Genomic DNA, 922,746 nt, shown 5'->3' with positions numbered 1-922,746 from the left:
TGTGGCGGTTGCGGCGGTGGCAGATGTGGTGGTTGCGTAGGTTGTGCCGGATGTTTTGGTTGCTTTAATTGCTGGAACTGGTGGATTATTTAAATATAGTACATCATTAATATTTTATATGAAAGAAAGGTGTAAATACTGTTTATACTTTTCTTTCATGCTGTAATTTTGATGTGTATTAAGGGGGATTTATTTGTATACATATGATAAGTTGATTTCTTGGGTAGAGAATATAAAAGAAAAAAATCATAGTTCTGCTACAGCAATTTGTATTATAAAAAATAATAAAGTCGTATTAGAGCATTATAGCGGTTATCACTCAAATACATCGACTAATAAAAAAGTAACCGCATCTTCGCAGTTCAACGTTGCTTCTGCTAGAAAAAGTTATTTAGGATTAATGATAGCGTATGCGCTTTACGAGGGGAAAATAAACTCTATTGATGATGAAGCGATAAAATATTTTAAAGACTTTAATCCTGCATTGCTTGGTAAAACAACGATAAGACATTTAGTAACACATTCGCACGGATTAGAAGAAATGAATGACGGGACAATTTTTCGTGAATTTGAACCGGGACAAGCATGGGCATATAGAGATATTAATGTAAGAATGATGACACGTCTTATTTATCAGCTATATAACAAAAGTTTTCCTGAATTGTTAAAGGAGCGTGTTTTTAAGCCTGCTAATTTTCAAGAAACAGGTTGGAGAGTTCAGCGAGATGAAAATTTAGTTGACGTTGTTAATAATCCAAATGAAGACGCGACTAGTGAAATTGGTACGGTAGATGACGGTACTGAAAAAAATCTGTTTGTCTCAGCTAGAGAATTTGCTTATTGGGGCAATCTTCATTTAAATCAAGGTGTGATAAACGGTAAGCAAATTGTTCCAAAAGAAGTTATAAAAATCGCTACGAGTTTGCAGAGTCCAACATATGTAAATAAAGAGCTACCACAAAATGGCTTGTTTTGGTTCGTTCAAAATGAACCTGCACAATTAAGCGAACTTGGTGAACGTGTTCCAAAAGGGTCATATCAAATATTAGGGATTACTGGACCGACTATTTTAGTAATACCTGAATATAATGTAGTTGTTGCAAAAATGTATAACAAAAGATATAACTACGGCGGTGATAATTACTTATATTATTTACGTGAATTTAGTAATTTAGTCGCTGATACATTTAGTAACGGTAATAGGGCATAATTACTCCTATAACAAAAAGGAGTGATTGTAAGTGAAAGATAAAGTGAACAAAAATAAAAAACAAAATATAAAAGATGTAAATACAGAGCAAAATGCAATTTATAGCGATCCTAAAGATGCAGCTAATATGCAAACTGTACCGCAGCCGAAGGATTTTGATGAAATCGAATATTAATTTTTCATCCGACTATATGATGAATGAAAAATACGTCTTAAGTCTCATCACATATAAGAAATTATTTGATAACATATATACATAAGCATTCGAAAATGGCTTATCTTAACAAAGCTTTCTTTAGAAACATCTGATATAACCTGCAAAAGACACTTCTTTATGAAGTGTCTTTTTGTGTATATGAACTTAATTACCATTTTCCGTACAGTATCTTGCAATTTACGATGGATATACTAACTGTGAAAATCTATGTCAAGATAAAAGAAGGGGACAGTTAGTATGAAACAAACTTCTATAAATCCGTTACTAATTGTTCTAGGTACAATCATTATTCAAATTGGCCTTGGAACAATTTATACATGGAGTTTATTTAATCAACCCCTTGTAAGTAAGTTTGGATGGAATCTTAATTCAGTAGCGATAACTTTCTCTATAACAAGTTTTTCTTTATCATTCTCAACTTTATTTGCAGCAAAATTGCAGAAAAAATTAGGACTTCGGAAACTTATTGCTACTGCAGGAATTGTTTTAGGACTCGGCTTAATACTTAGTTCACAAGTTTCTTCCTTACCACTATTATATTTATTAGCTGGTGTCGTTGTTGGTTATGCGGATGGAACAGCTTATATTACATCACTATCTAATTTAATTAAATGGTTTCCAAATCGGAAAGGGCTTATTTCAGGTATATCTGTATCAGCTTATGGAATGGGCAGCTTAATCTTTAGATATATAAACGGAAATCTTATCGATAATCTTGGTGTATCACAAGCATTCTTATATTGGGGCATTATCGTGTTACTTTTAGTGTTAATCGGATCGTTCTTCTTACGTGAGGCAATTGTAAGTAATGCTGTAACTGAAACATTGCACAATGACTATACTCCGCGTGAAATGATGCGAACGAAACAAGTATATCTGCTATTTTTTATGTTATTCACCTCGTGTATGGGTGGTCTGTATTTAATAAGTATGGTAAAAGATATCGGTGTACAACTCGTTGGCCTTAGCGCAGCAACCGCTGCAAACGCCGTTGCTATGATTGCAATTTTTAATACAGTAGGTAGAATTATTCTTGGGACGTTATCAGATAAAATCGGCCGAATGAAAATTGTCTCTGCAACGTTTATTATTATAGGATTGTCAGTCTTTACTTTAAGTTTTATTCCGCTAAATTACGGAATCTATTTTGCTTGTGTAGCAAGTGTCGCCTTTTGCTTCGGCGGTAATATAACTATATTCCCAGCTATTGTCGGAGATTTCTTTGGATTAAAAAACCATAGTACAAATTACGGGATTGTCTACCAAGGTTTCGGATTTGGTGCGCTTGCAGGATCATTTATTGGAGCGATACTCGGGGGATTTCAACCAACTTTCATTATAATCGGTGTTTTAAGTGTTATTTCCTTCATTATTTCAATATTAATCCGCCCACCAAATGTAGAAAAGAAAAAGGAACTAAAACATTTACATCGGAAAGTAGCTTAATTTTAAAAAGAGTCCTCATGTTAGGGCTCTTTTTTATTCCATTAACTTTGCTTCTTTACGAACTTATTAAAGACAGGACAATTTCATTATAAAATTGAATAGATAAGTAAAAAGGAGCGTGACACTTAAAATGAAAATAGTACAGCAGTGGGTACAAGAAGATAGTGATTACATAAGAGAGAAAGTAATTGAATACAATCAAAAATATCTTGCAGATGAAGAAAAAACACCTTCAGAAAAGGTTAGTTTCATAGTAAGAAATGAAAAAGAAGAAATAGTAGGTGGGGTAACAGCAATAACTTTTTGGCACCATGTACACGTTGACTTTCTATGGGTTTCTGAAGAATATAGGCATGAAGGTTACGGAAGCAAGTTAATAAAGCTTATTGAAGAATTTGCAATTGAAAAAGGGTGTAGGTTAATTAATTTAGATACTTTTAGTTTCCAAGCACCTGATTTTTATAAGAAACATGGATATAAAGTAATTGGAGTAAGTGAAGATCATCCGAAAGGACATAATCATTATTATTTAGAAAAACGGTTAAAAAGTATATAGAATTTGTTAACGTTAGTATTTGAAATACAAATGCAATAAGGGCGAGGTTATTATTAATTTCAGTATTAATTGAATCAATTTTTATACTAAAACTGCAAGAACGTACTTTGGATAATCTTCCTAAGGTACGTTCTTTTTTTATATCAGTAGCCTATTCTTATTAACTCCAACAATAGCGGTAAAGGCAAGACTTAACTAACTTATATATATTAAAAGGAGTTAATGGTAGAATGAATAGAAGGCAGAAAATTCCTTTTATTTAAAATAGAGGAGGTATATATGAAAAAAGTTAATGTTACATACGCGATTTTGTACGATAAAACTAATGAAAAGATCTTAATGGTAAAAAACAAAGGGGAAAATGGTTCTTATTATACATTACCAGGTGGCGCAGTTAAACTAGGAGAAACATTAGAAGAAGCAGTAATTCGAGAAGTAAAAGAAGAAACAGGGTTACATATAAACGTAAACGGGATTTGTTCTATCAGTGAAGCCTTTTTCGAGGAAAGAGATCATCATGCAATTTTCTTTAATTTTCTAGGCGAAATAATCGGCGGGGAGACATATATATCAAGGCCAAAAGAAATCGAAGAGATTACTTGGATGGAATTACATATAGCAGCACCGTATTTACGCATACCAGAACATTTACTATATTTATTACAAAAGAAAGAAACAGTACCTTATTTTTTTAACGGAACAATCGTTCATCAATCTTCATAAAAATATTATTTCATGTAAGGCGGGGGAAACATGGAGTTTATCGTTAATCACAAACAATTCACTCAAGCACTTTCAGAAGTCAACAAAGCAATATCAACAAAATCTTTAATTCCTATATTATCTGGTATAAAAATAACTGCAGATCAATCTGGAATTACTTTAATTGCAAGTAACTCAAATATTTTTATTGAAAAATTCATTCCTGTTTCAATTGAAGACGAAAAGATTGCAACTATTTTAAAGGTAGGAACTATTGTTGTACCTGCAAAGTATTTCATTGAAATAATAAAGAAAATGCCAAGTGATATAGCAATAAAAAGTAAGAATGAGCAAATTATTAAGATACAATCAGAAGAAATCACATTAAGTTTAAATGGATTTCCTGCAGATGAGTTTCCGAATGTACCGCTTATAGACAATCATGCAGAAATCAAGGTAGAAACAGAGCAATTGATTGAAGTATTTAAACAAACAGTCTTTGCGGTAGCAAAAAATGAGTCTAGACCTGTTCTTACTGGGGTGCATATAGAGTTATCTAATAATAAGTTAATTTGCGCTGCAACTGACTCACATAGACTAGCGATACGCGAAACATTACTTTCCTCAGATGTAAAAGCAAATTGTATTGTACCAAGCGCAACCATTAGTGAACTTCTAAAATTAATGAACAGCAATTCGGAATTCGTATATATCTACCTTTCAGAGAGTCATATTATATTTACGATCGGAACAACTACATTATATTCAAGACTAATTGAAGGGAAATATCCTAATATTTCTAACCTTATTCCAAATGATTTTAAAACGATTATTAACGTAGATAGAAAAAAGATATTACAAGGTGTAGACCGATCAAGTTTATTAGCAAGTGAATGGGCTAATAACAATGTTAACTTAGAAATCATAAACGAATCCACAATTAAAATTTCTTCAAACGCTTCTCAAATTGGGAAAATATCTGAAACGCAACAAATAGATGCGATTCAAGGTGAAAAACAATTAAATATATCTTTCGATGGGCGTTTTATGGTTGATGCTTTAAGAGCAATAAAAGAAGAAACGATTACTTTAAGTTTTGGAGGTTCTATGAGACCGATATTGATTGAAGCAGGAGAGCAATCTGCAGCAGTACATCTTATATCGCCAGTAAGAGCTTATTAGGAATAGAGAAAGGGATTTCATTATGTGCAAGCAGACTGTTGTTTTATGAAATCATAAATTAATACATTATAAGAATGATGTATTAGTAAAGCAAACAGTTTACTAATTCCTACATAATATAATTCATAGACAAAGCAGAAATGGTAATCTGAAATACAAAGCAAAATAATAATAACCTGAATATAAAAGCCATAGATTAATAGATATGGGGTGAGTACGATGAAGAAAATAATTGTTTTACTCATGGGTATAGTTTTAATTATTTTTGCTTTTTATCAATACAACAAAAAAGACTATGCAGCTAAAAGTACTAACTTGTATGTAGAAAACTTTAAAGGGGAAAATGATTCAATAAAAATACAATCTGCTATTAATAAAGCAGAGTCTAGTAAAATTAAAACTGTATTGCTTGATGATAAAAAGTATAAAATTACGTCACCAATCATTGTTAAAAAAGGTGTGAAATTATTATTTGGTTACGGATCCCAATTTGTAGTTGAGGGAAACTTTAGAGTTTTAGAACTAGAGAAAAACGCATCCATTGAAGGAGCGTATATAGCTATTGACGATCCTAAATTTAACTCTGAAGTTATTTATTTAGACGGTAAAAATAAATATTATAACACTTGGAACAAAACACAAATAAAAGATATAAATATTATCAATTGGACGGAAACGAATAAAGGTACCGGAATTTCTTTATACTCTGCTGGAAAAGAAAATGAAATTTCGTTTGTTAACTTCGAAAATATTAAAGTTGTAGGAATGGAAACTGGACTGAAATTAGTAGCGAAAAAAACGAGCACCGGACAAGCTTGGATAAATGCCAATCGTTTTATGAACTTTTCTTTAGAAGACTGTGTAAATATGATTTATATGGATAGTCAAGTAACTACACCAAATGAAATTAGTGGGAATCAATTTACAAACCTTCAAATACAGCCTTCAAATAAAACAAAAAGCATTATACAGGTAAGTGGTCAACATAATGAATTTCATGGGATGGTGTGGGATTTAAATAAAATAAAACATGAAAACGAACTCATTGAACTGACTGATAAGAGTATGAATACAGTGGTTGAAATGCCCAGTGTACCAGCAAATAGAGTATTAGATAGTGGGAGATCCAATATAGTGAAATAAGTTTAAATACAGAAAAAAGAGCGAATTCTTTATAAGAGGATTCGCTCTTTTTATATTTTAAAATTAAATTTCCTTCCACCAAGCGGATAAAGGATAGTCTGTAGATTTTAACGTAATAGATTCGCCAATTTGTGGCGTTGTAATTTTAACTCCTAAACGGTTAGCTTCTTTCGTAACACGTTCTATCGGGTCACTCCATTCATGTAATGCTAACGTAAAAGCACCCCAATGAATCGGAAGAAGTAATTCTCCTTTAACATCAATATGAGCTTGTACCGTTTCTTCAGGCAACATATGAATAGCAGACCACCTCGGATCATATTGCCCGCATTCCATTAATGTAAGATCGAATGGACCGTATTTATCACCAATTTCCTTAAAGTGAGGGGCATAACCGCTATCACCACTAAAGAAAATTTTAGTCTCTTGACCAAGAATAAGCCATGAACACCATAATGAACGATCTCTATCTGTCATACCACGTCCAGAGAAATGCCTTGCAGGCGCACATACTAACTTAATATTATCAAACGTAATTTCGTCCCACCAATTATGCTCACTAATTTTACTAGGTGAAACACCCCATTTAATAAGATATTGTGCAACTCCAGTTGGAACATAAAAGTGTTTTGCGCGATTTTTTAACTGCATAATACTTTTGTAATTCAAATGATCATAGTGATTATGAGAAATGATAATCGCATCAATTTCTTGAAGGTCATCACGTTCTAAAGAAAAAGCACCACTATAACGCTTACTATTAAACAAGGGAAATGGGGAAGAGGCATCTCCAAACATCGGGTCTAATAACAGTTTTTTACCTTCTATTTTCAAAAGAGAAGCAGAATGGCCAAACCATGTAACACTCTCTAACGCTTCATTATCTTTATTTGATAAAACAACAGGCAAATCCTTTATAGGACGCAGCTTTGATTTTATTTTAAAGTAATCCGTCATTAAACTTATAATATCTTTCGGTTTAAAACTCATATCAGTATGAATTTGATTTGTATATTTCTTATTCATTCGTTCTCCTTTTTACGATTAACAATTTACGTATGTTGTTATTGTAGCTATTTGTAGTTTAAACTATATTATTTTACCTTTCATCTAAAATGCCTTGTATTTCATAAATCCGTCAAATTCATTATTTGTATCTATAAAGTACAAATCGCATAGCAGCAGCTAAGACAAATATTAAGTACATGTAAATTGTTTTTATTTAGTAAATTCCTTCTTATACGCAACAAAGAAAATATGTCTCTAATAAAAGAAAGGAAGGAGAGGATGTAAGTGCACATAGAGCGAAAAAAGAAATCAAAATGTAAACTATCAAAATCTGAAATCATGCATTTGTATACTGAAGGGAAGAGCACCTCAGAAATCGCTATGCTTGCTAATGTGTCTGCAAGGTATATTCGTATGGTTTTATCAGACAATAACGTACCAAGGCGCGCTATAGGGAGTTGGAAGAGAAAGTATGACATAACAGAAGATTATTTTAAAACGTGGTCAAATAACATGGCTTATATTTTAGGGTTTATAGCGGCAGATGGTGTTATACAGAAAGAAAATCAATGTGTCAGTATATCTCAAAAAGAAAGTTATATTTTAGAAGATATAAAAAAAGAACTAAAAACAAACCAGCCACTTTATCAAAACAAAAAAACAGGCGTATATATGCTAAATATTAATAGCAAAACAATAAAAGACGACCTTATAAACATACACGGAATTATGCCATGTAAATCATTTAACATTGAATTTCCTATAGTACCAGAAGAATATTTACATCATTTTGTTCGTGGATATTTTGATGGGGATGGTTACGTCAAGTATGAAACTTATACAGTTAATTTCGTAGGTGGATCATATAACTTTATGAATTCTTTACATCAAATTCTTCAAAATCGCAATTTACGAGCCGATTTACTAAATCAAAACAAACATTATCGCGTTATTTTATCTGGAAGAAAATCAATACAACTATTTTCAAATTGGATTTATAAAGACAAAGATATTTATTTGCATAGAAAATATGAAGTGTTTCAGAAAGAAAGTCTGAGTTTAGATCAATTACAAGATCGAAAATTAAAACAAACTCAAACTGCCGTTAAACAAAGAAAACAAAATTTCCTTGAAGAATATATGAAAAATAAATGTAATACTACAACTTGTTCAAATTTAGAAATAAGCGAATCGGCTTTCAAACGTTGGCTAAAAAATGATAATCAATTTAAAAGAGATTATGAAAAGATTAATTTAACAATGTCCACTAGCGATAACTAAATATAAAATCCTAAAAAACCTTAGAATAGGTATGAAGATAGCTATTCTAAGGTTTTTTATTTTTAAATCATAAAGGATTCTTAATTTTATTGATTGAATATAGTAAATACATAGATTTTACAATTGTCTTGATAAAAAAGGAGAGATACACCTTGCAAAAGAAATTTATCAATCCAGAAACGATGCCACCAACTTTTGGATATTCACATGTAGTGGAAGTTAGTAACGCTAAACGAACAATTTACATATCTGGACAAGTAGCGATTAACACTGATGGTCAAATAGTTAGCATTGGTGATTTAGCTACACAAACGCGACAAGTTTTCGAAAATATTAAAAGTGCATTAGAAACTTCGGAATTAAGATTTAATGATGTAGTAAAATTAACATTTTTCCTAACAGATATTTCTCAAATGGCCACTGTTAGAGATATACGAGATCAATACGTTGACACTAACAATCCACCAGCAAGTTCAGCTGTAGAAGTTAGAAAGTTAATTAACGATAACTTTTTAATTGAAATCGAAGCAATTGCTGTAGCAAACTAATTTTAAAAACTTATTATGAATCATATCCATGCAATTCGGTTAATGCGTTCAGTTAAAACGAATTGCATTTTTTATTGTCTTAAATATAATTTATATCTGGAGACATTTTCATCAACAACTTATAAAACAAACAACTAAACAATCCATCACACAGAATGATTAAAAAGAACGAGGGGAGGCTAATCACAATAAAAAACTTACATATAATAAGTTTGTTATTTATAGTTAGTTAACATAATATATATTATAGGCAGTTATAGAAACAAAGCAATACCAGGTATCAAAACCCAAGTAAACTATACTTAATGAGACGAAACGGAGATTTTTAGTGAGATTCACATGAAATCTTATCTAAACAAATTTCTTCAGTTTTTATCGTTTTTATTTGTTATAAATTCATCACAGCAAATCTTAATCAATAATCACTTAAGATTTAACGAATTAAAAACATTTTTGATTGGTAAGAAATTTTTATACAGAAAAATTATTTCTATACAAAATATAAATTAGTAATTTTATTTTATGTTTTACTTAATGAATTTATTGCTATTTGCACATGTTTTACAACTTTACATTATTTGTTGTTATTTCTGTTATTTAGGCTTGACTTTCATTACACTCATTGTTTTTTATTCTAGTTAACATAACGCTTATTTTTAACATAAAAAAATCCTCCTCACCTTCAGGAAGATTTTTTGTTTGCTATTATTTTATTTATATCCTCTAGTAACAATCCCAATTGTAAATGACATTGGAAAAATCTAGATTTAACAAATCTTCCTTACGTATAAAGAAATTAGCAACGCCAGAATCTCCCCACATAATATTTAATGAATCGTCTGTATCGATTTGCAGTAATAATATATCATGTTGTTGGTATTTTTCTTCCCATTCTCTCGGATCTGTCTGTGTGAAAAATGGATAACCACCAATTTTATGTCCTTGATCTTTACATAAATCATCATACAGTTCGCCTAATTCTGTATTATTTTCTTCATCAACAATTTCTTCCCAATCAATTTTATCACTAAAAATCATTTCAAATCGATAATCTCTTGGTGTTACTGGCTGATATGCCAACTCAAACTTTAGTTTTGCTGCTTCGGGTATGATAAAATTCTCTAAATCTAAAGTGTTTAAATCACTAAAATCAGTAATCACCTTAGTTAAATCCGCTGTGATTGTAGAATGATAAACAATCCGAAAGTCTTTTTGGCTTGTGGGATGATCAAAATCTGCTCCAAAAAGATCTTCTTCAGCACTTATGAAAAACTGTAACATTCCATGTTGAGGCATATGTTCAATGTTAGGTATTTCTTCAAGGTTTAACTGCGCAAGTAGCATCATAGGTTGTCCGTTTGAGTCTTTAGGATGCTCTTGATCTATAGGTAAATACGGATATCCACCAAATTTACTTTCAAAAAGCGTTGTCTCTGCTTGCGTTCCAGACACTTTAATATACGGTTTCACACTTTCTTCTAAAATACTACGATACTGTTCTAGTTCTTTCGGAATTTGAAGTTGATACGTATTCTTCACTACATTTGCCTCCCTTTAGTAATGAATTGAAAATGCCTAACTTAATTATATAGTAAGCGATAGCTTAATTGAAAATCGTTAAAAATCCATTTTCACCCTCATTTTTTGCGCGCTTGGCGGACAAAGTAAATTATGCTCTAAAACCTTTTTATTAATAGTTCGAATTAATTCCGCTGCTTCTGTAGTATTTGTATTTTCTTTTAGTCTTTCTTTTAAATCGTCAATTTCTTTTGAAAGCTCAATCCACCTAGGCAAAACATGATTATTTGCTAAAGTTCTATAAAGTTGCTTTTCAGGATTGTAAGAAAGATCGTTATCGAGATTAAGAGGTTTACCTTTACCAGGTAAATTATTAAATGACCCTTTCTTTTCTGCCTCTTTAACGATAGAACTAATATGATCCTCATACGTATAGGACCAAACTTTTTCATCTTTTACTAAAATCTCTTGCTTTTTTAGTTTTTTATCTAGTTCTTCTTGATTCATAGCTTTTCTCTCCTTTTTATTTTTAGTGTCGTTTTTGTAAATTCCAATGCCCTTAATCCTTCGAATAGCTTTTCTCGCCACCACACGCTATCATGATCGCCTTGAAACTCTTCATAAGTAATGTGGTATTTCTTTTCTTTTAAAGCTTTATACAGACGTCTATTAGCCGTTAAAAGAGGTCTGTTTTCAAGTTCTCCTACTGCTATGTAAGAATAGAGATGAGTCGCATTAGAATCTATTGATTAAATTTGATTTTCAATCCAAGGAATATCGTTTTCAAAAGTTAGTTCTTCTAGCTGATTAACATGATCTACAGCAATACATGGCGGTATTCCATTTTCGTAAATTAAATAATTGAGTGTTTTTGCGATTGAAGATTACTTAATGCATGGATTTTTATTAAAGACAATGAAATGTTCTTGAAGATGTGAAGTTTAAGAATAATTATGAGGTAGATCAAGATGTTTTGCCCTTGCTGCAATGTGGCAGTAAGGATATTTAATTTTGATAGAATAATATAAGAGCCTTGCTACACTTTTGTAATAAGACTCTTTAAATGAGTTATTTACTAGAATAAGTATCTATTGCTTGAATAGAAAGTTCCAACGATTTTATTCTTCTTTCTAAAAGCGTTCTTTGAGGACTCCCAAGCTTCGACTTAACGTAAATCTTTTCAATTGATGGAAGCAAACCAATCAGAACATTACGAGCTTCTGCTAAATCTTCCTGAGTATAATGATGAGTTTCTTGCTTCCAAACACTTTCTAACATAGCTAAGCCGATACTAGCTGCTTTGAGTCTTTTTTTCACTAAAGTAGTATTTGATCCTTTGTGAGTCATCTGTGATAAGGCATTTTCAAGTTTACTAATTGTTGACTGTAAAGATTTTATTGATTCTACTTTATCTATATTTGATACGTTTTTCATGTTAATGTTATCCCTTCTACGTTGCTAACTTGTTTTGTTTAATGTTTAATGAAATCCTTAAAATCTTGATTTCACTCGAAATATTTTAACATAAATAACTAACTGTATTCGAGTTGGACAATAACTTAAAGTAAAACAGCTATTCCTCTCTCCTCCCCTGCATCATTCTATTATATGTACTTCTTTCTTCTCATTAGAATTCCTATATAAACTAGTTGTTAATATTGAATGTTTTATGAACAAAAAAACGTACAAGTAATGTAACCTGTACGTTTTCGCTTTTATTCAGTAAGGTAATAAAGTAATAGCTTTCTGGTCTTCTCATAACTTATGAAATCTCTATACAAAATGGGATAATTCACAATTTCTGTTTCTAGAAAACGATATTGCGGAAACCACTCGAAAAACGATTTTCTTAACCACTTTATTTGTTGAAACGTAATGTTCTGTTCGTTTCCATTTAGTACAGAATTTAAAGTAGCTGCTGTATGCATCCAATAATGATTAAAATCAGCGTTTATACAGTCATCTTCGGTAAATTTACTTTTTAAGTCTCGCTGCAATTTTGCTGTAGCACGATAAGGAAACGGTTTATGAAGTGGAATATGCATTTTCTGCAATTCCTTAAAAATAATTTGTTTTCCTAACTTCAACTTTCTCCTCCTTTATTTCTCTATCCAATTTAATAAGTTTTCATAATGATATTGAGCATCGATATACCCAAGATTATATAGATTAACGAGCTTTTCCTTATTTCTTTCTATTCCGCTTATAGGAAGCTGTACACTTGGTTGAATTACATAAAAATTATCTTTTTGTTCTTCTCGATTCATATAAGATATCGTCTCATTATAAAAACGATAATGGTCTACTAAATTCTCTGCGATTTTCGGATATTTTCTATATAGAATTTTAGCTAGACCAGAAAATTTATTTCGCTGCTTCTCGTATCCTTCTGGCTTTGTCATAATTACAACGTTCTTTTCATAACCATCAGTTTGAGCTTTTAAAACTGGTATAGGATCTATAATTCCTCCATCTAGTAATTTTCGATTATCATATTCTACAGCTGGTGCTATAAACGGCACAGAGCTGGATGCACGGATGATTTTTAAAATATCATTTCCATGTTCTGTTTTATTATAATAAACAGCTTGTCCTGATTCGCAATCAGTCGTCCCTATAACAAATTGTTCATTACAGTTTAAGAAAGTTTGAAAATCAAATGGAACAATTTTATTAGGTACTTCATCAAATAAAAAGTCCATTCCAAATAATTCACGTTTTCGAATTAAATTTCGATAAGATATATACCTGTAATCTGATACTAGCTCTGTATTTACCTTCTTATTTCTCCCTTGTTGACGCGACAAATAGGTTGCTCCCATACAGGCTCCAGCTGATACGCCGACTACATATGGAAAGAATAAGTTCTTTTCCATGAAATATTCGAGTACACCTGCAGTATATAAACCTTTCATTCCTCCGCCCTCTAATACTAAACCGACATTCTTCATTCTATATCCCTCTGCTTCTTTTTTCTTAATTTCATATTAGCATAAGATTTTAAGGTGAGGTTATATAAACTAATCACAACAATAACCAGAAACTACTAAAGTAATGTGATAATATCTTTGTGAGTAACATGTTACAATATAAGTAATTCATTCCACATATATTAAAGGAGGAATTTAATATGGGTTTATTTAGCGGTATTTTAGGAAATGCATCAAATACGAGTTCTGAAAGTGTAGAACGTGATTTAGAGAAGATTATGCTAGACGATGAAAAAGTAGAGCATGCTTATAAATTAATTCGTGATCTAATCGTATTTACAAATCGTCGTCTTATATTAGTAGATAAACAAGGAGTAACTGGCAAAAAAACAGAATACCATTCTATTCCTTATAAAAGTATTACACAATATAGCATCGAAACCGCTGGGCATTTTGATTTAGATGCAGAACTTAAAATTTGGGTGTCTAGTATGGAGGAACCAATTACGAAAGAATTTAAAGGTGACGATAGTATTTTAAGCATTCAAAAAGCGCTAGTAACCTTTACGACAAAGTAGTGGTTTTTGTATCTTTATTCATTTTCAAAATTACTAACCCGAGTATTTTGGAAGAACATACATTATTTTTGTATATTTAATCTAAAATAACATAAAAAGGTAAAGCGTATTTTAAATGCTTTACCTTTCTTTTTTGTAATAAACAAGTGTAGTTTTATCATTTAATTTCTTTATTACTTCTGTTCTTTTATACCCCATTTTCTCGTATAGAAAACAATTTCTTTCTTCTTCTAAAATCGTAGCAAGTTCAAAACTTCGTGCTTCTGGAAACATTTCTTCAATTAAAATAAGTACCTTCTGAGCAATTCCTTTCCCTTGATAGATTGGATGAATAAACATTGAACTAATCCAAAATTTATAAGGTAGTTCTTTTGCGGATATACATATCGCTCCAACAAGTTTCGAATCTATTATCACCTTATAAAAATTACTGCTGGGATTAGTTATTCTAAAAATAGTTTTTTCAATAGTTTCATTTGCTGGATTTGTTTCATAGTCTTTATATTTATGTAATAAAGAGCTAAATGAGTCTATTTGCATTTGAAATATAACTTCTGCATCAGTTTCTGTCACCTTTTCTAATATAATCTCCATGTTACCAATTTAGACGCTTTCTTAAAGAAGTAATATGAGCGGTATGGTGACGACCATGCCATGCATATAGTCCTATTGCAACAGCAAGTTTTGTTTCACCAGTTTCAGGATGGTTAAATGTCTTTTCTAAATCTTCAATTTCTAGAGAATATAAAAGATTAACCCATCTTTTATGTAATGAATCTAGCATTACTAGTGAAACATCTACCGGTAATTTTGAATCGGGTAACTCTGCCCACTTCTCTTCTTTATACGGCTTAATAGTTGGATTCTTTTCTGTCAGTGCTAATTTAAAACGTATGTAGCTATTCATATGGCTATCAACGACGTGATGAACTACTTGACGTACAGTCCAACCTCCAACGCGATATGGTGTATCTAACTGCTTCTGATCTAAATCTTTAATTGCCCTTGTTAGTTCATTAGGTAAATCTTCAATTTCTTGAATCCATGTATCAATCATTTCTTCAGTTATAGGACGTTTGTATGTAAATTGGCCAATTGGATAACGTAAATCATTCATGAATAAGTCCTCCTTATTATAAGTGTGAAGTATTTCTCCAAATATAGTGTACAAACTTCACATGTTCTCCATTTAATTCTACAGATGTTATATCTGATTCGTTTTGATAAGAAGAAAATCCGCTTTTTTCTAGTACAATTTGTGATGCGAGATTATTAGTCGTTGTTTTAGCATAAACTTCAGTAATTTCATTATTTTTCGCTACATCTAAAATTAATTTTACGGCTGCTGTTGCAACTCCTTTTTTAGTAAATTTTTCTCCGACACGATACCCGAGCGAACTAATTCGAGTTTCCGTATCTATATCTACTAAATTGATTCGCCCTACAATTTCTTTTTCTTCATTACGAATTAAATAAAAATAAGAATCTCCATCTGCCTGTTCTATTAATAAATCGTCTAGTAGTTTTTGGAAATATTCAAATTCAAAATATTTCGAGCCACGATTTGGTACCATTGTTTCAAAAAAAGATTTATTTGTAAGTTCAAACGTAAATAAATCCTTAGCATCTTGTTTCTTTAGTTGCTCTATGTATATTTCCATTCCGTATTCTCCTTCTTGATTTACTAACTGTTATACATTCTTTTTTAATCAATTATATTCCTGCTATTTCTTTCGATTAAGTAATACAGATAGTAGCACTTTCGGATGAAAGAGATGAAATGGACTACGAATTAAATTCATCACTCGTACTAACCGAATATAAACATCAGAATTACTTGCGGATAGTCGATATATTTGCTTCGTATACCATAGTTGAAATTTTTGTTTTGTAGTTAATTCTCTCTTTAGTTGCGGGTGACGTGATATTTCTGTTGTTGTCATATCCCAAGGGGTTTCTATTATAGTAGCTGCCTTTTTATAAAATTGTTGTGTAAATGTTTTATCAAGTTGTTTTCTATCTTGCAAAAGTAATTGCAATTGGTGAGCCTCCATAGCAGCAACTGATACGCCTTGGCCGAAAACGGGATCAAAACGACATTGCGCATCTCCAACAACTAATAATCCTTCTGGTACATTATTCACTAAATCAAATCGCCGGCGTACTTGATAAGGGATTTTGTATGTCTTTATATCAGTAATTCCCTCAGCCTTATTTAAGAAGTCTGTAACATTAGAAATTGATAGATTTTCAGCAAAATCATAAAACTCATCATCTGTTTGTGGTGCTTTCTCATTTGCGTATCCACTAAAAGTAACAAAATAACGATTATCTTCTATCGTTTGAATAAGAACGCCATAAGGGTTATCAGGGAAACTAGGAGACATTAGCATATTACAACAGTCTAACTCCTCATTTTCTTTAAGTTTGAACATTTTCGTTGCGTAAAATAAATCAATACGAACTTTCTCTTCTTGTACTTTAATTTCGTATTCTCGTAGCCACTCTATACTTTTTGAGCCAAATCCACTCGCATCAACTACAAGATCCGCATGAACTTCTTCTTGTGTGTTTGTCTCTAAATATTTAACTTTTACTCCACACACTTTGTTAAGCTTTGCATCTACCAATAACCCTTTAACCAATGTTTCATATTTAATAGTAATATTTGAAATTTGATGTATTCGTTTTTGAATATGCCATTCTAGCAAAGGACGACTTTGTTGAATCATATGTACTTCCCCTATGAACGGTTGTTTCCATAGACCGAATTGATGCCATTTCAAATCACGCGTAAAGTTGTTTATAATACTACCCGCTTCTATTAATTCGTTCGTAATATTAGGAAACAATTCTTCAATTGCGTTTTCTCCACCTTTTAATAACACGTGAGGATGATTACTTTGTGGAACTCTTTTTCTCGAAGACTTTCCATCCCATCTTTCACCAGCTTCTATAATGATTACTTCTTTAAAAGAAGTTGATAATGCTTTTGCTGCAAACTTTCCTGCCATACTTCCACCAATAACGATAGCCTTATTAAACATATTTTCCCCCTTAATAAAAAGAGATCCTGCCTTGTATGAATGAAACAGGATCTTAAACTAATTAACTTCTTTACCATTATACTTAAAATACATCAGTAAATTGCAACATTAAAATTAAAATACCTAATCCCCATACGTAATACGCGAATACTTTTAAGGAGTGACGTTTTAAATATTGAATCATCCATGAAACGGCTATGTATCCAAAAAAGGCTGCTGATAACGTTCCGACAATTAAAGATGTACTAGAAATAGATTCTGCTTTCCCTTGAAAAACGTCTACAAATTGCAAAACGATAGCTCCAACGATGGCTGGTGTCGATAGTAAAAAAGAAAAGTAAGCAGCAGTTTCACGGTCTAATTTTCTCCATAATGCAGCGACAATTGTCATTCCAGAACGGGAAATGGCTGGAAAAATAGCAGCAGCTTGAAATGAACCGATAATTAATGCGTCTTTATATGTTATGTCATCCATTTTTTTACGACCATTCTTTTGTTTATCTGCCATGTAGAGAAAGAATCCGGTCACTAAAAACTCCCAACCGATCGTGATTCCTGTTTTTGAAATATCTTCAAAGAAATCTTTAAACAATAAACCAATTACAACTGCGGGTATTGTCCCAACGATAAGTAATAACATGAGCTTTGAAAATGGGTTTTTAATTAAATATATAAATTCTTTTTTGTAATAAATAAAAACCGCAAGTAAAGTCCCAATATGCAGCATCGTATCTAAAAATAAGCCAGCCTCATCTAATCGGAACAAATGCCTTCCTAAATAAAGATGTCCGGTACTACTGATTGGTAAAAATTCTGTTAAACCTTGAATTATACCTAGTATGAAAGCTTCTAACCAATTCATGATGGTCTCCTTTCTCTTTTGCTTGTACCAATATATGAGGGTTAAATTTTCGATATGAAAAAAACTATATTTCTCTATGAATTTACTTTTTATTTATGGATATATATGTAAAGAGGGTTAAGGAGGGTTATTATGTGGAAGCACACAAAATTCGGTAATGTATTACTTTGGGTGGGCCCTATCCTTGTATTTTTAGGACTATGTATGACAAATGTTATTTCAGATATTCCTTTCTTTGAGGGAAAACATAAAACGGTTGGTATTGTACTTATATTTATAGGTGTAATCTGTTTTGTTGCTGCTAATCATTTGAAAAAAGGAGAAAGATATGAAGAATAAATCTAAATAAAAAACAATCCTTGCATATTAGCTAGGATTGTTTTTTATTAATGTTGATTATTTGTAGAATACTTTATCAACGTTATATTTCGCTTTGTATTCATTAATGATATATGTTTCGTAAATTTCTCTTTCTGTTGGATCTTCTACGATACATGCATCAATGCGGTATACTTCATCACGGTGATTTTTAATTGGTGAAACATTATCTTCAAAATGCTTCTTAATACGTTGTCTAATTTTACGAGCTTTACCTACGAAAAGAAGTTCGTCATTAATATTGTAAAACATAAAAATGCCGCCTTTATCTCTAGGGAACAAGTGGAAATCGATAAATCCATTAATTGGAGTAATGATTGGCTCGTCTCCTTTAATAACTTGTTTACGTTCAGTAATTGAAACATCAGCTTCAGGAATATTAATTTTAATCAAGTTCATTCACGTCCTCTTTTATTATAAAGATAAATAATAGCATACATAAGTAAGAAAAGCTATGTTCAGAGGCATATTTCATTTTATAATTCAAATATTATAGGTGTATCATGTAAACTTTTCTTCCAAATCATATGATCACTGGATTCTCCCCAGTAATCTTTCAATACATAGCTAGGTTTTCCAAACTTTTTCATCCATATACTTTGCGCATTTTTATATCCACTATCTAAACAATATTCTGTTATCCCTCTGCTAAGTAATGTAAGAAACATTGTATGTAGTAATAAACTCCCTATTCCCTTTCTCTGATACTCCGGAAGTATGAATACAGTTCCTATTTCATACAAATTTTTAAGTACACCACCTGTACAACTATTAATCAATGTACTTGCTGGACCGATTTCGATTGTTCCAATGATTTTATCGTTACTTGTATCAATTGCTAATAAAAAGTAACGACTTTCTCCGTTACTATCAAAGTCACTTTTCAAATACTGCTTTTTTGAGTTAATTTCATTTTCTATGTCATCTAATAATTGTGACAATCCTTCATTTTTGTATGTATTCGTAATAACTATACGGAAAAATAAATATAGTTCATCTACATCATTCAAATTCGGTCTTCTAACTGCAACGTTAGTCATGAATTCAATCTCCAATCCTCATTATGCCATTGTCAATACAACACTTTATATAATCTATTCATCATTATTCTGCAAAAACCTGCATAAATCCAACAGTATAGAAAGCTCATTATAAATATTGATAAAATAATTTTTATATCCATAGTTGTATGAACAGCAGGACCAAGTACCGGAAAGTGGAAAACATCGAGAACAATCATAATACCTATAAGTAGACAAGTTGCTGAAAAAGAAACAATCCAAATTCTCCTCTTTAATTTTAAAAAGGATACTCCTAAGGCTAGACCTAATAAGCCTGTAGTAAAAGGAAAGACAATTAGTTCACTGGGCTCAATAATAAATAATAGAAAAATAGTAAGAATATAAGAAAGTATTCCCTCACGAATAGAATAGAAAATAGCAAAAAAAATCGGTAATGTCGAAAATGGACTAATGAGCAAACCTATACCAGGAACTAAGTTCCCAGCTGCTTGAAACATGGTGGCCAATGCACTCATCAAAGCTGTAAATACTAACTTATTCGCAAGGGACAATTTTCTTTTATGAACAAAGCTCGTATCATGTTCTATCATCAGTTGATACCAATAACGTACAAACCAATTCATTAAAATACCCCCTAAAGATACCACATTCATTACTTTCTATATTATTCATACACTTATGGTTTATGAGTTGCTTTCTACTAGTTATAAATCACTATATAAAATAGATACTTATAGATTGAAGATGTTTAGGGGGACAAGTCAAGTTGTGCGTTTTGGAAGCAGAATAAACTCTTTATGTTTTTAAACTGAGAATTTATATCGTATCAAGGAATAATTTCAAAAATGGTACCTTTGTTATAATCAGTTACTTTCATAGAACTGTAAACTCCTAAATATAATTTAGTTTGATCCGAATTTGTTCCTAAACTCATATAATAAGCTGGTTGCGTACCAAAATCATAATTGGTTTCAATAGCATAAAAGTCAGCATGTTTACCGTCTGTACCTGCTCTAGTATAGGCTAAAACACCCTTAATTGGAGACTGAGATTCTCCTTTCTTGGCAAGGTCAGTAAAAACAACGCTACCTGTTAAATTTGGAATTGCATTTCCCATATATGGCTGAACTCCTGTAAGTGAAGTTCCTCCAAACTTATCTGTTCTAGAATCTTTATGAAAATAACTAAGTAGAGGCAGAATACGCTTCACTGAAGTTTGTATTGTTTCATCATAATAAACCATTGTTCTCTCATCCAAAGTCTGATTCTCAGAGCAATGTCGTATAAAAGAAGTAGGCAAATCCCCTTCCCATCCTCGCCACCCAAAATTGATAAACCCATCTTGATTGAGAGTTAACCTCATAAAATGCATTTGAACAAGTTCTGTTACCGGTATAGGTTTATATTGAACAAATGAAAAAATAGACTCTACAATATCTTGTCCGACATTTCCGGCGTATTTGATATATTGATTATAAAACCTTTGAAATGAAATGCCAGTTATATTACGTACTCCTTTTGCAATTACTGTAAGTGTTTCTTGTATAGATAAAGGAAGTTCATTAAAGCGTGTAACTACAGGAGGGTTATTTATAAATGTATTTTTACTTACATCGATTTCAATTATTTTTCCTGCTATTTCTAAATCATCTTGGCTTAAATTAAATGGATCATAACCTGATCCGCCATCTCCATTTGTAAAAACAAGTTTTCCAGTCTCAGGTGAAAAGTTTAAACTATTGACTCCGTTATGATTAAAAAATGGTCTTCTTACATTCAGTAATGTTCGTCGTTTTTGAGCTTGACCATTAGATTGTAAAGTCCATTCTTCCACTGTATCAATGTGATCATATTGCGTATTTCTATTAAACCACTTTAAATTTAACGTTTTAGGGTCACAAGGATTCGGTTTAAATTGCTCAGAAAATGCACCTGGCCCTTGAGTTCCAGCTACTGAATAATGAAGATAAAATAACCCATTTTGATAAAATTGTGGATGGAACGCAAGTCCAAGCAATCCGCGTTCATCATAACCGCTACTAGAAACACCTTCTTCAAATGTACCTAATTTAATAATTAGGTGACGAATATCTAAAAATGTCTTTATAACTCCGTCCCCTATGTAAAAAATCTCCCCTAATTGAGTTGCGATAAATAGTCTTTCGGTCGATTCACCTGGAAGTATCGTTGTTTTCAATACAGTTGGTAAATTTACGTTATGAACAATGGGTCGTAAACTAACTTTAACTTTTGTCAATTAACTGTACACCCCTTTTTCTTCTTTTTTATAGAAGAATATGATTAGAGTAGTTCTGTTAGTATCAAATAAGTCGCATTCCTTTTTATTACAATTTTGTATATAATATAATTATAAATAATCTGGGGGACGAACTATGATAATCGTACTACAAATCATCTTACCACTGATTTTCACAGTCTATTTATTTACCCTCTATCGTAAAGGGACGTATGGATTAGCTTCATTTCTTTTAGCAGTCATGATAGGAATTTTCGGTTTAGAGAATATTTTTCAGCATGCTAGTCTAACAGATCATACTATTTATCCATATTGGGGCAGTTTGAAGGCTGTTGTTATCGTTTTATCAGTCGTATTTCTATTTAAAAAAGGTGGTTTAACAGAAAAATATTGATTTTTAATGCGTTACATATTTTCTTGTTAAATTGCTTTTATTTTATAAAAGAAGAAATATTTATGTAAAAACACGAAGGGATGTGTTACATATGTCTATAAATATTATTTCAATAGTATCTATCATAATATGGATTGTGTTAATTACAGAACTTATAAAACCTTCAAAAGAACAGAATGGACGAAAAATAGTAACTTTAGTAACTGCTGGTTCCGCATCAACACTTATTTTGACGGTTTCATTTATTCAAAATGTCCCGTTTTGGAATTGATAGTGATATAACTAACAAAAATATGTATAAATAAAAAGATTAGGATTTACTCCTAATCTTTTTATTTTTTGAGGTAACACCATATGCCCAGCAAGCTAAGGTCTTGAAATAGCCCCTAAACAAAATTTGAAATTTTTCTAAAGTTATTTATGTGAATTTAACTCGTTTTCAGGAACATATATGGTCCTTTTATAATTTGAAGTTCTTTTTAAGCTTCTTATATTTTCTATACGAACGCCTAACAATGTTTAACATAAAATACGGTATTTTAACCGGGAAAGGCAATTTATATATGAAAGGAAAATAAAAGGTGAAATATGCCTTTTCTAGATCTCTCCACTTACTATCTTCTTTTATTTTTAAGAAATCAGATACATCGACTACATATCCCCTTCCTTTTTCCATCATCACATTTTTCCCGTGAACATCACAAGGAGTTAACCCTTGTTCCCTCGCATACTCTAAAGCCTCATTAATATCAAGTATTACTTGCTTAGGAATTTTAATCCCCTTATGAAGGGCATCGTATAAGGTAATTTCTTTTAAACGTTTCAATACTATGAAATTTTTCCCTTTATATATAAGCTTTGAATAAGAAGGATGATCTCCAATTCTTCGGTATACTTCTGACTCTTTTTCAATTCCTTCTCCTTCTCGCACGTAAACTTTCACTACCCAATCTTTGTATTCTCTGTGCATGAATACTGCGGCATAATTACCTGTTCCTAAACACTTCCAAAGTCTAGGAATATCTTTAACTACTACAGGCTCGAATTCATCATCACTTCTTATACTTACCTCTTTTAATAATTCGTCATTTATCAATCCCACAAAACTATTTATACTCATCATTCCCACTCCGGTTTTGCTAAAAGGGGGCCCACCCACATTTTAACGAAAATATACACTAAGCGAATTTTAGCATAACATGCCAAATCTATATTACTCTATTTTATAACCTAAAACATTGTTTAGAAATGTAGCAAGGGTTTGTTAATGGTTCAATTCTTCTTCCACAACTATTTTTGTTAGCAAAAACTTTTATTGTTTTAATAGTCTTTTGTTTAATTCCCACAATGCTGTTTTGTTGCTATCCCATTTCAAAAGCGTTACTGCTTCCTCAAAGCATAACCATTTATAATTAAAGTGTTCTTTAGATAATGATATGTTTTTTGTAGGGACTTTAACTCCAAAAGAAAATTCTTTTATTACATAAACCTCTTCTCCCCAAAGGAATCCTCTACGGGTAGTGAAGACACAGAATCTAATTGTATATATGGACATTCTCTTGTAATACCAGCCTCTTCAAACGCTTCCCGTTTTGCTGATTCAATAGGAATCTCACCGACTTCTCCGCCACCAGCTATTCCTTGCCAATAACTATAATCACTTCGGTTGAAAATAGCATATTGAATGGAATCAGTAGTTTTTATATAAGGAAATATCAATACTTGATATGGCGCTCTCATTGCTTAAGCTCCTCTCAAAAATAAGTTTTAAATAAATATAAATAAAGAGCCGACATCACAATTCTACATTATTAATGCAGGTTTATAATGTCGGCCTTCTATTTTTAAAGAATTTTATTTTTCATAAACAGGCTTACTCTTAACAGAGGGAAAACTGCTTATTCCTTGTCGAATTTGTTTAGCATGGTTCTTCCTAAATGTTAGCAGTACCCTATATTATTCAATTGCGCCAGCAACATCATAATCATTTAAATCTAACTCAATTGGTTGTCCCAGCGCTAATTTAGCAAGTTCCGCTCCTAAGTATGGACCAGCTGTTAAACCCGAAGCTCCTAATCCATTCGCAACGAGAATTCCTTTAAAGTTAGGTAGTGGTCCGATAACAGGTAAGAATCCTGGTGTAAATGGTCTGAATCCAACTCTCGTTTCAAGCACTGTAGCATTTTCTAAGCCAGGTGCAACTGCTAATGCCTTATGGAATACTTCATGTAAACCACCTGCTGTTACACGATGATCGAAACCAGTATCATTCTCATGTGTTGCACCAATTACGACATGCCCATTGTCAAACGTTAAAATATATTGATCGTTCGGTGGCATAACAACTGGCATATTTTCTGTTGCTGTATTTTCGATTTGCAGATGAACAATTTGTCCTTTTTGGAATGTAACTAAGAAATTAATTCCTAATGGATTCAAGATTTCGTTCGCCCATGCGCCTGCAGTTACAATAACCTTTTCCGCTAAAATTGTTTCATCGTTTACTGTAACTCCCGTAATATGATTTCCTTCACGGACTAATATAGCATCGCCTTTTATTAAAGTTGCACCATGTTTTTTCGCAGCACTTATTAATGCATTGCGTAATAATCTTCCATTTACTCGTGCAGCACCACTAATATGAACAGAACTATATTCGTCTGATAATGCTGGGAATAATTTTTTTGTTTCTTCAGCTGATAAGCGAGTGATTTCACCAATCTCTGGGGCATCTTCACGTCGTTTATAAGCTCGCTCTTCCATTTGATCTAACTTTTTCTCGTCAGTATGTAAACTAATTGCACCTACACGATTATATCCTGTGTCAGTTTCACCGTCTTCTTCTAATTGCTGAATTAACGAAGAATAGTAACGTGCACCGCCTTTAACAATTTTATACCATGCTTTATTACGACGCTGCGATAGCCATGGACATACAATACCTGCTCCTGCATCAGTTGCTTGCCCTAATTGTTGGCGATCCACGATAGTAACATTCGCACCTGCCTTAGCAAGATGATAAGCAGTAGACGCTCCTAAAATTCCAGATCCAACTACAATATACGATTTCATCTCAAACACCTTTTCTCTTTTGCTAATTATATAAATATAAGAACATTCCTTAGTATAATAGAAGGAATACTTTTTTCAATGTACTCATCACAATTAATTGTTGCAGCATTGTGACTTTCTTAATCATTATTTTTTCTTCTTACGGAATAATTCAATTGTTTTATAGCCTTGTGAAAGGATCTCTATCATTTTCTCTAGACGTTTTTCACGTGTTTTTTCTTGTTTTACAGAAAAAAGATTACGTGCCCAATCTTTCTGATATCCAGGCGTTAAACTTTGATAAAACTTAAGTTCATTCGGATGATTAGCTAATAATGCTTCAACATCTTTAATTCGATCTGCATAATCGGCAACACATTGACTCATAGCAGATGTTTTCGTTATTTTTTTCTTCTCGCGTTTTAAACCTACAACAGTAAAGACTTCATCCATACTTACCATTCGTGCAAATTTAATATCACTTTCTCCCACATAACCATCTTCTCCAACATTTAATGCCGGAAACATCTCATCACGGTGAATAAACGTACTATAACGAGCATTACCTTTTTTCGGATATGCGAAGAATACGTAACCTTTTTCAATAAGTAATTCTTCATTACTTATAATAAAATTCGTTTGTTTCACCATTTCATCAAGCGTTTCTACAAATATAAAGATAGCATCGTGTTCTTTTGAGAATGCAGTTTCTTTACCTGTAAAAATGTCATAATCACTTGGTTCGTTAATAACGACCATATTTGTATACTTATTAAGTTTCAATTTATCAATAACTGACATATTAATCTTCCTTTACATTCAAAATTCATTGTACATACTTTTGCGTACTGTTCTAGTGTATTATATGTATTAAGAAAATCAACTTTAAATCGTATTATTCTGCTGCAAAAGAATATAATTCTTTACTAGATGGGGTGGTTTTATGCCATATGTAATCCGAGATGAAGGGCTAGTTTTACAAGGGGATGATGGAAAAGAACCAATTTTTCATACATATGAAGAAGCGAAGGAAACATTAAAAACATTAACTATACCGCAGTTTCCGAAACATATTAGAAGAAAACCATTTACACCAAAAATAATAAAGATAGCCGCTTCTGAATAAGAACCGGCTATCTTTATTATTCATAACTTAATAGCAAATAAAGTATATAAAAACTCTTTATATTGATCTTCTGTAATTTCACGCTTAGTTTTTTCCCCATGAACAACTTCAGTTAAACTTGTATTCGTTAATGAAATATGACCGGAGTTCGTCAACTTTACTGCAATTGGTCCTTTATTAAAAATAGACTTCTCATCTTCTATCACTCTTCTTTGAACATCGTTTATTACTATCTCATCAATATTAGGTTTATAAAAAGCATGACAAATTTTCCATTCTCCATCAGTATCTATTCTTTCTAAAACATAATTTCCTTTACTTGTATCTTTTCGTCTCACTCGGTACGAACCATTTTTTGAAGAAACAGACTCGCCAGTAAAAGGTACAGGAACAAGAGGTACTAACGAAGCTATACCTACATCAATTAAATACTGTAGATTATCATAAGTTAAAATAATTGTTATATGGCCATCCTCCAGTGCCCATGCATTTATATCATTTTTATACACCGTACCTAATGCCAGTTGTACATCATAGCCACAGTCTTTTAAGAAATAGTAAAAAAGAGTATTTAATTCGTAGCAAAGTCCACCACGGGAACTAGTTAAAATTTTCTCTCGTAAGTTTTCCAGAGAGATTTGATTCGTATTTCGTGCTATAACATCTAAATTCTCAAATGGTATAGTGTGTGCAAATGTAAAGAGAATTGTATTCAATTCTTCAAACTTCACTTCAGTACGCTTTGCAAGATTCAATCTTGTAAAAAGCTTATGTTGTAGACTTGTCATAGTCAGCACCCCTTAAAATGTATAAGTTAAAATATTATATGCTGATTGTAAATTTTAAGAGGCACTGTAACAACGTACATTTCATTTAACTGTACCGGTACAAAAATTACGATTCACGGGGTAAATTAATAGAAGGCGTCATTACAAATGCCTTTTCTGTAATTACTTCTTTTTGGAGTAGATCAAAAGCTACGAATATAAATTTAATAGTTTATCTATAGGCAAATTATTACTATCACTTAAATCAACAAAATACTGAAGTTGCCACATTTGACTCTTTTTAGCTTGATTGCTAACAGTGGTATCCCAAACAGGATAAATTCTCATTGCCATTTTCCCTGTTTGATTTTGTGTTCTCAATATTTTTTCTTTAAGAAGAATCTCTTTAGGAAAAATAAATTGTCCTAGTTTATTATCAGCAATACAAGTGATTACTAATAAATCAGGAGCAGCTTTATAAGAGAACGCTCTATTTCGCATATTTTCATCTTTCTCCCAAAAAGAAACAAATTGACCAGTTTTATTAGGTGTAACTTTTGATTTTCTAAAACGAATGGTTTTGTTATTTAAGTGGAATAAACATCCTGCATATTCTGCGTTTTGCTTTTCTTCTTTTAGATTCGTAATCATTAAATTGTTAGGTTTGTAAACTATATTATTTAAATTTTGGATTATATTATTAAAATTGTTCAAGAAAACTCCCCCTTTATTCATCTCTTAGTTTACCACAAACATCAGTTCTTCTATATCGTATATAATTATAAACTAAGTGCAATGGGGGAATTTAGCAGGATATAATTATTACTTTAATGTACTTAGTTTTTCAATTTACACAGTACGAGTAAAATTGTTTTACAAAACTTCGTATTAATCATAGATTAAATTAGCCACAGCTATAAAAAATTGCCTCTATTTTTATTGTAAATATATATTTTTTATTACTAATACGGTCAATGAAATTAATGATAGTTTCTCTTTTTTATATTTTTGAATATGTATATACAGAATTACTTTTACTTGTTATAAAAATATTGTGGAGTAATATAACTTAACAAACTATCCAAAGTGTTAATCTCGGCATATGGTTGTATTTTGGTAGTATTCTTGATTTTCTGAGGGTTAAACCACACACCTTTTATATTTGCATTTTGAGGACCAGCAATATCCTTTTCTAAGTCATCTCCAATAAATAATACATCTTCTGATTGCACATTAAGCTTATTTAATGCTAGTTGGAATATACGTTTATCAGGTTTACTCAATCCTACTTCTTCAGAAATAATAATCGTATCAAAGTAATTGTTTAAATTCGTGTTAATTATTTTAGCTTTTTGTCTATGCGTTGAGCCATTTGTTATAATTCCAACTTTAAAGTGCTTCTTTATTTGATTTAAGAAATGAATAGTATTTTGGTCTATTGAAAAACATTTAGGTAAATTTTCATTCCAAAAATCTTGGATATAATTGTGTGGCAATCTATATTTCGGCGCGAATTCATCAAATAATGATTCTAAAACTATCGTTTTATCACTAATGCCGTATTCCCTTTTATCGTATTCTTTGAATTTCTGTAACATATTGTTTTTGACTGTATCACTAACATCCTCATAACATTTTTCTAAAACTAATAAAAACAAGTTATCTACTGCCTTATCCCTATCAATTAACGTATCATCTAAATCAAACAGCATCGCTTTATAACCCATCAAATAATTTCACAACCTTTCTCACATGATTTAAATAATCCCTTGTTTGCACCTTAGGCCTTTACTAAATTAGCAAAAAAACTAAAAAATTTGTGGCGTAAGCTCTAAAATTTCGCTGGCTTCTTTTATATTTAAATTCATCTCCCTTTCCCTTTCCCCTTCTAGTAAAGTATCAAAAGTATATGTTCAAACAGTTTAAAAAACTACATGCAATTTACATTATTATACATTAGTTTTTTGTAAATATTAATTGTTTAGCTTTTTATATAATAAGTTTTTTCAAGCGCACAAATATTTCTCTATAAAAAAGGAATATGGGTAATAATACTTTTTTATGGAGAATACACAATCTTGAAAATGGAGCTACTACGTTAAACGTCCTATGAAGTTCCTATTGTATCTCCACATAAACTCCAGATAGTACGGCTATAATGACTACCAGAGGTGATATTATGAAAAACTATCATATTCTCGTGGTAGAGGACGATCAAGAAATTCAGGAATTAATTAAACAATTTTTAATGACACAGCATTATACAGTGGTAGTCGCTTCAGATGGACTAGAGGGTATGACACAATTTAATAAGCAATCATTTGATTTAATTCTTCTAGATGTCATGATGCCCAATCTTAATGGGTTTGAAGTTTCTAAAATGATCCGAAGTCAGTCAAACGTACCAATTATTATGCTAACTGCGTTGGAAGAAGAGGAAGATCAAATGAAAGGATTCGACCTTGGGATCGATGACTATATAACAAAGCCCTTTTCATTTCATGTTTTGATTAGACGAGTCGAAGCTGTACTTAGAAGAAGTTATGATAAAAATGTAAATAATCATTTGATATTTAAAGAAGTGCGTATTGATGTGGATGCATATAGAGTATATGTAAATGACGTTGAAATTATATTAACGACAAAAGAGTTTGAAATTCTACAACTACTATTTCAAAATGAGAGAAAAGTACTCACAAGAGAAAATATCGTTGAAAAGGTTTGGGGTTACGATTATTTTGGAGAAACACGAATAATTGATACACATATTAAAAACCTACGCAAAAAATTAGCTATCCCTTATATTAAAACAATAAAGGGTATTGGATATAAAATTGATGAATAGTATTGTGAAACTCATGAAAATGAAGCAAATTACTTATAAACTCTTTATGACTACATCTCTCATTTTATTATCCTTTGCAGTATTGATTTATTTAACTTTATACTTCTTTCTTCCGACGTTTTATGAGCAATATAAAACAGATCAACTTCAAACAGGGATAAACGAAATCATTGATAAATCTAAAAATCTTATGTTTCAAGATGCGATACCACTTTTTGATGAATACGCCAAAAAAAATAATGCGATGCTTTATCTTCAAAATAAAGAAGGAGTAATTATTTACTCTCCTTCATTTTCTTTTATTCAAAGTGGTACGCAAAAAACAGTAGTTACTAAAGCAACACGATTCGAGAATGCAAGTACCCTTAGCAATTCATATAACGTTACGAAACCAATTCAATTTCAAGATGGTAGTTTAACGCTTATAGTGTTTGCTACATTTCAACCGATTGATGAAGCTTCACAGGTTTTAGTACGCTTTCTCCCCTATATTAGTATCATTGTGCTCGTTATTGGTATAGGAAGTGCTTATTTTTATTCCAGGTTTATTACAAAGCCACTTATTTATATTAATGAAGGTGCACAAAAGATGGCAAATTTAGATTTCTCCGAAAAAATTGAGGTTCGCTCTACAGATGAGTTAGGAGAATTATCTAATAGTTTGAATGACATGTCTATTAACTTGCAACAAGCTATGTTTGATTTGAAAAAAGTAAATGAACAATTAAAAAATGATATTGAAAAAGAAAGAGAAATAGAAACAAAACGCAGAGAGTTTTTTGCGATTGTAGCACATGAATTAAAGTCCCCTCTTACTGTAATGAAAGGATACTTAGAAGGAATGATATACAATATTGGCCCTTATCAAAATCGCGATCAATATTTAAAGAAAAATCATCAAATTATTGAAAGTATGGAACAATTAGTTCGTGAAATTTTAAGCGTATCGAAATTAGAACAACACACCTTCAAACTAAAAGTAGAGGAAGTTAATCCTTCAAAGTTAATAGGTGCAATCACAAAAGATCTCGAATTTTTTGCTTCTCAAAAAAGCATTGAAATAATAAAAGAAATTGATTCTGACCTTTCTATTTATACCGATTGTGCTCTTTTAGAAAAAGCATGTAAAAATATTATTCACAATGCGGTTATGTATTCACCACATAATGAAAAAGTCTATATAAAGTTAAGTGAGGATTCGAAACAAGGTCAAATCGAAATGCAAATTATAAATACAGGTGTCAATATTAAAGATGAAGATTTACAACAAATTTTCAAACCATTTTATCGAATTGAAAAATCAAGAAATCGAAATACTGGAGGAAATGGTTTAGGGCTATATATTGTTAAACAAATTCTTGAAACGCTAGATATAAAGTATTCAATAAAAAATATGGAACATAGTGTGCAATTTTACATGAGTATTCCATTATCTAAACATAAAAACAAACAAACTCTCCTTTAAATAGGACGAGTTTGTTTGTTTTTGTAGTAAGTATAAATTTATTAACAGGTTTTTCATTTGATGATATGTATGTTCTTAGAGCTGCTTTTGATAAGCAATCTATGCAAAATCTTCTTGAGAATTTAATAGTTGTTCGCCAATCTACCTTGTATTTACTTAGAAGCTTAGATAAAGAAGCTTGGTCACAAAGAGGAAATGCGAATAATTCTGAAGTTACAGTTCGTGCATTAGCATACATCATTGCTGGTCATGAGCTTCATCATCTTCAAATTATAAAAGAACGTTACCTTGGTTCTGATTTATATCCAGCAACTTAATATTTGAAGAAAATGAGTCCTATTTATGTAGTGCTCTTTTTCAGTATTTATAACGAATTAGCGCTTAGAACCATGGCAATTAAATGCATTTATTTATAAAATTCACCACATAATATTTATGCTATCCCTTCTTATTCTGTACATAATTTTCTTTAGGCTGATATACTATAAACGCAATAGTTCTGGAAAGGTGATGATATTATGTATGAACAACAAAATAATAGAGATAGAGATCAAAAAATGATGTTTTCTATGCAGGGAGTTCCCTCAAATAAAATTAACATGAATCAATTACCTAAATGGATTAGAATTTTTGGCTATTGTGCGTTTGGTTGGATAATAGTATTTAGTTTAATTATGATTGTAGGTTTAATTCTGCAATAACTATACAGATACACAGTTAAACGGGACAGCATTTAGATTATATATCTAGGTACTGTCTCGTTTTTCATATGTGATTATCCCATGATATAGGTAACCAATTATAATAAAAAGAACTTGTAGAATATCCTACAAGTTCTTTTTCAAATATTATTAAAACGGGAACGACAAACTATTTTAACATTCAGTACAGGGAGACCATTTTGATTATGGCTTGATATTATTATAAATCAAATATAAACTTTTGAAAGGTGTAGATTTCGAAAATTATGTGAATTAAATAACTACGATGTTTATATTAGATTTCATTTACGACCAACTTCTTCTTACTTAAATACACTGCACGATCTGATTTTTTAGCAACCGCCTGTGAGTGCGTCACAACAATAATGCATTTATTCTCTTTATGTGCAAGTTCTTGAAATAGTTCTATTATATCCATTGCGGTTTCCTCGTCGAGGTTTCCTGTCGGCTCATCTGCAATCAGTAAATCAACATTACAAGATAGTGCTCGAGCAATTGCTACACGCTGTTGTTGTCCACCGCTTAGTTGCAGGACGTTTCGTTTCGCTTCAACTTCTGTGAGTCCTACCCTTTCTAACAATTCTAATGCTCTTGCTGTTTTATTTTGCACTTTAACACCTGTAATTTCCATTGCTGTTAAGACATTTTGAAGAGCTGTCATATAGGTTATTAAGTTATAAGATTGGAAAATTACAGATACATTTTGATTACGGTATCGATCCAAACCAATTTTTCTAATATCTTTGCCATTATACAGTACATAACCATTTTTAGGGACATCTAGTCCACAACCTAAGCTTAGAGTTGTGGTTTTACCAGATCCAGATGGTCCTAAAATCGTGTAGAAATGTCCTTTTTGAAAAGAAAAGTTAACATTTTCTAGTATCGCTACATTTTTTCCATTACTTTCATAATAATAATCCAAATTTTTAAACTGTAAAATCGTCTCCATAGTAAGCCTCCTCATTCATCTTTTAAAAGAATTTGTTTTGGGTTTAAACGTAGAATAGATAATGCCGGAAGAAGCGTTGCTATTATAGCAATAGCTAGTCCAATTCCACCCATTTTCCCTACATCTTCTCCTGTTACACTTACATCAATTTTATCAATTGGTTCTTCTTTTTGATTTTGTAGAGTACCACCAGATCCAGCCATCATTACAGTACCATGTTGCGAAGTATCTGTTTCTTCGCTTGCAGTAGCAATTTCATTCGAAAGTAAATTATCTCCGATATATTGAGAAACTTTAGCTCCTGTTGTTATGGATAATCCAAATGCTAAAATAGCGACACACACTACTTCTACTACGAATTGCGCTATCAATTTCCACTTTTTCTCTCCAATAGACAATAGAATTCCCATTTCTTTACGACGTCCTTTAATTGATAGCATAATGATTAATCCTAAAATAATTGCACCTGCAATCGATACAATATAAATAATCATTTGAGAAGTCGAAGAGATATTTTCGATAGGACCAATCATTTGCTTGTACAATGAATCATGCGCATCTAATTTATAATAATTAAAATCAATGTTAGATTTTTTTGCTTCTTTTTTAAATGCATCAATATATTGTGGATCATTCAAGAAATACACGACTTGACCACTACTTATACCTTGGTCTACTTCTAATTTTTTCATAGTTGAATGCGGCATATATAGTTTATTAGCTGGATCCATAATAGGAGGAGCCTGTTGACCCATTGCTTGCTCATTTGTTTCGTAAATGCCGATAATTTCAACCTCAAGAGTTTCCTTCTTATCCCCTGATTGTACTTTAACTTTGTCTCCTACTTTCAAATTGTTTAATTCCGCTAATCGTTTTTCCATTAAAGCTACATTCTGATCTTTCATTTGCTCTGTTATTGGTTTTCCATCAATGATTTTACTTTTTCCGTTTTTAAAGCTTTCTTGTAATGCAGTCTTGCGAACTCCCTCAATCATAAAAGAAGCATTCATATCTATTTCTGTACCAGAGCTTGAACCGCCTCGCGCAGCCGTCATTCCCACTTTACCTTTTCCTTCTTCTTCTCCTTCTGAAGCTCCTACTAGTTTAAGCCCATCAGAAATACCGAAAGTGTTAGCTATGTAATTATAATCTTTTACATACTTGGACTTCGCTAATTGATCTGTTTCTTTTGCATCGAGCTGCGGCGGATTTGGCATTTCTCCAGTTTCCTTAGCTTTTTGACCTATTTTGTCGAAATCAAAACCTAAAGTAACATCTGCACCAAGTTTTTTTCTTGCAGCATCCGCTGCTTTTTTTGATGCATTTTGGATTGTGAAACCTGAAAGAACCAAATTTGTAACAATCAGAAAAACTGCCATCAAAATTAATGATGTTCCTATCCTTTTTTTCATACTGAGAATTGCTCGTTTCATAAAATTCATTTTTCTTACCTCCTTGATAACTTGTATTCTATATAGGTTATCTAGAGTTTATATGGAGCTAATCGGTAGTTTAACTAGAGATATAAGGAGTTTATGTGTAGTTATTCATTTACCTGTTCAAGAAAAACTAGAACACAAATTCAAAAATGCAGTCGTTTTTGAATATTGGTAAGGAGTTAGTCAATTTAAGAGACTTATAGAAAAGAGAGGTTAAGCTTAATTTAATGTATATAATATAAAAAATATATTTATTGTATAATTTCTATACAATAAATATAGAGAAGCTATTTGTGAATATCTAGATGGGAATTTAAGTTCCTCATAGAAATTACATCTTTTAATAAGAAAAGAAACAAGTTAACATTCTTCTTAAATTTTAATATAAATTATTTATAGTTTTATTTTATTGCACGATTTATAATATAATATAATATACAAATTTATCACCTATTTTTATAATTCAAGCACCTACTATTAGGAAAAGAGAATATTTCCTAATTAATTTAAAACATAAATTTTGTCTATGTTTTAAACAATATGTATTTTGGAGGAGGTTAATTTGATTTTTTCAAAACTCATTGATCGGTACGCCTTATATGATTTACACAAAAAAAGAAGTGTAGCATTTCAGTTTACTTCCCTTTCTAACACTTCATTAAATATAAAGAACATAGAATCTTTTTATAAAGTAAAACCATCACATTTTCATTTTGACATTAAGCATTCAAAGCAGGAAAATGAATACATGGTTGGGCAATTCAACTATAAAAGTTCGGTTCAATCCGGTGATTCACGCAACGACTCTGTAACTGGGGAATTATTCTTACATAAAAATGAAAATGCACCTCATGTTATCTTTGTTCACGGTTGGAGAATGGATTCTAACGAACGTGTGAAAAAAATATTCCACGATCATATGACCAGCCTGAAGTGGAATATGTATTATTTCACTCTACCCTATCATTTTGAAAGAAAACCCGATCAATCCTTATTCAGTGGAGAGTATATGGTAAGTGCAAATATTGAACGAACATTACAAGCAACTAGACAAGCGGTAGCTGATTTACGAGCTTTGATTAAATGGATTAAAGCAAATAAAAAGGGGCTCCTGATTCTAATAGGAATTAGTTTAGGCGGATTTATTACTAACTTAACCTCTCTTGTTGAAGAAGAAATTGATGTGTTAGCATCCATTTTCTATGCAAATCGACTTTCTTATTCTATTTGGAATACAACTCCAGGTAAATTTATTAGAGAAGACTTGGAACATCATGGTGTTACGTATGATGATTTAATAGATTATTGGAAAATCACTGAACCGAGTCAAGCATTGCCAAAAGTACAAAAAGAAAATATTTTATTAATTTCAGGTAAGCACGATCTATATGTGCATTCTGAGGATACAGACTACTTGTGGGAAGCTTGGGAAAAACCTACACGATATATTTATACATGCGGGCATGCCGGGATCGTTCTTAAACGTAAAAAAATTGCAACTGATACTATCAATTTTATTCAAAATCGATTGAACGCCCCGCACTTATCCAATGCCATGCCTTAAATCGCGAGATTACTAAGTACAAAATCTTATACTTATATTGTTATATTTTTTACTAGTCACCTTTGTAAACCTTAGCCCCAAGCCTTACACGATTGAAAATGAAATAAAATAAATAAGGAACTAATTTACCATATGGAAAAACATTGCTCAGCATTTTCACCAGTGGTCCCTGTATATGCAATATTACATACAAAAATCTTTATGTATTACGTTATTAATTTAAAAATAAATTATTCATCCATAAATCTATACCATCCGTATTTACAGTTATGGATACCCTAATTACATATGAAAAAGAGAGAAGAACATTGGCTAGTTCTTCTCTCTTTGTTTATTTTTAAGATAACTATCTATAAAATTTTGCTTTTCATAATTCTTCATGAGTCTAGAAAAGAATCTAATCCTTTTCTAGACTCAAAAATAAATTTTTCTAATGTACATAATTACAACGACATTAAACCACTTTGCTCTTAAATCCACTACTTGTATTATTGATTGCATGAAACTCCTTCTTGAGAAAGGTTTTAATTTCCGAATATTCTGTTGACCGTTATAACATATCCAATTTACAATTTAATTGTGGTGTTCTTTCACAATTAAACTACTTAGAATACACTTCATTTATTTGAAAACAATTACAAATAGAGGTGCTAAAATGAAAACTAGAGTAAATCCAGAGTTATTACAAGGGTTAGAGATGTTTCCGGATCTCGATTTACGCCCAGAAAGTTTGCAATCAATTAGAGAAGGAATAGCTCAAATGAGACCACCTACCGTTGTTGATGACTCTCTTTCTTTAACAGATAAAGTCATTGTTGGGCCTGATGATAATCCGTTACCATTACGAATTTATCGTCCAAAATCAAATCATGAATCTTTACCTGTCTTATTATGGATACATGGTGGAGGTTATATCTTAGGGTCTATAGATGATAACGATGATACTTGTATGAGGTTTGCAAAAGAAGCTAGCTGTGTGATTGTGTCTGTAGACTACCGCTTAGCACCTGAACACCCTTACCCAGCACCAATTGAGGATTGTTATTCAGCTTTAAAATGGATTGCTGATAATGCAAAGTCATTAAACATTGATTCGAATCGAATTGGGGTTGCAGGAGTAAGCGCTGGCGGTGGACTAACAGCAGCATTATCATTATTAGCACGAGATCGAAAATATCCTTCAATTTGTTTACAAATGCCACTATATCCAATGATTGATGACAGAAATGATACACCTTCAGCGAATGAAATTAAAGAGGGATTTGTTTGGAACCAAAAGGCAAATGAAGCTGGCTGGAAAATGTATTTAGGAGAAATGTATGGAACGGATCAAATCCCTGCCTATGCAGCACCTTCTCGAGCTGAGGATTATAGTGACTTACCGTATACTTACACATTTGTTGGTCAATTAGATCCATTCCGCAGCGAAACATTAACCTATGTAAGCAAACTAGCACAAGCTGGTGTTGATGTGGAGTTTCATTTATATCCAAATGCCTATCACTGGTTTGAAGGGTTAAATCCAAATGCCGATGTATCTATTTATGCTGTGAACGAAATAGTACAAGCAATAAAGACTGGTTTCAAACGAGTATCCAAGGTTGAGGCTTAATCCCATTACAAGAGAAACACTTATAAATAGTATATATGTATTTATCATTTAAATATAATAGCCGATTCTAAATAAGAATCGGCTATTAATATGTAAAATCCGCCTAATATATCAAGGTTGAGAAACAGATATAAGATGTTTAGGCGATGTGTTTATTTCCTCTGCTAATGCTTTTATGTTCATCATGATTTGAAGTATTTCTTCTTTTGTTGTTCTTGGGTTAATAGAGCAAAGTCGAATTACTACTTTTTCTTTTAATTTAGTCGTACTTAGCATAGCAAATCCTCTTTGATTAATTTCTTCCACCAATTTTTTGTTTATTTCATGAATTGTATCTGTAGATGTTAGCTCACATGGAATATAACGAAAAGTAACAATTCCTAATTGGGCAGGTGTTACTACTTCCCAATCTTTTTCTTTCCTTAAAAACTCTTCAACTTGTTCAGCTAGCATAATGCCATGATCAATTGCCTCACGAAAAGCTGTAACTCCGAATGCTTTAAAAGAAAGCCATACCTTTAATGCTCTAAATCTACGAGAAAGTTCAATTCCACGCTCCCCAAAATTCACTTTTTCTTCTATATTAGTTTCTGTATCCTTAATATACTCTGGGATCATACGGAATGTTTCACTTAAATATTGGCTATTTCGAATAAGTACACAACCAACATCATAAGGCTGAAAAAGCCATTTATGCGGGTCTAACGTTAAAGAATCGGCACGATGAATTCCACTTAATAACTCCCTTCCTTTTTCACTGAGAATTGCTGCAGCCCCATAAGCCCCATCCACGTGTAGCCATATATCTTCATCACCACATACATCAGCCAATTCATCGAGGGAGTCCACCGCTCCGCAATTCGTTGTCCCTGCATTAGCAATAACACAGAATGGTTTTTTCCCTTTTAATCGATCTTCTTTTATTTGTTTTCTTAAAGTACTAACTGAAATTTTTAAGTCTTCATCTGTCTCAATTCGGCAAATTTGATGCTGTTTAAAACCTAATACTTTAAGTGCTCGATCTACAGAAAAATGAGTTTGGTTAGAAAAATAAACAATCGCATTTTCTATGTCATTATTCAGCTTGACCTGTCTCGCTACAGTAAGTGCAGTCAAATTAGCCATGGAACCACCACTGACAAATAGTCCTTCAGCTGAATCAGGGAATCCTAGCATTGATTTTAACCAGTTAATTGTCGTTAATTCAATTTGTTCGGCACCTGCACCTACTATCCAAGCTGTAGGAAATACATTAAACCCACTTGCTAAAAAATCTGCTAATACACCAACATAATTATTAGGACCTGGCACAAAAGCCATAAAATGAGGATGATCCACATGAGTAATTTGATTAAACACATTGTTATTAAGAAAATGAAGTAATTCTTTTGAATTAGATCCGTTTTCCGGAATCGTTTCAATTAGCTTGTCTCTAAAAATATTACTATCAATCGTTTCTGAAACTGGTTTACTTTTTAAATGATTCATATGATCAACAATCAAGTCAACCGCTTGATATCCTAACTGACGCATTTCTTCGGCTGATAACTGTAATTTTTTTGTCATTTGATTTACTCCTATTCTATTTAAAAAGGCGAGTTCTTGCTCGCCTTTTCATTTTTTATAATTTGTAATCACAAATTGTTTGTATTGGATTTTGAAGAATCGTGTTGATTAACCCATGGATGTGATTTAATATTTCCTGTATTTTCTCTGCTTCATATACCGTTTGATCATATCCAAACTTTATTGTAAGTCTTTCTTCAGGGAAGCACATAATTCCATACTTTACATGTGGCTCATCAACAACTTCGTAATCCGTGATAGCAAAATGTCTGTTTTCATTTGAAGAAAAGATTGCTGGATTAGTTGGATAGTTTTCAAAAACCCAAAGATGGTCAGTCAACTCAGTTTTTAATTCACTTTGCTTTTGTATATCAACAAATGAATAGTATGCATACTCATTACATTTCAATGTCTCTAGTTGTACCTTTTGCAGGAAGTCCACAAAAGATTGCGTTTCTGTCCATGCTAATCGGATAGGCAAAACATTTGTGAACAGACCGAACATATTTTCAATTCCTTCTACTTCGGGAGGTCTGACTGATACTAGATTAGGCAATACTACTTCTCTCGTTCCGTTAAATTTGCCAAGCAATATTCCCCATACAGCTAGTAATGCCGTATTCATAGTTATATTATTTTTAGTTACAAATGTCTGTAACTGATCAGTCAAATCCTTGTCTAATGTTAAATCCATAAAAGTGAAGTTTAACCCTTCACTTTTAGATGGGACTTTCTTTTTAGGAATACTAATTTTCTGATTGTATCCTGATAAATAATCTCGCCAAAAATGACGTGCTTTCTCATGATCTTGTGCCAAAGTCCAATCTATAAATGTTTCAAAAGGTTTTACCATAGGTAACTCCGCCGTAGTTCCCGCATTTGTAGTTTCGTAGAGCTGGAATAATTCGTCTATCAAAATGCTGACGCTCCAACCATCACATAATAGATGATGGGAACTCCAAATTACCTTATACTCGTTATTACCTAGTTGGAATATACAGAGACGGGTCATAAGTTCACCATTTTTAAATCCTTGACTTAAATTTTCATTCATCCACTGATCTAGGAATTCTTGCTGTTCTTGTTTCGTCATCTCAATCAAGTTTTTTATTTCTGAATTTATTTGAACATCATATAGAACAGCTTGCCAAGGTTTTGCTTGTTCATCTTGCACAATTATTGTTCTTAAAGAATCATGACGATCAACTAATTGTTGGAAACACTGAATAAAGAGTTTAATATCCAGCTCCCCCTCAAGTGCCCAAATTGTTTGTTCAAAATATGCATTTGTATCAGGTTCATTCGTAGCATGCTCATAAATAACTTCCTGGAAAGGTGCTAGCGGGTAAATACGTTCTATTTTTATATCCGGCATTTTTTCTTGTATTTTGGTAAGTGTATGTTGATTAAGTTGTTTATCTTTAACATTTAGTAATGTAGCTTTATTATCGTTCATTATATTTACATCATTTGTTTGTGAACTTGAAAACTGGTCTAGCTTTTTAACAAATTGAACCATATCTCTTAATATAGGAAATGAAAATAGATTTTTTGGTTCAAGCTCGAATCCTTGTCGATACAGTCTAACGGACACTTGAATTGCTTTTATCGAATCTCCACCTAAGGCGAAGAAATGATCATTTACTCCAACTTGATCTATTTTGAGTACTTCTTGCCAAATACTAGTTAATATTTTTTCCATTTCAGTTTTTGGGGCAATAAATACTTCATTTTTTTGTTTCTCCGGAGTAGGGAGCGCTTTTCTATCTAATTTCCCGTTTGGAGTCAGGGGTAATTGGTCCAAATAAACAAAATAAGAAGGAATCATATAATCTGGCAAGTGATCTCGCAAATGCTTTCGTAGTTCTGTTGTACTAATATTTTGCTCAGTTACCACATATGCAACTAAAAATTTTATCCCGTTCTCATCTGTTTGATCAATTACGACAGCATGTTCGACTTGTTTATAAGTTAGAAGACAATGAGAGATTTCTTCTAACTCTACTCGATATCCCTGAATTTTCACTTGGTAATCTTGGCGGCCTAAAAATTCAATATATCCCTCAGAATGCATTTTTCCACAATCTCCTGTTTTATATATAAGACCAAAATCAGGATGTGAAACAAACGCTTCATTTGTTTTCTTTTCATCATTTAAATATCCTTTAGCAAGGCCCACTCCCCCGATATATAAATCTCCAATTACACCAACAGGGCACATTTTCTTTTCATAGTTCAACACATAATACGTTTGGTTTGCCAAGGGCATCCCGTATGGAATACTATTCCAATGTGATTCCACCTGTTTGACCGGATAATAAATTGACCAAATCGATGCTTCTGTTGCCCCTCCTAGTGAAACTACTTCTGCAATCGGAAAATGTCTTTTTATTTTTTCTGGTAAAGAAAGCGGAATCCAATCTCCACTATGTAAAACTAAACGTAAAGAAGGATATTCAAAATGAGAACCTACTTGATCCAATGCCAAATCCATGATTGCAGGCACTGTATTCCAAATTGTAATCCCTCTACGTTCGACAGTGCGGATTAATTCTTGCATGTCTCTCGGATCACGAATCATTACTAACATTGCACCTGTGCTTAAAGCTCCGAAAATATCGTATACAGATAGGTCAAAACACATGGAAGAGATACCAATAATACGATCATCTTCATTCACCTCATATTTTTGATTTATGTCTTGAATAGTATTTGTAACCGCTTGGTGAGTAATAATTACTCCTTTTGGTTTTCCTGTACTTCCTGAAGTGTATATAATATAGGCAATATCTTCTGGACCAGCAATAGCGGGCATATCTTCTGTTGTATAAAATGACAAATGATTTTCTTCATAAAGACTAGGTTCTAATAAAAGCTTGCATGAGCTATTTTTTAAAATATATGTTTGGCGATCTAAAGGATGATCGGGATCAATCGGAACATAAGCGGCACCTGATTTTAAAATACCTAACATATTAACAATTGTGTCAACTCGCCTTTTTGCTAAAAGACCCACTTTGTCACCTAGACCAATACCTTGCTCTTTTAAGAAGTGGGCAATTTGATTAGAACGTTTATGAAGTTCCGAGTATGTTAACCATTCTTGTTCAAATACCACTGCTACTTCATCCGGTGTACGTTTTACTTGGTCTGTAAATAATTGATACAGAGTAGTTGAAGGTATTTCTTCTGTTGTTTCATTGTATTGCTTAATTAAAGTTTGATCCGATTCTTTCATCTGCAAAGATGTTATATCGCTTTGTTTCACCAATTGTTCCAATAAGTCAACAAATTGGGAAAACATTGCTTCTATTACATCAACATCAAACAACTCTTCAACATAGTTCCAGCTAATTAGTAACTCTCCATTTTTTTCAATTACTACATTATCCAAATACACTTGTGGAGTCCGAGCATGAATATAGCGAAGAGAACCAAGTTGTTCCCAAGAGAAAGCACCTGCACCTGCTAACATCGAGGTGAAAACGATTGGCATAACTGCTTTTGGCGTCATTTGATGATATCGAGTAAAATCTCGAATAAAGTTAACTCCATCGTAATGACGATGTTCAAGGCCATCTAATAAAGTAGCTTGCGTTTCTTTTACTCTAGTAAAGAAAGTTTGCTCTGGTTTTACATCAACATCCAATAAAATAAGCGATGTGAAATCTCCAACAATCTGTTCTACTTCATCATGAACAGGATAACGGTTAAATACAGTCAAGTTAATTGCTAATCGACGTTGATTACTCCAATATGCCAACACATCACCATATATTGTACAAAGTAGAGCGGAAGGAGTTACCTCTTTCTCTTGTGCTAACTTTCGTAGCTTTGTCCATTTTTTATTATCCAGGATTTTTGTAAGTGATTGGAATTTAGGAGTAGCAATCTCTGCTGGATCCTTTTTTAACAGCAAAGAAGGTGCAAACGGAAAGTCAGGAAGCTTACTTGTCCAATAATCTTTTGCTGTTTTATATTCTTCGCTTTGTTCCATTTCATCATAGATAAACATATAATCTTGAAAATCAAAAGATAAAGATTCTAATTTTTGATTTGGTTTATAATAATAATGCAACAAATCCTGTCCAACAATGTTCATGCTTGCTCCGTCCATTAATAAAGCATCGTATCGAAAACATAATAAATATGTGTCTTCTTTTAAAAGAAAAGCTTTCAATTCAAACAAAGGCCATTGCCCCAAAGGGAATACATGGTTAGTCATTCGAGAACGCTCTTCTTGTAAGCGAGCATTTTGATTCCTATCATCTAAATCTATGAGACTCACTATTTCAATCTCGTAATCAGGAACGCTTTGTAATATTTGCTGTTTTCCCTCTGGTAAAATTACAGCTCGCAACATTGGATGACGATGGATCACCTTGTGAAAACTTTTTGAAAGACGATTGATATCCAATGCTGTTTCATATTCAAAATATGTTTGAGGTGAAATACCACTTAATTCAAACTGTGAATTCCTTCCTAACATATACGCCGTCTGAACTTCTGTTAAGGAAAATGGATTAGACAAATCTTTAACATGAGTTGGTTTACTTTCAAAGTTTTCTTCTTTATGCTCTAACTTTACACAAGAACTCAGTTGAGCGATTGTAGGGTGCTTAAAAAAATCTGTTGTACTTATTTTTAAGCAGTCTTTTCTTAATAAATTAATTACCTGAAGTGCTTTAATAGATTCTCCTTTTAATGCAAAAAAATTATCATGAATACCGATTCCCTCAATCTCCATAACTTTTTCCCACGCACGCACTAATTTTTGTTCAATTTCATTGCGCGGAGCAACGTATGGAATTGATACATAATCCGTTTGTGTTATATCCAACAATCTTTTTCTATCCACTTTTCCATTTGGATTCAATGGAATCTCTTCTACCTGAATCATTTTTTCAGGAATCATAAACTCAGGTAATTTATCACTTAAATATTTTCTGATTTCACCAAAAGACACCTTGTTATCCGATACATAGTAGGCAGCTAATAATTTCCTATTTCCATACACTTGATCAACAACGATAGCCTGGTTTATTTCTGGATATTCCCTTAATTGAGTTTCGATTTCTCTTAATTCAATCCGATACCCCCGAATTTTCACTTGATGATCCATTCGACCTAAATATTCAAGTTCTCCATTAGGCAACCAACGAACGAGATCACCTGTATGATACATCATTTCCCCTGCCACAAAAGGACTCGGTACAAACTTTTCATCTGTCAGTTTATTTTTACCAAGATACCCTCGTGCTACCGCTACGCCAGCAATGCAGAGTTCACCGGGAATTCCAAATGGTTTTAATTGGCCATACTTATTCAATATATAGGAATGATAATTCGGGTTAGGTTTGCCAATCGTAACTTCTTTGGAAGTGCTCAAGTCTTTTACTGTTGCGCAAATGGTTGTTTCTGTGGGACCATAAATATTTAAAATTGTTGCTTCACTGATACAACGAATTTTTTCAACCAAATCAATGGAAAATGATTCTCCTGCTAATAAAATAGATTTTAAATCTTTTAGAAAAATCGCCCCTTCTGGATCACTCAAAATCACTTCCATTCGCGATGGCGTTGATTCCCATAAATCCACCTTATGTTTTTTGACCAAATGAGCCAATTCTTTTGTTGCAAACTGGTCCTCTGTAGCAATTACTACTTTTGAACCTTGCGTTAAAGGAAGACATATTTCTAACAAGGAAATATCAAAAGATACACTAGCAAGAAACAAGAATGATTGATTAGCCTTTACTTTTTCTCTCATTACATTTAAAAAATGAACTAGCGATTTTTGTTCGATCATTACCCCTTTTGGATTTCCTGTCGATCCTGATGTGTAAATAACATAAGCCAAATCATTAGGATTATGTTCTCGTACTAAATTACTTTCTTCACCTTGGAAAAGATATTCTTTATCAAGATACAGTACTTCACCCGCAAATTGCGGCAATACTTCCTCTGTTCGCTTACTAAGTAAATATTTTGCTTGACTATCTTGTAACATATATTCAATTCGTTCAGTTGGGTAGTTAGGGTCGATTGGTAAATACGCTGCTCCTGCTTTAAAAATCCCCATCATACCAATAATCATTTCTAATGACCGATCTACCATAACGCCAATAATACTTTCTTTTGAAACACCTTTACTTTGAAGAATAGAAGCCAATTGATTCGCTTTCTTATTCAATTCTCTATATGTCAAAGATTGTTCATTACAAACAACAGCAATTTGATCTGGAGTTTTTAATACTTGCGCTTCAAACAAATCTTGAAATGATTGAAACAAGTCTATACCCGTTTGAAAAGTATTCAATCCTTCTAACAACTCTTTTTCTTCTTCTGCAATAATACAAATATCTTTCAATGCCAAATTCGGATTTTGTGAAACTTGCTTTAAAACATAACAATACGAATTGGCAAACTGTTGCAAAGAAGAGAATGAACGGGACTTGCAAGAAATTTGAAATTCAAATTCATTATGTATTTCATTCCATTTTCTTCGTATCCATAGGGCTAAATTATTCTCTGCGTATTCTTCTAGCGAATTTTCATTATGTAATCCTTCCATCCCGATTACAATTTGAAAAGGAGTTAAATTGTGTTTAACTAATAATTCAGAGAGCGGATACTCCTGATTTTCATACCCGAATAAAGTCGTTTGTTCAATCTCATTTACTAATTGTTTAAAGGTGTGATGCGGCTGGATTTCACTTCCTAAAGGAATCAACTTATTAAGATTCTCACTTTGTTCAAGATTCTTTTCAATTATAGGAATACCAATAGTAATTCTTTCTTGATCTGTATAATGTGCCAAACAAACCCTTAAAGCGGCTTGAAACCAGCTAAATAATAATAAATCTTGAGACTTACTTATTTTTTGTATACTTTTACTAAATTCTACATTCACTATGACTTGAACGTACTCACAAGGTGTTTCTTTATTTAGTTGGTAATCGCTATTAAATTTAAATACAGAAAAATCGAGAATCTCGGAAGATAATTGCTCCTTCCAAAACGCTTCTACTTCTTTATTTTCATGAATCGAACTTCGATCTTTAATGTGCATTTTTATCTTTATCCCCCTAATATTCATTTCTTCTACTCATTAATTTTTAAGCCAACTTCAAGCCCATGGAGAAACACTTGATGATTATCCAAACATAAAAATTGCTGAATATCTTCAAATTTCATATGACCAACTGAACAAACCCCTAAATTTAATGTCTCAGCAACCATATTTAAGGTAGCAGTGATAATGCCTGACTCAATACAAGCAAATAAATATCCATCTGAACCGTATTTCGGGATGGAAGCGTTCGCATTATAAACCAAATAAACTGAGAAGGCAGATTGAGTAAATAAATCCTGATTAATTAACTCATGATCACTTTTGATTACTTGATCAATGTTGTTTACAATCACAAGACTATTTTTTGATGGGTTATAATAATAAAATCCAGCTTTCATACCCTCTATACGTTTTGGTTTTACATAAACAAAGATATCAATGGGATAGAGCCCGCCTGCACTTGCGTAATGATAGTATATTTTTTCTTCCCTAACCTGTTTTAGAGTTGATAAGAATCGGGAAAATTCCGAAAAATTAATATGTTTTTCCATATCAAATTGACGACAAGATCTACGTTCCTTGATTATAGTAGGTAGCTCATTTGTTGTTTCAAGTTGAATTTCGGTCGACCGTGCAGCAACGTGCGTGCGATTTAATTGTTCACTCATATATTTATCTAACTTTTCTTTAGAAAAGCGAATCTGGTTGCTATATGGATTTGAAAAAATCTTTTCTTGTGAAGAAAATACTTCTCTTGGGTGTAATATGTTACTTACTAACACACGATTTTTTATCATGAGCTCTATGTTTTTTTGTGTCTCTTCTACATTTCCTAACGAAAAGCGCTCTACTAGTTCACTAATTTTCACACCTTTTTGAGCCATAAAATAAAAATCTGGAAACCACTCAGACAGAATACCTGTAAATCTCATTTCCCCTATCAAAACTTCATTATGCAACTTCTCCCAATGCTTAATCGGAGACCAGTAATAAATTTTCTCGCTCATATAACCCTCCATAAACGTTTAACTTATTTTTGAAATGCAATTTTCTAATTTACAAAAATTTTTTCGGATTCTGCTCCTTGTCTCATATTGATTATAAATACATGCACTTTAACGAAACTTGAAAATAATGAAATAACTTTTTCTTCATTAAAATTTTTTATTTCATCATAAAAAATGATTTCTTTTTGGATATTTCACATCCTTTCCCATAGTAATCCTATAAGGTATAAACCATTTATAACATTGAGAATATTCATGTATTTCCAATGTGAAATTATTGTAATGGATTGGAGAGCGGTTGAATATAGTTATTAAATCAAATAATGTTGAGAAAGTTTTATTTATTATATCGATAAAATTTTATGATGTAATTTATTACAAATAGATTAAGAAAAGAGTTTTAAATTTTTCTTAATCAGTTAGTGTGAAAATATCACATGCTATTACATACAATCGAGTTACTTACATTTCATATTCAAAATAGAGAAAAGACACCTTGAATGGTGTCTTTTCTCTATTTTAATTCCATATACTTTTTACGCCTTTGTTATTTTTAAACGATTTGTAGGAATTAATACAACTCGAACATCTAGTTCGTTATATGTTCGAATATATAATAAACATTATATGAATTACGAATGTATTTCAGGTAATTTTATAAATAAACTCAAAGATATCTTCTCCTCCTACTGTCACAAAAGAAACAATCTATTGCTTATTTCTTTTATTAAATTGTAATATAATTACAGTATGTGAAATTATATTACATTAACTTTAAAAACGAAGTGAGAATAATCTTCACTTCGCTTTTTTTATTTGCAATCCTTGTTAAATTTGCTCAATGCAGTATTTATTTCCACATTCTTCGCTTTTATTTAATCGGTTTCTCTGTTTTTAAGACAAATGAACTTAATGCAGGAACTTTAATTTTATTGTCATGGACAACATAAAGTGGTTTACTTCCCGCCTGCTTGCTGTCTACTAGTACTTTCCAAGGCCCTTTCGATGGAAGTGTTATTTCAACAGCTTCTCTATTTGCATTGTGAGCCACTGTAAAGTATTCATTTTTATTCCCCTCTATTGTATAAGCTACAGTATTTTTCGGAGCATCAATAAATGATACGTGTGTTTTTATTTGCTCTGCAGATGTCATTCGAAAAGCTGAGTACTTTTTGCGTAATTCTATTAAACCCTTCATATAATCTACTTCATTATTAAACGTTGCACGGCGCAGCCAATCCATCTGGTTAATTGAATCTGGAGATTTGTAACTATTATGATCACCGTATTTCGTCCGCATAAACTCTTGCCCTGCATGTAAAAATGGAACTCCTTGTGATGTTAATAAAATTGAAGAAGACAATTTGTGCATTTGTTTTCGCATTTCTTCACTGTCACCTGGATTAGTTAACTCAAGTTTATCCCATAATGTATGATTGTCATGTGCTTCCACATAAGTTAATACCTGTTCAGGATCTTGATAGGTAGACGAATTTGTATCATAGTCAATACCTGCTGTAATGCCTTTTTTAATACGATCTTCCATGTTTTGCTTTCCATTTACAAAACCATTTTCCTTTTCCTCAAATACACTACCTTTCAACCCATCACGTATATTATCGTTAAAATGAGCAATCCCTTTCATTTTCTCTGCATTTTTTTGATTTGCTTTCAACTCAGCTGCAAGAGGTGTATTTAAATCCCATCCTTCTCCGTGTAGTATAATAGAAGGGTCAATTTGATTAACAGCTTTACGTATTTTATTCATCGTTTCATAATCATGAATACCCATTAAATCAAAACGGAATCCATCTAAATTGTATTCTTTTGCCCAATATGTGACGGAATCTATCATAAATTTCCTCATCATTTTTCTTTCTGAAGCAGTATCATTTCCTACTCCAGTTCCATTTGCAAATGTTCCATCTTCATTGTAACGATAATAATAACCTGGAACTAACTTATGAAAATTAGATTCAGCAGCATTATACATATGGTTATATACTACATCCATCACTACTCGAAGATTATTATCATGTAGTGTTTGAACCATTTGCTTCAATTCAGTTATTCGCACAGTCGGCTCATAAGGATTTGTAGAATAGGAGCCTTCTGGAACGTTGAAATTTTTAGGATCATATCCCCAGTTATATTGCGGTTCATTTAAAGTCTCTTCATTTACAGAAGCATAATCAAATATCGGTAAAAACTGAACGTGAGTAACACCTAGATCCTTTATATGATCAAGTCCTGTTTTTACACCTTCTGGCCCTTTTGTTCCTTTTTCTGTTACACCTAAATACTTCCCTTTCTGTTTAATACCACTTTCAGGTTGGATGGAAAGATCGCGTACATGTAACTCATAAATAATAGCATCTTCCGGATTTTTAAATTTTGGCTTTTTGTTTGCTTTCCATTTTTTCGGATTTGTTTCTTCTAAATTAACGACTGCACCTTTATCCCCATTTACAGAAGCAGCACGCACATATGGATCAACCGCTTCAGTCCACTTATCACCAATTTTGACCTTATACGTATAAAAGAGCCCTTTTTGGTTCCCCTTTAGTTCTGCTGTCCAAGTTCCCTTTTCACCTTGTTGCATGTTTATTTCAGCACCTATTTTATCGTTCCAGTTTTTATATGTAACTAACTTCGCTTCGCTTGCAGTAGGAGCCCATAAACGGAACTTTGTATGTTGCGGAGTATATGTATTTCCTAAATCGTTGCCACCATAATAAAATAAATTATCAAATTCTTCGCTACGAATGACTTTACCAATTTCAGTATTCGTATCAGCTAAGTTTTCAATTTTAACTTTGTATGTTTGTTTTAAATCAATTTTCTGTTCCGTAATTATTTTAACCTTATTAGTAATATCTCCACTGTTTGTATCATAAGGAGTAATATTTTTAATTTTAATGCCTTCAATTTCAATTTTCTTTTCCTTAATATGAAACGGGACATTAGTCGTTACAGTAATTTCATTGAAACTATCAATAGTTGCTTTTTGAATTGAGAGATCCGATGAAGGCTTAGAGTTATATACTTTTTCATCACCCGAAAGAATCCATACTTCAGCACGACCGTCCTTTATATTTTCAATCCAACGATCCCCACCATCTTTTTCCCATTCATTTGTTCGAACTATAAATCCTACACGATTATAGTCACCGTCTATTTTTATCTTAGCGTATTTTCCAAATTCATCTTCACCAGTAAATTCATAAGATGTACCATTTGCATTTTCTCCCCATAACCAAAGATTCCAGTCTTTTGTATTTCCAAGCTTTTCTTTGTAATGAATGATAATTTCAGTTGTTTTCGAATTTGAAACTGCCTTCACACTCTGAAAAGAGAAAACAGATGATAACATAATGATTAAAGTAAGTAATAAAACTGTTTTGTTAATTAATCTTTTTGTAATTTGCACCACATACACCCTTTCTTCAAATATTACTAACGATTTATTATGCTTTCACTGAATAAAACTGCTTAAATTTATCTAGAAATCTCTTTAACTTCACCTCCATATTGGCTATTTTCACGTATGTATTTCAATGACCTTTTAATACGAAAGCGTTTGCATTAACGCTTAAAAAAATAGATTTGTTTATGCCTTCATATATTTGTAAATACTAAAAGATCAGGGAAATCATTTTAAAGCAATCGTTTGTTATCGCTTTCATTTTATAGACTTTCTATCAAGAGGTCAATATATTATTAATTTTCTGTTTTTATACACTTTAAACCTTATTGATTTGTCACTACTTCTTAAAGAGAAAGCGCCTCATTATTGCTTAGTCAGTTTATTTTCAATAATACATTGCTACGTAAAAAAACAGCTAATATCCTTAAAATGACATTAGCTGTTTTTCATAATGTATTAATATATGAATGAGAACTATATTTCTAAATTACTTAATTTTTGCTGCATCAAATGCTTTTTGAACTGCTTGAACTTCAGCTGTATTCGCACCATATTTATTAGTTGCCACTCGAATACATGCTGATCTCAATTCTTTGAAATTAGAAGTCATGTTTAACTCATCTGTATTTGCATAATAGAAAATATCAAACATTTTATCTTCACCAATTCCTTTAACAGTTACTCCGTTATGAGTTCCGCCTTTCGCAATGAGATACGCAACTTTATTAATAATACTTGAATTAAAATGAACACCGCCTTGATCCCATCCATTAAAATCGTTAAATTCACTGTAATCATCTGGATAAGGTACTCCAAGTGAAGATGGAACAGAAGCTGGGTTTTCCATATCACGGAAAACAGATCCCGTTTGTTCTCCCATTGTCCAGTTGAATTTTCCATTATTTACGTATTTCTCAATAGATGTTCCCATAATATCAGATAATGCCTCATTAATCGCACCGGATTCTCCGTAATATTCAAGATTAGATTCGCTAGAAGTAACAGCGTGTGTAAATTCATGTCCAGCTACGTCATATGCTTTAACAATAGGATCGCCATATACAAGCATACTTCCATTATTAGCACTTAATGCATTCTGCCAATTTTTCGGATCATTCGTCTCTTCAGAATCCCAAGCGTGTACAACTGAAACTACTTTTTGTCCTTTATTATCAAAGCTATTACGCTTGTATTTATCTTTATAAAAATCAAATACTTTTGTTGCTAAGTAATGAGCACTTACTGCTTTCGGATCGTTAAATGTTGCCGAAGTACTAGTCGCTAATGTACCAGGATAATAGCTTTCTTCTTTAGTAATATCTCTGTAATTCACATCATATGTTTCAATGCCTTGCCCTCTTGTATAATCAGCAAGAGCATATTTGCCATTACTTTGTTTAGAGATACCAAATGAACGAGAAATACCTAAATCATCTTTTCCTGTTCCAGTTAATGATGTAAGACTGCTTTGTTTACTTTTCTTTAAAGCTCCAACTAGTTTGTCACTGGCTTTTAAGTTAGATTCTTGTACCATATTTTTTAACATATCACCATTTTGTGCATTTACTAAATAAGTACCAGAAACATAGTTTGGTGTTGCAGCTTCAAAGGTAACTTGGTATGCATTTTTAGCTTGTCCATTATTTTCATCAACAAAAATAACCTCTTTAACTTCCGGCTCAGAAATAAACTTGAGATCGTTTCCGTACTTCGTATAAATAAATTGTTTTGCTTCATCTTTTGATAGATTAATAGGTTTTTTCAATTCTTCTTGTTTTAAATTTTGTGCGCTATCACCTGAAACACTTTTAATAACACCATTATTATCTACGTGTGCAGTTAATTGATGTCCATATACTTCTTTTCCTTCGTATGTTTGTTGCATACGCACAAGTGTAGTTCCATCATACGAACCACGTTTTTGAAGAACTTTATAATCTACTCCTGCTTCTCCATTGACTTGTTTTTGGGACAGAGCTTGCTCTGTTTTCTCCTTAAGTGCATCCTTTACTACATTTTCTGGTGCCTTTTGTGACGGTTGTGTAAGTTCACCCGAACGGAACGATTCCTCTTGAATTTGGACTTGTAGTTGATCTGTTTCCTCTGCATGACCTACGCCATATGGTGCCACAGCTGTTAAAGCTAATCCTGTTGTTAATGCTACCTTAGTTAATGTCTTTTTGTTTTTCATTATTTCACCTCGTATAATTTTTGAAATAGAAAGCTTGTACAAAGTATACTGTCTATTTCTGTCGGAAAAAAGAGAAAATACGAAATTTATGTAACATTATGCAAAATTACATAAATTGTGGTCAATATTATAAATAATGAACGGAACACATATGTACATTAATTTGAATAAAAGAGAATCCTTATAGACGCTCATCCAATTGGTTAGTTATTAATTATCTATATTCATTCTAATAAAAGTATACTTACATCTAAATAACAACATAAAAACCCACTCTTTACTATTGTAAGAGTGGGTTTCATACTATTAAAATAACAATCACTATAAGAAACCTTATAATTTATATTTTTTTAGTAATCCTATTAAGTTTTTTATAAAATTCACCTTTTGTCTTTGCATGATTAAACTCATTTGGATTAATATTTGCTTTTTGTGAGAGTGCTACAATTTCTTCTTTTGAAATTGAGTCTTTCGTATTTATAGATGCTATATTTGTGTATTTTCCGTCTTCTGTTTTTGGAATTTCTAAAATCCCTTTATTCACGAGATCAACTACAGCCTTATGCTCTGAAGAATGTAAATCTACACCAGTAATTTTCCAATTACGCATAACTTTTGGAGTGTATACACCATTCTTTACCTCTTTTAAATATGTAATAGCAAGGTTACGAATGGTTCCGCCTGTTTCTCCAAATGCATTCTCTTGTTTAGATGACCAAATTTGTTCAAACTTACGCCCCTCTAAAGCTCCCCCTTTTGCCTGAAGAGCCTCCATTCTATATGCATTCATTCCCAGCGTCATAACATCGCTCGTTTTGATTGGTTTGTTTGTACGAATAGAGCGTAAATTTGTAATTCTACTTCCATATGGTTTTGTTAAGTCAATTTCGTATTTTACGCCTCCAAAGAAATCATTCGTACTGTATTTAGATGCACGGCGGGTTTTATCAAAGCTAACGGTTACATCTCCGGCACGAGATGAGTTAAAATATCCTGCTGCCCATTCCATATAGTCTTTTAAATCTTTTCCAGAAATCTTATATACTGTAATTTCTCCCAAGGCATATTGGTAATTGTACGCAATATCTTTTTTCTTAATAGGACCTATATCCAAACGGGCATAATCATTATCAATTTGATGGGCTACTACATCTGCTTTACTGTAGTAGAGCATGACTTCATGAAAGAAATCTGATAAAGGTGTTTCTTGAATCTGAACACTTGGAATACCCTTTATTTCATTTTCAGGAACAAGATTTCTACCCTTTAATTGAGCGACTACAACATTTGCATCTCCTCTCGCATATTCGTGAAAAGGTGTTAATGTTTCTTCAAGTGTAGGATCAGATAATATCGTTGTTCCATCAGCATTTTTTACAGGTATAGCGGTAGCAGTTTTATTTTTTAAAGTCAACTTCCCATCTTGCTTTGTAAAAGTAAGGTCAATACGTGAAATATGTGTTCCATATTTATCTGGTTCTGTAATAATTACGCCATTTACAACTTCTTTTTTTACAAGTTTATGCATGTGAGCCGCAAAAATAGCGCTTAGTTCCGGACAAGCATTTGCAATTTCTTGAACACCAGTACCAGGGATACCATTCTCATTTTCTAATCCCATATGCATAACTCCTACCATTACATCTACTTTACCTTCTAATTCCTTAATTGCCTTTTTCGTCTCTTCTACCGGATTTTTCACCACTAAACCATCTAAGTGATCTGTCCCTTTTTCAAAATCACTAATCATTGGTGTATTCATACCAATAATCCCAACTTTAATTCCACCTTTTTCTACAATTGTATATGCAGGAAGAAAGCGCTCTCCATTTTCCTTATAAATATTTCCTGCTAACGTTTTTCCCTTATAGTGCTCACTAACTTTTTTCAATGTATCTAATCCAAAATTGAATTCATGATTTCCAAATGCCCAGGCGTCATATCCCATTGTATTCATCGCTACCATCATTGGCGATTGTGGTTTATCGTTGAATAATTCTACTGAGTTTCCTTGAATTGTATCCCCAGCATCTACTAATATGGTATTTGGATTTTCTTGACGGACCTTCTTTATAACCGTATAAAGCTGCGTCAAACTTCCACTCATATTTGCTCCATCAAGCGCATAATCCCAAGGCATAAATCTACCATGAATATCTGCAGTACCTAACAATGTGATATTAACTTCAGATTCCTCAGCCTTAGAGATAGGTGGTTTGACTATTACTGCTGTTCCAAGCAGTAATAGAATTACAAAGTAACATACATAGTTCTTCCATTTCATTTTTTGCATACTAATAATATTTCTCCCCTTTTTGTACTTTCATAAAGTTGCTTGAACTTTAAAAATGTAACTTATTATTCAGGAAACTTCAACTACAAAAGATAATTTTGAAGGTGGTTCTGTTGCAAAATAAAGAGAATAAATTGCATACATCTCCTAACAGAATTGTATTTTATCGTTTCCTGACAGAATACCCCTTCCTTAAGCGTGTGAAGAGTACTTTCAAAATAAGGACATATCATTCATCATCATAAAATCATTATTTCAATTTACTAAAATTCGCATATAAAATATGTTATGATGATTATTTTTTTGAATTTCATTGTCGAAGTATTTCCTTCTCAATGAAAATACTTCCAAAAAAATAACCCCGCTCTTCATTTAAGACGGGGTTACACTTATACAGAAAATCGGATAGTTTCATATTTTCTTAAGCTTATTGGTTACTTTCAACTAATTTCATTCTATTTTTGTTTTCTTCTGAATCAATATGAATCAACCGTTTTCCCTGTTTATAATACGCATCAATAAATAGGGAATGATTTTTACTTTTCAATTTCACAAAGTAATTTTATCTCTTTTATTTGTGAAATATGACGCTGTTCATGTAAATAAATCAGTTCTATCCACTGATCAAGGGATAATTCTCCAAGAGCTGGATGCATCACTGCTTTTTTCGCTAATATAGACTCATCTTCTATTGTACTCAGGAAACGCATCAATTCTTTTCTTGATTCGTTTAGCATATTGAGCATTTGCTCCACTTCAAATGGTTCTATACTTGGTTCAATCATTTCTGGAGCTATAAACTTTTTCGTTCTATCTAATAAAATAGTGTGAATTTCTTTACGCTCATTTTGGGTACTATCTAACTTTTTTAATCCTGATGAAATAACTGTTATAACTCTCTCATCTAATAAAACTAAATGATGACAAACTTGTGCAATACTCCATTTATCCTTATCTGGTTTCCTATTAAATTGAGCATCACTCAACAAATTAATTTCCTCAACTAATTGATCTCTCGTTTCATAAAACTTGTCATTTACAAATGTATCCATGTGGATTCTCCTTTCATTGCAACCTACATACTTAAATTCCTACGCTAGAAATATTATCTTCAAAAAAAGTTTTTCTTTCACTACTATTCCAATTTCATTTTAAAGCTACAAATGAAATTATTTGTTTTTTTATATCTTTTTAATTGGCACAAATAAATTAACTTTTAACTTTCCGTCTAGATCTTCAGCAACATTATTTAAGCAAAACTCTAAATTATCTCTATCATAATCTGCATCATACTCACTATTTGGTAGCCACTCTGCATACATGTATTGATACGCTTCACTTAATTTATGAGGTTCATCATAGAACTGGTATAGACCATATGTACCTCCATCTAATCTTTTAAATTGCACATCATGATGCTTTTCTTTATCGAAGTTTTCAGGAATCGTAACACATGCATCATGCCGGCACTTATGACTTGCAACAAGTTCAGGATTATCTAATGATATTCCGATAAATGATTGCTCTGGTGGATAAAGTTTATTTTCAATTGACCAATTCAGTAACTTTCCCCAGTGATCTTGTGGTTCAAAGTAGCTACCAGTTCGTCTTATATATGCTACTTCTAATGGTGGAAATTTTTTTATAAAAACTTTCATTTACATCTTCTCCCCTATAAATATGTACACTGTTTATTTAGCTTTCTTTAAATATTTATTCCTTCTTAAATAAAAAGAATCCTCTAATCACATGAATTTTAATTGAAATACAATTGATTACTATTACTACTACTAAAGTAGTATGTACTTTCATACTTTTATTTGATTTTAAATTCTTTTTAAATCGATATATTAATTGTAAGAAAATAAAAAGGTGGAGGATTTTAATTGATTAAAGGAATATACGAAGCGCATTTACCAGTATAATGTCCTATCAATTTATCATTAAATAAATGTAAAAAAAGACCCTATTTATTCATTTTTAATGCGTATGTATGTACATTTGTTAATTTATTCGATATATTATGGGTATTGAATGATTACGTGAAGTGTATAGGTCGCTTATATAACACCTTATATTTTTATATCCGTGAAAACTACAAAGTGTATGAAAATCCATTTGTCAAATGAATTTAGTGCGGAAGGAGGTTTGTGGTTACTTCATAGGGTATAATAATCAGTTTTTTACTGATAAAAATATAGGAGGCGACATAATGTTTCGTACGATTTCAAATTTCATGAGAGTAGCTGAGATAAGAAGGAAAATCCTTTTTACACTAGCGATGTTAATCGTTTTTCGAATTGGCACGTTTATTCCAGTTCCTCATACTAACGCAGAGGTATTAAAAGTACAAGATCAAGCTAACGTTCTAGGTATGTTAAACGTATTTGGCGGAGGAGCATTGCAACACTTCTCAATCTTTGCTGTAGGTATTACACCATATATTACAGCTTCCATCATAGTACAGTTACTACAAATGGATGTTATACCTAAATTTTCGGAATGGGCAAAGCAAGGAGAAATGGGCCGTAAGAAATCAGCTCAATTCACTCGATACTTTACAATCATTCTCGCATTCATACAGGCCATCGGAATGTCTTATGGCTTTAATAATATAGCAGGTGGACAATTAATAACAGATCAAAGCTGGACTACATACTTATTTATTGCGACAGTTTTAACTGCAGGTACTGCATTTTTACTTTGGTTAGGCGAACAAATTACCGCTAACGGAGTTGGTAATGGTATTTCGATGATTATCTTCGCAGGTCTCGTTGCCGCCATTCCAAATGTTGCAAATCAAATTTATTTACAACAATTCCAAAATGCTGGCGATCAGCTATTTATGCACATAATAAAAATTGTTTTAATTGGACTCGTAATTTTAGCGATAGTTGTTGGTGTTATTTACATTCAACAAGCTGTACGTAAAATACCGATCCAATATGCAAAAGCTGTTTCAGGAAACAATCAATATCAAGGAGCAAAAAACACTCATTTACCGCTTAAAGTAAATAGTGCTGGTGTTATACCAGTTATCTTTGCTTCTGCATTTTTAATGACGCCGCGTACAATTGCGCAGCTCTTCCCTGATTCAAGCGTATCAAAATGGTTAGTTGCAAATCTTGATTTCGCACATCCAATTGGAATGACACTTTATGTCGGTCTTATTGTTGCTTTCACATACTTCTACGCATTTATTCAAGTAAATCCTGAACAAATGGCTGAGAATTTGAAAAAGCAAAATGGATATGTTCCTGGTATTCGTCCTGGTAAAGCAACTGAACAATATGTAACTAAAATTCTATACCGTTTAACATTTATCGGTGCAATTTTCTTAGGTGCTATTTCTATATTACCGCTCATATTCACGAAAATTGCTACGTTACCACCTTCTGCTCAAATTGGTGGTACAAGCTTACTTATCATTGTCGGTGTAGCACTAGAAACTATGAAGACGTTAGAAAGCCAGCTTGTAAAACGTCATTATAAAGGCTTTATTAAAAAAGTGAATTAATTATCAAAAACACAGTTGGTTATTTTTCCAACTGTGTTTTTGATTTTGTCAGTCCTGTAATATACAGGGCTATTGCTTTATTAAACTACATCTCCTTCTCTAATAACCGCCCTTTTTTGAAATAAGTCCGTAGTGTTGAACGATTGGCCAAAAATACACCAATCAATATAAGACAAGCCCCCATTCCCATTGTAGGATTTAAAGGTTCTCCTAAAATGATATATCCCACAATTATTGCAATTAATGGTGATACATATAACCACGTCGATGGAAATACTGGATTTGTTTTTGATAAGAGCCAGTAATATAATCCGTGTCCACCAATCGATCCGATAAATATGAGATATAAAATAGGCCATTGCACACTCCATGAAGTTAATACGGTTACATTTGGTTGTTCTACAATAATAGATGCGATTAGTAGTAAAATCCCTCCATAAAACATTTGAATACCGTTAATAAGAAATGGTGATACATTTGATAAATCTGACAGTATTTCTTTCGAACGAATAGAGCCTATTCCGTAAAATAACTCCCCTATAACTAACACAATACAAGCAATACTCCATATGAAACTTACTTGTTGATGCATTCCTGGTAAAGAAACAAATATAACACCTGCTAGTGCAATAACTAAAGCAACGAGTTGTTCCTTTTGTAATTTCTCCCTATTCCTCTTTGCTTGTATTAATAAAATCATCATTGGTCCCGTAGCAGAAAGAACAGCAGCTAATCCCGAAGAAATATATTGTTCTGACCAATATAAACTTGCGAATGTCATAAATGTTAAACAAAATCCAGCATACATAATGCGTTTTGAAAATATATGTGGCATAATTTCTTTTCGCTTTAATTTAAAAATAATCATAAGGATTATGCCCGCTAAAAAGAAGCGAATTCCTGCTGAAAACAACGGTGGCGCCCCTGCTTCAATTCCAATTTTTATCGTTAAAAATGTTGTCCCGAAAATAATACATACTAAAATGTAATTAAAAATGACCATTTTGCTTCCTCCTTTTTACTCTTAGAATGAGTATAGAGGCTATGGTGTATAACAGTGTATCGGTACATATAACAGTTACTTCAAGTTGTAGTTGATTCCCTATATATTTTTCGCTTTAATTAAGTTAAAAAGAAAAATAGGTGAACCTATGAAAATTGTATTGCGTAAAGAAACAAACATACCGTATTACAAGCAAATATATATGCAAATTGTTGACAGAATACAAAGTGGTATGCTTTCACATGGTGAATCTCTTCCTTCTTTACGTTGTATGGCCACAGATTTACAAATCAATGTATTAACAGTTCGTAAAGCGTATAAACAGTTAGAAACGAAAGGGTATATACGCATCGAACAAGGAAAAGGTGCTTACATATATAAACGGGTAAAGAAAGATTTCAAACCAATTCCGTATAAATGGCAACAAATGAAAACGATTAATGTTATGCGTTCTCAATATGCAATGAATAAGCACCGTAAATATTATAATTTTTCACAAGCAATTCTGTATCCTCGTCTGTTACCAAATCCATTTTTGGCAGATGAAATGCATAAATTGCTGGATAAAAATCCGATGTTGTTAGCAACTTATGGGCCAGTTCAAGGCGATTATGAATTGCGAGTTGAAATAGCAAATTACTTAAATGAACACCAGAAATTAGTGACAGACCCATCTCAATTATTAATTACAAGCGGCGCACAACAAGGAATTGATTTAATTGCTCAAACATTATTAAAACCTGGAGATATTGTATTAGTAGAAAGTCCATGTTACAGTGCTGCGCTTGATATTTTCATCAATAAAGGTGTTCAAATCATTCCCGTTTCTCTTGATAATCATGGAGTTCGCTCCGACTTAATTGATGATATTTGTCAAAGTAAAAATCCCGTTTTATTGTATACGAATCCCACCTTCCAGAATCCGACAGGTACAGTAATGAGTAAAGAACGAAGAATGGAACTTATAGAACTATCGGAGTTATATCAATTTTTTATTATTGAAGATGATTCTTTCGGAGAAATATATTTTGAGGATGCTATAATCCCGCCCCCAATCAAAAGTTTTGATAAGGATGGCCACGTAATATATATAAAAGGATTTAGTAAAACGTTAGCACCAGGACTGCGTATCGCGGCACTTATTGCCGATGGTCCTATTTTTGAATGGCTATATGCAGTAAAAGGTTCAATGGATATCGGTAGTCCTTTATTAACACAGAAGGCACTTCTACCGTTTTTACGTGCAGAACGTATGAAAAACCATTTAGAAAAATTACGTACAGCTTTACAAATGAGACGTGATTTAACAATTGATATATTATCGCCATTAAAAGAACTACACTTTGAAATACCAAATGGAGGTTTTAATTTATGGGTGACACTACCTGATTCGATAGATCCCTTTACCTTATTACAAAAAGCAAATGAAGTAGATGTCTCTTTTTTACCAGGAACAGCTTGTCTATTAAATTACGAAACAAATGATAACCAATTAAGAATTAGCTATTCAATGTTAAACGAGAAAGATATGGAAATTGGATTAGAAAAATTACACGATACAATACGAAACAGTATTTGTTAGAAGTAATATCACAATAGCTAACAATAAATAATACTCGAAAATGAAAATGTATAGTATGGGATATTATTTATTGTTGAGCTTTTTCGTTATTCTGAACAACCGGTTTTAAAACTTGTCTTTCTTTTAATTCTTCAACAATACCATATTGATCAATAATAATTGCTTTCATTTCCTCTCCTCCTTGCTGTTTATTTTAATAACATACAATTATTTCTCAAAATTTTTTGCCTTGAATTAACATATAATTATTTTTGGGGGTAATTATGCAAGAAGCATTATAAAGTGAAACTTTAATCAACCCTCGCCAATCGGTTTTTTTCGGGAAGTTGGTCCCCTCCCAACTTCTTTACTTTCCCTGAATTTTAAGATGGGACTCTTACTGCCCAGCAAATAGCGGGATGAATTCCACCACGAATCTTACACACATCTTAGAATCATCCAAAACTGTTTTATTGATCAAATTCAAAAGAAATGGAGCTAACTATATGAGTGAAAAGATGTTTAAAATAAACGGAATTGATATATGTACAGAAAGCTTTGGAAACCCTAAGAACCCTGCTATTTTATTAATTATGGGTGCTACATGTTCCATGGTTTATTGGGATGAAGAGTTTTGTGAGCTGTTGGCTAGTACGGGGAAGTTTGTTATTCGCTTTGATAACCGTGATGTTGGGCGCTCTGTTGCCTATGAACCTAGAACTTCCAATTACACAGTAACAGATATGGCTGAAGATGCAATTGGAGTACTAGATGCTTATCATATTGATAAAGCTCACCTATTTGGCATGTCATTAGGTGGTATGATTGCTCAAATTGCCGCTGTAAAACATCCCGAAAGAATTTTGACGCTAACTTTACTAGCGACTAGTGTAATAGGATCTGATGACAATACTCGCGATTTACCTCCAATGGATGAAAGGATTTTAACACATCATGTAAATGGCACAAGTATAGATTGGGCAAATAAAAATGATGTGGCAGAGTATTTAGTTTCAGGATCTCGTCTATTATGTGGATCAGAACGAATATTTGATGAAAATAGAGTTTATAAACAAGTAAAACAAGAAATAGAACGCGCAAACAATTTATTAAGTATGTTTAATCACGCTTTACTTCAAGGTGATGATGCATATGAAGGTGTACTTCAATCCATACAAGCACCTACATTAGTTATTCACGGAACAGACGATACAGCACTACCATTTGAACATGGCCTCGCACTAATTAATGAAATTCCAAACTCAGTACTATTAACCCTTAAAGGGGCAGGCCATGAAAACCATCCAGATGACTGGGAAAGCATAATTAATGCTGTTTCTAAACATACATCTAAAATTTAGATAAATAACTAATGGAAGGGTCACAAATTGTATTGTGCCCCTTCCATTTACAAACAAAACCCCATCACTGTATTCGTATGTATAGTGATGGGGACTTCTTATATTTTTCTATGTTTAAAAAAATGGACAATCTAATTGATCAACAGATTCCCATAATTTTTTTTTTGCATTTTCAGTGGATGTATTTGTGTCTAGTGTCATGTTTTTAAAAGGGTTTACTTCGACTTTTAATAAGGATGAAGGCTCCACATATAATGAGAAAACATGGCTGCTTGGTAAAGCTTTAGAAACGTCAATATCTCCTACTTGTTTAAATAGTTGCTGCGCAGCAAAGAAGAAGAAATTAGTTGGATTTGATTGTTTATTCAGCCACGCAAGCATTTCAGGTGATACCGATTTATGAATATTGATTTTTACTCGATCACCACGTTTATATCGCCTAGATCGCATACTTCCACCAACTAACTTATCGTTAAGTTTGTAAATCCTAACTCTTTTTGCTTATGCTCTCTATATTTTGGCGAACAAGTATAGACTAATAATCCTCGTGCATTTGTAAATAACGGATTATCTACAAAGATTACATTTTTGAGTCGTCCTTTTTGCTTTAAAATCATTTTTAAACTGTTTTTAATAATTACTGCACCCCCGCCATAAATAAACACGTATGGATCGTCTTTCATATCATCAATTTTATTTATAATATCTGTTGCAACACGCGCTGCTAAACCTAATAGCGCTGGCTGTGATTCCTCAACTAATAATGTATTTCTCGGATGCTTATCATTTAAATAAATTTGATTGAATTCTGTAATGCTATCAATCGTTTTAGTTGGATACTTCCGGTTCCATCTCGTAATGATTTGTAGTAACGTCTCTTTTACACCATAAGATAAACCTTTACTTAGTTGCGGACGGAAATTCACCCCTAATGAAACGACTTCTTCTGTCGTCCCTGCGCCAATATCAAAAGAGAGTAGAGTTTTATCTACAAAATCAATTTCAGAAACTTGATTTTGCTCACATTCTATTTTATGTTTCACAACATTTCCTTCTTCATCGTATACAATGCCCCACGTCCCAGAAGCACCCTCAGGTAGGCATTTACAATACTCAATTGAAACATTAATTGTCACATCGCGTCCGTTCGGATAATGGAAAATAACCTTATGATTTCCCATATAACGTTTTGCATTTTCAGCAGCTATTTCTTGTGTAATAAGCTGCATAGGAAGAGCGACAGATAAATCATAACGAATATTAATATGGCTAGAAGTTGGACTTTGACGCATAGCGCTTACCGCCAAACCTGATAGTATTGTAATAACCATTAACTCATCCGTTGACTTATTTGATTTCTTCTCTACCTCAGTACCTTTTAATTGATCTTGAATGACTTTTTCTCCAACGATGTATCGTACATTATTTAGCATTAACGATGGCGAACTTATAGTCACATCAATGTGGTTTTCTAATTCAGATAATGAAACATCTACCTCATCTAAGAGTCCTGTAGGCTCACCTATATATAAAGAATAAATACTCGGAATAAAAATAGGGTCTTGCCCTTTCACCATTAACTTCAAACCGTTGTTTCCTGCATCTGCACCAGCTTTTAAAAGTATAGACATAACTACCCCCTAAATTAATCTGACATCCCTTCCAAATATATGCGAGCCCATTCTTTTACATTCAAATGTATTGTAATTTTTTATTTATCATAGAACTAAAATATTACATACTTACATATTTCGTGTAAAAAGTATTTGACATGATACTTTTCCAATTTTATACTTATATTTGTAAAGAGTTTTTTACAATCGAGGGGGCAATTATTTATTGAATACTAAAAAAACTATTTTTATAATCATTGTTTTAGCATTAATTGCAATACTAGTACATGGCACATATAAATACATAACTGAAGGTTCTATTTTGGGCGGTACGATTTTTGCTATTTCGTTAATACTTAGTAATTTAATTAATTACATTACTTAGGGAGATCCCCACGGTGTATCAGAAGAAAGTCAAGATGAAATGGGACAACAAATTACATATAAAAGCTTTAAAATTGCATATTTTGTGCTTGTAATTGTAATGTTCCTTATATTAATCTTCTCTGAAGGATTTTCTATGGGGGCTAATTTAGATGGAGTAAAAAACCTCCCTCTGTTCATCGCAATTTGCTCTTCCTTCTTTATTTATCCTATTGTCGAACTCGTAGTTGCAAAACAATATAAATAAAAAGATGAGGTTTTCTACATGTAGAAAACCTCATCTTTTTATATTTACATACCCTCTACAATTGCTTTTAATTTGTTCACAGTCCGCCAATTCCTAACTGTAGCTGGTGTATGTAACTTCTGAAACTGGTTCATTAATTTAGAATTTCGAATGCTATTTTTGAAAAACAAATAAACGACTTTCTCATCTATATAGCAATCTTCAAGTTCACTTTTAAATATAAGCAATTGACTACTCTCTTCTTCAGAAAGTACATTCGCTAAAAAAGCAACATGAACACTTTCTCCTTCTAACAATGAATGAACTTCATACGGACATTGCTTAATAATATTTATAAATTCATCATGTGTTCTTAGCATGACTGGAACATCGAAATCAAATTCATTTTTTATTTCCGTTTGTATTCGGTCTTTTAGAAAGTTTATATCTTCCTCAGATTCGAACACGATATTACCACTTTGTATATACGTTTTCACTTGTTTTAACCCTATTGATTCAAACACTCGTTTTAACTCAGCCATTTTGATTACTTTATGTCCACCGACATTGATTCCTCTTAGTAATGCAATATAAAGTGTCATACTATTCCCCCCACAATAAAATGAACTTATCAATTGAATCGATTTCCCCACTCATATTTCTCGGATATTTGTTTTAATTCTTCTAACATATCATGAATAGATAATACCTCAAATAAAATAATATACTCACTTGAAAAATGGTGATGATAATGATTTGGTTTATAATCTTTTAAATCATTTTTATAACTCCAAGTTGAGATATTAAAAAATTCACAAACTAACACTGTAAGAAAAACTGCAATCCCAGTTTTAATCACTCTTCCCCCAACGATATTCCATTTTCTATCTTGATTCATTTTTTATATCATTCATTTCTATTTCATTATATATATATTGTATATTATTAAAATAAAAAAACCTACTACATGAATATTCAAGAGTAAGTTTTCTATCTCATTATTTCATTATAGACAAATGCATTATTATTTGTTGGCCTATTGGTCCCATTCTTCTAAAACCTTTATCTTGGAAGCCGACTTTTGCATATAAATTTTGTGCAGGAATATTTCTTTCATTCACAGCAAGTACAACTTCATTTTTTATTGGAAAATAACGTTTTACAAACTCTTCTAATAATAACAATGACTTTTTAGCGAATCCTTTTCTTTGTCTATTGTGATTAATAGAAAATGATGTTAAAAGTAAAGCGTTTTTATTGTCTGTAAATTCCTGTACTCTATCGCCTGTTTGCAATGCGAAAAGACCCACCGGTACCCCATTGTAATCTAAAATAACAATCACATTTTTTGTACGATCACTTTTTGCTTTCTCCAGTAATGCGCTTGGATCTGATGTAAACTGAACTTGTTCACTTGGTAAAGTAAATGTTTGTATAACTTCTTTATATTTCTCCTTATACGGAACTAATTGAATTTCCCCTGTGTGTATGTTCATGCTAAACTCTCCCATTTTTTAGCTTATTAACTTATACCTTGCTGTGCTTTTGAATGCACTCTTCCATCTAAAAAGGTAATTTCAACAAATGAATTTGGATTGTTTCCTTTCCAAGCAAAAATTTGTTTAATTTGTGTAGAATGTTCTACCCCTTCTTCTATAAGTAAATCTCCTTCAAAACCAATTAAATCTTTCACTTCTGTATAAGTCATCCCTTCATTTATACTCGAAAAATGATTTATATTGATAGACTCTTTCTGTTGCCTTTCCATCACAGTAGAAGAAGTTGCTGTTTGATTTTTCACTTCTTTTCTCTGTTCACACGCTGTCATACTGAAACCTAAGCATAAACTAAACAATATACATGCGCTTTTTTTCATCATAACAGTTGTCCCTCCCATCATAATTAAACCATATTTTTCCTTAAAAATAAACTGAATATTTAATATTGTATTTAAAAACCTCGTACAATTAAGTACGAGGCTAATTTCATTTATTCAAATGATTATTTGATTGATCATCCTGTTCTTTTCTTAACTCTTGTTCTTCATCTTTTGGTAATTGTTTATCATTATCTTTAATTGGATTCGTTTCTCTATTTTCTATCATATCATTTGGAACTTGTGGCATTACTCGGCCCACAATAGCGGCTAATTCATCTAGTATACCTTCACCTGTTTTTCCTTTTTTAATTTGCTTTCCGATTTGTTTGAGCCGTTCATACGTATCAACATCTGCTACAACGACTGCATTAGCACCGTCAGGGTCATTTTTTAAACTTTCTGCAACAGAGTATTTAATTGATTCAACTCGAGTTCGATCAAGTTTTGCTTTTACATCAATACCTACAATAGCATATTTTCCAACAACGACCGCCGTTGCATCATTCACACCTGGCACACTTGCTGCTAAAGATGCTAAATGATCTGCTGCTTTTTCATTTGGCTTATTTGATTTATTCGTATAATTAACATTTTTCATTGAAACATTTTTTTGTTCCGGCTTTTCGTTTGGATTGTCTTTTTTTCCAATACTGCATCCAGTTATAACGAAGCAAAGCATCAATATATATATTAGAGTTTTCATTATTTTCACCACTTCACTATTAAGGTTTAATCATAAATTTTTTCAACAGCTTGCATTTTCTTTACCTTTTCCTCGGCCCCGCTATTAGCATTAATGAATATTTGGTACGTATCTTTTCCTAAAGTGCCTACAAATTCATAGCAAAGCACTTCATTATGCAAATCATTGACTACTAAAGCTTTACGTTCTTCCATGACTTTTACATCCGGATTGATTTTCTTTCTTGCTTCTGCTGCAGTTAGCTTTGCCGATGGAACTGTTCGCTTTTGATGTGACGCTAAATATTCTTTTGCGGAGAACCCAACGATAGAACCATCATCTAAAGCAATTTTCATTTGGATTGCTTCTGGATAAATTCGTACTCCATTTTCATTTACTACATACGTAAATACACCAACATTATCATATTGAGAGCTATCATAAAGCTCCATATTATTAAACTTATGGTCCTTTAAAAATTTCAAACCTTTACTACCTGCATCGTTTAAACTAACTTTCTGTTCTTTAATTTCGCGGTTATTCATAACCCAAATTGGATATCCGCCTTTTCCGGTAATATCCATATAGAACTCATTATTCGTTGCTTCATCTTTAATTTTCACACTATAGAAGGATTCTTTCGCACCTTTTCCGCTTTTCTCAACATCTACTTTTTCATTTCCTTTTAAATTCAGAAACGATTTTGCGATTTTCGCCGCTTCATCTTTAGAAATTGCCTTTCCTTCCGCTTCAAATCCGCCTTTTTTATTTTTTTGCGCACTTGTAAAGGTCGGTCCGAAGTTTGTAGAAGAATATGATGTTACGTTTTTCTCTACAGTTTTCAATCCATCAATAATTGTGTTATCTGCTGGATCGCGATTTGATGCAAGTGCCATTTCTACATCCATCCAGCGTAAATTATTTTTCAAAACAAGATGTTGTACTTTTCTTAGTTCATCTTGTATATTTCCTGCATTTGAATATAAAGTTTGTAGCGTTTTATATTCTTGCTCATTTAACGGCTCTTTTTCTAAATCACGAATGGCTGCACGGTAACTGAAATCACCGATATTCGCTAAAAATTCTTCCGTTTTATTAAATGGCATTAATGTTAAAGGAAGTTGCCCTACATCCGAGCGAGCTTCAGATGTTAAACGCCATACATCCGCTAATGCAGGTGATAAAGATGATCGTGAATTCATCGCAAGTGTTGTGCCAATTTTATCGTGTAATAAATCGACTTCGTATGCTAAATCATGGAATGCACGTTGATAGCTATTTTCCGCTCGAATTAAAACTGCATTTTTCTCTTGGTGCTCTTTATAGCCCCAATAGCCTGTTCCTACTACACCGACTGTTAATAATACAATGATAATACCTCGTAACATTGTCCCACCTCCGCTCTATTTACAGAAAATATGTTTACCGATTTTTTTAATTTGTGGACGAGTCCAAATCCATTTACTAGTCGCAGTATCTGGATTGAAATAATATAAAGCATTTCCTGTTGGATCCCATCCGTTAATCGCATCTAAAACTGCTTTTTTTGCTGTTTCATTTGGCGTTAAATATATTTGTCCATCGGCTACCGCTGTAAATGCTCTAGGTTCAAAGATTACACCTGAAACAGTATTTGGGAATGACGCACTTGTAACACGATTCAAAATAACGGCAGCTACTGCAACTTGTCCTAAATACGGTTCACCACGCGATTCTCCGTATACTGCGTTTGCCATAAGCTGAATATCATTTTGAGAATAACCGTTCGGAACATTTGTCCCTTTATTTTGAGGTGGTTTATTCTCTTGTGCAGTGCCACCGCTATTTCCTTTATTCGTTGTCGTCCCTTTATTAGCAGTTGACTTGTCATACTTCGTTGCCTTCACGAGCATTTGCTTCGTTTTAGCTCCAGCTAAACCATCAACGGGTAATCCGAATTTCTCTTGAAAATTCCGAAGTGCCCAATATGTACCCCATCCGAAAACACCATCCACTTTTCCCGTATAAAACCCGTTATATTTCAAACGAGATTGCAGTTCAATGACATCTTCGCCAGATGCTCCTCTTTGAATAACTTGATTAGAAAAAGCTTCTACATTCTTTAATTGTATACTACTGACCATTAAAGACAGTCCTATGAACGCAAGTAAAACTGCTATTTTAAAAATAGCTTTTTGGCGCATAATTTTCCCTCCTTAATTACGGAAATGATTTCTTGGTTATGTTTTGTAAAAGCCTCGCTTTTATGTAAAGAAGACAAAAAAATCCAAACTAATATCGTTGAAAAAATATGTAAACAATATAAAAAAGGATAAAAGGAGTTCATCATGAAAAAATTGTTAAAACGTGTCGCACTTGTCATTCTGTTCCTAACAACATGTTCAAATATATATACAGGCTTATCAATTGTTCATGCGCAGCCGCCGTATGCCAAATGGGGTAAACTTGCCGTAGAAAAGACGAAAGAACAATACCCAAAAGCAGAAATTATTGACTATCTTCATATAGGTAGAAAACCAAAAACAGTTCAAATAACTGTTGAAAAATTTAAATTGTGGTTACGTGAGAACGGAAAAGAATACGGTGTTTTTGTTGATGTAGAATTTGAAACGAAGACGGAGAAATTTATAAAGTTGTCGTTTCAGAAGACGAGTAGATAAAGTGAAACCTTAATCAGTGGGGGTTTTGTTCATCTCCCACTAATCATCAGCCCTCACCAATCGGACTTTTACGGGCAGCCCGACAAATAGCTGGATAAAGTGAAACCCCCACTGTTAAAAACAGACACAGTGGGGTTCTTGCATTTCTAAAATTCTTTTCTAAAGTTTCGATTCCCTAAAAATCTTACCAATATACAAATAGAGCCAATTACAACTGCTATCCCTATACTGTATAAAAGTACTTTACCATATCCACCTATTCTCGAATCTAAAAACGGATATGGATACCAATTCACGATTGGACCACGTATTAAGCTATATACAACGTAAAAAAACGGGAATAAAAGCCAACTTGCAGCTTGTTTCCAAGTGATTTTCTTAATAGGTGGATTTAAAATCCAATCTAAAAGCATTGCAATCGGCATGATATAATGTAGCACAGTATTTACCCATGGTATTGCCGTTTGAAGTGACTCTTCTAACCCTCTTAGTAACAAAAAATAAACGAGTCCTGTCGTAAGTATATATACCGTCGCCGCACCACGAAGTATACTAAACTGCTCTGAGCGACCAAATGTAGCTGTTCCGATACTACTTAAAAGGAGAATACATGCAACTAAAATGTTACTTTCGATAGTAAAGAAACTAAAAAAGTTAACTGGATTGAACGGTTTCACTTGTGCCCTGATTATGAATTGCGTAATAATGGCGCTACATACTAGAAGACTTAAACAGAATCTAAATAAAGATAAAATTTTTTCATCCTTCATACATTCCCTCCTTTTCTTATATATAATTAGAATTTCCCTGTACATGCTCAATAAATAGTTTTAATGGAACGAGCCCACGTTTTGGCATATGACTACTTATAATAGCTACTACTTCTAACTGAGGAATGATAACGATGTATTGTCCGCCGTATCCCATAGCGAAATATATACAATACGGTATGTGAAATCTTTCGGTATGTAATACCCACCAGTGATATCCATATGCGCCGACATGTTCATATGTTTCAAAATGCGCCCTACTTGACTCTTCTAACCATTTCGCTGATACAATTTCTTTTTCATTCCAATATCCATTTTGCAAACATAATTTTCCTAATTTTAATAAATCGGTAGATTTCATTTTCATACCGAAGCCGCCGACATATATACCCTGCGGATCTTGTTGCCACTCGTATTCGTTAATTTCTAATGGATTAAATAAATATTTCTTTGCAAACCGCTCTGTCGACATTCCAGTAGCTTCTTGAATAATATAGCTCAGTAAATGAGAAGAACCTGAATTATAATTCATTTTTGTAGCAGGTTCTTCAATTATTGGCTTTTCTAATATGTACTGTACCCAGTTCTCTGATTCTACAAAGTCATTTGGGAATACTACTCCATTCCCAAACTCTTTCCAGTCCTCACCAGTAGTCATTGTTAATAAGTGATATAGTGTTAAATTATGTTTTCCCCTAGGTACATTTTCAATCCACTCTGTGATCGGTGTATGTATATCATTTATATAGCCCTTATCAACTGCAATACCAATTAATAAAGATACGATACTTTTTGTAATCGAATTTATTTTATATAAGTTATTTGCACATTCGGGTGTTTTATAATACTCAGTTGTTAATTGTCCTTTTTGATAAACAAGAAATGTATTCACTTTTTTCTTTTCGAATTTATTTTCTAGTTGCTTGAAATCCAAAAACTTTACCTCCATTTAAATAGTTAATCCATTTATTATATCTTGTTCCTTCATTTTAAACATAATTGTGCTCAAATAAAAATAAACCTGTCAGCCATAATGAACTGACAGGTTTATTTTTATAATTTCGTACGAACATTCCAAAGCTCTGGGAAGAATTGTTGATCAAGTACTCGCTTTAAATAAGAAACACCGGAGGATCCACCTGTACCCATTTTATGTCCAATAATTCTTTCTACTGTTTTCATATGACGGAAACGCCATTGTTGTAGCCAGTCTTCAATATCAATCAATTTTTCAGCAAGCTGATATAAATTCCAATATTTTTTCACATCCGCATACACTTCTAACCATGCTGCTTCTACTGTTGCATCTTCTTCATAAGGCTGCGTAATATCACGGTTTAACACATCTTTATGAATAGGGAATCCTTCTTTTACTAATGCTTGAATCGCGACATCATATAGACTTGGTGCATGTAGCGCTTTATGAAGTCGTGCATGTAATTCTGGATCCTTTTCATAAATTTTTAATGCATGTGGCGTTTTATAGCCAAGTGCATACTCAATCATACGATATTGATACGATTGAAAACCTGAAGCTTGACCGAGTGAATCACGAAACTCAATATATTCTGATGGTGTTAATGTCGCAAGAATATCCCAAGATTGAATAATTTGAGACTGAATTTTTGATACACGTGCTAACATTTTAAAAGCTGGTTGTAATTTATCTTGTTTAATAGATTCAATCGCCGCATTTAGCTCATGTAAAATGAGCTTCATCCAAAGCTCACTTGCTTGGTGAATAACGATAAATAACATTTCATCATGATGGTCTGATAATCTTTTTTGAGAAGATAATAAACTATCTAATTGTAAATACTCCCCATACGTCATATTCTCTTTAAAATCCGTATGAATCCCTTTTTCCATAATCACTTTTTCATTTTCTTTCATATTAGCCAAACGCCCCTTTTATATGATTCTACTTATATTGGTCTAATAACGGCTCGAACTGGACTTCCATCCGCATCAGTTAATGCAAGTGGTAATGCAATCAATTCATAATCACCGTCTGCTACATGATCTAGTACGACATTTTCTAAAATATGAATTCCATGTTTAAATAATTGATGATGCGCTGCTAATTCTTTATCATCTAATGGATCAACTGATGGTACATCTACTCCAATTAAACGTATTCCTTTTTCTGAAAGAAACGGCGCTATATCAGCACGTAAATGAGGGATCACAACTGGAAATTCTTCAGCTTTCCCATGTGAAGATGTACGTAATAATAATCGTTCTACACCTTCTAAGTGAAAACTTTCTAGTTCTTTTTTTCCGATGCTTTCAAGATTAGAAACGTCAATAATCCGTGCTGGGCCAACATAAACTTGAACATCTAAATCTAATACTTTCTTTCCATCATTATCAAAATGAAATGGTGCATCAATATGAGTACCTGTATGAATACTCATCGTTAACTTTCCTACATTTACCGAGCCACTTTCTTCTTTTGACCATGAAACTTCATATGAGAACGGTGTGTCTCCTGGCCACGTTGCAATATCATTATTTAGCGGTTGTGAAATATCAATCCACTCTGATGTTTTCATGCTTATGCCACAACCTCTCGCTTATTTTCAAACTGTTTATACTCTTCTTCTTTCATAATTTTCTTTAATATTTGTACAGATTTCCACACTTCTTCATATGTGTTATATAAAGCGACCGGCGCCAGTCTTACTCCATTAGGTGCTCGGAAATCAGGGATTACTCCATTTGCTTTTAGCGCTTTACAAATACGTGCTGCTTCTGCATGTTCTAAATATATGTGCCCGCCACGTTTTTCATCCTCTAATGGATTTCCAATTGTAAATCCGAAATCTTTTAATTCGTAATCAATTAAATTCAGCATATATCTTGTAATATGTAAAGATTTTTCGCGTAAACGTTCAATACCAGCATCTTTAAAAATTTCAAGTGAACCAATTAAAGGTGCTGTACTTAATACGTGCGGTGTACCAATTTGATAAGCACCTGCATGATCGGCAGCTGTTAATGTATGCTCCATATCAAACTGCTTATCTTTTCTAGAACTAAACCATCCAGACAACCCTGGCAGTCTATTAAAATGTTTACTATTTACATAAATTCCTGCAACGCCACCCGGTCCTGCATTTAAATATTTATAATTGCACCAAACAGCAAAATCGACATCCCAATCTTTGAAATGATGCGGAATAGATCCTATTGAATGGCATAAATCAAATCCAATGTGAATGCTGCGTTTATGAGCTTCCGTTGTTAAACGTTTCATATCAAGAATTTGACCACTTCTATATAAAACAGAAGGTAATAAAATTAAAGCGATATCATCTTCCATCGCATGGATAATATCTTCTTCAGAAAGTGTTCTACCATCTCTGCTTTTCACTCTTACTAAATGTTCATCTGGATCTAATCCTTTTAAACGAATTTGACTTTGAAGTGCATATATATCTGACGGGAATGTTAATTCATCCGCAAGAATTTTTGTACGTATTCCTTTCGGCTCATAAAATGTGGCAATCACTTGGTGTATATTTGTCGTCGTGGAACCGGTTACAATAGTTTCTTCTGGTAAAGCTCCAATAAGAGGTGCAGTCAACTCACCTAATTTCTCCGAGAGAAAAAACCAAGGATACTCACCCTCTGTCCAGCCGTCAATGCCATACTCTTTCCATGAATCTAGCAAAGTAAGTAACGATTTCTCTGCTCTTTTTGAAAGTAGTCCTAATGAGTTTCCATCTAAATATATCGTTCCTTCTTTTTTATAGAATTCAGTTTGAAAATCTTTCAGTTCATCATGTTTATCACATTCAAGCGCATATTCATAATTCGGTTGAAATGGTTCTTTATACATGGTGTCACCTTCTCTTAATTTTCTTTTTATTCTAACTAATTGAAATATATCACCTCAATTGATACGACGTCAATGATATTATGTCAGTTGACTTTATATATGAATTTCTTTTACAATACAGTTATATTTTCAGATATTTCAGTATAAAGAGGTGATTCTTTGAAAAACAGTACCCTTTCATCAAGAAAACACCGCTCCTTAGAAACCAAGAAGAAACTATTACACTCTGGTTACACTATTTTTATAAATAATGGATTTCAAAAAACGACAATTACACAAATTATTAAACATGCAGAAACTGGTTACGGAACAGCATATGTATACTTCAAAAACAAAGATGATCTCCTAATTAGTTTAATGGAAGATGTTATGAATCGTTTTTATAATATCGCTGAACGCTCTTTTTCTCCACAAACAAAAGAGGAAGCACGTATAATGATCCAAAATCAAGTTAGAGCATTCCTGCAATTAGCAGATGAAGAACGCGCTATTTTGCAAGTTGTAGAGGAAGCGATAGGATTATCAAGAGAAATACGGCAAAAATGGGATGAGATTCGGGAACGTTTTATAACAAGCATTAAACAGGATATTACTTACTCTCAAGAAAGTGGATTAGCACAACCTAATTTAAATAAAGAGATTGTAGCACGCGGTTGGTTCGCGATGAATGAATCGTTTCTTTGGACTATTATGCAAAATGACAAAAAGATTAAATTAGAGGAAATTGTGTATACGTTAACGGAGATGTATACGACCGGGTTATATAAATAGCACACCTTCAATAAATAAGGTGTGCTATTTTACATCTATAAAAATATATTATCCGGGTATGGTAGTGCTAAAGGAGGCTTTTCAGAAAATGAGAAATATTGTAGTTTTAAAGATTCACCATCTATCGATTTCAGTTTTCCACTAGTAATTTCACATTCAAACACAACAACAATATATTCTACTTGATCGCCATTCGGATATATATGACGGAACCTTTCCCCTCCAAATACCCCTTTTTGTTTTTTTACTTGTACTTTCAATCCTGTTTCTTCCCATACTTCCCGAATTACTGCTTCTTCTGGAGTTTCTCCAGGTTCAATTGCTCCAGCTGGCAAACTCCAGTATTCTCCACCAGGATATTGAAATAAGATTTTCCCTTGCTCATTTTTAATAACAGCAGCTATACTCGGTATTAGAATTAGTTCACAGCCTAATTGCTCACGGATTTTTTTATAATATAGTGACATCGACATATAATTCTCTCCCACTCCAATAATAAACAACTGTATTTTCTGACACCTATTGTATAATAATACCAATAGCAATTTCTATATAGAAAGGATAAGAAAATGACCCAAGTACAACTAGTAAATAGCTTCCTATCATTTTTAGGTACGACAAAACAGCCTACTAGCTTAAAGTTTTTAAATGAGCTTATTAAAGCTCATCAAGAAAAAGTAAAGTGGGAAACTCTTACTAAAATAATCGACTAGGAAAAAGGTAATGAAACAGGTAATTATTTCCCTTCCATTGAGACATACATAAACCGCATTACAACAAAAGGTCTGGGCGGTACTTGTTGGACGCACTCGATTGGATTTCATTGGTTATTATCAAATCTTGGTTTTGATGTTCATTATATGTATATGGACCCCGGACATTTATGCTTACAAGTTAACTTAGACAAACCTTACTATGTCGATGTTGGTTACTGCGCGCCTTTATTCCAAGCTTACCCACTTTATGAATCTTTTCAAGTAAGTAATGTAAGAGAAACTTTCACTTATGAAGTCTCAAATAATAGGATTAAAATTGCTAGAAATCCAGGTCCAGCAAAAATCTTACATGCAGAGCCAATACACTTATCAAGTATGAAAGAACTTATTTCAAGGTCTAACGATTGGCGTACATCTCCTGTACTAAAGAAAATTCAAATTTTTGGTTATATCGATGGCATTCCAACTTCTATAAATGATAATGTTTTAAAACAATATTTCCAAGGTAAGAAAAAAGAACATAACCTTACCTCTTTTGAACTTACTTATTGGATAACAGAAAGATTTCGTATTGATCAAGAAATATTTGAACGAGCTATTAAAATTTTCAATGAAAAATCTTCAAATAATAAAAACGTTACTCAATCCTTTGAGTAACGTTTTTCTCTTAATATGTCTTTAATATTAATTTTCTTTATTATAAGCAGCTTCTACACATTCTGCTAGACGTTCCATTTGTTCTATAGTTAAACCTCGTGAAATCCAGCCTGTTAACTTATACATCATTTTATAATAAAAATTACTAGGTTCATATTCTGAAATTAATGTTAGTGCTGTACCTTCCTCATCTTCTTCTAACATATAAGTCATTGCTGAATATCCTTGCTTCATTTCACTACCAAGTGAAATAATATGCGGTGCATCGTATTCAAGGATTTCTACTTCAGCCTCGAATATTTTCTTACCGACTTTTTGAACAGTAATATATTTATCTCCTACACGTGGATTCTCTTTATCCATATTTGAAGGATAGCGATTTTCTATTATAAACGTATTCCATTCTTTTATTTTTTCATCTTCTATTATGTAGTCAAATACAACATCCAATGGTGCTTTTATTACTATTTCAATTGCAAAACTCATTATACTGCCCCTCTCAAATACCCTATCCATTTCTATTTTAACTAAATCATTATGCCATATTTTATATAGTGAAATACAAGTAGAATTTTAACTTTTTATTGTGAGGGGGATTCAATAAATAATCATTTTTTATTAATTTAAAAACTTATTCATACAAAATATTTTATTAAAGATACAACAATTAAAAGCAAAGCCACGAGTAGTAAAGCAATCCCTATACTTCTATTTTCTTTTTCGTTATTTTTTAAATTTTGCACGCCTAAGCTAACTAACATAAACCCTAAAAGCGTTTGTAAAATTAGCATACTCAGTTCCGAAGTATCATTCCAACTATAAATGGAATACCCCATTATAATAATTGCAAGTAAAACAGTTACGATCCTATTCATACGCAAATCCCCCCTTTTTAAAAAGAAACCGCTAAGTTTTCTTAGCGGTTTTATTAACAATTTATATTTAGTAAATGTGCTTTTCATGAATTTGATATAAGTCAAAAGAATTTCCTGTCCAATATAACTACGCATGTTAGCCCACTTTTTCTTTATTCAGTCTACTTACAATTCCAACAATAAATTTATATTCAACCCTTCTCTTCTTATCTTTCTTAAAACCCTCTTTCGTATCAAAAATAAAACAAGTTTTCCGAAACCAAATACGTACGTATAATGACTCAAAATAAATAGGTTTTATAATACCTCGTTCTTCAAATTCAGTCCCATCTTTATTTTCAGTTTCCGTTCGAACAAACCACCTATTCCCGATTCCAATTTCAATGTACTTCACACACTAACCTCCATTAGGAAATTTCCCTTCTAACAATTCTATTATTTCCCCGGTAAGCGCACATTCCGACAGAACATGAGCCCACAAAGAAAAAGTAGATTGCAAAAATCTACTTTATAACTTATATTTTTGCATTCGTTTATAAAATGTACTACGGGGTACATTTAATAGTTTTGCAGCTAACGAAACATTTCCATTTGTCTTTTGTAATGCTTCAATCATGCTATCACGCTGTATTTTTTCGCGAAAATGTAATGTATGTTCTGTTTTATTTTCAGCTTGCAACTCAAGTTGTTCTTGATTTCCCATCATTGTTTGTATCAAAAAAACGACTTGTTTTTCGCATATTTCCCGTCCTTGCGACAAAATGTAAATACGTTCTAATACATTTACTAGTTCCCGAATATTTCCGGGCCATGTATGTTGTAAAAATTGATTGTATATACTCTTTGGAAATACAACATTCCAATTCTTCCGTTCGCAAAAGTGTTGTATAAAATATGGGATATCCTCTTTTCTTTCTATTAACGATGGAACATATAACGGATAAACGTGCAAACGATAATATAAATCTTGACGGAATTTCCCTTCTTCTACTAACCGTAGTAAATCTTTATGTGTGGCAGTAATAATACGAATATTTACTGGTACCAATTTTGAACTCCCAATTGGAGTTATTGTGCGTTCTTGTAAAACACGCAATAATGCTACTTGCATCTCTGGTGGTACTTCACCAATTTCATCTAAAAATAATGTTCCTCCGTTTGCTTGTTCAAATTTCCCTTTATATCCTTGACGTCGCGCACCTGTAAATGCACCTTCAGCATAACCGAACAATTCACTTTCCATTAATTCTTTAGGCAAAGAACCGCAGTTAACAGCTATAAAGGGCCCGTCTTTTCTTGGACTATTTTCATGAATCGCTCTCGCGACATATTCCTTTCCTACTCCTGTCTCACCACATACATACACACTAGCATCAGTCGGTGAAACAAGCTTAATTTCTTCTAGTGTGTGTTGAAATGCTCTGCTTGTCCCGGTAACTCCTGGAAAAGTAATTCCTTTTATAAATGTGAAAGTAGAATATGTATTCATTTGTTTGTTTTCCTTTAAATACATACATTTCCCAATCATTCTTTCATTACTATATACCGGTATCTCTAATTTAGTTTCCAATCCATGGTGCATTAACTCTTCAACTTTCATTCTTGACCAATTATTTATTCGTTCACGAACGCTCTTACTCGCAGAAACGATAACATCACGATGATTACAAATAACTACTTGTTCATCACTATCAATAACATCTAAAAAACGATGAATTAAGTGTAATTCATTTTGATGAACTCTTATGCTACATTCACGTTCTATCGCATGTGCAATTGAAGTTACCATACCGAGCATATATGGATGCGAAAATTCAATTGGACACGAGAAATCTAGAACACCAATTAATTTCCCATCATCATTATGAATGGGAGCAGCCGCACAACTCCAGCTATGAGATGCCACGGTATAATGTTCAGTACCACTTATCATAATAGCTTCTTCAATTTCTAGCGCTGTTCCAATTGCATTTGTGCCAACAGCTGCTTCCGTCCATTTTACACCTTCAATAAAATTAATATGTTTCGCTCGCTTTAACGTTTGTTTATTTCCACTTAACGATAGAACATAACCATCTGGATCGATTAATAATGCCATCATTTGTAGTTCATCAATGGTTTTTCTCATATTTTGTATTTGAGGTAATGCTATATCAAGGAAAATTTCACTCTTTTTCTTTTGTTCTTGAAAAAAAACAGAAGACAAAATTTTCTGACCTTTACTCATATGAGGATTCACATTTGCTTGTTTACATCGGTACCATGATTCTGAAATTCTTTCGTTTATACGGTTCGAATCAAGGACTCCTTCATCAATAAACTTTTTCCATGTATGTAAGTAAAACGGTGAAGCTAACATTGTATCATCTCCCTTTTAATTGTTTTGGAGATTTATAAAACATACTTTTATTATAAAACTGAATAAAAGCGTTTTCAATAAAACTAGCAAGACGACACAAATATGTTAATAATTTGAATATCCTAATGCATTTCTTTATTCTTTTTTAGTAGCACTATATTTTGTATAATGGACGCAAAGAAAATACATAACCAAAACCACTTTTGTGGATTACCATTTATAAAGAAAACAATCACGGCTATTGCAAATAAAATAGTGGATGCTAAACTAAAATATAATTTTGTTCTAATTTCTATTATCCCTCACCCCTCTGTTACTTTACAGTACATACTAACTCTTCATTTTTCATCTCTACTATGTACTCCTGTAAAACATATTCTTTCCCGCCATGGTTTTCATACCATTCATGTATTCTTTTAATATGCCTCTCGTCACTTCTAATTTTCGATTCTATTTCATTATACTGTTCATAACTATCATATTCCCATATGGCAAATACTTCAGACGTACCATTCTTATTATCTTTCATCCAGCGTCCTATTAGCCTAGAACCATGCTTTAATTGATTAGGTAAGTTCGTATTATTGAAATGATCATTAAATACTTCTATGAATTCATTTTTCACTACATAGTACTTCCTTCTGTAAAACATACCTCTTCCCCTCTTTTATGAAAAGTATTAGTAAATCTTCCCATCACTACCGTATTATAATACTTTCCATCCGATAGTCTTTTGTCATTTTTCAAAATGCCTTCTACTTCAAAACCTATTTTTTTATAAAGATGAATAGCTTTCTCGTTTGTCTCTAATACTTGTAAAGATATTTTATTTACTGCATTTTCGTCAGCCCATTTAATAGATTGTTGTAATAGGCTCTTACCCATTTTATATCCCCAAAACTCTTTTAAAATGCAAACACCAAACTCCACTTTATGAGATAATCTCTTAAAATTTGATCCTTCACACCTTGAAAATCCAACGATTCGATTGTGCACTTCTGCAACTAAAAAGAGATTCTTCGTTTCTTCACTATCTGTTTTTATTATTTTTTGAAACCCTAGGTCATCTATAAATCCCTCTCCAGCATCTCTATCCATATTTTCAGTTTCTCCATCAATCTGAACTCTAATTTTCGATAACTGCTCAGCATCTTTCTCAGCTGCAGAACGAATTGTATAAGTTAATCCATTTATATGAAACTCTTGCTCTTTTACAATCATGTCAAACTCCTTTCAAATGAATATAATGGCGCTATTACAACTTGTTTACCTTGTTTCTCAAATTCCTGAACAGTTTCTTTACTAGCCTCTTCGTCAGTTATAATAAGGTCAATTTCTTTTAGAGACTCTCCTCTTATAAAACAATCTATTCCAAGTTTATTATGCGGAGCTAAACAAATATTTCTTCTAGCAATTTCACTTACTCTTTTACTAAAATAAGCAACTTCAGGTGTTGCAGTACTAATACCTTGTAATGAAATGCCTCCACCTGTAGAGAAATAAAAATCAATAGAAAATCTACTTATCAATTCAGAGGCAAATGTATCAGTAATATTTCCTGAAGGCTTTACTTTTCCACCAATTAAATATGTATCGATGTTCTTATATTCTCTTAGATGACCAGCTATTTCTATAGAATTCGTAATAACCGTAAATGATACTTCCGGTAAATATTTCAGCATCGCATTATGAATGGAAGCCCCGCCAATAAAAATAGAATCATCTTCTTGTATATAAGATGCCGCAACTTTTGCAATTGTGTCCTCATATATTGAGCTATCACTATAACGTTTAGCTGGTTCCGCAGCTAAGTTCCTCACTCGCGTAAGTTCAATTGCACCTCCGTGCGTTCTTTTTAATAAACCATCCTTTTCCATAATAGACAAATCTCTTCTTATAGAATCAATAGACATATCAAATCTTTCCGCAAGTTCCTTTGCGATTACTCTTCCATCTGTATTAAGTAGTTCTAAGATTCTCTCTCGACGTTCTTCAGTAAACATGTTATCACCACCGTTATTGAAGATTCAGAAACTTAAACTTTATTTTAATTATATATATGCCCCTTCTGTTTTACAATATTTTCAGTTCTTATTTATTCCGTTTTATACAACCTTCTCCCTCTTTCTATCCCAATAATTTGCCAACCAAATAAATGTATATCTGTATATTACGCAAAAATACTTCCATTTACCTTCCTGTTGATGTAAAATTATTCCTATGTTTTACTTTTTAATACAGAAAGGGATTACTATGAAATCATTAATCAAAACGACATGTACAGCATTATTATTTACTGGAATATTAACAGGATGTAATAGCAATACTACATCAAAACAAGAAAAGAGCGCTCTCGAAAAGAATGCAATGCACTATGGAGAAATAGTTAAAAACGAATACTATAGAGCAACAGTTGAAAATGCAAAGTTTGAAAAAATAGACAAAGAGCGACGCCTTACTACTCGTGTTATGATTAATAATGTTCGGGACGATGGACAAACTATTGATCTTTCGGAAATAAAATATTTCATACAAGATGAAAAAACTGGTCAGAAATATGAAGGTGAAGCTCATCCGATAGATGACGAGCACTATAAAAATGTTCCACACGAATTCTCTTTAACTACTGACGTTGTGTTTGAACTGAAAACTTCACCAAAAGATTTAAATAATATGTATTTATACATAGATAGCAAAGCTGCGCCGTTAACAAATACATATTGGAAGCTTGATAATTTAGTATCTAAATAGAAAGACCAGTCTTAAATGACTGGTCTTTTTACATTCATACATTTACCTTTCATTAACACTTATATTCATTTTCTAATAACAACTTGAATAACATCAGCTAAACCAGTGTGCCCTTTCCCTTCAACTCGCTCTTGTTCTCCATTAAAGAAATGAATTACCTTATGTTCTTCACACCAAGTAAGAATATCAATTGGATCATACAGCATATCAACATCTTTTGGCCCACCAGTACCATAGTTTATTTGTTTTTTTGAGTAAACTTCAAACATAATTAAACCACCAGGCTTTATCGTTTGTATCATTTTACCTAATATCATTTTTTTATAATCATCATGAAAATGTCCAAATACCATAATTGCTGCATCATATTCATTTTCTGGCAAACTATCAGCTAATAAATCTACTTTTTTTGTATGCACGTTTACATTATGCTTCTCTGCCAATTTTTTTGTCTTCTCTAATCCATCTTCCGAATAATCAATAGCTGTTACTTCGTTCCCTTGTCTTGCTAGAAATACAGCATTTCTACCTTCTCCCTCCGCAAATGCTATTACTTTATTGTGATTTGCTAAACGAAATGCTTGTTCTTTAATAAATGTATTAGGTTCTTCCCCGTAAAAATATTCATCTGATTTATATCGATCATTCCAAAATTTAGTCATCATCTTCTCTCCTTCTTCATATCATTTTCTAACTACAATTAAAGATATCAAAGAGTCTTTTTATCCTTAATTAATTTAAAAATAAAAGCAGATTAAAAATCCACTTTTATTTTTTTCGCAAGATCTACGATTTTTTGATTTCGTAACTCTTCTTCCATTTTCTCTTCTGCTGCGAGCATTACTTCATTAATTAAACATCCAGGTTTGTCATGTAAACAACATTCAAACAATGATGTTTTACCTTCAATTGCATGTATAATATCTAAAAATGAAATATCTTCCCAATTCTTACTAAGCGAGTAACCGCCCTTTGGACCAGATGATGAATGTATCATCCCTTCCTTCGTCAACTTAGTTAGTATTTTAGACAAGTACGTTGGTGAAACATTTTGCATTTCTGCTAATTGGTGAACACTAACTAACTTATTTGGTGTAGCCTTTGCCAGAAAAAGCATTGTATGAAGAGCATAATTTGTAGCTTTAGAATATTTCATAATACAGCCCCTATTGTAGACTTCATGTATCTACAATAACTTTATTTTTTTATTATGTCAAACGTTTGTAATACTCCATACAACATTATTTCTTCACAAGTAATACATCTGCCGCGCAAATCGTCACTTCTCTAAATGGAGAGTCAAATAAAACACCTAGTTCAAAACCATCTTCAGTAAGAGCTATTTCATGATATAACCACCAAGCATTTTCAAAGTTTTCCGGCATAGAACACTTTGTTACTCCTATAAAGGTTACTTCAAGTTTATCAAATTCACTAAAAGTACCACTGCAATCTAATACGATAGACAAAGTATCTTCTGATTCTCTCTTTATTACTTTAATTACACTATCGTGTAGTGATGTCTTGTGTAACTGAGCGACATTTGACGGAAGTTTTTTCTCAATGGAATTAAAATATTCTACGTATAATTGATCTAATTGTGCCACTCTTTTCTCATAATCTGTTGACCACTTTTGCATACGTTTTTTCAGTTCACCTGATGGGTATTCTGAATTAATTGTGATGTTTTGTATAATTGAGTATATCGATTCAGGAAGGAATTTTAATAAATCTATTTTCCTTTCCTCTATTTCTTCCTTTAAACTTTGTATATCCATTTCTGACCATTCTTTTATAGACTCTATAAAACTTACAAATTCTAAAACTTGCATTTTTTTATACCAATCTCTTGTAAAATATTTCAATGACACCTCTCCTAAAACATTTTTAAATCCAGTAAAAACAATATATCCACTTATTATATCATTCCAATAACTATTTTTTCTAAAGAAAAAATGTAAAACTGTAAATATTCCGCCTATTATTTCTAAAACTTCAGAATATTTACAAAAGTATAAAATTAGAATACATTTTAGCTGTACAAGATTCACCTGTACAAAAATTCAAACAAAAAGGGATGGTTATATGTTGAAGAAATTAGTAGCAGGAACATTAGTAGCGGGTTTTGCATTAACTGGAGGACTAGGTGCGGTAAGTGCTGAAGAAAAAAGCAACACAATTAAGTCATTTGATTATTTAAAAGTGGATGAACAAAATGTTAATTCATTTGCAAAATTAAATGATCAGGATAAGAAAAATATCCAAATTACTATGGTATTACCAGAGCAAAATGAAAATGGGGATTGGCTAGCTTATGGTTTTACTAGTCGTGAAACATTAGATGCGTATATTGAAAAGGATAAAAAAGCAATTAAAAATAAAATTAATCCTTTAGGTAGCGGTGCTGGTAGTACTGATTTTTATGAACATAAAGATAAAGGTGGCCAATACATTTACTGGAGCAGCGGATTTAAAAACTTACCGTCTAGCTGGAATGACAGAATTTCTTCTGTAAGTACAGCGTCACCTTCTGCAAGTTATTCAACGACACTTTGGGAGCACACTTCAACACAAGGATATGGAAAAGGCGTTTTATTTAAACATGCTGATTGGTACGGTAAAACTGCTAATTTAGCTGCTGATTGGAACGATATTACTTCAGCGATTGAAATTAAATAGTAATAAGACATTTAATTTCTTCTATAAAAATTCAAACCACTATTCTCTCTTTCATTTAGAGAATAGTGGTTTATCATATTTCTATTTAAGCATGTACAGCATGTCCTACTGCTTGCATTAACGCTTCATGAATCGCCTCAGATAAAGTTGGATGTGCTGCAATATAATCTCTCATTATATCAGCGGTAACTTCTGTATGAATCATTACGGTTCCTTGACCAATAAGTTCAGTTGCATAAGGACCGATAATAGAAATCCCTACAATTTCTTGGTATTTAGGTTCCACAATGACTTTTACTTTCCCTACTTGTTCTCCTAAAATAAGAGCTTTTCCGTTCGCTGTAAAAGGAAATTCTCCGATGAGAATATCACCATATTGTTCTCTTGCACCTTTTTCACTTAACCCGACACTAGCTATTTCTGGAGCTGTGTATATACATCGAGGCACAGCGTGATAATTTACTTTCACGTCTTCTCCACTTGCGTGTAATGCTGCTGTCGTTCCTTCATGGAAGGCAACGTGAGCAAGCTGAATTCTACCGATCACATCACCAGCTGCGTAAATATGTGATACGTTCGTTTGCATATGTTCGTTCACAGCAATCCCTTTATTTGAAAACTGAACCCCTGCTTTTTCTAAATCTAATTGTTGTACACGTGGTTTTCGGCCGACAGAAATGAGAACATATTCCGGGTTAGCTTCTTGGATACTACCTTCATATTCAAATGAAGCTTGCTTCTTATAATTATTTAATCCTTTTAAAGCAGCTCCTGTAAATATTTCTACGCCATCACTTTCTAATTTCTCTCTTAAAATATGTGCGATATCTTCATCTTCATCTGGTAATAATTGCGGTGCCATTTCAACAATCGTAACTTTTGTCCCAAGGCGACTATAAATACTTGCAAACTCGCATCCTATTACACCACCGCCAACGATTAACAATGAAGATGGTACACTCTCAAGAGACATCGCATGGCTACTATTTAAAATCCATTTTCCATCAAACGGAGCGAATGGTAATTCTGTAGGTTCGGAACCAGCTGCGATAATAAACCTCTCTCCATCCACTACTTCTTCTTTATTTCCTTGTACAACTCGCACACGATGATCCGTTTCGAATTTCGCTTTTCCTTTTATAACTTTAATTTTATTTTTCTTCATTAAATATTGTATTCCTTGGACGAGTTGCATTACGATTTGTGATTTCCTTGCCTGTATTTGATCCCAATCAATTGATATACTTCCTGTATTAAGCGTAACCCCATAATCATTCGCTTTTCTCACAATGTCATGCACTTCTGCACTTTCTAACAATGATTTCGTCGGCATACACCCAACATTTAAACACGTTCCGCCAAGGTCAGCTTCATCAATAAGAGTGACCTCTTTTCCATTTTGAGCCGCGGTAATTGCCGCTACATATCCAGCTGGTCCGCCTCCAATTACAACTAATTTACTCATTCTCTCACCTTCTCTTTATAAAAGAATTGTTATAGGTTCTTCTAAATAATATTTAATTGTGCGTAAAAATGCAGCTGCTGGTGCACCGTCTAGTACACGATGATCGAATGTTAAACTTAAAGGTAACATACTACCTTTTTTTAATTTTTTCCCTTTATATACAGGAACATGTTCAATTGCGCCAATACCTAAAATACCAGTCTCAGGTGTATTTAATACAGGTGTGAAATATTCAATACCAAAGCTACCTAAATTACTAATTGTAAATGTCGTTCCGTGCATATCATCACTACTTAAGCTACCTGCTCGCGCCTTTTGTGCCATATCCTTAATCTCTTTAGACAACTCTACTAAAGATAAATTATTTGCAAAGCGAATAGCTGGAACGACTAATCCTTTTTCTAATGCGACTGCTATGCCTAAATGCACATGTTCAAATTGATGAATTGCATCATCTATATAAGCGCTGTTCATTTCTTTATGCTCTCTAAGCGCTAATACAATAGCACGAGAAACGAAATCCGTAATGGTTAGTTTGTTTTCGTATCGTTTTTGTACAACTTCCGCTATGTCTTTATGTAATGCAACTAAATCTGTAACATCTACTTTCATCGTTAATGTTAATTGCGCACTATTTTGTAAGCTTGCATGCATACGACTCGCAATTGCTTTTCTCATACCAGTAACAGGAACGACTGTACTTTCTTCTTGTTCAGGTACTTCTGGATTTGCTACTCTTTCTTCTAGCGCCTTTAATACATCTGCCTTTGTAATCCTTCCGCCAGGACCTGTACCAACTAATGCCTTGATATCCAGATTTTCAGACTTTGCAATTTTCTTCGCTACAGGTGAAATTTTAATTCTTTGCTTCGATACTTCTTTCCCATTTGGTTCTTGATTTTGTATATTTTGTACTTCTATATTAGATGTTTTTTCTTCTATAACATGTATGCTTTCCTGCATTTCTACTTTTTCATTCGGTTTACCGATGTAGCAAATTACAGTACCAGGCGGCACTCCTTCATCTTCACTTACAGCTATATCAAGTACCGTACCATCAGCTGGCGCTTCAATTTCCGTTTCAATTTTTTCTGAATTAATACTAGCAATCAGTTCTCCTTTTGCTACATTATCGCCTGCTTTAATATTCCAGCTCGTAATAATACCTTCTTTCATCGCCATACCTAACTTCGGCATTACAACTTCTACAGCCATGTGTCTCTCTCCCTTCTCATCGTTTTATTACACATGTAATAAAGATTGGTCTCCAATCATTTCTGATACAGTTTCAATTACTTTTTCTGGCGTTGGCAAATACAACTTTTCAAGTGGTGGTGAGAACGGAACAGGTGTATGTGGTGCTGTAATTCGTTTAATAGGTGCATCTAACAAATCAAAACCTTTATCCGCTACAATTGCCGCAATATCTGTTGCGATACTACATCTTGGATTCGCTTCGTCAATAACGATAAGACGATTTGTTTTTTCAACAGATGATAAAATAGTATCTTCATCAAGCGGTGATAAAGATCGTGGATCAATTACTTCTACTTCAAGCCCCTTTTTCGATAATTGCTTTGCAGCTGCAAGTGCTGTATGAACTTGTTTTCCGATTGCGACAATTGTTACATCAGAACCTTCTCGTTTAATATCTGCTTTTCCTAAAGGAATTGTATAATACCCTTCCGGCACTTCACCTTTCATATTGTAAAGTGTTTTATCTTCAAAGAAGATTACTGGATCATCATCTTCAATTGCTGCTAATAATAAGCCTTTTGCATCATACGGCGTGGAAGGAACAACAACTTTAATACCTGGTATGCTCGTAAATAATGCGTACAAACTTTGTGAATGCTGAGCTGCTGCACTAAAACCAGCACCATGCATCGTACGTACTGTAACGGGTACTTTTGCTTTACCTCCAAACATATAACGGAATTTCGCACCTTGGTTTAATACTTGGTCAAGACAACTACCGATAAAATCATTAAACATTAACTCAGCTATCGGACGTAACCCAGTTGCAGCAGCTGCCATCGCAGCTCCCATATAACCCGCTTCAGAAATTGGTGTATCCAATATACGATTTCGGCCAAACTCTTGTACAAGTCCTTTCGTAACAGCAAGAACACCACCCCAAGCTTCATCATCTTGCAGATGATCAACTTGTGCACCGCCTGCAACATCTTCACCTATTAAAATTACATTTTCATCACGACGCATTGAGATTTTCATCGCTTCATTAATTGCAGTTGACATACTTACTGTTCTAGTCATAATTTTTCACCCTCCTCTTATTTGTAAGAAACGTATACATCTTTTAATAATTCTTCATCGTCTGGGTATGGACTATTTTCACTAAATTCAATGGATCTTTGTACTGCATCATCTACTGCTTTTTCCATATCAACAAGTTCAGATTCCGTTAATAAACCTTCATGAATTAAATGCTTACGGAAATTCACAATCGCATCTTTTTCATTTAAATGTTCTTCTTTTTCTTCTGATGTTTTATATGTTTGCGCTTCACCTTCAAAATGACCGTAATTACGATATGTCATACATTCAATAATTGTTGGACCATCACCATTACGCGCACGTTCCACTGCTTCTGCAGCAGCTTTATATACAGCTAGAAGATCTTTTCCATCTACTTGAACGCCTGGAATATTATAAGCTTTTGCACGATCCGCAATAGAATCACAACTTGAAGCATATTCAAAGGTAGTTGCTTCACCGTAACCGTTATTTTCTGCAATAAAAATAACTGGTAACTTCCAAATCGCCGCTAAATTAACCCCTTCATGGAATGTTCCTTCATTATTTGCTCCGTCACCGAAGAAACAAACACTTACATCTTTTGTTCCTTTATATTTAGCTGTCAATGCTGAACCGCAAGCAAGTGGGAAACCCCCGCCTACAATGCCATTAGCACCAAGCATTCCTTTATCTAAATCCGCAATATGCATGGAACCGCCTTTACCTTTACATAATCCTGTCGCTTTCCCGAAAAGTTCAGCCATCATACCATTTAAATCACAACCTTTTGCGATACAATGTCCATGACCTCTATGTGTACTTGTAATACTGTCACTATCCGTTAAGTGGGCACATACACCAACTGCTACCGCTTCTTCACCTGCGTATAAATGAACGAAACCTGGCAAAACGCCTTGTGCGAACAATTCATGCACCTTATCTTCAAACTTACGAATCTCTAACATTTTTTCATACATCCAACGAGCTTGTTCTTTCGTAATTTCATTCCCTTTACTTTCAGTTGTTTTTAACATGTCCAGCCCTCCTATTTTCTTGATCATCTTTTATATTGCAAGTACCGTGCCAAATTCTAATCCTTGATTTAATAGTTTTTCTCTTTTCTTTCATAATAAAAAAGTGGACAAAATGAGACATCTGTCTCGTTTTGTCCACTTTTGTTCACCTAATTTGAGAACTATTATTTTATTCATTATCAAAGCTCTGCTGTAATTTTCGGATGTAAATAATTTGCCCAATATGATATGCATTATGAGTTGTTACATTCGCTAACACTTCCCACCATTTTGCAGAAACAGGAAATCCCACTACATCACTTTCAACCTTTTCTTCATTTATGAGATTTTGCCATTGTAGCAGTTTTTCTAGTAGTTTTTCCCGTAATTCATCGAAAGTTTGATTATCTGAAAGCATAAAACTTTTATTATTATCTCCTATAGCGGGTACTGCATTAACATGTGATTCTTTATACCTAGTTTGCCACGTAGAGTTCCAATACAGTAAATGTTGTACGATTTCGGCTATACTATTACACTCTTCATTCGGTTTCCAGAAAGCTTCCCTCTCAGATAAATCCTTAACTGCATCTGAAAATGGCATATACCAACTGGGATCATTCGCATTTGCTAATAACTGATCTGCTAATACATCTTTCACATGGACCATTTTTCTTCCCTCCTGTTAAAAAGATTCATTTCATGACAATACTCACTTCTCTAAATACGCTGAGTTTGTAAGATTTCCTCTTTTTAAGCATAACCCCATACATATGCACATAAAGAAACCGGAAGCACCTAATACATAAGCTAATGCATAACCACTTCTCCCAATAACCCAGCCCGCAATTCCAGGTCCAATCATTTGCCCAACTGCATAGAAAACAGATATAAAACTAATTGCCATTGAGACATATTTCGGAGATACTTGCTTTGAAGCTGCAACTTGAATTAATAATAGTATACCTCCGAGGCTAGAACCCCAAATAATTGCCGACACGATAAAACCAGTTATATTTCCAAATATAATTGGAGCCATATCACCTATAATAGCTAATAAAAGCGCACTACATAAACTCTTCTTTATACCAATTCGATCCGAAATAAATCCCCAGACAGATGCTCCTACGATTGAAAAGATGCCAGCAATTGCATAAACAGTCCCCGAAATTGATGCTGAGATACCACTATCAATCATAAAACTAGTTTGATATAAATTTGGAATTAAATATACAACACCAACAATAAAATACATCCATGCAATGATATATAGTTCTTTCGTTTTCCATAAAAACGATTTATTACTCATTTTTTGCTCATCTTCAGTAACTTCTGGATTTTTCAAAACAACTGAAGCGGCAAATACAATGATACATGTAATAACTCCAAACAAAAACCATGCACCACGCCAACTATACTCAGGAAATGTGCGCACTACATAAGGAACAATTATTCCACTAAATAGCATACCTATACCTGCACCGCTTAATAACAATCCCATTACAGTTCCTCTTTTGTCTGGAAACCACCCTACCGTTATTGACATGAGTGGTGTATATACAAGAGCACTACCAGCTCCAGCACATAGCATACAAAAAGCAACTATCCAAAACGAAGAAACAAACGCTAATCCCATTAAGCTTATAACGACGAACCAACTGCCTATTAATAAAACTGATTTTGCGCCAAAACGGATAGTAAATATTCCAGATGTTCCTACAGTTAATAAATAACCTAAAAAAAGTATGGTTCCTAGCATACCTGATTGAGCCGTAGATAAGTGAAGTCCTTCCTGCATAAATGGCAGTATAATTCCATATGCCATACGGGCGAAACCAGTTGTTGTTATAATAAGAAAGATTCCTATTAATACAAATATCCAAAAATGACTTTCATTCCGCTCTTTCATTTAAATTCCTCCATAAAAAATTATTTCCAATTGGATGTTGATTGTAATTATAATGATTATGACAAAATACAACTACCAAATGGTGGAGGAGTTTACGGTATAACGGATTTTTAATACATACGCAAAATTTCAGAAGGTTTCATTCCATATTTCTTTTTAAATGACTCTGAAAAATGACTAATATTATTGTATCCAACAGCAACTGCCGTTTCGGTCACATTACTAGTTCCCGAACGCAATAAAAGCATTGCTCTTTCCATTCGCTGTTCTCTTAAATATGCAAATGTGGACGTGCCAAATAATTCTTTAAAACCAATTTTTAATTTATAATCATTTAATCCTACTATTTTAGCTAATTCTAATAATGATGGGGGTGACTCCATTCTTTGAAGTAAAATTTCTTCAGCTTGTTTTATTTTATTTAAATCCTTTTTGGATAATTGGCTCCTTTTATTTGCATCACGATCATTCAGTAATACTTTCCCAAAGTATATAGAAAGCAATTCGAGCGCTTTACTTTCTATTTCGAGTTGATTAATACGATCCTTTTGGGGATTCTCTAACATTCTCTTAATAATATTAGATGTTAGGGCATCAATGGGGGTTTGAAACTTTTTAAAAGATTGATTTCCTATTATAGTATGAAAATCATGACTTTTTTCAATAGCACAATTTAGCATGAAATGATTAAACAACTGTACAGGAATTCCAATTGCTAATGAATATAGTGGAGTTTCTTTTTCATATTCAAATAGAACTTCAAAGTCATTCATAAAATATAAATAGCTATTCCCAGCCATTAATTTATTTGTAGAGTAACCAACTTGTACTTCCCCGGATCCTTGTAAACAAAAATTAAGTTCCACCATTGCTGCATCCGATGCAAATTGAATGCGATGGTTTTTATGAAACTGGTAATTTGATAGCACTATTTCCATTCCAGAAAACGAGCTCCACCTTCGCACTTCACCCATACCTATTGTTTTTGGCACATACATATATCTTTCTTCTACAACTTGTAACCCATGAAAATATTTACTAAAAATATCATGAAAACTGTTAGTCTTCATGAAATCCACACTCCTTTTATATACAAATTACAATCAATTGATAATTATTTTCAATTATAACAAATATCTTTATACAATAAATAGCTTTTACCTTTATATCTCGTTATGATAAAAGAAAAAGAAAGCGAGCCGACAATGAATAAAAAAATTGCAATTATTACTGGGGCTTCAAGTGGATTCGGCCTATTAGCAACGCTTGAACTTGCGAAAAAAGACTATTTAGTCATTGCTACAATGCGAAACCTAGAAAAACAAGGAACCTTACTATCTCAAGTTACTGAACTCAACTTACAGCAAAATATAAAAGTTCAACAATTAGATGTAACAGATCAAAATTCTATACATAACTTTCAATTATATATAAAAGAAATAAACAGAGTAGACCTACTTATTAATAACGCAGGATATGCAAATGGGGGCTTTGTAGAAGAAATTCCAGTAGAGGAATACCGCAAACAATTTGAAACGAACCTATTTGGGGCTATATCAATTACTCAGCTTGTCTTACCGTATATGAGAAAACAAAGAAGTGGAAAAATCATTAATATTAGCAGCATTAGCGGCCAAGTTGGATTCCCTGGTTTATCTCCTTATGTATCTTCAAAATATGCATTAGAAGGCTGGAGTGAATCACTTCGCTTAGAAGGAAAACCTTTCGGAATAGATGTTGCTTTAATTGAACCAGGTTCTTATAACACAAACATATGGGAGGTTGGGAAACAACTCGCTGAAAACCAATCTGATACAACATCTCCTTACAAAGAGTATATGGATAAAATACAAAAACATATTAATAGCGGCAGTGATACATTTGGTAATCCGATAGATGTTGCTAATAAAATTGTAGAAATTGCTGAATCTAAGCGTACAAATTTACGATATCCAATCGGTAAAGGTGTGAAATTTATGATCTTTGCGAAGAAGATTCTTCCTTGGAGATTGTGGGAATATCTTGTTTTGAGGAGTTTTAGGAAGTTGTAAATAAAAAGAGTAACTATCAAGATAAATAATGGTAGCTACTCTTTTTAAATATTCATCATAAAAAAACAAAACGATATTAATATGTAGAAAGAGGATCAAAATAAAGTAACATTGAAACCATAAAAACAAATGCAAAGAATCCAATTATAGAAAGAATATATTCCTTTGTTTCTCTGTTATACTTCCATTCCATCCATACGCGTAATAAGGAAATTGCTCCAAAATAAGTAAGTACAGCAATTCCTATATTAGCATTTTCTACTTTGAACAGATAAATAAAACTTACTATAAGATATATGATAAAAAGACCTATTTCTAATTTTACATGTAAACCATTTATATGTTTATATATCCAAACATTCCCCTTTGGCATATTTAATTTTTTCCTTAAAAACTTTTCTAAAAAATATCCTCCAATTATCATACTAATAACTATAATCCAAATAGTAGAGTTGCCCATTGCATTCCCTCCTATTAAATTAATTATGTTTTCGTAACAAAGTGGACTATATAATTTTTTAATGTTTCGATAATATCTTCATTTTCTTTATGCTTACTTCTTTAGTAGTAGTTTTATCAAGACATGTTTTATGTATTGTACAACAACAATCTATTTCCCATCCTTTTCTTCGGGATGTATAACCTTTTTCTTGCTATTTTTTCAAAATGAATGTAGATAGTACTCATAAAATTAATAGAGTTATTTTTCTAATTGACAAAAAACTATCCTTTTATTTTCTTACTTTCATTTTCTCCGGCTGATCACTCGGATACGTAGCATTCCTTTTATTTTCTACGTCCCAACTAATAATTGTCGCACTATCACGTCCCAACTGATGATGTACGTGTTCTAAAACATTGTGAATATTTTCTTTAAGTGTTTTATCATTTCTGTTCATAGCATTATACAAATTTACAGGTATTTCATATCGGCGTTCCCCGCATTCTAATACTCCATCTGTCACCATTACAATTCGGTTCTTTCCAGTACGTAATTCACGAATACCTGATGAATAGCAAGGAACAGGTAAATCAAATGTGTTTACATTTCCAATCCATTCGTAAAAATGACGTTGATTTAATGCATATTGTCCTAACTTATGTAACTCTTCATGAAATACATACACTAAACAATCACCGATAGAAAGCCACCATATATAATTTTCTTTCCTTACACATAGTAAGCAAGCTGTTTCACCTTTAATTTTTTTGCACTTTTCCTTAAATGAAGATGCCTGAAAAATTGTCAGTATATGATTTTCAACAGATTGAAACACTGTATTAATTGGTTCATTCAAAATTACTTTTATATTTTCATATTCTTTTTCGATTGTATTTACTACTAAATCAACACTTTCTGCACTATTATGTCCATCTAATATAGCTGCAAATTCCCATTCACCATTTGACCAAACTAATGCACCATCTTCATTCTTTTTCGCTCCAGCACTTTTATTCCCGCCATATTTACCAAGTACAATATCACCATATTGTTTAACTGAAATTTCTCCTAAACACATTTCTATATTTCCAACCCATGAATATTGTGTATTATTTGTTGTATGCATACTCATTTACCATATACTTTCGTATTCTTTCACATAGTTTTTTTATTTTCTCTTCGTCACCATATGGTGCGCCAGTCCATTTCGCTATCTCGGTTGGTGACCAAAACTCTTTTGGTGTATTCGGATAACGCGGAATAATGTGCATATGCATATGTGGTACACCATTTCCTGAAACAAAAGTGTAAATATGCTCTGCACCTTCGCTTTCTTTTAGCGCTTTACTTACTCTACTTGTTATAAGTCCGAACGCTTTCGCTTCTTCATCTGTTAGTTCAGCAAGGCCAGGTACATGTCTTTTTATATCTATCATTACATAACCCAGGTATGTTTCTTCACTATCCCAGTGGACATGTCCAACGTAAACGAGTTCATCTTCGTAAATAGCTCCACCTGGAACTATAATATTTCCTATATGTTTTTTGCAAATGAAACAGTTTTGTTCTATTTGATTGTTTGTTGACATATCCATCACTTTCCTTTTCATATATAATATCACAAAAAAAGGAAAAACAGGTTTCGTATTCCGAATTTTCATTCTTTTGATACAACAATTTTTGAAATGAATTTACATCTCATTATTTCTTCAAAAACGCAATCACAATTATAATCCCAATTACAATTCCTATTACTAAATTATTTGTAAAGTGCCCTTGAAATACACCAATTACAACCCCTATACCGACACCTATTGCCAAAGCATCATTTCTTTTTTTATTTTTAGCCAAAATCACATCTCCTCCCACCATTTCTCCCTAAATAACATACATTTACTTGAATGTATTAATATACGCACTATCTCGCTTAAATATTTCCAAAAAATGTACTGTAACTTCACATATAATATTTTCCATTTTCTGTACATACTCCTTTTATATTGGAAAATTTTCAAGTAACTATTAATTATACATAGGCATTTACTATAAGAAAGCTTCGTAATTTATTGAAGGAGGAACGATTCAAATGTATCCTCATTGGAATCCAAATATAAATCAACAGTATGTTTATTCCCCTCATCCCGCAAGGAATACATTGCATCATGATTCACAATATATGATGCAGCGTATTGCAAGTCTTGAAAATCAATTAACTAAATTAATCTCATTAATCGAGGAAAATAATCAATTAATTAAATCAATGGAACAACAAAAAAACCAAGTTTGTGCACCAGCTGGAGGTTCTGTTATCGTTCGTATGTGATCTGGATGCAATAAAAAACACACTTTGTATTATAAAAGTGTGTTTTTTATTCATTATTTTCTTTTCGTATGGAACCCTTGTGTAATTCGATCTAATATAATTGCGATTACTACGATAGCTAATCCAGCTTCAAATCCCATTCCGATATTAACTTGTGTTACAGAGCGATATACATCAACTCCAAGTCCTGGAGCTCCTACAAGTGATGCTGTTACAACCATCGATAACGAAAGCATAATGCTTTGGTTCACACCAGCCATAATCGTTCCGGTTGCAAGTGGTAATTGTACTTTAAATAGTTTTTGTGATGCTGTGGATCCAAATGCATTCGCTGCTTCAATTAAATCTTCTGGAACTTGTCTAATTCCTAAGTCAGTAAAACGAATTGTCGGTGGCATTGCAAAGATTACTGATGCAATAATTCCAGGTACTACACCTACTCCGAAAAATGTAATCGCTGGAATAAGGTATACGAATGCAGGCATTGTTTGCATAAAATCTAATGTTGGTTTTAAAAATTTTGAGAAACGTTCATTTTGAGATGCTAATATACCAATTGGAATTCCGACAATAATTGAAATAATAACAGACGTAAGTACGAGTGCCAATGTTTGCATCGTTTGTGCCCAGTAGTTAATATTCAAAATAAATAATAATCCAATAAGCGTAAAAATGACTAAAGATAATTTCCTCGTTGTGTACCAAATGAGGAAACATAAGATAATAATCATCAATATGGCGGGTATTATTGTTAAAAAATTAGTGAGTAAATCAACAAATCCGCCAATAATATAAGAGAATCCTCGGAATAAGCCTTCAAAGTGCTCATATAAACTTGCAACAAATGAGTCGACCCATTCCCCTAATGGAATCCGCGGTATACTATTCATCGTCTTTCACCTCTTCCTCAATGTTTCCTGCAAGAGCTTGAATGACACTTTCACGTTTAATAATTCCTCTTAGCCTTTTCTTCTCATCGATTACTGGTAACGGATATTTCATCTCTGCCATTTTTGCATATGTCTCTTCCAGTAAAGTATCCAAATACACATGCGGAATATCATTAAGTAATAAATCAGCAATCGGCCACTGTTTTTGTACTGCTTTACTCGCATCATCCGCAGTTAATATACCTAAAAACTCATACTTTTTGTTTACAACATATACAGTTGAAACACCTGCATTCCTCATAATTTGAAGGGCTACACGAGGTCCACGATCAATTAATAAAGTTTCTGGTCGTTTTAAAATAGACTCCGCCGTAATTACTTTTCCTAAATTCACATCCGCAACAAACTTTTCTACAAATTCATTAGCGGGGCTCATCATAATTTCTTCTGGTGTTCCAATTTGGACGATTTCTCCATCTTTCATTAATGCGATACGATCTCCAATTCGAAGCGCTTCGTCTAAATCATGCGTAATAAATATAATCGTTTTTTCCATTTTATCTTGTAACTCTAACAATTCATCTTGCATTTCTTTTCGAATAAGTGGATCTAATGCACTGAATGACTCGTCCATTAGTAATACATCTGGATTATTCGTTAGTGCCCTTGCGATTCCAACGCGCTGTTGCATACCACCACTAAGTTGACTTGGGTAATTATCTTTATGATGATCGAGTCCTACTAACTGTAGCGATTCTAACGCTTTTTTCTCTCGCTCTTCAACCGGAACTCCTTGTATTTCTAAACCATATGCAACATTTTGTATAACTGTACGATGCGGAAATAGAGCGAATTTCTGAAATACCATACTCATTTTCGTTCTTCTTACTCTCCGTAACTCTTCTTTTCCCATCGTTGCGATGTCTTCACCATCTATGTATATATGACCTGCAGTTGGTTTAATCAATTGATTTAACATACGAACTAGCGTAGATTTCCCGCTACCAGACAAACCCATAATAACGAAAATCTCTCCAGAGTAAACTTCAAACGTTGCTTTTTTCACCCCAACGTTCATTCCTGTCTCTTTTAAAATTTCCGATTTACTTTTTCCTTCTTTTAATAAGGAAAGGGCCCTTTGCGGATGTTTCCCGAATACTTTTGTTACGTTTTCAACACGCACCTTTGTATTATCCATGTCACTACTCCTTTTCTACCCATCTATTCACATAGTGTTGCGATTTTACAAAGAAATATTACATAAAAATGACATTCATAAGATTTCTTTAAAATTCTCGTTTCCGTTCATAATAAGAATGCTTACTTATACATTTATTTTATAAGGCAAACGTTACTTAGGAGGTTTTCGATGCGAAAGAAAATTTGGTTTATATGCCTTGCATTATTTATTACTATGATTTTCACTTCATGTAATGCAACAAATGCAAATTCGAAAGGAAAAATTAAACTTGGTGTAACAAGTTGGAAAGAAAATATTGCAACCGCAAACATGTGGAAAGTTTTATTAGAAGAAAAAGGCTACAAAGTTGAGCTCATGTATTTAGAAAAAGCCGCAATTTGGACTGGTGTCGCTCGTGGTGATGTTGATGCGAATTTAGAAGTATGGCTACCAGTTACAGATAAACCGCTAAACGATCGTTATAAAGATGATATTGTCTTAAAATCAAAATGGTACGAAGGTACTGGACTAGGTTTAGTCGTCCCTTCTTATATGAAAAACATAAACAGTATCGAAGATTTAAATGCTCATAAAGATGAACTAGAGAATAAAATTGTCGGTATCGAACCCGGTAGTAGTCTTATGAATTTAACGAATAAAGCAATGAAAGAATATGATATAAAACTAAAACTTGTCCAATCCTCTGAAGCTGCGATGATGAGTGAACTAAAGAAAGCATATACGAAAAAGAAACCAATCGCTGTTACGCTTTGGAATCCGCATTGGGGCTTTTCAGAATTTGACTTAAAATATTTAAAAGACCCTAAGAAAGTATATGGTGAAAAAGATGACATTTATTACTCTGTTCGTAAAGGTTTCGAAAAAGACCATCCGGATATCATAAAATACTTTGACAAATGGAAGATGAACGATGAACAGCTTGGTACATTAATGGTCGAGTTAAATAAAACGAAAGATCCCGAAGAAGCGGCGCGAAAATGGATTAAGAAGAATCAAGCGCTAGTTGATGAATGGATAAAAGATTAATAAAAATAGGCTAGAGGGTTAGCATATCCTCTAGCCTGTTTTTAACTTATTTTTTCGTAACAACGTTATCTACAATCCCATATGCCTTCGCTTCTTCTGCAGTCATAAAATAATCTCTTTCTGTATCATGTGCTACTCTTTCAATCGGTTGCCCCGTTTTTTCTGCAATCATTTTATTAATATCATGCTTTAACTTTAATATTCTTTTCGCAGTTATTTCAATTTCTGTTGCTTGCCCTTGTGCACCACCAAGCGGCTGATGAATCATAATTTCACTGTTAGGGAGAGCAAACCGTTTTCCTTTTGCTCCTGATAATAATAACAATGCACCGAATGATGCCGCAAAGCCCATGCATAGCGTTTGCACATCTGGTTTAATTAAATTCATCGCATCTAATATTGCAAAACCTGCTGTCGTTGAACCGCCAGGGCTATTGATGTATAAGAATATATCTTTCTCTGCATCTTCTGCTTCTAAAAATAATAATTGGGCTACGACACTACTCGCTACTTGATCATTAATTTCTGAGCCGATAATAATAATGCGATCTTTTAATAACCTTGAATATATATCATAGGAACGTTCTCCTAATTTTGTTTGTTCTACTACATATGGAATTGCATTCATTTTAAATCCCTCCAATACTTGTTATGCTGCGTAAAGCATATAACTGTAGGAAGAAGGGTTTTTCACATTAAATAATAAGACTGGCTGTTTAGATGGTAACTTAGTAAAATCTATTGTCGGAAGAAGCTTCGTTAATAATTCCGGTCTTTCCTCACGAATAGATGTTACAACAACTTCAATATCCTCTGTGAATTCGACTATCTCAATCCCTTCTTCACTTACAGTTTTCAGCCTATTTCTACTCCGAAATAAAGAAGCTTTCACTGCACCTTCTGATACAGAACACACTTTAGCAATATCAGCGATACTATATTGAAAAACATCTTTTAATAATAAAATTGCGGATTGCTGTACATTTAATGAAGACAATACTTTCCCTACCATTTCATGCAAATCTGCAATGTTCTCATGTGGTTCTTCAAATGTGATTTGTTCTCTTATTTTTTCATGAACAGACTTAGACTTCATCTGATCTAACCAACGATTTCTTGCTATTTTATAGACGAGTGTCATACAAATATCTTTATTTCTATATTTTTGAAGCACTTTACACACTGTTTCTTGGGCGAGATCTTCCCCATCCCATTTGTTTTTCGTTAAAAAAGTACAGTATCTTTTTAACTCTCCATATTGTTCAATTAAAAAGTTTATATTTGAATGATTCATATCGATATGATTCTTTAAAACATGAGTTACTTTTGTGCACAAAATAACCACTCCTTTTCAGCGCTTACTTAATAAACGATTCAACATTAAAAAAAGTTACGGGGATATAAAAAAATAATGTTTATGTTCAATAATTCGCGGTCATAAATATGTTATGTACAATTTTACGTGAGGAGGAACAAATTTGCCAAAATTAACAATTGAAGGTACGGGAACTTTTGATGTGAAAGAAGGAACAAAGTTAGTATTAGCAATTGAGGATAGCGGTGTCAACATTCTTCATCGTTGCGGCGGGAATGCACGTTGTACAACTTGTAGAGTAGAAATACTAGCAGGTGATTTCTGTGAAGCGAGTGCGAATGAGAAACATGCAATGACGGAAAAAGGAATTGAAGATCATTTACGATTATCTTGTCAAATGCGTGTACATAAAGATATAGTCGTTCGTCCGGTACTTACAGTTGAAAATTCAGGTCTTGATGCTGGGCCACGCCCGGCGGAGTAAAGTGATGAATTTAAAACAGCTCGCTGGCGAATATGCTGCTAACTTTGTAAATGATGGCATGAAAATTGGGCTTGGTACAGGTTCTACTGTATATTGGACAATACAAAAATTAGGTGAACGTGTAAAAGAAGGATTATCATTTCAAGCTGTACCGACATCAAAGGAAACTGAAGCATTAGCACAGCAACTAAATATCCCCCTAATTTCGTTAAACGACGTACAAAGCCTTGATCTTACAATTGATGGAGCGGATGAAATTGATTCAAATTTACAACTTATAAAAGGCGGTGGTGGTGCATTACTTCGTGAAAAAATCGTTGCCTCTTCCTCTAAAGAACTAATTATCATTGCTGATGAATCGAAATTTGTAACACATTTAGGTAATTTTCCATTACCTGTTGAAATCATCCCTTTTTCATGGAAACAAACCGAAAATAAAATTCAGTCTTTAGGGTGTCAAACCACATTACGTTTGAAAAATGATGAAACTTATATAACCGATAACAATAACATGATTATCGATTGTATATTCCCTAATCATATTTCTAATCCTGCCCATTTACACACCCAATTAAAAATGATTACTGGTGTAGTTGAAACAGGGTTGTTTATAAGTATGACGAGTACAGCAATTATTGGTACTAAAAATGGGATAAAGAAATTGTAATAAAAGCTAACTTTTTAAAGTTGGCTTTTTAGTATGTTCTTCTTCTCTTAATAGTGCTTTATTATGATATACTAGGAAAACGCAAACTGATTACACTAGAAAGGACTGAACATTTTGCAATCCAAACTTATAACAGAACTTGCTGATTTAGAAACTGCCTTTCATATTCGAAAAGAAGTATTTGTAAAAGAACAAGGTGTCCCTCTTGCAGATGAATTCGATACATTCGATGAAATCGGAGAGCAATATAAACATATTTTAGTTTATTATCATGAACTTCCTGTAGGCACAGGTCGTATACGATTTGTTGATGGTGTCGGAAAATTAGAACGTATTTGTATTTTAAAAGATTATCGTACATACGGATTAGGTAAAGTCATCATTCAAACGTTAGAAGAACTTGCTCGTAACGAACAAGTTACGAAAGTGAAACTACACGGTCAAACACAAGCTGAAGGATTTTATAAAAAATTAGACTATGAAACTTCTTCTGATATATTTATGGAAGATGGCATTCCGCACATACTTATGACGAAAATGTTATCATAATAAAAAGGGTAGTATATGAATCTTATGTATTCATACACTACCCTTTTTTATTAATAGAAAAGTGAATTCTCAAGATTACCTTTTGCATCAAAGCCCATCATCTCTTAGTTCATACCTAAGTAAAGCTTACACTGTTTTCCATAATGATAATGCATAAATCCAGTTTGGATCACCATTTCCTTGATAACTCTGGACTGCTTCATATACTTTTCCTTCGTGTAGAACTCTATCTCCCTTTTTATATGCTTTTTTTGCATCCCACGCTTCATATGAAGCGCTTTCGGTTTTTGTAGTAATTGTGAATATATCACTCTGTACGGATTCATTTCCAGCTACATCAACAGCTTTCACTACATATTTATAAGTAGTATTAGCGAGCAGATTTTTATCCAAATAAGAAGTTGTATTGGATGTTGCAATCTTTTTCATTGATCCTTCTGTTTCTCTATAAATATCATAATGGTCTACACCAATATTATCGTCAGATGGACTCCACATTAAATCCACACTTGACGCTGTCGTTCCCATACTATGTAATCCTTTTGGTTGTGTTGGTGCTTCTGTATCAGGAGTCTCAACTGTCGTTTTTACTGTAAGCGCTGTACTTTCTGTCGATACATTACCAGCTGCGTCAATTGCTTTTACAGTATAAGAGTATTCTGTACTTGGTTGTAACTTCTTATCAATAAAATGAGTCCCTGGTACTGTATCAATCATCTCTCCGTTACGGAAGATTTGATATCCTTTTACCCCTACATTATCCGTAGAAGCGTTCCATGTTAGTTCTACACTATTCGCTGTTACTTTTTGCGTCTGAAGTCCATTTGGAATACTTGGTGCTTCTATGTCTGGTTTCACATCATTAATAAGATTAACATCAATTACATTATAGAATGCATTTGCTGTATCAGCTACATCCCATACTGCTAAAATCACATGATATCCACTACGATCAGTAGGTACATTGATTTTATGAGTTAAATTATTTGAAGCTGCAGAACCATCATGTTGTACAGTTCCAATTGGTTCGAAATCTGCTCTTGTTAGCGCTTTATTTGGATTCCATCCTTTTTTAGTAATATAGTAATGCCACTTACTCGTTAAGTGAGGCGCAGTATACTTCCAAGTAAATGTATTTTCCCCACCAGTGATTGTATTTTTAAACCAACGATTTGCTGTTTGTTGATCTAAAATACCACCAAATTTTCCGCCTGCTGAAGCAATTTGTCCATCTACTGGACCACCTTGTGGGAATCCTTTTGGAGCTTCTAAACTTTGTGGTTCATACATAACACTTCCACAGTTTACATTTAGCGCACCATAAGTTGGACTACATAAAGCGGATCGGCTACCGGGCTTTTCAACAAAACCGTGCGCATAAGCATTTTGAGGAATAAGTGTCGTACTAATAATTCCAGCTGTTAATGCTACAACTCCTAAACTTTTTTTGTTCATTTTCATATTTTGTAGTTGTTTTAAAAATCGATTATTCATGTTCATGTCCCCTTCTTGTTATACTTTGTAGTGGAATGTGGGCTTTGATGTAAAAGAATAACAAGAGACAAACTTGTACCGATGTATGTGTTAATTATGCATACACCGCAGTGAAAATATATTTTTTCCTTGTGAAATATTTCACTTTATGAATATATCATGACATAGAACTCGCCTAAGCATGTGCAGAAGTTGTGCAGAAACAGTGAAATTATTACTAACATATAAAACCACATCCTGAAATCATAAAGTAAAACTTTAATTAGTTGGGGTTTTACGGTCGGTTAATACGGGATAAAATAAAAGTGTGCAGCAGAAATTGTAGACTTAGTTCTCAAAATTCACATTTAGTATTTTCATTTTTTCCATTTAAATAATTCTTCTCTTCTTACAACAGAAAAGTGTCTATATCATTTAATATAGACACTTTTTTCATGTATAACTTTATATTTATTACTGACCTACAAATGTAAAGATTTCATCAACAGCTTCTTTATATCCACCCGATGTTCGGAATGATTCCTTCAAATTCAAAGCAGCCTCTTTATATGAAGGGTTATTTAAAACTAACTCCACACTTTCACGCAATTTCTCCACGGTTAATTCATTCATATGTAATTGAACTCCTGCTCCAAGACTCTCCACTTGCTTTGCGATTGCTGGCTGATCTGCACTTTGCGGTATTACAACGAGCGGAATCCCATTATACAGTCCTTCATGCACACTGTTCATCCCGCCGTGTGTAATAAATAGTTTCGTATAAGTAAGCAGTTCGGTTTGAGGCACATAGTTTTTCACAATGAAGTTTTTAGGGATTTCGCCTAGATCACTTATTTTTGTTTTATTACCAATAGACATGACAATTGTATGCTCGCTATTCTCAAAGGCCTTCATACACAGTTTATAAAAATCAATCGCTTCATTAAAAACAGTACCTAATGAAATATAAATCGGACTTTTTTCTTGAATTGAAGTAAAATCAACGTCTCTGTTTTTTACTTGTGCAGAGATAGATGGTCCTACAAATTTATATGTTTCATCAAACGTATCACCAAAAGGCTGGAACTCCTTAATTGTATACACAATAGTAAGGGGTGCAGGATTACAGAAAACTTCATACGGTGATTTTATTTCAACACCATATTTTTCAGCAATTCCCTTCGTTAAGTTTTGAAAATCATTCTGTATTTTATCATGAATTTCTACTGGGATATTTTTTGACAGATGACCTAACATTTGCTCAAAAGATTTTTCATCCTGCGCAAAAGATGTACATGAATTTATAGATGGCAATTTAAGAATTTGAGCAATTAAGTGCCCACAGCCAAACATAGAATCATGAATTATGTAATCAAAATGTTCACCTTCAATTTGTTCTAGAACACTAGGTATAACAACATCTGCTGTATGTAGAAGACCGTTTATTCTTTCCTGTAAATAATTTCTGCCTCCAGATAGAAACGCTTTTATAAATTTTTGATCGTCAATCGTTCGTACAGTAGCACCTGTCTTCTCAATTCGTTCCCTAAAAGCTTCTATTGAAAAATAAACGACCTCTTCACCGCGAGAAATCAACTCTTCTACAACTGGCAAAGTTGGATTTATATGTCCTTCTGATCCAGCGTTAATAAATAAAAAACGCGCCATTATAAACACTCCTTACGTTAAATCATTTCTATGTTGGAAAAGTACGGATTCTCTCCATACTCTTTTCTTAGTTGTTCGTATCATGTTCCTACTAAATTGATCTAGCAAGTCTAAAACCGAGATCATCTATATGAAATGTAGGATGGCTTCGACGACGACAAGTAGCGCCACAACCTCTCACTGCCTCAGCCCAACTACCTCCACGAAAAATGCGGTATGATCCATACACTTTTTCATCATACAAATCATAGCACCATTCCCAAACGTTCCCTAACATATCATAGAGTCCCCATGCATTCGGTTCCTTTTGGCCAACGTCATGAATATGTCCATTTGAATTTTCATTATACCACGCTATATCATGAAGTTTCCCGTATGTATATCCGGTTGTACTTGCTTTACATGCATATTGCCACTCTGCCTCACATGGTAATCGGTAGCCATTCGAATCTAAATTACATTTCACAATTTGACCACCATCACTAATAGAATAATATTCTTTTAATCCCGCTATTTTTGAAAGTACATTACAAAACGCAATGGCATCGTTCCATGAAATATTTACAACTGGTTTATGATTTTTTTCAAAATTATTTAATGTACTATTTGTAATAGCATCATATAGTTCGATTGTTACAGCATACTTTGCAAGAAGAAATGGTTGAATTTGTACTAGCCATTCTTTTTTTATTCGATCATCTCTTAATACTACCTCTCCAGCTGGAATATTTACCATTAATGAATCGATTGTTTGAATTAAATCATTAGTCATTTTCTATTCCTCCAAACGTTCGTTTTATATGAATTTATAGTCATATACTCATTACAAAATACAATTTTCAAAAAGCGTTAAATTTTTCATAATAAAAAACGATTAGTTTAATTAAACTAATCGGTAAGATCCAAAAAGAATTGTTGTGTCACATTGTATTATTATATGTGCTCTAAAAATTTCCGAACCTCATTTGGAGATTTTAAAACAATAACCTTTTTCTCTTCGGACAATTGCTCTAACCCTTTTAAAATTGTAGGTCGTTTAGCATTAGGATATTTCCATATCCATTTAAAAAATTGCAAATCAAATCTTTCTTCACATCCCGCGCCCATATCTGGCCTTGTTTTATTCCGGTATTTTATAATTCTTTTAAAAGCACGATAAATACAAATTGTTCTATGAATATCAAGGAAGATAATTGTATCAGCTGCATTCAGTCTGATATCCATCGTCCCGCCATAATTCCCATCAATAATCCACTTCTCATCTTTAATTAAGTTATTTTGAACTGTTATTTGTTCTTCTCTCGGAACACCTTCCCAATTCGGTTTCCAAAATAATGCATCAAGATGATGCACCTTAATATTTAATTTATTTCCTAACTGCCTTGCTAATGTAGATTTTCCTGAACCACCAGAACCAATTAATATTATTTTTTTCATACCTTTACGATACATTCTATAACTTCTTCAATAGCTTCCTTATTAGCAAAAATCCAGAAGAACATTTCTTCATTTAACTTTAATAAATCTGGTAACTGGACAAAATAAGCAATAAAGATAATTTGAATTGAAAGCATAACATACCAAATAGCTTTTAGTTCTTCTTTCGTTAAATCATTTTGTTTATAATAACCTTCAAAGACTTTGCTAACGATATGTAACCATTTCCCTCTTAATCTTTCATTACTAAATAGCTCGCTTAATACACTTGTACAGCAATAACATAAATCAAATATTTTTACATTATTTTCTAAAATCTCAAAATCTATAAACCCTTCCAGTTTATCATCTTTAAAGATTACATTCGATAGATGCATATCACGATGAATAATTTGTCTCGGTAATGAATGGACCGTTTCCTTGAAAGCTGCGTGCATTCGCTCCATCTTTTGAATTACCTCTCGATGAACATACTCATTCTTTTCTAAAATCGGTATAGCCCATTCAAATACCATTTTATATAAATCTCTTTTTATTAACTCATGGTCACTATTCACCGAATGTAATGCTTTGTGCAGATTAGCTATTTCTTCTCCAATTGTACTTGCTAGCCTTTCCAGCTTATTCGTATCTTTTATTTCTAAAACACTTCCGGCAACATACTCATATAAGCAATAATATTTTTCTTTATATAATACATATTGTTCATCATTTTCTGTCTTTACTACTCTCTGTACTTTAATTCCCTTTTCATACAGTTGCTTCAAAACATCGAATTCAACTAGAAGTTGCTTTATCGATCCCGTTCTCTTTAAAATGTACTCTTTATTCTTGCATAAAACCTTCGCTACTTTTGGTTGCATTACAGTAGCTGTGACATGTTCATTTCGAAACCAAAGCTTTGCAATTTCCAGTGCTTGTTCCATTTACAAATACCCCTTTTACAATTCTTATTTCTTCCGAAAAATAACCTCACACAGTATTCCCACTCCAACACCAATTGTATAAGCCACTACATCACTCCACAAAAAAACGTATCCCAACACGAGTCCCCCCAAAGTCGTTGCACGAATGCTATCTATCCATTCCGCATGATACAATTGGCTCGCTTCAATCCCGTAGCAAAACATTAAACTAATAAAAGCCAACTTCTTCGTCTCTGTTTTAGGAAACAAAAATCCAAAGCCAGTGAAAATCATTAATGCCCATAATGCATCACCTAAATAATCATTTAATAGATGTGGTAGTGTAAAAGCAAACTTTCTTGAGCTAAGACCTAAAATAATAACAACTATAGTAAATAGTGCATATACTACTCTATTTCGTTTCGTATTCATTTTAAAGTCTCCTAATATGTAATGTAAAACTGTAAATAGCTAGTAAAACAAAGTTATTTTACTAGCTATTTATTGATTGCTTTTATGATAAGAAAATGTGGATTCATATTTAAATAATGATATGATTTTTCGCTTACTTCTTTCATTTTTTCAATTGCCTTCGGTTCCACTATCTCTTCTAATACAAAATAATTTGTAGTTTCATTTAGTATGTCTTGTAATGATCTTCTAAAAAACTTGACTTCAATAGTAATATTCGGTTTAACCCAAGTATCTATTAATAACTGTTTTTCAAAATAATTTTCACATGGAAACTTTGTGAAATCCATAAAAGGATGATGAATAGAATAAATAAGTTCTCCACCTGGCTTCAATACACGACGAAATTCTTGAAATACTTGATTCCAATTTTCTATATAATGAAGAGTTAATGAACTTACAATCACATCATACGTATTATCTTCAAATGGCAATGTTTCTTGCAGATCATGACAAAGGAACGTCGCTTCTTCTCCTATATTTTCTTTTGCTGCTTTTACCATTTCAGGACTTACATCAATTGCTGTAACATTTGCTCCTCTTCCTATGAATTGAGAAGTATACCATCCAGCTGCACATCCAGCATCTAATATCTTTTTTCCTTCTAGTTCCTTTGGAATAAGCTCCATCATCGCCGGTCTTTCATAATAACTGTTATATGGATTTGCGAAATCTAGATTTTCTTTATATGTACTCGCTAATTTATCATACGTATCTTTAATCGAATCTTTCATTACACACACTCCTAATACATATTAATCCATTAACTCCTGCTGCTTTTTCTTTGAAAATGATTGTAGTACTAAATCATACGACCAATCAATCATTTTATTAATTTGCTCCTGCTCTATACCCTTATGAATATAAACGGTATTCCAATGTTTTTTATTCATATGATACCCTGGAATAATTGTTTCTGGATAATCTTCTCTTATTCTTAATGCGACTTCTGGATTACACTTCAATGTAATCGCAGCCTTTTCACCTTCTTCATGATTTACTATCGCAAATATTTTATTATTAAGCCTCATACATGTTGCACTCCAGCCATCTGGAGAATCTTCTGTCGCTTTTCTTTTCGATAAACAGTACGCTCTTGTTGCATTCATTTTAATTGGCACCTCTTATTCTTTCCCTGTTTGATTACGATGCATCACAATTTGCTTCGTTGCTTGAAATTGCTGCTCACCGTAAAACTTTATTAGCTTCTCTCCGCAAAATAGACTAACAATATCAATATGAGATATTTCTCGAAGTAATATTGTAAGCATTTTCTCTCCAATACCTTTATTTCTTACATTCTCATGTACGACAACATCTTCAATGTATGCTCGAAAAACACCATCAGAAACGACTCTAGCAAATCCAACTAATTCATTTTCTTCCCATACTCCAATGGCTATACTATTCTTTAACATTTTTTCAATATCGACTTCTTTTCTTTCTGGCCACCAACCGACAGAATCATAAAGCTTCTTAATTTTTTCTGCACAGATTGGCTGTTCTTGTTGCAATTTATACGTGTACATATGCTTTCTCCCATCAATCAGTATACATAATATTATTATAATCTCTTTTCAAAAAAGTGCTGACTATGACCTTTTGGATGATCTTCAACGATACCATACTCTCGGTAACCGTGCTTTTTATAAAATTCTGGCGCTTGAAAACTAAATGAATCTAGCAATATTAATCTGCACCCTTTTTCCTTCGCAATTTCTTCAATTTTATGTAACAGTTGACTACCATAACCGTCATGACGAACTGATTTATCAACCCATAAAAAGTCGATATGAAGATGATAAAAATACATCGTACCTGTTACACCACCAAATATTTTTCCTTCTTCATTTTTTACTACGAGGCTTACTTTTTCCATCGGCTGTTTTACTTCATCTGTTAAGATGGACATATTATATTGAATGACTTTATTTTTAATGTATTCTCCTTCAATACGTGTACCGTTCTCTATATGTTTCATATACATTGCTTCCTTTCAACTTAGTAAGCTACATTTTATTTTTCCCCTTTAAAATACTAATCAAAACGAATCCACCATATGTAACAAAGCATGAAAAGCCAATTATCCCTGGTACAGAGACATAGCCTACCCTTATGTAATTTATAACTGCAAAACAAGCGATAGACAATAAAATAGATGGCCAAAATATAACAGCTATTTTTCTTCGCCCTCGTTTCGATGTACTTTCTTTCTCTTCAGAAACACGTGTGCCAAAAAGCAATACAATACAAATAAGGATCGCTGCAAAGTAAATTGTATCTAATGACAAATTGTGATCATATAGGGCGATTCCAACTTCAAGAGCAATAATCGTTAAAATTAAAATAATGATTGTTAAAGTCTTTAAGTTTCTTTTCAATCGCTCACTCCTAGCATGCTTTCACTATATTCTTTGTATATGTACTTTAAAACTACTGCAAAAGCTTCATCTACCTCTTTATTTTCACCGCGATTCGGTAAATCTTTTCCCCCAATCACATAAAGAAGTGGAAGTTCGTTAAACATTCCTATTATACCAATATTTATTGTAGCTGTGAGTAATCCACCTGTCATATGAGTTATATGATAATATGGAATTTCTTCATACTCTCCTTGCTGTCTTACCATGCCGCTAATAATTGGTTCCCATAATTCTGGTTCTGATTTATAACCTTGAAAGGTTTGTATGAAAAGGGCAAGAACTTCACTTAATTCTCCAACATTTTTCTCATCTCTAGCATTCTCTTGTATATGAATTTTTGAAAAGTACGTTTGTGCGTACATTTTCACAGCATCCCATCCACCACAGTGCATTACAACTGACTGTGCAACGTAACTATCATGACAAGCAATCATTACCTCTACCGCTTGACTAAGTGTTAAAGAAGTTCTTCCTTGTAAATGCGGATATAACTGCGCACTATCTTCATGTGGATTAAATTTAATGTAATGAAGTATATCATTCCAATTATGTTTATTTTCCTTCACCATTTGCGTTACTACAAATCCAATGACTAATTTTGCTGCTGATGCTAACGGAATATTTAATTCACTATTATACGAAGCAACTATACGATTATTTTTTGTAGAATAAATTTCCATTCCCACATAATTAGATTGTACCTCTTTTATTTTATTTATAACAGTTTCCATTTCTATCCCTCTTTTTATATCGTTATATTAACTTCTAATATTTCAACATTGAATGTAAAAAACCTTTTCATTAGCTATTAAAATAAGAAAAAGGTAGCATGAATTTTTTCTTGCTACCGAAAAATATTTATTCTTCTATAGGATTTTCAGGACCGTTAAGTTCCAGCTGATAAAAAGCTAAATCTAGCCATTTATTAAACTTATAACCAGCTTTTTTTATTGTTCCTGCATGAACAAATCCATAGTTTTGATGCAAGGCAATACTTTTCTCATTCTCTGCATCAATTCCAGCAATTAAGGTCATATACTCTCTTTCCTTTGCAATTTTGATTAATTCTTTCATTAATGAAGACCCAATGCCATTTTTTCTATATGCCTTATCTACATACACAGAATGTTCAACTGAATATTTATAAGCAGGCCACGCTCTAAATGGGCCGAATGTCGCAAATCCTACTACTTTATTATCTAATTCATATACGATAATTGGATACTCTTCAGCCTTTTTTTGTTCATACCAATCTATTCTATTTTCAAGGGTTACAGGTTTATACGCATATACAGCTGTTGTATAAAGTATCGCATCGTTATAAATATCTAAAATGTATGCTAAATCTTTTTTCGTTGCTTCCCTTATCATTATTTTCTTCCTTTCATCATGTTCACCTTATTTTACTATCTTTTTAATAGTTTTATTTTATCGAAATTTCCGATTTTTATCTACATACGAATACTAGCTTTTCGGAAACCATCAAATATATTTATTGCAGCAGATAACATGTAGAAGAAAATTCCTCCCCCAATGAGCCACGTTTTAAACTCCTCTGAGGAAATAGTAAATGCATTTGCCAAATACGTAATAAACCCTGCGTTAAATACATGTGGATTTACTACAATTACAATGAATACTATCGTCCCAGCTATTTGAAGAATAGCATTCCCAATCGCCAATCTTTGCGTCCATTGTCCCTGCACTAATTTATAAAGGGATATACATATTTCAAAAACGATCATAATTACAACGATTGGCCAGTACTGCAATAAAACATCTTGATTAAAAGTTGGCGAGACAAACTTCAGTCCATTTGCCGTACCGTTATATACGCCAACAAGATAATTCGCATAAAAGTAAAGTGTAGCCCAAACTGCTGTCCACATTAAACCTCCAAAAACTTCAAACTTCGAGATTGCTTTTTTCTTTGGGATATACGAGATGTTTTTCAAATCATCTGGTGTCCATTTTTTTAAACTTGTCGTCAACGGCTCGATACCTTTGTCTTTATCTGTTCTTTCTAAAATAACAAACACAAGTGTCAACCAGAAAAATACATGGAGGCCCACTTCAAAAATTCCCCCAATGCCTTTACCTATCAATTGTAAAATAACATTTAATACCGCTTGATCACCACTATAGCCTATAAAATTTTCTGCAACCATTGATATGAGTGCAATGACAGCTGCGATTGGTATAATCATTTTTAACAACGTTGTATATACATCAAAATAACGTGGTCCAATTAAATGCATCGGTCTATCCAAATAACCATTAGCCAATGAAACCGGACTCCCCAATTTTTCGAGAACGCTCTTTACATCTTTCTCATTATAATCTTCAGGTAACATATCATCTATAGTTGACCTTAGTTCAAGTGTAATATCTTCACGATTTTTTTCAGGTAATCTCTTCGCAACCTCTTGGATATAGAGATCAATTAAATTCATTCTCTTCCTCCTCCTTTAATAAGTTATAAAGTTCTTTCGAATCCTTTATCCATTCTTTTTTCAACTGCAAAAATATTTCTAATCCATAATCACTTAAAACATAATACTTACGAGGTCTACTCTCCGTTTTATCCCAACTACTCGTCACTAATTCCTGCTTTTCTAATCGGCGAAGTAGTGGATATAAAGTACTTTGATCAATTGTAACCCCTGATTGCTCCAATAACTGGACAAGTGAATATCCGTACTGCGGCGTTCTTAATTGACTTAAAACAGCTAACGTTAATGTCCCTCTTCTTAACTCAGTAATTAACGAGTTTAATAAAGTATCCATTCACTCACCTCATTTCCATTACTATATGTCATACAGTATGTGTTTTATACTATGTATCGTACAGTATTAGTGTGACAAAAACTATAATTTTTTACCAAAAACAGATAATGAAAAGCGCAAATTATATGATTTGTGCTTTTTTAGCTAAGTTATATATAACACTCTATAAGGTAACAACCTTAACTACTAATTTTGAAGTTCCAGTAATGCTATATTAAGTTACAAATATCGTATACATATGATGTGAACATAACATCTCACTATAGGAAGCTATAAAAACGGCGAATTACCATGCTTGAATAATTCCCGTTTTCAGCACCTAATCAACGTTATTTCCTTCATAAACTTCATCTTGTTCAAAATCTTTATTTTTGTTTGGTTTATTAGAGAAAAATAAAAAAACAATTAAATTAGGTTAATTGTTTTTCAAATACAAAATCTTTATTTTTTTAAATAACCTATGATATTCGAAAAGACAAATTCTCCAAATGCAAGTGGTATATAAATAAACCATAACTTTAATATTGCCTTTGTTTCTTTGTGATCAGAATCCCCCATTAAAACCAATCCTATCCTTTTTCTTCTAATATTTTCATTTTAATTCCAATAACAAGGAAATTATACCATTTATTAATGTTTTAGTCTATTTTTTCTGAAAATTAAATAAATAAAATTCTTGTATTCCCTCAATATTCAGATAAACATAATAACTTTTTTACGTTTCATCTTCAAAGTCAATAATGACTCCTGTTAGAACCGCTACATTACCAATCGATTGGATCCCGTGACCAATAAAATCCACCTTAAATTCTTCCCACTTTAATTTATGTAATGATATAATAACACTAAATTTTCAACACGTGCTTAATAGATTGGGGACGTATAATGGATAAACCTCTCACTGCATTACAAACTATTATTATACATATGAATACAACTGAGCATTGGCATGATTTTATTTGTTACTGTCAGCATCGCGAAGCGGGACTTCGAAAATTAGCTTTTAAACATTTAGAGACATTTATTACAAATGCAAAGAAATGGGAATCAAAAGATCAAGAAGAGTTTGCCATTTCGCTGTTTACTATTTTAGATGTATTAAACGAAAAAGATGAGGTCTTAACTTTCTCACTAAATAGTTTTCTAATTGACATTCTATATAGATGGACAGAAAACAACCCATTTGATTCAAGACCTTTTAGATGGATAGGAATTTATATGGACTCTAGCAATAAAGAAGACGATTTAGAAAAACCCCTTCGAAAAGCGATTGAATTAGGTGGTGATACCGAACAAGAAGCCATGATATACCTAGTTTCTAATTACATCAATACTTTAGAATTTGGTACACATGAATTCCCTTCAGGTTATTGCGGAGATTTAAGTGAATGTATAGAAAAACTTCCCTATATGCTTCAATTAATTGATAGAATTCAGAATAAGAACATAAAGGAGCAAAACATTGGGCAAATACAAGAACAACTACACCTTATTCTAGATTGGTTAAAACATACACAAATTCCAGTAGATGCCGTTCGTGTACGGGAAAAAGAACAAACTAAGGAATTAGAAAAGGTCATTGTATATTATTTACACAACAGCTCAAGTCGTTAATTCATCGTGTACAGAGATAATAAAGTTGTTTAAAAAACGCCAGTCATGTTATTCAACAATCGGGCTATATAACGGAATAAATCCTTGTAAAAATTAAAAATATTTGAAATAATCGTCATTAAGTTGAAGTAGAGCGATTGCAGAAAAAGGTGATACGACTTTTTCTTACTTAATAATTGCACGATAGTTAAAAAATTCAACTAATTATATTCCGAAAGGGTGTGTGTAGTATCTTATCAACTAATGTTTTTACTTATAAATCTAAGGATGGAAAAACAATAATAATTAGAGAAGCTAAAGAACAGGATGCAGAAAGAATACTAGATTCTGCTTCAAAAGCTTTAATAAACGCTCCATACATGCTAAGTACGGTTGAGGATGTAAAAAAGGTGCGTATCGATGCTATTCAAAAAACGTTAAAAGCTTATCATGAAAATCCAAATTATGTACAGTTTATTGCTGAAGTTGATGGTAAGTTAGTTGGTGCAATAGATTTTAAGAACGGAAACAAAGAAAAAATTAGTCATCAAGGGGCTTTTGCGATGACCATACTACCCGAATATCGAAATTATGGTATTGGAAGAGCTCTTCTAGAAACGTTAATCAATTGGGCTAAAAATAACAGTAAGATTGAAAAAGTTTGTCTTGAGGTAATGGAAGATAATCTAGGTGCAATCCAGTTATATAAGAATCTAGGCTTCTTTGAAGAGGGTAGAAAAGCAAAGGGTGTAAAATTGGATGGTGGCTATCAAGATTTAATATTAATGGCTTTATTCGTTTAAAATTGAACATTAATTTCAATATAAAAAGAGGGTCTTCATAGTCATCTCCCTGTTAAGTAGACAGTAATAGAAACCCTCTTTTTATATTTATCCCACATTAGCTTGCAGTAAAACTCCCCACTGATTATAGTTTCACTTTATTTTAATCCTTTAATTAAAGGTGACGCTTCCCCACTATGGAAAATCCATAGGTCATGAAGTGATCTCGTACATCCAACATATAGTAACTTTGCATCATGTTTTGTGTCTTTGTAATGTTCTTCATCCACATCAATTAAAAGCACCGCATCAAATTCTAAACCTTTCGCTAAATAGACAGGTACTACTGATATACCACCTTCATATTTACTTTGGTTTGCTTCAATTACGTTTACCGTTAATCCTGCATTTGTTAATTCCACATATATATCACGGCATTCATCTTCTGTTCTTCCGATTACCGCAATTGTTTTCACATCTGCATTTTGCAAATGTTTTACCGTCTTCACAATTTCAGTAAATTGATTTTCCGCATGAATTACTTTCACATCTTCTCCACTGCGGAAGACTGGTGTTGCGAGTCCTACTGGGATTTCTGCATTTTTAATTATTTCATTTGCAAATTCAATAATTTCTTTTGTAGAACGATAACTTCTTGTCAATTCATAATAACCGGTTTCTTGGAATACTTCCTTAAAAGCATTCCAATCTTCAATTCCTTGGTAATCATAAATCGCTTGCGATAAATCACCTAATATAGTGAAAGAATTACCTAATGTAATTTCTTTTAATACATAAACTTGGAAAGGCGAAAAATCTTGCGCTTCATCAATAACAACGTGATGAAACTTCTGCCCGATTTCAATCCCTGTTATACGATGATGTATGTATATTAAAGCTGGTAAATCTTCTACATACACTTCTTTTTTACGACAACTCTTTTCTGTTTCTTTAACAAGTTCTTCAGGTAATACCTCGAGTATTTCTTTACTTTTTACTATTGAACTATACAGTGAAAGAGCACTCATTTTCGGCCAAAACTTCATATATGCGTTCAGTCTCTTAGTCGCTTCTTTTTTAAGTAATTTTTTCTCGTTTGTTTCCCCGAATTTTTTAAGTTCAATTTCAATCCAGCGCTTCATTCGTCCTACTAATCGTTCTCTTCTTTTCTGTAAAGGATAATGTTTATATTCAACTTGCATCCATTTTTTAATATCTTCTACTGGAATAATCGCTCTATCCCACGCCTCAAAATCTTTTGTCGGAACTAACTCATTTTCAAATTGGATCATTCTCTCTTCAATAAACGTCTTAAATTCCAACGTACCCTTTAATTTACCTAGCATTATCTTCTTTTCATCACGATTAATTGAAAATGCTTCTTTCAATTTTTCTTCTGTCTGCTTTAGTTTCACTGAATCATCTAACGTACGTAATGCCCAATCCAGAAACGTTGTTTGACTAATATTCCCTACACCTAATTCAGGAAGTACACTCGAAATGTAGTCTAAAAACAGACTATTCGGCGCAAATACGATCATTCTTTCTGCTTCTAGTTGTTCACGATATTCATAAATTAAAAAAGCAAGGCGATGTAAAGCAATTGTTGTCTTTCCGCTCCCTGCAACCCCTTGAATAAGTAATGGTAAATTTCTTTCCGCTCGAATAATATCATTTTGTTCCGATTGAATCGTTGAAACAATATCCTTTAGCTTATTATCTTTATTCTCACCTAATCGATATAGAAGAAAATCATCGGCATGCGATACATCTTCATTTCCTTTTACATATGTATCAACAACACGTTCAAGTTCTCTTTTTCGAATGGAAATGTTTCGTTTTAAATACACATCACCTTCTACTAAGCCATCTGGTGATTGATAAAATGCTAATTCTTCTCCACCGGTAAATGAATAAAACATACTTGCGACAGGCGCCCGCCAATCAATAATGATTGGCTTCATCGTGTCCATATCCGAAACCCCTACTTTTCCGATATAAATCGGCATAACTTCTTCTTTTCCATCTTCCTGAAAATCTAACCTTCCAAAGTACGGCTCTTGCACACCAATACGTAAGTTTTGTCTATTAGACTCCCTCATACTTTCAAGAATTTGCTCTTTAAAATCTTCTCCATAATAAACCGGGGTTTTTTCAAGCTTATCCAATTGCTCATCCATCGTATGTAAAGTATCCTTCATTTTTTGTAACTCATCTTCAAATATGTTGCTCATTTCGACGATTCCCTCCTGTCCGTTCTAATTTTTCAGTCGAAGTATCATTGTATTAAAAACCCAATCATAAAGTCAATAGTTTCCGTTTAAATTTTCCGAAAAAACTTACTTTTCATCTTTCTAATTTAAAAAGAATATGCAACATCAAAATCACACAAATACACATATAGTATAGTGATGCATACAAAAGATACTACTTTCTATTTGTCTCCTATTTAATTTATCTATTAACAAATATTGTAAAAATTAAAGACTTTAATCAATGGGCGTTTTACTGCCCACAAATAGTAGGATAAATAAAAGTAAAGGAGGCTCTTCAAATGAATATTTTGAATCTATCTCAAGATTAAATATGCTTCTATCTGGCTGTATCCTTATGGTTTGTTGGTCAATTATGTATGTTGAAATATATAGACTTACAAAATCAGTCTGGCCATGTGTTATCATGCATGCAATCGAGGATGCTGTTCCTACTGTTTTAGTTACAATAACAGGGATTATTACTCTTACAAACAGTAGTGATTTTTGGTTAAATCCTACTAGCGGGGTCGCTGCTACTGTTTTATTTCTCGGAATTGGAATCGTACTAAGAACTATAAGAATAAAAAGAGAACGACAATTATTCACACAATAAAAAGCAGATAATGAATTCGTCATTATCTGCTTTCCGATTTTTAAAACTACCTTATTATATTTTTTGATACATAAGCCAATCACCAGAATCTATAACTTTCTTTAACATCTTTTTATTCTGAGCGATATACACATATGCCTCAATTTCCCTATCAGCAACATATACTGTTTGCGTGATTCGATCATATAAATCAGTCTCCGCATTACCTGTATATTCTTCTAGTTCATCTAACTTACACAATATCTCATCATTTACTACATAAACTTCTCCATACACCTGTTCTTCAATCGAATAAGTCATGGCCGGATATCCTTCATTCGTATCAAATAATTTTCCATATGTCCAAGCTCTGTCTGCGATGCATGTTGCACCTTGCATATAATGAGCATTCGTTTGTCCTCTTCTTAATGTGCCATAAACGAACACATGATACATAAATTCTTATCCCCTTTATATGTCTCTACTTTCTTATTTGTAAATAAGCACGAATCATAAAGTAACTCACTTCATTCGGAAGCTGTTCTTTAATAGATTTCAGCCCACCCTCTGCATTTTGAACGGCAGTTTCAATAAGAGATTCATACTCTGCTGGAACAAAGCTTTGCCAATCTACTTCCATTCCATCCTCATAGCAGCGAATTAAATGGTTTTCAATTGTTTGTCTTGATAAGTTACGTTCTTTTGCAATCTCATTCAAATCAATACCTTGTTTATACATTTCATATGTTTCTAAATGAGAATTTGCGGACGCTTTTCCTGACTTTTTACGCTCTGAAACTACTTCTGTCTTAATCGTTTCAGCATAATTTGGATTTTCCTCAATAAAATGCTGAACTGCTTGTAAGAAGTGCGAGCCATATTTCACAAGTTTGTGTTCTCCGATACCTTTTACCGTCAACAATTCGGAATCACTTTGCGGCATTTTCACACACATATCTTTTAATGTTTGGTCAGAAAAAATAACGAACGGAGGTACACCTTCTCCTTGTGCAATTTCTTTACGTACTTCACGAAGCACTTCAAATAAAGGATGGTCTTGAACAATTTGTCTTGTCTCTACTCGTTCTTTTCGTAAAACATTCTCTTTACCAAGTAATACTTCTTTCCCTTTTTCAGTTACTTTTAACGTCGGATAAGTGCCATGTTCAACTGCAATTAACTCGTCTGAAATTAAAAACTCAATAAACTCACTGACCTCTTTTACACTACGGTTCGATAAAAGCCCATACGTTGGTAAAGTATGAAAATTAAATTCAATAACTTTCTTATTTTTCGACCCAGTTAATACTTGCGCTATCATTTGCTTTCCAAAGCGTTGGTTCGTTCTAATCATGCATGATAAAACCATTTGTGATTCTCTTGTCACATCGATGCTCTCGCGATTGTCTGTACAATTACCACAGCGTCCACAATCTTCTTTCGGTTCTTCTCCAAAGTATTGCAAAATGAATGATTGTAAACATTGTTCTGTATGACAGTAATCGGTCATATTTTGCAATTTTTCAAGTTCATTTGAAAAACGTGATTCTCCAGTTGATTGATCAATTAAAAAACGCTGTACTTGTACATCTTGAGAAGAATATAACAATATACATGTACTATCTAATCCGTCACGACCAGCACGTCCTGCTTCTTGATAGTAACTTTCCATATTTTTTGGAAGCTGATAATGAATTACGTAACGAATATTCGATTTATCAATACCCATCCCGAATGCAGATGTTGCTACCATTACACTTACTTCATCTCGTAAAAAGAGTTCTTGTTGCTCATTTCGATCACTATCACTCATACCAGCATGATATTTTGATACAGAAACACCTGCCTTCATCAAATCTTCATATAACTGATCGACTACTTTTCTAGTAGCTGCATATATAATCCCAGATTCCTTTTGATTTTGACGAATATAATCCGCCAAATATGCATTTCGATCTTGCCCTTTAATGACAGAAAACGATAAATTCTCACGCTCAAACGTTGTCATAATTGTATTTTCTTGATTAATTTCAAGTGTGTTACAAATATCATCACGTACTTGCGGTGTTGCTGTTGCTGTTAATGCTAATATGAGCGGTTTTTCTGGAAGATAATCTAATATGCGATGTATATGTAAATAACTTGGACGGAAATCATGTCCCCACTGTGAAATACAATGTGCTTCATCAATCGCAATCATAGGGATTTTCATATCGATAAGTTGGTCAACAAACTCCATCGAATCAAGACGCTCAGGCGCCACATAAAGTAACTTGTAATGTCCTTGTTTCGCTAATTGAATTCGCTGATTTGCTTCTGCAATAGATATAGAACTATTAATATATGTAGCTGAAATGCCATTCTGTACCAATGTATCTACTTGATCCTTCATAAGTGATATTAAAGGTGATATAACCAACGTCGTTCCTTCAAATACTAATGCCGGAATTTGATAACAAATCGACTTACCGCCACCCGTTGGCATAATACAAACCGTATCTTTCCCATCTAGTACATTTTTAATTGTTTCATCTTGTCCTCTTCGAAACGAAGAATAACCAAAGTAGGACGCTAAAAGTTCTTGTGCTTTAGTAAACAAAAAAGAGTCACCCGCTTTTCTTTATCTTTCATCTACTTCTATTATATCAATCACTTATGCGACTTGAAAGGGATGATTAGATGCTTATTGTTTTTTCATTATTCTATGTTTCTTCACTTATTTAATATGAATTAGCATCATTATTTTATATGTTTTACAACATTTATAACGTAAATCCAGTACACAAGAAGAAAGAGTTTCAATTTAAATGTTCATTTTATTTCCCTTTCTTGAATACTACTAATCGTATACATATAAATTCAGGAGGTTACTATATGAAACATCGTAATACGAGGTCCATCACGGCAAAAACGAAAACAAAACAACTCCAATTCTCTAATAATGATGCGTGGAAATATGAATCATACTATAAGTATCAGCCATTATTCTCTTATAAAAAGCTTTTTAATTTTCTTTCTCAACTTTTTAAACGTTAATATATGCGCAAAAAATATATTATTCACAGAAGTTTTCTCAATATTAAACATATAGACTTACTACAATTGAGTTGTTAACATATATAATAATCTGTTGGATAAACCCCTTAAGTTGACCTGCTTATATTAGCAGGTCTTTTTCATAATTACATACTTCTATGCACCTCAATCTCACTTCCAAATCTTTTCTCCATTTTATAACCATATTTAACTCCCAACAATTAATGATAATCATAAATTGTTGGGAGTTAAATTGTTCACATATAATTATGCAATTCTTCTTTCTCAATACACAAAACACATTTTACTTGTTACTATAAAAGTACTCCAGATGAGTTTTTTGCTCATCGACATTATCTAGTTATTGGGGCCTGCCGCGGGAAGCAGGTCCCTTTGACTGTATGAAGGTCCCAATTTCATTTGGACACATTTACCAGGTTTTTTCAAAAGAATTTTATGATAACATTACGTAGTCGAGTCCGACATCTCGGCAATACCCTTTTGAGGGTCTGTAACTTCCCTTGCAGACCCTCTTTTGCTTTATATTCAAATTATTCATATATATCACAACATCATTCATTGAATTTCTCCATTTCAAATTCCCTAAAAATAATCTAGGACACGGAACTAAAAATAAATCTTCATCATACTTTGAGTTATACATGTTCAAAGGAGTGTTACTATTTATGTATTCTTATTGGCAATCGTATTACTCCCCCTACCATAACCCTTATGTAAACTATGATTTATCCGTACGGAACTACCGAATTAGTAAAAATGAGAATTTTTTAAAAGGATATATGCGTTCTTTATGGGAACAACACGTCGCTTGGACGAGATTGGCTATTATAAGTATAGTATTTAATTTACCAGATGTTAACGTTACTGTTGGACGACTTCTACAAAACGCAACACATATGGGACTATCACTTGAACCATTTTACGGTGAAGATGCAGTAAAAAAATATAGTGCATTAATTAAAGATCACTTAGTAATTGCAGCGGATCTTGTTAAAGCCGCAAAAGCTGGTAATCAAAATGCAGCGGCCGCTATAGAGAAAAAATGGTACGCTAATGGTGACGCAATTATTGAATTCCTTAACAGAATCAACCCATATATAGATAAAGAAGAATTTAGAAAAATGTTTTATGAACATTTAGCACTAACGAAAGCAGAAGCACTTGCCTTCCTAAATAAAGATTATGAAGCAGGAGTAAAACTTTACGATAAAATTGAAAAAGAAGCATTAGAAATGGCTGACATGATAACAAACGCAATCGTAAAACAATTCCCGCAAGTATTTCAATAAAGTGAAACTTTAATCAGTGAGGGGTTTGTTCATCCCCCACTGATTATCAGCTCTCACCAATCGGCTTATTTAGTTTTCTCTCCATGATATTTCACCTCTCCTCTTTACATTTAGCTTATATCGATATATTTTATTAATATCCGTTTTTTATAGGAGGAAATAGTTTGATTAACGCGATTGGTCTCGTTTTTATACTTACAAATAAACACGAGAAAAAAAAGAAAGTTTACTTAAATGAAAAATTTGCACTAATAGATATTATTGATTCTAAAGAAGTATTTGATGATGAAGGGAATCCTTTAGTAGAACTAACATGTAAATACAGTATATATTTAGATGAAAAATATTACTGTAAATCTCTCGATGATTATACCGGACAAGTCTTTCCTTTCTTAAGTGCAAAAATAGGAAAAGGTCTTCTAAGAAACTTAAACTATTACTTTTCTTACGTTGATGCCTATGATAAGAAACCACCAGTTAAAGAAATAAGACCACTTATGAAACAAGTAACTAACAGATAGCCAAAAATACCAAAAAAAGAAAGCATCTAATCCTGGATGTTTTCTTTTTTATTAAAAACTCATTAACTTTCATCCTCTTCTAAAAGTATGTATCCAAGCATATTTTAAATTAAAAACATTGGAGGATTAGAGTGAATGAAATACTCAGAAACAATTATAAGCAAACGACTTCGAATACTTAAAATGACGGGTATGTTTTTCATGCTAGTGTTAATAGCATGGATTGGCTATACAAAATTACTTTATGAAAACGGCTTTCTTCAAGAAAAAAAGAATTCAGTAGAAGTAATGAACACTAGCATTACAGGAGAAATAGAGCAGCTTTTTCATATAAACTTGCAAGGTTATCGAAAAACAAGCCTTGATGCTGTTATAGAAGCCAGTAAAACCGATCCAAGTGAACTATCCTTAATTGAACTAGTCAACAAATCCTGCTCGCGAGATTGCATAGGTGAACCAGTTACATATGTAAACTCAAACAATGGATATATCTTTTATAAGGAATCTAATGGAACTAATGTAGCTATAACGGTTAAAAAGAAAGACAAATGGGTAATTGTAAAGAAATCTGTTCAAGATGGAATATAATCACCCAAAAAAAGAGTACGCATCGTACTCTTTTTTATTATTAATACCCTTCCTCTTCATGCCTACAATGGCATTTCGCTTTTGTTTTACAATGACATTTTTCACACTCACACTTCGGTTTCTCTTTGCAACAACACTCGTGAAAATCATTGCGCTTACATCTACATCTCCCAAACATTAAATCATCCCAAAATTTATTACAATCTTGAAAATGTCCACAATGACAAGTATTTCTCATAAATATGCTTCCTCCTTGATAGAATTCATCATATTCTATGTTTGAAAGTATACAAAGGCTTGTTTATTAGTCTATTTTCTCCATATTATAAGTAGAGTTAAAAGATTAAATAAAAATAAAAACCGTCACATGACGGCTCTTATTTTTATTTAGCAAACTACTTTTATCTCACGTACTCATAGTACCATTTACGTGCATCTAACCAAGCTGTAAATTTATCGATATTCCCGGACGGATAGCCATTCGTTATAGCATAACCAATGCCATCTTTTTGAACGACAATTTGTCCATCAATACCCGCATCAACCATAGCTTGAGCCAAAGCTTGTAAATTACTAAATGCTACACCACCAGTTTTTACTTTGAGCAAATCCGCTGCACCTCCTCCAGTTTGTCCTGTAAGAGCAAATACAATAGAATTAGCGATTTTATCAACATTCCATTTTGCCATGTCGGATTCATTATCAATAAACCCTAATTCAATAAGAATAGCCGGTGCCTTCGTTCCATTTAATACTGCTAAATCTGTACGTTGTTTCGCACCTCGATCACGCCATCCAATATCTTTTGCTAGTTGAGCTGAGATTTTAGCCGCCAAATCTTTCTGATCATAATATAAAACCTCAACACCCTGTCCATTTCCATCACTTGCATTAAGATGAAAAGAAATAACTAAATCCACAGCATGGGAATTGCTATTCCGAATGATATTATTTAAATTTTGTGATTGAGTTGCCCCTACCTCGTCCGTATCGTCATAAACCGTGTGTCCTAGGGCTCTTAACTTAGCCGCCACGGCATCTTTAACTTGCCTATCTAGAACGTGTTCTTTCCGATTCCCGAAATTAGCACCTTGAACAATACTATTGTGTCCTCCGTGCAAACTATATCTAGCCATTATTCATCAACATCTCCTTTCTTAATATCTTATTCAAAACTTGTCTTATTGCTATTCCCACTTACAATCTTAACTGTGCCCATACGTCCTACATTTTCTAAAAGTGACGCAATTTGTTTTTGATATAAAAAAGCTATCGCTTCATAAATCGAATGATTTATTCTCTAAATTACTTTTACATGAATGACGACACGAACAAAAAGCATCACCCTTTCGGCGATGCCTAAAAACTCTATTTTACTTTTCAGCTCCCTAAATAAATAGAGTTTAAAATCACTGAAACTACACCTATATTTCCTCCCCTTCCTTCACAGCTTCTTTCAACCTCTGCAACATATACCCAATTCCTTTACACCCCTCTAGCGGATATGTAATCATTTCTTCTGGATATAACTTTGTCACTACTTTTTTATGCTTCTTCCCTGCTAGTAAGACGATTTCGTCAAACTGTAGTAAACTTTTATCTACCATCTGTTTTTGTAATTGCTCTATACTTATTACCTCATCGCTTTTTGAATCAAATGCAAGATCATAGTTTTCTAATACAATATCACTTGGTCTTAAAAATCCATGTTTCGCTGATAATATAACCCAGTTTTCGAAAAACATAGTTGCGTACGCCTGACATGCTTTTCCGAACGGACTAATATATACATCTTTTGCTTCCATCGGTCCGTAGTCTGAATGTTTATCCCAAATTTTCTTTTTTCCGCATGGAATTATACATAGCCTTTTCATATATATTTCTACTCCCTTTACTTTGGTAAATAAAATTCGTTATTTTGTACATTTTTTTCTCGAGATACTATATAATAATTCTGAAAGTTAAAATTACACATTTTACCATATGCGTACTATAGATTACTCTCATTGCAAATATTATAATACCATAAAAAATTTTTCATTTTTTCTTCAAAATAATGAAACTAAATTATAATGCAAGTATGTATTAATAAAACAATAAAGGAGGTTCATAAAAATGAAAAATATTATTCCTGCACTATTAGTCTATTTTATCGTTTGCGTTATTTCCGTTATCATCCCAGCATCTGAAGGCTATAATTATGTCGGCTGGAAGTTATTTGTTGGGCAAGTGTATGCGATACCTATTTTCTTCATTACTACGATAATCACATTTTATATAAACAAGAAAAAATCTTACGAATAAACGATTATAAGGATAGCTAACGCTATCCTTATTTTAATTCGTTAATCAAAACTTTATATCCTTTCTTCTAAAAAGTTAAACGCAACATCTGTATTTCAGCGTTTAAACGCAGTTCCTCCGAAATCCAGCTCTCTAATTTTGAAACAGATGCAATATTTTTTCAAAAAGCCCCTGTAATTTACTTTTCAATACTTCCATATCATTAAGCATACACAATGCGACTGTTTAAAAGTTAAAAATTTCTGCTTATTATAAATAAAAAAGGACAAATAGCCAATCTGACTACTTGTCCTTACTGTTCATCTGTACGCAATACGATTAAGCTTGGAATGCTTCTGTTAATACTGGTACGATTTGTTTTTTACGAGATACAACACCTTTTAAAGTAGCTGTATTGTTTTCTAGTGATACGTTGTATGCTTTCTCAACAACGTTTGCTGCTTTACCGATCGCAAGACCGACAGAATCGTTAGTTAAGATATCAGTTACAACGAATAAGAATAGGTCTAAACCTTTTTCTTCTACTACTGCAGAAATTACTTTTTCAAGTTCCGCTTGGTGTACAAGAACGTCGTTTGTATCAACAGCGTTTACTTGTGCGATTTCAACTTTCGCATTACCCATTTGGAATTCTTTAGCATCAAGAGAGATTAATTGCTCCATTGTTTTTCCGCTTAAGTCAGCACCAGCTTTTAACATTTCTAAGCCGTAGTTATCTGCATCTACACCAGCGATTTCCGCTAATTCACGAGCAGCTGCTACATCTTGTTCTGTGCAAGTTGGAGATTTGAATAGTAAAGAATCTGAAATGATTGCAGATAACATTAAACCTGCAACTTCTTTACGAATTGTTACGCCATTTTCTTTGTACATTTTGTTTAAGATTGTAGCTGTACAGCCAACTGGCTCACAACGATAGTATATAGGATCGCTTGTTTCAAAGTTAGCAATACGGTGATGGTCAATAACTTCTAACACACGAACTGATTCGATATCGTTAGCACTTTGTTGACGCTCGTTATGGTCAACTAAAATAACGTTGTCCACTTCGCTTGCTACTGTCTCAACAAAACGCGGTCCTTCTACTTTAAAATAGTCTAACGCAAATTGAGTTTCACCGCTGATTTCGCCTAAACGTACAGGCTCAGCATTCATTCCTAATTCTTTTTTCAATTCTGCATAAGCAATTGCAGAACAAATTGCATCTGTATCTGGGTTTTTATGCCCGAAAACTAGTACTTTTTCCATGTTTTCCACCTCTTCATGAAAAGGATATCTTAAAGAAGCAAATATGACAATATTTAAAGCATATTTTTTTATAAATAATTGCACTTTCTTCTATATTTTTCATCATTTTCATAAAAAAAATCATCTAAAATGAATTAGATGATCGAAATGTATGTTTCAATTAAAATAGTGTAGGAGCTTGCACTACATTGTTAAAAGCGAATTTTGAGGATAAGCCATTATTCAAAAGGTTTACATCTATAACTTGATAAAACGCATTTCCAGTGTCTGCAATTTCCCAAACAGCTAAAATAAGATGGTATCCACTACGGTCAGTTGGTACATTCGCTTCGTGCGTTACTGTTGTCCCTGGTCTAGCTCCACCGTCATTTTTCACATAGAATGGCACTAAATCTAAATCTGATCGCGTCAAAGGTTTATTGGGATTCCAACCTTTTTTCGTAATATAGTATTTCCACTCTTTCGTACTATGAGGAGCCGTTAGTTTCCACTTGAATGTATTCGTCCCGCCATTTAACGTAACTTTCTTCCACCTATCTACAGTTTGAACATCTAAAGCGGGAAAATGACCAGCCCCTGCAATTTGTCCATCAGAAGGTCCTAGTTGCGGAAATCCACCTATCCCTTCTACACTTTGTGGTTCATATTGAATTGGTCCACAATTTACATTTACACCTTGCTTACATAAATAAGATCGGCTCGCTGGTGATTCTACATATCCATGAGCTGAGGCCTTTTCTGAAAACCCAAATGTTAATAATCCCGTAAGTAATACGCCACCACTTAAAATAACTTTCTTCATCTTTTGTAAACTATTCTTTTTCATTCTTTCATCCCCTTCCCATAATAAAGCGAAAATAACTATAGTCGGCTAGTCATCTTCTCTACATTTATTATAAGACGAGAATCATTACTAAAAGAACCCTCTAAAAACTTTCTCAAATTCATTTAGTGCGTTAATTAGATTATAATTAACTATTTTAACACCGCCAGAAAAATATAGACGGTGTTAAAAATAGTCGTTTATTATTCACTTACTAATAATTAAGCACTCTCCCCGTTTGATTATAACTTAAATGTTTTTATAATAAAGAACCGTAGCATCTAACTTTCCATTCGGAGAAATTGCATACCCTGGTATTGTTCCAACTTCTTGGTAGTCTAGTGATTTGTACAATTTATTGGAAGGATCTCCTTCTCTAGTATCTAATACTAAAAGAGACCTGTTTTCTTGCTTTGCTCGTTCCTCTGCTTTTTGCATAAGCGATCGTCCAATACCGTTTCGTCTAAAGTTTGGATGAGTCATTAATTTGCAAATCTCAGCTCTATGAATTCCGTTAGGCTTAGTAACTAATTGTAATTGAATACTCCCTGCTACTTCGTTGTTTATTTTAGCCACATACAATATCACTTCTGGCGCTAATACTGTTTGCCAATACTTTGTTGCATCTTTTTGTTCCAGTGGAGGCAAAAAACCAATTGATGCCCCATCATTTACAACCATTTTCAAAAGTTTCGAAAGTTCTTCTATATCATTTTCTAGTTTCTTAATTTCTTCAATTACTAAATTTCGCATTACTTTTCCCCCTTTTGTTTCATTGTAACAATTTTTAAAGAAGGAATAATGAAATAATAAGAGGAATTTATAGTTAAGATATGATTTTTTGTGAAAGGATAACGATATGAAATATATATTAGATAGAATGTACGCAAAAGAATTACTCGAATGGGCATATGAACAAAACCCGGGCCCTTGGTTTGAACATTCACTACATGTTGCTCATGCAACTGAAAACATAATTATAGAACTTATAAAAAAAGGGTACAAGCTAGATGCTGACATAGCATATAACGCTGCCCTTTTGCATGATATCGGAAGATACAAAGGTTTTACCAAATCGGTCATTCATTCCTATGATGGTTATATGTATATGAATGATTTAGGGTATACAGGAAACGCTGTTATTTGTGTGACACACTCATTCCCATGCAAAAATGAACATATAGATATCGCAGCAGAATGGAGTCTCGTTCCTGACCATATGAGAAGCCGATTAGTTGAAATATTAAATGAACATTGTAACTACGACTTATACAATAAAGTAATTACTCTTTGTGACGCTCTTGCTGATGCGGATGGCTTTACTACGCTGGAAAGAAGATTAATTTCTGTTGGTTTGCGTCATGGTACAACATCTCATACATCTTTACATTGGAAAGGGTTTTATGCGATTAAGAAAGAATTAGAAGCTTTAATCGGTAAGAGTATATACACAGTTCTTCCTGATGTAGAAAAATCTATTTATGAAGATATAGAATATTAAAGTAAATACAAATTGAAAACGATAAAATTTGTATTTATGTTTCTAAAAGACTCTTTCAAAAATGGAGGGATTTCTTATTAGTAAAATAGGATTTGACTTGATAAACCTTGAGGGGAATTTTGAATTTGGATATGAAGATATAAAAAAGATTTCTATGAGATGTAAATTTTCTAACTGTTCACATACAAATGAACCAAACTGCGCGGTTAAAAGAGCTATCTCTGACGGTGCTCTTTCTGAAGAAGTAGTTAACAGTTACTATAGAGATTTTAATGAGGCACATTATGTTTCTAAACAGAAAAATAAAACAAAAGCCATTGATTATATGAAGCAATTGAAGCTTTTTACAAAACCTTAAAATTAAATAAATAGTTGTTATTTCTCATTCCTACTAAATTTAAAATTCTCCCATTATTGTATAACCATAAATTGAACCCATCCTAGATAATTTTTATACTCAAATTTAATTTCACATAAAAAACGTTTTAAACATAAAGTTTAAAACGTTTTTTATTCAATGCTTTTGATTTTTCAATTCTGTTAAACACTCTTGTACTAAAGTTACCGCTTGACTCATCGCAGCTCCGCCAGCAAATGCTGCTGAAACACCACATGCTTCTAGAATCTCTTTATCCGAACATCCTTGATCAAGACAACCTTTTGTATGATAAATTGTACAATACTCATCTTGCGTTGCTAAACTAATTCCTAATGCAATAAGTTGTTTTTCTCTTTTTGTTAAAGAACCCTCTTGAAAACAAGCTTGCGTGAACGCATTATATGTCTCAGCGATTTCAGGAATTTGATTTGTAAAACTACCTATACCTTCTTTATAATGATGTAGAATATCATTTATCGAACTATGTTGCTCATGTTCCATCTTATTCCCTCCAGTCATATTATCCATACTTATTGTAGTATGTGATGAAATGGAGGCAATATACCTTCTTTTAAATTAAGAATTTTTAGTTAATTTAAGTTATAATTTTAAATTATCATCTACAATAACTTTTTCTCTAGAACTTTTTCTTTCAACCTCTTTACTTCTTTCTTCCCAAAATGTTAATCCTTCAATCCCCACATTTTTAGGATTAAATACTGGATCTTTCCCTTCTTTTTTCTGCGTTTCATAATCTTTTAACACTTTTAATGCGGTTTTACTTAAAAGTAAGATTGCGATTAAGTTTAACCATGCCATACTACCGATTCCTAAATCTCCAAGATTCCATAAAAGCGACGCTGATTCAACGCTACCGATGTAAACCATAATTAAAAATCCAAATTTTAAAACTGGTTTTAACCAGCCATACTTCAGTTGACGATCTAAATAAGTAAGTGTCGTTTCAGCGATATAGTAATAAGCGAGTAACGTTGTAAATGCAAAAAAGAAAATCGCAATTGAAATAAATATTGGACCAAACCCTGTTATCACAGTTTCAACTGCTTGTTGTGTATAAATTGGACCAGCTTCCACATTTCCTATGTTTTGTACAATGGCGGTTTTCCCTTCAGGTATAACATTATACATACCTGTTATTAAAATCATAAGAGCTGTCGCTGTACATACGACAATTGTATCGATATATACGGAAAACGCTTGAACTAATCCTTGTTTTGCGGGATGCGATACTTCAGCAGCCGCCGAACTATACGTCGCTTCTCCGACACCAGCAACGTTTGAAAATACAGCGCGTTTTACGCCCCATGCAATAGCTGCACCAACAATTCCACCAAACATTTCATTTACACCAAATGCGCTAGAGAAAATTAAAGCAAACATCCTTGGAATCTCCGTTACATTCGCAATTAATATGATACATGTAACAATTACATAACCAATTGCCATAAATGGAACAAGCATTTGAGAAACGCCAGCAATTCTCTTTACACCACCAAAAATAATTGCTGCTAGTAACACGACTAAAAATATACCAGTTATATATTTGCTAATACCATTAGAGTTTTCAAATCCAACTGCGATACTACTAGATTGAATACCTGGTAATAACACGCCATATGAAAGTGTTACAACTACTGCTACAATGACTGCAAACCATTTCATTTTCAAACCTTTCTCAATGAAATATGGAGTACCGCCGCGATATTCATTCCCTACTTTACTTTTGTATACTTGAGATAATGTTGATTCTACAAACGCGCTCGCTGCCCCTAACAAAGCCATTACCCACATCCAAAATACAGCTCCAGGACCGCCGAAAGCAATTGCTGTCGCTACCCCTGCAATATTACCAATTCCAACTCTTCCTGATAAGGCTAAACAAAATGCCTGAAAAGATGATATTCCCGTCTCTGAACTCTTTCCTTCAAATAATAGTTTAATCATCTCTTTAAAATAACGGATTTGCAAAAAGCGTGTTGCAATCGTGAAATATACGCCTGCCCCTAATGCAAAAACAACTAAACCGATACTCCACACTTGCCCTACTAACCATTCTACTAAATTCTCCATCCAAATCCCCCTTATCATTCTTTGGAAAAGCAATTTTGTATATAAAAAAAACGGACAACTATTATCAAACTTTCTAGTTGTCCGCATCTTTCATTATTTCATCCCTCAATTTTTATCAGTAAAACGCCCTATTACTTTATATTTACCCAAACACTTTTCACTTCTGTATAATTATCAAGCGCATATGAACCTAATTCGCGGCCAATACCAGATTGTTTATATCCACCAAATGGTGTAGCTGCATTTTCTAAGTTATAATCATTAATCCACACTGTTCCTGCTTTTAATTTATTTGCTACTTGATGACCCGTTTTGATATTTTGCGTCCATACACCCGCAGCAAGGCCATAGGATGAGTTGTTCGCTCGTTCAATTACTTCTTCTGTCGAATCAAATGGAAGTACGACAACAACTGGTCCAAATATTTCTTCCTTAACGATTGTCATATTGTCTGTAACATCTGTGAATATAGTTGGCTTAACGAAATAACCTTTTTCAAGCGCACGTTCGCCACCAGCCGCAACTGTAGCACCTTCTTTCTTCCCTTGCTCAATATAATTTAACACACGCTCTTGTTGTTTCTTAGATACGAGTGGACCCATTTCCGTTCCTTTCTCCATACCTGCTCCAAGTTTTACGTTGTTCGCCATTTTCACAAGTGCATCTACTACAGTTTCATAATGTTTACGATGAACAAATACACGTGATCCTGCGCTACAATTTTGACCGTGATTATACATAATACCTTGGAATGCACCATTTATCGCTTCTTCCAAGTCCGCATCTTCTAAAATGATATTTGGTGATTTTCCGCCAAGCTCTAACGTTACATGCTTAATCATTTCTGCAGATTGACGCATAATATACTTTCCTGTAACAGTAGATCCTGTAAAAGCAACTTTATCAATGTCATGATGATTTACAATTGCAGCCCCTGCTTCAGGACCAAAGCCTGATACAAAGTTTACAACGCCGTTTGGAAATCCAGCCTCTTTAAAGAGTTTCGCTGTATATAGTAAAGATAAAGGCGTTTGCTCTGCTGGCTTTAATACAATCGTACAACCTGTCGCCAGTGCAGCTCCCATTTTCCAAGAAGACATAACAAGCGGAAAATTCCACGGAATAATTTGTCCTACAACACCAACAGGTTCATGTCTCGTATAATTCAAGTAATCTTTTGAAATCGGGATTGTTTGCCCAATAATTTTTGTAGCCCATCCTGCGTAATAACGATAATTTTCTACAGTCGCTGAAATATCATCATCAAGTGCTACTTGATATGGCTTTCCATTATCTAAAGCTTCTAGTTGCGCTAATTCTTCTCTATGTTCTTCAATTAAATCTGCTAATTTATAAATAAGATGCGCTCTTTCAGCAGTAGTCATTTCTGCCCACGGGCCAGATTCAAATGCAGATCTTGCCGCTTTTACTGCAGCATCAATATCCTCTTCTTGCGCTTCACATACGACTGCTAGAACCTCTTCTGTTGCTGGATTGTACGTTTCAAACGTCTTTCCGCCAATAGCAGAAACAAATTCGCCATTAATAAACATTTTAATTTCTTCATTTAAAAACGCTTCCACTTTTGGTTTCAGCTCAATATTTGTCTTTAACATTATGTTCTCCTCCTTATTTAAACAGCTGCATGAGCTGCAATATTTGATAAAATCGTTTGAAGCTTTTGATCTTCTTCTACAGTTAACCCTAGTCTTGGATAGCGAGAAGGTCCTCCCGCTTGCCCATGTAATTCCATAGAACGTTTAACGATTTGAACATATTTCCCTGATCCTTCAAGAAACTCGCAAAGTGGTAAAATAGCATCGTTTATTTCCCACGCCTTTTCTAATTCACCATTTTGAAAATGCTCATACATTTTTGTAACGAGACCGGGAACAATATTTCCTGCTACTGAAACCCATCCCGAGGCACCAACTAAATATGATTCCATAACTAAATCTTCAGAACCACAGAAGACTTGGAAAGCCCCTTCACTTTGTCTTACTAAATCTCTCGCTTTTCGAATATCTCCGCTAGATTCTTTAATATGTGTAACATTTCCACACTCTTTTCCAATACGGAGCATTAGCTCTGTACTCATATCAACACCAGAAGTAAATGGATTATTGTATAACATAATTGGTATATTTACAGAGTTTGAGATTTCTTTAAAATGAAAATAAATCTCCTCTTCCTTCGGTTTACAATAGTAAGAGTTTATAATTAATACACAATCCGCTCCGTGCGCTTCTGCATGTTTCGTATATTCAATTGTTTCTTTCGTCGTCTCTGCTGCAGTTCCAACAATAACTGGAATACGGCCATCAATTTCTTTCAACACGGTTGCTACCATTTTAAATCGTTCTTCTTTTGATAAACTTACAAATTCTCCTGTACTTCCATTAATGATGATACCTGCAACGTTTTGTTCGATAAAGTAATTTACATTTTGCTTTACCCCATCCCAATTAATTTCCTGAAATTCATCCATCGGTGTTATTAATACTGGAAATGCCCCTTTAATTTTTTGCATATTTATCTCTCCCTATCACATTTTATTTTAATAAGAAACCTGCCGGAAACGGATCCGTAGGGTCTAATAGAAATGTCTGCATCCCTGTAATAAACCCTCTACTTTCAAAACGGAAAATGTATCCTAGTTCCTCCTTCTTCACTTTCTCCACAGTTATAAAACTATTAAATATACTTTCATTTTTAAAAGGTTTATCCGCCATATAATCATTTTTAAATAACGCATGAACATAGGAAACAATAGTAGAAACAAAACCTGGCGAACGTACGATAAAGTTATCTTCATGAAATGTAATCGACTTTATATGGTTCTTTTCTTTTTGCGAAGGATCTACTAAAATAAGCCTTTTTATTAGCGACTGTTTTTGTATAGTCTGTAGTGTAGCTTCTCCCCATCTTTTCAATTCAGAAATGTTTTCCATGCGAATTTCTGGCGAATACGCACCTTTCTCTACAACTGCATATACTTTATCTGCTTGTATGAGAGAATAACTTACATTACCAACCTGTAAATTTTCCTCAATCATATAGCATAGTTTGCTTTCAAACGAAACCGATATAACTTCATCATTCTCTACATACGCATGAACTAAAAATATTCCAGATAACGTTTCAATTTTATATTGATTGGACTCTCTCTTTTTTAAATAACCACTTTCGAGTAACATCGTTATTACTGCAACAATGCCTCCATAATGAAGCGGAATCGAACCTTCATGATTAAAAAATAATACAGCTGCATCCACTTCATTATGGATAGATGGAACGACAATACACCCATTCAAACCGATAAAACCACGTGGTTCATTTAATAAAAGCTTCATCTCTTCTGCTAATTCACCTGAAAATTGTTCATTTAATTGCTCCAAACTGTAGTAGTATTTGCATGGTACGTCTTTCATTACACGAAATGTCTCGCCATTTACATGTACGTCTACTGCTGTATACATTTTTTGAATGTTCATTTTATATCCTCCGTTTCATGTTCCATCGGCGGAATTAGCAAAAATCCTTCTTTAAGTGGATCCATTTCATTGTAAAAAAATCTATGCATACCCATAAGCCAAGCTGATCCCGTAATTTTCGTTATGACAGCTTCAATATTTTCAACATGTGTCGTATCCATGACATATCCTTTAAATAAAGAACCAACGATACTCTCATGAATGAACTCTTCACCAATCTCGATTTCTTTCTGAGCGTATAATACAGCTAGCTTCGCAGATGTTCCTGTACCGCATGGAGATCGATCTATTCCGCCTGGTGGTACAACAACTGTATTTTTCACATGCGCACATTCATGAGTAGGATCTGTATAAAATTCAACATGTGTTAATCCTCTTATAAACGAATACTCTGGATGAGTGATTTCATACTTCTCATTAATTGTGTTCCTTATATGAATCGCCTTATCGATGATTGTAGATGCATTTTCTGGTACTAATTCTAGACCTACTGATTTCGCATCAATAATGGCATAAAAATTCCCTCCATACGCAATATCAGCCTCTATAGTCCCAATGTCTTTCACTTGTACAGTAATATTTTTCAATAAAAAAGCTGGTATGTTACAGAAAGATACTTCTTTTGCTTTTCCATCTTGAACAGCAATATCTACTTCAACTAAGCCAGCCGGTGTATCTAGTTTTAAAGAAGTAATCGGTTCAACTACCGGAATTAAACCTGATTCAACTAACGCTGTACATACACCGATTGTATCGTGACCACACATCGGTAAATATCCACCTGTCTCTATGTATATAACACCTATATCAGCCTCAGGATGACATGGGTCTGTTAATAATGCTCCTGACATTACATCATGACCACGCGGTTCATTCATTAACAATTTTCGAATCCAATCATACTCCTTTTTCATATGTAACATCTTCTCTGCCATCGTCTCTCCAATCAACTTTGGAAGTCCACTAATTAATGTCCTCGTTGGATTCCCACCTGTGTGTGTATCAATCGTCGTAAAGACTCTTTGTGACCTCATCCGTTTAACACCCTTTCTGTAAAACGACTCAAACGAAGTGGTTCAATAGGAATAATTGTCTCTTTTTCATTTAATAACTCTTCAATTACTTTTCCAGTAACTGCTGCAAGACTAATCCCATCACCTTCATGTCCAGCGGCAATGAAATAATTCGGAATATGTTCCACTCGTGAAATAATCGGTAAATGATCTTCTGTCCACGGACGTAAACCAGCGTAAGAACGAATTACCATCATATCTGCCATTTTCGGATAAAAACGAATTGCTCTATTTGCGATACATTTAATGACTTCATTATTTATCCTCGTATGAAATCCTACAAATTCACGACTACTACCAATTAAGAAATTTTGACTTTCAGTAGGCTCAAATACGAGCGCAACCCCGTATTTTTCAGTTAAAGCATCCACTTTTCGTTTTCCGCCAAATTTAGAAATTAAATAACCGAATTCCATTACTTTACGGCATCCTACGTGTTGTTGCCTTGAAGCTACAATAATATGCCCTTTTCTCGGTTCAATTGGTATATTTATATTTAACATCTGACCAATCTTAGGAGCCCACACACCGGCTGCATTTACAACTTGTTGTGCTGTAAAAGTTCCATTCGTAGTTTCTACAACAAATGAACCATCCGTCTCTATTTCCATACTCTTTACTTCCGTCTGCTTAAAAGCTTTTGCGCCAAACTTTTGTGCCTCTGACAGAAGCGAGAAAGCAAGGAGATATGGATTCACAGTTGAATCCGTCGCACATTCTAAACCGCCTAATAAATCATCAGCAAAAAAAGGCGACTCTTCCCTTATATCTTGCCTATCAAGCATTCGAAACGGTAATCCAGCTTCTTGTTGCCGATTTACCCATTGCTGCGCAGCTTCCATCTCTTCGTCTGACTCACATACGAGAATACTTCCTGGTGCCCTATATTCAAATGAATGCTCTAATTCTTCACTTAAATCAGTTACTAATTTTTGACTTACTAAAGACATTTGACTATCAAATCCCGGGTCTTTATCAATGGCCAAAATATTCCCATCACACCGTGAAGACGTCCCGCTGACAAATTCCCCTTTTTCAATGATTGTTACGTCTCTTCCGTATTTTGAAGTGTAATAAGCGATAGAACACCCTATTATTCCACCACCTATAATTAAAACGTCGCAGTGCCTCACAATATACTCCTCCTTTCCTAGCCCTCTCACTTTCTTTTTATGCAATTGACGTGCCAATTCTGTACATATACAATTTTTATAAAAAATATTTTTATTTGTAAAAATATTTTAAATTCATAGTAAATAGGTGTATTATTTTTTTATCACTGTCAAAATTTTTATACATAACAGGAGGACATTATGGAATTCTCATTTCCGACTATACAAGAATTTTTGGAAAGCGTTTTAATCAATCATACATGTAGCCTTGATCGCATTAAGAAAATAAACGAAAGGTTTTATTACCTCCCTTCTACTACAGAAGAATATAATTGCGCAATTATTTATGTAGATGACTCATTCACTGCATTAATTGACGCTTTTTCTTATGAATTAGCTGTTATCATCCTTAACGAAAACGATGAGCCGATATACTGTATAACTTCTCAGCAAATGATTCCATTTCTTTATAAGTCCTACAATGAACTACAGTCATTTTATGACACTGTAATACAAACAACTGACTCTTCTGTTACAGTAATTGATAGTAAAGAATGCGTTCGAACTTGGACAGATGGTGCTGAAAAAATATTTTCAGTCAACCATAATGAGATTATTGGGCAACCGATTACTCGTTTTTTTGATTATAAAGACTTGGAAATTTTACAATCTTTACATGATGGAAAAAGCATAGTCGCTCAGTTCCATCAGCCTCGCCCCGATTTATTCGTATTAATTAATTCAAATCCAGTTTATTGTAATGATGAAATTATAGGAGCAGTCGTTTCAGAAACAGATGTTACAAATCAAGTCGCTTTAAATGAAAAACTATTTAATATGTCACATGAAATGCACCGTTTAGAACAAGAAGTGGCAAAGTATAAAGATGAATCCGATCCATTCCTTGCGATGAATGGAAAAAGTCCTGTTATACAAAGAACGATACAATTAGCTAGAAAAGTTTGTTCGGTGAAATCAACTGTTTTAATACTTGGGGAAAGCGGAGTTGGAAAAGAAGTATTTGCGAAAGCAATTCATGAAGCAAGTGAAGCAGCGAAGGCGCCTTTCATTTCGATTAACTGCGGGGCAATTCCAGAAGCATTATTTGAAAGTGAATTATTCGGTTACGAGCGTGGGGCGTTTTCTGGAGCAAATAGTAAAGGAAAAAAAGGTAAAATTGAACTCGCGCAAGGCGGTACTTTATTTCTTGATGAAATAGGTGAAATGCCACTTGATATGCAAGTAAAACTGTTACGTGTACTGCAAGAGCGAAAGTATTACCGAGTTGGTGGTGAAAAAGAAATTAATATTGATTTCCGTATTATCGCTGCTACAAATCGTGATTTACAAGAAGAAATGAGAAAAGGAACTTTCCGAGAAGATTTATATTACCGCTTAAATGTAGTTAGCTTGCAGATTCCACCGCTGCGCGAAAGACGCGAGGATATTATTGAATTAACCTATTCTTTCTTAAACGATTTTTCAATCAACTATAACAGACCAATTCGTGACTTACCTTCAAGCATTATGCATGAACTGCTTCATTACAATTGGCCAGGTAATATTCGCGAACTTCGAAACGTTGTTGAACGGCTTGTGGTATTCGCAACAGACGGAATTATAAAACAAGAATATTTACCATTTCATACGACTGAAACTTTAGACAACCATACAGCCCATTCCCTATTACTCAGCAACAATAATACAATCCTTTCTTTACAAGAAGAGATGGATGAGCATGAGAAAAAAGTTATTGAAAGGGCTTTACGAATTTTAAATGGGAATAAATTAGAATGCGCCAAACAACTTGGTGTAACAAGGGCTACTTTATATAACCGTTTAAAGAAACTTGGACTTCAATAAAGAATCAGTATGCACCGATCAGGCGTTTACAGGTAGCCCTCTCTCCCTCCTCTATATTGGCATGATTTTTGCATATATAATTTGTGAAAACCGAACTAGAGGAGGAATACACATGACAAATAAAAACAACTTAATCGTTTGTCGTTGTGAAGAGGTTACATATGGGCAACTTCAATCGACAATTGCTGAATATAACTGCTCGGCAAGAGAATTAAAACTAAGAACACGTGCTGGCATGGGATTTTGCGGTGGTCGCACATGCAGAATAATGATAGATCGAATGATTGAAAATGCGAATCCTGACGTAACTCTTAATGAACTACCGTTAAAATATCAACCACCAATACGTGCAGTTACTTTTGGATCGGTAGGTGAAAGTAAATGAGTAGAATTACACATCACCCTATTTTAGGTACTTTACAAAGTAGTGAGCGTATTACCTTTCAATTTAACGGTCATCAATACGGAGCATATGAACATGAAACGATAGCTGCTGCCCTGTTAGCAAATGGAATTAGGACAGTAAGAGTTCATGAAGATAGCGGAACACCGCGAGGTATTTATTGTAATATCGGACACTGTTCCGAATGCCGCATGACAGTAAATAATCAAACAAATGTACGCGCATGCTTAACTGTTGTAGAAGAAAACATGGTTGTTGAAAGCGGGAAACAGCATCCGAATATCGTGAGAGAGATGGTGAAAAAACGATGAGTGATGTAATTATTATTGGTGCAGGGCCAGCGGGATTATCTGCTTCTATTTCTTGTGCTCGTTTCGGACTAAAAGTGCTCGTTATTGATGAATTTATGAAGCCGGGCGGGAGATTGTTAGGACAGTTGCATCAAGAGCCTACTGGAGAATGGTGGAACGGAATAAAAGAATCGAAGCGACTTCATGAAGAAGCAGAATCACTTTCAGTACATATCAGGTGCGGTGTTTCGGTCTATAATTTAGATAGAGATGAAAACAATTGGTTTGTACATACTAATATCGGTACGTTAGAAGCACCTTTCGTACTACTTGCTACTGGAGCTGCGGAATATTCTATTCCCCTTCCTGGCTGGACACTTCCAGGAGTGATGTCAATTGGAGCAGCTCAAGTTATGACAAATGTTCATCGCGTGCAAGTTGGAAAAAAAGGAATTATTATTGGTGCTAACATTTTGTCTTTCGCCATTTTAAGTGAATTGCAATTAGCGGGAATTACAGTGGATCATATTGTACTCCCTGAAAAAAGCGAGTTAAGTCAAAAAGCTGGTGAACCTGAAGAAGTTTTAAACTCTCTTTTAAATGCAGCACATCTCGCTCCTTCTGCTATTTTACGAATAGGTAGCCACTTTATGAAATATGATTGGATTCGAAAAGCTGGATTAACATTCTATCCAAACAGCGGAATGAAAATAAACGGAACGCCACTTCACCTTCGGAAAGCAGCTCTTGAAATTATCGGAACAGATCAAGTTGAAGGTGTACGTGTTGCTAATATTGACTCTAAAGGAAATGTTATTAATGGATCAGAGAAAATATATGAAGCAGATTTTGTTTGTATTGCCGGGGGATTATACCCACTTGCCGAACTTGCAGCTGTAGCTGGTTGTCCCTTCCATTACATTTCAGAATTAGGTGGACACGTTCCTCTCCATTCCGAAACAATGGAAACTCCTCTTCCTGGTTTATTTGTAGCTGGCAATATTACAGGCATTGAAAGCGGAAAAATTGCGATGGCGCAAGGAACAGTTGCAGGTCTATCTATTGCTAAATATGCAAGCAAAAAACGTGATATAGTCGACCAACAATTATATCACGCCATTCAAAACGTTCACTCTGTTCGTCAGAAAGCTGCAATTCAGTTTAATCCGATGGTAGATATCGGTAGACGAAAGATGAATGATTTATGGCATAAATTCCAAACAAATGATAAAGATTTCTATAAACAACAAGAAATTATTTAATAAGACTTATTTGTCAAAAAGCTCCCCTTATCAAAAACATAAGGAGAGCTTTTCAAATTATTTCACTTCGATTGTCCAATCACCATCAGCTTGAATAGTGAATATATGTATACCATTTTCTTTTACAGGTACTTTTTTCGTAGTATCGGCAGCACCAATTTCATTAAATATCATGCTATCGTTTAAATCCACTACAAAATTACTTTCACCATTCTTATGTACACCATGCAATTCTTTCAAACCTTTTTCAAGTTTCACAAAAACAACATCAGATCCGTGACCACTAATTGTTCCTGGAGCTGTTACTACTTTATCTATTGGAATAGACTGAGACATATTCACTTTCCAGTGACCATCTGCCATTGGATTAATAAAATATTTTCCACTCTTGTTTAATAAAACTACACGTTTTTCTTTTCCATTACCAATAAAATTCGAAAGTGAACCAGAGTCATTACCTTGTTCATCTTTTAACTCTAGAATTGCATTACTTTCTCCTGTATGTTCTACTTCCGCAATAACAAATCCGGATTTTAACTCAAAAAAATCAGAAGAATTCGCACCATCACCTTCTAACGAAACACTATGATCTTGTGATAATCTCTCCACTGCACTTTTTTCTTTTATCTCTTTAGCTTTCGGGCTAGTTGTTGCTGTTTGCTGTTCAGTATTCTTATCTTTTTTTTCATTCGCTTGTACATCTTTTGTTTGCTCCGTTGAATTACAAGCAGTTAAAGATAAACATACCGCAGCAATTGTTGCTAATAATTTCTTTTTCATAATATCCTCCTATTAACATAAAACATTCTTAATAAGAATAACATATTTTTACCAATTCATCAGTTTATTAAAAATTGAATTTTATCCTAAAATAGGAAACATACTAAAAATAGAAATTAAAATAAAAAACTGCTAGAGCATAAAGCCCTAACAGTCTTATTGTTCATCACTATTAAATTTCGCTAATGCGTAAATACCTTCTTCATCATCTAATTCAAGTTGTAATCTCGCTGCGAATGAATTGACATTATATTCTCTGTCAAGCAATAAGCGTAATGCTTCGATTAAGTTTGCTTGAATTAAAATTTGCTGGCGACCATTTACCTCTACTTCCGCAGAGAAACCGTAGTTATCGTCATACATGAGTTCAACTAACACTTCTTCTGGACCCACTTGTCTTTTTTCAGCTATATATACGCAAAGCGCATTTATTAATTCTTGTTCAGAAATTTTTATTGTTTCCATGCTACTTCATCTGCCTTCTTTTTACGTTGGTCTTTGAAGTATTTAAATGCACGAACTGCTAACATTACGATACCAGCCATTACTAACATATTTACCATAAATGCTAATACAGAACCAAGAGCTCCCATATTTGCAAATAAGCTACCCATTAGTAAACCACCAAGACCACCTAGTAATAAACCTTTCATAAAGCTTCCTTTATTACTTTTTGGTGCTGTGTTTGTCGCTTTCGTTTTTGAATCTGGAGTCGTTTTTTGAGAATTTACATTTGAGTCTTTTTTGTTTAAATCAACTTTTGACTTTTGACCTGAACTTGGTGTAAATGATTTTTTACCAGATTTGTAACTTTTCGCTGCTGCATGATCTACGAACATAAAGCTGCTAGCCCCAAAGATAACCATGAATGCTGTCATTACTGCTACAAGTTTTTTCAACATATTATATCCATTCTCCTTTTATATAGATATATGTGAAATCTATCTTTCTAGTAAATTCAGAATGATAGATTTATTTTTAAGAACATTTTAAAGGTTCTTATGAACTTATTATATGAACTTTTGTCGAAATATGCAAGTATTATTTACTTTCAACAGTTTGGTGACAAAGGAAAAATTAAGCAAAACAGAATTGACTTTAAATGAAACAAAACATATTATAAGTTCATAAGAACTTTTTATTATTTTGGAGGTGAAAAGATGGAAACATTTCATCTCACACGAAACGAAATGGCTACCCTTCTTCTATCACTAAGAGGATGGAATACGAAAAAGCCTCTCGGTATTTTACAAGAAGCTTGGGCAAAGTCACATAAAAAAGATATTGAAAGCGGACAAAGCGTTACAGCTTTTATTACTACCGCACTTTCACCTATTTTTGAAAAACTGATTAAAATTGACGATACTGATGTCGGTTTTTCTTTAAATGAAATAGTTGCGCTTGGCAATCAGATTGAAAACACAAGTTTCTCTGTAACTGCTATGCAAAACTGGGTGAAACGAGATATAAAAGAAATGATTGGCTCTCCTCAAAAAGGGAAAAAATATTCGATTGAACAAGCAGCCTTACTGTTCATTGTCGAAGATTTAAAAACAGCACTTGATTTTGAATCCATTCGTAAGCTATTACGCCTTATCGTTAATGACCCAGCCGATCGAAGTGATGATTTAATCAATCCTGTTCATTTATATGTAGCATACTCTTCTCTATTTGAAGAACTCAATCAAGGGAATTGCTTACAACTAAATGCAACAGATACAGTTCATACAATTGAAAACATCGTAAAAGAAAAAGCTGATAAAATCGCAAGCAAGTTCGATCAAATTAATAACGAACAACGCGAAGCAATTCGTAACGCTATTATCATTGCGACCCTTTCTGTACATACCGCTTATGTACAAATGTTAGCAAAGCGTTACGTAACAGCAACTTTATTTTTACAGAACTTAGATGTGAAGCCTTAAAAAAACAAGCATCCCCCCCGTCATATACCTAGGACAGGGGGATGCTTGTTTTCAATCAATATAAAATACAAAAATCATTTTACATCTAAGTTTCATTATAAAATAACTCTTGATTATGTATTATGTAAAAAACATTACTAACCTAACATTCAACAATGTTCATTTCTTTCTATTAAATTCCTATCACATTTTCTCGATAAACTTAATTACTTCATCTTTATAATTATATTTGTCATTAATTTCTTGTAATAATTCAATATCATGCGTATGAGTTTTTCCTGTCTCTAACAGCTCACGATATAAATCAATGTAAGGAAGATTTTTATTCATGGCATTTTTATATTCCTTTTCTACATCGTAAAAAACCTTTTTAAACCTCACATCAGTAATCCCTGCCTCATCAATTTCAAGAATTGCATACTGAGCACGCAAGTCAGAGTTTAGCTTATTCCACTTGTAAAAAGGTTGTCCAACTGTTCCTGGGTTAATAATTAATTGATCATTGCTACTATAGCGCAACAATTGATGGTGGGTATGAGCGTAAATCGCAATATCATAATCACGATCAAATAGCCGATCAAACTGTTCCTGATTATTAGTGGGCCACAAATCTCCTCCGTAATTTTTATTTTGTAGATTATGACTAATACTGATTGATAAATCATTAACCTGTTTTGTTATATGTAATGGTAAATTTTTAACATGCTTAATATAGTTTTCATCCAGGTTTTCACATTGATACTGAACTAATCTAGAAACATAAATATCAGTTGCGTTATCAATATCAATATTTTTATTAAGAACGTCAAGAAAACTATCTTCCCAGTTTCCTTGTACATAAGTATCAACGTTAATACTTTCTAATATTTCAAACAAATCATTCGATCCAGGACCAGGCATAATTAAATCTCCTAAAAACCAATAATCAGTCACACCTTCTTTCATAGAATCTTCGATAACTGCTTTTAAAGCAGTTGCATTTCCATGTACATCTGCCAGTACAGCAATTTTATGTTTCATGTATTTTATTCCCTCCTCTAAATTTACGTTTCCATCTCATTCATTTTTTATTTTCGAACCAAATCAAATTGAATAGGCATATTCTTTTTTAGGCAATTTTACTATCTCTTGAATGAAATTTGATTTCTCTAAAATGTCCTCTAACTGCCCCTCATTATGGACGTAAATACCACCTGCATATGAACTGTACGCCTTTTTCTCAGTTATTATCGCTAAATTGTTATTTTCCTTTTTAAAATCACCCTCCACTCCTTTTTGAAATGATAAACTTTTAGTTGGTGAAACATAAAGTTGAATTAAAGATACTATTTCAACATCATCTGATTTTGCAAAGCACTGTATTTCATTTAAAATCATTTCATCTTGTAACGGAAGAAAGTCTTCTACTTCTAACTTCTCTCCTTTATGAAAGAAGTTTTGAAGTTCAGGAGTATAGAACGAAAGATTTTTCTCCTCTATCATTTTAAAAATTGTTTGCAGCAATATGTCTTTTCCTATCACAAACGGGTGGCCAAATCCATTATTGTAAAGCCCTTCTTTCATTTTCATTAATTGTTCGATGAAGGGGATTCCCGATTCTTCAATAACAAGTTTACCGTCAATTAAACGCATGTTAGCAATCAATTCTTCTATCTGTAAACCTTCTAATTCAAGCGATGAGTAATATATATCTCTATTCCAAAAATCTAATTGATCCATTCCTAATGAATTAAATAAGAGCTCATCTATAATTGGAAAAACTCCATCTTCTGTTAAAGCTTTCGTTACATCATCTAATAATCTAGGTGTTTGATTTAAAATCGTACGTATTTCTTCGTCCTCTTGAATGATTCGTACCGTCCACTCACCATGATCTTCACCCGATATTTGCTGAAAACAATGTGAATATGGCCCATGTCCAACATCGTGTAGAAGGGCTACAGTAGATACTAGCTTTCGTTCATATTTCGATAAATGTATGTCACCAATCTCAGTAAGATGTTCTATCACTTTATTTACTAGCACATATACACCTATCGAATGTTCTTCTCTTGTATGTATTGCGTTCTCATGTAAAAAATAAGTATGTCCTTGTTGTTTAATATGCGTCAACCTTTGAAATGCTTTTGTATCTATCAATCGAAGGATATCTCTATCACGAATAGAGATTGGTCCATAAATCGGATCTGTAATATACATACGTTCTCCTCCTATTTTTGTAAATGAAAGACCTATACCATTATACTTAATTTTCAGTCTATTATCATTGATATATGAGAAATTTTTAATAATCTTTTCATTAACCCTTCATAAAAACGCGGCTTATATCCTTTACTATAATACTTATGAGAGACATAAAAGAATTGAAATAGCAATCCCCTATGTAAATAAGGTATAATCTACATATAGTGAACCTTTTACGTAATTAAATAAAAGGTTCTTATACTCAAAAATTCATAAACTAGAAGGTGCAACAATGTTAAGTAGTTTTATTCATTCAGTATTAACGTTTTTTGAAGGATTAGGTTATTGGGGCATTATGCTTGGACTTATGATTGAGATTATCCCAAGTGAAATTGTCCTTGCTTATGCAGGATACTTAGTATTCAATGGAAGTATCTCATTTGTAGGCGCAGTTGTATTCGGTACAATTGGCGGTGTTATTGCCCAAATCTTTATTTATTGGCTTGGACGATACGGCGGACGCCCTATATTAGAACGTTATGGAAAATATATTTTCATACATAAAAAACAAATAGATGCTGCAGAAGATTGGTTTAATCGTTACGGAACTGGCGTCATTTTTACAGCACGCTTCATTCCAGTAGTGCGTCATGCGATTTCAATTCCTGCTGGTATTACAAAAATGCCTTTACTACGTTTCACTACATTAACAGCACTTGCGATTATCCCTTGGTCTATTATTTTCATTTATTTAGGTGAAAAACTAGGTGAAAATTGGGAAAATATTAACGATATTGCTAGTCCTTATGTGAAATCATTCGCAATTGGTGGCGTCGTACTTATACTTTTATACTTCGTTATAAAAAAATGGACAAAAAAGCGTAAAAATCTTGCTTAAGTATATAACAAAAACCGCTATAAATTCATTCGGAGTTATAGCGGTTTTTTATTTATATATGAATTAATCTTCAAGAATTATATAACACCTTTCCATCTACATTTACATGGATAAGCAACCGTTTGATCATTTCTTTCGTATATTATCTCAAAAAGGAGTGATTCCCCTATGCATTGGCAGCAAAAAATACCATACTTAATCAGACGCCCTATCGGTATTTCCTTCATAAATGGGCAAGGAACTTCTGGTGTATTATGTTCAGCTCATGATGGTCAATTATATGTGTATGAATACCTTTATCAATCCCAGTTCGCAATGAAACATTATGATTATAGACAGATTCAAGATATACATGCATTCCCAAATTGTCCTCACCAAAATCCTCTATACTAAAAAAATCGGAACGGCTCATAGCCATTCCGATTTCTATACTTTATTTCTCAGAATTAAATTTATGCACTGCTTCATCAAAATAAATCCAACCTTTCCAGCCCAAATGAATCGTATCTTTTAAGAAATACTTATCATATTCATGACCAGAGAAATCAACTACTGGATATCCTGCTTTCTCAACCTGTTCTCGAACTTTTTTATAATACACTTCACGGCGTTCTTTCGGGAATCCAGTATAATCATACCAAGGCCCATTTACAGGTACAGAAATAAAGAGTGGTTTGACATTTTTCTCTTTAAATAAATCTAAAATAATTTGTAAATCATCATATTCTGGTGATTCATCATATGTTTCATTTGCTCTAAAGTTTTTTAAACCTTTTAGTTTTTTCTTCAGATTATTCTTATGATAATACGGATTTTCAATTCCGAATGTATTTGTAGTAGACTCAGCTTTCCCTTCTTGTTCCGCGTGTTTACGTGCATCTTCCCAAGAAATTGAACGAAGTCCGATATTTGTTTTCTCTTTCATCGGTTCGATTTTAAATAAAGAGTTAAATAAATCTCTATGATCTAAAATATTTCGATGCATATAAGCAAGTGGTTTAGCTAAACCTGCTTTTATGTTATGTTTTGTATCATTATATACAATACCTTCTAATGAATTTTTTAATATATCATCTTCTTGAACAACTTTATAATCTAATAGCCGTTTCGCGATTTGCTTCTTCATTTCTGGATTTATCTCATCATTAAAAATAAAATGATATGCTTGTTGTTTGGAGAAATTATTAGTGAAATCCCCTTGTGAGACACCAGTCTTTGTAAACCATTGTGGTGAAAGAACAAAGACTACTTTTTTACCTTCTAATTCATCCATAGTAGATGTCATATTTAAAATATGAGCTAAGCTTTGTGTACCGCCAGTTCCAATTAAAAACGGTGTAAAACCAGCTGGATTTACTTTGAAATAATTAGACGGATGATATGCATCCATTCGTAAAAATTCTGATGAACCGTACATCGGTAAATACTGTGAATTCTCTAACATTTTTTGCTGTAAGAAAACACTTTGTAATTTCTCTTTTTGTAAAGAAGTTGCCGCATCTTCTACCTTCTTATCACTAATAAGCGATACTAAACTTTTCGATGGGATTAGAATGATAATGAAAAAAAGCACACACGCTAAAATTATAGGACCAAAAGCATGCTTCATTTTCATCTTCTGTCCCTCTTTCTATCGTTATTAAATTGTAACCCTTGTTTTTGACACGTCATCTTTTCTCTCCTTTGTCTCTATACATGTTCCATTCTATTTATCTATTATATACATGTATGTATTTCCTTCCTTGTTCTATTAAGCCCTATATAAATAGCGCAAGAAAATGTTTCCATAGAAACATGTTAATTATACAAGATTCTACATAAATTTCACACTGGAATTTTAGTAATAATTTTATTTTTTAACAATGAAAAAATATATGAAATGTCTAGAATTCTTTGGATGATGTATGGAGTTCAAAATATGATAATAAGCGCCCGCTATGATCAACTTCATGAGTATATATAAACCCGAGCTTTCGTAAAAGTTTTTTCGAGCTCTCATTTGCTACTTTAACTCTAGCAATTATTCTTGTTACATTCAAAGTCTCTATTGCATATTTAATGGAAGCCTCTGCTGCTTCTAATGCATACCCATTCCTCCAATGTTCTGGGTCAAGAAGATACATAATTTCTATTTCACCTGTTTCATCTACCTTTCTTAAACCACAATGTCCTAAAAGCTTTCCTGTTTCACTATTAAATAACAACCATACCCCGAAGTCATACTGTTCCCAATGTAAGATAAGTTGCCCAATATAATCATTTGTTTCTTCCTTCGACATTCCTCTTGATTTAGCCAGCCTTTTGCCAACAGTATCTTTTTTTAATATGTTATAAAACTGATCAATATCTTCTACAATTGGTTTCCTCATAAATAATCTTTTTGTATAAATTACTTTCTCTTCTTCAAACATAGACATCATTTTCCCTCCAAATACTGTTTACAGACTAATAAATTATACCATGAACTATTTTTCTAACTTTAAATAAGAAAAAACAGACTATCACATACGTGAAGTCTGTTTCCCCATTCTTTTATTTTTGTAAATCTGCCCATTTTAAACTTGTAGCTGGACCAAATTGATGTACATATAAATCTTTCACATATGGTTTTTGTAAGTAAGATAATCCACGCTGGAATACCGGTGCAATTACTGCATCATCAAGTAGCATTTTTTCAGCCTCTTGCATTGCTTTCCAGCGAGCCTTTTCATCATTACCTAATTCTGTTTTAATCTTCTTAATTAATGCATCATATTCTGGATTTGCATATTCTGTATTATTAACACTGCTTCCAGAAAGGAATACTTCTAAGTAAGTCATTGGATCTGGATAATCTGGTAACCAGCGTGATAACGACATTTCATATTCTTTCTTCTTCTCAAGTGCTAATTTTTGCGTATGCGGCTGTAATTTCACATTCACTTTTAATCCTGGTAAGTTTTTCTCAAGCTGCTCTTTAATGTACTCTCCAACTTTTTTAAAGTTTTCTAAGTCATAATTTAATAATTCTAAAGTCACTTCATTTGTACCTGTCTCTTGTTTTGCTTTCTCCCAATATTCCTTCGCCTGTTTTACATTTGTCTTATTAAACTCACCAGACGTACTTCTAAAATCTTTCTTATCTGGGCCCTTTAAAAATCCTTTTGGTACGTAATAGTTCGCTGCAACCGATCCATCATTTAAAAATGAATCTGCGAGTCCCTTCTTATCAAAAACTGTACTTAGCGCAAGACGTGCATTTTTATTTTTAAGAATCGGTACATTTTCATTAAATCGGAAGAAGTACATAACTGGATCTGTATATTGTTTTAGCTCTTTATTATTTTTATATTTATCTACGAATTCTGTAGAAATAACAACTCTATCAACTTTATCTGTTTCATATAAATTTACCGCAGTTGAAATTTCTTTTACAATTTGATAGTTTACTTCATCTAACTTCACTTCTTTTTTATCCCAATACTTATCGTTTTTCTTCATTGTAAAGCTAGCTTCATGCTTCCACTCTGATAATGTAAACGGTCCATTATATACCGCTTTATTTGCTTCTAATCCATATTTATCACCTTGCTCTTTCGCATATTTTTCGTTAATTGGATAGAAGGATGGTAAAATTAATAATTTCGTAAAATACGGTACAGGATGTTCTAGCTCTACGACGAATGTTTTATCATCCTTCGCTTTTACTCCTAATTCATCTAGACCTAGTTGTTTTTTATTTATCTTCTCAGCATTTTTTACATCGTACGCAATGTATGCATATTGAGAAGCTGTATCTGGATTAATCAATTGCTTCCAAGCGTATACGTAATCATGGGCGGTTACTGGATCTCCGTTAGACCATTTCGCATCACGCAATTGGAATGTATATGTCTTTCCATCTTTACTCACTTCATATTTTTGTGCGCCGGCTTCAATTTCTTCATTATTTTTCGATAGACGAAATAGTCCTTCCATTACGTTATTCAAAACGTTAAACGAGACTGCATCTGTTACTTTCCCTGAATTTAACGACGGAATTTCACCCGTTTCTAGTAACTGTAATACTTTCTTCTCATCTTTCGGCTTTGTTGCAGTTTTTTCTTTTGCGCAGCCAACTAAAAATGAAGAAACTAATAGAGTACTAACTAATGAGTAACGAACAACTTTTTTCATTTAAAAACCCCCTCTATTTTTAAGGTAAGTAACGACGAGCACCAGCGTATTCTTCTATATATCCTGGTGTATTTAGCGGTATAATCTCTACCGATCTTTCAGCTCTTGGTGAGTGAATCATATTGCCATCACCAATATACATTGCGACGTGATGGACACTACCTTTCCCTTGATCATGTGCAAAGAAAATTAAATCTCCCTTTTTTAGATTTTCTTTATCAACTGCAACTCCTGCTCTTGATTGCGGTCCAGAATCTCGCGGAATTGTAATGCCGTGCGATTTATAGATCGTATGCGTGAAGCCAGAGCAATCAAATCCAAAACCACTTGTACCAGCCCATATATACGGTAAACCTAAAAACATTTTCCCTGTGTTAATTAAATCATCAGCTGTCGGTTTTGGAATATCAGTTTGAGAACGGTAAACTGTTCCATCATTTTTTCCTAGCCATGCTTTCTGACCATTTGGCAACAATACACGGTATGAAATTGTGTCTTCACTTAATAGCGGCAGTCTTGTATTATAACTGACTTCAAGTGATTTATGTTTTTCAGAAGGATTTATATATAAAATCGCAGTTGGCTTTGTTATTAACACAAAAGGTTCATTTGTTTTATCTGCAAATTCTTGATTATATGTTAATTGCTTTTCAGGCATCCAGCCCGGATAACCTTCTTCATTTCGTGGTGTTGGCTGTCCATGCACTAATACCTTCACCCACTCGCCTTTCTTATCAATAACGGTTACTTCTTGACCGAGTAACGCTTGTGTTTCTAATTTATTTGCATTTGTTAACCATAGTTTCTCGTCAAGTGTCATTGATTTCGTCCATTTCCATAGATCCACTGGATTTGTTGCACTCGGTGTATCGATTGACCTTAATGAATCAGGTGCTGTCCATAACGTTGCAGCAGATACATCTATAAATGCTTTATTATCCTTCTTTTCTTCAGCATTTGCCGATGTAAACGATGAAAATATAAATAAAGTTGTTAAAAATGCAGTTCCTACTTTTTTCATATATATCCCCCTTAAAAAAATAATTTACTAGTCTCTTTTCCTAAGACTTACTATTCACTGTCGATTGAAGGTTTACCTTTGATCCAGAATAAGTCATTCCTTCTGGCTCTTCCATTAACCAAAGCGGTGCATCAAGATCAAAATAATGTATATTAGGATGTGCTGCCGCTAAATGTGCAACAGCGCTAACGGAAAGTGAAGATTCCATCATGCTTCCCACCATACACTTCACACCAGCCGTTTCTGCGATATCTGCAATACGCCATGCTTCACGTATGCCACCACATTTCATTAATTTAATATTAATTAAGTCTGCGTATCTTCCTTGAACGAGCTTTAATGCATCACTTGCTGAAAATATACTTTCATCGGCCATAATTGGCGTTTGCACACGATCTTTGACGTACTTTAACCCATCCCAATCTTTCGCGTGTACTGGTTGTTCAATAAATTCTATATTTAAATTACGATTTTCCATCTCTTGAATGATAGAGATCGCTTCTTTTGGACTCCAACCTTGATTCGCATCTAAACGTAATGTCGTATTTCTTGGTACCACATTTCGAATTGCCTCAATACGTTCCAAATCTAAATGCGCCTCTTTACCCACTTTAATCTTTAATGTTTGAAATCCTTTTTCTACATGTTTCTTCGCTTCTTTTGCCATTAATACAGGCTCATCCACACTCACTGTAATATCGGTATGAATTTCTTTCTTCCCGCCTAACAAGGCATATAACGGCACATTTTGATATTGGCAATATACATCATATAAAGCGATATCTACCGCTGCTTTCGCACTTGAATTTCCAATACAACTCATTTGAATACCCTGTAGTAACTGCTGAAACTGAATGATATTTTGACCAATTAAACATGAACGCATCGGTCCTAAAATCGCTTCTTCCATTCCGCTGGTGAAATCCCCCGTAATAACTGGCGTTGCGGCTGCAGCCCCCTTACCAATTACTCCTTCGTCTGTATGAATATAAACATCTATACTTTCAATTTCTGTTACAGTACGAAGCGCGGTTTTAAACGGTGTATGCAGTTTTACACGTCTACGATTTACTTTTACATCTGTAATTTTCATTTTGTTCATCCTTTCATTCTCCAATGAAGTGAAATTTTAATCCACCGGAGATTTATACCCACGGATTATTAGGTAAACCTATTGGGCATTTACTCTTCTATCTCTCTACTTTGTTTTCGTTCACTTTTGATGTAGGACGATAATGTGAAATAAAAAAATCCAGCCATAAGAATGATTCTTACGGCTGGATTTTGTCTATGATTGAGTAGACAAAGCAGCAATCTGATTATATTTTTTCTGTGCATCTTTTAGCGCTACAAGTAACGCTTTTTGAGAAGAACCGAAATATCGGTTCTTTACTTCCATTACTAACGCCGGGTCATTTATATTTTTATGTAGAAATAAATATTTAACAAATTGAGATGTTAATGCAATTGTCGCTGAGCAGTCTGCATCTACAATTTCCCCTGTATCCTTAACAAGTATAAATGCTACGAAATAGCTTTTAAACTTTTCAGTAATGGGATTATTTTGAGGTGCTTTCGCATCCCCTACGATATAAATTGTATTTGAAGCGTACACAGCTATCTTCCTTTCTTATACGAGGATAACGGGTTTCTTAATAGTCGTATGAGCGAGGAACTCAACGTTGATTAAAAAATGTATCCGCTTACCTTGTATTATAATATAATTGACAGAATTTTAACAACATTTATTTTAGTGCATATTCCATATTTATGAAAATAGCTTAAACTCTTCATTTCTACAATATGTGATTGTTCCTTGTACCATGACATTCATACATAAAAAACTGCACCCCCAATTGTTAGACGGTGTCTAACAATTGGGGGTGCAGTTCAATGGCTAACTGTTTTTATTACTTTGGCATCACAAATATAGTTTCATTTGACTTAGAAAATTGATACTCTTTTCTCGCTAACTTCAAAATTTCTTCCTCATCGTCTGTTAAATTTTCTATGTTAGTCTTTAAAGAATCTTTATCTTTCTTTAAAGATACTAATTGTTTCTTTTGATCCGTAATCGTATCTTTCTTTTTATCAATTACTTCTTGTTGTTTCGTTAAAATATATTGAACATATAGAGTAGTTGCCGCAATAAAAAGGACCATTAAAATAAGTCGCCTTAACTTCTTTTTATTTATCCTACGCTTGTCACTAGGTTGTGATAATTGCTCTGGTATATTAGGAACATTTACTCGCTCGAGTTTCCTCATTCAAATCCCCCTAACCCATATTTTTCACTACCATCGGCACGTTTTCTTACTAAACTAAATTCTATTCTTATAAAATAAACTCCTTCACAAAAATATCCCATAAATTAACCAATTAAAGATAGCATTCGACGACATTTCCATATTTACACCGATTTTTTTTATACATGCTGCTATAAAATAGTAGTTTCTGTAATTCTTTTTCTACTATTGTAGAAGAGTTTTTTCACACACAAAATTCCTTCCCCACATATCCATGTTATAACATGCTTACAAGGAGGGGGAATATGCATTACCGCACATTAGGTAAAACTGGAATAACTGTTTCTGAAATAGGTTTTGGCGCATGGGCAATCGGTGGTGATGAATGGGGACCTGTTAACGATAAACAATCTATAACCGCTATAAAAAAAGCAATTGAGTGTGGTGTGAATTTTATTGATACTGCGGATGTGTATGGTTTAGGACATAGTGAAAAGTTGGTAGCTACCGCGATTAAAGGACATCGTAATGATATTATCCTATCAACGAAAGGTGGTTTAATCGGACATCACTACGACCCTAATGGAGTTCCTGTATATGATACTCCCGAAAAAATCATCGCCGTATTCGAAACAAGTTTACAACGTCTTCAAACAGATTATATTGATCTTTATTTTTGTCATATTTGGTGGCATAATCGTAGAGAAACAGAAGCATTTCTACGTGCATTTGACATATTAAAACGTGATGGCAAAGTAAGAGCAGTCGGTGTTTCGACTCATGATTTACAATACATTCATCATTTCAATAACAACAACGAAATTGATATCGTACAACTTGATTACAATATATTAAATCGAAAACCAGAAAAAGATATATTACCATTCTTACAAGAGAAAAATCTAGGAGCTGTTATTCGTGGTCCATTAAAAATGGGCATTTTAACTGGAAAATTCACAAATAAAACAATTTTTCCAGATGGAGATTTACGCAAAGATTGGCCAAATGAAACTTGGTTTCAAGAAGACTTACAAACCGTAGAGAAACTTCGGCTGCTCTCAAATAAAAATCAGACCCTAGGGCAACTTGCACTTCGCTATGTACTCTCTCATCCGGCAGTAAGTGTTGTAATTCCTGGTGCAAAAACAGGAACACAAGCACAAGAAAATGCAAATGCATCTGTTCGCCCTATTTTGAGTGATGAAGAGCTTAACTATATTCATTCAATATAAAAAGCCCAATCCGGGCTTTTTAATTTGGCAAACTAATATCATACTCCATTCGCTTCGCTGTGTCCTCCGCAACATGCACACCTAACAAGTTTTTCACAATATGAAATGCCATATTAATTCCAGCTGAAATTCCGGCAGATGTTATAATATGTCCTTCATCTACAAACTTTACATTTTCTATAACTTCAACATTTTGAAACTCATTTTTAAACTTTTCAATACTAGCCCAATGTGTTGTTGCTTTTAAACCTTCCAGTAAACCTGCTTTCGCCAGTAATAGCGCTCCTGTACAAACTGAAGTCATCAGCTTTACTTCTTTCATTTGTTGGCGAATCCATTTTATTACTATTTCATTTTTTATTTCATATTTTCTAGCATCTAGCCCACCCGGAATTATTAAAATATCCACTGGTGGTAAATTTTCAATACTATAATCTGGCTGTACCTTCAATCCATTCCTTGCTGTAATCATTTCCCCATTCTCGCTAACTGTATAAACAGTAAATGTTTTTTCTTCATTCACCTCAGTTACAGAAAAAACTTCAAATGGCCCTGCAAAGTCTAACACTTCTACTTCATTAAATAAAAATATACCAACACTCCATTTATTCATCATAAGTTCACTTCCTGTTTCAAATGATGTAAAAGGTGATTATATCCTTTTTCTAATGCAATATCATACGCTGTTTTCCCATCATTTTTCTTAATCATCTTATTAGCTCCATTTTTAAGGAGCAACATAATTATTTCTTCATTTCCTAATAATGCTGCTTCGTGGAGTCCTGTCCAGCCACCACTTTGCATAATATTTACATCTGATCCTTTTTCAATTAAGAAAGCGACAAGTTCACTTTGCTTGTTCGCAATTGCCGCTTGCAAAGGTGTATTTTCATTTTCATTTTTCGCTCTACTATGTATATCTGCACCGCTTTCTAAAAGAAAACTCGCTATTTCTTTCTGTCCAAAATAAGCTGCTAAATGAAGTGGTGTCCAGCCATCTTCACTACATTCGTTAACAATACTTGGACTCGCCTTTATAAACTTCACTACTTTTTCCTTATTACCACTTATAACAGCTTGTGCTATTGATTGTAAACGCTCCATAATAATCTCCCATCCTTCAAAATATTTAAGCATCTCCTTCTACATGTTCTATTAATTATTATATTTTCCTTTTAAAATCTTAAGTTTACATAATAATATTATATATATTACTTTTTTGTGCTTAATGCTGAATAGCAATAATGTTAAAAATACTGCCTTTAAACAATGAAGACCATAATTTCATTAGAGTTACTGAAAAAGCAAGCAAAAAACTATACACATAGTTTCCATCATATTTGTTCATTTGCATAAAATAAAACAGGTAATGTCTATTCTGCTATTCATGCTTTCAACATATCAAATAATATTATTTCAATAAAAAAACAATCCCTTTTTAAAATGGATTGTTTTTTTATTTCTTTTTTATACTGTTTATTTCATTTTTGTATTTTCAATGATGAAATAATTACATTTACAAAAATGAAACGCTACTATCTTAACCCCTCTTATAGTAATTTTTTCGTTTGAAAACAAAAAACACACTTCCACCTTACGATTGAAAAAACATATGTAAAAGTCTCTAAAACAGCTGCCTTATCATACTAATCTATAGCAGTTCTGTCTTCTTCCCTTACCCGTTTCCTTTAACACATACGATTTTAAAACTAGCGCCGTTAATGAATCTGTTAATGTTTTATATGATAAATTTGATAATGCCAATAGATCGTTCGTATATAGCATTCTATGCTTCTCTAATAATAATAGTACTAATCGTTCAGACGGTTTTAATGCCTCATCACTTTCTAGTATAAAGTCTATATTTTTCATTTCTCTAATTATTACTCCTTATATCAAAAAATACTTTAGACGCTTATTTAATATAAAAATAATACATAACAAAATTATAAATATATTAAAATAGCACCATCTAAAAACACTATTATACTATAACATAGAAGTAGTGTTTCCCCAAATAGGAAATGCTTTTTTATATCGCTTATAAGATTCTTGCAAACCTACATAATATTTTGTACCATTACCCACCAAGTTTTCTTCTAATTTCGCTGCTCATCCTGATGTATTTGTAATCAATGAAGTTCTTCTAAATTTATAAACAAATAAAAAACGGTTCGTCTATCATGCCCTAAACATGAATGACAACCGTTTTCCAGCTTCTTCTTAATTAACATGTTCTATCTTAAATATTTCTTGCAATATGCGGCTTACTGTAATGACTTGTTCCACCGCCACCAACTACTACTTTACCGCCTTTTTCGAAAATTAATAATTTACTTGAACCATCTGCAAGAAGCACTATTACTTCAGCATTATTACTTGTTGCTACATAAATTACATAACCACTCTTTGATATACAAGTTTCCCAATTCGAATCAAATTCTGATCTTACTACACGATTTGAATACACTTGATTTTCAATTCTATCTTGTTCTACGTTTTCCAAATTGATTCCTCCCACTTCACTAAAATAGCATTTATAGGAAAATAACAGCCCTATATAAAATAGTAGCCGACTTTAACATAAATAGTATATGTAATTAGTAGGAGAATGCTTGGACAACGAAAACGAAATAGACTTCAAAAATTTCACAATTGAAACTTCTCTTTAATCATTTCCGCTACTTCTTTTGCACTCAAATACGTGTTATTAATTTTTATATACTCTTCTTTTTCAATTTCACCATGAAGAGAGTTTAATCTATGCTTTTTCATCGTTTCTTTTAAATTATTTTCAGACCACTCAATATCTCTTTTTTTCGGTTTATGTTCTAATCTATTCGGGCTTTTATTTCGTTCTAATCTTTCATCTAATTCCGCTTCCAGCTCTACAAAATGCACTGTCCCACCTTTTGATTCAAAAATACTTTCTACATGATGTATATAATCCCAATCCGCTTGGAGGTCAAATGCCCATATATACGTAAAAATCATTCCAGATAAATCACTTTTAGATACTTCTTCAAATATTTCATTACGAAATAAACTTACTAGTCTTTTTGCTTCTTTCGTACTGTAATCAAAAATTGGACTTACTAAATCAATTGTCATGTGGTTATGAAAAAGTTTTAAACCGGTTAATGTTGCTAATTCTTGCCCCACTGTCATTTTTCCAACTGCTTGTGGGCCAAATATTAATATAAGTTTCATTTATTTCCCTCCAATCTTTCTCTATAAACCATTACATAAAATAAAAAATAAGGCAGCCGATTTTAAATCGATTGCCTTATTTTTTATTCATAGTTTTAGTTCTATTCTTTTCGCACAGCTTCAAAAGTAATCATTTGATTTGCATTTGACGGTTCTTTTTCATAATCATATTCAGCAGAGCACGTAATATTAGAGAAACCTATACTTTCTAAAAGAAGTTTAAACTCTTCTATTCCATACCAGCGCAGCGCAAAGCGTTGTAGTTCTGTTTGTACTAACTGTCCTTTACTCCACTTTTCATATTTCAAATATGATACAGTAACTTGGTTCAGCCAATCTATTTCAATTGATTTATTTTCTAATGTGATTCCGTCTCCACTCGGCAAAGAGAAAGTCGATGTATGAATTTCCCCAGTCTTCCAGTCATGCGGAAGCATAATATCTACGATTAATCGTCCATCTGGATTAAGATGTTCATAAAAACATTTCAATGCATTTATAGAATCCACACGATTTTCAATTAAACAAAAAGATCCAGTAGGAATGATAATTGCGTCATATTTATGCGGAAGTGAAAATTGTTGCAAGCTTCCTTCATATAAATTAGGATGTAAGCCTCTCTCTTTACAGCGCTTACGGCAAGAATCTAGCATTTCAGGTGAATAATCTATCCCATCCACTTTAAAACCAGCCTCTAGAAGCGGAATGATGACACGTCCTGAACCTACTGCGGCTTCGAGGATTCTTCCTCTACAATCTTTTAAACGTTTTTTGTAATACTCAATATCACCATTTAAAGAATAACCGACTGGTTTTGTGTAATCATACAGTTCTGTACAAAGTGTACTATAAAAGCTAAACATTTATTTTCTCCTCCGTTTTTACGTACGGAAGATTTCAATTCAACTAATCTTCCTGCACCTCTGATTTTAATGATATTTCGAAAGAGCTGACTGTCATAATATATCACTCACTTTCCATAGAATATAATGATATTGTATTACATAACCTTCCAATTTGAAATATAAAAATTAAAAATTCAGACTACAAATTAAAGAGCTTACTTTAGTAAACTCTTTAGAAAAAATATTTATTTCACAATCGGCAATGTCACTTCACTTAATTTCACTGTAAGTTTCGTGCCAGCTTTCGGTCTAATTGTATAATCATAATCACTTGCAATTAAAACAACTCCGATTTGATGCCCCGCTTTAAATACATAATCATCTGGCTGCATGTCCCATGTAAATGTATAATCTTTGCCCGGTTGAATCGCTGTTGAATTTTCTATACTCTTTAAGTTTTGTGGATCCATCCAGCCTCTCGTTACGATTTCCGGCTTCGCTCCTCCATAGTCAACAAGTAATGCTGTTAAATTTGATACAGATCGATCAATATTTCCTGTAATTGAAATCTTTGGTGTACCACTTATACGCGTATCTTTTTGCAGTACAGGCATTGTATATACTAATCGATTTGCTACTTCTAATTCTGGGTTTGCTACTAATTGGTTTGATTTCATTTGTGCATCATCTAAGACTGAGAAAACTTTATTAGCCGCTCCCATACTTAATGGTAAATTGACTGATTTATTACTTAAATACATACGGATTTTTGAAGGTACAGTTGCTGGATCTGGCCAATTTTTTATCTTTTGCCACGTTTTATTTTCTCTTTGCACATCAACCATTGGTTCATCCATAATTCCATTTTCAATTCCGTACAACCAATAATCTAACCATTTATTTTGTGTTTGCTGCCAGTTATTACTTGATGTCCCACCATGACCACCTTGGTGTAGCCACATTTTACGAGGAACATTATTTTCCGCAAGTGCTTCCCACCATTGCGCGAACTGTTTCGTCTTAACATTCCAATCGTTTAAACCATGAACAACAAATACACTCGCTTTTACATTTTTAGCATCTTTTACATAGTTACGTTTATCCCAAAAATCATTATAATTACCTGTTTTTCGGTCTTGTCCAGCCGTTAATTCTTTTATAACTTGTCCGCAAACTTCAGGATTTTCCCTTGTCAGTACTGCTTCTGCCATATTATCTGTATCTTCTCCTTGATATCCGCCTGGAGCAATGACTGCACCATTTGCACGATAATAATCATACCAACTACTAATTGCTGCGATTGGAATAATTGTTTTTAAACCTTCGACTCCAGTAGTCGCAACAGCATTTGGTAAAGTACCATTATAGGAAGCTCCAGTCATACCTACATTTCCTGTAGACCAATTTGCCTGAACTTCCTCACCCTGTTCTGTAAATGCTTTCGCGCGACCGTTTACCCAATCAATAACAGATTTTGTCCCGAGTATCTCTTGTTCATCTCCAGTTGTAGGGCATCCATCTGATTTTCCAGTACCGATACTTTCGCCTAGAATAACTGCATAACCTCTTGGCACGTAATAGTTCCCATACGAACCAAGATTAACCGCTCCATACGGTTTTCCTTCATACGCATACAATTCTTCATCTACATTATATACAGGAACATCTTTTAATCCAGATCGATATGGACTCATTTCATAAATAACAGGAACTTTCACATTCGGATCTGTCTTTGGACGCATAACTTTTATCGATACTCTGTCTTTCTTACCGTCTCGATCACTATCAACTTCTGTCTCTACATATAAATTTTCGATAATAGCTTCATCGAGAGAATAAATCGGTTTTGTCATCCCATTTTCTAATTCAATTTTCGTACTTTTAGTTTCTTCCTTCTTCTCTGCATGCACATCCATAGTAAAGCTAGGTATAATTGTTGCAGATAGCATTGCTGACAGTGTAATTGCCATTTTCTTTTTACTCAAAATGTTCCCTCCCCTTATTCGTTCTCTTTTACTATATAACAAAATAACTGAAAATTCAGTTTTATTTTTATATAAAAGTTGAGAAACTCAAAGATTTCTTATTAAGTAAAATTTAATGCAGGTATGAAAGTATTTTCCCACTTCCTCCTTCTTTATAAAGTGAAACTTTAATCAGCCCTCACCAATTGGGCGTTTACGAGCAGCAGGGCCACTTCTTTGTTTTCGCTGGATTTTGAGGTGGGGTCTTACTGCCCGGCAAATAGCGGGATAAATAGAGAAAAAGACAACCGATATTTCTATCGCTTGCCTTACATTCCATTTATTATTTTTCTAACTCTTTAAAGGTATCTTTCAAGTCTTTATCAGATACCTTTATATCTGCATTTTTAAGCAGATCTCTAGTAACTTGTTGATGGAATTGAGGATCTTGTATACGTTGCTGTTCTAATTCTTTACGAATATTCTCTTTCTCTTCCTCATACGGTTTAAGCTCTTTTTTATCCGTTAGCTTAATAATATGATATCCGAAAGAAGATTTAACAGGTTCACTCAATTGACCAACTTCTAACTTATACGCAGCATCCTCAAATTCTTTCACCATCATACCAGGTCCAAATTCAGATAGTTCCCCACCTTTTTCTTTAGAACCTGGATCCTCTGAATATTGTTTAGCCAATGCCGCGAAATCTTCGCCACTATTTAATTTTTCTTTAATTTCTTTTGCTGTCTTTTCATCTTTTACTAAAATATGGCTAACTTGAAGCTTTGGCTTATAATGATCTTTAATATCTTTTTCCGTTACGGTTGCTTTAATAGCTTTTTCAAAAGCAAAAGTAAGCTTTAATTTCTCTTTCAACTGATCTTCATTTTTCACACCATTAGATTCCATATATGTATTAAAATTATCGCCCATCTTGTCTTTTAATTCTTTTAGTTGTTTCGTTACCTCTTCATCCGTAACTTTATATTTATCATTTAATACTTTTTCTACTACCATTTCAGATAAATTCTGTTTACCGTAGTTTTCTTTTAATTTTTTGTTAAAATCACTTTCTGAAATGCTTCCTGATTTTGTCGTTACAATATTATCTGATGAACCACATGCAGATAAAGATAACGTCATACCCATTAAAATGCTACCAATTACTAATTTCTTTCTTTTCAAATCTGAATACCTCACTTCATTAAATTCAAATATAACTATGTAAATATAACGTTTTCCTGTGAACTTCACGTGAATTTAATGAAAGTAGAACATTTGCTAATTCTCCATTTAATACATCAATTTTGAAAATTATGGTGATTCATCCTGTATCGCTAATCTCTAAAGCTGCAAAAAGGACTAATATTTTCATTAGTCCTTTTTCACATTTATATAAAATTGAATTTCTCCATCTATAGAGGAAACTCCATATTCAAAACCATGCCTTTCTAAAATACTTTTCACTATCGCTAAACCTAATCCTGTACCTGATTTTTCTTTACTACGAGAAGATTCTAGTACATAAAAAGGTTCCCAAATTTTCTCTATATCCTTAATTTTATCCGTAGGAATGCCATTTTTTATTTGGAAATATATACTTTTATTTCTATCTTCTAATGTAATTATTATGTTTTGATTTGCTGTATATTTTATCGCATTAGAAATTAAATTTTGAAACACCATTCTCATTTTATTTAAATCTGCATAAACGATTGTATCGCCCGCATTACAATTTACTTGCAAGTTAATTTCTTTCGAATCCAGTTCAATCTGATGCTTATCTAATATACTCTGGACCAGTGGTTCAATGGGGAATTCTTCTTTTTGTAAAATATCTCTTTCTAGTTTAGAAAATCGTAATAATTCTTCAATTAAGTTTGATATTTGATCTGTTTGTTTAATAATTGTATCTACATAAGTCCCATCATCTAATCCATCTTTAATCCCCATAGAGTATGCTTTTACTAATGCGATCGGTGTCTTTAATTCATGCGTTACATCACCCATAAATCGTTTTAAATGTTCATTACGATCAGTTAAGTCTTGATGTGCTTCATGTAGTTTTTCACTCATGATATTAATACTATTGGCCAACTCTCCTATTTCATCATTCGTTTTCACTTTCGTTCTTTTAAACTGCAAATGTGAAATATCCTGAGCCACATCACTTAACTCTTTCAGTGGTGTCGTTATTATTTTTGAAAGTATCCACACAAGTAAAATAATAAGAATCAGCGAGAAACATACGATGTATAAGTAAAATGTATTTAACGTATTTATAATTTCATTTGAATTCGCAATGGAAGTTCCAATTAAAATTATCGTATCATCTTTCGCAATATATTTAGCAAAAAAACTCGCTTTTACCTTTCCTTGATCGTACAGTTTATTCGATTGCCCTTCCGTCTTCACTTTCATAACTTCGTCTTTCGTAATCCAAAGCTTATTTAACGTTACTTTCTTTTTCGTAAGTTGCATGCGTAACGCGTCGTTCATAGCATCTTCTGACTGATTAATTGGCGTATACGCAATTGTAACATTATTTTCACTTTCAATTGTATGAATAACATCTTCTAAATCATTGACTGGCGCATTTTGTATTTGAGTTGTAAATTCATTTAAGTTTTCACGTGTTTTATAAATATTATATTTCGGCAGGAGAAAGTTAATTAATAATAAAGAAATTGTAAATATAAGAATAACGGTTAAAGAAATGCTGAGAAATAGCTTTTTCCCAAGTTTATTCACTTTGTTCCTCCAAACTATAACCCAGCCCACGATGCGTCTTAATAATATTTTCTCCAATTTTTTTACGCAGCCTTCTTACATGTGTATCAACCGTTCTCTCTTCTCCAAAATAGTCAAATCCCCATACAATGTCTAACAATTTTTTACGAGTTAAAATAGTTCCTTTATGATTTAAAAAGCATTTTATTAATTCGAGCTCTGTTTTTGTAATTTCTAACTCTATATCATTTTTATATACTTTATTTTTGGCGAAATTTATCTTTACATCTTGTACTTGAATAATATCATCATGCTGAATAAGTTTTTTCGCTCGTGTAATTAGTACTCCTGGATGAAATGGTTTTTTTACGTACTCATCTGCCCCACTTTGAAGCGCTGCTAATTCATCTTCACTTTCACTTTTCGCCGTAAGCATTAATACTTTTACGCTTGAATTCTTTTTTATTTCCTGACAGACAGTAATACCACTATGTTTCGGCATCATCCAATCCAAAATAGCTAAATCAATTTTTTCATCATAAAATATTTGAAGTGCTTCCTCTCCGTCTTTCGCTAATAATACTTCAAAGCCTTCTTTTTCAAAATAAGCTTTTAAAATCCTTAACATATCTTGTTCGTCATCTGCAATTAAAACTTTCATATTTTTTCCTCCATTGCTTTTAAACAAAAACCAATTGTATCATACAACATCTTTGTTACATGAATGTGACAGAAAAATATTTAAAGCTTTTGAGGGTATAGTAATGGTGAGGTGTTGTACTATGATAAAAAAAATCGGGGTCATTTCTCTTCTTCTATTTCTATTATCAACAAATGCGTTCGCAAATACAAATCAACAAATTGAAGTATTTGATTGTCAAAAAGAAATGGTCATTCAAAAACAATCTTTAGATCCAATAGTCCAAAAAGAAGCAGTTCAATACGCTAAATCAATTACTGGTCCATTTAAAAACTTAAATGTCGTTCCAAAAGATGGCTATATGATAAAAATCCCTTTATCTAAGCCGGTTTCTATTACTAATCAATGGTTACACACTACAATAGACGAAGTACTTATACTACTCCCACTAAAAGAAAAGCCTTATATTATGCTTTATGATGATGAAAATAATCCGCATTTTTATTATGTAAAAGGTAAACCAGGATTATTATTGAAACAAATGAAGGTTAAAACGTAATTGACTGAAAAGGAGTCACCTTATAAGCTAAATTTTAAAAGCTAAGGTGCTCTTTTTTATAATAACAATTTGGTAAATGAAATTATAAAAGTTGTTTCTAATATAAGGGTCGCACCTTCATATATATCAGCGATTTTTTAAGATATATCGATTTATCAACGAAAATACCTTTCCGTAGCTATTGTTTGGATAGCAATCTCTATAATACTTTGTAGTGACTTGATCCCTTATATAATCCCCCTTTCACAAATCCATTTGCAGTATAAAACACATCCCCTTGCTTCGTGTCAGTATGTAAAACAATCACTTCAAAATACTTTTTCGCATGACATAATAGCTGGTTTAATAATAAGTTCCCTAACCCTATACGCCGATAATCCCTTAAAATATAAAATCTCCTTAACCGCCCAATCCTATTGTCTTTTATGTACGGATCTTTATTTAAACCTCCAACTCCAATTAACATATCACCTTGGAAAACACCATATAAACATTCTCCAGTTTTATTGAATACATTTATTTTGTTTTTATATTCATTTATTAGCCTTATAAGGAAACTAAAACCTTCTTCTTCACTTTCTTGAACGAGATGACTGAATTCATATTCCATTAAATTTTCTATTTGTTGAATATGTATATCTTTCAAGTCCATTCCCCCTAAGTATGAAAATACATAAAAATGCTCGAGAATCATTTATTCTGAGCATTTTTATGCTTATTACTTTATTTAATTCATAGTATGCATATACTTCACTTCATATGTAAATCGATAATACAGTTGATTAATTTTATTATGAAAATATAAGAGCCTTGTTACAATCTAGTGTGTCGTAAGGCTCTTTAAAGTTTTTTAATTCTTATTGAACTAAAGCATCTGTTTGTTTAAGTGTATACATTCACCATTTATAAATTCTCTCAAATATACTATAAGTTTATATATTTCTCATTCTTCTCTAACAGGTTCAAAATAAATTGTAATTTGTTAATCGATATGTTTGTGTAACCACTGTTCAAATATCTTTAACTGTTCTTCAGTATGAAAGTAATGTTCACCCGTCTCCATAACTTCTAATTCACAACGATGTTTTTTTGTAAAATAGTTAATAGTTTCAAATTCGCACAGTTCATCCTTGGCTCCGTACATAATATATGTATCTATATTCCATATATTAATAGGATGTTCTTTTACATAGCATAAATAATCCCAATGTAACTTTTGACCAATAGGTGTCTCTATAGTCATTTCTTTTTGCAAAAGCTCTGGTGTTACATTAAACCATTTCATCATATTTTCGATAATTCGTTCCATATTAACTACTGGTGATAAAAATAATGCCTTTTCTACCACATCATTTTGATAAGCTAAAAGGCTAAAATACGCTCCCATACTACATGCAAACACGTTTATTTCTTTCCAATGTTCTTTTGCATAATTCATAATTATAGATAATTCACTAACACAAATCTGTACTTTGCAAGGCGTATTATCATCTTTTCTTTCTCCATGCTCAGGTAAATCAAAGCTTAATACTTGATAACCTTTTTGTTTGGCTTCTTCAGCTAATATTTGAATAATTGTATCTTCCTTATTTGACATATTTCCATGTACTGCAATAAAAATTTTATCACTCTTATCTCCCCATAAAACCGCAGGAATATTACTAATTTTAAAATTATTTTTAATCATATTCCCTCCATAAAATAAGACATATAGGACTTGGAAAAAATGCAAACACTTTTTATCTTTGTACAGCAGGCAGTATCCGCTTTAACTCTATTAAATCATCTATTACTATATCAGCGTGAGCAAGTTCATCTTCTTGCGCAAAATCAAAATTACACCCAATTGCAAGTAAACCGTTGTCTTTCGCTGCATTTATATCAGATAGCCGGTCACCAACTACCGCTGCCTCTTTTATATCATATTTGTTCATAATACTTTTAACTAAGTCACCTTTATTTAGCGATTGTATTTGTTCAATACTAAACGTTTCAATCACCCACTTGTCTAAAGCATAATAAGTTACGATTGCTCGTAAATATTCTTTCAAACCATTACTAGCAATGTAAATGGAACAATTATTTTCTTTTATATATGTAAATATTTCTTTTACATTTGGATATAAAGCGCCTTTTCCGCTTTTTATGTTTTCAATAAGTCTATCTAAAAAATATGCATCTGTTTGTTCTCTTATTTCAATAGAATGGTCCGGTAATAAAGCTTCCCAAACTTTCGGTAACGGCACACCCATAATTTCTCTATATTTATCAATTGGTGTTACTGTATCCCATAATTGTAATGATCTTAAGTGATCAAAAGTATCATCTAATGATAATTCTAAAATTTTATCTGTTTGAAATAACGTACCATCCATATCAAAAATTAATGCTTGTAACATTCCTATCTCTCCTTTTGGACTATGGTTTTACCAGATATATTTTTAAGCATCTCAATAATAATTTCTGAGCAATAATTCGCAGCAGTTTTCGCGAAGTCATCATAAGAAATTTGAGCTTCATCATTTGCGCTGTCAGAAATACATCTTATAATGAGAAACGGTATATCATTTATATAGGCAACATGTCCAATTGCTGCCCCTTCCATTTCTGTACAATGAGGTGCGTATTCGTCTATTAATTTCGCCTTTAACTTTGAATCTTCAACAAAACATTCACCGCTGACAATTCTTCCTTCATGAACTGCAATCTGTAAACTACTACTAATACAAGCTTTACGTGCTAACTCTACCAATTCCTTACTTGCAATAAATTCTTCTTGGAACGGAAATAAGTTTTTCATTTGAGTTTTACTTACATCATGATGAGTAACATTCGTTGAAATAACTATATCGCCGACTTTTACATCTGAATGTAATCCACCAGCAACGCCCGTATTAATGATAGAGTCTACATCAAATTTATGAATTAATGTTTGCGCGCATGCAGCTGCATTTACTTTCCCTACACCAGAACGTGTAATAATTACTTCTGTTCCCATGAATTCTCCAATATAAAAAGGCATTCCCGCTATTGTCTGTTCCTCTTGTATAACTAGTTTTTCTAAAAGTAAATCTATTTCAATTTGCATTGCTCCAATAATGCCGATTCTGTTCATGTATGTAGTCCCCTTTATTAATTAATCCCTTTAATCCGCTCAGACATAACCGATAATAAAAATTTCGGAAGTACAAGTTGTCTCTTTAATCTTTTCGGCTGTGAGAGTAACCTATACAGCCATTCAGTTCCAGTATCCCTCATTATTTTTGGTGCTCTTTTTACAGTACCAGATATTATATCAATCATGCCTCCGATACCAATAGATAGCGGAACGTTTAATGTTTGTATGTTTTCATAGATGAACTCTTCTTGTTTTGGTGAACCTAGTCCTACGAGTAGTAAATGCGGCTTGAACTGCTTAATTTTCATTTTTATTTCCTCTATTTCTTCACCATTTACAAATCCATGCTGTCCTTTAAATTGTGCTCCTGGGAACTGCTCATTTAATTTTTCTAATGCCTTGTTATTACTTTCTGGCGCAGCTCCAAAAAGAAAGACACGATATTCATTGTCGTTACAATATTTTATTAAATCGTGAGTTAAATCCGCCCCAGTAACACGTTCTTTCAAACTTCCTTTTAATATTTTCGAGCCAATTATGACACCAATCCCATCCGCTGTTATTAAATCCGCAGATAGTAACATCTTTTTAAATTCCTTTGATTTTTCCGTATTTTCCTTTGCAGACATAACAATTTCAGGATTTGCAGTTACTACAAACCTTGGTTTCTCTTGTTGTTCATGTAGCCAACCTTTTAATAAACTTATAGCTTTTGCATATTCTAAAGTTGAAAAAGGTATACCTTTTATAAACTGCTGATCCACTGTACTCTCCCCTTACATAAGCTGCAAATATTCATCAATGTCTTTAGAAATTTGAATAAAAGCTTTATTCCAAAATTCATAATTTCTTATATCTATTTCAAAATGTTTTTTCATAAGCTCCTCTACTGGAGCCTTTCCTGTTTCTCGTAAGAACTCTTTATATTTCGAATGAAAAGTACTTTTACCTTCTTGAGCTATTTCTAATAAGCTAAAACTTACTAAATATCCAAATGTGTATGGATAATTGTAAAAAGGAACATCTGCTATATAAAATTGAATATATTTCATCCATACAAACGGCTGGTATTCACTTAAAGCTTTTCCATAAGCTTCTTTTTGTGCAATTATAGATAATTTCTCAATTTCATCAGCACTTAAAGGACCCTCTTTACATTTTTCATAAAATGTTTTTTCAAACTGATACGATGCTCGTATTGCCATTACATAATTAAAACTATTTCTTATTTTCCAGCTAAGTAATGACTTTTTCGTATCTTTACTATCCGTTGTTTCAATTAGATAATTTACGAGTACCGTTTCAAAGAAAATAGATGCTGATTCAGCCGTACTCATTGGCAAATAATCATCTAAAAAAGACGTAGATTGTTCAAAACTCATATTATAAAAGTGCCAAGCATGTCCTAATTCATGAGCGAGCACTCTTACACTATCTATACTCCCATCATAACGAATGGAAATTCTCGATTCTTTCTCACTGAAAAATGGAGCACAAAACCCACCTGGTGGTTTATTCTCTCTCGGTTCAGCATCTACCCAACCACTTTCTATCGCATTACGTGCAAATTCTGCTAATTCTTCATCAATATTCTTACATGCATCATAAACGTTTTGTATTGCTACTGAAAAAGGAATCATGATCTCATTACTTTCCTTTACCGTCATAAGTTCATGCCATGTAATTGAAGCTTTTCCTTTCTTATACACGTTTAAAGCACTTACTAATTTATCAAGGTTTTCTTCTGTCGCATTCCACATTTGGAATAATACAGTTTCTGAAATGCCATTCGCATGAAAAGATTGTGTTAAAATCTCTCTATCTTCTATTTCATTACTCTTTGCATTACGCAATCTCCCTATTTGATTTAATACAGTAGCAAAGATTTCTTTTTCCTTATGTAAAGTACTTGTAAGTAACTCGAATACTTCTAATCTTTCCTTTTCATTATCACTATTCATTGCAATAGTATTTGCTTGTCCAAAGGATAGTTGTTTATTATTGCGCTCTATTTCTATCCTATCCCGTAATTGTATGTACATATTTTCCCACACATTAAGCTCATCTTTTATTAACTTAGTATTATCTGAAGTTTCCACTTCATTATGTTTTATTACTTGCTGTAATTCATTTTTTAGTTCCTTCACTTTCACGGTCAATTTAGTAAGGTCAGATGGTACACTTTCTTCAACTGATCTACAGTACAAATAGTATTCTGCTTTTTCAATAGCTTGTATTAGCTTTGAAAGAACCTCTACATCTTTTGTTACAAAATATTGCTCTTTCAACTCCAAAATCGGAAATAGAATATCCTCATTCGAATACAATCGATTTAAATCCCATCTAACAATTTCTTGCATTTTTATAGCCACCCCCTATTTTTACAAATAGTTACAGATATTTCTCCACACACAATTATATATGAAATGGCAAAATTTTGATATCTTCAAATATTTAAATTCCTATAAATACATTCTTATTTCTACTCTTTTCTTCTACCATTAAGTATCATTCCACATATAAAAAATACTCCTTCTACAAGAGAGCAATTCATATAGGAAAACTTCAAAGATTTTATCTTCACCAATACCATATCGACCGGTAATCACAGATTAAAGAAAAAAGGATTGATCAAATGATCAATCCTTTACTCTACTTCATTTAAGAAAAATAACGTTATAACGCCAGGTCCTGTATGTGCTCCGATTGCTGCACCAATTGTATTTACGATAAATACTTCACAACCGAATCTTTCCGTAATTAATGATTTTAATGCTTCCGCTGTTTCTAAGTCATCACCATGAGTGATACCGATTGTTTGACCTTTAAGGTCTTTACCACGCTCTTCCATAATATCAACAATTCGGCTTAATACTTTCTTTTTCCCTCTTACCTTTTCAAGTGGTACAAGTTTTCCTTCTTCCACGTTTAAGATAGGCTTAATGTTTAGTAAACCACCGATAAAACCAGCTACTTTACTTAAACGTCCACCTCTAACAAGGTACTGTAAGTCAGCTACAGTGAAGATGTGCTCCATATGGTTCATTAGAAAAGCGACACGGTTTAAAATATCTTCTTTTGATGCGCCGTCTTTTGCCATTTTAGCAGCTTCTAAAACGACAAGACCTTGACCAAGCGAAGCACATTTTGTATCAATAATTTCTAAATCTAAATCTGCATATGTTTCTTTTACTTCCTCTTTAATGACAACTGATGATTGATATGTACCAGACAGTTCAGATGAAAAAGCTAAATATATACAAGGATTACCTTCTTTTGCATAAGAAACAAATTTTTCTTGGAAAGTTTCAAGTGAAGGCAATGATGTTCTATAAACAGCGCCTTCTCTCATTTTTTGTAATAATGTAACTGACTCTAATGTTACTCCATCTAAATACTCTGTTTCTGCTTCATCATATACACGGAGTGGAATTAAATCAATATCATATGCTTGCAGCAATTCTACTGGTAAATCCGCCGCACTATCCGTAATGATTTTAACACTCATTTTTAAACCTCTATTCTGTTATAAATATAAAATAATAAAATAAAAATAGTACTTTTAAATTATATACGTAAAACTTAAATGAAGAAAGGAAAACACTTTATATTGTATGCACTATTCTTCAAAACTTGAACTATTAATGAAAATGATTCTATTTTAAACACCTTTTTCTTATTATTTTTCTATAACACGAGTAATTTTATAAGTATTTTGTATCCGTATATTTTACTTCTTTAACTTAATATTAACTTTTCAAATTCATACTGTTTAAAATTGAAAAGCCAAATCCAATAAAGGAAATGGCTTTTCAATTTTCATAAAATAACCAAACTTTATTTTCCATCACATTGTTTGTTTACATTCATACTTTGGTGATGTTGAATATTAGTCCAGTTATGATAAATATTTATAGCCTGTACTATAATTAAAACAGTGAATCTTTACCTGTAAGATGCACTATATCTAAAAAAGGTTAAACATTTTATAAAATATTTAATTTTACTAGTAAAGCTAATAAAATTTGGAGAAGAATTTGAACATTTACTGCTATGTCTGTATCTGTAGTCGTAACTGTAACATTTCTAGAATTTCTAATAACAGTTTCTTGTTTATTAATTTGTTTAATAGATGATTTTTGAAACAATTCTTGTGCTACACGGTCAGCTTTTTCACTATCTGCTATAGAAATACTTATTATAACCACGATAGCTGCTTGTAATGCAGCTTGAATAGATAACGCAGCTTTTGTATCTGTAGTAGTAACTTCTACATCTGCTGAATCTACTATTGTAATAGATTCTTCAGAAATTTGGTAAGTTTTACTTTCTTGTGCTGCAGCTTCTGAAACGGTAGCATTTTTAAAAGATGGATGAGGATTTGAGGAGTCTAATGCACTCCACTTTTTATTTTCATCTGAATGACATGTTTTTTTCATACATTCACCCCCTTTCAATCTAAATAATTATTAACTTGTGATTGTATTTCAGAAACAATACTTTTAATTTGCTGCTTTTTTTCTGGCGATAAATTTTTTAGTTTTTCTTCATTTATCCCATGCCTATTAAAAATATCTGAGAGTAAAAGGTCTATAATTATATTCTTTTGATCCTTATCAAACTTAAAGGAAGAAAACTTATTTAAATCATCCATTTACAATATTCACTCCTATCAGTTTTCTATAAAAATTTAGATTAACTACCAGCATTATATGTATTTAAATAAAAAATGCTTGGACAAGTAACTTAATCTTTTATTTTCACGGCTTTTTACTAATAAAATCAAAAAGCTGTCTTCTAATACGAAGACAGCTTTCCTTTACTTCACATATATAAGTTTTATTCACTGTTAAATAATAGGTTCACCTTTGTTATTGTGTAGTTTTCCACACTTAATTTCCCATCAATCTTGAATATTAATTCGGTCATAATGAGAAAGTCCAAGCTTGTACCACATATTACAACAAAAAATATTTACTTAGTGTGAACCCTTATAGCTAAATATAAATATAAATAGGATAGACACTTTATAAAATGTTTAGTTTAACTAGTAACGCTAATAAAATTTGAAGCAGAATTTGAATATTCACTGCAATATCTGTATCAGTAGTTGTTACGGTTACGTTTCTGGAATTTTTAATAAATGTTTTTTGTCTATTAATTTGTTTAATAGATGATTTTTGAAACAATTCTTGTGTTATTTTATCTGCCTTTTCACTATCTGCTATAGAAATACTTACTACAACCACAATAGCTGCTTGTAACGCCGCTTGGATAGATAGTGCAGCTTTTGTATCTGTAGTCGTAACTTGTACATCTGCTGAATCTACTATTTCAATATATTCCTCAGAAACTTGATCGATTTCATCTGTTTGTATAGCTTCTTCTAAAAAATTTGCATTTTTACTAAATGAATAAGAATTCACTGATTCGGAATCCTGTTTTTTTGGTTCAGAACCCCGATTTAATGGATCACGTTTTTTCTTTCTTCTACAAACTTCACAATCACACATAAAATCACCCCTTTTAGTCTAAAAAATTAGCAATATAAAAATATTGGCTAACTACTAGCATTTTATGTATTTTTTTAAAAATTGTTTGGACAAGTAACTGAATTTATATTTTATTTCTAATTCTTTTTTGTAATAACAAAAAGCTGCCTTCTAATAAGAAGACAACCCTCTTTTATTTCACATTTATATAAAAGATCCATACTTAAATACATTTAACTTCATATGATATATTGCATCCTTTCTTTTTAGAATGAGTAGTCGTTACTGAAGGGCACTTTTCGAAGTGCTCTTATCTTTAATCCCCCTCTTTTTCAGGAAGAATTTTTTTTACTAAATCCTAATATGATTTGTATCACTAGGGCTGGCGATTACCACATTTCCTTAATAGCTTCAATGAATACAGTAGCTACTAATTAAAATAACCCTATGATTTTCTCTACACTTAAACAATCGTGCGTTACCGAACACATAAACTAATTTTTATTTTGACTATGTAACACTAAATTTACAAGATTATTATCCTATGTTTGGTGAAGCCATCATTTCAATGCCAGCAATCCCACACTTTTAACTAATAACTTAAACAAATGTGCTATCTCAAGGTTCTTTTGATATAGTATCTTATGTTCTATATAATGAAGAGAGCGCTAGTATTCCGAAGGAGGATGTATATGAGTATTCAATTGGCCACATCTAACGATTTAGAATGGATTAATAACCAATATGACTCAATAGGATTTGTACGGAGTGATTTAAAGAGAGATAAAGTTGCAATTATTACATATAACAACGAGTATGCAGGCGTTGGCCGATTAGTCCAAATAGATGAAGATACTTTAGAAATGGGCGGAATTTTTATTCTGCCTCAATTTAGAGGGCTACAATTAGCTGGTGAGCTTGTTTTATTTTTAGTAGAAACTGCAAAAAAATCACAAATACAAAATGTATATTGTCTTCCTTTTGAGGAATTAGAAAACTTTTATAAGAAATATGGATATACTGAAGTCAATACTACGAAAGAAGCAGTCCATCCAATTATTCTAAAAAAATATAATTGGTGTTTGGAGAATTACGATAAACACGTTCTACTCTTCAAATTGTAAATGTAATAAAAAAATATATTCTCAATCGTTTTTCTATCAGTACTCCTAATCGGAGCTAAGGATTAATCAAAGATATTTTATCTCTCCTTTTATAAATGGCTGATTAAAACTCAATGTTCTGTCAATACTATAGGTAACATGATTGTATTTCTCCATTCCCCCTTGGAGAAGAGCAGTTGGCTTTTGCTAACTGCTCTTTTATTTTTTCAAAAAGTCACATAAATATCTTTAATTCCAAACATTCAAAAGATAAAATGTGATAAAATTGTTATGAAGATATTTACCAACTAATACATGCGCCCTAGACTTACGTACTAGGGCGCATGTATTTTTTAGTATGTAACTCCTTCACTCATCTATTATCTACAAAATAAGTATCATATGCCTTATCAAATTCATATCCTAACTTTTCTGCTAGTTTAGCAGATGTAGTATTCGCTGCGTCCCAGTTTGGATACTTTCCATTTTCTAAGCAATCCAATATAATAGCTGCACTAACTACAGTTGCCAAGCCCTCTCTTCTATGATTGTGATCAGTCGCAACTTCAATTTCAATCCCATCATTATAAATACTATAGGAGGATGCACCGCATACAACTTCTCCATTATATAAAATGCTATAACCTATACCACGGTTTATATAATCTTCTATCGAATGAAATTGACTTGTAAAATCTTCAGATATCTTATGTAATTTGGGGCTATTTGCGATATGCTCATCTATTCTTCTTAACTCATATTCTTTTGGAAGTGCTGATATAAAAGATTGTAATTTTGAACGATTAAAAACTTCTGGATTTCGTTTGAATTTATAACGTAAAAACTTATCTATTTTTCTTTCATGGAATGTTTCTAAGCGTTGTTTCCACTCTTCACTATTTACGATAACTAAAATTCTTTCTGGAATATTACGTAATAACTCTTCTGTTTCTTTCGTATTTGGGTCTCCAGCGTAAAATGTAAAAATTCCTACCGTAACTTGTGCTACTGTTGGATTTTCAAGATCATTTACCCAAGCAGTACCCATATGCCCTTGTAAATAAGAAAGTAAAACAACGTTATTGAAATCCTCAAACATAGAAACTAGTTTTTTTCTTGTATGTATATTCGCTTCATATATCATTTACATTCCCGCCTTCTTTAGAATCAACTACTCTTAACATTTTCATGAGCGCTCCATAATTCGTATTCATATACACACCCACCTGTTCATCATAAAAGCAATTGACTATTAAATTGAAACTTCGAATATTTATAAAATATCAGTAAACATAAAATGATTATAACATCTACTAACTATGAAATGATCAACCTATAAAATAAGTCAACAATAAATATATTTCTTACTCGTTAACAAATGGCTTAAAGGATCAACATAATTAATTATGTAACAACCCTCAACAATAGTTTGAGGGTGCATTTAAATACATGTATTATAACTCATTTTTATAAATAAAAGATTCCGTCTCACCGTTCTTATATACTTTAGTCAATTTAACAACTGACTTGTACGTATTATCGTCATCCTCTATCATTTTTTCATCTCTTCTATTTCGGCATCACCAGTTCCGCCCTCTATTTTTAAACAGTTCGAAATGGCAAGGTATCCGCTTGATGCCAATATAAAAATAAAAATCGTATCAGGAAAATTAATAAATAATAATCCGTAGTTTAAAGGGTCTCCAGCTGGATGTGATAAAAGTAATCGAAAACCTACCAGTTCAGGTACTTGAACAAAATCTCTAGAAACTCTCGGTTCACAACCCACTTACACTCCATCCCTTCTCTATATAGAATTGCTACTACATACATATAGGAAGAAAATAAGAAAAGCTTGGACAATATAACTTTAACGTAACATTATCGTTACCTACTCGTACATTTATATGGAAATCACACCAATTTTGAGTAAGGACACATAATTTTTACTATAAATACATATAACAATTTCATCTTTCATAAAAAAAACGTTATAATGAGGTGTAGCCTCTACGATTACGTTATAAAGGAGATTAAAATTATGGCTAAAATTAAAGTGTACCAAGCAAAAGAAGAAAATATGGATGCAGTAAAAAATATCATTGATGTTGAGGAACAAAACCCAACTGCTGAAAATTTACAAAATCTATATGCGTGTGTATTAGATACTGAAGATATGGCATTGCCTGAATCATATATTGAAGAAGATATCTTAATTGATTCTATTGAAGTTATGGTTAACGCTTCTCAAAGCAAAGTAAGAGACTTAGGCGCATACGATGTAATCGAAGTTCAAAACAAAGGCAAGAAAACGCAAATTTTATTACTTGCAGACGAAGAATACGAAATTATCGAAGGCTAATCTAACACCGTACATACGAAAAAGCTCCTTTCCAATTGGAAAGGAGCTTTTTCATTACGCTTTTGATGTTTCACTCTTTTTATTCATTTGTTCTTTCTTAATTACCATACGCTCATTTCCCATAAAGAAAATGAACATGAATGCTAATCCAGCTGGTACCAATGCCCACATGAATGTTTGAACAATTGAACTAGAAAGAGCGTCAATAATCTTATCTAATATTTGCGGAGGGATTTGAGATCTTGCCGATTCTGATAAAATGGCTCTTGAATCCCCTAATTTTGTATTCATTCCCCCGCTCATCCCTTTAAATGCTTCTTCTAATTGATCTTGGAAACCTGTTCTTTGGATCATTCCGAAGATTGTAATACCTAGTGTCATTCCTAATGAACGAATGAAGTTACTCGTTGAAGTTGCAGATCCACGCTGTTCCATACCGAAGTTATGAATTGAAGCCATACTTAGTACAGAGAATGAGAAACCTACTCCAAATCCGATAATAATCATATAAACCGTTAATAATGCACGACTTGTTTCTGGCGTTAATGTACTTAATAAGAATAATCCGATTAACATAATAACAGCAGAAATAATCATAATGTTTCGGTAGCTCAGCTTAGTCGTTAAAAATCCACCTAACTGCGCTGTTACGACTGATCCTAGCATCATAGGTAAAAGTAATAATCCTGAGTTTGTTGCAGTCCCGCCGTATACACCTTGAATGAATAACGGAATGTAAACAGTTGCTGACATAAATGCAGCACCGTAACATAATGCAATAATTGTACTCATTCCGAATAAGCGCTGCTTAAACATCTCAAATGAAATAATTGGTTCTTCTACTTTTCGTTCAATAAAAATGAATGCGATGATTAAAATAGCGAATCCACCAAATAAACTTAAAATAAAGCTAGAATCCCAATCATATTTTTGTCCGCCTAGTTCAAGCGCAAACATTAAAGAAACTACTGCACCAACTAAAGTAATTGCGCCAAACCAATCAATCTTTTGCTTTCTATGAACGCGTGATTCTTTATAAAAGAATGTAATAAAAATAAGTGCTAAAACGCCAAGTGGTAAGTTAATATAAAATACCCAGTGCCAGCTAATGTAATCGGTAATATATGCGCCAAGTAATGGCCCGAAAATACTAGATAATCCAAATACAGCTCCGAATAAACCACCCATTTTCCCGCGTTTTTCAGGTGGAAAAATATCAAAAACGATAGTAAACGCGATCGGCACTAATGCCCCGCCGCCAATACCTTGAATAGCACGATAAATACCTAACTGTGTAATATTTTCAGCAGTACCACAAAGTGCCGAACCAATCATAAAGACGATTAAACCGAAAATAAAGAATCTCTTTCTACCATACATATCTGATAGCTTACCGAAAATCGGCATGCCTGCCATTTCTGCGACCATATAGGCAGAAACGACCCATACAAAGTTTTCGAGGCCTCCTAAGTCACCAACGATTGTTCCCATCGCCGTTACAACAATGGTATTATCCATCGATGCCATTAAAATACCTAGCAATAAGCTCGCCACAACAAAGCCGAGCTTATTATTCTTCTCAACCATATCTCTTGCTCTCCCTCATACTACTTATATTTGTTTATGTTCTTTTACGACTGCATTACCTTTTTGATTAAAACTAGTATGATATTCTACAACACTAATTTCACATCCAGGACCAATTGTGACGTTGTTGCCTCTTACAACTTCAGCAATCGTATGTTCTAAATAGATATCATCTCCTTCAACAATTGAAGTTTGGAGGTTTCCAGCATGACTAGTAAAAGGAATAAATCTCGCTTTTTTACGAACGGTAATTTTTTTACCACCAATTTCTCTTACCTTACTGCCTTCATAACGAAGTGAGATTTGAATATTTTCAGCATTAAGTAATCCATCACTTTCAAGACCACCAGTTAATGATAAATCTTCTACTTCAATATCTCCCTTTACATTTAAAGCACCTTTTACATCTACGAAATCACCTGAAAACTTTCCTTCAATATTTATCATACCTCTAACTTTTGTTTTTTCAATATGAGCATCACCATGAATTTGTGTATTACCATATACTTTTACATATTCCGCATCTACATTTCCTTGTACTTCGTTATCTCCATACACGACATAGTTTTTCACTTTCACATTACCGCGTACATCACTCGTTCCGTACGTTTTAAACTCATTGCAACTCATATCATTCGTAATTGTTCCTTCACCGCGAATCTTCACTTTATTATAATCTCCGCCTGCTGAATTACCAGAACCATTTACTGTGAGACTATGTGGATGTTCCATACTGATTTCTCCCTTCCGTTAAACCTGCTTAATTTCTTTTACATTTGCATTTTTATCAACAGTAAGAACACCGGTATATTCAATCAGTTCAATCTCACAGTTTGCTCCTACTGTAACATTGTTTCCTCTTACCGTTCTTATGTGAGCATAATCAATATCGATATTGTCACCTTCTAATAGTTCAGCTTCTAACTGCAAGCCAAATACTGTTTTAAATAGTCGACTAAATGTACCTGATCTATGTCTTACTTTAATCGTTTGACCACCAATTTCTTTCGCTCGACATGTACCGTGAATATTTATATTAATTTCATCTGCGCTTAATAAACCACCGATTGTAAATTGTCCTTCTGAAGAAAAAGTATCCACTTCACAATTACCGTCAATTGTAGCTTGACCATTGACTTTAAATTCTTCACCAGTGACATTTCCACCTATCGTACCTTTTCCTGCAATTTTCAAACTGTTTGCTTTTACATTTTGCGTAATTGTTGCTTTTCCATCAATTCGCATCGTTTCAGCATGAACTGTACCATCAACTTTACCAGATCCGCTAATTCGTGCACTGCTACTTTTCAAATCGCCAGTAACTGCACCGTAACCGTTACATTCAAATTGCTCACATTCAACATTTCCATTCACAGTTCCTTTTCCGTTTAATTGCACTTTATGAAACTCGCCGCCATTCGATGAACCGTAACCATTTATAATCAAATTATCTGTACGCATACTTTCTCCTCCACTACAACAATTTAGTTTTTAATGCTTCGGTATATTTCATAATCGCTTCGCGTAAAACGATTTTGGTGCCTTTTTCAAAAATTAAATCGTCCACGTTTGAAACTAATAAACATGTAGAAATCCCTAACTTTCGGACGATGATTAAGTCACAAGTTTTATGTTTAATTGCTTCATAATTTTCACGTAAAACTTGCAAGACCATTTTTCCTTCTTCTAAACTAATCTCTCCTGATTGTAGTAATTCTTCTAACATGTACACATAAAGAATGTCTACAAATTGAAACTCTGCTCTTTTATTCGTTTGTTCTATGAAAAATTGTAAAACTGGTTCTGATGCAATCCCCTTGCGTAAAATGTCTTCCTTTGTTAAAAGAATTTCTCTCACACTCGGTGAAAACATGTTAGCTAGTTCATCAAGTGATAAATCCTCTTTCATCGTTTGGATTTTATCGATCCGCTCTAATATCTTTTCTTTCGGAAAAAATGTCTCTTGACCTGTAAACGTTGATTTTCGTACAAACCAATCTTCCGGAATTAAATTTTTTCTTTTCCACCTATATAACTGTCCATATGAAATACCAGTTAGTTCTAATAAATCTTTTTTTGAAATTAAATCTGTACTCAACTGTATAACACTCCTTTCTGATAACAATGTAACATAACACTGTTACGCTGTAAATAGACTTTTATCACAAGTAGCGTAACAATGTGTAAAACAAACCTATTCCTACATACAAAAAAGGCTCTTACACACCTTATGAAAATGTGCAAAAGCCCTTATATATCAAGACTTAAACCAAATATTATAAAAATCAATCCAACCTTGTGAATTAATCATTATATTTTGAACTTTTTCATGTGTACTTACCTCTTGTTTATTACGATATAAAGGAATAATATGAATTTGACGTAACAAAGTATCCTCGATATCGCGTAACAGTGCAACTCTTTTCTCTAATTCTTCTTGTCTAAAATAAGGAGACAACTTTTCATGAAAGTCCATGCTGCTTTGTCCATGAATAAAACTATTTTTTGTAAGAAACATATATAATAGACTATCTTCTATTCGTTCACTGATTGTGGCACTATCATGCATCATATCGGCCTTTTGTATCGTACTTACTTCCAATAGCTCTTCTATATCAAGAAAATTATTTTCTACACGAATCCCATATTTCGCACACTCTTTTTGTATCCACTGTGCATCTTCAACATGATCTCGTCCTGTAAATGTGTAGAGTTGTAGCACTTCATTATGATAAGTACTCCTTTTAATTAAACTTTCTACATCTTCCTCAATCTCTACAATGCTTTCACCTGCTAATATTAGTTTTTTTGCCACTTCTCCACGTTCTCCGCCGAGTTCTTGAACGATTGTATAACCATGAATGATGTTATATAACGCTTTCCGAAATAACTCATCTTGCATTGGTCCTTCTTTCGTAAGATTACATGTTATATATGTCACGTTCGACTCAAGCCGAGACAATTCTTTATTATGTTTTTCTTTATCTTTATACTGCGCCTTTACTAAAACATCGTATGTACCTACACCTTGTTCTACATTCCACAACTCAACACGATCTAAAAAAGGTCTTTCACGAAAATATAAAGGATGTCCTTCTAAAATGAACAGATTTTCATTACTTTTATATAATTGAAAAGGCCCGGTTCCAATTAGCCCTCCTGCTTCATCTTCATTCACGATAGAACACTGTTCTGCACTTAGCATATGTAAAAACATTCGATTTTCTGTATGTAATTGAATTTCGAAAACGTAGTCATCCACTGAACGGATACTTTCAACGTGTTGTAACATCCATGTGTGTGCATTATTTTCCAGCTTTATAAATCGATTCAACGAGTATATAACATCATGTGCAGTAAGTTGTTTTCCATTATGAAAGTGAACTCCTTTTCGTAAGTAAAACGTCCATATTTTTTCAGCGTCATTATATTCCCAGTGAAATGCAAGTCTTGGCTCTATAATGTTTGTATTACCGTCTACATACACGAGTGTGTCGAATATATGTTTTACCATATGGCATTCTGAGCGCATTGTAGCGTATACAGGATCTAATGTGATATCTAAATTCATTTGTACTTGCAACCGGAGTACATCTCTTCTCCCTTCAGATGTCATTTCAACCTTATGACCAAATATTGAATCCACCCAGGAATGATATTCTCCCTTTACTGATGGAAAATGTGAGCTATAGCGTTCCACAAATATACTTCCGCTTTTCACATCCCCTTTTTTCGTTATTTCTTTTCCTCTATCTAAAATTAAAGACATCGGGTGCTTTTGAAATATTAACTTAGACCGATTTCCTCTGCCGCGACCTGGAAACCACTTGATCCAATTTAACTCATCTAATTTTTTTATAATTAATTTACTATTGCGCTCTGTACAAAATAATGTACCAGATATATTTTGCACTGTTACTTCCAATCGTTCTCCCTCTTTTTTTCCTTTTCCATAAGCAATCCATAGTTCAATGTATTGATCTAAAATAAACATCATACTCCCCCTAAAAGGTGAAAAATCCTCCCTATAGTCTCTACCCTTTTTCCAACTCTCCTTTCATCTTATCATTTCAATATAGAAAGGAGGAATTAATATTGAATTATCTCTTACTTCGTTACAATAAACCTATTTTTATTAGATTGTGTGGTGAATTATTAACCCGAACGACTGAATCTATGTTAGCTCTCATTATGATTATTTACGTCAATAAAATGTTAAACGGCAATGTAATAATAACTATGCTAATTTTCGGATTACAGCCACTTTCAGACATTTTATTTACAGTTATTGCTGGAGGAATTACTGATAAATATGGCCGAAAAAAGATTATGTTACTCGGATTATTACTACAAGGTGTTGCAATCGGCAGTTTCGTTTTCGCTCAATCTGTTTTTATATTTGCACTGTTATATGTCATTAATGGTATTGGCCGTTCCTTATACATTCCAGCTCAGCGTGCACAAATTGCTGATTTAACAAAACAAGAGCAGCAAGCAGAAATTTTTGCTCTCCTACAAACGATGGGAGCAATCGGATCCGTAGTCGGCCCTTTAATCGGTGCATGTTTTTATAATACTCACCCAGAATATTTATTTATCGTGCAAAGTGTAACCCTTATGATATATGCCGTTGTTGTTTGGACCCAGCTCCCAGAAACCGTTCCACCTATGAGTAAGTCGAAACAAACAGTTGAGGCAAGTTCACCAAAGCAATTTATTTTTAAACATTATGCCATATTCGGTCTTATGGTTTCTACACTTCCTATTAGCTTTTTTTATGCACAAACTGAGACGAATTATCGTATTTTTGCAGAACATGTATTTCCTAATCTCGTATTCATACTCGCATTTATTTCAACATGCAAAGCCATTTTGGAAATCATACTACAAATCTTCCTCGTAAAATGGTCTGAACGATTTTCTATGGCGAAAATCATCCTTATTTCTTACGCCTGCTATACAATAGCTGCAGTTGGCTTTAGTTATTCAACGACGATATTGTCGTTATTCTTCACCTTACTCTTTTTAGTCATTGGAGAAAGTATTGCTCTAAACCACTTGTTACGATTCGTTTCAGAAATTGCACCTCACAATAAACGTGGTTTATATTTTTCAATTTACGGTATACACTGGGATATATCTCGAACGTGCGGACCAGTTATTGGTGCAGTTTTATTAAGTAATTTAAATGGAAGTATGCTGTTTTATATTTGTGCTAGTTTCTTATTAATTGGAGGTATTGTTCAAGCACTGTTTGTTCAAAATTTAGAACGTAAAAAAATCATGAACCAGCCTACACATAATTTATAGGTTACTACTTTTTCAGTAGATCAATATTTCTTGTTGGATGAATATTAAAAAACAAAAGTGAAGTATTTCGCGTATGAAAGTATGTTTTATATGGCAGGAGACGTTCCTTATTTACAACTAAAAACACCTCACTTAAGGAAAGTGAGGTGTTTTTGAAATCACTTAATTTCTTATCCTGCCATTTTATTAATACTATCCTCTGGTGAAAATACAGAAATATGATCTACCTTACCAGTCGATTTTGGAATGACAAATTTCAGCTCATACTGGTTATTTACTTTGTATACATATATTTTATCTTCACCATTCTCTTTAACTGAAGATGGTTTTCCTAATGCTTTTTCAATTTCTTGTAATGTAATCAATTTTAGTTCTGCATGATATGAGCGTACATCAAAAACTTGTGACCCTTTATTAAATCCGAAAACAATATTTTTATTTGTAAAAGTTGCGTACATTCCGTTCCCTGCATATTCGGTTTTATTTGCTTTCCCCCACGCTTTTTCAATTTCTTCAATATCCCCTGTATGGGCTCCAAATGGTACATTAGGTACTTTTCCTTCTTTTGCGAGTTCAAACAAATCTTTAACGTGGTTAATTGATTTTTGATTAAGTGTTCTATTTTTCGAATCTGGGTCAGGCGATGGTTTTGTTGTTTTTTCATTGCTTGGTTTTGCTTCAGGATTTTTCTGTTCTTCTGAAAAATTACTTTGTTCATTTTTATTATTTTCCGAGGTTGGATTTGTTTCCTTTTTTTCGTCTGTCCCTTTACATGCGACTAGCGCAAACATACATGTAAACACCAAAAATAACATAACTATTTTTAAATATATTTTCATCATTTTTACCCCCTATTGCATCTTATTCATTTCGTTAACCAACCCATTACATTACTTTTCAAATTATGTTTGTTCCAAAAAGTCAGTGCTTCACTCTCTCCAAAAGCTTGTACAAAATATATTACAAAAGCTGTTTCTAAAAAGTAACCAAGTCTGTTATATCCGAAGTAACTACCTCTTGATAAACGAAACCATTTTCATCTCCTTATTTAAACCTTCTCTTCTCAATGATAATATCCTCTATCTATAACTTAAAACATGCTCTCACAACAGCTCCTTGAAACAGAAAAAAACCAGTAGGAAGTGATTACTCTTTTCCTACTGATTGAAATAAAATTATACGGTAAATCTTAGCTTCTTAAAAAATGTAGCGATAGTATTTTTTACAGTTTCAAAATTATAAGCAAATGTGTTATCTCCACTTAATGATGAAATACATGTTAAACCTGCAGCTTTAATAAAAGCTTTTACATCTACAAGCATAGAATTAGCCTCCATGAATTTAATTACAATCATTATAACAGGTGTTTTACGATGCTAACATGAAAGTAATAAATAAATTTCTATTATTAATTTATCCCGCTATTTGCCGGGCAGTAAGATCCCCACCTCAAAATTCAGCGGAAACAAAGAAGTTAGGTAGGGGCCCTGCTGTCCGTAAAAGCCCGATTGGTGAGGGCTGATAATCAGTGGGGATGAACACCCCCCACTGATTAAAGTTTCACTTTATTTAGCTCACAGTACACCATTCCAATGTCATATAAAAAAGCTGCCCAAAAAGGGCAGCTTCAAATATGTATATTACACTTCGATTGATTTACCATCTTCAACAATATGATAAAGTAAATGCGCTAAATGATGAATTGGACCGTATTCTTCCTCTTCCTCATCTGTTTCACCTTGGAACTCAAGATCGTTTAAGTACAGTGCTAAAAATTGATAGTATAGTTTTAAATCAAATCCGTAGCACGCAGTTGGCTCTTCATGATCACCTTCGTATTGTAACATTAAGTATTGATCGTTTCCTTCTGCATCTTCTGCGTCAAAGAATACGAAGAATCCAACGTTTGTATCTAAATCAAATAGATGACGAGTGCCTTTTTCTGTTGCTTTGTTAAAGTCCTCTTCACTTAATTTATGTACTGTTGTCGCTTTAGCATTATCTTCTTGATGGAAATTTACTGTGAATGTTTTCAATGCTGACACCTCCTAATTGTATAATACTAGCATAACATATAAAAAGGACTGCTTACAAATGTAAACAGTCCTTACATTCATTTTCGCATTGCTCGTAATAAGAAGCTTACGATGAAAATTAAAATGATCGCACCGATTAAAGCTGGAATAATTGCATATCCGCCAATGACTGGACCAAAACTACCAAGTAATTTCGAACCAACCCAAGAACCGATAATACCAGCAATAATATTACCTATTACACCACCAGGTACGTCCTTTCCAGTAATTAAGCTCGCAAGCCACCCTAATATACCACCGACGATTAAAGACCAAATCATATAATAACCTCCTTTACATTTCACCAATCAAAATATAATTAGAAACAATTGCTTACCATTAGTTATGTGACATTTTTCATAAGTTATTCATGTTGTTCAACTTTAAGATTTTTGAGAATAATACACACAGATTAAACCTTTTTTTGAACTAACGAATTATCCGACTTGTTATTACACACATTAAGGACAATCTGGCTTCAATATTGTTCGCATAAACTCTTCTTTAAAAGCTGCATAGTTAAAACCAACAGCAATTCTTTGAATCGGCCGATCATCAAACCTTGTTGGCTCAGCTATTTTTCTAAAGTCTGCTACACTTTGGCCCCTAGTCACATCATTTGTCGTACTAATCCACACTGCCGATTTTTTATATTCGAAAATACTGTCATTTATAAACGAGATAAACGGTAATAAATCGTGTATAGGACTCCCACCAATACCCGGATATTCTTTTTTATAAAAGTTCTCATAATAAAAATCAATCATTGGTTTAATGAGTTTCGCCTGTCCAGTTCCTTGTTTATCTATTATATTGGCCATTTCAGGTGTTATAAGCGCGCCCTGTGTTACATTTAACGGGTATATGCTAGCGTTTTTCGCATATTTCATAACAATATTTGCTGCAATTGGATCACCATAAAAATTCGCTTCAGATACTGGTGTAACATTACCTGGAAATAGGAAAGCGCCGCCCATTATATAATACGAACAAATACGATCCATTATATTTGGATACAATAAAAATAACGTAGCAAGCGTCGTTAGTCTCCCTGTCGCCACAATTATAATATCTTCTGGACAAGGTTCGATTAATTTGATTAATTCACAAAAATTTTCTCGTTTACAAATTCTCATCTCAGGTGGAATAATAGGACCTAAACCGTGATCCCCGTGGATTTCAGGGAAAAACAAAGGCTCTTCAGCTGTCATCGGTCTACTCGCACCTTCAATAATTTTCACTTGTGTAGCATAATACCTTTCTAAAAAATAAACATTTTCCGTAACGATATCTCGTGATACATTCCCATACTCAGCAACAATACCTAGAATATCTAATTTACATGTTTTATTTGCATAAATTAACGCTACGGCGTCATCAATACCAAAGTCTCCAAAAAAGATAATTTTCTTATTAACTATTCTCACCCCTCTTGAGCATAATCTACTATTATTATTATGTGAAAAAGACAAGGCGGTGAAACAGCGCAAACTAAAAAAGCCGCCTATTTATTGGCGACTTCAATCTTTTTATAAGACAAATATGCAAGTACATTTTTACTTGAATCGTATTTCGGGTTATTTCCTTTTCTCGGCTCTCTCATATGTGTCTTTTCAAATCCAGGAATGTCTGGCATTTTCCCCATAAATTCAAGCATTTCTTCCTCAGTACCTTCAATGCGTACACGAATCATTATAACTATTCCTCAATTCTCAGTTTCTCTGTACTAAGTATATCGTACTTCAGAAAGACTGCAACACATTTATCTTTTTAACGTTATACTTTTTTTACATATAAACATAGCCATTTCAGTATAGAACGATTCTACTTTATTATTTTTAAATTGAATATTAAAATATTCCTTCATTTCGTTTGGTGCTTTCATCATACATTCTGTTAATTTTTCACGCTTTTGTAAAGGGACATCCATCATATTACACCACCAGTCAAAATCAAACTTCTTATCAAAAGTAAGACATGACTGCATTTGCAAACCATTTTTTTCTAATAAAGTAAGCCATTCTGTCTTTTTTAGAGCTCGTTCATGACTTGGGTCACGCTTTTTTTCTATAAAATTATAAAATGTATCATATTCATTATTTTCTGGCGAAACATTATCTATTAAGATGAATAATCCATTATCCTCCAACGTACGATTTACTTCATAAATAAATTGAGCCGGACTCGTAAAATGATGGGCTGCAATCCGGCATGTAATTGTATCAAAAAAATGGTCTGCAAATGGTAAATTCTCTGCATTTCCTGCTACAAAAGATACATTTTCATGACCATTCTGCTTTATAAAAACTTTTGCTTTTTCTAACATCTGTTCTGTTAAATCAAGTGCAACTACTTCTTCAAACATAGGTGCTAACATATTTGCCACATGCCCGCCACCAGTAGCAACATCAAGAAGACGATTATTATGACGAGACTCAACTTGTTGAACTACATATTGTAAATCCAGTCCTTTAGCATGTATTTTACTATTTACATATTTATCTGCATTGCTGCCAAACTGTTTTTTCACAAGCTCTTCTTTACTCATATTATCATCTTCTTTCTATTGTTATTTACATATACGACTCATATAATTATTACAATTCTCTTAATGTATTTTCAAATCCTCTTTTCATCTCACTTCTTATCATATTTACCTTTCATTAAAATAATATAATTTTGCATTTTATTATTAAACAAAAAAAAGGCTATGGGAACTTCCCCCCTAACCTGAATAAATATTTACTACATTTTTATTTCTTCGTATATATCTATATAATATAAATCCTCTTTCAACTTCATAATAACATCTACTTCGTTATAAGTAGCCTCACGAGCATGTAAACCAAATTGATCCATACCAATCCATATCCACCCAGGTGTAAGATATAAAACATCTATATTAAAATAATCTAACTTAGTAAGCTCCGATGTAATAAATTTATCTTTATTAGCGATTTGTTTATCTATTAAACCGTATTCTTTCCCATTTTCAAATAGCGATATAAATTTCCCTACAATCGGATGTTCACGAACAATAAAATGATATTCTTTTTCCTCTATATTTACCACAATCAAACGAGAAACAGATAAATCAGGCCCTGAATTCGACATATTTGTTTATTCACCTCCTTATATAGGCTTCTTAAATATGATAACAAATGAATATTCAAATTAAGTTAATATAATGTAAAAAATAAAAAAGCTGATTTCCCTTTAGAAATCAGCCTTTATAATTTGATCAACTTTATTCTTTTACAAATTATTATAATGTTTCTTTTTCCTCATCATTTCCAGAAACTAAATTTCCTATAGCATCTGCTGTTACTTCCACTACAAATTCACAAATACCAGCCACAACTTCTCCAATTATTTCATCCATCTTTTTACCCCCTTATTTTATGTAACCTATTTGCATTATAGAAGAAACTGGTAAATACAAACTATCGAAAAAGGTGACATAAACCTTACAGAATTGTAAGCTCTTTCATTTCTTTACTTATCCCCTTTGAAACTCCAAGTATTTTTAGCAGACATATAGGCCATCATAATATGAAGCAAGTAATAATCTAGTGTCAGGAGGCGTTTAATATGTATTACGTAAAATTAATTAAAGGTCAATCTTTCTACGCTTTTGATCATCGTTTCTTAGTGTCTGAAGAAGAAGAGGTTTCAGAGAAAATTTATAATTACTTGCGACGTAATGAATTTTTTGAAGTACGTAAAGAAGAATATTCTGCTTAATTACAAAAAGCATTAAGAAAAATATCATCTTATTGTGATATATTCTTAATGCTTTTATGTGAATTTCTTCTTTTCAATAATTATTGTTGACTCTATTAAATAATCCAGTATTTGTCCAAGCTAATTCTTCACTATTTTCATATTCTAGTATATGAGGAGGTGAAGAATATGACTCATATCATTGATTACCAAGCTACTCAGCCTATAAGTAAAACTGGTGAAACAACTTTTGCAATCCCAGCTTCTCCAAATAAAGCAATTTTAGCAAATTTAAAATTGAGAATTTCAAGTAGAGATTCACGAAATAATCGAGTAGAATTAATCGCTACAATTGGTGTAGAAGGTATAACTGAGACTTCACAAGTTTTATTCCGAATTTTCCGTGATAACATTGAAATTTTTAATGCACAAGTAGGTATTGAATCTACAGATTCTGAACAATTCTACGTACAAACATTTCAAGCTATAGATCAAAACGTTAGCAGTGGAACACACGAATATTCATTAACTGTTGAAAACCTTACTAGTGGTGCAAGCGCAGAAGTTGTTGGCCCATTATCTTTTAGCGCTTTAGCTATTGGACAAGAGCGTAAATGTTGCTAAGTGAATCTAATATTTAATTTTGTACTTGAGAAAAGCGAGGCGTAGTTATACGTTCTTGCTTTTTTATATGTATCCTTACTTTCTATTAGCTTTAATCATAAATTTTTTACGTTTTGATTCACTTATTTCATCAATTAACACATCAAATTTTTGACAAATCAAAAAGATTGAAATCCAATTATGAAACACGTAATATAGACTCTGACTCTAAAAAAGTTCGTATGAAAATAGTGCATAAATAAGGAGGTTTTATATACGAGTTTTTCATTTTTAAAAGACGGAGAGGTTTTATGTTATGTGGCGTAATAAAAACGTTTGGATTGTTCTAATTGGGGAGTTTATTGCAGGTCTAGGATTATGGCTTGGTATTCTTGGCAACCTTGAATTTATGCAAAAATATGTCCCTTCTGATTTCATGAAATCAGTTATATTATTTATCGGACTATTAGCCGGTGTTCTAGTTGGACCTATGGCTGGCCGTGTCATCGATCAGTATGAAAAGAAAAAAGTTCTTCTTTACGCTGGGTTTGGTCGAGTTTTAAGTGTTATTTTCATGTTTTTTGCTATTCAATTTGAAAGTATCGCATTTATGATCGCATTTATGGTTGCTCTTCAAATTTCAGCAGCATTTTATTTCCCTGCATTACAATCTGTAATTCCACTCATCGTACGTGAGCATGAGTTATTACAAATGAACGGTGTACATATGAATGTTGGTACAATTGCTCGTATTGCAGGCACTTCACTAGGTGGAATTCTTTTAGTTGTGATGAGTTTACAGTACATGTATGCCTTCTCAATGGCAGCATACGCCTTATTATTCCTCTCGACTTTCTTCCTACAATTCGAAGACAAGAAATCAACAACACCAAGTAAACAAGCTGCAAAAGATAATAGCTTTATGGAAGTATTTCGTATTTTAAAAGGAATTCCTATTGCTTTTACAGCACTTATATTAAGTATCATCCCTCTATTATTTATAGCTGGGTTTAATTTAATGGTTATTAACATTAGCGAAATGCAACATGATCCTACGATTAAAGGGTTCATATATACAATTGAAGGTGTCGCATTTATGTTAGGTGCCTTCGTAATTAAACGTCTATCTGATCATTTCAAACCTGAAAAATTACTATATTTCTTCGCAGTTTGTACTGCTTTTGCACATCTGTCATTGTTCTTTAGCGATATAAAATGGATGGCTCTTACATCATTTGGTTTGTTTGGGTTTAGTGTTGGCTGCTTCTTCCCTATTATGTCGACGATTTTCCAAACGAAAGTGGAAAAAAGTTATCACGGTCGCCTCTTCTCATTCCGTAATATGTTTGAGAGGGTTATGTTCCAAATCGTCTTACTTGGCACAGGCTTCTTCTTAGATACAATTGGGTTACAATATATGGTTCTCATCTTTGGAGTCGTTTCATTATTGATTATTTCTATTTCCCTTTCTAAGCAGAAACATTATGAAAAACAGCATTCGCAATCTGCAAATTTATAAAATAAACAAAGAAGTATGGGTCTAATATTGAATCCATACTTCTTTGTTTTATAATACGCCTATTTATTACGTTTATTGAAATTACCTAAAGGAGTATCCCCCTTTTATTTCGAATAGATTATAAAAAGTACTCTTTATAAAAGGAGTGGTAAAATGTCTGATGGCATCGAAGTATTTATTGTCCTGCTCTTTGCAATTGCTCTGTTTAGCATCCTAAACTTTTTAGCCATTTCCTTATCTGGACATAGTTTTAAAAAAAGAATCGTGGCAGGTTTCATATTTTTACTACTGACTCCCATTATCTTTTTGACTATCGCAACATTTGCTTCTATATTCGATAAAGCAGGATTTGGCGCAGGTACGTTAGCCTTTATGACCGCAAGCGTATATATATTAAATGGAATAGTGATTCTGCTTTCCTCTTTATTTATCCTCAAAAAAGACATAACATAGGCTATAGTACTAGCATGAATCTGACTTTACACTAGATTCATGCTTATTTAATTTCTCCTAAATTTTTATATGAAATTAAATAATTCTTTAAAAAAATTTAAACTTTATTTATTATAATATCCCTATCGTATTCGCACGTTTATTCAAATTTAAAAGAAAGGAGCACAAAATGAAAAAGGTTCTACTTACAATTCCTATACTAATCATCCTACTTAGTGGATGCAGCAATAACGATATATACGGTTCTTGGGAAGTCGTTGACAATAAAAAAGGTGAATGCCCTGTATATTATAAATTTGAAACAGTTGTCAAAAAAGAAAATAAAGAGGAAATTGTGCAAAATTTAGTAGAAATGCAAACAACAAAGAATAAAGACGATTTATATAAAGGCTCATTTGTCAAAAATTCTAATGTATATCACATTGATTATGGTAATTCATTTACATCGGACCAAACTTTAAAAGTTGCCGACGGTACATTAAATGTATACTTTTTGACAGCCGAAAAATTATGCACATATAAAAAGAAATGATTACATTTCAGAGGAGACGCAGAAAATATTTTCTGCGTTATTTCACTTTAGAAATCGTCCGCAAAAATAGCCCTTGTTTTCGTATTCTTTTTCATTCAAAACATGAGAAATATACTTAATAAAAGCTAGAAAATACCTTAAGTTATATAAAATGAATCATATAATACACATTTCAATTAATATATCTACGCTATTTACATCGTTACTTTTCAAAATAGGCTAATCCTCCCTCTAAATTTGTCAATCGTTTTAATTTTCATAAAAAAATGATAAAATGTAAACATGTGTTTTCAGAATAATTAAAAACGCAGAATGAAAGCACTGTTTTTAGGAGGGGTTTTGATGACTTACACGTTAGCAACTAGAATGAAAGCATTCCAATCTTCTATATTTAGTGAATTAGGAGCCTATAAAAAAGAAAAAATTACAGCAGGTCATAACATGATTGATTTGAGCATCGGAAATCCTGATATGCCGCCCGCTGATTTTGTAAGAGAAACAATGGTACATACAGCGAGTGAAAAAGAGAGCTATGGGTATACATTATCAGGTATTCAAGAATTTCACGAAGCTGTAACTGAATATTACAACAACACTCATAACGTTTTATTAAATGCGGATAAAGAAGTTTTATTATTAATGGGTTCACAAGACGGGCTCGTTCATTTACCTATGGTTTATGCAAATCCAGGTGATATTATATTAGTTCCTGATCCAGGATATACAGCTTATGAAACAGGTATTCAAATGGCTGGTGCAACATCTTACTACATGCCTTTAAAGAAAGAGAATGATTTCTTACCAGACTTAGAAGTCATCCCTGAAGAAATTGCCGATCAAGCGAAGATGATGATTTTAAACTTCCCAGGGAATCCCGTTCCAGCAATGGCTCATGAAGATTTCTTTAAAGAAGTAATCGCATTCGCGAAAAAGCATAATATTATCGTTGTCCATGATTTTGCTTATGCTGAATTTTATTTCGATGGTAATAAGCCAATTAGCTTTCTCTCTGTACCTGGTGCTAAAGAAGTTGGTGTAGAAATCAATTCTTTGTCAAAAAGTTATAGTTTAGCAGGTAGCCGTATTGGATATATGATTGGAAACGAAGAAATTGTTCGTGCACTTACTCAATTTAAATCTAATACCGATTACGGTGTATTTTTACCAATTCAAAAAGCGGCATCTGTAGCACTAAGAAATGGCGCTGCATTTTGTGAGAAAAACCGCGATATTTATCAAGAACGGAGAGATACTTTAGTCGATGGATTCCGAACATTTGGCTGGAATGTCGATAAGCCAGCTGGTAGTATGTTTGTCTGGGCTGAAATTCCACAAGGATGGACTTCTCTAGACTTCGCTTATGCATTAATGGATCGTGCGAATGTCGTTGTTACACCTGGTCATGCATTTGGACCTCATGGAGAAGGCTTCGTACGTATTGCACTCGTTCAAGATAAAGAAGTGTTGCAACAAGTTGTTGAAAATATTAGAAATAGCGGCATTTTCGTCCTTGAAAAAGTAGATGAATTAGTTAAAAATTAGTTCCCACTCCCCTGCTTAACTTTAGCAGGGGTATTATTAATTGGAGGTACTTTCATATGCATATTAAAGACACGCTTCCCCATCGTTATCCATTTTTAATGATTGATAAAGTAACAAATGTAAAACAAGGTGAATCCGTTACAGGATATAAACTCATTACAAATAACGAATGGTTTATAAATGATAGTCAAAAACATATGCCTCATATGTTAATTGTAGAATCACTTGCCCAGCTTAGTGCATTTGTACATACAAGTGATTCTGAAGGACTAGGATTTCTCTCCTCTTTAGATGGAGTTGAATTCCACGGAAAAGCATATCCCGGTGATAAACTTGATTTACATTATGAGCTAACGCGCAATCGCCGAGGTTTTATTCTTGGTAAAGGTATTGCAACTGTAAACGACCAGCCTATTGTAACTATAGAAAAACTATTAATATATCAAGCAGATTAAAGTGTTCCTTATATCAGTTGGAAATATCTATTCTCAACCAATTAAGTAAATAGGAAAACATATTACGTAGTTAGGAGCAGGAAAATGGAACGTACTATCGGTATCGATGCTGGAGGCACATTAACGAAAATAGCTTATTTTAACGAAAAAAAGCTATTAACTTTTGAAAAATTTTATTCACATGAACAACATAAAATAATAGATTGGATTAAAAACAACAATGGCATAAAACAAATATGTATTACGGGTGGTAAATCGAAACTATTACAGCATCTGCTTACAGGTTCATATAAAATAATAGAGCTAAACGAATTTGAATCTACTCTTGCAGGTGTCCAATACATATTAAAAGAAGAAAAACACACTATAAACAATTTTATTTTAACCAATATCGGTACAGGTACTTCTATCCATTATGTTTATAATGAACAATATATTCGCGCTGGTGGAACCGGAGTTGGCGGTGGGACTATTATGGGACTTTCAAAATTGTTAACAAATATAGCTCATTTTGAAGATGTAATTCCTCTAACAAAAGTAGGATCTAGAAAAGAACTAGATATTACGGTTGGAGATATTTATGGTGGTATTCTCTCACCTATTGATAATAGCTTAACTGCTAGCAATTTTGGTAAAGCCGCTATTTCAGAATCGAAATATAATAGCTCAGACATACTTGCTACTATACAAGGACTTGTCGGTGAAGTCGTTACTGCATTAAGCCTTCAATTCGCTGAAACAAAAAACATTAAACATATTATTTATATTGGTTCGACTTTATGTAATAACGTACAACTTCAACATATTATAAGTAGCTACACCGAATATCAAAATAAAACACCAATCTTTTTACAAGATGGTGGTAATAGCGGTGCAATTGGTGCATTACTTCATGCTACGAAATAAAAAGCTGACTTTTGTCAGCTTTTTAAAAATGGCACTTCAAATTCAATAATTGATTCCCCGTTCTCTTTAATTCGCTCCACGCTTATTCTATCAATCACACAATTTAACTTCCCATGAAAACTAGGAATCTCCTTCACTACTTCAGCAGCTAATTTGGCACTTTCTTTTCTTCCGACTGTTACATGCGGGATGTACGGAATGTCTTCTTTCAAAAATTGTAATAAAGGTCCTGCATTCTATGATAAGAAATTTTGTATACTAACTCCATCTTCTCCCCTCCATTATTTCAACTGGCTCACTGGATATTTAGCAAATAAAGATTTCCGAAAATCTTTATCTTCCACAAGCATTTTAATTTTTTCTTCATTGCCGTTAAAGAACTTTATAACTTTATTTTTATCCCATATATCTTTTTCTTTTGGAAAATCATCGAATATTCTATGCAAAATTGATAACATTTCTTCCCTCGTTATCTTAAAGTTTTTATTCTCTACCTGAAACTCATAAATTTTTGCATTTGGCACTAAAATCACTAAATATATAGCATTAAAGAAAAAATTCTTCTTCATCGTATCCTTCTCATCAAACCAATACGTCTCAATCATTTCTTCTGTAAGAGCCCCACTTTCTTTTGCGCCATAGTTCACTTTTATATTTTCATTTTCTAAACTTATACTTTGAACTGTTCCACCACCGGGTAAATGATTAACAATTGCAACCACATCTGAATTATTACCAACGTATGTCCCAGTATATTTCTTAAAATCATCTGACCTAATATCATATATATCTTTTATTCTTTCTCCATTAGAACAAGCCGCAATGAATAAAAAAATTGTTAGCATAACGATCATGTTATGATGCATATATTTCATTTAGCATCCCCCATTTTTATCGATATTTCGTTAATTACAATATTTACTTTCAAATCCCTTTTAAATATACGCATTTTAATCAAAATTAAAAATTTTCATTTTTTATGTTTACAATTATCCATTAATTGTATATACTTACTAACGTAAGAAAAAAATTCTAAAAGGAGGTCGAAGGAAATGATGAAATTACAATTACATGCATTAACTTTAGCGTTAACTGCACCTGTGTTTTCTGGACAATTAAATATGAATTCGACCACCCTAATGGAGAATTGAAAATCGTACTTTATTTCATTTAATTCATAAATTCGCCACAGGAGGCCGTATACTTTCCTGTGGCTTTTTCACGCCCAGCCATAGGAGAACTGTATCTTCCTGTGGTTTTTTTGCGCGATTTTTTAGTCTCTTACATTATTTTTCTAAGAAAGGAGCAACATTCAATGACTATTAGCGTATTGTTTTTAAGTATTACGATTCAAAGAAATATAATTTCCAAAGATGAAATTCTTCATAATGAGCAAATTGAAAAAGCTATGAATGATGTTAAGGAGCGCCAAGCACTTTACTGTGATCACCTGTAATTCCTTTTCGAAAGGAGGAATTCATTTATGACTTTTCATATTTTCTTTTTTACGACTGTACTTCAAAAAAATAATTTATCTGAAAATGAAATCAATCGTAAACAACAGTTAAAACAACTGACTGATAAAATAACTGACATTAAAAGTTCATACTACACTCAAATGTATTAAAAATATATTTTAAAGGGGTAATATATTCATGAAATTTAAAGCATTCTTTTTAACAATCACTATTCAAAAACGTAAGCTCTCACAGAAAGAGATTTTACGTGAACAACACATTCAAAACATTATGGACGAAGTAAAAGAGCTTCAATCTTCTTATTACACTCGTCTTTTCTAAACCACTTATAAAGGGGTAATTATCCTATGAAATTTAAAGTATTCTTTTTAACCATTACCATTCAAAAAAATAAATTTTCCGAGTCTGAAATGCTTCATGAGCGACAAATTAATCAGGCTATGGATTCTGTAAAAGAAAGACAAAGTCATTACTGTAGTCACCTGTAATTTCTTATTACACTCGTTTTTTCTAAATCACTTATAAAGGGGCAATTATTTTATGAAATTTAAAGTATTCTTTTTAACCATTACCATTCAAAAAAATAAATTTTCTGAGTCTGAAATGCTTCATGAACGACAAATTAATCAGGATATGGATTCTGTAAAAGAAAGACAAAGTCATTACTGTAGTCACCTGTAATTTCTTATTACACTCGTTTTTTCTAAATCACTTATAAAGGGGCAATTATTTTATGAAATTTAAAGTATTCTTTTTAACCATTACCATTCAAAAAAATAAATTTTCTGAGTCTGAAATGCTTCATGAACGACAAATTAATCAGGCTATGGATTCTGTAAAAGAAAGACAAAGTCATTACTGTAGTCATCTGTAATTCCAATTCGAAAGGAGGAATTCACATATGAAGTTTCACCTATTCTTTTTAACGATTACGATTCAAAAAGAAACAATATCTCAAAATGAATTAAAACAAGAAAGACAATATAAACAAGTTATTGATGAAATTCGAGATCGTAGAAGCAAATACTACACTCACCTTTAATCGTTTAACTATATAGAATTGAAAGGAGTCGATTATGATGATGATAGCACGCTGTAAGGAAATGATTTGGATAGTTCAGAGGGATTCCACATAGTTTTATAGAGCTTATGTCACACAAGTTCATCGCTGAATTTGATGTATAAAAAATATATAATAAAATCAAATCAACCCGCTTTTAATTATTTTTTTATAAACAAAAGATACACCACTTAAAAAGAGGTGTATCTTTCTCAGGTTTTACTATTTCCGATTACTTCTCTTCGTTTTAAACAATCTCACTAAGTTTGAAACAACTGTTTTTGTTACTGCATAAACTGGTACTGCTAAAATCATTCCGATGATTCCAGCAAAGTTACCTACCCCTAAAATTAGGATAATAATTGTTAATGGGTGGATGTTTAATTTCGAGCTCATAATACGTGGTGAAATAATATTACTTTCAAACTGTTGTACAATTGTTACGATAATAATTACGTATAAGGCTTGCATCGGAGATACGAACAGTCCTACAATAACAGCTGGTGCTGCTCCGATAAATGGACCTAAGTTAGGAATGATGTTTGTAAATGCTGCAATAATTCCTAAAACGAAAGCGTACGGTAAATCGATAATTAAATAACCGATAAAAGTAAACGCACCTACAAATATACAAACGAGCGCTTGCCCTTGAATATATGCAGATAATGTTTCGTTCGTTTCCTTAATGATACGAAGCCCCTCTTCACGGTAAGACTCTGGTAATAAACTTACCGCTTTCCCTGGAAAGGCATGTCCATCTTTAAACATGTAAAATAAAATGAACGGTACAGTAAATACAACTAATGCAACGTTCGTGATAATACCAAATAAAGCCGTTGCACTCGACGTAATTGTATTTGGTATATCTTTTAAGTATTCAATCGCATTTTTTTCAATTGTTTCAATGGAAACGTAGTTTTGTGTAGATAACCATTCAAACAACCTATGATGTGATAATTCTTGTATGTATACCTTTCCTTCTTTTATGTAGCCTGGCATATTTTTTACTAAGTCCATTAGCTGTTGTGAAATCGTAGGAACAACTACTCCAACGCCAACTGCAGTTAATGTTATGATAAAAAGATATAACAGCAATATCGCTAAATTTCTAGGTACTTTTTTATTCTCCAAAAAGATTAATACAGGATTAAATATGAAGTATAAAAAAAGCGCGATTAAGATTGGGAAAAATAATGTTGATATGAAGATACCAATCGGTTGAAATAAAAATGATATTTTTGTGCAAATAAATATGATTCCTACAACCATTAGCACTTCTAATGTCCAAAAGTGCACTTTTGATTTCAAAAAAATGGCCTCCTTTAAACTAGCACTTCTCTTCATTGTACCAAAATAAGTATGAATTTCACATAATATTTTCCTTTACAATATTCCAAAATACCAATAAATACACTACAATGAGATTACATACAAATTTGCAGGTAAAGGTGATAAAAATGACACAATGCATCATTTGCAGAAAAGATACGAAAGAACTTAGTGAACAATATGTCATTCCAGAAATATTATGTGGATATTATTTCACAAACTCAATTTGTGATACTTGTCATGAACAAATGACAACAAATATTGATCGTCCTTTAATTAGGCATAAATTGAGTCAATTTAAGATTGAACAAATGAAAAGACAAATTGATTCCCCACTCTATACGAATGAGCACGGTGAGGAACTTGCAGCTGCTGAGACTGATGTTGTCGAAGTAAGCGACGAAATTCTTTATTCTAATGCATTAATTATGAAACTATGTAAAAAGCACGATATTTCCTTACATAATGAAATTTGGAAAGAGGAACGTGTAACGAAAGTAGCCAGTTCTATTCAACGTGAATTGCTATTGGATAACCGTAAATATAAAATGAGTATATTAAAAATGGCTTATACATTCGCTGTACAAACAGTTGATGGCTACTTTGAAGATCAAGATGCGATTGATATCTCTACCATTCTCTCAAATGCAGATTTCGTGGAACTAAAAGAAAAAAGCATTGTACGTGATTTAAGCAAAAGTTCTTTATGGAATACGCTAAATACAAGTAGTGAAAATCATTACTTTATTTTACTTAGCGATAAAGACGGTTTGTTTTGCTTTATTCGTTTGTTTGACATTTTTGATGTTGTCGTTCATTTATCAGAAAAAAGATTTGACCTTCCATCACCCATTGTCGGTGTAAATAATGTGAATACGCAGAAATTTTATGTCCAAAGTTTAAAACAATATATGGATGGGCTGTTTAAAGAAAAAGCACCTACTATATAACAGGAACCAGAACATACGGTCTCCTTTCTTGATGAAAAGACACTGTGTTATAATGAGTATGAAAAGAACAATACAATCACATAAACCAATTATAAATTGTATATAAATAAAAAAGACTAGTGTGCGGCTACACACTAGTCCACGTAACTTAGCAGATTGGATTGTTCATTTATCCTATTTGTTTCTTACGAACAAAACAACCCACATTCTATAAGCATAGGTGGGTTGTTATTTTTTGAGCTTGTCTATTAAAACGACGACGAACGTTAACAATGCAACGAGAAACAGTCCACCTTGCAGTAGCAACGCTATTTCACTCACGTATTATCACCCCCCTCCTACTCGGAGAAGTGATAATTGAACAACCAACCGCACCTTAAGTTACCCTTTAATTTTACCATATTTTCTAATAATTTACGATGAAAACCCGCAAGCGAATAACTTGCGGGTTTTTTATCCCGTGTTAACAGGCAGTAAACAAAATAGAGCAATAAATAAGTGAAACTTTATTTCTCACTATTTTTTTAATGCATATGCATCAGCAATCATTTCACCAACAATTTTATTTTCTTCTTTCTTCTCGTCTTTCAATAATGGGAATAACAATTCTGCCACTTCATACGCTTCTTCTAAATGCGGATATCCTGATAAAACAAACGTATCAATTCCTAACGATTCATATTCTTTTATCCTTTCTGCTACTGTATGCGGATTGCCTACAAGTGCAGTACCTGCCCCACCTCTTACAAGTCCGATTCCAGCCCATAAATTAGGGCTTATCTCTAACGACTCTCTCGTACCTTTATTTAAATGGGTCATCCGTTTTTGACCAACCGAATCATATCTTGCAAATGTCTTTTGAGCAAGCTCAATTGTTTCATTATCCACATATTGAATTAAACGTTCTGCCTCTTCCCATGCTTCTTCTTCTGTTTCTCTTACAATTACGTGTAATCTAATGCCAAATCGCACTGTACGCCCCTTCTCTTCTGCAAGTTTTCTTACTTCTTCTATTTTCTCTTTCACTTGCTCTGGCGGCTCTCCCCACGTTAAATATACATCACTATGTTCAGCTGCTACTTCTTTTCCAGCAGCTGACGATCCTCCGAAATATATAGGAGGATATGGTATTTGAACTGGTGGGAATACAACTTTACTATCTGTAACTTTAATATGTTTTCCTTCTAAAGAGATCGTTTCACCTTGCAATGTCGATTTCCAAACTTTTAAAAATTCATCCGCTGCTTCATATCTTTCATCATGATCAAGATATAATCCATCTCCTTGTAGTTCAACTGGATCTCCTCCAGCTACTACATTAATAAGCAGCCTCCCATGTGAAATTCTATCAAATGTAGATGCCATCCTCGCTGCAACTGTAGGGGACATTAGTCCTGGTCTCACTGCTACTAAAAATTTTAGTTTTTCTGTTTCAGCAGCAAGAGCTGAAGCTAACACCCAAGGGTCTTCACATCCTTGACCAGTTGGAAGTAAAACACCCGTATATCCTAAATAATCAGCTGCCGCAGCAACTTGCTTATAATAACCATATTCAGCTGCTCTTCCTCGTTTTGTCGTTCCTAAATATCGACCATCTCCATAAGCCGGAATAAACCATAATAATTCCATACCTTTACACACCCCTTATTTATTTTGAATCGTATACTAACACATTCTATATAAATTACCCCTAATAATTTATATGTTAATTCCCTGTCTCACCTTTAAAGTTATCTCGCCATCTTAAAAACTTCACTTCTAGTAAACGTACTAGAGAGTCAGAAAACTTCCCAACAAGTGCAAATATAATTATGCCGACAAATACGATATCTGTATTTGAAAATTGCCTTGCATCCATAATCATATAGCCAATACCTTCTGTAGACCCCATAAGTTCTGCTACTACTAAACTCACCCACGCAACACCTAACGATAACCTTGCTCCTAGTAAAAGGTTAGGCAATGCAGCTGGTAAAATTAGTTTCGTGATTAATTTTCTTTTACTAAACTCTAACACTCTCGCAACATCAAATAACTTTGAATCCACACCTCTAATACCTAAAAATGCGTTTACGTATAAAGGAAAAAATGCACCATCTGCAATTAATAACACTTTTGATGTTTCACCAAAACCGAACCATAATACGAAAAGCGGCGCAACAGCTAAATGAGGTACAGTTCTTAACATTTGCACAGATGGGTCTAAATATTGCTCACTTCTCGTTGAAAATCCAACAATCGTTCCTAAAATGATTCCTAAGCCCCCACCAATAAAGAAACCAGCCGCAGCCCTGAATACACTAATACTTAAATGGCCGAATAACTCTCCTGTTTTAATAAGCTCTTGGAAAGCTAGAAAAATATCTAATGGTGTTGGTAAAACTGTTTTAGAAACAAGACCGAATACGCCAGCCAACTGCCAAATTATTAATATAATAACCGGTATAGTAATCGCCCTTACTAAAACTTTTACATTTAACTTTCGTACCTTCTTTATGCCATTTTTCTTAATCGTTATACTCGCTGGTTTCATAACAGCTTTCGTATTTTCCACTTTACAAAACCTCTTTTCACTTCGCTTTCAATGCTTTTTCTACGAAAGAATTATCTACAACTTTTTCCGTCTTAATTTCTTTCTTTATAGAACCGAGCTTATATTGAAAATCCGCAGTCTTTTGTTGTTCTGCTATTATTTCCTTAGTTACCGGAACTAAAATTGGTTTGTCGTGATTAAACACTTCTTTTACAATCTCTGCATCTATCTTTTTTACAGAAGTGTATACTTTTATTGCTTCATCTAAGTTAGCATCTTGCCATACACGTGCTTTCTCATAAACTTTGAGGAATTTCTCAACTAATTCTGGATGTTCTTTCGCAAATTTTGTCCTCGTAATTAAAAATTCTGGTGAAGAGACATTTAATGTTTCACCGTCTGCAATCACCTTCGCACCTTTATTTAACGTATGTAATGATATGAAAGGGTCCCAAATCGCCCATGCATCTACTGATCCTGATTCGAATGCAGGCTGCGCTTCATCTGGTTGTAATTGAATGACATTTACATCTTTTGCATCAATACCTTCTTTATCAAGTGCTCGATATAATAAATTAAAGGCACTACTTCCTTTTGCTACTGCAATTTTTTTACCTTTTAAATCTTTTACACTCGCAATCTTACTATCTTTTTGAACGAGAATTCCAGTTCCTTTTCTCGCATAACTTGTATTGGCGATTTCGGTAAATCCAATACCTGCTGCTTGCGCTGAAATGACTGGAGAATTCCCTACTTCACCAAAGTCTAACCGGTTTGATGCGATTGCTTCAAAATAAGGAGGTCCACTTTGGAACTCTGTCCATTTCACTTTAACTCCTTCTTTTTTAAACTCCTCTTCAAACCATCCCTTTTTCTTTGCTAGTAATAGCGGGCTTAATCCTTGTTGTATACCAATTTGTATTGTTACATCTTCTTTCTTACTACTTGCTGTACTTTTTTCACATCCTAAAAAACATACTGATATAGCTAAAGCAAAAGAAAGAATTTTTAATTTTTTATACATATAAAATCACCCTTTTCCTATATACTTGTTTGAATCAACCCTCCATATTCAAACTGCTGTAATACTTTCGTTCGAAGTTGTTGGAACGATTGAGAAGTTTTATTTCGCGGATAAGGCAAATTATTTTCAATCACTTTATGTATTTTCCCTGGTTTTGCACTCATAATGATGATTCGGTTTGAAAGATATATCGCTTCGTCTATATCATGTGTAACGAATATCATTGTTGTTTTCTTCTGCTCCCAAATATTTAGCAATACTTCTTGTAAATGACTTCGAGTAAAAGCATCCAGCGCTCCAAAAGGTTCATCAAGTAATAATACATTTGGATCTCTTAATAACGCTCTCGCTATCGCAACACGTTGTGACATCCCGCCTGAAATTTCTTTCGGATACGATTTTTCAAAGCCATCTAACCGAACGATTTCAACCCATTCTCTTACCTTATCTTTCACATACTTATCTTTTAACGATAAATCTGCCGCTATATTTTCTTCAACTGTTAACCATGGAAAAAGCCTATGTTCTTGAAAAATAAAACCTTGTTTCTTGCTCGTTTTTAAGATAGGATCCCCGTCAATAACAACTTCCCCTTCAAAATCATTATCTAGACCGGCAACAATTTTTAGTAATGTACTTTTTCCGCACCCACTCGGACCAATTACTGTAACAAAATCCCCTTTCTCTAATTGAAAATTAATATTCTCTAATACTTGAACAGTACCAGTTTGTTTCAAAAAATATTTTGATACCCCATCAATTGAAACAGTCATTTCTTCTCCTCCTTAAAATGATTCATATAAATGAACAGATTCAGTATTTGTGCAATAAAAAAACCAAAGGCATTTTATCAACAGATAAAATGCCTTTGGTTTCTCCAATCAGCAATACGTTATGGAATTAAGTACATATTATACAAATATTTCCGATAAGTCAACTAGGTTTTATCAAAACATACATATGATTCGTTTGAATATTTTTACTGTTGTTTATTTGAACGATATCATTTACTTACTATTTTTTCTGATTTTTAATCCACTGTAACCAATAAGAAAACTCACACGTTAAATGCATTTGATGGGATTTAATAACTAAGCGACGAAATTTCTACAAAAAAAAGAGTAATTTCAAGAAATATGCTACTAACCTTAGATTTATTAAAAAAGTTAGATCATATAACTTGAGACTACTCATTCCCATTCAAAATATTTATGTAATTAAATTTTATTTCCTCTGCACCCTGGCTGTCTCCAAAACTATTGGTGGCAGCTCTTTTTGAATGATTTCTTTTAATCCATAAAGAGCTTTCCTCACATAACCACCTTCGAAATTCCCTAATGGTTCTGGTAATTCATCTTCATCCAATATGAAGTATTCTCCATTTGGAAGTACCATAATATCGATGATTAAATCTTCAAAGGAAACCACTTCATCTTTTATTTGTGTGTTTTTTACAATATTAAAATAGGAACCTAAATACTTTCCTTTTATATCTCTCCATACGTATAAATTGTACGGACGCTCTTTCCAGTAATATGCGATTGTATAACTTCCTTTTGGGATTGTTAACTTAGTATCATTTGCAATCATTGTAAATGAATACTGCACCTCGTGAAATAAAACGATACTTTGTGATTGCTTTTCAAGTAATAAGCAATTGTGATCTACTATTGTTGAGTTATACCGGATTTTTCTTTCTATAATTTCAATTTTCGATGTAAGTAACTTATTCATTATTTTGTTTCCCCTTATGCTAGTTCTATCCTCAATTATATCCATTTATGTAGTGATAAAGAAGTGTATAGTTTTTTATATAATGATTTATAAAAGTATATAATAAAAACTCCTTCTTATTTAGAAAGAGTTTTTCACTATCCATGTTTCATATTTTTTCACTTCTAACGGAAGCTCATTTGTTTTTATGTAACTAACAGCACTATTACTCATGTTTTAACTTTTCCTTAACCGCATCATAAAATTTTCGTTCTTCATCAACATTTAAGTAAACACGACTTACTGTTTTAGAAAAGCCGTATAACAACTGCGCTTTCACTGGCTCTTTTAATGTTATTTCAAAAGTAGCAGGTTCTTTTATGAACTCCATAACAGTTGCATCCAATACCTGTTTCCTTTCTTTTGCCGTTAGCAATTCACCCTTGTAGAACGCAATATTATCAATTTGTGTAAATGGCATAACAATTTTCTTTCCTAATCCGATTTGAATGACTACTTGTTCTTCTGTTACGACAAGGGGATTTTTGCGCATCGCTTGTATTTCAGCTATAAAATAAATCATCGCGTATACATTTAAAATAAGTAAAATCCATGCTATTACTGGATTCCACTGATGTAGTAAATAATGAAAACCAATGCTTTCAATTATTGTTGCATGAATAATCATGATATACACACCTATAGCACCAGTCTTTTTATGATATGAGTATACAGATTTACCTGTTGGTACTTTTTCACGCCACGATAAAAACGCATAATAGATTAACTTACACTCTGTTAGAATGACATCTACTAACTTACTTCTTTTCATAGTAGCGTCAAACGCTGCATCAATTGCATAAGAAAAGGAATAATTTTCTCTTCTATATTCTTTATATTTTTTTATTATTTTAGGAAGCACTCTAACAATTTTATAGAGAAGGAATAATTCTAGACCTACAAATGCAATTTCAGCCGCAACAATAATATAAGAGATGAATGAAAAAGCTTGTAAATAGTCACTTGGAATAATAAATCTTGCAAAAATATAACCAGCTATTACAACAGGAACTATATACGTTAACGAGTATCTTTTTCGAATAATGAAGAAATACGTGATGATTGGAATGACAAACATGCAATCTAATAATGACCCAAGCACAACTTCTTTCGGCGCAACTGGTACAATTGGAAGGGCATACAATAAATAGTTTGGTAGCATAATTAAAAAGACGAGTCCAATCCAAACACCTTTTCGCCTTCGTGATAGTGTAACCTCCATACGTTCACTCCTTTATTTAAAAACCTCATTTAAATGGTCTTTATAAAATGAAATGGCACGTTCAAATTCTTTTACTTCCTCTACTTTCACGACAGTTTCAAGTAATAATTTCATCGCTGATTCGTGATCGTTTACGTTATATTTTGCTAATGATAAAAATACTTTCATCGGAGCGTTCTCTGGGAATTTTTTCACCCCAGCTTCTAATACTGTAATTGCCTTTTCATATTCCCCTATACAACGATATGTACTTCCTAAACCAATATAAGCACCGCAAAGCGATTCGCCATCAAGTCCATTTGCGATTGCCTGCTCATAATACGGAACTGCTTCTGTTTCTAGCCCCATTACATCATGTATCCACGCACACTGATACAGTACTTCTGCATCCTTTGTAAAGTTTGTTAATCCTATAAGCATCTCTTTAGACTGCGCATATTTCTTTTCGTTTCTAAGTTTAATAGCTTGCTTTAATAAATGTTCCATAGAATCCACTCCTCACCAATTATTCTGTGTATAGCTCTTGATTGGTATACGCTTCACATTCGTGTAAAAGTAAAATTCCCACCAATTAAAGTTTCGCTTACTTATTACTATGCGGATTCATTCTCATCTAAAAACTTAATTTTAAAAAGCAGTGACACGATTACATAATAACTCTAAGCTTTTGACAATTTCTTTCGCTGTTTCATCTTTCCCATTACACAACTTCCCTTTACCATCCTGTCCAATTACATAATGCACAGCTCCGCGCGAATATAAAGAATGTGGTGAATTCGCAATCATTACATTCGCCCTTGCTTCTTTCATTCTATTTTTTGCTCTTTCAAACAGTTCTTCTTCATTTAAATCACTTTCAAGTTTAAAACCAACAAGTACTGTTTCTGGGTCCCATTCTTTTATTTGTTTTAATACTTTTGGAGCCTTTTGAAAGTGAATAATCGGTGCTATATCACTTGAAATTTTTCCGTTCATATTAAGAACATTACCATCTTGATCACAAATTTTCTCCACAATCCAATCTGATCCAGCCGCTGCCATAATGACTGCATCAATCTTTTCATGTGATATGATACTTTTCATTTTATCTTGTAAATCAACGATTCCTTCAAATGGATGTAATTCTAACCCTCTATGTACATCACTCGGTTTCTCCGCAAAATAACCGTGTAAATATATAACATGTGCCCCTTTAGCTAGAAGTTCTTCTGCGATTATCCTTCCGATTGTACCTTTGGCCATATTCGTATGCCCGCGTACTTGATCCCATTTTTCTAGACAACCACCGCTCGTAATTAATACCTTTTTCCCCTTCATTGTAACCATCCCTTACTAATTTTTCTTACGAAACCATTCTGTTCCAAAGTCAACTATATCACGCTGTTTCATTAGACGACACGTTGCATTCCCTATCTTCCCATTTTTTACAGTTCCTTTTCGCTCAAACTCCACACCAATTTCTACAAACTTCTCAGATTCGTAATCCATTTCAAAAAACTCTTTCCACACTCTTTCACCGTTTTCTATAATAGGTGCTCCTACTTGTATTAACTCACATGCACCAGAACGCACCTCGGATAAATGAACAGACGTATTGGAATCATATCCAACACCAATTAATAATACGTACCCGTCTAAATCATATATTTTTCTTAATGGAGATTCTTCTCCAAAGCTCATTGATAACGAATGGTTCATTGTTATTTCTACTGCATGTTTTCCCCATGCAGCAAAACTTCCTAACGGATGATTACTACGTACTACATTCGGATATGTACGAAAACATTCAACTATTTCACCCATTCCCCTTGTTGGGGTTATACGTGAATCAAATGCTGGGACGTTATCTCGGATAATTTGCCACCAGTCTTCCGGTACAGGTGGTCTTGACCAATGTTTCGGATCGGACAAATCCGAAGATTGCGTTGGCATTATTATCGTTCCTTCTTCCGTAACAACTTTCATTAATGCTTCTACTACAGCAACCGCACCACCAGATATCCACCCGATAGAACTTAGTGATGAATGAACGATAATTGTCATTCCTTTTTCGACTCCTAATGCTTTTAAATCTTTTGTTATTGTTTCGATTGTATTTGGAAATTGTGTACTTGCTACTATTTCATTCATTTTCATATTGGTTCCCCCACTAGCTACGTAAATTTAAACTTCTATATAAATATATTATCATATTTTTCTTAATTTTTAACTTAATCATTTTTCACATCTATAAAAAATAGTAATATGATTACACAAAAAAACATTTAAATTATAATATTCAGATTTAAAACACAAAAAGAAAGTGAAGATTTTACATCCCCACCATAAAAAGCTGTTTTATACATAGACGAAAGAGCTCATCACAAATGATGAGCTCTTTGTTTACTTTATCCTTCAATTGTAACCCCAGTAAACATTGATAAGTTTCCCGTTATTTTCTCACCTACACGTAAAAATAAGCCTGCTGCTCTTCCACTTATACAGTGAGAGCCAATTAATAGTTTACCAGTATATGGACCATCCCATGTGTCAATGGTATAGTCAGGCATTTCTATGTATTGCTGGTATATCTTCCTTTGTTCAAAGTAATACTCTGTTTTATCTTCAGCTAATAATTCATCATTTTCGTATATAGATACTCCGCCACCTTCACGACCAAATACAGGTTTGGAAACGTATGATTCATGTCTTTCTAGAAATCGCTTATTTGAAAAATATGTTGGTAGAAAGTATTTATAAATAATGTCTTGCTCTTCTTCTGTAAAGAAAACACTTTCTTCATAAAGCTTCCAAATTAGTGCGAGTACACTTTTGTTTTGCATAACAAATGCGGCTGGCGGATTAATAATTTTCACTCTTTCTTGCGCAATATGATCTAAAAATTGTAAACCAATCCTTTTTCCATTCTTATCAACGTCCGTTACTAAATACTCTATTGGATACAGTCTATATAAATATTTTATTTTTTCTCCACTCGGCGTATATATACCATCTTCCGCAACGACAATGTCTTGTATTCCTACATAGTCCGTTGACTGATTTAAGCAATACGTTCTTAAAAACTGAACCGTTTGACTATCTTCATCGTGCCAATCATAACTAGTAAAATATATCGTCTCTTCAGGGCCTATATGATAGTCATGTTTAATTTGTTCCCATGCCTGCACAATATGCTCTTCTATATGGTTTGGGTGATTTACATCATGATAACGGCATAACACTTCATTTGCGACAGACGGTTCTAAATAGCCTGTTGGCGTATCACAATTTACTTCTATTAATTTTATATCGTCACCATTTACGATAAAATCAAACCTTGTAAAATATGAAAATAAACCATTATGTTTCATTCTCGCCATTTCCCACGCTTCAGCTGGGAATCCAAGTTTTTGAAAATCTTCTGTCGTATTTACAATATATTGATACGTTCTATATAACACATACATGATTTCTTCTGTCGCTTTTGAGATAGCAGTATAAGTTTTTGCTGGCATGCGATACATCCCTGTTGCCATATATTGATTCCATTCTTCATTCTCTAACAGACTAGGCCAAGTGAAACCATTCCTACTAGCCTCTTCTGCAAGTGAAAACCATACTTTCATATACTCTTCTTGCTCTCGTTCTGTATACATTACTCCATTACCCTTTCGTTTTAGGATCCTGCTGGCGCTTTTGCGTTTCCAATTCCACTTGAACCAGAGTTTACTTTCGGTGTTTGCGTAGTAGATGATTTTGGCGTATTTGTATCTGGTGTTACTTTATTGGATGGATTTGGCTGCTGTTTATTTAAATCTACTTTATTGGAAGTATTATTGTTACCGTTAGAACCACCAGTATAACCACCGCTACTACCGCCACCTGTTCTACGCTCATCTTTTTCACGATATGGAATAACATTATTTGCATACGGTTTCTTCATTAAATTTGGTTTTGCTGTATAATTCATATTTGAAGTTCTACTCGCTAATAAATATCCTGCTACAAATGGAAGTATCGGTAAATGAGAGTTTTCATGATAAGATGAAAATGACGGATTATTTTCCTTGCATAACTCATCTTTCTCTACATTTTCATTGGTTGGGGCTTTATCATCACAATTTAATGTTTCTTGTTCATTTCTTTGTTTTGCACCATCTGTTTTAACAGCTGTACTTTCTTGCTGAGCAGTTTCTTCTTCATAATCACCACAACCTGTTAATAAAAAAGATGACACCCCTATTGAAGTAGCTATTTTTATAAACTTACTTTTCTCCATTCTCACGTGTTATACACCTATCTTCTTTTATCTATATTTTTCCAGATACCTATATTATATAATGAAATTATTATTTTTTTCAAACTATATTCAATATGTACAATTATATATTTTCATGCTATTTTTCCATGTAACAATGAAATCTTTCTATCCCTGGATATTTTTCTCCTAAACTTTTAACTTGAAAACCAATTCTTTTATAAAATTCTACCGCCCCATCGTCTGTCTCTGCTTCTATATAAGTCAATTGGTATACTCTTACAATCTCTTTAATCATTTGTAGTGCAATTCCTTTTTGACGATAATCTGGCGCCACTGCTATATGACATACTCGTGCTTTAGTTGCTCCGATTACTTCAACACCTAGACAAGCTTTTTCTTCATATTTGTACAAAGTCCCTTTATTACTTTGATAAAATAATACTGCTTTCTTTAAGCTTATTTCATTTGGACCGACGGCATATTGTAGCACATTTAATATTGAATCTTTTTCAATTTGTTCAACACGCTGTAAATTCATATTTTCATCCCTTTCTATGAAAAAAAGACTAACTCTTAATAAAAAGAGCTAATCTCATTACGCCGTTATTTTTTCTTCTTTTTTTACAACGACAGCCACATAACTATGAAGTATCATTCCAATAATAACGAGACTCATACCAATCCAAGATAATGATGACGGAATTGGTGCAGATAACCAGATCAGCTCTCCTACTAGCGCAAATAAAACTTCACCAGACTGCGTCGCTTCCACTGTTGCTAATTTTTGCGGATCATCTTTCACAAGATCTGTTGCAAAGAAAAATAATACTGTCGCGATTAACCCAGAGCTAACTGCTACAATAAAACATTGAAAAATTTGGCTACTTGACGGTAATCCGCCTGTTGATACTTCGTAACCAGATAATAAAAACCAAAATGGTAAACTTGCTAATGTCATACCGAGTACTCGCTGAAATACATCTAATTCCCCTTTACAAACTTGCATCATTTTTCTATTTCCAAGAGGATACGCAAATGCTGCAATAAGTACAGGAACTACACATAAAACGGTTTCACGAATACCTAATGAAGAAGCATGTTCTACTTGCATGAGAACAACACCGAATAAAATAATGCCCGACATAACTAATTCCTTCATCGGAAGTTTTTTATGTAGTGGATTCACCGCAAAAAATGGTGTTAACAAAATCCCTGCAACGATTGTAATTTGCCATGTTGATGCAACAAGCCAACCTGGTCCGAACGCTCCAGCAAAACTAAGCGGCGCATAAAAGAGACCAAATCCAACGATACTCCACACTAACCATTCTTTCGGATTGTTTTTCATATATTGAAAGAGTTGCTTTAAGTTCCCTCTATACATAACAATAAGTAATAACATTGGAACCATAAAATAGTACCGTAATGATGCACTCCAAATCCAGCTTCCACCTTCTAAGTCCATTGCCCTGTTTAAAACAAAAGTAAAGGCAAAGAAAAATGATGCCAGTATCCCTATAACAATTGCTTTCATTGTAAAACCCCTTGTATTTAATTTTTTATCTCTATGACATATATTTTAGTATACGCGATGAAAAATCTACATACAAACTTACATTTCACTTTGGGATGATGAAGGAATTGTAGTAGATTTACATGGGAATAAAGTGCATTGGTATGAAATCGAGGCCATTACATATCAAAATTTTCAAGGGTCAAAATCTACTTTAATCTCGACCCACTATACTCACCATGAAAATATACACATCCGCTATAAAAGATGGCTACCAACTATTGCACATTCAATTTACTGGTTTTCTATTGAGAAACCAAAAGATTATCATAAAAATTTAATGATAGCTTGGGAAGAAAAGCGAACGAATAAAAACAAACGCCTCCTTTAATTATTATTTAGGGGCGTTCGTTCATTCAAAAATTAAAGAATATGTAGTTTATATTCTCTGTATAATTTCCTCAAACGACTGATATGAGCTTGATGATACCGATTATGATCTGCTATATGCCATATTCCCCATCTTATTGTCGCAGTTTCGCCTTTTTCATACAAAACTTCCTCTCTTAAAAGAACAACACCATATGTTCATCATCATTATACACACCATTCATTTTTATAGCCCTTTTTTCAATTCCGTATGTTTTAAATCCCATTGATTCATATAATCGTTTGGCTGGTTCGTTCGTTGAAACAACCCCTAAATTCAATTGCTCTAGCTTCATCTCTTTTGCCCTTTCAATTGCTTTACGTATTAAATCACGTGCAAGACCACTTCTTCGATTTTCAGTATCTACATACATTGCAACGATATGTCCTTTATGCTTATATGCGTCTTTTTCTTCTGTTAATAAAGTAACAACCCCAACTAAACGATTTTCATTATTAAAAGCACCAAATGTAAAACTACTATTGGATGAAAGATTACTAGCAACTCGTTCAAGAGGATTTTCTTGACGTACTGCTTCTTCATAAGTCGTTATAAATGCTTCTGGATTTACTTGTAATGCTTGTAAACGTAACTCCCAATATTGTTTTGCATCCGCTTTTGTAAGTAATCGAATCATTTTATCTTCCCCTTTTTAATTTACATAATATTTTTATAGGCTACTTTTTTGATTCATACTCTTCTTTTAATATACTGTAACGATTGCGATGAATGAACTTCCCCTGTCTCAATCGATCATTTCTCATTAACCCTTCGCATACAAATCCGGCACTTTCATAACTCTTTTTAGCTTTTGTATTATCTTCATCTACACGTAACCAAATTTTCTCCAATTCAAACTGAGAAAAACCTATTTGTAACATGCTGTTTAGAGCTGCCATTCCAAATCCTTTACCCCAATAGTCTTTATTTCCAATCGCAATTCCTAGTTCAGCATTTTTATTTGTTTTATCAAAATTTTTAAGGTCTACCCATCCAATATGTATACCTGCCTCAGTAACGATTGCCCTTTGTTCATAACCATTTTTTCGGCTTATACAAGCTTCAATCCAGTTTCTCGTATCTCCACGAGTGAACGGAGGATATTGATCTGGTACGACTAAATGCTTTGTTACATCTCTATCTAATGACCATTGATAGCGATCTTCTACATCATCTAGTGTCAATTCTCTTAATTGAACATATGGTACATTCATTTTTCTCTCCCCTTTTTATTTACCAATAGAAAATCCTTCGAACACTCTTCCACCATACTGTTCTAACGTCTTTTCTATAAAATGAATTAATTCATTTTTCTCTCCCGTTTTATAAAAATGATCAAAAGCGGCTACAAATTTGTTTGCATATTGCTCATCATATCTTCTTAGCACTCTAATAAACCATTTTGAACTCCCAAGCCACTTACCATTTACTCTTAATACATATTCATGTACTAAATCCGCTAATAAATTAGCGATAAACAATTCTTCTTCTCTTTTTGTTGCACCAATAAAGTCATCTAAAGTATCCGTAATAAAATATCGCTTCTGCTTAATCGTTTCTTCGGTCCATTTAGCTGGTCCTTTATGTAGTAAATCATTCGCTTCTTTTTTTAATTTCTCAACAATTTCCTTTTCCCCTTTTAATGCAATCCCTTCCGAAACTAATTGTGGTAACGACGGTCTCCCTCGATCACAATCCATTTTGAAAAAGGTTTTATATGTTCCAAAATTATGAACAAACACCTCAACAGGCCATCCATTACTATAGAAAGATTCCCTATAGCAAGAAGTTAAACTTTGATCGATTATTACAATATCAAGGTCAGATGTTTTTGTCGCTTCTCCTCGTGCAACGCTTCCGCCGAGTAAAGCTACATCACAATTCGGAAATTGTGATATAATTATGTTTTGTGCTGCTTCAATTGGTTTCATAACTGTTCCTCTTTTCTTATTTCACTTTCTTTTTTCAGCTCTTTCTCTCGCTTTTTTTATATAGCTTTCTGCATCTGGTGTTTTACATGACGTTGCACCGTGATCAACCTCTACTTTTCCAATTTCACGTGCAATTTCAATCGCTTGTCGCTCTAAGTCTTCATTACGAATTCCTATTGCGATTAAAGCACTATTCATCGCTTCTTTTTTTCTATTTTTTTCATTATGTATATTTTCTTTAATCTCTTCTAAGTACGGAGAGAAGAAATCATCATGTAACGTTTTATTTTTAATCGCTATATTTGCTAATAAAGACCAGCCAGCTCTTCCAATCCATTCATCATTAGACTTTGTCCACTCTTCCATTCTTTCTATTGCAATTGGCGAAGTACATATAGATTTCATAAGAACATCCATCAAACAGTAATAATCAACATCCTGAATCCAACTATTAAGCTGTTCTGTCGTTATTTTTTTCGGGTCTAAAATATAAGTTGCTAATGTCATTGCGTCCATATTTTTCGTTTCCCACAATCCAACTGCTAAATCATGATCTTTTTTTATCTTCTTTTTTAACAATTTTAAATTCGCAAAACTAACTCCAAATAACGGCTCTTTCGCTCCGTGGTTTTTATACGTTTTTCGATTTTGTTCTGTTCCATATTCCTCTAGTTGCTGCATTACTTCCTCAAGTAACATATACCCACCTCTTTATCTTTTATGTTGACTGTATATATGTATGTACGATATATTCTACATTACTTTTTGGTTTTCCTATATTTATTTTGAAAGTACGGTATGTGAAATTTCTAAACATCGCACAGCTACACCATCAAAAAACTGTATGTTTAACATGTACAGTTTTTTGATGGTAACAATTTTCCGTAGAATAAAATATTTTGTTTTTCGTCCGCTTCTTGTAAATATTTATTAATCATTCCAAGTGCTGCCCTATCCTTAATTGATCCTGTAGGGTTATGCCATTCACATTTAGCATAGATAGAAAGGTTCTTCGGTTCTTCGGTTCTTCGGTTCTTCGGTTCTTCGGTTCTTCGGTTCTTCGCATTCTAATTTAATGAGAGGTGTATTCCCGACATTTTTAGAAAACTCATACAAATGTTTTAATGTCATACTTCTATACCTCCTGCATAAATGATATTGATTACATTTATTCTTAACCAAAATACTTTCTACATTTTAATAATTCTCTCAATAAGATTTTCTTATATAAAAATCCCTACAAACGCTGTAGGGATTTATGTCTAAATCATTTTGCTACACTCTATTTCATATGAAAATAGTTTCCTTATTCAGATGCATTCATAAGCACAATTCTCCAACCATCTGGATCCTCTATTGTGGTTCCTTTCTCTATCCAATACGGGTTTTCTGGTTCCACCTCATGGTAGCCCATATTACTTAATCGATTTACTATATTTTCAATTTCATCTTTATTAGGCATATAAAAAACTAGTAAATTATCTTTTGTCGGTGCCGGACATGGACTTCCATTAACATGTGAAGTAAACTCCAAATGATACTCTTCATCTGGTAATCCAAACATAACCCCGTCATATCCTTCATGATTGTGAAATTCCCCTATACGTTTTAATCCTAATCCTGTTTCATAAAAACTAATCACTTCTTCCAATTTATCTGTTGGTCTTGCAATTCTAAATTGAACCCAATTCTTCATGCAAATCTCTTCCTTTTCATTTTCCAAAGCTTTATAGTAATTAGTATAGGTTAGATATATTCCCTTTAACATCCCTCATTAGTGTGAGCTTCCTAAGTTGAAAGACCTATTAGTTAATAAACAATAGGACTTTAGTATAAATTGCTATTTTGCATTGTTTCTAATGTTATCCATGACTGCCCAATTGGATTAACATATGGCCTTTCCTCATTACAAATTTTACAGTGAGAAGGTGCTTCTTCATTTTCGGGATACTGTACTCCACATGTAGTGCAAATATAATTATTCATATTCCCGCTCCTTTTTTCATATAATTGTTTCTTTACCAATATTTTAATAAAAATCAAAAATATTCGAATCAATATTTGGAACGAAAACGAAGTGATACGAAAGTATGATTTGGTGATTGAAAGTTTAAATAATAAAGTTTAAATTCATTCTATTTTTCAAAACTGCAATTGATATAAAATCTTGCATACTTTTGGGTAAACTTTTTTACAAGTGTAAAAAAGTTTCTTTGCATTTCCCTACCTATAATTGCTAATATAGTAGAGTAGAACTTTTATAGAGAGAAGGAAAATTATGCACAATGGAATTCGAATGACAACTTTAGTAAAAAGGGCTATGTTAGTTTGTGCGGGAGTATTATTCACATACGAAGCGGCTTTTGGATCAGTACATACTGCTTTAGCTAGTACAGAGGATGAAGCAAAATCTGTTCAACTTGTAAGTGAGATTCAAACATCTCTTGCTCCGAAAGAAGCTCCAAAACATTATAACGGGCAAGTTAGAAAAGTCGCTTATTTAACATTTGATGACGGTCCTGGAAAATACACAGCTGAGCTTTTAGATATGTTAAAGAAAGAAAATGCAAAAGCAACATTTTTCCTAATTGGTTCAAACGTAAAAGCTTTCCCTGATCTTGTAAAACGCGAAGATGCTGAAGGCCACTACGTTGGGATGCACAGTATGACTCATAACTACAAGAAACTTTACACTGAAGGTCATTACGTAGATGAAATGAAGGAAGACCAAGGCTTAATCGCTGGTGTTTTAGGTAAATCACCAGTATTAACTCGTCCAGCTTACGGCTCTATGCCAGGATTAAACGAAGCTCTTCGCAACAAAGTTGTAGACAATGGCTTAAAAGTTTGGGATTGGACAATTGATTCTTTAGACTGGAAATATAACAAAATGCAAGTTGATGCTGCATCAGCTAAAATTGTAGAAAACGTTCTAGCTCATTCTACAAATCCAACAGAAGTTATCCTTATGCATGATATTCATCCACAATCAGTAAAAGCAGTACCTGGAATTATTAAAGGACTGAAAGAAAAAGGATATGAATTAGAAGCATATAATGAGAACGAACACTTCCCATTAAACTTCTGGCATGATAATCGTATGTAATGAAAAGACTTGATCCCCTCTAGTAGGTTATCAAGTCTTTTTTATCGTTTTTAGAATTTCCTTATAGAGAAAACCTATACACGCTTGCACCATATCAATAGTATACGTCCCTTTCCTTTTATCAAATAAATTTAACTTTGAAATATCACATGCTATCTTTAACCTAGTTTAAATAAGTAGATGTTATATAATCGTATTTATAGTGCAAACTGAAGAAGCTTGGAATCAATTTAAGAAAGAAACGTGATAAGTAAAAAACTACAAAAGCGACTTATCCAAAATAAAAACATACAGTCAAAAAAGAATTGAATATACAATTTCAATCCTTTTTTTATATTATCAACACTTTAGCACATATTACTCTTAAGGAGTGATATGTATATGGATTTTCTTTCATCTGAATATTTGTCTGCCTTGCTTGCCATTATTGTAATCGATTTAGTGTTAGCCGGAGATAACGCCATTGTAATTGGATTAGCAGCAAGAAGATTACCGAAAGACCAACAAAAGAAAGTTATCATTTGGGGAACCATTGGAGCAATCGCTATTAGGGCCCTCGCTACCTTAGTTGTCGTTTGGTTATTAAAAATACCTGGATTACTCCTAATTGGTGGTGTACTTCTTATTTGGATCGCTTACAAGCTGATCGCTGAGGGCAAAAACCATGATATTAAAGCCGAAGAAGGATTTTGGTCTGCCATTAAAACCATTATTATTGCTGATGCGTTAATGGGCATTGATAATGTACTCGCTGTTGCAGGAGCTGCCCATGGTAACTTTTCTTTAGTAATCATCGGACTATTAGTGTCTATTCCAGTAGTCGTATGGGGCAGTACATTAATTTTAAAATGGGTGGATCGTTTTCCTGTCATCATTACGATCGGAGCAGCCGTTTTAGCTTATACTGCCGCGAAAATGATTGTAGATGAGAAGTGGTTCGCTGGATTTTTCGAAAGTAACCCTTTCGTTAAATGGGCATTTATCATTATTATCATCGTCGGTGTAGTTTTCTTCGGAAAGGCAAAACAAAAAGCAACAGCTGGTTCTGTCTCATAATGATGGTATATTTACAAATAAAAGGCGCTATTCATATGAATAGCGCCTTTTATTATTTAGCTTCCCCTTCCGGAGTCGTTTTTACCTTTGTTTTGTTTTTATCACGGTTGTTATAGTTATACTTCGAACGATCTACTGGAGTGAATCCTTCCGGTGTGTAGAATCGTAATAAGTCACCATTTACGACTTGGTCAGAGTATTTTAGTGAGTTTTGAACCATTTGTTCATTTTTCTTTATTTCATCTGTAAATTCTACAGGTTTTCCAGTAGTTGTATCATAGTATTTGCCGTTTAGTGCAGTAACTGTTGGGCTTACGTAGTTACCGTTACGGAACGCAACGACTTGTTTATGATCTGGTGATAATAAATCAGAACCGAATTGAACATAATTCTTTGTATCTGTACCTAGTAAGTGTAATAGCGTTGGAAGAACGTCAATTTCACCACCATATTGATGTTGTACGCCACCTTTCACTCCTGGTACACGAACGATTAATGGTACACGTTGTAACTGTGCATTTTCAAATGAGTTCATTTCTTTACCCATTACTTTTGACATTGCTGCGTTATGATTATCTGAAATGCCGTAATGGTCTCCGTACATAACAATAATTGAGTTATCATATAAACCAGATTGTTTCAAGTAATCGATGAAGCCTTTTACAGATTCGTCTAAATAGCGTGCTGTTTGGAAGTACGTATCTACTGATGAATCACCTGTTGTTGCTGGTTCAATCGTTGCTTCTGCCTTATCGATTGGATAAGGGAAATGGTTCGATAACGTAATAAACTTCGTATAGAACGGTTGTTTCAACGTTTGTAATAACGGAATAGATTCATTAAAGAACGGTTTATCTTTTAATCCGTAGTTTACTACGTCTTTTTCATTCATATCGTAGTATGACGCATCAAAGAATTTATTAAAACCAAATGATTTATAAATATCATCACGGTTCCAGAATGTTTTGTAGTTACCGTGGAATACTGCTGATGTGTATCCTTGTTGTCCTAAAATAGCTGGTGCTGATTGATACGTATTATGAGATTTCGTTGTAAAGACAGAACCTTGCGGTAAACCAAACATTGAATTCTCTAACATAAACTCCGCATCAGATGTTTTCCCTTGTCCTGTTTGATGGAAGAAGTTATCAAAATAAAGTGTATTCGCATCTTTTGTAAATGAGTTTAAGAACGGTGTAACTTCTTGACCATTTAATTTGTAATCAATTAAGAAGTTTTGGAATGACTCTAAATGAATGTAAATTACGTTCATTCCCTTTCCTTTACCGAAATACTCAGGATTTGGACTTGCATAAGTTGATGTTAAATAATTTCGTACTTCTGTCATATTATCACCATCAGCTAATGCTCGTTCTGTCGATGCTTTCGCACTTTGAATTCCATCATAAATTGTGTAGTTGTATGCACCTAAATATTTCACAATATAATTACGGTCAAACGTTCTTGTTAATAATTCAGGACGGTCAGACTCTGCAAGACCTAAGTTAACACTGAATAATAAAATACCTACTACAAATACTAGAGATAATTTATGCTTCGCAACACGAATTGGTTTTGGATTTGCAAATTTTGTTGCGACTAACACAATTAATATAATCGTGTCTAAGAAGTATAATGGATCATAAAGATGTAGCAATGCAAGAATACTACCACCTAAATCTCCAAAGTTATTCGTTTGTGTTAATGTCGGGAACGTAATAAAGTCACTGAAAAAGCGATAGTATACTACGTTTGCGTATAAAAGGATCGACAATAACAAATTAATGATAATTAACCAAATATAAGATCGTTTCCCTTTTGCAAATAATGCTAGTCCTAAAAATAGAACTGCTGAACTAAGCGGGTTAAAAAACAGCAAGAATTTTTGGATTGTGTTTGAAATTCCTAAATTGAATTCTGTTACATAAGCTGCATATGTTTTGAGCCACAATAAAATAACGGCAAACAGAAAGAATCCAAAATGATTGCTTAACACACTTTTGCTCTTTAATAAGAACTGTTTCATTTCTCCACCTCTTTTGATCATCCAAGGCTTATTTTTTATAAGTCTGTCTCTCTATTCAAATTTTCTTCTTCAAATAGATTATCTTTATTTAACTATATGAAGAATATTAGTAATTATAATTTGAAGCTAGTATTTATTCAACTATTTCTTTCTAGACATTTTGACCTTGGTTTCTATTTAACAAAATAAATTTGTAACATTTCCTGTTTTCTCCCAAGATTCATCCACTAATTATGACACCCCATACTATATACCTTTATAAACTCATTCGCAAACTATTCTATCTCCAAATTTGGTACATATTTCACATGACAAAATAATACGATTTGATTATATTACTCCACTTACATTTCCCTTCTTCAACTAACTATTTAAATCTTAAAGTCATTACATCCCTTCCATACATGAAAGAATTCTCCTGTTCATTAATATTATATTTGAATAATTATTCATTTGACCGACCAGCGATGTTACGTTTTCTCGACAAAAAAACTCGCTCTAAAAAGAACGAGTTTTTTCATTATATATTATTGACCTTTGTACATTGCATCTACTTGTTTTTGAAGTTCCTCATTTTCTAAGAACTCATCATAAGTAGCCTCTTTATCGATTACACCGTTTGGTGTTACTTCGATAATGCGGTTTGCAATTGTTTGCACGAACTGATGGTCATGAGATGTGAATAAGATTGTACCTTTGAATGCAATTAAACCGTTGTTTAATGCTGTGATTGACTCAAGGTCTAAGTGGTTCGTTGGATCGTCAAGTGTGATTACGTTCGCACCACTTAACATCATTTTAGATAACATACAACGAACTTTTTCGCCTCCAGATAATACAGAAACGTTCTTCTTAACTTCTTCACCTGAGAATAACATACGGCCTAAGAAACCACGTAAGAAGCTTTCAGACTCATCTTGTGGAGAGAATTGACGTAACCATTCAACTAAGTTGTAATCACTGTTCTCAAAGTACTTAGAGTTATCTCTTGGGAAGTAAGATTGAGAGGTTGTAACACCCCATTTAAATGAACCGCTATCCGGCTCCATTTCACCCATAAGAATTTTAAATAATGTTGTCATCGCAATATCGTTACGGCCGATAAATGCAACTTTATCACCTTTATTTAAAGTGAAGTACACATTATCTAACACTTTTTCACCATCAATTGTTTTAGAAAGACCTTCAACAGTTAATAAGTCATTTCCTACTTCACGCTCAGGTGTGAAGCCAACGAATGGGTAACGACGTGATGACGGTCTAATATCATCTAATGTAATTTTGTCTAATAATTTTTTACGAGAAGTTGCTTGTTTCGCTTTAGAAGCGTTTGAACTAAAGCGTGCAATGAAGTTTTGTAACTCTTTTACTTTCTCTTCTTTTTTCTTATTAGCATCTTGTGTTAATTTTAAAGCTAATTGGCTTGACTCATACCAGAAGTCATAGTTACCAACATAAAGTTGAATTTTACCGAAATCAAGGTCAGCCATGTGCGTACATACTTTATTTAAGAAGTGACGGTCATGGGATACTACGATAACTGTGTTTTCAAAGTTCATTAAGAAGTTTTCTAACCATTGAATCGCTTTTAAGTCCAAGTGGTTGGTAGGCTCATCTAATAATAGAATATCAGGTTGACCGAATAAAGCTTGAGCAAGTAATACTTTTACTTTCTCTGCCCCAGTTAATTCTGACAATTTCTTATCATGAAGATCTTCACCAATACCTAAACCTTTAAGAAGAATTGCAGCTTCTGACTCAGCTTCCCAACCGTTAAGCTCAGCGAACTCACCTTCAAGTTCAGCAGCGCGCATTCCATCTTCATCACTAAAGTCTTCTTTCATGTAAATAGCATTTTTCTCTTGCATTACTTTGTAAAGTTGCGTGTGACCCATAATTACTGTTTCTAATACTGGGAACTCTTCATATTCGAAGTGGTTCTGTTTTAATACTGCTAGACGCTCACCTGGCGTAATATGTATGTCACCTGTTGATGGTTCAATTTCTCCAGATAAAATCTTTAGAAATGTAGATTTACCAGCACCGTTTGCTCCGATCAAACCGTAGCAGTTACCTGGCGTGAATTTTATGTTAACATCTTCAAATAATTTGCGATCCGCGAAACGCAAACTAACGTTACTTACTGTAATCATTTGTGTCCTCCTACTAATACCGCTTATTTCAGCGTTTTCTCACCGATTGTCTTAAAAAATCGCATATTACGACTCAATTATTGTAGACTATAGCTATTATATAGTAGAAGCTGGATGAATAGCAACGGTTGATTACCTTTCTACAATGAAATCGGATAGTTTTTGTCCCTTCCCCTAGCTATTGTATGTATATCATCGACCTCTTTCTCATATAACCTTTCACTGCTCATTCTGTAATATATCGGATTCATTTTCATCTGAAATATTATATACCGAAAAAACTGTAGAGAAATCATTCCCTACAGTCTCTTCTTATTTCGTATTTATTATTTTCTCTTTGTAACTCTTCATTTTACTCGTTAACCCTATTAACGCCGGTAATAATATCGGCATCACAATTAAAGCTAATAGAAGAAGTGCAACGCCAACTACTGATGCAACTTGTATAAGTGTTAATACACCTGATGGAATTAATGCTGCAAATGTCCCGCCTAAAATTAGCGCCGCTGATAATACAACTCCTCCTATATGACGAGATGCAGTTACAATTTTCGTTACCGAATCCCCTTCTATCTCGTTATAGCGCATCATTACGAAAATACTATAATCCACTCCTAAAGCGACAATCATAATGAAGCTAAAGAATGGAACATTCCAGCTTAATGAATCTACATGTAATACATGTGCACTAATTTGTTCGCTTATACCGAGTGATGCGAAGTACGCTAATAGTAATGAGCCAATAATAAATATTGTGTTTAGTAATGAGCGTGTAATTACGATTAATACAATCGCAATTCCAATTAACATAATTGTAGCTGTACGTAAGAAATCTTGCCCTGTTACTTCTTTTAAATCAACGTTTCTAGCTGTTGTTCCGCCAATTGCTGTTTTCGCATCATGTAATTCCGTTCCCTTTACAGTGCCATCGATTGTTTTATTGATTTCTTGAATAATTGGCATCGCTTCTTTTGAATACGGATTTACATCTAAAATGATAGTCATTTTAGCAATTTTTCTATCCTGCGACATGTACGTGTTCAATGCTTTTTGGAAATCTTCTCCCTCTAGCACTTCTTTTGGAATATAAAACTTCTCAGAGCTCTTCGATTCATTGAGCTCCCCTAAATATTTTTGTGCGTCATGCAGGCCATTACTTACTTTTCCAAGCCCTTCTGTACTTTTAGATAAACCGGATTGTAATTGCCCCATCTTTTCTTGCAGGTCTTTAAGGCCCGTTAAAAGTTGTCCTTGCCCATCGTTTATTTTCGTTAATCCAGATTGTAACTCAACTGATTTATTTGCAATTTGTTTTGAACCTGAAGAACCTTCATTTAATCCATTTTTAAGATCGTCTGCTCCCTTTTGTAACTTATTAACTCCATTGCTCATTTCTTTTAAGCCGTTATCCACTTTCAGTAACGATTGATTCGCTTCTTTAAATGAACTCATCGCCGTTTTGTGCTGTGCTGCTAATTGATTTAATTCATTTGAAAGTACGCTTAATTTCTTTTGAGCCTCTTTAGCAATTCCTATCGTTTGTTGTATGTTTGGATCATTCGCTAATTCTGGTTTCGTTTGAACGAAATTGGTCATTAACATTTCAATTTGTTCATATCCCTTTTTCGCACCATCAATCGCTTGAAAAATACTTCCGAAGAATTGATCGTAAGAGTTTAAACCTTTTTCTAACTGTGCATAACCAGCATGCAGCTGCGACGTTGCATTAGATAGAACATTTATATTTTCGTTTACTGAAGCTAAACCACTCTCAATTTGCTGTGCTCCTTGTGCACCGTCGTTTATGCCATTTGATAATTGATGTAAAGCTGTTCCTAATGCTGATACCCCGTTTTTCGCCTCGTTCGTTCCATCAATTAATTTTTGAACATTCGCAAGACTATTTGAATCATTACTTCCCATTTTATTTTTCGCATCTGTTAATCCATCATTAATTTCCTTTATGCCACCATCGGCATCTCCTAATCCTGTATTCAATTCTCCCGCTTGCTTATTTAAATATAATTCTTTTATCTTCTCACCAGTTGGACGTGTTGGTGCATATACTTCTGACACACCTTTAACTTTCGAAATTTTATCAGTTAATTCGTCTAAAATTTGTAGAGAAGTTCCTTCATCCAGCTTTTTATCAGATTGAATGACTAATGTACTCGGTGAAGAGAAACCAGGCGGAAAATGATCCTCTATTACGTTAATACCCATCTTGGATTCATACTTATTATCCACTTCAAATAAATCATTGTAATTAAGTGTATTAGAGTATTTTAATACGAAAGGAATCGATATTACGAATACGATGATTAAAGCGACAAATGGCCTTGCTACTGAGTTTTTCGCAAAGAATCCCCATAAGCGACTATCCTCATGACCTTTAAATGTTTTAACTGGATAAAACATTCCTTTTCCTAAAAGCACCATGAAAAATGGATTTAAAGTCGTTAATACGAGTAATAATACTAAAACACCAATTGCTACCGCTGAAGTCGATTGATATAATTTAAAACTTGCTAAAGCAAGTGATGCAAAACCAATTAGCACCGCTATTCCGCTATATAATACAGTTTTACCTGCTGATTTGAATGTTTCTTTCGTAGCTAAAAATGCATTTTCTTGTTTACTTAATTCTTCTTTAAACCTCGTATATAATAAAATGTTATAATCTGTTCCTACCCCAAACAGGACGACGACTACGAACACTTGTGTAAAGTTTGAGAATGGAAAATTAAATTGATCTACAAGCTGGGCAATAATCCCCATTGAAACTAAATACGATATACCAACTGTAAGAAGAGAAACAATTGGAACAACTGGTGAACGGAATACGAGGATTAATACTACAAGAATGAAAATGATTGAAATAACTTCTGTCTTTTTCACTCCCTCTTGAGAGGATTTAAGAAAATCACCCGCTATTAAGTCACTTCCTGTTAAATACGTTTTTACCCCTTTCGTTTGCACTTTTTCATGAAGATTATTTGAAACTTTTGATATTTCACCATGTTTTTTATCTATCGATATTTGCGTTAAAATAGTCGTATTATCTTTAGAAACTAATTGTTTCTCCAAGTCTTTATTGTCTAAATGTGAAACAACTTCCTTAATTCCTAATTGCTCTTTTTCATTTTGCAGAGCGTTGATTGTTTTTGTTATTTCCTTTTTTTGTTCATCTGTTAAAGCTGCCTTATTGCCACTATTAAAAACGGCTATAATTTCATACTTTTCAACCCCTTCTTTATCCATCTCTTTCATCATCTTGTCAGCAATACTGCTTTGCTTTGTATTAGGGATTGTAATTTTCCCTTTTTCTTTCACTAATTGATCCATATTAGGCATCGTTACGACCATTGTAATAGTAATAACTATCCATAATAGAAAAGATAAACTTCTCCAACTTTTTAACTTGCTCATTTGAATCATCTCCCGTTTTGAAAGTTTCACGTTAGTAACGGAATGAACGTTCATTCCTATTGTTCTATTACATTATTTTGTGAATTCTATTAAACTAGTCTTTCCGGAATGAATGTTCATTCCCTTAGTTACACAAACATCCTTTCCTACTCTCATTTTTTAAATCTATTTAGGAATGAATATTCATTCCTTTCCTTATAAAGCTATAGAATCAAATGATTCTAATAGCGTTCCAAGAGCTTTCTTCTAATTCTTTTACTAACTCTTTCGAGTATTCTAATTGCCCTGTTGCAATTACTTTCGTTAATTTTTCTAGCGGTTGATATACAATAATAATTAAAGCAACTGGAGGCAATGGACGAAGAAAACCTTTTGCGATTCCATCTTCAATAATATTCATAAAGAAGCCTATAAAATCATCAAATATTTTCTTACTCTGTTCATCAAGAAAATAACTATCACAGTGAGAATTTGTAAATAAAAAAGCATCTACATTGTTTCTCGCAAATTCAAATAAACGGTTGTACGTATGACTAAACTGTTCACGAATATTTGCTTCAACAGGAAAATCCGTTTTTATTATTTCAGAAAGCTCTAACATACTTTTTGAAAATAATGAGTTAACAAGTGCCTCTTTATTTTCAAAATAGCGATAAATAGTACCCGCACCGACTTTTGCCTTTTCAGCGATCATTGGAATTGTCGTACCATCGTAACCACGCTCTGCAAAAAGTTGCATCGCAGCATCAAAAATATCCTCTTGTTTGTTTTTAGCCATTTTTTCCACCTCTATTTCCAGGAATGAAAATTCATTCCGTTTTTAATTATAAATTACATGGATTAAAAGTCAAGTGCGTGACAAAGTATAGTTACGTTTTAGTGAAAAAATTATATCAACGATTATTAGAATATATCAGCGCAAGTCTAATTATATCAGCGATTTTCAGAATATATCGGCGCATCTCCAATTATATCAGCGATTTTCAGGATATATCGACTTACCGACAACCAAAGAGAAAGCTGTCCCAAAAATTGTTTTTGGGCAGCCCAATTTTCTATTGAAAACTTAAAAGAAATCATAAATAAATGCTTCTCGTACCGGAACTATTTTCTCAAACGCTTGTATTTCCTCTTCACTTCCGCTAATTAATTCTAATTCATTCAGTTGTAACGGACGTTTATAGCCGAACATTATTGTAGATAACTCGTTTATATCCAGTTTGATGCCTTTATCTATTGTTTTTTCTTTTATTATTGTTATTTCATGATTTGCAAGTCTCACTGTTATGTTATTCCACGGAGCAAATGCGTCTGTAATGTTTAGGATCACTTCTTGCTGTACATTGCTCCAATTCAACTCATATTGTTTTAAGAACTGCTCTACATCTACAATTCTTCCCATAAAATATGGTTTTATTTCTGTCTTCACGCGCGGCTCTTGCAATGAATATAATAACGGTTCGCTTTCACTTACTGTCATTTCAATTTCTTTAATCATAGAATCATGCTGACAAATAAAGTTCCACAGACCATTTCGTGCTTCATTATGCAGTGGTACAAATTCTTCTACTGTCATTTTATAGTTTTCTATTTTGTATAACATGTAACCTGCTGCCTTTTTATTTTCATCATAGTAAATCGCTAATGTTAAATCATCATAAACCGCTTGTAACCACCAGTTCTTCTCTCGAACTAACATACATGAAAAACGTTCTGCAAATGCTTCATAGAGCTTCTCGACTTCTTCTGGATGATTTTCTTTATTAAAACGTTTCACAGTACCATTTACTTGTTTTTTCATCACTAAATCGCTCTTACTTATATGACATTTGAGTAGATTCGCACAAAGTTCCCAGCCGTATTTACGATAAAATGAAACAGCAAATGGATGTAACATAGAGACTGTATAGCCATCTTTTTTCATTGTTTGAAGTGAATGTTGAAGTAGCTCTTTTACATACCCACTTCTTCTGTACTCTGGATACGTCGCTACTCCTGCAACGCCACCCATTTTAAATTTTTCTTTACCTATGTAAATATGAAACGGAATGAGGTGTAGTTTTGCAGCTAAGTCTTCCCCTTCCATAATGCCGTATATTTCATGACTTTCCTTCATCTTTGTAAGTTGCTGCTGTAATCGTTCCTCATCTACTTTATATTGAAAAGCGTATTCTGATAAACGTAATGCTTCTCTGAACTTATCTTCTTTTAATTGTATGACATTCATATAATTCTCCTCCATTCCCTGTTTGAATTGTATCATAATTCTTACTATTATAGTTCGGTAAGTGAAACTACAAGGACGTTTTAACAAAAAAAGCAGATACATCACGTATCTGCTTTCCATCCTTTTTATTTAGCTAATTTTTGAAGTTCGTCAAAGAATGTAGGATATGATACACCTACTGCTTCTGCATCTTCAATAATTGTTTTTCCTTCTGCTAGGCAGCCAGCAATTGCAAGCATCATTCCGATACGGTGATCACCATAACTATTTACTGTATTGCCTTTTAGAGCTGATTTTCCGTAAATGATCATACCGTCATCAGTTGCTTCTATGCGAGCTCCTAGTTTCGTTAATTCAGCAACGACTGTATCAATACGGTTTGTTTCTTTTACTTTCAATTCATGTGCATCTTTAATTACTGTAATTCCTTCTGCTTGCGTTGCCGCTAATGCGATTACAGGAATCTCATCGATTAATCTAGGGATAATATCTCCGCCAATTTCAATTCCTTTTAATGAAGATGTTTCGATTGTAATATTTGCAGCTGGTTCCGATGCCCCTTCGTTAATTAGATCTACAGTGAACGTAGCACCCATTTTTTCTAAAACATCAATAATACCTGTACGGGTTGGATTCATCCCTACATTTTGTAATACTAGTTTACTATTTGGGATGATTGCACCTGCTACTAAGAAAAATGCTGCTGATGATACGTCACCTGGCACTTGAATGTCTGTTGCTGTTAATTTTTGTCCACCTGACAGCTTCACTGTTTTCCCTTCGCGAGTTACTTTAACACCAAATGCTTCAAGCATTCTTTCCGTATGGTCGCGTGAAATATGTGGTTCTGTAACAGCTGTTACACCTTCTGCACGAAGACCTGCAAGTAAAATAGCCGACTTTACTTGTGCACTTGCAACAGGAGAAATATATTCAATTGCTTTTAAATCTCCGCCACGTATTGTTAACGGTGTAAATGTTCCTTCTTCTCGGCCGTCTATGTTTGCGCCCATTTGTTTTAATGGGTTTGTTACACGCTTCATCGGTCTTTTTGCGATAGATTCATCACCTTGTACGCAAGAGAAAAATGGTGTGTTAGCTAATATACCTGACATTAATCGGATTGTTGTACCAGAATTACCAACATCTAATACAGCTTTCGGTTCTTGTAAACCTTCTAATCCTTTACCAACTACAGTAACCTCATCACCGTTTTGCGTAATTTCTACTCCCATTTCTTTAAAACATGAAATCGTACTTAAACAGTCTGCACCGGGCAAGAAACCTTTAATTGTTGTTTTCCCTTCTGCAATAGAACCGAACATAACAGCACGGTGTGAAATGGATTTATCACCTGGGATTGTAATATTACCATTCAATCCGTTATTAACGGGTTGTATTGTTCTTTCTTTCACGTTTTTCACCTTCTCATTTAAATTGTTTCATAAGTTTGGTATTCTTCTTCTCCAAGCGCTAGCTTTGCTTTCATACGATCTTCTTCCCTTTGGAAGCTAATACGTAATACCCCAAGCAGTCCTTCACGCGCTTCTAATATTTGCAAGTTCGTAATACTAATTTCCTCGCGCGCTAAAATACTCGTAATATGAGCCAATGCCCCCACCTTATCTAATACATCGACGTATAAGTCGTGATAGGCAGGAATTGCCCCTCTCTTTCTTACTGGTAAAGAATCACGGTATTCTTTCGCATCTGCAAAATAGTTTTGAATCTCGCCTGCATCTCCGGTAGAAACTGTTTTATATAAATCTTCCATTTCAGAGATCCACTCTTTTAATAATACCATTAAATGCTCTCGATTTTGCTTTACAATATCACTCCACATTTTTGGACTACTAGATGCGATACGTGTAATGTCTTTGAAACCTCCAGCAGCTAGTTGATGAATGAGCGGATTATCTCCTGCATGTTTCTCAACTTGCTTTACTAAACCTGCTGCGATAAGGTGCGGAAAATGACTAACGATCCCTGTTACATAATCATGTTCTTCCGTATTTAAAACAAGAAAATGTGACCCTGTTCCTTTTAACCATACTTTAAGGTCTTCCACTTGTTTATTTGGCACGTGATTCATCGGTGTTAAAATGTAAAATGCATTTTCAAACAAATGTGCCTTTGCACTTTCAACTCCCGTTTTATGAGAACCCGCCATCGGATGTCCACCAATGAAAGAAACATCCTTTGAAAATAAAGCTTCCGCTTCGTTCATAATAGACCCTTTTGTACTACCAACATCAGTCACTATAACATCTTCTCGTAAACGGAATGACGCAAGTTTGTGTAATAGCTTCTTCGTTTCTTCAACTGGAGAAGCAAAAACAATTAAATGTGCCTCTTCACATGCACGCTGTAAATCAACTCCTATTTCATCTACTACGTGTAATTCTTTTGCACGCTCTACTTGCTCTTTAAATATATCGTACCCTGTTATCGTTACATCGTGCTCTTTCTTAATTGCTAATGCGAGAGAGCCTCCTATTAAACCTGTTCCAATTAATACTACCTTTTTACGCATTTGTCTCATCTCGAGACTTATTTTTTTTATTTTCAAAGTGTTGTTTTAACACTGAAATCACTCCTTCATTTTGCTCCCTTGTTCCAACTGTAATACGGACACCCTTTGGGAATGGACGAATAATAAATCCTGCATGTGCACAAGCTTCATAAATCTCTCCAGCATTATCTACCGGTAAGAAGATGAAATTAGTTTGTGACGAATAAAATGGTATACCGTTTTCCTTACAGAAACTCTCGTATTGCTGTAATCCTTCTGTATTCATGTGAACTATTTCTTTAATAAACTCGTCATCACCAAAAGCAATCGTCGCTGCTTTTTGCGCTAATGAAGATACGTTAAATGGTAAACGTACGACATTTAATTTCTCAATTAGCTCTTCCTGTCCGATCGCATATCCAACGCGGAAAGAAGCTAATCCGTATGCTTTAGAAAACGTTCTAAGTACAAGAATGTTTTTATGTTTTTCTAAAAGCGGTAATGTCTTAGGGAAATCTTTTGCTGTTACGTATTCATAGTACGCTTCATCAATGACAATTAACGTATTTTCACTAATGCCTTCAATAAATTGAGTTAATTTTTGCTCATTCACATATGTGCCCGTCGGGTTGTTTGGATTACAAATCCATACGATTTTCGTATTATTATTTACCGCTGACGAAATTTCGTCTAAATCGTATACACCTTTATTTAAAGGAATTTCTTTCACTTCACACCCTTCAATAATCGCATGATGGCGGTACTGCGGGAATGTTGCACCTGCTGTTACAATGTTATCTCCCGCTCGTAATACGGCGCGGCTTATTATTTGAATGATTTCATCTAAACCACTACCACAAAGTACTTGTTCCATTTGCACATGCAACTTATCTGCGATTGTTTGACGGAGCGTTGTAGCACCTCCGTCAGGATATAAAGCATGTTCCAACCAAGAGTTTTGCAACTCTTCTAAAACTCTCGGTGAACAACCAAATGGATTTTCATTCGATGCTAATTTCACAAACGAATGATCTCCGTACACTTCTTTCATTTGTTCTGGTGATTTACCTGGTTTATATGGTTGTAATGATGATAGTTGATCTTTTACTTGCACGTTAAACCCACCTTTTTATTAAAATTCTTTTGCGTAGTTATTGTGTTGCATAATGTTTTGTTTTAATAATTCCATACGATCTTTTCCGAATTGTTCGACTAGTGCATCTGCAAGTTCCCATGCCACAACAGATTCAGCTACTACACCCGCTGCTGGTACTGCGCAACTATCAGATCTTTCAATACTCGCTTGGAATGCTTCTTTCGTATCGATATCAACGCTTGCTAACGGTTTGTATAAAGTAGGAATTGGCTTCATCACGCCTCTTACGATAATTGGCATACCTGTTGTCATACCGCCTTCTAAACCGCCGGCATTATTCGTTTTTCTCGTGTATCCTTTTTTTTCATCCCACAGAATTTCATCATGCACTTTGCTTCCTGGTTGTCGTGCCGCTTCAAAACCTACGCCGATTTCAGCACCTTTAAATGCATTTATACTCATAATTGCACCAGCAAGTTTTGCATCTAATTTACGATCGTAATGAACGTAACTACCAACGCCAATCGGCATACCTTCTGCAATGACTTCCACAATACCACCGATTGAATCTCCACTACTTTTTGCGTTGTCAATCGCATTCATCATTTCTTGCTCTACTTCTTTATCTAAACATCGAACTGGTGAGTTTTCAGTAATTGTTTGAATTTCTTCAATTGATAAGTTTGAAATATGTTTTGCTTTTACTCCACCAATTTCAAGAACATGTCCTGCAATTCCCACGCCTAATTCGCTTAAAATTTGTTTTGCAACTGCACCAGCAGCTACACGAACTGTCGTTTCTCTTGCAGATGACCGCTCTAATACGTTTCTTATATCACGATGACCATATTTAATTGCTCCATTTAAATCTGCATGTCCGGGACGTGGTTTTGTAATTGTACGTTTCATGTCTTTACTTTCTTTTTCCGAAATTGGCTCTGCACCCATTACTTTCGTCCAATGTTTGAAATCATCATTTTTTACAATTAACGTAATCGGTGATCCAAGTGTCATCCCGTGACGAACACCACTTACAATTTCAACTGTATCTGTTTCAATTTGCATACGTCTTCCGCGTCCATGACCTTTTTGTCTTCTTAATAATTCTTTATTAATATGTTCCGCCGTAAGTGTCAAACCTGCTGGTACACCTTCTAAAATAACTGTTAACTGCGGTCCATGTGATTCTCCAGCTGTAATGTATCTCATTTCTCTTGCCCCTTTACTATTTTTTGTACAAAAAAGTCCCTACTGAGCGCTCAGTAGGGACGATGTTTATCGCGGTACCACCCTAGTTGTAGACTTCTTTCGTCTACCTCTCTTCTTCTTTAACGATCGTTCGACCGTCTTACCCTCCAAAAGTTGTCGGGAAAGATGCTCCAAGGCTGTAATTCATGCTTACCTTTGTACTGATTCACACCGACCATCAGCTCTCTTTAACAGTGAGATAAGCACTACTGTTTCCTCTTCAATGCATATATGATATGGAATTAAGATAATTTATTTTTGAAACCTTTTAACTCATCCATGAATCTATGGAATTCTGGAATGTCCATTTGTTGTGCAGAATCTGATAATGCAACTGCTGGATCTGGATGAACTTCAGCCATTACTGCATCTGCGCCAATTGCAAGTGCCGCTTTCGCTGTTGGTAATAATAAATCTCTGCGTCCAGTTGAATGTGTTACATCAACGATAACTGGTAAATGTGTTTCTTTCTTTAAAATTGGTACTGCAGAAATGTCTAATGTGTTACGTGTTGCTCTTTCGTATGTGCGGATACCGCGCTCACAAAGAATAATTTGATCGTTACCTTGCGCAATGATGTATTCCGCTGCGTTAATGAACTCATCAATTGTTGCTGCTAATCCACGTTTTAATAATACTGGTTTGTTAACTTTACCTACAGCTCGTAATAAATCGAAGTTTTGCATGTTACGTGCACCAACTTGAATTACATCAACGTAGTCTAATGCCATTTCAACATCGTTCGGATTTAAAATTTCACTAATAATTGCTAAGTCAAACTCGTCTGCTACTTGACGTAAAATTTGAAGTCCTTCTACTCCTAAACCTTGGAAATCATATGGAGAAGTTCTCGGTTTGAATGCACCACCGCGCATTAATTTTAAGCCTTGGTCTTTCATCGCTTGCCCTACTTGACGAACTTGTTCTAAACTTTCTACTGCACAAGGTCCCATGATGAACGTTTGTGTTCCGTTTCCAATCAATTCACCTTTTACATCAACAATTGTATTTTCTTGTTTCTTTTTACGTGATACTAGTAACGCTTTACGGTTATCATCTTCTTGTAACTCTAAGCTTGCTTTGAAAATCGTTTTGAAAATATGTTGAACTGTTGATGTTTCGAATGGTCCTTCGTTATGCTCTGCAATCATATCAAGTACTTCACGCTCACGTACTGGATCAAAGCGTTTCGTGCCTTGTACTTGCTTTTGCTCTCCAATTTTTTGAACAATTTCACCACGTTTGTTTAAAAGGTGTAATAGTTGTAAGTTAATTTCATCTACCTGTTTACGTAATTGATCTAATTCATGATTTGCCATTTGGAAATCCTCCTCTAATGTTTTAAAAGTATAGTAAGAGAATAAAAAATTCTCTATTTTCTGAACTGACTAATTATACAAATTTATAGTGGAATCGATACCTCTTCTTATTTTAAACTAATAATTCGTACAAAGACATGAACTACTAGTTAAAAACCCACTTTTTTGTACAAAAAAGCCCTACTGATTCAATCAGTAGGGACGATATTTATCGCGGTACCACCCTAGTTGTAGACTTCTTTCGTCTACCTCTCTTCATTGTTAACGATCATCTGACCGTCTTTCCCTTCATAAAGACAATACTATCTTTACTACGAAAAAGATGCTCCAGGACTGTAATTCGCTCTTGTTTATGTACTGGTTTGCACCAACCACCAGCTCTCTGTTACAGGGAAACAACAACTACTGCTTTTCCTTTCAATGCATGACTATTTAATTTTCAAGTTGAACCACTAAAATACAAAAAGTCCCTACTGAATAAATCAGTAGGGACGATATTTATCGCGGTACCACCCTAGTTGTAGACTAACTTTCCGTCTACCTCTCTTCACTGTTAACGATCAATTGACCGCTTTTTCCTCATAAAGACAAACTATCTTTATTACGAAAAAGATGCTCCAAGACTGTAATTCATGATTATCCCTGTACTGGTTCACACCAACCACCAGCTCTCTGTTACAGTAAGACTAACCACTACTGTGATCTCTTCATTGCACTTTGTTTATTCAAATGTTTTTGAAATTGAATAAGTATGATTCGTATTATAGAACGCTTTTCAAAACACTGTCAACAACTTTTTATATATTTTTTAAAATTCCACTTTCGTCCTATAACTCTTTTTGTAAATCACCCATTACAATTCCTATGCGAATTATTTCATTTTCTAGTAAATGTAAAACATATTCCTCTACTTCATACTGAACTAATAATTCTTTTATTTGTATGATTTCTTTTTCAAATAAAACGGCTTCGTGACATGTTTGTAGTAAAATAAAAAACACATTTGCAAACATTTCTTTATGCGCTTTCATACTTTCTTTTTTATGAAGCATTTCAATCAATAACTGCTTCATTTCCTCACCTGTACATTTACCATGTACACTTGAAAATGCACGAGACATAATACATAATCCTTTTTCTAATATTTCATCCATGTATAAAATAATACGTAAAAGCATCACATATTCTCTCGCAGTTATCTCACCCATTTTTGGTCGTTCTCGCAAAAATACACTGAGCCAAGCTGTCCAAAACTTTTGTTGTTCTTTTACACTTAATGTTTTGACGTAATAGCATAAAAACTGCATAAACTTAATTTTATTTTCTTCATTTTCTAGTATGAGTAACGGGTATAACCAATTTGTTTTTTGCTCCCAATATAGTACACATTTAATAAATACAAAGCTAAGCCACTTCAAGAAAGCTTCTCTCGTATGCGGATGTAATACTTCCAAATGTTCTATCGCATACTTAATAAATCGCTTCATTTCTGTAAATAAAGGTAAATTTATTTGCGTGTAACATAAGCCGGCCCATGCATATTCCGTAATCTCATTTTGTTTTTTTAAATCTAAGTATGGTAACAAATATTTTCGGCACCATTGTTTTTCAATATGATATAGAAATGTAATATCTGCTATTAAACGAGCAAACATAAAGTTTGTTCGTTCCGAATTAACTCTTACTTGTTCTTCAAATAAAAATAAATATTCATATACATTACGATCGTATAAATGATCATATGATAACAACTTTAATAATACAGCCGTCATTTTTCCAACTGGATGCTGAATTGATTCATTATAAAAATCTTGTTTCCCAAGCTTAAAGTCTGTACCACTCTTCATAACTTGAGGGAACACTGAAAAAGCAAATCGTTTTACAACACGTATACTATTCTCTTCTAACTCTTCTAGTCGATTACTAATTTCATATAGAAAACTACTAATTAACCAATGAAAAGCAGTATTTCTAACAAATTTCTGCAATAGCGGAATAATTTTTTGGATTTGCTCATTCGTCAATCCTCGATTATTTCGCCATTCTCTAATACAAACAAACCATACTTCATTACTTATTTCTTGCACTCCTACTAATTGGTATGCAAATGAAATACTCCACTCTGTGTTTAATTTACATGCTTTTGATAACATCTCTAAAAAATGGCGTTGTTTAAAAACACCATCTTGCGAAAATTGCTGAACTTGCTTCATAATTTCAACATCTTTCAGCTGCAATAATCCGTCAGCAGTTACATTACAAGTAATGCTTTCTGCTGTATCTTCTTTCTTTTGTACACTGTATCGTTCAGAATGAAAATGAGGATGCTTTTGCTTCATTAACTCATACCCATTTGCCGTAGATGGGCTATTCGAATCACACTTGAATAATAAGTCTAATACGAGACATGCATCAAATACCCTCTCTTCTGTAAGATGCTTTATTACAGTTCGAGTGACTTCTTCTTTTGTTTTTTCTAAACAATGTGCATAATGCCTTTTTAAAAGTTGAAAAACTTCGTGTTTATAAGTGAAATCTAAAAGAAGTCCTTCATGTAACAACCATTTCATTTTGTCATCTACACGAACAAAAATATTTTTATTCATCGCATCAATTGCAATTCGCTTTTGAAGTACACTATTTGCTTCTATCATTTCTGTAATATAATAATCCGCTTTTTTTTCATTGTTTTCGCATAAATAAGTTAGACACTCTTTTACAATTCGTATTAAAAATGCAAGATCATTTTGATGAAACTCTTTCTCTACATTTTCCTTATTTCTTTTTTTCAGTGCCGTTTGTCTTAACGACAACATTCTCAATTTTTCTAATCCAATCATCATAATTGGAACAGCATAATAAGCGATATATGGCCTCATCTTTTCGTTCCAAATTTGCTCCACATGAGAAAATGTAGATACTGGTAAGCGACTCGATTCCTCGAGTTCTATTGATTCTTGCGTATCATTTCCCCATTTTCTTACACGTTTCAACTTCAGTTTTCCGTCTAAAATAAAAGTTAGTAACAATAAGGCAATTTCTTTATGCTCAGGAAAAGAACATTTTTGCAGTAACTTAGAAATCTTTTCTATAGAGCTACTATCTTTTTCAGCTGTTTCTAATAAAAGGAGTGTCCACCTTGCAAACAACAGCGGGTCCATCTTACTCTTCGTTTCGTTTAAGTAGTTACAAATTGTTCTCCATAATAACGGTGATATTTTAGAATAGTTTTTATAAATTAATTGAAATAATTCTTTCTGATGACTAAAAAGAAATTGTTCCACTAACCATTCTGCAAGTAATTCATCTACTTCATTATAGTTTGGCGTAAGCATAAACAAATTTTGTAATTTACCTTCTGCTTCTAACCATTCGACCCATTCATAATCATGAGCAAATTCCACAAAGTAACGTACTGTTTCAATTTTTTTAATCGATTGCTTTATGTATGATAATTGTTCCTGTTCTACTGACGGGGGAACCGTTACAATATCCCGAATACGCATTCTTTTCGTAATATAATTATCACCCATTAATTCAGCCCAGCGTTTTACCGCTTTTACGAGGGATTGATGATTATTCACCTTATTCGGATACACAATTGGTCTTATCCCTAAATGTTCCCAATGGTACGTATTTTCTCCTTGTGCGACAAAAGCAAATCGTCTTGTACTTGGTGGTAAACCAGTTGCTAAATATTTCATTACTGGGTCATTATGACTATATCCAACGAATAAAACGGTGTAATTTGAGAATAGATCAACTAAAAATCTTCTCGCCCACCCTTCCGTTAAGTAAGCCCTTCCAAAATCACCATCTGTTAAAATTAAAGCCTCTTTCTCCTGTTCTACATTACCATGTATATAAGCAAGACCTTTAAAAGCTCTCCCAGTCGGTAAAGCTGGAGCGTAATAAACATTGATATCTCTATTTATTTCTTTAATTGCTGTTGTAAAATGTTGATCAAAATTTGTTGTTACAATGCGGATATCTGTATCTAAAGGAAATAGCCTTGGAATTGCATAATGCAATGGATTCGGTTTTGATTTCTCTATATGAACAAGATCTCTTGCGACTTGATGTACATCTTTTGTTTTCGCAATTTTACCAAGATAATAATCATGTGGTTCTGTTATTTCACGTTTTTCGACATATAACGTTTTTGCAATTTCATCAACTAAATCATCAAAATTCGGTAAGTTTGATTTCCCTTTCATAGAAACTCCCGCTCCAACAAATAATACTAACTTTCCTTGCTCAAGGTGATCAATTAACTCATCTGGAATTTCTACTTCTGAAGTAATCCACATCCTGGATTCCCCCTTACCTAAAAATGTCATACACTCTCATTTTACTATAACATTTTTTCGTTGTTTTTATAATATTTAGACTAAATTCCGAACATGAAAAAGTTTTATGTAAATAAATCCGTTACAATGTATGAACTCCAGAATTTATTGAAAAACTATGTATAAATCGGAGGTGTAAATTTTGAATGATTTCACAGTAGTGCTTATCAAGTTTATATCGTGCATTATCGCATTTAGCATTGGGCTTGCTTTATTTTTCCCTGCAACGTTTGTTCAAATTATTTCATTCAGTCTCTTTGTTACAATCGTATCCTACATGTTCGTTGATAAAATCATTTTAAATCGAATTGGCAATACTGGTGCCATTATGTCGGATTTCTTATTAACATATTTAAGCGTATGGATTTTCGGTAATATTTTATTAGACAACTATATGCAAATTGCATGGGGCAGTATCCTTTCTGCCATCGTCTTCACTTTATCTGAAGTAATCGTTCATCGCTTCTCTAACTCTCATACAAGGCACAACAATGATAACATTCGTATTAATCGTCGCTTTGCATATGGTACAGAGTTTGCTGAAGAACAAAATATATTGGATAAAGATAAAAAAAAGTAACGTTTTAATGCAGGAGCGCCCTTTTTAATTATGTGGTGCTCCTTTTTTGTATTTTTTCATTATGGTACGTGAAATTATATAATTGATTATTTCAAAATACCGACTTACTAACAATATTTGACGCTATTTTTTCTAATGAAAAACTGCCTCTTATTTAGAGGCAGCCACTTTTAAGTCTTTTACTTCAACAACATCCGCAAACGCTCCCAATACTGCGTTATGATGTTTCACAATATCTTCAGCACGTAACACTTCTGTATTAAATGTACTATGTGCATCACTCACTAACGTTACTTTATATCCTTCACTACATGCTCTGCGCGTTGTCGTATCTACACAATACTCTGTTTGCATTCCCGAAAGAATAACGTGTTCAATTCCTTTCTCTTGTAACACTTCGCTTAAGTTTGTATTATGGAATGAATCTGGAGTCGTCTTTTCAACTATATTATCTCCTTCTTGCGGAGCGATGGCCGCATGGATTCGCCATCCATCCGTACCTTTTTCTAACGGATGATCTTTAGGACCGTTATGTTGGATATAAATAACTGGAATATCATTTGAACGACATTCCCTAATAAGCTCTTGCAATGTTTGTAAAAACTTTCCCCCATTATGTACTGGCATTCCAGCTGTATACATACCCGCTTGCACATCAATTACGATTAATGCTTTTTTCATTTCACACATCCCCCTTTGTTTGTATAAGCCATTATTATTGTTTATATTCCATCATCCAACAATCTTCTAATTTCCCCTCATGCAACTCATGTTCCTTTAAAATCTTTACTTTTTTAAATCCACTTTTTTCATAACACTTTATTGCTCGTTCATTATTTACTTTCGGATCCATTGCAATTGCTTCTGCTCCCATTTCACCCATAATATATGTAATTGCTGCCTGAACGAGTTTTGTTCCAATTCCCTTTCCCCAATAGGCTGGTTCACCGATAAATTGGTCCATACCCCATACATTTTGTGATTCTTTATAGCCATATAACGCTTTCCACTCTGAATCCACTGGGTACATTTGTATGTAACCAATCGGAATGTTATCAAATTCTATTAAACATCTTTTTTCATTACTGTTTGGACTATGTATAAAATGATCAAGCACCTTTTCTACAGATTGCGGATTATCTCGTCCTTCGTAATACCGCAGGACTGCTGGGTCCATTAACCATTTAGAAATGATAGATGCATCATCTTCCATTACGTATCTAATCAATAAACCTTCTTTTTGAAAAAGCATATTCTACCTCTATTATTCCTTTATATTTTTTCTTGCTGTTACATCTTTCATTGCACCTACTAATGCATATGGTAGTAATGTAATCGCAAAAAATGCTGTAAATACGTTAAATTGCGGGATTGTATAGAGTGTGAACCATTCAGTGAAAAATTGAGAATTTAATATTCTATTAAAAAACTCTCCGCCTGGCCTAAAGTTTGGTACCCACCCAGTTATTTCACACAAAATAAACAGTAACTGAACAATAAAAAATGCCCCTAGATAACGAAACCAAGTCCGTTTCCATATAGGTTGTGCATTTTTTAATATATCCCCCATCTTACCCCCTCCTTAAATATCCATCATATTGATTATACACTTTCCTCACTTCATTTGTTAAAATTTCCTATATAATTAATACTGTTGGGGGGGAATACATTATGTCTAATCCTATATTTACATCCACTTTAATCATTCTTAGAGGAAACTCCGCAAGTGGTAAAACAACGATTGCAAAACAACTACAAGAACATTTCGGACAAGGGACACTTTTAGTATCACAGGATGTTGTACGTAGAGATATGCTTAGAGTACACGACACAATGGGTAATTTATCACATGATTTACTATTTGAAATTACGAAGTACGGAAAAGGAAAATGTGAATTTGTTATTTTAGAAGGTATATTGAACAGTCATAGGTATGGTGAGATGTTAAAAGAATTAATTCGTTATTTTGATGAAAATGCATTTGCATATTACTTTGATTTATCATTAGAGGAAACTATTAGACGACATAACACAAGGGACAAACGACACGAATTTGGTGAAGATTCCCTACAAAAATGGTATAATCCGCACGATACTATTAAGGTTGCCAGAGAAACTATTTTTACAGATAACTTTACGCAAAAAGATATATTTGATGCAATTCTTAATGATGTTGCGATCAAAAAACAAGCCTAACATATTATGTTAGGCTTGTTATGTATTTTGTATTTCAGTTTTTATAATTGAACAATCTATACATAAATAATAGTATATATTCATTTCCCCAAACTGGAAATTAACTACTGAAATAAGTCCACGTTCCTCAATATCTTGAGTAATTGTAGCAACATATTTCATCTCTTTCGCACAAGTTGGACACGCCAAATCCTTTGGAAGATCATCATATAACGGTACCCCTAATAATCTACATACATATTCAGAACCGAACAAGTCAAAAGCTTCCCAGTAACTATCTTCATCTATAGGTATATCTTCATTTTTCATATTTATAAGCTTTACCGTTGTTTTTGGTAATGAAACTGGTAACTTATATTCCTCTTCCATTATCCATTCTTCTATATTTTGCTGCTGTATGATTTGAACTGTTTTACCTCCATCACTTAACTGAAAATATTGCGGTTCCCACACCATCGCGCAGTTCAAGCATGAAACGAATGGTAAAATATTTAGTTCATTACTTTTAAGTTCAGCAAGTCTCCCATCTTTTAAATCAAAACAGAGAATTTGATGCATCTTTTCACCGCATAACTTACATACTGGCAAATTACAATCTTGACCGCCAAAATAATGATTATATGAACCTCTTCCTTCAATTACTCTATACCCTTTCCTTTCTTTGCAATGTGCACCATATAATTCTGTTGTCATATTCTATCCTCGCCTTTTATAAGAATGATTCACAAAATGATAATAATTAAGACTAAAAAACATCGTCTTCCTGAATAGTTTCCATAATGAATTCTTTTAAACTCGGAGATATTTCTTCCATTTCGTCATCCGCGTGATACCAAATGTATATTTCATCATCCATTTTTCCATTATTTATTTTAAAGCACAATTTATCAACTGAACCATCGTCACCAATTATGATAAGGTTTTCTGGCATATACTCATCTCTCATGTCAACATTTTGTCTAACTATATCATCCCAAGTTTTCGTTACATTTCTATTATCTTTAATCGGATATAGTATCCATTCCCCTATTTCAGCATTATTAACTAATTTAATAAGATCCCTATATTGATTTGGGAAAGCAGCACCTAACTTTTCTTCAGTTTCTTTTATTTGCAGCTCCAATACACCTTGTTTCTTTGTTTCAATATATTCTCTTACTTCTTTCATGAAATACACCTATCCTTTGAACTTAATTACACTATTATGAGTGAAAGTGTTTAGTAAACGATTTGATCCAATTTATACATTTCATTATACGTTAATCCTTCGTTTTCAACATACTACTCTTCTCTACTTCTCAATAAACTTCTGTTCTACTTCCTTACCTCATTCTTAATAGTTTTATTTTCTAAACATCATACAATTTTTATGTTTTGTTACAGGTTTAGTAATAAGCCATTTAAAAATCCTATTATCCTTCTACTAAAAAAATAAAAGCCAGCCTCAATAAAGAGAACTGACTTCTATTTGGATAATTATTGTTACTATAAAATTTTCACTTTAACAGTTTGTCTTCCCCAATTCATAGCTTTACTTTTTGAACCCATTAAAACATCAATACGATTACCTTTAATTGCACTTCCAGTATCACCAGCGATAGCTTCTCCATAGCCTTCTACCCATACTTTAGATCCTAATGGGATTACTTTCGGGTCAACTGCGATAATTCTCATATTCGGATTTGCCGTTAAATCATGCCCCATCGCAGTTAAAACGCGTCCACCATATGTACCATTTTCACTTGGATCAGCAGTATACGCTGTCGCTACTACCGTTAATTCACGTTTAGCAGACTGTATGTTATTTTTAGATGCTTCTTTCGCTCTCTCTTCTTCTTTAGCTTTTGCTATTTCTCTTGCCTTCTCTTCTTCTTTAGCTTTTGCTATTTCTCTTGCCTTCTCTTCTTCTTTAGCTTTTGCTATTTCTCTTGCTTTTTCTTCTTCTTTAGCTTTTGCTATTTCTCTTGCTTTTTCTTCTTCTTTAGCTTTTACTATTTCTTGCGCTTTCGGTTCTTCTTTGACTTTTGCCTCTTCTTTAGGCTTTACTATTTCTTGCGCTTTCGGTTCTTCTTTGACTTTTGCCTCTTCTTTAGGCTTTACTATTTCTTGCGCTTTTACTTCTTCTTTGACTTTTGCTTCTTCTTTAGGCTTTACTATTTCTTGCACTTTCGGTTCTTCTTTAACTTTTACTTCTTCTTTGACTTTTACCTCTTCTTTAGGCTTTACTATTTCTTGCGCTTTCTCTTCTTTTTTAACTTTTACTTCTTCTTTGACTTTTAACTCTTCTTTAGGCTTTACTATTTCTTGTGCTTTCGTTGTTTCTTTCGCTTTTGCTACTTTCTGCGTCTTTACTTCTTTCTTTTCTTTAACTGATTTTTGTACTTTCGCTACTTGCTTCGTTTTCTCTTCAGTTTTCTTTTCAGTTGGTGCTGTACTTGATAGGAAAGAAACGTTTGCATAAGCAGTTTTTCCTTTATACTCAAATTGCAGCCATCCGTCTTTTACTTGATGCGTTGATTCAATTACATCATCTTTTTTTAGTCTGCCAAGAATTTCTGAATCCGTGTTTGCTTCAGTGCGTACATTTAACAAATTCGCCGTTACATGATATACATCTTTTGTAAACTCCGAACTTACAAACACTTCTTTACCATTCAACTCAATTTTTGACCAGCCATCTTCGGTATTTATGACTTTTAACTCTTGCCCATTCTTTACTTTTTCGACCACTTTTGATTCTGTAGTCGGTTTTTCACGTACGTTAAGTACATCTGCTGTTACAATTGTTTCTGCGGTAGCAGTTGTGGTAAACGCCCCCAATCCAAAAACAGTTGCTGTTGCTGCGCCAATTACTTTTTTCATATTAGCCTCCATTAAATTTTTTTGAATTTTACCAAATGCCTTCGTAAAATTGTATAATCTTACATAATATCAAAACATTTGCAACAGTATATTAATATTGTTTAATATACTGTTATTAAAACTCCTTACTCCAATACTATCAAATTCTCATTTCTAATTCTATATATTATAAATCTCCTTATCTTTTATAAAAGCTCCATGCCCTTCTTCACACTAAATAGTTGTAGCAATTCCCGCCAAAAATAAACTTACGATTGCTAAAATTTGAGTAGCGACTATAGCCCCTCTTAAATGAAACTTATAATCTTTATATCCTTTCATACCTTCCGTACTAGGAATCACAACAAACCTTGGAGTAATCCAGCAAAAAATTAGCCAATCAATTATAAGTAAATCTACTAAATTGAAAATCATTAAAATACCAAAAGTGTGTAAATAGGCATCCATATACATTAATTTTTCATGCTTATGTAGTATATATGTAGAAATGAAAGGAGTACCGAAAAGAATAGTATTATATAAAATATTAAAATAAATGGTTTGCTTTTTTTCATGAATCGATTTTGGAAAAACTACTTTTTGAATATCTTTCGGATAATCAGTTAATGAAAGTCGAGGATTATAATATAAGGACCCTAAAATCATTACAGATAGTACAATAGACATGATGACACCAACGTACATCATTTGCTCAAATTGATTCATATACTGTATTCACCCTTTTCTGTAATTACTATGATGGTCATTCACTTAATTACATATTGTATGTACGTACATAATCAAAAATTAACAACTAGCTTTAATAGCAAAGCAAAATTGTTGCAATGCAAATGCAAATTTAATACAGTGGAAGCCTAATTGATACAGATAGGATTGGTGAAACCTATGAAAATTGAACATATCGCAATTTGGGTAAATGACTTAGAATGTATGCGTGATTTTTATATAAAATACTTTAATGGTAAAGCAAACTCGTTATACCATAATGAAATGAAACAATTTGAATCTTATTTTATTACGTTCGAATCTGGAGCAAGGCTTGAACTTATGCGTAAAAAAGGGGTTGAAAATAAGCCTAATTTAAACATAACTGGCTATGCTCATATGGCTTTTTCTGTCGGTAGTGAAGAACGAGTGAATGAACTGACAAAGGTGATAAAAGATGCTGGTTATCCTTTATTAAATGGACCACGTTTTACTGGAGATGGCTATTATGAAAGTGTAATAGGTGATCCAGAAGGCAATCAAATAGAAATTACGATTTAACTTACCCTTTTTTACCACCTCCATATTTTCCCACGGATTAGGCGGTGCTGTTGCTGAGGTGCCAAATGAGGCAACTGCTTACTTTTACCGAAAAGCACTATCAAACATTTCAATATTCGCTACTTGGGAGCAACCAGAAGGTGCCGCTGGAAGTATTCGATGGGTTGAAGACTTCCGCTTAGCGATGCTTCCATTTACAAAAGGTGTCTACGTTAATACGCCTGACCTATCCATTAAAAATTGGCCAGATGCATACTTCAGTTGCAACTTTGACCGATTAATGGAAGTAAAAGCGAAATATGATCCGAAAAATATTTTTAACTTTCCGCAAAGTATTCCGCTTTTTCAAACTATATATTACACCTAATATATTAAAATATAAAACATCCATTTTTTAAATGGGTGTTTTATAAATAAAGTTTACATAATATAATTATTGGTTAATTCTTTTACTAAATATCTATTCAACAATCCAAAGTAACACTTTCTCAAACTCTTTTTTGGACAACATACTTTCGTTTATATAGCCATTCTTTTAATTGTACTTCATCCAAAGCTCCGTTCCCCTCTCATGATCCTTCACACTATATTCGCTCGTTTTTCACAAAAGGTTCATTTTACATGAAAATTTATTTATTACAATAAAAATATAAGGTATATTTTTATGAAAAGGAGGAATTCAAGAATGAATACAGAGGATAAAATTTACGCTGAAAAAGTGTTAAAAAATCTCTTTATCGGATCACAAGTTGATGGATTACAATTATCCCTCCTGAATCTTTAGCAATTTTCTATGAAACAGTTACATCTTCAAAGTTCTTCAGAAAATCTGATGAGCTGAATGAGTTAGCTTCAAAAATTGTACAAGCTACAGCAGAACAGAAGTACATGATCCATTATGGGGTTTAAATGTAATTCAAAAAATGCTTAGGATTTCTCCGAAGCATTTTTTGTATGTTACTAATACATTTATTCCTTAACCATTTAGTCAATGCTTGAGCCTATGGTCCCTTCTTTTACAAGTGAGGGCGCCCCTATTAATCTAAATAAGCGTCTCATTTCCAATCTTCCAGCTAAACCATCTCCCATGCCCTTCTGTTTCTCCAACCGTTTCACGATATTCGTTTCCGTTAATATAATAATCAATATGAAGGTCACGATCCCACATGTTGTTATACAGGTGGAATACATCACGTTTTGCGCCAATTTCTTGTATTTGTTTTTCTAACTTATGTTTTACTTGTTCTTGTATTTGATTTGCGACGTGTGTATGGAAAATACAAATAACAGCTTCTTCACTTATTTGTTCAATAATAGATGATAATAGCTCTACACCGTCTCCTTCTATTAATTGGACAGATTCATTTTTCACTAAAGATGCAGCTTGATCAAACATCTCAAACCTTTCTTTATGCTCTGGCCAAATTAAAGCACGTAACCATAAATAATCTTCCTCATTATGTAAATCATTCACATGTAAGTCCAGTCCGATTCTTTCTACGACAGATGGGCTTTCTTTTAGAAAATGCGGCACATTCTCCCCTCTTATTTCAGAAGTTACATGCACATTTGAATCTATATTTCCGTACATTTCATCCGTCCCGTACGAATAACGATATTGGTCCCAGAACAGTTGCAACCCAGAACTTGTCCCAATTTCAATTAACGCTAACGGCTTCTTCACTTTGTTAAATATGTAGCAGAAACTTGGGTATAAGTATGCGCACCGTCTTACTTCATTTGTTTGAACGAGTTTCGTTTGTAACAAAGTAATGATTTCTTCTCGGTACTCTTTACAGAAATCTTTAAAATGATTAAAAGCTTTATCTAAATTTGTATCAGCATTTTCAACTAAACTACTATAATACGTTTTTAAATGATGTTCTTTCCCTGCTAGCAATAAATAATGTACTGCACCTAATAGTAAGTTTGGGACTGGTTGACCTACCTGAGCATAGGACGATAGTGTAAGTACTTCCTCATCTTCAGCAATTTTCATTGATAAATATTCATATAAATCACTTGACCCTTTACATTCCTTTATTGAAAAGTTTCGAAATAAGTTTGAAATTTGTTCTTTTGTACACATTAGAGTCCCTCCTTTTTATTTTTCAGAATAATCTTACCATTACAGAAAGAATAATCCCATAAAAAGGTACTCGATTTAGTCACTTAAGGATACGTAAGCTTTTTCGAGATAATTTCAAACTGTAATTTTTTTCTATTTACCACCTTAAAAGAGCTTGTTAAATAAGATTTTTAGCGAATAAAACGTTAAATAGTTTAAAATTATCAGATAACACTAGATATTTTAGTCTATTAATTATTATAATAGAGTATGAGATGGTTATATAATTGAGACAAAAAAGGTATACACCTAGGTGGGGCCTAGGCGGTGTTTCTCTTTTACGGCTTAGACATAGAAAACACCTACACTTTTTTGCCAATATAGGGGATGGAGAGATTATCATGAGCAACATGCAGCAAAAAACAGACGTTATCTTAATTGGTGCAGGAATTATGAGTGCAACGTTAGGCTCATTACTAAAAGAATTAGCACCAGAATGGGAAATTAAAGTTTTTGAAAAACTCGCAAGTGCCGGGGAAGAAAGCTCTAACGAATGGAATAATGCAGGTACAGGGCATTCTGCGCTATGCGAACTGAACTATACTTCCGAAAAAGCTGACGGATCTATAGATATTAGTAAGGCTGTAAAAGTGAATGAGCAATTCCAGCTTTCAAGACAATTTTGGGCATATCTTGTAAAGAGCAAATTAATTCGTAATCCACAAGATTTTATTATGCCACTACCTCATATGAGTTTAGTACAAGGGGAAAAAAATGTTGAGTTTCTAAAAAACCGTTTTGAAGCGCTTTCAAAAAATCCACTGTTTCAAGGAATGGAATTTTCTGATGCTCCTGAAACATTAAAAAAATGGCTTCCACTCATTATGGAAGGTCGCACATCTAATGAACCGATGGCGGCAACGAAGATTGACTCTGGAACAGATGTTAACTTCGGTGCATTAACACGTATGTTGTTTGATTACTTAAAAACAAAAAATGTCGAGCTAAACTACAAGCATAGTGTCGAAAATATTAAGCGCACGAAAAATGGTTTGTGGGAAGTAAAAGTACACGATATGAATAGTGGTAAAATTGAGCATCATACTGCTAAATTCGTCTTTATTGGCGGCGGTGGCGGTAGCCTACCTCTACTTCAAAAGACTGGTATCCCTGAATCAAAGCATATCGGTGGCTTCCCAGTAAGTGGACTATTTATGGTATGTAAAAACCAAAAAGTTGTAGAGCAGCATCATGCGAAAGTGTACGGTAAAGCTAAAGTTGGCGCTCCGCCAATGTCTGTACCTCATCTAGATACGAGATATATAGACAATAAAAAAGCTTTACTGTTTGGACCATTCGCAGGCTTCTCACCTAAATTCTTAAAAACTGGCTCAAATCTTGACTTAATCGGTTCTGTAAAACCGAATAATGTCTTAACGATGTTAGCCGCTGGTGTAAAAGAAATGGGACTTACAAAATACTTAATTCAGCAAGTTATGTTATCACATGAAAAACGTATGGAAGAATTACGCGAATTCATTCCGAACGCGAAAAGTGAAGATTGGGATATTGTAGTTGCTGGACAACGTGTACAAGTAATTAAAGATACTGATGCTGGCGGTAAAGGAACACTTCAATTTGGTACAGAAGTAGTAAGTGCAGCTGACGGCTCAATCGCCGCATTACTAGGCGCATCACCAGGTGCTTCTACTGCTGTTCACGTCATGCTCGAAGTATTAGAAAAATGTTTCCCAAGCCGCATGGTAGAATGGGAAGAAAAAATAAAAGAAATGATTCCTTCATATGGCATTTCACTAACTGAAAATCCAAGATTGTTCCAAGACCTTCACACTTCTACTGGTCGTACACTTGGATTAAACGAAAAAGAAACTGTTCATAATTAATGCAGAAATAAAAAAACGTCCGATATATTCGGACGTTTTTTTGTCTACTAAAAATTATACTTATCAATATTATCTTTCGTAAATACAACTCGTTCTGGTAATACGATAATTCCGTTCCCTTCTGCCTCATAATCATATCCTTGAATGGAGTTTGGCTCTACTTTCACTTTTCCAATTCCTTTTACTTCGAAGCTATCCCCTACTTTTAACTTCTTCCCTTTTACAACAATTTCATTTGCTACATACGTTGCGAGAGCACCTTGTTGTTTTACATCCCATAAACCAAATTGTTGTACTGTTCCTCGTTTTACATAATCACGCATAACGTTCGGTGTAGAAAATCCAGTTACCACTACTTTTTTATCCATTTTTAAGTTTTCAGCTGCCTGCGCCATTGCTGGGAGTGCTGTTGCATCTGGACAAATAACTGCGTTAATATCTGGATACGTTTTTAATATGTTCTCCCCTACGGATAAAGATTTTTGTGCATTATTTTCACCGTACTGCGTCGTTACAATTTCCCAGTTCGGATATTTCTTTTTAATAATTTCTTTCGCTTTCGTTACCCATTGGTTTTGATCCGTTACTGTCGGGCTAGAATAAAAGAATGCTACTTTTCCTTTATCTCCAATTTGCTTAGAAGTCATTTCTATTAATAAGTTAGCAAGTTGGTCTGGTGTTCCTTGGCTTATATAAAAAGAACGATCTTTCGGATTCACATCAGAATCCCATGTTAAGACGGTCATTCCTTTTTTCTTAGCACGTTGTAGTGATTGCGATAAACCATCAACTGATGTAGAGGAAACCATAAGTGCATCATAGTTTTGGTTAATAAAATTATTTATATACTTTACTTGCCCTGATACACTCGCTTCAGACGGCCCATCATATTTCACTTGTACGCCTAGCTTCTCTCCCATCTCCTTTGCTCCTTCACCTCCCGATGTGAAGAAACCAACTCCTGTTAATTTCGGAATAAATGCAAATTTCACATCATCAGCCTTTTTCTTATCTGCCGTTTGGCTAGAACACGCAATTAAACCGATTAAACAAATACATACAATCAATACAATCCCTAGTTTTCTCTTCATGACATTTCCCCCTTATGCAAACTCTGTCTTTTCCCCGCTAAAAATTGATGTAATTTGAAATGTCTCATAATAACTGAAAGAATAAGGATAATACCTATTACTACATTGGATTGTTCATTTGTTAAACCCGTCATTTGCAAGCCATACTGCATGAGCCCAATGAAAATACTCGCCAGTACAGTACCGAAAATACTTCCTTTTCCACCTGTAATAAGTGTCCCGCCTAATACAACTGCTGTAATAATTGGTAATATTGTTTCGCTTCCTATATCAGCACGTGCAGAACCGAAATATGCAGTTAAGAAAGCTCCTCCTAATCCACCTCCTAACCCAGAAAGTATGTAAGCAATGATTACTACTTTCTTCGTCTTAATCCCGGTGTATTTTGCTGCATTTTCATTCGCGCCTGTTAATTTTACGTGGCGCCCATATATCGTTCGGTGAAACAAAATCGTGCATACAATTGTTAATAAAATAAGTAGCCATAATAAATTGGGTATTCCTATAAAACTACCATTTGCTAGTTGTACATAAGTATCAGGTAAGCCGCTTATCCCTTCATATCCAGAAGCACCTGCCCCTCCTGAAATGACGAGTGCAATTCCTCCGTATAAAAACATCGTTCCGAGTGTAACGACTAGTGGTTCTACATCTGTCAATTTTATAATAAGCCCATTTAAAGCTCCTGCTAAGCAACTGACTATAAGTGCCATTATTACTGCTAGTAAAATATGAATTCCATTCATCCAAAACACACCAATTAAAATCGAGGTTAGCCCCATAATTGATCCTACAGATACGTCAATTCCTCCTGTTACAATAACGAAAGTCATTGGAATTGCCGCGATTGCTATGAATAGAAAATCATTTGTACTAAAAAGGAGATTACTAATATTTAAGAAATTGCTGTTTATAAAACTAAAGAGAATGAATTCTATAAGAAGTAATATGATTAACACACCTTCCCATCTGTAAAAATACTTCATAGATTCATTCTCCTTTCTGCTTTCCACTTCTTCATGACGCTATCTAATATGATAATAAGTAATAGTAAAAAACCTGAAATAGCATTATTCCAAAATGCTGGTATTTTTAAAAAGATAAGTGAACTGCTTATCACTTCTAAAAACAATGCTCCTAGTGCAGCTCCAAATATAGAACCTGTTCCTCCTTTTAGATGAATTCCTCCTAGCACAGCAGCTGCAATCACCTGTAGTTCCATTCCTGTACCAGTTTGATTTGGAACGAACCCGATATTCATAACAAATATGCAACCAGCGAGCGCAGCGCTTATGCCTGAAATCATAAACGCATATATCTTCACTTTATTAACAGGTATACCAATAAGCCTCGCGCCATCTTCATTATCACCTACCGCATAAAAGTATCTTCCCAATGGCACTTCTCTTAAAAAAAAGTATAGTAGTAGTAAAATAATAAGAACGAACCATACAGTTATAGGTAAACCAAGAATGATGATAGATGACAGCTGCTTAAAATCGTTTGGAATATCTTCAATCCACTTCCCGCCTGTGAAAATTAACATTGCACCTCTAACAATTCCTAACATGCCTAATGTCATAATAATGGCTGGTACCCGAAACTTCGCAACTCCAATACCATTTACGAAACCGATAATGGCCCCAAGTATAATAGCTACAAATATCGACAAGAATGCACTATACCCATTCGTTAACATCATTCCGCAAACTGCTGCACTTAATCCCATGCTTGAACCAACTGATACATCTATATTTTTCGTAAATAAGACGAACGATTGACCGATTGCTAGCACGACTAAAATAACGCTTGATTTCATCAGTAAAGATAACGAGGTAAATTGAATAAAACTAGGGTTTATCATCCCTACAATAGCTATATAAATTAGTAGTAACATTATGATAGACGTTTCGTGCATTTTATACATACGTTTCATTCCGTTACACCTCCGTATGCAAGGCGTGTAACTTCATTCACACTCAGTTGTTCTTTTTCCATATGAGAAACAAATCGCCCATTTCTCATTACATATACACGGTTTACTAATTGGATAATTTCTTCAACATCTGAAGAGATTAATAAAATTGCGAGTCCTTCCCTTTTCATTTTTTTTATCGTCTCATACACTTCAAGCCTTGCTTTCGCATCAATTCCGCGAGTCGGCTCATCAAGAATAATAATTTTAGGATTACATGCAAGATACTTCGCAAGCACGACCTTCTGCTGATTACCTCCTGATAAAGATGCCAATTCTTTATTCATATTCTGTACAACAATTCGGAACTGTTCTATAAACGAATTAACTAAAGCGCTTTCTTTTTCTTGATTTATAAAAAAGCGATTATTTTGATATAAACTTGCTGCTGCAATATTTTCTTTAACAGAAGCAATTGAGAAAATTCCATTCCTCGCCCTATCCTCTGGCACATAAACTAGTCCTTCGTCTAGCCTTTTATGCAAAGAACACGTATCAATTGATTTTCCCCCCAATAAGATAGACCCTGATTTTATAGTTTTCAATCCAAATATCGCTTCTGCTAATTCCGTTCTGCCAGATCCTATAATGCCAGCAACACCTACAACCTCACCCGCATGTACAGTGAATGATATATTTTCGAATGCGTGACCATTTATATCAACCACTTCTAATATTTTTTTCGTCTTTGCTGTCTCTTGAACTACTTCTATTTTCTCTTTCTGTTTATATCCTTTTGGCAATAGTCCCTCCATCAGCATGTCATATGTATAGTCACATACATCACCTTGGCTTACAACCATTCCATCACGTAGTATTGCTACTTTGTTGGCAATTTCAAAGATTTCTGGAAAACGATGCGTAATATAAATCATCCCAATTCCTTTTTCTTGTAAACTTTTCATCAACACAAAAAGACTCTTAATTTCGTGTGTTGTTAATGTCGATGTTGGCTCATCTAGAATAAGAATCTCAGCTTCTCTTATTAATCCTCTAACGATTTCTACTAACTGTTGTTGCGCAATAGATAACGATTCTCCCTGTTCATTAAGATCAATATCCCAACTTAAACTGTCAATTAATTGCTGAACTTTTACTTTAAGCTTCTTTCTATTCCCCTTTAATCCAATACATATATTTTCTTCAATGGTCATATGCGGAAAAATGAGCGGTTCTTGTGGTATTAAATAAATCCCTTCTTGGTGTGCTTCTTTTGGATTTGCAAACTGCTGTCTCTTTCCTTTCACATACATTTCTCCACTATCATACGAATATAACCCCGTTAATATTTTCATTAATGTCGATTTCCCGGCGCCATTTCCACCAACTAAAGCGTATATATCACCATGCTCTACTTGTAAGTTCACTTCCTTTAGCACAAGTTGATTCGAAAACGCCTTACTCATTTTCTTCACTTGTAATAAGGGCACATTCTCCACATGATGTCACCTGCCTTTACCCAGAACATTTTTTGAGAAAATGATTATTTGTTCTACTTGTTTTGTAGCATTGTATATTCCTTTTTTTATATCTAGAACACTTTTTTCTACGTACTATTAATCGTTTCAACTGGAATAAACAAAATATATGGTACATATGTTTAAGCTGTGGTCAATTGTTGAAAGGGATGAAGAGTATGACTCAGCTGAACTTTGAAGAAAATTTATTAACTAAAGTAGCTTGGTACTATTATAAAGACCAATTAACACAACAGGAGATCGCGTCACTTCTTCATATTTCAAGAAATAAAGTCGTCCGGTTATTAGATAAAGCGCGGAGTGAAGGTATCGTTACATTTCACGTAAAAGGGACTGGTTTGCACTGTTTAAGTATTGAGCGTGACCTAATGAAAAAATTCCACTTAAAAGATGCTTTTATTATCCCTACCCCAGTAAACAATTATCACGCTTCTCTCGGAAAAGCTGCTGCACAATATTTAGAAACTCATCTCCAGCAAGGCGATTTACTCGGTATTGGCTGGGGAGAAACAATTAGCAAAATGCTAGAAAACATTCATTTTGAAAGTTCTATCAACCTTTCAATCGTAACGCTAACAGGCGGGGTAAATCACTATCTCCCGAGAAAACAAAACTATTTACACTACATGCAAGGCGAACTTCACATTATCCCTACGCCGTTTCTAGCGTCTACAACCGAAATGGCACAAAGTATTCTATCAGAACCGAGTGTAAAAGATATGCTTCAAGTCGCTTCACTTGCTCATACGGCTGTTGTCGGTATTGGGGGATTATCTCAAGACGCTACGATTGTAAAAGAAGAAAAATTAACACTACGTGAGATGACATATATTCGTAGTCAAAACGGTGCTGGCGATATTTTAGGACAATTTTATAATACAAATGGCGATTTATTAGAGCTCTCGCATCACAATCGTCTAATTGGCACGCCCCTCTCTATTTTGCGCAATATGAAGCATGTCGTCGGTGTTGCTGGAGGTACTAAAAAGATAGATGCAATTTATGGTGCCTTAAAAGGAAAGTTTATTCATTCATTAATTACCGATGAGGAAACTGCCCTCTCCTTATTACGAAAGGATGGTGATTGTTAATGTCCCATTTATTAGCTTTTGATGCTGGTACAGGGAGCATTCGAGCAGTTCTTTTTGATTTACATGGTAATCAAATTGCAGTAAGTCAAAAAGAATGGATTCACAAATCTGACCTTCGTTATCCAGGCTCTATGAACTTTGATGTAGTAGAAAATTGGAAGCTAGTACAAGAATGTACGAAAGAGGTGCTTCAAAAAAGCAACACTCCTGCCTCTTCTATTCTTGCTATTAGCGCTACAAGTATGCGAGAAGGATTTGTTTTATATGATCAAGATGGGCAAGAAATATGGGCGTGTGCAAATGTTGATGGGCGCGCATCCGCTGAAGTTAGTGAGCTAAAAGAAATCCGCTCACATCTTGAAAAAGATTTATACAGAAAATCTGGGCAAACTTTTTCATTGGGTGCTTTACCACGTCTACTTTGGATTAAAAAACATGAACCAGACGTCTATAGCAATATTCACTCCTTTACGATGTTAAATGATTGGATTTTGTATAAATTAAGCGGCGTACTGCAAATCGACCCTTCCAACGGTTGTACGTCCGGAATCTTTGATTTACAAAATAGGAATTGGGATAACGATGTCGCTAAAGAGTGTGGTATAAATTTGCCATTTTCACCAAAAGTAAATGAAGCTGGCACTGTGATTGGTAATGTTTCAAAAGAGTGTGCAGCACTAACTGGTTTACTTGAAGGGATTCCTGTCGTCGCTGGCGGCGGTGATGCTCAAATGGCAGCACTCGGGACTGGAGTCGTAAAACCAAATCAAACTTTAATATGCGGCGGCAGCTTTTGGCAACAGGAAGTGAATATTACAGAGTCAACAACGGATCCAAATGCTGCAATTCGAGTAAATTGTCACGTCGTTCCGAACCTATGGCAATATGAAACAATCGCCTTTTTCCCAGGTCTCGTTATGCGCTGGTTTCGAGACGCTTTTTGCCAAGAAGAAAAGAAACTTGCTGACAAACTCGGTGTAGATGCTTATGAATTACTAGAAGAACAAGCGAAAGACGTACCTGTCGGTTCATATGGTATTATCCCTACTTTTTCAAACGTTATGAACTACATTTCTTGGCGTCATGCCGCACCTTCTTTTTTAAATTTAAGTTTAGACGCTGACAAATGCGGAAAAAAAGAACTGTTTCGTGCTATTGAAGAAAATGCAGCCTTCATTACACTTGGAAACTTAAAATTAATAAAAAATCTAACTGGCACATTCCCTTCTGAAGTTATTTTTGCTGGCGGTGCCGCTAAAGGAAAACTATGGCCACAAATTCTATCAGACGTACTCGGCATTCCTGTAAAAGTACCCGTTGTGAAAGAAGCAGCTGCTTTAGGAACTGCGATTGCTGCTGGAGTTGGTGCTGGCATATATTCATCTATGGAAGAAACTGCCGAAGAGTTTGTACAGTGGGAGCAAACATTCGAACCAGTTACTGAAAATCACGAACTATATAAAGAGTTCTATGAAACATGGAAAACTGTATATGACAGTCAGCTCGCTTTAGCTGATAAAGGGCTCACCTCACATATGTGGATTGCGCCTGGTGCACTGTAACACATTACATAAAGGAGTGAACTGTATGTTAAAAGCGAATGAAAATGACTTCTCCTATCGCTTCGGTGATAACGGGCCGAAATATTTAATACAAGGTCCAAATATTGATCTTGGCCTTGTTGTCATTCAACCGGGCCAGGAGTTTCAAAACCATTATCATACGACGTGCGAAGAGGTCTTTTATGCATTAGAAGGTGAAATAGATTTCTATGTGAATAATGAAAGAGTTCCAATTAAACAAGGTGATGTCCTGCAAGTTCGTCCTCATGAATCTCACTATCTTATTAACCATTCTGACAAACCTTTTAAAGCTGTTTTTATTAAGTCACCACATTTACCAAATAAAGATACGGTACAAACGGAAAATCCAACATTAACGAAGGAGTGATTTGGAATGACTTGGGGATTTAAAAATCGATTAAATACAATTTTACCTGATGGTAGAGCGGTTATGTTAGCAATAGATCACGGTTATTTCTTAGGACCAATTCACGGACTAGAACAACCACTTGAAACAGTAAAAAACTTACTTCCTTATACAGACTCCCTCTTTTTAACGCGTGGTGTACTTAGCTCCTGTATTCCTGAAAACTGCAGCACACCGATGGTTATGCGTGTATCTGGCGGCGCTACTGTCGTCGGTAAAGATTTAGCGAATGAAACAATTGTTACACCTGTGAAAGAAGCAGTGAAGCAAAACGCAATTGGCGTTGGCGTTTCTGTTTTTGTCGGATCAGACTATGAAACACAAACTGTTACAAATCTCGCAAATGTAGTCTCTGAAGCTCACGATTACGGCCTACCTGTACTCGGCATTACCGCAGTCGCAAAAGAATTACAAAAACGTGAAGCTCGCTTTCTAGCACTTGCTTCCCGCGTATGTGTTGAAATGGGTGCTGATATTATTAAAACGTATTACTGCGAAGGGTTCGAAAAAATAACGAGCACATGCCCTGCCCCAGTAGTCATCGCGGGCGGCCCCAAACTAGATTCAATTGAAGACGCATTAAACATTACGTACAATGCGTTGCAAGAAGGCGCAATTGGAGTAGACATGGGCCGAAACATATGGCAATCCGAGCACCCAGCTGCGATGATCCAAGCAATACATGGCATTGTAAAAAATGGATTGAATGTGAAAGAGGCACTTGAACTTTATGATGATGTGAAGAATTAAAGTAAAAAAGACAGACTATTTATTAGTCTGTCTTTTTTACTTTACAGTGAAACTTTCTTAATCCTTCTTCTAATATGATACATATTTAAATTTTATACACCTTCAAATGATTACTCTTGATGATTACTATTAAGCTTTGAAACTTTCTTATCTTCTCTATAATCAAGACAAGACACTTCAATTAATAAGCCATTAAATACTGTAAAATAAAAACCATAACTACTACCTCTCATCGAATAAGGTTCCTTGTCTATTTCAATGCCGCCGGCTACTAAACGATTATATGCTTGATCCACTTCACTTGATGTATCCACTAAAAAACCAATATGAAAAGCTTCCGGATACGTAACTTCCTTATTCCCTTTAAATGCTTTTGGATCACTTAGTACAAGTATAAAACCACTCTCATCACTCATGACTACAAGTGCTTTCCCTTTTTGCTCCAAAAATTGAAAATCAAAAAATGTTTCAAAGAAATGTCTCGCTTCCGATAAATCATCAACACATAAATTTAAATGATTCAGCTTCATGTACTCATCTCCTTTTAAACTGAGGGTATATAGATTCATTTTTTTCATAACACTTAAATATGTAAGGGAAAATATTCAAGCGTTCCGTCTAAGACTATGCTTTATAAGTCTAATATTTTTTTCTATAGCCTAGAACGTTTTTTAAATGAATGAAAGATTTCCTATCATTCCTATCCCCCCAGTAATAAAAAAGAGGATACATGTTTGCTTCTACAACATGTATCCTCTGCTTGTATATTACAACTGTTGATAAGCCGATTTCGATGATTTCACATAATAAACCGCATGATCCACATTAATAATATGATCTGGTTTTGGTTTACCACGGCCCGCTCTATGTCCAGCTAAGTGTTCTTCACTTGTTTCCCAGTTTTTCCATGCTTCTTCCGATTCCCAGCGAATCATTACGACAACTTCTTCGTCGCCGCGTCTTACTTTTTTCACGAGAACACTTAAATCGATGAAGCCTTCAAATTTTTCAATAATACCTTCTCCAGTGAAACGTTCTACAACTATATTTGATGTACCTTCTTTTACTGTAAATGTTTTCGTTTCGATAAACATATATTCCACTCCCTCTTTGTTATACGAATACTAGTATTCTTCTATTATAATTGATTATGATAATTATTTTCAATTGTAAAGTTTTAATTTTTTGAATTATGCTGATTTCTTTTCTATCGCCTCATCTAAAAATTTGAAATATGGAAGTAACATCCCTATTAAAGATGTAACACATATAACTGCACCGATAATTACATATAGCGCTCTTACTCCCCACATTTCACTCAATATTCCCCCTACTAACACACCTAATGGCATAGCGGATCGTATGAAAAATAAACGCACTGAAAATACTTGTCCTATCATATTATTTGGGACGATTTGTTGGCATATTGTTGTGTTATGAACATTGAAAAATGCAATACAAATCCCTGCTATTACTTCAATTAGTATTGCAATGATAATACTATGATTGAACCCTAATGAAATGTATGTGAGCCCCCCTATAAACAATCCTCCAAGCATAAGTATACGCCGGCTTTTATATGTTACTTTTCCGACTACTACTGATCCAATTACGTAGCCAAGTGGAAAACCTGCCATAAAATAGCCGTACTCTGCATATCCCGCTAACAGCTCGTCTTTTATATAAGGAAGATTTGTGACCATCGTTACCCCTACTCCAAACTGCACGAAAGTAAGAAATATACCGAGCCAAACGATGATTGGTTTTGTAAAAAAATATGTAAAACCTTGAAGAAATTGTTCTAGCCACGTTTTTCGTATATCTGTTGTAGTTCTCTTTTCTTTTATATAAAGTAAGAAAGCACCACTAACAAATAGACAAATACATACGAAAGATAATGTAATTTCTGTTCCAATGAAATGAATGACTACTCCGCCTAATACTGGCGCAAGAAACATCATGAGACGAGTCATTCCATCAATATACGCATTTGCGTCTTGAAGTTGTCCTTGACTTACAATGCTCGGTATAATTGCCTGACTCGCAGGTGTATAAAGAGGTGTAATAAGTCCCACTACAATTTGAACAACATAAATGTGCCAAACTTCTATACTACCTGTAACTAGCATCACCAAAGGTAATAAGAATACGGACGCCCGTATCCATTGTGAAAAAATCATAATCCACTTCCGGCTCCATTTATCAATAAATGGGCCACTTATTAATTGCAGTATGAGTGATGGGATGAAATATAATAGCCACATACTACTTAAAGCCATTTCCGATCCTGTTAACTCATATACTAGAATTGAATTACATAACGTTCCGAAAGCCCCTCCTAATTCTGAGATTGCACTACCAATCCACATAAAAAAGAACGAACGATTTTTCAATATATTTTTCAATTTCACACACCAACTTTTCTTTTATATTCCTCCCTTTATGTACATTCTCGTTGTTAATTATCTATTCAAAAACATATCTAATTCTTTCGCTAAAGACTGTACTGCTTTCTTTCTTAATACATATTTTCCGTCATGTATATCAACTAACTTCGCTGCACGTAACAATTTCAAATGATGGTGTACAGTCGATTTACCAAGCTGTAATCTTTCCGTTATTTCCTGTAATGTACGTTCTTTTTCAAATAACATTTTTACAATTCGCAATCTCGCCTCATCCCCAAGAGCCTTATGTTTTTGAACTAAAACATAATTCGGTTCATACGGATCTTCAGGATGAATGCTTTCATTCGCAACTGGATAATGAAATACTTTCGTATCATCAATATCCGCTTCAATATTCCACGGTCTGTACGTCATTTGCGGAATAAGAAGTACGTGATGAACACTTGGCTCTGGCATATAGTTCACTCCGCCAGTCGCCCACTCGACAAACTCTTCCGGCTTCATCTTTTTATTCATTTCATTTTTCGCTTCATAATCTCGTTTTAATATAGAAAGTATTTGTTCTTCCTCTCTTTTAATAACACTCTCATACCAACCTGTCATAACAGCGATTAAATGCGATTTCAGCACTTGTACATCTACATTACATATAAAGCTAATATAAGTAGAAAAAAACTGATGATTATCTGTTAGTTCCTTTAGTTCGTGTATTGCACATACAACTCCCGTTGCAGCTAAACGTCTTTTCTCTTCATACTTCTCTCCTAAAAACGGTAAACATATAAATTTCAAATCTTCTTCTGAAAATGAATCAATTTTAAAATTAAACTGCGATAAATCTTGAAAATCCTCTTCATACAATAACTGGAGTAATGCTTTCCACGTATTATGTTCTTCTACAAACTGTAAGTGTTCTCTCATTTCTTCTGTTAATGCTTCCTTAATTTCTTCCCATTCACTTTGAGTCTTTTCAAGTGTATCAATTAACCTTTTATGAGTAATAGCAGCAATGCCAAGTGCACATTCGAAAAGTATCGAATATTTCACCTGAACGTTGTATGTTTCCCTTTTTCTGCTCGTTATGTGATAGACCTCCATTTTTATCCCCTCCTTGTTTGCTATATAACATATTCTATTTTTATCGAATTTTACCTTCTATATTTTTAGAACCATTTTACAACTTTAAAAAAACTTTAATCAATGAGCAAACAGAAAAAGGTTTATACTCTTTTCATTCTGACTCAATGAAAGCCTTGATTATTAAATATCATATTAAAAATGAGATTTTTTAATGGCTCAATTATACGTTGTATTTCACTCTCTTGTTCAACTATAGAGAAGGTTTATTGAAGAGAAAAGCGAATTGATTTTATTAAGAAAAATGAACAGGAGGCTATAAGAATGGAAAGAAAAGAAATGTTGCAAAATGGAGTCCAACAAGTTTTTTACGAGGAAGAATGGTACCCACCGATATCTGAAGCGTTAAAAAATCTTACTGCTGAACAAGCATGTTGGAAACCAGAAGGTGCTGCCAGTAATACGATTTGGGAAAATGTGAACCATTTATTAATCTTTAAAGAACGCCTACATTCCCGCTTACATGAAGACGACACATTTGTGGCTCCACAAAATAATGATGAGACGTTTATCCAAGGTGGACCTAATGATGATGCCGCTTGGCAGCAAACAGTGAACCGAACGCTTCAAGTACATGATGCCTTACAAGCTTCATTAACATCCTTTCAAGAAGCAGAACTAGATCAGCCAAAGCCTTCTCTACCAATTTGGCAACAATATTTGAATATCCTTTTGCACGATGCTTATCATACAGGACAAATTATACAACTTCGAAAACTCCAAGGTTCATGGCCAACTCACCGTTCTTATTTATAAGCGATGTTTACATTTGCTGACGTTTAACATGCAACCAAATAATTGAAAATAGCTACTTGTTTTGTAAATACTGCGATTGCTCAAAATAAAGCAAATTAAAATACAGGAATCCCAAACATCATTTACCCTCTTCATAACTTCTGATCATAATCCAAATTTGGAAGAATAGAGGCTTTTTTATATACAAATAATAAGCCTCAAGGAGTTGTTGACATGTATTTCATATTGAATATGTTAGGGATTTTCGTTGTCATATTAATCGTTTTCTTATGTTCGCCTAATAAAAAACATATAAAATGGAGACCAATTGTAATTCTCATCCTATTGGAGCTTTTTATTACATGGTTTATGTTAGGCACAAAGCTCGGCAGTATTATCATTAATAAAATTGCGTCATTTTTCAGTTGGCTACTAGCATGTGCGAATGAAGGTATTCGATTTGCATTTCCTTCAGCTATGGAAAGCCAGCACATTGATTTCTTCTTTAGTGCGTTACTTCCTATCATTTTTGTTATTACTTTTTTCGATATTCTATCTTATTTCGGAATCTTAACTTGGATTATTGATAAAGTAGGTGCAGTTATTTCAAAGATTTCTCGTTTACCAAAGTTAGAAAGTTTCTTTTCGATTCAAATGATGTTTTTAGGAAACACCGAAGCACTTGCGGTTGTTCGTGATCAATTATCTGTGTTAAAAGAAAATCGATTATTAACTTTTGGAATTATGAGTATGAGTAGCGTTAGCGGATCCATTCTTGGCGCTTATTTATCAATGGTGCCAGCAACATATATTTTCAGCGCAATCCCATTAAACTGTATTAACGCATTAATTTTAGCCAATGTATTAAATCCTGTGGAAGTTTCGAAAGAAGAAGACGTTGTTTACACACCTTCAAAACATGAAAAAAAGGATTTCTTTTCTACTATTTCAAACAGTATGTTAGTTGGGATGAATATGGTTATCGTTATTTTAGCTATGGTAATTGGTTATGTAGCTTTAACAGCATGTTTAAATGGGATTTTAGGATTTTTTGTAACAGGGTTAACAATTCAAAAAATCTTCTCCATTATCTTTAGTCCTTTTGCATTTTTACTCGGTTTATCAGGCAGTGATGCTATGTATGTAGCTGAATTAATGGGGATCAAAATAACGACGAATGAATTTGTTGCAATGATGGATTTAAAATCAAACTTAAAGTCGCTACAACCGCATACGGTTGCGGTTGCAACGACATTTCTAGCTTCTTTTGCTAACTTTAGTACAGTAGGTATGATTTACGGAACTTACAATTCATTATTTGGCGGAGAAAAATCATCAGTCATCGGTAAAAATGTTTGGAAGCTTCTTGTTAGCGGGATGGCTGTTTCTTTATTAAGTGCTATGCTCGTTGGGCTATTTGTATGGTAAATAATTTTTATAATAAAAGACACCCAAGCCAATTGAGTGTCTTTTATTATTATTTTCGAATTTGCCCATTTCCACGAATCACATATTTTGTAGAAGTTAATGCTGGAAGCCCCATTGGTCCTCTTACGTGTAACTTTTGTGTACTGATACCAATTTCCGCTCCGAATCCAAATTCGGATCCATCTGTAAAACGAGTCGATGCATTATGATAAAGTGCCGCGGCATCTACAGAAGTAAAAAACTTGCTGACGTTTTCCTCGTTTTCAGTAATAATCGCTTCAGAATGCATAGATCCATACGTATTTATATGATGAATCGCTTCTTCAACAGTGGAAACCACTTTCACTGCTAGTGTGAGAGATAAAAACTCAGTTTCCCAGTCTTCTTCTGTCGCAAGTAAGATAGAAGGATCAATCGCCACTGCTTTATTATCACCACGTAGCTCCACTCCTCTTTCCTTCAATGAAGAAAACAACTCGCTACCATATTGCTCTGCCCAATTCTCATGAAGTACAATTGTCTCAATTGCATTACATACAGATGGACGCTGTGTTTTTGCGTTTATAATAATATTAAACGCCATTTGTTTATCTGCTGTTTCATCAATGAATATATGACAATTTCCCGCACCTGTTTCAAGTACTGGAACAGACGCTTCTCTCACTACTGTATCAATTAATTGTTTACCGCCTCTTGGTATAAGAACATCCAAGTACTCGTTCAATGTAAACAACTGTTTTGCACTATCTCTCGTTGTATCTTCTATGAGCTGTACACTTTCTGAAGGCAAGCTAGTTTGCTTAAGCGCCCGGTGAATAACGCTAACGATAGCTTTGTTAGAATGTATAGCAGAAGAACTACCACGTAGTATTACTGCGTTTCCTGTTTTTAAACAAATTGTAGCAGCATCAACAGTTACATTCGGTCTTGCCTCATAAATCATTCCGACAACACCAAGTGGTACGCGCATCTCCTGAATAGATAGTCCATTTGGTCGTTCCCATGCACTTACACATTCTCCAATAGGATCACGTAATTCAATTAACTGCTTAATACCCTCTGTCATATCAACAATTCGTTGTTCATTCAGCAAAAGACGATCAAGGAGTGAATGAGAAAATCCTTTCTCCTTACCTTCTTCAATATCCCGTTTGTTTTCTTCTAAAATATAAGCTGTTTCTACTATCAGCTGATTAGCAATTGCAGCAAGTGCTTCATTTTTTTGATCTGTAGTTTTAAGCACAAGTTCTCTAGCAACCTCTTTTGCTTTTATCCCCTTTGCCAACACTTCATTCATTTTTATTTCCTCCTTTTTAAAGTGAAACCCAATGATCCCTATGGATGACTTCATAACTATGTCTCTCGCCTCTTACTTGAATATCTTGGCTTTGCATACCTTTTACATCTCTTAGTTCCTCTGCACTATATGTGCATTGTCCTTTTCCTATTACGCGCCCTTGTTGCGTTACAACCTCTACAACTTCACCCACTTGGAAAAATCCTGATACATTCGTAACACCAGCTGGAAGTAAACTCTTCCCATGCTGAATGATGGCAGTAGCTGCCCCAGCATCTACTTCAATTTGTCCGCTAACAAGCGAATGCAAGGCAATCCATTGCTTGTTCATCTTCATTTCTTTTTGAGGAGCATTACCAACATACGTTCCATCACCCTTACCCTTCAAAACATCTACAAACTTTTCCTGTCCACGTCCTGTTCCGATAAATACACTCACACCAAGAGAGAGTGCTGTCTTTGCAGCATCGATTTTTGATTTCATACCGCCAGTCCCAAGTTTTGAGCCTGCATCTCCTGCAAGAGAAGAAATTTCTTCCGTAACTTCAGGAAGAAAATAATATTTTTTTGCATCCGCATTTTTCTGAGGATTTTTGTCATATAACCCGTTCACATCTGTAAAAATCATCAGCATATCCGCCGAAACAAGCCCGCTTACTAAAGCTGACAGCATATCATTATCACCGAACGTTAGCTCCTCTAAAGAGATGGAATCATTTTCATTAATAATTGGAAGAGCGGAACGGTTTAATAATTCTCCTAACGTAGCGTAAGCATTACTATATTGTTCTTTTCTAGAAAAATCACTTCTCGTCAGCAAAAGTTGCGCAGTAACGATGCCATATTTACGGAATTCCTCCGTGTACGCCTGCATTAACAAACTTTGTCCGACAGCTGCTGCAGCCTGTTTCCCTTTAATCGTTACAGGTCTGCTAGGATATCCTAGCGCTGAAAAACCTGCAGCGACGGCTCCAGATGTAATTAACACAACCTCGTGCCCATCTTCTTTCAACCGAGCCAATGCGGCAACGTGATCTGAAAGCTGTTCTGTAGAGATGCCTCCATGACTATCTGCCAAGGAACTACTCCCAATCTTTACAACAATTCGTTGTTTTTTCACTTTTTTATCCCCCAAGTCTAAAATCAAAGTTTTTTTATAAATTACACTTCATTCACTTTGTAACTATATCTATTCTCATCAATGCTGCACTGAAGTATTTAAGAGCAAAATAAAAATGACCGCTTCGCCCTTAATAAAATAAAAAGGACGAAACGGTCATTGTTCCGCGGTACCACCTTAATTGATATACATAGATATCCACTTGGTGCCTATAACGCAGGCGAACGCCTAAACTTTCATTTAAGACTCAGGGATAGGTTCGATATATTCTATACGAGGAATCTTTCAGCCGGTGAATTCCACTCTCTTTCGCAAGAAGACATATGTACTAATTCCCTTCAACGATTTTCAATCTAATTTTTTTATATTATGCGATATAGTTCGATTCGGTGTCAAGAGGTATTTTTAAAAATAAATAGAGCCACAAGTTATTTGTATGAAATTATCGCCCTACTGAATGAAAATACAAAATGATATAAGTTTAACTCATATTCATAAACATAAAACCTTACATTATAGTGTATATATTTACATAATGTCGAATATAATTAATTTTTGTCTTTTAGTGTTGCAAAAAGGAATATATTCTCTTAGAATGTTTCTTTATATTGCACAGGGATGTTATTCTTATTCTAAGAAAATAATATCAAACCGATATAATTGATTATAAAAGGAGCAAGATTGAGTTATTATGGATAAACAAATTGGATTCATCGGTTGCGGAAATATGGGAATGGCTATGATTGGCGGAATGATAAACAAAAATATAGTGTCTTCAAATCAAATTATTTGTTCAGATTTAAACACTGCTAATTTAAAAAATGCTAGTGAAAAATATGGGCTAACTACAACTACCGACAACAATAAAGTAGCTAAAAATGCTGATATTTTAATTTTATCAATCAAACCAGACCTATATTCATCAATAATTAATGAAATAAAAGAAGTAATCAAAAACGATGCTATCATCGTTACGATCGCTGCCGGAAAAAGTATTGAAAGTACTGAAAATGCCTTTAATAAAAAAGTAAAGGTTGTAAGAGTAATGCCTAATACTCCTGCTCTTGTTGGAGAAGGAATGTCTGCATTATGCCCTAATGAAATGGTTACAGAAAAAGATTTAGAAGATGTACTAAACATTTTCAATAGTTTTGGTCAAACAGAGATCGTAAGTGAAAAATTAATGGATGTTGTCACATCCGTAAGTGGTTCTTCACCAGCTTATGTATATATGATTATAGAAGCGATGGCAGATGCTGCTGTACTAGATGGTATGCCAAGAAATCAAGCATATAAATTCGCTGCTCAAGCTGTGTTAGGCTCTGCAAAAATGGTACTAGAAACAGGAATACATCCAGGTGAATTGAAAGATATGGTTTGTTCTCCTGGCGGAACGACAATAGAAGCTGTAGCGACATTAGAGGAAAAAGGATTACGAACAGCGATTATTTCAGCTATGCAGCGTTGTACGCAAAAGTCTGTTGAACTATCTGGTCAAACTAAAAAATAAAACTATAAAAGAGATTACGTTAGCTATGAATTCACATACTTTTAATTAAAAATTCACTACATGATAAACGGCCAAACTCATATAAAATTGAGCTTGGCCGTTCTACTTTTTAATTATATTAAAATAATTTTATTTGACTCTTCTTTAAAGGTTCTGTTTTATCCCTTACCTATTCCCTACTATGATTGTGTAATTTTATTAGAAACTAATAATTTTTCAATGCATTTCGGTAACATATCTAATAGTGTTTCAAATGCGTAGTTTACATCTAGACGTTCTGTCCATTGATGTGCATCTTTTCCTACCGGTCCCATATTTAATACTGGAACATCAAACTCTTCTAATTCCTGAAGCGGAATTGAATAGCCTTTATCCCATAATGGCATATTGTCTACAAGCGAACTCATTGAATCCAGTGGATACTGCAAGCCTACATAGCTTAAATCTGAAATCCCCCCAAAATAATTTTGGTTTTCAAATGTAATTTTATGATTGTAATGTGCATACTTTTCCATTTCTACAACTACCTCTTTTATTAAAGGATTGTTGCGTGAACTCACAGCTGGATAGTACGGCGGAGCGAAGAAAAGTACAATCATCGGTGCCTTTTCTTTACATAAAATCGCTAATTTATCTACTAAATCAATCGTTACCGCACGATCATCTTTATCTCCTCTATTTTTTATAATATTAGATTGAATATGATCTATTTTTTCTCGTCCATGTTGCTCAATTGCATATGTGATAAGCTCTTCATAAGTTAATACATTTACTTTGAGATTAGGTGGTATAAATGGATTATATTTAGAAAAACGATATGCATGTTTTTCATACGACTCTTCTATTTTCTCTGCTACTTTCGTTACTTTTTGACGTAACAATGAAACTACATCTGTCATTGATTTTTCTAATAAAAACAAATTAAATAATGTGACTGCACGATGCGGAATTTGTACAGAATAATCCTCTTTTAAGTCCCTTTGAAGTAAGTTAGTTGGTGGAGGACTCGCTTCCCCTTCTACAATATCACAAAGGTCTGTGTTTAACTCTAGTTCTGCTGTTATTAATGAAGCCATATAACTCCCATTTAACCCTGCAAAAGGTTCACCTACATGTGTCTCTTTTCCGTAGCAAAGAAAACCAGGTAACACTTTACCAATAGAGCCAGTGTAAATATACTTATTTTGGTCACCAGGATGTCTTGAAAACATAGGCTCTGAGTTTAAGACCGTTTTATAATCTAAATTATGCTCTCTTGCTAAATCTAATAGTCTCGGAACAGCGGCCCTCATCCCTACAGAATTCACTTCTTCATCTGGTACAGCCAATAAAAGAACATTCCCATCGAATCTTCCTTCACATGCTTGTTCAATCATTGCCATTTGTAATGCGAGGCCGCATTTCATGTCCATTGTTCCTCTACCAAACAGCCAATCTCCATGTTCTATATCTTCACGTACATGGTCTGGAAGTTCATCTTTATGAGAATAAAACATAGATGTTAACTTTTTAGGATTAAATGCATCTTCTTTCCACACTCCGTAATCTTGTACATCTACAACATCAAAGTGACTTACTAGAATTACAGTATTTTTTGTACTATCGCTTTTGTTTACTAGTGCTGTAACAAAATATCGTCCGTCCCCCGTCGGATTTTTTTGCACATGGTGCGGGTTTTCTTTGAAGTACTGTAAATCAGATAATTGCTCCACAACAAAGTCTGGCAATATCACTTCAGCCTCTGTACCTGTAATACTAGGAATTTCAACAAGACTGCTTAATAATTGAATCAATTGTTCTTTTGATTGCCACTTTGACATATAAATCCCCCTATTTTTCCGCATTATGAAAACGAATTCCAATATATGAATAAAAAATGACGACAGCTATCAAAATTATAGTTCTGATGTACTGCCGATTTTTATTGATATTTCATGAGCTGCTTGTTTTACCTTGCTAATAAGAAAAGATAGTCGATCATCATTAATACGATGACTAATTAACCCAACACTTAATGCTCCTACTACTTTATGATTAAATCCGATAATAGGTGCAGCTACTGAAGCTGTCCCTTCTGTTTTTTCACCATAACTGACAGCATATCCTTCATTTTTTATTTGTTTTATCTGATTAAGAAGAATTTGCTTTTGTTCTGGTAATGAAGGAAGTAAATACTCTACAATATGTTCCATTTCATTCGTTTTCATATTGGCAAGCATCGTTTTATTTGCAGCACCAATTGAAAGTGGAATTTGTTCTCCTAGATTATCAATAACTCGAATTTTTAAAGGACTATCAATTCTTTCAATGATAATGGAATGTGTTCCGTTTGGAATATTCAAATAGACACTTTCTTCCACTTCAGCAGCCAAACGTTTCATCACTTCTCTTGCAACAGATCTATAGTCTACCTTCTCCAATTGACGCAACCCTATTTCCATCCACATTGGTCCAATTTTGTACTGTTTTGTCTCTGAAATTTGTGTAACTAACCCATGCTCCATTAGAGAGTTAAGTAATCTATGTACTGTACTAACCGGGAGATGTGTTCCATCAGCTATATCAGAAATAGCCCAATACTCTTTTTCATTTGTAGAATTCAATAATTTAATAATACTTATCGCTCGATCAATGGACTGTACCATAACTCGCCTCAACTTTACTCGTAATATATTAGTACGCTTAATTAACTATCAATTTAGCAAACATTCGAAATGAAATCAATCTATTTATTTAATTTTCTAACAATAAAAACATATCACTAACAACGAATTGAAAACGCAAACAAAAAAATATTGACTTTTCTTTTTAATTATCTGAAAATTATAACAAGATTTCACATCACGGAATACATTCCATAATACGGAAAAACATCAAACTTTATTCTATCAACTACGAAAGTGAGGAAAACAATGGCGCAAGTAAACAATACAAACAATGAATTAAAACGTACGATGAAAAGTAGACACTTATTCATGATTGCACTCGGTGGTGTGATTGGAACGGGGTTATTTAACGGATCTGGCTTTATTATAAGTCAAGCTGGACCTGGTGGATCCGTACTTGCCTTTATGGCCGGTGGATTATTAATGTATTTCATTATGCTATGTCTTGGTGAACTCGCTGTAGCCATGCCTGTTTCGGGTTCTTTCCAGGAATATGCCACTAAATTCATCAATCCTGCAACTGGCTTTACAATCGGATGGTTGTATTGGTTAAGCTGGGCGAATACGACCGGTCTTGAATTTACAACTGCCGGTATTACAATGCAGCGCTGGTTTCCTGATATTCCTGTTTGGGTTTGGTGTTTAATATTTGGCGTTACAATCTTTACTATTAACGCATTATCTGCTCGTAGTTATGCAGAAACAGAATTTTGGTTTTCAAGTATAAAAGTATCTGCCATTATAGCTTTTATAATTCTTGGTGGCGCCGCTATGTTCGGCTTTATTGATTTAAAAGGCGACGAACCAGCTCCACTTCTTTCAAATTTCGTAAATCATGGTGGTTTATTTCCGAATGGACTTGCAGCTATTCTATTAACAATGGTTACAGTCAATTATTCCTTCCAAGGTACAGAGCTTGTCGGAATCGCAGCAGGTGAAAGCGAAGATCCAGCAAAAACTTTACCTCGTTCTATTAGAAATATTATATGGCGCACAATGTTTTTCTTCGTCTTAGCAATCTTTGTTCTTGTTGCTTTAATTCCTTGGGAAGAAGCAGGACTCACAAAGAGCCCATTCGTTGCTGTTTTTGATAATATCGGTATTCCATATGCAGCTGATATTATGAACTTTGTTATTCTTACTGCTGTTCTTTCTGTTGCAAACTCAGGACTATACGCTGCTACTCGCATGCTTTGGTCTTTATCAAAAAACGAAATGGCTCCAGCATTTTTAAAGAAATTATCATCACGTGGGATTCCTCTCAACGCTTTAATCATGACAATAGCTATTTCTGCTTTTTCTCTTTTAACAAGCGTCGTAGCTGCTGAAACGGTTTACTTATGGTTAATTTCCATTTCTGGAGTCATAACAATTATTGTTTGGATGTCAATTTGTGTTTCTCAATTCTTTTTCCGCAAACACTATTTAGCTGAAGGTGGAAAATTAGACGACTTGAAGTTCAGAACTCCACTCTATCCCCTTGTACCAATTCTTGGTTTTGGATTGTATGGCATTATATTAGTAAGTCTTATCTTTATCCCAGATCAAAGACTAGGCATTTATTGTACTGTACCATTTATCATCTTTTGCTATACTTACTATCACTTTAAAGTTAAGAAAAGAATTGCAACTAACACTCAAAGTGAAACTAAAATTAGCGAAACTTCGTAATATTGTACGATACAAAAAAGACAACACGTGGCGTTTCACTTCATGTGTTGTCTTTTTTTATTATTTAAATATGAGTTCACCTGAATTTAATGGATTTTTCTCTTCTCCTACAAAAGTAGTAAAATTTTCATTTGAACTTGCTACCTCAGTTGGATTTATCGTATTTCAATTTCGATATAATAATAAATAGGTATATCAGATATAGCTGTACATTATTAGAATTACATTCATTACTCAACTGGTAGTTATCAAGAAAGAAAGGAATGATCATAATGATACAGAACATATACGAGACTCATTTACATGTAAGAAATTTAGAAAAAGCGATAAATTTCTATCAAAACAAGCTAGGATTAACGTTAGCAAGAAAACTCTCCAAAAGAAGAGTGGCTTTCTTTTGGGTCGGAGAAAATAAAAAACAAATGCTTGGACTATGGGAAGTAAATAATATCGAAGACTTTGAGCTGAGACATTTTGCTTTTGGTGTAAATTTAGAGTTTTTAATGACTTCTAAAGCGTGGTTAGAGGAGCGTGGAATAGAAGTGATAGGAAGTCAAGGAAAAGGAAATCAAGAGCCAATTGTCCAAAGGTGGATGCCCACTGCAAGTGTATACTTTCTAGATTGTGATAGAAATAAATTAGAATTCATTTCTATGTTACATGACAATCCAGATGAATTAGAATATGCATCCTATTTAAGTGTATGGAATGCGGAACACCAAGAAAAATGAATGAAATTTCCGTTCAAGTCTTTTCTAATTTTTTAGATATACTGTTGTACGATCCCCTTTTTGCTATTAATTTTCGTCGGATTTATGAACAGTTATCGTAATGGAAAATTCATGATAACTCCAATTGTTAACATAATGCATTTATTGTCATCTTGTATTTGTACTTACGTACTAGCAATTCCTAATCTGCTTCCATTACAATTTGAAACATTTAATTTTTCTTCTAATCTGGCATCTAATCTTTAAACAAAAACTCCCCTTAAATCGAAAATGATTAAGGGGAATTTTATATACGATGCAATTATAGTTCAGATTTCACCCGAACAGAAACATTATTTTTAATTATATTTTTGACATCTTTAAAGCTAACAAAATTGTTACTTTTCTCATCCCAAAGACGGAAACGGAGTGAACGCAAGCTTGTAGCAAGCGTAATTGTTGGTACATTTTTTAAAGGAAGGGTATTGTTGTGTGCCTCTTCTAGTTTATAGTTAGGTACTCTTGGACTTAAATGGTGAACATGATGAAATCCAATATTACCCGTTAGAAATTGCAAAATTTTTGGAAGTTTATAAAAAGAACTTCCCTCCACTGCCGCTTTCACATATTCCCATTCTTTATCTTCTTCAAAATAAGAATCCTCGAATGTGTGCTGTACGTAAAACAGCCAAATCCCTATTGAACCTGCTATTAAAAATATAGAACCATGTACTAAAAGAAACGATTGCCATCCAATTGCCCAGCAAAGCATTCCTACAATAGCAACGATTAAAATATTCGTTAAATAAGTGTTCATACGTTCTTTTTTTCTAGCACCTTTTCGGTTAAATCTATTTTTAAGCAAGAAAACATAAATCGGGCCTAACCCAAACATAACGAATGGATTGCGATATAAACGATATGCTAAACGGAGTCTAAATGGTGCTGCTACATATTCATCTACTGTAAGCGTCCAAATATCCCCTGTACCCCTCTTATCCAAATTACCACTCGTAGCGTGGTGAATAGAATGCTCATGCCCCCACTGATCAAATGGGAATAATGTTAAAACGCCCATACACGTTCCAACTATTCTATTTGCACGTCGACTTTTAAAGAATGAATAATGGGTACAATCATGAAAAATAATGAAAATCCTTGTCATAAATCCAGCGGCTAACAGTGCTGGAACTAATGTTAACCAATAAGAAACTGACAAACTTTTATAAGCAAGGTACCATAAAATAATAAATGGCACGATTGTGTTGATCAGTTGCCAAACACTTTTTTTAATCGTTGATTTTTCAAAAGGAGCAACTTGTTTTTTTAAATTTTTAGTATTTTCTAAGGTCATTGTTCTAATTCCTTTCCTTTTTGTTGCTAATTCATATTATAGCACACTATTAGTATCAGGTGTTAAAAGTAGCTATAATAAATATTTTATACTATGAAAATCTCTTTTTTCTTACTCATTACTTACAAATTTCTTACGTCCAAAATAGCTTCTATAATTGGACAGACGGAGCATTTTATGTATCAAAGAAACTTCATATTTTTCCAATAAGTACATAAAAAACAGCGAGTTTTTTCACAAGAAGAAAAAAGCTGCAATCAGTCAGTTTCACCGACTTATCGCAGCTTCTCTTCTTTTCACCTTATTTTATCGATGAAGCCAAACTGCACCTGCAGACTTGTCTTCAGCTTGGCCTACCACTTCAAACTTCAGTCCTAGCTTCGGTAACTTACGTCCTGCATCAGGAATAACGCTGTTGATGTATTGCTTAGAATCATCAAATTTTGCCACTCCTGGTAATCCTTTATAATCAAAGATACCGCGTGTTGGTGAATTTACTTTCCATGCTGGTGTTTGATCAAATGAGAATGCCGCATCGGCAATTTGATAACGCGTACTGCTCTTCACAGTAGGTTGTCCGTTTAATGTCCCTACAATTGCCTCTGGATGAGAATCTACTACTCCTAAGAACCCTTCACCTGGATGAACGCCTACCCAGTTATCTGTAAAGCTTTGATCCGCATACCATACAACCATTCCTGTATTAAATACTGGGCCACGTGCATATTGTAACGCAGTGTCAGAACCAGCGTAATTTCTCCACTCTACATAGTAATTATGTTTTTTCTGTTCAAATCCGTTAGACACAGTAAAGCCTTTTAACGTCATTGCAGGCTGACTTTCTGCATCATCAGAGAAAACAACTTTTCCATCTACAGTTAAGGCTGCATTATCTAACGCAAATCCTTTATAAGCTACTGCAATATCTGTTAAGTACTCAAATTGCAGTTTTACTTTTTTTCCTTTGAATTGGCTTAAATCGTATGATTTATCAACCCACTTACCATCAGTTGTATCCGCGCCGCCTTTTATATCTTTTTCGCCCATTCTATCAATGCGTGTCTTCGTTCCATCTTCTGCAATCGCATATACGTCAAGGAAATCATACTTCGCTTCAAGTTCGTAAAATGCCTTATAATCGAACTTAGCATCCTTTGCATTTGTTAAGTCAAATACTGGTGTCTCAAGTGTTGTATGAATGTCATTTCCTTTTGTACTGTAATAGAACTTCTTACCAAACGCTGATTCGATATTTTTTATATCTTTGTCCGGCAAGTTAACACGAACAATTCCAGGTCGTTTAGATTTTGTATTACTTTGATCTACATATGTTGCAACACCGATTCCTTTGCTAAGTTTGTCATAATCTACTTCAAGAATATTCGCCCAGTTCCCCTTCATATTCTTTTGGAAAAACTCTTTATTTTGTGGCGAGAAACTCGTTGGCTCTGTTCCTGCAATTTTTCCAGCCCAGCTACCACCACTCATAATAGACCATGACTCAACAGGTTCACCTTGTCCTGAGTACTTTGTATCATATTCATCTGGTAAGCCTAAATCATGGCCATACTCATGTGCAAACACACCAACTGCTCCGTCTTCAGGCTCGATTGTATAATCATATGCAGCCATCTTTCCGCCCCAGTTCGAAACAGAAGATTTCGTGCCATCAATTGCATATGGTTTTGAACCTAGTTTTGAACGATGTGACCAAATCGCATCATCTTTCAATTTACCGCCGCCAGCTTCTTGACCAACGCCAGCATGTACAACCATTAAATGATCAATAATGCCATCTGGCTCATTTTTATTTCCATCACCATCTTGATCGTATTGATCAAATTGGTCATAGTCTGCTAAATTGATTCCTTTTGCTACCGCTGCTTTTAATGCTTCTTTCACAAAATCTTTTGGTCCTAAAGGCCCCTTGTTATCATGCCCAGTACCCGCATCAGCACCATAATCTGATGCTTTTCCTGGAACAGTAAGCCATTCTGTTACAGTCCCATCAACTGTATAGCTACCACCAGATTGTTCTTCATAATATTGCTTAAATGTGTTAATTTTCGATCCATCAAATAAAGTAAATGGTTCATCACCAAATAACATTTTTTGATAATGTTCACGATTAAAGTCCTTAGAATACATGTATCCTGGCTCTTGATCAATATTGTTATGCTTAAAATCGCTAAATTCTACAAGTAAAACAAGTACTTTATCTTTTCGAACAGCTCCATTGTATTCTTCTTGCTTCGCTGATGTAGTAGGTACTTTTCCATTTAATTTCCCAGGGTTCAATGCTGCACCTTGTCCAGCTACTGGGCCTACTTCAGGCTGCTGCGCCTGTTCATTTTCCCTCATTTTTGCATCTTTTACTTTTTTCATAAAGTCAGAGGCTTCTTGCGTAAGACTATCTCCTGTTAAGATTTCTTTCCCAGGGTTTTCCCCTTTCTTTTTCTCAACATATTTTTCGACAGCCTTTGAAGTCTCAGCTTGTGATGCAGATTGATCAATTACCCCCCGTTGTTTTAGCGCTTCAGCCAAACGCTCCTCCGGTATTAAGTGCTCATCTATTGGTAGAGATGATGTTGGTGTCTCAGCATACGCTGCGTGACCTCCAAAAGCAAACGTACTACTTAGTACTGCTGCTGTTGTTAATACCGCTAATGGTTTTAATTTCTTTTTCTTTTTCAATGTATTTCCTCCCCAGTGTCTGCAAATTATCGTTTTTTGCCGATAACAACATAATATTCGTTATAATACGAATATTCAATCTTTTTCAACAAATAAAATGTTGAGAAATATTTTTTTATGCAGGGTGAAATACATAAGATATAAAAACAAACAGACTCTCCTATAAATAACAGTGAACTTTTATATGTTCTTAGTTACAATCAAAATCCAGTAAATCTGGGATTCATACTTTTTTAATAAAAATAAGAATTAAATATTTTCTATACTATTTAATCTATGGATTACCATATTACTCACTATTCTCATTATTACAAGCTAATAGTGGTTCGTACATCATTATAGCGTGATTCTCTGTTACATATTGATCTTCTATTAACTGTTTCTGTTGATTATATACTTTACGTTGAATCACATTATGTCGTATATAACCGCCCCAGTATGCAGGTTGAATTGAGTGTTCTTTCTCATACACTTCATATTGATAAAGTTGCGGATAGACTGTTCTCCATTCACCAACTAAATGTTCATCTGTCATATAAAGGTGAAGTTGATACAGTTGGTCCGTTTCATTTTTAATTTGTAAATCCAAATAGTTATAGGAACAAGTCGCCCCACTCCCAAACGGTTGAGTGCGCCTAGAGTCAGGAAAGACATCAAAGCTATGACGATATCGTTCTGTTACTGTCAGTGGTGTATGTAAAGTCATCCAATATATTAAATTCGAAAGCTGACAAAGACCTCCTCCAATACCTGTTTGAAAAGATCCGTAATGTAATACCATACCTTCTACATACCCTTTTTTCCTCGTTGGCTTACCTATTAAACGCCAGTAAGAAAATGTTTCTCCCGGTCTAATGACGATACCATTTAGTTTTTTAACAGCAATTTTCAAATTAACAACCTTATTCTGTTGATACCACATATCTACATCTTTTAGCTTACGAAGTAATATCGTTCGGTGCTGAATTGCTGTACAAGGTAGCTTTTCTTGTTGGAACCTTTTTGCATATGTTTTTCCGTCTGCCAACCACTGAATGTACCTCTTTGTAGAGTAATACCACTTCCCTAGCATAATGCGATACTTAGACCGCTGTTTAGGACGTAAGTGCACTATATTCATTTTATTCCCTCTCTCTTTCTTCAAGTAAATTCTAATATATTTCTAATTCAATAAACTACAGTTTTCTTAGCTGCATAATAATTTCCACAAAAAAATAATAAATTTACTCTAGTGGAGATTTTATTTTGATGATTGCTTTATAATTATATAAAACTGAGCTTCAATACAATAAATTGAAATAAACATATTATAAATATAACGGATAACCTTAAATAAAAAATAATGAACATTAAAGAAATTCTAAAGTATTAATATATTTTTCGTAAATATTAATTGATAACACATTAAACTTTACTATATGTATAACTTCTTATTCTACAAAATGAAATTTTTTAATGTAAGAAAAAAATATAATTTCCCTTTAACATTTATACAAGTCTCATATAAAAAAATTACAAAACAATTCGAGCCCTTATATTTAGAATAAACACAAAAAATTGCCACCAGTTAGCTTAACTGGTTGGCAATTTTTTAACGAGAATGCTTTACAAATAGTTGAATTGCTTCTTCTGGTACATAGTACTTTCCATTACTCTCTACAATAATACTTCTTAATTCATACCCTTTACCATTGATACGAATTATATTTTTGTTACCAAATAATTGTGCTTCTACTTTATTATGTTTTACTACGAGTAACGGGTTTGCTCCTTCGGTTTTGTCGGCTGTTACAGTTGCACCGATTTTCTTAAAGGCTTGTTCACTCTCTAAAAATATTTTATTCGTTACTTCTTCTAAGTTAAAGCCCATCGCTTTCGCCATCGTCTTCGCAATGTCTGTATTTTGGATTAAGCCTTCTGGTTTTTGAGGTCCATAAGAATGTAAGAATACATCCTCACCTGTATGTCCTCCTGTCGTAAAGCCGATATTTGCACGATTAGCCAATAATGTAGTAAAAATTCGTCCTACATCCATTTTCTTTTTTGCCACTTTTAATTGTTCTTTTTCATCATGAGTTAGATTATCCAAACCGTATAGTTTAGCTACATCTTCTACATTTGATAAATCAGATTTCAGTTTATTTATAGTTCCTTCAAGTGTCATTTTCGCCTTTTTCAATGGATCAATGTATACAGAAACCGGTGTAGTATTGTATCCTTTTGTCGTATTCCTATTCCCTATAGAGATGCCGCTGTTACCATGATCAGTTAAAGCGATGAGCATCGTATCCCCATCTTTCTTCGCAAATTGTAACGCCTTTGCTACCGCTTCATCAAATGCCAATACATCACTAATCATCCCAATTGGATCATTAGCATGAGCTGCCCAATCAGGCTTACTACCTTCTACGAATAAAAAGAAGCCATCTTTATCTTTTGATAATGTTTGAATTGCTTTTTCTGTCATTTGAGAAAGTGTTGGTTGTTCTGGATTTGTTGCTATACGATCCATATCAAACGCAAGAGCATGATGTGAGAAAGAGCCCCAAATTTTATTAGATTTGGAGTTCAATAACGCATCTTTCGTTTCAACGAAATCGTATCCTTTGTCTTGAATCACCTTTACTAAATTTTCACCATCTTTTCGGATTCCATTACTTTTCATAGGTAACAGCGCCGCTTTTCCCCCGCCTAATACGACATCTATATTTTGATATACTTGCTGCTTCGCAATTACGTCAAAATGTTTGCGATTGACATGGTGAGCAGAGAATCCGGCCGGAGTAGCATGCTGAATTTCAGATGTAGCAACAATGCCAGTTGCACGACCAGTACATTTTGCGCCTTCTAATACGTTTGCGACCGGCCGTAACTTTTCTTCTTCTTTTATTGGCTGTAAGCTAGGCGAACTTACAATAGAAGGTAATATACCTACATATCCTGAATTCGATTTATTTCCAGTTGCTAAAGCTGTTGCTGCTGGCGCTGAGTCTGTAATAGCTGATTCCGCCGAAAACGTACGAACACCTCCTGTTACAATTTGATCTAACGTAAGCGGTGCCCCTTTATACCAGCGAGCCAATGTTGTCGCCGTTGAACTCGTTCCGTCCATAACCATCATAATTATATTTTTAGGCTGGTGTTCTACTTTTTTCACCTTAGCTTTGGCCGCATGATAATTCATCATACTTTCCGTACTTAATATGCTTACTATTATAGCTCCCACTAATAGTAACTTTTTCATCTTCACACCATAATTCAACATGATTGTTCCTCCATAAACTTTGCATTCATTTCAATACACCTTATTTCCTTTTCCATACCAAAACCTACATATGTTTTATTAGTTCCCAATTCTCATAAAGCTAACAATAGTTACTTTCTCTTTCTTTAATTAAATATCGATATGTATCATTTATCTTATAAAAAAGATTTAACATCCTTTTCATTAATTACTTGTTTAACAATAAATCCTCGATTAAAAGAAATAAAAATTTATTGTTAAACAATAAATTTCATGTTAAATTAATAAGATATTAAATAAATGAGGTGCTTTTTATGAAACAAGGATCCACACTCTTTTTAAAGACCGTTGTAATTCTAATCGGAATCCCCGTTCTTGCTATGTGCATTTTTTTAGTCCCTAAAATAGGAAATTTTGCCGCAGAATTATATCCAGATATTGCATATATTAAATATCTTGTATTTATCAATTTATACGCAACAGCACTACCTTATTACTTCGCACTGTACCAAACATTTAAGCTTTTAAACTATATTGATAAAAATAACGCATTCTCAGAGCTATCTGTTCAAGCTTTAAAAAATATTAAGTACAGCGCATTGGCAATTAGTGTATTATATGTATTAGGTATGCCACTTTTTTATCTCGTGGCAGAGAGAGATGATGCCCCTGGCATTATTATTATCGGAATGATTATGATTTTTTCTTCAATGGTAATCGCGGTCTTTGCTGCCGTTCTCCAAAGACTATTAAAAGATGCTATAGATATAAAATCAGAAAATGATTTAACGGTCTGAGGTGAATAATATGGCAATTATTATTAATATTGATGTAATGTTAGCAAAAAGAAAAATGAGTGTAACAGAACTTTCGGAGAAGGTTGGAATTACAATGGCTAACCTTTCTATCTTGAAAAATGGAAAAGCAAAAGCAGTCCGTTTTTCAACTTTAGAAGCAATATGTAAAGCATTAGAATGCCAACCGGGGGATATTTTAGAATATCAACCTGAAGATACCGAGTAAAAAGAGTCCTTCATATGAGTAATGGGTTCAGTGTAGGAAGAGAAAAATGCTAATAACCATTAGGAATAACAAACTAAAACGCTCAGAAGATATTCAGAGCGTTTTTATTTCCTTCTTCAACTAAAGCACCAGTTAGTGTAAAAAGCTATTTCACCATTTGTATGGCTAACTTATCTTTTAACATTGACCTATATGAGTCAATTTCATATTTTGTATTATTGATTTTTTCTTTTTTCATTTTTAACATATCGAATATTTCTAATTCTAAATTCCTTCTAGCTTCAAGAACTTTTATCGCTCCTTCTACACCTGAATGGTTATGTTCTTTCCCATAGCCTTGGTTAGTGTAATAGTCAATAATTCCTGTGGACCATTCTGGAGTTCTTTCTTTTAACGCCTTCCTAAATGAAAATTCAAGATTATCTTGTTCTATATACAATAACATTGGATTTAAATTCTCTATGATTTTTGCAACTTTCATTACATAATTTATTATTTTTTCTTGTTGTTCACCATATTTAATCATCCCAATAGTTAATGGATTTTGTATGAAACAACATTCAAAGATATAAACCTTATTGTCTTCTAGAGCGGTTTCAGCAAAGTCATTCCATTTGTCAGCAATTAATTCAACATTTTTATCGAATGGTAATTCGTATATATCATTTTTTAAAATAATGTTAAATAATTCGTCCGAAAACTGGTCACCAAACTCATTTTTTATCTTTCTGTATGGTAATAAATAATTGCTTCCTTTTTTTAGAACTTTCTTAAGGAGCACTTCTTTAAAATCCCCACTGTTAGATAATAATCTATCGAACTCAAATTTATTAAAACAAGATACACCATCATAGTCGGCTGGGTGGTTCAAATTTCCTTCTAAAAATAGTTCAACCTCAATTTTATTTTGGCTTAGAATTTCATTTATTAGCTTTGCAGTGGTTGATTTTCCAAATCCAGGTAACCCTTCTACTATTATTAGTTTTGTATTCATAGTTATAAATGCCTTCCTTCAAAGTATTTAACTAAGATTAAAAAAATCACTTACTCCACTGCAATCACCCCTTCAAAATATGATATTTACCATTTCCTTTGAAAAAACCTTCTTAAAGTAACCTGACTGTTAGTTTAAGAACATTTTTTCATAATCTCTACAACTATTTTAACATAAATTTTCCATTTATCTTTTTATTTAGAACACTATTTAACTATATAAAAGTGCTTAAACACTATAATAACAATAAAAAAAGAGTGCTAAATCATATGTGATTTACATCCCTAATTTGTGTGTTATTTTATATTTTCTCTCCCGTAACTGAACCCGATATCATACGAGAAGGACTCTTTTTATTACACATTACGGCGCAAAACTAATTTGACCAGTAAACAATAGGATAATTGCTATGATCCAAAATATAAAAAATGATGAGGACAGTATTAATGAAAGAATAGCAATTCCCTTCTTCTCTGTTCTTTTCGTCATTGTGATTATTGAAAGCATGATACCTACACCTGTCAGGGCAATTGTAATATAATCTCCAACTATATTACCTGCATTGGCTATCCTTGTTGGCGTTATAAAAACGAATAGAAAACACAAAATGCCGATGAGTAAAGATACATAACTTATTATACTATACTTCTTTTTAGGAACTATTTCAGTTTTCATACTAACCCCACCCCTTCTATATAGCTATGAGTTCATATTAACATGAATAACCATAATTTGGTTAAAATAAACTGACCACTTCCTTATTAAAGATGGACGATTATCCTTTAATCTCTAGTAATTATTATATACAGAAAATAAAGTGAAACTTTAATCAGTGGAGGTTTTGTTCACCCTCCACTGATTATTAGTTGAAGCAATCAGGCTGCCCGTTATTGCAGAATAAAATGAAAGAGTTCTAAAAAATAAAGACTGTACCTTTAAAATGAAAGATTCAGTCTTTATTAATAACTTTTTTTATAAAGAAAACTCTCTATCACTCACTATCTTAAAAAACTCCGAGTAATGTGATAAAGAATAATCCGCTACATCACAATCACCTTGAAACATACATGTTGAAATACCTAATTCTTTTGCAGGTAATAAATCTAATTCTCTATCTCCAATAGCTAAATCAATATTATGTTTTTTATGTAAATGATTATAAGCTAAAGAGTTGGGCTTTCGGGGAAAGCCATCGTCAATTGTAATCATATCTACAAAGTATTTTTCCCAGCCGTAATATTTTAAAATGTCCATAACCCCTGTCCTATGTTTATGGGTCATAATCACATTTTTATCTGCAAATTTCAAAACCTCTTCGACACCTGCAAAAGGTTTCATATCTTTTGGCGTGAATTTTCCCTTCAAAACTTTAATCTTTTCTTCCTGCTCGCATGAAATATTATAATACTGAATTGCATGAGAGTATGATATTTTTAAGTTTTTGTATATTTCTTGTTTTTCTACTGAGTCACCTAATATTTCAGAAAGCATTATTGTATATGCAGGATACGTATCAAATAACGTCCCATCAAAATCCCATAAAATATTCATTCTATTCACCTTCTATTTTCAAATCATTGGATGACTAAATCCGCCCTATCCCTCGGCAATTCCGTTTCTAAGTAATAATCCTCTGCTTTCCAATACCTATTTTCAAACTTTGAAAGGTTCTTCTGTGTCTCCTCACTCTCACGTAGAAACCTTGTCTCTCTTGGACAGTCCAAATAGACCATATAATGAAAGAAATCTCTCCATTCTTTTCGCTGCAGAAAAACTCCTTCAATAACAATTACCCCTACAATAGGAATCTGTACTTTTTCCATTTCACATATATCTGTTTCTTCATGAAAGAAAGGTAATTTCAATTTTGTTTCATGTTGTAGCTTTTGAAAAAATTTCTGCCTTAGCCATTCAATGTCCCATTGTAAATAATAATACTCGTACCATTCTTCATATCCAGTATGATATCGTTTATTACGCTCCACTATGTGATCATCAATATGGAAAATATGAAACGGAATGCCTTCTTGTTTCATATTTTCTTTTAAATTGGTTACGAATGTTGTTTTTCCAGATCGACTTAAACCATCTATACCTAAAATGAATCTATTTTCCCTATGCTTCTTCATAATCGTTATAAGTTCGTTTGTACTCATTACTTCTTCCACTCTTCTTTTAATAAAGAATATAAAATAGTATCATGAGCAACTCCATTTTGAATCATATGTTTTCGAAGTAATCCTTCTTCTTGAAATCCTGCTTTACTTAATAATTTTTGAGAAGCTTTATTTTCTACATATACAACAGCAGCAACTCTAATAAGTTGCAATGTTTCAAACCCGTAAGTTAAAATTGCCTGTAACGCTTCCGTTGCATACCCTTGTCCCCAATATGTATCGTCTAATTCATAACCAATTTCAGCTCGTTTATGATGATTATTAATTAAATGAAATCCGCACGTTCCGATTAATTGGCCCGTCCCTTTTTTCTCGATTCCCCAGCGAAATACACTGCCCTCTTCATAACGATTTTTAAACGTTTGAATCGTTGTTTTCGCTTGCTCAATATTTTCAAAAGAATCCATTCCGAAATAACGTATAACTGATTCTTTCGAGAAATATTGGAACAGCGTTTCTGCATCTAATAGTGTAAGTTCTCTTAGTCGTAAACGTTCTGTTTCTAGTTTCGGAAATCCCATCTCTCTTTCTCCCTCTATTCTAATGAACTGCAAATTTCAATATAATTTCCATCTGGATCAGCAATGTAGGCAATTGTTTGTCCCCACGGTTTTACAATAGGTTCAACTAAAATCTTGATTCCTTGTTCTCTAAATTGCTCAATCGTTTCTTGTACATTCTCAACAACGAATCCTAATTCGAAATGAGAAGACTGTAATTCACCTTCTGTAAGCGGTAGTCCTGTTAATTCTTTCACATCTTGCCGCGTATTCATCGCTAAAATGGTAGTTCCAGTATTAAATTCAATATATGTTCCGTGCTCTGCTTTTATAGGTAACTGTAAAATATCTTTATAGAACCTTAAACATGCCTCAAACTTTTCTACATATAAAATGATGTACTTCATTTTCAAATTCATTTTACATCCCCCTTTATATCCATCCCTAAAATTTCGACAAATGTCTCATAAAAACCTTGTTTCTTATAGTAACGAGCACAAAAAAATGAGGCCGATTTCTCGGCCCCCCAGCTTATTGGCATAAAACAGGAGATTTGGTTTGGACATAACCAGTTCGTACTTTTATTATATTTTATTTTTTCTGAATTTTAAATACATTAAACACCTATTTATATTGAGAAAGTTTTTTGCTTGCATAAAATTAAAGATTTTAAGAAATGATACAAATGGAGGTGTATACATATGGAACCAATGCTATGTCCAAGTTGTAAAACAAACCGTACCCGCTTTAATATTCTTGAGCAACAAGTAAAACCAGTCAAATTAAATCCACAAACTGGTCAAGTAGAAGAAGAATACACAAATGAAACGATGAATGCTTTTCATATGGCCTATCAAGGACCTACATACCGTGTCCAATGCGCTGTATGTGGGCTTGTTGAAAACCCAGAACAATTTATTAAACCTGCTCAAAATCAGTCTTTCTAATAAAAACATGATTATCCCTTATAGAAATAGATTTTTCTATAAGGGATTTTTTCGTTTAATAAGTTAATTAAAAATGGATTTCTTCCTTATTATATGTTGAATTTCGCACTATTTTGCTAATATTCAAAAAAGGGCAATACATCAAGTAATATTAATATTTAGGATTTCGGATCATTTTAACTAGTGGTTTATTATTAAGAATCATTTCTTATTCATTTATGATTTTTATTTGGTTATAAGATTTTAATACTTAACTAGTAGTTCTACACCTTAATTGCATAGTTTTTATTATGTAAAAAAGAGTGAGCAAATTACGTTTATATAGAAACAAAAGAAGTTGATCTCGGTTTTCCCTCTCATCAACTTCTTTTAAACTCCACTCTTTATTATAATATTTCACTTTTTAATTTTCTGATTTTCCAAGAGAGTCTTATAAAAAAGTACATCCACATACAACCTGAAAGACCTGTCGTAACTTTCGCCCACATTGGCAATCTTGATTCCATCGGGCTTAAAAATAGGTTATACATTGATGGTAATATACTTGCTGATATAATAACAAGGAATAGCAATAATTCATTTAGTTTTTGTATCCTCGTCTCTTTTTCTGAGTAAATATCAGGCAATTCATTAACCTCTTCTACCTCTTTACAAAAATAATTCCATCTTGTGAAACTTGTTACGCGTTTCCAACCTGACATTTCGTATATTTCGAAATACTCTTGTTGTTGTTCTTTCGAATCTCTATAAACCAATCTAAAATCAGCTTTGTATATTACATCTTTTGGCTCAGTTTTCTGAAACGTATACATTAAATTATATTTTTGTAATGCCCAACCTTGCTGATGCATCTTTCGTAAAAAAGCTTCTTCTTTTTCTAAATTCCATGCCGTAAAAAATTTAAATACCCTTTTTGTCTCCATCTTCCATTCACTCCCCTAATATACTATTTCCATTCCTTACAGATCTCTGCAATCTGTTATATTCTAGCTCTAACACTTCTCTCCCAAACGCCGTTAACTCATAGCACTTCTTTCTATCTGTAGAGGCAACTTCAACAATTAATTTTTCTTTAAGTAATTTCGTCGTATTCCCGTATAAAGTACCAGGACCGAGCTTTACTTCCCCATTTGTCATCTCTTCTACCATTTGCATAATTCCATATCCGTGCATTGGTTTCACTAGTGATAACAATATGTAATATGTCGCCTCAGTTAACGGAATATATTTTTGCGCCTTCCCATTCATTATAACTACCTCCGATACATCGCCTTATGATATATCGACTTACGATACATCGTATATCGATATTGTATAATCATATTCCAAAATATGCAAGAGTAATTTAATAATTAAATATCCATTTCTTTGAATTAAAAAACCATACAAATTTTCTGAATAATTTGTTAAAATATAGAAATATTAGCTCTTTTATAATGAAAGGAATGGTACATATGATAAATAAATTGAAAGAAAACATCGGATCTGTGTTTGTTGGGAAAGAAAATGTTATTGATCTACTGCTCGTTTCACTTCTTGCTGATGGACATGCACTACTCGAAGACGTGCCTGGTACTGGGAAAACGTTACTGGCGAAAACCATTTCCAAAAGTATTGGTGGTAGTTTTTCTCGCGTTCAATTCACCCCCGATGTACTTCCAAGTGATATAACAGGTATTGAATACTTCAACCCAAAAACAAGCGAATTCGAATTAAGAATTGGACCAGTTATGACAAACATTTTGCTGGCAGATGAAATTAACCGTGCAATGCCGAGAACGCAGTCGAGTTTGTTAGAAGCGATGGAAGAACGACAAGTAACGCTCGAAAAACAATCTACGCCTCTGCCGAAACCGTTCTTTGTTATTGCGACGCAAAACCCAATTGAATCACAAGGGACTTTCCCTCTTCCAGATGCACAGCTTGATCGCTTTTTAATGACGATTTCAATCGGTTATCCTACTCCTGAAGATGAGCTACAAATGATGCGACGTTTTCGGAACGATTTACCATTAGAAAGTGTCACATCTGTCATCTCATTAGAAGATATTTTAGAATCTCAAAAACGAGTAAAAGAAATATTTGTTTCGGAACCGTTAGAACATTACATTATTAAACTTGCTCATGCTACAAGAAATCATGATTATATCGCTAACGGTGTAAGCCCACGTGCCACATTAGCTTTAGTACGTGCTGTTCAAGCTTTAGCCTTTTTACATGGGAGAGAATATTGCACACCAGAAGATATACAATTGTTAGTTCCTTCTGTTTGGAATCACCGTATCGTCTTATCAATGGAAGGTGCATTACGTACGACAAAAAATGATATTATGAAAAGTATTTTAAAAGAAGTTGACGTACCTGTGGAGATTGAGCAAGCATGAATGGACAGCGTGTTGTAACTGTGCCTTTATTTTTTCAACTCCATATTATTCAACTAACCGTTCCAATCGCGTTACTTTTCACATTCTTTTTCCCGCAACGAATGCTTATGTTTCTCTTTTTCTTCTATTATATATTTGCGATTTTTATTTATAAATATGTCGCTTTCATAGAGAAGAAGTTTCAAATCATAAATGAGAAACAAACTACACGGCTTTTTCCTGAGGAATCTGGACAGTTTTTTATTCATTTAAAAAATGGAGCCAGCATACCGCTCGTTAATGGTGTTTGTTACTTTCATTTAAATTCGTCCCTTATACCGCATAAAGAGCAAGGCATTGAACAAATATCAAAAACATTATTCTCTTTCCCATTTTCACAACCCGCACATTCGGCACAAAAATGGGGTTTAACATTAACCGCAACGAAGCGTGGTGTGTTTCAAATTGAACAGTTTGAATGTGTATTAAAAGATCCATTTCATCTATTAACTGTACATTTACCTGTTTTTGATAAATTAAGGACTGAAATTATTGTGTATCCTTCTCCTAAAGAAGTAGCAGGTTTGCAAGAACTTCAGCAACTTTTGAATGGATTTTATCGAACGAATTTTTCTTTTTACAATGATGAAACATCTATTATCGGTGTAAAGCGATATGAGCGTGAGTCTTTCCGCTCTATTCATTGGAAGGCATCTGCTAAAATGCAACAATTACAAGCGAAGCAATATGAACCTGTAAAAAATTATAGTTGGACGATTTGTCTTTCTTTAGCTGCCGATCGTGGATTTGGTTGGAAAGATAATGTAGAAGAACTTATTTCATATGCAACATACATTTTCCAGTACACAACGAAGCACCACATTCCGTTTGAATTGTTTATTAGTGTATTAGCAGAAGGCGGTGCATTACATGTACCGTTAAATGAAGGACAAACACAATATGCAAAAGCTTTAGAAGAATTAGCCCGTATTTCAGATGATAGTACGTTACTTCCGAAACAAGGATTCCTTCATTATGTAAAGAGAAAGAGAGAACGATCGTCTACAATGATATACATTGGTTTACAAAGAAATGAACTCCCTCTTCTCTCGCAGCCAACGTTTCTCATTACTAGTGAAGGGATGGTGGAACCAGTTGAAAACTTGGCTATATCACATTCATGATTTCATTCTGCTCCTCCTGCTTTCATTATTAACAGAAAGAGATGAACTAATTAGTATTGCAATATTTTTAACAACAGGCTATATTGGAGTATTTCTTATTCATAAATTTATGCAGAAAAAAACAACAGGATTTGTAATACTTTTAGTTCTTCAAATCGTTCTTTTCTCTTTATTTTTACCTTTTTCTCTTTTGGGCACAATCATATTACCACTATTTTTCTTTATCGTACATGTGGTCGGACCTGGATATCCAGTTCAAAAATCTTTAGGTGGTATTGTATGGTTTGTCGTTTCAGCTATATTTTATGCACCCTTTCCACCGTTGTGGAAACTATTAATGTTAGCCTTGCATCTTATGATTACATTTTGGTTAACCGGGGCAAATCGCAAACAACAACTATTACGTTTTGCTTCTATCATTACGATTGGCTTAATGAGTATATTAATTGTTCAAGTATTTCCTTTCATTCGACTTATTTTTGGTTTTATAACGGAAGTAGTCGCATTAGGCGTCGGCTATGCTTTAATGCCATTAATTAAAGCAGCGGAATTAAAAGATACTGAAGATGTTTGGGCAAATAAAGGACATCTCTTAAAACCCAAAATTGAAGACGGAAAAAAAATTCCTGATTTTGATCCAATACTCATAAATAGCGCTACAATAATAGTCTGTACAGCTATCACTATTTACGTCGTTTGGAAAATAGTAAAAAAACGAAAACATTTAAGTTTACCAAATATGCCCGCCTTCGAATCTACTATCATTACTGATAAAGAAGGAATAAGCCAAAATCGTTTTAAACGAAATAAACCGCCACATAACGAAATTCGGAAGGAAATTTTCAAGCTAGAGAGTAAGTTAACCCCTCCTTTAAATAGAAAACGGGGAGAAACTGTTGAGGCTTGGCTAGAAAGAATAAACGATGAAGAAGATGTAAATATTCAAAGTGATATTATTATAGATGCTTATAATACGGTGCGTTATTCAAATGGTGCAAACACTGTACTTCTACATGAATTTAAGGAAGAGATTCATAAGCTTTATGCATATCAAAAAAGTTTGAAGAAACGAAAGAAATAACGTAACAAAAAGACTCCTATATTCATAGGAGTCTTTTTATACTTCTACGTTGCTTTTTAAATGGAAGCATTCTTCCCTGCTTCAATTTCTAATGACTCTTCATGCCACCAAAGTGTTTCTTCAGGGTCTTCTTTAGCGATTAGGTGTGCTTCTTTTTTCGTTTCTACTGTAGGATATGAACCTTTTAGCGCACGCCCTGAAGTCGTAACGAATAGTACACTAAATACAACTAATCCAATAATACTTACACCTGCTAAATAAAATGCCGGTGCGAGCGGGTTACCAGTTGCATGAACTAAGTATGAACATACGAGCGGTGTTGTTCCACCGAATATCGATACAGAAATATTAAATGAGATCGAAAGTGCTCGATAACGTACATCAGTGAAAAAGAGTGATGGTAATAATGAAGGTAATGTTCCTTCATATACACTTAAGAAGAAACCTAGTACGAAAACACCTGCAAATATAGCTGCAATATGTCCGTTACCTATTAGTAAAAATGCTGGAATTGCAAATACAGTTAAACCAAGTAAACCAATTTGCACAACGCGTTTATTACCAATTTTATCACTTAATTTACCGAAATATAGTGCTAGTGGAATCATAAGTGCCATCGTAATAGAAATAATTAATAAGCCTGTTGTTTCTTCGACTTTAAGTACTTGAGTTAGATAAGAAGGAATATACGAAAGAATCATATAATTTGTAATATTAAAGAAGGCGACAATTACTGTGCTTAATAAGAAGTCTTTTTTGTGATATTTAATAATATCCATAAATGAAAATTGTTCATTGTCTTCAGATTCCTCTTGTGCTTTTTCCATCTCTTCAAAGATTGGAGATTCATCTAGATGACGGCGTAAGTATAAACCGACCAAACCAATTGGTGCAGCTATTAAGAACGGAATACGCCATCCCCAGCTGAGCATTTGCTCATCTGTTAACAATAACGTCAAAATGGTAACAATTACCGATGCAGCAATGTAACCTGAGAGTGTTCCAATTTCAAGACCACTACCGAGTATACCACGCTTTTTATCTGGAGAAGATTCTGCGATATAAACCATTGCTCCTGAATATTCGCCGCCTGTAGAGAAGCCTTGAATCATTCGGGCAACTAAAAGTAGTATTGGTGCCCATACACCAATTTGTTCATAGGTTGGTAGTAATGCGATGAATAATGTAGAAAGTGCCATTAAAATAATAGTAGTACTTAACACGATTTTTCGGCCGTACTTATCTCCTATTCTACCAAAGAATACACCTCCGATTGGTCGAACGAGAAAGGCTGCTGCAAATGTACCGAATGTAAGTACAAGTTGCAATCCACTATTATCAACACCTGAGAAGAATAATTGACTTAAAATTACCGCTAAATACGCGTATAATCCGAAGTCAAACCACTCCATTGCGTTCCCTATACCAGTAGCAATTACTGCTTTCCTGGCTTGTTTAGGATTGACAATATTAACGTCTTGAGGTTCAAAATTTAAATCATTATTTTGTTGCATATAATAAAACAGCTCCTTATTTAATTTAACTTCTTTAAGCACACCTTCTCTTATTGAATAAAATTAATTCGAAGCACTTAAGGAAAAACAACGTCTCCTTATCTGTTATTATTATTTCACATAATTAATTATTTGTCCAATTAAATGCTCTTTTTATATAAAATTAAACCCTGTTTAACTTGTTATAAAATGACGTTTAGCTTATATAATATATACCTTTACACTACAAATGAAACTTTCATTTATTTATATTTATAACGTTTCTATAATTGCTTCCTCTAACTTAGAAATCAGTAACTTTTACTTAAGATTTGCATATATTTAAAAAGTGAACTCATTAACTCGAATTCTGTTTTATTACATTTAACTATAATATTATTATAGTTTTAAAGGAGGCTCTTTTATGTTGGAAATAATACTTTTACTTACTACTGTTTCTTTTCTCTTCATTATTTCTGGATTTTTCATTACCTTAAAACAATATAAAGAAATAAAAAATATAAAGACTATATTAACTACAAAAAAAGAAAATGAGAAAACTACATCCGAAAACTCAATCCCTATGCAATTAGACCTTAGCGTTCTCAATAATTTACTCGCGTCTGGAATAAATAAAGGTTCCAATTCAAGTAATGAAAATTCTAAGTCTGATAAAACTAAATAGTCGTTACGTATATAATAAAATATATATCTCCTATTTTATCTAACCTTATTAATAACTACCTCTGATTAAAAAGGAGACTACTTATGTGTAAAAATCCAATTTCTATTATTATTCGTATACAGCATAACATAAAAGTTTTACCTGAAATTTTGAAAGCCTGTGAACAACTACAGCCTTTAGAAATTATCCTTACTATTAACGGATGTATCGATGATTCCATTGATATTGCACAATCTTACAATTGTAAAATTATCACATTAGAAGAACCGACAGAATCAAATAATTGTTATGTAATTGGTGCCAAAAAAGCAAAAGGTGAGTACCTCTTATTTTTAGATGCAAATTACAATATCCCCCCTTCCTTACTTAAACAATTTCTTCAACCATTACTAGATAAATCAGCTGACTTAGTATTAAACAATTTAGATGATTTTTTTTATCAAAAGCAAAAGCCAACTATAGAAATGATTTGGCAGCAAGTTACGAATCATTTCTTTCATCGTCCAGATTTACATGTTAACTCACTATTATTTCCTCCCTACGCGGTAACAAAGAAAATTCTTGAAGCAATTACTCCAGAAAGTTTATTAAATCCGATATTAGCACAAATGAAAATTATTAAAAATAATTTTCGCATTAGCAATCATTTTAAAATTTCTATACCGCAAATTCCCTCCTTCCCCTCAAAACAACTCATTCGTTATCACCTAGAAGCAATTGAAAATTGGGTAAATATATTACAAGATTCAAGAGGAAACCATACTGATAATAATCGAAGGCGGGATATTATTTTAGAACTTCAAAACGGCGAACAAAGAGCTATATCCAAAATAATTACAGGTAAAGAGTTTTATTCAAATACTTATGGAAATAAACAATTATCCATCATTATCCCTGTTCAAAATGAAGAAAAAACGATAGAATCTATCATTTTTGAGGTGCAGAAATTAAAACCTTTAGAAATCATCATTATTGTTAATGGATCAACAGATAAAACAGAGGAATTGGCGAAGAATTGCGGTGCAACAGTTATTACTTACAAAGAAGCACTCGGCATTGATACCGGACGTGCCGTTGGTGCATATTTTGCAAAAGGTGATATATTATTATTTATTGATGGTGATTTCTTAATTCCTAGTTCTGATTTATTACCATTTGTACAATCTGTTCAAAATGGAACCGATTTAGCTTTAAATAAATTAGAGCACTACTACATGTATCGTGTTCCTTATACTATCGTAACTGCATGTAAGCATGTTGTTAATTTAGCATGTAATCGAAAAGATTTAGGTATGGGCTCCACAACTGCTGTCCCTCATGCTTTTAGTCGAAAATGCATTGATACAATTGGGTTTGCTTCTCTTCTTTCACCAACCTTAAGTCAAGTTAAAACAATTTTAGCAGGATTGCATGTACAAAATGTTCATTCTATCGACGTTGACAAGATAAATCGAGTTCGACCAGAAAAACACTTCTCGCAGGAAGGCTACCTTTCATTAGCAACGCAACAAATCATTGGTGATCATATAGAAGCAATTTCTTACCTCATCGAACAAAAAAGAAACACTGAATGCTTTTAATTGTATATTCTTACCACCAAATAATATATGAATTTATTTTAAATATATAGCAAAATAAAAAAGATGGTTGTAACCATCTTTTTTATTTTCACATTAGATCAAAAGAAAAGTAGCAGGCAGGCTTTTCATTTCTGTATCTTTCTTAAGAAGTTTGAAAATAGAGGCTTGTTAATGAAGAGTCAACACTTAAATCATCTTTTAGTGCAATTGAGAAACATGCAACTAATGGTAAAGTAATAACAATTGATCCACTAGGACTAATTACAATAGTAGGACTTGTCCCACATGTGCCTCCACAATCGACTACTGCATCAATTCCACTACCAGGGGTAATTGTAATTTTAAGACACACATCTAAACAAACATTATTCGTAGTACATGCCATAACTCTCCCTCCTTTCTTTTAACAATATATGCAGTTAATCAAATTCGGACACGACTCTCTTACTAAGTCTTGTAAATTAGATGCTATTTTACTATTCGTTTTATAGGCAATTAACGTTTGATTAAACTATCTAAATTAACTAAGAAACTCAAATCATCTTTCACTGCAATAGAAATACATGCGATAAATGGTATTACATTAAAATTAGACAAACTTTCATCATTGCACCTTACGAATATTTCTGCGCCACCATTTGGATTGACTTTAGTTTCTAAAGAAATATTAAAACAACTTTTATTGATGCAAGACAAGATATTCCCTTCTTTCTTATATCTAATATCTATTTATCCAAAAATAAAAATACAACTTTATTTACCCTTTACCTTCCATACTTAAAATAAAAAAGATAAAAGCTTCTTCATATATAAAGAAGCCTTTACCTTTTTGTTACTTGTTCATTTACTATCAGTCAGTGAAACATGCTCTTCACTTGTACCTGAGCTAAAAATAATAAAAATTTTTGATTTTAGTTTCATTGCAATACTAAATATCGTCAAGTTGCATAAATGAAATGTTTAAGTTACTCATTCAATAGACAAATTTACCTTTTAAAATAAATCTTTAAAATCCTTATTCTTCAATAAATATGAAAGTCCTTCTAAATGATCCCCAGTAATTCTCAATACAGCTGGTGGATGTCCTATCGTCGCAAAATGCTCTTGTGGCCGAATACGATTTGGTTTCATTACATCTACAAAATGGACACATCCGACTTTATACCCTTCTAATATTGCCTTTACTTGTGCAACACACGCTGTGTGAAGAGTGTCCCAGCCAATTCCCTCTAAACATTTTCTACTAATAGCATGGGGAACAGCAATTGTAGATCCTACCCCTAAATCTTTACGGTTACAAGCAATATTCAAAATATATTTATATAAACTTACAATATATAGAGGAAATCTAAGATTTAAATTTAAATCATTTAAAACCATATCAACACCATCCGCAACAGCTTGCGTTAACGGATGAAGATCTTTTGCTAGAATAGCAAAATCAGCATCAATAAAGAGAAGTATATCCCCTGTGGCTTCTTGTGCACCAATTGCCCGTCCTACATCATGCCCTAATCTTTCTTCATAAACAATTACTGTTGCCCCTGATTGCTTAGCGATTACTTCTGTCTGATCTGTTGACCCATTAATGACAACAATTATTTCTTTCGGTTCAATTTTTCTTGCCTCAAGAATAACTTCTTTAATCGTTGATTCTTCATTTTGTGCTGGTATAATAATTGATAACTGTTTTCCATTATAAATTGATGAATTCATTCCCCATCCTTTATGGAAACGTGAATAATTCTTTTGTTTTTTTAACTGCTCTATAATTTCTCTTTTTCTTCCTCCATCTGTATAGTTACCTCTATCATCTTTTCGTTGTAACCAACTCTCCAAAGCTTTTATATTTTCTTTAATCTCATATACTTCTAATTTAGTTAATTCATTTTTATAGAAAGAGGTTTCGTTTGCGGGCATATTATTCAAGGAGGTGTTAGTGATAGCTGACGAGGATTGTAGTCGCCACCCTTTCTCAATAAGAGTTACTTGGGACAGAATAGGGTTCTGCAAGATATCATATCCAATGTCTTCAATTGCTTTTTTAGTAATAGCATATGGCATAGATAACATCGAATCATATTTTAAATCCATACGCCCCAATACATCGTTTACTATTTTTCTATACACCATAGCAATACTTGGCCATTCTACTCTCATCTTTTCAAAACATACGGAGTCTATGTTATTTAAGATTACATCCTGTTCCTTTTTCAGTATCGGTTCTATAAATCGCTCTAATTCTACCGAAAAAATAACATCTTCCCCATCTAAAAATAAGACTACATCACCATTGGCGATTTTTGCCCCATGAACTGGTGCTTTCCGTTTACTTTTCTCCTCAATCACAACAACGTTACTTTCAACAAATGTTGGTATAGATTGTATCGCACTCATTCTATCATCAGCTACAATAATAATTTCTATCGGTTTTATATGCTGCACTTTATTTAAAATTTGATTCAATTTTGATTTTTCTTCTCCTAAAACTATAACGACTGATAGGTCCACTTCTTTTTGTTCTTCTTTTACAGTCTGATTAGGTTTTACTTTTTTTATATATTCAATTGTTTCACTCTTCCCTACAGCTGCATGTCCTGCTTTTTTATCAAAATATAAGTCAATTATAATTTGATTTACTTCCGTGTCTTTATCAAGTTGCTCTAATTCGGAAATAAATGGTAGCAAATGATTTTGCACATCAAATTCACACGCGAAATTTTGCAAAAAATAAATATTCGGTACATATTTAATGTGATTAAAAAATTTCACAACATTAATTCTTTCGCCAAATTTCTCCTCAACTTCTTCTCTTGATAAATTTGGATAAGACAAATCGAAAACTAGATTTATTGGTACAGGTATCCATTTTAATAAATTTGTTTGAGGATTATTAATTAAAGCTGTGGAGCCCTTAACGAATCCAGCTAAAATTAAAGACATAAATCCTCCCCCGGAACTGCCATAAAACAACACATTTTTCGAATCAACTTTTAACTTTACAAATACTATTTCTAAAATATTTGCTATATCTTGTAAATAAAATCTATTTAACTCTCCCTGTCCCCAGCCTAAAGATAATTTTCCAAGATATAACGTAGGGTCATTATAATATATAACAGTATCTTCAAATTCATCCATCCAAGAATGTCGATGAAAAATAGGTGGACCAATTGGCTGTTCTTGAAACCCACCTGCTCCGGATCCAAAAACAATAGTGTTAGAAGCATCGGGCTTAATACGAATTAAAAATTCATACGTTACTTTATCCCAATCAACCTTGAGTATAAATGGTTCTGTAATTTGAAAATCCATTTGCCATAATTGTTCATATGAAATGTTAATTTTTTTGTACTGGTCTAACAGTTTAATCACCCTTTCCATCTATTTCAAGATGTTCTATTAAGTAAGAGAGAGCTTCAACGTGATCACCAATTATTCTTAATACTGCTGGAGGATGTCCATTGTGACTTACATTCTCCATTAAACGAATTCTATTCGGTTTTACAACATCAACGTAATGTACACATTCTACTCTATACCCTTGTAATATAGCTTTTACTTGTGCAAGACTAGGGCATAGTAAGCTTTCCCAGCCTATTGCATCTAAACATGATCTACTCATAGCATGTGGAATTGCTACTAATGAGCCATTGCTTAATTCTGGACGATTATATGCTAAATTAAGCATATATTTTACGACGTCTACAACATAAAACGGAGGATGTAACATCGGATTCAAATCATTTAATGCTATGTCTACACCAGCTGAAACTGCTTTTGTAAAATGATGCAAATTACTTCCTGAAACACTAAAATCACCATCAATAAATAAAAGAATATCTCCTGTAGCTTCAAGCGCTCCAATAGCACGTCCAACATTATGACCAAGTCGTTCGTTATATTCAATAATAGTAACACCAAGTCTTTTAGCAATATTAGCCGTTTGATCTGTCGAACCATTTACAACGACAATTATTTCTAGTGGTTCTATTTTTCTCGCCTCAAGTATTACTTGTTCTATAGTCTCTTCTTCATTTTGTACTGGTATAATGACAGAAAGTTGTTTCCCGTTATAAATTGAAGAATGCATTCCCCAGCCTCGATGATACGAAGGATACTGCTTGCTTTCACCTAATCTTTGAATAATATCTCTTCTTTTTCCTGCATCAGTAAATCCTACTCTTCTTCCCTTTTTCTCTATCCATTTGGATATACCAATTAAATATTTTTCCACTTTCTCTTTTTCATTTTCTAATAATTCTTTTTTAAATAAATACCCTTCTTCTTCTAACATTTCATCTTTAGATAACGTTCTTATTGCATATTGATTGTTAATCCGCCAGCCTTGATTCACTATGTTCATATGAGCTAGAACGATATCTTCCATATAATTAAAGCCGATGTTTACCACTACTTCTTTCGTAAGTGCATATGGTAATGAAAGTATTGAATTGCTTTTTAAATCTGGTCGACTTAAAATTTCATTTAACATTTTTCTCCAAACAATATCCATATTCGGACATTTACCAACTTCTATAAATTTATCTATTTTGTTTAATACTACATCCGCCTGATTTGTAACAACTGGCTCAATAAAATTCTTCATTTCAGTTGAAGATAATAAAAAATTACTATCTAAAAATAACAATACATCTCCTTTTGCTGCCTTTACAGAAGCTTCATACCCATCATAATACGTACTATATTTATCCATCAAAACAATATGGCATTTATGTTTCTTTGCTATTTCATACAAATTACTTCTATCGTTAGGAACGAAAATTATAATTTCAAGAGGATTTAACTTCCATATAGATTGAATTGACTCTTCTAACATTTGCTCTCTTTCACTGTACAAAATAATAACCGTTAACGATTTCATTACACGCCCCCTTTACACATTATGTGACATAAAATATTAAGTATTACCATTTCCTATGAATTTGCTACTTTATTAACATATTCAAAAGTGAATTATACTGTGTAAAAACAACCGTCTATTTTTAAAAATATAAGTTCTGCACTTACCTCCTTTCTCTTATCATTGTTTGTTACAACTCTCACCATAAAAAACAAAAAAAGTCCTAATTTCTTTAGGACTTTTTTAAATAAATTTATCAATATTATTAATTTTATATACTACCTTTTTCCATGTTATACCGCGATCTTTTGTAGTAAATATTTCTTTTTTATTACACGCCCAACCTTTACGCCGATTAAAAAAATGCAAACAAAATACATTTTTTAATAATGGATTGCTTGATACTTTAATCCATTTTGCTCCTTTTTTTATTATTTGATACACACTCCCATTTTCACTATTTATAACCCAGCCATAATAGGAACTAAAAAACGAAACAGCCACTTTACTAGTATTTATTGTTTTATTTGAAATATGCCACGAATTCCCCTTATCAAATGAGTAATTCATTAAAAATACATCATCATTCATTTTAGTTGGTATTACTAATAAGTTATTTTTATAGATTGCTTTATAAGCCATAGCAGTCCCATTATTAATTCCTTCAAGACTTGGAATATCTTTTATAGGATGCCAACTTTCCCCACCATTTATTGTTTTAAATACCGTTGATGTTTCATAATGTTTTTGTAGTGAAATAAACCCAATTAGATCGTTTATAAATGTTATCCCTGAAATACTATCACTAATACTTATATTTTTTATCACTTTCCAAACTTTCCCTTTCGTTTTCAAATAGTATAAATTATGTTCAAATTTATTTGATGCAAGCTTTCTAGATAATACAATCCATATACTATCCATATTCGTAGCATGCAATTGTACTTGAACATCAGTCGATTTCTCCCAATCTTCTTCAACCGGTAAAATAAACTCACTCCACCTTTCTCCTCTATTAACTGTATAAAATATAGCTGGCAATAAATCGTCATTCTTTTTTGTTAAACCATATGCCCAAGAGCTTCGAGCGTTTATTGGATACCCACATAATACAATTGAATTAAGAGGATTGACAACATCCCATTCTACTCCTCCGTTTCGAGTATATAAGATAGCCTGCTTTTTATTTGTATATTGAATACTAGCCCAACCATATTTATCCGTTCTCATTTGTAAAGAAGTAAATTGAATATCATTATTTTCCAATATATCACCTCATTCTTATTATTTATATATTCGTATGCTATTATTTTCAAAACGTTCTATCATTAGTTATTTAAACCACCCGCTTTATCTACTATCTTTATACTTACTTTCCCTTTTCTTCACCACTCAAATATAACGAAATTCCTTCTATTTTTCCGTTATCATATACAAACGACTGTATTTTACAAAATTCAACTATAAAAAATGCACCCCAATTGTAAACTATCCCCAACAATTAGAGTGCACTTTATATAAAATATAGCTTTTAATTTTTAAGCACTTACTACAGTAGCAACCTTATCCATACAAGTAATAAATTGAGTAATAAATGTATCAATTTCTTCTTTTGTAATAATATACGGCGGAAGTAATCGAATAATATTCCCTTGTGTTACATCGACTAACATTCCTTTATTCATTAGCTCAACCTGTAATTTCTTCACATTTTCATTCGTATCATTCAGACTAATTCCAAACATCATGCCAGCATGACGTACTTCCTGAATATAATAAGAGTTTTCTTTCTGAATTTCTTGTAATTTATCATTTAAATATAGTGACGTTTCATACGCTTCGTGCATTAAACCATCTTCAATCAATGTGTTTAATACCGTTAACCCTAAAGCCGTTCCCATTGATGAATGAGCAAACGTTGTCCCGTGATCTCCTGGTGAAAATACATCACATAACTTTTTGCCTACAATAATTCCTCCTAGCGGTATCCCGCCTCCTGCTCCTTTACCAATTTGAATAATATCTGGTGTAATATTAAAATTTTGATAAGCAAATAGTTTTCCCGTTCTACCCATACCACTTTGAACTTCATCAACGACAAGAAGTACATTATATTTTTCACATAAATATTGAACACCATGTAAATATTCACTTGATAAAGGATAAATTCCTCCACTTCCTAAAACAGGCTCTAGCATAATCGCAATTGGTTTTTCTTTAATAATAGTCTCCTCTAATTGGTCTATATTTTCGCGCTCTACTTCATATACAGGAATCGATGTTTTAGGGAAATTTTGATATACACTTTCTTGTCTCGTAAAATGAAGTGCCCCTAACGTACGCCCATGGAAACTATTCTTCAGCACTACAATTCCTTCACGTTCTTCATTCGTATTAGCTCTATATTTATCAATTAATTTCAAAGTTGTTTCTGTCGCTTCCGTACCAGAGTTTGTAAAAAAGACCTTTCCGTTTTTTAATGAGCAATCCACTAATTTCTTTGCATATTCAATCGCAACTGGATTTAAAAAATGAAACGGCAGATGCAACGATTTTGTAACTTGTTCCATTGTCGTTTGTACAATTTTAGGATGATTGTATCCTAATACATTTACTCCTACGCCAGAAAATAAATCTAAATACTCTTTACCATCTACATCATATAGTTTACATCCTTCTCCTCTTTCCATTGCAACCTCTGTACGACAATATGTAGACATCATATATTCTTTATCTAATTGAAACCAATCCGACATGTTAAATTCCTCCTAGTTATTTTTCCTTTTTTAACATTCATTCTTTATATAATCGTTTATAAATTAAGTTTTAAGATTGAAATTTTAATAGTGGTTTTCTTCCACATTTTTTATTAAAACGTGTGCTTTCTCTTCCCAATATTCATTTTTCCATAATTTCTTCTATTTCAACAGGTCCACTACATATGTGTTTTTTTCATCTAGCGGTATGTTACTGCTTTGAACTTTGTATGTCATACATAATCGAGACTATAAAATCATATTTAGTAACAATAGACGAAATAAATTTGGAGGCTATATCGATGAATGAAAACTATGATAAACAGGGGCAATCTTTACTAGGGAATCACTTTAATAAAAAAGGCGAACGTAATGAACAAGCTACCCTTCACTCACAAACAGTTGGTTCACGTGGACCTGTTCTAGAGCAAGATAGTGTACTTCACGAGACGTTACAAGAATTTATTCATGAAAAAATTTTAGAAAGACCTGTTCATGTAAAAGGATTTGGTGCGTTCGGTTATTTTCAAACGATATATTCGATGTCTGAACATACTAAATTAAGTTTTTTACAAAATTCTAATGAGAAAGTTCCTGTTATGGTGCGATTTTCGTTAGCTGTTAGTACGAAAGGAACACCGGATACCGCTAGAAATGTACGCGGTTTTTCTACAAAATTTTATACAAAAGAAGGCATTTTTGACCTTTTATGTAATCACATTCCTGTTTTTTCTGTCCGTGATCCGATGCGTTTCCCTGAAACGATTCAAGCATTATTGCCTTCACCTAAAAATAACTTAATAGACCCTAATAGATTTTGGAGTTTTGTCGCTAAAGCACCTGAATCTATTCATTTTGTTGTCCGTTTATACTCTAATAATGGTACGGCCAAAAGTCTTCGCCACATTCCAGGACATAGTGTTAATACATATGTATGGAGAAATGCGGAAGGTAATCGAAAGTATGTAAAGTATCATTGGTACCCGTTTGAAGGTGTACAGTACATTACTAGTAAAGAAGCAATTAAACTAGCTGCCGAAAATCCTGATTATAGCGGGAAAGATTTATATGATGCTATTGAAAATGGTAAACCAGTGGAGTATGGTTTATACGTCCAGCTCATGGATCCGAAAGATGAAGCGCACCTTTCTTATGATCCTTTAGATGACACAAAAGTATGGGATGAACAGACGTATCCTCTCCTACCAGTCGGGAAAATGGTATTAAATAAAAATCCTGAAAATTTTATGGAACAAGTAGAAAAAGTCGCATTCTCTCCTTCTAATTTACTGGATGGTGCAGAACTATCAGATGATAAAATGCTGCAAGGGCGCGCTAACATTTACAGTGATTCACAAAGAAGAAGAATTGGTCCAGAATTTCGCAAATTAACGATTAACCAGCAGCAAGATTGGACACCTGCTAATCAAATTACAACCGGTGAAGGAAGGTACGTTGAAGGTAAACTTGAAAGAGCTTCTATAACGAAACAGGATGACTTTACACAAGCTGGTGAATTTTATACGAAGTTACAGCCAATAGAAAAAGAATATCTCGCTGAAAACTTAGCTAGTGATTTGAAAGTTATATCCGATGATATTAGGGAGATCGTTTTGGGGTATTTCAATCAAGTATCAACTGATTTGAAAACAAGCATTGAGACAAAAATGAAAGAGCATTAAGAAGATTAAAACATGCTTTACGAATGAGAATTCAGATGTATATTAATTATTTTCTTATCAAAATCCAATGAGGTTATTTAATTTAAAAATATAAAGCCAACATATCCCTGTTCTATAATTAGAACAGGGATATGTTGAATTAGTTTAATGTTTAACATTACATACTTTATTTCGCTAAAAAATGTAATAAGTAGCCTTTCAAAACAAACTATAGTAAACTATTTTACTTGTACCGTATAATTCCCTGTTCCACCACCATACTTATATACACTTAAGTAATATTTCCCTGGCTTTGCATTATAATTTCCAAGCAATTTGTTCCCATCACGTTTTGTTGCATAAGCTACATAATTATTTAAATCTGATTCAGAATATAATACCCAGTTCAATCCAAGATTTTGTTCGTTCGTAACCGAAATTTGTAAATCTTTTTGATCCTTTACATCAATAACAAATTTATCCCCCTGATCTTGATCGCTCAAGGTTCCTCTTAACAAAATATTCAAAGATAGTGGGTTTGCTGTTTCAAATGAATTATTTGGTTCTTTTTCTACAGCCGTACCTTCTTCCGTGTTCACTCCGCTAAACACAACATCATATTCAAATTGCCCAGCATTATTTACACGGTAATTTACAAAATAAGCAGTCAATGTTTTATATCCAGTCCACTCTTTTCCTGAAAGACGTTTCAACATATCATTTGTTGTTTCATTCATCACTTTCCAGTCCTCAACTTCTCCTTTAGCCGCACTTCCTGTATATGTCCCCTGTAGTGTAAATGTATTAAAGAATTGTGATTTATTCTTTGTTACTTTCACATCTTTTAATTTCGCTTCATTCGTAATATCTGAAGTAACGTCCGAAAGCGATTTTGGATCATGCTGAGTTAAATACTCATCTGATACTTGTGGAATTGTATACTTATCACGATTATCAATAAGCATTTGCATATAAGATTGATATTCTTCATTTAACTTATTATCTTTGCTTAATGTAGCACGGTATTCATCGTAACTTGAAACATCATTTGCGCGAATTAAATCATGTACTTTATCGAACATTTCTGGGCGCTTATTATACATATATGATTGCAGTGCAAACGAATAATTATAAAAATCCCACGTTCCATATTTCGCATTTAATGTTTGTGATGCTGTATAACGTTTTGCAGGATCATTAGATAACCCACCAATTATACTTTTTCGTGGTACTACACTATCTAATCGCGTTGCACCTGCAAAGAACTCTGCATTCCCTTCTTCAAACCATGTTAAACGTTCATTTTGATACATTTCCCCTTGGCCCCATAATCCCTGAACTTCGTACCTTCCCTGTAAGTAGTGCGTAAATTCATGGCGGAACAATTCTTCCAGACTATAAATACTTTGCTCTGGTGTACGTTCATATGTAAAGAAAGTCCCTGTCCCTTCAATATAAATCCCACCATTATTCGTTTCATATCCGTACAGTTGACGATTAAATTGATACTCATCTGGGCTATTATAAATAACCATCGTTAACACATCATCAGCATGTCCACTTTCAAGTGGTTTATCGCTACCAACTGTACGATAAAATTGAGAACGCACCTCTTTTGCCGCCCAGTATAGACGTTTAATTTTCTCTTCGCTAACTTTATCCCCAGCTTTAAAGACAATTGCACCATCATCAAACGTATACGTTTTCGGTAAATATTTCTTTTTCCCCTCTTCTCGAATTTGATCTAAATTTACAGTTTTGCCGTTCGCATCTATTCCTCCATAATTTGTAGTAATTTGTTCTGCCGCAACAAAGTATTGCTCTCCTAAATATGGATAAATTCGCATTGCATCTGTAACAACTTGTTGTCCTTTTGTGGGCGTGCTATGAAGCTTGCCCAATCGGCCAGCATAGTAAATTCCATTATTAATTAACCATCCGTTTTTATTTGTTACTGTACCAAGTAGTGCAAAACGATTTATTTCATTAATAAAGTTATCAATATTTCGAAACCACATCGTATCTTTTGGCTCTTTTCCAGTCGTGTACATATCCGTCTGAATATCAAAGTCAATTCCCTTCATCAACTCATATATAGCGTCTCCTTTTGTTCGGTCTTCAATGAAAGTTGCAAGATTATCGTTATATTGTTTAAAAATTTCACCTGCATATAAAACCGTTTCAACATCTGCTGATGCATTTCCAATTAATTTTCCATATGATGCAATTACTTTATTTTGTTCTGATGTACCAAGTTTGAAATTTGGATTTTTTGCAATTGTTTTTAAAGCTGGTAAACATTTATCATGGTAGCTACGCTCATTTAGTTTGCTTAATTCATCATGGTAAAAACCTAAATAAAACGCTGCACGTAGAGCTTCTACTAATGTTTCAATCCCTTTTGAATCATCTTGCGTATAAGCTTGTCCTTGTTCTGCTAGTTTATTAATAATTGCTTGCATTCGACTATCATCTTGATAGAATTTAAGACTATCACTATTAAACTGAAATAATTCCGGAATTTGATACCATTTAATTGTCACAAGAAGATCAGTTAATTGTTTGTTATTTAATTGATTTAACTCAGCCATTGAATACTTTTTTTCTTCAGCTAACGGTTTAATATTATCGGTTGGTGCTAGTGGACGCTGCGATAAATCCGCTAATTTTAACCGTTTTGTAAAAGATGCATTTTCTTGTACTTTTGAAGGGTGCGCCAATTCATTAACAGATTTCTGTATTCCTACCGGCTCCATTTGTAATACGTTCTTCACGTTTTTCTCTTTTGTCTCTGCTTGAATTTGCAAACCATTACATGTTATTGTCACTAGTCCAACACCAAGAATCCACTTAGAAATTTTCGAATATTTAACCATACCATTGCCCCCTAATTATTTAAATGAAAATTCAGAATTTTAAAATCAAAAAAACCACTTATTTGTATGTATTTACAGTTCCCCTATAAATACAACTATGATTAATAATGCAATAGTAGCTTGTTTTATACTATTACGAGTACAGATTCCTTACATACAATCTCCCTTCCTTACATGTAATACAAGCAAAAACCGTGCCAATCATATTTCTTATGAATAGCCAACATTCTTTTATAAATACTGTAGAATAAAATATACATAGGTGTTTCGGCAATGTATAAATCATTTGACACAAAATCTAATGTTAATGAAGAACAAATTCATTGAATGTTATAAATTCATTAGGCAGTAAATAATCCCCAATTATTAAATCTCTCAAAAAAAGGTAAATAAACATATTCCATAAAGCTAATATGTTTGTTTACCTTTTTCTATTTCAAATCAACAGCAAAATATCGTTGAATAAAAACAGCATGAATAAGTATTTTGTTATTCATTTCTCTTTTTCATATAATCTTTTTCACATTGCAACGGCTTAAATTTCACTTTTTTCCCTTTCTTCTTTTTCGTTTTTATAACGAGCCATTCCCCTTTTTCAACGTCTAGTTTTAGGCGTTTCATTACATTGATATTATCTTTTTCTTTATAAAGTAAAAATGCTTCTTGCGCCCTCACAAATAGGCTGGGCTGTTCGCTAAATCCACCACTGTCATAAATTTTAGTTAGCGAAGTATAATAAGAATCATTTTCCTTTCCACCATACATCAAATGAGCAGCCTCCAGATCTCTTTTACTTACTTCCCAAAAACTATGTTCATCAATATTTAAATTAAATGTGGATTTAATGTCCTGTATTATATTCTTCACATACTTTTCATCTCTAACTTTTCTTTCTTCGAGACAATCCGAAGATAACTCTGGTGCATCTGATTGGGAATGTACAACGTGTTGTATCGATACACACAGAATAAATACGCTTAAAATGTAAAATATTTTTTTCATATTTACATATCACCTCAAATGATTTAGATACTATATCATTTGAGGCTTACAATATTCTTATGCTAATAATAAGAAAGATCCTATAAAATAAAATTTTTATAGGATCTTTCTTTTTAATATTGCTTTATCAAATTCACGGGCGGGGCAACTACCTTACTACTTTTCACATCATATAATCCTATAGGTGTTACTCGTATAAAAGGCAAGTGCGTCGCAGAAAAGAATAAAATTGTAAATGCTGGATCATCATACGCGTAGCCACGCTCTTGTAGTAATTTCACCATCTGTTTCTCTTCCTGTATTAATTCTCTCATTTTTAAATTAGACATAATCCCGAGCAATGGTAATGCTATTTCGTGTAACACTTCATTGTTTTCTACTATGACCATTCCACCACCGAGCTCTTTTACTCTACGAAAAGCTGTAAGCATATCTTCTTTTCTTTTTCCGATAAGAATGATGTCACCTGTACCAGAATAAGAGCTAGCAAGCCCACCTAGTTCTTTTGCAAAACCTTTGACAGCTATATTCACTTGCCAACTGCCATCACGAGCAATCATCATAAGGAAACATTCATCATGATCTGTGGACAATTCATCACAGTCTATATTGATTTCACTAGTGTATGGTTTTGTAATAACGTTATTTAATAAGTGTATCCCCGTTTTATTAGAGAAAATCATATCCTCTTTTTCTATTGACCAATCTAATGATAATGGAGTTACTTTATGTTTACTCCAGTCTATATGTAATGCCTCATGTGTATTTACACCGTCACGCTTCACCCATTTCCCCTTTGCAAGGACACTAATTGGTACTGGGTTTTCTTTACTTTCTAAAATATTGATATTAGCAATTCTACCTGTCGCAATCGAACCATGTACATGTTCCATATTATAATAGCGAGCAATATTATAACTTGCCATATCGTATGCATCTATTACTGGCACTCCTTGTTTTATCGCGGTAGAAATCATAACGTTTGTCATTCCATTCTCATAAAACGAAGGATGTGAGCCGTCTGTCGTAAGAATAAATCTATCAAACTGCTTTACGCCTAGTTCCAACAATTCTTTCAGTAAAACTTCTAAATCTGGGCGGATTGAAGAATTTCTTAGGGAAACAGTGTAACCTTGCATAAGACGAGTGAAAGCTTCCTGCCCTGTCATCGCTTCATGATCACAATCTGTACCTAACAGTTTTAACTTCGCTAAAGTCGTTTCAGATGCACCTGGAAAATGTCCTTCTACTTTCTTCTGCAATCGCTTCGTTTCCTGCATCCAAGTTAACATTTCATCATCGCCATGTAATAGTTTTGGCCATGCTGTTAGCTCGCCGCCTTGAAGAACTGCTTTATGCTTAAGCCATTCTATTATTTCTTCACGATTAAATAAAGTTTCCCCGTTTTGCAATTCAGTCTGTCCATCAAAACGGCACCACCAATACATACTTGCTGGAATCTTTTCAAATTCATCTAATAAACGAAATGCTTCTTCACGTTGTAATGTGAAAAATAAAGTTAAATTATCATTAATAAAAGTTGTTGTCCCAAACTGCATCGCATGATTCGCTAAAGTTTCAGGATTATATAATTGATATGGATGTGCATGAGGTTCTATGTAACTTGGAACTACATACTTTCCATCACAATCAATGACTTCACATTCATGCAGTTGCACTGGCAGCTTTTCCCCTACATAAACAATCCGGTCATCATAGATCCAAATATTTGCTTGCATCCACTCGCGCATATAGGAATTTAAATAAGTTGCGTTCTTACATAAAATGTGCGGACTTCTTTTACCATCTATTACTTCAACATGCTCTCGTAATTGTTTATTACTCCATTTATAATGATTTTCTCCCATTGTATTCAACTCCAAATCAACTCATAATCATTTTGATTAAAACGAGAAATAATTAACTAACTAAAGTATTTTCCATTCATAACTCCCCTATTGGCGCCCCTATATCCTTTATTATATTTAATAATTTAAAAAACAACAATTTTCAGAACTATATACCTTTTTTATCCAAAATAAAAAGAATGTCATGTAACTGACATCCTTTTTATTTTTATCGTAAGCATTAAGATTGATTTTCACTTTGAAATACACTTGATGCCATATCATAAATGCAACTACTGTCCATAGTTGCGAACTTAAAAAAGCACCTCTTTTAAATATAACTATAACAAAATTCCATTCACTTTCTTTTCATCTATTTATTAAATTCAATTTGCATCATTTTATTAAACTGCGGAACAATATCGACCCCACCTATAGAGTTGAGACTGATAGCCAATGTATGTTTGCCTCCAATTACTCCCCCAGCAAAAGTTGTAAATCCAGGAATTCCTCCTCCATGCCCCCAAACTGAAACACCGTTTGGAAGTTTAGTCTCATAGATTCCAAGACCGTATGCGTCACCAACCCCTTTTCCTTCTATAGGAACTGTAGTAAGCATTTCTTTTAGCTCGCGTTCCTTCAGTAACTTACCACCGAGTAAAGATGAAAAGAACTTATTTAAATCATCCGCATTAGAAATCATATCTCCAGCTGCATTAGCTAAACTTGGATTATAATACGTAATATCTTTCAACTCGCCTGTTCCTTCCATTTTCACATATCCACGAGCATGATTCTTTCCTGGGATGACGGGTGAATTTCCTGGTAAAAACGTATTTGATAGGTCCAAAGGTTCAATAATTCGCTTTTCGATTTCTTCCGCATAACTATTTCCAGTTATTTTTTCAATAAGCATTCCTAGTATTACGTATCCTGTGTTTGAATACAACCAGTCTTTTCCCGGCGAAAAATCTGGAGGCAGCGAAAGACCTATTTTCACTATTTCTTCTGCTGTATACGTTTTTTTCGAATTCATTATGTCCGCGTCTTTTGACTTTAAGTATTCAGCGATACCACTCGTATGATTCAAAAGTTGTCGTATCGTAATTTGATTACCATCATACCCATTTCCTTGCACGAGACCTGGTAGCCACTTTTCAATTGGATCGTTAAGTTGTAAGCGATTTTCTCCTACTAATTGAAGCACAGTCGTCGCAGTAAACGTCTTCGTCACACTACCAATTCGAAAGCGATAATCCGAATTCACCGGTTTCTTTGTACTTAAGTCCGCCACGCCAGCAGTAAAACTACTAGTTTTTCCGTTGTTAGACGCCTTAGCTAATATTCCTACAGCACCAAGCTGTACTGTTTCCTGCATTACTTGTTTCCAGCCATTACGATTCTTTTGATCATGTACTTGTGACGAACTAGAAATATTTTGAGTTGACTCTGCAGTCACAGTAAAACCAGGTGTAAATAGAGCAGTACCCGCTAATAAAACTGCAAAACTTGCTAACTTAATTGAATTACATTTTTTCATAAGGCTTTCTCTCCTCCATTAATATCGGATTGATTCAAGCTATACTTTCATCCTATATGATAAATCTCTCTTTTTTCTTATCCATTCCTTACGAAATACTTACGTTTAAATTTAAATACGGTAAACTGAGGAAGAGTTATGCATGCAAATAAAAAGAGAACATGTTTTCATTTTTTATGTAAACATGTTCTCTTAAACATTTAAAATTCTATATCAACTTTTCATCCTATTCTTTACACAACTAATTTATATTCCTTTTTACCAGCCCGCACTAGCATTCATACCATTTCCAATAATAGAAAGTAATAGCGGCCATAATACTGGTCCTAGTGTAAGAAATACATTTAGAAGTATGAGCATTCTATATCCAACGGTGAAATTGTGATTTTTACGATTAACAAATACTAAACTGATTAATGATATTATAGTTGTTAAAAATAATACTAACATTAGCAACCAATACCACACCATTAAACTAAGACTCCATGGTGTTAATAGCTCATGTATGATACAAAATGAGATTCCTAATACAGAAAAACTAAAACTAGTCACCGCTGTTTTTATAAGCCATTTATTTATTTTTTTATCGTATGTATTTTTACAATATAAATCTATTAAAGTATATAAAGATAAATATGCCATTAATACACCTATCCAAGACAATAACCAGTCTCCGTCCCCTTTGAATAATACGTACAGTAACCAACACATACCTACTGCTGAAAAAACAAAGGAAATAAGTATGCTTTTTAATACCGATTTCATTACATTTTCACACCCTTAAAAAATCAAAAATTAATTATAATTTATAAAAATTAAGTATAGGTTAACATGTAATGAAGTATAAGTAAATAAAGTTAATTTTGTTTATCTATTTAAATACGGTTTCATATAAGAAAATAATTCATGTTAATCAAATTTCCATATAAAAAAGAAAAGGTGAATATTTATGTATCCACCTTCCCATCTCCCTCTACCCACTTCATTATTTCTTCCACATCTAAATCCGTATACGTCTTTTCACCATAACGAACAGACTCATATAACGAGATAATATCCCTTGTTCTACAAATTCTTTTTAACCATTGTTGCATCGTTTCATAGGATCTTCTCTGTTCATGAAATGGTAATGTTCTTTCCCATTCAACTAACGTTTTTCTTATCTTATCTGTCGGTAACGGCTGTTCTAACTGATGAATGACTTTTTCATTCTTTATGCTTCTTACCGCAGTGTGCTTTGTAACCAATTCTTTCTCCTGTACTATTTCTGTTTTCGTCAATTTTTTCCTAATATACTTGTAGATGGCATATATAATTGATATTGCAATTATCACATAAAAAGCTATAGTAATCCATATATTTGAAAGAACAGAAAGCACGTCACTCCATAGACTTTCTCTTTCGAAAGGTTGAAATTTTTTACCCGTTTTCGTTCTTATACCTGTATCTTCTACTTCTTCATATTCATCTTCATCTATTTTGGAATCATCGAAATTTTCACCTATACTAGTAAAATCATAATTTCTTTCCGATATTGTCTTAGTCTTACTGAAAAAACGCTCTTTTACTATGTCTTGTACATACACAACACCTTGTGATAACGTTATCGCACTAATCGCAAAGAAAAGTATGATTAAAGTTCTTACACTCCATAACTTCACTTTCATATGCCGCTTCTTATTCACCATGACATAAGCCCCTTCTTATTCTTTCATTACAATCCTTTTATTCGTTCTACTGTATTTCTTTGGTGAAGTACCGATAATTAAAGGAACCGCATCCAGTTCCTTTCGACGAAAGCCTGCTGTGTAAAAGTAAGAAGAAGATATAGGCGTATCTTGGTCTGATATCGAGGCAAGTACCTTTAATACATTTTGCAAATGTTTCCGATTATCCCCATTTTTTATATGTAGCAAACCGTTATCTTTTACACTATTGATCCATACTTCAAACGAACAGTTTTGCATAAGAAGTTGTTTGCATATACCTGCTGTTAATTCAATTAGTTCCTCTATATCATTTCGCAAAGAAACACCACTTTTATTTTGCAAGTTGAGATAAATCGCGTATTTATCACATTGTGTTCGCTCATACTTTTTCGCAGTTATCGTCCCCGTTTTCGCTGTTGCACTCCAGTGGATGGAACGAAAATCTTCATTTTCATAAGACTTTACTCCCATTACTTTCGTTTCATCATATAAGGGTGAAGACATCGCTTTTCGAAATCCTCGTGACCATTCTTGTAATTCAGGAACTTGTATTTTCGGAACAGCTGGTAAGACTAAATAAGAGGGCGTATCAACTTGTTTATATGTTATATGGTTCGTTATAAATCCAAAGAGATCAGTAATAACAATTTCAACTTCTTCCCATTTCGCGATGCCTCTTTTTAACGCTACAGCTTGCAAATCAAATGAAACTGACTCCCTTCCTTTTAAATTAAAATTCATATAATAATTTGAACCTGTACTATGATTTTTGTTTATTTCATCATGATTCCAAGTTAGCTTATTTTCACATTTAAATCGAAATACGATATTAAGAATAGGAAATATCGACTTGTTTGAAATTTTCATTTTGCACATATTCGTTTCACCTATAAAAACATTCGAATTCCCTTGACTGTATTCCCATTCAACACGAGATACTTTACGTATATATACATGCATAGCACCTATTAAAATTACATATAAAAATACGAGAGATAAAAACAGTAGATTACTTGAAAATACACTTAAAATAACGGCTACAACTGACATAACCCCCATTACGAAAGGCTCCGCTAAAGATGTATACGCAAGCTGTTGATTCATCGTACATTCTCCACTGGCACACTAATCGTATGAAGAATTTCTTTCATAATTTGTTCTTTCGTCGTTTTCATCTCTCCCTCAATCGTTAACGTTAAACGATGAGCACAAACTGATGCAGCGAGCGTCTTAATATCATCTGGCGTACAGTAATCTCTTTCATTTAATATTGCCCGTGCTTGAATTGCTCTCATAAATGCCAACGTTCCCCGAGGGCTTACACCAATTTCAATTAACTCATGGTTACGAGTTGCTTCAATAATTTCAAGGAGATAATCTTGCACATCATTCCCTACTAACACTTCTCTTGCACGCTTTTGCATCGTAATAATTTCTTCACTTGAAATAATAGAATGTAACGTTTCTAATGGATCATTCATTTGAAACCGATTCATCATTTCCTTTTCAGCTTCTCTCGTAGGATAACCTTGGCGTATTGTGAGTAAAAACCGGTCTAACTGAGCATCTGGTAACGGAAATGTGCCCGCTGATTCGAGTGGATTTTGCGTTGCTATAACTAAAAAAGGTTCTGGTAATGAATGTGTCTGTTTCGCAATTGTAACAGTACGCTCTTCCATAACCTCAAGTAACGAAGATTGTGTTCTCGGTACAGCTCGATTAATTTCATCCACTAATACGATATTTGCAAAAATCGGTCCTAACCTTGTTTTAAAATCCGATTCCTTTACATGAAAATATTCAAGACCAATAACATCTCCAGGCAAAGTATCCGCTGTAAATTGTATTCTTTGAAATTTAGCGTCCACACTTTTAGCCAAACTTTTCGCTAATGTTGTTTTTCCTGTCCCAGGTACATCTTCTAATAAAATATGTCCCCCTGCTATTAGAGCAATGGCTGCTAGTTCTATCGATTCGTCTTTTCCTATAATAACCTTCGAAATATTATTAGTAATTTTCTTTAATGTACTCATATAGTAATCTACCACCTTTTAATTATCTAAAAATTAAGAATATATTTTTTCCAAATTATAACATGTAATTCGAAGATGAAATAGAGTGAAAATAAATCTTTTATTTTTTCTTCATTGCACGCAAAAAAGCACCTATTGTCGTATATTGACAATGAGGTGCTTAACTCAATCCAACAGCCTTCTTTCCCTCTAATTTTTAGTAACAATACATCCTTTTTTCTCCCACGCATGCATTGTTTTCAATTAACTAGTAAAATGCATTCTAATATTACATATAATAAAAACCATTTCGATTTGTTCGTTATAGAACTTCCTCTACATCAACACTCTCTATCTTCACTTCATACATATTTGGGATATTTACTCCTTTTGGTACCCATGCATAATAATTTTGATCATTTTCTAATATAAATTGAACTAACTTTGTTTCTGAAACATTCCAGAAATTTTTAAGATTATCAATGTAGTCTTCTAAATCTTCTTTATAGTCCAGTTGTAATATATAATCTCTTACCGTCAGGGCAAACACAATTAAACTTCCTAATAGATTTTTTTGCTCATTTTCTTCTTCATACTCTTGTGGTAAGAACCACACTTGACCTATTCCTATCGTTTTTTTGTATTTTTCATAAAAACTACTATCATTCATATTCTCATAGTCATGTATTAATTCATTGACCAATGAATGCCATTTTGGCGGAATAATATTTTCCAATGCAGGATTATGTTCAATTCCTTCTACTATATCCTCGATTTCTTCTGTCTCATCTTCATAGTGATATTCACTTAGGTCTATATGCTTAAATTTCATTTCATTTTTATAATGTGCCAAATCATATGGATAATGGTTATTACCTTTTAAACTTGTATCATCAAGTTCGAGTATCTTTACTATTGCAGCTGTCTCAAAGCTCCAATACCCTACATATCCAGGTTCTTTATGCGCATTTTTCCATTCATAATCATAATGGCCTTTAAACCATTCTTTCTCCATGTACGTTTGTAATCTTTTAGATGCTTCTTTTTTATCTGTTTGTGCAAGTTCTATAATCTCTCTCGTTTTTGCATATGGATTTTCTTTATAATATCTATTCGTCACTTTTGTGTATCCGATATCACTAGCGCATAAGAGGAAATCAATTACTGCATCGTTCATATTTTCTTTCTCAACTAGCTTAGCTAAACTTACAAGATTCTTTTTCTCCGTCTCTAATAAAATTCCTAGAGATATCATCCAAATTAGATTTAAATATCCAACTTCTCTTTCCCCTATATGCCCCAAATCAATAAGAGCGTTGTCAAAATCTCCTTCTATTGTATAGATAGCTTCTCCTAGGGAATATTTTGCAATAATATCCTCTAACTCATAATTAAAGCTTGATAAGTAGGTTCCTTCTATAATACTATTATTATCCTTAGAATATCTTTGAATTCCCTTTTTCTCATCTTCTTCTAAACTTTTAATATCCTCTTTATTTTCTTGAATAAACTCTTTATTATATTCAATTCCTTCTCTACATTTTTCTTCTATAATTAAATAATCTCTCATTCTATTTGATTCCTCCTAGCTTCTAAATTATGGCCATTCTCCAATAACATTTCCCTTTGCATCTAATCTATATGTTTTTACTTTTCCGGTACTATCGACTTGTGATAGTACTCTTTCTACTTGATTTCTTTCCAGCGCTCTTTTAATCTTATCTGCCAATTTCTTATCTCCATCAACAGCTTTAAATATTCTACTTTTTTTGGTCTTCGCACCATTCAACCAATCATTAGACATTTGTCGTCCATCTTTAGTTTTTCCTAATTGTGAACTGCCAAATTTAGCTTCATCAATAACATATTTGATCTTTGATTCTGCATTTTCGTATAATCCATCAATCCCTTTTACTATTTTATCATTTATGCCTGATGGTGTACTTTTTCCGACTGGATTTAAATCAAATCCAGCTTCTTTTAAACTTTGATTATTCAATAAATTGTCACTAGATTTTATTTCACCATAATTACCTTTTTGCTTATTTGTAGCTGTTTTTGCATCAAAATTATCTACATTTGTGTTTTTGCTACTGCTAGGTTTACCGTTAGCCGTATCCTAAGTATCATCCTTAGCCCCTTTAACTCAACCAATTTCTTCCTAAAGCTTTGAAATCTTACTTTGAGTATAGGCTTTCGTGTCTTTACGACTTAGGGTGATTGCCTCTTCAAATATTAACTACTATAATTACAAGTAAATTAAAACAAACTTAAAAGGAATGAATTCTTTACTATACAGAATTCATTCCTCACTAGTTGCTTAAAATATTTATCTAACTCTTTAGTTTCAATTCACATTCAATGTCCCCTAAACATACATTAAATTTAAATTTCCCTCCATATTTTTAAATTCCTAAAAATGATGGAAAGCTAGCATACCCTGCAAGCTTATGCTGAATACCACTCTTCCGTAGAAAAATTATCAGCATTTGAATTTCCTTCTAACTCCCATTCGCTAATAAAATTAATTATTTCTCCTAAAATTAGATTTATATCATGATTTTTTATAATCAAACCTCTATGATTATTCCAAGTCAAATCAATTTCGATATTTATATTCAACTCATCCTCACATTTACTTAAAAAGTCATTCATTACTAAGGTAAAACATAAATTTACAAAATTATCAGAAACCCAAATTACGGATGAATCATCATTAACCTTCTCTATTCTAAATCTTAAATTATTGTATGCAATCCACTTTATATTACCTTGTATTTTTTCTTCTTTCATAATTATTTTCCTCCCATACTATGAAATAATCCTGTCAAGACATCCATTGCTGGATTTGTTTTTAAACTGCCATATATCACATCTTCCCATGAACCATACTTTTTATAAAGTTGTTCAGGTGTAGGTCCTTCTGCCCTGCCATATTCAAGAATATTTCTTTCTTTCATTGCATTCAATCCATCTAAATTATTAGATTTTATATACGTTTCCATTCTTCCTTGATTTCGCTCTTCGACTTTCAATCTAGCAATTTCCTCCATAGATAGCCCATCATTTTGAAGATTTTTAATATCTTGTTCTAGTTGTATTCTTTTTTGTTGTATTTTTTCATGATACTTTATTCTTTCGCTTCTTGCATAAGCAACTTCATCACCATTTGTCCAGTCTACCCCAAACTTATTTAAGGCAGATTCCTTCTTAGGTGAATATCCATATACAGCTTCAGTATTTCCCTCAATCTCCTTTGCTATCTTAGGATTATCTAATGGATTTCGAAGTTTAGAATTTATTTCTCTTCTGGTACCACCAGCCTCGACTATATCATCAAGATAATTGCTTACAGTTTTACCCGTACCCTTACCACCATCTTTAGACTTCGCAAACTTATAATAAGCTTCTATCAATTCACCGTGTGGTATTTTGGTTATAATAGTTCCACCAACACTAGAGAATGCATAGGAAGCATTTCTCTTAAATGATTGTAACATTTCAAGCGTAGGCTTCAATTCTTTTGCTAATTTTACTGCATTAGCAAATGTACTTACTCCACTTGATGCTTTTGCTCCTTTTGTGATATGGCCTACTTTATTTAGTGCCCTATCGCCTAATATTGTGGTAGCTATTTGTGTTAATCCATAGGTAGTCAATTCTGTACGACTCTCTGCATCTCCCTCTATCATATCTCGTTTTATTTTATTTGAAAATGCATGCCACATATTTTTTGCAGTTTCATCCAAATGGAAAAGTGCATAGGTTACATTAATAAAAGTTCCTATGTCCATATTACTTAAAGCTATTGCGGACTCGATTTCATCACCAATAGCTTTCCCCGATCCTCTTTGAATAGCTTCCCACATCTTTTTCGCTGTTTCAAACGTGCCAACTATACTGTCTGTCGCATCGTCACAAGCATTTCTAACCGGAGATTTCTTCTCAATTATGTTATTTGTTTCTATATCTTTAATTGACTGATCATTTTTTCGAGCTGTTTCTTCTATAATCCCCTGAATCGAACTCACCCAATCCATATTCAACCTTTGTGTACTAAACGTCCCACTCACAGGACTAAATCCTTTCCCGCTTTGCACTTCAGCGAGTCCGGCTGTGATGCTAGCTGCTAATTGGAGAGCGGTGCTGTAGTTGTTGCTGGATGAATGATTGAATTCATATAAATGCTCTAGTTTTTCTTCCAGTTTTTTTCTCATTGCACCTAATACCGTTACAATTGCACCTACTCCGGGCATTGGTGTAAGTACTTCTATTGCTTCTATACTTGTAATCGATTGATTAATTCCCCTTATTTGTTCTCTTATTTCTTGTTCAATCACATCTGTCGAAGCAACTTTCGCTTGGAACTCATTTGGAAATGCTTCATTTTGGCGAATTAATTCTTCACATAAGCATATGATTCCTTGCGCTAATGGCCGAAATGTTTGGACAAGGTAGGCTTTTGCACTACTGTATGTTTGTCCTTGTAATACTGTGTCTATCGCAAATGCATCAATAGATTGAATGGCTTGTTCCATACTTTGAATCGTAGCATTACATATAGCGTTCATACTTTGAGTTTGACTTTGTACTTCTCCCAAATACATGTTTAAACTCATGTATTGGCCTCCCTTTGTAGTTGCTGCTGTTCATAGGAAAGGTTGTTTTCTTTCTCGCTGAGATGCCGTTTTTCTTTAAGCAACGTCTCTTTTTCGTTTTCTAATTCGAATGTAAGTTTTCTTTCGTACTGCCCGATCTCTTGCCGCATATTCGTAAAAAGGTGAAACACTTCTTTGTCGCCGTGCCAAGTTTCTAGTATTCGGTTAAATAAACGATTGCTTCTATTTTTCCATTCATGAAAACTAGCCTCAGCTCGTTCTTGATTTTGCAGCGCGATTCGGTTTTCATTTTGTTCTTCAAATATAATTCGTAATTTTTGATTACATTGACTGATTCTCGTTTCAATTTCTTGACTCATCTTTTCTCCCTACCTTTTCCCCTTTACGTAGGTTGTTACATTATTGAAAAGTCTTTTGAAGTCCAGTATCCATTTTCTCAAATTCATTTGCTACGGAATGGATATTATCAATCGTTTGTTGAAAAGTAGCGCAAAATTGTTTCGTGATTTGTAAATTTTGTTGATTTGCTTCTTGTGCTTTGAAGTTCACAGATAGTGTCGTACGCGTTGCCTTATTTATAGAGCGACTAGTAGCACTTTGCATCCTATCTGAAGCATTTCTCATTTTCGTTGCAAGTTGCGTTGCCGTATGCAAATTACTTTGAAATTCTCCCATTACTTACTCCCCTCTACCTTTTATTTACGAGAAAATTATACCACGGAAAAATATCCCAATAAACCGAATGTTCGAATTTAACACACAATTCAGCACTGTTACTGAGGATGCGAGCAACGCTTATCTATCAACATAACTGAGTCCAAAATGGATTCTACTTATACAAAAAAAGATGACTTCAGCCATATGCTAAAGTCATCTTTTTCTACCTTATTATTTTACTAATTCTCCATTATAAGCTTTTATATTAAGCGGAGCAGTTAAAAATTGTGCTGCTTTACTAACGAAAGATGTGAAGTGTTCACTCGTATTATGGCTCGCAACTGCTGCTTCATCTTTCCATACTTCTACCATCGTATAAACACTTTCTTTTTCTGTATCTTTATATAAGTCATAAGATACATTTCCACTTTCTTCTCTTGAACCATGAATGAGTGGCTGAATTTCTTCTAAAAATGATTGTTGTTTTGCTGGGTCTACTTGAAATATTGCGTGAATAATAATCATGGTGTTTCCCCTTTCATATTCCATATATTTCTATGACCTAATTAGATTACTTCCACTCAGCAACTTTGTCAATTGGAAGACGTACTGATTGGTAACCACTGTCAGCAGCTTTCCCGATTGAAATTAGCATTACTGGTACGTAGCGTTCTTTATCTAGTCCAAACGCTTCTGCAATTTGGTCTTTTTCAAATCCACCAATTGGACAAGTTTCATAACCGTGCGCACGAGCTGCTAGCATAAATTGCATCGCTACAAGACCACCGTCAATTAATACTGTATCTTTCATTACTTCTGGTGTAACCATAGAGAAGTAAGCTGAAAGTTTTTTCATTTGATCTTCTTTTACTTCTGCTGGCATAAGTCCACGCTCTACTGCTGTACCATAAATTTCTTCTGCGTTATCAAAGTTGTTTAAGTCACCAAATAAAGCGATCATTGCTGAAGATGTTTCTACTTGAGATTGATTGAATTTCGCAAGTGGCGCAAGTGTTGCTTTCGCTTCGTCACTTTCAATCACTACGAATCTCCATGGTTGCATGTTTACTGAAGATGGTGCAAGTGTTGCTTGTGTAAGAATTTCTGTCATTTCTTCTTTGCTAATTTTCACTGAAGGGTCGTACTTACGAATTGAACGACGTCCTGTTAAAATTTCGTTAAAATCATTTGTTTTTACTGAGTTAGTCATAGTTGTATTCTCCCTTTTTTATAATTCTTTTATATTTTCTTGAATGTGATTTAACATATTTAAAAGATTATCGCGTTCTTCCTCACTTAATCCTTTAAATGCAGATGCTGCAAAACGTTCTTTTTCCTCTTGAAATGCTTGAATTTTATTTCGTCCCTCTTCAGTAAGAGAAACTAACGTAATTCTGTTATCATCTGGATTTTTACGTCTTACAATCATTTCATTGGCCTCAAGCTGCTTTAAATGCCTTGTTATCGCAGCATTATCAATATTCACTTCTTGTTGAAGTGCTTTTTGACTAATTTCACCTACTTCATATAACTGAAGTATAAGCTCTAATCGAGACTGGCTCATACCCGTACACCCTTCAAATTTCGAACTTACTTCTTTATTTAGAAAGTGTAATTTATATAAAATAATCGCTTCTTTTGAGCATGAACTTGTCAAATTAACCCTCCTTTACAATCAAAATAAAAACATTTGATGTATCAATAGTTGATATGTCAATTAATATAATCTATATCGATTTAGAATGCAAGCATTTTGTTTTCATTTTATTTTTTCCAAATTAAGGCGCTTTGTAGCGTTACAAATAATGTTAATTGCACTATAATAATACTAATTTAAAGAACTGGAGAGTGATTGATAATGCGGCAATATACAAATAGAAATGAGGAATTGAAAATGGAAAATGAAATGAGGATATTCACAAATGACAACAATAAATATAGGGATTGTCGCGCACGTAGACGCTGGCAAGACGAGTTTGACTGAGCGTATTCTTTATGAAACGAATGTGATTAAAGAAATTGGCCGAGTAGATAGTGGTAATACACAAACTGACTCAATGGAATTAGAAAGACAACGCGGAATTACGATTAAAGCATCTGTCGTTTCTTTCTTTATTGATGCTGTAAAAGTAAATGTCATTGATACACCTGGACACGCTGATTTTATCGCTGAAGTGGAGCGATCATTCCGCGTTCTAGACGGTGCGATTTTAGTTATCTCTGCCGTTGAAGGTGTGCAAGCACAAACAAAAATTTTAATGCGAACATTACAGAAACTAAACATACCGACTATTTTATTCGTTAATAAAATTGATCGTAGTGGCGCAAACACTGAAAAAGTTATGAAACAAATAAAAGAGGTTCTTTCAAATGAAGCATTCCCCTTCTACTCTGTTCTAAACGAAGGAACGAAAGAAGCCCGGATCATTGAATACAAATCATATGACGATTGTATGGAACTGTTAGCACCATTTAATGAATCGTTACTTGAATCATATGTAAATAACGAAATAATACCGGACGCACTATTAAGAGAAAAACTAGAACAGCAAATACAGCAAGCGAATGTGTATCCAATCTTTTTCGGTTCAGCAATGACTGGTATGAGCGTAACAGAACTTCTTGAAAAACTTCCGGCTCTCATTCCAGCTCTTACATCGGCACAAGAGGAACCATTATCCGGTGTTGTTTTTAAAATTGAACGTGAACCTTCTGGAGAAAAGGTTGCTTATATAAGAGTTTTTTCAGGTAGCTTACATGTTAGAAAATATGTTAATATACAGCGCAGTAAGTCTCTATTCCATAAAGAAAAGATAAAAAAAATGTGCCTATTTCATAATGGAGATACCGTTCAAACTTCTACCGTTCCTAGCGGTGAGTTTTGTAAAGTGTGGGGGCTGAATGATATTAAAATTGGTGATATTATCGGTGAACGTACGGATTATATAAAAGATATTCACTTTGCCGAACCACAAATGGAAGCTGCCATTGATGCGGTACCTAAAGAGCAAATTCATAATTTATACGCTGTTCTTATGGAACTATGTGAAGAAGATCCGCTCATTAAAGTTTGGAAAGACGATGTTCATAATGAACTATATATTCGCCTTTTCGGTGAGGTACAAAAAGAAGTAATTGCAACAACACTTTATGAGAAATATAATTTGCAGGTTAATTTTTCAAATACGCGAGTTGTATGTATCGAGAAACCAATTGGCGTAGGCAATTCTGTTGAAGTAATGGGTGAAAAAGAGAATCCATTTTACGCAACAATCGGATTCAAAGTTGAACGTGGTGAACTTAATTGCGGTATAACATATAAATTAGGTGTTGAGCTTGGCTCACTACCTTTAGCATTTCATAAAGCGATTGAAGATACGGTATTTCAAACGTTAAAACAAGGATTATATGGGTGGGAAGTTACAGATATTATCGTCACGTTAACACATACTGGTTATGCTAGTCCTGTTACAACAGCGAGTGACTTTAGAAACTTAACACCGCTCGTTTTAATGGATGCTTTAAAACAAGCTGCAACATATGTATATGAACCAGTTAATGCGTTTGAATTAACTGTACCGGAGCAAGCAATTAGTACCGCAATGTATAAGCTCGCTGCCGTTCCAGCAACTTTTGCAGAGCCTATATTCAATAACAATTCTTATCAGTTAACAGGATCATTACCTGTTGCGAAAACAGAGAGTTTCAAACGAATACTACATTCATTTACAGAAGGAGAAGGCATATTTACAACGAAGCCAGCTGGTTTCACAAAACTTATGGCTCCCTTCCCTACTCGAAAACGTGTTGATTATAATCCGCTGAATCGTAAGGATTATTTACTTCATGTTTTGAAGGCTTATTAAAGTAAAAGAGGTGCAATTCGCACCTCTTTTGCATGTATTAATAGGTTAGTTTGTCCTAACAACTTCTTTAAGTTTTCCTATTATTTTCGCTATAGCCTCAATTGAATTTTCCGTTTCATATCCCCCAACATTTACAGAATGATTTGCATTTTTGACAACTTCAATCTGTAAATTCGTTTTATATAACTGATCAATTTGATCTGCATTGTATTGGTGATCTTTATCCCCAATAACTAAAAACCCTTCGTGTCGACTATGTAAGATAGAATCAAAAATTGTATCAAACGTCAGTAAAGGTGTAAGTAGTATCATTTTTGACTGCGCGAATTCTTCTCTCTTCATTAAATCATTTGCAATCGGAATTGTTCCGAGTGACTTCCCTAAAAACATAGTCTCGTTGTATTGCTCATCTTTTAATACTTCATTTATTACAGGATTAATATCATCCATCATTACTTTCGTTACTTCTTCCATTGGTTTATTCATTAATTGTCCATCATAAGAATAATGAATATGTACAACATCTATTTTATGTTCAAGCATTAACATCGTTGCGTAATAAAATAACGGCTTATCATAATTGTATCCTGAACCTGAAAACATAAAGCAAACGGTACTAGAGCCTTTTTCGATATATGTGTAATAAATTACTTTGTCATTTATATGTACCTCTTTTTTAGTTCCCTTCACCATTTTCCCCTCCGAATACATTTACTTTTGTAATACGATATGTTCTGTGTGAACTGATACATCCTTTACTTTCTCTTTTATAAATGCAGGCTGTAAGTTATATGTATGCAGTTCTTCTACTGGCACCCATCTAAACAAATACGTTCTACCCTCTTCTTCCAAAATATATTGATCCGCTCCACTCGCAGGTAACTCATGTAGCTCTACTTCATAATAAAAACTAATTTCATGAAACTTTCGCTCAGAAAGTGTAAAGAAATTTTCTACTGACCATATTAATCTCTTCCCTTTAATAGGAACACCTAGTTCTTCTGCAAGTTCTCGTTGTAACGCATCCTCACTATTTTCTAGCATTTTCACTCTTCCGCCTGGTACATACCAATAATGTTCCCCTTTGTTTTGAAGAATAAGTATTTTATTATCCAGTTTACAAATTGCTCCGACGCGGTAATTAAAACATGTTTCCTCTACTTTAAACGTAAGATCCAATCTTAACGCCCCCCTTATACAAGTATTGAATTATTACAAAACAATTATGTAATTGCTGTACAAATAAGGTTACTAAATTTATTCACTTCATTCAATCATTTCCTAATTTTCTGAACCATTACTTTTCATCGTTACAAGTGTATATACATATGTTACAATCATATTGCACACTAGAAAACATTATGGGGGTACGGATGGAAACGTTATTAATCCAGCAAACTGAGAAATCAAATAAGTTTTGGAAAATCGTTGTGAAAGAAAAAGACTATGTTGTGTTTTACGGAAAAATCGGCACAGCTGGCAGTGTGAAAGCGAAAGAGTTTGAAACAGAAGAAGAATGTATGAAAGAAGCTAACAAACTAATTGCTTCCAAACGTAAAAAGGGATATACAGACCCGTTGCCTGGGGAAGATTACATAAAAGAAAAAACGATAACAGAAGAAGAATTTTGGGAACTACTTAATCGTGCAAAAACGAAAGGTGAAGACCAAGAAGAACAAATAGAATGGCTTACTTCCCACCTTGCTAAACGTACAGTACATGAAATTGTAGCTTTTGATACGCATATGCATCGTCTTTTGAAAGATTCCTATACCTCCCGTTTATGGGCAGCAGCCTATATTATTATGGGTGGTTGTTCAGATGATACTTTCGATTACTTCCGCGGATGGTTATTATATCAAGGAAAAGAGACATACGAAGCTTGTATTGAAGATCCAGAACGATTAATTCCTGTATTAGAAAATTTGAGTGAGTATGACGTCCCAGAAATAGAAGAACTTTCTTTATATTTCGGTTTCACTGTATATGCAGAAAAAACTGGTGACGAAGATGATACTTACTTTACACTTTACCATGTCTTATCTAATGAAGAATTCGACGATGTAGATTTTGAATTTGACTGGAATGAAGATGATGAAGAAGGTTTAAAAAAGATGTTTCCTAAGCTATGGGAGATGTACGGAGAAGAACCGATTGAGTGGTAGATTAATTATTCGTGAAAAAGTGCCTTGTTTCTTTAGTAACAAGGCACTTTTTTTGATACTATATTTAAATTATCATCTTTCCACTCTCCCACCACTCCATAAAAGTCTTTAAAGAAGGAGCAACCCACGTTCTACTATCATTTTCATGGTTCCATACATATATATCATCTCTTTGTACTTTTCCATTCAAAATGGAATAGCCAAACAAATCACTATTTCCCCCATCAGCAAAAAATAATAAACAGTCAAAAGGCATGTATAAATCCTTAAAATCAACTATATTTCTCATACTCATATTTTCAGTTTTAATTTTTGAAGCAGACCATATAAAGTCACCGTATTCACCTTCTATACCGTTTGTTTCCTGTAATAATTGATATAAATCATTCGGTAACTCCACATGTAAACATTTTTGTATATCAGTAAGTTCATCCTTCGTAGCTGGGTTTTTCAAGCTTAAATTTGATGAGATACTGTGAATGGTGTCTTTCCACATCACCTTTTCCTCCTTATGTGCAATCAAGCATATTCAAAGAACTCCGCTAAATTTATTGATACCATCTTTCTAACAATTCCTTCTCCCTCTCGCCTGAAATACCTGCTTTTAATTCCCATTCTTCCGTACTCTCCATCCACTCATACACATCTGTAACTGTCTCGTCTATTCTTTTAAAAGTAAGCCCTTCATTAACCGCACTTTCGATACAAATAGAAAACCCGCCTCTCCACGGCTTCGTCTCACCATCTAATGGGAAAGTTTCTGGAATCCACAAAGGCATTTCTGTCCAAGGCTGCACATTGTGTTCACTCATAAACGATTCGTCTACCCAAACAAATTCAGCATCGCTATTCGTAACTTTTTTACACGTATTTAACAGCTCTTCCATCGTCAATTCATCATTCGGACCTGTTATATTGAATGTACCTGCTTTATTATTTTCTGCCATGTTGAGTCCAAATCTCGCGACATCTTTTATATCAACTATCTGCACTGGACGATTTTTTCTTCCTGGAACTAACACGTTACCTCCTTTTGCTACACGCCCGATCCAGTATGGAAGTCGATCTGTATAATCGAACATTCCTGAAAGAAGTCCTGCTCTTACGTGTAAAACACGCCCCGGCCAATACTTCTCTGCTTCTTTTTCGCATAATACTTTCAGCGCACCATAATGCTCATAAGGAGATATTTCACCATTCTCTACAGCCTTTATTTGCTCTTCCGTCGGTTCAGGTTGTAATATATAGTCTTCTTTTATGTCATGCGGAATCCAATCTTTATATACGGAAAGGCTTGAGAAGAATATATAGTGTTCAATATTATCTTTAAGTACTTCTCCAACATTTCTAATGTGATGCGGAGAAAACCCACATGTATCCACAACAACATCCCATTTTCGATTTTCTAAACTTGATACATCACCATTTCTGTCACCGATCAGCTGCTCCACTTCAGGAAAAACTTCTTTGTTTGTTCCGCGGTTAAATAATGTAACTTCATGCCCTCTGTTCAAAGCCTCTTCTACAACAGCTCTTCCCAAAAATCGTGTACCACCTAGTATTAAAATTTTCATTGTTCTCCCCCATTCCTCATTAAAAATCGTTTCTTTTGTTAAACGAATTTCTATCATAAAAAGTTACGGGGGATTTGTTGTTTTACTTTAATCCTACAAATAAAAAGAATCCATCTTGAAAAATTAATCAATACGGATTCTTAAATTAGATATAATTGTTGAATTACTAACTCCGCACAACTTCCCCATCAACTAACTCAATAATTCTATTACACTTATTCGCTACTTCCATATCATGCGTTACAATAATAATTGTTCGCCCTTCTTCATTCAGTTGTAATAGCAAACTCATAATTTCTTCTCCCGTTTTCCTATCTAAATTCCCAGTCGGTTCATCTGCCAATATTAATTCTGGTTCGCCTACTAACGCTCTTGCAATTGCGACGCGCTGCTGCTGTCCACCCGATAGCTCGTCCGGTGTTTTATACATATGTTCTTTTAAACCTACTTTTTCTAAATAGAACTTCGCCTTATTTTCTCTTTCCCGTTGCTTTAACTTTCTATATGTGAGTGGTAGCACTACATTATCCAGTACAGTATGTTCTTTTAACAATGCAAAATATTGAAAAATAAATCCAATCATTTCATTTCTTGTTTTATGAACTTTATTTGCTCTAATTTCAGTTAATGATTTTCCATTTAACATATATTCACCCTCATTTGGCATATCAATTAACCCTATAACATTTAGTAATGTACTCTTCCCTGAGCCTGATCGCCCCATTACCGCTATAATTTCGCCCTTATTTATCGTTAAATTTATACCGTTTAACGCGAACGTATTATGATTCTTATTACTATACACCTTCTTAATATCTTTTAGTTCAATTAACCCCATTATTCCATCCCACCTATTAATGTTTTCGGCTCAAGCTTTCTAATAAATAAGAAGACAATTACATTCGAGACAACGATGATTAATAATAAGAATAGAAATACTAAAAACAATATAGGCATATCCAATTTAAAGTCTAATACCGTTGCTTCCTTTAAATCCTTCGACATTTGTAATAGAATCCCATACCTCCATGAAAAGTAAGTTATCGACATTCCTAAGCCAGTTATTGCTACAATAATGTTCTCTAAAACAATTTGAATAAACATACCAAATTTACTTTCGCCAAAAGCTATTTTTATACCAAATTCCCGCTTTCTCATCAAGATAGAAACAATGGTCGTTACTACAATTCCGACGATCGAGAATACAACGAATAAGATTCCTACTATAAGTTGAGGTATTTCCGAATAGCCGTTAAGAGTAACATCTTCATTTATTTCATCACCTAAACTTTTTAAATGAAACGTACCGCCGTTTCCTTTAAGTTGAATTGATTCTTCTAGTTTCTTTACATCTGCACCTTTTTGTAAATATAAAACTGTACTTTGATGTAGTCTTAAAAACATTGCTTCATATTTTTCAAATCTATCAAATGACATAGGCATTATCATTGCGTAATCCAACTTCAAATATGTGTTCGTCGTATTATTATTTACGATAAATTTATTTTCTGGCAAAAACCCTATAATTGTATATCGATCATTAATTGTATCTCCAACTTGAAAATATTTCTTAAAGTAAGAACCCATTAAAACTTTTGTTTTTTCTTCACTATTTTTTTGAAAGTCATCATGCGAGAAACCTTCTTCAGGTTTTAAAGGTAAACGTAACATTTTATAGTAATTTTCATCTACAAAAATTGTTTTAATAGTAGGTCTTTCATCGTGAAACGTTTTATGTTTCAAATCAGTAATCATACTGTTTTGAAATGGTCTATTACTTGACTCTATTTCAATAACTCGCTCCTCGTATGTACCATACGAAATCACATCTTTATTTTGATGAATTGTATTATAAACCGCTTGAATTTTCTCTTTATTATATTGATTGCTTTGTAATCTATCTGTCGTCATTTCAAAAGTAACTAAATATGTTTTATCCACATTTAATACCGAGCTGGATTTATCGTTTAGATGGTGTAAATTATAAAATACATTAATTGAACTCGTTAGAGTTGCTAATCCAAATGTAATCTGTATTAGAAGAAGTACGGAAAATAGAAATCTCTTTTTTAATGCTATGAACGCACTTTTTATTCTCATCATTTTTACTCCTTTAATGCTTTAGCAGGTTCACTTTTAAGCACATATACAAATGGTATTACAGAGAGGATGAAAGCTATAGTAAGTGAAAGAAATACACACATTACAATATGAGTAGACTGTAAACTAATACTATAACTTGTAAACTCTATAATATTTTCACTCAAAATGCTAAAAATCCATTGTATGCATATTGCACAGGCTGATGCAGTGATTGCACATAAAAATAATTGACTAAATATAAAAATAAAAAGATTTATATTACTTGCTCCCAAAGCTTTCCTTAACGACAAACTTTTTTTCTTCGTATAAATCCAATAATAACTTACTATTATATTGGTAATGAAAGCTATACATAAAAGCCTATATGGAAAACTGAGTAACTCTTCTACGGCTTCACTTGAGTTTTTTTCCTTTTCATAGTTCTCTTTTTCACTAATCACTTTGGCATTTATATCTTTATTGTTCTGTTTCATATGCTGTATGAAAGTTTCTATTTCCTTGATAGGGTTTTCATTAGAACGAACAATCATTTGGAATGTATTATCTTTTTGTATCATCTGTTTCACCTCATCTGGCATGTCATTTAGAGAGACGAAAATTTTAATATTATACTCATATCCAGTATTTTCTCCAGCTACGCCTTTAACTGTATATTCCTTATTAAATAATTTTATTGTTGCCATATCCTTATAAATTTTCTTCCCCACTATTACACTATTTTTTTCATCTTGTCCCATCTGAGAACCTTTTAGCAAAGGTGGAGACCAATTTTTATTAAGGAGACCATTCATTATTACGTGGCCGATATCCGGAATAGTAATACGAATATCATTTGTAATAACACTAGCGTTTTTAAAATCAGATTCTATTAACGTCTGAAATTGTTCGAAATTGATTTCCCCCATATTAGTAAGTTGAACTGAATAGTAATAATTAAAATAACCATTTTTACTATCATAAAATTTCTCATCATAATAATCTCGCGTCGACATTGCGATCAGGATTGGCCATATTGTCAATACAAATCCAATAAATAGCATAATGAATATTGTTTTGTTCACCACTATTTCTTTTAATACTAGATTCATATATCCTCCTCATTTTAAAAACCGTGAAAAAGGTATGTATCCTTTTTCACGGTTTTTGTTGATTTTTATTTAATTACCATTTCCTTAGAAGTGTACGCACTATCCCCTACCATTATCCATTCATGACCCGAATAACCTCTGGTCACCGGTCCTTTGGATGCAACGCTAACGTTTATACGATCTGAAATTTTAGCATCATACAATGCTAACTCTTTAGAAGTCCCATCATCAAAGCTAGCTCTTACAGTCATCTTGTAAAAATGAGGTTCGTCCTTTTTTGCAGTATAGGCAGTTGCCTTAGCTTTTGCTCCGCTTCCTGTCCACGTTGCATTATTATCCCAACTAATCGAAGCAAATGAAACGGAAGAAACCATACCTAATAAAGAAGCAGTTAATCCTGTAACAGCTAAAGTTTTTAGAAGTAAGCTTTTCATATATCCTTAATCTCCCTTTTTAAAATATTCACTTAAATATTTAAGTATTTTTAGGCCTTGTCCCCATTATACATAAAGAAAGACTTTTTATATTAAAAAACCCTAATATTTACACTTTTAACAAAACCCTTACATTCCCATGAACTTTACGTCACAAAACAAAAAGATGGTATAAAACCAAAATTCACCCCATCTTTTTACTACCATTATTGATTTGACTGTATGCCAGGAAGAATATATTTCACAATCAATTCCCATCTATCCCCTGCATTCGGTATAATTTCAGACGCAATCACCACTACCAATTCCTTCTCTGGAATACAACAAATCATATTCCCACCATCACCCATAGCACAGTATGAAAAGATTCCATCTTCTTCTCGAAACCACCATAAGTAACCATATTGATTTTGGTTCATTTCTGTTGATTCTTTTATCCATGATTTTGATAGTATTTGTTTTCCATTATGAATACCTTCATTCAAATACATCTGTCCAAACTTAGCCATATCCCTAACAGTTAACGTTAGTCCCCATCCGCCTGTCGAAATACCATTTGGATCGTGAACCCACCCTTTCACATCTTTTCCGAATAAGTCATCGAATCCAAATGCTTTCATACTATAGTTTGGAATTTCTCTCATACCGAGTGACTGAAATAGCTGTTCATTCGCAAATTCACGCGCACTTTTTCCTGTTACGCTCGTAATAATTGCTGATAATAAATGAGCTCCTGCAGATGAATATTTAAAAGATCCAATTTCTCCGCCATTCCCCATCCTATTAAGTGTATACTGTACCCAATCCTGTTGTGTACATAATTCTTCTAACGGTTCCTGCCAGTCTACAAAAGGATATGGCGCTGTCATTGTAAGTAAGTGTCTCACTGTTACTTCAGATGCCGTACGTTTATATTCAGGGAAAAACTCTATTACTTTTTGATCTACACTTTTTATATAGCCTTTATCTACACATATCCCAATTAACGCAGAAATAATCGTTTTTGTGACAGATGCTACATGAAATGCATTATCTGGACCTTGGCCGTTATAATATTTTTCAAAAACAATATTACCTCTCTGTACTACTAACATACCATTAATATTTTTGTATTCTTCTTTTATAATTAGATCTAACTTTTCAGCAGTTTTCATTATTCATTCCCCTTTAACCTATGATTAAAAAGGTTCGATAGGTACATATATATCAACTATATGTTTATTTTCCTGGTGCTGCCTTGGGTCATTTTTATACATTTCAAAAGGATAGGAATCTCTCGGTTTATATCCGCTATTTGGCAGCCATTCACCGTATAAGAAATCCCATGCTCCTTTATATTCATCTTGGAATATTTCAAAATGTCCTACTGCATATTTTCCAGAAGGTATTACCATTATTCCAACGTCGTTCGTTTCTACTGTGGATTCATCTGAAATTGTTACACATAGACTTGTTCTTAAATGATAGTCCTCAGTAAATTCATGATGATCGTGGTAAATGGTTAATACTTTCGTATCCTCAAATACATGATAGTTTTTCTTCGCCGCGTAACGAAATAATTTTTCTATCATTTCTGGAAAAGCTATAGCTAACTCTTCATATGTACCTGTATGTCTTATGTATGCGACGTTTATATCGTCCGCTGTTACAATTTCAACATTTCCTCGAACCTTCTTACATTCATTGTATTGAGGAATTCCCCTTACGTCTTTGCAATTCTTGCTATTATCGTTTCGATATTGAGACGGACTTACGCCGTAATGACTTTTAAATGTTCGGGAAAAAACTGCTGAATCTGTGAATCCGAAGTGATACGCAATATCTGTAATCGTCATGTCTGCGCGATATGTAAGTAGATGTGTTGCCCTTTCTAGTTTCAAGCGATTCACATACCGAGATAATGGCTCATCAACTATTCCTTTAAAAATCCGATGAAAATGATACTTCGAAAATCCTGCTATATCAGCTAGCTCTTCAATGGATAATGAACTGTCTATGTTTGATTCTATATAATCTTGAACCTTATGTATGCGTCTTACATACTCATTTCTACTCTGTTTATTCTCCATACTCTTTATCTCCTCACAACAAAAAGAACCATCCTAGAATACTTTTAGGACGGCTTTCTATTCGTAATAGATTCTTCCATATTCTATTGTTAAATCGATATAATTTCACTATATTTTTTAAATTGATGGTAATGTGGCAGCATCCCGATTTAATTGAAAGAAACAACTATTTTTTTATAGCCCTACGCAAATTAATAATATTATTGGGATTTAGCTCCCATTGTCTCATAAGTTCTTTTTGTCTTGTTTTTAAGTCTTCAAATGGTTCTTCCACTATGTCGATTTTATTAAATTTCCCTTCGAAAACTAAAGCATTTTTTATCTTTTTATATCCACCAAAACCTAAGTCATCATTTAGTAACCAGACTACTCTCTGTATTTTTGCGAATAAAATACCTCCTGTACACATTGGACACGGTTCCAACGTGCTATAAATAGTAAACTTCTCATTTTTTATTTTTGCATCAAACATTGCTTCCCCTGCATTGCGAATAGCGTCTATCTCTGCGTGAGCTGTTATGTCTTTTTGTGGATGCACTCTATTTCTTCCTCTTGCAATGACATTATTATTTCCATCAACAATAACTGCTCCTACTGGATATGTATTTTCTTTTAATGCCATTTCAGCTTCTTCCAATGCCATCTGTAAAAAATATCTATCTCTTTCAAAATGCATATAAATCCCCTTCTTTTGATGAAATTATTTTACAGAAATTGCTTTTGACATCCCACTCACTTCTATCAAATTAACAAAATAAAAAAAGATATCATTATGTCTGCAACAACAGGGCAAGAATGGTGTTTTGATATAAACTTAATTTAATAGAATTTGTGATACAATCCAATCGCCATTAAGCTAAGAAAAACAAATACCCTAAAACGAGAAATTTTAAGGGATCATAAAATTTTCAAATTTTTAATTCTTGTTTTGACGTTTCTTTTGTATGCTCCCTATAACCCCAAATACAATCGCTACTGCTAAACATACGATTGAGAAAGTTTGTAATACGTTTGTCGAAAAATAGCCTACCCCTAACACTACTGCTAAAACGATTCCTGCTACTAACATTCTCCGTTGCTGCATATCCATGCAATCATTCCCCTTTTATCTACACATTTTTCAAAAATAAAACTCTACTCCCGCCATTCCCATCATAATTTGTATGTACCGATACACCCTCTACCTCATCATCCCCAGCCTCAATTCGAAAACCGATTTCTTGATGAAACTGTATCGACTTTTTATTAGTTGGTGACGTAATTGCTTTTACAACTGTACGATTATTTGCACGAGCGACATCAAAGAAATAAGAATACAATGTCGATGCGATTCCTCTTCTTCTATACTTCGGATTTACACCGATAAAATGAACGTATGCTTCATCTTTATATGTTTGTGAAAAAAATCCGCATAAGAAACCTAACGTTTCGCCCTCTTCTTCAATGATAAAACTCGTTTCTTGAAAGTGAACAAAAAACAATTTTGGCAACATGGCAACCATGTCTCTCCCGCCCCACCAATCATTTAAAACTGAATGAATCTTTACATAATCTTCCCCTTGGATATTTCTTACTCGCATATGTTTCTCCCTCTCACTCACTTCATTTTTTCATAAATTTTAATGACTGTTTCTACTAATAGGATGAATACCCATATCCCGCAAAATACAAGAACAGACTGGAATATGGATCCAATTATCATAACACCAACTGTACCTGTTATTGAAAAAGATATTCCACCAAGCCCTGGATCTTGTATAAATGCTCCAGCAGAAAAAGCAGTTATAATTGATACTATTAAATAAATAACACTCGTTATTTTTAATATCTTTATAGAAAGATACGAGGTTTTTTCTTGTTCCACTTGTGATAATTCGATTTCCCCGCTCTCAATTCCTTTTTGCAAACAGTCTTCACATAGAAATTCTTCCTTAATTTTTTTACCACCGTGCATCGTACCTGTTATTTCTTTACATCTTGAACATTTTCGATTTATCATGTTGTTATCACTCCAATCTGTTAAGATTATACTTATACAATTCTGCATTTACCTTAATATTCCTTTTATGTATTTTATAGAGAAAGGTCGTGTTTTATGATTTCAAAACTCACATTTGGCTCTAAAAAAATTAACGTTCATTATACATTAAGGCCTAGTTGTTATGCGATTATTTTTCAATCATCTTCTTCAAAGATTGCTGTTATCCAAAAAGGAGACCGTTACTTTTTACCTGGTGGCGGTATGGAAGGTAATGAAACAAAAGAAGAATGTTTGCACCGTGAACTACTAGAGGAATTAGGATGGGCAATTAAAATTGATCAGTATATCGGTAATGCGGCTCGATATTTTTATGCAGAAAAGGAAGATATATATTATTTAAACGATGGATTTTTTTATATTGCGAATATGGTGCAGAAACAAACTGAAAACTGTGAGGAGGATCATGTTCTAAGGTGGATGTCTCCATTGCATGCTATAGAGCTTCTCATACACGATCATCAAAAATGGGCCGTTGAACAAGCGCTTTTATTACAAAAACAAAAAGGATCTCCTTCTATATGAAAGAGATCCTTTTTACTGTTAACTTACTTTTTTCAAATTGAGAGCAGGCTTTTTCATTCCACCTTTTTTTACAACATATAAACCGATGAAGATAATAAGCCCGCCAACTAGTTGCATCATATTCATTTGCTCCCCTATTGTTACAGCCGCAAAGATAACTGCAAATAATGGTACGAGATACATATAAACCATTACTTTTGTTGAGCCTATTTGACTAATACCGACATACCACATTGCTAGTCCAAAGATGGTCGCAAAGATGATTGAATATGCAAGCGATCCCCAGCTTGGCGTATCTACTGGCCACGTTAAAGAATTTACGTTGAATAAACAGTATATAACTAGCGGTACAATTCCAATTAAAGTAGACCATGATGTGACTCTCATTGCGGAGTATTTTGTAATAAGAGGTTGCGCTAATATTGGATACCATCCCCACGCAATTGCTGCGACTAATCCAATTATATTTCCGAGCCACGCATACTCGTAAGTAGCTCCTCCTGTATGTCCTGTTAATAAAACGAATGCTGCACCAACAAAGGCCACTATTGAACCAATTTGTACTTTCATCGAAAAACGTTCTTGTTTGTGCAATACTGCTAATATCCCTGTAAAAATAGGTGACATTGCAATTAATAATGAGGCGTTCGTTGCTGAAGTATATTTCACAGATAACATAAACATCGTTTGATACATTGTCGTACCAACGATACCGACTGCTACTAATCGTAACCAATCTTTTCTTTCAATACGTAATGAGCGTTCCATCATAAAAGTAATAAGTAATAATACCGGTGATGCTACTAAAAATCGTAAACTATTAAATTGAATGGATGACATATATGCCACGCCATACTTTCCTATTGTATAATTTGCTCCCCATACTAATGCAACAGATACTAGGAGCCATTCCATTTGCCATCGTTTCATCCGAATCTCCCCTTCCATATTTAGCATAGTAAAATTGGCTGGATATAACACCGTCCAATTGGCTGTTTTTTTACCCAGCCAATTTGTTATACTGAATGTATATAAGAGATGCGGAGGCGTTTGTATGGAATGGAAGCTAGATAACGACAGTAAAATCCCTATTTATCAGCAAGTTGTTGACTTTATTGAAAAACGTATTACATACGGAGAACTTCCTCCAGGAAGCTTCCTACCTTCCGAACGAAAATTAGCTACACAGTTAAATGTAAACCGAAGTACAGTAACGACTGCTTATAACGAACTACGTGCTATGGGAATTGTAGAAAGTACGACTGGTAAAGGTACACGTGTAAGTACACATATGTGGGGCGTTTCTCAAACATTAACGCCTAACTGGAGAAATTTCGTAGAAGGCGGTACGTTCTTACCAAACTTACCGTTACTTCGCCATATTCGGGCAGAAGTACAACAAAATGAAAATATTATTGATTTCGCAAACGGAGAACTCGGTTGTAATCTCTACCCACACGATCAACTACAAACAATTTTACGAGAACAACCGTTAACGCATTCATTAAGTTATGATCATCCGCAAGGCTATCTCCCGCTAAGACAAGCGGTCGTAAAATATATGAAAGAATATTTAAAAGTTGAGGCGACTGAACAATCCATTATGATTACATCCGGCGCCCAGCAAGCACTTCACCTTATCGTGCAATGTTTATTAAATCCAGGTGATGCCGTCGCTTTCGAAAGTCCATCGCACTGTTATTCCTTACCGCTATTCCAATCAGCAGGTATTCGTATTTTCCCGTTACCTGTTGATGAACATGGTATTAATCCAGACGATGTGCAAGAATTATATAGAAAGCATCGTATTAAAATGATCTTTTTAAATCCAAACTTCCAAAATCCTACGGGAACGATGCTTCATCCAAACCGTAGAAAAAAACTATTATCACTTTGCGCAGATTTACGAATTGCAATTGTTGAAGATGATCCATCCAGTTTACTTACGCTAGAAAAGAAACAACCTTGCCCTACTTTAAAATCGATTGATGAAAATGGAACAGTTATTTATGTACATTCTTTATCAAAAATGATTGCGCCAGGATTACGAGTCGGCTGGCTCGTCGCTCCGCAATCTGTAGTAGAAAGGTTATCCGACGCAAGGCATCAAATGGAATTAGGAATGAGTATTTTCCCTCAGTGGCTTATGCAGCAGTTTTTCGAAACTGTACCATTTCAGTCGCATATCGTACCGTTACGAAAACAACTAGCAGAAAAAAGAGACGTTATTGTTCGAGCTCTAAACGAGCAACTTCATGATAAAATCTCTTTTTCAAATCCGACCGGTGGAATATACATATGGGGAAAATTAAAAGAACCGATAAACGAAAAACAACTTATTATGCAAAGCTTAAAACAAGAAATTGCTTTTATGCCAGGTAGTATTTTCGGCGCGAAAGATGGTTATATTCGTTTATCTTATGGAAAAGTGGATATTGATCAAATTGAGGAAGGTATTTCTCGTTTGCGGGAGGCTATTTTGGTTTGTGGGAAATAAAATAACTTTTTAATACATTTAAAACTTCTTTATTCATTAACTCCAGATAATAAGTAAGCAAAAAATAATGAAAAGAAGCTTAATTCCAAAATTAAATTATAAGAAAGCTCCTGATGATTGATACAGGGGCTTTCTTTTCGAAATTTTTCATTTTTCTTTATCTTTCTTCCCCACTTCTAAGAATGATTCTTATAAATTGTAACTCATTATGATTAATTCACCTTTCCGCCCCATCCTTCTAACCCCATTATCACAAAAACCACATTTTTTATATAAAGATTGTGCAGCTACATTTTTAACGTTTACTGCTAAAATAATTTCATTTATACCTAAGAAGTTATTTCGGACAAAGTCAGGTAATATCTTTAAAGCTTGTTTTGCATATCCTTTCCCTTGATGGTGAAAATCTGTTGAAAATGCTCTTATTAAAATAGAGTTTTCATTATTTGTATATGGTTTAACCCCGTCATTTTTATGTAAAACAAAAAACGTTACAAGCTCATTATCTTTCATAGCTAAAAATTGAATGCCGATTTGAATCCTCACTCGATAGTTTTACAAGCTTTTTAGGTAAACCTGTATAACAAAGCTGCTCTTCTGAAAATGTATATTGATTTATTATATTTCTGAAGTTTTCATTATAAAAATATAACTGCATATAAATATCGCTCTCCTCAATAAATGGTCATTTCTATTTCGTTATCTACAAGTTAAATAATAAAACTCATCCCCTATTTTCTGTAAAATATTCCTCTTTAATATTCTTAACTACATATTTATTATAAATAGAGAAAAGCAACTCTCCATTCTCACAATCTAGCTGTATACTTAATAAATATTATGGGATTTGAAGTTTTTATCTCCACATTCTCACCCTCAAATATATACATTTGTTTATTTTCGATATCAATAAACGCCATAAGTCCATTCTCATTATATGCTTCTGAATATTCACCATCTATTTTTATTCTTTCAAAAGAAGAAAAAGGAGAATGTACTACTTGATATTCGGAAAGCTTCATTATTCGCTTTTCTTCCGGTACGTGCACAATTTTCGGATCATCATCAGATAAATATTCTAGCCCAATTTTATTCGGCGCAACAAAAATTAATAGATGCAATGGTTCTGTTTCATTATTTTTATAGCCATGTATATGGTTCTTCCACCCAAACACTATCTCTCCTTTTGATGCACGAATCATTATTTTATTTGAAATATAATAATCCAAATGACCTGACAACACAACCGCACAATCTTCTCCAAATGGATGGCTATGAGGTGGTATGCCTTCATGCGATTGAAAAATCACTTCATACACCCAATACTTATCATCATTCGTTTTATGAATAAGATCATTTTTTGATATATTAATAGTTGTTTGTGATAAATCGAAACTCCTCATTCGGCCCTCCTGATTAATTTCAGACTTACTTATCTTTTGAAACCATTGCATAGAGCAGTAACATGAAATGATCCTCTAATTTAAAATACATTTTATTTATATATATTCTATTGCTATTTTATCCAAATAAACACTATTAAAAATCAATCCGCAGAATGAAATTCAAATAAAATTTCCTAATACTTTCGTATTAAGAAATTTTCAAATCACTACATATAACCACTTATTAAAATCTATAGTATATTCGTTATTTAGTTCGAAATATTCGTTCATTTTATACAAATACATATGTATTAAATTGCGGAAGATATTACTTGTTTGACAAAACCTAAATCTACCATTATCATCAACACGAACCTAGTTATAGGAGTGATAAAAATGAAAATTTACGTTGATGCAGATGCTTGCCCTGTAAAAGATGTAATTATTTTTGAGGCTACGAATGCAGAAATCCCTGTAACCCTCGTTACTAGCTTTTCTCATTATTCTAATGCTCAGCAACCTAAAGGTGTGGAAACAATATATGTTGATTCCGGAGCAGATGCTGCAGATTACCGAATTATGCAGTTAGCAAAAAAAGAAGATTTAATCGTAACACAAGATTACGGTCTTGCTTCGCTCGCTTTAGCAAAAGGCTGTATCGTTCTACACCATAAAGGCTATAAGTATACGAATGATAACATTGAACAATTGTTACAAACACGATATTTAAGTGCAATGGTTCGAAAAAGTGGTAAACGTACAAAGGGACCGAAACCATTTACAGCAGAAGATAAAGAGAAATTTAGAGAGCTCTTTAAAAGTATGATCGCACTTTAAAAATGAATCGTCTATTTGCAAGGAAAACTTCGCAAAACAAAGAAGAGAATATCGTAATGAACATTCTCTTCTTGAGGTTTACCCTTTAAAATGAAGGTAAATTATCTAAGTTATTTTCTTTTATTCCATCAGGTTCACTACGTATAATATCTCTGCCATACTTATGAAATACGTCCACATGAGCTAACTTCCCTGATTTTGCTTCACTAAGAGCAGTCATATAATCTAACTCTCTCCCGCTACTTGTTTTAAAAGCAATCAAATCACCTTCATCATTTTTACGAACAGCAACAATTTGTTCTGCTCCTGAAGTAACTTCCTGAGCTATTTCAAATTGAGCTTGCTCTTCCCCTTGATGTAAATAATCATTATATACTTTTTCAAAGTCTTTTTTGTCCATTAAACTCACCTCCAAAACATTTTATTAGTATGGTTGGGAGGTGTTGGTTTTATGTACTTTTCTGTTAGAAAAACGAATTTTTAATACCTACGCAAACCCTTTAAAGTCTCCAATATATCATCTGTAAAGGCTGTACTACCCTCTGTCTCTAAAGCTCTGAAATATAAACTTCTTAAGAAAGCTCTAATATTTTGTACTAAAATATCATATTGAGGATGCGGGATGTCTTCAACAATTGCTATACTATGTAACCAATTGCTCCACTCTTCTTCAGTTAAAAGATTTTGGTTACGTAACGACATAATTGGTGCTACTAATCTCTCATCCTCAAAGTGAATGTATACGTAGTCATGTAAGCGGACCTTCTGACGAACGGCAGCTAGTATTGCATATGAGAACTCACGATTTTGGATTGTACGTGCTAAAGCATCGAGTGCATCTGCTGCATGTGCAGTAGAGTGCGCCCAGCCTTTCCCTTCTACATAGCCCCTTACATCTTCTTCTAAATATACATATTCCAGCACTTGTTCTGCTACACTGTACAGTTGTTCTTCGGATAACAACGGTTCTCTTTCATGAACAGATAAAATAAGTGGTGGAATTAATACGGAGAATGCACGTTTAAATACAGAGTCTGTTCCCTTTTCACCAATTTTATAAAATAAATAATCAGGACTAATTGCTTGTAACATTAATCCTCTTAACTCTTTTTGTCTAAATACATCATTTGTAATCCATGTGTGAAGCGTACTATAAATTAAATCATCACGTAATTCAGCATCAGGTGATCCGATATAATCTAGCATCCACTGCGCATATGGATATGCATCTACGTCTTCTGGTACAGCATAATTATTATTTTTAATTTGTAGTAGTTCTTCTTTTAGTTCTAGTACTTCTGTCATTTTTTTATCCCCTTTAAATTTCTCTTCCTAAATTATTCCCTATTAGTATCATAAAATTAAACCCATTCTTAACGCAATATAAAATGGAATCATTAATTATCTTCACTATGTAACAGTTCTTCCAATGTTGCTTTAACTTCTTCTTCTAATTCATTAATCGTTCCGCTATAAAGTGTTCCTATGCTACTACTTTTTCGATATCCTTGGTAATAATACCAAAGCGAAATAGTACAGACTTCCCATGATTTTGAAGCATCATATTCAAAATTAATTTCTGATCTATATTCATACTCTAAACAATTCTTAGATGTTAGTTCTTCTAATTCATCACCGTCTATATCTCTTTTAATTGACAGCTTCAAATTTAATTTACCCTTTTGCGCAAAACGTTCTTCATATATTTTTTGATACTTACTGCAAATGTCTTCACTTATACTCTCTAGTTCCATTATTTTTTGTTTTAACTGTTCATTTATCTGTTCATTTTTGATTTCTAAATATTGTTCATCCTTCTCTTCATTCACTTTATTATTTTTTTGAAACCATCTAAACAAATGTTCATTCCCCCTATATAAACTGTATTAATGTCTTTTAAATAGAACTACTGGATCATCAAATTTACTATTTTCAAATAAAACATCTGCAAGTTCTTTCGGATTATGCTCATCTATATACATTTTACAAGCCGCGTGATACCTGTTTAAAAACATCTTCTCTGCTTCTTCATAACTTCCAAAAGCTTCAGTTTCCCGCTTAGCACCACGTTTTCTCGCAATCTCAAAATTTGTATCTACAAAGATTTTGTAATCAAATAAATGCGCAACGTCTTTTTTCAATAGAAACGTTCCATCTACTATTAATATCATATTTTTCGTGGCCAATAGCGGCTCATTATGTACAGGCATATCCGTTATTAAGTTATGAGAAATCGTTTCATATTGTAAATTCCCGTTAGGTCCTAAAGGCATTAATAATCTTTCTTTGAAAGCTGTATAATCGTGCGCATCTTCATAATACCCTCTTGCAGATTCTTTTCCTTTTGCATAGCGAATCACTCTTGGATTATGAAAATCATCAATGCTAGCGCGTGTTACTGGTAATCCTCGTTTTTTTATTTCTTCCGCTAGTTCGTTTGCAAATGTTGTTTTTCCTGAGGCTGTAATACCGCTTACTCCAACTCTTATTGGATGGGTTAAGTTTAGCTTTACAATATGATCTGCAATTTCTTTGATTCGTTGTTTTCGGTTCATGATATCTCCCTTTATAATTAGTTGACATAATATAATTATAGATAATAATTCATGTCACTATTTGTCAGTAAATTGATATCCTTTCTCGAATCGCTGATATCTCGAAAAAATCATTGATATATTTTAAGTTATGATAGATATATTTGAAAAATCGTTGATATATTATTAGCTTACTTTCCCTTAAACCCTCGATATAAAGCAGTCCGTAATTCTTGTTTGTATTCTTCAATTTCTGGCATTTCGAGTTCTTCTGCTAGTCTGATAGCTAATTCAATATCATACGGTACTCGTACAAGTTGAATAGAAAAGCTCGCTGCTTCTTTTTCATTGTAAGTCCCTTCAAATATTAAATAGGAAGCTTGCGTTATTTCAAGCGGGTTTCCTACGCTACCGGCATTACATAACGTTTTCCCTCTGAAATTTTGAACGAACGCTTGGTGAACGTCACCGTAACAAACGACATCTGGTTTTCTTTCCCCTTCTATATTTTCCGTCAGATCACTATTTTCGAACATACTAATACGTTCTTCTCTTGAAGCGTGTGGTTGAATTCTTTCATATAAACTTCTCGGTGAAGCGTGAAACATACGAATGAATTTCCCACTCATATAAAACTCGATTGAAAATGGTAAGTTTCTTAAATAGTCATTTTGTTCTTCCGATAATTGTTTTTGATGCCATTTCAATGCTTCAAATTCAGTCGGCTTTGTAATAAAATCATCCCAGTTTCCCATTACGACTACTTCACATTCTTTACGAATGATTTCAATTGCTTCACTGGAATGAGGTCCTTTTCCTACTAAATCTCCAAGGCAAATAATGCGCTCGATTCCTCTTAATTTAATATCATTCAACACGGATTCTAATGCTTGAATATTACCGTGAATATCTGAAATTACTGCTATTTTATCCATATAAATTACTCCTTTATTTATTAAATTCGCTTGATTGATACCATTTTGGAATATAAGATGAAAAATGATTATGATCTTCTAAAATTCCATTTAATCTTTCCTTCATATCATCTAATAAATATGGTGTGCTTCGGTTTGTCCATACGATATCAGCCGGGAATATCATTGCTGCATATAATGAGTACAGTTTCCAAAAATGTAGATCAGGTTCTCCTCCGCAATAACCGTGAACTTGTCCAATCGCAAATGGTTTGCTTATTCTTATAGTAAAAATCGCTACGTTATAAAAATCGTGTATTGGATCACCAAAATCATATCCACCAAAATCGATAACGATAAATTCCTTATTATGAATCATGCTATTTGCTGGATGGAAGTCATCATGTAAAAATCTTATTGGACGATTTCCCAATAAATCTTTATGATTTTCTACAAAGGTTAATACTGGCTTCAAATCCAGAAAATTCACCTCGTAATCTGTTAGTGCCTCTATGTATCTTTCGTATTTATTCCATCTAGATGTTTCCCATTTATTACTTGCACTTTCTCTTTCAATTGAGTGAATCCTCTTTAATACTTCCCCCGCTTTTCTTCCTGCCTTATACTGTTCTTCCACCGATAACTTCGTTAAACCTTCTTCACCATTTATACCTCGGGTCCATTCAAATACTTGAACACATTTATTTAATTTCTCAATTATTATGAAATGAATTAACTTGGGTGTTGGAATATGTAATGACTCTAATTGTTTCATATACGTATATTCTTCTTGTTTACGTTCAAAATGAACAGCATCACATACTTTTACAAAATAGGTTTCTTGATTCTTTAATTCAATTTTATACTTCTCTTCATGTGAAAAACCTTTTGAAATAGCTGTACACGTTGCAATACGAGGCCATTCTAGTATTCTCTCTATCTCTCTAAGCATTTCTTCCACAACGTTCACCTCTATTAATATATGTACAAACTACCTAGCACTTCATGCTCTCGTTTATTTCCACCTTTAAACTCTACTGCAAATGGATATTCACCATTCTTATTCAAATGTTCTAGCACTAGCCCTTCTCCAATCGGTTCACAGAACTGCACATGAATATCTCCAAATACTACACTTTGACACTCGGCATTCCATTTTTCATTTTTCACAACTGAGCTTGTAGATAGCTCCATTACTTCTTTCCATTTCCGTACTGTTTCTCGAACATTTTTTACTGCGTAATGAATCGTTTCAATTTGTTGCACTTTGTTTTTATGTTCAGTAATCGTCCCACTGTTACGTAAATCGTTTCTTCTTTCTTCGTCCGTTTCATTCCACTGTATAAAGAAAGGTAATTTCGGTCCGTTCTCTTCTTGCTTAACGAATAACATTTTCCATTCTAAAAGTCGGCCATCTTTTCTCATACGTTTCCCTTCAAATGGCCCTATCGTATGTAAGCCGTACTTATTAAAGTTAACTGCTAGCTCCTCAATTGCATCTGTTCGGATCGCGATTTGTAGCATTCCTTCTCCATTTTGTAGTTTCACCACTGTTTCTTGTACTAATGGATTTTCTGCTTCTTTCGCTTTTTCTTCATGTTGAACTGCTAAAAATTCTATATATGATAAATCAAAATAACTTAAACTATTCCAAGTACCCCAATTCGTATGCTCTCCGCCTAATACAGTATGAAATCCAAGTTCCTGCATTTGTTTTGCCGCTTCCTCCGGTGTACCATGAACTGTGTGAACGAGATGATCAAATCGTAACATGTCTTTCTCCCCTTTCTCTCTATCCTTTTATTGTATATTTTATTTTTCTTTCATTCAATTCAAAAACTTTAAAACCCAGTTGATTTATACGATTAATATGTATTATAATGAAACAAATTTAATTATTGCTGATTGGAAAAACCAAAGGCACTTTTCTCATACGGGAAAAGTGTCTTTTTCATTTATTATTACAGGGGGATTATTTATGCAGAAATTAATTGTCTTTGTTATTATTGGATTTTTCGCTCAATTGATCGATGGGGCACTCGGAATGGCGTATGGGGTAACGTCTACTTCACTATTATTAATGTTTGGTATTGCACCGGCTGTAGCTTCCGCATCGGTTCATTTAGCTGAAGTCGTTACAACTGCAGCTTCTGGCGCATCTCATATCAAATTTGGAAACGTTGATAAATATACAGTTTCCAGGCTTACATTACCTGGGGCAATCGGCGCATTTATTGGAGCATGTTTTTTAAGTAATTTGCCTGGAGATGTAATCAAACCGTACATTTCCGTATTTTTATTTACTTTAGGAGTTTATATTTTATTACGATTCATCATTCAAAAACAAATTGTCACTTCAAATAAGCGTATGTCTGCCAAACAACTTGTGCCGCTTGGTTTATTCGCTGGATTCGTTGATTCAACTGGTGGCGGTGGTTGGGGGCCGATTACGACACCCGTTCTTCTAGCAAGAGGAAATGAAGCTAGAAAAGTTATTGGATCTGTAGATACGAGTGAATTTCCTGTTTCACTCGCTGCAACAATTGGCTTCTTCATCTCACTTGGCTGGGAACAAGTAAGCTGGGTTTGGGTATTTGCCTTAATGCTCGGCGGTATTGTCGCAGCTCCAATTGCTGCATGGTTAGTCCGCATCGTTCCGCCCCATTTACTTGGCGTATTAGTTGGTGGTCTTATTATCTTCACAAATATTCGTACACTGCTTACTACATTTAAAGTGGATCCAACTATTATTTCACTTTCTTACGTTGCAGTTGGTCTTGTCGTCATTATTTCTATTTTCATTGCTGTTCGAAATCATTCCAATCGTCCTAACGCATCAACGGCTGAGTATCCAAATGATCAGAAGCAAATGCTACCATAACTATAAAAAAATACCGCTCAATTTAGAGCGGTATTTTTTATTTTTCTATTTTCCAATTAATCATCGTTTCTGTAGCATTTACTCTCTTCATATGTAACTTTTCTAAAACACGCATCGAACTATAGTTATCTAGGAGTGTCTCTGCAATTATTGTTTCTACCTCTCCTGTTTTGAAAGCCCAATCGATTAGTTCTTTTACAGCTTCTGTTGCATAGCCCTGATTCCAATATTTCTCAATAAATCCATAGCCAATTTCTACTGTTTGATCCTCGTTTGGTTTCCCTTTAAATCCAATATCACCTAAAACGCTATCATCTTCTTTCCGAAAAACATACCACGCCCCCCATGGTAATAAAGCCTCATCTTGTTTCACATTCTCTACATGCCCTACAATATGCGGACCGCTATTATATCCTTGCTCGTTAGCGACTTGAATCCTCTCTTCTGTACACGGCACTATATAGAGCCTTTTTGTTTCTAATTTCATTTTGATTTCCCCTTTTTGCTTAAACGTTACTCTAATTATAACAAATAATATGACTTTATTATGAATGTCGAATTATATTTTTCTGAATTTTCTTTTTATTTAGAGGGTTTTTCAATATTTTTTGCGAAACATTTGTATAACAATTTTTTCTTTGCTTATTGCTACATAATAGTAGGTTCGGGTGGAGTTTTGCAAGCGTTTCCTATACAATAACCGATATTTTTTGACTTTTCCTAACAAAATATCTTGCAATATATTCAGAAAGTCATTACAATTGCCATATATTAAAAATCTTAGCAATATATAAATCCTCATCAATCCGATGAGGTAGAGGTTGCGACTTTTAATAGTAAAACGGACGAGACACAGAGAATGTCACCGACTCCGTTTGAAAGGAAAAGTTGCCGAAGTTTATATTTCTTCTCTGGAAATATGAGCTGGGGCTGTCTCCGAAAGGAACAGAACTGTCACGTTTACAAAATTACCGTGTAAACGTGGGGTGCTATCTTAACGGAAGGGTATGATGGGGTGGTTATTTGTGAAACGTTCCGCCAAATTCCTTTGGCGGTTTTTTGTATTTTTCTCCCCCGCTCCTTCCTAACCTACAAGAAAAGGAGTGTTGAACATGAATAGCGCAACAAATCAATCTACCTCTAAAACGCAAACTACACAAGGACAAGGTGAATTAAAACGCGGATTAAAATCGCGTCACCTTACGATGATTTCTCTCGGCGGTACAATTGGTACCGGACTATTTCTTGCCAGCGGTGGTGTCATCCATTCAGCTGGTCCTGGCGGCGCATTAATTGCATACGCCGCAATTGGAATTATGGTTTACTTCTTAATGACAAGCTTAGCTGAACTCGCAGCTTACATGCCTGTTACTGGATCTTTTAGTACGTATGCAACAAAATTTGTTGATCCATCACTTGGCTTTGCACTTGGATGGAACTATTGGTATAACTGGGCCATTACAATCGCTGCTGAACTTGCAGCCGTAACATTAATTATGAAATTTTGGTTCCCAGATACCCCTTCTCTTATTTGGAGTGGATTATGTTTAGCTATTATTTTCCTTTTAAACTACTTATCTGTTAAAGGGTTTGGTGAATCTGAATATTGGTTCGCACTTATTAAAGTAGTTACTATTATTATCTTTTTAATTGTCGGCTTCATGATGATTTTCGGAATTATGGGCGGCGAAACTGTTGGCTTCAAAAACTTCACTGTTGCAGATGCTCCATTTAACGGCGGCATCATGGCAATTATCGGTGTGTTTATGGCAGCTGGTTTCTCCTTCCAAGGAACTGAATTATTAGGAGTAGCTGCTGGTGAAACATCTGATCCAGAACGTAATATTCCAAAAGCAATTCGTTCAATCTTTTGGCGTATTCTTTTATTCTATATCCTTGCGATTCTCGTTATCGGTTTATTAATTCCTTATACAACTGAAAGTCTTGCTGCAAGTGATGTAACAGTAAGTCCATTTACACTTATTTTTGAAAAAGCGGGCGTTGCCTTTGCTGCCTCTGTTATGAACGCTGTTATTTTAACGGCAGTACTATCTGCTGGTAACTCTGGTATGTACGCATCAACTCGTATGCTTTGGGATTTAGCTCGCCAAGGAAAAGCACCAAAATTCTTAGGCAAATTAGATAGCCGCGGTGTACCTGTAAACGCATTAATCGTAACGTCAATTGTCGGTAGTATCGCTTTCATTGCTTCTTTATTCGGTGACGGTGTTGTATACATTTGGTTATTAAATGCATCAGGAATGTCTGGCTTTATCGCTTGGGTTGGAATAGCAATTAGTCATTACCGTTTCCGTAAAGCATATACCGTACAAGGCAAAGATTTAAAAGACTTACCATATAGAGCAAAATGGTTCCCATTCGGTCCAATCTTCGCATTTACACTTTGTATCATCGTAATTTTAGGACAAAACTACGGCGCATTTATGGGTGAATCAATCGATTGGAACGGCGTACTCGTTTCTTACATCGGTTTACCACTCTTCTTAGTACTATGGTTAGGATATAAATTTACGAAAAAAACAAAAGTGATTCCACTTGATAAATGTGAACTAAAATAAAGTGAAACGAGCAAACAAATTTGTTTGCTCGTTTTTTATTGCAAACCTCTTTGCTTCCCTATTACTCCTGTTTTTGCCATAATAGAAGAAATATAATTAAAGGTTGGGATACAATGAACATTCGCATTACTGATGAAGCAAAAGCAGCTATACATAGATTAGAACGTAAAGACAAAAAGATCATTCGCATTAGAGGGACAATGACAAACTCTTGTAGTATTTTCGTTGATGTCGATTTAATTTGGGATACATATAACGCAGATGATGTTGTATATGAAGATGCAGATCTTATCGTACAAATGGATTCATTCACGAAAGACTACACTGGTGATACGGTAAAACTTGATTATAAGACGACAGGTTTTAGTATTACGACTCCGAGTGAGACGTTAGTTTATGGATTGTCGATTAAAAAATAAAAATTGTTTTCATTTGACCACCGAGGTGAAAAAATGGGTAAATATGTTCCGTTAAAATTTTTATTTAACGAAAAATTAGCAGAAAAAATGGCTGATTCTATTTGTAAACACGATCCTACTTTCTCTAAAAGAAACTTTGTATCTTCCGTAACATGTAAAGTTGAAAATTTAGAGTTAAAGCAGCGTATTGAAGTAATAGCAGATGAATTACATAATGCATTACAAAAAGATTTTAATGAAGCAATACATATATTACTAAAAACATTAGGCCCAGAAAATACAACAGAAGTAGGCACATTTACAAACGGATATATGTACATGCCTCTTGCAAAATACGTTGAAAAATATGGACTTAACGACTTTGAAACCTCATTCAACGCCATGTATGAAATAACGAAAAGAAATACTGCTGAATATGCCATTCGGCCTTTTCTTCAAACATACCATGAAGACACACTAAACATATTGCAACAGTGGATTCATGACGAAAACAGCCACATTAGAAGATTAGTTTCTGAAGGTACAAGACCAAGGCTTCCTTGGGCTAAAAAATAGGAGCTCTAAAAGATGATTTTAAGTACAATTTACAGCTTCTTGAACCATTAATGAATGACCCTTCTAAATATGTTCAAAAATCTGTAGCCAATCATATTAACGATATTACGAAAGAAGATAAAGAACTCGTTTTTCAGTGGTTACAGCAATTACGTGATAAACAGCATCCTATTAAACCTTGGATTATAAAACATGGACTAAGAACAGTAATAAAAAGTGGTACTTTACCAAAAAATTTTTCTTTTTAAGTATTTTAAACAAAACCGCTTATGCTTCAAAAATGAAGCATAAGCGGTTTTCCTTTTGAATACAGAAATAACAAACATAAAAAGTACTTTAAATTTCTTCTTTATATCATTATTTTACTAACTCTTCTATGTTATTACTTTCCTTAATTTTTTCGGATGATAGCCAGAGTGAATAACTTGTTCCATCCTTGTTCCTTAAATATATGTTAAATTCCTTATTATATAGTTCTTCTTTAAGAATAGTGACTACCTTTCTCAAATCATCTATTACATATGGATCATTTCTATATTTTATCTCACTGTCATTGAAAACTAAAGTCAATTCATACTCTAGACAATTGCCGTCTTTCGGGTGTGGACAAGTAATATCCTCAATTACAAAACGATCATTTTGAATTTCATTTAACCTTACGCCTACTTTTGTTTCAGTTTGAATCAAATATGTCCAATAACCGCTTACTGTGTTTTTCATTGTTAAAAGCAGTTCTTCTTTCGTTATAGCTTTTTGCACATTTTGAAAAGGGAAACCTATAGATTCACCATTATAATCCTCAATTTCAAGTGTTGTTATCTTTCTATTACTCTTCTGAATGAATTGAATTAGAGCATATAAACGATCTAATTCTTTTGATTCAAATTGACTGTAATCAATCTTGTCACTCGTTTTTAAAGTTAATAATAACTTATCCGTTGGTTTCTCCTCTATATCATCATCCACTATATATTGAAAAACATTTTTATTTTCAGGTTCCACGTAACCTAATTTTTTAATTTCTTCTAGCATTGGTTTAAATTTCTTATATTCCTCATATGTTTTTTTTCCGTATTGATATTCATCACCTTTTATTCTTGAATATAAAAAGCCATCTACCTCTACTCTAAATTGAATATTTTTGTTATTTTTTGCTTGAACAGTATGATATGTATGCCCCATATTCCCTTCGTTTATAGCACCCCAATGTGTTACAATCACATCAATTCCGTGCTTTTTTTTCACATATTTTTTCACCTGATCGTCATCTTTATAATTACACCCACTTAAACATAAGAAACATAACAATACTAACATTACATTTTTCATTCTTTTCATATAGCACCTTGCCCTCTTTTCGCATAAACAAAATATTCCATATATAAAGAATACTAAATCGCTGAATGTTTTCAAAGAATTAAAATATTTTTACACTCGGTTTATATATCTATTTCTTTTATTAATGGCTCTAATAAGTTTTAATATTGATAATCGAATATAATAAAAAGAAACCTAAATTTAAGGTTTCCCATTTTTACCAACAATTTAAATTTTAATAGATATTTTTTAGCCAAGTAATAATTTGTAGTACCTGAAACGACTCAAACCAAGTAATGAAAAACAGGAGAACAAAGAAAGAGATAAGTGATATGAATTTTAATCTTCCATCTTCACGTCTAGCAATCGCTATAATACTCAGAACCACTCCAATTAAAAAAGAAATATACCCTAATAGGATAATAGGCTCAGAATAGCTATCTATTATCCTATTTAATCCAAATAATAACATTCCAAAAGTCATCAAGGTTATTGAAAATACACTAAATTTTTCCATAATTCAACCTCCAATATAATTTTACTATTTTATGGAGAGAATAATTTTTTTATGCGTATGGATGAACAATTACACTATAAAATTAGATAACTCAATTTATTTTTTCATTAAACAACTGCCTTCTTTTATACCCTCAAAGGATTTTCACTCAATTAACCCGAATATATAAATAACAATTCTCACAAGGAGTAACTTTATATGAATCTATTCGAACACGAAACATAAAACCGTTCCACTTTAATAAGAGGTCCTCCCTTTTTCTTTTCTCATCATATCATCCATTAAAAAAATAGGAGGACATAATTATGAAACGTGATTCATTATTTTTAACTTTATTAGAAAGTGCAAATACACATTTTAGCGGCTGGGATTTTTCTTTCATTTCAGAAACAGGTCGAATGAAGAGCGAGCCTTTATCGTGGTCATACGGCAGTACTGCTTTTCAGCTTATGCAACGTGCAGAATCAATGCTCGATATGGGTACTGGCGGCGGAGAGTTTTTATCTATGTTACAACCGTTCCCGTCAACTATATTCGCTACTGAGGGCTACGCTCCAAATGTGCCAATTGCTCGAAAGAAATTAGAGCCTTTAGGGGTTACCGTTGTAGAAGTGACCGATGATACTGCTTTGCCATTTCAAGATGGTCAATTTAATTTAATTTAATTATAAATCAACATGAATCGTATGCTGCTTCTGAGGTAAACAGAATTCTTTCTCCAAGTGGCGTTTTTCTTACACAACAAGTTGGCGGTCTTGATTGCGCGGAACTTAATGAGCAGTTTGGCTCACCACTAAATAGCGAATTTGCAAGTTGGTCTCTCGAAACCGCATGCAGTGAGTTAAAGCAAAATGGATTTACTATCTTAGATGCAAAAGAGGAATTCCCTTTCCAACGCTTTTATGATATTGGCGCTATCGTCTATTATTTAAAAGCAATTCCGTGGCAAGTTCCTGATTTTACTGTCGAAAGGTACTTTGAGGAGTTATATCGTATACATGAGATTATTTTGCAAAATGGTTATTTTGATGTGAAGCAACATCGTTTTATGATTAAGGCGATTTGTAGCTAACAAAAAGAGGTGGCAAAGCCACCTCCTTTTTGCTCCGTTTACATATGTTCTCTACTCTTTCATAATAAGAAAAGTTATATCATGCATATTACAATTATGACCAATGAATTGTATTTCTGAAACATATAATCACCTCGCATATATGATAAGAGCAAAAACGTGATTTTTCACTTTCCTCTTCTATTGAGAAATGAGTTGTTTTTCATATCGCTTGTTCGCATCATCTTCTGTCAAACATGCAGTTGTGTAATGAATAATATTCCGGTTATCATACGTAAACATATGTTCTAACTTATTTTCTTCTGTTAATACTGTCGGTAAGTATTTTGGTAAATTGCTAACTACTCCTCTATTATCACCATCTAATATCCAATCAATTTCTTTCCATTCTAATAGACCTTCAGCCGTACGTAATGGTGTATTCATTTGCATTCCATCTGGCAAATCAGCAACGAACACATACATTCCTTCACTAGCCTTGGGCTCATCTTTACCTTTAAAATCAACAGTCCCTTTATACGTTACACTTGAAAGTTCTATGCCCGTTTCCTCAAATGTTTCTCTAATTATTCCTTCGTATGGCGTTTCATTATCTTCTATTTTTCCTCCAACACCATTCCACATCCCCATATTCGGCTTTTTATTTCTATTTAATAGCAGTATTTTATCGCTTTTTCTAATAAAGCAAATTGTGTATTTGTACATACGATCATTTCCTTTCATTTTCCACATGAGTTATTTGGCTTATTTTCAAGTAAAAACACTCGCCTTACAATTCCTTACTACATAATATATAGTACAACTTTCATGCGTAAACACTTTACGTCAAACGAGAGAATCCTTTTTAGAAAGGAGAATTTAAAATCGATAATATAAACAATGAATTTCTAAACCAATATTACAACAGCCTCGTATGGTTAAACGATACACACTGGTTCGGGGTTCCAATCTGTAAACTTCCCTCTGATCTCTTTTTGTATCAAGAAATCATTTATGAATTAAAGCCCGATTTAATTATTGAATGCGGGACTTTTCACGGTGGTAGTGCACTGTATTTAGCTTCTATGTTAGATTTAATTGGAAAAGGTCACGTACTTACTATCGATATAACTCCGCAGCCAAATCGACCATCACATAATCGGATTACGTATTTAACAGCATCTTCTGTTTCTGTGCAGGCCATCCAAACAATAGTAAGCATGCGCAAACCTGATGATGTGGTTTTAGTTATTTTAGATTCTGATCATAGTAAAGAGCATGTATCCAAAGAACTATTACTATATAAATCTATCGTCACTACTGGCAGTTATATGATTGTAGAAGATACCTCCATTAATGGACATCCGCTTCTTCCCGATTGGGGTCCTGGCCCGATGGAGGCTGTGGATGAGTTTTTAACTAAAAATAATAACTTCATAATCGACGAGTCTAAACATAAATTTTTCATATCATTTAATCCAAAAGGTTTTTTAAAGAAAATAAAGTGAAACTTTAATAAGTGGGGTTTTGCTCCTCTCCCACTTATTCTATTATTTTCATTTTTGAAAAAGGATAATATACAAATTCCACCTTGCCAATTATGTTATCTTCTTCAATATATCCTAAGCCATTTCGACTATCTCTACTTACTTCGCGGTTATCTCCCATTACAAATAACTTATTTGGCGGAATTTTTGTCTTTTGAAAGTTATAAAACACTTGTGTGTTGTTAAATAAATCTTTGTTTGTATATGGTTCTTCTTGCTTTTTATCGTTCACATATACCTTTCCGTTCGTTATGTTAATTACATCACCAGGAAGCCCTATTACACGTTTCACATAATATTTCGATTCATCCGCTTCCTTTATAATGACAATTTCTCCGTGTTGTAAATTAGAAAGACGTACTACTGCTTTATTTACAAATACGTAGTCTTCTTCATATAAAGTCGGCTGCATCGATTCCCCTTCCACCTTACATAAAGTAAAAGAATGGTAGCCTATGACTATCACCAATATAAATAGTATGTACTTGCCCCAGCCTCTCTTAATCTCCTTTTTCATATCCATTCCCACCTTATAAAGCGCTTTTTAACTCAAAAAATATATCACTGCACAATATGTTTCCATGCAGTGATACTATTTTTACTGTGCCTTGTTCGGTTGTTCTACTGGAATTGAATTTGCATTTGATCTATTTGTTTTTAACTCAAAATACGCATCCAAAATTTCTTTACCAATCGCAGAATTAATTCCTGATTTATCATCATTCACCCATGGTACAACAACTGAAAAAGCTACTTCCGGATCAGCATCATATGGTGCATAACCGGCAAGAGTTAAATTATAACATTTTTTTCGGTTGTTGTTCTCATCTCTTCCAATATCACTTTCTCCACCATATACTGTCTCAGCTGTTCCTGTTTTTCCCGCTGGTTTATATGGTAGACCTTTAAACGTTCCGGTACCTGTTCCGTCAGCTTCTTGAAAAACTCTTCTAAATCCTTCTTTTACATGATTAATGTACGAAGTGTCCATATCCACTCGATTTAATACAACTGGTTCAATCGACCGAACGACTTTTCCTACATCCTCTGGTCTATTCGGTTGCTCTCTAACTTCTTGTACAATTTGTGGTTTCATTCGGTAACCGCCATTTGCAATGGTTGAAATATATTGTGCAAGCTGAAGCGGCGTATATGTATCATACTGTCCAATCGCGTAATCAAGTAAAAATCCGGGTATGTTATCAGTTCTACCTACTTGACCAATTGATTCATTTGGCAGGTCAATACCAGTCGACACACCTAGGCCAAATTGTCTAAAATAGTAGCGCATTTTATTAAATGTTTCTTGTTTAATGTCTAATGGATTGTTTGGGACATAATTAATGCCTGCCATTTTTAAAGCCGTATTAAACATGTAAACGTTCGATGACACTTGCAAAGCTCTTAAATCATCAATATCCCCAAATTCTTTCCACGATTTCTTCGGCTTAGAACTTCCTTTAAAATACATTGGTGCATCAAAGAAATGTGTATACGGCTTAATCGCTTCTGTTTGATATCCAGTTAATAAAGTAGCACCTTTTACAGTTGACCCTAACTCATAAGAACTTGTCATCGTTCCTAATGCATAATCTTCTATTTGCATACCGCCATCTTTATTTACAATTTTCTTTCCTGCCATTGATAAAATTTGACCGTTTTTCGGATTCATCATTACTACGAACGCACGATCCATCATCGGCTCTGCAGCATGAAAGGCTTGTAAATTCTTTTCAAGGCTTCCCTCTACTCTTTTCTGTAAATCCATATCGACTGTTAACATCAAGTTATTTCCACTTTTTCCTTCAGTCACTTTTTCTGTTCGAACAATCTTCCCTGCTTTATCCATAATATTTTTAGACTGTTCTTTCGTTCCGTGTAGTGCATCTTCGTATTGTTTTTCGATGTAACTTTTACCAATACGGTCGTTTCGATTATAATCACGAACTAAATAATAATCTAATTGTTCTCTTGGCAACCCTTCATTTTCATTAGAAACGCTACCTAGTATAGAGCGCAGTATTTTATCATTTGGGTATTCACGTTCCCAATCTACTGTTGTATCTACCCCCGGTAAACTTGCCAACCTTTCACTAACGACAGCATATTCATTTTGACTTACATCTTTTTTAACGATTTGCGGCGTCATTTTATATCCCGCATTCATTTTGCTTTTAATGGCTAGTACTTCTAGGTCTTCTTTTGAAAGTTCACTTAATTCTTCTTGTGTAATTCTTTCCCTACGTAACTCTTCAACTTTTTTATCTAATTCTTTCCCTTCTATCTCCTGCTTTCTAAATTTACTCTCATCTTCTTTCGTTACTTTCGCTGCTGCCCGCTTTTCATTTAACTGCATCCAAAAATCCTTTTTATCTGTTTCTGTTAACTTGTCTATGTCCTCTTGCGACATTTCAATTAGCTTAGCTAAATCTCTTGCTACTTGTAAAACTTCTTTCGAGTCTACTCCTCTCATTTTCGTATATGTAACGGTTCGCAATGGTTTATTATTTACAATAACGTGACCTTGCCGATCAAACATTTTCCCTCTAGGAACGGGAGTGCTTACCGTTACATCTTCCTTTTTATTTACTTCATTTCTATACGTTTCTCCATCAATGATTTGTACTTTACCTAATTGAATTATAATAGCTGAAAATAAAAGAAAGACAATAAAAAATAGTACATTTAACCGAAATGGAATATGAGTCTTTTTCTTTTTCGATAGTTTTTTCTGCTCCTTTTTCTGTCTCATTTCGCTCCCTCGCTTCATTCTATTAACATTTCTACGCAAAGTCATTATGTATCAAATTTATTTATATGATATATATAGAATTTTATATTAATTATAAAAGAAATAAAAGATTTAATTTTCAGTTTTTTATTTTTATATCCTATTTATTACCATTCCCTGAATGCAAAATAACATGAATATTATTCTAAAAGAAAAATGGGGCAAATTTATTTTTATACCATTAGTTTACATTTCTTTGTATACTAAAGAAATAAATTTATAAAAGACATTACTTAAGGAGAGAACGAAAATGACAGATTCGTTTATCATACATACTAAAACGCCACATTGTTTAAACTTTATGATCTACATTCAAAATATGTATCTCAACCAAAAAGAGAAAAAAGGAAATTTACGTTTTCCTTACATAACAAAAACATTACATTTCTCAAGTGACTTTGAAACAAATTTCAAAGAATTATGGCTGACTCTTCGTAAGCAAACTGCTAACGACAGATATGATTTACAAATTTTCCACGAGGAGAATCATATATTTTATAAGAAACTTTTTGACGCTAATTTATGTGATGAGGAATCATTTAAAGAATTAATATGTAGCTTTAAAGTATGGTGGACTAGCATAGTAGGTCAGCTTTCAATAGAATGTTCCGTAAGTAATTATAGTGAACAACTTTATAATGACTTAGTTTTATACTTAAAGCAAAACGAAATAGAGCCTTTACAACAGCTACATATTAGCTTACTTTATGACGATTGTTTATTGGTTAAAGACAACATTTCTTCCTATTCTGCTATTTTGCCGACTAAAACCTTTTTTATAAATTATAGAGATGTGGTTACTACATTATCGACCTGTTTTCATGTTGCTTAATACAGCGATTACCCAAATAAAAAACTGAGGTGGATACCTCAGTTTTTTCGATAATTTATTTTATTGAAGATAACCCTTCAACAAACTCACCAATCTTATTTTGAAAAACAAAATCAAAGTTATATTCTTGTCCTGTTAACTCTTCATTTACTAAAATTGTCGTTGCCCCGATTTCCCTCTTTGCGATTTGTGGGAATGAAGCGACAGGTTGTACTTTTAACGACGTTCCTAAAACGATAAGTACATCTGTTTCATATAAACGTTTCATCGCATTTTGATATTGAGGCAGTGTATCTCCGTATAAAACAACGTCTGGATTTAAAATGAAATTACACTTCTGACAACGCGGCACTTCATGATCAATCATATACTGTAAATCATATCCCGCTTTACACTTCGGACAATGTGCTGTTTGAAGTGTTCCATGTAAATCAATGACATGTTTACTGCCACCTAATTGATGTAAACCGTCAATATTTTGCGTTAAAATCGTAATATCTTTCCCTTGTTCTTCTAGCTCAGCTAAAAAACGATGTCCACGATTTGGTTTATATTGATGGAACGTATTAATTTGAAAGATTTCTTTATAATGCTTCCAAAATTCTTTCGGACTTCGGTTATAATACCCTCTTGATAAGTACATCTCCACATTCGCATCAGCATACAATCCATTTGCTGAACGGAAATCTGGGATACCACTTTCCGTACTTGCACCAGCGCCTGTTAATACTGTAATTTTCTTCGCTTTTTCTAAAATTGAACGTACCTCTTCAAATTGTTGCACAAAAATCACCTCTATGTATTTTCCTATTCTTATTATACCAGTTGTTTACAGGAGGTGTTGTACAATTCATTTTACTTAATGCGTTGCGCCCCCAATCTCTACAATATCTCCTTCAACTGTCATCGTTACTTCAATTGCCAATTCTATTCCCTTACGAATAGTAGAAAGTGACATACTCGGTTGCCCTGGATAGTTACTCGCTTGTTCTGGTAAAAACGGAATATGAATGAATCCGCCTTTTATTTTCTTATCATGTTTCTCTAGTTCATGCATAAGTCCATAGAATAAGTGATTACAAACGAATGTGCCTGCCGTCTGTGAAACAGATGACGGTATGCCCTCTTCGCGAAGTTTTTTTACGATTGCTTTCATCGGAAGTGTAGACCAATACGCAATCGCTCCTTCTTCTACAACCGGTACATCTACTGGCTGATTCCCTTCATTATCAGCAATTCTTGCATCATCAATATTAATTGCGACACGTTCTATCGTAATATCTGGTCTGCCCCCAGCTTGTCCGATACATATAATAATTTCCGGCGCTAGTTCTTCTATATACTCTTTTAATACGCTTATTGATTTATGAAATACAGTTGGTATTTGTTTGCTTATTATCTTGTATTCTCCAATTGTTTTTTCATGCAAACCTTTTGCTACTTCCCAAGCTGGATTGATATTTTCTCCGCCAAACGGATCAAACCCTGTTAATAATACTGTTTTCATAGTTTTATCCTCCTAATTAAAAACGATATACAAGGCCGTACATAATAAACATATTTATGATAAAAATTGAAAGAGCAATTGGTACTTGCGCTTTAATAACCGCATTTTTATCCTTTAGCTCTAAAAGCATCGCAGGTACGATATTAAAGTTTGCTGCCATTGGCGTAAGCAGTGTTCCGCAATATCCAGCAAACATACCGAGTGCTGCCATAATTGCTGGGTTTCCGCCGTGCATTTGAACTATTAAAGGTAAGCCAATTCCGCCAGTAATAACAGCAAACGCTGCGAATGCATTTCCCATTACGACTGTAAATAGCATCATGCCTAAACAGTACGCCATAACAGCAACGAACGGATACTCTGTCGGTAACACTTGTCCGACTAAATCAGAAACGACTTGTCCAACGCCCGACTTCGCAAAAATACCGCCAAGTGCCGCTAACATTTGTGGTAAAATAACAGCCCAGCCGACAGCTTGTAATAGTCTGCTTCCTTCTTGAACAGGCGTTGTTATTTTCGATTTTGTAATACGCATCGCCGCGACAAATGCGAGTAATGCACCAAGCGCTAATGCAACTAAAGTTACTTTATCTGGATCAACAAGAGAGACATTTCCCCATTTAATTTTCCCTAACGTCAACGTACCGATAATTGTAAAAATAGGAATTAATAGTGCAGGCATAAAAATTTTATTTTTTAATTTCTCAGCATGTTTTACACGTTCTTGTACTGGAACTTCTTTTTCCTCTGATTTTGTCACTTTATTTAGCGAGGCTAAAACGACCATAGCGAGCACGATACAGCCAACGTAAAACGAAGGAATTACATTTCCAAATAAAAATGTAACTGCAAACAATGCCCAAAATAAACTAGAACCGAATCTGTTTGGATGTTCACGATCGAATGCGATACGAACAGCGATAAAAGCAACAATTATCCCTAATACATAATAGATTGTATCCATTGTGATGATGTTCATATTAGATTGCCTCCTTCTCTTCTTTTCCTTCTGCCTTCATTGTTTTCTCTATATATTTATCAAACCTTCTAAATCTAATCCAGCTTACAATAAGTGCAGATATTGCTGTCGGAATGCCCCAAAGTGCCATATCCCATACACCGACATGCATACCTACTGAATCGAAGAATCCTTTCATTAATAAAATAGCACCAGTTGCGATGAAAATATCTTCTCCGAAAAACCAAGCTGTATTTTCCGCAGCAGCTGCGTTTGCTTTAATCTTTTCTCTTAATTTTTCAGGAAGTTTACCGTATTTACCTTGCGCAGCCCCTTCTGCCATCGGTGCAACGAGCGGCCTTACTGTTTGCGCATGCCCACCAATATTAAGCCCTAGTGCTGCTGATGATTCTCTTATCGTAAAATATGACATTAATACTCTTCCAGTTGTTGCTCCTTTTGATTTCGTTATAAGTGCTTCGGCTCTTTCTTTTAAACCGTAACGCTCTAAAATTCCGATTACCGGTAAAGTTAATATAATTGGCATAGACATATATCTATTTTCTATGAAAAATTTACCGAACATGCTGATCACATCATAAAAACTTAATCCTGAAACCATACCAGTAACAATACCTGCAACCATAACTACTAAAAGTGTATTTAATCTAAATAAAAAGCCTACTGCAACAAGTAGTATTCCGATTAATTTAATCATTTCTAGCACTTCCCCCTATTTTTTATTTCGGTGCACAAATAGAAATACCATTGAGTTTGAATGTTCTGTATATTCTTTCTGCAAATTGTACTGCTTTTTCCCCATCACCGTGTAAACAAATCGTTTGCGCCTGAACTGCTACTTTCTCTCCATTGATCGAATTTACATGGCCTTCTTTCACCATTTGAAGTACTTGCTTTATCGCTTCGTCTTCATCTTTTATAAGTGCATTTTCTTCTGTACGGCTCGTTAATGTACCATCTTGCTTATATGTACGATCCGCAAAAGCCTCTTGTACGAGAGTTACTTTGTATTTTTCTGCAGCCTGTATAAATGCCACGCTATTTGCTAATCCGTAAAGTAATAGACTTGGATTTATATGATAAATTGCCTTTGCAATTGCATCTGCAATTTCCGGATTAGTTGCCGCCATATTATATAGAGCACCGTGCGGTTTCACATGATGCATCTTCCCGCCAGCCACTTTTACAAAACCGTCTAATGCACCAATTTGATATAAAACATAATCGTATACTTCACTTGCTGAAACATTCATGTTCCTTCTACCAAATCCAATTAAATCTGGAAATCCGGGGTGTGCCCCTATTGCTACTTTATGTTGCATTGCCTTTTCAATCGTTTGCCGCATAACAGACGGATCACCTGCATGAAAACCACAAGCAACATTTATAGAGGATACGAATGGAAGAATTTCATCATCATTCCCCATTTTATAAGCGCCAAAACTTTCTCCTAAATCACAGTTTAAATCGATTGTCTTCACATTATTTCCCTCCTAATTTCAGCTTCGTAAAGCAATGAATTTCTTTAATAGATTCATATTTACTTCTTGTTCTATGTACAATTGTTCCGCTTCTTCAAGCGTAATTTTCTCAAAAGAAACATAGTCCCCCGGCTTTATCTGGGCAAGAAGAGGTAAATCTACTGAAATGATATTTCCCATTCTCGGATAGCCACCTGTCGTTTGCCTATCTGCCATTAATATAATCGGCTGTCCACCATTAGGAACTTGAATGGTTCCAAATGTAACAGGACTCGATAAAATCTCTTTTTCTTCAATCCTATTTAAAACTTCTCCCTCAACCCTGTAGCCCATACGGTCAGCATAATTAGATACCTTATACTCTTTCGTAAAAAATGCCTTTCTACTTTCTTCGGTAAATTGATCGTATTCAAAGTCAGTTATGACACGAAGCTTAGGATGTTTCTTATACTTTGGTAGTACGCTGTTGCTAATTACCCATTTCGTTTTTATTCGCTCATCTTTTTGTAAGTCTTGAATGAAACGATTCGCCATTTCTGAGTACGTACCAATTTGAAAACAATCTCCTTTTTTCAGCATTCTTCCTTCTATACCACCAATCGCAGCACGTATGTACGTACTTTTGCTTCCCATTGTACGCTCAATATGTATACCACCCGCAAAAGTCACATACGCTCTACAACCACTTTTCACTTTTCCAAAACAAAGCATACTACCTTCTTCCGCTAAAATGGGACGCCATAATGGGATACGTTCTCCATTTAACAACGGTTCCATATCAACCCCACCAATTGCGAGTAAAGTCGTTTTCTTTATTAACAATTTAGGACCTAAAATCGTCATTTCTAATCCTGCTTCATTCTCTTCATTACCGACTAACATATTGATGAGCCTAAGCGCATTTTTATCCATAGCACCCCCAACAGGTACACCAAACTGTTGATAATAAGATCGCCCTAAATCTTGGACTGTTGTAAACATTCCTGCATGCAAAACTTCTACATCCATTCTTTAGCCCCCTCAAGTGATACGTACTCTTCCTTCGTTATCGGGATAAATCGTAAATACATACCACTTTGAATATATGTTGGCATTTCTTCTTTCGGATTAAATAGAGTAATAGGTGTTCGGCCGATAATATTCCATCCACCTGGTGTTTCAAGCGGATAAATACCTGTTTGATTTCCGCCAATACCTACTGAACCAGGAGAGATTTGTAACCGTGGTTTTTCTTTTCTAGGTGTTTCTAATTCTTTTGAAAGTCCTCCTAAATACGGGAACCCTGGTGTAAAACCTAGCATATATACAAAATATGTAGTTTCACTATGTATTCGAATCACATCTTCTACTTGTAAACCGTGATAATGCGCGACTTCTTCTAAATCTGGTCCATATTCTCCCCCGTAGCACACTGGTATAGAAATATGTTTCACATCCTGTTTTACTTCTTCTTTATAAGAATCACACAGCTCCTTTATATACTGGCGAACGTAATCATGTGACCTTTCACTTCTCTCATTTCCCTTCCATACTTCGTATACATTGTAGTAAACAGCTAATGAAGTAAACGACGGAACGCACTCTATCATTCCTGCAAACGGATGTTGCTGCAGTGCTTTAAATAACCGCTGTACTTTCTCATATATACCCATCTTAATTTCTTCACCAAATGTAACAATAATTGCTTGATCCCCTAACGCAGAAAATTTCATCCTACTCCCTCTTTCTATGCCAAAAAGCCGAGTTCTTTCGAAATGCGATGCGCTGTTTCTTTCACCTTCGCAATAAAATATGAAATGTTACTTTCGCTGTACTCAATTGCTAATCCTGAAATACTAATGCCTGCTACAACCGTTCCATCGCTCGCGAAAATGGGTGCTGCTATCGCGGCTGTATGATTTTCTAACTCAGAATAACTAATTGTGTAGCCTTCCTTTTTTGCCATTTGCAACACTTCTAACAATTGTTCCTTATCCACGATTGTTCCATCTGCAAACTGTTTTAAATCCACTTCCTCTATGTATCTCCGTTTCTCTTCCTCAGAGAAATACGATAGTAAAATTCTTGGACATGCACCAGCATAAAGCGGTGCTCTTCTTCCAACCGCCGTATACACGCGTACCGGCTGAACACCCTCCATCTTTTCAACGTAAATTGCCTCATTATCATCTTGAATTATTAAATTAACTGCCTGTCCTAAACTATCTCTAAGTTCTTTCATATAAGGAATTGCTATATTTCTTACTGATAATCGGTGTGAAACAAGTTGACCGAACCGTAAAAATACGACCCCTAAACGATATTTCCCCTTTTCGTTTTTTTGTAAAAACTCCATCTCTTCCAACGAACCAATTAAACGATAAACAGATGTTTTCGGCATATTTGTAAGCTGAACCATCTCAGTTAAACTTAGCTCTTCATGCTCATAAAACAACTCTAAAATATCCATTGTCTTAACTGCCGTTTTATTTATACTCATTCTATCTCCCTTTCGTTCCGAATTACGGAACTTAAATTCCGTTTTTCGAAACAAACATATAATTTAAAATTATAAAATATTCTTTCAATTCAATCAATAGATTTTAAGCAAATAAAAAAGTATGGAAGAATATCTCTCCCATACTTCACCACACTTTATAACGCTCTTACTTGTTCCAACGGCCAGAAAACAGCTTGTCCTTTTCCGACAATTTCATCTTCTGAAATAAAGCCAAACATGCGACCATCCTTAGAAACTTCACGATTATCCCCTAAAACAAATACTTGGCCTTCTGGCACTTTCGTTTTCCCAGTGATTTGTTCTAACGTAAAGTCTGGAGTTAATACACGACCTACTGCTTTTTCTTTAAACTTTTTTAAATATGGTTCTTCCATCGCTTTTCCGTTTACATATAAAACATCATTTTTATACTCAACTGTATCGCCTGGCAAACCAATTACTCGTTTTACTAAATCGTATCCTTCTTTTCCGTGGAAGACGATAATATCAAAGCGATCTAATCCACTTATACTATAACCAATCTTATTCACGAGAACTCGTTCGTTATTTTTTAAAGTGGGCATCATTGATTCACCTTGCACTAAAGAAGGTGTAAATAAAACACCGCGAATAATAGCAATTAATACAAGGGTAAAACCTATCGTTTTAGCCCAAGAGAATAATTCTTTCTTTGTATTTTCCTTCATCGTTTCTCCTCTTTCTTAAGCACTTATTTTATTATTTCAACTAATTCTTGTACTAAATTAGGATCTATTTCAGAAAAACATGATTTTCCTTCTCTTACCGCTGTACCGACATGCGCCTGCGTGATTCCAGTTTCATCTAGCAATCGCTTTATATTTTCTTTCGTCACGCCAGCTCCAGCTACAAGCTGAATTTGACCATCGCTTACCTTTTGCATTTCTGTAAGCACCGGAATATTCTCTACTATATTTCCTTGTCCACCTGAAGTTAAAACGTGAGTCACTTTATGAAACTTCTTTAAAGTTCTCATCGCTTCTACTGGATTTTCTATATCATCTATCGCACGGTGGTACGTTACATTTATTCCATCTACAACAGATAGTAAGTCCGCTAATTTCTCTTCATTCACTTCATTTCGTTCATTTAATACGCCTAATACTACACCAGCTGCTCCTAACTTCTGTGCAACTATAATATCTTCTTTCATCATTTCAATTTCTTCTTCCGTATATGTAAAAGACTTCGCATGCGGACGAATCATAACATGAATTGGTATACTTACCGCTTCTACCGCTTTTTTTATAAAAGCATAACTCGGTGTTAAACCACCTTCTGTATAAGATGAAATTAATTCAATCCGCTTCCCGCCAGCGCTTTCAATTCGTCTTACATCTTCTAAACATGTTGCAATAACCTCTAGCATGAGATGACCTCTTTTCGTGCTTTTTTCTTATTATAACATTAGTAAAAATAAGAAGCCTAGCTTTCTCCTTTAAAACTTAAAAAAGAAGAATGAAAAGAAAGATTTTTTTATTGGCAACAATTATTGGTAACATCCTATTATTCATGTACACTCCTACCATAATGAAAAAACCCGTCATTTTGACGGACTTTTCTAATTTCAAGCTTTTCTTTCCTCAGTTTTCATATCAATGCCTAATTGATCTTCCAATAACTTTACACCTTTCTTTGTAAGATGGACAGCTCGGTTCTTATCCGTTTTTGTAATCCATTCCTGTTCAAAAAATAGTTTTGCTATTGCAGATCCTAACCAACCGGCAATATGGTAGCGTCGTTCACTCCAATCAAGGCAAGGTTTTGCAAATACCCTCCTTTTTGTATCTGCCTCATCAACATTTATTCCAAAATTCAGAAACCATTGCTTACCTTGTTCCGTTACAATGTATTCTCCATCCTCTAAAATTATAAATTGCCTATCTAGTAATTTTTCAGTTATCTCTACACCGAGTTTGCCTGCAAGATGATCATAACAAGTTCGAGCATAACGAATTTGTTTTAGTTGGCTTGATTGTTTTAAAGAGCGAACTTGAACTGTTGGTGCAATTGTCCCTAACTTTTCAAGCACTTCTGCAACTTCTTGATTAGCAAGTCGATAGTAACGATGTCTACCATGTTGTTCAACTGTAAGTAAATTCCCTTCTACTAATTTAGAAAGATGCGAACTAATTGTTGGATGTGACACTTTTGCCATATAAGCCAATTCACTAGCAGGTAGTGCCTGATTATTCATTAGACAATCTAATATGATTGCTCTTGTAGGTTCAGCAATTAGTTTAGCTATATATGAGATATTCGGATATACATTCATATTTCGATGATACCCTAACTATTAAATTGATACAATTATTTTAAGTTTAATAGTAAAGGAGAATGTATTATGAATGCAATTGATCTTAGTATATTAAATTTGAAAGAAACGAGAAGGCGCTCAGAAAAATTATGGAATTCTCTTCCTAATAATTTTCTTAATTGGAAGCCTGATCCTGAGGCTATGTCTTTTGGTGAGATGATTCGTCATGTATGGAGTTCAACTTTTTACTACCATATGATTATAAAAAACAACGGTTCAATAAACGACATACGTATCCCGTATGATGACGAGCCGATTACTTGTGTAAAAAAAGAAATTGAATTGGCACAATCATACTTTACTGACTTCATAGAATATGTTCAATCGATAAGCATAGCCGAGCTAGATTCAAGACTTATTGATAGAAGCGATGTTGGCTATCAACGATATTTAGGCGATATGCTATTACGAATTGCCTATCATGATGCGGTCCATGCAGGTCAATTTTTACAATATTTACGAACGGTAAACTTAGAAAGACCATTAATTTGGGATTAAATACGAAAAATGTTTATACAGCCTCCAAACTGGCATTACAATAAGAATTTTTCAACAAGAAACAATCACAAAACCATGATAATCATTTATATTAAAAACCTACATCTCAACCAAGTGCTTCATACACATAAAAAGCACGGGTTTGATTACTAATCAAACCCGTGCTTTCAAAACAAATATAATATCCATAAACAATAAAATGTAAGCTTTAAAAACTACGACCGAAACGCCGCATCCGCCAGCATAGACAATGTTGCATCATCCATCGGTGGATTATGCAGTCCTGCTCTGACGTTTAAATAGTAACGATGGAGCGGATTTTTTTCTGATAAACTTTTTGCTCCTACGATGCGCATCGATTTATCCACTATAGATATCGCCGCATTTGTTACAGCATATTTCACGGCTGCTAATTCTGCTTGCAGTGATAGTTTATCTTCTGCCTCATCGTACTTTTTCGCAATTTGATATAAAAAGACGCGAGCTTGCATAAGCTCGAGTTCTAATTCTCCAACTAATCTTCTAACATTCGGCAATAAACTAATAGAATGGTTTAAACTGTTTGGCTTGTATGATTCCGCAAATTGAACTGCATAATTTCTTGCTGATTGTGCAATTCCTAAATAACATGCTGGTATATGTAGCAACCAGCCAACACCCTTTTGTTTTACTTTCCCGCCTTTTATATCTGTAAAAAAGCGACTTTCTATCTCTACATTTTGTAAGACAAGGTCGTGGCTAGCAGTCCCTCGCATTGCAACGCTATCCCACGTTTCTTCAATAGATACACCGAGTGTATTTCTTGGAATAACAAACTCACCAACTTCTTCTTGGCCTTCCATACTTGCTGAAATAATAAAATAATCAAGTACTGGCGCCATCGTTGTAAAAGTTTTTCTTCCATTTATAACCCACTTCTCGCCTTGTTGAACCGCTATTGTTTCTGGTTTGCCGCCACGCGTCGGACTCCCTGTTTTCGGTTCTGTTGCTGCCCTGTTAAAGAGCGCACCATTACGTACTTCTTCGCAAAACCATTTGAACATCTCATCATTCCAAGAGCGATTTTCCGCTAGCTCTTTCACAATGCCAAGATGCCAGCCAATCGATAATGCAGTAGCTCCGCAGCCTTCCGCGATTTTCTCTTGAAATAAAACAAAGTCATATAAAGAAATCGCACTACCACCAAATTCCTTCGGTAACGTTAATTTCGTATATCCGATATCTTTCAAATCATTTATATTTTCATACGGAAATGATCCTAATTCACTTAGCTGATGCTCCCTTTCCATGAACTTCGGAATCAATTTATTTATTTGTGCAATAATGAAAGATTGTTCTTCTGTTTCAACAAATGAGAGTGCCATACTATAATCTCCTTTATGTTCGATTCATCAACCGCTCACTTTTTCATTATGATTATATGAAGCTACCTCTCTATTGTTTCACTATTCCGATAAAAATACAATGTTTTTGACTAATAAGAAAAGTTCCTATTTAAGGATAGGTTCTTTTCTTATGTTAATCTCCCTTCAATGCCTTTAATGGCAAAGAGGTTACATATCCAATATACGAGAATAATTCTTTAAAAAAGAATGGAATTTCTGTGTCTAACGTTTTATATGCTGATGTCGGCGTTGGTGAAGCATACGCTTCAATATTAATATGTTTTGCAATTCTCATTGCGCGTTTCATATGAAGTGGATCACTTACAATCGTGTATGTGCGTATTCCGTTCTCTATTCCAACTTGCTTCGCATTTTTTAAATTTTCTTCAGTGAAAAGGGATTTAGTTTCAATTAAAATATCTTCCTCTTTTACACCTTGTTTCATTGCATATACTCTTGCAGTACGTGCTTCCTCAAGTTCTGCCTCGAACTTTGTACCACCTGTAAAAATAATCTTTTTAATATTTCCGTTCTTATATAAAGAAATCGCATGATTAATTCTTTCTTTAAATACAGGAGATGGTTTTCCGTTCCATGAAGCTGCTCCTAGTACGATACCAGCATCCGTTTTCACGTCATCATTTGCTTTAAAACGATAACTCCAAATATCGTAAGCTGCATAACTTACATATAAAATAGCAGAACAAATCATTAGTAAAAATACTTGAAAGATTCGTCTTTTCTTACTCTTCTTATTTTCTTTCATTTGTAATTGCCTCCGTACATCATCCATACTTCTATAAAAAACATTTATATCAAATCGTTTTGTTTGAGTTTATTTAAAAGAAGGAACTTTACTTGTTATTTATGTATAAAAGGGTTTTCATTTAAAATTGAGGATTATCAATTCATTTTCATTTGCGGTTTTCATTACATTTTTTAAATTCATAAGTTTATTACCATACAACTACATTGTAACGAATTTTTTCTCAGAAGGGAACGATGAAACAAAAGGAATTAAAATAAAGTAGCATTTTGTAAGAAAAAAGGTATATTTTTCATGTCTCACGAACAATATACCTTTCAAAACACGAATTATAACTTTTCTTTATACAACTCTAATTTTTCTAACAATTGTTCTTTTACGCCTGGCCATTCACTCGAGATAATACTGTACACCACCGCATCTCTCACATAACCATTCGGTAATTTTCTTTCATTTCTAAGCACACCTTCTTTTAATGCGCCTAATCTTTCAATTGCTCGTTGTGCTTTTTCATTTCTTGCATCCGTCTTAATTTGTACCCTAAGCATATGCAGTTTTTCAAAAGCATACTGAAGAAGCATATACTTACACTCTGTATTTATACTCGTACGTTGTACACTCGGATGATACCACGTTTGCCCTAACTCAACTGTCTTATCTTCTACTGAAATATTATATAAACGTGTACTTCCTACAATCTTATTCGACTGTTGATCTACGGTTACGAAAGGTATTTGATTACCTCTTCCGTAGCCCTTTATCGCTTTTTGAACGTATTGTTGCATATCTTGCACACTATCCATTTTAGAGATTAAATACGCCCAAATATCCCGATTTCCTTCTACAATCGAAAACAAAGTTTCGACATCAGTATTATCCATTAACCGCAACTTTGCTCTTTCGTGAATAATTTCCATTTTTAAGCCCCCTTTGTTGTTACTATATCATAAGAATCAAAAACGTATTATACTAATATAAAAATATAGAGCGAAGAATTCTTTTCAAATATATTCTTCTCGTATAAGGTAGGAAGACTCATCAGTAAACCTCAAAAAAATAATTTTTTGATAATTTCCAATAAATTCTATATAATGATAAACGGGAGGGGATAAAAAATGCTAGATCAAATTACTTGGGGAACGCCAGGCAGCTTATTATGCTTAGGGTTCTTTTTTGCGGGACTAGGAATCTTCTTAAGAAGCGTTACGTCATATACGAAAAATAAATAAGAATATCCCGCTTTTAAACAAAAGAAGCCCTCTTTTTACAGACGGCTTCTTTTTTATAACTTTATCTTATTAAAACTTTAAAGCAATAAATAAGCAATCGGCGTAATAATAAGTAACGTTAAAATCGTTCTCTGCACATATAAAATAATAAGTTCAGATACTTTTAATGGAATATCTGTTGATAATATACAAGGAATGGAAGCGGAGAAAAACAAAATAGATGATACGGAAACAACTGCAATAACAAACTTTGTCACAATTGGTGCACTTACTACTAATAATGACGGTAAAAACATTTCTGCAATACCAACTGATGCGGCTTTAGCGGCTAAGTCTGCTTCTGGTAATTGTAATAGCCATGTAAACGGATAGAAAATATAACTGATCCAATCAAATATTGGCGTAAACTTCGCTAAGACGATACCAATTAATCCTACTGACATAATAGATGGTAAAATTCCCATCGTCATAATAAATCCATCTTTTAAATTCACTGCAATATTTTTCATAATGCTCGGTGCAGACTTTGATACTTCTAACGCATCTTCCCAAGCACGTTCTAACATTTTCTCTTTATAAACAGGCTCTGGGAACCCTTCTTCTGTTACATATGTATCTGGTTTTCTACTGAGGGGCGGGATTCTTACGGTGATAGCAGTCACGATGAATGTTACAACAAGTGTAGTCCAAAAATAAACATTCCATAAATGCATAATATCTAATGTTTTTGCGATGATGATCATAAATGTAGCGGATACTGTAGAAAATCCTGTAGCGATAATCGCCGCTTCTTTTGTCGTATACTTTCCTTCTTTATACACGCGATTCGTAATAAGGAGAGCAAGCGAATAACTTCCAACGAAGGACGCAACTGCGTCGATTGCCGATCTCCCCGGCGTATTCCATAATGGCCTCATAATTGGCCGACAAAATGTACCGATAAATTCAAGCAATCCATATCCGACTAATAACGCTAAAAACGCCGAGCCAATTGGAACGAGCAAACTTACTGATATGACTAGCTTCTCATACAAAAACGGTCCAACATCTGGCGCAAAGAACCAAGCTGGTCCTACTTTTAAACAATATAATATGCCAAATACAACGCCAACTACTTTTAAAATAGAAAAACAAATGTCTACGATAGATGCATTCCATTTCTTCGTATAAAATGGATAAATCGCACCAATCGCCATAACGAACAATGCATAATAAGGTACTACGCCTGGAACCGAAGCCCTAATCCACGATACGATATGATCAATCATAATAGACGATGCACCGTTTATCGTAACAGGAACGAAAAACATAAACACCCCAACAAGACTAGCAAGTATAAACCGAAGAATAATTCCCTTCTCTCTCCCTGTCTTAATTACATTACTCTTTAATTCAATTTCACTCAAAATTCGACACCTCCTATTATCTAAATATTCTGTATAATTATGTTATATTCCTTCTTTCCATTTCTACTATTTAATCATATGAAAAAGCCTATTTTAAAATAGGCTTTTCTATTACCTCTCATAATCATCCACAATCACTTGAATGATACGATACGATTCTTCTGCTACTTTTTCATTACTATCCCTATTCGTATCATATGTAATTAACGCCTTCCAAAGTGCCCATCCTCTCGCTCTATTCCACGTTTCTTCATCTATGCGCAATACTTCTTTAAATACGTTTCTGCTATTCTTATCAAAAAAAGTCCATGCCATCGCTGCATCACAAGCCGGATCCCCTACTCCTAAAATACCAAAATCAATTACGGCACAAAGCTTTCCCTCTTTAACGAGTAAATTCCCCGGTGCTACATCTCCATGAATCCAAACTGGCTTACGGTCCCATGTTGAACTAAGTGCTACATTCCAAAGGTGCTTTAATAATGCCTCGTCAAAAACATCCTTATTATTTTCAATAGCAACTCTCGCCTCTTCATCATATACAGATATAAGTCCGCCTCGGTAAAAATTATGTGTTCCAGCTAAAGGTCCGTTACTCGCATTGATAGATTGCAATTCTACTAAAAAAGATCCTAAGTCCGCCGCAAATTCATTTAAATCCCGAACGTTTTGTTTCGTAACTGTTTCTCCCTCTATCCACTTATTAATAGACCAAGGCAATGGATACGCTTCAGACGGATTTCCTTTCGCAAGTGGGGTAGAAATCGGTAAAGAAAGCCCCTTACTTAATATAGGAAGCCAACTATTTTCTTTCTCTACTTGCGGTGCATATGCCGCATCACTTGGCAATCTTACACTCATCTCATACCCTAAGTGAAACGTCCTATTATCATGCCCACTAAACTTTACAGGTTTCACTTCTAAATGGGCCCATTCGGGAAACTGTTCCTGTATTAACTTTTCAACTAAACTTACGTTAATTGGATGCATTCACATTCTCCTTTTCTTTTGAAACTTACTAAGCCCATCCGTACTTCCAACATATTCAAAACCATCTTTCTTATAAAAATCATTTAACGTACGATTATGCCCCACGCAATCTAACTTCAAATACTCTTTGTCATGTTGCACATTCTCTTCTATCCACTGTAAAATCCATTCTCCAATTCCGTTCCCCTTATACCTCCGTTTCACCGTAAATCTATGAATATATAATGAATTAGAAACTTCCTCTTTACCAAAAATATGTTCATCCCATTCATTTTGTTTAGGAGAAACTGTAACCGTACCAACTATTTCATCTTCTTTCAGAACAACATATGTATATTTCTCTCTTATACATTCTAGTATTTCAGCCGTAGCTTCCTCTCCTAAAAGATACTGCCACTGATCCACTTCTTTATATTGTAGCCATTGTGCTACCTCTTTTAATAAAAGGATAATACTATCACTTTCATTTTCAGTAGCAATTCGAATTGCATATTCTTTACGTATATTGCTCTCCATATTGCCTTTCCCCTTTCAAATTGCTACCATACTGACAAACGAGTCCTTCCATCATTTTCATCTGTAATATATTCTACATAAAATCCTTGATTCACTGCGTTTTCATACATCATTTCAATCTCTTCTTGGTTTTTCGCATAAATTTGCATATACTCACCATCCGCTACTAATACGACTACTTCACACTTACTCTCCTTAAATTCTTCAAATGTTGCAATTTCTCCTAGTACCTCTCCTTTTAGACATGCTTTTAGATCTAAAAATAAAAGATAATATATGTTATCTTTTATTAGCTTTTTTAATTCTGATCCTTCCATGATCTCGTTATCTTCTGAAAATAATTCTGGACCTAATTCATTCCCTATTATTATATAAGCTTCCTCCCTTCCCATGACTTGCCAATCAAATACAGTAATATCAATTGACTTTAATACTTTCCAAAGTAAATTATCATATCCATCTAGAATATCTACTGTAATCCCTCTTTTCATATGCTTGCTCCTAACTTATTCATTTTCATACATTATATATGAAATGTAATTACTATATTTTGTCGATACATATGTACATCATAAAAAACCGCTCCACTACTAGCGAAACGGTTTCCTTTTGCTTACATTTAAATATTTCATTCAATTGTTGCACTGCGTTTTAAAATAATTTTTAATATATGCACCACATCATTCGTTCATTCTTAATGCTCACTTCGACTTCACGAAGTAATATAAAAACCATACCGCATGGTTTTGTTCATCTGCAGCTATTCTCCGTAACAACTCTTTCAAATGTGCATCTGATGTCTCATCTGAAATTTCCAAATAAAAATCTACTGTTTTTTGTTCATCTTGTATAGCGAACTCTAATCCTTGTAAATACGTATTTGGGCAGTCTTCAGTAATTTGTGGTTTCGGCTGCCTACCAGTTAAGTTCGTATAAATTTGTACAAAGTTGTGGAAATGCTTTATTTCATCATTACGAATTTCAAGAATTTGTTTTTGTTCTACTTGATTTGGAGCCATATTCGCTAATTTTGCATAGCAGCTTATGGCGCTATACTCTCCATTTATAGCTTTTTCAATATCACTTATCAACTTATCATTTTGCCTATACCAATCATAATAATTTGAATTATACATCGTATCCCCCCATACTTTCGCTTAACATTTTATGCATTTAGAAATAGTAGGAGCCTGTGTATTTAACGGGACGGCTTTAGAATGAAAGAAAAGTTTGAGAAAAGGGTCTATTTTGCAAAGGAATTGCTTATGCATAAAATAATACTATTGTATACTGTTGCTATAAACTCTCGCGGGAGTTAGGAAAATAAATTCGCGAATCAACGATTGGTTCAACATGATGCGGTGCGAAGCTATTATGAGTTAAGTGACATAATTAGGAGGTTCCACTATGCCATCTTTATTTAAAACTATGGAGTTCCAGCTAAAAACCGAACGACTTGACCTGAGTATGTGGGAGGAATCCGATTCAGTTTGGATGAGGAAATTAATTGGCGAACGTGGTGTGGACATGCCGACCCTCGACTCCGTTCGTAACCGGCTTATTGAGATGCGTAAGAAGGCAGATGAAAATGGCATTTCCCTTCTCACTATTCGAAGAAGAGACGAAGGCGATTTCATCGGATACTGCGGCTTGATTATCGGTCGTTCCACACTTGAAGAGCCGGAGATTGCATACGAGTTGTTCCGCAGCGCTCATGGTAAAGGTTATGCGACTGAGGCGGCATCTGTTGTACTGGACGCGGCGATTGCTACTGGGCGCCAAAGACTTTGGTCGACTGTAGGTGCTTGGAATATCGCTTCCCTCCGGGTACTAGAAAAGATAGGATTTAAGCGTCATCACAGTACGTGGGATGACGAACGTGGTGAGATTGTCTGGAATGTACGTGACCTTTAGAGATCCCGACTTAATTCTAAACATAACACTTTTCAACAATTAGGTGTTTACATTGAGGAAAAGCCAGAAAAATTAACAAACTTTATTATCAGCAAATATTCATTCTTCAGCTTATAGATTTCATCAAAAAAAGCCGTTTCACTAATTAGTGAAACGGCTTTTTTTTAAGCGTTCAATTCTGTTTTATGCCCTTTTACTACACTACGTTTGAATGCAGTTGCTAATATAGTAACCATACTTACTATACCAATCCAAACGAGTACAGTAACAGGAGTATTCCAACTTAACCCTTTTCCGAAGAAGAAGATTTCTCTTAGGCCTTCAATCATAAATTTCATTGGTAACCATGAGTAAACCCAGTCTTGATAAAACGGAGGCAACATCTCAGGTGCTAATGATAGTAACGGCGCCCCGAAGAATAGTAATAAAGCGAATAAACCGATTCCTTTTAGCCCAACCAATGAAAGTACCGCAGATATCATTAAGAAGAAACTAAAAGAAGTAATGGATAAGAATAGAGCTGTATCCGTGAAGTTCGAAATATTTAACCCTACCATCCCATCCGCAATCCATGTAAGACCAAATCCAATTACAAGTGTCGCAATAGCTCCTGTTACGATTTGGTTTACTTTTAACAGAAAGTTTTCTTTTCTTGAGCTTACTGGCATTTTACTAATCGCAATAAAAATAATCGCTGCACTAGCTAAACTTGCAATCCATAACGGCTGGAACAATGATATTGGTGAGTTACCGTTCGCACTATTTTTGCCGACCTCATTCATATTTTTCACGTTCTTTACAATAGGTGTTACTAATTTCGCAGCTTGATCTGTTGTTACAGTATCTCCTTTTGCTTTCAATCCTTCTAATAGTTGTGTACGAACAGTATTGTTCATATTATCAACAATCGCAGTTCATGGACCTTTTTATGCGGCTGGCTTAAAGAAATAAGTCAGCTATATAATAAAAGAACATCCACTATAATAGCGGATGTTCTTTTATTTCATTACAACACTTCAATATACCCTTCTGTTCCATGTACCCGAATTCGTTGTCCGTCTTTTATTAATTTCGTAGCATTCTCTACTCCAACGACTGCTGGTAATCCATATTCACGTGCGATAACTGCTCCGTGCGTCATAAGTCCGCCAACTTCAGTGACTAACCCTTTTATAGACACAAACAATGGTGTCCAGCCAGGGTCAGTAAAAGCCGTAACTAATATATCTCCCTCTTCTAAATTCGCATCTTCCATGTTTAAAATAACGCGAGCTCTCCCCTCAACTACTCCAGACGAAACAGGCAGACCTGCAATGGCGTCAGCTGGGAGGTTTTCTCGTTTATATTTACCTGTAATGATTTCTCCATCAGACGTCATTATACGAGGAGGCGTTAGTTTTTCGTATAATTTATAATCATTTTTTTGTTTATGAATAAGCTCATAATTTAGTTTATTCGTGCGAATAACTTCGTGAAACTCTTCAAAAGTTAGATAGTATATATCATCAACTTCATGAATGACACCGCTCTGCACAAGTTGCTCAGCTTCTTTCAGTAACGCTTGCTTATATATGAAATAACGATTAATCATACCGTATTTTGGATATTCACGATAGCCGATAAAATTACGGATATTACGAATCATTCGCTTCGTTTCTTCTACTTTTTGTTTTCCACCCGATAAGTGCTGTAATCGATCTACTAACTCTTCTTCTTTTTTCAAAGCTTCTTGCAGTCCTTCTTCAAATTTCCGCTTACTCGCACCATATTCAAAATCTCTTATATTATTTAAAATCATCGGGATAATTGTAGTTGGCTTTTCACTCCAGCGCGTTTTCGTAATATCTATTTCGCCACTACATCTCATTCCGTATTTATTTAGAAAAGCATCGATTGCCTCTCGAGCTTTTTCCCCGCCTTTAAACTGAACTAATTCATCTAAAAAGCTTTCATTTTCTACATGTTGTAAATACGCAATAACTTCTTCGTACGGCCGAATCACATCAGCGACATCCATTAATGCTAAACCCATTTCAGATGTAATATTATTTTGTACGGATTGAGAAAGCGTGTCTGCTGCATTTTTTTCACCTAACCATTGCTCCATCTTTTCATTTATCCATGTTGAAGCATTCATACCAGCCATAATGACAGCGATACTTTGCGGGTTAAACAATACTTTCTTTAATTGCTGAATATCTTCCAAAATAAAATCAAGTACGTCCACTCCTGATTTCAGTTGCATATTTTGTTTTAACTCTTCAAGTGATGCTTCACTATTCTTTATTAATTCCGTAACGATTGCTGGATCATTTTCGATTTCTGGTTGCGTGCTTGCAGGTGGCACACCTTTACCAACACTCTTTTCTTTTTCATCATCCGGTAACAATGTAATAAAATTATCTCGCTCGACTACAGTCGTTAATGCATCTCTTATGAGCGGATCTGATTTTCCTAACGTATTTATTAGGTAATCTCTGCTAGCAGGTGATGCTAATCTTTGTGTAGCATCCACAAACAGCCTTCCGCCCGCTTTACGCATTGGGGCACTTGTCGTTAACAGGAAAAAAGATAAACCTAATGGTTTCATCGCATCGGTCATCATTTGTTGGTGACCAACTGATATATACACGTGATTTTCCCCATCATTTACTTCTGGAATTGGATATAAAGTCGTAATCGGTCTGCTTTGGACTATATAAATTGTATCATCAACTAAGCACCATTCAATATCTTGCGGACAACCAAAATAAGCTTCGATTTGTCTTCCGATGCGTGCTAGTTGTAAAATCTGTTGTTCAGTAAGTGTTTGAACTTTTTGCTTATTAGGAGCAATTTTCTTTCTCTCTGTTCCGCCTTCTTTTCGTCCATAGATGGCTAATTTTTTCGTTGCGATGACCTTTTCGACGATTTCATCTTCTTTTACCTTATAATTATCGGCAGAAACCAATCCAGATACTAGCGCCTCGCCAAGTCCAAAGCTGGCATCGATTGACAACACCTTCCTATTCGAAGTAATCGGATCCGCAGTAAATAAAATCCCTGAAGCCTCAGGGAAAACCATTTTTTGAATGACAACACATATAGAAACTTGATTATGTTCAAAACCATTTTGCATGCGGTACGTAACTGCTCGCTCTGTAAATAAAGACGCCCAGCACTTTCTTACATGCTGTAAAATCGCTTCTTCTCCGATAATATTTAAATACGTATCTTGTTGACCTGCAAATGAAGCATACGGTAAATCTTCAGCCGTAGCACTAGAGCGCACGGCATACGCATGTTCATTTCCAAAACGTGAGAGATAATGAGTTACCGCTTTCACTACATCAGAAGGGATTTCTACTGCCATAATAACTTCTCTAATCTTCTTACTTATTTCACCAATTTGAGCTCGCTCTTCCATTTTCAACTTTGTTAGCTGCTGCAACAAAGTTTGAAGATCCTCATTTTGCTCGATAGCCTTTTCATATCCTACCGTTGTAACACAAAATCCTTCGGGTACTTGTATACCTTGAACGCTTGATAACTCCCCTAAATTCAAACCTTTTCCACCAACGAGTGAAAGCTGCGTTTTTTCTATTTCTTGAAAATCGAGAACGAAAGAACTCATGTAACATCTCTCCTTACTATGCATGTGTTCTTGATTGTAGCAGGAGTAAATACGAAGAAACAGTCTATTTCGAACTTGATTTACATGATATAATTAAGTTAGGAAGAGATAACTATTTTTATTTCTCCCCCTCTAATCCACTTCAATTACATCTCCAAACTTAAACATTCTTTGATTATGAAAAGCATCCGTACAAGTAATCGTCTTATTTAATGGATTTATATTAGCTACTGTTATGTAATTTTTATATAGATAGCCATTCTCTAAAATTTTTATAGTGTAATCCACTTTCAATAAAAGTCAAAAAATATGTTCGTCAATTAAATCTTCACAAATATTTAATGCTTATAAATTAATATTCATCTCATATATAAGTTCTAAGAAATTTAGATAAAAAAGACATTATTTTTGATGATCTAAACTAATTGAAACTTTAATTAAATTATATATCTATAACAACATAGAGCAATGTCATAACGAATTGAAACCGAAAGTTTCTTAAAGTAGAAAATTCGGCTTCTTTTATATCGAAATTTGCTTAGCGTATATTTTCGTTAAAATGCGGGTAGTACCCCATCGCTATTGAGCTAAGCTCATACACCATCAATTATAGTAGAGGCTACGTGTAAAGAATTTAAAGACCCCTCAGGGATTAATGAATTCCTGAGGGGTTGCCTACGTGATATAACATATTTACAATTATGTTACGTTTAAAATACGTATCTTTTTCATTTACCTTATAACCACCCTATTTAAGTTTATAAGAACTATGCTTTTGAGATAAAAGTCATTACTTGTTTTATAAACTCATAACCAAAATAACCACTAAATCCGAATAGGACTATTGCGGCAAATATAGATACTCTTTTAATAAAGGTTGGATTTAGAAAACGTCTAGTAAAATGAACAAAGCTTAATAAGATCATATCATGCATAAAGATACCTAATAAAATACCTACAGCTATTAATATAAATGTAGATGTACTTGCATTACCTAATGAAGAAACGAGAACCGGGCCAAAGACCCCTATCCAAAATACAATATTAGCCGGTGATATAGCAATCATAAAACCAGATAAATAAGCTGATAATAAAGATTTATTAGGATCTTCTCCATCTATGTTAACTTCCGACTTTGCTTCTTTAATGCTTTCTATTCCAATAAACATTAAAAATATAAAACCTAGGAGCCACATAACTGTTTCTACCCATGGATTGGTTAATACACTAGAGAACCCTAGATAAATCAGGACTATTAAAGATAAATCTACAGTCATTCCTCCTATACCTACAAACCAACCATGTACGAAACCATTTCTCATTCCTTGTTTAGTCATTTGGACTGTCATAGCACCTGCGGGTATTGCTAAAGATAAACCTAACAAAATATATGTGAAAAGTGTTATAATCATAAAAATTCTCCTATTATAAGTATTGTAATAATCAAACCCTTTTTCTTTTTCCTCGGGTTCAGCAAATAGAACTAGAGCACGGCGACTTTTCACATTACTTCTAGCAAGCATCAAAAACTCATAAGAAGATAAATGCCTAAAATCCCATAAGATCCTTTACATGTTCAGCATTCTTTTTAGATGTTAATTTTTCAAGTAATAAAAACGCAACATCAAAAGCTGTGCCTGGATTTGATGATGTAATAATATTTCCATCTTGTACTATTAAATCATTTTGTACGATTGCACCGAAATTCTTTAACTGCTCTTTTCGTTTACTCGTTGGATGACTGTATGTGGTAGCTTTTTTACCTACAAGAATTCCACTTTTTCCAAGCGTTAATGATGCAACACAAATACTGGCAATAGGCTTCTGCTTGGCATAAAAATGTTGAATAACATGTAAGAATTCTCTACTGTATGCATCCCGATAAAAACCAGCCTCTTCAAATCCTCCTGGAATAGCTAGTGCATCAAATTCATCTAATTGAATATCATCAACCGTTTTTTCCGGTATGACAGTAAAATTCCAAGTACAAGTTAATTTATTCCGAAGACCAACTGTTACGACCTCGGTTGATCCATCTCCCTCCCATTTATTCCAGCCTAGTACATCTGTAAATACACTAGCTTCTACTGCTTCAAACCCGTCAGCTAATAATAATAAAATCTTTTTCATATCGTAAACCGCCTCCTTCTACCCTTATTTTATAGAAGTATAGAAGGCTGATAAATAAGTTCAATAAGGATATTTGATTGTTTTTCTTTATTTTATAAAGAATTTAGGTTATTCTATTTTATAAAAAAAGGTTGGATAATTTATGGATCAAATTGATAAAAAAATCGTGGGACTATTACAGTCAAATGCAAAAATTTCAATGAAGGATTTAGCGGAAGCGGTTCACTTATCTTCCCCGTCAGTAACTGAGCGAGTACGAAAGTTAGAGGAACAACAAATTATTGAAGGTTACCATGCACATGTTTCTCTAAAAAAAATAAATCGTCCAATTTCTGCACTTATACTGTTTAAATCAACAAATTGTAAATCATTATCTAACTTTTGCTACAATCATCCAGATGTACTTGAGTGTTACAGAGTAGCAGGAGAAATTAGCTATATTGTCAAAATAGCAACACATTCTGTAGAAAGTTTAGAACAATTTATTGATGATTCAATGCAATATGGTACGCCATCAACGAATATTGTGTTATCTTCTTATGAAAAAAAGATAATTACTCCTTTTATTAGTGAAGAATAAAAATACTGGCATAATCAATTAACTATTGCTTATGCAGAAGGATAATTTTTGTATGTTATATTAAAAAATAAAGACGTTATATTTTTTTAAAAGGAGTGTAATTACAATGGATTTTTCTAATAAATCAGTGATCATAACAGGGGCTGGAAATGGAATCGGGAGAGGAATTGCTTTACATTATGCAGAAAAAGGGGCCAATGTTATTTTAGCAGATATAGACGAAAAAGCAGGTGCAAAAACAGTTACTAAGATGAAAGAACAGGGTAAAGAAGCACTTTTCGTACAAACAGATGTAAGGCTGGAAACAGATATTATTCGATTAATGGAAGTAGCTAATCAAACATACGGTCAGATAGATATTTTAATTAATAATGCAGGAAAAGAGTTATTCAAGTCTCCTTACGATATTTCGCTAGAAGAATGGGACGATGTAATAAGCACAAACCTAAGAAGCGTTTTCTTGGGTTCACGTGAAGCAGCAAAGTATATGCGTCATAACAAAGAAGGTGGATCTATCGTGAATATTGCCTCTACAAGGGCGATTATGTCTGAGCCAAATTCAGAATCTTATGCTGCCACAAAAGGTGGGATCGTTGCTATTACACATGCGCTCGCAGCCTCATTTAGCGAAGATAGGATTACCGTGAATGCTATTTCCCCAGGTTGGATTGAAACAGGAGATTATTCAAAATTAAGTAAAATTGATCATGAACAGCACCTATCAAAGCGTGTAGGAACACCAGATGATATTGCACGAGCCTGTCTGTATTTAACAGCCAACGAAAATGATTTTGTTACAGGTATAAACCTTGTCGTAGACGGTGGAATGACGAGGAAAATGATGTATGAGGAATAGGCGGTAAGAGGGATTTTTCAAGGTCTGTTAATAGACCTTGAAAAATCCCTACGGACCTTCCTATACAGCTGGCTCGAAAAAATAAGTCTGCTGCATAGAAAAGCATAATTTAATCAATCTCAATTACATCACAAAACTTAAATATCCTTTGACTATGAAAAGCATCGGTACAAGTAATCGCCTCTGGATTTCTATTAGCTACTGTTATGTATTTTTATAAACCTACATGAAAATATTCAGATGAATCTTTTATTAAGTCATAACCCCTCCTCAAAAAATAGTAAAAACTACAATTGTGAAATCAATATTTTCTGTTTGCACTTTATATAAATTGATATGTCTCCACCTTAATTTTTGTAATCCCCACTAATTTTTTCTCAAATCCCCCAAAATGGATTCGAGAAATTAGGGAACTATAATGTCGTATTAAAACATATTAAGGGGGACAAAAGGTGAACAAGGAAATGAATTATGGAAGTGATTACAAGTTTATTCCAGCAACTTCAATTGAAAGTGGTCATGGCCTCGAAGTATTACCTGATTTATTTTGTTACACGATTCAAATCGTCAATATATGCTTTGTTGGAAATCCTAAGACCAATGATTTTGTTTTAGTTGATGCTGGAATGCCTAAATGTGCAAATGAAATTATCTCTGTTACTGAGGAGCGATTTGGTACAAATAGCCGTCCAAAAGCAATTATTTTAACTCATGGGCATTTTGATCATGTTGGAGGAATAATTGAACTCATTAAATATTGGGATGTTCCAGTCTATGCCCATCAAATGGAGATACCGTTTTTGACTGGACAACAAAGCTATCCTGAACCAGATCCAACAGTTGAAGGTGGTATGGTAGCGAAAATGTCTCCCCTGTTCCCTAATGAACCGATTGATTTAGGAAATAGCGTAAAAGCACTACCTATCGATGGAACTGTTCCCCATATGCCAGAGTTTAGATGGATTCATACACCAGGGCATACTCCTGGGCATATTTCATTATTCCGAGAGAAAGACCGAACTTTAATTGCTGGGGACGCTTTTGTTACAGTGAAACAGGAGTATCTGTATAAAGTAATAACTCAAGAACAGGAAATAAGCGGACCCCCTCGTTATTTAACAACAGACTGGAAAGCAGCTAAAGAATCAGTCATTAAATTAGAAGAATTAAAGCCTCTAGTCGCTATTACTGGACATGGGATACCAATGTCAGGTGAATTGCTATCAACAAGCCTCAAAACACTCGTTCAAGAATTTGATAAAATTGCTGTACCTGATTACGGAAAATATATAAATAAAAAGATGCATTAAATGCGGAAATATTTTGTTTATTTTTATATTAATGAATCAAAACACCAACGAATATTAAGTTTAATATGAAAAAACACTGTACTTAGGCAACATCTCTATTATAAGAATGGAACTACCCTTTATGAATAAAGCTCGATATTCCGCAAATACTATCCATAGTATAAGCCTGCTTCTTACCCAGGTTGTACTTCTTACCATTAAGGGGTGATTAAAACGGGTTACGCTATATAAAAGCATAATCCGTTTTTAATGAAATATTGTATTCCATATACGTTTAAACAATGGAGGAAAATGATGAAACATATTGTTGCCTTATTAATTAAATACACAGCGATAACTGCAGTATTGCTAATCATGCTCAGTATCTTTCAAGGCATTTCAATTCCTAGAGTATTACTAATTTCTCTTTTTCTTACGGGAGCTGCCTATTTAATCGGAGACCTCTTCATTTTACCTAAATACGGAAATATGATTGCTACAATGGCAGATTTCGGCTTAAGCTTTTTCGGAACTTGGTTACTAACATCCTTGTTTACTAATTTAGATGCTACTCGTAACATTGGACTTTCTTCATTTATAGCCGCTTTAATTATTGGTGGAACAGAAGTTTTCTTCCATATTTATATGAAGAGGCTAGTACTACGTAACGACGATGAATTAAAAAATCGCAATCATATTCATCATGATAAATATGCTATGGAAATATCAGATGAATATATAGATTCTTCCACAATAAATAAATCCAAGCTTGAGGATACATCTAAAAAATAAAAAAGTGGCCAATGCCACTTTTTTATTTTTGTTTATTAAGCTTGATCAGAATTTCTTACATGTAACGGAGGTGGAACTACCCACCCTTTTTTCTTACTTAAACGTAGCAGAGTTACACCTGCCTGCGCTTTTTTCATATGAAATTGGCCAAATAGCATCCCTACATCTTCTCGAAGACATTTTCCCATCACTTGACTACATGTCACAAGTCCAGCTGCTAATCCTGCAGAAACAGCAGCAGCAATTTCAACATCATTAATACGTGCTCCCGGAGGAATGTCTTCAATAGATGCAACTGGTCGTTCTGGAGGAGCAGGCGGTAAAGCGACCCCATTAATCTTTAAAAGAGCTTTTAATTCTTCTATTTCCGAATTCATATCATTTTCAATTAAGCCTTCTAAAAACTTCTTCAAGTCTTCATCACCTGTATGATTCATAAATACTTGATGGCTTGCAATCGCACCCTGTGCAGCAAGAAGATAGCTCCAAATGTCAAATACTTCACCGTAATGTAACGGTTCATTTTGAGGATTTCCACTTAATATACCCATTTTTAAATTCCTACCTTTCGAAAATATCATAATAAATATTGATTTCAATATTGAAATCAAATTTTTAAGTATGCTTTTTCCTGCAAAAGATTTTCTACTATGCATGGAAAACACCTTTCCAACACCGCGTGTTTATTGTTTAGGAAAGTAGTTTACAAATTAAATACTCAAAGATTATGAAAGAAGATTATCAATAATCTTTGAGTGAGTATCTGTTTAATATAAGGTTTTTTATTTTTATGAATACACAAAAGAAATTGATTTACATATTTGCTATATTTTAAGCCAATTTACTTAGCGGTTAGCTCTACCACCAAGTTGTTGTTCTGCCATTGCTACTAAACATTTTGTAATTTCGCCACCAACAGATCCGTTTGCACGAGCTGTTGTATCTGCACCAAGTTGTACACCAAACTCTTGTGCAATTTCATATTTCATTTGATCAAGAGCTTGTTCAGCACCTCGAACTAACAATTCATTACGACTTCCACTATTATTGTTTGCCATCTTATTTCACCTCCGATGTTTTTAATATGCTACAAATTATGAAATAATAATTATCCTTTTTATGGAAATTAGATTATGAATAAAAATTGATTTTTTTCTTAAAGTAGGGCAAAACATATAAGAAAGAATAACTGATATAACATACTTTCATAACAACACTATGTATACTTCCTAATTCCCTTCAGTAAATAAAAGAAAGATTTCTATTTCACCAAGAGATTAAATAAAATTATGTTTTGAGACATAATCCAAAAGGAGATATGAGATGAAAGCTGTAACCTATCAAGGACCAAATCAAGTACAAGTTAAACAAGTTGATGATGCAAAGTTAGAGAAAAAAGATGATATTATTGTAAGAATTACTTCAACCGCTATTTGCGGTTCTGATTTACATTTATATCAAGGTAACATGCCCTTACCTCAAGGATACATTATCGGCCATGAACCAATGGGAATCGTTGAAGAAGTCGGGCCAGATGTCACTAAAGTGAAAAAAGGCGATCGTGTTGTCATCCCCTTCAACGTTTCTTGTGGACATTGTTTCTATTGCCAACATGAAATGGAAAGTCAATGTGATAACTCAAATCCTCATTACGATTCTGGTGGATACTTTGGTTATACGGAGAAATTTGGTAATCATCCAGGCGGACAAGCAGAATATTTAAAAGTTCCATTTGGCAATTTTACTCCATTTGTTATACCGGAATCATGCGAGCTTGAAGATGAATCCCTACTATTTTTATCAGATGTTTTACCTACAGCCTATTGGAGTGTAATAAACGCAGGCGTTAAGCCAGGTGATACTGTTATCGTCCTTGGTTGTGGACCTGTTGGGTTAATGACACAAAAATTTGCTTGGATGCAAGGCGCTAAACGTGTAATTGCAGTGGATTACTTAGATTATCGGATACATTATGCAAAAAAGATTAACAATGTTGAGGTATTTGAGTTTACAAAGTTCCCTGATATGGGAGAACATTTAAAGGAAATTACACATGGCGGCGCCGATGTAGTCATTGATTGCGTAGGCATGGATGGAAAAAAATCAACACTAGAATTTCTAGAACAAAAATTGAAATTACAAGGTGGAACTCTCGGCCCTATTCAAATTGCTACGAAAGCCGTAAGAAAATACGGAACGGTTCAAATGACTGGTGTTTATGGTGGCAATTATAATGCATTCCCACTCGGGGCATTTTGGGTTAGAAATATTAATCTTAAAATGGGACAAGCACCTGTTATTCATTTTATGCCAGAACTATTTGAAAAAATAACAAATAAAGAATTTGACCCAAAAGAGATTATTACACACAAAATCCCCCTTGAAGAAGCGAGCTACGGTTATCAAATTTTTAATAATCGTGAAGATGACTGTATAAAAGTCATTCTGAAACCTTGAAGCTACAATTCATTATTCTTAATAAAAAGATAGGATTACATTTCATAATCTTATCTTTTTATTAAACGCTAAGTATCTATCCCCCATTTTCATCTCACATCTAAAATAGTTATTTCCAAAAACTTTGCATTTTGAGGTAATAATTAATTGGTAAAAAAATGAATTAAAGTATTAATTAACCAAATAGCGGACACGATAACAATGTTAACTAACTTAAAAAGAGGTGTCCTTCATGTTTTATTATAAAGAAGAAATAATTAATATGATTAAGCCGGATAAACCAGACCCAGCTGCTGCAAAAGTTTTACAAGAAATATTAGGTGGGCATTATGGCGAAATGCGTACAATGATGCAATACTTCTTCCAAAGCTCAAATTTTAGAGGTAAAGAGAAGCAATATCGTGATTTACTTCGAGGTGTTTTTTTAGAGGAAATAAGCCATGTAGAACTTGTACAACATACAATTAATCAACTATTAACTGGATCTGGTGAACCTACGCCAGGAAATGCTGGTATTGACACAGCACCACTTGATGAAGCGGTTAAACATGCAAATCCTCACCACTTTATTGTAGGTGCTCAAAGTTCATTGCCTGTTGATGCAGCTGGCAACCCATGGAATGGCTCTTGGGTATATAGTCATGGAAACTTAATTAGCGATTTATTAGATAACGTAGTACTTGAATCTACAGGTGTACTTCAAAAAACTAGAATTTATGAAATGAGTTCCAATCAAACTTTTAGAGAAACACTTGCATTTTTAATTGTACGTGATAATGCACATCAAAATGCTTTCGCAAAAGCTTTAGAGACATTGGGTGTTGAATGGGGGAAACTCTTCCCTGTGCCCAACTATGATATTAATAAATACCCAGAGTGCAGAAAGTATGTAGACATGGGATTCCATAACGCACAATTTAATTTTAGTTTAGATCCAACAAGAATGGGAGAAATATTCCAAGGTGAATCACCAAGTAGAAACAAAGGAACATTAGCAGTAACTGACCCGCCAAAAGGTTTTCCTGTACCAGAACTTCCTGAAATGCCAAATGAGCATAGTCCTGGATTAAAAGATATGGATCTTTAAGGTCATTATGGCCAACTATTGATTCATAGTTGGTCATAATGCTTTATAAAGATTCATGTGAATTTGTTGTTAACATGATAGGATATTTTAATAAATCCTCTTTATTTAAAAGTGGTGTTGATCATATTTCTGCTCCTCTTAATATTGTTTCTATGAACCATTAAACGCCACTGTATACTTACTTATAATCTCCCTATATTGTAAACAAAGAGGAGGGACTTGTCCCCCCTCTTCTTTTAATTTTTCTTTAAAAGAATTGCTCCTGCAATCCCTGGGTGTGTCATTTCGAATGGATCTAGAATTAACTCTAAGTCTTCTTGTGACAATACACCATTTTTCACACAAAGTTCTCGAACGGATTGGCCTGTTGCAATTGCTTCTTTCGCAACGCGGGCTGCTGCTTCATAACCGATATGAGGGTTCACGGCTGTAATAATTCCTACACTTTTCTCAACATACTCTTTTAAGCGATCTTCATTCGCTTCAATTCCTTTTAAGCAATTATCTGTAAAAGCACGGAAACCGTTATTCATAATGCTAATCGATTGCAGTAAGTTGAAAACAAGTACTGGTTCCATAACGTTTAATTCTAATTGTCCTGCTTCTGAAGCAAGGCAAATTGTATGATCATTACCTATTACTTGGAACGCAATTTGATTAATAACTTCTGGCATAACAGGGTTTACTTTCCCTGGCATAATAGATGAACCTGGTTGACGAGCTGGTAACATAATTTCCGCTAAGCCAACACGTGGACCTGATGCCATTAAGCGAAGGTCATTCGCGATTTTAGACATATTCATCATACATACTTTAAGTGCTGCAGATACTTCAGTATAAGCATCCGTATTTTGCGTCGCATCTACTAAATCTTCTGCACCAACAAGCGGTAGTTCACTAATTGCAGCTAAATGTTTTACAACTGCTTCAATATATTCTGGATCTGCATTTAAGCCTGTACCAACTGCAGTTGCCCCCATATTTACTTCATATAAATGTTGACGCGATTGTTGAATTCGTTTCATATCACGTTCAAGTACGCGAGAGTATGCTTTAAACTCTTGTCCAAGACGAATTGGCACCGCATCTTGTAAATGTGTACGCCCCATTTTAATAACATGGTCAAACTGTTCTGCTTTTAATTCAAATACATCATGCATATAACCCATCGTTTGTAATAAGCCTTCTAATGCATTTAACGTCGCGATATGAATCGCCGTTGGGAATGCATCATTTGTTGATTGGGCCATATTTACATGGCTATTTGGACTAATATAATGATAGTCTCCCTTTTCCATTCCTAATAATTCAAGAGCACGATTGGCAATGACTTCATTTGCATTCATGTTCATTGAAGTACCTGCTCCACCCTGAATTGGATCGACGATGAAATGATCGTGCCATTTTCCATCAAGAATTTCTTGAGCAGCTTCTGCGATCGCGCCACCCTTGTTCAATTCCAATCTTCCTACATCTGTATTAGCAAGCGCTGCTGCTTTTTTTACAATTGCGAACGCTCTAATTAAACTTTCATGAATTTTATACCCTGTAATCGGGAAATTTTCAACAGCGCGTAAAGTCTGAATTCCGTAATATGCCTCAATAGGTAATTCCTTTCCTCCCAAAAAATCATTCTCCACTCGCACGTTCTTGTTTGTCATTGCCATTTTAATTTCTCCCCCATATTAAATGTAAAACCTAAATAAATCATATGAAGTCATTACCAATCCTTATCAGATTTTATTGTTAAATCGTAGACTAAAGGCTCTTCAATAATTTTTTTAATCTCTTCTAATTTATTAGTTTTCCCAAGCGCCCACATCAATTTTGCTATGATGGCTTCCGTATTCATATCTCCAGACAATATTACTTGATGTTGTGCCACTTTCCGTCCTACTTCATAGAGAAGTATGTCTTCTCCTTCTTCCAGGCATTGAGTAGTAATCACTACAGCAATCCCCATTTCAGTCAACTCTTGAATTTTCGAAAGCAAGTTCCTTCCTTCAAAAGGTAATCCACCGTTTCCAAAACTTTCAATAATAATTCCTTTATACAAATCTTTTAAGCAATCAAATATCTCTGGCTTTGTACCTGGATACAATTTCATAAGAAAAACATCCGTACATAAATTAGTATTTATTGAAAGTTCATTATGGGGGGACGTTGGCTTCCAATGATATTTCACTTCATCTTCATTTACCTCAGCAACATATGGATAATTCACACTTTCAAATGCATCATAACTTTTTGTTCGCATTTTAACTGCTCTCGTCCCAATAATCACCCTACTATCAAAAACAATAAACACACCGCCAACATCCTCACAGGCAAATCTAAGAGCATCAGCTACATTTTTCTTTGCATCTGTCTTTTTAAAACTAATAGGTACTTGTGAACCTGTTAAAACAACTGGTTTTCTTAAACCTTGCAGCATATAAGATAACGCGGAAGATGTATAAGCTAACGTATCCGTTCCATGTGTAATCACAAACCCGTCATAGTCATCATAGTGATTAAAAACAGCATTAGCTATTTCTTTCCAGTGCTCAGGTTGCATATTGGTACTATCAATATTCATTAAGATTTTGCAATCTATTTCTAAGTTTCGAGAAGACTTCGAAAAATAATTCAATAATTCCTCAGCAGACAATCCTGGAACAAGCCCCTCATTCCCCTCCACAGATGCAATTGTCCCACCAGTTGCAAGCAATAAAATTTTCTTCATACACAACCCCTCCATAAAATAAACAACGATATATCGTTCGCGTAATGCGTATTTATATTTATCATTATAGAACTTAATTTGAATTAATCAAGATTTTGTATTCAATACGCGTACTTTTTTTCTATTCTTGATTCTTTTTCTATGCTATAATTAATTTAATAAAATTAGATGGGGTATGAGACGAATGCTGGAACGTTTATCTAAATTAAGAAAAAATCAAAAATGGTCCTTACAAGAGACAGCAGATCGACTTGGGATTGCGAAAAGCACCTATGCTGGTTATGAAAATGGTTATAGATTACCTTCATTACAATCTTTATCTAAAATAGCCGATTTATTTGATACATCTGTAGATTATATATTAGGTCGAATTGAACATTCACATCAAAACAAAGATGTAATTGATATTACAAGACTCCTAAACGATCCAGATGCAACACTTTTAGTAGATGGAGAAGCACTGTCAACAGAAGAGATAATAGATTTTATTGCTTTTGTGAGAAGTAAACGAGAACTAAGTTCCAAGAGAATAGAAAATATTGAACCAACATGTAAAAGTTAATTCAATAAAAAACGAAGACACTGCACTCTTTAAACTTAGAAATACTTAGACACTTAATTTGTAAACGGTTTATATAATGGATTCTTAGCAGCTGGCCTCATTTGGGAACTTATACTTGGAAACAATCCCATTGGTTATATGATTCAATTATTTTTCATCATTTGTGTGGGGTAGCAGCTATTTTCGGAGGTCTCACATCCAATAAATCAATTATCATGAAACAAGGACTTCTCGCTATTTTAGCGTTGCTTTCCCTTTTATCTGTCATATAGAACTAAAGCTTTTCAATAAAGGAACTCACGTTCGAAGAATACGCCATTCTTTCTGTAGATTTATAAGAAAGAATGGCGTTTTTGTATGTCTATTTCTGTATCGAGAGAATTTGAAAGTACAACAGAATTCAAACAAGAATTAGCAAAGTATATCAAGTACTATAATCATGAAAGAATCAAGGAAAAATAAAAGGGAATGAATCCGGTATTGTACTAGGCTCATTCCCTAGAGGATACTTAACAAACCGACCTTTCTAACTTTCGGGGACACAGTCTAGTTGAAGTGCTACAAGCAACGAATTTACTATTTTAAAGTTAAGTGTTTAACCTTGAAGTATTTAATTCTTTTTTCCAGACAAAGCATACATTATATCTTGATACTTTATTGTCCTCTTATAATTATGTGGTATCGGGAATTTGTTTCGTTGTTCTTTTATTATAATTATGATTACTATAAGTGATAAAGCTACAGGTATAAAAACGATTAACAAAGCATCTTAATGTTTATGAAATTCTTTGTTAATCGTTTCTCTTCTCCCTAATCTCCTGCGAGACTATATTTTTTATTAAAATTTCCCATATCTTATTTGATTTATTCTGTGACACCAGATTGGGTTACTTTTACATCAGCTGTTACACGAAAACGTAAATCTTTATAGGATTCTTCCCATTCTTGACTGTTCCATTTTCTTACGTGAGTTCTACCAAGCTTTCTAAGTCCTATAGGATCTGTGTCTTTTTTAATAAATCTCTTTATCAATGTAGTTGCTTTTTTTTCTATTTCTTTTTCCATAATTTTTTCTAATTTTTTTATTTCTTTAGGATTATCTAGATTTTTTGTTTTTGTAAATTCTTGAATTTCAGCTTTAACTTGAATATGAGCATTTACGAATGGATGCTTACTATTCCCCTCCATCTTATATTTTGTTCTAGCTTTTATATTCTCTATCGTAGCGTAAGTATTTGAAGAACCAGGTAGTTTGAATTGGTATGTACCTTGTTTAAAATTATCTGTCAACAATTTAAATACAAATAAATCTTTAGGGTTCACTTTATCAACCATTTTACATCTTTTAAAAAGTGCTATTCCATCTAACTCCAGCACGTTACCTTTTTTAGATATTATCGGTAAATAGGAATCTCTCGCATCATCATTAAGTTGGTTTAAAAACATAAAAAAATTTGTTTTGGGCTGCGTTCCATTGTCCATATTTTGCTCCAGTAAAGAGGATAGATAGGAAGCAATTTCTTTTTCTTTAGAATAGTTCCCCTTTAATAGTGATTCCCCTTTTACATTTGTAATTGCTAAATAAATTGCATTTCCTACACTAGGATTTCGGTTCAAAGTCTCTAAAATTTCCTGCATTCCCTTTTCAATTATTTTTTCATTAAATATAATAACACGCAATTGCCCCAACTCTAGAGGTCCAGAAGATTTTTCGGATGCTCTTGCAAGAACTTCTCTACCAGTCTGGCCTGATGCTGAATAGATTTTTGTTTCACCTTCCCCGCCTCCTTTATAAGCTGAAATCGCAAAGGTTCCTTTTAGCTTACCTTCTGCTTCGGTATCATATGCCGCAACTTGAACTAAGTCAATGTCATCCACAATTTTCGTTTTAGCACAACCTATTAAGAAGACACTTAATATAAGGAAAAGTATCCATCGCTTCATGTTTATCTCCTTAACTTTATTTTGGCCGTTTGAATTAGCCATAGTACAGGTAGGTATACATATATATATACAAAGCCCATTTGACCTGTCCAAGTATTTAATAAGTTAATTTTATTACGATTATTCAAGAAAAATGATAAAACAAAGATGAATAGGATGATAACTGGCAAAACATATTTTTGCTTTATTCCCAGTGCCTCTTTTATACCACGACTTACTCCCCATAATGTAAAGGAAACATTGGGTAATATAAAAAAAGCCCAAACAGAAACAATAATGTATTCAAACCGCTCTATAAAGGGAAATTGTATAATTTTAATCATGCTTAAATATGCCCATATCGCACTCGCTAGTTGTTTTTCACTAAAAAATGCAAGAGTTAAAATCATAAGGTATGTGTAGACAATAGTCGTTACTAAATTTGCATAGTGCGCATATTTTTGAGACGTTTTTGCCTTTTTAATAAATGGGTAGTACAGCAATAACATTTCAAATCCAAAAAAACTAAACATATTTCCTTTCATTCCTTTCATAATTTCTAGGAATGAATGCTGTGCAATTGGAAATAAATTCTGGAAATCTGCATACTGCAAAGGATAAAAAAATGTGAAGATTAGAATGCTTGGGATAACGATTCCAAAGAAGCCGATTCCGGCAACTACACGAAATCCTCCAGTAACAATGTAATAACATAGACCCAAAAAAGCCCCTGCTATAACCCAAGATGAAATTGAAGGAAACATCCAAACATGTACTACTTCGATATAAGTATGTAGTGTTGTTGCACCTAACAATACAATATAGGATAAAAAAATGAAGTTGAGCAATCCACCAATCCATTTTCCAAGTACGTTTTGATTGATTGCAATGATGTCTCCATTACCCTGATTTAAAATCTGATATATGATCCAAATCATAACATTAACAGATATTCCAAAAAGTAGCGTGCTAATCCACGCATCATTTCCAACTAATTTTGCACTAATCCTTTCAAAACCAAGCATACCAACTCCCAACTGTATAGTAATAATTAAAAAAAATACCATATATGGCGAGACTTGATACTCAATTGGGATCTGTTTCATAATGCTCCTCCCTGTTAAATTCAATCATCAAAATCATTTCGTGATATGATTTTATTTTTCTCTACCTCTTCTGGATTAAAGCGAAAACGCTGTTTAGACCTTGAAAAAATAGGACGTCGAAACATCGCTGAGATCGGCAAACGGATAATGCTGTCTTTCCAATCTGTAGGGCGTGTAGGATAAAAAGGAAACAAATAAGGACGTCTTAATGATTCTGTACGTAATAAGCGTGCTAAAAGGAAAGAACTTGTTAAAACAATTCCTAATAAGCCCAGCAGGTGTGCAGATATTATAAAAGGAAAACGAATTACTCGAATTGTATTACCAATTCGATATATTGGTGCTGTAAATGAACTAAGAGCTGAAAGTGCAACAATGATAATAAGTACGTTACTTGTAAGACTTGCTTCTACCGATGCTTGTCCAATTACAATACCACCTACGATACCGACAGTTAGACCCACTTTAGTTGGTAAACGTGCCCCTGCTTCTCTCAGTAATTCAATCGTTATTTCTAAAAAAAGTGCTTCAATTAATGGAGGAAAAGGTACTTTACTTCTCGATATGATTAACGTTTCAAGAAGTTCTTTTGGGATAAGCTCGTAATGATATGTTAAAATCGAGACATATAATGGCGTCGTTAAGACAGAAAATATAAAAGCAAAAAGCCTTAATAGACGAAAAAAAGAGGCTATAATCCAAGGCATGGTGTAATCTTCTGTCGTAGAAAAAAAATCAATTAATGTTGTTGGAAGAGTGATGGCATAAGGCGAGCCATCTACAAAAAGTGCAATTTTCCCTTCTGCTAATACAGCTGCCACACGGTCCGGACGTTCTGTATTCAAAAATTGAGGGAATATAGAATTTGGGTTGTCTGCAATTAACTGCATCAAATAAGTACTATCCAAAACATGGTCTGTTTTTATTTGACTTACCCTTTTTATAATTTCTTGTAGATTTTGATCATTTACAATTCCCTCAATAAATACAATCGCAACAGTTGTGTTAGAGAGAGAGCCTACTTTCAATTCCTTCATTTGTAAATAAGGTGTTGGGAGCTTTCTACGTACTAAATTTAAATTTACATCTAAATCTTCGACAAATGCGATTTGCGGACCCACAATATTATATTCAATTTCAGCTTTTGTAATATCCCTTTTTTCTTTCTTTGACACATTTACTAACAAACAATTTAATTTATCTGTATCGAACTGAATAAGTATATAGCCATTTAAAATACTATCCTGAATATCTTCCATTTGATTTGTTATTTTTGAATTCTCAAAAGGTAAGACAGAGTGAATATCTTGTAACGAATCGAAGCTCTTCTCTTTTATATAAGTCAAAACCTCTTCATGAAATATATTTACATCGATTAATGTTCTAAAATATGAAATGACTATAGAGGAATTATTAGAAGCAATTTCCAACGTTATAAAATCTTTAGATTTTTTTAGTAATTGCATTAATTCCTGCAAAGATTTTATAGAGTGAACAGGTACTTTTTCATGTGGTTTCAATTGATAATACCCTTCCTTTCAAAAAGAACCTATATATAGTTTTTAGAAATTTCTATTTTAAAAATGAGGGATATTTATATGTCAATATGCTCATTAAAAATAATGCCTTTTTAACTAACTTAACCAAAATTAGTTAAAAAATGTATTACAAGTAAAAATTTGAAATATCCCCAAGAAAAATTACAATATTAAAAACATCCTTTCTTTTGGTTCTAAAGAAAGGATGTTTTTATAACAGGCTTTTTCAAGTGTCTATTCTATAGGGTACATTTACCAGTGTTCTTCTCTTTATTATTTCATTAAGTAACATTAGCATTACATTTTGTATGGTTTCTTAAAAAATTTCAGTAAAAGAACATATTAATTTTGAAGTGTACAAATAGGGAGAGTGACTTCAACTGTAGTTCCCTTATTCACTTCACTCTCAATAAATACATTTCCCTGATGTGTTTCAATGATTTTATAACAGATCATTAACCCTAAGCCAATCCCCTCTTCTTTAATACTATAAAAAGGTTCTCCGAGGTATGGTATACGTTCTTTTGGAATGCCACACCCTTGATCGATAAAACGAATACTTAATTGATTATTATCAAGTATATTTAATTGAATGAGAATTTCTCCTCCCATCGGCATAGATTCAATTGCATTTTTTAATATATTAACAAATACTTGCTTTAATTGATTTCCTTCACATGAAATCAATGGAATACCAGGGTTAAGATCGATTTTAATTTTTATATTATTCATCATTGCTTGAGGTTGTAGTAGCATTAAAACTTGATCCATTAGCACACTAATATCATTAGGTTTTATTTTTACCACCTGTGGTTTGGCTACCGCCATAAATTCAGTTGTAATACTCTCTATACGCTCAATCTCTGATGATACTATATTTATATAACTTTGATTATTTTCATTTTCCGTTGATTTTAGTAATTGCATGAACCCTTTCATTGCAGTTAATGGATTATTAATCTCATGAGCCATTACAGTCGCTAATTGTCCTACAACAGCAAGTTTTTCAGATTTTCGTAATAATTCTTCTGTTTTTAGCCGTTCAGTGATATCACGAGAAATACTTAGGAAAACTTTTTTACCATTTAAGTTAAAAACACGAACACTAAACTCAGTTGTTATTACTTTTCCTGTTGGAAAAACATATTCATCTTGCAAAGTGAAGGAAGTTTGTCCCTTTTTAATTTTTTCTAATAACCTTACGATTATTTGAGAATCTTGTGGTACTATATTTGAAAATGATAATGAGAGCAACTCTTCTCTACTATATCCAAATCTTCTACACCCAACAGGGTTTACCTCAATAAATCGACTTGGAGCATTATCTTCATTCAGCTCTACTACATATACCGCATCAGTTGCTTGTTCAATTAGTGCACGGTACTTCATTTCACTATCTCTTAATTGCTGGTGTAATCGATGTCGTTCTCTTTCTGCTTGTTTTCTTTCAGAGATGTCTCTACATATTGCTGATAAAGCTATCACATTTCCTCTTACATCTAGTATAGGAGAAACTGTCAGACTGACATCAAGAAGACTCCCATCGCTCCTTTGTCTAACAGTTTCTAATCTAGTAACCACAGATTCACCTGTTAGAATTTTCTGAATATTTTTAAGCGATTCTTCCATTAAAAAATCTGGTACACAAGGTAATCTCTTACCTATGATTTCTTGTGATGACCACCCAAATATCTTTTCATAAGCTTTATTCGCTTGTAAAATATGCCCTTCTCGATCAGAAATGGTAATAGCATCTAGATTGTGCTTTATAAATGATTCCAATAATTCTTTGGTAGCGCTTAATTCTGATTCTACCTTTTTCCTTTCGGTTATATCAACTGTAGAACCAACAACTTCAATAACTTGTCCATTTCGTTTAATCGGCCTAAGCGCAATAAGAATAATAGTTTTATCATTTGGCCAAGGTAATTCAAATATAATTTCTTTTCCTTCCCATGCCTGAAGATAGTACTTCATCAATTGTGGAACTAAATGTGGAGGAACAATAGAAGCATCAATAGTACGTAAGCTTTTTCCTACCACCTGTTCAGAATAAAATCCGTTTTGATAATAAAACTGTCCATCACATAAAGTGTGTATAAAGTGCTTACCCACTTTTTTAAATTTAAAAATTCCTCCTTGAAGCTCATGTACGGTATCTGCAAGTTCTTGCTTCGATTTTTTTAATTCTCGATTCATTTTAGATAAGTCCTGTGTTAAATAATACAATCTCTGGTAGGCTTCCATAAGAAATAGCCCAATTAAAAGTCCTAACGCTATATATAATAAGCCTCCTGTGTAAAGTAATGTAGTATTAAATAATACGCCAACTAACCACTTTATTCCAATAAAAACAGAAAAATATAACGATGCACTTTTAAAAGGATGTAGTTTTTTAAAATAAGTTTTAAAGGTAGAAAATAGAATCCCCATACCTAAATAAGCAATCACAGGAGGTTCCCAGTACCCTCCTGTGTAAAAGATACGCATTACAATTATGCTAATTAACGTAATCCAACCAGCAATACGACCAAAGTAAATAAAAGATAGAATAAGAGGAACAACTCGAAGATCGTAGGAAAATCCCATGTATGGAAAAGAAAAGAACATTAACGTAACTGCAATAATCCCTCCATAGAGCTTTTCAAAATATCGACTAGAATTAATTGTAAACACTTGAATAAATATTGCTGCGCTAACTAATAAAGAAAAAATAGAAAGGTTGATGAAATAATCTTTAATAATCATGTAATGTCCCTCCTTGCATTAAGTGTATTCGACAAAAAAACTAAAAATCCTACAAATTGTATAAACAGTTCAAATGCATAAATTTTAAACTAGGATAAAATCTAGAAAAGTAAATACGGAGCACAGCAGATGAGATATTTTAATGAAAAATAGTTCAAAAAAGATAATAGTAACCGTTGACTACTATTATCTTTTTTCTTTAAGTTATCGTAATATGTCTGAAACTCTAAGGGACGTGGTATGTCATTTCATCAAACAATGATTATATGCTAAGTCATGAATATAGAAATTTCAGCAGTAATTTTTGAAAAATAACATAAAAAACAAAACTATCTTTGAAAATGGAAAAAACCTATATAAATGTCAACTAATCTATGTACAAAAACGTTCACTTAATTTTGTATAAAATCACTCCACTTAGGAAGCTAAGTAGTTCTTCAAGGTCGATAAGAACACCTGTAGATGCTTCAGGATAACTACATAATTGTATGAGTAATGTACTTGAAACCTTTCGGTAAAACCATACACATAAGACAACTAACTCCTTGATTCAATATTTACTTTTTAGCTGAACAAATTCTTTTTCTTGAGCAAAATATTCTAGGATATAAGGAGATTTTTCATTTAACTTGTTGTCTAGTTTATTGTCCAGCTCCAATTACTTCGTTACTTTCAGATTCAGTTCATTATATTTTGTACTTTGTCTTTATACACAACATATTCTTTACCATCCACTACTGCTACTACCGCAAATTCATCATTTGGATTGAATGAAAGCCAATCAGCCCACATGTTAGTATTAGCCCCTCCACTCCACATATTATGAACAGTGTTTTTAGTTAAATTCATAACTTTATAAGACGCATTTGGCGCATTTGTTCCAGTCTTTATTTCAAAAGTGTATGCGTTATGAATTTTTTTATAAAAGTAGAAAACGTTTGATGGACGAAGCTGATTCAAAAAATCTTGTTCTTTTTTCTCTGCAATTTTTATCCCTTCTTGCAAAGTGACAACATCTGTTTTTAATGTTTTCCAACTGTTTTTCGCTGCATTCAAGCTAGGAGTTAAGAATTTATATTTATTTTGATCAGCTTTTTGATCAGCTTTATCAATATGTCCCAGTACACCCGAATATTGAGAATCTAAATCCTCCCATTGCGTAGACATATAAGTAAGAGCAGTGATAGCACTATCAAGCATACTATGCATATCACTAATATTATGAAATGCAACTCCAACTACACGATTCAATGTTATTTTATAATCTACAGTCTGACGCAATTTTTCTAATTCAGGTTCTAGCCAACCTAACTTACCTCTTGCATCACCTATCATTATGCCACCAGCAATCAAGGTTGGAATAAAGGGGATTTTCACCATGTCTAAGCCCTTAGATTCTATGTCTTTCTGATATTTTACTTGTCCCAAAAGGTCCTCTAGACGCTTTTGGTCAGCCTCCACATCAGCACCTTGGTTTTTTAAAATCGATTGCAATGTCTCTTTATGACTTCCAAATGTTCTAACATCTTCTCCAATAGCATTTTTTAATTGAATTAATTCTTCTATTAATGCTTTTGCAGACTTTTGATTTTGTTGAATTCCTCCCTGTAAATCTATAATCCCTTTTTTTAAAGTATCTCCATTTCCAGTATTGATCGCCTCTACTAATGTTTCATAATAATTTTCAAATTTTGTATCGTATTCTATAATGCCTGTCAATGTATCAAAAAGCTGTTTTTTTACTTGTGTATTCCATGTAACAGCATGTGCTCTTGCATTCTTTTGATCTTGTACAATTTTACTAGGTAAATCTGCATTTCCATTAATAGTTATTCCTTCAAAACTCACATCTGGATTATTAATTAGCAAATAAGAATATTCATTCATAGCTTTTGCAAATAAACCAGCATCTTGCAAAGCTTTTTTCATCTGTTCTTCATTTGCTGAAAGAGACATATTTTCAGTGTTCGTTTGTTCAATTTCAATTGCAAAAGTTTCTAGTGGTATGACTGCATAAGTAGTTGTTATAGTTAAAAACGCTGATACAGCGAGTAGTTTATGAGGGATTTTTTTCATCATTTCGTATTCCTCCTATATAAGGTATGGTTTCAAGTTCTAATCTTATTAAAAAGCGATGTCTTTCAAAATGAGTTCTACATCTTTTATCAGTATCGTTTGAACTTTCTTTAGCAGCCTTCAAATCATTAAGTATTAAAGAAAATGTATATAATCTGCTTCAAATTAACCGATTCTGTTGCAAATTTAAAAAAAGCAATTAAACTACAAGGTTATTTTTTATTCGAATCATACTTATATATAATTGAAAGGCGAAGTCTTTAATGAGACTCCGCCTTTCTGTTATATAAGGATTTATTAATTATTACTTTTCTGTTTAACAGTGTAATCATAGACTTTCTATGTTTTAGTTCACTTTACAACAGAATTAATATTTCCCTATTTTTGTGGAGTAACAGTTTCCACTTTTAATTCCTTTATTCCTTCTTTTAATGTAACAGCATCTGTTCGTAATGTTTTCCAACTGTCTTTCGCTGCATTTAAATTAGGTTTTAAGAATTTAAATTTATTTTGATCGGCTTTTTGAGCTGCATTCTCAATATGCCCTAGAACGCCCGAATATTGAGAATCTAAATCATGCCACTGCGTGGACATATAAGTAAGAGCGTTAATAGCATCATCAAGCGCCTTGTGCATTTCATTAATATTACTGTAAGCAACTCCAACTACACGATTTAAGGTTACTTTATAATCCACGGTCTGACGTAATTCTGCTAATAAAGGCTCTAACTTACCTAAATTATCCCTTGCTACTCCCACTATGATACCGCCAATTATTGGTAGACCCAAAATAGCACCCTTCATTACATTAAACCCATCAGATTCTAATTGTTTATAATAGTTTACTGATCCTAATACTTCTTCTAGACGCTTTTGATCGGCATCAACATCTGCACCTTGATTTTTTAAAATTGACTGCAAGAGCTCTTTATTACTTCCAAATGCTCTAACATCGTGTCCAATAGAGTCTCTTAATTTAGTTAATTCTTCTATTAGTTGTTGTGCATACTTTTGATTTTGTTGAATTTCACCTCGTAAATCTGTAATCCCTTCTTTTAAAGTTTCTCCATCCCCTGTATTAATCGCCTCTATCATTGTTTCATAATAATTATCAAATGTTGTATCGTATTCAACAATACCATTCAGTGTATCTAAAAGCTGTTTTTTTACTTTCGTATCCCAAGTAACGGCATGTGCCCTTGCATTCTTTTGATCTTGTACGATTCTACCAGGTAAATCTACATATCCATTAATGGTAATTCCCTCAAAATTCACATCAGGATTCTTAATTAACATATAAGAATAGGCATTCATAGATTTTGCAAATAATCCAGCCTTTTGCAAGGTCTCTTTCATTCTCGCTTCATTTGCAGAAAGAGCCGTATCTCCATTATTCGTTTGTTCAATTTCACTTGCAAAAGTTGTTACTGGTGAAACTACATTAGCAGTTGTAATAGTTAATAGCGTCGATACAGCGAGTAATTTGTAAGGGATTTTTTTTATCATTTCATTTTCCTCCAATTTAGGTTTTAAATTTCAGTTCTACTCCTGTTTAAAAGCAATATCTTTTGAAATGAATTCTGCATCTTTATGAATATCATTCCAACTTTCTTTAGCGGCTTTTAAATCATCTGGTATTAAAGAGAATTTGTGGTCTTGCATAGAATCGATATTATCCAATAAATCTGTATAATTTGCGCCCATTGTATTCCATTGCTTTTGAATATTTGTTAGAGACAATATCGCTTGATCTACAGTCTGGTATAAATATGCCAATGTTTCTTTCGCGTTAGTAAGCGAAAGAACTGCTTGATTAGCACGATCTGCTTTCATACTTAATTCTCCGATTTTGTTAGAAATTTCATTATAGGAGTCCATATGCTTAGATGCTGTGACACCAGCCGCAGTTCCTAGACCGATACCAGCTGCGCCAAGAGCCGAGAGTCCACCAACAACAGCCGGTGTTGCTGTACCGCCAGTTACAACAATAACTACCGCTCCTCCAATAGCTGCAATAACTAAAATAGCTGCTCCCAATCCACCACCAATTGACCATGCTAATACATCATCAAAATGTTTTTTCTGAGTAGAACGAAGTTGCTCAATTTCAGCTTGAAGTTGTGGAATCGTTGCCTGTTGACCTGCTAATATTGCAGTTAATCCACCTTTCCCATCTGGACCACCAACATTATTTTTAAAATCTGTAGAATTTTGATATAGTTTCCCTTTGAAGTCTTGTAGCATCTTAATCACATCTGTAACTTCTTTTGAATTTGTATTGATTGTAGTAATTAAATCATTTATACCCTCTTTTAGACCTGCCTTATCTTTCTTTTGTACAGTTTCTACTAATGTGTCGTAATAATTTTGAAATTGTTCATCGTAATTTACAATATTACGAGCAGTTTTTTGAATCTGTGGCTTCGCTGTATCTAACCAGTAATTCGCATTGATTCGTGACAGCTCTTGATTAAGGTGAATATTTTTGAGCAACTCTCCCCCCTCTGAGCCTAAATCGATATTAGATAAATTTACATTTGGTTGCTTAATCATTGTTTTTGCGTATAAATCCATTACTAGAATATGAGACCCTGTTTCAGCTAATGCTTTCTTCAGTCCTTCGGGGCCCAATGCATAATTGCCTACTTTTTGTTCTTGAGCGGTCGTTTCTTGTGCAAATGCATGAATAGTGTTACCGGTAGTAGCAGTTATAACAGTTGCTAATGTAGCTAAAGTTAGTACTTTGAATGGAAATTTTTTCATGACTATTCTCCTTCTTTCGCTAAATGCTTATAATCTTTATGAATTCCCAAAAAACGCAATATCAAAATTTATATACTTGTTCTTCAAGGTAACTTATTACATTTTTTAATTGTCTTAATGTATCTTTTTGAGACTGCTCGTTAGTTGTATCAACATTAGTAGATAATTTTGTAATGCTATTTTTTATTAGATTTAAATCTTCTTTATAGCGCTTTAGTAGGTCAAGTTCTACATCTACTTGATTTGCAAACGTATGCAAATCATTTTGTGTAAGAAGAAGCATTGATTTTTGTAAATCAGCTATTGATAATTTCGTTGTTAAATCATATATTTTTTGATTTTGTTTCTCTAAATCATCTAAATATGCTCGCTGTTCTGCTGTTAATTTATTTACTTCAGCAAAAACGCCAAATGTTTTCTTAATCTTTTCGGTATCAATGACCTTCATCAGGTCATACTCTTGTGTTTTTGCTGCGGCTGCGGCTGCTATTTCACCTTGTTTGCTTTTCTCAATTGCTTCACGAGCTGCTTTTTTTGCTGCTTCAATCTCTAGAGCAGTTTTACCTTGTTCTGTCGCTTCTTGCGCCGCTTTTTTCTCCGCTTCTAAAATAGAGTTGTTAATTTCTTTTCCTTTGTTATACGCTGCCACCCCTGCTTGAGCAGCCGGTTCAATAATTTCTTTTGAAAGACTATAAACTTCTTTGAATATAGCAAATCCCTGTTCATTTAAAGCCCCTGGTATTAATGCAATTTGCTGTAAATCATTTTGAATTGCTTTTTTGGTATTTAATATTTCATTTTTTAACTGATCTATTTTTCCTGTTCCATCTGTACTTAGTATGCCTTGCGCAGTTGCCACATTAGTATCAAAATCTTTTAATTTTTTATCAAGCTGTAATTTAAGATCTGTTAATTCATTGATTTGTCGTTGCGCATTTTCTTGATTCGTCATAGCCATTTCTTGAAGTACTTCAAGTCTATCCGAAAACCCTTCTCTATCTTCTTTATTGTCTACAAACGATTTTAATGTCGGGTAATAACTATTAAATTTTGTTACAAATCCTTTACTTTTTGAATTTAATAGAATTAACTGTGGATAGAGTTCCGATGACCATTCCTTCATATCTTGTTTGATTAGGAATTGATTGGTATTTAAAGCTGGGACTTCCTCTAGCTGTACATTAGGACTCATTAAAGATTGATCAATATACGTTTGGACTAATTTAGAATGCGCACCTAATTTTCGTAATGATGAAGAAATATCCATGTTTTCTTGTTGAGTTTCTGCTTGAACGATTGGTGTTGCGAGAGTATTGATAGGAATAGTTGCTCCAGTTACAATGGATGTTATTAAAAATCCTGTCATTATTTTAGTTTTCATTCCGTACACTCCTTTACCATTGTTTTTATAACTTAATTCATATAACTTGTACGACCGCTCTCTTTGTAAACTGGATAAGAAGGAGAAATCTTTCAGATACGTTAATATCGTTGTTTTTTACTTCTAATAGGATATAAGGATTTTATTTATCTCTCATTTCGATACTCTATTTTTTAAAATATAAATAACAAAAATTTATTAACTATATTTGAATCAGGCACCTTATGAGTAGTAAATTATTAATTCTTTCCTAAAGTTGCGGTTTAACTTACAGAATCGTGAGGATCAATAAACCAATGCTTACAGTTAATCTTGTCATAACATTGTTTAATTTCAATTTGATAATATCCCTCTTAGTTTTGTCAGCAAACTCCTTACTAGACAACAAAAGATGAAATTATACTGTACATTGCTTATACTTTTATTGCGGAATAACTTCACTTTTGTTATGCAGAAACTTAGAACACGTTTATTACCAATTTGATTCTTGACCTCTTGTGAATAAATTGACTATTTAGAAAATTATTAAAGACATAATGTTACTTACAACTTCACTATAATTCCTATTAGCGTAACCTTCTCCTTTCTGTCTGGTCATACCAGTTATGTTGTTCATTAAAACATTAAATTTTTAATGCGTAAATAGAAAGATTTTGTCGATTAAGCTCGATAATTCACTGTTAAATAAAAATATGTCCCGGAAAAAATTATATAAATATAGTTATTCGTAAATTTCATTTCTGTAATTGGAATGATTACAAATTAATGTGTATACGGTTAAAAATAACTATTTTAGCTCAACCAAGAAATTTTATTTTAGAAAAAATACTTATAGAATAATATAATAGGTTTTTTTATACTTTTTTACCTTTATTTAGTTATGTATAATTGCATAAAATGTAGATATATTTAGTAATATATGTTATATTATTGATTTTTCACAAAAAAATCCTAATATCATTATTAATAAATATCCAGTATGAAGATATTAGTCTATAAACTTATCTTCGTTATAAACATAGGTTTTAAATTACAAAAAAGCTGCAAAGCTTCCTTGGAACACTTTGCAGCCTTCTGTCTTTTTATTTCCTTTAGCAAAATAACGGTTAGTGTATTTTTTCAAATTAACAATATGGTACAAAGATTTCCATTGAGCTTTTGCTCACATATGTGTTTATAAAGTCTTCAAGAGCTATTTGTTTGAGCTGACATCAGACTAGTTTATCTGATTCAGAACTATACCGATAAAGTGCAACTTTAATCAGTGGGGGTTTTGTTCATCCCCACTGATTATTAGCCCACACCAATCGGGCTTTTACGGGCAGCCCGCCCCCCCACCTAACTTCTTTGCTTTCGCTGAATTTTTAGATGGAGGTCTTACTGCCCGGCAAATAGCGGGATAAATTCAGCACATGATTGTTATTAAAAAAATAGATATACTTTGTTTCTCCATTATTTTTCTAACTCCTAAAAATTGAAACTGTTCCGCTAACAAGATAATATCTGGTTAATCTCATACGTCTATTTGAATACAAGTTCTTTTTCTAGACAAATCACAAACTCTTTCTAGAGTAATAAGTCCAGTATTTTCATCTTTTGGGATACTTACACCCATGTTTAAGTCTTTACATTGGAGACAGCAAATAACAAGCTTATATTATTGTATATTTTTCACGGTACTGCCTAGGAGTCATGCTAGTGATTTTTTTGAAAACTCTTATAAAATAACTTTGGTCATTAAAGTTAAGCCAAGCACAGATATCTGATAACGAATAAGTAGTGAGGGTTAATAATTTCTTTGCTTCTTCCACTCGTTCCCTTTGAATATATTCACTTAAAGTAATTCCCATTTCTTTTTTAAATAGTTTAGACAGATAAGTAGGCGTAATTTCTAAATGATTAGCAAGTTCATTCAGAGATATTCCATCGTAAACATTTTTATTAATATGTTTTATACATGTAGTAACCGCGTAAGAATACTTTTTTGCATTGTATTCTTTCACACGATCTGCAAAGGTACGTAAAGCGTCCCCTGATAATCGCTTTACAGATTCTACATTATCTAATTGTTCTAGGGTTTGTATATATAAAATACTATGGGCAAAAGCAATATCTGGTGGCAGATTTCCTTCTATTGCATATCGAGTGGCTAAGGTAATCGCAATAATTCCAAGGTTTTTTTGATTCCTGAGCGGATCCTCTACTAGCATAAGTTCAACATCTTCTTGCGAAACCGCATACATATACTGTATTAACTTTTTTTTATTTCCTTCTTTGATAGTCGAAAAGAAATCATTTACTAATGCCATATTGTGCGTTTTAGGTTTGTTTTGTCGACGTTTTAAAATATATAAATCAGGTTTCACATTTTTATTAGGAGTTTTCTCTAGTACTTTATTTTTTTCCAAGACAATATCTACATCTAACTTTTCATTGAAAATCATGTAATGTAATAAAATTCCCATATCAATTAATGTAGTTTTTTTAATCTCAGATAAACACTGATAATAGGCAAGTCTTTCTTGAATGTTATCATTTGATTTAAATTCTTTCTGAAATTTTATGATCATATCATCTGAATCTTTTGAATGTATAGTAGGACCGATTATAATAGTCCCTTTAATATCATCATGATTTTCTATATGAATTAGAACAAAATTTTCAAGATAGTTGTTGCTTCGAAAAAGTGGCAAGTTACAGGGATCGTTTTCTTGATAAATATCACTAAGATGTTCTTCTTTTGAAGAATAAAAAGGACTACAAACATTATCAGATGTAGAATGATATAAAATTTTTCTGTCTGCAGATAAAATATGTACAGGGGCATTAAATGCTTTATGTGCAAGATCACACAAGTGTTGTATATCGATAGAAGTATTCATTACATTCTCCTTTATAGATCCATAAAATATATTTTGTTATATATAATTCACGACAAATAATACTATAAAATATCAAATTAGTACAATTCACAACAAAATATTACTATATCTTTTTTATAAAAATCATATATTATTTAATTGTAGTTAGCATCTAAATATCAGAGTAGATACGTAAAGGAAATACACTAAGTTCTTTTCTTAATTCTACAAAATATAATTATTGAATTTGAGAAAACAGTGAAGTACTTCAAAATACAGTGGTAGTCAATGCGAGGACCAAGCTGGAAAAAGATTTAAAATAAAGCGAAAGTAACAGGAGATACTGTACCACCGCAAGAAACAACAGTCAAAGTTCCAATTCATTCATTTATACAAATTGAATTCAAAAAATAAATACTGCTAATTTAAATGTGAAACTGAAAAACTATTTTGCTCCAAATTTTAGAAAAAGATAATAAAGAAGTTGTGAAATTGGAAACAGATGAAAGCGATACGGCTATTTTTGAAGCACTATGCTTTGAAAAGTACAAGGTGGAGGAAATTCAAGTACTCAATTAAATATTTAATTAAGAGAAAGGTCTTTTCATCAACTAAAAATAAAAAACGAATGGAATATTCAAAAACATGACACTATATTACTGGTCGTAACAATAGTTTTACTTTCCACAAAAGAGGAAAAATATATAGACTTTACAAATACTAAGAATAGCAAACTAGATAGTTTTATTACCGCATCACATAAAGTGAAACTTTAATCAGTGGGGGTTTTGTTCATCCCCCACTGATTATTAGCTCTCACCAATCGGGCTTTTACGGGCAGCCCCCCCCCCACCTAACTTCTTTGGCTTCGGCTGAATTTTGAGGTGGAGGTCTTACTGCCCGGCAAATAGCGGGATAAACTTATTATCAATTTCCAAATACAATAGTTGTTAATCAACAAAAAAACTTCAATAATTAAGGTGCACAGTAAATTGACCTCAAAACAGTAATTACTACAATATCAGTTTTTACTTATTCTATAAAAAAGAAATATCACTTAATAATTATTACTTTATATCAATTTAGACATAAAACATTTTATTATATCGGCTTAAGTATTATGAAATTAAAATTACAAATAACACCAAAACTCTTTTAAGGGCTCGCACATCGTTCGTATCTGGTTGATTATCTTTTGATACCTATGTCATTAACACAACTAAAAAAGTTTATTACAAAGGAATCTGAGAGGTTTTTTCAATTTCGAAATTTATTTTTTTGTAAATTAAAGGAAAAATAATCCATATATACGGATTATTTTCTTAGTGTACTCTGTATTGACCTGTTAACTGTTTTTCAGCCATTCTAACTAAGCGTTTTGTAATCTCTCCACCGATCCGAACCATTTGCAGATGATGTGATGTATCAGGTCCCAGTGTGACTCCTAGTTCAAAAGCAATTTTATACTTCATTTGCTCAATAGTACTTGTAGTAGCAGAAATAAGAATTTCATTTGTATTACTTTCGCATCTTTGAATATTTATAAATAACATGTACCTAATTATGCTATTTATGCATGAGTAACCTAATTTATTCCAGTATTTTTATAGAAACCCTTTCCTTCCCCTTATTCCACCAATTAAATTTGAAAAACAAATGTACATTGCATTTCAATATAACAATAAAAGCTACAAAAGCAACGAATTTACTATTTTAAAGTTAAGTGTTTAACCTTGAAGTACTTAAATTCTTTTTTCCAGATAAAGCATACATTATATCTTGATGTTTTATTGTCCTTTTATAATTATGTGGTATCGGGAATTTATTTCGGTGTTCTTTTATTATAATTAAAGTTTGAAGTTCTATGTTCAATACTTTTGCGAGGACATGATAGTTATATCCATTGTTTAACAGAGAAATTATGTCATAAAACATAGTTTTTCCACCCACTAATTTTACTAATTTATTCTTTAACTCATCCCCTTTTTCTTTAGCTTCATCAATTTCTAACAACATAGATTTTTTATTTGTCTGCTTAATGTATTGAGTATACAACTCTGGGAATTCTTTTTGTACTTCTTTGTTTAATACTGGTTTATATTTAATCATATAAGTAACTTGTAACAATGAGCGTTTTAACAAACTATCTTCAATGAGATACGCTACTTTATTAAATAAATGGACATATTCCTCAATATTGGAATAACTATTAAAATGAGCTAATACTCTACTTTTTATACTAAAAGCCTTGCCTACATAAATAATATTGTCATTATAATCTTTAATGAAATAAATACCACTGTCAGATTTTTTCAATTTATTATCTAATTCTTCTATACTCATAAAATGCAATTCACTCATACTTCTCTCTCCTTAGCAGTTTTAAATCGTAAAAAACAAGCAAGGTTTCTAAAAAAGTACTTAGCTGCCCTAGCATCTCTTATTTTATCTCTTGCTAAATGTCAAAAAACTGTTTCTATGTTCCTCAACTATCAATATGATTATTAATAAAATTTTCTATCGTTATTATCTCGCAATTTTATCATGTAATTTCGAGATCGTTTCCTCATTTAAATTACTGTGTTTTATCGAATAAAGGAAATATATTACTACCCCAATAGTAATCCAAATACTAAAGTACACCCATGTCCTTAACGGTAAATTTAGCATTAAAAACACACAGCATACAATTGCAACGCATGGTAATACAGGTACAAAAGGTACCATAAATCCACGTTTTAAATTTGGGTGTGATTTACGTAGAATAATAACTGATAGACAAACTAACGCAAACGTCACCAAACTACCGATATTAACTAAATTAACTAATTCTTTCAAATCAATAAACCCAGCTATTATAGAGCTCCCTATTCCTGCCAATCCAGTTATAAAAGTGGGTGCTCCAGTTTTCTTATTAACTTTCGCAAATGATTTCGGTAACAATCCATCACGACTCATTGCAAAGAATACTCATGTTGCCGCATACATATTGGAAAAAATAACAGCCATAAGGCCAATTACAGCACCTGCAGCAATTGCACCAGCGACTTTTCCTTGTCCTACAACTTCCATTACATAAGCCATCGCCTCAGGAACATTTAATTCTTTATAGGAAACCATTCCTGTCATAACAAGACATACCATAACATAAATAATTGTACATATGATTAATGATGCAATAATACCGATCGGAAGATTACGTTTCGGATCTTTTACTTCTTCTGCTGAAGTTGCTAATATATCAAAACCCGTAAAAGCGAATAAAATAGCTGCTCCACCCGTAAAAACTCCACTTAAACCGTATGGTGCAATTGGTATCCAGTTTATTGGTTTTACATAGAATATACCAACCGTAATAAACAACAAAATCATTCCAATTTTAATCAATACCATTGTATTATTGATTCGTTTACTTTCTCTCGTACCACGGGATAACATCCATGCTAATATCAATGTAATGATTACTGCTGGTAGATTCACAATACCACCATGCGAAGGAATCGTTACTAGAGCTTTAGGTATCTCTAATCCAAATCCCTTTATTAAATTGTGGAAATAGCCTGTCCATCCAGCAGCGACAGCCGCTGTTGCCACGATATATATTAATAGCAATGACCAACCTACTAGATGAGCAACAAACTCACCAATTGTTGCATATGAGTATGTATATACACTACCAGACGCCGGGAGTGTAGAAGCAATTTCCGCGTAACATAATGCTATAAATCCACATATAATTGCTGCAAGTATAAATGAAAAAACAACTGCTGGGCCAGCATTTCTTGCTGCTACTAATCCAGTTAACACAAGAACGCCCGTTCCAACTATCGAGCCTACCCCTAACATAATTAAATCAAATGCTCCTAATGTTTTCGTTAAAGTCTTGCTTTGATTATGCTCTAACAATTGTGTAACGGATTTCTTTTTTAGTAAATTACTCATATTTTCTGTATCCCCTTTAAAATAAGGTTTATTCTTCTCGTTAGTGTTGTATATAAATTTACTTAGTTATTAACTAGCCTCATAATATTTCTTTTACATTAAATAGATTTAAAATATTATATAAATTCGCTTCTCACTTACTAGTTAAACTAGACATTTCCATAGATTTTTGCGTACAACGTTTCATAGCTGAAATGATAGCTGTTCTTAAACCTTTTTCTTCTAGCGTTACTACAGCCTCTATCGTCGTTCCACCTGGAGAACAAACCATATCCTTCAATTCACCTGGATGTATTCCTGTTTCCAATACCATTTTTGCAGAACCTAATACAGCCTGAGCCGCAAATTTATAAGCTTGTTTTCTCGGCATACCGCCAAGTACAGCAGCATCTGCCATGGCTTCTATAAACATATACACATATGCTGGAGAAGAACCACTAATAGATGTAACAACATCCATTAGTTTTTCATTTATGACCTCCGTCTGGCCGAAAATATTAAATATGTTCAGTACCTCTTTTATATCTTTTTCTGTAACCATTTCATTAAAACATAACGCAGACATTCCTTCTCCAACAAGTGCCGGTGTATTAGGCATTACTCTAACAACTTTTAACTTTCTACCAAATTCATTCTCAGTGCTCTTAATACTTTTCCCTGCAGCAATAGTTACAACGATTACATCATTTTTTATTTGATCTTTTATTTGGTTAATTACCGATGAGTATAAATCTGGTTTGATTGATAAAATTAAAATGTCAGCGCTGTTAGCGACTTCATTGTTGTTAGTAGTTATAGTTATGCCATATTCATTACTAGCATTTTTTAAATTAATGACATTTAAATCTGAACAAATTATTTGATCTGGAGAAACTATATTTTTTTTAATCATCCCACCTATCATAGCAATACCCATGTTTCCACATCCGATGAATCCTATTTGTTTATTCATAATAATTTGCTCTTGCTCCTTCTACTCTAAATTTTATTGATCTTGAAATTATTATTCTAAATAAGGGCTATTACAATTACTTGGTTTATCAATAGAATTTCAAAATTCTCCTTCCTATATAGAGCTTACATATACCTCTAATAACTTCTTTGCTTTCGCTGAATTTTGAGGTGTGGGTCTTACTGCCCGGCAAATAGCGGGATAAAATCATTTCTTTAATCTATAATAAGAAGGACATAAAAAAACAAAAAGTTACAAAAATTTTCAAATTAAAACTTTTATAACTTTTTGTTTTGATGTAAATATAATTTCAATTAAAGTATCTCATCGTTTTAAACTTGACGCTCCATAATCTTGTATAGTTACATTTATATGATATTTAATCGGTACTTTACTAAATGTTTGATCCCAATCTTTTTTAACTTTCTCCCATGTTCTCGGGTGTTTAATTCTTAATTGGTTGCCAAAACCCGCAATATCGACTTGATATTCTTTTTGTATTTTTTTTGTAACATGATGTACTAAGTGCTTTACTTCTTTTTCAATAGCTTTTTCTTCCCTTTTTAAAAATTTATTTTTAAATTTTTTTCCTGATTGCATCCAATTTTCAGACAAACGCCCTTCTGATTCAATGTTTACATCAAAGGAAATATTATTTCCGTTAACATGTGGTATGATTTTGCTTTTTATTGACTTTATTTCGTATATAATGAGTTTCTTTGATTCTTTATCAAAAGTTTTTACCACACCACCATTCCTTTTTCCGTTTATCCATACTACTCCTTCCAATTCCTGCTCATTTAAAAAGCCCATCAACTTTTTTGTCTTCCCTTTAATTACAGCAGCTCCTGCAAATTTTGTTTCCCCATTTATCGAGATTACATTTTGCAAAAGAAAACTGGCCCCTGACCGCATCTTTCCTTCCAATTTAGCGAGCGATACAGGAGGTAAAATCCTTGTTGTTCTATTTCTATTATCTGCAATTCCAGACAAACGAAATGCTGGGATTTCTCCTTTTTTGTTTGATTCCAGTACCTCCTTCGCTAGACCCTTGCTAATTAAGAGCATACAGCTAAGCCGAACTTCATTGTCACGGAGATACTGTTCAAGTAATTGTTCTAAACTGTATGTACGTACAAGACTATCGCTAATAACAATATTTTTTAAATGTGGGCTGAACATTGTGCTCTCTCTTTTCAATGAAAACTCACGAACAATTTGATGAATGGAATCACCGGTCTCAGAAACATTTATATAACGTTTTTGTTGTCCATTTCCTTTACTTTGTGCTTGCGAACTAACAATTTGATAAGTAGCTGTTATAAGGTTTCTTTTAGGATAACCTCCTTCCTCATCCTCTTTCTCAATTGTTGAATCCTTCCCTTTATCTAGTGCTATACCTGCAGTTAAACTCAATTCTTCTACTTCTTTACTGCTCCAACACCCTGTTAAAAATAGAAGCAAAAGCGTCCATAACAAAGCCAAATAGAACCGCATATAATTAAATTTATGTTTCACACTACTCCTCCTTTTAATCGCGTAATAATAAGAAGAAGCAGTGGCAGTAAACCAAATAAAAATAAAGCAGCATTACCGAGCATATCCCCCAATTTAAGCAAGTCATTTATATTTTTCGAAGTCATAGCAATGATGTAAATGATTGGAATCAAAGCAAAAATAAATGGATGAATACTCTTTTTAAAGAGTTGTGCTAATCCTAATGCAGCTGCATAATAACTAATCGTATAGGTAGCAAATATTTGCATAATCCATATTACAAGCAGTAAAGATTCAAAACGTTCAAATATCAAACCAGAAATTTCAAAACTGCGCATAAGGTCAATTGTCGGCCATGTTCTTGTTACAACCCCATCAATTGATAATGCACCAATGACCATTACAACAGTTATTACATAAAAGATTAACGGAATAGAAATTCCAACTAAAATAGCTTTTACTGCTTTCTTTCGTTGTTCCATAAATACCAAAAGAATTAACATAATTTCAGGACCTGTATATGCGAGAGACGTTGTTTTTATCCCATCTAACACTGGTTTAATTCCCAAACCTAATACGGGACGGAGATTATCTATCTCGAATATTCCGATACTCATAAAGGAAATGATTAAAAAAATAAAAACAGTAATAGGAAATATTATTTCAAACATCCGTGCAATTGAATTAATACCACCCATAATCAAATAGAGACCTATCCACATAAAAGGCATAACAATAGCCCATGTGGGGGTTCCTTCTAGTAAAAAAAAGCTTATTACTTCTGCCATTGAACGAATTTGAAATGCTGAAGTTGTAAGAAAATACCCTATAATAAGAAAACTAAGCAATCTCCCTATCCATTTCCCTACAATATCTTGACTGTATTGGTAAAATGTTTTTTCTGGAAACTGCTGACTTAATTTGACCATAATTACTCCTGAAACCATTGCCAGTATCCCACCTAATATCACACTTAACCATACATCTGGTGTTTTCACTTTTTCCACAGATGCTCTGGGCAGAGTGAGAATTCCTGTCCCAAGTATGTAATTTACAATAATAACAACTGCCTGTGAAGTTGTTATTCGGTCTTTAAGTTTAGTAATCACTGAAGGCCACTTCCTTTCGTCATCAGCTACCTTTTGCGGATATTTTTTTTGGTATGCATTATTTTCGGTCGACGTCTCATTATTTTTAATGGCATGCGAACCATAAAATCTTTCCAGTCACTGAATTGATATGGAACAGCAGGACTGGTATAAGGAACGCCAAAACTTTTCAGTTTCACTAAATGACTGCAAAGTAAAAGAAAGAAGAGAATAACTCCATACAAACCAAATATCGCAGCACAAAACATAGCTACAAAACGAAGAATGCGTAACGTAATTCCTACACTATATTGCGGAATAGTAAAAGAAGAAATAGCTGTTACCGCAACAACGATAACCATTATTGGACTAACAATTCCTGCTTCTACGGCAGCCTGACCAATTATTAAACCGCCCACAATTCCCATTGCAGGTCCAATTGGTTTAGGCAGACGTAAACCTGCTTCTCGCAAAACTTCGATAGCTACTTCCATAATTAACGCTTCTATTAAAGCGGGAAAAGGGACTCCTTCTCGCGATCCGATAATAGAAATAGCGAGCTTAGTGGGAATTAATCCTGGATGAAATGAAATAAAAGAAATATACAGTGCTGGAGCAAATAATGAAACAAAAGCTGTCATGAAGCGTAATAAGCGGAGAAGCGTACCAGGAAGCCACCTTTCATAATAATCTTCTGGTGATTGCAGCAGCATACTAAATGTAACTGGAGCAATTAAAACAAATGGTGTTCCATCTAACAAAATAGCTACTCGACCTTCCATTAAAGCACTAATAACACGATCAGGTCGTTCTGTATTTTGAATCTGCGGAAAAGGACTGAGATAATTATCTTCAATAAGTTGCTCTATATAACCAGATTCGAGTACACTGTCTATGTCAATTTTCTGAATTCTGTTTTTTATTTCATCCACCAATTCTGTACTAGCAAGATCTTTAATAAATGCGACAACTAACTCTTTCTTTGCACGTTCTCCTACTGGTAGCTTTACTAATGATAAGTTCTCATCCGCACAGTGTCGTCGCAAAAGTGAGGTATTATCACTCAATACTTCAGTAAAACCGACCCGTGGCCCTCTGACTAATGCCTCCGATACTGGTTCTTCAATATTTCGTTTATTTGCTTTTGTTGTACCAAGAATAAACACATCTGCTAAACCATCAATTAAAAGAGCTGTTGAACCTATCAATACTTTGGGTATTAAATCTTTTATGTAATGGACTTCTGCTACTTCACTAATTGTAAGAACTTTATTTTTAATATATTCTTTTGAAACAGTCCCCTCCACATAAGAAGATTCATTTTTATATTCATCAGAAAAATCATCCATTAGTAATTTCATAATATGTTTGTCAATTATCTCTTTATCTGATAGGCCATCAACAAAAACGATCCCAGCCTGAATATCTGTGCGTCCAATATTAAACTTCCGAAAGCGAACATCAGAATTATGTCCGATTTGTTGCTTTATAAGTTCTAAGTTAGAGGCAAAATCATTTGTGAAATGAACGATTGCATTTTGAGATGGTTTATGCTCTTGTTTCGTTTTACTTTGAATATTATTTTTTTTCACTTGTTTGTCTCTTGACTTCCACCAACTCATTCTTCCCACTCTTTCTCTGACATACGAACCCAATGAAAAAATCTTGAGATAGTATACGGAATTAAAAACAAGATAAAAGCTTGTACAAAGACTTTCCAATCTGGAAGATAAGAAGTAATTATGTTCCACATTTTTATCACCCAATTTATATACTCTGCTAGGATTGAGATTTCTAAAAAACGATATGTACTTAATAAAAAATAACTATAAGATTAAAGAGCAGAAAAGCGAGACATTATGCTTATTTAGTACAAATAACCTAATTAGTATAAAAACATTTCTGACCTAAAATACCATTTCCAATTATAATTTGTTAAATATTATCTCCTTTTCCCTTATTTATATGCCCGCATTTGAATTTCAAATAATATAAGGATCAATGATATTTCCTCTTAAAGAAAAAAAGATGCTAGAAGATAGCATCTTTTTTTTAAATTCAACTTACTATGTAGTTATATTTTATTTTGGAAATACTCGTTTTTAAATGAATATTAATGTGTAAAAAATACATATTCTTTTGTTCTAAGTTCATACACTTCTACCAAATCGATACGGAATTTTCTGATTTTAAAACTAATATGAAATAAAGGAGAATAAAAAGAAAAACTATTATCAATCTATCAATTGAAAATAATACTTAGCAAGAGTTTATCATCTTAACTCCAAGTGTATTCGTTTTGCTTCAAAATAAAGAACTTGAATAAATTTTTTCGTATCAATACGAGCAGGTAATGTTGGTTCATTATTCAATTCTGTCATCTTTCTCCTTACGGTAGTAAAATCAAAAAATCTAGAAGCATAATTTTCGAACTTCGGGTTTAAAAAATCAGTAAGTCCAAGGGATGCTAAATGGTTTAATGATTGATAAATTGCTCTCCGAATCCGTTGTTTGGAAGCTTCTATGAACCTTTTTAATTCGGCATCTTCAGCTGAATCCCCAAGTTTTTTTTGAGCCAAATTCATAAAAATCTCTTTTAGTGAGGGAAAGCCTTGTTCCAACGTGTTATCTTGTTCATATTTATATAAATAATCTAGCATATCCATTAAATCTTTACTTCCACTTTCACTGGCTATTCCTAATTCAGACAAAAGAAAATGAATGGAATTTTGAAAATGATTAAAAGTATTTAAATGTTTTTCATTACGGTATTTTTCTTGCGTACTTGAATTACTATCCAATTTTAGTACCATATTAAGCGATTCTTGAATGTTTTTTATCGATTTTTCCAAACGAATTCGTTCAATGACTTTCCGAACAACTGTTAATACTTCAATCCGGTTAATTGGCTTAATAATATAGTATTCAACACCAAGCGAATAAGCTTCAGCAATTAATTCTTTTGATTCTACTTGAGAGACCATGATGATTTTCCCTTTAAACGAAGGTTTTATTTGACGGATTGTTTTTATTCCATCTTGAATCGGCATTAACAAATCGATAAATAAAATGTCTATATTTTTAAGGATTAGCATTTGTTGCTCTAAAGATAAACCATCCTCAGCTTCTCCTATAACCTCCCCAAGGTCTTCATCCTCGATAATTTGAGCCAACATTGAGCGAACCGCTTTTTCATCATCTACTATATAAAAATACATAGAATCACCCTTTCGAAATTATATGATCAATCCCTAATCTAATTATAAAAATTGATCCTTTTCCTTCGGTTCTGTCCTCAAGCGTAACATCACCTTCAAGTTGTTCGACCATTTCTTTAACATACGATAATCCGATACCTGTCGATGGGTTGCCTAAATCATCATATTTAGAAGTAAACCCAGGCTCAAAAATTGAATCTTTATATTTTGAAGAAATACCAGGACCATTATCGCCTATTTGAAATTCAACAAAATGGTGGTCTTTATTAATGTCAATTGTGATGGTTCCCATACCTTGGATAGCTTCTACAGCGTTTGTAACGATATTATTTATAATAGATAAGATTGTGTAAATATGATAATGAGAATGCACACCATCAATTTTATACACAAATTGGATGTCTTTCTCTAGCAACCGTGCATATTTCGTATTTGCCCGTATAATGATATTTACTAGTTCATGTACAGACATATAATCTGTAAAACTTTCATCAGAAATTAGTTTTGAAAGTCCAGCAAAAATACGTTGGTTATCCTTTTTAACGTCATGGACCTCACCAGCAATTTGTAATGCCTGTTGCCTTAAATCCCCAAACTGAAAATCCATCTGTTTGTGCTCAAAAGAGTCTAAGGTTTTATATAAATCATAGGATTTTTTTGTTATATTCTCAGCATCTTGTAATGTTTTTTTTAAATGAACAGCATCTTCATATAAATTAGAGATAAGCATGAGCATGTGTTCATTTTGCTTCTTTATATGTCTCTCCCTTGATTGCGCTTCATACAATTTCATCATATTGAAAAAGCTTAGAACTATAAAACTATGGGAACATGCGATAACAATAATCTCATTTATTGCCTCGGATGTGATCGATGTTTTTAATACGAAATATTGAATCATTAATTCCACACAGTCTGACAGTATTTCAATCATGCAACCAATAAAACCAATCATTAGTGGTTGATGATAAAAACGTTTGATTTTTGCTAAATGAAAGAGATACGAATAAGTAAAATAAAAGAAAAAACTAGGATAGTGAGTATGAAAAGCGGCTAGCCAATCCATATTTCCCTTTATAATGACATCCATTGAGATACGAAATACTACAACGACTATCGCTGTTAAAAAACCCGGTAAAAATGCTGGAATTCGTCGAAACAATAACAAAAAAAAGAAAAATGTTGGTGCGCCAAAGCTCATTCTAAATGTTTCATTTAAAGGAAATGACTTTATTTCACCTACTAAGGGTACTGTAAGTATCATTAAAACGAGAATATAGATGTCTTTTTTTACTAAATTACTAAGATTCAAAATAATCACTTCTCACTTTCGCCTAACAGTCAGTATACAAACCTATTTGCATTAATACAATACTTACTCTATTTTTTTCAAAAACTGATAAATAAGATATAAACGAAAGCATTATAGATTGTGAGTATTCATTACACCCTTCTACTTTAGAAAGATACTTTATAACTCAAAAATGTTCAGACACAATATAAGGTCTGAACACTTTTGGACTCGCTCTAACACCAAAATATCTGTGCTCCTTTTTAAAATATACTTAAATCCCATTCTTTTGCAATATGTTCTAACAACATAATTCCTGGTAAACTATTCCCATATTCATCAATGGCTGGTCCGTAAATACCAATACCACATCCATCTTGGAACGATAAATCCTTCCTAGATTTTGAGGGAACAAGTGTCATAATTCCACCGGATACCCCACTCTTAGCTGGTAATCCAATGAAAGCAGCAAATTTTCCAGAAGCATTGTACATTCCACAAGTTAGCATTAAAGCTTTTGTTAACCTAGCTACTTCTTTAGGGAGCACTTGTTCTTTGCGAATAGGATGATATCCATCATGTGCTAGTATAAGCCCTATTAAGGCAATATCTTCTGTATTTATTTCAATCGAACATTGTTTTAGGTAAACCTCTAGTGTCTCCTCCACATCTGATTCTAGAAAACCATTCTCCTTTAAATAGTATGCTAATGCTCTATTACGATGAGCCGTTTCCCATTCTGATTGAAATACTATTTCATTAATAGCGGGACGCTTCTCTATCATTTTTTCAATTAATACGTATAGAGATTCTAATTTTTCTTGCACCGATGTCCCTGGCAAAAGTGAAGCTATCGTAATCGCTCCAGCATTGATCATAGGATTAAAAGGTTTTCCTGGTTTATGTATCTCTAAACGAATAATTGAATTAAAGGCATCTCCAGTTGGCTCTACGTCAACTCGTTCTAATACATAAGAAATACCGCGACTTAAACAAGCGGCTATAAAACCGATTACTTTTGATATACTTTGTAATGTGAAAGGTATCTCCCAATCTCCTGATTTTATCATTGTTCCATCTGGCTTTACTATACAAATACCTAACTGCGATACATTTATTTCCCCCAGAGCGGGAATATAACTGGCGCTTCGTCCCTTAGCTGCATACGCTCGATAATGAGCTACCCATTGATCTAAGCAAACTTTTTCTTGACCCTCAACTTGAACGCTAGAATCCTTTATCATTTAATCATATTCCCCCGTACTATTAACTTTATATAGAATGATTTTTTCTTTACTATAATCAATAATATTTGCACTAGAACCAAGAAAAATATTCAGACATATTGCAGTCTGAATATCCTTCTTATTACACACTTTTCTTTTTTGAAGTTTTCTCATAACTATCCCAACATTCAATATTTTCAAGCCCTTTAATGTTTTCTTTATAAAAAACAGGATCTTTACCAGCTTTTTTCTGGTTTATATAATCTTGTAACGCCGCAAATGCTACTTTTGAAAGTAAGGTAATAGCAATTAAATTAATAATAACCATAAAGCCCATAAATAAGTCCGCTAAATCCCATACAATTTGAATCTTTGCAACAGAACCAAATACAATCATAGCCAACACACTTATTCTGTATATCATTAACCACACTTTACTTGTATGTAAGAAGCGAATATTTGTTTCACCATAATAATAGTTGCCAATTAACGCACCAAATCCAAATAAAAAAACAAAGATAGCAAGACAACCCGATGCCCAAGGACCTATGTGTTCACTTAATGCTGCTTGTGTAAGTGCAATACCATTTAACCCCGGTTGTTTATATGCATCAGACAGCAAAATAATAAAGGCAGTGCTAGTACAAATGATCAGTGTATCCGTTAATACACCAAATGCTTGAATCAGTCCTTGTTTCACCGGATGACTTGTTGTTGCTGTTGCGGCAACGTTTGGTGCACTTCCCATACCAGCTTCATTTGAGAATAAACCGCGTTTAACTCCATTCATAAGTGCTGCACCAATTGAACCGCCTGCTATTTGTTTAAAACCAAATGCGTTTTGAACAATAAGAGAAAGAACTTCCGGCATTTTTGATATGTTGGTAACTACAACAAATAATGCAACTCCAATGTATAATACCGCTAAAAATACCACCTTGTATTCAGCCATTTTTGCAATACGTTGTACACCACCAAAAATAATCGCAGCGAAAGCAATAGCCATGATTATCCCAACTGTTAGACGATCTGTACCAAATGAGTTTTGAAAAGCAATTGTAACTGTATTTGATTGTACTGAATTGAATACAAGACCAAAAGTAATTGTGATTAAAATAGAGAATAATACTCCCATCCAACGTTTATTCAACCCTTTTTCCATATAATAGGATGGACCACCGCGGAAACCAGTTTTATCTTTTACTTTATATATCTGTGCTAATGTGCTTTCGACAAAACTGGAGGCCGAGCTAATAATAGAAATAATCCACATCCAAAATACAGCTCCAGGACCACCTAATGCAATTGCAATCGCAATTCCTGTGATATTCCCTGTTCCAACGCGGGCTGCCATACCAATACAAAACGCTTGAAAAGGAGAGATTTGATCTTTAGAACCACTTTTCCCCTCCATTAATACACGGACCATCTCTTTTAACATTCGAAACTGTACAAAATTCAATTTAAATGTAAAATAAATTCCGCAAATAACAAGCATAATAATTAACAATTTAGACCATAAAAAATCATTTGTTGATCCGACTAACTCTACAAAAAATCTTTCCATATTATCACTCCATACCAAAAATTTATCTATCATAATCTATATAAAATCACCTATATTCCTTGGCATAAATACCTCATTCATATTCAAATACAACAAGGATAAAAATTTTCTATATTAATAGAATTGGCCTGTTTAAACAAACATCGCAACACGCAACTACGAAACTGAATTTTCTAAAAACTTACCATTTATACACAAGATGCTCTATCCCCTTCTGCAAAACTAATATTCTTATCCACTAATGTTGTTGTACTATTATGTTTGTTTCGTTTACCGGTGATTTACATTTTAATCATAATAATCAATAGTGATTAACTGGTTTTTTGTTAATTTTCTTAAGAACATGGAAATATCTCCTTTCTTACTACTAATCTCAAAAATAGGCTAGGTAAAAATTTCACGAAAAATCTATAAAGCGCTTTCAATCTTTAACTAAGAGAAGTTTGTCTTTAATTTATAATTAAAAGTACAGAATGTTACGAAAAAGTACAGATTTTTATAAAAACAAAAAATTTTTTAAGATTTTTCATCTAAAAAAACAGTGAGATTTTGTGAATTTTATACAGTATCCAAACGTCGCAGATTTTGTTCTATCTATCCTTTGACAAGTCTCTATTTTCTTCATATAAACATGCATACTTTTTCTCTTTTAGAAGTTCATATAAATTATTTAAAATCAAAAATCAACGGAATATTATAGGAATATTTAAAAAAATAAAACATTTAATTTATTTATGGTATCATACAAAAAACATTTGTTTTCTCAATTAATCCCCCTAGTTGGATTCGTCTATATTGCACATATTTACAACATGAAAGACACTAAGAAAAAAAGGATTTTGTTGAAGGGATGAAACATTACAAAACTCTTATTTAGGACCTTATGTCATCCTCTTTTCTAGCAATATCGAGTTATCCCAAAAAACGTATATTTACTAACATAAATTACAGGTGGTGTATTGTGAAAGAAATAGTATTTGTTCAAAATAAAAAAAGACTCCTTATGAAATTCGAATTTTTAAAAAAGGATTTAGTACTTACCATTTCACTGATACTAGCAATTGTCAGCTGCTTAATACATTCGCCAAAGATCGAATATATTAACTTTGAAGTGTTAATTAGCTTATTTAATCTGATGGTAGCCATTAAGGCCTTGGAACAGCTAAAGATATTAGACAAACTTGCCGTTGCGATTTTAAATAAATGCAATAACAGCAGGTCAATATCTATTATTCTAATTTTGTTATGCTTTATTTGCTCCATGTTTGTAACAAATGATGTCGCTCTCCTCACTTTTGTACCAATAACACTTGTCATTAGTAAAAAAACACAAATGAACATGATGGATACAATCATCCTGCAGACAATTGCGGCAAACATCGGTAGTAGCTTGATGCCTATGGGAAACCCACAAAATTTATACCTATATTCTTACTATGGAATTAAGCTCATCCCATTTTTAGGTTCAATCCTGCTTTTAGCTGTACTTGGAATTAGTTTGTTATTTATATTTACTCAAAAACTTCAAAAAACAGATTTGAAAATAGAACTACCTGTTATTACCGTGAAAAATCAAAAAAAAGCTACCGTCTGGATTTTGATACTTATTACTATCATTGCATCTATTTTTGGTGTTATTAATTATTACATTGCGCTAATAGTCACACTGATAGCAGCATTTACGTTAGATAGAAACTTACTATTTAAGATCGATTACTTTCTTCTAATAACCTTTGTCTGTTTTTTTATTTTTATCGGAAACATTTCCCATTCCGATGCACTGGGGACATTTGCTCGCGCTAATTTAAGAGGAGATACTTCAGTCTTCTTTAGTTCCATATTTTTGAGTCAATTGATTAGCAATTTTCCTACTTCAATTCTTCTATCAAACTTTACTTCTGATTGGAAAGCTTTATTACTAGGAGTAAATATTGGAGGGCTTGGAACAATTATCGCATCTTTAGCCAGTGTAATCTCCTATAAACTATTCATTCAGGCCAATGTTAAAGAGAGTAAGGCGTATTTAATTAAATTTAGCATTTACAACTTTGCATTTTTAATCATACTTACATGTATACAATACTTTATCTTTAAATTTCTAAAAATTTTTTAAAAAATTGATTCCTTTAGAAAAACCCAAATTTCTCAGCATTAAATTGAGAAATTTGGGTTTTAATATAGGTATGTTCACTATTTTGAGATGTTCCCAAAGCGAAACTCTTTTAGCTTTTACGTTATTTATTAGAATTCGGTTCATTTTTTATGCACTCAGTTATATAATAAATGACTGAATTTATAGGGTAATAACTTTCAATTAATAATAGAAAGTTATTACAATGTTATTTCATTTTTGAAGTCCTCTTCACAAAATCCTTAATGTCCCTCAAATTTTTCCCGCTAATATTATCTTTGATGGTTAAATTTAGTTCAATTTCTAATTTTGCAAATACTGCTCCTACACAATTATAGATACTTAATCCCTCTATACTCTTTCAAGCGGTAATCCATTCCGATGGAAATTACAAATGACAAAATTTATCCGTTTTTCCTACTTGCTAAATTCAGCAAGTAAAATGTTTTTAAAAACTTCTGGATTATTAAGGTTTAAACTGTTCGAATTGATAGCGAGTGTATGTTTACCTCCAAGCGTTCCACCAGCAAAAGTGGAAAACCCTGGAACGGCCCCCCTGTGTCCCCATACCGAGACACCGTTCGGAAGCTTAATTTCAAGTATTCCAAGACCATATCCGGTTCCCTCTCTATTTGTAGGAACTGTAGTAAGCATTTGTTTTAACTGCTGCTCCTTCAGTAATTTGCCACCTAGTAAGCAAGAGAAGAATTTGTTTAAGTCGTCAGCAGTAGAAATCATATCTCCATCCGAGCTACCTGGGTTAATATAAGTAACATCTTTTAGCTCACTCGCTCCGTCTAGTTGCAAATAGCCACGGGCATGCTTGGTGCCTGGAATCACGCTTGAATTACCAGGTAAAAATGTATTTGACAAATCAAGCGGTTCAATAATCCGATTTTCAACCTCTTCCGCATAGCTGTTTCCTGTTACTTTTTCAATAAGGATTCCTAGTATTACATATCCTGTATTTGAATAAGACCACCCCTTTCCTGGGGCAAAGTCTGGGGGAAGTGAAATCCCCATCTTTACAAATTCTTCAGCCGTATACGATTTTTTTATATCCGTAATATCAAAGTCTTTTGAATTTATATAGTCAGCAATACCACTTGTATGATTCAATATTTGCCGGATCGTAATCTGGTTACCATCATATCCGTTTCCTTGAATAACACCAGGTAACCATTTTTCAATGGAGTCGTCTAGATTCAAACGGTTCTCTCCAGATAATTGAAGTAGAACTGTTGCAATGAACGTTTTCGTCACACTGCCAATGCGAAAGCGAAAATCTGCTTTCATTGGTTTCTTAGTTTTCAGATCCGCTACCCCAGCTGTATAACTCCAAGTTTTACCCCCCTTAGAAATTTTAGCGAGTATTCCTGGGTATCCAAGTTGCAGTTCATCTCGCATTGCTTTCTTAACGGAAGTACGATCGCTTTGCGTACTTGTTTGTAACGAACTAGATACATTTTGCGTAGGTTCTGCTTTTACAATTAATGTTGGTGTTATGTATAACAGGGAACTTCCACCTATTAAAAGTGCTAGACTTGCACATGTAATTTTACTGCGTGTTTTCATAAAGAATTCCTCTCTTCTATTTAAATTGTATTGATGGCTGATAGCTGTCTCATATACTAACCACATAGCTATCAACTCTCCCAATGATAAAAGTCAACACTGAATTTGCAATCAACGTACTAATCATTATTTTCACAAACACCATTGTGTTCTAACAATCTCTAAATCACTCTTTTTCCACATACATATTAACCATAGAAATTACTTCTTTTCCTTAAAACACTCTTGTTACTGATTATTTGTTTTATATGTAGGCCGTACTTGTTCCCCCCTTCATGCCTCCTTATATTTTTATCCTACACAATGAAAATCTCTTTTTTCTTACCTATTCCTTACAAATTCCTTACATACAAAATCACTTCTACAATAGGACTGAAGTAGTATCTGTGCCCGAAAGCGCAAAAAACACCAATGCTTTTCGCTTCAGTGTTTTTGCGCTTTACATATTGTAAGATTCGTTTTACTCTTAACAGGTTAAACTGCTGATTTTTTCTAATGCGATTATTCTTCTTGCTATATAAAACAAATTTCATTGTGTTATATGAAATTTGTCATTAAGGCACATGATTCTAAATTTATTGATGTACTTGAGATGGACTCACTTTTTGAATTTGAACAAGTATATCAAACGCTTTACCTAATGATATATCAACAGTTTTTGGTATATCAGGCCCTTCGGTAGTTATTCCAGCGAAAATTGGCTGTTGTTCGTTTAACCAAGTTTTTGTCACGCCGTTCGCCTTACGTAAATCAATAAAAAATTGATCTTTTTTGACCTGTCCAAAAATGTAGTTATAACTGTTTGGATTATCCGATTTTAATGTTCCATAGGGGCCAAATTCACCATTGCTATTCTTCACATTGTATTGTCCTTCATAAACTGACGTTCCAATAGATACGTACCGTTTTCCGTAATATTCTGCTAAATGCTGCCCTGCTACTTTAGGGTATATAAAAGAAAGCATATTTGTTTTCGAAACGTGTCCATTATGTCCCCATACAATGGTTTTTCCTAAATGTTCTTCAGTCCACTTCGCATTTTCATACATTGCAATATCATGTTTCAAATAAAAATCCGCTGGTTTATCAGGAGGTGTCGCTAACATTGTAGTAAACTGTTCAATAATACGAGCATTTTGCTTTATCCATACGAACTCTTTAGATTTCCCATTTAAATGACTTTTATTTTCCTCTAATAAAGCACTAATTTGTTTAGCATCTAAAACATACTTTTCTTTTTCTTCTTTCGTAAGGCTTTCAAAAGTATTCATATCCTTTGTTACAGGAATAAGCCCTTTTATCTTCTCTTCTACTCTAGGCAACAGTTTTGAATTGTTCGCTTTAATATATTCTATTATATTATTATAAACATTTTCGTTTACTGATTGAATGTCCATCCCGATGACACGTACTTTCGATTTATGTTTTGGATTAGCATTATATTGCCGAATCCAATCAAGTAAATCTAGCATTTCTTTCGTCTTAAATACAGGTGTTAGGTGTTGGCTTGGGTTTCCCTTACCAGTAAGAACATATCGATCAAGTTCCAAGGCCCTGTCCCATCCCTCTTCTAAAACTAGATTGGTAAAGCCCCTTTCAGATACTAAATACTTAACAATGCGGTGTTTCATCGTAAAAACTTCATGAGCCCCATGCGTAGCTTCACCTAAACCTACAATTGAAGCTGAACCTACCATATCCTTAAGTGGTTTCAAATCATTAAGAGATGCAGTTGGATTAGTTGTTTTTAAAGGCTTTGCATGTGCTTCTAACCATTTCGTTATTTGATTTGTATTATAGGGAGCTGTAACAGAAACCTCTGTTTTCGAATCTGCATAAGTATTTCCTACAAAATGAGTCATTGTTATAGCAGAAGCAACAATTGCAATAATTATTTTCTTTTTCATAAAAAACCTCCTGAAATATTTACTTATAGCTTTTTAACATACTCTGCCAACTTCCGTTTAAAACATTCATTTTCTTATTACTGTTAAGATACATTTATTCTAGTTCCTAAAACTCACTTATTTCTTAATAGGTTCTTAAGAAATTCTTAATTCATTTATACGAATATAAAGCTAAATAAGCTTCAATTCATTGTATTGTAAATTCCTCATTGCATAACATTATAATGTACAGATATTCGTTATAAATGATGTTATCTAAAGTATTCAATTTCAGTATGTATTATTAACGTAGTTAATATATGGTTAATATGAAGTTCCAAATTTTGATTGTTTGTAGTCTCTTTATCATAGAGTTAATTTAGGGGTTATTTTTTGTTCACTTCATTTTTTTCGGCACTCTGCATCTAGACGGTATACCCATTGGCCACAGTTAGACTATTTCAAATCAAAAAAATAGATTACCTGCACACTAAAGAGTATAGTGCACAGGTAATCTAGTTGTTTTTGAGATTAATAAAAAACTAATTTATCTTTTGAATTCTTCCATCAATAACAGACTGAATTGGTTCTTTTGATTTTTTTATATAATCTACTAATGCTTCAAAATCAGTTGGTCCTGTTTCAGCATCTTTACCGTTTTTAAAGGATACAAATCCATCTCCCCCTGAAGCTAGAAATGCGTTAGCAACGACGCTGTAAGTTTTAGAAGGAATAATTTCTTCTCCATTCGTTAAGCGAATACTTGTTACTTTTTCTCCATTGGGCTTGTTCGCATCCCAAGTGTATTGGATCCCTGAAATTTGAAGCATTCTTGTTATGTCTTTTTGCCATTGTTGATTTAAAATATCACGAATGTCTTGACCTGTTAAATTTACTTTTATTAATTGATTTCCGAATGGTTGAATACCATATATCTCTCCCCATGTAATATCACCAGCATCTAAGTCATTACGAATACCACCAGGATTCATAAGTGCAATTTGGGATTGCATTGTTGTACGCTGGGCATCAGCAACTAAATTTCCAAGAGTAGATTCACCAGCCGTATTGAGTTTGCGATCTAGTGGCGCAATAGACTTACCTACAACTTCATTAACAAGAGGTGCGATTTTTGCTTGATATTTCTCCATCTTCTTCTTTATTTTTTTATCAGGCTCTATGCCTTCATGATAAGTTGTAACAATTTCTGCTTTTTTCTCAACAATATCTTGTGTTTTACGATCAATCTTTACATCAACATCAGCAAAAGCCATACCATATGAATTTGCTTGTACGACAAGTTTATTATTAACAGTTCCATTTACATAAGTGTGGCTATGGCCACCAAAAATAACATCGACTTCTGGATCAGTCTCATTTGCTAATCGGACGATATCACCATTTGTTACGCCGTTCCCATCTGTTATACCTCCGTTATGTGCAAGAACAACGATAGATTTAACGCCTAGTTTTTTTAATTGCTTTACGGATTTGTTAATAGCTTCAACTTCATCTGTAATTTCTACATTCTTTAGCATAGTAGGCATAACAAGGTTAGGAACATCCGTTGTTACGACTCCGATAAATCCAACAGGAACTCCTTGTACCTTTTTTATAGTGAATGGTGGTAAAAATAAACGACCGGTGGATTTATTATAGAAATTTGCAGCAACATATGGGAATTTTGCCCCTTTAAAATTTCCTGTTTTCTCATGGTATCCACCATAAATAAGGCGGTTCATTTCTTCAACACCTTCATCAAATTCATGATTCCCTATCGTTCCAACATCGAATTTCAAATCATTTAGAAATTCAATCGTAGGTTCGTCTTGTAATAATGCTGAAACAGGAGTACTTGCTCCAACAACATCTCCAGCATGTACCTTTAATGTATTCGGATTTTGTTTTTCACGATCACGTAAATAAGCCCCTAAGTACTCAATTCCCCCTGCATCTTTATTGTTAATTTTTTTTACAGTGTCTAGTTGCCCATGAAAATCGTTAATACCGAGCATTTGTACATCTATGTAGCGGTTTGATTCTGTACTTGCTTGGGCTGAAGGCATAGCAAATACACTAGTAAAAGTAACTGTACTTAATGCTAAAGCAACTGGAATGATTTTTTTCAACATAAAATTTCTCTCCCCTAATTAAAATCTGACATAATACGATGTTATTTTAATATATTAAGAGAATTATTTCTATAAAAATTCAACTAATTATAAAAATTAATAAGATTTTATTGTTTTCTGACAAAACATTTCTTTATTTTGAGGATTATTCAAAATATTATCTTGATAGTAATATAACAATACTTCTAAGAAATCTAAAAAACTCTAATCAATATATTTTAGCTGTTAAGAAGAGTATTCAATCCAAAATTAATGGAGATTTATCAACCTAACATCTCAATATCACCATTAAAAAGATGCTCCTGGATTTATCCAAGAGCATCTTTTATAAAGCTTTATTTTTTACTTGTTTATAATTTATTAATTAACAATTATATAGTTGTAATTAGTCCTTTAAAAATGATAGGAGTGCTTCATTAAATTCTTTGGCATGCGTTGCATTTAGCCCATGTGGACCACCCTTTATTAACGTTACTTTAGAATTAGGAATTGCTTCATGTGTTAATTTCCCACTATATTCATATGGTACAGTTGCATCTGAATCACCATGAATAATAAGGGTAGGTATATTAAACTTCTCCAAGTCTTTTCTAAAATCAGTCTTACTAAAGGCAGTAATACAATCAAGCGTTCCTTTAGGTGATGCACTGGCTGCAATATCCCAATTATATAAACGGAATGGCTCACTAACTAAATCTGTTCGATTACCAGCCGCGAAAAATCCCTTAGTAAATTCATCAAGAAATGCAAGTCGGTCATTAATCACACCACTTTTGAATACTTCAATTGTTGCATCATCTAATGCCCCTTCAGGATGATCCTCTGATTTGTATAAATATGGAGGAACTGCTCCAGCAAAAATAGCCTTTTCAATACGATCTGTTCCATACGTACTAATATACCGGGCTACTTCGCCTCCACCCATAGAAAAACCAACAAGTGTGACATTTTGAAGCTCTAAATGTTCTATTAGTTGATGTAAATCAGAAGTAAAGGTATCATATTCATACCCTTCCCACGGCTGAGATGATTTTCCAAATCCTCGACGATCATATGTTATAACTCTGTATCCAGCCTCAACAAGAGCGGGAACTTGGTATTCCCAAGATCGACCACTTAACGGCCAACCATGAATTAGTACAACTGGTTTTCCTGTGCCATAATCCTCATAATATATCTCAATTGGTTCTTGATTTTCGGTTCCTACAGTAATTTTAGCCATGCTTCTACCTCCAAAAAATATTCTAATATGTATCCTTTTCTTCAATAATCCGGATGAATGTCATAACCTATTCATGCACGTTTATGTTGTGAACTCTAAGTATGAAACTCTATTGTCCCAATGCATTCATTTTCTCCTTTTGGACAATTCCCCCTCTAATACCTTTTTCACCACAATATAATTTCTGAACATTCCTCATATTCAATTATAATAACAAAAATAGGTGACTATCAATATTGTTCTATCTATAGGATGTATAGGTAAAACCAATCTATTTTATAGTGAAAACAACTATAGTTACGACCTATACAAATTATAGATAATTTAGAATTGATTAACGATTCTATTTTCAAATACTATAAATTTGTATAGCACTTCATGTTCTGTGAATGCTGCTATAACCAATATTATTGGTCAGCTTAGTTATAAACGAAGAAACTTATAATAAAACTTTCTTCGATTACTTAATTTTTAGGAGGAATACATAATGACTGATCTCTATTCTCGTATTAACAAAGATGATGCTGTCGTGCTTTTAGTAGATCATCAAACTGGTCTTATGTCCGGACTAGTACGTGACTATGGTGTTGATGAATTCAAGAACAATGTTTTAGCTCTTGCTCATACTGCTAAGTTTTTTGATTTACCAGTTATTTTAACAACAAGTTTCGAAAACGGGCCTAATGGACCTTTAATGCAAGAATTGGTTGATCTCTTTCCTCATGCACCAAAAATAGCTCGACCTGGACAAATTAACGCATGGGATAATGATGATTTTGTAAAAGTAATCGAAGAAACTGGAAAAAAACAACTTATCATCGCAGGCGTAGTTACGGACGTTTGTGTTGCTTTCCCGGCACTTTCCGCTATAAAAGCTGGATATGAAGTATTTGCTGTTACGGATGCTTCAGGAACTTTCAGTAAACAAGTTGCAGATGCTGCCAATACTCGTATGGCACATAGTGGTGTGCAACTTATGAACTGGTTTAGCGTAGCTTGCGAATTACAACGCGATTGGCGCAACGATGTCGAAGGTTTTGGCAATTTGCTTGCTAGCAATCTTCCAGGCTATCAAAATATAATTGGAAGCTATAGGGGAGCTCAGCGCGATCTTAGTAAACAAAATGCATAAATGTATTATCACTTTTTAAAAAGTTTCTAGTATAAATTTAGTGCCGATTAAATCGGCACTAAATTTTAAATTAAACAGTACAACAAAGCTTTTATTTTTATGATTACAGCTTTAGTCAATAGAAAATATATTACTTTCAAAAACTCGATTTTAAACAATTAAAAAAGGAGCGTTTTATTATGAGTAATTTAGAATTGTTAAATCCGGAGAACAGTGCATTAATTTTAATTGATTTTCAACCTCAAATGACTTTTGGAGTTGCAAGTATTGATAGACAAACATTAATTAATAACGTTATGCTACTTGCTAAATCAGCAAAAACTTTTAACGTACCTACTATTCTTACTACAGTTGAGACACGCAGCTTTTCTGGTTATTTTTGGCCACAAATTCTTGATATATTCCCAAACCATGAAATTATAGAACGCAGTTCAATGAACTCTTGGGAAGATCCAAAATTTGTTGAAGCAGTTAAAGCAACAGGTAGAAAGAAATTAATATTTGCAGCACTTTGGACTGAAGTTTGCCTTGCATTCCCTGTGCTTGAAGCAATTAAAGCTGGCTATGAAGTGTATGCAGTTGATGATGCTTCAGGTGGTACTAGTTTGACAGCACATAATGCTGCTATGCGTCGTGTAGAACAAGCTGGTGCAATTCCAGTGACAGCAATTCAAGTTTTACTTGAATACCAACGTGACTGGGCACACAAAGACACTTATGATGCTGTAATGGAAATTGTAAAGGAGCACACTGGCGCTTATGGTCAAGGAGTAGAATACGCATATACTATGGTGCACGGCGCGCTTCCAAGCAGGAAAATATGAAACAAGAAGGAGTAGCTGTCGAAGAGACTTATACAGGGAACACGATGGATGCTGCTGATCCAGTAACAACGATTGTTACATGGAAAATTCAACAAGGTAAAGAAAAACAGTTTGAAACATGGAGACATGAAATCGAAGCTGCCGCTACTAAATTCCCAGGGCATTTAGGTGTAAATCTAATAGTCCCAAATAACGAATCGAGAGAGTATACTGTTATTTTTCGCTTTGATACGTATGAGCATCTACGTGCTTGGCAAGAATCAGACATTCGCCGGGATTTGTTAAAAACGGCAGAACAATTTCAAGTTACTAATCCGAGTTACAAAACTGAAAGTAGTTTGGCTTATTGGTTTGTTACTCCGAAAACGCCAGTTCCACCGCCAAAATGGAAAATGTCTATCGTTACCCTTTTGGGTGTATGGCCTCTTAGCATGTTAGTTCCTAAAGTGATAGGACCTATTATAAAACATATGAATCCTATTATGTCGGCCTTTTTTGTTTCAGTATGTATAGTGTCCTTGCTATCATGGGTAGTCCTGCCGATTTTCGGTAAATTATTTCATCCATGGTTACAAAATAATAGAAAGTAGACGAGGTGTGAACATGAATTTACCGGATATGATCTTATATAACGGAAAAATTACTACCCTTGACCCTTCTCAGCCTGAGGTATCTGCTATCGCCATAACTGATGGTTTAGTCACTGCAGTAGGTGGAGATGAGCTTCTTAATAGTGCCACGGAAAAAACAAAGAAAATAGACCTTAAAAGAAAGAGAGCTATTCCAGGCCTGAATGACTCTCATATACACGTTATTCGTGGTGGTCTGCATTATAATATGGAATTACGTTGGGAAGGCGTGCCATCACTTTTTATTGCTCTAGAAATGCTCAAAGAACAGGCAAGGCGTACACCTGCTCCTCAGTGGGTAAGGGTAGTTGGAGGTTGGTCTGAATTTCAATTTAAAGAGAGACGGTTGCCAACTTTGGAAGAAATTAATGCCGTTTCTGAAGACACTCCTGTATTTGTGCTACATCTTTACGATAGAGCACTTGTAAATCGTGCTGGGCTGCATGCACTGGGATATACAAAAGATACACCAGACCCTCCAGGCTGCTTAATTGAGCGGGATAAACGAGGTAATCCAACGGGCCTTTTAATTGCGAATCCTAACGCTTCTATTCTTTATTCAAGTTTGGGTAAAGCACCAGCACTTAATTTTGACGACCAGATTAATTCAACTCGCCATTTTATGCGCGAATTAAATAGATTAGGTATTACAAGTGCTATTGACGCAGGTGGTGGATTCCAAAATTATCCTGATGATTACAAAGTTGTTGAACATTTAGCCGAGAAGGAACAATTAACTTTGCGTATTGCTTATAATCTATTTACGCAGAATCCAAATCATGAATATGAAGACTTTGCTTCATGGGCAAAAATTGTTTCTCCAGGTCAAGGAACTGATAAGTATAAAATGAATGGTGCCGGAGAGATGTTAGTATTCTCAGCAGCCGATTTTGAAAAATTTCAAATGCCACGGCCTGAACTAGCTACGATGATGGAAGCTGACTTAAAGAAAGTAATTTCTCTATTGGTGGAAAACCGTTGGCCCTTCCGTTTACATGCAACTTATGATGAGTCAATCACACGTTTCTTAAATGTATTCGAGGAAGTTAACAGTGAAATTCCTTTTAATGGTCTACGATGGTGGTTTGATCATGCAGAAACAATCTCAGATCGTAGCATGGAACGTGTTAAGGCTTTAAATGGCGGTATTGCCATCCAAGACCGCATGGCTTTTCAAGGTGAATACTTTGTTGATTTATACGGAAAGGAAGCTGCAAAGCGTACTCCTCCGATTTATCGTATGTTAGACCTTGGTATACCTGTTGGCGCCGGTAGTGATGCAACTAGAGTTTCCAGCTATAACCCTTGGGTCGCTCTTTATTGGATGGTTGCCGGAAAAACCATTGGTGGACTTTCGATATACGATGAAAAAAATAAACTGGATAGAAAAGTAGCCCTGGAATTATATTCAAAAGGAAGTGCGTGGTTCTCTGGTGATGAAGGTAAAAAAGGAACCCTTGCAGTAGGTCAGTTTGCTGATCTTGCTGTATTGTCTGCTGACTACTTTACTGTGCCAGAAGAAGAAATCAAAAACCTTGAATCATTACTCACAATTATGGGCGGACAGGTTGTGTATGGAAATGATGAATTTAAAAATTTATCACCTGAATTGCCGCCAGCATCACCTGACTGGTCACCGACGGGAGTTTATGGGTATGGTGGTGCTAACCTAGCCAACACTATACTTTCTCACGATTCCTATGATAACAAGTTACATAGTTGCAGTAACCCTCTCCATCAACACACTCATACCGTAATAGGAAAAGATGGAACTACATGGGGTATCGGTTGTACTTGCTTTGCTTTCTAAGTCAAAACCACCGGTATAATGCCGGTGGTTTTCTTTCTGCAATAAGGGTATGTAGATTCGAAATAGCATTGTATATCCCTATTGGAATCTATTACTATTCAATAGGACCAAAGAGTTGATAGCTTAAACTTGATTTGTTTTTTACATCCTTCTCTCCGTGCAAAGTCTACCCCTTTCCCTTAAGTAAAAGTCAAAAATCGATCACACCACACATATAAAGCCACTACCCTTTGACTTTAATATTTGCTTTATCTTAAGACTTATAGATTTTTTCAAATTTTACACTAGAATCATTATTATTTCTATTACACTGATACTTTTTGCGAATCATTTAACTTCTGCATAAAGATACGTGCTGCAAAACTTAAAAATTTATCATCAAAGTGAATAAGATTAATATCTTGGCTTGGTGTTGGGTCAGTAATACGAACTATGCTCAAAGTATCATTATTAACAAAGTTAACCAGTGAAAGAGGTATTATGGCAACCCCATGTCCATTGTATACAAGGCTCAATAGAGAAATAGAAGATTTTGTTTCTATATTTGCTTCAGATAAAGATAACCCTAAACTCTCACAATATATTTTAATAGATTCACGACAACTACATGAAACCATTATTCTACTCAGCCCTACTAATTCTCGAAAAGAAACAAATGATTTTTCATTCAAAGGATGATTTTTGGGAATGACAAGGACGAGCTCTTCACTATACAAAAGGGTGTTTGTTAATGTGTCTGGAATTTGAGCACTACGTGTAATCCCGAAATCAATATTTTTGTCAACGATTTGATTTACAGCAACTTCAGATTCTATAATCTTTACTACGATGTTGGGATAATGTTGTTGAAACTTCATAATATAAGGTGTTAAATAAGTGAGATCCTCTAATAAACCTCCTACAGTAATTACACCTCTTTTTACACCCTTTAATTCAAAAATTTCATTATAAACGTCATCAAATTGTTGCATGATAAATTTTCCTTTATCAAATAGCAGCTTACCCGCTTCTGTCATTTTGATACCTCTTCCAACTCGATGAAACAAGGGTGTATCAAGTTCACCTTCTAACACACGGATTTGTTGACTTAAAGTCGGCTGTGAAATACCTAGAACTTCCGCAGCTTTAGTAAAACTATTATTATTACAAACTTGAATAAAATACTCTAAATGACGTAATTCCATTCTTGATACCCACTCTCCGCTTTATGAAAGATTTATAATTTAAAGGACGATATGTATACGTTAACATAACAACTTTATTTCCTACTATATTAATTGCAATTACATAATTTCTTTATTTTGTACTACAATACATTTACTACTATTTATTAATTTTCCCTCCTATTTATTTAATTTATATTTAATTAGGATATTACTAAACAGAAATAACATCTAAAAACTTACACTTTCTGTGCGTAATATCCTAACTTTTTCAACTGTTTACTTATCATTTTTTCTCAATATAGTCCAAACTACCAAATATTTTCCGAATCCCCTCTCTATGCTGTGGAAAAATTAGTGTCACCAATTCAATACCTTCTGAAATAATTGATGCATACGTGATACAAAAACTTACAAGTAATATTTTGTCCTCAATTTTTTTATAGGCCGATCAGCTTTACTGTATAGTAGCTCAAGCACTGCAAATTCAGTTGCATTAAGTCCATAAATTTTTAGATCCTTTTCATACGTTTAGTGATTGGCTGTAATTCCCTTGATAATATAACAAATAACTTTAAAGATAAGCTCTCATAATTACCAATCCTTTACAAGTTATCTTGAATTCGAGATTTATTATATTATCGTCGAAATATTATGTCAATATTTCATTTTAGCGTTATCAAGCCACTTATAATTTATTTCTCAACATAAGACATATAGAATCGTTAGAAAATAACTGTTAATATATAGATATCTCAATTACGTTATTTTTTAGAGGGCTTGTTGTCTAGCGCAAGCTCTCTTTTTTCATAGTCTAAATGGAATTCGGACACATTTTATATGGTGAGTTTTGCCCTCTTTTAGCGATAGAGACAAAAAATCTGGTTGTGATGTAAAAACTTCAAAATAACCGCAAATAATCTATAAAAATCAGACATATTAATGAATATGCATTCAAGCGAATCCGGTCTGTTTAAATTTGATTATTGAACTATTTCTCTGTGGCAAAATAAAGCAGCGCTATGGTCGGAAAAGCGATTCCGATCCACAATGCTACACTCCATCCTCCGAAAAAGGATCCAACAGCAACACCCAAAAAGAAAATAGACATGAATAATCCATTTAAGCGACTACGAACTTCTGGTTGCAAAGAGAAAATCAAACGTTGACTTAAAACTGGAAGAGGAATATCGCACTCGATGTTTCCAGCCCCGTCGACTGCAAGCAAAGCAACTTCTAGAGAAGGGAATTCAAAGAGGAGAATTCAAAGAAAACCTTGATATTGAATTATCCATCGATCTCATTTACGGACCAATTTTTTATCGGTTGCTAGTAACCGGTGATAAGTTTGATGATTCCTATGTACATCACTTGGTAACAAGCGCATTCGATGGAATACGATAAACATGAATAACATTCGAAAAAAGAATTAAATGCGCCTTCCTCCTATACGAATAAAATTTCGCTTAACTTAATAAATAAAATATCTAATTATTTAAGCTGATGTATATGAGTCGGTCCCCCACATACATCAGCTTAAGAGTTGAGAATTACCCTAAATGAATGAACATGCAAAAAAATTTATTCTGAGGATTTTACGATATTTTATTTAATCGAAATGTGACATAACTCCTAATATTAGTCTTATTAAGACGCAAGCTCCCTCTCTTCTATTTTTTAATTGAATATTTTAGGTTTATAATGATTTATTTTTAAAGATAATTACCTAATTTATTAACTTATTTTAGAGTAAAAAATAGGAGAAGCCTATCGTGACAGACTCCTCCTAAAAAAACAACCGTTATATACATATTGAAAATAAATTTATTTTATTAATAATGAATATTCACCAGTGTTATCATCAAATTTATACACATTCAAATAATATTTCCCTGGTTTCGCTACGAATTTTCCCTTTATAGCATTTCCTTCATCTTCACCACAAGCTACGTAATTTTGCATGTCTGATTCATGATAAAGTACCCATGTCATCCCAATGTTTTGTTCATTTACCACAGAAATATCTACTTCTTTTGGAACTGTAACATCAAACGTATAAACATCTGTTTGATCAGGAGCAATCAGATTTCCTTTTACAAGCTTATTAAACGGGAGTACCTTTTCCTCTTCAAGGGATCCACCTGTTTGCGGATCTTGTTTTACAGTAACTTTTGTTTGTTCTTTACTTTCTTTTCCTCTACTATCTTTCACTGTTAGTTCCACAGTATATGCTCCTTTTTCTCCATATACATGGGTAGGGCTGACTTCTGTACTTGTTGTACCATCTCCAAAGTTCCATAAATAAGAAATAATTTTTCCATTTTCACTTTCTGTACCATCACTATGGAATTGAATTCCTTCATTTACTATCCCGCTATATGGTCCATTCATATTTACTATAGTCGTTGTTTTTTCTTTTTCCTCTGTTGCAACACCATGGAAAACAATATCATATTCAAATTGATTGGCTGCATTCACACGATAGTTAACAAAATAGGCTGTAACTGTTTTATAGCCGCTCCATCCTGTTTGAGACAACTGCTCCAAGGTTTGATTGACTTGTTTACTCATTGTTTTCCAGTCTTCAGACTCACCTTTTGATGTACTACCTATGTACTTGCCTTCTACAGTAAATGTGTTAAAAAATTGAGACTCATGTTTTGTGATTTTTGCATCTTTTATATTAGTTACATCAACAATTTCTTTCTTCACTTCAGCTAACGGCTTAGGTGCATGTTGTATTAAGTAATCATTTGTTACTTGTGGTACATTGTATTTATCTTGATTATCAATCAACTGCTGCATATACGTTTGATATTCTGTATTCAGCTGTGCATCTTTACTTAATGCTTCACGATACGCGTCATAATTTTTCACATCGTTTGCACGGATTAAATCCTGAATCTTATCAAAGGTTTCAAAGTGGTGATTATATAGATAAGACTGTAGTGCAAAGGAATAATTATAAAAATCCCATGATCCATATTTTGCGAACAAAGTTTGCTTTGCAGTATAACGGCTTGCCGGATCAGATGATAAGCCACTTATAATACTTTTACGTGGAACAACATTATTTGTACGTGTAGATCCTGCAAAGAATTCTGCATTCCCTTCTTGGAACCAAGTTAAGCGTTCATTTTGATATAGTTCTCCACTCCCAAATAAACCAGGAACCTCGTATCTTCCTTGTAAATAATGAGTGAATTCGTGACGGAATAACTCCTCTAGACTATAAATACTCTGTTTTGGTGTACGCTCATATGTAAAGAAAGTACCCTTCTCTTCAATATAAATACCGCCGTTGTTCGTTTCATATCCATATAATTGTCTATTTAATTGATAATCATCTGGATTATTATAAATTACAATTGTCAGCACATCATCTGCGTTACCTGGTTCTAGTGCTTTATCATTTCCAATTACACGGTGATATTGTGCCTTTACTTCTTTGGCTGCCCAATATAACCTTTTAATTTTCTCTTCTGTTACTTTATCGCCTGTCTTAAAAACAATAGATCCATCATCAAATGTATATGTTTTAGGTAAGTATTGTAACTTCCCTTCTTCACGTATTTTCTGTAAATCTACTGTATTTCCATCATAATCTTTTCCACCGTAGTTTGTTTTGATTTGCTCTACCGCTATAAAATAAGGTCCACTTAGGCGAGGATACATATTCATCGCTTGTGTAATAACTTCCAATCCTTTGTTTGGATTGCTATGAAATTTCCCTAAACGTCCTGCATAATAAATCCCATTATTAATTAGCCAACTATTCTCAGTTGTTAAATTCCGTATGAGAGCAATTCTACTAACCTCATTTATAAAATTATCAATTTTTCCATACCACATTGTTGCATTAGGTTTTTTATTCGTTTCCTGCAAATAAGACTGTAGATCATAATCAATACCTTTTACAATTTCATATACAGCTTGTTCTTTCGTATAATTTTTAGCATACATAGAAAGGTTATCATTAAACTGTTTTAAAATATTTGCTGCATACTGTACTGTTTCAGCATCACTAGAAGCATTACTAATTAACTTTCCATACGCAACTACTACTCTATCTTGCTCAGCTGTACCTAATGTAAAGTTTGGATTTTTTGCAATTGCTTTTAATGATGGTAAACATTTGTCATGGAAGCTTCTCTCTTTTAAGTAACCTACTTCATTATTAAAATATCCCACATAAAAAGCAGAACGTAATACTTCAACAAAAGTTTCAATTCCCTTTGAATCCTCTTTCGTAAAAGATGTCCCTCTTTGTCCTAATTCATCAATGATAACGTTCATACGTTCTTTATTTTGATAAAAAGCTTTCGTATCTTGATTGAATTGAAATAAGTCTGTAATTTGATTCCATGAAACTCTTGATAGCGTATCAATGAATTCACTATCAGACATTTTATTCAATTCTGCCAGAGTATAGCTTTGCTTTAATTGCCTTTCATCATGTTTCATCACCGAAGTAGGTCGTTGTGAAAAATCGCCTACTTTTAAACGCTCTTCAAAATTCAATGTTTCGTCCGCTTTTGTAGCATGAGCCATTTCATCTTTTGAAGTTTCTGTTCCAATTGGTTTCATCTGCAACAGATTATAGGGTGCTTTTTCTTCTGCGGATACCTGTGTTTGAATACTTCCAAATGATAATGCCATCGTACTAATACCGATCATCATTTGAGTAAATTTTAAATTCTTGTTCATAACATTTCCTCCATTTATATATTCCACCCAAAAATATAACATTTTATCTTAATAAATTATCATAAAATGTATTATTACATATTGTTTAATATGTATTTCTGTATAAATTAACATTAAACAAAGCATTATTGAATCTCTTTCTTTTTCCATACATACTCATAAATTGAGTAAACTTTTTGTTTGGAATTTACAGGTTCGTTACACGAAACCAGACTCTCTGGCAAGATTTCTTAAGATGTTCGGGGATAAATAACATTGAATTTCTTGAGCAAATAGTTGTAGTTCATCAGATACAAAAATAGACATAAAAAACGCTATCCTTTCCTAGGATTCTAGAGAAAGAATAACGTTTTTTTACTCGTTCAGTACTTAGTAGGTATAACTTTTTATATTTCAAATGACTTTTCTCTCTAAAATTATTTTTCATACAAATTTTCAGATTCTAAAAAATCTATAAATTTCTTATAATGTGTCACTGTTCTTTCTAAAGCAATCATTAAAACAAATATAAAATAAATTGCTTGAATTCCATTCATATAATTAAAGAGTGATTCAAATATATATACAATACTTGCAATCATAGAACAAAACCATAAATAAAATTTCATTTTCAGTTTTTTAATTTTTTGCTTAGTTGTCTTACAAGGCTGGCCATGAACTCTTATAAACAAATAAATTGCTGTATGCAAAATAATAATTGAAAATTGGAAACTTCGATTGTCCTCTGAACTAAATTCAGAGAAACCTATTTCTAATGAATGTAATACTATCCAAATAGAAAACAAAGATAGCACGAAGACATATAAAAAACCAAATAATAATTCAAAAATAAATAACCAAGGTTTATTTAATATTGAGTAAAATGGATTTAGATATTTTATGGTTAATAAAAATTTCTTCACTAAATCAGTAATAATAATTGATGTATTAGTTATATTCATATAGAAAAGTAATGTTATTGGAACCAATAACATTATAGCAATGCCCCAAATGGTAATCTTAATACCGGATAAAAAGAAAACAGCTCCAAAAATTACAACTGAAAAAATAAAAGTTGATATTGGAACAAACATTAAAAATATAAGAGTTCTTATTAAGATTAACTCCCCTAAAAAATCTTTTATTATGAAAACATGTATTTTTTCCTCCTTGTAATTCTTCACAGTTTCAACTATTTCTTTCTCGGATAAAAGAAAATACTTCAATCTATTAAACATAAAAAAACTCCTTTATATTAATTTAAAAAAGATTGCCCTCTGTATGCTACAGAGGGCAATCTTTCTTGATGATTAAAATATATACCCAACTGTTAGCAAATATATTAAAAGACATTGTCATTAATTCACTTTAAATTTCACTTCTGGGTATTTGGAGTCCAATTTTTCAAGCGCAGAGCTATCGTCTACCTGTTTCACATATCGATCAAAAAAAGCGAGACTGAATTCGTTTATAATACGGTGAACGTATCTTGGATCTTCATCTAAGCTTCGTAACAAAGGAGAGAACAAATGAAAATCAGTGAAACTCGTATGATTGGTATGGGGAATAACCATTGACATGCCACCACCTGCAAGTGCATGGTCACTACGAACTTTTCCCTCTAAAAAATCTTTCGTGGAATCATCACTAGTCTCTGCATTCATAATCAAAAACGGTTTTCCAACTCTAGATTTCGGAACATTTTCCCCATATAATGTACCATCCATATTGATGGCTGCTTTGACACGGGAGTCTTCCACTAACACTTGCGCAGCTGTAGCTCCACCATAAGAATGTCCAAACATTCCAATTCGGGATGTATCCATTCTTCCTGTAAAGCGATTATCTTTATCGCTTTGGTTAAGCTTCTCTATTTGATTAAGTACAAAAACAACATCTTCCTTCCATAATTTGATATGGCGATCTCGTTCGGCAAAATCAGTTAAATTGATCGACTGTACAAAAGCGGTTCTGCCATCTGGAAAGACGGTAGCTGCAGCATCATAGGTATGATCAATTCCTACGACGATGTAACCTTGGCTGGCCAACTCCTCCACCTCAAACGTGTTTTGATTGCGAAAACCGCTTAAACCATGGGAAAAGAGTAGGACCGGATAACGTTCCTCTGAATCTGACAATTGAGCTTCCATGAATGCATTCGACTTCATCAAGCCTAGATGATGAAACGCGAATGCTGGAATAGACAATGATTTTTCCAACCCCTTGGCAATCTCATCCGAGTTATGGATATAAGGTGCGCGATTCATCTCTCCTTTTTCTTTTGCAGGATACCAAACCTGAACCATCAGCTCGCGCCGGCCGTTCAAATCTTTCATATAAGGTTCTTCTCGATTATAATCAATCCAATGATAAAGTGTAGTACCAACCTTGAAGGGACCGCTCGTTTTTTCAAATAAAACTACCGGCATGAGGGAAGGAAGCATGACCGCAATAGTCAAATAAATGACCAGTAGCGCTGTCTTGACTGTGAATGCCCCACAACTTTTAACGTTCTTTTTTGATTCAGCAAATAGATAGCAGCTTGTTAAAATAAATGGGGACAAATAAGCAGGAATCATCTGCCAGCGATACCCTTCTACGATAAGCTGCACAACAACCACACAAAAGGCAACTGTTAGAATGAAGACAGACCATTGTTTTATTTTCTCACTAAAAAACAATATACAGCCTAGAATACTAAAATTCACAATAATTATAACAGTCTCAAAAAAATCCATTTACATTCCTCCTATACCCGTATTTTATCTTCAAGGACATCCCAGCCAAATTGAAAAAACAATTTAAAATTACAAACTTTTCGTTTCCATCTCTGATTATCTTAATTCGTACCTTCAGTACCGAAAAATTATTTTTGGTACTCATTTTATATTATACCGAAATCTTCCAGACTGTAAAGTATAATTACCCTTAAGTAAAATCGACATAAAGTGAAACTTTAATCAGTGGGGTTTTCTTCATCCCCCACTGATTATCAGCCCTCACCAATCGGACTTTTATGGGCAGTTGATCTCCCACCTAAATTCTTTGCTTTCACTGAATTTTGAGGTAGGAATCTTACTGCCCATTAAAGCGGGATAAAAATAAAAAATGAGCGGGGCTACGTTAACCTGTATGGTTATTGTGACCCTACTCATTTTTTATGTAGAAGTACTATTTAATCCTTACTTGTGATTCCATGCAATATGATATCGGCCATCATTGCAAGTGACTCTTGTAGAGTAATTTGGTTAGAGGCTATACTCCCCTGTTCAAAAATTGATTTCATTAACGTTTTGAGTGTTTGGATTAGCACTGGAATGTCCATTGAACGTAAAACACCGCTATTGATGCCCTCTTCAACTAGCCCAGTAATTACCTCCCATTCTTCATTTATGCCTTGTTCTATTTTTGCCCACTGCTCTGGATGGTAACGTCGCAGTTCAATCAGTAAACGTACGAAGCTGTGCTGAAAATCCTTAGGCACAATTAAAAGAATCCCTTTTAATTTTTCCGGTATGGTCAAATTCGAATTATCGATAATTTCCCGAAAACGTATTTGGGCTTCTTCATTTATTTGCTCAACTACATAACCAATAAGCTCGTCCTTAGATGGAAAATGCTCGTAAAGCGTACTTTTGCTTACACCTAGATCACGAGCTAAATCACTCATTGTGAATTTTATTCCCCTTACATGAAAAAGCGCAATAGCAGTTTTGGCAATCCGATCTTTCATCATTTATTCACCTCATACCAAAATAGTAAAGTTATTATCTCTCCAGTACTATAATAGTACTTCGAGTACAAGAATAGTTTAACTTTTTATTTCTTGAAGGTCAAACGTGATGAAGATGATGACATTTCACTTCATAGCCTTTAAATGAAAATATTATGTTTTTTATGGAAACCAAGTTTATTTTTATCATTGCGGGGACATCAAAACTTTAACTTGATAGGGATATGGCACTACCCCAATTAATAAATATTATTAACTATATGTCTATCATATTTTTTATAAACAGGATCAATTAGATTTAAAAAAAGATTTCTTTTTCTTTACTCGTAATAAATCACCTGTCCACCCTTTGAATCGCATATACATATACATACCGCCTGTTGTGAAAATAATAAATAAGAGAGCAATTAAATAGCTATATTTCCATTCAAGTTCAGGCATGTATTTAAAATTCATACCCCATAATGCTCCTAAGGCTGTCAAAGGCGTACTTACAGCAGTTAATACAGTAAGAGCTTTCATAATTTCATTCCCACGATGAGAAGAAACAACTTCTTGCAAATGAATCATCGTGTCTAATTCTTCTTGGTACTCTTTAACAAGTTGTAATCCACGCTCTAATTTTACGTGTGTTTGTTTATAACAAAGGGTGTTTGTTAGTTTTTCTAACCAAGCTTCCTCCAAGCCTTGTAACACTTCTTGTATTAAGCGAAACACATGTGTGTTCATAAATAATTCATGACGAATATGATAAATCCTTTCTAAAACTGCTATGTTATTATGATGATAAAAATCCCATAACACATTTCTGAAATTGTTTTCAAAATAGTCAACCTTTCGTAAATAGTGAGATATAAATATCGATAAGATGGCACATAGTCCTTCAGCGGAACTATTACAATTTTTTATACCTATAGGGAAATTATGTATTAATTCTTGAAAATCTTCTTCCTCTTTTTCTTGGACCGTTATCAGTATCCCATGAGCTACGAAATAATGAAGAAATTTTTGAATTTTGGCGTCCTTTTTATCTTGATCATATAAAAACGAACCATATACACAAGTTTGACTTGGTGATAACGTATAAACATATAATCCATTTTCACAAGGAGAACTTATTTTCTTTACAAATTGAGGGAAATAAGATGTTACATCACGGGGGATTATAGAAGAAATTTCTTCAAGCTCACTAGTTTTCACATGATACCAACTCCATTTCGTCATTTTTATGCATTCCATATTATTCTTCCTTTCTAAATAGTTTTATGTTTGATCGAATCATATCCGTAATATGAAATTTGTATGTAGGTATCCATATCTTGGAGGAAAAGTTTTTAAATCATCTAAATTACAAAATAAATGCATAGGAGGTCTTATTCTTTAAAAAGGAAGACCCCCTATATATTAGTTATTTTTATTCTCAATTTTAAACATTTCCTCTATACAAGCACTTTTTATCTTTTCTTATTTATATTTGGAAAAGAAGCCACACAATTTGGCACGTCTATTCAACGAACTCCATTTCGGTCGTCATTATAATTTGGATTTATATGCAGATTGAGTGGTGATGTCCTCAAATACTTGACTTCCAATAATATAGTATCCATGAAGCGCGGCCTCTTTTGAAGCGTCTACCATACGGAAAGAAACAATTTCACCTTGCATTTTTTCAATTTGTTTTTTGTGGAGATCTACTATTCCTCCTGTCCAAATAATAGTATCATACTGGTCTAACTTAAATTGTTCTTGTAATACACGCATGATGTCTTGGAAATGTGTATCCAACTCTTTTTGAATTAAAATATCCACCTGACTTGTCTCATAATTTTCTTCTTTATCTCCATATCCTTTTTCTAATATTTTTGGCATGTCATTAATATGCAATTGATTACTTTCACCCGCATGATTCTGCACGATATTCTTAATATTTTTCAAAGGCTTGCTACATCCTAGTTCCGTCTCATAATGATTTAAAATGACATTCTGTTTCATATCTGTCATTTCTAATGTACGAAATCCACCATCAATAATTAAGATGCGATCTTGTTCCTGAATGATTCCCTCTTTTAAGAAATAGGCATGTAAAGCGATCGGTTGCTGAAGAATCAAAGCATTTTCAACCGTAATATTAATAAATTTCCCATCAATTTGTACGGAAGTTTCTTTTTTTAGTGCACGTTGTAATTGCTCATGCTGACTACCAAAACAAGTGACTGGAAGCCCGGTAACAACTAAAGGTAACACGACATTTTCTTTATAATCCTTTGCAATGCAACCAAATATTTGTTGTTTAAACTCTTCGCTTTCATAATAATTTTCTATTTCTTCGTCAAATGGAGGAAGAAATGAAGCGTCAGATTGATGTGCTTCATTTCCCATGTAGTATGCAAAGTCTAAGTCTATAAAACTTACTTTTGTTAAATCTTCACTTTCAGCATGATTAGGTACAGGAGCTAGTGTGGCAGCTTCACTCTTAATCGTCACCTCAGAATCTACATCCTGTCGATATGCCCGCTTAGTAAAACCAATTCCTACATCAATTGCATACAGAGATTTCATACTTTTTTCCTCACTTTCTCTTTTTAGAATTAAATCTAAGCACTCTCTTCTTTCCCTTCTTTCACATATTTCTTTTCATTTTCCGTTTTTTCTCCGTCTAGGTTCTTACCATTTTGTTTTATTTCATTATCCTTTTCATCTTTTTTCTTTTTGTTATTTTCGTTTTCTGTTAAATCTTTAATAGTAGAAATGACAACCGGTGTGGCTGTAAGCAGTTGTGGTAATGTTTGTTTTGCAACATTAGCTGCAGTTACAGAGAATTGTTTACTTGTCTCGGTTACCTTCTCTAATGTTTCCTTTATGTTTCCTTCTTGTAGTTTGTCTTTTACGCTTTTTCCTTTTGTTTGTATAGCTTTCCGATTTTCTTTTTTTAACAGAGATACTATGACTCCGGTCGTAATCCCAATCACAGCATATTTAAATATTGTATGTTTCATTTTTCTCACCCTTCTCTACTTTTATTTTCTTCCATGCTACAACCTAAAATAATTAACTTATCTATTTATCAGATATTGCAATCTATTAGAGAGAATGATAGTTTTGCGGCTGCCTATCACTCGCCGTTAGTGTTTCATCTGTTACTAGAAGTAAAATTCTCCCTTGATCTAGTTTTTCTTCATATAAGTTAGCTTCCTCCTTCGACAACCCCATTTCCTCCATTTGATTTCGGAGCTCGTCCCCTTTTTTGGAGAAAAAGTTGATAATACTTGTGCCCAACCCTTGTTCTTTTACTCCAATCGTATTTGTGTTTGTATCATCCGCAATCTTTTTTGTTATATGTTTTTCATGTGTTAAGACGTAAATGTCATCTTGGTGAATCCCTTTCAATTCTAGCTCTTTTACTTTCATAACTACTTCCTGTTCATTTTGATATTCATAAACCACCGGTTTTCTTTCATTCTTATGCATCGTATTTTTCCTCCCTTAGATTTTTTATTTTCTTATTTAGTTGTTATGTAATATGTAATACACCTATTTTAAAGATGTTAAACCTAAATTTTCAAAAAACTTCACATAATAGGTTATTAATGTTTTTGAATATCAAGGAAATGTCACGAGCACTTTGCTTTGATAACAGTGTTACAAATAACGCTTTATTTGGAAGACAAGTCCATTATTTTATAGAAATCATAGAAAAATAAAAAAGCACTCCTTTTCAAAGAGTGCTAAAAAAAACATATAACCTAATAAAAATATTTCTATTTTGATTACAGAAAGAAAGTCTTTATTAAAACATATGGTTGCTAATTTAATTGCGATCTGCCTTGCACCCAAGCAGCAATATCATTTATAACATACTCAGGAATATTAGCAGGACTATAATATTCATCCGGTTTACTTATTTCCCCATCGCCCTCTGTAAAGAAATGATTTAACTTTGGATATAGTCGATAATCAACGTTATTTCGTTCTTTTAATTGTTCTTTCCAAAGAGGAATTTCGATTTTTGATTGAACTTGATAGTCTCTTTCTCCTTGAATAATAAGAAGTGGTGTCTTTTGTTCTTTTGATATTTCTGCTGCTTTAATTTTCCGAATAGAATCCCAAAATACTGCTGATCCTAAGTAAAAATCTTTTGGAGGATTCTGACCAGAGAAATTTGGATCATTTAATAATTCAAATTGCGATTTGTAGAATTTATATTGCTCCTGGTTCATTGCTCCAATAGAAAAAAGATACTCAAATTGATCTAAAACAACGTCTTGAATCGCACGAGCTGGTCCACCCATTACAATTGCCCCAGCAATATTTTGATTTTGGTCTTTTTCAATCATTTTCGGAAGCATCATTCCACCTTGACTATGACCAAGAATATATATTTGATTCTTATTTATTAGAGGCTCATTTTTAAGAAATTGAGTTACAAGAAGAGCATCATCTGTTGTCTCTTTATCAACTGTATAGAAGGGACTGAATTGTGTTTTCAGCCCATGTTCATACGTTCGTTTATTATAGCGAAGGACAGCAATTCCCTTCGATGCAAGACCTTCAGCTAAATCGCGAAATGGTTTTAAAGCAAACGCTGTTTCATCCTGATCAGTTGCTCCTGATCCTTGAACAAGAATAACCGCTGGAAAAGGACCATTTCCTTTTGGAACCGACAATGTTCCTGGTAATGGAAATGCACCACTTCCAACTACTACTTCTTTATCAACAAATGATTCAGGCTTACTATATGATGGACGCTCAGCAACAGGACTAAACGACATGCTTAGTTGAAAATCGTCTATTTTTCCAGATGGATCTAGTTTAATTAGTAAAGGTACAGTCATTTTTTCAAAAACTAATTGAATCTCCACATTTGTATGAACAGGATTTGTCTCTTTTTGTGTAACCTCTCCAATTTCTATAAAAGAACCTGCTTGTAATTGAACTGGCAGTCCCTCCCAATAGCTCTTCAACCATTCTTCGGATATTATTTTCTGTAATGACCTTGAGGTTAAATCAAATGCAGATTTATAATCTTCACTATTCATATGGCGAATAAATGAAAGAGTAGTAGATATAACAGGATTTTCATCATCACTATTGTCTATTTTTTTTATATTTGTGTTTACTTCCTTTAATTTTGAAATAAATTGGTGGTTAAATGGATTATTATATGTATTAGGATATAAATTTGTTTTCAAAATTTCCGTATTCCGTGCCTTATACAAACTTGAAGAACTCGTAAACTTTTCAGGTGAAATTACTTCCTCCGCATATGAGACTGAGGGAATTGCTATTGTAAAAATTGCACTGATAAGTAATAACTTATTACTTATTCTTCTTTTCTTACCCATACTTATTGATTCTCCCTTCAAAATTTAAAATTTCTAATACAATATGCCAACTATAAGGAAAATAAAAATTACCAAAGAGATTAATAATCTATTTTACGATCCCCCTCTCAAGTTAAAAATCTATCATTAACAAACTTCAATAAAAAACGCCTTCCCCCTCTTTTTTTATTGTTGGATTTTCCAATGACCTAGAAGCACAGCACGAAATTACATGTAACCTACCCATGAGATTCTCTGTTTCAAAAGAAAAAAGCACCCCACTAGATGCTTTCTTTAATTGTTCTCACTATCATTTATTTAGGTAATTCTCTTATTACTGTAAGATAAATTCATTCTATTTCCTAAATCTCACTTATTTCTTAATTCACTCATACCAATATAAAACCTAATAACCTACCATCAAAAAATAAAGAAAACAGGTTATTTGGCTATTCATTTCGTAAACTTAATGCTCAAATTAGTTTTTTTCACAAAGTTAAACTTTATTAAGAAAAACTTAAAGAATTTCCCTCTATATTCATAAGAACTTTTTTCTATACTCAAAAATGTAAATAGACAAAAGGAGAAACGATCATGAAGAAATTTGTAATTTGCATACTAGGAATAGGCCTCCCTATATACTTACTACCTTTTATATTACGCGGAGATTTAGACAGATTTAATCCGATTGCTGAAGAAAAAAATGTATATGCCGTTGCGAAAGGATATGGTGTTCCAGATTATCATCATAAAGGCAAAGCTATGTACTCACTAAAAGCTGTTGACGAATTAAGTAATGAAAAAGAATATACAGTTGGAACGAACACGCCTAATGATTTTATAAGAAAAACTTACTTAAAAATTCATGTGAAAGGAAAATATGTGTATTCTTACGATATTATTTCTAAAGAGGATATTCCTGAGAAAATAAGGGGACAATTGGAGATAGCAAATAAATAAAAGAGCCAATTCATACGATTTGGCTCTTTATTCTCTCTCCCATCTACCGTTTGGATAATTCTTTCGGTAGATTTATTAAATTCGTTATCATTGTTCCAATAACCATTGTTCAATTACTTTTACTGTTTCATCTCGTTGTGCTTTTGCCGTAATTAAACTCGCATTATCACCTTTTTGCTCACCATACATGCCAAAATGAGCATGGTTTCCCCCTTTTATCATGTGCATAGTTGTATTTTTCGACATTAACTTTTTATTGTTCTCTATTTTTTCTACAGTTGCTAAAGCATCTACTTCCCCATAAATTGATAACATCGGAATCGATTTTGTAGAAAAGTCATCTGCAGGATACGAACCTAAGAAAATAATCCCGTCTACCTTGTCTTCATGCTGAGAGGCATACTTAGAAATCATAGCTCCGCCCATTGAATGCCCCGCAACATACCATTTTTGAACTTCAGGATACTTTTCAATTACACTATCTACCTCATTTATTCCAAATATCGCTAAGTTTAATGGTAACTTAGGCATTACTACAAAGTGCCCATCTTTTGCAAGAGCTTCTCCTAAGTAACTATAAGCCTCAGCTTCTACTTTAGCTCCTTGATAAAAAATAACCCCTACTTTCGCATCTTTCGCTCCAAAAACGATATTATCTTCATCTTTTTTATCATCTACTAACGACAAAGCCTCTTGCGTCGGTTTATAAGTAAACTGAGACCAAGTTAAAAAAGTAATACTTCCTATAATTAAAATAGCTAGTAAAGAGTACAGCGTAATTTTTATCCATTTCTTCACAAAGATGACCTCCATAAGATGTATATATTCCATATTTCGGATTATCATTAACACACATAAAAACTCGAGCATTTTTATTATGCTCAAGTTTTTATTTACGCCTTTAATTTATACTATAAATGGTCCAAGATAAATATGTAGCAAATGCAGTCCATAAAAAATATGGAATTAGCAACCATGTCGATACTTTAGATAAATTGGAAGAAACCGCTATGAGAAGCAACGTAGTAATAGCGACTAGTAAACAATCTATTGTTGCTAAAAACAAATTCTTTTGGCTAAATTGAAAATAGCTGAACGCTTGATTGAATATATAATTTAAAAGGAATAAAAACCAAAATGTTTTTGGCTTAAATCCATAGTTGTTGTAAATAATTGCTACTGATAATGCAATAAGTCCAAATAATACAGCCCATATCATTCCGATTGTCATACCAGGAGGTGTCCAAGACGGCTTTTCTAACGCATCATACCAAGTACGATCAATAGGGAATAAAACACTAGAAACATAAAACAAACCATATGTTAGTAAAAATACTATAATACTAGATTTTTTCATAAACATTCTCCTTTTTACTAGAAGATTATAGAAACTTTATATGATTAGTATGTCCTTATAATGGATAAAATTCTAAATACATATTGTTTAACCTATTTCATACAAATTCTTTTATATTTTTATATGCACAAAGGGCTCTCTCTCGTGCTGCCTTATGATCAACAATCGGATAAGGATATGTATTCCCAAGTTTTATATTGGATTTTTGTAAAATATGCTCAGGTGCTTCCCAAGGTTTATGTATATATTTGTTTGGGATATCTCTTAATTCTGGTACCCATCTTCTTATATACTCTCCATTTTTATCAAACTTTTCTCCTTGTGTGATAGGATTAAAAATACGAAAGTACGGGGATGCATCTGCTCCACTTCCAGCAACCCATTGCCATCCCATTGTATTATTTGCAATATCAGCATCTAGTAGTGTATCCATAAACCATTTTGCACCTTCTTGCCACGGAATTAACAAATGCTTTACAAGAAAAGAGGCTACAGCCATTCTTGCCCGATTATGCATAAAACCGGTTTGCCATAGTTCTCGCATTCCCGCATCAATAAACGGATAACCAGTTTCACCCTTCTGCCATACTCTTAATAACTCCTCTTCCTTATTCCACGGAAAATGTTCAAAGTTTTTATTAAGAGGTTTATATACTGTAAACGGATAGTGATATAGCAAATAATAAGAAAACTCTCTCCAAATTAATTGGCGTATAAAACTAATCACTTGTTTTTCAAAAAAACTACATTGTCTTTCGGTACTTTTATTTATTAAGTAGTGATACATTAACTTCACTGATATTTGGCCAAATGAAAGATATGGCGCCAACATTGAATGAGCATTTTGATTTGGAAAATCTCTTCCTTCACTATAAGAGGCTAATTTACTAGAGAAAAATTTCTTAAATGTTTTGTATGCCCCTTCCTCTGTAGGCTCCCATATTGCTTCCATATGAGATGTCCACGGTATAGTCGGCAACAAGTGTAATTCTGAGACAGATAAGCTTGCTGGTAAAGAGCTTCCCCACTTTATACTCTGTACTCTGCTAATAGGTTTAGGTATTACCTGCTTTTGAAATGCATTGTAAAAAGGCGTAAACACCTTATATTCAGTGTTATCCTTCTTTTTTATAATCCACGGTTCTAATAATAAATGCGAATTAAATTCCTTACAAATAATACCTTTATCTTCTAATATCATTTTCATTTTTTGATTAGATTTTAACCTGTCTGGATCATAACAACTATTCCAATATACAGCCGTTATATCTAATTGTTTTATGAGAGAAAGTATTTCTTCCTGTGTATTTCCTTTGCGGATTATTAAAGTAGAGCCCAATGCCTTAAGTTGCTTTTGGACATCCATTATAGCATGGCGTAACCACCACTTTGCCGCACTTCCTATTGAAAAAGTTTCATCTTGTACATATACCGGAAGAACCTCCCCGGACTGAACAGCCTCAAATAGAGCTGGGTTATCATATAAACGAAAATCTTTTTGAAACATAACGATAATTTTGTTTTGCATGGCTATCCCCTCTTACTCTTAAAACATAATAGATTCTTTATGTGAATAATCCTCTTTTTTACTTTTGCATTATTATATTAATAATTCTTTGTAATCGTAAACAAACGTTTCCATAGTTATTGGACTTCTATCTAGTAAATTCGATAAATCTGATGTGACTTTTTTAGCTAACCCTAATTTTGCAGTTGTATATATTCCAATCATAACCCAAATAAAGTCACTGTTAAGTCCCTTTTGAATCATTCTTTTTCTAAATTTAAATATACTTGGATTTGTATAAGTAATATCTTTATTTATTATTTTTGAAATAATAGCAGCAACTTCATAATATGTTAATGCCTCATTTCCCGTTAAAGAATAAGCTTTAAATTCATGTCCCTCTTCGGTTAATATTTTAGCTGCAACTTCTCCAATATCCCGTACATCTATAAAACTTGTTTCCCCTTTACCAGCAGGTACTTCAATTATTTTTTTATTTCTTAATTCATCACCATGTTGTGATAATAAATTTTGCATAAAAAAACTCGGTCTTAGGAATGTGTAAGGGATCCCAGAAGCCTTTATCATAGCTTCAATTTTAGCATGAGGTACTATCGGATTTTTTTCTACACCTAATAAAGATAAAAATACAATGTGTTTTATACCTATTTCTTTTGCGGCATCTACAACAGGCTGGAAATACTTTTTTGCATCAGCTAGATGTGGTGGTCTTATTAGAAAGATTTTAGTAACACCTGTTAAAGCCGCCTTTACAGATGAAGGATTTTCAAAATCAAAATACACTCCTTCAGTTTCTCTACTGCGCGTTGTGACTTTGAAAGTAGCATTTCTTTTTATTAGGCATTTTACAACCTCTTTTCCTACATTCCCTGTAGCACCTGTTACTAAAATCATTTTAATCACCCTTTATTTTTTTGTAAATTTTGAATCATACTTTGCAAAACTCGAACTGTATTTTCTACTTCCTCTTTAGGAATACTAGCTGTAGCATTTTTTATAACTTCATCGCTTACATTTTCTATCTCCTGTATTAATGTCTTAGCTTCATCTGTTAAAAATATTAAATGTGACCGTTTATCTTTAGGATTATGTTTTATAAGAATCCATTCTTTTTGCAATAATCTTTGTATAATCCCGGTTACTGTTGGACGGTCTGCTAAGAGCCTTTCAGCAATCATAGCTGGGGTGGTTCCATTTGGATAAAGAGATATATCCTTTAACACAGACCATTGCTGAGCTGTTATTTTATATTCTTTTAATTGATTTGATAATTCTGTTTTCGTCATTATACTTACCTTGTGTAATAAATAGCCTAAATTATTCATATAACCCCCAATATAGTTAGCACACTAATTATATAGTTAGTATACTAACTATAATGTGTAATTACAAACTTCAATTAATAGTTTATATATAAAAGATATATCAAATTCTTATTTTGTACTATTTCATATTATATTTAAAATCTTCTTTAATCCTGTTTTGCATGTATTGTACACTCTATATACAAAGGTTATTCCTTGCTGTTACTTTAAATAAGCATTTACAATTGTATCTAGCATAGGTATTTCTTATTGTCCGATTAGTCATATTTATTCTTAATTCTGCAAAATAAAAAAGAAAATGGAGCGAAAGATGAAAAAACAATTTGATAAACAATCAAACTTAAATACATTTATTGATTCAACAATCCTATGGACTTTTCAAAACCAAAATGCTATAAATACACTTTTGAATGAAGGTAAGCTTATAGCCAATCCTATTTTTGTTAGTAAAGAAGATTGCACAGCATATAAATACATTGTAAGACACATGAAACAGAAAGGTATTGACTTTACTATAGATTTCCCCATTTGGGCATGGCATTCATGCAATGGTTACCAAAAGAAGCCTACTATTATTTATAAATGCTTTATTTAAGCATTTATATTAGTTACATAATGAAAATTCTTAAATAGTTTTTAAACATTTTTTAAAAGTTGTAATTCTACATGTATCGTAAGACTATTTCCATGACTTTCAGCCCATACTTTACCCTCATGCAATTCAATTGTGCGCTTTACAATTGCTAAACCAATTCCGGATCCATGTATTTGACTCGACCGTGATTTATCAACTCGATAAAACTTCTCAAACATCTTGCTTAATTCTTGTGCTTCAAGATGATCTGTTTTATTTGTAATACAAATAAATGCCTTATCTTCTTCTTTTTTTAGTTCCACTATTACTGTTGAATTTGAAAAACTATATTTTTCAGTATTAGATAGTAAATTATCAAATACACGCACCAGTTTTTCTATATCTGCCCATACCCAAATATCCTTATTAATGATATTTAGTTTAACAATTAATTGCTGTTTTTCAAAAATCGGGATATACTCTCCTACTAGCTGACCTAACAAATTGCCCAATTCTACTTTTTCTTTTCTCAACTTAACATCAGGTAAAGATAATTTTGTGTATTCAAACAATTCATTAATGAGAGTTTTTAATTTTAATGTTAAATTATACGTATTTTGAATATACATTTCTAATTCTTCTTTATTTCGATATTGTTTTTCATTTACTAATGCTAAATATCCAATAATAGACGTTAAAGGGGTACGCAAATCATGAGAAATATTGGTAATAAATTCACTTTTACCTTTCTCAATTGCTCTCTCTTTCTCAAAACGCTCCCTTAATTGACTAGCCATCCAATTAATATTATAAGCTAAAGAAGATAATTCATCTTTTCCTTTAACACGTATGGAATGTTTCCAATCTTTTTTTACAATCTTTTGAATACCTCGTTCAATTTCTTTAATGTATCTTGTAATAGGGATCATAAACAGCAAAAATAAAAGGATGAAAATTAATATACTGCTCACCAAAGCAAGTAATAAATTTTGATTATATTGAGTTGGTGAGATTGTTTTATTCGAATTTGGAGATTGTACCATTACATATCCAATTCCATCTTGAAATGAAACTGGTGAAACAAACAATATGAACTTCTCAAACAAAGGATTTCTGACGTTTGGTGTAACATTTAATTTCTCCTGTAATAATTCCTGTGGGAGATTATCCTGCAATTGAAAATTATGTGAACGATAGATAATATGGCCTTTATAATCTAATACTAAAAACCTTAAATTTTCATTCTTCTTTTGGATAGATTGAATCATCGGTATAACTTGTTCTATATGCCCAGATTCCAAATTACGCTTTTGTATATCATTAGTTATCCCTATCGCTATTTCCCTTATTTCGGCTTCTTTTTCAATCTGTTGATTATAAGAAAGTAGATTTGCACTTTTCATTGCTATGAGAAAAAAAGTAACAACCGCAACGATGAAACAGAGCAAAAAAATTAAAATAAGCTTTATATTTAAGCGTGTAGAAAAGAATATATTATCCCTTAATTTCGTACGATCGATCATACTCTATAACCAACTCCCCATACTGTTTTTAAATAAACAGGCTGACGAGGGTTTTCTTCAATTTTTTCCCGTATTTTAGTAATATGAACCATGACTGTATTATCTGATTTATAAAATGAATCTTCCCAGACCATCTCGTATATTTTTTCTACACTAAAAACCTTTCCTTTATTTCTCACTAATAAAGAAAGTATGTCAAATTCCTTTGGAGTTAACCTTACTTCTTCATTTCTAATGAAAACTTGTCTTGTCTCCTCGTCTACCTTAAGATGGCCTATTTCATGAATAAATTGTTTTACTTCTTCTGTTTGATAAACACGATATCTTCGTAATTGAGATTTAATTCTTGCCATTAATTCAAGTGGATTAAACGGTTTGGTAATGTAGTCTTCTGCCCCACTCATTAATCCCTGGATCTTATCTATATCCTCATCTTTAGCTGACAAAAAAATTATAGGCATTTGATACTGTTCTCTTATTTTTAAACAAGCCTCTATGCCATCCATTTTCGGTAACATAATATCTAAAATGATTAAATCAATTGTTGTATTTCTTAAAGTTTCTAAAGCTTCTATAGCATCCGATGCATCTATAATTTCATACCCTTCATTTTTTAAATAAATGGATACGATTTTTCTTATCTCTATATCATCATCTACAATTAAAATTTTTTCTTTCTGCATCATATTTTCTTCCTCTCTGACATCTCGTTCTATGCTGTAGTATTATACATTTAGTTTTACCTTACACGTATAAAGTGAAACTTTAATCAGCCCTCACCAATCGGTCTTTTACGGGAATCCCGCCCCCCACCTAACTTCTTTGCTTCCACTTAATTTTGAGATGTGGGTCTTACTACCCGTTAATGCGTGATAATACACTTTTCTTTTTTAAACATATTGAAGAAACCATCTGTTTTGCAAGTTGATTTGAACTGGGTAAAATAGCCCCCTACGATCCGAGGCCGCTTCACATACTCTTACATAAAACAAATAACATTCATAAATTCCTCTCCAATGTTAATTTAGAACATACAATCAATCTACTGAAAAAATCTTAATTTTCACCCTACAAAAATATTAAGATTTCTTAACATTGAATGGAGAATTTACATATTAAAAATGGACAGTTCCCTATACTATTAGACCTGTCCAAATTAACGTTTTTAATTTACGAATTAAAATATTATACTTTTCTTTATTTTATAATATCTGTCACTATAAACATTGATTTTCTATCTCTCTAAGTACATCATTTCCAATATTATCTATCTTTTCATTTTTTATAGTGTTATATAAACTCTGTAAAACTTTTAACTCTGTTCTTAAATGTAAAATGACACTAGATAATATATATAACTTAGCTACACTCTCTTTTCCACACTTCTCTTCATATACTTTTTGAAGGGTAGTAAGATATAACGTCAGTTGAGAAATTTTAGTTTTTAGCTGTTCTAGAATTAATTCTTCTTCCCCATATTGTGCAAAAAGTAGCGCTTCATATATAGGACGATGCATATCCTCTTTCTTTATCATTTGCTCTAATAATAAATGTTCAAATTCTTGTTTACCACTTTTAGTAATACCGTAAATAGTCCGTTCAGGACGTTGTTCATTACGAATAATATCAACAACCTCTATAAAACCCTTCTTTTCAAGTTGCTCAAATGTATAATATAAAGAGCCTTTAGTAATTTTTATATAATATTTCATTTCACTATTTTTTAAAAGTTGCTGGACTTCATACGGATGCCTATTTTTCTCCATAAGAAGACCCAGCATAAAAAGCTTTGTATTCATAACTCTCCACTCCTTAATAACCTATACCAATAGTATAAGCTAAAAATAAGTAAAGAATCTTTTTGTTTTATAAAATTTATAACTTCAAATTCACTTTATTATCCTTTGTACCAGCTTTGACATTCCCCATAAATAATATTGCCATAAACGAAACGATAATTGGAATTAAAGCTAATAGAAAAACAGTAGTAATGGAAGATGACATAGCAGCTATAACCTTTTCAAGAATAAAAGTAGGTATACTGGACCTTACATCTGAGCGAAATATTGCACTCGGATCACCTAGATTATTTAACATGCTGGAACCATGTTCTATTCCCTTAAAAGCATCCTTTAAGTTAGCTGTAAAGGTACTATTTTGAATGGAGCCAAAAATCGTTACTCCAATTGTCATACCTAGTGAACGAAAGAATGAATTTGTTGAAGTAGCTGAACCACGGAATCTCGGTTCCATATTATGAATAGAAACTGTGGGAAGCAAAGAGAACGAAAATCCAACTCCAAACCCCGTTATAATCATGTATATCGTTAAAAGTACACGGCTTGTTTGTGGATCCATCGTTCCTAACAAATACATACCTATCCCAAAGGATATTATAGATAATAACATCAAGTTGCGGTAACTAATTTTCGTTTGAAATATTCCACCAATTGCACTACCTACTACAGAACCTAACATCATTGGGGTTAAAATTAATCCAGCATTAGTTGCTGTTCCACCATATACAGCCTGAACAAAAATAGGAATAAATACTGTTAAAATAACAAATGTTGCTCCATAGAAAAACGTAATAATTTGTGATATTGCAAACTCCTTACGCTTAAACATCCAAAATGATATTATCGGATCTTTCACTTTTCTTTCTACCAATAGGAAGCCAACGAAAAATACAATAAACGATGCAAATAACCCAATAATTTGTATCGAATCCCACTTAAATTCCTTTCCTCCCAACTCTAAAGCGAACATTAAGCTAATTACTGCTATGACGAGTGTTATCGCCCCCCACCAATCAATATTTTGCTTAGTAGGTGGATTATTTTCTTTATAAGCTTTTAAAATAAAAATTAATGACATTAGACCAATTGGAATATTGACGTAAAAAATCCAATGCCAACTTATATTTTCTGTTATATACGCACCTAATAAAGGTCCTAATACACTTGAAGAACCAAATACGGCCCCTAATAATCCAGTCATTTTCCCTCTTTTTTCAATAGGAAAAATATCAAATACAATGGTAAAGGCGATTGGCATCAGTGCCCCCCCACCTATACCTTGAATTGCACGATAAATACTTAGCTGAACAATACTTTGCGCAGTACCGCATAATGCAGAACCAATTAAGAAGATTAATAAACCAAAAATATAAAACCTCTTTCTACCATACATATCAGATAATTTCCCGAAAATAGGCATACCCGCCATAACTGCAACCATATAAGCAGAAGTAACCCAGATGAATTTATCCAATCCACCCAAATCTGAGACAATTGTACCAATTGAAGTGGCAACAATTGTATTATCCATTGCAGCCATTAAAATGCCTAGCATTAACCCAGCTATCACTAAGCGTAAGTTGCTCTCTTTTGCAACCATACCTCTTTCCTCCTTTTTTCACACTCAATAAAATATATAGTCTAATTAAACTATATACTCATTATAGTCTAATTAGACTATTTTTCAATAAATCATAAGAAAAAAATAAATCCCCCCAAATATATTGGAGAGATTATAATTGTAGAATTGCTTCCTATATAAAGTAATTAAAACCGTAAAAACTATTACTTTTTTATACTACCTTGATTTTGCATACATGTAGCTTACTCATTTAGTTTTGGTCTAGTTTGTAAATATAAATTCAAATCCGGACTTGAACCGCTAATAATTATATCTCGAACAATTTTAGAAAGCACCATACTATATACTAATCCATTATCTCCATACGCATAGATAAAGTGACAATTTGGAAACTCTTCATACATTCCAATTATAGGTAAACCATCATGAGTACCACCATAAAAAGCACTTAAATAAAATTCAGGTTCAACTGTTATATTGGGAAAGAGCTTATTAAATTCATTTACTAATTTCTCTTTTTTATGGATTAATTTTGAATCTCTTTCTTGAGCAATGTTTGTATCTTCATCTAACCCACCTATAATAATCCTGTTATCTGCAGTAGTTCTCATATAAATATATGGTCTCGCAGTTTCCCAAATGAGAGTACGTTTATACCAAGAAGATAAATCTTCTACAGGATTAGTAACAACTGCATATGAGCTAATCAGTGTAGCGTTCTTTTCCTTTTTAAATTCCAACCCTTCATATCCTGCAGCCACAATTACTTTATTGGCAGTAATAGAATTGCCCCCCTTTGTATAAAAGATAGCACATTCTTTCTCTAACTTTTTGCCAACAATCTCTGTATCTTCATAAATTTGAACTCCTTTATTAGCAGCTTGTTCTAATAAACTATGTGTAAATTTATAAGGATTTATTTCACCATCATTATACGTATAAATAGCTGCACGTTTTTTAAATGGATATCTCTGTCCAATTTGTTCCTCTGATAGCCAAGTCGCTTTAAAATCATGCTTATGTAAATAATACAGTTCTTTTTCTAATTTCTTTATATCCTCTTCATAACTTGCATAATATAAACTGTCACGTCGTTTAAAATCAGAGCAATAAGGCAAGTTTTGATCAGCATATTCAATATCATTAATAGCTTGTTCACACAATTTCATATGCTTAACTGCATACTCTTCTCCAAATGTATTTACAAGTTCAAAAAACATCTTGTCACCTAAATATTGAATAAGTGCTGTATTTGTAAGGTTACTCCCGTGTCCTACCTTTCTTTTATCAACGACAACAATATTTAAATCTGATTCACTCAAATAGTATGCTGATTGAGCACCTGAACTTCCTGCTCCTATTATTAGTACGTCACATTTTATATCTTCTTCCAACCGAGGATAAGAAGGTGTATTAGAAAAAGTTGTGTTCCAATATAATTTCCCTTTCTGTAAATCCATTTAAAGTGCACCGTCCTAAATAAAATAGTTATATCCCCATCTGTATCTCCAAATCATTCTTACTATATACTTCTTATCAAATTTATTTTTGCTACCATTAGATTATTAATGCAATATTTTGTTCACCCATATATAGTATTAAACTAGGCTTATAAAAAGTTAATAGTATATATATTATTTATTTTCATTTAGAAATTTAAGAACTTGGTTAAAAGCTTCTTCACCTGCTGAAGTGTTCATTTTAAATTGAAATTCATGTGCTAACTCGCCAGAGATATTTTTATCAAAGAAAAGTGTATCTACAGGTACTCCTTTATTTTGTAAAGTAGAAGCTAATGCTTTACCTTGCTCTTCAAATGATGCAGTATTTCCATCTGTGATGAACGTTGGTGGGTAATCTTTTGTAACGTGTTTATAAATAGAGGCGATTTCCATTTCAGGTAATGTTTCAAATTTCTTTTTCCCAAAGTAAGCCCAGCCAGTAGTACGCATAAAGTCTTGCACTTCTTTGGATGTTTCCATTTTAGCTAATGCAGGCATATTATACGGGCCGCAAAATAGCAGTATACCTTTAATTGTAGAAGGAGCAACAACAGCGTCAATCCCGGTTAATTTCGCATAATCTGGAGATGTTTGAATAGTAACAAATTGTCCAGATATTTGCGCTCCCGCAGAATCTCCTGCAAAATATAGGTCATCTAGTTTTACATTATATTTCTTTGCATTTGCTTTTATATATTCATAAGCCTCACCAAGTTGTAGTACTGGTGTAGGATACTTTCTTTTAGGAGCAAGAGCGTAATTTATATTTATCACTGTATAACCACGAGCAGCTAATTCTACTGCATAACCAGTAATGTCTGATTTATCTCCACCTACAAATCCACCCCCGTGCACCCAAAAAATAACAGGTGTTTTCCCTATAAAATTTTTGGGATAAATAATGTCTAATGTACCATCAGGAAATTTAGAATTATAATTGATATCTTTAACAATTCGTGTCTCTTTTAGAGCGTTTTTATAATTATTAGATTGAACAAACATTCCACCTTCAAATGCTTTTTTTATGAGAAACGCTTTCGGAATAGGTGAAACATTCCAAAAAACAACCCCCGCAATAATCAATCCGAAAACAATAAAAAGAGTTAGCAACATTCTTTTTTTCCATATCACTTTAGGTTTTAACTGTTTTATTCTCATAATTAAAGAATCTCCATTCTTTTTAGTAATAATCTTGAAATAAATCACAACATAAATTTTTATTTTCCGCCTGCTAATCCGTCCTTAAAATTTTATGCAAAAAGTTATATATTTTTATTATGTACATATTAGGTATCTCCTATAAAACACATTAAAAATTCAAACAAAAAGAGCAAAAGATCCCCATTTATAGAAGATTTCTTTTGCTCTTTGTAAAGGACACAAGTCCAAATAAAAGTTGCTTATCTATCGATAACTTACACATAAAAATCCATTTGTTTCAGTACTTTATTAGCAGAAACTTTAACAACCGTTTCTTTTTCACCCGTTCTATCAATTATGAAACCATGAACTTCAATATCAGAAGGTACTAATGGATGATGACGGATCATATCTATACTCTTTTCAATATTTTCACTAACATTTTTTTGTCCACTCAGCCATTGATTAAGGCTACCACTTGAAAATTCAGGCATGCAATTTTTAAAGAGATAGTCTAATTCTATATTATCTTTTATGAAATCACGTTGAGTTTGTAGATTAACTGAAGAAGTTTTTTTATCCTCTATTCCGACAACAAAAATTTCTTTAACATTTTCTTGATAAATAGCAATAATAATAGATCTCATTATATCTCCATAAGGATGTACAATTACAGAATCATAGCTGTGTATAGTCAACATGTTTTCTTGTTGAATGTTAGTTACTTGTTGGATACTAGGCTCTATTCCGTGTTCAATGTCTGTTAATAATAAAACTTTTTTATTCTTTGAATTCATATGGAGCACCCTTTCTTCATTATTGTATTTATGAAACTTTTAAGCTAGTAACAATAATAATTGTTACCAGTTTTTCCAGCTTCCCTCTGGATCAACACTTGCAAGTCTAACCCATCCATTTTGAACTTTTTCTCGAAATGTGAAATCATTATTTAACAAACGTTCTATATATTCAATAGGTGCTTGAATGACAATTAGTAAACGAAGTGGTGAATGATACGTCTCACTATCTGACTGCATAACGGATTGCCAAGGTAAGCCTGGCAACAGGTCACTAGCATTCCCTTGCATAACACCGAGACCCGCCGTTACGGTTTGGGTTGTTTTATTTCCACTACCATAATAGTGAGGAGCTACAGTTGATGCGTAATATTGTAGATTTATCCACTGCGCAACTGTTCCTGGTCCTGCAATAATATTAGCTAATATATCTCCACTTTCATCCTGTTTCCAATCATAATTATGAAGGAAAGCCCTACCTTCTAAGTCACAATCTTGAGTTAATTCACGCTTTCCGATAATAAAAGATGCATTACGCGCTAATCCCCATTCTGGACGTATTTCACTCCAATCTTCTGCAAATCGATGCGCCTCTTTACTCGGATTTTTTATTTTCGTTTTAAAATTAGGTAATTGCGTTAAACGTTCTCTATTTGCATGTTGGCTCACATTTGGCATAATCGTCTCGATACAATCAAACGCTTCTTGCGCAGTTTTCGAAAGTTCTGGGACGTAAATCCATTCCAATTCGTCCACTGTTGTTTTATGTTCAGCTGCTGCAAAAATGGTATCCTCAGGAATGTTAATGCCTTCAGCAGACAACGCCTCTCTTACTTCTGGAAGATTACATAAAGTAGCGAAAACTCTTGCATTGAATCCCCCTGCTGCGCCTCCACAAGCACCACACTCAAGTGCTGCCGCATAAGGATTGTTCGTACTTTGACTACTATGTCCACACATTACAACTAAAGGAGCAAATTTTTCTGTCAGTCCCACCATTTTTAAAGTTTGACGCACATAGTTCACTTTTTCTTCTTTCGTAAAACCGATAGGTATCTCACCTTTTGTGTCATGAACATAATTAAGCGAGAATGTTGTATCAGGTTTTTGTAACATAGTTTTACGAAGTTTACGAATGAAACCACCAACTCCTCTTGGGACAAAGCTTCTTGTCACCATCTGTAGACCAAGTAAAGGACCACTTAACTCAGGTAGCGCCATACTTGTCAGTACGTTCTGTTTCATCGTTTTAAATGTATAACGCACCGAACTGCCTACCCTCTTACGTTGCTCATAAGATTTAAATTCATTTTCATCTGTAAGCTCTTTTATTTGATGCTTCGGTTTCAGTATAACTGGCAAAGAAGGATGGCTGTCATTACTACCTAGTTCACTAGTCGCAATTGGTAACCCAAAGAAACCAGCTATTCCAAACGTTTCAAACGGACCTAGTTTTTCTAAGTGGCGACGAAACGGTTCTGAACGTACATCAATACAAAATGCTAATTGAGCTAATACACGCTTTTTATCATTGGTTGCACGTTGTTTAGAAGCAATCTTCTCTCTTAATTGCTCTGCATGCGTTTGTTCCCAAGCTTCCAGCCAAAGTTTCCTGCGAATATTTTCATCAAAACGATATGCAAATGCTAACAATTCGCTTTGTTCAGCTGCAGACATTTGTGACCATTCCCGTGTTGAAATATTCCCCCAATAGATCCAAGAAGCTATAAGTGGGACGATCGAAACTTTTTTCTCAACCTTTTGATTTTTTAAAGGTAAATAAGGTTTTGCAATAGCCAGCTCCATAGAAATTCGAACTGCTAAATATTCTATTAAAAGCCCCTGTTCCTGAATTGATTGTTGTGAGCGCCATCGTATCATTCCTGCCCACCCAGGTAAAGAAAGTAAGTGCCCTTCAAGATAAGCTTGTATGTTAGATTCAGAAATTCCTAGTTCAAATAACGCTCTCGCTAAAGCTACTTCGGCATCTTGTGGCCAATCTTTTAAAACTTTACGCTCATTTTTACTGAGCGCTGGATCAAATGTAATAAGGTGTTGCCATGCACGATAAAAACCTTTCTCTCGATTTGGCATCGTCCAACTTGATCCGGAGTCATCAAGATATAATTTACACCATTTAATGATATGATAATTAAGAATATCAGATAGGTTTTCACTATTTTGATTCTCTATAAGCGAACTTATTGGCTGCATAACAGAGGCTTTCATACTCCCTGTATTTATATAACTCATTTCGTCTGCCAGTTTATTTAATTCTGGCGATGATAATAGACTAGAAGGTAATTTTTCTAACTTTAAAGCCGCTTGGCAAAATCGCTCTGCTTTCTCTCGCGGAATATGAAAAGATTGTGAATCCAGCCAACGAGACAAACTACTTTGTAAAAATGATTCCTCAATCTCACCTTTCGCTTTTGCCGAATGAATCATGGAAGTACTAGGATACATATCCACATTACGAATTTCTTTTAACCAATTTGCAACTTGATCAAATGATTGCTTTTCAAGTCCCATCCAAGGATGGTGAGCTGCAAACGTAGAGATAGGCCAAAGTGGTGCAATAACTCTGCTAGCAGATGCAACTAAATCATTTATATTATTTTTTTGTATATCAATGTTTGTATCTTTCTTTAATATTGACGATATGCTCATCACGAATTACCTCCCTTTGATACATAATGTTTCAGATAGCTTGGGTGACTTTCTACTGATTTTCTTCTCGCCTCACCTACTCGAACTAACCAAAGATAAAGTACAGCGAATAAAGTAGAAGATTGATTACGAGTAACGAAAGTACTAATAGCACTACTAAATAGTAAAATACATATAACAAAGATAACGGCTGGAGCTGAAGGTTGAACACTTTGATAAATGTCAGTATGCAACCATTTATAAAGAGAATTATGAACGGTAAAGTAAATGAGAGAAAATCCAATCAAAACAATTACGCCAGCAATTCGTCCCATTCTTCCCTCTCCAAAAACAACAAGCTGTTTCCATGAAAAGTATAGTGACCAGCCTAAGATTAACGCACTAACTAGTTGATACCCCTCTCCAGAAGTCATAAACCAGAAAGTAATTGCTATAAATAATCCTAAAACACGCCCGACTATAATCCATAAATTGGACATCTTTTCATTAGACTGATTCACTACCCCAAAACGTTGCACTGAAGAACCAGCTTGTAAAAACAGTGTAGCTTTAAACAAACCATGTAAAATTAAATGAATAACAGCCGCTAAATAGGCGCCTAATGCACATTGAATAAGCATAAATCCCATTTGTGCAATAGTTGAACCTACTAGCTGACGTTTATAATCAACTTGGACTAAACTAATTCCTGTACCTATCAAGACAGAAATACTAGAGAAAATAAGTAAAATGATTTGTGCAATATCATCATGAAAAAGAGGTGAAAATCTAGTTAACATGATACCGCCAGCATTTACTAAACCCGCATGCATAATAGCAGAAACAGGAGTTGGAGCAACAGCGGACTCAATTAACCATCTTTGAAAAGGCCATTGTGCTGCTGGAATCATCACCGCTAATATAATTAATAAGTTAATTCCTGTTCTCTCCAATGTTCCATGTAGCGCTACATTTTCATTCGTTAAAACTGATGTTAATTGCCACTGTCCAGTTACTTGAAAAAGCCAAATGATAGCTGATAGCAACGCAATCCAACTTATTGTAAATAAATAGCCAGAGATTTTAGTTGCTTCACTAACTACTTTCCACCCTTTATTTAGCCCTATGAGTAGAACCAATCCTATAAGCGTTGCTCCCCAACAAATGATCATGAAACGAAGATCGTCACTTAACCATGCAACCGAAGATACACCTGTAGTAAATGTAAAAAGTGCAAAGTATTTTCGATATGAGCGGTCTCCCATTAAGTAACGTACAGAAAAACGCTGAATGATTAAACCAATTGTAAAAACAAAGAAAGCCATTAACCAAGCTAAAGTATCTAGATGCCAAGGCCCCACAACTCTATCTCCATTGTTATTAACAAGTGCGAGTAAAGAAATCAATGAAGGCAAAGCAGCGATACCAATATGGATATGAACAAAACGTAAAGGCATCCTTGCATGTAAAAACAATAATCCACTTAGCCAAGAAGCACTAAGCGCCATAAAAAATAATGTTAACAGTGTTGATGAACTCAGCGAAATTAACATGTTAAATACTCCCTTCTAAGCGAAAATAACCTATAAAAATTCCTTTTAATTAAGATAATTTTTTAAATTTCAATTTTCATTCACTCTTTTTAGTGCATCGTTTTTTCCCATAAAAAAAAACCGACAACTTCCATAATTCAATGATTTTATATCATCATTGAATTATGGAGATTGTCGGTTTCCCTTCAACTAACTTCAATAAAGTTTTTTGAAGAGCTCCCATTTTATAGAGGATAATAATGTATGTATTACTCCTGTTAAAAAGAAATGTATATTTCTGATCTCCTAGATTATGCAATCAATATATCAATTTATGTTATACGCTATCTTTTAATTAAGAAACTTTTTCATTTAGTCAATATTACATATTAAAAAAATGCTAAAGCCTTAATTATAGCAAGCTGTTAAAATGAGCATCTATCAATTTTTTAAAACAATTATAAGATAAACCATATTAAGCAGTTTGTCAATTTATTTATCCGTTTTTTAAGAGTTATTAGAATTAAGATTTATTATACCTAAATAACTTCAAGTTTTTAATTATTAGCCTGTTAATAAAGTGCAAAACTTGTAGGTTTCTTAATCCTTCCACTAACCTTAAGGTATTTTTAAAATTTCTCCTCAAGATTATGAAGCAATTTAAAAATCATTACTCGTTCGCCTGTACGGGAGCTTATATCCGTATGAAAGCTCTTCACTTTCTCTCCAGTTAATTCTAGTATAATCTCTTTCAGATCATCAATTCCAGATTCAACTAGCTCCGAACGATTTTTTTTTATCGTTAACATACCGTCTTTTGTTTCGCAAACACTATATTCAGCCGGCGTTAAAACACCTTGTAAATTTACGATAATCATATCCCGTAATATATCTGTCTTAACGGATATAGACCCGCGTCCTAGGTAGTCCTTTTCCCAGTGAGTAATTGCTTTGCTTATCTCTGATTCAATAGAGCCTTTTGAGCTTTTCATCTATGTATCCTCCTTCAATAAAATAAATTTACAATAACAATATAATAATCCGGATTAATTTTATTTTCAATTCCTAAGTAGAAATTATAGCAATTACAAAAAAGAACTCTTATAAAGTGAAACTTTAATCAGCCCTCACCAATCGGACTTTTATGGGCAGTTGATCCCCTACCTAACTTCTTTGCTTTCTCTGAATTTTGAGGTAGGGGTCTTACTACCCATTAAAGTGGGATAAATTTACGAGTCCTTTTTATATTGTTTCAATCAATCTTTTAATTGTTGTAGGTGGATTTTTTCATGTCTCCTTTAATATCTTTACAAAATACAGTTAAGTGCATAAACAAAAAGAAAAGCAAATGACCTTAATTATTAGATCACTTGCTTTTCTTCCATCATATACTTTCTAAACAACTCTATAAACCATTCTAATTACTTGCCTTACTTTCAAGTTTTTGAGTTGCCACTTTTTTAGGCATGAAACATGCAAAGATTAATGCTACGAAAGATAAAAATAACATGAATAGATACGCATCGCTTGAGCCGAAAATAGAGGATAATTTCGCTAGTTGAATAGCTGTAATGTTTCCATTTTCTAAAGATAACTCTGAAGCGTGTGAAGTTGCTTGAGTTGTATATATAGTAATAACAACAGCTGTTCCAATAGCACCAGCTAATTGACGAACCGTATTATTTACGGCTGAACCATGTGAACCTAATTCTCTAGGTAAAGCATTTAGTCCTGCTGTATTTAAAGGCATTGAAATGAAACTTAACCCAATCCGTAAAAGAATAGTACGCACCATTACATACATATACGTTGTGGATTCAGTTAAATCAATTACCCCCCACATCGAAATAATGATAAATACTAACCCTGTAATAAAGAGTGGTTTTGCTCCGTATTTATCATACATTTTACCTGTAATTGGTGATAAGAATGCATTAATGACCGCTCCAGGTAATAGAAGTAAACCTGATTCAAATGCAGTAAAGCCTCTTCCGTTTTGTAAGTAAATCGGTAAAAGAATTAAATCAGCATACATAATCATCGTGATAAGTACATTGATCACTGATGTAAGAGTAAAAATTTTATACTTAAATACGGATAAATTTAATAATGGATCGTTAGACTTTATTTGACGTAAGCAAAATAGCGTTGTAACAAGTACCCCGGTAATAATTGTCGTAATAACAATCGGGTGATCCCATCCCTTACTTCCTGCACTACTGAATCCAAATAAAACACAACCAAAGCCAATCGTTGATAAAATGACACTTACAATATCCATTCTTGCTTTTGTCGTATCTGCAACGTTCATTAAATATTTTAGCGCAAGAATAATGACGATGAATACAAATGGAGCTAATCCAATAAATAACCATCTCCATGATACATATTCAATGATAAAACCAGATAACGTTGGAGCAATGGCTGGCGCAAAAATCATAGCAAAGCCGATAGTTCCCATAACACTCCCGCGCTTTTCACTAGGATATAAATATAAAATAACTGTCATCATGAGCGGCATAATAATTCCTGCCCCAATTGCTTGAATCATTCTTCCTGTTAATAACATGCCAAAATTGATGGCACCGGCACATAGTAATGTTCCGATCAATAAAAAAATCATTGAGCTAATAAATAATTGCCTCGTTGTAAAACGTTTCATTAAAAATGCCGTAATTGGCACTAAAACACCGTTTACGAGCATAAAACCTGTTGCTAACCATTGTACAGTTGTAGCTGTAACATCAAATACTTCCATTAATTTACTCATTGCCACATTAAGTAACGTCTGGTTTAATGTTGATAAAAAACATCCAGCAATTAGTACAAGTAATAAAATTTTCTTATTTTTTTCTGTTATTCCCTTCTCCATTTGTAAACTCCCTTTTTCTATAGTTGCATTATCGACACAGTGTCGATAAAATTCATAGTAACAAAGATACATATTCCTGACCATGAACAATTTTGTTAAAAATGTTCATTAATCGACATTGAAAATATGCTATGTCGAGAAAGTCAAAGAAAAATCTATAAAGGAGTTTCAAAATGTCTACATCTAAAAAAGAGGATCCTCGTACACTTCGTTCAAGAGAAATGTTTAAAAATGCCGTCTATTCTCTTTTACAAGAGGAATCCACTATTTCAAATTTAACAGTCCAGAAAATTGCAAACGAAGCTGGATTAAATCGGACAACATTTTACTTACACTATCAAGATATTCAGGATTTACTCATGCAACTCACTGATGAAATTTTAAACGAACTTTCTAATAAAATTACCGCTTTAATACACGTAAGCAATTTATCAGAAAAACAACAGCTAACACAATTGCTTGATTATTTATATATTCATCGAAATTATTTATCTGTTTTATTTAATATGAATCATTTTGAGGAACAATTATTTCTATTAATAAAGAAATTAGTAGAAACGCGCAGAAATAATAGTGAGACAGAGCTACCCGAAGATTATGTTGCCATTGAGATTAAAACCGCTTCATTGGTAGGAATCATTATGTGGTGGATAAAAAACGGACTTCATTTTAGTTCAGATTATATTACAAACCAAATTTATTTCATGTACAGAGGACAATGATTGCAGGCTATTTACTAATAGAATGAGGTTAGAGCATATGAGCCCTATTTCGCTACGGAGAAAAACGCGAATTTCGTATGCTAAGAGAATTTGACTAAAAAAAGTGCCCCTCGATTGTTAGACTTTGTTTAGCAATCAGGGTGCACTTCACATGTACTATAAGCTTTTTATCTGTTGGCAGTTTGTTTGATCAATTCACTTTTACTATCTCTTTGCAGCATAATTCTCCCCACCGCTATAAGAATGGTAATAATTGAAATGCAAAGAAGAATATTCATATCGTGTGATAGATTTCCCCCACCAAAAATTATTGTTTGATATCCGTCAGCTACATAAGTTCCAGGGAAAAGAGAACCTACAGTTTGATAAAAATTAGATAGTAACGCTTTTGGAACAATTACTCCACAAGTAACTAATTGTACTGACAGCGATATGATATTAAACATCATACCCGCAGGACCGAATAGAACGATAAACATTTGTGTTACGCTTAAGAAAGAGAAAAAGACAAGAGTTTGGAAGATCCATGTTTCAAATAAGCTTGTATTCAATTTAACGTTAAATACGGTCATCAATAATAACGTGATAATAGCTAAAATAACAGATACGACAATATTAATAACTTGTCTTGAGAAAAATATAGACCATTTTCCGTGCGTATTTTTTAATATTGTTGCAACAATATTAAGATTTAAACTCATAAGCATCGCTCCAACCCATGAAGCAAGAACAATTAAAAATGGAATCATGGTTGCTGCAAAGCCATCTGTATTGTTTGTTTTTTCGACAGATGATTGCACAGAATCAATGTTTAATGAACTTACAGCTTTCGTAATGTTTTCTGATAACTTTTGGGCCAATTCTTCTGACGGTATCACTGTACTTAGTTCGTTAGATAGGTTAGATGAAATAAACTTTTGTTTATACGCATATACGTTTTTATTAACTGTTTGCGTAATATCCTTTGCCGCGCCTTCCATAATCTGTTTTGCCAAAGATGAGTTTGCTTGATTGATGAAATAGTTAATCTCTGTAGTATTATTTTCTTTCAATAAGCTTGAGAAATTTGCAGGAATTTGAATAACCATATCTAAGTTCCTGTTATCCATGTCTTTTTGGGCGTGCGTTACCGAGCTATAGCTTTTAACTTTAAAGGGCAGATTTTCCTTCAAGCTTTTTTCAATATCAGTTCCCATTTGATTATCTTCATTAACTAATCCGATTTTTAATTGGTTTACCCGATCAGTAACACCATCGTATGCAGTCATCCACACACAAAAGAAAATTAACAGAAAGGCAAATGCTGTTGCAATTCCAATGAATGTTGGGGGGAATTTAAAGAAATTTTTTAAAGTTTTCATTGTCGTACTCCTTGTTGTTTTATTATAGCAAGTACTTACTTGCATCCGGTGTAAAAAAAGACCTAGGGAGTTAGCCCCCTAGAAAATAGTTGGACACTATGTTTTAGAAAAATCTCTTTTGAATTTGAAAATAAATTGTCCCCGAAGCGTGAGTTAGAAAGAAAGTAACCGAAATTCATCCAAATAAAGTTCATCGCCTGAGCTTCCATATCAGTTTCAATAAGCTTTCCCTTTTCTCTCATCTCAATAAAATATGAAACCAAATTATCTTTTAATTGTTTAGGAATTAATGCAATTTTTTCTTTAAGCTCTGGGAACATTTCAGCTTCCTGAAAACTAATCAAAATTAAATCCTTTAACTTTTCTATATATGCAAGATATCCTTCTGCAATAGATAGCAAGTCATCTTCAAGATTCCAAGTCATCTCTCCAGGCATTAATTTATTCAATTCCATATCACGCGATAAAGATTCGACAGCTTTTTCCATAATATTCTTTTTGCTTCCGAAATTCCGAAAGATCGTTACTTCGTTTACGCCCGCTAATTCCGAAATCGAGCGAGTCGTCGTTCCCTTATAGCCATGAGTACGAAATAGTTCTAAAAAAGCCTCAATAATACGTTCTGATGTATTTGTCATTTCATTCACGTTTCATCCAACTTTCACATAATCTTTATCCAAACCCGAATGCAAGTCGTCACTTGCACAAGTAGAATAAACCTTTTTGATTAAAAAGTCAACTTTATAAAAAAAGCCGATTTCTTTATCGTATAGGAAATCGACTTTTGGCTTAATTATTGATTTAGTAATAAAAACACCTTTTTAAAATAACTATGTTTATACTATAGACGTTGATCTTTTTGGAAGTTTAGACGAAAATGATCCTCGTCATTATATACCCCAAATCCATACCCTTGCTCTTTATAAAATTTAATAATTTCAGGAAGGGCTTGTAATGTTTGCGCCTTTTCATGCATTAAAACAACTTCTACTTCTTCTGTTGTCTGTTTCTTTACATTATCGATAATCTGAGTTGGATTATCTTTTAATTTCCAATCATTTGAGTCTATTGTCCAATCCCAAACTTTTATTGCTGCTTCTACAATTTGGTTACGAATTTCCTCACCCTTTAATCCTGGTGCAGATCCATATGGCGGACGAACTAATTTAGGAGTTGTACCCGTAATATTATGGATAAGAGCTAACGTTTCTTTCATCTCCGTTACAAATTGTCCTTTTTTGTATAGCTTATCACTATTATGTGTCATACTATGAGCACCAATATAATGTCCTTCTTTTACCGCTCGTTTTACGTTTTCCTGAAAACCTGTATTTTGTAAATTGCTACCTTGCATAAAAAATGTCGCAGCAACATGTTGCTCTTTTAGTACATCTAAAAATTTCCCAGTTAGTTCGCTAGGACCATCATCGAATGTTAAATAAACAACCTTTCCCACCGGTTTTCCATCAGGTCTTTTCTGTTTTGCTGGTGGTGTTTCTTTTTTCTTTTCTTGTTGTTGCGTGTTAACTTGATTACTACTTTCGTTAGCTATTCCCTTCGCTGGGATAGAGTTCCATTTTCCTATTAAAAAGAAGGTGAAAAAGGTCGTTGCTAAAACAACTCCTAGAGATATTATTACCTTAGTTAGTCGACTTGTTTTTTTCTTACTTTGTGATTCTTTCATTATTTTTCGATCCTTTCCCTATTAATTTTTATATTCATTATTTATACAGCTGAGCATTAACTCCAGCTGATGTTTACAATAAATAGATTAATAGAGGAAGGTGAAGATAAAATGCAGATAATGTCGAATTTAGTTAAAGAATAACGTATGGCATCCACTCTTTAGAAAAATATTTGTTTCTCTAATACAGTTAAATTTAAAAACTGGATATACATCCAAAATAAAAGATACTACTCTTTCTAAACAATATTTTTATATCAAGATAACAACATACTGGTATAAAGATAAAATACAAAAATAGCCGTACTATTGAAATTCTATTATAATTTTGTAATTGGAATTCATTTGAACCAAATGAAGAACTAGAAGAAATATTATTATGTGGAGGTGCCCCGATGAACCTTGTAATTAGAGAGTTAGAAACAAATGATTTAGATAATCTCCCGGAGATTGATGACAGTCTTATAGTGAATGCTCGGTTAATTCTTTCTCTTTCCAAAGGAAATAAACGTATAGAATATACAGTAGAAGACGTTCCAAGTTATGAAAAAAGTTATTTACAAAATCAAGATGATAATGAAGAACTGGCTTACAATGAATATATAAATAAACCTAATCAAGTCATTTACATAGCACTGTTACATAACCAAATCATTGGATTAATGGTATTGAAAAAGAATTGGAACCACTATGCTTACATAGAAGATATAACGGTAGATAAAAAATATCGTACACTCGGAGTTGGTAAAAGATTAGTTGATCAAGCAAAGCAGTGGGCAAAAAAAGGAAATATGCCAGGTATCATGCTTGAAACGCAAAATAATAATGTCGCAGCATGTAAATTTTATGAAAAATGTGGATTTGTAATTGGTGGGTTTGATTTTCTTGTTTATAAAGGTTTGGATAAGACAAGTGATGAAGTTGCAATTTATTGGTATATACATTTCAAATGATAATAGTTTATAACGTAAAAAACTCAAAATAAAACCCCAATTTCTCTATACTAAAATCGAGAAATTGGGGTTAAGTTATTTAAAACAAATAACTAATTAATAATCCTGCTGACAACAAGAAGCCGAAAATCGTATTTGTCATCGCTGTTGATTTCATTGCGATGCGCATATATCCAGGATCCTTTGCCCCTTTTTGGAAACTTTGAATCGCAGAAATTGGCTTTCTCAAACCTAGGAACATAACTAATGCCCAAGGGCTTATATAACCCATTAATACAATTACGGCAATCCATAAATACGCAATGAAAAAGGCTACCGCTAGTGTTACCACAGCTTTTTCTCTCCCAAGGAGGATTACTAATGTCTTTCTTCCACCTTTAATATCTTCTTCGATATCTCGGATGTTATTTGACATATTGATTGCACCTACTAAAATTCCAATTGGAATGGAAATCAATACACTTTCAATCGTTACAGTATTCGTTTGAATAAAGAAAGCAATGAGTACAAAACATGTCCCCATTAACAACCCAGAAACTAATTCTCCAAACGGGGTGTACGCAATTGGTAGTGGACCACCTGTATATAAATAGCCAACTGCCATCCCAATTAAACCAATAACCACTAACCACCAACTACTATTCATACAAATATAAATGCCAATAAAAGCTGCTACGACATATAATAAAAGCGCAACTGTTAACACATTTTTTGGCTTCAATCCATGACGGACAATTCCGCCACCGATGCCAACGGATTCAGCGGTATCTAATCCACGTTTAAAATCATAGTACTCATTAAATAAGTTCGTTGCTATTTGCAATGCTAAACATGCAAGCATCATCGCAATAAATAACAGCCAATCAATTTTAGCAACATAAAGTGATGCCACTGTCCCTAAAATTACAGGAGAAAACGTCGCCGTTAACGTATGCGGGCGCGTCATCTTCCATATTAATTTAGCGGAACTAATTTCTTTTTCTGTCCCCATAACTCTGTTCAATCTCCCTACATTTTAAGTATAAATTACTAGCAGTATCTTTCTATCTATTTCCTGCCACGCATCCATTCATTATATCAATAAATGATTATCCTTTCTAACAAATCAACTTTTAATAAAGTAAAAATTATAAAATGAAACTTTACCATTTTCACATAATATTCTGTATTATTTTTAAGAGTGGTTTTAAAGCGAAATGATAAGTAAATGAAATACATAATAAAAAAGAGTCAATCTCCAGCACAATAGAAGATTGACTCTTTCCTTTATTTACTCCCCTGTTTCAGAGAATCGCTTTATACGTTCACCAATTTCATCACGAACACGTTGAAATTCAGACCACTCTTTTCCTGCTGGATCATCAAATCCCCAATGAACACGATTTACATGCGGCGGAGTAGATGGACAAACAGAATCCGCATGACTACACAGCGTAACGACTAAATCAGCACTATTTAAAATGTTTGCATCAATTATATCTGATGTTTGATTTGTTATGTCGATATTTACTTCGTTCATTGCTTTAATTGCATTTGGATTTACTCCATGTGCTTCAATTCCTGCAGAATATACATTCCATTTATCACCTAAATATTGTTTGCCCCACGCTTCTGCCATTTGGCTTCGGCATGAATTTCCTGTACATAAGAAATAGATTGTCTTTTTGTTTTCCATGGTATTTTCCACCTTTATTTTATATTTAGACTGGTTGGTCATTAAAATATTTACGTTTAAACCAAAAAGCAACGTTTACAAGTGCAATCATTACAGGTACTTCAACTAATGGTCCGATAACTGCTGCAAATGCTGCGCCTGAATGAATACCAAACACCCCAACTGCTACAGCAATTGCTAACTCAAAGTTATTACTACCTGCTGTAAATGCTAACGTTGTCGTCACCGGATAGTTTGCACCAATTTTTCTTCCCATAAAGAAAGATACAAAAAACATTACAATAAAATAGATTAATAACGGAATCGCTATTCTTACCACATCTAATGGTACGCTAACAATCATCTCCCCTTTTAAAGAGAACATAATGATGATTGTAAATAATAATGCAAGTAATGTAAGTGGACTAATCTTCGGTATAAACACCTTTTCATACCATTCTCTTCCTTTTAACTTAACGAGTACAAAACGTGTTAACATGCCTGCTATAAAAGGAATTCCCAAATAGATAAATACTGATTTCGCTACTTCTCCCATTGTAATATCGACAATAGCCCCTTCAATCCCTAACCATTCTGGAATGACTGTTACAAACACGTATGCATAAACGGAGAAGAATAACATTTGAAATACTGAGTTAAAAGCCACTAAACCTGCTGCATACTCTTTATCCCCATCTGCAAGATCGTTCCAAACAATTACCATTGCAATACAACGTGCTAAACCAATCATAATGAGTCCGACCATGTATTCTGGCTTATCAGGAAGAAAAATAATTGCTAAAACAAACATAAGTACAGGTCCAATAATCCAGTTTTGTACTAAAGATAAAACCAATACTTTTACATCTTTAAATACGCGGCCCATTTCCTCGTAACGAACCTTTGCTAATGGTGGATACATCATGACAATTAAACCAACAGCTAGCGGGATAGACGTTGTTCCAACTTGTAATGTATTCAATCCGTCTACTACACTAGGAAATACAAACCCTAAACCAATTCCAACAGCCATAGCTAGAAAAATCCATAGTGTTAAATATCGATCTAGAAAAGATAAACGTTTCATTTTATTTTCCATCTCCTATTAACAACAAGAATTTTGTTCTACTACGTTAGAAGTCGTGCAACAAGGTGCCTCTTCTATTTTATGAACATCACTCTGTGCTTTTGTATAAAAGAATTCCCACTCGTTCCCATCAGGATCCGTTACCCAAAACTTATCTTGAACCGCATAGCAACAAGTCGTATCCATCTCATCACGCGCAAAGAAACCTTCTTTTTCTAATCTTTCTTTATGTAACGTAATTTCTTCAGCTGTATCCACTTGGAAACCGAAATGATTTACCTGATTTCCCTTCACTTCATCTCGTACGTTTAGCGTGAAATTAAGTCCTGGCGTCTCTAATAAAAATTTTGCATAATCTACTTTCACCTTAACTGGTGACACACCAAATACCTTTTCGTAGAATTCAATAGACTTCTCTAAATCCGTAACATTTATACCGACATGAACATATCTCATAGCTTATTCCTCCTCTTTATATGTTATTAATCAATTTTTTTTGATTAATAACGCAAAATTTTAACAACAACTACCTTTGCCTGTTTTTCTAAAAATACAGCACAATTCTTCTGATAATAAATTGTTTACTTCCGCATCATTTAAATCATAATAACTCCAAGTACCTTTTGTTTCTTTTACAATTAAACCTGCATCTAATAAAATCTTTAAATGATAGGACAATTTAGATTGCGTCATTTCAAAAATCTCTGTTAAATCACATACACAAGTCTGGCCTCGCTGGCAAAGTTCATACATGATTTCTAAACGTTTTTGATCAGCCAACGCTTTAAACTTTTTCTCATATAACTGAAAATTTTGTGCCACTGTAGTTCACTTCCCTTCATCAACTTTTTTTGATGTTTATAGTATATACGCTAGTGAGTTTATTATGCAACTTATTAATCAATTTTTTTGATTTAGAAAAACTTCCTCCCATTATATCTTTGCTACAACTAAAAAGGGCCCTAGCCTTTTCAAAAATGAAAAACTACGGTTCTTTTTACAACTTAATAGTTACAATATTTCCGAGAAATGGATTCTCTATAACTATTTTAAATTTTAATTTGACCATTATAGAGTATTACCCCATCACCATCAATCTAAGAAAAATAAATACCCCAAAATGAGAAAAATCAATATAACTCTTCGGCAAATAAAGATAACTCTTGTTTTTTGTACGTATTCATAAAAAGCACGTCACCCTTTCTCATTAACATAAGAGAATAGTAACGTGCTTTTAATTTCAAAAATAGTCTAAATCCTTAAGTTGATGGTTGTGGGGCGGAACCCCAATAAGAACGGTATCTAAAAGTTGTATGAGAGGTATTAGTTCCATTCCAAAGGTCTCAGCAAACGATTAACTCAAGTACCGATTTCGGATGACCCCCATGTGATGAAGTTCGTGTCCTGCGATGCCGTACGCGAGGGCGCGCACCGTAATGCTTAGGTTGTTGGCTGTGCCCTTTCGGGTCCACGCCTCCGCCGGTAGCCCGCGCAGCAATGTGATCGTTGATTGCCGTACAGCCCGGTAGTCTTCGGCCAATTGCTCAGGTGTCCAACTTCCGAAAGGAGGCATGAACAATTCCTGATCGAAAGCAGTCAACGGCGTCTGGTCCCCTCTTGCGAACCGGAGCAGGCGGTAGGTCATGACGCGTTCCGCGTCTGCAATGTGGCCCACGACTTCTTTCAGCGTCCATTTTCCTTCCGCATACCGATATGCGGCCTGGCTTTCGGTCAACGATGCCAGTAGCTCGATCATTTGCTTTTCCTGGGCGAACAGAATATCGATGATATTACCGTCCGGCACCAAACGGATATATTCACCGGAGCTCCCGGCATATTCTTCTTCTGACGGTCTTTGATTCATACGTAGTCACCTCTTTATGTATATATAGAAAATTATAGGACTCGTCTATGTCTAATCAATTCGCGAAATGATAGAACTTTCCTTCTAATAATTGAGGATAAGCAACTATTTAGTCAGTCAGTCGGTCGCCACACTATCCTGATTCGTTAGCACAATAAGCAACGCTAATCAATAATGCATAAAAATTATCTGTTATACAATATTTCAAAGTTATTAATATATAAAGGTAACACCTTCTTTTTTTAATTTAAAGATGAATTTTCAATTATATTTTGAAATAGACCGAAGTAAAACACACTAGTCTAACTACTTTTCTATACAAGATTTTATGCAAAAAAGAATAGCGAAGACCCTAGAATCCCCGCTATATCAATGATGTATAAAATCTTGTATAAGAGATAGATAGACATAGAGACAAAAAATTTAGTAAAAATAAGGATGCTATGAAAAACTTGCTAACGATAATGGGATGTTATGTTAACCAAGCATGTATAAGATATACAGGATTTTATAACTCAATATAGAATATATAAAGAAGTAACAATATTTTTAAACTAGGAGATATCATATGGAACTAATAAAAAATGTTAAAACAATTGTTTTGGATCTCGATGGAACCTTATTAAATTCAAAAAAAGAAGTGTCTGAAAGAAATAAAAAAGCCATTTTAACAGCTCATGAACAAGGAATCATAGTTATTTTTGCTACAGCAAGACCACCACGATCAGTTAAAGATTTTCTTCCTCATGAACTTCAAAACATTGCAACTATGGTTTATTACAATGGGGCTTTGATAGTGAATAAAGCATTAGATTATAGACAACATTATCCAATTGATTCAGCTATCACAAGTGAAATTATAGAATTTGTTATTACTTACCAAGCTGATGCATGTCTTTCCGTTGAATCAGAAGATACATGGTACAGTAATAAAACATTAGATTATAAAAAAGCCATGAATACAGATGTAAATCCAACTGTAATTTCCTTAAATGAATTAAAAAAAGTTAATGCTTCAAAATTATTAATTTCACAATATTCTCATCATGAAAAGTTACAAAAACAGTTTGAACACAAAGTAAATACAATATGTACCGATGCAGGAACTTTAACGCAAATTATGGCAAAAGGTGTTTCTAAAGAACAAGCTATAAAGGAAATCTGCATTCAAAATAATATCCCTATAAGTGACGTAATGGTCTTTGGAGACGATTGGAATGATTTAGAGCTATTCTATGCATGTGGTTTTCCAATTGCTATGGGAAATGCAATACCTGAACTAAAAGATATTGCATATTTTATTACCGACACTAATGATGAAGATGGTGTAGCTCAAGTATTAGAAAAGTTAACTTGTACTGTTAACAACAGTTAAAAAATATAGTGTAGTTACTTCCGCTTTCGAAAATTATGTAAATAAGCTGTCCATATGGGCAGCTTATTGTATTTTTTTGCTTAGCGTGCAAAATTCGCGTCTTGTTCGCGGGACCCCAAACAGTACGATTTTATTTCAAAGACACAACGTTCTTACTACACATTTTTTATTTATCCCACACTCTCATATGCTAGTATTACTATTTTTTATTACTAATGTTGCCGTTTCACTCGGATGGCTAAGAGGAAAATGATGGCCATATGGAACAAAATCAACCTTACCAAGATGCGATGGAGCAGAATAACCTCTGTCATAATCCCCCCAAATAATGTGAAGATTATACTTTGTTACTTCATTGAAATCACCTTGATCGTTTTTCAGTAGTAAACTGTTAAGCTGAACCGTTGTATTTAAAATTCTAGGAGAAGTAAAACTGTTCCTTATTTTTTCAATATAATGTTCAGGGATGCTCTCTATACTTTCAAACAAACCATTACTTAATAAATATCGCTCTATGAAATTAGTAGTTGCCAGTTTTAATGTCCATTTGTTCATAAATTGAGGAACATTTAGCGATTTAGCATTTTTTTTAACAACAGGTGGCTGAAGTAAAGTGATTGAATACTTCTTATCTATGTACTCTTGTACCAATGCTTCCAGAAGAATAAATGCACCGAATGAATGACCAATTAGATGTGCACCATTCGTAGCTTTCTCCAATAACTTTTTCACTACATTCAAATAGATATCTAGAAGATTTTTCTCTCGTTTAAAAGGAGAACGTCCCAAACCTGGAAGATCCAAGATCCATACAGGTTGACCAGTTTTTTCATGAAGCTCTTGTGCTAAAGGAAATAAATCCTCTCCATCACTCAATAAACCATGTAATAAAATAAACGGTTTACCCTCTCCTTGTAATTGGTAAAGGGTAGTGTTATCGCATAATGTTCGTTTAAATAAATGATTATGCTGGCCATTTTGATCTATCATTCGATAATCCAAATCAGCTACTACGGCAGGGAGAAATTTCATTACACTCGTCTTCTTAAACCAATCCCCTCCCATAATTTTTTTCGCTGAAACATTTGAAAATTTTCGTTTTGTAATAAAATTCAGTCCATCAGAAGAAATTTTTGTTATTTTACTTACTCCACTATTCATAATTGTTTTCATAAGCGGCATTGGAACCGAGATCTTTGGTGCCCTCATATTCATACTTTCCGACATAATACTTAATAATTCAGCAATGTTCTGATCGTGCTGTTTGTCTTCAACAAGTGTATATGTTTGAATAGTCGGTTGCTCCAACCTGAAAACCTGCACAATAAACTTCGCAAACTCATCGTTTGAAATAAGTGGTAACCTATATCCCTTACCTCCAGGAATCACTGGCATGAGCCCTCTTCGCATACTCATCACAAGCAAACCTAATCCTGCTATCTGCTCTGTACTCCCTGTTTTGCTACTACCGACTACAGTTGGTGGATTAATTACAGAAAGCGGATAACCTACTGCTGATGCCTGCTGACGGATATAAAGATCTGCTAAAAATTTTGTTCTCTCATATGGATTTTTTATTTTCAAATAACTGTTTCCTTCTTTAAACACATCAATTGCAATCTTGCTATTTTTATCATCAAAGGGACTCATATAACCTACAACATGAATAAATTGTTGCAAGCCCTTCAATTGATGAATACTTTTAGCTAATTCACTAATATGTTTGGCACCATTTAAAAATACGGAAGCTGCCTCTTTACTTGTCGCTTGAATATCCATGGGGCCTCCTGCGTGAATAATCACATCCGTTTTCAATACCCTCTCCTTATCTTCAGCACTTAGACCTAAATCTATTTTCGTCAAATCACCTTCAATAAAGTGCATAACTTCCTTTTTTAAGCTGCCTCTTTCTTGAAAAAGACGTATTGCTTTACTTTTCGACCTCACTAAAAGCAGAATTTTAACATCCTCTTTGGCTAATTCTTTCACTAATTGCTTTCCAATAAAGCCTGTTCCACCAGTTAAAAATACTGTTCTCATATAAAATCCCCCTTTTAGTACTACTCAGTACTAATTTGATGTAAAAAAAATGCTTCTTTTATCGAAGCAATTTAAAAAAATGATCTGCTGTTTTCGTGATTACAGTTGCATCCTTCAATGTTTCTGAAATAAATAACGCTCCTTCAAGATTTGTAATAAAAAGTGATGCAACCTCATCAATCTGAATCGTATTTCTAAATTCTCCATTCTCTACCCCTTGTTTAAGTAATAGAGAAACTTTCTTTTGTAATCCTGTAAAAAAAAGACCTATTTTTTCTTTTATTTGCGTGGCCTGTTTAGGACTTTGAATATAAAGAGTAATAAATGGACAGCTCCCCTTATACTCTCTCGACTGAACTCCTTGTGATAATTGCTTTAAAAACAGTTGGATACGATCTTCAACTAAAAATTGATTCTGAGAAAGTACGTCATCAATTGCAGATTGATACATTTCAATCCAATAATCAACGACTCCTTCTAATAATACTTCCTTATTAGAAAAGTGATAATACACATTAGACTTTGAAACTTTGCTTACACGTACTAATTCATCCATACTTGTATAAGCAAACCCTTTTTCTAAAAATAATGTTGCAGCTACTTCAATCACACGTCTTTGATTCATTAATTTTACCTTTGTCATAACTAGAACTATATAGTACTAATTTAAATATTACAAGTATTTATGTTAATTTAGAAAAAAGTTTGATTAAAAAAGTTCCACTAACATTGATTTTACTGCAAAAAAATCTTAGCATCAGTGTTACGCAAAAAAGAAAGGGAGTGGATCCCCCACTCCCTTTAACCATCTACCCCTGATTCTTCTGCGCTTCTCTAAACTCCTCCTTCACCTTCTCTAACAACCCTTCTTCCGTAATTAATCGATATGCCGTATTCGCTAGTGCTTTTGCCGATGTAATTAATGCTTTATCTCCAAGTTCTGAACGTGCTGCTTCTCTAAATTCATTCGTATGTGCAATTAAATCATCTGGACCGATTTTAATGTACGGATGAATTGTCGGTACGACTTGGCTTACGTTTCCTGCGTCGGTTGAACCAATCCCTACTCTTTCTTTACGATTTACATCTTCACCTAATAGTTCTAGTTCTTCCGCTACGATATCGTTATATGTTTTTGTTACGAGTAATTCATCGATTTCATTTTGGAATTGATGGATTTTTACTTTCGCACCTGTTGCTAATGCTGCTCCCTGTGCGATATTTTTTACTTTTTCTGTTACTTCTGCACATCTTTTTCGCGTTGCTGCACGGATGAAGAATCTTGCTGCGGCATAGTCAGGAATAATATTAGGTGCTTTTCCTCCCTCTGTAATGACGCCATGAATTCTCACGTCTGACGGAAGTTGTTGGCGAAGTGCGTTAATACCGTTATAGAGCTGAATAACCGCATCTAATGCGTTAATCCCTTCTTCTGGCGAAGCTGCAGCGTGAGCTGTTTTTCCGTAAAAATGAAAATCAAGCGGATCGACCGCTAGTGAAGGACTCGTTGTCGCTGTCTTTCCGCTTGGATGAATCATAAGCGCCGCATCAATGTTTTTAAATAAGCCTGCCTTTACATAACTCGATTTTGCGCTACCGTTCGGTCCTCCTTCTTCAGCTGGTGTTCCGAACACGACAACTTCCCCGCCAATTTCTTCAAGCGTTTCTGATAATGCAATTGCTGCTGCAACGCTAATTGTGCCAATTAAATTGTGACCACACGCATGACCTAGTCCTGGTAAAGCGTCGTACTCCGCTAAAAATGCGATTGCAGGTCCTTGTTTTCCAGAGCTTTTTCGCGCGATAAATCCCGTTTCATGTCCAGCTATATTGTGCTGCAACTGAAATCCTGCACTGCCTAGCAATAAACTTAACGTTCTAGATGCATAAAACTCTTGGTTACCAATTTCCGGATTCGCATGAATATCATGACTTGTTTCTATGTACTTTTCCTTATTTCTTTCGATACTCTCTTCAATTGTTTTTCTTTGTGACGCTACTCCTGTCGCTCCCATTTTTCTTCCTCCTTTTATTTTCACATAAAAAAGCCTCTTTCTAAAAGATAGAAAGAGGCTTCTGTATATACAGTCAAAATGAGCTTCTTTCTTATCTTTCAAGTTACCTTGCTGGAATTGGCACAGTATTCATAACGAATCCGCTGCCGAGGTATCATAGGGCCAGTCCCTCCACCTCTCGTGATAAGAATTTTCATAAAATTATATTAAATTATTTTTTATTCTAAGTTCATTCCAAGTAAAAGTCAAGGAATTCCTATCCGAATTTACCGAATATCTAAAAATCCTTTTAATACACCAATTGTCTCAGGTGCTTGCAGTCTTGCACATACGTACGGAAATTCCGTACTACCTTCAAACATCATTTGAGATGTAAGCGGTGCGCCTGCCCAGAAGATTTCATCATCAATTACTAAGAATGGGAATGCTTTATTTTGTCTTTGTAACTTTACATTTTTCAGTGGAACTGGTCCATCACTATACACTGTTATTTGCGCATTTGTACGCATTAACGCTTGCCATACTCGTTTATCCACTTGTTTTGTACTTGGAAGTGAAATAATAATTTTTCGTTTTGCGGCTAAAATATCTTTTAATAACCCTTTCGGCTCTTCAAGATTCATTTCCATAAACCAGCGTAAACGTTTCGAAATTTTCCGTTCCCACAATTGTCTTGATGTCGTGCGATCATACACATCTCCGTGACGTTCTATATGAGCTGTTAATTGTGATAATGCTTGTTTTCTCGAAAGGTTTTTACGCATATAATGGCAATCTGATAATTGAATGAACTTCCCTCTCGCCCTTGTCACTGCTACATTGACGAGGCGATGGTTTTTGTGATCAAAGAATAATACGCCAGGTCGTTCTTGCGGATAACTGTCAACCGTATCAAAGATCATCATATCTCTTTCAGAACCTTGGAACTTATGAACTGTCGCCGCTAAAACTGGTATGTTTTGATATTTCGTTCTCTGCAACATTTCTCTAATACACGTTGATAAAAAGCGTGACTGCGCCCTGTAAGGTGTCACAATACCAATTGATTGCACACCGTCTAACAATCCGATTAACATCATTTGCATTGCTACTAAACCAGACATAATGTTAAAACGTGAACCAGAAGCAGCATCTTTTAACGAAAAAGCTCCCATTTGGCTCGTATCAAATAAAACACTCGCTTCATTTGCGAACGGCTGCAATTGCGCAAGTTCTTTACGCTCTGAAACAGACGGATGATCGTATACTCTATTTTTATAAATAAACGAATTCGTAAACTTCGATATATCCGCATGCATACGTCTTTGTTCCTGCAACATAAATAGGTTTGGGTGTGCTTCTGATTTATTAACAGACTCAACAATCCCAGCATGGTAAAACATATCTTCCCCAAGCCATTTGCGAACGAGTTCATGATTTGCCATCGCAATTGGAGGTAACTGTAAAAAGTCACCGCAAACGACGATACGTTTTCCAAGTGAAGCAGCTAATGCAATTTGCGGAACATATGCCATACTTACTTCATCTACAACAACTAAATCAAATGTGCGCTCATAAATAAGTGAATCAATGGCACATTTTGATAAAGTTGCGCCGATTACTTTTGCATTTTCAATATATTCTTTTTCTACTTCTTTAATTTTAGCCTTTTGCTTTCGAAGATCACTTTCAATCTCTTGTATGCGCTTCTTATCAGCAGATGTTGCTTTATACGATAAGATTTTTTCACGAAGATCTTGTCGTGTCTCTTCTAAATAGAGTCTTTCCTCACCCCAAGATCCGTTCGTCGTTTCAACTAACTTCGACGCAAGTAACGTTTCATGATTTCGTATATGTTCATGTTGACTATAACCGTAACGAACAATTTCGCCAGGCGTCCATTTCTTTTTCTTCTCAATTTGCTTCGTTACTTCACTCATTAATACGTCTACTGCCGCATTACTATGAGCTAACACAAGTACCGATTTTCCTTTTTGATAATGAGCTGAAATAATACGTGATAAATTGTAAGACTTCCCTGTTCCTGGTGGTCCCCATACGTACGTCGTCGGATTGTAAAACGAACGATACGCCAATTCATTTTTCGGATTTTTCATCTTCTCAATATGTTTCGGACTGCTCGTCCCATCAACAAGACGCTTTATACGATTACGTTTCAGCTTATCTTTACGTGCTTCTTTCAACCTCTCTTGTAGTTGCTCTAACAATTGCCACGGTTCACTATATAAAACAGCTTCTCGTATTTCACCTTGTATATAATCATTTAATTTCAGTTCTATTTCTAATCCATGTACAGACAATACTTCTCCTGTCGCTTCCTCACCATCAAACTCAATTCGAATGGGTGAACCTTCAGGTAAGCTTACTTCCGAAATAAGCTGAAATACGTATACTGTACTTTCATAATCTGTATATAAAAAACGACCATTCATGATAGAAATTTTACTACCACCTATCGTTTTCCAATGTTTAATTTCATATGCTAATGCATAATGCCACTCTTTCATCGTTTCCGATAATGAAGGAGTTTGAGTAGTTGTATTCATCGTATAATCTCCTTCCTTCTCCCCAAACATACTTTCTCACTATACCATATAAAACGCTAAAATTTGTAAGGTTTTTATCTTGCTTATTTTCTTAATTTTCAATAACATATTGTATATAATTTTCAGAAAGAAGGAATCTACATGCCAGTTAGAAGAATTGAACACGTCGGACTTATGGTTGCAAACTTAGAAACATCTATTTCATTTTATGAAGAAGTAGTCGGCTTACAGCTCATGAAACGTATGGGTCATCCGAATCCAGACTTAAAACTCGCTTTTTTAGGTGTAGAAGAATCAAAAGAAACGATACTAGAACTCATTGAAGGCTACAACTCTTCTCTTCCGGCAGAAGGAAAAGTACATCACATTTGCTTTAAAGTGGATTCATTAGAGGATGAGATCGAAAGACTGAAGAAACACGCAGTAACCTTTTTACTAGGAGAAGAAATCGAAACATTACCAGATGGAACACGTTACATATTCTTCGCTGGTCCTGATGGAGAGTGGATTGAGTTTTTTGAGACGGAGAGATAAAATGAAGCTTTAGGATAGAAAAGGAGCCGGAATTCCGGCCCTTGTTTTTAATAAAACATATTTGATTATAGGAATAAAAATCTTTCTAATAGCTCTAACTTGCACAATGCTTCCCGTTAATATAATAGGCTGATTCTGTGAAAACTGTAAATACAACCTCTACTTCTGGAAGTCCAAAATCCATTACATATGTAGTAATGGCCTTGGCAAATCGATCACGAATTTCCTGTCCACGCTCGAACCATTTCACTTCAATAAGAGGAAACGCTTCTATTTCTTCTCCATTGAATACAAACGTAGAACTTGGTAGTTCCAAGGTGAAATTATCCGTACCACACTCACAGATATCTGCGAGTTCTTCTACTAATGGCTTGCTTATGCTTTTTAATTGTTCAGTAGTAATTCCACGAAACACAACATGCGGCATGTTATTCCCTCCGTTACATAGCTTTATATTTCCTCATATCATAACACAATTTATTTTGCTGCACTAACATCTATTCGTACATTTCAATGACATTCTTAAGAATGATTATATGTTATTGAAGCTAATATAATCAGGAGTTAAGGAAAAGCAGACTGATAGAATTAAAGGTGAAGAGGTAATACTTGACCTCAATTCTAATCGTCATATAATCAATGCCATGCACAAAATGACTCATCAAAAAGTATTATCTCATGAAAAGCAAGGATTTATTAAAATGACTCCAGAAAACATCGAAGCAATACGTTGAGTAATTGATGAAAATAATAGTGGAACCTTACAACATAAAGAATAGTACCTCAAGATTTTGATTGGTTGGTATGAAGGCGATTTTTCCCTTATCGTTTTATGATATGCTAACAACATTTGATAAAATACGGTATCTATAGACAGTCAAACACCTTTAAAGATACCTCGTCCAGTTCTTGCTGTTGCAAGATAAACAGCATATAATCAGTTAACCACCCACATTAGTAACGAACACATAAAGAAAAGGCATTCCAAATATGAAACGCCTTCTTTCGTTTTATAAAACCATCCAACACGCTGAACTTTTCAATTTAATATAATCACTCGTTTAACTAAAGAAATTGATTACGTGCATAACGCTCTTCTCACTTTTCTTGCAAAATTTAGTGGATCATCAACGTCTTCGATATTAACGTAAATTAAATTTGGAACATCACATAACCACTCATTGTGTATAGACGAAACGATTATTCCTTGTTTAATAATTGTCGCCACAAATTCAGTGACTTCTTTTTGTAAGAGTGCTACTCGGCCTAGGCATAATGCCCGTCCAGTTTTATTGTCTCGTGATTCGAATGAAAAGGAAGTTGTTACTCTAAAACGTTTTCCCAAGATTGTTGCTCGTATTTCATCTCGGTTTATTGTTGCCACGCATTTCCCACCGGCGAATCCTTCTTGACCGCCAATGATTCTTGCAAACTGTTGACAAATTGATTCCTCATTAACCGCCATACCTTTAATCATTCCTCCTTTTACTATTAGATTATGAATTCATACATAGGTCTGAAACGGCAATGAATCTAATCTATTATAAAAAAATGATGGCGATCTACCGAAAGCTATTAACTCAATTATTCTTAATCGTATGAATTGTTATCAGAGTTTAAATGGTGCAGAATTTTTATTTTATGCTTAATGGGCATCGGAGACTGAAAGCAAAACTCAGCTATTATATGGTAAAACATTTTTAAAGAGCATAAAAAAGACACCCTAAGGTGTCATCCTCCGACTTGAGAATCGTATCTATGTATGGAGAAATTTATAAAAAAACTAATACAAATGAAAAGTTTCTAACTATAATCTATAGAGCACTTATTCCATGAATTATTTTCAGGAAGAAGAATTTCAGTTACATTATTTTCTGAACAGTCTCGTTAAAGCCATCCCAAGAAATCCAGCACCCATTCCTATTAGCCATCCAGTTTGGGCATTTCCTAACATAGATCCCACTCCTCCACCAAGAAACATACAGCCAACGAATACTAATCCTCCAATTCCCCAATTCGGCCGTTCCATAATTCAATCACATCCTTTCAATAAAATATATGCGATTAGCTAACTCAACTTTCTTCCTTAAGATAGTTCATTACTTTGCTTAGGTTTAGCACATCAGGGAATTCATAAGATGCGAAGCTTGAGTCATTTATATAGATTGTAGAAATACGGGTATCAATCGTTATTAAAAATAACTGACGCATTTTAAACATCATCGATTTTATCATTTTGGACAACCTATTCTGTTAAATTGATATACATGCGAAAAAACTATCAAAATAAAACCCCAGAAATCCAAAGGTCTCTGGGGCTCCATTATATATTTAGCTCTTTTTGCTTTTTGTTTTGTTTATGTCTATACAGCAATTTTCGGCTTATTAGAGAAATCACTAATAAGGTCAGAATTAATAAGATAAGTTGCATAAATGATAAATCAAAATATTTAGCACCTGTAACGATTAAAAGTGTAGAAATCGTGCCTTTTACAACGAAAAAAATAATAACCCATAATCCGCCTTTTTTCCAGTTCATTTTATATTACCCTTTCCTACGTTTAAATTCTTAAAATATTTAATGATAGTTCTTAAATGTGACAACTTAATAGAAATCTATTATATTAACAAAAAATTCATGTCTAATTACATACAACGATTCTATATTAAATGAAAATGATATTCATCGTCAATTTTATTGACTATTTGAATACTTATTATTTCTTTCTACTTTGTTTCTTATAAGCAATACACTTTTATATTCAAACAAAAACACCTCCATTACATTTGCACACTTAGTATGCGAATGCAAGAGGTGTTTTTTTATATACCATCAGGTAAGATTTCCTGCTTTGTTTATTTCTTGATACGTAGCTATTTTTTAATACACAATAACTGGATCATACGTGTTCAAACTATCATATACAGTTTTTGCAACATTAGGAAGAAGGTTCACACACCCACCTGATCCTCCTGTTAAATAAGCATTATTTCCCCAGTCTTTGCGCCAGCCGGCATCGTGGAATCCTTGACCACTATTTGTGAATGGAACCCAGTAATCTACTTTAACCGCATAATCAGCTTTTCCTACTGCGTTACCTCTTAGCGTATATGGTGTTCGTTTATATAGGACGTACCACACACCTGGTGATGTATCTTCACCAGTACTATGTTTACCAGTTACTACATTTGTTGTAACAACTAATTTTCCATCTTTGTAAATCCAAATTTGTTGCTCTGCAATTGAAACTTCTGCATACGTGTCTCCGATGCCATTATTCGATGTTGTTTTATAACCGATACCTTCCTTCTCCCAACCATTTCCGTGAATATTAGAAGCAGAAAGCGCCTTTTCGCCTTTCTCAAAGGCTTGTTGAACTTGTTTAGTTTCTTTTTCAACATCTAGTGCCCAGCCGTATCCCTGTCCTTTTACTGATATGACTGAACCGGAATGCGTTTTAAATGAGAAATCTTTATTTAATGTTGATTTGGCATTATTAATTTCAGTGATTTTCTTCTTAATGTCACTCGCATCAATTGTAACTTTCATATCCTTTGACATAGAGGCATTTTGAATTAAATCTTTCGCTTTTAAAGGATAAACTTCATCCTGCACTTTATACTCAACAGACTGCCCAAGAAGATTCTGTAGTGCTTTCTCCTCTTTTTTGACAATCGGATCGTCTTCTTTAATAGGTTTTATGTATGCAGACTTCAGATGAATTTCGCTTTTATATTTTTGCTTATCGTAATCTTTCAGTAGACTAGTAACGTCATACTGTTTTCCCTCAACACTTTTCGAAATAACAATTTTTCCTTGTTCTAGCTTCGCCATAGCATCTTGAGGCGCTTTTAATTTCTCATTCATAGAGATGAGCTTTTCTTCTACAAGTTTTTTCATCGTTTCACTACGATACTGATCTGCCTTCTCTGGTAGCAATGAATAATTTTCTCCCTTTGAGGAAGGAAAAAATGTCCACTGACTTTTTAATAGTTTCTTAACCTGAGGCAAATCTTTTTCCTTAAGTTCCGTTTTTGTATCTTTTTCATCTAAAATTTGTTGTTGATCAACATAGACTTTGTTTGCTAGTCCAGATGTCTTTAGTTTCTGTATTGCCTGATCAGCGCTCAGACCACCAACTTTTGTGTCATTAATTGTAACATTCGAATTGAAGTGAGTTGCCTGGTAATAACTCATTCCCCCAATAAGAAGTGCAATTACACCAATACCCGCTGCGATAAACTTCCAATTTGTATAACGTTTGTTTGATCTTACTCGTTTTTGATCAATTTCTTCAACTGATTCATTTGTTGTATTGTTGTTCATCAATCTTTCCCCCGTATGTATTAACGTCAAACGATTTTCAATTAAAATCATAGACTAGTGTACCTTATTTTTCCTAAAATTTCATTATTTCCGATCACATTTTATCGCAATTTAATGATTAAATTTAGATTTTTTAATAGTACGATGCATTGCACAGCCCTTTACAAGTTATAAAATGAAATTTCAATCAACCGTTATACCAAGGGAATTAACTACATCTTCTTTGGAAATTTTTTTCTCTTTACGCAAATACGAATTATATTATCCATTTTATGAACATCACCTCCTAATTTTGTCAAAAAAATAAACGATAGTCCTTCTATCTAAAATGTAGAAGGACTATCGTTTTTTCAGTTAGAGTATTTGTATAATCGTTTAAGTTTTTATTTCCTGAAGGTCAAACTTGATGAAGATGATGAAATTTCATCTCATAGCCTTTAAATGAAAACATTATGTTTTTTATGGCAACCAAGTTTATTTTCTTAGCTTGATGTACCCACATATCCAGCAGCCTAAGATAAAGTAAGAGTCTGTTCAACTAGATTTTTTCTAATATTTTTAGGAGCATCTTATTTCGCCTCGTCATATTTCACTAATTGAATTTAAAACACATCCGTATGCTATTTAGTAAAATTTACGATTCGAGACGTAATTATTGCAGTAATCAAGATAATAATAGCGGTTATCAAGCCAGATTCTCCAATCCAAATCTCAGTTTGATATCCTGTACTTGCACGTGCGAAAGTTCCTTGAATAATGGCATTCCAAGTAGTATGGATGATAACCGAAGGCCAAACGCTACCTGTGATAAGTCGTAAATAAGCTGTAATATAACTGAATGGCACAATACATAAATAGATGCCAAGTACTGAGAGAAAGACAGATGATCCCTCTACATACAGACCAGCGATAACAATTGGAACATGCCACGTTGCCCAAATCAATCCACTAATAAGGATCGGCCGTGAAAACTCTGCATCGACTAGCCTTGTGAGCATATAACCTCGCCAACCCATTTCTTCTCCCAAAACTGGGATTAAGTTAAGCAAACTTCCGAAGATGCCGCTCAATACAACTAGATAAATGAAACTGAATGGTGCCGCTACATACTGAAGTCCAAGTATATTGTAGATCGGTTCTAACATACCACCTTCAGGATGCTGAAACCTCGCAATTCCGCTCAGCCAGGCGATTGAATAAGTAATTCCACAAATAATCATAGGGATTAGCAGAGCAAAACCAATCCCCTTCCATACCTTTAAGTTACCGAGACCAAAAGATACATCTTTAAACCCTTCTTTCAGTATTATGCGAGTCAAAATAGAAGAAAGTGCTGGGGTAAACATATATACCACAATAAGCGGCATACTTTTCGTAATTATTACTACTACATTTAGGATAATAGAAGTAATGATTAAAATACTCAGAAAGAGTTGAAGTCCTATTTTAGCACGTTGGATTTTATCTTTATTGTGGAACGATTTTGCGTGTAATATCATTGTAATCCGCCTTCCCCTTTCATTCACTTGTTTATCGAATTTACTTCTTGTCATTTCTACAGACACACCTTAGAATAAAAATATTTTGGCATACAGATTCATTCATCTTTAACATCACTCCCAAATTTATAATCTAGTTTTACTTGCAACTCATCCATGTAATTATTATTTATAAGTTGTCATAACCGATAGTACAAAAGTGTAATGATTAGTCTATGACCTGTGTCAATTAACCTTATGACACTATGTAACTAGAAAATATGATATGGAATAAATAACAATTGAATTAAGGCAATTGATTCGTGCAAGTACAATGAATCATTCTTGCTTTTACAAATAATTCAATTGAGGTGGAAAAAAATGAATAAGAAAAAAATAATTGCAATGGTTAGTACAGCTCTATTAGTCACAGGAGGTGTAGAAGTAGGTAACGCTCAAACAGTAGCAGTCGAAAATTCAGGTCAATCAATACAAAAAAATATAGTTAAATCCATACAATCACAGGCTTACCCATTAAAAACGATAGAGCCGTCAAAATCATTTGAGGATTTAAAACCACTTAAGAAAATGATTGGGAGCGCACAATATGTAGGATTAGGAGAGAATACTCATGGAAGCTCTGAAATTTTCACTATGAAGTTTCGCCTTGTGAAATATTTGGTTACTGAGATGGGTTTTACAAATTTCACAATGGAAGAAGATTGGGGAAACGGCTTAAAACTAAATGAATATATCCAAACAGGAAAAGGAAACCCTAGAGATTTTTTAAAATTGTTATATCCTACTGATGAAATTATAGCCATGATTGAGTGGATGAAAGATTATAATGCTGATCCATCCAATAAAAAAAAGATCCAATTTATTGGGCTCGACTTAAAAACGTTGGACCAAGGCAGCTTTAATAAAGTAATTGATTATGTAAGGGTGCATCGACCGGATTTGTTAGCAGAAGTAGAAGAAAATTATAAAGAATTATCGTCTTTTACTGAAAGTATACAGGAATATATGAAACTTACTCCTGAATTGAAAGAGAAGTTCAAAGCAAACGCTGAGAGGGTAGCTCGATTACTAAAAGATGAGAGTGAGCAAGCCAACACAGAAATAGTTTCACCTGAGTACATCTGGGTGAAAGCAACGGCAAGTGCAATAGAGAAATTTACCACAATGCTACTTCCTAACGACTATCCAAGTATGATAAAGCTACATGAGCAATACTTGGCCGATCATGCAATGTGGGCACAAGAGACATTTGGTGGTAAAACGATGGTATGGGGACACAATATTCATATAGCTAAAGGAATTATCGATGAGCAATTATATCCTGATGTTGCGGGGCAGTTTTTAAAGGAACGTTTAAACAATAATTATGTCACAATTGGTAGTACAACTACGGAGGGGAATTTCACCTTATATAGCGAATATAATCCTTCCACCGGAGGTAAGATTACAACAGACGCTATTCCACAAGATGTAAAAAGTTTCAATTACACTCTCGGAAAAGTGCCCTATAAAACGTTTTTATTGGATAACCGTCACCTTAAAGGACAAGCAGAGAAATGGGTTAAAGCAAAAAGACCATTACTAAGTATAGGAGGACAAATCATCCCCAACAGTTCGGTATACTTTGATACTTCATTGCTTGAGCAATTTGATATTATTTTTCATATTCGAAAAACAAGTCCATCTCATATTAAATAAAAGTACAAAACAATCCCGTTCTTGCAGATGTAAGAACGGGATTGTTTTGTGGGGATTAATAAAGTGAAACTTTAATCAGCAAGTTTTTGTTCATCCCCCACTTATTATTAGCCTTCACCAATCGTGCGTTTACCGGCAGCCCGCCCCCCCCACCTAACGCTGAATTTTGAGGCGGGGGTCTTACTGCCTGGCAAATAGCGGGATACAAGCATCTTTGTTAACTAGAAGTAAACTGCTCTCCCCCTTTTTAATATCATTTAGAACTGTCATATGACACTTTTACACTAGTGAGAATGACAAAAAAAGCAGTATGATTCGGTTATTACATAGATAGGAGCGATGAACTTTATGAAATCAAAATTCATCCAGAATGGTTATTTTTTATTGCTAACTTTCGTTACAGGATTATTTTATTTTTGTTTTTATCTAATAGCTCTGCTATTCAGTTTTACCCTTTCATTTACGGTAATTGGGATTCCACTAGTTATACGCGTACTACAGACTACGACACCTTTTATCCAATTCGAGCGCATACAGACGAAAATTTATACTGATATTTCGACCGACTCTTACGATAAAAGTATAAAAATGGCTACATCAAACTGGACTCAGGTGAAATTAGTGCTTACAGATCGTCGCACTTGGTCTGCTGTCTTTTGGTTAATGCAGAAATTAGTGATTGGCATTTTCAGTCTCATTAGTGCAATCATTTTTTATGTAATGCCACTTATGCTCCTGTTGGCACCACTACTGTATCGCTACATTGAAATGAATATTATTTTCATACAGATAGATACGTTTTCCAAGTCACTTTTTGTAATGTTTATGGGTATAGTATTTACCGCCATAAGTATTAGAATAGTAGATGGTTGGACAAAGAAAATTGGGGGCTATACACGTAGCATGATTCGGCAACTAAATCAATAAAAGTTTGCAGTCTGTGAGTAGTATCGTAGTTTTAAATTAAAAAGTATAATAAGACAGGAAGAATTAAATTATAGTATAGGAAGAAAATGGTAGGCCATTTAGGGGGTAAAGAACTTGTTAGATATGGTTAAGTATTGGTTTTGGTATGATTGGATTATGTTGGGGGTACGCCTACTTGCTAGTGTGTCTATCATTCTAGCTACATTAAATTTTCAGGATGGTTTAACATTACCACTTTGGAGTATTATTCTTTGGGAAATTATTGCCTTCTCTATTCCATGGGTAGCCTTACTATTCAATTATAAATATTATTTGTTCACAGAAATACTGCTGTATGGTGGACTATGTATATATTTAACCTCATTATTTCCAGGAGCTTACAACACATTTCTTATATCAGTGTTTCTAATTGCTGCGAATAGTAAGCATTTGTCCTATTATTGGACAGCTCCAATAACAGTTTTTATAACGACTGGAATTTTCTATGCGGTTGCGGCAAGTAATAGCTATTGGGTTATGGTCACCTATTATGGATTCGCATATGTAATGGGCTTCGCTTTTCATTTATTAATCGTCAATCATAAACAAAATGAATCAATTCGTAAACAAAACGCGGTACTTGAGCAATATATGTCTCAGATTGAACGCATCACACTGGCGGAAGAACGGAACAGACTGTCGAGTGAGCTTCATGATACAGTTGGTCATGCTTATACTTCTATTATTATGGGGATGGAAACGTTGCGTACCGAACTTTCTACTGAAATGGGTATACAGAGGCTAGACTCTCTGCTTGAAATGGGACGGAAAAGTATCGAGGACGTGAGAGGTTACCTACATCAAATGGATTCTCCATGTCAATCGCCTTCCTTAATTCAATCTCTACAAAATCTTGGAGCCGAATTTCAGGAGCACGCTCAGGTAAATGTAAGTTTTAGGACATTCGGAGAGGAATATCAGCTGTCTCGGCAAGCGAAGATCGCATTCATTCGTTGCTTACAAGAGTCCCTTACGAATGCAGTACGTCATGGTCAGGGAACTGAAATTATAGTTTCATTGCAGTTTGACGAACAATATACGAGGTTAGAAGTTCAAGATAATGGAAAAGGAAATGTAGAATGGCAGGAAGGCTTTGGTATGAATGCGATGAAAGAACGGGCAATGAACTTGCAAGGTCAATTGTCTGTATATACAAAGCCTGAGGAAGGAATGCTTGTTACTTGTACCATACCGCGACAAACTGAAATAAAAGATGGACTTATTCGTTTGTTAATTGTAGACGATCAGCCATTTGTCCGGAAAAGTTTGAGGACACTACTCGATAGATATGAAGATTTAAATGTAGTCGGTTTAGCTGAAGATGGCAATGAAGCCATCGATTTGTGTGGGCGCCTTCAACCCCATGTTATACTTATGGATTTAGATATGCAGCACATGGATGGAGTCGAAGCAACCAAAAAAATCAAGCAACAATGGCCACATATCCGCGTATTAATTTTCACAACGTTTCAGGATACCGAACAGGCGTTGGAATCACTTCGCAACGGTGCGGATGGTTTTTTACTTAAATCTATTGAAACGTTGGAGCTAGCCAATACGATCCGACTTATTCACAAAGGTGGGACACTAATTGATCAGGGAATGTCTCACAAAATATTTGAGAAGTTTGATGAGCAAAAAGAGACACCAGAATCAAAAGCAGCCGCTTATGAGCTAACAGCTAGGGAGATAGAAATATTACAGCTAGTAGCAAAGGGACTTCGATACACTACCATAGCATCAAGGTTATATTTATCGAATGGTACGGTCAGAAATTATGCTTCTACAGCTTATACAAAGCTAGGAGTCTCTAACAAAGAAGAAGCTGTTCAAAAGGCTCTAGAAATTGGAATTATTGAATAAAAAAGTGTTTTTTGTTTCTTTACAGCAAGGTAAAATGTAGTTACAAGGTACAGTAAAGGATAAAGTGAAACTTTAATCAGTGGGGTTTGTTCATCCCCCACTGATTATCAGCCCTCACCAATCGTGCTGCCCGTTAATGCGGGATAAACAACATCATTACATTAATCCTTTTTAGGGAGTACAATCCCTTTATATAATTGAACTGTAATCAAGTAATAAATCGAGTAAATTACTACAAAAATAACAAGTGGTAACCAAATACGAAAGTACGGATCGATTAAAAGCGATCCAAACATGTTCATACCAACTAATATGTGAGTAATCCCCACAATTGCTGGGAATAAGAATATGAAGAATAACTCTTTATAGATTGATTTTGTTAATAATTCTCGGCGAACACCAATTTTACGAAGCATTTGATAACGTGCTACATCTTTTGATGCTCCCGACAGAACTTTAAACATTAAGCAGCTTGCCATCATTGCTAAAAATGCAATTCCAACGAAGAAACCCATAAACATTAGTCCGCTGGCAAAATCATGACTCATAATATATTTTTGATACTTACTATCCAATTCTTCAGCTTTCACATTTTTATATTTTGCTATCTGTAATTCATCAAGTTTTTTCCATTCTTTTATGTATGATCCAAAATCATCTGTTTTCCCTATAAACACAGTACTTTCTTTACCCTTCAACCCATCGTATATGTTTTGTTCTACAATTTTGATTTCATAATGAGGATACATATAATTTGGCTGGATCGTTCTGAAAGCCTGAATCCATTGTTTTGTGTCGATTTCTCCTTTAACCCATTTTATTGAAAATGCACCAATTGGTATTTCCTCTGAAACTTTTTCTATTTTCATGCCTTGCAAGAAAGGGCGATTTTTTTCTACATCTTCTTTAAGATAATAAACATACCTATCATCAACTTTGTAATGGTATTCAAATTTTTCTTGAAATAAGATACCACCCAAAATTGTCTTTTCTTCCGCAGTTGGATTATGAATGACTGAATCGTAAATTCGCATTTGATCTGTCATGTTTATAATGTTGTTTTTAAATGCCATACCACAAGCAATTCCACCAGCACCAAGAGCCACTAAAATTGCTACTGTTGCAAGCACATTTGTTAGACTATTAATGCGGAAATTTAATTGTGCAAAAGTAAAAGCATTGAGGCCTTTTTCACTACGTTTTTTATTACTCTTTAGCTTGTTAATCATAACTGGGAGAAGGGATCCAAATATAAGGTAAGTACCAGTGGTTGCTGAGATTAATCCAACGGCCATTAATCCCAAAGCAATTAGCGAATTTGCATATGACATATAGATCAGTGATGCATAACCAATACCTAATAAAAGAATACCAAGGAATGCAATTACAACTGTCATTTTTCCTTTTATGGCAACACGTTCTGTTTGTGCATCTGCATGTACAAGTTGCAGTACAGAAATACGCGATAATTTAATACTATTCATAATTGCAGATAATACAAATAGTACAAAGAAGAAGACGCAAGTAATAGCTATTGATGGCAAATAAAATGCTTTATAACCTTCACCAGCAAACTCGAGTTGTTTCATTAATAACTGGCCGATCCCTTCTGCAAGTCCTACACCAACTGTAATACCAATCGCAAGAGACGCAGCGCCTAATACGATTGTTTCGATAAACATAAGTAATGTAACTTTATGCTTTTTTGCTCCTAACATCATATACATACCAAATTCTTTTTGACGAAGAGCTGATAAGAAAGAGTTTGCATATAAAATAAAAAAAAATGTGATAACCGCTAACAAAAAGGAACCAATTTTAAAGACAGCCACAATATCCCTAATAGAAGAGTTAGATTCAAGGAACGTTTTATTGGATGCTAGCGTTTGAAACATATAAAAAGTTGAAATAGAGACAATAAGACCAACAAGTAAAACAATGTAATCTTGCAACTTACTTTTTAGGCCTGACATAGAAAGCTTAAATAACATGATTGAACTTCCTTCCTTACGCTTTTTGTGTGCCTAAGTTTGCAAGCACGTCTAAAATTTCTTTATAGAATTCTTCACGGGTACCACCGCGATGAATTTCTTTATATAACTCACCATCTTGAATGAATAAAATACGCTGACAGTAACTTGCGCTATAAGGATCATGCGTAACCATCATAATGGATACACCTTGCTCTTTATTTAAGCTTGTCATGGCATTAAGTAAACTCGTTGCATTTTTAGAATCTAGAGCTCCAGTCGGCTCGTCTCCCAAAATAATTGCTGGTTCATGAACTAACGCACGTGCTGCTGCAGAACGTTGCTTTTGTCCACCAGATACTTCAGAAGGATATTTTTGAAGTATCGCTGTAATGCCTAACATATCAGCTACTTTTTCTACTTTCTTTCCAATGTTACGAGATGAAACACCTTGAAGTGAAAGTGGGAGTGCGATATTTTCATAGATAGATAAATTTTCTAATAAGTTAAAGTCTTGGAAAATGAACCCTAACTTTTGTGAACGAAAATCAGAAAGTTCACCTTGCTTCATTCTCGTAATATCCGTTCCTGCAATTTCAACAATGCCGCCTGTCGCTTTATCTAACGTTGAAATTACATTTAATAATGTTGTTTTACCAGAACCAGAAGGCCCCATAATACCGACAAACTCCCCCTCTTGAATTGAGAATGATACACCTTTTAATGCATGTGATTGATTCTCACCTTTTTTACCGTACAATTTTTGAATGTTTTTTACATCTACAACTGGCTTTATCATTTATATCCTCCTACATTTTTTTATTTCATTACAATAAGCTAACTACGTTTGTTTACTACTAATAAAATCGTCATGTTGCATTCACCCTAAAGCTACAATGAAGTCTTTCCTTTTTCCTTCTTTGCTCACCTCATCACTTTGAATACACCCATGATAAACTATGAAAATTAGGAAACACCCTGTAAAATCCTTAAGAATTCTTAAGTTTTATAAAAAAAGCTTATGGAACCTGTAATTCCATAAGCCGGTCTATTTGATTGGATGTTCAACAATAAAGGACATCCAGCCATCTTTATATTCTGCATGTATATTACCATCATGAAGTTCAACAATTCTTTTTGATATAGCAAGTCCCAGTCCATTTCCTTGATCATTTTTTCTTGCCTTATCACCCCTGAAAAATCTTTCAAACAATTTATTTGGATCGCTAACAGGCGGTCTCTCGACTATATTTGATACTTTTAAAATTACTTTGTTATCCATTAATTCAAGACATATGAATAATTGGGATGGTTTCATGCTGTAATTTATCGCATTCATAAACAGATTTTCATATACACGTACCATTTTTTCTGCATCTATGAAGATAGGTATTATTTCTTGTGTAATTGATTTTTGAACGATTAAACTTTCCTTTTCAAATATAGGAATGTATTCTCCAACTATTTGCTCCAACAGACCTGATAAATCAACTTCATTAAGATTTAACTTAGCATCTATGCCTGATAAACGAGTATATTCAAACAGCTCATCAATTAAATATTTCAATCTCTGTGACTTTGAATAAGTGGTTTCAAGGTATTCCTGTAGTTGTGTGTTATTGTTGTATTGCCCTCTTTTTAATAAATCTAAATAACCAATAATAGATGTCAACGGTGTGCGTAAGTCATGAGATACGTTAGTTATGAGTTCATTTTTTGTACGTTCTAATCGTCTTTCTTGTTCAAATGTATTTTCCAATTCCTTAGACATATAGTTGATATTTTGAGCAAGTTGGGTCAATTCGTCCTTCCCCTTAATCCCAATTGTTAGACCTAGTTTTCCATTGGCAATATCATTCACGTTATCAGAAATAAGCTTCAAATATACTATTTTCTTTCGAACCAATATCAAAAAAAGTATAATAAAGGTAAAGATTGCGAACGCGAATAAGAACAACATTGCGACATTGAATTCAAACATACCAAATTCTTCGTATTTTATAAATAATGGATCTATGACGTATGCCAAAATGAGGATTGTTAAACCAAATGAAATAAAAAAACTAATTGCAACAGCACCAAGAAGTTTTATAATGATCTTATTTCTGAAACTAACATTCTTCATATTTTATACCCAATTCCCCAAACAGTTTTAATGTAAATGGGATGTTTAGAATCCTCTTCAATTTTGTCTCTTATTTTTGTAATATGCACCATGACGGTATTGTCTGATTTATAAAAAACCTCTTTCCAAACTGCTTCATATATTTTTGCTACACTCATAACACTCCCTTTATTGCGGGCAAGTAGTTCGAGAATAGCAAACTCTTTTGGAGTTAACCTTGTTTCTTTTCCTCTTACCCATACTTGACGTGTATCTGTATTTACGGTTAAGTCACCAATTTCTAGAATGCTTTTATTATGTTCTACGGACGTATTGTATTTTTTAAATCTTCTTAATTGGGATTTCACTCTAGCGATTAATTCTAATGGGTTAAACGGTTTTGATAAATAATCGTCTGCACCAGAGGCTAGGCCCTGAATTTTGTCTATATCCTCAGATTTTGCAGATAGCATAATGATAGGCATATTGCGATCTTCCCTAATTTTCATACATGCTTCAATGCCATCCATATTCGGCATCATAATATCTAAAATAACCAAATCAAATTCCTTTTCTTCTAACAGTTGTAAAGCTTGTATAGCATCTTCTGCCTTTTGAGTTTTTAGTCCTTCATTTTCTAGATATACAGAGATAAGATTTCTAATCTCTTTATCATCATCAACAATAAGAATTTTTGACTCCATATTATTCCTCCACATTAAATGCAATAAGTATACAATAAAGCATATATTTGTTGTTACTTAATAAACTTACTAGAGATAGTTTCTATCTTTTTTTCTTTAATTAAGACGATTCTTTGTAAAATACACAAAAAGACCGTCACAGTATTGTGACGGAAAAACAGGAAAATTTCAATAACTAATACTATTATTATTTATTTTTAGCTTTTAAGACACCCAGCGCTATTTTGGTTGCTTCTGCAATAAGCTTATCATCGTATTTAGCATCCTCTTTATCATGATTAGAAAGTATCGCAAGAACAATTGGCTTTTTATTTGGTGGCCAAATAATTGCGATATCATTTCTGGTTCCATAAGATCCCGAGCCCGTCTTATCAGCTACTTCCCATCCTCCTGGAACTCCAGCACGAATTAAGTTGTCTCCGGTAGTATTCCTTTTCATCCAATCTATTAATAAATCCCGTTTCTCAGTTGAAAGTACATCTCCTAACGCAAAAGCCTGAAGACTAGTAGCTAATGCCTTTGGGGTACTAGTATCATGTACGTCTCCTGGATGCACTTCGTTTAACTCTGGTTCAAAACGTTCAGGATTTGTAACGGTATCTCCTATTTCTCTCAGTGATTTTTTGAATTCACTAGGTCCACCTAATTGTTTAAGAATAAGATTTTGTGCAGTATTATCACTATATCGAAGGGAAGCATCTGCAAGCTCTTTCAGAGTCATGCCCCTATCAACATACTTTTCTGTAATTGGGTTGTAATTAACAAGATCTTCACGAGTATACAAAACTCTTTGATTTAGATCTTCTATTGATTTCTTTTGTAAAAGTACTCCCACAGCTAAAGCTTTGTGAGTAGATGCGTATGCAAACCGTTTATCTGATTGATACGTAACGGTTTGATTCGTATCAGTGTCCAATGCATAAATACCAAGTTTAGCATCAAATTCTTTTTCAAGTTTAGCAAAAGAATCATTACCATTAGTTTCTTGTTTGATTTGATTTGTTTGTTTCGTTTGTTTAAGTGATTCAGATTGAGTATTACCATCGGAACAGCCTATAAGCGTTGCACATGAAAGAAATACTACAGGTACCATCTTTTTGTAATGTAAAATGTTAAAAAACTTGTTTAAGACTATCATACATTTTCAACCTCTTTCAAGAATATATAGTTTTTTTAGGTGTTATACATACCGACACAATGAAAAAGTCTATCGGATATCACTCTTCTTGCATCTCACTTTCCATAAAGTGAAACTTTAATCAGCCCTCACCAATCGGGCTTTTACGGGCAGCAGGGCCCCCATCTAACTTCTTTACTTTCGCTGAATTTTGAGGTGGGGATCTTACTTCCTGGCAAATAGCGGGATAAAATGAGCGAATTATCATGAACACCTGTTTTATACGTATACTTAATAGACAACCTAAATAACAAGTTTGTTCCATTTTTATCAGTAGTCGTATCTAGAAACCTAAAAAAGTCCATTTAGAAAATCTAAATGGACTTTTTCACTCATATAATCCTATCTATAGTTAAACGAATAAGATTAAATAAATTTAATTTTTCTTATTTTATCTAATAAACTGTTTAGGCATTTCTTTAACGTGCTTATCGTCATCACGCCAATCATAGGTTTCTTTCTGTGAAACATCTAAAGTTTGATCTCCAATTCTAACAATATTCTTATTTACCCATTCAATATATGGATCTGTATCTGGATAGTTCCAATATATATTTTTCTCTGAATCTGTATCAAGGTTAACTAATTCACCCCTAACAGCATCCGCACTTAATGATCCTGCATTATGAAAATAAGTCTTGATGAGATATTTTCCATCTGGAGATTTCACTGTTCGAATGAATTCCCCTTTTGGAACACCTTGCAAACTAAAAAGTTTCCAATATCCAAATCCAATTATAATTACTAACATAGTAAGTATAGTTAGTAATACTTTTCTTTTTGTTTTTTTAATTTCACCTTTTGTATTTATAATACTCATTCAACTCCATTCCACAGAACGCATACCATATTATACCATTAAATAAATGGTATAATATATCAAAAATAAAAATCCTCCCGTAATAGCATTATAAAAAGGGCATGTGATGGTCTCCCTATTTATAAAGTGAAACTTTAATCACCCTCACCAATCTGGCTGCCCGTTAATGCGGGATAATCATGAAAATTCCCCTTTAAGAAAAAAATAAAAAATCAGACAGTATACTTGAATTGCTCTTCGCAAGAGAATATACTAATAAAGCAGGCTATGACGTTCCTTCCTTCTAACTTCTTTGGCCAAATAGGGATGTTACTTTCCTGCTAAACACATAGGCTATGACAATTCTTCCTTCTTTGTAGAAATTTCAAATTGTTTTAGAGTTGTCAATTCCCTATGAAAAATAATTAGACTATAAAACCTCTTTCTTCTTTGGGATTGCATAAACTTTAGTTTATCAACCATTGATGTAGAGGTTTTCTTTTCTTAATTAACAAATTACCACTTAACAACTAAATGTTATATCCCTAATTTTCCACTAAAAAATAGCTATGTACCCTCTGTGCATTTTTCTACAATTAGTGTGTTTATACATATAAAAATAAAAATCTACCACTGAAAGGAGGACAGTCAGACTATTCCCCTCTTTTATAAGGCGTGAATAGCTGGCGTTCTCATGAAAAATTCTATTTACATAAGAAGAAGTTTGAAAGTAATTATAAAAAGAGAAGAAAATAAACTACCGAACATTTATTTAGCCACTGTTTTAAAAAACTTGGAAAATTTAGGATTTACTTTTTCCGAGCCTTTAATAGAAGAGTTGCAAACACTTTCGGTTGATGCATTCACATCGTTTTACAAAGAGTTGGTAAAACATTTAAAAGAAATGGTTGGAGCACATATTCAGTTTACTCCTATGTATCCAAACTTTCCGCAACAAATGATGGATTTAAGTGACGCTGATTTATACATTAATGCCATTATTCATTATGTGACGTTGCGCCTACCTGTATCAAAAGTAGAAGAACGACTCCCTCTTTTAGATAGAGTTGATTTGAAAGTTATTGACTTAGGAAGTGAAGAAGATTTCAATCAAATGATTTCTCAATTGATTAGTGCAAACAGCTCTATTTCCTCAACTGATAAGACGGATGTAGAATGGGCTATTACACACACTGAAGATGTTTCCTGTTTTCTACCTAATGTAATTCCTCATAAGGAAAATATGTCTTTTATAATTGGGGTTTTATTAATAAACAGAAAAATATCAGCCGATGCTGCTGCAAAGTATTTTAAAACAGCAACTGATGTTCTTCGCCTTGCAGTTGCTTTATCTGAAGGCGATGTGAGTTTAGCATCCTCCGTCCGATTCAAGAAGTTTAACCGAGCAGAAAGACGCTTCCTTTTAGGATTGTTAGAGCAATGCGGAAACATTACCGAAGATATGCTTCGATACAAAAAACGTTGGATTCGTTTAGGTGAAATTCTTCATCCAGCAGAATATCATACTCGTTTCCCAAAAACCCACCGAGCATTTGAGATTCTTCGCAACAACATTAAAGTTGAAACATTTAATGGAAAAATAGAAGCAGCTTTGTTGAATCGTGATATCATGACAGCGAAAAATCTTTTAAAAACTCGCCCGGGGGAATTTGCCAGACGCTTGGATCATTTAATCCGTTTATGTAGTGATAAGTCAACAGATGTTTTCAATATTCTCGAAGATTTTCTAAGTATAATAGGAAACGTTTCTACTCCTGTATTACTTCAACTCACAGCTCATTTTAAGCATCGAAATGATAAAAATGAATTTCGTACCTTTTTTCCAAAGGGAAATGTAGCAAAAGCTATAGGTATCGAAAATACACTTCCATTTATCTCAGAGGATATTTGTTTAATGATTGTAAAAATGTGTGAAGATACTTTAAAAAATCGCTTCGCAGAACTTCCAAGTCTCGGAAAAGTATTTTTGGATGAACAGTTAAAAAATCACTTAGTTCCCTTCTCTCAACGTTCAGCCAGCAAAGCGCTTCGCACATTATCTCGAGGAAGTAAAGTAGATTTGCCAGAAGGAGATACGATTCGTTTTTTCCTATGGTGGAAAGAAGGCTATGTGAATGGACAACATACAGGACGCGTTGACATTGATTTATCTGCTGCAATGTACGACGAAGATTGGCAATACAAAGAACATGTATCCTTCACGAACTTACGTTCAAAAAATTTCAAAGCCTACCATAGCGGAGATATTACTTCTGCACCAAAGGGGGCATCTGAATTCATTGATTTCGATATTCCGTCTGTGCTGAAATATGGTGCACGCTATGTAGTAATGACTTTGCTTTCTTACACAGACCAACCGTATAAAGATTTACCAGAATGCTTTACTGGTTGGATGGTTCGTCAATATCCTGGTTCAGGTGAAATATTTGAACCTTCTACTGTTCAAGATAAAGTGGATATTACTGCCGACACCCAAATCTCTATTCCAGTTATTTTAGACTTAAAGGAACGAAAATTGATTTGGACAGATTTGTCTCTTACGAGAGATCTAACTTATGATAATACCATCGAGGCTAATCAAAAAGGTATGATACTAGTTGGGAAGGCTTTAACTAATTTAGTTAAACCGAATTTATATGACTTGTTCCGATTACATATTGAAGCTAGAGGTGAACTCGTTCAAGACATCGAAGAAGCAGAAAGCATTTTTTCTTTGGATAAAGGGATTACTCCTTTCGATATTGAAAAAATAATATCTGATTTTATAGCTGACTCAAAAGGCTAACTACATTACAAACATTGATAATGCGTGGAAAATATCGATGTATAATGTCTATGTGAAACAGGACCTGATAGATGCATATCAGGTCCTGTTTTTTATTTAGTAGATACTAAATAGTCCGGTTAATCACCATTCATCTAAATACACTATACTAATAAAGTGAAATTTATTCGAAAGAAGTTCATTAGTTAATATGTATCTAATTAAGAAACAGTCATATACCAGCCCAAACATCTTTTCCATATCGCCCTTCATCTTGCACACGATCCAACCAATTTCTTGCTTCTTGTTCACTGACTTCATGAATTTCTTGATATGCTTGACAAAGGGTATCTTCTACATCCGGAGCCATTTTACTTCCATCACCACATATATAAAGATGAGCTCCATTATCTAATAACGAAATTAAATTGATTCTATCTTGTTTTATTAAATGCTGTACATATGTTTTTGGATGTCCCTCTAGACGAGAAAAAGCTGTGTGTAAAGAGATTAATCCATCTCTTTCATCATTTTCTAGTTCTGTACGATAAAGATAATCTTTTTCAGGATGACGACAACCAAAATATAGATGTGCTTCTCCTAAGTTAATACCTTTTTGCTTTTGAACACGACGCGCTTGCAAGAATCCACGGAATGGTGCAATTCCAGTACCTGGCCCAACCATAATAATTGGTGTTTCTGGATCTTTAGGTAATTCAAAGTTTGATTGTGGCGTTCGAATGAAACAGATAATCTCATCTTTATTATGACGCTGAGCTAAGTAATTAGAAGCGACTCCTTCATATGTCCCTTCCCCACTCCATGCAGGCGCATTAACAACACCGACCGTAATGCTCAGACGATTCTGTGCAACGAGTGGAGAGCTTGAAATAGAATAGTAACGCGGTTTGAGCGCAGGAAGAAGTTCTAAAAAGCGTTCAAATCGGATTTCACAAGCCTCATACTTTTCAAGAAGGTCCAACATTGAAATCCGTTTCTTTAGTATTTGTTCATGGTAAACTCCTTCTTCTAATAATGCTTCCAATTCTTTTTTATGAGGAGGACATGCTGTGAATGTTACCATTTCTCGTATTTGTGCTCGAGTGGCTGCTTCTTGAACTTCAACACTATAACTAAGAAGGTCCAATAAACTAACAGGACTGTCTAAAGGTATGTGATTTATACTTCGTCCACTTGCACTCAGTATAACTTGATCCTTCCCATTTAATCCAAAGCGTCTTAAAATTCGGTTGATATTTTTCTCGCTATTAACTGGCAGCACTCCAAGGTGGTCTCCTTCTTTATATGTAGCGCCTTCTGGCAAGGATACCTCGATATGTCGTGTACTTCTATCACTGCTGGATGATTGGAGTTCACGATTTTCTAGTATAGACGCATAAACTGCTTCATATGTTCGTGCAAGAGGAGATCCTCCAAGACGACTGACAAATTGCAGACTCAAAGTACTGCGCTCTTTTTCCATATTTTTGTTGAGCTCCAATCCAAATGCCTTCATCGCATCAGACCACATGCTTTGTTTCCATTGCTCGAGCTGTTCCTCGAAATCACCACTTGCATCTGCTTCTCCGCGTTTAGAAAATCTTGTTGCTCCTTTTTGAGCCATCTGCTCATCAATGTATCTTGGAATCCGTTGATAGGTACTAGCCCAATTATGATCTCCACAACCAAAAACTGCGTATTGAACCCCTTTTAGCTCATCTGTTTTTAGTTCCTCCAACCATTGCACAAACTGCCCTGCATTACTTGGTGGTTTTCCATTATAAGAAGAAGTCACAATAAGTACCGCTCCTTCTTTTGGCAAACTTCCAATTCGATCGTTAAGAGCTACCACTTCCGTTTGAACTCCTTCTAAACTAGCTGTATCTGCTAATTCTCTTGCAATACCTTCTGCTACCCCTGTATCCGAGCCATACAGAACAAGAAGTGAAAGATTATCGGCCCCAATAATAGAAGGTGTCTTCTGAACGTGCTGCTTAATTTCATCGTTTTTCAGCTTGTCCTCTGTAGGTGCAAGAGCAGTAGGATGGCTAATAGTTTGTTTTCGGGGTAGAATCCTAATCTTAAAATCACCGGGCTTTAGCGTTAATGTTTGTTTTACATCCAGCTGATAGTTTTGATAATCGATTAATTCAAAATGTTGAAGAAGCATTCCCATTACAAGAGTGGCTTCATGAAGTGCAAATTGCATACCGATACATGCTCTCTGGCCATTTCCAAATGGCTTATAAGCATGATGAGGAACCTTATCCAGCTCTTCAAATCGTTCAGGTTGGAATTCTTCCACATTGTCTCCCCATGCATCTTTATCCCTATGTAGCTGTGGAATAAGAACAGAAATACGATCTTCTCCTTTCTTAATTGGGTATTTCCCGCCAATCACTGTATCTTCTTTTGCATAGAGACTGAATGCTGGAGCGGTAGGCCATAGACGCAGTGATTCATTTAAAATCATCCGTATATACTTCAGTTTCATAACTTGTTGGTATGTTGGAGTAGGATCTGTCAAAACACGGTCTACTTCTTCATAGGCTTTTTTCAATTTATCCGGATTCTTTAATAAAAAGTAAATTGCAAAAGATAACAATCCACTTGTTGTCTCATGCCCAGCTATTAAAAAAGTGATAATTTGGAAACGAATGTTTTCATCATCTAATTTTTCACCAGTTTCCGGATCTGACACATTTAACATACGGGAAAGTAAATCATTTTCTTCCTGATCTCCACTACTTTTACGTTCAGCAATAATATTATCTACTAAAGAAAACATAGATTGGATATCATGCTGAAATTGACGTTTCGTTCTCCACATAAGTTTGTCTTCTATATCCAACCGCTGCAATTGGTGCATCGCCTCATCTAGAGCACGGGTCATGCTAGTAATAAAAGGATGAGGTGTCTCACGATAAAAGCTATTGAATCGGTAATTAAAACCACATAGACCAATTGTATCTAACGTAAGACGAGTCATATCCTCCGGAACATCTACGTTTTCATTCGGATTAAGCCGTGCCCATTTTTGAACGAGTTGTACAGCAATATCGACCATCATGGCATGGTAATCTTTCATTGCCCGTTGGCTAAATGTAGGCATCAAAATATTATGGGCTTTTTTCCAGTTAGGCTCGTGAGTCTCGCTAGTAAATAATCCGTCCCCAGCAAAGGCGCGAACTTTTGCTAAAGCACCCTCTATACTTTTATCGAACCGTGTTTCGTCACAGACTTCTGCTACCAGTTCATGTCCGGAAACGACAATTATGGTATCACTTAAAGTTTGAATTTGAAAAATGGGACCATACTCTTCCGCTATCTTGATAAAGGATAGGGTCGGTTTATCTTTATCGATTAATGGGAGATTACCCAGCGGTCCATATGTTTTCGGCTGAGGAATGGCAGATACTTTTTTTTCCATTTAAAACACCCTTTCAAAAAAGCATGAAATAAAGTGAAACTTTAATCAGTGGGGGTTTTGTTCATCCCCCACTGATTATTAGTTGAACCAATCGGGCTTTTACGGGCAGTTGATCCCCCACCTAACTTCTTTGCTTCCGCTAAATTTTGAGGTGGGGGTCTTACTGCCCGTTAATGCGGGATAACATATCCCATTTAATAAAGAGGAAATAGCAACTAATCGCCTGGGATAAAGATATGTAATTGATTACCTTATTTTATCTTTTCCCTAACTATTCATGATTATGATATTACGTATAAGCTTGGCAATTAGATTTATAACTTGTAGAAAAATACTAAATTAAAATGAAGCGAATAAATATAGTTGGAGCCTTTTAATGTTGGTGTTAAAAGATAATCTAAACTTGTAATGTTTATGAGAAATTGCAAACGGATCTCATCTCTTGTATTTGTTTATAAAAACGATTATTTTGATTCATTTTCTTCTAAAACACCCCAAAAATAGAGAAGTTGACGAGCTTAAGATTGTAGTATTCGAAAAATCAGTAGTTTAGTTAAACCAATACGATAAGCAAGTATACCGTGTTACTAATGAAAGAGGACCTGATATGAACATCAGGTCCTCTTTTACTATATAATTATTTCCCTGCTTCTTTTAGTTCTTTTCCAGCTTTAAATACCGGCGCCTTAGCAGCAAAAAACTTGTAGGAATCATTATCAAGCGTTTTATTTTTCTCTACCGATTTAGCTTCTCGACAGCTTCCGCACTTGTATCTACACGTTTAACGAAAAAAACTAATAGTAGTGCAACAACATTCATGCCAAGCGCTACATAAAACGAATATTGAATTCCAGATAATAAAGCCTTCTGAGTTACTATTGCCTTCGTAGTTTCTGTAAAGGTTGTTGGATCTATATGAGACATTAAACTTTCAGCTTTTGTTTTTGTTACAGAGTTCATAATCGTAACAAGAATAGCAGTACCAATCGAACCGGACACTTGTTGAGCCGTATTATTAACAGCTGTACCGTGCGGGTTTAAGCGAGTTGGCAATTGATTAAGACCATTTGTCATAAGTGGCATCATAACCATCGCCATCCCAAACATCCGCAGTGTGTAGATAAGAATAATATGTGTGTGACTAGAGTCAATTTGCAGACTTGCCAACATATAAGTTGAAACAGCTGTAATGGAAAGCCCCACTATGCCAAGAATCCGAGGACCATATTTATCAAATAGTTTACCTGTAATTGGTGACATAATCCCCATTATAACCGCACCTGGAAGCATCATCAGTCCAGAGCTCAGCGGAGAAATGCCACGGACGTTTTGTACATAAGCTGGTGTTAAAATCATACCCGAAAACATGGCCACCGCGTTGACAATTGCAATTACAGACGCAAGTGCAAACATTGGGTACTTGTAAACACGTAAATCCAATAACGGTTCATCCATTTTTAATTGACGAATAATGAAAGCAATTAGGGCAATTGCGCCTATGATTAAGGTTGTTAAGACAACTTTATTTGTCCAACCATCGGAGCTTGCAGAACTGAATCCATATAACAAACCGCCAAAACCGACAGAAGATAATAGTAATGAGAGATAATCAAGTTTTGCATTTTTGTTTTGTTTCATGACATTCTCAGATTTCCAAATCCCTAACAGTAAGCTAATGATTGCTAACGGTAAAATCATTTCAAAAAGCAAACGCCAGTCATAATACTCTACAATATAACCTGATAGTGTCGGCCCAATTGCTGGAGCTGTAATCATAACTAGTCCAAAAATCCCCATTGCTGTTCCCCTTTTTTCTCTTGGAAAGCTTACTAGCATAATATTCATTAACAAAGGTCCCATAACTGAAGAGCCTGCCGCTTGAACCATCCGACCAGTAAGTAATAAACCAAAGTTAGGTGCTACAGCCGCTAAGGCAGTACCAAGAATAAAAATCACCATAGATGTAATAAATAGGCTCCTATTGGAGAAACGCGTTATTAAAAATGCTGAGGCCGGAATTAATATACCACTTACAAGCATATACCCTGTAGAAAGCCACTGGATCGTTGAATAATCTTGAATGTTTAAATCTTTCATTATTGATGGCAAGGCTACATTTAAAAGGGAGTTATTTAGAAATGAAACAAATGCCCCAATAAAAAGGATTACAAGCATTACATATGGTGGTTTTCTTTTATGTAATGTTTCACTCATATATTTAATTGCCCCTTCATTATAAATTTCATTGATTCGTTTAAATCGTTTACATATTTGCACAAGAAAATATTACCCTTGCAGTATTTTGCCAAACTCTTCGAATGGATATTCTCTTTTTAGCAATTCCACTTGCTCAACATACCATTTTAAAATCTTTTTGTTGATTAAACCTTTATAAAAATGTTTGTTAACGGAATTTAAATTAGGCTGAAATACAAAAAAGAAGCAACTGAAAATCCCCTTCTAAAATAAAGTGAAGCTTTAAATCAATGAGAATTTTACAGGCAGCGAGAAAAATCAAAAAGACTACGCACCCATTCCTTTAAATACAGGCTTGTAGATCTAGTTATGTAACCATCCATAAAAAGGAATATTACATAGGCTAAGTCTAACATTACATTTTTAAAGTGAGGAGAATAAGCGTATGGACCAATATTGGTATTTGAATTCAAAGGGAAATGGGCAACAATATACTAACCAAATTTCATTATATTCACAGCCCGAAATAACTACATCTGAGGTAATGAATGATTTGAAGCTTCCTGAGAATTGGAGTTACCGAGTCTATCCAGTTAGTTGGGATTCATCAGCCAATTATACGGGGTTCAATCCCCAACCTCCTCCCTTCTCTTGGGGGCAGCAGCCAATTAATTATGCAGAGATACTACCACAAGGTCACCCTGCTAATTGGACTCCATTACCAGGTCATGCAGGTTTTAATTTTCAAAAACCTCCCTTCCCCTGGGCGCAACCATTCAATCATACAGGGATGTTCGCACAAGGTCATCTCGCAGCTTTACTATCGCCGCCAGCTAAGGCTTTTAAATTCAATACCAATAACGGGGGTATTTTCGGAAACTCTCCAGGATGGGGTGGTCCGTGGGCCCCAATGGGATGGGGAAATAACGGAGGTAACAGTCAGCTAGGAATGCTTGGAAACTTACTTACAGCAGGAAAAGGCACCATGAGTGGAATAGGAATGATCAGTAGTCTAATCGGGATGGGGAAGTTCTTCTTTTAGTTAATTAGAACAGGAGAATGTGGCTGTAGCTTTAATCAGCCACATTTAAGGACAGTAATCTCCCACCTAACTTCCTAGCATAGCATTCGCGGAAATTTTAGGTGGATATGTATTGTTACAAGTTACTGTTTTACTTTGAGTGCTCCTTTACTTTCTTATCAAGTGCCTTACTATAAGCATCTTTGTTTTCCTGTGATAACTCATAAATTGCTTTTTTCCAATGCTCTCCGTCTACACCTGATAAAAATTCAGTACCTTTCATTGTAGCTTCTTGAATCTTCTGTTTATCTTCTTTACCAGCATCCTTAATTAACTTGGTTGCTTTTCTTGCCTCTGTTACCCCTTCTTGTATGGATTTGTGAATGTCTTTGTATGTATCAGGTACTTTTATGTGTTCCATATTGTCTAAAATTTTATCTATCTCGTTTGATGTTTTTAAAACAGCTTTTGCTTTTTCTTTGTCCTTTAAGGATTCTCCTAAGTTTAGTAACAGTTCATCCTTCTTAAATTGGAACTCTACCACTTGCTCACATATGTAGTACGGATACTGTTGTTCAGAAATTACTGTTTTCGTTATTGCTTTACTAGTTTGCTCAGTCTTATGAGTAGAATCTTTATCTCCTACCTCGCATCCGACTAATAGCATAAATGGAACTGCTAACGTTACTAGTTTCTTTGCTCTCATTATGTATTCTCCTTGTAGAAAGTATTGTAAGTAATTAACATATCAAACTATAACATACATTACATTATGGTTCACTTCCATTACGCTTTTAAAATATAAAATAAGAATACACCCCATAAGCCACAAATAAGATTAATAGAATAGAAATGCCGAGTACCGTATATATAATCCATTTTAAATTTGAATTCATATCATCCTCCTACCTCTCGGTAATTCCAGTATATAACAAAAAAAGCATTGGATACCCAATGCTTTTTACACTTACGCAAATAAAGAAGTATTCGCATATAAAGCTGGTGAACCACCTGAATGTACGAATAAAATATTGTCTTCCTTATTAAATTTATCTTTTCTAATTAAGTCGATTAATCCCGCTACTGCCTTACCTGTATACACTGGATCAAGTAAAATACCTTCTGTTTTCGCAAGTAACTGAACTGCCTCTACCATTTCCGGCGTTGGTAACGCATAGCCTGGTCCTACATATTCATCAAAGCACGTAACAGCGTCGCGCGAGATAAAGTTTGGAATACCAACATGTGCTGAAGTTTCATCTACAAGTTTTGCTACTTTCTCTTCTTGCTCAGCTTTTCCTCTACTTACGTTAATCCCGATTACAGGAATATGGCTTTGTGTTCCAGAAAAACCAGTAACTAAACCAGCATGCATACCGCCGCTACCACTTACACAAACAACTGAACTGAAATCAATTCCTTGCTCAAATGATTGCGCCATAATTTCTTGCGCACAAGCAACGTATCCCATAGCACCCGTAGGGTTTGATCCACCAACTGGAATTACATATGGTGTATTACCTTTTTCACTTACTTCTTGTGCTACTTTATGCATTTCTTCCATAAGATCTGCTCCGTTCGGTACAACAATGACATTTTCAGCACCTAATAAGTGATATAAGAAATAGTTTCCGTTAAAGTCTCTCTTCTCTTCTGGCTCAAGCCCTTCCTCTAATACAAGGATACATTTCATTTTTTCTTTTACCGCAGCTGCCAGTGTCAGGCGGCAATGATTTGACTGAATACCACCAGCTGTAATTAACGTATCTGCACCATTTTCCTGTGCATCTGCAACTAAAAATTCTAATTTTCTCGTCTTATTGCCACCAGCTGTTAAACCAAGTAAATCATCTCGTTTAAAATAAATAGTCGGGCCACCAAGTGCTTCAGAAAAGTTGTTTAACTTTTCAATTGGTGTATATGATTCTGTATATTTTTTTCTCGGGAATTTAGCTAAATTCATTGTAACGCTCCTTTTGTACTTCTTTCACAATATATGTAACGTTACTATTATTACACGTAAAAATGGTGAAGTCATCTTTCTCGGTTAAAAATGTATTAAAATTCGGTACATGAAATTTATATCGGCGGTTTTTCAAATATATCAGCGATTTTCAATTTATATCGGCGATTTTCAAAATATATCAGCGATTCTCAATTTATATCGGCGATTTCTCAAATATATCGACTTACCGACAAAAAGTGACAAAATAAAAAGAGCCCACACATTCAAATGCAGACTCCCTCCAATCACTTATTTACCGAAAAACGAAGTAACTGTGTTAATCCCGGCTCTAAATTCATTTCACCTTTATGGCGTACGTATACGACTTTATCCCCATCAAATTTCGGAGGGTTTGCTTTACTATACGTATGCCACTCATTCGTTCCTTCTATAGAATACTCCATATATTCAGTTGCACCGACAATTATATTTTCACTATCATCTGCCGTTACATTTGGTGCCATCTGCGCAATTTTTGAATCACTAATTAATAACTTCTTTATATCCTTATCACGTTTGTAATCATAAGCTGTCACAATTACATCGTTACCATATGCTTTCACTTGTAACCCTTGTTTAAATGAATAGCCATCAGGAGCAGTTTTCTCTCCTCCATTTGGTCCTGCTGACATCCAGCCTGTTTCAATCCCGCCCGTATTTACAACAGTGAAACCTTTTTCATCTCCGCCTTTAATTTTCTTTTTACCAGCCCAGTCAGGTAAGTTTAAATCCCAATGCGTATGGCTCGTGAAGAAAACAACCTGCGGATAGTCTTTTAATATATCGTACAATTTATCCACGTTTAAATAATCTTGTAAATACGGCGATTGTCTTGATCCCGATACCGTATCAGGTAAAACGTGATGAGAGAAAATAAAGATTGGCTTATTTTTATCTTTTTGACTATACTCTTCTAAATTTTGTTTTAACCAACCTAATTGCTCATCACTCATATATACTTCGTCCCACATTTTTGAATCGTGGTATTTCATATATTTTTCAGTTCCTAAAAATAAAAGTGGATAGCCATCTAATTCTTTTTTATGATATACCTTTTCTTGTCCACTAAATTGTAAGTAGCGACCAAATAGTGTTTCTTCCGTTACACCATTTGGCCATGTACTTTGAGAGAGTTTCCCATCCGCTGTCCATTTACCAGCATAAAACTCATGATTCCCAACAGTAGACCATACATTTTCCGGATGCTTATTTTTATTTAACACACGCTTTACATCATCATATTGTGACTGTTGTCCAGTCGGCGTTATATCCCCATTCATAATAAGCGCTCTAGAAAGTGGCGTTACTTTATTCATATCTTTTAATACGTGATCAAAATCTCCTAAATCACCTTGAATGTCACTAATAACATTAAAAGTTGTAGCTGATTTTCGAACTTGCTCTTTCCCTTCCGCATGTGCTGAAAATGTAGGTAATAATGCCGCCATAACTGCTAACGAAGCAACTGTCTTTTTCATACAAATTCTCCCCCTAATAATAGAATGTACAAACTGACATATTCTGCTTTCTCTTAGGTGCTTGTCCAATTCACATTATAGGGGGAGATTGTAAAGATTAATGGAATAAAAAATTAAGTGTTTTTTAAGAGATTTTGTCTTTTTTCACACTCCACAATTAGCAATTCGCGCCAATATAGCTTTCTAGTCTTTAACATTACATAAATGTAAATGAATATGATGAATCTCTTAGTTTAATATGTTGTCTTTTTAATCTCTGTTATATAACCGCCACAAAATATGCTATCTTTTCAAGTTCTCTTTCTTTAATAAACGTTACTCCTCTTTTAATTAGCCTTAAAATTGTAAAGTGGCTTAATAATATGTTTAATATCAATTGTTTCTTTTGTATTCTCAATAATTTCATCCATTGGCTTATATACCATTGGTGCTTCATCTAAAGTACTTTCTGCAACAGATGTAGTCCAAACCTCTGTCATTGTATTTTGAAAATCCTCTAAGTTAAGTACTTCTTTCGCCTTCTTGCGACTCATAATACGCCCTGCTCCATGAGGGCCAGAAAAGTTCCAATCTGGATTTCCTTTACCAAATGCAATGATTGAACCATCTCTCATATTGATTGGAATGATTACTCGTTCATCTTTCTGAGCTGAAATAGCACCTTTTCTTAGAATCATATTGTCCATATCGATGTAGTTATGGATTGTAGTGAATTGATCTGTTACTTTCCAATCCATTTTAGTGACGATTTCATCAATCATTGCTTTACGATTTAACTCCGCATATTTTTGTGCAATTTTCATATCATTCATGTAATCTTTAAATCCTTGTCCTTCTAAATAAGCTAATTCTTTACGAATCACCGGTTTCTTAATTTCACGTAAAGCTTCATGTATTTCTTGTTGTCTGCCTTCTTTCGTTAAACGCTCAATCATTTCTTCTTTAATAGATTTAACGTTTATAAGTTGCTCGTAAGCAAAGTTTTGATAATACTCTGCTACTTGTTTCCCTAAATTACGCGAACCACTATGAATAACAATGTATACATTTCCTTCATCATCCTCATTCAGTTCGACAAAATGATTGCCCCCGCCAAGTGTACCAATACTTTTTTGAGCACGTTGCAATGTAAACGGGGCTCTTACACTATCAAAATCAATCATTTTTGAAAATCTATGTTCCTTATCTCGAATACGAAAACCACTTGGGACAAATTTACGTATCGTTTCGTCTAAGTAATCGAAGTTGATTTCCTCTTTTTTCTTATTAATTATAACAACCTCCATGCCACAACCAATATCGTACTTACCTCCCAGTTTCCTGAAAGTGTGGACTATACCTTCTCTACAGTCATCGAGATATGCAGTCTCTACTGTAGGCTCACCGTATTAATTATTCCTCTTCAACTCAAAATGGATGAGGAATAATTCTGTACCTTAGTCTGCTAACATGGTACAAGTCTCTGAACCATTCGATTATGTCACCATAACCACTGGCTGCTGATTGCCCTCGCCTTTTATCGTTAGGGTTCCCAGTCAATTGAGTGAGTAGTTTAAAGTCTGAGCCGATTAGTTAACCCCGACTAAATTAGGAACAATCTTATCTTGAATTGTCATTGTTGTCCCAATCGTGCAACCTGCACCCGCATGTGTATCTGGCATAATACGAATCTTGCTATCCTTTACGAATTCTTGGTTACAAAGATCAATAATTTGACCTGCTGCCGTTTCTTCTACATTCGTAGTATATACTTTTGCTTCATTGTATTTTCCTCGTAATTTCAACATCTTCTATTTCCCCTTCCCTTTAGTTTCTACAAAACATTAATTTATACATATTTATAATTATATTTTCCACCACTACAGCTCATTTCCTTTTTTATAAAAAAAGACACAGAGATTCCTCCCCATGCCTACTAATTTCCTACCTTTTCACCGCATGCACATAATGCACTGTCTCAAAAGCTTCTAAATAATCGTTTCGTTCTTCAAAATATAATGTATTTATATCTTCTGGCGATAAATGTTCATAAATGAGTAAACCCGCCTTCTCTAACAATGCTTCCATTTCGGCATAAGAAAAACATGATTTCATCGGTTCTCCGCCTACCGCAGCCATTTTTACCATATTTTCAACTCGATTGGACAGTCCCTTTTCCGTAAACAAGTTTTCATCGGGATAATCGAAAACGATAGAACTTCCTGCCGGAACCACCTCAAATAAACATTCTATTAAACTAGAAAGTTCCTCTTTCGTTAAATAGTACGTTACACCTAATAGACTAAAGAACGTCTTTTTATTTTCAAATCCTTCATTTCGTAACTGCTCATAGAAAAATCCTTTCGTGAAATCCATCGAAACAAAATGAAGGTTATTTGGAACTTCAAGTTCTACTTCTTTTATTCTTTCCTTCTTAAACGCCTGCGTAGAAGGATGATCCACTTCAAATATTTCTATTTTATTCTCTAACTCTCGGTTTCTAAAACTGAACGTATCTAAGCCTGCACCGAGTATGACGTATTGTTTCGCTCCTAATGTAATTTCATGTAGTAATACTCTTTCACAATATGCGGCACGTGCTAAAGGTGTTGGTGATAACTGAACTTGTGTAATCCATTTTAATATTTCTTTTGGATTGTCTTGAAACTGCTCTGCAATGTCTGTATTGAAAAAGTGAATCCCTTGAACCATGTTCGTTTCAATATTATTACGTTCTTTTTGTGAAATGAAATCTTTAGCTACATAATCATTAAAGATTTTAGGACTATCAAATTCACTATGATACGCCCTTCCGAATGCTGATACTAACGACGTTACACTTGCTTCACCTTGTTTCACGCACATACACTCTCCTTCATTTTCACAACAAAAATAGGGTTCCCCTGGCCAGGAGAACCCTATTATACACCTTATTTTTATATTGGTAAATTATAGCATAAATAAGTTTTTTTGTCAAGTTTTCAGCCTACTAACGCTCCAATAATTTGTGTAATCTCTAGCAGGAAGATTTCGATCTACACCGAATATTCCAGTTCATAACAATACAAATGGAGGGCGTCATGAAAAGATTAGTCATCATTACAGTTGGAAAAACACACAGTGGAAAAACTACATTTGCAAGAGCATTAGAAAAAGAGTTACCCCACTCTTTCGTTATGGATCAAGATAATCAAGCTGAATTTATTAACACGCATTACGAAAAATTACAGCCGGCTAAAGGCCCTAATACATTTAAGCACGGTCTTTCAAAATTCATTGTTGATTATGCGAAAGAACATTCAAATTTACACCTTATCATTAGTAACTCCAATCGCAGTAAAAATGGAAGGTTATATTTACTAAACGAATTATTTCCACAGAATGAATATGTACGCATACTCGTTCATTTTGACATTCCAGATGATGTACTTTAAGAAAGAGTGGCTCGAAGCACGCGAAGTACCAATATTTTTAGAGGTGGATATTCTAGTTTCAAAGAAGTATTTGATCGACAACAAACTGAATCACTTCACGATGATGTGGTAGATCCTATAGAAAATGAGGCTGATTATTTGTTTGTTATTCGCAATAATAAAGATGTAAGCTTTACTATTGAAGAAATTGTTCATCTAGCTAAAGATTTATCCCCTACTCCAAAATAAGAGATTATAAAAATTACATAATCATAGATTATTATGCAAATACTTCCTCTAGACGGCGCAGATGGTATATAATGATGGAAGAATCTACTTCTATATGCTCATTTTTACACAAAACAGTTCATGCATATGAAAGAAAAGAGGTACAAAAATATGAAAACAAAAAAAACAATTGCTGCGTCTACACTAGCTTTAGCAATGATTGCTGGCGCGAACTCTGCTCATGCGGAAGTAAATGATGCTACTCCTCAGCAAAGTACGGGAGATCGATTAGCTGAAATTAAGCAACATAAACAAGAGTTAGATGCAAAATTGCAGCAACACAAAGAAAACGTGGATCAAACATTAAATGAACTTAACAAGGTTAAGGAAAATGTTGATACGAAGGTGAATGAACTACATGAACGTAAACAAGTTGCTGATGAAAAAATTAACGAAGTTAAACAGCATAAACAAGAACTAGATGCAAAACTGCAGCAAGACAAACAAATCGCCGAAGATAAAATCGCTGAAATTAAAGAGCATAAAAAACAAGTAGAAGATAAAGTTGCTGAAGTAAAAGAACATAAGCAAAATATCGATAACAAAGTGAATGAGATTAAAGAACATAAACAAACTGTCGATGAAAAAGTGAATGAAATGAAGCAACATAAAGAGAACATTGATCAAAAGGTTAATGAACTTAAGGAAGTTAAAAAACAAGTAGATGAAAAATTAGCTGAGTTAAAGAAAGCGAAACAAACTGCTGAGGACAAACTCGCTGAACTAAAAGAAAACAAGCCGAATACTGGTAACACGTTAGAGGAACTTAAGAAAATTAAAGGCAATTTAGACAGTCTTTCCGCTAACTTAGAATTAGCTAAACAAGATGTAAAAAATAAACTAGCTGTTTTACAAGAAGCTAGACAAGATTTAATTAATAAAATTAACGAAATTAAACAATCGAAACAAACTGTTTCAGATGATTTATCAAAGAAAAAACAAGACTTAGATATTAAAATCAACGACTTTAAGCATACTGAGAAAAAAATTGACGACAAATTAGCTGAGTTACATACAACGAAGCAAAATGTTGATAACAAGATTAATGAAGTATCACAGTCTAAACAAACGCAAGCAGATAATGGTACTAAAAACAATAACGCTAAAGAACTTCCTAACGCTGGTAGCGAGCAATCAAACAATATGGCTCTAGGAATGCTATCTGTATTAGGCGGTGTTTTATTACTTACTCGTAATAAAATTAAAACGTTATTCTCTAAATAAGTCCATTAAAAAAGGAAAACCGCACATACATGTACGGTTTTCCTTTTTTTATATTAACTGTCCATCTCGAAGCGTCAATATACGATCACATACATCAAGCATTCTTTCATCATGTGTAATCATAATTGCTGCTTTTTGGCTCTCTTTCACTTCGCGTTTCATCATTTCAACAACTTCACGTGCGCGTTTTGAGTCTAAGCTTGCCGTTGGCTCATCCGCTAATATTAAATCTGGGTTGTTCATGAACGCACGAGCGATTGCTACCCTTTGTTTTTCCCCGCCAGATAGTTGATTTGGATAATGATTCTTTCTTTCTCCTAATCCAAATGCCGCTAATAAATGATCTGCACGCTTTTCGGATTCTTGTTTACTTTCTTTTTTTAGCTTTGCAATGTAAAGTAACTGTTCTTTCACATTTAAATATGGAACAAGGTTTGCAAACTGGAAAATGAAGCCGATTTTTTTCAAACGAATGTCTGTCATTTCCTTTTCTGATAATTTCGTAATATTTTGCTCACGAATGTAAATATCCCCTTTTGACGGTGATAATAATGCACCCGCGATTGATAATAACGTACTTTTCCCTGATCCAGAAGGACCGACGATCCCGATAAATTCTCCAGCTTTCACATCAAGCGATATCGGATGAAGGGCTGTTACTTCCGTATTCCCTTCTCCGTACACTTTACTTACTTTGTCTAATTTTAATAATGAAGTCATTACATCCCGCCTCCAATTGCTTCTAATGCATCAACTTTTAATACTTGGTATAACGAAATAAGTGTTCCTAAAATACTAATTACGATAAAGATTGCTGCATATTGCGCAATCATCGGTGTTGTTAATAAGAACGGCATACCTGCTGGTAAAATTTGTTCTAACCCTTGTACAAGAACGATACTGATTACCATCGCAACGACTGATAAGAATAACGCCTGCACGACTAAGCTATTTGCTAAATACGAGTTCTTTGTACCGATTGCTTTTAATACACCTAATTGCTGTGTTTTTTGCAGTGTAATAACGTAGAAGAATACACCGATTAGTAATGCAGCGATAACAAGTAAGAACGCAATAATCATCGTTAATGTTCCTTGCTCTTCTTTAAATCCTGGAATACTTTGCAGTACTTCTTTTTTATCGATAACATGAGCATTTTTAATCTCTTTATCTGCGTTAAGTGCAATTGCACTATAATCTTTTTGGTTTGGTTGTGAAATGGATCCCCATACGTCTTCATTTACATAAACGACTGGTGTATGGCTAAACATTTGATCTTTCGTAAATCCGACGATTTTAAATTCTTTCTTTGAAACAGGATCGATAATTGTATCTCCAAGATCGATTCCCTTCTCTTTAATCGATTCGTCAGCAACCATCTCGTTGTTTGCTGTACCTAATTTCTCCCCTTTTACAATGTTCGGTTCTAAAAATGAATCCCGTTCACTTGAGAAAATAGCGATATCAACCTTTTTCGAACTATCTTTCTTTTCATATGTTGAAACTTTCACACGAAACGGAACGGCTTCTTTCTCGCCTACTTGATTTACTACGTTATCTACATCGTCTTTCTTAATTTGTGAACGAAGTAATTTATTTTCCGCATCATCTGCTAAAACGAACTTATTCGCCTCCATATTTTGAATCGATGAAGCATTATCATATGATAATCCATTTGCTAATCCTGAAATAACAAGGACTAAAAATGATAATAAAACCATGATAAGTCCGATTAATCCGTATCTTAATTTTGATTGTTTCAATTCACGCAGAGCTAAAAACATTTCGCTCGCTCCTTCCTCTTTCTTTCTATGCACTAATCATAAAAAAGAAATATGAACGGAATATGAACAGAAGATTACAGAGGGGAAATTAAATTACATCTGATACTTTTTGAGCGCGGGAAAGGTGCGGCTTTATAGCAGAAATGGGAGTACGTGAAATTTATATCAGCGATTTTTCAAATATATCAGCGCAAATAGAATTATATCGGCGATTTTCAAAATATATCGGCGCAACTCAAATTATATCAGCGATTTTCCGATTATATCGACTTACCGACATAAAACGACAAAAAAAGAGGCCGTTCCGAAACAGCCTCTTTCTTTCCATCTATTTCGGAAGCTCCACCCGAACGGTTGTTCCTTCCCCCTTCGTACTATACACCGAAACGTTTCCATGATGCAGTTCAACAATCTTCTGCACAATCGACAACCCTAAACCGCTACCTTCTACGTTTCTCGTCCTTGCTGTATCTACTTTGTAAAAACGGTCAAAAATACGATCCATTTCTTCTTTTTCCATACCGATTCCGTTGTCTGATATAGAAATAATGACACTAGACTCTAACTCTTCGACGAAAAACTCAATCGTTCCACCATCGTTTGAAAACTTAATGCTATTCGTGAAAATGTTACTCCATACTTGATGAAGTAAGTTTTCATCACCTTTTATAGTGATATCTGGCACATCAAATTCAACGGCGATATCTTTTTCCCGCCATTTCCACTCAAGCATAAAAATGACGTCTTTAATTTGCTTCTGCAGATTGAATTCTCTTATTTGTAGAACCTTCTCTTCTTTATCTAATGACGCAAGGGTAAGTAACTGTTTACATAAACTAGACATTCGCTTACTTTCACCCTCAATAATTTGTAAGTAATGATTTCTTTCTTCCTCACTCATCTTTTCTGTTTGCAACGTTTTTGAAAAACCTTGTATGGAAGAAAGTGGCGACTGAAATTCATGTGAAACGTTCGAAACGAATTCTTGTCTCATTTCATCTAGTTCTTTAATACTCTTCGTCATCTTTTGGAAGCTTGTAGATAACGTTCCTATTTCATCTTTTCGTTTTACATCTAATTCAATTTCATATTCCCCACTCGCAATTTTTTGCGTAGCCTTCGTAAATTTACGGATTGGGCGAACGATATAACCTGCTGCAATCGCTATAAAAATAATACTTAATAGTACGATAAACCCTAGTAATACCGCTAGAAAAATTCTCATCTCGCCGAATTGTTGTTGAACGTCAGGGCGAATGAATAAAGCGTACTGTTTATCACCGTGTTGTACTGGGACACCGACGCTATTAATTAATTCATTATCGAAAAACCCTGTAATAAAGAGACGCGTTGGATATGTAGAAACACCATTAAACGTTTCTCCTTGCAATACTTTATGAACAGTAGCATCGCTAATAGACGTCTTACGAAACGCATTACCGATACGCTTTCCATTCTTTTGATCATCGACAATATAAATTTCATACCCTAACTTTGCGATAGAATGTAAGTACGCCTCTTGATTTTCTTCACTTTGCTTTTCATATAACGATTTAACTTCTTCAGCATACTTTAAAATCTTTTCACTGTTATACGGTTTTAATTTCACTTGATAATATACGTTCGTTAATAAAAAGCCGATAATACTACTAAGTAGCATAATGCCGACCGTCATAAATACAAATCTAGAATATAGTGATTTCATCTTAGTTCAACTCCAACTTATACCCGAGGCCGCGCACTGTCGTAATTTGAAAATCATCCGTTCGTTTTGAGAAACGATCTCGCAGCCTTTTCACATGAACATCAACTGTTCGTTCATCTCCTTCAAAATCCATTCCCCATACTAATTCAATTAGCTCTTCTCTTGAAAATGTTCTTCCAGGATAACTAGCAAGTTGTGATAATAACTCAAATTCCTTTAAAGGAAGCAAAATTGTTTGACCGTTACACTTTACTTCTACACCTTTTCGATCAATTGTCGTTCCGTGCAACGTAATAATATCTGCACTCAGCATTTGATAACGTCGTAATAAAGCTTTCATACGGAAAATCACTTCAGCTGGTTCAAATGGTTTTACGATATAATCGTCCGTACCAGAAATAAATCCTTTTTCTTTATCAACTAACTGATCTTTCGCCGTTAATAAAATAACCGGTATATCATGATACTTCCGGATTTCTTCACATAACGTATAGCCATCAACGAACGGCATCATAATGTCTACGATCGCAAGATGAATATTTTCCTTCTCTAAAACGTCTTGCGCTACCTTTCCATCTTCTGCTTCAAAAACTTTAAACCCCTCTTTTTGTAAATGGTAATGCAACAACTCTCTAATATGCTTATCATCATCAGCTAATAAAATATGTATCATCTTCATTAAACCCTCTCTTGTTCATCCTTCTACATCCTTACCTTAAGAAACAATTGAATTTTTTGCAAGAAAAAGAAAAAGAATCTATTTTGAAAAAAGACTATTCAAAATAGATTCTCACGTTTTAGTATTAAAATTATTTTAATCAAAAACAATTTCTAAGCCTTCGAAATATCAACAAATCCTTCTCCGAACACATCACGAACATCGTGTATAGCGATGAACGCCGCCGGATCCGTAGTTTGAACAATCCGTTTTAGCTTCACTACTTCTTGCTTATTAATAACAACATAAAGAATATCCTTCGGCGTTTTCGTGTAATAGCCATGACCTGAATACACGGTAACCCCTCTCCCCATTAAGGTTGTCACCTTCCCGGCAATTTCATCTGGATTATCAGAAATAATCGTAATAGCCTTCTTCGGATTTAACCCTTCAATTACAAATTCCATCACTTTCGTTGCCACATATAGCATAATAATTGTTATCATCAGTTTTTCTGCACCAATGATGAAATAAGATGAAAACGCAACGATTAAATCGAAGAACAGTAGACCGTAGCTAATACTCCAGCCTAAATACTTATGCGTCATTCTTGCTAAGATCGTAGTACCTGCTGTCGTTCCACCAACGCGAATGATAAGACCAATACCACACCCGATAAATATTCCTCCGAAAATGGCATTTACAAGCATTTCATCCGAAGCAATTGTCCAGCCTTCTGTTAAATGAAGAAATAGCGAGTTAGTCACTACAGCGATAATCGTATAAATTGTTGTGATTTTATTTAAAAATTTATAACCTACTATTAACAAAATCGCATTTAAAATTAAGTTAACTAAACCTGGTGACCATTCAAATAAATAGTACGTAATAATCGTGATACCTGTTACCCCACCCTCACCAAACTCGTTCGGGATAACAAATAAATTGACACCTAACGCAAAAAGAAATGCACCAATAATAATAAAAATAATGTCTGTCGTTCTTTTTTTCATACAGTACCTCACTTCTTATGTAAATATTTATTCTGTCATAAACTCTCACCATTATATCGTGGAATATTCAAATCGAACAGTGGTTTGTTTTTATTTTAATATAAGATAAAAAATCAACATTATTTATTATGTACTGCAAATAAAGTTTTGATTTCAACCGTAATTTACTCTTAAAAAGAAATGCTCAACATTGACTTGCGCAAATTTCAAATAAAAAAGTACCCATCTAATTGTCATACGCAATGAGATGGGTACTGCATGATACATTTATTTTTTACATGTATTGTTTGGAGAAAATTGCAAATAACGACCTATACTCGCCTTATTAAGACCAAATCCATACATCATCATTATTTTCAGCGTTCGTCTTTGCTTCATGAACTTTTTCAATATGATCAACTGTGTTCCAGTTAATAGAAATACCACCCCAGCCTACATACTTCATATCAATTTTCACTTTCTCACCCACATTAAATACTTGTCCCTTTGTTAAGAAAACATCAATAATAGCTTTCTTCCCATTTAGCGATGGATACTCAACTACAACATATTTAGTAGCACCGTCTCCCTCATCTTCCATCGTTCTTGCTTTTGATACTTCTCCAATTACATAATTAGGTGAGCCATCTTCTTTCATGTGCATACCTAACTTGTTTGTTGTATTTTCAACTGCAGTTGCAACCATATATTCTGTAAAATTACGCATCATAGATCCAGTAGCTTTTACTTCATCTCCTACTTTCACATTTGAAAGTGAATCAATATACACACTAACCGGTTCCTCATATTGCTTAGATTTTACAACAATTACACCGTTATCTACTTCTACTACTCGTCCTTCTAACGTCGAGAAATTCGATTCAATAGAAGCTGCACTCGCTTTTGTTACTTCTAGTCCTGGTAAATTTGTTCCTGATAATGCTGCGATCCCTAAAGCACCTGCTAAAATTAATTTTTTCATACCCATTATGAAACATCTCCATTCATGATGATTTTATTTTTTTGATTGGTATCGACCAACCTGTAATCATTATAGTTACAGGTAGTGAAAATAACAACCGTTTTCCTCATGCAATGTTGCATACTGTAATTTTCAAATATAAATCGGTTATTCCTATATTCAACACTAAGACTGAATTCTTGAATCCCAGCAGGTAAACGGATTGATGATGAAGAAACTAATGTCATACATCATGTTTTTCAATGATACAGTTTGTATAATCGTAGTCCATTACATTATGTAGGAGCGGAGTTAACATGTTAAAAAAACCAAAGAGATTACAGCCAGGAGATACCGTGGCGACAGTAAGTCCTTCGTGGGGAGGAGCAGATAACGATATGACAGGACTCAAATAAATAAAAAACACTCCTATAAGATATGACTGTGAATTGGTACTTTTCAAATGATATGAAGATTACTTATCTAATGATAAAGGGGGATTTGCGTGTATGGAAGTAACATTTACAGTAAGTAAATGGGATGAAAAACTAATTGATGATACTAGAAAAGATTTCCCTATTAATATTGCCCATGTTGAATATGATATTGATGGAGAATTAAAAGGAAAAGCTTTTGTTGAATACTTATTATATTATCTAGACTCAAATATAAATGATGGTCACTTGGCTACGGCTAAAATTTCTGGATTTTTACACTTTGAAGGAATTTATAAGGGGCAACAAGGGACATTCACAGCTATAGAGCAAGGAATATTTGATAAAGGAAATTTAGATTCCCCAGGAACAATTATTAAAGCTACCGGTAACTTAGAAAATCTGAGAGGGTCCTATAATTATCAGTTTACAGGTCAAACTAGTAAACTGATTTTAGAGTTTGAATTTTAGCAAAATACCTTACATTTTAGCAGAAAGGACATTTCTTGTAATACTCGGAATGTCCTTTTTGTTGACGAGCTTATTCAACTATTTTCTAATAGTTAAGAAAAGAACAGAATATACGTTATGGGGGAATTAAAACGCTAAGCCTGAGAGGCATGGAGAACCCACTTATTCATTACTTCTCCTATTAAAGAATAATCCCCGAAAAACTTCCCTTCATAACTTCTTTTCCAACTTGATTCACACATGTAAACATCGCAATTATCTTTGTACGTTTTTTTCATCAGGTTCTAATTGTTCAATTGTTACGTCACAACGAATCGTTACTATTAATTGGTGACTTTCGATCAAATGAAAATCGCCTCTTATAGAGAGCAGTTTTACTTATATTTATTCTTATGCAAATTCTGACGCATATTCTTCGTATGTCTTTAATGTATTAAGCAATCGAGCTGATTCAATCATGATTTCGTTCGAAGAATCAGTTACACAAATGACAATAAATCGATTATCATCTCTATCTCCAAACAATCCTTCTGATTCAAGTTCCATTAACACATTTAACGTTTCTTTCAACAGTGTATTTACTCGTATATTAAAGTCATCTTCGACAATATTATGATATTTCTTAATAATTTTTTTCACTTCATCAAACATTCCAAAATCGTCCCATTCGCTCCACTCAACAGCTCCGTATCTATAATAATTGTATAAAGGGTCCGATTTATTAACTTTGATTAGTCTTTCTTCATTAGCCACTGGTCCAATGCTATTGACACAATCGTCTGTTAATATGGAGTACCCATATATTGTGTCAACACCGCACCTAGTTAAAAGTTCGTTATAATGACAACGAATTGCATTTTTCAATTCAACATAAAAACTTTTTTGAAGATGCATTTTCATCGTATTTCCTCCATTTTTTGTAGCGACCTGCTGTTACATATTTCAATCTTAACATGAAAATCAACATTAAACGTTAACTGAGCCAAAATAAGAAAAACCGAAACTCAAATCATTTCGGTTTTTCAAAACTATAGAAGTCAATATTTACTTTAAAGAATGAACAAACAATCCACTACGCAGTTTCGGTTCAAACCACGTTGATTTCGGCGGCATGACTTCTCCGGCATCTGCGATTGCTAATAAATCTTCCATAGATGTCGGATATAATGCGAATGCTGCTTTGTATTCGCCGCTGTTCACAAGGCGTTCTAGTTCTTCTAACCCCCGTATTCCGCCAACAAAATCAATGCGTGAATCAGAACGCGGATCATGTATTTCAAGTACTTGGCTTAATAAATGATCTTGCAGGATAGATACATCTAAACCTCTAACAAGATCATTCGCATCAAATGTTTCTTCTTTCACAGTAAGCTTATACCACTTCTCATTTACATACATTCCAAATGCTTTTGGTTCATTTGGTTTATACGGAGAAACAGGTGCTTCTTCTACATAGAAGTATTGCTTGATTTGTTTTAAAAACTGTTCTTCTGATAAACCGTTTAAATCTTTCACAACTCGGTTATAGTCCCAAATCGATAATTCATCATGAGGGAATAGAACCGATAAGAAGAAATTAAATTCCTCTTCTCCTGTGTAATTTGGATATTGTTCTCTTCTCATAAGTCCTACTTTTGCAGCTGATGCAGAACGGTGATGCCCATCTGCAATATAAAGATTAGGAATATCTTCAAATGCGTTTACTAAAGTCGTAATTACATCTTCATCTGCAATCTTCCACGCAACATGCTTAACACCGTCTTCTGCTGTAAATGTATAAATTGGCGCATGCTCTTCTTTCCAGCTTCTAATTAAATGCTTTACTTCATCTTTTGTACGGTAAGTTAAAAATATCGGACCTGTATTTGCGTCACACACATCTACGTGGCGAATACGATCTAGTTCTTTTTCATGACGTGTTCTTTCATGTTTTTTAATTGTATCATCTTCATACTCATCAATAGATGTACAAACGACAAGGCCTGACTGCGTTCTTCCTTGCATCGTCAGTTCATAAATATATAGCGCTGGCTCTTCATCTTGTATGAACACTTCTTCTCGTATAAATTGCTTTAAATTGTCGCCCGCTTTTTCATACACGCGATCATCATACGGTGACAATTCAGGATCTAAATCAATTTCTGCTTTATCAACATGCAAGAAAGAATATGGATTCCCTTTTACAACTTCCCTTGCCTCTTCACTATTTAATACGTCATACGGTAAAGCTGCCACTTGTGCCGCTTTTTCCTCTACTGGACGAATGGCCCGAAACGGTCGTATTTTTGCCACATTCCTCTCTCCTTTACACAATCATTCGAACGGCTACAACACCTGTAATTTTGCTTATATTTTCTACAATATTCTCTTTTATTATATCATCAATTCCGTTATCGATATCAATCATTGTGTATGCCCAAGAATGTTTACTACGATTAATCATATCGGCAATATTAATATGATGTTCCGCTAAGCATCCTGTAATTTGCCCTACCATATTCGGGACGTTTTGATGCATAATTGTAATTCGTTTCTTTCCGATATACGGCAATTCTACGTTTGGATAATTTACTGAGTTACGAATATTTCCTGTCTCTAAATATTCACGTAATTGACGCGCCGCCATTACTGCACAATTTTCTTCCGATTCAGACGTTGATGCGCCAAGGTGAGGCGTCGCTGTTACATTTTTCATCTTTATTACATTTTCATTCGGGAAATCCGTTACGTAATGTGTAATAATATCTTCTTCTAATGCTGTTTGAAGAACCTTTTCATCTACAAGTTCTCCTCTAGAGAAATTAAATAGACGCATCCCTCTTTTCATCTTCTCTACAGCGTGTTCCCCAATGATCCCCTTCGTTTGATTCGTAAGAGGAATATGCAGTGTAATATAATCACACGTTGCAAAAATTTCATCAAGGCTAAATGCTCTTTGCACATGTGTAGAAAGACGCCAAGCTGTTTCAACTGAAATATAAGGATCATATCCGATAACATCCATGCCTAACGCTAACGCATCGTTCGCAACTAAAGCACCGATTGCGCCAAGTCCGATAACACCTAGACGTTTCCCTGCAATTTCTGATCCAACAAATTGTTTTTTTCCTGATTCAACAAGCTGTGGTACTTCTTCACCCTCTAAGTTTTTCGTCCAACTTACACCATTAATAATGTTACGTGAAGACATAATAAGACTGGCAATAATGAGTTCCTTTACAGCGTTTGCATTTGCCCCCGGCGTGTTAAATACTACAATTCCTTTTTCTGTACATCGCTCGACAGGAATATTATTTACACCAGCGCCAGCTCTTGCAATCGCCTTTAAGTCTTTTGAAAACTCTTCTTGATGTAGAGAGTAGCTACGAAGCAAAATTCCATCTGGATGATTGATTCTATCTCCTACTTCATAACGTTCTTCAGTAAAAACTTGCAAACCTTTTTCTGCAATTTGATTTAACGTTTGAACACGAAACATATCCCCATCTCCCTATCTATTCTCAAGCTCAAATTCCTTCATATAATCTACTAATCGTTTTACGCCGTGTGCTGGCATCGCATTGTAAATACTGGCACGCATACCGCCAACTGAGCGATGTCCTTTTAACGTAACAAGGCCGCGTTCCTTCGCTTTTTGTAAAAACTCATTGTTAAGTTCTTCTGACGGTGTTGTAAATGGAATGTTCATAAGTGATCGATACGCAGGATCAACTGGTGAAGTAAACAATTTAGATTCATCTAAAAAATGATAAATAAGTGAAGATTTCATTCTATTTTGTTCTTCAATCGCAGATACTCCGCCTTGCTCTTTCAACCACTCTAGTACAAGTTTTGTTACGTAAATACTAAAGGATGGCGGTGTATTATATAAGGAGTTATTTTTACTGTAAGTTTCATAATTTAACATTGTCGGACAAGAGCGATCTGCTCCCCCAATTAAATCTCTTTTTATAATAGCAATCGTTAAGCCCGCAGGTCCTAAATTCTTTTGCGCCCCCGCGTATATAAGACCAAACTTCGAAACATCATATTGTTCTGACAAAATATTTGAAGACATATCCGCAACGAGCGGCACTCTTTCTATATGTGGAATATCCACATATTTTGTCCCCTCAATTGTATTATTCGTTGTAATATGTACATAATCTAGTTTTTCATCGCTTAGTAAACCGTCCAGTTTAGGAATCGTAGTAAACTTCTCTTGCTCGGAAGAAGCAATTACTTGTACTTCCCCAACTTTTTCGGCTTCTTGCAGTGCCTTTTTAGACCATGAGCCAGTTAGTACGTATCCAGCTTTTTTATACGTATTCATTAAGTTCAGTGGTATCATAGAAAATTGTAATGACGCACCACCTTGTAAAAATAAAACTTCATACTCATCAGGGATGCTCATTAATTCACGAAGTAAGTTACTCGCTTCCTCTATAATACTTTGAAAATAAGAAGATCGATGACTCATTTCCATAATAGACATGCCTGTCCCGTTATAATTTACAAGCTCCTTTTGCACTTTCTCTAAAACTGGCAAAGGGAGTATTGATGGTCCTGCTGAAAAATTATAGACTCTCTCCATTACCCTCATAACCTCCCTATTTCTCATTTTTATTAATTTTTAAACTTTCTGAATTATAACCCAAAATATAATACGTGGTCAATTTGTTTTCTATTATTACGGCGCAAGACGCAATGGAATCGCTTGCATGTGCAAACTATTTTTATAAACATACAAAAAAGTGTTAAGTACATAATCGTACTTAACACTCTAGTAATAAAGTATAATTGCTAATTATCCGTGAAGAACCGATCAAAAATTTGATAAATAGCAGAAAGACCAATGAGCCAATAAATAGTGTCCACAAGCGCCGGCATAGAACCAAACCATTTCTCAACTACATTGTAATCTAACGCTACAAACAACCAATTCAAACCGCCGAGAATCACCAAAATTACTGTAAGGTAAGACAAAAATTTCATTATGATTGCCCCCTAGGTGATAAGATGGTGAAAGGCCTTTCACTAGAAATATATGTAGTAAACTTCAAAACTTACCTATTTTGTAAAAATTATTTTCGGTACCAGCCGTTAATAACTGCCTCCGCTTCTTTACTATGTATTTGATACGGATGTGTACTATCATTAGAGCCAATAAACCAAATTGAAAAACCTTTAAAATATGGTTTCGGTTCTAATACATCGCGGTAAGCACGCCATCCATTTAATTGTACATCTTTCGAAAACACATTAGAAACATCTGGATTCCACGGATTTTGCAGTCCAAGTTCACGTGCTGGAACGTTAAATCCACCAAAATAAACGGGCTTTCCTGTTGCATTATGTAATTGTTCCAATTGCTGAACAACATTTTGTCCACGGTTATATACTGTCGTCGCAAATAAACCTTGCTTCACTTCTTCATATGACGGATTCCTTTTTCCAGAAACTTCAAACCAACTATCGATACTAACAATATCTACCTTCTTTAAATACGGACGGTTTATTTTCTCTATAAACTTCGCTTCATAAGAAGGATCCCAGCTTGCTGTTAACCACCAGTTCATTTGATACAAAACATTTCCTTTATACTGATTACGAACAAAATCAATTGTATCGCTCCAGTATCCTTCTGCATACTCCATATTCACGAAATTAGAAGCAATCTTTAGTCCATACACATTGTATTTACTTGTAATGGAATTAAAAATATCTTGCAGAATAACCGTCTTCCAATTCCAGAAGAAATCATTAATGTTACTTGGGTTCCATTCTGTCTCTCCAACATTCCCCTGCTGAATATATGGGAACGGTTCCACTATAACTTGAATATTACGCTTTAATAATTCTTGAATTAAAATAATAGCTTGTTGCTTTTGCGCTTGATTAATTACCATATTAGTAGAAGTCACATTTGGGATATCTACTTGAATCGGTACATTTACTGTATTTAAATTTAAGCGCTCCACATCCGCTAATACTTTCGCTACATTTCCAACTTCCCATACTGTTACGTTTCCTGATTTGATTTTTCCAGATTGAACAGTATTTACATCTGCCTGTACATTTCCTTGAAAACAAAAAGAAAACAACATAATAAACACTCCTAAAAAACTTATTAAACTCTTATTTTTCTTCACAACTTTCCCCCTATAATTTTTGCCTTTCTTGATTATTTTATACAACGTTTCACATTTATTCCAGAAAAAAATGAAGTGCCGTTCAACTATATTCATATAAATCTTCTAAAAATAGTAGGAAAAATAAAAAAGGAGCAGATTTCCGCTCCTTTTTATCCTTTTACGATTGAAATTATTGAATCCCTTCTGGTAACTTAATTGAATCAAACTTTTCATATGAATCAATCTTTATACTCACAACTGCATCCAATTTTTCCTTATCTGTACTAGCTTTTTTATCTGAGTTACTTTCACTCACTTTTATAGTTGTTCGCATCTCTTCAAATTTATAATCTTTTGTTATTATATATTCAATATTAAACGCATCCATATTAAATCCTTCCGTTAATTTTTTCATATCTCCATTAATTTTTTGTAACGTATCTACCGCTTCTTTTCCCTTTAAATCAAGTGTAAGTTTATATGTGTCTCCATCTTTCTTTGCTTTCATTTTCTTAGCCAAAGCTTCCGGTAAATCTAACTCATTAAGTAAATTTTTACTGACCATTACATCATTTACATTAAATTGATCATTAGGTATCGTAACTAACTCTCCTGTATCAGGGTTTTTCACTTGAGCAGCGACCTTTCCATCTACTTCATACGTTACAATATCTGTACCACTTATTTTCATTTCAGCTCTAGAATTCTTCAGTTTCGGCTCCATTTGTATTTTCATTTTAATTTCTTCTGATTGGCCGCTCCCCTTCATTGACATAAGAGATGTCAATGTAAGATATTCCTCTTGTTTTAATCCGTCAGCTGCTTTTTTAAAAATATCTTTCGCTACTAACTCTTTTTCTTTTTTTACAGATACTGTTTTAGGTCCACTTGTTTTTTCACTGCTACAACCAGTTGTTAAACCTACTATTAGCGCCAAACTAGATATTACAACCATTTTCTTCATACTGATTCTCCCCATTCCCCACTTAAAAATATTTTCATCCCATGTATAGTAAATAAACTGAAATAAATATATATACAATAATTATTTAACCTCTAAACGAAACCAGTTATTCAATCCGTATACTAATGTAACTAAAGCTCCTATCATACCAAAAACAACAATATTTATACCAATTGACGAACCAAATAAAACAGCCATCATTGACACCATCAGTAATAGCATAGCAATACTATTTATCTTAATTTCTACTACATCGCCATCCTTTACTTTCTTTTCTTTACTTCCAAAAAAGAATTGTTTTACTTTAATATTCGCTTCATCTAATTCAAAAGGAAGCGTATATTCTTCGTTATTCTCAAGTTTCATTACTACTTCGTTATCTACCTTTACAGCAACTCTTGCTGCTCCTCCCATTACCCCTGTTGCTCTTATTACTTTAATACTCATGCTAAATCTCCTCTCCCCCTATGACTTCTCCATGTCATTCATTTTTGTAATTCTTCTCTTATGAAATCCTTGAATGTAAAACAAAAAATGTATTTGTATGACATCGAAATCTTTTACGCTATACACCCATTTCTCGTTAAACAAAATATTCCAACAGAAATTATAACAAGTTCCTGCAAATTTTTTTGTCAAATTTTGTCGCGTTTACAAAAAAAGAGACTCTTACATATAGTAAAAGTCTTTTCTATCATTACCGTGGCTGTAACGTTAACATTTTCCCTTCTATTCCCGCTGTATTCAGTGTAGTCGTATGATAAATCATCTATTTGATCATGATACCAATCCCTTCTAAAAGGATAAAAATCCTCTTCCCCCTAATTCGCTTCTATTATGAAAGAACCTTTTGAAACATTGAAAAACCCCCTTCATTTTCCTACCAATGAAGGGGGTTTTCTTATCGTTCGCTACGCCAACTTTCATTATGCCCAAGATTTGAATCTGTCGCTACTTGCACATCATATAACATTTCACTAAAGAAGCGTTTATCTACTTCTTTTGGTACAATGCGTCTTTCATCATCAATCTCATCGTATTCATATGAACCACGATTCACTGTACCTGCTTTATAAAATTGAATGTCAAATACACATACATCTTCTTCATCTTCATAACCAATCGGTGCTCCGCTAAATGACAATTGCACTCCTAATCCGGTACGAGTATCTTCTTTGTAAAATGTATAATATACACCGCCATCTTGAACAGACCCACGGATCCATCCAAGCTTCGTCATCTTACCGAATAACGAACGACCATTTAGTAAAATACCGCCAAATCTCTCAATAGCACTCTCATCATTCTCTTTTACTACAAACACTGGACGCTCAATTTGTAGGAACGGCTGAACAATTCCCGCACTTTCTAATTGCTCTTTCCATAATTCCTTCTCCGCCTCAGGCAATTCTAACGGATGAACGAAACCAATAACAGTGCCAGATGAAAGTTCATAACTCTTCCCGGCAATTGTACAGAACACGCCACCTTCTGCATAACGGAATGCCTTCAGCAACTTCCCTTCCTTATACTCACCCCAAATGAGTGAAATAGAAAATTGCTTCATAATTGGATTATCCATAAATACAGACTTCCATGCATTATGTGACCAATAACGCTTTAATGAAAGTGCCGTTTCCAATCGTTGTTTTTGCATGGAAAGAGTATTTCGGAGTTCCTTCTTTAAAGAGGCTAATTCTTTTTTAGCCTCTTCAGCCTTTTCTACATCATCTTTTGCATCCGGCTTTGGAAGTGACTTCATACGTTTTCCTTCTTCTGTCTCTAATTCAATTTTTGACTCTGTAGTTAAAATGGCAGTAAAACTTCGATTCCCGAAATCAATTATTTTTTCACCATGTATAGTAAAGCCAAGGTCCGGCACCAATTGATCTTCCAGCTCTTCCTCTGTTATACCACGTGTTTTCGCAGCAAGACTTAGCGCTTCTTTTGCTGCATTACGTACTTGCTTATGTTTATATTTAAATGCTATTGCATGAATAGACATAAGTGCAAGCTTAGATGAAGACAAACCTAAAGCACGAACGGCATCCGCTGCTATCTTTCCTCTCATTTGAAGCACCCATTCAGCAATTTGCTTTATAAGTATGTCGACCATTTTGTCGTCACTATACATTCCGTATAGCGAAAGAATTCCACGTTTCTTCAAATCTGCGTCTTGAGAAATCCATATTTGATATATTGTTTGCACATATTCTTTTAAGTCCTCTTCATTTAAAGCTCTACCAATTACTTCTGCTGTTTCTTTCTTCTCAATAACAGCATCTGAAATATACTGTTGTAAATAGGCTAACGGAATTGCAGCATCAGCAATTTCATCAGAGTCACGTAAACGGATTTGTGGCTCATCCCCAATCAATTGCAGAAGTGAATTTCTTGTTTGTTCAGTTAAAATACGTGCACATAGTTCTTCTATCTTTTCTTCCTCCGTTTGAAATAAAAACGAGAATTTTCCTGCGAAAGATTCATTTTTACTTTCTTGCAAAGCTTCCTGTACAAGTTTCGTATATTTTTCAAGCTTATACTCTATAAGTATTTTCATCACATTTTCACGAACAATTTTCTTTTTATTATGAAGTTCAACTGCTACATCTGCTGCAGCTTCTACATCTTTTGAAAGCAGTTTAACTACAGACTCACGCATTTTTTTAGATGAATCTCCTAAGCTTTTAATTAAAATTGGACGCATTTTAATCATGTTATCCTTTGCTAACTCTTCTAAAATATATGCTTTGGCCACAGCAGAATACTCATCAAATCGTTCAATGATGTACGCTTGTTCTTTTACAATTACACAAACAAGCGCTTCCTTCGCCTTATTTCGCTCTTCACTGTAGCATGCAGCTTCTTCAACTGCATAAGCGATAAGCTTTTCCTTACTTAATCCATACGAAAGCAGATCTTCTAATACTTGTTTCGGTTCTACTCCTCTGACAGAACATTCGTAAAGAAGTTCGTATAAATTAACACTATCTTCATCTCCAAACTGTAGTGTAAGTACAGCTTCCCTCTTCGCTATATCATCTATATCCCAAAGAAGCGCAACCTCTAACACCGGCATACCCCAATACATACTTCTATATTTCGGATTTTTAAGTATTTGCTCCATATCCTCAAGTGACAATTTCCCTAGTAAATAATCACGATATGTATCCCGCACTGTAGACAATTTTATTTGCAAAGCAGCAACAAAAAATTCTTCTCGCATTTTCCCTATATTTAGCTCATATCCTTTTTCAGCTAACGTGCGTGCGATGATGAGATAATTCATTTTACTTACATATTGCAAAGTACGTTGAATAAATTCAGGATCTTCCTCCAACATAAAGCATAGCAATTCATATTCATACGTCTTACAAAAATCCTCACTATTTAAATCATGTTGCCTTAGACGATGCGCAAAAAATCTTTCCTTAGAAATCCAAAACTGTGTACAAAAACTTTGAATTTCTTCATATGTTTCTCTATTTACACTACCAGTTTTTTTGTAGTTTTGAGACTGACCGAGAGTGTGACACATATAACGTGTTGCATAGTTTATAAAACCCCAAACATTTTTCTTCGCCAATATTTCAATATATCGCCTCGCAACATTCGAATATTTATGAACACAAAATAATAGCCGCCAAATATGTTCCGGTAAATTCCCACCTATAAATACTTCACTATCATCTTTACCTTTTAAATACCGTTTAACTGCTTCAACCTTTTCCTTTTCCCCTAGCAGTTTCAATATAAATTCTGTATGTTCTTCTAACCTCTCATTCAATAAAGAACTATATGTACGAAACTTTTCATAATCTACATCAAACATTACAAGAAGTAATGTTACTTGCTGGTTAGTTGGTAAAGTATGTAATTGTCCCTCTATATAGTTCGGATTCTCTCTTGTTAACTCTCTAAGAAAAACATCTGCTTCATTCACATAACTTGAAATACTGGATAAATATTTACATGCGATTGCTACAAGTTTGTCCAAAGGAAGTGCACTTTTTTCTAAATAAATCTTCATTTTAGAAAAACTGACATGCGCAAAACGGACTACAAGAACATTTAATAATTGCTCCTCGAGTATATGGTAAAATAATCGAAAAAAATCCGGATCTTGTTTATGCACTTTCCTAAAATCGTTTATAAATCGCTCCGCAAAATCGCTTCTTTTTTGATCACGAATTGTCGTTAGTTGAATATCTTTTAAAATCTCTTCTTCTTTTGTCTGTAAATATCGTTGTGATAATTGTTTCTGTTCTTCTGTCATATTAATATATTGAAACAACTCAGATGTACTAGTAGTCAAACTTTGTACCCCCCGCATCTTTTTATCTATTATAAAAATACCCTTATTTAATGGTAGTATAGCATAAATCTCACAAAAACGAACATACATTCTATGTTAAGTTAATGTAAATTAAAATACACTACTCAAAATACATTTCCTTCTCTCTAAACTTCCCATTACGCACTTCTCCCCACTAAAATCCTTTAATTTTTCACTACACCAATTCCTCAAAATCCCCCTCACATAAGCTAACGTTTTCTTATTATTTTCAAACGCAATTTTAAGTACCTCTAACACTTTCTCTCCAGAAAGTCTTTGTATCCAATTCTTCAATTCCTTCACAATATATGGGGATAAACTACTAATATTTTGTTCATAAAACTTATAAACTTCACTATTTGGAACGTCCTCTTCTATGGTTTCCACCTCTATCTCTTCCGCTTCTTCTTTCTCTTCAATAACTACTTGTGAACTACTATTATCCTCTTCTTTTGGCATACCAAAATGCTGCAATAATAATGGAATCTTGTATTCTTCTTCAAGGCATTTACGTAAAAATATATGTATGAACTCATTACTTTTTATAGTCTTTAACTCACGTAATACGCACTTCTCCACATTCGTATTTGAAATAGGGTTATAGTGTAACCAATTTATTATGAATACCTCTTTCGTTTCCGTATCATATAAAATCTTTCCATACTCAACAAACCTGTTTAGCAACTTCTCAACAGTCTCCATACTATAACCTGTTTCAAGCTCTGCCACACGCTTCGGTAATATGTAAATACCACATTGCTTTGTTTTCGTACCAGTTAACAAATATATGTAAAAATAACGCTCCTCTGGCGTTAAATCTAATATGAATTCATCTTGCCAAAAGTTCACCTGCACATTACGGTATACCGCCATATGTTTCCCTCCACTCTTTGCTAGTAAATAGGAAAATTTTAATCCTTCATTATAAAGATAGGCATACGGGAATGGTTTTGGCATTCGAATTACAATTTTTTTACTACTACAACGCCGGTTTCATTTTTTCGCGCTTGTTTTGTTCTTGTTTTTGTTTTTTCTTAGTGATTTATTACTTGGTAGGGGCTTAGAAGGGGCTTAGAAGGGCATTCTACATTACAATCTATGAAATACAATTTGTTCTTCCTACTAAATAGGAGCTATTCCAAATTATTATTTTGGATAGCTCCTTTCAAATTCTTCTTATTTTTTACTTCTACCAATGTCAGCTTCTACATACCATTTATTCTGCTATTTGCGGGCAGTAAAACTCTCATTTCAAAATTCGGTGAATAAACTGCTCGATTGCAGTGCGAGTGGCCCTCACTGATTAAAGTTTCCTTTTATTTTTGCATTGAATCTAACATCTTCACAATAAAGGCAGCTGCCTGACCACGAGTTGCTGTACCTCGGGGATCAAACTCATTATTTCCAATACCATTAACTACCTTTAGACTGTATAATCGTTGAACCGATTCTTTGTATGTTATTAAATGCTTATCTGTAAATGGTAATGCTACTAACTCACCTGTAATTCCTTTATATCGTAATGCTTTGTCAATCATAATAGATACTTCTTCACGAGTAATTGGTGAGTTAGGATCAAAAATCCCTCCACCACGACCATTAATAATTCCTACACTTGCACAACGTTTAATACCGTCATGAAGTGATGGATGTGCCTCATTAATATCTACAAATGACTTATTTCCCTCTGGTAGTTTAAGAGCATTCGAGATTAATTTCGCAAACTCCGCTCTCGTTACATTTCGATATGGCGCAAATACACCATTACCTTCGCCTTGCATAATACCTAGACTGTTTAATTTACGAATATGCCCTTCAAACCAGCCACCTGTAATATCATCTTTTGGTTTTTGTACTTCTTCCTTAGGCTTTTGTACTTCTTCCTTTGGTACATTGTAGTTAATTTTAATCCAACTTGGGTCATAGAAAATCCATTCTCCATTACCTACTTTATACCAACCATTTTTAACCGCTAATACTTTGTAACGATCTCCGTTTGAAGCTTTACGTACAACACGATGTTCAATACCCGCATCACTACGTACATTGATACCACTACCATTTACCACTAGTTCCATGCTAGGTTCAGCTGGATTATTTTCATTTGGATTAAATGAGTCATTTTTATCTTGTAAAGGCGTATCAATCTGCGCATTTATATTTGCATACCACTGAATTCCTTGTACGAAACCAGCCCAATTACCACGTGAAATTAAAATGTCAGGACATTTTTTCCCGCTCCATTGTTGATGCTTGTAAATATGATCTGCACCAATTCCTTCTTTGTTCATTAAATAACCTGCAAGTCGTTTTGCATTTTCTAACGCTTTATTGTAATCACCGTCTTGGTTAACCGCGATCTCAATACCGATAGACTCCCTGTTTCCTGATCCATCTCCATCTCCTGCATGCCAACCATTTTCGTTTGTTGGTAAGTGTTGATAAATTTGTTTATCGTCTACAGTAAAATGCCATGAAGCTGTTCGGAAAGTGCCTTCCGTTGCTTGCTTGTATAAATATTTCGCGTGATTTTCAGCATTAGCACCAGCGGCTGTATTTGCGGTCTCATGAATTGTAATGTAACGTGCTTTCATCGGATTTGCAGGACGAATATCAGGATTTCCTGCTGGAACAATCCACTCCACAAATGGAACTCCTGCAAGTGTTCCATATTTCTTCGTACTCTGTGCACTATATTGAATACCTCTTGGCTTTGCAACAGGTTTCATTTGACGATCAGATCCATCCTTTCGACCATCTACAGATTCAAATGCCTTTTCAATGTTTGAAATAGCTTCCTTTTCTGCTACTTGTCCCTTCTTAGCATTTTGCATTTTGTTTAATTCTTCTGTTTCATCATGTTTATGCTTATATTCTTCTAAAAGCATTTTTTCATTTTCAGATACTTCTGCTTCGTTAATTTGTACATGATTAGGAACTTCCAACTTGAAATTAGAATAATTTAATCCGCTCGTTCCGTGTTCTCCTTGGGCAATATTAAGTTGATCAGTTTGAGAGTTGTTTATCTCTTCTGCTGATGCTGATAAAGGTACGCTCCCTAAAATCACTAGACTTGTTGATAGTGCGATTACTTGTTGTTTGATTGTCTTATTCATTATTATAATAAATACATACACACTCCCACCGTGTATGTATCTCAACCTCCCTTTATTGTCACATTAATTTTTAAAAATATGAATCTACTATGTACTTCTATTATATTTTCTTTTTATTTATATATTTTAATTATTTTATTTTATACCCATTAAGAAAATATTTATATGTCATCCCTACAGATGAATTTCATCTAACATACTTTTTATAAAATTCGTCAACAAACATTATTTTACAACTAATTACAAATACCGTCAAAATAATCAATTTAAACTTAGACAAATAACTGGCATACAATTTCATAATAAGAGATCCTATACTATCGAAATACATCTATTACAAATTCCCTTTAACGTTTTCAACAATCTCATTTATCGTATTCCGATCAAACTTATCACTAATTTCATATGACTCACGATCTCCTACGAATTGCACGCCTACGATATCATTGCGATCCTTACCGTATTGCACTTCAATAATAGATCCTCGCTCTATTTGTTTCCAAATGAGACCTGCTTCATCTTTATTATCTAAAATAATGCAGTCTTCAATATTTTCGTCAATCCCAATTAACTTATTATCATCCATATATCCAATCTCGTATTGTTGCCGTTCTTTCGCTTTGCCACTTACTAATATACCTTTGCTACCATATGAGTAATCCATATAGTCCTTTTTCTCCGTTTGTACCGCTTTCGGCTTTTGTGCTTCAGTTTTTTCAGCAGCCCCACAACCTGTAATAAGACTGATTGGGATAACCACTATTAATACTAATCTAGTAAATTTTTTTATCATTTGTAACCAACCTCATATATTTAATGCAAAACTCCATTTATTACTCTATTAAAGAATAACATGATACTAAGTAAACAGAACGAAAGATAACATATTATTTACATACTCGCACTTTAATGAAGGACCAGGCCATTTAAACCTAGTCCTACATAACTTTAACTTTGCTTCACATACTTAATTGTATTAAATGACGTCTCATTAAATAATTGCAAGTTTTCCCCATCATAATCTTGAACTTTATATGCTATTTTCTTTTTTTGAATTGTATCTTCTACACCGTCTACTAAACGTTTATTGAGATGTAAATAGATTGTAAAAGCTTCCTTATCATATTCCCAAGTTCCTTCAATATAATTCTTTTTATTTGGATACTCACCTTTACCATATGTTTCAAATGTCTTATCACCTTTTAAAATGAGTGACATATTGAAACCGTCTGTTCCTTGGAATCCCCAATTACCGATTAATTCCGTACCATCTTTCACATTCTTCATAACGTTATCTGTATTAATTCCAGCTTTCTTATCTAACTCTTTCAAATCTTTCATTGATACTGTACCATCACCGATTTTAATATCCCCTTCAAGATCTTTGAATGCCTTAAGCCAGTAAATATCTCCTTCTTTCACTAATTTTTCAGATTTCTCTATTAACTCTTTATCAGTCTTATCACCTTTTTCTCTTTTTTCTTTTCTGGTGAATACTTCATTTATTAAAGAAAAAGACTCTCTAAAATAACTAATTGCTTTTTCAAAATCTTTTTGTTGGTTTACATACTCTGTAGGGGGATCTATTGACTCAAATTTATCTAACACTTTATTTAATTCTTTCACACTATCTACTATATCTGATTTCTTTTTCTTACCGTCAAAAACCTCTCTTGTAATATTGTTATGCTCCGCAAACAACTTATCAAACTCTACTCCTAATTTATACACTTTATTAGGATAGTCTTCCTTTGAAACTTTTTCTTTCTTACTATTAGACTTCGATTCTTTTACTTTAGACTCTTCCGTTTTCTCCTGTTTAGAAGTGTTCGTTTTCTCAGAAACTCCACAACCAAATAACAACATGACCGGAACTGCTACCCCTAGTAGTTTCTTTGCATTCATGACTGATTTCTCCTTCTACTTGAATAGATTACTCTTGCTATACCCATCCTCTTTTTTTATCTTGTAATTAAAGTTACAATCGCAATAACTCCTAGAATCGGTCCCCAATATTCCATTTTTATAAAAAATAATGAGTGCTTTTTGTTAAACATAACTTTTTCACCAGTTTCGGCATCTATATAAACTTTCCCATCTGGCTTATTAATATATTTACCTAAATACCAAGACATAACCCCTGATATAATAAACATTACCGCCATTGGCCAACTATGGTCTTGAAAATATGTAGCGTCCCCCGTTATAGATCCAAAGATAGCCTTACCCAAAAGAGTATTAATAATTACAATAATTGCGACTAAAAAACCCCAACCAGACCAAATAATCATCTATTTCTCCTCCTAAAGCGTACAACTTTGTACTTTATGTTAATTTGAACTGCAAACGAAAATGTTTAAAAAACCGAATATTCAGACGTTAATAATTATATTTAGCTTACATTCGATTCTAACTTTAATGTCCTAAATGCAAATGAACCAGATATAATTTGTAAAATTGTCGGAATAAGTAAAAAGAATAATGACATAAATAACATAACTATAGGAATCACAATCATACAAACTCCATAAACTTTATTATTAACCTTGTTTACTAAACACGATAAAATGAACAATCCTATTTGAACCGTTAAAATAATAGAGTAATAAGCTAAAAGTTCGTAATCAACACCTTCCATAATATTAAACGCTACAACTATTAATATTATGGAAATAATAATTCCCAAAATGCCACCAATTAAACCTAATACGAATTCAGGTGTTCTTTTCAATTCAATCCCCCTTTTATGAACCACTAACAACTTGTATATTTTTCCCATTCACCATCATACCAAATATTCATTGGAAAAACTATACAAATTTATTTTTTATTCTACTATACTTTGCTTCTAACTATAGATAGCTTGTAGCAGTCACAAAATCAAAAGCTTCAAAATTACTAACTGGTTTTGATACCTTTAGAAAGTAGACATACCTCTTGAATACAATTAGTATTAACATATGAAATACTAAAAGCTTAAAAAGGCTTTCACATGAAGAAAGGAAGTTGCACAACTATGGATCTTAAAACAGTTATGCAAGAACTTGAAGCTCTAGGTAAGGAACGAACGAAAAAAATATACATATCTAACGGTGCGCATGAGCCAGTATTCGGAGTAGCTACAGGTGCTATGAAACCAATCGCTAAAAAAATAAAATTAAATCAAGAGTTAGCTGAAGAGCTTTATGCCACAGGTAACTACGATGCTATGTACTTTGCAGGTATTATTGCCGATCCAAAAGCTATGAGTGAGTCTGATTTTGATCGCTGGATAGACGGGGCATATTTTTATATGCTATCTGATTATGTAGTGGCAGTAACTTTATCGGAGTCAAATATTGCACAAGATGTTGCTGATAAATGGATTGCAAGTGGGGACGAGCTTAAAATGTCTGCCGGATGGAGTTGCTACTGTTGGCTTTTAGGAAATCGCAAAGACAATGAGTTTTCCGAAAGTAAAATTTCCGATATGCTTGAAATGGTGAAAGATACAATTCATCATTCTCCAGAACGAACAAAATCCGCTATGAATAATTTCCTAAACACTGTGGCAATATCATATGTACCACTACATGAAAAAGCAGTCGAGACTGCAAAGAAAGTTGGTATAGTTGAAGTCAAACGTGATAATAAAAAAAGCAGTTTGTTAAATGCTTCTGAAAGTATTCAGAAAGAACTAGATAGAGGAAGACTTGGTTTTAAGCGTAAGTATGTAAGATGTTAAAAGTATGAAGGTGTCAATCTAGGAGAGATTGACACCTTTTTTGTGGACATTACTAGACTAACGGAGCTGCAAGTTAAAGGGAACCAATCATTCATCTCCCACTATACATCTCAAACTTCTTCTTTCAATTTATATACCCTATCTCTTTTCTCATCATCTTTGATAAAAATAAGTTTTCCTTCTGTAACAAAACCTTCTAATAGTAAACATACTTGTCCATATGCTTTAGGCTTATTCGTAGTGAATCTTTCATCGGGTATTTTACCAGATCGTATTAATCGTTCACATAGCTCAAGCGCACTTATTTCTTCAGAATCAATTAATTCTAAAATATCTTTTTGTAATGGTGATAAAGGGGCTGGTACCTTACATACCTCAGCTACCTCCACCTTTTCTTTTTCTTCTTCAAATAAATCTTCAAATGAAATTTGATTCATTACACCTGTTCCTTTCTAACAATTGATTTATATAACATGAATTGAATTCTATAGGTACGAAAACTTTAAATATTAGTCATTGTTATGTAGTGCTTACCTCGTTACATGAATTTCAAACTCATGTACATCATTTCATATAGTATATTTTGATTATACCAAATATACGTTCTGCCTTCTATTGTAGAATTTTTATAACAGAAATGAAAGTAATAGTGAACATTTTTCTTCTCTTTAGTTGTATAGAAAACTATGTAAAAATTTTACATAGTAAAATTATAGTTATCTGTTAAATTTCTACGCTAATACGCAAAAAAACACTCGTTGCCTTTAATCGACAATCGAGTGCTTTAAGTTCATCTATTTTTAAGTAGCATAAATTTATAAATTTTGTAGTAACAGTATGACACCATTTATATGTCGTGACAACGACTATGTTAACACTTACGAGTTTGTATGAGTTCGTTAGTTTAATATACATTCCATATGTTTATATTCATCGCCAAATAAAATGCTATCTCACCTAAGATTTTACTTTATTTTCTATTCTATCATTGCACACAGTACTCCATGATGGTACAACCATCATGGAGTACATACTTTCAAAAAACCTTTTATTTTTTCTATCTACTTCACATAAACTTTGTTTTTCATTGATTTATATATGTGTTAATGTGTTTCGTTATCATATTCGCTTGTAGAATATAAATTAAGTAGTAAGTCTAAGTCATTTGAACGAATCCTATATCTCTATTTACCTAGTAATAAAATATCTATTTATTCTATTATTGTACTGGCCCCATAAAACTAGTAATAATAAGAATATGTTCCTTTAATTTGACCTTTTTTAAGTTCTCTACTTTTTTTGCTCCACCTAAACCTAATAGAGGTGTATAACCAAAACACTCCTCGTAATCTAACTCATTATATTGTTTAAGCGCTTCAGGATAAGGTTGCCAAGATAAATCTTCATCTCTAAATTCTAAATCAGTAATATTTTGAAAGAAAAATTCAAATGTAAACATAATGGTCTTTACTATACCATACCTGTAATTAAGTAATCTAACATATCCATCTGACCAAATAACCAAGTCTCCCATACCCGTAGCAAACAATACTATTGAATCCTTATATCTTTGACTACTCTCCTCCAAAATCTCTTTAAATTCCTCTGGATTTACACTTTTAAAATACCCTTGCATAAATGTACCAAATCCATAATTACTCCATAAATTTATTATTTCATTAGGTACTACATGTTTATACTTTTCAATGATTTCACTCGGAACTTTATTATGCAACTTAAAATCTTTTAAATATTGTTCCATCTAAACTCCTCCTCTAATGTGTTAATTTTACATTCAAATAAGTACTTTTTAGTTGTTCTGGTGTCATGTTTTTGGCTAATTCCTTAATTTGTTCATCAACAATATCAATTCTATACCGCCATTGACTACCTATAGAAGAATTAATCCTTTTATCTCCCATACCTCCTATTATTTCTACCTTTCCACCTGCTATCTGGTCAGGGTTGTGAAGTGCAGCTTGAGTATCTAGCCATTCCTTGGCTTTTTTCTTGGCATTTGATAACGTTAATCCTTCTCTTTGTAGTTCATTTACCTTTTGTACATAAGCTTCTTCTCTAGCAGCTTGTTGAGCAGCATTCCCTTCAATAGCTCGCCCCTGTGCTATGTATCTTTCACTATTTTTTAAATACTCATCCACTGTAAGCTCATTCATACCTTTTTCTTGGTCTTTTAATTGTCTCGCAAACTCTTCTGAATCATGTTTTACATTTCTATTAAAGTTCACTTCAATTTCTTTTATTTTAGGTACATCATTTAAATGCTTACCATTACCCGTACCCTTAGCAAGTTGATAAGCGTCATCTTTAGCTACCGTACTTGCCGTTGAAAACTTTCCAACTACTTCTCCAACAGTTGAAGATTCTATATAAGAAAGCTTCATTCCTATTCCAGTATCCTCCGTCCTAATTGCTGCTGGAATAGGAGTATTTTTCATAGCATCTAGTGCATTTTTTTAAGTCTTATTTTCCTTAAGCGATTGTACCACATTATTTCTACGCTAAAACGCAAAAAAGCACTTGTTGCCTTTAATTGACAATCAAGTGCTCTAAGTTCATCTGTTTTATAAGTAACATTAATCCGTCACTATTCTTTTTTCAATAGCCCAACTAAAGTTAGTTGATTTGGATATTTTACATATTTACTCGCTAATAATGCATTCCTTAATTTAACAGAGAATATTTTAAGATTTATTTTGCTCTTCATATTCTTTCATCTCTTCGAATTTTCTTCGCTCATTTTCATTACTCGGTTTCTTCCCTAAATATTTATATTCAAAATAATCCACTCGGTCATTCGGTCCAAAAGTAGATTGATACCATTTAGTATACCCATAATAAATTTTTAATTTCCCCTCAGATGTCACAATCACGTCAAAAGGTTTATAGACTTTGTATCAAAATTTTAAAAACCTTTTATTCAAAACCGATAACAATCCATTCATCTACAAAATCCCAAAAGTGAACATTATATTTAGGCTGACTCTTAGCTGACCAAAAAGTAGCATTGTTATTCTTACAATTTTCATAATCTATAGCTATGTAGCTCCCCATACCATTACTAAAGAATCCAAAAGATGTTTTTAAATTAATCTTTATAGGTTCTTCCAATTCATCTATAATCCCCCACTCTAAGTCATCATCCCCAAAGTAAGTTATAGCTTCTAATGGCATCAATCCCATCGATTCACTTGTGTAATCATAAAATCCATTATGAACATTTTCATAAAAGTCCCTAATAGATTCAGGAATTTCTCTCCATGAAGATTCTAATTCCTCATTATTAAAACTATCTTTAGGATTTCTTCCTTCATAATATAAATCTTCTCCACCTTGATTTTTTATTGTATACAAGATTGAATAGGTGTCCTCACTTATCATCAGTTCAATATCCTCAAGGTATTCTGATAAGTAAGCAATAGTATTAGATAAATTATTATCTACATATTTTTTCCATATACTTAAAATTTTCTTGATTCTCTTTTCTCTATTATGTTCACTAAATACTTCCACCCATAAATCAGGAATTAAAGATGCATTTATATTCTTAAATTCATTTGCATTAATCAATTGAATATCTTCATTATACTCTCTTAATATATCTAACTTAGAACTCATTTTTCCCCATCCTTTTTAATATTATTTTATATTATTCTTTTTTAAAATCATCAATTTGTTTTTGCAATATTCTTTCAAGCTGTTTTTCTCTTGTAATCATCTTGCTCCTAAAGTCAAGACTAACTTCTATCTCATCTGGTGTTCCCTTTTTATAATGTGTCCATTCTTCATACGATTTAGATTGCTTTGAAGTGTTTGCAGATTTACTTAATCCTGTAAAGTTTTCTGGGTTATTTAATACTTCTAACTGTTGTTTTTCTGTTAAATTACCAAAACCATCCATACTTGCAATTCTGTCCATAGACACAATATGATCTGCTTCTAGTGAACCTATAAAAGTTTTTCCAGGAAGAGCCTGATCCTCCGTTTCTATCTTTTTATTGTGGCCTTTATTTACTTGTTTTCTTATTTTTGCTGTCGGTGTTTTTTTTCTTAATGCTTCATATTCTTCATCTGTAATCTTTCTCTCACCGTACCTAGGAGGAATTCCACTATCCCCCGTACCCTTAACCCCACCACTCTCCAAATTCGAGATCTTACTCTGAATACTCGCCTTTGAGGCATCATGGGCTTCTTGGAATTTCCCGCTATAGTTCGTTCCAGATCTAACGACACTTCCATCTGGCATTATTTCTACACCTTTAGCGAATGGGGTTACGGAGTCCACACCTTTTGCTAATGTATTTTCAATTATATAATAATAGTAATTTTCATTAGCCTGAATTCATAAAAAATAATTTCTAAAAATTTATAGCATGTCTATCTATTAAAAAAGCACTTGTTGCCTTTCGTAGACAATCAAGTGCTTTAAATTCATCTGTTTTTAAGCAGCATAAATTTGTAAGTTTTGTAGTAACAGTATGACACCTTTTATATGGTAACAAGTAATACATTAATACTTACGAGGTCATTATTATTATGTCCTTTCCATGTCTTTTCAATAAAATATCATCTCACCTAATTCTCACGCTTTTCTTTCTAATACAGTTGTAAAAATAAAAAATTCAATAGCCACTACGTTCTCCTAACGTTGCCATTGAATTCCTTTACTAAGCATGTACCTTTGTCAGCGTCCAAGTAACCAATAAAATAGGCACATTTCTCAATTTATTTTTCTATTATCAACCCTCCCAAATCCAAAACATTTTTATTATTTTGAATTCAGGAGGTGAAAAGTTTCAATGCATTTGTAGTAACACATGGTGTTATTAAAATTGCACGTGGTCAAAAATAGCACATTCTAGATGGTTATGCAATCTTGATATTAACTTATAAGAAAATCTTGATCGGATTCAAGGGTGAAGGCATACAATCCTTAGGTCTATCTATAATATTTGATACACCTTTCTTGAAAAGGAATTCTATCATCAAGCAACACCTCTTCTTGCAGGATTTTTGTTATATTCTCTATTTTCCCAATGAATAATGCATAAAAGTCGCCCGAATTTGGATATAAAAACAGACCAAATCCCTTTGGTGACAGTATTTTGTTGGCCATCTTGATCTTATCGGGTAAAAATTCATAATTAAATGCTTCTAATCTCTCAAGTTCTTCTTGTGTTGCTAATTCAATTTGGTGGGCAAATTCGTAATCAAGAATAAAATTGACAATTTCTTGGTATTGCTCACCTTTATAGTCAACGTATAAAAACTGTTTCGTTGTCAATCCATATTTTAATAGGTCTTCATGTAAGTCATAACTTCCTTGTTCCTTCAAAAATGTTTCCAAATCCTTGCTATCAGGAAATATAATCTGCGCTATCCCTTGATCAGGCATCTTAGCTTCCTCCCTTTTATTGAAATAATTCTCCATGCTTGTTAGGAATATATTCCGGATAGTTTTCACGATAAAATTGATCGATCATCTGAAGTACGGGATCCCATTCAGGATATGACTCATGTTCCCCAAATACCATTCTAGCTTCTGGAGTATTCATCAGAAAATTATCGATTTGAGTAGGTACTGGCAACCCTAGTTGTTTCCTTACATGGATTAAAAATAATATTTCAAAAGGATAAAATCCGTATCTGAAATCACCAAATTCACCTAGCTGTCCGATTTCAGAAGCTAACGCAGAATGATACTGAGACATTATCGAAATTAGATATTCTATTTCTTCTAAGTCACGAGTCGACCAACGTCCTAACACTTCATCATATATATTTAGGTCTTCAGGGATTAAATCGCATCGCAGTTCAGCTTCTTTAAACTTATTTTTCACGACTAGATGCAATTTTTCATTTGTCCCCATGATGGTTTTATTTCTATACTGCAAGTATAGCTCTAGCAAAAACCAAATATGTCTATTCTCTTCATTAGCATCTATTAAATGTCCACCGAAGTGATGAACCATAAAATCATATAATATATTTTCTTCTTTCTCCCATCCATACATTGCAAAATGAACTAATGTGAGGACGACTTCTTTAAACGTATACCCCAAAATCATCTTTGGATATCTGATTTTATAAAGATCTTGTCCCATGCACTGGTAAAATAAGACTTTCTGCATGTTCTTTAATCCTTCTACATTGTTTCCACCGCTTATCAATACATCGTTTTTCCATAGTGACAAGTGATATGAGAAAATTTTGCTTAAATTTATTAGTAGGATATGATCTTTCTCTGTTTCATTTTGCTCAACAATTTTCTCAACCTTACTTCTACTGACATTATATTTATCTTTAACATCTTCAAATTTGATTCCATCCACAAAATTTTTGCTATATCTTTTAAAAGCCATTTCTAACTTTTTGGGGTTCATCATTGCATCCTCCCTATGAATTAATCTATTTTCTTATTCCAGTCCTTTACCTTTAACTCATCAACACCGAATCCAGTATCAGTAATCTTTATATCTGTTTCAACTCTAATAAAATCGAATTGTAGATCCGGACTCTCCTCCATCAGATTCTCTAAGTTATCTCTAAAATTAGCATACCTAGGATCATCGCTGTTAACCATGTCTTGAAAATAAGTATCTCCACCCTTTTTCTGTTTATCCGAGTAACTAAAACTAGCGGAATCTGATGCCTTTGATTCAATAATAGTTAACTTTGGCGGCGGCCCTTTCGATAGGAATGCTGCATCTATACCATTTCTCCCCACTTGGAACAGATCGGAAACATCTTTACCTAAATCACTGTCTCTAGCTACTATTTTTGTCACTTCTTCCCCAAAATCACCTTTATCATGAGAAAAATATTTAGAATTATCGATTTTTCTTTCATACTCCTTTGCAACCTTCAAGTCATAATGATCACTAATAACATCTTTCGTATCCAACTTGTTGGCCAATTTATTTTTTTCTCGCGTTAATCTTTTGACTTCTTTGTCATTTCCCTCTATTTTCAATCTATTTATTTCTTTATCTAACTCTTTAATTTCTTTTGAGATATTGTCTGAAATGTTACTGCCATAACCAACTTTACCCGTACCCTTAACCCCACCACTCTCCAAATTCGAGATCTTACTCTGAATACTCGCCTTTGAGGCATCATGGGCTTCTTGGAATTTCCCGCTATAGTTCGTTCCAGATCTAACGACACTTCCATCTGGCATTATTTCTACACCTTTAGCGAATGGGGTTACGGAGTCCACACCTTTTGCCACTAGACCTTTAATGAAGTAGTCCGCATCATTAATCTTATCTACGGTTTTCCAGCCTTGTATTTTTAAATTTTTTAATAGATTATTTTCCTTAAGCGATTGTACCACATTTTTACCCAAATTTGGATTAAAACCAGGCATTCCTTCTTTGAATTTTAATAATTTGGCTAAATCAGCTAATTCACTCGTCCCTTTGAATGCTTTTACTCCTTTTCCTACTGCTCCAACAACTGGGATTGCATCTAATCCGCCAAAAATGATGTTTCCTACCCGCTCTTCTTGGCTCAATTTCCTATGTGTTCCCCAGTCTTCTCCGTCGATACCGCTTTTTATTTGTACACCTCCGTATACTACTGCGGCAGCGGCCCCGAGTGGTGGACAAAGGATTGTTGTGATGATGATTCCTACGCCTATTCCTATGTCTCGCACCATTTCTAGTTTTTTCTGTTCATCTTCTATCGATTTGTATTCAAATCCCCGTGTGGATGGGACTACTTTCTTGTATTCTTCATAATTTAATTTTGCATCTGGATTTTGTTTTTTTAGTTCTTTGTATTCTGCCCTAAGTACGTTATCAAATGCAGGAGAATCTCTAAAAATATCTTCTACTGTTATTTTATCTTTCTTCTTCTGTATTGTTTGTGGTACACTTCCGTAGCCTGCATGCGCACCTGGTAATACTGTCGTTGTTGTAGAGCCAATTCGGTTATTTGTTTCAAAACTGAGAATAGATGTATCTCTCATTTTTTGAGCGAATTTATCCATTTCTACTAAAAAAGGTTTATCTATATGTTCAGAGACTAATCGCCCTGCTTCTCCGCAATATTTTTGTAATGTCGAATAGCTATCAAGTAATTCCCCGATTTTTTGCGATTGATCTTTAGGATTAAAATGTATACTACCATCCGAGTCTAAATCTCGTATTCTTCCATCAATTCTTTTTAATGATGCATTTGCTTCCCGTAATTTCATGAGTGCATCTTTTGTAATTCGATTCATACCATCCCCCATGTTTTGCCATGGTTCAGGTCTATATTTCACATCCATCTCGTTTTCATCCCCCCAGCCGTATGGTGATTTCTACAACTTACTTAATATTTCACGTAATTGTTCGTCCTTTTCAAGCATTTCTACACATACATTTCCTACAACTGTCGCTGACCTAGAATAGTGTTCAGCCAATTCTAGTGTTTTGTGTAATATATCAGAATATTTTTCAATTACTCTCATCGCTTCACCTTTTTGATAAAAATCACAGCTTAATAAACTCTCAATATTCGTTCCAATGACGTCTACATGGATTTTATATATATTTTCTAACTTCATTACTATATCAAGTAGTTCTTGAAAATTAACTAATACTTCTTCTCCACCACCAGAACCACTATCTCCCATTGATACTTGCATTATTGAATACCTCCTAACGAGAATTGTCTCGGGTCAATTAACTTTTTATATGGCATTTTTAACACGTCATACAATTTCTTATTAACCGCATAGAGGCTCACCCAGTCATATCGATTACGATCTACATCTATTTGAACGAAATCTTCTCCTTCAGTGAAATATAAGAAACATTCCCATTTTCCTCCTCTATTACTTCGAGGCCTCGTATACGTTTCTATCGCTATAACGTCTTTATTTGATAAATCTTTTTCCTCAAATGTTTGTTGTTCTGCCTCTGTCATTCTCTTTGAGAAAAATGTATCTTCTATTTCCCTCGGTTCTCTCAATAAGAAAGGAATGCGTGTTAATAATGAAAAATATACGTCCGGTTTTGGTATGTAGTCGATCTCGTATTTTTTATTTGGTTCTATTTCTGTTAATACAGCCACTCGGTCTTTATCCTCTTTTAAAAAGCCAATTAATACATTATTCATTCTCGTGTATTCATGACAATTTTCATATTCCTTTAATAGTTCAATTATTTGAAAAGCTGCAGGGGTAATTCCATTTTCACTTGTAAGTAGGCCTTTTTCTTTTAAACTCGTAGTTGCTTTCGTGACACATTCTGCATCAAGTAAAATAATTGCGTCACGGTTTGGCAATCCAAATATATCGGTAACCCCAGCTGCACCTGCGAGAACATATAATTCAGCAGGTGCAAAACTCATTTCTTTCCCCATTCTTTTATCCCTCGTTTCTCCATCACAGTTGTTTTATCGCCCTTACTTCCGATTTATCTCCGTACGTTTGAATGCTTTTATCTAACTCTTTCAAAGCTTTCGTATGTCCTTCAAATGCCTCTACCATTTCTGAATTATATTGAATGATCAAATCAAGATAACTTAAAAATGCATCTCTCGTTTTTCCATTCCATTTCGCACCTGTGACATATGCTTTTAAGTCTTTCGCTTGGTTTAAAGAATCCTTCATACCATTTTCAATGTTTTGTGCGTAAGAAATGGCACTTGCAGTGTTACTTCCTATAATTTCAACCTCTTTACCACTCATGTTCGTTCCCTCCATTCTTTGTATGCTTAATGGATAAGTTTTTCAAATTCCTTTTTCTTTTCTTCAAAAGCCTTGGTCGCTGCAGCGTATGCTGACGCTTTCTCTGATTCTGCTTTCGCTTTATATTCCAAATACTTTGCATAAGCTGTACTTTTTGCAGATCCAACATCGCTTAATGCACTTTTAAAATAGGATACTAATGTATGTAATTCTTCATCCTTTTCATGACGTTTTTGTTCAAATTCAACTGCCGGAATTTTATTAGCTTCTAAACCATTACTTTTACTCTCATACTCTCTCTTCGCTGATTCAGCCTCTTGAATGAATTGCTTTAACTCTCTTTCTTTATCTTTTAAATAATCATGTAAATCATCATACCGATCTCGTTTCCTCGCACTTTCTGTAAAACCAGACGCATTTAAAAAAGCATTGTACAATTCATCTAACATCTTTCTCCCCCTTTAGCACAATAACTATGTAGTTAAATTCGTATATTTAAACATGAATATTCATTACATTAAGAATTAACAAATAATTATTTTTACATATTGCTATTTTATCAAAGGGATTTTAACATTTCCATATTTTATGAATGGCTTTCGCATTTTTCTTCAATAAAGTGAAACTTTAATCAATATGACTATGTATTTATTACTACCTTTTATCCAATTCATTCGTATTAAATCCTTGCTTGAGAGTAAGACCAGTTCTTTCTTATTTCATCAACAACTATTTCTGGATAATCCCAATGAAGCGTACGAGTAGGCTCCCTGATTCGTTATACTATTTCTTGGGCTGTTTTGTTTCTATATTCATTCCAATATTTTGGCTCAGTCGCTCTTAAAAGAACAATAGAAAAAGGATCTGATATGAATATCAGATCCTTAACTTTAATTTCTTAATACATACATCTTTTTACACGATAACTGGTTCGTACGTGCTCAAATTATCATACTCAGTTTTTACAATACTAGGTGGAAGGTTAACACATCCTCAGATTCACCTTTTCTTGTAGCAGTGCATAATATTTAATAAAATTAAAGCATATTTTTACTTACCAGACTTAATTTTTTCGTTATATTCTTCTAAAGTTAACCCTTTTTCTTTTAGATAAACGGCAACTTCTTTTCCTACATAACGATAGTGCCATGGCTCATACTTAATGCCAGTAATATTCTCTTTATCTTTTGGATAGCGGAGAGTAAACCCATATTCTGCAGCATTCTTATCTAACCATTTGAATGCATCGGTAGTTTCAAATTTTGCATTTAAATCTTCTACAGTATTTTGCCATTCAACTGAAATAATGTCTAACGCTAATCCAGTATGATGTTCACTTGCACCAGGATACTGAAGATATTCCAATGCCTTAGCACTAGCCTCTTTATCCGACAAACCTTGAGATTTATAGCTTTTAACTGAAGCATCATAATAAGTTTGTTGTAATTTTATAGCTCGATAACCTGATCTTAAATAAAGATTGATTCCCTCTTTTTTTGCAGCTGCTACCATATCCTGATAGGAAGTTGCAATTCTACTATCTATTTTCATATTTGGCTTCGCATTTTGAGTGATACTTGTTAATTCAATTCCTAGTTCCTTTGATAACATATGCTCTCTATTTACAAGGATAATTCTCCAATCATTAACATCAGAGATAGGTAAAACATCTTTTTTCTTCGCATGTATTTCATTTTTATTTTTATCGTTATTATTAGTAGTTGCCTGAGATGTTTGTTTTCCACTACAAGCAGCAAGACTCCATCCCATTGCTAATACCAATGCTAAAATTATAAATTTCTTAATTGTATCTCATTCCCTTTTTGTTTATTAGTCTTTATACCAATTTCCCAACACGTCTCTAGGAATCTCCTTGAAATCCTTCAAAGAAACGGGGCCGACAAATTTTTTAATTCCATGTTTTTTAGAATTTTCATCCGAATAATCTTTTAAAAATTGAATTTTAAATTGTTTCTTACCATCGGCATAGTCGGTTACTGTCGGTACGATTGCCGCTTGTCGTATACCAAAAGTTTTATCTTCATACTTAACAAATTGTACATAAGATAATCCTCCAACTAATGTTTCTAATTTTTCTTGCGCAGAAATAAGATTTCCAAGAGAATAATAGATTAGCGTTTCATGTCCATCTTTATTTTGTTTCCACTCAATTGGTTGAATTACATGTGGATGATTTCCAATTACTACATCTACACCTAAATCTGTTAAATATTGAGCAACTTCTTTTTGTTGCTTTGAAGGTGTTGAGGTATATTCTACTCCCCAATGCACCATAACAATCACCATATCAGAGCTACTCTTTGCCTTTTCCACATCATTTTGTATCGCTTTTTTATCAATTAAATTTAAAGCCCAAGACTTATCAGCTGGAATTTTAATTCCATTCGTACCATATGTATAATTTAGTAACGCAAAACGAATACCATTTTTTGTAATCGTTTTTATTTCATTACGCTCGTTTTTACTCTCATTAATACCTACCGGGATAACATCCGGATATTTCTTCCAGTATTCTCTTGTATTCGCAACACCTTTAATACCCATATCCATAGCGTGATTTGTCGCTTGCGTCACTATATTGAATCCAGTGTCCACTAAAGATTGGCCTACTTCTTCAGGTGTATTGAAAGTCGGATATCCCTGTACTTTTAAATTATTTCCGGCAATCGGAGTCTCCTGGTTCACTATAGCAAGATCACTTGATTTAACAGCTTTTTTGATATTTTCATAAATATAATTATAATCATATGAACCGTCTTTTTGTTTGCCATCTTTAATTACTGCGTCATGATATAAATTATCACCCGTAGCTATTAAATTCACAACCGATTGTACTTTTTTGTCTTCCGTAAAATTAGGAGACTGTTGGATAGGACTTTTATCTACCCAATTCGGTGCTTTTAACGATGTATCTATATTGGATTCAGCCGGTGGTAATGAAGCTTTAGACGTCTTAACATCTGTATTACCACAAGCGGTTAAAAGCACTAAAAAAATAAGACATACTAAAAAAAACTTTTTACTTCTCTGTAAAGTATCTAACATGTGATCCTCTTTTCTGTTTTATTCCTTATAACCAGTTCTAACAAATCATTCTTTAAAACAACGTATTTTGGTTTTACCCTTAATTATGGAAGGACACTCTGTTACACCTGCTTCGGAATATACTAATAATTGTTTTCCGCTTTCTAGCAATCTATCGATTCCATCAGAAGTGATAGGTTACTAGAAAAAGATGATCCATCAGGATGTCGACTAGTTTGATATACCTATTCCAATTGCAATAACTCGTTTAATATTTAAACAAGATAGGAGAATCGTTCATATAGCCTCTTCTCTCGCTTTATGTTTAAGGTGCCTCCAAAAAAGGGATCGTTGCTGTACCCCTTTACATAGTGCGAAATTTTTGTAACTAATTTCTTTCATTCAAGCGACAAACATTATACCGATAACAATAAGTAAGACCCAAGAACTTATTTTACCAATATACGAAAAAAGTAGCAATCTTTTGTCCCATATAAAGAAGCCCATTAGGAGAAATGAACGAGAGATTCATTCTATTCAATTCCTGCATTGATTAATAAAAAAACAAGCCACCCAACTATTGGATGGCTCTATACTATAAAGAGAATTTGTTATTGGATTACTTCAATTTCCCTTCAAAAACAATCTTCCTACCGCACGGTTCAACTACTGTTTTGCCGTCTTTTTTTACTTCATGAAAGATTGGCTCTTCCATACGACGAGACGGAGCGTAGCCTTCTTGTTCCATACGTGCTAAGCAGTCTGTAATTGTTTCATTTTCAAGTACTTCAAATTTCTTTTTATTAGGTTGTTTTGTCATGCCCTAACCTACTTTCTATTTTTCTTGATGCAAATTGATTTTTCATGTAGACCATATATAACATTGCGAGAATTCCCATTATAATCATAACCGCAATAAAAAAGCTTGTATACTGTATTTTTTCTATAAATACGCCGCCTAATACAGGTCCCATAATACTTCCTAAACTAAAAGCGATTCCGGATAATATATTACCTGCCGGTAGTAAATGTCTCGGTAATAAATCAGTCATAAATCCAAGCCCTAAAGAGAAGCACGATCCAATAACCATACCCGCTAAAAGCATGCAGGCAAAGACGATCCAGTAATATTGATCAAATACGGCGGCAAGTAGAAAAATGCCCGTACTTATGCTAAACGTCCACGTTAATATACGGTCCCTTCCGTATTTATCACTCAATATACCGAGCGGAATTTGTGTAATAATACCCCCAACTGCAAATGCTGGTAATAAGAAGGATACATCTGAAACAGACCACCCTTTACGAAGTGCGTATACTGGTAAGTTACTGTTTAGCATTGCTTCAAGTACGCCATATGCAAGTGGTCCTAGCAGTGCAATCCATCCTAATCCAACAACTTGTTTATAACGAGAAAATGATGATTCACTCTTTACTTCTCTTTCATCTTGCGCTGGGAATGCATTTTTTGTTGGAAGTAGTAAAAGCCAACCTATTAGACAAAGTATAGTAGATATAATAAATGGCGTTGCAAGACCGTACTGCACAGTGCTTGCTAAATACGGGCCAACGGCAAAACCAATTCCGAAGAATACACCGTATATCGATACTTGTCTCCCTATTTTACTTGGGTCTGATGTTGTCGTGATCCACGTTTGTGTTCCGACATGAAGCATATGATCTCCGACTCCAACTAGAAATCTAAGGATAAACCATACCCAAAACGAAAATGTTTGTGTAAAAAAGAATAATGAAATAATAACGAGAAACCCACCTATAACAATAATCGGCTTCATTCCAAACCTTTGCATCGGTTTTTCAAGAAACGGCGAAATGACTAATATCCCAATGTACAATGCCGTCGCATGAATACCATTAATACTTGAACTAACCCCTTCTTGTTCAAAAATCATTGCAATGGCCGGTAAGAGCATTCCTTGTGATAAACCCGAGATTGCTACAATCCCAACCATAATCCAAAAAGTAAAACGCATTGACATCCCTTTCCCTCTCCTTCTCACGCTTCCACTTTTCATTATAAACTGTTTCTGCAAATGCGTGTACGAATATTCGCAATAAAAAACAAGCTAAAAGAATGAATCTTTTAGCTTGTTACCTTATCCTTCCCAAACTTGTGCTTTCACATTGTTATGAAATTGCTTAAAGTATGGATGTTTATAAAAAGCAGTTTCATATAAGTATTGCTGTGCGTTAGCGATTGGTGGCTGCGGATATTGCATTTGTAAAGGAACTACAGCTGGCGAAACTTGCATATACAGCGGGTTTATCATCATTTTTGTATATGCGTAATGATTATATGGCGAATAAGCGATGAAAAATGGTTGATGCATTGATAATCTCCCCTTTTACCTACAATGTTATAGTATATGCAATACCTTTCATTTCGGGGATTATTTCTGTTCTAACCAATCCTCTACATGTTTTATAAATACATCTAAACAATCAATAAACGGCGAGTGTCCGCAATCTTCTAATACCTTCAACTCTGCATTTGGCAAATGTTTCGCTAATTCCTCACCGACTACTTGGGGTACGACATAATCTCTATCACCTTGTATGACGAGTGTTGGCGCTTTAATACGATGAATTTGCTTACTTCCCTCTACAACCCCATTATGTTCATCTGAAATATTAAATGTAATGAGCGCATAATTCACATCTACGAAATTACGTTGCGTTAACATATCATCTAAATACTTTTCATAACGGTCCGGTTCAGGTTGATTATGTGTATATATTAATAGATTCCATACTGTACGGTAATATAGTTTGTTCATATTTTTTATCGCGTCTAATACTGGAGCAATTTGTACTGGATCTTGCGCAATTTCTTCTTTCGTCTTTACTAAACTTGATACAATTGGCTGCCCATTCGTATCTTTTTTAAAGATTGGGTAACCTTTCATTCCTACTGATTCTACTAAAATTAACTTTTCTACAAAATTTGGGTGATTCGCTGTAAATTGCATCGCAACGCCACCGCCCATTGACCAGCCCATTAATGAGAATTTCTCTAGCTTTAACTCGTCGATAAATAATTTTACATCTTCTGCAAAGTCTTGTAATGAATCTATCGATTGATTATACGTTGATTGTCCAAACCCTCTTAAATCAAGAGCGTAAATATGGTATTGATCTTGCAACTTTTCAATAACTAAATCCCAATGTTGTGACGATGTCATGTTCCCGTGAATGAGTACAAGAATATCTGTATTTCGCCTTCCAACTTCCTGATATGCAATCGTTTCTCCGTTCGATAGTGAAACAAACTCCATTGTTGCAGGCTTAATCATCACAAGTTCCCCCATTCTATTTAATAGAAAGAAAATTCTTTACTTAATTAAAGAATAGCACGTAGAATGTACGTTCGCAACATAAAACCTATAAGAATTTTTTACATAAATCAACATGTCTATTACTAGACAATTATTATAAAAAAGTATATAGTTAGCTAGGTAACTAATTTGAAAGGATCAAAATACATGGACGAAAAACAACATTTTTTTCACATCGTCAGCCAGACTTCTCGAAAGTTTACGAAGAAATTTAATGAACGTGTATCTCCAACAGGGTTATTTAGTGCGCAATGGGCTGTTATTTTCCGCATTAATCAAACTGGTTCTTGTACGCAAACAGAATTGTGCCAGTATTTAAATGTTGAATCACCAACGATGACTCGTACGTTAACACGTATGGAAACGATGGGATGGATTATTCGTACAGAAGGTAAAGATCGCCGTGAGAAGCTCATTTCTTTATCCGAAACAGCGATAAAGATGATTCCAATATGGCAAGAAGAAGTTGATACTTTCGAAGAAAAAACGCTAGAAGGTATTAACGAAGATGATTTACATCAAGCATTTCAAGTGTTACAACAAATTATTAAAAATTTAGATTAAATTGGAGGGATGACGATGCAAAGTGAGAAACTTTGGACGAAGGATTTCCTCGGAACTTGTTTTAGTAGTCTATTTCTCTTCTTAACATTTTACATGCTTATGACTACTCTACCTGTCTATGTAATAGACGGCCTAAAAGGAAAACCTGAGGAAATTGGTTTAGTTGCAACTGTGTTTCTTATTTCTTCTGTTTTATGTAGACCATTCACAGGAAAATGGCTCGATGATTTAGGAAGAAAGAAAATATTATTTATTTCACTTTCATTATTTTTAGCCGCTACTGTTATGTATTTCGGTGCGCAAAGTTTATTCTTATTACTTGCCCTTCGCTTCTTACACGGTATTGGGTTCGGGATGGCAACGACAGCTACTGGTACGATCGTAACTGATGTTGCGCCAGCTCATCGACGAGGCGAAGCACTTGCATATTTCGGCGTATTTATGAGTCTGCCGATGGTAATTGGTCCTTTTTTAGGTTTAACAATTATTTCTCATTTTTCGTTTACTGTGTTATTTATCGTTTGTTCCGTATTTTCATTACTTGCATTTTTATTAGGACTACTTGTAGATATTCCACACGAAGCACCTGTTAGCAAACAAAAACGTGAAAAAATGAAATGGAAAGACTTAATCGAACCATCTTCTATTCCAATTGCACTTACAGGATTTGTTTTAGCCTTTTCTTATAGTGGTATTTTATCCTTTATTCCTATTTATGCGAAAGAACTCGGTTTAAGTGAAATTGCAAGTTACTTCTTTATTTTATACGCACTTGTTGTTGTCATTTCTCGTCCATTTACAGGAAAGATTTTTGATCGCTTCGGTGAAAATGTACTCGTTTACCCTGCTATCATTATTTTCACAATCGGAATGTTCATATTAAGCCAAGCACAAACTTCATTTTGGTTCCTTGGCGCAGGTATGCTAATCGGTTTAGGTTACGGAACATTAATTCCGAGTTTCCAAACGATTGCGATTTCTGCCGCTCCAAACCATAGACGTGGTTCTGCGACAGCTACGTATTTCTCATTCTTTGATAGTGGTATTGGCTTTGGTTCTTTCATTTTAGGTATTGTCGCAGCGAAATCCAGTTATCATAATATGTATTTTATCGCAGCTATTATCGTTGCGTTCACTTTACTTTTATATTATGGATTACACGGACGAAAACAAAAATTCAAGAAACAACCTACAGACGGAAAAATTTCCGCTTAACGTTAATAAGGAAAGTAAACTTCCCCGTTTACTTTCCTTATTTTGTATTTCTTTCAAGACGAGCGTATACTTATAGTAGAAATAAAAAGGAGGGCCATATATGAAACTAAAAAAATCTCCCCTACTCTTACTTATACTAACATTCATATTTGTAATTACAGGGCTTGGGTTTACTTACTTCAAACAAAATAAAACGACCCCATCAAAACATAATGTGACAAAAGAAAACTGGTTAAATGACCCTTACTTACGTTGGTCATATACCCATATGAAAGAATTCACTTTAGTTAATAACGTAAAAAACAATCCTGACCAAATTGCTCACTTCCCTTCCGCATTGCAAAACTTAGACGATTTTGCTGTGGAGCGTAGATTCGGAAATACAACTCCTCTAAAAAAACTTTTAGACGATAACAAAACAGATGCTTTTGTCGTTGTACATAATGGACAACTTGTTTACGAACGATATTTCAATGGGTATAAACAGAATGAACCTCATGGTATGGCATCATTAGCAAAAGTCTTTACCGGGGCAATTATACAATCTCTCGCTGAAGAAAAACGTATTGACTTAGAAAAAACAGCTGACACTTACATAAAAGAATTAAAAAACACACCGTTCGGTAATGCCACACTTCAGCAATTAATGGACATGCAAGTGTCAGCAGAATACCCGACCCACGGATATGAGCAGCCTGGGCTAGAAAATCAAGATGCACAATTATATTTAGCTAGCAATATTTTACCCCGCGGCAAAAACTACGACGGTCCGATGAAAATTTATGATATGTTACGAGAAGCCGAAGAAACTGCACCGCCTGGTTCTTCCTTTTCTTACAATAACGGATCAACAGAAACGCTCGCTTGGATTATTAGAACTATTACTGGTAAATCACTAGCTGAAAATGTAAGCGAACGAATTTGGTCTCAAATTGGTATGGAAGAAAACGCGTATTACGTTACAGATGAAACAAAAGTAGAACAAGCTAGTGCTGGATTAAATGCAACTGCTAGAGATATGGCGAGATTTGGGCAATTACTATTAAACAACGGGGAATATAATGGAAAACAAATTCTCCCTTCTTCTATTACTGAAGATATAAAAAATGTCCAAGAAGGTGAACTTGCAATTGGCCCTGGAGCTTCCATTTCTTATCATAATCAATGGTGGATTCCGCACAATGAACAAGGTGCTTGTGAAGTGTTAGGTAGTTACGGACAAACACTTTACATCGATCCGAAAGCAAATATGGTAATCGCCCACTTCTCTTCTAACGCAACGCCAAGTAATGAAATACATTCGGTTTACTCAAATATGTATGTTGCTATTGCACATTATTTAGAAAAGCTTCCACAGTAGTGGAAGCTTTTTCTTGTTGGGATATTTACATATTAGAAGATACTGAAAGAATAACTGCTTAAAACACGCCTATCAAAATTTATATAAGCAGTTTACATGTTTAATTAAGTGTTTAACTAATACATCCACACCTTTTGGAGAATTCGTTAAAACACTTCCCTTACAAAGATTGTCTGTTCATATTGGTCGAAAATTTCTTCTATAGATGAAAATAAAGTTTCTTCCGGGATGATGAACTTTATTTTTTGACCATTTTTTAACATAAAGGAAATTGTTCCATTATCATTAAAACCTGTATGAAACGTTCCTCGTTTATTTAATACTACCTCTTCAATTGTATTTATTTCAATTGAAAAGTTATTCTTTAATTGCAAGAGTTCATGTACATCGCCAGTATGTATTTTTGTATCTATTTCAGTTTCTAAGTTTAATTGTTTTTTCTCAATTTTTTTGAACCAGAGCAAAAACAATAGCTCTGAAATACCAGGTAATTGTTTTTTATAAGCATGTCGACTATGAAACTGTCCGCCAATCTTTATAAAATATATACAGTCACCTGTAATAAAAACTTTATAATACATATCTGCCGTAAACATTTTAGGCTTTAAAAGATAAAAACTTTTGATCATAATTCCCCCATCAATTTTAAATGTATTTGTATAAACATTTTTAGCTAGATTTGTGCTAAAACATATTTCTCATGTAATGCAACACTATTGTATTGAATCTCCTCTCCCTTTGCAACAGTTGCTTTAAAGCCAGCTAGTAACCTTTCTCTATACTATCCCTATAAGTGCTACCCCATTTCCAACCGTTTTCTTCTAGTATATTAAAAGCAGAATCTGATACAAGGCTCTATATCAACCTATCAATAAATTACCACCCTATAAATATCTGAATTTTCTTTATATTAGAGGTTATCTCCCAAACAACCTCGAATAATTGTAATACATATACATAAGGAGGCTGATCTATTTTGTTTCGTTCCTTTACAAATGGTTGCGTCGCCTTAGTGCAACGCTTCTTGCCAGAACCGTTTATTTTATCATGTTTACTAACTGTTTTTGTTATCTTCTTTGGTATGTTTGCGACTCACCAAACCCCTGTAGAAATGATTAATCACTGGGGTAATGGAATTTGGGGACTCCTCGCCTTTTCTATGCAAATGGCACTTGTACTCGTGACTGGATCTGCTTTAGCAAATGCTCCTCTTATTAAAAAGGGATTAACGAAAGCTGCCAGACTACCAAAAACGAATGGACAAGGCATTATTGCCATTTCAATTGTAAGTTTACTTGGTGCATACATAAACTGGGGCTTTGGAATTGTTGTATCTGTTTTATACGCAAAAGAAGTGGCAAGGCAGCTGGACGGATTAGATTATAGACTAGCAATCGCCTCTTCTTACTCTGGATTTCTCATTTGGCATGCGGGTCTTTCTGCCTCTATCCCTCTTACGTTAGCAACAGGCGGTGAAACGTTAATTAAAACGACTGCTGGAAGTATTAAAGAGGCGATTCCAATAACAGAAACGTTATTCTCACCATACGCTCTCGTTCCAGTTATTATTTTTCTCATTACGATGCCTCTCATTAATAAGGCGATGCATCCAGATGAAAAACATACGATCACTGTAGATCCTAGCATGTTCCATGAAGAAGCCGCTGCTCAAGAAGTAGAAAAAAATACATTCGCTGAAAAGATGGAAAATAGCATTATTATTACACTTTGCGTTGGATTGTTAGGTCTCATTTATATTTTCAATTACTTTTATACGAAAGGTTTTAACCTTACTCTCGATATCGTGATTTTCATGTTATTAATTGCAGGTCTTATTTTCCACAGTACTCCGATTCAGTATATTCGCGCTTTTTCAGACTCTACGAAAAGTGCTTCTGGCATTTTACTTCAATTTCCGTTTTACGCAGGAATTATGGGCATGATGATTGGAGCAAATAGTGAAGGACTTTCACTTGGAGGAGCTATTTCTAATTTCTTTATTAGCATTTCAAATGAAACGACTTTTCCGCTCTTTACATTTTTAAGTGCTGGCATTGTTAACATTTTCGTTCCATCTGGCGGCGGTCAATGGGCTGTGCAAGCACCAATTATGATTCCAGCTGGCGCTGAACTTGGTGTACCTGCTGCAAAAACAGCAATGGCAATTGCATGGGGCGATGCTTGGACGAATTTAATTCAACCTTTCTGGGCATTACCAGCATTAGCGATAGCTGGTTTAGGTGCTCGTGACATTATGGGATTTTGTGTTGTGAACTTACTATATGCGGGTTTTATCATTAGTCTATGCTTCTTATTTATTTAAACGAAAAGCTAGTTTTATACTAGCTTTTTTACATAATAAATCACTTATTTCCCATGCAATTTATAATCTTCTCCCACTCTATCTCCGTAAGATGTAATGACTCAAATGCAAAAAAATCTTCGTAAATTTTTCCGATCAAGTGTGGATGTTCACTCAAAAAATTCCACTGTAACGCTTTAGGAAGAAAATATGTTTCATATTCTTTACTTCCCCGTACTACCTCATCAACTTCTCTTTCACAAATTCCTCTTATCAAGTAGTCATTTCTTAACTCTATTTGAATTTGCTGAAATGTTTTACTACATTTTTTCAATTGAAGTAAACACGTAACATACTTCCGAAAAAGTTCGCCGTCATACTGAATACAGTTTATAATACGGTCGACTTCATTCATAATGTACGAGCCTTTTCTTCTATTTGTAATAACCATTTTTCACGCTTTGATACTTTACTCGTTTTCACAGATTGAAACACTGAACGTTTTATATCGCGAATGCCACAAAAACGTAAAACACCTCTCTTCATCATAATCCAATCTGCTGATCGATATAATAGTGCGACGTACCATAGGGGCGAGTCTAACTTATTAATAACCCATGCTTTTTTCCCTTGCAATAATCCTTTCGGCAGAGCCCCTTCATATTTATAAGCAAATCCAGCTACGAAAATACGATCGATAAATCCTTTTAAAATTGCTGGCATCCCCCACCACCATATTGGATAGATGAATAAAAGTGTATCTACTTCTTCTACTAACGTTCTGTACCGAGCTGTTTCTTCTTCATTTACTAAATCACGTCTTTTCTTCTCTTCATTAAATACGAGGACTGGATCAAATTGTTCTTTGTATAAATCAAGCAGCGTAACTGAATGATTTGTTTCCGGTAGTCCTTTTTGCACATGATTGAAAATCGCCGCGTTAAAACTTGAAGGATTAGGATGAGCGTATACAATTAGTACGTTCACTACATAACAACTCCCTCTATACATTAAAGTTTCTCCTTCTTTAACATCTTCTCTACAATTTGCACGTTTTTCGAACTTTGCAATAATCGATTCAATAATATAAGTAATTCTTCTTTTTCTAAATCTTTCAGTTTCTCTTTAACTGCACTCTCACCAGCACCTTGAATATCATAAACAACTGCCGCCATATGCTTACAAAGATTCTCATATGGACATTCGCAGCTACTTTCTGAAAAATCTTCGAGATCGATAACTACTTCATAATTTCCTGCATTTCCAGTAACGAAAGCAAACACTTTTTTATCATGTATTTCAACATCTTCTACATGTCCATCTTCATAATATTCATATCCCTTATCTACAATGTACTTTGGGATCCATTTCGTTATATCTTTTAATAAGTAAGCGTACATAATTGTACCCCTTCCTTTAATTCCCTTTTGACTTCAAAAATCCTGTATGTTATTCTAATAACTGTCAAATAGCAAGTCTATATGACAAAACGACTGACACCTATTCGGCGAAGGTGTCTCTTTTCATTTGCAGCCGATATGAATTGCCTCTTTCAGGCACATTCAATTTTTGACACTACACACTCAACACCATTCCCTGTATCAGGCTGCTTTAGCAGTCTTTTACTCTACATACTCCGTTATTTTAAGAAAAAAAGAGAGCTTAGCTCCCTTTTCTCGCCTTATACAATACCCCTTTTTCAGCATAGAGATATTCATCAGCTAATGTAATTTTCCCATCCAGTTTTAGTTCGTCTAATAATCTTGATAAATAAAATTGATGCAACATCTTTTTCGTGAATTTTCCTTCATGATGCGAAACGATATGTTCTTGAATATCTAACAATGATATCGGCTTATCTTGCTCTATCATATATTCATAAACTGTACTACGCAGTTTTACGTATTTTTCGAGTGTCACAGTAATGCGCAACCCCTTTCTTCTTAATATAAATTTTCGTAATCGGTTTTTTTGCAATAAAAAAACCTCTCCGATAAGAAGAAGTTACGTATATATCTTCGTCTTATCTCCCAGAACAAATATGTTCTGCTGGAATTAGCACCTGCATCGCGGTTGCTGGGTTTCATCGGGCCAGTCCCTCCACCTCTCTGGATAAGAAAATATTCACTTAATTCTTACTATACGTAATTCCACTTTAATTGTCAAATAAATATAACAAATTATATTTTCTTCCTTACTGTTCATACTACCCATATACGAACACGCAAGGAGGATTATGAAATGCATCAAAATGCTCGCGGATATGTACAAGATTCTTTTCAATCATTACAAGAAGCTAAAAATTGTTTAGAAGAAGCGCTCGAAACAGTTGAAAAAGATTTTAATCGCGCTCGTATTGAACAATCACTTTATGCTGTTGAACAAGCTATTCAACGTTGCGAGTACACCGTTCACATTTTAGAAAAAGATTAAAAACTTCCCATCAATTGATGGGAAGTTTTTTCAAATGGCATACTTCATAATTATTGCCGTTATAATTAAAAAATATACAGAATTAGCAATTTCTAAAATTCCTACTTTTATAATAGAAATTTTTTTGCCATACAACACAATTGCTCGAATGACACTTGGTATAAAAATAAGAGAACACCAGGGATTAATCACAAATATGATTATTGTTAATACGATATGATATCCCCAAGATATAAGACGATACTTCGGGTTATTTTTTTCACGAATCATCGTTTTCACATAGAACGTACTACCTAAAAAGTATAAAAATGAAATAAGTGCAATGAATATAGCTGTATGATCGATTTGCTTCATTGAAAAGGAATAACTAATTAATCCACCGATACAAAACACAATAATCGCACAAATATCATTTAATAGTGCTCTTTCATTTTTTTGACGAGCGTAATACATATTCACTATAAATAATGGAATCATTACTATTACGAATAAAAGAATTCGCCACTCATATAATAAAGAAATCATCCCAAATAGGAACGCAATGCTGAAATAAACAATGGCAGCTTGTAAAAACTCTTTTTTTCGTCTTTGCTTTATGTATGTAAGAAATGGATACGTGGCTAAATAGATAAAAAAACACGCTAAAAACAATGGAATATGATAAATAGTAGGTTTCCCAAGTATGACACTTAATAAAAAAGGAATAACAAGCATAGCCCATGCACCATGTTGCTTCGGAATAACTAACTTCATTAACTATACACCTCCCTTTTGAAAAAAGTTCTCACCTACCATTATACAAATAATTTTATATAATAACGGATGTATATTAAATCGATTTTTTGACAAAAAAATGCTCCTTACAATATGTAAGAAGCATGAAAGAGGCAAACGAATATGTAAGTCGCGACCCTACCTTATATGAGTATGCTTTTCTATGTCACGTTATGCTCATCTAATATACCGTATTTCTTTTTAAATCTTGTAAGAATCGTAATCCATGAAGTACTAAATAGTAATAAGAAAATAACATTCGAAATCGCATGGCTCAAATCAAAGTAAAAACTTGCGATATAATACGAAATGACAATTTCCCACGTTGCTTCTCGTATAAAACCGAGAAGGCCCCAGAAATTCATAATCCAGCCAAATAAAAAGCCAACAATTACTCCGTAAAGAAGTCTTCCCCATAGCTTTTTCATAAAAAATGTATTACGAAGTAAACCTGCTATAAAACCAATCATACCCCACGAAAACATTTGCCACGGTGTCCATGGACCTTGTCCTAAAAAAATATTAGATACGATTGCTGCTGTAGCACCAATCATAAAACCAGTTTCACTTCCAAATACAATTGCAGAAACGATAATGACAAAAGAAGTTGGTTGTACACTTGGTAAAATAGAAAATGGCACCCGGCTTACTGCTGCAATTGCCGCTAATACAGCAACGAGAACAATTTCACGTGAAACAAACGCCTTTCTTTCAAAACGGATATAGAAAGGTAACATAATAACCGCTAATATAAACAAACTACTTAACATGTAATAACCGTCCATGACAAGTGTCGTAAAGAGTAATGTGCCGATTATTACTGCAAAGATACATATTATGAATGCAACATATCGTTTGGACAAGCTTCGTACACATCCTCCCACGTTAATGCATATGGCAATTCTTTTCGAATGAATCGGTTAATAGATGTTGTATAAAAGAAGTTGCCGCTAAAAAATTCTTTCGGTGCATCATTCATAATGACTGTTCCATCAAATAACATCATACATTGATCAACGTATTTCGCTGCAAATTCAATGTCATGCGTCGCCATTACAATTGTTGTTCCTTCTTTTTGTAGCTTCCTAAATAGCTCTCCTACTCTTTCTTTCTTCCATGGATCTAACCCCTTTGTCGGTTCATCCAGTAATAATAAAGTCGGCTTTGATAATAACGTCGTACATAACGCAAGTAATTGTTGCTCTCCTCCGCTACAATCGTGCGGATGGCGTTCTTTAAGCGAATACAACCAAAACTGTTTTAGCCTATCTTCTGCTATTTCTTTTCCTTGTTCTCCGTATAATTCACGTGCACGTTCATAAACCTCGTCCCATACTGTATCAAATGTAAAATGATAATACGGATGCTGCGATACATACCCAATACTTTTAAATCGTTCTTTCGAATCAATTTTATGTATCACTTTTCCGTTCCACTTTACTTTCCCTCTTCTCGCTTTTTGTAATCCTGCTAAAATCGTTAACAGTGTAGACTTACCTGTACCGTTCTTCCCAACGAGCGCTACCCATTTTCCTTTTTCAATCGAAACTGATAAATCACGTAAAATAAGCGGACTATTTTTTTCATATTGGAACGAAATATGCTCTGCGCTTAAAATTACCTCTTGCTTTTCACTTTGTGCTATTGGCTCATTTACATATGATATCGCTGCAAAATCATTCATTTTCATTTGCGCCTCTCGCACTGTAAACGGAATATCTCTCACATTCCACTCTAAAAATAGCCTTGGAATTTGCGGAATAAATGGACGGAATGTTTCTACTCCCCACATATCCGTAATAACAATTTTAGGACTACCATCATACATAATACGGCCATTATCCATACAAACAACGCGTGTTGCAAGCGGGATAACTTCATCTAAACGATGTTCACTTAAAATAATCGTAATTCCAAGTTCTTCATTAATCCGTTTTAATAATCCTAAAAACTCTTTTGCAGCGATTGGATCTAACTGCGCTGTCGGTTCATCTAATAATAGCAATTTCGGCTGCATAACTAATACCGCAGCTAAATTAACAAGTTGCTTTTGCCCACCAGATAACGTGTGAACAGATTGATGCAATAAATCTTGAAATCCTAAAAAGCTAATAAGCTCTGCTATTCTTTTTTGAATAATATGTGATGGTAATCCGATATTTTCTAAAGAAAATGCTAATTCTTGAATCACTGTATCCATAACGATCTGATTTTCTGGGTTTTGAAATACCATCCCAATTTCTTGGGCAGATAACAAATCAGCTACTTCCTCTATTAAAACACCCTCATAAAATATCTCTCCAGAACGCGTACCAATTGGAAGTAACTCCTTTTTAAAATGTTTTAATAAAGTCGTCTTCCCAGATCCCGATCCTCCAGCAAGTGCAATAAACTCACCTTTTTGAACAGAAAGAGAAATATGCTGTAACGCGTATTCGTTTTCATCAGCATATACAAATGATAAATTGTTTATTTCTGCATGCGCCACCATATCCATTCTCTCCCTTCCATTATGATTGGTAAACTAATAAACATCGTTAATACGACAAACATCATCCCATCGTATTGCTGAAATAGAATCGATTCGACTTTCGGATAAATAATCAATTTCCCCCCGCCATAATTACTACATATAATAGCAGCTATAAATAAAATGATTAAATAACTGAGCGTATACCAATCGCGCCTTTCCATTCTATAGCGAATATACGTCGTACGCTTCGTTACACCAAATCCACGAGCTTGCATAGAATCTGCCGTTTGCAGTGCATCTTCTAATGAACAAATTAATAATACTTGCAGCAATTGCATACCATTTTTGACGCGTTCAATTATCGAACCTGAATCTACCTGCACACCTTTCGTCTTTTGAACGAGTGTGATTTTCTTTAATCGCCTCATAAACAAAGGAACAAATCTCACTGTAATCATCGTTAACAATGCAACTTTCGGTGAAATTCTTGAAAACAAATATAAAAATTTATGACTGGAAATAATATCATTGTATGACGCAAACGTAAACATAACTGCAACTAGTAATAACCCCATTACTATTCCAAACATAATCGCCTCAAGCTTAATACGGCTATCACCTAACCAAAATAACGTAGTTCGACCTCTATGCGTTAATAACGAATTAAATAAAATTACCATAAAGAAGAAAACAATTGTGCTCGGTAGCATCTTTCTTATCTTTTCGCTATTTCCTTGCATCACATTTAACATAATAATTAATACTATTGCTCCAATTAAAAAAAGAGGATGAAGACACATCGTACATAGTATCATCACCCCGATATAATAGAAAAAATTCACAAAAGGATGTAAAGAAGAAAAACTTATTTTCATAGCCCTTTACCGAATGCCTTTCTTATTGTAATACGTATACCCACTCAATTGTATCTCCTGGTTTTACCGTAGCTACACCAGCACTATGGTTTGGAAAAGCACCGTTCACACGATATTTCCATCCACTAGTATCCGCAATATCTTTTTCATATAAATCATTAATACCTTTTACATAAATACTATCTCTAGATCCGCTTGCATCAACATCTAATCCTGTACGTTGTAATACTTTATACACAGTATCGCCATCTTGTACATCCATCTTTTTCGCACCCATTATATATCCGTTATTTCCTTTTACCGAGATTGTTACTTGTTTTGCTTGCGGTTTCGGTACTGGTACTGGATCTGGTTTTGGTGGTTCAGGTTTTGGTACTGCCGGAGTCGGTATCGTTTTCTCCTCTTTATTCGGATCAACTTTTTGCTCCTGCTTCGGTGTTTCTTTCGGCTGATTCACAACCTTTGCTTCTTCTTTTACTTCTGGTGCTTTCGGTTGTTGTTTCTCTTCTTGTACTTGTTGCTGCTCTGGTTGCTTATTTACAGCAGGTTGCTCTTTCGGTTGTTCCTGTTGTTTCTCTTCTTTCTTTACCTCTGATTGTGCCTGCGGCTTTTCCTCTTTCGGCTTCTCTTCTACTTTTTGTTCTTGTTTCTCTTTCTGCTCTTCTTGCTGCTTTTGCTCTGATTCAGCTTGCTTTTCTTCTGTTTTTTCTTCCGGCTTCGCTTCATCTTTTTGTTCTTCTTGTTTCGCTACCTCTTCTTGCTTCGGTTCTACCTTCTTCTCAGGCTTTACAGCTGCCTCTTCACATCCGGCAAGTAGCCCGAGCGAAAGCAGTAAAGAAATGAACCATTTCACCTTACTCATCCTATCTCTCACCTTTCATACGAAAATTAGGAGCAAATATTTGCTCCTAATTTTTTGTTAAGCTGCTTTACGTCTCCATAATACATATGCAGAAGCAATACATAATACACCCATACCTACTTCTGTTGCTGCACTATGAGAAGATGCTCCTGTTTTTGGTAGACTGTTACCGTTTCCGATTTTTTTATTCTTAACCGGTTCGTTATCTACAACTACTTTTAGATTTTCATCTTTTGTTTCTTGTTGTACTTGGTCTTGTTCTTTCGGTTCTTCAGTAACTTCTTTTTCTACTACATTATTTTCTGGTTCAACGACCTTTTCTGGCTCTTCAATCGGTTTTGGCTTAATTACATCACCAGCGTCTACATTAGACCAATCATAAATAGATTTTCCCATTTCCTTAAATTGAAGTAATGCTAAAAGAGCCTGTTCTGTAGCCATTCCGTTACCATTTTGATCACTTGGTAACCATTTAAATTCACCATTTGAAAGTTGATATGATAATAGGTTTTGCATTGCCTTATGAAGACGATTTTGATCTACATCTTTAACAAGCGATAATCCAATAATTGCTTGCGCAGTACTATTTGAATTTTCTTGTCCATCAGCTGAAAAACCGCCATTTTGCAGCTGTTCGTTATATAAATACGCAACAGCTTTTTGTATAGCTGGTTTCACATCTGATCGCTCTTGATAAGGAGCTAATGCTGATAAAACCATACCTGTTACATCAACGCTACTCGCACTATCTTTACTACCTGAACTATTATAAGTCCATCCACCGTCTGTATGCTGATTATTTAACAGTGCTTCCACTAGAGCAACTCTGTTCCATTTTGATTCAACTGGAATCTCATACTTCTTCGTATCAAATGCAAGTAAAGCAAATGCATAACCTGTAACAGAATTCACTTTATCTGACTCATACAATTTTTGAACTAAATTATGTCCACCTACATTTTTAGGGTCTGCACTCATTGCATTCATCATAATAATTGTTCTAGCTAAATCTGTCGCTGAAAAACGATTAATGCGCTTTTCTACTTTTTCAGTTACTGACTTAACATAATTTAATTTTGCCTCAATTGGCACATTCTTTCCAGAACGAGAAAGCGCTACAGCTACCCAATCACTTTCAATTCCATCTTGTAACATCTTGTCTGATGTTTTAGAAATGGCTTCATTTAATTGTGCACTTGGAACTTGAATGTTCTCTTGCTGTGGTTGTTCTGGTTTTTCCCCATTTGGCGTTTTACCGTCTTGGTCACCTTGGTTTTTCCCATCTGGTTTTTCACCGTCTTGGTCACCTTGGTTTTTCCCATCTGGTTTTTCACCGTCTTGATCACCTTGGTTTTTCCCATCTGGTTTTTCACCGTCTTGATTACCTTGGTTTTTCCCATCTGGCGTTTTACCGTCTTGGTCACCTTGATTTTTCCCATCTGGTGTTTTACCGTCTTGACCTTCTGGTTTTGGTTCTTCTGTTTTGCCACCGTTAGGTTCTTCTGTTTTACACGTCCCGAACTTATCTAACGTTTCTTTCAATGTTTCCTGGCTTATATTGCTCCAGTCTGAAACAAAGCGAAAGACAACAACATCTCCAGATTTTAATTTATAACTATCTGCTCCGACTTCTGCAGACTTATCATTTACATCATACAGCCAAGCACTTGTAGCCCCGGCCATTAAACCATCGATGCCTTTTACATATGTTCCAAACGACATCGTTTCAGATTCTACCTTGTCCCCCATGACCTTTTGCAGCAAACTTAAAGCTGTTTCCCCATCTTTAATTTGCTCTTCTTTCGGACATAACATAATGCCTTTTTGTGATTCCCCAATAATTGCAAGTTTTGCTGTATTTTCTTCAGCAAACGTAATATGTACTGTATTCGCAAAAGAAACAAATACAAGTGTCACTGCCATTAACGACGTAAGCAGCCACTTTTTCAACATTGCCATCCCAAAATTTCCTCCCTTACTACCATTTACACAAAAAAAGGCCCTTCAAGGGCGTGCGATTGACACTCTCTTTTTGTAAGTGTCGAACAAAAATGTACAACACCTCCTACCCGCATTATTCGCGGCTATATTTGTATAGGAAAAATAATTTTGTTTATGAACGTATCATTGTGATAACATTCACTTTTCTTGGCACAACTTACTCCCATTTAAGTTATCGTAAAAAGATAAACCTATACATTCTGTAAATTTTAAATTTCTGTATTATTTTACTATTGACAAAGAATTTTGTCCATGCTTTATCGGATTTATTTTCTAAGAATAATAACTTATTAACTCTTAACTATGTAAACTCTTTTCACTAATAATGACGCCATCTTCATCCGCATAAACATATTCATTTGGATTCCAATCCACTTGTCCAAAATGCAATGAAATATTTCGTTCTCCTTTTCCTTCTTTCACACTTCTATTTGGCATTGTCCCTAACGCTAAAATACCAATATTAATATTCTTTAGTTCACTAGAATCACGAACATACCCATTCACAATAATTCCTGCTAGCTTTCTTTCTTCCGCAATAGCTGCCAAATTATCACCAAGTAACGCACAATTCCTAGACGCTCCGCCATCAACAACTAATACTGTTCCTTCTGGTAATGTTTGCAATCCTTCCTTCACTAGTACATTATCATCTTTCACTTTTACAGTTGCAATTTTCCCGTGGAATTGTTCTTTCTTCCCAAAAGACCGAAAAGACTGGCGACATATTTGTAATTCCTTTTCAAACTCATCACATAGATCTGTAGTTTTCCACATCTTGTTCCCTCTTTTCCTTTTTCTTTCTACATAACATATTCTTGGCTTATTATCGTTTCCCTGTCTAATATTGCAATAATTTGTATGTACGGGAAAAGGATACAAAAACTATTGCCTTAAGAAGCTACCTTTATTATAATCTATTTCACAGATTGAATTCAGAATATTAAAATTAATAAAGTGAAGAAGGAGGAATTTTATGCAAATACAAACTGAGGCAAAAAAACAACCTAGTAAACAAAAGTTTAAAATGCCTGATGCGTACGTACTACTATTTTTTATTGCCTTACTTTGCGCCATTGCTACGTATTTCGTTCCTGCTGGAGAATTTAAAAGAGTTACAAACGGGACCGTTACAACGACAATACCGGGAAGCTATCATTCTGTTCCGCAATCACCTGTAGGATTTGTTTCTTTTTTTACCGCTATTGAAAAAGGAATGACACTTGCTGCTCCGATCATCTTTTTAATTTTATTTACAGGCGGTGCCATTGCCATTCTTGAAAAAACAGGTGCTCTTAACGGTTTAATCTATCATGTTATTAACAAATTTCGTAATCAGCAATTACTTTTCATTTGTATCGTTGCCGCACTTTTTTCTATTCTCGGAACGACTGGCATTATCGTTAATTCAGTTATCGGTTTTATCCCCATCGGTATCATCGTTGCACGCACATTAAAATGGGACGCTATCGTCGGTGTAGCAATTATTTATTTAGGCACTTATACTGGTTTTAACGCTACTATTTTATCCCCCTCACCTTTAGGCATTTCACAAAAGATCGCAGAACTTCCGATGTTTTCGGGAATTGGTTTACGCACAGCTATCTATATATCTTTTTTACTTGCCACTATCCTTTATATTAATTGGTATGTAAAGCGCTTGAAAAAATCGAATAAAGGAAGCATTCTTGGCGATAACTGGTTTCCAAGTAACGCTCTTTCAAGCGAAAAGGAAGCAGAGAAAAAAGAAGTTCCTTGGACGATACGTCATAAATTAATTTTACTCGTTTCAGCTTTATCATTAATTGCATTTTTAATAGGCGCTTTTCGTCTACATTGGACGGACGCAGAAATGACCGCTACTTTTATTTTCATAGCAATTACAGCCGGAATAATAGGTGGCATGAAAGCAAACGATATCGCTTCTACTTTTCTAGCGGGCTGCCAAAATCTCATATATGGTGCTTTAATCGTCGGAATGGCTCGCTGTATTTCAGTCATTTTAGAACAAGGAAAATTACTTGATACAATCGTTAACCAGCTCGCACAGTCTCTTGAAGGACAAAGCCCTGTATTTGGCGTTATCGGTATGTACGTAAGTAGTGCTGCATTACATTTCCTTATTTCATCCGGGACAGGAGAATCGGTTATTTTTATTCCGATATTAGCTCCATTAGCTGATTTCATGCACATTACACGCCAAGTTACAGTACAGGCTGTTATGCTCGGCGAGGGTGTAGTAAACTGCCTTAATCCAACTTCCGGTGTTTTAATGGGCGTTCTCGCAGCAAGCGGGATTTCTTATGGAAAATGGATTCGTTTCATGGCTCCACTTGCACTCATTTGGTTTATCATAGGACTTGTTTTTCTTATTGTTGGGGTGAATATTGAGTGGGGACCTTACTAAATACTTAACTTGATAAATAAGTACTATCGTTCCATATAAATATCTATTCTATTTCCCTCACTAGTCCTATAAAAATCATTTATTCTAGTAAAAATATAAGAAGGGATTGATCATAATGATCAATCCCTTTTATCAAAATATAATACCTTTAAAGATCTTAGTTCCAGATTTTATTTACCCATTCAGGATGATCAATAAAAGGATTGCGGTTATGTTGATATTTTGTAAAAATCACTTCATTACGCTTTCGCTCTAAATCATCGACCGGGTCTTGTTCATTCCATTTTAATAAGACAGATAGTTTCCCCATGTATGGATCTTTATTGTTATTTACTTTTTCATTCAGTTCTAAATCTATTTCGCCGTTGTCTCCCTCGTAACGAACAGCCATATAAAACAGCATTCTAGCAATATCTCCTTTTACACTATCACGAGGTTCCCAAGAATCACTATCATATTTACACTCTGTCGCTTCAGAATGATTCACACCACCATTATCAAAATCTAGATTTCCACGTGAACTATTTACAGATACATCCGTCGCTCTTAAATGATGTAGATCTGTTCCAGGTCCTGCAGTCGTTCCAAAGTCACCGTGAGATTTTGCCCAAACATGCTCTCGGTTCCAGTTATTTACTCCTGATCCATTCGTAAGTTTCCCTTGCGAACGACCAGTATATAAGAGTATCACATTATTTTTATTATTTGGGTCCTCATCAGTATCTCTTAGCGCTTCCCAAACCGCACTGTATGATAGCTTTGTATGATTATCAATAATATTATGCAGTTCCTTCTTTAATTCTAAACCCGTTTTTCCTATTGCGTTATTATAATATGTATCGTCATAATTTTTCACAATAATCTCTTGTGCTGATGCAGAAGCTACTTCACCGTGTATAGTATCTGTGAATGATAGAGATGCAGAACCTAAAATAAAAAATGAAGACAGTGTAATCATAGCAAGCTTTGTATTTCGAAACTTCATATACCCATTTCCCCTTTAAAATATAATTTGAAGCTATTCACTAAAAAATGCTTTCTAACTCCCGAAACCTTTTAGAAACCCCTACCCCTTTTCTGTTTATTTAATACAAGACTCTATCCAGTCTGTATCACTTCTAAACTTTTTATTTATTCACATTCCAAACAATTTCACTTTTAACAAGAAATATCCTTCTCCTATAAAGATTATTAAAATATTCTTTACAATTTAAAAGTAGTTTAATATTAACTTATAAATTTAAATTTATTTATGCAATAATGCATATTTGATAAATACTTTAAAAAACAGTTTGAATAAAATGCATTCAAAGAAAACCGTGCCACAAAACAGATACAATCTAAGACAGAAATAATAAAAATCAAGATGATAGCTCGACTTTTCCCTTTTCCATAACTGTCTTTATTTTTGTGTAAAACCTTTCTTTCCCTGAATAATACGCACAAAAATAGATTGGATACCATGTAGGCACCAATCTATTTTAATTAAAGAAACTGTGTCAATTCTGCGTTCACAACACGTTGTGCAGTAATAATAACATTTTCAGCTGTTAGTCCATAAACACTATATAGTCCACCAGGTTGATTAGGAACAATTTGAACTTCATATTCAAATGCTTGTCCAAAAGTAGGATGAACTAAACTTAGAGTTGCAAAAGTAGAAGCATTAGAATTCACATTGAAGTTTACCTGTTCAATTAATACTAATGAACCGTCAAGTCTAAAAACTCTAGCTACTCCAGTAAGTGGGCCCGCAGTACGGTTAAGGATTTTCACCCTAACTCTATTTGCATTAGCAGGTTGATTTCCTACGTTTTCAATTGGTCCTGTAGTAAGAGCCATATAACATCACCTCCATTATATTATTATTATATTCAACGATAAACATTAATGTTATAGTCTAATTACCCAATTTACTTAAAATAAAAAGAAGCTCCAAATTCTATTATATTTAGGTCATAGATATTAAACTTAATAAAATCAAAGGCAGGAGCATATTTGATATGTTCCTGCCTTTTTATTGTGGGATACCGATAAATAGCCCTCTAGCTAAGATTTTAAAGTGCTACAAAATCAAAAATTTTATCTCACCACAGTTTTCTACGAGAATCCAGTGAACAGCTTATTTACATAATTTTTGTTCTCGGAAGTTGATTTTGTAGCGCCCTTTCTCGTAATTCACTATGTTTTCCAAAGAAAATAGTGAAAAACAGGGCGATGAATACATTTACAAAATGACAAAACTGTAAGAATACACGAATGTTTGTAAGAAAGTTCGATGTTTTCTTTTTCCTTTTTTTATTATAGTGAAAAAGAAGAACAAAATATTCTCTTATGTAGGAAAGGAAGATAATAATGATTGATCTATTAAATAAATGGATGTTAGAAAGTACAGCCAATTTTAATATCGTTGTAGGACTTACAGCACTTCTATTTTTGGGTTCAGTAATTGCACTTATTATTATTTACAAAAAAATTGGTAAACCGGTTGAAAGAACAAATACTATTTATTTAAAAATTACTTCTCGTATGTTTACTACTCAAATTCTAATGAATGCTATATTTATTTCTTTAGTTGGTAAAGATATTGAGAATTTCCGTCAAATCTTTATATTATTTGAAGCTTTTGTATTCTTTATTGGAGCTATTTATTCGTTTAAATTATATAGACAGGAGTACAAATGATTCACTTATAAGAAACAATAAAAAACAGTAGTGATTTTACATTACTGTTTTTTATTGTTCATTTTTAATTGTAAACTTTTCATTTTTAGTTAACTGTATATTCTATACATATGAGGTTAACATAACCCATCATTAGCGTTAGCGAGGAAAAAGGACAACCCTGCTCTCACAAGTGAACCCTTTTTTAGTTCTATGAATCTATACATATTATATACATTCCTATCCTAACGTGGTTTTAGTGCTCTTGTTTGTTACTGGATTAGCCAAAAAACTGTATAAAATCTTGCATACTATTAGCGTGTTTTTTCAAAAATACTGGCATCCCCCAATTTGTGCTTTCTTATGGATATTTCTTGACTCCTCATTAAAACACTCTCCTGTTCTTTGTCTATCTTTAAGAATAAACCCTGCTTGTTTATTTCAAGTTCTTGCATCGAGGATTTACCTTCTCCCAAAGCCAAACAAACAATTCAGATTACATGCCTATATCAAACTAAACATTCAATCTTTATCCAGTTTGTAAATAAAATAGGATAATCAGCCCCATAACGGACTAACTATCCTATAAATTATTATCTAAATTCAATAAAGTGAAACTTTAATCAACCCTCACCAATCGGGCTTTTACGGGCAGTTGATCCCCACCTAATTTCTTTGCTTCCGCTGAAATTTGAGATGAGGGTCTTACTGCCCGGCAAATAGCGGGATAAAACTAGAACTTCTTTTCCTATGTATCATTACTTCGTTACCTCACCAAACTGCGCTCTCGTCACCTTCGCCAAGTCCTCTACTTTAAGCTCAATTTGTATACCAATTTTCCCGCCACTCACTATCATCGTTTCAAGTGATTGGGCACTTTCATCAATACATGTAGAAAATAGCTTTTTCATTCCAACTGGTGAACAACCGCCGCGAATGTATCCTGACACTTTCGTAATATCTTTAACAGGAATCATTTCAATTTTCTTTTCACTTACTGCTTTTGCGGCAGCTTTTAAATTTAGTTCCTCATCTACCGGAATAATAAACACATGATAATTTTTACTATTCCCTTGAGCGATTAACGTTTTATATACTTCTCTCACTTCTCGTCCAATTTTCTCGGCTACTGATACGCCATCAATTTTCCCATCGTCTGGATCATATGACATCATCGAATATTCAATTTTTTCTTTATCTAATATTCGCATCGCATTTGTTTTATCTTTTTTCATAACGTTCTCCTTAAAAGGTTATTTCATATTATTAAGTTTTATTATACACCCTTTTCCATTTCTCCTACATAACTTCACGTATATTTCAAAACTAAAAATATTGATAATTCAAAAATCATCTGATATAATTTGGAAAAACTTATGTTAAGGAGAGATTTGTAATGCGAAATTTTAATACTTCTTTCCAACTTCATCATCATACGTAACGCCGTGTATCCGAAGAAAAATTTTTCTTCGTGGGTACAGGGCTTTTCCTGTTGACCCACGAAGCGTTCATAAAGCTATGTGGGTATTTTTATACTCACATAGCTTTTTTTAATTTAAAAAGGAGTGATTACAATGGAAATGAGAAATGTAAAAGGAACGAAAGACTATTTACCAGAGGAACAAGTGCTGCGAAATAAAATTAAAAGAGCTTGTGAAGATACGTTTGAACGATACGGATGCAAACCTTTAGAAACGCCGACGTTAAATATGTATGAGCTTATGTCTTACAAGTACGGCGGTGGTGATGAAATATTAAAAGAAATATATACACTTCAAGATCAAGGAAAACGTGAGCTCGCCTTACGATACGATTTAACTATTCCATTCGCAAAAGTTGTGGCAATGAATCCGAACCTCCGCCTCCCTTTTAAACGTTATGAAATTGGGAAAGTATTTCGAAATGGGCCAATTAAACAAGGAAGATTTCGTGAATTTATACAATGCGACGTTGATATTGTCGGTGTAGAATCAGTCATGGCTGAAGCGGAACTCATGAGCATGGCGTTTGAGCTGTTCCGAACATTAAACTTAGAGATAACGATTCAATATAATAACCGAAAATTGTTAAATGGTATTCTTCAGGCCATTAACATCCCTACTGAATTAACAAATGACGTCATTTTATCATTAGACAAAATCGAAAAGATTGGGATTGATGGTGTACGAAAAGATGTATTAGAGCGCGGAATTTCTGAAGAAATGGCTGATACAATATGTAATACTGTATTATCTTGTCTAAAGCTTACAATAGCTGACTTTAAAGAAGCTTTCAATAACCAACTCGTTGCCGATGGAGTAAACGAATTGCAACAATTACAGCAATATTTAATCGCTCTCGGAATAAATGAAAATACGATATTCAATCCGTTTTTAGCAAGAGGACTGACAATGTACACAGGTACTGTATATGAAATCTTCCTAAAAGATGGCTCAATTACATCTAGCATAGGTAGCGGCGGCCGTTACGATAACATTATCGGAGCATTCCGTGGTGATAGTATGAACTATCCAACAGTCGGTATCTCATTCGGTTTAGACGTTATTTATGCAGCACTATCGCAGAAAGAAACAATCTCATCTACAGCGGATCTATTTATCATCCCGCTCGGGACAGAATTACAATGCTTACAAATTGCCCAGCAATTACGTTCCACCACTTCCTTAAAAGTCGAACTTGAACTAGCAGGACGCAAATTAAAACGCGCCCTTAATTATGCCAATAAAGAAAATATCCCTTATGTGCTTATTATTGGGGAAGACGAACTTAGTACAAACACTGTTGTGTTGCGGAATATGAAGGAAGGTAGTGAGGTAAAGGTTCCGATTTCTTCTTTAAGTAGTCATTTATAATACGAACCACCCTCGTTTGGGTGGTTTTTCTATTTTATAGATTATAATTAGTTTACATAAAATAATTATAATCTACTCAAAGCTACAAATATATAATATCAAATTATTCATTATTTTTGGCAATATATAGATATGAATTGTTTTAGGAGGATTAACTTTGAAAACCTACATCCAAGCACTAAAGTGGACTACAGGGATCTATCATCTTTTATTACTTCCCTGTTATTATTTATTTCTAAGTCACGTTAACCTATATGGGATACCTTTACTTCTATTGATTGTGTTGCATATCACTACTATTTTATTAGCTAAAAAAGTAGACATGAATACGTACCCTCATTATATCGGCATTATCGTTACTCTAGTTGCCTTCTTTCCTTATATAGTAATCGTTCTACATATTATAGCAGCCATTTTCCTTATATTAGATGCTGCTTCTACGAATGCAAAAGAAGTTTATGATTCATAGATGGATAAAATGAAACTTTAATCCATTGAGTTTTGAAATAGGTCAGCAAAAAGGATTTACTTTTTAAGTAAACCTTTTTTCATTTTTAATTACTTTCCTTACTCCAGAATAATAAAAGAATATTCTGTTTAATTTTTATAAATTTCTAAATATTTATAAAACATTCAAATTAACATACATTTTAGTTATGTAAAAAATCTAAGTTTTAAGGAGATGAATCCATGCTTAAAAAGTTGATAGCAGGTGCATTATTAACTGTTTCGTCGTTAACTGGAGGAGTGGGATTAGTATCAGCTAGTACCGAAAAGGATTATTCGATTTCCTCTTTCGAATATGTAACTGTAGATGAAAAGACTGTTGATTCGTTTAACAAATTGAGTGCTCCATCAAAGAAAGACGTAAAAATAACATTAGTTCTACCGAAACAAAATCAAAATGGAGACTGGTTATCTTATGGATTTTCGAGCAAAGAAAGTTTAGAGTCTTTTATTGAAAAAGATAAACAAAGGTTGAATAATTCAATCACTCCCCTTGGTGTTGGTGGAAGCGGACCTGGTAGTACAGACTTCTATAAACACACAAATCAAGGTAGCGAGTATTTTTCTCTAAGTAGCGGTTATAAAAACTTGTCTGCTAGTTGGCAAAATCAAATTGTTTCTGTACGTACAGCATCCCCCACTGCTAGCTATTCAACAACGCTATGGGAACGTACTTCAACGGACGGATATGGAAAAGGTGTTGTTTTTAAACACGCTGATTGGTATGGCCAAATTGCAAACTTAAATAACTTTCCAACTTCAGCAGTTGAAGTTAAAAAGTAAAAATATAGAAATAAAAGGTGTTTTCACGTATGGAAACACCTTTTATTTCTACAACTATTTCACATATCTCGTCTATACTAATTTCAACTCTTAATTATTATTTTTCGTATCCCTACTCTCCAAAACTTTCTCCATATTATGAGTTGCCCATTCCATCATTAATAGAATCACTGGACGTAGTGATTCACCAAGATCGGTTAACGAATATTCTACTTTAGGTGGCACTTCACGGTATACTTCACGATGTATGATGCCATCTGCTTCAAGTTCTCTAAGCTGAAGTGTTAACATTCTTTGTGTGATATTAGGTTTTAATCTTTTTAATTCATTAAATCTCTTTTTTCCATCTAATAAATGATACAAAATAACACCTTTCCATTTTCCACCAATCACCTCTACCATCGCTTCAACTGGACAAGAATATTTATTTAAAAATGGGTAATTTATATTTTTTTCATTTGAACAATCCATAATAAATCCCTTCCCTTAACAATAGTATCTTTTTTGATACTATAACACATAAATGTGCGTACTTGTATCTATGTTACTTTAAAAATATAATTTACTTACAAAATAAATTAACGAAAAGAGGAACTTTTATGACAAATACAAACGAAATTACAAAAGAGAAAATTATGGAGGCTTTTCATTTCAGACATGCATGTAAAGAGTTCGATCCTATGCACAAAATTTCAGAAGAGGATTTTAAATTCATTTTAGAAACAGGCAGATTATCTCCTTCTTCTTTTGGATATGAACCTTGGAAATTTATTGTCGTACAAAATAAAGAATTAAGAGAAAAACTACAACCGTATTCATGGGGCGCTGGTGGGCAACTTGCAACAGCAAGCCATTTCGTCATTGTTCTTTCAAGAAACATTAAAGATATGCATTATGATGCAGAGTATATTAAATATATGATGAACGATATTATTGGATTGCCTGAAGACACTCAAAAAATTAGATATGAATTCTTCAAAAAGTTCCAGGAAACAGATTTTAACTTATTACAATCCAATCGTACTGTATTTGATTGGGCATCTAAACAAACTTATATTGCTTTAGGTAATATGATGACGAGCGCAGCTCAAATCGGCATTGATTCTTGTCCGATAGAAGGATTCGATAAAGAGAAAGTAGACTCCTTACTTCGTCAAGAAGGCATTATACAAGGCGATAATCTTGAAGTATCAGTTATGGTTGCCTTTGGTTACCGTAAAGAAGATCCAAAACGTGATAAAACAAGACAGACTATGGATACAATTGTTGAATGGATTAAGTAATATAGCACACACAAATAATGCTCCTAATAGCTGTATACTCATACTAAAGAAGAATGAATTGTTTTCTTACGTATGAATTTGGTTTTTCATGGAAAGATATGTTAGTATGTATACAGTTTGAGTGCTCTATTTTTAGAGTCGAACAGGAGGAGAATGAATATGTCTGATATTGAAGTTGGCGAAGTGTTTACTCTTAGTGATGAGAATAACGAAGAGCAAGAAGTAGAAGTACTTGGAGCGATGGATGTCGAAGGTGCAGAATATATTGCAGTTGCCTTTGTTGAAGATATCCAAACAGAAACTGAGGAAGACATTGATATTTTCTTTTTAAAAGTAGAAGAAGATAATGAGTTTTCATACATTGAAAATGATGAAGAGTTTGATAAAGTATCTGCTGCGTTTGAAAAGATTTTGGATGAGCAAGAGCAAGAATAGTATGAATGAAAAACACGAGGGCGGGTGCATATCCGCCCTCGTGTTTTTATTCATCACTCATTCAGTGATTTATGCAGTAACTCCAGTACATCTTTCATCGCAAAAGGTCCATCTTTTTTAACATGCTCTGCAAATTCTGAAACGAGACGTAATGTTCTCACACTTTCGATTGGATGTTCTCCTGATGCACTTTCAGCTGAAAGCATAACTGCATTCGTCCCGTCCAGTACAGCTTGAAACACATCAGTCACCTCTGCTCTTGTTGGAATAGAATGATCTACCATAGATTGAAGCATTTGTGTTGCTGTAATGACATATGTATTCGTTCGATTACATTCCTGAATCATCATTTTCTGTAAAAGCGGAATGCATTGATACGGTAACTCTACTCCTAAATCGCCCCTTGCAATCATAATTCCATCTGCTTCTTTACATATATCCTGAAAATTCTCGATTGCTTCCATCGTTTCTATTTTTGCAATTACATTAGGTGACGTTTCTTTATACTGTTGTATAAAATCTCGTATTTCTTTTATATGACTAGGTTTTCTTACGAAAGAACACGCGATAAAATCAACATTCTCTTCTAAAAGAAACTGAATATCTTTTTTATCTTTCTCTGTAATAGCTGGTAAACGAACAGCCGCACCTGGTAAATTAACTCCTTTATGGGATGAGATATTGCCACCTGTTTTTACCTTCGTTTCTATTTTGTCCGTACTTATCTTTTCAACAATTAATTCAACTTCTCCATCATTAATTAAAATTCTACTGTCTACTTTCACATCATTCGGTATTCCTTCATAATCAACGCTTGCTTCTGTATTACTCCCTGTAACTGGTTGTGTATGTAAAATAAAAGAATCTCCTGCCTGAAGTGTAATTTGCTCTCCCTTCACTTCACCTAATCTTATTTTAGGTCCTTGTACATCACCCAAAAATTTAATAGAGTCATCTAATGATTTCACTAAACGAATGATGTCTTTATGACTTTCATGCGTGCCATGCGATAAATTCAGTCGAACAATTTTCATACCATTCTTTATTAACTGTGCTAATGTTTCTTTATTATTACTTGCGGGTCCAATTGTACAAATTCGATCGATTGTCATTTTTGTCACCATCCTTTTTTTAATAAGTTTCCCATATGAACTTAAAAATAACAGAGATTCTGACATGAATAGATTTAAATTTACATGAATTTCATAAAATTAAACCTGTATCCCTTGCTGGCTAAGCATTAGAAGATATATTCGCTTTTTTGCAAATGAAGACATGTTGAATCGAAAGTAAAAGAAAAGTTAAGTATGGGATAAACCATTGAGAGTTTCGAAATTTTCATATATTGTATGAATTGAGTTCGAACTCAAAAATTTAAAAAGGTGGGAAAATTAGTGAATATGAAAAAATCTTTATCGGTGACAACTTTAGGGTTAGCGGTTTTAGGTTTTGGTTTTACTAATAACGCAAGTGCTTCAGAGATCGATACTGTAGACAAGCAGCCCGTTTTAGTTGACTTTGATACAATTCAATCAACAAAAACATCTAGTGTTCCTAGTTTGACTATTGCAGCTGCACCTAAGAATGACTCTAACATTAGCGTATATACTCCCTTTTTTGGTAACCCATATGCAGTTGCTAAATCGAAATCAACTACGACCGAAGACTATGTTTATGCAAAAGCAAGAACTTTCAATGGCGATGGCTCATTAGTAAATACGAAAAGTAATAGTGCAAAAAAATCATCCTTTGTAAGTGCTACAGCGACCAACACAAGCATTTATTATGGAGATGATTACGCTATCGGTAATCATACCTATAAATTAAGTGGTTATAATGATGTGAATCACGAAACAAAAGCTTTCTGGTAAGAAAGAGAAAAAAGATATGCATCTTGCATATCTTTTTTCTCTAATATTTTACATATATTGAGGTGCTATTTATGAAACAAATATATATTATTAGCGGTGTTTTACTTATTTCATTACTTACAATTTATATTTTGTTCAATACTTCAATCATACAACCTCATCCACCCTCCATAGAAAATAAACGAGAGCAACAAACCAATACTATTTCTTACGGATTGAAGGATAATCAAGGCCAACACATTAACAATGGCAGTACAATTACTAGTGAGGATAATAAAATTAATGTAACATTATCATTCGTACATACTATTAATGAAAACCGAAAATATGGATTAATTGTTCTAGAAGATTACGAACAAAAACCTTTTAAAATAGAAGATACTACTAATGAAATATCACACTATTTTTTTGATATGAAACCAAACAGTTCAATTACTACGAAAATCTCTTTACACACTTCTCCTAATGCAAGTGAATTAACCTTTTTAATAATTAAAAAACCTGAATACAAATTAAAAGATAATAACTTAAATAAAGCAGCTATTTTAGAAGATATTCTAAGTATGCGATATTCAATACATCCTCTTCAGAAAGAAAACGAAAAAATAAAACTCTCCCTTATAAATCCAGATGCAATTTTAAAAGACGGTCTTTACGAACCAGTATTTGTTACGAACCGTGAAGAGAATTTACAAACTGTCTTCTTTGAAAAGGAAGGCAAGCAATTAATTCTATCAAACGGTAATGAAACAAATGATGAAATGACTTACGCAATCGTGGCTTTTAAAGATTGGAAACAAGTTGAAATATTTAACAATAGAAAAGTTGTTTATACTAAGCTTGCACCTGAAACGAGACAAATCTTTAATTTCACATTGCCTTTAGTGGATCAGGAAAGTAATTTTCAACTCGTCGCTTTTCCATTTCCTTTTAAAGTTAGCGAAGAAGATTATATCAGTCAACAAGCATTCAGTTCCTTTCGCATCGTAATTGAAAATGAAAATAAATAAGTTATACTGTGCACATTACAACAACCTAAAAAAGGCCTACTCACACGAGTAGGCTTTTGAAACTATGAAAGTTTCGTCAATAACTGATTTAAATCTTTTTTCGTTTTCGTCGTTAAAGATTTCATTTTATTAATATCGATTTTTTCTTTCTCCGCTCCTACAATTAACGGATACATACTTTGACCGATTGTTTTAGAATCCGTCGGATGTGATGCCTCTAGCTCTTTTTCAATCACATCCCACTTTTCATTAATTTGTTTGCCAAGCTTATTCACTGTTTCCAATTTCGGATTAGCAGCTAACTGCTTGTCCAAGCTATCAATTAATGCTACAACTTCTTTAACGTTCGTTTTCACAGCAACACTTTTCTTCGGATCTTTCGTTGTCTTTCCGTTATTGTTTGTGCTTGTACTTGTGCTTTGATCTGCTGTTTTCCCGCTAGTCGTTTGATCATTCGTTTTTCCTGTCGTTTCTTTTTCTTTTGTTTTTACATTTTCGTTTTGAGTTGACGTTTTGCCGTTACTTTCTGTTCCTGATGATTCTTTCGTATTTTTTGCATCCTTATCTGTTTTTTCATTTGAAGAAGTATTTGTTTCTTTTTCAGTATCTTTCGTTGTTTTTGACGCTTCATCTGCACTTGTCGTTTTTGCTTCTCCATCATTTTGCGCAGTTACTTGCTCTTTCTTTTCCGTTTCTTTATCTACTGAAGGACTACAAGCTGCCATAGTAAGCATTGTACCAATTGTAATCGATGCGATAGCGACCTTTTTCATTTTCATATAAATCCCCCTATGTTTTACATAATTTATCCTCCCCTTTACGATTCGATTCCCCCTTAAAAAATCCCTTTTCATACGAATTATCATCTTTCCGACAGTAATCTTCATAATAATACGTACAAAAACTGATAAACTCATTTTAATATTCGAGTTTCTTCTACTTCATTTTTCTGCTCGCAAGTAAAAGAAAAAGAGTATATTGTCACATTAAGAATTACTATCTTCATATGACAATATACTCTTCTATCAAATTTTTATCTTTCTTGACATTTTATTTATACAAAAAAATAAAATTTTCTTTCGTTTTTTGTTTCTCAACATTTGTTAACATAATATTTTTATGAATAACCACCATTCGAGTGAATGACTTGCCCAGTAACCCATTTCGCTTCTTCACTTACTAAAAAAGAAATTAAGCGCGCAGCATCCACCGGTTCTCCTACTTTACCTTGCGGGAATTTCCATACTAAATGATGCTTCAGCTCCTCTGTAATCCATCCTGTATTCGTCGGTCCTGGATCTACAGCATTCACTGTAATCCCCTTCTCCATTGCAACTGGTGCTACTGACTTTGTAAATGCTTCGATTGCCCCTTTCGTTGCTGCATATGCTAGTTCATCTGGCATTGGGCCTACTGACTGTCCTGAAGTAAGATTAATAATACTCCCGCCCGTTTTAAGTGAATAATGTTTTATAAACAATGAACTTAATAGCATAGTAGCCCGAACATTAACTGTATAATGTTTATCCAACTGCTCTACATCTAATTCCTCAATCCTCGTATGAGTAGAATATACTGCATTATTAACTAGAATAGATGGATCACCTAACCGTTCTGATACCATATAAAACAAACGATTTGGCGAATAAGACTGCGATAAATTGATTTCTGCCATTTCACATCGAACATCGTAACTTTCAATTTCCTTTTTCAGCAAAAAGGGTTCTTGATCACTCATTCCCCATGGCATCGCTTTATCATACTTTGGCCAGTACGTGAAAAAAATGTCTATCCCCTTTTGAGCAAGCACCTTGCATACAGCTGCACCAATTCCATTCAGACGAGTTGCCCCTGTTACAATTGCTATTTTCTTCACCTTTTTCTCCTCCATCTATACACAGATCCCCTGCATGAATACAGAGGATCTATCTTCTTATTGAATATTTGACAGTATACGTTCAGCACCTAATTTTAACATTTTAATAAAGATATAATTTACAATCGTAAACATTACAAATAAAACGATAAACATAACCCATAGTCCGACATGAAGGAAGAAGTATAATACACTTACTCCCCCCACAATAATTAAAGCTATTAAAATATTAGCCAAAAAATTCCACAAAGTGGTATATCGACTTTTAAATAATTTCTGCTCTGTATCCCAATGAATATCTGCAGTTTGTGCGTCCCAGCGTGTTCCGATTAAATTAATTAATAACAACCCGTTCGCACTTAGTAAAAACCACAGTATCATAAAGACTGGAGAAATCCCAGCTACAACTGCCATCGTAATACCGAATACTGCTAAAATGATCACATTAATTAACCAAGCAGTGATTGCTTTCGCAAAAAAGATATCCGAAGCCTTTACTGGTAAATAACGATTCACAAACCAAGAGCTTCCATCTCGCGAAAATGACGTTGTTGCAATGACGTTACTACCCATTAAAAATAACGATGCACAAAGGCCAACACCAATTGCAAATCCCGTTGTCTCTGGATTGTTAATATACTCTGTAATAAACTTTAAATTCCCATCTTGCACAAATAAAATAAAGAACAACATAATCGGCATAACGAAAGTTTGTACAATACAATTTAAGAAAAATTGTGGTGTACGGAATAACGTTTTAAATTCCTTTTTCACATACGCTTTTAAATGTGAACTTTGTACCGTTGATTTCTGTAATCCTTCGGCTGAAATGACCTCTTTTTTTGCTGTACTCGTTGAAAGTCCAATAACCCCTTTTAAATATGTACGCTCTGCAATGTAATAAAACAACACAAAAAATACAAATGAAATAAGTGCAAAGATTAATACATATAAAGGACCCTTCCAATTTGCATTTTCTACTAATGCCACTGCTCCGAAATATGTAGTTGGAAAATAGTTTGTCATTTGTACTAAAAGAGAAGATTGGTTGTTCGCAAGGTAATCCGCAATTGCATCTTCAGAAAACGAACTTTTATTTTTCCACTGTAAAAATACATTAATTCCTACAATAAATAGTATACTTACAATTCCAATAAATATATTTCCTCGGTCTTTATTTTTTGCTATATTTGTATACCTCATAATAACTGTCATCAGTAACGAAGCTAGTACTAACGGCACAATCGGGAAGAGTAAGTAAATAAAAATCATGTATATGTAATATGTAATAAATGCGCCACTTTTTAATCCGTACGTAATAAAGATTGGTAATAAAATGAATGAACTCATTACGTATTGTGTTATTAATACTGTTAAAAATTTTGCCGAAATAATCTGGGCTGGTTTTAATGGTAATGGTAGTAACATTTCAATGTCATTGCTGTAGTAAAATACAGTTAAAATGTTCGTTATACTCATTAAAAATACCCATATACTCGCAATCGCAAGTCCCATTGCGATAATCATTCCTGGATCTTGCCCTAAATGTATCATTCCCTCATACATTGCGTGCGTGATAGAACCAAATAGTAAAAAGCCGACAAATAAAATGGCTGCAAATGAAAATACATACGCCCATCGCTTCTTCTTATCTGTTATAAAATCTGCATAATTTAATTTTAATAATACTTTCGTTAACGTCCAAATTTTACTCATTGCCCGTCATCTCCAAGAACATTTTTTCAAGTGATTCATTGGATTTAAAATGATCTCTCATTTCATCTAAATTCCCTTTAAACTGAAGATTCCCCTTATTAATAATTGCAACGCGGTCACATATTTTTTCTGCTACTTCTAATACGTGTGTCGAGAAAAATACAATCTTTCCTTTATCCGCATGTTCTCTCATCATTTCTTTTAAAATATATGCGGATTTCGGATCAAGCCCCGTTAACGGTTCATCTAAAATCCATATATCTGGCTCATGCACGAGCACACCAATAATAACGATTTTTTGTCTCATACCGTGCGAATAACTTTGAATTTGATCCGATAACGCATTGTAAAGATCAAATTTCTTCGCTAAAGACTCAATTCGCTCTTGTCGTACGTCTTTCGGCACTTCATACATATCTGCCATAAAGTTTAAATATTCAATTCCTTTTAATCGTAAAAACATATCTGGGCTATCTGGCACATAACCAAACGTCTTTTTCGCTTCCATCGGCTCTTCCATAATATTTTTTCCGTTAATCGTAATAGTCCCTTTGTCTACCCCGTGAATACCAGTAATCATCTTAATTGTCGTTGATTTACCCGCACCATTCGGCCCTAAAAATCCAAAAATTTCTCCGCTAGGTACAGATAAACTTAAGTCTTTTACTGCATAGGTAGACCCATTATAACTTTTTGACACATTCGTAATTTCAATCATTCCATCCAATCCTTTCCTTAATTACCAAATAACTATATTGATATTATAGCATACTTCTATTTTAAGATTTTTACATTTTTCAGTTTATTTAACCTTTAAAATAAATATACACCCCTAATCCAACAACTAAAACGACAGCTAGTATAATATAAATCATTGTTAAGCGTTTAATATTCCCCTTTGTCGCTTTGCTATAATTTGCATCACCATTCCGCCCAATTAACACCGTCGCAATGACAGTAATCACTACAAGTAATACAACGATCATGATCCAAGTTAGCATTTCTTCCTCCCCCTCCTTACAACCATTTTACAATATTATCCTCTCTATTTTGCAGCATATTTCCTCTTTTTACTATTATTATGAAGCAAACTGGAAAACTATTATTACCATTCCTATCCAATTGTGATATATTTGTAACATAACGTGACTTATTTCTAACAACGTAAGGAGGACCTATCATGAAAACTACTTGGATAAAATATTTAGGGTTTCTCGGTTTCTTCGGTTTCCTCGGCTTTTTTTATGAAAAAGGACTGTTTACTATGTTGTGTTTCTTCTCCTTTTTCACATCGTATAGAACAGTTCAACACGATGAACTATTTGAACAAATCGTCAATAAATCGTGCCGCAATGCCTTTATCGTTACATTACTAACTACCGCTATCATTCTGTTTATTGAAATGTTATTTCCAAACCCGGTACTACAAGAGATTGATATCGCTCTTATTTTCAGCACACTCATTCTTACGTTCGGCTTCTCTATGTTCTTTTACGATAAACCTGTTGATGAAACGGAAGATGCACCATGGCGTTCGTAACGAAGATAAAAGAATACCGCGCCAAGTTGAACATGACACAAGAAGATTTAGCAAAGAGCGTTGGTGTGCGACGTGAAACAATTAGTCATCTCGAAAAAGTTAAATACAATCCTTCCTTACAACTTGCTCACGATATAGCGAAGGCACTACATAGTACGATTGATGAGATTTTTATTTTTGAGGATAAATAAAAAATACCGTCATTCTTTCCAAGAAGAATGACGGTATTTCTCATTGATTATCCATATAAAACCGCATGAAATACGCCTAATAGTAAGTATTGATCCTGCATGTAATCTTCATCATATACATTCATCTCAATGTAATACATATCTTCCTCAAGACGAATATTCCAATCTGCAATTACATAGCCCTTTCGTAATAACTTTCCCATTCCAAATGAAGTTTTATGGACAACATATTCTTCTGCCTTATATGTAAAGGTAAATAAGAAATTTGCATCCAATAACTTTCCGTCACATACAAGTATTTCATGCTCTGCATCATGATTATCTTTGTACGTTACTAAAATCCTTCTTTGGCGCTGCCTACTTACATCCTTTGCAATGACGCGAATATTGTCCTTACTATCCTTTATTTCATAAATAATATTACTACCAATTTTCGGAATAAAATCCAGCACTCTCATCAGCGTATTTTTATAATAGCCCCTTACTACACCTACTTGCTCACTTCCATTATAAACCTCTATCGGCGTCGTATCTGCTTTGCTATCACACGGTCGTTTGTAAGAGAGCTGCATCATTCGCTCTCCTCTTAAGTACTGATCAAACGTCACAGGATATTCTATCATGCGCAGTTCCTTATTTAACTCATATAAATAGCGTTGAACGCTCTCTATTAATGTTGTAGTAGCTATACGCTCTTGAAGTTCAAATTCTTGCCAGCTGGAAAAAACATTCCATTGATTATAATCCTCTTCGTAGAAGAAACCAAGAATTACCTCTTCACGGTCAGCCGTTTCATATTTCATAGGCACGTTCTGCCCATGTTGAACTTGTTCCATCCACTGACCTAAATAAATCCCCAGCTCTGCAACCTTCATACATGATTTTTGAAAAAATACACTGTCACTCGCGCAAATCGTTACATCTCCTTCGATAAAGCCCTTTGAATAAGCATCATACCGTGGCTCATCCTTCTGCGGGAGATTCTTGTCTAACTCAAATAAAAACGTTAACATCCTTTATTCACCTCTAGTTGTTACACTAATCATACATGACATCGCATCACTCTGAGAGACTATTTATATACGCATATTTAATTCACGCATTATAACACGTGAATGATCTTGTATAGTAGCGCTATTTTTTGTTCTATATCTTAGTATATGAATTTATATGAGCGATTTTTCAAATATATCTATCACAACTTACAATATATCAACGATTTTTCAAATATATCGATTTTTCGACAAATATCAGCACAATTAAAATGAAGCTACCTTTTCTTCAGCCACTTCTACAATTTCTAAAATTTGTAGCAGACTCTCCACTTCATAAGTCGGATTAACACTCGTCTTATTCTCTTTCAAACTCGGATTATACCAACACGTATCAATGCCGAAGTCTTCTCCGCCTTTCATATCAGAAGTTAGCGAATCTCCGACCATTAGTACACTTGATTTATCCGTAATTCCAAATTTCTCAAATGCATAATCAAAAATCTCACGCGCTGGTTTTTGATGACCAACTTCTTCAGAAATAATAATGTGATCAAAGAAATTACATAAAGGCGAATTTCCGATTCTTGATTGTTGCACCTTCGTATATCCATTCGTAATAATACCTAACTTGCAATCTTGAAGATTTTCACATAATTGCACTGCGCCTTCTATAAGATGTACTTCCTTCCCTAAATTTTCAAGGTATACATCACTAAATTGCTGCGCATCTACGGCTATATTATGAAGTGCAAATAATTGTCTAAATCGCTCTACGGCTAATTCACTTAGCGTAATCATTTTATTTTCTAAATCTCTCCATAATCCATTACTAATCTCTTTATAACTTGCAAGATGATCATTATACCCTGTAGGCATGCCAAACTGTACAAACGCATTATGTAATGCGTGTCTTTCCGTTTCAGGGAAATCTAATAATGTATCGTCTACGTCGAATAATATAAATTTGTATTTCATGATGTTCTCCTCAATTCCTATTTTAAAAGCTTCGTTCTCATTGCTTATAAGTTTTTATATATGTCGTGATGAAGCGCTTTAACCCGCTCTTTATAGAATACACCTTTATCTTTTATTTTCAAATGTGCTATAAATAAATTTGCTAGCATGACTGCTGTATCTAGTCTATAAAATAAACTAACAATATGAGGAGTAACATTAAAGATACTATCATTCTTATATCCATCTTTAAATTCATCCCAACTAACCTCATTTGTTTCAGCTATTCTCATAAGCTCCAGCAATGGATGACCAATTAAAGCATTATCCCAATCAACTATTGCTTTAACTTCTCCATTATACCCGATTAAATTGGCTGGTCGAATGTCCATATGTAATAAACATTTTACATGATCTGCTGTACTAAGAATATATTCAATTGTTTTTGTATCCGGAAGATTAATTTTGCAGTTCGTGATTGTATTAAACCCTTCTATCCGTTTCACAATTCGTTCTGCTATATACTTACTAATAGGCTCTCTAATATTTTGTTTGTAATACAAACCATCAATTGGCATACTATGAAGATTGCTCACTAACTCCCCTATTTTGCATGCGGAAATTGGCATATGATCAGCATACACACAATCCGAAATTAAAAAATCAAGTTCGGTTGAAAGATGCAATCCGTGTATCCTTGGTACTGGAATACCTTTTGAATGACAATACTTAGACAGCTCCGCTTCCTTTTGCAACGAAATCCGACTGTTAAATAAGTCTTCATTTATATTTTCCACTTCTCTTTCCCACGGTACTCGAAATGCCAAAGACCCCTTTTCTGAATCTCCTTGAAAAACAATATTTTGCACTCCCGTTCCAATCACCTTTAAATCTTGAATAGCTAGTTCCTTATACTCTTGACTTAGTATTGTTGCCAGCTTCTCTCTTAACCCCTCTGCTTTTACACGTGTATGAATCATTTTATCCCCCGATTCTTAAGTTCTTTTCATCCATTTTCTCCTCTGTGCACAACATCCTCATTAACAAAATTATAGCAACAATAGTAAAAGGAGGCTAATCCGCTCAGCCTCCTTCTCATTATTAATCTTCTAGCAATAACTCTTTCATTTCCTCTAACGACTCTTTCGTAAAGCCAAGAGCTTTTTCAGCGTATGTTTCAACTGATCCGTATTGCTTTTGAATTTCACCAATCGCAGCTTGCAAGTATTCAGCACGTGCTTCAAACATTGCACCTAATATCGCTCTGCTCTCATCGTTTTGTAATTTCGCACCTAAAAAGGCCATCATTTTTTCATTTAGCTTTTCACGGAATCCGTTACTTAGTAAGTAGTCTTCCATTACTGTTTTTTCTGGTACACCTAGTAAAAGTAGTAATAATGCTGAACCAAATCCAGTACGATCTTTTCCAGCTGTACAGTGGTTTACTAACGGTAAGTTTTCCGGGTTTTGCGCTAAGTTTAAGAAGCTCACGAATGCCTCGTTACCACTTACGAAATCTTGATTCATTTTCACAAGATACTCACCTGGTTTTCCTAACATAGAAAGGTCACCAACTTGGAAAAACTCATTTATATTTAAGTCTTTCGCTAAGTCTTGCATAACTGGTAAGCACACTTGACGAACACCTGTAATTTCTGGATTCGGCTTATGCTTCACTTCAAAGTCTGTACGGTAATCACAAATTAACTTTAAGCCAGACTTTTGTAAATACGCAATATCCCATTCTGTTAGTCCTGCTAATTCTTCAGAACGGTATAATTTGCCCCATTTCACTTTACGGCCTTCTGTCGTTTCATATCCTCCCATATCACGGAAGTTAAACGCGCCTTGTAATGGCAGTCTACGCTCAGCTACTGTTACTGCTTGTCCATTACTTCCTACTAATCTAAAATATGGACGTTCATTTTCACTCGGGTTTTCAATTGTATATGATAATTCTCCATTTACCGTTGCAAGTAATTCTCCAGTTTCTTCAATATGTTCTGGTGAAGTACTCCAATAAATACGAACTTCTTCTATATTATTTTCCCATTTTATTTGTAACGTATTATCTTCATTTCTCTCTACAGTTGCTTGTAGCCAATTTCTTTGCTGCTCCATTCTTTCACCAACGCTTTCTCTTATAGTCAAATCTTACTCTATTTTATTATAGGAATAACTACTTTGTCGTTCTCATTTTTCTTTTTATCTTACAAACAGGCGAAAAGTTCTTTTACTTGTTCAAAATTTGTACACGGGTTCCCACTAGATGTGTCCCAGGGTATATCTTAAAACTCCCTCACATACCGCTCAGTACAACTCAGCAACTGACATCCATTCTTTTCAAAAACATCATTCATCCACTCATTTTGCATATTTGTCTCACCAATATAATAAGATGCACCTATTTCCTTTAAGACAAACATCGCACCTGCAAATAATGCAGCTTCATATCCCTTATTACGCATATTTGGAGTAACTGCGAAGTACATAAGTTTCCCTTCTTCTAACGTACCTCTTTCAATATGCGGAATTACAATCCCTATCGGCTCTTCACCTACACTCGCTGTTAAGCAATGTTCTTTCCACTGCTCACCAATTTCTTGTAGCATCATATGCACAAATTGATCAGGAGCGACTGGTTCTCCCGTCGCTTCATTCCACAGTGAATAAAAAGCCTCTTCTCCAACTTCTTCAATAAGCTTAAAATCCATTTCACTTTCTACATCTTCTACTTCATATATATCTTTAAATACAATCATGTTTTCCGTAACATATTCAAATGAATACGTTTCAAAACATTTTTTATACACATCATAATTTGGACTTTTTGAAGAGATTTCAAAATGTAGTTTTTCTAATTCACCTTTTTTAGCTTCAGCAACGCAATATTGCATCATTTCCTCTAATTGCTCTTCTGTAAAAATCTCTGCATTATTTTCTTTTATCATAATAGAAGAAGCACTTCTTCTTATTTTAAAATGTTTTTCTAACTGTTCTATCGTCGTCATATTCTTCCCTCATCTATATCATACTCGAATTTCTAATCGTTCTCCTTGCATGAGCAGGATTGTCCTTGAATATATAGAATACTAGAAAAGATCGCATCTTTAAAGTGCGGAGGAGGTTCTCCAGTGGATATTACAGCATTGCAACAACAGTTAGAGCTTATACAACAAAATGACTATACGCAACTACAGCATATAGACGTAAATGAGTTAACTTTGAACATGCTTCAGTATATCGGAACGACTGATAGCTACGTTCGTTACCAACTTATATATAAATGTTTTGCGCATTTCATTCATCATGAATTCCTTATGGACGATCAGCTGAAATTACTTCTGCAAACTTGTTTAAGTGATGAGTATTTATATTGTGACATTTACTCCCCACATACAGATGGGGTTTTCACACGTTCTTACACTGTTTCGTTAATTGCGTTAATACTCCAATTCGCTAATTCGCACTACTTTTGTACAGAGGAAGATATCGAAGAAATAAAAAATAAACTCATTACATACACAAACTTAGAAACGGATTTTCGGGGCTATATCGAAAATAAAGGATGGGCTCATTGTCTTGCTCACGTATCTGATGCCTTTACTGAAATTGTTCATAATACGTATACAACTTTTGAATGGTACGAAGAATTAATTCATTGTTTATTAAATAAAATCTTTATTCCATCTGACCTTTTTCATAATAACGAAGATGAGCGCATTGTTACGCCATTACTAGCAATGCTGTATCATGATTTTCCTCAAAACGAGTTAATTTCTATTATTCATAAAAAAATAAAAAGGCTTCCTCAAATTAGAAAACGCCTTTCGCTTAATGAGTATTGTATTTTATGTGCCAACATTAAAACCTTTTTACGCACATTATTTTTCAGAACGAAAGACGACCATAACTTAGCCTTTACAGCACGTAAAACAGAAAGAATGTTAAAAGAAATTCCTAACTATTATTAAATACAAGGAGCAATGACATGGGTTATATTGAAGATATGAGAAATCTAGTAGGAAATCATCCACTTATTCTAATAGGATCACACGCCATTATATTAAATGAAAAAGATGAAGTATTGCTGCAGCTCCGTACAGATTTTAACCGCTGGAGCATTATTGGTGGTGCCCTAGAATATAACGAAACGTTAGAAGATGCTTTAAAACGAGAAGTGTTTGAAGAAACTGGACTTATTATTAAAAATCCAGAACTATTCCGTACATACTCAGGGCCAGACTTCTTTCAAATCTATCCAAACGGCGATCAAGTAAACGGTGTACTCGTTGTTTATATTTGCCGAGAATTTCATGGTGAACTTGTATGCGATCAAAGTGAATCGAAAGAATTACGCTTCTTTTCACTTAATGAATTACCTAATAATCTTCCCTCTGTTATTGAGAGGATTATTACAGATTATCAAAAAAAATAAGGGAACGCTTAACGTTCCCTCTCAAATCCAATCCGTTTTTTAATTTCCGCTAAATTTACCTTTGCAATAGCGCGTGCCTTCTCAGCACCGTTTTCCAACGCTTCATATAATAAATTCGTTTCATTCATATACATAGTGTATTTCTCACGAGGTCCAGCTAACTCTCGATCTACAACGCGAAACAACTCTTTTTTCACATCGCCCCATCCGATTCCAGTCTCATATTTTTCACGTAATGACTGTATTTCGTCTTCTGTCGCAAATTCTTTATAAATTGTAAACAAGGTTTCTAGTTCTTTCGGTTCATTTGGAAGTGAAGAATCTGTTTTGATTTTAAATATTAACTTTCGTAGTTTTTCTTGCTTTGCAAATAATGGGATCACATTTCCGTAACTTTTACTCATCTTCCTTCCGTCAAGACCAGGTAAAATAGCTCCTTCTTCTTGTATGACATACTCTGGAAGTGTAAATGTCGTGCCAAATGTATGATTAAAATACGTCGCAATATCACGCGCAATTTCAATATGCTGAATTTGGTCTTTTCCAACTGGTACATGAGTAGCTTGAAATAATAATATGTCAGCTGCCATTAAAATCGGGTACGTGTATAACCCCATATTCACTCCCGCATCGACCTCTAACCCTGCTTCTTTATTTTGCTCCACCTTCGCTTTATACGCATGAGCACGGTTCATAAGACCTTTCGGAGTTAGGCAAGCTAAAATCCAAGCTAATTCTAGAATCTCCGGCACTTCTGTTTGTCGATAAAAAATAACATCTTCTCCAAGTCCAAGTGATAACCAAGTAGCTGCTACCTCTTTCGTATAACTGCTGAACTTCTCTGGATCATGAACAGCATTTAATGCATGATAATCAGCTATAAAGTACAATGCTTTTCCTTCATTATTCTTTGACATTTGTAATGCAGGTTTAATCGCACCAATATAATTCCCTAAATGCGGATAACCTGTCGGCTTAATTCCTGTTAACATTATTTTCTCACTCACACTAACTCCTCCTTTCGCAAAATAAAAAGAGCCCCTCATCCTTAAAAAGGACGAGAGACTCCCGCGGTACCACCTTAATTAGCTATCATTAGCTCACTTCATACTTCAATAACGTGAAGTAACCGTCTTTACCTACTCATTTCAGTTAGAAGCTCCAGAGTCCATTCCATATTCATCCCTTACTGATTCTCACCACATATCAGCTCTCTGAAAAGTTTCGAATATGTACTCTTCTCTTTCATTGCTTTTTCGTTATTTTTTACAGTTTATCACATTTCACTTCCAAACAAACCCGAATTTTCTATTTTATATAGCAGGAATTTCCACTTCAATTGTCTAATATTATATAGGTTTGCAGAAATATTCGAAACAACTTTGGAGGTTTTTTCATGGTAAAATATATATCCATTTTAGGTTCCACAGGATCTATCGGCACATCTGCATTAGATGTCGTTTCAGCTCACCCTGAACATTTTAAAATCGTCGGTTTAACCGCAAATTATAATATTGATCTTCTTGAGCAACAAATCAAAACGTTTCAACCTCGTATTGTAAGCGGATCAATGGGCGCGCCAATATGCAAATGAATTGTTAATAAAAAAGCGCTAAAACAGTTCCCACTGTTTTAGCGCTTTTTTTCACGTATTCAACTTAACAAATCTATAACCGTGCGTAACTAACACTTTTAATATCGCATATCCTGGAATGGCTAAAATAATGCCCATAATCCCGAATAAGTTTCCGGCAGTTAAAATGATAAAAATGATAGTAATCGGGTGAATATCTAACTTTTTCCCCATAACTTGCGGAGAAATAAATTTACCTTCTGCTAATTGTACAACCATCATAACGATAATTACTTTTAACACCATTGCTGGCGAGTCGATAAATGCGATAATTAACGCTGGTGTAATCGCGATAATTGGGCCTACGTACGGAACAATATTTACAATCATCGCTAAAATTGCAAGTAGTACCGCATATTTTATACCAATAATAAGATAACCAATTAATAGCATAATACCGATAAATAAGCTGACGATAATTTGACCTCTAATATACGAGCTAATCGCATAATGCATATCATCTAGTATTCTCATTGCTGCTGGTTGTCTTTGCTCTGAAATGAACTTTAAGAAGTGATTCGGCAATTGTTCGCCATCTTTTAAAAGATAGAACAATATAAATGGAACCATTACAAATGTTAAAACAACCTCTGTAATAGTACTCAAAAATCCAGTTACATTCCCAGTTACTGATGATAATGACTTTGTAAAATCAACTGTATAGTCTTTTACCATATTCGCAACATTAATATTTAAATTCTCCTGAATTTTACCGAGTAAATTACTTTCCCCGAATCTACGTGCTGCTTGTTCAATCTCATGGCCAAAATACGGTAAGTTATCAATTAATGCATCAATTTGATCTTTAATAATAGGGATAACCGTTACAACTAAAAATACAAATAATCCTAGTACGATTAAATATATAGAAGCTATCGATACGATTCTTGAAACACCTTTCTTTTCTAAAAGCGAAACGAATGGATGTAAAATATAGAATAGTACGCCTGCTAATAGTACTGGGAAGAAAATTGTTTTTAAAAATACGATAAACGGTGTAAAAACAAATGATATTTTTGTTAGCAATAAAATATTAATGAACAATAACGCAAATCCAAGTAATACCGCCAAATAATTTTGTTCTCTAAAAAACTTTCTTAACTTATCTCTTTTTCTTATATTTATTTTCTCCAATGAAACCACCTCTTCGAATGATGAAAAGCCCTTATTCAGGGCTCTTCATCATAATCTATATATCTATTTCTTTGCAGCTTTCACTACAAATGATACAATAAAAATTAACACGATTGCACCTAATAATGCTGGCACTACATGAATCCCACCAAATGATGGCCCAAAGGATCCAAATAATCTACCACCTAAAGAAGCACCTAATAAACCTGCGATAATATTTCCGAACATACCACCCGGGAAATTTTTACCTGTTATAGAACTAGCAATTGCACCTATAATAGCACCAACTATTAATGTGATAATCCATCCCATTTTTAGCCCTCCATTTCTATTATAGTTTGTATGATTTAATACAAACATATGTATTTATCATTGCTAATCATATTTCACTATAGAAATATATTTACTACTATTTTACATATGGAGATACATATATTATATGCAAAAAAGAAAAATATTGTCAAACTCACCCATAAAGCAATTATATTCATATACCATATTTAAAGGAGGCTTCATTATCTATGATTCTTAAGTTAAATTCCAGTTCTTTTGAAGTAGCAACGTCCATTTTACAGGTTCAAATTCCAGCTTATAAAGTTGAAGCAGACTACTTAAATAGTACTGCCATACCTCGTTTATATGATACTGTAAACGATATTCAAAGTTGTGTTGAAACATTCTATGGATATTTTTCTGAAAATAAACTTGTCGGTTTTATTTCTTTTGTACAAGAAGAAAAACTAATCGATATCCACAGGTTAGTTATATCCCCCGATTTTTTTCAAAAAGGAATCGCAACAAAACTCCTAATTTATATATTTAACATGTTTCCCTCTTCAATGACATACATTGTACAAACAGGTAAAGCGAATACCCCTGCTATTACTTTATATAAAAAACACGGATTCATTACAGTATCAGATACAATACTTCCTGACGGTATGATTCTTGCGCAATTAAAAAAGACAGAATACACAAAATAATTTGACTTGTTCGCTCCTTTATGTTATTTTTTACTTTATAAAACCTTTTGCTGAGTCCAAATTTTGGAGCGGGGGAACCATTTTTGTAGCTATGCTACTTGGGGCGAATCTTTTTTAAGTAGGGAAACTCTCACTTCCCGAGTCCGACAGCTAACCTCGTAAGCGTAATGGGAGAGGAAGGTGCTTTTTGCCTATGTTATACATTTTGCCTCCTTAATTATAAATATGGGATCGATATCAAATAGTCACCTATATTTATAGAAAAGGAGAATGTATTATGTTACGTTTATCTGATCACGCAATTAAAATGATGGAGCAAAGACTCCGAATTGAAAAACAACGCACATATCAAGCAAATAAAGTTGTAGATAACTTACATCACAAATACTTCTTTCAGCATATTTTCCAACCGAAAAGATGAAGAAAATGTTTATTTAATATTAAAAAACACAAGGTGTGTCTTACAAAGACATTCCTTGTGTTTTTTATATTCTTTATAAAATTCTCACTACATTTAAACTTGCTGTAATCGCACCTGCTATAGTGGTCACATGCCCTGCACCTAATGGACCATTTTGTAACACTAATGTTGAATTTGCACTTGTTACATTGACTAGTAACGTATTGGAAATAGCAGGTTCTAACACTACAGTCGATGTCGTTACATTTAGTATAAAGCTCCCTGCTACTTGTGTTCCGTTTAATAGTAATCTTACAGACACCGTTTCATTCCCACCAGTTGCATCCGCTTGAAAATAATAACTTACTAAATATATTCCTGGCGTGGATACCGTGACAGTTGTTGCACTAGTTAACGATACACCAGTTCCATATACAGTGGATCCAGAATTAATTGGGATGGTAGCATTTGCCGCAATTGCACTTGTTGATGTAGAGAAGAAATAGCCACCACCTGTCGATATAGCAGATGATCCTGTTGCTCCTGTCAAGCCAGTTGGACCTGTTGCTCCTGTTGGGCCCGTTACCCCCGTTACCCCTGTTGCTCCAGTTATTCCTTGTATGCCTTGGATTCCGGTTGGTCCAGTTGCACCAGTCACTCCTGTCGCTCCTGTTGCGCCGGTTGCTCCCGTCACACCTTGTGGGCCTTGAATTCCTTGGATTCCTTGTGGGCCTGTTATTCCAGTCACTCCAGTTGCTCCCGTTGGACCCGTTATCCCTTGCGAACCTTGGATTCCTTGGATTCCTTGTGGACCTGTTACTCCCGTAGAGCCGGTCGCTCCTGTTGGACCTGTTACTCCTTGTGGACCTTGGATTCCTTGAGGACCTTGAGGGCCTGTTACTCCCGTCGGACCTGTTGCACCAGTTGCACCGGTTGGACCCGTCGAGCCAGTTATACCTTGTATGCCTTGAGGTCCAGTCGGGCCTGTTGGACCAATCGGACCTTGAATTCCTTGCAGACCTTGAATTCCCTGTGGACCGGTTGGACCTTGTATCCCTTGTATTCCCTGAATCCCTTGCGGGCCTGTTGCACCAGTTGGACCGGTTGGACCTTCTGGGCCTTGCACTCCTTGTATTCCAGTCGCTCCCGTTGGACCTATATCTCCTTGTGGTCCCTGAATACCTTGTATTCCTTGAGGACCAGTTGGACCTGTTATGCCACTCGGACCTTGTACGCCTTGCACTCCTTGAGGACCGGTTGGACCACTCGGACCTTGGATTCCTTGTAGCCCCTGTAAACCAGTTGGACCGGTCGCTCCCCTTACTCCTTGCTCACCTTGTATGCCTTGTATCCCTTGAGGGCCGGTTGGACCGATTGGCCCCTGTGCCCCTTGCACTCCTTGTGGACCAGTCGGACCGGTTGCTCCTACCGGTCCCTGGATTCCTTGTAGACCTTGCGGACCAGTCGGACCGGTTACTCCTTGTATCCCTTGTGGACCTTGAATGCCTTGATCACCCGTTGGACCCGTTGCCCCCATTGGTCCCTGTACTCCTTGCAAACCTGTTACACCAGTTGCTCCGGTCGGTCCCTGGATTCCTTGTACCCCTTGAATTCCAGTCGCTCCTGTTGCTCCGGTCGCTCCTGTTGCCCCTGTTGCTCCAGTCGGACCAGTTGGACCCCCTGGTGATCCTGCTGGACCGGTTGGACCAGTTGGACCTCCTGGTGGACCAGTTGGACCGGTTGCTCCAGTCGGGCCAGTTGCAGAACCTGTCGGACCAGTTATCCCAGTGGCTCCTGTTGGGCCAGTTGGACCTGGATCACCTTGTAAACCGGTTGGACCAGTCGGACCGATTACACCTTGCACCCCTTGTATTCCTGTTGGACCTACCTGCCCCATCTCTCCCTGGGGGCCTTGTAAACCTTGAACACCAGTTTCCCCTTGTGGACCCATTGGTCCTTGCTCCCCTTGAATTCCTTGAGAACCAGTTGGCCCTGTTGGACCAATCGGACCCTGTATTCCTTGTATTCCGGTTACACCTTGTAAACCACTACCTCCTAAATTACCTTGCACACCTTGTATACCAGTATTTCCAGTTGGTCCAGTCGGACCAATTTCCCCTTGCACTCCTTGTATTCCTTGTACTCCTGTTGGGCCGGTTGGACCGATTTCTCCTTGCATTCCTTGTATGCCTTGTATTCCTGTTGGACCGGTCGGACCGATTGGGCCAGGAATTCCTTGTATCCCTTGAATACCAGTTGGACCAGTCGGACCTCTTTCTCCTTGTATTCCTTGAACACCTTGTATTCCCTGTGGGCCTCGTTCTCCCATAGGTCCTTGATTACCTTGAGAACCTTGTGGTCCAGTTAAACCAGTTGGGCCGGTTGGACCATTTTCTCCTTGCACCCCTTGCACTCCTTGTATTCCTTGTGGGCCGGTTGGACCGATTGGACCTTGTACGCCTTGTATTCCTTGCGGTCCAGTTGGTCCACCTAAAGCACCAGTTGGACCGGTTGGACCAGTGGGCCCCGTAATACCTGGCGGTGGAAAAGGAATAGGTGCTTGAAACTTACTACACTTATCTTGATTCTTCACAAGCATCTCCCCCGTTATAACTAACGTATCAAACTATTTTTAATACATTTAAACTAGCTGTTATCACACCAGATAATGTCGTTACATGCCCGATAGCTAACGGACCATTTTGTAAAGACAAAGTTGCATTTGAAGAAGTAACTTCAATGACCATCGTATTCGAAACTGCTGGTTCTAATATAAAAGTACCTCCTGTAACATAAAAAATAAAACTCCCTGCGACTTGTATTCCATTTAAAGTAAGCCTCACTGAAATTGTTTCATTTCCGGCAGTTGGATCGCCTTGAAAATAATAGCTTACTAAATAAATTCCTGGCGTACTTAACGTTACAGTTGTTGCATTTGTTAAACTGACATCAGAACCAAAAACTGTAGATCCAGAATTAATTGGTATTAACGCATTCGCTGCAATTATACTCGTTGAAGTAGAAAAGAAATAACCTCCCCCGCTAGGTAAGCCAGTCGCTCCTGTCGCTCCCGCTATTCCCAAGAAACCTATTGACCCTGCACTACCAGTTGCTCCTGTCGGTCCCACCACGCCACTTGGGCCCTGACTACCTTGTGCTCCAACTGGGCCTATACTACCACTAGCACCTGTCACCCCACTTGCTCCAATTGGGCCTTGCAACCCTTGAATCCCTTGTATACCTTGTATTCCTTGCGGACCCGTTGCACCTGTATTGCCTGTCGTTCCCGTTATTCCTTGTATTCCCGTAATCCCTTGAACACCTTGCACACCTTGTAGTCCAGTTGCCCCAGTTGCTCCTGTGGCTCCAGTTTCGCCCGTTGCTCCTGTAATTCCAACATTTCCTTGTGGGCCTTGTGGGCCTTGACTACCTTGCGCTCCTTGGACTCCTTGTGAGCCTGTTATACCGACTTCCCCTGTATTTCCTTGGGGACCTCTAATTCCTTGTGCACCTGTTGGGCCGATAATTCCTTGCACTCCTTGTATTCCTTGCACTCCTTGCGCTCCTGTTGGACCCGTTATTCCTTGTAATCCTTGAGGACCTTGCAAACCAATAGCTCCAGTCGGTCCTATTATTCCTTGCACTCCTTGAGGACCTTGGGCACCTTGTGTACCTGTCAATCCGGTAGTCCCTTGTATCCCTTGAACACCTTGAGGACCTTGTGTTCCAGCTGCTCCTGTTTCCCCTTGAATTCCTTGAACTCCTTGTATACCTTGTGCTCCAGCAGGACCAGTTGCTCCTCGGATTCCTTGTATTCCTTGAGCTCCTTCCGCTCCTGTAACACCAACTGGACCAGCTATCCCTTGTATTCCCACCATTCCTTGTGCACCTGTTGGACCTATCACACCTTGTATACCTTGAATACCTTTAGGACCTTCTGCACCAGTTGGACCAGTTACTCCCAGCGGACCTTGTATTCCTTGAGAACCTTCTGCACCAGTTGGACCTGTTATACCTTGGTTACCTTGAGGACCTTGTGCTCCTTGTACTCCAACTGCTCCAACTACACCTTGGGAACCTTGCGCTCCCCTTACACCTTGAGAACCTGTTGGACCTGTTATACCTTCCACTCCTTGCGCTCCAATTGGTCCTATCCCTCCGCTTACACCTGTTGAACCGGTCGCACCCGTTGGACCTGTTGGACCTCCTGGTGGACCGGGTGGGCCAGCTGGTCCAGTCACCCCACTAGAAGGGCCAATTGGACCGGTCACTCCCGTCGGACCGCCCGGTGGTCCTTCTGAGCCTTGAGCGCCAATACTACCCGTCGCTCCTGTTATACCTCTTATTCCCTTTATCCCTTGAAAACCTGTTGCTCCCGTTATACCTTGTATTCCTTGCACACCTTGTGGTCCTTGTAAACCTATTACACCTGTTATCCCCTTTATTCCACTTATACCTTGGGCACCTTGCATTCCAGTAGAACCAGTTGGACCCACTTCACCTTGTATTCCTTGAGCTCCTTGTGGGCCTTCTTCTCCAGTAATTCCTTGTATACCTTGGAAGCCGTCTTCCCCTTGTATACCAATAGCCCCTTGCTCTCCTTGTATTCCTTGAACACCTTGAGGGCCTTGTGGACCAGTTATACCCGAGACTCCAGTTATGCCTCTCTCTCCCTGCATTCCTTGTGCCCCTGTTTGTCCTCGCTCACCTATTTCCCCTTGTATTCCTTGTATGCCTTGTATACCTTGACTACCAGCAGGACCCGTAGCTCCTTGTATTCCTTCTAATCCTTGTACTCCAATATCACCAATTAGACCTTGGTTACCAATTAATCCTTGAGCACCTTGGAGACCAGTTGGGCCAGTTATACCTTGCTCTCCTGTATCACCAATAACCCCTTGTATTCCTTGTGCTCCTGTTGTCCCTCGGGGACCTTGTATCCCCCTGATACCTTGAGGACCTTGGGGCCCAGTTGCTCCCGTCGGTCCAGTCACCCCTGTAGGACCAACAGGACCTTCATGCCCTCCAGTTGGACCGATTGGACCACTATTACCTGTCGGACCCGTTGCTCCTAGAAGCGGAAGAGGCAGTGCCACTCCAAATTTTTTGCACTTTCTATGATGACGCACAACAATCCCCCTTCCCCAAAATAATTACACCTTTTATATGAAATGCATTTTTATAAGAAAAGTACACATTTAACCTGAATTTTATTAAAATAAAGAAGCCTATCATTTGTTTGAAATGATAGGCTTCTTTTATAAAAACAGTTTATTTTCTAGCTTTAATAATAAAAGTAGTCGGCACCATTCTAGCTTTATATAAAGAATAATACTTCGTAGACGGCTCAGCTAGTTCTCCATCAAACGAGCTTGATGGTTCAGGCTCTTCTATTCTCTCAATTTTAAATCCCGCTCTATTTAACTCATTTATGTATGTACTTATTTTTCTCTTATATAATGTCGCTTGTACATTTTCTCCTTTAAATGTTTCAAACGTAATGGGCGTTTCCTCATGATAAGAAGACTTTATAGCAACTTCTTCTGTACCATACTGTAAGTTTGAATATATGGGATGCTCCCAGCTAAAAATAAAACTTCCTCCTGGCTTTACATACGAATAAATCAATTCCAACGTTTTTCTTAAATCCGAAGTCCAGCCTAATGCATAAATGGAGTATACAATATCAAAATAATCTTTCGGTATATCCCCTTCTTCTTCCATTGCTCCACATATTAACTTTGGATTCCAACTCTTTAACGTTTCATTCGCTATTTTAATTTGTTCACTTGAAAGATCCAGACCCCATACTTCCTCTGCTCCATGTTCCCCCATATATTTCAGCGAATGCCCACTTCCACATCCAATATCAAGTACCTTTTTATCTTTAATTGAATCGAACAAATGAATCTCATCTTCAGACGCCGTATAAGGACCATATTTCGGTAAACAATCCACTTGAAAGAAATAAGGTGCAACTGTATCCCAACACTTTTTATTTAAAGCTAACATTTGTGTACCTTTCATATGCTACATTCCCCCATCCATTTTCTTCCCCACTATTAATTACACATCATAACCCGTTCTTCCTTTTCTCTTCGCTCGGTAATTTTTCACTTTTGCAATTGTACCGCACGCTCTTCCTCCTTCTTCTCCAGCATACATACCGCACCATCTTTTACTTCCATTACGCGAATGATCATAAAATACCCAGCGGCAATCTGGACATGCTTTTAACCTTCCCCACACATTTTCTTGAATTGACATTAATACAATGCTTAACACTTTTGTATACACATTCTTTTCATATACTGGTTCATATGTAATACCTTTCATATCATCCTTTATATGTACATGAAATGGGTATTTCTCTAACCATTTTTGCAATGATCCTTTGCCTTCAATTGTCATCCGAATATCTTCTCGAAAACCTCTTAATTCCTCTATCCTATGAAATGGAAACTCTTCATCAAAATATTCTTTCATAAAGAGCTTTATATCTTCTTTTGTTTGCAGCAAATCAATTGGCTCTCTCGTATCGTTTGGTATTCTCCATGTATTTAAAAATTCCCGAATATATTCTAGTTCATTTGGAGCGTTTTGATTCAATTCAATCCACCTTCTTCTTAAAATTTACTTTTTTCTGACTTTATGTATAATTATAGTATAAAATAGTTAACCATCAAATAATTTTACTGGTTACATAATTAGGAGGATTTCTATGAAAGGTTTCTCAACACCGATACGTTTCATGCTTATTTCTTCATTTTTTATGTCTTTTGGGTATTTTGCAGTATACGCATTTTTAGCTATTTATCTATTAACCTTTCTTCATTTTTCTGCTGTCCAAGTAGGAACAGTGTTGACGATTATGACAATTACATCACGAGTTATCCCATTATTCTCAGGGTTAATTGCTGACAAAATAGGCTATATCATTATGATGATAGCCGGATTATTTTTAAGAGGAGTCGGATTTATCGCTTTAGGAATATGCTCTGATTTCTATACAATTTCTATTTCTTCTGCACTTATTGGCTTCGGAACTGCATTTTACGAACCTGCCGCTCGCGCTATATTTGGCTCACAGCCAGCTCATTTGAGAAAAAATTTATTTACATATTTAAACCTTAGCTTTAATTGCGGTGCAATAATCGGACCAATTGCAGGAGGATTCTTACTCTTACTCGATCCACTCTACGCTTTCTCTCTAACAGGATCTCTTATGCTGTTATTTGCTTTTATTTTTTACTTACTTAAAAATCACTTCCAAGTCACTACTGAAAACACGTCTATTACATTAGGAATACAGGTCATCTTACAAAACAAATCTTTCCTTCTGTTTTCCTTTATCATGATTTTCTTCTATATTATGTTTACTCAGCTTACTGTCGCACTTCCACTTCATATGAAAAACATTAGTAATAGCAATCAACTTGCTACACTCGTTATTACGATAAATGCGATAACAGGCGTCATATTTATGGTATTATTCCGAAAATTATTCCACAAATACAACACACTTTCGATTATTAAATACGGTGTTTTATTAATGAGTATTTCCTTTTTACTCATTCCTTTATTTCAACACCCATATTGGCTCTTTATTTGTGTAATTTTATTTACAATCGGTGAAACACTCGTATTACCTAACGCTGATATCGCTATTGCAAATTACAGTAATGAATCATATACAGCCACTTTCTTCGGATTTTATCAACTATCACTCGCATTTGGTTTTATCATTGGTAATTATACCGGTACATCTTTTACATCCAACTTAAGCGGAATGTATACACCATGGCTTATTTTTGGCGGAATAGGACTTATTGGTTTTATTTCACTACATATTTTGAATATAAAAAAAGTGGCCTCTAAAGAGGATATACACCTATGTAATACAAGCGACCTATAACGAAAAAGATTCGACCATCATATGTGACAGTCGAATCTTTTTATTTTTCATATTCAAGGTGATTATGTCTTTTACAACCAAATAAATAGCAAGCGCCTATATAATCAGTTTCAAACTCTAATCCTGGAACATATCCAGATTTGATACGTTCTACCATTGTTTTATAACAATTATTCTCTTCTGTATATTCCTCAATTAACTCTTTCTTATCATTTTCTGTCCAGTTTTCTTCTACTTCTTCATTCTGAACATCTTCTATATCTGCTGTTTTCGCTTCGATAGATTCCCGTATAACTTCATTTATACGGGAGAAATTATTCGTTTTATATAGAGCATACACAAATCTACCAATCCAATTAGGACTTTTCCAGCATTCTTTATATCCCTTTTCGAACCATTCAATTGCTTCTTTATAGCAATTCAATTCAACATATAAATCTGCTACATTAATTTCCCCTAAAAAATTATCAGATTCCCTGTTAAAAGTATCTAACTTCTCTTTTGCTTCTGTCGTTCGTTCTAAATCAATTAAACATTTTACATAGCTATACATGATATAGTCCGAATCCCCTGCAACTCGTAAAAAAAATTCCGAAGCTTTTTCCAGCTCTCCAAGGTTATAATGAGCTACAGCTACATTATGATATGCTTCATCCGATGGTTGAATCGAAATAGATTTTTGTAATACTTCTTTCGCTTCTGTCCATTTTTCTTGTTTCATGTAAATGTCCCCTAAGATGTTATAAGGAAAGTATGAAGAAGGATTCAACTTAACAACTTCTCTTATTAATTCAAGAGCTTTATCATCATTCTCTTCCTCATAGAAGTACATCCAAGCAAGATTATTGAGAGATTGTACGTCTCTAGATTCATGTACTGCTTGTTGAAACAGTTCCATTGCTTCCTCATATTTATTTTGTTCAAACATTTCAATTGCCTTCTCGTTAATGTTCAAATAACTACCTCCGAAGTGAATAAATTCATCTACGCTTTATCATTATTTTAAGATGTAAAAATTGAAATTTCTATAAAAAATTTCTTTATCCTGTCTACATTTCGATTGAAATAGAAGCTAAAACACACGAATTTACAACAATGAGTAAATTTTTCAATCTCCCTTAAATTGGATATACATCCTGTTTTATTTTACATATTATGGTACAATCAAAAGGGTACTAACTAAACATTTACGCTCCACACTAGTAATCTAGCAATACCAAAATCAAAATTCACATGGAATTGAGGGATGTTATGAAACAGAAATTAGCTGTTCTTCTATTCACTGGAATCATATTATCAGGATGTTCAACTATAGCAGAGAATTCTTTAGAAAGCGGGAAAGGCAGTATGGAATTATTAACACCAACGATCACAACAAAAGATAATGAATTAGAAATTAAAACTAAAGGCATTGATGAAAATAAAGTAACTTTTATTTATGTTGCTAATAAAAAAGTGTTAGAACAAAAGCTAAAGAATGGTGAATCCTACAAGCTTAACATTAAAGATATCGAACACGCTCATCGGACAGACTACAAACCAAAAGTTCAACTTTTGCAAACGAAAGATGATAATGATGATGGAGAAATAGTAACCTTCAAACAAGTTAGATATACAGTTAAAAACTAATTTTAAAGTTGTTTCATTATAAATGTAACGAACGAAAATATACTTTTAACAGTAGATAAATGTAAGGGGTGCTAACATGAAAAAACGATGGATTTCTTGGTGGATTGGTAACCTATTTTGGATTATCGTTTTTGGAATATGGGCCGCTATTATTTGGTTACGAGAGGTTGATGGTGCTGGTGTTATTCAAACACCTGAAATTAAATCAATATCACTTATCGTTATATTAATCGCGTTTATCATACCGGTATTTTTTCAAGTTATATGGCTAATCATTAATTTGAGGATGAGTAGAAAAAATAATTATACGATTTAGTTTTTCAATTAACAATAAAAAAGAGAGGAATCTACATCAAAATAGATTCCTCCCTTTTACATTTGGACTTATACTGCGCTTTTAATGCAGCACTACTCCTCTTTTTTACGATGCATGTTCATCTTTCTTTTTCATTAACGCTCTTTTCTTCATCGCCTTCGTTAAATATCCACCCTTAAACGAGCGAATTTCATACGAAGACATAAACGCTTTCGGTGCAATTTCATTAATGATTTCTAAAAGCTCTTTCTCCCTAGAACGCTTTGCGACGATATCTAAGCGATAACGTATAGAATTAATACCTTCGCCCTCAAATACTGTAACGCCAAATCCAGAGTGACGTAATTCATCTACTAATTCATTACAACGGTCTAGTAAACTAACTTGATACGTAATATAACCAATTGCTAATTTATTCTCTATATAACCGCCTAATAACAGTCCCGCACTAAAGCCAATGACATAGGCAACGATGTTCATCCAATTTGATAAATCTTGAAACACAATACCTAAACTGACAATGTAAATAGCTCCTTCTAACAATCCAACACCAGCAGCGGATCTTGTTTGATTCTTTACAAGCAAAATCGTACGGATTGTTAATATTGGAACGTAAATAATTTGAAGCACAAAAATAAGTAGCGCTTGTAACATTGGTATCCACCTCTTTCAAAAAGTCTTTTGTCATAATAACATACATAACCTTTAGAAATCGATGGGTTTTTTAAAATTTTTTTATTATTTTTCATACTATTGAAAAACACAAAAAAGAAGCGTATTATATTTGTCATTAATTTGATTACTTGTATCATATCGCTAAACTAAAAAAGGAACCTGATTAGGTCCCTTTCATCATAGCTCTATGTTTTTCGAAGCATGTTCTCTTTGCTTCTCTTCTTCTTTCACTAACTGCATATTTGCATACGCTAAATTTGCAATCATTAAAAAGTGACCACCTAAAATACCTGTACCGAATGCCCACATTTCCATTTCATGCTCAATTTCATACATGATGATAGCTCCTAAAATAGCAGCTGCAAATCGGTTTAAAACTCCTAATCCAGGAGCCTTTTCCTTCATTACGATACTTTTTCCGAGTTTCTCCACTCTGCGAGCTAATAACCAAAGACAATAGGCGCTTACTGCTAATCCAATACCGAACCCTGTCACTTGTTTTCCAAACGGAGTAATCGTCCACATAAGTAGTAAACCACTAAAGATCACATACAATTGTAATCGATATACACGTAAGGCTTCTTGAATCAAAATATCCGCTCCTAAGTTCTCATTTTTTGTACTTTAGAAGAAAAGCAGCAACTTACACAGTTGCTGCTTTCTCTTCTTCTTGTTCTTGTTCCATCTTACGAATTTCAACACGTTTAATTTGGTAAGCGTCTTTTTCTAACACTTTAAATTCATAACCTTCCGCCTCAACGTGTTGTCCTTCTTCGATTTCATGATTTTGCATCATAATCCATCCACCGATTGTATCCACATCATCTTCTTCGATGTGTAATCCAAATAAATCTTTCACTTCTGAGATAAGCACTTTTCCATCAACAATGATATGTTGCTCGTTCACATGTTGAATTGGCGGTGCTTCATCTTCATCATATTCGTCACGAATTTCGCCGACGATTTCCTCCAAGATATCTTCAAGCGTTACAATTCCGGCTGTTCCTCCGTACTCATCATATAAAACAGCCATCGGAATTCGCTTCTTCTGCATTTGAAGTAATAAATCGTGAATTGGAGTCGTTTCCATCACTTCAATAATCGGACGCATATACGAGCGAATAGATGATAAATCTTTTTGATCCTCGGTCATATATCGAATAAAGAAATCTTTTACGTTGACCATACCGATAATATCATCTTTATCTTCTCCAAAAATCGGATAACGTGTGTATCGCTCATTTTGGATCACTTTCATGTGTTCTTCTACTGAATCTTCCAGGTAGAAACCAACGATTTCTGTTCGCGGTACCATAATCTCTTTTGCAATACGATTATCAAATTCAAAAATGTTATTTACATACTTGTATTCAGCTTGATTAATTTCGCCACTTTCATAGCTATCTGAAAGGATAAGACGTAATTCTTCTTCTGTATGAGCTACTTCATGTTCTGAAGCTGGCTTTAAACCGAATAAACCAGTTATCACACGAGCTGAACCGTTCAATACCCAAATAAATGGATACATTACTTTATAGAACATCATTAATGGACCTGCCAATAATAACGTTACCCTTTCAGCCTTTTGAATTGCCATCGTTTTCGGAGCTAATTCCCCTACTACAACGTGTAAATACGTCATAATCATAAAAGCAAGACCAAATGTTAATACTGATGAAATAGAAGGATTTAAGTTCCATTTCTCAAATAACGGGTGTAATAACTTTTCGATTGTCGGTTCACCTAACCAACCTAATCCCATAGCTGTAACTGTAATACCTAATTGACAAGCAGATAAATATTCATCTAAATTTGTTGTTACTTTTTTCGCTGCTAAAGCACCGCGTTTTCCTTCCGCAACAAGCTGATCGATACGACTTGAACGTATCTTTACAATCGCAAACTCTGCTGCTACGAAAAATCCAGTAAATGCGATTAAAATCGCAACCATGACTAAATTAAATATTTCCAATGAATCCCCTTAGTTAAAAAACTAAGGTGTCCACCTCCTGTATACTATAATGTTTTCTTATTTGTTCGTTAGAAAACATAGCCCGATACAAAAATTAAAGAGGTCGGATTTCACTTATTCTATAATAATAGAGCAAGTGTCTGTATTAAAGCTGTCGTTTGACCAGATAAAGATTTCGATATTTTTTCACGTTGTGAATCAGTCAATCCATCTAAAAGCGGCTTTAACTCAGTAAGTTCCACTTCTAATTGATGAATATGGTCTGTCACTTCATTCACTTGTTTCGAAACGTGTTCATTGATACCGAGCAGCTTCTTCTTCTCCTCGATTTTCTCTTTAATCTCACAAAGCGGCATATGCATTTCTTTGCACTTCTCAATAAATTGTAATGTCTCAAATGCTGTTTCGTCGTAATAGCGATAATTAGATTGAGATCGCTCCGCTTTTAAGATACCTAGATTCGTATAATAATCAATCGTTCGTTTCGACACGTGAGCCATGAGAGCCAACTGTCCGATTCGATACACCTTCCCAACGATCTTCCCCCCTTGTTTATATTACTTACATCATACAATACATAAACTGTACAGTCAAACGTGACGGTTTATTATTCACAATTTATACAAAATCCCAATCTCCTCCTATGATGATTCAATACGAGTAATCTACACTTATACAATAAAATTACTAAACTACTACCTAATCACTACATTGTCTGCCATTTTTAACCTTTCTTATTTAAAAGCATATCCTACTAATAATGATTGCTTGTATAGGAGGGAATTAATATGAAAAAGACAATCATTTCTCATTTTTATAATGAAGAATACCTACTTCCATGGTGGCTTATGCATCACACGAAAATATTCGATCACGGCATTTTAATTAATAGAGGGTCTACAGATCGTTCCGTAGAGATTTGTAAACTATTAGCACCCCACTGGGAAGTACGAAATTCAAGATTTCTTGAGTTTGATCCAACTAATACTGATATTGAAGTGATGGAAATTGAAAGAGAAGTTTCAGGTTGGAAAATCGTTTTAAATACTACTGAATTCTTTTGTTGTAATAATACTGAAGAATTTTTTTCATCTCTTCATACACTAGGCCAAAACATGTATGCGATTAGAATGATTTTAATGATAGATAATCATAATTATAATTATTCAAAGCCTAGATATTCTATCCCCTTAGTAGAACAGCGATACCACGGTGTCTTCCCTTATAACCCAAATCTCGGATGTGCTTGGAGATTTATTCACAATCATCTAGACGGTGCATATTTACCTGGTAGACATCATTCGCGGCACGGATATATAATTTATGACTATCCTTCATTTATTTTAAAATTTTATTTTAGCCCTTGGAATGAACAATCAAAAGCAAGAAAATTACAAATTACACCTACCCTTTCAAAAAGGGGTGTTCAAATGGGACTTCAAACACATTACGGTCAATCTCCTGAAGTACTGGACATACGTTTTTTAGAGCTTAGTAACCTAACACAAGACCTCCGTCATAACCCTGAATATCAAAAATTATTTCCAAAATTCAAACCGTAATATTTTCTGCATCGTCATCACCTCAAACATTTTCATTCACTTAATCAAAAACAATCTCATTTGCATAAAACATGAATACTGTATAAATAATAAATTTTTATTTTAGGAGGAAAAAATGAAAGCTGTTATTCTTGCTGGTGGGTACGGTACAAGAATTGGGGAAGAAACACATTTAAAACCGAAACCTATGATTGAAATTGGAACAAAACCCATTCTATGGCACATTATGAGTTTGTATAGTCATTACGGGATTACTGAGTTTATTATTTGCTTAGGCTATAAAGGATATGCAATTAAAGAGTTCTTTCTAAATTACAACTTACACATGTCTGATTTCACAATACAGTTAAACGATAATACAATTACTAGCCATTCTCATCGTGTAGAACCATGGAAAGTTACACTAATCGATACTGGTGTAAATACCGAAACGGGTGGCCGAGTGAAAAAGATTCAAAATTATGTCGGAGACGAACCTTTCTGCCTCACTTATGGTGATGGATTAAGTAATGTAAATATAAAAGAACTTATTACATTCCATAAAAAACATGGAAAAATGGCTACTGTTACTGCCGTACAACCTCCTGGTAGATTTGGTTCTCTCATATTAGATAAACAGTCTGTAACATCTTTTCAAGAAAAACCATTAGGTGATGGCGGATGGGTTAACGGTGGATTTTTCGTTTTAAATCCTGAAGTTTTCAATTACATTAGTGGAGATAAGTCTGTTTTTGAAACAGACACTTTAGTTCAGTTAGTAAACAAAAATGAATTGGCCGCATATCAACATTCTGGTTTTTGGCATCCGATGGATACATTGCGCGATAAAAATAAATTAGTCGAGCTATGGGAAAGTAATAACGCTCCGTGGAAGGTTTGGTAATATGGCTTCATCATCTTTTTGGAATAAGAAAAAAGTATTTATTATAGGACATACTGGATTTAAAGGCTCCTGGCTCACCCTTTTCTTAAGTTCTTTAGGTGCAGAAGTAGTAGACTTTTCTTCTCATCCCCCATCCATTCCTAACACTTTTGAACAAGGTAACGTAGCAAAAGAGTGCACGACAATGAAAGGCGATATTACAGATTACCATTCTTTATTTCATGCCATGAAGCAGCATAAACCTGACATAATATTTCATTTAGCAGCTCAGCCAATCGTAACCGCTTCATACAAAAACCCTATCGATACATTCAAAACGAATGTTTTAGGTACTGTTCACGTGCTAGAAGCAGCAAAGTCCATCGAAAGCGTACGTGCCATTATTAATGTGACAAGCGATAAATGTTATGAGAATGACGGTAGTGGCGACCGAGCGTTCGTGGAAAATGACCGACTAGGAGGTTTCGACCCTTATAGCGCTAGTAAAGCTTGCGCTGAAATAGTGGCAACATCCTATCAAAAATCATTCTTCCGCACTAATACCCAGAAACTCGCCTCAGTCAGAGCTGGTAACGTCATCGGCGGTGGTGATTGGGCAGAAGACCGATTATTCCCTGATATCATTCGGGCATATTTGCACAATCATACTTTGTGTATTCGAAACAAATATGCCGTCCGTCCGTGGCAACATGTTTTAGATCCTTTACATGGCTATATCCTTTTAGCTGAGAAACTTTGGAATGATGCTAAATATGCAGAAGCGTGGAATTTCGGCCCAATGAATGAACCTAACAGAACCGTTCATGATGTCATTGAATCTGTAATAAAATTATGGAATAACCCACTAACAATCATTTCCTCCTCTACAAATACTCCTTATGAATCACCTGTTTTAACACTCGATAGTACAAAAGCAGTAAACAAACTCGGCTGGACTCCTAAGTTATCAACAGATGATGCTATCGCTTGGACTGTTGATTGGTACAAAAAATATGCATCTGGTGAAAATATAGAATCTTTCACACGACAACAAATCGATGCATTCAAAAATTTATAAGGGGGCTATAAAATGGAACAGAAAAAATGCCGTTTTTGCCACTCATTACTAACCAACACTTTTTTAGATTTGGGCGTTTCCCCTCTTGCTAATTCATTTGTAGCTCCTGAAAGCTCATATAAAATGGAACCTTTTTATCCGCTGCACACATTTGTTTGTAACTCTTGTTTACTCGTCCAGCTAGATGAATTTGAATCCCCACAAAATATTTTTCATAACTATTTATACTTCAGCTCTTACTCCTCAAGTTGGCTACTACACGCTAAACAATATGTAGAAATGGCGATTAAGCGTTTCAACTTAACGAAACATTCAAAAGTGATTGAAATCGCAAGTAACGATGGGTACTTATTACAATACTTTAAAAAAGAAAATATCGAGACATTGGGAATTGAACCCGCGAAAAACGTAGCAGAAATTGCTATCAAAAAAGGAATTCCTACTCATGTAAATTTTTTCAGTAATGACTTAGCAAAAAAATTGCCACAAGCTGATTTAATCGTCGCAAATAACGTATTAGCACATGTTCCAAACTTGCATGATTTTGTTGCCGGTTTAAAAACGTTATTAAAACAAGATGGCACGATAACAATTGAATTCCCACACTTATTAAACCTCATATCCTTTAAACAGTTCGATACTATCTACCATGAGCACTTTTCCTACTTCTCACTTATAAGCCTTCAAAAAGTTTTAAGTTATCATCATTTACAAATTGTTGATGTAGAAGAACTTTCAACGCATGGTGGTTCCTTACGGATTTTTGTAAACCATCTAAGTGCCCAATCAACTATCCATTCCAATGTTACAAAATTAATTCAAAAAGAAGTCGACCACGGGTTAGATACATTAGATTGCTATCTCCTTTTTTCTAAACGCATCGAACAATTGAAAATAAATATTTTAAAGTTTTTTATTGAAGCGAAAGCTTTAAACAAACAAATTATCGGTTACGGTGCTCCAGCTAAAGGAAACACCCTTTTGAATTATTGCGGGATAGGTAAAGAATTTCTAGCTTATACAGTAGATAAAAATCCTCACAAACAAAATCTCCTTTTACCAGGAACTCGTATTCCAATAAAATCTCCAGCAGAAATTAAACGTACAAAACCGGATTACATTCTTATACTTCCTTGGAATTTGAAAGACGAAATTATGAAAGAATGCTCTTTCATTCGTGAATGGGGCGGTAAATTTTTAGTGACGGTTCCAGAAATTGAGGTGATCGAGCCATGAAGAAAGTTGTTGTAACAGGTGGTAGTGGCTGGATAGGTAAATATGTTGTACATTCACTTATACAAAAGGGATATGAAGTGCACGCCACGTATAATAAAAATAACCCCTCTCACCTCCCTTGCCATTGGCATAAAGTAAACTTGCTTCGCGATGACGAAGTAAAACAATTCATTTCGGATGTTCAGCCTAGCCATCTCATTCACCTTGCTTGGGAAGCAGTGCCACCAGCATGCTATGTATCTATTAATAATTACTATTGGCTAAAGTCTAGTATTTCATTGATTCAACACTTCACAACATGCGGCGGAAAGCGTGTTGTCGTTGCAGGTACTGGCGCAGAGTACGAATGGTTTAACGGCGTATTATTTGAAGATTCACCGCTCCTTTCCTATAAAACCCCGTATTCTTTATGTAAAAATGCACTGCACTCCTGGCTAGAAACGTATGCACAACAAACAGGCCTCAGCATGTGTTGGGGCCGCATTTTTCATATGTATGGACCTCACGAACAAGGTAATCGGCTCGTTTCTAACATTATCACTTCCTTATTAAAAAACGAGGAAGCACTATGTACACATGGAAAACAATCAAGAGATTTCCTCCATGTGAGTGACGTCGCTGACGCTCTCGTAACAATATTAGAACACAGCGTTACAGGCACCATCAATATCGCTTCTGGTCAATCTGTACAAATTAAAAAGTTAGCTTCTATCATTGCTAAAAAGATAGGAAAAGAACATTTAATTAAACTAGGTGCAATCCCTTTCTCTAAAGATGAACCTTTATTTGTCGGGGTTAATGTAGAACGTTTAAAAACTGAAGTAAACTGGAAACCAACATACGATCTAAATACAGGAATTGAAGAAACAATTTTATGGTGGAAATCATTTATACAAAAACATAACGATATGCATCATTAAAACGTAAATCCTTCGTTCCTCTCGCTAATTCCTTATACCATTCTCCTAATCTTTCCGACGTAATAATATGGTGCGTCCCCATTCCCCCATGCTTACTAGCTTCAGAAAGAGTCGGACCAATTTGTAACTTTCTCTTTCTCATCGCATCGTTCCACGGACTAAACCCAAACCATAATATACAGGCAAGAGGTGGATAAATCATCGATTCATGCGCAGATAAATGTCTTCCAACCGTATAACTTCCATGCTCATGATTATGAATAAATCTACCTCTTCTCCATAACGGCCAATCTTCTGGTAAATAACCATGAAATCGCTGTTTCATTAAAGGTATTCCAAAGTTAAGGTCCGGATAGTTGTAGTTAGGATCATCAACCATAATAAGCCCGTCCAGCCAATACATCCTCCCCCCCAATTCATTTAGCGATTTCCAAAACTGATTTTTATCTTGCACGCAAAGAAACTCAGTCGTATTTAAAATCATTTTCCATCCTTGTACTTCTTGTTCTATCCTCATCACTTCATGATCTGTCGCATATGCATCAAACTCTGGATTTACAGAATCTCGCACCTCCCAATGCGGTGCGAATTTTTTACAAATCTCAACGGAACGATCTGTTGAACCTTTATTAATTAAAATACCATGATCAAAAAGTTTCGTATGATGCATAAGCCACCATGGCAATAAATACTCTTCATTGTAAAAATGTGAAATAACGGTTGTAGTTATAATAATCTCCTCCTCTTTCTCTATTAATCTACTTTTTATCCTACAACCAATATACTCATAAGCAAAAATATGTTTCCTAATTATTGATCAAATATTATTATTAATATTTTTGTAAGTTTTCCTTTGGTACCCAGCCCTTCTCACCATCTCTTCCTTCGCCCCAAACCCATCCATTGAATTCTTCTAATCCAATCACTCTTTCTCCAATACTCACATTTAATTCTTTCGCAGTATATTGTTTTATAATAATTCCTGTTCCATTCATATCTTTTTTTATAATTTGCTCCGGAACCCATCCTTTCCGGTCATATTTCTCTTCGTGACAAAACATCCAGTTTTCCCAGTTTTCCGGACCAGCGTAACTCTCTATCATTTTCACTACATCCCCCTCTTCTAAGCGAATTGGATTAGGATAATTGCTAACATGTGATTTTATAACGATATATTTCATAACAACCTCCAATAATCAGAAAATTAAGTTATAATATCATTATAACTTAAAGAGGAGGAATGCACGCATGTACTACAACACTTCATTCGAAAACGATCAACCTGTAGGCCGTCTATAAACTAAGACGGGCAATCATATAACACATACACTACGCCTCGTCTTAGGGAACTCATAATACCCTAAAAATAGACGGAGGTACTTTACATGAAACAAACAATTGTAGGAGCTATATGTTTATCACTAGCAGCAAGTATATGGGGTGGTATGTATGTTGTTAGCAAATACGTACTCGATTTTATCCCACCACTAACACTCGTTTGGCTACGCTTTATCATTGCTTTTGTTGTTTTGTATGGCATTTTGAAACTAGCTGAGAAAAAACAAAAGAAAAAAGTAAACATTCGCAAAAAAGATTGGCTCCTCTTCGCTTGGATAGGATTTATTGGATATTTCATTTCAATCACATGCCAATTTATCGGAACAAAATTATCCGACGCTCATACAGGCTCGTTAGTTACATCAGCTACGCCTGCATTTATGGTTATATTTGCAGCGCTCATTTTGAAAGAAAAACTAACCGCTCGTAGACTTTTATCTACTATAATAGCGACAATCGGTGTCATTATCGTAATCGGATGGGATATTGAAATTGGCTCCTATTTTATCGGAACAATCATTTTAGTTGGAGCCGCTATTACGTGGGCCTTACTATCTATTTATGTAAAAAGCGCTTCAATCCAATTTTCATCCTTAGTTATTACAACGTATGCCATATTCTTTTCACTCTTTTTTATTACACCTTTTATGATATGGGAACTACAAACATCCTCTATCGGAACAGTAAATACGTACGTAATATTAGGCGTATTATACTTAGGTATTGTCTCAACAGCAGGTGCCTTTTTCCTTTGGAATAAAGGATTAGAATTAATAGATGCAAGCATCGGTTCCTTATTTTTCTTCTTCCAACCTATTGTTGGATCATTACTTGGCTGGCTCTTATTAAATGAGACATTAAATAGTAACTTTTTTATTGGCGGTATTCTTATTATATGTAGCGTTTTAATTACTACTTTTGAAAAGAAATAAAAAGCAGGCAGAGATTTTTAGTCTCTGCCTGTTCGCATTATTGGATCTTGGTCATGAAAACCAATACAAATCGGTATATATCATAATACTTCGCTTCTATTTGCTCTACTGCTAACGAAAAGACATCCTCTTGCATCTCTTCTAAATACTGAAATATATCCACACTAAACACTCCTCACTCTTTACGCACTCCAATGCGATGGACGGGATAACATTTTCGGTAATTTCGTATGCTTATCCCCTTTCGCTGCGTTAATTTGAACTTGCGTCAGAAAAATACTATTTGTAAAATCAGCCCCGCGAATATCTGCATCTCTTAAATCTGCTCCGATAAGATCTGCTCCTCTTAAATTTGCTCCATTTAAGTTAGCCGCAATTAAGTAAGCACCCCTTAAATTTGCACCTTGTAAATTTTTCTTTTTCAAATTTGCTCCCATAAGATCTGCTCCGCGGTGAATGATTCGTTTCTTACGTGCAGTATTCATTTCCTTCCATACTAATTCGCTCGTTTCTAAAAGAAGAATGTTCACCTCTGCCCTATGCATTGGAACATTTATTTTCATTAACTCATCTGGATTTAAATTCGAAAGTCGCTCTGTCTCCTCAATTGCGGTCTCCAGCTCTTTATGAATTGGCTGTGTTGCCTTTAAAAGAATCGCTTCATTCAAATACCAAAGCATTTCATGAAGTTGATGCATAACCGGAAAAGCATCGTACATTTTTCTTGCATGCTTTGCATCTTTCCGCCAATCAATCCCTTTAAACGTACCCTGAGAAATCTTCTGCCCAGCACCGAAACACTCAAATACTGTACAACCTTTATAACCTTTTCCTCTAAGATTTTTATGTATACTACATTTAAAATCTGATTGTAAGTTAGAACATGGTTTACCACCATCTTTATTCACTGCAAAATCTACCGATGCTGCGAACGGTAATGCAACGCAACATAGACCAAAGCATTTTTCGCAGTTTGCTTTTAAATGATCATTATGATTAGTCAAAATCTATACCCCCTGTTGTCTTTTGACTATTTCATAATATTCCAACTGTAATAAATAATCAATTTTAAAATAAACCAGCATCTTTCGTTTCAATTCATAACTTTATCATTCGATTTCCTTTCAATTGAAAAGGACTATTTCTATTTAATGAATTATAATTAAATTATAAATTTTCTAACTAAAAGGAGACTTATTATGGCACTAGAAATGAAAACAAACTGTCAAATTTGCGATCAATCGCTCGAACAAGATTCTGAAGCATACATTTGTGTATATGAATGTACATTTTGCGCACCATGTACAGAAGAAAGACATAACGTTTGTCCAAACTGCGGCGGCGAATTAGTACGTAGACCGAAAAAGAAATAATAAAAAGCAAAGCGATATCGCTTTGCTTTTGTTTAGGCATCTGAAATTATATATTTAAAAACTTCACACAAACAGGCTCTGGCACAACAACATCAGATTGTAAAAGTGTTAACTTACCTGTAGATTCATCTCTTGAAAATAACACAAGATTATGTGACTTTTCATTTGTAGCAACAAGAAACTTTTCAGTAGGATCTAATACAAAGTCCCTTGGCCAATTTCCTTCTGTAGATGTATGTTCCACAAATGTAAGCTGGCCTGAGTTTTGATCTACGCTATAAACAGCGATACTATTATGACCACGATTACCTGCATATACAAAGCGGCCGTCAGAAGAAATATGGATAGCACTGCCTTGACTATTTTCATCAAATTGTTCTGGAAGAGTAGAAATATACTGTAATTCTGTAAAGGATCCTTCTTCCGAGTTATATGTTAGCGCAATAACCTCTGAACTAAGCTCCGTCATTACATAAGCGTATTTTCCATTTGGATGAAAAGCAATGTGTCTTGGTCCACTTCCCGGATTCACAGACAGGCTATTCACTTCTATTAATGTACTATCTTTTACTTCATACGTAATTATTTTATCTATCCCTAAATCAACGCCCACTACATATTTTTCATCAGGAGTGTACCCCGCGTAATGTGCATGTGGTTTTTCTTGTCTTTCTTTATTCGGACCTGAACCTTCATGTGCCATAATAGATGAAGCAGGATTTACAGTTCCATTTTCTTCATTTATTTCAAAAGACTCAATTGTTCCTTTATGGTAATTTGCTGTAACTACTGTATGATTTCCACTATCAACACTAATATGACAAGGAGAAGCCCCTTCTACTACTTGTCTATTTTTCGCTTTTAGTTCTCCAGTATGACTATCAATGGAATAAGCAGCTACACCGCCAGATTCGCCTTCCTTAACAACAGAATAGAGATATTCATTATTTCGGTTAATCGTTACATATGTAGGGTTATCCAGCTTAGCAGTAAGTGTTACATTACCAATTTTTTTTGCTTCCGTGTCTAAAATAAACTTATATATTCCTTCGCTATTTTCTTTCGTGTAAGTCCCAACATATCCGATAAACTCTTTGTTATCCTTCATTTTCATAACCCTCTCTCCCTATATTTTTCGTTCATCATACTTTTTAAAATATTTTATGTTGAAAGAGTATCCTAAAAAATCGGAGTACCTCTTTATACGTTACCATATTTTCTTGGTAAATAGCTTTTAAACCCACTTTTTTTGATACGCTGCTATACTTTCATATTCTTCTTCCAATTGACGGGACAAACGGATATAGATTGGCGTTAAATCTTTATATTTTTCCACACTTTCCATGTTTGGCTCATGATGAAAATCTGCACCTACCATTTCAGAAACTACGGATAATGTATCTATTTCACCTAAACTATATAAACCGAGGATTGCAGCTCCTAAGCAAGAGCTTTCGAAACTTTCCGGAACATATACGTCTTGATGGAAAATATCCGCCATCATCTGTCTCCAAAGTTCCGACCTTGCAAAACCGCCTGTCGCTTGAATTTTTTTCGGTTCGCCAATTAGTTCTTTTAAAGCGAGAAGAACTGTATATAAGTTATAAATTACTCCTTCTAAAACAGCACGTATCAGATGTTCTTTCTTATGATGCAATCCGAGTCCAAAGAAAGATCCTCGCGCATTTGCATTCCATAAAGGAGCCCTTTCCCCCGCTAAATACGGGTGAAATAATAAACCGTCAGATCCCGGATTCACTTTTGCTGCAATTTCAGTAAGCACCTCATATGGATCTTTTCCTAAGCGCTTTGCAAGTTCAATCTCTGAAGTGCCCAATTGGTCACGAGCCCACCTGAAAATCATACCGCCGTTATTAACTGGTCCACCGATTACCCAATGGTCTTCAGTTAACGCATAACAAAAAATTCTACCTTTTGGATCTGTTACAGGACGATTTGTTACAGCACGTATCGCACCGCTTGTACCAATTGTAACAGCCACAACGCCAGGATCTATTGCATTTACACCTAAATTAGATAGTACTCCATCACTCGCTCCTACTACAAAAGGCGTAGAAACAAGTACATTCATCTCTTTGGCAAACTCTTCATCTAATCCTGTTAAACTGTGCGTTGTTGGAACAAGCTTTGAAAGCTTTTTATCTGTAATTCCCGCTACATGTAAAGCCTCTTCATCCCACTTTAAAGATTTTAAATTGAACATTCCTGTCGCTGATGCTATAGAATAATCAATTACATATTCTTTATATAACTTGTAAAAAACATATTCTTTAATAGAAATAAATTTATAACTTTTTGCGAATAACTCTGCTTGCTCATTCTGTAGCCAAACTAATTTCGAAAGTGGTGACATCGGATGAATTGGTGTCCCAGTACGAAGGTAAATTTCATGACCATTCATATCATTCTTTATTTTCTCCGCCCAGCTTGCACTTCTATTATCTGCCCAAGTGATACATCTCGTTAATAGCTCTCCTTTTTCATCTACAGCAATGATACTATGCATTGCCGAACTAAAAGAGACACAAAGAATATCATTCGGCTGTACACTACTTATTCGTACAGTTTCTTTAATCGTATTTATTACTGCATGAAAGATTTCTTCTGGGTCTTGTTCTGCTGTTTCAGGTGTAGGAGAATATAAAGGATATTCAATTCCATGACTAGCAATAACAGATCCATCAGTAGAAAATAGAACTGATTTTGTACTAGTTGTCCCAATATCTACACCAATCATATATTTTGAGCTCACCATCTCTTCCTCCTAACAAAAAATTGCTACAGTATCCCACCATAAAAATACATTCCTTTTATCTATTGATAACGTTTTATGCCACAATTATCTAAATAGAAACATCTTTATCTTAAACAAACATATCGAGTAGTAAAACGCCTCCAAAAGCGATAAATGAAAGTAACGTTTCTAATACTGTCCATGTTTTAAATGTTTCTTTCACTGTTAAACCTAGGTATTCTTTTACCATCCAGAACCCAGCATCGTTTACGTGAGAAAACATTAACGCTCCTGCACCTGTTGCAATAACGAGTAACTCTAAGTTCACACCTGTCGTATTTTCAACGATTGGCGAAACGATACCGGCTGCTGTTGTTAAAGCGACTGTCGCTGACCCTGTCGCAATTCGAATTAACCCAGCTACTATAAATGCTAATACAATTGGAGATAGAGCTAAATGCTCAGACATTTGAGCAATAGCATTCCCTACCCCACTATCGATGAGAATTTGCTTAAATCCCCCACCAGCACCAATAATCGCAACAATTGAACCAATTGGTAATAAGCTATCTTCTGTTATCTTCTTAATAGCTTTTTTATCGATACCTTGACGAAATCCAAGAAAATAGAACGCCGCAAAACATGCAATCAATAGTGCAATTATAGGACTACCGATTAATGTGACAATCTTCATCAAAGTATTAGAAAGAGGCACATAAGGAGCTGCTGCAGCTAAAACCATTAACATAACAGGTAACAATATAACTAAAAATGAAACTCCTATTCCTGGTAATTTCGTTGATTTTGTATTTACACGAATCAATTCCGGCTCATTTTCAGGAATTACACGTTTGTGAATCCATTTCGCAAATATAGGACCTGCAATAATCGCTGCAAAAAATGTAATAATGAGTGAATACATTAGTACCTTCCCAAGATTCGCTTTATAAATACCAATTGCAACTATGGCCCCTGGATGCGGAGGAACAAGGCCGTGTACGACAGATAGCCCAGCAATTGCTGGTAATGCTATCAATAAAATATTTTGTTTCGTTGTTTTATGAATTGAAATTACTAACGGCAGTAATATTAAAATGCCTACTTCAAAAAACACCGGGATTCCAATAATAAAACCTGCAATTAACATCGCCCATGGTAAGTTTTTTATCCCAAATGATTTAATAAAGAACTCTGCCACTTGCATTCCAGCACCTGACTCTGCCATCATTTTCCCTAAAATTGTACCTAATACTAAAATACCTACTAAATGCCCGAGAACACTGCCGACTCCCGTTTCATAAGCACTCACTATTTTATCCATTGGCATCCCAGACATAATTGCTAAAAACAAACTTGCAATCGTTAAACTAATAAATGCATGCCATCTCCACCACGATACCCCTAAAATAACAATTACGATTGATAATAATGTAATCATTAAAAGGTACATATTCATACGCAGTTCCACCCCTTTATGTAAACCCTTTCAAAATTGCTATACAATTAAGAGAACCTATATAGTTCTTTCATGAGTAAGAATTTATATATCGATATACAAATCATCTTCACAAAATAATAATTTATACAAAAAGAATCTCCCTTATCAGAGATACATGTTAACTCACCTCTCTGATAAGGGGATTTCTCTTCCATAATTATAATGTTATTGTGATAAACGCTTCGCGCGATCAATTTTCCCTTTTTTAAAAGTGAATGACACTTTCTTCTCTTGCTGTTTTCACGTAGTAAGACTACAAACTCAGTATCCACTTTAAACGATGAAGTTACTTAGGATTTGTCTTCTCATGAAAAACAACTTTCGGAAAGCACCTTCACTTTCATAACATTATAATTTAGGCGCTTTCGCCCAATCCGCAGCAAATTTCTCAATACCTTGGTCTGTTAATGGGTGCATAGCAAGTTGTTCAATTACTTTATAAGGGATTGTTGCAATGTGAGCACCTGCCATCGCTACACGAGTTACATGATCTGGATGTCTAACAGAAGCCGCAATAATTTGTGTATCTAATTGATGAACATCGAATAATTCAGCAATTTTAGCAACTAATAGTACACCATCTTCAGAAATATCATCTAAACGTCCTAAAAATGGAGAAACGTACGTTGCACCTGCTCGAGCAGCTAAAAGTGCTTGGTTCACCGTGAAAATAAGTGTAACATTCGTTTTCACACCTTTTTCAGTAAGGTAGCGACAAGCTTCTAATCCTGCTAACGTCATCGGAAGTTTAATTGTAACTTTTTCATCGCCACCGTTAATTTTAATCAGTTCTTCTGCTTGGGCGATCATCTCTTCAGCTGTAACCGCATCTGGCGTTACTTCTGCCGAAACAGATTCAACTTTAGGAACTGCCTGACAAATTTCTGCAATACGGTCTTCAAATTTAATGCCCTCTTTTGCTACTAAAGAAGGATTCGTTGTAACACCAGCTAAAACTCCAAGTTTATATGCTTTTTTTATATCCTCAAGATTTGCAGTATCAATAAAAAATTTCATGATTAATTCCCTCCAGTTTTTAAACGTTGATGAGTTACATGTTTAATATGCTTATCCCGTAAAAGCCCGATTTGTGTGGAATGAAGCCCCTACTTATTAAAGTTTCACTTTATTTCTTTTCTACTGCATGTCCGCCAAATTCATTGCGCAGAGCTGCTACAACTTTTCCTGTAAATGTATCATTGTCTAATGAGCGGTAGCGCATTAATAGAGACATTGCGATAACAGGAGTTGCTGTTTGAAGGTCTAATGCTGTTTCTACTGTCCATTTTCCTTCACCAGAAGAATGCATAACACCCTTAATCTCATCCAGTTTTGCATCTTTAGAAAATGCATTTTCTGTTAATTCCATTAACCAAGAACGAATCACTGAACCGTTGTTCCATACTCTTGATACTTTTTCATAATCGTAGTCAAATTCACTTTTTTCTAGAATCTCAAATCCTTCACCAATAGCAGCCATCATACCGTATTCAATTCCGTTATGAACCATTTTTAAGAAGTGACCACTACCAGCTTTTCCAGCATATAAGAATCCATTTTCTACAGCAGTATCGCGGAAGATAGGTTCAACGATGTCCCAAGCTTCTTGATCTCCTCCGATCATGTAACAAGCACCATTACGAGCGCCTTCCATTCCGCCAGAAGTTCCTGCATCCATAAAGTGAATGCCATCTTTCTTTAATTGCTCATATCGGCGGATAGACTCTTTATAATGTGAATTACCAGCTTCAATTAAAATATCTCCTTTTGATAAAAGTGGTGTAACCTCATCAATAACAGAATCAACAACAGCGTGTGGTACCATTACCCAAAGAATTCTTGGTGATTGTAATGACTGAACAAGTTCACTTAAACTAGATGTACCTGTTGCCCCGTACTCTTTCATTTCTTCTACTGCGCTCGTATTTAAATCAAATGCTACTACTTCATGTTTATGATCCATTAAATTTTTCCCTAAATTTAATCCCATTTTACCTAACCCAATTAATCCTACTTGCATAATATAATTCCTCCTCAAATCATCTTTTATTAAAAATCCATATCACTACAATCTGGAATACCTTTCAGCACTGAAATTTTAATATGTACAGAAAGGTATTCACAGTCATAGCTTAAGAATTCAACACATTTTTTGTAATTTGAACAACATTTTCTGTCGTAAATCCAAATAGATTCATGACTTCAGCTCCAGTACCTGAAGCTCCAAATGTTTCAATTGATAGTACTTTTCCTTCTTGTCCTACATAACGTTCCCAACCGAGAGATACACCCATCTCAAGAGATACTCGTTTCGTTATAGAAGACGGAAGAACGGATTCTTTATATTCGTTCGATTGGTGATCGAATAACTCCCAGCTCGGCATTGCAACGATGCGAACAGAAACTTGATCTTCTTCTAATTTTGCTTTCGCACTAGCAGCTAAGGATACTTCAGAACCTGTCGCAATTAAAATCACATCCGGATTTTCATTCGTTTGTGTTAATACGTAAGCTCCTTTAGAGAGATTCTCTATGTTCGCTTTCGTTTCATTAAACACCGGTAAATTTTGACGGCTCAGTACTAAAACGACTGGACCATCCGTTTGCTGTAAAGCATACGCCCAAGCACTTGCTGTTTCATTTGCATCTGACGGGCGGATAACTGTTAAACCAGGAATTGCTCGAAGAGCTGCCAATTGTTCAATTGGTTCATGCGTTGGACCATCTTCTCCTACAGCAATCGAATCATGTGTAAATACGTAAGTAACAGGTAACTTTTGCAGTGCAGCCAGTCGAATGGACGGACGAAGATAATCATTAAATACAAAGAATGTACTTACGAAAGGTTTTACTCCTCCATGAAGCGCCAATCCATTCGCTGCAGCGCCCATTGCATGTTCACGTACACCGAAATATATATTTCGTCCAGCATATGATTCTACTGCATATACTGCTTCACCTTTTATATCTGTCATCGTAGAATGAGAAAGATCCGCACTTCCACCGAAAATAGAAGGAATCGATTTCACATAATGATTAATAGCTTCCCCACTTGCAACACGAGTGGAAATCGTTTTTTCAGTATCAAAAGATAGAATGTCTTTTGCTTCAATTAAAACCTCACCTGTAATCGCTTTTTCTAATTCATCTGCCAGTATAGGATTCGCTTCTCTGTATAAGTTGAACTGCTCATTCCAGTCATTGTCTTTTTCAATACCTTTTTGTTTTAGTTCATTAAAATGAGCTTTTACTTCTTCAGGTACAAAGAAATCTTCCTCATAATCCCAACCATACACTTGTTTTGTCGCTGTCGCTTCTTCTACTCCAAGCGGATTACCATGTGCTTTGTTCGTTCCAGCAACTTTTGGACTTCCATAACCTATAATGGTTCTAATTTCTATAAGAGTAGGTTGATCCGTATTTTCTTTCGCTGATTGAATAGCTTTTGTAATCGCATCAACATCGTTTCCATCTTCAACTCTTACATATTGCCAATGTACAGATTCTGCCCTTTTCTGAATATCTTCAGAGAAAGCAATGCCTAATTCACCATCAAGTGAAATTTCATTTGAATCATACAGTACAATTAACTTGCCAAGTTTCATATGTCCTGCCATTGACATCGCTTCATAAGCGACACCCTCCATTAAATCACCATCTCCGACTAAAGCATACGTATTGTGATCTATAATAGAGTGACCATCCTTATTGAACTTCGCTGCTAAATGAGCTTCTGCCATTGCCATTCCTACAGCATTAGCAATCCCTTGTCCTAACGGGCCTGTAGTCGCTTCAACTCCAGGAGTATGCCCAAACTCAGGATGTCCAGGTGTTTTACTATTTAACTTTCTGAAATTTTTCAAGTCATCAATTGAAACGTCATATCCAGCTAAATGAAGTAGGCTATATAACAGACTAGATCCATGTCCCGCCGATAAAACGAAACGATCACGGTTAAACCATTCTGGGTGATTAGGATTGTAATTTAAATGATTCGCCCATAATGCATAAGCCATTGGTGCTGCTCCCATCGGAAGACCTGGATGACCTGAGTTTGCCGCATTAATAGCATCAATCGATAACGTACGAAGTGTATTCACTGCTAATTGATTTATGTTTTGTGTCATAGTAATCGTCCCCCTAAATGCTTTTATTAAAGAAAGTACTTATTTTTCCGTCTCTTGATCTAACCACCATTTAAATCCACTTTCTTGCAACAGTTCATTAGACGCTTCTGGACCATATGAACCAGACTCATATTCATAAAGCGGCAATAAGTTTTCCTCGAACGCTTCAAGAATTGGTTGTACCCATTCCCATGACAATTCAACTTCTCTCCAATGTGCAAAGAATGTAGCGTCTCCACTCACAGCATCATGAATGAGTCTTTCATACGCTTCAGGTACTCCCACATCCGCTTGCTCACAAGTAAAGTTAATACGCATCGGTTCAATTTCTCCATTTTTCAATGGATTTTTACTGTTTAACTGTAATGAAACGTTCTCACCTGGGCTAATTTCAATTATTAATAAGTTAGGTGCTGCATTTGGATTATTATCTTGATATTGCTGTTTTAACGTATTTTTAAACTCGATTACAATACGAGTAGACTTTTCTTTCATTCGTTTGCCTGTTCGTATATAGAAGGGAACGCCAGTCCAAAATGGATTATCGATCCACAGGCGAGCAGCAACAAATGTGTCTATGTTAGAAGAAGGATTTACTCCTGGCTCCTCTTTGTATGCTACAACTTGCCCGCCTTTTATCTCACCTGCAGCGTATTGTCCGCGAATGATATGGCTTTGAACGTCTTCTTTTTTCACTTTACGAAGCGTTTCCATTACCTTTCGCTTTTCCTCTCGAATTTCACATGCATTAACCTTTTCCGGCAGATTCATAGCAGTCATCATTAATATTTGTAACATATGATTTTGAACCATATCTCGAATGGCCCCTGCCTGGTCATAATATCCTGCCCTTTCTTCAACCCCAACTGTTTCACTCGCTGTGATTTGTACATTCGCTATATGTTCTTTATTCCAAATTGATTGGAGAACAGGATTTGCAAATTCTAATGCCTCAAGATTTTGAATCATCGGTTTACCTAAATAATGATCGATACGGTATATCTCGTCTTCTTCAAACGTGCGACTAAGCTTATCGTTAAGCTCACGAGCAGATGTAAGGTCGTGCCCGAATGGTTTCTCAATCATCAGACGTTTCCATCCATCCGTTTTATCAAGTCCGCTTTCCTTAATATTTAAAGCAATGGTCTCGAAAAATTCAGGAGCAACGGAAAGATAAAACATTCTATTTCCTTTTATATGTAATTCTTCTTCCCTTTCACGAACGACTTGTAATAACCTCTCATAGTCTTCCGGCTTACTCACATCTAATGGACAATAGCGAAAATTATCTAAAAAACCTTCCAGTTCTGGAGTACCTTCTTCTCTATGACGGGAAAACGTCTCTATTGATTCTTTTATTCTTTCTTGAAAATCTACATGAGATACTTGACGTCTCCCAAGCCCGATAACGGATATTTGCTTTGGAAGCTTTTGATCTCTATATAAATTATATAGTGCTGGGTAAATTTTGCGTTTCGCTAAGTCCCCTGTCGCTCCAAATAAAACAAAGGTCATTGATTCCAATTTCAGTCCCCCTCTTGTTGTATAATCCTTGTCAATATTTTAAAAATGAATTGTACAGAAGCTCATGTTTTATAAAAACAAAGAGTTATCAAATCCCAATTCTTTTTATACCTTTCGCTTTTTAATTGTCCCCAATATTAATAGTGGCAATTCAAAGCATTTCTACCACAACTTACTTATTTATAGAATTTAACGAAACATTTTATATCCGATTACTTTTAGTAATTAAATAATCTTATGTCTAATATATTAACCACATAAATTATTATCGTCAATAAAAATGTCTTGAATTACATACGATTTATTTCGTAATACTTTTCTAAGTGTATTCCTAGTTACCATTCATTTTCAAAGATAATGATCGTTATAATAAATATCATTTTTATCAAAACATTCAATTAATTTAGTACTAAACTCACGAGCAGACGTTACATTATAACCAAAAGGCTTCTCTATAATAAGACGATTTAATCCTTTTGTAGCTCACAATCCACTTTCTTTCCTTCATTCATATAAATCTATACTTTTCATATTTCTACTCAAAATTGATAGGCAATACTGTAACACCACATTGTTGCCTATTGTAATCGTTATAACTTTCTTTGTGCTACGAGTGTTATTATAAATCGGCCATAACATGAATAGCATTACGTACTTTAAAGTGATGTAGCACTTTAAAATACCTATACTAAGTGAGTAATAATAAACATAATGAATAAATCATGCTGCAAAAATAACATCTAGCCTTTCTTCATAAAGCTTTACAATTGCTTTCGCAAGTACGTTACATTATTTCACGTACTTTCCCCTTCTCTATATAAAATTCTCACTAACAAAATTCAAAATATTATACTTATTTTTCGTACTTTGCTATGCTATAACCACAAACAGGAGGTATAAACTATGAAAACACAAATTATCCATTCTTTTGGGGATTCATCTGTATTTCAATTAGAAGAAGTTTCAAAACCAAAACTTTTACCAGGTCATGTTCTAATCGATGTAAAAGCAACAAGTGTAAATCCAATCGATACAAAAATGCGTAGTGGTGCCGTTTCAGCCGTCGCTCCTGAGTTTCCAGCTATATTACACGGCGATGTAGCTGGTATTGTTATTGAAGTAGGAGAAGGTGTTTCGAAATTCAAATCAGGGGATAAAGTATACGGATGTGCCGGAGGTTTTAAAGAAACTGGAGGTGCACTTGCAGAATTTATGCTTGCTGATGCACGATTAATTGCTCACAAACCTAACAATTTAACAATGGAAGAAGCTGCTGCTCTACCATTAGTTGCAATTACAGCTTGGGAATCTTTATTTGATCGTGCAAATATTAAACCTGGTCAAAATGTTCTCATTCATGGAGCTACTGGTGGCGTAGGACACGTAGCCATTCAACTAGCTAAATGGGCAGGCGCTAAAGTTTTTACAACAGCTTCTCAGCAAAACAAAATGGAAATAGCCCATCGTTTAGGAGCCGATATAGCTATTAATTATAAAGAAGAATCTGTTCAAGAATATGTACAAAAACATACGAACGGAAACGGTTTTGAAGTTATATTTGATACAGTAGGCGGCAAGAATCTTGATCATTCTTTTGAAGCTGCTGCGGTCAATGGAACTGTCATAACTATTGCAGCTCGTTCAACCCATGACCTCTCTCCTTTACACGCAAAAGGACTCTCTCTGCACGTTACTTTTATGGCATTAAAAATATTACATACAGATAAGCGTAATGATTGCGGAGAAATCTTAACGAAAATAACGCAAATTGTAGAAGAAGGAAAACTTCGTCCATTGCTAGATTCTAAATCTTTTACGTTTGATGAAGTTGCACAAGCACATGAATATTTGGAGTCAAATAAAGCAATAGGTAAAATAGTTTTGAAAAACGTTTGGTAACTTTCACTAAATAATACAAATAACAAATGTTTGTTGTTTGAAAATAACAGCGAGATCGCTTCGCCTTATCTTTTTCTTAAGAGGCGTGCCACAACCTTAAAAGCTTTCCATCCTTTACAACAAGTAAAAAAATAACAGCTGAATTTTGAGGCGGGGTCTTACCGCCCGGCAAATAGCGGGATAACATTCAAAAACCTTGCAGAAAAATTCTACAAGGTTTTTGTCTATAAATACAAATTAATCACTATATTAAAATGAAAGAGTTTGTAATTCATCACAATAATATTAAATATACGCTGCTTTAAAGGCTTGTTGGACAGCTTGTACTTCTAATGAGTCTTTACCATATAAGTTCGTTGCTACACGAATACAAGCTTCTTTTAATTCTTTAAAATCAGAAGTCATATTTAATTCATCCGTATTTGCATAATAGAAAATATCAAACATTTTATCTTCTCCAATGCCATGTATGTTTACTCCATTATGGCTTCCACCACTAGCAATCAAGTAAGCTACTTTATTAATAATGCTAGAGTTCGTGTGTACACCACCATGATCGTGGTCAGCATCAATAGGTAAGTTATTATAATGCCTATAATCCTCTGGATATCTAGAAGAGATAGATGATGGGTTTTTCATATCTCTAAAAATACGACCTGATTGTTCTCCCATTGTCCAATTGAACTTTCCGTTATTGGCATACTTTTCAACGGCTACTCCTAAAATATCAGATAACGCTTCATTAATTGCACCAGCTTCTCCTGCGTACTCAAGTCCAGACTCATTTCTTGTAACCGCGTGTGTAAATTCATGTCCTGCCACATCAAATGCTCTAACAATTGGATCTCCGTATACTAGCATAGCTCCATTACTAAATGCATTAAACCACTGCTTAGGATTTCCTTTATTCGTACCATTTGTGTTCCAACCATGAACGACAGAAATTACTTTTTGTCCGTTATTATCAAAGCTGTTACGGCCATATTTTTCTTGATAAAAATCATATACTTTCGTTGCTAAATAATGGGCACTAACTGCTTTAGGATCTGTAAAATTTGTAGAATTACTTGTTACTAAATCATCGAGATAACCCCATACATTTCTTCTATAATTATTATAATCTTTATAATTAGCAGTATATGTTTCAATTCCCTTACCACGAGAATAATCTGCAAGCATGTACGTTCCATCACTTCTTTGTGTAATTCCAAACGTACGATTAATACCTAAGTCATCTTTTCCTGTACCTGTTAATTTTGAAGGATCTGTTGATTTATTTGATGTCGCAGATTGGACAATACTACTCTCTACTTGTATACCCAATTTTTGAACGAGTTCTTTTAATAGATTACCACCAAAAGCATCAATTAATACTGTACCGGATACATATTCAGGTGTAGATGCACTAAAAGTAATTTGATATGCGTTTGTAGCTTTATTTGTATTTTCATCTACATATACCACTTGTTTAATTTCTGGTTCTTCGATAAATGTGAGATCATTTCCATAGATGTTGAAAAGCTGTTTCTTTGCATCCTCTTCTGATAGAGTAATAGGTTGTTTCAAATCTTCCTGTTGTTGTAAATTTTGGGCACTATCTCCCGAAACGCTCGTAAGTACACCATCATCATTAATATGTGCTGTTAGTTGATATCCGTATACATCACGTCCTTCATACGTTTGTTGAAGACGTACCAATGTAGTACCATCATAAGATTTACGACTTTGCGTAACATTATAATTAACTTTGGATTCCGTATTAACTTGCTTTGATGATAATGCTTGTTCTGTTTTTCCTTTTAGTGCATCCTTTGCTACATTTTCTGCCGAATTTTGAGAAGGTGCTGTTAAATTACCTGTTCGGAACGTATCTTCCTTTGTTTCCACTTTTAAATCTTCTGTTTCCGCATGTACTCCTCCATAAGGCATAATCGCCGATAACACCACTCCTGTAGTTAAACCTACCTTTACGAAATTATTCATATTTTTACTCCTTTATAATCGTATTATTAAATTAAATAAATGTATTTTAGAATTTTAAGCATAGATAAAAAATTTTAACTATGGCCAATCGTTTTTACATACCTCTACATACATAGGTTAATAGATTGGTTTGCTACTTTTTTAGATTCAATTCATTTCTCAAAAATTATTCATTATATAAGCTATCTTTATATTTATTCATATACGTTATTTTTTGTGGTTCTGATAACATATTTATTGCCATCCACACATTCTTTTTCATTTCTAATTTTTGCATTGGTATCTCTTTTAAAAACTGATTACCTATAATCGCTTCCATTTCTTCATCAATTCTTTGTATAAGATTTTCTTCTGGATTATTTTGCAAAGAAGTATTTTTCAATCCCCATTTTGTTATTATAAATTCATTCGTTTTATTCATAGGATTAATAATAGTAGCTTTACTAGTTAATCGTTTTTTTATTTCATCATGATAGATTTTAATTCTATATCCCTCTTTTAGTGGAATGATATCTTTTACAATTGTTACATTTGTTCCTTCCATTTCCTTCGTATAAATTTTTTCACCTTTTTCATTAAAGACCTCTATCGATGCATATTTTTCACCTGCATAATAGCTATGAGGCGTTTTAGTAGTAATCGTAAAAATAGCTCGATTTTGCTCTAAGTCTGTATTTAATACGGCAAACTGGTCATCTCCTAATCCTAGGAATTGAATCGTTTCATTTACCAACTTACTCACTTTCATTTCGTTAATATCAATCTTTAGACTATTATCTTTTTCTTTTACATAGGCATAATACGAACTGAAATGGTACATACTATTCGTTTTCCCACCTGAAATTTCAACCGTATACACTCCATTTGGTACGTCTTGTAAATTGATATCTGTTGTTTCAATTGTTTTCTCTTGAATAACTGTATTCCCTTCTTTTAATTTAATTTTTCCTCCTTTTAATGTATCTATTTCATTTGTATTTAAATGGATATGCAAATTCCCTTTTAGCCCAAGTGGAGCAATTTGCTGATTCGTAACTATTTCGAAGTTGGAGTTTATCGGAATATCAGGATCAACTATAGCTCTTGCTTTCGCTAATTGTGATTCAGGCACTATATAAGCTAAAGAAGTAACAGCCGGAAAACCTTTCGCCCTATTCATCTCTATTTGTTTATGATTAAGCTTAAAGCCCCATCTTTCAAAAACAGGTGTAAAATCAACTTGTCCATTCTCACTATAATACTGATTCATTAAATCTGGTAAAGAATGGTCACCTTTTTTGAAAGCAGCATTGCTAGCTAGTTTTCGATAACCTTGATACATTTTTGCAAATGCTTCATCGCCAGCTTTTTGTTTCGCCATCGTTAAAAGAATAAGTTTTTGTCGTAAATCTAAATCATCATAATTTTTATTTTCTTTCATTAAAGCATTATATAAATTCCGTTCTACCTGTTCCTTTTTCCCGAAATTAAACAACCAACCAAGTTGATCTGCTTTTTTGCCGTATTTACTATATTGATATTGAACACCAAATAGATTATTAGAAACTTCTCCTGTAAATATTCCTTGATTATCAAAACCAGCTTGGTATCCATGAGCGATTTCATGTAAAGTTCCCCAACTTAGTTTATCTAACCACATCTTTGTACTATCTGTACTATTCGCTGTCCAATTTGTGCCATAATAGGCACCGCCAGCACCAGATATATCTGCTTTTAAGAAATAACGATTCTGACTTTTTTTATTTTCAAACGTTGAGCCATCTAAACCAATAATTGAATCATACATCACAAAAATATCTTCATAATACGCAATTAACTCATCCAATGATTGAAAATCTTTTAAAGATCTTACTAACTCTTTATCTTTTTTAGGCACAAATAATTGAAAACTCTCCCCTTGAAGTAACGCATACTCTCCATCAAATTGATCCCATGTACTAAAAAATTGAGATACACTTCCTTGTTGTTTATAAATGGGAAGGGGTTTAGTAGCACTTTCATTCCCTACTTGGTACTCAAGTACAGCGTGCTCTTCACCATACGGAGTATCTATGAAAGGAACTAAAGACGTATCACCTTGGATAGTAACCCATTCATTTCCTACTTGTATGGATTTTTCATTTTTTGAGTCATTAGACAATAAACGTAATGTTAATTTGTCTTTAAAATTAGGATTTGTTTGTCTTACCTTTAATGGTGTATTTCTCTTCAAAATAAATCCTAAATCTTGTCGATCATGATATTTCCCCTTACTTATGCCCGCCTGAAATATCCAAGTAGGCTCTTCTAAACTAGTAATTTTTTTTGCATTTATTCGTTCATCAGCATGTAAGTGTATATTTCCTATGAGGAAAAACATTGTATACATTAGGCCTATAACAAGTAACCTTTTCATTTGCATATCTCCTTCTCTATTTTTTTATATACAAAATACAATAAAGCCCTCCTTCTTCACTTATAATTGTCGTCAATAAGTTACTTATCAGTGTAATTATTATAGTTACATTAACTCGTGATTATCAATCATTAAATGTATGTAATTTTGCATATATGAATATTTTGTGATAAATTCCAAAATATCGTATAATTATCAATATTTTTTCAGACATTATTCAATAAAAAAAACACGAAGACTCTTAAGTCTTCATGTTTTTTTACATGTTATTATACTTGTGATTGAATTAATTACTAAAATCTTTTTAATCGTAAAAAATCAATTATTTTTAGGCTGATAGCCGTACCTAATCTTTTACAATTTACTCACTCTTTTTGTTCTGTAATATTAAATTTTGAAACCAATTCCGTTAATTCTTCCACCTTTTCTTTCATTTTGTTGGATTGGATTGATATTTGTTCAATTGATACGGCCTGTGATTGAATTGAATTTACAGTTTGAAGAGTCTCCTTTTTCACATCCGTTGCAGTTTCAGAAACTAGCGAAAGAGAAGCATTTACTTCTTCTGTACCAGCAGACATCTCTTCTGTCGCTGCGGATACTTCTTGAATTTGACCTGTAATCTTATCAATATCTCTCATAATAGACAAGAAGGTTTGATTCGCTTTGTAAGCAGCTTCTTTTCCTTCTACTGCCTTTTGTTGTCCTTTTTGCATGACATTAACTGTATCTTGGGTATCTTTTTGAATGGATTTTATTAAATGATTAACTTCTTTTGCAGATTCTTTAGATTGCTCAGCCAAGTCTCGAACTTCTGCGGCAACCACTGCAAATCCTTTCCCATTCTCTCCAGCACGTGCCGCTTCAATAGCGGCATTTAAGGCAAGAAGATTCGTTTGTTCGGCAATATTAGTAATTGCAGCGAGAGCTGTATCAATCTGTTGTGTACGTGTAACAAGTTTATTTATTACTTTTGATGTTTCCTCGACAACATCATGCACACTATTCATTTGAAGAATAGAGTGATTTATCACTTCACTACCGATATTTATTCGTTCTGTAGTCGTTACTGCTACCTCAGCGACTACTGCTGAAGATTCAGCTACAGTTTGCACCCCGGTTGTAATTTCTTCCATTGAGGATGAGCTCTCCTGAATACTAGTTACCTGTCCTTCTATTTTTGTTTTTACTTCTAAAACAGTCTGTACAACCTCATTTGAAATACTAGACGCTCGATTTGTATCTTGTAATACGCCCTCCGTAGTAAAAATAACCTCTTGTGTTGTCATCTTAACATTCGCAATTAATTGTTGAAGGTTATCTAACATACTATTAAAAGACTGAACAATATGCCCTAATTCATTATTTGCTTTATAAGGAGTACGTGTTGTTAAATCTCCAGCTGCTACTTTTTCCATATCATTTTGTAGTAATGCAAGTGGTTTTCGGATAGTTAATTTAATAACATATCCAATTAATATAATTATTAAAATTGCTAAAATCGAAATACTAACAAACATTATCATTGTATTTTGAGCACTATTATTATTTTCCTTCTGTAAAAGCTCTGCATTATTATTATTATATAAAATCAATTCACGAATTGATTTTATTGATTTTTGCATATTAGGTTCAATCTCTTTTAGATAATATGCATATGCTTCCTCATTATTAGACTTCCCTAATTCTTGTGCTTTCTTCATTTGAGTCCTTAATTCATTAAATGTTTCATGAAACGTGTTATATAATTCTTTTTCTTTAGTAGAAATAAGCTTAGCCTCAAACTGCTTTAAAAGATGATCATTTTCCTTACGAATCCCATCCATTTCTCTTATTAATTCGTTCATTCTTTTTTCATCTTTTGATAACATTATTTCCATAAAGTTCATATTAACGTGATAAAAATTAGATTCTACAATTCCAATCCACTCAATTGGTAGTAAATTATCCTCATGCATATTAGAGGAAGTACTTTTCCCTCTTTCTAATCCCCAAAACCCTATTAGGGATAATACTATACATGCAATACTTGATATAGTTATTAATATGTTTAGTTTTGTACCAACCTTACTGTTTCTTAATAATTCCAATTCACTTTCTCCATTCTAATATATAGTTTAAGTAATGTATTTTATACCAAGAATCCCAAAATTACGATGTTTATTTTGTAATATGTAATTTTGCATATCGTCCACTACTGATTCAAAATAACCTAACATTGTAATTTTCGTTTTCCAAAAATTCATGATTATGAACACATCTCATTAATTCTTGAACTTCTTATCCAAAATATCCGCATATACTGTGGCACCAGGGAAAACCATCACTGGTATGATATATAAATTACGCTTCCATACAAGACTAGCTTAAAAATATTTTTCTTATTGCTCATTTTTCTATTTCCCCTCTATTAGAAGTACTCCTAGCACATCACACTAATAAAAACGATAATATTAAAAAATAAGGAAAGACATAATACGTATGTCTTTCCTCTAAAATTGTAATACTCAATATGCTCTTGGCTCTATTTGATTTTCCATTTAAATCCTCACATATCTTTCTTTATAATATCTCCTAACTCCATCCAATTTGTAATACGCGGGATATTGAGATATTGATTGTAAGAAGTAGTTTTTGCATATACATTTATCGGTTTTCCTATTAACGTTTCTAAAACAGCCGGCTTATCATCAAAGAAATAGTTTAATTTTATTTCTTGTATAAAGTGTATTTTTTCTTCATCCTTCATTCCATAGAAAAAGCGATCTTCATGTACCGGAAATCCTTTTTCTATTAACCATTTTTTTGTTTGCTCTCCATGCTCTTTAGGTCGCGCCGTTATATAGTAAATTTCATGTCCCTGTCTTTCTAATTCTTGCAATGTCTCTACAGCATACGGAAACGGTGAACAAGAAGTATAATAAATCTCATCCAGCAAACTATTCCACATATGACCGCCTTCCTCGGAAGTCATGCCAAATGCTTCATGAATTTCAATTGTTTTTAAAGAATGGAATACATCCAACCCTACTTTTTTGTTTAATTTCTTATTATATAAATGAAAAGCATGCTGCCTTAAATCAATTAGTGTATCATCGATATCAAATCCAAACTTCACTCTTCATCGCTCCTTTCTGCAATCCATTTATCGGAACATATAAGTAGTTTTTATTCCCCTTATTGCTCATCTTTCCGATATGCTGGATAGCCAATAAATCTATAATCTTTTCCAATCTGGGTAAATGATATATCCTTAAATTCAATTGCATCTTTCATTTTAGTAATACCAGTCCCCTCTACAAAACTAGGCGCCAATCTACCTCCAATAATTTTAGGTGCGAAATATAAAATAATTTTATCCATTAGTTTATTTTCAATAAACGAAGCATTTACTTCTCCACCACCTTCAATAAGCAGGGAGGAAACTCCTTTTTGTCCTAAAACATCAAGCATTTCATGTAAGTTTATATGCTTTTCTCCGCTAGTAACAAATACTTTAACTCCTGCATTTTCTAATGCTTTCTTTTTTTCCTCTGCATGATTACTTGTTGTAAATATCCAGGTAGGAGCTTCTCTATCTGTAACAACGTTAGCTTCCATCGGTATGCGTAATGTCGAGTCCAATATTACTCGAATTGGATTTCGGCCATTTGGAATACGCGTTGTCAATGATGGATTATCCTTTTGAACAGTATTCGCTCCTACTAAAATAGCCGCATTTTCGTTTCGTATTTGGTGTACTTCTTGTCTTGCTTCTGTAGATGTAATCCACTTACTATCCGATAAAGACGTAGCGATTTTCCCATCTAATGTAACTCCTGATTTAATCGTTACAAATGGGCGCTTTGTCAAAATATATTTATTAAAGACTTCATTCATTTTTTTAGATTCTTCTTCACACACTCCTACAAGTACTTCAATACCTGCATCTTGTAGAATTTTAATTCCACGTCCAGAAACAAGCGGGTTTGGATCAAGTGTAGCAACTACTACCTTCTTAATTCCTGCTTGTACAATTGCTTCAGCACAAGGCCCTGTTCTACCATGATGAGAACAAGGTTCAAGAGTTACATAAATTGTACCACCACGTGCCTGTTCTCCAGCCATACGTATCGCATGTATTTCGGCATGTGGTTCTCCGGCCTTCATATGTGCTCCGACCCCTACAATTCGATTATCATTTACAATTACAGATCCAACCAATGGATTTGGAGTCGTTTGTCCCTTCATAGCCTTGGCATTTTCTAGTGCTAGCTTCATATACAATTCATGCTCAAGCATGTAAGTGTCCCCCTTCAAAATGTCCAGAACGCTGAATCTTCGTTTGCAAATATTTCTCATTAAACTCTGAGACATCACCCCATAACGGTTCACGACTCGTAACATTTAATCCAGCTTTTTGTAACGCTTCTAATTTTTTCGGATTATTTGTAATAAGTTTTACAGGTTTTGAGCGTAGCGCTTTTAATACTTCAATTGTATCATCATAGTTTCGAACATCATCTTCAAAACCTAGGTTCAGATTAGCTTCTACTGTATCTAACCCATTTTCTTGCAAGAGGTACGTCATAGCTTTACTAAACAAGCCAATTCCTCTTCCTTCATGATTCGCTAAGTAAAATAAAGCACCTGAACCATGTTCTGTAATCATTTGTAAAGACTGCTTTAATTGGAATCCACAGTCACAACGTTTACTACCAAAGATATCACCGGTGTGGCAAATACTATGCATACGAATTAGGGCATCTTCAGAATTCTCAAAATCACCATATACAAGTACACTAGATTGCTGCATATCAGCTAAATTAATAGATGAGAGTTTTTCGATAATTCCTTCTACACTATTTGTAACCTCACTACATTGTAACCAAGAATACCATTGAAAAACTTTAGTCTCCCCATATAAATTAATTGGCAATTTGATAGGGCCTACTAAATAAATATCCTTTCCATCTTGATGTATAAATTGAATTTTATCTTCTAACATATGAATTGTATCTGTTGTAACCATTAGGTACCTCCTAGTATAGAGAATCTCTAAAATTCTCTTCCATTGTTATATTTTTTATTGTTTAACTTACACAACGTAAGTGTTTTTACAGATGCTATTCTTTTTTCTCTCAGCTTATATGCAATATGTATCATTACAACTTTGGCCATTTAAAGAAAAGAGTTTTAGTTACATAAAACAACTTAGTTACTTTATGTAAGTGAGTATACATTCGTAATCAATTTACGTCAAGTAATTAATTATAAAAACATTTGTTACTAATAGTAAGATGTTATATAATTTATTTTAGGAGGTGAAGGAAAATGAATGATTCTACATTATGCCCTCGCTTTGAAAAAGGAATGAAATTTTTTAGTCAACGATGGACAGCACTAATTATTTACCAACTTTTTTCTGGATCTCAGCGCTTTTGTACACTTGAATCTTCTCTTCCTGTTAGCGGAAGATTACTTTCAGAAAGATTGAAAGAATTAGAACTAGAAGGAATTGTCGAACGTAAAGTCTTTCCTGAGACACCAGTTCGTATAGAATATTCTTTAACTCAAAAAGGATTTGCTTTAGAAGCTATTATTCGCGGAATAGAAGAATGGTCACAGGAATGGGTAGAACTTGAGGAATAACATAAAAGCTTTTTCGTATATAGTTTTAAGTAATCAAATTACAGATACTTATTATTAAAACGCTAATTTTTCAAGCATTTATGAAAAGCTAGCGTTTTTTAATAAATAAAATGTAAGAAATAAAGCAAGGTGATCAAAACGATCACCTTGTTCCCTTACAGATTAAAATAGTGTTTTAAAATCTTTTATTCATACATACTCGATTAATAAAAAAAACGAATAAGCTTTTTTATTAATAAACAGTTTTATTTTTACAATACAGTTAGCTTCCCCTGCTATTTGCGGACAGTAAGACCACCACTGATTAAATTTCCATTTTATTACATTCGAATATTACTTATGAAATTTCACACGCTCTTCAAGTGGTTGGAATTCTTTTTCACCTGGTGCAGCTGTTGGATTACCAAATGGCATTTGTGCAATTAGTTTCCAATTAGCAGGGACATTCCATTCTTGTTTTACCTCATCGTCAATTAATGGATTATAATGTTGTAATGATGCCCCTAATCCCTCTGCTTCTAAACCTGTCCACACGACTAATTGGTGCATGCCTGATGCTTGGTGTGACCAAATTGGGAAGTTTTCAGCATATGCAGCAAACTTTTCTTGAAGCGATTTAACGATAGCCTCATCTTCAAAGAATAATACTGTTCCATAACCAGCTTTAAAAGAATCCATTTTTTGTTGCGTTCCTGAAAAGTCTCCATCTCCAACTACTTTTCTTAATGTTTCAGTGGTAATATCCCATAATTTATCATGAGCTTCACCAAATAATACAACTAATCGTGCAGTTTGAGAATTGAAAGCGGATGGAGTATATTTCACAGCAAACTCCACGATTTCTTTAATTTTTTCATCCGATACTTGTACCTCTTTATTAATCCCATAGTAAGTACGTCTTTCTTTCAGTGCAGTATAGAAATCTTTTGTCATAATTCCGTTCCTCCTAAGTTTTAATATTCTTCAAAATGATACATCTCGAAGATAGTATGCGTTTAAATGAGTTCATTTTTGAATCATTGAACTTCCTAGCACCCATTGCCAGTCATTCTAAATCTAAACACACTGCTTCCTTCAGTTTTCCTAAAAAAAGCCTTATAACATCATTCATAAAATCTAATCATCATTCGGTACTATTTTACCCATTCTCTATTCATGTATCCTGCTTGTTTCATATTTACACAAATATGAAATGTAGCTACTTTAATCACCAAATTTCACATTAATTTAGAGCATCTTCAATTACAGCAATTTCGCTCACTCGAACAAAACGATGCAATTTAAAGAACATTGCACAATTAAGTACTACCTGTAAAAGAACCCTCTTAGCCGACTATAAGAAAAAATAATAAAAAGCCAAAACGAACAATAATATGTTCATTCTTGGCTTTTACTTAACCATCACATTTATTTTTACTATTGCTTCAAATGATTTTTAACTGCCCTTATTACCAATTCGTGATCTTCTTCTGGTGGTAATCCTGAAACTGTTATCATTCCAATAACCCCTACGTTTTTTATTCTGATAGGAAAACATCCACCAAACGCAGCGTATTCTGAAGTATCTAAAAGATATTTTTCATTATAGGAGACCCCAGTTATTTCACTTTGTATCTGCATATAATACGAGCTACGATCATGCAGGGAAACGACTCGTTTTTTACGCTCAATCCATTTCGTATTTTCCTCATTTGTCCCTGTCATCTTGAAATGAAATAATTGCACACCATTTTTCGTTATATCAACAGCAATCAATTTCCCCTCTTGCTTTGCTGTTTCAACGATAAATAAACCTAGTTGCAAGGCATCTTCATTTGTAAAAGAGGAAAATTGAAGTGTTTCCTCCTCTTTTAAAATTTGTTTACTTATTTCATTCAAATTTGAAGTACTCATATCTTTAACCTCCATAATTGTTTTATGCCACACCGACATTTTTTCGAAATTATTAGGCCATATAGTACAACCTTTCAATCACACTGATTCTAAATAAACTACTGTAACATCTTTGATAACTAGTAGTACCGTAAAGCTTGTTTTCTTCTTACTGGTGCTATTATGAATGACATTCAAAGTTATAAAAAGTACTATTCTACTTATCCCTATCTTACAGAGACTATTATGAAATATATTTAACATCTTAAAAATGTATGTACTAAAGAATAATATTTTTAATCACTAACTTTTTTGATCAATCGTTATAATCCAATTTCATCAAAATTTTTATCAATTATTACACTATCCAACAATAGGAGGAAACAAAGATGGATGAAAGTATATCCAAAAGCTGAAAAGCAGTTGAGTCCCTTGAGGGAATAGTTATAATTCACTACGTATAGAAATAGACATACAAAAACGCCATCCTTTCCTATAATTCTAAAGAAAGAATAGCGTATTCTTTTCAAAAATGAGTTCTTTTATTGAGAAACTTTGATTCTATATCATACATAAAAGGGCAACCAGTGCTAAAACAGCTGGAAATCCTTGTTTCACAATAATCGATTTATTAGATGTGAAACCTCCGAAAATAGCTGCTATCACCACACAAATCACGAAAAATAATTGGACCATATAACCAATTGGATTGAGCCCAAGTACAAGTCCCCAAATGAGACCAGCCGCTAAAAATCCATTATATAAACCTTGGTTTGCAAACATAATGGCTACGTTTCGATCTCCTTCTAAATGCTTCGGTAATTTGAAAGCACGTTTCGCTACTTTTGAATCAATAAAAAACATTTCAAGGATCATGATAAACAAATGTTCTAATGCTACGATCCCGACTAAAATAGCTGCGATTATTTCCACACTATTCTGCCCCCTACACTCTCTATTCTTTAATATTCTCTACATTTTTTTGCATCTGTAATAGAACATGAATAAGTATTTTTCGTTCTTCTCCACTGATATTTACGAACATTTCCTTCATAAAATGTTCCTTTTCTTTCTTGTTAAAATATTAATTGATGTATCAATTATTGATACATCAATTAATATACATCTCTCTTTTTATTTTTGCAAGTTTTTTTGCTCAATTGGTTTTATTTTGTTCCAGCAACTTTAAACCAATTCAAAACATCAGTTCGCATTTCTAGAAATCATAATTACTTTAAGTTCATTCTGACAATCATATTTAACTACATATATAAAAGAATTGAGTTATATCTCCATCAATTTATAAAAATTAATTTTTTCTAAAAACAGATACTTTACGTTTTTTATAGTAATAAAAATCATTTTTGTTTCAGAGGCAATCCATTTTGTTAGCTTGATGGGCATAGGATAGTACCCATATGACGAACCAATTATCTTTCAAGAAGACGGCTAGAAATCTGGATTTGGCACAGGCGTTGCCTACTTCCGTGATCCAGATGGTACTAATTTAGAGCTAATTGCTCCAAAAGGTCCATTTAGACGTGAATAGTTAAAATAAATTAATACCGAAACAGCCACCTTCTGCCTGGAAGGTGGCTGTTTCAAGTTGATAGAATGACTAAAAAAGGACAAACTCTCCAATGTGAGAAGTTTGTCCAAAAAGTTTTTCGTGTTAACTATTTTTACACTAATAGCAATAATAGTGAATTAGAATAATGACTTAATACTTGCTAAGACAGTAAGTACACCTACAATAATAACAAATACGTTACTCATTTTCCCTTTGTATTTAGCTAGTACCGGCACTTTTTGAATCGCATACATCGGTAATAGACATAAGATAGCAGCAACTAATGGACCGCTTAGAGAATCAATAAGTCCAAGAATACTTGGATTTGTATAAGCAACAAACCAGCATGATAATACAACAAAAGTAAGGATTATTGTCTTAATTGTTTTTTCTTCAATATCTTTTCCACGTGATTTACCGAACTTAATAATCATGTCACGCATTACTTCAAATGCTCCGATATAATGGCCAAGGAAAGACTTTGTAATAGCCACAAAAGCAATAATTGGAGCTGCAATAGTGATTACAGGCGAATTAAGCTCATTAGCAAGATATGAAAGAATTGATAAGTTTTGTTCTTTTGCCATTTTTATATCATCTGGAGTCAAGCTCAATGCGCTACTCCAAACGAAGAACATAACAACAGCGAATGTCATGATATAACAAACCTTTTGTATTTGCGCACATTTAGCATCAGTGGCTTCGATTCCATACGTAGCTCTCTGTTTCACAACAAATGATGAAATCATAGGTGAATGATTAAATGAGAATACGATGATTGGTAGAATCATCAATATCGTTCCAAAATAGCCTGTTCCTGTTGAAGCAGTTGAAACAGCTGAAAAACTAAGCATTGACGTATTCCACTGTGGAATTAAAGATATTGCGATAAAAAGTAGAGAAACTATGAAAGGATACACTAACATACTCATTACCTTTACAGTAATATCTTGACCAAAATTTAGTATAGCGATAAGACCAAGAACTAATACAAGTGATAAAATAGCCCTTGGAGGTTCTGGCATGTGCAATTGATGCACGATAAAACTACTTGCAGTGTTTGTAAGCGCAACCGAATACATTAGTACGATTGTATAAATTGAACCGAAATATACGATGTTAAAAATGATACTCGCTTTATTTCCGAAATACTCTCTAATTGTACCTGTGATCCCCTCATCAGCAGAATTAGAAGCGTATATCATTTTAGCAAGCGCCCTATGTGAGTAATACATAACTGGATATGCAAGTAATGTAATTAGTAGTAAAGATAATAAACCACCTGAACCTGCATTAATCGGTAAAAAGAGCACCCCTGCTCCAATTGCAGTTCCAAATAGACTGAGTGCCCATGTAGTATCCTGCTTATGCCACTTTTTCGGATCTGCATATTGCTCATTTTTTCGTGCGGTATTTTCAGCTTGAACTTCTATTTTCTTTGCAGTATTCCCGTTCATATAATAACTCCCCCTTGTATCTATTCCTACATCTCTCTTTACACCTAACAAATATTCCCTTTTCGGAAAATGAATTCCTTACAAGTTGCCCCACTTTGTATGTCCTTCATCATAATGAATCCAAATTGAAACATTCGCTAATTAGCGTCCTAATATAATTGTTAGCGTTCACAAAAAAGTTTACTCGTAATATCCGCTCTTTATATAAAGACCCCTTAAGAGAACAATATAGAATAGACTTCATAAATACGTTGCAACATTTCTAATAACAGTGTATTACTTTAATGGTTTCTCTTTTTTACTTTTAAAAGTAATTTTAGCTAAACCGGCCTCTCTTCATTTGCGAGGCGTTTCTTTCTCAATTCTATACATTACTTTCATAACTTCGGTAGCACTGATGATATTGCTTACACAAGCCACTGAAGCACATTACATACATTTCGCCTCTAATCACACACCTTTCTTACTAGTAATCGCATTTTTTATATTTTCTCCAGAGATAATAAAATTTCTCTCGACGCCCTCATTATAACGTGTATATTTATAAAATTAATATTTTTATATTTTCAGAAATATTAAAGTGGAATAATTTTATATGGATAATATTTTACAGTTAGCATGTAGCCATTGTTTTTATCACTTAAAGCTGAATTAGTTAGTAAAAAAATACAATAATACATTGTTTTTCTAGGTTACTCATTATAAAGATACTTATATCCCCTTTATCAAAAAATTTCATTTTAAATATAAAAGATATTCTAATAAATAATTAATGTAGGTAAAAAGAAAAAATTCCAAAATAAAAAAACCAAATTTTAGGATATATATTATTAATATTGAATTCATATACAATTTAAAAAGCTACACTGAGCAAAAAGCAAAAAAGCTGCCCCATATGGACAGCTCATTTACATAATTATCGTTATCAGGAATACACAAACAAATCACTTCAATATCATCTTAATTGTAGTTTGTTCGGCTCTTCTTCAGGGATAGCTCTATGTTTGTAATGCATCGTTTTTACATCATTTCCTTTTATGTGAAAAGTAATTGTGTCCTCTTCATAAGGCGGATTGTGTGCACCCTCAAAAGTTTAAATTTTAAAATCCCTCATTAACTAGCTCTTTTATCGAGTTTAATTTTGAAGAAAGCTCGATAAACCATTCTTCATCCCCTGTTAATAATGCAAGATCTATAAGATAAAGGATTTGTTCCTTATTTATTACCTTTGATTCAGGGAGTTTGTTAACGTGTTTACTAAAGAGTAAAATCGCTTCGTTTATTGTGTACTGGCCGTCACGTTTCACAATACTAACTGTAACTATATCCTCTACATCATCAAGTGATACAATATAACCAACTATTAATTCACCTTCATTTGATATTCCACGAACCCAATCTCCTACTTTTAAAACATGATTATTATTTGACATCATACCGTTTCACCTTCCTATAAATATTTTTTGTGACGATAAAAAAGATATAAAAACAATTATACTGTAATATTTTTCATTACATTTAAGTGTTAAGAACTCACGGCTATATAATAATTAAGCCGCTTAACGCTCTTGATTGATAAGGTCAACAACTTCTTTCATTGTATAATTCTTTAAGTATTCACCTAGATGCTCTTCAGCACCTAAGAAAATAGCGAAAAGAACTTTTCGCATGTTCGAACCTACAACACACTGATTGTTTGATTCTGGACACTTCGGCTGCAAAGCACCTTCAGAGGTTATCTGATAAATATGCCAAAGATTAATTTCATCTAAATCGCGAGCGAAAATAAAACCGCCACCAGTCCCCTCTTTCGATTGTATAAACTTATGTTTTTTTAACAAACTTAGTACTTTCCGAATGCGTACTGGATGTACACCTGCACTTTCTGAAATAGCATTACTTGTTGACATCCGATCTGGCTGTAAAGCTAAATAAGTTAAACTGTGTATGGCCAAGGTAAAGTCGCTGTTCATGATTTTCCTCCTACGATCAAAAATATTGTTTCTCATATATTAACTGTAGCCATAAATATTACAGATAGGTTAGAACGTTAAAACATATAGAATACTTCTTGCCATAAAAAATTAATTCTCTTATATTCTATCCGGTCCCACCTATATCTGATAACTTCATTTAGCTTTTTAAGTTGAAAATAAAATTAAACACTCCACTGTTTCTTCACTTGTTCTTCTGCCAACTGTTTAATTTTTGTCCAAATCGTATCTTTACTCACAATAACATTTGTTTGATAATTTCTATCATTATAATTAACTGTAACACATACTTCAATCATCTTCTGCTTCCTCCTTTCAAAAAACTTTTTCTAAAAATACTACTTATTAATTGGCCAATTTTTGCAATTCAATGTTCAAAAACGTTCGAACGCTACGTGGTAAAAATTTACGAATTTCTTCCTCATTAAAACCAATCTGCAATCTTTTCTCGTCCAGCATAATTGGGCGACGTAACATTAGTGGATGCTCAATTATTAATGTATAAAATTCATTGAGCGAGAGCTCCTCAATATTTATATTTAAGTCCTGAAAAGTTTTGGATCTAGTTGAAATAATTTCAGTAGCCCCCTCTTCAGTTAAACGAAGAATTGATTTCAGCTCATCAACTGTCATAGAATTTGATACGATGTTTTTTTCAATATAATCAATTTGATGCTCTTCAAGCCATGCTTTCGCTTTTCGGCATGAAGCACAGCTTGCTGTTGTATATAGAATTACCATATTTAACTCACTCCTTTAATGTTATGAAACGTACATTTTAAACATCGGTTATTGAAATGTATTAAAAAAAATTACAGTTTAGAATCAAATACAAGCAATATTATTTATTCGAGAATATTTAATTTATCTACATTTTACAGACGATAACAACTCACTTCTAAAATCTATACTGTAATTTTAAACTTTACAGTTCTATAAATCAAATGTTAAGTCTTGGATTCATTCTATTAACGTATAATAGGAGCAGTTGAGACAATACTTGCCTCAACCGATTTTTATATCTTTTTATAATTTTTTGCAGTAATGACTGTTTCAAACTCAAAGGTTTCGGGTAGATGATCTGCATAAGAATATTCAAAAGTTCGTCCATCCGTTAAATAAGCTACTTGTTCAACTCGCATTAGGAAATCCTGATTTGTTAAGTTCATAAACTGCTTTTCCCTATCATCTGGGCGAATTCCTTTAACCCTGACAACAGATGTCCCTACTTCAAGACCAAGTTTATTTTGAATATGTGAGTATATCGACTCCTCTAAAACAGAAGCCTCAACACCTGGGATAACCGAAATTGGCATCCATGTATGCTCCATAATCGTCGGAATGCTGTGAATGATGCGGAGGCGAATGATTTTATAAACGAAATCACCGATTGAAACTCCCAATTTCTCAGCAACTACTTCATCAGCCCCAACAATCGCAAACTCGATAATTTTACTTTCTACCTCACTACCGTATACAGCTTTCGTACCCGTTAAAGTTTGAATCATTCGTGCCTTTTCCTGTTGACGCCAATCTTGCACCACTGTTCCGCTTCCGCGCCGGCGGATGATGTAGCCATCTCTAACTAATAGATCCAGCGCTTTCTTAATAGTAAGGGCTGAAACACCAAATTCTTCAGCAAGGACGGGGCTACTCGGAATTTTTTCGTTGATTTTATATTCACCGTCTAAAATTTGCTGTTTAATCTTTTGATAAATGCCGAGGTATTTTACTTGTGTTGATCCGCTTGCCATTTCCATACCTCCTTTATACTGCAAACTCTCTTCTATTCATTCAAATGTAAAGCCTCAAGTTTGTAAACTGAAGGTGATGGGGCAGCAAATCCATTTTCTAAGATTTCAATATTCGTTACCGCTTCTTCGTCTTTCACAAGTTTTGGTGCACCATTTATAATTGTTTCATACGCGGCATCATAGAAACGACCGTAATCACCAAGTGGCGTTTTAATTTGTTTTTCAATCCAGTCACCATTTGCATTACGATACTTAGCAACTCCATAGTACATCGGTGAATCTTCACCAAACCCTGCACTCTCAGGCATAATCCCCGCTTTCAAATCATTTTCCTGCTGATCTTCACCATATTTAATAAATGATCCATTTGTTCCATGGACGATAAAGCGTGGATAATCTTTTGCTACGACATGGTTCGTTTTCAGCTTAATCTTCAACTGATTTCCGTAATGTAAACCAACATCGAAATAGTTATCAACCGCACCTTCCATTTCATTATTACGAATATCGTATGTCACCGTATCTGGACGGCCGAATAGTGAAATCATACGGTCCATCGTATGAATACCTAAACTGTAAAATGAACCTTCTTCTTTTGGAGCTTCATGAGTGATTGAACCAGGACGGAAATAATCAATATGTGATTCAATCTCAATAATATCACCAAGGAATCCTTGTTCAATTACTTGCTTCACAGCTAAAAAATCACCATCAAAACGGCGGTTTTGATAAGGCATAACTACTACACCTTTTTCTCGTCCTAAAGCTAATAATTCTTTCGCATGTTCCACTGTATCGCAAAATGGTTTTTCAACGATAACTGATTTTCCAGCAAGTATAACTTTTTTCGCTAATTCGTAATGCGTATGTGCTGGCGTACAGACCGTCACCACTTGAATTTCCTTGTCATTCAACAATTCGTCCAAATCAGTAGTGAAGTAAACACCTTTTTCCTTATATGGAGCCGCTAATTTTTCATTTATTTGACGTACAAAAATCGTTTTTATTTTTATATTATTACGCGTGTTTACATAAGGTAAGTGATAGCGGTTAGCTGACTTTCCAAATCCAATAAAGCCCATTGTTAATGTCATATTTTTCAACTTCCTTGCTCATAAATTTTCGTTTCTATATTTATTATATAATTTAATTATTAAAAGTATATAGTTTTAACTTTATAATTATATATTAAATAAAAAATCCACGATAAAATTCGTTCTCACTATAAGTTATGGACCTATAAAGTGAAACTTTAATCAGTGGGGCGATTTATTCTCTACTGATTATTTACCCGTAAATACCGGGATGAAAAGGAGCGTAATGAACATGGCATATACTACTATATCTATGGAAATTTTCGGATCAACTGAACAAGTATGGCAATTAATCGGAGGTTTCAACTCCCTTCCAGACTGGTTACCTTATATACCTAGCAGTAAATTAACTGAAGGCGGTCGTGTACGTCATCTAGCTAATCCAGATGGTGAAACAATTATAGAACGCTTAGAAGTATTCAATGATAAGGAACGCTACTACACGTATTCAATCATGAATGCACCGTTCCCGGTCACTAATTATTTATCTACAATCCAAGTTAAAGAAGGTACTGAAAGTAACACATCGTTAGTAGAGTGGTCTGGTACGTTCACTCCTGTTGCGGTTAGTGATGAAGAGGCAATAAATCTGTTTCATGGTATATACAGCGATGGACTGAAAGCATTGCAGCAAGCATTTCTAGATTGATTCATGTAATTGATTGAGACGAAAAAGTTAATTAACAGTCAAACATTCGACTTTGTGGTTAAGTTCATTATGAAAGATAAACAAATACAAATTTCATGCCTGCTTGTTAATGACAAGAAATAAAAAATACTACCTCCAAATGGAAGGTAGTATTTTTTTATTAATCAGGAAAAACAATTAATCCCTCTTCTTTTTCCTCCTGTTTTAAATCTTCTTCTGGGAATGTTACAGTTGAATTTTTATCCCCTGTTTTTTTTGTTTCTTCACCTGGAAATACGAAAGTTGAATTTTCTTTTCCTTCATTTTTTTCTACGTTATCTGGAAATACCATAGAATCATTGGTAGTCAAATCACTATGAAAACCAAGGTTAGACAAAATCGCTTTTAAATCTGGTAAAACCCCTATTTTATCAGATGATGGGTCATTAGACTTTGTGCCTGTATTAGGATTACTTAAAATTGCTCTCAATTCTTTTGGTGTATATGCCTTACCTAAATGTTCTTTAGCAATCCCTTGAATTGATACAGCAGCCCCAGCGATTATAGGCGAAGCGCTAGAAGTACCACGGAAATTAGAAGTATAACGATTCATTATACTCTGATCTGTAACTTTTTGTCCTTTACTATTTTGATTTTGATATGTATCTAATGTGTCAACATACTCTCCCCAACCATATACATCAATTCTACTACCATAGTTAGAGAAACCTAAACGTTTATGAGGAACTCTTGCAGTAGATGCTCCAACTATAATAGCTCCTGAATCTTTAAAGTCTGGACTATTTCGATTTAAAATCTGTTTACCATTACGGTCTTTAAATTCATCTAAATCAATCCCACCATTACCAGCTGCTTCTACAATAATAATGCCCTTATCTGTACCTTTGCGAATTGCGTTAAATATACTCGGGTATACTTCTACTGGTAAAGGGTCATCTCCATATCCATCATATTTAAAGGATTCCTCTATTAATAAAACATCTCCAGCCTGTAAAGAATCTACGGCACTTAAAATAGCATCTCTTACATCGATTCTCCCATTATCTCGGATCACTGAAATTACTTTTGCCTTTGCTTTTGGTGCAATCCCAATGTTCCCAATCCGATTGTCAGCTGCAGAAACAACACCTAGAACTGAAGTACCGTGAGAAAGATCATTACTCATTTTTCCAGACATAAATTCAATATTTTGACCGACTAAATCTTCATGATTTAATAACCAGCCTTCTTCCAAATCTACAAAGGTTGCTCCTTGACCATCTCCTCCTTTAATTCCCCAAGCATAAGGAGCATTAATTCCTAAAGGTGCCTCTTCAAGATATCCCTGTCTCGAAAATCTAGGTTCATCATAAGGATTGATTGATAATACAGGCAATCTCGAGCTAGTTGTTGTGTTTATACTCTTATTAGAACGAAATTGTATTTTACTAGAATCGTTATTGGCAGCATGTACTGTATTTGTTACAAATGTCGTACCTACCCCAGCAAAAGTTGTAATTGCAAGTGATGATATCAACATACCTTTAAAATTTTTCATCTTTCCACCTCTAGTTTTCTATTAGAATTAACATATTTAATAATGTGTATGAACCGAAAAGCTTTTTATCTTATTATAAAAATTAATAGATTTTTATAACTTTTTGATTTACATAAAAACTCCTTTCATTCTTGTAATTCAATGTGTATATTTCAAAATAACAAACTCACTGTAACTATTATAGTTACACCTTTATTGATTTTCAACTACGAAATATAAATTTTTAAAAATAAATTTATATTACTTTAAAACAGAGCTAACCTTTTACGCATAAAAAAAAACAAAATATCTGTGCAAATTACAGCGGTGAATAAGTTTATAGACTGCAAAAAAACAAGAAAAAGCAAAACACTAAGTGCTTTGCTCCTTATAAAATTCCTTTTAACTTTTCACCAATTAACCTCGCTACATACTCATAGCCTTCTGGTCCAAAGTGTAATCCATCTTTTTCACCATTTTCTACAAATCTTTTATAATCCCGTTCTTGAATCATTTCAGCGAATACGTTTAGAAAATAACTTCCTGTTTCCCTCGCCACTTTCTCCACCACGTCTGCATACTGACCAAGCACTCTATTTGTTCTATTACGCTGTCTTTCTTCATCAACTGGTGCAGGACTAATCAGTAGTACTTTATCTGATGAAATATGGTTCACAATCTTCTCTAAGTTTTCTTTATATGCTTGTAATGACACTTGAGAAAAAGAAACTGCATCATTCGTACCAAGAAAAACTGTTACGAAATCTGGTTTATATGATATTACATCTTCTTCAATCCTATTTAACGCATCGAATGTATTATCCCCTGGAACACCTGCATTCACTACTTTCCACTTCGGAAACATCTCTTGCAAACGTGGTGTTAATCTCGGCATTCCATCAAAAAATGTTTCATCAGCTGTAATACTATCTCCAAAGCATACTAACGTTTTCATTAAGCTACTCTCCTTTTACGTATGAAACAACTTTCCTTCTATTGCTTTTATATATCTTTCAGCAGAACGTTCAACTGCCTCATCTGCATTTTCTTTTACTACTCGATGAAAAGCATTGTATAAACGATTAAACTGTAACGGCTTCACTCGGTTCACCATTTCTTCCACTTTTCTCGCTGGTAATGGAATTAAGTTTGGATAGCTATACATAAAACTTACCCACCGCTCATCCGCTACAACTTGAATAATATCACCTGTTAACAAAATCCCTTTTCCATCATTACCTTCTTCCCAATGCAATACAGAACCACCACTAAAATGTCCTCCAAGACGATGTACAGTAATCCCATCCGCTAATTGTAAAGACTCACCAGACCAATAAATAATACGACTACTTGGGCGCATCACCCATTCTTTATCATCTTCGTGTATATAAATTGGTACATCAAATGTCTCTGCCCATTCTACTTGCGTTGAATAATAATGAGGATGAGACAATGCAATCGCATCTAATCCACCAAGCTCTTTTATTTTCGCAATTGTCGTTTCATCTAAATACGTAATACAGTCCCATAGTAAACGATATGACTCTGTTTTCACTATAAATGCCGTTTGACCGATCGCAAATCCTGGTTTTGTCGTAATACTATAAAGTCCATTTTCCTCTTCGATTATTACATTTTTATATGTATCATCTGTTTGCAAATTTTCTAAAGTCGTCCAAGACTGCCCTTTCGGATTCACATATTGCCTCTCTTCATCACAAATATGACAACTCACCGGTTCCTCTACACTCGCTGCATACTGCACACCGCACGTTGTACAAACGTAATTTTTCATCATAATTCCCCCTATCCCTATATTTTTATTAAACTGATTTTTGTTGATAATAATCTACTTTTTTATTTTCAATTAATAAACTTATAAAAGTAAGTAAATAAACAACTGTAACTGACAATGGAATTACAGTAAATCCTTTTTGGCTTCTGCAACATTCATCTCACTATCTCCCCCAAAATATTTGTACTATAAAGTCACCTCAACCTCGTCCATCCAATAACGCCAAGCTGCTAAATAATCTTCTAAATCTTTCGGGTGGTGCCGTAAACATGTATCTATACGCAAATATAATCCTATGACTATTTCTTCATATAAATCACGGTCTTTTTTATAAAATACACATTGTTTCATCGCATAATCGATTGTTTCTTTTGTTAAATCTTCCGGGGTTGAACAGAACGCATAAATCAAATCATATATAGGATCTCCTAACACTGGTAAAGGATCAATTACACCGTGCAGTTTATTCCCTTGAAATATAAAATTATGAAATCCAAGATCACCATGCAATAAAAATGGCTGATTTATTCCAGTCCCCCTACTTGGACTATTTGCTAACTTAAAAACCGTTCTATACTCTTCCTCACTTATGTAACGTCTTACATTTTCATGAGCTTCCATCACATTTGTCGTTAAAAATTCATTCCAAGATTGAACTGGGCTTTCTTTCCATCCCCAGCCATCAACCTCTGTAGCTACTTCATACTTATTGATAACTTCCTTTACAAGTTTACTAAGAACACTCCGTTTATGGCCTAGTTTGCAAGAAGTTGTGCCCTCAAGGAATGAGTAAACAATATAGCGATTTAAAGGTTCCTTATATAAAAGCTTTGGAAATAATTCGTCCTTTTTATAAAACTGAAGAAAATAAGCTTCTTCACGTATGACATCCGATTCATTCAACTTTATAACGTATTGTTCATCTAACAAATATATAGTACTTGTCGTTCCCCCGTTTAATGCTTTTACGCTATTTGGATAATGTGAAATAACTTTTTCCTTAACTAGTTGTGCAGTGATTATTGAAATGTCCATTCTCTCACCCTTCAACTCCGAATATTTCCTTAATTCAAAAGACAACTTTACTATTATTTGACAAACATAAGGGAATTCCTCCTAAAAATCTTAATATAACAAAAGATAATTTTATTTCATTTCAACTGCTTCCTTCAATATTCCATCATAAAGTTCATTCCATTTATGGTAATGCGATGTGATTTCTTCACTCCAAATGATCTTCATTTAATCTAGTAATTTCTATTGAATTATCTCTTTCTTTTAACTTAAGAACCAAACTTTCTACACCAAACACTTCTGTAAACGTATGACTGCCTACAATTAAATTAATTCCTTTAAATTTCGCATGTTGCACTGTATATAATGTTTTTTCACCTGTTATGTACGTGTCACATCCTTTTTCTAATGCACGTTCAATCAAATTTGTATTGTTTCCTGCACCGGTTAAGATCGCAATCCGTTTTACTGGTTTATCGTGATTTCTCCAGCTCTTCACTTTCTCTTCCATTTTTTCTTCAAGTTTTCCAACTAAGTTTGAAAAAGGAATCGCTTCTTTATATTCTCCTATTCCCGGTAGTTCTTCTTCCTCATAGGTTGAATATTCCAGTATTGTATCTATCCCAATTGCGTTAAATAACGATGTACACGTGCCAAACTTTACAAAATCTAACGGCAAATGAATCCAAAAATGATTCATTTCATATTGCTTCAATTTCTCAATACAAGCCTCTTCCATACCAAATAAAAAACTCCACGGCGCATGATGTGTAACTATCATATCGACTCCATTTCGATACGCTTCTTCAATAGTTTCTAACGTTAAATTTGTTGTGTAACCGATTTTGTGAAATTCATCTTTACTTATATAAGTAAAACCATATTCATCATCGCCATATTTATGAAGATGCTCTCCAAATAGTGATGTTATATGTTCATTAAACTGCTTTATATTCATTTTTATTTCTCCTTTCATTTACTTTTATATTTCATAAATAAGGAAATACTAAATTACAACGTTACATACATATAGGAGGACAATATGAAACCTGAATTTTTAAAAGCTGTACATGATGCAATCGGAAATGTCGAACACATTCATATAGAGGAAAGCGGTGCTGACAGCTTACTTATTCATCATGATGATGCACAGCAGTTACAACAAGTTGCTAAGGCGTTAGAAAATAATAATTTCCGCTCCGCTTTAAGAACAACTGGAAATGCTTCGTACATTGAAGTATTGAACAGATAATGAAAGTCCGGATGTATTCCGGGCTTTCTTTTTATCCCGCTATTCACCGGGCAGTAAGACCCCACTGATTAAAGTTTCACTTTATATTGAAACTTCAAACTCTTTCACATACACCGCTGTTCCAGCAATATCTATTTGTAACTTTTCGTTTTCTATCCCTTTCGTTACATAAACAGTTACACGACCATCTTTATTTATTTCCTGTCCTTGCTCAACGATTAAACTCAATTCATGTTCAAAACCTTTCTCTAAATACTCCGCATAATACGCTCCCATTACACCTGAAGCTGTTCCTGTCACTGGATCTTCAATCGTCCCAGCGTAAGCTGATGAAAAATGACGGCCGTGCATTTGTGCTATTTCATCATAAGTTTCTAGACAAATTGGGTGAATAGAAGCATTAGGTATTTCTTTTAATACTGATGGAAATGCAGCATTATTAGGTTTCATTCTCTCACATGCATTAAGATTTTTAATCGGTACAATTACAGTCCAATTACCAGTACTTCCATATACAATCGGTAAACTTACATCTAAATCATTTACTTCTAAACCGATACTATGAGCTAATTCTTCTGCTGAACCTGTAAATTCTTTAAACTGAGGTGCTGCCTGTCTCATTTTAATAAAGGTTTCTCCATTTTCATTTACACCTATTTGTATCGGTAAAATCCCAGCCTTCGTTTCAATCATAAGGTTACTTTTCTCTTCTAATAAACCTTTTTCGCGCAAGGCATATATCGTCCCTACTGTCCCATGACCACATAACTCCATTTCAAAACCAGGTGTAAAATAGCGCATTCTTATATCTCCTACTTCTGAGGAAAGAACAAAAGTTGTTTCGTTATATCCAACTTTTTCAGCAATAATTTGCATTTCCTCTTCCGTTAATCCATCTGCTTCTAATACAATACCTGCTGGATTTCCCTTATTTGGTTTATTCGTAAATGCGTCGTAATGAAATACGTTTATAGTCTTCATTTTCTTTTCCCCTTATTTGTCCATTTCTTTATTTTTATAATCAATAAGAAAATCGATCTAACCAACTTTCATAATCAGCTTTTTGAAATGGACGGATAATAAGTCTATCCGTCTCTACTTCTAATAACGATAGCTTCATTTAATTTCATCCCCCGAAATATTAATTGAATTTTCTTTATTATCTTACACAAAATACAAAATCTAGTAAATCATTATGTTTTTGATACATAAAAACCCAGTCATGCTTTATACATAACTGGGTTCTCCATCGTTTCATAATTTTCTATTTCACAAGAACTGCATCTCGTAATTCCCTCTTCAACACTTTTCCTAAAGCGTTTTTCGGTAACTCATCTATGAATACTACTTCTGGTATTTTATAGCTTGCTAATTTCTCTTTACAATACTGAAGAATACTTTCTTCTGTTAATGTTGTTTCGCCATCCTTCACAATGTAAGCTCTTGGAACCTCTCCCCAAAAGTCATCTGGAACTCCAACTACTGCAACTTCTAAAACACCATGTATTTCATGAATAACATCTTCTACTTGATCTGGATATACGTTGTCACCACCGCGTATAATAACGTCTTTATATCTTCCCATAATATGCAGGAATCCATCATCATCTATCATGCCAGCATCACCCATGTTAAACCAGTTATCTTTTACTACCTTCTTTGTCGCCTTTTCATTATTCCAATATCCTTTAAACATGTATGGACTTTTCACATGAATCTCTCCAACTTCATTTGTTGTTAGTTCATGTCCTGTTTCCGGATGAACAATTTTCACCTCTACATTTTTCAAGGTCTTTCCTACAGAAGACATCTTTTCTTTTCCCATCATTGGATGCCATGAGGTTACAACCCAACCTTCTGTACTACCATAGCCTTGCACCATATATATGCCTTTTTCCATATATTTTTGAATGAGTGTTTCTGGCACTTTTGTACCACCGCTTTGTGCTACTTTAAAGGTTGAAATGTTACGTTCTTTTTTATTTAGTTCATCCAGCATGTAACTATAAACGGCTGGGAAAGCAAGCATCGTAGTAATTTTCTCTTCTTCAATCTTATCCCAAATAAGAGCAGGATTCGAATCAGCTAAGAAGATCATCGTAACGCCATGATAAATACAATTTAAAATAGAAAGCACGCCACTCATATGAAACAATGGATGCACAGATAAAAAGCGTTCACCTGCTGGGATTTCTCTTTGTCCCGCAATTTCAGCAAAATAATGATGTAAGTTTTTATGTCCAATTACACATGCTTTTGCCTGTCCAGTCGTTCCTGATGTAAACAAGTAAATGGCATCGTCTTCTTCATGAACTTCTACGTTCGGTTCTGTCGTTGGCTGTTTTTGCAACTCTAATTCAAATGAACCAAAGCCTTCTTTTGTTGTTTGAATTACATAAGGAATTTCTTTAACAGCATCAACCTTTAATAACACTTCATTAAATTCTTCATCAATAACTAACGCTTTTAATTTCGCTTCTTTTACAATCGTTTCTAATTCATAAACAGTCAGCTGATGATTTAGCGGAATAAATACCGCTCCAATTTTTAAACTTGCCATCATAACGCTTGGAAATGGGTGATTATTTTTGCATAGTATTCCTATACGATCTCCTCTTTGCACACCATTATATAACAAATAATGTGCAAACTGATTTACTCGTTCATTATATTGCTGAAACGAATATCTTTTCTTCCCCCCTACAAGCGCTTCCAAATTTGGTGATTGCATTGCTCTCTTTTGTAATAATTGTCGCATCGTTCTCAAGTAAAACTCCCCTTTATATATGTTAGGTTTTTTATTTTACCAGATTAACTATTAATTTACTAAAGATTACACTTAGTGAATATAAAAAGAATATAAAATATCCATTTACTTTACAAGTAAATGGATATTTCCCATTATATATTAGAATACTTCTTGTTCATCACATATTGCACATACTCAGGTGCACTTTTATCAATCTCTTCATCACTTAGTTTATATTCTGCACCATATAAATAAAAGGAAGGTATAAATTTCATACCTGTGTATAAGCATGTAGCTTGGAATGGTTTCGTCAACTCATCCATTGTAATTCCACTATTTTCATAGTCTTTTTCTAATCCACCTATAGAAATAGCTACACCAAATTCTTTCCCCTTCACTTTATCTCCTTTAGATCCGTACGCAAATCCATATGTTAATACATCATCGAACCATTTTTTTAATAATGGTGGTGAGCTGTACCAGTAAAGCGGAAATTGAAATATATATCTGTCATGTTCTACTAATAACTTTTGCTCTTCTTCAATATCAAACTCCCAATTCGGTGCCACTTTATACAATTCATGCACCGTAATTTCATCCGAATATTTCTCAAGTTCTTCAATCCATCTTTTATTAATTTTTGATTTTTCAATATCAGGATGTGCTACAATTACAAGTGTTTTCATCTTTTTTCATCCCCTTTATAAATTATTCAACCCTTTACGTATTAGTATGAATGAGTCACATATAATTGAAAAGTACGTACTTTAAAGTGCTATAGGAACCTTAAAGTACCTGTGGAGGTGTTATATGAATCAAAATGATAATTGCCCAATTGCAACAACACTCGATGTAATCGGTGGAAAATGGAAAGTTCATATTTTATGTATTTTGTCGGATGGAAAAATGCGAACAAATGAAATTAAACGAGAAATCCCAAACATTACACAAAAGGTTCTTACACAACAACTTCGGCAACTTGAAGCTGATGGGATTATCTATCGTACCGTATATCAAGAAGTTCCACCAAAGGTTGAGTACACACTAAGTGAATATGGAAAATCTTTAATGCAAATAATGGATAATCTGTTTGAATGGGGAAAAGATCATCAGATTAAAAGATTACATGACTAAAAAAGCACTATATACTTTGTTTAATCCTCTACGTTCATATTTTTTATTTCTATAAAGTTTATTTTCATCATTTTTTAGCTAACTTGTTTTCTTAGATTGATGGACGTGACCCCACATCCATCAATCTAAAAAGATACAATTAGAAAAATGAGATTTCTATAAAGTTTCGCATATAAACACTACTTCCGCCTCATTAAACGCTCGCTCTACTTTTTCTAATCTCAATTGTACGTAAGCTATAAAGAAGCACCCCTAAACCGAGAATTTTTTCATTATTAGACGCATTAGAACCTAAGGTAATAGTAGGTACATTTAAACCCATGAACCTTTCACTCCATTCTATAGGCATATAAAAAGATACTCCTTAAAAATAAAAAACGCTATTCTCTCTGTAAAATCATAGAAAAGAATAGCGCTTTTTATTTTGAAATAGAAATCATCATTTAAACTAAACATGCTAATATTGATTTTGTGCGATTGTCAGTTACCTCATAATAAATTTCTAATCCTTTCCGAGTACCTGTAACCATTTTAGCAGCTTTTAGTTTAGATAAATGTTGACTAATTGTACTTTGAGGCATTTGTAAATCCCCATACATTGTTGTTACATTAGTAGGACCTTTTGCAAGCATTATTTTTACTAAAGATAGACGAACTGGATGCGCCAATACCTTTAACACCTCAGCGATTTCTTGAAACATTTCTTTTTTTTCTTTCATCTTATTTCTCCCCTTTTATATACATATTTATGTTATCCATATATATAATTCGAAGGTATATGCGTTTTTGTGTCCGTCATTTTAAAAAAATATAAAAAAACTTTAATCCGAAACTAAAGGATTAGCTTAACATAATGTCTCACCATTAATGATGAATAGGAATCTCATTATAGAAGCAGCAGTTTTTATACTACACCTCTACATTCAACTAACTAAAACCAATGAAAAAAAGAGCAGATAGTCTGCCCTTTTATGATGCCTCCTTATGTTCCGTGGAATGTTTAACACTCCCCAGTCTCTTTAATTTATTCCACCCTACCGCTACTCCTCGAATTGATGAGAATATAGATTTAATGACAACATAAGTCATAAATTGACGATAAATAAAGCGTTGTAAAATTAACCATGCTAGTGGTTTTGGGTTCTCTTCCTCTAATTTAAATGCGAATAGAGAAGCGAGAAGATCCATTAAAAAGAAAACAAGATAAAATCCTAAAACTTTTAGCGGATTACTACTAAATAGTCCTATAATCATTAATATATCTGCAAAAGGAGCAATGAATTGCAGCACATATTGGAATAACCACATATTAGGCAGTGCAATAAATCCTAATGTTTTATGCTTTGGATTACATAACGCTTTTCGATGTTTCCAAAGACATTGAAGTGTACCATATGACCAACGATACCGCTGTTTAATGAGACTTTTCACATCTTCAGGTGATTCCGTAAAAGCATGCGCTTTTTCTTCATATACAATTCTATGCCCTTGACGTAAAAATGTAATAGTAAGATCCGTATCTTCTGCTAACGTATCTTCGCTTAAATATCCAGATTCAACTACATTCTTTTTGCGCCACGCCCCAATAGCTCCTGGAACTACTGTAATACAATTTAACTCATCAAAAGCTCTACGTTCTAAATTAAACCCTGTAATGTACTCAACATGTTGCCAAGTAGTTAACAAATTCCGTCTATTCCCCACTTTGACATTACCTGAAACTGCAGCTACATTCTGATCTTCAAAGTGTCTAACCATTAGAGAAATGGCGTCTTGCGCAATAATAGTATCCGCATCTAAAGTGACAATGATTTCTCCTCGCGATTGTTGAAACCCTAGGTTCATTGCCGATGATTTCCCACCGTTTTCTTTCTGGATTAAACGTACTTTAGGGTGTTTATTAAATGTTTCTTGCATTACTTTTGACGTATCATCTTTCGATCCGTCATCCACAACTATAACTTCAAATTCTTTATAATGACTATCCAAAATTGAGCGAATCGTCTTAGCTATAACCTTTTCTTCGTTATATGCCGCTATGACAACACTAACAAAAGGTTGATAGGACGAATGCGTGCAACGAGATAGCGTTTTTCTTTTCTGCTTCCATGCAAAATAAATTAAGAATAAGAATCGGAAAATACCTAATCCAATAGCAATATAAAAAATAGTTGTTAATATATGCTTAAAGTATCCTGCCCCTGAAAAGACAGCTTTATTGTAAAGTAAATATTGCTTCCCCTCAGAAGAAACAGGAGGCATAATTTCATCTCGTTCTTTATTCATTAAATCTGAAATTGTTACAAAACTATATCCATGCTTTTTTAGGTCTTTAATAATGATTGGGAGCGCCTCTACTGTATGTGTACGGTTCCCTCCCGCATCATGGAGAAGAATAATATTTCCCTCTCCCTTATAAATGGGATTAAGAGCACGCTTTACTAATTCATTTGTTGATGGTGTTGCCCAGTCTTCGGGATCAACTTTTTCCGCTACCATTGTATAGTTCATATTTTGTGCACGTAAAATAGGCAATATTTCATTTGATGAATCTGGGTTAGCATCCGCTTCATATGGTGGTCTAAATAAAACCGTAGAATGTCCAGTTACTTCCTGAATTAAACGTTGCGTCGTATTAAGTTCTACTTTCGTTCGTAGTAAAGACGTATCTGCTATGTTAGGATGCTTGAAAGTATGATTGCCAATTTCATGCCCTTCATCGTATATTCTTTTTACAATACTAGTATTTAGTTGCGCGTTTTCACCAAGTACAAAAAAAGCAGCTTTTATTTGATTCTCTTTTAATATATCTAATATTTCTGGCGTATATTTCGGGTCTGGTCCATCATCAAATGTTAATACTACTTGTTTCCCATTTGGTTTTCCATATCGTTGCACTTCATATGCAGATGGTAAGGATCTATATACTTCATCTGTAATATACTCATCTTTGCCTACTTTAAAATCTCTCAATCCATTTTTTCTTTCATTCTCAATCTGTAAAATTTCACCTTGTCCAGAATAATTCACTTCATCTAAACTACTGATTTTATGTAATACATTAGGATTTTTTTTTACCTCAATAGGATTTTTTAAAACTTTCCATATTGTAGGATCTTCTGCTCCTAATCTCCATAGCGCAAACCCCTTTGCATGATTGTCCATTGCGATTTTCACTTGATTATAAAGAGTAACACCGTCTAAGAACCAAGCAGTATGTTCTTTCTCTCCTGTTTTATATCTAAAATACGGATTTCCACTCATCTTATCCCATTGAATTTTTATATTTGAATCATGAGCCATTGCCATAACTTCTGAGAAAGTCATAGACTTTGCAGCTTCTTTACTATTTACTTCCCAATCATATCCATAGTTACCGAAAGCAACTATAAGTTTATTAGACGGAATATTCAGTTCTTTCAATGTATGTTGGAACCATTTATTTGAAGCAATTGGTCCTGGTTCCCCGGCTCCATAGTGCTCATCGTACATCATTACAATCATTCGATCTATTATTTTTGCTAACGCACTATAATCAAAAGCCTTATCATTAGCTGGAACATCTTGTGTAACGAGCAAATCATGTTCATGAAATTCCTTAGTAAGTTCTTTCATAAAATTTGTTAAGTTTTCTTTATCACTTTTAGGTACGGACTCAAAGTCAATATTAATACCTGAAAACTGACTCTTTTTAACTTCGCTTACTAAATTATTAATAAATTTCGTCTTCACATCATTCGGCGAATTCAGTAACTTATGGATAAGCTCACTATCAGGGCCAGAAGCTTTTTCTGTATAGTTAGTAAGTAACGGCATAATCTTCACATGATTTTTTTTTGCTAGTTTTACAATCTCAGGTTTTATCTCACTTCTAATCGTTAAATCTGCTTTTAAATGATACCACTCTGGTACTAACGTAGTTAATGAATCGATATTTTCTTTTAAAGAAGCGGTACTATTTTCATCCCAGTTTACATAAAAACCATACACTTCTTTAGGATGTTTACTATCCTTCGGCGGATTCACCAAATTTTTATTATCCTTCGTTTCGGTATTTGGGTTAAATTCTTCCTTCTTTAACTGCTGATCACTAAGTTTTTGATTAATTGGTACAAGTTTAGTATCTTGTTGTACAGCGGTATTCATATTTGGAATTTCTGGTGTTGAAAAAATACTTTGAAAGAAAAAATAAAATACAACACTTACACTAACTATTGAGATACATAGAAACCAAATAAAGGCTATGTTTCTCCTTCCTTTCGGATCATAAAAAACAGGTTTTTCTTTATCTTGTTGAATGTTTTTCTCCATTATATTTTTCACATACTCCTTCTTAATAGAACTATAGAATATTAAAGTGCAACTTTAATCAGTGGGGGTTTTGTTCACCCCCCACTAATCATCAGCCCTCACCAATCGGGCTGCCCAGCAAATAGCGGAATAAATCCTTTTAGCTTTGAAATGAATCTCTCACTTCCATATTCTATTGATTCTTCTTTTCATTCCCTTGCTGGTGGCCTCTATTTTCTTGTTGAGACCCCCTACCATTGTTCCCTTGCTCGTTTCCGTCATTTTCTTTCTGGGATCCTCTTCCATTGTTCCCTTGCTGATTCCCATTATTTCCTTGTTGAGGATTTCTTCCATTGTTCCCTTGCCCATTTCCATTATTCCCTTGTTGAGACCCTCTTCCATTGTTCCCTTGCTCGTTTTCGTTATTTCCCTGTTGAGATCCTCTTCCGTTGTTCCCTTGCTCGTTTCCGTTATTTCCCTGTTGAGATCCTCTTCCGTTGTTCCCTTGCCCATTTCCATTATTCCCTTGTTGAGATCCTCTTCCGTTGTTCCCTTGCCCATTTCCATTATTCCCTTGTTGAGATCCTCTTCCGTTATTCCCTTGCTGATTCCCATTATTTCCTTGTTGAGCTTCTCTACTGTTATTCTCCTGTTGATTCCCTCTATTTTCTTGCTGAGATCCTCTTTCATTGTTTTCTTTTATTTGCTTCGATGGCTGTTCCTCTGTTTTCTTTTGTTCTTTCTGCTCTTGCTTTTCATATTTTTTCTCTTTTACAGGAGACAAATCGAGTGTTGCATCAGGAGATGACTCCGGCTGTGATTGCACCTCTTCTTCGTTTTCCACCGGATTAGACGGGGTGACAGGAGGCGTAAGTGATTTGTTCTTCTCATTCTCTTGCTTTATATAGACACCTGTGCCAATTCCAGCTTTTCTAGCATTCTCTCGTATTTGCATTGTGCTACTTTGATATTCAACTGTAATATGTTTTAGCTCATATTCTTTCTTTAATTCTTTCATTGCCTTTTCCAAAAGTGGTTCTAGTGCCTTGTCCTTTGCAACAGCTGTTAGCATAACTTGCTTATCATTCGTTAGATACTTATCCTCTTGACTTTGATTTATAATAGTACGTATTACTTCTTGTAATTGTTTATTTTCCCATTGCTTCAATTCTTTTAAAATACGCCTTCCATCATCATTACAAGCCTGCAAATCTATAACACGAAAATCCTTCGTTACGCTCACCTCTAAACTTGGATTTATATCAACTGAGACGTAAGCAAATACTTTTTCTTCTGGTTGGTTGTAGAAAAACAAAACTGCAAATAGAAAACAAGCAACAAGTATTGATGCAGGCTTTAAAAAGAAAGGAATCGAAAAATGCGATGCTTTTTGTTCTTGCTCATCAAACGAGATTTCCTCCCCGATTATGCAAGAATCCCCTTTTCTTTTACACGTAATAAACTCTCCATTTGGTGTTAAAACAACTACGCTATGCTTTTTTATATCCATCACAATTCCTTTAGTCATCATGCTTTTCCCCTCTTATGTAATCCAGAATATATGTATAGTTGTTTGCAAAAATAATACACATTGCAATAATGTATTTTCTATGTCGTTCCAACGTTTTACGACTTACCCTAACACGCGGTTCAATCTGTTTAAGCGGTAACTTTTTCTTTCGGAACAGCTCTTCCATCATTTCCTCTTCTTTTATAATAATTTTCACAATTTCTATTAATTGCTCACGCGTATCACGATGCTTAGGAGATTCTTTAGCAAGCTCTGAGAATGTAATTTTAAACTCAGCTAGCACACTTTGAAAATGAAGAATTTCCTCCTTACGGTTACTATTTTCCATCTCTTTCATATACTCCGTAAGCGACACTTGCATTTCTAACATTTCCTCTTGCTCATCTTCTTTTAAAAAGACAAAGTTATGTTTAGACTCCTTACGTATATAGTCAATTACATCTCTTTTTATAAGAAGATCAGCAAACGCTAAAAAGGATTTTCCTTTTGTATAGGAATACTTTTCAATTGCTTCGTTAAACGCAAACAATCCAATGCTATATTCATCATCCTGTTCTGTAATATATCGGCGGCAGACAGATGAGATTGATTTTCTAATAAAAGGTTGATACTGTACGATAAACGCTTCTTTATCTTCTTCATTATTTTGTATGTTACATACGATATCTTCTATTTTCGGTTTTCTTAAGATCTTCATTACTAAACTCAACACTTGTAATCTCCCAGCCTCCTTCAAATAGCAAAATGGCCACTACACAAGTGACCATTTAACCAGATTTTCTTGGTACTTTTCTTCGGTCTTGTTTTCTTGCTGTTAGTTATATTTTTAGAGTCTAACGTTTTCTTAATGATTTTTTCTTTTCTCTCGGCACTACAGTTAAGTTTGTATTTTTATCTACTTTCTTATTTTCTACCGTTCGTTTTGCTTATTCTTTTTCTATTTTATCTGCAATCCTTGAATAACTCTCCTCTATATAATTGGTAATTTCATCCTTTTACTTTAGATGCCCACTTAATCTAGTAATTTTATTAATACTTCTATATTCTTTCATAGTCATTTTTCTTCTATTTATTTTTTCCACTATACATATTCGGAGGAGTACAAAGTTTTATGGGGGTCAAAAAATATTTTCATAAAAAAATACATATTTATTTCAAAAATAAAAACCATCAATTTGAAAAAGGGTAATCAAATTGATGGTTTTCTTATAGTATCTATTAAATTAAGTTGGATTCTCATCATATCTAAAAAAAGTACTAGCTATCCTCTGCCGCTTTTCTCCACTTTTATCTTTCTTGGTTATCATAATATGTCTTATCTGCGTATTTTCTATCATTTCCTTTTAGATAAGCTAAAATTACTTTTGGATTTTTAAATAAAGTCCAGTCTCCATATGTATCAAATCTTCTGCATGAAGTTATCATTCCATTTTTAATAGTACCGAATTTCTTATTATTTTTCTTTCCCCACTCTTTTAAACGTTTTGCGAAATCTGCATCTTCTGCCATAAGCATGTTTTCATTAAATCCATTGATTGCCATAAAGTCTTTTCTATAGCACCAAAAAATCCCTACAGATATAGCTCCGTACTTAAAAAGTAAAGGGATTATGATTAACATTGCGGAGAGAAATATTCCTAAAGATATTCTTTCAAACTTCCCATTCACCCCACCACCAATGTATTTACCTGAAGCTAAATATTTATCTACATTAAACAACATAGACTCTGTCATTATCGTATCAGCGTCTATAGTAACGATTATTTCTCCACTGGCTATTTTAGCCCCTGCATTTCGAATTTTAGATAAGTTTTTATCGTTATTTTTCAATGTAATACAATTATAAGATTTTGCTATTTCCTCTGTTTTATCTGTACAACGATTTAAAACAACTATAACTTCCGTTTGCTCTTTATATGCCTCTGATGCCTTTGCAATTGAATCTAAACATTTTCTAATGTACTTTTCTTCATTATGCGCAGGAATTATAATAGAAAACTTCACATCTTTTTTCAAATTAACTCCTAAAGATTCGTTTGTCTCAGTCATAATATTCCCCCCTTATTTTATAAGGTAAATATCTGTTATACATAACGTATATTAAAATTCAATAAATTATATGATAGGAACTGCAGGTAAACTATTACTTGAGTATTAAAAAACAAAAACGTTATTCTTTCTAAATAAGCAAAATTACTAGAAAGAATAACGTTTTTTATTAGTTACATTAATATTTTATTCGTTGCTTTATTTCTTCAAAACGAGCATGTATAATTTTTCTGATATCTGGATGATTCTTATATAAAGTAACAGTATACATGATGGAAGATGCAAGAATAGTAGACCATATTAACCAACCTCCAGCATGAGAAAGAACTTTAATTATTTCACTCTTAAATTCTTCCTGTCCGTCATGAAATGTATAGCTGAGTAGTTACCTTATTTTTAAAAAAACATTCTGATTATTTCTTTTTCACTTCTTCTACAAATTCCCATGTCTCTCCGTTATCTTTTGATTGATAAAGTGCACTACTATCGCCATTGTAGTCTCCATCTGCCCCTTGTCCAACTAACATATTAAAAACCCCATCTTTCTCATATGGCATACTAGGAGAATCAAAAGGACTTATTGTGGACTGTGTATGATCTAATTTCACTTCATGCGGCGGATATTCTACCTTTTTGAAAGATACTCCCCCATCATCTGTGCGATATAACTCTCCTTCATTACCAGAAGGCCTAATTGCTCCTAAAAACCCAAGTTTATCATTTATAAAAATGATTCCTGATACACTACCAATCCCCCCATTAAATGGGTCTGGATTGATAACCTCCCATGTTTTCCCTTCATCACTAGTCTTGCTTAATGAATAAAAGGCGCTCCCTAATGCTTTATCTGTCATATTTAGTTTATAACCAACTTCTTTCGATAGGAAAAACTGTTCTTTTTCATTCTTTAAATCTTGTTGTTCCTTCTCTTTAAGCATATCTTCTTTTGGAGGCGTCTTTGATTTACTCCAACTTGCGTCACTTATTAAATTATATCTAGCAGGGACTAGCTCTTTCTCTTTTCCAGGGACAAATATAGATACAGTATATCCAATGATATCAGAAGCTGCTTCTTTAACACTCTGCCTCTTACCATCCTCAGTAATATTAATAATTCCCTCTGTATTGGATCCCCAATTTCTTTTTCCATAATAAATCAACCCATACTTACTTTCATTCCATTTTTTGACCGTTTGCTTAACTGGGATCGCCTTAACCGTTTTAATTAAAGGTTCTACTAATTTATCATCATTATAATCAGGCTTTGCATATCCATCTCGTATTATAGTAATATCTTCTGATTTCTTCTTATTATAAGAGATTAAATAAGTTTCTTCTTTCCCATCAACATTTTTCCCATAAACAAATGTATCAAACGCTGTGATTGTTCCATCTGAATGAAATGTAAGATCAAAATCAGTTGCCATATACAATTTCTTTGGCAAAGGATATTTTTTATTTATATCTTCAAAAATACCTTCTACTCCAGATTTATATATATTATTATGTTTAAGTTTAACTGACCTTTCATGTTTTAACTTTTCTATAAACCATGCCAATTTGCCATTGTAATTTATTGCACTTTTATAAATCTGCATCCCATAAAATGATGTAATTGCAACAATAATGATAATAGAAATGGATCTCCATGCTATTGAATTTGTTAATTTTTTAGATTCATATTCTCTATTTTTTATCACCCGCATTGTAGTAAATGTAGTTATGGATATAAAAAGTACTATACATAATAACAAAATGTAAATATTATAATTCATTCTTCCGTACTTACAGTATAAGGCCAACTCATAGCAAAAGATCCCGTATACAATTATTAGTATTGGATTTGTTACTAATGACAGAAGTATCCTTTTTGTATTTTCTCTAAATATAGAAACCACTCCTAATTATATGAATTACTGATATTAAGTATACTTTATTGTAAAGTAACAAAAAAGCTATTTAATCTTGCCGCAAAAAATACAATAGACATCTTTCTATTAAAGCCGTTTACAAATCTAGTTGTTTCATAGACAATGGATTTTTGAGTGAATACTAAAGTTGCTTCATTTATATGAATTACAAATTCAAGCATGATGCTCAATAAAAAAATAAATCCTGCCATACGCCCCTACGTAATGGAATGAGAAATAAGATAAATCAAAATAGGCTCAGGTGAACAAACCATACTAAGTGAAACAAGCGCAAAAGCTAGCAAAGTACTCAGGCTCACCATAAACCTTCCTTCTTTATGTTACATAAAATTTCCTATTGTACATTTTATCATGATTGAGGAGAGAAAAAATTAATATAAACCGATGCAGCTAAGTAATAGTATCGGATCGAATGTAGTGTAATCACATATTTCTCATTCTCTTAAGTAAGGACTAAAAATAACCTATCCATAGAGCTACTAAAACCACTACGAATAAAGCAAAGCAACATGTAATATTTCGAATCCACTTTTGTATATCATCAAAATACTTTTCTATAAATGCAGTGTAAATAGAAAGCATAAGAAGTAGCACAATGAAAGTAAAAGATCCCAATTTATCGTTAAATTTTTCATTAGTAAATGTACTTACATGAAGGAATAGAAAAACAAACGTTACTATGAATAGCTCAAATAATCTTTTTTTATTCAATCTGCCACCACCTTACAACAATTCCCTTTTATTCCATTTTATCAGAACATACTGTGTAGCAGTATATGAATATTATATTCATTTCAAAAAGGCCAACAATACAAGATCGTTAGCCTCTACTTTCCATATTCGCACCTTTTATCACTTTACTTCCTAACAACCGGAATCCACATTTCACCAAATACTAGGCCATTTCTCTGTCCCATCTCAACCGTTGTATTCGGTCCACCAACATAGGCAAAATCCTTTGCTTCTGGTAAAGCTTGACCGAAGGCGATGCCAGTAAGCTTATTACTTAGCTCTTTAGCCGTTTTGTCTTCCCCTTTCACTACTAAGTATTCTCCCCTCGGAAACTGAATCACTCTAGATTCTTCTTCTATTTGTGCTTCTGTCATGACACCCGCATAATACATCATTTTGTTATTCACCGCTTCGCTCACGGAAAAAATGTATTCATTTGTAGCTAAAGCTTTTAAAGTGTCCAGCCTTCCATCTTCTTTAACAGCCGACCAAAAGTCTTCCTTTTCTTTATTTATTCCAGCAAAGTTTGTGTATTCACTCTTAATTTCAGTTCCAATACCTAACACAATAAAGCTATCTTTTTCTTCTATAGTATAATTTTTCATATTCAAAACCTGCCTCTTTTTTTATTAATCAAACGATTTATCTTTTCATCTGATACGTTTATAATACCTTTAAACCATGTCAAAAAATGATACTGTTTAGGAGACCAAAATGAAAAAAGTTGAACGGATTAATACAATTATGCGGTATATCAACAACCGCTCTCACTTTACAATTTCTGAAATTATACAAGAATTTAACATCTCACGGTCGACAGCTATTAGAGACATTAGAGAAATTGAAGCTATGGGAATGCCACTGGTCGCTGAAGTTGGGAGAACGGGTGGATATTTTGTTATGCATAATTCTATCCTGCCCGTTGTTCGCTTTACTGATAATGAAGTGAAAGCTCTTTTTATTGCCTTTATGGCTACGAGGAATCAACAACTTCCCTACCTAAAGAGTCGTCAATCTTTAGCCGAAAAACTACTAGGACTCATCTCAGAAACCCAGCAAGATGATCTCGTTCTTTTAAATCAACTCTTGCTTTTCCAAGGGACTAACCCTCATAATCCCGATCTACTTGAGCTTTCTGATCTCCCCCATCCTATGTTAGAAAAACTCATTCAAATCCTTCTTTTGGATAACCATTTATTGATTACTATGAAAGAAGATGAAGAAATCAAGACTTATCCAATTTATCTATTGCACCTTTATCAAGAAAAAAGCCATTGGATCATTGAAGGGTTTGACTTAAAAAAAGAAAAGAAGATGATGTTTCCTGTCGATGATCTCATTAATATCGAACCATACACGACGAACAAAAGGCTAAATAAGAAAAAGATTTTAGAAAAACTAAGTAAGAAGGACGAAATAATCAACTTGGTACTTGAACTTGGACCAAAAGCAATTGCCCAGTTCAAAAAATACCATCCTTTAAAAATTTCAATATCTTATACTAATCCTTACCAATCTACAGCCATTTTAAAAACTTTTATCAATGTTAACAATCCCGATGAAGTGACGGAAATAATAAATTGGCTGCTTTTTCTAGGGAAGGATATTAAAATCAAAGAAATACCCGATGAAGTATTAGCAGATTTACAAAAACGAGTGTGCTTATACATTCCATAAGCAGTGAGCCTCAAATATTAAGCTTTATCACTGGATAATTATCCTATTTTTAAATACCATTTCATTTACTACAATGAGAGCATGATAAATAATAAAAGCACGGAAAATCTCCCGTGCTTTTCTAAATATATATTATTCCTGAAGGTTTCGTTTATCACGTTTCTTACCCTAACTGACGTTTAAATGCTTTACTGGCGAAAAAGTAAGAGATGACCATTATACCTACGCACCAAGCGAGCGCAATCCAAATATCGTTTCCAACAGTTCCTTCATATAAAAGAGCACGAATCGCATTCACGATTGAAGTTACAGGCTGATTCTCTGCAAACACACGAACAATTTTTGGCATCGTTTCGGTAGGCACAAAGGCCGAACTAATAAATGGAAGAAAAACTAGCGGGTACGAGTAAGCAGTCGCCCCTTCCATAGACCTCGCTTTCAATCCTGGAATGATAGCTAGCCATGTTAGCGCCAGCGTAAACATCCCAAGTATCCCAGCTACCGCGAGCCAATCTAGAATATTAGCACTGGAACGGAAACCCATTAAGAGTGCAACAAGAATAACCACCACGATAGTAAGTACATTAGCAACCAGAGAGGTTAGAACGTGAGCCCACAATATCGATGAGCGCTTAATAGGCATCGTAATGAAACGTGCCATCAGCCCACTCTTTACATCCGTAAAGAGTCGCACGGAAGTGTAAGCTACACCGGATGCGATAGCCATTAGCAAAATTCCCGGCAATAAATAATTAACGTAGTTTTCCGTTCCAGTTTTTATTGCGCCGCCAAACACGTAGACAAATAATAGCATCATCATAATCGGTGTAATCGCTACTGTAATAATTGTATCCGGACTGCGCATAATGTTACGCATTAAACGACCTAGTAATACACCTGTTTTACTTTTCATTTACATCTCCTCCTTTTTGCCAATGATCGCAAGGAATATTTCTTCCAATGTCGGTTGCTTCTCGATATACTCCACTTTTGCTGGCGGGAACATCTCTTTTAGTTCAGCAAGAGTACCTGTCGTAATAATTTTTCCGCCATGCAAAATAGCGATACGGTCTGCCAGTTGTTCTGCTTCCTCCAAGTACTGAGTCGTAAGCAAAATAGTTGTACCGCTACCAGCAAGTTCCTTGACTGTATCCCACACTTCAATTCGCGCTTCAGGATCAAGTCCAGTCGTTGGTTCGTCAAGAAAAATAACTGCTGGCGCCCCAATCAAACTCATCGCGATATCAAGCCGGCGCTTCATCCCGCCTGAATACTGATCTGCCCTTTGGTTTGCCGCATCAGTCAGGCTAAATCTTGCAAGTAGATTGTCAGCAATTTGAGCGGGACTGGAAACACCACGTAGCCTAGCAATCATTATCAAGTTTTCCCTCCCAGTCAGCATACCGTCTAAAGCTGCGAACTGCCCTGTCAAACTGATACTTTGACGAACATGATTTGGTTGACGCTGTACATCAAATCCGCAAATACTTACTTCACCGCTATCTTGCTTCATGAGTGTCGAAAGGATGTTGACCGTTGTCGTCTTTCCCGCTCCATTTGAGCCTAGCAGCGCGAAAATTTCTCCACGCTGCACCTCAAAATCTACCCCTTTTAAAACTTCCTTGTCTTTAAAGGATTTTTTCAAGCCTTTTACAGAAATCGCTGCATGACTCATACTTTTTTCCTCCCTATAAAAATGTTTTGCGAAGACTATTTATTTACCTCTATCTATTTAGTATCACTGATATTCTGTATTACTTAGTACCGAGTTAAAAATATAACTGAATAGCTATGATGGCAATTCATATGTGTAACCAGCTAATCAGTCGGTACTACTTATTCCATTTATTTTTTTCTCAATTTCTTCATAATACTTTCATTCAAATCTTCACGATACTTGGAGACGTAAGTTTTAGCATTTGCCACTAGTTCGTCAGCAAAGGAAGCCACGTCATCCCCAGTAATGTCAAGCACTTGTCTTCCTTCCGCTGCACCCGCTTCGAACAAATCGATTAATTCATACTGTATGTGTAACATATCCATCCCGTTACCCGCTGAAAAATTCCACATGTAGTTTTGAATTTTCTTAAATACAAATTGGTAGTTCTCTGGCAGAGCCTCAACTCGTGCCATCATCATTTTGTACTCTTTTTTATCACCAATTAACTTTTTGAACATTTCTAACATCTTATTTTCCTCCTTTTTTATAAAACCGAACAAGAAATTCCCAAAATATCGGCCGGAACGTTTTATCTTATGAACCTATTTTGACTTCAAGACGTTAATTTTTGACGATACAAAATCCCATTTTTTCCAAAACAATTCAAGCTCCTGGCGACCTTCTTCATTTAATGAATAAAACTTACGAGGCGGCCCCATATCTGATGGTTTCTTTTCAATATTCACAAGCTTTTTCTTCTCTAATCGTACGAGGATAGTATACACCGTACCTTCCACAACTTCGGTAAACCCAAGGTCATTCAGGTGGCGGGTAATCTCATAGCCATACGTTTCACGGCGACTAATGATTTCCAGTACACACCCTTCCAGTGAACCTTTCAACATTTCAGTTAAATTTTCCATATCCTGGTCCTCCTTTACCCCCTATTCTGTCTGACTTATATTCAGTATTACAGAGTATTAAGGCGAATTTTTTACTGAGTAGTTTTTTTGAATTCATACTATTCAGTATCACTTATTACATCTACATTGTATGACTAAGTAGCGATAGATGTCAACTGATTTTCAAATTTTTTCTAAAATCCGCTATTACCTATTGTCTACTGAAAATATTTTGAGAAACAACACTACTCAGTATTGCTTATTACAAGTACATTGTATGACTAAGTAGCGATGGATGTCAACTCGATTTTTATATTTTTCTAAAATCAACTATTACCTATTCGATACAGCCTATTTTCTTTTTTTATTTTGCCCCATACCTATCCCACTAAGAAAAGAAAATACCCCAAAACAAAAATTCTACATTTTTATTTTGGGGCGCTATACTATACCAAAGTTAATGAATATGGCTAGCTCTTCTTATTAATAAGACAGATCATTTTTTGTTACGATAACATCATAGCCATGTCTTCTGCTGCATTTGTAATTAGTTTTAAACCAAATGTTTCTTGTAATACATCAAGCACGCCAGGTGAAATAAATTCAGGAGCCTTTGGACCGATGCGAATATCTTGAATCCCAAGACTAAATAGCCCGAGTAAAATGGCAACCGCTTTTTGTTCAAACCATGATAGCACAATACTTACTGGCAATTCATTCACTTCACATTGGAAAGCATCAGCTAAAGCAGCCGCTATTTTCACTGTAGAAATTGAATTATTGCACTGTCCTAAATCAATGTAACGCGGAATTTCCGTACCAGGTACAACACCGTAATCCACATCATTAAAGCGGAATTTCCCGCAAGAAGTTGTTACAATAACCGTTTCTGGCGGAAGTGACGTTGCTAATTCACGATAATATTCTCCGCCTTTTCCCGGTGCATCACAACCGGCGATAACAAAGAAACGCTTTATTTTCCCCTCTTTTACTGCATCAATAATTTCTGGAGCTAATGATAATACTGTATTATGATGAAACCCTGTCACTAACTGTTCATCCGACTCCATATGTACTTCTGGAAGTTCTAGTGCTTTTTGAATTAATGGTGTAAAATCATCATTTTCAATTTTTTGTACACCTTCTAAACCTGCAATGTCATATGAAAAGAATCGATCAGAGTACGAGCCTTTAATTGGCATAACACAGTTCGTTGTAGCTAATATGGCACCAGTAAATTTTTCAAAAAGGCGTCTTTGATCATACCATGCCTTACCGATGTTTCCTTTTAAATGTTTATATTTTTTCAGCTGCGGATATCCGTGTGCTGGTAGCATTTCAGAATGCGTATAAATATTAATGTCTTTTCCTTCTGTTTGCTTTAATAGTTCTTCTAGTGCAAATAAATTATGACCCGTAACTACAATTGCTTTACCTTCTACACGATTTTGTGTAATTTGTACAGGCTCTGGCACACCAAAATGATTCGTATGTGCCTCATCTAATAATTCCATCACCCGTAAAGCTGATTTCCCCACTTTCATAGCCATATCAATATGCTCTTGTTCGTTAAAGTTAGAATTTGTTAATGTCATATATAAAGCTTCTTGTGTTGTAGCATCTACAAATGCATCCGTATATCCTAGCTGAGCAGCATGTGTGCGATAAGCTGCAATTCCTTTTAGCCCAAACACAATCGTATCTTGTAAACTCGCAATCGTTTCATTCTTGCCACAAACACCCATTACTTTACATCCGCCTGTTGGCGTTTGTTCACATTGATAACAAAACATATCATCCCACCCTCTCCCAATCATTCATTACACCTTAAGCATAATACCCATTGAAAAAAAGTGATGTGATATCAATCACAATAATATATAAAGATTTGTGACAGTTCATATTGTTGACATAATACTTTTATTGACATCCAAAAAATATACATTAGTGTACACACATCTTTCGATACTTTTAAATAGCTAAATAATTAATTTGGAGAAATATATACAACGAAAAATTTTTTTGAATCCCTTATACAAATAATTGCAATTCATCACATATGAAAATAGCGTATTTTTTATTTTAAGGAACTATCATTTTTTTATTACAGCCTTCATTGTAAACCTCTTTATTTACAATACATTTACACTATCTTAACATTACTTACATTATTTATATGATATATTTATATAGAAGCTACTTAAGAAATTTCATATACATTTTATCTTTATGATCTCTAATCTAATCAATAAAAAGATCATGTTATATTTTTATAACAGGGGTGAATTACGATGACTGAAACTTTAAAAACACTTATAATGCTTGATGCTACTTACGTTGTTATTGCAATTATGACAGTACTAGTATTTGTATACTTGGAATTAAAATCTCAGTAATATATGCTGACGTAATCGACAGATTCAGCATTTAAATATAGTTAGAAGAAAGAGAGGAGAAAATTATTTCTCCTTTCTTTTGTATTTCTACAATTTCTTATTTTAATAAATCCAATGTATGTAAAAGTAATCCCTTGTCTCCTACTTCTCCATGACCAGGTACTACCGAATTTATATTTCCATATCGCTTCAGCACATTCTCAATCGATGTAGACCATTCATTTACATACGCATCCGCAACATTTCCTAAATCTTTAGCTTCCGCAGATTTTACTAAACAGCCTCCAGCTAAAATTTGATATTGTGGCAACCAAACAACAATATTATCTTCTGTATGTCCTTTCCCTGGATAGAACGTTTCTACTTTTGTATTGCCAAACTTTAAACTCGTAATTGTTTGTAAATCTCCAAGCGGCTCTTCATATCCACTGTTCTTTGCTAGTTCTGCGGTTAATGCTGTACTATGCGCTTTAATGCCTCTTTCTTTCAACGCTGTTATTCCGCCAATTCGATCAGCGTGCGCATGTGTAATAATGACATCCGTTACGCGCTTCTGAAATTTCTTTTCTACCATTTCTATTAGTTCCTTCGTTAATTTGTTATCCCAAGAAGAATCAACAAGTACTAGCCCTTTAGAAGTATTAAGAACTAGACCGTTCGAAGGAACTGCTTCTCCATTAAAATAACCTAACTCCGTATGAACCCATACATTCTTGTTTAACTGAGATATTGAAATGGTTCCCGTCTCATTTTTGATTACTATTTGCTCTAGCTTTTGTTCTGCTTTCACAGAAGAAATTGTACTAACAAATTGAGTTATTCCTAGTAAACTAACACATACCCCTAATTTTAATAATGTATTCTTTTTCATTTTCTCCATCCTTCCTTTCAAACTAAATAGTTATTACCTATATTAGACAATTCATCTCAAATCTTTGTTCCATCGTTTTTTTTACATTTTTTTACACAAATGATAAAAAAGCGTACAAAATGTTGTACGCTTTAAAACTTAATCTTCCATTCCATAATTCTCAAACTCTTCCTCATTCCCATAAAATACATTCAAATCAATATACTTTTCTTTTCCATTATAACCGCTTAATCTCCCGCGGTTCGTGTATTGCCAAAACGTCCATTTTCTCTCATCAGATAAACTCGGTTTTGTAAGAACACTACGAATCCATATATCACATTTTGGATTCGCATCCTTTATATATAAATCATACGCCTCTTGCGTTGCATACAATATTACTTTCTTATCGTAATGTTTTTCTAGCATTTCAATCATGACCGCCAACTCTTTCGTAACATCTTCACGCTTAGGCGGATTATCTTTTTTGTTAGCGTAAAACTCAACATCAATCACGGGTGGCAATGCTTGTTTATATTTTGGAACAGTTCGTATAAATTGCTCTGCTTGTGTTTCACCCTTACTATTGAAACTAAAAAAATGATACGCTCCGATGCGCATATCTGTCTTATTCGCATTCCTCCAATTTTTCGAAAAGTACTCATCCACAAACGAACTTCCTTCAGTCGCCTTTATAAACGCAAACTTCATATTTTGCTTTTCCAACTCTCTCCAATCTATATCCCCTTGATACGATGCGACATCTACACCTTTTATTTCATACTTATCAGCACTTATTTGATTCGGAATGAATATGCCTTGAAAAACTAAGTAAACGACAACACTTATTACACTTATTAAAGTAAAGATTCCTCCTATAAAAAGCTTCTTTTTCATTCATATCACCCATCTTTACAAATTAAAATTCTACTTACCATTCACGCTTTTTATTAATTTTCATTTTTTCTTTAAACGCCTTCTCTAAATCAATATTTAATTTATTTGCTAAATCACATACATTCCAAATTACATCAAACATTTCTAAACCGATTTCTCTTTTCGCATCTTGTATTGTATCACGCTTTAATATGACTTCCGCTAATTCACCTAATTCCGCCATCGTATATATCGTACGCTCTTCAATTGTTGTATCTTGAAATCCTTTTTCTTTACTGAAATTTGATACATACCTCTGAAACTCCACAATATTCATACTTAATCTCCCCTCATTACCAATACTCCATTTTTCTATTACACTTAAAACCTAAATTATATTTTGTTAAATTATAACATTCGGACTATAATTTATTTATAGTCCATTAACGGAGGTGTTTGCAATGACTCTCTTCGCTTCACCAACATTATTTATAGTAGCAATCATTTCATTTGCACTAGCTTATTTCATCGGAGTAAAGCAGTACACTTGGCTCTTATCAGGATTCAACGAACGCCGCGTGCCTGATAAAGTGAAACTATCAAAAATAGTAGGTCTTTATAATTTAATTGCTGGTGTCATTGCGACAATCGGTAGTGTCTTCACTACGCCTAATGTCACAATCGTTATTCCTATCACTCTAATTGGACACTTTATAATCGCCGCTTATGTAAATACACGCATGGTGCAGTGAAAAAGATCACCCAAATGGATGATCTTTTTTATAATTTATCAACATATTGCTTCGCTTCTAGTAAGGAAAAACCAAAAGCTTCTCTTACTCTCTTAACTGCTGTAATTTTTTTGCCTTCTTCTACAAGCTGGCGTAGTTCTTTATTAATTTCAGGTTCTCTTTCTATAATTCCCATTTCTTTCGTAATTAATTGTAATCTATCTTCAATTCTCTTTAAACGCGCATCATTTTTCTTTTCAATTGTAGTTAATTTTTCAGCGATATAAATGAAACCAACAGCTACTATCAGTATAACCATCCAGAATTCCATGAATGTTCCCCCTTACTAACTTTCATTTGCTTTATTCCACTAACTTATGTAAATTTTACCACATTACACATTTAATGTATAATATCACTATATCAAACTGTTAATAAAACCTATTATTTTAAGAGGACACTTTATGAAAAGATTTTTAAATACGTTACTTCAATTTGTAGTTCTTTCAATCGTGCTACATTTGTTATTTGATATAGTTGGTTGGCTTGTTTTCAATGCACCAATTAAAAACAAACAAATCATCATTTCTTTAATAACAATCTCATGGGTTATGTACATGTACCGAGACAAATTTTTTCAAAAGTTCACTTCAAACTAACTAAAAAAGAAAACACTTCATTGGTGAGGTTGTAAAAACGTTATCCTTATAATGAAAATAAAGAAGCTGTTCCTTCCAGCTTCTTTATCTATATAACATTTTTCGCAACAATTTTTATATGTTCTGGTGCGATAATCTCCGTTATACTTTCTTGGAAATCTTCCCGCAACATTTCTTCCAAATGTTCTAACTGCACTTCAACATGTGTGCATTCTAAATTATGTATATTTAACAGTGCATAATGATCTTTTTTCTTAATTACTAAATATTGATTTTCCTCTGTCACAAGTACAGAACCTAATCGGACTCCTAATAAGCGTTGATCATCAAACTTCATAATTACTTCTCCTTCCCTCATATAAACGAAACTACAATGAAAATAATTACATTTATGGAAAAACACGTTTATTTAGACTATATCATAATTTACTAAAATAGAAATATCTTTTTCTATTTCAATAAAAATCCCTATTTTTTCATATATTTCGATACAAAAAACTTTCTCAACATTAAATTTGAATTTTCAGTTTTTAATTCCATGAAAATCTATTATAATAAAGTTAATAAATGTTTGACCTCTCCTAATTCATGTACATATGGATGATCAGTAGTTATCGCTACTGATCTATTTTTTTGATTTCAGAAAGTACATACGCTGCATCCTTTCCTACACCACAAATAAGTGCGGACCCCCTTTGAGATTGCCATGGTAAACCGATATAATACAATCCTTTTACTGGACTGATTCCCTTTATATGATTAGGAAATCCTTTCTCAGTCACTGCCTGTTCAATTTCAATCCAATTATAATTTTGAACAAAACCAGTTGACCATATAACGCTTTCTGCACTATAAATATCACCATTCTGAAACATAATGTTATTTCCTGATGCACTTACTACTTTTTCTTGCAGTTTGATTGCTCCATTACGAATAAGTTTCTTACCTTCAAAACCGAAAATAGGGTCCTTTCTCTTCTGAAACCATCTTCCCCTCTTTGTATTTATTTCAGCGTACAATAAACCCACTTTTTCTAGCAGATTAAAAATACTTTTTCCAAAAAGTTGTAACGGTAAAAACGTTAAAGGATGACTAATAGACACCGTAACTTCATGCGTTTTTGCAAGTTCTACTGCTATTTGCATTCCTGAATTCCCGCCACCTACTACAAGTACCTTCCCCTGTGGAATTTGCGGTGATGATTTATATTGTGATGAATGTATTTGAAAAATATGTGATGATAGATTTGCTGAAACTGAGGGAATAAATGGTTGCTGAAAACCACCTGATGCGATAATAACTTTTTTCGTTTGTAAAACTTCTGTAGGAGTATGTAATTCAAATATTTCTTTTTCTTTCTTTATTTTTAGAACTTCCGTTTGTAATTGTACCGGTAATTGAAAATGTCTTGCATATTCTTCTAAATAAGTTGCAATTTCATCTTTATATGGAAATTCATTTTTTTCACCTATTAACGCCATACCCGGCAAGCTACTGTAAGACCTTGGGGTAAAAAGCTGCAAAGAATCATATCGATTTCTCCATGAATCACCAACTTGTTTTCCTGCCTCAAGTAATAAAAAATTATACCCTTCTTGCTTCAAGTAATATCCCATTGTTAATCCAGCTTGACCCGCTCCAATAATAATTAGGTCTATCATTCTAATCCCTCCTTCTTTTACATATGAATATTTGTTCATATATTCATATGTTTCCATAATCATAACATTTTATTTTTATATAATTCAATATCTACTCAAAATAAAAAAGAGCAGTTTACCATAAAGTAAACTCCCCTTCATTCTATCTTCCCAGTCTTTAGCGCCTGTGCCCAGTCATATCTTTCTTGTTGAACAGCCAATCCAGCAGCTTCTTCCCAATTATAAGGAACTGAAATTTGTTCAATTGTCCATTCTCCCAAAACCTTTTCTATCACTACATATTTTGCATGCGGAGTTCCTGATTCCATTTTATGCATAACAGGTAACTCATCTTTGTATGCTGGAAGTCCTACACTTCCTGGATTTATAATGATCTTTCCGTTCGCTAAATAAACAACTCTAGGAATATGTGTATGACCACATACTATTATTTTTTGTTCTATATTTTGGAGTTGATCCATTATATTTTTTTCATTCTTTAATATTGCACCATTCTCATTCATCTCTTCTAACAAATACACTTCATCTGAAGTTGGCGTACCGTGACAACATAACATATCGTCTACAATAAATTGTGAAGGATGTTGTTTTAACCAACCTATATGATAATTTGTTAATTGATTTTGAACAAAAGTTAGTGTAGCAGATTGCTCTTGTATAGGTTCCCAAAGCATGCGATCACAATTGCCTTTAATATGTATCATCTCGCTACTCATTAATATTTCAATTGTCTCTAAAGGATCTAACGGCCCATACACACTATCTCCTAAATTTATTATCATTTCGACCTTGCGACGTGTAATATCTTTTAATACCAATTTTAAAGCGTGACTATTTCCGTGGATATCTGAAATTATAGCTATTTTCATCTTAATCCCTACTTTAATATATTATTTATAAACATCCGCAGCCAATTCCCTCAAAACTTCTACATTCACTACTTCAAAACAACCATTGTTTTTCTTGATTATATTTTTATCACAAAAGAGATTCAAAGTACGTAATAAATGCCGATAGCTCGTTCCTAACAACTCCGCTATTTCCGTTAAATTCCCACTAAACACAATTCTATTTTCATGCTGAACTGCTCGTTCTCCGGCTGCTAACATGTAACTCGCAAGTCTATTTTCAAGCGGATACAATAAATTAATTGTACTGTTTTTGGAAAGTCGGTTTAACTTATGTGCTAATGATCCGCAAATACATCTTAAAAATTTCGCATCATGAAATAGCTTATTTCTCACTTTTCCTAATGGTAAACCAACACAATATGAATCTGCCATTACTTGTACATTTGATGTAATCCTTTGGGAATGAATTAACTCCACATCTCCAAGTAACTGCAAACTATCATAAAAACACAGTAATACGGATTTCCCGTTACTTAATGTGTTAAACGCTTTCGCTTTTCCTTCAACAAAGAAATATAAATAATCTATCTCTTCATTTTCTCTACAAATAAACTCATTCTTTTTAAAAAATATAAGTTCCATATATGGCTTCATATCATGACTAAAAAATGAATCAATATTATTTTTCTTCATATACTCTGCTAATTTAATAGAATTACATACTTTCTTCATAGTTCCCCACCTTTACAACTCATCCCCATTGTAATCAAAATTTTCTTCTTCCACTATGACATATGTCATAACAATACACAATTTCAGCATGATACAGTCATTACAAATATGAAATACAAAGGGGATATTACATTGTATAATTTTCTTTCTGTCTTTATTGGTGTGCTCATCGCCGTTATGCTTCCACTGAATGGGATTTTATCTGAGTTAATTGGCAAGTACACAGCAAGCGTGGTCATTCACCTTGTCGGTTTAATTGCAGTTATCTTCATTTTAATCATAAACAAAAATAAAATTCGTTTCGATAAAAGTATTCCACTTTTTTTATATAGCGCTGGAGCGATTGGAGTATTCACTGTTCTTTTTAACAATATAAGTTTCTCCGTCCTTGGTGCTTCTATTACGATCGCATTAAGTTTACTCGGTCAATCTATTGCTTCCATCATTATCGATCATTTCGGCTTATTAGGAATGAAAGTTGCAAAGTTTGAAAAGAAAAAACTAATTGGATTATGTTTCATCTCTTCTGGAATTATAATCATGACAATTTATTAATGGGGGCAAGAAAATGTTATATATTACGATCGCTATTTTAGCTGGTGTTTCTATCGTTGTTGCTAGAATTATTAACGCGAATTTAGCAAAGGAAATTGGAAATTGGGAAGGCACGTTTTTTAATTATATTACTGGATTATTTTTCTCTATGTTATTTTTAATTTTCAGTTCAGATTCATTGTATATTCCAATGCAGACGTTACAATCTATTCCTATTGCTGTGTACTTAGGCGGATTAGTAGGCGTTATCGTTATTTCATTATCCAACTATATTACTCCTAAAATATCAGCCTTTTATTTAACATTACTCATCTTTATCGGACAATTATTTGCGGGGACTATCATTGATTTCTTCCTAACAAATGAACTCTCAATCGGTAAAGTTATCGGTGGCATTTTCGTATTAATTGGGCTCACTTACAATTTACTCATAGATCGCCCGATAAAAACTGTGAAGCATAACCAAGTTCAACTATAATACTTTACGCTTACCTATCATATATTAATAGAAAAGCTCTTCACACGAAGTAATAGAGAGGAGAAAATCCTATTAAAAAAAGTATTTTATTGCTAGGTAGCGTATTAATTATTTGTGGAATTGTATGGTTTGTAAACTCGGGAAAATCTATTCAAGATCTCTATACTGCAAACAAACCGAAAAAGAAAGCTACTATTATTTCAAGCTCGCGAGATCCAAATGAGCCCCCTGTTTTTTTAGGAAAGCAGGAAATAAAAGATATACATGTAGAATCAATTAAAACAAAAAAGGATATCTTTCTCACAAAAACAGATGAATTAAAAACATTTATTAACAGTATGAATACCGCAAAAAAAGGCAAATTAACATTGGATGAAGAAGGATCAGATTTAATAGATTGTGATATGTGGATTACTTTCGAGGATGGAACTTATAAAAAATATTTCATATGGATAGTTGATCATCACAGCAGCGAAGTGATGATTGCTCAGCAAGATACTCCTGATGATGTAAACCTTACGTACTATCAGTTAAACGAAGATAGTTCAAAAAAAGTTTATAATTTATTTAAAAAAATTATTTAAATGAAAAAGTCATGAGCACACGAACTCATGACTTTTTGCACTATATATACTCCGGGAACACTCTACAACCCTTTTCCTGCTCTATATCATGACCAAAGAAAACAATTGGTTTCTCTTTCGCCACAACTTCTTTTAAACGTTTAATTGAAGATAAAGCTAATTCTGGATTAAATCCTGCGAACGGCACTTCATCTTCAAAATTCTCTTTCGTGTACGATGCATCAATCGTTAATAAAACTGAACCGGATTGCTCCGTCTCAATGAATAGCGACTGATGGCCTGGAGAATGACCTGGCGTATACAATACTTGAACACCTGGTACCACTTCATAATCCCCTTCAATAATTTTGTAGTTCAAATGCGGTAATATACATTCTTTCATATATTCTTCTCTATGAAGTGCTGCCTCATATTCGGTTCGCTGCACAATAATCGGTGTATTTGTAAAAGCACCGTTTCCTCCTGCATGATCAAAATGTAAGTGAGAGCTAATAATATATAAAAGGTCGTCTGGCTCATACCCTACACGCTTTAATATAGTCACGATTCTATCTTCTTCAGTCATTTTCGGTAAAATCTGTCCTTCAACAAATGTACCGTTAAAAAGCCCTTCATTATTAACTGCACTTTCTGGCATACCTGTGTCTACTAAAATAGGACCTTCTTCCGTCTCCAAAAGATAACACCACACCGGCAAGTTTAATAGTTTCCCCGGTGTTAACGCACTGTTAACAGACGAATGATCCAACATGCAACGACCTGCTGGGATGAAATAAAGTTTCTTTACTGTCATTATGTATCCACCTTTACATTTAGTTTTGGATAAAGTAATACAGTAAAAAATTCTTCTTTTTAGAAATAAACTCCTTCTAGACTATCAGTACAGCTTGCATAAAAAAAGGGTATTTTTTTACATAGCAATATTTCACCATCTATAATATAGAAGTAAAGGATTCTTACTTTAAATGAAACATTAACACCGATTAACGCTGAAAACTTAAAGAAAGCACATACACTACTTGAAAGCGGGCACACCATTGGGAAAATCGTATTAGAGAAATTTTAATCATGATAGCGACAGATAGTATGTAAAATTATATTAACGATTTTTCGAATATATCTATCATAACGTACAATATATCAACGATTTTTCAAATATATCTATCACAAATCAAATTATATCAACGATTCGACAAGTTATATCGATTTATCAATAAATAACAACAATAAGAAAAGGCTGTTCCAGATGAACAGCCTCTTCTTTATTTACTTGAAATCTCTTTATTATTTTGAACGTCTAACGGAGCTCGCTTTCCTATTCCAAAAGCATAGAAACTAATTGTAACGATAGCTAAGAAAATAATACCTACAACTAATGAAATACGAGTATCATCGTTAAACCACATTCCGATTAATACCATAATTAAAAAGGCAATCGTTAAATAGTTTGTAACAGGAGCAAATGGCATTTTGAACGGATGATCTTTCATCTCTGCTCCCTTTTCTTTTCTAAAATTAATTTGACTAATTAAAATGACGAACCATGGTACCATACCAGGAAGTACACTCGCACTATATACATATACGAATAAGTTTTTCGGTGCGATGTAACTTAAAACAACACCAACCGCTAAACCAATAATTACGCCAACTGTACCAAATAAAGGCACACCATTTCCAGAAAGTTTCGTGAAATATTTCGGTGCTTGTCCATTTACACCTAACGTATAAAGCATACGACCAGCACTATAAATACCACTATTACAACCAGACATTGCTGCTGTAATAACAACGAAGTTAATTAATCCAGCTGCTGCCGTAATACCAACTTTCGCAAAAGTTGCTACGAACGGACTACCAATTGTACTTAATTGATCCCACGGATACACAGTTACAATAACGAAAATAGCACCGATGTAGAAAATTAAAATACGCCAAATTGTACTTTGAATCGCTCTTGTAAGTGTCTTCTTTGGATCCTTCGCTTCACCAGCAGTAATACCGATTAATTCCACACCTTGATACGCTCCAACTACAAGTGATAATGCAAAGAAGAATCCTGAAAAACCACCTGTAAAGAAACCGCCATTTGACCAAAGATTAGATATGCCAATTGCTTCTCCGCCGTTACCAATTCCGAAGAAAATAAGGCCAAATCCTGCAATAATCATTAATAGAATCGTAACGATTTTAATCATCGCAAACCAAAATTCAAATTCACCAAATGACTTCACAGAAATTAAGTTAGCTGCACCAAGAATAACCATTGCAATTATACCTGGTATCCAAGCTGGTAAATCCGGGAACCAATATTGCATATACGCTCCAACCGCGATAATTTCTGACATCCCAACGATAACCCACTGGAACCAGTTACTCCACGCTGTCATATAACCAGCTAGTGGATGAATATACTTATGACCGAATGTCGCAAATGAGCCTGTACTTGGCTCCATATACAACATTTCTCCCATGGCACGCATGATGAAGAAGATGAAAATACCTGCAATTGCATAAGCAAGCATTACTGACGGACCTGTCCATTTAATTGTGCTGGCTGATCCCATAAACAAACCAACACCAATCGTTCCGCCTAAAGCAATCATTTGAATATGACGTGCTTCTAAACCTCTTTTCAATTCTTTGTTTGCCACTTCACTTCCCCCTCTTAGATGATTCATAGCCGCATTTTAACACAAGATGCTTTCCCCTAATTCCTTTCGACCCTGAAAATGATGAAGCAAACGTCATTTTACACTAGCTTTAAAGCTATCCTAAAATCGTTTTGTGCTCCTAATAAAATTCTCAGAACCTTTCATCTTCCAATATTCTATAAATCTTAAAATTACTTACCTTATATTAATTCATTAATCTGAAAAATTCAATTATTTTTTCAATAAATTATTATACATAAGTCTGATTAATTTTTAACTAAATTAACAATAAAATACATCTATTCAATATGATTCCGACATGTATATTATTACAATATAAATAAACGAGGAGATGCTATCTTCCTCGGTTTCATATCTCAAATACTTCAACCTTTATAGTTGATAACGTAATTTCCCACACATTCGATTCATATACCAATAAGGAATTTAATATATTAATAAACTACTAACTTCTTTACTCCAGCCAAATTTTGAGGCAGAAACCTTTCTGCCTCAAAACAACGGGATAAAATATAAAAGAGTCTCATTAAAAAATGAGACTCTTTTACGATTTCATATTTAAATCGATTTCGAAGTTTGCTTACCAAAGATAAATACCCTAGTAAACACTGCCATTATAACTACTATAACCAGAAAATAAAGTGGCATCACCAGTAACGAGCCCGTATGCAATTGACTCATTCCCCAAATTGTCATCGTTACAATTACATAGTATCCTAAGCTAAACAACGCTCCAGCTGTACCAATGACATCTTGAAAATCTACTAACGCTAAACTTAAACAATTAGGTAACGCTACTCCAATTCCTAATAGCAATATAAACATCGCTATTAAAAATACAACCATATATATTACATACGGATTTGATCCCACAAACGTAATAACAGATAAAAGGATAGCTCCTCCTGTCATTACGAGACAACCGATATATATAATTTTCTCTGGTTTATAAGTAGCAAGTAAACGTTTTGAAATTTTCGCTCCAACAATAGAAGCAGACGCTACAACAATTCCTAGAAAGCCATACATACTAGGCGATAACTGAAAGTATTCAATAAAGATAAACGGCGCTTCTGCATAATAGCTAAATAAAACACCATTTGCTCCTCCAATTAACAGCCCATATGTTACCACTTTCGGATTTGTAATTAACCTCTTCAAGACTGAAAATACATTTATTTTATTCGTTACTGAGCCCGTTTTTGTTTCAGGAAGAGAAACAAACGTATACAGAAAAATACCGATACTCATAACTACTAAACTTAAAAATACTATTTTAAATCCAAACATTTGATCAAGAAAGCCACCAATTAACGGTCCTATCGCTGGTGTAAAAGCAATGACTGCTGAAATTTGAGCAAACATAACATGCCTCTTATGCCCTTCTACACTTTCACGAAGAATCGTTTGCGTCACAACTGATCCTGCACTTGCTCCAAACGCTTGAATAAAACGACTTACCAATAAAACTTCAATGGAATTTGCAATAAAGCACAAGAAACTCCCAGCGCCATATACGACAATTCCAAATAACATTGCCCGGCGACGGCCAATTATATCTGATAGCCATCCAATAAAAAATACACCTAAAGCAAATCCAGCAAAATACACACTAAGCGTTAACTGCACCTCATTATTACTTACATGTAACGCCTTTGAAATGTCCGGTAAAGACGGTGTGTAAATCGTTTCACTAATTTGCGGAAATGCGACAAGAACAATCATTAACAAAAGTGATGGTACTGAGACTATTTTCATTTTTCATACCCTCCTATAACTTTGAAAATCTCAGAAATAAAAAGACTTTCCTTAGCTACGGAACAGGAGGGGCCATTATAGAAATCCGGTCATAAAACAACAAAGAAAACACCTCAATTACGTATGTTAATACTTATAGGAGGGTAATATTAACATCGATTTTTAAATATACTTTTTCAATTATATTACATATTGCGTTTCTTTTACTAGTGCTCAACCTTGGAGGATTGTTAAAAAGATAACTTGATGCATTCACCTTTTTATGGAATAATTAGAAATAGTTTGAATTCATAAACTTAATTATTAAACGATAGACTAGCATATTTTAATGTCACAAGCTTACAAACAGGAGGACTTTCGTAATGATTGAAATTTTAAGGACAGTAGTAAACTTTCTAATTTCTCTATTCTCAGGAGAATTACCATTTGTATATTATGTATGGATTATTACCCTATTCCTAATTCAAATAACCCAATTTACTCTAAACTATAAACTCTTTAACAAGAAAGACAATTTCAGCACTTATATATTGGAAGGATTACTTGCTTTTATTATTTTATTGTTTGGAGGAATATTAGTATCTAAGTTACTTGCTTACATAATAGACGATCCTACTATTAGTATGACGAATTTAACACATTATTTTGTTTCTCTTATCATATTAACTATATTTGTCGTAATAACCTGTGTTAAAGACTTTATAGAGACATCTATAAAGAATAAAAATATATCTCTTTTGAGCTTTTTAGTAATTTCCTTCATAACAAGTATACTTTCATTCAAGTTTTTATCACCTTTAATTGAAGGTTCTTTTTCTCTTTCTAAATCTTTTATCACCACTTTAATCATTCTTGTAACTATATCAATCCCTCTATTAATTTCCTTAGAGGATAAGTATGCAGACGAAAAGGAAACGGAAAATTTATAGTTTCTCATTTACATAAAAGAAAGAGGGAGCTCCCCTCTTTCTTTTAAATCATCCCTTTTAATATCAATCCTAAAACTGACATTATTATCGCACTAATAATAATTCGCAAAATCCAAGTAGTGTTTGTACTTATTTTTTCTAATTGCTTATTGATTGTTGCTATGTCTTTTTCATTAATAGTGGTACGCGTTTCTAAATTACGAATGTCTCTCATAATTTCTTTTTGCTCCGCTTTTAAACTGTCAATTTTAGCGTAAACATCTTCCATATATCCACACCCTCTATTCATCTTAATAGAAAAATCTATATATATTATGAGACAACCCTCTTACCTGTGAATACATTGCGTATATCTGCGTACCAAATTATTTGTACAATCTAATTGAATTACTCACATGTTTCCATTTTTCTATTTATAAATTAGCGTTAAGATATATTAAAATTAGAAAAGGAATCCCTTGTTTATTTAACAACAAACAAGGTGCAATCCACCATTCGGGAGCACCTACGATAATTTCTATTGTTTTCATATTTACAACTCAATATAATCAGTATGATTTTCTGAAGAATCCACTTTTTGAACTGCTTAAAGTATACTAATATGAATACGAAATAGCTGTATTGATAAACTCTCTAGAACAATAAATATACTGGCTGAAACGGATCTATATCCAATATTTTTTCCAGTAACATGAATGGTTATTTCTGATAAATGCGTTTGTATATCATTGTTTTCAAAAATTTCATCCTCAACCTTTACAATATCTGCTTCACAATCTACTTCTTTAAAAGTTTTCAATAATTTTGTTTCCAATATACTACAATCAAAATTCTCATCTTTTATTACGGCAAATTTAACTTTCATATCGATTTCCCCATTTTTAACAAACTAAAATCACTAAATCAATATAAATATATATTATTCTATTAAATAATTCAAAATATATGTTTCTTATAAATCACTACTAAATATCAATTCTAAGGATTTAGATAAAAAAGAAAACAAATAAAGTGAAATTCTAATCAGTAGGTGGTTTGTCCATTCCCCGCTGATTATTTAGTTAAACCAATCGGACATTTAAGAGATTAAAAAATTACTCTTTCAATCACCAAGCTAATTAATAGATAATCCCCCTGTGCTCAGTGATTCAAAAAAATTTTTATTTTTAATTCATAGCTTCTGAGAACTTTTTGCTTTAATATTGATAAGTCGCTTCTTACATTCTGTAATATTGGAAATAACTATATAGTAAAACAAATTAACTATTAGGAGTGCTATTTATGTTTGATATACTTCGTCTCTTAATTATATTTCTCATTGCTATCTTTTTATTTTTCTCCATACTAATGGAGTTTAAAAAACCTCAAAAAAGTGTATTTTGGTTTTCAATTGAAGTCTTATCTCTTCTAGGGATTATAATGCTTTTTAAAGATTTTTTATCAAAAATATAACTTATTCCACGAATAATGACGTGTTTCAATACAATATCTTTATCTTTTGAACGATCTTATTTCTTAACACGGACTCTACCTCAAGTTGTCTTTTCTTTATAAAAAAATAGCCTGCCTATTTCCGTAGGCAGACTATATCTTTATTCCTCAATACAAAAGTATACTTTCTTTTTCACTCAAACTTTATGTAATGATACAGATTCCAAATAAATTATTGTCTTTTCTGTATTTTTATCATTGATTTTTTGTTCATAAATTCGTAACACATATAGATAAGTTATCATGCTAAAATTAGCTTATTCAAAAGAAGTTATTCTTAATGAATCGATAATTTTTAATACCCTGTTTAAAGCCTCGCCCCCCTGCGAGGCTTTTTCCTATTTAACTAGAGTAATGGTTATCAACTGTTACTATGCTGCTACGGATCCTACTTTTAGCTATTCAGTATCAGCACACGTAAAATTCTTTCCTCCATCATTTGATTTACAAACTGTATTTATCGATTTTTCGGTTATTTTTTCACTTTCATTAGAAACTTGATCTAAATTCATTCGATATAATTGTTCCGGATTTTCTTTTGAATTTCCTTCAATATGAATTGTATGATTGAACATCTCAGCCGTGAAGCTGCTAGATGTATTTATCATTTTTACTCCATTATTTTCACCTACATAGCGTTCAACTACTCTTTCGGCTTCTTTAAGTTGTTGAGATGTAGGATACGGTATAGATTCCGCTAAAATAACTACACCTACTAAATATGTAATATACAAACCACCTGCAATCAAGATAACTTTCTTTACTGTTTTATTAATCATGCTCTAACTCCCTTTTTTATTTCTCTATTAATATATATAATTTCTCTAATTTACATCAATTTCTTTTTAATACATAATATTCGTTTTACATTTTATAAAAAGCACCTCTCTTACTAATTTTCAATTTGATAATATCATTTTATTTATTGTTTTTCAATAAATAATTATTATTAAGCGTTTTATTTTTACTGTTTTTATTTTTGATTCAATTTAAAAACAAGTGAATTATTTAAGTCCACTACATCATCAGCAAATTTGAAAATTTGTTAATTAATAAAATAAAAAGAGCAACTATATGTAGTCTCTCTCGTTCTATCTATGTAGATTAGTAGTTTAACTTCAGCACTCACTCTATTCAAGAATACTTTACTGAATATTCAATCTAATGATAAGATTGACCAAATTAATATTTTCGTCCATAACTGTATCAAAAAGTACACTAAAGAAAAAATAGCACTCTCACAATTAAGTAAACGCGAGCTTTTTCTTCTATCTACTTACTATTTAAGGTTAATAGTGACATAACCAGATTTTAAAATTCGGCTTAAATTCATTGATGAATGGAGAGGTTTATATGAAATTGAAAGACAAAGTAGCAATCATAACTGGTGGTGCAAGTGGAATTGGCGAATCTACTGTTCGTCTTTTTATCGAAGAAGGTGCAAAAGTAGTTATTGCTGACTTTTCTGAACGTGGAAAAGAACTATCAGATGAATTGAATGCACATGGATATAATACTTTATTTATTAAAACTGATGTAACAAAAGAGGCAGATATTAAACAGCTAATTCATGAGACAGTAAGTACATACGGTAAATTAGATATTATGTATGCCAATGCCGGCGTTGCTGATGATGCACCAGCAAACGAATTATCCTATGAAAAATGGAAAAGGACTATTGATATTAATTTGTCTGGGGTATTCCTTTCTAATAAATATTCGATTGAACAATTCCTTAAACAAGGTACAGGTGGTGTCATCGTTAACGCTGGTTCGATTCATAGTTTTGTTTCATTACCTACCCCAACAGCATACTCCTCTGCAAAAGGTGGTGTGAAACTATTAACTCAAAATTTATGTACTGCCTACGCTAAATATGGAATACGTATTAATGCGGTGTGCCCTGGTTATATTGACACCCCTTTACTCGGTAGTGTTAATCCTGAACAAAAAGAATATTTAGCTTCACTTCATCCACAAGGCAGACTTGGAACACCAGAAGAAGTCGCTAAAGCTGTCTTATTTTTAGCAAGTGATGATGCTAGTTTTGTTAACGGTACAACACTTCTTGTTGATGGAGGCTATACTGCACGTTAATTTAAAAATTTTGAAGCCCCCCTAAGAAATATATAGTCTTCAATAAAAAAAAGCACCATCACAAGTGACGGCGCTTTTCTATGTAAGAGTAACTAGAAGGTATCCTTCTAGCCTACTCCCATTTATAAGTCCAAAACTGTTCAAGTTGCAGCCATTTTAATGTTGCTGCATCTTTGTTTTTTATTTTTGCATGCGTGTCTTCAAGCATTGCTTCTGTTTGTGAACGGTGCGCACCTAATGCAGTTAATTTATGATCAAATACTTCACTAATGTTATTTACAACATCCGGTTCTCCTAATACTGCCTCACGATTTTTCGTAATCGCAACAGCATGGATAACTGGGCGCTCTTCTTTTGGCATACGTGATACAGCGCGAACGACAGCGCGGCCAAATGCATTATGATCTGGATGTACACCGTGTTCTGGATAAAATGTAATAATTCGAGATGGATTTACTTCTTGAATGATTGCTTCAATTTTATCAGCAACGAAATCAACATCTTCAAATTCTAACGTTTTATCATGGAAGCCAAGCATTCTTAAATCTTTAATACCCATCGCTTCACAAGCATCTTTCAATTCTTTCTTACGGATATGTGGAATCGTTTCACGGTTAGCGAATACGTTCTTACCCATGTTACGTCCCATTTGTCCTAGAGTACCACATGCATACGTTACAGGTACTCCTTGATCTGTTAATAAGCGAATTGTTCCTCCCGCAGCATATGCTTCATCATCTGGATGCGGAAATACAACAAGTACATGTCTCTCCATAAGTTTCCCTCCTTCTTACTTAAATGGTGTTAAGCTTAACTCAAGTGCAACTGCTAAGCGACCTAAATTATCATGTCCAGCTAGTAATAAACGCTCTTGATCGTCTACTTCCCAGTGCGTAATACCTTCAGCATATACCCAACCGTGATCCATTTTCAGACCAACTCGATATGGATTTGTTCCAGTTATCTTCCCGCGTTCAAAACGGATAATCGCATTTCGAATGAAAGCACCAACTGTCATCATCTTTTCATTTATGTGTGATGCATACGCTCCGTTTGTCGTTTCTAAATGAATATATACATCTTTATTTACAAAACGTTCAATTTCATTTTGAATAAGAGAACTATCTTTTACTATTTCCATCGGAATTCACCTCTTTAAACCATTTTACGCAAAAATAATGTAAATTGCTATCTCTATATTAGAGGACAACGCTCACTTTTCCTAATAATTTGCACTGTGTTTTTTATATTTTTTATATGATATGTAAAAAATACATTTTTTCCTTCACTTTGTTAAATAGTTTTCTTTCTTTTTTGAATTTGCTACAATATATTTTATCCCGTATTATTACAGCGAGATACATTTCGACAATTGAATACATAATTTAAAGAAGGTGACATGATTGGAACAGTCAGCACATGAAGTAGCAAATTGGCAATATTATTTTGCAATTGCCGTATTTTTAATCACGTACGGATTTATTATTTCTGAGAAATTGAATCGTGCTGTAATCGCACTATTCGGTGCTGCTATTATGATTATTTTTGGAGTTGTAGATTTACATACTGCTTTCACATCACATATTCAATGGGAAACGATTACCCTTTTAATTGGGATGATGATTCTCGTACATATTACGAGTCAATCAGGCGTCTTTGAATTTGTGGCCATTAAAGCGGCAAAAGCAGCTGGTGGAAAACCGATTCGCATTTTATTATTACTATCCCTATTAACTGCTGTCGGATCAGCATTTTTGGACAATGTAACGACTGTTTTATTAATCGTTCCTGTTACATTATCCATTACACGTATTTTAAAAGTAAATCCTGTGCCTTATTTGATTTCAGAAGTGCTGTTTTCAAATATAGGCGGAACAGCAACATTAATCGGTGATCCACCTAATATTATGATTGGATCAGCAAACAAGCATTTAGACTTTAACGCCTTTTTACTTAACTTAGCTCCAATCGTAATTATTATTTCTATCGTGACACTTGGCATTATTTACTTCATGTATCGTAACAAACTAAAAACAACACCTGAACAAATCGAAAAACTAATGGCATTAAACGAAAAAGATTACATTAAAGATCAAAGCCTCCTTTTAAAATCTATTTCGATTTTAGGACTAACTATTTTAGGCTTCGTACTTCATTCGATTATTCATGTAGACGCTGCTGTTATCGCGATGACAGGCGCTACACTTCTTATGTTAATCGGCGTGAAAGAACATGATATTGAAGATGTATTTGCCCATGTTGAATGGGTAACCATTTTCTTCTTCGCCGGATTATTTGTTCTCGTTGGCGGGTTAATTGATATCGGACTTATCTCTTCACTTGCAAGAGAAGTAATCGACGTAACAAATGGTGACATCGGATTCGCAGCTATACTTATTTTATGGGTATCTGGCATCGCATCTGCGACAATCGACAACATCCCATTTGTCGCAACGATGATTCCTCTTATTCAAGACTTAGCTACAGGACTCGGACTATCTGTCGATTCTCCGCAAATCGAAGTACTATGGTGGGCGTTATCTCTTGGAGCTTGCTTAGGAGGAAATGGAACACTAATCGGTGCATCTGCAAACGTAGTCGTTGCTGGTATTGCAAAACGTGAAGGACATGGCTTCTCTTATATGGACTTCTTAAAAATTGGTTTACCATTAACTATTGTTGCACTCTTGTTATCACATGCTTATATATATTTACGTTATTTAATGTAAAAGTTGTATTGCATGAAATTATATCGTCAAATACAAAAGGTTTGCAGCATTCGTGCTGCAAACCTTTTTTCATCACCAAAATATACCGATAATTGCTAAACCACCTAAAATCATACCACCAATTTGTCCGACAATTGTTGGTGATAATTGAACACCTTTTCTCACTTCAACAACTGGTCTTTCGTGCCTTAGTTGCTGCACTTCACTTTGAAGTTGGTGCACACTTCCGTGTAACTCTTTAATAAGTTCTTTTAATTCGGCGACCTCTTCATTTACTGGTTTTGCCTTTTCTAAATTCATTTTGCATGACTCCTTATAAATTCAATCAACACACTGTAAATTTTCGCCAATTACCATTATATCTCCTGCATACTACATATATAATTTCGAATGTACTTTCTAACCTTGCAGCTCTATCCATTCATCCCGCAATATCCCCATAATCATACGGTCAAAACACTTCCCATCTCTTTGAACCGCTTCTCTCATACAGCCTTCCATTTGAAAACCCATCTTTTTATACAATGCAATGGCAGGTTTATTATACGAAATAACATCGAGACCGATGCGGTGTAAATTCAATTCATAGAAAGCATATTTTAAGATAAGATAGATCGCTTCTCTTCCATATCCCTTCCCCCTATCATTCGCATCTCCTATACCAATAGCTAATAAACCCGTTCTGTTATTCCACTCTATGCCATGAATTGCAACAAAACCAATTAAGCGATTTTCTTGAACTGTCCTTAACATGAAAGAAACACTATTCGATTTTCGTCCCTTTAATAGCCCATCACTCGCTATTTCCTGTAAAGATTCCGGGAATGCTACATCTGTATCAACATTTCTTAAATACTCACTATCTTCCTGCCACATAGCCATTACTTCAGCATCTGCTTCTCTCATAACTGATAATTTAATCGTTTTATTTTGAAAAAGATTCATTGTCATTTCAAACTCCCCTTTATTAAATAATGGGGATAATTATTCTAGCCTATTTATCCCCTATTTCCATAAACTGCTTTATAAACGGGATACTTACAATAAGTGCTGACATCGGCACATCTCCTCTGCATTAAATTAAATTTATTGTATATTTTTTTATTTATTCTAACAATAAAAAAGACCCTCAAAATTCAGAGGATCTTCCTAACATCGAATCGATATTATTTCGTAAACATTTTCTCCGCTTCATCCATTGCCATTTTGTTACCTAAAGCAGAATAGTCTAGCCATGGTTGGTCATTAATAATGTATATGTGCTTTTCTTTAACAGCTTTTAAGTCTTTCCAAATTGGTGTTTCTTGAAGTTGTTTAAATGCAGCTTTTGCCTTATCGTCTCTATTTACAACAACGAAAATAGCATCTGCATCAAAGTCAGGTAATACTTCTTGTGAAATGACTTCGAAAGGGCGGTTTCCATCAATTTTCTCTACACCATTTGCAGGCTGTAACCCTAAGTCTTGGAATAAAATTGGTCCCATCGGTCTTTTCGTACTAAATACACGCAATTCTTTTGCAGTAACGCGAATTGCCATTACTTTTTCGTTATTACCTAGCTCTTTATCTATTAAACCTTTTACTCGTTTTGATTGCTCTTCGTAATCTTGAATATATTTATCTGCTTCTTTCTCACGGTTTACAAGTTTACCAACTTGTTTTAAATGATCTCTCCACGTACCTTCATCTAAATTGAAAGAATGTGTTTTTGCAATTTTTTCGTATTTCGCTACATCTTTACCAGCATATTTTTCATCAACATAAATGTCAGTTGGCTTTAATTGAAGTAACGCTTCCATATTCGGATCTGTTACAACACCAAGCTTCTTCGTATCTTTCAACTTCTCTTTAGCGTGCGGTAAGAAATCTTTTAAATCTCCACCAATAACAGAACCTACTGGTGTAATTCCTAATGCAAGTAAATCATTCGTTAAATGAATAGACATTGAAGCAATTTTTGGGTCATTACTTTTTTCCGTTTTTTTCGTTGCCTCTTCATTAGCTTTCGTTTGACCACATGCTGCTAATACTAAAATACACATCATGCTAAATAAAATAGTAAGTTTCTTTTTCATATGTTCTCCTCTTTGAAGTATTTATTTTGTTTTTGTAAGTAAATAAAGAAAATACGGTGCTCCTAAAGCTGCCACTACTACACCAGCTGGAATAGAGTTTGGCTCAAATATAGAACGACCTATCGTATCTGCTAGCACTAAAATAATCATTCCGATAATGCCAGCTAAAGGAAGAAAGTGTTGATATGTAGTACCTACTAACTTCCTTGCGATATGCGGAGCAACTAAACCGATAAAACCAATCCCTCCTGCCATCGATACACTTGCGCAAGATAATCCAACCGCTGTAGCTAAAAGTAATAACCGTTCTTTTTGAACAGAAACACCAAGTCCTGCTGCTACACTATCACCTAGTGACAATGCATTTAACGTTTTAGATTTTAGCCATGCATACGGGGTTAGTATGAAAATCCAAGGTAATAATGCAAGGACATGAATCCAATCCCTTCCCCACACGTTACCAACTAACCATCTGGAAGCGAATGTATATGTCTCATCATTTAACTTGAGAGAGAAAAATAACGAAATCGCACTAAATCCAGCTGAAACAGCAATACCAACGAGAATAAGTCTAATGGGAAGTAAACCTTTTGATCGATCACTCGCAAGTATAATAATTAAAAATGCAGCTAGTATTCCCCCACCAAATGTAAATAACGGTATTAAAATCGATGCATTCTCATTAATAGAATGAAAGAAAGTAACAAATATAATTAGCCCGAAAGATGCACCTGAATGCAGTCCTAAAATACCAGGGTCTGCAAGTGCGTTACGTGATAATCCTTGTAAAATCGCACCGGAAATCCCAAGGCCAATACCAGCTAACATTGTGATTATAATTCTTGGCATACGATAATCGTATAGCACGGTTGCACTTTCAAAATCACCATAACCGAAAAGCGTTTGAATTACTTTGAGCGGTGCAATACTAAGTGTCCCTGTATTTAAGCTAAGTAAAATGACAGCGATACCAATACAACCGAATATTGTAGTTACAGTAATGGCTCTTTTTTTATCTGTGTTAATAAGACCCTTCACTTATAGCTCCCTCCCAACTTTACGTGCTATATAGAGGAAGAACGGAACTCCAACAAGAGCTACCATAATTCCTATCGCAAGTTCTTTAGGAGGGTTTACTGCTCTTGCTCCTAGGTCAGCTACAACTAATAACATAGCTCCTAATAATGCTGACATAGGAATAATGAGTCGATAATTAACACCAACTAATTTTCTAGCAATGTGCGGGATAACTAGTCCTACAAATCCGATAGAACCAACAGCTGAAACAGAAACACCTGCCAGAATAACTACTATAATCATCCCTAGTATTCTCGTTCGGTTCGTTTTCACTCCTAAATTTGTAGCAACATCATCTCCCATTGATATGAGTGAAATTGATCTCCCTAGCATTGTCGCAAAAATAATCGTTATAAGAATAATAGGGACTAAAAATTTCAAGTGTTCCCACTTAATCCCTGCAACACCACCAGCATACCAAAACGCTAAATCTTGGCTTAAATCATAATAAATCGCAACACCTGAACTTAATGAATGTAAAAGCGCTGCCATAACCGCTCCAGCAATCGTTAACCTCATTGGTGTTAACCCGCCTGATGTTGCTGATCCAATAACAAAGATAAGTACTGTACTTAAGACAGCTCCAATAAAGGAAACAATCATTAAATAGGAATACGGCATATGTGGGAAAAAAGCAAAACTAAGTGCTACTACAAACATCGCACCTGCATTTATTCCGAGTACACCTGCATCAGCTAAAGGATTTCGTGTTACACCTTGCATAACAGCACCAGCAACCGCAAAAGCTGCCCCTACAACTGCTGCACCAATTACTCTCGGGAGCCTTAATTCATAAATAATTTGGTGCTGTGTTAGTTTCGGGTTGTAATCCAAAACCGCTGCCCACACCGTTTGTAAATGAATATCTTTTGCACCAAATGAAATGGCTAAAAATATAGATCCAATTAAACATAAAATTGTTAAGCTCATGAAACATATGAACTTAATATGTATCCAGCGGTTATTACCAGCATGTACAGTAGACTTATGTAACATGTTTCATTTCATCCTTTATATTCAGTTGTTTTTTATAATTATTTTTTATTTGTAATTATTATTGATAATAATTATCATTTTCATTTAGATATTATATCGCCACTTTTTTTAAATAGCAAACTATTTTTTCACTTCGCTAAATATTAAAATACTTATTACAATTCCCTTCCAAAAATTACAAATACACACAAAATAGACTACTAGCTTATTTTTAAAAGTGTAGTATACTTAATCATTATTTCGAGTTTTCAAATAAAAATACCGAAGGTGACCCAATGTTATATATAAAACAACTACTACACTTCACTTACGAGCAAGCATTATCTTGCTTATTCCCAGTCGTTATTTTCTTAACACTAGCCCTTTCAAAAATCGTTTCTATTCCAGGGTTATATCGCTATGATTTCATACTCATTGCATGTCTTCTTATGCAGTGGATTATGTACAAGACTGGACTTGAGACGAAAGACGAATTAAAAGTAATTACTGTCTTTCACCTCATCGGCCTTTTACTAGAAATATATAAAGTTCATTTCGGTTCATGGAGTTATCCTGAAGAGGCGTATTCAAAGATTTTTGGAGTTCCACTTTACAGCGGCTTTATGTACGCAAGTGTCGCAAGTTACATATGCCAAGCGTGGAGAAGGTTGCATTTAAAAATGCATCATTGGCCGAAAGCTATTTTTGCCGTGCCGTTAGGAGCTATGATTTACTTCAATTTTTTCACACACCACTTTACATACGATTTTAGATGGATATTAACTTTACTACTATTCATTGTTTTCTCTCGCACATTTGTACAATTTTCATTACAAGGCGTTACATATACAATGCCACTCGTTCTCTCCTTTTTCCTTATCGGATTCTTCATTTGGATTGCAGAGAACATCGCAACATTTTTCGGAGCATGGCAATATCCAAATCAACGGGAAGCGTGGAATCTCGTTCACTTAAGCAAAATTAGTTCATGGTTTTTACTCGTTGTTATTAGCATTATGATTGTTACACAACTCAAACATTTGAAAGAGTCGAAAAAATAATGCTGATTATGTAAAAATAGTTAGCCCATCACTCATTAGAAAGTGATGGGCTTTTTTACCTTCCTTATTAAAGTAGTTACATATTATGAGCTACTACTAGCAGAAGATGTTGCTGCAGATGAAGCGGCAATCGTTGCCATCATAGCTGCTTGTTGTGCTTGTATGAGGACTTCTATCATAGTTTGTAAACCTGTGTTGGTAGCTTTACTTTCCTCACCTTTCTGACTTACGAACAGTTGAATAGCAATAAGAATATTCGTATCTGTATGCCAACGGAATAATTTCTCCCCCTGCAGTTTTTCAATCAACGCTTTAATAGCATAAATCTCTTTTTCTCCATCTTCAAGTAACGCTAGTAGCCCGATTGCTGGATAATGCATCTGTTTCACTTTTACCTTTTCTTGTTTTAACAAATTCCATATGTTTGTACATGTTGCAACTAACATTTCTTCACGGACATCCTTCTTTAGTGAAAGAATATGACTTAAAAACTGAAGATCATTCCCTTTACGCAAACCAGCTTTCGCTAGTTTCTGATACAGACGTTCTACACGATCCATAAGTGTTTCTACATTCTCTGATTGTCCTGCTAATAAAACCGCGAGCGGATAATCATTTGTACTTGTAAGAAAGAGGTGATCCTTTTTCATGCGTTTATATACTTGCATCGAACGCTGAATGTGCGCGCCATGCTGTTCATTTTCTTCTGTTAAAAGCACAGCTGCTGCGAGATAAGTAAATATACTCCGGCTAAAGCCACTAGTGACCAATTGTTCATATAAATCTAAAAACGTCCGAAAAGCTTTCTTGTAATCTGTAAAGTGAATATCTAATGTTGCGGCCACTACAAAACGATGATAAGACTTTAAGTATGAAAACATCCCTACTTGATTCTTAATATAACTACTAATTTCTAAAAAACGTTCGAGATTAAACAATTTATCACTACCTGCATACATAGCAGCAATCATCATTCCTGTTCGAGAATCACTCGTTTTCCATTTTAGTTCTCCCTTTAACTGTACATATGTATGTTTATATTGCTCTAACTTTTGCTCTAATGTAATCATAGTATTCACCCCTATTTCTAGTTCTTCTCTATCATTATACTTATATTCCATATTTAGGAATACTACAATTAATAATCACAACCTAAAAAATTATAAAATTCTCTAATCCTTCAAGAAGTTATACAAAAAAGGTAGATAATAATTTATCTACCTTTTTTGTATATATTATTTAACATTACAACTGTATTGCTTGTTATATGCAATTAAGACTAAAGAGCTTTAATAATACGTTCCATCGCCTTCATTTGCCCAATATGATCAGCTTCATGATAAAGCATCATACCGTAAAGCTCACCAACAGTTTCCAATCCTAAAAACGGCTCTGGTAGTTTATTTTCAAATGCTTCTGCTGGCATTTCGTTAATACGCTTTGCTTGTTCTTTTAATTGAGTCGTTAACACTTCTAATGATGGTCCTTCTGTTTTCCATTTAGATGGTCTTGATCCATATCCAAACATACCTGGATATTCAGTTGGTAATTGTTTGAATTCTTTTCCAAACATGAAAACTTCTGCTGCTGTTAACACGTGACCAATATGCCAACGAATTGTATTGTTAAAACCCTCTGGCTGCGTATCTGCAATTTTATCATCTAGCGTCTCCATAAATTTAAGTAATGCCCCGCGCGTTATTTCAAATTGTTTTAAACCCACTAGTCTATTCATGTTATCGTTCCCCTTCTTGATGTACAATTAATTATGAACTAAGAATGTTCAATTCATTAAAGTTTTACCTTGTTTAATCTATCAGAAATAAATAAGAAATACATCTAATATGCTTATTAAAAATAATAAAAAGGTTCCCTCCTCGTAAATATAGAATTACTTACTATGTAAATAAAAGAGGAGTGTACTTACATGTTACATATTTTAAAACAACAATATAATCTTATTAGCTCTACAAGAGAAACTCTATTTTCATTTTTGGAAGAAATCCCACTAGAAAAATTACATAGCACTGTTCCGAATTTCGGGAGCGGTGGCATTATAAAGACACATATTCATGTAGCCGATTGCTATCGATACTGGCTTGGATCATTCGCATTCAAACAAAAACGAGCAGATTTTTCATTCGCTAGTGATTATAAAATTGAGCATGCAGATGTGGAAAAAGTCCGTGCTAGATTTAAGTTAGTAGATGAGACTGTACAACGTTTTTTAGATGAATACAATGACCGTTGGCTCGAAAATATAGCAAATGAAGTAAAGTGGCAAAAAGAACCTTGGAGTACAACACCACTATGGCTTTTAACTCATACAGAAACACATGAATTTCATCATAAAGGACAAATTGTATCAATGGCTAGGCATCTTGGATATACTCCTCCTGATACAGACCTTAGTTAATTCAATGGTCCATGATTACTAAAAAAATTAGAATGAATACAATTCGAGCATGCTTTGAAAACCACTCAAAACATGCTCTTAAAATATTCTATCTTACATTCTCCATTTCCTCATCAATACCAAATAGTCTCCGCATAATTATATGCATCACTATTCGGAATGGCATGTTTCCCCTGCGCCTGTGCCTTTCTTGGATCTAAATCATATACCATTGGCGTATAGCATGATGTTTGCCCTTTATTTACAACACCATTTCCTCCAGCACTGCCGCAAGTGTATGCCTTTCCATCTGTTTTTCTTACAATTCTTGCATCAGCTTCATTATTATATACTGCTGGGCGGGTTACAGTAACTTTTGCCCACGCTGTCTTACACGTCGTGCTAAATTTTAATTCCACATAAGAATTGGAATCAATCCATTTCTTTTCTTTCGTTACTGCTGATTGGTCACAGCTATTGTAATACGGACTTTTTCCATCATACGAATGATCTTCTGCATATGCTTTATCATTACCAGTCGTACTAAACACACTAGTTAAAACGAGCAATGATAGACAAAAACATGCGCTTAGCTTTTTTAAAAGTTTCAAAGTATTCCACTCCTTTTTAATAGCGTCCTGTTTTTCCATAACCGTTATTAAACGTAACCGCCTCAGCATCTGCTGTGTATCCGAAATCAGCAGTTAAATCAAATACCATTCCTGTATACGTGCTCGTTTGACCTGTTTTTATTGTACCGTTTCCCTGATTAGAAGTGACTGATTTTTGAAATACACCATTTTTGTATTTATTCACAACAGCGTACGCATACACTCCTCCAGACACAGCTGGTGCTGGTTGATCTAAAACAAACTTAGCCCAAGCTGCATGACATTTATTGCTGTAACGTAAATACACTGTCCCTACTTTTTTACTCCCTTCATACACAGCTGTAGACTTTGCATTAAATCCATCTGCATCACACGTTGTACTACCTCCGTATACTTTCGTTGTTGCTGGATTTTTCCCGTCATAGTAACTACTTAAATCAGTAGCAGCAAATGTACTTCCTTGGAAACTAAATAATAGCCCTACACTCGCTACACTTAATACACATACTTTCATTAACTTTTTAAACATTTTCAATTTCCTCCCTCAAAATAAGTACGTATAATAAAGACAATCTATCCCCTATGTACGCCCCTCCTTTCATGCTTCCTAGAGGCATCTTACGGAAACGACTAAACGTTGTAAATTTCCTTATGATTATTGGAATATACGAAGAAACTTACGTAACCGTCTAAGAAAAAAAGTTGAGAAATACACATTTTATAGCATCCTTTATTTAAAACATAAAAGAACCGATACTTGTTACATGCAAGCATCGGTTCTTTATACAAAATTGCCATTTTTTCTTTTATATAAAATAAATATTTCTCCACTTAATCTGTTGTAAAAAACTCCCTCGTTACATCAATAAATTGCTGCAGTGGCGCTGTCATCCATTTATCTTTATGCCAAGCAATTTGTGTATAAATCGGTGAGATTTCATTTTCTAAATGTAACTCTTTTATCATCCCTTCTCGTATATCTTTTTCTACTACTATTGCTGGTAACACAGCTATTCCTAAATCTGCAATAACACATTGTTTAATTGCTTCGACACTAACGAACTCAATTTTATTTGCTGGATACACATCTTCTGTACGAAGTAGCTCTTCAAATAAAGTCCGGTACGAGCACCCTAGCTCTGTTAGCAACAACGTCTCACTTTCTAAATCTTTTGTAGAAATGGAAGCTTTCTCGAGTAAATGATGCCCTGAAGCAGCTACTATTTTTAATTCTTCTTTCATAAGCGGCTCCACATGTAAAGTATCTTCTGTTTTACATTCGTCCAAAATAAATGCAAGATCGACTTTTCCCTCCATCAATTGTTCCTTCGCATCTTTATTGGAATGTGCCGGTTTAAATATAAGTTTTATTTGAGGAAATTGTGCTTTAAACTTCTTTAATATAGAAGGAAGTCTATATGTACATTGACTCTCTTGCGCACCGATTATTAACGTACCTGCTATTTCTTCATCATCTTTCACAGCCATTTTTGCTTCGTTGCTGAGCGCAATCATCTTGTCGGCATATAGTTGAAACTTCCTACCTGCTTCAGTTAAGAAAAGGCGTTTTCCTAATCTTTCAAATAACGGCGTACCTAACTCAGCTTCTAACGTTTTAATTTGCGCTGTCACACTCGATTGAGCAAAGTTTAATTTCTTCGCAGTTTGTGTAAAATTCAAAGTATCCGCCGCTACTTTAAATGTAATTAATTGTTTTATCTCCATTTATCGTCCCTCTTTTCAATCGATATTCCCGATTGATTTCATCGAAATAATCCTCTTTGTCTATTGATATTTGTATTGTATGATAAAGAGCATCTACAAACAATAAAAATGGAGGTATTCCATATGAAAGCACTTTGTTTCGAACAGTTCGGAAATCCGGATGTACTACAATATAAAGAACTAAATGATCCAATCATAAATCCAAATGAAATTATTGTCCGCACGAAAGCAATCGGTTTAAATTTCGCCGACATTTATAGACGCCGCGGTGATTATCATCTCGCTGGTACCCCGCCTTTTATATTAGGTTATGAAGGGGCTGGCATTGTTGAAAAAGTAGGAACTGACGTTACGAATATTAATCCTGGAGATCGTATTGCATTTGCTGATGTCCCATTTGCAAATGCAGAGCTAGTTGCTGTTCCGTCTGAGAAAGCAATTAAGCTTTTAGATTCTATCTCTTTTGAAACAGCCGCTTCTGTCTTATTGCAAGGTCTAACCGCACATTATTTAACGAAAGATAGCTATGAAATAAAACAAGGTGATATAGCTTTAGTACACGCTGCAGCTGGTGGTGTTGGGCAACTTCTTATTCAAATAATTAAACTACTAGGCGGAAAAGTAATCGGCCTAACGTCATCAAAAGAAAAAGCAAAGATAGCTACATTAGCTGGTGCTGATCACGTTTTTTTATATACGGAAGCATGGCATACAAAAGTAGTTGAAATAACAAATGGTGATGGAGTAAATGTTGTATATGAATCAGTAGGTTCTACATTAGAGGAGAGTTTTAATGCTACTAAAACTGGCGGTACTGTCGTATTTTACGGAATGGCCGGCGGTAATCCTGCGCCAGTTGATCCACGTATGCTTATGGATACTTCGAAAACTTTAACTGGCGGAGACCTTTGGAACGTGCTTACATCTTATGAAGAGAGAATAGAACGCTCCTCTCAATTATTCGAATGGATTGCGACCGAAAAATTAAAGATCGCAAGTTCTACTACATTCTCTTTACAAGATGGTGCCCGTGCTCATGAATTATTAGAGAGCCGAAAAAGCACAGGGAAGATTTTATTGATCCCATAATCGTTCCAATAAAAAAGGAAGCTAGAATGTATTTCTTTGCTTCCTTTTTTAACGTTATTTATGTTCAATTGTAAAGTGATAATAAAGTTATTTAATTCTGATCTAAAAATATAAGAGCCTGGCTACAAATCATATTGTAGTAAAGCTCTTTAAAGTTGTTTAATTTCTAACCATTTAAATGTGCTTGTAGACAAAAATTAATAATAAAGTTGTTTAAATCTTGTTCAACTAAAGCACCCGTTAGTTCAATAAGAAAAAATTATCTATTATTATTAAAGTGGCCCACCTTCAAAACCAATAGGCCATCCATCGTTTTTAAATTTTACTTTATACTGAAACTCAAAGTGACCATCATAAATAAAAGCTAAACTAAACCCAGAAAATATATAATCGTCAAAATTAACCATCTTTCCAAAAAATATTGTGGATAGATAGTAGTTCTTCATTTCTTGATTAGGGAAGAATTTCTGTAAATATTTTAATGCACAGCTTATATGTAGATGGAGTTCATCGAATGTTTTTTCTGCCATTTCGATAATCTCCATATCAGGATTTTCATTATTCCCCTGAATAATAATCTCCACATCTTCCCATTCTCCGATATTAATACTATAAAACCACCGTTTTTGAATGAAATACTTCTCTTTTTCGTATACAGGGGGATTAACTAGTTTTAATTTTTTTACCTCATCTTTAGTTAATGGTTTATCAAGAATAAGCTTTTTATGCAAAATTTCTTTGATATTAGAGACAATATATTTAGATTTGTTTAATTCTAAAGAGTCCATTTTCCACCTCATAAATTATAAAATAAAGTAAATTCCCCCTTAAGTATATCATCATCCTTATTCAACTATCCTGCACCGTTAATTCAATAAGAATTAAACAACTTTATTATTTTCAAAGGACTTTATTGTAAATTAAACAACTTTATTATCTCTTAACATCAATCTCGCTTCTTTTCAATAACCCTGTTATTTATATTTTTTCTCTACGCTTCTCTTTCTAGGCCCCTCATTTTTAAGTTTATATAATAAATGAATCTAAATATTAAAGGAAAGAACAAACCTCCTGATATCAACGATCCAATAAATACAGTATCAATAAAAGAAAGAATCCCAAATAATAGCATTCCAAAAAAATAAAATACAACTGCACTCCAATAAATAAAACGTGGAAACTTAGTTTGGAACGAATCACCTTTTTCACACGGTTTCCCAAATAACAAATGAACGAATTTAATCAACATAATCACTTCTCCATATAATTGTTAATATTCTTTTCTTCTTAGAATTGAACATAAATCACATACCATGTACCACCCATATTCACACATTCCTTACTTTGTTTTATCCCGCTTTAATGGGCAGTAAGACCCCCACCTCAAAATGCAGCGAAAGCAAAGAAGTTAGGTGGGGGGCGGGCTGCCCATTAAAGTCCGATTGGTGAGGGATGATAATCAGTGGGGGATGAAGAAAACCCCACTGATTAAAGTTTCACTTTATTTCTCGTATACTTACTTTAGATTCCGAGATGAAATGTAAGGCTAATGTCCCTCCAATACACTGCAAACTAATTTGTTGTTCCTACTCTCTAATTATACCATTACAATAATTTTCATAGTTCATTTTTAACGGAATATTCCGATTCGAATTAATAAATGATATATTAAAAAATAAAAAGGAAGCTAGAGTTCTCTACCTTCCTTTTCTTATTTTTATATTTCCACACTTTCTTTCCCTTTTGCAACGTAACTCATATCTCCAACAGACTCAACTGTGTATGTTCCATCTTGATATACAATCTTCGTCACGCTAGCATTTTCCACTCCAAGTTTTGTTTTGCTACTGTCTAACATTTCTATTAAGGTAGTAATCAAAAGCCCATGAACGACAACTAAAACGTTACCGCCACCATTTGCAGCAGATTCTTCACTAATTTTATCTATCTCTGTTTTTATACGAGTAGAAAACAATTCCCAATCTTCCGCCTGTTTTGTCGGATCTGCTACTCTAATAAGATTAATCACTTCTTGAATAGAAAGCTTCAAGAGTTCTTCTGGTGATGCAACGCCTGCAGCTTTTCCAACCACATCCCACATATTCTCAAGTTTTTCACCTTCAAAAATACCGAAATTTAATTCTCGCAAATCTTTTCTTTGCTCAAGTTTTAATTTTGATTGCTCACTATATTTTAATACTAAATTAGCAGTTTCAATTGCGCGGCCGCTATCACTACTATATGCATTCATAAAATGAATATCTTTTAATCCTGTTCCTAAATTTGTGGCAACTTCAACACCTTTTTCTACTAAAGGAGAATCTGCCCAACCTTGCGCGCGATGATTCGTATTTAATATTGTTTTACCGTGTCTTGTAACATATAACGTCACTACATTCTCATTGCTATCTGTTTCTCGCTTATTCATTTCATTCTCTCCCTTTACGTTTCTATATCAATTTTAACACCTCAATTATTCATTGAGCAAAATATACGTCAGTAGATCCGCTTAATAAAAAAAGCTATCTTTCTGTATATCCATACAAAAAGATAGCATCTTTTATGATTACATTTCTTAACCGGTACTCCTACTCAGCAAAAGCACTCGAATATTGTACAATTCCTTCTACACCTCGAAGAGCATTTTCTGTTAATTCCATTATCATAAATACCTCTTCAGGCACTTCAAACGGTGCTTTTACATTCCACTCACTTGCTTTCTTAAAACCAAATTTCGGGTAGTACTCTGGATGTCCTAATACTACAACTGATCCGTATCCAAGTTCTTTCGCTTTTTCTAAAGCAGCCGTGATCAGTTTTCCGCCAATTCCTTTCTTCTGATGGCCCCTAGCAACTGACACTGGTGCAAGTGCTAGCGATTCTACAGAAGTTCCATCTTGTTCTATCGCAATTTTAGATAACATAATGTGACCGACTATTTCCTCATCTACTGCAACGATTGATAACTCCGGAACAAACGCGTCACATTCTCTAATACGTTTTACAAGTTCATGTTCTGTTTTATCACTAAATTCTTCAAGTGAAAATACTTCTTTTACGACTTCTTCTGTTTTTCTATAATCATTTTTTTGTTCTTGTCTAATCGTTACCATTTTAACTTATCCTCTATTCTTTCTTATTTCTTTTTGAATTTTACGCAGTGCTTTTTTCGATCCGCGCTCAATATCGTGTTGCATTTTTCTTTCTTTATAATCAACAAATAGTGTATTTAAATCGTATCCTTCTGGGTATAATTCTTTCGCTGCTACCTCTAAAGTAATACGTTTTACATTTACTTCAACGAATTCACCGTTATAATATACAACAACGTTATAAAAATTATCTTTTTCCTTATAGATGATACCAAAATCATCATAATCTAATAAATTCACACGATCGCCGATTTTGTACTCATAATGAAATTCTCTTTTTTCTTGTACAAATTTCGGTTTTCTAATTTTACTTTCATTCACTTTTTCTAAAGCGTACTCTTTATTTCCCATGTACTCTTTCGCTCTTTTCAGCACATGTTCTTTTACGCTCATTTTATTCGCAATCCAAAGTGCATTACTTTCTCCTGATTTTCCGATAACTAATTTATAAAGCGGCTCTAGCGTTTCACTATTAAACTGCATCGCTGCATTCATAAAGTCATCGTGCATTTCTGAGAATCGTTTAATTTCTCCGTAATGCGTACTCGCAACGGTAATACATCCCGCAAGGTACAACTCTTCTAAAATAGATATTGCAAGTGCTGCACCTTCATTCGGTTCTGTACCGCTTCCTATTTCATCAAATAAAAGTAACGTATTATTATTTGACATCCTCATAATCTCAGAAAGATTTTTCATATGAGATGAAAATGTACTTAGTGCATTTTCGATACTTTGATTATCACCAATATCTACAAATACATTTTCAAAAATAGCGATTTCTGTACCTTTATCTCCTGCAATATGAAGACCTGACATTGTAGCTAATGTTAACAATCCAATCGTTTTTAATACAATTGTCTTTCCGCCCGCATTCGGCCCTGTAATAATTAAACTACGATACTCTTGACCAATTTCAAAATTTAAGGGTACAACTTGCCCTGTTAAAAGCGGATGCTTACAATTCACTAAATGAACGTAGCCATGATCATTTAACTTCGGTTCTATTCCATTGATCGATTTACTAAACTTCGCTTTTGCAAATACCATATCATACTGACTAATTAGCTCCATGTTAATCTTTATACTATAAATGTTTTCTAACACCATTCCTGATAAAGTCGCTAAAATTTGATATTCTTCAACCGCTTCTTCTGCTTTCAAACCCGCTAGTTCCGCATTCAATTTCGTCACCGTATGCGGTTCTATAAATACAGTAGAACCTTTTGCCGAGGCTTCAATAATACTTCCAGCAACTTGGTTTTTATAGGAAGATTTAATTGGAATCGTATAACGGTCATCCTTTTTACTAATAAAGAATTCCTGAATGAATTTCTTATTTGCACTACTATTTAAAAACTTCGTTAAACGTTCTTTTATTTTCCCATCTACAGAATCGATATTATTTCGAATTCGTTTTAACTCTTTACTTGCAGCTGCATCAATACTATTTCCTTTAATTGAAAAGTTAATTTCCTCTTCAATACTTTTATATTCAGTCATTGAATTTGCATAAGAAGCTAATACTGGTGCAAAAAATTCTTTATCTAACATAAACTTTTTAATCTTTCTACATCCGCGTAAAAAGTCTGAAACACTGACTAATTCTTCTGGATCTAAAATCATCCCTTTTTCTAATTTTTGAATTGTACTAGCAATATTAGAAATGCCGAAGAAAGGAACATGCCCTTCTGCATCTAATATAGCTCGTGCTTCTGTCGTTTCATTCAACCGATTTCTCACTACTTTTATACTCGTACTCGGCTCTAATTTGTTTAATAATTCCTTACCTAATCCACTTACACAATAAGATTTCACTATATCCTTTAATTCGTTATATTGTAGCTTTTCAAAAGTCATCGTATTCATTTTGTTTCTCCTCACTATGATTGATTTTTATCATAAATGAAGATACCTACTCATTAGATTCCAATGAGTCATATATAAAATCCCATAATTATACAATAAAAACATATACAAAAAAGCTGCGGGAATACCGCAGCTTTTACATTTACAAGGCATTTGTAATAACATATGAGGAAATAAGCCATAAAAAAATAGATGGCAGTCCCTTATTACACGCTTTATAAAGTATTGTAGGTATCTTCATAGGTTTTGAAATAAATGCATGACAAAATTAGGGGTATGATGTACATAAAAATCCCCTGGTCTTATCCGATTTATTTCATTAAATTTTTCCTATTTAGTACCTACCGCACTCACAAAAAGCACCTCTCATTAATTTATATTATAGTCATTGAAATCTAATTTACTGAAATCATCATACTATATGTTTTGTAAGAAGTAAAGGTGTCAAACTATTTCCTTGCAGACTGTAAAATGTTCATATAATCAACCTTTTTCTCAAGGGTCTTTTTCGCATCTTCAGCCGTTACTATATAATCTACAGGAATATTTTGTAGTACATCCTTATTAATATTTGGCAACTGAATCGTTATATCTTCTACATTACTTTTACTATTTTCAATCGTTTTATTAAATTCCTGAATACTTCTTGCAACCCCCGCTAATGTTTCCATATGTACAGAATTGTTTACATCTAAAACAGTATTACTTTTAAAAACTGCCGTATAATACTGTTGCAAATTTTTCTTCGCTATTTGTTCCTCAGTATTCTTATCGGAAACATTATCCCCAGTCTGCATTTGATCAAAAGTAAATATAGTGTTTTTCTCTCCATAATATGTATTAAATCTTCCTTGTAAATTATTTGCTTCCTTTTTCTTTTCATAGTTATCATTATTTACTTCTGGAGAGATTTGCCCCTCGAAGTACAGTTGAAATTGCAAGTGTGGTTCATCGACTTGCTGCACAGTAACTATCCGCCCCTTTGGACCAAGGAAGTCCTTTCCGTTATCCAGAGTTTCAACTCCGTTTAATTTAACAACCATACCATACTCCGATTTTGTATAACTTTGTGCTTTTTGTTCAATTTCTTCATTCGATATATCACATGATGTTAATAGTAATAAACTAAACATTATACTATATTTCATTATTGTTCTTTTCATATTGCCTCTCCTTTTGCTACTACCACCTATACAGAAATGTGCCTATGGATTTTAAATTACGATTTATATAAAGAACTTCTTCTAAAAAGCGCTACATCAAACTATCTTCGCTAACTTGAATAATAAAAACTCATCATCTTGCTTTAGAAAACACTAATAACCACAAGTATAAAAATACCCATTAAATATCATTTTATGATAATAGTGTAATTTTGCATTATAATAATTTTATCGTAAAGCAAATATAATATCTATTAAAATCACATTAAAAACATACTAATATTTAGTTCTATAGCAATCACAGTAAGGAGATGTTCCTCGAGTACGAATAAGATGACATTATTTATTCCAATGCATCTCTTGGTGTTTCAAAAGCCGACTAGTTCATTTATAAACATAAAGATTTAGGAAGGATAACAATATAAAAAGAAGAGGAAAACTTATATTTCCCTCTCCTATTTCATCACCAAATTACTGCTGAACATATATGGAAACTGATCCTCCACTTACTTGGAATTGTCCCCAACCATCCTTATTAATTGTTACAGTATTTGTTTGATTACCCGTAATATCGTACCATACTTCCCCTGCGTTATTCTTTCCAACATCCATCCACTTTGCCCCTCCTGGTCCATCAGAGATTAATGTTGCTAAACCAGAATTAGCATGTACACTATCACCTTCTCTTGTCCAGCCAATCACATCTGGATGATCAAAATAATCACGTTGCGTACCATATGCAAAGTTTTTTCGTGCCGTCAAAATCGGATCAATTTTATCCTTTAACGCTGGAATTTCATAGTTACTATTTCCTTTTGTACCATAGTAATCACCATAGAAAACAGAAGGATACCCCTCTGCACGCGTTAAAATAAATGCATATGCCAGCGGCTTGAACCAAGGGCTCACTACAGATTCCAATGACTGACCAGGCTGTGAATCATGATTTTCAACTAGAGTAACCGCAAGTGTAGGATGATTCGCAACTACCGTTCCTTTTAAAATATTTCTCATATCATAATTTCCATTTCCTGTTGAAGCATAATGAAAATTATAATGAAGTGGTGCATCGAACACAGATTGATTATAATTAACCTTCGCTAAATAATTATTTAAAGTCTGGATATCATTTTGCCAATATTCAGCTACTGTAAACATTTCTTTCCCTGTTTGCTGTCTAACGTGATTTACCCAATCGCGCAAGTATTCATGATCAATATGTTTAACAGCATCTAAACGAAAACCATCTAAATTTAATTCATTCGCATACCACGTTCCCCATTTTTTCATTTCATTCGCAACATCTGGATGATCAAAATCAAGATCTGCATACATCAAATAATCATAATTCCCATTCTCGCTAGACACTTCCCAGTCCCATGCTTTACCTATGCCCCTAAATTTATAAATTCGGTTTAATTTCCTTCCTTCATCCCAATCCGTTCCATCAAAATGATACCATTTCCATTTGAAATTAGAATAAGAATCTCCACGCCCTGGAAAGTTAAATCCCGTCCACGCACTAATTTCATAATCACCTGATACTTCAATATTCCGATTGCTCGGGTCTACCTCAACTGCTGTGACAGTTTCTGTATAATCAGCCCCACCTTTATGATTCATAACTACATCACCGTATACATTGATGTTTTTCTTATGTAAAGCGTCAATTGCAGACTTCAATTGTGCTTTCGTCCCATATTTCGTCCGCACTGTTCCCTTTTGATTGAATTCCCCCAAATCATATAAATCATATGCTCCATATCCTACGTCATTTTGCGTAGTTCCTTTATATGCAGGTGGTATCCAAACAGATGTAATTCCTTTTTGCGCTAAATTTTCAGCATCAGTACGCAAACGATTCCAATGATTTCCATCATTCGGAGCATACCACTCAAAATACTGCATTAACGTTCCATTGTTAACTGTGTCTGCATATGCTTTACTCCCGTCATATATACTAGGTAAAAACATAACAACTGACAATCCGACTATTGTTATTCTTTTAAACATCTGTACACCATCCCCTTCCAAGAAAGCGTTTGCATAGTTTATCAGAATTATTATAATATTCGTCCCACCGTTAGTAAAGTAGCAATCTCTCACTCTCTCATATTATTTTTAATCTAATTTCAAATATTCAACGTAGTTTTAATTTCACATCCTATTCAAGATTGTTTACAATTTACCTATAAAAGCATAACGGAGGGATTTCGATGACAGACTTTCAAAAACAATTTTTCGCACGATTACATATAGAAGAAAAAGACACAGTTTCATTTGAAGATTTATCTAACATTATGTACGCAATGGCACAAACTGTTCCTTTTGAAAACTTAAATATTCTCGAAAAGAATTTTAAAGAAATATCAAAAGAAAATTTGAAAGAGAAAATTTTAGTAAATAACCGTGGCGGTCTTTGTTATGAACTCAATCCTACTATGTATTACTTCCTGAAAGATTCTGGATTCGATGTTCATCTCGTTTCAGGAACAGTTTATAACGCTACAAACTCCATATGGGCTGTTGATTCTGGCCATATTGCAACCGTTTTAACACATCATAATGAACTTTATTTAATTGAAGTAGGATTCGGATCATACTTACCTCTTGCCCCTGTCCCTTTCTCAGGTGAAGTCATTCACTCTGTTACAGGAGATTATCGTATTCGTAAAGAAATGACCGAAAAGGGAAACTACATTTTAGAGATGCGGAAAAACAATGAGTTCTTGGATCAATCTTCTGCTGATGATTGGACGTTAGGCTATGCATTTTATATAGAAGAAGTGGATGAAGAAAAAGCAAATACAGCACAAAAAATTATCGTTGAACATGAAGGGTCACCCTTTAATAAACTACCTCTTATTGTAAAACTAACTGAAGATGGGCATGCCTCTTTAACGAAAGATAGCCTTACAGTAGCGAAAAATGGTAAAAAAACGAAAGAAACCGTTACAGACATGCAATTTACAAACCTTTTACATTCAAAATTTGGAATTACACTATAAGTATGTAAGCCTTGTTATTTTAGCAAGGCTTTTCAATTTTCAGCAGGGATTTTTTGCAATTTGTTGTATTTCATAGTTATATAGAAATATAACTACATGTTTAGAAAGGAAATGATTATGACAGAACTTAAAGATCGATTACAAGTAGCTGATATAGAAAAATGGGATTTAACAGACATTTACCATACAATTGAAGATTGGGAAAGTGATTTTCATAAAATTGAAGTATTAACGAAGGAATTACACGAGTTTAATGGCAATATTCACGATGGCAATAGTTTATTAGCTTATTTAACGAAGAGTGAAGAAATTTCTAGCATAATATCTTTAATGTTCGCTTATGCACGATTACAATCTGACCTTGATACACGCGATACTGACGCGCAATCTCTTGTCGATAAAGTATCACAATTACACGTGAAAGTAAGTGCAGCGAAATCTTTCTTTTCCCCCTTCTTACTTAGCATAGACGAAAGCACATTACATTCTTACATAGAAGAAACAGAAGGCTTACAATATTATAAAGAAGACTTATTTGAATTATATCGTTATAAAAAACACGTATTAAATACGGACCAAGAAGCAATTTTATCACAGATGGGTGAAGCTCTTTCTTCTCCACAGCACACATTTGGTATGTTAAACAATGCAGATATATTATTTGGTGAAGTGACGACTGACGATGGAGAAAAAGTGAACTTAACACGCGGAATGTATGCAAAGTTAATAGAAGATACGAATCGTGAAAAGCGTAAAGAAGCTTATAAAGCATATTACAAACCATATGTTCAGTTAAAGAATTCCATCGCATCTACTTTATCCGCTGCTATTAAAAATAATGTTACTGTTTCGAAATTAAGAAACTATCCATCAGCGCTAGAGAAATCATTATTTGGCGATATGGTTCCGAAAGAAGTATATGAAAACCTAATTGATACAACGAAAAAAAACATTCAAACATTACATACATACAATGAAATTCGAAAAGAAAAATTAAACGTAGATGAACTAAGACAATACGACTTAGGCGTCGATTTAGTAGAAGGTGCAAAACAAGACATCCCATATAGTGAAGCATTTGACATTATGATTGCATCACTAGCTCCTTTAGGAGAAGAATATATTGAGACATTAAAAAGTTTTAAAGATAAAAGATATATAGACGTAAGAGAAACACCAGGGAAACGTTCTGGTGCTTATAACTTTGGTGTATACGGCGTTCATCCTTTCATTCTTTTAAATCATCACGATGATTTAAACAGCCTGTTCACTCTTACTCATGAATGTGGTCACGGTATGCATACGCACTATTCACATGGATACCAACCAAGAATTTCTGCACATTATTCTATCTTTGTCGCAGAAGTCGCTTCTACAGTAAATGAAGTGTTATTAATTCACTATTTATTAAAAGAAGCAAAAGATACGAACGTGCGTAACCATTTAGTTAACCATTTTATTGAGAAATTTAAAGGTACTTTCTTTACACAAATTATGTTTGCAGAATTTGAAAAAATCACACATGAAATGGCGGAACAAGGTAAACCATTAAATGCACAAGTCTTCAGTGAAATTTATGAAAAACTATTTAAAGAATATAACGGTGATTCACTTGTATTTGATGAAGAAGTAAAATACGGATGGGCTAGAATCCCTCATTTCTATCGCCCGTTTTACGTATACAAATATGCAACTGGATTCGCATCTGCCATTCAAATCGCTGATAAACTATTAAGCGGTGATCCGAATGCTCAGAAAAATTATATTGAATTCCTTAAAGGCGGAAGTTCAGACTACCCATTAAACTTATTGAAAAAAGCTGGCGTCGATTTAACAACGCCAGAACCGATTGAAAGTGCATTGAAACAATTCACTCAACTTGTTGAGGAGTTTTCAGCTCTATAAAAAAGAGCCTCTCGCTAGAGGCTCTTTTTTATATTCCCTTTCCTTCTATTAAATCATTCGCCATTTTCCTAAATTCTTGATTAAATGCATCATTCATACCATTTTGGACGTTAGAAAATAATATGACAAACGTTCGTTTATCCCAGTTAAAATTATTAAATGTGTTCCAACCAGCTAATACACCGTGGTTATGATAATAATCTGGATAAATATAGAAACTAAATCCATATTTTCTTGCAGGTGATGCAGAAAACATATCTGATACACTTTGTTTAGAAAGTAGTTTACCATCCATAATAGCTTCATCTAACTTTTTCATATCTTCAACAGTCGTATACATTTCACCACAACCATACAGCCAGTTCATTTTTAAGCGAGGTGTGGCTATTAACTTATTATCTTTTTTCGTATACCCTTCTGCTAAGAAAATATCTTCTGGGAGTGTTGCACCCATTCCAGATTCATTCATTCCAACAGGAGTCAAAATATTTTCTTTCACATATTCAGCAAGTGGTTTATTTGATATTTTTTCTACAATATATGCAAGCACCATATAATTATAATCTGTATATTTCCATCCTGTCCCTGCTGGAAATTGTAACGTTTGTGCCCCAATCCACGTTACTAACTTTAACCGTGATGCTGCGTCAACACTACCTTGTCCCTGTTCTGGTAATCCAGACGTATGTGTTAACAAGTTTCGTAACGTAATATTTTTATCTGCTGGAAACGATGGGATATATTTATTTACATTGTCTTCAATGTTCAACTTCCCTTTTTCTTTTAATTGCATAATAGATATTGCAACAACTGTTTTCGTAATAGAACCAATGCGATATTTCGTTCTTGGCGTTGTTAATACTTGATCTTTCACATTCGCATAACCGTAGCCTTTTCGTAAAATGACATGATCTTTACTTGCTACAAGAACACTCCCATTAAATCCTTTATCTTTTAAGTACTGATCTAGTTTTCCAGCTGCAATTTCATAACGCTTTTTCTCATTCGCATCAATTTCCTGCTTAACATCTTTTTGCTTACTATTTACATTAGAAAATGCCTTTGTATCATATTTTTTTCCTTTATTTGCATGTATTAGTGTAACAACACTTCCACAAAAAACAGCAAAAATAAAGAAAATGATTAACCATTTCTTTAACATACTAGGAACCCTCTTTTATCTAGTTTCACTTAACGTATATCCATTCTATTTTATATCTTTTAATTATCAAGTATATTATAATATTATTTAATATTCACTCTGTTAAAACTAGATTCCTTTTTCTCATTTTCAATTTTGACTACTCTCTATTGTATTTCTTTCTTGCAAAATTTCCAACATACAATCGGATGCATTACACTATAATTTCAAATTCTTTTGTAACATTTGTTACATACTAAAAAGAATGGAGATGTACTATGAAAAACACCGATAAACGCAATCGTTTAGATGATAAGATGTTTCATTATCGGATAACAAAAAAAAACATGTTATTAATTGAATATTACGGAAAACAAATTATTACATTAAAAGGAAATGACGCTAAAAAATTTTTAAATAAAATAAATCATGCAAATAACGATAAAGAAAAACAGCTAATTATGGCTAAAATTACAGGTAATTTCAAAAGAGGCAATGAACGAAATTGAAAACGAATCTCATTTACATTTTGATTATACAACAAATAAAAAAAGAAATGTCGCTCATTCAACATTTCTTTAGACTTTCTTCATAAAAAATTTACATTGCTAACATTCCTTCATTTTCTATACTTCCCATATAAGCTAACCGCTGAAATAGTTAGTAATACAACTATACATAACCACGCATACGTATATCCCTTCTTATCTACAATATAACCAAATAAAGCAGGCGCAGCAATAATGGCAATTTGATTTAATGTAAGTGCAAAACTCACTGTCATCCCTACCGATTCTTCACTTGCTGATTCCGCAACTTCAGCTATAAAAAGACTAAACCATCCAATTGAAAAGAACCCTAACAATGCACTTACACCATACAATACATTCGTTATTGTATGTATGCTCATTACTAATATTAGAATGAGGAAAATAGAAATACAAACAGTTATAAATAAGGGGATACGCCGATTTCCCTTATAAAACAAATCACTAGTAGCTGCTAACATAACCCTACCAACCATTCCAGAAAAGAACATAACGGAAAATACTTTTCCAGCTAAAATTGGCGTGATTGATTGTTCCAATACTAAAAATTTTATAAAGTGTGCAACTAACACCATTTGCAATGAAATCATACAAATGCCAGTTATATAAATTGCATACAACTCTTTTTTACACATCACTTCTTTTAACTGCATCCAAAAAGAAAGTTTACTACGTTCTTGTTTAACTTTCTCTTGAATATATGGTTCCTTATAAAATATAAAAAATAAAAACCCTCCAATTATACAAATACATGCAATGCTATTTAACGCATAGGCCATATTATATTTTATTGTAAGAAACGGGATCAATACTCCCGCTAATGTACCACCAATCGGTATACCGGCTTGTCTAATCCCCATCGCTAACCCGCGATTTTCTTTTGAGAACCACTTCATTATCACCTTACTTCCTCCTGGCTGCGAAACACTATAAAACGTTCCTACTAATAAAAGTACAAAGAGTAACCCATTAAATCCATTGACCATATTAGTCAGTAAAAACGAACTTCCTAGTAAAAATGAACTTATCGAAATTAACAACTTTTCATTGTATTGATCAAGTAGCCGCCCGACAAAAAGCATACAAAATAGCGGTCCTATATTTACAACACTTACTAACAATCCAATCTCCGTATTCGTAAGTGCATATTCTTCTTTCCAAAATAAAGCAAACGCTCCAACACCATACGTTATAAGTGTCGCTGTTGTTTGAGCAACCGTCGCAAAAATTAACATAACCCACTTATAAGTACTATTCACCCTTTCTTCCATTAACACAATAATCCCTCCATCCCCTTCCATTGTATGAAAGTTCTGATATCATATAAAATAAAGATTTATCATGTAATCCATCAAAAAAAATGATACCTTTTCTGGAGGGATGATACTTGGATATAAAAGATTTAACTGTATTTTACGAAGTTGCGAAAGAAAAAAACATATCTCATGCAGCTAAAAATTTAAACTATGTACAGTCTGGCGTAACAATGCGTATGAAACAACTAGAAAACGAATTAGGTGTGCCTTTATTTTATCGAAACGGAAAAGGTGTAACTTTAACTTCTAACGGTGAGATTTTATTAACATACGCCAAACAAATTATCCACTTAATGGATCAATCTGTTAAAGCAGTTCAAAGTAATGGGATCGAACCAAGAGGCACTTTAAAAATTGGATGTACAGAATCTACAACGGCTGTAAGACTTCCATCTATATTAATGGCCTATTATGAGAAATACCCAAAAGTCGAATTAATTTTAGAATCAAATACGACGGAACAATTAATTAGGCTTGTACTAGAACGAAAACTGGACGGAGCGTTTATAGCTGGCTCTACTCAGCATGCCGAACTTCATACAAATATATTTCGTGAAGAAGAATTAGTTCTCATTAGCAAAAAGCCTTTATCTTCCTTTAAAGACATAGGAGACATGAATTTACTTGCATTTAGTCACGGGTGCTATTATAGAAATTTATTAGAAGATTGGCTTCAAGAAGAAGGAATTTCACCTAAGCGAGTATTTGAGTTTGGAACAATTGAAGCGATACTCGCATGTGTAAAATCAGGTATGGGCATAGCAATTATGATGAAGTCTATTTTAAATGGTCATAAACATGACATATCATTCAATCCTTTACCAAATAGCTTCCAAAAAGTTCCTACTACTTTTATTACTAGAAAAGATATATATCACTCTGCTGCATTACAAAAATTTATGGAGATGACTCACAATGCGTGAAAAAAAAATACGTGGTATGAAACGAAAAACAAACACTATGATAAAGCGAATTGAGGAACATACAAAAATGTTCCCTTCTACTTTCTATAACGATGAATACTGGAATATGCCTTTACCAGTTTCTCAAGCTTTTATCGATCCTTGTAAAACGCCTAGAAAAGTAAAACGATTATGTATTCAAACCTTATTAAATCAAGCAAATCATTTAATAAATATAAAACCTAGGGATACACATACATATCGAGTTGTTGTTTTGATTTCTATAAATAATTTATGGGATTCGCAAATCATTATATTTAAAAATGAGGACTACTTTCATAATTTCTTTAATAGAGATAGTGAATTTCAAAAATGGATTCTTCTTTCAAATGAAATTGATTTTTGGGAGACATGGGAAATTTCAGTTTGTCATTCCTTCAAAACGCTTCACTTTCAAGAAATTATTTATGATGCAGATGAATGCTATGAAAAAGAGATTACGTTTATCGGGGAGTTAAATTAAAAAGGGTATACCTAAAACACTGGTATACCCTTTTCCACTTATTTTTCCTTTAATACACTATGTAATCGATCCGGATAATTTGTAAACATTCCTGTAGCACCCCATTTGATTAACAGTCTCATATCGGGTTTCTCATTAATTGTATAAGGGTGAATTAACAGTCCATTTTTCCTAGCCATTTTCATATATGACTCACCAATAATTAGTTCTCCGTTATCATTACGTAAGTTTGGTCCAATACCAGCTGCATACTTTTTAATTTCTTGAAAATCATCATTTGTTACACTTTTCGGTTCATGTGTAATGCCAGACCATTCAACAATTTCATTGTTTTCATTTGGATAATACCAAAGCAATTGAACTAACGGAATATTTTCATTCATACTATGAATCTTTTTCAAACTATCTTTACTAAATGATTGAATCATAACACGGCTAGAAGACATGTTTTGGCCTACTAAATTATATTTTTGTAACAACGCCAACAATTTCTCTTCCATTCCTGGATACACATCTGGTGATTTTGTTTCAATATAATACTTCATACTTCTTCCATACTTTTGGAAGATTTCTTCAAGAGTTGGAACCTTTTGCCCAACATACTCTTGCTTAGCCTTTTCTGGATACGCTTTATTAAACCATGATCCAGCATCTAAACTCTTTATTTCGCTTAACGTTTTATCTCGTACTTCGCCTGTTCCATTTGTAGTGCGATCAACTGCTGTATCATGCATTGCAATTAATTGGCCATCCTTTGTTAATTGAATATCTAACTCTAAATAATCCGCTTTCATTTTTTTAACTAAATCATAAGAAGCAAAAGTATGCTCAGGTGCATGTCCACTTGCTCCGCGATGTGCAATATTTAAAAGCTTATTCGTATTCCATTCATGCTTCCCTTCTGCTTTCGCATGAACAGCTCCCCCAACAAAGATACTTCCCGTCATAAAGAAAATAACTAAAACGCTAATAATCTTTCTCATCCTTCTAATCCTTCCTACGTTGCAAATTTCAACAAGCTAATGAGATTTACACGAAATAGAAGACACACTTTCATTATTTTTATAAACCTATATTAAAATTCCAATCTTACAAATGTTTTCTATATTATTAATATAGAAAACTAGTATTATCCTATTTAATTTCTATAGCCCTCCTTTTCACATGTAACTCCCTATTTTGTACGGTTCATTCAATAAAAAAAGCCATAAATTATTTAGAATACACTCCTGTATCCCTAAATAAATTTATGGCTTTTCTCAAATATCTCCGGCCTCTATTAACTTGTCGAATTTAATCATATCAAACCTATTGAAATTTGTGAATATTTTTTTCAGTACAGTGAAGTACATAAAACAATATTTCTGTAGTTACTTAAAAATCACATAATAAATTTCTCATTACCTCTTCCAATACTATATCTGGATTTACTACCGTTTTTTCCGAACGCCATCCGATAAAGCCATCTGGTCTAATTAATACAGCACCTCCATTCTCTATACCATATAATTTGCTAAAAATATCTTCTGGAACAATAAAGTCTCCACTTAAGCCAACACGATACCCTTTTAGATGTATTCCTAATTTAGCTGAAACAGCATGTGCTGCCTCAGCCCAAGAACTATTTTCTACTCCTGTAAGTAATACAAAACTGTTACCGAATAAGTCTAATGTAGAAACTTTCTTCCCCTCATACGTTCCCCATAAATGTGGCGCTCGCGTTCCAGGTCTTCCGTTCAACTCTATGCTATCCATTCTATGCGGAGTGACTGAATCATCTATAATCGCCTCTGAACAATACTGATATCCAACTGTAACAGCTAAACCATCCATATTATTCAAACTGCCTTCCTCTCTATTCGCAGCACGAAACAGTAAACTACTTGCATAAGCTGTCGTTAATTTTGCAACAGAGTGTCTCTCCTCATGATATGTTTCTAACAATTTTGGTTTTGCCTTCCCTTTTATAACAGCCGCTAATTTCCAAGCTAGATTGTGCGCATCTTGTATTCCTGTATTTGAACCAAATCCTCCTGTTGGCGGCATAATATGTGCAGAATCGCCAACTAAAAAGGTTCGATTTCCTTGAAATTTCACCGCTGTACTTTCAGCGGCTTCCCACGGTAAAACACTTAATATTTTTGATTCAACATTTGTACTTCCAATTGCTATTTGAATAATTTGTTTACAACGTTCTATAGTGAAGTCCTCTAGCCCCTCTCCTTTTAATGGGTCGTAGGCTACATGATAAATCCATTTTTTTACGTTATCAACCGGGATAAGTGCACCAAGAACCTCCGGATGAAGTACCATCGAAAAACCGAATGCATCTCCTTGTATAAACTCACTTAAATCAGCTTCAAAATAAATATTCATATAATAGCCACCAATGGTTCCACGACCCTCAGTTTTAATCCCTAACTGCTCACGTATTTTACTTTTCGCTCCATCCGCTGCAATTACATAGTCACAATGTATGACACTTTCTTTTTCTGTTTCACGATTTCGAATCGTTGCTTTTACCCCGTTTTCATTTTGTTCAAATGAAACTAATTCATGATAAAAAGATAGTTGCTCGCCTAATGTTTTCGCTTCTTGTAACATCATCTCTTCTAAAATAATTTGATAACACGCAGTTTGTTTTGATGGACTAATCTTTTCTATTTTTTGAAGTAACTCTTCATCGTTTCCGTATTGCGTCGCTCTCATTTGTTCCAATTCTTCTTTATTCGCCTCAGCTATTGTATGAACCGCTATTCTTCCTCTGCAGTTCTCTAATGCTTTACCTGCCAATTTAATTCTTTTTTCCAAACCTAATTCTCGAAATAACTCCATTGTACGTAAAGTAAGACCGCCTGCTTTCGGATGAATGGCAGTAGACGGATGCCTTTCAATAAGTAAGTACTCAATATTATGTTTTGCAAGAAATAACGCAGACGCTAACCCAGATAATCCCCCTCCAACAATTAAAACTGGTACATCATTCGATTTCATATATTTACCCTCCACTTCATTGTTCTGAGCTCAGTGACATAAATATAATCAAAAAAAACATTAAAATATAGACTTATATTTCATTTTGAATTATCATATAGATAGATTAGGCCCCAAAATTCCTTTTACCTTTTCATACATCTATAATCCACCTGAATTGTGTCTGTATGAAAGTGTAAAACAAAAGAATGTACTTTACGTTGAACCATGTTCTATCGTAAAAATCAAAAATAATACAAACATTATAAGCGGCCGTAACCTTATGGATTATACAAGGTTATGACCGCTTATTTTATTGTTACATCATTTTTTGTTTTTAAAACTTCATCTATTGTGTTATGTAATCCTTCCAATCCCTTTTCTATCTCCCTATAATTTTCAACAATAAAAAATTCATTCGTCTCGATTTTCTTTCTCAATATTGCACCTCATGCAACAATCATGTAGCATTACCGTATCGAAGTAATGGTTCATCATCTTAAACCTTTCGACTAATTTTTTGGAGGTAAAGTGATTGAAATGAATAAACAAGAACAATTAAATATTATAAAAAAAGATTTTATTGATTCTCAAAAAGTATTATTGGCAATTGGCGATGAAACACGTCAAGCTATTTTGTTAGTTCTCATGGAAACGGAATGTCAAACCGGATTACGTGTAGGAGAAATTACGAAACAAACACACCTTTCTCGGCCAGCGGTATCACATCACCTAAGGATTTTACGAGAAGCCGGTATTATTTTAATGCGAAAAGAAGGTACAAAAAACTTTTATTATATTGATATACGTACAAAATTAGGTGTATTAAAAAATCTTGTGTTAGATATTGAGAAACTATTGCACAACTTTTATTAAAATTTGGAGGTATAAGAAATGAAAGCAATGATAATTGATAAGTACGGAAAAGTTCCAATGCGCATGGCAGAGGTACCTACTCCTGAAATAAATCAACATGAAGTGCTCGCAGAAATTCATGCAGCTAGTATTAACCCAATTGACTTTAAAATACGTGATGGAAAAGTAAAGATGTTACTGAAATATGAAATGCCTCTAATCCTTGGTAATGACTTTTCCGGTGTCATCGTGAAGGTTGGATCGCAAGTAACTCGTTTTAAAGTCGGCGATGCAATATATGCACGTCCAAGAAAAAATAAGATCGGTACTTTCGCGGAATATATAGCCATTCATGAGGATGATATAGCTTTAAAACCAAAAAATTTAAGTTTTGAGGAAGCGGCGTCGATTCCACTCGTTGGCTTAACATCCTATCAAGCACTACATGATATTATGCATTTACAAAAAGGACAAAAAATATTAATTCACGCTGGGTCCGGTGGTGTTGGTACTTTCGCAATTCAGTTAGCAAAAATAATGGGTGCTACTGTTACAACGACTGCTAGTGAAGCTGGTACAAATTTAGTAACGTCTCTTGGCGCAGATCAAATTATTAATTACAAAACAGAAAAATTTGAAGAAATACTCAAAAATTATGATGCAGTATTTGATACAATCGGCGGAACAACACTTGAAAAATCATTCAATATTATAAAAAGCGGAGGAAACATTGTTTCAGTTTCAGGTATGCCGAATGCTCGCTTCGGTAAAGAATTTGGTTCAGGCTTCTTTAAAACTCTCTTATTTTCATTAGCCAGCAAAAAACTTACTGCACTTGAAAAAAAGCATAATGCTCAATATTCATTTTTATTTATGAAGCCAAGCGGGGATCAATTACGTACTATTGCAAACTATATTGAAGCCGGAAAAATCAAACCGGTAATCGATCGAGTTTTCCCTTTTGAAGATGCTCAAAAAGCAATGGAATATTCAGAGTCTGGAAGAGCAAAAGGAAAAATAATTGTAAAAATTAAATAATAATAAAAACCTCCATTTTCTTAAAATGGAGGTTTTAAATTTGCTGTTAAATAGACATAGTGCAATGAAGTCCTTACAATAGATTGCAAGGGGAAATATTATATTATACTTTTAGTTAACTTTACAAAGAATACATACGTACAAATACATAACTTAAAATACAAAAAGGAGGAGATACAATGACTAAAAATAATGAAACAGGTTGGAATTTAGATAATAGTTATACGACTTTACCACAATCATTTTATACAGAAATCCCCCCTACTCCCGTAAGTTCACCGGAGTTAGTTAAACTAAACCATTCATTAGCGATATCTCTTGGCTTGACCCCTGAAGAACTGAAAAAGGAAGCTGAAATTGCTATTTTCGCTGGTAATGCACTCCCAGAAGGAGCTCATCCATTAGCTCAAGCATATGCTGGCCATCAATTCGGACATTTTAATATGTTAGGCGACGGTCGTGCTCTTTTAATTGGCGAACAAATTACTCCTTCAGGTAAGCGTTTCGATATTCAACTGAAAGGTTCTGGCCCTACTCCCTATTCACGCCGAGGAGATGGTCGTGCTGCACTCGGTCCGATGCTACGTGAATATATCATTAGTGAGGCAATGTATGCACTTGATATTCCGACTACTCGCAGTTTAGCAGTTGTCACAACTGGTGAAGCAACATATCGTGAAACAAAGTTACCTGGAGCAATTTTAACTAGAGTAGCTAGTAGCCATATACGCGTCGGTACATTTCAATATGCTGCAGCTCGTGGTTCAATAGAGGACCTGAAATCACTAGCTGACTATACGATAAAAAGGCATTACCCAGAAATTGAAGCTCATGAAAACCGATATACTGCATTACTACAAGAAGTCATTAAAAGACAAGCCAGTCTTATCGCAAAATGGCAACTTGTTGGATTTATCCACGGTGTAATGAACACTGACAATATAACGATTAGTGGCGAAACAATTGATTACGGTCCTTGTGCATTTATGGACAATTACAATCAAGGAACCGTATTTAGCTCTATTGACACACAAGGTCGTTATGCATATGGAAATCAACCATATATGGCCGCATGGGACCTCGCTCGATTAGCAGAATCTTTAATACCAATTCTGCACGAAGATGAAGAAGAAGCATTAAAAATCGCCCAAGACGAAATTTCGAAATTTAGCGTACAGTATGAAAACCATTGGTTCCTTGGAATGAAAAAGAAATTAGGACTATTTAGTACCGAAGAACAAGATCAACCACTTATTGAGCAACTTTTAAAAATGATGGAGAAATATAAAGCAGATTACACTAATACATTCCGTTCATTAACTCTTGATACGTTAGAAAATATCCCTCTATTCGATAGTCCTGAATTTAAAGAATGGTACAAACTGTGGCAATCTCGATTAGAAAGACAAGAACATTCGAAAGAAAACGCCTACGAGATGATGAAAAATAATAACCCATCCATCATCCCGAGGAACCACCGTGTAGAAGAAGCACTAGAAGCAGCTGTCACAAATGGCGATTATAGCGTAATGGAGAAACTTCTTGTAGCTTTATCAAATCCTTATGCGTATTCTACAGATCAAGAAGAATACTGCATTCCGCCTGCACCGACGAATCGCCCTTATCGTACTTTTTGTGGGACTTGATTGTTTAATATGTAAAAAGGTGCGTTCATATAAATTGTGTGAACGCACCCTTTTTATATCCCCCACTCAACTAAAACTTTAAAATGCACATCCCCCGATGCCATTTCTTTAATCCAAAACAAATTCTACATTATTCCAATAGACTTACTCGTAAGCTTGTTAAACAAATATTGAGAAATATAAAACATCATTTCTAAATATTTTTATTTTTGATACTATATTTTATAAGAATATTCAAAAAGTGAGGGGATTTCATGAACGTTCAACTACAAGGTAATGAACAAATTACAAAATTATTTAATGACTGGTATAGAGCTATCTTACAGCATCAAACTACCCATGCAACAAAAATAAAAAAAGATATTGAAAATATCATCTCTAATTCAGAAGAAGATACAAACCTACAATTGTATTATTCACTTTTTAATTTCAGATACAAAATTTTAACAGATGGTTTAAATATTAATAAAGATGATTTTAATAAAATTGATTCTTTCCCACTTCCAGAGAATGGGCTATTTTCTTATTATTATCATTTTTTCAAGGCTATTCACAATACAATTATTGGAAACTACAATACAGCAAAACACCTTTTCGAGAACGCTAAAAAGCTGCTAATACACGTATCTGACGAACTAGAGAATGCTGAATTTAACTACCGCTTAGCTTCCTATTATTATCAAACATATCAACCACTAGTAGCAATCCAATCTGCAAATGAAGCTAAAGCGATTTTTTCAAAACATATAAACTGTGAAATTAATGTTGCTTTGTGTGATAACATCTTTGGTTTATCTTGTATTGATTTAAAACAGTTTGAACAAGCTGAAATTAGACTTGATTCAGCATTAAATATTCTACAGAAGTATTCAGAGGAGACTTTATCATTAAGAGTACGACATAATTTAGCTTGGCTATATGCAAGTCAAAACCTTTCAGAGTTAGCAATGCGTCATATTTCAGAGGTTACAACTAAGCAACCAAATCACTTTAAAGCACTTTTTGTTGAAGCACGTGAATACTACAAGCTTGGAGAATATACTCAGGCTAAAGAACTTATAAAAAAAGGATTAAACATTTCAAATAAACTAGAAAACAAAGAGTTTCAATATCGTTTCATGATTTTAAGAGAACTAAATAATAAAACTTCTATAAATGATTTAGAAATGATAATTTTGGAAGGAATTTCTTACTTTAAAACAGAAAACCTTTGGGAATGTATACAAGAGTACACTGATGTTCTAGCAAATATGTTTTATGAAAAAGAAGACCATATAAAAGCTAGTCAATACTTTTACATGGCCAATCAAGCAAGAAAAAAACATGAAGAAAAGGGAGCTTTGATATAATGAAAAAGATTAAATTGAGCATCATTGGCTTAGCTGTTATTAGCATCACAACTCTTGGATTAAGCTTCACCTCAGAAACACCGAAAACACAGTTAGGATATGTAGCATTAAACATTGGGGACACCCCGGCACCCCAAAGACCTGACCTTGTTCAATCCGTTGACGTAAGTAAAGACTACAACTCAACAACAACTGAAAAAGCACTTTAAAAAACGGAAGACCTTCAATTAAGAAGGTCTTTTTAAATACGCTTATTTAGAATATTTCCCTTTCATGTAGGCTTTATTTTCTCATCAACTCCGCAATCCTCTTACTCTCCTCACTACCAACTTTCTCAAGTTTCTCCACAACTAAATTCTGTCTCTCTACAGAATGATTTTGACTTAACTTCGCTTTTCCTTCTATTTTATTTATCTTTATTTTGAATCCAACTATTCCCTTACTTAATCCTCCCATATAATTCGGATCTACATCATTAAGTGAGTAGGTGCTCTCTGGATCTTCATATTTATTTACTAAATCTTGAAGAGAATCTACTAATGTCTTCTCATCTTCAACAATTTCTAATTCACCATATACATGCACTGCAACGTAATTCCATGTTGGTACTGCATTGTTTGTTTCATACCATGACGGAGAGATGTAACTATGTGGTCCTTGAAATATAGCTAGTACTTGCTGAGTCCCAATATCTTTCCACTGTTCATTCGGCCGTGCGAAGTGACCATGTAAAGTAAGGGTCTCCCTATTTAATAACAACGGCAAGTGCGTTGCATATGGTTCTCCGTTATGTTGAGAAAATAATGTCGCAAAGCTATTTTGTTCCATTATTTCGTACTTCATCTCTTCATCTTGTATTGCGAAATATTTTGGTATGTACATAAGCTCCCTCTTTTCCGCTCTTTTCTATTTTGTTTCCTATTATATTTAGTAACCGCATCAATCAACAGGGCCAGTTTGTATTTGTTTTATAATGGCAGCTTTCTATTTCAAAACAATAGGCAGCATGTATTCCATGCTGCTTTAGTTTATTTTTTCTAATATATTTGTAATAAATACGGTCTTACCCTCAATATAACTAGATCGATTTTTCGACTCTCTTGCTAACTCTTCCTTCAAGTTTCCATACTCATTAGCTACTTCAGTATGTTCACGAAGGTAATCTCGAAACACTATATGCCTTCTCAACTCTTCACTATTTTTATCACACACATATAAATGATGTTCCATCCAAACTGTATTTCTCTCGTTCCATGGAACGAACGTATCCTTTCTTCCAAACGCCTCTCTTCCTTTAAAGCTCCATTCTAACTGATGATAGTACCCTATCTTCTCAAGTTTTTTTACTACCTCATGAAAAATTTCGTACTCTTCTATTACAATATCAATATCTAGTATTGGTTTTGATGCAAGCCCTTTAACAGATGCACTCCCAACATGTTCAATAGATACAATGCTGTCTTCCTTTACATTGTTAATAAGAGTGTATATTTTATTAAATTCACTTTCCCATTTGACATTATATTCTTCGATAGCAATTCTCTGCTTCAACGTACCCCTCTTCTCAAAACAAATTATAACCGTTGAATATGAGTATCCTTAAAATCCGTCTCATATTTCAATCCATATCCAAACATTCGATCCATTCCAATATGTGCTGTCCATATTAAGCCAATCATTATAACGATATCCATCTTAAAATAGACACCTATTAGAACAATTAATATGGATATGATATATGTGTGACATACATTATATATTTTCGCACCAACGTGATTATTAATCCCATATGCTAACATTGATAGATCCGGCGCTAAAAGGAATACAAAAAATATAATCCAACTAAACTCATATATCGAATACATATAAATCGTGGCTAAAAATACAACCATTCCTTCAAAATGTACAATACGTTTTTGCATTATTTATCATTCCTATTTTTCTATATTTATTGATACATTTTCATCGCTGAAAGTATTCTTTTTATTTTTTGACCAGATGGTTGCTAATATTGGCCCTGCAATGTTATGCCATACTGCCGCTAATACACTTGGGAGTGCAGCAACCGGTCCAAAATGCAAAATACTTTCCAGCTATATTACTTTCATCCACTCAGCCCCTATCTTTTAATTGAAACACCTTTTTCGGATTCAAAATATTTTGCGGATCAAGAACTTTCTTTATTTTCTCCATTACAAATAATGCCGCCCCATGTTCTTCTTCTTGATACTTTCGTTTCCCGATTCCAACGCCATGTTCTCCTGTACACGTTCCTCCTCGTTTAAGAGCATACTGAACGATACTTTCATTTATTTCGTCTGCCTTCTTCACTTCCTCCTTATCATTTGTGTCAATCATTAAGAGTACATGGAAATTCCCATCCCCAACATGACCGAGAATACCGCCAATAAGCCCTACTTTATGTAATACCTCTTTCGCATGTTGAATCGCTCCAGCTAATTCCGAAATTGGTACACATACGTCTGTACTCATTAGCTTTTTACCAGGATAACTATGCACGTAAGAGTACGCTAAGTTATGTCTTGCATCCCACAGCTTATTTCTCGCTGCTGTTTCCGTCTCAAACGCAATTTCTATACATTTATGATCAAGAACGATTTCTTTCGTAAATTCAATATCTTGCTTTAACCCTGCTTCATTGCCGTGAAACTCTAAAAACAGTGTCGGTTCTTCTCTGTAACTTGTTTCATTGTAATCATTTACTTGTTTCATAGATAATTCATCAACGAGTTCAATTCTCGCGATTGGAATACCTGCTTGTAATATGTTAATTACAGCTTCTACTGCATCATTTATAGTTGGAAACGATGCCCTCGCAGCCATAACATGTTCTGGTATACCGTATACTTTTAAAGTTAACTCCGTGAAACATCCAAGTGTTCCTTCTGAGCCTACGAAAATACCATTTAAATGATAACCTGATGATGACTTCGCCGCTAAATTCCCGGTATGTATTACTCCTCCATCAGCAAGAACGACTTCTAAATCTCGAACTTGATCACGCATTACCCCATACTTTACCGCTGTCGTTCCGCTCGCATTTGTAGCAGCCATTCCTCCTAACGTTGCATCAGCTCCTGGGTCTACACTAAAAAATAATCCATACTTTTTCAATTCTTTATTAAGCTGAGAGCGCGTCACCCCTGGCTGTACTCTCACAAGAAAATCCTTTTCTCTTATTTCAAGTATTTTGTTCATAAGAGAAAAGTCCATTGTAATTCCTTTTTCGTAAGGAATTACATGTCCCTCTAAACTGGACCCTACTCCAAATGGAACGACAGCTGTTCCGTGCTGAATCGCTATTTTCATTATCGCGCTAACTTCTTCGGTCGTTTTTGGAAAAACAACTACGTCAGGCAAACTACTACTATGGTAAGATTCATCTTTACTATGTAACTCTCGTACTGTCATATTTATTACTACTCGATCTTCAGGAAGTATGCCTTTTAATTCATTTACTACATGTTCAATAGTTATTTCCATAATCAACTCTCCTTTTTAATTTTAAAACAAGTATACCATCTTTATACAAAATAATTAGAAAAATAAGATTATTAAACCTGAACATACAAAAAAGAACCTGCAGCACACGCTACAAGTTCTTTTTCACTACATTTTAAACGATTTCTTTATTAACAACATAAACCAAATTAAAGTAACTGCCATCAACGAATGAGAAAATCCTACAATATAAGTTAACCCTTTAAAGTCAGCTCCATTTAACTGAAGAAGCCCTCTCGCTGCTAGCGAACCTAACATTAATGTTAATGCAATATTATGTAAAACAAACCACTTATTAAACCCTTGCACTTCATGAAACGCGAATACTTTTGCTAATCCTAAAGCAATTAAAAAGAAGAAAAAGCCAAGTACAAGTGTATGCGTATGCAAAAGATTTAACAAAGTAGACCCTAAAATCCCTTTATACTTACCATACTCCCTAGCGAAAATCCCTGATAATAAACCGATAATCAAATACGTAAACGATGCATTATATAATTTCTTCATTATGTACCTCCTTGAGTAGAATGTATAGTGTGTCATATTTAGTAATAATGATAGTTATATAGTAAAAACTCCTAGTCACCTAGGAGTCATTGTATAAGCATCTCACTCTTTACAATCAATCCTAATTATAAGATATCTCTCTATACAAAACAAACGAACTTTATGTGAACAAACACCCCCATTAAAATATGTTGCACTTTTGTTTTACACAATCCATACTAATTGTTATAACTTTTTAAAGGTGGTGTAATTATTGATAGTTCTTGAAACTGAACGTCTTAATCTTCGCTGGTTTGATATAAAAGACGCTCCTTTTATTCTTGAGTTAGTAAACGATCCTGCATGGATTCAGTTTATCGGTGACAAAGGAGTTAGTAACTTAGAAGATGCAAAAAAATATATTGTAAACGGTCCCATCGATATGTATAACAAACTTGGATTCGGCCTTTACTTAGTAGAACGAAAAAAAGATCTCACTCCACTTGGTATGTGTGGCCTTATTAAAAGAGATTCATTAGAAGACGTTGATATCGGGTTTGCCTTTTTAGAGACATTCCGTTCAAAAGGATATGGCTACGAGTCAGCTTCTGCGATAATCGAATACGGTGTACAAAAGCTCGGCATGAAACGAATTGTAGCAATTACTTCTGTAGATAACATCGCCTCAGGAAAGCTTTTAGAAAAAGTAGGATTACGATTTGAGAAAATCATTTCAGATTCAGGAGAAGATTTAAAATTATTTGGGTATAACGCATAGTAAAGAAGGTCGCCGTGAATGGTGACCTTCTTTACTATTTTACTGATCTCGTCATAATACTTTTAGTTCCATTTATAGTTTTGCAGTAATTCTTGTGATTACTACTATGCCTTTCATATCACATTTTTTGCAAATTCATAGAAATAAAACTTTCACATTTAAATAAATTATATTAATATATCAAATAAAGGAAGTGAGAATAAATGGAACAACCGCTATTTTTATTAGTTCTTCAATTCATTGCATTCATATTAATCATTTGTATCGTATATGGAATGTTGTACAATACCGTATTAAATTTAAATATGCCTAAATGGACTGCACATATAGTAGCTACGGTCTTTTCCCTTGGTATTACCTATCAAGCTTTTATAAATTTTATTTGAAAAACTTTTGTAGCAATTACTTCTATTGTTGATGCAGTAAAGCTTTTAGAAAAAGCAGGATTGCAATTTGAGAGGGTTATTTCAAGATCAGAAAACGTAACCATTTTTTATAAAGTCTTTCCAGCGCAAAATAGTGAAGAAGTTAGTTCCGCTGAAAGTGTGTTTGCATAAAAAGAAATGAATTTAATTGATGCTACAAAAACTTTATTTTAATTCTGGTTCTATTGTTTGGAATCGTTCTAGGGTACCATTTGTGTGGACTTTAAAAATTTTCATTTGCGCACCAAAATGTTGCGTTAAGTAAAATGTATCACCAGTTATTAAATTTCCAATCTTCCAATCAGGTTGATATGTACTTTCCATGGAACTTTCTAAATCCCCAATCATTATTAAATTGATATATAATGAAGATGAACTACTCAACATTTTCGTTAAAGATAGTCTATCAACCTCTAACTACCTAATGAACTCAAGTAAACACATCTTCAGTCATTTTAAGAGGTACAAAAGGCACCCTTTCGGGTGATTTTTGTATAAAAATTCTATTTTTTTATATTCGATACCAACCACGAACCTTTTTAAAATAATAGTATCATTATGTCTCCTTTTTAGAGATTATTTTTAATTACCTTGAATTTTTTGCACCAGAACTGGAAAATCCCTGACTACTCGAAAGATCAACTATCAAGTGCTAATATTCAATAACGCATACTGAAAATGATTAAACATTTTTATAAACCCGTGGAACATTTAAGAAATCAATTTTTCTCTTATCGAAATTTAATTAGCTTACAGTAATACAGTGGTCATATATTTTTAAGAATAACGGAAGAATATATAGAAATTGCTACAGAAATGTGAAGTTTAATTAATTTAGGAGGAACAAACTTGTTTAATCAGCTTGTAAAAGTTATACCGAATTTATTTACGATTGGAAATTTATTGTGCGGTGTTTTCTCAATCACCTTGAATATGAGTGAATATTTAGGAGCAGCCTCCATTCTCATTTTCTTTTCAGCTGTTTTAGATTTTCTTGATGGAAGAATTGCAAGAAAATTAAAAGTGAACAGTGAGTTTGGCGTAGAATTGGATTCCTTAGCTGATATTGTTAGTTTCGGCGTCGCTCCTGCGCTTTTATTTCATACGATAGCAACACCTTCTATTTTAACTTCTTTGGCATTTATCCTATTCCCAACAATGGGTGCTTTAAGATTAGCTAAATTTAGTATTAAACCAACTATTGGATATTTTAAGGGATTACCTATTCCAGCTGCAGGATTATCATTGGCTGGTATGGCATTGTTTTCATATAGTAATGCATGGATTACTTTAATCCTCGCCCTCTTAATGGTAAGTCCCATTAGGTTTAAAAAATTTTAATGAAGGTCACGCCCAACGCCATTAAGGAGCATTTTAAATGGATTTAACGCGTCAATAAGTATAAAAAAGCGGGACAATAATATTAAATTAGGTGCCCTTCGAAAAATTAAAACCTTGTATTTATGGCTATTGGGTTAATCCATCGATATGTTATTCTGAAACGTCAGTCCACTTTTAACAGGAGCTCCCTTTATCAAGAGAGCTCCTGTTCTTATTTCTTCTTCTTTTCTGTCGGTTGGCTTTGTTTAGCAAAATTAGATGAATCATCAAAATTCGGTTGCTTTTTACCAGCATTATTACTTCTACCTTTTCCCATATGTAATGCACCTCCCCTCCCCCTTACTATTCCCAATAAAAAAATTCTCTTGCATCCAAGAGAATTTTAAATTGGGTTCTTATTGATAATACCTAAGTACTTCCAACACTGCCATTCCATAAAAGATGGATCCAATGTTAAATTATTTAATGCTAAAACAAATATTACATTTTCATATTTAACTGGATAATCAATTAATAATCCTAATGTATTTCCTGAATCTGCGACAATTATGATTCCCTTTTCTAACACGTCATCTATAACTTCTTTTAATTATTCTTACCTAGCATATAATATTTTCCTACACATTGAGATTGCATGTTGTATAAGGAAGCCCTTCTTCTTTCCATGCAAGAAATCCTCCCTTTAAATTCACTACTTCCTTTATACCAGCTCTTTGTAAAATACTAGCTGCTATAGCGGAACGTAATCCGGTTCGACATTGCAAAACTATTGGAAAATCTTTCGGTATATAATCTAGTTGTTCAAATAGATTACCTAAAGTGATATGTATTGCATCATGAAGGTGTCCTTCCTCCCACTCTTTTTTACTACGCACATCGATAACCTTAACGCTTCCACCTTTTATATGCGGATATAATTCAATCGATGTTTTTTCTTTGTAACTTTCAAATCTATCAAGTCTTTGTATTACTTTTAAGGGTGCAAAAGCAATAATATTATCTAACCCAATAGATTCAAATTCTCTAATAACTGCCTCTACTTTAACTTTTTCCTCATCTAGAATTATTAAAGTTTCTTTTTTATAATCTAATAACCATCCACACCAAGTTGTGAAAGAATTGTTATAAGGTATGTTAATTGACTTCTCGATATGACCTGCAGCAAAACTCTCTACATCCCTTATATCAACTATTTGATAAACGCTCTTCAAAATTTCTTGAAGTTCTTCTACTGTATTAATAGCAGTACTTTTTCTCTTCTTACGAATTGGCGGACCATACTTATTTAAATTCTTCATTAATGAAAAATACTTTGGAGGCTCTGGCTGTCCCGTCAATAAAGTCGATATAAAATCACTTTCTTCATTACACCGAAATGCCCAATTGAACATCTTTTCATAACCTAATGTAGAAGTTGGAATTGCTCCTAATGCTTTTCCACATGCGCTTCCCGCACCATGTGATGGCCATATTTGCAAATAATCAGGAAGTATTTTTATTTTTTGTATAGAATCAAATAATTGTTTCGCTCCTATTTTTGCAGTATCTTTAATACCGACTGCAGTTTCTAATAAATCCGGTCTTCCTATATCTCCTACAAATATAAAATCACCTGTGAATATTCCTATCGGTTTATCATTCGTATAATTATTTTGACTTGTATCAGTTACTAAAAAAGAAATACTTTCAGGCGTATGCCCTGGGGTGTGAATTACATTAAATTTTATATGACCTACTTTAAACTCTGTGCCCTCTCTAACCAATTTGTATCGACCTTCGTTAAGATATTGATATTTCCAATCACAATCTCCTTCATCAGATACATATAAATTTGCATGGTAAAGATTAGAAAGTTCTCTAGACCCAGAAAGAAAATCAGCATGAATATGAGTCTCAGCCGCAGCAATTACTTCCATCCCCTCTTTCTTAGCAAATTCTATATATTGTTCTATATAGCGACTAGGATCAATAACGATTGCTACGCCTTCTTTCTGACAACCGACTAAATAGGAAGCATGTGCTAATTTTTCATCATAAAAATATTTTAAAAGCATAGCTATTCCCTCCAATTAGTTATTTCAAATTAATTTTCAATTTTTGTAACCACTTTTTATCTTCTCCTATAGAATCCCTTTCAACATTAAATTCCAATACATATATGGCAACATATATCTTTTAAGTAAAAACATACTATACCGTTCTTTCGCTTGATTAAATGGAAACGTTTCTTGAGGCTCATGTTCATAGTTAAATTCAGCAAGTATAAGACTTTTATATCCTGTAACAATCGGACATGATGTATATCCATCATATTTAGCCTGTAAATCTCTTCCGCTAAGTACGTCCATAATATTTTGTTTTAAGACGGGTATTTGTTTTCGAATTGCTGCTCCAGTTTTAGAGGTAGGTAAATTGGTACAATCTCCAAGTCCAAAAATATTTTTATATTGCACATGCTGCAAAGTATAAGGGCTTATATCTACCCACCCCTGATGATCACTTATCTCACTCTCTTTAATAAAATTAGGTGGCCCCATTGGCGGAACAACATGTATCATACTATATGGTACGGTTTCTCTTTTTAGTGTTTGCGTATCTTCAAAAATTGCCTCTCTCTTTTCGGCGATAATTTCCACTAGATTTTTATTATAATTCGTTATAATTTGCTTTCTTTCTAGTACTTGTTCTAAAGTATTTGCATATCGTGGAACCTGAAATATGTTATTGTTTGCAGAATAAAATATTACTTTACTTCTGTTTCTTACACCACTATTACAAAAATACTCCTCTGCTAAGTACATAATTTTTTGTGGAGCACCACCGCATTTAATAGGAGTATTAGGGTGGGTAAAAAGCGCATTTCCTCCTTTAAATTTTTCAATTTCTCTCCAAGTAGAATCAACATATGTATAAGAATAATTGCTACATACCCCATTAGTGCCAATAGACTCTTTTAAGCCTTTAATACTGTCCCAATTTATTTGTATACCAGCTGCTACAATAAGAATTTCATACTCAAGTAGCAGTCCGTCATCTAAAAGTATCTTATTTTCAGATGGAAATAACTTAACAACACTTTTAGGGATCCACGTTGCCCCTTTTGGAATAAGCGATTCCTGATTACGCATCGTACTTTCCTTTGAAACAATTCCTCCCCCCACTAAACTCCATAGTGGCTGAAAGTAATGTTTTTTTGATGGATCAATAATTGCTATACTTTCTTTCAATAGGGGTACATTTCGTAATAAATGTGCAGTAGAAGATAGTCCTGCTGTCCCAGCACCAATTACAATAATTTTATAACTATCTCTGGTCTTCATTATCCTCTTCCTATCTAAAATTGATTTTTAAATTAACTAATTAGTAGCCATTTTTTCATCGTAGTAACATTATTATAAGTTAAAAACATCATAGTTTTATCTGATTTAAATGAAAATTTTGTTAATTTTACCATTAACATTACTATATGCGTAAATCCCCTATGTTACTTCCATATTTTAGTTTTAATATTAAAACTAAATATTGTTATATAAAATAATACATTAAAATACTTTTCATGAATCCGGATAAGTAATGTTTAAAAAACAACAATTTTACTACAGTAATCAAGAACAGTTTTCTAAATTAAGTTACTGCAGAAAATATAACTCTGGCGCAATATCCCTACCAGCTTTCATTCCAATAGTAACTCCATGATATAACATCAAAGATGAAATCCCTCAACTTAGGTATTTGACTTTTTAAATTTATACAAATGTCTTAGCTCTATGTACTGTGATATATAGGTCCACATCAATATGTTATTGCATCATATACTGAACAGATAATTTAAATTACTTTTATAAAGGATGATGAGGATGAACCTAGAAGATATACAAAAATCCTATGGCGTAATTGTAAGTTTAGGAGGATTGTGTCAAGTCACCAACCAAATCAAAAGACACAATTTAAGAACATTTTCTGGACCTTTAGATTGGTTTTATTATCCATCACTTTCAGATGTAAACAGATTACTTCAAAATCGATTTAAAAAATTTATGAAGTTGGAAAATATGATTATAGAAGGTTCAGAAAGTTACGGTCTTATTGAATCAGAATTTGATAATCAAATTAAATGGGCAGAACGAATTACCTACTGTATAAAGGACACTTATTATAATTGTTTTTCAATGCATGATTTTCCTATTAATTCAGAAAAGGATTTGAAATCAACCTATCCTTCTTTTAAAGCTAAATTAGACACTAGAATTAATCAATTCCTTGAAAAAATAAATAGTAGTGAATCCATTTTATTCATTAGAATTTGGGGAAATCGAGATGAAGCGGTTGAATTACAAAACGTATTATCTAAAATTACAAATAAGGATTTTAATATCCGTATTGTTAATTTCAAGGAGGGTATATCTAATATTGTTGAACAAAATTGGGGAATATCGAGGGTTTGTTCAATTGAACTCCCACGTTATCAGGATAGATGGGAAGGTGATGATTCCGATTGAAATGCTATTTTAAACAAAATAACATTAACTTAATAATTTTCTTCTTACTTTTAACATGATTTGGCCCGTAAAATCAAATAGGTGTAGAGAAATAAAATTCCTGTCTAATTGATACACACTTAATTAACAAAACGTTCATATAATAATTCGTAAGTCCTTCTTTATTGAATAAATAGTTCTTTACAAAATTAGTTCCATCACTAGAGCACCTTTATGCGGTGCTCTTTTTTGAATTTATAAAATGTAAAAATAGTTGTTCCATTTTCCTTCAAATGGCTAATTCCCTTTGTTATTCTTCTGTTGATTTCTGTATAATCATTTATGCGATCAGCATATTCTGCTTATGTAGTGCATTCACGACTACTTACTTCCATACTTTATCTTATATTTTGTCTTCTTGGATATTTCATTATAAGCTTCTTCAATTCCCTTGATTTCCTTCCCCTTCTTTTATCTTAAGAACAAGCAATTTCTTTCATTAATATTAAATAAACTAAAGCATAGATTTTAAAAGAACCTAATTTACATATAATTAATGATAAACTACAATGTGTATTCTCCACGTTTAATCAACATCTGAATTATAAATCTAACATATTTTTTTTAGTTGATTGTCATTATGGTACAACCGTGTATACATTTACCAAACAAACTACATAGTTTAAATTAGTAAAATATATTGAGAGGAAGGAAATAAATCTATGAAAGTCATAATTTTGTGTGGCGGAAAAGGGCTTCGGATGCAAGGAATTTTAGAGGACATTCCCAAACCATTAGTTCGAGTTCAAGGAAAGCCTCTCCTCTTGCATATAATGAATTGGTATAGAAAATATGGACATTCTGATTTCATTTTGCCCTTAGGATATAAAGGTGAGAAAATTAAGGAATATTTTATGGACTTTAGCTGGAAAGAGAATGACTTTAGTTTGAATTTTAAAACCAGTCAATATACGCTACTTCAGAAATTAGAAAATTGGAATATACACTTTATAGATACAGGAATTGATACAATGACCGGGGCAAGACTAAAAAAACTTGAATCCTTTGTACAGGGTGAAACCTTTTTATTAACTTATGGTGACGGATTAGCCAATATAGATATTGATCAACTAATAGCATTCCATAAAGAAAAAGGAAAAATTGCTACATTAACTGGAATTAAAAAAAATAGTCAATACGGCCTATTGGCGGTCGAAGATGGAATTGCTATTGATTTTAAAGAAAAACCATTACTTGATGAAGTAATTAATGGCGGTTTTTTTGTATTTAACAAAGAAATATTCGATTATTTAAGTAGTAATGATGATTGTGTTCTAGAAGAAGATCCTCTTCGAAATTTAATAAAAGACAATGAGCTCGCAGTCTATGAACACAATGACTTTTGGGCTAGTGTCGATACACCTAAAGATTTAAAAACTGTAAATGAAAGTTGGAATCCAAATAAATTTTAGTGGAGAGGACTGAATAAGCATTGAACTCTAATGATAAAAAAATAAGTTTACCTCGATTGTATATCCCCTCTAATGAGAAAATAGTTAACCCACTTTCAACAGGAATTAAAGCTTCAAATCTCTCCAAAAAAAATACTCAAAAAAGAATTGATCCCCAATTCTATAATCAACAACATGATCTAAATAATCATTTCTGCGTCATTGTAGGTAGTGAGTATGTCTTGAAAATTATTGCTTTACAGCAATCATTAATGCAGTACTCAGAAAAATTCACATTGTGGATTTGTTGTATAGATCCTTTTGCATATTCACTATTAAAAGAAATGAGTTTAATTAATGTAAACCTTTTACAAGTTGAAGAATTGGAAGATCGTGAACTAAAAGCAATTAAGAGAAAAAGAAAAGTAAATGAATATTGTTGGACTTTAAAATCTGTCTTGATAGAATATTTATTGGTCAATTATGATTTACCATCTATTCTATATTGTGATGGTGATTTATGCTTTTTTTCTGACCCTAATATTATTTTTGAGGAATGGGGTGACCATTCTATTTTCCTAACCCCCCAAAGAGATCGTGATTGGGTAGAAAAAATGTATGGAAAATATCAGGCTGGTCTAATTGGATTTAAGAATGATCTCTATGGACTAAAAAGTGTAAGATGGTGGAAAAATAAATGTATAGATTGGTGCAGTGCCGAGGCTGAGGAGGGGAAATTTGGAGACCAAAAGTATTTAGATTATATCCCTATATATTTTCCAAAAGTAAAAATTTCAAATAACTTAGGTATAAATGCTGCGCCTTGGAACTGTATATATAATAACGATTATAAAATTGACAAGACTAAAAACGATATATTTATTGAAAACGACAAACTAGTTGTTTACCATTTTGCATGTATTACTATCTTTACTGAAAATGATTTTGATCTTTGGTCTTTGGGAGAAATTTCAATACCCAATAATATATTAAACCATATTTACACTCCGTATTTAGAGAGAATTCAATTTGTTTTAAAGCAATTAAAGGATAAATTCAATAAAGATACTAAACAATTTTTAAGTAAAAAAGATATAAATAAAGCTCAAACTTTATATAAAGATTCACAATTAAGAAGAAAAATGAATCAATCCAATCATTTTATGAACTTTTCCATGATTATAAGTAAAGAACGATTAATCCAAGGATTGACTTCTTATTATTCCTTAGAAAATTTCAACGCTAAATTTACTGTATGGATTTGTTGTATGGATGATCTAACGTATCAAATATTAGAGAAATTAAAATTAAAGCATGCCATACTAATTCCGGTAAAGGATATTGAAAATCATGAACTCCTCAGTATAAAAAATGATAGAAGTTTACAAGAATATTGTTGGACATTAAAAGCGCCCCTATGTCTACATGTCCTTAGTCTTTATCCGGAAGTTGATCACATTATATATTGTGATGCTGATATGTATTTCTTTACAGCACCTAATATCATTCTTGATGAATGGTGGAAGTACTCTGTATTCCTTTGCCCTCAAAGAAGCTCTACTGAAATTGAAAGCATACACGGTATATACCAAGCTGGTTTAGTAGGCTTCAAAAACGATCAAAATAGTAAAGAAATTTTAACATGGTGGAAAGATAAATGCCTAGAATATTGCAATAATCAATATGATGTTGAAATGAATAGATGGGGTGACCAAAAATATTTAAATCACATTCCTAACATCTTTTCTAATATAAAAATTATGACTCATAAAGGTATTGATGCAGCACCTTGGAATGTCATTTTAAATAGCAGTTCTATATCCAAAACAGATAATAAAGTTTTTATTGATCAAGATGAATTAATAGCTTTTCATTTTGGAAGTATGCAAATTATTAATCCAAATGAGTTCGATTTATGGAAACAAGAAACTTTAGAATTACCTCCAGCAGTTTTAGATTATATATACATTCCTTATATTGAACAATTGAACAAGACATGTCATACCCTTCATAATACTTTTCAAAAATCTCCCTCCTCTTTATTTGCTGACCAAATTGATACAACAACAATAAAAAATTATTTTAAATACCCCTCCCCTCATCACAATTAAGACTGATACTTTCCTTATTTAAAAATAAATCTATTTATTTCAGCAACTAAAAATACATCTTAATAAAGGATAGATTATCACTATGATTGCTTCATTTAAAAATAAAACTTTCCTTATTACTGGTGGATACGGTTTTATTGGTTCTCACTTGGCACGAAGACTTTTAAATTTACAAGCAAAAATTGTTCTTTTCATAAGAACACCATCAAACTCTTGGAGACTAAAGGATATTCTAAAATATATTGAAACCTATGAAATAGATATACGAGATAAAAAACAAGTACAAGATGCAATAAAGAAAATTAATCCCGATTATATCTTTCACCTGGCAGCCTATGGTGTAAATTCTGCCCATACAGATTACATCCATGCTATAGAAACAAATGTTATAGGGACTTGTAACATTATTCAAGCAGCAAAATTGGTGAATTGTAAAAAAATCATCAATTTTGGGAGTAGTTCTGAATACGGTAACAAGATGGAACCTATTCATGAAAATATGTTACTAACTCCTGTGGACATCTATGGAAGTACCAAAGCTGCTGCTACTATACTCGCCCATCAAATTGCTAGCGAAAACAATATTAATCTTATAACATTAAGACCTTTTGGCATATTCGGAGAAGGCGAAGAGCCGCATAAAATTTTTAGCTATATAATCTTGCGAGTATTACAAAACAAAGATGTAAATTTAACTTTATGTAATCAATTAAGAGATTATTGTTATATAGAAAATGTAATAGATGCCTGTATCCTAGCAGTAGAAAATACTACTGTACAAAATGAAATCTTTAATATTGGGAGCGGCACTATTCACCCCTTGAAACATTATGTAGAATTATTATTCAAACATTTGAAAACCAATTCCAGACCAAATTACGGTGCAATTTCCTCTAGAACAAATGAAAGATGGGTTCCTGAAGCGGATGTGCAAAAAATAAAAAACTCTCTTTGCTGGGAACCTAGAATTAATATTGAAGAAGGAATTATAAAAACTGTTAATTGGTATAAAAATAATAAACATTTATACCTAACTCCCTAAAAATAGGGTACTAAAGGAGGTGGACTAATTGTTAAACCGAAACTTTAATAATGCTTTTTACGGCAAAAGAATTTTAATTACTGGACATACTGGTTTTAAAGGTTCTTGGTTATCCCTATGGTTGAATGAATTAGGTGCTGCTGTAATCGGATATTCATTAGATCCTAAAAATAAAAATGATAACTTTAACATTACTAACCTTCAAAATAATATAATTGATATTCGTGGAGACATTAGAGATTTTAATAAATTAAATAAGGTTTTTACAGATTATAAACCTGAAATTGTATTCCATTTAGCTGCCCAACCTCTAGTTAAGTATTCATATGAATATCCTAGAGAAACATACGAGGTAAACGTTGTAGGAACTATGAATGTACTAGAGGCAATTCGATTACATGAATCAGCTAAAATAGGAATTATGGTGACAAGTGACAAGTGCTATGAAAATAAAGAATGGCCTTGGGGTTATCGTGAAATTGACCCTATGGGCGGCCATGACATATATAGCTCAAGCAAAGGATGCTGCGAACTTTTAATTTCTTCCTATCGTAATTCTTACTTTTCAGAAGAAAAATTTTCTCAACACAAGAAAATAATTGCAAGTGTTCGAGCTGGTAATGTAATTGGTGGTGGTGATTGGTCAATAGATAGAATTATTCCCGATTGTATACGAGCATTAGAATCAAACAAAAAGATTATTATTAGAAATCCTACTGCTATTAGACCCTGGCAACATGTACTAGAACCTTTAAGCGGGTATTTACTCCTTACAGAAAAAATTATAAATAATGGTATCCTTTTTTCAGGAGCATGGAACTTCGGGCCATCCCTAAGCAATATTGTTTCAGTAGAAAAATTAGTGACCAGTTTACTAGATATTTGGGGCTGCGGGGATTGGACAGCAGAAAATATAGGTCCAATAAATTTTCATGAAGCAAATTTACTAAACCTTGACATTAGCAAAGCAAAATTCAATCTTAATTGGCAGCCAAAATGGTCCCTACAACAGACTTTAGAAAATACAATAGAATGGTATAAACATTATAATTCTTACACCAGTTCTGAGATGAGAAATCTATGTATTAGCCAAATCAAACAATATTGCATGCTTTGAACTACTCCCACTTACCCATACTTGCTGTGAGTTCCTTATGGAGGGAGTCTTCTTGGCTAAAATGATAAAATAAAACAAAACCATACGTAAGATAATTTTACTATTACAAATAATGACATAGTCTGTTTCACCTTTTACATTATCTAAAAAAGAACCTGTAGGAATTCTTACAAGTTCTTTTTTATTTCCTTTATTCTCTTCTTATTTACATACGCAAGATTTATACATTTGGTGGGATACATACTATATTTATCCGATAAAATAATCTAAAAATTAACACATAATTGATCGTTTTAAGAAAAAGAAATTTCATAAATCTTCAAACACAGTTTCTTAGTTCACCTAATAGAACGTATAAAGACTCATATCATCTTTTGATTATTTTTGGATGTTTTATTCTACGTATATTCGACACCAATTGATTGTTTTTTATGAATTTTCTTGAAAAATATTGTAATATCACTCCATTTTTTCTTCTATTTTGTTATGATGTTTATAATTAAATTGGATTAGGATTTTTTTAGAAAATGGGGGCGTATATTATGAGTGTCTCAGTAAAAGGAAATGAGCAATTAACCTCTCTATTGAACGACTGGTATCGATCTATGCTATCTCAGCAAGTTATAAAAGCTACTAATCTAAAAAAGAAAATTGATGAAAAAATTAGTAAGTTAAGCATTGAACCGAATCAAGAGCATCAGGATCAAAATTTGTTACTATACTATTCACTACTCGAATTTCGTTACAAGGTCTTAACAGATAGCCTTGGTATTCAACAAAATAGTTTTGATACTATTAGCGATTATGATATGCCTACAGATCAATTTCTACAATTCTATTATCATTTTTTCAAATCCATTCATTCCACTTTTATATCAAATTATACTGAGGCAGAGGAACATTATAAACTAGCAGAAAAAATATTGGTAGCTATACCAGATGAAATTGAACACGCCGAATTTTACTATAGAATTGCTACTTTCTATCACCATACCTATAACAATCTCGCTTCTATCGAATACGCAAATAAATCGAGAGCAATCTTTTCAAAGTACGAAGGTTATGAAGTAAAAACAGCCTTTTGTAATAGTTTGCTAGGTGGTTGCTGCATCTATTTAAAACAGTACGAACAAGCAGAAGAATATCTACATTGTGCAATTGATTTACTACAAAAAAATAGGGAAGAAGATTCCTTGTTATACGTAAAAAATACTATGGGGTGGCTGTATTCTGATCAAAGTATGTCTACTTTAGCTATTCGTCACCTTTCAGAAGTAACAGAGAAAATCCCTACACACTTCAAGGCCATCTTCCTACAAGCTAAGGAACATTATAAGTTAGGAGAACAATCAACGGCCAGCCAACTCATTGATAAGGGACTACAGATTTGCAGAGAGATTCATAACGAAGAATATACACACCACTTCTCTATTTTAAAAAAATTAAATGAAAATATTCCATTGGAAGAATTAGAAAAAATCATTCAAGAAGGAATCTTATACTTTGAGGAAGAAGAATTATGGGAATATGTTGTCAAATACGCCGAATTATTTGCCACAAAATGTAGACAATTAGAGAACCACCAAAAAGTAAGTGACTATTTCCATATTTGTTATCAAGCAAGACAAAAATCAATCGCAAAAGGAGTGTTAAAATAATGAAAAAAATTAGCTTATTATTATCAAGCATTGCTTTTATTGGGGTATTAACGGTGGGAATTTTTCAGTTTTCTAAAACAGATCAGCTTGCTACTCATGGGCATTATCCTGCTCCTTCATATAGTGTTGGCGATTATGGTGGTGCACCACCACAAATTTAATGTAAATGTATTTAAAAACCCTCCATTTGGAGGGTTTTTAAATGGCTTATCTGCCTGTTCAATACGCATAGAGAGTACATATTATACTTATTTACTATGTTATAAGATTTTTCATTTCCACTCTGTAACAAGATTCTAGCATTCTCTCCTAGAATCTCAACTTAAATCTTAAATCCACCAATTAACTCTTGAAGTTCTTCCGCCATCTGTGCTAATTGTATTGCTGAAGAATTTATCTCTTCCATAGAAGCATGTTGTTCCTCAGATGAACCAGCTATCGTTTGCATACTTGAAGAATTTTCTTTTACAGCCATAGCTATTTGATCAATCGATGTATCGACTTTCATTGCATCAGTAGTCATTGTATTAGATAGTTCCACCATATCATGCACTTTTGACACAATATCATTTGCAGATTTTGAAATCTCATAAAAACTTTGTTTTGTATCATTCGCAACCTTAATTCCCGACTGTACTTCTACGCCTACTTCATTCATAGCTTTTACAGTCTCATGTACGTCTGCTTGTATTTCTTTAATTAAACTTCCAATTTCCATTGAAGATCCGGATGATTGCTCCGCCAACTTTCTAACTTCATCGGCAACAATTGCAAACCCTCTCCCCTGTTCCCCAGCTCTAGCTGCTTCAATCGCTGCATTTAATGCTAATAAATTTGTTTGTTCCGCAATATTTTGAATCGCTTCTAATATACTGCCAATTTGCTGTGATTTCTTATCTAATAATTTTATGACATTATCGGATTGAGAAACAGAGTGATGGATAGACTGCATTTGTGTTACAGTTTGTTCTACTAATTGTTCACCTTCATTGGCTTTTTGTTTAGTGTATATGGATGAAGCCGATACTTCAGAAGCATTCTCAGCTACGTATTGAATATTTCGTGTTACCTCACCAATTAATTCAGCTCCAGACTCAACTTCATTATTTTGAACCTCTGCACTGTTCGAGATTTCTTCCATCTCTTTTGTAATTTGTTCTGTCGCAACACTTGCTTGCTCTACACTAGCAGTTAGTTCCTCAGAAGACGCAGCTACATGTCCTGCAGATGTGTTAATTTGAGAAATAATATTACGTAACGACTCTGCCATTGTATTGAAACTACCACCTAATTGACCAAGTTCATCCTTTGAACGAATATCTATTTTCTCGGTTAAATCTCCTTGACTAATTCTTTGAGCTGAAATGACTAATTGTCTTAGTGGAGTAATTATAGATTTGAGTATGAATAGAATTACAATTCCACCTAACAATAATGAAGCACCTATTATAGTGAGCGTTTTATAAAAAATAGGATTGGTAGCTTCTTCAATTTCTTTCGTAGGCATTACGCCAGCTATTTTCCAACCTGTTTTTTTATTTGTCTTAAAGCTTATGTTTCGATCTTCACCATTGAGGCTATAAGTAATTACTCCATCTTCTGTCTTGTACAATTCATCCACTAAAGTTTTATCTAATTTCTCTCCAGGTTTTAGTGATGGATGAACAACTATAGTTTTATCTTGACTAACTATAGATACAAATCCTTGCTTCCCAATTTTTATCATTTTGGATGTTTTTACGATATCTTTAATATTCAAATCTACGCCAATGACACCACTTTTATCTGCATTCTGCTTTGCAATTGCAATTACCATATTTCCTGTAGACTTTGATTTATATGGAGATGAAACAATAATCTCTCCATCTGCTTTTACTGCATCCTTATACCAACTGCTTTCTAGCGGATTAAACCCTTCTGGTATTTTTCCAACAGGTGCATGAATAAATTGATTGTTACTGGATGCCGTATAAATCGTTTCTATCTCTGGATGTAACTGTATATATTGATCAAATTTATTCTGTACATTTTGCGATTGTTCAGGATTATAATCCCCTTGTGTGAGTACCTTTGCAAAATGAGTGATATCTGTATGCTTATTTTCTAATTCATCATCAACAATCTTATCTAAAATACTTATATTATCTTTTGCTGATTGTAGAATTGTTTCATTAAGATCTGTTTTTGCTTTATTATAAGATGATACTCCTACGATAAGGCTTGGTATAATTAATATTGCTATAAATGCCATAGACAACTTCGTTTTAAGCTTTATTTGCCCCAATCTTTCTTTTATATTAAACACTAGCTACTTCTCCTTTTCATTTTTACTACTTATATAGTTTATTTAAATTTTTCTCCTTTACTTTTCCACATTCATTTATGGTACCATTCGAAATGAAACCACAATTACATCCTATTATCCATACTTTATAATTTAGAGATTTAATTTTCACAGACAGAGTTTTATCTGTCCTCCTTTCAAATATGTTATTTTTCTAGATTCAGCAATTATTAGACTACGAATTATTCCAAATAAACTTGACGCAACATATACTTCATTTAAAAAATAATTATTGGATTTGTTTGGATAAAAATCTAGTTTAGCGCTAATCCAATCGGATGAAATTCTTACCATAATACATTCACTAAACATAAATAAGTAAATTTATTTCTTTTAATACTTATATTTAACTGCCTTTTAACCATTCTAACTGTATTATTTCATCGTTTTATCTATTTATTACAACCACTTTTGTATTATTGAATCACTAAACTATAAATTCTAAATAGGAGAATAAAATAAATTAGAGAATTACATTGTAACACATATATATAAGTTGTTAATATTAAAATTTAAAACTTTACTATTTTTCATATGCAATATTACATGCGAAAAGCCATAATTTTTTTGTTATACTATGCATGTGGATTTTTCATCCAAAATCCACCCAAACGCATATTTATGTATATGCCACCCTAATTGATGAAAGTGAGAAGAGTGTTTATCATTTTTCTCACTTTTTTATTTAGGCTCTGTTAATATTGATTATTGATAAAAAGTATTAAATAAGGGAAGACACCTTAGAGTTGGTGCTTCCCTTATTTGTTGATTATTCAAATCTAAAATAGGTATTTTCTAAACCTATTCTTTGCTTTAATGTTCTGCCCAAAGCATAATTATTTGGTAATTCTTTTTCAATGACACAAATAATATAACCTGCTTTTCCTGTTGTTAAATTAGTTAGTTGTAAGTAGTTAGTGTTGTCGTAGATATAAGAAATAATATATTCATAGAAATTATTTTCTTTATCTTCTCTATTCATACCAACATTGTACAACCTAACTCTTGCTCCTACCCAAATTTCCTCATCATCATCAACAGTACTTAAAGGCATCCATTTCGAGTTATCCAATATTTCACCCTTTTCTTAATTCATTCGTTTATACACGAATGTTGCTAGACACAAACTATCATAAGCATCCGTCATTTCATTGATTAGACGACCACCGACAGAGAAAAAAGACTCAACATAGCTTTTTATCCATTGAAACACTTGCTCTTTTAGTTATTTTTACATTTTGAATCTACGAAAATGAATTCCCTTATAAAAACTCTAACAGAGAATCTTCCTTCCAAATTTCACCTAGGGAATTATTTGTTTTCCAAAAAAACTACCAACATCTTTATCAACTCATTTTAGAATATTTAAACAATAATTCCATATACATTACCTGCATAAATTATTCATTTTCTTTTATATAAGACCTACCTTTTTACTTTTGATAGATTATTAGACATTGGATTATTATACATAAATCCCAAAAACATGCGGTATTTTGTAGAATTTTGTCTATCAATATGTATGTACACCCTTTTGTAGTGGATATAGACTGTGAGGTGTAAGGAGATACCTTACAAAATAATAAAAAGGAGATTATAGAATGAGTAGATTAACAAAATTCTCAAAGTTAGTATTTGCAACTTTAATCGCGGGAAGTAGTCTAAGCACCTTTGTTTCGTCACACAGTGTACAAGCTGACACCTTAGATCCTAATTACCAAGACAATATAAAATTCATACCACCTTCTAGTGCTAGGCCAAAATTGGAACAAAAAAACACTATTGTTCCAGAAGCAAAAGTTGTTAAAAACCATTATGTAAAGTACTCTAAAGCACATTTCCAAACTAAAGAAAGTATACCAAAAGAGATTTATTATTCTTCAGAAGGCTTTAAGGGCTATATACAGGCAAGTACCGTTTGGGATATGGGAGATCATTTCGCAACACTATATTCCGGAACCGTTATTCGATGTTAGACTTTTAATCCATTCTCCCCTAATGCTTAAAATGGTTAATAACTCACTGCCAATACTGTAATATCTATTGTTCATAAAATAAACCACAAAATCTTTCGATTTCATGGTTTATCAAATATAAAGATAATGCTAAACGAATACTCTAACATTACCTTCCCCAAAGTTAATTATAGAGTATTTTCAAAAAAAAGACACTCTTGTAGTGTCTTTTTTATAGTATTTTAAAAAGAATTCCACCTACTAACACCTTTTTGTTGCGCCTATTCGTTTATTTCAATATGATACTTTTCCATCTCGTATATGCAATAGACAATGATAGCTAAACTCCAACTGACACTATAATAATTATGTGTGTAGAAGTCATAGCCCGCTTTAATACCTTTCTCTATTACAACTAATGTAAATCCTAAAGCCACCCATCTGTTAATTTTCATCTTTATAAACGTTAAAGAGATAATTATTAAAAATAAAATATTTGTAAGATGATTTATCATTAGCTCATATTTTTGAATGTATACCGCCATTATACAAGCAACGATATTAGTCGCAATGCCAAAGGCAATCACCGCTCCCCAAACCCTGTCCGAAAGTCCCACTCCTGAGTCAGTCCCTTCCTAAACAAATATCCCTTTCTTTAATTCGTTCCTACACCCTATTCAAGATATGCTAAATTATCCTTGTCTGATGAATATCTATTTATCTTTTCATATAGAGCAAACAAAATTTCTACTCATAATTTTTTCTTTATTAGACAAACTATGTCTAAGCCGTTTGAACTAGCGGCTTCACTCTTCTGGTAATGAGATAGCACAATTTATTGAATTGACTAACTCATTCAATCCACTGGCACCGGCAGGCAACAAAATAGTTGTCTGCCATTTTCATGTATACTTTTTCTAATTTCATTACAAACCAAATGTGTGCTGTACTGATTTCAAAAGGACAGCATTTCATTTTTAAAAATGTAAAAAAGATAAGATCCTGTCTACTTTTGGTATAGGACTTTTTCTTTTCACACATACTATTTTTGAACCTGTTTACCGATACGTGTCCTAATGGTGTCTTGAATTCCTCCTAAAAAGGGCTGCAGATACGACTGCATGCCCTTTTATTTACGTTGCTTCTCTATATTGAATAAAATAATTAAAAACTAAAAATGTAATATTACATATTTTTTCTGTTCAGATTATGTTAGGATTTACTTCGTAGTCGAATTATAGTTTCGTATCTAATTCAGCAATATGTGAACTGTTTACCTAAAGAAAAGACAACCAAAAGGTGTCTTTTCTTCTTTTAATCTAAAAAACATTTCTCCTATTTAGTAAGATCCAATTAGCCCTCTAACCTAAGCCTCATATTTAAAGGTAATTTAATCATACACTCAAGAATTTTCATCTATTTCAATATACTTATAACTTAATTTCCAATCACATTTCCAGCACTATATTTGCTTTCTTACAGAATTTCTGTCTTGTTCTTAATTCTGTCAAAATCCTCATGTAGCTATACAAAGAATATATGCTACTATGATATTAAGAAACTATGCGTTCCCTTAACCCTGTACCCGGCCCTGTATTTATTACAGGGTCTTTGTTTATTTTATTTACTTTTATTTACTTTTATTGGCTTATAAAGGTTAATACACAACCAATTTCAATTAAAATCGTTTAAATGTTAGTTAGAATTTGAAATAATATATCTATTAACTTTTTTAACAAATGAAATCTAATATTAAATTTCTAAATCTATACTGTACTATACACCAGTTAACACTATATAAATAGTATTAACTATCTTAATTGAATATTAGTAATAGTAAGTATAAACATTATCAATTTACTACATCTTACATTTATGTAAAAATAAATACATGTTAAGCTTTTTCAAAATCTTTCCCCTAATAAAGATTTGAAGTAGCATTTCATGATTCTCCTTACTGTTAATATGCCTTGAAAAAGAACCCTATAGGGTTCTTTTTCTTTTCATTATAACCTCAGTAAGTCCTTATTTAACATGCAAAAAGGACTGCTAATTATTTGCAGCCCTTTTACACGTTAATATACACTTGTATTACATGCTTAAAACTTTATTGTATTAGGTATTTATACCAACTAAACATGCCATTATCATTTAGATATATAACACTTCAAAGTTTAGAAGTATACAATAACAAATCTTTCCCAACTTCCAGCTACATAACTAGTAGCTGTTAATTCTCTACCACCATTTGCTGATATATATCTACCATTATATAAGATAAACTTTTCCCATGCACCAATTGATGTACGATCTGCTACTACTCTACCATTTGGCTCAAACAAAACATACTTCCCATTACTTTTAGTTTTTAAAGCGTACGTATATAATTCCCCAGTCGGAATTAATTCGAATTTCTCCCATTCATTAACTGCATTACGATTTGCTATTATATTTCCCGAAGGCTCAGCCGAAACATATTGTAAATTTGCTGCCTGTATAGCAACTGTCCAACTTCCATTTTACTTTAAAGGTTTAAACAATTGTGACCACATTTGTTTAAACCTCCACAATTTTTTCTAAGCTATTCTCTAAAAATCTTATTTTTCGTTGTAAATAAACCTGATTGGTACTCTTTATGCAAAAGAAAAGATGGAACCTTTAATTCAACTCCACCTTTTTTCGAAATAAAAAGCATCTAATTCTATTTGAATTAGATGCTTATATTTAGTCCTTAAACCTAATATTCTAAACTATTTACGCGTTTGTAAATCTTTTTTTATTACATCCCAGAGTGAATTATCTTGACGCATCGGTTTACCCTCTTCATCCCATTTTATTTTTTCTGTTCCCAATTCATAATTCATCCCTGTCCATGTGTCTTCACGGAATGCATAGAATGATTTATGCCATCCTTTTTGGTTAAAGATAGAAATAAGATCTTGCATGTATTGGTTAGCACCTGGAACAGTACGGTTAATTCCAAACTCCTCTGCAATAATTCGATTAGATGGTACATGATTTTTCTTAGACCATTGTTGAATTGGCTTCAAAAACTTCTCTAATCCCTGTCTATTCCACATTACAGGTTTCTCTAAATCCCCTACTTTTACTAATCCTGGATATTGATATTCCTTGTTTTGTTTTTCACCTTGGCTCGTTAATTCATATGGTTCATACATATGAAATGCGTATAGTGTTTTTTTATCCTCTACTGGTTTTAAATATTTAAAGGCCCATGGAGTAGCATATAAACCTGAATCTAAAATAATCGGTGTTTCTTTGTCCACTTCACGAATGGAGTTAATCACCTTTTCATAAAATCTGTTTAAATCAGCTGTCGTTCCTTTTACTTTTGCATACCATTTCTCGTAATCTTCCGTCCAAAAATCATTATATCTATTATTTTTAGCTGTTTCTGGATGTGGTTCATTTATAATATTATAACCAACCACCGCGGGGTGATCTTTTAGTTCCAGAGCGAGGTCCTTCCAAAATTGACTTGCTTGTTCTTGATACTTCTCTTCTTCCCATATTCTGTCGTCATTCTTATTATTATTAAATTGGCGCCATCGATCACCAGGTAAGGATAACATTGTAAGAACGACTTTCATTCCTTGTGATTGTGCGGCATCTAAATCCGCCTTTAATTTTTCTAGATCTTCCTTTACTAATCCCCGATAGTTATCTGCATTACCTATCAGAAAATCCTTTCCAGAAGTATCTGGTTTATCCTCAAATAGAAAATCTTTATCTTTTGCCCACTTATCAGGTGCTAAACGTACATATTCAATATTAGCTTCTTTTGCACTTTTATAGTTTTCAGGTAATGACGTACTATTCATGAAATTAGTACCCTTTCTTTTCGAATCCCAAAAACTAATTTTTGAATCGCCCTTGTGGTATGTATCAGCTCTTACATTCATTTCCTGTACTCCAAAACTCATCATGCCTAATAACGCAACAATTGGCAAAACTTTTTTCACAACTTTTCCTTCTTTCTCTTTATATTTAACACACATAACATACCTTTGTTTTGTTACAGGAATATGGCAATTTTCCAAAAATACCTTTTAAATTTATACATTGGTAGTTCATTCATAAAAAAAGAAAGAGATAATTAGAACGTTGCTTCATTTTAAAAGAAACAAAAAAGGAATCCTTTACGGATTCCTTTTTGCAATGCACTCTTTTTCAAATGGTACATTTTGCACCTACTTTTAGTATAACTTATAATTCCTATAAAATAAATAAGATTAACTGAAATTTACTTCAAATTGTGATAAAAAACATAATTAAGAAGCGCAGATAACTAAATATCATCCCTTTTATTAAATAAAAAAGATTAAATAATTCCCCCTCCAAACTAGGACCCTTTTACACTTTTTACAAATATCGTTATAATTAGATAAACTAAAGCATTATCCCATTAACAAAGGGACTCCATAATTGGAGTCCTTTTGTTAATTAGCTATTAAAAATGATAGCATGTGATTATTGTATAATTTCTTCCTTTTTTAGATCTGCATATTCTTCTACGAAATCCCATAAACCTTGCTTTTCGAAGTAAGAAATACTTTTTTCACTTCTTCTAAGAGTTTAATTACTTCATCTTCATTAAGAGAACGTAAAATATTGAAATGATATACATACTCTTCATTTCCTAATTCCATACAAACTGCTAATCCTTTTTCAATAAGTTCTTTTACAATAAGTTCTTTTACAATAAGTTCTTTTACAATATTTGTTTTTCTTAGCTTATAGTGTTCACGCGCTTGTAAGAACACTGCTTTAAAATGGGCAATATTCTTCTCTGTCACTTCTGATAAATGACGAATTGCTAATTTAGATAAATTTTGAGTTGCATATAATAGTCCTAGATTATGCCTTACTATTAAAATCAATTTTTCTTCATTATGTTTTTGCAAAAGGTCAATGGAACGATTGAAATGTTCTTCCGCTTTTTCAAATTGCTTTAAGAATATACGAGCTGTCCCTAATGCGGTTTCACAAGAAGCAACTTTCACCTCATATCCCATTAGCCCTAAATACAAGGAATATAGATACTTATTTTACTTTCAAAGGCTGAAACCTTGCTGCATAACTACTGAAAATAAAGTGAAAAGACGTTCAAATCCATATGGATAGATCGTCTTTTCACTTTATTTCATACATATACTGATTTTTCACTTATTCATTTTGTATTGTACTTAAAAAACCAATAAATTCATCTTCATTTACAGGTTTACTGTAGTAATAGCCCTGAATTAGATAACATGCATTACGTTGTAACACTGTTAATTGTTCCTTCGTTTCTACCCCTTCTGCTATCACTTTCATGTTTAAAGTATGAGCAAGTGAAATAATGGTTTGTATAATTTCATCTCCATCAGTAGAAGTTCCAATCCTATTAACAAATTCTCTTGGAATTTTCAAAGTATCAATTGGATAAAGAGGCAGATACGCTAATGAAGAATAACCTGTACCAAAATCGTCAATTGATAAATGTACACCATATGATTTTAATGCTTTTAACTTCGATAAGGTTTCCTTTTCATCTACCATTGCTATTCGCTCTGTTAATTCCAAATCAATCGAATTAGCAGGTACTCCTATCTCTTCTATGGTAGATATAATGGTTTGAACAAAATCTTTCTGTTCAAACTCTATAGCTGATAAATTTATCCCCATCTTTAGATTTGAAAAGCCCGCAGAATGCCATTCTTTCAGTTGTTGACACGCTTTCTGTAACGTCCACTTCCCAATTGAAATAATCTGCGCCGTTTCTTCTGCGATAGGTATAAACTCAAAAGGAGAAATCAGTCCAAGCTCTGGATGTTGCCAACGTATTAAAGCCTCTGCACCAATAACCTTACCTGCCTTACTATCAATTTGTGGTTGATACAATAAAAACAACTCATTATTTTCAATTGCATTTGGTAAATCCTGTTCTAATCGTAATCGACGAGTTACTTTTTGAGATAATGTCTCGTCATACATACAAACAGCATTGTTACCTTTTTCCTTTGCGCTATACATAGCGATATCAGCGTGTTGTAAAAGTGTAGTAGTATTTATTCCTCCAAATGGATACACTGCTATTCCTATACTAAGAGATAAGTAAAAACTATGCTGATTTACTACAAATGGTTCTTCAGTTATACGAAATAGAGTTTTACACAAATCCAATAGCTGTTGCTCTGTTTGGTTATGGACAATGATCGCAAACTCATCACCACCTATTCTTGCTAGAGGAATAGTCGGTGACAGACATGTCCTAAAACGTTTGGCAACTTCTTTTAAAACCTTGTCACCAATCGAATGACCCAATGTATCATTAATAGTCTTAAAGCGATTTAAATCAATATACAGGAGCCCAAACTTATCCTGTGTTTTTTGTGCACGCTTAATAGATCTATCTAATTCTTGTTGGAAGAATATACGATTTCCAATCTCCGTCACCGTATCATGGAATGCAAGGTAATTTATCTCTTCCTGTTGTTGTTTCATCCTTGTTATGTCTTTTACCATTACATAGCTCCCAAAGGTTTGTCCTTCTATCATAATAGGAACTATAGTGACATACCAAAAGAGTATATCCTTCTCATTGTTATTTTTCACACGTAACTGTAGTGAAGATGAACTACATCGTTTCCCTTTCTTTATAGCTGCTTCCAATTCAGATTTATCTTCATCTAAAAAAATAGAGAAGCACTCTTTCCCTATTAATGCAGCACTTTCTTTTCCTAATAACATACTTCCAGCCTGGTTTATATTTAATACGATACCGTTTGAATCAATCGTTAAAATAGGATCCGGATGATACTCATATAATGACTTAAATCTCTCTTGATTTTTTACTAAATCATTAGATTTATTTATTAAATCCCTTGTTCTTTGAGATACTGTTTGTTCTAATTGATTATTAAACACTTTTAATGTTTTAGTTAACTCTTTGTTTTGCATTCGTACGATTGTATGACGAATCAGTACAAATACAAAAGCAATACAATTTCCCGTAATTAATGTAGCTGAAGAAGTTTGCTCTTTCAAAGTAAAGCCAATTAAGACTGCAACTGCAAGATAAGGGAATATCCCAAGAAGTTTCTCTCCAAATGTCGGATTAATAATAAAATAATTTCTTTTAGAAGAAGTATTCTTTGGGATTGTAGCAGCAATAGCGATAAATAATAGGAAAACTCTATACAAACACCTTAAAAATATAACTGAACGCTCTGATAAATCACCTTGTAAGTAAAAATACAAATAGTCCGTAATAGCCAATCCAGTTAATACTAGGATAAAAATAAACAATTTACTTTTTGCATTGAAAATAGCAGGTCGAAAGATCAGTGTAACTCCAAGTAATAGAAGCAATAAATCTATAATCGGAAAAATAAATGAGAGAAAAACATCTCCAATTGATAAGAATAAAATATTTGCAGATGGTTTATTAAATAGGTACCACTCTAATGTAAAAATAGCAGTAACAACAATGCATAAATCACAAAGTAAATACGCTTTCTCCCATTTGTTACATTCCATCATAATTTTATAAAAGAACGCAAAAAGAAAGAAGAATAAGAAAAACAGTAGAAATACATCAGAAATATTAAAATTTTGTATTGGTAATTCTACATTAAGTACTTGAAAAGCGGATATGAAATTTCCTATCAAAAAACACCCTATTGCAATAGTAATGCAAACCCAGAATACTCCTAACTTAATTTTTTGGGATAATATAGAATACAGTAATGAGATAAATACAGTAGTTTCAACGACTAAAGATGATAGTCGGATATTAAAATCTGATACGAAATAATGATTCGGAAAAACAAATAAAAATATAAAGCAAAAGCTTATATAAGTTATTAAAGCCAATATCAATACATAAAATTGCACATATACATGTTTACGCAATGGATTCACCTTCTTGATTTTTCTATACTTTTATTAAAAAATGGCTTGATGGTGGCACAAGTCCTACTAATTAAAATGTGTGCTACCTATTATCCATATTATGACCTTTTTAAAAGATTTCTTTCTACACACAACAATCTTATTAACTTTTTGTAGATGTTTACAATTATCAATACTGAGGATTCTAAAAAGGATAAGCTGAAAAATGTAATTTTTTAAGTATTTGAGCATCGTAAATTTGGCGGGTACAACTTATCTACTCTTTACATATGAGATAGAATCTACTCCTCTATTGGATTATAGTTGCTATCTGTCACACTTAAAAAGGAATGAAAATATACTATCATTAAAATAGAAATTCAAATTAGTTTACGAAACCAACTGTAACTATTATAGTTACACAAAAAGTTGATGTCAATTTCATATCCTCCCTTTTTAACGGACAAAAGACATGACCTATTGAACAAAAATGTGATGTTTATAAAAAGGGCGGTAAAGTTTTATCTCCTTACTCAAAGAATTATAAATGATTTAGAATTAGATGAAATTGAAGCTAATATTGCATCTCCCTAAAAAGAATGTTACTCTAAAAATAGAATTATGAAAGGAATGATGGATGAATAATGATTAACTAATTTATATTTTAAGTTGAATTTTATAACTTCAAACTACAAAATATAGGGTTAGTCTATCCATTTTTAAAATTCAGTTCATACTTTATTTGTCATGATTCAAATGATTAATAAGTACTTATTAAGTATAGACGAAAGACTAATCCTTCCGATTACAAATTGGGGGATTTTTTTATTCCCGTTTGTCTTAGTTGAAACTTACTAATTGTTAAATGTACTTCACAAATAAAGGAGCGAGAAAAATGAGTACTTCAGATACTATTGTTACACATGTAATGCTCTATATAAGTCGTTAATATCCATCAAACTTATATAGAGGAATTAAAAAATGGATGGATGTTCCGACTTTATATGAAACGTTTCGATATATAAAGGAGGAATTATTATGTCAATGATAAAGGTCCAAGACTTAACTTTTTCATACCCAGGTAGCTTTGATAATATTTTTGAAAGTGTAAACTTCCAAATAGATACGGATTGGAAGCTAGGATTTATTGGTAGAAACGGACGAGGTAAAACGACATTCTTTAATTTATTGTTAGGGAATTATGAGTATAGCGGGAAAATCCTTGCTTCAGTAGAATTCAATTACTTCCCCTACTCTGTTTCAGATAAGAACAAATTCACTCATGAAATCCTTGAAGAAATTTGTCCCCAAGCCGCAGATTGGGAACTTCTACGTGAGATATCCTATTTAAATGTTGATGCTGAGGTCATGTACAGACCATTTAAAACATTATCAAATGGGGAACAAACAAAAGTGTTGCTTGCTGCACTGTTTTTAAATGCGGGTCAATTTCTATTAATTGATGAACCAACAAATCACTTAGATACAGATGCACGAAAGATAGTCTCCGATTATCTAAGGAAGAAAAAAGGATTTATTTTAATTTCACATGACAGAATCTTTTTAGATGGGTGCGTTGACCATATCCTATCTATTAATAGAGCAAATATTGAAGTTCAAAGTGGTAACTATTCTTCTTGGAAGTTAAATTTTGATAGACAGCAAGAACACGAGAAGGCTACAAATGAGCGTCTACAAAAAGACATAGGGCGATTAAAACAGTCTTCCAAACGTTCAGCAAGTTGGTCTAATGACGTGGAAGCTTCAAAAAATGGAACGAGGAATTCAGGCTCTAAGTTGGATAAGGGGTTTGTAGGACATAAAGCAGCCAAGATGATGAAAAGAGCAAAAAACCTTGAATCAAGGCAACAAAAAGCTATTGAGGAAAAATCAAAATTACTAAAAAATGTGGAAAAAACTGAGTCATTAAAATTGGAACAATTGCAATTTAAATCAAATGAATTGGTTACTTTAGTTGACGTGTCCGTTAAGTACAATGATCAAATTGTGAATGAGCCGATTAGCTTCATAGTTGAACAAGGTGACCGAATTGTACTTGATGGAACGAATGGGAGCGGAAAAAGTAGTATCCTAAAACTAATTCTAGGACATCCGATACAGCATACAGGCTTAGTTACTTTAGGTACAGGACTCATCATTTCCTATGTCCAACAAGATACTTCTCATTTGAAAGGATCGCTATCAGGCTTTATTGAAGAGCACAAGATTGATGAAACCTTATTTAAGTCCATCCTAAGTAAGATGGACTTTGACCGAATTCAATTTGAAAAAGATATATCTCATTATTCTGGTGGACAAAAGAAAAAACTGCTTATCGCTAAAAGTTTATGTGAAAAAGCTCATATATATATATGGGATGAACCACTAAATTTTATAGATATCTATTCCCGCATGCAGATTGAAGAACTTATTCAACAATTTAATCCCACAATGGTTATTGTTGAGCATGATAAAATATTTCAACAAACAGTTGCAACGAAAACTATATCTATGTAGCTCAAAACGAATACTTGAAAATATAATCATTAACTTGAGTCCTTGAATTATAAAAAATTTAATGAATTGATAAAAAAAGCCTAATTTCTCTACAATACATTGAGAAATTAGGCTTTAAATAGTAATAATAGAATTCATAAACACTGAATAATTTACACATTAGGTTTATCTGTTAATGCAGTAACAATCCTGTCCACTAAGTCTTCTGGCATCCATTCATGATTTGTATCATTCGTTTCATTTGGCCCTAAAAAATCAATAAACTTTTTAAACTTTGGAAATAAAACAATAGAAGTGATCCAATGTATTGTATGATTTATGGAGAAGAAATGAAAAACTCCTTGCTTTTCACCCTCCTGTAATATTTCTTTTAACTGTTCAAAATTACCTATAAAATATGGTTGCTATTTTAAATGCCATTCACGCTTAAATATAGGAGTCTTCTTGGCTAAAATGATAAAAATAAGCACATCTTGTTATAAAAACAGATGTGCTTATTTTTTAATTTCTATGCATTTTTACGTTTTAAGAAAATCACTCCACCAACAATTAACAGTAATGCTCCTGCAGCCATAGAGATCCAACTTGTAAGATTAGTACCTGTTTGCGGTAACCATCCAATTTTAGATTGAATTTCTTTCTTAAGTTGTGGTTGTTCTTTTACTTGCTCGTTAGGTTGCTCTGGTGTTGGCGTATTTTTACCTGAATTTGGCTGTTCTGGTTTTGGTTGTTCCGATTTTCCCTCTTTAAATTTCACTGTTTGTCCCTTATCTTCAATTTCAGCGTGAATAGCTACTAATATATTATCTTGATACAGTTCTTCAAATACTACTACTTCTTTACCTTGTAATGCAGAAGCATTGAAAGTGAAGTCTAATGTGATAGAACCATTCTTCTCTTTAGCAGTAAACTTAGATTCTACTGTTACTTCTTTACCATCAACTAATAATGGCTTGTTTGTTGCTTTATCCACTAGTTTACCTTTTACTACGTACTCTTTACCCACGATTAAGTCTTTGTATTCCACTTTATCTTGGATTGTTACAGTTTTAGAAGCGTCTAACTCTTTAGAACCATCAGCTTTATTTGTAGCTGTCGTTTTAATAGAAGGCTCTACAAATCGAACTGTTTGACCTACATCGTTAATATCAGCGTGAGTTGCAATTACTTGCCCTTCATGTAATAAGTCTTCGAACACAACTACTTCTCTTCCTTGCTGTTCAGCACCAACAAAAGTAAAGTCTAATGTTACAAAACCGTTCTTTTCTTTTGCAGTAAATTTAGTCTCAGCTGTTACTTCTTTACCATCAATTAGTAATGCTTTGTTAATAGCTTTGTTCATTAATTTTCCTTTTACAGTGTACTCTTTACCAACAACTAAGTTAGTGTACTCCACTTTATCCTGGATTGTGATAGAATCCTTTGAATGAATCTCTTTTCCACCATCAGCTTTGTTTGTTGCTGTCGTTTTTACTGATGGCTTAACGAACTTAACTGTTTGACCTTTATCATTGATATCAGCATGTGTCGTAACAACTTTTCCGTCTTTCAGTAACTCTTCGAATACTACTACTTCTTTTTCTTCTAAACCAGTTGCATCAAAAGTGAAATCTAGTGTAATAGAACCATTTGCTTCTTTTGGTGTAAACTTCGTTTCAACAGTTACTTCTTTACCATTTACAACTAATGGTTTATTAGTCTCTTTATTCATTAATTTACCTTTTAAATTGTACTCTTCACCTACTTGTAGGTCTTTGTATTCCACTTTATCTTGGATTGTTACAGACTTAGACGTGTGCATTTCTTTTGTACCATCTGTTTTATCAGTAGCTGTTGTTTTTATTGAAGGAATCTTTTCATCTTTGACAATGTGTTTAATGATTTGACCATTCTCTTTAATTTCAAAAGAGAACGTTTCTTCATTTAATACATAACCTTTTGGTGCAACAGTTTCTTTATATGTGTATTTTCCAAATGGTAACTTTTCAAATTTAGCGATTCCTTTATCGTCTGTTTTTCCTTTTACTACTTCTTTTCCTGCTTCGTTATAAATCGTAAATTCTGCATTTGGAAGCTTGTTATTTCCATCAGCTACATCTACCTTTGTAATTTCTAGATCACCTTTGATAAGATGATTAACTGCCAATAACTCAATAACCTTTCCATGTTCCTTTATTTCGAACATAATCGGTTCTTTAACAAGAACGTAACCATTTGGAGAAGCCTTTTCTACAAATGAATATTTACCATACGCTAAATCTTTGACGTTAATCTCACCATTTTTATCTGTCTTATATTCCCCAACTACTTTTCCACTTGCATCTTTTAGCTCGAATGCTGCACCTTCTAATTTTTTACTAATATCTTCATTATCTACTTTTAGTAATTTTACACTACCTTTCACTTCGGTATTTTCCACTGTAAAATTAAGTGTTTTATTGTGCTCTTTAATTTCAAAAGGATACTTTGTTTTATTTCCAATATATCCATTAGGTGTTTTTGTCTCTAAGAAATAATATTTACCATACGTAAGATCTTCAACGTTTGCAATTCCATTTTCTTTTGTTACTACTTTTTTCACTTCTTTTCCATCTTCAGTGAAGACTGTGAATTCAACATTTGGTAAAATCTTTCCTGAATCACTAAGCTTTTTAATTTCGATGTTACCTTTTACTTTGTTATTTACTATTTGGACAGCTCCTGTTTCCCCTGTCTTAACTTCAATAGTTTGTGGTTTATCATCTGAAACATAGCCTGTTGGTGCTTTAATTTCTTTTAATGTGTAAGTACCAATTGGTAAGTTGTTTAATTCTGCCATACCATCAGCACCAGTCGTGATTTTTCCGACTGATTCATTATTTGCATTAAAGACCTCAAATACTGCACCAGCTAAAACTTCTCCATTTTCTCCAACCTTTTTAATTTTTAAAGAACCAGCTGCTTCCCAATTTACTGCAAGATCACTACTAAGCTTTTCTTCATTTCTCTCTAATAGTACTGTAGCATTCTGAACAGTATCCGTACCACGATAAGCAATTGCTTGAACTTTAGTTAAATTAGCAGCAACACTTAAATTAAATTCACCCGTTTTTGTATTCTTAGGAATTTGGATACGAAATTTTTCTCCAACTGAAAGCTGATCTTTCACTTCTCCATTTTCACTAACAATTCTAACTCCATTAGGTGCATTTTTCGCTACTACCTTATAAGAACCACTCTTAGCATTTGTTTGTACTGAATATAGATTTGTTTCGAAGAATTCACCCTTTAATTCTGCTTTTTGCTTTTCAGCAGGAATCACATTCATAAAAACATCTTGAGTCTCTTCACTATTGTTAGCATTACTAATAATAGCCTTAGCTGCTTTTTCAACATTTTTATTCTCATGTTTTAATTCATTTACATCGAGTTGACCTAATGCATTCCAAACCGCAAGTTGCGTTGCATAATGCGCTTCATTTTTATTAGCTACTCCCAGCTGTTCAGCACTTTTTTGCGGGAAACCATTTAATAAGACTCTATATACTACATTATCTGTTTTCCCCATTTCAGGAAGATCTTCACCATTTGGTGATTTTAATCCAAGGGTTAAGCAATAAGCAATTTGACCACTTGAATTTTTAATCATTTCAGTGCGAATGTACTTACCTAGACTATTACTATAACTCCAGTCCATTGAATATTTCTCATGCGTCATAACCTCTGCACTAGCCCTAGGTAAAAATACATTAAGGAATAATGCCAGTACTGATAATAATGTAAAAACTCTTATAATGACTCTCTTACCCAATTTTGTAACCTCCCTAGAATAAATTAATCCGAGTATATATCGCAATATCTAAAACATTCACGATCGACCCAATTATCATTATAAAACAATAAATTACAAATATTAAATAATTTTAATAAAATAGTCAAAAAATTTACACATTTTATTATTTATCAAGTTTTTTAACGAATTTACTATATACAAATTCTAAAACACGCCTACAATTTAAAAGACAAATATGTATGTTAAATATATAAATAGCAATTCCTTTACTCCAGTTATTAAGCTTTCCCCTATTAAAAATAGCCTTTTCATTTTCTTGTTAACCTGAGTAATTTATACACCTCTTTTAATCTATTACATTCCTCCATTTAAATATAAAGGTGACTTCTCGTTCAAATAATAAAGCGAAACTTTAATCCGCCCGATTCCCACCTAACTTCTTTGCTTTCATTGAATTTTTGGGCGGGAGTCTTACTGCCCAAAAATAACGGGATATATTATGCAATATTGCATTTGATAATCATTTTCATTGTAACTATAATGATTACAGGATTACTGTTAATCTAATATTCTACATGGAGGTTTTATTATGTTTAAAAAAATTATTGTATCTTCTATGGCGCTTACTATGTTCGGTGGAGCTGCAACTATGCTAGAGGCACCTACTGCTCAAGCAGCTTCTTATAACTCAACGTCATCCTCTTACTTTGATGTCACTCCTGAAGAGGCTGTGGCTTTCTATCAATCTCAAGACTATAAAAAATTAAAAGTATTTTTGGATGACTTTGAAGCTAGAAACCCTTATACTCCAGGTGGAGGCTACGCTCAAGGGAGTGTACGTATGCAAAAATTCAACGATGCTCTTAGAGATGCCAAATTAACAAATGTCTACCAAGAATTTATTAGAATCTCATACTACAATCATTATCCAGAACCAAAATAATAACAACAGATTAAATGTTTATTATTTCTATAACTTAGCCTAATTTTAAATGTATAACCTAAAAATAATTACTAAAAACCACTCATATAAGGGTGGTTTTTCTATTTCCCCATATAATTTAGCGGAATGTTACATCATCTTTATTTTAATATCTTTTATAGTAGACATTCTCTCGTTGACACAATCTAGTAGGTTAGCAATGGGGATATCAAAATATATTTATAATTATTTTCTGTTTAATAGCAAAAAACGAACACCCTCTCACAATTAGATAAGGTGCTCGTTTTCATTTTTATCGGTAATTCTCAATTCATTTTAGCTTCTTTCCAATAAGCAAAGATTAAATTAACTTAAAAACAAAGCTTTTTAAATTTAATTCACAGATCTTACTGAAACTTGGAATTGCCCCTTAGAACCATCATCATTTGAAACGTAAATTTTATATGTTCCATTCGGTAATGGAGATAAAGCATTCCGTACATTTGTAACATTAATTTGTTGTTCTCCAGGTTTTATATAACCACCAACAATTAGCTCTGTATTTGGACCTTTTACACTATATCCCATTGTATTTTGACCATTATTTTTCATAGAGAAGCTTAAGTCAGTACTCCCATCATATACGAAAGAAGTTACAGCCTCGCCACTATAATTCATTGTTTGGGTTAATAATAAGTCTGCAGAAACATGTTCAACTACATGAATTGGATCATTCGTTTTGTGTACTTCTTCAGCATAAGTATTATTCCCTAACACACCAAGTGTTAATGCTGAAACTACTCCACAACTAAGCACTAGTTTATTTAACTTCATTTTAAGTTCCCCCTTGATGTTTGTATTCTATTACCATCATACATCCTTTTTTAAGTGCGTTTTTATGTAATAATTCATATCTATAAACCTATATATTTAAACTTTTCGCCTTAATAGTTATTGAGAAAGCCCCATAGATAAAGCTACAATATTACACTTCATAAAAAACATGTAAATTTTAAAGTCTTTTTCTAACAAAGTTTTATACGAGTAAGTACCAAAATACTCAAATAAATAGCATTTCTATTTCAGATAAAATGTACTAATAAAATTTTTCTAAAATTTCACTTTGTAATTTGATATATTCCATGTTAATATAACGAAGGCTACAAAACAGGAGTCACCACGCATATCTTTTTCACAGAATATTCATACTTAAAAAGACTTATTTTATCAGTAACTCAATCCAAATTTCACCTATACAAAAGTTAGTTTATGATTTCATATGTACATAAATTTAAATAGATTTTTTATCTATTATTTTTTTCTATTTTCCTTATCAATTTTAATACGAGTAATATAACAGCACTTTTCAAGTACCCTTCCTTTTTTAGATAAAAAGTCTACTAATACTAAACATCTATGTCCAACTCATACATAATTCTACTTACAAACTATCGGAGATGCAAAACTATGGGAATTTCTACTCTTTTATTAAATACCTTTATTATAATAATTTGTATCCTTAGCTATCACGTATTTTGGCTAGAGTTTAAAGAAAAAATAACATGTAATAATATGTTATTTTCTATCCTTTCCTCCATTGCTATTATTTTTTGTATGACTTTTCCTTTTCATTTACATGTGGGATTTATTTATGATTTACGTTTTATTCCTATTATATTAGTTTTTCTATATGGAAATACAAAAAACATTGTTTTTATAGGAATTTTATATCTTTCTTACCGGTTTTACTTAGGCGGAAATGGCGTTCTTCCATCATTTATTATCTTTACTATCATTTCTGTTATAACAATGCTCTTTCGTTACTTATTACCTATGTATTTTAAAGAAAAAAAGATATTATTAAGCTTACTTCTTATTTTAGTATGTACAGCTTCCCTTTCTATTTGCGGTATTGTAACTCAAATAAATACAGGAGGTAAAATAGACTCTACTCTCATAGAATTTTTATTAAATTATATAGTCATTAATATTTTCACAGTATTATTATCAGTTTATTTTATAGAGGAAATGATTGAGAAATATAAAATGAAAGAAAAACTGCAACGGGCTGAAAAATTTTATATAGCTAGCGAACTAGCAGCGTCAATTGCACACGAAATCCACAATCCACTAACCACGGTACATGGATTCACTCAATTATTAAATGAAAAACATGCCTCTAAGCTATCTCAGGATCAATACTTAGAAATCATGTTAATTGAAATGCAGCAAATACAATCTACTATTAATAACTATTTATCTTTAACCAAACCACAGAATACCCTAAAAGAAAAAATAGATATTAATCACATTTTAAATCAGGTGAAAGATACTATTTCACCACTCGCTCTATCATACAAAGTTGAAATCAAACAAAATAGTACAGATTCCTTTTATATAAATGGGGACCCCGAAAAATTCAAACTCTGTCTAAACAACATCATCCAAAACGGAATTGAGGCTATGAAAAATGGTGGATTATTACAAATAAATATACAAAAAATAAAAGGAAATATCATAATTGATATTATTGATTCAGGAATTGGGATGTCATCTCAACAAATAAAACGAATTGCTTTGCCATTCTATTCAACAACAGAAAAAGGAACTGGGCTTGGTACTATGATTGCTTATAGTATTATTAGAGAATTAAACGGAGATATAGAAATAGAGAGTGAATTAGGTAAAGGGACACGCTTTTCTATTAGTATCCCTTGCTAATGTGATAACAATTTTCTGTTTAGTTAATTACATAAATGAATTTTAAGAATCCCGCTAGCTAGCTTACTTATTAATTATCTTAAATTCATATGCGTTAATTAAATATAATAAGGATCAGAGCCTATCTATTGTTACAGATACACTCTGATCCTTTAGTTTAATTCAATTAAAAACACTTAATATTTATAACTTTTCTTACATCGTGATGAAATACTAGTTCATCTATTTTATCTTATTTACTGATTAGATTGGTTTAATATAAATATAACATCTCGCGACACTTAATTTGTTATTATCATTAGAGACATTGCCTGCAGTTGTTTTTTCATTAAAGTACAGACCTTTTTCCATTCATTGAACAAGATAACTCCCCTTTTACTACTTCACTTCCACCGTATAATTCCCTGTCCCCCCGCCATACTGATACACATGTAAATAATACTTCCCTGGATACGTATAGTAACTACCTACTAGTTTATTCCCTTGTTGCTGAGCATACGTAACATAATTATTTAAATCTGCTTCAGAATAAAGTACCCAGTTCATTCCAATATTATTTTCATTCGTTACGTTAATTTGAAGGTTTTTAGCAGTCTCCACATTAATTTCAAAGAAATCACTTGTATCGCCATTTCCTAAACTAGCACGTAAAACTTGATTTAACTGCAATTTGTTTGCTGTTTGGAATGAGTTATTCGGTTCTTTTTCTACACTGTTATCTTCTTTCTTTTGAACAGTTACAGTCGCTGTAGCAGTATTAGTTGCTCCTTTATCGTCTGTTACCGTTAATTTCGTCGTATACGTTCCTTCTTTTGTATATACGTGAGTTGGATTTTGCTCATTACTTACTGCTCCATCACCAAACTCCCATTTATACGAAGTAATTTTCCCGTCTTCATCTTTTGATCCGTCGCTTGTAAATGAAATTGCTTCATTTACATTTCCGCTATACGGACCGTTTATAACTGCAACTGGTGCTTTATTCTCTACACCTTCTTCTGTATTAATACCGTGGAACACAACATCATATTCAAATTGTCCTGATGTATTCACGCGATAATTTACAAAGTATGCTGTTACTGTTTTATAGCCTGTCCATTCCTTTGCACTTAAACGTTTTAACGTATCATTAACGTTTTGTGTAATTGTTTTCCAATCTTCATATTCTCCTTTTGCTGCAGTTCCTGTATATGTTCCTTGTAGTGTGAATGTATTAAAGAACTGTGATTTATTTTTCTTCACTGATACATTTTTCAATTTTGCTTCCGCTGTTATTTCTGCTGCAATATCTGAAACTGGCTTCGATGCATGATTCGCTAAATAATCGTCTGATACTAATGGCACATTATATTTCTCACGATTATCAACTAGCATTTGCATATAGTCCTGATATTCTTTATTTAAATTCGCATCTTTACTTAATGTAGAGCGATATGCATCATATGCTGTTACATCATTTTTCCTAATAAGATCATGTATTTTATCGAACATATCATATCTCTTATTGTACATATACGATTGTAAAGCAAAGGAATAATTATAGAAATCCCACGTTCCATACTTTGCATTTAACGTTCGCTCTGCCGTATAACGCTCTGCTGGATTTGAAGATAATCCTCCTATAATACTCTTTCTCGGTACAACATTATCCGTTCTCGTTGCCCCTGCAAAAAATTCAGCATTTCCTTCTTCAAACCAAGATAATCTTTCATTTTCATATATTTTCCCTTGTCCCCATAACCCTGGTACTTCATATCTACCTTGTAAATAATGCGTGAACTCGTGTCTGAATAATTCTTCTAAACTATAAATACTTTCTTCTGGCGTACGCTCATAAGTAAAGAACGTACCTGTTCCTTCTATATAAAGACCACCGTTATTCGTTTCATAACCGTACAATTGACGATTAAATTGATATTCTGCTGGGCTATTATAAATAACCATCGTTAATACATCATCAGGATTTCCTTTTTCTAAAGGTTGATCACTTTCAACCGTACGATGGAATTGTGCCTTTACTTCTTTTGCCGCCCAATATAAACGTTTTACTTTTTCTTCTGTCACTTTATCTCCAGCTTTTAAAACAATTGCCCCATCATCAAACGTATACGTTTTTGGCAAATATTTTTTCTTTCCATCTTCTCTTATTTGATCTAAATTCACCACTTTACCATTTGCATCTTTTCCGCCATAATTCGTTGCAATTTGCTCAGCAGCTACGAAATATTGCTCCCCTAAATACGGATACATTTTCATCGCATCTGTTACAACTTGTAACCCTTTCGTTCCTGTACTATGGAACATACCGAGTCTACCTGTATAATAAATGCCATTATTAATAAGCCAACCGTTTTTTGCTGTAATCGTTCTCATTAATGCAAAACGACTTAATTCATTAATATAACTATCTATTTTCTGATACCATACTGTATCTTTCGGTGCTTTCCTCGTATCGTACAAATACGATTGAATGTCGTAATCAACACCTTGCATAATATCGTAAATAGCATTTCCAGCTGAAAGATTATCTACTAATGTAGAAAAATTATCATTATATTGTTTAAAAATCTTTGCAGCCGATGTTATCGTTTCCACATCGCTCGAAGCGTTTCCTATTAACTTTCCGTATGATGATACCACTCTATTTTGCTCTAATGTACCCAGCTTAAAATTTGAATTGTTAGCCATCGCTTTTAATGCAGGTAAGCATTTATCATGATAACTCCGTTCATTTAATTTACTAAGTTCCGAATTATAAAATCCTAAATAAAATCCTGAACGTAATACCTCTACTAATGTCTCAATCCCTTTTGAATCATCCTTCGTATAGGCTTGTCCTTGCTGCTTCAATTTATCAATAATCGTCTGCATCCTACTATCATTTTGATAGAATGCTAGACTGTCTGTATTAAACTGAAATAGCCCCGTAATTTGCTCCCAATCAATTGTTACAAGTAAATCTACTAACTGCTGATTGCTTAATTGATTTAATTCGGCAATTGTATAAGTTTTCGCTACAGCTAATTGCTTACTTTCTTTTTTCACCTCAGGTGGTCTTTGTGATAAATCGGCAAATTGTAACCTTTTCTCAAAAGACTTGCTTTCGAGCACTTTCGATGAATGAGCTAATTCTTGTACTGGTAGTTGTACACCGACTGGCTCCATTTTGAGCACATTTCGATAAGAAACTTGCTCTCCCTTAGTATCTTCTGTCAAACTTACCCCTTGAAAACTCCCTAACATTAAACTAGCAAAACTTACCCCTACTAACATTTTCTTTGAATAGCCTTTCATGCTCTCCCCTACCTTACATTTTTAGTGTCCCGATCCATTATTTTACTTTTTTTACTTTTTGTCCTGTATTGAGAAAAAATAAGGTAACGTTCACACATGTATCCATTCCATATAAAATTAACGCTTGACTTTCCGTGCATTTTATATCAAAAAAGATAGATAATAGCAAAATTCCTGCTACATCTATCCTCATTTTCAACACTATGATTTTAACTTTATAAATGTAACTTCCGGTAATGTTTGCATGTGCTGAATAAACTCATTCTTTTCTTCTGACGATATATTTTTCAGTTGCATCCCTACCTTATAAACAGTTTCTGTACTTTGCTGTGAAGCTTCCACCTCATATGAGAGTATTGGGATGCCTTTCACTTGTAGTGTTTCTAATATTTGTTGTACCGCTTCATGTTTATTTACAAACATTTGCACTGTTATATTTTGTGGAAATAAAAATTGCACCTTAAAAATACGACTTACAATTTCTAAACCAATTAAAACGAGAATCGTCGCTCCAATACCTACTACATACATTCCCGCTCCAATTGCTAATCCTATGCCGGCAGTAGCCCATAAACCAGCCGCGGTCGTTAATCCTTTCACCGCCTGCTTTTGAATAATAATTGTGCCTGCACCTAAAAAACCAACTCCACTAACGACTTGTGCTGCAATACGACTTGGGTCTAGAGACATATGCTCTTCAAACACAATATCTGAAAAGGCATATTTCGAAACAACCATTATTAACGCACTTCCTACCGCTACGAGGAAATGAGTCTTTAATCCAGCTTCTTTCGATCGAATTTCTCTTTCAATACCAATCATTGCTCCTAACAAGCCAGCAACACCGATTCGTATAATAAAATCAAAATCTACACTCACGGGCACTTCCCCCTTTCATTCATTATAGATAGATAAAACAAAAATTATCACAAACATCCTTTTATTTACATATAGGGGTACCGCTAAAATATACTTAATACTCCGACCGTTTTATGTTAATATTTAAAAGATTAACATGAAATAAATAACTTCTAATTTTAAACCTTCACTAATTTTCTAAAAAATCAAAGATGAATTACGTGAAATTAGGTTGAGAAACTATGGAAAACGCTTTCAATTTGTATCGTAATTTTTTATAAAAACTATATAAATAAAGGAGCTTACTAACAATGAACGTCTCATTACTCACACCTACTACTGATTTACAAGAAGAATACTTAGATTTCTATAACGAATGGAAAGATAGCGGTGAAACAATGATCCCGTGGGTTATCTCAAAAAATCCTGCCAACTTCCCAGCTATAGTTCAAGAACTTCTCGATGCGCATAACGGAATAAATATCCCTGAAACTTGGGTACCAGACTCTACATATTGGCTTGTTACAGATGAAAATAAAATTGTGGGAGCTGTTAATATACGTCATAGTTTAACCAAACATTTATTTAACGCTGGCGGTCACATTGGTTATGGCATTCGCCCTTCTGAAAGAAGAAAAGGTTATGCTACGAAGTTACTAGCATTATCATTAGAAAAAACGAAGAAGTTAGACATCACGAAAGTACTTGTCGTTTGCGATGCTGTGAATACCGCTTCTGAAAAAACGATTTTGCATAACGGCGGGATTCGTGATGATGATTTCACTGAGGAAGATGGGAATATAGTAAGAAGATATTGGATTGAGCTATGAATAATCACAAATAAGCGAGAAAGTGATTATACACTTTCTCGCTTATTTTACACTGCTTCTATTTCAAACTGCACTGTAATACCACTTGGATCTACCACCACAAACCCATTTGTAGTTTCATTTATTTCATGTTGTTTTTCTATTAATCTTTCTTTCACTTCGTCTAACGCTTCTTTATGCGGTAGTACAATAGCATATACCTTTAGTCCAGTTGCATATACTGGTGGGTGTGGATTGTTTACTCCGTTCCACGTATTTGCACCAATATGGTGATGATATCCCCCTGCTGAAATAAATAAGCAATCCTCTTCACGCTGTTGTACTTCAAAACCTACTGTTTCCACATAAAATTCATGTGATTTCTCTACATCAGCTATTCGTAAATGTACGTGCCCAACGACAGTATTAGCAGGCAAACCATCAAAATCATAATCAACGAGTGTCGCCAATTCTTTTAAATCAAGTGGTGTACTTCCTCCTGGCCCTTCTCCCCATTGATCGCGCGGACGGTCTGCATAAATTTCAATACCATTCCCCTCTAAATCTTGCAAATAAAAAGCTTCGCTATATGTATGATCACTTGCACTATTAAACCTTGAAATTGGTAAAATTTCATTTGAATATGTATAACGCCCTTCTTGCTCATCCGGGCTGTCAATTACATTTTTATTACGAAGAACCCCAAATAGCGCAGAAGCAAAAGCTTCACGAGTCGGAACTAAAAAGGCTACATGATATATACCAGTCGTACGCGGTTCTTGCAGTACCCCGTCCTCTAACTTTTCAAGAACAAGTAACGCGTTCTTTCCACCTTTTCCAGATAAATATGCTTTATTCCCCTCTTGCTTAATTACCTCTAATCCTACAACATTTTCATAAAAAGCAATTTGACGCTCTAAATCTTTCACTTTAAATTCAATATGACCAATACGTGTTTTCGGATGAATTTGTACCATGAATAACTCCATCTCCTTATCCCTATATTTTCCCATTACATATAACCGTTACTATGAAGGATACAACTAAAATCATCCTATGTAAATAAGAAAAGTCAGAATTTACATACATTTTTATTTTCATAATAAAAAAGCCACCTTTTCTAAATTTCAGAAAAGGTGGCTTTATAACTCTTATCTCATTTTATGTACTTCAGCAACTAGTTTTCCACCCTGAATGCCCATATAAAGCTTCACAGGTGCATCATTCGTATTTTCAAATACTAAATCTAAATATGGATATGCAATTGTAGCATCTCTTCCTTGTGGAACATAACCTACCGTTTTAGAATGTGTAGTTCTCTCCACCATTTTCAGGCCAGCTTGATCTGCTGCATTGTATAAAGTTGAAGATGTTTGACAAACACCACCACCATATCCATCTACTAATTTACCATCAACTATTTCTTTCCCTAATTGATATCCTTTATCTGGTGTTGTATCACCGATTAATGAATTAAAAGAGAAACGGTCTCCTTTTGCTAACACAACTCCATTTATGCTCGCTGCTGACAAACGAATATTCTCAATACGGCCACCTGTTGAACCACCTAAGTTCGTTTCATATCTACCAATTACCGTACCATTTCCTTGCGCATCACTTAATGTTGCGACTGGTTTTTTCTCCACGATCGGCAACTGATACGTAGCATCCCACATACCAACGTTTAACAATTTATCTACTAATTCTTTTTCCAATAATTCATAAGAAGGTTTTCCTTCTTGCCAACTTCCATCAGGTGCTATACGTGAAGGAACCATTTTTTTGTCGACGCTTTTTCCAACCTCACCAACAACCTTTGTTACAGACTTTTTAAATTTCGCTTCATCTTCAAAATAGCCTAAACCAGATAAATCTAATTTTTTCACTTCAGTACCAGTTCGACCATCAACTAAACTAATAGTATCCTGTACTTCTGCTTTAGCCTCTACAGTGTGCCCACCAATATCACTTACCAATGCAACATCACTTACTTTTGCACCACAGCCACTCATTATAGCTACACATAACACCCCAACTAATATACCCTTTACTTTACGGAACAATATACTCTCTCCCTTTCCCCAACATCACTATTATGTATTTATTTCATTTTTATGTATGTTTTGTTACAATCATTTTACAATATGTTTATAAAATGTTACAAGTTATTTTTCACTCTATATAAATTACTCTTTTCTTTTATAAATGTCTATACATATTTACATAAAAGTTTGAGTTTGATAGAATTGTAACTTTTATGTAAACTCCCCCTTTTATCCAGTATATACCATTAAGCAAAAGAAATACAAATCAAAAACCCTCAAGCTATTTTTTATAAAGTGAAACTTTAATCAGTGGGGGTTTTACGGGCATCCCGACCTTCTTTGTTTCTGCTGAATTTTGACATGGGGGTCTTATTGCCCAGCAAATAGCGGGATAAAGAGAAATCCCGTCAACATAAATAGGTATTTGCCGTGCCACCGCTCCGCTTTTGCACATACATTATGGTGTATTCAACCTATTTTAAAGAAATGGAGGATGTTATTATGTATCCCTACAATCCATATGATCCATATAATCAATATGCGTACCAACAACCACAGTATGACTTACAAACACAATATCAATCTTATATAGATCAAGCAGAGCACACGAATCCATACGACCAAAATAGACAATTCCAACTTCCAATCTCTTTTCCTGGCACTGGAAATCGTCAATTAGAAAGACGCGTAAATGAGCTTGAACAAAGAGTACGTCAACTAGAAAATACAGTTGAGCGCCATACACGTAGACTCAACCGCTTAAACCAACGTTTACGCACAGTAGAAAACAGACTAAACATTCCATTCGCAGCATTAGAAGACGGATTTTAATCGAGAAAATAAAGATTATATAAAGGAAGGGGCTTCCCCTTCCTTATATAAATTGACGAAAGTTTTTTCCATCTCTATACTGATAAGAGTTAATGAAATGAAACAAGGTGATAAATATGGATTTTGAAATAAATTATCTTTCCTTTTATGTTGTACAAGTAGAAGGAAAAGGTGAAGCAGTTGATAAACGCTACAAACATTTTCAAACTTTAGATGCTGAAGAATATGAAGATAGTTCCTTAAAAGAATTTTTGAATGGTGAGTTATTAAAAATATCGAAGCGAAAAGTAGAACGTCATGCAAAAACAGAACAAGCCCCAACAAAAATTGGTCGCTTTATTGTAGAAGAAGGGCACGAACTTGATTCAAACCCTCATTACAACCTTTTTAATCGTATTCGCTTTGCAGAAACAAAAGAAAACTTTAAAGATATGAGCGAACCTCTCGTTTATACATATCTTGACACAAGCGCTGTACGTGGTGGTGTATTTTTAATTGCTCAGGCAAAACTACGCAAATACTTTGATGATCCATTCGTATTCGTAATGAAATGCGACTTTGAACCAAAGGTTGCTTCTATTTCTGATGAATCAACACTGATTCGTAACGTTGAAATGGCCATCACAACAAAGAATATGAAATCTATCCAATATCCGTACATGCCTGAAGAAGGTATGGTTGAAGTAGGCGAACTAAAAATACACCAAGCATCACATGCCCGCTACTTTGAAGACTTCTTAAAATTCGTCGAATATGAACGCTCTATGCCTGAAATTATGAAAACACAAGTAATGGACATGGTATACGACCAAATTGAAGATGTATTTGAAGAAGGTACGGAAGAACGCGAACAATTCGACCAAGCGATGGAAGTATGGGCTGCCAGTCCGAAACGCGAAATTATGGAACAATTTTCAACTGAAGAAGTAATGGAAGCAACCGCTCAAATCGTCGAGCATGCTCCTGAAGTGGAATTAAAACTAAAAGCCGATCATATCTCTGTGAAGGCGTTGCTTGCGGATTTTGGGGATCAAATACATATTGCGAAGGTAAATGATCGATATGTACTTATGATTGAAGCAGACACACTTACATTTGAAAAAGGCTTCTCTCCTATTGAGTTTCTGAAGCCAGATGAGCTGCAAGATGTGATTGAGCGGATTGAGAATAAGCAGCAGTATTCGTTTGATCCGAGCGGTATTGAATAAAGTGAAACTTTAATCAGTGGGGTTTTGTTCATCCCCCACTAATTATTAGCCCTCACCAATCGGGCTTTTACGGGATAAATACTTCCATATAACTGTTGTTACTGGGCGCTTTTAATAAGCGCTCTTTTATTTATATTAAAAATCGATTCTACTAAGAATCGATTTTTCTGCTTTATAATAAAACATGCTTATTTTCAAATTTTTTTGATGCAAGATGACATTTGTTGCAGAATCAAATATATCCCTTCCTTGTTATACAAGCTTATTTCTATTAGAAAATATCTACTTCAATATTTCTAGTTGACCAAGTCCTTCTATAAGTTGTTAAAATGCAAATTTCACTTTACTACCTCAAATTTATTGTACTCGTAAAAAGATAATTGAAAACGATATTCCGGATGTTCTCTCACCCAATCGTAGGCTTCTTCTAAAATTTCCATTTTGTTTTGCAAGTCATTAAGTTCACTACATTCGTCCTTTTTCTGTTTGCACAGAGGGCAGAATCCATTCACTATTTCCGCACTCGTCACCCTAATAGTTTTACTTTCTAAATCAACTACTAGACGAAGAATAAAAGAATGCTCTTCTTTTGTAGTCACCTTCATTTCAGCAATCCGATCCTCATTCCAAAAGACACCGTTTAATTCCATCTTTACTGTGACATCTTTAATATCTAAGTCTACCACTATCACACCTCCCTTGTACAAAACTCAATCTTACTCTTCTATTTTAAACTTTAATACACCACAACTTAAAGAGATATTAAGTTTTTTCCAATCCTTCTTTACTATGAAAGAAAGTGTAGTTAATGCTAATTGTGTGGTAAATATTATCCAAAAAACTAAAACAGTTAAAATGTTAAAGATTGTTTCCATTAAACTACACTCTTTTCTTTATATATATTTTTATTTTATTAATACGGTTTGAAACTCTTATTACGTCTTAACACTCCCAAAGCAATTATAATGCACAATCACAACAACAAGTTGATGCCTATTTAATATCAATACGCTGTTATTACATGTATGTAGTTAGAGATGGAGGAGCAATTCATTTAACCTCTGTATTCTCCTCCATCTCAGCCAAATACCTAATCTGCCGTTCCGCTTTTCTCACTGCTGTACGAAAATGTTTTTTCAGGAGTTCTACTGTATTTTCACTTATATAATATCTTTCCGTTATACTTTCCCACGTGTCACCACTTTCAAATGTACTCCATTCAAAAGGGCGTTCTGTATTTTTCTTTAGTTCTTTAAACACCCATTTTCGCATCTTTTTTTTCGCTTTTTCTGTTAGTTTTCCGTTTTTTACAAGTTCAAGTTCACCATGTCTTTTGTATCGCTTATTAATATCTCTCTCGCTACACACTTTAAGAAGTATATTTGCTGTATTTTCAGCATCTGCTAAAGCACGGTGCTGTTTTCCTTCCCACGTTAAAGCGAGCTGTTCTACCGCAAATTGTAAACTTGGCGTATGTTCAAACAATTCCTCATATGCTTGGAAAACAAATTTTTGCAAATCAATTCTATTTTCTTTTTCTATACTTGGGCATTCAACACCATATAATGTACAATCATGAGATAGAAAGCGATAATCTTCTTTTCCCCATGAAACAAATATAGAACCTTCGCCGATGAACTGAATAAATTTCTCTATAATTTGAGGGAATTTTTCTACACCCATTAAATCTTTTTTCGTAATACCGGTTAATTTTGTTGTATGACGAGTTAATCGTGCACTTGGTTTTACTAACTCCGAAAATTCTTCAATTATCTTCATTGTACCTATTTCTATTTTTACAGCTCCGATATCAACTATTTCTGACGGATCTTCTGATTTATACGGTCTGAAATTCCTCTCAATATCAAACACAATAAAATGTGTAGCGTTTTTCAATTTATTTACCTCTTTCTAAATTCCTTTTCACACAAACACTTTATTTTCAGTATTTATTTATTCATGTACTTTATACAAAAATACTCCGAATAAATAAATGAAAATTCAGTCTCGTTATGATATGTAAGTAGGAGGACATCTATAAAAATGCAAAAAAAAAGAAGGGCGAGCCCTTCTTTTTTCAAAAATTACTTCTTGTTTACGTTAGTAGCTTGAGGTCCACGGTTACCTTGTTCTACTTCGAAAGTAACTTCTTGACCTTCTTCTAAAGTTTTGAAGCCTTCGCCTTGGATAGCTGAGAAATGAACGAATACGTCTTCTCCGCCTTCAACTTCGATGAAACCGAAACCTTTTTCTGAGTTAAACCATTTTACTTTACCGTTTTGCATGAAAAAAATCCTCCTACAATGTACCTATATGTACATATTCATTTTCAACCACCTTACAATAATAAGCCAGATATTAAAAAACTGCAACCCCTGAGGAGATTTAACATTGCTATCCTCCTCGGAAGTTACAGCTCATTTAAATCTCTATATTATTAAAAGTAAAATGGTTTAAATATACTATATCATATCAATATAATAAAAGTAAAGTTTTTTTCTTAAATTATTTTTTGTTCCCACTGCATTGCTTTTAATTCACCTGATCCGGCTACTACATAGCCATCTTTTTGATTAACAATGCGCCATCCGTGCCCTTTAACCGAATCACATACTGTAACAATACCTTCTTCAAGAAGCACACGGCACACACTACTAATACCCGCCTTATTTTGCGTTGAAGTTGTATATAAAATATGTTGATCTACACTTAAGTCTAAATAACTACTTGCTTTCTGCTCACTTTGACATGTGTGCCAATATATTTTTTCACTTGCAATACTTTCATCTATTTTACAATAAGAAATATTCCCGCTAACTCCCTTGCACGATCCACTTGCCGCTACTAAATAAGAATTGTGTAAAGTCAACGCAGAGATCATTTGATTCATCGCAATTTTAATCCTCTTTAATTTACGTGTCTTCAAATCAAAGAGCCAAACACCACCATATTTAGCATGAATTTTCGTACCAATAAATAAGTAATGTTTATATAAAAATAACGATCGAATAGACGGTGCCGCACTGCCATACTCAAGAAACGGATGAATAGTTTCCCATGTCGAACCGAAATTATTAGAAAGATACAGCATTTTTTCTCCATGAGCAACAACAGTTCCTTGTACATTGCTACATACATTCCAACTCGTTGCTTTTGTTGGAAAACGCTGAATTGTCCAATTCTCTCCACCATTCATACTACGAATAAAAATCCCTTCGTCACCTACACCATAAACTACATTATCTTCGCTATGTAAATCCCTAATTCGTTTTTGAAAACCATTTAAAATTCGTTTCCATTCTCCGTCTTGTTCAACAAATAAGCCATTATATGTAGTAGCTAACAACAGTTTTCCATCTCTTAACTTTGTAATAGCAGTTGCACTTAACATTGTCTCCACGTTGACACTCCCATTCTTAGAACTTCTCAGCAAATGCAATTGCAAAATTACTGCATTTTTCAACATCCTCTTCATCTTCTGGAGCTAATTCAATTTTCAGCCCTTCTTGTACAAGCTCTGCACCGCGTTCCACAAGACGTTCTTCAAATATCGTTACCGCTTCACAAAACAGTTCATACGCCGTATCACCCGATCCGAATACCGCTACCTTTCTCCCAGCTAAATCTATATTTTCTAAGTCATCATGAAAATCTTCCGCTTCAAATGGTAATTCACCATCGCCCCACGTATAAGATCCTAAAATGATTCCATCATAAGCTAATAATTCTTCAGCATCCATGCCTTCCATTTCTTGCAATACTACTTCATGATCAAAAGCATCTAAACTAACTTTAATTAAATCAGCAATACTCTCTGTATTTCCTGACATACTTGCATAAGCTATTAAAATCTTTGCCACTTTGGCATCCCCCTCTAACAATAAATGATTCTCATTCTCATTATATTAATAATGAGAATCAATTTCAATTATTTTTTTCTACTTTTATTTACATTTCACATTACTTATTTCAAATAAAGTGAAAGTTTAATGAGACCTCACCAATCAAGCTTTTTCAGACAGCCCACAAAGAGCGGAATAAATAAAAAAGCACAGATGACTATACAATCATCTGTGCTTTTTTATTACTTTTTAAAAATACCAAACGGCTTTCCAACTGGTAAAACAACTTTTCCAAAGTGTGTGTTTAACACTGCTGCTGCTGAACCATAGAAAGATAATAATGAAATAAGAAGTTCAGAATATGCTGCTAAATTATGCATTGCATGCGGCATAACACCTAAAGTACTTAATGAAAGACCGATAAATAAGAAATCAATAAGGACGAAGATCATAAATAATACTTTATGTGTTTCCATTGCACCAATTGTCATAAAGATTGTGAAAATCAAATATCCGATAAAGGCTACACCAAGCTGTTTTGAATCTGCAGCTTGTGCTAATTTTTCGCCAAATACTCCAAGTTGAATTAACCAAGTCATTCCAACACCTAGCCAAAATAGACCGTACGCACCGAATGCTGTTGTACCGAATGTATTGTTATGCTTTGCATCATGAATGCAAGCAAAGATTTGTGCAAATCCTCCTAAAAAGATTGCCCACGGTAATACAAGTGAAACGCCATCTGTTAAGCCTAACTTTTGAGATGATGCTACAAGTGTTACCATCGCTAATCCAAATAGTCCAATTCCAGATGGATCTGCTGTTGTCATTTTCACATGATGTGTAGTAGTTTGATTGCTCATATAAACCTCCTGATTATAAACATACTCGAATACAATACTTAAATCAGAAGCCTATGTCAATGGTTTTTTTTGTATGTTGTCAGACGTTATATTTTATAATGATTAAATATATTTCCGACCACTTCATAAGGTTTTATATTCACTTTTTCCAACTCATTTATCGGTAGCCATAACGGAATATAACTTCCTCTACCTTCCCACTGAAATTCCTCAGCTGTTCCACTTCCGAACACTCCGCCTGTAATATAGGCAGCATAATAATATTCATTTCCTTTATATTTTACCTTTGCAATGAGGTGCTCCACTTTTATATGTACCCCTAATTCTTCGTATACCTCTCTTTTCGTTGCCTCTTCAGGCGTTTCACCTTCCTCAATCCCTCCGCCAGGAAACACATAATATGTTTCCTCTTCTCGAATACGTTTTATAAGAGCGATTTTTCCTTCCTGTACAATGATAGCCGCTCCGCGATTTCTTATCATTTTATTACCTCAATACGAATCGCAACTGTTCCCCACTCTTTTTCTTGTTCTTTCGTATATATTTTGTATGTACTTTCTAACATTTCCTCTAAACTATCATTTTCACAATCCAATAATTTTTTATCGATTTGTTCATACATGGCTTTAAAGCTCTCGTATCGCTTTATTTCCGTTACTTTTACCGTCATCATTTCTTTTGTCGTAAGATTCGTAAATACGATTTCATCGCCTTTGTTTATTAGTTGACGTTTTTCATCGTATAGGCGTACTTCATATACTTTTTTTCCTGATTGAATTGACTGAAACGGTTTATTATATAGACCCATTTCGTATCGCATACATCCCACTTCCTTTTGTTCATTTCACCTATTAATACAGTTCACATTACTACATCTTGCATATAATATTCCATACGTATCACTTAATTGAGAAAGGAGGCTGAAGAAGCATGTTATATTTAAATCAAAAACCTGAATATAATAAATATGATATTGGTGATTATACTTATAGTAAAGTAGGGCCAACCATTTTTTCTTGGAACGATGAAACAAAATTAAAAATAGGTAAGTTTTGTTCATTAGCAGAAGAAGTCGTTTTCATACTTGGCGGTGAACATCGCGCAGACTGGATAACAACTTATCCATTTAATGCACTTTTTGATGAAGGAGCACATATTACTGGTCACCCTTCTTCAAAAGGTGATATCGTAGTCGGCAATGATGTATGGATTGGTTATCAATCCTGCATTTTATCTGGTGTTACAATTGGTAACGGTGCCATTATTGGTGCAAAAAGTGTTGTTACAAAAGACGTCCCTCCATATGCAATTGTGGCTGGTAATCCTGCAAAATTTGTTCGATATCGTTTCCCACAAGAAACGATTGACAAACTAGAGAATCTCGCATGGTGGGACTGGGACATTTCTGTTATAAAAGGAGCCATTCCATTACTACTCTCCGACAAAATCGACGAATTTTTCACCTCACCCGAAAAAGAATCTACATGATAAATACAGAAAGAGCATCCTTTTTTCCGGATGCTCTTTCTGTATTTATTTTTTATTTATTTGCAAATGATTACACGGAGAACATTGAAAAGGAATTTTCCTTAAGCAATTAAGATTCGTTTCACAAATTTGTTCTATCGTTGGAACAAATGGAATGACAACTATGTTACTTTCTACCATTTGTGTAACAGGTGGCAATACTGTGCCTACTTGATGTTCGAAACGAATACTCGCTTGATTTATATAATTTCCTGAACCATTTGGCGCGCTCTGCACTACTACTTGGAACGAAACTGTCCGTGCTTCACCTGGATTTAAATTTCCTATAATAAAACCTGATACTGGGTTTACATTTGGCACTGGCGTATTATCAATCGTTACAGTTCCAAGGACAAATTGAACACTACTATCTAACATATCTTGAAAACGAATATTTTGTATTGCTGTATCCCCCGTATTTGTAATAACTGTCGTAAACGTAATAACATCGCCAATTGTTGCTGCCTGTAAATTTGCCGTTTTTACGACTGTCGTTGAGACATTTTGAGGAATAAACGGGATAACAACTGTATTGCTATCACCTTCAACTACTACTGGCGGCTCATTCGGATTTACAGTTGCGAGCCCATTTGCTATAGCAGTATTTGTAACTAAATTATTTATTTGTCCTCCTGTTATTACGACTTGGAAATTAATAATTGCTGCGTCATTTGGCTGAAAATCACCTAACGGAATACCGGTATTCGGATTAGCAAATGGAAGAGGTACATCATTTACCGTTACCGTGCCATTTATAAATAGCGTATTCGGATCAATGATATCTGTTAACACAATGTTGGTCACAGGAACTGTACTATCATTTATAACAGCGATTCCGTAAGTGACAACATCCCCTATCATTGCTACTTCAAAGTTTGCTCCTTTTGCAACAAATAAGATTGCAGTATTTACCGTCACTATAACTGTATTACTCGTATCCATCACTGTAACTGGCGGCTCCCCTGGTACTAAAATATATTCTGCTAACGCCCCAGCAACGTTCACTACTGTACCACCATCTGGAAAGCTCGTAATCGTAGCTTCATATGTTACAATCGCCGTCTCACCGACTGGAATGTCTACAATCGTAAATCCAACCTGCGGATTCACTCCCGGACGAGCTACTCCATTTACAGTTACACTATTTGGTACAAAAACAGCTTCCGGAGATAGGACATCGATAAATTGAATATTCATCGCATCAGCAGTACCAGTATTTAATATTCGAACCGTATACTTTACTGTTTCTCCTACTCCAACAATTGAATGATCTACTTCTTTTTGCATATCTAAACTGCCTCTATTTACTGGTGTGACTGTCGTATTACTTGAATTTGTAATTGTAGACGGAGGTTCTCCTGGAATCAATTCGAAATCACCCGTTACTCTTGCTGTATTCATAATGCTACTAGAAGGCGGAACTGCGATTATATTTACTTCAAATGTAATTAATACACTATCCCCTACTGCAAGATTAGGCAATGCAAAGCCTATAAATGGATCTAAACCTACTTGCGGAATCCCATTTATTTGTACACTTCCAAGAACGAATTCTAAACTAGGTGATGGAACATCGCTAAACTGAACGTTCGTCGCTGTTACCGTTCCCGTATTTGTAACTTGCACACTATACGTTAACGTATCTCCTAATCGTGTCGCTTCTTTATTTACAGATTTTATAACGCTGAATCGTCCTCTATTCACTCTAGTTATCGTCGTATTACTCGGCTCTGTTACTACAACCGGTGGCTCTCCTGACACTAAAGTAAAGCTTCCTGTTATATTTGCAACGTTCGTAATTGTTCCTGATGACGGGATGTTTGTAACTGTCGCTTGAAACGTCACTATAACTGTTTCACCAACTGGAATATCTCCAACTCCAAATCCAGTAATCGGATTTAAGTTTGGTTGCGGGGCTCCATTTATTGTTACACTATTTGGTAAAAATGACGCACCTGTTGAAATCGTATCAATAAACTGAACATTGTTAGCTGTTACTGTTCCTGTATTCGTTATTTGCACTGTATACGTCAATACATCTCCAACTAGAGTAGCGGCTCTATTTACTTGTTTAATAACATTAAAGCGTCCTCTATTTACAGTTGTGAGTGTTGTATTACTTGGCTGATTTACTATAACTGGTGGTTCTCCTGGTACTAAAATAAAGCTTCCAGTAACATTTGCCGTATTGGCAATTGTTCCGTTTGACGGAACGCTAACAACTGTTACTTGGAATGTGACTTCTACACTTTCACCTGGAGTTATATCGGGAAGTGAGAAGCCAGTGTTAGGGTCTAATCCAGGCTGTAACACACCGTTTATCGTTACACTATTTGGTACGAATGTTATAGAGGATGGTAATACATCACTATATTGAACATTCGTCGCTATCACTGTTCCCGTATTTTGAACTACTGTTGTATATGTGATTGTATCGCCTACTGCAACAACCGGCTGACTTACTGATTTTAAAACATTCAAACCAGATTCATTGATTTCTGTTAATGTCGTATTACTTGTCGTTGTTTCCGTAATAGGCGGTTCTGTTTCACTTACAGCAAATGTAGCTGTAACGTCTACAAAATTAACAATCGTTCCACCTTCTGGTATGCTTGTAACCACTTCCTGATATGTGACAAGTACAAAATCATCGACAGGTATATCTGGAACTGTAAAACCAATGAAAGGATTTAATCCTGGTGCTGGTACCCCGTTTATGCTCACACTTCCTGGTACAAATGCTACACCCGCGGAAGTAGTATCGATAAATTGAACATTCGTCGCTGGCACTGTTCCGAAATTAAAAATCAATACATCATACGTTAATATTTCTCCTACCGTCGCTACTTCTTTATCTACTAGTTTCAATGGAAAAATAAACGCTATATTAATTGTCGTAACGACTAAATTTGTTAATATCGTTTCCGTAATCGGTGGTTCCTGCGGATTTGGTTGTGAAGTAAATGTAACATCTGCATCATTTAATATGACTTCATTATCTGGAATTTCTGTAATCGTCACTTGGAATGTGACCTCAATACTTCCACCAGCGATTAATAATGGAGTAGCTGTAAATCCTATTTCTGGATTTAATCCTGGTTGCTGCACTCCACCTATCGTTACACTATTGTCAACAAACGTCGTCCCTTCTGGAATGACATCTTGGAAGAGTACATCTGTAACAGGGATAATTCCTACATTCGTTATTAGCACTGTATACGTTAATACATCCCCGACAGCCCCAGTTGCAACATCAACTGTTTTTGTTGCTGTTACTTCACCAGGAGGAGGTAACGGTATTGTAACTACCGTTGTATTACTTGAATTTGTTGTTGTTACAGGTGGTTGTAAAGGATTCAATAAGAAAGTGGCTGTAGCAGATGCTGTATTTAATACTGCTCCACGTGTAGACGGTGCAACTACCGTAACTTGGAACGTTACTGTCAATGATGTTCCAGCTGCAATATTAGGAAGCGGGAAACCAATATTTGGATCAAATCCAGGTTGAGGCGTTCCATTTATCGTTACACTATTTGCTACAAATGTTGTTTCTAAAGCAATTGGATCAAGGAAAGAGACATTCGTTGCTGTTACTGTACCGTTATTTCGAATGACAACAGAATACGTGTAAGTTTCTCCAAGTGCTGCTTGTTGTACAGATGAAGATTTTTGTATATTTAACTGTGCTGTGTTTACTTGCGTCACTACAAAATTACTATTTGTAACAGTCGTTATTGGAGGGTTTGCTGGATTTATAAGAAAACTTGCAGTAACGTTCGATTGGTTTCTTATATTTCCACCGCTCGGAATACTCGTCACTGTAACTTGAAACGTAATCGTAGATGTTTGCCCGACCGGAATATTTGGTACTGGGAAACCTACCATAGGATCCGCACCTTGCTGAACGACTCCATTTATCGTCACACTATTTGCTACAAAGGCAGTACCAGACGGAATTGGATCTTGAAAAACAATATTCGTTGCAGGAACAGTTCCTGTATTTTGAATAAGAATCGTATACGTTAACGTATCTCCTACACCGGCTTGTGGTGTATTTACACTCTTCATTACATTAAGTGATCCTACATTCACTCGCGTCACAACAATATTACTAATCGTTACAATTGTAATTGGTGGCTGGAGAGGACTTACTTGGAAATCAGCAGTGACATTCGCATTATTCGGAAGAACTCTATTTGGTGGTATACTCGTGATTGTCACTTGAAAAGTGACCGTCACCATACCTCCTACTGGAATATTAGCAAGTGGAAATCCAGTTGTCGGGTTTAAACCTGGTTGAAGTGTCCCGTTTATTGTTACACTATTCGCTACAAAAGTGGTTCCAACTGGAATCGGATCAAGGAATGATACATTTGTCGCTGCCACCGTTCCACTATTTTGTATACGGACTGTATACGTTAACGTATCTCCTACACCGGCTTCAGTAGCACTTACACTTTTCCTTACATTTAACCCTGAAGAATTCACGACCGTCATAACAGTGTTACTTGGTACTGTTACAGTAATCGGTGGCTCTGTTGGATTTACAAGGAAATCTCCAGTTACATTCGCATTATTTACGACATTATTTCCTTGGGGAATTTCATCAATTAATACTTCAAACGTAACAATAACACTGGCGCCAGTAGGCAAATCATTTAATGGGAATCCAAGTCCTGGATCTGCCCCCTCTTGTAAAACACCATTAACCAATACACTATTTTCAATAAATAATGTCCCTTGTGGAATTGAATCTTGGAAAAATACATTTGTAGCTGGTACACTACCTGCATTTATAACTTCGATTGTATATACTAAAACATCTCCCACCGTCGCAACATCTGTATTCACTGACTTCACAACTTCAAAGTTTCCTGATTGTACTGTCGTATTCACAACATTACTCGGAACATTTATTGTCACTGGTGGTTCACTCGGATTCACTTGAAAGCTTGCTGTTACATTCGCTTGATTTAAAATATCTTCATTTTCTGGATCCTGTACAATTAACACGTCAAATGTGACTACAACTGTTTGAGCCGCAGGAATATTCGGAAGAGAAAATCCTGTATTCGGATTTAGTCCACTTTGCTGTACTCCATTAATTGTTACAGAATTTGCAACAAATGAAACAGCAGAAGAAATAGGGTCTTGGAAAAATACATTTGTTAACGGAACGTTCCCTGTATTTTGGACGGCAATTGTGTATGTTAAAGTATCCCCTACTGCTGCTTGCATTGTATTCACTTCTTTTATTACATTCAAACCACCTGTATTAACTTGTGTCACAACTGTATTCGTTAGTCTATTAATTGTTATCGGTGGCTGATTTGGAATAACGACAAAATTAGCAGACACATTTCCGCGATTCGGAATCGTACCACCTGACGGCGTAGATGTTACTCGTACTTGAAATGTAACAGTCCTACTTCCGCCAGGAGATATATTAGCTACCGTAAACCCACTCGCTGGATTTGCCCCAGGTTGTGAAACCCCGTCCACAGTCACACTATTTGCGATAAAAGTCGTTCCAATTGGGATTGGGTCTTGAAAAATAACGTTCGTTGCAAGTACATTTCCTGTATTTTGAATTGTTACCGTGTACGTAAGAACGTCGTTAACCGTTGCAAAAGCTTTATCCACTGTTTTTCTCGTTGTTATATCAGCTATATTAATTGTCGTAACTACAGTATTACTTGTCGCTTGCCCTGAAACTGGTTGTTGACCAGGCACTGGAGTAAAGGTAAATGTTGCACTTGCACGGTTTGGAATTGGATTGACAAGAGGGTTCGATGTTACTCGAACTTGAAAGCGCACTACAGTCGTTTGCGAAGCATTAATACTTCCTAGATTAATACTACTTGCTGGATTCGCTCCTGGACGTGCTACTCCATTTACCGTAACGCTATTTGCGACAAATGTTGTTCCAGCAGGGATACTATCAACAAAAATAACATTGCTCGCAGTGACATTTCCATTATTTGTGACATTAACTGTGTACGTTAATACATCATTAAGCGTTGCCGTCTGTAAATCTACAGATTTCTGCATACTTATAGTTGCTTGATTCACTGTCGTTTGTACTGTGTTTGAAGAAGACGTACTTGTAATAGGAGGACTACCAACGAAAGGACGAAATTGATATGACACCATTGCACGATTTAAAATAGGATTGGGATTCGGGAATGATGTTATTCGAACTTGAAATGTAACAATTCTTTGCGTGTTATTTGGGATTGTACCTAAATTAATTCCATTAGCAGGGTTTGCATTCGGCTGTGTTACTCCTCCTACCGTAACACTACCTGCAACAAACGTCGTTCCGTTCGGAATACTATCACGTAATACAACGTTTTCTGCACTTCCTGTTCCTGTATTTGGGACCGTAATCGTATAAGTGAGGGTATCCCCTACCCCTGCGACTGTTCTATTAACTGATTTAACAGGATTAATAATTGGACCTGTTGCATCAATTTGAACACCAAAACCAGCTGCAGCGTATCCATCTCCATTTGTAACAAATCGAACCGTTGCTGACGTTTGATTATTTACTAATGATGCAGAGGCATTTACATTCGTAATATCCCACCCTTGTCTTCGGACAGCTAAAGCTATCCCTAACGGCTGATTCAAATCTCCAAATGTCCCGGTTGTATCTAACTCTCCAATGTCATTACAAATTTGAGACTGGAAGAAATTATTCGCAGGGTTTCTCGGTCCGAATAATGCAACTGTAGCATTTGCATTCGGTCCAAAGCGAAGTTGATCTCCAACAATGTTAGAATCGCCTTCTTGAGCAGTTACGAGCACTCTTCCTGTAACAGCTCCTGTTGCCGGCGTAGCAAATCCTGAAATAGTAGCATCAACAGGCGGGGATGAAGCATCAATAATTTCTTGGCCTGCATAAACTGACAAATTCCGAAGAGGTAAACTTGCATTTTGATATACAACCTCAAGCGTCCAGCCAGCTGAACGACTGATTGTTGGATCAGCTGAAGTTCTTGCAGCGGGCACAGCACCTGTTGTATATGTGCCTGCCCCACCTGCACTAACAAGATTCGTTACATTAGCAGAGCGAGCATAATAAAACTGATTTCCTACTGAACCTTGCTGCGCGGTAGCGGGATCTGGCGTAACAGCAAACGTCCCTGATGGTGTTGTAAATGTAATATCATCATTTAAAAATGGTAAAACATCTTCCGTATCAGTCCGAAAAGTACCAGCCCAAACTAACTCTGCATATAGCACACTACTCCCCGCCGGAAGATTTAAAATTGCACTTGAAGAATTCAATTGCCATTCATCCGTCGTTCCTGCTGGGAACCCTGGTACTTGCAGCGCTGTATTTACCGTAGTAAACACAGCAAGTGTACCAAAAATATTACCTGGCGCAGGTGATGTAGGACTAAGCCCTAACGTGTTCCCAGTGAACGTGACGGCACCAGGTACTGTTGTTGTAAAACGGTTTATAAAAGGCACACAATCATCTCATTTCATTTATAGTAAAAAGTGCTCTATACTATGAAATGTAGACAAACTATGCAATGTACGTTGTCCAACAAAATTCCGCACATACGAGAGGAGTTTATAAAACTATGCGCTACGTTATCATAACAGGAACTTCACAAGGTTTAGGTGAGGCTATTGCCACTCAATTGTTAGAAGAAAGTACAACTGTCATCTCTATTTCTAGAAGAGAAAATAGAGAACTTACTAAACTTGCAGAGCAATATAACAGCAATTGCATTTTTCATTCCTTAGATCTTCAAGATGTACATAACTTAGAAACTAACTTTAAAGAAATCATTTCATCCATTAAAGAAGACAATGTATCCTCTATTCATTTAATTAATAATGCAGGTACAGTTGCACCTATGAAGCCGATTGAAAAAGCAGAAAGCGAACAATTCATTACGAACGTTCACATTAATTTACTTGCACCTATGATTCTTACATCTACGTTTATGAAACATACGAAAGAATGGAAAGTAGATAAACGCGTTATAAATATTTCATCTGGTGCAGGAAAAAACCCTTATTTCGGATGGGGCGCTTATTGTACGACGAAAGCTGGTGTAAATATGTTTACACAATGCGTAGCAACTGAAGAATGGGAAAAAGAATATCCAGTAAAAATCGTCGCTTTTGCCCCCGGTGTTGTTGATACAAATATGCAAGCACAAATTCGTGAAACAGCTAAAGAAGACTTCACAAATTTAGACCGCTTCATTGCATTAAAAGAAGAAGGAAAGCTATTATCACCTGAATATGTTGCGAAAGCTATTCGTAACTTACTAGAAACTGAGGAATTCCCTCAAGGCGAGGTTATTAGAATTGATGAATAACAAAAAGGCGTGCTAAAATAGCACGCCTTTTTGTTTTACTTCTCTAAAAATATGAGCACAGATTCCGCAATTTGTTCATAACCAATTTCTTGATAAATTTTATTAGATGTCGGATTCGCTAGATCAGTATATAACGTAGTCGTCTGATAGCCTTCATCTAACATACGTTGACTAAGTGCTGCTACACAATGAGATGCATACCCTTTTTTCCTTGCTTCTTTCGGCGTATATACGAAATTGACTGTTATATTATTTTTAGTTGGTCTCGTTTTTGCAGCTACAGAAACGAGTTTCCCATCTACTTCCAAACCAAACAGTCGATTTGTAATTATTAATGTATACGCAGTTTGTTTTGCTTCTTCTTTCGTAGTAGGAAGCTTTACGTCTTCACAAAATTGATATATCCACTGTTCTATTAATGGTAATTCATCATTATTTACCGCTCGGAAAAGTCCATTCGCATTACACTTCTTCTTTACTCTGTTCAGCTCATACACACCTTGCTCCATTGCAACATTCGTTTTTTTATTTTCTAATACGGCAATCTCTTCCGCTAATTTCTGTACAATTTTCTTATTACCGATCAATCCAGGAATATCCGGATATACTTTCGTTAATTCTTTTGCAAGTTCCTCAATAGTTACTCCCGCAATTTCAGAAGTTGCAACAATGATTTGTTTCTTCTCTTCTGTTTGCAGAAATACAACCGCAATTTCTTCTCCTTGTTTCGCTATCCCCATAAATATCGGTTCTTGGACCATTTGTAATACACCTAATATGAGATTGTTTTCCTGCTCATTCTTTTCTAGAAATGGTGTAACATCTTCTTTAAAATGAAAAATCTCTTCATATACATGTAATTGAATCATCGACAATCTCTTCTCTCTATTCATAGTTTAATTAAGTATTGGCGATTAATTCATCAAATCCCTCTTTTACGATTCAATAATATTCAAAGCTAATGTATTCAAAGCATTTTCAGCTTGTAAAATTCTCTGTTTTTCCTTTTCAAATACATCTTCTTCTTTTTGAAATGACTCTTTTCGATTTTTGATCATGCGCTCCATCTCTTTTTTACTCGGTCCACCGTATACATTTCTTTTTTGAATAAAAGCTTCTGGCGATATAATTTCTTTCCACTCTTTTTCTAATAAATTTATTTTAAAATGTTCTTGCAAGTACATATTTACCTCTTTGAATTGTAATTCATGTAGTTCTTTTTTCTGCTCCAATGACATATTTGCAATAGCACTTGCTGCATGATGAGCATGCCGAAATGGAATTTCATAGTTTTTTGTTAAAACATCGGCGAAATCCGTTATCGTTATTGCATGTTTATAGGAACGACTTTTTAACGTTTCTTCTTCTACTTTCATCGTTCGGATCACTGCATTCATCATACAAAAAACACGAATTGCCTTTTCAATCCCTTTATATAAATATGGCTGCAAGTCATCTTCCGTATCGACAATATCACCAAATGGTGTATTATGAATCATTTGAAATACTGTAAATGCTTCTCCTAAAGCACTACTCGTAATTGCACGAGCATGTTCAATTGAAACCGGGTTTCGTTTTTGCGGCATAATACTACTGATTTGTACATATGACTTTGCAACAGTAATACCGTCATATTCTTTCGTTGCTAACAACAAAAAGTCATGAATCCATCTACTCGTATTCGTCATCATTACCATAAGTAGCGAGCTAACTTCTAATAAATAATCCGCTCCAGCAACAGCATCATATGAGTTCTCAATTACATTTGTAAATCCAAGTAGATGAGCAACTCGTTCTCGTTTAATCGGGAAACTTGTTGTAGAGAGTGCAGCCGCCCCCATTGGAGACTGATTTAAAAGCTGGTACGTTTTTTTCATTCGTTCTAAATCTCTTTGCATCGTATCATAAATTGCTAACGTATAATGACCAAATGTTGTTGGCTGTGCTGGTTGTGTATGTGTATAAGCTGGCATGATCGTTTCCTTATGATCAGCAGCAAGTTGCAGTACACTTTCTTGCAATAACAAATGATGTTCTATTAATCGCAATACATATCGCCTTAAACTCATGCGATACATCGTTACGCCCATATCATTTCTACTTCTACCAATATGCATATTACTTACAAAATCGCATTTCGCTTCTTGAGAAATTAAATGTTCGACTAAAAAAAAGAGATCTTCATGCTGCTCTGTATAGAGCAATTGCTCTTCTGGAATTCCCTCTACCTTTTTTAATGCGTGTAATATAACTTTAGCTTCTTCCTTTTTCATTAAATTTTCTTCCGTCAGCATCGTAATATGTGCTTTATGCACTTGAAACATATCTTTCAATAAGTAATTTCGTTGAAAATCAAATACATGTTGTAATACACAATCCACATATGTTTTCCCAGGGAAATCAGCGCCTTCACTCTTTATAAACTCTTCTTTACTTTGTTTCATCACCTTTTCCCCTCTCACCTAAGTATTACTACCCATCATACCCAGAGATAGAAAAAAAGTGCTTGTACATAAAAATAAACTCGGTGCTCTCTGCACCGAGTTTATTTAATAAAAGTCGCATCATACTTATCACTTTGCAACACTTGGAAATGCAAGTTTGCTAAATGTTTCCGTATTTCTGCACTATCGTCTTCATTTAAATTATTCGCCAAAAACACAATTTCTGTACAGTTTCCACGTTTATCCATAGCATAAACTGCTTTTGTAACCGTCCATGGTGTGTAACCATTCTTTTGCCCCGCATGTCTGAATGTTTTACGGTATTTCTTGGCACTCATGTCTGTTTCAACGATATTTGCCCACACTTTTTCTTCAGCCTCTGTCAAGCCACCTTTATGGTTTGCCTTTTGAAGTAATACCATATAATCATTTGCAGAAGCTGCTGGTAATCTATCTGACCAAATTTTGTCGTAACGTTCCTCTAAATAAAGCGGAATTTCCTTCTGTAATAATGGTCCCTTCTTCTTTAAGCGTTCATGAATAATCATCGCATATTCACGATATTGCTCTTGAGACATTTCTTTTAACTTTTTCTCTATTTTATATTTTGGAACATGTAATTCTTTATGCAAATATCCCGGGATATACAAAGATGAAACGATTGGAAATAGTGGTTGATGTGCAGGAAGTGATAAACTTTGTAAATTTCGATTGATGTTATCTAATCCTAACAATTCCATTAAGTATTCAGCATTTGCATTCGAACTAAACTTAACCATTCCTTTTGCCACTTCTTCTAAAGAAACCGCTCCTTCAGTTATCTTGCCCGTCTTCTCCAAATACTTTTGCCATCTATCTTGTGCACCACCATCTGTATTCGGCACATAATAACGATTCACATCATTAATCGACACGAAACTAGAAGAATCAATTTTCCCTTCAGTAACTTGTTTCGTATATTCAAGCGCCACAATTAATTTCATCGTACTAGCAACTGGCAATACAACATTTGGGTTTACAGAATAAACAACTTTATCATTTCTCTTTACTAGAAGCGCACTATTTTTTTCATCTTTATGTTCTTCAATAAAAGATGCAATATACTGTGCATCATCATTATTTGAACTCCACACTTTTTTCACTAAAAAGTTACCCGATATTAGCAAAACAAAAATACCCACAATTACTGCGCATACTATAGTTTTTTTCAAGTAAAATTCCTCTCCTATTGTGTAACTCTTCTCTATTTATCATTTAAAAACAAAATAATGGAGATGGTCATTTAAATAACCATCTCCATTATTTTAACTTGTATGCTCCTATTATGTCTACGTCATAAATTTCACAAAATCCTCAAGAAACTTTTTATAATGTAACGACCAACCAATTCGCACCCAATTTTTTAATGCTTTTGCATCAGGTTGAGGCCGAAAATCAGCAATACTCTCTCCTTTTGCAATTCCAACTGTATCTACATCGACACGACGATATACATAATCTAAAAGGGATGGATTTGCCGCAACCATCATTGTAACGACGTCATGTACTGGACTTCCTTTTATTTTCGGATTTAACTTTCTATAAGCTTTATAATAGTACGTAAATATCGGCTCGATTAACTTATTAAAACTCGTTTTAGAGTGTTTCGTAATATATTTTACCATTTCCGGTGTAATAATTGCTTCAGATGTAACGTTAAGTGGCACTAATGTTACATTTTTGGCATTTTGCATAACTAATTGTGACGCAATGGGATCACCATGAAAATTCGCCTCTGCGACTGGTGTTACATTGCCAGGCATTAAGAAAGCACCGCCCATTATATAATATTCTTTCACATACTTCATCATCGGCTTTTCTAAAATAAATGCTGTCGCTAATGTTGTTGATCTACCAGCATCGACTATTATTAATTCTCCTTTATATTTTTCAAGAAGATCAAAAAATGTACAAAAAGGCTTTATATTTGGTGAAAAAGTTTTTGGAGGTTTAATTGGCCCTAAACCGTCTGTCCCATGAATTTCTGGATAATACGTCGTAATATCTCCGGATAAAGGAATTTTCGCACCATTAATAACAGGTATATCTTCCCGTCCTGCCATTTGCAATAAATATGCGGCATTACTTGTCGCCTTTTCTTGTGTTACATTTCCATATCCCGTTACTACACCAACAATATCAATATCAGGATGCAACAATCCATACATAATTGCTAAAGAGTCATCAATGCCTGGGTCTCCTAAAAATAATACTTTTTTCATCGACCTCAACTCCATCCCCTCAGTTGTTATTAATTTATGAATAACCGTGGATATACAGAATAAAAAATGAACAAATTCACACAAAAAAACGCAGTCTTATAAGGACTACGTTTCTTCAGCTAACCTATACTGTTTTTTTTACAGCACTCATACTTCCAATGATGTAAGCGATAAACGCAAAACAAATCGGGAAGACAACTGTATGTATACCGAACGGATTTGGATAGAAAAGATGAATACACATATATGAGCCTACCCCAACTAAAATAGACGCAAGCGCTCCTGTAGCATTTCCTTTCCTCCAATATAACCCTAATACGATTGGCCAAATGAATGCTGCTTCTAATCCACCGAAAGAAAATAAATTTAGCCATATTAAAAAATCTGGTGGTTTAATTGCCGCTGCATAAACGAGTAGTCCTACAATACCCGTAATCCACAAACTTCCTTTTTTTATCGTACTGTCTGCTGCATCTTTATTTATGTAATTTACGTATATATCTTTAATAATTGACGAGCTTACAAGTAATAATAAAGAGTTTACTGTAGACATAATCGCTGCCATCGGTGCAGCTAAGAAAACTCCAGCTAACCAAGGTGGCAACACTTCCATCGCAAGTAGCGGCATTACTTTATCTGGTACCGTTATACCTGGAAGTACTACTCTTGCAAATACACCTGTTAAATGCATACCGATCATAATTGTGCCAACGACAACGGTTCCAATTATTAAAGCTTGGTGCATCGCTTTTGAATTTTTATAAGACATGGCACGCACGCTAATTTGCGGTAAACCGACAACGCCAATTCCAATTAAAATCCAAAATGATGTAACATATGATTTCGTTAAACTGCCATCTGCTCCGAATGGTGTAATTAACTTTGGATTAATTTGAACAAGTTCCTGCATAATCTTTTCAATTCCACCACCAGCAATGACAGTAGCAATTAAAATGATTGTTGTTCCAACTAACATAATGATTCCTAATAATGTATCTGATAGAGCAACTGCACGAAATCCACCAATTAATACGTACACAAGTACAGAAAAAGTAAATAAAAATAGTGCTGTTGTATACGATAGCCCCGTTAGTGACTCAATTAATCGTCCACCACCGACCCACTGGGCTACTGTCGCTGAAAATAAAAAGATAATAATACATAACGCAGAAAGTATAACAACTGCTTTATTATTGTATCTCCCTTTTAAATAATCGATAAGAGTAATTGCTTCCATCTTCCTAGCGATAATTGCAAACTTTTTACCGATAACCGTTAAAACGATATACCCTGTTACAACTTGAATCGCAGATAACAGTACCCATCCAAGACCCATATTGTAAGCAATACCAGGGCCACCAATAAAGCTACTTGCACTACCGTACGTAGCAATCATTGTCATCGCTAATAATAAACCGCCTAGCTCACGCCCACCAAGAAAATATTCTTGCAAAAATTTATTATGAGCAGTTGCTTGCACGCGTCTTGAAGCATATACACCAATTAAAAATACAACGATAAACGAAATTATCATTGGAATGATTACATACCAATTCATCTATTATTCCTCACTTTTTTCTTCCTCATCGAGTGAAATATCTTGAAATACAAAACGAACAACTAAACTAAGTAAAATAACCATAACGATAAATCCAACGATACAGCTATAAAAAAACCATGCGGGAAAACCTAATACATATGTATATTCATTCGGATTTTTACTACCAAGCCCATAAGCAAATCCGTACCAAATTATAAAATTAATAATAGCAAGTCCAAGACCAATTAACGCTTCTCTATGGGCTATTCGAAAGCGTGGATCATCATGATAATCTTTCATTTTTACCCCTCCTCTCACGATGTATTATTGTACCATTGTTCTTCTAGTTTTTCCTACTAGAAAGCAAAAACAAGCAGGATTTTTTTATAATCATATAGAAGATTCTCTTACATTACATATTTTTTACAATTGTAACACAAATGAAATTTGAATTTTCAGTATTTCTTAATTATGATTTTAATTAGAGGCTTTCCATCTAGTTTCCACATCCTTGATTTCGGAATAAGCGCCGTCTCGTACTGCGTTTACATTATATTTTCAAGGGGGTTATACAATGAGTCAACTAGCTGTAAATCTTCATGAAAAGGTAGAGAAGTTTCTTCAAGGTACAAAAAAGTTATATGTGAATGGATCTTTCATTGAAAGCGCTTCCGGTAAAACATTTAAAACACCTAACCCAGCAACTGGTGAAACACTTGCCGTCGTTTCTGAAGCTGGTCGCGAAGATATTCATAAAGCTGTAGTCGCAGCTCGTATGGCTTTTGACGAAGGTCCTTGGTCTCGTATGAGCACTGCTGAGCGAAGCCGTCTCATGTACAAGTTAGCTGATTTAATGGAAGAACATAAAGAAGAGCTTGCACAGCTCGAAACATTAGATAACGGAAAGCCAATCCGTGAAACAATGGCAGCAGACATCCCACTTGCAATTGAGCATATGCGCTATTACGCTGGCTGGGCTACGAAAATCGTTGGTCAAACAATTCCTGTTTCCGGTGATTACTTTAACTATACACGCCATGAAGCTGTTGGTGTCGTTGGTCAAATTATTCCTTGGAACTTCCCGCTTCTTATGGCAATGTGGAAAATGGGAGCAGCGCTTGCTACAGGATGTACAATCGTTTTAAAACCTGCAGAACAAACTCCACTATCTGCTCTATACTTAGCTGAATTAATTGAAGAAGCTGGATTCCCGAAAGGTGTTATTAATATCGTACCTGGATTCGGTGAATCAGCTGGACAAGCTCTCGTTAATCATCCACTCGTTGATAAAATTGCATTTACCGGTTCTACTCCTGTCGGTAAACAAATTATGCGACAAGCATCCGAATCATTAAAACGCGTTACACTTGAGTTAGGCGGTAAATCACCAAATATCATCTTGCCGGATGCTGATTTATCTCGCGCGATTCCTGGTGCACTTTCTGGTGTTATGTTTAACCAAGGACAAGTATGCTCTGCTGGATCACGCTTATTTGTTCCGAAGAAAATGTATGATAATGTCATGGCTGATCTCGTCCTCTATTCTAAAAAACTAAATCAAGGTGTCGGTCTTAACCCTGAAACAACAATTGGTCCTCTCGTTTCTGAAGAACAACAAAAACGTGTAATGGGCTACATTGAAAAAGGGATTGAAGAAGGCGCTGAAGTACTTTGCGGAGGAAGTAATCCATTCGATCAAGGCTACTTCGTTTCTCCTACAGTATTCGCTGACGTAAATGATGAAATGACGATCGCAAAAGAAGAAATTTTCGGTCCAGTTATTTCTGCAATACCATTTAACGATATTGATGAAGTAATTGAACGTGCAAATAAATCACAATTCGGCTTAGCGGCTGGTGTGTGGACAGAAAATGTTAAAACAGCACACTATGTTGCAAGTAAAGTACGTGCAGGTACAGTGTGGGTAAACTGTTATAACGTGTTTGATGCAGCATCTCCATTTGGAGGATTTAAACAATCTGGTCTTGGCCGTGAAATGGGATCTTATGCATTAAATAACTATACAGAAGTAAAGAGCGTTTGGCTTAACTTAAATTAATGAAAAGAACCTGACCTATCCGGTCAGGTTCTTTTCATTATGTATTCCTTTAAACTTGCAGTCCTCCGCTCACATTTAGTACTTCACCTGTAATATAAGATGCGTATTCTGATGATAAAAAGGCTGCTGCGTTCGCAATATCTTCTGGCGTTCCAATTCTACCAACTGGAATAGCGCCAACCATCTTTTCTTTCACTTTATCTGGTATCGTTTTGGTCATATCTGTATCCATAAACCCCGGACAAATCGCATTACAAGTAATACCGAAACTTCCAACTTCTTTCGCTGCTGTTTTTGTTAATCCTACAACTCCAGCTTTCGTTGCAGCATAATTTGCCTGTCCAATATTCCCCTCTCTACTTATAGAAGAAATATTAATAATTCTTCCATATCCTTGTTGTCTCATATAAAGAAGTGCTGGTTGCATACAATAAAAAACACCAGTTAAATTCACTTGTAATACTTGTTCCCAAGCAGATTTCTCCATTTTATGTAACATTGCGTCTCTTGTAATTCCAGCATTATTCACCAAAATATGTAATGTACCAAATTTTTGAACCGCATATTCAATTAACGACTTTGCTTCATTTTGATTACTCACATCACATCGATATGAGCACACTTCATATCCTTCATCTGATAACTCACGTGTCGTTTTTTGTAGCGTCTCTTCATTTACATCGCTAATTAATACTTTCGCCCCTAGCTTTGCATAAACCCTTGCAATCTCTTTTCCAATTCCCTGTGCAGCTCCTGTTACAACAGCTGTTTTCCCATTTAAAAACTCCATTCCTATCCCCCATTTCTATTACTTATACTGTATATTTCGGCTTTTTACTTTCCAACTCCTCTTTGTATAAAAAAGTCTATTTGTGTCAAACTAACTTTGCAACGTCGCATAAAGTGAAACTTTAATCAGTGGGAAGTTTGTTCATCCCCCACTGATTATTAGTTGAACCAATCGGGCATTTAATCTCCCACCTAGCTTCTTTGTTCCATCTGAGTTTTAAGGTGGGAGTTTTACTACCCGTTATGCGGGATAAATTGCAAGGAGATTGTGTCGAATGAATAAAAAAAATTTCAAACAAAGCAAAACAACGGATGGCATTGATGTTGAGTTCTCTCGCGAACTCGCTGACCACAATGACTTAGAAGCAAACGCACGTGCAAATGCCGCTGATGCACGTCAAAAGCGCCAATCAACCGAAAAATAAGGTACATCACAACCTTATTCTTTTCAAAAGGGACCTACTACCCAACAAAATAAACCGAGAGACATCTCTCGGTTTATTTTCTATATTTTTTTGCATAATGAGCCAAAGTAAGCAACGGATATATATGAGCATAACTATGATAACGAATATAAAACCCACCTGGTAAACCTGTTCCAGTAGGATATTTTTCATTTATATAAGGGTTGGAGAGCAAATATGAAATACCTTTTCGAATAACTGGCGTTTCTTTATCATAGTAAGAAATGAGGGCATCTAACGCCCATGCTGTTTGGGATGGTGTACTAAATGGCAAAGTAACAAATCTTTTTTCCACACTACTTTGGCAAGATTCTCCCCAGCCACCATCTTCATGCTGTATATGTTCAAGCCATAAAACGGCTCGTTTCAATGATGAATCGCTAGATGGTATTCCTAGTGACCGTAAACCAGTCAACACTGCCCACGTACCATATATATAACAAATTCCCCATTTCCCATACCACGATCCATTTTCTTCCTGTACATTCATTAACCAATTTATCGCACTTTGTTTTTGTTTCTCGGGCAATTCATTTTGCGTATACGTCCCAAAAAATTCTAGCACTCTTCCTGTAATATCTGGTGTAGAAGGGTCTGTAATCATATCACTTGCATTTTCGATTGGTAAATTTGCTAATATACGGCTCGTTACCCCTTTTTCAAAAGCCCCCCAACCACCATCATTATTTTGCAATCCTTTAACCCAATTAACCGCTCGCTTCCAAGCATTATCTACATGTTCGTTCCCTCTACTTCGCGCCAATGCTCTTAACACAGCAGTTGTATCATCAATATCTGGAATCGTCGTATTCACATCCGAAAAGCCCCAACCACCCGGGAAGAGATCCGGTGCATGTACACTCCAATCTACTTTCTTCGTTTGCTGTTTTCTTAGTAAATATGCTGATGCATTTTGAATCACTTTACTTGCTTTCGGAACTTGAGCTTCTTGCAAAGCATAACTGAGTAAAGCTGTATCCCATATAGTTGATGGAGAGTTTTGCAAATGGCTCCCTCTCTCCACCTTCCATATATAAGATGTAATTCCCATTATAGCCTTCTCAATAATTGGTGATTGAATAGAATGTCCTAATGCAAGTAAAGCATAAATCATATAAAACGAGGCAGTTGCGTAGCTATATAATGTTCCATTTTCATCAATACGCTCTTTCATAAAACGTTCTACTTCCTCATATCCTTTATGATGCAAAGAAAGTGGATACGTTATAATTTTCTTCACGTCACTTACTAACGTTTGAAAAACTGGAGACCGATCCTCTCGAAACCATTCTCCGCCCCCGCCTGCAATGTGATTTAAATTTGGCAATAACTTTTTCCCTACTCGAAATCTTTTATTTAAACACAACATCATCGGAATTAAATGAATACGTGCTGAGCTACTCAATTCAAATATACTGAGAGGGGAATCATTCTGCAGAAACATAATTGGTGTTGGCAAATGAAAAAGAGAAGGATATTCATATTCTCCATGAATCGCTAATAAAAACTTCGTCATAAAATGAGCACGTGCTACCCCACCGCGCTCATTTATAAACATTTCCGCTCGCTTCATATTCGCATCTTCTTTTGTGTATTTTTCCGATGCAAGTAAGGCGGCATAAGATTGAATGGTAGCTGATAAATTACCTCCCACCTCATCTTCATACAATTTCCATGTTCCTTCATTTGTTTGAAGTGATGCTAATCTTTTCACAAACGGTTCTATCTCTTTATCTCTACCTAATAATTTTAATAAAAAAATCATATGGCAATCTGTTAATGGAGCTCCTTCAAAACAAAACCGCCACGTACCATCTTGCCGTTGCATTGTTTGAAGTGCAGTTGTTCTTCTCGCTATTTCTTCATGCACTTTTTCATATAATAACAAGTTACTCACCCACCCTTTCGAAATCCGTATAACGATATTCAAAAAGGTAGCTGAATATGTATAAAAACAAAGAAAAGCAGAACATATAAAATGTTCTGCTCATAAACAATACCCTACTCCGACAATAATTCCTAATAAAGCACCGACTACTACTTCATACGGTGTATGCCCAACAAGTTCATTTAACTTCTTATATTCTGTTTCTCTACCGTGAAAAAAGTCATTCAATATTTTTGCTTGTTTACTTACTGCAAGCCTTACTCCTGAAGCATCATACATAACAATAATGGCAAAAATAGTAGCAACCGCAAACATCGAGCTTTCCACACCTTCCACTACTCCAACTCCTGTAGCAAGCGCTGTAACTGTTGAAGCATGAGAACTTGGCATCCCACCTGAAGCAAAAAACTTTGCAAAATCAAATTCACCTGTTTTAACTAATTTAAAGACTACTTTCGTTAATTGTGCTAAAAACCATGAAATTACAGCTGCCATAAGCGGATCATTATGTAAAATTGTTTCCATGTTCTCAGCTCCTTACTAGCTATAATGGAAATCCTATATAGTATCAGTATAAAGAAAAATGCGTAGAAAATACTACGCATTATGATACTTTTGCTGATTTATTTTTTATAAATTTCGGTTGTTTCTGCACTAAAAACTTAGTCTTCGCTACCGAGAATACAAATAATGCAACCCATATACAGAAAAATGCAATCATATGAGTAGATGTGAAATGTTCACCAAATACGAATACACCTAAAATTAAGCTAATTGTTGGTGCAATATATTGTAAAAAACCTACCATATAAAGCGGAATAAGTTGGGCTCCTTTTGCAAAATAAAAAAGTGGTAGAGCTGTAACAATACCCGCTCCTATTAATAGTAATGTCGATAACATTGAGATAGAGCCAAATGAGCCGAAACCATGTACTCCTGTCATTACTAGATAAATAATCGCAAACGGCGTTACTAACATCGTTTCCATCGTAAGTCCAATTGTCGCATCATAGTTTAACAATTTTTTCGTTAATCCGTATAATCCAAATGAAAGGGCAAGTGATAAAGAAACCCACGGGATAGCCCCGAAACGTACTGTTAAAATGATAACCCCCACTCCAGCTAAACCAACTGCAACATATTGCCAGAAGTTTAACTTTTCCTTTAAAACGACTGTACCAAGTAAAATACTAATAAGCGGATTAATATAATAGCCAAGACTCGCTTCAATAACATGATTATGATTAACGGCCCATATGTAAACAAACCAGTTTCCACTAATCAAGACTGAAGCTATTGTTAATGACATTAATAATTTAGGTCGTTTAAAAAGATTCACAAATTCCCCAATAAACTGGCGAAACCTCTTCGTAACACCTAATACGAGTAACATAAAAACAAACGCCCAAACGATGCGGTGTGCTAATATTTCATCTGCTGGAACTTCCTCAACCCATTTCCAATAAATCGGTAGGATTCCCCACATCGTGTAAGCACCAGCCGCATATAGTATCCCTTTTTTTTGCTCTGCTGATTGACTCCCCATCTTCCTTTTTCTCCTCTTCTCATTTTTTCTCCATTATACGGTCTCACATGCTCACTTTACCAATAATCAATCTGCATTTCTTTCGACATTTCTCATACAACGAATAATAAACATACCGTTATTACAACAAGTAACGGTATGCCGAAAACAAATTTCTTTTTATGAGTTTTATGATGAAACATATACATGCCAATCCAAGCTCCAACTGCTCCCCCAGCTGCCGCTGATAAAAACAACGTACTTTCTGGCGTTCTCCACTGTTTCTTCTTCGCTTTTCGTTTATCAAGCCCCATAAGGCTAAAAGCTATAATGTTAATAATAAGAAAATAAATCCATTTCATCGCTTTCTCTCCTTATGAAAAATTCGCTTAATGGTAACACGAAAAAACGACGGAAACAACTGAAGAACTCTTTTTATCCAACTAGTTTCATTCCTTTTTCTTAATTAGTTACCTTCATATTTACATAACCAACTAAAATCGCAGTTAAAGCATTTAATATAGAAAAATGTTATGAGCAGAATCCTATATTTCATTACATTCATCCACTACCATATCATCAAAAAAATTGCTCTCAATCACTTTCTCATCAAAACGAAGAACTACAATTAGCCCTACATATAAAGAAACAAAATTTAGAAACCATTCCCCATTCTCATCTTTCTTAGCTAAGCATTTAAATATCTCTTGAAATTGCATACGCTCATCTGTCGCAACAACCGGTCGCACGCCAAAATATTTCAATACAAGATGTAGGTTGAGCTGCACGGATAATGATAAAATATACTTTAATAACTCGGTATAATGAGCAACATTTTTTTGACTATATAACTTCACAAGTTCTTGATGTAAAGTAGAAATTGATAATTCTTCTTTAGTCACTTTTGTTGCTTCTATCATTTCAATCATCTTTTTCATATCCATTCCATTTACCCCTCCTGTTACAAAACAAAAGCCAAAGTATACTTATTTTATAATCAACAATAATTGATTATTTCTCGTCTCTCTTTCTTCTTCACTTACTAAGTCATACTTTTTTAAAAGATGAAATACATCATTTAATATTTCTTGTGAGTGATTACCTTGTAAAAAATTTTTTAACCCTTTAAAAATCTCTTCTGATAAAAAACTCTTTTGACTTTCAAGCTTATTCATCACATCTTCAATAGAATGATCAATGTTACATGCCATACTAAACTTCCCCCTCTATCCTCTATAAATAATATCCTCAGCTAACGATGTAAACACTTCTCCAACAAGAGAATCTTCATCATATACAGATGAACCATTATTTTCTTCACGTTTCGCAAAAGGTATTTGAGCAATTACTTCTGTTTGCAATTGTTCTGCAAGCATTTCGCCGCCGCCTTTTCCGAAGAGATAATTTTTCGATCCATCTTGTTCTTCATAATAAGCCATATTTTCCACAATACCTAAAATCTCATGCTTCGTATGTTTTGCCATTACACCGACTCTTGAAGCAACGAATGAAGCTACATTGTGCGGAGTTGTAACAATTATTTCTTTCGCTTGCGGAATCATCGCTGCAACATCGATCGCAACATCTCCTGTACCTGGTGGTAAATCAAGTAATAAATAATCTAATTCTCCCCAGTGCGTATTCGCAAGAAAATTTTGAATCCATTTATTTAGCATCGGTCCGCGCCACATAACTGGGTTATTTCCTTCTGTAAAAAATCCCATCGACATGATTTTAACACCGTGACTAATGACTGGAATTGCCGTTTGATCAATCATCGTTGGTTTCTTATTCGTTTCCATCATAGCTGGAATACTAAAACCATATATATCTGCATCTAATATCCCCACCTTTTTGCCCATACGCGCTAGTGCAGTTGCAAGATTAATTGTCACCGTTGATTTTCCAACTCCGCCTTTTCCGCTCGTTACAGTAATAAAACGTACTCCTGAATCCGGGCGAAGCATGCTCGGCATACCAGTTTCTGTTCTAGTATTTTTCTTTAATTTCTCTGTTAAAGCTGTACGTTCTTCTTGCGTCATAGAACCAAATGTTACCTCCACTTTAGAGGCACCAATTGCGTGAAGTGATTCTTCAATATCTTGTTGAATTTTTGCTTTTAACGGACAACCTTGGATTGTTAGTACTACCTCAAGTTTAACCTTTGTTCCGTTCATTTGTATATTTCTAACCATATTTAATTCTACAACACTTTTGTGTAACTCTGGATCCTCTACATGTTTTAATGCATTCATTATTTGTTCTTGAGTAAGCATAGAACTCATCCCTTCTCTTATTCTAATTTATATACAACATTTTCTTGGCGCTTCATCTGGTGAAAAAGCTTATTACCCGCCGCTAACGGGCGGGATTAATGCGACTATATCTCCAGCTTTTATCATCTCTTCATTCATTACAAACTCTTCGTTAACAGCGACCATCACTTTATCCAACGATTGTAAACAATAGCTAGCTTTGAGCCATTCTTTTAATTGTTGCACTGTCATTTCTTGCTTTTCTGAAATCACTAATCGATCCGATCCAACTTCCTCACGCAAATTTGCAAACAATAAAATTATAATCATTTTCTCATTCTTCCTTCTTTGGTTTTCCTTCTGGATATGGTGTATTTTCAAGTTGATCTCCAATCCACATCGTTCCATCTTCCCAAAATTCTTTTTTCCAAATTGGAACAATTCGTTTTATACGTTCAATCGCGTACTCATTCGCTTCATAAGCTACTTTACGATGCGGTGATGAAACTGCAATGACTACCGCAATATCCATTATTTCTAGCCGCCCTACACGGTGCGTAATTGCTACTTTTGTATCCGGCCATCTTTCACTAATTTCTTCTCCAATTCTCATAAGTTGTTTTACTGCCATCGGTTTATATGCTTCATACTCTAAATGTAGCGTTCGTTTTCCTTTTGTTAATTCTCTCACCGTACCAATAAATGTTGTAATCGCACCTGCTTCTCTTCTTGCGACTTTATTCGTTACTTCTTCAACTAAAATCGGATTATCTACAATCTCAAATAGCACTTGTTCCATTAAAACCACCTCTCACTTTATGAAATGTCCAAGGCCATTCACTACCTTCGTTATCTTCTAATAAAAGAACATCGACAAACATATCTTTTTTATATCCTCTTGTCCCGCCCGGCAATACGATAAACGCGTTGGATTTTGCCAATGAAGAAACTGAGCTAGATTTATCAAACCCTGATGGATAAGCGATTAATTTCCCCTCATCATATTGCAATTTTGCTCGTACAAATCTTGTAAATGGATTCGGTTTTAGAAAATCTTCTCCTAATAACGCTTTTTCTCTTTTTAAATGTACTTTTTCACTAAACATATACGTCCGAATACACGGTCTTACGAATAATTCAAACCCTACGTAACAAGCTGATGGATTTCCTGATAAACCAAATAATAACTTGCCATTTAATTGTGCTACAGTCGTAACACTTCCTGGTCGCATTGCAACTTTATTAAAAAGAACAGATGCACCTAACTTTTCGTAAATAGCTGGTAAATAATCATAATCTCCTACTGATACACCGCCCGTTGTAATTAACATATCTACTTGGCCAAGCGCTTCTTTCACAGCTGTAAAACACGTATTAAAATCATCACTAAACTTCCCAAAATATTTTACTCTTCCGCCCGCTCTTCGAATTTGAGCCAATATCATGTACGTATTACTGTTTCGGATTTTCCCTGGCTGTAATGAATCATTGACATCCAGTAATTCACTCCCAGTCGCTAACAGTCCAATTACAGGCTTTCTCGCAACTGGTACTTCACTATAACCGAATGTAGCAAGAAGAGCTGAAATACCTGGATTAATGTACGATCCTTTCTTTGCAAGAACCGTTCCTTTACGAGCATCTTCACCTTGAAAAGAAATATTGTCGCCCTTTTTGAATGATCGCTTCACTTCCATATAATTGTTGCCATTCTTCTCATATTGACGAGTCAGCTCTAACATAACAACGGCATCACACCCATTCGGAATTTGTGCTCCCGTCATAATTCGAACTGCTTGAAACGGAGCTACTTTCTCATGGAATAGCGATCCTGCACCAATTTCACCCACTACTTCAAATACAATTGGCGTTTCATAACTTGCTAAATTAGTATCTTCTGCTCGAATAGCAAATCCGTCATATGGCGAACGATTAAATGACGGTACATCATGGTCAGCTACTAAATCCTCTGCTAATATACGTCCATAAGCTAATTCAATTGGTAATAGCTCCTTTAAGCCTTTATCAGCAAATCCCATCACTTTACGAACAGCTTCTTCAACCGTAATTGGCACTCTTCTTTCCATTGTTGACACCCTCTCTATTAACCGAATACGCGATAATATAGTTGTTTCGCTTTCGAAATATCATTTGTACCATGAATAAAAACACGACCATCTCGAAAAACAACCACGCGGTAATCATCGAATTGGCAAGATAGTAAATACGGATTCCGATCTACTTTCCCCAGTTTTTGTAATACTTTTTCTATATCATCAAAATTGTATTTCCTATTGTCTACTGTTCTAATTTGAACTGTATTTCTTCCGCATAAAACAGCTGCTTTCGTTTGATTTTCGTATGATAAATAAGGATAAGTTCGATTTGAACCGCATGAGAGACAAGCGTCTGTTTTTATTTTCCCTAATTTTATAAAATGATTTTGATTACTCCATATATCAAACATGAAAAATGTTTTTCTAATTGCTGAGAAATCTTCCACTAAAATTTTGAGTGCTTCTGCCACTTGATATGCTGCGACGATTTGAACAGTAGGGCTAATAATTCCAGCGGTATCACATGTCACACCTGTAACAGGAATATTTTTAAGCATACAATGTAAACACGGTGTCTCTTGTGGAATAATTGTATAACTCATACCATACGATCCAACGCAAGAACCATATACCCACGGAATATTATGTTTTTGTGATAAATCATTTATTACAAATCGAATATCAAAATTATCTGTTGCATCAATGATTACATCTACATTTTTTAATAGACCTTCCATATTTTCTGAAGTTGCATCCATTACGAAAGCATGTATTTGTACTTCCGAATTAATTTGTTCTAGCCGATTTTTTGCAGCAATTGCTTTCGGCATTTTCTCTCTCGCATTTTGTTCAGAGTACAATTGTTGCCTTTGTAAATTACTCCATTCAACGTAGTCACGATCAATAATCGTCAACTTGCCAACACCTGCACGTACGAAACTTTCGGCACTTGCACTTCCTAATGCGCCTGCCCCTACAATTAACACATGTTTATTTCGAATTTTTTCTTGTCCTTTACTCCCAATTGGTTTGAACAACTGTTGTCGTGAATACCGATCAGCCATTACATACCCTTCCTCTCAAGAACTCTATTTCATATTAGAATGTTGTTTCTGATAACAAGCAAAGTAAGCAAAACCAACAAACCCAGCTCCTCCAATTACATTTCCGATAAAAACAGGAACAAAATTTTTAGCCAGATCCATCCACGTTAGATGACCAGCAAAAATAACAGCGGAAATGACAAACATATTTGCTACTACTTGCTGAAATCCAATCACTACAAATGCCATAATTGGAATCCAAATTCCGATGATTTTTCCGACAAAATCACTCGTCCCGTAAGCGAGCCAAAGAGCAAGACAAACGAGCCAATTACAACCAATTGCTAAAATCAAAGTTCTCCCAAATGATTCATGTAACTTCCCTTCCGCTATCGCTACCGTTTTATTTAAATACTCTCCCTCTGTTAATCCGCCAAGATGTCCAAAGCAATACGCAACGAAAATTGCCCCAATAAAATTCATAAGAGTAATCCAAACCCAGTTATTCAGTACACTTATCAATGTAATTTTCTTTGCATAAAGCGCCATAGACAGTGACATCATATTTCCCGTAATTAATTCTCCTCCTGCTAATACTACGAGCATGAGTCCAACAGGAAATACTGCTCCTCCTAAAACATTCACTAGACTTCCCCAGCGCTCAGGTAAATTCCCTAAAACTCGAATGTTAAGTAAAAAACCTATCGCAATAAACGCTCCTCCTAAAAAACCGAGAATAAGCATCGCTGGCAATGTCTGTCTTACTTTTTGAACACCGGCCTCAATGACAAGCTCAGCAATTTGTTCCGGCTTATGAAATGCCATTACCCATTCCTCCATTTTCTCCAAATAAAAAAGCAGCTTCAAAAAACCTCCTCAAAATAAAGGTTTTTGAATGCTGCTTAATTTCTCTGCACATCTTTTACAGAGATATCAATCATCACTTTTACTATAAAATAGAAAATCCACAACTCTTGTAAATTTTCCATTTTTCACTATGAAGCTAGCTTTATATATTAACCACCGATATGTGACATTTCAATTTTAGGTATTGTTTTCTTATTTGTATGATTTAAGCGTTCATCTGAATAACGATCTTCCCTATTATTCCATATATCGCGTACTACATCTGTAATGTCCTCATCTGTATGTTCAGAACGAAGCAATTCTCTTAAATCATTTCCTTTAGAAGCAAATAAGCAAGTATATAATTTTCCTTCTGCAGAAATACGAGCTCTCGTACATGATGAGCAAAAAGAATCTGTTACTGATGAAATAATACCTATTTCCTCATCGCTTCCTATATAACGATACCTAGTAGCCACTTCACCAGAATAATTTGCTTCTATCCGTTCTAACGGCATAACTTGATGAATCGTATCTACTATTTCTTGTTTAGAGACGACCTCTTTTAAATCCCAACCATTATAATTTCCAACATCCATATACTCAATAAAACGAAGAATATGCTTATTTTCCTTAAAATATTGCGCCATCTGCAAAATGTCCTGTTCGTTTTTTCCCTTTTGAACGACCATGTTTATTTTAATTTTCATTCCAACTTCAGCTGCAGCCTGTATTCCTTCCAGAACCCTTTGCACTTTGCTCCTATTACCATTTAAATAGAAAAACCGCTCTTCTTCTAAGGAATCTAAGCTAACTGTTACACGTGATAGTCCCGCCTTATATAAATCAGGAGCAAACTTTTTAAGTAACGATCCATTGGTTGTTAAACCGATATCTTCTACACCATCAATTTTATTAAGGCGCTCAATAAGCTTTGGAAGCCCTCTTCGAAGTAACGGTTCTCCGCCCGTAATCCGTAATTTTCTCACACCTAAAGAAACGAAAATACGTGTTATCCTTTCAATTTCATCAAAAGATAAAATTTTATCATTAGACAAAAACGAGTAATCAGGACCAAATATTTCTTCTGGCATACAATATCGACAGCGAAAATTACAGCGATCAGTAACTGAAATACGTAAATCCTTTAACGGACGTTGCAACTTGTCTAATGTAACTGATTTCATCTTCATTGCCTCACTTTTATTTTATATTTAAAACACGTTCTGGATGGGTATATACATTTAAGGAGTGATTACGAATAAATCCTATTGTCGTAATACCTAAATCTTCCGCTAGTTGCAAAGCTAACTCAGTTGGAGCTGATTTTGATAGTATAATTTCACAACCGATTTTTGCAACTTTCAATAATATTTCCGAAGAAATACGACCACTAAAAACAATGATTTTATCTTTTATAGAAATATCGTTTCTTAAACAATAACCGTAAATTTTGTCTAATGCATTATGCCTACCAATATCCATTCGACTTAAAATAATACCATTCACATCACATAAAGCTGCATTATGAACCCCACCAGTATGATGAAACGTATCCGCAGATTGCTGCATTTCTTTCATTAACCGAAAACAATCCTCTGCAGCAACCTGTACATGGACACCCTTCATTTTTTTTGCACTTAGTGCATCATTTGCAAAAACAAACCCTTGCCTACTCATACCACAACAAGACGTAATATAGCGTTTATTTTGCATTTGTTCATAATACGGATTTACTTTTGTCGTTGTTACATGCACAAATCCTTCTTTCTCCTGCACCCATACACTATCAATATCTTCATACTTCCGAATGATTCCTTCAGACGCTAAGAAGCCTATTACCATATCTTCTATATATTCTGGAGTACTAACCATTGTAACAAACTCCTGTCCGTTCATTTTAATGGTGACAGGAAACTCTGTTACAATGCTGTCCTCTATATGTTTAAATGCTCCTTGTTCATAACGAAAGATTTCTCTTTCTACCTGTATCGGTTTCACGATCAGTATCCTTCTCTCACGTTATATTTTTATCAAAAACAAATACAGAAACTGCAATATCTTCTTCTACTTTCATATCTGAAAACAAATTCACTAATTTCGCTCCAACAAGTTCCTCCAAATGTTCACGTGAATTCACAGCATACACTTCTTGAATCATTTTCGTTCTAGCCATATGAACCATTTCCGCACCGTCCATCGTACTTGAAATAAATTTTTCAGTAGGTGTTAAGTTTCCATAAAGAGTCGCTATAGCCATATTTTCCGCAAAAACAGTATGAATTCGTTCTGGTCCTTTTCCGAAAAGTTCCTTTCGAAGTTTTCGTATCATATCATTAAATTCATGTACTTTTTTTGACATACAATTATACCTCCCAAAAGCCTCATTTTACTTTATTATATATTTTACCAAAATGAGCCTTCCGCCCAAACTATTTCGTACAAATATTTGGGCAGAAAGGTTCACTTCATGAAGTTTATTCGTCTTTTAACCCTTTCCCCATACCTTTTAAGAAATGAAGCCCAAACCCGATAGCACGGTTAATATCTGGGTCTTTCAATACTTTCATAAGATCGAATACCCCTACTTTTTTATTACTTTCTAGATGTTCATTACCTTCTTCTAGTCCGACTAATAAACTACCTATAAGCTTTTTCGTAAGTTCTGGGTCAAGTTCAGTTAACGCACCTGCAGCACCCATCATATTATTAATTAAATTTGTAACAGGCTCACGAGTTACTTGACCTAGAACAATTTTCGCAATTGGTTCTTTCGCTTTTAGCATTGAATTTGCAGCTTCTAGCATTCCAATGTCATTTAATTCTCCTACTATATTAAACATCTGATTTAGAGCTTCCTCATTATTAGTTAGAAGCTCTTTTAAATCATCTAACTTTTGCTGTTTTATTTCTTCCTCAGTTAATTCTTGTTTTTGAATCATTTTTATAGGTGCAGCCATAGTTTTCTCCTCCTACTTATCCGTTAAATGCACATACCCTGGACGTGCCCACTTACGATGTACCTCAATGCCAGCTTGAGGGTGACGTTTTTTATTGCGTGGGTTCGCTTTTGGCATCGGATTTTCGCCGTCAACTTCTAACACTTCCATACGTACTTTCGTTTGTTTATACGCAGGTGTATTCGTACGTACATCCACAGCAGGACCTGTTAAGAAATTAATTGCCGTTTCGTTATCTGTAGAGTTCATCGGTAAATATAACTCATTCGCTTTTACACGATCTGTAACGAGTGCACGTAATTTTAATGCTCCAAAAGGAGAGACAAGACGAACTAACGAACCTGTTTTTACGCCACGTTCTTTTGCAAGGTCTGGAGAGATTTCAACGAAAACACCAGGTACTTTCGTTTGAATACCTGTTGATTTATTTGTCATATTCCCTTCATGGAAATGCTCAAGCATACGACCGTTGTTAATGTGAAGGTCGAACTCAGCTGGAAATTCAGCTGGACGTACCCAGTCAGCAATCGCAAAACGAGCTTTTTTATCTGGGAAGTTAAATCCATCTTGGAACAGAAGTGGTGTATTTGTTCCATCAAAACTTCCCCAATGGAAACTGTTCCATCCTTCAAGCACTTCATAGTTCGCTTGCGAGAATAATGGTGATAAACTTGCCATTTCAGCAAAGATTTCACTTGGGTGGCTATAATTCCAGTTTGCCCCTAGTTTATTCGCAACCTCCTGGACGATCCACCAGTCTGGTTTCGCATCTCCTAGCGTAGGAAGCACTTGATATAATCTTTGGACACGGCGCTCTGTATTTGTGAAAGTACCTTCTTTCTCAAGAGATGGCGCTGCTGGTAATACAACATCTGCATATTGAGCAGTTTTAGAAAGGAAAACATCTTGCACAACGAAGAAATCAAGGCTAGATAACACTTCATGTACATGATTTGCATTAGAATCTACAAGAGCCATATCTTCTCCGACAAGATACATTGCTTTCATTTTTCCTTCGTCAATTGCGTGAAGCATTTCAATATTATTAAGACCTGGTTCACTATCAATTTTCACTCCGTAAGCAGTTTCAAATTTCACACGTTCCATTTCGTTAGTAACGTGCTGATATCCTGGAAGCCATCCTGGTAAAGTACCCATATCACAAGCACCTTGTACGTTATTGTGACCTCGAAGTGGGTATGCACCTGCTCCTGGACGACGATAGTTCCCTGTTGCAAGAAGTAAGTTTGAAATTGCAGCGGAAGTATCAGAACCACCTGTATTTTGCGTTACCCCCATACCCCAAAGGATACATGTACCATCTGCATCACGAATCATTTCAGCCATTTGAATAAGTGTTTCTTTTGAAATACCTGTTACTTCTTCTGCATATTCAAGTGTATATTCTTCTAGGCTCTCTTTGAAATCTTCAAAGAAGTTTACATTCTCATTAATAAATTCCTGATCATGCCAACCTTGATCGATCATATATTTCGTAACAGCCATTAACCATACTTGATCTGTTCCTTGTTTTGGACTAATAAAGACATCTGATCGCTCTGCCATTTCGGTTTTACGAAGATCAGCTACAATTAACTTTTGTCCGTGTAATTTATGTGCACGTTTAATACGTGTAGCTAGAACAGGATGACCTTCTGTCGGATTACATCCCACAATAATAACAAGACCAGATTGCGCAATATCTTTAATCGTTCCGGCATCACCGCCCATACCAATTGTACGGAACAAACCATCCGTTGCTGGTGATTGGCAATAACGTGAGCAGTTATCAATATTATTCGTTCCAAATACTTGTCGAGCTAATTTTTGAATTACATAATTGTCTTCATTTGTAATTTTAGAGGAAGAAATAAATCCAATAGAACCTTTACCGTACTCTTCTTTAATAGCGCCTAATTTATTTGCAACTACATTCAGTGCTTCTTCCCATGTAGATTCAACAAACGTTCCATTTTTACGAATTAAAGGTTTTGTTATTCGTTCTTTAGAATTTACGAAATCCCAACCAAATTTCCCTTTTACACAAGTGGAAATTGCATTAACTGGTGCATCTGAAGATGGCTGTACTTTAAGGATTTTACGCCCCTTCGTCCACACTTCAAACGAACAACCTACACCACAAAATGTACATACTGTTTTCGTTTTCTTCGTACGAGTATCACGCATGGCCGCTTCCACTTCTGATACCGCAAAAATACCGCTATACCCAGGCTCAACTTCTTTAATTAAATCTACCATCGGTTCAAGAATATCTGGTTTTAATCCCGTCATAAATCCAGCTTCACCGAGCATCGTTTTCTCCATTAAAGCGTTACAAGGACAAATCGTTACACATTGACCACAGCTAACGCATGAAGAATCATTAATATTTACTCCTTTATCCCAAATAACTCGTGGGCGTTCCGCTTCCCAGTCTATCGATAACGTTTCATTTACTTGTAAGTTTTGACACACCTCAACGCATTGACCGCATGCAATACATTGATTAGGATCATAGCGATAAAACGGATGCGTCATATCAACTTCACTTACATCTACTTTCGGTTCATACGGATATTTTTGATGTTCGATTTCCATTAATTCTGCTGTATTATGCAGTTTACAGTTCCCATTGTTGTTGTCACATACTGTACAGTATAATAAATGATTTTCTAGTAACCGATCCATCGCCTCTGTTTGTGCTTCTTTTGCGCGAACAGAAGCACGTTCAATGTTCATACCTTCCGTTGCTATCGTCGAACAAGAACGCATTAACTTTCCGTCAACTTCTACAATACAAGTGTCACATGTTTGAATAGGATCTACTTCTGGCACGTAACAAATTTGCGGATGTTCAATCCCGTTCTCATTAATAACACCCAATATCGTTGAACCGGGCTCCGCTGTATACTTTTTTCCGTCAATTGTAATATGAACCATGTTGTTATTCATGGTCTTTCCCCCTTTTTGAGAATAAAAAAACTCCACCACGAAAATATACGCACCACATTTCGGCACGTTATTATCATGGTGGAGTAGTTTATTAGCACATCTTGCTAAAATACCAATCCATTTATTCATAAATAAAACGATAGAGTCATAACAGGTCATATCACGATTCCATCTTTAACACTATAATTATAGCGTTAAAGTTAAAAATATACAATATAAAATTTAAACTACGCATATGTCAGCTTGTAACTATCCATAATAATCCATATAAAACATAACAAGGAGTAAGCGAACAAATGGGGTCTTTTAATAAATGGATTCGTGGTGAAAAATCTTTTTCTACCCAAGAGCAAGCTAATCACACATTAAATAAATCTATCTCTTCTTCCCTTTCCCTTAATTTAAAGCACTTGTCCAAACTGTTTAGCGGTATTCCAGAATTAATAACACGCACTTTTCCATTAAAAAACGGACAGGAAGCTGCACTTATATATATGGAAGGACTTGTAGACAAAACTGTTATTAACGTAAACATTCTTCGTCCTCTCTTATTTAAAGAGTGGAATGAAGACGATTTTTGGGAAGCCTCTGTTTCTATCGGAAATATTAAAAAAGTTCAACAGTGGACAGACATTGAACAATCTCTTTTACACGGCAAAAGTATTTTATTTATAAACGGGCAACTATCCGCTTTAGAGCTTGATACGCAAGCGGCACCAAAAAGGAGCATTGAAGAACCTACAACAGAGCGCTCCATAAAAAGCTCACACGAAGGATTTAATGAGGTAGCGAGCGACAGCCTTGCACTTATTCGTCGATATATTCCAAATCGCGAATTGAAAGTGAAGGAATTCACTGTTGGTGAACGAGCTACTTCAAAGGTTTTTTTGCTTTATCTAGCAGATGTTGCGAACGAAAATGTCGTAAAAGAAATGGCATCCCGTATCGAGTCAGTAAAAGTTGATGCGATTCTTACTACTGGTGAATTAGAAGGATTTGTTGAAGATAATTCCTTTACTCTCTTTCCACAATTATCAATAACTGAACGTCCTGACACAACAGCACATCATATTCTAGATGGGCGAATTGCCGTTATTGTAGATCGCTCACCAGGCGTATTAATAGGACCTATGACCTTTTCATCCTTTTTTCAGACGATAGATGATTACAGCTTCAGACCTATGATTCCATCTTTTATACGACTCCTTCGTTTCACTGGACTATTTATTGCAATATTTGCTCCTGCTCTTTATATTGCTATGATTTCCTTTCATTATGAAGTAATTCCACTTAAATTATTGTTAACAATTGGAGAATCTCGAGCCAAAATTCCTTTTCCGCCTATATTAGAAGCACTTTTGATGGAATTAGTACTTGAAATGCTACGCGAAGCTGCAGTTCGACTTCCCGGTCCCGTCGGACAAACAATTGGCGTCGTAGGAGGGATTGTCATTGGACAAGCTGCAGTTCAAGCAGGAATCGTAAGTAATGTTATGGTTATCGTCGTATCTATTACCGCAGTCGCTTCTTTTATCATTCCCAATCTGGAAATGTCAGCAGGAGTTCGGATTCTTCGCTTTCCAATGATGATAATCGCTTCTTTATTCGGAGTCATTGGAATTATGGTTGGAATGTCAGTTATCATCATCCATATTCTTTCTATGGACTCACTTGGTGTTCCTTACGGTAGTCCTTTTTCTCCATCATTTGCTACGGATTTAAAAGACGTTCTTGTGCGTTTGCCATGGAAACTAATGAAGAAACGACCACTATCCCTTAACTTAAAACAAGAAAATCGACAACCGGATATAGAAGAAAAGGAGGAAGATAAGTGACAAAGCGTGTAAAGAGGGAGATTAGTTTATTTCAATACATTTTAACGATTAGTGGTGTTCAAGTAGGATTCGGTGTACTTACACTGCCACGTGAAGTGGCCCAAGGGGCGAATACAGATGGCTGGATGTCTATTATTATAGGATGCGCTATCACTACTTTAGTCAGTCTATGTATTGTAAAAATCATGGAGAAGCATCCTGGTTACCATTTACTTGATGTGCTAACTCGTTATCTTGGAAAATGGTTAGGAAGAGTAGGAATGATTTTTTGGATTTTATATGCTGTTCTTGCAGCGGTTTCTTTAATTTTTTCCCTCTTATACGTTATTCACATTTGGATTTTGCCTAGATCTCCAATGTTTTTAATCATGATGCTATTATCTATTCCAATGGTAATGCTCGCATGTAAAGGTGTTCTTATTATTAGCCGCTATGCTGTTTTTACTGTCTTATTTACACTCTGGATGCCATTACTATTATTTATCCCACTTAAAGATGGGCATTGGATCTATCTTCTTCCTCTCCTTAAAGAAGGATGGATACCAGTTTTCAACACAGTAAAATCAACTATTATTGCCTTTCTCGGATTTGAGTTTGCATTCGTCCTTTATCCTTACCTCAGTAATAAATCATCTGCAAAAAAAGGGATTGTTATTGCAAATATGATTACTTTATTCGTTTACCTGCAAGTGACGTTCGTTTCTTTCCTTTATTTTAGCCCAGATGGTATAACTAAGTTTTTATGGCCTACCCTTTCTCTCGTTACACCATTTCACTTTTCTTTTCTGGAACGATTTGAAATTATCTTTTTGTCATTTTATCTCTTTATCATTTTTGATTCTTGCATTCCTTATATTTTTACTGCTTCAGATGGAATCAATCAATTACTTAACAAAAAAGGGAGTTCATTACCTATTTGGTTTTTATTATTCGGTTGTACTTTCATTCTGTTCTTTTATATCCCTTCCTCTTATCAAATAAGTGCGTTGCGAGAATTTTGGGGAACTGCAAGTTATTTTATCGTTTTTCTATTCCCAGTCGTATTTCTCTTATACATGACACTTTATCAGCATTGGAAAAGGAGAAGAGTTTAAATGAGGCGCTTTATTCATTTCACTATACTTTACTTTCTCATAACCTTTTTAACAGGCTGTGGAGATCGACTCGACTTAGAAAAACAATCGATTTCATTAATTTACGGCTTTGACGCAAAAGCAAAAGGAAAATTAATTGTGTACCACGTAAATCCTATTTTTAATGAAGACGTAGAAAAAAAGTACGAAACACATGAAGCGAAAGTACGTACACCTCGAGAAGCAAAAGCAACGTTTAATAGTTCAAGTGGCGGTTTAGTATCTACAGAAAAGTTACAGCTCATTTTATTTAGCACAAATTTTTTAAAACAAGAAGGGGCTATGCCTTACCTTGATGTTTGGTATCGTGATCCTAAAAACACTGGAAACATGCGCATGGTTGCAGTAGACGGTCCAATTTCTTCAGTTATATATAATAACTTTAAAGATAAGCCTGCCCTTCCCGAGTATTTAACAGATTTAATTAATACGAACAAACTGTACAATCGGACCGTTTTTACGACATTCCATGAATTTCACAGGCAAACGTTTAATAAAGGTATAACACCTGCTATTTCAGAAATAAAAAAAGGTAAAAAGGATGTTATCGTTACCGGTTCCGCGCTATTAACTTCTCGCGGAATTTATAAAATGTCATTAAATCGTTATGAAAGCGCCCTTCTTCTTTTGTTACAAAAGAAAGCGAATACACCGGTTTCGCTTACATTGAAAATCCCTTCTACTTCAGTTGAAAGTAATAGTGATTTAAAAGATACCGATGGCGGCGATTTCGTAACAATAAATGTTCTTAGCATGGATCGTGATATCCATACAGATTATAGCGATAACCACTTCAAATTTCATGTTAAAATGGATTTGAAAATTGCTGTCTCTGAACTTACATTCAATATGGATATAGACAAAGATAGAAAGAAATTAACTTCTCTTATTACAAAACAACTAAACAAAGATTTGAACGATTTAATCCACAACATTCAAAAACAGCAACTTGATCCATTCGGATTTGGTGATTATGCGAGAGCGTTTCAATATAAAGAATGGAAACAAGTCGAAGATGATTGGCCGAGTGCCTTTTCAAAAGCTAATGTGAAAGTGGCACCAACTATTAAAATTTTAGAAAATGGGATTATTAAATAGAAAAAACACGCTACTTGTTCTTATATGAATAAGTAGCGTGTTTTCATTTCCATTACAAGTATTATTTCAATGGACTATACTTTATTTCTATTTCTAACATTACTATGTTTTTTAGCATATACAAAATATATGAAAACCCCTATTATAATCCATGCCACAAAACTAATTAAAGTAAGCTTAGAAAGGTTCAATGCCAAATATATACAACTTACTATTGAAACGATAGGTAAAAAAGGTACTAGAGGGGCACGGAATGGCCTCTTCATATTAGGATGTGTCTTTCTTAATACAATGACAGCTATAGATACAAACACAAATGCTGTTATCGTTCCCATATTCACTAAATTAGCTAATAAATTCAAATCCACTAATCCCGCTAATAAAGCTGCTAGTATACCTGTAACCCACGTACTAAAAAATGGAGTTTGTAAACGTTTATGGACACTTGAAAGTCTTTTTGGTAACAGTCCATCTCGACTCATCGAGTAAGATACACGAACAAATGCAAACATAGCTACTAACAGAACTGTTGTTAGCCCTGCTATCGCTCCCACCGATAACAACCCAGCAATTCTATCTTCTCCTACAGTGCGCAACGCATATGCAACCGGATCAGCAACATTTAATTCCATAAACGGAACCATTCCAGTTAGCACGAATGAAACACCTACATATAGAACGGTACAAATGAACAAGGAAACAAGTAGCCCAATTGGCACGTTACGTTGTGGACGCTTCACTTCCTCTGCGGCTGTTGCAACTGCATCAAATCCTAAAAAAGCAAAAAATACAGTAGCAGCACCCCCTACCACACCGTGAAAACCGAACGGTAGAAATGGTTGCCAATTCTCTGGTCTTACATATTGTGTCCCTACAACAATAAATCCTACAATAACAGCCAGTTTAATAATAACCATTATATTATTAATTCGTGCACTTTCTTTTGCACCACGGCTTAATAAAAATGTAACAACTAAAATAATAAGAACTGCTGGTAAATCAATGATTCCACCCTTCCCCATTCCTGGTGCCGAAGCAAAAACCGTAGGAATGTGAATATTAAAACCTAGTAGCAATGACTGAAAATATGCTGACCAGCCTGCTGCAACCGCAGAAGTCGCTAATAAATACTCCAGCATAACACACCAGCCAACTATAAATGCAAAAATCTCACCTAGTGTCATATATGTATATGAATATACACTTCCCGAAACTGGAACTGTAGATGCAAATTCAGCATAACAGAAAGCTACACATGCACATATAATTGCCGCTAATACAAAAGATAATACAATCGCCGGACCAGCATGTTTCGCTGCTACAATACCAGTTAATACGAAAATACCTGTACCAATAATTGCTCCAATACCTAAAAGAGTTAAATCAATCGCTCCTAAAGTTTGATTCAATACTTTTTTCTTTTCTTCATCCATTGCTTTCTTTATGAAAAGACTCATTCTTTGAAACCTCTTTTTCAAGTTTATCTCTTACTTGTTACATTCTTTATTACTGTTCTATTTTAAAAATAAAAATATACATAGTTCACTTCCCCTATAGACTTAGTAACCCGTCTAAATAAAAACAGAAAAATCAATCTCTTTATACCGTATTGAATTTTCAAAATATTAACCATACCAAAAAACCATTAAGAATGCTGATTGAATTTATCATACAATTAATTATATTGTCAATAATAAATCACTCAAAAATAATCGGCTGATTATGTATCAAATGTTATTTTTATACATAATTATTTTCTCAAAAACATTGTTGTTTTCCACCTTAATATTCATATGCATTTTATTACATTGATTTTCATACAATTTTCATTACATACAATGTAATGAAAATCATAATAACCTCAAATGAATTATTATTCAAAAATAATAATTCATTTGAGGTTATTTCACCATTTTAATACTAACAAAAAAGTGCAGATTTTCATCTGCACTTTTTTTTATTCTTCCACTTCAGCTTCTGCACTACTATTTTCAAGATGCTCCTTCTGAGCTTCCTCTTGCAGCTCCGCTGAAATCATCCCATAATAAAGTTCCGGATATAACCCAAATATTTGATATACACTTCCTAAAAACGGCATCAGAATCCCTCTTTTCTAAAGTTATATTGCCACTTTTAAGGATTCCCTTTTCATTCATTATACATTCGTTTTTGGCGTTTCTTCTTCATCTTGAACACTTAATAAATTTTGCCATTTTTTATACGGAGCGCTATTTGGATCTACATATCCTTTTGCATGCGAGCGATCCCACAATTGTTTAATAAACATTTCTTTCTCTTTCTTTGCCACCATATCGGCACCTGTACCGTAATAGTTCTGGAAATACAACTCGATTTCATCGAGGAATAGTCTTAATAATTCATCTGATGTTTCTTCTAATGTCGGATCATACTTCGCTTCACGGTCATACATTAAAATCATATCTAAAAGATTGTGGACATGTTCTTTTCTAAGCCATCTTACATCTTGGGCTCCTAATACGAACGGATGTGTATATAAATGTCCACCTTGTATCATCGCCTTTTCTTGCTCTTCTTCAAATCGTGACAAGATGTTTTCATAAATAAAAGGATTATGAAGCAATGCTCTGTGTAATTTATAACTTTCGCTTGAAATATTTTTCCCCATCGACTGAATTAAAAAGCTACGTCCTACACCGTTATATTGATACACAAATTGTCCATCAACAGCAACTAAACTAATCCAGCGATACATATATGCGTATAGTAATGCACGATTACATTTATCATAATCTAATTTTGTTTGAGTCGCGTTTAAATCTGGCATAAAGGCTGGTAAGTGCCAATACTTATCTAAATGCGGCGTTAAACTAGATTTTTTACTATTTAATTTATTTACACGGCGATAATACGATTGGAAATAGTCACCTTTATCATTCATAAATCCGTTTGAAATATGTCCTGATGATAATTTAGGAAAATCTTGCAGCGATAAGCCGTAATGCGCTCGATAACAGATTACTTCAAATGGCGAAAAGGCTTCATGTACTGTATCTTTTTCTTTAAACATTTCTTGAATTAATTCCTCTTGCAGCTCTTTCTTTAAAGAAGGATGTATACCCCAATATTGTAATTCCCTATGATGAGCAACTTTCGGAACGAATGGACTCGCTAAATGGAACAGGTCTTCAATTTTTTCACGAACGTATTCATCGCGATCACGTTTCTTATAATCTGCTTCTTTTCGCAACGCTTCAATGATATTCAGTTCTAATTTATCACGATAGCGTACTTGCAGTTCGTCATAACAATAGCTCAGTATATGTTCGCGATAGAAATCCTCTACCTTTTTCGACTGAATCTCTTCTGTTTTCGCATCACGACAATATTCCCCATACAAACTCATATAAATTTCCGCTGATATATCTTTCGGTAGTACACCTAAATTTAAATGTTGCTGCATATCTTGCCATATCTTTTCTTGCAGCTGTTCCTCAGCTAATACATATACATTCGTCGGGTTTGTTTTCCCTTCAAATTCCTTACTGCGCTTTTGGATTTCAAACAGTAAATTTTCACGTGTTTCATGTAAATTATCAAAAAATCTTTCCCAATATTGAATCATTTTATTAACTGCTTGATATAGCGATTGATATACAAGTTCTAATAGCATTTCTTTTCGATATTCATTTAATTTGTGTACATATTGCGTTATGATGTCTTCAAATTCTCTTTTGAATAAACGTTGCTGATTATTAATCATTTTTCCAAACCAGCCTTGTTGTTGAGCAATTTCTACTCGGCGTACAGCCGTTACCGTTCCATCGATATTACCCACATTAAATTTTTTATCGTAGTTTTGAATTACATTACGCTTTTGTTCATTATTTTCATGTAGTCGATTCATTTTTTCCACTAACTGCTTTCGAATTTCATATAACATAAAACGTGCTGCTACTGGGTGAACTGGATCTGTTTTCTTTAAAAACCATGTATTTAATTGATAGGACTGCCCTTCAGAACCACTTGGTGAAAAGCGGTCTGATTCAATCATGTCATATAAAAGTGTCGTTACATGTTCATGTACACGGCTCGGAATCGCATACGCATATAAACGAACCGCATGATCCACTCTTGCCACTTCACCTTTCATTTGTTCCATCATTTTCAGTTTCGCAGCTGAAATTTTACACTCATGTTGCAGACGATTTAATTCCTCATCTTTTTGCACCGTTCGTTGTACATAACTTTCTACAGCTTCTAAAAACAGTTTTGATTTCGCAACTCCGAGCTTACCCCCCTCTGCTCCTTCACGTGTTTCATTGTACATTTGTCTATAGAAAATATGAGCTTGCTCTGGACGGGTAGCAAGATGTTCCAAGTCCTCTAAATAACTTTTACCTCTCTCCGGCTTTTCACGCTGCATCCCACGTTTTACATCTTGGTCATATCTTTGCTTCTTCTCTTGAAACAGTTGATCTAAATGAAGCCACGATTCATCTAAACCTTGCACAGCCCATTTTAAAGCACAATATTTTAACACATGCTCATACGGATAAATGAGTTTTGCCGTTCCTGCCCCGCAATATCGTCCTTTTCCGCTTGATTCTGCTAATTGCTGAATTTGATTGTCTTCTTGTGCAAAATGACTTGTGGACATCGGGCTAAATAACTGTAAATAAATTGTATTTGCCATCTGTTCCATATAATCTGATAAATTGTGTAAATGGTGTCCATGTAGGTTTTCATAATCGTATAAGAAACAATAATTGTACGGTAAATGATGTTGTTTAATTGTATGATTCGTTCTTCCGTCTTCATCTACTTGATCAGGGCGATACTCTAATTCAATTGTTACACCGCCGCGTTTTGATAATTCTCCAGTAGAACCGAGCGTAATAGCATGTAATTCTTTTAACGATGCATAGCCGTTCGCTTGCACCGTTTCAAACTCTTTCGCACTAACTGTTCTCGTCTTTACTAAAACATCCGGCATTAAAAACGCACCGCGTATTAAAATGTTATGATGCTGCAATTTTTTCCGAAGCATTTCACGTAAATATAATGCAATTTGCAGAAACATCCCCGAACCTGTTCCGCCTGCTAGTGATGTTACTATAATGACACGCACACCATATTCTGTTTGATCACTTGTAACCGGAAAAATTTTCTCAATTTCTTGCCAAAAGGACGTTAATTTATCTTCTTTCATCGCAGCACGTAACGCTAAACGTGAAATGACGCGTAACTGTCCTGCTCCTTCTGTTAATGGTTTATCAAGTATAGTCGGATCCATCGGAAACCACTCTGGGATTGTTGGATCTCCTGCAATATACTCCCTGGGCGTTTTACTAGAACTCGTTTGTGTCTTAAACTTTCGAATATGATCAAATTTACTCAATGTATTCACATCTGTATCAAATACGTGCATTGCTACCTTTTTCCGGCGCTCTTCAGGTAATTTTTCATATATTTGATGCGTCACAGTACTACCGATTCCACCTAAACCAATTAATATTGTTGGAACTTGTAATGTCATGTGAACCACCTTCCTATTCTTGCTTGTTTGAAAAAAGGGAAAGAGAATCCATACTCCATCCCCTTCTTATCTCTACCTACTATTCACATTCGTACTTGTAAATCTCTTTACCATATCCTCTATCAATTAGTAAAAGTTCATTTGGATATAGTGTCTTATGTTCCATTCCTACTTCATCCTCTGTTATAAACATTCCATCAATAATCATTCCAACTACTTGTGATTCTTTCGCTACAAAGACAGATTTTGAACCTTTCTTCGCTATAAACGTAACGGATTGCACTGTTTTTCTTTCTGCTCTAAATGGGATACCAAAATAATGGTTCCACCATTTATTTCGAAGTAATTCTGGTTCAGATTGATATAGCCAATCTTTCGCTACCTCTTGATCCCATTCATAATACAGTAGTGCTTTCCGGTGAAATCTTGGCCGAACAATCCATCCTAAAACAATGATTCCTACTACTAGTAGTAATAAAGTGATAGGAATGACAAACTTAAAAATAAGCGCATATTTTTCATAAAACGGAGCATCTTGAATATGGAATGTTATGTTTTTCTTTACTTCTTGTAATTTTGAATCCTGCATTACGATGGTAGCTTCTACGGTGCCGGTATCTGTAAAATTAAATGTGTCGGAGTAATAGGGACGAGGATAAACATAGATTTGATTTCCATGTTGCTTTATTTCATAATTGATTGATTGTTTAGATGTGACACCAGTAGATTTTAATAGTTTTTTTACAGCTTCTTCTGTCATTGACTTGCCATCTAACTGTGGTTGTAAAACAAATGGTTTACTATTCTCTAAATTTGTCACTTTTTCTTCATAATCTTTTGTAACAGTTTGAAGTGATAATTTCGGTTTCTCAGCTGTTTCAATTTTAAATTCTTTCGTCTGTCTATAAAACCCCTTTATATTCATATGAACTTTCCCGCGTACTAACCCTTTACCAAGCTTCGTTTCGTAATAAAACACATGCCTCTTATCGTTCCACTTCATTGCATATTGTTTTCCGTCTATTTCTACTTCTGCCTGAAAGTAAGAAGACTGAACTGGCAACTCCGTAGCCCTTGCTTCAATAACAGCAGTAACACCTTCGTACATTTTCTCTACATTTTTTTGACTACTATCATCTTTGTCATAAGTAGAAACCGTATAATTAAGCGCTGGTTCAACTAGTACTTGTAGTCCTTCTTTCTCAATGTCCTGGTCCACTTCTATCGTATAAGTTCCTGGTTTAATAACTTCCTCATTTTCCGTACTTATATGAACTATATTTCCGAACAATTTTGCTTCTCCTGGTGCATGTATGGAAAAAGAAGATTGCAATTGTAATGGTTTAGAAATTTGTGTGACCTGATAATCGGGCAGAGAAGGCGATTGTCGTACAAGCGTCATACGCTTTAATGGAAACGGTGTTGTAATCTCTACTCTTTTCCCCACTACTTTCGTTTTTACAATCGATTCAACAGAGGAGAATGGATCACGATTTGCAACTAATGCTGCCACTTGATTTACACTTTTTACAATGCCATCTTCTCCGCTTGACGGCATCGTAACACCATTTATCTCTTTCTTCCATATTTCCTTGAACGTATTTAGTTGTTCTTTTTCTTGTTGTCCTAAATCTTCTTCCATCGTAATTAAGACTGGATGTAACGATATCTTTTTTGCATCCATTTCTTTCTTAAACTGGGCTAATTTCTGCAAAATTTGTTCTTTTCCGCCAACCTTATCTTTCTCTAAATCATTAAATGCCCCGTCAGTTAATACAATAAGCCAAAATTCACGTTTTCCATCTATATCTGCTTCCTTTTTTATAGATTGCATCGCCGTTTCTACCGCGCTAAATGGAGTATTTAAATACGTTTTCCATGCTCCAATTCCCTCAATTTCTGTTTGCCTTTTATCTTTCGTTAACGAAATGTTTAATGGCTCATTCGGCTTACTCATTGGAACGTAAGAAAATTTATCTTTTTCATCCAATAGCGCAACTAAACTTTGCAAAGCATAATTGGCATATTTCCAGCGATCGTTATTTCTCATGCTGCCCGAATCGTCATATACAAGTGAAACGACCCTTTCCTTTGCCTCCTCTCCTTTTGCAAAAGCTGATAAAGGTAAACATATAAATAGAAACAACATGAACGTGGCACAAATTCGGATTTTCATGATGAGGCTTCGCCACCTTTGTAGACAAATTCCTATGTTTAAATTTATGAGAGGAAACAAGATATATGACTTGTATTTTAGGACAACGAACCCAGCATAATTTTATTATGTAAACAGTTATAAGAACTGAATATTATTCCTTCTAGCGTTTTCTATCCGATACTATAAGTAAAAAAGCCTGTTTAAGCTCCACACTTAAAACAGACTTTTCCTACTTTTTATTTTAAAAACACATAACAAAAAGTTTGATTTTTGACTTAACACATCACTTCTATTGTAAATCCACCAGGTGCTTCAACATAAAACGTATACGCATGGACATGCTTAGGAGGCTCGACCAAAAATCCATCTTCCTTCAATCTTTCATTTATCTTATCTACTTGTTCTTCACTTTCTTGTGGAAATCCTACGTGAAATGTTTTTGGATACTGAACTTCTTTTCCTTTCATTAAAGTTAGTATAAATCCATCATTATCACGCATAACTGCAAAGCCATTTCCCCTTGTTCCACTACAAATTAGACCAAAATACTTCTCTAAAAACTCTCTAGCTGCTGTTACATCTGTAACTGTTAAATTAAGATGTTTAATTCCCAATCCTTCACCTTCTTTCTCAATTTTCTAACATTTTATCATACAAATAAAAAACACGCCTTCCACAGCGTGTTTCATTGCTTTACATACACTTCAACAATCGGATTCTCTTTATTATCCGCATGCAAGCGTATATTCTCTTCACTTGTATTATAAATACTAGCTAATAACATTATCGTTAACACATTAGGTGTCTTCGCATCACTTCCGTATTTTCTCTCAAGCGCTTCCTTATATTCAAAATCTAAATCCCCCTGCACATATGTATACACTTCAAAACCATCTTCTAAATTGCAAACTACTGTATCAATAATATCTGTCCCTACTTGCTTCTTCATTTCCTCTCGTAACGCTTCAATAAAATCTTTCCATGGTACTTCGTATGTCTGAAACTGATCTGTAGATTTCATGCCTTTTCCTCCTTATATATCCTCTTCTTATATTTCCCCTTTCCTATAACAATTATGATAGATAGGGCATTCGTACAAGCCGCACTTGTCCCCCTTACATATCGTATTACTGTAATGCGGAAGGAGGAAAGAATATGCATAGAAAAAAATGTTATGATACATGCCAACGTTATTTCGGAAAAGTTGTTCGGATTGAAGACCGTGATGGCCGTATACATTTAGGTAAAATAATCGATGTGACACAAAACTCTGTATGGATCGAACCGGTGCAACAGCGCTCATCTTTTGATTCAGGGTTCGGATACTACGACGCTTATGCAAACGGTGGTTGTGACCTTTGTGGAGGCCTTAGCAGGTGTGATAGTTGTGGATTCGGATGCGGTGGTGGATTCAGCAGCTGCGGATGTGGTGGTCGTGGTTGTAGTAGTTGTGGTTGCGGCGGCTGGGGAGGCGGCGGTTGTGGCTGGGGTGTTGAACTCGGATTTGGTTTCATCTTCGGAATTACATTAGCTGCATTATTTTTCATTTAACATAGTAAAGAGTTGGCTACCTTTAGCCAACTCTTTTTCTTTATTTTTCACATATAAAAATACGATGCCCTAAAATGTGTTGGTACATAAGCCGTACATTTTCATGCTGTGCCCACGCCTCATATAACTCATTCGGAATATGTGAGGATACATTCCATTCTGGCTCTTCTACATAGCCAGAGATTGTTTCTGCAATCGTGCCACCACCCGCAATTGTAATTCTTTTAAAATTTGCTTTCTGAAATAATTGTACCCACTCATTCTCAGTTAACAGTTCTTTCATGCCATATAATTGGGCGATTTTTTCTTCCTCACCCTTATCAATGTGCCTATCAATAATCATTTCAATGACAACAAGCTTACCGTCCTGCTGTAATACACGATAACACTCCGAGATAACCCTTTCTTTGTCTGTAAAAGCGATGATTGATTCTCCAAGTACGAACTCAAATGAGTTATTCAAACACGGTAAATGCTCTACATTTCCTTCAATTAATTGTATATCTAACCCTTCAAACAACCATCTATCTTTTGCCTTTTGAATCATAATTTCATTCTTTTCAACCGTTGTTACTTTATAGCCAAATTCCCTTGTCATATACGCCGCTGTTTTCCCCGTACCACAACCTATCTCAAGGACATTCGCTCCATATTTAAAAGGCAGTTGTGCTAACAATTGTTTTGTTAACGTAAAGCCACCAGGATGAGCACTTCCTATTCCGTAATAAGCTAGGAAATCGATGTATGTGTTTCGTTTCATGGGATTCTCCCTTTTTTATTTTATATATTCGAGCACGGAAGAAAAGTGCATAGAAAAAAGGGCGTATTGTACGCCCCTCATCTTACTTATCCTCTGTAATATATGCCCATTTATAGCTGTAGTCTCCACCAACCGGATGGTGAACAATACCTTTTACTTTCTGTCTTTGAACGATAGCATCACCACGTTGATATAATGGTGCAATTACAGCATCATCAAGTAATATTTTCTCAGCTTTTAGTAAGCTATCCCAACGTTCTTTCGTTTTCGTTAATAGCTCGCCTTTACCTTTTTCTACAATTTCATCATATTTTGGATTTGAATATCCAGTTTGGTTATGAGGACCATTTGTAACGAACATATCAATGAATGTCATTGGATCTAAGTAGTCAGGGCCCCAACCAGCGTAAGATAAATCATAATCTAAATCTGATTCTAATTTTAATTTTTGTTTAAACGGTTGATTTTTCAAGTTCACTGTTAACCCTGGTAAGTTTTTCTCAAGTTCTCCTTTTAAGAATTCTCCTACTTTCTTCGCATTATCGCTATCGTAGTTTAATAGCTCAATCGTTACTTGCTCTTTTCCAAGTTCTTTTTTCGCTTTTTCCCAATGCTCTTTTGCTTTTTTCACATCTGTTTTTAAAATATCTCCATTTTCTTTACGGAAGTCTTTTCCATCTGGACTCTTAGCAAATTCTTTTGGTACTAAGTAATCTGCTGGTGTAGATCCGTCATTTAAAATAACGTTCGTTAAGCCTTTTTTATCATATGCCTTTGCAATCGCTAAACGTAAATCTTTGTTCTTTAATACTGTATCTTGCCCACCACGTTTTTGGTTTAAACGTAAGAAGAACGTTGATGGTGTTTTTTGTGTATAAAAGTCTGGATTTGATTTATATTTGTCAACCATTTCAGATGTAAGTCCCGCACGATCGATTTGTCCGCTTTCATATAAGTTTACACGTGTACCGCTATCTTTTACTACGTTAAAGTTGATTTCATCTAACTTAACTGTTTTATTATCCCAATATTGTGCATTTTTCTTTAATTTCCATCCTTCTTCATGTTTCCAGTCTGTTAATGTAAATGGTCCGTTGTATAACGTTGTATCTGCTTCTAAACCAAATTTTTCACCTTTTTCTTTTACGAATTTTTCATTTAACGGATAGAATGTTCCGAATGAAGTTAATTCTACAAAGTAAGGAACTGGATTTTCTAATTCTACCTCTAATGTGTAATCATCTACAGCTTTTACACCTAACGTATCAAGTGGTGCTTTCCCATCATTAATTGCTTTTGCGTTCTTTAAATCAAACATAATGTATGCATATTCCGCTGCTGTATTTTTATCTACCGCACGTTTCCAAGCAAACACGAAATCCTTCGCTGTTACAGGGTCTCCATTTGACCATTTTGCATTTTTATTTAATGTAAATGTATACTTTTTACCATCATCACTCTTTTTATATGATTCAGCAACCCCTGGAGCTGCCTTATTATCTTTATCAAGTCGATATAAACCTTCCATTACGTTATTTAAAGCAAGAAACGATACTTGGTCTGTCGCTTTAGCAGAGTCCATAGATGGAATCTCTTGAGACTCTGTTAAATTAAGCACTTGCTTCGCCGCTAGCTTTCCGCCTTCTTTTTCACCACTTTTCGGTGTTGTGCTTGCCTTCTCTTTATCTCCTGATCCAGAGCAAGCTGTTAATGCCATACTCATTACTAAAACTGGTGCTACGACCGCTGTCAATTTTTTCATCTTTTTTCTCTTCATTTTTTGTACCCTCCCCAATTATATGTACGATATTAACATTTAGAATTTCTCTACTAACTTTCGTTATCAGAAAATTCTTATTAATTAATATTCTACTATTTTTTAAAATTTTGTAAAGTATTTTTGTAAATTTTCTAAATATTTATTTTTTTATTATAGTAACTTGTTGTTTTAACTACTATATGAATTATCCCCGTCTACTATATGTAAACATCCCTCCCCTTATTCCACTCTATTACTACGTTCTATATTTTTCTTATTAGCATGAGGTCTCTTACTATCATCTGTCTTACTACTTACTGACCTCTCTAAATCCCTCCGATAGAACCTTCCTAATTACCTACCCGATTCTCAATAGGCTAACGAGATTTATTCCCTTATACATACTAAAAAGCATTTCAAAAGCAGCTCAGCCACTTTTGAAATGCTTTCACTTTATTTTTTTCCGCCATCCTCAGTTACATACGCCCACTTAAAGCTATATTCTGGACTGATGTTATGTTTCACAATTCCTTTTACATTCGGTTTCATTACATACGATCTTCCTGTTTGATATAAAGGAACTAACCCTGCATCTTCTTCAAGGAATAATTTTTCAGCTTTCCCTAACGTTTCCCAGCGTTTTTTCGCATCACTCATTAATTCATTACCTGCTTTTCCTACCATTTCATCGTATTTTGGATTTGAATAACTCATTTGGTTGTACGGGCTCTTCGATTCAAACATATCAATAAATGTCATTGGATCCGCATAGTCTGGACTCCAACCCGCATAAGAAATTTCATAATCTTGCGCAGTTTCTAATTTTAATTTTTGTTTGAACGGCTGAATTTTCGTATTAATCGTTACACCTTTTAAATTTTTCTCAATTTGATCTTTTACATAGTCAGCAATCTTTTTCGCAGTTCCATCATCATAGCTTAGCAATTCAATTGTAACTTGATCTTTTCCAAGTTCTTTTTTCGCTTCTTCCCACGCTGCTGCTCCTTTTTTCGGATTATATTTCAGACCATTTTTAAATGTATCTTGATAATCTTTACCATCTGGCCCTGTCGCAAGTCCTTTTGGAACCAATTGATCTGTTGCTTTTGATCCATTATTTAAAATTACATTCGCCAATCCTTTTTTATCAACTGATAATGCAATTGCTTCACGAAGTTTTTTGCTCTTTAAAGGCGTATCTTGTCCGTTACGTTTTTGATTTAAACGTAAGAAGAATGTACTTGATTCCGCATACTCACCATATTCTTCTTTGTTCGATTTATATTTATCTACAAACTCTCCTGATAGTAATGTAAAATCAATTGATCCTGTATCATATAAGTTTACTTTCGTTGCAACCTCTTTTACTACACTATAGTTAATTTCTTCTAATTTCACAGTCTTTTTATCCCAGTACTTATCATTTTTCTTCAGCTGCCAACCTTGTTCATGTTTCCATGAAGACATAACGAATGGACCGTTATACACAGTTGTATCTGCTTCTAAACCGTACTTATCACCTTTTTCTTTTACGAATTTTTCATTTAATGGATAGTATGATGGGAATGCTAATAAATTTAAGAAATACGGTACCGGTTTTTCTAATTCTACTTCTAGCGTGTAATCATCTACCGCCTTCGCTCCTAATTCAGTTACAGGTTTTTCTCCTTTATTAATCGCTTCTGCATTTTTAATATAGTAAGCAATAAATGCATATTCTGCCGCAGTATTCTTATCAAGTAAGCGCTTCCATGCAAAAACGAAATCTTTCGCTGTTACAGGATCACCATTTGACCATTTTGCATCTTTTCGCAGTTTAAACGTATACTTTTTACCATCTTCACTTTTCGTACTAGACTCTGCCGCAGCAGGAATTGGCTTATTATCTTTATCAAGGCGATATAGGCCTTCCATCGTGTTCCCTAAAATTTGCGAACCTAATGTATCAGTAGATTTAGAAGTATCCATCGTCGGAATTTCTTGGTTTTCCGTACGATTTAATACTTGTTTCGCTGCATATTTAATATCAGATTTTTTTTCTTCCCCACTATTTGATGTAGTAGTCGTTTTCTTTTCCCCACCTGACCCAGAACATGCTGCCAATGCAACACTCATCGCTAAAACTGGTACTACAACTGCCGTTAACTTTTTCATCTTTTTTCTCTTCATTTTTATACCCTCCCTAATTATATGTACATTACCAATCCTTGAGAGACCCCTTACTAAAGATTTATTTTTCAGAAAATTACAACTAATGTTATTCTACTCTTTTTTTCGCATTTGTAAATAGTTTTATTTTAAATATTCTGTTTTTTATTTTAGTAGGATTTATCCCCCATCTACTATATGTACCATACTATACACCTTATTCGCCTCTATTTAACCACACTAAAAATTAGTATTTTAAGCTCACAAAAAAAGCATTTAAAAGTAGCTAAGCCACTTTTAAATGCTTTTTCAACTCTATTATTTTTCAGTCACATATGCCCACTTAAAGCTAAATTCTGGACTGATATTATGTTTTACTACTCCCTTTACATTTGGTTGTAAAACATAAGAATCTCCTCGTTGATATAAAGGTACAATCGCTACATCTTCTTCAAGTAATGTTTTTTCAGCTTTTCCTAACTCTTCCCAACGTTTTTTCGCATCGCTCATTAATTCCGTTCCAGCTTTTTTCACCATGCCGTCATATTTAGGATCAGAGAAGCTCATTTGGTTATGAGAATGTCCAGTCTCAAACATATCTAAGAACGTCATTGGATCTGCATAATCCGGATTCCATCCGCCATACGAAATATCATATTGTTGTTCAGTTTCTAATTTTAGTTTTTGCTTAAATGGCTGAAGTTTAATATTAACTGTTACACCTTTTAAGTTCTTCTCAATTTGGTCCTTAATATATTCTCCAACTTTTTTCGCATTACCAGTATCATAGTTTAAGAATTCAATTGTAACTTGGTCTTTACCTAGCTCTTTTTTCGCTTCTTCCCAAGCTGCAGCAGCTTTTTTAGCATTTGGTTTTAAACCATTTTTAAACGTTTCTTGGAAGTCTTTACCGTCTGGTCCAGTTGCTAAACCTTTTGGTACTAAGAAGTCAGCTTCTTTTGATCCATCATTTAAAATTACGTTTGCTAAATTCTTTTTATCAACTGATAGTGCAATTGCTTCACGTAACTTTTTACTCTTTAATGGTGTATCTTGTCCATCACGTTTTTGGTTCATACGAATGAAATACGTACTCACTTGTGAATATGTTCCGAATTCATCTTTCTTATTTCTGTATTTATCTACGAACTCTCCAGTTAATAAAGCAAAGTCAACTTGACCGCTATCATATAAATTGATAAGAGTTGCTGGTTCTTTAACAACACTGAAGTTAACTTCTTCAAGTTTTACAGTCTTTTTATCCCAATATTGATCATTTTTCTTTAATTGCCATCCTTGTTCATGCTTCCAATCTTTAAGAACGAACGGTCCATTATAAACTGTTGTATCAGACTCTATACCGAACTTCTCCCCTTTTTCTTTTACGAATTTTTCATTTAATGGGTAGTACGATGGGAATGCTACTAAGTTTAAGAAGTACGGTACCGCTTGCTCTAATTCAACTTCAAGCGTAAGATCATCTACTGCTTTTACTCCTAATTCAGTTACAGGTTTTTCTCCTTTATTTACTACTTCTGCATTTTTAATCGGGAATGCGATAAATGCATACTCAGCAGCTGTTTTTGGATCTAATAGACGTTGCCAAGCGTATACGAAATCTTTCGCCGTTACTGGATCTCCATTTGACCATTTTGCATCTTTACGTAGTTTAAATGTATATTTTTTACCATCTTCACTTTTCGTGCTAGATTCTGCTGCAGCTGGAATAGGCTTATTATCTTTATCAAGACGATATAATCCTTCCATCGTATTCCCTAGCATTTGTGAAGATACTGTATCTGTTGATTTAGAAGAATCCATCGTTGGAATCTCTTGGTTTACTGTTCGATTCAACACTTGTTTTGCCGCTAATTTTTCCTCTGACTTGCTATCTCCACTTGAGTTTGTGCTTGTCTTTTTATCTCCACCTGATGTAGAACATGCTGTTAACGCCATGCTCATTGCTAAAACCGGTGCTACAACTGCTGTTAGTTTTTTCATTTGTTTCTTTTTCATTTTGTACCCTCCCTAATTCTTAACGATAGCTATTAAAGAATTTTCTGACAATTCTGTTTTTCTCTATATATTTATCAGACGATTCTTACTAATTCTTATTCTACTAATTTTTTAATTTTTGTAAAGTATTATTATTGAAAATTTTTAAAAAATTATTTTTTTACAGTAATATTCATAAAAATTCCATATGTTGTTCAAACCTTATTTTGCATTCATACACATTCGTTGTTTTAATCACTTCGATCTCATTTACCGCTTGAATACTTGTTAATTATTTCTAATAAATAATGCATATATCTAAAAACATCTTTTCTACAAAAATAAAAAAGCAGACATTTCGTCTGCTTTAATTCTCCTCAATTTGCTTTTCACTTAATCCTAGATGTGTTCTAAGAGTATTACTCAAACTCTGTAGATCTTTTTTATTAGGATTATAATAATATACACGTTGCCCGTTTGGGCCATTAGGTAAGTATAAATCATCACCAGCTAATTGTATTTTTTCAACTGAACCGTTTAAACCGTATTTATAAAAAGATAAAATATCATCCATTACTAAATTTGTTTTAAAATCACCATCAACCGCCTCAACTATTTTTTCTAACTTCGTAATCGATCCTACACTTTTTAATTTACTTAAAATCGCTTCAATAACAAGTTGTTGGCGTTGTCCTCTCATTGCATCACTATCAATATGGCGCGTTCTTGCTAGTGCAAGTGCTTCTTCCCCATTTAATTTTTGTAATCCTTTTTTCAAATGAATCGCATCAGGTTCATCTTTACTATTTTGCTCCGTAAATTCAACTGGGACATCCACTTCAATACCATCTAACCCATCAACAATTTTAGTAAAGGAACCAAAATTAAATTTCACAAAATAATCAACAGGCACCTGTAACAATTTTTCTACCGCTTCCACAGAAGCTTGCGGTCCTCCATCTTTACCATTTTTAACGAAACCACTTCCATATGCATGGGTTATTTTATCTTTTTTCTTTTCAACTGGAACATATGTATATGTATCACGCGGTATGCTCGTTAATTTCACTGTTTTATCGTCTTTATTAAAAGTCGCTAACAATAATGCATCTGTATGAAATGCACCATTATATTCCTTTTGTCGTTCTTGATTTTCATCAATTCCCATAATTAAAAGTGAAACATGATTTGCAATTGGCTTTACAGATTTCTCACGTAAATTGGATTTTTCGCCTCGTGCTAAATTCAAATTAGATTTTTGTACGAGACTAGAAGTTTTCATATATACATAGGCTCCATAGCCAATTCCACCAAATAGTAATACCGCCAGTAGTAAACTTACTATCGTTTTCTTTTTATATTTTTGCTTATTTTTCTCTTCTCTTAAAGATGAATGATTCCCCATTTACTCTCCTCCTGTTTCTATTCACCCAATATGTTTTTCATTTTTTCATATTTAGCGCTATCCTTTTGAAACATACTTTCTTTCAATCCCTTATCTATTTGTATCCATTCAGTCGTAACTGAATATTGAATCAAGCCTTCTTGAAAACTAAGAAATTTCAACATAATCCCTGTATTTTTCTCCACAACCATTTCGAATTTCCCTCTTAAATCTTCAGAGGTGCTAACAGGCACCTCTATGTTGATAACTCCTTCAATTTTGTAACAATCTAATCCAAGATATTTCGTTTCTTTATAATTCCAATCTTTATATCGAATTAACAAATCTGCGAATTCTGATTGAATACTATATTTAGCTAGCCCTACATATTCATCATCATATCTCTTTTTCTCATCTGATTTTCTCACTAACCTTTCCGTAGGATTTAATTTTAATAGTTCATTGTTTCTTCCTTTCGGGTTCCATTTTGTCTCTTTATAGGTATACTTCTCATCATCAAACTCTTTTTTCTTGCCCTCGTTATATATAATTGTTCGTTTTTTCGCTAGTTTATCTTCTTTCGAAGAGATACCTCTTTGTTTCTCCGTATCAATCGCATACTTATATGTTGTAGCAATTCTTGATGAGCTAGAATATTCCTCAAATTGTCCTGAAATATTTTTAAAATAATCAATAGAATCTAGCATTTTTTGATGAATCTTTTCTTTATCTGGATAATGTACATTCGATTTTATTTCTTCTTCATTTTCATAATCAGAAAACGCTTTTTTCTTTACATATTCAAATACTCCACCATTTTGCGCAAAACTTTGTATAGAAAACTCAGATATAGATACCACTGAAAGTATACAAACCGCTGCACTAATTATCATCATATGAATTTTGTAACTCTTCTTTTTTACCTTAAGATTATGTAGCGTGCCATTAATTTTTTCATTTAACTCTGGAGGTACTATAACATTTTCATCTTTTATTCTCTTTTTTAATTTCTCATCAAATAATTTTTCATTATCCATCCTTTACACCCCCTATTCCATCTTTAATCGTTTTTGTAGTTGTTCCCTCGCGCGTGACAATCTTGATTTCACTGTTCCTTTCGGTATTTCTAACAGCTTTGCTATACTCTCTTGATTCATGTCTTCATAGTAATAAAGCACCGTAACAGCTCTTAATTCTTCATGTAACGATTGAATCGCATTACACAAATCTATATCTTCATACTGATCACACGCACTCATATTGTAATCATTCTCTTCTGTCACAATTACATTTTTATACGCTCTAATAATATTGTTACACTCATTTATTAGTATTCGAATTAACCAAGTTTGAAAAAATTCTTCTTTTTTTAATTTTTTTATATTTTCATAGGCTTTTAAAATTGTTGTCTGTATCGCATCCTCTATATTTGTCTCATCACGTAACATCGCCTTTGCTATTCGATACATCTTCACTTTTTCTGTATGTATAAGCGCTATAAAGGCTTCATGATCACCTTTTTTCGCTAAAGAAACATCCGTTTCTTCTTTTATAATCATTTTATATAAAGGGATTACTTTCACAATCGCTCCTCCTGTTTCATCCTCACTTCATCACTTCCAATTTAACTTTACATATATTAGACGTATGAACCTAGAAAAAGGTTCACTTTTTTGAATATTTTTTTAATTAAAAAGATAAATATCCTTTATAAGGATGCAATAAACATACTAGTTTAAATTTACAAATAAAAAAAGCCCACTTTCTCAGTGGACTTTCTACTCTATAACGGTAAATCCCTCTTCCTAAATACTACAATCGCTACGATAAAAATACAAAGCGCTACAGCAGTTAAACTTATACTTACCGGCCATATATTATATGATCCTTCAGCAATTTCTTTCGGACGAAACAGCGTGAATAATGATAGGTTTTTCATCCATTCTAACTTATCACTTAACTTCCCTACCATATCCAATACGAAAAATAAGATAGTTAAACTCGCTGAATAACTTAGTGCTTTTCTTTCGTCATTACATATACAAGAAAAGAAAAATGAATAGGCACTAACGACTAAAAATATGAGCCCTCCGACTACATTTATCTTCAAAAATAATTCTTTATTTAAGTTATTATCCTCTAAAAACCATTCAGCACCTACTATACCCGCTACATACGTAACAAATACAATAATTAGAAGTCCCAATATGAGAACAGTAGCCTGTGTAATAGCAATTTGCACTCTAGATACAGGTGTTGCTAGCAAGTATGCCATTGCTCCTTTATCTACATGACGAGCAATTAAATGTGTCGCAACTGTTACGCAAAAAATTGTTAAAATGATAATAAATAATAGACTATAGTATTCGCCCGCTAGAAAATCCATTACGTTTTGAATCGGACTTTCCATACCAACGATTTTTTTCACACTATCAGGCATGGCACCTATTAATTCATTTAGCCCTTTCGCTGATACCATTGACGGGAATATCCAAATTAATAACCACAGATATAAAGCTGCACCAGACGCATAACTCAAAATACTTTTTTGTGTTTCTTTCAAACTAGCTAAAAATAATTGCTTATTCATGCGTTATCCCTTCTTTCTTATCGTAATAATGCATAAATAAATGTTCTAAATCCATCGCTCTCGTTTGAAGTGCCGTTACATTGTAGTTTGAAAGTGTTTGTAAAACAGTTTGATAGTTTCCTTGTACAATGATAGATGCCTCTCTGCCTTTTACCGCTTCAAATTGCAAATTACACTTTGTAAGAGACTCAATCTCTTCTTGTGATGATACTGTTACATCTATCACCTGTCTTCTCATACTTTGTAAATCGTGAATATTTTCAACCGTTACGAGTCGACCATCTTTAATAATAGCTACTCTGTCACAAGTTCTCTCAATTTCAGTGAAAATATGCGAAGACATAAGAATTGTTTTTCCTCTTTGCTTTTCCTCTAATATTAAATCTATAAACACTTGCTGCATAAGTGGATCAAGTCCAGATGTTGGTTCATCTAAAATTAACACCTCTGGATCGTGCATAAATGCAGCGACTATCCCTACTTTTTGCTTCATTCCTTTAGACATTTTGCGAATCGGTGTTTTCACATCAAATTGCAGACGTTCTATCAGTTCATCTCGTCTTTTCGTATCCTTTAATCCACGCATTCCTTGCATTAATTTTAAAAACTCTAATCCGTTCATTCCTTCAATAAAAGAAATTTCACCCGGTAGATAACCAACTTCCCTTTGAATTTTCGCTGCTTCATTCCAACAATCTAATCCAAAAATTGTCGCTTTACCAGCTGTCGGTTTTATAAATCCCATTAAATTACGAATCGTCGTTGATTTTCCGGCACCATTCGGTCCTAAATAACCAAATACTTCTCCCTCTTTTACATCAAATGTAATATGAAACAAACCTTTTCCATTCGAAAACTGTTTTGTGACATCTTGAACTGAAATCATAATTCCACCTCATTTTTTGAAATATTTAATATGTGATATTTCAAAATTATTGTACTCCTCATCTTTCATATTCGCAACAACTTTTTGAAATATTTATCAGTCCATATTTCAAAATTATTGTTTTCCATTATTTTTTCTTGTATATTTTAAGTGAGGTGATTGCATTGAACGGCTTTGAAAGAGTAAAAGAAAAGAAAAAGCGTGCCATTAAAGAAGCAGCATTCTTATTATTTTCAGAACGTGGATTTAATGAAGTGAAAATAGAACATATCGCAAAAGAAGCAAACGTTTCTCAAGTTACAATTTATAATCATTTCGGAAGTAAAGATGCGTTATTTAGGGAGCTTATACAAGAATTTATCATATCTGAATTTCAATATTATAAAGAGCTTGCAGAAGAAAAATTACCTTTTCATGATATGATGCAAAAAATGATTGTAAGAAAAATGAATACTGGCGGATTATTTCAACCTGATATGTTACTACAAATGATGCAAAGGGACGAAGAACTCCGTAAGTTTATTTATAGTTATCAAAATGAAAAAATCCTACCCTGGTATTTAGAAATATTAGAACGAGCTCAGCGCAAAAACGAAATTAATCCACACCTTACTAAAGAAATGATGTTACTTTACATTCAAATGTTTACAAAATTAGGTGATGAATTTGGAGCACAACTTCTTGAAGGAAATCGCGAAAAACATATACAAGATATAGTCACTATGTTCTTCTATGGTCTTTCTGTTCCACAAAAATAAAAAGACACGAATTTCGTGTCTTTTTATTTTATAGAAATGACTCTACCTTTTTCACTGCTTTCAATCGCTAATTGAATCAGTTTAATAACATCTAAACCTTCTTTTGCTGTTACAGGTAGTTTCTCACCATTTAATATACTATCTCGCACACCTTTATAATAATTGTCATAACAACCGACTTCTGTTGGAATACGCTCTAAGCTTTCTTCTGTTTCTAAAGTAGCAAAATTCTCTTCATCGTCTACTCCATAACCGTTATCACCTGGCTTCATTCCATTTTTTAATTGCTCTTCCTGCGAATCCATACCGTACTTCACGATAGAACCTTTCTCTCCATGCACTATAAAATGCGGTCCAGCTTTTTTCACATAACTGCTACTACGTAAAATGACACGTTTAACTCCGTAATGAAGTACTATGTGGAAATAATCATCCACCTCTGCACCTGGTCTTTGTTTTATTACATCTGCACTTATCGCATCGGGTTTCCCGAATATTGATAACGCTTGGTCAATTAAATGCGATCCTAAATCGTATAATATACCGGAGCCTGGTAGATTTTTTTCTCTCCATCGATCACGTACATGTGGACGGAAACGATCAAAATTCGATTCATATGCGTATACATTCCCTACTCTGTTTTCTCCTAACAATTTCTTAATTGTTAAGAAATCATTATCAAAACGACGATTATGATATACGCTTAACATTATATTATGCTGCTCTGCTAATGAAATAAGCTTTTCCCCTTCTTCAATTGAGACAACAAATGGTTTTTCTACAACAACATGCTTACCGTTTAAAATTGCTTCTTTTACATATGGAAAATGAGTTGTATTAGGTGATGTAATAACAACTAAGTCAACATCAGCTCGCTTAACCAATTCATCAATTGTACTAACAACATTAGCATTTGGTAATGTTTCTTTTACTACCTCTTCTTTTGAGGATAATACAGCACGAATATCATATTCTTCTATCGTTTGTAATAGTGGGATATGAAATGTCGTACTAGAAAAACCAAATCCTACAATCCCTACACCTATTTTTTTCATGTTGCCCCTCCATTTGTCCCGCTTTAACAGGCAGTAAGATTCCTAACCAAAAATTCAGCGAAAGCTAAGGAATTAGGTGAGAAATCAACTGCTTGTTAAAGCCCGATTGGTTCAACTAATAATCAGTGTGGATAAAGAAAATCCCCATTGATTAAAGTTTCACTTTATGAGAACGATTTCATTCAGTTATTATAACAAGATTATTATTATTTACATAATAAATTGCCTAGAAAAAAGCATCTTGCTATTATTCATAGCAAGATGCCCTCTTTATTCTGGTCTTTTCTTCGTCCACGTTTCTACTACTTCACCAGTATCATTAACATCTAGCACTAGGCTACCATTACTATACCGGTCTTTATTTCGATACGCTTTCGGATCAATCTCTTCTACAATGTTTTTCTCTGTCTTCATGTAAACTAATTCATCGTCCCGAACAATTTCAATACCGACAATGCGGTACGGATTACGTTTTAATTCTTTGAAAATAACAAGACCTCGTTTCGCCCTCGTTGATTTTTCAATTTCTGATGCTTTTAGACGTTTTACAGCACCGCGCTGTGTTACGAGAATAAGTTGATCTTTGTCACCATTTAACGGTTTACCAGAAGCGACATAGTCATCTTCTTTTAAATTAATTGCTTTCACGCCAGCAGCTCTTACACCGACTGGACTTACTTCATCTTCATGGAAAATAAGTGCATATGCACCGTGTGTAGCAAGAACGATATCACTCGTTCCATCTGTCGCAAATATATCGACAACTTCATCATCTTTTTTCAAGTTTACAGCAACGAATGCCCTTGAATAACGCTGAACTTTATATTGATTTAATTCTGTTTTCTTTATCATACCATTTCTTGTTACAAATACGATAAATCGTTTTTCTTCCTCAAAGTTCGGTACAACCGTTGCCCAAATGATTGTTTCATCCCGGTCGAGTGAAACGATATTAGCAACGTGCTGACCTAAATCTTTCCAACGAATATCTGGCATTTCGTATACTGGCAGATATATATAGTTTCCTTTATTCGTAAATAAGAGGACTGTCTCTGTCGTATTCGTATCGAATCGTTCAAGTAAGATGTCACCCTCTTTCATACCGAAGTCTTTGCCGTTTGAGGCATTGTGTGAGCGCCATCCAGTACGTTTCACATACCCTTCTTTCGTTACAGTAACGATGACATCTTCTTGTGGGATCATCACTTCTACATCGATTTTAATTTCCTCGATTTGATCTTCAATAATTGCGCGTCGATCATCACTATATGTTTTCTTAACTCTCTTTAAATCTGTTTTAATTACTTGAAGTAATCTTTTTTCACTTTGTAAAATTGCCTGTAGCTCAATAATTTTCTTATTAAGCTCATCTGCTTCTTCTTGTAACGCCGTAATGTCTGTATTCGTTAAGCGATATAATTGCAAGGAAACAATTGCTTCTGCCTGTGCTTCTGTAAAGCCAAATTTTGCACTTAAATTATCTTTCGCGTTACGTTTATCTTTTGAAGCTCGAATTGTTTCAATTACTTGGTCTAAAATCGATAATGCTTTCTTTAAACCTTCTACAATATGTTGACGATTTTCTGCTTTTCTTAATTCATATTGCGAACGTCTCGTAATAACCTCTTTTTGATGTCCAATATAAGCATCTAAAATTTTCGGTAATGTCATAAGTGTTGGACGACGATTATTGATCGCTACCATATTAAAGTTATATGGAATTTGCAAATCTGTATTTTTATATAAATAATTTAAAATACCTTCGGCGTTTGCTTCTTTCTTTAATTCAACAACAATTCGTAAACCAGTACGATCTGTCTCATCACGCACTTCAGCAATACCATCTAACTTTTTATCTAGACGTAATTCATCCATTTTCTTTACAAGATTTGCCTTATTCACTTCGTAAGGAATTTCAGTGATTACAATTTGTTGTTTCCCACCGCGCACTGTTTCAACTTCTGCTTTTCCGCGAATAATAATTTTACCTTTACCTGTTTCATACGCCTTTTTAATACCATCAATCCCCTGAATAATACCGCCTGTTGGGAAATCTGGTCCTTTCATAACTGTTAATAAATCATCAACAGTACTATTTGGCTTATCAATACGCATCATTGTAGCATCAATAACTTCTCCAAGATGATGCGGAGGAATTTCTGTTGCATAACCAGCGGAAATCCCTGTAGATCCGTTCACTAATAAATTCGGGAACGCTGCTGGTAATACAACCGGTTCTTCACTCGTATCATCAAAGTTTGACACGAATTCAACTGTTTCTTTATCAAGATCACGTAATAATTCAGATGCGATTGGTGATAAACGAGCTTCCGTATAACGCATCGCTGCCGCTGGGTCCCCATCAACACTACCGTTATTACCATGCATTTCAACTAAAACATTACGTACTTTCCAAGTTTGGCTTAAGCGTACCATTGCTTCATATACAGAGGAATCTCCATGTGGATGATAATTACCGATAACATTACCTACTGTTTTAGCTGATTTACGAAACGCTTTATCATGTACATTACCTTCTACATACATAGAATATAAAATACGTCTTTGTACTGGCTTTAAGCCATCACGTGCATCTGGAAGTGCACGATCTTGAATAATATATTTACTATAACGTGCAAAGCGATCACCTAACACGTCTTCAAGCGGGAGGTCATGAAACTTCTCTGCTTGCATGTTATTCCACCTCCGTCTCCATAATCATTTCATTTTCTAAAATATTTCCTTCTTCTTGCATACCAAACTGTACATTACGTTCAATCCATTTACGGCGCGGTTCTACTTTATCGCCCATTAATGTTGTAACGCGACGCTCTGCTCTTGCTGCATCATCAATTTTCACGCGAATTAATGTACGCGTTTCAGGATTCATTGTTGTTTCCCATAATTGATCCGCATTCATTTCACCAAGTCCTTTATAACGTTGTAGCATATAGCCTTTTCCAACTTTTTTCGTTACACCGTCTAATTCCTCGTCTGACCAAGCGTATTCAATTACCTCACTCTTACCTTTTCCTTTACTTACTTTGTATAAAGGAGGAAGCGCGATAAACACTTTACCAGCTTCGATAAGTGGCTTCATATATCTGTAGAAGAACGTTAATAACAATACTTGAATATGAGCCCCATCCGTATCGGCATCGGTCATAATTACAACTTTATCGTAGTTAATATCTTCAACATCAAATTCATTTCCTACACCGCCGCCAATCGCATAAATGATTGTATTAATCTCTTCATTTTTAAAGATATCAGCAAGCTTTGCTTTTTCTGTATTAATTACTTTACCACGTAACGGTAATACGGCCTGGAAACGTCGGTCTCGTCCTTGTTTCGCAGAACCACCGGCAGAGTCACCCTCTACTAGGTACAGTTCATTTTTTTGCGGGTTACGTGATTGTGCAGGTGTTAATTTCCCGCTTAACGTACCTTCTGATTTTTTCTTTTTCTTACCACTACGCGCTTCTTCTCTTGCTTTACGGGCTGCTTCACGGGCTTGTGCTGCTTTAATTGCTTTTCTCACAAGAAGTGTAGCTACATCAGGATTTTCTTCTAAAAAGTATGCTAAATGCTCAGATACAATGGCATCAATTGAAGAACGCGCTTCACTTGTACCTAGTTTCCCTTTCGTTTGCCCTTCAAACTGAAGCACTTCTTCTGGTACACGTACCGAAACGATAGCCGCTACACCTTCACGAATATCTGTGCCTTCTAAGTTTTTATCTTTTTCTTTTAATAGTGCTACTTTACGAGCATACTCGTTAAACACACGCGTCATCGCTGTTTTAAATCCAGCTTCGTGTGTTCCACCATCTTTTGTACGTACGTTATTTACAAACGATAAAATGTTTTCTGAGTAGCCATCGTTAAATTGAAATGCTAGTTCTGCTTCAATTCCATTTTGTTCACCAGTGAAATATACAACTGGATGAATGGAATCTTTTTCTTCGTTTAAATATGAAACGAAAGCTTCAATTCCCGTTTCATAATGAAATACATCCTCTAAATCATTTCGTTCATCTTTTATTGAGATTTTCATTCCTTTTAATAAGAATGCAGATTCACGTAATCTCTCACATAATGTTTCATAATTATAATTTGTTGTGCTGAAAATCGTTGTATCTGGTTTGAAATGCATCGTAGTACCAGACTCTTTCGTCTTCCCGATTTTCTCAAGCGTCGTTACAGGAACACCGCCATTTTCAAAGCGTTGTTCGTAAATATTTCCGTCACGCTTAATCGTTACGACTAACCATTCTGATAAGGCATTTACAACCGATGCCCCAACACCGTGCAAACCACCACTCGTTTTGTAACCACCTTGACCAAACTTACCACCGGCATGAAGTACAGTTAAAATAACTTCAGGTGTAGGTTTCCCAAGTTTATGCATTCCCGTAGGCATTCCTCGCCCTTTATCTATAACGCTAATACTATTATCTTTATGTATTACGACTGAAATTTCGTCGCCAAATCCCGCTAACGCTTCGTCAACGGAGTTATCTACTATTTCATATACTAAATGATGCAATCCACGGCTGTCCGTGCTCCCGATATACATACCCGGGCGTTTTCGAACGGCTTCAAGTCCTTCTAACACTTGAATCGCATCTTCATTATATTGGAACTGATGCTTCGCCAAACTCCTTGCCCCTTTCCTAATCCAAAATCAGAACATATGTTTCTATTATAGAATAACGCCTCGACTATAGTTTTGGCAAGTTATCTTATCTCTTTTATATACCATTTTCAATAGAAAAATCCTTGTTTTCTCACAAGGATTCCTCTAGGCTACTATTTCAGAAAAATAATCGTTTGTCAACGAGAAATGGATATGTATTCCAAGATTACACATTCCAAACCTTTATTATGATCCAAATGATCAAGATCCAAAATGGGATTACAAATAACAACCCCCAAAAACAGCCTTTAAAAAATCTCATGATGAACACCTCGTTCATCGGCCCTACTTATCTATAATGAGGGCTGAATCAATCTTTCTACCTTTAAATCTATACTATTTTGTCATCGCATGTTCTACTTTAATACAACGATCCATTATTACAGTATAGTCTTTTTCTTTTAAAAATTTGTATGTATCCTCATCTTGTACTCCTAATTGTGCCCAAAAAACATCTGCATCAATCTCTACAAATTCTTTTGCAACATCCATTAAAAACTCTGAGCGACGAAATACATTTACTATGTCAACGTGTTCCTTAATATCCTTTAGTGAAGAAACTGCCTTTTCTCCAAGCACCTCATCTACTGTTGGATTAACTGGAATAATGCGGTATCCAGCATCTTGCATTGCTTTTGAAACCATATACGATGTACGTTCTGGCTTATCTGATAATCCAACAACCGCAATTGTTTTGCTTTTCTTTAACACTTCACCAATTTCCGTACGAGTTGGGTTTTCAATTGTCATAATTAATCCCTCCTATTCCTTTAGTATAGCCGATAAAGAAAGTCTCTTTCAATATGAAAGAGACTTTCTTTTATTTCGATTATTGATTCTTTGTAGCTGAATTATCTGCTAAAGTAGCCGATTTCGTCATTTTTTGACCGTTACGGTAGAATGTAACTTCTACTTTCTCGCCTACTTTTTTCTTTTCATATAAATATTTACGGAATTGAAGCGCATTCTCTACTTTTTGATTATCTAATGCTACTACAATATCATATTGCTCTAAACCAGCTTTTTCAGCCGGTGATATTGGGTAAATTTTACCTAATACAACACCATTCGTTACTTCTTTCGGTACTTTCAATTGATTGACTGCATAAGCTTGCACATCTTCTAATGAAACGACACCTACTCCAAGCGCTGGACGTTTCACTACTCCGTCTTTTTCAAGTGATTCAATAACTGGCTTTGCGATATTAATTGGAATAGCAAATCCAATTCCTTCAACTTCTTGTTGTGCAATTTTACTTGAATTAATCCCAATTATTTCACCATTTTGGTTAAATAATGCACCACCACTGTTACCAGGGTTAATCGCTGCATCTGTTTGAATAACTTGTGCTTGCCAATCTGGTCGTTTATCGCCATCAATATCAACTGGAATTTCACGTTCTTTACTACTGATTATACCTTCCGTTACACTTCCATCAAAACCTAGTGGGTTACCGATTGCAATTGCTTTTTCACCCGCGCGGATTTTACTTGAGTCACCTAAAGTTGCAACTTTATTCACATTAGCCCCGTCAATTTCAACAACAGCTAAGTCTAACCAAGGATCTTTCCCTACTAACTTTGCATCTACCTTTTTACCATCACTTAGTTTTACAGCAAGTTTATTTGCACCATCTACTACGTGGTTGTTTGTTACGATATATGCTTTATTCCCTGCTTTTTTATAAATAACACCTGATCCTGAACCAGCTTGTTGTTCTTGACCTGTCGGTTGCATTGCAAATGGATCAACACTTTGTTGCATATTAATAACACCTACAACAACATCTTTCGCCCCTTCAATCATACCAGGTAAATCAGTTTCATTTTTCGCTTTATTTACAACAGGAACTACAGTACCTTCTACTTTTGAATCCGAACTAAATGATGATACTGGCGCTCCATTATTTTGAGCCCATGGCATATATGGTGCTGCAAAACTAATCGAAACCGCTCCGACTACAGCCCCCACTAAACCTGTGAAGAAATAGCCTTTTTTACTACCTGATTTTCTCACTTCTCTCGTTTCACTATGCTCTTCATTTAAATTTGGTCCGTCGTAATATCCCATGTTTTATTTCCCCTCTCTGGTGAATTCGTATTTTCAGTATAGTCACGTTTTGTGTCCTTCTTGTGAACTCATCGTGAAATCTAATTAAAAAAATACTCCTATCTAACATTGTAGACAAAAAAAGTATTTTTTGTACATTCTACCTTCAAAAGAGAGTATAAAATCGCCATTTCCCTAGGCTAAATTACACAAATCGTTCTAGATTATTCTTCAAATTTATAACCAACTCGAATAACAGTACCGATATGCTTCGCTTTATCTCCTAGCTTATTTCGAAGTTTTTTAATATGGGTATCAACCGTTCTGTCATCACCGTAATAGTCATATCCCCATAACTGATCTAATAAATGTTGACGTGATAACACGATTCCTTTGTTCTCCATTAAATACACAAGAAGTTCAAATTCTTTATGTGTCAATATAATTTCTTCTCCATCTACTAAAACAGTTCTAGATAGACGATTTACTTCTATTCCAGCTAAAGACATAGCATTTTCTTCCGCTACTCCTACCGCACCATCCGCACGTTTCAATAACGTCTTTGCGCGAGCTACTAATACTTTCGGGCTAAATGGTTTCGTTACATACTCGTCTGCACCTAATTCGAAACCTAGCAATGTATCATCCTCATCCGAACGTGCTGTCAACATAATAATTGGTACTGCTGATTCTTTTCTAATTCTTCTACAAACAGACCATCCATCTATTTCCGGTAACATAATATCTAACATAATTAAATCAATTTCATGCTCTGCAAATAACTCTAACGCTTTTTTTCCATCTTCTGCTTCGATTACTTCAAAGCCTTCATTACGAAAATAATCACTAACAATTTCACGTAATCTTCTTTCATCTTCAACAAGCAATACTGTTTTATTCATATAATCTATCCCGCCTTTTTACTCTTTCAATCGAATAATACGTTGATTGGAGCTTCCGCGAAATGGAAGTGTTAAATCTTTTTTCTCAATTTCAAACCTTCCATCGACTAAAACATCCCCATAATGTAACAACTCTATCATATCATTATTTTGAGAACTCTGTATCTCTTCTAACGTATAACCTGTATACATCCATAGGTTTTTTTTCAAATCTTTCACGATTTTTGCTACCTTTTTCACTTCAGCAGCTTGAAAAAATGGATCTCCACCTGAAAATGTTACATCAGTTAATGGATTACTTGCAATCTCTTTCACAATTTCTTCTACTGTCATTTCCGTTCCATTGCAAATATTCCACGATTTCGGATTATGGCAACCAACGCAACGATGCGGACAGCCCGCAAAAAACACGACTGTCCGCAATCCTTCTCCATCTACTACACTATCATGAATAATATTCATCACTTTCATTTATGTTTCACCCGATCTATCTCTTCACTACGTTTCGCACTATTCCACTTCGACATATCTCCTACAAGATAGCCTGTTATACGGCGAATTCTTTCTATATTAGCCTCATCTTTATTCCCGCAACTTGGACATTCATTCCCAATAACCCCGTGATAACTACAGCACTTACAACGGTCAACAGGATGATTAATTGAACCGTATCCAACGCCATGTTCTGCCATGGCTTGTACAATTTGTTTTAATGCCTTTTTGTTATGCATTGCTGCTCCATCTAGTTCAATATAAGTAATGTGTCCTCCATTACAGAGAGCGTGGAAAGGGCCTTCTAAACGGATTTTATTTATCGCTTGAATGTTATAATAAACTGGAATATGGAATGAATTCGTATAGTAATTATGGTTCGTTATACCGTTAATTTCACCAAATTCTTCTCTATCTTTTTTCACAAACTTCCCTGATAATCCTTCTGCTGGAGTTGCAATTACTGAGAAATTCAGTTGATGTTCTTCTGTCGCTTTATCCATTCTATCTCTCATAAAGGAAATAATTTCATACCCAAGTTTCCATGATTCTCCATCTTCCCCATGATGCTTTCCTGTTAAAGCTACTAAACATTCCGCAAGACCGATAAAACCAATACTTAACGTCCCTTGTTTTAAAATCGAGGCTACGGAGTCTTCAGGCTGCAACGTTTCTCCACCACGCCATACACCTTGTGAATATAAAAACTGAAAATCTCTTGCTCGCTTCGTACATTGATACGCATATCTTTCTAATAGCTGCTTAATTCCTAAATCTAAATAATAGTTTAGCGCTTCAAAAAACGCTTCTTTTGAACCACTAATTAACGCTAATTTCACTAAATTAATAGACGTAAATGATAAATTCCCTCTACCAATCGCTGTTTCTTCTCCATGTATATTAGACATAACACGGGTACGACATCCCATGTAACATACTTCACTTTCTGGTCTTCCATCATAATGTACTGCATTAAACGGAGCATCTAAAAATGAAAAGTTAGGGAACAATCGTTCAGCCGTTGTCTCTAATGCTAATTCAAATAAATCGTAGTTCGGATCACTTTCTTCAAAATTCACACCTTTTTTCATCTTGAAAATTTGAATCGGAAAAATCGGTGTCTCTCCTTTACCAAGTCCAGCTTGTGTCGCTTTTAAAAGTTGTTTAATTAACATTCTTCCTTCTTTTGATGTATCTGTTCCGTAATTAATAGAAATAAACGGTACTTGTCCTCCGCCCCTACTATGCATACTATTCGAATTATGAACGAAAGCCTCACACGCTTGATACGTATCATTTTCCGTTTCTTTCCATGCGAATTCTTCTATTTGTTCTTTCGTAAGCGGATATGATTGTAATCGTTTTTTATGTCTCTCAATTGTTTTTCGTACATAAGGTGCTAAATCAATATCAAAGAGTGCAAACGATTGACCACCATGCTGCATATTTTGATTCGCTTGAAAAATAATAGACGAAAGAGCCAATGCACTTTTAATGTCTTGCGGTTGTCTCATATGTCCATGTCCAGTATGAAAACCGTTAGCAAGCATTTGCGCTAACGGAATTTGTGAACAAGTCGTCGTTCCTGTTGCATAAAAATCTAAATCATGTGGATATAATATATTTTCATTTATCGCTTTTTTCACTTGATCTGACAATAAATTCTCAACAGCATAATATTTTGCACTCTCAGATGCGAACGTTCCCATTACGCCCATTGGAGAGCGGCCGTCTACATTTGCATTTTCTTGCATCAAATCTTGTTCATTGCCGTGGACTATTGTCTCAAACACTTTCATTAATTCTTCTTCTCCACGTGTATTATTTTGTAACATTTATAACCCTCCACCAATATGTTGTTATCTTTTGATTAAAATGTTACTACATATAGTCTTACTGTTTCTGTGAGAAATGTAACATTACTGTGAAATTTTTTTCACGAAATAATGAATTTTTCATTTACAAAAAAGAAATGTGCTCTTTACAAATGTATGGTACAATATACGGGAAAAACTCTTTTTACCCTTTATCAACACATTTGAATAAAGGAGACTGAACTTATGGTTACTACATATCTTTTATTTATCGTTGCCTACTTACTTGGCTCGATTCCATTTGCACTAGTTGTTGGAAAAATCGGCTACGGAATCGATATTCGTGAGCACGGGAGCGGTAATCTAGGCGGAACAAACACATTCCGCACATTAGGGAAAAAAGCAGGTTTTACCGTTACAATTGCTGACATTTTAAAAGGGACATTAGCAACAAGTCTACCAATGATTTTCGGATTAGATATTCATCCACTATGGTTCGGGTTAGCGGCTGTTCTTGGACATGTCTATCCAATCTTCGCGAAATTCCGCGGTGGTAAAGCAGTTGCAACTTCTGCTGGGGTGCTATTATGCTATTCACCAGTTGTTTTTGCAATATTGGCTGTTGTATTTTTCACCCTTTTATTTACAACAAGATACGTATCACTTTCTTCTATGGTAACAGCAGTTGTTGCTGTTATTGCATCCATTGTTAGCGGGGATAAAATCTTCATTATTGCGATGTGTTTATTAGCAGGTATGGTTATTTATAAACACCGTGCAAATATCGGACGAATTATAAATAAAACTGAACCAAAAGCAAACTTTTCAAAAAAGCAAAAATAAGATCGTAACCCACATAACGCAAAAAGAAAACGTGAAGCATATTAATAGCGTCTTTTTGCGTTATTTTTTATACTAAAGAAAAAGCAACATAATTTGGAGGAACTATACATGAATCTTTCCGTAACAAAAGAAGCAGCACAATGGTATAAAAATGAATTAAACTTACAATCAAATGAAACACTACGCTTTTTCGTACAATACGGTGGTTGCAGTACTGTGCAAAAAGGACTTTCTTTAGGGATTCGTAAAGATGATCCTGCACATCCTGCTGTTCAAATTCAAGAAGAAGGTATTAACTTCTTTATTGAAGGCGATGATGAATGGTTCTTCGATGGACATAATTTATCTGTTACACTTAACGAAGGTGACGACTTCCCACAATTTAATTATGAAAAATAAAAAAACGTGGCTTCTGCCACGCTTTTTTATTTTTTCTTAATTTCCTCATATTTCGCATACCAATCAGGATATAACTTTTTAAATGATACAGGGCGGAACCCTTCTTTTTTCGCACAAATATTCGTCGTACTTGCAGTAATACAAAGTTCACCATCACCATTATATATTTCATATCCATATACAACGCGAAGTGGGCTCACAGTATCTACCCATGTTTTTACGATTGCTTTTTCTCCGTAACGCATCGCTTTACGGTATGAAATTTGTAAATCTAACACAGGAGAAATAATTCCTTCTTTCTCCATTTCAACATATGAAAAACCTAAATCTTGTATAAGTTTCGTGCGACCTAACTCAAGCCACACTAAGTAGTTTGAATGGTAAACAACACCCATTTGATCTGTTTCCGCATAACGGATTTCAACTTCATGTTCTGCTACAAACATATGTATTCGCCTTCTTTCACTTCTGCTACCTTGCATACATTTAATCATAATACAGTGACATCAAAAATAAAATAAAAATAGTGAATCTTTTCCCGAAAGGAGCAAGCATATGATTCAAATTGTAACGGTTCGTAGCGGTGATAGCGTATATAGCTTGGCATCAAAATATGGATCAACACCTGACGAAATAGTAAAAGACAATGGACTAAATCCCGCTGAAACGCTCGTTGTTGGTCAGGCACTTATCGTTAATACGAAAGGAAATAATTATTATGTACAGCCTGGTGACAGCCTCTATCGGATTTCTCAAACATATAATGTCCCCCTCGCTAGTTTAGCTAAAGTTAATAATTTATCTTTAAAATCTATTCTCCATGTCGGACAACAATTATATGTACCAAAAGGCACAAAACGAGCTGTAGAATCCATCGCTTATTTACAACCTTCCACTATACCGATTAAAGAGAGTTTAGTTAATGCTACACGTGCCATCAATCCATTTTTAACATATTTAGCTTATTTTAGTTTTGAGGCAAAAAGAGATGGCACATTAAAAGAACCTACTGAAACAGCTAAAATTGCTAATATTGCAACGCAAGGGCAAACAATCCCTATGCTCGTTATTACAAATATTGAAAATGGTAATTTCAGTGCCGATCTAACATCGGTTATTTTACGCGACGCAACGATTCAAAACAAATTTATTACTAACATTTTGCAAACAGCTGAAAAATATGGCATGCGAGACATTCATTTCGATTTCGAGAGTGTAGCACCCGAAGACCGCGAGGCCTATAATCGCTTTTTACGAAATGTAAAAACACGCTTACCTAGCGGGTACACATTAAGCACAACTCTCGTACCGAAAACAAGTTCAAATCAAAAGGGAAAATTTTTCGAAGCCCATGATTATAAAGCGCAAGGGCAAATTGTTGATTTCGTCGTCATTATGACATATGACTGGGGTTGGCAGGGCGGGCCACCAATGGCAATCTCTCCTATTGGTCCTGTAAAAGAAGTACTTCAATACGCAAAATCTCAAATGCCTCCCCAAAAAATTATGATGGGGCAAAACTTATACGGATTCGATTGGAAACTTCCGTTCAAACAAGGGAATCCACCAGCAAAAGCAGTTAGCTCTGTCGCAGCTGTTGCACTTGCTCGTAAATATAATGTTCCTATCCGCTATGATTTCACAGCTCAAGCTCCACATTTTAATTACTTTGACGAAAATGGCGTACAACATGAAGTTTGGTTTGAAGATGCGAGGTCTATTCAAAGTAAATTCAATTTAATGAAAGAGCAGGGCATTGGCGGTATTAGTTATTGGAAGATTGGCTTGCCATTTCCACAAAATTGGCGTTTACTTGTTGAAAACTTTACGATTACGAAAAAGGGCTGACAAAAGTCAGCCCTTTTTGTACATTTTGTTAAGATTCATCTTTGATTTCACTTTTTAATGAGTCAATACTTTCTAAACGTCTTTGATTTTTTGCTTCAATAGCAGCACGATCTTTTTCATTAGAAAGTTCCGCTGTTTCTTTTGCTTCATTAAAGTTATCAACTGTATTTTGCACCATTTCTTGTAACTTTTCAGCGTTGTCACTTCGATTATCTGGATTTGGCATGTATTTCCCTCCTAATATTGTATATACACACCATCTTAAATTACCTATCTTTCCTCAAATTTATACATAAAAAAGGAGAATGTAATATTCTCCTTTTCTTTAACCATTATCAACAATCGGTTGTTTACCTGTTTGATCTTGCATTTGCTTTCCTTTATTTCCACCAGCTTTTTTTGATTGTGTTCCAATATGATTCGGTGCAAAGTCTTTTGAATTTTTTTTCGGATTACCCATTACTATCGCCTCCTTAACACTAGTATCGTACTAGTGTTAAGAATTATTCAGCTTGCTTAAAAAGTTTCATTTCATAACGTTTTTCAATGCGCTCTTCAATGCGATCAATTGCCTCACGATCGCTTAATAATTGTTGTTTATTTTCATTTACAAGTTCTTCAAACGATTTACGGCGACTTCTTCTCATGTTGTTCACCCTCTCTCCTTCGCTTTCTTATTACATAGTATGAGCAAACAAAAAACTCTTTAATCAGATTTGCAAGAAAATTTTATGTTTTAGTACTCCTAAAAAAACTCCGTGTACAATATATTGCACACGGAGTTTTTTATACCATAATATTTAAATACTCTTTCAACTTTTCATCTGCATTCATTTCATTTTCTTTATAATCATGAAGCGCCTGTAATACAAAATCATACTGCTCTAAAATATAACTTTCTAATTTCATAACATCCTCTAAGCTATTAAGCATAATTCTCGTATTACCAACTTCACTTTTTAACGCCGGTTCACATTTTAAACTTGTACATATTTCTTTCACATCTTCTTCTAATATCTCTGTTAATACATATTTCTTTCGCCCTTTTACCTTTAATCTCATAACTGGATAAAAAGCTTTTATATCTAAATAACTTCCTACGTTCATACAACGTAGCCATTCTACATTACGTTTATTACATGCAAGTATTTCTTTCACCGCTTCATATACCGCAGTTTCATCAAGCATAGCCTTATTTACTTTTCGTTTCCCTTCTTCTTCAATAGCTGCACACTTTTGATAAACAGCAGCACACGTAATGCAATCGTCAAATGCATTATGAGAGCTTAAACGAATTCCAAGCATTCGTTTTAACGTTTCAAGTTTATGATTAGGCGCATGCTTCATGTATTTCTTTGCTAAAAATACAGTATCAATTACTTTATTTTTAGGTTCAGGCAACCCAAGCATATTTACATTACTTTTCAAAAAGCGCATATCAAAAGAAGCATTATGGGCCACAATAACATTTGTATGTAAAAATGCTAAAAATAAAGGTAACACTTCTTCAATCGTCGGTGCATCTGAAACGCGATAATTAGTAATACCTGTTAAACTCGTTATTCGGTCCGGAATTGGCCGCTCTGGATTCACGTATGAAACAAATTGATCTACTAATTCATGATTACGATATTTCACTGCTGCAACTTGAATAATTTTATCATTATAAGGGTTAAATCCTGTTGTTTCAAAATCAATTACAACATAATCTAACGGTAAGGATACATTCCCCACTCCATACACTCCTTTATCTCTAAACGGTTATATTTCTTACATCATATCATGAAGTGATTACTACTTGAAAAAGAAAAGGCAGAAATGGGAACTCTCCATCTCTACCTTTTCACCATTATTTTAATTTAGCAACTCTTTTCTCCATCTCTTTTTGTGTCATCGGCCCAATAAACTTATCTTGAATGACACCTTTTGTATCTATAAAATACGAAGTTGGAATCGTAATTACTTTATAAGCTGTTGTCACATCAATGTTCTTGTCCAATAAAATAGGAAAAGTAATTCCTTTTTCTTTAGCAAAATTGCTTACCTTCTCTTCCCCCCCACCTTTTTCTGAAGGCGTATAATTGACCGCTAAAATTTCTACGTTCTCTTTATGTTCTTTATAGAAAGCCTCCATATCAGGCATTTCTTGCTGACATGGTCCACACCACGTAGCCCAAAAGTTTAAAATTACTTTCTTTCCTTTTAAATCCGATAACTTTACATTTGTCCCATCTAACTTCGTTAATGTAAAGTCCGGTGCACTCTTCCCTATCTCAATACCATTCCTTGCGATAATCTCTTTCATCGCAGCTTCACTTTTTTCTTGCTTCACTTTTACCGCCTGCTCTTTATGACCAAACTGTTCATAAGCTGCATATCCCGCTAAACAAAGTAACACTACAATAATCGTAAGCTTTCGCCACATTTTATATCACCCTAACGTATTATCTTCTTTTAACACATTCATCAAAATACTATATACCTTATTTTAGCTTATACGGACAAGCTTGGAAATATTCACATTCTAAATAATCAGAATTTTTATAACCAAGATGAAATATTTACCTTTTAATCATATAATTAGAAATACATAGAACATTTTACAATGAAAGGAGCTCTCATGAATTTATTTAAAAAAATACTTCTATATATTCTTAGTTTTATATTTTCCCCAATCGGAATTATCACATGGATTATCTCACTATTTAGTAAAGATCCTGAAAAAAAACAAGTTGGACATATTTGTCTCTATATCGCATTAATCTCATTTATCCTTTTGGCAGGCCTCGGCATTATTACTTTTTTCACGATGACTACCATTACTACTATAGAATAGCTATAGAAAGGATGATTGTTTTGGGAGAACACCCTATCACCAAAGAGCTACGCTATATACGAATATGCTTAGTTATTTTAATAATCGTTCTTTTATTTTTCAACAGTGAAAAAGTCGTTGAAATTTCTACAAATCATGATTCCATAGAAAATGTTCCCACCAGTAATATGACACAAATCGCGGAAAATACATTCGCTATTCAAGAATATAATCCATTACTAAGTAGCGAACATACAATTAAGATTTTCAAATATAATCCAGATACAAATCAACTTACTCTCGTCAAAGAAGTTAATTCTAGTGATTCGAATTCTTATACTTATCAACTTAATGAGACCGAATAAAGTGAAACTTTAATCAGCCCTCACCAATCGGGCTGCCCGGCAAATAGCGGAATAAAGATAAGAGCATTACATATCTCTTATCTTTTTGTTTGCAACTCTTTGTACAATGAGTTGCAATTTAATAATTCTCTAGGATTCCCACATTCCACAATAGTCCCATTCTTTATGACAACAACACAATCTGCTATCATCGCTCTCTCTACATCATGTGTTGCCACAATTCTCGTTACATCTCTTCCTATCCCTTCAATCATATTCCAAACCAGTTCTTGATTGCCCGGATCTAGCCCAGCCGTCGGTTCATCTAAAATAATAAGAGTTGGATTTGATACAATCGCCCACATAACGGACAGGGAAAAAGAGCATCTCAATTGTCGCTAACACTGCAATGAGTGAACCAACTTCTATTTCTCCCCTCATTATTTTTTGTGCACCTATAATGAGAACAACAATATATGCTCCTGTTTCAATCACCGTTCCAACTACTCCAATGCAATGTTGCATCATCGTCTTCTTTACTTCTGATTTATACGATTGTGCCGTTACTTCTTTAAATAAGCGAATTGCCCATTTTTCTTTTTGTAAACTCCGCAAATCTTGTATCCCCTTTACAAACTGTGACACCATCTCTACAACACTTGAGTGATTTTTTTGAGAAACGCTTGCAATATCTCTTACCTTTTCTCCCATCAGTATTGGAACAATTGTACTTAAAAATAAAAACGGAGTTACCCACAATATAAACTGTATATCTATATGTTGTAGTGCTATGAAAGCTCCAATAAATTGGGCAATAGCGTGTATATATTCTATTAATATAGAGCCATATAATCTGACCCAGTTCGGAATATCAGACACGACCAAAGTTTCTAACTCTCCTTGCTTAATCTTCTCACTCTCTTCAAACGGTAATGAGAAATAGTGACGCAATAATTCTATACGTTTCGTTTGTAATATACGTTGACTCGCTTTTGAACTTATATAATCAAATAAAAGATTGTTCGCCCACATTAAAAAGTGACTACCCGCAAACAAAGCTATATATACATACGCACCTTTTAGCTCCCTTTGAATAAGATTGTCTACAATTAATCCCATGAAAATTGGGCGAGATAAATTTAAAATGGCAGCAATTATCCCACTACATACAGCTGCTATTACTAATATTTTTTCTTTCTGTAACGGTAACAGAATTCTTTTATATTCTTTCATGACGTTTCCTCCATTTTTCGTAGTAAAAAAGAAAGGGATGAAACCATATGGTTTCATCCCTTTCCATAAAATAAGGAAGCTAACTATTGTTAGCTTCCTTATTATTCATTTCAATTATTTAGTTCGACACTTTAGACTCTTCAATTTTCTCACGAAGAACCATTTGCAGAATACCACCGTGACGGTAGTAGTCAATTTCTACTTCACTATCGAAACGAGCTACTACTTCAAATTGTTTTTCATTGCCATCTGCATCAGTTGCAACTACTTTCACAAGATCGCGTGGTCTAACTGTTTTGTCGATTTGAATTTCAAATGACTCGTTACCAACAAGACCTAACGTTTCAGCACTTTCGCCATCTTTAAATTGAAGTGGTAGTACACCCATTAACACTAAGTTACTGCGGTGAATACGCTCAAAGCTTTCTGCAATTACTGCTTTAATACCTAGTAAGTTTGTTCCTTTCGCAGCCCAGTCACGAGAACTTCCCATACCGTAATCTTTACCAGCAACAACTAGAAGGCCTGTGCCATCTTCTTTATATTTCATAGCAGCATCATAGATAGACGTTACTTCACCTGTTGGCCAATATGTTGTATATCCGCCTTCTGTTCCTGGTGCGATTTGGTTTTTAATACGGATGTTCGCGAATGTACCACGCATCATAACTTCATGGTTACCACGACGAGAACCGTAAGAATTGAAGTCAACTGGTTGTACGCCGTTTTCTAATAAGTAGCGTCCAGCTGGTGTATGCTTACCGATTGAACCTGCTGGTGAAATGTGGTCTGTCGTTACAGAGTCACCAAATTTACCAACTACGCGTAGGCCTGATAATGTTTCAACTTCACCTGGCTCTTTAGATAATCCTTCAAAGAATGGTGGGTTTTGAATGTATGTTGAATCATTATCCCAAGTATATAACGCTTCATTTGAAGTTTGGATTTCATTCCAACGCTCATTGCTGTTAAATACTTGTGCATATTCTTTCTTGAACAGTTCAGATGTAACAACACTTTGAACTACATCTTCAATTTCTTTAGCTGATGGCCAAATATCGTTGAAGTAAACAGCATTGCCATTTGCATCTTTACCGATTTCATCATTTTTCAGGTCAATATCAACAGTACCTGCAAGTGCATATGCCACAACTAGTGGTGGTGATGCTAAGTAGTTTGCTTTTACAAGTGGGTGGATACGCCCTTCAAAGTTACGGTTACCAGATAAAACAGATGTTACTAATAAGTCGTTTGCTGCGATTGCTTCTTCTAATTCTGGCGCTAATGGACCAGAGTTACCGATACAAGTCGTACAACCGTAACCAACTGTTTGGAAACCTAATTGATCTAAATATGTTGTTAAACCAGACTTATCTAAGTACTCAGTAACAACTTTAGATCCTGGTGCTAATGATGTTTTTACATACTCAGGTACTACAAGTCCTTTTTCAATTGCTTTCTTCGCAACTAGACCTGCTCCAATTAATACGTATGGGTTTGATGTATTTGTACAGCTTGTAATTGCAGCGATTGCAATTGCACCTGTTTTCATCGTTACTTCTTTATCTTCTAATGTAACCTTCACTTCTTTATCGAACTCTTGCTCATTAAATCCAAGTCCTTGTGTTCCAACTGGTGCTAAAACAGCTTTGTGGAACGCATCTTTCATATCTGAAAGTGGAATTAAATCTTGTGGGCGTTTCGGTCCAGAAAGGTTAGATTCGATTGTATTTAAATCAATTTCTACAAGATCAGTGTAGATTGGATCTTTACTGTCTGCTGTATAGAATAAACCGTTCGCTTTACAGTATTCTTCAACAACGCGAATTTGTTCTTCATCTCTACCTGTTAAACGTAAGTATTCTAATGAAATATCATCGATTGGGAAGAATCCACAAGTTGCGCCGTATTCTGGTGCCATATTTGAAATTGTTGCACGGTCAGCTAAAGGCATGCTCTTTAGTCCATTACCGAAGAACTCAACGAATTTACCAACTACACCTTTTTGACGTAATACTTGCGTTACTTTTAAGGCAACGTCAGTTGCTGTAGTACCACTTGGAAGTGTACCTGTTAATTTCACACCGATTACTTCAGGTACTGGGAAGTATGAAGGCTGTCCAAGCATTCCTGCTTCTGCTTCAATACCACCAACACCCCATCCAAGAACGCCGATACCATTAATCATTGTTGTATGTGAGTCTGTTCCAACTAATGAATCTGGGTATGCAACTAAGTCACCTTCAGCATTTTTCACAGCATGAACAACTGGTGCTAAATATTCAAGGTTTACTTGGTGTACAATACCTGTAGCTGGTGGAACTGCACGATAGTTATCAAATGATTTTTGTGCCCAGCTTAAAAATTTATAACGTTCTTCATTACGTTTAAACTCTAAGTCCATGTTGAATGCAAGCGCGTCTGCCGTACCCGCTCTATCAACCTGTACAGAGTGATCAATTACAAGGTCTACAGTAATTTCTGGATTGATTTTATCAGGATCTCCACCCATGTCTGCCATTGCTTTACGAAGCGAAGCCAAATCAACAACAGCTGGTACACCAGTGAAATCTTGTAAAATTACACGAGATGGTTTAAATGGAACATCGATATCTTGCACATCTTTCGTTCCCCATTTCGCTAAATTTTTAACATGCTCTTCTGTAATTACACGTCCGTCTACTTGACGAAGTACTGATTCAAGTAAAACTTTCACGGAATATGGTAATTGAGATACGTTGCCAACCCCTGCATTTTCAAGCGCTTTCAAATCATAATAATGATACGTTTTTCCATCTACTTCAAAAGTTGCACGTGATTGAAATGGATTATGTTTGACCATTATGTTTCCCCCCTGTTAAACGTGACTAAGTTGTCTGAATATAAAATGTAGACAAACTTTTCAATACCTTACGATAATATCTTATTACAACTTTCTAAATAAGTAAATAATAAGAAACTTATAGATTATCATAAGTTTTCTTTATGTTTCTAAATTTGAATAGTGTTCATGCTCCTTATGAATACTATTACCATAAAGTAAAGTGCTCTATTAGCGCTTTACTTATAGTTCATACACACTATGAACTGCTCATCATTCAACATACAAAAAAATGTTATAGAGGTGAAATAAAATGGGTAAAAGAAAAGCAAATCATACTATTTCAGGAATGAATGCAGCATCCGCACAAGGACAAGGTACTGGTTATAACGAAGAGTTTGCAAATGAAAACTTAACTCCTGCAGAAAGACAAAATAATAAGAAACGCAAAAAGAACCAGTAACGAAAAATCCCAAAAGGAACATTCACCTTTTGGGATTTTTTCTAATGTTTATAACGTAACAATTCTGAAACCGTTACAAATCGATAGCCTTGTTTTTTTAGCTCAGGTAAAATTTTTGCTAGTGCTGCTACCGTTTGACTACGATCATTTCCTCCATCATGTAACAATACAATATCGCCACTTTTAGCATTTTTCACTACATGATTTACGATAGATTCCACCCCTGGATTTGCCCAATCACGTGGGTCTTGATGCCACGACCATAGAACGGTTTGATAACCTGCTTCTTTTGCTGTTTTAAATACAGCATCGTTAATATATCCACCAGGAGGACGGAATAGCAACGGTTCTTTCACCCATTTTTCGAAAAATTTCTTTCCATCCAAAATATCTTTTTTTAATTTTTCATCTGATGAACTATTTGCATATAAATGATTCATCGTATGATTTCCAATCTCATGTCCCTCTTTTAACACTTGTTTCACTAAATATGGATTGCGCTGAACTCGAAATCCAATCATAAAAAATGTCGCTTCAGCCTTATATTGACGTAATAAATGTAAAACTTGTGGTGTATACGTTGGATCTGGTCCATCATCAAATGTAATGGCAATAATTTTTTCATTATTAGGTACTTCCCACGTTACATAGCCAGTTGGTTCTAGCTCTTTTCTGAGCAACATTTTCGCTTCCACTTTTTCAACTTGAAATATATGTACTGCGCATAATAAAGAAAAAACGAATAGAAAAATTTTCTGTTTTCGCATAATGTTCATTAAAGTAAGAGGTTGTCAAATACACAACAACCTAATTTACTTTTCTAATTGATCTACATTTCGCATTATATTTTGGAGATTATTTTCATATTGCTCAAGTTGTGGACGTTGTGTTTCTGAAGCTACCTCTAGTGCATTTTGAATTTGTTCATATGCTTCCTGAACCTCTTGGCGTAATTCTTTTAAATCATGACCGTAGTTTGGATCATTTTTCACAATGTTGTTAAATGCATTTTCTGCTTGTGTAACGCCTTGCTGCGCTGCTTGAAACGCTTGTTGTTTATCTTTATGATATGGCATTATATAATCCCCTTTCTGTAATAGTTAGTCCCAATTATCTTTACCTTTTTTTCTAAAAACATTCTCGTATAAATTTGCAAACTTCTCTCATTCTAAAAAGGAAGAGGAGGTGTCACATACAATGGGAAAAAACAATCGTGAAGCGAAAGAAAAAAAAGGACAACCTGAACCATTAAGCGGATCTCATAAAGTAAAAAACCGTAACCATTCACGCCAAAAACATCATGCGCATCATGATATGTAAAACAAAAAGTGCACACTAGCTATCTTTTCCACATACAATGTTTATATTTTTCCATTTATTCTTCACCCCTAATTCATTCATGCATAACATAGTATGAATTGAGATTTTACGGAGGGTGTCTTACATGGGCAAGAAAAAGAAGGATTGTCTTTTTCATGTTGATGGTTTCGAAGAATGGATGGATCAGTTTTGTTCTGACTCTTGTAGTAACTTTAGTTTCCCAAATCAAATTCATATTGACCTTTGCGAAACTGAACAAGAATACATTTTGGAAACAGATGTACCAAATGCCAATGAACAAAATGTAGTCATTAAAAAGATGGAGACAGGCCTAACCATTTGCATACTTCATAAAAACATTTCTTTGCAGCGAACTATCCCTTTACCCGCTAATGTTATTTATAAGAAGATGCTAGCCTGCTTAGAGAATGGTTTTTTGGCCATTCATATTTCCAAAAATGAAGTTGCTGATAAACATGAAAAGAAAGTTCTTTTTTCAAATTAAGAGTTAATATAATACAAACATAAGCCCCAGTTGGTACTGGGGCTTATGTTATTTCGCATGCATTTCTATATTAGAATTTCTATCATATCTTTTTTTCAATAAACCTTTTGTAACTACAAGCACAGGAAATGCCACAGTTGAGAATATAGCTAATGCTGAAAATACTGCAAACCCATTTTGGTACCCGTAGTAATCGAGAAGTACTCCTCCAAACCACGGACCTATTACTGCTCCAATTCCCGAAAAGCCCATCGCACCGAAGTATGTTCCTTTTAGATACGCAACAGCAATATCATCAATAAATACATCCGTCATCGAAAACATTAAGACTTCTCCAATTGTAAAAATAATTGTACAAACGGCAGCACCTAGCATGGATTCTACTATTCCAAAGCCAAATAATCCCCCACTCACAAATAAAGCCCCCACCATAATTGATGTTAACGGTGTATACTTTTTACAAATTTGAATAACAGGGTATTGAATAATCACTACAACAATCGCATTTAAAGCGAGCATATATGAGAATAGCTTCACTCCATCCTCAAATATATGTGCATTTGCAAAATATTGAGATACTGTCGTCGTCAAATGTGAAAAACCACAATTACTCAAAATAATACCGACTAAAGCAACTAAAAATACTATATCTTTTCGTAATATACGCATTGCATTTAGCATTGTAACAGGTTTTTCTGTACTTACTTTCTTTTTTTTCATTGGATACTTCTTAAATTGGAACGCTAATATAGCTGTATATAGAATATATACCCCAGCTGCTACTAAAAAAGGAATTGTTGATTTTGCACTTCCAATCTGTAATCCAACAATTGGTCCAATTGCAACTCCAACATTTATTGCACCGTATCGTAAGTTATAGACGAGTAACCGATACTCAGGCTTTGTTAAATCTGATAATAATGCTCTTGATGTTGGCTCAAAAAACGACCTACATAATCCATTTAAAGCGTTTAATAAAAAGAAACTTAAAACATGATCCGCAAGTGAAAAACCTATAAACACAAAAATCCAAACGATCATGGACCAGAGCATAATCGTTTTCCGGCCAAATCGATCTGATAAATTCCCTCCGATAAAACTAGCAAAAACACCAACAAGTGCACTCGTTCCAATAATAGCACCAGTCATTCCAGCTGATACACCTTTAACAGTCGTTAAATAAATCGCTAAAAAAGGAATACTCATTGACGTGGCGAACCTCGCAAATAAAGTCCCTATTATAATTGTCATTCCTAACGGATGAATATTTTGCAACTTCCCCTTCATCTTAAAAACCTACTCTCCCTGTTCTTACATAAAAAAAGAAAGCAAAGGATCTGCTTTCTTTTCCTTTTCTATACTTGAGCTGTTGATACTCGAGCTGTTCTTGTGATATCCATATCTATGCCATATGTAAACTGTAATTCTTTACAAACATCTTTAATTAATATTGCAACATTATACTTCTCATTAAATTGTAAAACGATGTTCTCCACTTCTTCATATGTATACTTATATTCGCCTGTAATGACACTTTTTAGATCAAAGCATTCGTTAATACAAAGTTGTACAAGTAGCTGGTCATATTTCTCTATTACATCTTCTTTCTTCCAAAGTAACTCTTTTACATATAATCGATCAAGCTTCACACTTTCTCGATTACAATCCGTTAAAATCCGGGTCATTTCATTTAATTCTCGATATAATTCAGAAATATTTCTGCTTAAACTAAGCAGTTTATCTACGCCGTTTTCATATAACATATTCATTCCACCCCCGCATTTTCTTTTTCTTATTATAGCAAGAAAATTCTAAAAATAGTTTCTTTCTTCTGAAATATTAGGAAACTAATTTCAATTGCTTTACAATGAAACTAGTTAATGCGAGAGGAGAAAGAAAATTGGAGCACAAATTATATTACACTGACGCTTATAAGCAAGACTTTACTACTAAAATTATAAAGCAAGATTATGATAAAGACGGTAACTTATACGTTGTTTTGAATGAAACAGCATTTTATCCGACAGGTGGCGGACAACCATATGATACTGGTACATTAAATGATATCAATGTAATCAATGTAGAAGAGATAAACGGAGAAATTCGTCACTACATCGCAGAACAATTACATACAGAAGACGTAGAAGGTAAAATTAATTGGGAGCGCCGTTTTGATCATATGCAGCAACATGCGGCTCAGCACATTTTATCTGCTGCTTTTTGGGACTATTTCAACATACCTACGATTGGATTCCATCTTGGTAAAGAAACGGTAACAATCGATTTAGAAACAGAAAATCTGCATACAGAAACAGTTGAAAAAGCAGTACAAATTGCAAACAAAATTGTTTTTGAAAACCATCCAATCCGTATAGAGTGGATGAACTTAGAAGAAGCGAAAACATTACCTCTTCGTAAAGAACCGAATATGACAGAAAATATACGTGTTGTTATTATCGAAAATTACGACTACAACGGCTGTGGTGGAACCCATCCGAAACGCACTGGTGAAGTCGGGCCTATTCAAGTACTAGGATGGGAGCGCAATAAAGGTGGTATACGCTTAACCTTTATCGCTGGTTGGCGTACACTTAAATTAATGGGGCAACAGCAACAAATTATGAAAGATGTTTCCAAACAATTAAACAGTAGCGAAACTGATATCCCAGCAAAAGTGGCACAGCTTCTTACCTCTCAAAAGGAAAACGAAAAAACAATACAAACAATGAATGAAAAATTATTATTTGCAGAGGCAAATGAATTACTGCAACAGCCCACCGAAATACATGCTGGGTTACTTATTTCTAAAGCATTTACAGATCGTTCTATGCAAGAAGTTGCAAAAATATCAGCTATCATTACAGAACAACAAGAGCATGCAATTACGTATTTCGTTATTGAAAATGATGACAAACTACAATGTATTCTCGCTTGCGGAAAAACAGTAACGCTCGATATGAATGCTCTTTTAAAAGATGCTCTTCCTGCAATTGAAGGAAAAGGTGGCGGAAATAAAAAGAGTGCACGCGGCGGCGGAAAAGCGGTTATGAACGGGGACGAGTTTTTAAATCAGCTTGTTTCTTCTTTACAGTCAGCAGTGTAAAACATGTTTATGAAGGATAGCTAACGGCTATCCTTCAACTATATTTACAGGCCTATATGTTGTTTCAACCCATGATAACTCCCTGAATTTGCAAAACCGCCACTTATAAGATTGATAAAAGTTTCCGAAAAACCATAATAACTTAATTCGTTAATCGGTACCATTTGCACATCATGAATCGGATTATGATCGAACTCGTTAGAAGATAGTGTAATTTCACCTTCAATCCTTTCAAGCAGAAACGTAATATGTAACAAAGATGGACTAGCATCTGGTTTATCACAAACATAGAGTAGCTTCTTAATTTTAACTTCTAATCCTGTTTCTTCTCTCATTTCTCAAATCATCGCTTCTTCTAACGTTTCACCATTCTCTATCCTTCCTCCAGGTAAAGACCAATCGCGATTAGCCACTTTTTGCTTTACTAGCAATACTTTTTCATCTTCAATTAAAATTCCCGTAACACGAACTTGCATTATATTTTCTATATATAACCTCCTCTTCCCATTATATTTACACATTAATCCTTCCATAAAAAGAACGTATGTTTTATAATTAAAGAAAATTATGGAAGAAAGTAGTTGTTACATTCATGCGACCATCTTTAACAAAAACTATATCTCTTACAGATTTCCAAAATTATTATTGGTTAAAAGCAGAACTGCAAACATTTTGTCGCGAGCATGGTTTGCCAGTTAGTGGCTCTAAGATCGAAATAACCGAGCGTATCTCACATTATTTAACTACGGGGAAAGTCTTAAAAAACAGCTCTGTGCAAAAAGTGAGCAAAGCTCCCCTCTCTTATAAAGACCTTTCTCTTCAAACGATTATTACTAAAAATCACCGCTGTAGCGAAGAGGTTCGTGCTTTTTTCAAAGAAAAAATCGGAACAAACTTCCGCTTTACAGTAGCTCTTCAAAAATTTTTCAAAGAGAATGTTGGAAAAACATATGAAGACGCGGTAGCTTTTTGGCATGAAGAAAACGAACGAAAAAAAGACCCTACATACAAAACAACTATCGGTGCACAATTTGAATACAATCGCTTTACTCGTGACTTTTTCGAAGATCCAAATAATAAAGGGAAAGCAAAAGCTGATGCGATTGCTGCTTGGAACGAAATGAAAGCGAAGCCTGGCAGCAATGTTTATGTTCCTCAAAAAGTAGAAAACTAGTTACCTCACTAGTCTTCTACTTTCTCAAATAATAGCGCAATCCCTATCCCGCCTCCAATTCCTAATGTAGCAATTCCATATTTCATAGACTCTCTTTGAGCCTGATAAAACAAACGTGTTACAAGCATAGCTCCAGATGCACCGTACGGATGACCGAGCGCAATTGCCCCACCATTTACATTTAATTTTTCATACGGAATTTGTAACTCTTTTGCGCAAGCAACAACTTTTGAGGCGAATGCTTCATTTATTTCAAAATAATCGATGTCCTCTACTTTTACATTCATTTCGTTTAATAATCTGTTCACCGCAAATATCGGACCAGTCCCTGGAAGATTGGGATCCACTCCCACTACAGTACTACGAACGAAACGAAGGACAGGTTTATAACCGAACTTTAAGGCTTGTCCCTCTTCCATTACAAGAACAGCACATGCCCCATCATTTACACCACATGAATTACCTGCCGTCACTGTTCCATTTTGTAAAAATGCGGGCTTTGTTCTTTTAATGATTCGTTCATAATTCATTTCTGGCTTTATAGATTCATCTAATAATCCATTAAAAGAAAATATTTCATCATGTATATATCCTTTTTCTAACGCTTGCAGTGTCCGCTTATAACTAAGACAAGCGTACTCGTCTTGCATTTCTCTCGTTATGTTATAACGCTCCGCAACATATTCAGCAGCTACTCCCATGTCAGGATCACCAATTGTTTCAGGTGAAAATCTTGCTCTTTTTTGAAAAGGTGACGTACTTGTACTCTCTACTCCTCCGGCGATATAGCAATTACCTGCCTCGCCTTGAATGAGATGACACGCAGTTCGAATTGCTTCTAAACCAGCACCACATTGCCGATCAATCGTTACACCAGGAATATGATAGCCAAGTCCTGCCTCTAAAGCAGATAATCTTGCAACATTCCCTCCTGGCCCAACAACATTTCCTAATATAACATCGTCTATCTCTCTCTTAATTCCTTTACTTAAAAACGTAAGAAGCGGCGTTGCTAATTGCTGAACTTCATACTCTTTTAATATCCCATCCTTCTTACCGATAGGTGTTCTTTTCGCCTCTACAATAACTGCCTTATTCATATGTTTTCTCCCGATTTTCAATCATACTTTTTGCTTCCATACGAGCGATTTTCCCACTATTTGTATAAGGTATTCCATCTACAAAATGCCATTCTTTCGGTATTTTAAACGAGGATAATCGTTGTAAGCAAAAACTCTTTAATTGTTGTTTCGTAGCACTTCCTTTTACGATCGCGACGGGCTTTTCACCCCAGTAACTATCTTTCACACCAATTACAACTATTTCATCAACAGCTGGGTGTTCATGTAATACACTTTCTATTTCTTCTGGATAAATATTGATTCCTCCAAATAAAATCATATTCTTCTCTCTACCAACAATATATATAAAGCCTTCTTCATCTTCATAGCCTACATCTCGCACTGTCATCCAGCCATCTGCATTCAACTCCCGTGTTAAAACCCCATCTATTATGTATCCCATAAAAAACTGATCACTTTTCACATAAACAGTTCCTATCTCGCCTTTTTGTACTTCTTCGCCTGCTTCATTACATATTCGAACTTGCACATTGTGACAAGGTTTTCCTACTGAATTTGGCCTTCTTCCGCTTTCTGCATCGACTAGTGCTGTTACAAAACTTAACTCTGATGCACCATAAAATTCATATCTTTTCGCATAAGGAAATATATTCTTTATTTTTTCTTTCGCTTCAGCTTCCCATTTCGCTCCTGATGAAATAATTTTCATTTTATTTTCTATTAATCTATTTTCTTTATATAAAGATTCAAGCATTGTCGGAACTGTATACATAACCGATATATTTTCAGTTTCTAACTTATCTAATACTTGATTCGGAATGAACTTTCTCATAATGTGCACCGTTTGTCCTACATATAATGCACTTATTGCCCCGTATAAGAAAAGAGAATGAACGAGCGTCCCAGCTATTAAAATTGAATCCTCCATTTTCATATGAAAGTCATGTACATTACAATCAAAACTATGAACCCACGATTGCTGTGCACGTAAAAATGCTTTTGCTTTTCCAGTTGATCCTGATGTAAATCCCATATAAAAGGGAGCATTTCGTAAACTTTCTACAGTGGAATGTGTAGGAAGATATTTCTCTATCATTCTTTTCCACTCATCAATTTCAATTACTCTTCCTTCTTCATCAGGTAGATCATTTACCTTATATCGTTCTGTCACAATCATATCCGGATTACTGATTTCAATTCTTTCTCTGAGCTCATCTTGTTTCCACTTTATATCTAACGGAACACAAACCCACCCGGCCATAGCCGCACCAGCGCATAGTTGTAAAAACTCTATACGATTTTCTAATAGGATTGCTATTGTTTTATTCTTTGATTCTGTTGCGTGCAACCAGTTTGCTACTTTACAAACTGATTCGAACCACTCTTTATATGTTAAAACTCTATCATTTTCCTTTATCGCTATTTTATTTGGTTGTAAAGAGGCATGCTTTTTGTATTCTTTTGTAATACCCATATGAGACGTCCTTTCTTTACAAAAATAATAAAAAGAAACACGGAATTAACGTGTTTCTTCCCTTTATCATCCCGCATTTGTATATTTTCCATTCTTTAAAGCGGGCGTAATAATATGTTTCAATGAACGATGTAATTTTGTTACGAGAATCGCCGCGATAATTGCTTTTATACAATCCCCTGGTAAAAACACAGCACTCACTTTCATTGTCTCCCATACAGAAACATCCATTAAAAACGCTTGTACAGTAATACCAAATACATAAACTACGAAAATACCACCAATTATATTAATACATAATACTTTTATAATAGAAACTTCACGTAAACGCTCAATTAAATAACCAATAACAAACGCTCCAATGATGTAACCAAGTAAATATCCTGCACTTGGCCCAACAAATACACCAAGGCCACCGCGTCCACCAGCAAGTAATGGTGCTCCAACTCCTACAATAAGTAAGAAAATAAGCTGACTTAATGCACCAAGGCGTGACCCTAACAATCCACCCGCAAGCATAACACCGAGTGATTGCAATGTAATCGGAACTGGTGTAATAGAAAGAGCAATCGGAGGTATTAACCCTAACACTCCCATAATAGAACTAAATAAAGCGACGAAAACTAATTTTTTTGTATGCATATTTTCTTCTCCTGTTTGTAAACTTAAAAGTGGTTTTAGATAACATATCACGAAAATTATATTATCTTTCCACCCTTCTTTTGTCAACTTTTATTTCATTTAAGTTTACAAATAAGAATTCACTTATTTCTCTCTATGCAAATGCTCCAGTTCTTTCCGAAGCGCCTGTTTTAAAAACTTCCCAACAGATGTTTTCGGTATTTCTTCCATAAAGACAATATCGTCTGGCAACCACCACTTCGCAAACTGTGGTTTTAAAAACTCATATATTTCTTCTTTTGTAACCGTACTATTTTTCTTTTGAACGACGCAGGCAATTGGTCGCTCTTGCCACTGAGGGTGAGGAACTGCAACGACAGCCGCTTCAAATATAGCATCATGTGCCATTAAAGCATTTTCAAGATCGACCGAAGAAATCCATTCTCCCCCGCTTTTAATAACATCCTTCGTACGGTCAACAATTTTCACGCAGCCTTCCTCATCAACCGTAACGACATCTCCTGTATATAACCAACCATCACGAAAACCTTCGACAGTACGATTATCGTTATAATAGCTTTCAGCGATCCATGGCGCTCGTAAACATAGTTCTCCCATCTCCGTACCATCCCACTTCACTTCACCATTTGTACCGACTACTTTCATCTCTACACCAGGGACAAGATACCCTTGTTTTGATCTAATTTCTAATTGCTCTTCATACGATAATTCTGTTTCATAACTTTTTAAACGTGCAAGTGTTACGAGTGGGCTCGTTTCAGTCATACCATATGCATGTATGAATGGAACATTATGTTTCTGTTCAAATGCTTTAATAACGCTTTTCGGCGCAGCTGCACCTCCGCATAGTATTCTCGTCATACTAGATAAATCGTAACTATTATTTTCTAACTCTTGTAATACGCCGAGCCAAATTGTCGGCACACCCGCAGCTAACGTCACTTTTTCTGATTGAATCATCTCTAATAAAATTTTCGGGGTAAACATCGGTCCAGGAAGAACTTGTTTTGATCCAAACCAAGTAGCCGCAAAAGGAAGTCCCCAAGCGTTCACATGAAACATCGGGACAATTGCCATTGCTGCGTCACTTTCCGATAAAGCAGCTGTATCAGCTAAACCGAGTGCTATACAATGCAATACAGTACTACGATGCGTATATACAACACCTTTTGGGTTTCCTGTAGTCGCTGACGTATAACACATACCAGCAGGTGTATTTTCATCAATATCTTTTACAAATTGGAAATTGGGATCGCCTTCTTCTAATAGCTTTTCATAATGATATACAGGCTCCAGCATAGTATTTGGAAGTTCATCTTTATCAGTCATAATAATGTAAGCTTGTACAGTTGATAATTGTGATTGAATATTTTCAACGAGCGGTACGAGATCTTCATCTATAAGTAGAATTCGGTCTTCTGCGTGCTGAATAATGTATGAAATATGTTGAGGAGATAAACGAATATTAATCGTGTGCAAAACAGAAGCAATACCTGGAATAGCAAAATACGCTTCTACATGTCGATGATGGTTCCACGCTAACGTTCCTACACGTTCACCTTCTTTAATTCCAAGCTTTTTCAACGCACTGGAAAGTCTTCTCGTCCTTTCCCCTAACTGCTTATACGTTAACGTTGTAACTGTATCATGTGTCCGTGAAACAATTTCTTTCTTCGAAAACAGTTTCTCTGCTCTTTCCATCATAGAACTAATTGTTAGCGGTACATTCATCATCATATTGGTTATATCCCCCTTTAAAGCGTTTTCATTTTTCGTTTATTATAACAGAATTCCGCAAATGGTTACGACATTTTTCTGTTTTTTCTGAATTATTTCTTTGGAAATAATTCAGAACGATAAAAAACATGTTTTGAATACATGGATTCGAAACATGTTTTTTATCTTTTATAAACTATCTACCTTTTTTCTTACTTTCTTTTTCAGTTTAAAAATAAAACGATTACTGTATTCCTTATTTTCTACTAAAATTCGATATATCTCCCATACTCCTAACACACGAACAAAAAGATAAACTCCGATAGCAATAAGTACAACACAGTACGGATAATACTGAACTAATTCCCCTGAAGTGATATGCTTTTTCTCAAACAAAAACGGGATCGCGCCTGCTGCTATAAAACAAAATCCAACGATCATTACCGCAGCATACTTCTTCTTAATAATCACATATCTTTTTGTCAATTCTTTTAGAAAGTTTTGATCAAATAGTAGTTCTTCCTTTTTCAATACATTGTATCGACTCTCTTCTATCGTTACAGGTGCCATCATTGCTCCAATTCCAAGAACAGCAATGATAATGACAAGAAATGTCGACATTGTTGCATTTTCTTTAAATAATAGATACGGTATTGTAGACAAAATAAGCAAACTAAACCCTAACGCTATATATTTTGAAATCTTTTGTCCGTACACTATATACCCTTCTGCCATTTCCTGACTTACGTAATAGCCATCCACATTTTCATTACTTTGCTCTGCAGTTTCTTTTAATAAATAGTCGAGTGATACTTCAAAAACATTTCCAATCATTATTAACTTCTCAGTTTCAGGAAAACCTTGACCGTTTTCCCATTTACTAACCGCTTGCCTTGTTGTGTTTAATTTTTCAGCTAATGCTTCTTGAGAAAGGCCCTTTTCCTTTCTTAATTTAAAAAGCTTTTCACCAAATCCCATATGTGTGCCCCCCTTTGTTTTCTTACCTAAATTGTATGTAGACATTGCCCTTATCTCTATCTTCCCGGGGTTGCACTTTGTCAACTTACGGTTGCGATTGTGTTATTTAATGGTTTTATAGACGATTTAGCTATTTTCCTTCTATGATTATGGCGTTAATAAACCAAGACCCCTTAACAACCAATTATAATAATTAAAGGTAATTATTGTTATAAAAAATAAAAAAACTCCTTTATTCATTTAAAGGAGTTTTTTATATGAAATATTTCATTTATCCATATATCTTTCTCGAGATATACAATATCTTTTCGTGTCACGATACTTACCTTTAATGAACATATCCTTTTGAATCGTGCACTCGTACTCCATATTCAAACGTTTCATTAATTTTTCAGATGCTTCATTTTCTGAATCACATCCCGCTTCAATACTATTAAGATGCAACTCATGAAAACCATAGTAGAAAAAAGCTAATGCAGCCTCCGTAGCTAATCCTCTTCCCCAATATTTTCGAGATAAGGCGTATGCAATTTCTGCTGTATGTGTGACCAAATCATATTTTATAAATCCACACGTGCCTATAAGTTTCTTCCCCTCTTTTAATACAATTCCAAGAGGTGCTACTTGCCCTTCATTATATTGCCCCACAATTTCTTCTACATAGTTATATGTGTCACATAACGATCGATGAGCATCCCATACAGTAAAAGTTGTCATCTCTTTATCTGTAGCATACTCATATATATGTAAACTATCACTCATATTCATTTTCCTTAACATAAGTCGTTTCGTATACAAAGTTGGATATGACCACTTCTCAATAATCATAAAGGTTTCTGTTTAAACCTTTCATAATTCCTTACCTTTAATAAAAGGATATTCCCACAATCTGTACAAATATAAGCATCCACCGGTGAAGATGTGAACATCGTTTCCTTTTTCCGTATTTGTGCATATCCGACAAACTCACCTTCTCCTATATTTTGAGAACCACAATTAGAGCATGTCTGCACGTCTTTCTGTTTCATGAGAGCACCACCTTTAATCTGTTTCTACTCCCTTCGACAGTTCAATTCCATTTCCCTTCCAAAAAACTTCTTATTCTCCTACATTACAACAGGAATCTCAAAACAAAAATCGTATATATACTATGAAATATATTTATTAACGGAGGAATTTTATGACTACTGTTATGACACTCGATATAGCAACAGAAATTGAAAATGCAGAAATTGATATGCTCTCTTCTAGATTAGAGGGACTACAAACAATAAGCGGAAACCCCATGCAAGTGCAAATGAAAAAATTCGGTAGCGCCACTGCCTTTTCATCAAAAATAATTGCTGGTCCTGCTTTTAATACGGTAAAAGGTATTACAAATGCAGATGCGATTGATGCAATCATTTCTTATTATGAATCACTACAAATCCCTTGTCGTTTTGAAATTACCCCAGCACAAGGTACAACTGAATTATTTCAATACTTATCTCAAAAAGGGTTTTATCAATCTAGCTTCCATACCGCTTTGTATAGTATACCGAGAGAGGGTTCATCACTTCTTCCTTCTAATATTACAATACGAAAACTAAAAGAAAATGAGTTTGATATTTTTGCAGACATTTATGTATGTGGATTTAATATGCCATCCTTTACAAAAGATAGCGTGCGCCAAAATAATGAAATTCTTTACAATGAACCAGGATGGCATTTTTTCATAGCTGAAGTTCAAAATATCCCTGCTGGTATTGGTGTCCTGTATATAAATAAGGGTGTCGCATCATTAGCTGCTTCTGCTACTTTGCCAGAATTTCAGCGTAAAGGCTGTCATACTGCATTAATTCAAAAACGAATTAAGACAGCTATTGAATCCAATTGTACTTTAATAGTTGGACAAGCAAGGTTCGGTAGCGGCAGTCAAAATAACATGGAACGTGCCCATATGAAAATCGCTTATACAAAATCAATATGGACTGCAAAAGACATATAATTTACTTTCTTTCTCCTTCCGTTACATTTTTAAACATTTTATGACAATTCCTTTTCTATCCCGTTAATCATTTGAATATTCAAACTAAATTTGTTACGATATTACTAGATACATCATTCAACTTGCAATATGAAAAGAAAATTCTAATCAAACTACAAGGAGGAGAAATGTATGACTAAGCACGAACACGGTTTAAAAGAAAAAGTAGAAGGTGCCATCGATAAGGTAAAGGGCGAAGTAAAAGAAGTTGTCGGGAAAGTAACTGACAATAAGAAATTACAAGCTGAAGGAAAATGGGATAAGGTGAAAGGCACTGCTAAAGATACAGTTGGTAATGTGAAAGAAAAAGTACATGAATATAAAGAACATAAGAAAGAAAAATAAAAAAGAGCTCATCGGCTCTTTTTTTATTTTCCTTCATTCTTCTCTAACACGTATAAATCTTCTTCGATATTCGTTAATTTCTCACTTACAAGCTTTCTTGCATCTCCAATTGCTTGATTGTATGCAAATGGTCCAACTAATTTAACCATTTCTTCTATTAAACGCTCTGCTTGGAAACGTCCAATTTCATCTAAATCTTCTTCAACGAAAAATTGCTGAATTTGCGCTACAAGCTCTTCTTTTTTATCATTTGGTATTTTTATATTCATCATCGTTGTTACTCCTCTATATTTAAGATAATATCTTCCTTAACTCTACCATAGAAAAACGATTACCAGGACAGCTTTTTGTAACTCCTTCTAACTCTCTATGACCTAGTATATTTTCTTTCTTTATAGCAAATTGCTTCATAAACATTTTGCATAAAGAATATAATGCATTCACTTGTGCAGGAGTTGGATCGTATTTATCGAAATTTCCCGTCATACATATTCCAATTGTATGACGGTTATGGTCTTTCGCGTGCGCTCCAATATGTAAACCTCGCCCTTCCACTACAGTTCCGTCCTTTTCGATAAAATAGTTGTAACCAATCCCGCTCCACCCTCTTACAGTTTGATGAAATTCATGTGTTTTATACACGTCCCATCCATCTTCAGCTGTATGGTGGATAATCAGTTGATTTACTTTTTCTAAAGGAACTAATTCATCTTGAAATGTTAGATTGACATATTTAATTTCCATTTGAACTGCCTCCTCTTAAAAATCAATCATAATAATCGTTTTATCATCTGGTTTTATTCTCTTTTCCCCTTCCAGCTTTTCAATGATTGCTACATATTCGTTTATACTATTCTTTCTTATATATGCAACAGTTTGTTCTAATGACCAATCTGGGTGGAATAACCCGTCTGAACAAATAAAAATTCCACTCACTTCATCTATATGTAATTCACCATGTTGTAAATAATGTATCGCTTCTTTCATTCCATTTGCAACTGAATAACCATTTGGCATATTTGCAAGATAACGATTGTATTTTAACTGTTCTCGCACATCTTGAAAAACATATTCTTCTGGTACAGATAACCCTTTTTTACGATCTTCTTCCCTCTTCCTTTTTGCTCGTTTACTAATTCCTTCAACTGTGTCTTTCGTTAATACTTGCATCGTTCCATTTTGAAAAGTTGCGACAATCATACAGTCCCCAAGCTGCGCATATTCAATTTTCTCACCAACTATTTGAACTGCCGCGATACATGTGCACCACAAATGCTCTTTTTTTCTCGTGTCTACTTCATATTCTAACATTTTGCTTTGTAATGCTTCATTTGCTTTGGCAACTGCAAATTGTAAACTATGATTCTCTCGTAATGCAGTAAAATAATTTGCAAATAAATGCGAAGCGATGTATGCTCCATTATGTCCATTTTCATCACGAAACGGGACAAGTGGTGTTGCACCGTCACATACACCATAAATCTTTTTATCTTTATTACAAAAATAAGAATCCTCACATTCTTGCTTCAACGGGCTTTTCTGTTGATATGTTTTTATCTTCACAACTGTATCCCCTTTCAAATGATAAAATACTCAAATTCTTTCGATTAATCTAATTTACCAAAATAAACTGTTTTTACCCAAAACTTTCAATATCATATATAATCTTGAAATAATATGAATTTTTCAGTGAAGGACGGGAAAGAAATGGTCAGATTCCTTGGTGTTATTATCGGTTCTATTATTATTGCGGTTGCCTTTAATCTTTTCCTTATCCCCCACAAAATTTTAAGTAGTGGAATTGGCGGAATTGCTATTATTTTAGGGATTGTAACCCCTGTAAACACAGGCATTATTAACTTTGTATTAAACTTACCTATCCTTATTTTAGGGTACATAGGTCTTGGAAAAAAAGTAATTTTTAACACAGTTGTCTCTGTAGTTGTATTATCTGTTGCATTATACTACGTTCCAGTAAAAGTCGTAGCAACAGATCCATTGTTATCTTCTATCTTCGGAGGTGTCATCGCCGGAGCTGGTATTGGTCTTGTTTTTAACTGTAATGGATCCACTGGTGGATTTGATATTATCGGTATGCTTTTATCCCGCAAGCGAGACATTAAACTTGGCGGATTCCTTATTATTTTAAATGCAGTCGTTGTAATAATCGCAGGATTCTTCTTCACCTGGGATGTTGCACTTACAAGCTTACTTTCAATTTATGTAACTGGTAAAGTAATTGATGCTGTTCATACAAAACATCGTAAAGTTACACTTATGATTGTAACAAATGAAGCAGAAAAAATGAAAAAACAGCTTCTTTCAACTGTTGTACGTGGAATAACGTTACTTGATGGCGAAGGCGCTTATTCAAGCGAGAAAAAGCGTGTACTTATGACGGTCGTTTCTCGTGAAGAATTAGCAAGTATGAAACTTACAATTTCTGAAATTGACCCGAATGCATTCGTTAATATTACAGAAACTGTAGAAGTGTTAGGACTTTTCAGAAGAAGTTAAAGACTAGGTGGGAATACACCTAGTCTTTATTTTGCATAAATTCAATTCTGTTTCCAAACGGGTCTGATACGTAAAATCGAATTACATCTGGCCGTGCATAATCATCAATCACTTTTACACCTTGCTCTATAAGTGTTTGCTTAAATTCATTAATTTCATTCACATAAAAAGCTGGATGAGCCTTTTTAGCTGGTGTAAAGTTCCGCTCGACACCAATATGGATTTCTTGATTTCCACATTTAAACCAACATCCACCTCGTTTTTTCAACTCTTCTGGCTTTGGAATTTCTACCATACCAATTTTATTCCCATAAAAATCACGCGCCTCTTCTTCACACTCTACAGGTGCAGCTACTTGCACGTGATCAATCCCTTGAATATAATTTTTCATTTTCTCTCCCCCTCCTCTACCCTAATGTTATACGGAAAACAGCCGTCTGTAACTTACAAAAGGTTTATAAAACAATATAAGCTCCCCTTATTACCATCCTGCATTCACTTTGCAAAAAAAATAAAAAAACAAAATTTATTCTATAACTTCCATTTTTTATAGAAATACACATCACATCTATATTATAGTTATGAATAGACAAATCTTTTTAGATGCTATTTGTACGGAGGAACTATTATGAGTCGTAAAAAATATTCACCAACTCAAAAAAAACGTCATCCGAACATTTCTAGACGTTTGCGAAACCATATACAAGATCGTTCATTAACAGAAATGTACGCATCTCTGTTCGAACATAATCCTGATAGTATTATTTCATTAAACTTAGAAGGAGTTATTCTACATATAAATCCTTCTGCCGAAAGAATATTAGGTTACACTTCTTTAGAATTAGAACAGAAAAATATTACCTCTATTTTAGGAGCCCATATTTCTGAGCAAGTATTACAAAATATAAAGAATACTGAAGCGGATAATCAACAAGAGTATATCTTATCTATTTATCATAAAAATGGATTCTTATTAGATGTTGTGACAAAACTAGTTCCTATTTTTGTTCAAAATCGTCTTACTGGTGTATACGCTATTATGAAGCCACTTGAAAAATCAGAAAGAATTGAGAATATGCTAAAAGAAAGTGAGAAGAGATTACGTACATTAGTAAACTCCATGCCTGCGTTTGTTATATTTAAAGATCATGAAGGGCGCTGGCTTGAGGCAAATGACTACGCACTTTCTTGCTTCAACTTCCATCATGTACCTTACCACGGGAAAAAAGATAGCGAACTCATTCAATATAATGAAGCATACCGAGAAGCTTTTTTACATTGTGAAGAAGTCGATGAACTAGCATGGCAACAAAGACAAATTCTTCATGGCGAGGAATTTATTATACATAGAGATGATTTCGATTTAATCTTAAGTATATCAAAAGTTCCGCTTTATCATCCTGATGGTTCTCGCAAAGGTCTTATCGTGATGGGGAGAGATGTTACTGAGCTAAAAGAAACTGAAAAGTTACTACGAAAATCTGAGAAGCTCGCAGTAGTCGGACAACTGACAGCTGGAATTGCCCATGAAATTCGAAATCCACTCACTTCCCTAAAGGGTTTTCTAACATTGCTCCTCCCTGAAATAAATGAGGAGCAAAAATGGTATATCGATGTTATGTTAAGTGAGATTTCACAAATGGAATCCATCACGAGTCAATTTATGGCGATGTCTAAGCCACAAGTATTATCTATCCAAACTTGTAACATACAAACTTTAATTGAAGAGGTAGTTACATTTATTTTACCGACTGCAATTATGCATAGCGTTCATATCATCATGGATCATTTTGATTACGTATATGATATTCAATGTGACGGTAACCAATTAAAACAAGTTTTTATAAACATATTAAAAAATGCGATAGAAGCGATGCAAAATGGCGGAAATATTTTCATCCAAACAAAACCATTAGAGGATAATTTCATCTTAATACGAATTATCGATGAAGGTTGTGGCATTCCAGAAGATCGTATCTCCCGTCTAGGCGAACCTTTTTATAGTTTAAAAGAAAAAGGCACAGGACTAGGATTAATGATGTGTTACAAAATAATTGAAGAACATCATGGTAAATTACACATTTCAAGCGAATTAAATAAAGGTACAATTGTTGATATTGAGCTACCACTTTCTTCATCTCATCTTGCAATCCAGTCTTAAATAAAAAAGAAGCATCTGCTAATGGTTAGCAGATGCTTCTTTTTTAAAATACTTTGTCATACCACTCTTTTGCTTTTTCTACTTCACCCATCGTTAATTGATGCCCTCGATTTTCCCAATGCATTGTTACATTCGCGTTTGCATTTTCTAATAGTATCTTCAATTCCTCTGACTCTGCTGATGAACAAATTGGGTCATTTGTCCCAGCAACAATAAACACAGATTTCCCTGCTAAATTTGCTAATTGCATTCCTCTTCTTGGTACCATTGGGTGATGAAGCACAGCACCTTTCAATGCATTTTCGTAATGGAATAATAAGCTTGCTGCGATATTTGCCCCATTCGAATAACCGATAGCTACAATGTTATTTCTATCGAATTTATATTCTTTAGCCGCTTCATCTAAAAATTCATTTAATTCCTTCGTACGGAAAATTAAATCCTCTTCATCAAAAATGCCCTCTGCTAATCGGCGGAAGAAACGCGGCATCCCATTCTCTAACACATTTCCCCTAACGCTTAATACCGACGCTTCCGGATCAACTATTTCTGCAAGTGGTAGTAAATCTAATTCATTACCACCTGTGCCATGAAGTAATAACAACACTGGTTTTGACGTATCTTTTCCTTTTTGAAAAACATGTTTCATCATAATCCTGTTCCCCCTTCAATCACTTTAATCTAAATTTCTCACTTCAAATGGTAAAAGCGTTTGTTCAATCTGTTTTCTATGTTGTTCATATTGTTCCGGTAACTTTAATTCCTCACCCATCGTCTCTAACGATTCATCATGAGCGAAACCAGGAGGATCTGTTGCAATTTCAAATAAGATTTCACCATGTTCTCTAAAATAAATCGCGTTAAAATAATTTCGATCTTGTACAGGAGTTACGTGATATCCAAAACGCGACACATGCTCTTTCCAGTCTAGCTGATCAGCATCGTCACTCGCTCTCCAGGCAATATGATGAACTGTGCCAACGCCCATTTGGCCACGACCGATTGTTGATAATTTCAAATCAATAATATTTCCAATGTCAGCAGAAGAACGGAATCGAACAAATTCACCCTCTTCTCCAATTTTCTCAAGACCCATAATATGTTCTAACAATTCAGCTGTTTTTTGAGGCTGTGTAGATAAAAGAACAGCACCTCCAAACCCTTTAATTGCTACTTCTGGTGTAACTTCTCCAAAACTCCAATTATTTAATTCGCCTTTTTCTCTTTCAACTAATTCTATATGCAAACCATGCGGATCATCAAATTCTAAATACTGCTCTCCAAAACGAGTCATTTTTGTATACGAAACATCGAATTTTTCTAATCTATTTTCCCAAAACTCCATTGCACCTTTTGGTACAACGTAAGACGTAATTCCTACTTGACCATCTCCAATAATACCTTGACGAGCACCTGCCCATGGGAAAAACGTAATAATTGTTCCAGGCTTTCCTCCTTCATTTCCAAAATAAAGATGGTACGTACCTGGATCATCAAAATTCACTGTTTGTTTCACTAAACGTAACCCCAATACACCAGCATAAAAGTCTACATTTTCTTGTGGATGCCCTACAATCGCTGTAATATGATGGATTCCCATTGTTTTCTTTTCCATTTCTTCCACTCCTTTTTTATTTCATTATAAAAATTCTTTTACATTTAAATTCATTATTCATTTTGTCCATGCTACAAAGTAAAATCCGTCATTATAATTTTATCTCGAATTCGAGATATTAATCACAAAATTACGTATCGGCGTCTAACCTATTGGATTATCTCGAATTCAAGATAATTCACAAAAAATATTTGTTCGATTTATAACCATAATAAATTTTCATTATGAACATTATTTATCTCGAACTCAAGATTTATTATAAGTTACTTATTTTTTATTGTCAATAAATCCTTACTTTCATTTTTCTTGTTTTCACTTATGGTTCCCTACCTTAACAAACATTTTTTGTTCTTTCAAGTGAACGAGCACTTTTCATTACATGTGAAAACCTTTATAAACGCCTTTATCCCAGTGGATTACAATGATTTTTCAAGAAATTAAAGTAATAATATTCAGAAAATTAAAGAGGGTTTTTTCACACCTTATTTTCATTCCATTACCCGATAAATTTTAAAAACTAAAAGCCATACAAATGTATGACTTTTAGCTTATTGATGTCTCAAATTTCGCTTTCTCTACATATACTTTACGAAATTTCATATAGCATCCAATACGCCAAGGTACTATATAACAAACCGCAAGAGTGTAGAAAAGAATGCCGATTGACTTTGGATCTAGACCTTGTAAATGTCTTCTAAAATAAGCACGTAAAAGAACGATAACTAAAAATGTAGCAATAAAAGCGATACTTTTTTTTGCATAAATTTGACCATCTTCTCTGACTTCATACCCACTTAAAATAATAAGTGGAATTGATAATAACAGTCCGATCCCAGCAGCTATACCAATTTGCCAACCAGCAAGTTGTATCGGTGCTGCGTATAAAGAAAAACCTGGTAATAAAAAGAATAATGGCAATAGTAGTCGTCTTCCTTTATTATTAATTGGTCGATTCATAGAGCGCATGCGTCTAAATATAACGAGCCCTATGACGAGTAAAAAAATTGTAATACTGTACGAACCTTGCTGCAAGTGAATCTCTCCCTAAAAATAGTCATTTTCAAAAATACTTCCCTATTATACTCCTAATTTTTCCAAAAATATGATTATTCCTCTAAAAAATCTTACATATCAAATATACTTTTAGGTTTGATTTACTATAGGAAACAATTCCGAAAGTGGAACTACTCTCCCCACCTCGTCTTTAAACACAATATGCTCTCTAGTTAAATGGCGCGGGCTCTTCACTCCCGCCGCTGCCGCTAATGAAAATAAACTATATCTCATACTAATAATATAATTCATGACTCGCCACTTCTTCTCATACGGATCTAACGCTTTTTGATAATGCGGATTCGTCGTGGCTACACCAGATGGACATTGGCCAGAATTACATTGAAGGGCCATAATACAGCCGCTTGCCATCATAAATCCGCGGGCTGAACTTACAGCATCCGCCCCAATCGCTAAAGCAATCGCCACTTTATCTGGTGTGATTAATTTACCCGATGCAAATACTTTAAACTTGTTACGGACACCATAATGGTTTGCTGTATCAATAAATGTAAGTAATGCTGGAATAAGCGGCAGTCCCATACAATCTGCCATCGATTTATACGTTGCCCCTGACCCGCCTTCTGAACCGTCGATTGTAATAAAATCTGGGTAAATGTTTAGTTCTTTCATTGTTTTTATTAAATCTTCCAAAGGCTCCTGCTGACCAATTACAATTTTCATTCCAACTGGTTTACCGCTGTTTTCTTGCAACTGTTGAATAAAACAAAGTGTATCCGCTGCATTCTTTAAAAATGAAAATCGATTCGGTGAATTAATCGTCTCTCCCTTTCGGACGTTGCGAACAAAAGCAATTTTCTCATTTACTTTTTGTCCCTCTAAATGACCACCACGTATTTTAGCACCTTGCCCAAATTTCAATTCGAATGCTCTAATATTACTTTCTTTCGCTTTCTCCATGAATTTTCCCATTGAAAAATTACCGTCTTCATCACGGTATCCAAATAACCCTGGACCAATTTGCGCAACGATATTCGCTCCTGTATGTAAATGTTCTGGAATAACGCCACCTTCACCCGTATTAATCCACGATCCGCCTGCCATTTTTGCTCCAAAACCACTCGCTAAAATATAATTTTCTCCAATCGCACCGTAAGAAGTCGCAGATGCACCAAACATGCCATGTAGCTTCCACGGATATTTACGGTTCTCACCGACTATAATTGCATCATCTTCTTCGTACAGCCAAAGATTCGTTGTATCCGCTGTCAATTTTTCTCTTCTTGAAAATAACCCTTCTTTATGAATCACGTACTTTTTACCTTCCCGCTCTTGCGTGAGATTCACACTTAATTCCTCAGTTAATATCGGAAATAATGTATTAGCAATATAATATCCAGAAGCTTCAAAATCTCGTTTTGATCCAAAACCAAGTATTTCAGAGCGATATTTCGCTAAAAACATAACACTTTGAAAATCATAACGTGAGAAAGGCTTTCCATCCGTATCATGATCAAACCAATATTGTCGAAATTCAGGCCCTATCTTTTCCAGTAAGTAGCGCATTCTTCCTAAGTACGGATGTAATTTTAAAATAGAATGGTGTGTTCGTTTTTTTATAAAAAATGTAATGATAAAAAAGACGATTAAAAGCAACATTAAAAATAGTAATATACTAATAATAACGAGTAGCGTTTCACTCATCCCGCTTCCCCCTATGAAGTTCCATAATAAAAGGAGAACACTCGACGTGCTCTCCTTTTATCTTTATTCATACTAACGTAGCAAGATGCTCTTTCGCGTCATATTCAACTAAACTTTCAGCGTGTTTAATTCGATGAACAAAGTCTGGATTAGCAATTAACGGTCTTCCGAATGCCGCTACATCAATCGTTCCTTCTTGCAACGCTTCTTCGGCCTCTTTCGGATTTAAATTACCAACCCCAACAATCGTACCATCCCAATATTTTCTTACTAGTTGATGAAAATTCTTTCCATCAGCAATCTCTTGCGTATAATTCATCGTTGAAGGATGGATCATCGTTAGCCCAACCTCTTTAAACATATTTATGAACGTTTCAATTGCAAACTCAGGGTTTTCCCACATATAAGTAGGATTATCACCTTTGAAAGCAGAGAAACGAAGAAGTGTTTTATTAGCTCCAACAGCTTCTATTACAGCCGCCGTTACTTCTTTCATAAACGTTAACCTTTGTTTTAAATCACCGCCATATTTATCTGTTCGCTTATTCGCAAACTCATACGTAAATTGATCGATTAAATATCCGTGTGCACCGTGAATTTCTACTCCATCAAATCCAGCTTCGATCGCATTTTTCGCAGCTTGTGCGTATTGACCGATCACTTCTTGTATTTCTTCTAACGTCATTGCTTCTGGCGTATCAAACGGTTTACGAAAGCGTGGAACATTCCCCTCTGCAGCGATAGCCGACGGTGCTTGTGGCATTTGACCACCAATTATTTCATGATGACTCATACGCCCAACATGCCATATTTGAGCAATAATCGTCCCGCCTTCTTTATGTACTGCCTCTGTAACAGGTTTCCAAGAATCGATTTGTTCTTGTGTATAAATACCTGGTACTCCTGGGTTTCCTTTTGCTCTCGGACTAATGACAATTCCTTCTGTAATAATTAGTCCAATTCCATCCGCAGCACGTTTTCTGTAGTACTCCACTACATCAGCACCAACTGCTCCAGTCTCATTATCTGCAAAGCATCTTGTCATCGGTGCCATCGCTATACGATTACGAAGAGACCAAGTTCCAACTTGAATTGGATCAAACAACTTTGTTTCTTCAACGTTTTCAAAAAATCCCCCAGCATTTACATTTGTTCCTTCATAAATACTCGCTGCTTTATTACTTGAACTTGTCATTTTTCTTCCCCCTAAAAAATCTTACTATAATCGCATCATACTTACTTTTAGATAGTAACGTCAATTTTTACGACTTTACAATAAAAAATTCGAATATCCAAAAAACAAAATGCTATAAATAATATTAAAAAGGTTTCCTTAGGAGGAAACCTTTTTTGTTGACCATATATGGCTGTCAATTCGTTTATCTCTTTAATAAAAAACACCTTATCAATAGAAGTGAAAATGGTTCGGTATTCTTCTAAAAATAATAACTTATATACCTAAAACAATGAAAGCCCTACCTCTCTTTCATCCTTACGGCTCCTCGTCCGTGCCAGTGTGAATCAGGATTGCAAAAATCAAGTAACTATTTTATCGAAGTATTCAATTAAACTTCGAACATTCATAAATGAAATTAAAAAATAAAAATGGATTTGATTGTAGTAATAACAATAGAGGTAATGCTCTAAAAGTGGTTTGAAAGAGTTGAATGTCTTTGAAATGATAAATTTTCTATAATTATGTTCCCAAAAAATTCAAGATCTTTTTTGGGATATAATACATTATTTGTAATGAACCTTAACAAAAGCTTTTTATCTGATTTTCTGTGATACCTTCAATTAATCCCAGTTCACTAATCAAAAATTCATATGCGTTATCTAACATCTTCTTTTCGCTTGCATTAAGTGCTTTTTCTTTCTGTATACGCATTAAATCACGTACAACTTCAGCACCTTCTTGCATTTTACCCGTCTTTATTTTATCAGTGTTCAATTTATACCTTTGTTTCCACGTAAGTAATCTATCTGATTCCCCATGTTGAAAAATATCCATTATGTGTGCTAATGCGGTTATATCCGTAACTGGTCGTATATTCGAATTCAATATTCTCCCTGCTGGAATCATTAGTTCCATATTACTAGCCGACATTTTTATAACATAATACTGTTGTTTTTCTCCTGAGATTTCCTTCTCTTCTATGGCTTTAATTATACCTGCTCCCTGCATTGGATAAACAATGTTATCGCCAATTTGAAACAAATAATCCACCTCCATATATGGTAACCTTCTCAAGCTTAACACACTTTTAGTTTTTTAGCAAAATTTTTATTTTATCATAAAATTATTTTACGCGTCAATACTTAAGAAGCAAGAAATTAAATTTACACAATACACTATAAAAATCGCAATTCCATTAACGGTTCCACATACATTCATTCTCCTTTAACACAAAAACACATCACTACATTTCAGTAGTGATGTGTTTTTGATAAAGCATAAATATCTACTTTTCCGTCTATATACTAACCTGCTTACTAACCGTTTCCCTCGCTAAAAGAAAACTCATAATCACTTGCGCTGCTACTCTACTCGTCATATCTCTGAAATCAAGAGTTGGATCAATCTCTACTATATCCATCCCTTGAACGAGCAGTTCTTTACCAAGGAATTCAATCGCATCTAGTAAAGTCGTACTATCCATCCCACCAGGCCCAATTGCTGGACAACCTGGTGCAAACGCTTGGTCTAGCACATCCATATCAAGAGAAATATAAATAGAAGTCACACCTTGATTTCTTAATATTTCAATACTTTCCGTGATAATATCTTTTATTTCTCGCTCTCGTACGTCTTTCATTGTATACACTGTTACACCATGCTCTATTGCATATTCATGGTACGCACGTGCATTAGAAAAATTACGAATTCCAATTTGAACAAGTTGTTTCCCTGCAATGACATCATTTTCTAGTAAACTACGGAATGGTGTACCATTTGATGGGCCTCCATCATCTAAATTACGTAAATCATGATGAGCATCAAATTGAATAATTCCGACCTTTCCTTTACTGTTTGCAAAACCTGTTATACTCGGAAAACTAATCGAGTGGTCACCGCCAAGAACGATTGGTATCATGTTCGGGTTTACTTTCGTTACATGCCCAACTGTTTTCGCAATTCGTTTATGACTTTCTTTTATATCCGTCACATGCATCGTAATATCGCCGCAATCATATAAGACACTTTCTTTCATATCGTGTTCTTCTGTAATTGCATATGTGCTATATGCATCTAACATCGCACGAATTGTCTTTGGAGCAAAACTTGCTCCTGAATGACTAATAGATGGTTTAGAAAGGGGTGCTCCAATTAAGGCAGCACCGAATATTTCTACGCCTTCCTCCCAATCTTTAATCATCTCACTCCACTTTGTCACTTCACGATCAATAAACTTTGCATTTTTCTTTAAATAGTGGCCGTGCTCCACGATTGTTCACCTCTTGTATATGCAATATTACCATTCTTCCATACTGTATTCACATGACTTACGCCGTAATGATACGGTACGTAAGCATAATTGTAAGCATCCCATAAAACTAAATCTGCCTTACGACCAACTCTAATTTTCCCAGCTACATCACCGCGGTTAATGGCATATGATGAGTTAACTGTTACGGCATTCCAAACTTCTTCTGGTGTCATTTTCAGTTTTAGCATCGCAATGCTCATAATAAGCTGAATATTTTCAGTTGGACAGCTACCTGGGTTAAAGTCTGTAGCCAACGCAACTGCAACACCTTCATCAATCATTTTACGACCACGAGCAAAGCTTTCTTTATTTAAATAGAAAGTTGTTCCTGGTAATAAAGTTGCTACTGTATTAGAATTTGCAAGCATTTCAATTCCTTTATCAGAAGCACCAACTAAATGGTCCGCTGATGCTGCACCGATTTCTGCCGCTGCTTCCGCACCACCAAGAGGGTCGATTTCATCTGCATGAATTTTCACATCAAAGCCAAGCTCTTTCGCTTTTAATAAAAATTCTTTTGATTCTTCTACAGAGAACACACCTGTTTCACAGAAAATATCAACGAACTCCGCTAATTGCTTCTCTTTCATTTCTGGTAGTAGGTCTAACATCCATTGTAAAAATTCTTTCGATCTACCTTTATACTCTTTCGGAACTGCATGAGCACCTAAAAATGTTGAAACTAAATCGATCGGATGCTCTTTTTGTAATTGTGCTGTTGCCTCTAATTGTTTCCATTCCGTCTCATCATCTAATCCGTAACCACTCTTCGCTTCTACAGTAGTAACTCCGAAAGATAGCATACGGTCTAAATGGAATTTCGCTTTTTGAACAAGTTCTTCTTTCGACGCCTGTTTCGTTGCATTTACAGTTGAAAGTATGCCTCCGCCTTGTTCTAAAATTTCTAAGTACGGAACTCCTTGTAGTTTTAGTGCGATTTCATTTTCACGAGATCCACCAAATACAAGATGAGTATGCGGGTCAACAAGACCAGGAGAAACCATTTTCCCGCCGCAATCAATAACTTCTCTCGCTTGTAATCCTTTCGCTTCTTCCGCTGTTCCAACGAAAGTAATTACACCATTTTCAATTCCAACCGCACCGTTTTCGATAACAGGAAGCGTGTTCATCGCTTCCCGTCTTAACAAGCCATCTTCTTGATCCATTGTTAGTAATTGACCGATATTTATTAGTAAAGTGTCCAGCATGTTTTCTCCTCCTTATTTCATCATCGGAATGTTAACGCCTTTTTCTTTCGCAGTTTCCACAGCTAAGTCATACCCTGCATCCACGTGACGAACAACACCCATACCAGGGTCAGAAGTTAATACGCGCTCAATTCGTTTTGCTGCTGCTTCTGTTCCATCTGCAACGATAACCATTCCCGCATGAAGTGAATAACCCATACCAACGCCACCACCGTGGTGAACAGATACCCAGCTTGCACCGTTTACACTATTAATTAATGCATTTAAAATTGGCCAGTCAGCTACTGCATCACTACCATCTTTCATCGCTTCTGTTTCACGGTTTGGAGATGCTACTGATCCACAATCTAAATGGTCACGACCGATAACGATTGGTGCTGATAATTCACCATTTGCAACCATTTCATTAATGATGCGACCAAATTTCGCACGCTCACCGTAACCAAGCCAACAAATACGTGATGGAAGCCCTTGGAATTCAACTTGTTGACGTGCCATACGAATCCAGTTACATAAATGTTCATTATCAGCGAACTCACGTAAAATTACTTCGTCTGTTTTATAAATATCTTCTGGATCACCAGAAAGTGCTACCCAGCGGAATGGTCCTTTTCCTTCGCAGAATAATGGACGGATAAATGCTGGAACGAATCCTGGGAAATCGAATGCATTTTTCAAACCTTCATCGAAAGCAACTTGGCGAATGTTATTTCCGTAATCAAATGTAATTGCGCCTTTTTCTTGCATAGCAAGCATTGCTTCCACATGTTTTGTCATACTTTCTTTTGATAATTGTACGTAGCGTTCTGGATCTTCTTCACGAAGTTTCGCTGCTTCTTCTAATGTGTAGCCTACTGGAATATAACCGTTTAATGGATCATGAGCAGATGTTTGATCTGTAACTAAGTCTGGTGTAATATTGCGCTTCACTAGTTCTGGTAAAATTTCTGCCGCATTTCCTAATAAACCAATAGAAATCGGTTCTTTCTTCTCTTTATACTCGTTCGCAACCGTTAACGCTTCTTCTAATGATTCTGTATACATATCACAGTATCTCTTTTCAATACGACGATCGATGCTGCGCTTATCAACATCAATAGCAATGACAACACCGCCGTTCATCGTTACAGCAAGAGGTTGTGCACCACCCATACCACCTAAACCAGCAGTAAGTGTTAATGTACCTTTTAATGAACCATCGAAATGTTGACGAGCTGCTTCACCAAATGTTTCATATGTTCCTTGTAGAATCCCTTGCGTTCCAATGTAAATCCAGCTACCAGCTGTCATTTGTCCGTACATCATAAGACCTTTTTTCTCTAGTTCTCGGAAGTGATCCCAGTTTGCCCATTTCGGTACTAAGTTTGAGTTCGCTAACAGAACGCGAGGTGCATCTTCATGTGATTTAAAAATGGCAACTGGCTTTCCTGATTGAACAAGTAACGTTTCATCGCTTTCTAACGTTTTTAATGAATCTACAATCGCCTGATAACTTTCCCAGTTACGAGCTGCACGGCCAATTCCGCCATATACAACTAATTCTTCTGGTTTTTCAGCAACTTCAGGATCTAAATTGTTCATTAACATACGAAGTGCAGCTTCTTGCACCCACCCTTTCGTTTGTAACTCTGTACCTCTTGGCGCGCGAATTGTTTGTTGTACTTTTTCCATTTCAATCTCTCCCTTTTCTCATTTTATAGTGCTGCGTTTACATCTAATCTTTCTTTTATCGAATAATTCGTTTTTAACCAATGCGCAATATTTTCAATATCTGTTGAGAATATACGGTCATTTTTAATAGATGGCACCTGCTGACGACCTTGATGGTAGAAGCTCTTCGTCACTGTACTCATGTTTTCAATTCCGCGATATTCTGCTGCTTGCATCGCACAAATCATCTCAATAGAAAGAACACGTCTTGCATTTTGAATAATCTGATGTGCATGGCGTGAAGCAATTGTTCCCATACTTACATGATCTTCTTGGTTAGCAGAAGACGGAATTGAATCTACACTCGCCGGATGTGCCAACGTTTTATTTTCAGAAACTAGTGACGCTGCAGCATATTGCATAATCATTGCACCAGACTGAAGTCCTGGTTCTGGACTTAAAAATGGTGGTAAATCATTTAATTGCGGATTCACTAAACGCTCAATACGGCGCTCCGAAATATTTGCAAGTTCTGCCATTCCTACTTTTAAGAAGTCCATCGCAAACGCAATCGGTTGACCATGGAAATTCCCGCCCGAAATTACTTTTTCCCCACCATCAAAGATAAGCGGATTATCTGTTGCTGCATTCATTTCAATTTCTAATTTTTCTTTCACATAATTTAAAACTTGCCAAGAAGCACCGTGTACTTGCGGGATACAGCGAAGTGAATAGGCATCCTGTACACGTAGTTCTCCTTGTTTTGTTGTTAATTTACTATCATGAAGAATGTCACGAATTCTGCTCGCTACTTCCACTTGCTCTTTATAACCACGTGCTTTATGAACATTTTCATCAAATGCATCAATAATGCCTTGTAACCCTTCAATTGTCATCGAAGCAATTAGTTCAGCTTGATACGCCGTTGCTTCTGCTTCTATATAAGAAAGAACTCCTTGTGCTGTCATCGCCTGCGTACCATTAATTAACGCAAGACCTTCTTTTGCTTCAAGTTCAATTGGCTCAAGCCCTTCTTCTGTAAGAGCAACCATTGCATGAACGCGTTTCCCCTTATAGAACACTTCACCTTCGCCTAATAATACGAGCGCAAGATGAGATAAAGGTGCTAAATCGCCACTTGCACCAAGTGAACCTTGTTGCGGAACGACTGGATGAATTTTACGGTTTACAAACTCAAGAAGCATATTTACAACAAGCGGCCTAACACCAGATACTCCTTTAAGCATCGTGTTCGCTCGTAAAATTAACATTCCACGCGATACTTCTTCCGGGAATGGATCACCAATCCCACATGCATGTGACTGAATTAAATTATGTTGAAGTGCCTTTACATCATCTTTTTGGATAAGCACATCACTAAACTTTCCAAATCCAGTTGTAATTCCGTAAACGACTTTTCCGTCCTCTACAATTTTCTCAACTACTTCGCGGCACTCCGCTACCTTTTGCATACTAGTTGGACAAGCTGTTACACCTTCTCCTTCCAGTAATAACCTCTTCATTTCTTCAACTGTCAATGTATGTCCTGTTAACGTAATCATCATTTTTCCTCCTTAAAAAGGCAAAAGGGGACCTTATCTTTTTAAGACAGACTTCTGTCCTAAAAAAGTAAGGCCCCCTTCTAACTAATAGACTATGGGCAAATCATATGTGATTAATTCCTAAACCAATCGCCTCATGCTCAGATCCTTTTACAGGTGCACCAATCGTTCCATATAATGCAACAGCAACCCATTCGCCTTCTTTTTTTCCGTCGTATGGTGTACCGCGCACAATCGCAAAACGAAGTCCTACTGTACGAAGAACGTCTGCTAACTGAATTTGACCTCTCGTCACTCCGTACAAAGCTTCCATAATTGCATGATAAAGTGCATGTGTTTCTCTGTAAACGTCTGTTTCAATAACTTGGTTGCTTTTAGCCGCTGTTTCCATTGCTGCGACAACCTTTTGCGAATTCATCGAACCCACTTTCCCCGTACAATACTTCCAACCTTTTGGAATGGATAATACAGGACTTTCATTCTCATCCGCAAGTGCCAACAGCATGGCCATACGACCAATTCGATGTGTTCCTTGAAGAAGCATGTGACTCTCTCATTTCTTTTGAATTATTTGAATATTACTTAATTTAAGAATATATGAAAACGTTTAAATCGTCAATAGTTTAAACTCACATTCAAACAATTTTTTCATCCCCTCCATTTGTGTACACAAATTATTTACACAATTTTTCCAAGCATGCTATAGTCTCATTAACAGATGCAAAGGGGCGAAATTTCAGTGACAAAACGAAAAGATATTCATTTTCGAATTGAAGAGAAATTACTTAAAAGGTTTGAATCAGCACTCCATTACGAAGGTTTAAAGAAAACAGATGTATTAACACATGCAATCCAACAATTTTGCACAAAGGTGGAATGTGACAAAATGAATGATGTAAAACGTCAGTATAACGTTAGCAACCATTTACAAACACGCATCGACACACATACACATTACGAAGAAAAACACGTAGATTTAGATAAGATCGTCATTGAACATTTACAACTTCAAGGGGAAGAAAACATATTAGAGGTTGGGTGCGCTAGTGGAAAATTCCTTTCCCTTTTACAAACAAATGGTCATAAAGGCCCATTAACCGGGTTTGATCAATCCGAAGCTATGCTTGCTGAAGCTGCTAAAACAAATAACTTAATAGAATGGAAACGAGGGGATGCTAGTAAACTTCCTTTCGAAACAAATTGTTATGACCTAATAATTGCAAGACATATGTTATACCATGTGAAAGATGTTGAAAAAACGATTCAAGGATTCCATAAAGTAATTCGTCCTGGCGGAACACTTTTAGCTACAACAAATTCTAGCGTTACACTACCTCGTATAGTTGAAATGTGTAACCGTATGTTAGACGCATTTGATTTACCGAAAACAACATCATCAGTCACTCCATTTTGTTTAGAAAACGGTAAAGAGATATTACAATCTATTTTTCCAACTGTTGAAGAAACAGTTATTCATAATGCTCTCGTTTTTCATCATGCTACTCCGATTGTAAACTATATTTCTAGCATGTTTCCGTCGCTAAATATACCTGATAATACATACCTTCACGCGGAAATGAAGGTATGGCTAAAAGAAGAAGTAGAAAATGAATTGTCACTTCATAACGGTATATGGCGTGACCCAAAAACGTTAGCCATTTATCGATGTCAAAAAGAAAAAAGCTAGCATTTGCTAGCTTCTACACGTTTTCTCGTAAAAGTTTCTCCATTACTACATTGCCTTTACCACAATAAAAATCTGTATTATGTTCGTCTGCCACTCCAAAATAAGAGGCAATTACTATTCCAAATGGTACAAATGCATGCCCTTGTGCTGTAATGATATTTGAGTGTTTCACAACTTCTTCATACACGAAATTTTCTACTGGAAAACAATCAAATTTTTGATAATCTATAGTCGCAGTATAAGAAATCCCTTTAAATAACCCTGCTTTTGCTAGTGCATACGGTCCAGCACAAATTGCCGCCACTAATTTTTCTTGTTCATGAAATTGACGAATGATTGAAAAAAGAGGTTTTGCATCTTCCAACTGTCCTTCTTCTCCACCTGGAATAAGTATCCCCTCATACTCATCTACACGTACTTCACTTACTTCTATATGCGGCTGCACTTGCAATCCAGTTTCACTTATAACCAATTCTTTAGTTAAGCCCGCTGTAATGATTTCATATTTATTTTTCAGCAATGCCGTTGCTACTGTTATTTCAAACTCTGCAAATGTTGGGTATACAAATAAAAGTATTTTTTTCATAGCTCTCTCTCCTTTAACCAGTCCATAAAATATACCTCTAAATCGTCCACTGTTAATCTATTCGTGTCCACATAAGTTACAGGAAATTGTTTATACCAGTCTTTTTCAGTTTCTACTAATTTAAATTGCTCCGCAAACGTACTTCTGTTTCTTGTTCTATCATTATTTTTTCTATCATATACATTCTTTTTCGTAACATCTAAGTAAAAAATCACATCCGAACGGCATGCTCTTAATTTATATAATTCATCTTTCAATTCAGTTTCTATATCCCACTCTTCTCCTATAATCGTTGGATAAAAGAGTGTAAAAAACTCAATGTCTTCTGGTCCGCGATCAAAAATTACGACTGAATCTTTCACATTTTGAAACTCCTTTATTTTTGCTTCCATAAACATTTTTTGATTCATAATAAACCCTACTTTTGAATTCATATCTAAATTCAATTTTTTTCGCTTCTCTACAATTGGATATGGATTTTCATATATAACTCGAAACCCTCTCTTTTCTAACCTTTTTGCTAATGTTGTTTTTCCGCTAGCCATCGGCCCTTGCAGTGAAATTACGTATGCCACACCTCTCATTCCCTTACACTTTAGTACACCTATAATATACAGAATCTTGAAAACTCTCAACATTATATATATCATCTTGTTTCTTATTCATATCTAACTTATAATGAAAAATAGAGATTATGACGGACGCATCAATAATGTAAGCTTGGAAATCCAAGCTTACATTATTTTTTGCTTTCTCTTTTCTAATAAAAAGAGTATACTAGATTAGAACGTATGTTCTTAATAATTACATACAGTAAGGAGATAGAACAATGGTATACGACACAAAAGCAATTTCTTGGAATGAATCTTTAAAACAACTTCAACGCCGCTATACACACAAACAAGTTGACCGAAAAGAATTTGAGGATATTGAACTGATGGAATTCTTCCGCGATAACGACTACATTTCTTTACCTACACATATAAGCGGCCTATCAAAAACACGTTTTACTTCTTACTCTATTTTCACAACTGAAGATAAAGATCGTAAAGTTGGCACACTTATTATTGAGTATGTTGAAGACGATAATAATAATTTATGTGTTGAACAACTATACTTCGTTTAAACTATAACGCTTGGTCAAAATGACCAAGCGTTCTTGCTTTCTATGAATCTCACTGTATATAATATGAATAAAAGAAAACCGCTATCATTAAGGGGGGATATGCTTGCTCGAAGGATGGTTCAGTTGGTTCATTGTATTATGGACGGTTATTTTGTTAGGGCTTATGTCTATCGGTGGATACTTTATGTTCAGAAAATTCCTGAAACGATTACCAAAAGAAGACGGCATGTCCATTTTGGATTGGGAAGAACACTACATAAATAAAACGAGACATTTATGGGCTGATGAACAAAAACAATTGTTAGAAGAGCTTGTAAGTCCTGTTCCAGAACTATTTCGTGATGTTGCAAAATCAAAGATTGCTGGAAAAATCGGGGAACTTGCATTACAAGAGAATGCCTCTCAAATTACACAAGACTTAATTATTAAGGGATATATCATTGCCACACCAAAGCGTGATCATAAATTTTTAATAAAAAAACTACAAGAAAAAAAGATTGATTATTCTAACTATCAATCTTTACTAACAAAATACCCCTCATGAAAAAAAGATTGCTAACTTATAGCAATCTTTTTTAACTTACAGTTACAGATTTTACGGCTGTTAATCTAGCTTCTGCTAAATCTATTTGCAAACCGACCGCACTCGTATAAATCGTATCGCCTGTACCTGTAATGTTGACTTGTGTAGATGTCGTATTTGGTGCAATTGATCCTGTTGCATTTACATTTGTAATATCAAATTCAGCTCTCGCATTTGCATTTGTAGTTGTCCCCGAAAAATTCCGATCTGCAAAACTACCAATTGTATTTAAATTCCCGTTAATATCATTCACTTGCCCTCTAAAAAAGTTCCCCGATGGATTATTCGGTCCCGTTAATGTCACAGAGTTCAATTGAAAGTTATCACCTGTAAAATTTGGATCACCATTCACCGCCATTACAAAAGCTCTTGCTGTCACCGTCCCTGTAGCCGGTGTGAAAAATCCAGAAAGTATTTGTGGTGTACCTGATAATAAAAAACCTGGGAATAAACTCACATTTCTCATCGGGTATGAGGAATCACGATATACAACAATCAACGACCATCCTGCACCATAACCAACTGGCTGACGCGTAGGTAATCTTGTTACGCTATATCTACCTGCTGCTCGATTAGGTAACCCTTGTAGTAAAGATGTAACGTCTGCCGCTCTGTTATATACATTGGCTATAAAAGGTAAATTCGTCCCTTCTGATGACCATGCCGAATTAATTGTCACTTGTGTACTCGTTCCATCAGGCGTAACTAGATTTGGAGGATTCGCATCAACAACAGCAGTTGTAACAGCCGTATCCAATCCACCTGACCAAACAAGTAATGCAAAATCCACAACCGCCGTAGCTGGAACAATAGTAGTTGACGGATTTAATTCAGCCCATGATCCATCTAATGTCCAATCATTTGTCGTACCTCCAAATGTATTTGGATCAGTTGATGAGGGTACTCCTCCAAAAGTTAAGTCAGTATTTAATGTAATAAGTGCATTGTAAGCAAAATTTGTATTTGCAGTACCACGCATTCCTATCGTATTGCCTGTGTGCATCATAAATAAGTTATCATTTTTACCGTAAGCTTGAACAAAAGCCAATAGAACTCACTCCTATTAGGATAAAAATTTTTATTAACTTTTCCTATTATTTCAACTTACAGTTACTGATTTTGTAGCTGTTAAACGTGCCTCTGCTAAATCTATTTGCAAACCAACAGCACCAGCGTAAATATAATCGAATGTATTTGGGATATTAACCGTAGTAGAAGTGGATGCAGCTGTTAATACGCCATTTGCAGGTACATTTGTCACATCAAATTCCGCACGACGGTTAGTCGCAGAAGTACCAATTGGCATATTTCTATCCCCAAAACTTCCAACTGTATCTAAATTTCCTAAATAATTATTTACCTGTGAAGCAAAAAAGTTGTTTATTAAATTATTAGGTCCTGAAAGTCCAGTACCATTTAAGTTAAATCTATCACCTGTCGCATCTGTATCACCATTAATTGCCATTGTAAATACACGAGCAGTAACCGGCGATACAGCTGGAGTGATGAAATTTGAAATCGTCGCTGTCTCACCCAATGTAGAAATAAGTAAACCAGTATATAAACTAACATTCCTGACAGGATATAAATTATCACGATACACAACAACTAATGCCCATCCTACTCCTGTCCCTTGCGCTGGTGGATTTGCCGTTGGTATTCTCTCTACAAAATAATCTCCTGTTGCTCGGTTCGAAAGTCCCTGTAAAATACTTGTTACATTTGCAGCACGTGTATAAATGGTACCTTGAAATGTGCCGCTCGATCTAGTCTCTCCCCATGTTGGAACACTTGTAATTGTATGGATAACTCCATCTGGCGTTTGAAGAGTAGGCATATTATTATTTACCACTGTCTCTGTCACAGTTGCACTCAATGTTCCTTGCCATACTAGCATTGCAAAGTCTACAGTTGCTGTTGCTGGTACATCTGTTAA

The 922,746-nt window shown here is 34.0% G+C and carries 885 protein-coding genes, 43 pseudogenes, 4 riboswitches and 5 other annotated features (2 of these 937 only partly in view); of the genes and pseudogenes, 249 read left to right on the top strand and 679 right to left on the bottom strand.

What is annotated here, in order from left to right:
• From AU379_RS10535 to AU379_RS10500, 8 genes are all read left to right on the top strand, one after another.
• On the top strand, nt 1-93 hold the 3' end of the coding sequence (locus AU379_RS10535) for a heterocycloanthracin/sonorensin family bacteriocin (RefSeq protein ID WP_001071345.1). The gene continues 156 nt to the left of window position 1, outside the view; only the last 93 of its 249 coding nucleotides appear in the window; its start codon lies off the left edge, out of view; it ends in the stop codon at nt 91-93.
• A gap of 100 nt (nt 94-193) precedes the next feature.
• Nucleotides 194-1,210, top strand: coding sequence for a serine hydrolase domain-containing protein (locus AU379_RS10530; protein WP_000288900.1), 1,017 nt, complete (start codon nt 194-196; stop codon nt 1,208-1,210).
• A 31-nt stretch (nt 1,211-1,241) separates the two neighbouring features.
• Entirely contained in the window at nt 1,242-1,385 is a 144-nt protein-coding gene (locus AU379_RS30535) for a hypothetical protein (protein WP_000653680.1), read from the top strand.
• Between the two features lie 279 nt (nt 1,386-1,664).
• A complete protein-coding gene (locus AU379_RS10520) occupies nt 1,665-2,873 on the top strand; it encodes an OFA family MFS transporter (protein ID WP_048567639.1) in 1,209 nt (402 codons plus the stop codon).
• Between the two features lie 130 nt (nt 2,874-3,003).
• A complete protein-coding gene (locus tag AU379_RS10515) occupies nt 3,004-3,429 on the top strand; it encodes a GNAT family N-acetyltransferase (RefSeq protein WP_000706906.1) in 426 nt (141 codons plus the stop codon).
• Between the two features lie 279 nt (nt 3,430-3,708).
• Nucleotides 3,709-4,152 carry an NUDIX hydrolase gene (locus AU379_RS10510; protein WP_000757608.1) on the top strand — a complete coding sequence of 148 codons (444 nt, stop codon included), beginning with the start codon at nt 3,709-3,711 and terminating at the stop codon, nt 4,150-4,152.
• 30 nt (nt 4,153-4,182) lie between these two features.
• A complete protein-coding gene (gene dnaN, locus AU379_RS10505; RefSeq protein WP_000394480.1) occupies nt 4,183-5,313 on the top strand; it encodes a DNA polymerase III subunit beta in 1,131 nt (376 codons plus the stop codon).
• A 219-nt stretch (nt 5,314-5,532) separates the two neighbouring features.
• On the top strand, nt 5,533-6,456 hold the full coding sequence (locus AU379_RS10500; RefSeq protein ID WP_061139216.1) for a hypothetical protein: 924 nt from the start codon (nt 5,533-5,535) through the stop codon (nt 6,454-6,456).
• 63 nt (nt 6,457-6,519) lie between these two features.
• Here the strand turns inward: AU379_RS10500 and AU379_RS10495 are convergent, their stop codons facing one another.
• Nucleotides 6,520-7,482 carry an MBL fold metallo-hydrolase gene (locus AU379_RS10495; protein ID WP_001037071.1) on the bottom strand — a complete coding sequence of 321 codons (963 nt, stop codon included), beginning with the start codon at nt 7,480-7,482 and terminating at the stop codon, nt 6,520-6,522.
• Between the two features lie 267 nt (nt 7,483-7,749).
• Here AU379_RS10495 and AU379_RS10490 point away from each other — a divergent pair, with 267 nt between their 5' ends.
• Nucleotides 7,750-8,745, top strand: a complete 996-nt coding sequence (locus tag AU379_RS10490; RefSeq protein ID WP_061139215.1) for an LAGLIDADG family homing endonuclease — start codon at nt 7,750-7,752, stop codon at nt 8,743-8,745.
• 152 nt (nt 8,746-8,897) lie between these two features.
• On the top strand, nt 8,898-9,293 hold the full coding sequence (locus AU379_RS10485) for a RidA family protein (protein WP_061139214.1): 396 nt from the start codon (nt 8,898-8,900) through the stop codon (nt 9,291-9,293).
• Between the two features lie 723 nt (nt 9,294-10,016).
• On the opposite strand, the gene AU379_RS10480 is transcribed toward AU379_RS10485, so the two are convergent.
• The 5 genes and pseudogenes from AU379_RS10480 to AU379_RS10460 all read right to left on the bottom strand — a co-directional run bounded on the left by AU379_RS10480 (nt 10,017) and on the right by AU379_RS10460 (nt 13,762).
• On the bottom strand, nt 10,017-10,832 hold the full coding sequence (locus AU379_RS10480) for a YwqG family protein (RefSeq protein WP_061139213.1): 816 nt from the start codon (nt 10,830-10,832) through the stop codon (nt 10,017-10,019).
• 78 nt (nt 10,833-10,910) lie between these two features.
• Nucleotides 10,911-11,782, bottom strand: a pseudogene (locus AU379_RS30795) (DnaJ family domain-containing protein); the annotation flags it as partial.
• Nucleotides 11,783-11,879: 97 nt separating this feature from the next.
• Nucleotides 11,880-12,245 (bottom strand): hypothetical protein, encoded by a 366-nt coding sequence (locus AU379_RS10470; RefSeq protein ID WP_000800298.1) that lies wholly within the window; start codon nt 12,243-12,245, stop codon nt 11,880-11,882.
• A 281-nt stretch (nt 12,246-12,526) separates the two neighbouring features.
• Complete coding sequence (locus tag AU379_RS10465; RefSeq protein WP_000765913.1) at nt 12,527-12,898, bottom strand: YxiJ-like family protein; 372 nt, start codon at nt 12,896-12,898, stop codon at nt 12,527-12,529.
• Between the two features lie 12 nt (nt 12,899-12,910).
• Nucleotides 12,911-13,762, bottom strand: a complete 852-nt coding sequence (locus AU379_RS10460) for a patatin family protein (protein ID WP_000799975.1) — start codon at nt 13,760-13,762, stop codon at nt 12,911-12,913.
• A 179-nt stretch (nt 13,763-13,941) separates the two neighbouring features.
• On the opposite strand from AU379_RS10460, the gene AU379_RS10455 reads away from it, so the two are divergent.
• Entirely contained in the window at nt 13,942-14,319 is a 378-nt protein-coding gene (locus AU379_RS10455) for a PH domain-containing protein (RefSeq protein ID WP_000522476.1), read from the top strand.
• 120 nt (nt 14,320-14,439) lie between these two features.
• Here AU379_RS10455 and AU379_RS10450 read toward each other — a convergent pair whose 3' ends face one another.
• From AU379_RS10450 to AU379_RS10430, 5 genes are all read right to left on the bottom strand, one after another.
• Nucleotides 14,440-14,913: a GNAT family N-acetyltransferase gene (locus AU379_RS10450; protein WP_061139212.1), complete on the bottom strand. Its 474-nt coding sequence runs from the start codon at nt 14,911-14,913 to the stop codon at nt 14,440-14,442.
• A 1-nt stretch (nt 14,914) separates the two neighbouring features.
• A complete protein-coding gene (locus AU379_RS10445) occupies nt 14,915-15,436 on the bottom strand; it encodes a YfiT family bacillithiol transferase (protein ID WP_000999082.1) in 522 nt (173 codons plus the stop codon).
• A gap of 16 nt (nt 15,437-15,452) precedes the next feature.
• Nucleotides 15,453-15,980 carry a GNAT family N-acetyltransferase gene (locus tag AU379_RS10440; RefSeq protein WP_000409244.1) on the bottom strand — a complete coding sequence of 176 codons (528 nt, stop codon included), beginning with the start codon at nt 15,978-15,980 and terminating at the stop codon, nt 15,453-15,455.
• A gap of 63 nt (nt 15,981-16,043) precedes the next feature.
• Nucleotides 16,044-17,366, bottom strand: coding sequence for an FAD/NAD(P)-binding protein (locus tag AU379_RS10435; protein WP_000482051.1), 1,323 nt, complete (start codon nt 17,364-17,366; stop codon nt 16,044-16,046).
• Nucleotides 17,367-17,448: 82 nt separating this feature from the next.
• Nucleotides 17,449-18,228: an undecaprenyl-diphosphate phosphatase gene (locus AU379_RS10430; RefSeq protein WP_030025776.1), complete on the bottom strand. Its 780-nt coding sequence runs from the start codon at nt 18,226-18,228 to the stop codon at nt 17,449-17,451.
• Nucleotides 18,229-18,360: 132 nt separating this feature from the next.
• On the opposite strand from AU379_RS10430, the gene AU379_RS10425 reads away from it, so the two are divergent.
• Entirely contained in the window at nt 18,361-18,567 is a 207-nt protein-coding gene (locus tag AU379_RS10425) for a hypothetical protein (protein ID WP_000265477.1), read from the top strand.
• A gap of 57 nt (nt 18,568-18,624) precedes the next feature.
• Here AU379_RS10425 and AU379_RS10420 read toward each other — a convergent pair whose 3' ends face one another.
• From AU379_RS10420 to AU379_RS10405, 4 genes are all read right to left on the bottom strand, one after another.
• Nucleotides 18,625-19,005 (bottom strand): nucleotide excision repair endonuclease, encoded by a 381-nt coding sequence (locus tag AU379_RS10420; RefSeq protein ID WP_001048941.1) that lies wholly within the window; start codon nt 19,003-19,005, stop codon nt 18,625-18,627.
• Nucleotides 19,006-19,082: 77 nt separating this feature from the next.
• The gene (locus AU379_RS10415; protein WP_000185961.1) at nt 19,083-19,646 is read right to left on the bottom strand and encodes a GNAT family N-acetyltransferase; all 564 of its coding nucleotides are present in this window, start codon (nt 19,644-19,646) and stop codon (nt 19,083-19,085) included.
• A 32-nt stretch (nt 19,647-19,678) separates the two neighbouring features.
• Nucleotides 19,679-20,251 (bottom strand): hypothetical protein, encoded by a 573-nt coding sequence (locus AU379_RS10410; RefSeq protein ID WP_001103992.1) that lies wholly within the window; start codon nt 20,249-20,251, stop codon nt 19,679-19,681.
• A 203-nt stretch (nt 20,252-20,454) separates the two neighbouring features.
• Nucleotides 20,455-21,885, bottom strand: a complete 1,431-nt coding sequence (locus AU379_RS10405; RefSeq protein ID WP_061139211.1) for a PQQ-dependent sugar dehydrogenase — start codon at nt 21,883-21,885, stop codon at nt 20,455-20,457.
• 136 nt (nt 21,886-22,021) lie between these two features.
• Here AU379_RS10405 and AU379_RS10400 point away from each other — a divergent pair, with 136 nt between their 5' ends.
• Nucleotides 22,022-22,279, top strand: a complete 258-nt coding sequence (locus tag AU379_RS10400; protein ID WP_061139210.1) for a hypothetical protein — start codon at nt 22,022-22,024, stop codon at nt 22,277-22,279.
• Between the two features lie 91 nt (nt 22,280-22,370).
• The gene (locus tag AU379_RS10395) at nt 22,371-22,550 is read left to right on the top strand and encodes a hypothetical protein (protein WP_000026326.1); all 180 of its coding nucleotides are present in this window, start codon (nt 22,371-22,373) and stop codon (nt 22,548-22,550) included.
• A 189-nt stretch (nt 22,551-22,739) separates the two neighbouring features.
• Here the strand turns inward: AU379_RS10395 and AU379_RS10390 are convergent, their stop codons facing one another.
• From AU379_RS10390 to AU379_RS10375, 4 genes and pseudogenes are all read right to left on the bottom strand, one after another.
• Nucleotides 22,740-23,399: a serine/threonine protein kinase gene (locus AU379_RS10390; RefSeq protein ID WP_061139209.1), complete on the bottom strand. Its 660-nt coding sequence runs from the start codon at nt 23,397-23,399 to the stop codon at nt 22,740-22,742.
• Nucleotides 23,400-23,591: 192 nt separating this feature from the next.
• A pseudogene (locus tag AU379_RS10385) lies at nt 23,592-24,019 on the bottom strand (NUDIX pyrophosphatase).
• 216 nt (nt 24,020-24,235) lie between these two features.
• Nucleotides 24,236-25,351, bottom strand: coding sequence for an FAD-binding oxidoreductase (locus tag AU379_RS10380; RefSeq protein ID WP_000844391.1), 1,116 nt, complete (start codon nt 25,349-25,351; stop codon nt 24,236-24,238).
• A gap of 126 nt (nt 25,352-25,477) precedes the next feature.
• Nucleotides 25,478-26,131, bottom strand: a complete 654-nt coding sequence (locus tag AU379_RS10375) for a YdeI/OmpD-associated family protein (protein ID WP_000110843.1) — start codon at nt 26,129-26,131, stop codon at nt 25,478-25,480.
• Nucleotides 26,132-26,273: 142 nt separating this feature from the next.
• On the opposite strand from AU379_RS10375, the gene AU379_RS10370 reads away from it, so the two are divergent.
• Nucleotides 26,274-26,456: a hypothetical protein gene (locus AU379_RS10370; RefSeq protein WP_001147162.1), complete on the top strand. Its 183-nt coding sequence runs from the start codon at nt 26,274-26,276 to the stop codon at nt 26,454-26,456.
• 20 nt (nt 26,457-26,476) lie between these two features.
• Here AU379_RS10370 and AU379_RS10365 read toward each other — a convergent pair whose 3' ends face one another.
• From AU379_RS10365 to AU379_RS10355, 3 genes are all read right to left on the bottom strand, one after another.
• Nucleotides 26,477-27,244, bottom strand: coding sequence for an arylamine N-acetyltransferase (locus AU379_RS10365; RefSeq protein WP_000202771.1), 768 nt, complete (start codon nt 27,242-27,244; stop codon nt 26,477-26,479).
• A 189-nt stretch (nt 27,245-27,433) separates the two neighbouring features.
• Entirely contained in the window at nt 27,434-27,937 is a 504-nt protein-coding gene (locus tag AU379_RS10360; protein WP_001058867.1) for a mep operon protein MepB, read from the bottom strand.
• Between the two features lie 320 nt (nt 27,938-28,257).
• The gene (locus AU379_RS10355) at nt 28,258-28,950 is read right to left on the bottom strand and encodes an HAD family hydrolase (RefSeq protein WP_025966146.1); all 693 of its coding nucleotides are present in this window, start codon (nt 28,948-28,950) and stop codon (nt 28,258-28,260) included.
• Between the two features lie 452 nt (nt 28,951-29,402).
• Between AU379_RS10355 and AU379_RS10350 the strand changes: the two genes are divergently transcribed.
• From AU379_RS10350 to AU379_RS10335, 4 genes and pseudogenes are all read left to right on the top strand, one after another.
• Nucleotides 29,403-30,068: a response regulator transcription factor gene (locus AU379_RS10350; protein WP_000800727.1), complete on the top strand. Its 666-nt coding sequence runs from the start codon at nt 29,403-29,405 to the stop codon at nt 30,066-30,068.
• Nucleotides 30,061-31,533 (top strand): HAMP domain-containing sensor histidine kinase, encoded by a 1,473-nt coding sequence (locus AU379_RS10345; protein ID WP_061139208.1) that lies wholly within the window; start codon nt 30,061-30,063, stop codon nt 31,531-31,533. Before AU379_RS10350 ends, AU379_RS10345 begins: the two co-directional genes overlap by 8 nt.
• Before the next feature lie 47 nt (nt 31,534-31,580).
• Nucleotides 31,581-31,850, top strand: a pseudogene (locus AU379_RS10340) (DinB family protein); the annotation flags it as partial.
• Nucleotides 31,851-32,051: 201 nt separating this feature from the next.
• A complete protein-coding gene (locus AU379_RS10335; RefSeq protein WP_000273229.1) occupies nt 32,052-32,234 on the top strand; it encodes a hypothetical protein in 183 nt (60 codons plus the stop codon).
• A 295-nt stretch (nt 32,235-32,529) separates the two neighbouring features.
• Here the strand turns inward: AU379_RS10335 and AU379_RS10330 are convergent, their stop codons facing one another.
• Nucleotides 32,530-33,207, bottom strand: a complete 678-nt coding sequence (locus AU379_RS10330) for an ABC transporter ATP-binding protein (RefSeq protein WP_000447862.1) — start codon at nt 33,205-33,207, stop codon at nt 32,530-32,532.
• Between the two features lie 11 nt (nt 33,208-33,218).
• Nucleotides 33,219-34,649: an ABC transporter permease gene (locus tag AU379_RS10325; RefSeq protein ID WP_061139206.1), complete on the bottom strand. Its 1,431-nt coding sequence runs from the start codon at nt 34,647-34,649 to the stop codon at nt 33,219-33,221.
• Nucleotides 34,650-35,208: 559 nt separating this feature from the next.
• Between AU379_RS10325 and AU379_RS10320 the strand changes: the two genes are divergently transcribed.
• Together AU379_RS10320 and AU379_RS10315 are read left to right on the top strand one after the other, a co-directional pair.
• On the top strand, nt 35,209-36,210 hold the full coding sequence (locus AU379_RS10320; RefSeq protein ID WP_061139205.1) for a hypothetical protein: 1,002 nt from the start codon (nt 35,209-35,211) through the stop codon (nt 36,208-36,210).
• A 655-nt stretch (nt 36,211-36,865) separates the two neighbouring features.
• Nucleotides 36,866-37,822, top strand: coding sequence for an alpha/beta hydrolase (locus AU379_RS10315; RefSeq protein WP_061139204.1), 957 nt, complete (start codon nt 36,866-36,868; stop codon nt 37,820-37,822).
• Between the two features lie 111 nt (nt 37,823-37,933).
• Here the strand turns inward: AU379_RS10315 and AU379_RS10310 are convergent, their stop codons facing one another.
• The 8 genes from AU379_RS10310 to AU379_RS10275 form a co-directional block, all read right to left on the bottom strand.
• Entirely contained in the window at nt 37,934-39,388 is a 1,455-nt protein-coding gene (locus AU379_RS10310; RefSeq protein WP_061139203.1) for an aminotransferase class I/II-fold pyridoxal phosphate-dependent enzyme, read from the bottom strand.
• A 55-nt stretch (nt 39,389-39,443) separates the two neighbouring features.
• Nucleotides 39,444-46,460: a non-ribosomal peptide synthetase gene (locus tag AU379_RS10305; RefSeq protein WP_061139202.1), complete on the bottom strand. Its 7,017-nt coding sequence runs from the start codon at nt 46,458-46,460 to the stop codon at nt 39,444-39,446.
• A gap of 32 nt (nt 46,461-46,492) precedes the next feature.
• Nucleotides 46,493-47,470, bottom strand: a complete 978-nt coding sequence (locus tag AU379_RS10300; protein WP_030025811.1) for a SagB/ThcOx family dehydrogenase — start codon at nt 47,468-47,470, stop codon at nt 46,493-46,495.
• Nucleotides 47,471-48,341: 871 nt separating this feature from the next.
• A complete protein-coding gene (gene pulA, locus AU379_RS10295) occupies nt 48,342-50,900 on the bottom strand; it encodes a type I pullulanase (protein ID WP_061139201.1) in 2,559 nt (852 codons plus the stop codon).
• Nucleotides 50,901-51,384: 484 nt separating this feature from the next.
• Nucleotides 51,385-53,088 carry a M4 family metallopeptidase gene (locus AU379_RS10290; protein WP_000791453.1) on the bottom strand — a complete coding sequence of 568 codons (1,704 nt, stop codon included), beginning with the start codon at nt 53,086-53,088 and terminating at the stop codon, nt 51,385-51,387.
• 340 nt (nt 53,089-53,428) lie between these two features.
• A complete protein-coding gene (locus AU379_RS10285; RefSeq protein ID WP_061139200.1) occupies nt 53,429-55,381 on the bottom strand; it encodes a 5'-nucleotidase C-terminal domain-containing protein in 1,953 nt (650 codons plus the stop codon).
• 536 nt (nt 55,382-55,917) lie between these two features.
• On the bottom strand, nt 55,918-56,433 hold the full coding sequence (locus AU379_RS10280) for a DinB family protein (protein ID WP_000379370.1): 516 nt from the start codon (nt 56,431-56,433) through the stop codon (nt 55,918-55,920).
• 129 nt (nt 56,434-56,562) lie between these two features.
• Nucleotides 56,563-57,039, bottom strand: coding sequence for a GyrI-like domain-containing protein (locus tag AU379_RS10275; RefSeq protein ID WP_000862353.1), 477 nt, complete (start codon nt 57,037-57,039; stop codon nt 56,563-56,565).
• A 554-nt stretch (nt 57,040-57,593) separates the two neighbouring features.
• On the opposite strand from AU379_RS10275, the gene secY reads away from it, so the two are divergent.
• The gene (gene secY / locus AU379_RS10270) at nt 57,594-58,898 is read left to right on the top strand and encodes a preprotein translocase subunit SecY (RefSeq protein ID WP_000490133.1); all 1,305 of its coding nucleotides are present in this window, start codon (nt 57,594-57,596) and stop codon (nt 58,896-58,898) included.
• Nucleotides 58,899-58,983: 85 nt separating this feature from the next.
• Here the strand turns inward: secY and AU379_RS10265 are convergent, their stop codons facing one another.
• On the bottom strand, nt 58,984-59,901 hold the full coding sequence (locus tag AU379_RS10265) for an EamA family transporter (RefSeq protein WP_000234333.1): 918 nt from the start codon (nt 59,899-59,901) through the stop codon (nt 58,984-58,986).
• A gap of 148 nt (nt 59,902-60,049) precedes the next feature.
• Between AU379_RS10265 and AU379_RS10260 the strand changes: the two genes are divergently transcribed.
• Nucleotides 60,050-61,483, top strand: a complete 1,434-nt coding sequence (locus AU379_RS10260; protein ID WP_000706791.1) for a PLP-dependent aminotransferase family protein — start codon at nt 60,050-60,052, stop codon at nt 61,481-61,483.
• A 485-nt stretch (nt 61,484-61,968) separates the two neighbouring features.
• Nucleotides 61,969-62,823, top strand: a complete 855-nt coding sequence (locus AU379_RS10255) for an alpha/beta hydrolase (protein WP_001291320.1) — start codon at nt 61,969-61,971, stop codon at nt 62,821-62,823.
• A gap of 114 nt (nt 62,824-62,937) precedes the next feature.
• Here AU379_RS10255 and AU379_RS10250 read toward each other — a convergent pair whose 3' ends face one another.
• Nucleotides 62,938-63,273, bottom strand: coding sequence for a hypothetical protein (locus AU379_RS10250; RefSeq protein WP_001257760.1), 336 nt, complete (start codon nt 63,271-63,273; stop codon nt 62,938-62,940).
• Between the two features lie 11 nt (nt 63,274-63,284).
• Nucleotides 63,285-64,454, bottom strand: a complete 1,170-nt coding sequence (locus AU379_RS10245; protein WP_000025622.1) for a ParM/StbA family protein — start codon at nt 64,452-64,454, stop codon at nt 63,285-63,287.
• 208 nt (nt 64,455-64,662) lie between these two features.
• On the opposite strand from AU379_RS10245, the pseudogene AU379_RS10240 reads away from it, so the two are divergent.
• Nucleotides 64,663-65,067: pseudogene (locus tag AU379_RS10240) on the top strand (hypothetical protein).
• 44 nt (nt 65,068-65,111) lie between these two features.
• On the opposite strand, the gene AU379_RS10235 reads toward AU379_RS10240, so the two are convergent.
• From AU379_RS10235 to sleB, 7 genes and pseudogenes are all read right to left on the bottom strand, one after another.
• Entirely contained in the window at nt 65,112-65,648 is a 537-nt protein-coding gene (locus AU379_RS10235; protein WP_000177395.1) for a DUF1697 domain-containing protein, read from the bottom strand.
• Nucleotides 65,649-65,873: 225 nt separating this feature from the next.
• Nucleotides 65,874-65,944, bottom strand: a pseudogene (locus AU379_RS30900) (hypothetical protein); the annotation flags it as partial.
• Between the two features lie 100 nt (nt 65,945-66,044).
• A complete protein-coding gene (locus tag AU379_RS10225) occupies nt 66,045-66,557 on the bottom strand; it encodes a GNAT family protein (RefSeq protein ID WP_157462617.1) in 513 nt (170 codons plus the stop codon).
• A gap of 11 nt (nt 66,558-66,568) precedes the next feature.
• Complete coding sequence (locus tag AU379_RS10220) at nt 66,569-66,925, bottom strand: hypothetical protein (RefSeq protein WP_000976447.1); 357 nt, start codon at nt 66,923-66,925, stop codon at nt 66,569-66,571.
• A 106-nt stretch (nt 66,926-67,031) separates the two neighbouring features.
• Entirely contained in the window at nt 67,032-67,628 is a 597-nt protein-coding gene (locus tag AU379_RS10215; protein WP_000854053.1) for a YhcN/YlaJ family sporulation lipoprotein, read from the bottom strand.
• 26 nt (nt 67,629-67,654) lie between these two features.
• Nucleotides 67,655-68,995: a germination protein YpeB gene (gene ypeB / locus AU379_RS10210; protein ID WP_000943727.1), complete on the bottom strand. Its 1,341-nt coding sequence runs from the start codon at nt 68,993-68,995 to the stop codon at nt 67,655-67,657.
• 15 nt (nt 68,996-69,010) lie between these two features.
• On the bottom strand, nt 69,011-69,790 hold the full coding sequence (gene sleB, locus AU379_RS10205; protein WP_001249053.1) for a spore cortex-lytic enzyme: 780 nt from the start codon (nt 69,788-69,790) through the stop codon (nt 69,011-69,013).
• 144 nt (nt 69,791-69,934) lie between these two features.
• Here sleB and AU379_RS10200 point away from each other — a divergent pair, with 144 nt between their 5' ends.
• Complete coding sequence (locus AU379_RS10200) at nt 69,935-70,267, top strand: DUF3889 domain-containing protein (protein ID WP_000734900.1); 333 nt, start codon at nt 69,935-69,937, stop codon at nt 70,265-70,267.
• 146 nt (nt 70,268-70,413) lie between these two features.
• Here AU379_RS10200 and AU379_RS10195 read toward each other — a convergent pair whose 3' ends face one another.
• The 5 genes from AU379_RS10195 to kynU form a co-directional block, all read right to left on the bottom strand.
• Nucleotides 70,414-71,037, bottom strand: coding sequence for a Pr6Pr family membrane protein (locus AU379_RS10195; RefSeq protein ID WP_061139198.1), 624 nt, complete (start codon nt 71,035-71,037; stop codon nt 70,414-70,416).
• 16 nt (nt 71,038-71,053) lie between these two features.
• A complete protein-coding gene (locus tag AU379_RS10190; protein ID WP_000346265.1) occupies nt 71,054-71,971 on the bottom strand; it encodes a serine hydrolase in 918 nt (305 codons plus the stop codon).
• 119 nt (nt 71,972-72,090) lie between these two features.
• Entirely contained in the window at nt 72,091-72,930 is an 840-nt protein-coding gene (gene kynA, locus AU379_RS10185) for a tryptophan 2,3-dioxygenase (protein ID WP_000661957.1), read from the bottom strand.
• Between the two features lie 32 nt (nt 72,931-72,962).
• The gene (gene kynB / locus AU379_RS10180) at nt 72,963-73,592 is read right to left on the bottom strand and encodes an arylformamidase (RefSeq protein ID WP_000858062.1); all 630 of its coding nucleotides are present in this window, start codon (nt 73,590-73,592) and stop codon (nt 72,963-72,965) included.
• A gap of 2 nt (nt 73,593-73,594) precedes the next feature.
• Nucleotides 73,595-74,881 carry a kynureninase gene (gene kynU / locus AU379_RS10175; protein WP_061139197.1) on the bottom strand — a complete coding sequence of 429 codons (1,287 nt, stop codon included), beginning with the start codon at nt 74,879-74,881 and terminating at the stop codon, nt 73,595-73,597.
• A 159-nt stretch (nt 74,882-75,040) separates the two neighbouring features.
• Here kynU and AU379_RS10170 point away from each other — a divergent pair, with 159 nt between their 5' ends.
• Complete coding sequence (locus tag AU379_RS10170; RefSeq protein WP_000798538.1) at nt 75,041-75,652, top strand: TetR/AcrR family transcriptional regulator; 612 nt, start codon at nt 75,041-75,043, stop codon at nt 75,650-75,652.
• Between the two features lie 35 nt (nt 75,653-75,687).
• Here AU379_RS10170 and AU379_RS10165 read toward each other — a convergent pair whose 3' ends face one another.
• Entirely contained in the window at nt 75,688-76,125 is a 438-nt protein-coding gene (locus tag AU379_RS10165) for an NUDIX domain-containing protein (RefSeq protein WP_000062913.1), read from the bottom strand.
• A 96-nt stretch (nt 76,126-76,221) separates the two neighbouring features.
• Here AU379_RS10165 and AU379_RS10160 point away from each other — a divergent pair.
• Nucleotides 76,222-77,025, top strand: a pseudogene (locus AU379_RS10160) (arylamine N-acetyltransferase).
• 27 nt (nt 77,026-77,052) lie between these two features.
• Here the strand turns inward: AU379_RS10160 and AU379_RS10155 are convergent.
• The 7 genes from AU379_RS10155 to AU379_RS10125 form a co-directional block, all read right to left on the bottom strand.
• A complete protein-coding gene (locus tag AU379_RS10155; RefSeq protein ID WP_000006412.1) occupies nt 77,053-77,511 on the bottom strand; it encodes an SRPBCC family protein in 459 nt (152 codons plus the stop codon).
• 149 nt (nt 77,512-77,660) lie between these two features.
• Nucleotides 77,661-77,900 (bottom strand): DUF3953 domain-containing protein, encoded by a 240-nt coding sequence (locus AU379_RS30235; RefSeq protein ID WP_061139196.1) that lies wholly within the window; start codon nt 77,898-77,900, stop codon nt 77,661-77,663.
• A gap of 136 nt (nt 77,901-78,036) precedes the next feature.
• Nucleotides 78,037-78,294, bottom strand: coding sequence for a DUF3977 family protein (locus tag AU379_RS10145; RefSeq protein ID WP_000873842.1), 258 nt, complete (start codon nt 78,292-78,294; stop codon nt 78,037-78,039).
• Between the two features lie 114 nt (nt 78,295-78,408).
• Nucleotides 78,409-80,259, bottom strand: coding sequence for a sigma-54-dependent Fis family transcriptional regulator (locus AU379_RS10140; RefSeq protein ID WP_000881384.1), 1,851 nt, complete (start codon nt 80,257-80,259; stop codon nt 78,409-78,411).
• Nucleotides 80,260-80,572: 313 nt separating this feature from the next.
• The gene (locus AU379_RS10135) at nt 80,573-80,911 is read right to left on the bottom strand and encodes an NIPSNAP family protein (RefSeq protein WP_000499993.1); all 339 of its coding nucleotides are present in this window, start codon (nt 80,909-80,911) and stop codon (nt 80,573-80,575) included.
• Entirely contained in the window at nt 80,884-81,480 is a 597-nt protein-coding gene (locus AU379_RS10130; RefSeq protein ID WP_000635674.1) for a GNAT family N-acetyltransferase, read from the bottom strand. The genes AU379_RS10135 and AU379_RS10130 overlap by 28 nt, the downstream gene beginning before the upstream one ends.
• Nucleotides 81,477-82,262: a DeoR/GlpR family DNA-binding transcription regulator gene (locus AU379_RS10125; RefSeq protein ID WP_000493656.1), complete on the bottom strand. Its 786-nt coding sequence runs from the start codon at nt 82,260-82,262 to the stop codon at nt 81,477-81,479. Before AU379_RS10125 ends, AU379_RS10130 begins: the two co-directional genes overlap by 4 nt.
• A gap of 250 nt (nt 82,263-82,512) precedes the next feature.
• On the opposite strand from AU379_RS10125, the gene AU379_RS10120 reads away from it, so the two are divergent.
• Nucleotides 82,513-83,010, top strand: a complete 498-nt coding sequence (locus AU379_RS10120) for a hypothetical protein (RefSeq protein WP_000838470.1) — start codon at nt 82,513-82,515, stop codon at nt 83,008-83,010.
• A gap of 65 nt (nt 83,011-83,075) precedes the next feature.
• On the opposite strand, the gene AU379_RS10115 is transcribed toward AU379_RS10120, so the two are convergent.
• The 3 genes from AU379_RS10115 to AU379_RS10105 all read right to left on the bottom strand — a co-directional run bounded on the left by AU379_RS10115 (nt 83,076) and on the right by AU379_RS10105 (nt 84,875).
• Nucleotides 83,076-83,675, bottom strand: a complete 600-nt coding sequence (locus tag AU379_RS10115; RefSeq protein WP_001987438.1) for a class I SAM-dependent methyltransferase — start codon at nt 83,673-83,675, stop codon at nt 83,076-83,078.
• 89 nt (nt 83,676-83,764) lie between these two features.
• Entirely contained in the window at nt 83,765-84,166 is a 402-nt protein-coding gene (locus tag AU379_RS10110) for an Rrf2 family transcriptional regulator (protein WP_000877650.1), read from the bottom strand.
• 85 nt (nt 84,167-84,251) lie between these two features.
• On the bottom strand, nt 84,252-84,875 hold the full coding sequence (locus AU379_RS10105; RefSeq protein WP_000873445.1) for a DUF4085 domain-containing protein: 624 nt from the start codon (nt 84,873-84,875) through the stop codon (nt 84,252-84,254).
• Nucleotides 84,876-85,095: 220 nt separating this feature from the next.
• On the opposite strand from AU379_RS10105, the gene AU379_RS10100 reads away from it, so the two are divergent.
• Nucleotides 85,096-85,689: a hypothetical protein gene (locus AU379_RS10100; protein WP_000914430.1), complete on the top strand. Its 594-nt coding sequence runs from the start codon at nt 85,096-85,098 to the stop codon at nt 85,687-85,689.
• An 85-nt stretch (nt 85,690-85,774) separates the two neighbouring features.
• Here AU379_RS10100 and lpdA read toward each other — a convergent pair whose 3' ends face one another.
• The 7 genes from lpdA to AU379_RS10065 form a co-directional block, all read right to left on the bottom strand.
• The gene (gene lpdA, locus AU379_RS10095) at nt 85,775-87,154 is read right to left on the bottom strand and encodes a dihydrolipoyl dehydrogenase (RefSeq protein ID WP_061139195.1); all 1,380 of its coding nucleotides are present in this window, start codon (nt 87,152-87,154) and stop codon (nt 85,775-85,777) included.
• Between the two features lie 15 nt (nt 87,155-87,169).
• A complete protein-coding gene (locus AU379_RS10090; RefSeq protein WP_061139194.1) occupies nt 87,170-88,369 on the bottom strand; it encodes a dihydrolipoamide acetyltransferase family protein in 1,200 nt (399 codons plus the stop codon).
• A gap of 27 nt (nt 88,370-88,396) precedes the next feature.
• Entirely contained in the window at nt 88,397-89,431 is a 1,035-nt protein-coding gene (gene acoB, locus AU379_RS10085) for an acetoin:2,6-dichlorophenolindophenol oxidoreductase subunit beta (RefSeq protein WP_061139193.1), read from the bottom strand.
• Between the two features lie 17 nt (nt 89,432-89,448).
• Nucleotides 89,449-90,447: an acetoin:2,6-dichlorophenolindophenol oxidoreductase subunit alpha gene (gene acoA / locus AU379_RS10080; RefSeq protein WP_000921275.1), complete on the bottom strand. Its 999-nt coding sequence runs from the start codon at nt 90,445-90,447 to the stop codon at nt 89,449-89,451.
• Nucleotides 90,448-90,616: 169 nt separating this feature from the next.
• Nucleotides 90,617-91,096 carry a DinB family protein gene (locus tag AU379_RS10075; protein WP_023522154.1) on the bottom strand — a complete coding sequence of 160 codons (480 nt, stop codon included), beginning with the start codon at nt 91,094-91,096 and terminating at the stop codon, nt 90,617-90,619.
• A 42-nt stretch (nt 91,097-91,138) separates the two neighbouring features.
• Nucleotides 91,139-92,335 (bottom strand): MFS transporter, encoded by a 1,197-nt coding sequence (locus AU379_RS10070; protein WP_061139192.1) that lies wholly within the window; start codon nt 92,333-92,335, stop codon nt 91,139-91,141.
• A 110-nt stretch (nt 92,336-92,445) separates the two neighbouring features.
• Nucleotides 92,446-93,405: an AraC family transcriptional regulator gene (locus AU379_RS10065; RefSeq protein WP_000856359.1), complete on the bottom strand. Its 960-nt coding sequence runs from the start codon at nt 93,403-93,405 to the stop codon at nt 92,446-92,448.
• A 135-nt stretch (nt 93,406-93,540) separates the two neighbouring features.
• Here AU379_RS10065 and AU379_RS10060 point away from each other — a divergent pair, with 135 nt between their 5' ends.
• Nucleotides 93,541-94,386, top strand: coding sequence for an oxidoreductase (locus AU379_RS10060; RefSeq protein ID WP_061139191.1), 846 nt, complete (start codon nt 93,541-93,543; stop codon nt 94,384-94,386).
• A 76-nt stretch (nt 94,387-94,462) separates the two neighbouring features.
• On the opposite strand, the gene AU379_RS10055 is transcribed toward AU379_RS10060, so the two are convergent.
• The 4 genes from AU379_RS10055 to AU379_RS10040 form a co-directional block, all read right to left on the bottom strand.
• Nucleotides 94,463-94,846, bottom strand: a complete 384-nt coding sequence (locus AU379_RS10055) for a DUF4181 domain-containing protein (RefSeq protein WP_000528450.1) — start codon at nt 94,844-94,846, stop codon at nt 94,463-94,465.
• 271 nt (nt 94,847-95,117) lie between these two features.
• Nucleotides 95,118-95,954, bottom strand: a complete 837-nt coding sequence (locus AU379_RS10050; protein ID WP_069604802.1) for a PP2C family serine/threonine-protein phosphatase — start codon at nt 95,952-95,954, stop codon at nt 95,118-95,120.
• Nucleotides 95,938-96,438 (bottom strand): HIT family protein, encoded by a 501-nt coding sequence (locus tag AU379_RS10045; protein WP_002005170.1) that lies wholly within the window; start codon nt 96,436-96,438, stop codon nt 95,938-95,940. The genes AU379_RS10050 and AU379_RS10045 overlap by 17 nt, the downstream gene beginning before the upstream one ends.
• A gap of 91 nt (nt 96,439-96,529) precedes the next feature.
• Entirely contained in the window at nt 96,530-96,697 is a 168-nt protein-coding gene (locus AU379_RS10040) for a hypothetical protein (RefSeq protein WP_002196584.1), read from the bottom strand.
• Nucleotides 96,698-96,914: 217 nt separating this feature from the next.
• Here AU379_RS10040 and AU379_RS30230 point away from each other — a divergent pair, with 217 nt between their 5' ends.
• A complete protein-coding gene (locus AU379_RS30230; RefSeq protein WP_000283222.1) occupies nt 96,915-97,151 on the top strand; it encodes a hypothetical protein in 237 nt (78 codons plus the stop codon).
• Between the two features lie 53 nt (nt 97,152-97,204).
• Here AU379_RS30230 and AU379_RS10030 read toward each other — a convergent pair whose 3' ends face one another.
• Together AU379_RS10030 and AU379_RS10025 are read right to left on the bottom strand one after the other, a co-directional pair.
• A complete protein-coding gene (locus AU379_RS10030) occupies nt 97,205-98,041 on the bottom strand; it encodes a proline/glycine betaine ABC transporter permease (RefSeq protein ID WP_001084760.1) in 837 nt (278 codons plus the stop codon).
• The gene (locus tag AU379_RS10025) at nt 98,034-99,239 is read right to left on the bottom strand and encodes a glycine betaine/L-proline ABC transporter ATP-binding protein (protein ID WP_000370606.1); all 1,206 of its coding nucleotides are present in this window, start codon (nt 99,237-99,239) and stop codon (nt 98,034-98,036) included. The genes AU379_RS10030 and AU379_RS10025 overlap by 8 nt, the downstream gene beginning before the upstream one ends.
• A gap of 171 nt (nt 99,240-99,410) precedes the next feature.
• Here AU379_RS10025 and AU379_RS10020 point away from each other — a divergent pair, with 171 nt between their 5' ends.
• Nucleotides 99,411-100,268, top strand: a complete 858-nt coding sequence (locus AU379_RS10020; RefSeq protein WP_001227619.1) for a glycine betaine ABC transporter substrate-binding protein — start codon at nt 99,411-99,413, stop codon at nt 100,266-100,268.
• Between the two features lie 46 nt (nt 100,269-100,314).
• On the opposite strand, the gene clpP is transcribed toward AU379_RS10020, so the two are convergent.
• Together clpP and AU379_RS10010 are read right to left on the bottom strand one after the other, a co-directional pair.
• Nucleotides 100,315-100,896, bottom strand: a complete 582-nt coding sequence (gene clpP / locus AU379_RS10015; RefSeq protein WP_061139190.1) for an ATP-dependent Clp endopeptidase proteolytic subunit ClpP — start codon at nt 100,894-100,896, stop codon at nt 100,315-100,317.
• Nucleotides 100,897-100,917: 21 nt separating this feature from the next.
• A complete protein-coding gene (locus AU379_RS10010) occupies nt 100,918-101,604 on the bottom strand; it encodes an RNA polymerase subunit sigma-70 (protein WP_000337516.1) in 687 nt (228 codons plus the stop codon).
• Nucleotides 101,605-101,746: 142 nt separating this feature from the next.
• Between AU379_RS10010 and AU379_RS10005 the strand changes: the two genes are divergently transcribed.
• The 3 genes from AU379_RS10005 to AU379_RS09995 all read left to right on the top strand — a co-directional run bounded on the left by AU379_RS10005 (nt 101,747) and on the right by AU379_RS09995 (nt 103,283).
• Entirely contained in the window at nt 101,747-102,067 is a 321-nt protein-coding gene (locus AU379_RS10005) for a 2Fe-2S iron-sulfur cluster-binding protein (RefSeq protein ID WP_001125395.1), read from the top strand.
• Between the two features lie 4 nt (nt 102,068-102,071).
• Nucleotides 102,072-102,734 carry a ribose 5-phosphate isomerase A gene (gene rpiA / locus AU379_RS10000; RefSeq protein WP_001049987.1) on the top strand — a complete coding sequence of 221 codons (663 nt, stop codon included), beginning with the start codon at nt 102,072-102,074 and terminating at the stop codon, nt 102,732-102,734.
• Between the two features lie 114 nt (nt 102,735-102,848).
• Complete coding sequence (locus AU379_RS09995; RefSeq protein WP_061139189.1) at nt 102,849-103,283, top strand: GNAT family N-acetyltransferase; 435 nt, start codon at nt 102,849-102,851, stop codon at nt 103,281-103,283.
• Nucleotides 103,284-103,409: 126 nt separating this feature from the next.
• Here the strand turns inward: AU379_RS09995 and AU379_RS09990 are convergent, their stop codons facing one another.
• The 15 genes from AU379_RS09990 to AU379_RS09920 all read right to left on the bottom strand — a co-directional run bounded on the left by AU379_RS09990 (nt 103,410) and on the right by AU379_RS09920 (nt 114,447).
• Complete coding sequence (locus AU379_RS09990) at nt 103,410-104,777, bottom strand: lytic polysaccharide monooxygenase (protein WP_001065164.1); 1,368 nt, start codon at nt 104,775-104,777, stop codon at nt 103,410-103,412.
• Nucleotides 104,778-105,230: 453 nt separating this feature from the next.
• Entirely contained in the window at nt 105,231-106,424 is a 1,194-nt protein-coding gene (locus AU379_RS09985; RefSeq protein WP_061139188.1) for a macrolide family glycosyltransferase, read from the bottom strand.
• 91 nt (nt 106,425-106,515) lie between these two features.
• On the bottom strand, nt 106,516-107,196 hold the full coding sequence (locus tag AU379_RS09980) for an SUMF1/EgtB/PvdO family nonheme iron enzyme (RefSeq protein WP_061139187.1): 681 nt from the start codon (nt 107,194-107,196) through the stop codon (nt 106,516-106,518).
• 161 nt (nt 107,197-107,357) lie between these two features.
• Entirely contained in the window at nt 107,358-107,861 is a 504-nt protein-coding gene (locus AU379_RS09975) for a DNA topology modulation protein (RefSeq protein WP_058839821.1), read from the bottom strand.
• Nucleotides 107,858-108,787, bottom strand: coding sequence for a phosphotransferase (locus tag AU379_RS09970; RefSeq protein WP_000434098.1), 930 nt, complete (start codon nt 108,785-108,787; stop codon nt 107,858-107,860). The genes AU379_RS09975 and AU379_RS09970 overlap by 4 nt, the downstream gene beginning before the upstream one ends.
• A 24-nt stretch (nt 108,788-108,811) precedes the next feature.
• Nucleotides 108,812-109,198 (bottom strand): DUF2809 domain-containing protein, encoded by a 387-nt coding sequence (locus AU379_RS09965; protein ID WP_061139186.1) that lies wholly within the window; start codon nt 109,196-109,198, stop codon nt 108,812-108,814.
• 65 nt (nt 109,199-109,263) lie between these two features.
• Nucleotides 109,264-109,971 carry a class I SAM-dependent methyltransferase gene (locus AU379_RS09960; protein WP_000655256.1) on the bottom strand — a complete coding sequence of 236 codons (708 nt, stop codon included), beginning with the start codon at nt 109,969-109,971 and terminating at the stop codon, nt 109,264-109,266.
• 21 nt (nt 109,972-109,992) lie between these two features.
• A complete protein-coding gene (locus tag AU379_RS09955) occupies nt 109,993-110,346 on the bottom strand; it encodes an MmcQ/YjbR family DNA-binding protein (RefSeq protein ID WP_000994626.1) in 354 nt (117 codons plus the stop codon).
• A gap of 15 nt (nt 110,347-110,361) precedes the next feature.
• Nucleotides 110,362-110,766, bottom strand: a complete 405-nt coding sequence (locus AU379_RS09950) for a GNAT family N-acetyltransferase (protein ID WP_000288969.1) — start codon at nt 110,764-110,766, stop codon at nt 110,362-110,364.
• A gap of 35 nt (nt 110,767-110,801) precedes the next feature.
• A complete protein-coding gene (locus AU379_RS09945) occupies nt 110,802-111,218 on the bottom strand; it encodes a GNAT family N-acetyltransferase (RefSeq protein WP_000680418.1) in 417 nt (138 codons plus the stop codon).
• A gap of 28 nt (nt 111,219-111,246) precedes the next feature.
• A complete protein-coding gene (locus AU379_RS09940; RefSeq protein ID WP_000827981.1) occupies nt 111,247-111,618 on the bottom strand; it encodes a hypothetical protein in 372 nt (123 codons plus the stop codon).
• Entirely contained in the window at nt 111,615-112,391 is a 777-nt protein-coding gene (locus AU379_RS09935) for a class A beta-lactamase (protein ID WP_061139185.1), read from the bottom strand. Before AU379_RS09935 ends, AU379_RS09940 begins: the two co-directional genes overlap by 4 nt.
• Before the next feature lie 127 nt (nt 112,392-112,518).
• Entirely contained in the window at nt 112,519-113,031 is a 513-nt protein-coding gene (locus tag AU379_RS09930) for a GNAT family N-acetyltransferase (RefSeq protein WP_000617511.1), read from the bottom strand.
• Nucleotides 113,032-113,111: 80 nt separating this feature from the next.
• Nucleotides 113,112-114,113, bottom strand: a complete 1,002-nt coding sequence (locus AU379_RS09925) for a hypothetical protein (RefSeq protein ID WP_001048879.1) — start codon at nt 114,111-114,113, stop codon at nt 113,112-113,114.
• Nucleotides 114,100-114,447 carry a PadR family transcriptional regulator gene (locus AU379_RS09920; RefSeq protein WP_000380301.1) on the bottom strand — a complete coding sequence of 116 codons (348 nt, stop codon included), beginning with the start codon at nt 114,445-114,447 and terminating at the stop codon, nt 114,100-114,102. The genes AU379_RS09925 and AU379_RS09920 overlap by 14 nt, the downstream gene beginning before the upstream one ends.
• A gap of 885 nt (nt 114,448-115,332) precedes the next feature.
• Between AU379_RS09920 and AU379_RS09915 the strand changes: the two genes are divergently transcribed.
• Nucleotides 115,333-116,061 carry a hypothetical protein gene (locus AU379_RS09915; protein ID WP_061139184.1) on the top strand — a complete coding sequence of 243 codons (729 nt, stop codon included), beginning with the start codon at nt 115,333-115,335 and terminating at the stop codon, nt 116,059-116,061.
• 221 nt (nt 116,062-116,282) lie between these two features.
• Nucleotides 116,283-116,843 carry a GNAT family N-acetyltransferase gene (locus tag AU379_RS09910; protein ID WP_172794109.1) on the top strand — a complete coding sequence of 187 codons (561 nt, stop codon included), beginning with the start codon at nt 116,283-116,285 and terminating at the stop codon, nt 116,841-116,843.
• A gap of 137 nt (nt 116,844-116,980) precedes the next feature.
• Here the strand turns inward: AU379_RS09910 and AU379_RS09905 are convergent, their stop codons facing one another.
• Complete coding sequence (locus AU379_RS09905) at nt 116,981-119,056, bottom strand: UvrD-helicase domain-containing protein (protein WP_000065177.1); 2,076 nt, start codon at nt 119,054-119,056, stop codon at nt 116,981-116,983.
• 319 nt (nt 119,057-119,375) lie between these two features.
• Between AU379_RS09905 and AU379_RS28835 the strand changes: the two are divergent.
• Nucleotides 119,376-119,690 (top strand): annotated as a pseudogene (locus AU379_RS28835) (CPBP family intramembrane glutamate endopeptidase); the annotation flags it as partial.
• A 54-nt stretch (nt 119,691-119,744) separates the two neighbouring features.
• On the opposite strand, the gene AU379_RS09895 reads toward AU379_RS28835, so the two are convergent.
• Nucleotides 119,745-120,125, bottom strand: a complete 381-nt coding sequence (locus AU379_RS09895) for a gamma-glutamylcyclotransferase (protein ID WP_000274915.1) — start codon at nt 120,123-120,125, stop codon at nt 119,745-119,747.
• A gap of 25 nt (nt 120,126-120,150) precedes the next feature.
• Nucleotides 120,151-122,268, bottom strand: a complete 2,118-nt coding sequence (gene recQ / locus AU379_RS09890) for a DNA helicase RecQ (protein WP_061139183.1) — start codon at nt 122,266-122,268, stop codon at nt 120,151-120,153.
• Between the two features lie 275 nt (nt 122,269-122,543).
• Between recQ and AU379_RS30525 the strand changes: the two genes are divergently transcribed.
• The 4 genes from AU379_RS30525 (at nt 122,544) to AU379_RS09875 (ending at nt 125,124) form a co-directional block, all read left to right on the top strand.
• Complete coding sequence (locus tag AU379_RS30525; RefSeq protein ID WP_000682746.1) at nt 122,544-122,705, top strand: hypothetical protein; 162 nt, start codon at nt 122,544-122,546, stop codon at nt 122,703-122,705.
• Nucleotides 122,706-123,391: 686 nt separating this feature from the next.
• Entirely contained in the window at nt 123,392-124,015 is a 624-nt protein-coding gene (locus tag AU379_RS09885) for a hypothetical protein (RefSeq protein ID WP_000287725.1), read from the top strand.
• A 164-nt stretch (nt 124,016-124,179) separates the two neighbouring features.
• Nucleotides 124,180-124,536: a hypothetical protein gene (locus AU379_RS09880; protein WP_000606231.1), complete on the top strand. Its 357-nt coding sequence runs from the start codon at nt 124,180-124,182 to the stop codon at nt 124,534-124,536.
• Between the two features lie 135 nt (nt 124,537-124,671).
• Nucleotides 124,672-125,124: a hypothetical protein gene (locus AU379_RS09875; protein ID WP_000877571.1), complete on the top strand. Its 453-nt coding sequence runs from the start codon at nt 124,672-124,674 to the stop codon at nt 125,122-125,124.
• Here AU379_RS09875 and AU379_RS30520 read toward each other — a convergent pair whose 3' ends face one another.
• From AU379_RS30520 to AU379_RS09865, 3 genes are all read right to left on the bottom strand, one after another.
• A complete protein-coding gene (locus AU379_RS30520; protein ID WP_000503011.1) occupies nt 125,125-125,298 on the bottom strand; it encodes a hypothetical protein in 174 nt (57 codons plus the stop codon).
• Nucleotides 125,299-125,525: 227 nt separating this feature from the next.
• Nucleotides 125,526-126,260, bottom strand: a complete 735-nt coding sequence (locus tag AU379_RS09870) for an N-acetylmuramoyl-L-alanine amidase (protein ID WP_044584544.1) — start codon at nt 126,258-126,260, stop codon at nt 125,526-125,528.
• A gap of 288 nt (nt 126,261-126,548) precedes the next feature.
• Complete coding sequence (locus AU379_RS09865) at nt 126,549-126,998, bottom strand: DUF6884 domain-containing protein (RefSeq protein ID WP_000824872.1); 450 nt, start codon at nt 126,996-126,998, stop codon at nt 126,549-126,551.
• 241 nt (nt 126,999-127,239) lie between these two features.
• Here AU379_RS09865 and AU379_RS09860 point away from each other — a divergent pair, with 241 nt between their 5' ends.
• Entirely contained in the window at nt 127,240-127,428 is a 189-nt protein-coding gene (locus AU379_RS09860; protein ID WP_000789486.1) for a DUF4017 family protein, read from the top strand.
• A gap of 318 nt (nt 127,429-127,746) precedes the next feature.
• Here the strand turns inward: AU379_RS09860 and ppaC are convergent, their stop codons facing one another.
• The 3 genes from ppaC to AU379_RS09845 form a co-directional block, all read right to left on the bottom strand.
• Nucleotides 127,747-128,676 carry a manganese-dependent inorganic pyrophosphatase gene (gene ppaC, locus AU379_RS09855; protein WP_000416865.1) on the bottom strand — a complete coding sequence of 310 codons (930 nt, stop codon included), beginning with the start codon at nt 128,674-128,676 and terminating at the stop codon, nt 127,747-127,749.
• Between the two features lie 160 nt (nt 128,677-128,836).
• A complete protein-coding gene (locus AU379_RS09850) occupies nt 128,837-129,502 on the bottom strand; it encodes a lytic polysaccharide monooxygenase (protein WP_000742278.1) in 666 nt (221 codons plus the stop codon).
• A gap of 246 nt (nt 129,503-129,748) precedes the next feature.
• On the bottom strand, nt 129,749-130,252 hold the full coding sequence (locus tag AU379_RS09845) for a GNAT family N-acetyltransferase (protein WP_001245250.1): 504 nt from the start codon (nt 130,250-130,252) through the stop codon (nt 129,749-129,751).
• A gap of 106 nt (nt 130,253-130,358) precedes the next feature.
• Between AU379_RS09845 and AU379_RS09840 the strand changes: the two genes are divergently transcribed.
• Both AU379_RS09840 and AU379_RS09835 read left to right on the top strand, forming a co-directional pair.
• Nucleotides 130,359-131,000, top strand: coding sequence for an HD domain-containing protein (locus AU379_RS09840; protein WP_000874102.1), 642 nt, complete (start codon nt 130,359-130,361; stop codon nt 130,998-131,000).
• Nucleotides 131,001-131,061: 61 nt separating this feature from the next.
• Nucleotides 131,062-131,358 carry a hypothetical protein gene (locus AU379_RS09835; RefSeq protein ID WP_000398281.1) on the top strand — a complete coding sequence of 99 codons (297 nt, stop codon included), beginning with the start codon at nt 131,062-131,064 and terminating at the stop codon, nt 131,356-131,358.
• Between the two features lie 156 nt (nt 131,359-131,514).
• Here AU379_RS09835 and AU379_RS09830 read toward each other — a convergent pair whose 3' ends face one another.
• The 7 genes from AU379_RS09830 to AU379_RS09800 all read right to left on the bottom strand — a co-directional run bounded on the left by AU379_RS09830 (nt 131,515) and on the right by AU379_RS09800 (nt 139,170).
• Nucleotides 131,515-131,907, bottom strand: a complete 393-nt coding sequence (locus tag AU379_RS09830; protein WP_002005224.1) for a carboxymuconolactone decarboxylase family protein — start codon at nt 131,905-131,907, stop codon at nt 131,515-131,517.
• 72 nt (nt 131,908-131,979) lie between these two features.
• The gene (locus AU379_RS09825; protein ID WP_000429521.1) at nt 131,980-133,470 is read right to left on the bottom strand and encodes an alanine/glycine:cation symporter family protein; all 1,491 of its coding nucleotides are present in this window, start codon (nt 133,468-133,470) and stop codon (nt 131,980-131,982) included.
• 131 nt (nt 133,471-133,601) lie between these two features.
• Nucleotides 133,602-135,086 carry an aldehyde dehydrogenase family protein gene (locus AU379_RS09820; protein WP_000920987.1) on the bottom strand — a complete coding sequence of 495 codons (1,485 nt, stop codon included), beginning with the start codon at nt 135,084-135,086 and terminating at the stop codon, nt 133,602-133,604.
• 17 nt (nt 135,087-135,103) lie between these two features.
• The gene (gene dapA, locus AU379_RS09815; protein WP_001169463.1) at nt 135,104-136,000 is read right to left on the bottom strand and encodes a 4-hydroxy-tetrahydrodipicolinate synthase; all 897 of its coding nucleotides are present in this window, start codon (nt 135,998-136,000) and stop codon (nt 135,104-135,106) included.
• A 22-nt stretch (nt 136,001-136,022) separates the two neighbouring features.
• The gene (locus tag AU379_RS09810; RefSeq protein ID WP_061139182.1) at nt 136,023-136,964 is read right to left on the bottom strand and encodes a proline racemase family protein; all 942 of its coding nucleotides are present in this window, start codon (nt 136,962-136,964) and stop codon (nt 136,023-136,025) included.
• On the bottom strand, nt 136,961-137,998 hold the full coding sequence (locus tag AU379_RS09805) for a proline racemase family protein (RefSeq protein ID WP_061139181.1): 1,038 nt from the start codon (nt 137,996-137,998) through the stop codon (nt 136,961-136,963). Before AU379_RS09805 ends, AU379_RS09810 begins: the two co-directional genes overlap by 4 nt.
• Nucleotides 137,995-139,170: an FAD-dependent oxidoreductase gene (locus tag AU379_RS09800; protein ID WP_044584549.1), complete on the bottom strand. Its 1,176-nt coding sequence runs from the start codon at nt 139,168-139,170 to the stop codon at nt 137,995-137,997. Before AU379_RS09800 ends, AU379_RS09805 begins: the two co-directional genes overlap by 4 nt.
• Before the next feature lie 180 nt (nt 139,171-139,350).
• Here AU379_RS09800 and AU379_RS09795 point away from each other — a divergent pair, with 180 nt between their 5' ends.
• The 4 genes from AU379_RS09795 (at nt 139,351) to AU379_RS09780 (ending at nt 142,967) form a co-directional block, all read left to right on the top strand.
• A complete protein-coding gene (locus AU379_RS09795; protein ID WP_044584550.1) occupies nt 139,351-141,012 on the top strand; it encodes a sigma 54-interacting transcriptional regulator in 1,662 nt (553 codons plus the stop codon).
• A 112-nt stretch (nt 141,013-141,124) separates the two neighbouring features.
• Nucleotides 141,125-141,397 carry a (2Fe-2S)-binding protein gene (locus AU379_RS09790; protein ID WP_000182619.1) on the top strand — a complete coding sequence of 91 codons (273 nt, stop codon included), beginning with the start codon at nt 141,125-141,127 and terminating at the stop codon, nt 141,395-141,397.
• Complete coding sequence (locus tag AU379_RS09785; protein WP_000087070.1) at nt 141,394-141,726, top strand: (2Fe-2S)-binding protein; 333 nt, start codon at nt 141,394-141,396, stop codon at nt 141,724-141,726. The genes AU379_RS09790 and AU379_RS09785 overlap by 4 nt, the downstream gene beginning before the upstream one ends.
• The gene (locus AU379_RS09780) at nt 141,723-142,967 is read left to right on the top strand and encodes an NAD(P)/FAD-dependent oxidoreductase (protein ID WP_001286104.1); all 1,245 of its coding nucleotides are present in this window, start codon (nt 141,723-141,725) and stop codon (nt 142,965-142,967) included. The genes AU379_RS09785 and AU379_RS09780 overlap by 4 nt, the downstream gene beginning before the upstream one ends.
• A 57-nt stretch (nt 142,968-143,024) precedes the next feature.
• Here AU379_RS09780 and AU379_RS09775 read toward each other — a convergent pair whose 3' ends face one another.
• The 3 genes from AU379_RS09775 to AU379_RS09765 form a co-directional block, all read right to left on the bottom strand.
• Complete coding sequence (locus AU379_RS09775) at nt 143,025-143,747, bottom strand: hypothetical protein (RefSeq protein ID WP_000727976.1); 723 nt, start codon at nt 143,745-143,747, stop codon at nt 143,025-143,027.
• Nucleotides 143,748-143,903: 156 nt separating this feature from the next.
• Nucleotides 143,904-144,212 carry a YxcD family protein gene (locus tag AU379_RS09770; RefSeq protein WP_000447766.1) on the bottom strand — a complete coding sequence of 103 codons (309 nt, stop codon included), beginning with the start codon at nt 144,210-144,212 and terminating at the stop codon, nt 143,904-143,906.
• Entirely contained in the window at nt 144,200-144,649 is a 450-nt protein-coding gene (locus tag AU379_RS09765) for a hypothetical protein (protein ID WP_000914478.1), read from the bottom strand. Before AU379_RS09765 ends, AU379_RS09770 begins: the two co-directional genes overlap by 13 nt.
• A 258-nt stretch (nt 144,650-144,907) precedes the next feature.
• Here AU379_RS09765 and AU379_RS09760 point away from each other — a divergent pair, with 258 nt between their 5' ends.
• The gene (locus AU379_RS09760) at nt 144,908-145,672 is read left to right on the top strand and encodes a DUF1836 domain-containing protein (RefSeq protein WP_000447231.1); all 765 of its coding nucleotides are present in this window, start codon (nt 144,908-144,910) and stop codon (nt 145,670-145,672) included.
• A gap of 183 nt (nt 145,673-145,855) precedes the next feature.
• Here the strand turns inward: AU379_RS09760 and AU379_RS09755 are convergent, their stop codons facing one another.
• Nucleotides 145,856-146,692 (bottom strand): metallophosphoesterase family protein, encoded by an 837-nt coding sequence (locus AU379_RS09755; protein WP_025709494.1) that lies wholly within the window; start codon nt 146,690-146,692, stop codon nt 145,856-145,858.
• A 63-nt stretch (nt 146,693-146,755) separates the two neighbouring features.
• Complete coding sequence (locus AU379_RS09750) at nt 146,756-147,871, bottom strand: HD domain-containing protein (protein WP_061139180.1); 1,116 nt, start codon at nt 147,869-147,871, stop codon at nt 146,756-146,758.
• 277 nt (nt 147,872-148,148) lie between these two features.
• On the opposite strand from AU379_RS09750, the gene AU379_RS09745 reads away from it, so the two are divergent.
• A complete protein-coding gene (locus AU379_RS09745) occupies nt 148,149-148,754 on the top strand; it encodes a DedA family protein (RefSeq protein ID WP_000952916.1) in 606 nt (201 codons plus the stop codon).
• 168 nt (nt 148,755-148,922) lie between these two features.
• The gene (locus AU379_RS09740; RefSeq protein WP_000558699.1) at nt 148,923-149,147 is read left to right on the top strand and encodes a hypothetical protein; all 225 of its coding nucleotides are present in this window, start codon (nt 148,923-148,925) and stop codon (nt 149,145-149,147) included.
• Nucleotides 149,148-149,187: 40 nt separating this feature from the next.
• On the opposite strand, the gene dltD is transcribed toward AU379_RS09740, so the two are convergent.
• From dltD to AU379_RS09705, 7 genes are all read right to left on the bottom strand, one after another.
• Nucleotides 149,188-150,369, bottom strand: a complete 1,182-nt coding sequence (gene dltD / locus AU379_RS09735) for a D-alanyl-lipoteichoic acid biosynthesis protein DltD (protein ID WP_000782299.1) — start codon at nt 150,367-150,369, stop codon at nt 149,188-149,190.
• A 268-nt stretch (nt 150,370-150,637) separates the two neighbouring features.
• Nucleotides 150,638-151,171: a GNAT family N-acetyltransferase gene (locus AU379_RS09730; protein ID WP_061139179.1), complete on the bottom strand. Its 534-nt coding sequence runs from the start codon at nt 151,169-151,171 to the stop codon at nt 150,638-150,640.
• A gap of 115 nt (nt 151,172-151,286) precedes the next feature.
• The gene (locus tag AU379_RS09725) at nt 151,287-152,909 is read right to left on the bottom strand and encodes a peptide ABC transporter substrate-binding protein (RefSeq protein WP_061139178.1); all 1,623 of its coding nucleotides are present in this window, start codon (nt 152,907-152,909) and stop codon (nt 151,287-151,289) included.
• A 19-nt stretch (nt 152,910-152,928) separates the two neighbouring features.
• On the bottom strand, nt 152,929-153,930 hold the full coding sequence (locus AU379_RS09720; RefSeq protein WP_061139177.1) for a C40 family peptidase: 1,002 nt from the start codon (nt 153,928-153,930) through the stop codon (nt 152,929-152,931).
• Between the two features lie 40 nt (nt 153,931-153,970).
• Complete coding sequence (locus AU379_RS09715) at nt 153,971-155,032, bottom strand: dipeptide epimerase (RefSeq protein ID WP_001038459.1); 1,062 nt, start codon at nt 155,030-155,032, stop codon at nt 153,971-153,973.
• A 186-nt stretch (nt 155,033-155,218) separates the two neighbouring features.
• The gene (locus tag AU379_RS09710; protein WP_000271312.1) at nt 155,219-155,545 is read right to left on the bottom strand and encodes a DUF3870 domain-containing protein; all 327 of its coding nucleotides are present in this window, start codon (nt 155,543-155,545) and stop codon (nt 155,219-155,221) included.
• Between the two features lie 295 nt (nt 155,546-155,840).
• A complete protein-coding gene (locus AU379_RS09705) occupies nt 155,841-156,197 on the bottom strand; it encodes a septum formation initiator family protein (RefSeq protein WP_001228371.1) in 357 nt (118 codons plus the stop codon).
• A 284-nt stretch (nt 156,198-156,481) separates the two neighbouring features.
• Here AU379_RS09705 and AU379_RS09700 point away from each other — a divergent pair, with 284 nt between their 5' ends.
• Nucleotides 156,482-157,408, top strand: coding sequence for an aldo/keto reductase (locus AU379_RS09700; protein WP_000559359.1), 927 nt, complete (start codon nt 156,482-156,484; stop codon nt 157,406-157,408).
• Nucleotides 157,409-157,427: 19 nt separating this feature from the next.
• Here AU379_RS09700 and AU379_RS09695 read toward each other — a convergent pair whose 3' ends face one another.
• The 10 genes from AU379_RS09695 to AU379_RS09650 form a co-directional block, all read right to left on the bottom strand.
• A complete protein-coding gene (locus tag AU379_RS09695) occupies nt 157,428-158,024 on the bottom strand; it encodes a DJ-1/PfpI family protein (RefSeq protein ID WP_044584555.1) in 597 nt (198 codons plus the stop codon).
• Complete coding sequence (locus tag AU379_RS09690; RefSeq protein WP_030025963.1) at nt 158,021-158,512, bottom strand: ankyrin repeat domain-containing protein; 492 nt, start codon at nt 158,510-158,512, stop codon at nt 158,021-158,023. Before AU379_RS09690 ends, AU379_RS09695 begins: the two co-directional genes overlap by 4 nt.
• 537 nt (nt 158,513-159,049) lie before the next feature.
• Nucleotides 159,050-159,280 (bottom strand): hypothetical protein, encoded by a 231-nt coding sequence (locus tag AU379_RS09685; protein ID WP_000789031.1) that lies wholly within the window; start codon nt 159,278-159,280, stop codon nt 159,050-159,052.
• 370 nt (nt 159,281-159,650) lie between these two features.
• Nucleotides 159,651-159,914, bottom strand: a complete 264-nt coding sequence (locus AU379_RS09680) for a hypothetical protein (RefSeq protein WP_000432429.1) — start codon at nt 159,912-159,914, stop codon at nt 159,651-159,653.
• Nucleotides 159,915-160,057: 143 nt separating this feature from the next.
• Nucleotides 160,058-160,618 (bottom strand): AAA family ATPase, encoded by a 561-nt coding sequence (locus AU379_RS09675; RefSeq protein ID WP_000767061.1) that lies wholly within the window; start codon nt 160,616-160,618, stop codon nt 160,058-160,060.
• A gap of 101 nt (nt 160,619-160,719) precedes the next feature.
• Nucleotides 160,720-161,481 carry a class I SAM-dependent methyltransferase gene (locus tag AU379_RS09670; RefSeq protein WP_000490927.1) on the bottom strand — a complete coding sequence of 254 codons (762 nt, stop codon included), beginning with the start codon at nt 161,479-161,481 and terminating at the stop codon, nt 160,720-160,722.
• Nucleotides 161,482-161,708: 227 nt separating this feature from the next.
• Nucleotides 161,709-163,448, bottom strand: coding sequence for a Xaa-Pro dipeptidyl-peptidase (locus AU379_RS09665; protein WP_061139176.1), 1,740 nt, complete (start codon nt 163,446-163,448; stop codon nt 161,709-161,711).
• 322 nt (nt 163,449-163,770) lie between these two features.
• Nucleotides 163,771-164,613, bottom strand: coding sequence for a peptidylprolyl isomerase PrsA (locus AU379_RS09660; protein WP_001987511.1), 843 nt, complete (start codon nt 164,611-164,613; stop codon nt 163,771-163,773).
• 189 nt (nt 164,614-164,802) lie between these two features.
• Entirely contained in the window at nt 164,803-166,179 is a 1,377-nt protein-coding gene (locus AU379_RS09655; protein WP_061139175.1) for a HAMP domain-containing sensor histidine kinase, read from the bottom strand.
• Complete coding sequence (locus tag AU379_RS09650) at nt 166,172-166,819, bottom strand: response regulator transcription factor (RefSeq protein ID WP_000865979.1); 648 nt, start codon at nt 166,817-166,819, stop codon at nt 166,172-166,174. Before AU379_RS09650 ends, AU379_RS09655 begins: the two co-directional genes overlap by 8 nt.
• Nucleotides 166,820-166,940: 121 nt before the next feature.
• On the opposite strand from AU379_RS09650, the gene AU379_RS09645 reads away from it, so the two are divergent.
• A complete protein-coding gene (locus AU379_RS09645; RefSeq protein WP_044584557.1) occupies nt 166,941-167,357 on the top strand; it encodes a hypothetical protein in 417 nt (138 codons plus the stop codon).
• Nucleotides 167,358-167,556: 199 nt separating this feature from the next.
• On the opposite strand, the gene AU379_RS09640 is transcribed toward AU379_RS09645, so the two are convergent.
• The 10 genes from AU379_RS09640 to AU379_RS09595 all read right to left on the bottom strand — a co-directional run bounded on the left by AU379_RS09640 (nt 167,557) and on the right by AU379_RS09595 (nt 175,988).
• Nucleotides 167,557-168,051, bottom strand: a complete 495-nt coding sequence (locus AU379_RS09640) for a GNAT family N-acetyltransferase (protein ID WP_002005239.1) — start codon at nt 168,049-168,051, stop codon at nt 167,557-167,559.
• A gap of 288 nt (nt 168,052-168,339) precedes the next feature.
• Nucleotides 168,340-169,044, bottom strand: a complete 705-nt coding sequence (locus tag AU379_RS09635; protein WP_000594616.1) for an alpha/beta hydrolase — start codon at nt 169,042-169,044, stop codon at nt 168,340-168,342.
• Between the two features lie 52 nt (nt 169,045-169,096).
• A complete protein-coding gene (locus tag AU379_RS09630) occupies nt 169,097-169,756 on the bottom strand; it encodes an HAD hydrolase-like protein (protein WP_000938412.1) in 660 nt (219 codons plus the stop codon).
• A gap of 2 nt (nt 169,757-169,758) precedes the next feature.
• The gene (locus AU379_RS09625) at nt 169,759-170,472 is read right to left on the bottom strand and encodes a 5'-methylthioadenosine/adenosylhomocysteine nucleosidase (RefSeq protein ID WP_001079723.1); all 714 of its coding nucleotides are present in this window, start codon (nt 170,470-170,472) and stop codon (nt 169,759-169,761) included.
• A 17-nt stretch (nt 170,473-170,489) separates the two neighbouring features.
• A complete protein-coding gene (locus tag AU379_RS09620) occupies nt 170,490-171,239 on the bottom strand; it encodes a WecB/TagA/CpsF family glycosyltransferase (RefSeq protein WP_000372654.1) in 750 nt (249 codons plus the stop codon).
• Nucleotides 171,240-171,251: 12 nt separating this feature from the next.
• Nucleotides 171,252-172,835: a M3 family metallopeptidase gene (locus AU379_RS09615; protein ID WP_061139174.1), complete on the bottom strand. Its 1,584-nt coding sequence runs from the start codon at nt 172,833-172,835 to the stop codon at nt 171,252-171,254.
• A gap of 287 nt (nt 172,836-173,122) precedes the next feature.
• The gene (locus AU379_RS09610) at nt 173,123-173,983 is read right to left on the bottom strand and encodes a DegV family protein (protein ID WP_000111645.1); all 861 of its coding nucleotides are present in this window, start codon (nt 173,981-173,983) and stop codon (nt 173,123-173,125) included.
• A 478-nt stretch (nt 173,984-174,461) separates the two neighbouring features.
• Nucleotides 174,462-174,914: a spore coat protein gene (locus AU379_RS09605; RefSeq protein ID WP_000750485.1), complete on the bottom strand. Its 453-nt coding sequence runs from the start codon at nt 174,912-174,914 to the stop codon at nt 174,462-174,464.
• Between the two features lie 14 nt (nt 174,915-174,928).
• Nucleotides 174,929-175,129, bottom strand: coding sequence for a spore coat protein W (locus AU379_RS09600; RefSeq protein ID WP_000342253.1), 201 nt, complete (start codon nt 175,127-175,129; stop codon nt 174,929-174,931).
• Nucleotides 175,130-175,502: 373 nt separating this feature from the next.
• A complete protein-coding gene (locus AU379_RS09595) occupies nt 175,503-175,988 on the bottom strand; it encodes a spore coat protein (RefSeq protein ID WP_000332786.1) in 486 nt (161 codons plus the stop codon).
• 671 nt (nt 175,989-176,659) lie between these two features.
• Here AU379_RS09595 and AU379_RS09590 point away from each other — a divergent pair.
• Nucleotides 176,660-177,091 (top strand): GNAT family N-acetyltransferase, encoded by a 432-nt coding sequence (locus AU379_RS09590; protein WP_000027150.1) that lies wholly within the window; start codon nt 176,660-176,662, stop codon nt 177,089-177,091.
• A gap of 352 nt (nt 177,092-177,443) precedes the next feature.
• Here AU379_RS09590 and AU379_RS09585 read toward each other — a convergent pair whose 3' ends face one another.
• Both AU379_RS09585 and AU379_RS09580 read right to left on the bottom strand, forming a co-directional pair.
• Nucleotides 177,444-178,214: a GNAT family N-acetyltransferase gene (locus AU379_RS09585; RefSeq protein WP_000638734.1), complete on the bottom strand. Its 771-nt coding sequence runs from the start codon at nt 178,212-178,214 to the stop codon at nt 177,444-177,446.
• A 310-nt stretch (nt 178,215-178,524) separates the two neighbouring features.
• Nucleotides 178,525-178,844: pseudogene (locus AU379_RS09580) on the bottom strand (BC_2878 family exosporium-associated protein); the annotation flags it as partial.
• A 267-nt stretch (nt 178,845-179,111) separates the two neighbouring features.
• Here AU379_RS09580 and AU379_RS09575 point away from each other — a divergent pair.
• Nucleotides 179,112-179,432, top strand: a complete 321-nt coding sequence (locus tag AU379_RS09575; protein WP_001062727.1) for a hypothetical protein — start codon at nt 179,112-179,114, stop codon at nt 179,430-179,432.
• Nucleotides 179,433-179,486: 54 nt separating this feature from the next.
• Here the strand turns inward: AU379_RS09575 and AU379_RS09570 are convergent, their stop codons facing one another.
• The 5 genes from AU379_RS09570 to AU379_RS09550 form a co-directional block, all read right to left on the bottom strand.
• Nucleotides 179,487-181,019: an MDR family MFS transporter gene (locus AU379_RS09570; protein WP_061139173.1), complete on the bottom strand. Its 1,533-nt coding sequence runs from the start codon at nt 181,017-181,019 to the stop codon at nt 179,487-179,489.
• A 24-nt stretch (nt 181,020-181,043) separates the two neighbouring features.
• Nucleotides 181,044-181,751: a hypothetical protein gene (locus AU379_RS09565; RefSeq protein WP_000400911.1), complete on the bottom strand. Its 708-nt coding sequence runs from the start codon at nt 181,749-181,751 to the stop codon at nt 181,044-181,046.
• 18 nt (nt 181,752-181,769) lie between these two features.
• The gene (locus AU379_RS09560; RefSeq protein ID WP_001258384.1) at nt 181,770-182,480 is read right to left on the bottom strand and encodes a polymer-forming cytoskeletal protein; all 711 of its coding nucleotides are present in this window, start codon (nt 182,478-182,480) and stop codon (nt 181,770-181,772) included.
• Between the two features lie 13 nt (nt 182,481-182,493).
• Complete coding sequence (locus AU379_RS09555; protein ID WP_030026006.1) at nt 182,494-183,117, bottom strand: YhbD family protein; 624 nt, start codon at nt 183,115-183,117, stop codon at nt 182,494-182,496.
• 159 nt (nt 183,118-183,276) lie between these two features.
• Nucleotides 183,277-185,013, bottom strand: coding sequence for an SgrR family transcriptional regulator (locus AU379_RS09550; protein ID WP_030026008.1), 1,737 nt, complete (start codon nt 185,011-185,013; stop codon nt 183,277-183,279).
• Nucleotides 185,014-185,114: 101 nt separating this feature from the next.
• Here AU379_RS09550 and AU379_RS09545 point away from each other — a divergent pair, with 101 nt between their 5' ends.
• A complete protein-coding gene (locus AU379_RS09545; RefSeq protein WP_061139172.1) occupies nt 185,115-186,329 on the top strand; it encodes an MFS transporter in 1,215 nt (404 codons plus the stop codon).
• Between the two features lie 170 nt (nt 186,330-186,499).
• Here AU379_RS09545 and AU379_RS09540 read toward each other — a convergent pair whose 3' ends face one another.
• The 9 genes and pseudogenes from AU379_RS09540 to AU379_RS09505 all read right to left on the bottom strand — a co-directional run bounded on the left by AU379_RS09540 (nt 186,500) and on the right by AU379_RS09505 (nt 191,518).
• Nucleotides 186,500-187,171, bottom strand: coding sequence for a YjgB family protein (locus AU379_RS09540; RefSeq protein ID WP_002098287.1), 672 nt, complete (start codon nt 187,169-187,171; stop codon nt 186,500-186,502).
• A 23-nt stretch (nt 187,172-187,194) separates the two neighbouring features.
• A pseudogene (locus AU379_RS30515) lies at nt 187,195-187,365 on the bottom strand (aminopeptidase); the annotation flags it as partial.
• 139 nt (nt 187,366-187,504) lie between these two features.
• Complete coding sequence (locus tag AU379_RS09535; protein WP_000959548.1) at nt 187,505-187,651, bottom strand: hypothetical protein; 147 nt, start codon at nt 187,649-187,651, stop codon at nt 187,505-187,507.
• 318 nt (nt 187,652-187,969) lie between these two features.
• Nucleotides 187,970-188,365, bottom strand: coding sequence for a hypothetical protein (locus AU379_RS09530; protein ID WP_000847587.1), 396 nt, complete (start codon nt 188,363-188,365; stop codon nt 187,970-187,972).
• Nucleotides 188,366-188,442: 77 nt separating this feature from the next.
• On the bottom strand, nt 188,443-188,685 hold the full coding sequence (locus tag AU379_RS09525; RefSeq protein WP_000638306.1) for a GlsB/YeaQ/YmgE family stress response membrane protein: 243 nt from the start codon (nt 188,683-188,685) through the stop codon (nt 188,443-188,445).
• Between the two features lie 180 nt (nt 188,686-188,865).
• Nucleotides 188,866-189,831 (bottom strand): nucleoside hydrolase, encoded by a 966-nt coding sequence (locus AU379_RS09520; RefSeq protein WP_001223681.1) that lies wholly within the window; start codon nt 189,829-189,831, stop codon nt 188,866-188,868.
• Between the two features lie 77 nt (nt 189,832-189,908).
• Nucleotides 189,909-190,097, bottom strand: a complete 189-nt coding sequence (locus AU379_RS09515) for a DUF3970 family protein (protein ID WP_000621885.1) — start codon at nt 190,095-190,097, stop codon at nt 189,909-189,911.
• Nucleotides 190,098-190,166: 69 nt separating this feature from the next.
• Complete coding sequence (locus tag AU379_RS09510; protein WP_000031303.1) at nt 190,167-190,952, bottom strand: class I SAM-dependent methyltransferase; 786 nt, start codon at nt 190,950-190,952, stop codon at nt 190,167-190,169.
• Nucleotides 190,953-191,149: 197 nt separating this feature from the next.
• The gene (locus AU379_RS09505; RefSeq protein ID WP_000071478.1) at nt 191,150-191,518 is read right to left on the bottom strand and encodes a hypothetical protein; all 369 of its coding nucleotides are present in this window, start codon (nt 191,516-191,518) and stop codon (nt 191,150-191,152) included.
• A 477-nt stretch (nt 191,519-191,995) separates the two neighbouring features.
• On the opposite strand from AU379_RS09505, the gene AU379_RS28815 reads away from it, so the two are divergent.
• The 8 genes from AU379_RS28815 to coaW all read left to right on the top strand — a co-directional run bounded on the left by AU379_RS28815 (nt 191,996) and on the right by coaW (nt 198,137).
• The gene (locus AU379_RS28815) at nt 191,996-192,148 is read left to right on the top strand and encodes a YqbF domain-containing protein (protein ID WP_000291905.1); all 153 of its coding nucleotides are present in this window, start codon (nt 191,996-191,998) and stop codon (nt 192,146-192,148) included.
• Between the two features lie 168 nt (nt 192,149-192,316).
• On the top strand, nt 192,317-192,751 hold the full coding sequence (gene exsC / locus AU379_RS09495) for an exosporium protein ExsC (protein ID WP_000148797.1): 435 nt from the start codon (nt 192,317-192,319) through the stop codon (nt 192,749-192,751).
• 295 nt (nt 192,752-193,046) lie between these two features.
• The gene (locus AU379_RS09490; RefSeq protein ID WP_000269261.1) at nt 193,047-194,249 is read left to right on the top strand and encodes an MFS transporter; all 1,203 of its coding nucleotides are present in this window, start codon (nt 193,047-193,049) and stop codon (nt 194,247-194,249) included.
• Nucleotides 194,250-194,402: 153 nt separating this feature from the next.
• Nucleotides 194,403-194,702: a hypothetical protein gene (locus AU379_RS30225; protein WP_001279464.1), complete on the top strand. Its 300-nt coding sequence runs from the start codon at nt 194,403-194,405 to the stop codon at nt 194,700-194,702.
• 169 nt (nt 194,703-194,871) lie between these two features.
• The gene (locus tag AU379_RS09480) at nt 194,872-195,234 is read left to right on the top strand and encodes a hypothetical protein (protein ID WP_000757017.1); all 363 of its coding nucleotides are present in this window, start codon (nt 194,872-194,874) and stop codon (nt 195,232-195,234) included.
• 342 nt (nt 195,235-195,576) lie between these two features.
• Entirely contained in the window at nt 195,577-196,776 is a 1,200-nt protein-coding gene (locus AU379_RS09475; RefSeq protein ID WP_061139171.1) for an LL-diaminopimelate aminotransferase, read from the top strand.
• A 56-nt stretch (nt 196,777-196,832) separates the two neighbouring features.
• The gene (locus AU379_RS09470; protein ID WP_000547659.1) at nt 196,833-197,231 is read left to right on the top strand and encodes a 3-hydroxyacyl-ACP dehydratase FabZ family protein; all 399 of its coding nucleotides are present in this window, start codon (nt 196,833-196,835) and stop codon (nt 197,229-197,231) included.
• A gap of 84 nt (nt 197,232-197,315) precedes the next feature.
• On the top strand, nt 197,316-198,137 hold the full coding sequence (coaW, locus tag AU379_RS09465) for a type II pantothenate kinase (RefSeq protein WP_000442492.1): 822 nt from the start codon (nt 197,316-197,318) through the stop codon (nt 198,135-198,137).
• 14 nt (nt 198,138-198,151) lie between these two features.
• On the opposite strand, the pseudogene AU379_RS09460 reads toward coaW, so the two are convergent.
• Together AU379_RS09460 and AU379_RS09455 are read right to left on the bottom strand one after the other, a co-directional pair.
• Nucleotides 198,152-198,367, bottom strand: a pseudogene (locus tag AU379_RS09460) (2'-5' RNA ligase family protein); the annotation flags it as partial.
• Nucleotides 198,368-198,418: 51 nt separating this feature from the next.
• Nucleotides 198,419-199,012: a DUF4825 domain-containing protein gene (locus tag AU379_RS09455; protein ID WP_000876535.1), complete on the bottom strand. Its 594-nt coding sequence runs from the start codon at nt 199,010-199,012 to the stop codon at nt 198,419-198,421.
• 440 nt (nt 199,013-199,452) lie between these two features.
• Between AU379_RS09455 and AU379_RS09450 the strand changes: the two genes are divergently transcribed.
• The 7 genes from AU379_RS09450 to AU379_RS09420 are packed head-to-tail and all read left to right on the top strand — an operon-like array spanning nt 199,453 to nt 200,657.
• Nucleotides 199,453-199,593, top strand: coding sequence for a YrzI family small protein (locus AU379_RS09450; protein WP_000156176.1), 141 nt, complete (start codon nt 199,453-199,455; stop codon nt 199,591-199,593).
• Nucleotides 199,594-199,620: 27 nt separating this feature from the next.
• Nucleotides 199,621-199,764, top strand: a complete 144-nt coding sequence (locus tag AU379_RS09445) for a YrzI family small protein (RefSeq protein WP_000142715.1) — start codon at nt 199,621-199,623, stop codon at nt 199,762-199,764.
• Nucleotides 199,765-199,792: 28 nt separating this feature from the next.
• Entirely contained in the window at nt 199,793-199,936 is a 144-nt protein-coding gene (locus tag AU379_RS09440) for a YrzI family small protein (RefSeq protein ID WP_000668961.1), read from the top strand.
• 26 nt (nt 199,937-199,962) lie between these two features.
• Entirely contained in the window at nt 199,963-200,103 is a 141-nt protein-coding gene (locus AU379_RS09435) for a YrzI family small protein (RefSeq protein WP_000669805.1), read from the top strand.
• 52 nt (nt 200,104-200,155) lie between these two features.
• Nucleotides 200,156-200,296 (top strand): YrzI family small protein, encoded by a 141-nt coding sequence (locus AU379_RS09430; RefSeq protein ID WP_061139170.1) that lies wholly within the window; start codon nt 200,156-200,158, stop codon nt 200,294-200,296.
• Nucleotides 200,297-200,348: 52 nt separating this feature from the next.
• Complete coding sequence (locus AU379_RS09425; RefSeq protein ID WP_000669805.1) at nt 200,349-200,489, top strand: YrzI family small protein; 141 nt, start codon at nt 200,349-200,351, stop codon at nt 200,487-200,489.
• A 27-nt stretch (nt 200,490-200,516) separates the two neighbouring features.
• Nucleotides 200,517-200,657, top strand: a complete 141-nt coding sequence (locus AU379_RS09420) for a YrzI family small protein (protein ID WP_000668497.1) — start codon at nt 200,517-200,519, stop codon at nt 200,655-200,657.
• A 240-nt stretch (nt 200,658-200,897) separates the two neighbouring features.
• Here the strand turns inward: AU379_RS09420 and AU379_RS09415 are convergent, their stop codons facing one another.
• On the bottom strand, nt 200,898-201,983 hold the full coding sequence (locus tag AU379_RS09415) for an AI-2E family transporter (protein WP_000837892.1): 1,086 nt from the start codon (nt 201,981-201,983) through the stop codon (nt 200,898-200,900).
• A 149-nt stretch (nt 201,984-202,132) separates the two neighbouring features.
• Here AU379_RS09415 and AU379_RS09410 point away from each other — a divergent pair, with 149 nt between their 5' ends.
• Nucleotides 202,133-202,954, top strand: coding sequence for an HNH endonuclease (locus tag AU379_RS09410; protein ID WP_000189710.1), 822 nt, complete (start codon nt 202,133-202,135; stop codon nt 202,952-202,954).
• A 228-nt stretch (nt 202,955-203,182) separates the two neighbouring features.
• Here the strand turns inward: AU379_RS09410 and AU379_RS30895 are convergent, their stop codons facing one another.
• From AU379_RS30895 to AU379_RS09315, 21 genes and pseudogenes are all read right to left on the bottom strand, one after another.
• Nucleotides 203,183-203,275 carry a putative holin-like toxin gene (locus AU379_RS30895; protein WP_001289320.1) on the bottom strand — a complete coding sequence of 31 codons (93 nt, stop codon included), beginning with the start codon at nt 203,273-203,275 and terminating at the stop codon, nt 203,183-203,185.
• 195 nt (nt 203,276-203,470) lie between these two features.
• Nucleotides 203,471-204,583 carry an FMNH2-dependent alkanesulfonate monooxygenase gene (ssuD, locus tag AU379_RS09405; RefSeq protein ID WP_000422258.1) on the bottom strand — a complete coding sequence of 371 codons (1,113 nt, stop codon included), beginning with the start codon at nt 204,581-204,583 and terminating at the stop codon, nt 203,471-203,473.
• Nucleotides 204,584-204,659: 76 nt separating this feature from the next.
• Complete coding sequence (locus tag AU379_RS09400; RefSeq protein ID WP_061139169.1) at nt 204,660-205,508, bottom strand: ABC transporter permease; 849 nt, start codon at nt 205,506-205,508, stop codon at nt 204,660-204,662.
• Nucleotides 205,509-205,524: 16 nt separating this feature from the next.
• Nucleotides 205,525-206,511 (bottom strand): aliphatic sulfonate ABC transporter substrate-binding protein, encoded by a 987-nt coding sequence (locus AU379_RS09395; RefSeq protein ID WP_061139168.1) that lies wholly within the window; start codon nt 206,509-206,511, stop codon nt 205,525-205,527.
• Between the two features lie 17 nt (nt 206,512-206,528).
• Entirely contained in the window at nt 206,529-207,284 is a 756-nt protein-coding gene (locus AU379_RS09390; protein WP_030026041.1) for an ABC transporter ATP-binding protein, read from the bottom strand.
• Nucleotides 207,285-207,735: 451 nt separating this feature from the next.
• Nucleotides 207,736-208,245 carry a DUF402 domain-containing protein gene (locus tag AU379_RS09385; protein WP_030026042.1) on the bottom strand — a complete coding sequence of 170 codons (510 nt, stop codon included), beginning with the start codon at nt 208,243-208,245 and terminating at the stop codon, nt 207,736-207,738.
• Between the two features lie 205 nt (nt 208,246-208,450).
• Nucleotides 208,451-209,506, bottom strand: coding sequence for a hypothetical protein (locus AU379_RS09380; protein ID WP_000454145.1), 1,056 nt, complete (start codon nt 209,504-209,506; stop codon nt 208,451-208,453).
• Nucleotides 209,507-209,518: 12 nt separating this feature from the next.
• Nucleotides 209,519-209,992 (bottom strand): tetratricopeptide repeat protein, encoded by a 474-nt coding sequence (locus AU379_RS09375; RefSeq protein ID WP_000400636.1) that lies wholly within the window; start codon nt 209,990-209,992, stop codon nt 209,519-209,521.
• 141 nt (nt 209,993-210,133) lie between these two features.
• A complete protein-coding gene (locus AU379_RS09370; RefSeq protein WP_000676724.1) occupies nt 210,134-210,823 on the bottom strand; it encodes a phosphopantothenoylcysteine decarboxylase in 690 nt (229 codons plus the stop codon).
• 15 nt (nt 210,824-210,838) lie between these two features.
• A complete protein-coding gene (locus AU379_RS09365; RefSeq protein WP_000783344.1) occupies nt 210,839-211,642 on the bottom strand; it encodes an AAC(3) family N-acetyltransferase in 804 nt (267 codons plus the stop codon).
• A 251-nt stretch (nt 211,643-211,893) separates the two neighbouring features.
• Complete coding sequence (locus AU379_RS09360) at nt 211,894-213,141, bottom strand: glutathionylspermidine synthase family protein (protein WP_000287883.1); 1,248 nt, start codon at nt 213,139-213,141, stop codon at nt 211,894-211,896.
• A 20-nt stretch (nt 213,142-213,161) separates the two neighbouring features.
• Nucleotides 213,162-213,770, bottom strand: a complete 609-nt coding sequence (locus AU379_RS09355) for a hypothetical protein (RefSeq protein ID WP_001242222.1) — start codon at nt 213,768-213,770, stop codon at nt 213,162-213,164.
• A gap of 112 nt (nt 213,771-213,882) precedes the next feature.
• The gene (locus AU379_RS09350; RefSeq protein ID WP_061139167.1) at nt 213,883-214,284 is read right to left on the bottom strand and encodes a GNAT family N-acetyltransferase; all 402 of its coding nucleotides are present in this window, start codon (nt 214,282-214,284) and stop codon (nt 213,883-213,885) included.
• A 57-nt stretch (nt 214,285-214,341) separates the two neighbouring features.
• Nucleotides 214,342-215,280 (bottom strand): multidrug resistance efflux transporter family protein, encoded by a 939-nt coding sequence (locus tag AU379_RS09345; protein WP_000644600.1) that lies wholly within the window; start codon nt 215,278-215,280, stop codon nt 214,342-214,344.
• 402 nt (nt 215,281-215,682) lie between these two features.
• A pseudogene (locus tag AU379_RS28790) lies at nt 215,683-215,820 on the bottom strand (DinB family protein); the annotation flags it as partial.
• Nucleotides 215,821-215,825: 5 nt separating this feature from the next.
• A complete protein-coding gene (locus AU379_RS09340) occupies nt 215,826-216,326 on the bottom strand; it encodes a GNAT family N-acetyltransferase (protein WP_000620316.1) in 501 nt (166 codons plus the stop codon).
• A gap of 40 nt (nt 216,327-216,366) precedes the next feature.
• Complete coding sequence (locus AU379_RS09335; RefSeq protein WP_001102495.1) at nt 216,367-216,903, bottom strand: GNAT family protein; 537 nt, start codon at nt 216,901-216,903, stop codon at nt 216,367-216,369.
• A gap of 15 nt (nt 216,904-216,918) precedes the next feature.
• Nucleotides 216,919-217,620 carry a nucleotidyltransferase domain-containing protein gene (locus AU379_RS09330; RefSeq protein ID WP_061139166.1) on the bottom strand — a complete coding sequence of 234 codons (702 nt, stop codon included), beginning with the start codon at nt 217,618-217,620 and terminating at the stop codon, nt 216,919-216,921.
• A 21-nt stretch (nt 217,621-217,641) separates the two neighbouring features.
• A complete protein-coding gene (locus AU379_RS09325) occupies nt 217,642-218,319 on the bottom strand; it encodes a DNA alkylation repair protein (protein WP_000923453.1) in 678 nt (225 codons plus the stop codon).
• A 185-nt stretch (nt 218,320-218,504) separates the two neighbouring features.
• A pseudogene (locus tag AU379_RS09320) lies at nt 218,505-218,751 on the bottom strand (pyridoxal-phosphate dependent enzyme); the annotation flags it as partial.
• A gap of 175 nt (nt 218,752-218,926) precedes the next feature.
• A complete protein-coding gene (locus tag AU379_RS09315) occupies nt 218,927-219,316 on the bottom strand; it encodes a VOC family protein (protein WP_000800677.1) in 390 nt (129 codons plus the stop codon).
• Nucleotides 219,317-219,898: 582 nt separating this feature from the next.
• Between AU379_RS09315 and AU379_RS09310 the strand changes: the two genes are divergently transcribed.
• Nucleotides 219,899-220,726 carry a peptidoglycan-N-acetylglucosamine deacetylase gene (locus AU379_RS09310; protein WP_000551443.1) on the top strand — a complete coding sequence of 276 codons (828 nt, stop codon included), beginning with the start codon at nt 219,899-219,901 and terminating at the stop codon, nt 220,724-220,726.
• A gap of 381 nt (nt 220,727-221,107) precedes the next feature.
• Nucleotides 221,108-221,782 carry a TerC family protein gene (locus AU379_RS09305; RefSeq protein WP_000346955.1) on the top strand — a complete coding sequence of 225 codons (675 nt, stop codon included), beginning with the start codon at nt 221,108-221,110 and terminating at the stop codon, nt 221,780-221,782.
• Nucleotides 221,783-221,834: 52 nt separating this feature from the next.
• On the opposite strand, the gene AU379_RS09300 is transcribed toward AU379_RS09305, so the two are convergent.
• The 11 genes from AU379_RS09300 to AU379_RS09250 form a co-directional block, all read right to left on the bottom strand.
• Nucleotides 221,835-223,808: an LTA synthase family protein gene (locus AU379_RS09300; RefSeq protein ID WP_000808774.1), complete on the bottom strand. Its 1,974-nt coding sequence runs from the start codon at nt 223,806-223,808 to the stop codon at nt 221,835-221,837.
• A 527-nt stretch (nt 223,809-224,335) separates the two neighbouring features.
• Nucleotides 224,336-225,961, bottom strand: a complete 1,626-nt coding sequence (locus AU379_RS09295) for an ATP-binding cassette domain-containing protein (RefSeq protein ID WP_000633864.1) — start codon at nt 225,959-225,961, stop codon at nt 224,336-224,338.
• Nucleotides 225,962-226,273: 312 nt separating this feature from the next.
• Complete coding sequence (locus AU379_RS09290) at nt 226,274-229,390, bottom strand: MMPL family transporter (RefSeq protein WP_061139165.1); 3,117 nt, start codon at nt 229,388-229,390, stop codon at nt 226,274-226,276.
• Between the two features lie 211 nt (nt 229,391-229,601).
• Nucleotides 229,602-230,168 (bottom strand): TetR/AcrR family transcriptional regulator, encoded by a 567-nt coding sequence (locus tag AU379_RS09285; RefSeq protein WP_001107299.1) that lies wholly within the window; start codon nt 230,166-230,168, stop codon nt 229,602-229,604.
• A gap of 288 nt (nt 230,169-230,456) precedes the next feature.
• On the bottom strand, nt 230,457-231,617 hold the full coding sequence (locus AU379_RS09280) for a GNAT family N-acetyltransferase (protein ID WP_001100920.1): 1,161 nt from the start codon (nt 231,615-231,617) through the stop codon (nt 230,457-230,459).
• A gap of 125 nt (nt 231,618-231,742) precedes the next feature.
• The gene (aroA, locus tag AU379_RS09275; protein WP_000664630.1) at nt 231,743-233,032 is read right to left on the bottom strand and encodes a 3-phosphoshikimate 1-carboxyvinyltransferase; all 1,290 of its coding nucleotides are present in this window, start codon (nt 233,030-233,032) and stop codon (nt 231,743-231,745) included.
• A gap of 17 nt (nt 233,033-233,049) precedes the next feature.
• A complete protein-coding gene (gene tyrA, locus AU379_RS09270) occupies nt 233,050-234,150 on the bottom strand; it encodes a prephenate dehydrogenase (RefSeq protein ID WP_001228131.1) in 1,101 nt (366 codons plus the stop codon).
• The gene (hisC, locus tag AU379_RS09265; protein ID WP_061139164.1) at nt 234,143-235,243 is read right to left on the bottom strand and encodes a histidinol-phosphate transaminase; all 1,101 of its coding nucleotides are present in this window, start codon (nt 235,241-235,243) and stop codon (nt 234,143-234,145) included. The genes tyrA and hisC overlap by 8 nt, the downstream gene beginning before the upstream one ends.
• Nucleotides 235,244-235,261: 18 nt before the next feature.
• A complete protein-coding gene (aroC, locus tag AU379_RS09260) occupies nt 235,262-236,434 on the bottom strand; it encodes a chorismate synthase (protein WP_001269429.1) in 1,173 nt (390 codons plus the stop codon).
• Nucleotides 236,435-236,486: 52 nt separating this feature from the next.
• Nucleotides 236,487-236,706: a binding site (T-box leader), on the bottom strand.
• A gap of 9 nt (nt 236,707-236,715) precedes the next feature.
• Nucleotides 236,716-237,792 carry a bifunctional 3-deoxy-7-phosphoheptulonate synthase/chorismate mutase gene (locus AU379_RS09255; protein ID WP_001273575.1) on the bottom strand — a complete coding sequence of 359 codons (1,077 nt, stop codon included), beginning with the start codon at nt 237,790-237,792 and terminating at the stop codon, nt 236,716-236,718.
• A gap of 194 nt (nt 237,793-237,986) precedes the next feature.
• Nucleotides 237,987-238,222 (bottom strand) — a binding site (T-box leader).
• 54 nt (nt 238,223-238,276) lie between these two features.
• Nucleotides 238,277-238,512: a binding site (T-box leader), on the bottom strand.
• 107 nt (nt 238,513-238,619) lie between these two features.
• The gene (locus tag AU379_RS09250) at nt 238,620-242,102 is read right to left on the bottom strand and encodes a DUF4020 domain-containing protein (RefSeq protein WP_061139163.1); all 3,483 of its coding nucleotides are present in this window, start codon (nt 242,100-242,102) and stop codon (nt 238,620-238,622) included.
• Nucleotides 242,103-242,283: 181 nt separating this feature from the next.
• Here AU379_RS09250 and AU379_RS09245 point away from each other — a divergent pair, with 181 nt between their 5' ends.
• The gene (locus tag AU379_RS09245; RefSeq protein WP_000997702.1) at nt 242,284-242,721 is read left to right on the top strand and encodes a YndM family protein; all 438 of its coding nucleotides are present in this window, start codon (nt 242,284-242,286) and stop codon (nt 242,719-242,721) included.
• 150 nt (nt 242,722-242,871) lie between these two features.
• On the opposite strand, the gene AU379_RS09240 is transcribed toward AU379_RS09245, so the two are convergent.
• The 3 genes from AU379_RS09240 to AU379_RS09230 are packed head-to-tail and all read right to left on the bottom strand — an operon-like array spanning nt 242,872 to nt 244,291.
• Complete coding sequence (locus AU379_RS09240) at nt 242,872-243,402, bottom strand: cysteine hydrolase family protein (RefSeq protein ID WP_000709540.1); 531 nt, start codon at nt 243,400-243,402, stop codon at nt 242,872-242,874.
• 34 nt (nt 243,403-243,436) lie between these two features.
• On the bottom strand, nt 243,437-243,973 hold the full coding sequence (locus AU379_RS09235) for a GNAT family N-acetyltransferase (RefSeq protein WP_000898764.1): 537 nt from the start codon (nt 243,971-243,973) through the stop codon (nt 243,437-243,439).
• A gap of 12 nt (nt 243,974-243,985) precedes the next feature.
• Complete coding sequence (locus tag AU379_RS09230) at nt 243,986-244,291, bottom strand: YfzA family protein (RefSeq protein WP_000502342.1); 306 nt, start codon at nt 244,289-244,291, stop codon at nt 243,986-243,988.
• A 101-nt stretch (nt 244,292-244,392) separates the two neighbouring features.
• Here AU379_RS09230 and AU379_RS09225 point away from each other — a divergent pair, with 101 nt between their 5' ends.
• Nucleotides 244,393-244,917 carry a kinase gene (locus AU379_RS09225; RefSeq protein ID WP_000070081.1) on the top strand — a complete coding sequence of 175 codons (525 nt, stop codon included), beginning with the start codon at nt 244,393-244,395 and terminating at the stop codon, nt 244,915-244,917.
• A gap of 18 nt (nt 244,918-244,935) precedes the next feature.
• On the opposite strand, the gene AU379_RS30220 is transcribed toward AU379_RS09225, so the two are convergent.
• The 4 genes from AU379_RS30220 to AU379_RS09205 all read right to left on the bottom strand — a co-directional run bounded on the left by AU379_RS30220 (nt 244,936) and on the right by AU379_RS09205 (nt 248,484).
• Nucleotides 244,936-245,610, bottom strand: a complete 675-nt coding sequence (locus AU379_RS30220; protein ID WP_061139162.1) for a hypothetical protein — start codon at nt 245,608-245,610, stop codon at nt 244,936-244,938.
• A 52-nt stretch (nt 245,611-245,662) separates the two neighbouring features.
• On the bottom strand, nt 245,663-246,085 hold the full coding sequence (locus AU379_RS09215) for an SMI1/KNR4 family protein (protein ID WP_061139161.1): 423 nt from the start codon (nt 246,083-246,085) through the stop codon (nt 245,663-245,665).
• A 317-nt stretch (nt 246,086-246,402) separates the two neighbouring features.
• Nucleotides 246,403-247,779: a cell wall-binding protein EntB gene (entB, locus tag AU379_RS09210; RefSeq protein WP_061139160.1), complete on the bottom strand. Its 1,377-nt coding sequence runs from the start codon at nt 247,777-247,779 to the stop codon at nt 246,403-246,405.
• A 213-nt stretch (nt 247,780-247,992) separates the two neighbouring features.
• Nucleotides 247,993-248,484, bottom strand: a complete 492-nt coding sequence (locus tag AU379_RS09205; protein WP_001071234.1) for a hypothetical protein — start codon at nt 248,482-248,484, stop codon at nt 247,993-247,995.
• 180 nt (nt 248,485-248,664) lie between these two features.
• Between AU379_RS09205 and AU379_RS09200 the strand changes: the two genes are divergently transcribed.
• The 3 genes and pseudogenes from AU379_RS09200 to AU379_RS30890 form a co-directional block, all read left to right on the top strand.
• Nucleotides 248,665-249,045, top strand: coding sequence for a VOC family protein (locus AU379_RS09200; protein ID WP_000687533.1), 381 nt, complete (start codon nt 248,665-248,667; stop codon nt 249,043-249,045).
• Nucleotides 249,046-249,103: 58 nt separating this feature from the next.
• Entirely contained in the window at nt 249,104-249,412 is a 309-nt protein-coding gene (locus AU379_RS30215; protein WP_061139159.1) for a BBE domain-containing protein, read from the top strand.
• Between the two features lie 389 nt (nt 249,413-249,801).
• Nucleotides 249,802-249,954, top strand: a pseudogene (locus AU379_RS30890) (short-chain dehydrogenase); the annotation flags it as partial.
• Between the two features lie 133 nt (nt 249,955-250,087).
• Here AU379_RS30890 and AU379_RS09190 read toward each other — a convergent pair.
• Nucleotides 250,088-251,134 carry a DUF2332 domain-containing protein gene (locus tag AU379_RS09190; protein WP_000337436.1) on the bottom strand — a complete coding sequence of 349 codons (1,047 nt, stop codon included), beginning with the start codon at nt 251,132-251,134 and terminating at the stop codon, nt 250,088-250,090.
• Between the two features lie 380 nt (nt 251,135-251,514).
• Here AU379_RS09190 and AU379_RS09185 point away from each other — a divergent pair, with 380 nt between their 5' ends.
• Nucleotides 251,515-253,017, top strand: coding sequence for a malate:quinone oxidoreductase (locus AU379_RS09185; protein ID WP_000069138.1), 1,503 nt, complete (start codon nt 251,515-251,517; stop codon nt 253,015-253,017).
• Between the two features lie 47 nt (nt 253,018-253,064).
• On the opposite strand, the gene lsrB is transcribed toward AU379_RS09185, so the two are convergent.
• Genes lsrB through AU379_RS09165 form a run of 4 tightly spaced genes read right to left on the bottom strand, consistent with a single transcriptional unit; the run spans nt 253,065 to nt 257,522 of the window.
• Entirely contained in the window at nt 253,065-254,108 is a 1,044-nt protein-coding gene (gene lsrB / locus AU379_RS09180; RefSeq protein WP_000823656.1) for an autoinducer 2 ABC transporter substrate-binding protein LsrB, read from the bottom strand.
• Nucleotides 254,105-255,094, bottom strand: coding sequence for an ABC transporter permease (locus tag AU379_RS09175; protein WP_000873530.1), 990 nt, complete (start codon nt 255,092-255,094; stop codon nt 254,105-254,107). The genes lsrB and AU379_RS09175 overlap by 4 nt, the downstream gene beginning before the upstream one ends.
• On the bottom strand, nt 255,091-256,044 hold the full coding sequence (locus tag AU379_RS09170; RefSeq protein ID WP_000827684.1) for a sugar ABC transporter permease: 954 nt from the start codon (nt 256,042-256,044) through the stop codon (nt 255,091-255,093). The genes AU379_RS09175 and AU379_RS09170 overlap by 4 nt, the downstream gene beginning before the upstream one ends.
• The gene (locus AU379_RS09165; RefSeq protein WP_000432630.1) at nt 256,041-257,522 is read right to left on the bottom strand and encodes a sugar ABC transporter ATP-binding protein; all 1,482 of its coding nucleotides are present in this window, start codon (nt 257,520-257,522) and stop codon (nt 256,041-256,043) included. Before AU379_RS09165 ends, AU379_RS09170 begins: the two co-directional genes overlap by 4 nt.
• A gap of 197 nt (nt 257,523-257,719) precedes the next feature.
• Here AU379_RS09165 and AU379_RS09160 point away from each other — a divergent pair, with 197 nt between their 5' ends.
• From AU379_RS09160 to lsrF, 4 genes are read left to right on the top strand one after another with little or no spacing between them, the layout of a single operon-like run.
• On the top strand, nt 257,720-258,652 hold the full coding sequence (locus AU379_RS09160; RefSeq protein ID WP_061139158.1) for a sugar-binding transcriptional regulator: 933 nt from the start codon (nt 257,720-257,722) through the stop codon (nt 258,650-258,652).
• Nucleotides 258,652-260,214: an autoinducer-2 kinase gene (gene lsrK, locus AU379_RS09155; protein WP_061139157.1), complete on the top strand. Its 1,563-nt coding sequence runs from the start codon at nt 258,652-258,654 to the stop codon at nt 260,212-260,214. The genes AU379_RS09160 and lsrK overlap by 1 nt, the downstream gene beginning before the upstream one ends.
• Nucleotides 260,215-260,239: 25 nt before the next feature.
• A complete protein-coding gene (locus tag AU379_RS09150; RefSeq protein ID WP_000909986.1) occupies nt 260,240-260,602 on the top strand; it encodes a cupin domain-containing protein in 363 nt (120 codons plus the stop codon).
• A gap of 6 nt (nt 260,603-260,608) precedes the next feature.
• A complete protein-coding gene (lsrF, locus tag AU379_RS09145) occupies nt 260,609-261,391 on the top strand; it encodes a 3-hydroxy-5-phosphonooxypentane-2,4-dione thiolase (protein ID WP_000219782.1) in 783 nt (260 codons plus the stop codon).
• A 110-nt stretch (nt 261,392-261,501) separates the two neighbouring features.
• Here the strand turns inward: lsrF and AU379_RS09140 are convergent, their stop codons facing one another.
• The 4 genes from AU379_RS09140 to AU379_RS09125 form a co-directional block, all read right to left on the bottom strand.
• The gene (locus AU379_RS09140) at nt 261,502-261,921 is read right to left on the bottom strand and encodes a VOC family protein (protein WP_000773087.1); all 420 of its coding nucleotides are present in this window, start codon (nt 261,919-261,921) and stop codon (nt 261,502-261,504) included.
• Nucleotides 261,922-262,158: 237 nt separating this feature from the next.
• The gene (hmoA, locus tag AU379_RS09135) at nt 262,159-262,485 is read right to left on the bottom strand and encodes a heme-degrading monooxygenase HmoA (protein ID WP_000469497.1); all 327 of its coding nucleotides are present in this window, start codon (nt 262,483-262,485) and stop codon (nt 262,159-262,161) included.
• Nucleotides 262,486-262,581: 96 nt separating this feature from the next.
• Complete coding sequence (locus AU379_RS09130; RefSeq protein ID WP_082769925.1) at nt 262,582-263,802, bottom strand: MFS transporter; 1,221 nt, start codon at nt 263,800-263,802, stop codon at nt 262,582-262,584.
• Nucleotides 263,803-263,853: 51 nt separating this feature from the next.
• The gene (locus tag AU379_RS09125) at nt 263,854-264,897 is read right to left on the bottom strand and encodes a metalloregulator ArsR/SmtB family transcription factor (RefSeq protein ID WP_061139156.1); all 1,044 of its coding nucleotides are present in this window, start codon (nt 264,895-264,897) and stop codon (nt 263,854-263,856) included.
• Between the two features lie 303 nt (nt 264,898-265,200).
• Between AU379_RS09125 and AU379_RS09120 the strand changes: the two genes are divergently transcribed.
• Nucleotides 265,201-265,692 (top strand): DinB family protein, encoded by a 492-nt coding sequence (locus AU379_RS09120; protein ID WP_000439969.1) that lies wholly within the window; start codon nt 265,201-265,203, stop codon nt 265,690-265,692.
• 213 nt (nt 265,693-265,905) lie between these two features.
• Nucleotides 265,906-267,099, top strand: a complete 1,194-nt coding sequence (locus AU379_RS09115; protein WP_000273603.1) for a nucleoside transporter C-terminal domain-containing protein — start codon at nt 265,906-265,908, stop codon at nt 267,097-267,099.
• A gap of 49 nt (nt 267,100-267,148) precedes the next feature.
• Here AU379_RS09115 and AU379_RS09110 read toward each other — a convergent pair whose 3' ends face one another.
• Together AU379_RS09110 and proB are read right to left on the bottom strand one after the other, a co-directional pair.
• Nucleotides 267,149-268,396, bottom strand: coding sequence for a glutamate-5-semialdehyde dehydrogenase (locus AU379_RS09110; RefSeq protein WP_001006620.1), 1,248 nt, complete (start codon nt 268,394-268,396; stop codon nt 267,149-267,151).
• 16 nt (nt 268,397-268,412) lie between these two features.
• Nucleotides 268,413-269,516: a glutamate 5-kinase gene (gene proB, locus AU379_RS09105; RefSeq protein WP_000744736.1), complete on the bottom strand. Its 1,104-nt coding sequence runs from the start codon at nt 269,514-269,516 to the stop codon at nt 268,413-268,415.
• 140 nt (nt 269,517-269,656) lie between these two features.
• Nucleotides 269,657-269,867, bottom strand: a binding site (T-box leader).
• A 340-nt stretch (nt 269,868-270,207) separates the two neighbouring features.
• On the opposite strand from proB, the gene proC (AU379_RS09100) reads away from it, so the two are divergent.
• Nucleotides 270,208-271,026: a pyrroline-5-carboxylate reductase gene (gene proC, locus AU379_RS09100; RefSeq protein ID WP_000360729.1), complete on the top strand. Its 819-nt coding sequence runs from the start codon at nt 270,208-270,210 to the stop codon at nt 271,024-271,026.
• A 179-nt stretch (nt 271,027-271,205) separates the two neighbouring features.
• On the opposite strand, the gene AU379_RS09095 is transcribed toward proC (AU379_RS09100), so the two are convergent.
• Together AU379_RS09095 and AU379_RS09090 are read right to left on the bottom strand one after the other, a co-directional pair.
• Nucleotides 271,206-272,870, bottom strand: coding sequence for a M20 family metallopeptidase (locus AU379_RS09095; protein ID WP_157462609.1), 1,665 nt, complete (start codon nt 272,868-272,870; stop codon nt 271,206-271,208).
• 51 nt (nt 272,871-272,921) lie between these two features.
• Nucleotides 272,922-273,671, bottom strand: coding sequence for an IclR family transcriptional regulator (locus AU379_RS09090; protein WP_000250752.1), 750 nt, complete (start codon nt 273,669-273,671; stop codon nt 272,922-272,924).
• A 267-nt stretch (nt 273,672-273,938) separates the two neighbouring features.
• On the opposite strand from AU379_RS09090, the gene AU379_RS09085 reads away from it, so the two are divergent.
• Both AU379_RS09085 and AU379_RS09080 read left to right on the top strand, forming a co-directional pair.
• Complete coding sequence (locus AU379_RS09085) at nt 273,939-275,363, top strand: amino acid permease (RefSeq protein WP_061139154.1); 1,425 nt, start codon at nt 273,939-273,941, stop codon at nt 275,361-275,363.
• A 272-nt stretch (nt 275,364-275,635) separates the two neighbouring features.
• Nucleotides 275,636-276,094 carry a VOC family protein gene (locus tag AU379_RS09080; protein ID WP_061139153.1) on the top strand — a complete coding sequence of 153 codons (459 nt, stop codon included), beginning with the start codon at nt 275,636-275,638 and terminating at the stop codon, nt 276,092-276,094.
• A 301-nt stretch (nt 276,095-276,395) separates the two neighbouring features.
• Here AU379_RS09080 and AU379_RS09075 read toward each other — a convergent pair whose 3' ends face one another.
• The 4 genes from AU379_RS09075 to AU379_RS09060 form a co-directional block, all read right to left on the bottom strand.
• Nucleotides 276,396-277,427, bottom strand: a complete 1,032-nt coding sequence (locus tag AU379_RS09075; RefSeq protein WP_000171499.1) for a fatty acid desaturase — start codon at nt 277,425-277,427, stop codon at nt 276,396-276,398.
• A 306-nt stretch (nt 277,428-277,733) separates the two neighbouring features.
• A complete protein-coding gene (locus tag AU379_RS09070) occupies nt 277,734-280,121 on the bottom strand; it encodes an immune inhibitor A domain-containing protein (RefSeq protein WP_061139152.1) in 2,388 nt (795 codons plus the stop codon).
• Nucleotides 280,122-280,410: 289 nt separating this feature from the next.
• On the bottom strand, nt 280,411-281,241 hold the full coding sequence (locus AU379_RS09065) for a VanW family protein (RefSeq protein WP_009327106.1): 831 nt from the start codon (nt 281,239-281,241) through the stop codon (nt 280,411-280,413).
• 471 nt (nt 281,242-281,712) lie between these two features.
• Nucleotides 281,713-283,386, bottom strand: coding sequence for an alkaline phosphatase (locus tag AU379_RS09060; RefSeq protein WP_050821918.1), 1,674 nt, complete (start codon nt 283,384-283,386; stop codon nt 281,713-281,715).
• Nucleotides 283,387-283,679: 293 nt separating this feature from the next.
• Between AU379_RS09060 and AU379_RS09055 the strand changes: the two genes are divergently transcribed.
• Nucleotides 283,680-284,162: a DUF2975 domain-containing protein gene (locus AU379_RS09055; RefSeq protein ID WP_000809124.1), complete on the top strand. Its 483-nt coding sequence runs from the start codon at nt 283,680-283,682 to the stop codon at nt 284,160-284,162.
• A gap of 10 nt (nt 284,163-284,172) precedes the next feature.
• Complete coding sequence (locus AU379_RS09050) at nt 284,173-284,388, top strand: helix-turn-helix transcriptional regulator (protein WP_000974619.1); 216 nt, start codon at nt 284,173-284,175, stop codon at nt 284,386-284,388.
• 145 nt (nt 284,389-284,533) lie between these two features.
• Here AU379_RS09050 and AU379_RS09045 read toward each other — a convergent pair whose 3' ends face one another.
• The 6 genes from AU379_RS09045 to AU379_RS09020 form a co-directional block, all read right to left on the bottom strand.
• On the bottom strand, nt 284,534-285,382 hold the full coding sequence (locus AU379_RS09045) for a hypothetical protein (RefSeq protein ID WP_050821919.1): 849 nt from the start codon (nt 285,380-285,382) through the stop codon (nt 284,534-284,536).
• 363 nt (nt 285,383-285,745) lie between these two features.
• The gene (locus tag AU379_RS09040; protein ID WP_000845560.1) at nt 285,746-286,057 is read right to left on the bottom strand and encodes a hypothetical protein; all 312 of its coding nucleotides are present in this window, start codon (nt 286,055-286,057) and stop codon (nt 285,746-285,748) included.
• A gap of 297 nt (nt 286,058-286,354) precedes the next feature.
• Nucleotides 286,355-286,933, bottom strand: a complete 579-nt coding sequence (locus AU379_RS09035) for an HAD-IA family hydrolase (RefSeq protein WP_001024222.1) — start codon at nt 286,931-286,933, stop codon at nt 286,355-286,357.
• Nucleotides 286,934-286,956: 23 nt separating this feature from the next.
• A complete protein-coding gene (locus AU379_RS09030) occupies nt 286,957-287,538 on the bottom strand; it encodes a kinase (protein ID WP_000106121.1) in 582 nt (193 codons plus the stop codon).
• Nucleotides 287,538-288,080 carry a GNAT family protein gene (locus AU379_RS09025; RefSeq protein ID WP_000506676.1) on the bottom strand — a complete coding sequence of 181 codons (543 nt, stop codon included), beginning with the start codon at nt 288,078-288,080 and terminating at the stop codon, nt 287,538-287,540. Before AU379_RS09025 ends, AU379_RS09030 begins: the two co-directional genes overlap by 1 nt.
• 14 nt (nt 288,081-288,094) lie before the next feature.
• Nucleotides 288,095-288,478, bottom strand: coding sequence for a VOC family protein (locus tag AU379_RS09020; protein ID WP_001049847.1), 384 nt, complete (start codon nt 288,476-288,478; stop codon nt 288,095-288,097).
• Nucleotides 288,479-288,760: 282 nt separating this feature from the next.
• On the opposite strand from AU379_RS09020, the gene AU379_RS09015 reads away from it, so the two are divergent.
• The gene (locus AU379_RS09015) at nt 288,761-289,006 is read left to right on the top strand and encodes a hypothetical protein (protein WP_000433609.1); all 246 of its coding nucleotides are present in this window, start codon (nt 288,761-288,763) and stop codon (nt 289,004-289,006) included.
• A gap of 386 nt (nt 289,007-289,392) precedes the next feature.
• Here the strand turns inward: AU379_RS09015 and AU379_RS09010 are convergent, their stop codons facing one another.
• Complete coding sequence (locus tag AU379_RS09010; protein WP_061139151.1) at nt 289,393-289,929, bottom strand: DUF2812 domain-containing protein; 537 nt, start codon at nt 289,927-289,929, stop codon at nt 289,393-289,395.
• A gap of 7 nt (nt 289,930-289,936) precedes the next feature.
• Nucleotides 289,937-290,254, bottom strand: coding sequence for a PadR family transcriptional regulator (locus tag AU379_RS09005; RefSeq protein ID WP_001013433.1), 318 nt, complete (start codon nt 290,252-290,254; stop codon nt 289,937-289,939).
• Between the two features lie 206 nt (nt 290,255-290,460).
• Between AU379_RS09005 and AU379_RS09000 the strand changes: the two genes are divergently transcribed.
• The 3 genes from AU379_RS09000 to AU379_RS08990 are packed head-to-tail and all read left to right on the top strand — an operon-like array spanning nt 290,461 to nt 293,634.
• On the top strand, nt 290,461-291,390 hold the full coding sequence (locus AU379_RS09000; RefSeq protein WP_000608776.1) for a MoxR family ATPase: 930 nt from the start codon (nt 290,461-290,463) through the stop codon (nt 291,388-291,390).
• The gene (locus AU379_RS08995; RefSeq protein WP_001014390.1) at nt 291,387-292,553 is read left to right on the top strand and encodes a DUF58 domain-containing protein; all 1,167 of its coding nucleotides are present in this window, start codon (nt 291,387-291,389) and stop codon (nt 292,551-292,553) included. The genes AU379_RS09000 and AU379_RS08995 overlap by 4 nt, the downstream gene beginning before the upstream one ends.
• On the top strand, nt 292,525-293,634 hold the full coding sequence (locus tag AU379_RS08990; RefSeq protein ID WP_061139150.1) for a DUF4018 domain-containing protein: 1,110 nt from the start codon (nt 292,525-292,527) through the stop codon (nt 293,632-293,634). The genes AU379_RS08995 and AU379_RS08990 overlap by 29 nt, the downstream gene beginning before the upstream one ends.
• A gap of 56 nt (nt 293,635-293,690) precedes the next feature.
• Here the strand turns inward: AU379_RS08990 and AU379_RS08985 are convergent, their stop codons facing one another.
• A complete protein-coding gene (locus AU379_RS08985; protein WP_061139149.1) occupies nt 293,691-295,148 on the bottom strand; it encodes an MFS transporter in 1,458 nt (485 codons plus the stop codon).
• 403 nt (nt 295,149-295,551) lie between these two features.
• Here AU379_RS08985 and AU379_RS08980 point away from each other — a divergent pair, with 403 nt between their 5' ends.
• The gene (locus AU379_RS08980) at nt 295,552-295,812 is read left to right on the top strand and encodes a hypothetical protein (RefSeq protein ID WP_000889747.1); all 261 of its coding nucleotides are present in this window, start codon (nt 295,552-295,554) and stop codon (nt 295,810-295,812) included.
• Between the two features lie 83 nt (nt 295,813-295,895).
• A complete protein-coding gene (locus AU379_RS08975) occupies nt 295,896-297,392 on the top strand; it encodes a glycosyltransferase (protein WP_061139148.1) in 1,497 nt (498 codons plus the stop codon).
• Between the two features lie 142 nt (nt 297,393-297,534).
• Here AU379_RS08975 and AU379_RS08970 read toward each other — a convergent pair whose 3' ends face one another.
• The 6 genes from AU379_RS08970 to AU379_RS08945 all read right to left on the bottom strand — a co-directional run bounded on the left by AU379_RS08970 (nt 297,535) and on the right by AU379_RS08945 (nt 305,012).
• Nucleotides 297,535-297,777 carry a hypothetical protein gene (locus AU379_RS08970; protein ID WP_000752474.1) on the bottom strand — a complete coding sequence of 81 codons (243 nt, stop codon included), beginning with the start codon at nt 297,775-297,777 and terminating at the stop codon, nt 297,535-297,537.
• Between the two features lie 110 nt (nt 297,778-297,887).
• Nucleotides 297,888-298,088, bottom strand: a complete 201-nt coding sequence (locus tag AU379_RS31200; RefSeq protein WP_002098269.1) for a hypothetical protein — start codon at nt 298,086-298,088, stop codon at nt 297,888-297,890.
• 297 nt (nt 298,089-298,385) lie between these two features.
• On the bottom strand, nt 298,386-300,707 hold the full coding sequence (locus AU379_RS28735) for a glycosyltransferase (RefSeq protein ID WP_119781620.1): 2,322 nt from the start codon (nt 300,705-300,707) through the stop codon (nt 298,386-298,388).
• 52 nt (nt 300,708-300,759) lie between these two features.
• A complete protein-coding gene (locus tag AU379_RS08955) occupies nt 300,760-302,277 on the bottom strand; it encodes a glycosyltransferase (RefSeq protein ID WP_000839316.1) in 1,518 nt (505 codons plus the stop codon).
• A 222-nt stretch (nt 302,278-302,499) separates the two neighbouring features.
• Nucleotides 302,500-303,522 carry a hypothetical protein gene (locus tag AU379_RS08950; RefSeq protein ID WP_050821921.1) on the bottom strand — a complete coding sequence of 341 codons (1,023 nt, stop codon included), beginning with the start codon at nt 303,520-303,522 and terminating at the stop codon, nt 302,500-302,502.
• A gap of 272 nt (nt 303,523-303,794) precedes the next feature.
• Nucleotides 303,795-305,012, bottom strand: a complete 1,218-nt coding sequence (locus AU379_RS08945; RefSeq protein WP_050821922.1) for an aminotransferase class III-fold pyridoxal phosphate-dependent enzyme — start codon at nt 305,010-305,012, stop codon at nt 303,795-303,797.
• A 302-nt stretch (nt 305,013-305,314) separates the two neighbouring features.
• Here AU379_RS08945 and AU379_RS08940 point away from each other — a divergent pair, with 302 nt between their 5' ends.
• Nucleotides 305,315-306,694 (top strand): catalase, encoded by a 1,380-nt coding sequence (locus AU379_RS08940; protein WP_050821923.1) that lies wholly within the window; start codon nt 305,315-305,317, stop codon nt 306,692-306,694.
• 218 nt (nt 306,695-306,912) lie between these two features.
• Here AU379_RS08940 and colA (AU379_RS08935) read toward each other — a convergent pair whose 3' ends face one another.
• From colA (AU379_RS08935) to AU379_RS08855, 17 genes and pseudogenes are all read right to left on the bottom strand, one after another.
• Nucleotides 306,913-309,549, bottom strand: coding sequence for a collagenase ColA (gene colA / locus AU379_RS08935; protein WP_050821924.1), 2,637 nt, complete (start codon nt 309,547-309,549; stop codon nt 306,913-306,915).
• A gap of 489 nt (nt 309,550-310,038) precedes the next feature.
• Complete coding sequence (locus AU379_RS08930) at nt 310,039-310,551, bottom strand: hypothetical protein (RefSeq protein WP_000719378.1); 513 nt, start codon at nt 310,549-310,551, stop codon at nt 310,039-310,041.
• Nucleotides 310,552-310,664: 113 nt separating this feature from the next.
• Nucleotides 310,665-312,419 carry an adenine deaminase C-terminal domain-containing protein gene (locus tag AU379_RS08925; protein ID WP_044584583.1) on the bottom strand — a complete coding sequence of 585 codons (1,755 nt, stop codon included), beginning with the start codon at nt 312,417-312,419 and terminating at the stop codon, nt 310,665-310,667.
• Between the two features lie 352 nt (nt 312,420-312,771).
• Nucleotides 312,772-313,938, bottom strand: a complete 1,167-nt coding sequence (locus AU379_RS08920) for a serine hydrolase domain-containing protein (protein WP_061139147.1) — start codon at nt 313,936-313,938, stop codon at nt 312,772-312,774.
• A 258-nt stretch (nt 313,939-314,196) separates the two neighbouring features.
• On the bottom strand, nt 314,197-314,703 hold the full coding sequence (locus AU379_RS08915) for a DUF3902 family protein (RefSeq protein ID WP_000843833.1): 507 nt from the start codon (nt 314,701-314,703) through the stop codon (nt 314,197-314,199).
• Between the two features lie 182 nt (nt 314,704-314,885).
• Entirely contained in the window at nt 314,886-315,626 is a 741-nt protein-coding gene (locus tag AU379_RS08910; RefSeq protein WP_000247509.1) for a hypothetical protein, read from the bottom strand.
• A 15-nt stretch (nt 315,627-315,641) separates the two neighbouring features.
• Nucleotides 315,642-316,751 (bottom strand): DUF58 domain-containing protein, encoded by a 1,110-nt coding sequence (locus AU379_RS08905; protein WP_061139146.1) that lies wholly within the window; start codon nt 316,749-316,751, stop codon nt 315,642-315,644.
• The gene (locus AU379_RS08900; RefSeq protein ID WP_000105650.1) at nt 316,748-317,680 is read right to left on the bottom strand and encodes a MoxR family ATPase; all 933 of its coding nucleotides are present in this window, start codon (nt 317,678-317,680) and stop codon (nt 316,748-316,750) included. The genes AU379_RS08905 and AU379_RS08900 overlap by 4 nt, the downstream gene beginning before the upstream one ends.
• Before the next feature lie 301 nt (nt 317,681-317,981).
• On the bottom strand, nt 317,982-319,229 hold the full coding sequence (locus AU379_RS08895; protein ID WP_061139145.1) for a PoNi-like cognate immunity protein: 1,248 nt from the start codon (nt 319,227-319,229) through the stop codon (nt 317,982-317,984).
• A gap of 27 nt (nt 319,230-319,256) precedes the next feature.
• Nucleotides 319,257-319,769 (bottom strand): annotated as a pseudogene (locus AU379_RS30210) (hypothetical protein); the annotation flags it as partial.
• 338 nt (nt 319,770-320,107) lie between these two features.
• Entirely contained in the window at nt 320,108-320,452 is a 345-nt protein-coding gene (locus AU379_RS08885; RefSeq protein WP_000656836.1) for a hypothetical protein, read from the bottom strand.
• 2 nt (nt 320,453-320,454) lie between these two features.
• The gene (locus AU379_RS08880) at nt 320,455-322,278 is read right to left on the bottom strand and encodes a T7SS effector LXG polymorphic toxin (RefSeq protein WP_061139143.1); all 1,824 of its coding nucleotides are present in this window, start codon (nt 322,276-322,278) and stop codon (nt 320,455-320,457) included.
• Nucleotides 322,275-322,637 carry a DUF3958 family protein gene (locus AU379_RS08875; protein WP_061139142.1) on the bottom strand — a complete coding sequence of 121 codons (363 nt, stop codon included), beginning with the start codon at nt 322,635-322,637 and terminating at the stop codon, nt 322,275-322,277. The genes AU379_RS08880 and AU379_RS08875 overlap by 4 nt, the downstream gene beginning before the upstream one ends.
• A 40-nt stretch (nt 322,638-322,677) precedes the next feature.
• A complete protein-coding gene (locus AU379_RS08870) occupies nt 322,678-322,953 on the bottom strand; it encodes a TIGR04197 family type VII secretion effector (RefSeq protein WP_000503638.1) in 276 nt (91 codons plus the stop codon).
• Between the two features lie 213 nt (nt 322,954-323,166).
• Nucleotides 323,167-323,460, bottom strand: coding sequence for a putative quinol monooxygenase (locus AU379_RS08865; protein WP_000583816.1), 294 nt, complete (start codon nt 323,458-323,460; stop codon nt 323,167-323,169).
• Between the two features lie 46 nt (nt 323,461-323,506).
• Nucleotides 323,507-324,145 carry a nitroreductase family protein gene (locus AU379_RS08860; protein WP_061139141.1) on the bottom strand — a complete coding sequence of 213 codons (639 nt, stop codon included), beginning with the start codon at nt 324,143-324,145 and terminating at the stop codon, nt 323,507-323,509.
• Between the two features lie 18 nt (nt 324,146-324,163).
• Entirely contained in the window at nt 324,164-324,592 is a 429-nt protein-coding gene (locus AU379_RS08855; protein WP_000204172.1) for a MarR family transcriptional regulator, read from the bottom strand.
• A 265-nt stretch (nt 324,593-324,857) separates the two neighbouring features.
• On the opposite strand from AU379_RS08855, the gene AU379_RS08850 reads away from it, so the two are divergent.
• Nucleotides 324,858-326,801, top strand: coding sequence for a TetM/TetW/TetO/TetS family tetracycline resistance ribosomal protection protein (locus AU379_RS08850; protein ID WP_061139140.1), 1,944 nt, complete (start codon nt 324,858-324,860; stop codon nt 326,799-326,801).
• A gap of 45 nt (nt 326,802-326,846) precedes the next feature.
• On the opposite strand, the gene AU379_RS08845 is transcribed toward AU379_RS08850, so the two are convergent.
• Both AU379_RS08845 and AU379_RS08840 read right to left on the bottom strand, forming a co-directional pair.
• Nucleotides 326,847-327,512 (bottom strand): alpha/beta hydrolase, encoded by a 666-nt coding sequence (locus AU379_RS08845; RefSeq protein ID WP_118043482.1) that lies wholly within the window; start codon nt 327,510-327,512, stop codon nt 326,847-326,849.
• On the bottom strand, nt 327,513-327,980 hold the full coding sequence (locus AU379_RS08840; RefSeq protein WP_000366240.1) for an NUDIX hydrolase: 468 nt from the start codon (nt 327,978-327,980) through the stop codon (nt 327,513-327,515). It abuts the gene before it with no gap.
• A gap of 194 nt (nt 327,981-328,174) precedes the next feature.
• Here AU379_RS08840 and AU379_RS08835 point away from each other — a divergent pair, with 194 nt between their 5' ends.
• A complete protein-coding gene (locus AU379_RS08835) occupies nt 328,175-328,966 on the top strand; it encodes a DUF4240 domain-containing protein (RefSeq protein ID WP_000449110.1) in 792 nt (263 codons plus the stop codon).
• Between the two features lie 64 nt (nt 328,967-329,030).
• On the opposite strand, the gene AU379_RS08830 is transcribed toward AU379_RS08835, so the two are convergent.
• The 12 genes from AU379_RS08830 to AU379_RS08780 form a co-directional block, all read right to left on the bottom strand.
• Entirely contained in the window at nt 329,031-329,462 is a 432-nt protein-coding gene (locus AU379_RS08830) for an SMI1/KNR4 family protein (RefSeq protein WP_061139139.1), read from the bottom strand.
• Between the two features lie 52 nt (nt 329,463-329,514).
• Nucleotides 329,515-330,540, bottom strand: coding sequence for an SDR family oxidoreductase (locus tag AU379_RS08825; protein ID WP_061139138.1), 1,026 nt, complete (start codon nt 330,538-330,540; stop codon nt 329,515-329,517).
• Nucleotides 330,541-330,706: 166 nt separating this feature from the next.
• The gene (locus AU379_RS08820; protein ID WP_000522860.1) at nt 330,707-331,378 is read right to left on the bottom strand and encodes an ABC transporter ATP-binding protein; all 672 of its coding nucleotides are present in this window, start codon (nt 331,376-331,378) and stop codon (nt 330,707-330,709) included.
• A complete protein-coding gene (locus AU379_RS08815; protein ID WP_172794108.1) occupies nt 331,378-332,643 on the bottom strand; it encodes an ABC transporter permease in 1,266 nt (421 codons plus the stop codon). The genes AU379_RS08820 and AU379_RS08815 overlap by 1 nt, the downstream gene beginning before the upstream one ends.
• A 2-nt stretch (nt 332,644-332,645) precedes the next feature.
• Entirely contained in the window at nt 332,646-333,731 is a 1,086-nt protein-coding gene (locus AU379_RS08810; RefSeq protein ID WP_001055055.1) for an ABC transporter permease, read from the bottom strand.
• Between the two features lie 65 nt (nt 333,732-333,796).
• Nucleotides 333,797-334,165: a hypothetical protein gene (locus AU379_RS08805; protein ID WP_061139136.1), complete on the bottom strand. Its 369-nt coding sequence runs from the start codon at nt 334,163-334,165 to the stop codon at nt 333,797-333,799.
• 206 nt (nt 334,166-334,371) lie between these two features.
• Nucleotides 334,372-335,319: a serine hydrolase gene (locus AU379_RS08800; protein WP_061139135.1), complete on the bottom strand. Its 948-nt coding sequence runs from the start codon at nt 335,317-335,319 to the stop codon at nt 334,372-334,374.
• A gap of 24 nt (nt 335,320-335,343) precedes the next feature.
• Nucleotides 335,344-336,234, bottom strand: coding sequence for a GyrI-like domain-containing protein (locus tag AU379_RS08795; protein WP_061139134.1), 891 nt, complete (start codon nt 336,232-336,234; stop codon nt 335,344-335,346).
• Nucleotides 336,235-336,400: 166 nt separating this feature from the next.
• Nucleotides 336,401-336,910 carry a nucleoside deaminase gene (locus AU379_RS08790; protein ID WP_000545361.1) on the bottom strand — a complete coding sequence of 170 codons (510 nt, stop codon included), beginning with the start codon at nt 336,908-336,910 and terminating at the stop codon, nt 336,401-336,403.
• Between the two features lie 240 nt (nt 336,911-337,150).
• Nucleotides 337,151-337,324: a hypothetical protein gene (locus AU379_RS30510; RefSeq protein WP_000367555.1), complete on the bottom strand. Its 174-nt coding sequence runs from the start codon at nt 337,322-337,324 to the stop codon at nt 337,151-337,153.
• Between the two features lie 19 nt (nt 337,325-337,343).
• A complete protein-coding gene (locus AU379_RS08785; RefSeq protein ID WP_001266065.1) occupies nt 337,344-337,814 on the bottom strand; it encodes a GNAT family N-acetyltransferase in 471 nt (156 codons plus the stop codon).
• Between the two features lie 17 nt (nt 337,815-337,831).
• Nucleotides 337,832-338,233 (bottom strand): DUF3980 domain-containing protein, encoded by a 402-nt coding sequence (locus AU379_RS08780; protein ID WP_000610500.1) that lies wholly within the window; start codon nt 338,231-338,233, stop codon nt 337,832-337,834.
• Between the two features lie 96 nt (nt 338,234-338,329).
• Here AU379_RS08780 and AU379_RS08775 point away from each other — a divergent pair, with 96 nt between their 5' ends.
• The gene (locus AU379_RS08775) at nt 338,330-338,797 is read left to right on the top strand and encodes an NUDIX hydrolase (RefSeq protein WP_000623999.1); all 468 of its coding nucleotides are present in this window, start codon (nt 338,330-338,332) and stop codon (nt 338,795-338,797) included.
• Nucleotides 338,798-338,815: 18 nt separating this feature from the next.
• On the opposite strand, the gene AU379_RS08770 is transcribed toward AU379_RS08775, so the two are convergent.
• Nucleotides 338,816-339,727 carry a DMT family transporter gene (locus AU379_RS08770; RefSeq protein ID WP_061139133.1) on the bottom strand — a complete coding sequence of 304 codons (912 nt, stop codon included), beginning with the start codon at nt 339,725-339,727 and terminating at the stop codon, nt 338,816-338,818.
• A 124-nt stretch (nt 339,728-339,851) separates the two neighbouring features.
• On the opposite strand from AU379_RS08770, the gene AU379_RS08765 reads away from it, so the two are divergent.
• Nucleotides 339,852-341,294, top strand: a complete 1,443-nt coding sequence (locus AU379_RS08765) for a PLP-dependent aminotransferase family protein (RefSeq protein WP_000454908.1) — start codon at nt 339,852-339,854, stop codon at nt 341,292-341,294.
• Between the two features lie 189 nt (nt 341,295-341,483).
• On the opposite strand, the pseudogene AU379_RS08760 reads toward AU379_RS08765, so the two are convergent.
• Nucleotides 341,484-341,952, bottom strand: a pseudogene (locus tag AU379_RS08760) (GNAT family N-acetyltransferase).
• A 151-nt stretch (nt 341,953-342,103) separates the two neighbouring features.
• Nucleotides 342,104-342,697, bottom strand: coding sequence for a cupin domain-containing protein (locus tag AU379_RS08755; RefSeq protein WP_001255979.1), 594 nt, complete (start codon nt 342,695-342,697; stop codon nt 342,104-342,106).
• Between the two features lie 378 nt (nt 342,698-343,075).
• Here AU379_RS08755 and AU379_RS08750 point away from each other — a divergent pair, with 378 nt between their 5' ends.
• Nucleotides 343,076-343,516 carry a YaiI/YqxD family protein gene (locus tag AU379_RS08750; protein WP_000708769.1) on the top strand — a complete coding sequence of 147 codons (441 nt, stop codon included), beginning with the start codon at nt 343,076-343,078 and terminating at the stop codon, nt 343,514-343,516.
• 85 nt (nt 343,517-343,601) lie between these two features.
• On the opposite strand, the gene AU379_RS08745 is transcribed toward AU379_RS08750, so the two are convergent.
• The 7 genes from AU379_RS08745 to AU379_RS08715 form a co-directional block, all read right to left on the bottom strand.
• Complete coding sequence (locus tag AU379_RS08745) at nt 343,602-343,916, bottom strand: DUF3892 domain-containing protein (protein WP_000358163.1); 315 nt, start codon at nt 343,914-343,916, stop codon at nt 343,602-343,604.
• A gap of 80 nt (nt 343,917-343,996) precedes the next feature.
• The gene (locus tag AU379_RS08740) at nt 343,997-344,821 is read right to left on the bottom strand and encodes a DUF2785 domain-containing protein (RefSeq protein ID WP_000141230.1); all 825 of its coding nucleotides are present in this window, start codon (nt 344,819-344,821) and stop codon (nt 343,997-343,999) included.
• A 92-nt stretch (nt 344,822-344,913) separates the two neighbouring features.
• Nucleotides 344,914-345,375, bottom strand: coding sequence for a hypothetical protein (locus AU379_RS08735; protein ID WP_000490268.1), 462 nt, complete (start codon nt 345,373-345,375; stop codon nt 344,914-344,916).
• 27 nt (nt 345,376-345,402) lie between these two features.
• Nucleotides 345,403-346,071, bottom strand: coding sequence for a uridine kinase (locus AU379_RS08730; protein WP_001080551.1), 669 nt, complete (start codon nt 346,069-346,071; stop codon nt 345,403-345,405).
• A 170-nt stretch (nt 346,072-346,241) separates the two neighbouring features.
• A complete protein-coding gene (locus AU379_RS08725) occupies nt 346,242-346,985 on the bottom strand; it encodes a metallophosphoesterase family protein (protein WP_000357653.1) in 744 nt (247 codons plus the stop codon).
• Nucleotides 346,986-346,998: 13 nt separating this feature from the next.
• Nucleotides 346,999-347,925, bottom strand: coding sequence for an aminoglycoside phosphotransferase family protein (locus tag AU379_RS08720; RefSeq protein ID WP_061139132.1), 927 nt, complete (start codon nt 347,923-347,925; stop codon nt 346,999-347,001).
• 14 nt (nt 347,926-347,939) lie between these two features.
• On the bottom strand, nt 347,940-348,737 hold the full coding sequence (locus AU379_RS08715) for a VOC family protein (RefSeq protein ID WP_000943369.1): 798 nt from the start codon (nt 348,735-348,737) through the stop codon (nt 347,940-347,942).
• A gap of 205 nt (nt 348,738-348,942) precedes the next feature.
• On the opposite strand from AU379_RS08715, the gene AU379_RS08710 reads away from it, so the two are divergent.
• Nucleotides 348,943-349,845, top strand: coding sequence for a sulfite exporter TauE/SafE family protein (locus AU379_RS08710; RefSeq protein ID WP_061139131.1), 903 nt, complete (start codon nt 348,943-348,945; stop codon nt 349,843-349,845).
• Nucleotides 349,846-349,882: 37 nt separating this feature from the next.
• Here AU379_RS08710 and AU379_RS08705 read toward each other — a convergent pair whose 3' ends face one another.
• Nucleotides 349,883-350,332 carry a GNAT family N-acetyltransferase gene (locus tag AU379_RS08705; protein ID WP_000764643.1) on the bottom strand — a complete coding sequence of 150 codons (450 nt, stop codon included), beginning with the start codon at nt 350,330-350,332 and terminating at the stop codon, nt 349,883-349,885.
• A gap of 320 nt (nt 350,333-350,652) precedes the next feature.
• A riboswitch (Lysine riboswitch) is annotated at nt 350,653-350,845 on the top strand.
• 112 nt (nt 350,846-350,957) lie between these two features.
• On the opposite strand from AU379_RS08705, the gene AU379_RS08700 reads away from it, so the two are divergent.
• The 3 genes and pseudogenes from AU379_RS08700 to AU379_RS08690 all read left to right on the top strand — a co-directional run bounded on the left by AU379_RS08700 (nt 350,958) and on the right by AU379_RS08690 (nt 353,646).
• The gene (locus tag AU379_RS08700; RefSeq protein ID WP_001083389.1) at nt 350,958-352,424 is read left to right on the top strand and encodes an amino acid permease; all 1,467 of its coding nucleotides are present in this window, start codon (nt 350,958-350,960) and stop codon (nt 352,422-352,424) included.
• A 113-nt stretch (nt 352,425-352,537) separates the two neighbouring features.
• Nucleotides 352,538-352,843: an iron-sulfur cluster biosynthesis family protein gene (locus AU379_RS08695; RefSeq protein ID WP_001026196.1), complete on the top strand. Its 306-nt coding sequence runs from the start codon at nt 352,538-352,540 to the stop codon at nt 352,841-352,843.
• A 33-nt stretch (nt 352,844-352,876) separates the two neighbouring features.
• Nucleotides 352,877-353,646: pseudogene (locus AU379_RS08690) on the top strand (DNA alkylation repair protein).
• Between the two features lie 109 nt (nt 353,647-353,755).
• Here the strand turns inward: AU379_RS08690 and AU379_RS08685 are convergent.
• Together AU379_RS08685 and AU379_RS08680 are read right to left on the bottom strand one after the other, a co-directional pair.
• Complete coding sequence (locus tag AU379_RS08685) at nt 353,756-354,736, bottom strand: hypothetical protein (RefSeq protein WP_047386416.1); 981 nt, start codon at nt 354,734-354,736, stop codon at nt 353,756-353,758.
• Between the two features lie 214 nt (nt 354,737-354,950).
• Nucleotides 354,951-355,232, bottom strand: a complete 282-nt coding sequence (locus tag AU379_RS08680; RefSeq protein WP_000410606.1) for a hypothetical protein — start codon at nt 355,230-355,232, stop codon at nt 354,951-354,953.
• A 305-nt stretch (nt 355,233-355,537) separates the two neighbouring features.
• On the opposite strand from AU379_RS08680, the pseudogene AU379_RS08675 reads away from it, so the two are divergent.
• A pseudogene (locus tag AU379_RS08675) lies at nt 355,538-356,304 on the top strand (methyltransferase domain-containing protein).
• A 180-nt stretch (nt 356,305-356,484) separates the two neighbouring features.
• Here the strand turns inward: AU379_RS08675 and AU379_RS08670 are convergent.
• The gene (locus AU379_RS08670) at nt 356,485-357,009 is read right to left on the bottom strand and encodes an 8-oxo-dGTP diphosphatase (protein WP_002098253.1); all 525 of its coding nucleotides are present in this window, start codon (nt 357,007-357,009) and stop codon (nt 356,485-356,487) included.
• A 158-nt stretch (nt 357,010-357,167) separates the two neighbouring features.
• Here AU379_RS08670 and AU379_RS08665 point away from each other — a divergent pair, with 158 nt between their 5' ends.
• Complete coding sequence (locus AU379_RS08665) at nt 357,168-357,791, top strand: CmcI family methyltransferase (RefSeq protein WP_074595418.1); 624 nt, start codon at nt 357,168-357,170, stop codon at nt 357,789-357,791.
• 34 nt (nt 357,792-357,825) lie between these two features.
• Here AU379_RS08665 and lepB (AU379_RS08660) read toward each other — a convergent pair whose 3' ends face one another.
• Nucleotides 357,826-358,347 carry a signal peptidase I gene (lepB, locus tag AU379_RS08660; RefSeq protein WP_001986493.1) on the bottom strand — a complete coding sequence of 174 codons (522 nt, stop codon included), beginning with the start codon at nt 358,345-358,347 and terminating at the stop codon, nt 357,826-357,828.
• Between the two features lie 81 nt (nt 358,348-358,428).
• Complete coding sequence (locus AU379_RS08655) at nt 358,429-360,582, bottom strand: penicillin-binding protein 2 (RefSeq protein WP_061139130.1); 2,154 nt, start codon at nt 360,580-360,582, stop codon at nt 358,429-358,431.
• A gap of 289 nt (nt 360,583-360,871) precedes the next feature.
• Here AU379_RS08655 and AU379_RS08650 point away from each other — a divergent pair, with 289 nt between their 5' ends.
• Nucleotides 360,872-361,453, top strand: a complete 582-nt coding sequence (locus AU379_RS08650) for a hypothetical protein (RefSeq protein WP_061139129.1) — start codon at nt 360,872-360,874, stop codon at nt 361,451-361,453.
• Between the two features lie 55 nt (nt 361,454-361,508).
• Here the strand turns inward: AU379_RS08650 and AU379_RS08645 are convergent, their stop codons facing one another.
• The 11 genes from AU379_RS08645 to AU379_RS08595 all read right to left on the bottom strand — a co-directional run bounded on the left by AU379_RS08645 (nt 361,509) and on the right by AU379_RS08595 (nt 370,213).
• Nucleotides 361,509-362,237 (bottom strand): NAD-dependent protein deacylase, encoded by a 729-nt coding sequence (locus AU379_RS08645; protein ID WP_001183798.1) that lies wholly within the window; start codon nt 362,235-362,237, stop codon nt 361,509-361,511.
• 75 nt (nt 362,238-362,312) lie between these two features.
• Complete coding sequence (gene pcp / locus AU379_RS08640) at nt 362,313-362,960, bottom strand: pyroglutamyl-peptidase I (protein ID WP_061139128.1); 648 nt, start codon at nt 362,958-362,960, stop codon at nt 362,313-362,315.
• A 16-nt stretch (nt 362,961-362,976) separates the two neighbouring features.
• Nucleotides 362,977-363,939, bottom strand: coding sequence for a DUF979 domain-containing protein (locus AU379_RS08635; protein ID WP_001021658.1), 963 nt, complete (start codon nt 363,937-363,939; stop codon nt 362,977-362,979).
• Between the two features lies 1 nt (nt 363,940).
• On the bottom strand, nt 363,941-364,636 hold the full coding sequence (locus AU379_RS08630) for a DUF969 domain-containing protein (protein WP_000593392.1): 696 nt from the start codon (nt 364,634-364,636) through the stop codon (nt 363,941-363,943).
• A gap of 22 nt (nt 364,637-364,658) precedes the next feature.
• Nucleotides 364,659-365,420 carry a 5-oxoprolinase subunit PxpA gene (gene pxpA / locus AU379_RS08625; RefSeq protein ID WP_061139127.1) on the bottom strand — a complete coding sequence of 254 codons (762 nt, stop codon included), beginning with the start codon at nt 365,418-365,420 and terminating at the stop codon, nt 364,659-364,661.
• 18 nt (nt 365,421-365,438) lie between these two features.
• Complete coding sequence (locus AU379_RS08620) at nt 365,439-366,428, bottom strand: biotin-dependent carboxyltransferase family protein (protein WP_061139126.1); 990 nt, start codon at nt 366,426-366,428, stop codon at nt 365,439-365,441.
• Nucleotides 366,419-367,132 (bottom strand): 5-oxoprolinase subunit PxpB, encoded by a 714-nt coding sequence (pxpB, locus tag AU379_RS08615; RefSeq protein WP_000672273.1) that lies wholly within the window; start codon nt 367,130-367,132, stop codon nt 366,419-366,421. The genes AU379_RS08620 and pxpB overlap by 10 nt, the downstream gene beginning before the upstream one ends.
• Nucleotides 367,133-367,146: 14 nt before the next feature.
• Nucleotides 367,147-367,899 (bottom strand): IclR family transcriptional regulator, encoded by a 753-nt coding sequence (locus AU379_RS08610; protein WP_000026357.1) that lies wholly within the window; start codon nt 367,897-367,899, stop codon nt 367,147-367,149.
• A 155-nt stretch (nt 367,900-368,054) separates the two neighbouring features.
• A complete protein-coding gene (gene lepB / locus AU379_RS08605) occupies nt 368,055-368,606 on the bottom strand; it encodes a signal peptidase I (protein WP_000662498.1) in 552 nt (183 codons plus the stop codon).
• A gap of 23 nt (nt 368,607-368,629) precedes the next feature.
• Entirely contained in the window at nt 368,630-369,307 is a 678-nt protein-coding gene (locus AU379_RS08600; RefSeq protein WP_061139125.1) for a copper homeostasis protein CutC, read from the bottom strand.
• A gap of 198 nt (nt 369,308-369,505) precedes the next feature.
• On the bottom strand, nt 369,506-370,213 hold the full coding sequence (locus AU379_RS08595) for a helix-turn-helix transcriptional regulator (protein WP_001103809.1): 708 nt from the start codon (nt 370,211-370,213) through the stop codon (nt 369,506-369,508).
• A gap of 69 nt (nt 370,214-370,282) precedes the next feature.
• On the opposite strand from AU379_RS08595, the gene AU379_RS08590 reads away from it, so the two are divergent.
• Nucleotides 370,283-370,753 carry a DinB family protein gene (locus tag AU379_RS08590; protein ID WP_000991284.1) on the top strand — a complete coding sequence of 157 codons (471 nt, stop codon included), beginning with the start codon at nt 370,283-370,285 and terminating at the stop codon, nt 370,751-370,753.
• Between the two features lie 215 nt (nt 370,754-370,968).
• Here AU379_RS08590 and AU379_RS08585 read toward each other — a convergent pair whose 3' ends face one another.
• The 8 genes from AU379_RS08585 to AU379_RS08550 all read right to left on the bottom strand — a co-directional run bounded on the left by AU379_RS08585 (nt 370,969) and on the right by AU379_RS08550 (nt 378,181).
• The gene (locus AU379_RS08585; RefSeq protein ID WP_001218341.1) at nt 370,969-372,117 is read right to left on the bottom strand and encodes an acyl-CoA dehydrogenase family protein; all 1,149 of its coding nucleotides are present in this window, start codon (nt 372,115-372,117) and stop codon (nt 370,969-370,971) included.
• A 154-nt stretch (nt 372,118-372,271) separates the two neighbouring features.
• Nucleotides 372,272-372,904 (bottom strand): YdcF family protein, encoded by a 633-nt coding sequence (locus AU379_RS08580; RefSeq protein ID WP_000662216.1) that lies wholly within the window; start codon nt 372,902-372,904, stop codon nt 372,272-372,274.
• Nucleotides 372,905-373,233: 329 nt separating this feature from the next.
• Entirely contained in the window at nt 373,234-373,821 is a 588-nt protein-coding gene (locus tag AU379_RS08575) for a GNAT family protein (RefSeq protein WP_000402583.1), read from the bottom strand.
• Between the two features lie 389 nt (nt 373,822-374,210).
• The gene (locus AU379_RS08570; RefSeq protein ID WP_061139124.1) at nt 374,211-375,539 is read right to left on the bottom strand and encodes a YjiH family protein; all 1,329 of its coding nucleotides are present in this window, start codon (nt 375,537-375,539) and stop codon (nt 374,211-374,213) included.
• Nucleotides 375,540-375,650: 111 nt separating this feature from the next.
• Nucleotides 375,651-376,529: an aminoglycoside phosphotransferase family protein gene (locus AU379_RS08565; protein WP_061139123.1), complete on the bottom strand. Its 879-nt coding sequence runs from the start codon at nt 376,527-376,529 to the stop codon at nt 375,651-375,653.
• A complete protein-coding gene (locus tag AU379_RS08560; protein WP_061139122.1) occupies nt 376,530-377,045 on the bottom strand; it encodes a GNAT family N-acetyltransferase in 516 nt (171 codons plus the stop codon).
• 23 nt (nt 377,046-377,068) lie between these two features.
• Nucleotides 377,069-377,536 carry a DUF2691 family protein gene (locus AU379_RS08555; protein WP_000820204.1) on the bottom strand — a complete coding sequence of 156 codons (468 nt, stop codon included), beginning with the start codon at nt 377,534-377,536 and terminating at the stop codon, nt 377,069-377,071.
• A 210-nt stretch (nt 377,537-377,746) separates the two neighbouring features.
• Nucleotides 377,747-378,181, bottom strand: coding sequence for a ferritin-like domain-containing protein (locus tag AU379_RS08550; RefSeq protein ID WP_000282830.1), 435 nt, complete (start codon nt 378,179-378,181; stop codon nt 377,747-377,749).
• A gap of 271 nt (nt 378,182-378,452) precedes the next feature.
• Here AU379_RS08550 and AU379_RS08545 point away from each other — a divergent pair, with 271 nt between their 5' ends.
• The gene (locus AU379_RS08545; protein WP_001139531.1) at nt 378,453-378,959 is read left to right on the top strand and encodes a GNAT family N-acetyltransferase; all 507 of its coding nucleotides are present in this window, start codon (nt 378,453-378,455) and stop codon (nt 378,957-378,959) included.
• Nucleotides 378,960-379,123: 164 nt separating this feature from the next.
• Here the strand turns inward: AU379_RS08545 and AU379_RS08540 are convergent.
• The 5 genes and pseudogenes from AU379_RS08540 to AU379_RS08525 form a co-directional block, all read right to left on the bottom strand.
• Nucleotides 379,124-379,867: pseudogene (locus AU379_RS08540) on the bottom strand (phage infection protein); the annotation flags it as partial.
• 98 nt (nt 379,868-379,965) lie between these two features.
• Entirely contained in the window at nt 379,966-382,572 is a 2,607-nt protein-coding gene (ppsA, locus tag AU379_RS08535) for a phosphoenolpyruvate synthase (protein ID WP_061139121.1), read from the bottom strand.
• A gap of 132 nt (nt 382,573-382,704) precedes the next feature.
• Nucleotides 382,705-382,866 (bottom strand): YolD-like family protein, encoded by a 162-nt coding sequence (locus tag AU379_RS28710; RefSeq protein ID WP_015382330.1) that lies wholly within the window; start codon nt 382,864-382,866, stop codon nt 382,705-382,707.
• A gap of 473 nt (nt 382,867-383,339) precedes the next feature.
• Entirely contained in the window at nt 383,340-383,984 is a 645-nt protein-coding gene (locus AU379_RS08530) for a LysE family transporter (RefSeq protein ID WP_000587494.1), read from the bottom strand.
• Nucleotides 383,985-384,120: 136 nt separating this feature from the next.
• Complete coding sequence (locus AU379_RS08525; RefSeq protein ID WP_000722336.1) at nt 384,121-384,702, bottom strand: DJ-1/PfpI family protein; 582 nt, start codon at nt 384,700-384,702, stop codon at nt 384,121-384,123.
• 142 nt (nt 384,703-384,844) lie between these two features.
• Between AU379_RS08525 and AU379_RS08520 the strand changes: the two genes are divergently transcribed.
• From AU379_RS08520 to AU379_RS08505, 4 genes are all read left to right on the top strand, one after another.
• Entirely contained in the window at nt 384,845-385,282 is a 438-nt protein-coding gene (locus AU379_RS08520; protein WP_000372089.1) for an Lrp/AsnC family transcriptional regulator, read from the top strand.
• Between the two features lie 106 nt (nt 385,283-385,388).
• On the top strand, nt 385,389-386,138 hold the full coding sequence (locus AU379_RS08515; RefSeq protein ID WP_000347900.1) for a glucose 1-dehydrogenase: 750 nt from the start codon (nt 385,389-385,391) through the stop codon (nt 386,136-386,138).
• Between the two features lie 452 nt (nt 386,139-386,590).
• Nucleotides 386,591-387,448 (top strand): MBL fold metallo-hydrolase, encoded by an 858-nt coding sequence (locus AU379_RS08510; protein ID WP_061139120.1) that lies wholly within the window; start codon nt 386,591-386,593, stop codon nt 387,446-387,448.
• A 294-nt stretch (nt 387,449-387,742) separates the two neighbouring features.
• Nucleotides 387,743-388,219, top strand: a complete 477-nt coding sequence (locus tag AU379_RS08505; protein WP_000680670.1) for a YndM family protein — start codon at nt 387,743-387,745, stop codon at nt 388,217-388,219.
• Nucleotides 388,220-388,254: 35 nt separating this feature from the next.
• On the opposite strand, the gene AU379_RS08500 is transcribed toward AU379_RS08505, so the two are convergent.
• Both AU379_RS08500 and sasP read right to left on the bottom strand, forming a co-directional pair.
• Nucleotides 388,255-388,770, bottom strand: coding sequence for a DUF3231 family protein (locus AU379_RS08500; RefSeq protein ID WP_002101091.1), 516 nt, complete (start codon nt 388,768-388,770; stop codon nt 388,255-388,257).
• Nucleotides 388,771-389,064: 294 nt separating this feature from the next.
• Complete coding sequence (sasP, locus tag AU379_RS08495; RefSeq protein WP_061139119.1) at nt 389,065-389,277, bottom strand: small acid-soluble spore protein, SasP family; 213 nt, start codon at nt 389,275-389,277, stop codon at nt 389,065-389,067.
• Nucleotides 389,278-389,542: 265 nt separating this feature from the next.
• Here sasP and AU379_RS08490 point away from each other — a divergent pair, with 265 nt between their 5' ends.
• Complete coding sequence (locus AU379_RS08490; protein ID WP_000649090.1) at nt 389,543-390,676, top strand: zinc-dependent alcohol dehydrogenase; 1,134 nt, start codon at nt 389,543-389,545, stop codon at nt 390,674-390,676.
• Between the two features lie 232 nt (nt 390,677-390,908).
• Nucleotides 390,909-391,763, top strand: a complete 855-nt coding sequence (locus tag AU379_RS08485) for a manganese catalase family protein (protein WP_000500341.1) — start codon at nt 390,909-390,911, stop codon at nt 391,761-391,763.
• Nucleotides 391,764-391,999: 236 nt separating this feature from the next.
• On the opposite strand, the gene aspA is transcribed toward AU379_RS08485, so the two are convergent.
• A complete protein-coding gene (gene aspA, locus AU379_RS08480) occupies nt 392,000-393,430 on the bottom strand; it encodes an aspartate ammonia-lyase (protein WP_050821952.1) in 1,431 nt (476 codons plus the stop codon).
• Between the two features lie 53 nt (nt 393,431-393,483).
• Entirely contained in the window at nt 393,484-394,488 is a 1,005-nt protein-coding gene (gene ansA, locus AU379_RS08475; RefSeq protein WP_000722296.1) for an asparaginase, read from the bottom strand.
• Nucleotides 394,489-394,672: 184 nt separating this feature from the next.
• Between ansA and ansR the strand changes: the two genes are divergently transcribed.
• The 3 genes and pseudogenes from ansR to AU379_RS28700 form a co-directional block, all read left to right on the top strand.
• Nucleotides 394,673-395,050: an HTH-type transcriptional regulator AnsR gene (gene ansR / locus AU379_RS08470; protein ID WP_000893567.1), complete on the top strand. Its 378-nt coding sequence runs from the start codon at nt 394,673-394,675 to the stop codon at nt 395,048-395,050.
• A 101-nt stretch (nt 395,051-395,151) separates the two neighbouring features.
• Complete coding sequence (locus AU379_RS30885; protein WP_206702973.1) at nt 395,152-395,322, top strand: DUF1304 family protein; 171 nt, start codon at nt 395,152-395,154, stop codon at nt 395,320-395,322.
• Between the two features lie 103 nt (nt 395,323-395,425).
• Nucleotides 395,426-395,512, top strand: a pseudogene (locus AU379_RS28700) (IS3 family transposase); the annotation flags it as partial.
• Between the two features lie 125 nt (nt 395,513-395,637).
• On the opposite strand, the pseudogene AU379_RS28695 reads toward AU379_RS28700, so the two are convergent.
• From AU379_RS28695 to AU379_RS08425, 11 genes and pseudogenes are all read right to left on the bottom strand, one after another.
• Nucleotides 395,638-395,768, bottom strand: a pseudogene (locus tag AU379_RS28695) (excinuclease ABC subunit C); the annotation flags it as partial.
• A gap of 146 nt (nt 395,769-395,914) precedes the next feature.
• Nucleotides 395,915-396,994, bottom strand: coding sequence for a Ger(x)C family spore germination protein (locus AU379_RS08465; RefSeq protein WP_000832860.1), 1,080 nt, complete (start codon nt 396,992-396,994; stop codon nt 395,915-395,917).
• 2 nt (nt 396,995-396,996) lie between these two features.
• On the bottom strand, nt 396,997-398,079 hold the full coding sequence (locus AU379_RS08460) for a GerAB/ArcD/ProY family transporter (protein ID WP_000809694.1): 1,083 nt from the start codon (nt 398,077-398,079) through the stop codon (nt 396,997-396,999).
• A gap of 20 nt (nt 398,080-398,099) precedes the next feature.
• Nucleotides 398,100-399,599, bottom strand: a complete 1,500-nt coding sequence (locus AU379_RS08455) for a spore germination protein (RefSeq protein WP_061139118.1) — start codon at nt 399,597-399,599, stop codon at nt 398,100-398,102.
• A 360-nt stretch (nt 399,600-399,959) separates the two neighbouring features.
• On the bottom strand, nt 399,960-402,365 hold the full coding sequence (locus tag AU379_RS08450; RefSeq protein WP_061139117.1) for a PAS domain S-box protein: 2,406 nt from the start codon (nt 402,363-402,365) through the stop codon (nt 399,960-399,962).
• Nucleotides 402,366-402,810: 445 nt separating this feature from the next.
• Nucleotides 402,811-403,023, bottom strand: a pseudogene (locus tag AU379_RS31195) (IS4 family transposase); the annotation flags it as partial.
• A 20-nt stretch (nt 403,024-403,043) separates the two neighbouring features.
• Complete coding sequence (gene hblA, locus AU379_RS08445) at nt 403,044-404,444, bottom strand: hemolytic enterotoxin HBL binding subunit HblA (RefSeq protein WP_061139116.1); 1,401 nt, start codon at nt 404,442-404,444, stop codon at nt 403,044-403,046.
• A 375-nt stretch (nt 404,445-404,819) separates the two neighbouring features.
• Nucleotides 404,820-405,947 (bottom strand): hemolytic enterotoxin HBL binding subunit HblB, encoded by a 1,128-nt coding sequence (gene hblB, locus AU379_RS08440; RefSeq protein WP_000591969.1) that lies wholly within the window; start codon nt 405,945-405,947, stop codon nt 404,820-404,822.
• A gap of 36 nt (nt 405,948-405,983) precedes the next feature.
• Nucleotides 405,984-407,204, bottom strand: a complete 1,221-nt coding sequence (gene hblD, locus AU379_RS08435) for a hemolytic enterotoxin HBL lytic component L1 (RefSeq protein ID WP_000714435.1) — start codon at nt 407,202-407,204, stop codon at nt 405,984-405,986.
• Between the two features lie 61 nt (nt 407,205-407,265).
• Complete coding sequence (hblC, locus tag AU379_RS08430; protein WP_000850227.1) at nt 407,266-408,585, bottom strand: hemolytic enterotoxin HBL lytic component L2; 1,320 nt, start codon at nt 408,583-408,585, stop codon at nt 407,266-407,268.
• A 1,652-nt stretch (nt 408,586-410,237) separates the two neighbouring features.
• The gene (locus AU379_RS08425; RefSeq protein ID WP_061139115.1) at nt 410,238-411,467 is read right to left on the bottom strand and encodes a helix-turn-helix domain-containing protein; all 1,230 of its coding nucleotides are present in this window, start codon (nt 411,465-411,467) and stop codon (nt 410,238-410,240) included.
• Between the two features lie 429 nt (nt 411,468-411,896).
• On the opposite strand from AU379_RS08425, the gene AU379_RS28685 reads away from it, so the two are divergent.
• On the top strand, nt 411,897-412,025 hold the full coding sequence (locus AU379_RS28685) for a hypothetical protein (RefSeq protein WP_000939299.1): 129 nt from the start codon (nt 411,897-411,899) through the stop codon (nt 412,023-412,025).
• A 743-nt stretch (nt 412,026-412,768) separates the two neighbouring features.
• On the opposite strand, the gene AU379_RS08420 is transcribed toward AU379_RS28685, so the two are convergent.
• The 11 genes and pseudogenes from AU379_RS08420 to AU379_RS08370 all read right to left on the bottom strand — a co-directional run bounded on the left by AU379_RS08420 (nt 412,769) and on the right by AU379_RS08370 (nt 426,227).
• Nucleotides 412,769-412,999 (bottom strand): alpha/beta-type small acid-soluble spore protein, encoded by a 231-nt coding sequence (locus tag AU379_RS08420; protein WP_000897398.1) that lies wholly within the window; start codon nt 412,997-412,999, stop codon nt 412,769-412,771.
• A gap of 166 nt (nt 413,000-413,165) precedes the next feature.
• Nucleotides 413,166-413,807, bottom strand: a complete 642-nt coding sequence (locus AU379_RS08415) for an excinuclease ABC subunit C (protein ID WP_001292158.1) — start codon at nt 413,805-413,807, stop codon at nt 413,166-413,168.
• A 165-nt stretch (nt 413,808-413,972) separates the two neighbouring features.
• Nucleotides 413,973-415,388, bottom strand: a pseudogene (locus tag AU379_RS08410) (amino acid permease).
• A gap of 133 nt (nt 415,389-415,521) precedes the next feature.
• A complete protein-coding gene (gene proC, locus AU379_RS08405) occupies nt 415,522-416,340 on the bottom strand; it encodes a pyrroline-5-carboxylate reductase (RefSeq protein ID WP_001041290.1) in 819 nt (272 codons plus the stop codon).
• Nucleotides 416,341-416,664: 324 nt separating this feature from the next.
• On the bottom strand, nt 416,665-417,858 hold the full coding sequence (locus tag AU379_RS08400) for a Ger(x)C family spore germination protein (protein WP_061139114.1): 1,194 nt from the start codon (nt 417,856-417,858) through the stop codon (nt 416,665-416,667).
• Nucleotides 417,855-418,946: a spore germination protein gene (locus AU379_RS08395; protein ID WP_061139113.1), complete on the bottom strand. Its 1,092-nt coding sequence runs from the start codon at nt 418,944-418,946 to the stop codon at nt 417,855-417,857. The genes AU379_RS08400 and AU379_RS08395 overlap by 4 nt, the downstream gene beginning before the upstream one ends.
• Before the next feature lie 26 nt (nt 418,947-418,972).
• Nucleotides 418,973-420,547, bottom strand: coding sequence for a spore germination protein (locus AU379_RS08390; protein WP_000119222.1), 1,575 nt, complete (start codon nt 420,545-420,547; stop codon nt 418,973-418,975).
• A 651-nt stretch (nt 420,548-421,198) separates the two neighbouring features.
• Nucleotides 421,199-422,143: a response regulator gene (locus AU379_RS08385; protein WP_044584615.1), complete on the bottom strand. Its 945-nt coding sequence runs from the start codon at nt 422,141-422,143 to the stop codon at nt 421,199-421,201.
• Nucleotides 422,144-422,147: 4 nt separating this feature from the next.
• Nucleotides 422,148-423,464, bottom strand: coding sequence for an ATP-binding protein (locus tag AU379_RS08380; RefSeq protein ID WP_000584794.1), 1,317 nt, complete (start codon nt 423,462-423,464; stop codon nt 422,148-422,150).
• Nucleotides 423,465-423,697: 233 nt separating this feature from the next.
• Nucleotides 423,698-424,678, bottom strand: coding sequence for a glutaminase GlsA (gene glsA / locus AU379_RS08375; protein ID WP_000588648.1), 981 nt, complete (start codon nt 424,676-424,678; stop codon nt 423,698-423,700).
• Between the two features lie 124 nt (nt 424,679-424,802).
• A complete protein-coding gene (locus AU379_RS08370; protein WP_000439285.1) occupies nt 424,803-426,227 on the bottom strand; it encodes an alanine/glycine:cation symporter family protein in 1,425 nt (474 codons plus the stop codon).
• 961 nt (nt 426,228-427,188) lie between these two features.
• On the opposite strand from AU379_RS08370, the gene AU379_RS08365 reads away from it, so the two are divergent.
• Entirely contained in the window at nt 427,189-428,340 is a 1,152-nt protein-coding gene (locus AU379_RS08365) for an anion transporter (protein ID WP_000659281.1), read from the top strand.
• 226 nt (nt 428,341-428,566) lie between these two features.
• Here the strand turns inward: AU379_RS08365 and AU379_RS28675 are convergent.
• The 5 genes and pseudogenes from AU379_RS28675 to AU379_RS08345 form a co-directional block, all read right to left on the bottom strand.
• Nucleotides 428,567-428,665: pseudogene (locus AU379_RS28675) on the bottom strand (cytochrome); the annotation flags it as partial.
• Between the two features lie 110 nt (nt 428,666-428,775).
• Nucleotides 428,776-429,933 (bottom strand): serine hydrolase domain-containing protein, encoded by a 1,158-nt coding sequence (locus AU379_RS08360; protein WP_002103315.1) that lies wholly within the window; start codon nt 429,931-429,933, stop codon nt 428,776-428,778.
• A gap of 575 nt (nt 429,934-430,508) precedes the next feature.
• Nucleotides 430,509-431,840 carry an erythromycin esterase family protein gene (locus AU379_RS08355; protein WP_061139112.1) on the bottom strand — a complete coding sequence of 444 codons (1,332 nt, stop codon included), beginning with the start codon at nt 431,838-431,840 and terminating at the stop codon, nt 430,509-430,511.
• 521 nt (nt 431,841-432,361) lie between these two features.
• Nucleotides 432,362-433,951: a 5'-nucleotidase C-terminal domain-containing protein gene (locus tag AU379_RS08350; RefSeq protein ID WP_000913792.1), complete on the bottom strand. Its 1,590-nt coding sequence runs from the start codon at nt 433,949-433,951 to the stop codon at nt 432,362-432,364.
• Nucleotides 433,952-434,336: 385 nt separating this feature from the next.
• Complete coding sequence (locus AU379_RS08345; protein WP_061139111.1) at nt 434,337-435,173, bottom strand: bromoperoxidase; 837 nt, start codon at nt 435,171-435,173, stop codon at nt 434,337-434,339.
• 487 nt (nt 435,174-435,660) lie between these two features.
• Between AU379_RS08345 and ycaC the strand changes: the two genes are divergently transcribed.
• The 4 genes from ycaC (at nt 435,661) to AU379_RS08325 (ending at nt 439,568) form a co-directional block, all read left to right on the top strand.
• Entirely contained in the window at nt 435,661-436,305 is a 645-nt protein-coding gene (gene ycaC, locus AU379_RS08340; RefSeq protein WP_000131216.1) for an isochorismate family cysteine hydrolase YcaC, read from the top strand.
• A 179-nt stretch (nt 436,306-436,484) separates the two neighbouring features.
• Nucleotides 436,485-437,129: a hydrolase gene (locus AU379_RS08335; protein WP_000067162.1), complete on the top strand. Its 645-nt coding sequence runs from the start codon at nt 436,485-436,487 to the stop codon at nt 437,127-437,129.
• A complete protein-coding gene (locus AU379_RS08330; protein ID WP_061139110.1) occupies nt 437,126-437,719 on the top strand; it encodes an antibiotic biosynthesis monooxygenase in 594 nt (197 codons plus the stop codon). Before AU379_RS08335 ends, AU379_RS08330 begins: the two co-directional genes overlap by 4 nt.
• 13 nt (nt 437,720-437,732) lie before the next feature.
• Nucleotides 437,733-439,568, top strand: a complete 1,836-nt coding sequence (locus AU379_RS08325) for an amidohydrolase (RefSeq protein ID WP_061139109.1) — start codon at nt 437,733-437,735, stop codon at nt 439,566-439,568.
• A gap of 305 nt (nt 439,569-439,873) precedes the next feature.
• Here the strand turns inward: AU379_RS08325 and AU379_RS08320 are convergent, their stop codons facing one another.
• The 3 genes and pseudogenes from AU379_RS08320 to AU379_RS08315 form a co-directional block, all read right to left on the bottom strand.
• Nucleotides 439,874-440,752, bottom strand: a complete 879-nt coding sequence (locus AU379_RS08320) for a LysR family transcriptional regulator (protein ID WP_000423208.1) — start codon at nt 440,750-440,752, stop codon at nt 439,874-439,876.
• A gap of 218 nt (nt 440,753-440,970) precedes the next feature.
• A pseudogene (locus AU379_RS31190) lies at nt 440,971-441,333 on the bottom strand (MarR family transcriptional regulator).
• Nucleotides 441,334-441,722: 389 nt separating this feature from the next.
• Nucleotides 441,723-441,908, bottom strand: a pseudogene (locus AU379_RS08315) (MFS transporter); the annotation flags it as partial.
• Here AU379_RS08315 and AU379_RS28660 point away from each other — a divergent pair.
• Nucleotides 441,905-442,135: pseudogene (locus tag AU379_RS28660) on the top strand (TetR-like C-terminal domain-containing protein); the annotation flags it as partial. The pseudogenes AU379_RS08315 and AU379_RS28660 overlap by 4 nt on opposite strands.
• Nucleotides 442,136-442,555: 420 nt before the next feature.
• Here AU379_RS28660 and colA (AU379_RS08310) read toward each other — a convergent pair.
• From colA (AU379_RS08310) to AU379_RS08270, 9 genes are all read right to left on the bottom strand, one after another.
• On the bottom strand, nt 442,556-445,438 hold the full coding sequence (gene colA / locus AU379_RS08310) for a collagenase ColA (protein ID WP_050821962.1): 2,883 nt from the start codon (nt 445,436-445,438) through the stop codon (nt 442,556-442,558).
• Nucleotides 445,439-445,854: 416 nt separating this feature from the next.
• Entirely contained in the window at nt 445,855-446,655 is an 801-nt protein-coding gene (locus AU379_RS08305) for a hypothetical protein (protein ID WP_000483298.1), read from the bottom strand.
• A 120-nt stretch (nt 446,656-446,775) separates the two neighbouring features.
• Entirely contained in the window at nt 446,776-448,155 is a 1,380-nt protein-coding gene (locus tag AU379_RS08300) for a dienelactone hydrolase family protein (protein ID WP_000345276.1), read from the bottom strand.
• A gap of 437 nt (nt 448,156-448,592) precedes the next feature.
• Complete coding sequence (locus AU379_RS08295) at nt 448,593-449,150, bottom strand: TetR/AcrR family transcriptional regulator (protein WP_000654864.1); 558 nt, start codon at nt 449,148-449,150, stop codon at nt 448,593-448,595.
• Nucleotides 449,151-449,438: 288 nt separating this feature from the next.
• Nucleotides 449,439-450,389 (bottom strand): magnesium transporter CorA family protein, encoded by a 951-nt coding sequence (locus tag AU379_RS08290; RefSeq protein WP_061139108.1) that lies wholly within the window; start codon nt 450,387-450,389, stop codon nt 449,439-449,441.
• 294 nt (nt 450,390-450,683) lie between these two features.
• Nucleotides 450,684-451,709, bottom strand: coding sequence for a ParM/StbA family protein (locus AU379_RS08285; protein ID WP_061139107.1), 1,026 nt, complete (start codon nt 451,707-451,709; stop codon nt 450,684-450,686).
• A 35-nt stretch (nt 451,710-451,744) separates the two neighbouring features.
• Nucleotides 451,745-452,146: a hypothetical protein gene (locus tag AU379_RS08280; RefSeq protein ID WP_061139106.1), complete on the bottom strand. Its 402-nt coding sequence runs from the start codon at nt 452,144-452,146 to the stop codon at nt 451,745-451,747.
• A gap of 85 nt (nt 452,147-452,231) precedes the next feature.
• Nucleotides 452,232-452,618 (bottom strand): general stress protein, encoded by a 387-nt coding sequence (locus tag AU379_RS08275; RefSeq protein WP_000549439.1) that lies wholly within the window; start codon nt 452,616-452,618, stop codon nt 452,232-452,234.
• Nucleotides 452,619-452,953: 335 nt separating this feature from the next.
• A complete protein-coding gene (locus AU379_RS08270) occupies nt 452,954-454,492 on the bottom strand; it encodes a DUF3887 domain-containing protein (RefSeq protein ID WP_061139105.1) in 1,539 nt (512 codons plus the stop codon).
• Nucleotides 454,493-455,065: 573 nt separating this feature from the next.
• Between AU379_RS08270 and AU379_RS08265 the strand changes: the two genes are divergently transcribed.
• Entirely contained in the window at nt 455,066-455,431 is a 366-nt protein-coding gene (locus tag AU379_RS08265; protein WP_000714887.1) for a YxeA family protein, read from the top strand.
• 87 nt (nt 455,432-455,518) lie between these two features.
• On the opposite strand, the gene AU379_RS08260 is transcribed toward AU379_RS08265, so the two are convergent.
• The 5 genes from AU379_RS08260 to AU379_RS08240 form a co-directional block, all read right to left on the bottom strand.
• Nucleotides 455,519-456,229: an alpha/beta hydrolase gene (locus AU379_RS08260; protein WP_061139104.1), complete on the bottom strand. Its 711-nt coding sequence runs from the start codon at nt 456,227-456,229 to the stop codon at nt 455,519-455,521.
• A gap of 103 nt (nt 456,230-456,332) precedes the next feature.
• Nucleotides 456,333-456,788 carry a tryptophan-rich sensory protein gene (locus tag AU379_RS08255; protein WP_000749742.1) on the bottom strand — a complete coding sequence of 152 codons (456 nt, stop codon included), beginning with the start codon at nt 456,786-456,788 and terminating at the stop codon, nt 456,333-456,335.
• A 97-nt stretch (nt 456,789-456,885) separates the two neighbouring features.
• On the bottom strand, nt 456,886-458,316 hold the full coding sequence (locus tag AU379_RS08250) for a deoxyribodipyrimidine photo-lyase (protein WP_061139103.1): 1,431 nt from the start codon (nt 458,314-458,316) through the stop codon (nt 456,886-456,888).
• A 72-nt stretch (nt 458,317-458,388) separates the two neighbouring features.
• Complete coding sequence (locus tag AU379_RS08245; RefSeq protein WP_000604771.1) at nt 458,389-459,210, bottom strand: SDR family oxidoreductase; 822 nt, start codon at nt 459,208-459,210, stop codon at nt 458,389-458,391.
• Nucleotides 459,211-459,215: 5 nt separating this feature from the next.
• Nucleotides 459,216-459,641 (bottom strand): MarR family transcriptional regulator, encoded by a 426-nt coding sequence (locus AU379_RS08240; RefSeq protein WP_001061038.1) that lies wholly within the window; start codon nt 459,639-459,641, stop codon nt 459,216-459,218.
• Between the two features lie 310 nt (nt 459,642-459,951).
• Here AU379_RS08240 and AU379_RS08235 point away from each other — a divergent pair.
• Nucleotides 459,952-460,212 (top strand): annotated as a pseudogene (locus AU379_RS08235) (DUF3841 domain-containing protein); the annotation flags it as partial.
• A 65-nt stretch (nt 460,213-460,277) separates the two neighbouring features.
• Here AU379_RS08235 and AU379_RS08230 read toward each other — a convergent pair.
• The 11 genes from AU379_RS08230 to AU379_RS08180 all read right to left on the bottom strand — a co-directional run bounded on the left by AU379_RS08230 (nt 460,278) and on the right by AU379_RS08180 (nt 475,611).
• Nucleotides 460,278-461,738 carry a HAMP domain-containing sensor histidine kinase gene (locus AU379_RS08230; protein WP_000567229.1) on the bottom strand — a complete coding sequence of 487 codons (1,461 nt, stop codon included), beginning with the start codon at nt 461,736-461,738 and terminating at the stop codon, nt 460,278-460,280.
• On the bottom strand, nt 461,735-462,424 hold the full coding sequence (locus AU379_RS08225) for a response regulator transcription factor (RefSeq protein WP_000983275.1): 690 nt from the start codon (nt 462,422-462,424) through the stop codon (nt 461,735-461,737). Before AU379_RS08225 ends, AU379_RS08230 begins: the two co-directional genes overlap by 4 nt.
• A gap of 531 nt (nt 462,425-462,955) precedes the next feature.
• Nucleotides 462,956-463,537 carry a PadR family transcriptional regulator gene (locus tag AU379_RS08220; RefSeq protein WP_001093176.1) on the bottom strand — a complete coding sequence of 194 codons (582 nt, stop codon included), beginning with the start codon at nt 463,535-463,537 and terminating at the stop codon, nt 462,956-462,958.
• A 76-nt stretch (nt 463,538-463,613) separates the two neighbouring features.
• Nucleotides 463,614-465,137 (bottom strand): MDR family MFS transporter, encoded by a 1,524-nt coding sequence (locus tag AU379_RS08215; RefSeq protein WP_000225814.1) that lies wholly within the window; start codon nt 465,135-465,137, stop codon nt 463,614-463,616.
• A gap of 224 nt (nt 465,138-465,361) precedes the next feature.
• On the bottom strand, nt 465,362-466,579 hold the full coding sequence (locus AU379_RS08210; RefSeq protein WP_000365643.1) for an FAD-dependent oxidoreductase: 1,218 nt from the start codon (nt 466,577-466,579) through the stop codon (nt 465,362-465,364).
• A gap of 174 nt (nt 466,580-466,753) precedes the next feature.
• The gene (locus AU379_RS08205; protein WP_001220684.1) at nt 466,754-467,779 is read right to left on the bottom strand and encodes an alpha/beta hydrolase; all 1,026 of its coding nucleotides are present in this window, start codon (nt 467,777-467,779) and stop codon (nt 466,754-466,756) included.
• Between the two features lie 257 nt (nt 467,780-468,036).
• Nucleotides 468,037-468,558 (bottom strand): hypothetical protein, encoded by a 522-nt coding sequence (locus AU379_RS08200; RefSeq protein WP_001086250.1) that lies wholly within the window; start codon nt 468,556-468,558, stop codon nt 468,037-468,039.
• Nucleotides 468,559-468,621: 63 nt separating this feature from the next.
• Nucleotides 468,622-471,228, bottom strand: a complete 2,607-nt coding sequence (locus AU379_RS08195; RefSeq protein ID WP_000028351.1) for a putative inorganic carbon transporter subunit DabA — start codon at nt 471,226-471,228, stop codon at nt 468,622-468,624.
• Complete coding sequence (locus tag AU379_RS08190; RefSeq protein ID WP_061139102.1) at nt 471,228-472,760, bottom strand: NADH dehydrogenase subunit 5; 1,533 nt, start codon at nt 472,758-472,760, stop codon at nt 471,228-471,230. Before AU379_RS08190 ends, AU379_RS08195 begins: the two co-directional genes overlap by 1 nt.
• Before the next feature lie 608 nt (nt 472,761-473,368).
• Nucleotides 473,369-473,731 carry a DUF2294 domain-containing protein gene (locus AU379_RS08185; RefSeq protein WP_000842548.1) on the bottom strand — a complete coding sequence of 121 codons (363 nt, stop codon included), beginning with the start codon at nt 473,729-473,731 and terminating at the stop codon, nt 473,369-473,371.
• 425 nt (nt 473,732-474,156) lie between these two features.
• Entirely contained in the window at nt 474,157-475,611 is a 1,455-nt protein-coding gene (locus AU379_RS08180; RefSeq protein ID WP_000410728.1) for a DHA2 family efflux MFS transporter permease subunit, read from the bottom strand.
• A 173-nt stretch (nt 475,612-475,784) separates the two neighbouring features.
• Here AU379_RS08180 and AU379_RS08175 point away from each other — a divergent pair, with 173 nt between their 5' ends.
• Nucleotides 475,785-476,333: a TetR/AcrR family transcriptional regulator gene (locus AU379_RS08175; protein ID WP_000107858.1), complete on the top strand. Its 549-nt coding sequence runs from the start codon at nt 475,785-475,787 to the stop codon at nt 476,331-476,333.
• A 167-nt stretch (nt 476,334-476,500) separates the two neighbouring features.
• On the opposite strand, the gene AU379_RS08170 is transcribed toward AU379_RS08175, so the two are convergent.
• The 3 genes from AU379_RS08170 to AU379_RS08160 all read right to left on the bottom strand — a co-directional run bounded on the left by AU379_RS08170 (nt 476,501) and on the right by AU379_RS08160 (nt 479,378).
• Nucleotides 476,501-477,694 (bottom strand): ABC transporter permease, encoded by a 1,194-nt coding sequence (locus AU379_RS08170; RefSeq protein ID WP_000854135.1) that lies wholly within the window; start codon nt 477,692-477,694, stop codon nt 476,501-476,503.
• A 62-nt stretch (nt 477,695-477,756) separates the two neighbouring features.
• Nucleotides 477,757-478,341, bottom strand: coding sequence for a TetR/AcrR family transcriptional regulator (locus tag AU379_RS08165; protein WP_001004645.1), 585 nt, complete (start codon nt 478,339-478,341; stop codon nt 477,757-477,759).
• A gap of 194 nt (nt 478,342-478,535) precedes the next feature.
• Nucleotides 478,536-479,378 (bottom strand): polysaccharide deacetylase family protein, encoded by an 843-nt coding sequence (locus AU379_RS08160; protein WP_000665173.1) that lies wholly within the window; start codon nt 479,376-479,378, stop codon nt 478,536-478,538.
• A gap of 395 nt (nt 479,379-479,773) precedes the next feature.
• Between AU379_RS08160 and satA the strand changes: the two genes are divergently transcribed.
• Nucleotides 479,774-480,331, top strand: coding sequence for a streptothricin N-acetyltransferase SatA (gene satA, locus AU379_RS08155; RefSeq protein ID WP_061139101.1), 558 nt, complete (start codon nt 479,774-479,776; stop codon nt 480,329-480,331).
• 79 nt (nt 480,332-480,410) lie between these two features.
• On the opposite strand, the gene menA is transcribed toward satA, so the two are convergent.
• From menA to AU379_RS08125, 6 genes are all read right to left on the bottom strand, one after another.
• Nucleotides 480,411-481,322, bottom strand: a complete 912-nt coding sequence (menA, locus tag AU379_RS08150; protein WP_000536369.1) for a 1,4-dihydroxy-2-naphthoate polyprenyltransferase — start codon at nt 481,320-481,322, stop codon at nt 480,411-480,413.
• A gap of 279 nt (nt 481,323-481,601) precedes the next feature.
• A complete protein-coding gene (gene arsC, locus AU379_RS08145; protein WP_000428354.1) occupies nt 481,602-482,006 on the bottom strand; it encodes an arsenate reductase (thioredoxin) in 405 nt (134 codons plus the stop codon).
• A gap of 25 nt (nt 482,007-482,031) precedes the next feature.
• Nucleotides 482,032-483,072, bottom strand: coding sequence for an ACR3 family arsenite efflux transporter (gene arsB / locus AU379_RS08140; RefSeq protein ID WP_000826557.1), 1,041 nt, complete (start codon nt 483,070-483,072; stop codon nt 482,032-482,034).
• 18 nt (nt 483,073-483,090) lie between these two features.
• Entirely contained in the window at nt 483,091-483,528 is a 438-nt protein-coding gene (locus AU379_RS08135; protein ID WP_004411740.1) for an ArsI/CadI family heavy metal resistance metalloenzyme, read from the bottom strand.
• 60 nt (nt 483,529-483,588) lie between these two features.
• The gene (gene arsR, locus AU379_RS08130; protein ID WP_000068188.1) at nt 483,589-483,894 is read right to left on the bottom strand and encodes an arsenical resistance operon transcriptional regulator ArsR; all 306 of its coding nucleotides are present in this window, start codon (nt 483,892-483,894) and stop codon (nt 483,589-483,591) included.
• A 532-nt stretch (nt 483,895-484,426) separates the two neighbouring features.
• On the bottom strand, nt 484,427-484,936 hold the full coding sequence (locus AU379_RS08125; RefSeq protein WP_061139100.1) for a DinB family protein: 510 nt from the start codon (nt 484,934-484,936) through the stop codon (nt 484,427-484,429).
• A gap of 568 nt (nt 484,937-485,504) precedes the next feature.
• On the opposite strand from AU379_RS08125, the gene AU379_RS08120 reads away from it, so the two are divergent.
• Nucleotides 485,505-486,311 (top strand): Cof-type HAD-IIB family hydrolase, encoded by an 807-nt coding sequence (locus AU379_RS08120; protein ID WP_000420192.1) that lies wholly within the window; start codon nt 485,505-485,507, stop codon nt 486,309-486,311.
• 183 nt (nt 486,312-486,494) lie between these two features.
• Here the strand turns inward: AU379_RS08120 and AU379_RS08115 are convergent, their stop codons facing one another.
• The 4 genes from AU379_RS08115 to AU379_RS08100 form a co-directional block, all read right to left on the bottom strand.
• Nucleotides 486,495-488,351 carry an alpha/beta fold hydrolase gene (locus tag AU379_RS08115; protein ID WP_061139099.1) on the bottom strand — a complete coding sequence of 619 codons (1,857 nt, stop codon included), beginning with the start codon at nt 488,349-488,351 and terminating at the stop codon, nt 486,495-486,497.
• 58 nt (nt 488,352-488,409) lie between these two features.
• The gene (locus AU379_RS08110) at nt 488,410-488,976 is read right to left on the bottom strand and encodes a TetR/AcrR family transcriptional regulator (RefSeq protein WP_061139098.1); all 567 of its coding nucleotides are present in this window, start codon (nt 488,974-488,976) and stop codon (nt 488,410-488,412) included.
• Between the two features lie 184 nt (nt 488,977-489,160).
• On the bottom strand, nt 489,161-490,366 hold the full coding sequence (locus tag AU379_RS08105; protein WP_000501346.1) for a M20 family metallopeptidase: 1,206 nt from the start codon (nt 490,364-490,366) through the stop codon (nt 489,161-489,163).
• Nucleotides 490,367-490,454: 88 nt separating this feature from the next.
• Nucleotides 490,455-490,556, bottom strand: a riboswitch (SAM riboswitch).
• Nucleotides 490,557-490,632: 76 nt separating this feature from the next.
• Nucleotides 490,633-492,942 carry an AAA domain-containing protein gene (locus AU379_RS08100; RefSeq protein WP_061139097.1) on the bottom strand — a complete coding sequence of 770 codons (2,310 nt, stop codon included), beginning with the start codon at nt 492,940-492,942 and terminating at the stop codon, nt 490,633-490,635.
• A 111-nt stretch (nt 492,943-493,053) separates the two neighbouring features.
• On the opposite strand from AU379_RS08100, the gene AU379_RS08095 reads away from it, so the two are divergent.
• On the top strand, nt 493,054-493,446 hold the full coding sequence (locus tag AU379_RS08095; RefSeq protein ID WP_001145284.1) for a VOC family protein: 393 nt from the start codon (nt 493,054-493,056) through the stop codon (nt 493,444-493,446).
• A gap of 94 nt (nt 493,447-493,540) precedes the next feature.
• Here the strand turns inward: AU379_RS08095 and AU379_RS08090 are convergent, their stop codons facing one another.
• Nucleotides 493,541-493,873: a DUF1904 family protein gene (locus AU379_RS08090; protein WP_001120970.1), complete on the bottom strand. Its 333-nt coding sequence runs from the start codon at nt 493,871-493,873 to the stop codon at nt 493,541-493,543.
• Between the two features lie 136 nt (nt 493,874-494,009).
• On the opposite strand from AU379_RS08090, the pseudogene AU379_RS30200 reads away from it, so the two are divergent.
• A pseudogene (locus AU379_RS30200) lies at nt 494,010-494,222 on the top strand (DUF6241 domain-containing protein); the annotation flags it as partial.
• Nucleotides 494,223-494,524: 302 nt separating this feature from the next.
• Here the strand turns inward: AU379_RS30200 and AU379_RS08085 are convergent.
• The 5 genes from AU379_RS08085 to AU379_RS08070 all read right to left on the bottom strand — a co-directional run bounded on the left by AU379_RS08085 (nt 494,525) and on the right by AU379_RS08070 (nt 499,272).
• On the bottom strand, nt 494,525-494,911 hold the full coding sequence (locus tag AU379_RS08085; RefSeq protein ID WP_061139512.1) for a DUF1259 domain-containing protein: 387 nt from the start codon (nt 494,909-494,911) through the stop codon (nt 494,525-494,527).
• 402 nt (nt 494,912-495,313) lie between these two features.
• Entirely contained in the window at nt 495,314-495,475 is a 162-nt protein-coding gene (locus AU379_RS30505; protein ID WP_000441008.1) for a hypothetical protein, read from the bottom strand.
• Between the two features lie 294 nt (nt 495,476-495,769).
• Nucleotides 495,770-495,985: a hypothetical protein gene (locus AU379_RS08080; RefSeq protein WP_001104104.1), complete on the bottom strand. Its 216-nt coding sequence runs from the start codon at nt 495,983-495,985 to the stop codon at nt 495,770-495,772.
• A gap of 342 nt (nt 495,986-496,327) precedes the next feature.
• Complete coding sequence (locus tag AU379_RS08075) at nt 496,328-497,773, bottom strand: L,D-transpeptidase family protein (protein WP_061139096.1); 1,446 nt, start codon at nt 497,771-497,773, stop codon at nt 496,328-496,330.
• Between the two features lie 620 nt (nt 497,774-498,393).
• Nucleotides 498,394-499,272, bottom strand: a complete 879-nt coding sequence (locus tag AU379_RS08070; protein ID WP_061139511.1) for a CPBP family intramembrane glutamic endopeptidase — start codon at nt 499,270-499,272, stop codon at nt 498,394-498,396.
• Nucleotides 499,273-499,632: 360 nt separating this feature from the next.
• On the opposite strand from AU379_RS08070, the gene AU379_RS08065 reads away from it, so the two are divergent.
• The 3 genes from AU379_RS08065 (at nt 499,633) to AU379_RS08055 (ending at nt 503,799) form a co-directional block, all read left to right on the top strand.
• On the top strand, nt 499,633-500,970 hold the full coding sequence (locus AU379_RS08065; protein WP_061139095.1) for an erythromycin esterase family protein: 1,338 nt from the start codon (nt 499,633-499,635) through the stop codon (nt 500,968-500,970).
• A 348-nt stretch (nt 500,971-501,318) separates the two neighbouring features.
• Nucleotides 501,319-501,897 (top strand): sensor domain-containing protein, encoded by a 579-nt coding sequence (locus tag AU379_RS08060; RefSeq protein ID WP_061139094.1) that lies wholly within the window; start codon nt 501,319-501,321, stop codon nt 501,895-501,897.
• A 114-nt stretch (nt 501,898-502,011) separates the two neighbouring features.
• Nucleotides 502,012-503,799 (top strand): hybrid sensor histidine kinase/response regulator transcription factor, encoded by a 1,788-nt coding sequence (locus AU379_RS08055; RefSeq protein WP_061139093.1) that lies wholly within the window; start codon nt 502,012-502,014, stop codon nt 503,797-503,799.
• A 161-nt stretch (nt 503,800-503,960) separates the two neighbouring features.
• Here AU379_RS08055 and AU379_RS08050 read toward each other — a convergent pair whose 3' ends face one another.
• From AU379_RS08050 to AU379_RS08025, 6 genes are all read right to left on the bottom strand, one after another.
• Nucleotides 503,961-505,790, bottom strand: a complete 1,830-nt coding sequence (locus tag AU379_RS08050; protein WP_061139092.1) for an ABC transporter permease — start codon at nt 505,788-505,790, stop codon at nt 503,961-503,963.
• A gap of 16 nt (nt 505,791-505,806) precedes the next feature.
• Nucleotides 505,807-506,568 (bottom strand): ABC transporter ATP-binding protein, encoded by a 762-nt coding sequence (locus AU379_RS08045; RefSeq protein ID WP_000595165.1) that lies wholly within the window; start codon nt 506,566-506,568, stop codon nt 505,807-505,809.
• A gap of 249 nt (nt 506,569-506,817) precedes the next feature.
• A complete protein-coding gene (locus AU379_RS08040; protein ID WP_025708663.1) occupies nt 506,818-507,894 on the bottom strand; it encodes a HAMP domain-containing sensor histidine kinase in 1,077 nt (358 codons plus the stop codon).
• Entirely contained in the window at nt 507,891-508,577 is a 687-nt protein-coding gene (locus AU379_RS08035; RefSeq protein ID WP_003313232.1) for a response regulator transcription factor, read from the bottom strand. Before AU379_RS08035 ends, AU379_RS08040 begins: the two co-directional genes overlap by 4 nt.
• A gap of 187 nt (nt 508,578-508,764) precedes the next feature.
• On the bottom strand, nt 508,765-509,715 hold the full coding sequence (gene bla / locus AU379_RS08030; protein ID WP_025708667.1) for a class A beta-lactamase: 951 nt from the start codon (nt 509,713-509,715) through the stop codon (nt 508,765-508,767).
• A 430-nt stretch (nt 509,716-510,145) separates the two neighbouring features.
• Nucleotides 510,146-510,574 (bottom strand): DUF5412 domain-containing protein, encoded by a 429-nt coding sequence (locus tag AU379_RS08025; RefSeq protein ID WP_000022538.1) that lies wholly within the window; start codon nt 510,572-510,574, stop codon nt 510,146-510,148.
• Between the two features lie 673 nt (nt 510,575-511,247).
• Here AU379_RS08025 and AU379_RS30195 point away from each other — a divergent pair.
• Entirely contained in the window at nt 511,248-513,359 is a 2,112-nt protein-coding gene (locus AU379_RS30195; protein ID WP_000798021.1) for a TerD family protein, read from the top strand.
• 211 nt (nt 513,360-513,570) lie between these two features.
• Here the strand turns inward: AU379_RS30195 and cypD are convergent, their stop codons facing one another.
• Both cypD and AU379_RS08010 read right to left on the bottom strand, forming a co-directional pair.
• Complete coding sequence (gene cypD, locus AU379_RS08015) at nt 513,571-516,768, bottom strand: bifunctional P-450/NADPH--P450 reductase (RefSeq protein WP_000412773.1); 3,198 nt, start codon at nt 516,766-516,768, stop codon at nt 513,571-513,573.
• 735 nt (nt 516,769-517,503) lie between these two features.
• Nucleotides 517,504-518,982, bottom strand: a complete 1,479-nt coding sequence (locus AU379_RS08010) for a DHA2 family efflux MFS transporter permease subunit (RefSeq protein ID WP_000005138.1) — start codon at nt 518,980-518,982, stop codon at nt 517,504-517,506.
• Between the two features lie 427 nt (nt 518,983-519,409).
• Between AU379_RS08010 and AU379_RS08005 the strand changes: the two genes are divergently transcribed.
• A complete protein-coding gene (locus tag AU379_RS08005; RefSeq protein ID WP_044795138.1) occupies nt 519,410-520,006 on the top strand; it encodes a hypothetical protein in 597 nt (198 codons plus the stop codon).
• A 130-nt stretch (nt 520,007-520,136) separates the two neighbouring features.
• Here AU379_RS08005 and AU379_RS08000 read toward each other — a convergent pair whose 3' ends face one another.
• From AU379_RS08000 to AU379_RS07975, 6 genes are all read right to left on the bottom strand, one after another.
• A complete protein-coding gene (locus AU379_RS08000) occupies nt 520,137-520,691 on the bottom strand; it encodes a hypothetical protein (protein ID WP_001201801.1) in 555 nt (184 codons plus the stop codon).
• A gap of 261 nt (nt 520,692-520,952) precedes the next feature.
• Entirely contained in the window at nt 520,953-521,948 is a 996-nt protein-coding gene (locus AU379_RS07995; RefSeq protein WP_001046619.1) for a D-cysteine desulfhydrase, read from the bottom strand.
• A 287-nt stretch (nt 521,949-522,235) separates the two neighbouring features.
• Nucleotides 522,236-523,468 carry a DUF4073 domain-containing protein gene (locus AU379_RS07990; RefSeq protein WP_000754269.1) on the bottom strand — a complete coding sequence of 411 codons (1,233 nt, stop codon included), beginning with the start codon at nt 523,466-523,468 and terminating at the stop codon, nt 522,236-522,238.
• A 326-nt stretch (nt 523,469-523,794) separates the two neighbouring features.
• Entirely contained in the window at nt 523,795-524,754 is a 960-nt protein-coding gene (locus AU379_RS07985; RefSeq protein ID WP_016118245.1) for an RNA-splicing ligase RtcB, read from the bottom strand.
• A gap of 282 nt (nt 524,755-525,036) precedes the next feature.
• On the bottom strand, nt 525,037-525,255 hold the full coding sequence (locus AU379_RS07980; RefSeq protein ID WP_000916247.1) for an RtcB family protein: 219 nt from the start codon (nt 525,253-525,255) through the stop codon (nt 525,037-525,039).
• A 136-nt stretch (nt 525,256-525,391) separates the two neighbouring features.
• Nucleotides 525,392-526,312, bottom strand: a complete 921-nt coding sequence (locus tag AU379_RS07975; RefSeq protein WP_082769917.1) for a class I SAM-dependent methyltransferase — start codon at nt 526,310-526,312, stop codon at nt 525,392-525,394.
• 215 nt (nt 526,313-526,527) lie between these two features.
• On the opposite strand from AU379_RS07975, the pseudogene AU379_RS07970 reads away from it, so the two are divergent.
• Both AU379_RS07970 and AU379_RS07965 read left to right on the top strand, forming a co-directional pair.
• Nucleotides 526,528-527,109 (top strand): annotated as a pseudogene (locus AU379_RS07970) (ATP-binding protein).
• A gap of 150 nt (nt 527,110-527,259) precedes the next feature.
• Nucleotides 527,260-528,372 (top strand): LPXTG cell wall anchor domain-containing protein, encoded by a 1,113-nt coding sequence (locus tag AU379_RS07965; protein WP_044795144.1) that lies wholly within the window; start codon nt 527,260-527,262, stop codon nt 528,370-528,372.
• Between the two features lie 48 nt (nt 528,373-528,420).
• On the opposite strand, the gene AU379_RS07960 is transcribed toward AU379_RS07965, so the two are convergent.
• The 6 genes from AU379_RS07960 to AU379_RS07935 all read right to left on the bottom strand — a co-directional run bounded on the left by AU379_RS07960 (nt 528,421) and on the right by AU379_RS07935 (nt 534,499).
• A complete protein-coding gene (locus tag AU379_RS07960) occupies nt 528,421-529,092 on the bottom strand; it encodes an ABC transporter ATP-binding protein (protein ID WP_000202587.1) in 672 nt (223 codons plus the stop codon).
• Complete coding sequence (locus AU379_RS07955) at nt 529,092-530,156, bottom strand: ABC transporter permease (protein ID WP_061139090.1); 1,065 nt, start codon at nt 530,154-530,156, stop codon at nt 529,092-529,094. Before AU379_RS07955 ends, AU379_RS07960 begins: the two co-directional genes overlap by 1 nt.
• A gap of 328 nt (nt 530,157-530,484) precedes the next feature.
• Entirely contained in the window at nt 530,485-531,861 is a 1,377-nt protein-coding gene (locus AU379_RS07950; protein ID WP_000839491.1) for a HAMP domain-containing sensor histidine kinase, read from the bottom strand.
• Nucleotide 531,862: 1 nt separating this feature from the next.
• Nucleotides 531,863-532,540, bottom strand: a complete 678-nt coding sequence (locus AU379_RS07945; protein WP_000781962.1) for a response regulator transcription factor — start codon at nt 532,538-532,540, stop codon at nt 531,863-531,865.
• A 152-nt stretch (nt 532,541-532,692) separates the two neighbouring features.
• Nucleotides 532,693-533,532, bottom strand: a complete 840-nt coding sequence (locus AU379_RS07940) for a YitT family protein (protein WP_016118250.1) — start codon at nt 533,530-533,532, stop codon at nt 532,693-532,695.
• Between the two features lie 325 nt (nt 533,533-533,857).
• Nucleotides 533,858-534,499, bottom strand: a complete 642-nt coding sequence (locus tag AU379_RS07935) for a F0F1 ATP synthase subunit alpha (RefSeq protein ID WP_000525522.1) — start codon at nt 534,497-534,499, stop codon at nt 533,858-533,860.
• Between the two features lie 482 nt (nt 534,500-534,981).
• On the opposite strand from AU379_RS07935, the gene AU379_RS07930 reads away from it, so the two are divergent.
• A complete protein-coding gene (locus AU379_RS07930; RefSeq protein ID WP_000454079.1) occupies nt 534,982-535,377 on the top strand; it encodes a DUF3224 domain-containing protein in 396 nt (131 codons plus the stop codon).
• 390 nt (nt 535,378-535,767) lie between these two features.
• On the opposite strand, the gene AU379_RS07925 is transcribed toward AU379_RS07930, so the two are convergent.
• The 15 genes from AU379_RS07925 to AU379_RS07855 all read right to left on the bottom strand — a co-directional run bounded on the left by AU379_RS07925 (nt 535,768) and on the right by AU379_RS07855 (nt 552,637).
• Nucleotides 535,768-536,277: a DUF4303 domain-containing protein gene (locus AU379_RS07925; protein WP_000781769.1), complete on the bottom strand. Its 510-nt coding sequence runs from the start codon at nt 536,275-536,277 to the stop codon at nt 535,768-535,770.
• A gap of 144 nt (nt 536,278-536,421) precedes the next feature.
• A complete protein-coding gene (locus AU379_RS07920) occupies nt 536,422-537,669 on the bottom strand; it encodes a DUF1015 family protein (protein WP_001063069.1) in 1,248 nt (415 codons plus the stop codon).
• A 13-nt stretch (nt 537,670-537,682) separates the two neighbouring features.
• The gene (locus AU379_RS07915) at nt 537,683-538,855 is read right to left on the bottom strand and encodes a 3-phosphoglycerate dehydrogenase family protein (protein ID WP_000490230.1); all 1,173 of its coding nucleotides are present in this window, start codon (nt 538,853-538,855) and stop codon (nt 537,683-537,685) included.
• Nucleotides 538,856-538,867: 12 nt separating this feature from the next.
• Nucleotides 538,868-539,950: a 3-phosphoserine/phosphohydroxythreonine transaminase gene (serC, locus tag AU379_RS07910; RefSeq protein WP_000442941.1), complete on the bottom strand. Its 1,083-nt coding sequence runs from the start codon at nt 539,948-539,950 to the stop codon at nt 538,868-538,870.
• 209 nt (nt 539,951-540,159) lie between these two features.
• Nucleotides 540,160-540,351 carry a DUF378 domain-containing protein gene (locus AU379_RS07905; protein ID WP_000670803.1) on the bottom strand — a complete coding sequence of 64 codons (192 nt, stop codon included), beginning with the start codon at nt 540,349-540,351 and terminating at the stop codon, nt 540,160-540,162.
• A gap of 89 nt (nt 540,352-540,440) precedes the next feature.
• Nucleotides 540,441-541,508 carry a hypothetical protein gene (locus AU379_RS07900; protein WP_000739763.1) on the bottom strand — a complete coding sequence of 356 codons (1,068 nt, stop codon included), beginning with the start codon at nt 541,506-541,508 and terminating at the stop codon, nt 540,441-540,443.
• Between the two features lie 172 nt (nt 541,509-541,680).
• Nucleotides 541,681-542,454, bottom strand: coding sequence for a DUF6612 family protein (locus AU379_RS07895; protein ID WP_000738989.1), 774 nt, complete (start codon nt 542,452-542,454; stop codon nt 541,681-541,683).
• A gap of 81 nt (nt 542,455-542,535) precedes the next feature.
• On the bottom strand, nt 542,536-542,901 hold the full coding sequence (locus AU379_RS07890; protein ID WP_000025025.1) for a hypothetical protein: 366 nt from the start codon (nt 542,899-542,901) through the stop codon (nt 542,536-542,538).
• A gap of 454 nt (nt 542,902-543,355) precedes the next feature.
• Nucleotides 543,356-546,769, bottom strand: coding sequence for a DUF4132 domain-containing protein (locus AU379_RS07885; RefSeq protein WP_061139089.1), 3,414 nt, complete (start codon nt 546,767-546,769; stop codon nt 543,356-543,358).
• Nucleotides 546,770-546,880: 111 nt separating this feature from the next.
• Entirely contained in the window at nt 546,881-547,663 is a 783-nt protein-coding gene (locus AU379_RS07880; RefSeq protein ID WP_000312089.1) for a DnaD domain protein, read from the bottom strand.
• Between the two features lie 443 nt (nt 547,664-548,106).
• A complete protein-coding gene (locus AU379_RS07875) occupies nt 548,107-549,906 on the bottom strand; it encodes an S-layer homology domain-containing protein (RefSeq protein WP_061139510.1) in 1,800 nt (599 codons plus the stop codon).
• Nucleotides 549,907-550,240: 334 nt separating this feature from the next.
• Nucleotides 550,241-550,699, bottom strand: a complete 459-nt coding sequence (locus AU379_RS07870; protein WP_000591634.1) for a hypothetical protein — start codon at nt 550,697-550,699, stop codon at nt 550,241-550,243.
• 155 nt (nt 550,700-550,854) lie between these two features.
• Nucleotides 550,855-551,811 (bottom strand): DUF3994 domain-containing protein, encoded by a 957-nt coding sequence (locus AU379_RS07865; RefSeq protein WP_000992211.1) that lies wholly within the window; start codon nt 551,809-551,811, stop codon nt 550,855-550,857.
• Between the two features lie 56 nt (nt 551,812-551,867).
• Complete coding sequence (locus AU379_RS07860) at nt 551,868-552,197, bottom strand: hypothetical protein (protein WP_000587853.1); 330 nt, start codon at nt 552,195-552,197, stop codon at nt 551,868-551,870.
• Between the two features lie 101 nt (nt 552,198-552,298).
• Nucleotides 552,299-552,637, bottom strand: coding sequence for a DUF4064 domain-containing protein (locus AU379_RS07855; RefSeq protein WP_000831724.1), 339 nt, complete (start codon nt 552,635-552,637; stop codon nt 552,299-552,301).
• Nucleotides 552,638-552,922: 285 nt separating this feature from the next.
• On the opposite strand from AU379_RS07855, the gene AU379_RS07850 reads away from it, so the two are divergent.
• Entirely contained in the window at nt 552,923-553,630 is a 708-nt protein-coding gene (locus AU379_RS07850) for a DNA alkylation repair protein (protein WP_030026447.1), read from the top strand.
• Nucleotides 553,631-553,740: 110 nt separating this feature from the next.
• Here the strand turns inward: AU379_RS07850 and AU379_RS07845 are convergent, their stop codons facing one another.
• The 19 genes and pseudogenes from AU379_RS07845 to AU379_RS07755 form a co-directional block, all read right to left on the bottom strand.
• Nucleotides 553,741-554,067, bottom strand: coding sequence for a DUF3895 domain-containing protein (locus AU379_RS07845; RefSeq protein ID WP_001071909.1), 327 nt, complete (start codon nt 554,065-554,067; stop codon nt 553,741-553,743).
• Between the two features lie 782 nt (nt 554,068-554,849).
• The gene (locus AU379_RS07840; protein ID WP_000438859.1) at nt 554,850-555,392 is read right to left on the bottom strand and encodes a T6SS immunity protein Tdi1 domain-containing protein; all 543 of its coding nucleotides are present in this window, start codon (nt 555,390-555,392) and stop codon (nt 554,850-554,852) included.
• 13 nt (nt 555,393-555,405) lie between these two features.
• Nucleotides 555,406-555,876: a polymorphic toxin type 15 domain-containing protein gene (locus AU379_RS07835; RefSeq protein WP_033685803.1), complete on the bottom strand. Its 471-nt coding sequence runs from the start codon at nt 555,874-555,876 to the stop codon at nt 555,406-555,408.
• Nucleotides 555,877-556,332: 456 nt separating this feature from the next.
• Nucleotides 556,333-556,527: pseudogene (locus tag AU379_RS07830) on the bottom strand (immunity protein YezG family protein); the annotation flags it as partial.
• A gap of 37 nt (nt 556,528-556,564) precedes the next feature.
• Nucleotides 556,565-557,266, bottom strand: a complete 702-nt coding sequence (locus tag AU379_RS07825; RefSeq protein WP_000095661.1) for an SMI1/KNR4 family protein — start codon at nt 557,264-557,266, stop codon at nt 556,565-556,567.
• A 31-nt stretch (nt 557,267-557,297) separates the two neighbouring features.
• Nucleotides 557,298-557,933, bottom strand: a complete 636-nt coding sequence (locus AU379_RS28610; protein ID WP_082769916.1) for a hypothetical protein — start codon at nt 557,931-557,933, stop codon at nt 557,298-557,300.
• Nucleotides 557,934-558,587: 654 nt separating this feature from the next.
• Nucleotides 558,588-559,043 (bottom strand): hypothetical protein, encoded by a 456-nt coding sequence (locus AU379_RS07815; protein WP_001113308.1) that lies wholly within the window; start codon nt 559,041-559,043, stop codon nt 558,588-558,590.
• Between the two features lie 16 nt (nt 559,044-559,059).
• Complete coding sequence (locus AU379_RS07810) at nt 559,060-560,034, bottom strand: hypothetical protein (protein WP_025689851.1); 975 nt, start codon at nt 560,032-560,034, stop codon at nt 559,060-559,062.
• Nucleotides 560,035-560,051: 17 nt separating this feature from the next.
• Complete coding sequence (locus AU379_RS07805) at nt 560,052-561,923, bottom strand: ADP-ribosyltransferase (RefSeq protein WP_061139088.1); 1,872 nt, start codon at nt 561,921-561,923, stop codon at nt 560,052-560,054.
• Between the two features lie 33 nt (nt 561,924-561,956).
• Entirely contained in the window at nt 561,957-562,283 is a 327-nt protein-coding gene (locus AU379_RS07800; RefSeq protein WP_044584687.1) for a hypothetical protein, read from the bottom strand.
• Nucleotides 562,283-563,002 (bottom strand): DUF5081 family protein, encoded by a 720-nt coding sequence (locus tag AU379_RS07795; protein WP_000514121.1) that lies wholly within the window; start codon nt 563,000-563,002, stop codon nt 562,283-562,285. The genes AU379_RS07800 and AU379_RS07795 overlap by 1 nt, the downstream gene beginning before the upstream one ends.
• A gap of 22 nt (nt 563,003-563,024) precedes the next feature.
• Nucleotides 563,025-563,330, bottom strand: a complete 306-nt coding sequence (locus AU379_RS07790; protein ID WP_000014535.1) for a WXG100 family type VII secretion target — start codon at nt 563,328-563,330, stop codon at nt 563,025-563,027.
• A 26-nt stretch (nt 563,331-563,356) separates the two neighbouring features.
• Nucleotides 563,357-563,779, bottom strand: a complete 423-nt coding sequence (locus AU379_RS07785; protein WP_000883470.1) for a hypothetical protein — start codon at nt 563,777-563,779, stop codon at nt 563,357-563,359.
• 601 nt (nt 563,780-564,380) lie between these two features.
• Nucleotides 564,381-565,112: a M15 family metallopeptidase gene (locus AU379_RS07780; RefSeq protein ID WP_000241986.1), complete on the bottom strand. Its 732-nt coding sequence runs from the start codon at nt 565,110-565,112 to the stop codon at nt 564,381-564,383.
• Nucleotides 565,113-565,160: 48 nt separating this feature from the next.
• A complete protein-coding gene (locus AU379_RS07775; protein ID WP_000887599.1) occupies nt 565,161-566,396 on the bottom strand; it encodes a CapA family protein in 1,236 nt (411 codons plus the stop codon).
• A 598-nt stretch (nt 566,397-566,994) separates the two neighbouring features.
• Complete coding sequence (locus AU379_RS07770) at nt 566,995-567,195, bottom strand: NETI motif-containing protein (protein WP_000166303.1); 201 nt, start codon at nt 567,193-567,195, stop codon at nt 566,995-566,997.
• A complete protein-coding gene (locus AU379_RS07765) occupies nt 567,179-568,375 on the bottom strand; it encodes an MFS transporter (protein ID WP_000062798.1) in 1,197 nt (398 codons plus the stop codon). The genes AU379_RS07770 and AU379_RS07765 overlap by 17 nt, the downstream gene beginning before the upstream one ends.
• 117 nt (nt 568,376-568,492) lie before the next feature.
• Nucleotides 568,493-568,726: a hypothetical protein gene (locus tag AU379_RS07760; protein WP_000554161.1), complete on the bottom strand. Its 234-nt coding sequence runs from the start codon at nt 568,724-568,726 to the stop codon at nt 568,493-568,495.
• 60 nt (nt 568,727-568,786) lie between these two features.
• Entirely contained in the window at nt 568,787-569,689 is a 903-nt protein-coding gene (locus AU379_RS07755) for an alpha/beta hydrolase (protein ID WP_061139087.1), read from the bottom strand.
• Between the two features lie 189 nt (nt 569,690-569,878).
• On the opposite strand from AU379_RS07755, the gene AU379_RS07750 reads away from it, so the two are divergent.
• The 3 genes from AU379_RS07750 (at nt 569,879) to AU379_RS07740 (ending at nt 572,870) form a co-directional block, all read left to right on the top strand.
• Nucleotides 569,879-570,295, top strand: coding sequence for a MarR family transcriptional regulator (locus AU379_RS07750; protein ID WP_000343675.1), 417 nt, complete (start codon nt 569,879-569,881; stop codon nt 570,293-570,295).
• A 15-nt stretch (nt 570,296-570,310) separates the two neighbouring features.
• Nucleotides 570,311-571,510, top strand: a complete 1,200-nt coding sequence (locus AU379_RS07745) for an MFS transporter (protein WP_001190318.1) — start codon at nt 570,311-570,313, stop codon at nt 571,508-571,510.
• A gap of 100 nt (nt 571,511-571,610) precedes the next feature.
• Nucleotides 571,611-572,870, top strand: a complete 1,260-nt coding sequence (locus AU379_RS07740; RefSeq protein ID WP_044584690.1) for a serine hydrolase — start codon at nt 571,611-571,613, stop codon at nt 572,868-572,870.
• A gap of 146 nt (nt 572,871-573,016) precedes the next feature.
• On the opposite strand, the gene AU379_RS07735 is transcribed toward AU379_RS07740, so the two are convergent.
• On the bottom strand, nt 573,017-573,499 hold the full coding sequence (locus tag AU379_RS07735) for a hypothetical protein (RefSeq protein WP_000597312.1): 483 nt from the start codon (nt 573,497-573,499) through the stop codon (nt 573,017-573,019).
• Nucleotides 573,500-573,846: 347 nt separating this feature from the next.
• Here AU379_RS07735 and AU379_RS07730 point away from each other — a divergent pair, with 347 nt between their 5' ends.
• The gene (locus AU379_RS07730; RefSeq protein WP_061139086.1) at nt 573,847-575,193 is read left to right on the top strand and encodes a short-chain fatty acid transporter; all 1,347 of its coding nucleotides are present in this window, start codon (nt 573,847-573,849) and stop codon (nt 575,191-575,193) included.
• Between the two features lie 40 nt (nt 575,194-575,233).
• Here AU379_RS07730 and AU379_RS07725 read toward each other — a convergent pair whose 3' ends face one another.
• The 4 genes from AU379_RS07725 to AU379_RS07710 form a co-directional block, all read right to left on the bottom strand.
• A complete protein-coding gene (locus AU379_RS07725) occupies nt 575,234-575,587 on the bottom strand; it encodes a group-specific protein (RefSeq protein WP_061139085.1) in 354 nt (117 codons plus the stop codon).
• The gene (locus tag AU379_RS07720) at nt 575,584-576,159 is read right to left on the bottom strand and encodes an NAD(P)H-dependent oxidoreductase (RefSeq protein WP_033667414.1); all 576 of its coding nucleotides are present in this window, start codon (nt 576,157-576,159) and stop codon (nt 575,584-575,586) included. The genes AU379_RS07725 and AU379_RS07720 overlap by 4 nt, the downstream gene beginning before the upstream one ends.
• 23 nt (nt 576,160-576,182) lie before the next feature.
• Nucleotides 576,183-576,572: an SWIM zinc finger family protein gene (locus tag AU379_RS07715; protein ID WP_000271521.1), complete on the bottom strand. Its 390-nt coding sequence runs from the start codon at nt 576,570-576,572 to the stop codon at nt 576,183-576,185.
• A 262-nt stretch (nt 576,573-576,834) separates the two neighbouring features.
• A complete protein-coding gene (locus AU379_RS07710) occupies nt 576,835-577,092 on the bottom strand; it encodes a hypothetical protein (RefSeq protein WP_000171476.1) in 258 nt (85 codons plus the stop codon).
• 100 nt (nt 577,093-577,192) lie between these two features.
• A riboswitch (SAM riboswitch) is annotated at nt 577,193-577,291 on the bottom strand.
• A 122-nt stretch (nt 577,292-577,413) separates the two neighbouring features.
• Between AU379_RS07710 and AU379_RS07705 the strand changes: the two genes are divergently transcribed.
• Nucleotides 577,414-577,605 carry a hypothetical protein gene (locus tag AU379_RS07705; RefSeq protein WP_000554032.1) on the top strand — a complete coding sequence of 64 codons (192 nt, stop codon included), beginning with the start codon at nt 577,414-577,416 and terminating at the stop codon, nt 577,603-577,605.
• A gap of 30 nt (nt 577,606-577,635) precedes the next feature.
• Here the strand turns inward: AU379_RS07705 and AU379_RS07700 are convergent, their stop codons facing one another.
• The 7 genes from AU379_RS07700 to rraA all read right to left on the bottom strand — a co-directional run bounded on the left by AU379_RS07700 (nt 577,636) and on the right by rraA (nt 585,367).
• Nucleotides 577,636-578,358, bottom strand: a complete 723-nt coding sequence (locus tag AU379_RS07700) for a YwiC-like family protein (RefSeq protein WP_061139084.1) — start codon at nt 578,356-578,358, stop codon at nt 577,636-577,638.
• A 182-nt stretch (nt 578,359-578,540) separates the two neighbouring features.
• Nucleotides 578,541-579,242 carry an ECF transporter S component gene (locus AU379_RS07695; RefSeq protein WP_061139083.1) on the bottom strand — a complete coding sequence of 234 codons (702 nt, stop codon included), beginning with the start codon at nt 579,240-579,242 and terminating at the stop codon, nt 578,541-578,543.
• Nucleotides 579,215-580,876 carry an energy-coupling factor ABC transporter ATP-binding protein gene (locus tag AU379_RS07690; protein WP_061139082.1) on the bottom strand — a complete coding sequence of 554 codons (1,662 nt, stop codon included), beginning with the start codon at nt 580,874-580,876 and terminating at the stop codon, nt 579,215-579,217. The genes AU379_RS07695 and AU379_RS07690 overlap by 28 nt, the downstream gene beginning before the upstream one ends.
• Entirely contained in the window at nt 580,849-581,727 is an 879-nt protein-coding gene (locus tag AU379_RS07685; protein WP_044584695.1) for an energy-coupling factor transporter transmembrane component T, read from the bottom strand. Before AU379_RS07685 ends, AU379_RS07690 begins: the two co-directional genes overlap by 28 nt.
• Before the next feature lie 22 nt (nt 581,728-581,749).
• Nucleotides 581,750-582,589 (bottom strand): DUF4430 domain-containing protein, encoded by an 840-nt coding sequence (locus tag AU379_RS07680; protein WP_000048895.1) that lies wholly within the window; start codon nt 582,587-582,589, stop codon nt 581,750-581,752.
• 57 nt (nt 582,590-582,646) lie between these two features.
• Complete coding sequence (locus AU379_RS07675; RefSeq protein ID WP_061139081.1) at nt 582,647-584,548, bottom strand: DUF4430 domain-containing protein; 1,902 nt, start codon at nt 584,546-584,548, stop codon at nt 582,647-582,649.
• Between the two features lie 339 nt (nt 584,549-584,887).
• Nucleotides 584,888-585,367: a ribonuclease E activity regulator RraA gene (rraA, locus tag AU379_RS07670; RefSeq protein ID WP_000266033.1), complete on the bottom strand. Its 480-nt coding sequence runs from the start codon at nt 585,365-585,367 to the stop codon at nt 584,888-584,890.
• A 199-nt stretch (nt 585,368-585,566) separates the two neighbouring features.
• Here rraA and AU379_RS07665 point away from each other — a divergent pair, with 199 nt between their 5' ends.
• A complete protein-coding gene (locus AU379_RS07665) occupies nt 585,567-586,997 on the top strand; it encodes an SLC13 family permease (protein WP_061139080.1) in 1,431 nt (476 codons plus the stop codon).
• A gap of 157 nt (nt 586,998-587,154) precedes the next feature.
• On the opposite strand, the gene AU379_RS07660 is transcribed toward AU379_RS07665, so the two are convergent.
• Both AU379_RS07660 and AU379_RS07655 read right to left on the bottom strand, forming a co-directional pair.
• Nucleotides 587,155-587,982 (bottom strand): endonuclease, encoded by an 828-nt coding sequence (locus AU379_RS07660; RefSeq protein ID WP_000672200.1) that lies wholly within the window; start codon nt 587,980-587,982, stop codon nt 587,155-587,157.
• Between the two features lie 500 nt (nt 587,983-588,482).
• Nucleotides 588,483-588,839: a hypothetical protein gene (locus AU379_RS07655; RefSeq protein ID WP_001229425.1), complete on the bottom strand. Its 357-nt coding sequence runs from the start codon at nt 588,837-588,839 to the stop codon at nt 588,483-588,485.
• 513 nt (nt 588,840-589,352) lie between these two features.
• Between AU379_RS07655 and AU379_RS07650 the strand changes: the two genes are divergently transcribed.
• Nucleotides 589,353-589,682, top strand: coding sequence for a hypothetical protein (locus AU379_RS07650; protein WP_000566272.1), 330 nt, complete (start codon nt 589,353-589,355; stop codon nt 589,680-589,682).
• 293 nt (nt 589,683-589,975) lie between these two features.
• Here AU379_RS07650 and AU379_RS30500 read toward each other — a convergent pair whose 3' ends face one another.
• Nucleotides 589,976-590,116 carry a hypothetical protein gene (locus AU379_RS30500; RefSeq protein ID WP_001156924.1) on the bottom strand — a complete coding sequence of 47 codons (141 nt, stop codon included), beginning with the start codon at nt 590,114-590,116 and terminating at the stop codon, nt 589,976-589,978.
• A 303-nt stretch (nt 590,117-590,419) separates the two neighbouring features.
• Entirely contained in the window at nt 590,420-590,896 is a 477-nt protein-coding gene (gene ybaK / locus AU379_RS07645; RefSeq protein WP_000710861.1) for a Cys-tRNA(Pro) deacylase, read from the bottom strand.
• A gap of 339 nt (nt 590,897-591,235) precedes the next feature.
• On the opposite strand from ybaK, the gene AU379_RS07640 reads away from it, so the two are divergent.
• The 3 genes from AU379_RS07640 to AU379_RS07630 all read left to right on the top strand — a co-directional run bounded on the left by AU379_RS07640 (nt 591,236) and on the right by AU379_RS07630 (nt 593,803).
• Nucleotides 591,236-592,513 carry a histidine--tRNA ligase gene (locus AU379_RS07640; protein WP_061139079.1) on the top strand — a complete coding sequence of 426 codons (1,278 nt, stop codon included), beginning with the start codon at nt 591,236-591,238 and terminating at the stop codon, nt 592,511-592,513.
• A 157-nt stretch (nt 592,514-592,670) separates the two neighbouring features.
• Nucleotides 592,671-592,982 carry a hypothetical protein gene (locus AU379_RS07635; RefSeq protein ID WP_061139078.1) on the top strand — a complete coding sequence of 104 codons (312 nt, stop codon included), beginning with the start codon at nt 592,671-592,673 and terminating at the stop codon, nt 592,980-592,982.
• A gap of 221 nt (nt 592,983-593,203) precedes the next feature.
• Nucleotides 593,204-593,803, top strand: coding sequence for a hypothetical protein (locus AU379_RS07630; protein ID WP_000914244.1), 600 nt, complete (start codon nt 593,204-593,206; stop codon nt 593,801-593,803).
• Nucleotides 593,804-593,893: 90 nt separating this feature from the next.
• Here AU379_RS07630 and AU379_RS07625 read toward each other — a convergent pair whose 3' ends face one another.
• Entirely contained in the window at nt 593,894-594,274 is a 381-nt protein-coding gene (locus tag AU379_RS07625; RefSeq protein ID WP_000340642.1) for a winged helix-turn-helix transcriptional regulator, read from the bottom strand.
• Between the two features lie 128 nt (nt 594,275-594,402).
• Between AU379_RS07625 and AU379_RS07620 the strand changes: the two genes are divergently transcribed.
• Together AU379_RS07620 and AU379_RS07615 are read left to right on the top strand one after the other, a co-directional pair.
• Entirely contained in the window at nt 594,403-595,086 is a 684-nt protein-coding gene (locus AU379_RS07620) for an NAD(P)H-dependent oxidoreductase (protein ID WP_025966656.1), read from the top strand.
• 153 nt (nt 595,087-595,239) lie between these two features.
• On the top strand, nt 595,240-595,521 hold the full coding sequence (locus tag AU379_RS07615; protein WP_002005464.1) for a DUF1292 domain-containing protein: 282 nt from the start codon (nt 595,240-595,242) through the stop codon (nt 595,519-595,521).
• A gap of 53 nt (nt 595,522-595,574) precedes the next feature.
• Here the strand turns inward: AU379_RS07615 and AU379_RS07610 are convergent, their stop codons facing one another.
• Nucleotides 595,575-596,633: a pyruvate kinase gene (locus AU379_RS07610; protein ID WP_061139077.1), complete on the bottom strand. Its 1,059-nt coding sequence runs from the start codon at nt 596,631-596,633 to the stop codon at nt 595,575-595,577.
• 282 nt (nt 596,634-596,915) lie between these two features.
• On the opposite strand from AU379_RS07610, the gene AU379_RS07605 reads away from it, so the two are divergent.
• Nucleotides 596,916-597,392, top strand: coding sequence for a hypothetical protein (locus tag AU379_RS07605; RefSeq protein WP_001056346.1), 477 nt, complete (start codon nt 596,916-596,918; stop codon nt 597,390-597,392).
• A gap of 71 nt (nt 597,393-597,463) precedes the next feature.
• Complete coding sequence (locus tag AU379_RS07600; RefSeq protein ID WP_061139076.1) at nt 597,464-598,402, top strand: hypothetical protein; 939 nt, start codon at nt 597,464-597,466, stop codon at nt 598,400-598,402.
• Between the two features lie 62 nt (nt 598,403-598,464).
• Here AU379_RS07600 and AU379_RS07595 read toward each other — a convergent pair whose 3' ends face one another.
• The 5 genes from AU379_RS07595 to AU379_RS07575 form a co-directional block, all read right to left on the bottom strand.
• Nucleotides 598,465-599,181 (bottom strand): hypothetical protein, encoded by a 717-nt coding sequence (locus AU379_RS07595; RefSeq protein ID WP_000782566.1) that lies wholly within the window; start codon nt 599,179-599,181, stop codon nt 598,465-598,467.
• Between the two features lie 338 nt (nt 599,182-599,519).
• Nucleotides 599,520-600,278 carry an SDR family oxidoreductase gene (locus AU379_RS07590; protein ID WP_000716965.1) on the bottom strand — a complete coding sequence of 253 codons (759 nt, stop codon included), beginning with the start codon at nt 600,276-600,278 and terminating at the stop codon, nt 599,520-599,522.
• 57 nt (nt 600,279-600,335) lie between these two features.
• The gene (locus AU379_RS07585; protein WP_000036887.1) at nt 600,336-601,994 is read right to left on the bottom strand and encodes an ABC transporter permease; all 1,659 of its coding nucleotides are present in this window, start codon (nt 601,992-601,994) and stop codon (nt 600,336-600,338) included.
• On the bottom strand, nt 601,987-602,712 hold the full coding sequence (locus AU379_RS07580) for an ABC transporter ATP-binding protein (RefSeq protein WP_000570203.1): 726 nt from the start codon (nt 602,710-602,712) through the stop codon (nt 601,987-601,989). The genes AU379_RS07585 and AU379_RS07580 overlap by 8 nt, the downstream gene beginning before the upstream one ends.
• Nucleotides 602,713-602,800: 88 nt before the next feature.
• Complete coding sequence (locus AU379_RS07575) at nt 602,801-602,995, bottom strand: hypothetical protein (RefSeq protein WP_000958863.1); 195 nt, start codon at nt 602,993-602,995, stop codon at nt 602,801-602,803.
• Between the two features lie 179 nt (nt 602,996-603,174).
• Here AU379_RS07575 and AU379_RS07570 point away from each other — a divergent pair, with 179 nt between their 5' ends.
• Nucleotides 603,175-603,534 (top strand): DUF3796 domain-containing protein, encoded by a 360-nt coding sequence (locus AU379_RS07570; RefSeq protein ID WP_000859233.1) that lies wholly within the window; start codon nt 603,175-603,177, stop codon nt 603,532-603,534.
• A complete protein-coding gene (locus AU379_RS07565; protein ID WP_000896306.1) occupies nt 603,522-603,725 on the top strand; it encodes a helix-turn-helix transcriptional regulator in 204 nt (67 codons plus the stop codon). Before AU379_RS07570 ends, AU379_RS07565 begins: the two co-directional genes overlap by 13 nt.
• A 47-nt stretch (nt 603,726-603,772) precedes the next feature.
• On the opposite strand, the gene AU379_RS07560 is transcribed toward AU379_RS07565, so the two are convergent.
• The 5 genes from AU379_RS07560 to AU379_RS07540 all read right to left on the bottom strand — a co-directional run bounded on the left by AU379_RS07560 (nt 603,773) and on the right by AU379_RS07540 (nt 608,685).
• Entirely contained in the window at nt 603,773-604,738 is a 966-nt protein-coding gene (locus AU379_RS07560) for a hypothetical protein (protein ID WP_000955104.1), read from the bottom strand.
• Nucleotides 604,739-604,984: 246 nt separating this feature from the next.
• Nucleotides 604,985-605,695, bottom strand: coding sequence for a YjjG family noncanonical pyrimidine nucleotidase (locus tag AU379_RS07555; RefSeq protein ID WP_000875414.1), 711 nt, complete (start codon nt 605,693-605,695; stop codon nt 604,985-604,987).
• A gap of 44 nt (nt 605,696-605,739) precedes the next feature.
• A complete protein-coding gene (locus AU379_RS07550; protein WP_000582026.1) occupies nt 605,740-606,654 on the bottom strand; it encodes a phosphotransferase in 915 nt (304 codons plus the stop codon).
• 121 nt (nt 606,655-606,775) lie between these two features.
• On the bottom strand, nt 606,776-607,795 hold the full coding sequence (locus AU379_RS07545) for a tyrosine-protein phosphatase (RefSeq protein WP_061139075.1): 1,020 nt from the start codon (nt 607,793-607,795) through the stop codon (nt 606,776-606,778).
• Nucleotides 607,796-607,962: 167 nt separating this feature from the next.
• Entirely contained in the window at nt 607,963-608,685 is a 723-nt protein-coding gene (locus AU379_RS07540; protein ID WP_061139074.1) for a GNAT family N-acetyltransferase, read from the bottom strand.
• 123 nt (nt 608,686-608,808) lie between these two features.
• On the opposite strand from AU379_RS07540, the gene AU379_RS07535 reads away from it, so the two are divergent.
• The gene (locus AU379_RS07535) at nt 608,809-609,648 is read left to right on the top strand and encodes a DUF2785 domain-containing protein (RefSeq protein ID WP_000355452.1); all 840 of its coding nucleotides are present in this window, start codon (nt 608,809-608,811) and stop codon (nt 609,646-609,648) included.
• Between the two features lie 17 nt (nt 609,649-609,665).
• Nucleotides 609,666-610,112, top strand: a complete 447-nt coding sequence (locus tag AU379_RS07530; protein ID WP_030026541.1) for an NUDIX hydrolase — start codon at nt 609,666-609,668, stop codon at nt 610,110-610,112.
• An 8-nt stretch (nt 610,113-610,120) separates the two neighbouring features.
• Here the strand turns inward: AU379_RS07530 and AU379_RS07525 are convergent, their stop codons facing one another.
• A complete protein-coding gene (locus tag AU379_RS07525) occupies nt 610,121-611,119 on the bottom strand; it encodes a tryptophan--tRNA ligase (RefSeq protein ID WP_030026542.1) in 999 nt (332 codons plus the stop codon).
• Nucleotides 611,120-611,162: 43 nt separating this feature from the next.
• Nucleotides 611,163-611,370 (bottom strand) — a binding site (T-box leader).
• Nucleotides 611,371-611,508: 138 nt separating this feature from the next.
• Here AU379_RS07525 and AU379_RS07520 point away from each other — a divergent pair.
• Nucleotides 611,509-611,676: pseudogene (locus tag AU379_RS07520) on the top strand (1-deoxy-D-xylulose-5-phosphate reductoisomerase); the annotation flags it as partial.
• Nucleotides 611,677-611,757: 81 nt separating this feature from the next.
• Here AU379_RS07520 and AU379_RS07515 read toward each other — a convergent pair.
• Both AU379_RS07515 and AU379_RS07510 read right to left on the bottom strand, forming a co-directional pair.
• Entirely contained in the window at nt 611,758-612,879 is a 1,122-nt protein-coding gene (locus tag AU379_RS07515) for an AI-2E family transporter (protein WP_000411480.1), read from the bottom strand.
• Nucleotides 612,880-612,942: 63 nt separating this feature from the next.
• The gene (locus AU379_RS07510) at nt 612,943-613,191 is read right to left on the bottom strand and encodes a GlsB/YeaQ/YmgE family stress response membrane protein (protein ID WP_000539730.1); all 249 of its coding nucleotides are present in this window, start codon (nt 613,189-613,191) and stop codon (nt 612,943-612,945) included.
• A gap of 209 nt (nt 613,192-613,400) precedes the next feature.
• On the opposite strand from AU379_RS07510, the gene AU379_RS07505 reads away from it, so the two are divergent.
• Complete coding sequence (locus AU379_RS07505; protein ID WP_061139073.1) at nt 613,401-613,862, top strand: GNAT family N-acetyltransferase; 462 nt, start codon at nt 613,401-613,403, stop codon at nt 613,860-613,862.
• Between the two features lie 38 nt (nt 613,863-613,900).
• A riboswitch (cyclic di-AMP (ydaO/yuaA leader) is annotated at nt 613,901-614,043 on the top strand.
• Nucleotides 614,044-614,139: 96 nt separating this feature from the next.
• The gene (locus tag AU379_RS30495) at nt 614,140-614,283 is read left to right on the top strand and encodes a hypothetical protein (RefSeq protein WP_000945243.1); all 144 of its coding nucleotides are present in this window, start codon (nt 614,140-614,142) and stop codon (nt 614,281-614,283) included.
• Between the two features lie 73 nt (nt 614,284-614,356).
• On the opposite strand, the gene AU379_RS07495 is transcribed toward AU379_RS30495, so the two are convergent.
• The 4 genes from AU379_RS07495 to AU379_RS07480 form a co-directional block, all read right to left on the bottom strand.
• Entirely contained in the window at nt 614,357-616,861 is a 2,505-nt protein-coding gene (locus tag AU379_RS07495) for a BC_3345 family exosporium-associated protein (RefSeq protein ID WP_061139072.1), read from the bottom strand.
• 22 nt (nt 616,862-616,883) lie between these two features.
• A complete protein-coding gene (locus AU379_RS07490) occupies nt 616,884-619,391 on the bottom strand; it encodes a collagen-like protein (RefSeq protein WP_044584704.1) in 2,508 nt (835 codons plus the stop codon).
• Between the two features lie 142 nt (nt 619,392-619,533).
• On the bottom strand, nt 619,534-620,289 hold the full coding sequence (locus AU379_RS07485) for a class I SAM-dependent methyltransferase (RefSeq protein ID WP_000679180.1): 756 nt from the start codon (nt 620,287-620,289) through the stop codon (nt 619,534-619,536).
• Between the two features lie 39 nt (nt 620,290-620,328).
• Entirely contained in the window at nt 620,329-620,871 is a 543-nt protein-coding gene (locus tag AU379_RS07480) for a CGNR zinc finger domain-containing protein (protein WP_001072941.1), read from the bottom strand.
• Between the two features lie 112 nt (nt 620,872-620,983).
• Here AU379_RS07480 and AU379_RS07475 point away from each other — a divergent pair, with 112 nt between their 5' ends.
• Nucleotides 620,984-622,177 carry an MFS transporter gene (locus AU379_RS07475; protein ID WP_000675759.1) on the top strand — a complete coding sequence of 398 codons (1,194 nt, stop codon included), beginning with the start codon at nt 620,984-620,986 and terminating at the stop codon, nt 622,175-622,177.
• A gap of 40 nt (nt 622,178-622,217) precedes the next feature.
• Here AU379_RS07475 and AU379_RS07470 read toward each other — a convergent pair whose 3' ends face one another.
• A complete protein-coding gene (locus AU379_RS07470; protein WP_061139071.1) occupies nt 622,218-623,132 on the bottom strand; it encodes a tetratricopeptide repeat protein in 915 nt (304 codons plus the stop codon).
• A 278-nt stretch (nt 623,133-623,410) separates the two neighbouring features.
• Here AU379_RS07470 and AU379_RS07465 point away from each other — a divergent pair, with 278 nt between their 5' ends.
• Nucleotides 623,411-623,806, top strand: coding sequence for a hypothetical protein (locus tag AU379_RS07465; RefSeq protein ID WP_082769914.1), 396 nt, complete (start codon nt 623,411-623,413; stop codon nt 623,804-623,806).
• 76 nt (nt 623,807-623,882) lie between these two features.
• Nucleotides 623,883-624,122, top strand: coding sequence for a DUF3923 family protein (locus AU379_RS07460; protein WP_000747695.1), 240 nt, complete (start codon nt 623,883-623,885; stop codon nt 624,120-624,122).
• Between the two features lie 105 nt (nt 624,123-624,227).
• On the opposite strand, the gene AU379_RS07455 is transcribed toward AU379_RS07460, so the two are convergent.
• The 4 genes from AU379_RS07455 to AU379_RS07440 all read right to left on the bottom strand — a co-directional run bounded on the left by AU379_RS07455 (nt 624,228) and on the right by AU379_RS07440 (nt 627,296).
• Nucleotides 624,228-624,776 (bottom strand): DUF2179 domain-containing protein, encoded by a 549-nt coding sequence (locus tag AU379_RS07455; protein ID WP_000938438.1) that lies wholly within the window; start codon nt 624,774-624,776, stop codon nt 624,228-624,230.
• A 198-nt stretch (nt 624,777-624,974) separates the two neighbouring features.
• Nucleotides 624,975-625,388 (bottom strand): ATP synthase subunit I, encoded by a 414-nt coding sequence (locus AU379_RS07450; protein ID WP_000613876.1) that lies wholly within the window; start codon nt 625,386-625,388, stop codon nt 624,975-624,977.
• Nucleotides 625,389-625,440: 52 nt separating this feature from the next.
• Complete coding sequence (locus AU379_RS07445) at nt 625,441-626,769, bottom strand: hemolysin family protein (protein ID WP_000402258.1); 1,329 nt, start codon at nt 626,767-626,769, stop codon at nt 625,441-625,443.
• Nucleotides 626,770-626,888: 119 nt separating this feature from the next.
• Nucleotides 626,889-627,296: a MerR family transcriptional regulator gene (locus AU379_RS07440; RefSeq protein WP_000285635.1), complete on the bottom strand. Its 408-nt coding sequence runs from the start codon at nt 627,294-627,296 to the stop codon at nt 626,889-626,891.
• A 261-nt stretch (nt 627,297-627,557) separates the two neighbouring features.
• On the opposite strand from AU379_RS07440, the gene AU379_RS07435 reads away from it, so the two are divergent.
• From AU379_RS07435 to AU379_RS07415, 5 genes are all read left to right on the top strand, one after another.
• Nucleotides 627,558-628,331 (top strand): glycosyltransferase family 2 protein, encoded by a 774-nt coding sequence (locus AU379_RS07435; RefSeq protein WP_000750974.1) that lies wholly within the window; start codon nt 627,558-627,560, stop codon nt 628,329-628,331.
• 115 nt (nt 628,332-628,446) lie between these two features.
• Nucleotides 628,447-629,214 (top strand): glucose-1-phosphate cytidylyltransferase, encoded by a 768-nt coding sequence (gene rfbF / locus AU379_RS07430; protein WP_000648807.1) that lies wholly within the window; start codon nt 628,447-628,449, stop codon nt 629,212-629,214.
• A gap of 1 nt (nt 629,215) precedes the next feature.
• A complete protein-coding gene (gene rfbG, locus AU379_RS07425; RefSeq protein ID WP_061139069.1) occupies nt 629,216-630,271 on the top strand; it encodes a CDP-glucose 4,6-dehydratase in 1,056 nt (351 codons plus the stop codon).
• A gap of 12 nt (nt 630,272-630,283) precedes the next feature.
• The gene (locus AU379_RS07420; protein WP_000435776.1) at nt 630,284-631,507 is read left to right on the top strand and encodes a class I SAM-dependent methyltransferase; all 1,224 of its coding nucleotides are present in this window, start codon (nt 630,284-630,286) and stop codon (nt 631,505-631,507) included.
• Complete coding sequence (locus AU379_RS07415) at nt 631,504-632,427, top strand: NAD-dependent epimerase/dehydratase family protein (RefSeq protein ID WP_000758375.1); 924 nt, start codon at nt 631,504-631,506, stop codon at nt 632,425-632,427. The genes AU379_RS07420 and AU379_RS07415 overlap by 4 nt, the downstream gene beginning before the upstream one ends.
• Here AU379_RS07415 and AU379_RS07410 read toward each other — a convergent pair.
• Complete coding sequence (locus AU379_RS07410) at nt 632,396-633,196, bottom strand: glycosyltransferase family 2 protein (RefSeq protein WP_076774856.1); 801 nt, start codon at nt 633,194-633,196, stop codon at nt 632,396-632,398. The genes AU379_RS07415 and AU379_RS07410 overlap by 32 nt on opposite strands.
• A gap of 61 nt (nt 633,197-633,257) precedes the next feature.
• Entirely contained in the window at nt 633,258-633,608 is a 351-nt protein-coding gene (locus AU379_RS07405; RefSeq protein ID WP_000875282.1) for an SH3 domain-containing protein, read from the bottom strand.
• A 204-nt stretch (nt 633,609-633,812) separates the two neighbouring features.
• On the opposite strand from AU379_RS07405, the gene AU379_RS07400 reads away from it, so the two are divergent.
• The gene (locus tag AU379_RS07400; RefSeq protein ID WP_061139068.1) at nt 633,813-634,697 is read left to right on the top strand and encodes a DMT family transporter; all 885 of its coding nucleotides are present in this window, start codon (nt 633,813-633,815) and stop codon (nt 634,695-634,697) included.
• A gap of 37 nt (nt 634,698-634,734) precedes the next feature.
• On the opposite strand, the gene AU379_RS31125 is transcribed toward AU379_RS07400, so the two are convergent.
• Nucleotides 634,735-634,860 carry a hypothetical protein gene (locus AU379_RS31125; RefSeq protein WP_255256462.1) on the bottom strand — a complete coding sequence of 42 codons (126 nt, stop codon included), beginning with the start codon at nt 634,858-634,860 and terminating at the stop codon, nt 634,735-634,737.
• A gap of 19 nt (nt 634,861-634,879) precedes the next feature.
• On the bottom strand, nt 634,880-635,701 hold the full coding sequence (locus tag AU379_RS07395; RefSeq protein ID WP_000181431.1) for a pentapeptide repeat-containing protein: 822 nt from the start codon (nt 635,699-635,701) through the stop codon (nt 634,880-634,882).
• A 195-nt stretch (nt 635,702-635,896) separates the two neighbouring features.
• Here AU379_RS07395 and AU379_RS07390 point away from each other — a divergent pair, with 195 nt between their 5' ends.
• The gene (locus AU379_RS07390; RefSeq protein WP_001162788.1) at nt 635,897-636,070 is read left to right on the top strand and encodes a DUF1272 domain-containing protein; all 174 of its coding nucleotides are present in this window, start codon (nt 635,897-635,899) and stop codon (nt 636,068-636,070) included.
• Between the two features lie 46 nt (nt 636,071-636,116).
• On the opposite strand, the gene AU379_RS07385 is transcribed toward AU379_RS07390, so the two are convergent.
• The 8 genes and pseudogenes from AU379_RS07385 to AU379_RS28590 all read right to left on the bottom strand — a co-directional run.
• Entirely contained in the window at nt 636,117-637,184 is a 1,068-nt protein-coding gene (locus tag AU379_RS07385) for a lactonase family protein (RefSeq protein ID WP_065845315.1), read from the bottom strand.
• A 120-nt stretch (nt 637,185-637,304) separates the two neighbouring features.
• The gene (gene gntK, locus AU379_RS07380) at nt 637,305-638,846 is read right to left on the bottom strand and encodes a gluconokinase (RefSeq protein ID WP_061139067.1); all 1,542 of its coding nucleotides are present in this window, start codon (nt 638,844-638,846) and stop codon (nt 637,305-637,307) included.
• A 109-nt stretch (nt 638,847-638,955) separates the two neighbouring features.
• Nucleotides 638,956-640,281: a gluconate permease GntP gene (gene gntP / locus AU379_RS07375; RefSeq protein WP_001057623.1), complete on the bottom strand. Its 1,326-nt coding sequence runs from the start codon at nt 640,279-640,281 to the stop codon at nt 638,956-638,958.
• A gap of 390 nt (nt 640,282-640,671) precedes the next feature.
• Nucleotides 640,672-641,340: a fructose-6-phosphate aldolase gene (gene fsa, locus AU379_RS07370; RefSeq protein ID WP_000667676.1), complete on the bottom strand. Its 669-nt coding sequence runs from the start codon at nt 641,338-641,340 to the stop codon at nt 640,672-640,674.
• A 109-nt stretch (nt 641,341-641,449) separates the two neighbouring features.
• Nucleotides 641,450-642,343: a phosphogluconate dehydrogenase (NAD(+)-dependent, decarboxylating) gene (gene gnd, locus AU379_RS07365; protein ID WP_001195925.1), complete on the bottom strand. Its 894-nt coding sequence runs from the start codon at nt 642,341-642,343 to the stop codon at nt 641,450-641,452.
• 112 nt (nt 642,344-642,455) lie between these two features.
• Nucleotides 642,456-644,450, bottom strand: coding sequence for a transketolase (tkt, locus tag AU379_RS07360; protein WP_061139066.1), 1,995 nt, complete (start codon nt 644,448-644,450; stop codon nt 642,456-642,458).
• A gap of 39 nt (nt 644,451-644,489) precedes the next feature.
• Nucleotides 644,490-645,974 (bottom strand): glucose-6-phosphate dehydrogenase, encoded by a 1,485-nt coding sequence (zwf, locus tag AU379_RS07355; protein WP_000445363.1) that lies wholly within the window; start codon nt 645,972-645,974, stop codon nt 644,490-644,492.
• A 348-nt stretch (nt 645,975-646,322) separates the two neighbouring features.
• A pseudogene (locus AU379_RS28590) lies at nt 646,323-646,475 on the bottom strand (glucose-6-phosphate dehydrogenase); the annotation flags it as partial.
• A gap of 402 nt (nt 646,476-646,877) precedes the next feature.
• On the opposite strand from AU379_RS28590, the gene AU379_RS07350 reads away from it, so the two are divergent.
• The gene (locus AU379_RS07350) at nt 646,878-647,873 is read left to right on the top strand and encodes a zinc-dependent alcohol dehydrogenase family protein (RefSeq protein ID WP_061139065.1); all 996 of its coding nucleotides are present in this window, start codon (nt 646,878-646,880) and stop codon (nt 647,871-647,873) included.
• A gap of 285 nt (nt 647,874-648,158) precedes the next feature.
• Here the strand turns inward: AU379_RS07350 and AU379_RS07345 are convergent, their stop codons facing one another.
• The 6 genes from AU379_RS07345 to AU379_RS07320 all read right to left on the bottom strand — a co-directional run bounded on the left by AU379_RS07345 (nt 648,159) and on the right by AU379_RS07320 (nt 657,262).
• Nucleotides 648,159-649,856 (bottom strand): M4 family metallopeptidase, encoded by a 1,698-nt coding sequence (locus AU379_RS07345; RefSeq protein ID WP_001058954.1) that lies wholly within the window; start codon nt 649,854-649,856, stop codon nt 648,159-648,161.
• 166 nt (nt 649,857-650,022) lie between these two features.
• A complete protein-coding gene (locus AU379_RS07340) occupies nt 650,023-652,251 on the bottom strand; it encodes a putative mucin/carbohydrate-binding domain-containing protein (RefSeq protein WP_061139064.1) in 2,229 nt (742 codons plus the stop codon).
• Between the two features lie 365 nt (nt 652,252-652,616).
• Complete coding sequence (locus AU379_RS07335) at nt 652,617-654,341, bottom strand: methyl-accepting chemotaxis protein (protein WP_061139063.1); 1,725 nt, start codon at nt 654,339-654,341, stop codon at nt 652,617-652,619.
• A 458-nt stretch (nt 654,342-654,799) separates the two neighbouring features.
• Nucleotides 654,800-655,369 (bottom strand): HAD family acid phosphatase, encoded by a 570-nt coding sequence (locus AU379_RS07330; protein WP_000668223.1) that lies wholly within the window; start codon nt 655,367-655,369, stop codon nt 654,800-654,802.
• A gap of 59 nt (nt 655,370-655,428) precedes the next feature.
• A complete protein-coding gene (gene ribD / locus AU379_RS07325) occupies nt 655,429-656,532 on the bottom strand; it encodes a bifunctional diaminohydroxyphosphoribosylaminopyrimidine deaminase/5-amino-6-(5-phosphoribosylamino)uracil reductase RibD (RefSeq protein ID WP_000889429.1) in 1,104 nt (367 codons plus the stop codon).
• Nucleotides 656,525-657,262 (bottom strand): GTP cyclohydrolase II, encoded by a 738-nt coding sequence (locus tag AU379_RS07320; RefSeq protein WP_000258865.1) that lies wholly within the window; start codon nt 657,260-657,262, stop codon nt 656,525-656,527. The genes ribD and AU379_RS07320 overlap by 8 nt, the downstream gene beginning before the upstream one ends.
• Before the next feature lie 302 nt (nt 657,263-657,564).
• Between AU379_RS07320 and AU379_RS07315 the strand changes: the two genes are divergently transcribed.
• Nucleotides 657,565-657,882: a helix-turn-helix domain-containing protein gene (locus AU379_RS07315; protein WP_061139062.1), complete on the top strand. Its 318-nt coding sequence runs from the start codon at nt 657,565-657,567 to the stop codon at nt 657,880-657,882.
• A 333-nt stretch (nt 657,883-658,215) separates the two neighbouring features.
• Here AU379_RS07315 and AU379_RS07310 read toward each other — a convergent pair whose 3' ends face one another.
• The 3 genes from AU379_RS07310 to AU379_RS07300 all read right to left on the bottom strand — a co-directional run bounded on the left by AU379_RS07310 (nt 658,216) and on the right by AU379_RS07300 (nt 660,687).
• A complete protein-coding gene (locus AU379_RS07310) occupies nt 658,216-658,815 on the bottom strand; it encodes a nitroreductase family protein (RefSeq protein ID WP_000158938.1) in 600 nt (199 codons plus the stop codon).
• 483 nt (nt 658,816-659,298) lie between these two features.
• Nucleotides 659,299-659,814, bottom strand: a complete 516-nt coding sequence (locus AU379_RS07305) for a heme-degrading domain-containing protein (protein ID WP_002061924.1) — start codon at nt 659,812-659,814, stop codon at nt 659,299-659,301.
• Nucleotides 659,815-660,315: 501 nt separating this feature from the next.
• Nucleotides 660,316-660,687 (bottom strand): DUF1304 domain-containing protein, encoded by a 372-nt coding sequence (locus AU379_RS07300; protein ID WP_000402470.1) that lies wholly within the window; start codon nt 660,685-660,687, stop codon nt 660,316-660,318.
• A gap of 490 nt (nt 660,688-661,177) precedes the next feature.
• On the opposite strand from AU379_RS07300, the pseudogene AU379_RS28575 reads away from it, so the two are divergent.
• A pseudogene (locus AU379_RS28575) lies at nt 661,178-661,303 on the top strand (VOC family protein); the annotation flags it as partial.
• 158 nt (nt 661,304-661,461) lie between these two features.
• Here the strand turns inward: AU379_RS28575 and AU379_RS07295 are convergent.
• From AU379_RS07295 to AU379_RS07265, 8 genes and pseudogenes are all read right to left on the bottom strand, one after another.
• A complete protein-coding gene (locus AU379_RS07295; protein WP_001014189.1) occupies nt 661,462-662,781 on the bottom strand; it encodes an aromatic amino acid transport family protein in 1,320 nt (439 codons plus the stop codon).
• 955 nt (nt 662,782-663,736) lie between these two features.
• Nucleotides 663,737-663,883 (bottom strand): annotated as a pseudogene (locus AU379_RS28570) (DUF3888 domain-containing protein); the annotation flags it as partial.
• Nucleotides 663,882-664,217 carry an IDEAL domain-containing protein gene (locus AU379_RS07290; RefSeq protein ID WP_000987462.1) on the bottom strand — a complete coding sequence of 112 codons (336 nt, stop codon included), beginning with the start codon at nt 664,215-664,217 and terminating at the stop codon, nt 663,882-663,884. The pseudogene AU379_RS28570 and the gene AU379_RS07290, both read right to left, overlap by 2 nt.
• 123 nt (nt 664,218-664,340) lie before the next feature.
• Nucleotides 664,341-664,754 carry an Rrf2-family transcriptional regulator SaiR gene (saiR, locus tag AU379_RS07285; RefSeq protein ID WP_001083465.1) on the bottom strand — a complete coding sequence of 138 codons (414 nt, stop codon included), beginning with the start codon at nt 664,752-664,754 and terminating at the stop codon, nt 664,341-664,343.
• 185 nt (nt 664,755-664,939) lie between these two features.
• On the bottom strand, nt 664,940-665,074 hold the full coding sequence (locus tag AU379_RS07280) for a BA3454 family stress response protein (protein WP_000573532.1): 135 nt from the start codon (nt 665,072-665,074) through the stop codon (nt 664,940-664,942).
• A 46-nt stretch (nt 665,075-665,120) separates the two neighbouring features.
• Entirely contained in the window at nt 665,121-665,516 is a 396-nt protein-coding gene (spxA, locus tag AU379_RS07275) for a transcriptional regulator SpxA (RefSeq protein ID WP_000236190.1), read from the bottom strand.
• Nucleotides 665,517-665,791: 275 nt separating this feature from the next.
• Nucleotides 665,792-666,529 carry a GntR family transcriptional regulator gene (locus tag AU379_RS07270; RefSeq protein WP_061139061.1) on the bottom strand — a complete coding sequence of 246 codons (738 nt, stop codon included), beginning with the start codon at nt 666,527-666,529 and terminating at the stop codon, nt 665,792-665,794.
• A 32-nt stretch (nt 666,530-666,561) separates the two neighbouring features.
• Nucleotides 666,562-667,623 (bottom strand): oxidoreductase, encoded by a 1,062-nt coding sequence (locus AU379_RS07265; RefSeq protein ID WP_000176642.1) that lies wholly within the window; start codon nt 667,621-667,623, stop codon nt 666,562-666,564.
• A gap of 232 nt (nt 667,624-667,855) precedes the next feature.
• On the opposite strand from AU379_RS07265, the gene AU379_RS07260 reads away from it, so the two are divergent.
• Complete coding sequence (locus AU379_RS07260; protein ID WP_000332044.1) at nt 667,856-668,272, top strand: SRPBCC family protein; 417 nt, start codon at nt 667,856-667,858, stop codon at nt 668,270-668,272.
• Between the two features lie 160 nt (nt 668,273-668,432).
• Here AU379_RS07260 and AU379_RS07255 read toward each other — a convergent pair whose 3' ends face one another.
• The 5 genes from AU379_RS07255 to AU379_RS07235 form a co-directional block, all read right to left on the bottom strand.
• The gene (locus AU379_RS07255; protein ID WP_000787686.1) at nt 668,433-669,809 is read right to left on the bottom strand and encodes a S8 family peptidase; all 1,377 of its coding nucleotides are present in this window, start codon (nt 669,807-669,809) and stop codon (nt 668,433-668,435) included.
• 367 nt (nt 669,810-670,176) lie between these two features.
• Nucleotides 670,177-670,743, bottom strand: coding sequence for an SGNH/GDSL hydrolase family protein (locus tag AU379_RS07250; RefSeq protein ID WP_000855202.1), 567 nt, complete (start codon nt 670,741-670,743; stop codon nt 670,177-670,179).
• A 15-nt stretch (nt 670,744-670,758) separates the two neighbouring features.
• On the bottom strand, nt 670,759-671,586 hold the full coding sequence (locus AU379_RS07245) for an MBL fold metallo-hydrolase (protein ID WP_080024542.1): 828 nt from the start codon (nt 671,584-671,586) through the stop codon (nt 670,759-670,761).
• 183 nt (nt 671,587-671,769) lie between these two features.
• Nucleotides 671,770-672,618, bottom strand: a complete 849-nt coding sequence (locus AU379_RS07240; protein WP_001986501.1) for a phosphotransferase — start codon at nt 672,616-672,618, stop codon at nt 671,770-671,772.
• Nucleotides 672,619-672,805: 187 nt separating this feature from the next.
• Nucleotides 672,806-673,555 (bottom strand): Nif3-like dinuclear metal center hexameric protein, encoded by a 750-nt coding sequence (locus AU379_RS07235; protein WP_001022446.1) that lies wholly within the window; start codon nt 673,553-673,555, stop codon nt 672,806-672,808.
• Between the two features lie 84 nt (nt 673,556-673,639).
• Between AU379_RS07235 and AU379_RS07230 the strand changes: the two genes are divergently transcribed.
• A complete protein-coding gene (locus AU379_RS07230) occupies nt 673,640-673,849 on the top strand; it encodes a hypothetical protein (protein ID WP_000801651.1) in 210 nt (69 codons plus the stop codon).
• 81 nt (nt 673,850-673,930) lie between these two features.
• On the opposite strand, the gene AU379_RS07225 is transcribed toward AU379_RS07230, so the two are convergent.
• The 4 genes and pseudogenes from AU379_RS07225 to AU379_RS07215 all read right to left on the bottom strand — a co-directional run bounded on the left by AU379_RS07225 (nt 673,931) and on the right by AU379_RS07215 (nt 677,284).
• A complete protein-coding gene (locus AU379_RS07225) occupies nt 673,931-674,830 on the bottom strand; it encodes a PhzF family phenazine biosynthesis isomerase (protein WP_000849329.1) in 900 nt (299 codons plus the stop codon).
• A 46-nt stretch (nt 674,831-674,876) separates the two neighbouring features.
• Nucleotides 674,877-674,969 (bottom strand): annotated as a pseudogene (locus tag AU379_RS30785) (N-acetyltransferase); the annotation flags it as partial.
• Nucleotides 674,970-675,113: 144 nt separating this feature from the next.
• The gene (locus tag AU379_RS07220; RefSeq protein WP_082769951.1) at nt 675,114-676,607 is read right to left on the bottom strand and encodes a class I adenylate-forming enzyme family protein; all 1,494 of its coding nucleotides are present in this window, start codon (nt 676,605-676,607) and stop codon (nt 675,114-675,116) included.
• A gap of 143 nt (nt 676,608-676,750) precedes the next feature.
• The gene (locus AU379_RS07215) at nt 676,751-677,284 is read right to left on the bottom strand and encodes an NAD(P)H-dependent oxidoreductase (protein ID WP_000855229.1); all 534 of its coding nucleotides are present in this window, start codon (nt 677,282-677,284) and stop codon (nt 676,751-676,753) included.
• Between the two features lie 124 nt (nt 677,285-677,408).
• Here AU379_RS07215 and AU379_RS07210 point away from each other — a divergent pair, with 124 nt between their 5' ends.
• A complete protein-coding gene (locus AU379_RS07210; RefSeq protein WP_001072981.1) occupies nt 677,409-677,732 on the top strand; it encodes a helix-turn-helix domain-containing protein in 324 nt (107 codons plus the stop codon).
• A 193-nt stretch (nt 677,733-677,925) separates the two neighbouring features.
• Here the strand turns inward: AU379_RS07210 and AU379_RS30490 are convergent, their stop codons facing one another.
• The 11 genes and pseudogenes from AU379_RS30490 to AU379_RS07165 form a co-directional block, all read right to left on the bottom strand.
• Nucleotides 677,926-678,081: a hypothetical protein gene (locus tag AU379_RS30490; RefSeq protein ID WP_001121202.1), complete on the bottom strand. Its 156-nt coding sequence runs from the start codon at nt 678,079-678,081 to the stop codon at nt 677,926-677,928.
• A gap of 94 nt (nt 678,082-678,175) precedes the next feature.
• Nucleotides 678,176-678,451 carry a metalloregulator ArsR/SmtB family transcription factor gene (locus tag AU379_RS07205; protein WP_000660066.1) on the bottom strand — a complete coding sequence of 92 codons (276 nt, stop codon included), beginning with the start codon at nt 678,449-678,451 and terminating at the stop codon, nt 678,176-678,178.
• Nucleotides 678,452-678,701: 250 nt separating this feature from the next.
• Nucleotides 678,702-682,043, bottom strand: coding sequence for a glycosyltransferase (locus tag AU379_RS07200; RefSeq protein ID WP_061139059.1), 3,342 nt, complete (start codon nt 682,041-682,043; stop codon nt 678,702-678,704).
• Between the two features lie 172 nt (nt 682,044-682,215).
• Nucleotides 682,216-683,553, bottom strand: a complete 1,338-nt coding sequence (locus AU379_RS07195; protein ID WP_061139058.1) for an anti-sigma factor domain-containing protein — start codon at nt 683,551-683,553, stop codon at nt 682,216-682,218.
• Entirely contained in the window at nt 683,543-684,265 is a 723-nt protein-coding gene (gene sigI / locus AU379_RS07190; RefSeq protein WP_002098197.1) for an RNA polymerase sigma factor SigI, read from the bottom strand. The genes AU379_RS07195 and sigI overlap by 11 nt, the downstream gene beginning before the upstream one ends.
• A 575-nt stretch (nt 684,266-684,840) precedes the next feature.
• On the bottom strand, nt 684,841-685,602 hold the full coding sequence (locus tag AU379_RS07185) for a glycosyltransferase (RefSeq protein ID WP_000140998.1): 762 nt from the start codon (nt 685,600-685,602) through the stop codon (nt 684,841-684,843).
• Between the two features lie 178 nt (nt 685,603-685,780).
• Nucleotides 685,781-685,975, bottom strand: a pseudogene (locus tag AU379_RS28555) (hypothetical protein); the annotation flags it as partial.
• A gap of 40 nt (nt 685,976-686,015) precedes the next feature.
• Nucleotides 686,016-687,500, bottom strand: coding sequence for a hypothetical protein (locus AU379_RS07180; protein ID WP_023901655.1), 1,485 nt, complete (start codon nt 687,498-687,500; stop codon nt 686,016-686,018).
• A 170-nt stretch (nt 687,501-687,670) separates the two neighbouring features.
• A pseudogene (locus AU379_RS30875) lies at nt 687,671-687,835 on the bottom strand (LysE family translocator); the annotation flags it as partial.
• A gap of 151 nt (nt 687,836-687,986) precedes the next feature.
• Entirely contained in the window at nt 687,987-688,244 is a 258-nt protein-coding gene (locus AU379_RS07170; protein ID WP_001036208.1) for a DUF3963 domain-containing protein, read from the bottom strand.
• Between the two features lie 146 nt (nt 688,245-688,390).
• On the bottom strand, nt 688,391-688,870 hold the full coding sequence (locus AU379_RS07165) for a GyrI-like domain-containing protein (RefSeq protein ID WP_000801052.1): 480 nt from the start codon (nt 688,868-688,870) through the stop codon (nt 688,391-688,393).
• A 109-nt stretch (nt 688,871-688,979) separates the two neighbouring features.
• Between AU379_RS07165 and AU379_RS07160 the strand changes: the two genes are divergently transcribed.
• Nucleotides 688,980-689,942, top strand: a complete 963-nt coding sequence (locus tag AU379_RS07160) for an HTH domain-containing protein (RefSeq protein ID WP_000755022.1) — start codon at nt 688,980-688,982, stop codon at nt 689,940-689,942.
• A gap of 163 nt (nt 689,943-690,105) precedes the next feature.
• On the opposite strand, the gene AU379_RS07155 is transcribed toward AU379_RS07160, so the two are convergent.
• The 8 genes from AU379_RS07155 to AU379_RS07120 all read right to left on the bottom strand — a co-directional run bounded on the left by AU379_RS07155 (nt 690,106) and on the right by AU379_RS07120 (nt 696,963).
• Entirely contained in the window at nt 690,106-690,855 is a 750-nt protein-coding gene (locus AU379_RS07155) for an ABC transporter permease (protein ID WP_000837818.1), read from the bottom strand.
• The gene (locus AU379_RS07150; RefSeq protein WP_061139057.1) at nt 690,856-691,617 is read right to left on the bottom strand and encodes an ABC transporter ATP-binding protein; all 762 of its coding nucleotides are present in this window, start codon (nt 691,615-691,617) and stop codon (nt 690,856-690,858) included.
• 170 nt (nt 691,618-691,787) lie between these two features.
• Nucleotides 691,788-692,129 carry a DUF1048 domain-containing protein gene (locus AU379_RS07145; RefSeq protein ID WP_061139056.1) on the bottom strand — a complete coding sequence of 114 codons (342 nt, stop codon included), beginning with the start codon at nt 692,127-692,129 and terminating at the stop codon, nt 691,788-691,790.
• Between the two features lie 75 nt (nt 692,130-692,204).
• Nucleotides 692,205-692,525: a PadR family transcriptional regulator gene (locus tag AU379_RS07140; protein ID WP_000429488.1), complete on the bottom strand. Its 321-nt coding sequence runs from the start codon at nt 692,523-692,525 to the stop codon at nt 692,205-692,207.
• Between the two features lie 485 nt (nt 692,526-693,010).
• Entirely contained in the window at nt 693,011-694,297 is a 1,287-nt protein-coding gene (gene hcp / locus AU379_RS07135) for a hydroxylamine reductase (protein ID WP_061139508.1), read from the bottom strand.
• Nucleotides 694,298-694,997: 700 nt separating this feature from the next.
• Nucleotides 694,998-695,771: a BcII family subclass B1 metallo-beta-lactamase gene (gene bla2, locus AU379_RS07130; RefSeq protein WP_000742461.1), complete on the bottom strand. Its 774-nt coding sequence runs from the start codon at nt 695,769-695,771 to the stop codon at nt 694,998-695,000.
• Between the two features lie 138 nt (nt 695,772-695,909).
• A complete protein-coding gene (locus AU379_RS07125) occupies nt 695,910-696,647 on the bottom strand; it encodes a GH25 family lysozyme (RefSeq protein WP_000727666.1) in 738 nt (245 codons plus the stop codon).
• Nucleotides 696,648-696,681: 34 nt separating this feature from the next.
• On the bottom strand, nt 696,682-696,963 hold the full coding sequence (locus AU379_RS07120; RefSeq protein ID WP_001028132.1) for a MazG nucleotide pyrophosphohydrolase domain-containing protein: 282 nt from the start codon (nt 696,961-696,963) through the stop codon (nt 696,682-696,684).
• A gap of 124 nt (nt 696,964-697,087) precedes the next feature.
• Here AU379_RS07120 and AU379_RS07115 point away from each other — a divergent pair, with 124 nt between their 5' ends.
• The gene (locus AU379_RS07115; RefSeq protein WP_000171773.1) at nt 697,088-697,378 is read left to right on the top strand and encodes a DUF3784 domain-containing protein; all 291 of its coding nucleotides are present in this window, start codon (nt 697,088-697,090) and stop codon (nt 697,376-697,378) included.
• A gap of 28 nt (nt 697,379-697,406) precedes the next feature.
• On the opposite strand, the gene AU379_RS07110 is transcribed toward AU379_RS07115, so the two are convergent.
• Nucleotides 697,407-697,688: a hypothetical protein gene (locus AU379_RS07110; RefSeq protein ID WP_000397724.1), complete on the bottom strand. Its 282-nt coding sequence runs from the start codon at nt 697,686-697,688 to the stop codon at nt 697,407-697,409.
• 133 nt (nt 697,689-697,821) lie between these two features.
• Between AU379_RS07110 and AU379_RS07105 the strand changes: the two genes are divergently transcribed.
• Nucleotides 697,822-698,016, top strand: coding sequence for a hypothetical protein (locus tag AU379_RS07105; RefSeq protein WP_000819660.1), 195 nt, complete (start codon nt 697,822-697,824; stop codon nt 698,014-698,016).
• An 88-nt stretch (nt 698,017-698,104) separates the two neighbouring features.
• Here AU379_RS07105 and AU379_RS07100 read toward each other — a convergent pair whose 3' ends face one another.
• The 4 genes from AU379_RS07100 to yeiL all read right to left on the bottom strand — a co-directional run bounded on the left by AU379_RS07100 (nt 698,105) and on the right by yeiL (nt 701,260).
• Complete coding sequence (locus tag AU379_RS07100) at nt 698,105-698,353, bottom strand: hypothetical protein (protein WP_000666948.1); 249 nt, start codon at nt 698,351-698,353, stop codon at nt 698,105-698,107.
• Nucleotides 698,354-698,633: 280 nt separating this feature from the next.
• Nucleotides 698,634-699,677, bottom strand: coding sequence for an NAD(P)/FAD-dependent oxidoreductase (locus AU379_RS07095; protein ID WP_061139055.1), 1,044 nt, complete (start codon nt 699,675-699,677; stop codon nt 698,634-698,636).
• Between the two features lie 137 nt (nt 699,678-699,814).
• Nucleotides 699,815-700,546 (bottom strand): metallophosphoesterase family protein, encoded by a 732-nt coding sequence (locus AU379_RS07090; protein WP_061139054.1) that lies wholly within the window; start codon nt 700,544-700,546, stop codon nt 699,815-699,817.
• A gap of 21 nt (nt 700,547-700,567) precedes the next feature.
• Nucleotides 700,568-701,260 carry a transcriptional regulator YeiL gene (gene yeiL, locus AU379_RS07085; protein ID WP_000754829.1) on the bottom strand — a complete coding sequence of 231 codons (693 nt, stop codon included), beginning with the start codon at nt 701,258-701,260 and terminating at the stop codon, nt 700,568-700,570.
• 108 nt (nt 701,261-701,368) lie between these two features.
• On the opposite strand from yeiL, the gene AU379_RS07080 reads away from it, so the two are divergent.
• The 3 genes from AU379_RS07080 (at nt 701,369) to AU379_RS07070 (ending at nt 702,877) form a co-directional block, all read left to right on the top strand.
• On the top strand, nt 701,369-701,815 hold the full coding sequence (locus AU379_RS07080) for a DMT family transporter (RefSeq protein WP_002005482.1): 447 nt from the start codon (nt 701,369-701,371) through the stop codon (nt 701,813-701,815).
• A 13-nt stretch (nt 701,816-701,828) separates the two neighbouring features.
• Nucleotides 701,829-702,293, top strand: a complete 465-nt coding sequence (locus AU379_RS07075) for a DMT family transporter (protein WP_000965814.1) — start codon at nt 701,829-701,831, stop codon at nt 702,291-702,293.
• Nucleotides 702,294-702,382: 89 nt separating this feature from the next.
• Nucleotides 702,383-702,877 carry a hypothetical protein gene (locus AU379_RS07070; protein ID WP_000901696.1) on the top strand — a complete coding sequence of 165 codons (495 nt, stop codon included), beginning with the start codon at nt 702,383-702,385 and terminating at the stop codon, nt 702,875-702,877.
• Between the two features lie 40 nt (nt 702,878-702,917).
• On the opposite strand, the gene aiiA is transcribed toward AU379_RS07070, so the two are convergent.
• Nucleotides 702,918-703,670 carry an N-acyl homoserine lactonase AiiA gene (gene aiiA, locus AU379_RS07065; protein ID WP_000216583.1) on the bottom strand — a complete coding sequence of 251 codons (753 nt, stop codon included), beginning with the start codon at nt 703,668-703,670 and terminating at the stop codon, nt 702,918-702,920.
• A 165-nt stretch (nt 703,671-703,835) separates the two neighbouring features.
• Between aiiA and AU379_RS28545 the strand changes: the two are divergent.
• Nucleotides 703,836-703,943, top strand: a pseudogene (locus tag AU379_RS28545) (zinc-binding alcohol dehydrogenase family protein); the annotation flags it as partial.
• 196 nt (nt 703,944-704,139) lie between these two features.
• Here AU379_RS28545 and AU379_RS07060 read toward each other — a convergent pair.
• Nucleotides 704,140-705,531, bottom strand: coding sequence for an amino acid permease (locus AU379_RS07060; protein WP_001284404.1), 1,392 nt, complete (start codon nt 705,529-705,531; stop codon nt 704,140-704,142).
• Between the two features lie 579 nt (nt 705,532-706,110).
• Nucleotides 706,111-707,310, bottom strand: coding sequence for a multidrug effflux MFS transporter (locus tag AU379_RS07055; RefSeq protein ID WP_061139053.1), 1,200 nt, complete (start codon nt 707,308-707,310; stop codon nt 706,111-706,113).
• 362 nt (nt 707,311-707,672) lie between these two features.
• On the opposite strand from AU379_RS07055, the gene AU379_RS07050 reads away from it, so the two are divergent.
• Complete coding sequence (locus AU379_RS07050; RefSeq protein ID WP_061139052.1) at nt 707,673-708,239, top strand: DUF5823 family protein; 567 nt, start codon at nt 707,673-707,675, stop codon at nt 708,237-708,239.
• Nucleotides 708,240-708,282: 43 nt separating this feature from the next.
• On the opposite strand, the gene AU379_RS07045 is transcribed toward AU379_RS07050, so the two are convergent.
• The 3 genes from AU379_RS07045 to AU379_RS07035 all read right to left on the bottom strand — a co-directional run bounded on the left by AU379_RS07045 (nt 708,283) and on the right by AU379_RS07035 (nt 710,509).
• Nucleotides 708,283-708,507 carry a hemolysin XhlA family protein gene (locus tag AU379_RS07045; protein ID WP_000390462.1) on the bottom strand — a complete coding sequence of 75 codons (225 nt, stop codon included), beginning with the start codon at nt 708,505-708,507 and terminating at the stop codon, nt 708,283-708,285.
• A gap of 318 nt (nt 708,508-708,825) precedes the next feature.
• Nucleotides 708,826-709,104, bottom strand: coding sequence for a hypothetical protein (locus AU379_RS07040; protein ID WP_000865000.1), 279 nt, complete (start codon nt 709,102-709,104; stop codon nt 708,826-708,828).
• Nucleotides 709,105-710,128: 1,024 nt separating this feature from the next.
• Entirely contained in the window at nt 710,129-710,509 is a 381-nt protein-coding gene (locus AU379_RS07035) for a hypothetical protein (RefSeq protein ID WP_000608950.1), read from the bottom strand.
• 574 nt (nt 710,510-711,083) lie between these two features.
• On the opposite strand from AU379_RS07035, the gene AU379_RS07030 reads away from it, so the two are divergent.
• Nucleotides 711,084-711,827 carry a glucose 1-dehydrogenase gene (locus AU379_RS07030; protein WP_000768020.1) on the top strand — a complete coding sequence of 248 codons (744 nt, stop codon included), beginning with the start codon at nt 711,084-711,086 and terminating at the stop codon, nt 711,825-711,827.
• Between the two features lie 112 nt (nt 711,828-711,939).
• Here the strand turns inward: AU379_RS07030 and bshB2 are convergent, their stop codons facing one another.
• Entirely contained in the window at nt 711,940-712,602 is a 663-nt protein-coding gene (gene bshB2 / locus AU379_RS07025) for a bacillithiol biosynthesis deacetylase BshB2 (protein WP_000439483.1), read from the bottom strand.
• A gap of 15 nt (nt 712,603-712,617) precedes the next feature.
• Nucleotides 712,618-712,968, bottom strand: coding sequence for a YojF family protein (locus AU379_RS07020; RefSeq protein ID WP_000407045.1), 351 nt, complete (start codon nt 712,966-712,968; stop codon nt 712,618-712,620).
• A gap of 262 nt (nt 712,969-713,230) precedes the next feature.
• On the opposite strand from AU379_RS07020, the gene AU379_RS07015 reads away from it, so the two are divergent.
• A complete protein-coding gene (locus AU379_RS07015; RefSeq protein WP_000437992.1) occupies nt 713,231-714,556 on the top strand; it encodes an ArsB/NhaD family transporter in 1,326 nt (441 codons plus the stop codon).
• A 72-nt stretch (nt 714,557-714,628) separates the two neighbouring features.
• On the opposite strand, the gene AU379_RS07010 is transcribed toward AU379_RS07015, so the two are convergent.
• From AU379_RS07010 to AU379_RS06990, 5 genes are all read right to left on the bottom strand, one after another.
• On the bottom strand, nt 714,629-714,856 hold the full coding sequence (locus AU379_RS07010) for a hypothetical protein (RefSeq protein WP_001047304.1): 228 nt from the start codon (nt 714,854-714,856) through the stop codon (nt 714,629-714,631).
• 99 nt (nt 714,857-714,955) lie between these two features.
• Nucleotides 714,956-715,507, bottom strand: coding sequence for a GNAT family protein (locus tag AU379_RS07005; RefSeq protein WP_061139051.1), 552 nt, complete (start codon nt 715,505-715,507; stop codon nt 714,956-714,958).
• 215 nt (nt 715,508-715,722) lie between these two features.
• Nucleotides 715,723-716,631, bottom strand: a complete 909-nt coding sequence (locus AU379_RS07000; RefSeq protein WP_061139050.1) for an iron-hydroxamate ABC transporter substrate-binding protein — start codon at nt 716,629-716,631, stop codon at nt 715,723-715,725.
• A 21-nt stretch (nt 716,632-716,652) separates the two neighbouring features.
• Nucleotides 716,653-717,669 carry an iron ABC transporter permease gene (locus AU379_RS06995; protein WP_000677264.1) on the bottom strand — a complete coding sequence of 339 codons (1,017 nt, stop codon included), beginning with the start codon at nt 717,667-717,669 and terminating at the stop codon, nt 716,653-716,655.
• Nucleotides 717,670-718,704, bottom strand: coding sequence for an iron ABC transporter permease (locus AU379_RS06990; protein ID WP_061139049.1), 1,035 nt, complete (start codon nt 718,702-718,704; stop codon nt 717,670-717,672).
• A gap of 275 nt (nt 718,705-718,979) precedes the next feature.
• Here AU379_RS06990 and AU379_RS06985 point away from each other — a divergent pair, with 275 nt between their 5' ends.
• Nucleotides 718,980-719,744, top strand: a complete 765-nt coding sequence (locus AU379_RS06985; protein WP_000965751.1) for a DUF817 domain-containing protein — start codon at nt 718,980-718,982, stop codon at nt 719,742-719,744.
• 83 nt (nt 719,745-719,827) lie between these two features.
• Here the strand turns inward: AU379_RS06985 and AU379_RS06980 are convergent, their stop codons facing one another.
• Together AU379_RS06980 and AU379_RS06975 are read right to left on the bottom strand one after the other, a co-directional pair.
• Nucleotides 719,828-720,865 carry a DUF4003 domain-containing protein gene (locus tag AU379_RS06980; protein WP_025966623.1) on the bottom strand — a complete coding sequence of 346 codons (1,038 nt, stop codon included), beginning with the start codon at nt 720,863-720,865 and terminating at the stop codon, nt 719,828-719,830.
• 158 nt (nt 720,866-721,023) lie between these two features.
• Nucleotides 721,024-721,479: a DinB family protein gene (locus tag AU379_RS06975; RefSeq protein WP_001081117.1), complete on the bottom strand. Its 456-nt coding sequence runs from the start codon at nt 721,477-721,479 to the stop codon at nt 721,024-721,026.
• Nucleotides 721,480-721,671: 192 nt separating this feature from the next.
• Between AU379_RS06975 and AU379_RS06970 the strand changes: the two genes are divergently transcribed.
• On the top strand, nt 721,672-722,160 hold the full coding sequence (locus AU379_RS06970) for a DinB family protein (protein ID WP_000902395.1): 489 nt from the start codon (nt 721,672-721,674) through the stop codon (nt 722,158-722,160).
• 113 nt (nt 722,161-722,273) lie between these two features.
• Here the strand turns inward: AU379_RS06970 and AU379_RS06965 are convergent, their stop codons facing one another.
• The 3 genes from AU379_RS06965 to AU379_RS06955 form a co-directional block, all read right to left on the bottom strand.
• On the bottom strand, nt 722,274-722,750 hold the full coding sequence (locus tag AU379_RS06965) for a DUF2690 domain-containing protein (protein ID WP_000771044.1): 477 nt from the start codon (nt 722,748-722,750) through the stop codon (nt 722,274-722,276).
• A 16-nt stretch (nt 722,751-722,766) separates the two neighbouring features.
• On the bottom strand, nt 722,767-723,279 hold the full coding sequence (locus AU379_RS06960; protein ID WP_000473746.1) for a YjfA family protein: 513 nt from the start codon (nt 723,277-723,279) through the stop codon (nt 722,767-722,769).
• Between the two features lie 302 nt (nt 723,280-723,581).
• Nucleotides 723,582-724,475: a LysR family transcriptional regulator gene (locus AU379_RS06955; RefSeq protein ID WP_000403877.1), complete on the bottom strand. Its 894-nt coding sequence runs from the start codon at nt 724,473-724,475 to the stop codon at nt 723,582-723,584.
• A gap of 123 nt (nt 724,476-724,598) precedes the next feature.
• Between AU379_RS06955 and AU379_RS06950 the strand changes: the two genes are divergently transcribed.
• Complete coding sequence (locus AU379_RS06950) at nt 724,599-725,564, top strand: quinone oxidoreductase (RefSeq protein WP_000645243.1); 966 nt, start codon at nt 724,599-724,601, stop codon at nt 725,562-725,564.
• A 272-nt stretch (nt 725,565-725,836) separates the two neighbouring features.
• On the opposite strand, the gene AU379_RS06945 is transcribed toward AU379_RS06950, so the two are convergent.
• The 7 genes from AU379_RS06945 to amyS all read right to left on the bottom strand — a co-directional run bounded on the left by AU379_RS06945 (nt 725,837) and on the right by amyS (nt 733,761).
• Nucleotides 725,837-726,352: a hypothetical protein gene (locus AU379_RS06945; RefSeq protein ID WP_061139507.1), complete on the bottom strand. Its 516-nt coding sequence runs from the start codon at nt 726,350-726,352 to the stop codon at nt 725,837-725,839.
• 203 nt (nt 726,353-726,555) lie between these two features.
• Entirely contained in the window at nt 726,556-726,813 is a 258-nt protein-coding gene (locus AU379_RS30870; protein WP_000905655.1) for a hypothetical protein, read from the bottom strand.
• 468 nt (nt 726,814-727,281) lie between these two features.
• On the bottom strand, nt 727,282-727,992 hold the full coding sequence (locus AU379_RS06935; RefSeq protein WP_001042050.1) for a histidine phosphatase family protein: 711 nt from the start codon (nt 727,990-727,992) through the stop codon (nt 727,282-727,284).
• Nucleotides 727,993-728,152: 160 nt separating this feature from the next.
• Complete coding sequence (locus tag AU379_RS06930; protein ID WP_000256478.1) at nt 728,153-728,677, bottom strand: N-acetyltransferase; 525 nt, start codon at nt 728,675-728,677, stop codon at nt 728,153-728,155.
• A 6-nt stretch (nt 728,678-728,683) separates the two neighbouring features.
• Nucleotides 728,684-730,585 (bottom strand): mannonate oxidoreductase, encoded by a 1,902-nt coding sequence (locus tag AU379_RS06925; RefSeq protein WP_001095189.1) that lies wholly within the window; start codon nt 730,583-730,585, stop codon nt 728,684-728,686.
• A 449-nt stretch (nt 730,586-731,034) separates the two neighbouring features.
• Nucleotides 731,035-731,748: a hypothetical protein gene (locus AU379_RS06920; RefSeq protein WP_000831441.1), complete on the bottom strand. Its 714-nt coding sequence runs from the start codon at nt 731,746-731,748 to the stop codon at nt 731,035-731,037.
• 471 nt (nt 731,749-732,219) lie between these two features.
• Nucleotides 732,220-733,761: an alpha-amylase gene (gene amyS, locus AU379_RS06915; RefSeq protein WP_044584728.1), complete on the bottom strand. Its 1,542-nt coding sequence runs from the start codon at nt 733,759-733,761 to the stop codon at nt 732,220-732,222.
• 203 nt (nt 733,762-733,964) lie between these two features.
• Here amyS and AU379_RS06910 point away from each other — a divergent pair, with 203 nt between their 5' ends.
• Both AU379_RS06910 and pepF read left to right on the top strand, forming a co-directional pair.
• On the top strand, nt 733,965-734,756 hold the full coding sequence (locus AU379_RS06910) for an arylamine N-acetyltransferase (protein WP_061139048.1): 792 nt from the start codon (nt 733,965-733,967) through the stop codon (nt 734,754-734,756).
• Between the two features lie 117 nt (nt 734,757-734,873).
• A complete protein-coding gene (gene pepF / locus AU379_RS06905) occupies nt 734,874-736,661 on the top strand; it encodes an oligoendopeptidase F (protein ID WP_061139047.1) in 1,788 nt (595 codons plus the stop codon).
• A 28-nt stretch (nt 736,662-736,689) separates the two neighbouring features.
• On the opposite strand, the gene AU379_RS06900 is transcribed toward pepF, so the two are convergent.
• Nucleotides 736,690-737,823 (bottom strand): serine hydrolase domain-containing protein, encoded by a 1,134-nt coding sequence (locus tag AU379_RS06900; protein WP_000915174.1) that lies wholly within the window; start codon nt 737,821-737,823, stop codon nt 736,690-736,692.
• Between the two features lie 257 nt (nt 737,824-738,080).
• Between AU379_RS06900 and AU379_RS06895 the strand changes: the two genes are divergently transcribed.
• Nucleotides 738,081-738,311, top strand: coding sequence for a hypothetical protein (locus tag AU379_RS06895; protein ID WP_061139046.1), 231 nt, complete (start codon nt 738,081-738,083; stop codon nt 738,309-738,311).
• A gap of 110 nt (nt 738,312-738,421) precedes the next feature.
• Here AU379_RS06895 and AU379_RS06890 read toward each other — a convergent pair whose 3' ends face one another.
• Complete coding sequence (locus tag AU379_RS06890; RefSeq protein WP_061139045.1) at nt 738,422-739,651, bottom strand: MFS transporter; 1,230 nt, start codon at nt 739,649-739,651, stop codon at nt 738,422-738,424.
• Nucleotides 739,652-739,737: 86 nt separating this feature from the next.
• Here AU379_RS06890 and AU379_RS06885 point away from each other — a divergent pair, with 86 nt between their 5' ends.
• A complete protein-coding gene (locus AU379_RS06885; RefSeq protein ID WP_000351684.1) occupies nt 739,738-740,589 on the top strand; it encodes a LysR family transcriptional regulator in 852 nt (283 codons plus the stop codon).
• Nucleotides 740,582-741,091 carry a DUF3916 domain-containing protein gene (locus AU379_RS06880; RefSeq protein ID WP_061139044.1) on the top strand — a complete coding sequence of 170 codons (510 nt, stop codon included), beginning with the start codon at nt 740,582-740,584 and terminating at the stop codon, nt 741,089-741,091. Before AU379_RS06885 ends, AU379_RS06880 begins: the two co-directional genes overlap by 8 nt.
• Nucleotides 741,092-741,129: 38 nt before the next feature.
• Here AU379_RS06880 and AU379_RS06875 read toward each other — a convergent pair whose 3' ends face one another.
• The 3 genes from AU379_RS06875 to AU379_RS31120 form a co-directional block, all read right to left on the bottom strand.
• Complete coding sequence (locus AU379_RS06875) at nt 741,130-742,074, bottom strand: glycerophosphodiester phosphodiesterase (protein ID WP_061139043.1); 945 nt, start codon at nt 742,072-742,074, stop codon at nt 741,130-741,132.
• A gap of 391 nt (nt 742,075-742,465) precedes the next feature.
• A complete protein-coding gene (locus AU379_RS06870) occupies nt 742,466-744,085 on the bottom strand; it encodes an FAD-dependent oxidoreductase (RefSeq protein WP_061139042.1) in 1,620 nt (539 codons plus the stop codon).
• A 287-nt stretch (nt 744,086-744,372) separates the two neighbouring features.
• Entirely contained in the window at nt 744,373-744,504 is a 132-nt protein-coding gene (locus tag AU379_RS31120; RefSeq protein ID WP_001227549.1) for a hypothetical protein, read from the bottom strand.
• A 91-nt stretch (nt 744,505-744,595) separates the two neighbouring features.
• On the opposite strand from AU379_RS31120, the gene AU379_RS06865 reads away from it, so the two are divergent.
• From AU379_RS06865 to AU379_RS06845, 5 genes are all read left to right on the top strand, one after another.
• A complete protein-coding gene (locus tag AU379_RS06865) occupies nt 744,596-744,940 on the top strand; it encodes a metalloregulator ArsR/SmtB family transcription factor (RefSeq protein WP_000571871.1) in 345 nt (114 codons plus the stop codon).
• An 18-nt stretch (nt 744,941-744,958) separates the two neighbouring features.
• Nucleotides 744,959-745,957 carry an NADP-dependent oxidoreductase gene (locus AU379_RS06860; protein WP_000646427.1) on the top strand — a complete coding sequence of 333 codons (999 nt, stop codon included), beginning with the start codon at nt 744,959-744,961 and terminating at the stop codon, nt 745,955-745,957.
• A gap of 179 nt (nt 745,958-746,136) precedes the next feature.
• Nucleotides 746,137-747,603, top strand: a complete 1,467-nt coding sequence (locus AU379_RS06855; RefSeq protein WP_044584733.1) for a protein adenylyltransferase SelO — start codon at nt 746,137-746,139, stop codon at nt 747,601-747,603.
• A 254-nt stretch (nt 747,604-747,857) separates the two neighbouring features.
• On the top strand, nt 747,858-748,952 hold the full coding sequence (locus AU379_RS06850; RefSeq protein ID WP_061139041.1) for a hypothetical protein: 1,095 nt from the start codon (nt 747,858-747,860) through the stop codon (nt 748,950-748,952).
• Entirely contained in the window at nt 748,952-749,161 is a 210-nt protein-coding gene (locus AU379_RS06845; RefSeq protein ID WP_000721431.1) for a hypothetical protein, read from the top strand. The genes AU379_RS06850 and AU379_RS06845 overlap by 1 nt, the downstream gene beginning before the upstream one ends.
• A 73-nt stretch (nt 749,162-749,234) precedes the next feature.
• Here the strand turns inward: AU379_RS06845 and AU379_RS06840 are convergent, their stop codons facing one another.
• From AU379_RS06840 to AU379_RS06820, 6 genes and pseudogenes are all read right to left on the bottom strand, one after another.
• Nucleotides 749,235-749,834, bottom strand: a complete 600-nt coding sequence (locus AU379_RS06840; protein WP_000275795.1) for an FMN-binding negative transcriptional regulator — start codon at nt 749,832-749,834, stop codon at nt 749,235-749,237.
• Nucleotides 749,835-749,975: 141 nt separating this feature from the next.
• A complete protein-coding gene (locus AU379_RS06835; protein ID WP_061139040.1) occupies nt 749,976-750,503 on the bottom strand; it encodes a GrpB family protein in 528 nt (175 codons plus the stop codon).
• A gap of 23 nt (nt 750,504-750,526) precedes the next feature.
• On the bottom strand, nt 750,527-750,874 hold the full coding sequence (locus AU379_RS06830) for a DUF4260 domain-containing protein (protein WP_001172065.1): 348 nt from the start codon (nt 750,872-750,874) through the stop codon (nt 750,527-750,529).
• Between the two features lie 12 nt (nt 750,875-750,886).
• A pseudogene (locus AU379_RS28525) lies at nt 750,887-751,030 on the bottom strand (bile acid:sodium symporter family protein); the annotation flags it as partial.
• A 34-nt stretch (nt 751,031-751,064) separates the two neighbouring features.
• Nucleotides 751,065-752,456, bottom strand: coding sequence for an FAD-linked oxidase C-terminal domain-containing protein (locus AU379_RS06825; protein WP_061139039.1), 1,392 nt, complete (start codon nt 752,454-752,456; stop codon nt 751,065-751,067).
• 126 nt (nt 752,457-752,582) lie between these two features.
• The gene (locus tag AU379_RS06820) at nt 752,583-752,981 is read right to left on the bottom strand and encodes a DUF2871 family protein (RefSeq protein WP_000737896.1); all 399 of its coding nucleotides are present in this window, start codon (nt 752,979-752,981) and stop codon (nt 752,583-752,585) included.
• Between the two features lie 253 nt (nt 752,982-753,234).
• Between AU379_RS06820 and AU379_RS06815 the strand changes: the two genes are divergently transcribed.
• Together AU379_RS06815 and AU379_RS06810 are read left to right on the top strand one after the other, a co-directional pair.
• Nucleotides 753,235-753,738: a GNAT family N-acetyltransferase gene (locus tag AU379_RS06815; protein ID WP_044584735.1), complete on the top strand. Its 504-nt coding sequence runs from the start codon at nt 753,235-753,237 to the stop codon at nt 753,736-753,738.
• A gap of 203 nt (nt 753,739-753,941) precedes the next feature.
• A complete protein-coding gene (locus tag AU379_RS06810; RefSeq protein ID WP_000437513.1) occupies nt 753,942-754,124 on the top strand; it encodes a hypothetical protein in 183 nt (60 codons plus the stop codon).
• 204 nt (nt 754,125-754,328) lie between these two features.
• On the opposite strand, the gene AU379_RS06805 is transcribed toward AU379_RS06810, so the two are convergent.
• Nucleotides 754,329-754,511, bottom strand: a complete 183-nt coding sequence (locus AU379_RS06805; protein WP_002000399.1) for a DUF5065 family protein — start codon at nt 754,509-754,511, stop codon at nt 754,329-754,331.
• A 501-nt stretch (nt 754,512-755,012) separates the two neighbouring features.
• Here AU379_RS06805 and pssA point away from each other — a divergent pair.
• Nucleotides 755,013-755,504 carry a CDP-diacylglycerol--serine O-phosphatidyltransferase gene (pssA, locus tag AU379_RS06800; RefSeq protein WP_000483080.1) on the top strand — a complete coding sequence of 164 codons (492 nt, stop codon included), beginning with the start codon at nt 755,013-755,015 and terminating at the stop codon, nt 755,502-755,504.
• Nucleotides 755,505-756,121: 617 nt separating this feature from the next.
• Here the strand turns inward: pssA and AU379_RS06790 are convergent.
• On the bottom strand, nt 756,122-757,558 hold the full coding sequence (locus AU379_RS06790) for an MBL fold metallo-hydrolase (RefSeq protein ID WP_000925322.1): 1,437 nt from the start codon (nt 757,556-757,558) through the stop codon (nt 756,122-756,124).
• A gap of 66 nt (nt 757,559-757,624) precedes the next feature.
• The gene (locus tag AU379_RS06785; RefSeq protein ID WP_000857316.1) at nt 757,625-758,824 is read right to left on the bottom strand and encodes an FAD/NAD(P)-binding oxidoreductase; all 1,200 of its coding nucleotides are present in this window, start codon (nt 758,822-758,824) and stop codon (nt 757,625-757,627) included.
• 537 nt (nt 758,825-759,361) lie between these two features.
• On the opposite strand from AU379_RS06785, the gene AU379_RS06780 reads away from it, so the two are divergent.
• From AU379_RS06780 to AU379_RS30480, 7 genes are all read left to right on the top strand, one after another.
• Nucleotides 759,362-760,003 (top strand): papain-like cysteine peptidase, encoded by a 642-nt coding sequence (locus AU379_RS06780; RefSeq protein WP_061139038.1) that lies wholly within the window; start codon nt 759,362-759,364, stop codon nt 760,001-760,003.
• A gap of 701 nt (nt 760,004-760,704) precedes the next feature.
• Complete coding sequence (locus tag AU379_RS06775) at nt 760,705-761,454, top strand: sugar phosphate nucleotidyltransferase (RefSeq protein ID WP_000864433.1); 750 nt, start codon at nt 760,705-760,707, stop codon at nt 761,452-761,454.
• Between the two features lie 20 nt (nt 761,455-761,474).
• Nucleotides 761,475-763,544, top strand: coding sequence for a hypothetical protein (locus AU379_RS06770; RefSeq protein WP_001087521.1), 2,070 nt, complete (start codon nt 761,475-761,477; stop codon nt 763,542-763,544).
• Nucleotides 763,545-763,626: 82 nt separating this feature from the next.
• Nucleotides 763,627-764,586: an NAD(P)-dependent oxidoreductase gene (locus tag AU379_RS06765; RefSeq protein ID WP_016111421.1), complete on the top strand. Its 960-nt coding sequence runs from the start codon at nt 763,627-763,629 to the stop codon at nt 764,584-764,586.
• Between the two features lie 28 nt (nt 764,587-764,614).
• Nucleotides 764,615-765,703 carry a CDP-glucose 4,6-dehydratase gene (rfbG, locus tag AU379_RS06760; protein WP_000934726.1) on the top strand — a complete coding sequence of 363 codons (1,089 nt, stop codon included), beginning with the start codon at nt 764,615-764,617 and terminating at the stop codon, nt 765,701-765,703.
• A gap of 542 nt (nt 765,704-766,245) precedes the next feature.
• Nucleotides 766,246-767,361, top strand: a complete 1,116-nt coding sequence (locus AU379_RS06755) for a Rap family tetratricopeptide repeat protein (protein ID WP_061139037.1) — start codon at nt 766,246-766,248, stop codon at nt 767,359-767,361.
• Nucleotides 767,361-767,522: a hypothetical protein gene (locus AU379_RS30480; RefSeq protein WP_000724116.1), complete on the top strand. Its 162-nt coding sequence runs from the start codon at nt 767,361-767,363 to the stop codon at nt 767,520-767,522. Before AU379_RS06755 ends, AU379_RS30480 begins: the two co-directional genes overlap by 1 nt.
• Nucleotides 767,523-767,683: 161 nt before the next feature.
• On the opposite strand, the gene AU379_RS06745 is transcribed toward AU379_RS30480, so the two are convergent.
• Nucleotides 767,684-769,666, bottom strand: a complete 1,983-nt coding sequence (locus AU379_RS06745) for a methyl-accepting chemotaxis protein (RefSeq protein ID WP_000481856.1) — start codon at nt 769,664-769,666, stop codon at nt 767,684-767,686.
• An 808-nt stretch (nt 769,667-770,474) separates the two neighbouring features.
• Nucleotides 770,475-770,759 (bottom strand): hypothetical protein, encoded by a 285-nt coding sequence (locus AU379_RS06740; RefSeq protein ID WP_050822215.1) that lies wholly within the window; start codon nt 770,757-770,759, stop codon nt 770,475-770,477.
• A 547-nt stretch (nt 770,760-771,306) separates the two neighbouring features.
• On the opposite strand from AU379_RS06740, the gene AU379_RS06735 reads away from it, so the two are divergent.
• Nucleotides 771,307-771,681 (top strand): hypothetical protein, encoded by a 375-nt coding sequence (locus AU379_RS06735; protein WP_000088957.1) that lies wholly within the window; start codon nt 771,307-771,309, stop codon nt 771,679-771,681.
• Between the two features lie 260 nt (nt 771,682-771,941).
• Here the strand turns inward: AU379_RS06735 and AU379_RS06730 are convergent, their stop codons facing one another.
• The 5 genes and pseudogenes from AU379_RS06730 to AU379_RS06710 form a co-directional block, all read right to left on the bottom strand.
• Nucleotides 771,942-772,277, bottom strand: coding sequence for a hypothetical protein (locus tag AU379_RS06730; RefSeq protein ID WP_000524431.1), 336 nt, complete (start codon nt 772,275-772,277; stop codon nt 771,942-771,944).
• 1,557 nt (nt 772,278-773,834) lie between these two features.
• A pseudogene (locus AU379_RS06725) lies at nt 773,835-774,179 on the bottom strand (peroxidase); the annotation flags it as partial.
• Between the two features lie 231 nt (nt 774,180-774,410).
• Nucleotides 774,411-775,679 (bottom strand): cellulase family glycosylhydrolase, encoded by a 1,269-nt coding sequence (locus AU379_RS06720; RefSeq protein ID WP_061139506.1) that lies wholly within the window; start codon nt 775,677-775,679, stop codon nt 774,411-774,413.
• A gap of 513 nt (nt 775,680-776,192) precedes the next feature.
• Complete coding sequence (locus tag AU379_RS06715; protein WP_061139036.1) at nt 776,193-776,696, bottom strand: tetratricopeptide repeat protein; 504 nt, start codon at nt 776,694-776,696, stop codon at nt 776,193-776,195.
• Nucleotides 776,697-776,847: 151 nt separating this feature from the next.
• Complete coding sequence (locus AU379_RS06710) at nt 776,848-779,577, bottom strand: GGDEF domain-containing phosphodiesterase (RefSeq protein ID WP_033667177.1); 2,730 nt, start codon at nt 779,575-779,577, stop codon at nt 776,848-776,850.
• Between the two features lie 1,017 nt (nt 779,578-780,594).
• Between AU379_RS06710 and AU379_RS06705 the strand changes: the two genes are divergently transcribed.
• Complete coding sequence (locus AU379_RS06705) at nt 780,595-782,073, top strand: Lsa family ABC-F type ribosomal protection protein (protein WP_000061799.1); 1,479 nt, start codon at nt 780,595-780,597, stop codon at nt 782,071-782,073.
• Between the two features lie 152 nt (nt 782,074-782,225).
• Here AU379_RS06705 and AU379_RS28510 read toward each other — a convergent pair.
• Nucleotides 782,226-782,477: pseudogene (locus AU379_RS28510) on the bottom strand (TetR/AcrR family transcriptional regulator); the annotation flags it as partial.
• A 104-nt stretch (nt 782,478-782,581) separates the two neighbouring features.
• Complete coding sequence (locus AU379_RS06700; RefSeq protein ID WP_061139035.1) at nt 782,582-785,863, bottom strand: VaFE repeat-containing surface-anchored protein; 3,282 nt, start codon at nt 785,861-785,863, stop codon at nt 782,582-782,584.
• A gap of 571 nt (nt 785,864-786,434) precedes the next feature.
• Between AU379_RS06700 and AU379_RS06695 the strand changes: the two genes are divergently transcribed.
• Nucleotides 786,435-786,788: a hypothetical protein gene (locus tag AU379_RS06695; protein WP_000473483.1), complete on the top strand. Its 354-nt coding sequence runs from the start codon at nt 786,435-786,437 to the stop codon at nt 786,786-786,788.
• A gap of 372 nt (nt 786,789-787,160) precedes the next feature.
• Here the strand turns inward: AU379_RS06695 and AU379_RS06690 are convergent, their stop codons facing one another.
• Entirely contained in the window at nt 787,161-787,601 is a 441-nt protein-coding gene (locus AU379_RS06690) for a hypothetical protein (protein WP_000773526.1), read from the bottom strand.
• 633 nt (nt 787,602-788,234) lie between these two features.
• Between AU379_RS06690 and AU379_RS06685 the strand changes: the two genes are divergently transcribed.
• Nucleotides 788,235-789,488 carry a HAMP domain-containing sensor histidine kinase gene (locus AU379_RS06685; RefSeq protein ID WP_061139034.1) on the top strand — a complete coding sequence of 418 codons (1,254 nt, stop codon included), beginning with the start codon at nt 788,235-788,237 and terminating at the stop codon, nt 789,486-789,488.
• Nucleotides 789,489-789,866: 378 nt separating this feature from the next.
• On the opposite strand, the gene colA (AU379_RS06680) is transcribed toward AU379_RS06685, so the two are convergent.
• Both colA (AU379_RS06680) and AU379_RS06675 read right to left on the bottom strand, forming a co-directional pair.
• A complete protein-coding gene (colA, locus tag AU379_RS06680; RefSeq protein ID WP_061139033.1) occupies nt 789,867-792,782 on the bottom strand; it encodes a collagenase ColA in 2,916 nt (971 codons plus the stop codon).
• A gap of 201 nt (nt 792,783-792,983) precedes the next feature.
• A complete protein-coding gene (locus AU379_RS06675) occupies nt 792,984-793,661 on the bottom strand; it encodes an MgtC/SapB family protein (RefSeq protein WP_000109721.1) in 678 nt (225 codons plus the stop codon).
• Nucleotides 793,662-793,951: 290 nt separating this feature from the next.
• Between AU379_RS06675 and AU379_RS06670 the strand changes: the two genes are divergently transcribed.
• Nucleotides 793,952-794,470 (top strand): GNAT family N-acetyltransferase, encoded by a 519-nt coding sequence (locus AU379_RS06670; RefSeq protein WP_061139032.1) that lies wholly within the window; start codon nt 793,952-793,954, stop codon nt 794,468-794,470.
• 47 nt (nt 794,471-794,517) lie between these two features.
• Here the strand turns inward: AU379_RS06670 and AU379_RS06665 are convergent, their stop codons facing one another.
• Nucleotides 794,518-795,426 (bottom strand): VOC family protein, encoded by a 909-nt coding sequence (locus AU379_RS06665; RefSeq protein ID WP_061139031.1) that lies wholly within the window; start codon nt 795,424-795,426, stop codon nt 794,518-794,520.
• Between the two features lie 174 nt (nt 795,427-795,600).
• Complete coding sequence (locus AU379_RS06660) at nt 795,601-796,512, bottom strand: VanW family protein (RefSeq protein ID WP_000488970.1); 912 nt, start codon at nt 796,510-796,512, stop codon at nt 795,601-795,603.
• Between the two features lie 483 nt (nt 796,513-796,995).
• On the opposite strand from AU379_RS06660, the gene AU379_RS06655 reads away from it, so the two are divergent.
• Entirely contained in the window at nt 796,996-797,325 is a 330-nt protein-coding gene (locus tag AU379_RS06655; protein WP_000283715.1) for a hypothetical protein, read from the top strand.
• 116 nt (nt 797,326-797,441) lie between these two features.
• Nucleotides 797,442-798,533: a DUF3900 domain-containing protein gene (locus AU379_RS06650; protein WP_000345046.1), complete on the top strand. Its 1,092-nt coding sequence runs from the start codon at nt 797,442-797,444 to the stop codon at nt 798,531-798,533.
• Nucleotides 798,534-798,871: 338 nt separating this feature from the next.
• On the opposite strand, the gene AU379_RS06645 is transcribed toward AU379_RS06650, so the two are convergent.
• From AU379_RS06645 to AU379_RS06610, 8 genes are all read right to left on the bottom strand, one after another.
• Nucleotides 798,872-799,219: a hypothetical protein gene (locus AU379_RS06645; RefSeq protein WP_000227980.1), complete on the bottom strand. Its 348-nt coding sequence runs from the start codon at nt 799,217-799,219 to the stop codon at nt 798,872-798,874.
• Nucleotides 799,220-799,583: 364 nt separating this feature from the next.
• Entirely contained in the window at nt 799,584-800,429 is an 846-nt protein-coding gene (locus AU379_RS06640; RefSeq protein WP_000786415.1) for an exonuclease, read from the bottom strand.
• Between the two features lie 188 nt (nt 800,430-800,617).
• Nucleotides 800,618-800,818, bottom strand: a complete 201-nt coding sequence (gene cspB, locus AU379_RS06635; RefSeq protein ID WP_001179150.1) for a cold shock-like protein CspB — start codon at nt 800,816-800,818, stop codon at nt 800,618-800,620.
• Nucleotides 800,819-801,033: 215 nt separating this feature from the next.
• Nucleotides 801,034-801,933 (bottom strand): hypothetical protein, encoded by a 900-nt coding sequence (locus tag AU379_RS06630; protein WP_000449493.1) that lies wholly within the window; start codon nt 801,931-801,933, stop codon nt 801,034-801,036.
• A gap of 16 nt (nt 801,934-801,949) precedes the next feature.
• Nucleotides 801,950-802,393, bottom strand: coding sequence for a flavodoxin (locus AU379_RS06625; protein ID WP_061139030.1), 444 nt, complete (start codon nt 802,391-802,393; stop codon nt 801,950-801,952).
• Between the two features lie 224 nt (nt 802,394-802,617).
• Nucleotides 802,618-803,238: a GPR1/FUN34/YaaH family transporter gene (locus tag AU379_RS06620; protein ID WP_000070938.1), complete on the bottom strand. Its 621-nt coding sequence runs from the start codon at nt 803,236-803,238 to the stop codon at nt 802,618-802,620.
• 86 nt (nt 803,239-803,324) lie between these two features.
• Entirely contained in the window at nt 803,325-803,720 is a 396-nt protein-coding gene (locus AU379_RS06615) for an NUDIX domain-containing protein (RefSeq protein WP_000620829.1), read from the bottom strand.
• The gene (locus tag AU379_RS06610; RefSeq protein WP_001268348.1) at nt 803,717-804,058 is read right to left on the bottom strand and encodes an ASCH domain-containing protein; all 342 of its coding nucleotides are present in this window, start codon (nt 804,056-804,058) and stop codon (nt 803,717-803,719) included. Before AU379_RS06610 ends, AU379_RS06615 begins: the two co-directional genes overlap by 4 nt.
• Nucleotides 804,059-804,168: 110 nt before the next feature.
• On the opposite strand from AU379_RS06610, the gene AU379_RS06605 reads away from it, so the two are divergent.
• The gene (locus tag AU379_RS06605) at nt 804,169-804,726 is read left to right on the top strand and encodes a CatB-related O-acetyltransferase (RefSeq protein WP_000966304.1); all 558 of its coding nucleotides are present in this window, start codon (nt 804,169-804,171) and stop codon (nt 804,724-804,726) included.
• A 45-nt stretch (nt 804,727-804,771) separates the two neighbouring features.
• Here the strand turns inward: AU379_RS06605 and AU379_RS06600 are convergent, their stop codons facing one another.
• Complete coding sequence (locus tag AU379_RS06600) at nt 804,772-812,244, bottom strand: DUF11 domain-containing protein (protein WP_061139029.1); 7,473 nt, start codon at nt 812,242-812,244, stop codon at nt 804,772-804,774.
• A gap of 116 nt (nt 812,245-812,360) precedes the next feature.
• Between AU379_RS06600 and AU379_RS06595 the strand changes: the two genes are divergently transcribed.
• On the top strand, nt 812,361-813,110 hold the full coding sequence (locus AU379_RS06595) for a (S)-benzoin forming benzil reductase (RefSeq protein WP_050822045.1): 750 nt from the start codon (nt 812,361-812,363) through the stop codon (nt 813,108-813,110).
• 35 nt (nt 813,111-813,145) lie between these two features.
• Here AU379_RS06595 and AU379_RS06590 read toward each other — a convergent pair whose 3' ends face one another.
• The 6 genes from AU379_RS06590 to AU379_RS06565 form a co-directional block, all read right to left on the bottom strand.
• On the bottom strand, nt 813,146-813,979 hold the full coding sequence (locus tag AU379_RS06590) for a GNAT family N-acetyltransferase (protein WP_000615375.1): 834 nt from the start codon (nt 813,977-813,979) through the stop codon (nt 813,146-813,148).
• 66 nt (nt 813,980-814,045) lie between these two features.
• Complete coding sequence (gene argH / locus AU379_RS06585) at nt 814,046-815,554, bottom strand: argininosuccinate lyase (protein WP_000813963.1); 1,509 nt, start codon at nt 815,552-815,554, stop codon at nt 814,046-814,048.
• A gap of 101 nt (nt 815,555-815,655) precedes the next feature.
• Nucleotides 815,656-816,765, bottom strand: a complete 1,110-nt coding sequence (locus AU379_RS06580) for a serine hydrolase (protein ID WP_000751366.1) — start codon at nt 816,763-816,765, stop codon at nt 815,656-815,658.
• A 117-nt stretch (nt 816,766-816,882) separates the two neighbouring features.
• Nucleotides 816,883-817,815 carry a nucleoside hydrolase gene (locus AU379_RS06575; RefSeq protein WP_000756459.1) on the bottom strand — a complete coding sequence of 311 codons (933 nt, stop codon included), beginning with the start codon at nt 817,813-817,815 and terminating at the stop codon, nt 816,883-816,885.
• A gap of 124 nt (nt 817,816-817,939) precedes the next feature.
• Nucleotides 817,940-819,373 (bottom strand): sodium/pantothenate symporter, encoded by a 1,434-nt coding sequence (gene panF / locus AU379_RS06570; RefSeq protein WP_001104819.1) that lies wholly within the window; start codon nt 819,371-819,373, stop codon nt 817,940-817,942.
• 3 nt (nt 819,374-819,376) lie between these two features.
• Nucleotides 819,377-819,655 (bottom strand): YhdT family protein, encoded by a 279-nt coding sequence (locus AU379_RS06565; protein ID WP_000656239.1) that lies wholly within the window; start codon nt 819,653-819,655, stop codon nt 819,377-819,379.
• Nucleotides 819,656-819,929: 274 nt separating this feature from the next.
• Between AU379_RS06565 and dhaS the strand changes: the two genes are divergently transcribed.
• On the top strand, nt 819,930-821,414 hold the full coding sequence (dhaS, locus tag AU379_RS06560) for an aldehyde dehydrogenase DhaS (protein ID WP_000080279.1): 1,485 nt from the start codon (nt 819,930-819,932) through the stop codon (nt 821,412-821,414).
• A 49-nt stretch (nt 821,415-821,463) separates the two neighbouring features.
• Here dhaS and fabG read toward each other — a convergent pair whose 3' ends face one another.
• Nucleotides 821,464-822,204: a 3-oxoacyl-ACP reductase FabG gene (gene fabG / locus AU379_RS06555; RefSeq protein WP_061139028.1), complete on the bottom strand. Its 741-nt coding sequence runs from the start codon at nt 822,202-822,204 to the stop codon at nt 821,464-821,466.
• A gap of 274 nt (nt 822,205-822,478) precedes the next feature.
• Here fabG and AU379_RS06550 point away from each other — a divergent pair, with 274 nt between their 5' ends.
• Nucleotides 822,479-822,628 (top strand): YfhD family protein, encoded by a 150-nt coding sequence (locus AU379_RS06550; protein ID WP_001035818.1) that lies wholly within the window; start codon nt 822,479-822,481, stop codon nt 822,626-822,628.
• 73 nt (nt 822,629-822,701) lie between these two features.
• Here AU379_RS06550 and AU379_RS06545 read toward each other — a convergent pair whose 3' ends face one another.
• The 17 genes from AU379_RS06545 to fdhF all read right to left on the bottom strand — a co-directional run bounded on the left by AU379_RS06545 (nt 822,702) and on the right by fdhF (nt 838,193).
• A complete protein-coding gene (locus AU379_RS06545) occupies nt 822,702-824,555 on the bottom strand; it encodes a prenyltransferase/squalene oxidase repeat-containing protein (RefSeq protein ID WP_000928152.1) in 1,854 nt (617 codons plus the stop codon).
• Nucleotides 824,556-824,654: 99 nt separating this feature from the next.
• Entirely contained in the window at nt 824,655-825,080 is a 426-nt protein-coding gene (locus AU379_RS06540; RefSeq protein ID WP_000447820.1) for a divergent PAP2 family protein, read from the bottom strand.
• A gap of 79 nt (nt 825,081-825,159) precedes the next feature.
• Complete coding sequence (rarD, locus tag AU379_RS06535) at nt 825,160-826,101, bottom strand: EamA family transporter RarD (RefSeq protein ID WP_000535537.1); 942 nt, start codon at nt 826,099-826,101, stop codon at nt 825,160-825,162.
• Between the two features lie 92 nt (nt 826,102-826,193).
• Nucleotides 826,194-826,442, bottom strand: a complete 249-nt coding sequence (locus tag AU379_RS06530) for a DUF1294 domain-containing protein (RefSeq protein WP_000871346.1) — start codon at nt 826,440-826,442, stop codon at nt 826,194-826,196.
• A 183-nt stretch (nt 826,443-826,625) separates the two neighbouring features.
• Nucleotides 826,626-827,024, bottom strand: a complete 399-nt coding sequence (locus AU379_RS06525; RefSeq protein WP_000367289.1) for a hypothetical protein — start codon at nt 827,022-827,024, stop codon at nt 826,626-826,628.
• A 42-nt stretch (nt 827,025-827,066) separates the two neighbouring features.
• Nucleotides 827,067-827,291, bottom strand: coding sequence for a hypothetical protein (locus AU379_RS06520; protein ID WP_000752383.1), 225 nt, complete (start codon nt 827,289-827,291; stop codon nt 827,067-827,069).
• A gap of 15 nt (nt 827,292-827,306) precedes the next feature.
• A complete protein-coding gene (locus AU379_RS06515) occupies nt 827,307-828,356 on the bottom strand; it encodes a P-loop NTPase (protein WP_000957517.1) in 1,050 nt (349 codons plus the stop codon).
• Nucleotides 828,357-828,428: 72 nt separating this feature from the next.
• Nucleotides 828,429-828,665 carry a molybdopterin converting factor subunit 1 gene (gene moaD, locus AU379_RS06510; RefSeq protein WP_000583943.1) on the bottom strand — a complete coding sequence of 79 codons (237 nt, stop codon included), beginning with the start codon at nt 828,663-828,665 and terminating at the stop codon, nt 828,429-828,431.
• A gap of 4 nt (nt 828,666-828,669) precedes the next feature.
• Entirely contained in the window at nt 828,670-829,134 is a 465-nt protein-coding gene (moaE, locus tag AU379_RS06505) for a molybdopterin synthase catalytic subunit MoaE (RefSeq protein ID WP_000438665.1), read from the bottom strand.
• Complete coding sequence (gene glp, locus AU379_RS06500; protein WP_000442194.1) at nt 829,115-830,422, bottom strand: gephyrin-like molybdotransferase Glp; 1,308 nt, start codon at nt 830,420-830,422, stop codon at nt 829,115-829,117. Before glp ends, moaE begins: the two co-directional genes overlap by 20 nt.
• Before the next feature lie 17 nt (nt 830,423-830,439).
• Nucleotides 830,440-831,456, bottom strand: a complete 1,017-nt coding sequence (locus tag AU379_RS06495; protein WP_000785270.1) for a molybdopterin-synthase adenylyltransferase MoeB — start codon at nt 831,454-831,456, stop codon at nt 830,440-830,442.
• A 24-nt stretch (nt 831,457-831,480) separates the two neighbouring features.
• Nucleotides 831,481-832,260, bottom strand: a complete 780-nt coding sequence (locus tag AU379_RS06490; protein ID WP_000863998.1) for a formate/nitrite transporter family protein — start codon at nt 832,258-832,260, stop codon at nt 831,481-831,483.
• A gap of 191 nt (nt 832,261-832,451) precedes the next feature.
• On the bottom strand, nt 832,452-833,468 hold the full coding sequence (gene moaA / locus AU379_RS06485) for a GTP 3',8-cyclase MoaA (RefSeq protein ID WP_000844124.1): 1,017 nt from the start codon (nt 833,466-833,468) through the stop codon (nt 832,452-832,454).
• Between the two features lie 16 nt (nt 833,469-833,484).
• Nucleotides 833,485-834,282 carry a formate dehydrogenase accessory sulfurtransferase FdhD gene (gene fdhD, locus AU379_RS06480; RefSeq protein ID WP_000802689.1) on the bottom strand — a complete coding sequence of 266 codons (798 nt, stop codon included), beginning with the start codon at nt 834,280-834,282 and terminating at the stop codon, nt 833,485-833,487.
• Between the two features lie 16 nt (nt 834,283-834,298).
• Nucleotides 834,299-834,643: a DUF2294 domain-containing protein gene (locus AU379_RS06475; RefSeq protein ID WP_000039583.1), complete on the bottom strand. Its 345-nt coding sequence runs from the start codon at nt 834,641-834,643 to the stop codon at nt 834,299-834,301.
• 115 nt (nt 834,644-834,758) lie between these two features.
• Nucleotides 834,759-835,241 carry a DUF1641 domain-containing protein gene (locus tag AU379_RS06470; protein WP_000729897.1) on the bottom strand — a complete coding sequence of 161 codons (483 nt, stop codon included), beginning with the start codon at nt 835,239-835,241 and terminating at the stop codon, nt 834,759-834,761.
• Between the two features lie 12 nt (nt 835,242-835,253).
• On the bottom strand, nt 835,254-838,193 hold the full coding sequence (gene fdhF, locus AU379_RS06465; RefSeq protein WP_061139027.1) for a formate dehydrogenase subunit alpha: 2,940 nt from the start codon (nt 838,191-838,193) through the stop codon (nt 835,254-835,256).
• Nucleotides 838,194-838,489: 296 nt separating this feature from the next.
• On the opposite strand from fdhF, the gene AU379_RS06460 reads away from it, so the two are divergent.
• From AU379_RS06460 to gerSC, 3 genes are read left to right on the top strand one after another with little or no spacing between them, the layout of a single operon-like run.
• On the top strand, nt 838,490-840,028 hold the full coding sequence (locus AU379_RS06460; protein WP_061139026.1) for a spore germination protein: 1,539 nt from the start codon (nt 838,490-838,492) through the stop codon (nt 840,026-840,028).
• Nucleotides 840,025-841,122 (top strand): endospore germination permease, encoded by a 1,098-nt coding sequence (locus AU379_RS06455; protein WP_000167066.1) that lies wholly within the window; start codon nt 840,025-840,027, stop codon nt 841,120-841,122. Before AU379_RS06460 ends, AU379_RS06455 begins: the two co-directional genes overlap by 4 nt.
• On the top strand, nt 841,123-842,259 hold the full coding sequence (gene gerSC / locus AU379_RS06450) for a spore germination protein GerSC (RefSeq protein ID WP_001252211.1): 1,137 nt from the start codon (nt 841,123-841,125) through the stop codon (nt 842,257-842,259). It abuts the gene before it with no gap.
• 74 nt (nt 842,260-842,333) lie between these two features.
• On the opposite strand, the gene AU379_RS06445 is transcribed toward gerSC, so the two are convergent.
• From AU379_RS06445 to AU379_RS06420, 6 genes are all read right to left on the bottom strand, one after another.
• Nucleotides 842,334-843,716, bottom strand: coding sequence for an amino acid permease (locus AU379_RS06445; protein WP_044584747.1), 1,383 nt, complete (start codon nt 843,714-843,716; stop codon nt 842,334-842,336).
• A 500-nt stretch (nt 843,717-844,216) separates the two neighbouring features.
• Entirely contained in the window at nt 844,217-844,357 is a 141-nt protein-coding gene (locus AU379_RS06440; RefSeq protein ID WP_001116193.1) for a hypothetical protein, read from the bottom strand.
• Nucleotides 844,358-844,414: 57 nt separating this feature from the next.
• Nucleotides 844,415-847,777, bottom strand: a complete 3,363-nt coding sequence (locus AU379_RS06435; RefSeq protein WP_000175107.1) for a tubulin-like doman-containing protein — start codon at nt 847,775-847,777, stop codon at nt 844,415-844,417.
• 79 nt (nt 847,778-847,856) lie between these two features.
• Nucleotides 847,857-849,953 (bottom strand): vWA domain-containing protein, encoded by a 2,097-nt coding sequence (locus AU379_RS06430; RefSeq protein WP_061139025.1) that lies wholly within the window; start codon nt 849,951-849,953, stop codon nt 847,857-847,859.
• A 257-nt stretch (nt 849,954-850,210) separates the two neighbouring features.
• A complete protein-coding gene (locus AU379_RS06425; protein WP_058839932.1) occupies nt 850,211-850,549 on the bottom strand; it encodes a VOC family protein in 339 nt (112 codons plus the stop codon).
• A 71-nt stretch (nt 850,550-850,620) separates the two neighbouring features.
• Nucleotides 850,621-850,956: a hypothetical protein gene (locus AU379_RS06420; protein ID WP_000842914.1), complete on the bottom strand. Its 336-nt coding sequence runs from the start codon at nt 850,954-850,956 to the stop codon at nt 850,621-850,623.
• Between the two features lie 134 nt (nt 850,957-851,090).
• Here AU379_RS06420 and AU379_RS06415 point away from each other — a divergent pair, with 134 nt between their 5' ends.
• On the top strand, nt 851,091-851,486 hold the full coding sequence (locus tag AU379_RS06415) for a hypothetical protein (RefSeq protein ID WP_061139024.1): 396 nt from the start codon (nt 851,091-851,093) through the stop codon (nt 851,484-851,486).
• Nucleotides 851,487-851,526: 40 nt separating this feature from the next.
• Here the strand turns inward: AU379_RS06415 and AU379_RS06410 are convergent, their stop codons facing one another.
• The 9 genes from AU379_RS06410 to AU379_RS06370 all read right to left on the bottom strand — a co-directional run bounded on the left by AU379_RS06410 (nt 851,527) and on the right by AU379_RS06370 (nt 863,008).
• The gene (locus tag AU379_RS06410; RefSeq protein WP_000828247.1) at nt 851,527-852,246 is read right to left on the bottom strand and encodes a class I SAM-dependent methyltransferase; all 720 of its coding nucleotides are present in this window, start codon (nt 852,244-852,246) and stop codon (nt 851,527-851,529) included.
• Nucleotides 852,247-852,328: 82 nt separating this feature from the next.
• Nucleotides 852,329-854,023 (bottom strand): peptide ABC transporter substrate-binding protein, encoded by a 1,695-nt coding sequence (locus tag AU379_RS06405; protein ID WP_061139023.1) that lies wholly within the window; start codon nt 854,021-854,023, stop codon nt 852,329-852,331.
• Nucleotides 854,024-854,458: 435 nt separating this feature from the next.
• Nucleotides 854,459-856,174: a peptide ABC transporter substrate-binding protein gene (locus tag AU379_RS06400; RefSeq protein ID WP_044584749.1), complete on the bottom strand. Its 1,716-nt coding sequence runs from the start codon at nt 856,172-856,174 to the stop codon at nt 854,459-854,461.
• Between the two features lie 297 nt (nt 856,175-856,471).
• Entirely contained in the window at nt 856,472-858,169 is a 1,698-nt protein-coding gene (locus AU379_RS06395) for a peptide ABC transporter substrate-binding protein (protein ID WP_044584750.1), read from the bottom strand.
• Between the two features lie 346 nt (nt 858,170-858,515).
• Nucleotides 858,516-859,553 (bottom strand): LCP family protein, encoded by a 1,038-nt coding sequence (locus AU379_RS06390; protein WP_000526734.1) that lies wholly within the window; start codon nt 859,551-859,553, stop codon nt 858,516-858,518.
• Between the two features lie 17 nt (nt 859,554-859,570).
• Nucleotides 859,571-860,569, bottom strand: coding sequence for a hypothetical protein (locus AU379_RS06385; protein WP_061139022.1), 999 nt, complete (start codon nt 860,567-860,569; stop codon nt 859,571-859,573).
• Nucleotides 860,570-860,581: 12 nt separating this feature from the next.
• Nucleotides 860,582-861,115: a sigma-70 family RNA polymerase sigma factor gene (locus AU379_RS06380; protein WP_000864723.1), complete on the bottom strand. Its 534-nt coding sequence runs from the start codon at nt 861,113-861,115 to the stop codon at nt 860,582-860,584.
• A gap of 200 nt (nt 861,116-861,315) precedes the next feature.
• Nucleotides 861,316-862,122 (bottom strand): ABC transporter permease subunit, encoded by an 807-nt coding sequence (locus AU379_RS06375; RefSeq protein WP_061139021.1) that lies wholly within the window; start codon nt 862,120-862,122, stop codon nt 861,316-861,318.
• On the bottom strand, nt 862,115-863,008 hold the full coding sequence (locus AU379_RS06370) for an ABC transporter ATP-binding protein (protein WP_000626568.1): 894 nt from the start codon (nt 863,006-863,008) through the stop codon (nt 862,115-862,117). The genes AU379_RS06375 and AU379_RS06370 overlap by 8 nt, the downstream gene beginning before the upstream one ends.
• Before the next feature lie 155 nt (nt 863,009-863,163).
• Here AU379_RS06370 and AU379_RS06365 point away from each other — a divergent pair, with 155 nt between their 5' ends.
• The gene (locus AU379_RS06365) at nt 863,164-863,766 is read left to right on the top strand and encodes a TetR/AcrR family transcriptional regulator (protein WP_157462604.1); all 603 of its coding nucleotides are present in this window, start codon (nt 863,164-863,166) and stop codon (nt 863,764-863,766) included.
• A gap of 23 nt (nt 863,767-863,789) precedes the next feature.
• On the opposite strand, the gene AU379_RS06360 is transcribed toward AU379_RS06365, so the two are convergent.
• From AU379_RS06360 to AU379_RS06325, 8 genes are all read right to left on the bottom strand, one after another.
• Nucleotides 863,790-864,821 (bottom strand): oxidoreductase, encoded by a 1,032-nt coding sequence (locus AU379_RS06360; protein WP_000719771.1) that lies wholly within the window; start codon nt 864,819-864,821, stop codon nt 863,790-863,792.
• Between the two features lie 270 nt (nt 864,822-865,091).
• A complete protein-coding gene (gene parC / locus AU379_RS06355) occupies nt 865,092-867,515 on the bottom strand; it encodes a DNA topoisomerase IV subunit A (protein ID WP_001147463.1) in 2,424 nt (807 codons plus the stop codon).
• A gap of 1 nt (nt 867,516) precedes the next feature.
• Nucleotides 867,517-869,481, bottom strand: a complete 1,965-nt coding sequence (parE, locus tag AU379_RS06350) for a DNA topoisomerase IV subunit B (protein WP_001062202.1) — start codon at nt 869,479-869,481, stop codon at nt 867,517-867,519.
• Between the two features lie 375 nt (nt 869,482-869,856).
• Nucleotides 869,857-870,270 (bottom strand): CoA-binding protein, encoded by a 414-nt coding sequence (locus AU379_RS06345; RefSeq protein WP_000151387.1) that lies wholly within the window; start codon nt 870,268-870,270, stop codon nt 869,857-869,859.
• A 79-nt stretch (nt 870,271-870,349) separates the two neighbouring features.
• Complete coding sequence (locus AU379_RS06340; RefSeq protein ID WP_000542641.1) at nt 870,350-871,591, bottom strand: trypsin-like peptidase domain-containing protein; 1,242 nt, start codon at nt 871,589-871,591, stop codon at nt 870,350-870,352.
• 203 nt (nt 871,592-871,794) lie between these two features.
• Nucleotides 871,795-872,472: a response regulator transcription factor gene (locus AU379_RS06335; protein WP_001044679.1), complete on the bottom strand. Its 678-nt coding sequence runs from the start codon at nt 872,470-872,472 to the stop codon at nt 871,795-871,797.
• 18 nt (nt 872,473-872,490) lie between these two features.
• Entirely contained in the window at nt 872,491-872,943 is a 453-nt protein-coding gene (nrdG, locus tag AU379_RS06330) for an anaerobic ribonucleoside-triphosphate reductase activating protein (RefSeq protein WP_000867078.1), read from the bottom strand.
• The gene (locus tag AU379_RS06325) at nt 872,940-874,799 is read right to left on the bottom strand and encodes an anaerobic ribonucleoside triphosphate reductase (RefSeq protein ID WP_000940073.1); all 1,860 of its coding nucleotides are present in this window, start codon (nt 874,797-874,799) and stop codon (nt 872,940-872,942) included. Before AU379_RS06325 ends, nrdG begins: the two co-directional genes overlap by 4 nt.
• Nucleotides 874,800-875,024: 225 nt before the next feature.
• Between AU379_RS06325 and plsY the strand changes: the two genes are divergently transcribed.
• Entirely contained in the window at nt 875,025-875,621 is a 597-nt protein-coding gene (gene plsY, locus AU379_RS06320) for a glycerol-3-phosphate 1-O-acyltransferase PlsY (protein WP_000258974.1), read from the top strand.
• 108 nt (nt 875,622-875,729) lie between these two features.
• Nucleotides 875,730-876,020 (top strand): HesB/YadR/YfhF family protein, encoded by a 291-nt coding sequence (locus AU379_RS06315; protein WP_001054453.1) that lies wholly within the window; start codon nt 875,730-875,732, stop codon nt 876,018-876,020.
• 26 nt (nt 876,021-876,046) lie between these two features.
• Here AU379_RS06315 and AU379_RS06310 read toward each other — a convergent pair whose 3' ends face one another.
• Nucleotides 876,047-876,466: a thioesterase family protein gene (locus AU379_RS06310; RefSeq protein WP_061139019.1), complete on the bottom strand. Its 420-nt coding sequence runs from the start codon at nt 876,464-876,466 to the stop codon at nt 876,047-876,049.
• A 109-nt stretch (nt 876,467-876,575) separates the two neighbouring features.
• Here AU379_RS06310 and AU379_RS06305 point away from each other — a divergent pair, with 109 nt between their 5' ends.
• Nucleotides 876,576-877,868, top strand: a complete 1,293-nt coding sequence (locus AU379_RS06305) for a glycosyl hydrolase family 18 protein (protein WP_000614862.1) — start codon at nt 876,576-876,578, stop codon at nt 877,866-877,868.
• Between the two features lie 28 nt (nt 877,869-877,896).
• On the opposite strand, the gene tlp is transcribed toward AU379_RS06305, so the two are convergent.
• From tlp to AU379_RS06280, 5 genes are all read right to left on the bottom strand, one after another.
• Complete coding sequence (gene tlp, locus AU379_RS06300) at nt 877,897-878,094, bottom strand: small acid-soluble spore protein Tlp (protein ID WP_001133511.1); 198 nt, start codon at nt 878,092-878,094, stop codon at nt 877,897-877,899.
• A gap of 99 nt (nt 878,095-878,193) precedes the next feature.
• Nucleotides 878,194-878,328: an acid-soluble spore protein SspN gene (gene sspN / locus AU379_RS06295; RefSeq protein WP_000527987.1), complete on the bottom strand. Its 135-nt coding sequence runs from the start codon at nt 878,326-878,328 to the stop codon at nt 878,194-878,196.
• Nucleotides 878,329-878,371: 43 nt separating this feature from the next.
• Nucleotides 878,372-878,515, bottom strand: a complete 144-nt coding sequence (locus AU379_RS06290; RefSeq protein ID WP_001254703.1) for an FbpB family small basic protein — start codon at nt 878,513-878,515, stop codon at nt 878,372-878,374.
• Nucleotides 878,516-878,654: 139 nt separating this feature from the next.
• Nucleotides 878,655-879,602 carry a 3'-5' exonuclease gene (locus AU379_RS06285; RefSeq protein ID WP_000528755.1) on the bottom strand — a complete coding sequence of 316 codons (948 nt, stop codon included), beginning with the start codon at nt 879,600-879,602 and terminating at the stop codon, nt 878,655-878,657.
• A 115-nt stretch (nt 879,603-879,717) separates the two neighbouring features.
• Nucleotides 879,718-880,293 (bottom strand): redoxin domain-containing protein, encoded by a 576-nt coding sequence (locus AU379_RS06280; protein WP_000269054.1) that lies wholly within the window; start codon nt 880,291-880,293, stop codon nt 879,718-879,720.
• Nucleotides 880,294-880,488: 195 nt separating this feature from the next.
• Here AU379_RS06280 and AU379_RS06275 point away from each other — a divergent pair, with 195 nt between their 5' ends.
• Both AU379_RS06275 and AU379_RS31185 read left to right on the top strand, forming a co-directional pair.
• Nucleotides 880,489-880,704: a hypothetical protein gene (locus tag AU379_RS06275; protein ID WP_001048152.1), complete on the top strand. Its 216-nt coding sequence runs from the start codon at nt 880,489-880,491 to the stop codon at nt 880,702-880,704.
• An 11-nt stretch (nt 880,705-880,715) separates the two neighbouring features.
• A complete protein-coding gene (locus AU379_RS31185; protein ID WP_082769912.1) occupies nt 880,716-881,048 on the top strand; it encodes a YmzC family protein in 333 nt (110 codons plus the stop codon).
• Nucleotides 881,049-881,125: 77 nt separating this feature from the next.
• Here the strand turns inward: AU379_RS31185 and AU379_RS06265 are convergent.
• Together AU379_RS06265 and acnA are read right to left on the bottom strand one after the other, a co-directional pair.
• Nucleotides 881,126-882,260 (bottom strand): annotated as a pseudogene (locus AU379_RS06265) (ABC transporter transmembrane domain-containing protein).
• A 118-nt stretch (nt 882,261-882,378) separates the two neighbouring features.
• The gene (acnA, locus tag AU379_RS06260) at nt 882,379-885,102 is read right to left on the bottom strand and encodes an aconitate hydratase AcnA (RefSeq protein ID WP_061139017.1); all 2,724 of its coding nucleotides are present in this window, start codon (nt 885,100-885,102) and stop codon (nt 882,379-882,381) included.
• 292 nt (nt 885,103-885,394) lie between these two features.
• On the opposite strand from acnA, the gene sspO reads away from it, so the two are divergent.
• Nucleotides 885,395-885,544 (top strand): acid-soluble spore protein SspO, encoded by a 150-nt coding sequence (gene sspO / locus AU379_RS06255; RefSeq protein WP_000518055.1) that lies wholly within the window; start codon nt 885,395-885,397, stop codon nt 885,542-885,544.
• A 41-nt stretch (nt 885,545-885,585) separates the two neighbouring features.
• Here sspO and pdaB read toward each other — a convergent pair whose 3' ends face one another.
• Nucleotides 885,586-886,311, bottom strand: a complete 726-nt coding sequence (gene pdaB, locus AU379_RS06250; RefSeq protein WP_003284976.1) for a polysaccharide deacetylase family sporulation protein PdaB — start codon at nt 886,309-886,311, stop codon at nt 885,586-885,588.
• A gap of 45 nt (nt 886,312-886,356) precedes the next feature.
• On the bottom strand, nt 886,357-886,620 hold the full coding sequence (locus AU379_RS06245; RefSeq protein WP_001146295.1) for a hypothetical protein: 264 nt from the start codon (nt 886,618-886,620) through the stop codon (nt 886,357-886,359).
• Between the two features lie 121 nt (nt 886,621-886,741).
• On the opposite strand from AU379_RS06245, the gene AU379_RS06240 reads away from it, so the two are divergent.
• Both AU379_RS06240 and AU379_RS06235 read left to right on the top strand, forming a co-directional pair.
• Entirely contained in the window at nt 886,742-886,864 is a 123-nt protein-coding gene (locus AU379_RS06240) for a small acid-soluble spore protein P (protein WP_000517649.1), read from the top strand.
• A gap of 124 nt (nt 886,865-886,988) precedes the next feature.
• Nucleotides 886,989-887,369 (top strand): Hsp20/alpha crystallin family protein, encoded by a 381-nt coding sequence (locus AU379_RS06235; RefSeq protein WP_000516731.1) that lies wholly within the window; start codon nt 886,989-886,991, stop codon nt 887,367-887,369.
• A gap of 48 nt (nt 887,370-887,417) precedes the next feature.
• On the opposite strand, the gene AU379_RS06230 is transcribed toward AU379_RS06235, so the two are convergent.
• Both AU379_RS06230 and AU379_RS06225 read right to left on the bottom strand, forming a co-directional pair.
• On the bottom strand, nt 887,418-888,656 hold the full coding sequence (locus tag AU379_RS06230; protein ID WP_061139016.1) for an MFS transporter: 1,239 nt from the start codon (nt 888,654-888,656) through the stop codon (nt 887,418-887,420).
• A gap of 68 nt (nt 888,657-888,724) precedes the next feature.
• A complete protein-coding gene (locus AU379_RS06225; RefSeq protein ID WP_061139015.1) occupies nt 888,725-889,132 on the bottom strand; it encodes a hypothetical protein in 408 nt (135 codons plus the stop codon).
• Nucleotides 889,133-889,269: 137 nt separating this feature from the next.
• Here AU379_RS06225 and AU379_RS06220 point away from each other — a divergent pair, with 137 nt between their 5' ends.
• Nucleotides 889,270-890,472 (top strand): DHHA1 domain-containing protein, encoded by a 1,203-nt coding sequence (locus tag AU379_RS06220; protein WP_157462600.1) that lies wholly within the window; start codon nt 889,270-889,272, stop codon nt 890,470-890,472.
• 44 nt (nt 890,473-890,516) lie between these two features.
• Here the strand turns inward: AU379_RS06220 and AU379_RS06215 are convergent.
• A pseudogene (locus AU379_RS06215) lies at nt 890,517-890,960 on the bottom strand (NUDIX hydrolase).
• Nucleotides 890,961-891,064: 104 nt separating this feature from the next.
• Between AU379_RS06215 and AU379_RS06210 the strand changes: the two are divergent.
• Nucleotides 891,065-891,646 (top strand): DUF6434 domain-containing protein, encoded by a 582-nt coding sequence (locus AU379_RS06210; protein WP_001247883.1) that lies wholly within the window; start codon nt 891,065-891,067, stop codon nt 891,644-891,646.
• A gap of 8 nt (nt 891,647-891,654) precedes the next feature.
• On the opposite strand, the gene AU379_RS06205 is transcribed toward AU379_RS06210, so the two are convergent.
• The 7 genes from AU379_RS06205 to AU379_RS06175 form a co-directional block, all read right to left on the bottom strand.
• Nucleotides 891,655-892,746 carry an acetyl-CoA C-acyltransferase gene (locus AU379_RS06205; protein WP_061139013.1) on the bottom strand — a complete coding sequence of 364 codons (1,092 nt, stop codon included), beginning with the start codon at nt 892,744-892,746 and terminating at the stop codon, nt 891,655-891,657.
• Nucleotides 892,739-894,202, bottom strand: a complete 1,464-nt coding sequence (locus tag AU379_RS06200) for an acyl-CoA synthetase (RefSeq protein ID WP_061139012.1) — start codon at nt 894,200-894,202, stop codon at nt 892,739-892,741. The genes AU379_RS06205 and AU379_RS06200 overlap by 8 nt, the downstream gene beginning before the upstream one ends.
• Before the next feature lie 66 nt (nt 894,203-894,268).
• Nucleotides 894,269-894,844, bottom strand: a complete 576-nt coding sequence (locus AU379_RS06195; protein ID WP_000556954.1) for a biotin transporter BioY — start codon at nt 894,842-894,844, stop codon at nt 894,269-894,271.
• A gap of 123 nt (nt 894,845-894,967) precedes the next feature.
• Complete coding sequence (locus AU379_RS06190; RefSeq protein ID WP_000980200.1) at nt 894,968-896,581, bottom strand: long-chain fatty acid--CoA ligase; 1,614 nt, start codon at nt 896,579-896,581, stop codon at nt 894,968-894,970.
• 168 nt (nt 896,582-896,749) lie between these two features.
• Complete coding sequence (locus AU379_RS06185) at nt 896,750-897,538, bottom strand: helix-turn-helix domain-containing protein (protein WP_000505614.1); 789 nt, start codon at nt 897,536-897,538, stop codon at nt 896,750-896,752.
• Between the two features lie 267 nt (nt 897,539-897,805).
• Nucleotides 897,806-898,366 carry a GNAT family protein gene (locus AU379_RS06180; protein WP_061139011.1) on the bottom strand — a complete coding sequence of 187 codons (561 nt, stop codon included), beginning with the start codon at nt 898,364-898,366 and terminating at the stop codon, nt 897,806-897,808.
• Entirely contained in the window at nt 898,363-898,566 is a 204-nt protein-coding gene (locus AU379_RS06175; RefSeq protein WP_000810210.1) for a hypothetical protein, read from the bottom strand. Before AU379_RS06175 ends, AU379_RS06180 begins: the two co-directional genes overlap by 4 nt.
• A gap of 152 nt (nt 898,567-898,718) precedes the next feature.
• Between AU379_RS06175 and AU379_RS06170 the strand changes: the two genes are divergently transcribed.
• Together AU379_RS06170 and AU379_RS06165 are read left to right on the top strand one after the other, a co-directional pair.
• A complete protein-coding gene (locus AU379_RS06170; RefSeq protein ID WP_061139010.1) occupies nt 898,719-899,525 on the top strand; it encodes a GNAT family N-acetyltransferase in 807 nt (268 codons plus the stop codon).
• A 171-nt stretch (nt 899,526-899,696) separates the two neighbouring features.
• Entirely contained in the window at nt 899,697-899,909 is a 213-nt protein-coding gene (locus AU379_RS06165; protein ID WP_000160425.1) for a CsbD family protein, read from the top strand.
• A 23-nt stretch (nt 899,910-899,932) separates the two neighbouring features.
• Here AU379_RS06165 and AU379_RS06160 read toward each other — a convergent pair whose 3' ends face one another.
• Genes AU379_RS06160 through AU379_RS06150 form a run of 3 tightly spaced genes read right to left on the bottom strand, consistent with a single transcriptional unit; the run spans nt 899,933 to nt 901,490 of the window.
• Nucleotides 899,933-900,181 (bottom strand): DUF2164 domain-containing protein, encoded by a 249-nt coding sequence (locus AU379_RS06160; RefSeq protein ID WP_000981075.1) that lies wholly within the window; start codon nt 900,179-900,181, stop codon nt 899,933-899,935.
• A 19-nt stretch (nt 900,182-900,200) separates the two neighbouring features.
• Nucleotides 900,201-900,653 (bottom strand): peptidoglycan recognition family protein, encoded by a 453-nt coding sequence (locus AU379_RS06155; protein WP_000404192.1) that lies wholly within the window; start codon nt 900,651-900,653, stop codon nt 900,201-900,203.
• A 15-nt stretch (nt 900,654-900,668) separates the two neighbouring features.
• Nucleotides 900,669-901,490 carry a protein phosphatase 2C domain-containing protein gene (locus AU379_RS06150; RefSeq protein WP_002098150.1) on the bottom strand — a complete coding sequence of 274 codons (822 nt, stop codon included), beginning with the start codon at nt 901,488-901,490 and terminating at the stop codon, nt 900,669-900,671.
• 126 nt (nt 901,491-901,616) lie between these two features.
• On the opposite strand from AU379_RS06150, the gene AU379_RS06145 reads away from it, so the two are divergent.
• Complete coding sequence (locus AU379_RS06145; protein WP_000251344.1) at nt 901,617-902,426, top strand: YitT family protein; 810 nt, start codon at nt 901,617-901,619, stop codon at nt 902,424-902,426.
• A 19-nt stretch (nt 902,427-902,445) separates the two neighbouring features.
• Here the strand turns inward: AU379_RS06145 and AU379_RS06140 are convergent, their stop codons facing one another.
• Nucleotides 902,446-902,817 carry a VOC family protein gene (locus AU379_RS06140; RefSeq protein ID WP_000800767.1) on the bottom strand — a complete coding sequence of 124 codons (372 nt, stop codon included), beginning with the start codon at nt 902,815-902,817 and terminating at the stop codon, nt 902,446-902,448.
• A 237-nt stretch (nt 902,818-903,054) separates the two neighbouring features.
• Here AU379_RS06140 and AU379_RS06135 point away from each other — a divergent pair, with 237 nt between their 5' ends.
• Complete coding sequence (locus AU379_RS06135; protein ID WP_030027183.1) at nt 903,055-904,587, top strand: BA3702 family sensor histidine kinase; 1,533 nt, start codon at nt 903,055-903,057, stop codon at nt 904,585-904,587.
• A gap of 43 nt (nt 904,588-904,630) precedes the next feature.
• On the opposite strand, the gene AU379_RS06130 is transcribed toward AU379_RS06135, so the two are convergent.
• The 11 genes from AU379_RS06130 to hutP all read right to left on the bottom strand — a co-directional run bounded on the left by AU379_RS06130 (nt 904,631) and on the right by hutP (nt 917,372).
• A complete protein-coding gene (locus tag AU379_RS06130) occupies nt 904,631-905,239 on the bottom strand; it encodes an alpha/beta hydrolase (protein WP_030027185.1) in 609 nt (202 codons plus the stop codon).
• Between the two features lie 24 nt (nt 905,240-905,263).
• Nucleotides 905,264-906,202, bottom strand: coding sequence for a ring-cleaving dioxygenase (locus AU379_RS06125; RefSeq protein WP_000412731.1), 939 nt, complete (start codon nt 906,200-906,202; stop codon nt 905,264-905,266).
• Between the two features lie 543 nt (nt 906,203-906,745).
• Nucleotides 906,746-907,234: a cytochrome c biogenesis protein CcdC gene (locus AU379_RS06120; protein ID WP_001183922.1), complete on the bottom strand. Its 489-nt coding sequence runs from the start codon at nt 907,232-907,234 to the stop codon at nt 906,746-906,748.
• Between the two features lie 111 nt (nt 907,235-907,345).
• Nucleotides 907,346-908,920 carry an FMN-binding glutamate synthase family protein gene (locus tag AU379_RS06115; protein WP_000005161.1) on the bottom strand — a complete coding sequence of 525 codons (1,575 nt, stop codon included), beginning with the start codon at nt 908,918-908,920 and terminating at the stop codon, nt 907,346-907,348.
• 67 nt (nt 908,921-908,987) lie between these two features.
• Complete coding sequence (locus AU379_RS06110; protein WP_000204590.1) at nt 908,988-910,115, bottom strand: alkene reductase; 1,128 nt, start codon at nt 910,113-910,115, stop codon at nt 908,988-908,990.
• Between the two features lie 561 nt (nt 910,116-910,676).
• Complete coding sequence (locus AU379_RS06105; RefSeq protein WP_170317877.1) at nt 910,677-911,138, bottom strand: CarD family transcriptional regulator; 462 nt, start codon at nt 911,136-911,138, stop codon at nt 910,677-910,679.
• Between the two features lie 256 nt (nt 911,139-911,394).
• Nucleotides 911,395-912,366: a formimidoylglutamase gene (hutG, locus tag AU379_RS06100; protein ID WP_000399825.1), complete on the bottom strand. Its 972-nt coding sequence runs from the start codon at nt 912,364-912,366 to the stop codon at nt 911,395-911,397.
• Nucleotides 912,345-913,616, bottom strand: coding sequence for an imidazolonepropionase (hutI, locus tag AU379_RS06095; RefSeq protein ID WP_000887540.1), 1,272 nt, complete (start codon nt 913,614-913,616; stop codon nt 912,345-912,347). Before hutI ends, hutG begins: the two co-directional genes overlap by 22 nt.
• 12 nt (nt 913,617-913,628) lie before the next feature.
• Nucleotides 913,629-915,287 carry a urocanate hydratase gene (hutU, locus tag AU379_RS06090; protein ID WP_000416946.1) on the bottom strand — a complete coding sequence of 553 codons (1,659 nt, stop codon included), beginning with the start codon at nt 915,285-915,287 and terminating at the stop codon, nt 913,629-913,631.
• Nucleotides 915,288-915,310: 23 nt separating this feature from the next.
• Nucleotides 915,311-916,828 carry a histidine ammonia-lyase gene (gene hutH / locus AU379_RS06085; RefSeq protein WP_000631875.1) on the bottom strand — a complete coding sequence of 506 codons (1,518 nt, stop codon included), beginning with the start codon at nt 916,826-916,828 and terminating at the stop codon, nt 915,311-915,313.
• A 103-nt stretch (nt 916,829-916,931) separates the two neighbouring features.
• Complete coding sequence (gene hutP / locus AU379_RS06080) at nt 916,932-917,372, bottom strand: hut operon transcriptional regulator HutP (RefSeq protein WP_000926516.1); 441 nt, start codon at nt 917,370-917,372, stop codon at nt 916,932-916,934.
• Between the two features lie 195 nt (nt 917,373-917,567).
• Here hutP and AU379_RS06075 point away from each other — a divergent pair, with 195 nt between their 5' ends.
• Nucleotides 917,568-918,515, top strand: coding sequence for a class I SAM-dependent methyltransferase (locus AU379_RS06075; RefSeq protein WP_061139009.1), 948 nt, complete (start codon nt 917,568-917,570; stop codon nt 918,513-918,515).
• Between the two features lie 13 nt (nt 918,516-918,528).
• On the opposite strand, the gene AU379_RS06070 is transcribed toward AU379_RS06075, so the two are convergent.
• The gene (locus AU379_RS06070) at nt 918,529-919,101 is read right to left on the bottom strand and encodes a DJ-1/PfpI family protein (protein ID WP_061139008.1); all 573 of its coding nucleotides are present in this window, start codon (nt 919,099-919,101) and stop codon (nt 918,529-918,531) included.
• Nucleotides 919,098-919,685 (bottom strand): AAA family ATPase, encoded by a 588-nt coding sequence (locus tag AU379_RS06065; RefSeq protein ID WP_002000475.1) that lies wholly within the window; start codon nt 919,683-919,685, stop codon nt 919,098-919,100. The genes AU379_RS06070 and AU379_RS06065 overlap by 4 nt, the downstream gene beginning before the upstream one ends.
• A 245-nt stretch (nt 919,686-919,930) precedes the next feature.
• On the opposite strand from AU379_RS06065, the gene AU379_RS06060 reads away from it, so the two are divergent.
• Together AU379_RS06060 and AU379_RS06055 are read left to right on the top strand one after the other, a co-directional pair.
• Nucleotides 919,931-920,227 carry a hypothetical protein gene (locus AU379_RS06060; protein WP_000262397.1) on the top strand — a complete coding sequence of 99 codons (297 nt, stop codon included), beginning with the start codon at nt 919,931-919,933 and terminating at the stop codon, nt 920,225-920,227.
• 103 nt (nt 920,228-920,330) lie between these two features.
• Nucleotides 920,331-920,771, top strand: coding sequence for a DUF2621 domain-containing protein (locus AU379_RS06055; protein WP_000889372.1), 441 nt, complete (start codon nt 920,331-920,333; stop codon nt 920,769-920,771).
• 31 nt (nt 920,772-920,802) lie between these two features.
• Here the strand turns inward: AU379_RS06055 and AU379_RS06050 are convergent, their stop codons facing one another.
• Nucleotides 920,803-921,858: a hypothetical protein gene (locus AU379_RS06050; protein WP_016118468.1), complete on the bottom strand. Its 1,056-nt coding sequence runs from the start codon at nt 921,856-921,858 to the stop codon at nt 920,803-920,805.
• A 51-nt stretch (nt 921,859-921,909) separates the two neighbouring features.
• Nucleotides 921,910-922,746: the 3' portion of a hypothetical protein gene (locus tag AU379_RS06045; protein ID WP_000896239.1), read on the bottom strand. Its footprint extends 234 nt past the window's final position; the window shows 837 of its 1,071 coding nt (coding positions 235-1,071); its start codon lies off the right edge, out of view — the gene reads right to left on this strand; the stop codon is at nt 921,910-921,912.

It is taken from the genome of Bacillus sp. JH7 (assembly GCF_001563515.1).
GTDB classification, from domain to species: domain Bacteria; phylum Bacillota; class Bacilli; order Bacillales; family Bacillaceae_G; genus Bacillus_A; species Bacillus_A cereus.
This window is presented reverse-complemented; position numbering and strand designations above follow the sequence as displayed.

Coding starts and splice junctions, on each gene's coding strand:
- AU379_RS10520 (WP_048567639.1), top strand. CDS start 1,665: ATGAAACAAACTTCTATAAATCCGTTACTAATTGTTCTAGGTACAATC.
- AU379_RS10515 (WP_000706906.1), top strand. CDS start 3,004: ATGAAAATAGTACAGCAGTGGGTACAAGAAGATAGTGATTACATAAGA.
- AU379_RS10510 (WP_000757608.1), top strand. CDS start 3,709: ATGAAAAAAGTTAATGTTACATACGCGATTTTGTACGATAAAACTAAT.
- dnaN (WP_000394480.1), top strand. CDS start 4,183: ATGGAGTTTATCGTTAATCACAAACAATTCACTCAAGCACTTTCAGAA.
- AU379_RS10500 (WP_061139216.1), top strand. CDS start 5,533: ATGAAGAAAATAATTGTTTTACTCATGGGTATAGTTTTAATTATTTTT.
- AU379_RS10495 (WP_001037071.1), bottom strand. CDS start 7,482: ATGAATAAGAAATATACAAATCAAATTCATACTGATATGAGTTTTAAA.
- AU379_RS10470 (WP_000800298.1), bottom strand. CDS start 12,245: ATGAAAAACGTATCAAATATAGATAAAGTAGAATCAATAAAATCTTTA.
- AU379_RS10460 (WP_000799975.1), bottom strand. CDS start 13,762: ATGAAGAATGTCGGTTTAGTATTAGAGGGCGGAGGAATGAAAGGTTTA.
- AU379_RS10455 (WP_000522476.1), top strand. CDS start 13,942: ATGGGTTTATTTAGCGGTATTTTAGGAAATGCATCAAATACGAGTTCT.
- AU379_RS10450 (WP_061139212.1), bottom strand. CDS start 14,913: ATGGAGATTATATTAGAAAAGGTGACAGAAACTGATGCAGAAGTTATA.
- AU379_RS10445 (WP_000999082.1), bottom strand. CDS start 15,436: ATGAATGATTTACGTTATCCAATTGGCCAATTTACATACAAACGTCCT.
- AU379_RS10440 (WP_000409244.1), bottom strand. CDS start 15,980: ATGGAAATATACATAGAGCAACTAAAGAAACAAGATGCTAAGGATTTA.
- AU379_RS10435 (WP_000482051.1), bottom strand. CDS start 17,366: ATGTTTAATAAGGCTATCGTTATTGGTGGAAGTATGGCAGGAAAGTTT.
- AU379_RS10430 (WP_030025776.1), bottom strand. CDS start 18,228: ATGAATTGGTTAGAAGCTTTCATACTAGGTATAATTCAAGGTTTAACA.
- AU379_RS10425 (WP_000265477.1), top strand. CDS start 18,361: ATGTGGAAGCACACAAAATTCGGTAATGTATTACTTTGGGTGGGCCCT.
- AU379_RS10420 (WP_001048941.1), bottom strand. CDS start 19,005: ATGAACTTGATTAAAATTAATATTCCTGAAGCTGATGTTTCAATTACT.
- AU379_RS10415 (WP_000185961.1), bottom strand. CDS start 19,646: ATGACTAACGTTGCAGTTAGAAGACCGAATTTGAATGATGTAGATGAA.
- AU379_RS10410 (WP_001103992.1), bottom strand. CDS start 20,251: ATGAATTGGTTTGTACGTTATTGGTATCAACTGATGATAGAACATGAT.
- AU379_RS10400 (WP_061139210.1), top strand. CDS start 22,022: ATGATAATCGTACTACAAATCATCTTACCACTGATTTTCACAGTCTAT.
- AU379_RS10395 (WP_000026326.1), top strand. CDS start 22,371: ATGTCTATAAATATTATTTCAATAGTATCTATCATAATATGGATTGTG.
- AU379_RS10390 (WP_061139209.1), bottom strand. CDS start 23,399: ATGAGTATAAATAGTTTTGTGGGATTGATAAATGACGAATTATTAAAA.
- AU379_RS10380 (WP_000844391.1), bottom strand. CDS start 25,351: ATGAAATCGTATATTGTAGTTGGATCTGGAATTTTAGGAGCGTCTACT.
- AU379_RS10375 (WP_000110843.1), bottom strand. CDS start 26,131: ATGTCAGTTATTGATAAATTGAAACTTAATAAGTATACAAATATGGTC.
- AU379_RS10370 (WP_001147162.1), top strand. CDS start 26,274: ATGCCATATGTAATCCGAGATGAAGGGCTAGTTTTACAAGGGGATGAT.
- AU379_RS10365 (WP_000202771.1), bottom strand. CDS start 27,244: ATGACAAGTCTACAACATAAGCTTTTTACAAGATTGAATCTTGCAAAG.
- AU379_RS10355 (WP_025966146.1), bottom strand. CDS start 28,950: ATGGGTTATAAAGCGATGCTGTTTGATTTAGATGATACGTTAATTGAT.
- AU379_RS10350 (WP_000800727.1), top strand. CDS start 29,403: ATGAAAAACTATCATATTCTCGTGGTAGAGGACGATCAAGAAATTCAG.
- AU379_RS10345 (WP_061139208.1), top strand. CDS start 30,061: ATGAATAGTATTGTGAAACTCATGAAAATGAAGCAAATTACTTATAAA.
- AU379_RS10335 (WP_000273229.1), top strand. CDS start 32,052: ATGTATGAACAACAAAATAATAGAGATAGAGATCAAAAAATGATGTTT.
- AU379_RS10330 (WP_000447862.1), bottom strand. CDS start 33,207: ATGGAGACGATTTTACAGTTTAAAAATTTGGATTATTATTATGAAAGT.
- AU379_RS10325 (WP_061139206.1), bottom strand. CDS start 34,649: ATGAATTTTATGAAACGAGCAATTCTCAGTATGAAAAAAAGGATAGGA.
- AU379_RS10315 (WP_061139204.1), top strand. CDS start 36,866: ATGAAAACTAGAGTAAATCCAGAGTTATTACAAGGGTTAGAGATGTTT.
- AU379_RS10310 (WP_061139203.1), bottom strand. CDS start 39,388: ATGACAAAAAAATTACAGTTATCAGCCGAAGAAATGCGTCAGTTAGGA.
- AU379_RS10305 (WP_061139202.1), bottom strand. CDS start 46,460: ATGCACATTAAAGATCGAAGTTCGATTCATGAAAATAAAGAAGTAGAA.
- AU379_RS10300 (WP_030025811.1), bottom strand. CDS start 47,470: ATGAGCGAGAAAATTTATTACTGGTCTCCGATTAAGCATTGGGAGAAG.
- AU379_RS10290 (WP_000791453.1), bottom strand. CDS start 53,088: ATGAAAAACAAAAAGACATTAACTAAGGTAGCATTAACAACAGGATTA.
- AU379_RS10285 (WP_061139200.1), bottom strand. CDS start 55,381: ATGCAAAAAATGAAATGGAAGAACTATGTATGTTACTTTGTAATTCTA.
- AU379_RS10280 (WP_000379370.1), bottom strand. CDS start 56,433: ATGGATACATTTGTAAATGACAAGTTTTATGAAACGAGAGATCAATTA.
- AU379_RS10275 (WP_000862353.1), bottom strand. CDS start 57,039: ATGAAAGTTTTTATAAAAAAATTTCCACCATTAGAAGTAGCATATATA.
- secY (WP_000490133.1), top strand. CDS start 57,594: ATGTTTCGTACGATTTCAAATTTCATGAGAGTAGCTGAGATAAGAAGG.
- AU379_RS10265 (WP_000234333.1), bottom strand. CDS start 59,901: ATGGTCATTTTTAATTACATTTTAGTATGTATTATTTTCGGGACAACA.
- AU379_RS10260 (WP_000706791.1), top strand. CDS start 60,050: ATGAAAATTGTATTGCGTAAAGAAACAAACATACCGTATTACAAGCAA.
- AU379_RS10255 (WP_001291320.1), top strand. CDS start 61,969: ATGAGTGAAAAGATGTTTAAAATAAACGGAATTGATATATGTACAGAA.
- AU379_RS10250 (WP_001257760.1), bottom strand. CDS start 63,273: ATGCGATCTAGGCGATATAAACGTGGTGATCGAGTAAAAATCAATATT.
- AU379_RS10245 (WP_000025622.1), bottom strand. CDS start 64,454: ATGTCTATACTTTTAAAAGCTGGTGCAGATGCAGGAAACAACGGTTTG.
- AU379_RS10235 (WP_000177395.1), bottom strand. CDS start 65,648: ATGACACTTTATATTGCATTACTAAGAGGAATCAATGTCGGTGGACAT.
- AU379_RS10225 (WP_157462617.1), bottom strand. CDS start 66,557: ATGGGAGAGTTTAGCATGAACATACACACAGGGGAAATTCAATTAGTT.
- AU379_RS10220 (WP_000976447.1), bottom strand. CDS start 66,925: ATGATGAAAAAAAGCGCATGTATATTGTTTAGTTTATGCTTAGGTTTC.
- AU379_RS10215 (WP_000854053.1), bottom strand. CDS start 67,628: ATGAAAACTCTAATATATATATTGATGCTTTGCTTCGTTATAACTGGA.
- ypeB (WP_000943727.1), bottom strand. CDS start 68,995: ATGTTACGAGGTATTATCATTGTATTATTAACAGTCGGTGTAGTAGGA.
- sleB (WP_001249053.1), bottom strand. CDS start 69,790: ATGCGCCAAAAAGCTATTTTTAAAATAGCAGTTTTACTTGCGTTCATA.
- AU379_RS10200 (WP_000734900.1), top strand. CDS start 69,935: ATGAAAAAATTGTTAAAACGTGTCGCACTTGTCATTCTGTTCCTAACA.
- AU379_RS10195 (WP_061139198.1), bottom strand. CDS start 71,037: ATGAAGGATGAAAAAATTTTATCTTTATTTAGATTCTGTTTAAGTCTT.
- kynA (WP_000661957.1), bottom strand. CDS start 72,930: ATGAAAGAAAATGAAAAAGTGATTATGGAAAAAGGGATTCATACGGAT.
- kynB (WP_000858062.1), bottom strand. CDS start 73,592: ATGAAAACATCAGAGTGGATTGATATTTCACAACCGCTAAATAATGAT.
- kynU (WP_061139197.1), bottom strand. CDS start 74,881: ATGTATAAAGAACCATTTCAACCGAATTATGAATATGCGCTTGAATGT.
- AU379_RS10165 (WP_000062913.1), bottom strand. CDS start 76,125: ATGTCGATGTCACTATATTATAAAAAAATCCGTGAGCAATTAGGCTGT.
- AU379_RS10155 (WP_000006412.1), bottom strand. CDS start 77,511: ATGAGTTTTGCAATTGAAATAGTAATAAAAGCACCATTGGATGTTGTA.
- AU379_RS30235 (WP_061139196.1), bottom strand. CDS start 77,900: ATGAATAGGATCGTAACTGTTTTACTTGCAATTATTATAATGGGGTAT.
- AU379_RS10140 (WP_000881384.1), bottom strand. CDS start 80,259: ATGTTAGCTTCACCGTTTTACTTACATACATGGAAAAAGTTTATTGAT.
- AU379_RS10135 (WP_000499993.1), bottom strand. CDS start 80,911: ATGTTTTACAGAAGGAAGTACTATGTAGTGAAAAATGAATTCATAGAA.
- AU379_RS10130 (WP_000635674.1), bottom strand. CDS start 81,480: ATGATTGTAAAAGAGCAAGAGTTTCATATAAATGGATTAACTTATACA.
- AU379_RS10125 (WP_000493656.1), bottom strand. CDS start 82,262: ATGTTTACTGAAGAACGTCGAGAGAGAATCTTAGAACTACTTAATACA.
- AU379_RS10120 (WP_000838470.1), top strand. CDS start 82,513: ATGAAATCATTAATCAAAACGACATGTACAGCATTATTATTTACTGGA.
- AU379_RS10115 (WP_001987438.1), bottom strand. CDS start 83,675: ATGATGACTAAATTTTGGAATGATCGATATAAATCAGATGAATATTTT.
- AU379_RS10110 (WP_000877650.1), bottom strand. CDS start 84,166: ATGAAATATTCTAAAGCTACAAATTATGCTCTTCATACAATGCTTTTT.
- AU379_RS10100 (WP_000914430.1), top strand. CDS start 85,096: ATGTTGAAGAAATTAGTAGCAGGAACATTAGTAGCGGGTTTTGCATTA.
- lpdA (WP_061139195.1), bottom strand. CDS start 87,154: ATGAGTAAATTAGTTGTAATTGGAGGCGGACCAGCTGGATATGTAGCG.
- AU379_RS10090 (WP_061139194.1), bottom strand. CDS start 88,369: ATGGCTGTAGAAGTTGTAATGCCGAAGTTAGGTATGGCGATGAAAGAA.
- acoB (WP_061139193.1), bottom strand. CDS start 89,431: ATGACTAGAACAGTAAGTATGTCAACTGCAATTAATGAAGCGATGAAA.
- acoA (WP_000921275.1), bottom strand. CDS start 90,447: ATGTTAAAAACAACTGAAAGTAAAGGGAATGAAATTACGAAAGAACAA.
- AU379_RS10075 (WP_023522154.1), bottom strand. CDS start 91,096: ATGGTCCATGTGAAAGATGTATTAGCAGATCAGTTATTAGCAAATGCG.
- AU379_RS10070 (WP_061139192.1), bottom strand. CDS start 92,335: ATGAAAGAGCGGAATGAAAGTCATTTTTGGATATTTGTATTAATAGGA.
- AU379_RS10065 (WP_000856359.1), bottom strand. CDS start 93,405: ATGAAGACTAACAGTTTTCATGATATTTTTAGTAAATATTTTCATGGG.
- AU379_RS10060 (WP_061139191.1), top strand. CDS start 93,541: ATGAATAAAAAAATTGCAATTATTACTGGGGCTTCAAGTGGATTCGGC.
- AU379_RS10055 (WP_000528450.1), bottom strand. CDS start 94,846: ATGGGCAACTCTACTATTTGGATTATAGTTATTAGTATGATAATTGGA.
- AU379_RS10050 (WP_069604802.1), bottom strand. CDS start 95,954: ATGCATACAACAAATAATACACAATATTCATGGGTTGGAAATATAGAA.
- AU379_RS10045 (WP_002005170.1), bottom strand. CDS start 96,438: ATGAAAAGGAAAGTGATGGATATGTCAACAAACAATCAAATAGAACAA.
- AU379_RS30230 (WP_000283222.1), top strand. CDS start 96,915: ATGTATCCTCATTGGAATCCAAATATAAATCAACAGTATGTTTATTCC.
- AU379_RS10030 (WP_001084760.1), bottom strand. CDS start 98,041: ATGAATAGTATACCGCGGATTCCATTAGGGGAATGGGTCGACTCATTT.
- AU379_RS10025 (WP_000370606.1), bottom strand. CDS start 99,239: ATGGATAATACAAAGGTGCGTGTTGAAAACGTAACAAAAGTATTCGGG.
- AU379_RS10020 (WP_001227619.1), top strand. CDS start 99,411: ATGCGAAAGAAAATTTGGTTTATATGCCTTGCATTATTTATTACTATG.
- clpP (WP_061139190.1), bottom strand. CDS start 100,896: ATGAATGCAATTCCATATGTAGTAGAACAAACAAAATTAGGAGAACGT.
- rpiA (WP_001049987.1), top strand. CDS start 102,072: ATGAATTTAAAACAGCTCGCTGGCGAATATGCTGCTAACTTTGTAAAT.
- AU379_RS09990 (WP_001065164.1), bottom strand. CDS start 104,777: ATGAATAATCGATTTTTAAAACAACTACAAAATATGAAAATGAACAAA.
- AU379_RS09985 (WP_061139188.1), bottom strand. CDS start 106,424: ATGGCGCGTTTTTTATTTATTAACGCTGGATCAGAAGGACATATAAAT.
- AU379_RS09980 (WP_061139187.1), bottom strand. CDS start 107,196: ATGACTAATGATTTAATTCAAACAATCGATTCATTAATGGTAAATATT.
- AU379_RS09975 (WP_058839821.1), bottom strand. CDS start 107,861: ATGAAAAAAATAATATTAATTGGTTCTGGTGGTTCAGGAAAATCTACA.
- AU379_RS09970 (WP_000434098.1), bottom strand. CDS start 108,787: ATGGAACAAGCACTGGAAATTGCAAAGCTTTGGTTTCGAAATGAACAT.
- AU379_RS09965 (WP_061139186.1), bottom strand. CDS start 109,198: ATGAATACGAAACGAAATAGAGTAGTATATGCACTATTTACTATAGTT.
- AU379_RS09960 (WP_000655256.1), bottom strand. CDS start 109,971: ATGAAAGATTCGATTAAAGATACGTATGATAAATTAGCGAGTACATAT.
- AU379_RS09955 (WP_000994626.1), bottom strand. CDS start 110,346: ATGAATGCAACAAGAGCGTACTGTTTATCGAAAAGAAAAGCGACAGAA.
- AU379_RS09950 (WP_000288969.1), bottom strand. CDS start 110,766: ATGTACACGTATAAATTGCAACAAGAACAGCCAATCTGTGCAGAAAAA.
- AU379_RS09945 (WP_000680418.1), bottom strand. CDS start 111,218: ATGAAACATATAGAGAACGGTACACGTATTGAAGGAGAATACATTAAA.
- AU379_RS09935 (WP_061139185.1), bottom strand. CDS start 112,391: ATGGAAACTGTTATAAATAAAATAAAAGAGGTACAATCTAATTATGTG.
- AU379_RS09930 (WP_000617511.1), bottom strand. CDS start 113,031: ATGATAAGGGAAGCAACGAAAAAAGATTTAGCATACATTTTAGATATT.
- AU379_RS09925 (WP_001048879.1), bottom strand. CDS start 114,113: ATGAATTTAATTGATCTCTATATCCAAGAGGTTGCGAAGAGATTACCT.
- AU379_RS09920 (WP_000380301.1), bottom strand. CDS start 114,447: ATGGATACTTTATTAAACTCGTTAATTACTGAGTTAAGAAGAGGGACA.
- AU379_RS09915 (WP_061139184.1), top strand. CDS start 115,333: ATGGATAAACCTCTCACTGCATTACAAACTATTATTATACATATGAAT.
- AU379_RS09905 (WP_000065177.1), bottom strand. CDS start 119,056: ATGAGCAACATATTTGAAGATGAGTTACAAAAAATGAAGGATACTTTA.
- AU379_RS09895 (WP_000274915.1), bottom strand. CDS start 120,125: ATGTATCATGTGTTCGTTTATGGCACATTAAGAAGAGGACAAACGAAT.
- AU379_RS30525 (WP_000682746.1), top strand. CDS start 122,544: ATGAAACATCGTAATACGAGGTCCATCACGGCAAAAACGAAAACAAAA.
- AU379_RS09885 (WP_000287725.1), top strand. CDS start 123,392: ATGTATTCTTATTGGCAATCGTATTACTCCCCCTACCATAACCCTTAT.
- AU379_RS09875 (WP_000877571.1), top strand. CDS start 124,672: ATGAAATACTCAGAAACAATTATAAGCAAACGACTTCGAATACTTAAA.
- AU379_RS09870 (WP_044584544.1), bottom strand. CDS start 126,260: ATGGCTAGATATAGTTTGCACGGAGGACACAATAGTATTGTTCAAGGT.
- AU379_RS09865 (WP_000824872.1), bottom strand. CDS start 126,998: ATGAAAAGGCTATGTATAATTCCATGCGGAAAAAAGAAAATTTGGGAT.
- AU379_RS09860 (WP_000789486.1), top strand. CDS start 127,240: ATGAAAAATATTATTCCTGCACTATTAGTCTATTTTATCGTTTGCGTT.
- ppaC (WP_000416865.1), bottom strand. CDS start 128,676: ATGGAAAAAGTACTAGTTTTCGGGCATAAAAACCCAGATACAGATGCA.
- AU379_RS09850 (WP_000742278.1), bottom strand. CDS start 129,502: ATGAAAAAGAATAGTTTACAAAAGATGAAGAAAGTTATTTTAAGTGGT.
- AU379_RS09845 (WP_001245250.1), bottom strand. CDS start 130,252: ATGCGAAATTTAGTAATTGAAGAAATTAAGAAACTAGAAAATGATATA.
- AU379_RS09840 (WP_000874102.1), top strand. CDS start 130,359: ATGAAATATATATTAGATAGAATGTACGCAAAAGAATTACTCGAATGG.
- AU379_RS09835 (WP_000398281.1), top strand. CDS start 131,062: ATGGAGGGATTTCTTATTAGTAAAATAGGATTTGACTTGATAAACCTT.
- AU379_RS09830 (WP_002005224.1), bottom strand. CDS start 131,907: ATGGATAATATGACTGGAGGGAATAAGATGGAACATGAGCAACATAGT.
- AU379_RS09825 (WP_000429521.1), bottom strand. CDS start 133,470: ATGGAGAATTTAGTAGAATGGTTAGTAGGGCAAGTGTGGAGTATCGGT.
- AU379_RS09820 (WP_000920987.1), bottom strand. CDS start 135,086: ATGTTAAAGACAAATATTGAGCTGAAACCAAAAGTGGAAGCGTTTTTA.
- dapA (WP_001169463.1), bottom strand. CDS start 136,000: ATGCAAAAAATTAAAGGGGCATTTCCAGTATTAATAACACCGATGGAT.
- AU379_RS09810 (WP_061139182.1), bottom strand. CDS start 136,964: ATGAACATTCAAAAAATGTATACAGCAGTAGACGTACATGTAAATGGC.
- AU379_RS09805 (WP_061139181.1), bottom strand. CDS start 137,998: ATGAGGTCACAAAGAGTCTTTACGACGATTGATACACACACAGGTGGG.
- AU379_RS09795 (WP_044584550.1), top strand. CDS start 139,351: ATGGAATTCTCATTTCCGACTATACAAGAATTTTTGGAAAGCGTTTTA.
- AU379_RS09790 (WP_000182619.1), top strand. CDS start 141,125: ATGACAAATAAAAACAACTTAATCGTTTGTCGTTGTGAAGAGGTTACA.
- AU379_RS09785 (WP_000087070.1), top strand. CDS start 141,394: ATGAGTAGAATTACACATCACCCTATTTTAGGTACTTTACAAAGTAGT.
- AU379_RS09780 (WP_001286104.1), top strand. CDS start 141,723: ATGAGTGATGTAATTATTATTGGTGCAGGGCCAGCGGGATTATCTGCT.
- AU379_RS09775 (WP_000727976.1), bottom strand. CDS start 143,747: ATGAAAAAGAAATTATTAGCAACAATTGCTGCGGTATGTTTATCTTTA.
- AU379_RS09770 (WP_000447766.1), bottom strand. CDS start 144,212: ATGGAAACAATAAAAATTTCTGAACAAGAATTAATAAATGCGCTTTGC.
- AU379_RS09765 (WP_000914478.1), bottom strand. CDS start 144,649: ATGTTGAAAAAACTTGTAGCAGTAATGACAGCATTCATGGTTATCTTT.
- AU379_RS09760 (WP_000447231.1), top strand. CDS start 144,908: ATGGAAACATTTCATCTCACACGAAACGAAATGGCTACCCTTCTTCTA.
- AU379_RS09755 (WP_025709494.1), bottom strand. CDS start 146,692: ATGAAACATAAAATTGCTGTACTGGCAGATGTACATGGAAATGCAACT.
- AU379_RS09750 (WP_061139180.1), bottom strand. CDS start 147,871: ATGTATATTACAGATCCGATTTATGGACCAATCTCTATTCGTGATAGA.
- AU379_RS09745 (WP_000952916.1), top strand. CDS start 148,149: ATGTTAAGTAGTTTTATTCATTCAGTATTAACGTTTTTTGAAGGATTA.
- AU379_RS09740 (WP_000558699.1), top strand. CDS start 148,923: ATGCATTGGCAGCAAAAAATACCATACTTAATCAGACGCCCTATCGGT.
- dltD (WP_000782299.1), bottom strand. CDS start 150,369: ATGAAAATGAAGCATGCTTTTGGTCCTATAATTTTAGCGTGTGTGCTT.
- AU379_RS09730 (WP_061139179.1), bottom strand. CDS start 151,171: ATGTCTATGTTTGAAGAAGAGAAAGTAATTTATACAAAAAGATTATTT.
- AU379_RS09725 (WP_061139178.1), bottom strand. CDS start 152,909: ATGAAAAAAGTTGTTCGTTACTCATTAGTTAGTACTCTATTAGTTTCT.
- AU379_RS09720 (WP_061139177.1), bottom strand. CDS start 153,930: ATGAAAAAAGTAGGAACTGCATTTTTAACAACTTTATTTATATTTTCA.
- AU379_RS09715 (WP_001038459.1), bottom strand. CDS start 155,032: ATGAACAAAATGAAAATTACAGATGTAAAAGTAAATCGTAGACGTGTA.
- AU379_RS09705 (WP_001228371.1), bottom strand. CDS start 156,197: ATGAGGAAACTCGAGCGAGTAAATGTTCCTAATATACCAGAGCAATTA.
- AU379_RS09700 (WP_000559359.1), top strand. CDS start 156,482: ATGCATTACCGCACATTAGGTAAAACTGGAATAACTGTTTCTGAAATA.
- AU379_RS09695 (WP_044584555.1), bottom strand. CDS start 158,024: ATGATGAATAAATGGAGTGTTGGTATATTTTTATTTAATGAAGTAGAA.
- AU379_RS09690 (WP_030025963.1), bottom strand. CDS start 158,512: ATGGAGCGTTTACAATCAATAGCACAAGCTGTTATAAGTGGTAATAAG.
- AU379_RS09685 (WP_000789031.1), bottom strand. CDS start 159,280: ATGAAAAATATAGACTTTATACTAGAAAGTGATGAGGCATTAAAACCG.
- AU379_RS09675 (WP_000767061.1), bottom strand. CDS start 160,618: ATGAAACTTATATTAATATTTGGCCCACAAGCAGTTGGAAAAATGACA.
- AU379_RS09670 (WP_000490927.1), bottom strand. CDS start 161,481: ATGTTTAGCTTTTATAGTACACTTTGTACAGAACTGTATGATTACACA.
- AU379_RS09650 (WP_000865979.1), bottom strand. CDS start 166,819: ATGAAAGTTTTAATTGCAGATGACGAACAAGATATGTTAAGGATTTTA.
- AU379_RS09645 (WP_044584557.1), top strand. CDS start 166,941: ATGATAAAAAAAATCGGGGTCATTTCTCTTCTTCTATTTCTATTATCA.
- AU379_RS09640 (WP_002005239.1), bottom strand. CDS start 168,051: ATGATTCTCGAGCATTTTTATGTATTTTCATACTTAGGGGGAATGGAC.
- AU379_RS09635 (WP_000594616.1), bottom strand. CDS start 169,044: ATGATTAAAAATAATTTTAAAATTAGTAATATTCCTGCGGTTTTATGG.
- AU379_RS09630 (WP_000938412.1), bottom strand. CDS start 169,756: ATGTTACAAGCATTAATTTTTGATATGGATGGTACGTTATTTCAAACA.
- AU379_RS09625 (WP_001079723.1), bottom strand. CDS start 170,472: ATGAACAGAATCGGCATTATTGGAGCAATGCAAATTGAAATAGATTTA.
- AU379_RS09615 (WP_061139174.1), bottom strand. CDS start 172,835: ATGCAAGAAATTGTTAGATGGGATTTAAATCGATTGTATTCGAATGAG.
- AU379_RS09610 (WP_000111645.1), bottom strand. CDS start 173,983: ATGAGTGTTAAAATCATTACGGATAGTGCGGCGGATTTACCAGTAGAA.
- AU379_RS09605 (WP_000750485.1), bottom strand. CDS start 174,914: ATGAAAAAAACATGTCATTCAGATGAAAATAAAAAGTGGAGTGCATTA.
- AU379_RS09600 (WP_000342253.1), bottom strand. CDS start 175,129: ATGGATGATTTAAATAAGTTTTCTTCCTTTAAGTTTGATAAGGATCAA.
- AU379_RS09595 (WP_000332786.1), bottom strand. CDS start 175,988: ATGTGTGATTGTGAAGTTTGTAGAAGAAAGAAAAAACGTGATCCATTA.
- AU379_RS09590 (WP_000027150.1), top strand. CDS start 176,660: ATGAGTATTCAATTGGCCACATCTAACGATTTAGAATGGATTAATAAC.
- AU379_RS09585 (WP_000638734.1), bottom strand. CDS start 178,214: ATGATATATGAAGCGAATATACATACAAGAAAAAAACTAGTTTCTATG.
- AU379_RS09575 (WP_001062727.1), top strand. CDS start 179,112: ATGGCTAAAATTAAAGTGTACCAAGCAAAAGAAGAAAATATGGATGCA.
- AU379_RS09570 (WP_061139173.1), bottom strand. CDS start 181,019: ATGGTTGAGAAGAATAATAAGCTCGGCTTTGTTGTGGCGAGCTTATTG.
- AU379_RS09565 (WP_000400911.1), bottom strand. CDS start 181,751: ATGGAACATCCACATAGTCTCACAGTAAATGGTTCTGGTAATTCAGCA.
- AU379_RS09560 (WP_001258384.1), bottom strand. CDS start 182,480: ATGCGTACAGATAATTTGATTATAAATGGTTACGGTTCATCGAATGGC.
- AU379_RS09550 (WP_030026008.1), bottom strand. CDS start 185,013: ATGTTTATTTTAGATCAATACATTGAACTATGGATTGCTTATGGAAAA.
- AU379_RS09540 (WP_002098287.1), bottom strand. CDS start 187,171: ATGATGAAAATATATTTAAAAATAGTTATGTTATTTTTGGTGTTTACA.
- AU379_RS09535 (WP_000959548.1), bottom strand. CDS start 187,651: ATGCTTGTAGATGTAAAAGCTTTTATTAAAGCTGCAGGTTTAACATGT.
- AU379_RS09525 (WP_000638306.1), bottom strand. CDS start 188,685: ATGATTTGGTCTTTAATCGTCGGTGGTATATTAGGGTGGCTTGCGAGC.
- AU379_RS09515 (WP_000621885.1), bottom strand. CDS start 190,097: ATGATTCGTGTACGCATTGAAGGTACTGAGGAAGAAATGCTTGAATTT.
- AU379_RS09510 (WP_000031303.1), bottom strand. CDS start 190,952: ATGAGTAAAGAAGAGCTTGTGAAAAAACAGTTTGGCAGCAATGCAGAT.
- AU379_RS09505 (WP_000071478.1), bottom strand. CDS start 191,518: ATGTCGAATTCAGGGCCTGATTTATCTGTTTCTCGTTTGATTGTGGTA.
- AU379_RS28815 (WP_000291905.1), top strand. CDS start 191,996: ATGTATTACGTAAAATTAATTAAAGGTCAATCTTTCTACGCTTTTGAT.
- exsC (WP_000148797.1), top strand. CDS start 192,317: ATGACTCATATCATTGATTACCAAGCTACTCAGCCTATAAGTAAAACT.
- AU379_RS09490 (WP_000269261.1), top strand. CDS start 193,047: ATGTGGCGTAATAAAAACGTTTGGATTGTTCTAATTGGGGAGTTTATT.
- AU379_RS30225 (WP_001279464.1), top strand. CDS start 194,403: ATGTCTGATGGCATCGAAGTATTTATTGTCCTGCTCTTTGCAATTGCT.
- AU379_RS09480 (WP_000757017.1), top strand. CDS start 194,872: ATGAAAAAGGTTCTACTTACAATTCCTATACTAATCATCCTACTTAGT.
- AU379_RS09475 (WP_061139171.1), top strand. CDS start 195,577: ATGACTTACACGTTAGCAACTAGAATGAAAGCATTCCAATCTTCTATA.
- AU379_RS09470 (WP_000547659.1), top strand. CDS start 196,833: ATGCATATTAAAGACACGCTTCCCCATCGTTATCCATTTTTAATGATT.
- coaW (WP_000442492.1), top strand. CDS start 197,316: ATGGAACGTACTATCGGTATCGATGCTGGAGGCACATTAACGAAAATA.
- AU379_RS09455 (WP_000876535.1), bottom strand. CDS start 199,012: ATGAAATATATGCATCATAACATGATCGTTATGCTAACAATTTTTTTA.
- AU379_RS09450 (WP_000156176.1), top strand. CDS start 199,453: ATGACTATTAGCGTATTGTTTTTAAGTATTACGATTCAAAGAAATATA.
- AU379_RS09445 (WP_000142715.1), top strand. CDS start 199,621: ATGACTTTTCATATTTTCTTTTTTACGACTGTACTTCAAAAAAATAAT.
- AU379_RS09440 (WP_000668961.1), top strand. CDS start 199,793: ATGAAATTTAAAGCATTCTTTTTAACAATCACTATTCAAAAACGTAAG.
- AU379_RS09435 (WP_000669805.1), top strand. CDS start 199,963: ATGAAATTTAAAGTATTCTTTTTAACCATTACCATTCAAAAAAATAAA.
- AU379_RS09430 (WP_061139170.1), top strand. CDS start 200,156: ATGAAATTTAAAGTATTCTTTTTAACCATTACCATTCAAAAAAATAAA.
- AU379_RS09425 (WP_000669805.1), top strand. CDS start 200,349: ATGAAATTTAAAGTATTCTTTTTAACCATTACCATTCAAAAAAATAAA.
- AU379_RS09420 (WP_000668497.1), top strand. CDS start 200,517: ATGAAGTTTCACCTATTCTTTTTAACGATTACGATTCAAAAAGAAACA.
- AU379_RS09410 (WP_000189710.1), top strand. CDS start 202,133: ATGACACAATGCATCATTTGCAGAAAAGATACGAAAGAACTTAGTGAA.
- ssuD (WP_000422258.1), bottom strand. CDS start 204,583: ATGGAATTATTATGGTTTATTCCGGCTTATGGAGATGGTCGATATTTA.
- AU379_RS09395 (WP_061139168.1), bottom strand. CDS start 206,511: ATGTATAAAAAATTAAAAATTCTTTCTTTTGCTTTAGCTATATCAGTA.
- AU379_RS09390 (WP_030026041.1), bottom strand. CDS start 207,284: ATGACTGTTTCAATTGATGGGGTATCAAAATATTTTTTGAAACAAACT.
- AU379_RS09385 (WP_030026042.1), bottom strand. CDS start 208,245: ATGAATAAGTTACTTACATCGAAAATTGAAATTATAGAAAGAAAAATC.
- AU379_RS09380 (WP_000454145.1), bottom strand. CDS start 209,506: ATGGAGGTTACACTATCACGAAGGCGAAAAGGTGTTTGGATTGGACTC.
- AU379_RS09375 (WP_000400636.1), bottom strand. CDS start 209,992: ATGGAACATTTATTAAAGCAAGCTATTAAACTTAGAAACGAAAAGAAA.
- AU379_RS09370 (WP_000676724.1), bottom strand. CDS start 210,823: ATGAAGGGGAAAAAGGTATTAATTACGAGCGGTGGTTGTCTAGAAAAA.
- AU379_RS09365 (WP_000783344.1), bottom strand. CDS start 211,642: ATGAAAATGAATGAAATAGTAGCAAGTACACAATTTCCAAATACAATC.
- AU379_RS09360 (WP_000287883.1), bottom strand. CDS start 213,141: ATGTATACAGAACGAGAGCAAGAAGAGTATATGAAAGTATGGTTTTCA.
- AU379_RS09350 (WP_061139167.1), bottom strand. CDS start 214,284: ATGAATTTACAGCGTGTTGAACAAATTGAAAAAGATTCAATATTAAAT.
- AU379_RS09345 (WP_000644600.1), bottom strand. CDS start 215,280: ATGAAAGCAATTGTTATAGGGATACTGGCATCATTTTTCTTTGCCTTT.
- AU379_RS09340 (WP_000620316.1), bottom strand. CDS start 216,326: ATGATTCGATTACTTACAAAAGCGGATGCAAAACAATATTGGGAGTTA.
- AU379_RS09335 (WP_001102495.1), bottom strand. CDS start 216,903: ATGAATGTACCATATGTTCAATTAAGAGAATTGACACTAGATGATGTA.
- AU379_RS09330 (WP_061139166.1), bottom strand. CDS start 217,620: ATGAAACCAATTGAAGCAGCACAAAACATAATTATATCACAATTTCCG.
- AU379_RS09325 (WP_000923453.1), bottom strand. CDS start 218,319: ATGTTACTTGAGGAAGTAATGCAGCAACTAGAGGAATATGGAACAGAA.
- AU379_RS09315 (WP_000800677.1), bottom strand. CDS start 219,316: ATGAAGAATTGGGTTCAATTTAGAATTGCAAGACCAACAGATAAATTG.
- AU379_RS09310 (WP_000551443.1), top strand. CDS start 219,899: ATGCACAATGGAATTCGAATGACAACTTTAGTAAAAAGGGCTATGTTA.
- AU379_RS09305 (WP_000346955.1), top strand. CDS start 221,108: ATGGATTTTCTTTCATCTGAATATTTGTCTGCCTTGCTTGCCATTATT.
- AU379_RS09300 (WP_000808774.1), bottom strand. CDS start 223,808: ATGAAACAGTTCTTATTAAAGAGCAAAAGTGTGTTAAGCAATCATTTT.
- AU379_RS09295 (WP_000633864.1), bottom strand. CDS start 225,961: ATGATTACAGTAAGTAACGTTAGTTTGCGTTTCGCGGATCGCAAATTA.
- AU379_RS09290 (WP_061139165.1), bottom strand. CDS start 229,390: ATGAGCAAGTTAAAAAGTTGGAGAAGTTTATCTTTTCTATTATGGATA.
- AU379_RS09285 (WP_001107299.1), bottom strand. CDS start 230,168: ATGGCTAAAAACAAACAAGAGGATATTTTTGATGCTGCGATGCAACTT.
- AU379_RS09280 (WP_001100920.1), bottom strand. CDS start 231,617: ATGAATGTCATACAATTAAAAGAAGATAAGTTCAGAGAAGCATTACGT.
- tyrA (WP_001228131.1), bottom strand. CDS start 234,150: ATGCGTAAAAAGGTAGTATTAATTGGAACAGGTTTAATAGGAGGCTCT.
- aroC (WP_001269429.1), bottom strand. CDS start 236,434: ATGAGATACATTACAGCTGGAGAATCACATGGACCGCAGTTAACAGTT.
- AU379_RS09255 (WP_001273575.1), bottom strand. CDS start 237,792: ATGGCAAATCATGAATTAGATCAATTACGTAAACAGGTAGATGAAATT.
- AU379_RS09250 (WP_061139163.1), bottom strand. CDS start 242,102: ATGTGGATTACTTCAGAAGTAGAAATTCCAGATGAGTTAATTGATCAC.
- AU379_RS09240 (WP_000709540.1), bottom strand. CDS start 243,402: ATGAAAAAAGCATTAATCGTAATTGATGTGCAAGCGGGTATGTATACA.
- AU379_RS09235 (WP_000898764.1), bottom strand. CDS start 243,973: ATGCTTTTTCAAAAAGAAGGTTTATTGATTAGATACGTAATGGAAGAT.
- AU379_RS09230 (WP_000502342.1), bottom strand. CDS start 244,291: ATGGGGGATATATTAAAAAATGCACAACCTATATGGAAACGGACTTGG.
- AU379_RS09225 (WP_000070081.1), top strand. CDS start 244,393: ATGTCTAATCCTATATTTACATCCACTTTAATCATTCTTAGAGGAAAC.
- AU379_RS30220 (WP_061139162.1), bottom strand. CDS start 245,610: ATGACAACAGAATTATATGGTGCACATTGCAAAGAAAGGAAAGGGTAT.
- AU379_RS09215 (WP_061139161.1), bottom strand. CDS start 246,085: ATGAAAGAAGTAAGAGAATATATTGAAACAAAGAAACAAGGTGTATTG.
- entB (WP_061139160.1), bottom strand. CDS start 247,779: ATGAAAAAAGTAATTGGCGCAGCAACAGCAACTGTTTTTGGATTGGGG.
- AU379_RS09205 (WP_001071234.1), bottom strand. CDS start 248,484: ATGAATCAATTTGAGCAAATGATGTACGTTGGTGTCATCATGTCTATT.
- AU379_RS09200 (WP_000687533.1), top strand. CDS start 248,665: ATGAAAATTGAACATATCGCAATTTGGGTAAATGACTTAGAATGTATG.
- AU379_RS09190 (WP_000337436.1), bottom strand. CDS start 251,134: ATGTGTACAAAAGAACAAATTTCAAACTTATTTCGAAACTTTTCAATA.
- AU379_RS09185 (WP_000069138.1), top strand. CDS start 251,515: ATGAGCAACATGCAGCAAAAAACAGACGTTATCTTAATTGGTGCAGGA.
- lsrB (WP_000823656.1), bottom strand. CDS start 254,108: ATGAAGAGAAAACTAGGGATTGTATTGATTGTATGTATTTGTTTAATC.
- AU379_RS09175 (WP_000873530.1), bottom strand. CDS start 255,094: ATGAAGTATTTTTACAGATGGGAAGGTGTGTTAATCATATTACTTCTT.
- AU379_RS09170 (WP_000827684.1), bottom strand. CDS start 256,044: ATGAAACGTATGTATAAAATGCACGAAACGTCTATCATAATGTTACTA.
- AU379_RS09160 (WP_061139158.1), top strand. CDS start 257,720: ATGACTCAGCTGAACTTTGAAGAAAATTTATTAACTAAAGTAGCTTGG.
- lsrK (WP_061139157.1), top strand. CDS start 258,652: ATGTCCCATTTATTAGCTTTTGATGCTGGTACAGGGAGCATTCGAGCA.
- AU379_RS09150 (WP_000909986.1), top strand. CDS start 260,240: ATGTTAAAAGCGAATGAAAATGACTTCTCCTATCGCTTCGGTGATAAC.
- lsrF (WP_000219782.1), top strand. CDS start 260,609: ATGACTTGGGGATTTAAAAATCGATTAAATACAATTTTACCTGATGGT.
- AU379_RS09140 (WP_000773087.1), bottom strand. CDS start 261,921: ATGAAGCTGAATCATTTAAATTTATGTGTTGATGATTTATCGGAAGCG.
- hmoA (WP_000469497.1), bottom strand. CDS start 262,485: ATGTTTATCGAAACGAAAACATTTACAGTAAAAGAAGGTACATCAAAT.
- AU379_RS09125 (WP_061139156.1), bottom strand. CDS start 264,897: ATGGAGGTCTATCACATAACGAGCAGAAAAAGGGAAACATACAACGTT.
- AU379_RS09120 (WP_000439969.1), top strand. CDS start 265,201: ATGGAAAGAAAAGAAATGTTGCAAAATGGAGTCCAACAAGTTTTTTAC.
- AU379_RS09115 (WP_000273603.1), top strand. CDS start 265,906: ATGTATTTCATATTGAATATGTTAGGGATTTTCGTTGTCATATTAATC.
- AU379_RS09110 (WP_001006620.1), bottom strand. CDS start 268,396: ATGAATGAAGTGTTGGCAAAGGGGATAAAAGCAAAAGAGGTTGCTAGA.
- proC (WP_000360729.1), top strand. CDS start 270,208: ATGGATAAACAAATTGGATTCATCGGTTGCGGAAATATGGGAATGGCT.
- AU379_RS09095 (WP_157462609.1), bottom strand. CDS start 272,870: ATGCGGAAAAATAGGGGGATTTATATGTCAAAGTGGCAATCAAAAGAA.
- AU379_RS09090 (WP_000250752.1), bottom strand. CDS start 273,671: ATGGTACAGTCCATTGATCGAGCGATAAGTATTATTAAATTATTGAAT.
- AU379_RS09085 (WP_061139154.1), top strand. CDS start 273,939: ATGGCGCAAGTAAACAATACAAACAATGAATTAAAACGTACGATGAAA.
- AU379_RS09080 (WP_061139153.1), top strand. CDS start 275,636: ATGATACAGAACATATACGAGACTCATTTACATGTAAGAAATTTAGAA.
- AU379_RS09075 (WP_000171499.1), bottom strand. CDS start 277,427: ATGACCTTAGAAAATACTAAAAATTTAAAAAAACAAGTTGCTCCTTTT.
- AU379_RS09065 (WP_009327106.1), bottom strand. CDS start 281,241: ATGAATATAGTGCACTTACGTCCTAAACAGCGGTCTAAGTATCGCATT.
- AU379_RS09060 (WP_050821918.1), bottom strand. CDS start 283,386: ATGTTGAATTATGGTGTGAAGATGAAAAAGTTACTATTAGTGGGAGCT.
- AU379_RS09055 (WP_000809124.1), top strand. CDS start 283,680: ATGAAACAAGGATCCACACTCTTTTTAAAGACCGTTGTAATTCTAATC.
- AU379_RS09050 (WP_000974619.1), top strand. CDS start 284,173: ATGGCAATTATTATTAATATTGATGTAATGTTAGCAAAAAGAAAAATG.
- AU379_RS09045 (WP_050821919.1), bottom strand. CDS start 285,382: ATGAATACAAAACTAATAATAGTAGAAGGGTTACCTGGATTTGGAAAA.
- AU379_RS09040 (WP_000845560.1), bottom strand. CDS start 286,057: ATGAAAACTGAAATAGTTCCTAAAAAGAAGTATAGTATAATAAGTTAT.
- AU379_RS09035 (WP_001024222.1), bottom strand. CDS start 286,933: ATGAATATTTTATGGGATTTTGATGGGACGTTATTTGATACGTATCCT.
- AU379_RS09030 (WP_000106121.1), bottom strand. CDS start 287,538: ATGAGTACAAACGAACTTATAACGATTATGAAGAAGCATAGGGAAAAT.
- AU379_RS09025 (WP_000506676.1), bottom strand. CDS start 288,080: ATGGGATTTCCGAAACTAGAAACAGAACGTTTACGACTAAGAGAACTT.
- AU379_RS09020 (WP_001049847.1), bottom strand. CDS start 288,478: ATGAATTTGAAAATGAAGTACATCATTTTATATGTAGAAAAGTTTGAG.
- AU379_RS09015 (WP_000433609.1), top strand. CDS start 288,761: ATGGAACCAATGCTATGTCCAAGTTGTAAAACAAACCGTACCCGCTTT.
- AU379_RS09010 (WP_061139151.1), bottom strand. CDS start 289,929: ATGGAGACAAAAAGGGTATTTAAATTTTTTACGGCATGGAATTTAGAA.
- AU379_RS09005 (WP_001013433.1), bottom strand. CDS start 290,254: ATGAATGGGAAGGCGCAAAAATATATTCCGTTAACTGAGGCGACATAT.
- AU379_RS09000 (WP_000608776.1), top strand. CDS start 290,461: ATGATAAATAAATTGAAAGAAAACATCGGATCTGTGTTTGTTGGGAAA.
- AU379_RS08995 (WP_001014390.1), top strand. CDS start 291,387: ATGAATGGACAGCGTGTTGTAACTGTGCCTTTATTTTTTCAACTCCAT.
- AU379_RS08985 (WP_061139149.1), bottom strand. CDS start 295,148: ATGCAACAAAATAATGATTTAAATTTTGAACCTCAAGACGTTAATATT.
- AU379_RS08980 (WP_000889747.1), top strand. CDS start 295,552: ATGTTGGAAATAATACTTTTACTTACTACTGTTTCTTTTCTCTTCATT.
- AU379_RS08975 (WP_061139148.1), top strand. CDS start 295,896: ATGTGTAAAAATCCAATTTCTATTATTATTCGTATACAGCATAACATA.
- AU379_RS08970 (WP_000752474.1), bottom strand. CDS start 297,777: ATGGCATGTACTACGAATAATGTTTGTTTAGATGTGTGTCTTAAAATT.
- AU379_RS28735 (WP_119781620.1), bottom strand. CDS start 300,707: ATGGATTTTCAAATTACAGAACCATTTATACTCAAGGTTGATTGGGAT.
- AU379_RS08955 (WP_000839316.1), bottom strand. CDS start 302,277: ATGAAATCGTTAACGGTTATTATTTTGTACAGTGAAAGAGAGCAAATG.
- AU379_RS08945 (WP_050821922.1), bottom strand. CDS start 305,012: ATGTCGGATTGGTTTCAATTAGATAAAGAATATATGATGTCTACATAT.
- AU379_RS08940 (WP_050821923.1), top strand. CDS start 305,315: ATGAATGAAAACTATGATAAACAGGGGCAATCTTTACTAGGGAATCAC.
- colA (WP_050821924.1), bottom strand. CDS start 309,549: ATGGTTAAATATTCGAAAATTTCTAAGTGGATTCTTGGTGTTGGACTA.
- AU379_RS08930 (WP_000719378.1), bottom strand. CDS start 310,551: ATGAAAAAAATATTTTACATTTTAAGCGTATTTATTCTGTGTGTATCG.
- AU379_RS08925 (WP_044584583.1), bottom strand. CDS start 312,419: ATGGGAGAAAATCATTATAAATGGAGTAATAAACAATTACGAGAGCAT.
- AU379_RS08920 (WP_061139147.1), bottom strand. CDS start 313,938: ATGAAAAAATGTAATTCAATTAAGTTAGCAAGTTTTGCAGTTTTATTA.
- AU379_RS08915 (WP_000843833.1), bottom strand. CDS start 314,703: ATGAAATCGGTATTAAAAAGCATACTTATTTCCTTTGTTTTTTCAGCA.
- AU379_RS08910 (WP_000247509.1), bottom strand. CDS start 315,626: ATGGTGAATAAGAAGCGGCATATGAAAGTGAAGTTATGGAGTGTAAGA.
- AU379_RS08905 (WP_061139146.1), bottom strand. CDS start 316,751: ATGAATCAACAGCTTGCGTATACATCTTTAGCGGAGCCTTTCGTAATG.
- AU379_RS08900 (WP_000105650.1), bottom strand. CDS start 317,680: ATGAGTACATTAAAGAAAATTACTAATAATATTTCGAAGGTTATTATA.
- AU379_RS08895 (WP_061139145.1), bottom strand. CDS start 319,229: ATGAGAGATTATTTAATTATAGAAGAAAAATGTAGAGAAGGAATTGAA.
- AU379_RS08885 (WP_000656836.1), bottom strand. CDS start 320,452: ATGAAAGAAGAAAAAATACAAGGTAATATAAAGTGGATTGCATACAAT.
- AU379_RS08880 (WP_061139143.1), bottom strand. CDS start 322,278: ATGAGTTTAAACATGTATTTGGGAGAAGTACAAAGTCAAACTCAAAGT.
- AU379_RS08875 (WP_061139142.1), bottom strand. CDS start 322,637: ATGAGTCAAGAAATTGAAACGAGAATCAGTCAATGTAATCAAAAATTA.
- AU379_RS08870 (WP_000503638.1), bottom strand. CDS start 322,953: ATGGGAGAATTTCAAAGTAATTTGCATACGGCAACGCAACTTGCAACG.
- AU379_RS08865 (WP_000583816.1), bottom strand. CDS start 323,460: ATGATTATTATTCACGCAATATTTCAAGTAGACCCAGCAAAACAACAA.
- AU379_RS08860 (WP_061139141.1), bottom strand. CDS start 324,145: ATGACTAACTCAGTAAAAACAAATGATTTTAACGAAATTTTAACAGGA.
- AU379_RS08850 (WP_061139140.1), top strand. CDS start 324,858: ATGACAACAATAAATATAGGGATTGTCGCGCACGTAGACGCTGGCAAG.
- AU379_RS08845 (WP_118043482.1), bottom strand. CDS start 327,512: ATGTATTCGGAGGGGAAAATGGTGAAGGGAACTAAAAAAGAGGTACAT.
- AU379_RS08835 (WP_000449110.1), top strand. CDS start 328,175: ATGGAAACGTTATTAATCCAGCAAACTGAGAAATCAAATAAGTTTTGG.
- AU379_RS08830 (WP_061139139.1), bottom strand. CDS start 329,462: ATGTGGAAAGACACCATTCACAGTATCTCATCAAATTTAAGCTTGAAA.
- AU379_RS08825 (WP_061139138.1), bottom strand. CDS start 330,540: ATGAAAATTTTAATACTAGGTGGTACACGATTTTTGGGAAGAGCTGTT.
- AU379_RS08820 (WP_000522860.1), bottom strand. CDS start 331,378: ATGGGGTTAATTGAACTAAAAGATATTAAGAAGGTGTATAGTAATAAG.
- AU379_RS08815 (WP_172794108.1), bottom strand. CDS start 332,643: ATGATGAGAATAAAAAGTGCGTTCATAGCATTAAAAAAGAGATTTCTA.
- AU379_RS08810 (WP_001055055.1), bottom strand. CDS start 333,731: ATGAATCTAGTATTAAAAGAAATAGTGGTGAACAAAACAATATTCATT.
- AU379_RS08805 (WP_061139136.1), bottom strand. CDS start 334,165: ATGAAAAGCTTACTTCTAAAAACTTTAGCTGTTACAGGATTAACTGCT.
- AU379_RS08800 (WP_061139135.1), bottom strand. CDS start 335,319: ATGAAAACTGCTGAAAAGTTAGATCTAATTATAAAAGAAGAATACAAA.
- AU379_RS08795 (WP_061139134.1), bottom strand. CDS start 336,234: ATGGAGAATAAACAGAGTAGAAATGAGTATGTAAGACGCATACATAAG.
- AU379_RS08790 (WP_000545361.1), bottom strand. CDS start 336,910: ATGCATTTTGAAAGAGATAGATATTTTTTACAGATGGCATTGGAAGAA.
- AU379_RS30510 (WP_000367555.1), bottom strand. CDS start 337,324: ATGGATATGCAGCAACGGAGAATGTTAGTAGCAGGAATCGTTTTAGCA.
- AU379_RS08785 (WP_001266065.1), bottom strand. CDS start 337,814: ATGCGAGTAAGAAATATCCAAGGGGAAGATTATGTAAAGATTCATTCA.
- AU379_RS08780 (WP_000610500.1), bottom strand. CDS start 338,233: ATGATAAATCGAAAATGTTCAAGATGTAAAGAAATAACAGGTACGATG.
- AU379_RS08775 (WP_000623999.1), top strand. CDS start 338,330: ATGATTTCAAAACTCACATTTGGCTCTAAAAAAATTAACGTTCATTAT.
- AU379_RS08770 (WP_061139133.1), bottom strand. CDS start 339,727: ATGAAACGATGGCAAATGGAATGGCTCCTAGTATCTGTTGCATTAGTA.
- AU379_RS08765 (WP_000454908.1), top strand. CDS start 339,852: ATGGAATGGAAGCTAGATAACGACAGTAAAATCCCTATTTATCAGCAA.
- AU379_RS08755 (WP_001255979.1), bottom strand. CDS start 342,697: ATGAGGAGTTTCGATTTATCACAAACAACTATTAATATATCAAAAAAT.
- AU379_RS08750 (WP_000708769.1), top strand. CDS start 343,076: ATGAAAATTTACGTTGATGCAGATGCTTGCCCTGTAAAAGATGTAATT.
- AU379_RS08745 (WP_000358163.1), bottom strand. CDS start 343,916: ATGGACAAAAAAGACTTTGAAAAAGTATATAATGATTATTTACATCAA.
- AU379_RS08740 (WP_000141230.1), bottom strand. CDS start 344,821: ATGACAGAAGTACTAGAACTAAAAGAAGAACTACTACAAATTAAAAAT.
- AU379_RS08730 (WP_001080551.1), bottom strand. CDS start 346,071: ATGAACCGAAAACAACGAATCAAAGAAATTGCAGATCATATTGTAAAG.
- AU379_RS08725 (WP_000357653.1), bottom strand. CDS start 346,985: ATGGATAAAATAGCAGTAATTTCAGATATTCACGGTAATATTCAAGCA.
- AU379_RS08715 (WP_000943369.1), bottom strand. CDS start 348,737: ATGTTACGATTTGATCATCTCGTTCACACAGTTCATGGTACACCGGAG.
- AU379_RS08710 (WP_061139131.1), top strand. CDS start 348,943: ATGCAGAAATTAATTGTCTTTGTTATTATTGGATTTTTCGCTCAATTG.
- AU379_RS08705 (WP_000764643.1), bottom strand. CDS start 350,332: ATGAAATTAGAAACAAAAAGGCTCTATATAGTGCCGTGTACAGAAGAG.
- AU379_RS08700 (WP_001083389.1), top strand. CDS start 350,958: ATGAATAGCGCAACAAATCAATCTACCTCTAAAACGCAAACTACACAA.
- AU379_RS08695 (WP_001026196.1), top strand. CDS start 352,538: ATGAACATTCGCATTACTGATGAAGCAAAAGCAGCTATACATAGATTA.
- AU379_RS08685 (WP_047386416.1), bottom strand. CDS start 354,736: ATGAAAAGAATGAAAAATGTAATGTTAGTATTGTTATGTTTCTTATGT.
- AU379_RS08680 (WP_000410606.1), bottom strand. CDS start 355,232: ATGGAAAAATTTAGTGTATTTTCAATAACCTTGATGACTTTTGGAATG.
- AU379_RS08670 (WP_002098253.1), bottom strand. CDS start 357,009: ATGTACAAATACACAATTTGCTTTATTAGAAAAAGCGATAAAATACTG.
- lepB (WP_001986493.1), bottom strand. CDS start 358,347: ATGAAAAAGGAGATTAAGAGAGGCTGGGGCAAGTACATACTATTTATA.
- AU379_RS08655 (WP_061139130.1), bottom strand. CDS start 360,582: ATGAGACAGAAAAAGGAGCAGAAAAAACTATCGAAAAAGAAAAAGACT.
- AU379_RS08650 (WP_061139129.1), top strand. CDS start 360,872: ATGACAGATTCGTTTATCATACATACTAAAACGCCACATTGTTTAAAC.
- pcp (WP_061139128.1), bottom strand. CDS start 362,960: ATGAAAACAGTATTATTAACAGGGTTTGATCCGTTTGGCGGAGAAAAT.
- AU379_RS08635 (WP_001021658.1), bottom strand. CDS start 363,939: ATGAACATCATCACAATGGATACAATCTATTATGTATTAGGGATAATT.
- AU379_RS08630 (WP_000593392.1), bottom strand. CDS start 364,636: ATGATTAAATTAATCGGAATACTACTTGTTGCAGTAGGCTTTTTATTT.
- AU379_RS08620 (WP_061139126.1), bottom strand. CDS start 366,428: ATGGATGTAGAAGTTTTGCATGCAGGAATGTTTACAACAGTCCAAGAT.
- pxpB (WP_000672273.1), bottom strand. CDS start 367,132: ATGAAATTTTCTGCGTTAGGGGATCAAGCAATTATTGTTACATTTGGT.
- AU379_RS08610 (WP_000026357.1), bottom strand. CDS start 367,899: ATGAGTATAAATAAAACGGCAGTTAAGACAATGGATATTTTAGAGTTG.
- lepB (WP_000662498.1), bottom strand. CDS start 368,606: ATGAAGGAAAATACAAAGAAAGAATTATTCTCTTGGGCTAAAACGATA.
- AU379_RS08600 (WP_061139125.1), bottom strand. CDS start 369,307: ATGCTAGAGGTTATTGCAACATGTTTAGAAGATGTAAGACGAATTGAA.
- AU379_RS08595 (WP_001103809.1), bottom strand. CDS start 370,213: ATGAATGTATATCCGAATATCTCATATATAGCTAAACTAATTGCTGAA.
- AU379_RS08590 (WP_000991284.1), top strand. CDS start 370,283: ATGAATGCAATTGATCTTAGTATATTAAATTTGAAAGAAACGAGAAGG.
- AU379_RS08585 (WP_001218341.1), bottom strand. CDS start 372,117: ATGGCACTCTCATTTGTTGAAACAGAAGAACAATCTTTCATTATTGCA.
- AU379_RS08580 (WP_000662216.1), bottom strand. CDS start 372,904: ATGAAAGAAAATAAGAAGAGTAAGAAAAGACGAATCTTTCAAGTATTT.
- AU379_RS08575 (WP_000402583.1), bottom strand. CDS start 373,821: ATGGAAATTATTCACGAAAGAGCAAAGTTGCGGTTAATGGATAATACT.
- AU379_RS08565 (WP_061139123.1), bottom strand. CDS start 376,529: ATGCATCCAATTAACGTAAGTTTAGTTGAAAAGTTAATACAGGAACAG.
- AU379_RS08560 (WP_061139122.1), bottom strand. CDS start 377,045: ATGGAGAGCAATATACGTAAAGAATATGCAATTCGAATTGCTACTGAA.
- AU379_RS08555 (WP_000820204.1), bottom strand. CDS start 377,536: ATGAAAAGAGGGATTACAGTAGATATTCTAGATGGATATGATAATTTA.
- AU379_RS08550 (WP_000282830.1), bottom strand. CDS start 378,181: ATGTATAATTCAAATTATTATGATTGGTATAGGCAAAATGATAAGTTG.
- AU379_RS08545 (WP_001139531.1), top strand. CDS start 378,453: ATGCCATCTTTATTTAAAACTATGGAGTTCCAGCTAAAAACCGAACGA.
- ppsA (WP_061139121.1), bottom strand. CDS start 382,572: ATGAGTTCTTTCGTTCTCGATTTTCAAGAAATAGAAAAAACGCAGCTT.
- AU379_RS08530 (WP_000587494.1), bottom strand. CDS start 383,984: ATGATTATAACACTTTTCACATATATTTTGTTAGGTTTATCTTTAGCA.
- AU379_RS08525 (WP_000722336.1), bottom strand. CDS start 384,702: ATGAAAAAGATTTTATTATTATTAGCTGACGGGTTTGAAGCAGTAGAA.
- AU379_RS08520 (WP_000372089.1), top strand. CDS start 384,845: ATGGATCAAATTGATAAAAAAATCGTGGGACTATTACAGTCAAATGCA.
- AU379_RS08515 (WP_000347900.1), top strand. CDS start 385,389: ATGGATTTTTCTAATAAATCAGTGATCATAACAGGGGCTGGAAATGGA.
- AU379_RS08505 (WP_000680670.1), top strand. CDS start 387,743: ATGAAACATATTGTTGCCTTATTAATTAAATACACAGCGATAACTGCA.
- AU379_RS08500 (WP_002101091.1), bottom strand. CDS start 388,770: ATGGGTATATTAAGTGGAAATCCTCAAAATGAACCGTTACATTACGGT.
- sasP (WP_061139119.1), bottom strand. CDS start 389,277: ATGGCAAACAATAATAGTGGAAGTCGTAATGAATTGTTAGTTCGAGGT.
- AU379_RS08490 (WP_000649090.1), top strand. CDS start 389,543: ATGAAAGCTGTAACCTATCAAGGACCAAATCAAGTACAAGTTAAACAA.
- AU379_RS08485 (WP_000500341.1), top strand. CDS start 390,909: ATGTTTTATTATAAAGAAGAAATAATTAATATGATTAAGCCGGATAAA.
- aspA (WP_050821952.1), bottom strand. CDS start 393,430: ATGGCAATGACAAACAAGAACGTGCGAGTGGAGAATGATTTTTTGGGA.
- ansA (WP_000722296.1), bottom strand. CDS start 394,488: ATGAAGAAAATTTTATTGCTTGCAACTGGTGGGACAATTGCATCTGTG.
- ansR (WP_000893567.1), top strand. CDS start 394,673: ATGCTGGAACGTTTATCTAAATTAAGAAAAAATCAAAAATGGTCCTTA.
- AU379_RS08465 (WP_000832860.1), bottom strand. CDS start 396,994: ATGAAGCGATGGATACTTTTCCTTATATTAAGTGTCTTCTTAATAGGT.
- AU379_RS08460 (WP_000809694.1), bottom strand. CDS start 398,079: ATGAAACAGATCCCAATTGAGTATCAAGTCTCGCCATATATGGTATTT.
- AU379_RS08450 (WP_061139117.1), bottom strand. CDS start 402,365: ATGATTATTAAAGATTATTTCATCAACCTTTCTATTTTTTCTTTATTA.
- hblA (WP_061139116.1), bottom strand. CDS start 404,444: ATGATGAAAAAAATCCCTCATAAACTACTCGCTGTATCAGCGTTTTTA.
- hblB (WP_000591969.1), bottom strand. CDS start 405,947: ATGATAAAAAAAATCCCTTACAAATTACTCGCTGTATCGACGCTATTA.
- hblD (WP_000714435.1), bottom strand. CDS start 407,204: ATGAAAAAATTTCCATTCAAAGTACTAACTTTAGCTACATTAGCAACT.
- hblC (WP_000850227.1), bottom strand. CDS start 408,585: ATGAAAACTAAAATAATGACAGGATTTTTAATAACATCCATTGTAACT.
- AU379_RS08425 (WP_061139115.1), bottom strand. CDS start 411,467: ATGAATACTTCTATCGATATACAACACTTGTGTGATCTTGCACATAAA.
- AU379_RS08420 (WP_000897398.1), bottom strand. CDS start 412,999: ATGTTATTTATAAATATTCAAAGATGCGAAAGTAATACAAATGAAATT.
- AU379_RS08415 (WP_001292158.1), bottom strand. CDS start 413,807: ATGAGTGAATTGCATTTTATGAGTATAGAAGAATTAGATAATAAATTG.
- proC (WP_001041290.1), bottom strand. CDS start 416,340: ATGAATAAACAAATAGGATTCATCGGATGTGGAAACATGGGTATTGCT.
- AU379_RS08390 (WP_000119222.1), bottom strand. CDS start 420,547: ATGAGTTGGTGGAAGTCAAGAGACAAACAAGTGAAAAAAAATAATATT.
- AU379_RS08385 (WP_044584615.1), bottom strand. CDS start 422,143: ATGTATTTTTATATAGTAGATGATGAAAAAGCGGTTCGCTCAATGTTG.
- glsA (WP_000588648.1), bottom strand. CDS start 424,678: ATGATAAAGGATTCTAGCGTTCAAGTTGAGGGTCAAGAAAAAGTTTGC.
- AU379_RS08370 (WP_000439285.1), bottom strand. CDS start 426,227: ATGGAAAGATTTTTTGTAGAGTTAGTCGGATCAACAAATGATTTTTTA.
- AU379_RS08360 (WP_002103315.1), bottom strand. CDS start 429,933: ATGAAAACACGCAGTAAAATTACATGTGCAAGTCTAGCACTTTTAATA.
- AU379_RS08355 (WP_061139112.1), bottom strand. CDS start 431,840: ATGAAAAAGAAAATAATTATTGCAATTGTTGCTTCTGCTATAACAATG.
- AU379_RS08350 (WP_000913792.1), bottom strand. CDS start 433,951: ATGTTGAAAAAAATCATTCCAGTTGCTTTAGCATTAAGTACAGTTACT.
- AU379_RS08345 (WP_061139111.1), bottom strand. CDS start 435,173: ATGGCTAAAATTACTGTAGGAACCGAAAATCAAGAACCAATTGAGATA.
- ycaC (WP_000131216.1), top strand. CDS start 435,661: ATGACTGATCTCTATTCTCGTATTAACAAAGATGATGCTGTCGTGCTT.
- AU379_RS08335 (WP_000067162.1), top strand. CDS start 436,485: ATGAGTAATTTAGAATTGTTAAATCCGGAGAACAGTGCATTAATTTTA.
- AU379_RS08330 (WP_061139110.1), top strand. CDS start 437,126: ATGAAACAAGAAGGAGTAGCTGTCGAAGAGACTTATACAGGGAACACG.
- AU379_RS08325 (WP_061139109.1), top strand. CDS start 437,733: ATGAATTTACCGGATATGATCTTATATAACGGAAAAATTACTACCCTT.
- AU379_RS08320 (WP_000423208.1), bottom strand. CDS start 440,752: ATGGAATTACGTCATTTAGAGTATTTTATTCAAGTTTGTAATAATAAT.
- colA (WP_050821962.1), bottom strand. CDS start 445,438: ATGAACAAGAATTTAAAATTTACTCAAATGATGATCGGTATTAGTACG.
- AU379_RS08305 (WP_000483298.1), bottom strand. CDS start 446,655: ATGTTTAATAGATTGAAGTATTTTCTTTTATCCGAGAAAGAAATAGTT.
- AU379_RS08300 (WP_000345276.1), bottom strand. CDS start 448,155: ATGGATTTTTTTGAGACTGTTATAATTATTGTGAATTTTAGTATTCTA.
- AU379_RS08295 (WP_000654864.1), bottom strand. CDS start 449,150: ATGAAAGATCGGATTGCCAAAACTGCTATTGCGCTTTTTCATGTAAGG.
- AU379_RS08290 (WP_061139108.1), bottom strand. CDS start 450,389: ATGGAATGCATAAAAATGACGAAATGGAGTTGGTATCATGTGAAAACT.
- AU379_RS08285 (WP_061139107.1), bottom strand. CDS start 451,709: ATGAAATCTCTGTATGCAATTGATGTAGGAATTGGTTTTACTAAGCGG.
- AU379_RS08280 (WP_061139106.1), bottom strand. CDS start 452,146: ATGAAACATACAATATTTAAATATGCTGTGATTGGGATTACGACCGGA.
- AU379_RS08275 (WP_000549439.1), bottom strand. CDS start 452,618: ATGCATAAGAATGAAAGAAAACCGGTGGTTTATGAATATCAAAATGAA.
- AU379_RS08270 (WP_061139105.1), bottom strand. CDS start 454,492: ATGGGTAAGAAAAGAAGAATAAGTAATAAGTTATTACTTATCAGTGCA.
- AU379_RS08265 (WP_000714887.1), top strand. CDS start 455,066: ATGAAGAAATTTGTAATTTGCATACTAGGAATAGGCCTCCCTATATAC.
- AU379_RS08255 (WP_000749742.1), bottom strand. CDS start 456,788: ATGAAAAAATCTAGTATTATAGTATTTTTACTAACATATGGTTTGTTT.
- AU379_RS08250 (WP_061139103.1), bottom strand. CDS start 458,316: ATGCAAAACAAAATTATCGTTATGTTTCAAAAAGATTTTCGTTTATAT.
- AU379_RS08245 (WP_000604771.1), bottom strand. CDS start 459,210: ATGATTTTAGTAACAGGTGCTACAGGGAATGTAGGAAAAGAGGTTGTA.
- AU379_RS08240 (WP_001061038.1), bottom strand. CDS start 459,641: ATGAATAATTTAGGCTATTTATTACACAAGGTAAGTATAATGACGAAA.
- AU379_RS08230 (WP_000567229.1), bottom strand. CDS start 461,738: ATGATCGATCGTACGAAATTAAGGGATAATATATTCTTTTCTACACGC.
- AU379_RS08225 (WP_000983275.1), bottom strand. CDS start 462,424: ATGATGCAGAAAGAAAAAATTTTAATTGTAGATGATGATATAGAGATA.
- AU379_RS08220 (WP_001093176.1), bottom strand. CDS start 463,537: ATGAATACAAAGCTTTTTATGCTGGGTCTTCTTATGGAGAAAAATAGG.
- AU379_RS08215 (WP_000225814.1), bottom strand. CDS start 465,137: ATGGTTGCAAAAGAGAGCAACTTACGCTTAGTGATAGCTGGGTTAATG.
- AU379_RS08210 (WP_000365643.1), bottom strand. CDS start 466,579: ATGGATTTACAGAAAGGGAAATTATATTGGAACACAACTTTTTCTAAT.
- AU379_RS08205 (WP_001220684.1), bottom strand. CDS start 467,779: ATGAGAATAAAACAGTTAAAACCTAAAGTGATATGGAAAAAAAGAATG.
- AU379_RS08200 (WP_001086250.1), bottom strand. CDS start 468,558: ATGAATTCAAAGAATAAAAAAGTTTTATTATTAACAGACATTGAACAC.
- AU379_RS08195 (WP_000028351.1), bottom strand. CDS start 471,228: ATGAGCATATCGTCAATATTAAAGAAAGATACAAACATTGATATACAA.
- AU379_RS08190 (WP_061139102.1), bottom strand. CDS start 472,760: ATGTTAATTTCGCTGAGTTCATCAACACTGTTAACATTATTTTTTATG.
- AU379_RS08185 (WP_000842548.1), bottom strand. CDS start 473,731: ATGAAAAGCTCAAAAGGCTCTATTGAATCAGAGATAAGCAAAGCAATT.
- AU379_RS08180 (WP_000410728.1), bottom strand. CDS start 475,611: ATGGAGAAGGGAATAACAGAAAAAAATAAGAAAATTTTATTACTTGTA.
- AU379_RS08175 (WP_000107858.1), top strand. CDS start 475,785: ATGTCTACATCTAAAAAAGAGGATCCTCGTACACTTCGTTCAAGAGAA.
- AU379_RS08170 (WP_000854135.1), bottom strand. CDS start 477,694: ATGAAAACTTTAAAAAATTTCTTTAAATTCCCCCCAACATTCATTGGA.
- AU379_RS08160 (WP_000665173.1), bottom strand. CDS start 479,378: ATGAAAGAATCACAAAGTAAGAAAAAAACAAGTCGACTAACTAAGGTA.
- satA (WP_061139101.1), top strand. CDS start 479,774: ATGAACCTTGTAATTAGAGAGTTAGAAACAAATGATTTAGATAATCTC.
- menA (WP_000536369.1), bottom strand. CDS start 481,322: ATGGGGACAGAAAAAGAAATTAGTTCCGCTAAATTAATATGGAAGATG.
- arsC (WP_000428354.1), bottom strand. CDS start 482,006: ATGGAAAACAAAAAGACAATCTATTTCTTATGTACAGGAAATTCATGC.
- arsB (WP_000826557.1), bottom strand. CDS start 483,072: ATGAAACGTTTATCTTTTCTAGATCGATATTTAACACTATGGATTTTT.
- AU379_RS08135 (WP_004411740.1), bottom strand. CDS start 483,528: ATGAGATATGTTCATGTCGGTATAAATGTTACGGATTTAGAGAAGTCT.
- AU379_RS08125 (WP_061139100.1), bottom strand. CDS start 484,936: ATGAATCAAAGACCGTCAGAAGAAGAATATGCCGGGAGCTCCGGTGAA.
- AU379_RS08120 (WP_000420192.1), top strand. CDS start 485,505: ATGGAACTAATAAAAAATGTTAAAACAATTGTTTTGGATCTCGATGGA.
- AU379_RS08115 (WP_061139099.1), bottom strand. CDS start 488,351: ATGAGAACAGTATTTTTAACTGGTGGAACAGGCTTTATTGGAAAGCAA.
- AU379_RS08110 (WP_061139098.1), bottom strand. CDS start 488,976: ATGAATCAAAGACGTGTGATTGAAGTAGCTGCAACATTATTTTTAGAA.
- AU379_RS08105 (WP_000501346.1), bottom strand. CDS start 490,366: ATGGGAGCGACAGGAGTAGCGTCACAAAGAAAAACAATTGAAGAGAGT.
- AU379_RS08100 (WP_061139097.1), bottom strand. CDS start 492,942: ATGTTTGGGGAGAAGGAAGGAGATTATACGATGAATACAACTACTCAA.
- AU379_RS08095 (WP_001145284.1), top strand. CDS start 493,054: ATGCCAGTTAGAAGAATTGAACACGTCGGACTTATGGTTGCAAACTTA.
- AU379_RS08090 (WP_001120970.1), bottom strand. CDS start 493,873: ATGCCGCATGTTGTGTTTCGTGGAATTACTACTGAACAATTAAAAAGC.
- AU379_RS08085 (WP_061139512.1), bottom strand. CDS start 494,911: ATGGCGGTTAATGAGGAATCAATTTGTCAACAGTTTGCAAGAATCATT.
- AU379_RS30505 (WP_000441008.1), bottom strand. CDS start 495,475: ATGGAACGGCCGAATTGGGGAATTGGAGGATTAGTATTCGTTGGCTGT.
- AU379_RS08080 (WP_001104104.1), bottom strand. CDS start 495,985: ATGAACTGGAAAAAAGGCGGATTATGGGTTATTATTTTTTTCGTTGTA.
- AU379_RS08075 (WP_061139096.1), bottom strand. CDS start 497,773: ATGAACAACAATACAACAAATGAATCAGTTGAAGAAATTGATCAAAAA.
- AU379_RS08070 (WP_061139511.1), bottom strand. CDS start 499,272: ATGATATTACACGCAAAATCGTTCCACAATAAAGATAAAATCCAACGT.
- AU379_RS08065 (WP_061139095.1), top strand. CDS start 499,633: ATGAATAAGAAAAAAATAATTGCAATGGTTAGTACAGCTCTATTAGTC.
- AU379_RS08060 (WP_061139094.1), top strand. CDS start 501,319: ATGAAATCAAAATTCATCCAGAATGGTTATTTTTTATTGCTAACTTTC.
- AU379_RS08050 (WP_061139092.1), bottom strand. CDS start 505,790: ATGTTATTTAAGCTTTCTATGTCAGGCCTAAAAAGTAAGTTGCAAGAT.
- AU379_RS08045 (WP_000595165.1), bottom strand. CDS start 506,568: ATGATAAAGCCAGTTGTAGATGTAAAAAACATTCAAAAATTGTACGGT.
- AU379_RS08040 (WP_025708663.1), bottom strand. CDS start 507,894: ATGAAGAATGTTAGTTTCAGAAATAAGATCATTATAAAACTTCTTGGT.
- AU379_RS08035 (WP_003313232.1), bottom strand. CDS start 508,577: ATGGAGTCAAAAATTCTTATTGTTGATGATGATAAAGAGATTAGAAAT.
- bla (WP_025708667.1), bottom strand. CDS start 509,715: ATGATAGTCTTAAACAAGTTTTTTAACATTTTACATTACAAAAAGATG.
- AU379_RS08025 (WP_000022538.1), bottom strand. CDS start 510,574: ATGAGTATTATAAATACAAAAGGTGAAATTAAAAAAACAAAAAGAAAA.
- AU379_RS30195 (WP_000798021.1), top strand. CDS start 511,248: ATGAAAAATTCTATTTACATAAGAAGAAGTTTGAAAGTAATTATAAAA.
- cypD (WP_000412773.1), bottom strand. CDS start 516,768: ATGGAAAAAAAAGTATCTGCCATTCCTCAGCCGAAAACATATGGACCG.
- AU379_RS08010 (WP_000005138.1), bottom strand. CDS start 518,982: ATGAGTGAAACATTACATAAAAGAAAACCACCATATGTAATGCTTGTA.
- AU379_RS08005 (WP_044795138.1), top strand. CDS start 519,410: ATGGACCAATATTGGTATTTGAATTCAAAGGGAAATGGGCAACAATAT.
- AU379_RS08000 (WP_001201801.1), bottom strand. CDS start 520,691: ATGAGAGCAAAGAAACTAGTAACGTTAGCAGTTCCATTTATGCTATTA.
- AU379_RS07995 (WP_001046619.1), bottom strand. CDS start 521,948: ATGAATTTAGCTAAATTCCCGAGAAAAAAATATACAGAATCATATACA.
- AU379_RS07990 (WP_000754269.1), bottom strand. CDS start 523,468: ATGAAAAAGACAGTTGCTTCGTTAGCAGTTATGGCGGCATTATTACCT.
- AU379_RS07985 (WP_016118245.1), bottom strand. CDS start 524,754: ATGGAGGTTGTTATAATTAATAAGAAAAAAGAGGAAATCAACTTCGAT.
- AU379_RS07980 (WP_000916247.1), bottom strand. CDS start 525,255: ATGTTGAAATTACGAGGAAAATACAATGAAGCAAAAGTATATACTACG.
- AU379_RS07975 (WP_082769917.1), bottom strand. CDS start 526,312: ATGTGCGTGAAACAAGGTGAAGCAAGTGTAACGTCGTTAGTATCAGCA.
- AU379_RS07965 (WP_044795144.1), top strand. CDS start 527,260: ATGAAAACAAAAAAAACAATTGCTGCGTCTACACTAGCTTTAGCAATG.
- AU379_RS07960 (WP_000202587.1), bottom strand. CDS start 529,092: ATGACTTCATTATTAAAATTAGACAAAGTAAGTAAAGTGTACGGAGAA.
- AU379_RS07955 (WP_061139090.1), bottom strand. CDS start 530,156: ATGTTTTTAGCTCTGCGTGAATTGAAACAATCAAAATTAAGATACGGA.
- AU379_RS07950 (WP_000839491.1), bottom strand. CDS start 531,861: ATGAAATCACTATATTCTAGATTTGTATTTATGACGGTCGGCATTATG.
- AU379_RS07945 (WP_000781962.1), bottom strand. CDS start 532,540: ATGAAGATGATACATATTTTATTAGCTGATGATGATAAGCATATTAGA.
- AU379_RS07940 (WP_016118250.1), bottom strand. CDS start 533,532: ATGAAAAAAAGAACGACAGACATTATTTTTATTATTATTGGTGCATTT.
- AU379_RS07935 (WP_000525522.1), bottom strand. CDS start 534,499: ATGGGTATGAAAAAATTAATTTTAGCAGGTGCTTTAGGGATCGCAGCA.
- AU379_RS07930 (WP_000454079.1), top strand. CDS start 534,982: ATGGAAGTAACATTTACAGTAAGTAAATGGGATGAAAAACTAATTGAT.
- AU379_RS07925 (WP_000781769.1), bottom strand. CDS start 536,277: ATGAAAATGCATCTTCAAAAAAGTTTTTATGTTGAATTGAAAAATGCA.
- AU379_RS07915 (WP_000490230.1), bottom strand. CDS start 538,855: ATGTTTCGTGTTCAAACGTTAAATCAAATTGCAGAAAAAGGTTTGCAA.
- serC (WP_000442941.1), bottom strand. CDS start 539,950: ATGGAGAGAGTCTATAATTTTTCAGCAGGACCATCAATACTCCCTTTG.
- AU379_RS07905 (WP_000670803.1), bottom strand. CDS start 540,351: ATGAAATTTTTGTCTTACCTTACAGTAATTTTGGTGATTCTCGGCGGT.
- AU379_RS07895 (WP_000738989.1), bottom strand. CDS start 542,454: ATGAAGAAAATGGTTGTAATATCTAGTTTGGCGCTAATAGTAGGTTTA.
- AU379_RS07890 (WP_000025025.1), bottom strand. CDS start 542,901: ATGAGTATTAAAGTAATAAGAGCAACAGGGGTAATGGGAGGAGCAGCA.
- AU379_RS07880 (WP_000312089.1), bottom strand. CDS start 547,663: ATGGCGGTATACCGTAATGTGCAGGTGAACTTTTGGCAAGATGAATTC.
- AU379_RS07875 (WP_061139510.1), bottom strand. CDS start 549,906: ATGAATAAGACAATCAAACAACAAGTAATCGCACTATCAACAAGTCTA.
- AU379_RS07870 (WP_000591634.1), bottom strand. CDS start 550,699: ATGATAAAAAAATTTACTAGATTAGTATTAATAGTGGTTATCCCAATC.
- AU379_RS07865 (WP_000992211.1), bottom strand. CDS start 551,811: ATGAATGCAAAGAAACTACTAGGGGTAGCAGTTCCGGTCATGTTGTTA.
- AU379_RS07860 (WP_000587853.1), bottom strand. CDS start 552,197: ATGATTATTTGGTCTGGTTGGGGTTTTTTAGTCGCAATTATTGTAATT.
- AU379_RS07850 (WP_030026447.1), top strand. CDS start 552,923: ATGGATCTTAAAACAGTTATGCAAGAACTTGAAGCTCTAGGTAAGGAA.
- AU379_RS07845 (WP_001071909.1), bottom strand. CDS start 554,067: ATGAATCAAATTTCATTTGAAGATTTATTTGAAGAAGAAAAAGAAAAG.
- AU379_RS07840 (WP_000438859.1), bottom strand. CDS start 555,392: ATGGAACAATATTTAAAAGATTTTAAGTTGCATAATAAAGTTCCGAGT.
- AU379_RS07825 (WP_000095661.1), bottom strand. CDS start 557,266: ATGAGTTCTAAGTTAGATATATTAAGAGAGTATAATGAAGATATTCAA.
- AU379_RS07815 (WP_001113308.1), bottom strand. CDS start 559,043: ATGCCTGATCAAGGGATAGCGCAGATTATATTTCCTGATAGCAAGGAT.
- AU379_RS07810 (WP_025689851.1), bottom strand. CDS start 560,034: ATGATGAACCCCAAAAAGTTAGAAATGGCTTTTAAAAGATATAGCAAA.
- AU379_RS07805 (WP_061139088.1), bottom strand. CDS start 561,923: ATGGATGTGAAATATAGACCTGAACCATGGCAAAACATGGGGGATGGT.
- AU379_RS07800 (WP_044584687.1), bottom strand. CDS start 562,283: ATGCAAGTATCAATGGGAGATAGTGGTTCTGGTGGTGGAGAAGAAGTA.
- AU379_RS07795 (WP_000514121.1), bottom strand. CDS start 563,002: ATGGGGAAAGAAATGAGTTTTGCACCTGCTGAATTATATGTTCTCGCA.
- AU379_RS07790 (WP_000014535.1), bottom strand. CDS start 563,330: ATGAGTGGTAAAGAGGTTGAAATTATAGGAAGTAACACTGCAAGTGCC.
- AU379_RS07785 (WP_000883470.1), bottom strand. CDS start 563,779: ATGTTAGATGAATTGTACAATGCTTTTTTAAATGCGTCTGGTTTTACA.
- AU379_RS07775 (WP_000887599.1), bottom strand. CDS start 566,396: ATGTTAGATACTTTACAGAGAAGTAAAAAGTTTTTTTTAGTATGTCTT.
- AU379_RS07770 (WP_000166303.1), bottom strand. CDS start 567,195: ATGACAAAACAACCTAATAAAAAGAAATTTGAAGTACTTGAAAATGAA.
- AU379_RS07765 (WP_000062798.1), bottom strand. CDS start 568,375: ATGTCAATGCGTTTTACTTTTTGGATTATGGTTGGGATTGTAGCAATC.
- AU379_RS07760 (WP_000554161.1), bottom strand. CDS start 568,726: ATGCATCAACCATTTTTCATCGCTTATTCGCCATATAATCATTACGCA.
- AU379_RS07755 (WP_061139087.1), bottom strand. CDS start 569,689: ATGATTAAGCCTGCAACAATGGAGTTTGTTTCACTATCGAACGGAGAA.
- AU379_RS07750 (WP_000343675.1), top strand. CDS start 569,879: ATGGACGAAAAACAACATTTTTTTCACATCGTCAGCCAGACTTCTCGA.
- AU379_RS07745 (WP_001190318.1), top strand. CDS start 570,311: ATGCAAAGTGAGAAACTTTGGACGAAGGATTTCCTCGGAACTTGTTTT.
- AU379_RS07740 (WP_044584690.1), top strand. CDS start 571,611: ATGAAACTAAAAAAATCTCCCCTACTCTTACTTATACTAACATTCATA.
- AU379_RS07735 (WP_000597312.1), bottom strand. CDS start 573,499: ATGATCAAAAGTTTTTATCTTTTAAAGCCTAAAATGTTTACGGCAGAT.
- AU379_RS07725 (WP_061139085.1), bottom strand. CDS start 575,587: ATGAATGAAGTCGACCGTATTATAAACTGTATTCAGTATGACGGCGAA.
- AU379_RS07715 (WP_000271521.1), bottom strand. CDS start 576,572: ATGTACGCTTACTTATTAAAAGATATAACGAAATGGATCCCAAAGTAC.
- AU379_RS07705 (WP_000554032.1), top strand. CDS start 577,414: ATGCATCAAAATGCTCGCGGATATGTACAAGATTCTTTTCAATCATTA.
- AU379_RS07700 (WP_061139084.1), bottom strand. CDS start 578,358: ATGAAGTTAGTTATTCCGAAGCAACATGGTGCATGGGCTATGCTTGTT.
- AU379_RS07690 (WP_061139082.1), bottom strand. CDS start 580,876: ATGGATATGGTGGCGCATGCAGAAATAAACAATTTATCATTTGTATAT.
- AU379_RS07685 (WP_044584695.1), bottom strand. CDS start 581,727: ATGAAAATAAGTTTTTCTTCTTTACATCCTTTTGTGAATTTTTTCTAT.
- AU379_RS07680 (WP_000048895.1), bottom strand. CDS start 582,589: ATGAGTAAGGTGAAATGGTTCATTTCTTTACTGCTTTCGCTCGGGCTA.
- AU379_RS07675 (WP_061139081.1), bottom strand. CDS start 584,548: ATGGCAATGTTGAAAAAGTGGCTGCTTACGTCGTTAATGGCAGTGACA.
- rraA (WP_000266033.1), bottom strand. CDS start 585,367: ATGTGGAAAACTACAGATCTATGTGATGAGTTTGAAAAGGAATTACAA.
- AU379_RS07665 (WP_061139080.1), top strand. CDS start 585,567: ATGCAAATACAAACTGAGGCAAAAAAACAACCTAGTAAACAAAAGTTT.
- AU379_RS07660 (WP_000672200.1), bottom strand. CDS start 587,982: ATGAAGTTTCGAAATACAAAGCTTGCTATGATTACACTGTCTTCATTT.
- AU379_RS07655 (WP_001229425.1), bottom strand. CDS start 588,839: ATGGCTCTTACTACAGGACCAATTGAAAACGTAGGAAATCAACCTGCT.
- AU379_RS07650 (WP_000566272.1), top strand. CDS start 589,353: ATGATTGATCTATTAAATAAATGGATGTTAGAAAGTACAGCCAATTTT.
- AU379_RS30500 (WP_001156924.1), bottom strand. CDS start 590,116: ATGCAAGAACTTGAAATAAACAAGCAGGGTTTATTCTTAAAGATAGAC.
- ybaK (WP_000710861.1), bottom strand. CDS start 590,896: ATGAAAAAAGATAAAACAAATGCGATGCGAATATTAGATAAAGAAAAA.
- AU379_RS07640 (WP_061139079.1), top strand. CDS start 591,236: ATGGAAATGAGAAATGTAAAAGGAACGAAAGACTATTTACCAGAGGAA.
- AU379_RS07630 (WP_000914244.1), top strand. CDS start 593,204: ATGCTTAAAAAGTTGATAGCAGGTGCATTATTAACTGTTTCGTCGTTA.
- AU379_RS07625 (WP_000340642.1), bottom strand. CDS start 594,274: ATGGATTGTTCAAATGAAAAAAATATAAATTACCCATTTTTAAATAAA.
- AU379_RS07620 (WP_025966656.1), top strand. CDS start 594,403: ATGACAAATACAAACGAAATTACAAAAGAGAAAATTATGGAGGCTTTT.
- AU379_RS07615 (WP_002005464.1), top strand. CDS start 595,240: ATGAATATGTCTGATATTGAAGTTGGCGAAGTGTTTACTCTTAGTGAT.
- AU379_RS07610 (WP_061139077.1), bottom strand. CDS start 596,633: ATGACAATCGATCGAATTTGTACAATTGGACCCGCAAGTAATAATAAA.
- AU379_RS07600 (WP_061139076.1), top strand. CDS start 597,464: ATGAAACAAATATATATTATTAGCGGTGTTTTACTTATTTCATTACTT.
- AU379_RS07595 (WP_000782566.1), bottom strand. CDS start 599,181: ATGAAAATGAAAAAGGTCGCTATCGCATCGATTACAATTGGTACAATG.
- AU379_RS07585 (WP_000036887.1), bottom strand. CDS start 601,994: ATGAGTAAAATTTGGACGTTAACGAAAGTATTATTAAAATTAAATTAT.
- AU379_RS07580 (WP_000570203.1), bottom strand. CDS start 602,712: ATGATTGAAATTACGAATGTGTCAAAAAGTTATAATGGGTCTACCTAT.
- AU379_RS07575 (WP_000958863.1), bottom strand. CDS start 602,995: ATGCTAACTTGGATCATGATCGTTGTATTACTTGTAGTGATTACTGTC.
- AU379_RS07570 (WP_000859233.1), top strand. CDS start 603,175: ATGAAAACTACTTGGATAAAATATTTAGGGTTTCTCGGTTTCTTCGGT.
- AU379_RS07565 (WP_000896306.1), top strand. CDS start 603,522: ATGGCGTTCGTAACGAAGATAAAAGAATACCGCGCCAAGTTGAACATG.
- AU379_RS07560 (WP_000955104.1), bottom strand. CDS start 604,738: ATGTTAACGTTTTTATTTGAGTTAGACAAGAATCTCCCGCAGAAGGAT.
- AU379_RS07555 (WP_000875414.1), bottom strand. CDS start 605,695: ATGAAATACAAATTTATATTATTCGACGTAGACGATACATTATTAGAT.
- AU379_RS07550 (WP_000582026.1), bottom strand. CDS start 606,654: ATGATTCATACACGTGTAAAAGCAGAGGGGTTAAGAGAGAAGCTGGCA.
- AU379_RS07545 (WP_061139075.1), bottom strand. CDS start 607,795: ATGGAGCAGCAAAGAAATTGGCTACAAGCAACTGTAGAGAGAAATGAA.
- AU379_RS07540 (WP_061139074.1), bottom strand. CDS start 608,685: ATGACGACGATAGAACAGTTAGAAAAACATTTTAAAATAAGAAGAAGT.
- AU379_RS07530 (WP_030026541.1), top strand. CDS start 609,666: ATGGGTTATATTGAAGATATGAGAAATCTAGTAGGAAATCATCCACTT.
- AU379_RS07510 (WP_000539730.1), bottom strand. CDS start 613,191: ATGGGATGGATTATCACATTAATAGTTGGTGCTATTATAGGTGCAATT.
- AU379_RS07505 (WP_061139073.1), top strand. CDS start 613,401: ATGATTCTTAAGTTAAATTCCAGTTCTTTTGAAGTAGCAACGTCCATT.
- AU379_RS30495 (WP_000945243.1), top strand. CDS start 614,140: ATGTTACGTTTATCTGATCACGCAATTAAAATGATGGAGCAAAGACTC.
- AU379_RS07495 (WP_061139072.1), bottom strand. CDS start 616,861: ATGCTTGTGAAGAATCAAGATAAGTGTAGTAAGTTTCAAGCACCTATT.
- AU379_RS07485 (WP_000679180.1), bottom strand. CDS start 620,289: ATGAAAGGTACACAAATGTTAGCTTTAAATAAAAAGTGTTGGGATACA.
- AU379_RS07475 (WP_000675759.1), top strand. CDS start 620,984: ATGAAAGGTTTCTCAACACCGATACGTTTCATGCTTATTTCTTCATTT.
- AU379_RS07465 (WP_082769914.1), top strand. CDS start 623,411: ATGGAATTGAGGGATGTTATGAAACAGAAATTAGCTGTTCTTCTATTC.
- AU379_RS07460 (WP_000747695.1), top strand. CDS start 623,883: ATGAAAAAACGATGGATTTCTTGGTGGATTGGTAACCTATTTTGGATT.
- AU379_RS07455 (WP_000938438.1), bottom strand. CDS start 624,776: ATGTTACAAGCGCTACTTATTTTTGTGCTTCAAATTATTTACGTTCCA.
- AU379_RS07435 (WP_000750974.1), top strand. CDS start 627,558: ATGAAAAAGACAATCATTTCTCATTTTTATAATGAAGAATACCTACTT.
- rfbF (WP_000648807.1), top strand. CDS start 628,447: ATGAAAGCTGTTATTCTTGCTGGTGGGTACGGTACAAGAATTGGGGAA.
- rfbG (WP_061139069.1), top strand. CDS start 629,216: ATGGCTTCATCATCTTTTTGGAATAAGAAAAAAGTATTTATTATAGGA.
- AU379_RS07420 (WP_000435776.1), top strand. CDS start 630,284: ATGGAACAGAAAAAATGCCGTTTTTGCCACTCATTACTAACCAACACT.
- AU379_RS07415 (WP_000758375.1), top strand. CDS start 631,504: ATGAAGAAAGTTGTTGTAACAGGTGGTAGTGGCTGGATAGGTAAATAT.
- AU379_RS07405 (WP_000875282.1), bottom strand. CDS start 633,608: ATGAAATATATCGTTATAAAATCACATGTTAGCAATTATCCTAATCCA.
- AU379_RS07400 (WP_061139068.1), top strand. CDS start 633,813: ATGAAACAAACAATTGTAGGAGCTATATGTTTATCACTAGCAGCAAGT.
- AU379_RS07390 (WP_001162788.1), top strand. CDS start 635,897: ATGGCACTAGAAATGAAAACAAACTGTCAAATTTGCGATCAATCGCTC.
- AU379_RS07385 (WP_065845315.1), bottom strand. CDS start 637,184: ATGAAAATGAAGGATAACAAAGAGTTTATCGGATATGTTGGGACTTAC.
- gntK (WP_061139067.1), bottom strand. CDS start 638,846: ATGGTGAGCTCAAAATATATGATTGGTGTAGATATTGGGACAACTAGT.
- gntP (WP_001057623.1), bottom strand. CDS start 640,281: ATGAATATGTACCTTTTAATGATTACATTATTATCAATCGTAATTGTT.
- fsa (WP_000667676.1), bottom strand. CDS start 641,340: ATGAAATTTTTTATTGATACTGCAAATCTTGAGGATATAAAAAAAGCA.
- gnd (WP_001195925.1), bottom strand. CDS start 642,343: ATGCAAGTAGGATTAATTGGGTTAGGTAAAATGGGATTAAATTTAGGG.
- tkt (WP_061139066.1), bottom strand. CDS start 644,450: ATGACACAAAACATAAATCAATTAGCAGTGAATACACTTCGTACGTTA.
- AU379_RS07350 (WP_061139065.1), top strand. CDS start 646,878: ATGAAAACACAAATTATCCATTCTTTTGGGGATTCATCTGTATTTCAA.
- AU379_RS07345 (WP_001058954.1), bottom strand. CDS start 649,856: ATGAATAATTTCGTAAAGGTAGGTTTAACTACAGGAGTGGTGTTATCG.
- AU379_RS07340 (WP_061139064.1), bottom strand. CDS start 652,251: ATGAAAAGGTTACTTGTTATAGGCCTAATGTATACAATGTTTTTCCTC.
- ribD (WP_000889429.1), bottom strand. CDS start 656,532: ATGCTTGAGCATGAATTGTATATGAAGCTAGCACTAGAAAATGCCAAG.
- AU379_RS07320 (WP_000258865.1), bottom strand. CDS start 657,262: ATGGTTACAACAGATACAATTCATATGTTAGAAGATAAAATTCAATTT.
- AU379_RS07315 (WP_061139062.1), top strand. CDS start 657,565: ATGAATGATTCTACATTATGCCCTCGCTTTGAAAAAGGAATGAAATTT.
- AU379_RS07310 (WP_000158938.1), bottom strand. CDS start 658,815: ATGACAAAAGATTTCTATACTGCACTGAAAGAAAGACGTACTTACTAT.
- AU379_RS07305 (WP_002061924.1), bottom strand. CDS start 659,814: ATGTCGGTGTGGCATAAAACAATTATGGAGGTTAAAGATATGAGTACT.
- AU379_RS07295 (WP_001014189.1), bottom strand. CDS start 662,781: ATGAACGGGAATACTGCAAAGAAAATAGAAGTTCAAGCTGAAAATACC.
- AU379_RS07290 (WP_000987462.1), bottom strand. CDS start 664,217: ATGATGTCAAATAATAATCATGTTTTAAAAGTAGGAGATTGGGTTCGT.
- saiR (WP_001083465.1), bottom strand. CDS start 664,754: ATGAACAGCGACTTTACCTTGGCCATACACAGTTTAACTTATTTAGCT.
- AU379_RS07280 (WP_000573532.1), bottom strand. CDS start 665,074: ATGATTGAAGTATGTGTTACAGTTAATTATAATGATAGAAATTATCAA.
- spxA (WP_000236190.1), bottom strand. CDS start 665,516: ATGGTAATTCTATATACAACAGCAAGCTGTGCTTCATGCCGAAAAGCG.
- AU379_RS07270 (WP_061139061.1), bottom strand. CDS start 666,529: ATGGCAAGCGGATCAACACAAGTAAAATACCTCGGCATTTATCAAAAG.
- AU379_RS07265 (WP_000176642.1), bottom strand. CDS start 667,623: ATGACATTAACAATGGGCTTTATTGGATTTGGAAAGTCAGCTAACCGC.
- AU379_RS07260 (WP_000332044.1), top strand. CDS start 667,856: ATGGCATATACTACTATATCTATGGAAATTTTCGGATCAACTGAACAA.
- AU379_RS07255 (WP_000787686.1), bottom strand. CDS start 669,809: ATGAAAAATTTTAAAGGTATGTTGATATCATCACTTGCAATTACAACT.
- AU379_RS07250 (WP_000855202.1), bottom strand. CDS start 670,743: ATGAAAACGTTAGTATGCTTTGGAGATAGTATTACAGCTGATGAAACA.
- AU379_RS07245 (WP_080024542.1), bottom strand. CDS start 671,586: ATGATGAAAAATTACGTTTGTACAACGTGCGGTGTGCAGTATGCAGCG.
- AU379_RS07240 (WP_001986501.1), bottom strand. CDS start 672,618: ATGGACATTTCAATAATCACTGCACAACTAGTTAAGGAAAAAGTTATT.
- AU379_RS07235 (WP_001022446.1), bottom strand. CDS start 673,555: ATGAATATAAAGCAGTTTAATGAACATATAACATCACTATTTGGAGAG.
- AU379_RS07230 (WP_000801651.1), top strand. CDS start 673,640: ATGAAACCTGAATTTTTAAAAGCTGTACATGATGCAATCGGAAATGTC.
- AU379_RS07225 (WP_000849329.1), bottom strand. CDS start 674,830: ATGAAGACTATAAACGTATTTCATTACGACGCATTTACGAATAAACCA.
- AU379_RS07220 (WP_082769951.1), bottom strand. CDS start 676,607: ATGCGACAATTATTACAAAAGAGAGCAATGCAATCACCAAATTTGGAA.
- AU379_RS07215 (WP_000855229.1), bottom strand. CDS start 677,284: ATGAAAACACTTGTAATTGTAGCACATCCTGATATTGAAAAATCAAAA.
- AU379_RS07210 (WP_001072981.1), top strand. CDS start 677,409: ATGAATCAAAATGATAATTGCCCAATTGCAACAACACTCGATGTAATC.
- AU379_RS30490 (WP_001121202.1), bottom strand. CDS start 678,081: ATGCCTATAGAATGGAGTGAAAGGTTCATGGGTTTAAATGTACCTACT.
- AU379_RS07205 (WP_000660066.1), bottom strand. CDS start 678,451: ATGAAAGAAAAAAAAGAAATGTTTCAAGAAATCGCTGAGGTGTTAAAG.
- AU379_RS07200 (WP_061139059.1), bottom strand. CDS start 682,043: ATGGAGAAAAACATTCAACAAGATAAAGAAAAACCTGTTTTTTATGAT.
- AU379_RS07195 (WP_061139058.1), bottom strand. CDS start 683,553: ATGATGACTAAAGGAATTGTGATGGATATAAAAAAGCATAGCGTAGTT.
- AU379_RS07185 (WP_000140998.1), bottom strand. CDS start 685,602: ATGACTGAGACAAACGAATCTTTAGGAGTTAATTTGAAAAAAGATGTG.
- AU379_RS07165 (WP_000801052.1), bottom strand. CDS start 688,870: ATGAAAAATTATACTATAGAAGAAAAAGATAGCTTTATTGTGTTAGGT.
- AU379_RS07160 (WP_000755022.1), top strand. CDS start 688,980: ATGAAAAAAGTTGAACGGATTAATACAATTATGCGGTATATCAACAAC.
- AU379_RS07155 (WP_000837818.1), bottom strand. CDS start 690,855: ATGAAAAGTAAAACAGGTGTATTACTAGGTCGTTTAATGCGTAACATT.
- AU379_RS07150 (WP_061139057.1), bottom strand. CDS start 691,617: ATGAGTCATGCAGCGATTTCTGTAAAAGGCTTGAAAAAATCCTTTAAA.
- AU379_RS07145 (WP_061139056.1), bottom strand. CDS start 692,129: ATGTTAGAAATGTTCAAAAAGTTAATTGGTGATAAAAAAGAGTACAAA.
- AU379_RS07140 (WP_000429488.1), bottom strand. CDS start 692,525: ATGGAAAATTTAACTGAAATGTTGAAAGGTTCACTGGAAGGGTGTGTA.
- hcp (WP_061139508.1), bottom strand. CDS start 694,297: ATGTTTTGTTATCAATGTGAACAAACGCCAACAGGCGGATGTAAAGTA.
- bla2 (WP_000742461.1), bottom strand. CDS start 695,771: ATGAAAAAGAATACATTATTAAAATTAGGGGTATGTGTTAGTTTACTA.
- AU379_RS07125 (WP_000727666.1), bottom strand. CDS start 696,647: ATGAAAAAGAAGCTTTTTATAGGAGGAATCTTTACTTTAATAAGTGTA.
- AU379_RS07120 (WP_001028132.1), bottom strand. CDS start 696,963: ATGAATATTGTGGAGTTTCAGAGGTATGTATCAAATTTCAGTAAAGAA.
- AU379_RS07115 (WP_000171773.1), top strand. CDS start 697,088: ATGACTCTCTTCGCTTCACCAACATTATTTATAGTAGCAATCATTTCA.
- AU379_RS07110 (WP_000397724.1), bottom strand. CDS start 697,688: ATGGAATTCTGGATGGTTATACTGATAGTAGCTGTTGGTTTCATTTAT.
- AU379_RS07105 (WP_000819660.1), top strand. CDS start 697,822: ATGAAAAGATTTTTAAATACGTTACTTCAATTTGTAGTTCTTTCAATC.
- AU379_RS07100 (WP_000666948.1), bottom strand. CDS start 698,353: ATGAAGTTTGATGATCAACGCTTATTAGGAGTCCGATTAGGTTCTGTA.
- AU379_RS07095 (WP_061139055.1), bottom strand. CDS start 699,677: ATGATAGACCTAATTATTATTGGAGCGGGTCAAGCTGGATTAACAATG.
- AU379_RS07090 (WP_061139054.1), bottom strand. CDS start 700,546: ATGAAAATAGCTATAATTTCAGATATCCACGGAAATAGTCACGCTTTA.
- yeiL (WP_000754829.1), bottom strand. CDS start 701,260: ATGAAGAAAGTATGTAATTCTATTAAATTAGCAGAGTATATGAAGAAA.
- AU379_RS07080 (WP_002005482.1), top strand. CDS start 701,369: ATGAAATACAAAGGGGATATTACATTGTATAATTTTCTTTCTGTCTTT.
- AU379_RS07075 (WP_000965814.1), top strand. CDS start 701,829: ATGTTATATATTACGATCGCTATTTTAGCTGGTGTTTCTATCGTTGTT.
- aiiA (WP_000216583.1), bottom strand. CDS start 703,670: ATGACAGTAAAGAAACTTTATTTCATCCCAGCAGGTCGTTGCATGTTG.
- AU379_RS07055 (WP_061139053.1), bottom strand. CDS start 707,310: ATGAAAATAGTCTCAGTACCATCACTTTTGTTAATGATTGTTCTTGTC.
- AU379_RS07050 (WP_061139052.1), top strand. CDS start 707,673: ATGATTGAAATTTTAAGGACAGTAGTAAACTTTCTAATTTCTCTATTC.
- AU379_RS07045 (WP_000390462.1), bottom strand. CDS start 708,507: ATGGAAGATGTTTACGCTAAAATTGACAGTTTAAAAGCGGAGCAAAAA.
- AU379_RS07040 (WP_000865000.1), bottom strand. CDS start 709,104: ATGAAAGTTAAATTTGCCGTAATAAAAGATGAGAATTTTGATTGTAGT.
- AU379_RS07035 (WP_000608950.1), bottom strand. CDS start 710,509: ATGATTAATAAAACAGTAAAGAAAGTTATCTTGATTGCAGGTGGTTTG.
- AU379_RS07030 (WP_000768020.1), top strand. CDS start 711,084: ATGAAATTGAAAGACAAAGTAGCAATCATAACTGGTGGTGCAAGTGGA.
- bshB2 (WP_000439483.1), bottom strand. CDS start 712,602: ATGGAGAGACATGTACTTGTTGTATTTCCGCATCCAGATGATGAAGCA.
- AU379_RS07020 (WP_000407045.1), bottom strand. CDS start 712,968: ATGGAAATAGTAAAAGATAGTTCTCTTATTCAAAATGAAATTGAACGT.
- AU379_RS07010 (WP_001047304.1), bottom strand. CDS start 714,856: ATGAATTTAGAAAAGGCAAAACCAGTAAATGAAGAGGTCGCCGAATTA.
- AU379_RS07005 (WP_061139051.1), bottom strand. CDS start 715,507: ATGACAATGAATCTTTTTCAAAATAAAACGATTAAATTATCAGTTATG.
- AU379_RS07000 (WP_061139050.1), bottom strand. CDS start 716,631: ATGAAAAAGAAACTTACTATTTTATTTAGCATGATGTGTATTTTAGTA.
- AU379_RS06990 (WP_061139049.1), bottom strand. CDS start 718,704: ATGTTACATAAGTCTACTGTACATGCTGGTAATAACCGCTGGATACAT.
- AU379_RS06985 (WP_000965751.1), top strand. CDS start 718,980: ATGTTATATATAAAACAACTACTACACTTCACTTACGAGCAAGCATTA.
- AU379_RS06980 (WP_025966623.1), bottom strand. CDS start 720,865: ATGGAATATAAGTATAATGATAGAGAAGAACTAGAAATAGGGGTGAAT.
- AU379_RS06975 (WP_001081117.1), bottom strand. CDS start 721,479: ATGAATAGACTAGTGGGTTTAAAACAATTTGAAATAACGCGCGGGGCA.
- AU379_RS06970 (WP_000902395.1), top strand. CDS start 721,672: ATGTTACATATTTTAAAACAACAATATAATCTTATTAGCTCTACAAGA.
- AU379_RS06960 (WP_000473746.1), bottom strand. CDS start 723,279: ATGTTTAAAAAGTTAATGAAAGTATGTGTATTAAGTGTAGCGAGTGTA.
- AU379_RS06955 (WP_000403877.1), bottom strand. CDS start 724,475: ATGGAGATAAAACAATTAATTACATTTAAAGTAGCGGCGGATACTTTG.
- AU379_RS06950 (WP_000645243.1), top strand. CDS start 724,599: ATGAAAGCACTTTGTTTCGAACAGTTCGGAAATCCGGATGTACTACAA.
- AU379_RS06945 (WP_061139507.1), bottom strand. CDS start 726,352: ATGGACTCTTTAGAATTAAACAAATCTAAATATATTGTCTCTAATATC.
- AU379_RS30870 (WP_000905655.1), bottom strand. CDS start 726,813: ATGTTGATTAAATTCGTTCATTTGTTATTTGGGAAACCGTGTGAAAAA.
- AU379_RS06935 (WP_001042050.1), bottom strand. CDS start 727,992: ATGAATAAGCGAGAAACAGATAGCAATGAGAATGTAGTGACGTTATAT.
- AU379_RS06930 (WP_000256478.1), bottom strand. CDS start 728,677: ATGGTAACGATTAGACAAGAACAAAAAAATGATTATAGAAAAACAGAA.
- AU379_RS06925 (WP_001095189.1), bottom strand. CDS start 730,585: ATGAATACGATGACTTTTGAAAAGCTACAATATAACGAATTAAAGGAT.
- AU379_RS06920 (WP_000831441.1), bottom strand. CDS start 731,748: ATGAAAAGAACAATAATGAAATATAGTATAATGTTTAGTTTATTACTA.
- amyS (WP_044584728.1), bottom strand. CDS start 733,761: ATGTTTAAAAGAATAACAATAGTCGGATTGTCAGTTGTTATGTTTTTA.
- AU379_RS06910 (WP_061139048.1), top strand. CDS start 733,965: ATGACAGACTTTCAAAAACAATTTTTCGCACGATTACATATAGAAGAA.
- pepF (WP_061139047.1), top strand. CDS start 734,874: ATGACAGAACTTAAAGATCGATTACAAGTAGCTGATATAGAAAAATGG.
- AU379_RS06900 (WP_000915174.1), bottom strand. CDS start 737,823: ATGTTAAAGAAATGGTTAATCATTTTCTTTATTTTTGCTGTTTTTTGT.
- AU379_RS06895 (WP_061139046.1), top strand. CDS start 738,081: ATGAAAAACACCGATAAACGCAATCGTTTAGATGATAAGATGTTTCAT.
- AU379_RS06890 (WP_061139045.1), bottom strand. CDS start 739,651: ATGGAAGGGGATGGAGGGATTATTGTGTTAATGGAAGAAAGGGTGAAT.
- AU379_RS06880 (WP_061139044.1), top strand. CDS start 740,582: ATGCGTGAAAAAAAAATACGTGGTATGAAACGAAAAACAAACACTATG.
- AU379_RS06875 (WP_061139043.1), bottom strand. CDS start 742,074: ATGAGAAAGATTATTAGCGTTTTAGTTATTTTCTTTATGACGGGAAGT.
- AU379_RS06870 (WP_061139042.1), bottom strand. CDS start 744,085: ATGAAATCGAATGATGTACCAGTTTTAATTGTTGGAGGGGGATTATCT.
- AU379_RS06860 (WP_000646427.1), top strand. CDS start 744,959: ATGAAAGCAATGATAATTGATAAGTACGGAAAAGTTCCAATGCGCATG.
- AU379_RS06855 (WP_044584733.1), top strand. CDS start 746,137: ATGACTAAAAATAATGAAACAGGTTGGAATTTAGATAATAGTTATACG.
- AU379_RS06850 (WP_061139041.1), top strand. CDS start 747,858: ATGAACGTTCAACTACAAGGTAATGAACAAATTACAAAATTATTTAAT.
- AU379_RS06845 (WP_000721431.1), top strand. CDS start 748,952: ATGAAAAAGATTAAATTGAGCATCATTGGCTTAGCTGTTATTAGCATC.
- AU379_RS06840 (WP_000275795.1), bottom strand. CDS start 749,834: ATGTACATACCAAAATATTTCGCAATACAAGATGAAGAGATGAAGTAC.
- AU379_RS06830 (WP_001172065.1), bottom strand. CDS start 750,874: ATGCAAAAACGTATTGTACATTTTGAAGGAATGGTTGTATTTTTAGCC.
- AU379_RS06825 (WP_061139039.1), bottom strand. CDS start 752,456: ATGGAAATAACTATTGAACATGTAGTAAATGAATTAAAAGGCATACTT.
- AU379_RS06820 (WP_000737896.1), bottom strand. CDS start 752,981: ATGAAGAAATTATATAATGCATCGTTTACGTATTTGATTATCGGTTTA.
- AU379_RS06810 (WP_000437513.1), top strand. CDS start 753,942: ATGGAACAACCGCTATTTTTATTAGTTCTTCAATTCATTGCATTCATA.
- AU379_RS06805 (WP_002000399.1), bottom strand. CDS start 754,511: ATGATTGGGGATTTAGAAAGTTCCATGGAAAGTACATATCAACCTGAT.
- AU379_RS06790 (WP_000925322.1), bottom strand. CDS start 757,558: ATGCTTTTAAAATATTTTTATGATGAAAAATTAGCACATGCTTCCTAT.
- AU379_RS06785 (WP_000857316.1), bottom strand. CDS start 758,824: ATGAAGACCAGAGATAGTTATAAAATTATTGTAATTGGTGCTGGGACA.
- AU379_RS06780 (WP_061139038.1), top strand. CDS start 759,362: ATGAACCTAGAAGATATACAAAAATCCTATGGCGTAATTGTAAGTTTA.
- AU379_RS06775 (WP_000864433.1), top strand. CDS start 760,705: ATGAAAGTCATAATTTTGTGTGGCGGAAAAGGGCTTCGGATGCAAGGA.
- AU379_RS06765 (WP_016111421.1), top strand. CDS start 763,627: ATGATTGCTTCATTTAAAAATAAAACTTTCCTTATTACTGGTGGATAC.
- AU379_RS06755 (WP_061139037.1), top strand. CDS start 766,246: ATGAGTGTCTCAGTAAAAGGAAATGAGCAATTAACCTCTCTATTGAAC.
- AU379_RS30480 (WP_000724116.1), top strand. CDS start 767,361: ATGAAAAAAATTAGCTTATTATTATCAAGCATTGCTTTTATTGGGGTA.
- AU379_RS06740 (WP_050822215.1), bottom strand. CDS start 770,759: ATGCCTTTAAGTACTGTTGATGATGATGAGGAAATTTGGGTAGGAGCA.
- AU379_RS06735 (WP_000088957.1), top strand. CDS start 771,307: ATGAGTAGATTAACAAAATTCTCAAAGTTAGTATTTGCAACTTTAATC.
- AU379_RS06720 (WP_061139506.1), bottom strand. CDS start 775,679: ATGTGTGTTAAATATAAAGAGAAAGAAGGAAAAGTTGTGAAAAAAGTT.
- AU379_RS06715 (WP_061139036.1), bottom strand. CDS start 776,696: ATGGGATATGAGGTGAAAGTTGCTTCTTGTGAAACCGCATTAGGGACA.
- AU379_RS06705 (WP_000061799.1), top strand. CDS start 780,595: ATGTCAATGATAAAGGTCCAAGACTTAACTTTTTCATACCCAGGTAGC.
- AU379_RS06695 (WP_000473483.1), top strand. CDS start 786,435: ATGTTTAAAAAAATTATTGTATCTTCTATGGCGCTTACTATGTTCGGT.
- AU379_RS06690 (WP_000773526.1), bottom strand. CDS start 787,601: ATGAAGTTAAATAAACTAGTGCTTAGTTGTGGAGTAGTTTCAGCATTA.
- AU379_RS06685 (WP_061139034.1), top strand. CDS start 788,235: ATGGGAATTTCTACTCTTTTATTAAATACCTTTATTATAATAATTTGT.
- colA (WP_061139033.1), bottom strand. CDS start 792,782: ATGAAAGGCTATTCAAAGAAAATGTTAGTAGGGGTAAGTTTTGCTAGT.
- AU379_RS06670 (WP_061139032.1), top strand. CDS start 793,952: ATGAACGTCTCATTACTCACACCTACTACTGATTTACAAGAAGAATAC.
- AU379_RS06665 (WP_061139031.1), bottom strand. CDS start 795,426: ATGGTACAAATTCATCCGAAAACACGTATTGGTCATATTGAATTTAAA.
- AU379_RS06655 (WP_000283715.1), top strand. CDS start 796,996: ATGTATCCCTACAATCCATATGATCCATATAATCAATATGCGTACCAA.
- AU379_RS06650 (WP_000345046.1), top strand. CDS start 797,442: ATGGATTTTGAAATAAATTATCTTTCCTTTTATGTTGTACAAGTAGAA.
- cspB (WP_001179150.1), bottom strand. CDS start 800,818: ATGCAAAACGGTAAAGTAAAATGGTTTAACTCAGAAAAAGGTTTCGGT.
- AU379_RS06620 (WP_000070938.1), bottom strand. CDS start 803,238: ATGAGCAATCAAACTACTACACATCATGTGAAAATGACAACAGCAGAT.
- AU379_RS06615 (WP_000620829.1), bottom strand. CDS start 803,720: ATGATAAGAAATCGCGGAGCGGCTATCATTGTACAGGAAGGAAAAATC.
- AU379_RS06610 (WP_001268348.1), bottom strand. CDS start 804,058: ATGCGATACGAAATGGGTCTATATAATAAACCGTTTCAGTCAATTCAA.
- AU379_RS06605 (WP_000966304.1), top strand. CDS start 804,169: ATGTTATATTTAAATCAAAAACCTGAATATAATAAATATGATATTGGT.
- AU379_RS06595 (WP_050822045.1), top strand. CDS start 812,361: ATGCGCTACGTTATCATAACAGGAACTTCACAAGGTTTAGGTGAGGCT.
- AU379_RS06590 (WP_000615375.1), bottom strand. CDS start 813,979: ATGATTCAATTACATGTATATGAAGAGATTTTTCATTTTAAAGAAGAT.
- argH (WP_000813963.1), bottom strand. CDS start 815,554: ATGAAACAAAGTAAAGAAGAGTTTATAAAGAGTGAAGGCGCTGATTTC.
- AU379_RS06575 (WP_000756459.1), bottom strand. CDS start 817,815: ATGAAAAAAGTATTATTTTTAGGAGACCCAGGCATTGATGACTCTTTA.
- panF (WP_001104819.1), bottom strand. CDS start 819,373: ATGAATTGGTATGTAATCATTCCAATGATAATTTCGTTTATCGTTGTA.
- AU379_RS06565 (WP_000656239.1), bottom strand. CDS start 819,655: ATGAAAGATTATCATGATGATCCACGCTTTCGAATAGCCCATAGAGAA.
- dhaS (WP_000080279.1), top strand. CDS start 819,930: ATGAGTCAACTAGCTGTAAATCTTCATGAAAAGGTAGAGAAGTTTCTT.
- fabG (WP_061139028.1), bottom strand. CDS start 822,204: ATGGAGTTTTTAAATGGGAAAACAGCTGTTGTAACAGGAGCTGCACAG.
- AU379_RS06550 (WP_001035818.1), top strand. CDS start 822,479: ATGAATAAAAAAAATTTCAAACAAAGCAAAACAACGGATGGCATTGAT.
- AU379_RS06540 (WP_000447820.1), bottom strand. CDS start 825,080: ATGGAAACAATTTTACATAATGATCCGCTTATGGCAGCTGTAATTTCA.
- rarD (WP_000535537.1), bottom strand. CDS start 826,101: ATGGGGAGTCAATCAGCAGAGCAAAAAAAAGGGATACTATATGCGGCT.
- AU379_RS06530 (WP_000871346.1), bottom strand. CDS start 826,442: ATGAAATGGATTTATTTTCTTATTATTAACATTATAGCTTTTAGCCTT.
- AU379_RS06525 (WP_000367289.1), bottom strand. CDS start 827,024: ATGGATATGAAAAAGATGATTGAAATGATAGAAGCAACAAAAGTGACT.
- AU379_RS06520 (WP_000752383.1), bottom strand. CDS start 827,291: ATGGCATGTAACATTGATCATTCTATTGAAGATGTGATGAATAAGCTT.
- AU379_RS06515 (WP_000957517.1), bottom strand. CDS start 828,356: ATGCTTACTCAAGAACAAATAATGAATGCATTAAAACATGTAGAGGAT.
- moaD (WP_000583943.1), bottom strand. CDS start 828,665: ATGATTATAATTTTATTGTTTGCAAATTTGCGTGAGGAAGTTGGATCG.
- moaE (WP_000438665.1), bottom strand. CDS start 829,134: ATGGAACAAGTGCTATTTGAGATTGTAGATAATCCGATTTTAGTTGAA.
- glp (WP_000442194.1), bottom strand. CDS start 830,422: ATGGAAAGAAGAGTGCCAATTACGGTTGAAGAAGCTGTTCGTAAAGTG.
- AU379_RS06495 (WP_000785270.1), bottom strand. CDS start 831,456: ATGGCTGATCGGTATTCACGACAACAGTTGTTCAAACCAATTGGGAGT.
- AU379_RS06490 (WP_000863998.1), bottom strand. CDS start 832,260: ATGGCATTTCATAAGCCGGAACAAATTGCTGAGCTTGTCATTGAGGCC.
- moaA (WP_000844124.1), bottom strand. CDS start 833,468: ATGAAATCAGTTACATTAGACAAGTTGCAACGTCCGTTAAAGGATTTA.
- AU379_RS06475 (WP_000039583.1), bottom strand. CDS start 834,643: ATGTCAAAAAAAGTACATGAATTTAATGATATGATACGAAAACTTCGA.
- AU379_RS06470 (WP_000729897.1), bottom strand. CDS start 835,241: ATGGCTGCACCTATAAAAATGATTCAAAAACAAGAATTAACTGAGGAA.
- fdhF (WP_061139027.1), bottom strand. CDS start 838,193: ATGAATAACAACATGGTTCATATTACAATTGACGGAAAAAAGTATACA.
- AU379_RS06460 (WP_061139026.1), top strand. CDS start 838,490: ATGGGGTCTTTTAATAAATGGATTCGTGGTGAAAAATCTTTTTCTACC.
- gerSC (WP_001252211.1), top strand. CDS start 841,123: ATGAGGCGCTTTATTCATTTCACTATACTTTACTTTCTCATAACCTTT.
- AU379_RS06445 (WP_044584747.1), bottom strand. CDS start 843,716: ATGAGTCTTTTCATAAAGAAAGCAATGGATGAAGAAAAGAAAAAAGTA.
- AU379_RS06440 (WP_001116193.1), bottom strand. CDS start 844,357: ATGCCGTTTTTAGGAAGTGTATATCAAATATTTGGGTTATATCCGGAA.
- AU379_RS06435 (WP_000175107.1), bottom strand. CDS start 847,777: ATGACATTACAAGTTCCAACAATATTAATTGGTTTAGGTGGAATCGGT.
- AU379_RS06430 (WP_061139025.1), bottom strand. CDS start 849,953: ATGAAAATCCGAATTTGTGCCACGTTCATGTTGTTTCTATTTATATGT.
- AU379_RS06420 (WP_000842914.1), bottom strand. CDS start 850,956: ATGAAATCTACAGATCAGTTTCAGACATACGAAGTACCATGGAAAGAT.
- AU379_RS06415 (WP_061139024.1), top strand. CDS start 851,091: ATGCATAGAAAAAAATGTTATGATACATGCCAACGTTATTTCGGAAAA.
- AU379_RS06410 (WP_000828247.1), bottom strand. CDS start 852,246: ATGAAACGAAACACATACATCGATTTCCTAGCTTATTACGGAATAGGA.
- AU379_RS06405 (WP_061139023.1), bottom strand. CDS start 854,023: ATGAAGAGAAAAAAGATGAAAAAATTGACAGCGGTCGTAGCACCAGTT.
- AU379_RS06400 (WP_044584749.1), bottom strand. CDS start 856,174: ATGAAGAGAAAAAAGATGAAAAAGTTAACGGCAGTTGTAGTACCAGTT.
- AU379_RS06395 (WP_044584750.1), bottom strand. CDS start 858,169: ATGAAAAAGAAACAAATGAAAAAACTAACAGCAGTTGTAGCACCGGTT.
- AU379_RS06390 (WP_000526734.1), bottom strand. CDS start 859,553: ATGGGGAATCATTCATCTTTAAGAGAAGAGAAAAATAAGCAAAAATAT.
- AU379_RS06385 (WP_061139022.1), bottom strand. CDS start 860,569: ATGGATAATGAAAAATTATTTGATGAGAAATTAAAAAAGAGAATAAAA.
- AU379_RS06375 (WP_061139021.1), bottom strand. CDS start 862,122: ATGAATAAGCAATTATTTTTAGCTAGTTTGAAAGAAACACAAAAAAGT.
- AU379_RS06370 (WP_000626568.1), bottom strand. CDS start 863,008: ATGATTTCAGTTCAAGATGTCACAAAACAGTTTTCGAATGGAAAAGGT.
- AU379_RS06360 (WP_000719771.1), bottom strand. CDS start 864,821: ATGAAAAAAATAGGTGTAGGGATTGTAGGATTTGGTTTTTCTAGTACG.
- parC (WP_001147463.1), bottom strand. CDS start 867,515: ATGCAAGCAGAGAAGTTTCATGACCTCCCGCTTGAAGACGTGTTAGGT.
- AU379_RS06345 (WP_000151387.1), bottom strand. CDS start 870,270: ATGACAATTGAAAACCCAACTCGTACGGAAATTGGTGAAGTGTTAAAG.
- AU379_RS06340 (WP_000542641.1), bottom strand. CDS start 871,591: ATGGGATATTACGACGGACCAAATTTAAATGAAGAGCATAGTGAAACG.
- AU379_RS06335 (WP_001044679.1), bottom strand. CDS start 872,472: ATGAATAAAACAGTATTGCTTGTTGAAGATGAAAGAAGATTACGTGAA.
- nrdG (WP_000867078.1), bottom strand. CDS start 872,943: ATGAAAGTGATGAATATTATTCATGATAGTGTAGTAGATGGAGAAGGA.
- AU379_RS06325 (WP_000940073.1), bottom strand. CDS start 874,799: ATGTTACAAAATAATACACGTGGAGAAGAAGAATTAATGAAAGTGTTT.
- plsY (WP_000258974.1), top strand. CDS start 875,025: ATGGTTACTACATATCTTTTATTTATCGTTGCCTACTTACTTGGCTCG.
- AU379_RS06315 (WP_001054453.1), top strand. CDS start 875,730: ATGAATCTTTCCGTAACAAAAGAAGCAGCACAATGGTATAAAAATGAA.
- AU379_RS06310 (WP_061139019.1), bottom strand. CDS start 876,466: ATGTTTGTAGCAGAACATGAAGTTGAAATCCGTTATGCGGAAACAGAT.
- AU379_RS06305 (WP_000614862.1), top strand. CDS start 876,576: ATGATTCAAATTGTAACGGTTCGTAGCGGTGATAGCGTATATAGCTTG.
- tlp (WP_001133511.1), bottom strand. CDS start 878,094: ATGCCAAATCCAGATAATCGAAGTGACAACGCTGAAAAGTTACAAGAA.
- sspN (WP_000527987.1), bottom strand. CDS start 878,328: ATGGGTAATCCGAAAAAAAATTCAAAAGACTTTGCACCGAATCATATT.
- AU379_RS06290 (WP_001254703.1), bottom strand. CDS start 878,515: ATGAGAAGAAGTCGCCGTAAATCGTTTGAAGAACTTGTAAATGAAAAT.
- AU379_RS06280 (WP_000269054.1), bottom strand. CDS start 880,293: ATGTGGCGAAAGCTTACGATTATTGTAGTGTTACTTTGTTTAGCGGGA.
- AU379_RS06275 (WP_001048152.1), top strand. CDS start 880,489: ATGAATTTATTTAAAAAAATACTTCTATATATTCTTAGTTTTATATTT.
- AU379_RS31185 (WP_082769912.1), top strand. CDS start 880,716: ATGATTGTTTTGGGAGAACACCCTATCACCAAAGAGCTACGCTATATA.
- acnA (WP_061139017.1), bottom strand. CDS start 885,102: ATGGTCAAACATAATCCATTTCAATCACGTGCAACTTTTGAAGTAGAT.
- sspO (WP_000518055.1), top strand. CDS start 885,395: ATGGGTAAAAGAAAAGCAAATCATACTATTTCAGGAATGAATGCAGCA.
- pdaB (WP_003284976.1), bottom strand. CDS start 886,311: ATGCGAAAACAGAAAATTTTTCTATTCGTTTTTTCTTTATTATGCGCA.
- AU379_RS06245 (WP_001146295.1), bottom strand. CDS start 886,620: ATGCCATATCATAAAGATAAACAACAAGCGTTTCAAGCAGCGCAGCAA.
- AU379_RS06240 (WP_000517649.1), top strand. CDS start 886,742: ATGGGAAAAAACAATCGTGAAGCGAAAGAAAAAAAAGGACAACCTGAA.
- AU379_RS06235 (WP_000516731.1), top strand. CDS start 886,989: ATGGGCAAGAAAAAGAAGGATTGTCTTTTTCATGTTGATGGTTTCGAA.
- AU379_RS06230 (WP_061139016.1), bottom strand. CDS start 888,656: ATGAAGGGGAAGTTGCAAAATATTCATCCGTTAGGAATGACAATTATA.
- AU379_RS06225 (WP_061139015.1), bottom strand. CDS start 889,132: ATGTTATATGAAAACGGCGTAGATAAACTGCTTAGTTTAAGCAGAAAT.
- AU379_RS06210 (WP_001247883.1), top strand. CDS start 891,065: ATGCGACCATCTTTAACAAAAACTATATCTCTTACAGATTTCCAAAAT.
- AU379_RS06205 (WP_061139013.1), bottom strand. CDS start 892,746: ATGAATAAGGCAGTTATTGTAGAGGCGAAAAGAACACCTATCGGTAAG.
- AU379_RS06200 (WP_061139012.1), bottom strand. CDS start 894,202: ATGGGTATTACAAAAGAATACAAAAAGCATGCCTCTTTACAACCAAAT.
- AU379_RS06195 (WP_000556954.1), bottom strand. CDS start 894,844: ATGCATACAAAAAAATTAGTTTTCGTCGCTTTATTTAGTTCTATTATG.
- AU379_RS06190 (WP_000980200.1), bottom strand. CDS start 896,581: ATGATGATGAATGTACCGCTAACAATTAGTTCTATGATGGAAAGAGCA.
- AU379_RS06185 (WP_000505614.1), bottom strand. CDS start 897,538: ATGGGATTTGGTGAAAAGCTTTTTAAATTAAGAAAGGAAAAGGGCCTT.
- AU379_RS06180 (WP_061139011.1), bottom strand. CDS start 898,366: ATGATTATTGAGAAGTGGTCATATCCAACTTTGTATACGAAACGACTT.
- AU379_RS06175 (WP_000810210.1), bottom strand. CDS start 898,566: ATGAAACAGAAAGACGTGCAGACATGCTCTAATTGTGGTTCTCAAAAT.
- AU379_RS06170 (WP_061139010.1), top strand. CDS start 898,719: ATGACTACTGTTATGACACTCGATATAGCAACAGAAATTGAAAATGCA.
- AU379_RS06165 (WP_000160425.1), top strand. CDS start 899,697: ATGACTAAGCACGAACACGGTTTAAAAGAAAAAGTAGAAGGTGCCATC.
- AU379_RS06160 (WP_000981075.1), bottom strand. CDS start 900,181: ATGATGAATATAAAAATACCAAATGATAAAAAAGAAGAGCTTGTAGCG.
- AU379_RS06155 (WP_000404192.1), bottom strand. CDS start 900,653: ATGGAAATTAAATATGTCAATCTAACATTTCAAGATGAATTAGTTCCT.
- AU379_RS06145 (WP_000251344.1), top strand. CDS start 901,617: ATGGTCAGATTCCTTGGTGTTATTATCGGTTCTATTATTATTGCGGTT.
- AU379_RS06140 (WP_000800767.1), bottom strand. CDS start 902,817: ATGAAAAATTATATTCAAGGGATTGATCACGTGCAAGTAGCTGCACCT.
- AU379_RS06135 (WP_030027183.1), top strand. CDS start 903,055: ATGAGTCGTAAAAAATATTCACCAACTCAAAAAAAACGTCATCCGAAC.
- AU379_RS06130 (WP_030027185.1), bottom strand. CDS start 905,239: ATGATGAAACATGTTTTTCAAAAAGGAAAAGATACGTCAAAACCAGTG.
- AU379_RS06125 (WP_000412731.1), bottom strand. CDS start 906,202: ATGGAAAAGAAAACAATGGGAATCCATCATATTACAGCGATTGTAGGG.
- AU379_RS06115 (WP_000005161.1), bottom strand. CDS start 908,920: ATGAGTGAAACGCTACTCGTTATTATTAGTATATTACTATTTTTAATG.
- AU379_RS06110 (WP_000204590.1), bottom strand. CDS start 910,115: ATGACAAGTTCAAGTAATAAAGCAGCGAGTATTTATGAAGGAACAAAT.
- hutI (WP_000887540.1), bottom strand. CDS start 913,616: ATGCTGGACACTTTACTAATAAATATCGGTCAATTACTAACAATGGAT.
- hutU (WP_000416946.1), bottom strand. CDS start 915,287: ATGGAAAAAGTACAACAAACAATTCGCGCGCCAAGAGGTACAGAGTTA.
- hutH (WP_000631875.1), bottom strand. CDS start 916,828: ATGATTACGTTAACAGGACATACATTGACAGTTGAAGAAATGAAGAGG.
- hutP (WP_000926516.1), bottom strand. CDS start 917,372: ATGCTTCTTCAAGGAACACATCGAATTGGTCGTATGGCCATGCTGTTG.
- AU379_RS06070 (WP_061139008.1), bottom strand. CDS start 919,101: ATGAAAAAAATACTTTTATTTGTATACCCAACATTTGCAGAGTTTGAA.
- AU379_RS06065 (WP_002000475.1), bottom strand. CDS start 919,685: ATGAGAGGTGTGGCATACGTAATTTCACTGCAAGGGCCGATGGCTAGC.
- AU379_RS06060 (WP_000262397.1), top strand. CDS start 919,931: ATGGTATACGACACAAAAGCAATTTCTTGGAATGAATCTTTAAAACAA.